Source organism: Xanthomonas sp. 10-10 (genome assembly GCF_040182365.1).
In the GTDB taxonomy this organism is placed as follows: Bacteria; Pseudomonadota; Gammaproteobacteria; order Xanthomonadales; family Xanthomonadaceae; genus Xanthomonas; species Xanthomonas arboricola_F.
This window is the reverse complement of the sequence record NZ_CP144460.1, coordinates 1,550,044-2,472,789: the sequence shown is the minus strand read 5'-3', so window position 1 is coordinate 2,472,789 and position 922,746 is coordinate 1,550,044. Positions and strand designations below refer to the sequence as shown.

Sequence of the window (922,746 nt, the reverse complement as noted above, 5' to 3'; positions counted from 1 at the left end):
GGAAGTGGGCGAAGGCCTGCTCGGCCGCGTCATCGACAGCGATGGCACCCCGCTGGACGGCAAGGGCCCGATCCGCGGCGAAGGCAGCGTCAGCATGGCCGGCATGTCGATCAATCCGCTGGCGCGCGAACCCATCACCACCTCGCTGGACGTGGGTGTGCGCGCCATCAACGCCATGCTGCCGATCGGCCGTGGTCAGCGCGTGGGCCTGTTCGCCGGCTCCGGTGTCGGTAAATCGACGCTGCTGGGCATGATGACCCGCTTCACCTCGGCCGATGTCATCGTGGTCGGGCTGATCGGCGAACGTGGCCGCGAAGTGCGCGACTTCGTCGAGACCACCCTGGGCGAGGAAGGCCTGCGCCGGGCCGTGGTGGTCGCCGCCCCGGCCGACCGCCCGCCGCTGGCGCGCCTGCATGGCGCCTACCGCGCCACTGCCATTGCCGAATGGTTCCGCGACCAGGGCCTGAACGTATTGTTGCTGATGGACTCGCTGACCCGCTTCGCCCAGGCGCAGCGCGAGATCGGCCTGTCGGTCGGCGAGCCGCCGACCACACGCGGCTACCCGCCGTCGGTGTTCGCCAAATTGCCGGCGCTGGTGGAACGTGCCGGCAACGGCGCCAAGGGCCGCGGCTCGATCACCGCCTTCTACACCGTACTGACCGAAGGCGACGACCCGCAGGACCCGATCGCCGACGCCGCCCGCGCCATCCTGGACGGCCATATTCTGCTGTCGCGTCGGGTTGCCGACAGCGGCCTGTATCCGGCCATCGACCTGGAATCGTCGGTCAGCCGCGTGGTGCAGGATATCGCCGACGAGCCCTGGCGCCTGCGCATCCGCAAGCTCAAGCGCCTGCTCTCTGCCTACACCGCCAACCGCGACCTGATCGCCATCGGCGCCTACCAGCGCGGCAGCGACCCGGCCACCGACGAAGCATTGGCGCGCTGGCCGGAGATCGTCGAATTCCTTGGCCAGGACGTCCACAAGGCATCGCTGCTGAGCGACAGCCTGTCCGCGCTGCAGCAACTGGTGGAACCCGAGAATTAATCCATGATGCAGTCCAAGCGAATCGATCCCCTGCTGCGGCGGGCCCAGGAACAGGAAGACAAGGTCGCCCGCGATCTGGCCGAGCGCCAGCGCGTGCTGGAGACCCACCAGTCGCGCCTGGAGGAACTGCGCCGCTACGCCGAGGAATACGCCAACAGCCACATGGCCGGCACCAGCGCGGTGGCGCTGAGCAACCGCCGCGCCTTTCTGGACCGGCTCGACAGCGCCGTGCTGCAGCAGGCCCAGACCGTGGAAAGCAACATCGCCAAGGTCGAATCCGAGCGCACCCGCCTGCTGCTGGCCAGCCGCGAAAAGCAGGTGCTGGAGCAACTGGCCGCCAGCTACCGCGCCCAGGAAAACAAGGTGATCGAACGTCGCGACCAGCGCGAGATGGACGATCTGGGCGCACGCCGCTCGCGCCTGGCGCGGGCCGAAGATACTCACGGAGAATCCGTATGAACCCCCTGTCCGCGTTTGCCGCCGGCCTTGGCGCGCTTGCCAGCACCGGCAAGAAGTCCAGCTACAGCGACCCGTCGTCCGAGCAGGATCCGGCGCAGGACCAGTTCGCGCGCATGCTCAATCCGGCCAACACGCCCACCCACGCCCCGCCGCAGGCGCCCGAGCGCGTGCCGGCCAAGCCGCCTGCCGCCAAATCCAGCCAATCCGACAAGAACCGCGCCGACGACGAACAGGGCGACGACGCGCCCGGCGATGCGACCAAGCGCCCGCGCGCCCAGGACGGCGATGCCAAGTCTGCCCAGCCCGCCAAGGAATCCGCAGCCAAGGACAGCAGTGCCACCACCGCGAGCGGCAAGAACGCAACTGCCAGCAAGGACAGCAAGGACGCCCCCGCCGATGCGGCCACGACCACCGAGGCCGGCTGGCCGCCCGCCGGCCTGGGCGGTTTTGGCATGAGCCTGCTGGCCCAGGCAGTACCGGGCGGCGATGTGCTCGCCGCCGCTGCCGCAGCGCTCGCCGCCAGTGTGGCCAATGCGGCCGGCGCCACGCCGACCGCGACCGCACTGCCGAGCGATGCCACCGCGCCCACAACCGCTGCTGCCGCAACCGCCACCGCCCTGCCCCCCCTGGGTGCGCTTACGCCGGCTGCCGCCGCAGGCGCCAAGCCCACCTCGGCCACTGCGGTCAGCGGCGATGCGCAGACCGCCGCGCTGATGAGCATGGCGGTCAAGGCACTGGACCCGGCCGACGACAGCGCAGCAGTGGACGCGCCGAATGCCCCGGCGTTCGTGCTGCCCACCGCCGCGCCCACGCTCACCCGCCTGCAGGACCCGGCGCCGATCTTCAGCGCATCGCCCACGCCGACCCCGGAGATGGGCAGCGACACCTTCGACGATGCCATCGGCGCGCGGCTGAGCTGGCTGGCCGACCAGAAGATCGGCCACGCGCACATCAAGCTCACCCCGAACGAGATGGGCCCGGTCGAGGTGCGGCTGCATCTGGATGGCGACAAGGTCAACGCCAGCTTCACCGCCGCCAGTGCCGATACCCGTCAGGCGCTGGAACAGAGCCTGCCGCGGCTCCGCGAAATGCTCGGCCAGAACGGTTTCCAGCTCGGCCAGGCCGATGTGGGCAAGCAACAGCAGCAAGGCCAGAGCGGCAACGGCAACGGCAGCGGGCGCGACGGCACCGGCCTCACCCTGGATGACAGCCCACCCGTCGGAATTCCGTCGGTAGTGTTACGCCAGCGTGGATTGCTGGACGCCTACGCCTGAGCCGCCGCGCCGGGACGGCCCGGCGCAACGCAAAAACGCAGCGCGCGCTGACCTTGCCGCCCGCTCTCCACCCTCGCAGCGCAAGGCTTGCGGGGGTTTTTGCACACGCGCCCACGCGGCGCCAGGAATCCGTCGCGGTTTTGGCACGCCAGTTGCATCCAATGGGTGAGCATTCCCCTGGAGCAGAACGTGGCAGCGGCCAAGAAACCTGAAAAGACCGAAGAGAAAGAAGAGAAGAAGAAAGGCGGCAAGAAGCCTCTTCTGCTGATCGCCATTGGCGTGGTCGTGCTGGCCGCGGCCGGCGGCGGTGCGTGGTTCTTCCTCGGCCACAAGGGCGATGAAAAAGGCGGCAAGCACGATGCCCCCAAGGTGGCCGAAGTGCCAAAGCCGGCACAGTACTTCCCGATGGACCCGGCGATTGTGGTCAACCTGGCCGATCCCGGCGACGGCCCGCAGTATCTTCAGGTCGAAGTGCAGCTGGTCACCCGCGACCCGGAAGAACTCAAACTCATCACCGAGAACGCCCCCGCCATCCGCGCGCACCTGCTGATGCTGCTGTCTCAGGTCAAGGCCACCGACGTGGCCGATCTGGCCGGCAAGCAGAAGCTGCAGAAATCCGCGCTGGCCGAAGCGCAGAAGGTCATGACCAGCGAAACCGGCAAGAAATGCATCGAAGAATTGCTGTTCACCAGTTTCGTCACCCAGTAAGGCTGCCCCATGAGCGTGAGTGATCTGCTTTCCCAGGACGAAATCGATGCCCTGTTGCATGGCGTCGATTCGGGTGCGGTCAACACCGAGCCGGAGCCGCTGCCCGGCGAAGCGCGGCAATACGATCTGTCCAGCCAGGACCGCATCATCCGTGGCCGCATGCCGACCCTGGAGATGGTCAACGAGCGCTTTGCGCGGCTGTGGCGCATCGGCCTGTTCAACCTGATCCGGCGCTCGGCCGACCTGTCGGTGCGCGGCATCGACCTGGTCAAGTTCAACGAGTACATGCACTCGCTGTACGTGCCGACCAACCTCAACCTGATCCGCTTCAAGCCGCTGCGCGGCACCGGCCTGATCGTGTTCGAACCCACCCTGGTGTTCACCGTGGTGGACAACTTCTTCGGTGGCGATGGCCGCTTCCATACCCGCATCGAAGGCCGCGAATTCACCGCCACCGAGATGCGCGTGATCCAGCTGATGCTCAAGCAGACCTTCGCCGACCTGAAGGAAGCCTGGGCGCCGGTGATGGAGGTGGACTTCGAGTACATCAACTCGGAGATCAACCCGCACTTCGCCAACATCGTCACCCCGCGCGAATACGTGGTGGTGTGCCGCTTCCATGTGGAGCTGGAAGGTGGCGGCGGCGAGATCCACATCACCCTGCCGTATTCGATGCTGGAGCCGATCCGCGAACTGCTCGATGCCGGCATCCAGAGCGACCGCAACGACCGCGACGACTCCTGGAACGTCATGCTGCGCGAGCAGCTCAACACCGCCGAGGTGACGCTGTCGAGCGTACTGGCCAGCAAGCGCATGAGCCTGCGCCAGCTCACCGGCCTGAAGGTCGGCGACATCCTGCCGATCGATCTGCCCGCGCAGGTACCGCTGTGCGTGGAAGACATTCCCATGTTCACCGGCGAATTCGGCGTCTCCAACGGCAACAACGCCGTGAAGATCACCGCCGTCCGCCCGCCCGGCGTGCAAGCCCCGCGTGCCGTTCCATCCCAGGACCCCAGCAAATGATCAACTCCGACATCCTCGACGCCGCGCCCGCCACCTTCGACAACCTGCAGGCCGAGCACGACCAGAATGCCACCGACCTCAACCTGGACGTCATCCTGGACGTGCCGGTGACGCTGTCGCTGGAAGTGGGCCGCGCCCGCATCCCGATCCGCAACCTGCTGCAGCTCAACCAGGGCTCGGTGGTGGAACTGGAACGCGGCGCCGGCGAGCCGCTGGACGTCTACGTCAACGGCACCTTGATCGCGCATGGCGAAGTGGTGGTGATCAACGACCGCTTCGGCATCCGCCTGACCGACGTGGTCAGCCCCAGCGAACGGATCCGGAGGCTGCGGTGATCGGCCTGCTGGCTGCCGCCGCGCCGGTCGCGGCCAAGGCCACCCAGGTCGGCGCGCAGGCGCCGTCCTCGCCCAGCCTGTTTGGCGCGGTCTTTGCATTGCTGTTGGTGCTCGCGCTGATCGTCGGCCTGGGCTGGTTGCTCAAGCGCATGCCCGGCAGCGGTTTTCGCAACAGCGAGGGCCTGCGCGTGGTGACCAGCCTGGCGGTGGGTGCCAAGGAACGCGTGGTGGTGGTGGAGGTCAACGGCCAGCAATTGCTGCTGGGCGTCACCGCCGGCGGCATCAGCACCTTGCACACCTTGCCCGAACCGCTGCCGCCAGCGCCCGCTCCCACCCTGCCCAATTTCAAGCAACTCCCCAATTTCGCCCAGCTGCTCGCTCAGAAGCTGCGCAAGGACCCGTGACATGTTCAGTCGTTGGAATCGCTGGGGGCGCAGCCTGCGCCTGGTCTTGATCCTGCTGGTGATGAGCTGCCCGCTGCTGGCCGCCGCCACGCCGGCCGCGTTGCCGTCGATGGCGCAGGCCGCTGCCCCCGCTGCCGCTGCCACACCGGCGCCGGCGGTGCCGCCCGGCTCCAACCAGTTGCCGAACCTGCCCAACGTGAGCGTGGGCCGCATCGGCGACCAGCCGGTGAGCCTGCCGCTGCAGACCCTGCTGCTGATGACAGCGATCACCTTGCTGCCGTCGATGCTGCTGGTGCTGACTGCCTTTACCCGCATCACCATCGTGCTGGGCCTGCTGCGCCAGGCGCTGGGCACCGGCCAGACCCCGTCCAACCAGGTGCTGCTGGGCCTGGCGATGTTCCTGACCGCGCTGGTGATGATGCCGGTGTGGCAAAAGATGTGGGGTGCCGGCCTGCAGCCGTACCTCAACAACCAGATCGATTTCTCCACCGCCTGGACGCTGACCACCCAGCCGCTGCGCGCCTTCATGCTGGCGCAGATTCGCGAGACCGATCTGATGACCTTCGCGGGCATGGCCGGCGACGGCAAGTACGCAGGTCCGGACGCGGTGCCGTTCCCGGTGCTGGTGGCCTCGTTCGTGACCAGCGAGCTGAAGACCGCCTTCGAGATCGGGTTCCTGATCTTCATCCCGTTCGTGATCATCGATCTGGTGGTGGCCAGCGTGCTGATGTCGATGGGCATGATGATGCTGTCGCCGATGCTGATCTCCGCGCCGTTCAAGATCCTGCTGTTCATCCTGGTGGATGGCTGGGTGCTGGTGGTCGGTACGCTGGCGGCGAGTTTCAACGCGTCGTAGGTATGGATGGCGCGCTGCGCGCGATCGATGTGGCTGGCACTGTCATTGGTATCCAGCTGAGCCACATTCAATTTGAGTGGTGTTTACGCCTGGCTGAGTTCGGCAGATAGCGTCAGCAGGCCTGAGCGCGGTGGTTCCGGCTCTCCCTACCGGTCCCATAGCTGCAGTGTCCAGCTGTCTCTTATCGCTTTCAGCTTTCAGCTTTCCGATCTCCGCTCTTGCTGTTGCCTCCGCTTTCAGCTTTTTGCTCGTGCGGGCCCCCATACCGCAGCGGCAAGCCGGGTAGATACAACCCGAAGGGCATCGCGCATGGATGCGCGATGTTTTTGTAAGGGACATGGATGTCCCTTACAAAAATTTCTACCCGGATTGCGGACCTGGAGCGCGCAGCGCGGAAGGCGCGAGGACGGGGGTGTGTTTCTTTGGTCACTTTCTTTGCACAAGCAAAGAAAGTGACTCGCCCCCCGAAGGGGGACGAAAGCTTTGCACTTGCACTTGCACCTGTGTTGCCTCGTCGCATTGATTTCGCTTATCAATGCCACGCAGTGAAATCAAAGGCTTTCACGCCCTGTCGGGCGCGAGTCACTTTTCTTTGCTTGTGCAAAGAAAAGTAACCAAAAGAAAGCACACCCCGTCCTCGCGCCCTCCGCGCCTTCGGCGCTGCGGGTGCGCAAGTCCGGCAGAAATTTTTGTAAGGGACATCCCTGTCCCTTACAAAAACGTCGCGCATCCATGCGCGCCGCCCTGCGGGTTGTATCTGCCGGCCTTGCCGCTGCGGTATGGGGCCCCTGAAAGCCAACAGCAAAGCGCAGTTCAAGCAGCAGCAGAATCCAGCACCTCAATCAACGGCACCAATACCGCAACGGCTGACAGCAGTCTCCGTAACCGCGAAACTGCCAGCCAAACAACGAATCCCGAATCCCGAATCTCCAATCCCCGCCCCCTTTGGCACCCGACTTGCATCAGCACGCCCCATGAGCCCTGAAATCGCCCTGACTGAACTACGTGGTGGCCTGGTCACCGTCCTGTGGATTGCCGGACCGATGCTGCTGGCGGTGTTGATCGTCGGTGTGGTTATCGGCGTGGTGCAGGCCGCCACCCAGTTGAATGAACCCACCATCGGCTTCGTGGCCAAGGCGGTCGCGTTGACCGCGACCCTGTTCGCCACCGGCAGCATGTTGCTGGGGCATCTGGTGGAGTTCACCATTGCGCTGTTCCAGCGCATTCCGCATCTGATCGGTTAGCGGGCTGCACCGGATGGATTCCGCTACCCAGATGGTGATCGACGGCCAGCGCGCGTTTGCGATGGTCGGGGCGATCATGTGGACCATGCTGCGCACCGGTGCCTTGCTCACGGCCATGCCGTTGATCGGCACGCGCGCAGTGCCCGGGCGGGTGCGGGTGATGCTGGCCGGGACCTTGTCGATGGTGCTGGCGCCGATCCTGCCGCCGGTGCCGGAGTGGGACGGATTCACCGCGCAGGCAGTGCTGAGCATCGCGCGCGAGTTGGCCGTCGGCGCCAGCATGGGCTTCATGTTGAAGCTGATCTTCGAGGCCGGCGCACTGGCCGGCGAGTTGGTGTCGCAGTCCACCGGCCTGTCGTTTGCGCAGATGTCCGACCCGATGCGCGGGGTGACCTCCGGTGTGATCGCGCAGTGGTTCTACATCGGGTTCGGCTTGCTGTTCTTTGCGGCCAACGGGCATCTTGCGGTGATCTCGCTGCTGGTGGACAGCTACAAGGCGCTGCCGATCGGCACGGCCATTCCCGACGCCGGCGCGTTTGCGGAGGTGGCGCCGACCCTGTTCCTGCAGATCCTGCGCGGCGGGCTGACCCTGGCCTTGCCGATGATGGTGGCGATGCTGGCGGTCAATCTGGCCTTCGGCGCGTTGGCCAAGGCGGCGCCGGCGTTGAACCCGATGCAACTTGGGTTGCCGCTGACGGTCTTATTGGGGCTGTTCCTGTTGTCCAGCTTCGCAAGCGAGTTCGCGCCACCGGTGCAGCGCATGTTCGACACCGCCTTCGACTCCGCCAGAGAACTGACGGGCTGACCGTACGGCCGCTCAAGTTTTGCGACCGGTCGCCGTCAACGCTGGGGACGATTGACCCATTCGATCGCATTGCCTTCTTCTCGCGGAAACCGATGCCCAACGTGTCTGCGCTGTTCGTTCCACCTGGTTCGCGCGGCAAGGCGCTGCGCCTGGCAGCGCTGTGCCTGCTCGGGTGGCTGATCGCGGGCAGCGGATGGGCGCAAACCTATAGCTTTCACGATTACGCCCAGGCCGATGGCCTGCAGGGCATGACCGTCAACAGCCTGCTCGAGGACCGACAGGGCGTGGTCTGGGTCGGTACCGAACTGGCATTGCATCGTTTCGAACGCGAACAACTCATTCCCGTCGGCCGCGAAAGCGGGCTGGACGCACGCTATATCCGCGCGTTGACGCTGGATGGGCGCGGGCGCCTGTGGGTGGCCAGCGCCAACGGCGTGTTCGTGCGCAACGGCACCACCTTCAGCCCGATATTGCACAATGGCACCGCGATCCGCGCCGACAGCGGCAATGTGATCGCCCCGTACGCGGGCGGCGTGGTGGTGGTCAGCGAAAATCAGCTATTGCACCTGCTGCCGGCCAAGCCGGGCGGCTGGAGCGTCCGGGTGCTGCCGTTGCGGCTGGACGACGGCACCACCCTGCCCGCCGGTAAAGCCTTGCTGGCCGACGGCACAGCGCTGTGGGCCAGTTGCGGACAACGCGTCTGCCGCATCGATGCCGACGGACGCATCACCCAGTTGGGCGATGCCGACGGCGTGCCGGAACGGCAATGGCGCGCGGTGTTCCGCGACCATCGCGGCAACCTGTGGCTGCGCGGCGGCGGCTTGGTGATGTCGCGCGCGCCGGGCGAGCGGGTGTTCCGCGACCACGCACCCCCGGCCGGTACCCGGTTCGACACCCTGTCCGGCGCAACCACCTTGTCGGAGGATGCGCAGGGCCGCCTGATTACCCGCTCCGACCGCGGAATGGTGCGCTGGGAAGGCGATCACTGGCGCTATTTCGGGCACGATCAGGGGTTGTCGATCAGCCCGATGGTCGGCCCGTTGATGATGCAGAGCACCGGCCAGCTATGGATCGGCACGCGCGGCCTGGGTGTGCAGCGCTGGCTGGGCTACGGCACCATCGAGCACTGGGACGAAAGCCAGGGTCTGGCTGAATCGCCAACCTGGGCCATCCAGCGGCTGCCCAGTGGGGAGCTGCTGGTAGGCGGCGATGCCGGCTCCAATGTGCTGGATCCGCGGACCGGGCGCATGCAGCCGTGGACACTGGCCAACGGTGAGCCGTTGCTGCAATCGATCTCCATCGCGCTGTCGCCGGCAGATGGCGCGGCCTGGGTGGCGCGCTCGTCCGGAGCCCTGGCACGTCGCGACCCGCGAACGGGCAAGACCATCGACGTGCTGCAGCTCGGCCTGCCCACCAACAAGCTGCTGTTCGATTCGCGCGGGGTGCTGTGGGTCACCACGCCGCGCGGCCTGTACTCCGTCCCGCCCGAACTGCCGCTGCAGGCAAGGCGCGAGGAAGCGGTACCGGCGGCGTTCGTCGGCGATATCGAGCTGGATGCTCGGGGTCGACTGTGGGCCAGCACGCGCGAAGGGCTGTATCGCCAGGAAAAAAACGGCCGCTGGCTGCAGGTGCAGGTGCACGGCAACCTTCCCAGCCACGATTACTTCCTGCTGGACTTTTCCGACGACGGTCAGCTTTGGCTGTCCTTGCGCGACACCGGGCTGTGGCACGGCGCCGTGCAGGACGATGCGCAGGTCACGCTGACCGCAGTGAGCGACACGCTGGTGTCGCGCGTGATGCCGTTCATCCTGCGTCACGACAGCAAGGGACGCCTGTGGCTGGGCAGCAGCCAGGGCCTGGACCTGCTGGACCGTGGACGCTGGTCGCGCGCCACGCGCAGCGAGGGCCTGCTGTGGGACGACGTGTCTGCCAATGCGCTGTTCGAGGACGACGATGGCAGCGTCTGGCTCGGCAGCAGCCGCGGGCTGACCCATCTGATCGATCCGTCGCGTGCGTTCACCTCGCCGCCGCTCCGGGTGGAGGTGCTGCGCGTGCAGCGTGGCGGGCAGACCCTTGCTGCCGGTGCGCAGGTACCGTGGTCGCAGGTTCCGCTGGATGTGGATCTGAGTACGCCCGGTGCCGAAGGCGGCCCGGACCGCATCAGCTTCCGCTACCGCGTGGAAGGCCACCAGGCCAGCTGGACCAGCACCTCGCTCAGCCACATCACCTATCCGCTGCTGCCGCCTGGCCGCTATGCCCTGGAGGTGCAGGCCGTGGACGCGGGCCAGCGCAGTGCAAGCCCGATCACGCGCTTTGCCTTCGTGCTCAGTCCGCCCTGGTGGCGCGGCATTCCCGCCTTGATCGCGTACGTGTTGCTGGCGATCGCAGCGGTGATCGTGCTGTTGCGCTGGCGCACGGCCAAACTGCTGCGACGCAAGCGCGAACTGGAGCAGCTGGTTGCCGAGCGCACTGCCGAGCTGGAACAGGACAAGCGCGACCTGGAATCGGCACGTGCCGAACTGGCACTCAAGGCCACCCACGACGAACTGACCGGCCTGCTCAACCGCTCCGGCATTCTCGCCACGCTGCGCGAGATGCTGTTGCGGGCCGATGCAACGGCGCGGCCATTGGCGGTGGTGTTGATCGACCTGGATCACTTCAAGTTGGTCAACGATCAGCACGGGCATCTGGCCGGCGATGCGGTGCTGGCCGGGGTCGGTCGTCGGATGGATACGCTGGTGCGTGGCGACGACCGGATCGGCCGCTACGGCGGCGAAGAATTGCTGGCGCTGCTGCCGGGGCTGACGCACGAAGCCACGCATCGGCTCGATGCGCTGCACAGCGGCATCTGCGGCGATTACGCCATCGACGGTGGCTGGTTGCACGTCACCTGCTCGATCGGCGTGGCCTGGTTCATTCCCGGCGAAACCCTGGAGCAATTGCTGGCGCGCGCCGATGCCGCGCTGTACAGCGCCAAACGCAGCGGCCGCAATCGCATCTATTACGATGCCTCCCACCTCGCTGCGGCATCCGGCACTGTCGGCAACTGATCGCTGCGAGGCCGCTGCGGTCGCGTCATCGCGATTGGAGGCATCACGCCGGGCTGCGGCAGCGCCCGCATCCATGCAGCGCTGAACGTTGTCAGGGCATGCGACGGCCACGGGCGCGCGGTCGGGTGAGATGCCGAGTGGATCGAACATGAAGCTTGAGCGCAGTTTCGTTCGATCCAACGCGTGCCTGCGTGTCGGTCGTGTTCGCTCGATCACTGCCGGCCTCGATTGCCGCGTCCTGCACCTGCCACGCACATCTGGCGCGATCATCCAATGCATCGACAACGCGCAGGCGCATCGATGAGATGCACACATTTGCATCGATGGCGCACAGTCGCCTTGATGGGATGCACACATTGGCGTCGTACAGCGCTCGCGCCTGCCTGGCCGCTGTGCACTGGCAACGGCGTTGTCCTAAAGTAAATCGCGTGAACAGCCGCTAGTCGATATATCGCGGCCGCTATGGGGGGCTGCCAATGGCAAGCGTGAGTCACCCGCGCGAGGGGCGCGGACCGCACGCACCGATGCGTGGGAGATTGCAACGCCCGTGGGGTTTTTGCACCGCCAATGGAGGTCGCCAGGCCGAGCGGCATCGCTTGCTGCGATGCTGCTGTTGGCGTTGCTGTCGTTTGCCGGGCTGGCCAGCGCGCAGAGCGCCAGCATCCGCCGCTATGCCCATGACCAGGGTCTGCTCGGCCTTGCCGGCACCTGCCTGTTGCAGACCCGCAGCACCCTGATGTGGGTCTGCACCGAGAGCGGTCTGTATCGCTACAACGGCCGCATCTTTCAACAGGTGATGCTGGACGGCCTGCGCAACGAACCGATTACGGCAATCAGCGAACAGCCCGATGGGCGCCTGTGGGTTGCCGGCTTCCAGGCGCTGTTCATCGGCGACGAGCATGGCTTTCGTAAGCTCGCGCGCTATGAAGCCCAGCACCTGCAGGAAGGCCTGCTGCTTGCCAGCCTTTCCTGGGGCACGGTGATCGCCAATGGCGGCGAACTGGAAATACTGCGCGCGCGCAGCAATGGCCGTTGGCATAGCGAATCGCTGCTGGACACCGCCACGCGGGTACGGGTGCCCGAGCTGTCGAAGGTGTTGAGCCTGTCGGTGGAAGGCGACACGCTGTGGGTCGGCTGCGGACGCAAGCTGTGCGCCATCGATGCACAGCGCAAGGTAACGGTTTACGGGCCCGACGAGGGCGTGCCGGTCGATCGCTGGTACAGCGTGTTGCGCGACAACGACGGTGGTCTGTGGGTGCGCGGTGCCGGCACCCTGCTCTACCGCGCGCCACATGCGGGCACATTCGGTGTGCGGACGTTGCCGCTGCTGGACAGCAGCACGGTCGGGCAACCGGCGCCACTGGTGATGGACCGCGAAGGACGCGTGCTGGTCCGCCGCAACGACGGCCTGGCACGCTGGGAAAACGGTGCCTGGCGCAGCTTTGGCACCGACAACGGACTGCCGCCCGGCAGCAGCGATGCGATCGTGGTGGACCGCGATGGCGATGTCTGGATGACCGTGGACGGCGAAGGTCTGGTGCGCTGGGCCGGCTACGAATGGATCGAAAACTGGGATGCCTCGCAAGGCATGCCGGCCGCGCCCACCTGGTCCATCGCACGCGATGCACAGAACGCATTGTTGGTCGGCAACGAGCACGGCGTGGGACGACAGGCCCAAGCGGGCGGGCGGTTCGTACCGGCCTTGCCGCAATCGGGCATCCAGATCGTCGGCATGGCGCGCAGCACCGACGGCAGCCTGTGGACGCTGAACTCTGCCGGCCTGCTGCGCCGCAACTGGCCGGACGGCCGCAGCGCCGAGATCGCCAAACTTCCGCGCACCGGTCGGCGCCTGCACATCGACCGTCAGGGCCGCCTGTGGATTCTCACGGTGGGCGGCTTGTTCGTGATCGAGCGCCCGCTGGACGGCGGCAGCCTGCAGCCGGCCGCCGGCATGCCGACGATCGCCTACACCGATGTCCAGCAGACCGCCGACGGCACGCTGTGGGTGTCCAGTGCCAACGGGCTATTCCGGCTGCAGGACTCGCATTGGTCCAAGGTGCAGGTGAAGGTCAACGGCGGCGACGCCGACCCGTGGATCAGCAAGTTCCACATCAGCGACAGCGGCGAAGTGTGGCTGGCGTTCTATCGCCCCGGCCTGTGGCACGGCATGTTGCTCGCCGATGGCCTGGACCTGCAGGCGATCAGCGACGAAGCGCTGCGCGATGTCGGCGTGTACCTGATGCGCGGCGACAGCCTCGGGCGGGTCTGGGTGGGCCACGCACGCGGCGTGGAGGTCTATAACGGCGAGCGCTGGGCGCATCTGTCGCAGTCGCAGGGCCTGCTCTGGGACGACGTGTCCGAGGCCGCATTCGCCGAAGATCCGGACGGCTCGGTGTGGATCGGCACCGCGCGCGGCGTCAGCCACCTGAAGGACCCGGCGCGCCTGTTCGACGAGCGCCAGCCCAGCGTGCGCATCGACAGCGTCAGCCGCGGCGGCGCGCCGATCCGCGCCGGGCAGCTGCTGGGCTGGAGCGACACGCCACTGCATATCGAGCTGTCGACGATGGAGGTCTACGACGACCCGAGCCGGCTGACCGTGCGTTATCGCGTGCTCGGCCTGCACAACGAATGGATCGAGAGCGACGACCTGTCGATCGACCAGCCGCCGTTGCCGTCCGGGCATTTCCGCCTGCAGGTGCAACTGGTGGACCGCTATCGGCGCACCACCTCGCCGGTGGTGGATCTGGCCTTTGCAGTGGCGCCCCTGTGGTGGCGCAGCCCGCCGGCGATCGCGTTGTACATCTTGATCGGCGGCGGCTTGCTGATCGGTCTGTGGACCTGGCGGCACCGCCATCTGGTCGCGCGCGAACGCATGCTGGCCGAGCTGGTGGCCGAACGCACCTATCAGCTGGAACACGAAAAACGCGACCTGGAGAGCGCCCGCGCGGCGCTGGCACTGAAGGCCAGCCACGATGCGCTCACCGGCCTGCTCAACCGCTCCGGCATTCTCGATGCCATGACCGAAGAGCTGCAGGCCTGCGCGCATGCCGAGCACCCGTTGGCGGTGGTGCTGATCGACCTGGATCATTTCAAGCAGGTCAACGACGAGCACGGCCATCTGGTCGGCGACGCGGTACTGGCCAAGGTCGGCGCCCGGCTCACCGCGTGCCTGCGCGATTCGGACAAGGTGGGCCGCTACGGTGGCGAAGAACTGCTGTTGCTCTTGCCTGGCATGAACCGCCAGAGCCAGCACCGCCTGCGCGCCATCCACGCAGCGATCAGCCTGCCGCCCTACGAGGTCGGTGCCGCGCGAGCGCTGCAGGTGACCTGCTCGGTCGGCGTGGCGTGGTTTCGCATCGGCGACACCGCTGCCTCGTTGCTGGCGCGTGCGGACGAGGCCTTGTATCGGGCCAAGGGCAACGGCCGCAACCGCATCGAACCGGAAGAACCCGAAAGTTCGGTGGCCTGATCGATCCACAGCGTTGCGCGCTTGCGGGCTCAAGAACGCGCACGCCGGGTCGCTAGCTCCTTGAGCAAGCGCGTCTGTCGACGTCGGAACTGGATGGGTGGTCGCAACCTATAACCTTGGCATGGTGCTGTTGTCGCTGGTGGTGGCCGTGCTGGCCTCCTACACCGCGCTGCATCTGGCCGCCCGCATGACCGTCAGCCGTGGCGGCATCGCCGCCGCATGGCTGGTGGGCGGCGCCATCGCGATGGGGATCGGCATCTGGTCGATGCACTTTGTCGGCATGCTGGCGTTCCAGCTCCCCATTCCGCTGGGCTACGACGTGGCGCTGACCGCCTACTCGATGCTGGCGGCCATCCTGGCCTCGGCGCTGGCGCTGTGGCTGACCTCGCAACCGCGACTGCCCTGGCCGCGGCTGGGCCTGGGCGCGGTGCTGATGGGGCTGGGCATCGCGCTGATGCACTACATCGGCATGGGCGCGCTGCGCATGTCGCCTGCCATCACCTATGACCCGATGCTGTTCGTCCTGTCGGTGGCGATCGCCATCGGTGCGTCCGCCGCCGCGCTGTGGATCGCATTCCGGCTGCGTCACGATGGCCGCCGCTACAGCCTGCGCCTGATCGCCGCCTTGATCATGGGCGTAGCGATCGTCGGCATGCATTACACCGGCATGGCCGCCGCGCAATTCGCAGCGGGCAGCATCTGCGGCGCGGCCGCCGGGGCGCACCTGCCGTTGTCGTGGCTGGCCGCGGTGGTGGTGGCGGTCACGCTGGGCCTGCTGATCCTGGCGCTGGTGATCTCGGTGCTGTCGCGCCGCTATCAGCAGCGCACCGACGTGCTGGCGCAATCGCTGGCGCAAGCCAATGCCGATCTGGCGCTGGCCGCCCTGCACGACCCGCTCACCCGCCTGCCCAACCGGGTGCTGCTGCACGAGCACGTCTTGCAGAACATCGAGCGCGCGCAACGCGATGGGCAACGTTTTGCGGTGATGCTGATCGACCTGGACGGCTTCAAGGTGATCAACGACGGCTATGGCCACCGGGTCGGCGATCAATTGCTGGTGGTGGTGGCCGAGCGCCTGAGCGCGCACCGGCGCGCGCATGGCAGCCTGGCGCGGCTGGGCGCGGACGAATTCGTGCTGGTGGCCGATATCGCCGACCCGGAAGACGCCGCGGCCATTGCCGGGCATCTGCTGCAGGCGCTGGCGGTGCCGTTTCTGGTCGGCGACCAGGAGCTGCGCCTGAGCAGCAGCATCGGCATTGCGCTGTATCCCGAAGACGCCGGCAGCGAGCACCAGCTGATGACCCACGCCGACGCGGCGATGGGCCACGCCAAGCAGGCCGGGCGCAACCGCTACCGCTTCTTCGAGCGCGCCATGACTGACACCACCCGCGAGCGCCTGCAGCTGCTGCAAGACATACCGCGCGCGCTGGAATCGGGCCAGTTCGTGCTGCACTACCAGCCCAAGTACTGCGCCGACGACGGCCGCCCGATCGGCGCCGAGGCGCTGATCCGCTGGCAGCATCCGCAGCGCGGCCTGGTGCCGCCGGACAGCTTCATTCCGCTGGCCGAACGCAGCGGCATGATCGGCCCGCTCGGCAGCTGGGTGCTGCAGCAGGCGTGCCGGCAGATGCGCGCGTGGCGCGATGCCGGCCACGGCGACTGGCGGGTGGCGGTGAACCTGTCGGCCACCCAGCTGGCCTCGCCCAGCCTGCTCGACGAAGTGGCCACCACGCTGAGCCACTACGCCATCGCGCCCGGCCAGCTCACGCTGGAAATCACCGAAACCATGGCCATGCGCGATGCCGACGCCTGCCTGCGCACGCTCGGCCAGCTCAATGCGCTGGGTGTGCGCATCGCCATCGACGATTTCGGCACCGGTTATTCCAACCTGCTCTATCTGCGCAAACTGCCCGCGCACGAGCTCAAGATCGATCGCAGCTTCGTGCAGGCCATGGACAGCGGCGCCGAAGATATCGCCATCGTCGCGGCGGTCGTGGCGCTGGCCCACACCATGCGCCTGCAGGTGGTGGCCGAGGGCGTGGAGACCGCTGCCCAGCGCAACACCCTGGAACGGCTGGGCTGCGACCAGTTGCAGGGCTACCTGCTGGGGCGGCCGATGGAGGCCGACCGGTTCATCGCCGTGGTCGTCGCCCAGCGCGACGGCCTGCGTCGCCAGGCCAGCTGAGCGAAGCCCGGCGGCTGGCCGAAAGCGCGGCATGTGCACCCTGCGAGTTGCCATAGGTGCAACCCGATGCCGGCGACCCGAGCCGCCGCCCATCCAGCCCGATACAGGCCAGTCGTTACGGGTCCCGACCCCAGCGTGCTGCACCCCCCACGCGCGTGATCGCCAAGACGCGCTGGCCAGCAAACGGCGCGCCCACGCGGGTTCGGGGTTCGGGGTTCGGCTGACACGATCTCGGCCATCCGCGCCCACCGGCCCTACGACATAAGACGTGCCACGACCGTTTGCCGAGACGTTGCCGCTCCTCAGACATCGGCGACCACCCGCCCTGCTCCCACCCGCCCCAACTCGCCCCGCGCCCCGCCACCCGCTCTTGCGAATCCCCAATCCCGATTCCCCAATCCCGTTTTTGACGTGCCACGACCTTCTGACGAGACGTTGCCGCTCCTCAGACATCGGCGACCGACCCGCCCTGCCCCCACCACCCTCCCCAACTCGCCCCGCGCCCCGCCACCCGCTCTTGCAAATCCCCAATCCCGATTCCCCAATCCCGTTTTTTTAAGGAACACAACTTGCATCAGCCCAGGCTGATCCCCCACCGGCACCTCCATGTCCGAGTCCGAAGACGGCGGCGAACGCACAGAGCTTCCCACCGAAAAACGCCTGCGCGAGGCACGTGAGCAGGGCAACATCCCGCAATCGCGGGAGTTGTCCACCGCGGCGGTGTTCGGCGCCGGCGTGTTCGGGCTGATGGCCCTGGCCGGCGGCATCGGCGATGGCGCGGCGGTGTGGATGAAGACCGCGCTCAGCCCCGACCCCAGGATGCGCGAGAACCCGATGGCGCTGTTCGGCCACTTCGGCGACCTGCTGATGCAGCTGCTGTGGGTGATGCTGCCGTTGATCGGCGTCTGCCTGCTGGCCGGACTGGCCGGCCCGCTGCTGATGAGCGGCCTGCATTTTTCCAGCAAGGCCATCATGCCCGACCTCACCAAGCTCAACCCGATGAACGGGATCAAGCGCATGTGGGGCAGCAACAGCCTGGCCGAGCTGGTCAAGTCGATCCTGCGCCTGCTGTTCGTCGGCCTGGCGGCCTGGCTGTGCATCTCCAAGAACCTGCACGGCCTGCGCTCGCTGGTGAACCAGCCGCTGGAACAGGCGGTCGGCAACGGCCTGCATTTCACCAAGAGCCTGCTGTTCTACACCGCAGGCGCCTTGGTGCTGCTGGCCGCCATCGACGCGCCGTACCAGAAGTGGAACTGGATGCGGAAGCTCAAGATGACGCGCGAAGAGATCAAGCGCGAAATGAAGGAGAGCGAGGGCAGCCCGGAGGTGAAGGGCCGTATCCGCCAGATGCAGATGCAGATGTCGCAGCGCCAGATGATGGAGGCGGTGCCCAAGGCCGACGTGGTGCTGATGAATCCGACCCACTACGCGGTGGCGCTCAAGTACGAAGGCGGCAAGATGCGCGCCCCGATCGTGGTGGCCAAGGGCGTGGACGAAATGGCCTTCCGCATCCGCGAAGCCTGCGAACAACACCGGGTGGCGATCGTCACCGCACCGCCTTTGGCACGCGCCTTGTATAGGGAAGCGCAAATCGGCAAGGAAATTCCCGTGAGACTCTATTCGGTCGTGGCCCAGGTGCTCTCCTACGTCTACCAGTTGCGTGGCTGGAACGGCGGCCCGATGCCGGAATTGCCGTCGCTGGACGTGGATGAGTTCGGCAAGGGAGCCAGCGCATGAGCGCCCAACCCGCCCCGATGAACGCCCGGCGCATCATGGAGTTGCTGCGCAACGGCCTGGGCGCCCCGCTGGCGCTGATGGCCATGCTGGCCATGCTGATGGTGCCGCTGGCCGCGCCGGTGCTGGATGCGCTGTTCACCTTCAACATCGCCATCTCGCTGATGGTGCTGCTGGCGGTGGTGTACGTGCAGCGCCCGCTGGAATTCACCATTTTCCCGATCGTGCTGCTGATGACCACGATGCTGCGGCTGGCGCTGAACGTCGCCTCCAGCCGCGTGATCCTGATCAACGGCCAGGACGGCCATGCCGCGGCCGGCAAGGTGATCGAGGCGTTCGGCCAGTTCGTGATCGGCGGCAACTACGCCGTGGGTATCGTGGTATTTGCGATCCTGACTATCATCAACTTCGTGGTCATCACCAAGGGTGCCGGGCGCGTGTCGGAAGTGACCGCGCGCTTCATCCTGGACGCCATGCCCGGCAAGCAGATGGCCATCGACGCCGACCTCAACGCCGGTTTGCTGACGCGCGAGGAAGCCAAGGCCCGCCGCGAGGAAGTCCGCGAGGAAGCCGACTTCTACGGCGCGATGGACGGTGCCAACAAGTTCATCCGCGGCGACGCCATCGCCGCCATCCTGATCCTGTTCATCAACCTCATCGGCGGCATGGCGGTGGGCATGTTCCAGCACGGCATGAGCTTTGTGGATGCCGCCTCCACCTACACCCTGCTGTCGATCGGCGACGGCCTGGTGGCGCAGCTGCCGGCCCTGCTGGTGTCGTCCTCGGTCGCCTTGCTGGTGACCCGCGCCTCGCGTGCGCAGGACATGCGCGGGGCCATGATCAGCCAGGTGTTCGGCCAGCACCGCGCGTTGGCGGTGGCCGCAGCCATCCTGGGCCTGGTCGGCCTGGTGCCGGGCATGCCCAACGTCGCGTTTTTGACGCTGGGCCTGATCCTGGGCGTGATCGCCTGGAAAATGTACAAGCGCAGCCTGGTCGTCGCCCCGACCGGCGACCCCGCCAGCGACCCCAAGGCGGCCGCCGCGGCCACCGCCGCACAGGCCAGCGCGGAACTGAGCTGGGACGAACTGCGCCCGATCGACCCGCTGGGCCTGGAAGTGGGCTACCGCCTGATCCCGCTGGTGGACAAGCACCAGGGCGGCGAACTGATGGCGCGCATCAAGGGCGTGCGTCGCAAACTCACCCAGGACATCGGTTTCCTGGTGCCGCCGGTGCATATCCGCGACAACCTGGAGCTGTCGGCCAACGCCTATCGCCTGCTGGTGCATGGCGTGCCGGTGGCCACGGCCGAGATCTACCCCGACCGCGAGCTGGCGCTGGACCCGGGCGGTGCGCTCGGCCAGCTGGACGGCATTCCCGGCAAGGACCCGGCGTTCGGCCTGGATGCCACCTGGATCCAGCCGCATCAGCGCTCCTACGCCGAATCGATGGGCTATACGGTGGTCGACCCGGCCACCGTGGTGGCCACCCATCTGTCGCACCTGATCCGCGAACACGCCCCGGAACTGCTCGGTCACGAGGAAGTGCAGCAATTGCTGGCGACCCTGGCCAAGACCGCGCCGAAGATGGTGGAAGACCTCACCCCCAAGGCGCTGCCGCTGTCGGTGGTGGTGCGCGTGCTGCAGAACCTGCTGATCGAGCGCATTCCGGTGCGCCAGCTGCGCAAGATCGTCGAAGCCCTGGTCGAGCACGCCCCGCACAGCCAGGACCCGGCCACCCTCACCGCCGCGGTACGGACCTCGCTGGGCCGCTTCATCGTGCAGGAGATCGCCGGCATGTCCGCCGAACTGCCGGTCTACACGCTGGCCCCGCAACTGGAGCGCGTGCTGCAGGAATCCACCCACGGCAACGGCGTGGCGCTGGAGCCCGGCCTGGCCGAGCGTCTGCACCAGAGCCTGGCCGATTGCGTCGGCAAGCAGGAAGCCCGCAACGAACCGGCCGTGGTCCTGGTGCCCGGCCAGGTCCGCGCCGCGCTGGCCCGCCTGGTCCGCCACAGCGTGCCGAGCCTGTCGGTGCTGGCCTACAGCGAAGTGCCGGAAGACAAGCGTCTGAAGCTGGTCGGCACGATCAGCTGAGGCGTAGGAGCACACCCCGGCGCGACGGGCTGTCCCGGAACGCCCCATCGCGCCAGGTGCGCTCCGACGAAACACCGCGCTGCCCCTGTAGGAGCGCCCTCGGGCGCGACAGGCTTTATCGGGACGGCCCATCGCGCCCGGGTGCGCTCCTACGACACGCCGCGCTGCCCCTGTAGGAGCGCCCCCGGGCGTGACAGGCTTTACCGGGACGCCCCATCGCGCCCAAGGGCGCTCCTACGACGTGTCGGATATCCAACCACATGCCGCACCTGTAGGAGCGCACCTGGGCGCGAGGGCTTTACCGGGACAGCCCGTCGCGCCCAGGTGCGCTCCTACGGTTGCGTCAGCGCTCCGGTACAGCCCACCGGCAACCACAACAGGCTGGCCGCCAGGCACCAGATCCAGGCGTCGGAAATCCGCCACTCGGCGAAATCTCCAATCGATTGCATGACACCGACCGCTGAAAGCGACACGAGCGCGACTGGGTGGCGGTTCGCGCAGGCGCTCGGTGCGCTCCAACACACCAGATATGCCCTGCCGACCAGCACACAGACGCCGTCAAACCGGCAAGTAACGCTGCCGAAAATTTCAATAGATGCAAGCACTTAACGCAGTACACGCAGCGCAGCATCTACACCCAGCCGCCTCGGCGCGCTCCCACCCCCTCTCGCCAAAAACCCAGCACTGCGGTTTTGGCACGCCGCGTGCATTAGCTCTGGCGAGACCGCAGACAGCACCACCGCTGCGGGGCGGATGGCAGGACTTGGAACAACCGAACGGGACAGGCAACTCATGACGCTGGCAACACACCCACATTCATCGCGCACCCGTCCGGCGTCCGGCGGGTCCCGTTCCTGGAGGCATGTGGCATGAAGATCAAACGCTTTGTCGCCCCGGACATGCGCACTGCATTCCGAATGGTGCGTGAGGAACACGGCCCGGATGCCGTGATCCTGTCCAACCGCCGTACCGCCGAAGGCATCGAGATCGTCGCCGCCAGCAACTACGACGAAGAGCTGGTGCAGCGCGCCCTGGAAACCGCCCGCGAAACGCCGGCCCCCGGCACCGCGCCGGTCCAGCAGGCTCCCGTGCAGCAGGCTCCGGCTCAGCCGGCGCAGGTGGCCGCCCGCCCGGCCGCGCCGGTCCACGCTCCACTGAAGCCCGCTGCCGAGACCATGAGCCACCGCCAGCGCGTGGCCAGCGCCGCCGAAGACATGATTGCTGCCATGGCCCTGCGCCAGCCGGCCAGCGTGCCGCGCCAGGCGCCGGTCGCCACCCCGATCCGCAGCGCCGCGCCGATGCCGGCCGCGCAGGAACTGGCCGCGCCGGTCGTGCAGCGTCAGGAACACGCGCTGTCGGCGGTGCCGGAACAGCTGTTCGCCGACTTTCTGACCACCGCCCCGGTGCAGCGCCCCGCCGTGCAGGCCGCTCCGCTGCAGGCGCCGACCCCGGTCGTTGCCGCAGCAGTCGCCGCCCCGGCCTACGCCGCGCACGGGCAGGACGACGATGGATTCGACGACGAAGCCGACTTCGACCTGGACGACGCGCTGCCGCAGATCCTGCCGCCGGCAGCACTGCCGCCGATCGTGGTCGCCCCGCCCGCCCCCGCCGCACTGGCCGCAGTGCCGGTGGCCGCCGCGCCGGCCCCGCAGAACGATGAAGAACTCAAGCAGCTGCGCGGCGAACTGGCGCTGATGCGGCAGATGATCGAGCGCGAAATGAACCGCCTGACCGACGAGCGCCTGCGTGGCTCGCCGGTGCGCGCGCAGGCCCTGGAGCTGATGGACGACTACGGCTTCGACGCCGGCCTGATACGCGACGTGGCACTGCAGATTCCGGCCGATACCGAATTGCACCGCGGCCGCGGGCTGATGCTGGGGCTGCTGTCCAAGCGCCTGCCGGTGGCCCCGGTCGACCCGCTGGAACGCGGCGGCGTGATCGCCCTGGTCGGCCCGACCGGCGCCGGCAAGACCACCACCATCGCCAAGCTGGCGCAGCGCTTCGCCGCCCAGCACGCCCCGCGCGACGTCGCCCTGGTCACCACCGACACCTTGCGCGTCGGTGGCCGCGAGCAGCTGCACAGCTACGGCCGCCAGCTCGGTATCGCCGTGCACGAGGCCGACAGCGCCGAAAGCCTGCTCGAGCTGCTGGACCGCCTGCGCGACTACAAGCTGGTGCTGATCGATACCGCCGGCATGGGCCAGCGCGACCGCGCCCTGGCCGCCCAGCTGAACTGGCTGCGCGCCGCCCAGCAGGTGACTTCGCTGATGGTGCTGCCCGCCAACTCCCATTTCGCCGACCTCGACGAGGTCGTGCGCCGCTTCGCCCACGCCAAGCCCCAAGGCGTGGTGCTGACCAAACTCGACGAGACCGGCCGCTTCGGCAGCGCCTTGTCGGTGGTGGTCGACCACCAAATGCCCATCACCTGGGTGACTGACGGACAGCGGGTCCCCGACGACCTGCACCGCGCCAATGCCGCCAGTCTCGTTCTTCGCCTTGAAGATTTGCGGCGCGCTGCCGATAAGCCCTGTACTCCGGAGCACAACCATGCAGTCGCGTGAATACGCCAAGCTGACCAACGCCTTCCCCCTGTCGGCGACCCGTCCCGAGCCCCTGGGCCCGGTGCGCACCATTGCCGTGACCGGCGGCAAGGGCGGCGTGGGGAAAACCAACATCTCCGCCAACCTGGCGGTGGCCCTTGCCGACATGGGCAAGCGCACCCTGCTGCTGGACGCCGACCTGGGCCTGGCCAACCTGGATGTGGTCCTGGGCCTGTCGCCCAAGTACACCCTGGCCGACCTGATCGCCGGCCGCTGCACCCTGGATGAAGTGATCATCGAAGGCCCCGGCGGCGTGCTGGTGGTGCCGGCCGCCTCCGGTCGCCGCCACATGGCCGAACTGGCCCCGGCCCAGCACATCGGCCTGGTCAACGTGTTCTCCGAACTGGAACGCGACCTGGACGTGATGGTCATCGACACCGCCGCCGGCATCACCGACAGCGTGCTGACCTTCTGCCAGGCCGCCCAGGACACCGTGGTGGTGGTCTGCGACGAACCGGCCTCGATCACCGACGCCTACGCGCTGATCAAGGTGCTCTCGCGCGAACGCGGCGTGGACCGCCTGCAGATCATCGCCAACATGGTGCGCGACCCCAACGAAGGCCGCCTGCTGTACGACAAGCTCTCCCGCGTCTGCGAAAAGTTCCTCGGCGACGTGTCGCTGAACTATCTCGGCCACGTCCCGCAGGACGACTGGTTGCGCCTGTCGGTGCAGCGTCAGCAGCCGGTCATCAAGGCCTACCCCGCCAGTCCGTCGGCGCAGGCCATCGCCGAAATCGCACGCCGTACCTCGCGCTGGCAGGCTCCCACCGTGCCGCGCGGCAACGTCGAGTTCTTTGTCGAACGCATCATTCAACGGGGAGTGGCCGCATGAGCACCGCTACCGCAACCACGGCCAGCGCGCAGTACCGCGCCGTGCAGCGCAACAACGCCAACGACGTGGTGACCCAGCACGCCGACCTGGTCCGCCGCATCGCCCACCATCTGGCCGCGCGCCTGCCGGCCAGCGTGGAAGTGGACGACCTGATCCAGGCCGGCATGATCGGCCTGATCGAGGCCTCGCGCAGCTACGACTCCGAACAGGGCGCCTCGTTCGAAACCTATGCTTCGATCCGCATCCGCGGCTCGATGATCGACGAGATCCGCCGTGGCGACTGGGTACCGCGTTCGGTGCACCGCCGTGCCCGCGACGCCGCTGCGGCGGTGCGCAAGATCGAGCAGAACACCGGCCGCGCCGCCGCCGCCACCGAGGTGGCCGCCGCGATGGAAATGCCGCTGCCCGACTACCTGCGCCTGATGGAAGATGCCGCACGCGGCCAGGTGCTGAGCCTGGAATCGCGCATCGAGGATCACGGCGAGCTGGACACCACCGCCAAGGGTGGCCCCAATCCGCAACAGATGATGGAGCGTGGCGAATTCGGCCGCGAGCTGGGCAAGGCCATCGGCCAGTTGCCCGAGCGCGAGCAGCTGGTGCTGTCGCTGTACTACGAACAGGAATTGAACCTGAAGGAAATCGGCGCCGTGCTCGGTGTCAGCGAGTCGCGCGTCTGCCAGATCCATGGCCAGGCCGTGGTGCGTTTGCGCGGCCGCCTCAAAGTCTTCGAACTGGCCGATGCCGGTGTCGAAATTGACGACTAATTTTTTCGCGTATTTTTTAGCGTTAGGAGCTTGATGTGAACAAGAACATGCGGATCCTGATCGTGGACGACTTCTCGACGATGCGACGTATCGTCAAGAATCTGTTGGCGGATCTCGGCTTCACCAATACCGCAGAGGCCGAAGACGGCAACAGCGCACTGGCTGCGTTGCGCGCGGGCCCGTTCGATTTCGTGGTGACGGACTGGAACATGCCCGGCATGACCGGCATCGACCTGCTGCGCAACATCCGCGCCGACGCCAAGCTCAAGCACCTGCCGGTGATGATGGTGACCGCCGAAGCCAAGCGCGAGCAGATCATCGAAGCGGCGCAGTGCGGCGTGAACGGCTACATCATCAAGCCGTTCACCGCGCAGACGCTGGAAGAAAAGCTGGGCAAGGTGTTCGAACGTCTGGCGGCGACCGCCTGATGAACGCCACCGTGGAAACCGATGCCGAACGTGCCGCGTTGATCGAGCGCCTGCAGAACGCGCTCGATGCACTGGAAAGCGGTGACCAGGTCGCCTGGCGTCGCGAGGTCGATCACCTCGCCGCCCTGCGCACACGCCCGATGATGCAGAGCCTGAGCCGGCTCGCGCGCGAACTCGGCCAGGCGCTGGGCGAGTTGCCCACGGTGCCCGAGGAAGCCGGCGAACTGGACGATGCCTGCTCGCGCCTGGACCACGTGGTGGAAATGACCGAAAAGGCCAGCCATCGCACGCTGGACCTGGTGGAAGAATGCCGCGTGCTGGCCAACCAGCTGCGCGACGGTGGGCTCAATGAAGACCAGGGCGCGCTGCTGGAAAAGATGCGCCACAACCTGACCGAGCTGTCGCTGGCGCAGAGCTATCAGGACCTCAGCGGGCAGATCATCCGCCGCGTGGCCGGGATCGTGCGCCGCGTGCATGAAGGTTTCGGTGCCTTGGGCCTGCCGCCCAAGAACACCGAGCCGAAGAAAGACGACGGCGGTCTGGCCGGCCCTGCAATCAAGGGCCTGGACCGTCACGCGGTGTCGCAGGACGACGCCGACGATTTGCTGTCCGGATTGGGGTTGTAACCATGAGTGCTGTTCCAGACGATATTGCTGCCGATTTCATCGTCGAGGCCCAGGAAATCCTGGACCGCCTCGGCGAACAGCTGGTGTCGCTGGAACAGGCGCCAGACGAAGCCGACCAGCTCAATGCAGTGTTCCGCGGTTTCCACACGCTCAAGGGCGGCGCCGGCTTCCTGGCGATCAAACCCATGGTGGAGCTGTGCCACGCCGCTGAAGAAACCCTCGGCATGGCGCGCTCGGGCCAGGCGGTGCTGCAGGCGCATCACTTCGATGCCGCGCAGCAGTCGCTGGACTATCTGCAGGCCATGCTGGATGCGATGGGCTCGGGGGAAACCGTACCGCACGCACCGGCGTCGCTGATTGCGCAGTTCGATGCCAAAAGCGGCCCGCCGGCGGTCAAGTCCGCTCCCAAGGCCGCCGCCGCTGCGCCCGCACACGACGACGCACATGGCGCTGCTGCGGCTGGCGCCAAGGCCGCGCCCAAGGCCGCAGCCAAGGGTGGCGATGCCGAGCAGACCGTGCGCGTGGACACCAAGCGCCTGGACGCCATCGTCAACCTGATCGGCGAACTGGTGCTGTCGCGCAACCGTCTCAAGACGCTGCGTACCCGCCTGCGCGACGAAGAACTCGACCGCGCGGTCAGCACGCTGGACATCGCCACCGCGCGCCTGCAGACCGCGGTCATGCGCACCCGCATGCAGCCGGTCAGCAAGGTATTCGCGCGCTTCCCCAAGGTGGCCCGCGATGTCGCGCGCACCTTGTCCAAGGAAGTGGAACTGGAGCTGATCGGCGCCGAAACCGAGCTCGATCGCAATCTGGTCGAAGCCCTGGCCGACCCGCTGGTGCACCTGGTGCGCAACGCGATCGACCACGGCATCGAATCGCCGGCCCTGCGCGAAGCCACCGGCAAGCCGCGCAGTGGTCATGTGCGCCTGTCCGCACAACAGGAAGGCGATTACGTCAGTATCGAAATCCAGGACGACGGCGCCGGCATCGACCCCGAGCGCCTGCGCGAAATCGCCCGCAACAAGGGCCTGATCGACGCCGAAGCCGCCGCCCGCCTGAGCACCGACGAGTGCCTGCATCTGATCTTCATGCCGGGCTTTTCGACCAAGGCCGAAGTCACCGACATCTCCGGCCGTGGCGTGGGCATGGACGTGGTGCAATCGCGCATCCGCGAACTCAGCGGGCAGATCCAGATCCAGTCCGAACTGGGGCGCGGCAGCCGTTTCATGATCCGCGTCCCGCTGACCCTGGCGATCCTGCCGACGCTATTGGTGCAAGCCGGCGAAGCCGTCTACGCCTTGCCGCTGGCGCGCGTGGTCGAAGTGCTGCACGCCCCGCAGACCTCGCTGGGCTGGTTCGACGGCCGCGCCGTGCTGGACCGCCGCTCGCATACCCTGCCCCTGATCGACCTGCGCCGCTGGCTGGGCGTGCCTGCCGAACAGCCGCCGCTGTTGACCGTGGTGCTGCTGCAGGCCGGCGAAACCCGCTTCGGCCTGGTGGTGGACCAGGTGCGCGGCCGCGAGGAAGTGGTGATCAAACCGCTGCCCCGCGCCCTGCGCGGCCTGCCCGGCTATGCCGGCGCCACCCTGATCGGCGATGGCCGGATGGCGCTGATCCTGGATGTGGATGGATTGCGCTCCAGCGATCATTGAGGTTGGGGATTCGGGATTGGGAGAATCGGGAATCGGGAAGACCATTCTGGCTGCCTGATCTAACGACAACGGCCGCGTACTGCGGCCGTTGTCGTTTCACTACCAGCATCGCTGTCGATCTATGTCGCTACGCGCGCAGGCATGGGCGCGATGGTTTGGCGACGGTCAGGCTGCCTTGGAAGTGAACCTGGAATCGTTATTTCGAAAGAGCATTCTCGCAGCCGTCTCCATTCACGGGGCGTCCCAGGCGTTGGCGGGTTGTGACGACGATTGCCTGCTAAAACAGTCCATTACTATTGGCGCGCACATCAGGCATCTGCATCATGCCGTCCCAGTGTTCGGCGAACCTATCACCCTCAAAACGATAGATGTCGATGAAGCGCCACTCCTTCCCCTCCATTTCGTAACGCGAATGGAGGATCACGACATCATCTTCGGACAGAACATGCTTGAACTGGATTTTCTGCTTCCGAACTCCCTGCGAAATTAGTCGCCTCACCAGCGCTTTGACACCGTCAGGACCATCCCCAATCGTCGGATTGTGCTGAATGAAGTTGGGCGTCATGCAATCGTCCATTGCCGATTCGTCCAGATCTCCGAAAATACGTTGATAAGCGCGTGTGGCGATCAACTTGTTCTTCTCGTTCATGGCAGAAACCTCTATCTGAGCTAGTCGTATGGATGAATTTGGAACACAAACCGATGCGCGCGGGAAGAATTCCTATTTGCCCCAAAACGCATCCTCTTGCTCCGGATCTGCAGAGAATAGCCAAACCTCCACGATTTTCCCTTCGACGATACGCAGTAGGTCGATACCACGTTGCAACAGCTTGAACCCCTCGCGTTGGCCGGAAAAATCGATTTCAACCGCGACAAGATCTCCATTAGCCAGATAGCTGTGTACTTTGGTAATGGCAAAGGTGCCCATTGATGCCTCCATCATGCCCCCGATCATGGCGCCAACTTCGGCAATCCCGTTCTTGGTGCCGGAAAATTGATGGTTGCCTGGCTGGTGCCACACAACAGCAGGGTGTACGAGGCTGCCGAACGCAGCTTGATCACCGGTCTGGATGGCCTGGATATAGGCGTTGGCAGTGGCGAGGTTTTGCATGTGGGAGTCCTTGTGAGTTGGGTTTTGGATAGGCCGTCGGGAGGCCCCGATCTGCTGGTGAGTGAAAATTTAAAGATAAATTCGTCCCATATCCCGATGAATTGGCGCGCTTTTATGATAAAAATCGGACATCTCAACATGCGGGTATGCCATGGCGCTCAAGGGATTGGATATCACGCACCTGGGCTACGCTCCTTCTGGTCGTGAACTTGACGTAGAGGTTCTACTCTTCGCCGACATCGTTCGACGTTCGCCCATTGAGAAGGTTAGAGCGACTCATCGCTATGACTTCCACATGCTTGTTCTGGTGACAGACGGAATCTGCCTGCAAATGGTCGACTTCGAACCGGTGCCTTGTGCTGCGGGCTCCGTCGTTGTCCTGAGGCCAGGCCAGGTGCACAGCTTTGGAGACCAAACGCATTGGAACGGTTGGCTGGTGTTCTTCCGCTCGGAATTCTTGCCGGCCATCTCCGATGTGCCGAGCAATCTCATGCCATTGCGCATGCTTGAACGCATGCCGGTCCATCGTGTCGTCTGCGAGGATGACTTCGCTCTGATGACAAACGCGGTCATGGCGATGGGCGAAGACGCAAAGTGCGATGCCTCAACCAAGGTAGTGCATACGCTCTTAAGATATCAGCTCTGCACGCTGATTTTACGTCTGGATATCTTGGATGCGCGGCGGAGCGTCCAGGCATCATTCCGCAGTTCCACCTCGAAGCGTTTCGCCAAATTCAATGAGCTGCTTCAGACGAGGCTCGCAAGGTGGCACGCGGTGAATCTCTACGCTGATGCGCTTGGGTGCTCAGAGAAAAGTCTCAATCGTGCAACCAAGGACGCGGTCGGCTTGAGCGCCAAGGAAGTCATCGTGCAACGCCTCATCCTCGAAGCCAAGCGACTCCTTGCGCATACCGACCGGCCCATCTATCGTGTTGCAGATAGCCTGGGTTTCGAGGAGTCTACCAATTTCTCCAAGTTCTTCAGAAATTACGTTGGACAAGGGCCGGCGGAGTTTCGCTCCGCACATCGTTGAGAAGTTTGGTTGGACATTTCGGCTACTGAAAATTGCACGCCCAATTCCCAGATAGTGAGACGCTCAGGCACTGATACATCTTCCTAACCACGAGCTCCTCAAATCCCGCCGACGCCCGCTAGGGAAGGTCTGAACAACGAGGTCTGAGAGTGCGGGATGTCGCGTCGTTCCGGAGAGTCTCGTTTGGATCTTCGGATTTTGGCCATTTCTGGCGCTTTCCTTGAGAATTTCCCGGGTTACAGGCGCACGCTCCCCACAACGGACAGTAACTGCTTTCGCTTCATCCACAGGTTCGACAGCGCAAACAATGTCAGCACCTGCGCCGTGTTCTTGGCCAAGCCGCGATAGCGGACCTTGGTGTAGCCAAACTGGCGCTTGATCACCCGGAATGGATTCTCCACCTTCGCGCGCACGCTTGCCTTGAAGTGTTCCCAACGCTGTTCCCGAACACGCTCGCGTTTGTTGCCAATGGCTTGCATCGTCGAGGGCCTGGCAGCGATGAAGAATGCAGCCCTGCAGGCCTGCAGTTCTTTGCGCTTGTCCGCACCGGTGTAGCCACTGTCGCCGAACACGCTGTCTTCCTTGCCGTGCAGCAATGCATGCGTCACCGTGACATCGGCCGCATTGGCGGCCGTGCAACACGCGTGATGCACCAGCCCTGAAAACTCATTCACGCCGATGTGCGCCTTCATCCCGAAATACCACTGGTTGCCTTTCTTGGTCTGATGCATTTCAGGATCGCGCGCATGGTCTGCCTTCTTGGTTGAGCTGGGCGCAGCGATCAGCTTCGCATTGAGACGATCGTGCACGACCGCAAACTTTGCCCCTTGCGCGCCAGATGCGCGTTGACGGCCTCCAGCATCCGTGTGGCAAGTCCGTGGGTTTCCAGCAGACGACGAAAGTTGAGAATCGTGGTCTCGTCCGGCACGTTGTCCAAGCCGCCAAGCTGGGCAAACCGCCGCAGGGTCGGGATCTCGTGCAGCGCTTCTTCCATCGCCGGATCGCTCAACGCATACCAATGCTGCAACAGATGAATCCGCAACATGGTTGCCAGTGCGTACGGCTGCCGACCGGGCCGCCCCGATACCGGATAGTGCGGCGCGATCAGGGCAAGCAGTTGCTGCCACGGAACCAACTGGTCCATCTCCGCCAGGAAGATCTCGCGACGGGTCTGCTTACGCTTGCCCAGGCCCTCAGCGTCACCGAACGTCAGTTGCATGCATCACTCCTCAACCTGAGTGGTTAGTGTCACGTATCTGCGATACGTTGTTCAGAGCTTCCTTAAGTGAATCTGACCCCGTTCTTTTCCGGCACGCAGGTGACGTGCGTCGACGGAAAGCGTGTGGCGCAACCGCTTGATGGCAGCGGTGATGTGGACGCGCTGCGCACGAGCGTGGGAATGGATTCGCTCGCAGATTATCTCAAGGACTTTCCGAATTGCACTGCGGCACCATGATGCGGGAGCTTGGGATGCCCTGAGGCTGTAGTCCGGATGGTGAAAGAAATGAACCTGGAACCGTTATGGGGGTAACGCCTGGCTGGCGCCCGAAGCCATCAACAATGGCATGTGCCTGTGGACTCAATGGCATGACAGTTCATTGGATTAATGAATGTAGATCCATTCAACGCAGTGGTGCTCCACCCGCTCCTGCGGTGCATCGGCCTCACCCCGTGGAAACACCTCCACGCGCATGCCTGGGCCGCTGAAGAAGTCACTCACCCATCGCCCGTCTTCCACCATGTTGCGTTGACGTACAAACCCGATATTTTCCAGCTTCTTGGTAAACGTATCGAAATCGATCCCGCAGATCTCCGTCATGGACGGGGAAGCACCCGCTTGCGCTGGAATAAAAGTGAACTCGAACCAACGCCCTGCAGTAGGCGTCTGGTCCATGCCAAAGTTGTAACCCCACTCACTGGTAAGCGGAGCACTGGCGCCATACCGCTTGGGATCAGCTGCCGCACGCGTCACCGGAACCCCCATTTTGGATTGCAGGTAGTCGGGCGTCAGATCGTCCAATCCGTCAATAGCTCGAATCAACGCAAGCATGCGGGTGAGCGCATCCTCTGCCGTTCGTATCGGCCCGCTGGGTTCGCTGCCAGTGGGAGTGACTGCGGATTCGGCTGAGGAACGCATGGCAGATGTCTCCGTGACGGTTGCCGGGCCTGGAGTGGCCGCCGTGTGGGCGCATGCACCCAGAGCGAGGGTGGCGAGCAAGGCGTAGAGGGAGCGCGCGATCATCAAGCGTCCGTTGTGCGCTGGTATGGCTGGGGCGCTAGTGGAATCCGGCAACGAGGTCAATCGCAAGGCTTCTGGCAGTTTATCGACGTGACACTTGGTAACTCCAAGCTCATTGCCGAAATCATTCAAGACTTTCAAAGCATCGGGGCTGAGTGACATGTCCGCTCCTTGGACTTAACGGATGTAGACCCATTCGACGCATTTGTGCGCCACTAACTCTTGCGGTTCCGCAGCCTCACCTCGCGGAAAGACCTCTACCCGCATTCCTGGGCGCGTAAAGAAATCACTCATCCAGCGCCCGTCTTCGACGATGTTGCGCTCACGTGCAAATCCCATCTGCTCAAGCTGCTGGGTAAAACGATCAAAGTCCAAGCGACAAATTTCGGTCATCGCAGGCGATGCACCGGCCACATTGCGATCAAAGCGGAATTCGAACCATCTGCCATCAAGCTTGGTCTCATCGACTCCAAATCCATAACTCCAATCCTTAGTGAGCGGGCCGAAGGCCCGATATCGGCGTTCGTCGCCTTTCACGAACTGAAGCGCCTGCCCCATCGTCGAATTCAAACGCTGTGGAGTGAAGTCAGAGATGGTCTGGCTATCCTTGATCAACAAAAGCAGCTGACCAAGCAAGCCTTCAGCAGTGGGCTTATTAGGCGGCACAGTGGTAGGGCCGGATGAATTCATGGCAGATGTCTCCATGACGGTTGCCGGGGCTGGGGTGGCCGCCGTGTGGACGCATGCGCCAAGAGTGAGGGTGGCGAGCAAGGCGTAGAGGGAGCGCGCGATCATGAAGCGTCCGTAGTGCGCTGATGTCGCTGCGACGCTAGTGGCATGCGGCACTGAGGTCAATCGTAGGTCTCTGTCACCCGCACCATCATCGACGCACGCTGCGCGCCTTGGCCGGCACTTCCACTGACGGCAACACCTCCATCAACAGCTGCCCTTCGCTTGCGGTGATGCGCAGCTTGGTGCCGATGGCAAAGCCCAGTTGTTCCAGCCATAGGCCGCTGAGGCGGACGTGGGGCACGTGCTGGTCGCCAGCGTGGTCGTGGGCGCCGGGGTAATGGGTGTAGCTGACGGTGCATTGGCGCGGGCGGCGGGCGCGGCGGGGGGCGCGTAGCGTGCCGGGGCCTTGCGGGGAGGCGTCCGGGTCGGGCGGCAGCATCGGTGGCAGCTTGCTACGGTCGGGCTCTACGACAACCCACTGCACCCGCTTGGGCGGCGCGGGGCGCGTACGTGTGCGGGTGGGCCGTGCGCTGGCAGATACCGTGGGTGGGCGGCGGCGTGTCATGGCGCCTCCCGGTGGTGGCGGGTGATGGTTGCAGCGACGTACTGCTGCAATGACACAGCCCTGCGTGCAGACAGGCGGCGCGAGGTGTGCGGCAATACAACGAGCTGTCGAGTCGGCGAATGCGCGGGATCGTCGTTCGCCTGCTCAACGGCTGCGCGTGCGACGAGCCGGCACAGTCCCTCGCCCACATCCCACCGCAGGCGGTGAGCGAAGGCTGGCATCAGATCAACCAGCACAGATGCCGGCATGGATGGTGCGGTAGACATGGCAACGCCCTCCTGGAACAACCCAAGAACCGCCGCCAACGGCGACGGGATGTCGGGAGGTTCGAAACCGCACGTAGCCGGCGGGCATATTCCCCTTGCAGGTGTTGTATTAGCCGCCCTCCCGACGCAGGCATTGCGTCGGCTTGTACCTGCAGGATGCAGGCACAAAAAACCCACCGGTTTGACGGAGGTGGGTACCGCTACGTGAGGAGTTTCGACGCTCCTTGGGCCTAGATTGCAAGTACGCGGTCTGGCGTGTCAAGACACGCTGGCGGGTCTCGCGCGGCTGTGTGCGCCGCTGCCGCAGTTCTATACGGGCCACGCAAGCCGAGCGCCGTCGCTTGATAAGTGCACCTGACCCCATCACGGTCCGAGGCCCTACAGGCTACGGCTGCAAGCTGCATGCCTATGTATTCAAATGACGGTTCCAGATTCATTTCTTTCGTGATCAAACCCCTACTCCACGCACTGCGCGGCCTACCCGGCTACGCCGCCGCCACCCTGATCGGCGACGGCCGGATGGCTCGGCAAGATGATCCTCGTCGCCTGAGCTGACGACAATGGCCGCGTACTGCGGCCGTTGTCGTTTCACTACCAGCATCGCTGCGATCTACCCCGCTACGCGCGCAGGCATGCGCGCGATGGTTTGGCGACCGCCAGGCCGCTGTGGAAGTGAACCTGGAACCGTTATTTCCAGGCAGCTGGATGACATGGGCAACTCCACTCGGCTGTGAAGTCGCTCAGGTCAGGTCTTCTGGACCACTTCACACCCTTTGGTGTTGCGATCCAGAGTTGAAGCCGTCGCCAGCGATGCGGTGCTCAGTCGGACTCGCTGAAAGAAGTGAACCTGGAACCGTTATGCTGCGCAGGGTTAGGGCCTAGACTGAGGCCGGGACTTCCACCCAAATGCCCAACCTCATTATTTTCGAGTGCTGTAATCAACTGGACACCCTGTCGGTTAAGACCGGAGGCAGCGCTGACGCTGGTCACCGAATGCCCTACAACCGGTATCGACTCAGAGCAGCGTCGAGAACCTACGAGAAACTTGCTTGTTCAATTGAGCCGGCGTGAGAGGCCCATAGGGAACGTCATGAAGAAAGCTCCACGCAGTGAAGCAGAAGTGTTCGCGGAGCTAGCCGATCTGGCTAGCTCGGAGGGGTATGTCCATGCAGTCGCGCTGATCTGCTGCCGCGACAATCTCATACCGTATGTCGACGATCTAAAAGCATCCGACTTGCAGAAGCTATACCGGCGCGACCGCCTGATCCGAACCGAAATTACAACGCTACTGGGGCTGCTTGCGCGCCGTACGATAGATGCTGCATTGCCAACGTCGGAGGTTATGCAGGAATACGTCGCTCGAACCGATGCGCTGATGGAAGAACTGCATGTCGCAATTGGGTCGCCGATGTTCGACTTGATGAAGGCCGCCATGAAATCAGAGATAGGGATGCTGACGTCTGGCGCGGAGAGACGATGCGCGAGCCGATCTTCTATGGGGGCGAATCGGCTTTCCAGTTCCAGTATCGCGATCTCGCGGTGGAGAAGTACAGAGGAGACGATCCTTGGTTAGAGCGGAACAGGGGCTTCTCAATAGGCGAGGCACAGACCATCGCCGAAGCAATGTGCATGCTGATGGTCGAGAAGGCGACGCAGCTTCATGCGGAGGCAAAGAGATCAGGGGAACCCTCCGCAACCTGGCTTCCAGCTTTTGAGCAGCATCCTGACGAGATCGCGGCGCGCGTGAACTTGCCAACCGACCGGATTCACGCTTTCTTGGCCGCGTTCACCATGCGTGGCGACAACGCCCAGTTCCAGTCGGTCGGTGATTTCAATGCGCTAGTTGAGTCGCCATTTATTCCCATCGGAGGCGAGCGGGTACTCCTTTTCCAGAGCTACAGCATCTACGAGGCGCTGTACGATTCGCCGTTCTATTGGATGATGGGAGATGAGAATTATCGCCCGACTGCCGCAAAGCACCGAGGCGATTTCACCGAAACATTCGCGGCACGACGGCTTGAGCATGTGTTCGGATCGAAGCACGTTTATCAGAACGTGAATATGCTTCGCGGAAAAAAAGAAATTGTTTGCGAGATCGACATTCTCGTTGTGTTCGGGGACAGGCTGATCGTCGTGCAGGCCAAGTCAAAGAAGCTGACCCTTGAGGCGCGCCGGGGTAACGACGGTCAATTGCGAAAAGACTTCGCTGGCGCCATCCAGAGCTCCTACGATCAGGCGTACCTGTGTGCCGACAAGATAATTTGCGGTGAATGCAGGCTGGTCGGATCGGACAGCAAAGAAATTTCGCTGCCGTATCCGCCGAAAGAAATCTTCATCTTCAACGTAGTTTCGGATCACTATCCGGCACTGGCATTCCAGACTAGGCAGTACTTGAAGTATAAAGAGACCGCTCAGATACGTTCTCCATTCGTGATGGACGTGTTCCTTCTCGATGCCCTTACCGAGATGCTGGACAGTCCGCTGCGGCTTCTGAGTTACGCCAAGCACCGTGCAGAGAATACGCAACGCATAGCATTGAGTCACGAATTCACAGCCCTCAGCTTCCACCTCAAAAGAAACCTCTGGATCGAATCGCAATACGACATGGTGTTGCTGGACGACGACATCGCGATTGATCTGGACTTAGCAATGATGGTGCGGCGTGACAACGTGCCCGGCTCGCCAACTCCTGAAGGAATCCTCACGCGTTTCGCTGGAACACTTCTCCAGAAATTACTGAAGCAGGTCGAACAAGATCCAAGCTCGCTTAGCCTTGAGCTAGGACTGGCGTTGCTTAAGCTGAGTGAGGACTCCTGCCGGACTATCGATAAAGGACTTCAGTTCATCACCCGTCAGACGAAGGCGGATGGCAAGCCGCATGATTTCACTGTCGGGGGGCAAGGTGGCGGCATTACCTTCCATTGCAATGTCGAGCCTTCCGAGGAGGCAATGGCAAAGCTTGGGGGCTATTGCAGGCTTCGGAAGTACACCGAGCGAGCACAGCAATGGATCGGAATCTCCTTGAACTCCGAGGTCAATCCGCAGTTTGGCGTCCTGTTGGATAACGAATGGGAGCAGTCAGATGAGATGGACGCCGCTACGACTGAACTGCGCAAGCCAATGATGCCAGCAAGCTTCATGCAGATGATGGGGAGCCGTCGCGTGCATAAGGTAGGGCGAAATGATCCGTGCCCATGCGGAAGTGGAAGGAAGTTCAAGAAGTGTTGCATTGACAAATAGGCACCGAGAGCTCGCTAATTCTGTGGTGAGCACAGCAGATGGAACTGGCTGTAGATGTCTACTCCGGGCCGGGAACGCGCGTCTGATTGGCATCAGCGGGCTGTACAGATGAAGCCGGCTGTTAGCGCCAATAACGGTTCCCGGTTCACTTCCACTACAGCCCGGCCGTCACCGGACTATCGCGCCCATACCGCCACGCGGCAGGCATGGGCGCGACACGCTGGGATCTAGAACTTGTAGGTCAATCCCAGGTACGCCAACCGGCCTGCGTAGCCGCCGGTATAGAAGCGGGCGCGGGTGTCCTCGCCCAGGTGCGAGCGGGACTCCTGCTTGGTCAGGTTCAGTACCGAGGCGGTGAGGCTGAGCGCGGGGGTGATGTTGTACGCCGCGTTGACATCGATCTGGTAGTACGGCTCCTCAAAGACGTTCAACCCGTTGACCAGGCCTTGCACCAGCTCACCGCGACGGTTGTACGAGGCGCGCAGCAGCAGGCTGTCGGTCTCGTAGAACACGGTGAAGTTGGTCTGGTTTCTGGCGCTGCCCGGCATGGCGGTCTCGCCAGCCTCGGTACCGTCCTCCAGCCGCACCGCCGCCTTGCTGGCATCGTTGTAGGTGTAGTTGAACTGCACACCAAGGCCGGACGACAGCGTGTGCTGCGCGTACAGCTCCACACCCTGCGACACCGCATCCTGGCCGCCGGCCTGGGTGCTGTAGTTCTGCACGATGACCGGTTGCCCGTCAACCATCATGTTGACGTCGCTGATCACGTCGACCGCAAAGTTCTCCACGTTCTTGCGGAACAGCCCCACACCCGCCACCGAGCCCGGCTGGAAATACCATTCCAGCCCCAGGTCGAACTGGTTGGCCTTGTACGGCTCCAGGCTCTTGTTGCTGCCCGAGCCGTACCAGCCCTGCTCGCTGGCACCGCCGGTCAGGCGCCGGTCGGCCACGTACTCGGGGCTGTAAAACTCCAGGCTGCCGGGCGCGGCGATGTCGTTGTAGCTGGGGCGTGCGATCACTTTCGAAGCTGCCGCGCGTAGCAACAGGTTCTCGGTCAGGTCGTAGGCCAGGTTGAAACTCGGCAGCACGTCGGTGTAGTTGCGGTCCAGCCCGCTGACCACGAACGACTCGGTGCGTTGCACGCTGTCGGCCAGGCGCCAGTAGCCTTCGGTGCCGCAATAGGTGTCGGCCGGCGCGCCGCCGGGCGTGGCGGCGCCCTGCTGGCAGGCCAGCGGATTGCCGTCGGCGCCGTCGAAGAAGTAGTCGTTGTAGGCCGTCACCTTGTCGGTGGACTCGGCACGCTGGCCGGTGCGCGCCACCCGCACGCCGACGTTGCCACGCAGCCGCTCGGTGTGGAAGTTGAGCTGCAGATAGCTGGAATAGATCTCTTCGTCGACGTTGTAGACGAAGTTGTCTTCGCTGCGGGTCTGCATCGCGCCGTAGGTCTGGTTCAAGTAGCCGATGTAGCCCGGGAAGTTGATCGCCGGGAACGCGCTGGCATTGACGCCACCGGCCAGGTTGTCCTGCGCGAACAGCAGCCCCGGCGAGAACTGGGTGGCGATGGCATTGCAGCGCCCGTTCCAGTAGCGGTTGTCGTAGTCACCCGGGTCGGTGCCTGGGCACACCCAGTAGTTGTTGCCGGTACTGCGGTCGATGCCGCCGTCGCGACGTTTGATGCCGAACTGCAACGAGTCGAAGACCTCGCCGTCGAAATGCCAGGTGGTATCGATCTGCGCGTACTGCTGCTGGTTGGTGTTGCGGGTCCAGGACGAGCCGGTCGAGCCCAGGTCGACCTGCAGGATGCCGTCGCGCAGGTTCTGCATCAGCTCCGGCGAGAACGTCATGGACGGCGTGCCGGTCAGGTCCCAGGCGCTGGCAAAGTTGGCGTTGGTCCAGCTGCCGTCGGCGTTCTGCAGGCGCGGCTTGATCGGCAGCGAGAACTGCAGCTCCGGCCCGCCCTTGGCCCAGGTGCGGCCGGCCTTGAACGCCACGTCCACCTGCTCGCCACGCCATTCGCCGCCCAGGTCCACCGTCTGCGACTGCGATTTCTCGATGTTGTAGCTGCCGGTGATCTGCGGCGTCGGCACCGTGCAGTCGTCCGAGCCCCAGCCGCCCGGCGGCAGGCCGGCCGCGGCGGCCTCGGCCTCGCTGCAGTAGTAGGTCTTGCCCGGGCGCAGGCTGTAGGCGGCGCCGGTGACGATGGTGCCGCTGGGATCGAACTGCAGCCGGTCGAGCAGACGGCCGCCGCGCCAGTTGCCGTCGCCGTTGTAACGGGCGATGTTCCACTCGGGAATCTTGATGGTATTGGTCTGCGAGTCCTGCGACAGGTCGAAGCGGAAATAGTTCGCGGTCAGCGTCAGGTCGTCGGTCGGCTTGAACTGCAAGGTCAGTTGCCCGCCCTTGCGCTCGCGCTGCTCGCGTTTGGCACCCAGGCTGACCGCCGTCGGCATCATGAAACCGGTGGAGTAATTGCCGTCCTGGGTCCAGAAACCGGTACCGCCCCACCAGTTGGCATTGAAGTCGGATGGATTTCCGTTCACGTCGACCGCCGGGCCGACTTCGTCGCGCCCGTACCACTGCCAGCTCTCGGTACTGGCATCGAGCGTGCGTGCGGTGCGCTTCTGCTGCGTGTAGCCAACGAAGACACCGAAGCGGTTGTCCTTGTCGTGCCACGAGTACGAACCGGAGAACTGGCCGTCGGTCTTCCTGCTGGTATCCGACCAGGTGCCCTCGGCGGAGACGAAGCCGGAGTTTGGCTCCAGTTCCAGCGGGCGCCGCGTCTGCAGGATCACCGTGCCGCCGATGCCGCCTTCGTCGATGCGCGCTTCCGGGGTCTTGTACAGCTCCGCGCTGCCCAGCAGGTTCGACGGCAGCAGCGTGTAGTTGAACGAGCGCGTCGGGTCGCCGTTGGACTCGGCGGTGGCGATGTAGTTTCCGTTCAATTCGGTCAGCACCAGCTCCGAGGACAGGCCGCGCACGCTGACGTTCTTGCCCTCGCCGCCGTCGCGGCTGATGACCACGCCGGGCACGCGCTGCAGCGCATCGGCCACGTTCTTGTCTGGGAACTTGCCCACGTCCTCGGCGGTGATCACATCGACCACGGCGTTGGCGTTGCGCTTCTGCTCCAGGCTTTTTTCGATCGCGTAGCGGTAGCCGGTCACCGTCACCGCGTCCAGGTCCGTCGCCTGCACCTCGGCCTGGCCCGTGGGCGCCGGCGTGCCGTCGGCCTGCTGGGCGGCAGCGGTGGTAGAGGCGGCGCTCGCGAACAAGACGATGGCGATACCGGCGGACAGCGTGCTGCGGTTGCGTGCGAATGGCATGCAGTTCATTTCGATCATGCTCTCCCAATAGTGATTGGCTTCGGCCGATTCCTGTCGATCCAACGATCCGCCAAGAACGCTGCGCGAAGTGACACAAAAATATCCGGCGCCGTTGCGCCCCCCCTCCTCTTGCGTCCGCTTCCACGCAGATGCAATTAGATCGTTCTAATACCGTGGAAAGCTAAGTAGCACAGCCCATGCGGCAGCGCATTCTGCCCCGCAACAGGCCCGCGGCATTGCAAGGCATCCACGATGGCCGGCCGGCCGCAGCAGCGTGATCGCAGCAAGCAACACACCCTTGCCCGCAACCGGACGCAAGCGGTTTGCCGACGCGCCAGCACACACCTCATTTGAAACCGAGCTCAGCAAGAGTCTGGATCGACGTGAGGGCATCGCCTGCCACACGCCGCTTGGCGGCCATCGCCAACGCGATCGCCACACCGAACATGCGCGCGCTTGTTGCCTGCGTACACGCGCAAGGACGGCGGGGCCTGCTGCGGCATTGATGACACGCCTTGGTCGGAAGCGCATGCGCCGATGACCTGTCAACCCTGCATCGACGCCAGCGTGGAAGCGGCCCATGCCGCAAAACGACAACTTTCTGGCGCATCTACCGAGTGCGCCTATCAAGTCCGCCGCGCTCGCGCCGATATCGCTTCCATGGACAGACTCAGCATCATCGGACTGGTGCTCGCGATCGTGGCGATCGTGGGCGGCAGCGTATTGAAAGGCGCCGGCATTTCGTCGCTGTGGTCGCCGGCTGCCTTCGTGATCGTGATCGTCGGCACCGTGGCGGCGATCCTGCTGCACACCTCGCCGGCAGTTTTCCGGCGCGCCTTCAAGATCCTGCGCTGGGTGATCCAGCCGCCGGCCAGCGACCGCCCGCAGTTGCTGGCGCGCATCGTCGAATGGAGCAACATCGCCCGCCGCCAGGGCCTGCTGGGCCTGGAAGACCAGCTCCCGCGCCAGGACGACGCGTTCCTGCGCAAGGGCCTGCAGATGCTGGTCGATGGCGTGGAGCCCGAATCCATGCGGCACATGCTCGAGATCGAAATGGACAACCAGGAGCGTCAGGATCTTGCCGCGGCCAAGGTGTTCGAAGGCATGGGCATCTATGCGCCCACGCTGGGCATCATCGGCGCGGTGCTGGGGCTGATGGCGGTGATGAAGAACCTGGCCGACCCGGCCATGCTCGGCCATGGCATCGCCGCGGCGTTCACCGCCACCATCTACGGCATCGCCTCGGCCAATCTGCTGTTCCTGCCGGTCGCCGCCAAGCTCAAGAGCGTCATCCACTGCAGCACCAACGAGCGCGAAATGGCGATCGAAGGCCTGATCGCGATCGCCCAGGGCGAGAACCCGCGCAACATCGAGTCGAAATTGGCCGGATACTTGCATTAGTCCCGTCATGGCCCGCCGTCGCAAACACCACGAAGACCATGGCAACCACGAAGCGTGGGCGATTCCGTATGCCGATCTGATGACGCTGCTGCTGGCGTTCTTCGTGGTGATGTACGCCATATCCTCGCTCAACGAGGGCAAGTACAAGGTCATGGCACAGGCGCTGACCAGCGCATTCGGCGGCTCGTCCACCAATGCCAGCCCGGTGCAACTGGGCAAGACCCAGAGCCTGGGCGCCGATTACGACCGCCCGTCGGTGATCAAGGCCGGCGCGCCGATGGCCGCATCCAACGGCCCCACCGACCCGACCCTGCTGCCGTCGATGGCAGCGCAGATGCGCATGCCCGTATCGCTGCGCAATCAGACCCAGCTGGCACGCGCGCAGCGTCAGATGGACGCGGTGGCCCAGCAGCTGAGCAAGACGCTGTCGCCGCTGATCGACAAGAAACTCATCACCATCCGCCGCAACGATCTGTGGATCGAAGTGGAGATCAACAGCGACATCCTGTTCGGTACCGGCTCGGCCACCCTGGCCGGCGGCGCCCGCGGCACGCTGTCCACCCTGGCGTCGGTGCTGCGCGATGCGCCCAACGGTGTGCGCGTGGAGGGCTACACCGACAACCAGCCGATCGCCACCGCGCAGTTCCCCTCCAACTGGGAGCTGTCGGCGGCGCGTGCGGCCAGCGTGGTGCACCTGTTTGCCGACGACGGCATCGCCCCGCAACGATTGGCAATGGTGGGCTATGGAGAATTCCGCGCACGTGCCGATAACACAACCGAGGCGGGACGGAATGCGAACCGGCGTGTGGTGTTGATCATCCTCGCTGACTCGGCTGGCTCACTCGCACCCGATCCGCCATCGCAGTTGCATGCGACCGCCGCCGGGGCGCCACAGCTTCCCAAGTCAGACGGCGGCCAAACGGCCGTCACCACCGAAAGCGGCACAAGTTCCGTCCCCGCCGTAATTGAAGGAGTGCAGTGAGATGCGTATCTGGGCAATCGCCAACCAAAAGGGCGGCGTGGGCAAGACCACCACGACGCTGGCACTGGGTCGCGGCTTGGCCGCGCTCGGCCATCGGGTGTTGTTGATCGACCTCGACCCGCACTCCTCGCTCACCCGCGCGTTCGGCGTGGCGGTCGACCCGCCGCCGCGCGGGGTGCTGGACCTGTTCGGCACCCCGCCGAGCGATCTGGCCAGCCTGGCGCACGAAAGCAGCATCCCTGGCCTGTCGTATGTGTGCGCGCAAGCCGCACTGGCCACGCTGGAGCGCCGTAGCGCCAATCAACCCGGCCTGGGCCTGGCATTGCAGAACGCCATGACCCGCCACGCCGGTCAGCACGATTACATCCTGCTCGACTGCCCGCCCACGCTTGGCCTGCTGATGATCAACGCGCTGGCAGCCTGCGACCGCGTGGTGGTGCCGACCCAGGCCGAGCCGCTCGCATTGCACGGCCTTGCCAGCATGGTGCGCACCGCCGACATGGTGCAGCGCTCGCGTCGCCGGGAACTGCCGGTGTCGATCCTGCCGACCCTGTTCGACCGCCGCACCCGCGCCGGCAACGAAACGCTCAAGGAAATGCAGACCACCTACGGCCCGGTGGTGTGGGAAGACGCCGTTCCGATGGACACCCGTATCTGCAATGCCGCCGCACTCACCGTCCCCGCGACCGGCGGCGACTATCAGGGCCGCGGCCTGTCCGCCTATCGCCGCGCGCTGGAATGGGTGCTGGCCGATGACGCGATGCGCATGGAGCAAGCCGCATGAGCAACCACACCGCCAACGGTGAGCTGGACGACTATCTGGAAGGCTTGCTGCACGATGCCGGCGTGGAGATTCCCGCCGCCGTCGCCAACACTGCTGTCGCTGCACCCCTGCCCGCCGAGCCGGCCGCGGCGCTCGCCACGATCGAAGACAGCGACGTCGCTGTCGCCGACGCGCCGGTTGCGGTCGCCGCAACGCCGGAGGTCATTGCTGCCGATCTGCTGGCCGACATGCGTTCGGACCCTGCGCTCGCTGCGCCCGCGATCGCCGCACCCAGCGCTGCCGACATCGCTGCCGATTTCCTGGCCGAGATGGATGCCGATCCTGCCTTCGCGCCGGTCGTCGCCAAGCCCAGCGCCGACGATATCGCTGCCGACTTCCTTGCCGAAATGGATGCCGACCCCGCCTTCGCGCCGGTCGTCGCCAAGCCCAGCGCCGACGACATCGCTGCCGACTTCCTCGCAGAAATGGACGCCGACCCCGCCTTCGGGCCGCCGGTGGTTGCCGCACCGAGCGCTGCCGACATTGCCGCCGATTTCCTGGCCGAGATGGATGCCGACCCGGCGTTCGCCCCGGCCGCGCCAAGCGCGTTCATGAGCACGGCCGACCTGATGGCCGAAATGGACGCCGACCCCGCCTTCGGCACCGCCTCTTCTGCAGTGGACCTGCTGACCGCCGATCTGCTGGCAGAAATGGATGCCGATCCGGCCTTCGGGCTGGAAGCCGCCCCGGTCGCAGCGCCTGCCCCCACACCTGCCCCGCGTGCAGCGCCGGCCGCCCCGCGCGCCGCGCCCGCGCCGGTGTACCCGCAAGGGCTGCAGGCACTGCTTGCCCCCGGTCAGGCCGACAAGATCCATGCCGAGCGCCGCGCCAGCGAACGCAGCACCCGCTGGCTGCGTCTGCGCTGCGGCGAACAGACCTATGCGCTGGAATTGCTCAAGGTGCAGGAAGTGGTCTTGCCGGTGCCGCTGCTGCCGCTGCGTGGCACCGCCAGCGCGATGCTCGGCATCATGAATCTGCGTGGCCAGGTGGTACCGGTGATCGATCTGGGCATCCACCTGGGCTCATCGCCGGTGGATATGGACCTGCAGACGCGCGTGGTGGTGCTGGAAGAGAACGGCGAAACCATGGGCCTGCGCGTGTCGGCCGTGGAAGACGTCACCAGCCTCACCGACCAGCAGATCGAACCGCCGGACAACGCCCGCCTGTGCCGCATCTCCAACAACCTGTTCCGCGGTGTCGCACGCCTGGGCCATCAACCGATGATCCTGCTCGATGCCACGCACCTGCTGCATTAACGCCGAGCTTGCGCAATCTGGCGTGTCACCGATTCATCGTTAAAGCTTTCCCACCTTCCGCCGTTAGTACGCATAGAACCATCCGTTCGGAGCAACAATGAGCACAGTGACATTGGGTGAGGATCTCGGCATCGAGACCAGCGCCGACCTCAAGCAGAAGCTTGCCGAATTCCTCACCCAGGACGGCGACCTGGTGCTTGATGCCGGTGAAGTCCGGCGTATCCACACCGCCAGTGTGCAGTTGCTCTGTGCCTTCGTGCAGAGTCGCCGCCAGGCCGGTCTGCATACCGAATTCGATGGCTGCAACGACACTTTTAGAGATGCGGCACGTCTGCTCGGCGTCACCGACGCGCTTGGGCTTTCCGCATCCAATGACAACCTGAAATCTGTGGAGAACGCCGCATGAGCGCACGTATCTTGGTGGTGGACGATTCGGCGTCGATGCGCCAGATGGTCTCTTTCGCCCTCACCTCTGCCGGCTTTGCCGTCGAAGAAGCCGAAGACGGCGCCGTTGCGCTGGGCCGGGCGAAGGGCCAGCGCTTCAATGCGGTGGTCACCGACGTGAACATGCCCAACATGGACGGCATCTCGCTGATTCGCGAGCTGCGCCAGCTGCCGGACTACAAGTTCACTCCGATGCTGATGCTGACCACCGAATCGGCGGCCGACAAGAAGTCCGAAGGCAAGGCCGCCGGTGCCACCGGCTGGCTGGTCAAGCCGTTCAATCCGGAACAGCTGATCGCCACCGTGCAGAAAGTTCTCGGTTAATCCTTACTCGCTTCACCATCGGATCTCACGCCCATGAGCATGGACCTGCAACGTTTCCACGCCACCTTTTTCGAGGAAAGCCGTGAAGGGCTCGACGCGATGGAGGCCGGGCTGCTGTCCCTTGAAGAGGGCAACCGCGACCCGGAAATCATCAACTCGGTGTTCCGCGCCGCGCACTCGATCAAGGGCGGCGCTGCCACTTTCGGGTTCGAAGCGGTCGCCGGCCTGACCCACGTGCTGGAGACGCTGCTGGACGAGTTGCGCTCCAACAAGCGCCAGCTCGAACCCAATGCGGTCGATGCCATGCTCGGCTCGGTCGACGTGCTGCGCGCGCTGCTGCGCGAAGCCGAACACGGCACCCCGGCCGACCCGGCCGCGGTCAAGGCCGTGCACACCCGCCTGAACGCGGTGCTCGCGGGCGAAGCGCCGGCCGCCGTGGCGGTGGCCAAGCCGAAGGAAGAAGAACCCGAAGCCTGGCACATCGGCTTCACTCCGGCGCCGTCGCTGTTCATGAGCGGCAACGACCCGCTGCGCATCATCCGCGAGCTCGAGCACCTGGGCCCGCTGCAGATTGCCGCGCGCCTGGAGCGCATGCCGGGCTTTGAGAACATCGACCCGCTGGAAGCCTATCTGGCGTGGGATCTGGGCCTGATCGGCAAGATTCCGCGCAGCAAGATCGAAGACACCTTTGCCTGGGTGGTGGACGATTGCGAGCTGGAGATCCGCCCGATGGCGGTGCCCGGCCCGCCGCCGAGCCTGGCCGTGGAAGCCGCTGTCGCGGCGCCCGTCGCCGTCGCTGCGGCACCTGCCGCTGCTGCCGAACCTGCCGCCGCTGCTGCGACACCGGCCAAGGCCGCCGCCGCAGAAGCCGAAACCTCGATCCGCGTCAGCGTCGACAAGGTCGATGCACTGATCAATCTGGTCGGCGAGCTGGTGATCACGCAAGCCATGCTCAAGCAGGTCTCCACCGGTCTGGACCCGGCGCACGCCGAACAGCTGTTCGCCGGCCTGGACCTGCTCGAACGCAATACCCGCGATCTGCAGGAAGCGGTCATCGGCGTGCGCATGCTGCCCGTCGATGCGGTGTTCCGCCGCTTCCCGCGCCTGGTGCGCGACCTCTCCAGCCGCCTCGGCAAGCAGGTGCGCCTGCGCACCATCGGCGAAGGCACGGAGCTGGACAAGGGCCTGATCGAAAAGATTGCCGATCCGTTGGTGCACCTGGTGCGCAACTCGATCGACCATGGCCTGGAAATGCCCGATGCGCGTCGCGCCGCCGGCAAGGACGAGACCGGCACGATCACCCTGGCGGCCTCGCACCAGGGCGGTCACATCGTGATCGAAGTCAGCGACGACGGCCGTGGCCTCAATCGCGCCAAGATCCTGGAAAAAGCCGCCGAACGCGGCATCGCCGTGCCGGACAACCCGACCGATGCGCAGGTGTGGGACCTGATCTTCGCGCCGGGCTTCTCCACCGCCGATGCCGTCACCGACCTGTCCGGTCGTGGCGTGGGCATGGACGTGGTCCGCCGCAACATCCAGGGCCTGGGTGGCGAAGTGCAGCTGGAAAGCAACGCCGGCAGCGGTACCCGCGTGTTGATCCGCCTGCCGCTGACCCTGGCCATCCTGGACGGCATGACCGTGTCGGTGGCCGGCGAAACCCTGATCCTGCCGCTGGCCTACGTGCTCGAAGCACTGCAGCCGGCCGCCGAAGACATCCGCTCGATGGCTGGCGACGGCCGCGTGCTGCGGGTGCGCGGCGAGTACCTGCCGATCCTCTCGCTCACCAATTACTACGGCTTCGGCGGGCAGCAATCCTCGCAGGAACCGCTGGTGGTGGTGGTCGAAGGCGACGGCCAGAAGATCGCGCTGGAAGTGGACGAACTGCTCGGCCAGCAGCAGGTCGTGGTCAAGAACATCGAAAACAACTATCGGCGCATCCCCGGCGTCTCCGGCGCCACCATCCTGGGCGATGGCCGTGTGTCGCTGATCGTGGATATCGGTGGACTGGTGCGCTCGCTGCGGGTTCCGCAGGCCGCCTGACGCATCACCGGCAGTTGCGGCACGGACGCCGCGCAGTACAGCTTCAGGTGTGATGTTGACCGGCGGCCTGGGGGCCGCCGGTACTTGCAGACCCGCGCGGCATGGCACGACCCGCGGTGTGGATTGGCCCTCGGCCATGTCTGACGTAACGACCGTTTTCGACGTCTGCGTGCTTTCCGGACGTCCACGGTGCCCATTGATCTCTGCACTCAAGAGATGACTCTCATGAACTGGTTCCGCAATCTCGCCGTCGCACGCAAGCTGGCTGTCGCCTTTTCGTTTACCGCACTGATCACCTTGAGCCTTGGCGTGTTCGCGCTGGTGCGCATGCAATCCAGCGCCCACCTGTTACGCGAAATCGGCAATGTCTGGGCACCGGCGGTGCAGCAGTTGAGCGAAATGCGTGCCCTGCTCGGCGAATTCCGTACCTACGAACTGGCTCAGCTGGCGCATGCCGACGATCCGAAGGCGGTGCAGAATTATTTCGAGCGCATGGACAAGGCGCGCGCCGATATCGATGTCGCACAGAAGGCTTACGCCAAAACCACCACGCCCGGCAAAGAGGCCGAGCTGTACGACGCGGTCAAGCTGAAACTGGCCGAGTACTACAACGCCAATGCAGCGCTCGGCGCCGCCCTGCGCGCCGGCGATCTGGTCACCGCCAACACCGTCTCCGACGAACGATCGCGCCCGGCGCGGCGCGACCTGTTTGCCAAGCTCGTCGAGCTGACCAAGTTCAACAGCGCACACATGGACAGCGAAATCGCAAAGGCCGAAGCGACTTACCAGCGCTCGGTGCAGGTGATGATCGCGGCAATGACCTCGGCGGTGCTGCTGGCCGCCTTCGCAGGCTGGTTCATCGCACGCAGCATCGCCGGCCCGCTGGGCCGCGCGACGCGGGTGGCCGGTGCCATCGCGCAAGGCAAGCTGGACAACGCCATCCATGTCGATAGCCGCGACGAGGCCGGGCAGCTGCTGCAGAGCATGCAAGGCATGCAGCGACAACTGCAGGCCGTGCTCGCAGCGCAGTCGGAAATGGCCCAGCGCCACGATGCCGGCGAAATCAGCTACCGCATGGACCAGACCGCGTTTCCGGGCGAGTACGGCACCATGGTGCACGACACCAACAGCCTGGTCGGCTCGCATATCGCGGTAAAGCTGAAGCTGGCGCAGATCATGTCGCGCTATGCGATCGGCGACATGAGCCAGGACATGGATCGCCTGCCCGGCGAGAAGGCCGTGCTCAGCGACACCATGGACACGGTCAAGCGCAATCTCTCGGCGATGAACAGCGAGATCAAGACGCTGGCGCAGGCCGCGGCCAATGGCGACTTCAGCGTGCGCGGCGATGCGCAGCGCTTCCAGTACGACTTCCACGCCATGGTGGACAGCCTCAATCAACTGATGGCCACCGCCGATGCCAACCTTGCCTCCCTGTCGAAGGTATTGCAGGCCATTGCGGCCGGCGATCTGAGCGAGCGCATGCACGGCCAGTTCCATGGCGTGTTCGCACAGATGCGCGACGACGCCAACGCCACCACCGAACAGCTGTCCAGCATTGTCGGGCGTATCCAGCACGCCACCACCTCGATCAATTCGGCGGCCAGCGAGATCGCCGCCGGCAACCAGGACCTGTCGCAGCGCACCGAGCAGCAGGCGGCCAATCTGGAGGAAACCGCCGCCTCGATGGAAGAACTGACCTCCACCGTCAAGCAGAATGCCGAGCATGCGCGCCAGGCCAATCAGCTCGCCATCGGCGCGGCCAATGTGGCCTCGCAGGGCGGCGCAGTGGTGTCGCAGGTGGTCACCACCATGTCCGGTATCGAGGTCTCATCCAAGAAGATCGCCGAGATCATCTCGGTCATCGACGGCATCGCGTTCCAGACCAATATCCTGGCCTTGAACGCCGCAGTGGAAGCCGCACGTGCCGGCGAGCAGGGCCGCGGCTTTGCGGTGGTGGCCTCGGAAGTGCGCACCCTGGCGCAGCGCTCGGCCGGTGCCGCAAAAGAGATCAAGCACCTGATCGACGACTCGGTCGGCAAGGTGGCCGAAGGCTCGCTGCTGGTGGACCAGGCCGGCAAGACCATGGCCGAGATCGTGGCCAGCGTGCAGCGGGTCACCGACATCATGGGCGAGATTTCTGCGGCGTCTCAGGAGCAGTCGGCCGGCATCGAGCAGGTCAACCTCACCGTGACGCAGATGGACGAAGCCACCCAGCAGAACGCTGCGCTGGTGGAAGAAGCCACCGCTGCAGCGCGTGCGATGGAGGACCAGGCCGGCCAGCTGTCCGACGCGGTGGCGATCTTCAAACTGCAGCCCACCGCAGCAACGACGACGGCAACGGCGCGCCCCGCCCCGACAGCGCCCAAGCCGCTCAAGACGCCTGCGACCAAGCGCACTGCCGCCAAGGCTGCGGCGGGCAAGCCGCAAGCCGCGGCACGCCCTGCACTGGCAACCGCTTCCGGTGGCGACACCAGCTGGCACGAGTTCTGAGGCCCTGCGCAACATCGGCTGCGGTGACGCGGTCTGCACCCCCAAGCCCTGGCAGCGATGCCGGGGCTTGTGCGTTTGCGTGAGGCGGGTCGTGGTTGCGCGCCTCCAGTGGCGGCACGCGTTTGTCGTCCTGGCCACTCCGCAGCACAGAGCCTCCCGGCGTCGATCGCAATCCACGCCGGGGAATGGCCTGCAAACCAGCCCGCCTATGTCATCCCGTGGCATGGGCAGCCGCAACGCGCATCGAGCCAACCCAGCGTGGTTGCGCCGATCGCGCTGAACGCAAGCGTGCAAGGCAAGGGCGAACGGCTCAAGAAACCCGCCGAGCGAACGCTACCGGTGTACCTCTTTCCCACCCTCCCCTAGAGAACACCATGACATTCCTGCACTCCCTGACCGTCGGGCGACGCCTGGCGTTGGCATTCGCGTTGCTGATCGTTTTGTTGGCCGGCTCCACCACCCTGGCGCTGTACGAATTCAAGACCGTCAAACAGCAGGTCTCGATTATCATCGAGGTCAACAACCGCAAGGCTGCGCTGCTCAACCAGATGCGCGAAAGCAACATGCTCGGCGAACGCTACCTGCGCGACTTCATGCTGGCCACCCCGCAACAACGGTCCGCCGTCGATGCCCAGCTCAAGGACAACCGCGCGCATTACGCACAACTCTGGGCGGCGCTGCAGCAGCTGCCAACCAACGCCGACGGCATGCGCGCGCGCCAGGCCATCCAGGACAGCCTCACCGCGGCCCGTGCCACCAACAACCGTCTGCTCGGCATGGTGCGCGATGGCGATCTCGACGGCGCCAAGCAGCTGTTGAACGGCCAGGCGCAGCCCTTGCTGCAACGCCGTTCCAAGGCGATCGCCGCCGCGGTGGAATTGCAGAACCGGCAGAACGCCGCTGGTGCGGACACGATCCTGAGCAGCGTGGCGCTGGCCAATCGCGCCCTGATCGCTTTCGGTCTGTTGTCGGCCGGCCTGGCCGCTGCACTGGCGTGGCTGATTTCGCGCAGCCTGGTACGCCCGCTGAAACAGGCCACGCAGGTGGCCGAGGCGATCGCGCACGGCAAGCTGGATAACCCGATCGGCCCGCAGCCGGGCGACGAGCCTGGCCAGTTGCTGACCAGCATGCGCGGCATGCAGGATCAGCTCAAGGCGGTGGCCGCCGCGCAGCAGGACATGGCGCGCCGGCACGACGCCGGCCAGATCAGCTTCCGCATGGATCAGGCCGCGTTTCCTGGCGAATACGGCAGCATGGTGCGCGACACCAATGCGCTGGTCGCATCGCATATCGAAGTGAAGATGAAGCTGGCGCAGATCATGTCGCGCTACGCCATCGGCGACCTGAGCCAGGACATGGACCGCCTGCCCGGCGAGAAGGCCGTGCTCAGCGACACCATGGATGCGGTCAAGCGCAACCTTTCGGCGATGAACGGCCAGATCCAGTTGCTCGCGCAGGCCGCCGCGCATGGCGACTTCAGCGTGCGCGGCGATACGCAGCGGTTTCAGCATGACTTTCTGGCGATGGTGGAAAGCCTCAACCAGTTGATGGCCACCGCCGATGGCAACCTCGGTGCGTTGTCCGGGGTGCTGCAGGCCATTGCTGCCGGCGACCTGACCGAGCGCATGCACGGCCAGTTCCATGGCGTGTTTGCGCAGATGCGCGACAACGCCAATGCCACCACCAAGCAGTTGTCCGGCATTGTCGGGCGCATCCAGCTGGCCACCAGCGCAATCAACACCGCTGCCGGCGAAATCGCTGCCGGCAACAACGACCTGTCGCAGCGTACCGAGCAGCAAGCGGCCAACCTGGAAGAAACCGCCGCCTCGATGGAGGAACTCACCTCCACCGTCAAGCAGAACGCCGAAGGCGCACGCCAGGCCAACCAGCTCGCCATCGGCGCCGCCAACGTGGCCTCGCAGGGTGGCGAGGTGGTCAGCAAGGTCGTCGCCACCATGGCCGATATCCAGGCCTCGTCGAAGAAGATCGCCGACATCATCAGCGTCATCGACGGCATCGCCTTCCAGACCAACATCCTGGCCTTGAACGCGGCGGTGGAAGCGGCGCGTGCCGGCGATCAGGGCCGCGGCTTTGCGGTGGTGGCCAGCGAAGTGCGCACCCTGGCGCAACGCTCGGCCGGCGCAGCGAAGGAGATCAAGGAGTTGATCGACGACTCGGTGGGCAAGGTCGCCGAGGGCTCGCTACTGGTGGACCAGGCCGGCACCACCATGACCGAGATCGTGGCCAGCGTGCAGCGCGTCACCGACATCATGGGCGAGATCTCCGCTGCCTCGCAGGAGCAGTCGGCCGGTATCGAGCAGGTCAACCTCACCGTGACGCAGATGGACGAAGCCACCCAGCAGAACGCTGCGCTGGTGGAAGAAGCCACCGCTGCTGCGCGTGCGATGGAGGACCAGGCTGGCCAGCTGTCCGATGCAGTGGCGATCTTCAAGATCCACCCCGGCACGACGCAGCCGACAGCGACGCCCCGCCCTGCCCCGCAGCAGCTGGCAAGCGTCGCCTCGACGCGGTCGCCCCGCCCCCGTGACCCTGCGAAAGCGAAGCCGGCAATCACGCCCGTCCCCGGCTTGCGCCCGGCCCTGGCAACCACCGCCGACAGCCAGGCGAACTGGCGCGAGTTCTAAGCGCACAGCTACCTCCCAGCTCCCGCTGGGAGGTAGCTTCGGGTGCCGGTGGCGCTAGGCGTCACCGCGCCAGTCGTCCTCCGTCCGCCTCCCGGCGCCCCGACGCCCCGGCCAGCCGCCGGGGCGTTGTGCTGTGCGGATGCCATCGGCCGGCATCACCGGCTGGTTCACCAGGCCAACGATTCACCCACCCGGGTTGCCGTTGGTCGAAAGGTGATCAAGCGCAAGCTTCCGCGGCCGATACACATGGCAATGAGGGCGCCAGCGCCCGCGCCATGTCGAAGGACGTCCGCATGCATACCGCCAACTCCATCCGCTCTGCCCGCAACATGCTGGGCGCCGTGTTCGCCGTGGCCATGCTGGCAGCGAGCGTGTCGTTGCCGCCCTCGTTTGCCGCACCGGCTGCACCGGTGTCGGTGCTGCTGGACAGCGTGCCGGTGAGCGCATTGCAGTCGCTGGCGATCGACCTGGTGCAATTGCGCGAAGACCAGCGTGCACAGCTTGCCGCAGCGCACGACGCGGCCCGTGTGCAGGCCTATGACGAGCGCATGGGCAATCTGCGTCAACGCATCGCCCGGCATGCCGGATACTTCCAGGCCAGCGCTCCGCAAGGCGAGCAGGCGCGCCAGTTTGCAGTGGTGCAGCAGCGGCTGGGCCAGTATCTGGAGCAACAGCGTCTGGCCAATCGTGCCCTGCATGCCGGCGACCTGTACCAGGCGCAAGCGTTCTCGCTTGGCCAGCCCGGCGATACCCACCAGGTGCTCTGGACCGAGCTGCAGAACCTGCAGGCATCGGTGGCCAAGGTCGAGACGCCGCAGCGCTAGGCGCGCCTTCCAGCCGGTGCCGCTCGGTCGCGGCGCGGCCATCGCCACACCCCCTGCAACACGCCACGCCGCTTCACGTGATCCGCCTTGCGGTTCATGCGTAGCCTGCCGCGTGCCGGTTCACCGCGTGCAGGCGTCAGCCGATGGCGCTGTGGCGATGCCTGCGACGGCGTGCCTGCGGACGTCGTTACATGGCACGCGGCGCCAGCACAACTGACGTCTCGCCACGCTCAACATTTCTATTACCGGGTCGCTATTCGACTTATCCCGGTCACCATCCTCTCGCTGGATACCTGTCATGACGTTCAAGAGCTCGCTCGCAAAGACGTTGGCCAATGTGCCGCTGAAACGCAAATTCTTCGCCCAGACGGCGCTCGTTGCGTTGGGCATCATCATCCTGGCCGTCGTCGCGGCACGCATGCAGTACGTCGATCTCACCGATACGCGTCGCGATGGGCTCAAGAGCCAGATCGAAATGGCGATGGCGGTGGTCAACGGCTACGCCGAGCGCGCCGACAAGGGCGAGATGGATGTGGCGACTGCAAAGAGCAGAGCGCTGGCCACCTTGTCGACCATGCGCGCACGCGGTGGCGTGGACTACATCTACGTCACCGACCAGGCGCCGGTGATGCTGATGCACCCCACCCGCCCGGACCTCAACGGCAAGCCGTTGACCGACGTGCTCAGCCCGGACGGCAAGCGTATCTTCCCGGCATTCGTGACCGCCGCGCAGGCCGGCGGCGGCTACGTCGATTACACCTGGGCCAAGCCCGGACAGAAAGACCCGGTGCAGAAGACCTCGTACGCGGCGCTGTACAAGCCGTGGGGCTGGGTGATCGGGACCGGCGTGTATCTGGACGACACCCAGTCGCAGGCGCTGGCGTTCACCGGCGTGGTGACCCTGGCGGGCGGCGTGCTGGTGCTGATCAACCTGTTGGTCGGCTGGCTGATCGGCAACTCGATCCTGGAACCGGTGGCACGCGCCCTGGCGGCGATCAAGGGCGTGGCACGTGGCGATCTGAGCGTGCGCACTGCCGAGCATGGCAACGATGAAATCGGCCAGATGCTCAAGGCCACCGACGAGATGGTGCACACCCTGGAGCGCTTTTCCGCGCAGACCAAGGTGATGATGCACATGCATGCCGGGGAGGACGTCACCCACCGCATGCCGAACGATTTCCCCGGTGTCTATGGCGAATTGGCCACCGGCATCAACACCATGATCTTCGAGCACCTGGACGCCATCGTCGATGCCATCGGCATCCTCAACGAATACGCCCAGGGCGACCTGTCGCGCGATGCGGTGCGCCTGCCCGGCACCCGGGCGGTGCTGCACGAGGCGATGGATGCGGCCAAGGCCAGCCTGCTGGCCATCAACACCGAGATCAAGCGCCTGGCGCAGGCGGCGGCCAATGGCGACTTCAGCCAGCGTGGCGATGCAGCGCGCTTCAAGCACGATTCGGCGCGCATGATCAACGATCTCAACGCGATGATGGAGGTCAGCGACCGCAATCTGGGCAAGCTGTCCGAGCTGCTGGCGGCACTGGCCGAAGGCGACCTGACTGCACGCATGGACGGGCAATTCCATGGCGTGTTCGCACGCATGCGTGACGATGCCAACACCACGGCCACGCAGCTGGCCGGCATCGTCGGGCGTATCCAGCAGGCGGCCGGTTCCATCACCGGCTCGGCCAGCGAAATCGCCGCCGGCAACAACGATCTGTCGCAGCGCACCGAACAACAGGCGGCCAATCTGGAAGAAACCGCCGCCTCGATGGAAGAGCTCACCTCCACCGTCAAACAGAACGCCGAGAGCGCGCGTCAGGCCAACCAGTTGGCGATCGGCGCAGCCAGCGTCGCCTCGCAGGGCGGCCAGGTCGTGAGCCAGGTGGTGGATACCATGTCCGGCATCCAGACCTCGTCCAGGAAGATCGCCGAGATCATTTCCGTCATCGACGGCATCGCCTTCCAGACCAACATCCTGGCCTTGAATGCCGCGGTGGAAGCGGCACGCGCCGGCGAGCAGGGCCGCGGTTTTGCAGTGGTGGCTTCGGAAGTGCGTACGCTGGCGCAGCGGTCGGCCGGTGCGGCCAAGGAGATCAAGCACCTGATCGACGACTCGGTCGGCAAGGTGGCGCAGGGATCGGCCTTGGTGGATCAGGCCGGCAAGACCATGGCCGACATCGTGTCCTCGGTGCAGCGCGTCACCGACATCATGAGCGAGATCTCCGCCGCCTCGCAGGAACAGTCGGCCGGCATCGAGCAGGTCAATCTCACCGTCACCCAGATGGACGAGAGTACCCAGCAGAACGCCGCGCTGGTGGAAGAAGCCACCGCTGCCGCCAACGCGATGCAGCAGCAGGCGCAGCAACTGGACGATGCGGTGTCGATCTTCCGGGTGGTGGCCGCATCGCCCGCACAGCTCGGCAGTGCAGGCGCACGCGCGCCCAAGCGCGTTGCAATGGCCGCCTACTGAGCGCGGCTCACCAAACTTCCGTGCGGCCGCAAGGCCGCCACGGTGCTCACGGATGCAGTACGCGGGTGGTCCATGCCACCCGCACCTGGCTCACCGCCGCCCGGTGAGTGTATTGGTCGTTCTACCTGCACTGCCCCGCCTCAGCGGGCTCCTCCCTTCCCTTTGCAGCCATGTCCATGACCTCGCTCCCCTCGCACTCACGTTTCGGCGGCCGCCTTGCGTACCGGCTGATGTTCGGCACCGCGGTCATCGCCTCGCTGTGCTTCGGATTGACCGCGGCCATCACCTATTGGCAGAGCAGCGGTGCGCTGAGCACCTCTGCCCAGGCCACGATGCAGAATGCCGCGCGCTACCAGGCCGAGCAGATCGGCAGCGAACTTGGGCAGGCACTGACCACCGGTCAGTCGCTGGCCACCAGCTTGCTGGTACAACGCGCCAACGGCGGTATCAGCCGCGATACCGCCGCTGCGGTGATCCACGACCAGTTGCAGGATCATCCCGAGTGGGTGGGCATGGGCACGCTGTGGGAGACGCAGGCCTTCGATGGCAAGGACAGCGATTTCGCCAACGCCAAGGGCCACGATGCCAGCGGCCGCTTCATGACGTACTGGGGACGCGACGGCCAGACGCTGGTGCGCGAGCCGCTCACCGATTACGAAACTCCCGGCCTTGGCGACTGGAATCTCAAGCCGCGCGCGCTGCTGCGGCAAACCGTTGCCGAACCCTACGACTACAAGATCGGCGGCAAGACCGTGCTGATGACCACCTTGTCCACCCCGATCCTGCAGGACGGCAAGTATGTGGGCGCGGTGACGGTGGACGTGGCATTGGCAGCCCTGCAGCAGCGCCTGGGTGCGCTGCGTCCGATGGACAGCGGATATGTCGAACTGCTGTCGCCCGCCGGGGTGGTGCTGTCATCGCGCGATAGCGCACGCATCGGCAAGCCGGTCACCGACGCGCGCCACCGCGCCATGCTCGAAGCGATCAAGGCCGGCAAGGATTCGGTGGATTTCAGTCCCGATGCCAACGGCATGGTGAGTGCGTATGTGCCCTTGCAGATCGGCAAGGCGCAGGAGCGGTTTGCGCTGGGCGTGGTGGTGCCGTATGCGGCCATCATGCAGCAGGCGCATCGCTTGCTGTGGACGATCCTGTTGGTGGGCCTGGCCTCGGCGGTGGTGCTCAGCGGTGCGTTGTTCCTGCTGCTGCGTCGCCAGGTGGTGCGCCCGCTGGAATCGGCGGTCGGCGTGGCCGATGCAATCGCGTCGGGCAAGCTCGATAACCACATCACCGTGCAACGTCGGGACGAAGTTGGCCGGCTGATGGGCGCCATGCAGCGCATGCAGGACGACCTGCGTGCGCGGATCGACCGCGACACCGCCATCGCCAACGAAAACCTGCGCATCCGCACCGCGCTGGAACACTCTGAGATGGAGGTGTTGCTGGCCGACGAACAGCACAACGCAGTGTTCGTCACCGAAGCGCTGCACACCTCGCTCAAGCACGGCGAACCCGCTTTCCATGCCAAGGGCCAGGCCGGCTTCAGTGCCGATGCGGTGGTCGGCAGGCCGCTGGACTACGTGTTCGGTACCGATAGCGACGGCAGGGCGCGCATGCAGCGGCTGCAGCAATTGCAGTCCACCACGCTGGAGCGCTACGCCTTCGGTCCGGTGACCCTGGATCTGACCATGACCCCGCTGTACGCGGCCGATGGTCGTCGCAGCGGCAGCATGCTGCTGTGGCGCAATGTCAGTGCCGAAGTCAGCACGCAGAAGGAAGTGGCCGCACTGGTGCAATCGGCGTTGATGGGCGACTTCAGCCAGCGGCTGGCGCTGGACGACAAACACGGGTTCTATCTGGAGTTCGGCCGCCAGCTCAACGGATTGCTGGAAACCACCTCGCAAGGCCTGGAGCGTATTTCCAGCCTGCTCAGCGCGCTGGCCGAAGGCGACCTCAGGGTGCGCATGAATGGGCAGTTCGCCGGCGTGTTCGCACGCATGCGCGACGACGCCAACGCCACCGTGGCGCAGCTCACCGGCATTGTCTCCGGTATCCAGACCTCGGCCACCCAGATCAATGCGGCCGCCAGCGAGATCGCTGCGGGCAACAACGACCTGTCGCAGCGCACCGAACAACAGGCGGCCAATCTGGAAGAAACCGCCGCTTCGATGGAAGAACTCACGTCAACCGTCAAGCAAAACGCCGAACATGCGCGCCAGGCCAACCAGCTGGCGATCGGCGCTGCCGATGTCGCCTCGCATGGCGGCGCGGTGGTGGCCCAGGTCGTCACCACCATGTCCGGCATCGAGACCTCGTCCAAGAAGATCGCCGAAATCATCAGCGTCATCGACGGCATCGCCTTCCAGACCAACATCCTGGCGTTGAACGCCGCAGTGGAAGCCGCACGTGCCGGCGAGCAAGGCCGCGGTTTTGCGGTGGTGGCCTCGGAAGTGCGCACCTTGGCGCAACGGTCTGCCGGTGCGGCCAAGGAGATCAAGCACCTGATCGACGACTCGGTCACCAAGGTGGCGCAAGGCTCGTCGCTGGTGCATCAAGCCGGCACCACCATGAGCGAGATCGTCGCCAGCGTACAGCGCGTCACCGACATCATGGGCGAGATCTCCGCTGCGTCGCAGGAGCAGTCGGCCGGCATCGAGCAGGTCAACCTCACCGTCACCCAGATGGACGAGGCCACCCAGCAGAACGCCGCGCTGGTGGAAGAAGCCACCGCTGCCGCGCGCGCGATGGAAGAACAGGCCGGCCAGCTCACCGAGGCGGTCGCCGTGTTCAAACTCAGCCATCCGGCTGCACCGGCAAGCGCAGCGCCTGCAACCAAGCCGCTCGTCCGTGCGCTGCCCTCGTCCAGGCGCGCACCCGCCGGCAGCACGCGCATCGCCGCACCTGCGCGCCATTCGGTCAAGCCATCGGGCAACACTGCCGGCAACGACAGCCAGTGGCAGGATTTCTGATCCACGCGTGATGCAGTGACGGCGCCTGTGCCAGGCGCCGTGTTGCCTGCAGTCGATCCTGATCGTCGCAGCTGGCGCGCGCCGTGCGGGCATGCATCTGGTGCCTGCTCGCGACGTCCTGCGGACGCTCCAGCCTGCGACACCGATCCGCTGCAACGACAACACGCACGCACGGACACTGGGCGCCACGCAGACGCAAGCCTTGCTATCGCTCCTGCACTGCATGCGCGCCCTGCCCCTTGACTGCTCCACCCATCGGCAATGCTTAAAGATTTATCTGGCGTTGCCGTTAGCCAGGGTGACAACGGCTGCCTGTGCCCCACCGCAACAGCCGCTCAACCACCGCATGCGCGCAGGTGCCCACCGCACGCGCAGCCGCATGCGTCCGAGATTCGATCATTGCAGGGGTTGCCATGAAGTCGTCCGTTCTCGCCAGCTGTCTTGCGCTGTTGTGCGTCGCTGGCCATGCCTGCGCCGAAGACCCCATCGCCACCGATCGCCCCGACTTCGTCGAGTCCAGCCTTACCGTCGGCCACCAGCGGCTACAGGTGGAAACCAGCGCCGCGTGGGAGCGCGATGCGTCGGTCGATGGGTATTCCACGCCGACGCTGTTCCGCTACGGGCTCGGCCAGACCTGGGAACTGCGGCTGGAAACCGATGGCTGGCAGCACATCGACCTGCCGGGCGAATCCAGCGTCAGCGGCATGTCCGACGTCTCGCTCGGCATCAAGCACCATCTGGCCAGCTCCGACAGTGGCAAGACCTCGCTGGCCTGGCTGCTGCACGTGGATCTGCCCAGCGGCGCACAGGCCCTGCGCGGCCGCGGTGCACGCCCCTCGTTCCGGCTGGTGGCCGAATGGGAGCTCAGCGACAGCATCTCTGCCGGCGTGATGCCCGGGGTGATCTGGGACGACGACGGCGACGGACATCGCTACACCGCAGGCATCCTGGGCGCGGTGCTCGGCAAAGCCTGGAACGACCGCGTGCGCTCCTTCGTCGAAGTGGCCTTGCCGCAGATCGCCAAGAGCGACGATGGCGGCAGCGTGGCCCTGCTCGATGTCGGCTCGGCCTGGCTGCTCAGCAACGACGTGCAACTGGATGCGGTGTACAGCCGCGGTCTCAACGACCGCTCGCCCGACCACGCCGTCGGCGTCGGTCTGTCTTTCCGCTTCTGATACGGGCTGCGCAATGAAGATCATGCATATGTTGGGCGTGCTGGTGCTGGTCGCCGCGTTGGCGCTGCTCGCCCTGGGCGGTGTCGGCTACAACGGTCAGCGCGGGCTGCTGGATGCCATCACCGCGCAGGTCATCTCCTCCGATGCACTGCGTAACCACATGCAGGCCGACATGATGCACGACGCCTTGCGCGGCGACGTCACTGCCGGGCTGCTCGCCGCATCGCGCCAGGATGATGCCGGCATCGCCGCCGCACGTGCATCGCTGGGCGAACATGCCGGCGAATTCCGCGAGGCGGTGCAAGCCAACCGCAAGCTCCCGCTGGACCCTGCATTGCGCAGCGAGCTGGAAGCGGTGGCGCCCACGTTGCAGGCCTACATCGCCTCTGCCGAGCAGGTCATGACGCTGGCCGAAACGCATGCCGACAGCGCTGCGGCGTACCGCGATTTCACCGACAAGTTCGGCCAGCTCGAAACCCGCATGGGGACGATCAGCGAGCGCATCCTGTCCTTGAACGAGGCCAACCGCAGCCAGGCCGAGCAATACAGCCACCGTGTGATGTGGCAGCAAGGCGGCGCCGTCGTGCTTGCATTCGTCTGCCTGGCGCTGGCCGCCGGCTGGATCCTGCGTTCGGTGTTCGGCCTGCTTGGCGGCGAACCGCAACTGGCCATGGCCGCTGCACAGCACATTGCGCAAGGCCGCCTGGACCAGCCGATCCCGGTTGCCGCAAAACACGCGCACAGCCTGATGGCGGCACTGTCGCGCATGCAGCGCGACCTGCGTGAACGCCTGGAGCGCGAGCGCAGCATCGCCGCAGAAAACCTGCGCATCCGCACCGCCCTCGATAACGCCTCCACCGGCATGTACATCGCCGACCCGGACCTGACCATCATCTACAGCAACACCGCGCTGCAGTCCTTGCTGCACACCTATGCGGACGATATCCAGGCCTGCGCACCGGCGTTCAATCGCACGGCCGACCTGGTCGGGCAACCGGTCTCGCTGCTGGAAGTGGGTAACGCGCAGGACGCGGAAATCTACCAGCGCCTGGACCGCCAGGGCGCCGCGCAACGCGAAGTGCGCTACCGCGCCACCTGCATTACGCAAAACGTGTCGGCGATCCGCGACGAGCGCGGCGCGCATCTGGGCTTTGTCTGCGAATGGCGCGACCGCACCGCCGAAGCGCGGGTGGAACTGGACGTGGCCGATGTCGTGCGCAGCGCTGCGGCAGGCGACCTGTCCAAGCGCATCGACAGCAGCGGCAAGCAGGGCTTTTTCCTGCAACTGGCGCAACAGCTCAATGCCCTGCTCGACGCCAATGCGGTGAGCATCGCCGAGGTGTCGCGGCTGCTGAGCGCGCTGGCCGAGGGCGACCTGAGCGCACGCATGCACGGCGATTTCCACGGCGTATTCGCCACCATGCGCGACGACGCCAATACCACCGCACAAGCGCTGGCGCAGGTGATCGGACGCATCCAGCAGGCCGCCGGCAGCATCCATACCGCCTCCAGCGAAATCGCCGCCGGCAATAGCGACCTGTCGCAGCGCACCGAGCAACAGGCCGCCAATCTCGAAGAAACCGCCGCCTCGATGGAAGAGCTCACCTCCACCGTCAAGCAAAACGCCGAGAGCGCGCGTCAGGCCAATCAGTTCGCCATCGGTGCGGCCGGCGTCGCCTCGCAGGGCGGCGCGGTGGTGGCCCAGGTGGTCACCACCATGTCCGGCATCGAAACCTCATCGAAGAAAATCGCAGAGATCATCAGCGTCATCGACGGCATCGCCTTCCAGACCAATATCCTGGCCTTGAACGCAGCGGTGGAAGCGGCGCGTGCCGGCGAGCAAGGCCGCGGCTTTGCCGTGGTGGCCTCGGAAGTGCGCACCCTGGCGCAGCGCTCGGCCGCTGCGGCGAAGGAGATCAAGCATCTCATCGACGATTCGGTCGGCAAGGTCGCCGAGGGCTCGCAGCTGGTCCACCAGGCGGGCACCACCATGGCCGACATCGTCGCCAGCGTGCAGCGCGTGACCGACATCATGGGCGAGATTGCGGCGGCCTCGCAGGAACAATCGTCCGGCATCGAGCAGGTCAATCGCACCATCACCCAGATGGATGAGGCCACCCAGCAGAACGCCGCGTTGGTGGAGGAAGCCACGGCGGCAGCGCGCACGATGGAAGATCAGGCCGGACAACTGGCGCAGGCGGTCGCACGCTTCACGCTTGCCGATGCGCCCCGTGTCGCCGCGTTGGCAGGCCCGGCCAGGCCGACGTCCATCGCGCCCAAACCGGCAGTCTCCACACGCCGTGCAGCGGCCATCGCAGCCACGGTCGCGCCCGGTAACGATAGCCAGTGGCAGGACTTTTAAGCGGTATCTGCAGCGCCGCAACGACGGCTTTGGATGCTGTCGTTGGGCGAACGATAGTGGACGATCTTCATGTTTTCCAGGTAAACCGTGCATATAGCCCGGACCTGGAACGGCCCGGTTCATCCTTCAGAGATAAAGAATCATCGCTCCGGGCCGCTAGCGTGCATGACAACAGCGCAATGCTACGCCCCGGAGTTACAGCATGAACAAATTCAACGATTGGCCGATTCGCCGCAAACTGATGTTTGCGTTCTGCCTCAGTGCCGTCCTCACTGCCGTGCTTGGCGGGCTCGGCTTCTCGCGCATGAAACAGATGCAGCAGCAGGCTGTGCTGATCAACGAAGATGTGGTTCCGGTGCTGAGCAGGCTCTCGGAGCTGCGCGCATTCGGCGGCGAATTCCGTATCTACGAGTCGGGCCAGTTCGTCAATCTGCAGGACCAGGAGCGCTACGACTACTTCCTGACCCGCATGGACGAGATCCAGGGCAAATACGCGCAGACGCAGAAGGCGCTGGAAGCCAAGATCGGTGCCGGCTCGCCGCTGAAGGCCGGCTACGACAAGCTCGCCAAAGAAAGCGCGAGCTATTTCGAAGCCAACAAGGCCTTGCGTGCGCTCTACAAAGACCCCGACTACGCGGCCGCGGTGCGTGCGAACAAGCAATCCGGCGACATCCGCAAGGTGCTGTTCCAGACCATCGACAAGATGTATGCCGAGCAGTCCGCCGAACTGGCCAATATGGTGACCGCCAGCAGCGCCTCGTTCAAGATGACCAGCGCGGTGCTGTTGATCGGCACGCTGCTGATGGCCGCTCTATCGGTCACCTTCGGCTGGTTGATCGCGCGCAGCATCACCAATCCGCTGTCCAAGGCATTGGGCGCCATCCAGGCAGTGTCGCGCGGCGATCTGAGCGTGCAGGTCGGCAAGACCAGCCAGGATGAAATCGGCCAGATGCTCGACGCCACCGGTCGCATGACCCAGATGCTGCGCCGCTTCTCCGACGAGACCGCACGCATGTCGCATCTGCATGCGGCCGAAGACATCACCCACCGCATGCCGGAGGATTTCCCCGGCGTGTACGGCACGCTGGCTGGCGGCATCAACACGATGATCTTCGAGCATCTGGACGCCATCACCGATTCGGTGCGCATCCTCAACCAGTACGCACAGGGCGACCTGACCCAGGACGCACGCCGTTTGCCGGCCAGCCGCGCGATCCTGCACGAAGCGATGGATGCGGCCAAGGCCAGCCTGCAGTCGATCAATACCGAGATCAAGCAGTTGGCGCAGGCCGCAGCGGCGGGCGACTTCAGTGCACGCGGCGACGCAGCACGCTTCAAGTACGACTTCGCGGTGATGGTGGCCGATCTGAATTCGATGATGGAAGTCAGCGATCGCAACCTGGGCAAGCTGTCGCAGTTGCTCGGTGCGGTGGCCGAAGGCGACCTGACCGCACGCATGGATGGGCAATTCCACGGCGTGTTCGCGCGTCTGCGTGACGATGCCAATGCCACCACACAACGCCTGACCGACATCGTCGGCCGCATCAAGCACTCCACCCTGGCGATCAATACTGCCGCCAGCGAGATTGCTGCGGGCAATCAGGATCTGTCGCAGCGCACCGAGCAACAGGCGGCCAATCTGGAAGAAACCGCCGCCTCGATGGAAGAACTCACTTCCACCGTCAAGCAGAACGCCGAGCACGCGCGCCAGGCCAACCAGCTGGCGATCGGTGCCGCTGGCGTGGCATCGCATGGCGGCAGCGTGGTCGGCCAGGTGGTCACCACCATGTCCGGCATCGAGACCTCGTCCAAGAAGATCGCCGAAATCATCAGCGTCATCGACGGCATCGCGTTCCAGACCAATATCCTGGCCTTGAACGCCGCAGTGGAAGCCGCACGTGCCGGCGAGCAAGGCCGTGGTTTTGCGGTGGTTGCCTCGGAAGTGCGCACGCTGGCACAGCGTTCGGCCGGCGCAGCCAAGGAAATCAAGAGCCTGATCGACGACTCGGTCAGCAAGGTGGCCGAAGGCTCGGCATTGGTGCATCAGGCCGGCACCACCATGAGCGAGATCGTGTCCTCTGTGCAGCGCGTCACCGACATCATGAGCGAGATCTCCGCCGCCTCGCAGGAACAGTCGGCCGGCATCGAGCAGGTCAACCAGACCGTCACCCACATGGACGAAGCCACCCAGCAAAACGCAGCACTTGTGGAAGAAGCCACTGCCGCCGCACGCTCGATGGAAGATCAGGCCCAGCAATTGACCGAAGCGGTGGCGCTGTTCCGCCTGTCGGCAGAACTGGAAGCGGTGACGCGGCCCACGCCGGTGGTGCGCCAGATCGCTGCCAAGCGGCCCGCCGCGCCGAGCACGCCGGCGACCAAACCCAGGCAAGCTGCCGCAAGGCCGGCCGCACGCGCTGCGGTGGCGTCGGCGTCGTCCAACGAATCGGACTGGGCAGAGTTCTGAGCGACCCGATCGGTCGCATTGCGACCGATGCCATCGAAACCGCGCTCCCTCGGGGGCGCGGTTTTTTTTTTGGACTGATCGTTTCCGCAAGAAAACCTATCGATAACACTCAAGATAAAACAACTTAAACATCATATTTTATCTTTGTATTAGTTTATGTGTTGATGAGCCTGTTATCTACAAACCGGACTCGAGCAATTAGAAGGGCAAGAATGGAAGCAGGCAGACAAGATTTATTATCAATATGTTTCACAAGCCTGACTCGAGTTATATATTTTTTGATATCGGGGTATTCAGTAATACCTGTCATGAGCCGTTACTGCGCATAGCGACACCTGACGCAGCAGCTGGTTGGCGCTGCCTTCGTCGCTCCCTTCCACTGCATAACGCCTTCCAGGATTCGGTCATGACCGCACTTCTCCAACGCTATAACGTCGGCCCGCGCTTGGCAGCGGCTTTCGCCGTGCTGATCGTATTGTCCGGTTGCATTGCTTTTATCGGCTATCGCGGCCTGAGTTCGGCACGCGCCCTGGTCGACGACATCGTGCACCAGAATATGGTCAAGATCCGCCTGTCCAACGACATGATCAATGCCAACTTCATCATTGGCATGCAGTTGCGCAATGTCGTGCTGCCTACCACCGACGAGGAAAATCGCAAGTTCATCGCGCAGATCCAGTCCGCGCGCGCCGACTATACAAAAGCCCGCGAAGCGCTGTATGCCATGCCGCCGTCGGAACAGGGCAAGGCGCTGCGCGCCGACATCGATGCCCGCCGTGCCGAGGTCAAGGTGTTGAACGACAAGGTCATCGATCTGGTGATGACCGGTCATAGCGACGAGGCCCTGCCCTTGCTGCTCACCAAGGCCGCGCCGGCGATGCAGGGCTGGCAGGACAAGATTGCCGAAAACATCACACTGCAGGACAAGATGGCAGCCGATGCATCGGCCGTCGCACTGAAGTCGATGGCCGATTCGCGCAAGCTGCTGCTGGCCGGCACCGTGTTGGTGGTCCTGCTGAGCGCCGCACTGGGCCTGTTGATCACGCGCAGCCTCACCCAGCCGCTCGGCCGCGCCACCCGCGCCGCCGAGGCGATTGCCGGCGGCAAGCTGGATAACGATGTCGATACGTCGTTCAACGACGAAACCGGCCGCCTGCTCAAGGCGATGAGCAAGATGCAGCTGCAGCTGCGCAACCTGCTCGCCGCGCAGACCGACATGGCCAGGCGCCACGACGAAGGTCAGATCAGCTTCCGTATCGACGCGGCCGCGTTTCCCGGCGACTACGGTCGCATGGCGCACGACACCAACACTCTGGTCGGCTCGCATATCGCGGTAAAGATGCGTCTGGCGCAGATCATGGGCCGCTACGCGATCGGCGACCTGTCCGAGGATATGGAGAAGCTGCCCGGCGAAAAGGCCGTGCTCAGCGACACCATGGCCCAGGTCAAGGTCAACCTCGGTGAAATGAACACCCAGATCAAACAGTTGGCACAGGCCGCCGCCAACGGCGACTTCAGCGCCCGCGGCGAGGCAGAGCGCTTCCAGTACGACTTCCGCCTGATGGTCGAAAGCCTCAACAACCTGATGTCCACTGCCGACGGCAATCTGCAGGCGCTGTCGGGCTTGTTGCAGTCGATCGCCGCCGGCGACCTCACCGCGCGGATGAGCGGCGAGTTCCGTGGCGTGTTCGCGCAGATGCGCGACGACGCCAATGCCACCGCCACCCAATTGGCCGAAATCGTCACCGGCATCAAGCAGTCGGCCGTGTCGATCAAGGGCGCCGCCAGCGAAATCGCCGCCGGCAACCAGGACCTGTCGCAGCGGACCGAGCAGCAGGCCGCCAATCTGGAAGAAACCGCCGCCTCGATGGAAGAGCTCACCTCCACCGTCAAGCAGAACGCCGAGGGCGCACGCCAGGCCAACCAGCTCGCCATCGGTGCCGCCAGCGTGGCGGTACAGGGCGGCGAAGTGGTCGGCAAGGTGGTCGAAACCATGTCCGGTATCGAAGCCTCGTCCAAGAAGATCGCCGACATCATCAGCGTCATCGACGGCATCGCCTTCCAGACCAACATCCTGGCGTTGAACGCAGCGGTGGAAGCCGCGCGGGCCGGCGAACAGGGCCGCGGCTTCGCAGTGGTTGCCTCGGAAGTGCGTACCCTCGCCCAGCGCTCGTCGGGTGCGGCCAAGGAGATCAAGGGCCTGATCGACGACTCCGTGCAACGCGTGGCCGAAGGATCCGCGCTGGTGCACACCGCCGGCAAGACCATGGGCGAAGTGGTGGCCAGCGTGCAGCGCGTCACCGACATCATGGGCGAGATCTCCGCCGCCTCGCAGGAACAGTCGGCCGGCATCGAACAGGTCAACCAGACTGTCACCCAGATGGACGAGACCACCCAGCAGAACGCCGCATTGGTGGAGGAAGCCACCGCCGCCGCACGTGCACTGGAAGAACAGGCCACCCAGCTGACCGATGCGGTGGCGGTGTTCAAGACCGATGCCGCGCTTGTACAAGCTTCGGCACGTGTCGCCGCACCGCGTGAGGTAATCACCCAGGCCGTCAAGGCCAAGGTGGCAGCAGCTGGCCGCACCGCAGCGTCCAAGCCGCGCGCCGTGGTCACCGCACCCAGCAACGACACCAGCTGGCAGGAGTTCTAAGCAAGCGAACTGAACTGCCTGAATGGTACCGGTCGGCAGCGATGCCGGCCGGCTCAAGGCATAACAGTTATCGGCCGATAGTCTGCGTACGCCCATGAGACGCACCGATGACCACTGCTCCCGCCCTGCCGCACGCCGCTCCATCCTCCCCGCGCCGCTGGGCCAGCCGCTGGGACGATCTGGGCATTGTCAAAAAACTCGGTGCGATCGGTGTGCTGGCGTTGGTCGGCATGGTGATCCCGGTGCTGCTCTATCGCGGCAAGCTCAATGAAAGCGTCGCCATCAGCAGCAACGAATTGCGTAGCTACGCCCCGCTTGGCCAGATGCTGGGCCTGATTACCGATCTGCACGCGGCCCACGTCGACACTGGCGCCGCCGCCGACGCAGCAGCGCAACGCGCCCAACGCGATCTGCAGCAACTGCTCGCCACCACGGCGGCCATGCCCGGCTTCGAACGCAGCCAGAAACAACTGCTCGCCCTGCAGCAGCGCCATGTCTCGACCGCCGCAGCCAGCGGCTACAGCGGCATCAGCGAGCAAGCCTTCGCTGCGCTGGATGCGCTGCGCGACGACAGCCAGTTGGTCTACACCCCGTATATCGAAAGCTACCACCTGGTGGTTGCGACCCTGATCTATAGCCCCGACGCCACCGAATCGCTGACCCGCCTGGATGCGGCCAACGACCCGTCGCAGGCCGGCGACGATCGCGCCATGCTGCACGAACAGCTCAGCCAGTTGCAGCGCAATCACGTGCGCTTCCGGCATGAGCTGGACAAGGCAATGGGCCTGCTGGAACAGCCCGACCCTGCGCTGGCCGATGCCGCCAGCGCCGAGGCCACCCGCGCCAGCGACGCATTGAAATCCCTTGGTGCCGCGTTGGAAGGCAGCGATGCGCAGGCCGACACGCAGTGGAATGCCGCGCTCGATGCGCTTGGCCAGACCATGCATGAGCTGAGCAGCGTCTCGCTGCAAGCCCTGCAGCGTCAATCCGAGCGCCACCTGGTGGATGCGCGCACTGCGATGTACCAGGCCGTCGCCGGTCTGTCACTGCTCGCGCTGCTGATCGCCGCGTTGGGCTGGTATACCTTGTCCACCCTCACCCGCAACGTGCGCCGCGCCGCTGCGGTGGCGGCCAATATCGCGCAGGGCATGCTGGACGAACGCATCGTGCCACCCAGCCGCGATGAAACCGGCCAGCTGCTCGACAACATGCGCCAGATGCAGGAACAGGTGCAGCGCGTCCTGGCTGCGCAGAGCGAGATGGCGCAGCGCCACGACGCCGGCCAGATCAGCTACCGCATGCAGGCCGACAGCTTCCCCGGCGCCTACGCCACCATGGTGCACGATACCAACGCCCTGGTCGGTTCGCACATCGCGGTGAAGATGAAGCTCGCGCAGATCATGTCGCGCTACGCCATCGGCGATCTGAGCCAGGACATGGACCGCCTGCCCGGCGAGAAGGCCGTGCTCAGCGACACCATGGACACCGTCAAGGCCAACCTGTCGGCGATGAACAGCGAAATCAAACTGCTGGCGCAAGCCGCCGCCAATGGCGACTTCAGCGTGCGCGGCGATGCGCAGCGCTTCCAGTACGACTTCCGCGCCATGGTGGACAGCCTCAATCAGCTGATGTCCACCGCCGATGCCAATCTGCAGTCGCTGTCCAACGTGCTGCAGGCGATCGCCGCCGGCGATCTCACCAGCCGCATGCAGGGCGACTTCCACGGCGTGTTCGCGCGCATGCGCGACGATGCCAATGCCACGGTGACGCAGCTGGCCGATATCGTCGGGCGCATCCAGCGCTCCACCGATGCCATCAACGATGCGGCCAGCGAGATCGCATCCGGCAACCAGGACCTGTCGCAACGTACCGAGCAACAGGCGGCCAATCTGGAAGAAACCGCCGCCTCGATGGAAGAACTCACCTCCACCGTGCGCAACAACGCCGAGCACGCCAGGCGCGCCAATCAGCTGGTGGTCGGCGCTGCCGCCGTCGCCTCGCAAGGTGGCGAGGTGGTCGGCCAGGTCGTCGGCACCATGGCCGGCATCCAGGCTGCCTCCAGAAAGATCGCCGACATCATCGGCGTGATCGACGGCATCGCCTTCCAGACCAATATCCTGGCCTTGAACGCGGCGGTGGAAGCCGCGCGTGCCGGCGAGCAAGGCCGCGGCTTTGCGGTAGTGGCGTCGGAAGTACGCACCCTGGCGCAGCGCTCGGCCGCTGCGGCCAAGGAGATCAAGCACCTGATCGACGATTCGGTCAGCCGGGTCGAGCATGGCAGCCAGCTGGTCGGCCAGGCGGGGCGCACGATGCAGGACATCGTCGATTCGGTGCGCAACGTCACCACGATCATGCACGAGATCAGCGAGGCCTCGCTGCAGCAGTCGCAGGGCATCGAGCAGGTCGGCCAGACCGTCTCGCAGATGGATCAGGCGACCCAGCAGAACGCCGCACTGGTGGAAGAAGCCACCGCCGCCGCGCGCGCGATGGAAGAACAGGCGCAGCAGTTGCGCGATGCGGTGTCGGTGTTCCAGCTGCAGCAAGCGGCCACGCCTGCCCGGCTCGGGCGCGCGGCGTGACGTGACGGTTTGATGGTCTGATGGTCTGATGGCATCACGGCGTAAGGCCGTTGCTAGTGGCATTGCATCCCTTGGTCTGCTGCCGCACGCCCGTATGTTGAACAGGACGCGTGCGTCCAGGCTCAACTGGTGGTCTCCACCCCGCCCTCCTCAGCACGGCACCTTCGGATCGCTTCCGAAAGCGTGATCATGAAGTGAATCCGCAGAAGACAGCCCCTCTTGTGGAAGCGCTCCCACCGGCGTTTCCGGGCAGTTTGTGCACATCCACGTCACCTCAATGACGGCCGCCCATACGCACAGGGCGTGGCGAGTTCAGCCGTAAGAGCGCTGGCCGTTACAGACCACAAGCATGCATACCTGCCCTGCACTCGGTCGCGTCGTGACGATGTATCACACGCACCGGTAATGGGCTCGCGACATGCCCAGCCTCGCCTGACTCACGTATTGGCCAGCGCGTCCGCCCCGACGCGTCTTGCCCTTTCTTGCCAACTGCCTCGAGACCCCAAAATGATCGCTCTTCTTCAACGGTACAACGTCGGCAAGCGCCTGACCTTCGCCTTCGGCACGCTGATCCTGTTGTCGTGCGCGCTAGTGGCCGCCGGCCTGTACACGCTGGCGCAGGCCCGTGATCGCATGGACACCGTGGTCAATCGCCAGATCACGATCATGCAGCACCTGGAGGACATGACCAACGCGACCTCGATCATCGCCGTGCAGTTGCGCAATATCGTGTTGCCGACCTCCCAGGAAGACAATCTGCGCTTTGCCGCCATCATCAAGGACCAGATGAAGTCCTATGAAGAAACGCGTCGCACGCTGTACGTGTTCTCGGCATCGCCGGAAGCTGCCGCGATGCGGCAGAAGATCGACCAGGCCAGCGAAGACGCAAGCAAGGCCAATGACGCAGTCGCCCAACTTGGCCTGACTGCCAAGCCCGACGAAGCACTCGCCCTGCTGATGCAAAAGGCCGCGCCGGCTACCGAAAAATGGCAGGTCGCGTTGGCGGACTATGCAGGCCTGCAGCGCCGTCGCGCCACCGAAGCCTACGTCGCAACCACCGCCGAAATGGTACGCGGCCGTGCCCTGTTGATCGGCGGCGGCGTGGCGGTTGTGCTGTTCAGTGTCCTGCTGGGCTGGTTGATCACCCGCAGCCTGGTGCGCCCGCTGACCCAGGCCACCCGCGCCGCCGAGGCGATTGCCAATGGCGATCTGGATAACGATGTGCGCACGCAGTCCAATGACGAAACCGGCCGCCTGTTGCAGGCCATGGACCGCATGCAGAGCCAGGTGCGCAATCTGATCAGCGCGCAGCTGGACATGGCCAAGCGTCATGACGCGGGCCAGATCAGCTTCCGCATGGATGCCGGCGCATTCCCCGGCGACTACGGCCGCATGGCCACAGACACCAACGCGCTGGTTGCCGCACACATCGCGCTCGAGACGCAGACCATTCACCTGGTGGAGCGTTACGCGATCGGCGACCTGACCGAAGACATGCCGCAATTGCCGGGCGAGAAAGCCGCCATCACCACTGCGATGAATCAGGTCAAGGCGAACCTGTCGACGATGAATTCGGAAATCAAGCAGCTGGCGCAGGCCGCTGCAAACGGCGACTTCAGCGCACGCGGCAATGCCGAGCAGTTCCAGTACGACTTCCGCATCATGGTGGAAAGCCTCAATCACCTGATGTCCACCGCCGACGGCAATCTGCAGTCGCTCTCCAGCCTGTTGCAGTCGATCGCTGCCGGCGACCTCACCGCGCGCATGAGTGGACAGTACCAGGGCGTGTTCGCGCAGATGCGCGACGACGCCAACGCCACCGCCGAACAGCTGGCCAGCATCGTCGGCCGTATCCAGCTGGCCGCCAATGCGATCGGGTCGGCATCCGGCGAGATCGCTTCCGGCAACCAGGATCTGTCGCAGCGCACCGAGCAACAGGCCGCCAATCTGGAAGAAACCGCCGCCTCGATGGAAGAACTCACCTCCACCGTCAAGCAGAACGCCGAACACGCAAGTCAAGCCAACCAGCTCGCCATCGGCGCCGCAGCTGTAGCCTCGCAAGGCGGCGACGTGGTGGCCAGGGTGGTCACCACCATGGCCGACATCCAGGGCTCGTCGAAGAAGATCGCCGAAATCATCAGCGTCATCGACGGCATCGCCTTCCAGACCAATATCCTGGCCTTGAATGCCGCCGTGGAAGCGGCGCGTGCCGGCGAACAGGGCCGCGGCTTTGCGGTGGTCGCCTCTGAAGTGCGCACCCTGGCCCAGCGTTCGGCCGGTGCGGCGAAAGAGATCAAGCACCTGATCGACGACTCGGTCGACAAGGTCACCCAGGGCGCCGCCCTAGTCGACCAGGCCGGCACTACCATGGCCGAGATCGTCGCCAGCGTGCAGCGCGTCACCAACATCATGGGCGAGATTTCTTCCGCTTCGCAGGAACAGTATTCGGGCATCGAGCAGGTCAACCAGACCGTGACCCAGATGGACGAGACCACCCAGCAGAATGCCGCCCTGGTGGAAGAAGCCACCGCCGCCGCGCGTGCGATGGAAGAACAGGCCCAGCAGCTCACCGAAGCGGTGGCCGTGTTCAAGGTTGCCGAGCACAGCGCGGTGACGCGTCAGCTCTCGGCCATCGCCAAGGCACCGGCCAATGCCCGCTTCGCTGCGCGTCCGGCCGCACGTGCCGGCAGCAGTGCCCCGCCGCGTCGCAGCGTGACCGGCACTTCGGCAGCAGCGGCCGATACGGGCGATTGGCAGGAGTTCTGAGTCACGCATGAGGTGTCGCCCGAAGGCCGCTTTCCGCGAGGAAAGCGGCCTTTTTGCGTTACGCCGATCGATCAGACACCACGGCGCGCTGCAGTACCGCGTAGCGCCCAGCGGCAGCCACCCGCCACCGCACTGGAACACACCGATGGCGCTGCGGCCGGCGACCATTGCAGCCGGCTTGATAGCCACATCGCTGTAATGTTTCGCCTCACACGCGCGTCCGAACGTTCCTATATGCGTATTCACAATGCGATGACATAGTGCGTCTGCGTCGACATGCGTCATCGCGATCCATCTCGATGCAGACGCGTGCCGCTTCGGCACGCATCGAAGGGTCCGGCACGGCGTCTGCGTGATACACGGATCACCACTGCCGGAACGCCGCTGGGGAGCGGCGTCCCGCACCTGCCAGCGCACGACGTAACGCCATGCACCTGCTGTCAGCGCCGCCGCCTGCTGCATCGCAACGGGCGCGGACAATCGGTGCGGCGGCGGGCGATCGCCGCACCTTCGGTAGTCACTTCATTCCGTTTAAAAGGGCAAAGCAATGAAACAGCGAAGTCTGTCGACACAACTCGTGTTCGGCTTTGGTGCGGTCATCATCGTGCTGTTGATTGTCGCCACGGTCGGGCTGCGCGGACAGTCCAGCCTGTCTCAGGCGGTCGCATTGAACGACCACACTTACCAGGTCATCGCGACCGGTCGTGCGATGTCCATCGCCAGCATCAATATCGAAACCGGCGCGCGCGGCTATCTGCTTTCAGGCAACGAAGCGAATCTGACCCCCTACAAGAACGGGATGGCGCAGTTCGACAAAGAATTCGATCACGCCAGACAGCTGACCGCCGACAATCCGGTTCAGCAGCAGCGGCTGGCGGCCCTGCATGCGGCCTACGTCGAATTTATCGGCCACGAAGAACGCTTGACCGCGCTGCGCCGCAGCGGCGCGGCGTTGCCCGACGTGCTGGCGCAGTTCAGCGCCGGCCACGAACGCGCCGCAATGAACAAGATCCGCACCCTGCTCACCGAGTTCGAGGCCCAGGAAAGCGGGCTGCTCGACAAGCGCAGTACGGCACTGGCCGCCGCCAAGATCCGCAGCACCTGGTCGATGCTGATCGGCAGCGGCGTTGCGATCGTGGTCGCAATAGCTACCTGCTGGCTGATTCGCCGTCGTCTGATGAGCCGCTTGAGCGAGGCATCGACGATCGCCGATGCGATCGCGGCAGGTCGGTTGTCGGTCGCAGTGGATACCACCGGTACCGACGAAACCGGCCGGCTACTGCACAGCATGGGCAAGATGCAGGCGCAGTTGCAGGCGGTGTCGCAGGCACAGCAGGAAATGGCGCGACGGCACGACCTGGGTGAGCTGAGTTACCGCATGGACGAGCAGGCATTTCCCGGCGATTACGGCGTCATGGTGCGTGACAGCAACGCACTGGTCGCCTCGCATATCGCAGTCAAAATGCGGCTGGCCCAGATCATGAGCCGCTATGCCATCGGCGACCTGTCCGACGACATGGAGACGTTGCCTGGCGAAAAAGCCGTCTTGAGCGAGACCATGGCCCAGGTCAAGCGCAACCTGTCGGCGATGAATCGCGAGATCAAACATCTGGCGCAATCTGCCGCCGCCGGCGACTTCAGCGCCCGCGGCGACGCCGAACGTTTCCAATACGACTTCCGCGTCATGGTCGACAGCCTCAACCAGCTGATGGCCACCGCCGACGGAAATCTGCAAGCGTTGTCCACGTTGCTGCAGTCGATTGCCGCCGGCGACCTCACTGCCCGCATGACCGGCCAGTCCCAGGGCGTGTTCGCGCAGATGCGCGACGATGCCAACGGCACTGCCGAGCGCCTGGCCGATATCGTCGGGCGGATCCACACTGCTGCCGATGCCATTGGCCTGGCCTCCGGCGAAATCGCCGCCGGCAACCAGGATCTGTCGCAGCGCACCGAACAGCAGGCCGCCAATCTGGAAGAAACCGCCGCTTCGATGGAAGAGCTGACCTCCACCGTCAAGCAAAATGCCGAACATGCGCGCCAGGCCAACCAGTTGGCGATCGGAGCGGCATCGGTCGCCTCGCAAGGTGGTCAGGTGGTCGCGCGGGTGGTCACCACCATGTCCGATATTCAGACCTCCTCCAAGAAGATCGCCGAGATCATCAGCGTCATCGACGGCATTTCGTTCCAGACCAATATCCTGGCCTTGAACGCCGCGGTGGAAGCGGCACGCGCCGGCGAACAGGGACGCGGTTTTGCCGTCGTCGCCTCCGAAGTGCGCACCCTCGCCCAGCGCTCTGCCAGTGCTGCGAAAGAGATCAAGCAGCTGATCGACGACTCGGTCGGCAATGTCGCGCAAGGCGCTGCACTGGTCGATCAGGCGGGAACGACCATGGCCGAGATCGTGGCCAGCGTGCAGCGCGTCACCGACATCATGGGCGAGATCTCCGCTGCCTCGCAGGAGCAATCGACAGGGATCGAACAGGTCAACCAGACCGTGACCCAGATGGACGAAACCACCCAGCAGAATGCCGCACTGGTGGAAGAAGCCACCGCCGCCGCACGCGCGATGGAAGACCAGGCCCAGCAGCTGACCCAGACCGTGTCGCTGTTCAAGTTGTCCGACAGCCAGCCGTCCGCGCGTCGAATGGCAGCCTTGGCCACCGCTGCACTGTCTGCGTCTCCCAAAGCTTCGGCATCGGCGTCGGTCAAGCGTGCGCCTGCACGTCCGCACAGTGCACGGACCGCCGCTGCCATGGCCGGGGCGGCGTTGGATTGGCAGGAGTTCTGACACCTGGATGTAGCGCATCCGCGCTGCACGACTCTTGCGGGACCGCTTTTGCGAGAAAGCGGTCCTTTTTTTTGGCTAGCACTCGATCCGGGCGCATGCAGCAATTGCGAATACACCCGGGCGATGCGGGCCCCCCTCTGCAAGACGCGCGCGGTGCATGCCACATCGACTGTGGCGATTGCACCGTCGCCGCATGCGCGGGCCTGGCGACGTGTGCGCCCTCTCGACAAGAGGCTCATGACGGCACCGACTCTGCGGTGCCGTTTTGCATTACGCAGCATGAGCTGCCGCATCCATTCAATCGCGCTATCGCGTGCACTGTCATCCGCGTGAAGTCGCCTTTCACGGCCGGACGCCGTGCACGCCTGAATCGCAGTAAAAATGGTCATTCCCGATCTTGCTTTCAGAAAATTCCCGACACCCGGGCACCGATTCCCTACAGGTTCTTCATGCCCCGATCACGTGCCTGAGACCTGGCTTTACCAGCCTGACCGGACCACCTCAATGCGACCCCGACAGCGCCGTTACTTCAGCGATGCAACACACCGGGCATGACCTGCAGACGGCACCGCTCCAGCGCTGCCCTGCAACGCATGCCCATCACGATCACATCCGCTCAGGCCACTCCATGAATTCCTTCCTGCACCGCTTCAACGTCGGCAAGCGCCTCGCGCTGGCCTTTGGCGTTTTGATCCTTCTCTCCTGCGCGCTGGTGGCCGCCGGCCTGTTGACGCTCAGCCAGGCACGCGAGCGCCTGGACACCATCGTCAAGCGCAACATGGCGATGATCCAGTACGCCACCGACATGCTGGATGCCAATGCCACCATCTCGTTGAACCTGCGCAACATCGTGCTGCCCACCACCGCCGAGCAGAACCGGCAGTTCGCCGAAGTGATCGATGCCCAGCGCATCCGCTACAAGGAGCTGCGCGAGAAGCTCTACGCGTTTCCCGCCGATGCGCACGACCAGCAACTGCGCAACGCACTGGACCAGACCCGCGAACAGGCGCTGGCGCACAACCAGCAGGTCCGCGAGCTGGGCATGGCCGGCAAGGTCGACCAGGCCATGCCGGTCCTGCTCGAACGCGCCGCGCCGGCCACCCAGCGCTGGCAGGATGCGATCCGCACGTACTCGCAGGCGCAACGCGAGAGCAGCCAGCTGGCCTATGAACAGGCCAGTGCCTCGATGGCGCGTGGCCGCAGCATGCTGATCGGCGGCGGCGTCGCGGTGGTGCTGCTGAGTGCCCTGCTGGCCTGGATGATCACCCGCAGCCTCACCGGTCCGTTGAACCGCGCCACCCGCGCCGCCGAGGCGATTGCCGACGGCAGGCTCGATAACGCAGTGCACAGCGACGCCAGCGACGAAACCGGCCGCCTGCTGCAGGCGATGGACAAGATGCAATCGCAGGTGCGCAATCTGATCACCGGCCAGCTGGACATGGCCAAGCGCCACGACAGCGGCCAGATCAGCTTCCGCATGGAGGCCGGCGCATTCCCGGGCGACTATGGCCGCATGGCCAGCGACACCAATGCCCTGGTCGACAGCCACGTCCAGCTCACGCAGCGCCTGGCGCAGATCATGGGGCGCTATGCGATCGGCGACCTCAGCCAGGACATGGATGCGCTGCCCGGCGAAAAAGCCATGCTGACCGACACCATGGCGCAGGTGAAAACCAACCTGGCGTCGATGAACCAGCAGATCAAGCAGCTGGCCCAGGCCGCGGCCAACGGCGATTTCGGCGCACGCGGCGATGCGGCGCAGTTCCAGTTCGATTTCCGCGTCATGGTCGAGAGCCTCAATGAGTTGATGGCCACCGCCGATGGCAGCCTGCAGTCGCTGTCGGGCATCTTGCGCGCCATCGCCGCGGGCGACCTGACCGCGCGCATGGACGGCGATTTCAGGGGCGTGTTCGCACAGATGCGCGACGACGCCAACGCCACCGCCACCCAGCTGGCCGGTATCGTCGGGCACATCCAGCACTCGGCGACCTCGATCAATGCCGCCGCCAGCGAGATCGCAACGGGTAATCAGGACCTGTCGCAGCGCACCGAACAGCAGGCTGCCAACCTGGAAGAAACCGCCGCCTCGATGGAAGAGCTCACCTCTACCGTCAAGCAGAACGCCGAAAGCGCACGCCAGGCCAATCAGCTCGCCATCGGCGCCGCAAGCGTGGCTTCGCAGGGCGGCGAAGTGGTCAGCAAGGTGGTCGACACCATGAGCGGCATCGAGGCCTCGTCCAAGCGCATCGCCGACATCATCAGCGTCATCGACGGCATCTCGTTCCAGACCAACATCCTGGCCTTGAATGCTGCCGTGGAAGCGGCGCGTGCCGGCGACCAGGGCCGTGGTTTTGCGGTGGTCGCCTCCGAGGTGCGTACGCTGGCACAGCGTTCGTCTGCCGCGGCCAAGGAGATCAAGAGCCTGATCGACGACTCGGTGCAGCGCGTGGCCGACGGCTCGCAACTGGTGGACCAGGCCGGCAAGACCATGGCCGAGATCGTCGCCAGCGTGCAGCGCGTCACCAACATCATGGGCGAGATTTCCGCCGCCTCGCAGGAACAGTCGGCCGGCATCGAGCAGGTCAACCAGACCGTTACCCACATGGACGAAGCCACCCAGCAAAACGCAGCGCTGGTGGAAGAAGCCACTGCCGCCGCCCGCGCGATGGAAGAACAGGCCCAGCAGCTCACCGAGGCGGTGGCCGTGTTCAAGATCGCCGAGCAAGGCCCGGTTGCACGTCAGCCGTCGTCGATGGTCGGTGCGCCGGTCAATGCGCGCTTCGCCGCGCGCCCGGCCGTCGCTGCCGCCAGCATCGCACCGCCACGTCGCAGCGCCATCGGCCCGGCCACCGCGGCGGCCGGGCCGAACGACTGGCAGGAGTTCTAAGACACACGCCGCACCCGGCAACACACGCAGCATCAAAGAACAGCATTCGAGAGTAGTTTGATTCGTGGTAAACGAATCTTGAGGGTCGCTTCCTTGCGAGGAGAAGCGGCCCTTTTTTTGTTCTGCGGTGGTGGTACGACATCAGCCGCTAAACATGCTGGAACGCCTGACGATCCGATTCACCCAAAATCACCAATCATTAACACTCCGCGACGTGGTGTACAGGCGTCAACACCAGGCGAACGCGACAATTTATGCTCAATTCAACATAAAACATCAATTTTGAGCATAGACGGCCGCTATGGACTTCACGCATCCGTAACGCCCTCCCCCGGGCAAGGTCGATTCCTCATGCATTCCTTCAACCGACTTTCGGTCGGCACCCGGCTTTCCGCGCTGTTGACCCTGGTCATTGCCATCTCGCTGGGCCTGCTGGCCCTGACCATCTACCGCCAGTCCGCTGGCGACATCGAATCCCAGGTCAAGGCCGAGCTGCGCTCCAGCACCCGGCTGATGCAGCAGTCGGTGGCGATGTACGACGTCACCCTGACCGAAGGCACCGAGCGTCTGGGCAGCGTCTTCGACGACATGCTGCCGCGCGGCGCACGCGAACTGGATACCGCCAGCACCGTGACCATCGGTGAGCAGAACACGCCCACGCTGCGCTCCGGCACGCAGGCGCTGAACCTCAATTTCGATGCGGTGGATCGCTTCGCGCAGGCTACCGGCGGCGTTGCGACCATCTTCGCGCGCACCGGCGATGACTTCGTGCGCATCACCACCTCGCTGCGCAACAAGCAGAACGAGCGCGTGATCGGCACCCTGCTCGATCGCAAGGGCAAGGCCTATGCCGCACTGTCCGCAGGCAAGCCCTTCACCGGCCAGGCGCAGTTGTTCGGCGACCAGTACATGACCTACTACGCGCCGCTGCGCAACGCTGCCGGCGAGGTGATCGGCGCGCTGTTCGTCGGCCGCAATTACACCCAGGGCCTGGCCGCGCTCAAGGCCCAGGTCAGCACCACCAGGCTGGGAAAGGACGGCTATTTCGTCATCGCCGACATGGCGCCGGGCGAGCACCAGGGCCAGATCATCGCCGCACCGCCGGGGACGCCGGCGACGTTGTCGGCACTGGTGCCGGCCGATCAGCAAGCTGCCTTGCAGTCGGTGCTGGACGGCAAGCAAGCCAGCGCCAACCTGCAGCTGCGCGATGCCAAGGGCAACGCGCAGGCCTACGAAGTCACCGCACAACGCTATGCGCCGTGGCAGTGGGCGGTGATCGGCACACAGCCGCGCAGCGCCATCGACGGACCGCTGGACGAGCTGATGGGCAGCATGCTGCTGTTCTCGCTGGTGGTACTGGCGCTGTGCATCGCGGTGGTGTTCATCGCCGCACGCAAGATGGTGACCCGCCCGCTGCTTGCAGTGGAACGTGTACTCGGCGATGTCGCCGCCGGCCGCCTGGACAACCCCATCGAGATCGATCGCCACGACGAACTCGGCCGCCTGCTGCTCAACGCCCGCACCATGCGCGACGACCTGCGCGCGCGGCTGGAACGCGATCACCTGATCGCCAGCGAAGCGCTGCGCGTGCGCACCGCGCTGGACGATGTCAGCACCAACGTGATGATCGCCGACGCCGACCGCCGCATCATCTACGTCAATCGCCCGCTGCAGCGCATGCTCAAGAGCGTGCAGGACGAGCTACGCCGCGACCTGCCCCACTTCGACGCCGATGCGCTGATCAATGCCAGCATCGACCAGTTCCACCGCAAGCCCGAGCATCAGGCACGCATGCTCGATCAGCTCACCAGCACGCACATCGCGCAGATCCACGTCGGCGGCCGCACCATGCGACTGGTGGTCAGCCCGGTACTGGGCGCGGCCGGTGAGCGCATGGGGTTTGTGGTCGAGTGGGCCGACCGCACCCAGGAAGTGCAGGTGGAAGAAGAAGTCGCACGCATCGTGCAGGCGGCCGCCGTCGGCGACCTGAGCGGGCGCGTCAGCCTTGATGGCAAGCAGGGCTTCCTGCTGCTGCTCGCCCAGCAGCTCAACGCGCTGCTGGACAACAACGCCGACGGCCTGTCACGCGTGTCCGCGCTGCTGTCGTCGTTGTCGCAGGGCGACCTCACCGCACGCATGGACGGCGATCTGCAAGGCGTGTTCGCCACCATCCGCGACGATGCCAACGCCACCGCCGACCAGCTGGCCGGAATCGTACGCCGCATCAAGGATTCGTCGCTGGCGATCAACGCGGCCGCCACCGAGATCGCCACCGGCAATGGCGACCTGTCGCGGCGCACCGAGCAACAGGCCGCCGCACTGGAAGAGACCGCCGCATCGATGGAAGAGCTCACCGCCACCGTCAAGCAGAACGCCGACAACGCCGACCAGGCCAACCGCCTGGTGCTCGATGCCGCCGGCGTTGCCGCCAAGGGCGGCGATGTGGTCGGCCGCGTGGTCACCACCATGGCCGACATCGACGCCTCGTCCAAGAAGATCGCCGAGATCATTTCCGTCATCGACGGCATTGCCTTCCAGACCAATATCCTGGCGTTGAACGCAGCGGTGGAAGCGGCGCGTGCCGGCGAGCAGGGCCGCGGTTTTGCCGTGGTGGCCTCGGAGGTGCGCACACTGGCGCAGCGCTCGGCCGGCGCGGCCAAGGAGATCAAGCACCTGATCGAAGACTCGGTGACCCGCATCGGCAACGGCGCCGCACTGGCATCGGAGGCCGGCAGCACCATGCAGCAGGTGGTCGGCTCGGTGCAGCGCGTCACCGACATCATGGGCGAGATCACCAGCGCCTCGCGCGAGCAGGCCGCCGGCATCACCCAGGTCAACCAGACCGTCACCCAGATGGACGAAACCACCCAGCAGAACGCAGCGCTGGTGGAAGAAGCCACCGCTGCGGCGCGCGCGATGGAAGACCAGGCCGCGCAGCTGGTAGACGCCGTGGCGGTGTTCCGCCTGGAGCCGCAGGACCGCTTGAGTACCCTGCTGGCCAGCGCACGCCATGCCTACAGCTGAGGCGTACTTGTAGCGTGTCCTGCGATGGTGGGCGGGCAAGGGCCCTGCAGCAAAGGCGCAGCGGCGATGGCGCGGTGCCCTCGCCGCTCGCGGCACACGCCTTGAACCCGTCCATGGGGGCTCGATGGCGGCATCCATGCCGCCAACGGTCCCGCAGTCGGCGAGGACACCGCACCAGACAGTTTGCAGGTCGCTTCGTTGAAAGCCTGCTCACTGCCCTGACTGCATCGAGATGCTGATCGGACGCGCCGTTATCGAAACAGCGCAGGTCATTCACTGCTCGCAACCATGCACACCGACCATCATGACCGGTCCTTGCCCGCCCACCGTCGCGGGACCCTTGGCGGCATGGATGCCGCCACGGAGCTTACAGGGACGTACTTGCAGCGTGTCCCGCGATGGTGGGCGGGCAAGGGCCCTGCAGCGGACGCAAAAACCTCGAGGGCGCGGTGCCCTCGCCGCTCGCGGGACACGCCGTGAACCCGTCCATGGGGGATCGATGGCGGCATCCATGCCGCCAACGGTCCCGCAAGCGGCGAGGGCACCGCACCAGAAAGTTTGCAGGTAGCTTCGTTGAAAGCCTGCCCACCGCCCTGACTGCATCGAGATGCTGATCGGACGCGCCGTTATCGAAACAGCGCAGGTCATTCACTGCTCGCAACCATGCACACCGACCATCCTGCCCGGTCCTTGCCCGCCCACCGTCGCGGGACCCTTGGCGGCATGGATGCCGCCACGGAGCTTACAAGGACGTTCTTGCAGCGTGTCCCGCGATGGTGGGCGGGCAAGGGCCCTGCAGCGGACGCGAAGACCTCGAGGGCGCGGTGCCCTCGCCGCTCGCGGGACACGCCGTTAACCCGTCCATGGGGGCTCGATGGCGGCATCCATGTCGCCAACGGTCCCGCAATCGGCGAGGACACCGCGCCAGAAAGTTTGCAGGTCGCTTCATTGAAAGCCTGCCCGCTGCCCCTGACTGCATCATGCTTGCCGAAGAACGAAGAGATGGCGCCAGAAGCTTGGTGATTGCTCCGTCGAATGCTCTGCCCACTGCCCATCACGACCGCCCTCCCAGCGATAGGCAGACGTGTTTTGTCAGCTGCTCTTAAAGATTTGGGTTTGCCGCCGATATCAAGGCGACGCCGGGACAACCCTCCGGGCGTCTTCCCGCTACCACTGTGCTTGTGCCCATGTCCCAAGGCGATACCTCCGAGCTGGACCACGACGCCGATCACCTTGCCGAAGGTGACGAACGCTATCTGCTGCGCAACAAGCGGCAGATCCGTGGTTTGCTGCGTCAGCTGCTCGATCAACGCGCCGTGGTGACCATGCACGTGGCCGGTCGCGACATGGCCGTCCCCACCGCCGTGCTCGAGGTGGACGAAGACGACGGCTGCGTGATTCTGGACGGCAGCCACAACGACACCTCCAACCGCGCCATCGAAGATGCCAAGTACCTGCTCTGCTATGCACAGCTGGAGCGGGTCAACGTGCGCTTTCGGCTGGAAAAGGCCGAGCGCATCGAACGCGACATCCATGTCGCCTTCCGCGCCGACCTGCCCGAGGCGATGTACCACATGCAGCGCCGCGAGTCGTACCGGCTGGAAACGCCGATCACCGACTCGCCGGTCTGCATCATCCGCCAGGACGAAGCCCAGGGCGGCAATCTCAACCTGCAGCTGCGCGTGATCGATATCAGCAGCGGCGGGCTGGCGGTCTCGCTCACTGCCGGCATGCCCTTGCTGGAACCGCAGCACACCTACCGCAACTGCACCCTGCAGCTGCCTGACACCGCGCCGATTTCGCTGCCGCTCACCGTCTGCAGCCAGCACAAGCAGACCCTGCCCAACGGCAGCGAAGGCTTCCGCGTGGGCATGCAATTCAGCGACCTGCCGCGTGGCGCCGACGAAACCATCCAGCGCTACATCTTCCGGGTCGACCGCCAGCGCAATGCGCGCAAGAGCGGCGTGTTCTGAACCCGACCGCACTGCGGCAGCCATGCACCTAAAGTTGCGCAGCGCCGCGCCGATGTTGCTATGGCAGCCTTTTCAACCTCGTGCCGCAACCTGACACTCAGCCGAAACGCCCGGAGTTTTCATGAACGACAAAAGCACTGCCACCGGCACCGGTGGTGAATTCCTCAGCTTCGCCCTGGGCGAAGAGCACTACGGCGTGGACATCCTGAAGGTGCAGGAAATCCGCGGCTACGACTCGGTCACCCGCCTGCCCGACGCGCCCGACTACATCAAGGGTGTGATCAACCTGCGCGGCACCATCGTGCCGGTGATCGACCTGCGCCTGAAGCTGCGCCTGAAAGAAGCGCGCTACGACGCCTTCACCGTGATGATCGTGCTCAACGTCGAAGACCGCGTGGTCGGCATCGTGGTAGACAGCGTCTCGGACGTGATCCCGCTCAACGACGACCAGATCCGCCCCACCCCCGAATTCGGTGCCTCGGTCGACACCCGCTTCATCTCGGGCATCGGCACCCAGGACGATCGCATGCTGATCCTGCTGGATATCGAGACCTTGCTGGACAGCACCGAGCTGGGTCAGCAGCTGACTGAAGAAGCTGCCTGATTCAGGGTGGTTGCGTGCGGCGGCCTGCGGTCGTCAGAGGGATGCGGTGATCGGCAAGCGCGGCGATGCAACAGGTATGCATCGCCGCGCTTGCATCTCCGGCAGCCATCTGACGGCCGCAATGATTTATGCCCTAAGCGCATACCACCATCCGGTGTCGGGAGCTTCCCGACACGCGACGCACCGCTAAATCGAAGTGCGATGCAATTCACGTTTTTTGGATTCAAGTTGAACCCCAGCTAGCCGATAGCTGAATAGAAGCCCGCGTTCATAAGCGGGTCACCGTTCGACTTTCGATTCTGGAGAATCCCCAATGAAGTTCCTGCTCTCGCTCCTCCCCGTCGCTGCTCTCGTGATCGTTGCTCCCACGCTGTCGGCCCAGTCGCAGGAAATGATTCCGCCGGAGATGGCCACCCGCTTCGTCGGCAAGGACGGCATGGTCTGCGGCAAGGTCGAAAAGGCCAAGTACGCGCAGAGCTCGGAGGGTGAGCCCACCTTCCTGTACATGGGTGGCATGTTCCCGCGCCACACCTTCTCGGCCCGTATCGACGGCGCTAACCGCGGCAAGTTCAGCTTTGCCCCGGAAACCCTGGAAGGCAAGGACGTCTGCGTCCTCGGCAAGATCCAGCGCGACAGCTCGCGCGCCGAAATCGAAGTCAGCTCGCCGGCCAGCCTGAAGCTCGCCACCATCAAGTAATCGCATCGCACATCGCCACGCCCATGCGTGGCGATGTGCTGTCTGGATTATGCGGACTGACTTCTACGGGGGAATCGTGTCAATGCAATGGATCAATAATCTGAAATTGATGCCGCGGCTGATGCTGGCGTTCGGCATTGTGCTGCTGATCATGCTGGTGCAGGGAATCATCGCGTACTCTGGCCTGGCATCGCTCAACAACGTCACCCGCGACCTGGCCGGCAACACCATGTCCAGCGTGCGCGAAGCCGGCGATCTGCGCGGCATGCTCGGCGAATACCGGAATGCGTCTTATCAAAATCTGGTACGCGCCAGCGATGCGGTCAAGCAGGAAGCCAAGGTCCGCGCCAAGCGGCTGCATGGCGAAATCGAGGCGACGATCAAGGGCTACCCCCGTCTGATCGAAAGCCCGCAACAGAAGAAACTGTTCGACGTGTTCGTGGCCGACTGGAAGAAGGCTTCGGCTTCGTACGCCAGCGTCGACGAAATGATCGAGCTCAATCTTCCCGACGATGCCATCGACACCTTTGTCGGCGAGACCCGCACCCTGCACAACAAGGCCAAGGATTCGCTGGCTGCATTGATCGCCGAAGACAACCTGCTGGCGCAGGCCGCCAAGACCAAGGCCGAAAAGGTCCACGCCACCTCCGTCTCGCTGACCGTGATGGTGTTGCTGATCGGCATCGCCGGCGGCCTCGGGCTGGCGTTCCTGTTCGCCCGTTCCATCGTCAAGAGCATGCGCGGCGCGGTCACCACCGCCACCGAGATCGCCGGCGGCAAGCTGGATGGTCAGATCAACGTGCAGGGCCAGGACGAAGTGGGTGAGCTGATGCGCTCCATGCAGCGCATGCAGCGCGACCTGAAGGAACGCATCGAACGCGACCAGAAGATCGCCGACGAGAACCTGCGCATCCGTACCGCGCTGGACAAGTCTTCGACCGGCACTTTCATCACCGATCCAGATCGCGTGATGATCTACGCCAACGACGCCTTCAAGAAGATTGTGACGCAGTACGAAAGCAGCATCCGACTGGCATCGCCCGAGTTCGATGCGGGCAAGGTCATCGGCCAGCACATCAGCTACCTGGGTCTGTCGGATGCGACCGTGCGCAAGGCCATCGCTGCGCTGGAACGCGACGGCGTCACCAGCTTCGAAGAGCGCTTCGGCGAAGTCGTGCTGGCGCAGACCGTCACCGGCATCAAGAACGAGCAAGGCGAGACCACCGGCGAAGTCTGCGAGTGGCGCGATCGCACCATCGAAGTCCAGGTCGAAGAAGAAGTCGCCCGCATCGTGCGCGCCGCTGCCAGCGGCGACATGAGCGGCCGCGTCGAAACCGACGGCAAGCAGGGCTTCTTCCTGCAGCTGGCGCAGCAGCTCAACGGCTTGCTGGATGCCAACGCCGGCAGCCTGGAGCAGATCTCCGCGTTGTTGTCCGCACTGTCGCGCGGCGATCTGACCGTGCGCATGCACGGGCAGTTCAGTGGCGTGTTCGCGCAGATGCGTGACGATGCCAATGCCACAGCCGAACAGCTTGCCGACATCGTCGGGCGCATCAAGGTCTCTTCCAGCGCCATCAACTCGGCAGCCGGCGAAATCGCCTCGGGCAATAGCGACCTGTCGCACCGCACCGAACAGCAGGCCGCCAACCTGGAAGAAACTGCCGCCTCGATGGAGGAGCTCACCTCCACCGTCAAGCAGAACGCCGAAAGCGCACGTCAGGCCAATCAACTGGCCATCGGCGCAACCGGTGTGGCATCGCAGGGCGGCGAAGTGGTGTCGCAGGTGGTCACCACCATGTCCGGCATCGAAGCCTCGTCCAAGAAGATTGCAGACATCATCTCGGTCATCGATGGCATTGCGTTCCAGACCAACATCCTGGCGCTGAACGCCGCGGTGGAAGCGGCACGTGCCGGCGAACAGGGCCGCGGCTTTGCCGTGGTGGCCTCGGAAGTGCGCACCCTGGCACAGCGCTCGGCCGGTGCGGCCAAGGAGATCAAGGGACTGATCGACGACTCCGTGCACAAGGTGGCCGAAGGCTCGGCGCTGGTGCGCAAGGCTGGCGCGACCATGGCCGAGATCGTGGCCAGCGTGCAGCGCGTGACCGACATCATGGGCGAGATCTCTGCCGCCTCGCAGGAGCAGTCGGCCGGCATCGAACAGGTCAACCAGACCATCACCCAGATGGACGAAACCACCCAGCAGAACGCCGCGCTGGTGGAAGAAGCCACCGCCGCCGCCCGCTCGATGGAAGAGCAGGCCGGTCACCTGGCCGAAGCGGTGTCGGTGTTCAAGCTGGACGAGTCGGCCGCGGTTGCGCAAGCACGTGTCCGCCCGGTCGCCTCGCGTCCGGTTGCGGTCAAGACCGCGGCCAAGCCGGCCGTGCGTGCAGCTGCAGCGCCAGCGCGCACTGCCAAGCCACAGGCCGCACTGGCCGACGGTAACTGGCAAGAGTTCTAAGAAGTCACCGCTGTCGCCCGCAACGCCCCGGCAATGCCGGGGCGTTGCGTTTCTGCCTCTCGCAACGACAGGCAGGCTTCACTCCGGCGCCTGGTCCCTGCACGCCGCCGCACCGCATCGTCGATGCGACACCGAGCCCAACCTTGGCGATCGACGGATTGGCGCTTCAGTTGCACCGCTACATGGCCGATATCCAGTGATAGCTCACGACGTGTATGGATATGACGACTACGACTCCCGCTTCAGACACGCGCGAATTCGACTTCGGCGACCGCGACTTCAAGCGCGTTTGCGACCTGATCTACCAGCGCGTCGGCATCTCGCTGGCGCCGGCCAAGCGCGACATGGTGTACGGCCGCCTGTCGCGCCGCCTACGCGTGCTCGGGCTGCGCTCGTTCCGCGACTATCTGGACCAGCTGGAAGCCGGCAACGACGAGGAAGAATGGCAGGCGTTCACCAACGCACTGACCACCAACCTGACCTCGTTCTTCCGCGAGCCGCACCACTTCGACAAGCTGCGCGAAGAACTGCAAAAGCGCGCTTCGCAGGCACCACTGAAGATCTGGTCGTGCGCCGCTTCCACCGGCGAGGAGCCCTACTCCATCGCCATCACCGCCTGCGAAGCCTTCGGCACGCTGACCCCGCCGGTGAGCATCGTGGCCACCGACGTCGACACCCAGGTGCTGGAAACCGCCTCGCGCGGCGTCTACGCCATCGACCGCGTCGCGTCCCTGGATGCGGCGATCAAGCGCAAGTACTTCCAGCGCGGCAGTGGCCCCAACGAGGGCAAGTGCCGGGTGATCCCGGCGCTGCGCCAGCTCATCGAATACCGCCAGTTGAACCTGCTGGCACCGCGTTACGACGTCGGCGGCCCCTACGCAGCTCTGTTCTGCCGCAACGTGATGATCTATTTCGACAAACCGACCCAGCGCGGCATCCTGTCGCGTCTGGTCAGCCACATGGGCGACGACGGCCTGCTCTACACCGGGCATTCGGAGAATTACCTGCACGCGGCCGACCTGATCCAGCCGTGCGGACGCACGCTGTATCGGCGCGCACCGCGTTCGGGAGCATCTGCATGAGTACCGCAGTGCAAGTCGACGACGTGATGCGCTACCGCGATTCGCGGTTCCAGACCATCACCGCCAAGCTGCTGCCTACCCAGTATCTGGTGGTGGACGACGACACCGCGTTGACGACCACCTTGGGATCGTGCGTTGCGGCCTGCTTGCGCGACCCGGTGCTCAAGATCGGCGGCATGAATCACTTCCTGCTGCCCGAAGGTCAGGTCGGCGACGGTGCACCGGCGCGCTACGGCAGTTATGCGATGGAGTTGCTGATCAACGACATGCTCAAGCGCGGCGCGCATCGCAAACGCATCGAAGCCAAGGTCTTCGGCGGCGCCAACGTGCTCAAGGGCTTCACCAGCAACCCGGTCGGCACCCGCAACGCCGAGTTCGTGCGCCAGTACCTGCAGGCCGAGCACATCCCCATCATTGCCGAAGATTTGTGCGGCATCCATCCGCGCAAGGTGTGGTTCTTCCCGACGACCGGCCGGGTGGTCGTGCAGCGTTTGCCGCACGCGCACGAAGCCGAAGTCGCCGCCGCAGAATCGGCCGTGCGCGCCCGTCTGTCCAAAGCACCGGTCACCGGTGGAGTGGAGTTGTTCGAATGACGCTGGAAACTCCCGTTCGTGTCCTGATCGTCGACGACTCGGCGGTCGTCCGCCAGATGCTCACCGAAATCCTCGCGCGAGATCCCGGCATCGAAGTCATCGGCTCGGCCGCCGACCCGATCCTGGCACGCGAAAAGATCAAACGCCTCAACCCGGACGTGATCACGCTGGACGTGGAAATGCCGCGCATGGACGGGCTGGTGTTTCTGGAAAACCTCATGCGCCTGCGGCCCACGCCGGTGGTGATGATCTCCTCGCTCACCGAGCGCGGCGCCGACACCACCTTGCAGGCCTTGTCGCTGGGTGCGGTGGACTTCGTGTCCAAGCCCAAGATCGACGTCGCACGCGGGCTGGAAGGCTATGCCGAAGAAATCGTCAGCAAGGTCAAGATGGCCGCCAAGGCCAAGGTCAGCGCGCTGCATCGCCCCAGCACGCCCAAGGTCACCCTGGACATGCAATCGGCACCGGTGCCCGGCAGCGCGCTGCGCTTCCGCACCACCGACCGCCTGATCGCCATCGGCGCGTCTGCCGGCGGCACCGAGGCGCTGCGCGTGGTACTCGAACACATGCCGGCCGATGCGCCGGCGGTGGTGATGACCCAACATCTGCCGGCCAGCTTCAGCACCGCCTTTGCCGAACGCCTCAATCGCCATTCGGCGATGTCGGTGCGCGAGGCCAGCGACGGCGAAGCGATCCTGCCCGGCCACGCCTACCTGCCGCCAGGCGGCCAGCACCTGCGCATCATCCGCGACGGCGCCCGCTGGCGTTGCCGCATCGACGACGGCCCGCCGGTCAACCGCCACAAGCCGGCGGTGGACGTGCTGTTCCGCTCGGTTGCCGCCAACGCCGGCCCGAACGCGGTCGGCGCCATCCTCACCGGCATGGGCGACGACGGTGCGCGCGGCCTGCTGGAAATGCTGCAGGCCGGCGCGCCCACGCTGGTGCAGGACGAGGCCAGCAGCGTGGTCTGGGGCATGCCCGGCGCCGCCTACAAGCTGGGTGCCGCCCAGGAAGTGGTGCCGCTGGACCGCGTCGCCGAACGCCTGATCGCCTTGTCGGCACAGGCGCGCTGATCGCCCATGCGCGTCCCGCCCCCGCATCCGACCGATCCGCCGCAGCACACCGGTGCGCCGGACCCCGTCCCGAGCACGGCGACGGATGCGTGGGCGACGGCGGACCTGGTCGGCGACACTTCGTCGGTCAGCGCATTCGAGGATGCGCGCACGGCCGGGCCGGTCAGGCCCGGCCCGCTCACCGCCGGCATGGCCAAGCCCGGCGAAGCGCCCGACGACCGCCGTTCGCGCCTGCTGGCCGAAGCGCTGGACGGCAGCAGCAGCGCCATCCTCATCTGCGATCTGCAATCGCGCCTGCTCTACGCCAACGATGGCTTCCAGCGCATGTTCGGCTACACCGAAGCCGAACTGGTCGGCCAGCGCCCGTCGGATGTGTTGACCCGCGCGCAGAGCGACCAGAGCGAGGTTGCGCGCATCCGCGATCGCGCCGATGCCCTGCAGCAGACCCGTGCCGACCTGCTGGTCTATCGCAAGGACGGCTCGCCGTTGTGGATCTCGCTCAACTTCAACCCGATCTACGACGCCCGGCATAACCCATCGCATTACGTGGCGGTGCTGACCGACATCACCGACACCAAGATGCACGAGGTGCTGCAGCACCGCGTGCTGGAAGCGCTGGTGCAGGAGCGCCCGCTGATCGAGGTGATGACGCTGATCTGCAGCGAGGTCGAACGCATCGCACCGGAAGTGTTGGCCACGGTCATGAGCGCCGACAACCAGGGCTGCCTGCACTCGCTGGCCGCACCCGGCCTGCCGCCCGAATACGCCGATGCCGTCAACGGCCTGAAGATCGCGCCCGGTGCAGGTGCCTGCGGCACCGCTGCCTGGCGTGGCCGTGCGGTGATGGTGGAAGACATCGCCACCGACCCGCTGTTCGCCCCCTACCGCGAGCTGCTCATCCCGATGGGTCTGCGCGCCTGCTGGAGCACGCCGATCCGCTCCAACAGCTCGCGCGTGCTTGGCACCTTTGCGCTGTATTACCGCAAACCCCAGCGTGCCGACGCCTGGCATGTGCGGCTGACCGAGCTATGCCAACAGCTGTGCACGCTGGCGCTGGAGCGCGAGCAGATCCGTCAGCGCGTGCATCAACTTGCGTTCTACGACGCGCTGACCGGCCTGCCCAACCGCATCATGTTCAGCGCGCGCGCCGAGCAGGCGCTGACCCAGGCCGAATACGCCGCCGAACCGGCCGCGCTGATGTTCATCAACATCGACCGCTTCAAGCTGATCAACGACAGCCAGGGCCATTCTGCCGGCGACGGCCTGCTGCGCGACATCGCGCTGCGCATCGGCGAACAGCTCACCGCCACCGCCATGCTGGCACGCGTGGCCGGCGACGAGTTCGCACTGGCCCTGCCGCAATGCAGCGCCGAACAGGCCAGCGCCGCGGCCGAGCGCCTGTTGGGCAGCATCGCCGGCCCGCTGTCGGTGGGCCACATGACCGTGCATCCGTCGGCCAGTATCGGCGTGGCGATGTTTCCCGAAGACGGACGCGACATCAACATCCTGCTGCGGCACGCCGATCTGGCGATGAATCGCGCCAAGAAGGAAGGCGGCGGACGCTTCCGTTTCTTCAGCTCCGACATGAATCGCATGGCGCAGGAGCGCGTGGCGCTGGAAGCGGAGCTGCGTCAGGCCATCGGCCGCGACCAACTGCAGCTGCACTACCAGCCGCAAATGCATAGCGCAGCACCGCACGCGCTGTACGGCGTGGAAGCGTTGCTGCGCTGGAATCATCCGCAACTGGGCGCGATTTCGCCGGCACGGTTTCTGCCTGTCGCCGAAGAGCAAGGCATGATGCCGCAGCTCAACGCCTGGGTGCTGCGACGGGCCTGCGAGCAGGTGGCCGACTGGCGTCTGCGCGGCGTGCCGGTCACGCGCGTATCGGTCAATCTGTCGGCCAGCGGCTTCGAAAGCCCGCGCATGCTTCCCGACCTGCTTCAGTTGATCGCCGACACCGGCGTGCAAGCCTCCGACCTGACCCTGGAACTGACCGAAAGCGTAATGCTGTCCGGCCAGCCGGGCGTGCTGGAAAACCTGCACGCCATCCGCGAAGCCGGCATCTCGTTATCGCTGGACGACTTCGGCACCGGCTATTCCAGCCTGAGCCATCTGCATCGCCTGCCGATCGACGAGCTCAAACTGGACATGAGCTTCGTCCGCGATATCGAACACAGCGAAGACGCGCGCGCGCTCACCACCTCGGTGCTGCGCATCGGCGAGCACCTGCGCAAGCACGTCGTCGCCGAGGGCGTCGAAAACGAAGCCCAGCGTCTGTTCCTGGCCGACCTGGGCTGCGAAGTCCTGCAGGGCTACCTGTTCTCGCGGCCCCTCCCGGCCCCGGCACTGGAAGCCTGGCTGGGCGCGCAACCCTGACAACGCAACTGCCGAACGACCACAGCTGGGAGCTCCCTTCCAGCCAGGAAGGAAAGTCCATCGCGTGGCAAATAATGCGCCCTCCCCCTGCGGGGAGCGCTTCGAGCCCTCTACTGCGGGAGAGGGGTTGAGGTGAGGGTATGGCCACCCACACATCCTGCAGCGCACGTCCCCTCATCCGCCCTTCGGGCACCTCCTCCCGATGGGAGAAGGAAATATCGTCGCGGCAACTGCTGCGCTTCAAGCCCCTCTCCTGTCAGTAAAGAAGGCAGGAGTTGAGACGAAACCACGTACCTCATTCCACGTCAGCCGAGGCCATTGCCCTCATCCCGCACGCCTCAGCTCCACCTCGGTCTCACCCACCGTCCGCTTCAACCAACCCAGCAACTGCGCGTTGACGAAGGCCGGATTCTCCAGCGATGCGATATGCCCGGCATCGGGCACCAGCTCGTAATCGCAGCAGATCGCCTCGGCCATCATCCACAACTCTTCCGGCGGCCGCGCAACATCTGCGTCGCCACCGAGCAGGAAGGTATTGGCCGGATCCAGCGCGGACATCGCCTCCAGGCGATCCGCACGCCCGAAGATCAGCCGCCCCAACGGCACCATGGAGGTGCGCAGCTGCTCGGCCGTCATCGCCGCCAGGCGCTGCGCAAACGCAGCCGGCAACGCCGAGGTCAGATCGATGCCGGGACGGAAGAAGATCGGCACGATCGCGTCGATCAGCGCAGGCGTTACCTGCCCCGCCACCTCGATCGCATCCAGCATTCCAAAGTAGCGCGTACGCGTGGCCTGCGGCTCCGCGCCCAGGAAGGTGTCCATCAACACCAGGCTACGCACGCGCTTCGGCGCCATCAGGGCGAGCTCGGCGCCCCACATGCCACCCACCGACAGGCCCACCACCGCACACTGCGGCAGCTCCAGTGCGTCCAGCAGGCCAAGCATCTGCCGGGCAAGATCATCGATTGCCTGGGTGCCTTGCGGCAATGCGCCCGATTGCCCGTGCCCCCACAGTTCCGGGACGATCACCTGGTAGTGCTGCGAAAGCGCCTGGATCTGCGGCTCCCACATCGCTGCGTCCCACAGGTAGCTGTGGCCGAGCAGAATCGGAAACCCTTGACCGTGCTGCGTGTAGTGGAGTGTGTGACCTGCGATCGTGCAAGAGGGCATCGGCATCGAACGTGAGTGGGAAGCGGCGGACTCTAGACCCCTCCACTTCAGATTTTTGTTGCAATGCGCCATGCCAGTCAGCTGGTATTTGCTTTAACGCCCGCCATCGTGACGACAACTCGAAGTCATCGCTCGAAAAGCGAAATGCCCGGCAGTGCCGGGCATTTCTTCCTACCAGTCAGTTGCCTGCCGGATCAGGCCGCGACGGTATCCGCCACGTCCTGATATTCCTGGATCTGATCGAAGTTCATGTAGCGGTAGATCTGGTCGCCACTGGTCTTGATCACGCCCACATCGGCCATGTACTCGTCCTTGGTCGGGATGCGACCCAGACGCGAGCAGATCGCCGCCAGTTCCGCCGAACCCAAATACACGTTGGTGTTGCGGCCCAGACGGTTGGGGAAGTTACGCGTGGAGGTGGAGAACACCGTGGCGCCCTCGCGTGCCTGCGCCTGGTTGCCCATGCACAGCGAGCAGCCGGGCATTTCCATGCGCGCACCGGCCGCGCCGAAGGTGCCGTAATGGCCTTCCTTGGTCAGCTCGGAGGCGTCCATCTTGGTCGGCGGCGCGACCCACAGGCGGGTCGGGATGTCGCGCTTGCCTTCCAGCAGCTTGGCGGCAGCACGGAAGTGGCCGATGTTGGTCATGCACGAACCGATGAACACTTCGTCGATCGCCGCACCGGCAACCTCGGACAGCGTCTTGACGTCGTCCGGGTCGTTCGGGCATGCCACGATCGGCTCATGGATGTCGGCCAGGTCGATCTCGATGACCGCCGCGTACTCGGCGTCGGCATCGGGTTGCAGCAGCTGCGGATCGGCCAGCCACTCTTCCATCTTCTTGATGCGGCGGCCCAGCGTGCGCGCATCGGCATAGCCTTCGGCAATCATCCAGCGCAGCAGGGTGATGTTGCTGGTCAGGTATTCGATGATCGGCGCCTTGTCCAGGTGCACGGTGCAGCCGGCCGCCGAACGCTCGGCCGAGGCGTCGGACAGCTCGAACGCCTGTTCCACCTTCAGGTTCGGCAGGCCTTCGATTTCCAGGATGCGGCCGGAGAAGATGTTCTTCTTGCCCTGCTTGGCCACGGTCAGCAGACCGTCCTTGATTGCGTACAGCGGGATCGCATTGACCAGGTCGCGCAGGGTCACGCCGGGCTGCATCTCACCCTTGAAGCGCACCAGCACGCTCTCGGGCATGTCCAGCGGCATCACGCCGGTGGCGGCGGCGAAGGCCACCAGGCCGGAGCCGGCCGGGAACGAGATGCCGATCGGGAAACGGGTGTGCGAGTCGCCACCGGTGCCGACGGTGTCGGGCAGCAGCATGCGGTTGAGCCAGCTGTGGATCACGCCGTCGCCCGGACGCAGCGACACGCCGCCACGGGTGGAGATGAATTCCGGCAGAGTGTGGTGGGTCTTGACGTCGACCGGCTTCGGATAGGCGGCGGTGTGGCAGAACGACTGCATCACCAGGTCGGCCGAGAAGCCCAGGCAGGCCAGGTCCTTGAGCTCGTCGCGGGTCATCGGGCCGGTGGTGTCCTGCGAACCCACCGAGGTCATCTTCGGCTCGCAATAGGTGCCCGGGCGCATGCCCTGGCCTTCCGGCAGGCCGCAGGCGCGGCCGACCATCTTCTGCGCCAGCGAGAAGCCCTTGCCGGTGTCCGGCGGGTCCATCGGCAGGCGGAACAGGTCAGAGGCCGGCAGGCCCAGGAACTCGCGCGCCTTGGCAGTCAGGCCGCGGCCGACGATCAGCGGAATGCGGCCACCGGCGCGCACTTCGTCGAACAGCACGTCCGACTTCATCGCGAACTCGGCGATCACCTGGCCGTTCTTCAGTGCCTTGCCGTCGTACGGACGCAGCTCGACCACATCGCCGTGCTCCATCTGCGACACGTCCAGCTCGATCGGCAATGCACCGGCGTCTTCCATCGTGTTGTAGAAGATCGGGGCGATCTTGCTGCCCAGGCACACGCCACCAAAGCGCTTGTTCGGAATGAACGGAATGTCCTCGCCGGTCCACCACAGCACCGAGTTGGTCGCCGACTTGCGCGAGGAACCGGTACCGACCACATCGCCCACATAGGCGACCAGATGGCCCTTGGCCTTGAGGTCGGCGATGGCCTGGATCGGGCCACGCTTGCCGTCTTCTTCCGGCACGAAGGCCGCGCCGTCGCGGGCGTTCTTCAGCATCGCCAGCGCGTGCAGCGGGATGTCCGGGCGCGTGGTCGCATCCGGGGCCGGCGACAGGTCGTCGGTGTTGGTCTCGCCGGGCACCTTGAACACGGTGACGGTCATGCTCTGCGGCACTTCCGGCTTGCTGGTGAACCACTCGGCCTCGGCCCAGCTCTGCAGCACGGCCTTGGCATGCGCGTTGCCGGCTTCGGCCTTTTCCTGCACGTCGTGGAAGGCATCGAACACCAGCAAGGTGTGCTTGAGCGCCTCGGCGGCGGGGGCGCCCAGCTCGGCGTTGTCGAGCAGATCGATCAGCGGCTGGATGTTGTAGCCGCCCAGCATGGTGCCGAGCAGCTCGGTCGCACGCGTGGGGCTGATCAGCGCGGTCTTTTCGGTGCCGAAGGCCACTGCGGCCAGGTACGAGGCCTTGACCTTGGCGGCGTCGTCGACGCCGGCCGGCACGCGCTGGCTGAGCAGCTCGACCAGGAATTGTTCTTCGCCCGCCGGCGGAGCCTTCAGCAGCTCGATGACTTCGGCGGTCTGCTGCGCGGTCAGCGGCAGCGGCGGGATACCGAGCGCGGCGCGCTCTGCAACGTGGTGGCGATAGGCTTCCAACATGCGGGTTCTCCAAAAAAGACAGCGGTGAATGTGTAAAAACGTCAGACGTGGATCAGGCAACGGGCTTGGGGACGGTGATCTTCAAACCCTTGAAGTAGTCGCGAAAGAAGCCCTCGTCGCGGGTGATCAACCCGTCGCACTGGAGCATCGCGTGGGCGCCGATCAGAAAATCCGCCACCACCCGCTCGCGCTTGCCGCCGCGTGCGCGGAAGCGCTTGTTCATATGGCCGGCGCGTACCGCCGCCGCTTCCTGGGTGGCTTCGTAACGCACCCCGATCGAAGCCAGGGTTTCCATCAGGTCGACCTGGGTGTCGAGCATGGCCAGCACTTCGGCGACCACCGCATCGCAGACCACCACCTCGTCGCGTGCCAGTGCATCGCCAATGCAGATTTCCGACACCTCGCCATACACCGGGTCGCCGATGAGAATGTCCAGCAGCACGGAGGAATCCAGGGCGATCATGGGTCGAACGGATCCCCCGGCGCGCGGCCGCGAATGGCGCGCATGGCCTCGTCGGTGCTGGTCAGGCCATCGACAAGCCTGAACTTGCCGCGCACCTTGCGCAGCGCCTCGCTGACATCTTTACGCAAGATGATGCGGCCACCATCGAGTTCGATCTTGAGGGTGGTGCCCTTGGTCAGGCCCAGGGCATCGCGCACGGCCTTGGGCAGCGTGATCTGTCCGCGTTCGGCAACGGTGGCTTCCATGAGCATGCTCCAGAAAGTATGCACGCATCATACGTACTTTCCGAATCGTACTCAAGCCGGCAGATCGTTGCAGACACACCGTGCGTACACACTGAATCGCTCAGAATGGAGGCCTACCTAAAGCCTTCGACGCCATAGGAGTGATGCATGAGCGATTCCTTTTCCACCCGCACCTCATTCGAGGTCCACGGCAAGCGTTACGATTATTACAGCCTGCCCAAACTGGGCGAGCGCTTTGATATCGCCCACCTGCCCTACTCGATGAAGATCCTGCTGGAGAATCTGCTCCGGCACGAAGACGGCGGCGTGACCGTCGGCAAGGACCATATCGAAGCGGTCGCCAAGTGGGACCCCAAGGCAGAGCCCGATATCGAAATCGCCTTCATGCCCGCGCGCGTGGTGCTGCAGGACTTCACCGGCGTGCCGTGCGTGGTCGACCTGGCCGCGATGCGCGATGCCGTGGTCAAGCTCGGCGGCAACGCCGACCAGATCAACCCGCAGATTCCCTCCGAGCTGGTCATCGACCACTCGGTGCAGGTGGATGTGTTCGGCTCGGCCGATGCGCTCGACCTCAACGGCAAGATCGAATTCCAGCGCAACCAGGAACGCTACGGCTTCCTGCGCTGGGGCCAGAAGGCGTTCGAAAACTTCAAGGTGGTGCCGCCCAACACCGGCATCGTCCACCAGGTGAACCTGGAAAACCTGGCGCGCGTGGTGATGAGCGCGGACAAGGACGGTACCCGGATCGCGTATCCGGACACCGTATTCGGCACCGACAGCCACACCACCATGATCAACGGCATCGGCGTACTGGGCTGGGGCGTGGGCGGCATCGAGGCCGAGGCTGCAATGCTGGGGCAGCCCTCGTCCATGCTGATTCCGCAGGTGGTCGGCTTCAAGCTCAGCGGCAAGCTGCCCGAGGGCGCCACCGCCACCGACCTGGTGCTGACCGTCACCCAGATGCTGCGCAAGGCCGGCGTGGTCGGCAAGTTCGTCGAGTTCTTCGGTGAGGGACTGCAGCACCTGCCGCTGGCCGACCGCGCCACCATCGGCAACATGGCACCGGAATACGGCGCCACCTGCGGCATCTTCCCGGTCGACGAGGAGTCGCTGACCTACCTGCGCCTGTCCGGCCGCAGCGAGGAGCAGATTGCGCTGGTGGAAGCCTACGCAAAGGCGCAGGGCCTGTGGCACGACGCAAATACCCCGCCGGCGCAGTACAGCGCCACGCTGGAGCTGGACATGGGCGAGGTCAAGCCGTCGCTGGCTGGCCCCAAGCGTCCGCAGGACCGCGTGCTGCTGGAAGACATGCAGTCCAATTACCGCGAGAGCCTCAAGCCGTTTGCCGAGGCGCGCAGCAAGCGGTTGGGCGACATCAAGCAGGAAGATCGCCTGAAGAACGAAGGCGGTGGCGGCACCGCGGTCGGCGCCAAGGCCTCGCAAGCCGAAGCGTCCAACGACAGCGGCGCCGGCTGGCAGCTGCGCGATGGCTCGGTGGTCATTGCGGCCATCACCTCCTGCACCAACACCTCCAACCCGGCAGTGATGCTGGGCGCCGGCCTGCTTGCGCGTAACGCGGCGGCCAAGGGGCTGAAGGCGCAACCGTGGGTGAAGACCTCGCTCGGGCCGGGCTCGCGCGTGGTCACCGATTACCTGAGCAAGGCCGGGGTGCTGGCCGATCTGGAAAAACTCGGTTTCTACGTGGTCGGCTACGGCTGCACCACCTGCATTGGCAACTCCGGCCCGCTGCCGGACGATGTGTCTGCGGCGATCGCCAAGGACGATCTGGTGGTGTCTTCGGTGTTGTCGGGCAACCGCAATTTCGAAGGCCGCGTGCATCCCGAAGTGAAGATGAACTACCTGGCCTCGCCGCCGCTGGTGGTGGCGTATGCGATCGCCGGTACCACCGACATCGACCTCACCACCGACCCGCTGGGCACCGGTAGCGACGGGCAGCCGGTGTATCTGCGCGACATCTGGCCGAGCAACAAGGAAATCGGCGACACCATCGCCGCCACCGTCGGCCCGGAGATGTTCAAGCAGAACTACGCCGACGTGTTCAAGGGCGACAGCCGCTGGAACACCATCGCCTCGCCCGATGGCGCGCTGTACGAGTGGGATGCCGCATCCACCTACATCAAGAACCCGCCCTATTTCGACGGCATGACCATGCAGGTGGGCAACGTGGACGACGTGCACGGCGCGCGCATCATGGGCCTGTTCGGCGACTCGATCACCACCGACCACATCTCCCCGGCCGGCAACATCAAGAAGGATTCGCCTGCAGGCCGCTTCCTGCAGGAGCGCGGCGTGCAACCGGCCGACTTCAACAGCTACGGCAGCCGCCGTGGCAACGACGACGTGATGGTGCGCGGCACCTTCGCCAACATCCGCATCAAGAACCTGATGTTCGGCGGCGAAGAAGGCGGCAACACGCTGTATTACGGAAAAGACGGCGCGGCGCCGGAAAAGCTGGCGATCTACGATGCGGCAGTGAAGTACAAGGCCGACGGCGTGCCGCTGGTGGTGCTGGCCGGCAAGGAATACGGCACCGGCTCCTCGCGCGACTGGGCGGCCAAGGGCACCAACCTGCTCGGGGTCAAGGCGGTGATCGCCGAGAGCTTCGAGCGCATCCATCGCTCCAACCTGGTCGGCATGGGCGTGCTGCCGCTGCAGTTCCTGGAGAACGAGAACGCCCAGACCCTGGGTCTGGATGGCTCGGAGGTCTTGGACATCACCGGCCTGCAGGACGGCGCCAGCCGTCGCGCCACCGTGGACGCCAGAAAGTCCGACGGCAGCGTCAAGCAATTCCAGGTCAAGGTGCTGCTGCTGACGCCCAAGGAAGTGGAGTACTTCAAGCACGGTGGTCTGTTGCAGTACGTGCTGCGTCAACTGGCTGCACGCAAGGCGGCGTAATTCCGCCATCCACGTGTTGCTCCGACATTCCCGCCTGATGGCGGGAATATCGTTTTGGGAGCGGCACTGCGTCGTAGTGCAACGATGGCGACGTCTGCTCGCGTTCTGCCATGTGGCGGCCATGCCCGAACCCGCAACCCAGCTTGCACGACGAAACGGACCCGACGCCGGGAATACGGGCGTGACTGATCGTCGCGACGCAAGTTCTGATCGCCGCACCCTATGCGCAAGGCACGCCAGGCGCGAATGCGGGGTCGTCAGCGTGTATCGCAGCGCCCCGCCCTCACCTCCAGCCCTACCGGCCTGCCGGCGCCCACTGCGCGTGGTAGAGCTGCCAGTCGCCGCCCTGCAGACGCCAACCGGTGGTCAGCTGATAGGTCTGCGCCTGCTCGGGCAGCCAGCGGCCATCGCCCCCGGTGACCAGCGCGGTGAAGCTGGCAGTGGCGGTTGTGCCTTGCAGTTGCACGTCCACCGGTCCCAGGGTGACGCCGATCTTGCGGTTGCCCAGCAGTTGCAGTTGCAGCAGGCGGCGCAGGCCGGCGGCATCCAGGCCGTGCTCGCCCACGAAATCAGCCGCTACCGGCTGCATCGCCTTGCCGACATCGCGCGCCTCGATCGCCGCCTGCATCTGCGCCACGGTCTGGCGCAACCGCTGCTCCGGCGCCGGCCGCGCGCACCCGGCAAGCAGCGCCATCCATGCGAGCACCAGTCCCCACTGCCACCAACGAATACTGCCCTGCATCACGCTTCGCCTTTTCCATTCATGACGGTATGCTGCCAGTTGTTGTAGTGCCGTGGAACACACCGCGTCACGTCGAGAACACCCTGGAGGGGGGCAGATGAATCAGGCACGTCCTTGGTTGCAAAGTTATCCGGCCGGCGTCGCCGCCGAAATCGATCTGGAGCAGTTCCGTACGGTGGCCGAGGTATTCGCCACATCGGTCAAGCGGTTTGCCGAGCGCCCCGCGTATCACAGCTTCGGCAAGACCATTACCTACCGCGAAGCCGACCAGCTGGTCGAACAATTCGCCGCCTACCTGCTGGGCGAGCTGCAATTGAAGAAGGGCGACCGCGTCGCCTTGATGATGCCCAACTGCCTGCAGTATCCGATCGCCACCTTCGGCGTCCTGCGTGCCGGGCTGACGGTGGTCAACGTCAACCCGCTCTACACCCCGCGCGAACTGAAGCACCAGCTGATCGACTCCGGCGCCAGCGTGCTGGTGGTCATCGACAACTTCGGCACCACCGTGCAACAGGTCATTGCCGACACCCCGGTCAAGCAGGTGATCACCACCGGGCTGGGCGATATGCTCGGCTTTCCCAAGGCGGCGCTGGTCAATTTCGTCGTCAAATACATCAAGAAGCTGGTGCCCGACTACCGCATCAACGGCGCGATCCGCTTCCGCGACGCATTGGCGCTGGGCCGCAAGCACAGCGTGCCGACGCTGCAGATCGAACCGGACGACATCGCGTTCTTGCAGTACACCGGCGGCACCACCGGCGTGGCCAAGGGCGCGATGCTGACCCACCGCAACCTGGTCGCCAACATGCAGCAGGCGCATCAGTGGCTTGCCGGCACCGGCAAGCTGGAAGAAGGCGCCGAAGTGGTGATCACTGCGCTGCCGCTGTATCACATCTTTGCACTGACGGCCAACGGGCTGGTCTTCATGAAGATCGGCGGCTGCAATCACCTGATCAGCAATCCGCGCGACATGCCCGGCTTCGTCAAGGAGTTGAAGAAGACCCGCTTTACTGCGTTTACCGGCGTCAACACGCTATTCAACGGCCTGCTCAACACACCCGGTTTCGACCAGATCGATTTTTCCTCGCTCAAGATGACCCTGGGCGGCGGCATGGCGGTGCAACGCTCGGTCGCCGAACGCTGGAAAAAGGTCACCGGCCTGACGCTGGTCGAAGCCTACGGCCTGACCGAAACCTCGCCGGCCGCCTGCATCAACCCGATGGACCTGAAGGACTACAACGGTTCGATCGGCCTGCCGATTCCGTCCACCGATGCCTGCATCAAGGACGACGCCGGCGCGGCGCTGCCATTGGGCGAGATCGGCGAGCTGTGCATCAAGGGCCCGCAGGTGATGAAGGGCTACTGGAAGAAGCCCGAGGAAACCGCCAAGGTGATGGATGCCGACGGCTGGCTGCACACCGGCGATATCGCGCGAATGGACGAGCACGGCTTCGTCTACATCGTCGACCGCAAGAAGGACATGATTCTGGTGTCCGGCTTCAACGTCTACCCGAACGAGATCGAGGACGTGATCGCCGAAATGCCCGGCGTGCTGGAAGTGGCAGCGGTTGGCGTGCCGGATGAAAAATCCGGCGAAATCGTCAAGGCCGTGATCGTGAAGAAGGACCCTGCCCTCACCGCCGACGACGTAAAGGCACATTGTCGCTCCAACCTGACCGGCTACAAGCAGCCGCGAGTGATCGAGTTCCGCAAGGAACTGCCGAAAACCAACGTCGGCAAGATCCTGCGCCGCGAACTGCGGGATGCGCCACCCAAATAATTGCAGACATGCCCTGGCGGGAAACTCAGAACCCGCTGAAAGAGTCAGACCGAAGGGCTTTCCCAGCAATGGGAAAGCCCTTTGCGTTCAGGCAGATAGCGCCGGTGTAGGATCCGTTTGTGGAGCCCGCACCGCCCGCTGCGCCACATTCTCCCGCGGGCGACCTCCTCGAGAAAAGCTCATGAGCATGATCGAAAAACTACAGCCTCAAATCAATCAATCCACGATTCGCACGCATGCAAGCCATGCGGATGCAGGACATTGGCTCTTCATGCATGCCGACGCAGCAACGGGCATCAGGCCATGCTTCCGCCCGCAGTTGATGACGGAAATGCACGGCTACCTGAGTACGCTTACCGACACGCCCACGCATGAAACCGGCCGTTTGCGCAGCCTCGTTCTCGCCTCGGACGCTAATGCATTCAATCTCGGCGGGGATCTGGATCTATTCGGCCACATGATTCGCGCACGCGACCGACACGGCTTATTGCGATACGCACAGAGTTGCGTCAGTGGCGTCTTCCAGTTCCATCAGGGACTCACTGGCAATTTCAGAACCATTGCCCTTCTGCAGGGAGATGCGCTGGGCGGCGGGTTGGAGATGGCGCTGTCTTGCCACACGATCATTGCAGAGGAAGGCGTGGGCCTGGGATTGCCTGAAGTCTTGTTCGGGTTGTTCCCGGGCATGGGCGCCTACTCATTTCTGTCCAGGCGCGTATCGCCCCAATTGGCAGAACGGATCATTCTTGAGGGGCGCGTCTACAGCAGCGAAGAAATGTACGCCATGGGAGTTGTGGATATGCTCGTACCTCGCGGGCAAGGCATCCATGCCACCCATGAGTTGATCACCAAGCAGCAGCGCACGCCTCAGTCGTATCTGGCGATGAATCGCGCAAGACACGTGTGCAACCCGGTCACTCATGACGAGCTGCTGGCGGTCGCGCAGATATGGGTGGAAGCCGCACTGGAACTGGGAGACAAGTCTCTCAAGACGATGGATCGGCTGGTAAAGGCGCAGACGCGCAGAGCCGCAAAGGGAATTGCCTGATTAGCATGACAGCATGCCGTAAGGGGAATCAGGCCCGGCATACTGCCGGGCTTCTGCTCAGGATGCGTCTTCGCCCGAATCTTTCTCGAACCGGTCTTTTGCGCGCGATTCCAGCGCGGCGCGACCCAGTTGCAAATTGTGCTGAAGCTGATTCACACGCATCTGCCATTCGGACTTGATCTGAGCATCGGACATGCCCATCAGCTCCCCGCCTTGCTCTGCCAGCACCACCAACCCAAGATTGCTGGCTACACCTTTCGTTGCATGAGCATGCTCGCGCAGCCGCTCCCATTCCAACGCCTGGGCATCATCTGACATTGCGGCGATGCAGGCTTCTGCATCACTCAAGCACTGACGAATGAACTCCTTCTCGAAGTTCTTGCCCATGCCCAGAGACGCCAGCTCGTCGAGCACGGTGACATCGAGAATGCCATCTGGTGCCGATCCGGTTCGTACAGACACAAGGCCGAGCGGCGGAAACTTGCTCTGCGTTGCAATCTCGGCGAGCGTATCCAACAACCGCACCGCAACCACCGGCTTGGCAAGGAATGCGTAGGCGCCGGCCTGCTCGCAGCTACGAATCGCTTCCGGCGTCACATCCGCACTTAATACGACGACCGGCGTTTTAGGCTGAGCTCCTGCCTGCATCACCCGCAACTGCTTCAACAGGTCCAGGCCACTGACACCCGGCATATGCAAGTCGACGATGGCCACATCGAAATCGGTCTCGGCGAGCGTATCCAGTACATGCTCCCCACCGTTGACGCAGGTCACCTTGTGCCCAGCCTTTTGCAGGAGCCGCTGCAGAACCATCCGGTTGGCGGCGTGATCATCCGCCACCAGGATCTGCAACGTACGTACGCGCGCCCGGTGGCGCAGGAACGGATCGGCGAAGGCGATGACGTTCCCGGCATCTCCACTCTCGCGTACTCCGCCGATCGGCTGCAGCGCCGATGCACTGGATTCGACGGCATAGTCGAACGGTAATTCAAACCAGAAATGGCTGCCGCCGCCGGGATTTTCTTCGAAACCGATCTGACCACTCATTGATTCGACCAGGCCTTTGGCGATCGTGGTTCCAAGGCCGCTGCCTTCGAAACGTCGCGCCAGCCCATTGTCTGCCTGCTCGAAAGCCTCGAACAAGCGCGGCTGCATATCGACCGGCACACCGATCCCGGTATCGATGATGTCGAAACGCAGCCGCACTTTACCCTCGGCAGGACGCCCGACCGCTCCGACGTTGACATCGATGTGTCCGTGGTCAGTGAACTTGACCGCATTGCCGGCCAGATTGAGCACGATCTGTCGCAGGTGCCCGGCATCGCCCTTCAACAAATCGGGAACGTCCGGCGCAATCACCACGCCATAGACAAGCGACTTCGCCTTGGCTTGCGGCTGCAGGATCAGATCGATATTGGCGATCACCTCCCTGAGTGAGAAGTCGCGATGCTCGACGCGAATCTTGCCGGCTTCGATGGCAGAGATATCGAGCACTTCCTCGACCAGTGAAAGCAGGCTGCGAGCGGATGCCTGAATGGTACCGACGCATTCGCGCTGCTCGGCGTCCAGGCGTGTAGTTGCCAAGACCTCGGTCATCCCGGAAAGGCCGTTGAGCGGAGTACGGAATTCGTGGCTCATATTGGCCAGGAAGCGACTCTTGGCTTCGCTGGCGCGCCGCGCTTCGGCCATTGCGCGGGTCAGCTTGTTGAGCAGGCCCGACAGATACAACGGAATGGCCGCCAGGCCAAGCCACAACCCGACTCCCAGACCGAAATTGCGTCCCCAATAGTCATTGGTCAACAGCGTGACACCAAAACTGACCATCGCCATGGCAACGGCTAGGTAGAGGTAGCGGTTACCGAAGCGCAGACCATTACCGATGGTCACCCACATCACCACGACGTAGATGCAGGCCATCGGTTCGCCGATCGCACTCATGGCCATCGACATCAGGCCGTAGTCGGCCAGCATGCCGAGGACCCGGCGCGGATGCGAGCGCTGGGGCCTGAGCACGATCCAGGTAAAGATTACCAACGCCAGTGCCTGGCTAAGCAGCGTCAGGCCGACTACATAAACCAGCTGCGTGGCCGGCAATGCCCAGCGGCTTGCGAACAGCACCTCGTACGCCAGGATCAACGCCACCATGGCAATGCGGATCAGTGCCTGACCATGCTCGCTGTCCTGACGCTGCGCGAGCCTGTTGCGCACTTCTCGTAGCATGCCTGACATGCTCACACCCCGGGTCGCGCCGATGCGGTGGAGAATTCGCCGCAGATCTGGTCCAGCTGCGCACGGCCGCGCAGCAGCGCATCCACGCAGCGCGGGTCGAACAGGCGGCCGCGTTGCGCGTAGAGATAGGCCAGCGCGGCATCCATCGTCCAGGCTTCCTTGTATGGACGCGGCGACAGCAGGGCGTCGAACACATCGGCGACCGCGACGATGCGCGCTTCCAGCGGAATCGCCTCGCCGACCAGGCCGTCCGGATACCCGGTGCCGTCGTAGCGCTCGTGGTGACGCAGCGCGATCAAGGCACCGACCTGGATGAAGCGGTTCTGGCTGCCGCTGAGCAGCTCGTAGCCGATGCGCGGATGCCGTTTCATGATGCTCATCTCGTCATCGGTGAGCTTGCCCGGCTTGAGCAGCACCGAATCGGGAATGGCGATCTTGCCCATGTCGTGCAGCGGTGCGGCCATCTCGATGATGCGTACTTCTTCTTCCGACAGGCCCAGCTGCTCGGCGATCAGGCCGGCCACATGCGACATGCGCTCCAGGAACGCACTGGTGCCCGAATCGCGGTATTCGATCGCACGTGCCAGCCGCGACAGCGTCTCGCGTTCGCGCTCTTCGACCTCGTTCATGCTGGCCAGCAGGCGCTGTTCCAGCGACAGCGCACGTTGCTTGACGCTCTCGCTCTGCTGACGCAGCTGCAATAGATTGGAGCAGCGCGCCCGCAACTCGCGCGGGCGGATCGGCTTGACCAGGAAGTCGATCACCCCGGCTTCCAGCGCCGCCTGGCGGATCGGCTCGTCGCCGACGATGGTGATCAGGATGATCGGAATATCGCGGTGGCTGGGCAGCCGGCGCAGGCGCCGTGCGAACTCCAGGCCATCCATCCCGGGCATGCGGTAGTCGAGCAGCAACAGATCCACGCGCCCAGCTTCGCACCATGCCAACGCGTCGAGCGGGTCGCCGAAGTCGTAGACCTTCAGCTCCGGCGCGATGTCTTCGATGACATGGCGCAGCATCGTTCGCGCAGACATCTGGTCATCGACAATGACGATGTTCAATCCCAGATCCGCCTTTCCCGCCCAGCTTCCCCATGTATCCGCCGACACCATGCCGTCCGGACTCCCTAAAACATCCTGCATAGCCGTTGCTCCTCTATCACGAGAACGGAAAAGCGTGACGTCGACCCCTGTGTCGACTTCCCCGGACATGACGCTGCCCGAAGCTCCGCCCTAGCATATGCAGTATCTGTGCCGTGAGCACGCGGTTCGCACAAAAAAGTCAGGCTTCCGGACGCATGTAGGGAAACAGCAGGACGTCACGGATCGATGTGCTGCCGGTCAGCAGCATCACCAGGCGGTCGATGCCGATACCCAGGCCACCGGTCGGCGCCATGCCGTACTCCAGCGCACGGATGTAGTCGGCGTCGTAGTGCATCGCTTCGTCGTCGCCGCCGTCCTTGGCCTGCACCTGCGCCTGGAAGCGTGCGGCCTGGTCTTCGGGGTCGTTGAGCTCGGAGAAGCCGTTGGCCAGCTCCTTGCCGTTGATGAACAGCTCGAAGCGGTCGGTATACCCCGGCTCGGTGTCGCTGGAACGCGCCAGCGGCGAGACCTCGACCGGATGGTCGGTGATGAAGGTCGGCTGCACCAGAGTGTGTTCGACGGTGGCTTCGAAGATTTCGAGCAGCAACTTGCCCCAGCCGTAGGACGGCTTGACGCGGATCTTCAGGCGCTCGCAATGGGCCAGCAGCGCATCGCGGTCTGTGCAATCGGCGGCGCTGATTTCCGGATTATGGTGACGAACGGCCTCATCCATGCGCCAGCGCCGGAAAGCCGGCGCCAGATCGATGTCGGCGCCATCCCAGCTCACCTGGGTGGTGCCCAGCACCGACTGCGCGGTGTCGCGGATCACCTGCTCGGTCAGGTCCATGATCTCGTGGTACGTGGCGTAGGCCTCGTAGAGCTCGAGCATGGTGAATTCGGGGTTGTGCCGGGTCGACACGCCCTCGTTGCGGAAGTTGCGGTTGATCTCGTAGACCCGCTCCAGGCCACCGACCACCAGACGCTTGAGGTACAACTCCGGCGCCACGCGCAGGTACAGATCCAGATCCAGTGCGTTGTGGTGGGTGGTGAACGGCTTGGCGGTGGCGCCACCGGGGATGTAATGCATCATCGGTGTTTCCACTTCCAGGAAACGCCGCGCATCCAGCCACGCGCGCATCGCGCGGATGATCTTGGAGCGCTTGATGAACACCTCGCGCGCTTCCGGAGTGACGATCAGATCCACATAACGTTGGCGATAGCGCTGCTCCACGTCCGACAGGCCGTGCCACTTGTCCGGCAACGGGCGCAGCGACTTGGTCAGCAGCCGCAGCGCGCTGGCCTTGACCGAGAGTTCGCCGGTCTTGGTGCGGGTCAGCCCGCCCTCCACCGCCACAATGTCGCCGACGTCCCAGCCCTTGAACGCGGTATAGGCATCGCCCAGCACGTTGCCCTGCAGGAACAACTGCACGCGCCCGGATTCGTCCTGGATCTGCGCAAAGCTGGCCTTGCCCATCACCCGCTTGGCCATCAGCCGGCCGGCCATCTTGACGGTGCGCCCGCTGGCTTCCAGCGCTTCCGGGGTCCAGGTGTCGGCATCGGCGAATTCGGCCTGCAGGTCGCCGGCGAACTGCTCGCGCACGAAATCGTTGGGATAGGCGATGCCCTGGCCGCGCAACGCGCCCAGTTTCGCGCGACGCTCGGCGATGAGGCTGTTCTCGTCGACGGCAAGGTGGGGCGCGGGGGTCTGCTCGGTCATGGCGGGAATCGGTCTGCTAGAGGTCGGGCGCGTGCCCGGTGGGGAGTGAGACACCGGCAGCGCCGGGCTCTCTTACATTGACGGTGTCGCGCGCAGGTCGCCTGAGATCTTTGCTGCCGCAGCGCAGGTTAGCGCTGCGGTGCCTGCGTAACATCGCGCGAGGCCGTTGCATCTGCTGCGACCTCGCGCGGGGGTCAGGCGTCCAGGCGTTTGGAGCCTGCCGCCAGACCGGCCTTGAGGCTGGCCTCGACGAATTCGTCCAGATCGCCGTCCAGCACTTTCTGCGTGTCGCTGCGTTCGATGCCAGTGCGCAGATCCTTGATGCGGCTCTGGTCGAGGACGTAGTTGCGGATCTGGCTGCCCCAGCCGATGTCGGACTTGGTGGCTTCCAGCGCGTCGCGCTCGACATTGCGCTTCTGCACTTCCAGCTCGTACAGCTTGGCGGCCAGCATCTTCATCGCGTTGTCGCGGTTCTGGTGCTGGCTGCGGCCGGTCTGGCAGGCGACCACGGTATTGGTCGGGATATGCGTGATACGCACCGCCGATTCGGTCTTGTTGACGTGCTGACCACCGGCGCCCGAGGAGCGATACACGTCGGTACGCAGATCGGCCGGGTTGATGTCGATCTCGATGTTGTCGTCCACTTCCGGCGACACGAACACCGAGGTGAAACTGGTATGCCGGCGGTTGTCCGAATCGAACGGCGACTTGCGCACCAGCCGGTGCACGCCGATCTCGGTCTTCAGCCAGCCATAGGCATATTCGCCTTCGATGCGCACGGTGGCCGACTTGATGCCAGCGACTTCGCCGCCGGACACTTCCATCAGCTCGGTCTTCCAGCCGCGCGACTCGGCCCAGCGCAGATACATGCGCAGCAGGATTTCGGCCCAGTCCTGCGCCTCGGTACCACCGGCGCCGGCCTGGATGTCGACGAATGCGTTGGCGCCGTCCATCTGGCCGGAGAACATGCGCTGGAATTCCAGCTTTTCGACATGGGTCTGGTATTTGTCAAGATCGGCGATCACCGCAACGGCAGTGTCCTCGTCCTGCTCGCTGTCGGCCAGCTCCAGCAGATCGCCGGCATCGGTGAGGCCGGCCAGTACGTCGGCGATGCCGATGACGGTCTTTTCCAGCATGGAGCGCTCGCGACCCAGGGCCTGGGCACGCTCGGCGTCGTTCCACACGTCCGGGCTTTCCAGCTCCCGGCTGACTTCCTCTAGACGCTCTTTCTTGGCGTCGTAGTCAAAGATACCCCCTGAGCGAGAGCACGCGATCGTTGAGATCGGTGATGCGCTGGCGGATCGGATTGGTTTCGATCATGGCGGATTTCCGGCAAACAAGCTGGCTAGTTTAGCAAGCGGGCGACGGTGGCGGAACGCGCCCGCCTCGGCACTGTGCGCTGAATGACGATTGTCCAGACGACGCGTCCCTGCCGCGCTCGACCGCAAGGATTCCGGTCTCGACACAGCGCGCGCGCGACTCGCGGCAACCGTGCCAACGATGCGATGGCGGGATGAGGGACGTCGGCCAGTTCGCCCGCCAACAGCGTCACAGCGGCCTCAGACCGTCAACGTCTCTCCCTGCGGCGCAGCGGTACCTCGCCCTGCCCGCGCGCGCAGATCTGCCAGATGGCTGCGACTGCACGGCAGCACAGTGGCGTCGTGCAGATGCACGCGGGCATCGCCGGAATCGACCGGTTCTATCGCCTGTACCTGGCTCAAATTGACCAGGTAGCTACGATGGATCCGCACGAACACCGCCGGGTCCAGCCTGGCTTCGATCGCCGCCATCGTGCTGCGCAGCGGGTAATCGTGGCCGCGTACGCGCAAGTTGACATAGTTGCCGGAGGCCTGGATCCATTCGATATCGGCCGTGGCGACCAAAAAGTCGCGGCCGAGCTTGCGCACCAGAAAGCGTTCCGGTCGGTCCAACGGCTCCTCTGGCGGGCCCTCGTCCGGTGCCGCAAGCAGATGCGCCTCGCCCTGGCGGCGCCGCGCGTACCACGCCAGCGTGTGCTGCAACGCCACCAGCATCGCAAAGGTGCGCAGATCCTTGGACAACTCATAGAACCACTGGAGCGGCCAACCACCGAAGTCGTAGTGGCTGCCAGCCAGCGCGTAGACCAGTTTGCGCAACAGCACCATGCCGGCGACGTGCGCCAGCCACCAGCCCAGCGCAGCAGCCAGGTACAGCGGCACACGTCGACGCCAGACGTCGGCATGCAGCGGCCAGCGTGCGCAGAGCCAGAACATCGCCGGCAGCAACAACAGCGACGTCGTGGCGCTGCTCAGCTCCCAGCTCAGCAACTGCCACAGCACGATCGCCTCGCCATCGCGCCGCCCCGCCAACCATGCGGTCAGCGTGTTGCCCAATGCGCTCAGGTGAAACACCAGCGACCAGATCATCACAGCCCAGCGCGTGGCGAAGTGACCCGCACCGTCCTGAGGTGTCGGCGGGCGCGGCCCGATGGTTTCCATTGCAGGCGTCCGCAGTTGGCAGCTGCCGATCATAGAGTCCTGCGCAATGGCGCGACAACGTCATCTCGCCGCCCCATTCGTCACTGGGAGGATGCAATTGGTCACCGCGCCGGGGCATCTCCCCCCTGCCCCCCTTTATCCATCGGGGTCAGCGGGCAGGATGGGTGCACTTCCTCGACCGCCGCCCCCCATGACCGAACGCCGCCACGATATCGATGCCCTGCGCGTCTTCGCCTTCGCCCTGCTGATCCTCTATCACGTGGGCATGGCCTACGTGGCCGGCTGGGACTTTCATTTAAAGAGTGCCTACACCGCCGAGTGGCTGCAGCCGCCGATGATCGCGCTCAACCGCTGGCGGATGCCATTGCTGTTCATGATCTCCGGCATCGCGATCGGCCTGGCGCGTGCGCAACGTGCCCCGTGGCAGTTCGCCTGGCGGCGTTGTGGCCGGCTGCTGCCCCCGCTGCTGTTCGGCATGTTCGTGGTGGTGGCGGTGCAGGCGTACTGCCAGGGCGTCAGCAATGGCAAGGTCGTGCCCGGCTTCGGCAACTTCCTGCTGCGCTATTGGCAGGTCCGGCCGTGGCCGGCCGGCAGTTTCGATGGCTGGGAACACGGCATCACCTGGAACCATCTGTGGTACCTGGCCTATCTGCTGCCTTACACCGGGTTACTGATGGCCATGCTCGCGCTGGGCCGCAAGCTGCCGGCGAGTCTGCCGGCGTTGCCGGCGGCCATCGCGCTGCCGGCCCTGCTGCTGGCACCCATTCTGTGGGAGGCCGTTTGCGTGCTCTGGGTACTGCCGCGTCACCCACCGACCCACGCCCTGGTCGGCGACTGGTTCGTGCATGCCGAGTCGTTTCCGTTAGTCGTGCTGGGATATGCACTGGCCAATAACGCACGCTTCTGGACATGGGCCGTGCAGCTGCGTTGGCCAACCCTGATCGCCGCCCTGCTGGCGATCGCCACCGAGCTGAGCATCCGCCAGTTGGGCCGATCGCTCGATCCTGCGCAATTGTCGGAGATGTCGGGGACAATTCGCTGGGACGTGATCGAGCGGCTGGCGCGCGCAGCCTATACCTGGCTGGCACTGCTGACCCTGTTCGGCTGGGCGAGGCATGGCTTGAACCGCCCGTTCGCGTGGCTGCCGTACTGCACCCAGGCCGTCCTCCCCTGGTACGTCCTGCATCAGAGCCTGATCATCCTGGCGCTGTACTGGTTGGCGCCGTTGCAGCTGGGGCCGTGGCTGGAACCGGTGCTGGTGTTGGCCGCCACCGTCGCCAGTTGCCTGCTGTTGCACGAATACCTGATCCGACGCGTGCGCTGGCTGCGCCCGCTGTTCGGGATGCCGATGCGCGAATCGCCGATCGGCACGCGCACCGCGGCGACGCTGACGCAGGGGTGATCGCTTAGAGCGACAGGCCGGCAGAGAAGACCGGCCAGACGATGCCGCCAGCGCATCGTCGCCGGGGCGCCCCCGGGCACCGCGGCGCGCGTCATTGTCCATTGGCAGCAGCGCTGCCGATGCACCGCAGTGCCCGGACGCACCTGCACACCATGAATGGCAGTCGCCGCCTGCCGACGATTCGCCTGGACGCCCTGCAGTGCGCATCGCAAGATGCCGGCCCAGACCTGCGATGAAGAAACTACGATGCGTTACGACCTGCTTGCCGCAGTCTTGCTGTGTAGCCCCGCAATCGCACTTGCCGCGCCTGCGACCGGTGTCGATTTCAGTCACGACGACTGGACCATCGCCTGCGACAACACCCGCACCTGCCGCGCCGCCGGCTATCAGCCGGACGAAGGCGATCACCTGCCGGTATCGGTGCTGCTGACGCGCAAGGCCGGTGCCGGCCAGGCGGTGACGGCCGAGCTGATGCTGGGCCAGTACGACGAGATCAAGCTGCCGGCGTCGCTGAAGCTGCAGATCGATCAGCGCGATCTGGGCAAGCTGGCGCTGGATGGCAAGAGCGGCACCGCCGTTCTGAGTAGCCCGCAGGTCACCGCACTGCTGGCGGCACTGACCCGCAGCAGCAAGATTGTGGCGATCGGCAACGATGGCCGCCGCTGGCAGCTGTCCGATCGCGGTGCGGCGGCGACACTGCTGAAGATGGACGAGTTCCAGGGCCGGCTGGGCACGCGCGGCGCACTGGTGCGCAAGGGCGATCGCGACGAGGCCAGCGTGCTGCCGGCATTGCCGGTGCCGCAGGTGCGCGAGGCCAAGCTGGCAGCAGCGCAGGCGGGCGACGCTCGTCTGGGCAGCTTGCCGGCGCTGTACCAGGCGCTGCGCGCCACGCTTCCGGCCGATGAAGAATGCAAGGGCCTGGATGCCGGCGATGCCGCCGAACCGCTGACCGTCACCCGCCTGAGCAGCGACAAGCTACTGGTGTCGACCGATTGCTGGATGGGCGCCTACAACATCGGCACCGGCTTCTGGGTGGTCAACGCACGCGCGCCGTTCGCGCCGACCCTGGTCACCACGCACGCCAGCGATCTGGATGGCTCCACCATCCTGGAGTCCCAGAAGGGCCGCGGCCTGGGCGACTGCTACAGCCAGGCGGCATGGACCTGGGATGGCCGCCGCTTCGTGCAGACCTCCAAGTCCAGCTCCGGCCTATGCCGGCTGGTGGCTGCTGGCGGCGCGTGGGAATTGCCGACCTTGGTGACCGAGGTCAAGAAGTCGCCCTGATCCAGGCGAGGACAGCGCGAGTGCGTGCGAGCGCCGGTATGTGCTTGCACTGCCTTGCAAGATGCTTTGAACCGCGAACTGGATCAGCTTGCGGCCGTCAGGCACGGAATACAGAAAGCATGTAGCAGCGCGTATATGCCGCCCGTGAGCGTGCCGTCCAGAGGGTAGAGCGGCTGATCTGCAGCCTGGCTGCAGGGCCCTTGCCCGCCCACCAGCGCGGGACACGCTGCAAGTACGTCCCTGTAAGCTCTTACGCGGCATCCATGCCGCGTAAGGTCCCGCGACAGTGGGCGGGCAAGGGCCTGTCGAGATGGTCGGTGTGCATGGTTGCAAGCGGAGCATGACGCGTGTTGCCTGGATCACGGCGCGTCCGATCAGCTTCCCGGCACACCCCAAACAACACAGGTTCTTCAAGAAAACACCTACGGAGTCGTCATCGCGAATCTTGAAAACAAGATGGTGAAATGGCCTGCCTTGACCAGGTCATGGAAACCACACGCCGAGGCGGCAGCGTGGCCGGGGGTTGGCGGAGAGCGGCACTCAGGATGTGCCGCGGCGGCGAGTCAGACAGGATGTCTGGCCGAGCCGAGGAGCCGATCCCCGGCCACGCTGCCGCCCCCTACCGAAGCCAGCGACTGGCAGCCGCGCGCCTGAGAACCCGACGCTCAGCTCCCTCCACGGAGATTCACGGCACGTCCCGCTAGCCGCGAGGACACCGCGCCTTCGACCAACGAGGCTTGGAAACATCCAGATGACGCCAGGTGCGGCCTACAAAAGCTAGAGAGAACACTGAGCCCGCAGATCAGCCGGTGACTATCGCCGGCTCACAATGTTCGACGATCAACTGCACCGCGGTGCCACCGCGATAGTCGTCGCTGACCAGACGGTATGCCAGGCGCACCAAGCGTGCCGGTTCGCTACCGTGCCAGCCGTTGAAGTGGATGGCATTGAGCGGCTCGGCGCGGCCGGCGCAACGCAGGGTCAGCTTGAGGTGGCGCTCCTTGAGCACCCGGTACTGCAGCACTTCGAACTGACCATCGAACAGCGGCTCCGGAAAGCCCTGCCCCCACGGACCGGCCACCCGCAAGGCTTCGGCGTGCACGTGATCGAGTTCGTGCGCGGCGAGTTCGCCATCGCTGTGCAACTCGGCATGCAACAGCGACGCATCCACCATCGCGTGAACCTGCGCCTGAAAGGCCTGCTCGAAGGTCGCCAGCGCGGCGTGATCGATGCTCAAGCCCGCCGCCATCGCATGGCCGCCAAACTTCTGCAGCAAACCCGGATGACGCGCATCCACCGCCGCCAGCACGTCGCGGATATGCAGGCCGGGAATGGACCGCGCCGAGCCGCGCAACTGGCTGCTGCCCGGCTCGGCCGGCGCCAGCGCGATCACCGGGCGATGCAACCGATCTTTCAATTTGGAAGCGACCAGGCCGATCACGCCGGGGTGCCATTGCGCATCGAACAGGCAGGCAGCGATCGGCAAGGCGCCCTCGGCGTCCAGCACCACCTTGGTGACCAACTGCTCGGCATCGTCGGTCATCAACTGCTGCACCGCGCGGCGCTCGGCGTTGATCTCTTCCAGGGTGGCGGCGATCTCGCGTGCGCGGTTCCAGTCCTCGCTGAGCAGCAGCTCGATGCCAAGCGCCATGTCTTCCAGCCGGCCGGCTGCATTCAAGCGCGGCCCGAGCGCGAACCCGATATCGCTGGCGCTCAGACGCGCGACATCGCGGCCGCTGGCATCGATCAACGCGCGCAACCCGATGCAGCCGCGGCCTTCGCGCAGGCGGCGCAACCCGGCCGACACCAGCGCGCGATTGTTGGTGTCCAGCGGCACCAGATCGGCCACCGTGCCGACGGCGACCAGATCCAGCAACACCGACAGATCCGGTTCGGCGCGGCCGGCAAAGGCGCCACGCGCGCGCAGGACACTGCGCAGCGCCAGCAACACGTAAAAGATCACGCCTACGCCGGCCAGCGATTTGCTCGGGAAGCTGTCGTTGGCCAGATTCGGATCGACGATCGCATCGGCCGGCGGCAACACTTCGCCAGGCAAGTGATGGTCGGTGACCAGCACCGTCCAGCCGCGCGCCTTGGCCGCCGCCACGCCGGCGTGGCAGGCGATGCCGTGGTCGACGGTGACCAGCACATCCGGCTGCAGCACGGCCAATTCGTCCACCAATGCGGGCGACAGGCCATAGCCGTGCACCATGCGATTGGGCACCGCGTGGTGCACATCCAGCGCGCCGAGCATGCGCAAGCCGCGCACGCCCACCGCGCAGGCGGTGGCGCCATCGCAGTCGAAATCGCCCACCACCAGGATGCGCCGTTGCCGGGCGATCGCATCGGCCAACAGGTTGGCGGCCACGTCGCTGTTATGCAGCAACTCCGGCGAGAGCAACTGCCCCAACCGCGGCTGCGCGCCCTGCGCATCGCCGACACCGCGCGATGCGTAGATGCGACGCAGCAGCGGCAACATGGCATCGGGCCAGCTTCCGGCCTGCCCGGGTGGGCGCCGGACGATCCGGGGAGTGGAGGTCATTGCGCCAGTTGCTGCCGTGGCTTGCGCCAGAACCGCCAGCGTTGCGAGCGCGCCAGCGACAGCGTTTCGCCATCCTGGAAATCCAGCACCAGCCGATCCAGCTCGCCACGCGCCATCGCCGCCAGCAGCGGTGCCACTGCGTCGTCGCCGAACTGCTGCAGCGAACGCAGATGACGCAGGTCCACCAGCGCATCCACGCGTTGTTCGCCCTGCGCATCGGCACCGGCCGCCAAAGCCAGCGCACGCAGCAGCGACTCGCGGCTGCGCACCTGCCGATGCGGCGATGTCACTGCATGCGGCAGCACGCCGCCGCCCCAGAACCACAGCGAATTGATCGCCGGTTTGCCGCTGGCCACGCGGCCCTCGTTCCAGGGATGTTGATGCAGCAACACCTGCGCTTCGGTCAGCAAGGCACGCCAGCGTCGGCCCGCGTCGCCGGCCGGCAAATGCTCGAACAGATCGTCGCCGATCGCCACATCCGGCGGCGCGAACTCCGGCAACCTGGCATCCGGCGACAGACGCAGATACCACCGCGATGGCGTCGGTGCATCGAGCAAAAATCCCGCATCCCCGAACATCGGCTTGAGGATCGGCAACAACACCGCCAGGTCCTCGGCCGTGGCGCCGAGCGCCTCGCCATAGCCCATCAAGCGCGCGCCCTGCATGTCCGGTACCACATAGGCCGGATCGGCACGCACCCAGGTCGCGCCCGCGGCATCGCCGGCATCCAGTTGCCGGGTCAATGCCGCCACCGGCCACTGCGCCGGCGTCAGCGTGAAATGCCGCTGCAACTGCGCCACTTCGCCGGCATCGGCGGCGTGCAGATCGGCGCGCGCCAGGGCGCTGGCCACCACCGCGTTGTCCAGCGTTCCGGGCAGACGGCGTTTTTCGGGCAGCAGCAGCGTTGCGGTCGTCATCGCTCAGGCGTCAGTGGGTCAATCCAGGTACGCGACGCTGACCACTTCGTATTCGCGCTGGCCGGCCGGCGCATCGATGGTGACCGAATCGCCTTCCAGCTTGCCGATCAACGCGCGTGCCAGCGGCGAGGAAATCGCGATCAGGCCCAGCTTGATGTCCGCTTCCAGATCGCCAACGATCTGGTAGCGCTTCTCTTCATCGGTCTCGGTGTCGGCCAGCGTCACCGTGGCGCCGAACACGATCTTGCTGCCGGCCGACAACTTGGTGATGTCGATGATCTCGGCATGCGACAGCTCGCCTTCCAGCTGCTTGATGCGGCCTTCAATGAAGCTCTGCTGCTCGCGCGCAGCGTGATACTCGGCGTTCTCCTTCAGATCGCCGTGCGCACGCGCTTCGGCGATCGCAGCGATCACCGCCGGGCGCTTGACCGACTTCAGCTGATCCAGTTCCTCGCGCAGACGTTGCGCGCCCTTGGATGTCATGGGTGCTCTCATGCTTGAAGCTCCTTGTGCAGTTCCTGCAGCGACCAGACAGGACCGGTGCCGCGGAATTCCAGCGAATGCACCAGCGCCTTGGCGCCGGCGACAGTGGTCGAATAGGTCACGCGATGCTGCAGCGCTTCACGCCGGATCGAGAACGAGTCCGAGATGGCGGCGCGACCTTCGGTGGTGTTGACGATGTAGACGATCTCGCCGTTCTTGATCGAATCGACGATATGCGGGCGGCCTTCGGCCACCTTGTTGACGATCTCGCAGCTCAGCCCGTTCTGCTGCAGCCAGGCGCCGGTACCGCGCGTGGCGACCAGCGTATAGCCGCGTTCCACCAGCGCCTGCGCCACCGGCAGCACGCGCTGCTTGTCAGGGTCGCGCACCGACACGAAGGCCTTGCCCACCGGCGGCGCCTTGATGCCGCCGGCCTCCTGCGCGCGCGCAAACGCGGCGCTGAAGCTGCGGCCCACGCCCATCACCTCGCCGGTGGAGCGCATCTCCGGCCCGAGGATCGGGTCCACGCCCTGGAACTTGGCGAACGGGAAGATCGCTTCCTTCACCGAGTAATAGCCCGGCACGATTTCCTTGGTGGCGCCCTGCTCGGCCAGCGTCTTGCCGGCCATGCAGCGTGCGGCGATCTTGGCCAGCGGGATGCCGATCGCCTTGGATACGAACGGCACGGTGCGCGAGGCGCGCGGGTTCACCTCCAGCAGGAACACCACATCGTCGCCGGCCTCGTTGACCTGCACCGCGAACTGGGTGTTCATCAGGCCGACCACGTTCAAGCCTTCGGCCAGCATCACCACCTGGCGACGCAGCTCGGCCTGGGTCTTGGGCGAGAGCGAATACGGCGGCAGCGAGCACGACGAATCGCCCGAATGCACGCCGGCCTCTTCGATGTGTTCCATCAGCCCACCGATCAGCACATTGCCGTCCTTGTCGGCGATGATGTCCACGTCCACTTCCACCGCGTTGTCGAGGAAGCGGTCCAGCAGCACCGGCGAATCGTTGGAGACCTTGACCGCGTCGCGTACATAACGCGCCAGGTCGGATTCGCCGTAGACGATTTCCATCGCGCGGCCGCCGAGCACATAGCTCGGGCGCACCACCAGCGGATAGCCGATCTCGCGCGCCAGCACCAGGGCTTCCTCGGCATTGCGGGCAATGCGGTTCGGCGGCTGCTTCAGGCCCAGCTTGTCGACCAGCTGCTGGAAACGCTCGCGGTCTTCGGCCAGGTCGATCGAATCGGGCGAGGTGCCGATCACCGGCACGCCGTTGGCTTCCAGCGCGCGCGCCAGCTTCAGCGGGGTCTGGCCGCCGTACTGCACGATCACGCCCTTGGGTTTTTCCAGCTCGACGATTTCCAGCACGTCTTCCAGCGTCAGCGGCTCGAAGTACAGGCGGTCGGAAGTGTCGTAGTCGGTGGACACGGTCTCCGGGTTGCAGTTGACCATGATGGTTTCAAAGCCGTCATCGCGCAGCGCCAGCGCCGCATGCACGCAGCAGTAATCGAACTCGATGCCCTGGCCGATGCGGTTGGGGCCACCGCCGAGGATCATGATCTTGTCGCGATCGGTCGGCAGCGCCTCGCACTCGTCCTCGTAGGTCGAGTACAGATACGCGGTGCTGGTGGCGAATTCGGCCGCGCACGAATCCACGCGCTTGTAGACCGGGCGAACTTTCAGCGCGCGACGCAGCGTGCGCACCGATTCCTCGTTGGTGCCGGTCAGCTCGGCCAGGCGCGCATCGGAGAAACCGGCGCGCTTGAGCGTGCGCAGACGCGCCGCATCCAGTGCCGGCATGCCGTCGTCGGCCAGCTGCTGCTCGTGGCTGATCAGTTCTTCGATCTGATCCAGGAACCAGGGGTCGATGAACGACAGCGCGTAGACATCGGCCACGCTCATGCCGGCGCGGAACGCATCGGCGACATAGAACAGACGCTCCGGGCCCGGCGCCTTGAGCTCGCGCTTGAGCGCGGCGATATCGTCTTCGCTGCCCAGGTCCAGGCCGGTCGGATCCAGCCCGATCTTGCCGGTTTCCAGCCCACGCAGCGCTTTCTGCAGCGATTCCTGGAAGGTGCGGCCCATCGCCATCACCTCGCCCACCGACTTCATCTGGGTGGTCAGGCGCGCGTCGGCCTGCGGGAATTTCTCGAACGCAAAGCGCGGAATCTTGGTGACCACGTAGTCGATCGAGGGCTCGAACGAAGCCGGGGTCAGGCCACCGGTGATCTCGTTGCGCAATTCGTCCAGCGTGTAGCCCACCGCCAGCTTGGCGGCGACCTTGGCGATCGGGAAGCCGGTGGCCTTGGACGCCAACGCCGACGAGCGCGACACGCGCGGGTTCATCTCGATCACCACCACGCGGCCGGTGGTCGGGCTGATGCCGAACTGCACGTTGGAGCCGCCGGTATCCACGCCGATCTTGCGCAGCACCGCGATCGAGGCATCGCGCAGGCGCTGATATTCCTTGTCGGTGAGCGTCTGCGCCGGCGCCACGGTGATCGAGTCGCCGGTATGCACGCCCATCGGGTCGAGGTTTTCGATCGCGCAGACGATGATGCAGTTGTCCGCGGTGTCGCGGACCACTTCCATCTCGAATTCCTTCCAGCCCAGCACCGATTCTTCCACCAGCACTTCGGTGGTCGGCGACAGTTCCAGGCCACGGCCGACGATCTCGATCAGCTCTTCGCGGTTGTAGGCGATGCCGCCGCCGCTGCCGCCCAGCGTGAAGCTGGGGCGGATGATGGTCGGATAGCCGACGCGGGTCTGGATATCCAGTGCCTCTTCCAGCGTGTGCGCCACTTCGGCGCGGGGGCAATCCAGGCCGATCTCGCCCATCGCCACGCGGAACAGTTCGCGGTCTTCGGCCATGCGGATGGCTTCGCGCTTGGCGCCGATCAGCTCGACGTTGTACTTCTCCAGCACACCGTGGTCGGCCAGGTCCAGCGCGCAGTTCAGCGCGGTCTGCCCGCCCATGGTCGGCAGCAGGGCGTCGGGCTTTTCCTTGGCGATGATCTTCTCGACCGTCTGCCAGTTGATCGGCTCGATGTACACCGCATCGGCCATGTCCGGGTCGGTCATGATCGTGGCCGGATTGCTGTTGACCAGCACCACGCGGTAGCCCTCGTCGCGCAGCGCCTTGCACGCCTGCGCGCCGGAGTAATCGAACTCGCAGGCCTGGCCGATGACGATCGGGCCGGCGCCGATGATCAGGATGGTTTTTAGGTCGGTGCGCTTTGGCATGGGGGTCCTCAGTAAAGTCGGTCCTGCCACGCCGCGGGGGCGCGCCAGGTAATCTGGTCGGGCGATCGGGCATCGATCGCGCCATGGTCGACCGCGGCGCGAACCTCTCGCTGCATCGCGGCCCAGCTCGGAGCGGCCGCGCCGATGCGCGCGCCGATCATGTTGTTGTGGGCATCCATGGCCCGGCTGGCGTTCCCCTGCCCGCCGCGCTCCATCACCGCGGTCACCAGATCCACGCAGCGCGGGGACAAGGTATAGGCGACGATGGCGCTGGCAAGGCTGTGCCGATACGCATCGGCGGGGCCGTTGCGTCCACCTTCCAGGCCGGCGCCGAGCCATTGCGAATACACCGCAATCAGCACGAACGCCGGATAGGCCGCCAACACCAGCGCCGCCAACACGTACACACGCCAGCGGCGCAGTCGCGACGGCAGGGCCAGCGAGGCCATCATCAGGCTTTGGCCGCCATCAACGCGGTAAACCGATCGAACAACGGCCCCACGTCGCGCGGGCCCGGCGATGCTTCCGGGTGACCCTGGAACGAAAACGCCGGCGCGTCGGTGAGAGCGATGCCCTGGTTGGTGCCATCGAACAGCGAACGATGCGTCACCCGCACATTGGCCGGCAGCGTGGTTTCATCCACTGCAAAGCCATGGTTCTGCGAGGTGATCATCACCCGCCCGCCATCCAGATCCTGCACAGGATGATTGGCGCCGTGATGGCCGGTGGTCATCTTCACCGTCTTGGCGCCAGCGGCCAGTGCCAGCAACTGATGCCCCAGGCAGATGCCGAAGGTGGGCACCTTCCTGGCGATCAATTCCTGGATCGCGGCGATCGCGTAATCGCAAGGCTCCGGGTCGCCCGGGCCGTTGGACAGGAACACGCCGTCCGGATTCATCGCCAGCACCTCGGCCACCGGCGTGCGGGCCGGCACCACGGTGACGTCGCAACCACGGTCGGCCAGCATGCGCAGGATGTTGAGCTTGATGCCGTAGTCATAGGCCACGACCTTGTGTTTCAGCTCGGTGCGCACGAAAGTGTCCGAATTCAGATCCAGCGAGCCTTCCTGCCAGCTGTAGCTGGTCTCGGTGGAAACCACCTTGGCCAGGTCCATGCCCTTCAGGCCGGGGAAGCTGCGCGCCGCTTCCAGCGCCTTGTCGACGTCGATCTCGCCGGCCATCAGTGCGCCGTTCTGGGCGCCCTTCTGCCGCAGCAGACGGGTCAGCTTGCGCGTGTCGATGCCGGAAATGGCCACCACACCGCGGGCCTGCAGCCATTCCGGCAGTGCGACTTCGCTGCGCCAGCTGCTGGGGCGGCGCGGTACATCGCGCACGATCAGGCCGGCGGCCCAGATCTTGCTGGCCTCGTCGTCCTGGTCGGTAAAGCCGGTGTTGCCGATATGCGGATAGGTCAGCGTGACCATCTGGCGGGCGTAGGAGGGATCGGTCAGGACTTCCTGGTAACCGGTCATGGCGGTGTTGAACACCACTTCGCCGACGGAAAGCCCGTTGGCGCCTACGGATTCGCCCTCGAACACGGTGCCGTCTTCGAGGACAAGGATTGCGGGTTGGGTCACGTGGGGTCTCGCTCTGGCTGCCTGGGACTCCGATGCGCTTCCGGCCAAATTCCGGTTGCAGCAAAGCGCGGACGCGGTGCTGAGGACCGGTCCGACGCTGGTTCGGGCAAGCGAGAATTGTAAAGGCAAGTGCCTCTGCTTGCCAGCCTGCAACGCACCTCCTGCGGCAGGAGCGCTGCAACGGCGGCATGAATAGGCTGCGCAACCGCGCAATTGTTCATGCGCGGTTGCGCGCGGGCTATAGCACCAGGTCGCGCACCCGGTAGCTGCCAGCCGGCCGGCCGATCAGGCGTTTGGCCGCGTGCAGCGCACCGCGCGCGAAGATGTCGCGGTTGGTGGCGCGATGCACCAGCTCGACACGCTCGCCCAGCCCGGTGAACTGCACGGTGTGCTCGCCGACGATGTCGCCGGCACGCAGGCTGGCAAAGCGCGGCTGCGCTCCGCTGCCGGTGGCCGCCTCGCCCAACGTCAGTGCGGTCCCGGATGGCGCGTCCTGCTTGTGCACGTGATGCGCTTCGATGATGTCGCAATCCCACCCGGGCAAGGTGCCGGCAGCGCGCTCGACCAATTCGGTCAACACCGCTACACCCAGGCTGAAGTTGGAGGCCCACACCAACGGAATCTGTCGCGCGGCATCGAGCAGCGCGGCGCGCTGCGTCTCGTCCAGCCCGGTGGTCCCGGACACCAAGGGCTTACCGCGTTGCGCGCATAACGCCAGGATCGGTGCAAAGCCCTGCGGCAGGCTGAAGTCGATCGCCACATCGAAGGCAGGCGCACCGCCCAGCTCGCTGGCGGCAAAGAACGGCACGCCGTCCACCACGCGCTGCGACGGCGAGCGCCCCACCACTGCGCCGACGACCTGCAATGCGTCGTCTTCGGCCGCCAGGCGCAGCAATGCCTTGCCCATCCGCCCGGAGGCGCCGTGGATCAGAACTTTTACAGGAGACGTTGTCATACCCGCAGGCTAGCGAGGCGGTGGGGGTTGCACAAGGTGCGGGGATTGCGGAGTTGGGATTGGGGAGTCGTCACGGCGGCGCGCGGGTCTGAGCGTTTGCTGAGGTTGGCGTGGTTTGGTGGAGATGACGTGGCTTGTCGCCTGCAGTAGCGCTACCGCTGGTCGAGCGATCTGTGGATGCCACGCATGCGCGGCGTTGCGCTTGGGCGGCTGACGCTGCGAGCGAGATTGTTGTGCGCGGTGACTACGGCCGGTGCATCAATGACCGCAGCGCGCGACCGCTGCCTGGAACGGCTAATACGACGCAGCGAGAAAGCGTCAGATGGGCGTGGACGGCGCGCTCAGGACCGCAGGATAAGCGTGGTACATGCAGCACCGAGCAGCGGCCGCGCCCGCCTGGCGGTGGTGGGTGAGCACGGTCGTTTTGTTCGCTGCCCTTAGTCGTCGTGACCGGTCAGGCGTCTGCTCCAGCTTTCCACTTCGCTGCGTTGCAGACGGCGTTCGAACAGGGCCTGCCACGACGGCACCAGCGGAAGACGCAGCAACGCTGTGATGGCCGCAACGTCGACCTCGCGTGCATACAGCACCTGCTGCAACCGCGACAGGCTCCACTGCGGATGCGGTCGCTCCTGCAATGCCAGCGTGTCGCCAGACGCCACCGCGCCGGGCTGCAGCACGCGGTAGTACCACCCGGTGCGGCCGGTTTCCTGCACGCGGCGCGCCATGTCGCGCACACCGAAGCGATCGGACAACTTCCAGCACGGCTGGCGCAGCTGCGAGACCTCCACGACGGCGGTGCCCAGGGTAAAGCGGTCGCCAAGGCAGACCGTGGCCTCGGTCAGGCCGGTGCTGCTCAGGTTCTCGCCGAACGCGCCGGCCGCTTCCAGCAGCGCATGCGCGCCAATCTCGTTACGCCAGGCCGCGTAGTGGTCGCGCGGATAGTGATGGATCGCCTTGTCCGGCCCGCCATGCACGCGCCGGTCGCCTTGCTCGTCGCCCACCAGCCCTTCGACACCGATCGCGACCGAACCATCAACGGCACGCTTGTCGATCGCGCTGCGGCTACCGGGGCGGGTGAAGTCGCGCGCGACGCCGGTGGCGACGTGATCGATGCGCGTGGTAACCGGCGCTTGCGGCACCGCGGCCGGCGATGTCATGCGCCCTGCCCTGGCAGTTCGGCCAGCGCTTCGCGCAGCACGTCCCCAAGCACCTGGATGCCGGCATCGATTTTCTCGCCCGGCACGGTGACGAACGACAGCCGCAGCGTATTGGCTTGCGGCAAGGTCGCAAAGAACGGCGCCCCCGGCACGAACGCGACATTGCGTGCGATCGCGCGCGCCAGCAATGCAGTGCCATCCAGCCCGGGCGGCAGGGTCACCCACAGGAACATGCCGCCTTCCGGACGATTCCACTGCACCTGCGCCGGGAAGTGCCGATCCAGCGCTTCCAGCATGAGACTGCACTGCCGCGCATACAGCGCTCGGATCTGCGGGATATGCGTGTCGAGAAAGTCGTCCTGCAGCGTCTGATACACCACGCGCTGGGTGAACGACGGCGTATGCAGATCGGCCGCCTGCTTGGCCTGGATCAACTTGCCAAGCACGGCCTCGGGCGCGACGACGTAGCCCAACCGCAGCCCGGGCGCCAACACCTTGGAGAACGACCCCATGTAGATGACCCCGTCGGGGTTCATCGACAGCAGGCTCGGCAAGGGTTCGCCGCTGTAGTACAGCTCGCCGTACGGGTCGTCTTCGACGATCGGCACGCCGGCCTCGGCCGCGCGTGCGACCAGCGCCTGACGTCGCGCCAATGGCAGACGCCGCCCGGTGGGATTCTGAAAATTGGGCAGGCAATACAGAAAGCGCGCATCGGCCAGCAGCGCCGGATCCAGTGCATCCGCCACCACGCCATCGTCGTCGGACGGCATGCCGACAAACGCGGGCTGGAACAGCGAGAACGCCTGCAACGCACCGAGGTAACTCGGCGTCTCCACCAGCACCTTGCTGCCTTCGTCGATAAACACCTTGCCGAGCAGGTCCAGTCCCTGCTGCGAGCCGGTGGTGATCAGCACCTGGCTGGGCCGGATGCCGGCGCCGTCACGGCTCAGCCGCGCAGCCACCCATTCGCGCAGCGGGGCATAGCCTTCGGTCGGGCCGTATTGCAACGCCGCTTGCGGCGCCTCGCGCAACACCTGGTCGCTGGCCGCGCGCATGCGCTCGACCGGAAAGGTCGCCGGCGATGGCAGGCCGCCGGCGAAGGAAATCACCTCCGGCCGCTCGGTCACCTTGAGGATTTCGCGAATCGCCGAACTGGTCAGCGCCTGCGCACGTCGGGAGATCTGGAAGGAGGTCGTCATGCTGCAAGCATACCCAACGCCCGCGACCCCGGCGCTGTGCACTGCAGCGCGCGTGCGTCGATGCAGGGCAGCCAGCAACGCCTGGCGAGCGGTCGTCAGGCAGATGCGGACGGCTCACAACCGGAGCATGCAAGTGGCCGATGCCGTGCCCGCCCGGCGGTACGCACAGTCGCGTTGCTGGACGCTGCTGGCGGCGGCGCAGAAAGCACCGCCGCCTTGCGGCTACCGATACGCCGGACCAACCCAGGCGGTGCCTTCGCTCCGCGTGATCAAGGTCTTCCAGCGCTTGCGCACGATCTTGTCGCGCGAACGGAAGGTCATGCGCAAACCGGGCAAGCCGAGCGTGGCCCGTGTTTCGACCATCGCCGATTGCTCATCAGGGGCGATCTCGATCTTGGTAATCGAGTGCTTGTAGTCGATCAGCTCTTCCGGCTCGGCCACATGGCGCATCTGCTGCAGCACCTGTGTCCACTCGCCGTTGGACTTGCAGTATTTGGCGCGATCGGCGGTCTCGCGCTTCTGCTGGGAATCCATGCGGTACAGCACCACCATTTCGAAGTCCGGCGCGGTCATGGCGCAGAGCGCCTCCCCATCCTGACTGACCATCGCCTTGTCGTGCGCCGCGTAGAAATCGCGCACCTGCTTCTCGTCGAGCGAGTTGCCGCCATAGTTGTACAAACCTGCAACCGCGGCCAAGACCGCCAGCAACACCAGCAAACGCATGCACTTACCCCCCTGTCACGCCGCTTCCTGCGGCCGTGCAAGTGTAGCCGAGGCGAAGGGTCTCAGTGCTTGCGCGTTGGCGCGGGGCCGCAACTGTCGCACCCACCGCAGGCCGCATTGCCCTGCGCCGCCGGCGGCGCCACGCGCCGGCCCAGCGTGCGCATCCAGGCCGGCCGCCCGTCGCGCAGCAACGCGAGCGCAAGGGCGCCACGCATCGTTCGCAAGACGCCCGGAAATTGCTTTTTCATCACCACCCACAGGCTGACCAGCACCGCGATGGCGATCACCACGTATTGCAGGGTGAGTGAAAGATCCATGTCAGCCGGCGCCAGACAACACGGCCAGCTGGTAGGTCACCAGCGAGGCCAGGTAGGCCAGTGCGAACAGATAGACCGCGCTGATGGTCATCTGCTTCCACGAGTTGGTCTCGCGCTTGATCGTGGCCAGGGTGGAGATGCACATCGGCGCGTAGATGTACCAGACCAGCAGCGACAACGCGGTGGCCAGCGACCAGCCATCGCTGATCAGCGGCGACAAGGCCTGCGCCGCTGCATCGTCATCGGCAGCCGACAGCGCGTAGACGGTCGCCAACGACGCCACTGCCACTTCGCGCGCGGCCAGGCCGGGAATCAACGCGATGCAGATCTGCCAGTTGAAGCCCAGCGGCGCGAAGAACACCGCCATCGCGTGACCGATGCGGCCGGCAAAGCTGTAGTCGATCGGCGGCAAGGTCGCATCGGCCGGCGCGGCCGGGAACGACAACAGGAACCATAGCAGAATGGTCAACGCCAGGATGATGCCGCCGACGCGCTTGAGGAAGATCCAGGCGCGCTCCCACAACCCCAGCGCCAGATCGCGCAGGTGCGGCACGCGGTAGGACGGCAGCTCCAGCATCAACGGATGTTCGCTCTTGTCGCGACGCCACTTCTTCATCGTCCACGACACCAGCAACGCACTGAAAATTGCCACGGCATAAAGCGCGAACAGGATCAGCCCTTGCTGGTTGAAGATGCCCCACACGGTTTTTTGTGGAATGAAGGCGCCGATCAGCAGCGCATACACAGGCAAGCGCGCCGAGCACGTCATCAGTGGTGCAACCATGATGGTGGCGAGCCGGTCGCGCGGGTCCTGGATGCTGCGCGTGGACATGATGCCCGGCACCGCGCACGCAAAGCTCGACAGCAACGGAATGAACGAGCGCCCGGACAGGCCGGCCGCCGCCATCATACGATCGAGCAAAAACGCCGCGCGCGGCAGATAACCGGATTCTTCCAGCGCCAGGATGAAGGCGAACAGGATCAGGATCTGCGGCAGGAAGACGATCACCCCGCCCAGGCCGGTGATGATGCCGTCCTTGAGCAGGCTGTTGAGCGGTCCCTCCGGCAGCGTGGTGCCCACCCACTCGCCCAGCATCGCGGTGCCGGCATCGATCAGGTCCATCACCGGGGTGGCCCAGGCATACACCGCCTGGAAGATCAGGAACATCACCACCGCCAGCGTCACCAGCCCCAAGATCGGATGCAGCAGCCAGCGGTCCAGCGCATCGTCCACGCGCGAGGTCCGCGTCGGCATGGTCACCGCCGCACTCAGGATCTGCCGCACCTGCGCATGGTAGTTGCCATCGGCAGGCGGCGTGGCGCTCGGTGCCGCCAGGCTCGCGGCCTGTGCGTCGATGCGCTCGACCAGCGCCTTGGCGCCGCCGCGTCGCACCGCCACGGTCTCCACCACCGGCACGCCGAGCGCCTGCTCCAAGGCCGGCAGATCGATGACGATACCCCGTCGCTGCGCCGCGTCGACCATGTTCAGCGCCACGATCATCGGCCGCCCCAGCTCGCGCAGCTCCAGCGCGAAGCGCAGGTGCAGGCGCAGGTTGGTCGCATCCATCACGCACACCAGCACGTCCGGCGCAGGCTCACCGGGATAGAAGCCGCGGCACAGGTCGCGGGTGATCGCCTCGTCCAGGCTGGCTGGCTGCAGGCTGTAGGCGCCGGGCAGATCGAGCACCGCAAAGTCGCGGCCGGACGGCGCACGAAAATGCCCCTCCTTGCGTTCGACGGTGACGCCGGTGTAGTTGGCCACCTTCTGGCGGCTGCCGGTCAGCTGGTTGAACAACGCGGTCTTGCCGCTATTGGGGTTGCCCACCAGCGCCAGACGCAACGGCACGGCGGCCGCCGTCATGCCGATGCTCCGTCTTGCCGCACCTGCACGCGCGCGGCCTCGCTACGACGCAACGCAAAACGCGTGTAGCCGACCTGCACCAGCAACGGTTCGCGGCCGACTGGCCCGGTTGCCAGCACCGTGACCTCCTCGCCTGCGACAAACCCCAGCTCACGCAGACGCCGGGCGATCGTGTCGTTGGGAAGACGATCCTCCACGGAGTCCACGATGGCGGCGCAACGCAAGGGCATGTCGGACAGCGTCACAAAGACGGCCTGCTTGTTAGGAATGGTTCTCAATTCTAGCATCGACGCACCGCGTCATGGCGCCAGCGACCCGTGCCGCTATCATGGTTCGCATCCCATTCATGGACGTTGACGCAATGCAGGACACCGGCTTGATCGTGGAGGACCTGGGAGCGGTCCGCACGTTGCGACTGAACCGCCCGGCGGTGCACAACGCCTTCGATGCGACCTTGATCAGCGCGCTCACCGACGCCTTGCGGCAGGCTGGCCAGGCAGCGCAGATCCGGGTGGTGGTGATCACCGGTGCGGGCGCGGCGTTCTCTGCGGGCGCAGACCTGAACTGGATGCGCGGCATGGCCGGCGCCAGCGAAGCCGACAACGCGGCCGATGCGTTCGCCCTGGCGCGCCTGATGCGCACGCTGGACGAACTGCCCAAGCCCACCATCGCGCGCGTCAACGGCGCGGCGTTCGGCGGCGGCGTGGGCCTGGTGGCGTGCTGCGATATCGCCATCGGCTGCACCGAGGCGCGCTTCGGGCTGACCGAGAGCAAGCTCGGCTTGTTGCCGGCGGTGATTTCGCCGTACGTGATCGCAGCGATCGGCGCACGCCAGGCACGCCGCTGGTTCGCCACCGGCGAGATCTTCGACGCCGGTACTGCGCAGTTATTGGGGCTGCTGCATCAACTGGTGGCAGCCGATCAACTGGATATCGCGGTGGAGCGGCAGGTGCGCCTGCTGCTGGCCGCCGCGCCGCTGGCCGCCAGCACTGCCAAGTCGTTGGTCCGCTCGGTGCTGCCGGCCGCCGACCGCGATGCCATCGATGCCGCCAACGCCGCATGGATCGCCCGCTTGCGCGTCTCGCCCGAAGGCCAGGAGGGCCTGGGCGCATTCCTGGACAAACGCTCCCCGGCCTGGGTGCCGGAGAACGTGGCATGAGCACCCGGGCGGTTGCCCGCACCGCTGCAGGCAGCGGGGCTCGGACATGAGCGACTTCGTGCGCATTGTCGAGGTCGGCCCGCGCGACGGGCTGCAGAACGAGGCGCAACCGATCGCCACCGCCGACAAGATTGCGTTGATCGATCGGCTGTCGGCTACCGGCCTGCGCACCATCGAGGCGACCAGCTTCGTCAGCCCGCGCTGGGTGCCGCAGCTGGCCGACGCGGCCGAGGTCTTTGCCGGCATCACACAGGCACCTGGCATCGCCTATCCGGTGCTGGTGCCGAACCTGCAGGGCTACACCCGCGCGCAGGCGGCCGGCGCGCAGGAGGTGGCGGTCTTCACTGCGGCGTCGGAGGCCTTCAACCGCACCAATACCAATGCGGGTATCGACGAATCGCTCGAGCGCTTCCGGCCGATCCTTGCGCAGGCCGCCCTCGACGGTGTGCGCGTGCGCGGCTACGTCTCCACGGTGCTGGGTTGCCCGTATCAAGGCCAGGTGCCGGTGGCGGACGTGGTGGATGTCGCGCAGCGGCTGTACGCGCTGGGCTGCTACGAAATTTCGCTGGGCGACACCATCGGCGTCGGCACCCCGCGCAAGGCGCGCCAGATGCTGGCCGCAGTGGCAGAGGCGGTGCCGATGCACGCACTGGCCGTGCATTTCCATGACACCTACGGGCAGGCGCTGGCGAATATCGCGGCCTGCCTGGAACAGGGCGTGCGCGTGGTCGATGCGGCGGTGTCCGGCGCCGGTGGTTGCCCGTATGCCAAGGGCGCCAGCGGCAATGTGGCCAGCGAAGATGTGGTGTATCTGCTGCACGGCTTGGGCATGTCGAGCGGGATCGACCTGCCCGCCCTCGCCCACACCGGCCGCTGGCTGGCGCACCTGCTGGGCCGCGAGACCGGCAGCAAGGTCGGCAGGGCGCTGGCAGCCGCGTAGCCTGCCTTTCGTCACGCCATCTTTACTTTTCGTGATAGATGTCGCATAAAAGCGGCGCCACCCGAATGGCCGGGTGCGCTTCTTCAGGGGGACATCGATATGTGTCGTAACACTGGACTGCGCGCATTGCGTGCGGCACTGGCATTGTTCTTGTGCGCCTCTTTGAGCGCATGCATCACCATGAAGTCGTACGTCGATCCCGCCTTGCCGGTTGTCACGCAAAGTCAGTTCACGGCGCCCAGTTCGCCGGACCCGGTCCTAGTGCTGTTCGAGTTCCGTACCAAGGGCAACGCTAACGCGCGTGCCACCGAAGACATGCGCAGCCGAGTGATCGCCGCAGTGGCGCAGTCGCATCAGTTTGGGCAAATCGGCGGCAACACACCCGGTGCCGGGCAATTGCGGCTGGTGATCGACAATGTTCCGCTCACCGATAACGCGGCGGCAAAAGGATTTGGCACAGGTCTAACGTTTGGTCTGGCTGGCAGCCTGGTCACCGATGGCTACATCTGCACCGCGGTCTACACGCGCGCAGGCAAGACCACGCAGACCACGGTGAAGCACGCACTCCACACTACGGTCGGCAACAAGGCGGGCCCGGCCGGATTGCCCGCCAAGACACCTGCCGAGGCCGCGAATGTGGTGGTCGATCAGCTCGTGCTCAACGCGCTGAAGCAACTTGCCGCGCAGGGCGCTTTCGTGGATTCCGGCGCTTGAACGGTGTAACGCGATGTCTCCTTCTGGCGGTGCTGTGCATGCTGCTACCGGCATGCGCCTCCGTGCAGCCCCCCAAATATCAGCCCGGTATCGACAACAGCGCAGCGCTGCTTCGCCAACCGATCTCCGTCAGCGTGGGCAAGTTCGACGCAGCCGCTGGCGTGGAAAACCATTCCCTGAGCTTGCGTGGCAATCCACTCAAAAGCGGCGGCGATGGCACCTATGCGAGCTATCTGCGCGATGCATTGATCGAGGAGTTGAGTACAGCACAGGCGTTATCGACAAACAACGCCGTTGAGCTGCGCGGGACGCTGACCAAGAACACCGTCAACGCGGCCGGCGTCAGGATCGGGCGCGCCCAGATCGGCGCCCGCTTCGTGCTCGTGCGTGATGGCATCGTGGTCTACGAGCGGGAGCTCTCCGTCGAACATCAGTGGGAAGCCTCCTTCATCGGCGCTGTGGCAATCGCGGCAGCGGTCGACAACTACGGCACGACGGTGCAGAAGCTGATCGGAGCGCTTGTCAGCGACCCCGCGTTCATCGCTGCCGCACGTGGTAGCTAGCCCGCTCGCACCTCCTGTCACTGCTAAGCGAGAGCGCGTCGCACTCGGCTAGAATGCGCGTTCTCCTGGGAGGGACAATAGCTATGAAGCCAGCTGAAACCTGCGCCGTCATCACCGGCGGCGTGTCCGGCCTGGGCCTGGCGGTGGCGCAACGCATCGTGGCCGATGGCGGCAAGGTCGCGTTGTTCGACGTCAATGCCGACAAGGCCGATGCGGCGCTGGCCTTGCTGGGTGCCGGCAATGCGCACTACCTGCCCACCGATGTCACCGACGAAGCACAGGTGGCCGCCAATGTCGCGCAGGCCGCGCAGGCGCTGGGCGGACTGAATCTTGTGGTGAACTGCGCCGGCATCCTCGGCGCAGGCCGTGTGCTCGGCAAGGAGGCGCCCATGCCGCTGGCGACCTTCCGCACCACCGTGCTGGTCAACTTGGTCGGCAGCTTCAATGTCGCCAAGGCCGCGGCCGATGTGATGCAGCACAACCCCGCCGGCGACGATGGCGAGCGCGGGGTGATCATCAATACCGCGTCGGTGGCCGCCTTCGAGGGCCAGATCGGCCAGGCCGCCTATGCCGCCAGCAAGGGCGGCGTGGTCGGCATGACGCTGCCGATGGCGCGCGAGCTGGCGCGCTTCGGCATCCGCGTGATGACGATCGCACCCGGCGTGTTCTGGACCCCGATGGTGGACGGCATGCCCGAGGCCGTGCAGCAATCGCTGTCGGCCTCGATTCCGTTCCCCTCGCGCCTGGGCCAACCCGACGAATATGCCGACACCGTCGCCTTCATCCTGCGCAATCGCTATCTCAATGGCGAAGTGATTCGCCTGGACGGCGGCGTGCGGCTGGCACCCAAGTAGCCGGGAATGGGGAATCGGGAATGGGGAATCGTAACGACGCCCTGCTCTCAGCGCCCCGGCCCCGGCTTTTTCGATTCCCCATTCCCAACTCCCGATTCCCATGAAAGCCAACGACATCAAGAAAGGCAACGTCGTCGAATACAACGGCGGCATCTACCAGATCCGCGACATCGAGCGCAGCTCGCCGCAGGGCCGCGGCGGCAATGTGCGCTTCCGCTTCATCATGTACAGCGTGCCGGGCGGGGTGAAGACCGATGCCAGCTTCGATGCCGACGACAACCTGCCGGAAGTGGAATTGCTGCGTCGCCTGTCCACGTTCTCGTACAAGGATGGCGAGGCATTCGTGTTCATGGACGACGAAGACTTCACCCCTTACACCCTGGACGCCGATGTGATCGGCACCGATGCCGGCTACATCACCGACGGGCTGACCGGCATCTATGTGCAGGTAATCGACGACCAGCCGGTGGCGGTGCAGCTGCCGCAGACGGTGACGCTGGAAGTGGTCGAGACGCCGCCGGAACTCAAGGGCGGCACCGCCACCAAGCGCCCCAAACCGGCCAAGCTCAACACCGGCATGGAAATCATGGTGCCCGAGTACATCACCAACGGTGAGCGCGTGCTGGTCAACACCAGCACCGGCGAGTTTGCCGGCCGCGCCGACTGATGCGTCGCCTGGCCGTTGCCCTGACCCTGGGGCTGCTGGCTGCCTGCACTGCGGAACCGGCGCCTGCGCCGGCCTCCGCAGCGGCCCCCTGCACCGACCCCAAGGTGGAAGAAGAATGGCTGCAACATCCGGCAGGCCTGTGCGGCATGCCGGAGGATGTGCGCAAGCTGGTAGAGGACTACGACACCTGCGAACACTTTGCCGGCGAAGAACCCTACGACGCCGACCGCCGCCACGAAATCGAGGTGGCGGTGGCGCAATTCTGCACACCCGCACCGGCGCGCCTGGCCAACCTGATGCAGCGCTACCGCAACGATGCGCATGTGAGCCAATGGTTGCGGCAGTACGCCGCCCAGGCGGATTTGCAGCCAGCGACCTGAGCAGTGCATTCACCGGTCTGACGGCTTGTTGCAGCTGCGACTGCAGCAAGCCGCTCACTCACGATGGAAATGGAAAGTGCCAAGCGCCGGGTATCCCGGCCACGCCTTTCGCAGCGCAATGCTGCAGACGCGCCATTGGTCGGCGTCGACTCACCAGCAATCGTCTCAACGGCATTCAAGTCGCGGGCCTGTCCGTCTGCCGGCTGCACTGGCGATGTCTGCAACCTGGCCATCAACCGACGCGCCACTTCAGCGTTCAGTTGCCACCCGCTGCTCCGGCACTGACGCAACTGCCTGCACCGGCTGCGCAAGCATCCGCAAGCGTGCCCGCAGCGTCTCCACGTTCGCCTCGGCCTGCGCCAGATCGGCACGCAACCCGGCCGACAGCCGCTGGCGACCCAGGGCCTGCAATTGCCTCCACCCTTCGGCCAGGCCGCCGCTCGCCTGCGCAACCTGCACACTGACGCGCTGCTGCTCGTCGGCCTGCGGTAGTCCGTAGCCGGGGCCGTCGAGCAGCGCAGCCGGGTGACTGAGTTGCGCCTGCCGGGCGAACAGGCTCTGCAGCTGATCCTGCACGGCTGCACGCTCGGCAATGCCGGGCCGCAACAGGCGCTTGAGCGCATCGCGCGCGACCAGTTCCTGTCGCCGTAATGCGGCTTGCTCCAGCAGCAGTGCGGCTGCGGTTTCGCGCAGGCCGCCGCGGTCCAACCACTGCGCGCGTGCGCCAGGCGCGGCATCCAGCCATTGCGCCACGCTGGTTTGCGGCACCGGGATGCCACGCCGAAGCACGTCGAACATGGCCTGATAATGCGCCGCCGCCGATTCGAAGTAATAGCCCTGACGTGTCGCCTGCGCGCGGTCGTCCAGCACGTGCAGATCGGCAAGGCCCGCGCGTTCCAGGCGCTGGCGCACGCCGCGCGGGGTGATCGATGACAGGCCGGCGGCAGCCAGGCGCGGCACGCCGTCGTGCAGCAACTTGTAGGTTTCCACCGCGCAGTTGTTGCTGATGAAGTAATAGCGCCCGTCGTAGCTCCAGTGCACCTGCGCGGCGCGCGTCAGCAGCGCGGCGATCTCATCCGGGCTCAGCGCCAGCGGCACCGACGACAAGGCACGCAGCTCCACCTTGGTGTACTCGTCGATGACCTGGTTCAGCGGCAGCACGAATAATCGCGACGGATACGACCCGGTCAGCCCGCGCCAGCTGGAAATCTGCACATCGCCGACGAATGCACGAAACGACAGCACGCGGTGATACTGCAGATCCAGCCGGCATGCCGGCCCTGGCACGCGACCGGGCGCGCAGATCACCAGGCGCAACATGCTGTGGCCCCAGCGACTCATCGGCTGCTCGTTGCCTTCGGCAAGCAGGTAGTCCACCGCATAGACCCGCGCCGGATCCAACGTCAGCAACGACATCGCACCGGCATCGTTGTCGGCCTGCAGATACGGCAAGGTCGGCGCGCACGCGGCGACAGCCTGCGGTGGCCCTAGCCGCTCGGAAAACCACGCCGCAAGCGCCGGACGGCGGCAGGCGTAGTCCGCATCCAGCACGTAATGCTCAAGATTGACCGCGAAAAATTCGGCCGGGCTATGCCGCTCGTAGGCATCCGGACTGCGGTCGCTGAAGCGGTTTGCGCCGCGTCCGACCCGCCACGGGCGCACCTGCCAGCCGGCAAGATCGCGCAGCCGTGGGTCGCGCGACAACGCGCTGCCTGCTCCACGATCGCGCACATGCGCCAATTCGTGCACCAACGCCGCCATCGCCGCGCGTGTGGCCGGCGCGCCGATGTCAGTGCGTGCGCTGGCAGGCTGCATGCTCCAGGCGTGCAACAGCGCATGATCGAGCAGGATGCGATTGCCGATGGCGCGGCCATGCACCTGCGCCGGCAGGTCGCGGCGCCACTGCAATTGAATGGCTGCCGCATCGCGCTGTCCCCACCCTGTCGGCAACCGGTGTTGAACCTGCTGCACCAGCGCCTGGCTGGCTGCGCGTTCTGACGGGGTCAGCTCCGATGCGACAACCGACACCTGCAGCGTGGGCGAACGCTGCGATTGGGCGTGCGTCGCCGGTGCGATCGCTGCGGCCAGCCACAGCCCTACGCACCGGCGGCGACGAGTCACTGCGCCAGGATGGACTGAGCCAGTTCCAGGTCGCTGGACGCGCGCGCCGCATCGCTGCGACTGCGCAACTGCAGCAATGCCGCTTCCAGACGCGCGCCGCGGATGGCACCGTCGCTGGCCACGAAGCCGGCTGCATCTTCGCGCGCGTCGGCAACCACCTTGTCGTCGCCGGAACTGCTGCTGTTGGACGAACCGGCCGACGACGCGCCGGCCGAGGTTCCCGCAAGACTGGATGCGGCGGCTGCCAGCGGCAACAGGGTCAAAGCACAAAACACCAGGGAGCGCATCATCGGCGTGTCATTCCATGTGAGGTGGTGAAAAGACTACCCGGCAGTCGCTGCGCCGGGCACCTCGTCCATGTCGAACAGCTTGCCGGGATTCAGCAAAAGATGAGGATCGAGCACATGTTTGACGCCGCGCATCACCGCGATTTCAGCGGTAGAGCGCGTGCTCCACAGGTAGGGCTTCTTGACCAGCCCGATACCATGCTCGGCAGAAATGCTGCCGCCAAAGCGCTGCAGCGCATTTGCCAGCACCTTGGTGACCTGATCGCAGGCCGTCACGAAATCGGCCTGGCTGGTGGCGTCGGGCTTGAGCACGTTGATATGCAGGTTGCCGTCGCCGATATGGCCGAACCACACCACATCGAAATGCGGGTACGCCTCGCCGAGCAGTGCCTGGGTTTCGGCCAGAAACGCCGGCATGGCCGAGATGCGCACCGATACGTCGTTCTTGTAGGGGGTGTAGCGCGCCACCGCTTCGGTGATGCCTTCGCGCAGCCGCCACAGTTGCGCGGCCTGCGCATCGCTCTGGCTGATCACCCCGTCGCTGACCCAGCCCTGCTCCATGCAGGTTTCGAACGCCGCCATCGCCGCGGCTTCCTGCGCCTCGTCGCCGGCGGCGAATTCGGTGACCACGTAATACGGATGGACCTCGGCAAAGGGAGCCTGCGCGCCGTGCGCAAGCACGTGTTCCAGTGCGCGGTCGGTGAAGAACTCGAACGCTTCCAGCCGCAGTTGCGCGCGGAATGCGGCAAACACCTGCATCAACACCTCGAACGAGGGCAGCGCCAGCAGCATCACATTGCTCGGCGGCGGCGGGTCGGTCAGCCGCAGCGTCGCTTCGACCACGATACCGAGCGTGCCTTCGGAACCGATCATCAGATGACGGAAATCGTAGCCGCTGGAATTTTTCACCAAGGCATTGTTGAGCGCGAGCAGCTCGCCGCCGCCGGTGACCACTTTCAGGCCGGCAATCCATTCGCGGGTGTTGCCATAGCGGATCACGCGAATGCCGCCGGCATTGGTGGCGATGTTGCCGCCGATCGAGCAGGAACCACGTGCGGCGAAATCCACCGGATACACCAGGCCATGTTCGCGCGCGGCGTTGTGCACCGCTTCCAGCGGCATGCCGGCCTGCACGGTGAGCGTGCGATCCACCGCATTGAAATCCAGCGGCTTGTTCAGGCGCTCCAGGCTGAGCACCAGCTCGCCGTTGGCGGCTACCGCGCCGCCGGACAGACCGGTGCGCCCGCCCGATGGCACCACCGCCACGCCTTGCGCATTTGCCCACTGCATCACGGCCTGCACTTCCTCGACCGAGCCTGGCAGCGCTATGGCTAACGGGTTCGGCGTCCAGCGCCGGGTCCAGTCGCGGCCGTAATGCTCCAGGTCGGCCGGATCGGTTTTCAGACGCAGTGCCGGCACGGCCTGTTGCAACGAAAGAATGCGGGGATCGGTCATGGCACACGGCGCTGCAGTAGGAACCACACAGCGTGCCAGTGCGCGCCGGCCTCGTCCAGCCGCACCGCCAGTCGCCGCGAACGCGTTCGATTCAGCTGAAACCGTTGCGGCGCAAGGGCTGCGCGACTGCGAACAGTGCGTTGCGGGCGCCCCATCGGGCACCCCATCTGGCATAGTTGCCGACCCGATTGCTGCATTGCGCTCCCCCATGTCGCCGAAGAGAACCTCGTTTCCCAAGCAGGACATCCGCGTGCTGTTGCTGGAAGGCATCAGCCCGACCGCGGTGGATGTGTTCCGCGCCGCCGGTTATTCGCAGATCGAACTGCACTCCAAGTCGTTGCCCGAAGACGAACTCATCGCGCGCATTGCCGAGGCGCATATCGTGGGCATCCGCTCGCGCACGCAGTTGAGCGCGCAGGTACTGGCGCATGCCAAGCGCCTGATCGCGGTGGGCTGCTTCTGCATCGGCACCAATCAGGTCGACCTGGACGCGGCCGAGCTGGCCGGCATTCCGGTGTTCAACGCGCCCTATTCCAACACCCGCAGCGTGGCCGAGCTGGTGATCGCCGAGGCGATCCTGCTGTTGCGCGGCATTCCGCAGAAAAACGCCGAATGCCATCGCGGCGGCTGGTCCAAGTCGGCCGCTGGCAGCCACGAAACGCGTGGCAAGGTGCTGGGCATCGTCGGTTACGGACACATCGGCACCCAGGTCGGCGTGCTGGCCGAATCCTTGGGGATGCAGGTGATCTTCCACGACATCGAAACCAAGCTGTCGCTGGGCAACGCGCGCGCGGCGATCGACCTGGACGACCTGCTGGCGCGCTCGGACGTGGTGACACTGCACGTGCCGGAGACTGCGTCCACCAAGGACATGATCGGCGCGGCTGAAATCGCGCGCATGAAGCCCGGCGCGCATCTGATCAACGCCTCGCGCGGCACCGTCATCGATATCGACGCGCTGGATGCGGCGCTCACCTCCGGTCAGATCGGCGGCGCGGCGGTGGACGTGTTCCCGGTCGAGCCCAAGGGCAATGGCGATGTCTTCGAATCGCCGCTGACCGCACACGACAACGTGATCCTGACCCCGCACGTGGGCGGCAGCACGCTGGAAGCGCAGGACAATATCGGCATCGAAGTGGCCGCCAAGCTGGTGCGCTACAGCGACAATGGCAGCACCTTGTCGGCGGTGAATTTCCCCGAGGTCACCCTGCCCGAACACCCCGACAGCCTGCGGCTGCTGCACATCCACCGCAACGTGCCGGGCGTGCTGTCCAAGATCAACGAGTTGTTCTCGCGCCACAACGTCAACATCGACGGCCAGTTCCTGCGTACCGACGCCAAGGTCGGCTACGTGGTGATCGACGTCAGTGCCAGCGAGGCGCAGGCCACCGCGCTGAAGGAAGGCCTGGCCCTGATCGAAGGGACCTTGCGGACGCGGATCTTGTACTGATCCGTTGGTGCACGCGCGGCCCTCATCCGGCGCTTTGCGCCACCTTCTCCCGCACGCGGGAGAAGGCAGTGCAGGTCGTCCTTCTCCCTCTTTCAGGAGACAGAGAGTGCAGGTCGCCTTCCCCCCACTTGCGGGAGACAGTGGGTGCAGGTCGCCCTTCCCCCGCTTGCGGGAGACAGTGGGTGCAGGTCGCCCTTCCCCCGCTTGCGGGAGACAGTGGGTGCAGGTCGCCCTTCCCCCGCTTGCGGGAGACAGTGGGTGCAGGTCGCCCTTCCCCCACTTGCGGGAGACAGTGGGTGCAGGTCGCCCTTCCCCCGCTTGTTCCCTTCTCCCGCAAGCGGGAGAAGGTGCCCGCAGGGCGGATGAGGGCGCGCACCTCAGCCCCCATCACACGCCTCGGGCCATCCACTTCTCAGCCATGCGCCGCATCGACGGGTCCAGCTCCGGCTCGGCCAGCAACTCGGCGATCGGGCGCCACGCCAAAGCGAGCGACTCTTCGCTGACCGTGAAGGTCTCATCCGTACCCGCGACCACCACATAGCGCGCGTCGTAATGCCAGTGCCCGGCCACCTCGCCACGTGCGGGGATCCAGTGGCGGTCCAGGTCTAACAACGCGGCGTCTGCCAACCGCAAACCGGTCAGACCGGACTCTTCTTCGGCTTCGCGCAAGGCCACCTGCGCCAGATCGCGGTCGCCGTCGGCGTGTCCGCCCAGCTGCAACCAGCGCTGCAACTTGCGGTGATGGGTCAGCAGCGTGCGGCTGCCGTCGGCGCTGACCACCCAGGCCGAGCCGGTGAAATGACCTTCGACACGCTCGCGCACAAACGGATCGGTGGCATCGTCCAGCAGCTGCATGAACTGGTCGACCACGTCGGCCTCGTCCGGCCAGCGGGCGCGGTACGCAGCCAGGTGCTGCCGCAGGGTTGCATCCACCATCTGTCGTTCTCGGTTGCGCATGGATCAGCGACCATTATCGCCATTCATGCTGCGTACGCGCTTGTCGTGAGCGTGTAGCTTTGGCAAGGTAGGCCGCTTGCCTGTCCCATTGGGATGCGGCGCACACCTTTCGCCCAGGCGCGCGCGCCTTCCGTTCTGCCACTTAGGGATGTACCGAATGCTGAAGTCTCTGTTGAGGGTCAAACCGATCGAGCCCGCTGGACATGTGGATGCGGGCGAACCGGTCGAAGGCAGCCTGCAGGGCGAAGCGACGCTGCAACGGACCCTCACCGCCAAGCACCTGATCATGCTCGGCATCGGCGCGGTGATCGGCGCCGGCATCTTTGTCCTGACCGGCCAGGCCGCGGCCAATCACGCCGGCCCGGCGGTGATGTTGTCGTTCGTCTTCGCCGGCATCGCCTGCGCCTTCGCCGGCCTGTGCTACGCCGAGTTCGCGGCGATGATGCCGGTCTCCGGCAGCGCCTATTCCTACTCGTACGCCACTCTCGGCGAAGGCATCGCCTGGTTCATCGGCTGGTGCCTGGTGCTGGAGTACCTGTTTGCCGGTTCCAGCGTCGCGGTCGGTTGGTCGGCCTACCTCATCAGCTTCCTGACCGGCACGCTCGGTTTGCCGTTCCCGGCAGAGCTGGCGGGCGCGCCATTGACCTGGGACGGCCACGGCTTTGTCAGCTCCGGCAATCTCGTCAACCTGCCGGCCGTACTGATTGTCGGCGCGGTGAGCATGCTGTGCTACGTGGGCGTCACCCAGTCGGCATTCGCCAACGCGATCGTGGTGGCGATCAAGGTGGTGGTGATCTGCCTGTTCGTCGGCTTCGGCATCGCCTACATCGACCCGGCGAACTGGCACCCCTTCATCCCGGAGAACACCGGGCCGGGGCAGTTCGGCTGGGACGGGGTGTTCCGCGCGGCCTCCATCGTGTTCTTCTCCTATATCGGCTTCGACGCGGTCTCCACCTCCGCCGGCGAGACCAAGGACCCGCAGAAGAACATGCCGATCGGCATCCTGGTGTCGTTGGCAATCTGTACCGTCATCTACATCATCGTCTGCGCGGTGTTGACCGGCTTGCTCCCGTATACCCAGCTTGGCACCGCCAAGCCGGTGGCCACCGCGCTGGAAGCGCACCCGCAATTGAGCTGGCTCAAGACGGCGGTGGAGATCGGCGCGATCGCCGGCCTGTCCTCGGTGGTGCTGGTGATGCTGATGGCGCAGCCGCGCATCTTCTACACCATGGCCAAGGATGGGTTGATGCCTAAACTGTTCGGCAAGGTGCACCCGAAATTCCGCACGCCATACGTCGGCACCATCTTCGTCGGTGTGGTCGCGGCGCTGTTGGCCGGGGTGATCCCGCTGAACGTGCTGGGCGAACTGGTGTCGATGGGCACCCTGCTTGCCTTCGCCACCGTCTGCGCCGGCGTGATGGTGCTGCGCTTCACCAAGCCCGAGCTGCCGCGCCCGTTCCGGGTGCCGTTGGCGATGGTGATCTGCCCGCTTGGCGCATTGGCCTGCCTGTTCCTGTTCTTCCAGGCCTTCCAGGAACACTGGAAAGTGTTCGTGGGCTGGACCGTGATCGGCCTGTGCATCTATTTCGGCTACGGCATCCACCATAGCCGTCTGGCCCGCAAGGCCTGACCCTCTCAAGACCGGCGTCCGCGCCGGTCTTCTCGTTCAACGATCGCGCGCAGCGCCAAGCCGGAACCGCTCCATGTTCAAACAACTTTGGGCCACCAAACACCCGCACGCCAGCCATGAGGCGGCCGACGGGCTGGGCCTGCAACGCGCGCTCGGTCCCTGGGGGCTGACTGCCCTGGGCATCGGCGCGGTGATCGGCGGCGGCATCTTCGTGATTACCGGGCAGGCCGCAGCCGACCATGCCGGCCCGGCGATCGTGCTGTCGTTCGTGCTTGCGGCGATCTGCTGCGCGTTCTGCGCCATGGCCTACGCCGAATTCGCCGCCATGGTGCCGGTGTCCGGCAGCGCCTACACCTACACCTACGCCACCTTCGGCGAATTGGCGGCCTGGTTCATCGGTTGGATGCTGGTGCTGGAATACGGCGTCTCCGCCTCTGCGGTGGCGGTCAGCTGGACCGGCTATTTCCTCAGCCTGCTGGAACACTTCGGCATCCATTTGCCGGCCGCCCTGGTCAGCGCACCGCTGGACGGCAAACTGCAGCGCACCGGCGCGATCGCCAACCTGCCCGCTGCCGGCATCGTGCTGTTGCTGACCTGGCTGTGCTATGTCGGCATCCGCAAGTCGTCGGCGATGAACATGGCGATGGTGATCCTCAAGACCGGGCTGATCATCCTGGTCATTACGGCCGGCTGGAAGTACGTCGACCCGGCCAACTGGCATCCCTTCATCCCCGCCAACGAAGCACCGGGCAAGTACGGCATGGAAGGCGTGCTGCGTGGCGCGGCGATGGTGTTCTTCGCCTATATCGGCTTCGAAGCGGTATCGGTGGCGGCGCAGGAATCGCACCGGCCGCAACGCGATCTGCCGATCGGCATGATGCTGTCGCTGGTGATCTGCACCGTGCTCTACATCGCCATGGCCGCAGTGATGACCGGCCTGGTGCCATTCACCCAGCTTGGCACCGATGAGCCGGTGGTGACGGCGGTGGCCGCGCACCCGCAGCTGGCCTGGTTGCGGGTGGTGGTGGAAGTCGGCGCGCTGATCGGCTTGTCGTCGGTGGTGCTGGTGATGATCATCGGGCAGCCGCGCATCTTCATGATCATCGCGCGCGACGGCCTGCTGCCGTCGATCTTTACCCGCATCCATCCCAAGTACCGCACCCCGCACATCAACACCGTGATCACCGGCGTGGGGATCGCCCTGCTGGCAGCGGTGTTCCCGCTGGACGTGCTGGGCGAGCTGACCTCGATGGGCACGCTGATCGCCTTCGCCGCCGTGTGCGCAGGCGTGCTGATCCTGCGTTACACCCATCCGGAACTGCCGCGTCCGTTCCGCATTCCGTTCGCCTGGCCGATCTGCATCGCCGGTGTGCTGAGCTGCCTTGCCCTGCTGTCGGCCATGACTCTGCACAACTGGATGCTGATGGGGGTGTGGACGCTGGTCGGGCTAGTGGTCTATTTCGGCTACGGCTACCGCCACAGCCGTCTGCGCGACGGTCGCTGAGCACGCGCGCGCGTCAGCAGCCACTGACAAAACGACCGCCCGCCGGTGTATGGCAGAGCGGGTGACAGGTCTTCGGCTCCTGGGCGGCTGATCTATGACTTGGCTGCAGGACCCTGATCTGCGGTTTGGTTGCAGGGCCCTTGCCCGCCCACCATCGCGGGACACGCCGTGAATCCGTCCATGGAGGCTCTTATGCGGCATCCATGCCGCGTAAGGTCCCGCGACGGTGGGCGGGCAAGGACCTGTCGAGATGGTCGGTGTGCATCGTTGAAAGCAAAGGATGAGGTGCGATGGTCGAGCCACCGTGTCTCGACCCGCTTCTCGCCATCTTCCCATCGCAAGCCGAGCAGCAGGCAAGCGTTTAAACGCGCAACCTGCAAACGTCTCGCCTGCCGCCGCAGGCCGAGCGACATGCTTTCAAGAAAACAGCCGACCAATTGTCTGGTGCGGTGTCCTCGCCGGTTGCGGGACCGTGTGGCGGCATGGATGCCGCCACCGAGCCCCCAGGGACGGGTTCACGGCGTGTCCCGCAAGCGGTGAGGGCACCGCGCCCTCGACCGACTCAGCGTTTCACCTGGCCCTCTGACTGCCTCCGGCAAGAGGCGGCTAACAAAAAACCATTGCGTTCACCGCCTGACGCGCGCTCTTCATCGTCTGTCAGCCATTCGCGACCCGGGCGTGGCAGCAACAAACCCTGCTGCGCTGCACCTGACCGTAATCCGGCGGGGCAGTAGAATAGGTCCATGAATGCGACCACTGCCCCCCTGCCCCATAGCGCCGCCCGTCTGCACGAGCTGGCGCAGTTGCTGATCGGCAACATCCGCGAGCTGGCCCAGGCCGGCTGGACGCCAGCCACCAGTAGCAATTTCTCCCATCGCCTGGACGAGCAGCACGCCGCGATCACCGTCTCCGGCCGCGACAAGGGCCGCCTGGTCGAAGAAGACATCATGGTGGTGGACTTCGATGGCCAGGCCGTTGGCCGCCCGTTGCGCCCGTCCGCCGAGACCCTGCTGCACACCCAGCTGTATCGCCGGTTCCCGGAGATCGGCTGCGTGCTGCACACGCATTCGCCGGTGCAGACGATTGCGTCCCGCCTGTATGCGGGCAGCGGGGTGATCCGCCTGGAAGGCTACGAACTGCTCAAGGCCTTCGAGGGCAATACCACCCACGAAACCGCGGTGGACGTGCCGGTGTTCGCTAACACCCAGGACATGCAGGTGCTGGCCGCGCAGGTCGACGCCTTGCTGGACAAACAGAGCATGTGGGGGTATCTCATCGAAGGACACGGCCTGTATGCCTGGGGCCGCAACATGGCCGAGGCACGCCGTCACCTGGAAGCGTTCGAATTCCTGCTGCATTGCGAACTCGAACTGCTGAAACTGCGCGGCCCGCGCTAAGTACCGTCCGCCCCCCCCATTCGTGAGCCAGACCGCCATGAGCCGACTGCGTATCTTTGCCGACACCAACCCGACCACCCCGGAATTCGACAGCCGCGACGGCGAGTCGATCGCCGCCGAGCTGGTCAAGATCGGCGTGACCTTCGAGCGCTGGAAGGCCAGCCAGCCGGTGGAACCCGGTGCCACGCCCGAGCAGGTGATGGCTGCGTACCGCGCCGACATCGACCGCATCAGCGCAGAGCGCGGCTTCAAGACCGTGGACGTGGTGAGTATCGCCCCGGATAACCCCAAGCGCGACGAAATGCGCGCCAAGTTCCTGGACGAGCATTTCCACAAGGAAGACGAGGTGCGCTTCTTCGTCGCCGGCTCGGGCCTGTTCACGCTGCACGTGGACGACAAGGTCTACGAGATCGAATGCGTGAAGGACGACCTGATCGCCGTGCCCGACAGCACCCTGCACTGGTTCGACATGGGGCCGGAGCCGCACTTTGTGGCGATCCGCTTCTTCACCGAGCCGGACGGCTGGGTCGGCCACTTCACCGGCACCGAAATCGCCAAACAATTCCCCCGCTACGCCCCCGAGAAACCTCACAAGGCCAGCTGACGATGACACGACCGCAAGCGATCCTCACCGATATCGAAGGTACGACCAGCAGCATCTCGTTCGTCAAGGACGTGCTGTTCCCGTATGCACGCCGTGCTATGCCCGCCTACGTGCGCGAGCACGGCAACCACCCGCAGGTGCGTCACTGGCTCAACCAGGTGGCCGACGAGATTGGTGAAGACGTGCCGGACGAGGTGTTGATCGCCACGCTGCAGACCTGGATCGATGAGGACCGCAAGCACACCGCGCTGAAGGCCTTGCAGGGGCTGATCTGGGGCGACGGCTACAAGACCGCCGACTTCACCGCGCACATCTATGCCGATGCGGCGATCCAGCTGCAGGCCTGGCACGCGCAGGGCATCCCGCTGTACGTGTATTCGTCCGGCTCGGTGCCGGCGCAGAAGCTGTTCTTCGCGCATAGCGATGCGGGCGATCTGAGTGGCCTGATCACCGACTGGTTCGATACCGAAGTCGGCCCGAAGCGGGAGAGCGCCAGCTATCGCCGCATTGCCGAGCGCATCGGCGTGCCGGGCGCGGAGATCCTGTTCCTGTCGGACGTGATCGAAGAACTCGACGCCGCCCGGCGCGCCGGCCTGCGCACCGCGCTCCTGGACCGCCGCGAGGATTATCCGACGCCGCGCTCGGCCGAGGACGTGGGCAACCACCAGCGCGTGGAAAGTTTTTCGCAGCTGGTGTTTTGAGCCGGCAGGTTCGCTGAGACGTCGGCTGTCGCGGTGCGGCAGCCGATGAGGGTGCAGGATCGATGCGTCTCACGCGCCGGACTCGGCACCAGCGAGCCTTCGAGCCAGGCCTGATGCGAGTGGTCGACTCGTCTGCGGCCACCGTTCGCGGTCGCACGAGGACATCGCTTGCAGGCAGCAAGGCGGTGTCGAAGCCACTGCAGCGAGCTCGCCCGGCGCACACTGATTGCCAACGCATGCGTGCGTCAGTGGAGCTGACCGTTCGCCAGCTCCTGCATGCGCCAACGGGTTGGGCGACGGTGCGCAGCGTCTCGCAGGTCTGGACGTTGCCTTCTGGTCCGCGCATCGCCGCTGCCGGCTTGCGCCGTCGGCGCATCTGCCTGCGGGCAACCGCAGTCGCCTGACGGCAAGGTTCGTTCGATCGCTCCACGTACTCCCCTTCCCACCATCATCGAGGCATCGGCGTTGTCCCCATCGCTCCAATCACCCTTGGCGTCGCACGTGTTGGTACGCCGGATGCTGGTGCTGCTGGCCGTGGTCTTGCTGGTTGCCGGCTGTCATCCCGATGCGGGCGCGACGTTGCCGGCGCAGACCGCGGATGACGCGGCGCAGGTGGACCCGGTCGACCAGGCCGCATTGAAGAAGGCGCTGGTCGCGCTGCAAGCGCAGCGCCCCGGCGTCACCGACCTGTATGTCGTCGGCTTTGCCGGCGATGCCAGCGACGACGTATTTCGCAACGAAACGCTGTACCTCAGGCAATTGTTCGAACAACGCTTCGATGCGCGCGGCCGCGTGGTCACGCTGGTCAACAACCCGGACAACCTGGGCGAGCAGCCGTACGCACCGCTGGCGACTTACGACAATCTCTACGACACGCTCGCTGCGATCGGCAAACGCATGGATCGCAAGCAAGATGCGCTACTGCTGTTCGTCACCACCCACGGCACCGAGGACCACACGCTCTACGTCCAGGTGGATCAGAACGAAGAGGATTTCATCAGCCCGCAGGACTTGCGCAAGGCGCTGGACGATGCCGGCATCGACAACCGCATCATCGTGCTGTCGGCCTGCTATTCGGGTGGCTTCATTCCGGCGCTGCGCTCGCCGGACACGCTGATCCTGACCGCAGCACGCGCGGATCGGCCATCGTTCGGCTGTGGCAATACGTCCAATGCCACCTACTTCGGCCAGGCCTGGCTGATCGACGGCATGAACCACAGCGACGATCCGCTGGCCGCCTTTGCCATGGCCAAGACCGCGATCACCGCGCGCGAGAAACAGGACGGCGAGCTGCCGTCATTGCCGCAACAATCGCTGGGCCGGCGCATTGCGCCGGTACTGGCACGCTGGCGCGCCGGGCTGCACATCGGTCCGGCAGTTGCCTACCCGTACCCGCCGCTGGAGAACGCCCCCAACGCCGATGTGGACACCGACGCGCACGGCACAGCTGACGCCGAACCGGCAAGCGATACGGCCGAATCAGCGACGCCGGCACGGCCTGCGTCCCGACGGGAGGCCTCGCCCGACCAGACATCTGCAGCGCCGCCACAACGCTGAGCACTGAGCACTGAGCACTGAGACTAATTCTCATTTCGTCAGCGATGACACCGCGCCGCTACACTCGCGCAGCCAGCCAGCATTGCGCCAGCCAGCACCGATCTTCGCCAGCGCGCATCCGCCTGCCAGCCCGTATCTCAAGACGCCTCCTTCGTGGAGGCGTTTGCGTTTGTGGAACCCGACAAGAATTCCCTAGCAGCGCGCCGGTGCACGACGGGCCTCACCGCAACGCACTGCAGCACCGCCTTCCCGTAGGAGCGCACTTGTGCGCGAGGGCCTTACCGCAAGACACAGCCGCACCACCTTCCCGTAGGAGCGCACTTGTGCGCGACGGGCCTTACCGCAAGACACTGCCGCGCCACCTTTCCGTAGGAGCGCACTAGTGCGCGAGAGGCCTTACCGCAACCCACTGCCACACCGCCTTGCACGCCCGCATCCGCTCAAGGGTCGGCACGCTGCAGGCGGTACACCGTGCGTGCGCTGTACTGCCCTGTCGGCAACGTAGCGCGTACCTCGATCGCATGTTCGCCAACCTCGAGCGTGGTGGGCAACGCGCTACGCCACAGATGCGTCGACACGGTGGCCTCGGGCGAGCGGTCGTAACCACGCAGCCCGGGCGCTGCATCGTCGCGCGCGTTCTCCGCAAGCAGGCCCGGGTCCGCGCGCTCGACACGCTTCATCGCCTGCCACGGCCCACCGTCGATACGCGACTCCACCACGGTGGTGTCCTGCCCCATGAACACGTTTGCGTACACCCCCCAGGCCGGATACGCGCCCTGCCTCAGCACCTTGGGCGCAGACAGCGACAACTGCACATCGTCGGCCGCGCGTGCGACGTGATAGGCCAGCGTGTAGTCGCCGCTGGGCGCAACCTTCAGCACCGCATACCCGTTGGGCGTGCCGTCGCTCATCGTCGCATCGGGAATGCCGTCGGCATCCTTGACCCCGGACCAGAACGCACCGCAGGCCGCACCGACATTGTATTCGTGCAGCGGGCGCGCGCCCTGCCAGCCTTCGTCCGCGCCATGATCCACCTGCCGCTGCGTATGGCTGTGCGCGCTGAGCACCAGCACATGCGGGAACTCGCTCAGCAGCGCGAACAGCCGGCTGCGGTCGGCGTGCCGGAAGGTCTCCTGCCCCGGGGCCGCATCGAACAACGGAATATGCATGCCCAGCACCAGCAGGCGATTGCGCGGCAGCTGCGCCAGATAGCTCTGCAGAAACACGAACTGGTCCTCGCGCAGACCACCCACATACGCCGGCTTGCCGCCCGGCATGTAGATCACATCGTCCACAAACACGAAACTGGCATTGGCTTCTTCCACCGCGTAAGTGTCCGGCCCGTACACCGCACGCCAGCTGTCGAGCGACTGCAGGTCGTCGCCGGCATCGATATTGAGATCGTGATTGCCGGGCACATGGAACCACGGCACGCCAAGCTGCGTGGTGACCTTGTTCAAGGCCGGATACAGGCTCAGATCGTCGCTGACGATGTCGCCCAGCGTGGTGCCGAGCCGGGCGGCAGTCTTGCCGACCAGCGGCGCCACGATATCGCGCTGGTAGTAGCCCACATCGGTCAGGCTGGCGGTCTGGCTGTCGGCGAATACCAGCATGTCGAACCCGGCGCCCGACGCCTCCGCACGCGGCGTCAGCGCAAAATCCCAGTCGTGCGTCTTGCGGCCAGTGGCGGCGATGCCGCGGTATTTGTGCTTGGCAGAGCCGCGCGGTGCGTAATGTCGCCAGAACCCCGGCAATCCGTCAGCGGTTGGCACAAACCGGCGATCGCCCGGCTTGATCACGAACACCGTCTGCCCGTCGCGCACCGGCAGGCGGTAGCGGCCCTGCGCATTGGTACGCACGATCTGCTCGCCGTTGGACACCGCCACATCGGCAAGGCCGGGCTCATCGGCAGCGCGGCCGGCACGCCCGTCGCGCTCTTCGTAGACGATGCCATCGACCACCGCATCGCGCGCATAGGCGCTGCCGCCGAACCCCACCAGGACTAGAAGAGCGAAGCGAAGCTGCATGCGTGTTCCCGCGCCAAGACCAGCGGAAATTGTACCTGCCAGGGCAACCGGCACGGCGCAGGCGTGCAAATCGCACCACACCACATCGCAGGAGCGCACCCGCGCGCGACGGAGCTCTATCGGTAACGCATCGCGCCCAGGTGCGCTCCTACGCGGAGGCCGGCGAAACCCATACCTGCCGTGGGCACGGGGACGAAGCGGCGGGCGTGCCGCATCCCACACCACATCGTAGGAGCGCACCCGGGCGCGACGGAGCCCTATCGGTAACGCGTCGCGCCCAGGTGCGTTCCTACGCGGAGGCCGGCGAAACCCATACCTGCCGTGGCCACGCGAACGAAGCGGCGGGCGTGCTGCACACCACGTCACACCGCAGGAGCGCACCCGGGCGCGACGGGGCCTTATCGGTAACGCACCGCGCCCAGGTGCGCTCCTACGCGGAGGCCAGCGAAACCTGTACCTGCCGTGGCCACGCGAACGAAGCGGCGGGCGTGCTGCACACCACGTCACACCGTAGGAGCGCACCCGGGCGCGACGGGGCCTTATCGGTAACGCATCGCGCCCAGGTGCGTTCCTGCCGACCCACTTACTTGTGTCGCGACTCCAGCAGGGCCACCGCATCGGTCAGGCCAAGGCCGCGTGCGCGCAGCAGCACGATCAGGTGATACAGCAGATCGGCCGATTCGCCGAGCAGTTCCGCATCGCCTTGCACCACACCGGCCAGTGCGGTTTCCACGCCCTCTTCGCCCACCTTCTGCGCAATGCGGCGGATGCCTTGTTCGAACAGTTTGGTGGTGTAGCTGCCATGCGGGCGCTCGCGCTCGCGCGTGGCGATCAAAGCATCCAGGCTACCGAGGAACTGACCAGGCGCGCTCGGAAAACAACTGGTGCGGCCCAGATGACAGGTTGGCCCGTGCGGACGCGCCAGCACCAGCAGTGTATCGGCATCGCAGTCGGCCTCGATGGAGACCACGCGCAGCACGTTGCCCGAGCTCTCGCCCTTGGTCCACAGACGCTGCTTGCTGCGGCTGAAGAAGGTGACATTGCCGCCCTGCTGCGTTACTGCCAAGGCCTCGGCGTTCATGTAGCCCAGCATCAGCACGCGCAGGTTGTCGGCGTCCTGCACGACGACCGGCAGCAAGCCGTCGCCCTTGCTCCAGTCCAGCGCCTGCAGCGCGTCGTCGGTTGCCACGGTGTCACTGCCCATCACGTACCTCGATCTGTTGCGCACGCAGGAATTGCTTGAGTTCCGGGATCGGAATCGCGCCGCTATGGAACACGCTGGCGGCCAGGGCGCCATCCACATCGGCCTGGTCGAACACATCGGCAAAATGCTGCATCTGCCCTGCACCGCCGGAGGCGATCAACGGCACGCGACACAGCGCACGCACCTGGCGCAACTGCGCGATATCGTAGCCGCGCCGCACGCCGTCGTTGTCCATGCAATTGAGCACGATCTCACCTGCGCCCAGACGCTGCGCTTCGGCCACCCAATCCAGCGTGCGCATCGGCAGCGCCTGGGTCTTGCTGGGGTCGCCGGTGTAGCGACGCACCCGCCATTGGCCGTCTTGTTCGCGAATGGAATCGATGCCGACCACCACGCACTGCACCCCGAAGGCATCGGCCAGTTCGGAGATCAGTTGCGGGCGGCCCAGCGCCGGGGAATTGATGGAAATCTTGTCGGCACCGGCATGCAGCACCGCACGCGCGGTTTCGACATCCCGAATGCCGCCGGCCACGCAGAACGGAATGTCGATCAGCCGCGCCACGCGCTCGACCCAGGTGTAATCGACCGAACGCCCTTCCGGGCTGGCGCCGATGTCGTAGAAGACCAGCTCATCGGCGCCCTGCGCGCGATAACGCAATGCGAGTTCGACGATGTCGCCCATGTCGATGTGGTCGCGGAACTTGACGCCCTTGACCACGCGCCCATCGCGCACGTCCAGGCACGGGATGATGCGACGGCTCAACATGCCAATGCGTCCTTGAGATCCAGGTGACCTTCGAGCAAGGCCTTGCCCAGCACGATGCCGGCGCAGCCCGATGCCTTGGCCGCGGCGACGTCGGCCAGATTGCGCGCACCGCCGGACACCTGCACCTGCAGCTGCGGCGTCAGTGCACGCAGATGCGCGTACAGCTCCATGTTCGGCCCGGACAACATGCCATCGCGTGCGATGTCGGTGCACAGCAGGTGTTGCAGGCCGGCCTGCGCATAGCGCACCGCCAATTGATCCAGGGTAGCCTCGGCCGCTTCGGTCCAGCCATGCACCGGCAACTGCCACACACCCGCTGCATCCTGGCGCGTGTCCAGCGCAATGGTCAGGCGGTCCGCACCAAATTCCTGCAACCATGCAATGACCGTATCGCTCTCACGCACCGCCAGCGAGCCGATCACCACGCGTGCCGCGCCTGCGTCGAGGATGCGCGCCACGTCGTCGCGCGAACGCACGCCGCCACCGGTCTGCACCTGCACGCCGGTGGCGCGCGCGATCTCGCCCAGCGTGCCGGCCAAGGTATAGCCGCCAGCCTTGGCCGCATCCAGATCCACCAGATGCATCCACTGTGCCCCGGCATCGGCAAACGCCTGCGCACGCGGCACTACATCGTCGCCATACTGGGTTTCGCGCGCGTAATCGCCCTGCAACAAGCGCACCACGCGCCCGTTGCGGATATCCAGCGCCGGGTAGACGTTAAAACTCATGGGAAGCTCATCTCAAGAAAATTGCGCAGGATGCGGGCACCGGTGTCGGCCGAGCGCTCCGGGTGAAACTGCGCGCCGCAACGCAGGCCCTGCTGTACCACGGCAGTGAACAGGCCGCCGTGGTCGCAGGCGGCCACGGTGTCCGGCGTGACCGGCGCGGCGTAACCATGCACGAAATAGGCGCTGGCGCGTTCGGGCAGGCCGGCCAGCAGTGCCGATTCGCGCATCGGCACCAATTGGTTCCAACCCATATGCGGCACGCGGATGCCGAGCGCCGGCGTCATGTGGCGCACCACGCCCGGCAACACGCCCAGGCATTCCACATCGCCTTCTTCGGAACGCTCGAACAGCAGTTGCATGCCCAGGCAGATGCCGATCAACGGCACCTGCAACTGGCGCAACGGCTCGATCAACCCCTGTGCGCGCAGCCGTTTCATCGCTTCCGGTGCAGCGCCGACGCCGGGCAGGATCACCCGATCGGCGCCCCGCAAACCGGCCGCATCGCGTACCAGCCGTGCTTCCACGCCCAGCCGCTCCAGTGCGTAGCGCACCGAGCCCAGATTGGCGCCGCCAGCGTCGATCAGCGCAAGATCGGTCATAGCGCGCCCTTGGTCGACGGCAGCGCCGTGCCTTCGCGACGGATCGCCTGGCGCAAGGCGCGTGCAAGCGCCTTGAAACACGCCTCGACCTTGTGGTGATCGTTCTCGCCCCGCACGCTCAGGTGCAGGTTCAGTCCGGACGCATCGCAAATGGAACGGAAGAAATGCGGCACCAGCTCGGTGGGCATATCGCCGACGCGTTCGCGCTTGAATTCGCCATCGAACACGAAGTAGGGCCGGCCACTGAAATCCAACGCAGCGTTGGCGATGGTTTCATCCATGGGCAGAGTGAACCCATGTTGCGCACCCTCGCCCGCCGCAAGCCACGGGCTTTCAGGCGGATCGAACCCGTAACGGCCAATCCCGCGCTTGTTGCCCAGGGCTTCGCGCAGTGCCTGGCCCAGCGCCAGGCCGGTGTCTTCGATGGTGTGGTGCTCATCGATATGCAGGTCGCCGTCAGCGCGGATATCCAGCGCAAAACCGCCGTGCTTGCCGATTTGCTCCAGCATGTGGTCGAAGAACGGCAGACCGGTGGCGGTATGCGGTTCGGCCACGCGATCCAGGTCCAGCTCGACGCGTATCCTGGTTTCTTTGGTATTGCGCTGCACCGTTGCGCGCCGTGGCGCATCGGCCAGCTCGTGGGCGATGCCGGGCCAGTCCCACTCGCCGCCGAATTCGTCGGTACGCAGCTGAAAGCCGCGGATGTTGAGGTTCTGCGCGAACTGGATATCGGTCAGGCGGTCGCCCACCATCGCCGAACGTGACCAGTCGATGTTGCGGTCCTGCAGGTAAGGCACCATCAGGCCAACGCCGGGCTTGCGCGTCGGCGCATTGTCGGCCGGCCAGCTGCAGTCGATCAGCACCTCGCGGAACTCGATGCCCTGGCTGGCGAAGATCTGCAGCATCAGGTTGTTGGGGCCATCGAACGCGGCGCGCGGATAGCTCTCGCTGCCCAGACCGTCCTGATTAGTGACGATGACGAACTGATAGCCGGCATCGCGCAGCTTGAGCATTGCAGGGATCACGTTGTCGACAAAGCGCAGCTTCTCGTAGGCGTCGATCTGGTAATCGGCCGGCTCGGCGATCAGCGTGCCGTCGCGGTCGACAAAAAGAATCGGGGTCATGCGGCCTCCTGCTTGCGCTGCAGCGCGCCGAGCACGCGTTGGTTCTGTTCGACCGTACCCAGCGTGATGCGTAGTGCATCGGACAGGCGCGGCACTGCGCGTTGATCGCGCACTACCACCCCGGCTTCCAGTAGCGCCTGGAAAGCGGCCTCGGCGTCGTCGAAACGCACCAGCAAGAAGTTGCCTTGCGACGCGTACACCTTGCGAACGCCGGCCAGCTGCGTCAAAGCCATGCGCACGCGTTCGCGCTCGCTACGTACCTCGGCAATGCGCCGGCGCGTGACTTCCAGTGCCGGTGCAGACAGCGCCTGCTCGGCCATCGCCGCGCATGGCGTCGGCACCGGATACGGAGCCTGGCAGCGCCGCAACAACGCGATCAGCTCTGCATTGGCGATCAGGCTGCCGATGCGTGCGGCCGCGAGCGCATGCGCCTTGGACAAGGTCCGCAGCACGGCAAGATTGTCGTAGCGGCCCAACAGCGCAACCGCAGACGGCACGTCCGAAAATTCGCCATAGGCTTCATCCACAACCACCAGCGCCTTGCCCTGCAGTGCCTGCAATGCGACTTCGATGTCCTGCAACGAAATCGCCGACCCCGCCGGGTTGGACGGCGAACACAGGAACACCAGCTTCGCCTTCGAAGCCAGTGCCGCCTCGACGATGGCGCCGATGTCTGCATGGAATCCATCACGACCATCGACCAAGGGCACCTCGACCAGCGGCGCATTCTGCAAGCGCGCGCACACCGCATACATGCCGAACACCGGCGGCGTGACCACCACCGCATCGCGCTCTGGCACGCACAAACCGCGCACCAGCAGGTCGATCGCCTCGTCGCTGCCGCGCCCGATCAGCAGTTGCTCGGGCGCGCAGCCATACAGCTCGGCCAACGCCACGCGCAGGCCCTTGGGTTGCGGATCGGGGTAGCGCCGCGTGCTGCCATGGGGATCGGCCGGATTGCCCCAGGCCGACTCGTTGGCATTGAGCCAGACATCGCCCTGCAGCGCGCTGGTGCGCGCCGACGAATAGCCGGCAAACGCACGCAGGTCTTCGCGTACCAGTTCAAGAATCGATGGCGTGCTCATGCTGCCACTCCCATGCGCAATGCCACCGCATTGGCGTGCGCATCCAGGCCTTCGGCGCGCGCCAGGATCAGCGCGCATTCGCCGATGCCGGCGATACCGGCCTTGCTCGCCGCCTGCACGCTCACCATGTTCTGGAAGCTGGCCACGCTCACCCCGCTGTATGCGCGCGCCGCACCGCTGGTCGGCAGCACGTGGTTGGTGCCGCTGCAATAATCGCCCAGCGCTTCGGGCGTGTAGTCGCCGAGAAAGACCGAGCCGGCCGCTTCGACCTGGTTCAACCAGGCGCGCGGTTCGCGCAGCGCCAGGATCAAATGCTCGGGGGCATAACGGTTGCTGATCGCAAATGCCTCGTCCAGCGACTGCACCTTGATCAGCCGCGACTGCGCCAGCGCCTGACGGGCGATATCGGCACGCGACAGCTGCGCCAGTTGCGCATCCAACTCAACCTGCACGGCGGCAATCAACGCATCGCTGTCGGACAGCAACAACACCTGCGAATCCGGGCCGTGCTCCGCCTGCGATAAAAGGTCGGCGGCCACGAACGCCGGCTGCGCGCCGGCATCGGCAATCACCAGCACCTCCGACGGACCGGCCGGCATATCGATCGCCGCCGCGCCGGATTGCGCCACCTGCTGCTTGGCTTCGGTGACATAGCTGTTGCCGGGCCCAAACAACTTGTCGCAGCTCGGCACCGATTCGGTGCCATAGGCCATCGCCGCAATCGCCTGCGCACCGCCGAGTTTGAACACGCGGCGCACGCCGGTCAGCTGCGCGGCCACCAGCACCGCTGGATCCACGCTGCCATCCTTGCGCGGCGGCGTACACAGCACCACTTCACGGCAGCCGGCCAGACGCGCGGGAACCCCGAGCATCAACGCAGTCGACGGCAACGGTGCGCTACCGGCCGGCACATACAGCCCCACCCGGCCGATCGGCCGCACGATCTTTTCGCAGATCACGCCGGGCGCGGTTTCCACCGCGTAGCCGTCGCTCATGCCGGCGCGATGAAAGGTGTCGATGCGCGCGACGGCGTCCTGCATCGCCTGGCGCAGTTCCGGCGCCACGGCGGCTTCGGCGGCGGCGAATTCGGCCGCGCTCACTGCAAAGCTGTCCAGCGACACGCCATCGAAACGCGCGGTGATCTCACGCAATGCCGCATCGCCACGGGCGCGCACATCGGCGATCAAGCCGGCGACCGCCTCGCGCGTCTGTGTGGCCACGGTCTGTACCGGGCGCGTCAATGCGTCGGTGCGCGACGCGCCATCGAGTTGGGACCAATCGAGAATGTTCATGCCAGCGAGCGCTCCACCGTCAATACCATCAAGCCTTGCGCACCTGCGCGTTCGAGTTCTTCCAGCCGCTGCCAGGTCACCGCGCCATGGCACATGGTCTGCAAGCGCAGCGCGCCGTTGCCATCGTCGGGCAGTTGCACCAGCGGGTCGGCATCGGGCAGCAGGCGGCGCAGCGCATCCACGTTGTCGTGCTCGGCGCGGAACATCAGCAGCTTGCTGTCGCGCAGCTTGAGCACGCCGTCCATGCGCCGCAGCAGCATCGCCAGCAATGCCGCGCGTGCATCGGCCGGCTCGCGCACGGCGCCGGCCAGCACAGCCTCGCTTTCCATGACCAGCTCGACCGGCTTGAGCTGGTTGGCCGCCAGCGTGGCGCCACTGGACACCAGGTCGCAGATCAGATCGGCGGTACCCAGACGCGGGGCGATTTCAACCGAACCGGAGAGCTCGACCACCGTCGCGTCGATGCCCTGCCGCTCCAGCCAGTCGGCCAGGATCGCCGGATAGCTGGTGGCGATGCGCTTGCCGGCCAGTTGCGCCACGCCCTGCCAGTCCCATTCCTCCGGCACTGCCAGCATCAGCCGGCACTGGCCGAAACCGACCCCACGCACCGCGTGGTACGCGGCCGGCAAGCCGGCGCGGCGACGCGCCGATGCCTGCTCGTCCAGCTCGTTCTGGCCCACGATCCCCAAGTCGCAGACGCCATCGGCGATCAGGCCAGGAATGTCGTCGTCGCGCACCAGCAGCAGGTCCACCGGCAGCGATTCGCCGTAGCAGAACAATTTGTCGCGGCTCTGCCGCCAGCTCAGCCCGCAGGCGGCCAGCAGGCTGCGGGCCGGCTCGGCCAGGCGGCCGTTTTTCTGGATGGCAATACGCAACCGGTCACGTGCCGGCGCTGCCGTGGAAGCACTCATCTTGTTCTCTCAGTGGGAATCGACAGGGCGCGCGGCTTGCTCGCGCAGGGCCGCGGCATAGCCGCCGGCGCCGTGTTCCAGCGTGCGCGCAACGCGCCCGATGGTGGTGACGCTGACCTGGGTCAGCTCATGGATTTCGCGGTACGGCACACCCTTGATCAGCAACGGCACCACCCGCCAACGGTCGGACATGGCCTCCAGCTCGGCAGGCGTGCACAGGTCGCGCAGGAAGGCCTCGACCGAAGCTGGTTCTTTCAGGCACGCCAGGGCATCGGCCAGCATCTTGAGGGAGGCAGCGACATCGGTGGTTTCGCGGGGGGCGGGTCGTTGTTTCATTGCGTTAATGTAATAGCGTGTTAGTACATTAACGCAAACGACATGAATTGTCACCGGCTGGACGCGGTGTTTGAGTGGTTACCTGAGCTGAGGCGGCGGAACGCCCCTCATCCGGCGCTGCGCGCCAGCTTCTCCCGTCAACGGGAGAAGGACATGATTCCTGGAATTCGGACTCTCACTGGCCTGTCCCGCTCAGCAGCTGACGGGCGCAGCTCGTCCAAGCCAAGCCCTCCCCCTCTCCCGCCTCGCGGGAGAAGGTGCCCCGTCAGGGCGGATGAGGGGTGGCAGCGCCGCTCACATCACCTTGGCCTGCTCCAGCTCCACCTGCAGCGTACTCGCCAACTCCTCGCGCGCCACATCGAACTGCTGCTCACGCACGAGGTCCTTGACCGCAACCACGCCGCGCGCCAGTTCGTCGTCGCCGGCCAGCACCACAAAGCGGATGCCCGCGCGGGCGGCGTACTGGAACTGCTTGCCGACCTTCTTCGGCTCCATCTGCACTTCAGTGTTGATGCCGCCGATACGCAGGCGGCGCGCGATATCCAGCGCGTCGTCCAGGCGGGTTTCGTCCATCAGCGCCACCATGGCCTGCACGCTGCTTTCTGCGATGCCCTGGATCAGGCCGGCCTCGCGCAGCTGCCAGAACAACCGGGTCAGGCCGATCGAGATGCCCACGCCCGGCAGCCTGGACTTGGTGTAGTGGCTGGCCAGGCTTTCGTAGCGGCCGCCCGAGCAGATCGAGCCGATCTGCGGGTGATCGGTCAGCGTGGTTTCGTAGACGGTGCCGGTGTAGTAATCCAGCCCGCGCGCGATCGAGAAGTTCAGGCAGTACGCCGTCTCCGGCACGCCCAAGGCCTTGACCAGTTCCAGCACCTCGCGCAATTCGGCAATGCCCTCGCCCAGCGTCGCGCTCGCGCCTACCGAGGCTTCCAGCGCCTGCAGCTGCGCCAGCGCATCGGCATGCCCAGTCGAGCGCACCGCCACGAAGGCCAGGATCTTGTCGACCTGCTCGGCGGCGATGCCGAAGCCCTCGCCCACCAGCGTGTCGCGCACGTAATCGGCGCCGCGCTTGTCGATCTTGTCGACCTCGCGCAGCACCGCCAGCTGCAGCTCGCCCTCGGCCACGCCCAGGCTTTCGAAAAAGCCGCGCAGCAGCTTGCGGTTGTTCAACTGCACCTTGAACTCGCCGATGCCCAGCTCGGCAAACACCGCGTGGATCACCGCCAGCACTTCGGCGTCGTAGCGGATGCTCAACGCATCCTTGCCGATCACATCGATATCGCACTGGTAAAACTCGCGGAAACGCCCGCGCTGGGCACGCTCGCCGCGGTACACGCGCTGCATCTGGTAGCGGCGGAACGGGAAGCTCAGGTCGTGCTCGTGCTCGGCCACATAGCGCGCCAGCGGCACGGTGAGGTCGAAGCGCAGCGCCAGCTCCGGCAGGCCGCCGCTCTCGGCACCCTCGTCGGCTGCGGCGGCGGCATTGGCCAGCGCGCCGGTGGACTGCACGAAGTACACCTGGCGCTCGGTTTCGCCGCCGGATTTGGTCAACAGCACGTCGGACAACTCGAACACCGGGGTTTCGACCGGCAGGAACCCGAACCGCTCGTAATTGCGGCGGATGACGTCCAGCATGCGCTGGAACGCGATCTGCTCGCGCGGCAGCAATTCCATGATGCCGGGCGGCGTACGGGGCTTGATCACGAGCGAAACTCCTGCAGGACGACTGGGCGAGCCGGCAATTCTACCGGCTGGGCGGCCATGCTGACCGCATGGCGTATCATCGATCTGCGTCCCAGGCAGTGCGTGACTCATGTACCGGCAGCTTTCAGACCCCAGCACGACCTGTCCGGCACCCGGCACGGCAGCGGGCAGCGATGCGCGCAGCTCCGACTGTGCGCTATGCGCGGTCCGCGGCCGCGCGATCTGCGCGGCACTGTCGCCACAGGAAATGGACGCGCTCGATCAGGCCACCACCGCGTCCAGCTACGCACCCGGCAGTACGCTGGTGCGTGCCGGCGATCTGCGCCAGCATGTCTACACCGTCACCTCTGGCGCCTTGCGCATGGTGCGCACGCTGGCCGACGGCCGCCGCCAGATCACCGGTTTCGTGCTGCCCGGCGACTATGTGGGGCTGACCGAAACCGCGCAGCACCGCCACGATATCGAAGCCATCGTCCAAACCCGCGTGTGTCGCACGCCGCTGGCGCAGATGCGCCAGTTGCGCGATCGCTCCCCGCAGCTGGAACGCAAGCTGCTGCAACGTGCCAGCATGGAACTGGCTGCCGCGCAGGACACTGGCCTGCTGCTGGCGCGGCTGCAACCCAGCGAACGGCTGGCGCACTTTCTGTTGCGTCTGGCCGCCCGCTCCACCGAGCCCGGCGCCAGCGGCGACACCGTGGCGCTGCCGATGAGCCGCGGCGACATTGCCGACCATCTCGGCCTGACCATGGAAACGGTGAGCCGCACCTTCACCAAACTCAGGCAGCAGCAGCTGATCGCGCTACCGCAGCTGCAGTTGGTGCAGATCCTGGATTACGCCGCCCTGCGCCGCCTGGCAGGCGATACGGCCTGAGCGCTGTCTGGCCGATGGCGGTCGAACGGCTGGCTGGATTGCATGACCGCCCCGCTGCGCGGTGGCAACGCCGCAATGTCAGCAGTGGCGTTGAACACCCCCATGCGCCGCCCCGGTGGCGGCACCCAACGCGGCAGCCGCGCAGAGGCGCTCGAGTCACGCCAGTTGCGGTCTCAACTGCAGTCCCGAATCAACCCGCAGCGCCATGCATCAGCGGCCGCCCACCGCACTCGCCACCGAGGCACCGCAGCCGCTACTGAGTAGTTGCGACTGCCGCAGCCAGGCGCGGTCCGGGTAATAGGCGAAGACGAAGGCGCCTTCGCGCAAAGTATCGATCAGCTGCCTGGCCACGGCCGGCCGCACTGCGGGGCAACCCAGGCTGCGCCCGAGCCGGCCCTGGGTGCGGATGATGGCCTCACTGACATAGGGCGCGCCGTGGATGACGATGGCGCGGTCGCGTGCGTGATCGTTGAAGCCCGGCTCCAGGCCTTTGAGCCGCAACGAGTAGCCGTTGTGACCGGTATACGACTCCTGCGCGGTGAACGCGCCCAGGCTGGACTGGAAGCTGCCGTCGGCGTTGGAGAACTTCGCGGCCAGGTTCTCGCCCGTGTTGCGCCCGTGCGCCACCCATTCCTGAAACAACAAACGCTGCTTGGCCAGATCGAACACCCAGAGCCGACGCTCGGTCGACGGCCGGCTGTAGTCGATGACGCTGAGCACACGCTCGGCGCCCACCTGCTGACGCTGACGCGCGCATTGCAGCGCCTCGGCCGCCAGCGCCAGCACCTGGCGGTCCAGCGACGGCGCCTGGCGTGCCAAGGCATCGATCAACCCCGCACGCGGCGCGCCCAAGGGCGACACCGGGGACGCAACCATGGCGTCGGCCGCCGTGGCCGCACCCGCCACTACGCAGCCGCACAAGGCGGCAGCAACGGCAATCACTCGATAAGACATGCAGCAACCCACATCGAACGCGGCGCCACGCCGGGGCCGCACCCCGATAGAGATAGCCCCATGCGCGGCACTTTCCAACCCCGGCTGGCTGAACGCGTTTGGCTCAGGCCGCATCCGCAAGCAGACGCCGCCGGAATGCCGCGTAGTCCGGCGCCAGCGCTTCGGCATGTGCGGGACGCTGCAACAACGCTGCCAGCGCCGGCGGCACATCGACCGCCCGGCCGATCAACGGCTCCACCACGCCCTCGAACTTGGCCGGGTGCGCAGTGGCCGCCACGGCCCAGTCCCCGGTGACGCCCTCGGCACCTTCGGCACGCAGTTGCTCCAGCACATGCACTGCGGTGGCGGTGTGCGGGCAATGCACCTCGCCGTAGCGCGCATACCGCTGCCGGATGGTGTGGCTGATGGCCGCATCGTCAACCGACAACGCCCGGAACGCCTCGCGCAACGCCGCATCGTCGCCTTGGTACAACCAGCGCAGCCGCTCGAAATTGCTCGGTGCGCCCACGTCCATAGCATTGGCCAGGGTCGCCACGCTGGGCTGCGGCGCGTAATCGTCGCCGGCGAAGTAATCGGGCAACACGTGGTTGGCATTGGACGCCAGCGCGATCTTGCCCAACGGCACCCCGAGCGCACGCGCCAGGATCGCCGCCAGCCCGTTGCCCAGATTGCCGGTAGGCACCACCAGATTCAGCACACTGCCGGTGGCGGCCTGGTGCTGCAGGCCCGCGTGCGCGTAATAGCTCATCTGCGGCAGCAGCCGGCCCAGGCTGATGCTGTTGGCCGAGCTCAGCGGCAGCTGCGCCTGCAGCGGCGCATCGTTCAGGGCCTGCTTGACCATCGCCTGGCAATCGTCGAACGAGCCGGCCACGCGCAGGGCCTGGATGTTGTCGCCAAAGCAGCCCAGCTGATGCGCCTGCCGCGGCGACACGCGGCCATCCGGATACAGCACCACCACGCGCAGGCCGGGCTGGCGATGGAACGCCGCCGCCACCGCAGCGCCGGTATCGCCGGAGGTGGCGACCAGGATGGTGAGCGGGCGGTCTTCGGCCCGGCGCAGGCGGGTCAGGCAGGCCGCCAGGAAGCGCGCACCGAAATCCTTGAATGCGGCAGTGGGGCCATGAAACAGCTCCAGCGCGTAGTCGCCGGGCGTGGCCAGCGGCGCCAGCGGCGCGGGGAAATCGAACGCTTCGGCGCAAATGGCCGGCAACTCGGGTGCCAACGCATCGCCTTCGAAAAACGGCTGCAGCAACGTGGCGGCGGTCGCAGCCAGATCGGCACCGGCGGCCAGCATGCGCGCCGGCGGCAAGGCCTGCGGCACATACAGTCCGCCATCGGGGGCCAGGCCGGCGGCAATCGCCTGACTCAGGCTTGCGGCGGGTGCGCCGCCACGGGTGGAGATGAACATCAACGTGACTCCAGGCAAAGACAGGACCGGGCGTTACCCGGCAATGAAATGGGCGAAGGAATGGACATGGTTGGCACAGTCGCTGCGTTCCGCCGGATGGTCCCCTGCACCGACTGGCACGGCGCTATGCTGCGCGCACCTTTCCGTGGAGTCGGCAGATGATCAAGGTTAGCGTGATGTACCCCTACCGCGACGGTGCCCGTTTCGACCACACTTACTACCGCGACCAGCACATGCCGCTGGTGAGCGCGCGTATGGGCGCGGCCTGCCTGCGTTACACGGTGGACAAGGGACTCAGTGGCGGCGACCCCGGCAGCACGCCGGCCTTCATCGGCATGTGCCATATCTTTTGCGACTCGGTGGAAGCGTTCAACGGCAGCTTCGGCCCGCACGCAGCGGAGATCCTGGGCGACATCCCCAACTACACCGACCTGAGTCCGGTAATGCAGATCAGCGAGGTCGTCGTGGAATGAGGTACGTGCAGCGTGTTGCATGGCCCACACGCCGCACGCTGCATCGTTCCGAACTGAGAGGTGCAGATGCCGGGTCATTCGATCAGCCGCGCGGCCGGGCTGGCGATCGGCGATACCCAGAACTGGCTATCGAACCCGGCAGCGGCAAAGGCAGCCTGTACCGCAGGCGCGGCGGCGTGCGCGGCGGCGCGCGTTTCGAACCACGCAAACACGCTGGGGCCGGCACCGGAAATGCTTGCACCCATCGCGTCATGCGCCAACGCCGCCTGCTTGGCGGCTGCAAAGCCGGCGATCAACGGCGCACGGCGTGGCTCCACCAGCACATCGCGCAGGCCCGCGCGCACCAACCCGGCATCGCCGGCATGGCAACCCGCCAGTACCAACGCAAGATTGGTGCTCTGCGCGACGAACTCGCGCAACTGGTAATCGCCGGCCAGGGCCTCGCGCGCGCGCCGGGTTTCCAGCACCGCGTCCGGGTGCACCAGCAAGCTGTGCCAGGCCGCCGGCACTGCGACCGGCACCAACCGCTCCAGCGTGCACACCACCAGACCGCCTAAAAACAGCGGCCCCAGATTGTCGCCATGCCGGCTCCCGCTGGCGACGGCTTCGCCATCGAGCGCATGCTGATACAGCTGCGCATTGCTCAGCGGCGTATCCAGCAGCGCGTTTGCCGCCACCAGCGCAGCCACACACGAGGCTGCCGAGCCCCCCATGCCCGAGCTCAGCGCAATGCCCTTGTCGATCTCCACCTCAAAACCGTATGGCAGATCCAACGCAGCGCGCAGCGACATCAAGGCCGCACCGGCGGTGTTGCGCTCGGCATCCAGCGGCAACGCGACGGTTGTGCCGCGAATGGCGGCGATGCGTACCACTGGCGCATCGACACGACGCACGGTCACCGTGTCGCCCACGCCATCGACCGGATATCCCAACAAGTCAAAGCCCACCGCCACGTTGGCAACCGATGCCGGGGCGAAGGCGCGCGCCTGGTGCAGAGCGTGCGCGCCGCGCGACGCGCCTTGCGCATGCGCGACTGCCGATTGACCGATCACCGCCTGGCTCACAACCGCGCCCCCTCGCCGGCCGCCACGCGCAGCAGGTCGGCAAACACACCTGCTGCGGTCACTTCCGGCCCGGCGCCCGGGCCCTGCACCACCAACGGGTTCTCGCAGTAGCGACGCGTAGTGAACTGCACCACGTTATCGGTCAGGCGCAGGTTGGCGAAGGCATGATCGGCAGGCAGTTCCACCAGTCCCACGCTCGGTGCGCGATCCGGCGGCAGCTGCGCGACATAGCGCAGCACGTTGCCGCGCGCACGCGCGTCGGCCAGGCGCTGCGCGAACGTGGCATCCACTTCATGCAGGCGCGCCATGAAATCCTCCACGCTGGCCTGGCGTAATGCTTCGGGCACCAGGCTTTCGACCTGCACGTCTTCCAGGCTGATCGCACGCCCTGCTTCGCGCGCCAGGATCACCAGCTTGCGCGCCACATCCACACCCGACAGATCGTCGCGCGGATCCGGCTCGGTATAGCCCATGCCACGCGCCTGCGTCACCAACTCGGCGAACGGCACGCTGCCGTCGTACTTGTTGAACAGCCACGCCAATGTGCCGGAGAAGATGCCTTCAATCGAGGTCACCGCATCGCCGGTATCGACCAGGTCGCGCAGCGTGGTGATCACCGGCAGTCCCGCGCCCACGGTGGCCTCGTAACGGAAACGCGCGCCGCTGGCATCGGCCGCCGCGCGGATCGCCTGATACCGCTGCAACGGGCCGGAGCCGGCCTGCTTGTTCGGCGTCACCACGTGGATGCCGGCAGCCAACCAGTCCGCATAGCGGTCGGCCACTTCCGCGCTGCCGCTGCAATCGATGATCACCGTGTGCGGCAGATGCGCGGACAACAGGTGCGTGGTGAAACGTTCCAGATCGGTCGCGGTGGCTGCGGCGGCGAAGGCATCGCGCCAGTTGCCGACCAGGCCGCGCTCGTCGAGCAACATGCGGCCGCGCGAGACCACTGCGCGCAGGCGAAGATCCAGGTTGGCCTTGCCCAGCAATTGCGGCTGCGCAATGCGCAACTGGTCCAGCAAGGCCGCGCCCACGTTGCCTGGCCCGATCACGCCTACCGAGAAGGTCTGCGGCGAGAGCCAGAAGCCGGCATGCGCCGCGCGCAAGGCCTTGGTAGCATGCGCCGCATCGATGGCCACCGAGATGTTGCGCTCGGACGAGCCCTGCGCGATCGCCAGGATATTGACCTGCGCACGCCCCAGCGACTCGAACAACCGTGCCGCCACGCCCGGCTGGCCGGCCATGCCATCGCCCACTGCCGCCAGCACGCTGATGCCGGTGGTCAGCTGCACACGCTGCACCTGGCCAACCGTGAGTTCATGCGCAAACGCCTGCAACAAGGCGTTGCGCGCGCGCTCGGACTCATGCTGTTTGACCACGCAACAGATCGAATGCTCCGACGAGCCCTGCGAGATCATCACCACCGATACCTGCGCCGTGCGCAGCGCCGCGAACACGCGCTCGGCCGTACCCGGCACGCCGATCAGGCCGGTGCCTTCCAGATTCAGCACGGCCAGGTCGGGGCTGAGCGTCAGCCCCTTGATCGGCCCGCTCACCGCGCTGCTGGCAGTGATGCGCGTACCCGGATGTTCGGGCTGGAAGGTGTTGCGGATGATGATCGGCAGGCCGCGTTCGATCGCCGGGGACATGGTCTGCGGATGCACCACCTTGGCGCCGAAATACGCCAGCTCGCAGGCTTCGTCGTAGCTCAGCGTTTCCAGCTGCACCGCTTCGGGCACCACGCGCGGGTCGGCCGAGAGCACGCCGTCCACGTCGGTCCAGATATGCAGCTCATCGGCATCGAACAAGGCCGCGAAGATCGCGCCGGAATAATCGCTGCCGTTGCGCCCCAGCGTGGTGATGCGGTCGGCGCGGTCGCGCGCCACGAAGCCGGTGACCACCACGCGCGTCTGCGGATACGCCTGGCGCCAGGTTGCAAGGCGCTGCGCGCTGGTGTCCCAGTCCACATCCACGCCGAGTTCGCCGCGATTGACCACCAGCACATCGCGCGCATCCAGCACCGCGCAATCTTCGCCAAGCGCGCGGAAATGGTCGCCCAGCAATTGCGCCGAATACACCTCGCCCAGGCCTTGCACGCGGTCGAGCACCTCGCGCGGCAACTCGCCGATCACCGCCAATGCGCCGAGGATCTGCGACAGGTGCTCGAAGCGCTCGTCCAGCCACTCCACCGTCGGCCCCGAATGTTCGCCAAGCAAGGCCACCGCCGCACCGCGATGACGCGCGCGCGTCTCATGCCAGCGCTCGCGCCACTCCGGGCGGTTCTGCGCGGCCAGCTCGGCCAGTTCGATCAAGGCATCGGTCACCCCCTTCATCGCCGAGACCACGGTGACCTGCACCGACTCGTCGCGTGCCAGCAACAGCTGCGCCACGTGCCGGTAGCGCTCGGCATCGGCCACCGAGGTGCCGCCGAATTTATGCACGACGGTGCGTGCGGACGATGCGGCAACAGCAGCGGGTTCGAGCGAAACGACAGACGATGACATCGACAGACCTCGTTAGGGAGGCCCCGTCCGCATCAGATGAGGGAGGAAAGCCCCCGCATCCTGATCCGGGTGCGGGGCCGTTGTTTTCGGAAGTTACGCGAAGACGACGGGCCGCACCGGGCGAATGGTGACGGTGGTAATGGTGGTGGTAATGCCGGCCACGCCCGCACCCGGCCGCAGTCGCGGCTGGCAGAGAAGCGAAACGGTGGCGGAGGCGTTATCCATGCATGCAAAAGACATCACAGGGCCGAGGCCTGTCAAGCATTGCGTGAATGGGCAGGCGCACGCGCTCGGGGCGCGAAACAGAAAACCTTGCTGCTCAGGGATTTAAGCATCGCGCGCGCAAGCAATTGATTGCCATGGAAACTTTTGGAACCACTTTGGAGAGCCGCCCTGCGCAGGTTTCGAACCTCGATTGGTAGTGTCATGCGCTCATATGACGCGATACAACTGACTAGACCGCTTGCGGGCGAGGTGTCGCTTCGCTGCCCGCATCAGTTCGCAGCAAGCAACAGGCCACTTCGCACCAAGCAACAGATCGTCGCTATTGCCGCGCCGGTGAGTACGTGCCACCAAGATCAGCAGCGGAGATCAGCCGAGTACCTGGGGATTGAGTTGCCAGACCGAAAAGTTGAGCGCCGCCGCGAAGCTCACCCACGCCAGATACGGCACCAATAACCACGCCGCCAGCGCCCGCCGCTTCGAGAACACGGCAATCGTTCCGGCCAGCACCAGCCACAGCGCCACGATATCCGCGAATGCCCAAGCCCCCAGATGCCACGCAAAGAACAGCCAGCTCCACAAACCATTGAGCGTCAGCTGCAGCACGAACAGGCCCAGCGCCGGACGCGTTCCCGCCCGGCTGCCGCGCCGCCACACCAACCAGACCGACACCGCCATCATTCCGTACAACACTGTCCACACCGGTCCGAACAACCAGCCCGGCGGCGCCCACGCCGGCCGCGCAAGTTCTGCATAGAAGCCGGCCGCCTGGATGGATGCCATCGCACCAAGCCCAGCGACCGCATAGCACAGCGCCAACCAGCCGAAGAGGCCGAACCATTGCGACTTTCTTGAAATACCTTGCGTCATAACTGCCATGAAGTCTTGTCGGTGCTCAGTAGCGTGGCAGAGCATCTGTGCAAGCCGCGACTACGCGGATGAACGGACCGAGTTCAGTCAATCCACTAAGGGTGTGAGGAAACCGGCAGGTAGGCCCATCAATCGAACTTGACGAATTCTTCAGCAAACCCTTGGTGTATCACTACGGAAAGCTTACGAGGCTTTTAGTAAAATTTCACTTAAACCTGGTTCTTAAAAGAAAAATCAACATCCCATGCAGATTTAAAATTTAAAATATTATCTATATTGCCTTTTTCGAAAAAATCTCTCATTAACTTTTTCGCAATTTCAGTATCAACCATCCAACCTCTTGGATCCCATTTTTGATCGAGGTAGCTAACAGGATCATTTTCAAAATTACTTCCGCTTTCATCCCACCACTTCAAAATCTCGAACCTCGGGTCATCCGAATTAACTCTTAGCAACAATCGATAAACCCCCTTGACGCCCTCCATAATTACAGCGCGGATCGGCCCAACTGATGCATGAACATTCAGGGAAGCACGTCCACCTCCCGTAAAAACTGAATCAACACCTGCAACAACTCTATCCCATGCTGGATCGTCGGTGCACACAGAACGCACTCCAGGAGTTCCGAACGAAAGTATAAATTCGTATTTCCTATCCACCACCTCCCCTCCTAAAAATTTAAATCTCTACTATCCAAATTTAGCATAGCGAAGGAGTTCACCCATGACGATACATCCTAATTTCATTTAAGCAACAACTTTTTTTGAGCCATTCAATAAATCAAAAGCCACGCCCGTTACCCTGGCACTCTCAAATCGCCGCTTTACTTCCTGACTAACGATTAGTGCCCCCAAGTATTTCTTCAGTCTAAATATGTGCCTACCACCCACCTTAGATGTATCTATAACAAGATTAAAGAAATTTCGATATGCCCCTGCCAGCTCTGGACGGACTGGATCATTTTTATCAAAAAATGAGAACTCAGAATTTTCTTCATCCACGCAATCGATTTGCGTTTCGATTATCATCGCAAAATAATTTTGCTTTAATACCTTTTTTTCAATGTCCAATGGCGCAAAGACAACATTTCGGTATGGCTCATCAATTTCTGATAACCCCATCAATGAAATAACAGCCTTTTCACTTAAAACAGGGACACTTGCGTATCCAGCCAATGAATAATCAACTTCAGCCCCATCAAACCTCACTTTCGATGAATAACCACCTGGCTCCATGAAATTGACAGACGGGTCAATAAAGTTCCAGTTATTTACATAACCGATATCACCAAGAATCCATTTACCTTTTATTTCCACATCCTGCCACATCAGATAATATTTCATATCACCCTCCTGTCAACCATTTCAACCTCACTACCCCTTGTTAGAGCTTCTACTTTAATCCTCTTAAGCGCTTGAGTGACAGCTATTTTGTATTCTGGAGTATCGACGTCCCCCGCCCTGAGTAGCGGCCGGGTTAAACCGCTAACGGGGGTAGCCGCTAACGGGGGTCAGATTCACTTCCTCCGCAAATTGCAGTCTACGGCGTCAGCTATTGCAAGGTTCCCTGCATATTAGCACCGATGTCTGGTTGCGAGTCTTGTGCGACGGCCAGATTTGCACGCATTGAACTCGCCGGTGTCCCGCAGCAGATTGTGCAACCCGGGAACAACGCTTGCCATGCTTTCTGGACGATGGCGAGCGATTGCGCTATCTGCACCTGATGCATGAGGCCTTGTGACCTCCTCCCTATAACTTGGACCAGCCGGACCTAGAAAATTCGGCGACACTCAGACCCAAGGAGGCCCGTCGCTATGAGAAGTCGAAGTTCACCGAAGAGCAAATCGCATTCGCCCTGAAACAGGCCGAGACCGGCACGACAGTCTGCCGCAAGATGGGCATCAGCCAGGCCACGTTCTATGCGTGGCGCAAGAAGTTCGATTGGCTCGGCGTTGCCGAGGAGAAGAACTCAGCCTGACGAAGTCGATTCAGGACCGCTATCACATAAATTTTGTACAGGCCTGTCAGGGCGGCGTGCTTAATTACCTCCCTCCCCTTTACCCCTAACCACTTTAATCGACTGGATTAAGGCGCTTCCGAATACCTAGGATCTTCTCGCATAAGCCTTAAAACTTCTGCCCAGTTCCAGAGTATCCCTGCAACACTAGTCGGCCGGACGGATTTCCCGCGTGACGAATTGAGAAAATCATCCATTGCTCGACTGCAATTTTCATAGAATAAATTAAAACAATTAATGTCAACGTCATCTAATATAATAAAACTCTGCCCCTCATCATCTAGGGATTTATAAATTTTTTTAATGCAAACCATACTCTCGCAAGAAAAAGCTCTCTCGTTGACTCTACTATACAATCAAATATTCCGAAAGGAAGCGTCCAGCCCACTTTATTGCTAATTGAAATGTACATCCCGATACATCACCTCATTATAAGAATATTACCTTTTTGGATTTCGCCAAGGCCACTTATCCAACCATTAACAACAACCTGGTTTTCCGGCGTGAGATCTCTATAATCCAATGGCACCATATCATCTTTATCCAAATGCCGAATAAGCTGACCCTTATTCTGCTCGACATTAATTAAGAAGAAGTTATTTACTTGTTCCGCCCTGGAATAATCGGACCACATAAAGTCAACTGTTTTTCCACCATAAGCACCACTTGCAAAAACAAAGTCAGGGTTTGTCTGGCCTGAAACCTCGGGGTCAGATTCACTTATTGATAACGCCAGACCCTACTTGTCGACTCCCCGTAAAATTGATCCATCCATAGTTGGAGGTCTCCGGGCACACTAGCCACCGAGGAGACCAACGATGCGCAAAAGCAAGTTCACCTAGAGCCAGATTGTCGCCACGCTGAAGCAGGTTGAGGGCGGACGCCAGGTCAAGGATGTGTGCCGTGAGCTGGGTATTTCTGACGCGACGTACTACCTCTGGAAGTCCAAGTACGGTGGCATGGAGACAACAGATGTGCAGCTCCTTCGCGACCTGGAGACCGAGCATAGCAAGCTCAAACGCATGTATGCCGAGCTCGCAATGGAAAACCATGCACTCAAGGATGTCATCGCAAAAAAGCTGTAGACCCGGCGCACAAGCGCCCGCTTCTTGCCTGGCTCGTCGAGCAACATGGCTGGAGCGAGCGCCGGGCCTGTGCGGTCGTTGACGTGGCGCGCTCGGCAGCACGCTATCGGCGTCGTCCCGATCGCGACGAGGGAGTCATTGCGCTGTTGTCCGAATTGGCCGAGCGCTTTCCCAAGCGTGGTTTTGGAAAGCTGTTTCAGATCATCCGCCGTCGCGGACATGTGTGGAATCACAAGAGGGTCTGGCGCGTGTATTGCCTGATGAAGCTCAATCAGCGTCGTCGCAGCAGGCGCCGGGTCCCCACGCGCTATGCACAACCGTTGGCATGCGGAACACGCCCCAATGCCGGATGGTCGATCGACTTCATGTCCGATCCGCTGTGGGATGGTCGACGCTTCCGCACGTTCAATGTCATCGACGATTTCAGTCGGGAAGCCTTGGCCATCGAAGTGGACTTGAATCTTCCGGCCGCCCGCGTCATCCGCACGTTGGAACGCATCGCGGCCTGGCGCGGCTATCCGAACAAGCTGCGTCTGGACAATGGCCCGGAGTTTGTCGCATTAGCCTTGACCGAGTGGGCTGAGCGCAAGGGTATCGCCTTGGACTTCATCGAGCCGGGGCGTCCGATGCAAAACGGTTTCATCGAACGCTTCAACGGCAGCTACCGGCGCGGCGTGCTGGACATGCACATCTTCCGCACGCTGAGCGAGGTCCGCGAACAGACCGAACACTGGCTGGCCGACTACAACCAACAGATCCCGCACGACAGCCTGGGCGGGCTAACGCCCGCCGAGTTCCGTGATCAACATCAACCGCAGACCTCTAATTTTAGCTGGCATTGAATTACGGGGAGTCGACAGAACCATGCTCATGATTAATCTGCCTTTCAACCGTCAGCAGGAATTTCCACCTCATAACAATCACCATCTCGCATCAAAGATATCATTTTTAATTTTTTGAACGCAGGGTCAGGTTGACTTATTAATTACACCTGACCCCGTTCTTTCGCACCTGACCCCGTTCTTTCGGGGAGTCGACATGAGAGGCAGTGCTAATCAGGATCAGGAATAGTCAATACCCCATCCCAGAACGATATTCATGCGCAGCCCGCGGCCCCCAAGCCGGATTTAACCGTTTCATCAAATCCACCTTGCGCGCAAACATTTCCTCTTCTGATTTTTCAGAATTTCCAAACTCAGAATAATTCAAATCAAGAACCATCTTAGAAACGGCACGACTTAATACCCAGTAAAGAACATCGTCCTCTGAAGAAGTAATTTTTTTAAAAATTTCATAATCCCTCTCAATAGAAGAATAAACGAAAAAATTATCCTGACATGTCAAAAATGGAACACCATCACTGGAAGGCTTGGTCTTTATCACCAGAAAATCCTGGGGAAGGTTAATCATGGCACCCAAAGAGATTACATCGCGTTGAATCTCACCTATCCTGTCATTCACTTTTATTCACCTCTTTGAGAAATCCGTTAAGCCGCAACCAATCAACATTAACGCGATCTTTAAATCTAGGCAAGATTTGTGTGCCGCCACCGGGCTGTCCGAATGCAGGAGCAATTTCACCTTTAATTACTGGAAGCGGCTTTATAACTTCGTACTCATGATAACCATTACCCATTGATCCCGGCGCCAATGCCCTTTGCTCGTAGGGTGTCCCAAATGGGGACAGAAAAGCGCCATCCGGGCTTCCATATCGATCAAGCTTGGTACCGACTGGTAGCACATCATCAACGTGCGATTCAGCAAAGCCAAGATTACTAGGCCAGTTCCAATTTCCATCTGGTTTAACTTCTTCACCAGATTTCCTGAATTCATCATATCTAGAAAATCCGCCAGCCTCGCCGTCAACCGCCCCACCATGGACCGGAGTAGTACCAGCAGAACTTGCTTTTTGGGATGTTGCCCGCCTAATAGCAACGGCAACCTGTTCTGTGGTCTCCTCAGCAGATTTCACTAGGTCATCAAACTTCTTTGCAACAATTGCTCCAGTCCAAGCACTCGATACGAGCAGGCTGTGACCGCCAGTTGCCTCGGTTGCGATCGCGTCGAGCGCACCAACTGCTAGCCGGCCACAGGCGACAAGGTTGAACAAACAGGCTCCACCACCCACTGCGGCGACGCCGATCGCGGCTCCCGTGGCTGGAACAGCGACGGTTAGGCGGCTGTCTCTGCCAATACCCTTCCCGGCATAAGTCAACAGCTCCGGCTGGTACAGCAACTGCAGCTCGTCCTTTTTCAGGCCTGCGGCACCAAGCGCATCGAAGACTTCCTTGAAATTCTCCGGTGTGCCTGCCAGTTTTTTGCCGTAGAGGTGGAAATTGTCTCGATCGCTCGTATCGAAGGCTTTTACACCGTCGTATTCGTTGTTGTTCGTCCCAAGGAACTTGACCGCCGCTTCATTCATCGGCGTATCCTTCAGTGCCGATTGAATTGTCGCATCTACGTACGACGCTGCCTCGATGAGCAGGATCTGCTTGGCACTCTCTTCCGAGATGCCCTGCTCGTAGGCGAATACCGCTGCATTGTCCTTGATCCACTTCACTTCGTCCGGATGCAGCTGCCGGTTGAACTGATCGCCGGCCAACGCAGTGTTGGCTCCTGCAACACCGCCCAGCGCTCCACCGATGGCCGCGCTTCCGAGTTCCATGAGGGCTCGGTAGGTTTCGCTATCACTCGCGATACCCTGATCCCTGAGGTACCCGGCCATCGCCAGCTTCGCCTTCTCGGCACCAGCGGCAGCAAGCGCGCCTCCCGCCACATCGCCGCCGCCCAGCGCGGCCACCGCGGCGCCGGTGAGACCATGAAGCAGTGTCTTGTTCAGGCCCCCGTCGGCCCAGCTGTCCATCTTCGCCTGGGCGTCAGCCATTCCTTGCGGATTGTTCGTGCTGTAGGCAGTCGCGTACTCGCTGAGCGCACGTTGTTGCATGTTGCTGGCGATATCACCCGCTGCCCGGAACCCGATCGCTCCAGCCAGCCCCATCAGCTCCTTCTGATCTTCGATCTTCTTCTGATCGAAAATCTCCTTCAGCCCAGACTGCTGCAACTCGGTGGCACTGCGATCCAACCCTGCCAACGCAGACTCGTCGCCATTGCGGATTTGGATCGTGCCGGCGGCGATATCGCTCTTGGTCGTGCTGCTTGAGCTGTCGCTGGCATTGCCCAACATGCTCAGTCCGGCACCGATGCCGACACTGGCCATGCTGCTGCCCGTGCCGCCAGCCACCGAGACGCCGCTGGTCTTGTACTCGGCCTTGTTCTGCAAGTCCTCGACCGTCAGGCTGCCGGTGGACAGCCGATTGAGGCTGGCATCGGCCGCACTTGCAATGGCACCGCCGACCAAGGCCGTGTTGCCGCCCACCGTGATGTCGAAGCCGCCATTGCCGGCCTGGATGCCACTCTGCTCGGTGACGCTGGTATAGCTGCTGTTGACCTTCTGTTGGCTGTAACTGCCGCCGCTGCCGGAGCCGGTCGCCAGCGTCAGGCTGGCTTGTTGTTGCTTGCTCTTGTACTCGTTGGTGTCCTGCTCGCTCTTGATCAGCAGGTCGCCGCCGACATGGGCCAGCACCTTGTTGCCGATGGCCTGTGCGCCCTGGATGGTGGTGTCGTTGCCGCTGACCAGGGTCAAGCTGTCGTTGGCCGTGATCACACTTTCCGTGCGTAGGTCGCTATTACCCTTGGCACTGCCCTTGCCCGCGGTGACCGACAGGTAATAGCCGGTGACTGCACCAACACTGATGCCGATCTCTCCACCGGCGTTCTTGTTCTCCGATTTGGTGGTGTTGGTTTCCTTGTTGCTCAACAGGTTGAGATTGTTTGCAGCAGCCAGGGCCACGTTTTCGCCGGCGATCTTGCTGCCGATGACATTGAGGTCGCCACCAGTTGCTGCAATGGTGACGTCGCCGTTGCTGAGGATGCGACTGCCGCCGGTGGTTTCCTCGTGCGTGGTCGTCTTGCTTGACGAACTGCTGGCACCGATACCAAGGCGCAAGCTCACGCCCGCCGCATTGGCTGCACCTTGCGCGCCATCCGCTGCAGCAGTACCTGCCTTGGTCGTGTTTCCTGCAACCGCTTGGCCGTCGTAGCCCTTCAGGCCATTGTTGACCAGCCCCACGGTATCGCTGACCGCATAGCCCGCCTTGGCGGCGTAAAGCGCCTTCAAGCGGTCGTCTTCAACTTCCGATCCACGCTTGACTGCGCCGTAGATCGCCTGCGCTGCGTCTACAGCCCCACCCGTCAACCCCAATGTAATACCCGCACTCTGCTGCTTGGACGTCTGCACCGTATCCACGGTGTTTTCCGCCGCGGCAATCGTGACTTCCTTACCCACGATGGTGGTGCTGGTGGCGCTCAGCACGTCGCTGCCAGTGATGGCCACCTTGTTGCCGGCGGTCATCGTCACCGAGCCGTCGGTACTGCCAATCAAGCTACCGGTATTCGTGACCTCAGTGACGTCCAACCCGTCGGTCTTCTTGGTAACGCCCAATGCGACGCTGAATCCGCCACCGCCGTATAGACCTGACTTCTTGACGGTCTTTTCGTGTTCCTCGCTGTGCGTGTTCTGCACCGTGTCCAGCGTCAGGTTGTTACCGGCGGCCAACACCACATCGCCGGTGCTGGCGACCTGTGCGCCTTGCGACAGCAGATCGTTACCCGCCGCGATCTGCACCGTATCGCCACTGAGCGTGGTGGTGACCGCCACGTTGTCCTGCCACTCATCATGCGTGGTCGTCGTCTTGCTGGAGAACGTGCCCTTCTTCTTCTTGGTCATGTCCTGCACGGCGTCGTGCTGCTCGCTGGCGGCGAGCAGGTTGACGTCGTTGCCGGCGGCCAGGGTGATGCCGCCTTCCTTGGCGGTGGCCGATGCGGCGGTCAGGGTGATGTCATTGCCCGCCTGCATGGCGAGGTTGCCACCGGCACTGAACTCGGTGCCGTGGACGGTTTCGTCGCGGGTAGCGGTGGTCTGCTTGAAGCGCTTGCGCGTTTCCAGGACATCGCTGGTGTCCACCGTGGTCAGCGTGCTGGCATTGATGTCGTTGCCGGCGCTGATACCCAGGCCCTTGCCGGCGTCCAGCTTGGCAGCGACCAGGTTGACGTCGTTGCCGGCGCTGAGGATCAGGTTGCCGCCGGCCGTCAGTGCTTGCTGATCGATCGTTTGGGTTGTGGTTGTCGTGGTGACGCGGGTCTTGCCGTTGCGCGAGTTGTAGCTGTTGGTCTCGCTGTCGTTGAGCACCGACTCGACATTGAGGTTGTTGCCGGCTGCGGCGATCAGATCACCGCCCGCCTTCACCTCGGCTTGGCGAATGGTCAGGTCGTTGCCGGCGGTCAGCTGCAGGCTGTCGCCGGTACTGATGCTGGTGCGGGTGGCGACCTTGCCGTCCAGACCGGTGGTCGGGGTCAGCGAAAGATTGTTGCCTGCCTGCAAGGCGGCGCTGCCGCCCGCGTTGATGCTGACGCCATGCAATTGCAGGTCGTTGCCTGCGGAGACGATCAGGTCTTTACCCGTGACGAGTGACACCGCATCGCCGCCACGCAACAGGCCATTGTCGTCGCGCAAGGCACTAGGCGTGAGGCTCAGATTATTGCCTGCAATCAGCGCCGCACTGCTGCCCGCCTGCACGCGGGTGCCGGTCAGGGTCATATCGTTGCCGGCAAACAGTTGCAATGTATTGCTGGCACTGATGCCTGACAGGATGCCGACGCCATTGATGGCCTTGGCCGCTTCGCTGACCAGGTTGTTACCGGCCGCCAGCCCAACATCGCGACCCTCGATCTGGCCCTGGTTGAGCAGGTCGTTGCGCGCTTCCAATGCCACGGTGCCGGTGCCGCTGATACGGCCCTGGTTGAGCAGGTTGCCGGCGGTGACGCTGACATCGGCACCGGCGATGACGCCCTGGTTGCTCATGGCGTTGGTGGCGTTGAGCTCGACGTTGCCGCCGGCGATCAAGGCGCCGTTGCCACGCAGCTGCAGCGAGTTGGAGGCCAGGTAGACGACCGGCACCAGCACCTTCTGGCCCTGGTAGTCCTGCTCCACCATCCACACGATGTCTTGAGTGAGCGCGGCGGCCTGCGCGGCGGTCAAGCCCACGCCCATGCTCAATTGCAGTTGGCCTGCAGCAGCCACGCCGGACTCGAGCAAGGCACGGTACTGCGCCACGCCATCGGCGTAGTTGCCCAGGTAGCGACGACCAGTGAGCTGGGTGATCTGGTCCAGCACCAGGCGCTGCTCGTAGAAGCCATCGCCCAGCCGGGTCTGGGTCCACTCCGGGTCCACGCCCAGCTTGTCCAGCAGGAAGTCGCTGCTGATGAAGTTGTCGTAGTTGACGAAGCGCGGATCGGTTTCGATCAGGTAGCGACGGCCCGGACCATTGCTGCGCCAGGCGTTGATGCCGCCCAGGCCGGTGGCTGCGCGCCCCATGGCGGTACGGTCAGTCGCCGTGCCATTGGACAGGCGATACAAGCCGCCGATAGGCAGGTCGATCTGCGTCAGCGAGGTCTGGCCACCGACAACAATATTGGTCACCGGGATGGTGGCCAGATCGACGCGGCTACGGCTTTCGTCAGCGCCCGCAACGACGCCGGTCTCGGTGGCCGCGACCTGCACGTGTGCCTGATCAACAGTACTACGCACCAAGCCACTGTCGTTGGACATCACCGGTGCGACCGACATCTTGACGATACCGCCGGATGCCGCAAGCGACGCATCCTGCGTACCCGCATCAACCTGCGCACCCGCGTTGCCGGCGGTGCTGCCCATCACGCTGATGCTGGCCGCCCCCCCATTAGCCCGACTGATGACGGCTTGACCACCGACATTTGCCGCGGTTTGCCGCGTGCGACCGCTCAATCCCCCTTGTGTGCCGACGCCATTGAGCGAGGCGCCGCTGACGATGCGGCCATCGCTGCCGACGGCGCCGTTGCTGATGTTGGCACCATTGATGCTGACGCCTTGACCGCCGGTCATGCTGGCCCCAAGAGCGGTATAACTCGTATCTATAGTGCCTGACCCAATCTGGGTCGTTTCTACATGATATGTGCAGCCTCTATTCTCGATTCCTTGACCGCAATCGGTATTCTCGTCCAGAACGTACGCATCTTGATAATCGGCATAATTGGTGACCTGTTTTAGTGCGAGAGCCTCATTAAACACCTGCTCGCCATTATTAAACATTTGATCAGAAAGCCCCCCCACCCCTCTGGTGTTGAGAAACAGATTCGATCCGGCCGCGATAAGTGACGCAGTGTTCCTGACACTGCCAGAGAGCGCAACATTTCTACCTGCGATAATTCGACTCTCGGCGCTAGCGCTTATCAGGCGCTCGCGCTCTCTTACGTCATAAGTGCGATATGACCCTAGAAAGAACCAGGACCCAATATTCTCTCCATTCGGATTTTCGGGAATTGGCCCACCAGCTTCCAGCTGTTGATTCGGCAACTCTGCATTGGCCGCCGCACGCTCCGATTCCGACAATGCTCCAGTGACCGCATTTATAACGCGCCGCCGATTATTCAGCTGGTTGGCCGCAATCAAGATGCTCCCATCCGCCTCGATGCTGCCCGACAGGTTGTTCACCACACCCGTACGCGACACCAAGGTACCGCCTCCATCCTGCGCGCCGCCGATGGCGATATTGCCCAGGCTGAAGATACGTGCGTCGCGATTGAGCAGCTGATCGCGCACGATCAGGTTCATGTTGCCGGTGGAACCGAGCAACGCCGAGCCATAGGCAGCATTGCCCGTCGCACCGCCAAAGTCCGCGCCGTTGACCAGGGTGCCGGTATTCACCGAGACGTTGCCGCCGACGATGCTGCCGGTGTTGTAGATGCTGTTGGCGACAAGCGACAACGCGCCGTTACCGGAGATACTGCCGGCGTTGTCGATGGCATTGCCGCCGTTGAGGCGGGTGTCGTTGGACAGGATGTTGGCGCCGGCGCGGTTGGCGATGCTGCTGGCGGTGATATCCAGGCGACGCGCGGCCTTGAGCGTGGCTTCGTTGACGAGGTTGCCGCCCACGCGCAGGTTGAAATCGCCATTGCTGACCAGGTCTGCGCCGGCGCGATGCGTGTAGTCGCTGCGCAAGGTCAGATCCAACAGGTTCTGCGCCAGGATGCTGCCACCACCGTCGAAGCCGACTGTATCGATCACTACATCGCCGGCACCGCCGATCGCGCTGCCGGCACCGATCTGGCCGCCCGCGTTGTTCAAAGTCTGCAGATTCAGGCGGACCGCCTGCTCGGCCTTGATCCTGCCGTTCTGGTTGTCCAGCGTGGCGCCTGCGCGCTGCAGCAGGAAGCTCGCGCCGGCATAGATATTGCCGCCCTGGTTGTTCAAGCCATTGGTGTTGGCGATCAGATCGCCGCCGGCCACCAGCTGGCCGCTGTTGTTGGCGATGTTGGCCGCATCGATCACCACGCTGCCGCGCCCGCCCAGATTGCCGCTGGTATTGGTCAGGGCTCCGCCGGTGGTGATGCGGGTCAGGCCGCCACCGTTGTTGACGATACTGCCCTGCGTATTGTCGATTCGCCCACCGGAGGCGGTGAGCGTGTTGCCGGCATCGAGCTGGCCGCCGCTGTTGAGCAGTGCACCGGTAACGGCGACGGTGAGATCGCGGCCGGCACTGAGCTTGCCGCCCTGGTGATTGTCCAATTGGCCGCGCGCGGTGACGCTGAGGTCGCGTGCTGCTTGCAGGCTACCGCCGGTGCTGCTGATGTTCTCCGCAGTGATCACCGCATCGGTACTGGCGCCGATGACGCCGTTGCCGTTATCCAGGCCACGGTCGAGTTCCACACGCAGGCCGCCGCCTGCCCCGCCGCTGGCAACCGCCTGCACGAGGCCGCCGGCATTGCTTAGGCTGTCGGCACGCAGCGTCAGCGCGCCGCCGCTGGCTTGCAGCAGGCCGTTACGGTTATCGGTGGCACCGCCCGTCTGTACGTTCAGGCCGCGTGTGGCGACCGAGCCACCATTGTTGTTGAGGCTAGCGGCCGTCAACGTTGCATCGCCGGCCGCAGCGATGGTGCCGCCCTGATTGTTCAAACCTCCGCTGGCACCGAGGGTCAGCTGGCCCTGGGTCAGGATGCGGCCACTGCTGTTACCGAGCGTGCCACGACTGGTGACCGACAGGTTGCCGGCGCCGGCATGCTCGATTCGTCCTTGCGCGTTCTCCAGGCTTGCGGCCGTGATGGTCAGATCCTGACCATTACTCGCCACGGTGCCGGCGGTGTTGTCGATGGCGCCGCCGATGCTGACACGGGTCAGGCCGGCGCCGCTCTGTACCAGGCGACCGCCGGCATTGTTCAAACTGCCACCGTCGATGCTGAGCTGGCCTGCCTGCATCTGACCGCCCACCGCATTGAGCCGGCTGTTATCGATGGTGCCGCCGGCCTGGACGGTCAAGCCGCCACCCGCGAGCAGATCGCCGCCACGATGATCGAGGCTTCCGGCAGTCGTGAGGACCGCATTGCCAGTGACACGCGTGTTGGCACCGGCAAGGCCCAGCTGACCGCCCTGCAGCATGAGATTGCCTCCTGCCAGCAGCTTGCCGGACACGCCCAGTTGGCGGTCTGCGACCAGGCTCAGGGTGCTTCCCGTCCCCAGATTGCCATCGGCCGCAATACCCGCACCCACGGTGCCGGCAACGCTGATATCGCCGGCACGCAGACTCAGGTTGCCCGCTGCAGTGGTCTGTCCTGCGTGTTCGATACGTGCACCTTGCAGACCCACTGTTGCGCCACTGACGACACCTTGCTGGCGCAGCACCGCATCGCTGGTCAGCGTGGTCTGTTGACCCGACACCTGTCCGGCGATCGTGAGATCGCCCTTGGAGTGCAGGTCCAAAGTGCTGCCCGCACTCAGGCTGCCGCTTTGCGCCAAGGCGCCATCGGCCTGCGCCGAGAAGGCGCCAGCCGCAGCCAGACTACCGTCCAGCTGCAGGTTGCCGCGGCTGATCACGGCGACATCGCCGCGCTCGCTACCCAGCTGACCGCTGCTGCTCAGCTGCCCGGCCTCCACGCGCAAGCCGTTGCCGCCGATCAGATCACCGCGATTGTCCACTGCCCCCGATGCTGTCAGGCCCAGACGCTGCAGGCCGTACGCCTGCCCGGTCTGGCGTAGCGCGCCAACGCCGAGCGTCAGCAGATTGCCTGCGCGTATCCCGCCGGCATTGTCGAGCAACCCTGCGATGGTCAGCGTGGTATCGCCTTGCGCAAGCAATACGCCGGTACCGGTGTTGCTTGCACTGGCGGCGGTGACGCTCAGGTTCTGACCAGCAACGACCTGCGCTGCATTGGCCAGCGTACCGGCAGCGTTCAGCACCACTGCGCGATCGGCTTGCGCAACGCCGGCAACGGCTAGGTTGCCGGTACTACGCAAGTTCAAGTCGGTGGATGCATCGAGGGCGCCGCGGCTATCGATCGCCGCGCCATCCAGACTGATTGCGCCACCGGCCTGAAGCACAGCCGCTTGCGCCGTGCTGATGGTTGCAGCGCGCAGGGTGGCATCGCCAACGCTGGACGCCTGCCCGTTCAATGCGAGCGTGCGCTGCGCCTGCAGGTCCAGCTGAGAGCCGGACTGCAACGTACCTGCCGCGACCAGGTCGCGCCCAGCATGCAGTGCAACCGACTGTGCCTTCAGCGAGCCGCCTTGCTGCAGATCGCCAGCCGCGGTTGCCTGCAACGTGGTCGCAGCGGCAACCACGCCTTGCAGCATCATCTCGCCACGGCTGGTTAGATCGACATTGGCTGTCTGGCTGCCGAGCTGGCCGCTGCTGCGCAGGTTACCTGCATCCACGACCAGGCGGTCGGTGGCGATCAGGCTGCCGCGATTGTCCAGCAACCCGGTGACACTGGCGGTCAACGCCTTGCCGGCATTTGCCGAACCGCTCTGATCGAGGCTGGCTGCGGTGATGCGAAGGTCGCCACCGCTCTGCACGCTACCGGCGTTCTGCAGCGCACCGGTCGTCAGCGTGACAACGCCTTCGGCAGCCAGCGCGCCGGACGCGGCGTTGGTCACTGCGCCTGCCTGCACCGAAAGATCGCGGCCAGCAATCACCTGAGCCGCATTGCTGAGACCACCTGCGGCGTTGAGCACCACATCGCGGTTGGCTTGCGCCACCCCTGCCAAGGCGAGTCCACCGGTACTGCTCACGCGCAGATCGCTGCCCGCATCGAGCGTGCCGCGACTGTCGATGGCTGCGCCGTCCAGGGTGATCAAGCCGGCGCCTTTCAGCACGGCGGCCTCACCGGTTGTGATGCTGCCGCCACGCAAGGCGGCAACACTGCCCGCCTGCGCCTGGCCGTTCAAGGCAAGCACGCGCTGCGCCTGCAGATCCAGCGTGGAGGCCGATTGCAGCGTGCCGCCGGCAGTGAGGTCACGCCCCGCCTGCAAGCTGACGGTTTGTGCACTGAGGGTGCCCGTCTGCAGCAGGTCGCCAGCCGCGTTGGCCTGCAGAGCAGTGGCAGCAGACACGACGCCGTGCAAATCGATGGCGTTCTGGCTGGTCAGCGTCAGTGCGCCCGTCACCGAGCCAAGCTGGCCGTTGCTGACGATGTTGCCCGCCCCGATGGTCAGGTCCTTGCCGGACACCAGTTGGCCGACATTCTCGAACGCTCCGGTCGATGCGATGGAAATCGCGTCGCCGCTATAGAGACGGCCACGCTGCAGCAACGTGCCCGTCGACAGCGCAAGGCCACGCTCGCCATGCAGGGTGCCGTTGTTCTCCAGCGTGCCGGCAACATCCAGGCGCAGGTCGCGCAATGCCCCCAGGGTCGCATTGGCTGCATTGTCGACACTGGCCGCACGCACGCCGAGATCGCGGGCGGCGATCACTTGCGCGGAATTGCGCAATGCACCGTCGGCCGCCAGGGTGACATCGCGTCCGGCCTGGGCCACACCGCCCAACGCAAGATCGCCTGCGCTGCGCACGCTGAGATCGGCGGCTGCATCGAGTGCACCGCGGCTATCGATGGCGCTGCCGTCCAGGGTGATGTCGGCGCCGCTCTTTACCACAGCTGCGCTGCCGGTAGTGATGGTTGCACCTGAGAGCGCGACGTTGCCCGTGCTCGATGCCTGCCCATTCAACGTGAGCGTGCGCTGCGCCTGCAGATCCAGAGTGGACGCAGACTGGACGGCGCCATTAGCCACCAGGTCGCGCCCTGCCTGCAGGGCAAGCGATTGCGCCGTGAGCGTGCCGGCTTGCTGAAAGTCACCACCGGCGGTGGCGCGCAATGCGGTCGCGGCAGCCACCACGCCGTCCAACTGCATGTCCGCCTGGCTGGTGAGCGTGACATCGGCACGCTCGCTGCCAAGCTTGCCGCTGCTGCGCAAGCTTGCTGCATCGACCAGCAGCGCATCCCTGGCGACCAAGGCACCGCGGTTGTCCAGCGTACCAGCCACCGCAACATTCAAGGCCTTGCCCGCGGAGACGCTGCCACTTTGATCCAGCGCTGCCGACGTGAGCTGTACATCGCCGCCGGCTTGCACGCGGCCTGCGTTGGCGAGCTGCGCCACCGTGGTCAGCGCCACAGCGCCCTCGCCAGCCAGGACGCCGGCAGATGCGTTATCCAGTTGCTGCGCCTGCACGGTCAGGTCGCGTCCAGCCACGACATGCGCAGCGTTGCGGACCGCATTGGCTGCGGTGAGATGCACGTCTCGCCCACCCTGGGCCACGCCAGCCAGCGCAAGATCTCCCTGGCTGCGGATCTGCAGATCGCCGCCCGCATCCAGCGTGCCGCGGCTATCGACAGTGCCGCCTTCCAGCGTCAAGGCACCACCAGTTTGCAGCACGGCGTCCTGGCGCGTGGTCACGCTGCTCGCGCGCAAGGACGCATCGCCCTGTACCTGGCCTTGCGCAGCAAACGTCAGCGCACGCTGCGCCTGCAGGTCCAGCATCGATGCCTGCACTGTGCCGGCCGCGGTGAGGTCCCGCCCAGCCATCAATGCAACCGACTGTCCCGTCAGCGCGCCCGCCTGCTGCAAATCGCCACCGGCACTGGCCTGTAGCGCAGTCGCCGCTGCCGTTACGCCCTGCAGCCGCATGTCGCCCAGGCTCGCCAGCCGGACGCTGCCCGCTTCGCTGCCGAGTTGACCGTCACTGCGTAGGCTGCCGGCGTCGATCTGCAGCGCGTTTCGGGCAACCACATTGCCGGTGTTGTCGAAGGTGCCGTCAACCGTTGCGGTCAGCGTGTTGCCGGTGCCAATCCGACCGCTCTGGAGCAGCGTGCCAGCCGCAAGCTGCAGTGCACTCGCGGCGTAAAGGCTGCCAGCGTTGTCCAGCGCACCGCGGGTTCTTACAACTGCATCGGCGTTGGACGAGAACGTCGCGCCCTGCGCATTACGCAGCGAAGCCGCATCGACCTGCAACGAGCCGTTAGCAACGACGCTTGCGCGATTTTCCAGCGCATTGCCCGCTTGCAGCGTGGTAGTGCCTGCGCTCTGCAATGTGCCGTTCAACGCCAGATCGGTGGCGCTTGCAATGCGCAGATCGGCACCGGCATCGATCACCCCATCGTGCTCGACCGTGCCACCACCCAGTTGCAGTGCGCCGGCGCTACGCAGCTGGCCGCGCTGGCGCAGTGCGCCGTCCGCCTGCAGGTCGATCGCGCCCGCAGCGCTGACGAGCGCATCGTTGACCAGCTCACCGCCGGCGACCATGGCGACGTCGCCGCGTGTGGTCTGCAAGCTGCCCGATACCTCGGCATTGCCGCCGCTGCGCAAGGTCACGCTCGCGGCGTTGACCGCCCCGGCGAGTTGCGCGGCGCTGCCGGCATCCACTGCCAGCGCCCCACCTGCCACGGTGTTGCCGCCCAGTGCGATCCCACCGCGGGCGCGCAAGGTCGTGTCGCCACGCTGGCTGCCGATATCGCCACGGCTGTCCAGTTGCGCGGCGTCCACCGTCAATGCGTTTCCAGCCACGACGGTACCGCTGTTGACGAAGTCTGCGGCGACGACGACCTGCGCGTCGCGCGCAGCGGTCATGCTGCCAGCGGTGACCACGCTGCCGGCCTGGAGCAACAGGTCGCGACCGGCGTAAACGCTGCCCGCATTATTCAGCGCAGCGGCGCTGCGCAGATCCAGATCGGCGCCCGCAGACACCGCAGCGCGCTGCGCAAGATCGATCGCGCCGGCACTCAACGCAACCGCATCGGCAGCGACCAACTGCCCCTGCAGCCCCAGCCGGCCACCGGCCTGCACCTGCGCGCCCTGCCCGGCCTGCGCCAGCCCGCCCATCCGCACATCGCCGTTACCGATCACTCGCAATGCGGTCGCTGCATCCAGCGTACCAACCGCATCAATCGTGTTTGCGTTCAATGCAATCGCGCCGCCGCTCTGCAAGGTGCCCGACAGCGCGATACTTGCCGCGCGCAGATCCGCGCCTGCGCCGCCATACGCAACACCGCCGCTGCGCAACAGACCATCGGCTCCCAGCTCCAGTGCAGCGGTGCTATGCAGGCTGCCGTCGGCATTCAACTCCGAACCAAACAGGCGAATCGAGCCGGCGCTGCTGCGGCCGGCATGCCGCAAGGTGCCGCTGGCCTGCGCTGTCAACGCTCCGGCGGCCACCAGATCGCCAGCCAGGCGCAGCTGCGCCCCTCGCAAGCTGACATCGCCCTGCTGCGAGCCGAGCACGCCGCGTTGGTCCAGATCGCCGTCTGCACGTACAGTCAAACCATCGCGTGCCACTGCAGTGCCGCTCAGACTCACCTGCCCGGCGCTGTCGATCTGCAGGTCACCGCTCTGCGCGGCCAGGGTGCCGCGGCTGACCACGCCCACGCCGGCTTCGGTAGCGATCAGGCGAATGCGGTCAGCATACATGCCGCCCAGCTGCGCAACGTCGATGCCGATCGACGGCGCGGCGCCATCGGTACCGGGCAGCACGTCGAGCAACATGCCGTCGTAATTGACGCGCCCTGCGCCGGCACTCGCGACCAGTTCCTTGGTCCAGATCGACCCATTGACGCTGAGCTGGCGCGACAACAGATCCAGGCGATCCACATTGAAGGCGTCAAGACCATTGCTGCCGATGCTGAGCGCACCGCCGGTGATGGTGAAACCATTCAAGGCGCCATCGCCGCCGAGGTTTGGCGTGCCGGTGGTCAGCGTGACGCGCGAGGTATTGAGAAATCCGCAGCCATCGCAGGAAATCCCGTTGGGATTGGCAATGACCAATTGCGCCTTGGCGCCGGCGATTTCGGTGTAACCCTGCAGGCGGCTGGTGGCGGAGGTGACCTCGTTGAGGATCAACGATGCCGAACCGCTGCGCTGCAGATTGTTGTTGCCCGCAACATAGCCGCCCAGCTCGGTTTTCGAGATCTGCGCGCTGTTGTTGAGGATCAACCCGTTCGGGCCGACATTGAAATTGCTGTAGCGGTTATGCGAGATGCCGCGCGCATTGGGCGCGACGATATCCACCACCGGTACGCCATTGGCGGCGACCTGCTGACCGGGTGTCTGCCCGCCGGGGTTCGGCGTTGGCGCAACCTGTGCCCACGCCGGAAACGATGTCCAGGTGACCGTGCAGCACAGCAGCAACGCAAGCGCGCGATTGCTTTGTTCGGCCAGGTAACCGCGCAGGTTCATCGTTTCGGTGTCCATCGTTTCTCTCTCGCCGCTCGTGGGCGTCATCAATCAACGGCGCGCTGCCGGCTGGCGGCGCGATCCATGTCAGAACTGGTAGATCACACGCGCGCCATACGCCGGCTGCGCACTTCCAAAACCATCGGGGCGATGGATCGCCCAGCCGGCAAATGCATCGATGCTGGCGCCGAACCAACCGCCGCGCAGACCTACCACGCCGCCCACCAGACTGCGGTCGCGCAGACCGCTGGCACTGGTGCCATCGATGCGCCCGGCATCCAACCCCAGATACGGCGTCAGCCCGATCTGCTGGATCGGAAAACTCAAGGTATTCCGCCAGTACGCGCCCTTTTCCGCGCCCAAGGTCGCTTCGCCGTCGAAGCCGCGCACGCTGTAGCGGCCCCCGATGGTGACGAACTCCGAGCCAAGCAACAGCTCACCTGCGGTCTGTGCACGCAGGCTGCTTTCCCACGCCATCGGCACCGGGCCCAGCTTGAACGGCAGGGCCGTACTCACGTCCAGCGTGGTCACGCCATAACGGAATGTCGGGAACCCGATCTGCGGGTCGTAACCTGTCCACTGGCTGTTGAACCACGGCGTGCCACGCCGATGCGCGATGCGCACGTCCAACTGCATCGCGCCCAGATAGCGACGATGGGTGAGGTAGAACTCCGCGCTGCTGGTGTCGCGACGCTGGATGCCGATCTCCACGCCATCCAGATAACTACGCGCCCGCCGCCTGCCCACCGTGACACCTGCAGAGGTCTTGCTGGTGCCATCGCGGTGCAGTACGCGCTGGATATCCAGCTGCGCGTTACTGGATTCGCCGCTGGACTGAAAGGTCTGCAAAAATCCGTCCACGCGCTGGTGATAGCGGTACGACGAGGCCGACAACGCAAACGTCCACCATCCCCACGGCAGGTTGTAACTGAGACTATTGCCGCGGGTACCGCGTTCTTCGTCGCGCGTGGCCAGGTCATGGCTGTAACCGACGCTGAGCAGATCGTTGAGGCCCAGCGGGTTGTCCAGCGAAAAATCCAGCCCGCTCTGCGCGCGCCCGGTGGCTTCCACGCCAGAGTCGTCGGCATTGGCCACGCCGCGCCAGCGCCGACCGTGCTGCAAGGTGATCACCAGATCCGATTCGCCTGGCGCCTCGCCCGGGGCGATATCGATCTTGGCATCTTGCGATGGCAGTCGCTTGAACTGCTCAACGGCCTGCTCGATCGCGCGCAGATCCAACAGATCCCCGCTGCGTAACGGCAAGGCCGTTTTCCAATGCGCGCCATCGGTATCGGAGGCCACACGCACCGCACGCAGACGTCCTGGCATCAATTCAAAACGCAGTTCGCCACGCGACAGATCCTGCTCGGGCACACCGATTCGGGTGGTGACAAAACCACGTGCCACCAGGCGATCCAGTGCGCGGCGGCGAATGATGTCGATCCCCGCGCGGCCGATGCAGCGGCCCTCGTAACGGCGCAACGATTTCCACAACCAGGCAAAACGGTCCGCTGCATCGCCGGCACCGGAAAGACGCACGCGCGTGATGGCAAAACACAGGTCTTCCCTGGGCAAGGCAGTGCTGCCTGCATCCACGCGGTCGGCCTCCTCGCGCGGGCCGGCGAAGGGCGCCTGGCGCTCCTGCTCCTGCCTGCGCTGGATCTCTTCGGCCTGGCGCAGTTGTTCCTGCCGATCCAGGCTGGAAGGTGCCGATTGTTGTGCAGCCGCCAGCCCGGCGACCGCCCAAAGGCAAGCCGCCAGCGCCAACGGCGCCGATCGCATCCACATCTTGTCCTGCCCCCTGTGCGGTGGTCGCGCCTTCCGCGCGCCGCCGCCCGCATCACCGTGCCTGGCCACCAACATGGCGGCGCAACCCTTCAGCTCGGCAGAATGCGGCGCAACTTTGCTGCAACGTTAAGAACGGGTCAACGCGCCGTGTAGGGGCTACCCTGTAAGAAAAACCCGACCATTTCACTTATGTGATGGATATCACTTAAATTCCGGACGCAGCGAGTGGGCAGCTGTAGGTGCTGGATGCAACAAGGGTCTCGTCAGACAGGAACGTCGGGCAACTAGCCGCTAAGTTGGGCAATTCTAGTGATGTCTAAAAGAGCATAGCGTGGAGCCGACAACACGCTCGCCAGCGCGTCCCGCGTGACATGAATTTTCTTCATTCGAAGGAGATACGCACGAGAACGCGTTATCAGTCCTATTTCCGGCAATAAAATCGCCGCGGGAATCATTGCCAAGTCTCAAAAACGAACTGAAGCAATGAACATCGCATCGACATTGTGATGACATGCATTTTACATGGGCATACGCAGTATCGCCGAACTTCATAGCCGGGATCGCTTGTGAACTTCCTCCCCCAGTCGTTCAAGCAATTACGTGCGTCGCGGTTGTCCTGACCGCACGAGCGCACTCACACCTCTGCTCAGCCTCGCCTTGTTGTCTGCGTGTGCGCCCCAGGCGCACAGTGGGCAACTGCGGTCTGCAGATGTGCGTGATGCCTCCGATGTGCATGACGCCACCATCGTCCTTACACCCATGCAGCAGGCCGAGCAGCTCCGCGGCCAGCAACGCTATGCGGACGCCCTGGCCATCTACGAACGGGTGCTGCGTGCAGACCCGCGCGACAAGGGCGCCTACACCCTGCGTGCGCTCACACTGAGCGACCTGGGCAGCGCACAGCTCGCAGCCGAAGCGGTGTGGCGGCATCCAGACTGGTTTTCGCAGCAGAAACGCGAACGTATCGACAACGATCGCGTCGCGCGCATGATCGGCTGGGCCAGTGCCGAACCGGTGGACGCCGCGCATCGCTACGCCGAGACCGATCAAGCGCTGGTCAACATTGCCCGTATCGAGCGCGACGCGCCGCCCCAGGTGGCATGGGAAGCCACACGCCTGCGCGTGGACGGCCTGATCGCGCTCAACCAGCGGCAGCGTCACCGCGATGTGGTGGCCGGGTACCAGGCGCTGCGCGCGGAAGGCATCGCGGTTCCCGGCTACGTGCTGCCGACCGTGGGCGACTCGCTGATGGGGTTGCGCCGCCCTGCCGAAGCCGAAGCCGTGCTGCGGCAGGCCTTGCAACACGACCCGGACGATTTCAATACGCAGCTGCAGCTGGGCTATGCCTTGCTGGAGCAGGAGCGCTTCGATCAGGCGATGCCGTTGTTCGAGAAGCTTGCCGCAACCCAGGTGCCGTGGCCACGCCGCGATGGAGCCACCAGCGGCTACGAGAACTGGGACCGCTTCAGCGCAGATATCGCGCTGGCGACGGCACGCTCGGCGGCGAACGACAACCGGGGTGCGCAGGCCCTGCTGCGCGAGCGGGTGGCGATCGGTCCGGATAATGCGGAACTGCAGGCCGCGCTGGCATCGATCGAGCAGCGGCGCGGACACATCAGCCAGGCATTGCAACGCAACGCAATGGCACTGACGCTGGATCCGCATCAGAAGCAGGCGCGCAACGGCAGCGTGGAAGCGCAACGCGACCTGGATCGCCTGGATCTGGCCGATGCCGCATTCGCGAGCCTGCGCAAGGAGTATCCGGACGACGCGGGCCTGCAACGCCTCGGCGCATCGCTGGAGCGCCAACGCGGCTGGCAGGTGCATCTGAGCCATGCGCGGGGACGCAGCGACAACGACAACCGCGCCACCGCAACCTCGCCGCTCGGCAACCATTTCGGCAGCTCGCTGCTGGAAGCCGAATCGCCGCTGCTGGGCGAGCGCTGGCGCGTGGGCTTGCGCGCGCGCGACGATTGGGCCGATTTCCAGAACACGCGCGTGCGTTATCGCAGCTTCTGGCTGGGCACGCATTACCGCTACGACCGGCTGGATCTGAGCGCCTATGGTGGCCGCGCACTCGATGATTTCGACCGCGACAGTACCGCCTGGTCATTGGACGCGGGCTGGCGATTTTCCGATGCGTGGTACGGCAGCGTCGCCTGGCGGACACGCGACCCGGAGGCTTCGTTGCAGGCGCGTCGGTTGGGCATCACCGGCGACAGCATCGGCGCTGCCGTGCGCTGGACCCCCAGCGACGAAAGCCGTTGGGAACTGCAAGCGCGACAGCTGCGTTACAGCGATGGCAATCGGCGCAGCCAGCTCGATCTATCCGGCAGTCAACGCCTGTGGGCAAGCCCGCATGTGCTGATCGATGGGCTGTTTTCCGCGTCCGCCGGGCGCGCCGAAGACGACCGCGTTGTCGATTACTTCAACCCGCGCCGCAGCTCGGGCGTGGCCGCGGGTGCGCGGATCGAACAGATCGGCTGGCGTCGTTATGACTATGCATTCCGGCAGCGGCTGGAAGTGACCGCCGGGCCAACGTATCAGTCCGGCTTCGGCAGTCGCTGGGTACCTGCCGTGGCCTATCGCCACCTGTGGTCGCTGGGCGATGGCAGCGCAGTGAGCTACGGCGTGAGTTGGTCGCGCCCGGTCTACGACGGGCAGCGCGAACACCAACTTGGATTGGACCTGGATTTCCGATGGGGAGGTACGCCGTGATCCGCCTGCCGCTGTTGCTGCTCGCGCTGCTGTTGATGACCTTCGCTTCGTCCGCGCATGCAGGCCTGCTGGTGCTCAGCTACCACGATATTCGCGACGACGTCGCCGCCAAGGGCGATCCGGATCGCTATGCGGTGTCCACCAGCAACTTCGCCGCGCATCTGGACTGGCTGCGCTCGCACGCCTACCACCCGGTCAGCGTGCAGCAGGTGCTGGACGCACGTGCCGGCCGGCGTGCCCTGCCCTCGCGGCCGGTATTGCTCACCTTCGACGACGGCTTGCGCAGCGTTTATACGCGGGTATTTCCGCTACTGCAGGCGTATGGCTACCCCGCACTGGTCGCGCCGGTGACCAGTTGGGTCGAGTTGCCTGCGGACAAGGTCGTACCCTATGGCCCGCGCGATTTCACCCGCGATGACTTCGTCACCTGGGCGCAGTTGCGTGAAATGCAGGACAGCGGCCTGGTCGAGATCGGCTCGCATAGCGATGACCTGCACAAGGGCATCGCCGGTAACCCGTTCGGCAACCAGACTCCTGCCGCAGTTACCCGGCTCTGGGATGCAAGCAGCGGCTACGAAAACGAGGCCGACTATCGCCGGCGCATCGAAACCGATCTGCGCCATAGCCGCGATGCCATCGTGGCGCATCTGAGCAAGCCGCCGCGTGCGATGGTGTGGCCGTACGCTGCCTACAATCGCGCCAGCAATGGCATTGCCGCGCAGCTGGGCATGACGCTCAGCTTCGACCTGGAAGGCCGCTCGCACGAAGCCGATATCGGCCAGCAGGGACGCGACCGCGTGGACGGGCAATCGCTGGCCAGCCTTGGCCGCCTGTTGCTGTTCAACAATCCCGATGTGCGCGATCTGGCCGGCGAACTGCGCCGCGATCTGTCGCGCGATGGCCTGCGCGCCATCCAGATCGATCTGGATTATGTCTATGACCCGGACCCGGCCCAGCTCGCGCGCAACCTCGACATCCTGGTTCAACGCGTCAAGGACATCGGCCCCAGCCACGTCTTTCTGCAGGCCTTTGCCGACCCGGATGGCGATGGCGCGGCCGATGCGCTGTATTTCCCCAACCGGCATCTGCCGATGCGCGCGGACCTGTTCGGGCGCGTGGCCTGGCAGCTGCGCACCCGCGCCGGTGTGCGCGTGTTCGCCTGGCTGCCGGTGCTCGGCTTCCACCTGCCCGACGCGCAGCAGCAGGCAGCGCTGCAGATCCGAGCAAACGATCCGAAGGATGTACCGCGTCTGGATCCGGGCAACCCGCGCACGCGCCAACTGGTGGCCGACGTCTACGAAGACCTGGCCGCCAATGCCTACTTCGAAGGCCTGCTGTTCCATGACGATGCCTACCTGCGCGATGACGAAGTGCCGGCCTACGGCGGCGGCGATCCGGCCAGGCGCACGCAGGCGCTGATCGGCTTTACTCAGCAGCTCAAGGTCGCCGCAGAACGTTGGCGCCCCAAGCTGGTCACGGTGCGCAACCTGTTCGCGCAGCCGGTGCTGGAGCCGCACAGCGAAGCGTGGTTTGCGCAGCGCCTGGACGCGTTTGCTACCGCCTACGACTACACCGCGCTGATGGCGATGCCGTACATGGAACAAGCCGACGATCCGCAACAGTGGCTCACGCAACTGGCGACGCGTGTCGGTCAGCAACCACGCGGTTTCGACAAGACCATCTTCGAACTGCAAACCGTCGATTGGCGTACCGGCAAGCCGCTGCCTGACGGCGCATTGCTCGCACACTCCAAGCTGCTGCTGGCGGCTGGGGTGCGTCATCTGGCGTATTACCCCGACGATTTCATTGGCGGCCATCCGTCCCTGCCCGAAGCGCGTGAAGCCATTTCGGCCCGCCAATTCCCCTATATCGAGCGATGACCGATGACGACCAGCCTCTTACTGGCCGCCCTGTTCAACTTTGCGTTTTACTACCCGATCATCATGGCGTTTTTCTGGATGATCGGCGGCATCTACTACTACCTGCGGCGCGAACGCGGCACGCCGGGGCCATCCAAGCCGCCGCCGATGGCCAGCGAGCCGTTCGTATCGTTGCTGATGCCTTGCTACAACGAAGCCAAGCATGTTGCCGAAACCATCGAGGCGATGAGCGCGCAGCACTATGCAGACTTCGAGATCATCGCAATCAACGATGGCAGCACCGACCGCACTGCCGAAGTGCTCGACGATCTCACCCACCAGCATCCACGGTTGCGCGTGGTGCATCTGGAGCAGAATCACGGCAAGGCCAACGCACTGCGCGTCGGCACGCTGGCCGCACGCTCGGACTACCTGGTGTGCGTGGATGCCGATGCGATTCTCGACCCCAACGCAACGCGCTGGATGGTGGGTCACCTGATTTCCGGCCCGCGCGTCGGTGGCGTCACCGGCAACCCGCGCGTGCGCAATCGCACCACCCTGATGGGCCGTATGCAGGTCGGCGAGTTTTCCGCGATCGTGGGCCTGATCAAGCGCGCCCAACGCGTCTACGGCCGCCTGTTCACCGTGTCCGGTGTGATCTGCGCGTTTCGTCGCTCGGCCCTGCACCACGTCGGCTTCTGGTCCGACAACATGGTCACCGAAGACATCGACATTTCCTGGCGCCTGCAGCTCGACGGCTGGGATATCCGTTACGAGCCCAACGCGCTGTGCTGGATCCTGATGCCGGAAACCTTCCGCGGCCTGTGGATGCAGCGCCTGCGCTGGGCGCGCGGTGGCGTGGAGGTATTGCTGAGCCATGGTCGACGCGCATTGGCGTGGCGTAGCCGGCGCATGTGGGCGGTGCTGCTGGAATACGCGCTGAGCCTGATCTGGGCCTACGTGATGTTGTTCATCATCGTGTTGTGGGTGCTCGGCAAGTTCATCGCGATGCCGCCGGCGTTGTATGTCGACACCATCCTGCCGCGCTGGCATGGCCTGGTGCTGGCAGTGGTCTGCCTGCTGCAGTTCGGCACCAGCCTGATCATCGAACGTCGCTACGAAAAAGGCCTGGCACGCCAGTTCTTCTGGGTGATCTGGTACCCGGCCGCCTTCTGGATGATCGGCATGCTCACTGCCGTCATCGCCTTCCCCCGCGCCCTCATCGTACGCCGCAACCAACGCGCGCGATGGAAGAGCCCCGACCGAGGAATCCAATGACTCCGCCCATCATCAACCTGCCGCAACGCCTCGGCCGCTCGCGCCGCCTCGCCTACGGCGCCGCCACTGCCGGCGCCTGGATGGTCTACTTCTATCTCTGGGCACCGCTGGCCACGCTGATCGCCTGGTTCTTCGGCCTGCGCAGCGCGTATACCGAGCTCTACCTGCGACACAACGCCATCGACCCATTCGCCCTCGGCGCACTGCCGGTCATCGCCCTGATGGCGGCCATCACCACCGTCGGCTGGGCCGAGTACAACCGCCTGCGCTTCGCCAATGCCGACAAGCGCAAACGCCCGCGCACCGTGGCAGAGCTGGAAGTCGACCAGCGCCTGGGCGCCACCGAACAACTCGGCACCCTGCTCCGCCACAGCCGCATATCGTCGGTGGCGATGGACAAGTTTGCAAGGCCAGTGGGAGTGCGGGTGGTGCGGCATCGGTGAGAAAGATAGCGTTGCGCAAAGACAAACGAACTAGTGCCTGTCTTGTGCGGGCAGGCCTCGGCGCCTGAGCACTGGTCACAAAGGTATCGGCACACCCTCACCGGTGACGCCCCGAATCCTGGCAACAACACGCTCTGCGTGTTCTCTCGCCTCACGTTCATTACGAACTGAAGCCACGCAACCAAAGCATATGACGTGCCCGGCCTTCGAGGCGCCTAATCAAAATGCCGGCCACGGGCTTCCCCTTTTCATCAATCTCCACATGGGCGGAAACTGTCCATCCACCAATTTCGCGCATAGCCATCTCCATCCCTCCTTGGATGCAGCGGCACCTGCCTGGCCGCACCGCAGCAAATCAAGCAACTCGCGGTGCGCTAATTCGCTCGCTAGCTTCTGCGTGGCGCAAGTGCCTACTTCCCCTGGCACCAGAGCGGCGTATGTCACCGCATCTCACTCGGCCCTAATGAGGCTGAAGAAATACGAGCAGCGAAAGAAGCTGAGTTGACGCATGGCGTACGCATCCGTGCGCGCCTGCCACTGGTAAGCGCTTACCTTGTGGTACCTGGATTGGTACGCGCCCGAGCACCACCACAGCAGGCAAGGCGCGAAGCGCATTGAAGCGTGTCACCGCCAAGTTCGGCCAAGCGACGGCGCTTGTGGCAACTGTGGCAGTCGGCTGTGGGTATGTCTCTCAATGTGACAAGACCTGAAACGAAATCGGCGCTAAATTCTTTGATTTCTGGTGACCCCGGCCCGATTCGAACGGGCGACCTTCCCCTTAGGAGGGGGACGCTCTATCCAGCTGAGCTACGGGGCCAAGGGCGACATTGTCGCATGTTCAGCCAGCTTGCCAAGCCAGCCGGGGGTGGGTGGAGCCTGCTAAAATCGGCGGCTACCCGTGTCGCTGCCGGCCTTGGCTGCTGCGCGACCGCCACTGTTTCCAGGAGATTCCATGTCCGCTGACCTGCTCAAGGCGCTCGACCTCGCCGCGTCCAATTCCGGTACCTATCTGGGCGAGGCGACCTGGTCGCAGGCCACCGGTGCCGGGGTGCTGCAGCCGCTCAATCCGACCACCAATGCGGTGATCGCCGATGTGCAGGCCACCACGCCGGAAGACTACGAATTGATCGTCCAGCGTGCGCAGGCCGCCTTCAAGGTGTGGCGAACCACGCCTGCGCCGCGCCGTGGTGAGGCCGTTCGCCTGTGTGGCGAGGCGCTGCGTGTACACAAGGATGCGCTCGGTTCGCTGGTGGCGCTGGAAATGGGCAAGAGCAAGCCCGAGGGCGATGGCGAAGTGCAGGAGATGATCGACATCGCCGACTTCGCGGTCGGCCAGAGCCGCATGCTCTATGGCTACACCATGCATTCGGAGCGCCCCGGCCACCGCATGTACGAGCAGTACCAGCCGCTGGGCCTGGTCGGCATCATCAGCGCGTTCAACTTCCCGGTGGCGGTGTGGGCGTGGAATGCGTTCCTGGCGGCGATCTGCGGCGATATCTGCATCTGGAAGCCGTCCAACAAGACGCCGCTGACAGCGATCGCGACGATGAAGATCTGCAATGCCGCGCTCAAGGATGCCGGCTTCCCGGACATCTTCTTCCTGATCAACGATGCCGGCACTTCCTTGTCGGTGAAGCTGGTCGAAGACACCCGTATCCCGCTGATCAGCTTCACCGGTTCGACCCAGATCGGCCGCGTGGTCGCTGAAAAGGTCGCCCACCGCCTGGGCCGCTGCCTGCTGGAGCTGGGGGGCAACAACGCCATCATCCTGGACGAAACCGCCGATTTGAAGCTGGCCATCCCCGGCATCGTGTTCGGTGCGGTGGGCACCGCAGGTCAGCGCTGCACCACCACGCGTCGCCTGATCGTGCATGAGTCCATCTACGACAACGTGCTGGCCACGCTGGTCAAGGCGTACAAGCAGCTCGACAGCAAGATCGGCGACCCCACCGACCCGGCAAACCTGATGGGCCCGCTCAACAGCCAGGGCGCGGTGGAGCAGTTCCTGGCCTCGATCGCCAAGGCCAAGGCCGCCGGCGGCACGGTCGAAGTGGGCGGCACCGCGATCGATCGTCCCGGCAACTTCGTGCTGCCGGCGATCGTCACCGGGCTGCAGAACAGCGACGCGGTGGTGCAGCACGAGACCTTCGCGCCGATCCTTTACGTGATGAAGTACGGCACGCTGGACGAGGCGATCGAGCTGCAGAACGGCGTGCCGCAGGGCCTGTCGTCGTCGATCTTCACCCAGAACCTGAAGGCGGCCGAGAAGTTCCTGTCGGCGGCCGGCAGCGACTGCGGCATCGCCAACGTCAACATCGGCACCTCCGGTGCGGAGATCGGCGGCGCCTTCGGCGGCGAGAAGGAAACCGGCGGTGGCCGCGAATCCGGCTCGGATGCGTGGAAGGTCTATATGCGTCGTCAGACCAACACCATCAACTACTCCGACTCGCTGCCACTGGCGCAGGGCATCAAGTTCGATCTGTGATCGATGGCATCGCAGCGCGCCGGCCATGGCCGGCGCGCTGCAGCTGTCGCATGCCTTCGCTGCGGCCGGCCTGCAATAACGACAGACAATCAATCGCGGCAGGTGCCACCCCGCAGCGGTTGACAGCGGTCCGCTGACATTTCGGCCCGGCCCCCGGCACCCCATCGGCAGGGTGTCGCGTTACCAGGCAATCAGGCAGTCAAGGCAAGCCTTCAGGCCCCCTCCCGGGCCGCCAATGCCCCCAGGATCGCGTTTCCGCCCCAGACGGCACGCCATTCGGACGGCCGCTCTGGGATAATCGCCTCACGCCAGCCCTCTGCTGCCGCCAATCTCCAGGAGTTCATGATGAACGTTGTCGTTCGACAGACCAGCGCCATGGCCATCGTCAGCCTGGTCGCAGGCATCCTCGGCTGGACGCTGATTCCTTTCATCGGCAGCGTGTGCGCCATCATCACCGGCCACCTGGCACGCGCGGAAATCCGCCGCAACCCGCAGGGGCTGGAAGGCGACGGCCTGGCGATCGGCGGGCTGATCCTCGGCTGGCTGGCGGTGGCCCTGTGGGTGCTGGGCATTGCGGTCTTTATCCTGTTTTTCGGCGGTATGGCGTGGCTGGCGGCCGCAAACAGTTGAGCATGGCCGCGCCCTCCTCGGCCCAACGCTTCAACGACCGTGTAGCGGCCTATGTGCGCTACCGGCCCAGTTATCCGCCGCAGTTGCTGCGCTGGTTGCATGACGAACTTGGCATCACGCCGGCGACTGCGGTGGCCGATATCGGCGCCGGCACCGGCATTTCCAGCCGGCTGTTTCTGGAGGCCGGTTACGCGGTCACGGCGGTGGAACCCAACCCGGCCATGCGCGAAGCCGCGCAGCAGTGGCTGGCAGGGTTTCCCAAGTTCCAGGCCGTCGATGGCACCGCCGAAGCCACCGGGCTGGCCGATGCCAGCATGGGCCTGGTGTCTGCCGCACAGGCCTTCCACTGGTTCGACACCCAGGCCATCCGTGCCGAGTGGGCGCGCGTGCTGCGGCCCGACGGGCTGGCGGTGATCTACTGGAACTCGCGCGAGCTGGACACCACCGCCTTCTTGCGCGGCTACGAGCAACTGCTGCTGGACTACGGCACCGACTATTCGGCCGTGGCCGAACGCTACCAGGACGATGCAACCATGCAGGCCTGGTTCGGCGACGGGTTCCGCGCGATGGCGCGCTTTCCCAATGTGCAGCGGCTGGATTTCGATGCACTGCGCGGCCGCCTGTTGTCGTCTTCCTACGCACCGCTCGCACACGACCCGCGCCACGCACCGATGCTCGCCGCGCTGCGCACGCTGTTCGATGCGCACGCACAGGACGGACAGATCGACTTCCAATACCAGACCCGCGTCTTCGCCGGGAAATTGAACTGACATCCATGTATTCGCTTGCCCGCCCCCTGCTGTTCACCCTCGATGCCGAGCGCGCGCATGCGCTGGCGTTGCGCTCCATCGACACCGCCTACCGCACCGGCACCACGTCGCTGCTGGCCAAGCGCCCGGTCCCGCTGCCGACGCCGGCATTCGGCTTGATGTTCCCCAACCCGGTCGGCCTTGGCGCCGGCCTGGACAAGAACGGCGAGCACATCGATGCGCTACTGGCGCTGGGCTTCGGCTTCGTCGAGATCGGCACGGTGACGCCGAGGCCGCAGGAAGGCAATCCCAAGCCACGCATGTTCCGCTTGCCGGAGTATCAGGCGGTGATCAACCGCATGGGCTTCAACAACCTGGGCGTGGATGCGCTGGTGGCCAACGTGCAACGCGCGCGTCGTCGCGGCGGCCTGCTCGGCATCAATATCGGCAAGAACAAGGACACGCCCAACGAGGAAGCGACCAGCGACTACCGCTATTGCATGGAACGCGTCTATCCGCTGGCCGATTACATCACCGTCAACATTTCCTCGCCCAATACCGCCGGTTTGCGCGAGCTGCAGGAAGAACAGGCGCTGCGTCGACTGATCGCCGATCTGCGCGAAACCCAGGAAGCGCTGGCCGCCCAACACGGCAAGCGCGTGCCGATGCTGGTGAAGGTGGCGCCGGATCTCAACGACCGCGACATCGATGCGGCTGCGCGCGTGCTGGCCGACCTGGCGGTGGATGGCGTGATCGCCACCAACACCACGGTGACGCGCACCTTGATCGCCAATCATCCGCTGGCTGCCGAGGCCGGCGGCTTGTCGGGGGCGCCGCTGCTTGGGCAATCCACACTGGTGTTGCGCCGCCTGCGCGCACGCCTGCCCGAGTCGATCCCGTTGATCGGCGTGGGGGGCATCGGCTCCGGCGCCGACGCCGTGGCCAAGATGGCGGCCGGCGCGAGCCTGGTGCAGTGCTATAGCGGCCTGGTGTATCGCGGGCCGCCGTTGATCGGCGAGTGCGTCGATGCCATCCGTCGCCGTCGCGAAGCGCCCAGCGGTGGCGCGGTCTCGCCGCTATGAGCGATGCGGTGCACACTGGCTGGAACTTGAGCGCGCATGCGCCACTGCGTGCGCTCAACACGTTCCATGTCGAGGCGACGGCGCGCTGGTTGCTCGGCATCCATACGCCCGAAGCATTGCCGCAGGCGCTGGCCGCGCCTGAGATCGCCGGGCTTCCATTGCTGGTGCTGGGCAGCGGCAGCAATGTGCTGCTGGCCGGCGACCCGCAAGGTTGCGTGCTGTGTTTCGAAAACCGCGACATCGCCATCATTGCGCACCATGCCGACCACGCCATCGTGCGCGCCGGGGCGGGTGTGAACTGGCATGCGCTGGTGCTGTATTCGCTGCAGCAGGGGTTGTCCGGCCTGGAAAATCTGGCGTTGATCCCCGGCACCGTCGGTGCCAGCCCGATCCAGAACATCGGTGCCTACGGCGCGCAGGTGGGCGACTTCATCCACGCGGTGGAGGCCTTCGATCGGCTTGGCCAGCAGTTTGTGCGGCTGAGCGCGTCCGAGTGCGCCTTCGCCTACCGCGACAGCGTGTTCAAGCAGCAACCCGAGCGTTACCTGATTGTGGCGGTGGAATTCAATCTGCCGCTGTTGCACGAACTGCGGCTGGATTACGCCGGCATTCGCGAAGAACTGGCCAGCATGGGCGCCGAGCTGGCGGGGGCCGCCGACGTGGCGCAGGCAGTGATCAACATCCGTCGACGCAAGCTGCCGGACCCGGATGTGCTCGGCAATGCAGGCAGTTTTTTCAAGAACCCGCTGTTGCCGAACGAACAGATCGCCGCGTTGCAGGCCACCTTCGCCGACATGCCGGTGTATCCCGGCGAGCAACCAGGCCAGGGCAAGCTGTCGGCCGCGTGGTTGATCGAGCAATGCGGCTGGAAAGGCCAGCGCGAGGGCGATGCCGGCGTGTCTCCCGATCACGCCCTGGTCCTGGTCAATTACGGCACCGCCAGCGGCGCACAGTTGCTGGAATTTGCCAGGCGTATTGCCGAATCGGTGCGCGAGCGCTATTCGGTGATCCTGGAACCGGAACCGCGCATCATCGGAGCGCATTGGTGACTGCAGCGCAGGTCTCGCGTCGTGCGGCGCTGTGGATGCTCACCAGTACCTTCGCCTTCGGCCTGATGGCCATCACCATCCGGCTGGCGTCGAGCAACATTGCCACCACCGAGATCGCGTTCTTCCGTAATGCATTCGGGTTGCTGGCGTTACTGCCGTTGATCCTGCGGCCGGGCAAGGCGCTGCCACGGACGCGGCAGTTGCCGCAGTACCTGGCGCGCACGCTGATCGGCCTGGCGTCGATGCTGTGCGGGTTCTGGGCGATCGGCCACCTGCCCTTGTCGCAGGCGATTTCGCTGTCCTATTCCACGCCGTTGTTCGTCACCGTGCTGGCGGTGGTGTGGTTGCGCGAGCAGGTACGGTTGCGCCGCTGGCTGGCAGTGGCGGCAGGCTTCATCGGCGTGCTGGTGATCCTGCGACCGGGATCGTCCACCTTCACGCCCGGGCTGCTGATCGCCTTGCTGGCCGCCGTCATCAGCGCCGTGGTCGCGATCCAGATCAAGCAGCTCTCGCGCAGCGACGACTCCGACACCGTGGTGTTCTATACCTATGTGTTCTGGGTGCCGATGTCGCTGATTCCGGCCCTGTTCCAGTGGACCTGGCCGCAAGGCATCGACTGGCTGTGGCTGGTGGCGACCGGCGTCTTCGGGACTGCCGGGCAGTTGTTCTGGACCCGCGCGCTCAAGCTGGGCGAAGTCTCCGCACTGCAGCCGATCAGCTTCATGCAACTGCCGCTGGTGGCATTGCTGGGCTGGTGGTTGTTCGGCGAGGCGATCGAACGCCACACCCTGATCGGCGCGGCCATCATCATCGGCGCCAATGTATACATCGCCCATCGCGAAACCGTGCTGGCGCGCCGCGCTGCCACGCATGCCCCGGTGGAGGGGGCTAAGCCGGGCGAGTAATGCAGCAGCGGTGACGCAATACATGTGGGTGTAACGCGCGTCGCCGCATGCATTGGCACGCGCACCGCAACTGCAGCGGCCGCGTTGTCGCGTACTGAGCAGTTGTCAACGGCTTCTCCGTCACCTGGATCATGCGACCGGGATCGTATGCGACCATGCAGGCGAACCCGCTTGCGCCAGGACATTGCACGTGAAGACCATCGGGATGATCGGCGGCATGAGCTGGGAGTCCACCCTGCCCTACTACCGCCATATCAATCAGGCCATCCGCCGCGAACGTGGCGGGCTGCATTCGGCCCGACTGTTGCTGTACAGCGTCGACTTCCACGATATCGAACGCCTGCAGCACGCCGGCGACTGGGAGGGCGCCGGACGCGAGATGGCGGCGGCCGCGCGTTCGCTGCACGCCGGCGGCGCGGACTTCATCGTGCTGTGCACCAACACCATGCACTGCGTCGCCGATGCGATCACCGCCGCAACGCCGTTGCCCTTGCTGCACATCGCCGACGCCACTGCCGATGCCTTGCTCGCTGCAGGCATCACCCGGGTCGGCCTGCTCGGCACGCGCTTCACCATGGAGCAGCCGTTCTATCGTCAGCGGCTGGAGGCGCGTGGACTGACAGTGGTCGTACCGCCTGCCGATGCGCGCGCGGCACTGCATCGGGTGATTTACGAAGAGCTGTGCCAGGGCGTGATCGATGCAGGATCGCGTCACTCTTTTCGTCAGGTCATGGCCGAACTCGAGCAGCAAGGCGCGCAGGCGATCGTCCTGGGTTGCACGGAAATCTCCTTGCTGGTGGATGCCGGCGACTCGGCGCTGCCGCTGTTCGATACCACCGTGCTGCATGCCGAAGCAGCGGCGCTGGCCAGCCTGCACGCTTGACAGGTCACCACGGGCGCAGACACGACGCGTTTACCGAAGTCCCATACGTGCCATCCAGCGCCAGCAGGCAAGCCGCACCTGCTGGCGCGCTAGGATGATGCCGCACTGGCGACTGCTGCATCCGCGCATGCTCGCCACCACCCGCCACAGGATGTCACGCCTTGAAGACCCATCCGCCCACAGGCACTGCACCGAGGTCGCAGCTCAAACGCGACGACTACAAGACGCTGGCCTTGTCCGCGCTGGGCGGCGCGCTGGAACTGTACGACTTCATCATCTTCATCTTTTTTGCCGCAGTGCTGGGCGAGTTGTTCTTCCCTCCCGGCATCCCCGACTGGATGCGCCAGCTGCAGACCTTCGGCATCTTTGCCGCCGGTTACCTGGTGCGCCCACTGGGCGGCATGGTGATGGCCCATTTCGGCGACCTGGTCGGTCGCAAGCGCATGTTCGGCTTGAGCCTGCTACTGATGGCCCTGCCAACGCTGTGCATCGGCTTGCTGCCCACCTACGCGCAGATCGGCATTGCGGCGCCGCTGCTGTTGCTGGGCGCGCGCCTGCTGCAGGGCGCCGCGATCGGCGGTGAGGTGCCCAGCGCCTGGGTGTTCGTCGCCGAGCACGTGCCGCCCCAGCGCACCGGGCTTGCCTGCGGCACCCTGACCGCCGGCCTGGCCGGTGGCGTGTTGCTCGGTTCGCTGGGTGCCGGCGCCCTCAACCGCCACTTCACCCCTGCCGAGATCGCCGACTATGCCTGGCGCCTGCCGTTTCTGGCAGGCGGCGTGTTCGGGCTGGTGTCGGTCTACTTGCGCCGCTGGCTGCACGAGACGCCGGTGTTCGCAGAACTGGTCGCCATGCGTGCGCTGGCCCGCGAAACCCCGCTCAAGCTGGTGCTGCGCGATCATCGCCCTGGCGTACTGCTGTCGCTGGCACTGACCTGGATGGTGGCCGGCGGCGTGCTGGTGGTGTCGTTGATGACACCCGGCCTGTTGCAGAGCAGTTACCACTACCCGGCTGCAGTGGCGCTACAGGCCAACAGCCTGGCCATCGTGCTGCAGGCTGCCGGGTCGGTGGTGGCCGGTGCGTTGGCCGACCGCTATGGCAATGGGCGCGTGCTGCTCATCGGCAGCGTCCTGCTGGGCGTAGCGGCATGGGCGTTCTACCGCCTGGCCGGCGATCCACAGCTGGTGTTTCCGCTCTACGCGCTGCTGGGCGCCGCACTGGGCGTGCTGGGGGTGATCCCGCGCATCATGGTCGAGGCGTTCCCACCCGAAGTGCGCCTGTCCGGCGTGTCGTTCGCCTACAACCTGGGCTATGCCGTGTTCGGTGGGCTGACACCGCTGCTGGTGGTGATGCTGGTCAAACAACACCCCATGGGCGCCGGCTATTACATGATGCTGCTTGCGTTGATCGGCAGCCTGATCGGCATGCAGCTGGCGCGCAGGACATCTGCGCAGGATCGCCATCGCAACAGCGCCACATAGGCGATGCGCTGCACTCACAGATTGCGATGCCTCTACGGCAAGGGCGCCTGTTCGACGCGGTTTGCGACTTGCGTGAACGCGCGCCGACGGGAGACCGCACTACCCCTGGCGCGACACTGATCAGGCGCCGGCGCGCGCCTGCAACACCGCCAGGTTGCGCAACTCAGGCGCTGACACGGGGACGACGCCAATGCGGCCGCCGCGTGCCGCGGAACATCACCAGATACAGCCCCACCACCCACACCAATGCGGCCGACCAACCGCCGAGGATATCGGAGGGGTAATGCACGCCCAGATAGATTCGCGACACGCCGACCAGCACCGCGAACAGGCTGGCGGCGATGGTCGCCGGCCAGCGCCATTGTGTGCGCCACGCCAGCGCAACGACCACCGCGGCGAGCGTCATCGAGCCCATCGCATGCCCGCTGGGAAAACTGAAGGTGCTTTCCGGTGCGATCGACTCCCACAGACTGGGCCGGTCGCGTTGAAAGAACTGCTTGGCGCCCATGTTCAACAACGCCGAACCGCCGAAGCCCAGCGCTGCAAAGGTGCCCTCGCGCCAGCGCCGTAACGCCAGCAGCACCAGCACGATCGCGATATCGATCGGGATCACGCCGTACTGGTAGCCCACCTTGGAAATCACCCCGAAAAACGTATCCAGCCCGGGCGTGGCGATGCTGCGCATGCTCCACAGCAAGGGTTCGTCGAAATAGGCGTTTTCCAGCTCATGCACTTCATCGGCCAGGTCGACGAACAACCCCAGCGGCAGCAGCACGCCGGTAAACAACAGCGCCATGCGCCAAGCATTGTTGCGCAACCACGCGCTGAACCCGGCCGGCGATTCAGCCGGCGCGGCGGACATAGGTGCGTTCGACGTACTGATCGATCAGATCGATGAATTCGTAGGCGATGTTTTCGCCACGCAGGGTGACGCTTTTCTCGCCATCGATGAACACCGGTGCCGACGGCGCCTCGCCCGTGCCCGGCAACGAAATGCCGATGTTGGCGTGGCGCGATTCGCCCGGGCCGTTGACCACGCAGCCCATCACCGCCAGGGTCATGTTCTCGGCGCCGGGATTGGAAATCTTCCACTCCGGCATCTTGGCGCGCACGTGGTTCTGCACCACGCCGGCCAGCTCCTGGAAGAACTCGGAGGTGGTGCGGCCGCAGCCCGGGCAGGCGGTGACCATCGGGGTGAACGCGCGTTGGCCGGTGGTCTGCAGCAGTTCCTGCGCCACCACCACTTCCTGGGTGCGCGACTGGCCCGGCTCGGGCGTCAGCGAGATGCGGATGGTGTCGCCGATGCCTTCCTGCAGCAGCACGCTCAAGGCCGCCGCCGAGGCCACGATGCCCTTGCTGCCGATGCCGGCTTCGGTCAGGCCCAGGTGCAGCGCGAAATCGCAGCGGCTCGCCATGTCGCGGTACACCGCGATCAGCTCCTGCACGCCGGACACCTTGGCCGACAGGATGATGCGCTCGCGCGCCAGGCCCAGTTCCACCGCGCGCTCGGCCGAATCCACGGCCGAACGGATCAGCGCCTCACGCAAGACGCGGCCTGCGTCCCACGGCGTGTCGCGCCTGGAATTTTCGTCCATCAGCTGCGCGGCCAGCGACTGGTCCAGCGAGCCCCAGTTGGCGCCGATGCGCACTGGCTTGTCGTACTTGATCGCGAACTCGATCAGCTGCGCGAACTGCAGGTCCTTCTTCTTGCCGAAGCCGACATTGCCCGGATTGATGCGGTACTTGGCCAGCGCTTCGGCGCAGGCAGGCTCGGCGGCGAGCAGCTGGTGACCGTTGTAGTGGAAGTCGCCGATCAACGGCACCTCGATCCCCATCATGCGCAGCTTGTCGACGATGCGCGGGATGGCCGCGGCCGACTCGGGGTTGTTGACGGTCAGGCGCACCATCTCCGAGCCTGCGCGCCACAACTCGGCCACCTGCTTGACGCTGCCAGCGATGTCGGCGGTGTCGGTGTTGGTCATCGACTGGACGACCACCGGGTGGCCGCCGCCCACGATCACGCTGCCGATCTTGACGGCCTGGGTGATGCGGCGCGGCCAGGCAGTGGCGTCGGCGGGAGGGGTTGGGCGAGTCACGGCGTCGTACATGCCGCCATTTTAGCCTGTCCGTCGTCCGCTCACAGCTGAAGCGTCGTGCGGGCCGCCATCCGGGCCGATGCGACGGTTTGTCGCAGGCCATCACTTCCGCGAGCGCATAGGATTGCCGTGATGAATAGCTCCGACGCCTCCTTCCTGCGGACCCTGTGCAGCCTGCGCTGGCTCGCCACCGCCGGCCAGGCCGCCACCATCCTGGTCGCGTCCGGCCTGATGGGTCTGCACCTGCCGCAACAACCGCTGTGGGCCGGCGTCGCCGCGCTGGCGGTGTTCAATCTGTATGCGCAGCTGCGCGTGGCGCATCGCGGCGCGGTCAGCCCGGCCACCGAGTTTGGCCACATCCTGGTCGATGTGACGGTGCTGACCTGGATGGTGGGCTGGAGCGGCGGCATCGCCAACCCGTTCGGCTCGCTGTTCCTGGTGCTGATCGCGCTGGCCGCGCTGGCCCTGCCGCTGAGCTGGGCGATGGCCGTGGCAGCATCGTGCGTGGCCGGCTATGTCATCAGCGCCGCGTTCGGCCTGCCGCTGCCGTACGGCAGCTTCGATCCGCTCAGCCTGCACATGTGGGGCATGGCGGCCAATTTCCTGCTGTCCACGGTAGTGGTGCTGGCCTTCGCTACGCGGCTGGCGTTGTCGATGCGCGAACGCGAGCGCGAAATTTCCACCCTGCGCGAGCGCTTTGCGCGTAACGAGGGCATCGTGGCATTGGCCACCCATGCAGCGTCGGTGGCGCACGAACTCAACACCCCGCTGGCCACGATGACCCTGCTGGTCGACGACATTGCCGACCAGTGCGATCAGAACGAGCTGCGCGAAGACCTGGACACCCTGCGCGAGCTGCTGGTGCAGTGCCACGAGCGCGTGCTGGCGCTGGCTCAGCCTGCCGACAACGGCCACCTGAGCCGCGAAGTGGCGGTACAGGAGGTGCTGGAGCAATGGCGGCTGGTGCGCCCCACCATCGAGCTGCGCCGCAACGAGGACGCACCGATGCGGCTGATGCTGCAGCCGGGCGTCAGCCACCTGTTGATGGTGCTGCTTAACAACGCCGCCGATGCCGGCGAACGCGCCGGGCGCCCGCAGATCGATCTGACCTTGCGGGTGGAGAACGACCACCTCAGTGGCGAGGTGCGCGATTACGGGCCCGGCTTCGACACCGCGCAAGCCATGCTGCCGGGCACCTTGTTCAACAGCGGCAAGCACGACGGCATGGGCGTTGGCCTTGCGCTGTCACATGCCACCGTCGAGCGCCTGCAGGGCGAGTTGTGGATGCTGCCCGCCGAAGGCAGCGGCGCCCGCGTCGGTTTCCGCCTGCCGCTTTCCGAACACGAGGCCCTGGCATGACAAGCACCCCGATCCGCACCGGCCTGTTGGTCGACGACGACACCTTGTACCTGCGCACCCTGCAACGCAGCCTGGCGCGGCGCGGCGTGGAAACGCTGACCGCCACCGATGCCGCCAGTGCGCTGTCCACCGCGCGCAGCGCGCTGCCGGACTTTGCCCTGATCGACCTCAAGCTCGGCCACGACTCCGGCCTAAGCCTGATCCAGCCGCTACGCGAGATCCGCGCGGACATGCGCATCCTGCTGGTGACCGGCTACGCCAGCATCGCCACGGCGGTGGAAGCGATCAAACTCGGTGCCGACGACTACCTGCCCAAGCCCGCCAACATCCCCACCATCATGCGGGCGCTGGGCGAAGAAGACGACGACCTGCCCGAGCCGGACGAAGAAGAAACCGCGCAGGAAATGATGACCCCACTCAGCCGTTTGCAGTGGGAACACATCCAGCAGGCCCTGCACGAAACCGGCGGCAACGTGTCCGCGGCCGCACGCCTGCTCGGCATGCACCGGCGTTCGCTGCAGCGCAAGCTGACCAAACGCCCCAGCCCGGGACCGTTGCGCGAACCCGGACGCTGATGGCGCCCAGGCTGCGCGCAGGCATGCGCCTGGGCGGCCGGCCTAGCGCCGCCTTGGCGCGAAGATGCTCGCCCTGCGTGAGGTGGCTCGGATGCCGTCGGGTCCTTGAATCAGCGTGCGGCCCCAGCTGCTGAGACGCGTCGGGTCCCAGCCCAGCACGATATCCAGCGATTGGGTACTGCTGTCGTTGCCCGACCACGACCAGCCCATGTAGCCGACGTTGTACTCGCGCGCACGGCGCATGATCGCCGCTTCGTCGACCTGGGCACCGCGGTGGTCCGCGCCGAATTCCCCGACCACCAGGGCCAGCCCGTTGCTGCGAAATGCGCGCAGATAGCTGTCCACCGCGGCGTCGTTGCCGAACACTTCGTACATGTGCACGCTGAAGACCAGATTGCGGCGGCTGTCGAGCGCCAGCAACGCCGCAGCGTTATCGCGCATGTAGAACTGCCAGTCCTGACCCCAGTTGGGCGCGTCCACCATCAACGCGTGGGTGAGGCCGGCACTGCGCAGCGTGGCGATCGCACGGGCGTGGCCGTTGACCCACTCGCTGGCGCTCAACTGATTACCGAACGGTTCGTTGCCGATATTGATGATGACGTAGTCCTCCTGGCCCACCAGCGCGCCGCGCACGCTGGTCCAGTAGGTGGCGGCATTTGCCAGGGTGCCTGCGGCGCCGTCTTCGCCGTAGCCGGTGGTGTCGTGCACTTCCAGCACGGCGATCAGGCCCAGGGCCTTGCAGCGCGCGATGATGCGCGCCACCTCCGCCTCGGGCGTGCGGTTCCAGCGGTGACCGGTGCTGAGCACCACGCGCACGCTGTTGGCGCCGGTGGCGGCGATCTGTGCCAGCGCCGCGTCGGTACGATCGGCAAACCAGGCATGCGGCAGATTGATGCCACGCAAGACCAGCGTGTTGCCGTTGGTCTCTCGCAGCTGCGTACCGGACACGGACAGGCCGGCATGCGCGGCCGAGGCCAGCGCCAGGCCGGCGATCAGCAGCACTGCGCGCTGCGCCAGACGATTGAAGATCTTCATGATCGGCTCCAAAAGAGTGGGTGGCGCGGGCGCACCTGCACGCACTCGCATGCCCGGCCCACGTGCGCCCACCGTGGCGATGGCGGGCGCACGCGATCTGCGGCTGGTTCACAGAACAGGAAAAATTGCCGGATGCAGACCGAGCGCGCAGACCACGCGGCAGCGCGCTGGTAACGTTAACTTCCGTGTATTCGAGCGTCCTGCGCTGCACGGGAGACGGCGCGCTCAGCCTGACGGCACAGCGCATCGGCGATGCGCGGCATTGCGCACTGCGGTGTTGCAGCGCGAAAACCGCACCTGCCGCCTGCACTGCGCTGACGCGGCGCGGGACCTACGCGTCGCGCTGCAACATGCCATTGCGCTGCTGGCAGCTGAATAAGCGAGCACGGCCACGTCAAGTGGATGCGGCCGAGGCCGATAGAGCCACATGCAATCACTGCCCGCCTCCGACTTCAAAGCGCCCCCCATGTCTGACGAAGCCACCCGTCTGGCCGTTCTACGCGGCCTGTGCCTGCTGGATTCGCCACCGGACCCGGTGTTCGACACCATCGCCGCGATGGCCGCGCGCAGCCTGGGCGCGGAGATCGCGCTGGTGTCGCTGGTGGACGAACACCGCCAGTGGTTCAAGGCGCGGGTGGGACTGGAGGCAGCGGAGACCCCGCGCGACCAGGCGTTTTGCGCGCATGCAATCCGCTCGGACGAGGTGATGGTGGTACCGGATGCGCAACTGGACCCGCGCTTTTCCGACAACCCGTTGGTGCTGGGCCCGCCGTTCATCCGCTTCTATGCAGGGGCGCCATTGCAACTGAAGGACGGCCACCGCATCGGCACGCTGTGCGTGATCGGCACCAGCCCGCGCGAGGGCCTGGATGCGGAGGCGATGACGCAGCTGGAAGGCCTGCGCGACCTGGCCGTGCTGCGGGTGGAGAACCTGCGCAGCACCACGTATCGCGATGGCACGACCGGCCTGCCCAACCGCTCGCGCTTTGGCGAAGACCTGGATACCTGGCTGGCCCGGCGCGATACCGCACCGGCCACCACGGCAGTGGCGGTGGACATCTGCGGCAGCGATTATTTCCGCGACATGGTCAAGGCGCTGGGCTGGGACTACGCCGATGGGTACGTGACCTTGGCGCAACGTCGCCTGGCCGCATACCTGCCCGCCAACACCCTGCTGTATCGACTGGACCCGACAACCTTCGGCTTCCTTACCCAGGCCGAAACCCAGCGCCTGTCCAGCCTGTGCAACAAGGTGTCCAAGGCGTTTGCCGAGCCGCTGGATCACCAGGGCATTCCGCACACCGCGGTAGCATCGATCGGCGCGGTGTCGCTGCAGACCAGCTACGGCGCCGCCGACACCATCCGCTCGCTCACCACCGCCGTGGACATCGCCCGCGAGCGCGGCCTGGCCTGGAGCATGTACGAGCGCAAGCACGACGTGGCGCAGCGCAATACCTTTCGCCTGCTTGCCGCCCTGCCCGCCGCGCTGGACAGCGCCAGCCAGCTACGCCTGCACTACCAGCCGCGCGTGGACTTGAACGATCACCGCTGTGTGGCGGTGGAAGCACTGCTGCGCTGGCAGCACCCGATGATCGGCCCGGTGATGCCATCGGACTTCGTGCCGATGGCCGAAAAGACCGCGCTGATCAACCGCATTACCGCCTGGGTCATCGACAACGGCATCGCCCAGGCTGCGCGCTGGCAGCAACAGGGCCTGGACTTCAACCTGGCCTTGAACGTGTCGGCGGCCGATCTGGACCGCCCCGGTTTTGCCGGCCTGTTGCGACGCGGGCTGGAACGTCACAAGCTCGACCCGCGCCGGCTGGAAATCGAATTCACCGAGAGCGCGATGATCCGCCATCCCGATCACCTGGCCGAACAGCTGGCCGATGTGGCCGCGCTGGGCGTGCATATCGCCATCGACGACTTCGGCACCGGTTACAGCAATTTCAGCTATCTCAAGCAGCTGCCAGCCAGCTCGCTGAAGATCGACCAGTCCTTCATCCGCTCGCTGCCGGACAACCGCACCGACCGCACCCTGGTGCCGGCGATGATCCAGCTCGGTCACAGCCTGGGCCAGCGCGTGGTGGCCGAAGGCATCGAATCGGCAGAAGCGTATGCGCAGTTGCGCGCCTGGGGCTGCGACGAAGGCCAGGGCTACTGGATCGCCAAACCGATGCCGGCCGCCGCCCTGGAAACCTGGCTGCAGACGCCGTGGCATGCGCAATTCACTGCGCCGGCCCTGTTGCTTGCGGCAGGCCTGGCCGCGGCGCGGGTATAAGCACGGTCACCAGATCGCCGGCACCATCGCGCGCGGCCGCCAATCAGCCGCTCGCCATGCAAGCAAGGTGACTGTCGCTGCTTGCCAGGTCATCGACGGATGCGCTAACGCAACGCGGCGCGACACCGAAGTGTCGCGCCGCGTTGCGTTTCAGGCCTGGAGCAGAGGACAGACGATGCGTCGGCCACTCCAGAACACTCCCTGGCTTACCAGAACACCGTGTACAGCACGATCAGGATCGCGATCACGCCAGCGGCGCCGATCTTGAAGCCCAGCGTCGTGCCGTAGGCCACATCGTCGGTACGGATCAGGTCGCGTGCCTGGGTGGGTGCGGTCATCAACGACACCACCACCGCCAGCACCAGTGCGGCCAGGAACACCACGCCGATGCGGTCCATGAACGGCAGTTCCGGCCAGGCGAACTTCAGCGCGAACGACAGCACCACCGAGCCGATCGCCGCGGTCAGCGCGCCTGCTTCGTTGGCGCGTTTCCAGAACAGGCCCAGCATGAAGATGACCACCACGCCGGGCGTGAAGAAGCCGGTGAATTCCTGGATGAACTGGAAGCCCTGATCGAAGTTGCCCAGCAACGGCCGCGCGGTGAGGATGCCGATCAGCACCGACGCCGCGGCCACGATCCGGCCCACACGCACCAGCTGCTTCTGTTCGGTCTGCGGGCGGAACTTGGCGTAGAAATCCAGGGTGAAGATGGTCGCCACCGAGTTGATCTTGGACGCCAGCGAGGCCACGATCGCCGCCACCAGCGCCGCAAACACCAGGCCCAGGATGCCGGTCGGCAGCAGTTGCATCATGGTCGGATAGGCCTGGTCGGGCTTGGCCAGGTCCGGCGCCAGCACCACTGCGGCAATGCCCGGCACCACGATCACCAGCGGCATCAGCAGCTTCAGGAAGGCCGCGAACACCATGCCCTTCTGCGCCTCGCCGATGTTCTTGGCCGCCAGCGCGCGCTGGATGATGTACTGGTTGAAACCCCAGTAACTGATGTTCATCACCCACAGGCCGCCCAGCAGCACGCTCAGGCCGGGCAGGTCCTTGTAGAACGGGTTGTCCTTGCTCAGGATCATGTGGAAGTGCTCCGGGTGCGCACTCCACAGATGCTTGAAGCCGGCCAGCACGCCGGCGCCATCGCCGATCCGTGCCAGGGTCAGCCCGGCCACCAGCAGGCCGCCCAGCACCAGCAGCGTGACCTGCACGATGTCGGTCAAGGCCACCGCCTTCAGCCCGCCATACAGCTGGTAGACCAGCGCGAACACGCCGATCAACGCCAGCGCCAGGGTCTGGTCCATGCCGGTGACCTGGCTGACCGCGATCGACCCCAGCCACAGGATCGAGGTCAGGTTCACGAACACGTACAGCAGCAGCCAGAACACCGCCATCAGCGTGCGGATCCACTTGCCGTAGCGCTGTTCCAGGAACTGCGGCATGGTGTAGATGCCGTTGCGCAGGAAGATCGGCAGGAAGAACTTGCCGACGATCAGCAGCGTCAGCGCCGCCATCCATTCATAGGAGGCGATCGCCAGGCCGATCGCATAGCCGGAACCGGCCATGCCGATGATCTGTTCGGCCGAAATGTTCGCGGCGATCAGTGAAGCGCCGATCGCCCACCACGGCAACGACTTGCTGGCCAGGAAGTAATCCTCGGCGCTCTTGCTGTGGCCTGCCTTCTCGCGCGACACCCACTGCGCGAGCACGAAGATGCCGGTCAGATAGACCAGCACAATCACGATATCCAACGTCGCCAAACCCACTGCACTCTCCTGTCTGGCTCTGGGGTATGCGCCGACGATCAGGCAGGGCTGCAGAAGGCCGCCGCCGCGCACCAGGTGCGCAATGGCAGCGCGGCGAACCGCGTCTGCAGGCCATCCCGGCCGATCGACAACACCGCCCCCGCGGCGGCTGATGGCACCACCGCGATCGGTGGCCGCTTCGACACGTCGCCGGAAGCGGCGACGCACGTGTTTCGCTTGACCTGCACCGTGCCCGGAAGCGTGCCCCCGGGCATGGGGATTACTTGACCGGGCAGTCCACCGTCACTTCGGCTTCGTTGAGCGCGCCCAGCGCCACCTTCGACACCGACAGATCCAGCGCAGCGCCGCTTTCGATGCCGGCGACCTGGGTCAGCTTGGTCACGTCGGCACCGGCCACCGCGTAGCACTTGAGCGGAATGCCCACCACCTTCCACTGGCCCTGCGGCAGCGCGGCCAGGGTCTTCTGCGCATCGACGCGGCCGCTGCACTTGTCGCCGCAGCCCACGCCCAGCCACACCGGCGCGGTCACCGCGCTGTCGCGGCGCACGGTCAGCTGCAGCTGCACATCGCCGTTGCTCTCGCGCGACACATCCACCGGCTTGCCGGACACCAGCAGCACGCTGGCAGGCTTGGCGCCGGACCACACCAGGCGACGTGCGTCTTCCTGCGCCTTGTGGTCGACTGCGGTCATCTTCAGACTGCCATCGGACAGGCCCACCGGCAGCGTGGTCGCCGGCATGTTGGCCTGGCCCGCATTGGACAGCTGCATCGCAATGCCGAGCGCCGGCTTGCCGCGCACGAAGTACACCCCGCCCACCGACTGCTCGCCGGACACGCCCGATTCTTCCGGCAGTGCGGCCAGGTCGCCCTTGTCGGCGTAGGTCAGGCCGAAACCGAACTTGAACTGCGGGTCGTAATCCTTCTGGCCCACGTTGTTGGCGAACTGCACCGCGGTCTTGGGCCAGGAGAAGCTGAGCTTGCCCTTGAAGTCGTTCTGCACGCTGCCATCGGCCTTGCGCAGCAGCACGTCGGCAATGCCCTCGCCTTCCGAACCGGGCAGCCAGGCGGCGACGAACGCATCGGCCACGTTGATGTACTGGTTCATCCACAGCGGACGCCCGCTCAGGAACACCGCCACCACCGGGATGCCTTCGGCCTTGAGCTTCTTGATCAGCGCCAGCTCGCTCTCGTCGCCCGGCTTGTACAGCAGGGTGGCGATGTCGCCCTGGAACTCGGCGTACGGGTTTTCGCCGAACACCACCACCGCCACATCCGGCTTGGTCTTGTACGCACCATCGACTGCCAGCTCGGCCTTGCCACCGGCGGCCTTGATCTGCTTGTCCAGGCCTTCCCAGATGGTGTTGCCGTTGGGGTAGTCGCTGCGCTTGGTGCCGGTGCCCTGCCAGTTCAGCGTCCAGCCGCCGGACTGCTTGCCCATGTCGTTGGCGCCGTCGCCGACCACCAGCACGCGCTTTCTGGGATCCAGCGGCAGGATGCCGGCCTGGTTCTTCAGCAGCACCAGCGACTCGCGCACCGCCTGACGGGCGATGGCGCGGTGCTCGGGCGCGCCCAGCAACTCGTACTTGCCGCCGAGCGGGCGCTTGGACGGCTTGCCGGCTTCGAACAGGCCCAGGCGCAGCTTGACCCGCAGAATGCGGCGCACCGCATCGTCCAGACGCTCGGTGCTGATCTGGCCGGACTTCACTGCGGCCAGTTCGGTTTCGTAGATGCCCTTCCAGCTGTCGGCGGCCATCGCCATGTCGACACCGGCAATGAACGAGGCCGGGCAGTTGTCGTTGGTGCAGCCCTTGACCTGGCCGTGGCCGTTCCAGTCGCCGACCACGAAGCCGCCGAAGTTCATGCGGCCCTTCAGCACGTCGGTCAGCATGACCTTGTTGCCGTGCATCTTCTCGCCGTTGAAGCTGTTGAACGAGGCCATCACCGTCTGCGCGCCGGCCGCAATCGCGGGCGGGTAACCGGCCGCGTGGATGTCGCGCATGGTGGCCTCGGACACCTTGGTATCGCCCTGGTCCTTGCCGTCGGTGGTGCCGCCGTCGCCGACGAAATGCTTCACCGACGAGATCACGTGGCTGCCGTCCAGGAACTGCGGGGTGCCCGGAGTGCCCTGCACGCCTTCGACCATCTTGCCGGCGAAGCTGGCCACCACGTCCGGCGACTCGGAATAGCCTTCGTAGCTGCGGCCCCAGCGGTCGTCCTGCGGCACCGCCACGGTCGGCGCGAAGGTCCACTCCATGCCGGTGACGCGGGTTTCGGCGGCGGTGACTTCGCCGATCTTCTTGATCAGCTCCGGATTGCGGGTGGCCCCTAAGCCAATGTTGTGCGGGAACAGCGTGGCACCGACGATGTTGCTCTGGCCGTGCACCGCATCGATGCCGAAGATGATCGGAATCGCGTTGCCGCCCTTGGAGGTGTCCATCGACGCTTCGTAGAAGGCGTCGGCCAGCTTCAGCCATTCGGCCGGGCTGGCGTCGTACTTGCCGCCCGGATCGGAGTTGCCGCCGGCCAGCACCGACCCGATGCGGTACTTGCGCACATCGTCCGGGGTCATGCTGGCGATGTCGCCCTGCACGGTCTGGGCGACCTTCTCTTCCACGCTCATCTTGGACATCACATCGGTGATGCGCTGCTCCAGCGCCGCGTCCTGCGCGAACGGCCACTTCGGCGACGGCCACTGGTCCGGATGGATGGTGGCCGATGCCTCGGCAGGTGCGGCAGCCGGCGCCGTCTTGCCGGCCTCGGCGGTGGTGTCCTTGCCTTGGCAGGCAGCCAGCATCAGCACCGCCGCAGCGGTAGCCAGAGAAAGGGCGCGACGCGCGACGGGCGCGGCGGTATGGCGAAGCAGCTTGTCCAAGATCCAGGTCTCCAGGGGTGTCTCCTGCCGCGATGCATGCGCCGCAGGCCTTCAGGCGGCGTACGCTCACGTGATTCAGCTACCCTGTCAACAACGCTCGCCCGTATGCCAAATGACGGGCAACTTATTGGGCCGGGCTATAGCCTTGGAATACCGGCAGCACCTGTCAAACCACGGAAAATCGCCAAATCCGGCGCGCCGCTTGGTCTTGCGCGACCCCGCGCTTTGCTGCATCGCACCACCGGGCCGAGGTCACAGTGCGCAGGCACCATGCCCTGCCTGGGGCAGGTCGCGTCCGCTTTCGCTGCAGCGTCCGAACCGGCGCCAACCGGTGAGCTCGCCGTCAAACAACTGTCATATCCCGGGCCTAGCGTGACCGCTTGCCGATGCGCCGTTGCCCATCGTTGATCGTTGCCTTTGCCTGGAGTTTCGATGTCCGCCTCCCCCGACCCCTCCCGTCGCCGCCTCATGCAACTGCTGGCGGCCGTCCCCCTGTTGCCGCTCGGCAGCGCCAGCGCCGCCGCGTTCCAGCAGCTGGGCAGCGCCGCGCTGGCGGCGCGCCCGCTGCGGCCTTCGGAAAACCCCACCCGTCTGGTCTCGGCCACTTTCCATGGCATGCCCGCGCCCAGCCTGGCCAACCCGGCCGCGATGGCCACCACCACGGTGGGCTCGGCGCTGACCGTAGCGCGTAGCGATGGCAGCACCCAGCGCTATGCACTGGCCTACCACCCGTTCTTCGTCACCGGCGACCAGGTCCCCGACGGCAAAGGCGGCACCGTGCTGGCCGGCGGCTATTACGACATCCAGCATCGCCCCATCATCGACCGCTCCAAGCCCGGCGCCGAACGCCCGTTCTTTTCCGACTGCCCGGACGGCTCATCGCTGCTGACCCTGCCCGATGCCAAGGTGCCCGGGGTCAAGGGCAACCATGTGTTTGCGGTAGTACAGTTCGAATACACCACCCGCGACCAGGCCGGCAACGACACCAACCGCCATCTGCCCGCGCCGATCGCGGTGCTGACGCTGGACCAGGACCCGGTCACCGGCAAGCTGTCGCTGGTGAAGTACCACAACGTCGACACCGCCCCGGTGCACGGGCTGTGGACCACCTGCGGCGCCAGCCTGTCGCCCTGGAATACCCACCTGTCCAGCGAAGAGTACGAACCCGACGCCACCGCACTGGCCGGCAACACGCAGTTCCGCAGCTACAGCACGCATCTGTACGGCGACCCGGACAAGGCCAATCCGTATCACTACGGCCATCTGCCCGAAATCACCGTGCACCCGGATGGAACGGGGAGCGTCCGCAAGCACTATTGCCTGGGCCGCATCTCGCACGAGCTAGTGCAGGTGATGCCCGACCAGCGCACCGTGCTGATGGGCGACGACGCCACCAACGGTGGGCTGTTCATGTTCATCGCCGACCGCAAGGCGGACCTGTCGTCCGGATCGTTGTACGTCGGCAAGTGGCACCAGACCTCCGGTGTCGGCCCGGGCGCGGCCACGCTGAGCTGGATCAAGTTGGGGCATGCCACCAGCGCCGAGATCCAGGCAATGGCCGACCGCCTCACCGCCGCCGACATCCTCGATGTGCATCTGAGCGACCCCGGCGATGCCAGCTTCACCAAGATCCCGTTCAACGGTACCTTCAACTGGATCCGCATCAAGCCCGGCATGGAAAAGGCCGCCACGTATCTGGAAACCCATCGCTACGCGGCATTGGCCGGCGGCAGCCTGGGCTTTACCAAGCTCGAAGGCACCACCGTCAACGCCCACGACAAGGTCGCCTACATGGCGATGTCCTACATCGTCACCAGCATGCGCAACGGCTCGGGCGACGTGAAGGTGGAAGGCCCGGATGCAGGCGCGGTGTATGCATTGAATCTGCGCGGCGGCCAGCGCGACAGCCACGGCGCGGCGATCCATAGCGACTGGGTGCCGATCGACATGGCGGCCCCGGCCGCGCTCACCGGGCATGACCTGGCTTCCGCCGATACACTGGGCAATCTCGCCGACCCGGAGCGCCTTGCCAACCCGGACAATCTCAAGTTCTCCGAAGCGCTGCGCACCTTGTTCATCGGCGAAGACAGCAGCCTGCACGTCAACAACTTCCTGTGGGCCTACAACGTGGACAGCGGCGCGCTGACACGCGTGCTGTCGGTGCCGGCCGGCGCCGAATCCACCGGCCTGCACGCGGTCGACCAGATCCACGGCTGGACCTACGTGATGAGCAACTTCCAGCACCCCGGCGACTGGGAAAGCCCGCTGCACGACACTGTCAAGGCGACGCTGAATCCACTGATCCGCGCCAACTACAAGAACCGCTTCGGCGCGGCGGTGGGCTACCTCACCGGCGACCCGGTGGCGGTGCAATTGAGCAAGGCGTAGGTGCAGATGGTGTGCTCGCAGTGCTGGCAAGGCGCTGCGAGCCGCATCGTCTTTCGTCCGTCGTATCACCTGCGCGACGGGCGCTTGCATGAGAACGTGTTGGTGTACGGCCATCACGCAGCGTCGAGGGCGCGGTGCCCTCACCGCTCGCGGGACACGCCGTTAACCCGTCCATGGGGGCTCGATGGCGGCATCCATGCCGCCAACGGTACCGCAAGCGGCGAGGACACCGCACCAGACAGTTGGCTGGTGGTCTTATTGAAAGCGATGCACGCCGGCCTGCAGCAGACCGGTGTGAAGTCGTTTACCAGCTACTTTATTTCCAACACGGTGTGAATCAGGCCGGCGGCTCGCGCAGGCAAGCCCGGATGCGCAGTTCAAAACACGCGACGCGTTTCCAGTGCCGCCATCACGATGGGCTTGGCCCAACCGGGCACCTGCGCCAATTCGTCGGGCGTTTGCGGATACTGCAGGCCGCTGCGGTCCAGTTCCAGCACCAGCAACGGCGCAGCCTGCCCTGCGGTATCGGCCGGTGCGCTGTTGTCGTAGACGTGTAGCACCGACAGATGCGGCAGCAAGGCGATCAGGTTGGCGCGCGAGGCATCGAAGCGCTCGCGGATCCTGTGCTCGGCGATCGCATGGCCACCCGCGGCTACCCGCGCTGCAACGCGTTCGATGTGCAGCTCCACCGTCGCCAGACCGCAGAACCAGATAGCCACCGTGTGCTGCGCACAGGCCTCGCGCAGCAAGCGCGGGATGGTGTTCGCGCCCAACGTGGTTTCGAAGGCATAGTCGCTGCCATCGGCCATCGCCTGGCGCAGCCGTCGCACGCCCTCCTGCCAGGCTTGCGCATTGGCATCTTCCAGTGTCCAGCCCTGCTCCACCAGCGCTCTGGTGAACGCATCCGGGTTGAACCAGCTGGCACCGTCTTCCCGCAGCAGGGTGCCCAGCAGCGAACTCTTGCCGGCGCCGTTGACGCCCGCCAATACCAGGATGTTTCCCATCGATCAGAGCGACGGTCCCAAGGCGACCTTGCGGCCACGGCGTGCGGGCTTGGCGATCACCTGGGCCAACACTGCGCCATCGACAACCGCGGCAAGATGCGCGTCGAATCTGGCCTGCAAGGCCTGCAGCGACTGCGCGCGCGTGGTCGCATCGGCAGACGCGCCGGCCTGCCGCACCAGATGCCGGTATTCCTCGGCATCCACCACCACCGCTTCGGGGTGATTGTGATTGGTGATGACGACCGCGCCGTGGGCGCGCACCTTGCGCATCAGGCTGGGCCAGCCCTTGATCTTGATATCGGCTGCCGGCGCTCTTTCGAGCTCGGGCAGGTCTTGATGGCGGGACATGGGGCGGTCCTGCGAAGTGGGTAGCTCCAGGCTACGCCAAAATGTCTATTTTGGGAAATTTATCCATTCTGGCCTCATTCCGCGAGGAGCCAACCAAAAGCAAGCAAGCGCAGCGAACAAAACGTAACGGGCGTTCGTCAGATAGGTGCAGGCGGCGCAGGAACCGGAATGGACAAGTGTTATTGCAGACCGATTCCGAGCACCGGCCGCGCTCGCCTGTCGGTGGTGCGACAGTTTTGTTGGCTGCTCCAAACCGTCACGGCCGGTCATCAGGTGGCTGAGGGAAGACGCACTCGGACCGGAGCATACGAGTGGCACGCGTCGCATCGAGCACCGGCTGCGCCCACCTGACAGCAAACGTAGTCGTGCGTGAGCCGCTCCAAACTGAAACGGGGCCCGCAGGCCCCGTCGCTTGATGCCACAGCTGTGAGCCGCTCAACCGCGCAGTTTGGCCAGTAGCTCGCGGGTCACCGGGTCGGCCACATCGGCGGCCTCGCCCTTCAATGCCGGCAGCAACTGGCTGGCCAGCTGTTTGCCCAGCTCCACGCCGAACTGGTCGAACGCATTGATGCCCCACATCACCGACTGCACGTAGACGCTGTGCTCGTACATCGAGATCAGCGCGCCCAACGCTTGCGGGGTCAGCGCATCGAGCAGGATCACCGTGCTCGGGCGGCCGCCCGGATAGCTGCGGTGCGGATCGCTGCTGTCCTGGCCGTTGGCCAGCGCTTCGGTCTGCGCCAGCACGTTGGCCATCAGCGCGACATGGTTTTCCGCATACGGATCGTCGTTGTGCACGGTGCCGATGAAATCGGCCGGCACCACGCTGGTGCCCTGGTGCAACGCCTGGAAGAAGCTGTGCTGCACGTCGGTGCCCGCACCGCCCCACCACACCGACACGGTGTCGCTGTCCACCGCAGAACCGTCGAGCTTGACCCGCTTGCCCAGGCTCTCCATCACCAGCTGCTGCAGATACGCCGGCAACAAGGCCAGGCGCTGGTCGTAGGTCATCACCGCATGCGTGGCGCTGCCGAGCAGGTTGCGGTTCCACACCGCCGTCAGGCCGTGCAGCACGGCAACGTTTTCTTCCAGCGGTGTGTCGAGCGCATGCGCGTCGAACTGCGCGGCGCCTTCCAGCAATTGTTCGAAACGTTCGAAACCTATCGCCAGGGCGATCGGGAAACCCACCGCCGACCACAGCGAATAACGGCCACCGACCCAGTCCCACATCGGCAGCACGCGGCTCGGCGCGATGTCGAAGGCCTTGGCGGCACGCTCGGGATTGGCACTCACCGCGTACAGCCGCTCGCTGCCGCCCAGCCAGGCGTGCAGGATGCCGCCATTGAGCAGGGTTTCCTGGGTGCCGAAGGTCTTGGAAATCAGGATGCCGGCAGTGCGAGCCGGGTCCAGCGTGGCCAGCGTGCGCTGCATCGCCGCGCCATCGACGTTGGAGACGAAATGCACGCGAAACCGCGCACCCGACGGCGCACGCAAGGCATCGGCCACCAGCCGCGGCCCCAGGTCCGAGCCGCCGATGCCGACGCTGACGATATCGGTAACGTCGGTGGCTTCGAGTTGCTGGATCAGCGCGCCCATGCGTTGGCGCACTTCCGCAGCGGTTGCATATGCTTCGGAGGCCACCGGCGCATCGGTCAGGTCGCCGCGCAACGCGGTATGCAATGCAGCGCGCTGTTCGGTGACGTTGACCTGCTCGCCGCGGAACAGGCGCTGGAACGCGCCGGCCAGGTCACGCTCGCGCGCGATCGCGAACAAAGCATCGAGCGCGGCGCGGTCGTACTTCTGCCGCGCGAAATTGAAATACAACGGACCGACCTGCCTGGCGTACTGCGTCGGCCGTTGCGGCTCGGCGGCAAGCAATGCGGGGATGGCAGCGCCGCGCAGGCGCTGGGCGTGGGCGTGAAGCGCGTCGAATCCGTTGGTGTGTGTCATGCGGCCTGCGTGGGGATGCTGTGGTTGGTGTGGGTGATCGTGTTGCTGCCGTCCACATATACCAGATTGGGCTTGAAGGTCTCGGCTTCGGCTTCGCTCATGCTGGCAAACGCCGCAACGATGATCAGATCACCGACCTGCACGTGACGCGCGGCGCCGCCGTTGAGCGAGATGATGCCGCTGCCTTCCTCGGCACGGATGGCATAGGTGCTGAAGCGCGCACCGTTGGTGACGTCCCAGATATGCACCTGTTCGAACTCACGGATGCCGGTGGCTTCCAGCAGCAGGCCGTCGATGGCGATCGAGCCCTCGTAATTGAGCTCGGAATGGGTGACGGTGGCGCGGTGGATCTTGGCTTTCAGCAGGGACAGGTGCATGACGGGCAACGGCAAAGGAAAGCCGGCATTTTAGCGGAAAGCGCTCGTGTGCACCGGCCTGCCCTATAACTGGAGGTAAGGGCTTCAGGCCGGCGTCGGACAACGCGCCGGTGCGCCGAAGCGCAGGCGCCGCCGGTCATGGCCCAATCCGGCGCATGCAGCAGCATTGGGACCGCTCAGAATTCCAGGTTGTCGATCAGCCGCGTGGTGCCCAGGCGGGCGGCGATCAAGACCACGCGCGCGCCGGCGTGGCTGTCGCCCGGCTCGCTCAGGTCGGGCAGCCGCACTACCGCGTAATCGACGCGGAAACCGGCCTGTTCCAGCGCCTGGGTGGCAGCCTCTTCGACCTGCGCACGCTGGGTGCCGGCAGCGTAGCTGTCGCGCATCTGCAGCAGCACCTTGCGGATCTGCGCCGACACCGGCCGATCCTCGGCCGACAGATATTGATTGCGCGAGCTCATCGCCAGGCCATCGGCCTCGCGCACGATGCTGCCGCCCAGGATCTCGATCGGAAACGCCAGGTCGGCCACCATCTGCCGGATCACCGCCAGCTGCTGGTAATCCTTCTTGCCGAACGCTGCCACATCCGGCTGCACCTGGTTGAACAGGCGCGCCACCACCGTGCAGACGCCGTCGAAATGGCCTGGACGGCACACGCCTTCCAGCACGTCGCTGACGCCCGGCGCGTGGATCGGCGTGGCCAGCGCGGTGCCGAGCGGATACATGGTGTCCACGTCCGGCAGCCATAGCGCATCGCAACCGGCGTCTTCCAGCCCGCGCAGGTCGGATTCAGGGGTGCGCGGGTAACGCGCGAAGTCTTCGTTCGGGCCGAACTGGGTCGGGTTGACGAATACGCTCGACACCACGCGGTCGGCGTACTGGCGCGCCAGCATCACCAGCGAATAGTGGCCGGCGTGCAGGTTGCCCATGGTCGGCACCAGTGCCACGCGCAAGCCCTCGCGCTTCCAGCCGGTGACCAGGGCGCGCAGGGCGGAAAGATCGGTAATGGTCTGGATCATGCGGCGTACGCGTGCTCTGCATCGGGGAAGCTGCCATCGCGCACGGCCTGGGCATAGGCACGCACCGCACCGGCCACCGAACCGCCTTCGGCCAGGAAATCCTTGACGAACTTGGGACGGCGATGGCCGCTGTCCAGGCCCAGCATGTCGTGCATCACCAGCACCTGGCCGTCGCAGCCCGGGCCGGCACCAATGCCGATGGTGGGCACGCTGAGGTCGGCGCTGATCTGCGCGGCGATCGGCGTGGGCACGCATTCCAGCACGATCATGCTGGCGCCGGCATCGACCACCGCCTGCGCATCGCGGCGCAACTGCTCGCCTGCCTCGCCGCGGCCCTGCACTTTGTAGCCGCCAAACCGCAGCACCGATTGCGGGGTCAGCCCCAGGTGCGAACACACCGGGATCTCGCGCTCGACCAGATAGCGGATCACCTCGAGCTTGTGCCCGGCGCCCTCGATCTTGACCATCTCCGCGCCGGCCTGCAGCAGCCGGGTGGCGGAGACCAGTGCGCGCTCGGGCGTGGCATCGGCCTGGAACGACAGATCGGCCACCAGCAAGGCCCGCTCCAGCACGCGTGCCACCGCGGCGGTGTGATAGACCATGTCGGCGGTGGTGACAGGCAAGGTGGAATCGTGCCCCTGCACCACCATGCCGAGCGAATCGCCGACCAGGATCAGGTCCACGCCATTGGCGTCGAAAGTCCGCGCAAAGCCGGCGTCGTAGGCGGTCAACATGACCAGTTTTCGACCCTCGCGCTTGGCCTGCGCCAAGGCGGGCACGGTCCAGGGCTTGCTGTCGGTATGGCTGCTCATGAAGTCATTACGTGGGGTGATAAGCCGGCCATTATCTACCCAATCGGCTCCAGCCCACAGACATCGATGGCCTGCAGGGCGTGTCGCACTGTTCCATGGCCCGGAATGATCGTCTCCGGCGCCAGCTCGAACAGCGGCAGCAGGGCGAAGCCGCGCGCGTGCAGATGCGGGTGCGGCACCTGCAACCGTGGCAGGTCGATCACCTGATCGGCGTACAGCAGCAGATCCAGGTCCAGCGTGCGCGGGCCCCAGCGCTCGCCGGCCTCACGCTGCCGGCCGAAGGCCTGCTCGATGCCCAGCAAGGCATCCAGCAGCGCCAGCGGGGCAAGCCCGGTCTGCAGCTGCGCCACGGCATTGATGAAGTCGGGCTGGTCTTCGCGGCCCCAAGCCGGTGTGCGGTACAGGCGCGAGGCGGCAATCAACGTGGACTGCGGCACCTCGCCCAGCGCGGCGATGGCCGCGCGCACGCTGGCCTCGGCCGGGCCCAGGTTGGCACCCAGGCCGACAAAGGCGGTGTGCATGCCCTACTCGCCTGCGGCGGCGCCGGTGCGGCGGCGGCGGCGGCGACGCTTGCGCGGCGCACCCTCGTCGCCGTCGTGATCGGCCTGCGCAGAGTCGATCGCATCGACCAGCTCCTGGCCGGACGATTTCTGCGCCTCGCGCCAGAACTCGACATCGGCAGCGTGATCGGCAGAGGCAAACTGGCGCAGCACCAAGAAGTCGAACGCGGCGCGGAAGCGCGGATGCGACAGGGTGCGGAACACACGCTTGCGTTGACGCGACGAGAAGCGCGTCTGCAGCAGCCAGATTTCCTGCATCGGCAACGAGAAGCGGCGCGGCAATGCCACCCGCTCCAGCTGGTGCAGGGTGACCCGGTCGGCGGCGCGACGCTGCGCATCTTCCGGCTGCACGCCCTGCGCCTGCAGCGCCATCAATGTGCGGCAGAACGCCGGCCACAACAGCAACGCAAACAGGAACGCCGGCGACACCGGCTCGTCGTTGGCCACGCGCGCATCGGTATTGCGCAAGCCTTCCAGCACCATCGCGCGCAAGGCGCCGCTACGGTTGGATTTGAGCGCCGCCGCACTTTCGGGGAACAGCGCGCCAAGCAGACCGTAACGCTCCAGGCCTTCGAAACTCGCCACGCCGTGCCCGGACAGGAACAGCTTGAGAATCTCTTCGAACAGCCGCGCCGGCGCGGCTTCGGACAACAGCCCGGCCAGACGCGGGATCGGTTCTGCGGTGCCGGCTTCGATGTCGAAGTTCAACTTGGCCGCCAGCCGCACGGCACGCAGCATGCGCACCGGATCTTCCTGGTAACGCAGCTCCGGGTCGCCGATCAACTTCATCAGCTTTGCCTGCACGTCTTCGAAGCCGCCGCAGTAGTCGCGCACCGAAAAATCTTCGATCGCGTAGTACAGGGCGTTGCAGGTGAAGTCGCGACGGATCGCATCGTCTTCGATGCTGCCGTAGACGTTGTCGCGCACCAGCCGGCCGTTATCCAGTTCGCGGTCGCCGCTGCCGTCGTCGATATTGGCGCGGAAGGTGGCCACTTCGATGATCTCGCGGCCGAACACCACATGCGCCAGACGAAAACGGCGGCCGATCAATCGGCAATTGCGGAACAGCGCCTTGACCTCTTCCGGCGTGGCGCTGGTGGCGACGTCGAAATCCTTGGGGTGGCCGCCGACCAGCAGGTCGCGGACCGCGCCGCCGACCAGATAGGCGCCAAAGCCGGACTCGCGCAGGCGATACAGCACGCGTAGCGCGTTGGGGCTGATGTCCTTGCGCGAAATGGTGTGCTGATCGCGCGGGATGACGCGCAGCGTGAACGGGGATGTAACTGAGGGTTCGATGATGGCGCTTCCGTCTTGTGTTGCAGGATTGCCCAACGGCTATTACCTCACTATACTAGCGCGCTGCACAAGACGCGACAAAACGCTCCCTTCGTCTAATGGTTAGGACGTGGCCCTCTCAAGGCTAAAACAGGGGTTCGAGTCCCCTAGGGAGCACCACGTTCGTCCTGCCGCAGACCACGCCAAGGCCCCGCATTGCGGGGCTTTTGCGTTGTTGGGCAGCGGTGACTGCCGCTGGCCCGGTGAAGCGCGATGATCCCTTCCCAGGCCAGACAAGCCCACCACCCATGCCAACGCCATCGATCCGATGTGCCCGGATGCGCCGATTGGCCGAGGCCGGTTACGGCGCCGGACACTGCGGGGTTGGCCTTGTCGCCGATTGCGCACCTCAGCTCTGCGGCTATCGTGCAACCTGGCGGCGGCGCGCGGGCTTGGCCCTGTCGATCACCCCACGACAAACAGCATGTAAGGCCCGATCAACACATAGACCTGCACGAGCGCGCGTCCGCATCGACGCAGCGTACGATCAACGTGGCACTTGCGCGCAGCGACGGCAGATCGAGGCGGATGTTTGCATTGCATGGCAACTCCTCACTGGGCGAAGGGATCAAACGCGTCGGCATCGGCATGACTGCCGGTTTCGGCGACGGCGTCGTGGGCATGCAGGCTTTCCAGGTGACGCACCGCCACGTCGAAGGCCGTGTAGCGCTCGGCCAACGCCATGCGCAGACGCCGCGCGGCATCTTCCACATACATCAGGTTGGCGCCATTCAAGCGGGCGAATGCCTGCTCGTCGATACGCCGTACCGCGGCCTGCACCGGCGTTGCCAATGCCTGTTCGCAGACGCCGATCAATGCGCGGATATCCAGCCGCTGCAGGCAGGCCAGCAGATCCACACGCACCTGCGCCACGCTGCGCTGACTGTGGGGCGTGGCGTACGAACCGTGCACCTGTAGCCACTGCGCAATGTCGTCCACCTGCAGCATGGCGCGACCTGCATGCTGCTGCACGAAGGCCTCGCTCAACAACTGCCGCGACAACGCGGCCGAACACGGGCAGGTCGAGGCATACAGCACGTCGATCTGCAGGCTGACCAGGCTGCGCCCTTCCCTGCATTGCGCGTCGATGCGTACCGGGTAGGCGCGCCACCCGGCCAGGCCCTCGCTGAGCAAGGCCGGCGTACGCAGCATCACCTCGAGCGACAGCGTCACCCGCGCCGCGCGGCTGCCGCAGTCGGCATGACTGTCGATCAAGGCCTGCAACAACTGCGACAACATCGCCGGCGAGACCGGCTGTTCCAGATGCCGATCCAGCAGGCGGTACAACCGCGACATATGGATGCCCTTGATCTCCGCGCGCGGCAGGTCGACCTGCACGCTGGCGCGGGCGGCGACGGTGCCACTGGGCTCGGCCTCGTCCAGGCGCACGGGGATGGCAATATCGTGCATCCCCACCCAGCGCAACGGTGCGCTCAACGTGGGCAGTTCGGTAACGGCAACATCGGGAAGCGTGGCGGACATTGATCGCTCTGAGAAAGGGAAGATGGCGATCGCGCCTCAAGCGCGACCGGGGAAGGCCTGGAAGTAATCGTCGATGCCCGCATGCAGCGTCTGCGCCAGCTCGTCCTGATGGGTACCGCCGCAAAGCCTGTTGCAATCGTCGCGATTGCTCATGAAGCCGGTTTCCACCAGCAACGACGGAATATCCGGCGACTTCAGCACCGCAAAGCCGGCCTGCCCCACCTGATCCTGGTGCAGGCGCGTCACCTGCTGCAGGCGGCCGAGCATCAGCTTGCCGAACTGCAGGCTGCTGGCGATGGTGCCGCTCAGCGACAGGTCGGCCAGCACCTGCGACAGCACCGGGTTGCTGGGCACGCGCAGGCGGCGTGCGCTGTCGCCCATGTCGTCGGCGGCGTTTTCGCTGTCGGCAATCCAGCGGGCCAGGGCCGAGCTGGCCCCGCTCTCGGACAAGGCGAATACCGAGGCGCCACGCGCCTGGCTGTTGGGCGCGGCATCGGCATGAATGGACACGAACAGATCGGCGTTGTGCCGATGCGCGAGCAGTACACGCTCGTGTAGCGGCACGAAGCGGTCGTCGCTACGGATCATGCTCGGCCGGTAACGCGGATCGGCCGCCAGGCGCTGGTGCAGCCGCCCGGCCACCGCCATGGCGACATGTTTCTCGTAGCGGGCATCCGCGCTGACCGCCCCCGGATCCTTGCCGCCATGGCCGGCGTCGATGGCGATTACGTACGGATGCAGGCGCGAGCGTGTGAACGCAGCCGCCGCAATAGCCGGATCGGCTGCGGACAACGGGACAGTGCCGGAAGCGGCAGCAAGATCGAATACCAACGCACTGCCTTCCCACTGCGGCGTGGCCGTCAGCGGCTGCGACAGATCGAGCACCACGCGTAGCCCGTCACCATGCGGGCCGCTGCGGATGGCAGCGACGGCGACACCTTCGGGCAATGGATCCATCTGCGGTGGCTGCGCCGAAATGCCCGACAGATCGATGACCAAGCGCGCCGGGTCGGACAGGCTGAAACTGCGGTAGGCGACCTGCGTACTCAAGGCGAGTCGAAGTCGCAGCCCCGCCTCCTGACGCTGCAGGGTGCAGTTGCGCAGCCGCGGCAGCGATTGTCCGTGGACCAGGCTCGGCGACAGCACCAAGGCTGCGCCGACGGTGCGCAGCACCTGCCGCCGCCTCATCGGGCCAATCCCGAGGGACCGACGCGGCCACCGCGGCACCTGGAGCACGGAAGGTTCGGCACGGTGACCAGGCAAATGACACTCTGCGGCAAGGAAAGCGACACGACGTGACCAGACTAGTGATGGATAAAGTGTTATAAAGTAACACTTACTGCGCAAAATCAAGCCTGCCGTGCCCCGCCAACGTCCTCACGTTCACGTTTACCGAAGAGCACCACGATGCCCCCCGCCATCCCCGACAGCTATACCGCCTGGCGCCACTGCATTGAAGTCGACTGCGCCCAGCCACTGACCGCGCCTTTCATCGCCCAACGGCTCGCCAGCCTGCGCGATCTCGGCGACCACCACACCCAGCAATTCCTGCGTCGCTGGGGCGAACCTCATCGTCGGCAGGTCATTGAATGGTTCGAGCATGCGCAAACCGCGCTGAGCACGTATTAATGCTTGGCCGGAGTGGAAGGACGACAAGTCGATTTATCACTCAAATATCTTCGACAACACATTTCAGCCCGAAAAAACCCAGTGACATTACTCGACAAATTCCCCGCGACGCTTTCATTGACGCCATGAAAAAGACCGGGTAACGACCATTCCCCACTGACGGGCAAGTCATCTGGCCGAGCCCGTGGATGAGCCTGATCCAGTCCCACACAGGATGCACACCTGTCGGTATGGGGATCGACGTGCCCCTGGACCGTGAGCTGGCACGGCGGATCCAGACAGCGTGCAGAAACACCAATAACCAACACCGGAAAGCACGCGCCGGAAAACCGGCACCACCTAAAGTGATATTGCTGCCATGCCTATTCGCATGCACGTCGCCGAGTCAACACATTGGCGCGACGCGTATCCAATGAAATTGGACTCGGCCCCTCACGGAACTACAGAGAAACACGTACCGTAGGCATGCCTGAATTGCAGGCTAGATAGTTCCCGATCAAGGGAAAAAGGCGAAGTCATGGAAGTGAAGGCAAAGCTAGCAATAAAGACTCTAGGTGCCCTCGCCGTCGCAATGCTGGCAGGTATCGGATCGGCAAATGCCTGCTGTCCAGGCGATGGTACGGTTGCCTCGCTGGCTGCTACAGGGCTAGGCGAGTCGGCACCGCGTGCGACTAACCTGGCAGTAGATCCGACATGGCGGATCTACGAGTTTCAACGCGAGGGAATGCTGTATCTGCAGATCAACGATGCAAGTGGCGTAGTCCGCGGTGCGGTCGGCCGTGCAGGCGAGCTTCTCTGGGTACTGCCAATGGGCAAGGACGTCAGTCGCGTCACAGCCTCGACCCTGGTGGTTCCGGCAACAGCACAGTTGGTATATCAGACCGACAATTTCACCGTGTATCTGATTCCGAGCACATCTGGAGAGCGCTGGATCGTCACACGGACGAAGTGACAGATGCCTGTTCGGCAACCAGGAAACTGAGGACCAACGCATGGCGGCGACGAAAAGTACCGCCATGCGCTTTCAGTCGCGTCCGCAATTCGTTGCTTGCCTCGGGCGCATCACGATGCACCACGTCCAGTAGAGAACTATCAGCGAAGATTCTGATCACCACCCCCTGTGCGTTACGACCTTTCCATGCACGGGCCTGTATGAGATGCCGCTTCGCCTGCGGAAGCATCTCTAACGCGTTCAGCACGCATCGATAGGCCGCCAGTTGCAAGCCCAGTGAAAGATTGCTGCAATTGCCACGCAACGCGTGATGGATCTCCGTGCCGTAAAAACGCGCCAATGCCGGTGAACGCAGGGCTTGATACACGCCATGAGTTTCGATCTCAAGCGGATACAGCCCGGCGACGTATTCGTGCAGCAGCTGCGACTCGATGACTCCCGCTCTGGTCAGTTCCATTGCTGCAGCATGGTGCCCACGTTCGCGTAGCTGAGCGACACACTCCTTGCGCAGTCGGTTGATGTGAACATTGATATCAGAGTAGTCCACAACGCGGTTGCGCAGAGTGCGCTCAGCCGCGAGATAACCGGCCTGAGCGAATTGCAATGCTTCCAACTGTACTTGGCCGTGGTTGCCAGCCTGTGCGTATACAGAAGCCAACTGCGAACCGAGGACAAATAGACCCGTCGCAATGACAGCGATCAGCAGCTGGACACTAAATAGTTCCGGGTCGTAAGCGGCAATCCCATATTTCGAGCGCGACAAGGCGGCAATAAGATTTGCCAGCAATGCACCAACCGCTGCGCCGCGCCAACCGTAGCGGAGCGTCAGAATGATCGCCGGCCCAACCAGCGACACCATCAAGACCTGTCGTAGCAGCGGCTCCGGAACGACATTGGCAGTGCAGAACAAAACTGCCATCGCCAATCCCGCGAGGGTACTGTCGCGCACCAGGTTGCTGCGCGGATCGCTTTCTTTACGCCGATGCCATAGCAGACCAGGCAACAGAAACATCAAGATGCCGAGATAGGACCCCAGCCATGTGCGCAACAAAATCTCCATGGGAGAACTGGCGACGGGACCGCCAAGCGTGGCATTCAGCGCCATGCCGCAAAGCGTGCTCCATAACGCCAGGAGCGCCATCAACGGAAGAATTGCGTTGCGGGTCATCACGTTCAGCGTGTGCCGACGGATCGCAGACACTGCAAGCGCAACTGCTGGTGCAAGCAGGAACGGGCTCATGTACGCCCACATCGGCGCGTAATCCCTTGTCTCCAGCATGGGGATGCGCAACCAAAGCATCGCGGCAGCATCTCCCGCTAGCAGGAACGGCCAGCGACGATACGGCATGAATAGAAGAGACGCCGCCCTCAAACCAGCGGGCAGATACCACTGGTCGACAGACAAATGCCAGACAAGTAGATAGACGACGCAATAGCCCAGACTGAGGAGAAGCCCTTCCGCCAGCTCTCTAACAACTGCCATGCAACCACTCCCTGGTTCTTCGACGAATTTTGCCTAGTGTGAAGCCAATTAGCACATCGCGTATAGCCGAAGCGCACAGATCGCGAGAGTGACATCGACAGCGGATCCGTGCTGCTCCCAGGCAACAAGCGCCTTGCAACAAGGATGATGCACTCCCCAGCGGCGATGTGACCATGCCGGGCGGATGAACACGCTTCTACAAGAAGGCCGCGCGTTGCGCGGCCTTCTTCGTTTTCCATGCCGATATCGGCACAACAGACAGAATCAGCCCTCCATCTGCTCCAGCTCCTTGCCCTTGGTCTCGTAGACGTACTTGAGCACGAAGAACACCGAGATGAAGGCGGCGACGGTGTAGATGCCGTAGGCGCCGGCCAGGCCGATGCTGCCGAGCAGGATCGGGAAGCTGACGGTGATGGCGAAGTTGGACGTCCATTGCGCGGCACCGGCAATGGCCAGGCCCGAGCCGCGGATCTGGTTGGGGAACATCTCGCCCAGCATCACCCACATCACCGGGCCCCATGAGGCGTTGAAGAACACCACGTAGACGTTGGCGGCCACCAGCGCCAGCATGCCCATGGCATCGGACATGGCGAGCTTGCCGTTGGGGTCCAGCGAGGCGGTGGCGAAGGCATAGGTCACCAGGGCCAGCGACACCGCCATGCCGGCCGAGCCGATCCACAGCAGTGGCTTGCGGCCGATCTTGTCGACCAGCATCACTGTGACCAGGCAGGCGCCGATGCTCAGGCCGCCAGAGAGCACGTTGATCAGCAGCGCGTCCTGTTCGGAGAAGCCCACCGCCTGCCACAGTACGGCGCCGTAGTAGAACACCACGTTGATGCCGACCAGCTGCTGGAACACCGCCAGGCCCACGCCGATCCAGACGATCGGGCGCACCTTGCCGGTGGTCTTGCTGATCAGATCGGAGAACTTGGGCTTGTGCTGGTCGGCCGACATCGAGGCGGAGATTTCGCCCAGCTTGGTCTGCGCGGCGGCGTTGCCGTACAGGCGCTTCAACACCACCAGCGCCTGCTCGCGGCGGCCCTTGACCACCAGGTAGCGCGGGCTTTCCGGAATGACCAGCAGCAGCAACAGGAACAGCAAGGAGGGAATCGCCTGCATCCAGAACATCCAGCGCCAGGCGGCCTGCCCGGCCCATAACGGTTCGGTGGAGGCACCGGCGGCGTTGGCCAGCAGGTAGTTGCTCAGAAACGCGCAGAACAGCCCGCTGATGATGGCGATCTGCTGCATCGTGGCGAGCCGGCCGCGATAGCGCGCGGAGGCGACCTCGGCGATGTAGGCCGGCGAGATGACGCTGGCCGCGCCCACCGCAAAGCCGCCCATCACGCGGGCGAAGATGAAGAAGCCGGAGCTGTGCGAGGCACCGGCGCCAATGGCCGAGAGCAGAAACAGCGCCGCAGAAATGATCAGGACCGCGCGGCGGCCCCAGCGGTCGGCCAGGCGGCCGGCAAAGAAGGCGCCAATGGCGCACCCCAGCAGCATCGAGGCGACTTCGAACCCGGTCTCGGCGGCGCTGGAATTGAAGGTCTGCTTGAGCCCGTCGACGGTGCCGTTGATCACGCCACTGTCGAAGCCGAACAGAAAGCCGCCAATCGTGGCCACACAGCTGATCAGGATGATGAAACGGGTGTTCTCGCCGGCATCGGGGGCGCCGTCAATGGAGACACTGGACATGGGTTCACCTGGAAACATGCAAGGGCGCGGCCACGGGGCGACCGCCATCGGCCGGCGACGCGCACTGCGCCGCCGGCCACGGGACATCAACGCGTCAGATACTGGTTGATCAAGTTCTCATACGCTTCCTGGCGCCCGCTGACCTGCTTGGGCGCGTTGCCGGCCGCGTAGCTGGCCAGGTCCGCCAGCGTGCTGCTGCCGTTGGCAAAATCAGCACCGGCACCGCTGTCGAAGCTGGCGTAACGCTCGGCGCGCCACTGCTCCAGCGGCGACGACGTCAGCAGCGCGTTGGCCACTTCCAGGCCGCGTGCGAACGCGTCCATGCCGCCGATATGCGCCAGGAACAGATCCTGCGGGTCGGACGACTCGCGGCGCACCTTGGCATCGAAGTTCAAGCCGCCCGGTGCCAGCCCGCCCTGCCGCAGCACCACCAGCATCGCGCCGACGGTGTCGTACAGGTCGGTCGGGAACTGGTCGGTGTCCCAGCCGTTCTGCGGATTGCCGCGGTTGGCGTCGATGCTGCCCAGTAGGCCGGCATCGGCTGCCACCTGCAGGTCGTGCTCGAAGCTGTGGCCCGAGAGCGTGGCGTGGTTGGCTTCGATGTTGAGCTTGAAGTCCTGGTCCAGACCGTGCTGGCGCAGGAAGCCGATCACCGTGGCGCTGTCGAAGTCGTACTGGTGCTTCATCGGCTCCATCGGCTTGGGCTCGATCAGGAAATTGCCGGTGAAGCCGATGGCGCGGCCGTAGTCGCGTGCCAGGGTCAAGAAGCGCGCCATGTTGTCCTGCTCGCGCTTCATCTGGGTGTTGTGCAGGCAGGCGTAGCCTTCGCGGCCGCCCCAGAACACGTAGTTCTCGCCGCCCAATTCCACGGTGGCATCGATCGCGGCCTTGACCTGCACGGCCGCACGCGCCACCACGTTGAAGTCCGGGTTGGTGGATGCGCCGTTCATGTAGCGCGGGTGCGAGAACAGGTTGGCGGTGCCCCACAGCAGCTTGATGCCGGTGTCGGCCTGACGCTGCTTGGCGATGCCGACCATGTGCTTGAGATTCTTTTCGTACTCGCCGATGTCGTCGGCATCCGGCGACAGGTCCACGTCGTGGAAGCAGTAGTACGGCACGCCGAGCTTGGTGAAGAATTCGAATGCGGCATCGGCCTTGGCTTCGGCACGATTCAACGCGGTGTTGCCCACATCCCACGGATACGCGCGCGTGCCCGGGCCGAACGGATCGGCGCCGTTGCCGCAGAAGCTGTGCCAGTAGGCCACGGCAAAGCGCAGGTGCTCGGCCATGGTCTTGTCGCCGACCTGCTTGTTGGCGTCGTAGACCTTGAACGCGAGCGGGTTGTCGGAATCGCGGCCTTCGAAGCCGATCTTGCCGATGCCGGGGAAGTATTCCTTCGCGCCGATGTAAACGGTGTTGCTCATGGGGTGTGATGTCCTTGGTTCTGGGGGAGTGGTGAATCAGTCAGCGTAGAGCGGGCTGACGACATGCAGGTGCTTGAGGAAGGCTTGGTAGTGCTGCTGATATTGGGCCACGCGCTGCGGATCGGGATGCGCCGACAGCTCTTCATCGATCTGCAGATGCTCCAGCACCACCTCCGACAACGCGGCATCGCCACCATCGTCGCGATCGCAGGCCCACAAGGCCTGCAGCGCGGCACCGAAGGCAGCGCCTTCCGGCTGGCTCGGCACCACGACCTGCAGGTTGAAGATATCGGCCACCATCTGCCGCCACTGCGCGCTCTTGCTGCCGCCGCCGGTGAGCAGGATGGTATCGAACTGCAGGCCGGCAGCGACGAAGGCATCGAAGCCGTTGCGCAGGCTGTAGGTCGCCCCTTCCATCGCGGCGCGATAGAAATGCGCGGCGGTGGTGTTGTGCAGGTCCATGCCGAACAGGCAGCCGCGTGCGTCCGGCAAATTGGGCGTGCGCTCGCCGTTGAAGAACGGCAGCAGCACCAGGCCATCTGCGCCCGGCGTGGTGCTGGCGATCAAGGCGTCGGTCTGTTCGCGGGTGATCGAGAACATGCGCATCACCGCCTCGGTGGCGACGGTGCAGTTCATGGTGCAGATCAGCGGCAGCCAGCCGCCGCTGGACGAGCAAAATGCGGCCCAGCGTGCGTCGTCGTCCACCACCGGGTGATCGGCGTAGGCGAACAAGGTGCCCGAGGTGCCCAGGCTCATGGTCAGGCGCCCAGGCACCACGTTTCCGGTGCCGATGGCGGCCATCATGTTGTCGCCGCCGCCGGTGGTGACACGCACGCCGGCCGGCAGATTCAGCGCATCTGCAGCGGCATCGGACAGGGCGTAGACCGCGCCGGTCTCCACCAGCGGCGGCAATGCAGTGCGCAGATCGCGCTGCGCATCCACTGCGCTCAACATGCGCTCTGACCATTGCCGCGTGCGTACATCCAGCCAGCCAGTGCCCGAGGCATCGCCCACCTCGGCGAAGCGCTCGCCGGTGAGCCAGAAGTTGATGTAGTCGTGCGGCAGCATCACCGTGGTCATCGCCGCATACGCCTCGGGCCGGTGCTTGCGCGTCCACGGCAACTTGGAGGCGGTGTAGCCGGCCATGATCGGGTTGCCGGCGGCGGCCACGCTGCCTGCCGCGCCGCCCACCGCGTCCATGATTTCGTCGCATTCCAGTGCGGTGCTGGTGTCGCACCATAGCTTGACCGGTGCGGTGACGCTGCCATCGGCAGCCACCGGTACGAAGCCGTGCTGCTGGCCCGACACCGAGATGCCGCGCACGCGCGCACGCTGCTCACCGTCGAGCTGCGCGAAGCAGTGCACGATGCCGTCGATCCACCACTGCGCATGTTGCTCGCGGGTGCCATCGTCGCGGCTGATCAGCTCCATCGGCGCGGCGATGGTGGCGACCACCGCGCGCTCCTGCGCGTCGTAGGCCACCAGCTTGACGCTCTGCGTGCCCACGTCCAGTCCTACGTACAAGCTCATTGCTTCACCAATCGGTTGTTGTTGAGTCCCACCTGCTGGGTGCGGCCGGCGCCCAGTTCCAGGGCCAGGGTCTGCCCTGCATAGGACAGTTGATAGCGCCCGCCACGATCGCTGTGCAGGCGTGCCTGCTGCAAGCGACCGGCATCCCAGTCCAGATCCACGCTGGCACCGCCGCGCACACGCAAGCCACGCACGCTGCCGCGCGGCCAGGCGCTGGGCAGGGCCGGCAGCAGGAACACACTGCCGCCCCAGCTTTGCAACAGCATTTCGGTAATGCCGGCGGTACCGCCGAAGTTGCCGTCGATCTGGAACGGCGGATGTGCGTCGAACAGGTTCGGGTAGGTGCGCTCGGGCGAGATCAGCAGTTGCAGGATGCGATACGCATGCTCGCCATCGGCCAGCCGTGCCCAAAGATTCAGGCGCCAGCCGATGCCCCAGCCGGTGGTGTTGTCGCCGCGCGTTTCCAGCGTGCGCTTTGCGGCGGCGGCAAGCTCCGGCGTGTCGCGCAGATTGATCTGGCTGGACGGATGCAGCGCGTACAGGTGCGAGACGTGCCGGTGATGGATCTCCGGCGCTTGCATGTCCCAGTCCTGCTGCCATTCCTGCAACTGCCCGGCCTTGCCGATGCGGTTGGGCGGCAATTGCTCGCGCAGCGTGCTCAATTGTTGCGCGAACTCCGCATCCACCTTCAGCAGCTTGCTCATCGCGATGCACTGCGCGAACAGATCGCGCAACAGCTGCGCATCCATGGTCGGGCCGGCGCAGAGGGCGGCACCGAACGGATGCTGGTTTTCCGGCGACATCGACGGGTTGGTCACCATCGCACCGGTCTGCGGGTCGCGCACCAGCGTGGCGACGAAGAACTCAGCCGCGCCCTTGAACAACGGGTAGATCTTGCTCAGGTACGCACGGTCGCGCCCGTAGTCCCAGCGGTCCCAGAGCTGTTGCAGCAGCCACACCCCGCCCATCGGCCACAGGCTCCACTTGGCGCCATCGATCGGCCCGGCCTGGCGCCATAGATCGGTGTTGTTGTGCACCACCCAGCCCGGCGCACCATAGAGCGCACGTGCGGTATGCGCGCCGGTCCTGGCCAGGTCGAACAGCATGGATTCCAGCGGTTCCACGCACTCGTGCAGTGCGTTGGCCTCGCTGGGCCAGTAGTTCATCTCGGTGTTGACGTTGATGGTGTACTTGCTTTCCCACGGCGGCTGCATCAGGTCGTTCCAGATGCCCTGCAGGTTGGCCGGCTGGGTGCCGGGCCGCGAGCTGCAGATCAACAGATAGCGACCGTATTGATGATAGAGCGCAGCCAATGCCGGGTCGTCGCCGCCGGCAAACTGCTGCACACGTTGATCGGTGGGCAGCGCTGCCGCTTCGCTGGTACCCAGGTCGATCGCCACGCGCCGGAACAGGCGCTGGTGATCGGCCAGGTGCGCACGCAGCAATGCCGCGTAGTCCAGCTTGCCCGCCTTCTGCATGCTGGCTGCGGTGAGCGCAAGCGGGTCGCCATCGACCATGTCGTAACGCTGGTAGCTGGTGGCTGCGGTGAGCAGCAACACCACTTCATCGGCGCCCTCGATACGCAAGCGATCGCGCAATGCGGTCACCGTGCCGCCTTTGACCTGCGGCAACACGCGCAGCGCAAAGCGCAACTTGCCGTCGATGCCGGCAAAGCTGCCGTTGCGGCCGCTGAACAGCAAACTGCCCTGCTCTGCCGTGACCTCGCCGCGTTGCGGGCTGTCGATGCCTACACGCAAGGAAATCGCGCGCGGGCGGTCGCACGACAGACGCACCACGATGCATTGCGACTGCGCAGAAACGAACACCTCGCGCCGATGCAGCGCGCCGCCGGAGCGGAAGCTGGTGGTGGCCAGCGCGGTATCCAGATCCAGCTGGCGCCGGTACTCGCTGATGCCGTCGGCACGATCGAAATCCAGCAACAGATCGCCGAGCGGTTGGTACGGCATCTGCTTGAGCGGACGCGAGAGCAGCTTGGCGTCGGCCAGCTGTTCGGCCTCGGCATAGCGGCCGGCAAAGATCAACGCACGCACCTGCGGCAACGCGGCCAATCCCTCCGGGCTGGTGGAATCGTAGGGGCCGCCCGCGTAGAGCGTGTCTTCGTTGAGTTGCAGGCGCTCGTGGGCAATGCCGCCCCACACCATCGCGCCGAGTCGTCCATTGCCGACCGGCAAAGCCTCCACCCATTCGTTGGCCGGTTCTCGGTACCACAGCTGCAATGCATCGGCGGGCGCGGCGGCCGGCAACGCGGCGTGTTTCGACGACGCTGCAGCCTGCGCGGCAACCGGTGCGGCGCCCAGGACCGCAAGCGCTGCCCCGGTTGCCTTGCACAGCTCGCGCCGGGTCAGCACGGCCACCGCCGTGCTGCCTCACCGGAACCGCCCGCGACTGCCTTGCGGCGTTCCGGCATCTGCTCGCTCATCGACTGAAGACAGCCTGCGATCATCGACGACGCGCTTTGCCGGACGCAATCTTGCGCTGCAACACGCTGACCGCCTTTCCGTCGTACTGGATGCTGGTGTCGGTCTTGGGCTCGAGCGCACCGGCGTCGTCGCGCGGGCCATCGACGAAGCGCACATTGATGGTGCGCTTGGCCTGCATGCCGGTCCAGCTGCCCTCGCGCTTGCCGATGCTCAGCTCGCCCTTGGCCTGGTTCCAGACCAACGGAATGCGGCTGAACTCGCCCTTTTCGTAGCCATAGCCCTTGCCGTCGTCCTCGTACAGCGAGAACTCGCCGTCGGCACCGGTGTAGACCACCACCGTCAGCGGCGCATCCGGCTTCTGGTCCACGTATTCCTGCACCGGGCCGGTGGGCACGATGGAGCCTGCACGCACGAACAACGGCATGCGCTCGATCGGCGCGGCCGCTTCGATGCTCTGGCCACCTTCGTAGCGCTTGCCGGTGGCGAAATCCAGCCAGCTGCTGCCGGCCGGCAGATAGACCTGACGCGAGGTGGCACCGAAGCGGGTCACCGGTGCGACCAGGAACGCCGGCCCGAACAGGTACTGGTCGTTGATGTCGCGAACCTTGGGGTCGTTCGGGAAGTCCATCATCATGCCGCGCATGATCACGCCATCGCGCTGGTAGGTATCGCCGGCCAGGCTGTAGATGTACGGCAGCAATGCGTAACGCAGGCGGTTGTAGTACGCCATGCTCTCGTAGAACGGCGTGCCTTCCGGAGCGATGTTCCAGATTTCGCGGTACGGGAACTGGCCGTGCGAGCGGAAGATCGGCACGAAGGCGCCGAACTGGAACCAGCGCGTGTTGAGTTCGCGCCATTCCGGCAGATGCGCCGGGTCCTGGTTCTCGTAGCGCTTCTCGACCGCAAAGCCGCCGATGTCGAAGGTCCAGTTGGGCAGGCCCGACAGCGCCATGTTGACGCCACCGGAGATCTGGTCGCGCATATCGTCCCAGCGCGAGACGATGTCACCGCTCCACACCGCCACCGCATTGCGCTGGGTGCCTGCATAGCCCTTGCGCGAGAGGATGAACACGCGCTTGTCGTCGGCCGCACGGTCGCCCACGTACACGCCATGGGTGTGCGGCAGCGGATAGGAGTTGAAGTATTCGGTGGACGAGCCCAGCGCGTTGGGCGTGGTGCGCGCCTTGCGCTCGCCGATGTCCAGGTTGGAATGCACGTCCGGTTCGTCGGCGTCCATCCACCAGGCATCGAAGCCCTTGCTGTTGAGCTTCTCGTTGACCTGGCGCCAGTAGATTGCCTGCGCCTTTTCCGAATACGGATCGTAGAACGAGTTCTTGTAGCCCTTGCCGATCCAGTCCAGCTCACCCACTTCCACGTTGCGCTTGTACATGAAACCGGCGGCATCAAGTTCCTTGTAGTTGGCGGTGGTGGGATAGAACTTGGGCCAGATCGAAATCATGATCTGCGCATGCATGTCGTGCACGGCCTTGACCATGCCGTCCGGATCGGGGAAGTGCTGCGGGTCGAAATCGTGCGAGCCCCAGGCGTTCTCGGGCCAGTACGACCAGTCGAGCACGATGTTGTCCAGCGACAGCTTGCGCTTGCGGTATTCGGCCACCGCGCCGACCAACTCGTCCTGGCTCTTGTAACGCTCGCGGCTCTGCCAGAAGCCATACGCCCACTTGGGCAGCATCACCGACTTGCCAGTGAGTTCGCGATAGCCGGCCACCGCCTGGTCGTAGGAATCGGCCGAGACGAAGTAGTAGTCGATCATCTGGCCGGCTTCGGACCACAGCGACAGGTCCTTGGCTTCAGCGGCAGGCAGCGGGTCGCGGTGCAGCAGCGCGATGTAGCTGGGGTCGATCAGGTCCCACTCGACCTTGACGGTGTGGCGCGTGCCCGGCTCCAGCTCAAGCTTGAACTCGTGATTCCACGGGTTCCAGTTCTGGCGCCAGCGATCGATGATCAGCTTGCCGTCCACGTACAGCTTGGCGTACTCGCTCGAGTACAGCGAGAAGGTGTGCTCGCCACCGGTGAGCGCTTCGATCTCGCCCTCCCAGGTGACCTGCATGCGGCTGTCCTTGTCCTTGGTGATCGCCTTCTTCGGATACTTGGTCAGGTCGCTCAGGTACTGGTAGTTCACCTCGCTCTCGCGACGCTCGACGATCTGCTTGCCGTTGATCGCATAACGCGCGGTCAGCGCACCGGCCTTGCCCTTGGCGTCGTACAACTTCAGCGTCTTGGGCAGCGGCTGCAGGCCACGCGGGTCGCCCAGGCGGCTGATGGAGTTGTTGTCCCATAGCAGGCCGTAGTTGCGGCTGGACACCAGGTAGGGCACCGCCATGTCGATGTTGTTCTGCTGCAGCTCGACGTTGCGGCCCTTCTGGTTCATCCAGCCCTGCTGGTGCTGGCCGAAGCCGTACAGGGCTTCGTCATCGGGCGACTGGAAGCGCTGACGCACGCTCAGGTACTGCTTGCCTTCCACCTTCAGCGGCGCAAAGCTGCGCCCGCCGGCCACTTCCGACAGCACCGGCTTGCCATTGGCATCGGCGAAGCTGACATGGCCATCGACGGTGGACACGGTGGCGGTGACCTTGCCGGTCTTCAGCTGCACGCTGTCGCCCTGTTCGGCCAGCTGGAAGGCGCTATCGCCCTGCACCGGCACGCGCATCAGGCTGGGGCTGCGTGCGAAGTCGCCGTCCGGGTCGGCGCTGACGCGGATGATGCCGGCATCGACCACCTGCAGGCGCACCGGGGCGGCGCCCTTGGCGCTCGGCACCACGGTGACGCCATCGGCGGCCTTGCGCACTTCCTGCGCATGCGCGGCATTGGCCAGCAGGGCCAGCGACAACGCCAGGCAATGGGCAAGCGGTGTACGTCGGTTTGCAGGCACGGCGCCGGCGGAACGGATGGTGGTTTGCATGGTCACTCCCTTTGAATTGCGAAACGCTGCCGCGGGGGCGGCAACGCATGGGTTGCTGATTATTTGTAGGTGGCGAGCTTGATCTTGAGCAGCTGCGGCACGCTGGAAAAATTGACGCCGTAATCGGTCTGGTCGCCGTTCCAGTTGCGCTGGAACTTCCACTGGGCGTCGTCGTACACGCCTTCCTCGACGCGGTCGTAGAACATGTTCGCCGTCGCGTCGCTGGCCGGGTGCAAGGTCACGCGCACGTGGTAGCCGGTGACCAGAAATTCATCCGGGCCCAGCTCGGCGATCAGGGCGGCGCCGATCGGCTCGGGGTTGCCCGACGGCTCGCCCTTGAACCAGAACTGCGGCACGCCGTAGGTGATGGTGGCGCCCCAGCGGTCGTTGAGCTTGAGCTCCTGCACCGCCTGGCCTGGCTCTTCGGCGGTGCCGTGCAGCTTGCCTTCGGACGCGGCCTTGGCGAACGGGCGCATGCCCATGCTCACGGCCTGGAACCCCAGCGCGAACGGTGCCAGTGTTTCTTCGTTGACGTGCTTGGCGCCCAGCGGGTAGTTGGAATAGCGCGTGTAATCCATGCCGAAGGCCGACCAGCCGATGCCGTCGTGGCCCAGCGTTGGATACAGGTAACGCGCGTACTCCTGGCGGTTGCCGGTTTCGGCCACGAACAAGGCATTGTCCGGGCGCGCATAGCGCTCCAGCACCGTGGTGTACATGCGGTATTCGGGCATGTAGATGTCCGGCGCCAGCAGATCGATATGCGGGCCGGCGGCCTTCCACACGTCGAGCACGTTGTCGGTGGGGCCACCGCTGGCGTACTGGCCGGGCTGACCCGGATTGAAGGGGCCACGCAGCGCGGCATTGACGTACATCGGCAACGGGTATTCGGCCTTGCCGGCTTCGGCCACCTGGTCGATGTAGCGGCCGATCGACCACGCATGGAAGATTTCATCGGCATCGGCGCCGAACACCTGCGCCCAGTTGCCCGGCTGCTTGTTCAAGCGCTTGAGCAGTTCCTCCGGCACCGGGCCGTCGAACAGTTTCTGCGCCATCGGCGAAAAATCGCGCACGCTGCCGTAGGTGCCCGGCTCGTTTTCCGGCTGGATCATGATCACGGTGTGTTGCGGGTCGACCTTCTTCAGGTGCTGCATGAAGGCGACGAACGCCTTGCGGTCGGCGTCCAGCGTGGCCTGTGCGTGTGGCGACAGCGAGCCGATCGCCTTGCCCTCGCGGGTGATCACGCGCGGGAAGCGCTGATTGTCGGCCTTGACCCACAGCGGGGCATACGCCGGACCATTGTTCTTCCAGGTGGCGAACCACAGCAGCACCAGGCGCACCTTGTGTTCGCGCGCCTGGGCGAGCAGCGTATCGACGAAGGAGAAATCGAACTTGCCTTCTTCCGGCTCCACCTGCTCCCAGGCGATCGGCACTTGCACCGTGTTGGGACCCAGCACCTGCATGGCCGGCCACACCTTGTCCATCACGCCGGGGTAGTTGCTGGAATTGTTGACCTGCGCGCCCAGGATCAGGAATGGCGCGCCATCAACCATCAACGCATGCTTGCCGTCCTTGCTGACGAACTGCGGCATCGGTGTCTGCGCAGCCGGCGCCGCTGCAGTGGCAGGTGCCGTCGCTGCGGTGCCGGCAGCCGGTGCGGGGCCAGCAGGTTTGGCCTGTTCGGCCTGCTCGCCGGATTGGCATGCAGCCAGGGCCAGTGTCAGCGCGGACAGCAGCAGCGGACGCAGGCAGCGGCGTGCAGTGGAAAGAGTAATCACACGTGCAACGGGGGAATGCATGGACATAAGACTCCTGGTCACCAGGTATCGGTGCGGAAGGGGGAAACAGGAAGTGCGTCGCGATTGATCAGGTTGGCGTCGTCGGGGTTCTCGCTCCAGCCATAGCGCACGGCAACCGGTGCAGGCACCGCATCGCTGCGCACGATCACGCGGTCGCCCTCGATCTGCGCGGTGGCTGGATGGAAGCGCTGATCGGCACCGGCGATGCGCAAGCCCTGCACCGCGCCACCACCACGGACCTGCAGCGCACTGCCCTGCAGATCGAAGGTCAGCACCGCCTTGCCGCCTTCAAAGCTCGCGCGCTTGAATACCGGTGCGCTGTAGACGAGCGTCTGGCCGTAGGCCACGTGCCGCGCGGCGAGCGCCAGGCGCTGGCCGACATCGCGCTTGTTGGTGGGATGGATGTCGGTGGGGTTGCCGATATCGATGATCACTGCCTGGCCAGTCGCCGGTAGCGCCAGCGTCTTGGACTGCGACTCGCGCAACAACGCCCACGGGCTCAGCTCGGCCTTGTCGTCGCCGGCCTTGAAGTTGGCCAGCTGCACCCACAGGAACGGCAGCGCTTTCGTCCCGCGTTCTGCGCGCCATTGCTGGATCATCGCGGCGAAATGTTCGCGATACGGCACTGCTCCGCTTTCGGTGGCATCGGTTTCGCCCTGGTACCAGATCACGCCCTTGACCGGGAACGGCTGCAGCGGATGGATCATCTGGTTGTACAGCAGCGTGGGCAGCTGATTCTTGTTGTCGGCCAGCGACACGCGCACCGCGGCGGGGCGGAATTTCCAGCCGCTCAACGCGCGCTTGGCACCCGCCTTGGTCTGCACGAAACGCTGCTCGTCCGGGCCATGCATGCCGCCACCGCCACTGAGATCCTCCACCCGCACGGCGATGTGGTTGACGCCTGCATGCAATGCGGAGGCCGGCACGTTGTACACGCGCGGCAGGTTCCACTGCTTGGTGGTCTCGCCAACCTTGGTGCCGTTGACGTAGGTGATATCGGAATCGTCGATCTGCCCCACGCCCAGCGTGAGGCCGGCCTTGGCCTCGGCCGCGCTCACTGTCACCGTGGTGCGGTACCAGGCGATGCCGTCCATGCCGTCGTACCCGCTGGATTCCCACTGCTGGGTGGTCGGGATGCTGTCCCAATCGCGGTCGTCGAACGTCGGTTCGCGCCACTGCGGCATGTCGCCATCCACCTTGGGCCAGCGCGCGATGCGCTTGCCGGTGGTGGCCTGTGCGGCAGCGTCGCGTTGCTTGATCGCCTCGATCGCGCCCTGGTTCTGCTCGGCATTCAAACCCAGCGACGCGGCGTCCATCCACGCCTCGATCGAACTGCCGCCCCAGGTGCTGTTGACGATGCCGATCGGCACGCCGGTGCTGGCGCGCAGCTCACTGGCGAAGAAATACCCCACCGCGGTGAACTCGCCGGCAGTGTCCGGCGTGGCCGCTTTCCACGCGCCACCGGTCAGGCGCGTTTCCGGCTGCACCGACCACGACTTGGGCACCTTGAAGTGGCGCAACTGCGGGTCGTTGGCGGCGGCCATCGCCTGCGGACCATCGCTGGCCTGCGCCAGTGGCCATTCCATATTCGATTGCCCGCTGGCAAGCCAGACATCGCCGACCAGTACATCGCGCACCTGCAGCTGCCCGCCATCGCCCTGCACGCTCAACACGTACGGGCCGCCGGCGGTGTGCGCCGGCAGTGTGACCTTCCATGCGCCCTGCGCGTCGGCCCTGGCGGTGGCGCGCTTGCCATCGAAGCTGACGGTGATCGCGGCATTCGGCGATGCCCAACCCCACACCGGCATGGGCTGGTCGCGCTGCAACACTGCGCCATCGGCAAACAACAGCGGCAGGGTCGGCTGGGCCAGCGCGAGTGGGCTGGCCAGCGCCAGAGCCAGCAGGCAGGCGCGGCAAACGAGACGTGCGGTCATACGGTGATCTCCGGCAGCGGCGCGGCCAGTCGGCGCGCAGCGAGGCGATGGGGGATGAAGCGGGTCAAGGTACGGCAGCGCGATGCCGCGCGCAGGCACGCAGCGCTCATCGTGGGTCGCCATAGAAGATGCCACGGCCACCGGTGGCGAAGTAGACGCGACCAGCAAGTCGCGGGTCGCCGGTGACGCTGTAAGGCTTGCCGAAACGGTGCGCGTCGTCGTTGATGCGCAGCCACTGCGCGCCCTCGTCGTCGGAACGGAACACACCATCCACACCGGCCACCCGCCCGGCCAGATACAACGCCGGCGGTGCGCCCGCACGCAGCGGCTTGCCGATGCCCAGCGAGCGCGCTTCATCCGGCTTGGACACGGTCTGCATGCGTGCGTCCTGCCAGCGCAGCACGCCCAGCGACGGACTGGCCAGATACACCACGCCAGCACGCCAGGGGTCGGGCCGCAGCTGCGGACGCGCGCGCTCATCGCGCGCAGGGTTGCCTGCCTGTTGCCCGGTATCGCGGAAGCTGGCCGCGCCGTCGGTACTTTCATAAAAGCGTCCGCTGACGGTGTCGGCGGCATACCAGCGCTGTGCATCGACACGGTCGGCCACCACCACCGCAGTATCAGGAAGCCCTTGCACGCGCTGCCAGCGCTTGCCGAAATCGGCCGTGCGCCAGTTGCCGCCGTTGGCGGGCGCCCAGACCACCTGCGATGCATCGGCTGCGATGGCAATGGTGCCCGCACCCTGCCCGGCCGGCGGTTCGCTGGCGAAGGCGCTCCAGTGCACCCCGCCATCCTGCGACACCAGCGCGCGGATCTCGTTGTTGCGACGATCGCGCACGGTGCCGCTACGCACCACGGTCAGCGGCGCCTGCCCCGCAGCATCGATGCTCTCACCGTTGGTCAGACGCGGGCCGCCATACTGCAGCTGCGCGGTGTCCAGCGCGTCGTGGCGGAATCCATCGATATCGCCCAGCGCGCTGAGCAGATGCGCACCGCCCATCGGGCTGAGCAGGTCCAGGGGCACGGTCTCTTCCAGCCCACGGTCCTGGAACCACCACTGCAACGGCTGCCGCTTGCCGGCGAAATCGCGCAGGTTGCGCGAGGCCCAGATGCCGTAGCCGGTGACGAACAGCGCGTGGTTGCCGTCAAACGGATCGATCGCCAGCGCGCCCATCCAGTGCGGTGTGGCATGCGCGGTCCACGGCGCGGCGCTGTGATCGAACACCGCATCGGCCAACAGCGGCGTCCAGTGCTTGCCGCCGTCGACGCTGCGGAATAGCTCATCGCGCGGCGCACGCCGGCGGAAGGTGCTGGCCAGCAGCACCTGCGGATCCTGCGGGTCCACCGCCACCGCGCCCCAGCCGAAACCATCGCCATTGGCCGGTTGCGGAATCGGGCTGATCTCGCTCCAGCGCCCCTGCGCCGGGCTGTACTTCCACAACGCCCCCCCGGCCATCAAGTCCGGGCCGGGCTGATCGCCATAACTGAGATACCACTGCCCATCGCGGCCGCCGTCCATATGGCTGGGGCGCAAGCCCTGCGGCTGCCCGGCCACCGCCGACCAGGTGCGACCGGCATCGTCGGAGACATACAGGCTGGTCTGCGCGGTGGAGACGCCGACGTAGATCCGTGGCGTGGGACTGCCAGCGCGGCCGCTGGCGGGGTCGAACACGACAAAGGCGATCCCCACCGCCTGCTCGCGTCCGACATGGTTGCGCGCAGTGGCAGCGGCCAGCGCCTCGGCAGGAAATCCTTCCACCCGCGCCCAGTGCGCGCCGCGATCATCGCTGCGCCACAGGCCTGCATCACGTGAGCCCAGCAACAGCACCCGGCCATCGTGCGGGTCCACCGCCAGCCGCTCGCCATTGGCGCGGCCAAGCTGATTGCCACCAAGCTTGAACGACAGCTCGGCGCGCTCGAAGCTTTTGCCGCGATCGAACGAACGCAGCACTGCCGCATTGCCGGCGCGCGCGTGCATGTAGGTGCCCGCCGCCAGATAGATGGCATCGGGATTGCCAGGGTCGATGGCGAACGCATCGATGCCCATCAGGTTCCAGTCGTCGGCGCCCAACCAGTCGGTCAGCGCCACCCACTGCTGCGCATGCGCATCCCAGCGATACGCACCACCGACATCGGTGCGCGCATAGGCAAGATCGCGTTCGGCGGGATGAAACACTACACCGGTGACAAAGCCGCCACCGCCAATGGCCACGCTGCGCCAGTGGTAAGGCCCCTGCGTGACGGGCTCGGCCGCGTGCACGTGAGACGTCATGAGGAGCAACACCAGCGTCAGGCAAACGGCAGTCGGCCACGCGTGTGCTGCGAAAAAGCGGCGCTTAGTAGGCGGATCGATCATGGCGATCATTCCTCCGGCTCCCTTCGCGATCGACGGCAACCCCATCGATAGGAAAAACGCCGGCCCAGCGAACTGCCTGCACAGCTCGCCGGACCGGCGACGCACTTCCTACGGCGCGTTCTACAGGCTGGCCCGCAAGGTCAGGCCATACCGACGATCGTTGATCACGAAGTCGCGGTAGCGCGACTCGTTACCCAGGTAGCTTTCGCGGCGGGTATCGAGCAGATTCACGCCATCCAGCGAAATCGACCACACATCATTGATGTTGAAACGCAGCGAGGCGTCCAGCTGGCCGAAGCCCTTGTTGTAGACCGGCAGATTGCCGGTGCCGTTGCCTGCGGTGGTCACCAGCCAGTCGCTGCGCCAGTTGTAGGCCACACGGCCCTGGAAGCGCGAGGTTTCGTAGCTGAGGATCGCGTTGTAGCTGTTCTTGGACAGGCCTTCCAGCGGCACCGTCAACGACTGGCCGTTGGTGTCGGTGGCAGTCGGGCTCGGCGCCTCGCTGTCGACGTAGGTGTAGTTGGTCTGCAGGCCGAAGCCGCTCAGCCAGCCCGGCAGGAAGTCGAAGAACTGCGTGTAACCCAGTTCCGCACCGCGGATCTTGCCCGAGTCGCCATTGACCGGACGGGTGATCTGCCACACCTGGCCGTCGTACACCTCGTTGAAGACGGCATTGGCGATGAAGCCTTCGACCTTCTTGTAGAACAGGGTGCCGTACATCATCGAGCCCTGACCGAAGTACCACTCCAGCGCGGTGTCGAACTGGTCGGCCTTGACCGCTTCCAGGTTCGGGTTACCTGCGGTGCCGGTGAAGGTCGAGGCGCCGTTGGAGGTGCCGGTGCTCAGGCTCAGGTTGGGGTTGAGGCGATCGAAGGTCGGGCGCGAAATACCGCGCGAGGCCGCAAAACGCCACTGCAGCTGGTCGCTCAGCATCCAACGCAGGTTCAGGCTCGGCAGCACGTCGGTATAGGTCTGCTGCGCGTCGACCGGAATCAGGCCGCCGCCTTCGGCGTCGGTACCGGTACGCACGCCCTGCGAGCCGACTTCGGTCCGCACCACGCGCACACCGATGTTGCCGTCGAACGGGATGTCGCCGTCCACGCCGAAGCGCAGCACGCCGTAAGCCGCATAGGTCTTTTCGTTCTGCGTATTGATGTTGTTGGGCGCAAATTCCAGCGGAGTGCCGCCGAAGGTGGCCAGCGTCTGCTCGTAGTTGGCCACGGCCGCATCGGAGGCGGTCAAGGTCGGGCCGAAGGTGCTGCTCTTGCCGCGGAAGAAGTCGGTGATCGGGTTGGTCACCACGCCCACGGTGGGGAACTGCGAGAACGGCGTGCCGGCGCAGCCATTGATGCACATGAAGCGGTAGACGTTGCCCTTGGTCTCGGCATCGCGGTCTGTGTAACGCACGCCAGCCTTGAAGCTGCGCACGAAATCGCTGTCGAACGCCAGATCCATGTCCGAACGCCAGGCGAACTCGGTGCCCTTGTTGTCGTCCTTGTTGTCCAGGTGCCAGCGCCAGCCGTTGTAGTTGTTCTGGTCGGCCAGGAAGCCCTCTGCCCCGCTGGCGTCGGTCACCGACAGCTTGGGCAGGTCGCCACGGAAGTCGACGTTGAAGAACGGCGTGTTGTTCAGGCCGGTCGCCACGATGTAGCGCGTGCCGGTGGTGGTGGCGTCGACGTACTGGAAGTCGGTGCTCAGGGTCAGCTTTTCGTTGACCGTCCACTTGGCGCCCAGCGAGTAATCGGTGGTCACCGAATGCCGCTCGGTCAGGCTGGTATTGGAGTCGGCCGGCACGTTCTGGAAGGTGCCGTTGACGAACTCGTTGCGGTCGTTGACCTGGATGCCGGGCGTGCCCTGCATCGGGTTGGCGCCGGTCAACGCGAAGAACGAATAATCGTGCCAGCTGAAGTCGTAGTCCGAACGCAGCACCTGCGTATAGACCTCGACCGCATCGTTCGGGCGCCACTGCATCGCAAACGCGCCGGTCTTGCGCTCGCGCTCGCCGACGGTGGTGTTGATGCCGGCGCCATGCGGCACCGAGATCTCCTGGCCTTCATAGCCGGGCAGATCGGTCTGGGTGTACCACGGTTCGATCGAGATGGTGTCCTGGCGGAACGGGCTCTTTTGCTGCGAGTAGTTCACCAGGATGCCGATCTCGCCGATCCCGGTCTGCCAGCGATCGCTGAACAGGCCCGAGAACGCCGGCTTGCCGTCGTCTGCCAGGTCGTAATAGTTGTACTGCACGCTGCCGGCGATCTTGCGGCCGTCGTAATCGAACGGCAGACGCGTGCGCAGGTCGACGGTGCCGCCCAGGCCACCTTCGATCATGTCGGCCGAGGGATTCTTGTAGACATTGACGCCGCCTAGCAACTCGGCCGACACGTCTTCGAAGCTCAGGCCACGGCCGTCGTTGGCGGTGAAGATGTCGCGGCCATTGAGTTCGGTACGCACCTGGGTCAGGCCGCGGATGGCGATCGAGCTGCCTTCGCCGTAGTTGCGCGAAATCTGGATGCCGGAGATGCGTTGCAGCGCCTCGGCCACGTTGTTGTCGGGCAGCTTGCCGATATCTTCGGCGACGATCGAATCGACGATCTGCTCGGCGTTCTGCTTGACCAGCTGCGCCTTGGTGACGCTGCTGCGCGTGCCGGTGACCTGCACGGTGTCCAGCTGCTGGGTCGTCGCGTCCGATACGGGCGCGGCAGTGGTGGTCGCATCCTGCGCATAGGCCTGCGCGCTCAACAGCGTGGCCACACTGATGGCCATCACGGAGCGGCGGAAATCACGGATCGAACGCTGACCCACAGCCCGGCCTGCCGGAATGTGGCGATGTTGCACTGACATGGTGCTCCCTCCCAGGACGCATGTACTACTCGTTTTAGCGGGCCGGTGCGCGAACGCCCTGCCCGTCGTTGTTGCTGGCCCGCATCCGCCACCGGAAGACCGGCAGGTGTGGATGCGCGGTCGCCCTGGCGGGCAGACCTGCGGCTGCGGCGGGAGCATAGGGCGCTGCCGTCATGCCACACCAATGAAATATTCCTGGAAAGGTATTCGTTAAAACTATATCAAGCACGGCAAACCCGGTAGGTCCGGCATTACAGGCCAGACCTACCGAATCCCGGGCAACGGGCTCGACCATGCCGATCAGCGCACAGCCGGGACGTGACCGGGCGCACTTACCAGTTCATGCGCAGCACCAGCGAATAGCGGCGGTCGTTGACGAAGGACGAGCGCGTGTACAGGCGCGGGTCCACTTCGCCATCGGCGTACGAGGTCGGACCCATCAGCACCTTGGTCACGGTGTTGGTGAGGTTGTTGGCCTGCACGCCCAGCTGCAGATGCTCGTTGAAGCGATAGAAGAACGAGCCGTCGAGCTGGCCGTAGTCGTCGGCCCAGGTCGGCAGGCGCGTGGCCGCGTCGCTGGTGGTCAGCAGATACCGTGAGCGCCAGTTGTAGGCCAGACGCAGCGACAGCGGGCCTTTTTCATAGATGCCGGCCAGGTTGTAGCTACGCCGCGACAAGCCTTCCAGCGGCAGCTCGACGCCGGTCACCGTGGTGCGGGTGTACGGGTCGATGGCGGTATTGGCGCCGCCCTTGCTGTCGACGAAGGTGAAGTTGGCATTGATGCCGAAGCCGCTCATCCAGCCCGGCAACTGGTCGAAGAACTGCGTGTAGCCCACTTCGGCACCGCGGATGGTGCCTTCGTCGGTGTTGTAGGGGCGGGTCACCAGCCACTCGCGGTTGTCATAGGTCTCGCTGCGGGTCTGGGTGGAGAAGTAATCCTTGACCTTCTTGTAGAACAGCGTGGTGTACAGCATGTCGCTGGTATCGAAGTACCACTCCAATGCGGTGTCGAACTGGTTGGCGGTCATCGGCTTGAGGGTCGGGTTGCCCGCAGTGCCGACGAAGTTGGTCGCATTGCCGGCGTCGTCGGTTTCCACGTTGAGCAGCACGTACGGCTGCAACTGGGTGTAGTCCGGGCGCGCCATCGCCTTGGACGCGGCAATGCGCCACTGCAAGGTGTCGGTGAAGCGGAAACGCATGTTCAAGCTCGGCAGCACGTTGGTGTAGCTGCCCTGCGAGTTGTTGTCGAAGTACTGGCCGGTGTAGCGGGCCTGCAGCTCCGGCGACACGTTCAGACCGGACAGATCCTGAAACTGACCGAAGCCTTCGGCCTGGGTCTTGGTCTGCACGATGCGCACGCCGATATTGCCGTCCACCGGCACGCCCCATGCTTCGTCGTTACCAAAATACAGCGCAGCGTAGGCGGCCTGGGTGCGCTCGAACTGGCGGTTGGTGTCCTGCGGCTGGTAGCTATCCGGCGCCCAACCCCATCCACGCAATGCCACGATCTGCTGCTGCAGCAGCTCCGATGCGCGGCGGTAGTTCTTGACCAGCCCACCGTTGGGCACCACCAGCGTGGTGGGCACGTTCACCCCGCCACGAAAGAAGTTCTTGAAGGTGAACTGCGACGACTCGTCGGGCAGGTACTGCGACATGTCCGCCAGCCCCGTGGCGCTGCCGGGGATCGCCGCCCAGTTGTCCGACAACACGCCCCAGTTGTAGCCGGAGTTCTTGTTGGTCTGGTTGCGGTCGGTGGCGCGCATGCCAAAGCGCGCAAACCGCAGCCAGCTGCTGTCCTGGAAGGTGTATTCCAGGTCCACCCGCGTGGAGAGCTGACGTCCACGGTTCTTGCCCAGGTGATCCATCGCCGCCGCCCAGAAATAATTGGACGGGTCCTGGGGGAAGCCCTGGTTGGCGATGTCCACGCGCGGGTACTTGCCCGACACGTCATAGGTCAACCCGGGCAGGTAGGTCGCGCTGAACACGGTGAAGTCCAGCTGGTCGTTGTCCGACTGCACCAGCTGCACATCGCCCTTGATCTGCAGGTTGTCGTTGAAGTAATGGCTGAAGCCCACCGACAGATCCGAGGTGGTGGTCTGCTGATCGGAGTAGCGGTTGTCGGTATTGAAACGCACGCCATCGCCGGTCAGCACGCCGCGCCAGGAATTGGACACCGGCGAACCGCGCTGGAATACGCCGTCCTGGTCGTACTGGAAGGTGGTGCCCGGCGCCGGGCTGATGCTGTTGTTGCTGTCGTTGAAGAACGCCGCGCGCTCCTGCCAGTTCATGTCGTAACGCGACCGCAGGTATTGCGCGTAGATCTCGGTCTGGTCGCTGGGCTTCCACTGAAACGCTGCGGCGATACCGTCGCGCTTGCGTTCGAAATCCAGCTGACGCCAGTTGACGCCACCGGGCACGTAGACCTCGGTACGCCCGCTGCCGGCCAGCACCGCGTCGTCGGTGCGGCGCACATACGGCTCCACCTGGATGCCGTCCGAGCGCGTGGCCAGTTCCGAATGGGCGATGTCGATCATGAAGCCCATCTCGCCGACGCCGGTCTGCCAGCGATCGCTGAACAGGAACGAGGCCGAGGGCTTGTACTTCTTGCTCATGTCGCCGTAGTTGACGTCGACGTTGCCGCCGACGATGCGGCCCGGATTGTCGAACGGCATGCGCGTGCGCAGATTGACCGTGCCGCCCAGGCCGCCTTCGATGATTTCCGCCGAGGGGTTCTTGTACACGTCCACGCCGGCCATCAACTCGGCCGGCACGTCTTCGAAACTCAGGCCGCGGCCGCTGGCGGCGCTGAAGATGTCGCGCCCATTGAGTTCGCCGCGCACCTGGGTCAGGCCGCGGATCATCACTCCGCTGCCTTCGGCGGAGAAATGGTCCGGATCGCTGCGTGCGGCGAAGTGGTCGATGGTCACGCCGCTGACGCGCTGCAGGGTTTCGGTGACGCTGCGGTCGGGCAGCGCGCCGATGTCTTCGGCGCTGACCGAATCCACGATCTGGGTGGAGTCGCGCTTGATCACCTGCGACTTGATCAGGCTGGCGCGCACACCGCGCACTTCCACCGTATCCAGATCCACCGCGCTGGCGCTGGCGCCGGCGTTGGTGGCGGGAGCGGTCTGCGGGGACGGCGCCCGTTGCGCGTACGCAGGGGCGGCGAGCAGCAACCCGATGCTGACGGCCATGGCCGAATGACGCAAACGCGGGGTACGACGTGCGTGCACGCCCGTCCCTGCCGAGGCATGGCTTGAAAACTTGTACATCCGAATCCCTCCCAGGACGCTAGACGACTGAAGACTGGTTGTCGCGGCGCCGTGGCGCGGCCCGCGGGATCATGCGGGAGCCGACGCGAACGCCCGCCCCCGCTCTCTCTCTGGCGGTTTGCCCGCCGATCACCTGCCCGACTTCACGTGCGCTTCAGCGTGCGATCTGGCGCACAGATATAGGCGCACGGTCTAGCGCCAGCCAATGAAAAATTCACGGACTGGTATTACCTCAGGGAATACAAATGGAAGAGCCCGCTAGCCAAGGGATTCCGGCCCACGCAGACCCGGGTACAAACGCCGTGCGGTGGTCCGCAGCGCCTGCAGGATGCGCTCGGCGCCGGGCGGCAGGATGTAATCGCGCCGGCGGATGATGCCGAACGATTCCATCCGCACCCCCAGTTCGATCGGCAGCACCGTCAGCAACTTGGCCTGGATCAGCGGCGCCACCGACTCCACCGGCAGGGCGGTCAGCATGTCGGTGCCACGCAACAGGGTCGAGGTCACCGGCAACGACGAGGTTTCGATCGCATTGGTCGGCGTCTGCACGCCGTGCTCCATGAACATCGAGTCCAGCCGTGCGCGCAAGACGCTGTCGGCCGGCGGCAGGATCCAGCCGTGCCGTACCAGGTCCGCATGCTGCAGACCGACCCGGCTGGCCAGCGGGTGGCCGGCACGTGCGATCACCGAATGCGGCTCATCGGCCAGCGGCTCGAACTCCAGCTCGCCCACGCCTTCCGGGCCCAGGATGCGGCCGATCACGATATCCAGCTGGCCATCGAGCAATTTCGCCACCAACGGCCGGCTGTAGTCCATCTCCACCCGCACCAGGATGTCCGGGAACTCGCGTTTGACCTCGGCGATCGCCTGCGGCACCAGGTTGGTCCCTGGATTGACCACGGTCCCGATCGACGCCTGGCCCATGCGGCCGGCGCGCAGCGCGGCGATTTCTTCCTGGGCCCGGCCGATCTCCGACATCGCCGCGCGGGCGCGCCGGATCAGCACATGACCGTACCAGGTGGGCTCGACACCGCGGGCATGCCGCTCGAACAATTTCACCCCCAGCATGTCTTCCATCTCGGCCAGCAGCTTGGAGGCGGCCGGTTGGGTCATGCTGGCGGCCTCGGCCGCGCGCAGCACCGAGCGTTGTTCGTGCAGATGCAGCAGCAACAGGAGTTGGCGGGTCTTGAGGCGGGCTGCGTTGAACCAGGGAGTACCGGAATTTGCCATGGGTTGCGGTTACGGCCGTGTATTCGTCGGAGGAATAGAATATGCCGAAAATTTCATTTGCAGCACATATCTCGCCGGGCGAGGCTAGCGCTCGCCGCAGCAGGAGCCCCTACCTCCCGGGCGCGGCCAGAACCAGACGTGACCGCCTCTGACCGGATGGCAGCACGCACGCCATGACTGCGGAGGTGGACGACGATGACGGCATCTTGCCGGCCACTTGCGGGCCGTAGCGCGAAGCATGCAGCTTGGGCATGCGCTGGCGGCCCAGCCATACGTCCGCTCTTTCGCCCCTCACTCTACCTTGCGGATCGCGCATCGGCAGCACCTGCTTGCCGCCCGCCGTTGCGCAAGTTCCCCCGACGCTGCCGGCCTTCTGGCCACCAACGGCCGCTTTCCGCTCTATCGCGAGTAACACCATGACTTCACAGACCACCGCCAGCCTGTTCGCCTTGCCGCTGATCGCCATCCTGCGTGGCATCACCCCGGAAGACACACTCGCCCATGTCGGCGCGCTGATCGACGCCGGCTTCGATGCGATCGAGATCCCGCTCAATTCGCCGCGCTGGGCCGAGAGCATTGCGCTCGCGCAGCAAACCTACGGCGAGCGCGCCTGGATCGGCGCCGGCACGGTGCTGCGCAACGAAGATGTCGACACCCTGGCCGGCATCGGTGCGCGCTTCATCGTCACCCCGAACACGCGACCCAGCCTGATCCGCCATGCGGTGTCGCGCGGGCTGACCGTGGTGGCCGGCTTCGCCACCGCCAGCGAGGCGTTCGACGCAATCGATGCCGGCGCAACGATCCTGAAACTGTTCCCGGCCGCAACTTATGGCGCTGCGCATGTGCGCGCGCTGCGCTCGGTGCTGCCCACCCACATCCCGGTCTATGTGGTCGGCGGCGTCAGCCCGCAGACCCTGGCCGGCTTCATCGCCCAGGGCGCCGCCGGCGCCGGCATCGGCGGCGAACTGTACAAACCCGGCCAATCCCTCGAAACAACCCAGACGCATGCACGCGCGTTCGTGCAGGCCTACCAGGAACTGCAAGGATGAAGATCACCCGCCTCACCACCTACCATGCCGCACCGCGCTGGTTGTTCCTCAAGGTCGAGACCGACGAGGGCATCACCGGCTGGGGCGAGCCGGTCATCGAGGGCCGCGCGCGCAGCGTGGAAGCGGCCGTGCACGAGCTGGCCGGCTATGTCGTCGGCAAGGATCCGGCGCGCATCAACGACCTGTGGCAGACCATGTACCGCGCCGGTTTCTACCGCGGCGGCGCCATCCTGATGAGCGCCATCGCCGGTATCGACCAGGCCTTGTGGGACATCAAGGGCAAGGCGCTGGGCGTGCCGGTATACGAGCTGCTGGGCGGGCTGGTGCGCGACCGCATGAAGACCTACCGCTGGGTCGGCGGCGACCGTCCCGGCGCCATCATCCAGCAGATCACCGACTACCGCGCGCTGGGCTTTGACACCTTCAAGTTCAACGGCACCGAAGAGATGAAGCTGATCGACAGCGCGCGTGCCGTGGATGCCGCCGTGGTCAAGGTCGCCGAAATCCGCGAAGCCTTCGGCAACACCATCGACTTCGGCATCGACTTCCACGGCCGCGTCGGCGCGCCGATGGCCAAGGCGCTGCTGCGCGAGCTGGAACCGTTCAAGCCGCTGTTCGTCGAGGAACCGGTGCTGGCCGAACAGGCCGAGTACTACCCGCGCCTGGCCGCCAGCACCTCGATCCCGCTGGCGGCCGGCGAGCGCATGTTCTCGCGTTTCGAATTCAAGAACGTGCTGTGCGCCGGCGGCATCGGCATGGTGCAGCCGGACCTGTCGCATGCCGGCGGCATCACCGAGTGCGTCAAGATCGCCGCGATGGCCGAAGCCTACGATGTCGGCTTCGCCCCGCACTGCCCGCTCGGCCCGATCGCGCTGGCTGCCTGCCTGCACGTGGACTTCGTCTCGCACAACGCGGTGCTGCAGGAACAGAGCATCGGCATCCACTACAACGAAGGCGCCGACCTGCTCGACTACGTCATCAATAAAGACGATTTTCAGTGTGTCGATGGCAGTATCGCCGCCCTGCCCAAGCCCGGGCTCGGTGTGGAGATCGACGAAGACATGCTCAAGCGCGCAAACGAAAATCCGCCGGACTGGCGCAACCCGGTATGGCGTCATGCCGATGGCAGCATCGCCGAATGGTGAGCACGCCCGAACACACCGCCGTGCTGGCGGTCGACAGCCGCTGCACGCATGGCGAAGGCGTGCTGTGGTGCGAGCAGCGCCAGGCGCTGTACTGGGTCGACATCGTCGAGAAGCGCCTGTGGCGGCATCATCCGGCCACGGCGCAATCGCGCTACTGGACGCTGCCCGACCGCCCGGGCTGCCTGGGCCTGATGCACGACGGCCGCCTGCTGATCGCATTGGCCAAGGCCATCGGCATCGTCGACCCGGACAGCACCGAAGACGAGCTGTTGCCGTTCGAGAAGCTGGCCGATATCGAAGCAGACAACCCGCTCACGCGCAGTAACGATGGCCGCGTCGACCGGCACGGCAACCTGGTGTTCGGCACCATGGACGAGCACGACAGCAAGGCTGCGCGCGGCGCGATGTATCAGTTCTCGCTGGCCCATGGCTTGCGCGCGTTGCCGTTGCCGGGCGTATCGATCCCCAACTCGATCTGCTTCAGCCTCGACGGCCGCACGCTGTATTACTGCGATTCGGTGCGCCCGCAGATCCTGTGCTGCGACTACGATCCGGACACCGCGCAGACCAGCAACACGCGCGTGTTCGCCACGCTGGATCGCGACGATGCCGAGCCGGATGGCTCCATCATCGACAGCGAAGGTCATCTGTGGAATGCGCAGTGGCGCGCCTGGCGCGTGGTGCGTTATCGCCCCGACGGCAGCGTCGAGCGGATCGTGCAGCTGCCGGTCAAGCACCCCACCTGCAGCGCGTTCGGCGGCGCGGCGCTGGACCGTCTGCATGTGATCTCCTCGCGCCTGGACCATAGCGCCGAAGAACTCGCTGGCATGCCCCAAGCCGGAAGCCTGTTCGTCTGCGACCTCGCCATAACCGGCCTGCCCGAAAGCCGGGTGGCCAGCGCATGATCGCCGTCGACTGGGGGACCAGCAGCCTGCGCGCCTACCTGCTCGACGCCACCGGTGCCGTGCTCGAACAGCGTCGCGGCAGCGACGGCATCCTCGCCTGCCAGGGCCGCTTTGGCGAGGTGCTGAGCGCCTTGATCGACGGCTGGGAAGGTCCGGTCGTCCTGTCGGGCATGATCGGCAGCCGCAACGGCTGGGTCGAGCAGGCCTACCTGCCCTGCCCGGCCGATACCGCCGCACTGGCTGGCGCCATGCGCCGCTACGACGACCTGCTGCCCGGCCGCACGCTATGGTTCGTGCCCGGCGTCAGCACCGGCGCGCAGCATGGCGTGCCCGATGTCATGCGTGGCGAAGAAACCCAGCTGGTCGGGCTGATCGCCGCACTCGGCGACGGCGACCACATCGCCTGCCTGCCTGGCACACACAGCAAATGGGCGACGATTGCCGACGGCCAGCTGACCGACTTCGCCACCGTGATGACAGGCGAGCTGTACGCGGTGCTGCGCCAGCACAGCATCCTCGGCAAGCTCATGTCCGACGATCACGCCGACCTCGATGAAGCCGCGTTCCTGTCGGGCGTGGATCGCAGCGCAGACCCCGGCGGCCTCAGCCACCACCTGTTCGGCACCCGCACGCTGGGCTTGTTCGACCGCCTCAGTGCACAGGCCCTGCCCTCGTACCTTTCGGGCCTGCTGATCGGCCACGAGCTCGGCGAGCATCGCGGCAGCCACGCCACCGTGCACCTGGTCGGCAGCCCGGCGCTGGCGCAACGCTACGCCCTGGCGCTGACGCATCTGGGCGTGGCCACCCAAGCGCACCCAGAAGACCTGGCCGCCGCCGGTCTGTTCGCCCTGGCCCGGCAACACGGCCTGACCTGAGCTGCGCCCCACGGAGACAGCATGCCAAGCCGTCTCCTGCGGGGCGGGAAGGCAAGGATCGCGCGCGCCGCAAGCGCGGGTTGGGGTGAGGGTGCTGCGGAAGACAGCCAACCCGGAAAGATCCAGGCATGTCCCGCACACGAGCGACACATCCAACAACTGCGCAGCACACAATCCGCATCCCACCTCACACCCATCACCGGACTGCTTTAGAATTACCGGGCTAAACGCCGGATTCCGCCATGCCTTTTGTTGTCACCGAAAACTGCATCAAGTGCAAATACACCGACTGCGTCGAAGTCTGCCCGGTGGATTGCTTCCACGTCGGCCCGAACTTTCTGGTCATCGATCCGGACGAGTGCATCGACTGCACGCTGTGCGAGCCCGAATGCCCGGCCAACGCGATCTATCCGGAAGATGACGTCCCCGCCGGCCAGGAAGGCTTCGTCGCGCTCAACGCCGAGCTGGCCAAGGCCTGGCCGGTGCTGACCGTGCGCCAGGAACCGCTTCCCGATGCTGCGGACTGGGACGGCAAACCGAACAAGCTGCCGCTGCTGCAGCGCTAAGGCGCTATCCCGCGCGCGATACCAACGCCGCCCGCAGCCACACCGCACAATGCAAAACGGGCGCCTTGAGCGCCCGTTTTGCTGTCCGACAGCGTTTTGAACCCACTCAGCCGCCGAGCTTGCCCTTCAGCGCGCTGATCACCGCCACCGGTGCAGCGGCCGTGGCCGGCATGCCGCGCGGATCCACTGCCGACACGTAGCTGCCCGCCTCGACCTTGACCACGCGCACCAGGAAGCTGGAACCCTCGTAGCTCACGTCGTAGGAACCGAGCATCTGCGCCTTGCTGGCGATGGTCAGGCCGGGAATCTCGGCCAGCGCCGCACCGACCTTGGCAAACACCTCGTCGCGCTCGCCCGGCACGGTGAAACCGCTGTTGGCGCTGGCAGACGGCGGCGTGTTGTTCTGCTGGGTGGTCGATGCCAGCGTCGGCACCTTCATCGCACCGGAGGTGTCGGGCAGGTTCAGATCCGGCGGCACTTCCAGCGGGCGGGCTTCCGGGGCCAACGCATAGTCGCCGCGCGCGCCCTTGTGAAACCAGCTGCAACCACTCGTGGCGGCGACGGTGGCGGTCGCCAGCAACGCGAGCGACAGCACGCGGACGGGGGAAACGGAATGACGCATCGATAAATCTCCTGGGTCAGGCCGCGAGCATTTCGCGGCTGGAAAGTGCTTCCAACGCAATGGCGTCGGCGGCAAGGCGGTCGGCGGCAGGCTGGTGCGCCGCAGAAAGTGGCAGCAGCGGCAAGCGCAGGCCGTGGCCGATCCCGGCGCGCTGCAGCAGCGCCTTGACCGGGATGGGATTGGATTCGATCCCGCAGAAGCTGTGATATTCGCTCAGGCGCGCATCCCAGGCGGTGGCCGCATCGCGCTGGCCCTTGCGGGCCAGATCGCACAGGCGTCGATACGCCGACGGCAATGCGTTGGACGCCACCGAGATCAGGCCCTCAGCGCCGGACAGCATCGATTGCGCGGCGCTGCCGTCATCGCCGCTGAGCACCACGAAGGAGTCGCTGCGCAACGCGACCAGCGCGGCAACGCGCTCGGGTTCGCTACGCGCTTCCTTGATGCCGACGATATTCGGGTGATCGACCAGGTCGGCCACCGTCTCCGGCAACAGGTCGCAGCCGGTGCGGCCGGGCACGTTGTACAACACCACCGGCAACCCGCCGTTGTCGGCCACGGCCAGAAAATGCGCCTTCAACCCTGCCTGGGTCGGGCGCACGTACGGCGGCGTCACCACCAGCGCGTACTGCGCGCCCAGCGCGGCGGCGCGGCGCGTCTGCGCAATGGTTTTTGCGGTGCCGGACAGGCCGGTACCGGCCAGCACCGGCACCCGGCCGGCAACCTGGGCAACGGCTGCGCGCAGCAGCGTGTCGTATTCGTCGTCGCTCAGCGCGGCGGCTTCGCCGGTGGAGCCGGCGACCACGATTCCCTGCACGCCACCGTGCAGCTGCTGCTCCAGCAGCCGCCGCCAGGCATCCAGGTCGAGTGCGCCGTCCGGCCCGAAGGGGGTCGCCAGCGCGGTGATGATGCCGGAAAGGGACAAGATTCTGCTGCTCTTACGTGACAGGGGAGGCCCGCGCGCACGCGGGTTGCGACCGCCTGCATGTTACTTGCGGCGCGAAACCACGGGCAAGTATGCTGGTCACCGCCAGGGCGCCTGCCCGGGCGGCCATTCAGCCTGATGCAATGCCGGAAGCCCCTTTGACCGACTCTACACCCCGGCCTTCGCCGACCGAAAATCACCTCCTGATCAACGCCTACACGACGCATCCGGAGTCCCCCCTATTGCCTGTCACCCGCCGCATCGCCGATAGCGGCTGCAATCTCGTGGACGCCCGCCTGGCCACGGTGGGGCGCGATGTCTCGGTCACCGCGCTGGCCACAGGCTCCTGGGATTCGGTCGCCAAGCTCGAAGCCATGCTGACCCGGCTGGAACGCGAGGAAGGCCTCAAGCTGGTCTGGTACCGCACCGGCCCCAAGCAGACCCAGTCCAACCTGCTGCCCTACATCGTCGAAGTGATCGCTGCCGACAAGCCGGGCATCCTGTTCCAGCTGGCCGATTTCTTCGACCGCCAGGGCATCACCATCGAAAATCTGCAGAGCACCCGCTACCGCGCCATGCAGACCGGCGCGGAGATGTTCTCTGCGCAGGTGACCATCGGGGTGCCGGCCAACATGCACATCGCCGCGTTGCGCGATGATTTCCTGGAATTCTGTGATCACCTCAATCTCGACGCGATCATGGACCCGATGAAGTTCTAAGGCAGACGCACCGATGGCCATCGCCCAATCCGCGCTGAAACAGATGTTCGACCATATCCGCTCCGAGACCGACTGGAATCTCGACGGCCCCTTGCGCTGGGAGTATTTCTTCGCCGACCCGGCGCAGGAACCGCTGCAGAAACTCGCCGAGCAACTCACCCAGGACGGCTACCGCGTCATCGACATCTTTCTCGGCGAACGCGACGAAGATGACGGCGACGACGAGGAGTCGTATTTCCTGCACGTGGACAGGCGCGAACACCACACCATCGAATCGCTGAATCAGCGCAATGCGCAGTTCGACGCACTCGCCAAACGTTTCCATGTGGCTGCTTATGATGGGATGGACGTCGGGCCGGCCTGATCGGCCGCCGACCGCCTCTCCCCTTCAGGCTGAGCAACGATGACCGACGCTGTACTGGAACTGCCCGCTACCACCCTCGACCTGCCACTGGCGCTGTCCGGCGGCACCCAGGCCACCCTGCGCGGCTATGCCGGCAAGTGGGTGGCGCTGTACTTCTACCCGAAGGACAGCACGCCCGGCTGCACCACCGAAGGCCTGGATTTCAACGCGCTGCTGCCGCAGTTCTCGCAGGCCGGCGCGGTCGTGCTGGGCGTCTCGCGCGACTCGGTGAAATCGCACGACAATTTCTGCGCCAAGCAAGGATTTGCCTTCCCCCTGGTCAGCGATGGCGACGAGGCGCTGTGCCGCGCCTTCGACGTGATCAAGGAAAAGAACATGTACGGCAAGCAGGTGCTCGGCATCGAGCGCAGCACCTTCCTGCTTTCGCCCGAAGGGCGCGTCGTGCAGGCCTGGCGCAAGGTCAAGGTCGCCGGCCATGCCGAGGCCGTGCTGGCCGCAGTCAAGGCGCACGCCAAACAGTGACGCCCCTGAGTTCCCGTGTCCTCCATCACCCTGCACATGCAGGCGTGATGGCTCGCCCCTGCTCCATCACTTGGAAGACCCAATGACCCGAGGCAAGCGCATCTACGTGCTGGACACCAACGTGCTGATGCACGATCCCACCTCGCTGTTCAAGTTCGAGGAACACGATGTGTTCCTGCCGATGCAGGTGATCGAAGAACTCGACAACGCCAAGAAGGGCACCTCCGAAGTCAGCCGCAACGCGCGCCAGGTCAGCCGCTTCCTGGACGAATTGCTGGAAAACACCAACGCCGAGCAGATCCAGGCCGGTATCCTGCTCAGCCATCCGCAGGGCATCCAGCTCAAGGGCCAGGCGGCGATCGGCCGGCTGTATTTCCAGATCCATCCGATCGACCCGGGCCGCACCTTCGGCGCGATGCTGCCGGACAACAAGATCCTGGCCTCGGTGCTGGCGCTGCGCGAAGAAAACCCGGATGTGCCGGTCATCCTGGTGTCCAAGGACATCAACCTGCGCATCAAGGCCTACATCAGCGGGCTGGTGGCCGAGGATTACCAGAACGACCGCGCGCTGGACGATTTCAGCCTGCTGTTCACCGGCGCCATCGAGCTGCCGGAAGACTTCTGGCAGAAGCACAACGAAGACCTGCGCAGCTGGAACGAGCGCGGTCGCACCCATTACGAGATCGTGCTGGCCGACGACGAAGACTGGTACCCGAACCAGTACCTGTATCTGCCCGGCGAAGACGACGTGGAGCTGCGCGTGGCCAAGGTCGGCGGCGGCAAGGCCACGCTGTGTCTGGTGGATGATTTCCGCCACACCCAGCACGCGGTCTGGGGCATCGCCGCGCGCAACCGCGAGCAGAACTTTGCGCTCAACGCCCTGATGGACCCGGAAATCGATTTCGTCACCCTGCTCGGCACCGCCGGCACCGGCAAGACGCTGCTCGCGCTGGCCGCCGGCCTGGCGCAGACGATGGACCAGCAGCGCTACCGCGAAATCATCATGACCCGCGCCACGGTCAGCGTGGGCGAGGACATCGGTTTTCTGCCCGGCACCGAAGAAGAAAAGATGACCCCGTGGATGGGCGCGCTCACCGACAACCTGGAAGTGCTCACCCACAACCAGGACGGCGGCTCCTGGGGCCGTGCGGCCACCAACGACCTGCTCGCCAGCCGCATCAAGATCCGCTCGATGAACTTCATGCGCGGGCGCACCTTCCTGTCGCGCTATCTGATCCTGGACGAAGCGCAGAACCTCACCCCGAAGCAGATGAAGACCTTGATCACCCGTGCCGGCCCCGGCACCAAGATCGTGTGCCTGGGCAACGTCGAGCAGATCGATACGCCCTACCTGACCGAGACCACGTCCGGCCTGACCTACGCGGTGGATCGCTTCAAGGCCTGGCCGCACAGCGCGCACATCACGCTGCGCCGTGGCGAACGCTCGCGTCTGGCCGACTTCGCCTCGGAGGTGTTGTGATGCGAACGCTTCGCAGCGCCACCGCGCTTGCGGTGCTCGCGCTGGCCGGCTGCGCGACCACCCAGGCGCCATCGACGGTGCCGACCAACCTCAAGAGCGGGCAGTCGTGGATCATCACCCGCCAGAGCGTCGCCGAGCAGGTGCTGGACACCTGCTCGCGCGATAGCCCGGCGCGTCATCCGGGCCAGATCAGCGGCTACTGGGAACCGAGCCATCAACAGATCGAGCAGCTGGAATCCCGGCAGGATGCGTTGACGCCGACCATTGCCGAGCCGCGTGAGTTCGACCGCCAATACGTGGGCGTGGTGATCCAGGGCCAGCAACTGATCTACATCAATGCGTTCAAGCTGCCCAACGACCCGCCGGTGAAACCGGCACGGGAAGCGATCAAGGTCTGCGACGGCGGCAGCGCTTTCTGGGGGGCTCTGTACGACCCCCAAACCGGCGCGTTTTCGCAGATCGCCGTCAACGGCGGCCCCTGACCCGCGATGGGCCTGCTGCTGCCGCGCTGGGTCTGGATTGGCGCGGTGGCATTGTCGAGCGTGGCGGGCATGGTCAATGTGGTCGGCTACCTGGGTTCCGAGCATCAGGTGGTCAGCCACCTCACCGGCACCACCAGCCTGCTTGGCGTGGCCCTGGTGCAAGGCAGCGCGCCGGAGATCGGCTTCCTCTGGGGCGTCCTGATCGCCTTCTGCGCAGGCGCCATGCTCAGCGGCCTGATCATCCAGGACGATGCCTTGCGGCTTGGACAGCGCTACGGCGCGGCGCTGCTGATCGAGGCACTGCTGTTGCTGGCCGCGATTCCGCTGTTCAAGCTGCATCATGTCGGCGGCGCTCTGTTCGCCGCTGGCGCCTGCGGCCTGCAGAATGCGATGGCGACCACCCTCAGTGGCGCGGCGGTCCGCACCACGCATGTGAGCGGCATGTTCACCGATCTGGGCATCGGCCTGGGGCACCTGCTGCGCGGACGCCCGCTGCAGGTGCGCCGGCTCACGCTGAGCGGGCTGATCATCGGCGGCTTTCTTGGCGGCAGCATCCTGGGCACTGTGCTGTTCCAGCGCTGGCAGTACGACGCGCTCTACCTGCCGGCCATCCTTACCGGATTGACCGGTACCGGCTATGTCGCCTATCTGCAATGGCGTCGCTGGCGTACAGGATGATGCGCACATCCTCCAGGCGGCAGTGCAGAATCGACGTATGACCACGCCCAGCACGCTGTCCGCATTGACCATCGCCGGCTCCGATTCCGGCGGCGGTGCCGGCATCCAGGCCGATCTCAAGACCTTCGCCGCGCATCGCGTGCATGGCTTGTCGGCGATTGCCGCATTGACGGCGCAGCACACGCGCGCCGTCACCGCCGTGCACATCCCGCCCATCGCATTCTTGCGCGCACAGGTGGACGCCTGCTTCGCCGACTTCCAGATCCAGGCCGTCAAACTCGGCATGCTGGCCAATGCCGAGGTCATCCACTGCGTGGCCGATCTGCTCGAAGCCCATCGCCCGGCTTTCGTGGTGCTGGACCCGGTCATGGTCGCCACCAGCGGCGCTCGCCTGCTCGAGGATGCTGCGCTGGATGCGCTGCGCTCGCGCCTGCTGCCGCTGGCAACCTTGATCACGCCCAACACGCCCGAAGCCGAGCTGCTGACCGGCCGCCGCATCGACACTGCCGATGCCGCCGAACATGCCGCCGCCGCGCTGCTGGAGCTTGGCGCGAACGCCGTGCTGCTCAAGGGCGGCCACCTGCATGAGGGCGCGCGCGTCATCGATCGCTTCGATGACGGCGTCACCCAGGACGTGTTCATGCATCCGCGTGTCGACGTCGACGCGCATGGCACCGGCTGCAGCCTGTCGGCGGCGATCGCCGCGCAACTGTGCCAGGGTCTGTCCCTGCTCAATGCCTGCGAGGCCGCGATCGACTACGTGGCGCGCGCCATCCGCCTGGGGCAGCGCCCGGGGCAGAGCGAGGTACTGGTGCTCGACCATTTCGGCGCCGCTCCTGGCGTATGAGCGTGCACAGCCAGACGCTGACGGCCAGCGCAGCGGACGGACATCGCTGGGAAGTGATGCGCATCGCACCGCTGCAACCGATCGCCACCTTGCTGTGGCTGCCCGCACTGGGCGTGGCGGCACGGCATTACCAACCGTTCGCCCATGCCTTGGCCGCTGCCGGAATTGCGGTGTATCTGCACGAATGGCGCGGCAATGGCAGCAGCACGCTGCGCCCATCGCGTCGACACGATTGGGGCTATCGCACCCTGCTGGCCGACGACATTCCGGCCAGCCAGGCACTGATGGACCGGCTTGATCCGCAGCACCCGCGCATCGTCGGCGGGCACAGCCTGGGCGGTCAGCTGGCCTGCTGCCATGCCGCGTTGCAGGCCGGGCGATTGCCATCGCAACCCGACTCGCCTTTGACGCAGCTGTGGCTGGTTGCCAGCGGCTCGCCGTATTGGCGTAATTTTCCGCGTCCCATGCGTTACGGACTGCCGCTGGTGTATCGCGCCCTGCCCTGGCTTGCACGCGTACAGGGCGTGCTGCACGGGCGATCGCTCGGCTTCGGCGGCACCGAGGCACGCAGCCTGATCGCCGACTGGGCGCGGGTCGGCCGCAGCAATCGCTATCGCTCTGCAGGCAGCGACTGGGAACTGGAGCGCGCGTTGGGCGCGTTGACGGTACCGATCAAGGCGCTGACCTTTGCACACGATCACTTCGGCCCGGCTGCGGCGCTGCATGCACTGCTGCACAAGATGCCGCACGCGCATGCCGAGCTGCAACAGTTGGATGATGCGCAACTGGGCGTGCGCAGCGATCACTTTGCATGGATGAAGGCACCCGCCGCTGTGGCGGCTGCGCTGCATCGCAGGCGTGCCGATACAGTCAGTGGCGATCGAATTTCACAAAGGGATTGACGAGTACGCCGGGCATCCGCATAATTCCGCTCCTGACGAGGCGCCCGTAGCTCAGTTGGATAGAGTACCTGGCTACGAACCAGGCGGTCGGGAGTTCGAATCTCTCCGGGCGCACCATCTTCAGGAACAAAAAAGACAGCATTGAACCGCTGTCTTTTCAGTTAAAAGTCCGGCTGCAGTGCATCGGATTGCAAGTCAAAACAAGATATGCGCCCGTAGCTCAGTTGGATAGAGTACCTGGCTACGAACCAGGCGGTCGGGAGTTCGAATCTCTCCGGGCGCACCAATCTTGAAGAAAACGACCAGCTTGCTGGTCTTTTTTTTGCCTGTCGTCTTGCCTGCATCGCCTGCGAGCCCGGCTTGCGCAGCGTACCGATCGTGCAGACGCACCGAGCGAATGCGCTGCGACGCCTGTTACCGAACCAGACGCAGAACGCTCACGTTGTCGCGCCAACAGCATCCGATTTAGCGACCACCACCACCGGCACCAACGAGGTCACCGGATGTCCGGCATCGCGCCAAGCATCCAGCCCGCCAAGCAACGGACGCACATCGCGATATCCATGCTCGCGCATCCGGCCCGCCAACCAGGCCGCAGACACTTCATCCGGGCACGCGCAATAAATCACCACACCGCGATCGCGCGGCACGCTGGCCAGAATCTGCGCAAGCTGGCGTTCGTCGGCGAAGACCGCGCCAGGAATCGTGTACGGCTGCAGCTCGCGGTATCCGGGTGCCCGGATATCCAGCACCGTCGGCCGCAGGCTCTCGTCGCCATCCAGCAGCGGCACCAGCTCGTCCACCGCAATGCGCGCGCGCTCCAGCGACCGCAGCAGCGTGTGACGCCGCCACCAGCGCCACCCGACGTAGCAAGCCAGCAGCGCGGCCAAGACCACCACCGCGCCGGAACCGAGCCCGGACAAGAACGCGAGCACGTCCTGCACCTGATTGGCGAACATCGCCCCGAGGCCCAGCCCGACCAACGCCCACAGCGAAGCGCCGAACGCGTCGTAACGCAGGAACGCGCCCGGCCGCACCCGCATCGCACCGGCCATCGGAACCGACACCATCGACAGGCCAGGCACGAATTTGGCCACTGCCAGGACCCGCACACCCCAGCGCGAGAAGAACCGCTCGGTCTGCTTCATGCAGGTATCGCGCGACAGGGATAACCGGCACAGCGACTGCAAGGTGCGATTGCCGAAGCGGCGACCCGCCAGATACCACGCCAGATCGCCAAGCAGACTCGCCAGCACCGACACACCCCACGCTGCAAGACCCGCCAGCCACGCTTCGCTGCCACCGCGCAGTGCGTAACCGGCGCCGACCAGCACCAGCGTCGGCAACGCCGGCACCGGCAGCCCGAGCGACAGTGCCAGCACGTTGGCAAACACCAGCGCCAATCCGTACTGTTCGATCAAGCCTTGCATGCGAGGATCCTGCGCGACGGCAAGCGGCCATTATCCGCTCTTGATCACGCTTGCGACTGCCCGGCAGCAGCAAAACGATACGTTTCGGCAAGCGTCTGCAACCATCGTTCGAACAGCCCATCGGCACGCAAGGCGCGCCGCCACCAGCCAAGCGCCTCGCCCTCTTCGCCCGGCCGCCACGCCAGATAGAAAGTCTCGTCGGCCTTGTGCGTTTCCACCGGTACCTCGCGCAAGCGACCATCCAGCAGCGCGCCCTGCGCATACGGCTCGGGCAGAAACCCGTAACCTGCCCCGGCCACCTGCAGCAGCAACTTGGTGTGCATGTCCGGCACGGTCAGCACGTCGCGGCCGGACAACAAACCGACCGTGCGCGGTAGCAGACGCCGCGCAGAATCGGCCACGGCAATCGCGCGATGGTCGGCCAGCTCGGTCGCACCCAGCAATTTCGCGTCCGCCAGCGGATGCCTCGCCGCCACGACGAACACGAAGCGCACGGTGCCGATCCGTTCGGCGACATAACCGCCGCCGCTTGGCCCCTCGCCCGCCGCCACGATCAAATCCACGCGCCGGTCCAGCAACGCCTCCCAGCTGCCGGACAACGACTCGCTGAGCACACGCAGCCGAGTGCTGTCGGCCACGGCGTAGAAGTCCAGGATCTGCGCCTGCAACAGCGCGGCCGGCAACATCGCGTCCAGCCCGATCGCAAAGTCCGATTCCCAGCCGGAGGCCACCCGCCGCACCCGCACCTCCAGCTCCTGCGCGGCACGCAGCAGGTTTCGTCCTTCGCGCAGCAGCTCGCGCCCGGCCTGGGTCGGCGTTGCCTTCGGCCCCACCCGCTCGAACAGCTGCACGCCCAGATCGTCTTCCAGCTTGGAAACCGTGTACGAAATGGTCGACGGCACCTTGAACAACACCTTGGCCGCGGCGGCGAACGAACCGCGGCGGTCGATCGCATCCAGGATCTGCAAGGCTTCCAGGCTGATCTTCATTGTTCGAATTTTTCGATGGTAGCGACCAAATCTACTCGCTTTTTCTCTGCATTGCAGGGGTGGAGACTACGCATCAAGCCGCTGGGACACCGATTCGTCCCTAGCGCCAATTCGAACCTTTCAAGGAGAAGCAGCATGTTGAATGTCCGCAAGAGCGAAACCCGTGGCCGCGCCGAGCATGGCTGGCTGTCCTCGCGCCACACCTTCTCCTTCGCCAGCTACCACGACCCGCGCCACATGGGCATCGGCCCGCTGCGGGTGATCAACGAAGACAAGGTGACCCCGGGCGAAGGTTTCGGCACCCACGCCCACCGCGACATGGAGATCATCTCTTACGTCCTGGGCGGCGCGCTGGAGCATAAGGACAGCATGGGCACCGGTTCGGTCCTGCACTACGGCGATGTGCAGCGCATGAGCGCCGGCAGCGGCGTGACCCATAGCGAGTTCAATCATTCGTCCAGCGAGCCGGTGCACTTCCTGCAGATCTGGGTGATGCCCGAGCGCAACGGTATCGAGCCAAGCTATGAAGAGAAGCATTTCGATGCCGACAGCAAGCGCAACCAGCTGCGCCTGATCGCCTCGCCGGCCGGTGACGACGGCTCGCTGCGCCTGCACCAGGATGCACGGCTGTATGCATCGATCCTCGATGGCGACGTGCGCCTGCAACAGCCGCTGGCCGAAGGCCGCATCGGCTATGTGCAGGTGGCCCGCGGCAGCCTGAGCGTCAACGGGCAGGCGCTGTCGGCCGGCGATGCAGTGCAGGTCATCGGCGAGCCGGAGATCGTGCTGGCTGACGCAAGCGACGCGGAAGTACTGGTGTTCGATCTGCCGAAGTAAGCCGGTTGCAAGCCTTGCAGCGCATGCGATGCACACGCGCTGCAGGGCGCTGATCGCAACGCACAAGGCCCGCTTTGGCGGGCTTTGTGATGTGCGCAGGATATCGTCGCGACGCTGCACGCATGCCCTGTACGCTTGCCGCCCTGCTGCGAGAGCAGGTGCCGCACACGCGCAGCCACACGGCACGGCGTACGACGCCAGCGACGAAAGCAACCACGTCGCAGCCGCTCCCACCCGGCAGTGGAATCGGCGCGGGCGTCGGTTATGCGGCCTGCGATTTGACCTGCGGGTCGAACGGCGCATCGGGCTGCGCAGATCCGTCGGCATCGCCGTTGACCAGCGCAAACAGGGCGTCCGCATCGGCCTCCAGCACACGTGCCGACCGCGCCAGGTCGTCGACCATCTGCGCCTGGTCGCGCGCCTGCACGCCGATGGACTGCAGCGCCGTGTTCGCCGTCGAAATATCCTGCGCCTGCTCGTGGCTGGCAGCGGCGATCTGCTCCACGGTCGCGGTGACACGCAGCACCGAGGTCACCACGTCCTGCATCACCACACCGGCCTGCTCGGCCAGGCGCGAGCCGTCGCCGACCTGCCCGGTGGCATTGTCGATCAGCGAGCGGATCTCCCTGGCCGAAACGCCGCAGCGCTGCGCCAGGCTGCGCACCTCGGTGGCGACCACCGCGAACCCACGCCCCTGCTCACCGGCGCGCGCCGCTTCCACTGCCGCGTTGAGCGCCAGGATATTGGTCTGGAACGCGATCCCGTCGATCACTTCGATGATCTGACCGATGCGGTCGGTTGCCGAGCGGATGCCGGCGGTGGTCTTGACCACATCGGCGATGACGTCGGCACCGCGCCGTGCCACCGCAGCCGAGTCTTCGGCCATGCGGCGTGCCGAGCCGGCGTTTTCGGAATTGGCGCGCACGGTGGCCGCCAGTTGATCGATCGTGCTCGAGGTCTGCGCAACTGCGCCGGATTGCGTGGCCACCCGGCTGACCAGCTCCTGATTGCTGGCAGAAATGTGGTGCGACTCGCGCTGCACGTTCTGCGCGATGCTCATGGTCTGCCGCATCAGGTCACGCATGCGCTCGGCAGAGCGCACTTGATCGGTCACGTCGGTGGCGTACTTGACCACCTTGTACGGGCGCCCGGAGACGTCCAGGATGGGATTGTAGGAGGCCTGGATCCACACCGAGGTGCCATCCTTGCGCAGCCGGCGATACCGTCCCGCGTCGAACTGACCACGCGCCAGCTTTGCCCAGAAATGCCGGTACTCGTCGGAGGCGCGGTAGGCCGCATCCACGAATATCCCGTGATGCTGGCCAACCGCCTGTTGCGCCGAATAGCCAACAATCGCCAGGAAATTCTCGTTGGCATTCAGCACACGGCCGTCCAGATCGAACTCGATCACGCCCATCACCTTGTCGATGGCCTGCATGCGGCCATCCGCGTCGGCCGAATCGATGACCTGACGGGTGACATCGGTGGCGTACTTGACCACCTTGTAAGGGCGACCGAGCTCGTCGAGGACTGGATTGTAGGACGCCTGTATCCACACTTCCCTGCCATCCTTGCCGATGCGCTTGTAGCGCCCCGCATCGAATGCACCACGCCCCAGCGATTGCCAGAACGCGCGATACGTAGCCGATTGACGCGTCTGCACATCCACGAACATGCCGTGGTGCTTGCCGCGGATCTCATCGAGCCGATAGCCCATCACCTGCAGAAAATTCTGGTTGGCATCGAGCACCGTGCCATCCAGCGAAAACTCGATGACGGCCATGACCTTGTCGATCGCATCGATCCGCCCTTCGAAATCGGCGGTTTGGCGTACCTGTTCGGTGATGTCGGTGGCGTATTTCACCACGCGGTAGGCCTTGCCCGTGCGATCCAGCAACGGGTTATAGGAAGCATTGATCCAGACTTCGCGGCCTTGCTTGTCCAGCCGGCAAAAACGCCCGGCATTGAAGTCGCCACGCCGCAGCGCATCCCAGAACTGGCGGTAGCTCTCGCTGTCGCGATCGCTCGTGGTCACGAACATGCGGTGATGCTGGCCGACGACCTCGTCACGCCGGTATCCCATCAGCGACAGGAAGTTCTCATTGGCCTCAAGGATGCGGCCATCCAGATCGAATTCGATCACCGCCATCACCCGGTCCACCGCATTGGCCTTGTGTTGCAGCCCACGGCTCCACGAAGAGAACAGGCGTCCAAGCAACGGTAGGCGCATCACGTCGAAATCCGAGTTGTGGTTCACGTTGTTAGCGACACGCATGCGGCTTACTTGACCCCCATTCGCACGCCACGGAGCCGAGCGATTCAGGCGTCGCACGGCCCGCCTTGATCGGCCTGGTCAAGCGCGGCCCATCTCCGAAATCCAGACGCTGTTTCCGGGTAGACGAATGAAGACCAGGCCTTCTTACCAGATGCGTCAGCCAGGGGGCGGATGCTGTAAATCGACCGCCAAGGCGCACGCTTAGTCAGCACACCTGCAATCGCGTGCGATGGATGCTGCCGGGCCTTGCATCAAGGGTGCGTGGCATAGACACGCTGGCCAGAAACCACGCGCAAAAGCTTTGAAGCTTCAGATCCAGGACCGATGACACAAGGTCTTCCGCGTTGGATTGCAAGGCGTGCAGCAGGCGGCTGCCTGGTTGAACGCAGAAATCTGGCCCTGCAGATAGCTGTTCGCTCGTTCGCTGCAATCAGCGTCGGCCAACAGCTGCAAGCCACAGCTGCAAGCCACAGCTGCAAGCGAAGATAGTTTGCAGTCTGCCAAGCCCATTCTCCAACTGCCTGTTTCCAGCATCAGAGAAGAGAAAGACGCACGAAGGCAGCAAGCACCAAGCACCAAGCAACGGACAGCATACGGACCGACCCGAGTGGTAGCCGCAATCAACTTAGGTTGCTTCGAAAACGCCATTCGGTGCCCACATAGGCAGCAGACGGGACCGGTCAGACTCAGCAACCGCATGTCGGTCGCGATCGATGGTCGCTCGCAATGCGTGGCAGCAGTGCCTGCACCACAAACCGATCGTCCTGCGACCCGTCTTGCCATCGCTCAGGTCACCAAACAGTCACCACACAGGAAGGGACACTCGCCAGCAGCGCCGCGCGGCGGCGATCAGTCATTCCAGGCAAACACTTCTTACCAAAGCGAGCGCTGCCATACACAGTGCTGGGCGGACTGGACGTTTCGCCGCATGCCGGGACTTCCCGCAACCAGGTTGCGATCGCATCTCTGCGCATCGTCGACGCACACGCTCGTGCGTGCACTCCACCGGCAAGCTCGCACATCCGGGCATCGTGGGCCCATACCCACGATGCAACGCGTCCGCGCACGTGACACCGGCAATGCGCGATGCAACGACCCGGGCGGCGCAGACCGCGGCAGACAAACCGATCAGGACATATCGGCACACCGAAGACATGAGTGCCGAGAAGTCCCCGACCACAAGCAACGCGTGATATTCGCAGGGCCCTCAACTGCGAGGCGGGGGTGCTCACTGGACCACCGGCAAGCGACGATCGACTGGTGCTGACCGCGTCAGTTAGCCAAATAAAAACACCCGCAAATCAATGATTTGCGGGCGTTTAGAACACTGGCGGAGCGAGAGGGATTCGAACCCTCGATAGAGCTTTTGACCCTATACTCCCTTAGCAGGGGAGCCCCTTCAGCCGCTCGGGCATCGCTCCAGTTTTTGCGTCCTGCCGCGATGTCCGTGGCAGGCCGCGAAGAATACCGGGTAACAGGGGCTAACGTAAACCCTTTATGACGATCAATTCGAAGAATCGTCGCCGTGGTGATGCGCGCCAGAAGCAACCGGCTCGTCCCCACGCTGGATGCGCTGATAAATCTCTTCGCGATGCACAGCCACATCTTTCGGTGCGGTGATGCCAATACGCACCTGATTGCCCTTGACGCCGAGCACGGTAACAGTGACCGAGTCGCCGATCATCAAGGTTTCGCCTACCCGGCGAGTGAGGATCAACATTTTGCAAATCTCCTGGAACCGGTGGGTTTCCCACCAGCATCGACGGCCTCCTGAGTGAGACGCGCCCTAGGTAAAGGGAATAGACCAGAAATGGTAGCGGGACATCCTGCCAGCCAGCAAGGCATAGCAGGACAAGTGTTCAGCCCAAGTGTTGCTTGACCCAGGAGGTCACACCGTCGAGTACGGTCGCAAGGGCGGGCCCGTCCTCGCCACCACCCTGGGCGAGATCCGGACGGCCACCGCCCTTGCCTCCGATCTGACTGGCGATATGGCCAAGGAGTTCCCCCGCCTTCACCTTGCCAGTTGGGCTGCCATTCACGCCGGCGACAAGTGCGACCTTGCCCGCCGAGGCACCGGCCAGCACGATCACCGAATCGCCGAGCTGCTGCTTCAAGCGGTCCATCGCCTCGCGTAGCGCCTTTGCATCGAATCCTTCCAGACGCACCGCAATCACCTTGACCCCGGCCACGTCGACAGCACTGCTACCGAGATCTGCCGTCGCGCCGGAGGCCAGCTTGGCCTTCAGCGATTCCAGTTCGCGCTCAAGCCGCTTCTGACGCTCTGTCAGTGCACGCACCTTGTCGACCACCTCGGCGGTGTTGCCACCGAGCAGACTTGCCGCCTCAGACAAACGGCGCTCCTCATCGGCAACGTAATCCAGCGCGCCCTGCCCGGTCACCGCCTCGATTCGGCGCACGCCCGAAGACACGCCGCCCTCGGAGGTGATCTTGAACAGACCGATGTCGCCGGTACGGCTGACGTGGGTACCGCCACACAGCTCGGTGGAATAATCGCCCATCTTCAGCACGCGCACGTGCTCGCCATATTTCTCACCGAACAAGGCCATCGCGCCGAAATCCAGCGCTTCCTGCATCGCCATGTTGTGCACTTCGACACTATGGTTGGTGCGCACCTCGGCATTGACCTTGCGCTCGATCACCGCAAGCTCCTCCGCGGTGATCGGCTGGAAATGCGAGAAATCGAAACGCAAGCGGTCGGGTGCCACCAACGAGCCCTTCTGCTGCACATGCGTGCCCAGCACTTCGCGCAAAGCGGCATGCAGCAAGTGCGTGGCCGAGTGATTGAGGATGGTCTTGCCGCGGCGCTGCACATCGATGCCGCCGGCCAGCACATCGCCCAGCGCAAGCGCACCTTCGGTGATGCGTCCCACGTGACCATGGAACTGGCCGGCGAACTTCTGGGTGTCGGTGACGTCGATCGACACATCGGTGTTGCTCAATTGCCCGCTGTCGCCGACCTGGCCGCCGGACTCGGCATAGAACGGCGTGCGATCGGTGAACACGATGACCTCGTCGCCGGCCTCGGCACGCTCGACCGGACGGCCCTGCTTGAGCAGCGCGACAACCTTGAGTGCGTCGGCGTCATGCGCCTCATAGCCTAGAAACACCGTCGGCGACATGGTCGCAACCAGATCGGCCGGCAATGCGACGCCGCCACCGAACTTGCCTGCCGCACGCGCGGTCTCGCGCTGACGCTCCATGGCAAACTCGAAACCCTCCATGTCCACACGCAAGCCGCGCTCGCGTGCGATGTCGGAGGTCAGATCGACCGGGAATCCATAGGTATCGAAGAGGCGGAAGGCATCGGCGCCGGGAATCACCGCCTGCGAGCGGGCGGCAACCTCGTCGAAGATCTTCATGCCGGCGTCCAGCGTCTCGGCAAAGCGCTCTTCTTCGGCCAGCAACGCGCGCGCGACGGTCTCGCGTGCGACCACCAGTTCGGGATAGGCCTCGCCCATCAGCTCGACCAGGGTCGGCACCATCTTGCTGAAGAACGGCTGGCGCACGCCCAGCATCCAGCCGTGCCGCAGCGCACGCCGGATGATCCGGCGCAATACATAGCCGCGCCCTTCGTTGGAAGGCAGTACGCCATCGACAATCAGGAACGAGCACGCGCGAATGTGGTCGGCGATCACCCGCAGCGACTTGTTTTCCAGATCGGTGATACCGGTCAGGGCACTGGCCTTGCCGATCAGGGCCTGGAACAGGTCGATTTCGTAATTGGTATGGACGTGCTGCAGGATCGCCGCAAGACGCTCCAACCCCATGCCGGTATCCACGCATGGCGCAGGCAACGGCACCAGGGTGCCGTCGGGCTGTCGGTCGAACTGCATGAAGACCAGGTTCCAGATCTCGATGAAACGGTCGCCATCTTCGTCCGGCGAACCGGGCGGACCACCGGCGATGTGATCGCCATGATCGAAGAAGATCTCGGTACACGGGCCGCAGGGGCCGGTGTCGGCCATCTGCCAGAAATTATCCGAGGCGTATGGCGCGCCCTTGTTGTCGCCGATACGCACGATGCGGCTTTCGGGAACGCCGATCATGTCCCGCCACAGCGCGAAGGCTTCTTCGTCGGTGTGGTAGACGGTGACCAGCAGACGGTCGGCCGGTAGCTTCCAGACTTGCGTCAACAGTTCCCAGGCCCAGGCGATGGCGTCCTTCTTGAAGTAGTCGCCGAACGACCAGTTGCCCAGCATTTCGAAGAAGGTGTGGTGGCGCGCGGTGTAGCCCACCGAGTCCAGATCGTTGTGCTTGCCGCCGGCACGCAGGCAGCGCTGCACATCAGCGGCCCGCACATAGCTGCGCTTTTCCGCGCCCAGGAACACGTCCTTGAACTGGACCATGCCGGAATTGGTGAACAGCAGGGTCGGGTCGTTACCCGGCACCAGCGGCGCGGACGGCACGATGGTGTGGCCCTTCCCCTCGAAAAACGCGAGGAAGTCACTACGAATCTGGGAAGTGCTGAATTTGGCAGGTGCGTTCATGAGCTGGCATTGGGCGGGCGGCAGTCCCGGTCACCCAATGACATGTGGGCGCAGATGAGCGGAACAACCTGAAACCACAAAGGGTAGCAGGCCTGACGCCCTCAGTCCTCAAGCTCGAAGCGGGTGGCGCTACGAATACTGTTGCCGTCGAAACCACGCCGGGCCAGCAGATCGGCCGCCTTGCGTCGTTGCGGCAGATCTACCGGGCCTTGCTCGCCAAACCGGCGCCGGATCAGATCGCGTGCGTTCTCGGTCCAATCGCCTTCAAATGTCGCCATGGCAGCACTGATGGCCTCGCTATCCAGGCCATGCGTTCCGAGTTCGGCGCGAATATGCAGGGGGCCATAGCCCGAGCCGGCACGATTGCGCACCACCGCAGCAGCGAACCGGGTGTCGTCTTGCCAACCCTCTTCCGCCAGCCGCTCAACCGCCGCCTGTGCGGCATCTGGCTCGATTCCGCGCGCCAGCAGCTTGCGGTTCAATTCCTTGCGCGAGTGCTCGCGCCGCACCAATAGCCCCAGTGCGCGTTGGACCGGCGTCTGCTCCTTGAACCGGCGTCCCCGCTTGGGTGCGGGCTCGTGCTCGTCCATCGTGACGTGTCCCCGATCACTGAATCAATGCGCCCTCCATGGCGCCTGCCCTCCTGGCCTTCGATAGATCTACCGCGAGAAGCGACGGCACTGACTCCGCCGTCCCCGCGATAGAAAAACTTGCTGCGTTACCGCTCGCGCTGCAGTGGGCTGTCGCCAAGCGCTTGAGTCCGTCATGCTCTACGAGCACCTGACGGATGGTGCGCAGCGTCGACCGACTCGACCGCAATCGCTCACAGCCGGCGGCGTTTATTCCTTGTCGGCGTCTTCGCCTGCTTCGGGCGGGGCTTCGGTAGGCTGGAACTTCTCACGCAGCTCGGCTTCGAGCTTGGCCGCCACCTGCGGGTTATCGCGCAGATAACCACGTGCATTGTCCTTACCCTGACCGATGCGTTCGTCGCCATAGCTGTACCAGGCGCCGGCCTTGTCCACCAGCTTGGCCTCCACGCCCATGTCGATCAATTCGCCCTCGCGGCTGATGCCCTCGCCGTAGAGGATTTCGGTCACGACCTGCTTGAAAGGCGGCGCCAACTTGTTCTTGACCACCTTGATCTTGGTCTGGTTACCGATGATTTCGTCGCCCTTCTTGATTGCGCCGATACGACGGATATCCAGACGCACCGAGGCGTAGAACTTCAGCGCATTGCCGCCGGTGGTCACTTCCGGGCTCTGGCCCGGCATCATGACGCCGATCTTCATACGCAGCTGATTGATGAAGACCACCAGGGTATTGGACCGCTTGATGTTACCGGTGAGCTTGCGCAGCGCCTGGCTCATCAAACGCGCCTGCAGACCCGGGAGCTGATCGCCCATTTCGCCTTCGATTTCGGCCTTCGGCGTCAGTGCAGCCACCGAGTCGATCACCACGATATCCACCGAGCTGGAACGCACCAGCATGTCGGCGATTTCCAGCGCCTGCTCGCCGGTATCGGGCTGCGACAGCAGCAGATCGTCGACATTGACGCCCAGCTTGGCGGCATAGATCGGGTCGAGCGCATGCTCGGCATCGATGAACGCGGCGGTCCCGCCCTTTTTCTGGCATTCGGCGATCGCCTGCAGGGTCAAGGTGGTCTTGCCCGAGGATTCCGGTCCGTAGATTTCCACCACGCGCCCCTTCGGCAGGCCGCCGATCCCCAGTGCGATGTCCAGCATCAACGAGCCGGTCGGAATGACTTCGACGGCCTCGATCACGCGGTCGCCCATGCGCATCACCGAGCCCTTGCCGAATTGCTTTTCGATCTGGCTCAGTGCGGCGGAAAGGGCGCGCTTCTTGTTCTCATCCATCTGGGTGATCCTTGTCAGTGATTTCGGTGTAGGGCTAATGTAGCGGCGGTGTATCGCACAGGCTGAGACTGGCTGCGACACATCTAGATTAATGTTGCGAACATTGTGCCGGCAGCGGCGAATCCTGCAGCGCCAGCTGAGGAAAACGCCGGCGCGCGCATCGGTGCAACCCTCAGCGATTTGGCCTCAGCAGCCCGCAATACAGGCCTTCGATGGCGAAATCCTGATCCGGCAATACTTCGATCGGGGCGTAATCGGGGTTGCGCGGCAGTAACCGGATCCGGTCCTTGCCGATCTTGAGCAACTTGACGGTGATCTCCTCGTCGATCCGTGCCACCACGATCTGCCCCGAGCGCGCATCGCGGGTGCGATGCACGCCGATCAGGTCGCCATTGAAGATGCCTTCGTCGCGCATCGAATCGCCCTGCACTTTGAGCAAGTAGTCCGGCGACGGCGAGAAGAACACCCGGTCGAGCACGACGAAGTCGTCCGAGCCGATATCGGCGCCGATCGGCAGGCCCGCTGCCACGCGACCCAGCACCGGCAGCCGCAGCACGTCGTCGCGCAATGGCTCGGTGATCGGCGGCGTCCGCGACTGCGCGCCCTGCCCGGCCAGCCGGATGCCACGCGCCTGTCCCGGGACGCGGCGGATCGCACCCGCCTGCTCTAAGGCCTCCAGGTGATACTGCGCGGCGCGTACGCCCTTGAAGCCGAAGGCGCGGGCGATCTCGGTCTGCGACGGCGGGACGCCGTCGGCGTCGATGCGGTCGGCGATCAAGGCCAGGATTGCTTGCTGGGTATCGGTCAGGTCCATGGTTAGTAGTATTACTACTAACACCGTCATGTGCAATAGCGCCGAAGCAAAGCCCGCTGCTGATCGCTAACGCCGGCTGCGCCAGATCGAGAACAGGATCCAGATGCCGCATAAGCCTGCGCCGATGAAGCCGCCAACGCCCAACGCAAGCAGCCAGCGGCTGGCGCTCCCGCCGACGCTGTTCATGACGATCGACGAACCGATCACCAGGGCCGCGGTCACGATCCCCATGGTGAGCCGGTTGGCGGCGCGGTCGACCTGCTCGCCGAATTCGCGCAAGGCGCGCGTTTCCACGTGCAGCTGCAACTTGCCGCGCCGCGCCGCCTGGATCAGGCGCTTGAGATCGCGCGGCAGATCGCCGATCAGATCGATCGCCCCGGTCACGGTGCGCCGGCTGCGACGCAACATCGCGCTTGGCGCATACCGCTGCAAGACCACTCGCTCCAGATACGGCCGCGCTTCGCTGGCCATGTCGAAATCCGGATCGAGCTGGCGCCCCATCCCTTCGAGGGTGAGAAAGGCCTTGATCATCAGCGCCAGATCCGACGGCAGGGTGAGCCCGTGGTCGCGCAGGATGGCGGTGACGTCGCCAAGCATCGCGCCGATGCGTAGCTCTTTCAGCGGCACACCGCGGTATTGGTCGACGAATGCACCGATGTCCTGCTGCAGCCGCGCCTCATCGATCTCCAGGCTGGTGCCGGCCCACTCCAGCAGCACGTCGATGACGGCGTCGGCGTCGTAGCTCACCATGCCGTGCAGCAGTTGCGCCACCTGGAAACGGCGTTGTTCGGAGACGCGCCCGACCATGCCGAAATCGATGAGCGCGATACGCCCGTCGCGCAGATAGAAAATATTCCCCGGATGCGGATCGGCATGAAAACAGCCGTCCTGCAGCACCATCTTGAGCACGATGCCGGCACCGGCGCGCGCAAGCGCCTTACGATCCAGCCCCGCCGCATCGACCGACACCAGGTCGCGCCCGGGAATGCCGTCGATGAATTCCTGCACATTGAGCGACTCGCAGGTCCACTGCCAATACACCGTCGGCACCACCACCTGCGGGTCGTGCGCGAAGTTGGCAGCGATGCGCTCGGCATTACGGCATTCGGCGGCGAAGTCGAGCTCGCGCCGCAGCGAAACGGTGAATTGCTGCACCACTTCAGCCGGGCGATAGCGCTTGAGATCGGGTGCGCGCGTTTCGACGATGTCGGCAAGCCGTGCCAGCAGGCGCAGATCGGCATCGATGGTATCGCCGATGTCCGGACGACGGATCTTCAAGACCACCGGTGTGCCGTCGGCCAGCCAGGCACGGTGCGTTTGCGCCAGCGACGCAGCGGCCAGCGGCTGTTCGTCCAATCGCGCAAACACGCTTTCCGGCTCAGCGCCCAATGCGGCGACCAATTGCGGGCGGATCTGCTCGAACGGCAATGCAGGAACCGCGTTTTGCAGTTCGCTCAGTTCTTCGATCCATTCCGGCGGCAGCAAGTCCACGCGCGTCGCCAGCACCTGCCCCAGCTTGACGAAGGTTGGCCCCAGTTCCTCCAGCGCACGGCGCACACGCACAGCGGCCGACATCCGCAAGCGGCCCTCGGCGTTGCTCCAGTGCAGTAGCCTGCCGGCGCGTTCGAGCACGTCGGCCAGCCCGATGCGGCGCACCACATCGCCGAAGCCGTACCGGATCAGGACCGAGGCGATTTCCTGCAGACGCCCGAGATCACGCACAGTGCCAAGCGCTTCCCACATCAGTGCACCGCCTGTGTTGCTTCGCAACCGGCGCCGGGCCTGCTGCACGCCTGCGCGCGGGCCCAAACGCGAGCGATCGCTCGATGCGGCCGCACTGCCTCGCGAGCCGACCGCCGCGTTACCCCAAGTCCACCAGCATCGCGTGCCGGCAAGACAACCGCATGACGCCACACCTCACGCCACACGAACCGGCGCGCATGCGCAGCGACAACGCACGATGCACCAGGCGGACTGCGCGAGGTGAAGAGGGATGGCAATGTCTCGAACACGGCAGCGGAAAACGCGAACATCGGCACACAGGCTGGCAAGGAGACTCTAGTTTGTAGCCGATCTCTGCGCCGCTGTCGCGCTTGTGCCGGCCTCGGGCTTAGCGCAGAGCGTGGTGCGCGCACACGCCGACGCATCGATTGCGCAACATGCAGTGCGGCGCAGTGGCTTCAATACCGAAGGCGCAAGGTCAACCCATAGGTCCGCGGCGCGCCGAGAAATGCGTTCCAGGAACCGGCCTGCAGCGGCGTATCGATGACGATCTGTCGATAGGTTGCGTTCCCCAGATTTTCTGCCCACGCCTCCAGCAGCCAGCGTTTGTCATCGGCACCGACGCCCACGCGTGCGTTCAGCAGGGTGTAGCCCGGCTGCGCCTTCTGCGGATCCAGATCACTGCCGGCGTTGTACTCGGACGTGTGTTTGGCGCCGACATTGATACGGCCGGTCAGGCGATTGCCGATGGCATGTTCGTAGGTGACCGACAGATTCGCCGACCAGCGCGGCGCAAAGCTCAGGCGGCTGCCAGGCAGCAGCGCCAACTCTGCATCCGGTAACGGATCGTCGCCATAGCTGGTATCCGCATAGCTGAGCCCGCCTTGCAGCATCAGTCCCGGCAGGGCGCCCTGCCACAGCACTTCGGTGTCGATGCCGCGCGAGACCACGGTCGGGATGGCGCGCACCACGAAGCTGGTGCCGAGGAAATTGTTGAGCTGGAAATCGCTGAAATTCTGGTAGAACAGCGTCGCGTTCAACAGCAGGTTGCCGCCGAGCCAGGTGGTCCTGGCGCCGAGTTCGTAGCTGTCCACGAACTCGCCCGGAAATGCCGTGTCATCGACGGGCAGGATGCCTTGCACGCCACTGGACAGGCCATCGGACGACTGCACGCGATCCAGATTGAAACCACCGGCCTTGTAACCGCGCGCGGCCGACGCATAGGTCATCAGCGCATCGTTCCAGCGATACGCCAGCTTTGCGGTACCGGACCACTCGCGCTCGGTGAGACGTTGTTCGGTCACGCGACCGGCATGGGCACTATTTGCCCAGGGCAGGCAGGTGAAGCCGATCACCTGCGGCGCGATGGCCGGCACCGCGGCCGCGGGCACGCCACGCGCGGTCAACGCTGCGCCAATGCGTCGCAGCGCTGCCGGATTCACGCTTCCGTTGGGTGCGAAATAACGGGCGCACGCCGGACTGCCATCTGGATTTTCGAACGCGGATCGCAGCGCCTTGTGCTCGTAGGTATAGCGCAGGCCCACGACCACATCCAGCGCATCGGTGGCATGCCAGGTGTTGTTGGTGAACAGCGCCGCGCTGGTGCCATCCTGCCGAAAGCGATCCTGGCTACCCTGCCCGCGAAACAGGCTGCCTGTAGGCAGACCGGTGGCATCGGCCAAAAACCGCGTCGTATCCGCACGCGCGGCCAACGCCGGATTCACCCGTGCCAACAGCACGCTGGACAGATAGGGTTCGTATGCACTGCCGAAACGGTAGGACTCGTTGCGATGCAGGGTTTCATCGGCGTAGAACGCGCCCACCAGCCAATCGATGCTGTCGGTGGCTCCGGCCAGGCGCAGTTCCTGACTGAAGGTGCGGAACTTGGTAAGCATCTCGTTCTCGCGCGGTTCGCGATAGAGGATGTCGGCCGCGCCATAGTCGAAATCCAGGCCGTTGACCGACTCCCAATCGCGCAGCGCGGTGATCGAGGTCAGCACCGCCTGGTTCAGCCATGGCGTCGCCCAGTCGACCTGCGCCGCGACACCGCGGTCCTGGATGTCCTGCGCGGTGCTGCGATTGCTATAGGCACGGCGGCGGGCCGGCTCCGCACGCGGACTGGTGCCCTGCCCACCCGCGGCCAGTGCATCGATCAGCGCGGCAGTCGGGCCGCGCTCGGTGGTCACGGTGACGCAGCAATTTTCCTTGCGGCTGGTGGCATCGGCTGCGAGGTTGATATCCAGATCGTCGGTCGGCTCCCACAACAACTGTACGCGCGCGGTGCGCAGATTCTGATCGCCATCATCGGTGGCGGTGCGTGGGCCCGCGCCGGTCACCACCTGCTCGAACCCATCGCGACTGCGCCTGGCCGCGTACACGCGCAGCGCACTGGTTTCGCCCAGCGCATCGTTGAACGCACCGGCAACTCCCAGCGCACCGTAATTGCCGGCAGTGAATTCGGCATCGGCGCTGCGGGTAAAGCTCGGCCTGCGCGTGACCACATTGATGACGCCCGCCGAGGTATTTTTACCGAAGACGGTGCCTTGCGGTCCCTTCAGCACTTCGATGCGTTCAAGCTCGCCAAGGTCGGCGAAGCTCACGCCGTTGCGTGCACGCGCCACGCCATCGATGACCACGCCGACCGAAGATTCGAGCCCGGCGTTATCGCCGACTGTGCCGATACCGCGGATGCGCGCAGTGGTCTGCGCTGCGCTTTGGCTGCTGGTGACGATCAGGCCGGGCACCAGCACCTGCAGTTCCTTGATGTCATGCACGCCGCTGTCCTGCAGCATTTGCTCGGGCAAGACCGAGACCACCACCGGCACATTCTGCAGCGATTCTTCGCGTTTTTGCGCGGTGACCTTGAGTGCAGACAGCGTCGTCGGCGCGGCGGCCGCTGCGCTCTGTGCATGCAGACCAGGCGCAGGCAGCGCTGCCAAGAGTGCTAGCGCCAGCAAGGCGCAAGGTTGCCGTTCCATTTCCATGCGTGCCCCCGGCTGACGTGCGCGCGATGTACTGCAGCCAATGCCGCAGCTGGCGCCAAGCCTCACCTTACCGGTCGAGCTTCAATACATGGCGCAGGGAGCGGAATGCACGGCGCGCAGGACGAATGCCGCGCCGCTGTGCATGCATGCCAGCCATGCATCGCACGCGTCATTACTCAGCAGGCGCGGAGACTTGACGCGTTGGCGATCACATGAGGATCTGAAACCGCGACAAGGAGGATCCGGATTGCCCGCGCAAGTCAGTTACAGCAGAGCACTCAAACCACGCAGCGCCGCGACCACGGTTTGACGGCGGACCGCATCGCGGTCGCCATCGAACTGGAACAACTGCGCCGTGGCGTAGCCGCCGCGCCGCTTCCAGCCGATCCACACCGTACCCACCGGCTTGTCTTCGCTGCCACCGCCCGGACCCGCAATACCGGTCACGGCGACCGCAATGCTGCCACCGGACGTCACCAATGCACCGGACACCATTTCGATCACGGTCTCTCGACTGACCGCGCCATGCACCTCCAGCGTCTGCGGCCTGACCCGGAGCAGCGCCTGCTTGGCTTCGTAGCTGTACGCCACCATGCCGCAATCAAACCAGTCCGAGGAGCCGGCGATGTCGGTCATTGCCTTGGCGATCCAGCCGCCGGTACAGCTCTCGGCCGTCACCAGCCGCTCGCGCGCAGCGCGTAGTTGGGCGCTCAGCGACTCGGCAAGCTGCAAAAGGTCGTGATCAGTGGGAGACGTCATCGCCAGGGTCAGGATTGGACAGCGGTCACTTTTATCCGAATTTGTCCGCGCTGTCTTCCGCCAGGTGACCGGTCAGCGATCGGTTGTCGGACCGCTCGCCTGTCTCGGCGAGCGCTCCCGGCGCAACGCGGATCACCACCGCTACAGCTGCCGTGGGATATCGCCACGTGCTTGACCGTTTGCGCTGATCCGCACGAGGCAGATGCTCGATCCTGGCACCGCGCGCGGCACCACGTCATGGCATCTCTGGCGATCTAGCTTCGCTCATTGCATCGCATCGCAACGCCACGTCCGCTGCGTCATGACGCGTGTCATCGGCGGACGGGGCCTGCACTCCGCCGCTGGCGCGCAGCTGGCTGCGCCCAGCGCCGTCGAAGCGCGCGTCAGGTTTCCCAGTCTTCCCGACGGTCAGGAAGCATCGCGCGCAACGGTGCGCCATCCTCTCCGGCGGCAAGCCGTTCGGCTTCGACCATCGGCAGATCGACCTCAAGCAACCAGCCGTCCTCGTCGGACTGCTCGTTGCGCACCACTTCCAGCTGATGCAGCTTGGACCGCAGGCGACCGGCCGACGACGGCAGTCGCAGCTGTCCGGTCAGATGACGCAGATCCAGGCGTTGACCGAGTGCTTGCTGCAGTTCCTGCAAGCCACGCCCGTCGCGCGCCGAGACCCACACGCGTTCGCGCCGCGCCTGATCAGGGATGCCATCCTGCGCGTCGTGACGAACTTCGGCGCCGTCGATCTTGTCGATCTTGTTGAACACCAGCAGCTGCGGCAGATCGCCTGCGCCGACCGCCTGCAACACCTCATCGACCTGCTGGATGCGTTCTTCGCGCAGCGGGTCGGCGGCATCGACGATGTGCAACAACAGGTCGGCGTCGCGCGCTTCGGACAGGGTCGAACGGAACGCGGCAACCAATTGATGTGGCAAATCTCGGACAAAACCCACCGTATCGGCAAGAATCGCGCTGCCGCCCGGCAATGCGATACGGCGCACGGTCGGATCCAGCGTGGCGAACAACTGATCGGCCACATAGGCCTCCGCACCGGTCAGCGCATTGAACAACGTCGACTTGCCTGCGTTGGTATAGCCGACCAATGCGATGCGCGGCAGCTCGCTGCGCATGCGCGCACGGCGCATCTGGGTGCGCTGTACCTCGACTTTTTCCAGCCGCTGCTGCAACTGCTCCACGCGCTTCTGCAGCAGCCGGCGATCGGTTTCCAGCTGGGTTTCGCCGGGGCCGCGCAGGCCGATCGAACCGCCGCGCTGACGCTCCAGGTGGGTCCAGCCGCGGACCAGCCGCGTGGCCATGTGCCGCAGCTGCGCCAGTTCCACCTGCAGCTTGCCTTCGTGGCTGCGCGCGCGTTGCGCAAAGATGTCCAGGATCAGGCCGGTTCGGTCGATCACGCGCCGCTCCAGATAGCGCTCGAGATTGCGCTCCTGACCCGGCGACAAGGTGTGGTTGACCAATACCAGATCCGCGCCGGTCGCCTCGGCGGCGGCCTTGATCTCTTCAAGCTTGCCGCTGCCGATCAAGGTCGACGGGCTGGGTTTGTCGATGCGCGCGGTGAGCGTTGCCGCCACCGTGGCGCCCGCCGACCTTGCAAGGTCGGCGAACTCCTCCAGCACATCGTCTTCGGCAGGCCCACCTGCGTGGGTCTGAATCAACAGCGCGTGCTCACCCTTGCGGGAACGATCAAACACGCGTTACTCCATTACTGCTCGACGTCGTCATCTTCCGCTTGATTACCTTCATTGGATTGCACATACCCACCACCCGGCCCCACGCGCACATTGCGCGCCGGCACGACCGTGGAGATGGCGTGCTTGTAAACCATCTGACTCACGGTGTTGCGCAGCAGGACCACAAATTGGTCGAACGACTCGATGGTGCCCTGCAGCTTGATGCCGTTAACCAGATACACAGAGACCGGCACTCGCTCGCGCCGCAGCGCATTCAGGAATGGGTCCTGCAAAGATTGCCCCTTAGCCATCGAAAAATCCTCTTCATTCTTGTTCTTATTGTCCCGGTCGACACCTGCCATCCCCAGCCGGCCCCGGAAACGGGATGTTACACGCCTGAAGCCTGCTGCACAGCGGGACGATGAGCGAGGAAGCCGACAAGTGCGTCGTCCAATTGATGCCGATCACGCTCCGGGTCGAACCAACGTGCGTCGAGCTCGCCACGCAGCCAGGTGAGCTGCCGTTTGGCCAGTTGCCGGGTCGCCTGGATCGCCTTGTCGCGGAACTCGGCCAGGCTGCCGGCACCATCCAGATACGCCCACGCCTGCCGATAGCCGACCGCGCGGACCGCGGGCAGGTCCAGCGGCGCAGCCACGGCGCGCATCTGCGGCAACTCCCGCAATCGCGTCACCTCGGCGAGAAAATCCTGCGCCAGCATCGCGTCCAGCCGCTGCGCGATGCGTGCGTGCAGTACCGCCCTATCTTGCGGCGCCAGCACGATTTTCAAGACCCGCAACGGCAGGCGCGGTCCCGGCGCCAGCGCCTGCCAGTCGCTGATCGGCCTCCCGCTGAGGCGGTACACCTCCAGCGCACGCTGGATGCGCTGCGGGTCGGTGGCATGGATACGCGCGGCAGCGATCGGGTCGACCTGCGCCAGTTGCGCGTGCAATCCGGCCCAGCCTACCTGCCCGGCCTCGGCGGCGATGGCGGCGCGCACCGCCGGGTCGGCTTCGGGCAACTGCGACAGCCCTTCGAGCACGGCACGGAAGTACAGCCCGGTACCGCCGGCCAGGATCGGCAACTTGCCGCGCGCGACGATGTCGTCGATCGCCTTGCGTGCATCGTCGCCGAACTCCGCGGCTGAATAGATCTGCCAGGGGTCGCGCAGGTCGAGCAGATGATGCGGTACCGCTGCGCGCATCGCGGCATCGGGCTTGGCTGCGCCGATCTCCAGCCCGCGGTAAACCAGGGCCGAATCGACGCTGACGATCTCGCCGTTCCAGCGTTGCGCCGCCTCCAGCGCCAGCGCGGTCTTACCGCTGGCGGTGGGGCCCATCAAGGCGATCGCAAGCGGGCGTCGGTCGGCGGGCATCAGTCCTCGTCCGGCCAGCGAATGGTCGGCGCGGCCGGCGTGTTGACCCGCGGGGTCGGAATCGCCGCCACCGCGTTCCAGACCTTCAACGCATCCACGGTCGCTGCCACATCGTGCACACGCAACAGCAGTGCGCCATGCTGCGCGGCGATCAAATGCGCGGCAACCGAACCGTGCACCCGTTCGGCGGCAATCTCGCGCCCGGTCACTTCACCGATGCTGCGTTTGCGCGACAACCCCGCCAATACCGGCAAACCGAATTCCTGCAGGCGCTGCAGTTGCGCAAGCAAGGTCAGGTTATGCGTGGTGTTCTTGTCGAAGCCAAAGCCCGGGTCGAGGATCAACCGGCGCTTGTCGATGCCAGCCATCTCGGCGGCGAAAATGCGCTCGGCCAGGAAACGATGCACCTCGGCCACCACGTCGTCGTACTGGGGCGCATCCTGCATGGCGTGCGGTGCGCTGCGTGCGTGCATCAGCACGACCGGCACGCCCAGGTCGGATGCTGCGTCCAGTGCGCCGGGCGAACGCAACGCGTAGACATCGTTGATCATGCCGGCACCGGCCGCGACCGCCGCGCGCATCACCTCCGGCTTGAAGGTGTCCACGCTGATCGGCACGCCGGTCTGCTGCACCAGCGCCTCAATAACCGGGATCACACGCTGCAATTCGTCTTCCAACGAAACCGCCTTGGCACCGGGACGGGTGGATTCGCCGCCGATGTCGAGCACCGCAGCGCCCTGCTCCACCAGCCGCAGTGCGTGTGCGATTGCCGCTTCGCAGGTCGCGTGCTGGCCGCCATCGGAGAACGAGTCCGGGGTGACGTTGACGATCCCCATCACCTGCGGCGCGTCCAGTCGCAAGCTGCGACCAGCGCAATCCAGCTTGAGCGCGGTATCGAACATCGGTGGTTTCTCCTGAAGCGGATGAAAGAATGATTGACCGAGCGGGTTGGTGCCCACGCAAGCGATTGCCAATCGATTGGGTTGCGCGCAGAACCTCGCTATCGACTACAGCGGCTGCGCAAACCCGGGGAACGACCGGAGCAAGCGGATGCTGCCTGTTGCCACGACACCGCGCATTGTCGCGCAGCCCGTCGCGTGTCGCATCCGGTGCGTTGAGGATTCAATGCCATATCCGACAGCGGACTGCTGCACCGGCGGCGTCCGGCGACTCGACACAACAACACGTCGCCGATGGCATCAACCCGTCGCCGATGGCATCCGACGACACCACACACACCACGCTCATCGCTCGCCACCGGCAGATCGATCACCTCGTCGACGCTGCGCAACGCAACGGGGCCAGGAATCGCTTCCTGGCCCCGCCGGATCATCTGCAATCGCCAATCGTCGGCTTAGATCTGCTCGGCCGGTCCTGCGATCGGCGGCAACGGACGCGGGCTTCCCTTGTCGTTGTTGTTGCCACCGTCCTTGTCGGACTTGCCCCAACCTGCCGGCGGCGGCGGCTCGCGGCCTTCCATGATCGCGTCGATCTGCGGCACGTCGATGGTTTCATACTGCAGCAGCAACTGCGACATCGCATGCAGCTTGTCGAGATTGTCGGTGAGGATGGTCTTGGTCTTGCTGTAGGCCTTGTCCAGGATCGAACGCACCACCTCGTCGATCTTGCGCGCGGTTTCATCCGAGACGTTCTTATGCTGGGTCACCGAACGGCCCAGGAACACCTCGTCCTCTTCCTCGCCATAGGCAACCGGGCCGAGCTCGTCGGACAGGCCCCACTTGGTGACCATGTTGCGCGCCATCTTGGTGGCACGCTCGATGTCGTTGGACGCACCGGTGGTGACCTTGTCGCCGCCGAAGATCAATTCTTCGGCAACGCGGCCGCCATACAGCGAGCACAGCTGCGATTCGATCGCGACACGATTCATCGAGTAGCGGTCGCCTTCCGGCAGGTACATGGTCACACCCAACGCGCGACCGCGCGGAATGATGGTGACCTTGTAGACCGGGTCGTGCTCGGGCACCAGGCGACCGACAATGGCATGGCCGGCCTCGTGATACGCGGTCAGCGTTTTTTCGTCCTCGCTCATGGCCATCGAACGACGTTCGGCGCCCATCAGGATCTTGTCACGTGCACGGTCGAAGTGATCCATACGGACTTCCTTCTCGCTGCCGCGCGCCGCAAACAACGCGGCTTCGTTACACAGATTGGCCAGATCGGCACCGGAGAAACCCGGCGTGCCGCGTGCGATGACCATCGGCACCACGTCGTCGGCAAGCGGCAGCTTGCGCATATGCACGCGCAGGATCTGCTCGCGACCCTTGACGTCCGGCAGCCCGACCACAACCTGGCGGTCGAAACGGCCCGGACGCAGCAGCGCCGGGTCCAGCACGTCGGGACGGTTGGTGGCTGCGATCACGATCACGCCTTCGCCGCCTTCGAAACCGTCCATCTCGACCAGCAACTGGTTCAGGGTCTGCTCGCGCTCGTCATGCCCGCCGCCGAGACCGGCACCGCGATGACGGCCCACCGCATCGATTTCGTCGATGAAGATGATGCACGGCGCATGCTTCTTGGCCTGCTCGAACATGTCGCGCACGCGGCTTGCACCGACGCCGACGAACATTTCGACGAAGTCCGAACCGGAGATGCTGAAAAACGGCACCTTGGCTTCGCCGGCGATCGCCTTGGCGAGCAGGGTCTTGCCGGTACCCGGCGGGCCGACCATCAGCACGCCGCGCGGGATCTTGCCGCCCAGCTTGGTGAACTTGGTCGGGTCGCGCAGGAAGTCGACCAGCTCGCTGACTTCTTCCTTGGCCTCGTCGCAACCGGCAACGTCGGCGAAGGTGATCTTGACCTGGTCCTCGCCCTGCAGCTTGGCGCGCGACTTGCCGAAGCTCATCGCCCCCTTGGCACCGCCGCCACCGCCCTGCATCTGGCGCATGATGAACAGCCAGAAGCCGATGATCAGGATGACCGGCAGGAAGTTGAGCACCAGCGACCAGAAGCCCGGCCCGGTGGACGGCTTCTGGCGGGTCATTTCGATGTTCTTGCTGTACAGCACGTCGACCAGCTTGTCGTCGCGCGGGCCGTAGACGGTAGCTTCGCTGCCGTCGGTGCGCTTGAAGCGGATCGCATTGACCGCGAGGTTGGTCTCATCGGTGTAATCCACCGATTTGACGCGCCCGGAGTCCACTTCTTTCAGAAACTGGGTATAGGTGATCGAGTCGGCACCGACGCCACCCGCCATCCGCGGCGAGAAGCTCTGGAAGACGACCATCAGCACAACCGCGACGACCACCCACAGCAGCAGATTCTTGGTCAAGTCGTTCATCCTCATTGGCTCCGGTGCCCTCTACTCTTTAATTCTTGAAACACGGTGGTCATTGGCAGCTTACTTGATCTGGACACGCTTGCCCTGACCGAGCGCATAAACTTCCGGGGAGCGCTTGCGCGAGGCCGCCGGCTTGCGAATCGTCACCTTCTCATAGCGGCGGCGAAGCTCACGAATATAGTCGTCGGACCCGACACCCTGGAACAGCTTGATCAAAAACGCCCCACCCGGCTTGAGGTGAGTGTCGGCAAATTCCATCGCCAGTTCCGCCAGGTGCATCATCCGCGGTTGGTCGACCGCATCCATGCCACTCTTATTGGGGGCCATATCGGACAGCACAAGGTCCACCGGCACATCGCCCAACATCGCTTCGAATTCCGATAGGACCGCTTGTTCCCTGAAGTCGCCGTGAAGGAAGTCCACGCCCGCCAGGGCCGGCATGTCCAGGATATCCAGCGCCAGCACGCGCCCGCTGTCGCCCATGGACTTGCGCACCTGCTGCGACCAGCCGCCCGGCGCGGCCCCCAGGTCGACCACCACCATGCCCGGTTTGAGCAGGCGATCGCGCTGCAGCAGCTCTTCCAGCTTGTAGGCCGCGCGCGAGCGCATGCCTTCGGCCTGGGCCTTCTTCACGTAAGGGTCGGCGAAGTGTTCCTTGAGCCAGCGCTGGCTGCTTTTACTACGGGAAGGCATTGGCGACGGGGGTCGGAACGGGCCGCCATGATACCCTGAACACCCTTTGCTGCCTTTCGATCCTGCATGTCCATTGTTCTCACCTCCGCCCAGACCCGTTTCCTGCGCGGCCAGGCCCACGATCTCAAGGCGCTGCTGCAAACCGGCGGCAAAGGGGTCACGCCGGCATTTCTGGCCGAACTCGAGGAAGTGCTCGAGCGCCACGAATTGATCAAGGTGAAGGTGGCCTCCGAGGATCGTGAGACCCGCGATGCGCTGATCGCCGAACTGGTCGGACAGACCGGTAGCGCCCTGGTGCAGCGGATCGGCCACGTCGCCATCCTGTACCGCCCCAGCAAGGAAAAGCGCCAGATCGTGCTGCCGCGCGGCTGACCCACCGAGTCTGTTATGCCTTTAAGCCAGGAACACCCCGACTACACCTATGCGCTGCGCGCGGCCGATGGCCGCCATGCCAAGGTCAACGACCAGATCCTGCAACAGAGCTTCATCCTGATGCCGGATGAACTGGTGGAACGCTGGCCGGTGCAGCATCTGGACCATCTGCAGGCAAGCCACATGGACGCGGTGCTGGCGCTGGCGCCAGCGGTCATCCTGCTGGGCACCGGCGAGCGCCAGCGCTTTCCGAACGCACAAGTGCTTGCCGCCTGCCTGACCCGTGGCATCGGCCTGGAAGCGATGACCAACGCCGCTGCCGCGCGGACCTATAACGTGCTGGCCAGCGAAGGCCGCCGGGTGGCGCTGGCAATGATTCTGGAAGGCTGAATCGGGAATCGGGAATCGGGAATCGGGAATCGGGAATCGGGAAAGCAGGCTGGACTGAAGTTTCGCTGTCAAGCGAAAATTGACCAAGCCTCAGATGCCCTGCTCATGCCAGGCATCATCCGCCACCGATCGATAAAGCCGCGGCCCAAGGCTGTTGCGATTCCCTATTCCCGATTCACTTCTTCGGCAGATACAACAGCGGATCGACCGGCTTGCCGTTGTAGCGGATCTCGAAGTGCAGCATGTCGCGGGCGGCGCCGCTGCGGCCCATTTCGGCGATCTGCTGGCCGGCCTTGACGCTCTGGCCCTCGTTGAGCAGGCGCTTGCGGTTGTGGCCGTACGCCGACAACCACTGGTCGTTGTGCTTGATGATGATCAGCTCGCCATAGCCGACCAGGCCGGCACCGGAGTACACCACCACACCATCGGCGGCCGCGCGCACGGCCTGGCCGCTGGCGCCGGCGATATCCACACCCTGCTTGGTGGTTTCGCCGCTCACGAAGGTACCGACCACCACGCCATCGGCGGGCCAGCGCCAGGAGAAGCCGCTGCTGACCGGGGCGGCGACCGGCGCTGCCGGACGCGGCGGCACCACCGTGCCGGCGCCGGCCACCGGTGCGCTGGCTCCCGGCTTGCCCGCACCGGGCGGATACAGCTTCAAGGTCTGGCCGGGATAGATGGTGTTGGGCGAAGAAAGGCCGTTCCACGCCGCCAGGTCAGGCGCGGTGATATTGGTGCGACGCGAGATCGCATACAGGGTATCGCCGCGCTGCACGGTCACCGTCACGCCGGGGCGTGGCACCGACGGTCGTGGCGCTGCGGTGGTCGGCCGTGACGACGAGCCGCCACTGGCGCCAGGCGAACGCACCACGGTGGCACTGCTGCAGGCGGTCAGCCCGATCGCCACCAGGAGCACGACTGCTGTCTTGCGTACCGAATTCATCTGCGTCTTGCTCATCCGTTCGTTGTCTTCCACACCAGCCAGCCTGCGCCCGCCGCGAGCACCGCCATCGCGACCCAGCCCAGCGGTTCGATCCAGCGATGCAGCGCCGCTTCGGCCCGTGCGCCACCGAGGCGGATCGCACCGGCGACCAGATACACGCGCTTGCCGCGGCCGACCAGCATGCTGGCGATGAAGGGCAGGATCGGCACGCCGACCACGCCCGAGGCCCAGGTAAAAATCTTCAGCGGAATCGGGGTGAAGCCGACCAGCACCAGTGCCCAGAACGCCTTCCACGGCGAATCGGCGACCAGCGTGCGCAGGGTTTCGATCTGCGCCTGGATCTTCGCGCTCCAGCCCAGCCACTCGATCAGCGGCTGCAATGCGGCAAAGGCGAAATGGCCCAGAAGATAGCCGACCAGCGCGCCGCAGACCGAGCCGATCAGGCTCAAGGTGGCGAACCACAGCGAACGCCTGGGTTCGGCCAGCGACATCGGCGCCAGCATCACCTCCGGCGGCACCGGAAAGATGAAGCCCTCCACGAAGCTGAGACCGGTCAGCAGCGCTGGTGCGCGGCGGTGGCGTGACCAACGGATGGCCACGTCGTACAACGGCCCGAAAATCTTCATCGAGGAACTCTCATGGGATCAATCCAGCATGCCCGACAACAGCGGGACGAACGTGACCGGCGCCAGAACCTGCTGCTCGATCTCGCCATCGGCAGCGCGGGTGAGCTGCACCAGCGACTGCGAGGAGGCGCCACCGACCGGGGCGACCAGGCGCCCGCCGACCGCCAGTTGATCGACCAGCGCATCCACCAGGGCCGGCGCAGCGGCGGTGACCACGATGGCATCGTAGGGGCCGTGCTCGGGCCAGCCGATGCGGCCATCGTCGTGCTTGCTGCGCACGTTCATGCCCAGATGGCGGAAGCGCTTGCGCGCCTGTCGCAGCAGGTCGCCGATGCGCTCGACGGTGTAGACCTCCAGGCCCAGCGCGGCCAGGATCGCGCCCTGGTAGCCGGAGCCGGTACCCACTTCCAGCACCTTGGTCGGGCCGACCTGCAGCACTGCCTCGGTCATGCGCGCGACCACCCACGGCTGCGAGATGGTCTGGCCGTGGCCGATCGGCAATGCAGTGTCTTCATAGGCGCGCGAGGCCAGCGCTTCATCGATGAACAGATGACGCGGGACGGTGCGCATGGCATTGAGGGTGGCTTCGTCCTGGATGCCGGCCTCACGCAGGCGCTCGACCAGACGGTCGCGCACGCGCTGCGAGGTCATGCCGATGCCGACCGACTCCGGTTGCAGCATGCGCAGCCTCGGTGTCATGCCGGGCCGTCCAGCGCAGCAGTCAGCCCGCCTACCCAGCCGGCCACCGTCTCCAGCGCCTGGTAGCGGGTGAGATCGACATGGATCGGCGTGATCGAGATATGCCCGGTGCGCACGGCATGGAAATCGGTGCCGGCGCCGGCGTCCTGCTCCGGACCGGCCGGGCCGATCCAGTACACGGTGCGGCCGCGCGGGTCCTGCTGCGGCACGCAGGGCTCGGAGCGATGCCGGTTGCCCAGCCGGGTGACTTCGAAACCGAGCACATCCGACCACGCCAGATCCGGCACGTTGACGTTGAGGATGGTGTCGGCCGGCAGTGGGTCGGCCTTGAGCCGCGCGACGATTTCCACTGCGGCGCGCGCGGCGGTCTCGTAGTGATCCGCTTGGTGATTGTGCGTGACCAGCGACACCGCGACCGCGGGAAGGCCGAGGAAGCGGCCTTCCATCGCGGCAGACACGGTGCCGGAATAGATCACGTCGTCGCCGAGATTGGCTGAATTATTGATGCCGGAGACCACGATGTCGGGGTCGTAATCCAGCATGCCGGTGAGCGCCAGATGCACGCAGTCGGTGGGTGTACCGGCCACCGCGCAGGTCTGCGCATCGATGCGGCGGGTGCGGATCGGCACATCCAGCGTCAGCGAATTGCTGGCGCCGGAGCGGTCGCGATCGGGCGCGACCACCATCACTTCATGACCGGCGTGCCGCAACGCCTCGGCCAGGATCTGGATGCCGGGGGCGTCGACACCGTCGTCGTTGCTAACCAGTACGCGCATGAGACTCCTCGGAAAACCCGGCCATGATACCGGATGCGTCCATGCGCTTGCCGCTTGATCTTCGCGCGTGTCTGGGGTTGGAGCGGTTACGCTGTACCGATGTCACACCCTGAAGACGAAGACGACGGCGCGCTGTTCCGCGCAGCGATCGGCGCGGTCAAGCCGATCCGCGAAGTCGCACCACCGGCCAACGCCAAGCCGCGCCCGAAGCCGCGCGCGCGCATGGCCGAGCGCGACGAGGCGCAAGCGCATACCGAATTCGCACGATTGCTGCGCGACAGCGCGCCGCTGGAAGCCGGCGACACGGCCAGCTATCGCCGCGAGAATCTTCCCACCCGTCTGTTCCAACGCCTCAAGCGCGGGCAGTTTTCGGTGCAGGACGAACTGGACCTGCATGGCGCCACCGCAGCGCAGGCCGAAGCGTTGCTGCGGCAATTCCTGCTGGAGGCGCATGCGCACGAACATGGCTGTGTGCGCATCATCCACGGCAAGGGCCTGCAGTCGGACAACGGCGCGCCAGTCCTGAAGAACCTGATGGACCGCCTGCTGCGCCAGCGCAACGATGTGCTGGCATTTCATTCGGCACCGCCGACCCAGGGCGGTACCGGTGCGTTACTGGTGTTGTTGGCGCGGCGGTAGTGTGGCGATGCATGGGGTAGGCGCTGGCGACCCTGCCGTCTGGCAGGCAGAGATCGTGCCGAGACGAGTCGCGATCCATGCGCATGCAGCCCTGACGCCTGCTTTGCGACGCCCATCTTCGTTCCCCGGCGTTCGCTGCGCAGGTCGTCGTGCTTCGCAGGCAACGGCACCTGTGTGCGTCTGGCAGGCTGTCGGCAGCGCGGGTCGCGGCCGGGCCCGCTGCTGCGAGAACGCACACGGCTGTTGTGCGTGCGGGATTTGACGACTTGCCTGAGGACGCTCAGTCGTCGGCGCGCGTGGTTGCCGCGGCACGACCGGCATCGCTGACATCGCCGAGTTCCCACAGCACTGCAGTGGCGTAGCAGCCTTGCGGCAGCGCAAACTCCACCTGCAAGGCCCGCCGGTCCAGCCAGCGGTATTCCAGATCCTGCGGACGCAGACGCAACGCGCGGCGCTCCTGTTTCAGTCCGGCCGCTTCCAGCCCCTGGCGCAACACCTCCGATTGCCGATCCGATAACGCGCCCTGCTCCACCGCCGCGGCCTGATCGGTACAACGCAGCTCGCCCGCGCCCCACAGCGGGCCACTGGGGTGGATGTCGAAGCGCGCCAGCCGCTCGGCCAGCACCTCGCTCCAGGGTTCGGGGCCGAACACGCTGCGCGAGCCATCCAGCATCCACGCCTCGCCATCCAGCGCCGCATCCCAGCTGCCCTGCTCCACGCGCGCGGTCAGCACGCGATTGAACAGCGCCGAGCGCGCCGCAGACAGCAGGATCGAGCGCTGATCGTTGCGCAGACGCCGCTTCGGCGCCGGCACCAAGGTGCCGTCGGCCTCCTGCAGGTAACCGAACATCGCCAACGCAGAAGCCACGTTGCCGCCATCGCGCCCGAAGCGCTGTTCGCCGAACCAGTTCGGAATCCCGCGTGCGGCGATCGACTGCAAGCGTTGCTCGATGGCGTCGCGCTCGCCCTGCACCTGACGCAAGGTCAGCACGAAGCGATTGCCCAGCAGCGCGCCGCGCTGCAGCTTGCGGTTATGCCAGGTACTGTGGACCACCTGCATCTGCGCATCGTCGAGCGTGGCGAGGTCCGGCGCGATGCGCTTGGGCAGGTGCACGCTGAAACGTTGCGTGGTCACTGCATGACGATCCTTCAGCCCGGCATAACCGACGCCCATCTCCGCGATGCCCGCCCACTGCGCAAGCTGTCTGGCGATATGGGCGGTGTTCTGGCCGCGCTTGCGAATGGTGAGCAACAGGTGCTCGCCTTCGCCGGACGGCTCGAACGACGGCAGTTCGTCGACCTGGAAATCTTCCGGCGTGCTGCGCATTGCCGCGCCAAGGACCGCAGCGCCGTGCGCGCGTGGCAGGAGGGACGTCTCGCTCATGGTGTGGTTTGCCTCGCGCCGACGCATCGTGCGCTGTGTGCCGGGAGTGCGGCGTCGAATGTGGTGATGCGCGCCGGCGATCCGGCATGCAGAAGTGCAGTTTAGTGCAGCCGGCAAACCGGCTGTGGTGGCCGACAGACGGCCGCGACCGACGCTGGATGCGACAGAAGCCGCTCATGCGATCGTTGCACCCGGCGCCCGCTGCGCACGTCCAACTGAAGCATGTTCGCCAGGTCTTGTTCGTAACGCCTACATAGCGATCTTGCCCAGCAGCACCGCTGCCTGCGCGGCAATGCCTTCGCCGCGACCGGTGAAGCCGAGCTTTTCGCTGGTGGTGGCCTTGACGCTGACTGCATCGAGTTCGATGCCGAGCAGCCCGGCGATGCGTTCGCGCATTGCCAGTGCATGCGGGCCAACCTTGGGCCGCTCGCAGATCACAGTGATGTCGGCATTGCCCACGCGCCAGCCGCGCTCGCGCAACAACTGATCGCAATGCTGCAGAAACTGCGCGCTGTCGGCGTCCTTCCAGCGCGCGTCGGACGGCGGAAAGTGCTGGCCTATATCGCCCAGCGCCAACCCACCCAGCATCGCATCGCACAGCGCGTGCAACACCACGTCGCCATCGCTATGCGCGAGCACGCCCTGGCTATGCGCGACGCGCACGCCGCCGAGCATCACGTGGTCGCCATCGCCGAACGCATGCACGTCGTAGCCCTGGCCGATTCGGAAATTGAAGGACATGGAAAACCTGTGGTGATTTAAGAGGCGTCGTTGCGGTCGTCGCCGTCGTTGGCAACGACAGCCAGCCCGGCATCGCCGCGCGCGGATGGCGCAGCCTCATCGGTGGGTGCAGCGGCGGGGTCGGCGTCGACCGCAACGCCGCGGCGTACAAGTTCGAACTCGAAGCGCGCCAGATCCGCCGGCGTGGTGACCTTGAAGTTGTCCTCGGCGCCCTCCACCAGCAACGGACGCAGCCCGAGCCGCTCCATCGCCATGGCCTCGTCGGTGACGTCGACGCCGGCAGCCGATGCTTCATTGAGACCACGGATCAGCTGATGACGCCGAAACAGCTGCGGTGTCAGCGCACGCCACAAGCGCTCGCGTGGCTCGGTGCCGTCGATACCGCCATCGTCGCCGGCACGCTTGAGGGTGTCGCGCACCGGTGCGGCCAGGATCGCACCGACCGGGTCGCCGCGACCGATTTCCAGCAGCCGGTCCAGATCTGCCAGCGCCAGATTCGGGCGCGCGGCATCGTGCACCAGCACAAAGTCGTCGGCCCGCACGCTCTCCGGCAGGGCCAGCAAGCCCGCCAGCACCGACGCTGCGCGCGTGGCACCGCCCACGCAGGTCACTACGGGCTTGGACTGCACCGACGTCCAGCCCGGCCAGTCGGCATCGCCCGGTGCAATCGCCACCAGGATGCCGGCGACCGCTGGATGCGCTGCAAGCGCTGCCAAGGTGTAGGCCATCAGCGGTTGGCCCGCTGCCGGCAGATATTGCTTGGGAAGCGCAGCACCAAACCGCGTGCCGCGCCCTGCGGCCGGCACGATGGCCCAGATCGAGCCGGTCATGGATGCGGTTCCGTTGCGGATGCAGGATCGGACGTAGCCGGCACAGGTGTCGCTTCGGGCGTTGCGGCAGGCAGTGGCGGTGCGTCCTCGACCACGCGATAGAACGTCTCGCCCGGTTTGATCATGCCCAGCTCGCTGCGTGCGCGCTCTTCGATTGCCTCCTCGCCGTCCTTCAAATCCTTCACCTCTGCTGCCAACGCCTGGTTGCGTTGGCGCAGACCTTCGTTGTCCTGTGTCTGATGCGCGACCTGGGCTTCCAGCATCATCACTTCACCGGAATTCCCAGGCCCGAACCAGAAGCGGTACTGCAGCCAAGCCAGCAGCACCGCCAGCACCAGCAGTAGCCAGCGCCAGTTGCGCACGGCTTATCGCTTGATCGAAACGAACGCGTCGCGGCCGGCGTAACGCGCGCCGGAGCCCAACGCCTGCTCGATGCGCAGCAGCTGGTTGTACTTGGCCACACGATCGCTGCGGCACAGCGAGCCGGTCTTGATCTGGGTGGCGGTGGTGGCCACGGCGATATCGGCGATGGTGGTGTCTTCGGTTTCGCCCGAACGGTGCGAGACGATGGACGCGTACTTGGCCGCATGCGCCATGGCGATCGCTTCCAGCGTTTCGGTCAGCGTGCCGATCTGGTTGACCTTGATCAGGATCGCGTTGGCGGTGCCCGAGTCGATGCCCTGCTTGAAGATCTTCGGATTGGTGACGAACAGATCGTCGCCAACCAGCTGCACCTTCTTGCCGACGCGGTCGGTGAGCAGCTTCCAGCCGGCCCAATCGTCTTCGGCCAGGCCGTCTTCGATGCTGATGATCGGGTACTGCGCGACCCAGTCGGCCAGGAAGTCGACGAACTGCTCGCTGGTCAGGCGCTTGTTCTCGCCCACCAGGTTGTACTTGCCGTTGTCGTAGAACTCGCTGGAGGCCACGTCCAGACCCAGCAGGATGTCTTCGCCGGCCGTGTAACCGGCCTTGCCGATCGCTTCGAGAATGGTGTCCAGCGCTTCGACGTTGCTGCGGAAGTCCGGCGCAAAGCCGCCTTCGTCGCCCACTGCCGTGCTCAGGCCGTGGCCCTTGAGCACCGACTTGAGCGAATGGAAGATTTCGGTGCCGGCGCGCAGCGCTTCGGAGAACGAGCTGCAGCCGACCGGCAACACCATGAACTCCTGGAAGTCGACGTTGTTGTCGGCATGCGCGCCGCCGTTGATGATGTTCATCATCGGCACCGGCAGCGCCACGTCCGATTCGGTGATGGTGGACAGGTACTGCCACAGCGGCTGTTTGCGCGAGGCGGCAACCGCATGCGCGGCGGCCAGCGACACACCCAGCAGCGCATTGGCGCCCAGGCGGCCCTTGTTCTCGGTGCCGTCCAGGTCGATCAGGCGACGGTCCAGACCCTGCTGGTCGGCCGCATCGAAATCCTTGAGCGTCTCGGCGATGGTGCCGTTGACGTTGTCCACCGCATGGCGCACGCCCTTGCCCATGTAACGGGTCTTGTCGCCGTCGCGCAGCTCCACCGCTTCCTTGGTGCCGGTCGAGGCGCCCGAGGGTACGGCGGCGCGGCCGAATGAGCCGTCTGCCAGCGTGACTTCGGCCTCCAGCGTGGGATTGCCGCGGGAATCGAGGATTTCGCGGGCGAGGATCTTGGCGATAGTGGTCATAGGTCGATCGGTTACCAGTAAGGGGGAAGTACACCGGAAACAAGCTGCCGGATTATCGCTGTACACCGCGCCATTGCCAAATCGCACGGGCCCGATGCGTGCCTGACCGGCAAGACCCTGCAGCTAGGCCCTCAGGCCCGGCAGCGAAGCGCAAAACAGCAGCAGCAGCAGCGCCAAGCCCGTGGCGGCAGCGCCTGGCTGGCGACGCAGCGAGAACGCGACCGGGCTGGCGACAAGACCGCCCAACGTCAGCAACGCGCCTGTCAGCAACGTCACGAGCATCGGCGTGCGCGTAGCCTGCATCGCATGGTTGCCGTCGCCCGGCATGCCGATGCTGGCAGTCACCAGGAAGGCCATGACAGCCAGGCAGGCCCATGCAGCGAGCGACAGTCCCAGCGCCATCCAGCCCCAGGGCCAGTGCCGCCAGTGCCGGCGTTGGCGACGCGATGCCGCCAACGCCCACGGATCGGAACTCATGCGAAGCGCGCGAACCCGTGCTTCTTGGTCACTGCATCCAGTTCCATCAGCGTTTCCAGCAGCTCTTCCATGCGATCGAGCGGCCACGCATTGGGACCATCGGACAGCGCCTTGGACGGATCCGGATGGGTTTCGGCGAACAGGCCGGAAATACCCACGGCCACGGCCGCGCGCGCCAGAACCGGCACGAACTCGCGCTGGCCGCCGGAGCTGCTGCCCTGCCCGCCCGGCAACTGCACCGAATGGGTCGCGTCAAACACCACCGGGCAGCCGGTATCGCGCATGACGCTGAGCGAACGCATGTCGCTGACCAGGTTGTTGTAGCCGAACGAGGCGCCACGTTCGCAGACCATGATCTGCTCGTTGCCGGTCGACTTGGCCTTGTCCACCACCGGCTTCATGTCCCACGGCGCCAGGAACTGGCCCTTCTTGATGTTCACCGGCTTGCCGGCGGCGCAGACGTTCTTGATGAAATCCGTCTGCCGCACCAGGAAGGCCGGGGTCTGCAGCACGTCGACGACGGCGGCGACCTCGTTCATCGGGGTGTATTCGTGCACGTCGGTGAGCACCGGCACGCCGATCTGCTGCTTCACCGCAGCCAGCACCTTCAGGCCTTCTTCCAGGCCGGGGCCGCGGAAGCTGGTGCCCGAGGTGCGATTGGCCTTGTCGAAGCTCGACTTGAAGATGAAGTTGATCCCCAGCTTGCCGGTGATCTCCTTGAGCTTGCCGGCTACGTCGAGCTGCAGCTGCATCGACTCGATCACGCATGGGCCTGCAATCAGGAACAACGGCTGGTCGAGGCCGACTTCAAAGTCACACAGTTTCATCAGGTCACCTATTGAGTAAAGCCCCTCTCCCGTCGGGAGAGGGGTTGGGGTGAGAGGAAGGTTTGAAAGCGCTTAATAAGGCCAGATGGTTTGCCCTGGCTGGCGCGTGGCGGCGCGTTCATCATGGCTTCAATCCTTCAGTGTGTTGCGGCGCCCCTCATCCGCCCCTACGGGGCACCTTCTCCCAGTGGGAGAAGGGAGTTAACCACCCGTTTTTTGATGTTAGCCCCTCTCCGATCGGGAGAGGGGTTGGGGGTGGGGCAAGGTTTGCAAGCGCTTATAAGGCCAGATGGTTTGCCCTGGCTGGCGCGTGGCGACGCGTTCGTCATGGCTTCAATCCTTCAGTGTGTTGCGGCGCCCCCTCATCCGCCCCTTCAGGGCACCTTCTCCCGATGGGAGAAGCAACTCACGCACGCGCTTCCTTGAGCAACTTGCCGCCAGCCTTCTTCTCGCGCGCAGCGCGCACGAAGCCGATGAACAACGGGTGCCCGTCGCGCGGGGTGGACAGGAACTCCGGATGCGCCTGGCAGGCCAGGAACCACGGGTGCGCATCGCGCGGCAGCTCCACCACTTCCACCAGGGTGTCGTCCATCGACTTGCCGGAAATCACCAGCCCGGCGTCTTCCAGTTGTGTGCGGTAGCGGTTGTTGAACTCGTAGCGGTGACGATGACGTTCGGCCACCACGTCCTTGCCATAGACCTCGCGCGCCAGCGTGCCCGGCTTCAGGCGCTGCTCCTGCAAGCCCAGCCGCATGGTGCCGCCCAGGTCGGATTTTTCGTCGCGCTTTTCGACTTCGCCGGTGGCGGTGCGCCATTCGGTGATCAGCCCGATCACCGGGTGTGGCGACTGGCGATCGTTCTCGGTGCTGTTGGCTGCGTCCAGGTCGGCCACGTGGCGGGCATAGTCCACCACCGCCGCCTGCATGCCGTAGCAGATGCCGAAATACGGCACCTTGTGCTCGCGCGCGTATTTGGAGGTCAGCACCTTGCCTTCGAAACCGCGATCGCCGAAGCCACCGGGCACCAGGATGCCGTCGATGTCCTGCAAGGCGGCCATGTCGCTGCCTTCCAGGTCCTGCGCTTCCAGCCACTTCAGGTTGACCTTGGTGCGCTGGCGCAGGCCGCCGTGGCGCAACGCCTCGGCCACCGACTTGTAGGCGTCCTGGTGATCGACGTACTTGCCGACCACCGCAATGGTGACTTCGTCCAGCGGATGCTTGACCGCATCCACCACCGCCGCCCATTCGGACAGATCGGCCGCGGCGACCTTGTCGCGCAGCTTGAACTGGTCGATGACCAGCTCGTCCAACCCCTGACGCAGCAATTCCAGCGGCATGCCGTAAAGCACGTCGATATCCGGGCAGCTGATCACTGCGCGCTCGGACACATTGGTGAACAGGGCGATCTTGCGGCGCTCCGAATCCGGCACCGCCTGCTCGGACCGGCACAGCAGCACGTCCGGCTGGATACCGATCGAGCGCAGTTCCTTGACCGAATGCTGGGTCGGCTTGGTCTTCAACTCACCGGCCGCCGCGATATATGGCACCAGGGTGAGGTGCATGAACATCGCCTTTTCCGCGCCACGCTCGGTGCGCACCTGGCGGATCGCCTCCAGGAACGGCAGCGATTCGATATCGCCGACGGTGCCGCCGATCTCGATCAACGCCACGTCGAAGCCGGCCGTGGCCTCGTCGATGCAGCGGCGGATCTCGTCGGTGATGTGCGGGATCACCTGTACGGTGGCGCCCAGGTAGTCGCCGCGGCGCTCCTTGCGGATCACGTTCTCATAGATCCGGCCGGTGGTGACCGAGTTCTTGCGCGACAGCCGCGTGCGCACGTAACGCTCGTAGTGACCCAGGTCCAGGTCGGTCTCGGCGCCGTCGTCGGTGACGTAGACCTCGCCATGCTGGAACGGGCTCATCGTGCCCGGGTCCACATTGATGTACGGGTCCAGCTTCATCATCGTGACCTTCAGGCCACGCGCTTCCAGAATGGAGGCAAGCGAAGCGGCGGCAATGCCCTTGCCTAGCGAGGACACTACGCCGCCGGTAACAAAAATCAGGGGGGTCATGGGGCTTGAAGCCTCCCGGAAAGCCATAGTTTAGCGGGTGACGGGCGAATGCCCAAGGGCTGCGTGACGACCGGGCGGTCTCAGACGGCAAATGCGCGCAACAACGCGTAAATGCAGACGCCCCGGCCGAGGCCGGGGCGTCCGTGGACCACGTAACGCTGCGCAGATGCCTCAGCGTGCGGGTTTCTCTTCTTCCTCTTCCTCGCGCGGCGCGCTGTCGGCCTTGGGCTTTTGCGCGGCAGCGGCAGCGCGGCGCTCGGCCTTGCGCTCGGCGTCGGTCTTGGCCTTGGCGTCGTCGCTTTTCTGGGCGGTGGCGCCCTGCCCGGCCTGCTGAGGAGCGGCCTGGGCCAACGCAGGAAGCGCGGCCACTGCGGCGGCACCGAGGGTGAGCATCAGGATGTGCTTGAACTTCATGGTGTCCTCCGGTTTCGGTGACATCCTCAGGTGGGGACGTTTGGTTCCGAATCCAACGCCAGGGTATCCAGCCGCACCCCGCCCTGCACTGAACGCCTGTCGCGTGCAAAAAATCGGTTCTGCCCCCACACTTGCGCGTCGTTTCACGTGCCGACGAGATGCATGAACACCCGTTATAACGCCGCCGATATTGAAGTGCTGTCGGGCCTGGACCCGGTCAAACGCCGCCCTGGCATGTACACCGACACTGCGCGCCCGAACCATCTGGCGCAGGAAGTGATCGACAACTCGGTCGACGAGGCGCTGGCAGGCCACGCCAAGCAGGTCGAAGTCACCTTATACAAGGATGGCAGCTGCGAAGTGTCCGACGACGGTCGCGGCATGCCGGTGGACCTGCACCCGGAAGAAAAGATTCCCGGTGTGGAACTGATCCTGACCCGGCTGCATGCCGGCGGCAAGTTCAACAACCGCAACTACACCTTCTCCGGCGGCTTGCACGGCGTGGGCGTGAGCGTGGTCAACGCGCTGTCGACCAAGGTCGAGCTGTTCATCAAGCGCGAGGGCAGCGAGCACCGCATGGAGTTCCGCGACGGGATCGCCGCCTCCAAGCTGGAGGTCGTCGGCACTGTCGGCAAGAAGAACACCGGCACGCGGCTGCGCTTCTGGGCCGACCCCAAGTATTTCGACACGCCCAAGTTCAACGTGCGTGCGCTGCGCCATCTGCTGCGCGCCAAGGCGGTGCTGTGTCCCGGCCTGACGGTCAAGCTGCACGACGAAGCGACCGGTGAGCAGGACAGCTGGTACTTCGAGAATGGCTTGCGCGATTACCTGAAAGGCGAAATGGCCGAGCACGAGATGCTGCCGGCCGACCTGTTCGCAGGCAGCCTGAAGAAGGACACCGAGATCGTCGACTGGGCCGCGGCCTGGGTGCCCGAAGGCGAGCTGGTGCAGGAAAGCTACGTCAACCTGATCCCGACCGCCCAGCACGGCACCCACGTCAACGGCCTGCGCTCTGGCCTGACCGATGCGCTGCGCGAGTTCTGCGACTTCCGCAACCTGCTGCCGCGCGGCGTCAAGCTGGCGCCGGAAGACGTGTGGGACCGGGTCACCTTCGTGCTCAGCCTGAAGATGACCGACCCGCAGTTTTCCGGGCAGACCAAGGAGCGGCTGTCCTCGCGCCAGGCCGCCGGCTTCATCGAAGGCGCCGCACACGATGCCTTCAGCCTGTATCTCAATCAGAACGTGGACATCGGCGAGAAGATCGCGCAGATCGCCATCGACCGTGCCAGCGCGCGGTTGAAGACCGAAAAGCAGATCGTCCGCAAGAAGGTCACCCAGGGCCCGGCCCTGCCCGGCAAGCTGGCCGACTGCATCAGCCAGGATCTGTCGCGTACCGAATTGTTCCTGGTCGAGGGCGACTCGGCCGGCGGCTCGGCCAAGCAGGCGCGCGACAAGGACTTCCAGGCGATCCTGCCGTTGCGCGGCAAGATCCTCAACACCTGGGAAGTGGCATCGGGCAGCGTGCTGGCCTCCGAGGAAGTGCACAACCTGGCGATCGCGATCGGCTGCGACCCGGGCAAGGACGACATCACCGGGCTGCGCTACGGCAAGGTGGTGATCCTGGCCGACGCCGACTCCGACGGCCTGCATATCGCCACGCTGTTGACGGCGCTGTTCCTGCAGCATTTCCCGGCGCTGGTCGCCGCCGGCCATGTGTTCGTGGCGATGCCGCCGCTGTTCCGCGTGGACGTGGGCAAGCAGGTGTTCTACGCACTGGACGAAGAAGAAAAGACCACGCTGCTGGACAAGATTGCGCGCGAGAAGATGAAGGGCCAGATCAGCGTGACCCGCTTCAAGGGCCTGGGCGAGATGAACCCGCAGCAGCTGCGCGAATCGACCATCCATCCGGACACGCGCCGGCTGGTGCAGCTGACCATCGACGACGGCGAACAGACCCGCTCGCTGATGGACATGCTGCTGGCGAAAAAGCGCGCGGGCGACCGCAAGCAATGGCTGGAATCCAAGGGCGACCTGGCGTCGCTGGAAGTCTGAAGCCCGGCAAACATGCCCTCACTCAGCACAGAGAGGGCGTTGTGGGCGCGCTTGCCAATGAAGCGCGCCGCCAAGCGGCCTCGCCACACGCCCGGTTACCAGGCAACGCAGGCAGAGCGATGACGGCGTACGGCGATGGATCACCGCCATCCACCGGCAGCGATCCATCTGCCTGGACCGCTACGCAGCACCTTGCCGGCATCCGTCTCCGATGAAGTGCGGACCTGGCGCTCCGTCAGCGCACCCCGGGCAACACCTGGGTCGCACCGGTCACCAGTGAGCAGGCGTGGTCCTGCACTTCCTCGCCGCTGGCACGGTTACCGCTGTGCGCATCCTGCCGCGTTGCCAGCAGGATGAATCCAGGTCGCCCGTCCTGCAGTTGCGCGCCGGCCACCACCAGCGAGTAATCGCGCAAGCTGGCATCGGCAGGCAGCGTGGCTGCGAGCAGGCGAACCGGATCCTGGTCCAGCGCCTCGCCTTGCAGCGTCCTGGCCAGATACGCATGGCCCAGCAACGGCTCGGCCAAAGCGCGCCACTCCGGGCCGATCCCGGTGCGCTGACGCTGCAGTACTGCGTACACGTCCGGACGCAGGCAATCGATATGGATATGCAGCTGCTCCTGCGAGCGCCCGTGCGGCGAGTTCAACGCAAGGCTCACGTATTGCCTGGGCAGCGGACGCTGCAACGCCTGTGCCACGAAGCTGCGCGCGTCCCAGGCACTGGCGAAATAATTCGGCGCATCGGCGCGTAGCAACGCAGGGTCTTCGATTCCGCTGACCCGCACACTGGGCACCAACAGGTATTGGAAGCGGCCGTGACGGTCTTTCAACACCACCGCCTGACGCGCCCGATCCGACCACACCGCAACGCAATCGGGTGGCCGCGACGCCTCTGCCAAACAGCGGGTGGAGACGATGCGCCATAACGCATCCGGGTCGCTGGCATGGTGTACCGGCGCAGGTGGCGTCACCGCACAGCCGGCCACCGACAGCACCACGGCGCAGGCAGAGCGAACGACACAAGGCCTCATCTGCAGCTCGATCATCAGGGCGCGCCATGATAGCGAGCGGTGCGGCATCGGTCAGCGCGACAGCCATGCCTTTTTGCACATCCACCGCGCGGTGCCGCGGCCTAGCATCAGCGTTCTTCCGTTCGAATGCCGATTGCCCATGCCCTCCTTGCTCCATACCGGCCTGCTGGCCTGCCTGCTGCTCGGCGTCCCGGTCTTCGCCGCCGCGCAGGACGGCAAGACCGATTCCAAGCCCGACGCCAAGGCCGATGCCGTTGCGACCAAACCCGCGCCGTTGCCGGCCGATACCAGCGTGCGGCAAACCACGCGCCTGGCCGGACGCACGCTGAGTTACACCGCCAGCGTCGGCACGCTGCCGGTGCGCGATGCGCAGGGCAAGACCACTGGCGAAGTGGTGTTCACCGCCTACACCGTGGACGGCAAGGACCGCCCGGTCACCTTTGCCTTGAACGGCGGACCAGGTGCGGCGTCGGTCTATCTGAACATGGGCGCGATCGGGCCGAAGGTGGTCGGGTTCGGCGCCGAAGGCGACAGCGCGTCCGCGCCGGCGACCTTGCGCGACAATCCGGGCACCTGGCTGGACTTCACGGACCTGGTGTTCATCGACCCGGTCGGCACCGGCTTCAGCCGCGCGCTCATCGGCGAGGACGAAGCCAAGAAGCAGTTCTATAACCCGCAGGCCGACGTGGAATATCTCTCGCGCGTGATCTACGACTGGCTGCTGAAGAATCGCCGCCTGCAGACGCGCAAGTATCTGGTCGGCGAAAGCTATGGCGGCTTCCGCGGCCCGCGCATCACCCAGTATCTGCAGACCCGGCTCGGGGTTGCGATGAACGGCGTGGTGCTGGTCTCGCCGTTCCTCAACCCGACCCTGGACGACAACAGCGACGTCTCGCCGCTGGCGTGGATGCTGACCTTGCCGTCGATCGCCGCCGCGCACCTGGAGCGCCAGGGCCAGCTCAGCGACAGCGCGATGCGCCAGGTGATCGACTACACCCGCGGCGACTATGCGGTGGCGCTGATGAAAGGCCGCACCGACCCGCAGGCCACCGAGGCGATGCTGCAGCAGGTCACACGCATGACCGGGCTGGATCCGGCCTATGTACGCCGCTCCGGTGGACGCCTGGAAACCCAGGCCTACCTGCGCGAGGTGTTTCGCGACAAGGGCGAGCTGGGCAGCCGCTACGACGCCAACGTGACCGCCTTCGACCCCTTCCCCAACGATCCCACGCAGCGCGCCAGCGACCCGCTGCTGGACAGCATCATCGCGCCCACCACCACCGCGATGGTGGACTTCGTCACCCGGATCGTCGGCTGGAAGGTCGATGCCCGCTATCAGGCGATCAATTACGAGGTCAACTCGGCGTGGGACTGGGGCGACGAACTACGCAAGGGCGCGGTGACGCAGCTGCGCCAATCGGTGGCGATCGACCCCAAGCTGCGCGTGCTGATCGCGCACGGCTGGAACGATCTCTCCTGCCCGTTCATGGGCTCGGTGCTCACCGTGGATCAGATGCCGGCGATGGGCGACCCCACGCGCGTGCAGGTGCGCGAGTATCCCGGTGGCCACATGTTCTACAACCGCGCCGACAGCCAGGCCGCCTTCCGTCGCGACGTCAAGGCGATGTACGAAACGCGCTGAGCGCGGGCAACGCCGGGCGTCCTCGCTACGCCTGGCGATGGACCAACCGCGTCGTGACGCTCAGACCGCGCCGGGCTCGGTCGCTTTGACGTTCCAGCCCAGCCACTGGTAAAGCCGATACCGCGCGATGCCCAGGTATTCGTGCAGGGCGACATCGGCCAGGGTGAAGTTGTAGCTCTGCGGCAGGATCGACCAGGAGGCGGTCAGCCAGTCGGCGCGCACCGGAATGGCATCGATCCCGAAATGCCGGAAATACAGCGCGGCACGACGCAGATGCGTGGCCGAGGACACCAGCACGACGCGGTCGGGCCGGTGCGCGCGCAGCAAGGGTTGACTGAACTGCGCGTTCTGCCAGGTGTTCATGCTGGACGGCTCCATGATCAGATCCACCCGATCGATCCCCAGCCCGATCAACACGCGCTGATACACCACCGCCTCCGACAGGCCCAGGCCGCGCGCATCGCCGCCGCTGATCTCGATCTTGCACTCGCCGCCGCTGTGTCGGCATTGCCGGTACAGCCGCGCCGATTCGACGATGCGCCCATAGGCGAACAAGTTGGCTTCGGCCACCGCGTCGCGACCTTCCGGGCGCACGGTGCCGGCGCCCAGCAGCACGATGACGTTGCGCCCGCCCCATCCGTTGAAATCGTTGACCCCGGTACGTTGCAGGTTCTGCAGCATCCACGATGGCAGCGGCCCGCAGCCGACCGCGAACACCAGCGCCAGGCTTGCGCCGGCCAGCGTGCGCGAGAACCGACGCAAGCCGCGACGGTCGATCAACCAGGCCAAGCCGAACAATACGCACACCAGGGCAAGCATCATCGCGGAAGGTTCTCACTCAGCACGCGCAGGCAGCCCGGTCACGGCAGATCCCTTGCGCAATAACGCCGCAGCGTGACAGCGGCGCGTGACCGCACCGCGACACCGGCTCAGGTCCAGCCGAACAGCTCGAACATCGTCAGGATCAGGTATGCCACACCGCCGGCAGCGGGGATGGTGAGAATCCATGCCCATACGATGCGCTCGATCACGCCCAACCGCAGCGAGCGCGGATTCTTGGCAAAACCCACGCCCATGATCGCGGTGGAAATGCTGTGCGTGGTCGACACCGGCATGCCGAAATGCGCCGCGACGGTGAGCACGGTGGCCGAGCTGGTTTCGGCGGCAAAGCCGTGGATGGGATGCAGCTTGACCATCTTGTGGCCGAGCGTCTTGATGATCTTCCAGCCGCCCGAGGCGGTGCCGGCGGCCATCACCACCGCGCAGGTCAGCACGATCCACATCGGGATGCCGTCGCCGGCGGCCAGGCCAGTGCCCGGATGCAGGAACGCCAGCCAGCTGGGCAGGTTGTCCAGCGCACCGGCCGACTGCGCGCCGATCAACGTCATCGCGATGATGCCCATGGTCTTCTGCGCATCGTTGTGGCCATGGGCGTAGCCCATGTAGGCGGCCGAGGCGATCTGCGCCTTGCCGAAGAACGCATTGACCCAGCGCGGACGCGCCAGCCGCCCGATCGGGCCACCGAGCCGCGACATGCCGGCGATGATGGCCCACAGCAGCACCATCACCACGATACCGAGCAAAAAACCGGCGATCGGCGAGGTGATCATCGGCACGAACACCTTCCACAACAGGCCCTTGTTCTTGGCCCAGTTGCCGACGCTTTCCGACCAGATCAAGGCATCCCAGTTGTTGTGCGCGGCAGCCAGGCCGGCGCCGCACAGACCGCCGATCAGCGCATGCGACGACGACGACGGCAGGCCTTTCCACCAGGTGATCAGGTTCCAGATGATGCCGCCCAGCAACGCGCACAGGATCACCTGCGGGGTGACCTCGACCACGTTGGTGTTGAGCAGGCCCGAGGCGATGGTCAACGCCACCGCAGTACCGGTCAGGGCGCCGATCAGGTTCATGCCGGCGGCCAGCATCACCGCCCAACCCGGTGACAGCACCTTGGTGGCGACGACGGTGGCGATGGAATTGGCGGTGTCGTGAAAGCCGTTGATGAACTCGAACACCAATGCGGCCAGGATCACCACCAGAACAAGGGTAAGCACGCGGCGACCTCAGCTGTTCTTCAACACGATCTGGTACACCACCACCCCTGCCTCGCGGCAACGGTCGATGGCTTTTTCCAGGATCTCGAAGAACTCCTTGAGCAGGAACATCTGCAGCGTGTCCAGGCGACCGGAATAGATGTCGCGGTACAACTCGAGCATCAGGCGGTCGGCCTCGTTTTCCAGCGTGCGCAGCTTGTCGTTGAGCGCAGTCATGCGATCGATGTTCATCTGCGGCAGGTCGGTCACCATCTCCACCACCACCGCAGCGGCCTGTTCCAGCATCGCCGCGCGCGGGGCGAAGTCGATGTGTTCCAGGTGTTTGGTGGCCAGCGAATAGCGGTCGGCGAATTTTTCGACCTGCTTGGGGATCTTGTACAGCGCCGAGCCCAGCGCTTCGATGTCTTCGCGCTCGATCGGGGTCATGAAGCTGTCCACCAGCGCCTGGCCGATCTTGTCGGAGGCGGCGCGTTCGCGCAGGCGGGCCAGCTTGAAGGCGTCCAGCGCCGGTTGCCGGTCGGACGTGCGCATCATGGCGTGCAACGCCTTGGTGCTGTCGTAGGCGGCCTGCGCCGCTTCGTTCAGAAGCGCATAGAACTGCTTGCCGGAGCCGAAGATGGTCTGCAACGAGAACATGGGTGGGGAACTTCCTGCCGTCGAGGGAGAGACGGGCGCCAAGGGCGAATTATGACCGTTCCATGACCTGTCTGGGTATATCGGCGCCGCGCGCGGCCTTCACGCCGGCATTTCCCGGCTCGAATCACCCTGCAATTTGCTAACATGCCCCCGCGCCTTCGGGCGCACCCTATGGAAGACGACCCTATATTTCCCCGTTGCCGCCCCGCCTTCGCGCGCGCCGGCCAACCCCGTGCTTGCCCGCCCTCCCCTTCACTGACCGGGGAAGACGCCCGTGGTTGAGTTTCTGATCGTCATCGCACTGATCGTGTTGAACGGCTTCTTCGCCATGTCGGAGATGTCGTTGATGACCTCGCGCAAGAGCCGCCTGAAGCAGATGGCCGGTTCCAGCAAGCGCGCCGCGCGGGCCTTGGCACTGGCCGAGAGCCCCGAGAACTTCCTGTCCACGGTCCAGATCGGCATCACCTCGATCGGCATCCTGACCGGCCTGTTCGGCGGCGAAGCCATCGGCGAGGCGATCGGCGAACGGCTGCAGCTGGCCTTCCCCGCGCTGTCGGCCACTTTTTCGCTGGTTGGCGATCCCAAACCGTATTCGGCGGTGATCGGCAGCACCCTGGCAGTGGCCCTGATCACCTTTCTGACGCTGATCTTCGGCGAGCTGGTGCCCAAGCGGCTGGCATTGCGCAATTCCGAGGACATCGCCGGCTTTGTCGCGGTGCCGATGACCTGGCTGGCCAAGATCGCCGCGCCGGGGGTGTGGGTGCTGGCGCGCTCCACCCGGCTGGTACTGCGTCTGCTCGGCATGGGCAAGGACGAATCGGCCTCGATCACCGAAGAAGAGATCCGCATGCTGGTGGCCGAAAGCCACGAGGCCGGCGTGATCGATGCGCACGAGCGCGACATGATGAACCGGGTGATGCGGCTGGGCGATCGCACTGCCGATAGCCTGATGACGCCGCGCAACCGTATCGCCTGGCTGGATGCCAATGCCGAGCCCGAACGCAATCTGCTGGTGATGCGCGAGCACGAGTTCTCGCGTTACCCGGTGTACCGCGGCAGCGACCAGGACATTGCCGGCGTGCTGGAAGTCAAATCGCTGGTCACGCGCCTGGGCGGGCACGGCGAGAACCTGTTCCAGGCACTGCGCGATACCTTGTTCGTCTCCGAATCCACGCATGCGATGAAGCTGCTGGAGATCTTCCGCGAAGAACAGCAGTCGATGGCGCTGGTGGTGGACGAATACGGCGAAATCCGCGGATTGGTGACCATCAGCGACCTGATGGGCGCGGTGGTCGGACGTCTGCAGGCGGTGGAAAACACCGACGAAGACGCGCTGGTGGTAACCCGCGCCGACGGCTCGCTGCTGATCGACGGTTCGCTGCCGGTGGAAGAATTGCGCGAAGTGCTGGGCGCCGAACTGCCGGAAGCCGACGAAGGCGATTACCACACGCTGGCCGGGCTTTGCATTTACTACTTCGGCCGCATTCCGCAGGCCGGCGAGTTCTTCGATTGGGCCGGTTGGCGCATCGAGATCGTGGACCTGGATGGCGCACGTGTGGACAAGCTGCTGTTGAGCCGCATCGGCGACGAGGGCAGCGATGACATCGTCGGATAACGGCGCCCCGCCATCCGACGCATCCGGCGGCGAGCAGATGCGGTACCGCAATGAAGGTATCCGCAGCTTGCTGGCCGCCTTCAGCGACGGCGACCCGGAGCACGTACTGCGGGTGCGCGACATCCTCGCCGACCTGCAGCAGAGCGCGTTCGGGGTGTTCTTGTTCCTGGCGATCCTGCCTTCGTTCATCCCGATCCCGGGAGTGGCTGGCGGCATCAGCGGTCCGCTGACGGTGCTGATCGGGGTGCAGATGATGTGCTGCTTGCGCAAGCCGTGGGTGCCAGGTTTCATCGGCGAACGTGGGCCGCGGCGACGCACCAGCCAGCGCTTCGTGGCGAAACTGGCACCGACGCTGCAGCGACTGGATCGCCTGCTCAAGCCGCGTCTGCACGGCATGCTCGATCGGATACCGGCGCAGGTGTTCACCGGGCTGCTGCTGGTGCTGGTCGGTATCCTGCTGACGCTGCCGATCCCGTTTACCAACTACCTGTTCGGCCTGATCCTGTTGCTGTTCGCGCTGGCCTTGCTGGAGCGCGATGGCGCCCTGATGCTGGCTGGCTGGGCGGCGGCACTGGCATCGATCGCCGTGTTCGGCATCACGTCGGATCAATTGGTGGATCTGATTCGCGGGTGGTGGCCGGTGGCCTGGCGTTGAGTTCCACCGTCGAGTGCGCAGCGGTTGCGCTTGTCGGCACTGACTGATCACGCTTCACGCTGGAACGTGGGTACAGCTTTTCCGCTGGCGAAAGCCGGTTGGGACTGTCGGTCGAACGTCGAGGTCGCTGGCCGACGTACCCCCCCCCAACCCGTCTAGCAGGAGAAGGGCTAAAGCGCTTGGCGCGCAGTTGGGCGATCCTGGGTGCGGTAGTACGTGATACGCGCCATGCGGACTGCGTTGCGTTGGGGGCGACACATCGCACCACATGCGGACCAGGGAATCTTGCGGCGATGCGTTTTCGCCGCAGTTGGAAGGACCGGTCGTGTCGAGCGCCCGATCCAAAGCCAAGCCCTGGTAATCAGATCGGGACTTGGCGCTTACGCCAGGGTCTTGCTTACTTCAGATCGACCACGCGGTTGTCCGAGAGGCTGGCAGTATCGTCGGTGACGGCAGCCATGACGAAGTACAGCGCCTTGCCGAGCAGGCCGCTGGGGCCGTCCCAATACTCTGCCGACTCGGCGCGCACGTGAATCAGGCGCAGGTTGGGGTCGTCCTTGCCGCCGGGGAAAAACACCTTCATTGCCGGCGACCACAGCTCATCGATCTTGGCGCGGTCGTGCACCACGCGGGCGGTGCCTGCGACCGACACATAGGTGTTCCTGGACGCCGAGGCGTAGGCCACGTTGACGCGCGGGTCGGCGGCGATCTCCGACACCTTGGGGCTGTCGGCTGCGGTGGCGAACCACAGGTCGCCATCGAATTCGACTTCCTGCGTGCCCAGCGGGCGGCTCACCAACTTGCCGTCTGCCGAGACGGTGGTGAACATCGCAATGTCCACGCCGCGAATCAATTCCGCCAACTGCTTGATGCTCTCGCTACGTTCCTGAAGTTGCATGCGTCTGTTCCCGATGGAGATGCACGCATCTGAGCGGATTGCCGCGCAAAGCGACGTGAATCACGCGATGGTCACGTCCAGCTCGCGCACCGCTTCGGCTGCGATCCCGAACGAGCGCAGGCGCGCGGCATGGTCGTAGATGTTGGCGGTGAACAACAGCTCGTCCGGCGCGTGGCGCTCGATGAAGGCGGCCACGCCCTGCGCAATCTGCTCGGCATCGCCGAGCACGGTGCACGCCAGGGCGCGCTCCACGCCGACACGCTCATGCGGCTGCCAGAAGCTGTCGATGTCGTCGATGGGCGGCGGAATCTTGCCGGGCTTGCCGCGGCGCAAATTGACGAAACTCTGCTGCTGGGTAGTGAACAAACGACGCGCCTGCGCTTCGGTCTCCGCTGCCACCACATTCAAGGCCAGCATCACGTGCGGCTTGGCCAGTTGCGCGGACGGGCGGAATTCGCGGCGGTAGATCGCCACCGCCTCGTCCATCGCGTCGGGCGCGAAGTGCGAGGCGAACGCAAACGACAACCCCATCGCGGCAGCCAAGCGCGCACTGAACAGGCTGGACCCGAGCAGCCACACCGGCACATCGAGTCCGGCACCGGGAACGGCCTGCACCAGCTGCCCTGGTACGGCAGGGGCGAAGTAACGCAGCAACTCGGCCACGTCCTGCGGAAACTGGTCCGCGCTGTCGAAATAGCGGCGCAATGCGCGCGCGGTCGGTTGGTCGGTACCAGGCGCGCGGCCCAGGCCCAAGTCGATGCGCTGCGGATACAACGAGGCAAGCGTGCCGAACTGTTCGGCCACCTGCAGCGGCGCATGATTGGGCAGCATGATGCCGCCGGAACCGACGCGGATGGTCCTGGTGCCGCCGGCGACGTGTCCGATCAACACTGCCGTGGCGGCGCTGGCAATGCCGGGCATGTTGTGGTGCTCGGCCAACCAATACCGGTGATAGCCCCAGCGCTCGGCGTGTTGCGCCAGATCGAGCATGTTGGCGAAGGCGTGGGTGGTGTCGCTGCCTTCGCAGACGGGCGCCAGGTCGAGCACGGAAATGGGCGTCATCGGACGGCTCCGGAACTAAGTGATGGGCAAGAGATGGGGCTGCCCGCGCCGCATTGCCAGCTGCCGGTCTGACGCTGAGAGGATTACAGCATTCCAGCAGCCGAACACCGGCCGTGGCCCGGACCTGCGCCACCGAGCGTGGCTGGCACACCCATCGCGAGCAGCCGTCGGGGGCTGGGACGGCGCAAGAGCCGGCGCGCGCGCGCGGTTGATGCCGCATCGGGCATCGGCCGCGCCTACCTGGCAGCGGTAGCGTCGTTCTGTTGACTGCTCCAGGCTCGGCTGGCCGCGCCGCTGCAGCAGATGCACCGACCAGGGCGCGAACACGTCGACGGTGCCACGAAGGGCCGGCGCTGGCGGATCGGGCCGCTGGCTATGATGCGGGCTAACCTGACAATGCGACACGACCATGGCGATGAGCGCCCCCGCTACCCCTGACGCCAGTGCCGCACAGATCGCCGCGCGCATCGATCGACTGCCGGCCAGCGCAACGCTGTGGCGGCTGGTCGGGCTGCTCGCGCTGGGCGGGTTCTTCGAGCTGTACGACCTGTTCCAGACCGCCTACATCAGCCCCGGGCTGATTGCCGACGGCATTTTTGCCCAGGGGGCCGATGGCGTCTTCGGCATGTCCGACCAGGCGGCCTTCGCTGCGGCCACGTTTGTCGGCCTGTTCGTCGGTGCCGCTCTGTTGAGCCCGTTCGCCGATCGCTTCGGCCGCCGCCTGGTGTTCACCTTCGCGCTGGTCTGGTACACCGCGGCAACCGTGGCGATGGGCCTGCAAAGCACCGCGACCGGCGTCATCGTGCTGCGCTTTGTGGTGGGCATCGGGCTGGGCATCGAGCTGGTGACCATCGACACCTACCTGTCCGAGCTGGTGCCGCGGCACATGCGCAGCGCGGCGTTTGCGTTCGCCTTCTTCGTGCAGTTTCTGGCGGTCCCCACGGTGGCCCTGACCGCCTGGCTGCTGGTGCCGCAAGCGCCGCTGGGAATCAGCGGCTGGCGCTGGGTGGTGTTGCTGAGCGGCGTGTTTGCATTGGCGATCTGGTGGTTGCGCAGCCGCTTGCCGGAATCGGCGCGCTGGCTTGCCGCGCAGGGACGCCATGCCGAAGCCGACGCGGTGCTGGGGCAACTGGAGGCGCGCTGCGTGCGCGATATCGGCGGAGCCTTGCCCGCGCCGCAACTGGCTGTCGCGGCGCCTGCCGCTCAGGCGCGGGTGTCGGCCTTGTGGCGGGCGCCCTATCGCAGGCGCATCGGCATGCTGGTGGTGTTCCATGTGTTTCAGGCCATCGGTTTCTTCGGCTTCGGCAACTGGTTGCCGGCGCTGATTGCCGCGCAGGGCACCGGGGTGACCAAGAGCCTGGGCTATTCGTTTGCGATCTCGCTGGCCTACCCGCTTGCGCCGCTGCTGTTGCTGCGCTTTGCGCAACGCTGGGAAAACAAGTGGCAGATCACCGCCTCGGCGCTGGGCGCGGTGTTGTTTGGCGTGCTGTTTTCGCTGCAGCACCAGGCCATCGGCATGGTGCTGTGCGGGGCGATGATCGCGTTTTGCAATGCCTGGATGAGTTTTGCCTACCACGGCTATCAGGCCGAGTTGTTCCCCACCGGCCTGCGTGCGCGGGCGGTGGGATTTTGCTACTCGTTCAGCCGTCTGGCCACGGCAGTGAGCAGCGTATTGATCGGCTGGCTGCTGGCGCAGGTCGGCAGCCATGGCGTGCTGATGTTCATCGTGATCAGCATGTCGATCGTCGCAGGCGTGATCGCCGTGTTCGGGCCGCGCACACGCGATCGTGCGCTGGAGGAGATTGCCGGCTAGCGCCTTTGCGCGGCGCTGACAGGCCGGCGATGCACGCGGCTCACGCGCCGAGGCGCGTCGTCAGGGCGGCGCGCCTGCCCTGCGGCTGCAGGAGCGGTGTCTGTCCAAGTGCGAGGGTGCGATCGGCCACCGAGGTCAGGCTGGTGCGATGGGAGACCACCACCAGCACGGTATGCGGCAGACGCTGCCGCACCGTGCACAGCAGCTGATGTTCGGCCTGCGCATCGAGTGCGCTGGTCGCCTCGTCCAGCACCGCCAGGGTCGGCGCGCGCAGCAGCACCTGCGCCAACAATAGACGTTGCAGCTCGCCACCGGACAGGCGGCTTTCCGGGCCGTTGATGGCCGTCAGCAGGCCATGGCCGTCGCGCTGCAGACGCGCGTGCAGCCCGACGTCGGCCAGTACCTGCCACATGCGGGGCTCGGTGGTCCCTGGCGACGCCCACTCCAGGCAATCGCGCACCGTGCGCTGCCAGGGGCGCACGCCCTGGCCGATGTAGGCGCTGTGCCGGATCAGCTGTCGGTAAGCGGCGAAATCCAGCCGGCGCCCCCCCATGTGCGCATCGAACGCTGCGGGCGGCGTCTGACCGGAGAGCACGTCCATCAAGCTGCTCTTGCCGACACCGGAGGGCCCGACGATCAAGGTCATTTCTCCGGGCACCAGCAGCAGCGGGCCGATATCCAGCGCAGGCAGCGGCGGCGCCAGTTCCACGCGTTCGACATGCAGCGCAGCCGGCAGCGGCGGTGCGGCCTCGGCCGATGCCTGCATGCGCGTCGACCCCAGATCCACATGGCGCCGCCATAGCTGCAGCGCCGGCCAGGCAGACCGCAATTGCTGCACGCTCTGCCGCGTGGTGACCAGATACGGCAACAGCCGGCCGAGCAGCAGGCTGACCGTGATCAGCGCGGCGCGGTCGGCACCCTGCCACAGATTGGCCAGCACCAGAATGCCGGCGATTGCGGCCACGGCGATCAGCTCCAGGATCAGCCGGCTGCTGGCCACCAGCTCCTGCTGCTGTGCGTAGCCCTGCCCCAATCGCGTGGAAATGCGTTCGTAATGCCGTGTTTCGACCTCTTCGCGCTGAAACGACCGCACGTGGCGCAGGCGTCTGGGAAAATCCTCGCTCAACCAGAACAGCTGCGTCATGTCGGCCACATAGTCGCGGCTGATGCGCGCCTGCGCATCGCTACTGGACAGGTGCACACCCAGCCAGGCCAGCACCAACAACAGGGGGATGGCAAACAGAAGCGCAGGTGCGATCAGCACGGCAATGCACAGGCTGACCACTGCGGTAATCCCTGCCACCAGCAACTGCAGCACGGCGCTGAAGCCTTGCGTGGCGATCTCGATGTTGTAGGTGAGCACATTGGCGATTTCGGCCGAACTGGCACCTGCCAGCGCCGGCAACGGCGCATCGATCAATGCGGCATGCACGCGCCCGCGCAGACCCACGGCATAGCGGCTGGTCAGGCGTGCGGCCAGGCGTGCCCCCCACCAGCGCAGGCCGGCGAACAACAGGCTCACCATCACGAACAGGCTTGCCTGTGTCGGCAGGCCACCCGGCAATGCGAGTCGGTAGCCGGCCAACTGCACGCTGTGGCCGGGTTGCACCAGCGGCAGCAGGCACACCGCGACGATGCTGCCCACGCACGCGGCGGCCAGCGACAGCGCGACGTACAGCGCGACAGCCGGCAGGTCTGCGGGCACCAGCGTGTCGGCAAAGCTGTGCAGCGCCGCTCGAATCCGGCCGCCATGTGCGGGCTCATGCATCTGCTGCACCGCATGCCTGATGCGCTGCTGGATCCGCCACACGCGGCAGGCGCGGCGCGTGCGCAATCGCGCAGGCTGTCATCGCAACACCTGCAGCACGGCCTCCACCGAGGCGTGCGGGTGCGCGCCGCGGCGCAGGGTGAACATGCCCAGCTGCTGCAGCTGCGCAACAAAACGCTGCCAGCCGGGCTGACCGGCTGCGTACGGCTGGTCGCGCGCCAGGCACTCGGCAATCTGCGTCACCGGCACCGGCGCCAAGATGGGTGCGGAGGTATCGGCAGGCTGGCTGGACAACATCAGCACTGCACTCAACTGCAACGGTGTGGGCGCAAGCGTGGCATGCCCGTGGCGAATATCGACTTCGTACTTTTCCACGCCGCTGCGGCGCGTAATGGTGGGCGAGGCACTGATCCATGCGCGCGTCCGCGCATCGAGCAACCCGAGCGATTCCGGCCGCAGATGCAGAAAGTTGGCCACACCGGTGGTCAGCAGACTGTCCGCTGCCACGAAGACACCGTCTTCGGCAATGAATTCCAGGCCGTGCAGCAGACTGTGCAGCGCCAGCGTGGATTTGCCCGCACCGCTGGCGCCCAGCAACAGCGCGCAGCGACCGTGACGGCCAACGCAGGCGCCATGCAAGGGCACCAGAGCGATGCCGCGCGCGGCAAGCAGGAACACCGCAAACTCGATGAGCTCATAACGCACGTGATACGCGTGCGCCAGCATGTCCTCGGACACCATCAGCATCGCGCGACGCTCGGGCACCGAGAGCATCAGGTAATTGCAGGCGTCCATGACGCCGCAGACCAGCCCGCCAACCGCGTGCGTGCGTACCGGCGGCGGCACACCGACCACTGCGCCCGGCGTGCGTGGCACCAGATCCAGCGTGAGATGGAACTGCGGCGCGGCAGGCAGGCAATGCGCCGGCAGGCCCGCGTATGCGGCATCGACCAGCGCCAGCAACGCCTCGCTGTCGCTATGAAAGTGGAAAAGTGCACCCAGGATCTGCCGCTGCACGCTGAAGCGCCGCGAATGCTGCTCGCCGAACGGGTCTGCCGTGCCCGTGTCCGGCGCGGGCGTCCTCGGCGGAACCACGCCCGCGCGTTCGCTCACCGGCATGTGTTGCGCCCACGCAGCCGACTGCGGCATGCCTGTCATCCATTGCGTTGATCAACCCGTGTGTGCGCTGTGCATGGCGAAAGGTTGCATCGGCGCATGCGCTGAACTGCCGCAACACATCGACGCTGGAGCGCAACGCGATGGCGCAACCAAAGGCGCCTGCGTGCGCACCTACTGCCAAGCCGAATGCCGGTGTCTGCGCACGCTACCGCTGCGCGTCATCTGGCAACAGAACGAGAGCCTTGTGCAGATGCTAAAGATCCAGGTCAGTCATTCGTATTTCCTGCGTTACGACCCGAAACAATGGGAACGCGGCAAGCCGTATCCGCCGCTGGCTACCTTGCAGATTGCCGCGTTGCTGCGCGAGCGCGGGCACGCGCTGAGCCTGTTCGACGCCATGCTCGCCGACGACGTGGAGGACTATGCCGGCGCGCTGCATGAGGCACAGCCGGACCTGGTGGTGTTCTACGAGGACAACTTCAACTTTCTCACCAAGATGTGCCTGAGCCGGATGCGCGACGCAGCCTGCCGCATGATCGGGCAGGCACGTGCCGCCGGGTGCCGGGTGCTGGTGGCGGGCTCGGACGCCTCCGACAACCCCGATGTGTTTCTGGCCGCCGGCGCACATGCGGTCTTGATCGGCGAAGGCATCGCGCCGCTGATCGAGCTGATCGAGCGGTTGGAAAGCGCACCGCCACTCGATGACCAGGCCTGGCTGGCCGGCGTTGCGCGCATTGCCACCAGCGACCCTGTCGCGGCACGCGCGCACCCGGGCGCGCAGCCACCGGATGCACGCCTGAGCGGGCTGCCTGCCTGGGATCTGGTCGACATGCCGCGCTATCGGCAGTTCTGGCAGCAACGGCATGGCTATTTCAGCTTGAACATGGCGGCTTCGCGCGGCTGCCCGTTCCGTTGCAACTGGTGCGCCAAGCCGATCTGGGGCAACCATTACAAACGCCGCGGCGCCGAAGACGTGGCTGCGGAGATGATTCATCTCAAACGTCATTTCCAACCCGACCACCTGTGGATGGCCGACGACATCTTCGGCTTCCATATCGATTGGGTCGAGACGTTCGCGCAACGCTTGAGCGAAGACGACGGCGCCATCCCGTTCACCATCCAGACCCGCGCCGATCTGGCCAGCGATCGCATGGCCGCCGCGCTGGCGCGTGCCGGTTGTGCGGAAGCCTGGATCGGTGCGGAAAGCGGCAGCCAGCGCATCCTCGACAAGATGACCAAGGGCACACAGGTGGGCGAGGTGATCGCCGCACGCCAACGGCTGGGCGCACACGGCATCCGCGTGGGTTTCTTCATCCAGCTGGGATATCTGGGCGAAGAACTCGACGACATTCTGGCCACGCGCGCATTGGTGACGCAGGCCAACCCGGACATCATCGGCGTCAGCGTGTCCTATCCCCTGCCCGGCACCAAGTTCTACGAAGAAGTGAAGAATCAGCTGGGCGGCAAGACGCATTGGCAGGACAGCGACGACCTGGCGATGATGTTCCATGGTGCCTACGACTCGGAGTTCTACCGCAGCGTACGCAATCTGCTGCATACACAGGTCGACCTGCAGCAGGCACGCCCGACGATGACGGCCGATGCTTTTTCGCAAGCGGACCAGCAGCTGGAAGCGCGCTGGGCCGCATTGATCGCTTCGGAACACCTCCACCGCACCGAGCCGCTCGCCACCCTGGCGGCGCGCCAGCCACGGCAACTGGAGACGGTACTGGTGGGCTGATCGAAGGCGGCAGCACGCGGATGCGTGCTCGCCAAGCGGTGGCCTGCGCAGGAGTCGGCCTGCGTCGCACTCATGCCAGCCGAGTGATCAGCATCCAGCATCGACATTCCATTGACCCACCCTTTCGACCTTCCGGATCGCCCGCATGCAGCCTTCGCTTCGTACCATCAGACATGGCCTGCACACCGCCACCGAGCAGTTGGCGCACGAGCTGGCACAGCCTGGCGACACTTCGCCGCAATGGGACCGATTGCAGTGGCAGCTGGCCGCGGCGGCGGCGGCGGCGCATGGCGTCTCGCCCTTGCTGCAGCGCCGCTCGTTGTGGCAGAACGCCGAATGGACTGCCTTTCTGAGCGAGCAGCGCAGCCATGTCGAAGACCGGCACCGGCGGATTGCGCTGCTGTTGACGCAGATCGATGCGGCCGCACGCAGCGCGGGCATCGCGCTGGTGGGACTCAAGGGCAGCGCCTTGCATCGGCTTGGCGTGTATCTGCCCGGCGATCGTCCAATGGCCGACATCGATCTGCTGGTGCAGCCGGATGACGCACCTGCGGCGGCAGCGCTGTTGTGCGGGCTCGGCTATGTGGCCTCGTTCGAACAATGGAAGCACCAGGCGTTCAAACCGCTGCAAGGCGACGCCGTTGCCGGCTTGGGCGAGCATCGCGACGCGCCGATCAACATCGAACTGCATACGCGCATCCAGGAGCGTCTGCCTGTGCGCAGCGTGGAGATCACCACGCGGATCTGGCCGGAGCGCCCGCAGCCTGGGCTCAATCCCTACCCCACCATCGGCGCCTTGATGTGCCACCTGCTGCTGCATGCGGCCGGCGGCATCTGCCATCGCAGCATCCGCCTGATGCATCTGCACGATCTGGCCTTGCTGGCCACGCGCATGGGGCCGCGCGACTGGGAGGAGCTGTGGGAAGACCCGGCCGTCTCGCCGTGGTGGGCCTTGCCACCGCTGTTGCTGCTGCAGCGCTACTACCGCGCCGTGGTGCCAGCGACGGTGATGGCGCGCCTGCATGCGCAGTGTCCGCGACTGCTGCGCATGCGGGCCGCCCGGCAGTCGCTGACCACCGCCTCGTGCTCGAACCTGTGGTTGTCTGCGCTACCGGGGATCGAGTGGTCGGGTTCGCTGCGCGAGGCGCGGCAGTACCTGCAGCAACGCGTGGTGCCGTCGGCGGAGGGCCGCAAGGAGCGGGCCGACATGCTGCAGACCCAGTTGTGGCTGCAGGACCAACCGTGGGTGCGCCAGACCCAGGCGCGCCGCCTGATGACCCGGCTGACCCGCCCCGTCCCACGCACCGACATGCTGTATGTGGTGCGTGCCGCGCTCGATGGGTATCTGCAGCCTGCGTAGGACTGCGTGGGTGTCCTGCAGAATGATGGGCCGGCGTGTGCCACCTGCGTCGGCGCGGACCGCGAGTCGGCATCGCGGCCTTGGCGGTCACGGTGACTGAAGAGAGCAGCAGTCAGCGGGCGCTGCGTGCGTGCCATGCCAGATGGGCGCTGGACCTGCGTCGTGCGTGCCGGCCGCGCATGATGTGATCCGAACCGGGTTACGCAAGCACAGCCATTACCACGTGGCGGGCAGTCTTCAGGTGTCCATGCACGGCATGCGCAACACCGGCTGCGCCCGCCTGGCCGCGACGCGGCAGCGTCTCGGTCGTTCTAATGCGTCGGACCAAACGGCCGGCGCTCGCATAACTGACGGTAGATCTGTTCGAACAGGCGCGTGGTCATGGCCGCGTCTTCGCGCACCGCGCGGCACTGCGCCGCCCACGCCAGACGCAGGCGCAGCTCGTCATCGCCGAGCACCTGCCGGACCGCCTCGGCCAGGCCCGCCCAATCGCCCGGCGGCACCGCCAGCGCAGCGACCGGCGCCCATTCGACCAGGTGCCCGACGGCGGTGCCGACGGTAGGAACACCGGCCACGGCCGCTTCCAGCAACACCATCGGCCCGGCTTCGTGCAGGGACGACATCAGCAGCAGATCGGCAGCCAGCATGATCGGGCGCAACTGGCGCTGGGTCTTGAAGCCGAGAAAGCGCACCTGCTCCTGCAGATCCAGCTGCTGCACCAGGCGCTGCATGGCACCGTCCAGCGTATCGACACCGACCATGTCCAGCGTAAAGGCGACGCCGGCGCGCTTGAGCGCGGCCATCGCGCGCAGCAAGGTCGGTTGGTCCTTGACCGGATTCAGGCTTGCCACGTGCAGCAGACGTGCAACTGCGCCTTGACGGGCGCGCGGTGGAACCGGCTGCCAGGCACGCAGATCCACTCCCAGCGGCACGCGCTGCGCGCCGATGCCGAGCGCCTGCAGCGACGCGACGATGGGCGCGCTGGCAGCGGTGACACTATCGGCCAGGCGCAGGATCACCGCTTCGCGCAGGCGCCCACGCCACTTGCGGCGGCCGCCGTAGCCGATGGCATGCAGCGCCACCAGTTCACCGCCGGCGATATGCACCACGCTGGGACGTCGCAGCAGCTTCGCTGCGCTGACTGCGATCAGGCTGCAGTAACCGGAAAAGATCGCCTGGATCACCGCAAACGGGGCGCGCCGGTGTTCTTCGACAATAGCGCCGATGGCACGCAGACGCGTACGTCGCGCGCCGATGTTGTGCACCTTGGCGCCGCGCAGCATCCAGGTATCGGGCAAGGGTTCCTGATGCAGCACGAACACGTGCACCTCGTGGCTGCGTGCCAGCCATTCGATCAAGGTCAGGAACACCGGAATCACCCGAACGTCGCCGCTGCGATCCACGCCCCCCGGCACCACCAGCGCCAATTTCATCGGGCGTGCGCTCGCATCGGTGTCAGCAGGCTGGCATATGCCTGCGCCCAGCGCCGCCCCACTGCCGCGAACGACAACCGCGCATCGAAATGCGCGCGTACCTGCGCGCGGCCGGGACGCTGCCGCGCCACGCGCAACAACAGTTCCGCCAATGCGCCGGCATCGCCCACCGGCCACAGTTCGCCAACCGCGCCACCGTCGCTGAGTGCGCGAAAGGCCGGAATATCGGTCAACAACGGCAGGGCGCCGCAGGCATAGGCTTCCAGCGCGGCATACCCGCAGCTCTCGGCGTGGCTGGCGGACACGAAGACATCGCTCGCCTGCAACAGCGTCTGCACGCGTGCATGCTCGACCTTGCCCAACAACTGCACGCAGCGCGCCAGATTGGCATCGTCGCGCAGCCGCTGCTGCACTTCTTCCAGCAGGGGCGCCTGGTCGAACACGCACCACAGCCGCAGGCCCGGCAACAGGCGCGCCGCGATGGAAACCGCATCGAGCACGCACAGCGGATCCTTGGCCGCGCTCAGATGGCCAATCCACAGCACGCAGGGGTCGCCACGCAGTTGGCTCTGCTCGCGTGCCAGCAGGCGATCGCCGGGCACGAATCGGCTGCTGGATTCGGGAATCGCAAACAGCTGCGTACGGCGTCGAAACAGGCGCGCACGCACAAACGGTTGCGCCAGCTCCAGCGAGGTAAACGCAATGCCGGCAGCGGCGCCATAGCGCGCCCGCCACACCGCCCTGCTCCACCAGCGCGGCGGGCGATTGGCATGATCCTGCAGCAGGATGGGCACGTGCGGCAGCAGCCGCGCAAGCCTGCGCGCATCGCCGGCGAATTCCAGGCCGTGCACGTGGACGACATCGGCGCCGATGTCACGCAATAGCGAGGACAACTTCGCCGCGCGCGTGGCGCTGCCACGTGGACCAAGCGCGACGAAGCGATAGTCCACGCCCTGCCGCGCGATCTGCACGTTCAAGGCAGAGGCCTGGATCACCGAAACGCGCACCTGCGCACTGGCCACCGCCTCGGCAATGTCGGCAAGCGAGGGCCAGTGCACAAACACCTGCGCGGCGCTCAAACCGACCGGCGTTGGTACCAGATTGAGCTGTGCAACATGCAGTGTCACGGTGCGCTTGCCGATGGGCTGACGCGTGTCGGGCCGGCGCAGCCACGCGCCGCGCGGTGCGACGCCCGGCCATGCCGGTTGACCGCACCGCCCGGGTTGCGCGGGCAAAGTGTCGGCGTGACTCTCACGCGAGGCGCCGCAACCGCAGCACCAGCGCCACCGGCACCTGCAGCGCCGTCTGGTCGAAATGCGCGCCGGCAGGGATGTCGGCCGGGTCCAGCATCGGCTCGGCCACCGCTTCGATCGCAAACCCCAATGCCGTGCATGCCGAATGCCAGTGGCTGTACAGATGCTGGGTGTGGCGCACCGCGTAGTGCAGGCCATCGGCCTTGAAGTCGCGGCGCCAGCCCAGCGCATGGCCGATCGGATGCACGTCGCTGCACAGCACCAGGCCATCGACACGGGTGACCCGATGCAGTTCTTCCAGCGCCGGCCATAGCAGCTGGAGATGCCCGACCACCAGGCCGCACACGCTGAGGTCGGCAACCGCATCGTCAAGCGGCAACCGGTCCAGGCTGCCCTGCTGCAATTGCACGCGTGCCGGCGGCCACTGTTGCGACAGTTCCGCCCTGGCGCGCTCAAGCATCTGCGGCGACAGATCGACACCGGTAACATGTCGCGCGCCACGGCGCAACGCATGCAGCATGTAGCGGCCGCTGCCGCAGCCGGCATCCAGCACATGCAGGTTCTGCAGGGTGGAGGGCATCAGATCGAGCATTGCGCGCTCTTCTGCCTGCATCACCGGGTTATGCGCATGTGGCGGATACGCCTGCGCCCAGAGCGCATACGCCGCATCAGGCTCGAGCACCGGGACTGCGCTCACGACGCGACACCGATCGATGCCAGCGCGTTCGACGATTGCCGGACGCCTTGCACCTGTTGCAAGCCGGGTTCGAGCGCGAGCACGGCCGGGTCCGCCAGACTGGCATCCAGCAACTTGGGGCGTCCATCCAGCACCACCGGGATGGTCTGGATGCCGGCGGCATCGAACCAGGGTACAAAATCCGGATCGGCGATGCGTGGCTTGCCATCGCGGATCACGGCACGCAACTCGCTGCGGTCGCAGCCGATCACGCTGCTGGCGGGCTCGCCGCCGCGGTCGCGCACGATCACCAGGTCCGCCACTGCGCCCGGTGCGATCCGTCCGCGCGTTGCCATGCGCAAGATGCGTGCGGATTGATCGGTGGCCAGACCCAGTAGCAAATCCGGCGCCAGCCCGCTGCCCGCGGCGATGCGCAATTCTTCGAGCAGATCGCGCGCGCCACTGACGCGCGAATCGCTGCCCAGCGCCAGCCGCCCGGCCATGCACAGCTGCCATGGCTCGAGCGTGCGCCCGAGCAGCGCCAGATTGCTCGACGGGCACCACACCACCGCCGCACCGCGCGCAATCACCCGCTCGATATCCTGCTCGCCCATGCCCACGCCATGGATCAAGACCGTGTTGGACGCCAGGCACCCGAGCCGATCCAGAGCGTCGAGTTCGGCACGCGCCACCGCGTCGGTGCCTTCGGCCAGGTGGATCATCCATGGGTGCGCCGCCGGCGTTGCCGCAAAGCTGCCCTGTACCGGCGGGCCGTAGCCGGTCCAGCCCAGCGCATAACTCCAGCCGAATTCGCGCAGGACGCTGACCGGAAAGTCGGCCTCGTCCAACGTGGCGTGCCAGGGGTCGTGCTGCGCCACGCAGGTCACCCCGGCGAGCAGGTTCTTCAAACCACCATGGCGCAGGCGCACCGCCTTGGGCACGCGCAATGCCGCGGCCACGGATGGATGCTGAAAGTGCGATTGAAACGCCTCGATCCATGCATAACTGTTGGCGAACGGCGCGCCCTGCGGCAGCGGCGGCACGCAGTTGACCTGCAAGTGCTCGTGCGCGTTGATCAGCCCAGGCGCCAGTACATGGCCCTGCAAGTCAAGGCGCAAGGTGCCGGTACCGAGCGTGCCGCCGAAGCGACCGGCGCGCATGTTCACCGCTGCGCGCGACGGCCCCGCCAGCGTGATCGATCGCGCGCCTTGCAGGCAGACATCGGCCATGGACATCGGCATCTCCACTCAGCGCTTGCGCATCACGATCAGGAAGTGATCGCCCATGTCGCGCAACAGTGGCCACCCACCGAAGCGGTCGTCCAGCCCACCCAAGCGCTCGGAGACACGCGGATGCCGCTGGCAAAAGTCGACCAGGTACGGTGGCGGCAGGAACAGGCTCAGGGCACGGTAGCTGTCCAGCACGAAGTGCTGTTCGAATGCGCGGTAGAACTCGCGTGGCAGGTGGTACCAGGTCCAGATGGTGTGGCCGTTCATGCCCACCGCGGTTGCGCCCTTGGCCGCACGCACCGCCGCGCGCTTGAAACGCCCGCGCAGCGCGTAATGGCCGATTTCCCATGGGCAGATGCGTCCGATCACCGAAAACACCAGGCAGCCATCGGCGCGCAGAAGGCGCGCGCATTCGGCGGCCACTGCCGGCAGATTCGGCGCGCAATTGAGCGGGCCGAAGTTGGAGTACATACCGTCGAAGGTACCCTCCAGCTGATCGAGCTGCTGGATGCCGACGTGTGCGGCTGTCAGGCGCTGTTCCAGCCCCTGCGCGGCGGCGCGGTGGCGCGTGCGTTCGATCATGGCCGGCGACCAATCGGTGGCCAGCACACTGTAGCCGCGACGGGCAAACTCACCCGCATCCAGGCCGGTCCCGCAGCCCAGATCCACCAGCCGCGCGCCGACCGGCAACTCTGCGGCCACCGTATCCCACAATGTGGTGCGCATGCGCTGGATCAACGCATTGTTGCCGCGTGGGCCATCGTAATCGGGGGCGACGCTGTCGAACGCGCGTTGCGTCTCCAGCAACTGCTCGGGCGCGACCGTCCCGCCGCGCGCGGCATGCTCACTGAGCACTGACATGCATTGCCTCCCCCACCCGTCCTGCTGATCTCACGGCACTCTCCAGACGCGGCACCGGCAACGCGGTATCGCTTGATAGACCGGTGAGTGCCGGGCCGCGCCGGTTTGGTTGCAGTCAGGCCGTTCGCGCGGGGATTGCCCGACATGATCGGCTACAGACTCGGCAGTGAAAAACCCTGGCCGGCAGGACTCCGTCTTGATCACTGCGTGCCGCGCTTGCGCGTCCGAACTGCCCGCTCGCCCGACACGCCGCAGTCCATGACGACGATCGCGCGTCCTGCATCGGCTAACGGACCATGGCGGGCAGTCGCCAGGTCGGTATGGACGGGGCTGCCAGGACCGGGGGGCACGCGTGGGCCATGCCGCAGCGTGCAGCGGCAGCGCCCGCAAGGCGGTGCGCGCAGTCGCTTGTATCAGCGCTTACGCAATGGCGCCGGCGCCTTCAACCCGACGGCGACGCCAGGCATTGCGCACCACCGCCACCAGCACGCCCAACCCCGCTCCACCAAGCAGACCGACCGCCCAGATCATCACCGCATTCGGAAACACCCGCTGCTCGGGCACGTACAACGGCCACGCCAACGAGGTTTGATAGGTGTAACGCGCGGTCAGCCGTGCAATCAGATCGTCACGTTCGCTCTTGATCGCACGGAGGCTGGTGGTGTTTTCGGTCAGCAACACCCCGGCCAGCACCTGCTCCGGGCTTGCCGCAGACCCGGATTGCAGTTGTTTTTGCAGTTGCGCGCGAGTGAGCGTGGCAACGCGCAGATCCTCGTCAAGCCCCTGCAGGCGCGTCCGTGCAAGTGCGAGCGCGGCGGCATTGGTGTCGCCATGCAGGCCCTGCAATGCGGCGACGGTGGCCAGCGCCAAGGTGCGCGCCTGCTGCACGGATTCGGCGCGAATGGTCACACCGATGAGATTGGCGTACGGGTCCGGATCCGGCTTCAGGCTGCTGCGATACAACTGCGCGGCACGGCTGCTGAGCGGCACGCCGGCCTGGTGCAGGACCGCGTCCTGAAACAGCCGCGTCTTCATGCGATCGATCACCCGCTGGAACGGCTCGACCTTGGGGTCGCGTCCGGCAGGCGTGGGGCCGATTTCTCCCACCTGGATCCATGCAGCGGCTTCCCATTGCGGCTTGGCCACGCGCAGGAAGACAAACGTCAGGCCCAGCACCACCACCAATGCGGCCAGCGCCCAGCGCCACTCGCGCCGCAGGATGCGCCAAAGGTCGATCAGGTAGATTTCGTCGTGTTGATTCATGGTACGCAGGCTCTGGAACGTGACAGTGGGTTGCCGCACTTATGCGACGGACGGATGCGCTGGATGTCGGCTAGGCAACAACACGGTGCAGGCGTGCAGCGCCAGGCACAGCGCAATGAAGCCGAGGTTGGTCCAGGTGAACGCCTGCGGCGCGAATGGCGACATCAGGCAGGCGTAGGCGATGCGCAGGAAGATCAGCACATGGAAAATCGAGAGCGAGCCCTTGAGCCGGCGCACGCTCCACACCAGGCTTGCATACAGCGTCAACAACGCCAGCCACGCACCCGGTGCGCCCCAGGCCATCAGAAACGGAAAGAACTCGGTGCCCACATTGATGTTGGGCGCATCCAACGGAATGCTGGTACCGGCGGTGGCGATCGAACCACTGAACGGCACCAGCTGGTTGACCAGAAAACTGGCGTTTTCGTACCCCTTGGCCAGGATGGCGCCAAAGTTGTAAGGCCCGGCACTGATGTACAGCAGCAGCCATTGCACGCCTTGCGGCATGGCACGGTAGAACGCGCTGAACGGCAATGTCACGCTCGCCAGCGAGCCGGAACGCACCGCACCGAGTAGCGAAAACACGCCAGCGCCTGCCAGTACCAGCACGCCGATGGTCTTCCACGGCAGCGCGCGCGTCGGGTCGCGGCGCAGCAGCATCACCAGCACGAACGAAAACAGCCCGGCAAAGATGCGATTGCGGTCGATCACCACAATCGGGAATACGAATCCGAATGCCACCATTGCTGCACGCAGGCCGCGATGGCGTACACACAGCAACGCAATCGGCGGCAGGATCCAGCACATGTTGGAGATATGCCGCACGTGCGAGCGCAACGGGCTCAAGGTGGCGTACGAGGATGGATCGCTGAACAACGGAATCGGAAACAGCACCACGTCGGCAATGCAGAACACCGTGACCACCGCTGCCAGCGTCATGACCACAAACGCATCGCGCGTGCCGGCGTAACGATAACGGCGGAAATCCTCTACCGCAGGCAGCCGGGTGCGCAGCGCAGCGTCGAGCGCGACGGTCACCGTCGCGGCAATCGCCAGCAACACGATGCCATCCAGGTAGCCGTCCGGCAGCGTATAGGTCAGCAACGTCAATGCGCAGCTGAGCAGCATCGGCAAGGCCAGGTAGGTCGCAGGCCGCCGCAGCAACGCGCTCATGCCGGCTCCGTCGCACTGCGCGCGGGCTTGGGCCGCCATGCGGCCGGCAGCGACAACCACGCATAGGCCAGCAAGTGAGCGATCACCGCATGTGGCCTACGCTGCAGGAAAGCCACCTTGGCCGCGATATAGCGCGATTGCGCATACAACAACGTGCGATCGGGTTCGTCGAACAAGACCGCGCAGCGCAGGGCCACCCGTCGCGACTCGCTCAGATTGGCGATACGTGCCGGCACGTCCGCCGTCTTGCTGAGGTTATTGCCGTGCAAGCGATACGCGCAGACCTGCATATCGATGAATCCCAGCGCGTTGCGCGCAGCCAGGCGCAGGAAAAAGTCCCAATCCTCGATACGCAGTGACTCGTCCCAGCCACTGCGTGCATCGAAGGCGCCGCGACGCAACAAGGCAACGGCACCGCTGACAGCCCATTGCCGGATCACCGCGCGGCGGATGCCTTGTTCGGAGCGATACAGATCGACATCCACCCCATGCAGGTCACGCATCGCACTGTCGTGCAGTAGCCGGCCATGTTGGTCCACCACGCAGGCATCGCCGATCACCGCAAGCGTCTGCGGATGCGCGCGCAAATAGCGCACCTGCGCATCCAGCCCGCCGGGCAATAGATAGTCGTCGCTGGCACCCAGACGCAGAAACTCGCCATTGGCACGCAACGCCAGTTCGTTGAGCGTGGCCGCAACCCCGCGATTGGCCCGCTGGACGAACTGCACCGGCAGCCGATGCCCGTGGGCGGCGATCCACTGCGCAATCCGTTCACCGGTGGCATCGCTGGAGCCGTCGTCGATGATGACGATCTCCTTGCATGGGTACGGGTCCTCCAACACGCTGTCCAGGCAGCGCTGGACGAAGCGCTCATGGTTGAACGCGGGGATCAGCACCGACACCAATGGCCAGCGTGCACGTCCGGCCGGTTGGGTACGCTCGTTCATGCCGGCTGCACCAGGTAGCGCCGCACCACCACGAGATTGAACAGCAGATACAGTACGTAGTTGGCGACGAAGGCGTACATCGCACCGATCAGCCCGAATCGCGCGGCAAGCAGGTACACCAACCCCAGATAGCTGGCGGCAAACACGCACTCGGACACCACGAACAGGCGCGTCATGGCCTTGGCCAACATCACATACGACAAAACGAAGGCCGCGATCTTGACCACATCGCCCACCAGCTGCGGGCCGTACAGCGCCCTGGCCGCAGCAAACTGCGGGTCGAACAGCAGCCAGGTCACCCAATCGCGGCAGACATACACGCCCAATGCCATCACGATCACCGCCGGCATTACATAACGATATGCAGCGCGCAGTTCGCGGCCCAGGTCGGCACGCGTATCCAGCGAGGCCAGCTTGGGCAGGTAATACACGTTGATGGCGGTAGTGAAGAACAGCAGGTAGGCATCCGACACCCGGCTCACCGCCTGCCAGTAGCCCACCTGTTCCCAGCCGAACTGGGCGACAAGATGGTCGCGCACCAGAATGATCACCAGCTGCGGCACCAGGGTGGAGGTGAGCGTCATCACCGAAAAGGCTGCCAGCCGGCGCGTCATCGCCGCATCGAAGCGCGGGCGCAACATCTCGCGGCGAAAGTACGGGCTGCGTCGCAGGGCCGGCACCCCCGTCAACAGCCATAGCACCTGCCCAAGCACCAGTGCCAACAAGGCCCCTTGCAGCTGCGCCATGCCCGACAGCCATGCCACCAGCGCAACGCTCATCGCCGCGCCGCTTACCTGCACGATGGCCAGGCGGCGCACATCCATGAAACCGTTGATCACCGCAAGAATGTAGTTGACCGCCGCGATGCCCAACTGCGCCACAGCCAGCACGCAGATCAACGGGCGGTAGCCGACATCTCCCAGCAGCCGCTCGGCAAGCAAGCCGCTGAACACCAACGCCAGCATCGCCAGCACGCAGGACGCACAACACGCATACCACAGCGCCGCACCGAGCAGACGCGCCTGCGCCTGCGGGTCGTTGCGATAGTCGGCGACGTACTTGACGATACCGGCGCTGATGCCGCCGCCCGCCAGCACCGCCAGCACCGCCATCAGATTGAGGAACTGGCCCAGCCGCCCCACCCCCTGCGGCCCGGCATACACGGCCACCAGCTTGACCACCACCAGCGCAGCGAGCAATTTCGCCAGCGTCGCGACGCCGGTGTAGGCGCTGCTGCGCACCAGATTCATGTGCCGGCGCCGAACGATTGGCAGGCAGCGATCACGCGCTCCACCGATGCCGCATCCAGTGCCGGGCCCATCGGCAGACTCAACACCTCGGCATGCAGGCGCTCGCTGATCGGCAGGCAGGTATCGCCGAGTGTCGCGTAGGCCGGCTGCCGATGCGGCGGCACCGGGTAATGAATCTGGGTGTGGATGCCATGGCGCAACAGATGCGCCTGCAGCGCATCACGCTGCGGGCTGCGTACCACGAACAGATGCCACACATGTTGCTCGTCGCAGACCACCGTCGGCAAGACGATCAAGGGGTTGTCGATACCTTGCAGATAACGTCGTGCCACCGCGCGCCGCAATGCGATCTCCTGGTCCAGGTAGCCCAGTTTGACGCGCAACAAGGCCGCCTGCAGCTCGTCCAGTCGCGAGTTCACGCCCTGGTAGAGATGGTGGTACTTCACCTCCGAGCCATAGTTGCGCAACGCGCGGATGCGCTCGGCCAGCCGCGCATCGGAGGTGACGACTGCGCCGCCATCGCCCAGGGCACCCAGGTTCTTGGTCGGAAAAAAGCTGAACGCGGCAGCATCGCCGAAGGCCCCCGCGCGCCGGGCCTGCGCCGTTGCACCGTGCGCCTGTGCGGCATCCTCGAGCAGCAGCAAGCCATAGCGGTGCGCCAGCGTCTGCAACGCCGCCATGTCGGCCAGCTGGCCGTACAGATGCACCGCCATGATGGCGCGGGTGCGCGGCCCGATCGCTTTTTCCACGCTGGCCGGGTCCATGTTGAAGGTGGCCGGGTCCGGCTCCACCGGCACCAGCACCAGATGGTTCTGGCTGATCGCCAGAAATGTCGCGATGAAGGTATTGGCCGGCACGATGATCTCATCGCCCTCGCGCAATACGCCCAGTTCGCGGTAACCGCGCAGGATCAGCGACAACGCGTCCAGTCCGTTGCCGACGCCGACCGCATGCGCCGCGCCGCAGTAACTGGCGAATTCTTCTTCGAATGCGGCCAGCTCCTGGCCGAGTACATACCAGCCTGCATCGATCACCCGCGCGGCCGCGGTTTTGAGTTCATCGGCATAGCGCGCGTTGACCGCGCGCAAATCCAGGAACGGCACATCCATTACAAGGTCCATCGATAGAAGTCCTGCACAACCGCACGTGCGCCGAAGCGCTCCTTTTGTTCGACCAAGCCTTCATTGAGCACTTGCCCGCCATGCTCGGTGGAAATGCCGAAACTGAAGTAGTCGCGCGCCGCATACACCTGGGTGATCAGTTCGGCCAGCAGCAGGCTCAGCGCATCCAGCCGGCGCCCGCGCTCGGACACCGCCAGATACTGGGTGTGCACGCTGCGGCCGAAGTCGTACACCAGCGCAGCGGCCACCAGCTGTCCCTCGACGCGTGCCTCGTGCAGCACGATGTGATGCGGAAACCGCCCCTGCAGCAATTGCAGCTCGTCCAGCCGATGCGTGGGCGCCACGCCATGCCGCTGCAGCACCTCGCTCAGCAGCGCATGAAACGCATCCAGCGTGGTGCCGGTCTGGATGTGCACGCCGGCCTTGCGCGCCTTGGCGATCGAACGCCGCCGCTCGGCGCTGAAGGTAAACGGCTGGCGCAAGGCGATCACCGACGACAGATCGCGTCGATACAGCTGCGCGCCCACCCGATGCAGCGCATACAGCTCTTCCTCCGCCGGGTAGGCATGAAACACATGCGGCACCGGCTTGTAGACGAGCTCGCGCATGCCGCCTGCGCGGTAATGCGCCGCGATCTGTTCGAGCACCTGCAAGGTGGCACTGGCCCGCATCGCCATCGACGACAGCAGGCCGGCATAGGTGAGCCCGGCATGGCTGCTGACGCAATCGCCCTGCACGCTGGCGGGAAATACCGCGAGCACCTCGCCGCCACGTTCCACCAGCAACGAGGCATCCACGAAGCGGTCGGCGTGATAATCCATGTAGCCGCGCCGATGCAACAGGTTGCCATTGCGCGAACACGCCACCAATGCGTCCCAGGCGAGCGCATCGCCGGCAACGTAGGGCCTAACCGAATACATGACAGCCCTGCAGCTCCACCGGCAACGCGGCATCGGCTAGCCCGAAGCCGGCCTGGCCCATCGCGTTGCCGTTGTAGAACATCAATACCCGCTCGCCCTGCTGGATCAATGCGGGGTAGCACAACGTCTGTGCATCCCATCCCTCGATGGACAACTGCAGGCCTAGCGCATCATCGTTGCGTTCCCAGTGCACGCCATCGCGGCTGAACGCGATGCCGGGAAAATAGCCGCCACCGATATCGCCGCGGGTGAAGTACATCAGATAGCGCTCGTCCAGCCGGTACACGCGCGGGCGTCCGATGCGGTACTCGTCATCGTGCGGACGCAGGCACACGCTGTCGGCAAGCGGAATGCAGCGCAGGTCGTCGGTTTCCACATAGCGGATGTGGTAACGCGGATACGGGTGACCACCGATGTCTTCCCAGTCGTCGCCCACCGCGTACCACAGACGCCAGCGCCCATCTTCGTAGCGTGCCGAATGCACCGCCGCGATCGTGCTGCGGCCAGGGGCGCGGTCCAGCAGCGGCGTTTCCTGACGACGCTCAAACGTCTCGCCGCCATCGCGCGAGATCGCCAGGCCGGTGAACGCCAGAAACTTCGCCTTGGCCACCCGCTGGAAGCCAACGTAGAACATGTACAAGCCGTCCGGGCCGGCGACCACATCGCCCAGGATCATGCCGTTGTCGTCGAAGCAGCCATCGCGCCCGATGTCCAGCACCGGCAGCTTGCTCACACCGACGATCTGCGTCGGCGCATCGGCGCGCACATCCACATAGCCGATCCGGCTCACGCCCTGACTGTCGCGAAAGCCGGCATACACGCGCAACACCTGCGCGGACAATCGGTACGGCGTAGGCGTCAGCGCTGCGTGCTGCATCCATCCGCCCACGCCATCGCGCGCGACATCGAATACCAGCCCACGCTTGGTCCAGGTAAACACGGCCTCAGAGCTCCACGTCGGCGCTGGACCTGCCGGCCACGGCGCGCGCGGGCGAACCGACATACACGCGCCCGGCCTCGGTATGCCGCGTCACCAGGGCACCGGCACCGATGATGTTGTCCGCGGCAATACGCACCTTGTCGCTCAAGGTGGCGTTGACGCCGACGAAGCTGCCGCTGCCGATCTCGCAATAGCCGGAGATGACCGCGTGCGAGGCGATGAACACATGGTCCTGCACCACGGTGCGATGGCCGATGTGGTTGCCACTCCACAAGATGCAGTTGTCGCCGATACGGGTAAACGGCTGGATGACGTTGCCTTCGAAGATGAAACTGTTGGCGCCGATCTGTGCATTGCGCCAGACGAACGCGCGCGAGCTGACATAGGTGGCGCAGCGGTAGCCGCGGCGCACCACGTCTTGGTAAAAGCGCATGCGCAAGCGGTTCAACTGCGTTGCCGGAATCGCGACGAACACCGCGTACTGCGCGGGCGGATAGCGCTGCTCGAGTTCCTCGTAGGCCACCACCGGCAACTCGGCCAGGGTGGGCCGCAACAGGAAATCGCGCTCCACGCTGAAGGCGACCACGTCGTAGTCGCTGTCGTGCTGGAAGTATTCGCAGGCGATCTGCGCAAACTCGCCCGCACCGACGATCACCAGAGGTTTGCGCACGCTCATGCTTCCAGCCTGCACGCATCCAGGCGATGTTCCCCACGCACTTCGCCCAGGAACTGGTCGTAATCGAGGATGTAGTCGCCTGGGTCGTAGAACTGGTCGGCCAGCACCATCAGCACGCAGTCGGGACTGAAATGGTGCAGGTCGCGCCAGACCATGCGGCCCAGCAGCAGGCCTTGCGAGGGGTCGTCCAAGGTCACCTCGGTCGGACCATCGCCCTTGCCTTCGTCCAGCAGGATCGTCACCGAGCCATGCAGGGCCACCGCAAGCTGATTGAGCCGGCGGTGCGCGTGCTGGCCACGGTGCACGCCGCTGCGGGTACCGAACAGGTAATACACGCGGCGTATCTCGAATGGCACGTTGCGCTCCTGCTCCAACGAAATGAGCAGACCGCGATCGTCGCCGTGGGTATGCAACTGGATGGGTTCGAAGGCCATGGTTCCGGGGCGTAACCGCTGACTGCACGTAGTGCGACATGCCTGAGTGCGCCGGGATGCGCGAAAGGTTGCGCCAGGTCACGGCACTGCGAAGTGGCGTGCGCACAAGCGCAATCGCATGCCGAGCGCGCTCGGCCACGATAAAAATTCGTTGTGGCGATGCAACCTTTCATCGGTAGCGCCGCACATATCGGTGCACGTTCACCTGGCCGCAGTTCCGGCCGGCGTGGGGAGCCAGGCCTGGCAGCGCAGCACGCGCTGCCGGAACCAACGACCACCACCGGTGAGGACACCACCAAGATGCATCCATCCCCCCAGGCGCCGGACACGGCAGCCGCCGGCAGCGCCACAACGCTGCCTCCCTCCACGCCCGCAGCGCCAGCCGCACGGGTCACGCCCTTGCCCAAACCGATGCGCGTGCTGCACTGGCTCACCGTGCTGTGCCTGGTGATGGCGGCCAGCCTGATCCTGCTGCGCGCCGAGCTCGATGGGCGCGCATTGCGCCAGTGGCTGCTCGAAGGCCATCGCCATTTCGGCCTGATGGTGTTGCTGCTGTTCGTGTTGCGTGTCGGCCTGCGGCTGCGGCTGCGCAAGCTGCCACCCGGCCCGCCCGCACCGTTGATGACTCGACTGGCTGCAGGCGGCACCCATCTGGCGATGTACGGGCTGATGCTTGCGTTGCCGTTGATCGGCTGGTCGCTGAGCAACGCGTTCGGCAAGACGGTCTACCTGTTCGGTCTGGCGCTGCCGAACCTCATCGAGGCCGATCCGGATCTGGGCGACACCCTCGGCGTGTGGCACTTGAATGCCGCCTGGGCGCTGCTGGCCTTGGTGCTGCTGCATATCGGCGCCGCGCTGTGGCATCACCTGGTGCTGCGCGATGGCCTGCTGTACCGCGTGCTGCCGGGCAAGCGCGCATGAGTCCTCGCACCTCCCTCGCCCTCGCCCGCTCTTTCCCAGTTGAACCCCGCACCGTCGAACAAGGACTTTCCATGCCTATTTCCCAGCCTGCTTCGCGCCGCGCCAACCCATCGCGCACCGCCTCCCTGACGTCCTTGTTATGCGTGTCCGGCCCGTTGCTGCTGCTGGCCAGCACGCAGGCGCAGGCGATTCCCTCGTTCGCCCGCCAGACCGGGTCTTCGTGCGCGGACTGCCATATCGGCTCCTACGGTCCCTCGCTCACGCCCTACGGCATGCGCTTCAAGCTGGGCGGCTTCACCGATACCAATGGCGAGGGCACCAAGATTCCGGTGTCCGGCCAGCTCACCTGGGCGCGCAATAACCCCAGCCGCGGCGACAGCACCGCGCGCCTGACCCAGGCCGACCTGTATCTGGCCGGCCGGGTCAACGACAACATCGGCGGCTATTCCAAGATCCGCTCCAACAACAGCGGCAACGCCACCTTCGACACACGCCTGGACGACGTGGATCTGCGCTTTGTCAGCAAGCCGTTCCAGATGGCCGGCAAGGACACCATGATCGGTGTCAGCGTCAACAACAATCCGGGCATCTCCGACCCGATCCATGTGTTGCCCAATGCCTCCACCCTGACGCCGGCCTCCAACGGAGGCGCGTCCACCATGCTCAGCTCCTCGTCGCTGTCCAACCGCGTCATCGGTGCCAGCGTGTACGGGCTGTACGACCGCAACTGGTACGGCGAAGTAGGCAGCTACAGCGCGTTGTCGCCGTCTGCGCAGGATCGCCTCGGCTGGCCGATCAACGGCGACCCGGGCAAGCTCAGCGACACCAGCTATGCGCGGCTTGCCTATATGAAGGACATGAAGCGGCAGTTCTTCTCGGTGGGCCTGACCGCGCTCAACACGCGCCGCCAGCGTCCGCGCAACGGGCCCAGCGACGACCTCACCGACTTCGGCTACGACCTGACCTATCAGTTCCTGGGCACCCGCGAACACGTCATGTCGCTGGCCTACGTCAACATCTACGAGCGCCGCAAGTACGGCAGCCCGCTGATTCCGTCCGACCCGACCATGCCTGCGCTGGAACGCGGCAACGTGCGCGATCAGACCATCAGCATGAACTACTCGTTCAAGCAGACCTATGGCGTGCTGGCCGCGCACATGATCAACACCGGTTCGTTCGATGCAGCGCGTTATTCGCCGGTCGGCATCCCCGACACCACCAGCAATCTGATCCTGGTGTACTGGAGCCCGTTCGGGCGCGAAGGCACCTACACCACCAATGCCAACCTGCGCGTGTCGGCTGGCTGGTTCCGCTTCGACAAGTTCAACGGCAGCACCTCCAACGTGTTCCGCGGCCCGCCGATCACCAATCCGCGCGACCTCGACAGCTTCACGCTGTCGGTGAACCTGGCGTTCTGATTTCCCTTGTTGCACGCAACCGTACGGATCCCCATGCCTCCATTCCCCAAGACTCTGTTGTGCGCTTCGCTGACCGGCCTGCTGCTGGCCGGCGCGACCCTGACCACCCCGGCGCGTGCCGCCGATGGCAAGAGCGTTTTCACAAGCGAATGCGCCGAATGCCACAGCGCCACCCAGGGCAAGAACAAAAAGGGCCCGTCCCTGTTTGGCATCGTCAACCGCCCTCCCGGCAGCGTGGCCGATTTCAGCGGCTACTCGACGGACCTCAAAGGTTATTCGGCGGTCCTCAAGAGCCGCTCGACTGAAAAGATGCCGATCAGTAGCGTTTGGGATGCTGCCAACCTGAAGACATTTCTGAAGCAGGATTCGAAGAAAGCCATGCCGGGCACCAAGATGAAGTACGAAGGGCTCGAAGACGAAAAGGAGCTGGACGCGCTGATCGCCTACCTCAACACCCTGCGTTGAGGACCGACCGGCCCGCGCTGACCGCAACGGCCCGGCTGGCACGCAGGATGCGAGCGGCCCCGGTGCGGGCCCGGTGGCAAAGCCGGACGCGGGCATCGCCTGCGCCGGCCTGAACGAAACCCGCGCCATTGTGAGGATCGCTTCAAGCCCGGTACATCCCGCCGGCCGCAGTGTCCGCGGCTTGCATCCGGGCCACCGCTGCACCTGCACGGGTGCACGGCCCCCGCGTTGCCTGACACGAACCCTTCGCGTATACGGACGGAACCGCCACACATCGGCGGTCTCGCCCAGCGTGATGGGTCACTATCGCGCACCGCCACGGTCCACCTCCCGCCCTTGTTGAACGCTTCGTCCGCCCAGCAGCAGCCCCCTTCCCGAGCGCAACGCCATGGCGTCTGCGACGGGCAGCCGTGGCCTGCGAGCGGCTCGGCAGCACAGCCGCACCCGCCCCTCTTGCCGGGGTCGCCCTACCTGTCCCTCCGCTGCCGACCCTATCGGCGGGTCCTGCAGCAGCACCTGGGAATACGTCGCGCGTTGCTGCTTGCGCTGGTCATGGGCACGAGCGGGACCGTATCGGCAGACAACGTCGGCGGCGCCGTGGCGGTGGCGTCCACCTTGATCGACCGCGGCATCTCCATCGCGCCCAACCGCGTCACCTTGCAGGCGGCCGGCTACTGGCTGCCCGCGCCCGGATGGTCGGTGTCGGCCTCCGCGGCGCTGCAATCGCCCTCCTTCAGCAAGCCGGTGGCGCTCACGTTGCAGGGCGCACGGGGCTGGATGCTGGGCGACCGCTGGCAGATGCAGGCCAGCCTGCTGTATTACGCCTATCCAGCCGACCGCCAGTCGCGCACCTTCGACCGCCAGGAAGCCAGCCTGGCCTGGTCCTATCGCGACACGCTCACCTTCTCGCTCTCCAGGTTCAATTTCCCCCGCGCGCAACGCTCGCCCTGGAACACGGCGGTCGACGTCACCGCCAACCTGCCGCTGACCGGGGATTTCAGCCTGTCGGCCGGCGCCGGCATCTCGGACTTTCCGGCGATGACCTACGGCGCTGCGAGTTCCGGCCGCTATCGGTATGGGCAACTGGGCCTGAAGTGGAGCCGCGCGGCATGGAGCGTGAAGCTGGACCGGGTACTGACCAGCAGCAATACCCCGCGTGCGCAGGGCGGCCCCGGCGCATTGCAGTGGGTCGGCATGGCTTCCCGCAGTTTCTGATCCAGACGCAACCTTTTCTCCGCCTGCGGGCACCTAGAGGTGTCTAACGCCATGTCTGCTTTGATGAATGACTCCGATACCCTTGGCGATGCCACCGACCGCATGCTGTTACGCCGCATGGCAGCGGGCGATCGCGACGCCCTGGCGAGCATGTACCACAGCTACCACGGCCGCCTGTGCCGGTTCTTGTCGCGGCTGACGCGGCGCCCGGACATCATCGAAGAAGCCATCAACGACTGCTTCTGGATCGCCTGGCAAAAAGCGGGCGACTTCCGCGGCGACTCGCAGGTGTCGACCTGGATCATGGGTATCGCCTATCGCTGCGGGCTCAAATGCCTGCGCCAGCACGACGGCGAAGCGATCGACGACACCGCCGTGGTGGAAGACCATGCCCCCAGCGCCGACGACAACGACGACCGCGAACTGCGCGACTGGCTGGACAAGGGCATGGAACGGCTGTCGCCGGATCAGCGCCTGGTCATCGAACTGGTCTACGGCGTCGGCCACAAGCTGGAAGAAGTCGCCGAAATCATGCAGTGCCCGGTGGGCACGATCAAAGCCCGGCTGTTTCATGCGCGGGTCAAATTACGCAATGTGCTGCCCGGCCTGGCCGGCAACACCCCTTACACGGAGACCCTGCAATGAAGACGTTTTTCATCGCGCCTGGCAAGGAATGCTCGCACGCCTGGGAACTGATGCCGGCGGTGCTGCTGGACAGCGCCACCGAAGAAGAGAACGCCTGGCTGATCGCGCACGTGGCCAAATGCGCCTCGTGCAGCGCCGAGTTCGCCCAGCAAAATCGCCTGCGCCAGGCGCTGGCGCTGCCGTGTGCGGTCACGCTGGACGCCAACGCCGGCCTGCAACGCCTGCTCGGCCGCCTGGATGCGCCCGAGGTCCGCGCCGCACCGGCGCCGGCCGCACGTCGCTCCGGTAGCTGGACCGTCCGTGCGCTGGCCGCTGCCGCGTTGGTCCAGGCCATCGGCCTGGGCGTCATGGGCGTCAAGCTGGCCTCGCCGGCGCCGTCGCACGACTACCGCACGCTCAGCAGCGCCACCGCGCTGCCGGTGCCGCAAGGCGCCATCCGCGTGGTGCCAGACGCCAGCATGACCGTGGCCGACTGGGACCGCCTGCTGCATGCGCAGCAGCTGCAGGTGATCGGCGGGCCCAACGACATGGGCGCCTACACCGTGGTGCCTGCCGCGCCGCAGCCGCCGGCCCAGCCGCAGCGGACCGTGCAGCAACTGCGCGCCAATCCGGGCATCCGGCTGGCCGAGGTCATCTCCGCCCCATGAGCCGTTTCCTCGTCATCGGCCTGCTGCTCGCACTGACCGGACCGGGCCTGCACGGCAACGCGCAGGCGCAGGACGCCGGCACCGTTGCTGCGCCCGCCGATGCGCATACACCCGACAGCAGCCGCGACATCCTGCTGGCGGTGGCCAACCCGCTCAGCGCACCGCCGGCACGTGCCGGCTCCAGCCTGATCGGCTATGCGTCCAGCTACTACGGCGCCGGCCAGAAGGCGGCGGTGCGCATGGAAGCCATCAAGCAGCGCTACAAGCTGCGCGAAGTGTCCGGCTGGCCGATCACCTCGCTGGGCCTGTATTGCGCCGTGCTGCAGCCGCCACCGGGCGTGTCGCGCGATGAGCTGGTCACCGCCCTGGCCAACGACGAGGGCGTGGAGCTGGTGCAGCCGGTGCAGGACTTCTCGGTGTTTTCGGCCGATGCGGCAGAAAAGACCACGCCGTTGTCCGGCTACAACGACCCGTACGTGGACATGCAGCGCGGTTTCATCGACACCGATGCCGCCAGTGCCCAGGCCGTCACCCAGGGCCGCGGCGTGGTGGTGGCGGTGGTCGATACCGGCGTGGACACCACCCACCCCGATCTGAAGGCACGCATCCGCGAGGTGCACGACCTGGTCGACGACAAGCCGGGCATGACCAGCAGCGACTCGCACGGCACCGAGGTGGCCGGGATCATCGCCGCCGGCAGCAACAACCATCAAGGCATCGTCGGCATGGCGCCCAAGGCCATGCTGAGCGTCTACAAGGCGTGCTGGTACGCGCCCACCGTCGGCGCCACCGCACGCTGCAACACCTTCACCCTGGCCAAGGCGCTGGCGGCGATCAACAACAGCTCCGCGCGGGTGGTCAACCTGAGCCTGGGCGGGCCGGCCGACCCGCTGCTGAGCAAGATGCTCACCCATCTGGTGCAGCAGGGCCGCATCGTGGTGGCGGCCATGCCGCCGAACGGGCGACTGGACGGCTTTCCCAACGATGTGCCGGGCGTGCTGGTGGTGCGCAGCAGTAGCGCCAGCGCGGCCATGCCGGGCGTGCTCAGCGCGCCGGGCAAGGACATCCTGACCACCCAGCCGAACGGGCGTTACGACTTTACCTCCGGCTCGTCGATGGCCACCGCGCATGTCAGCGGCATGGCCGCGCTGCTGCTGTCGCTGTCGCCGTCGATGGACGCCGCGGCGTTGCGCGAGCTCCTGCAGCGCACCAGCAAGGTCTCCGACGGCCAGTTGCAGGTCAACGCCGGCGCCGCAGTCGATGCGCTGTCGCCCTCCAAACACTCCAACTGACGACACCGGCATGGCCAAGTGGATCCCGTTGTGGCTGCACAAGCTCAGCTCGCCGCCGATGTTTTACCGCTTTGCCGGTGCCGTGCGCCCGTGGGCGCTGGCGCTGGCGCTGCTGCTCGGCGCAGTCGCCGCTTACGGCGGGCTGGTGCTGGCGCCGCCGGATTATCAGCAGCACGATGCCTACCGCATCATCTTCATCCACGTGCCCAGCGCCTGGATGAGCCTTTTCATCTATGCAGCGATGGGCGTGTCGGCGTTCATCGCGCTGGTGTGGCGGATCAAACTCGCCGAAGTGGTGACCATGGCCTCGGCACCGATCGGTGCGGCGTTCACCTTCATCACCTTGTGCACCGGTTCGTTGTGGGGCAAACCGATGTGGGGCACCTGGTGGACCTGGGACGCGCGGCTGACCTCGGAGTTGCTGCTGCTGTTCCTGTACCTGGGCGTGCTGGGCCTGTACCACGCAGTGGAAGATCGCCGTCAGGCGATGCGTGCGGCCGGCCTGCTTGCGCTGGTCGGCCTGGTGAATCTGCCCATCGTGCATTACTCGGTGGTGTGGTGGAACACGCTGCACCAGGGCTCCACCGTGCGGCTGCTCGGCCCGTCCAAGATGGGCGCGGACATGCTGTGGCCGTTGCTGACCATGATGCTCGCCACCAAGTGCTACTACCTCGCCAGCCTGTTCGGCCGCGTGCGCGTGGACCTGCTGGCGCTGGAAAGCGGCAAGGACTGGGCACGCCGCATCGTGTTGACCGAGCGCACTGCATGAGCACGTTTTTGGCGATGGGCGGCTACGGCCAATACGTGTGGACGTCGTATGCGTTGTTCGTGCTGGTGCTGCTGGCCGACCTGGCAGCGCCGTGGTTGCGACGCCGGCGCCTGCCGCGCGAACTGCGTGGCAAGTTGCAGCGGCAAACCCCGCGGCGTCTGCGCGATCACCCCGCGCCACCGCTGGAGCGCGACGCACCATGAATGCCACGCGCAAACAACGCCTGTGGCTGGTGCTCGGCGTGATCGCCGCCGCCGCGCTCGCGGTGACGCTGATCGTACTGGCACTGCAGCGGAACATGAGCTACCTGTTCACGCCCAGCCAGGTCCGCGCCGGCGAAGCGGCCAGCTATCAGCAATTCCGTCTCGGCGGCATGGTCAAGGCCGGCTCGATCCAGCGCGCCAGCGACTCGCTGAAAGTCAGCTTCACCGTCGTCGACAAACACGCCGCCACCCAGGTCGAGTACACCGGCATCCTGCCGGACCTGTTCCGCGACAACCAATCGGTGATCGCCAACGGGCGCATGCAGGGCGGGCATTTCGTCGCCAACGAAGTGCTGGCCAAGCACGACGAAACCTACATGCCCAAAGAACTCAAGGACGCGATGGCCGAAGGCCATGTCGGCAAGCCGATCCCTGCCACCGCCGCGCCGCTGGCCGCGCCGCGTTGAGGCGGCATCGGCTGCGCGTCGCTCACTCGATGACCTCTTCCTGCTGCACGTTGCGACCTACCCATGACGCCTGAACTCGGCCAGATCGCATTGATCCTGGCGCTGCTGCTTTCGCTCGCCCAGGGCGTGTTGCCGCTGATCGGTGCCTGGCGCGGCAATACCGCCTTGATGGGAATTGCGCGGCCGGCAGCGGTGGGCCAGGCAGTGTTCGTGTGGATGGCATTCGGCCTGCTCGCCTGGTCGCTGCTGTCGCTGGATTTTTCGGTGGGCTATGTCGCCGCCAACGCCAACATCACCCTGCCCTGGTACTACCGCTTTGCCGCGGTATGGGGCGCGCATGAAGGCTCGTTGCTGCTGTGGATCGCCATCCTTGCGACATGGACGGTGTTGCTGGCCGCCTTCAGCCGGCATCTGCCGCAGCACTTCGCCGCACGCGTGCTGGCGGTGTTGGGTCTGGTATCGGTGGGCTTTCTGGCCTTCATCCTGCTGACCTCCAATCCGTTCGGGCGGCTGTCGCCGATCCCGCTCGATGGCAACGAGCTCAATCCGGTGCTGCAGGATCCGGGCATGACCTTCCATCCGCCGGTGCTGTACACCGGTTATGTCGGTTTCTCGGTGGCCTTCGCATTCGCGGTGGCGGCGCTGCTCGGCGGCGAGCTCGAACAGGCCTGGGTGCGCTGGGCGCGGCCGTGGACCAATGTGGCCTGGGCCTGCCTCACCGCCGGCATCGTCGCCGGCAGCTGGTGGGCGTACGCGGAACTGGGCTGGGGCGGCTGGTGGTTCTGGGACCCGGTGGAAAATGCCAGCTTCATGCCGTGGCTGGTCGGCACGGCGTTGATCCACACCCAGGCAGTCACCGAAAAGCGCGGCAGCCTGCGTGCCTGGACCATCCTGCTGTCGATCCTGGCGTTCTCGCTGTCGTTGCTGGGCACCTTCCTGGTGCGCTCGGGCGTGCTGACCTCGGTGCATGCCTTCGCTGCCGATCCGCGACGCGGCCTGTACATCCTCATTTTCCTGGTGGCAGTGGTGGGCGGCTCGTTGCTGCTGTACGCCCTGCGCGCACCGAAGATCGCCAGCGGCAAACCGTTTGCCGCCGCCTCGCGCGAGACCGCCATCCTGATCGGCAATCTATTGCTCACCGTCGCCGCGGCGATGGTGTTGTTGGGCACCTTGTTCCCGTTGATCGCCGATGCCTTCGGCCTGGGCAAGGTGTCGGTGGGACCGCCTTACTTCGGCCTGTTGTTCCCGTTGCTGATGTTGCCGGTGGTACTGTTGCTGCCGTTCGGCCCATACCTGCGCTGGGGCAAGGCCGAGGCGGCGCCGCTGAAGGCACTGGGCACGCGCGCCGGCATCGCCGCGATCGCCTGCGCCCTGGTCGGCAGCCTGTTTGCCGATGGCCAGGTCAAGGCGATTGCCGGGATCGGTGTCGCCGCGTGGGTGGCGGCCGGCACCGCGCTGTACATGCACAAGCGCTGGCGCGAGATGCCGCGCGGCCGGCGCTTTCCGGCGGAAATGGCCGGCATGCTGCTCGCGCATGCGGGCGTGGCGGTGTTCGTGGCCGGCGTGCTGGTGTCTGACAGCCTGTCGGTCGAACGCGACGTGCGGCTGTCGCCAGGACAGACCGCCGAGATCGCCGGCTACGCGTTCCGCTTCGACGGCGTGCAGCTGGTCGACGGGCCGAACTGGAAGGCCGAACAAGGCAGCGTGCAGGTCAGTCGCGATGGCAGGGTGATTGCGCAACTGCATCCGCAAAAACGCCTGTACAGCAGCGAACGCATCCAGACCGAATCGGCGATCGATCCCGGCATCACCCGCGATCTGTATGTCGCGCTGGGCGAGCCACTGGACGATCAGCACATCGAACACGACTGGACCTTGCGGCTGTACTACAAGCCCTTCATCCGCTGGATCTGGGCCGGCGGCCTGTTGATGATGCTGGGCGGCTTCGTCAGCGCCTGCGCGCGGCGCTTTCGCGCGCCGGTGTCTGCAGGCAATGCCGCTGCATCGCCCGCCTACGATGCGCGCCTCATCGCGCAGGAGTCGCACCCGTGAGGCGCATGCTGCCGTTGCTGGGGTTTCTGTTGGTCGCCGCGCTGTTCGGTTTCGGCATCTACTGGACCATGCAGCACAATCCGCGCGATGTGCCCTCGCCGTTGATCGGCAAACCGGCACCGGCGTTCTCGCTGCCGCGGCTGGACGCACCCGACCAGCATCTCAGCGGCGCGCAATTGCTGGGCAAGCCCTATGTGCTCAACGTGTTCGGCAGTTGGTGCGCCGAATGCGTGCACGAGCATCCGGTGCTGATGGCGCAGGCCAGCCGGCTCGGGGTGCCCTTGATCGGCTACAACTACAAGGACGTGCCGGCCGATGCGACCGCCTGGCTGGCACGATTGGGCAATCCGTACGCCGTGGTGATCGCCGACGAAGCCGGCCAGACCGCCCTCGATTTTGGCGTCTATGGCGCGCCGGAAAGCTTCCTGATCGATGCGCAAGGCGTGATCCGCTACAAGCACATCGGCGTGCTCACTCCCGATGTCATCAACGAGGAGTTGCTGCCCGCCATCGCCGCACTGCCCAAGGGGGCACCGTGATGCGGGCTTATGGCGTGTTTCAGGCGCATCGGCGTCGGCAGGCACGCAAGCTGCGCCTGCTGCTGGTGCTGCTGCTCGGTCTAGTGCTCGCACCCTGCGTCCAGGCGCAGGCGGTGGACCCACTGCCGTTCAAGGACCGCAACGAAGAGGCGCGCTTTCAGCGACTGACCGCACAGCTGCGTTGCCTGGTGTGCCAGAACGAGAATCTGGCCGATTCCAATGCCAGCCTGGCCCGCGACCTGCGGCATCAGGTATTCGCACAATTGCAGGCCGGCAAGAGCGATGCGCAGATCAAGCAGTACATGGTCGAGCGCTATTCGGATTTCGTGCTGTACGACCCGCCGGTCAAGCGCGGCACCTGGTTGTTGTGGTTCGGACCGCTGCTGATGTTGGGCGCCGGCGCTGCGGTGGTGGCACACACCGTGCGCAAACGCGCGCACGCTGGCACCGCAGCAGCGCCGCAGGCAGAGGAAGAGTGGTGATGACGGGCTTTTATTTCCTGAGTGCTGGGCTGGTGGTCGTTGCGCTGCTGTTGTTGCTGCGGCCGCTGCTACGTACCCCCACGCGCAATGGCAACGCACGTTACACGCTGCCGATTCTGCTGATACTGGGCCTGCCTGTCGCCACTGCCGGCCTGTATCGACTGGTTGGCGCGCCCGATGCGATCGCGCATCCGGTGTACGCGACAGCATTGCCGCCCGTGCCCGCCGCACCGACCGCTGCAGCCGATGACGCACCACCACAACCGACGGCTGCCGAACAGGCGCAACTGGCGGCGCTCACCTCGTGGATGCAACAGGCCAAAACGTATGAGCAGGCCGACCGCTCCGCCGAGGCGCGCGATGCCTACGCGCAGGCGCTGAAGATCGCGCCCGACACCAGCGCGGCCATCGTCGGCTGGATCGCTGCGGATATGGCAACGCACAGCGATTTCGCCATCGATGCCGCCTCGCGGACGCGTCTGCAGCAGCTGATCGCGCGCGAACCGGACAACCAGCGCGGGCTATGGCTACTGGGCATCAGCGACTTCCAGCAGCACGACTATGCCGCAGCCACCACCCACTGGCGCCATCTGCATGGATTGCTGGAAACCGGCTCGCCGATGCAGAACGCGGTGGCAGACAAGATTGCCGTGGCCGAATCGATGGCCAGCGCGCGGCAATCCGGGCGTGCTGCACGCTGAAAACACCGGCGCAAAGACCTGCAGGCGCACCCGGGACGGCGATCTGAGCCCGCAGAGTCCATCGCCAGCGGTCATGCTGCGCAGCGGCGGCACGCCGACGCAGCCGACCAGGCCAAAGCGCGGTGTGCGAGCTTGCCTGCGCAGCCCGCACCTGTGCTTGGATGAAGGCAGTCGACGCGGCTACCCAGAAACGTTGAGCCAGCACTGCGGCAGATGCCGCGCCTGCCTCGCTCAGGACGACGGCCCCAGCACCTCGTGCAATTTTCCACTGAACTCGCCCAGCGTAAACGGCTTGGCGATCATGCTCATGCCCTCGGCGAGAAATTCGCCGCGGTCGCGTGCGGTTTCCGCATAACCGGTCATGAAGATCACCGGCAGGTCGCGGCGCGACTGGCGCGCGATCTCGGCCAGCTGTCGCCCATTGAGCCCGGGCAGGCCGACGTCGGTGACCAGCAGATCGATCCGTCGCTGCGATGCCAGGATCGGCAGCGCGGCGTCGGCATCGGCAACCACCTCCGCCTCATAACCCAACTCGCCAAGCAGCTCGGTCACCAGCAGGCGCACCTGTTCGTCGTCTTCCACCACCAGCACCTGCTGCCCCTGCCCGGCTACCACTGCTCCGATCTGGGGCCCGGTCACCACGCTCTGCGCTTCCGCACCGGCCGGCAGATACAGGCTGACCGTGGTGCCTGCGCCCACCTGCGACTCCACCCAGACCTGTCCGTTGGACTGCTGCATGAAGCCATAGATCATCGACATGCCCAGGCCGGTGCCCTGCCCGATCGGCTTGGTGGTGTAAAACGGCTCGAACACGCGCTCCAGCACATCGGCCGGCATGCCGGTGCCGGTGTCGGCCACCGACACCACGACGTAATCGCCCGGCGCCAGGGTAATGCCGCGGCCAAGTTCGAGCCGGTGTTCGTCGACATGCAGATGCCGGGTAGCAATGCGCAACTGGCCGCCATCCGGCATGGCATCGCGGGCGTTGATGGCCAGGTTGATCAATGCGCTTTCCAGCTGGTTCTCGTCGACATACGCCTGCGGCAGCGCATCGCAAAGGTCCGCTTCCAGGCGCACCGACTCGCCCAGCGTGCGCGCCAGCAATTCCTGCAACGACAGCACCAGATCGTTCAACTGCAGATGCCGCGCCTGCAACGACTGCCGGCGCGAGAACGCCAGCAGGCGCTGGGTCAGTGCGGCCGCGCGCAAGGCCGACGCCGAGGCCACATCCAGAAACCGCCCAAGTCCCTCGGTGCGCCCCTGGTCGATACGCAGGCGCGCCAGATCCAGGGCAGACAGGATGCCGGTCAGCATGTTGTTGAAGTCGTGCGCAATGCCGCCGGTCAACTGGCCCACGGCTTCCATCTTCTGCGCCTGACGCAGCGCGGCCTCACTGGACTCGCGCGCCAGCATCTGCTGCTGCAGCTCGGCGGTGCGCTCGGCCACCTTGGCCTCCAGCACGTTGGCCTGCTCCTGGATCGATTCCATTGCCAATGCACGTGCGGTGATGTCGGTGGCAAATACATGAAACCCATCCACCTTGCCATCGGCATCCAGGCGCGGCATGTAGCGGATCTCTGCATCGCGGCGGCGTCCATCGGCATGCGGCCAGCTCGCTTCCACGGTCAACGCCTGGCCGGCCAGCGCTGCTTCGATCCAGGCGCGCCGCTCGGCCACGACCGCAGGCCCCATCACATCCACCAGCGGCCTTCCGATCACGTCCTGCGGCGGAATCCCGATCCAGTCTTCGTAAGAGCGATTGGCGAAGCGATACACCAGATGCTTGTCGATGAAGGCGATCAACACCGGCAACGCGTCGGTGACCCGGCGCAGCTCGGCTTCGCTCAACGCCAATGCGGCGCGGCCTTCGGCCAGCTCGGCCATCTGGTCGCGGATCACGAACTGTTTCTGTCGCGACCGCAACGCGTTGAAAATCGCGCTCAACAACGACGACGAACTCAGCGGCCGCTCCAGCTCGATGACATTGGTCATCTCGGCAGGCAAGCTCACCCGTCGACCGTGCTGGCTGCCGCGCGGCGCGCGCAACAGCACGAAGGGAATATCCGACCACGCCGCCTGACCCTGCAGGATCTGCTGCAACTGCTGCAGATCGCCGCGGACGGCTTCTTCGGTCAGCACCACCACGCCGGAACTGTCGAGCAGGTCGCCGGCCAGGGCCGCCAAGGCGCCATAGACCCGGCGCGTCAGCCCACGCTCACCAACGATGGCCGCAATACTCTCCGCATCGCGACCGAACGGCGCAATGATGTGGACGACCGAGCCATCCGCTTCACGGCTGGTCAAGCGCACGATCCAGCAACGGCGTGCCGTCTCCGACAAACTGCGGGGTGCCGGTCAGCACACCATGGAACTTCTCCAGCGGCTCGCTCAAATGCAGGCCGCTGCTATTGATGCGCATCTCGCGAATCGAATCCTCATGCGCGCCACTGCGGTTCTTGATCACCGACAGCGCCTTGCGGATCCGCCCTTGGGCTTCGAAGAAGCGGAACAAGATGACCGTATCGGCCATGTAGGAGATATTGAGATTGCCGGTCGACATCGTTCCCACCAGACCATGCTGCGGATTGATCAGGAACGTGGTCACGCCGCTCTGGTTCAGGTAGGACAGCAACTCGTGCATCTGCAGCATCAACTGCTTTTCCTGCGGCATCGACGACAGATAGCCGTTGAGGCTGTCGATCACCAGGATGCGGCAGTTGCGCATCTCCACGCTTTCGCGCACCGCCCAGGCGAACTCGCCGGGCGTCAGCTCGGACGGGTCCATCTGGTGCAGCTCCAGCATGCCCGAGGCCAGATGCTTGCGCAGATCCATGCCCAGGTTTTCGGCACGCGTCAACAACGTGCCGGTGCGCTCGTCGAACTGCAGCACGCAGCAATGCTCGCCTCGCTCGCAGGCCGCGCTGACATATTGCAGGGCGACATTGGTCTTGCCAGAGCCGGCAGGCCCGGTCAGCAAGGTGCTGGTGCCGCGCAAGGGACCGCCATGCAGCAGCGCATCGATACGGTCCACTCCGCTGGGCACCGCCTGGCCGACAAACGGGACGTGATGATCGGCCGCGATCAGGCGTGGATAGATCCGCATGCCACCGGTGACGATGGTGATGTCGTGATAGCCGGCAATGAAATTGACCCCGCGCAATTTCTGCACCTGCATGCGCCGGCGTGCCGCGCCGAAATCCAGCGTCATGCGTTCCAGCGAGATCACGCCGTGGCACAGGCTGTGCAGGTGCGCATCGCGCTGACCGTTCTCGTCGGTGAGGTCGTCGACCAGAAAGACGGTGATGTTGCGCGGTGCAAAGAACTGCTTCAGCGCCAGCACCTGCCGCCGGTAACGCAACGAATCCTGCGCCAACAGACGCAGTTCGGACAACGAGTCGAACACTACGCGGGTCGGCTTGACTCGATCGACCTCGGCCTGGATCAGCTTGATCGTGCCATCCAGTTCCATTTCCCACGGATGCAGGATGGACTGCTGGCGCCCGTCGCCGAGAAACGCTTCAGCCGAGGCCAGCTCGAAGATGTGCAAGGCTTTCAGCGACCATTCGTGCGAAGCGGCGACCTCGTTGAGCTCGTCGATGGTCTCGGACAAGGTGACATACAGGCAGCTTTCGCCCTTAGCTGCGCCATCGAGCAGGAACTGCAACGCCAGCGTGGTCTTGCCGGAGCCCGGCTGGCCTTCGAGCAGGTAGAGCCGGTTGGCCGGCAATCCTCCGCGGAGGATGGTGTCAAGCCCCGTCGTCCCGGTGGTGATGCGGTTTGCGATCATCGGCTTCACGTTTTTCATACCATTAAGTTAACACGCGCCCGCGATCGCCCGCTGCCAACGACTGAACTGATCAGCTTGCCTGGCCTGACCCACCGTGCCTGCGGGCTGCCTTTCGCCGCGACAGCCGTCGCTGTTTTCGCGGCGCGCCGTCCCGCAGGATCGGCACTATGCCGCGCGTCTTGCCGCCAGGTGTGACAACTCCGACACATTCGTCACGGGCGCACGCATAGCCTCGACAGTGAAGTAGGTCGCGTTGTTGCGATCGCTTGAGGATCGCGGTGAACGACGCACCATGTAACGCACGCATTCTGTTGGTAGAAGACGACGACGCCATTCGCGCGATGACTGCGGATATCCTCTGCGATGAGGGTTACCAGGTCGTGGTATCTGCCGACGCCGAACAGGCCATGGAGCAGCTCACCATGGCCTGCCCGTTCGACCTGCTGCTGTCCGATATCTGCCTGCCAGGCATGAACGGGCGCGACCTGGCAGACAATGCACGGCGCTTGTACCCCGCGCTGCCGATCATTTTCATGACCGGCTATGCAGGCGTCAGCGCCAAGCGCACGGATTTTCTCGATACCGGCATGCGCTTGCTGACCAAACCGTTTTCATTGCGCGACTTGCTGGGCATCGTGGAGACGGCGCTGTAACCGGGCGCAGCCGCGGCGATCCCAAGCGCTGCAAGGCCAGCCCATAGCGCGCGCTGGCCGGGCGATGGCAAGCACCGCACCTGGCGCTTGATACGGGCGTCAGCAGCCCGGCTGCCCGCCCGATGCCAGCGGCGGCGGTGCTGCCGACACTGCCGACGCATCATGACACCTGCCGCGCCAGCAACTGCAACACGCGCAGCTTCAGCTCGGCCGCCAGGAACGGTTTGGTCAACACTTCCATACCGTCGTCCAGCTGCCCAGCGCCTACTGCCGCGGTTGCCGCATAGCCGGTCACGAACAACACCGGCAGCGTTGGCCGGTATTGCCGGCCGGCATCGGCCACCTGGCGCCCGTTCAAGCCGCCGGTCAGGCCGACATCGGTGACCAACACATCGATCGGCTCCAGCGAGCGCAAGCGCTCCACCGCGACGCTACCTTCGGCCGCTTCGATGACGTGATAACCGGCCTCGGTGAGCACCTCGGAAATCAGGGTACGGATCGCGATTTCATCCTCCACCAGCAACACGGTGCAACTGCGTACGTCGGCGCACTGCAGCTGTTCCGGTGCTGCCACGGCATGGTCCTGCGCATGCGCGCCAGTGAACCGCGGCAGATACAGCGCCATGGTGGTGCCCACGCCCACTTCCGAATCGATACGCACATGGCCGCCGGACTGCCGGGTAAACCCGTAGATCATCGACAATCCCAGACCGGTGCCCTGCCCGATCGGTTTGGTGGTGAAAAACGGCTCGAACACCTTGGACATGACCTCGTCGGTCATGCCGGTGCCGGTGTCCTGCACGCTCAGGCAGACGTAATCGCCAGGCGGCAGATCCAGCGGCAGCGCCGCAGCCGAATCCAGCGAGCGGTTGTGCAGGCTGATGGTAAGTTCGCCGCCGTCGGGCATGGCATCGCGCGCATTGATGCACAGATTGAGCAGCGCGTTCTCCAGCTGCGGCGCGTCCACCAGCACCTTCCACGGCTGCGGCGCCGGCGTCACCTGCAAGGTGATCGATGGCCCCAGTGTCCGCGAGATAATCTCGCGCATGCCGTGCACCAGGGCGTCCACTTCCAGGGCACTGGGGGCCAGCGTCTGCCGGCGCGAAAATGCCAGCAGGCGTTGCGTCAACGCGGTAGCGCGCGCGGCGCTTGTCTGCGCCATTTCCACATAGCGTTCCAGCCGGTCGTACTTGCCCTGCTCCACGCGTGCCTGCAGCAGCTCCAGCCCCACTGTGATGGAGGTCAGCAGATTGTTGAAGTCGTGCGCCAGGCCACCGGTGAGCTGCCCGACCGCCTCCATCTTTTGACTCTGGCGCAGTTTTTCTTCGGCCAGCAGCAACGCCGCACTCCGCTCGCGCACGCGTTCTTCCAGGGTCTCGGTCAGCAAGCGCAGTTGCTCTTCGGCCGCGCGTCGGTCGCTGACGTCCGAGGCGGTGCCGAACCACTCCTCGATCCCGCCCTGCGCATCCAGCAACGGCACTGCACGCAACAGCGTCCAGCGCACCCGCTGCTGTCTGTCGAGCACGCGCAGCTCCAGCTCCAGGGCAGCCTTGTCGCCGATCGCAGTATCGATCGCTTCCAGCAACGGCGCACGATCGTCCGGATGAATCCATTCCTGCTGCCAGTGCGCATTTGCCGGACGACCATCGTCCAGCAAGCCGTCGCCCGCATGCAGGCGCAACGCACTCCAGCTCGCAGTGGCGGAAAAGATCGCTTGCGACGACGCGCGTACCAAGGCGTCCAGCCGGCGCTCGCTTTTGATCAAGGCCTCGCTGGCCAGGCGCTCGGCGGTGCGGTCGCGCAGCACTTTGACAAAGCCGATCGCCGCGCCGGTTTCTTCGCGCAGCACCATCAGCGACCCATTGGCCCAGAACCGCTCGCCGGATTTGCGCATATGCCAGCGCTCGTCCATGCCGCTGCCGCTTTCCAGCGCTGCAGCGGCTTCGATGAGAATCTGGTGATTGGCCACATCTTCCGGAGTAAACGTGCGCTCCAGCGATTGCCCGAGCATCTCGGCCTCGGTCCAGCCCAGTATGCGGCGCGCACCTTCGTTCCACGAGGTTACCCGGCCGCGCATGTCGGTGGCGATGATCGCGTAATCCATGACGCTATCGAGGATCTGCCGGTTGCGCACCTCCGCCTCGCGCACGGCGCGTTCCAGGCTGATGCGATCGGTGATGTCCAAGCCTTGCACGAAGATACCGGACACCGTGCCGTCGGCGCCGGCAATCGGTTGATACACCAGATCCAGCAGATGTCGCTCGGTCGGCCCACCCGGCACTGCCTGGACGTCGTACACCAGCGCGTTGGCCGTGTACGCGCGCCCGGAGCGATACACCTCATCCAGATGGCGCAAGTGACCCTGCTCCAGCGCATCCGGCAACGCTTCGGCGAGCGGACGCCCGATCACGTCGCGGTGTCCGATCAGGCGCGAATAACAGGGGTTGGCAAACTCGACGCGATGCTGCGGCCCGCTCAAAAACGCCATGAACATCGGCGCCTGCTCGAACAAGCGGATCAAGCGCTCATGCTCGTCGGCCAACCGCGTCTGCGCCAGCTTGCGCGCAGTCACCTCGTTGGTCACGCAGAACGCGCCGCCGATACTGCCATCGTCCAGATAGATCGGCGAAAACGAGAACGTCCACCAGGTGTCTTCCGGCACACCGTAGCGGTTCATGGCGATCGGCACTTCCTCAAAGCGCGAGGCGTCCCCGGCAAACGCCGCCTCGATCGGCGCACGCACCGCCTCCCAGGCATCGGCCCACAGCTCGCGCAGCGGCGCGCCCAGTGCATACGGCTGACGCGGCCCGAGGATAGGCGCATACGCATCGTTGTAGAAAAACGTCAGCGCTTCGCCCCACACCACGTACATGCTCTCTGGCGAGGTGAGCATCAGGCTGACCGCGTTGCGCAACGGTGACGGCCACTGCTCGCTCGGCCCCAACGGCGTGCCAGACCAGTCGTATGCACGTACCGCCTGCGCCATGGCGCTGTCGCCATACGGAAATGCAGCGATCATGCCGCGCGCATCCGCACGGCCACGCCATGCAGGTCGCCTGCACAAGGCAAGTGTGTCGCCGCACCGTCTACGCCCTGATGATTGTTCACCCATCCGTGCATCTGTGCCAAACCGTTATTAAAGAGCCCGAGACCGCGCGGCGCATCGCCAGGAAGCACGATCGACCGCCCACACCACTGTCATCATCCAACGCGCGGCAGGCGGCGTCCATACAGCCACTCGCTGCCATGGCGCCACGGTACTGCGCCGCGTGTGAGGACGTGGGTTAGCCGAGGGCGACGTGGTGCGCGACTGCCAGCCCGCGCCGCGCGGCGGGCCTGTCCGCCGTGCGGATTGCCTGCGTGGCGCCCTCAAGTCCCTAGTGCACCTCACCCGTCCATTGCTCGCGACGTTTCCTCGGCGCCTTCAAGATCGGAAGGTGTCGGTTGTCCTTGGCATGCTTGACCGCCCCAGGTGCGTCATGGGAGAGCCGCTGATCGGCGCCCGGCTGCGGGGCCCTTGCCCGCCCACCGCTACGGGACATGGCGTGAGTCCGCCATGGAGCTCTCAAGCGCCGAAGCCAACGGAAGCAGCATGTTCGCGACGACTCGCTGGACCAGCAACGGCCGCGCCGCCGCCCGGGGTGCGTGCCGACAGGCACATCGCGCCGCTGTGCTGGAAATCAGGACGCGTATATCAAATATGCACGCGACACGTACCGCAGGAACTACCGCAAACCATGCCTGCGTCGCCGCCGCCACTGCATCGGCGCCCTGCAGGGCCCCGTTCGCCATCTTGCTGCGCACGTCCAACGTCGCCCGCTCGATCCCATGCATGCGCATCCGCAGCGCGATCCAACGGCGCCTGAATGCCGGATGCGCGGTGCGTACAGTTCCAGTGGATGAGGTCGCTAACGGACGAGGCGATACACGATTGGGGTAGCAACGCAGCCCTGTCGGAGGCCTCCCTGCTGTCCCGCATCCCTGCCCATGCCGGGATTCCCCCCGCCCTCCGGATCACCGATCTCCTCTTATGCACACCCTCTCCGACCTGCGCATTGGCCAACGCCTGTCCCTCGGCTTTCTCGCGATCATCATCCTGATGGTGATCCTTACCGTGGTGGGCATCCAGCGCGTGCGCAGCATCGACCGGCAATTGACCGCCATCAATGAAGTCAACAGCGTCAAGCAACGGTACGCAATCAATTTCCGTGGCAGTGTGCATGACCGCGCAATCGCCTTGCGCGATGTCGTGCTGATGGATGCGCCGGCTGACCGCCGCACTGCGGAGCAATCGATCGACAAGCTGGCCGCCGATTATGCCCGCTCCGCCCAGCCGCTCGACGACATGATCGCCGCCTCGACAGACGCGCAGGAAAAAACAATCCTGCAACAGATCAAATCCATCGAGCAGCGCACCCTGCCATTGATCGCACAGGTGCGCGCATTGCGCGACGCGTCGGACCGGCCGCATGCCGAACAACGCTTGCTGCAGGAAGCACGCCCGGCCTTCATTGATTGGCTGGCCAGCATCAACGCCTTCATCGATCTGCAAGAGCACAAGAACCGCCAAGCCGCCACGCAGGCCGTCGCCACCGCACGTGGCTTCGCCATGCTGATGGTGATCTCCACCGTCATCGCACTGCTGCTGGGTGCAGCGATTGCCTTGCTGCTCACCCGCAGCGTCGTACTACCCTTGCGTCTGTCATTGCAACTGGCCGAGCGCATCAGCGCAGGCGACCTCGGCACGGCCGATACCACGGCAGGCAAGGACGAATCCGGCCAGCTATTGCGTGCCATGCAGCAGATGCAGCGCCGCCTGCGCGATGTCATATCGGCGCAACGCACCATGGCGGCGCGTCACGACGCCGGCCAGATCAGCTATCGCACCGACGCGCAGCAATTTCCTGGCGAGTACGCGCACATGGTGCAGGACACCAACGCGCTGGTGCACGCGCATGTGCAGACCCAGTTGCGCATGACCGAGGTCATGGGACGCTATGCAATCGGTGACCTGACTCCGGAAATCGAACACTACCCCGGCGAAAAAGCTGCCATCACCACCACCATGCAGCAGGTCAAGCAGAACCTGCGCGCCATCAACGCACAAATCCACGCACTGACCCAGGCCGCATGTGCTGGCGACTTCGCGCTGCGCGGTCAACCCGAAAAGTTCGAACATGATTTCCGCCTGATGGTGGACAACCTCAACACCATGATGGCCACCGCCGACAGCAACCTGGCCAAGTTCTCCGAGCTGCTGCGCGCCATCGCCGACGGCGACCTGACCGTGCGCATGTCCGGCAACTTCCATGGCGTGTTCGCCGCCATGCGCGACGATGCCAACAGCACCGTGCATCGCCTGACAGACATCGTCAGCCAGATACAAACGACCTCCAACAGCATCGGATTTGCTGCCGAGGACATCGCCAGCGGCAATCAGGAACTGGCGCGCCGCAGCGAACAACAAGCCGCCAATCTCGAAGAAACCGCAGCCTCGATGGAAGAGCTGACCTCCACTGTCAAGCAGAACGCCGAGCACGCTGGCCGCGCCAACCAGCTCGCACGCGGCGCCGCCGCCATCGCATCGGAAGGACGCGATGTGGTCGGCCAGGTGATCGATACCATGTCCGGGATCGAAGCATCGTCCAGGCGTATCGCCGACATCATCTCGGTCATCGACGGTATCGCTTTCCAGACCAATATTCTGGCGTTGAATGCAGCGGTCGAGGCCGCACGCGCCGGCGAACAAGGCCGAGGCTTTGCCGTCGTCGCCTCCGAAGTACGTACCCTCTCGCATCGCTCATCCGATGCCGCCAAGGAAATCAAACGCCTGATCGACGATTCGGTACAGCGCGTGGCCGATGGCTCGGCCCTGGTGCACAAGGCCGGCACCACCATGGGCGAAGTCGTCACCAGCGTGCAGCACGTCACCGACATCATGGGCCAGATCTCCGCCGCCTCGCTGGAACAGGCCGGCGGCATCGAACAGGTCAATCAGACCATCGCCCAGATGGACGAAACCACCCAGCAAAACGTGCGCCTGGTCGAAGCCGCAAGCACCGCCGCGCGTGCGCTGGAAGACCATTCCGTGCAACTGACCCGCGCAGTGGACGTGTTCAAGGTCAAGGCGACGATGATGTGAGTGCGTGAGCCATCATGGGATGAGTGGGAACAGGATCAGGTTCATTCATAAAATGCACCTGACCCAGCTCTTTCCGATGGAAAATCCAGAGAGTCTCAGTCGCGACGGGATCGCGCATTGGCATCGCTCCTGCTGGATGAAACATCCCAGGCGATCGGTATGGAGCGGGCGCTTTTTCAGGCCGAGCTTAAAAAACCGCCGAATGCATTCCGGCTTTCAGCGCACCGCCCTGCGTCCGGCGTCACCAAGTCGCAGGGCGGCGGACTGGCTGCATGCGTTATGCAGCCAATGCGAGCTTCGTCTTGCCGGTGGCGCTGCGTGAGCTACTTGCAACACTTTCCACCAAAGCGGTCGCCTGATCCTCAAGTGCACGGGCCGACGATGCCATGGTGTCAACAAGAGCGGAATTCTGTTGCGTCGCTGCATCCATCTGCGAGATGGTTTGATTGATCTGCTCGATGCCGGCGCTCTGCTCGTGACTGGCCGCCGCAATGCCGCTCATGATGTCGTTGACCTGCCGCACCGAGGAAAGCAGTTCTTCCATGGCCTTGCCCGCCACGTTGACCTGCTCCGCGCCCTGCCCCACCTTCGCACCCGAATCGGCGATCAGATCGCGAATCTCCTTGGCAGCCATGGTGCAGCGCTGCGCGAGGCTGCGCACCTCGGATGCAACGACCGCAAAACCACGTCCCTGCTCGCCCGCCCGCGCCGCTTCCACGGCCGCGTTCAGGGCAAGGATATTGGTCTGGAACGCGATCCCGTCGATGACGGTGATGATTTCGCCGATCTTCCGCGACGATGCCTGGATCGCCGCCATGGTGCTGACGACACCATTGACCAGCTCACCGCCATGCAATGCTGTCTCTGCGGCCTTGCTCGCCAGCGAGTTGGCCTGACGCGCACCTTCGGCATTCTTGCGAACGATGCTGGTCATCTCCTCCATGGAACTTGCAGTCTCCTCGAGGGCAGACGCCTGCTGCTCCGTGCGCCGCGACAGGTCATCGTTGCTGCGCACGATATCGCCTGCCGCACTGCTGAGCGTGTTTGCCACCTCGCCCAGCTGACGTCCGGCTTCCACGTCCATCAATGCTCCAACCGCGCGCAACGGCGTGCCATCGACGGCGCGCTTGGTCAGGCCGCGTGCGCGGAACCAGCGGTACTGGCCGTTCTTGAGCTGCAGGCGGTACTCGATATCGAAGTTGGTGCGGCCACTACGGTCGTTCAAGTGCGCCGCGAAGGCGTTCAGAGAACGCTCCTTGTCTTGCGGGTGCAGCCGTGACGCCCAGCTATCGAGCACGTTGGGAAAGTCCTGCTCGGACTCGAAGCCGAGCAGATGGCGGAACTGCTGCGACCACCAGAACTCGTTGTTCGGATTGATCGGGTCACCCGCGATCACGCTCATGTCCCACAAGCCATCGCTGAGCATCTGTGAGCCGAGCTCGAAGCGCGTCAGCGTGATGTCGAGGAACTGCTCCCGCTCGCGGCGCTCGGTGATGTCGGTGAGCGAACCCGCCACACGGAGCGGCACGCCTTGCGCATCGCGCTCGGTCGTGCCGAATGCGCGGAACCAGCGATATTCGCCGGATTTCAGACGCAGGCGGTTTTCGACGTCGTAGGGGGTTCGACCACTGCGATCGGCAAGGTGCGCCGCAAAGGCATCCAGCGTCGGCTGCTTGTCATCCGGGTGCAGGCATGCGACCCAACTGTCCAGGACATTGGGAAAATCCTGTTCAGAGGCAAAGCCCAGCAGCCGACGCATCTGCGGCGACCACCACACCGGGCTGTCGGGGTGGCTGGGATCCCCGGCAATGACACCAATATCCCAGAGCCCGTCGGTTGTACCACTGGCGACTAGGTCGAAACGGCCCTCCAGATGGCGCAACGCGGTGGTCGCGTCTTCCGCCTCGGCCTTGGCCAAATCACACTCCTGCTGGGCCGCATACAAGCGCTCGGCCATTTTCTTGAGCAGCAGAGCCGATCCGTTATTGGGCCACTGCGCACTGCCACCTTTCAACGTGGCATCAACCGCCTTGGTCAGTGCGTCCACCTTGCGGCTGTCGGAGAAAAACATAGCGGCCTCTGCTGCTTGCGTTGGGGATGCGTCCCTAGCGGCAGCGGTCGGCCGTTCTTGATGGCCCTTTTCCGATCCACCACCCTGGGTGAGTCGAGCATTCAGCTAGACAGCAGCAGCCTCTGTGGATCGAGTCCGCTGTCTGCTACTCCTCGCCAAACGCGGCGGCGGTCACCTGGCACGCCACGCTAATCGCCGCAGTCGCTCAACGACTAATCAAAATCCTCGCCTGGCAGCTGCGATCCGGAGCACTCCGGCCCCGCGGTTACAGACGTGCTGCACGACACAGACACGCAGCAAGAACAGCTAGACGCCAGTCGGCTCGTGGATCGGGCAGCGATTGAACTCGGAGCGGAATCGGCGCGAGGCTGCCATTACTATACGGCGCGCCCGGTTGATCGCACCCAGCGGCCGATGAGCGGCCAGGGCATGCCACGGCGAGAAGGCGATACGGTCTTCCAGCTGCTGCGAGTTTTTTCCGTCCCATCCGGCCTGGCGCTCGACCACCACGCGCGCGACCGCCACAAAGGGGCTGATGGATTGCGGCCACTCTATCGACGCATCCTCGACCGGCATCTTTTCCACATCCCGGCACAGCTGCACGCGCAGCTCCCACTCGGCCGGGCTGTCCAGGGTGCTGATGGCGTGATGGACGGCCTCGCGTTGCGCGTCCTGGGAGTCGCCGACTTCCCGACCATCGAGTTCGAGGAGGTTTCTGGACACCGGCGCCAGCGAGAACTTGGCGATGTAACGCCCGTAGAGATACGGCACCTGCGAGAAAAACGTTTCGCCCAGCGGATGAATCTGCGGTTGCCCGCCAATCTGCTTGATGCTGCCGCTTCCCCCACCGATCTTCTCAAGCGTGTTCTCGACACCCCGAAGCACTTTTGAAAGTGCGGCCTTGGCGCGTGGCGCCTTTTCCGTAGTCGCCGCAAGAACGCGAAAATTACGCAAGAACCCATCGGGACCAGGGGTGGTGAAGGAAGGGCCATTGACCATCAAGAAATCCTGACTGTGCTTTTCGTCTCCACCCTCGACGCGCTCACCGCTGACACCTAACACCTTCAACGCCAGGGCACGCGGGGTCGAGACAGCATCGCTCAGCTGTTCGGCAGGTGGCGATGACAGGCGGATGTAAGCATCGTATTGCCCAGTCCCTGCGAACAACCCTTGCCGCAGCTCTTCGGGCAGATCGTTGAAAACGGTGAGCCTGGCGGTGAACAGGCCTTGCCCTTTGGCATGGACTGCGCGGTATGCATGCCCTTCCTTTTCAGCCACGGTCGTTGCCATGTCAACGAACAGCGCCTCAAGCGAACGAATGGTTTCCTGCTCGCTGACGCTGGGCGTTTCCAGATCGGGGCGATATTCGACGGGCGCGTTCATGAGGTTCCTGGCTTTATGGCTGGTCAGGCCAATGTGCTACACCCGCTGTTTACGCTCCGTCGAAGTCGAGGAGAGTCAACTGTCGAGGGGCGCACGTCTACTCTGCCCAGCCCTTCCAATGGCACTAGCCGACAGGCGGGTGATCCAGCCCCGCCCCCGCAGTCCTTTCGCTCTCCGACTCGCAGCGGTCGCTTCCTTGAAGAACGCCGGCACCTGGTCTTCCAACCCGATGATCTGGATCATTCCATGAACAATTTGTGGCCAGACCACCTTATGACCTGCTCGTCCACTGTCGCAAGAATTCACTCCCCTCAGCACACAGACAAACTGTCATCGCTGTTTGACTCCGCCTCGGCGAGAATAATGATGAACAAGCCCTGTACTTGCATCGAGCAAATCAAACCCTGCTCGGCAGGCAGCTGCTGCGACTAACAAATCGACATTCCCGATTGAAAGACTTAATTGGTGCGTACTAAACCGCCGCTTGTGAAACTCATGTCTTTGGAGCGCACAAGGAAACTGCCCTTGTCGAGAGACAAACGAATTCGACAATTAAAGAGACTTTGATCTCAACTTTTAAAAAGGCTGCGTTGCTCAGCGCAGGCATAGCAACGAGCTGGCGAAAGCTACCGCACCGATGCGCAGCGTTGGCGCACGATTTCTGCGAAGCAAACCACAAGTTCGCTCTTGCCGTTAATTTCCTACCTAGTCGGCAATCCGCCCAGCACAACTTCAGGCATCAAAAATCTATAATGAGGGGTAAACGTAAACTGCACCAATGTAGATTTTCGTACCCATCCCAATAATCGACTATAAAATCTACACATAAACCTCAAAAATCCGCCCCGCACATCCCAATAAGAAATTATTAGGCATCATTTTAAAATTGACAGAGAGGAGATCGCAGGCCCAGCGTCATGATGAAGGGCCTCGATATATCGAAGCCCTTAACGGCAAACTATTTTTTTAACAATGCGCGCCTCTTTTTCAACTGCCGTAGAAGTTGAAAGCTAAGAAAAGCACAAATTACTGCAAAAGGAATTACCATATAGTCAGCCTCCTCAAGTTCCTGCCCCATATAAACTTTACTAAAGAAGTAGAATAAAAATCTTACTGATGAAAGCCCAAAAGTAAAAGCCCAAAATTTAAGCCAAAACAAGGACATAATTTTATCCGCCAGAATTACAATGAGTTGGACCGGCTGCATCTACAGCACCCTTGATGACATCCATTATATCTTTATCGGTGACAACGCCTCTCCATCCACCAACAAGGCCGCCAAGCGCCCCCTTGAATTGCGGGGAGTCGACAAAGGCTCTGCTTGACGATCTACCGTCCCAAGACTTGCAGATCAATGAGAACGCATTGGCGGAAGGACCAGTGGCCGGAGGAGGATCGGACGAGATGATGAGGGATGCGCACCGGGAGATGTGTCCCGATTTGCGCCCTGCCTCAGACCTTAAAATATCCGAAACAATCCCTTATAAATCAATGATTTATGCGGGAAATTGGCGGAGAGAGTGGGATTCGAACCCACGGAAGGTTTGACCCTTCGCCGGTTTTCAAGACCGGTGCCTTAAACCGCTCGGCCATCTCTCCGATGTTGCTGCGCGCGACCGCCGAAAGCATCGGTTGTCACGCTGGCGACCCGCATCGCGCGGGTGGCGCCTGGCGGTGACCGCACGGGCGTCCTGCGCAGAGCCACCACTCCCGGGATCGCTCCCGGGCGCGCATTCTCGCATGCCCGCGCGCGGTTTGCTTGTTTACATCGCTCAGCCTTCAGCTGCCGCAGCATGCTGCGCCGTCACTGGTGGCAGGTCGACCGGACGCACCGGACCCCACATGCAACCTGCCAACCACTTGAAGCGAGCTGGCTGCCAGAAAGCATGCGAGTGCCGATTGGCGGACCGCCTGCCTCGGCAATCAGAGGCAGCGCTCAGCCTGCCTCGGCCACCGCCAAGCGCGGCGCAGTGCCAGCGGCGCGCTTGAGCTTTTCGGCCAGCTCGGCGCAGTTGCCGCCGCAATCCAGGCGCGAGCGTTCGATTTCCTGGGGCAGGTGTTCGGCCAGGAAGTCGATGAACACCCGCACCGCCGGCAGCAGGCCGCGACGCGAGGCGAACACGGCGTGGCAGATGCCCTGCGGCAGCGACCAGTGCGGCAGCACTACCTCCAGTTCGCCGCTGCGCACCGCTTCGGCGCAGACGGTTTCCGGCAGCATGGTGATGCCGAAGCCATCGCGCGCCATCGACTGCAGCAACGGGAAATCGAAACCGGCCAGACGCGGCTGCAGGTCCACGCGGCGCATCTCGCCGTTGGGGCCGTGCAGTTCCCAGCGCTGATGCGCTTCGTCTTCGCTGGTACTCATGGTGGTGTGGTTGGCCAGCTCGCTCGGGTCTTTCGGGCGACCGGCGCGGTCCAGATACTTCGGGCTGGCGACCAGCAATTCCTGCACCTGGCCAAAGCTGCGCATCACCAGGCTGCCGTCGTCGTCCAGGCGCGAACGTACCCGTAGCGCGATGTCGTAGCCCTCGTTGATGACGTCGACGCGACGGTTGCTGATGTTGAGCTGCAGCCGCACCTTGGGGTACTTGGCCAGAAACTCCGGCAGCAGCTTGGGTAGCTGGATCTGCGCGAGCGAGACCGGAACGCTCACCCGTACAAGACCGCGCGGCTCGGCGCTGAGACGATCCACCACCTCGCGCGCGGCCTGGGCTTCGGCAAGCATGGTCTGGGCGTGCCGGTGCACGCTGGTGCCGACGTCGGTGACCGCGAAGCGACGCGTGGAGCGTTGCAGCAGGCGCACCCCCAGGTCGGTTTCGAGTTGGCTGATACGACGGCTCAGGCGCGACTTGGGGATCCCGAGCGCACGCTCGGCGGCAGCAAAGCCGCCGTGGTCCACCACCATCGCGAAGTAGTACAGGTCATTCAGGTCGTGCATGGCGCAGGTATCCATGGATAGAACGATAAGTGATATTTAATCACCTTTATCCCAACAGAGCAACGACCTAGTCTTCGCAGCGACTCGGTTGCCCAGGCCCTGGCATCGCTGCAGGAGCCGGAAAAAAGAAAACGGGACCTTCGCAGGTCCCGTTTTTTACTCGCCGTTCTGGATGCTGCTGGTTACTGCGGGCTGCAGCGCTACGCAGCCGCCCCCATCAACCAGGCTGCAGATCGGCCTTGCGCGCCGGTATCGAGGTTACGCAAGGCGCGTTGCCGCGCATTGGAGCCGATGCGTAGCGCACCAGCCCAACGCACGTGACATCAGCCGATCTTTTCCAGCCCGCCCATGTACGGACGCAGCACCTGCGGCACATCGATCGAGCCATCGGCGTTCTGGTAGTTCTCCATCACCGCGATCATCGCGCGGCCCACGGCGGTGCCGGAACCGTTGAGCGTATGCAGCAGTTCCGGCTTGCCGCTGGCCGGGTTGCGCCAGCGCGCCTGCATGCGGCGCGCCTGGAAGTCGCCGCAATTGGAGCACGACGAAATCTCGCGATAGGTGTCCTGCGAAGGCAGCCACACTTCCAGATCGTAGGTCTTGATCGCAGCAAAGCCCATGTCGCCGGTGCACAGCAGCACCTTGCGATACGGCAGGCCGAGTTGTTCCAGCACCACTTCGGCGCAGCGCGTCATGCGCTGATGCTCGGCATCGCTCTCTTCCGGCGCGCAGGCGGTGACCAGCTCTACCTTCTCGAACTGATGCTGGCGGATCATGCCGCGCGTATCGCGACCACCGCTGCCGGCTTCGGCACGGAAGCACATCGAATGCGAGGTCATGCGCAGCGGCAGTCGTTCGGCATCGACGATTTCGTCGCGCACGATGTTGGTCAGCGGCACTTCGGAGGTGGGGATCAGATAGCGACGCGATTCGCCCACTTCGGTCTGGAACAGATCCTCTTCGAACTTGGGCAACTGCCCGGTGCCGCGCATCGACTCGGCATTGACCAGCAGCGGCACGTTGGTTTCTTCGTAGCCGTGCGCGCCGACATGCAGGTCGAGCATGAATTGCGCCAGCGCGCGATGCAGGCGCGCAATCGGACCGCGCAATACGGTGAAACGTGCGCCCGACAACTTGGCGGCGGTTTCGCCATCCAGCCAGCCGTGCGGCGCGCCGAGTTCCACATGGTCCTTGACCGGGAAATCGAAGCTGCGCGGCGTGCCCCAGCGCGACTGCTCGACGTTCTCGCTCTCGTCTTTGCCCAGCGGCACATCGTCGGCCGGTAGATTGGGCAGGCCCAGCGCAATGATTTCCAGCTTGGCGCGGATCACGTCCAGCGCGTCTTCCGAAGCCTTGAGCTCATCGCCGAAGCCGGTCACCTCGGCCATCAACGCGGCGACATCTTCGCCCTTGGCCTTGGCCTGCCCGATCGCCTTGGATCTGGAGTTGCGCATGCTCTGCAATTCCTGCGTGCGCACCTGGATCCGCTTGCGTTCGCTCTCCAGCGACTCCAGTTCCGCAGTGTCCAGGGAGAAACTGCGCGTGCTGCGCAGGCGCTCGGCAAGGTCGGCGGGATGTTGGCGAAGCAGGGCCGGATCTAGCATCGGAAGTCTGTGTGTCGGTGAGGAGCACTAGATTATCGCCTGTTCCGCCACCTGCTGCGATCGATTCACCGGGGCTATGCCAGAATTACCGCGATCCTTCAGGTGAGCCCTATGCCCGCGCCCCGCCCTGCATCCGATCGTCAGATCGTCCTGCGTCTGCCCCGCCACACCCTGAAAATCGCCGGTATCGCCTTCGGCGCCGGCCTGCTGCTGTTCCTGCTGGTGTGGGCCACCGGCCGCAAGGACGATTTTTACAAGGCCTCCCCGACACAGCCAACGGCCGGCACGCCGGCCGCCGACGACACCATTCAACCGCTGCCGGCGCCGCTGCCCGCCCAGGACGGCGCCAGCGACATGCCACAGGCCAAGCCGCCCGAACAGGCGCCGACCCTGGTGGAGACCGCGCCACCGGCGCCGCCTGCACCGGCTCCGTTGCCGGAGAACACGGTACCCGGTGCGCCAGGCACTTCGGCGCCGCCTAACGCGCCAGTGGCAGGCGGGAACCGCCCGGTCCCCATGCAGGGCCAGATGCCACCGCCGCGTTATCCGTCGGCAGCACTGCGGCGCGGCGATGCCGGCGATGTGGTCGTGCGTGTGGACGTCGATGCCGCCGGCAATCCGGGCGGTGTGACCCTGGTCAAGCGCAGCGGCTCACGCGACCTGGATCGCGCCGCAATGGAAGCGGTACGCCATTGGCGCTTTCACCCAGCCCAGCAAAACGGGCAGCCGGCTGCAGGAAGTCTGGATATCCCCTTCGAGTTCAAGCCGGCGCAGTAAGCACGGCACGCCAGCTGGACCGGCGGACTCGGTCCGCCACCATAAGCACGTGCAACGGGCTGTTTTGCAAGGGATTGGCTGGCGCTGCCCCGACGATTGTCGGCAGTGCCATCACGCCATCGGCGCCTCACCAAGCTGAACGACTACAGCGTCGTAACAGTGACGCGGGCATTCGCCTTAGCTGCCCCTCAGGCAGCGCCGACCAGACTGGCTGCGTCATCCCAAAGATGCGCCAGGAGGCGGCCATGTCCTTCACCTCGAACCCCTCGTCACATCACACGCCGTCACTGTCTCGCTCCGCCCCTACAGCGTCCGGGCGTAGGCAGGACATGCAGGACGACGGTGCCTCGCCGTGGCTATGGGCAACGCTGCTGGCCTTGTTGGTGGTGATCCCGGCGTGGTGGTGGGCCCGGCATGGCGATGAGTCGCTCGCCACCGACATCCGCCCTGCCCCTGCTGCCAGCCGCCAGATCCTGCCCAGCGCGGATGGCCCGCGCGCGATGACGATGATTGCGCATCAGCCGGTGCGCGCGGCGATCAACAGCGTGGATGCCAAGCCACTGCCGGGTAACACGATGCCCAGTTACCCGGCCGATGTTGCGCGCGCCAGCATTCAGGGCAGCCGCACCGCACGCCTGCAACTGGACATGCAGGGCCAGGTGCGTGCAGTGACCATCGTCGACCGCAGCGGCAGCAACGATCCGCGGCTGGACGCAGCGGTGACCGAGAGCCTGCGCCAGTGGCGTTTCGAACCGGCCACGCGCGATGGCCACGCAGTGGTCAGCAGCGTGCAGGTACCGGTCGAGTTCAGCGCAGAGCGCTGAGCCCGAAACCGGCGCCCTGCGCCAGCGTATCGAAGTCCGGGAACGAGGTAGCGACGTTTGCGATGTCGTTGACCTGCACGGCGCCGGTCGAGAGCTGACCGGCAATGGCGAATGCCATCGCGATACGGTGATCGCCGTGGCTTTCGATCACACCGCTGCCAATCGTGCCGCCGTGAATGGTGGCGCCATCCGGTGTTTCATCGACCTGCACGCCGAGCGTGCGCAGACCGGTGGCCATGGCGGCCAGACGATCGGACTCCTTGACCCGCAGCTCGGCAGCGCCGGTCACGACGGTCTTGCCGTTGGCGGCCGCAGCGGCCACGAACAAGGCGGGGAATTCGTCGATCATGTCCGGCACCAGCGCTTCGGGAATCTGCGTGCCCTGCAACGGCGCATAGCGCACGCGCAGATCGGCCACCGGCTCGCCGCCATGTTCGGCATGGTTTTCTTCGGCAATATCCGCGCCCATCAACCGCAATGCAGCCAGCAGGCCGGTGCGCCGCGGATTCAGGCCCACCGCGCGCAGCACGATCTGCGAATCGGGAATGATGCTGGCAGCCACAATGAAAAACGCTGCCGACGAAAAGTCCGCAGGCACCGCAATGTCGGTCGCACGCAAACGCTGGCCGCCACGCAGACGCGCCTTGCCCGGCGAAAAATCGATCTCCACACCGAACGCAGACAGCATGCGCTCGGTGTAATCGCGCGTGGGATGCGGCTCGGTCACCGAGGTCTCGCCCTGGGCGTACAGACCTGCCAGCAGCACGGCGGATTTGACCTGCGCACTGGCGACCGGCGACACAAAATCGATGCCGTGCAACGACTGACCGCCGTGCACATGCAAGGGAGGCGTGCCGTCGTCCTGGGTCTCGATGCTTGCGCCCATTTGCGCCAACGGGCCGGTCACGCGTCGCATCGGCCGCTTGGACAGGGACGCATCGCCGACCAGCACGCTGTCGAAGCGCTGCGCGGCCAGCAGGCCGGCGAGCAGGCGCATGCCGGTGCCGGCGTTACCGCAATCCAGTTCCTCGGTGGGCGCCTGCAAGCCGTCCACGCCGACGCCGTGCACAACGCGCTGCGATGCCGATGGGGTGTCGATCCGCACGCCCAGCTTGGCGAAGATGGCTGCGGTGGAGCGCGTGTCCTCGCCTTCGAGAAACCCATCGATCTGCGAAATGCCATCGGCGAGCGCGGCAAACATCACCGCACGATGCGACACCGACTTGTCGCCGGGAATGGCCAACGTACCGCGCAATGCGCTGCCTTGCTGCGCGATCCAGTGTTGCGTGCTGCTGCTCATGCGAATGATCCGATTGCTGCGCCGCCATGCAGGCGATGCGCTGGGTAAGAGATGGCAGCGCCGTCATCGCCAGAGCGGCGGCGCGCCAGTTGGGCGGGTGGTCGAGCGCTCAGGGGATCGCCACCGGATACGAGCCCAGAACCTTGATCTGCGCCGAATGCGCTTCCAGTTCGGCCAACGCCTGCTTCATCGCCTCGTCTTCTACGTGGCCGGCCAGATCGATGAAAAAGCCGTATTCCCACTTGGCCTGGTGCGAGGGACGCGACTCGATGCGATTCATGCTGATGCCATGCCGCGCGAACGGGCTGAGCACGTCGAACAACGCGCCCGGCTTGTCGTGGATGAACACCAGCACCGAGGTGCGGTCATGCCCGGAGGTGGGAAAGATCTGCCGGCCGATCACCAGGAAACGCGTGGTGTTGTCGTCGTCGTCTTCGATCGACTTCATGATGACTTTCTTCAAGCCATACACGTGCGCGGCGCTCTCGCCGCCGATCGCTGCGGCATCTTCGGCATTGCGCGCGCGCCGCGCGCCCTCGGCATTGCTGGAGACGGCGATCTTCTCGACCTTGGGCAGGTGCGAGCGCAGCCAGCCGGCGGTCTGGGCGAAGGATTGCGAATGCGCGTAGATGCGCTCGATATCTTCCAGTCGGCCGTTGCGCGAGAGCAGATACTGGTGCACGCGCAACTCGACTTCGCCGCAGATTTTCAGGTTGGAGGTCAGGAACATGTCCAGCGTGACCTGGATGGTGCCCTGGCCCGAGTTCTCCACCGGTACCACGCCGAAGTCCGCATTGCCGGCCTCTACTTCCTGGAACACTTCCTCGATGGTCGCCATCGGCAGACCCACGGCCGAGCGACCGAAATGCTTGAGCACGGCCTGCTGGCTGAAGGTCCCTTCCGGGCCGAGATAACCGATCTTCAGCGGCTCCTGCTGGGCCAGGCAGGCCGACATGATTTCGCGGTACACGTGCACCAGCACTTCATCGCTGAGCGGGCCTTCGTTGCGGTCCACCACCATGCGCAGCACCTGCGCCTCGCGCTCGGGGCGGTAGTAATCCACCGCTGCGGCGAGCTTGCCCTTGGCCTTGCCGACCTGGTGGGCGAAGTTGGCGCGCTCGGCGATCAAGGCCTGGATGTTGCGGTCGATCTCGTCGATCTTGGCGCGCACGTCGGCCAGCACCGGTGCGGCGGCGGCAGGCTTGCCGATGGCCTTGCCCGGCTTGGTCGCGGGCTGGGCGACCTGCCTGGTCGCCGAGGTGTCAGCCGCGCTGCTCGCTGTTTTGGTCTTGCTGCCCTTGGCAGCAGCGGGTTTGTTGGACTTGGGAGCCATCGCTGGGCATTCCTTGAAAAACGGCGCAAGCGCCTGCGCGGCCTGCGCCGCGGTCGAAGATGGGACTCAGCCGTGACGCTGCTGAAAGTCGTGCATGAAGGCCACCAGCGCCTGCGCGCCAGCCACCGGCATGGCGTTGTAGAGCGAGGCGCGAATGCCACCGACGGCTTTGTGGCCCTTCAATGCCAGCAGACCGGCGGCCTTGGATTGGCTGACGAACAACGCGTCCAGCTGCTCGTCCGGCAGGAAGAACGGGATGTTCATGCGCGAGCGCACGGCCGGCTTGATCAGGTTGCGATAGAAGCCGCCGGAGCGATCGATGGCGCCGTAGACCAACGCGGCTTTCTCGGCATTGCGACGTGCGAACTCTTCCACCCCGCCCTGCTCCAGCATCCACTTCACGGTGAGCCCGAGCAGATACCAGTTCCAGGTCGGCGGGGTGTTGAGCATCGAATCGCGCGCGGCATGCGAGGCGTAGTTGAAGATGTCCGCACGCGGCTGGCCGGCGCGCTCCAGCAGGTCGCGCCGCACGATCAGCACCGAGATACCGACCGGGCCCAGGTTCTTTTGCGCACCGGCATAGATCAGCCCGTAGCGCGAGATATCCAGCGGCTCGGAGGCAATGGACGAGCTGAAATCGGCAAACAGCGGCAAGGTACCGACATCCGGCGTGTCGCGAAATTCGACGCCGTGGATGGTCTCGTTGGCGGTGATGTGCACGTAGGCCGAGTGCGGCGACAAGGTCCAGCTGGCCACCGGCGGAATGTCGATAAAGCCATCTGCCTGCGCATCGGCGGCAATGCGCGCATCCACATAGGTGGCCGCCTGCTTGATCGCAGTCTTGCCCCAGTGCCCGGTGATCACGTAGTCGGCGGCCTGCCCGGGCGCGGCGAAATTCAGCGGCAACAAGGCCTGGATGGTGGTGGCGCCACCAGCGGTGAACAGCACCGCGTAGTCGTCGGGAATGGACAACAAACTGCGCAGATCGGCTTCGGCCGCGGCCGCTACGGCCATGAAATCGGCGCTGCGGTGGCTGATTTCAACGATCGAGGCGCCAACGCCATTCCACTCGATCATTTCCGCCTGCGCCTGCCGCAGGACAGCTTCCGGCAATGTCGCAGGGCCGGCACTGAAATTGAACGCGCGTGTCATGGCACACCTTGTCGAGCTAGCCTTCTAGTATGCCGCAGCGCATCGGGCTTGGCAGCGGGTAAAAAAGTTGCAGCTGCATCCTTTTGACCGGGCCTCACGTAAGGTGGTGACAGCCACGGGACGAACGTTCACCCCTGTGGGCTACTCTCACGCTGCAGCCACTGCCGGAGCCTGCCATGTCGTTTCGCGATGCGTTCAAACTGCCGTCCAGCCAGATCACCGATGAGTCCGTCTACCGCGACCGGCGCCGGCTGCTGCAGCTGTTTGCGCTGACCCCGGCACTGGGCATGGCCGGATGCGCCGAGGCCGACCCGCCGCCTCCGCCCAAGACCGTGGTGACGCCGGCGCAGGCGCGCAGCGGCTTCCGCACCGCCGAAGAACTGACCAAGCTGGAAGACGTGACCAGCTACAACAACTTCTACGAGTTCGGCACCGACAAGACCGACCCGTCCAAGGCCGCCAAGACCCTGAAGCTGTCGCCCTGGTCGGTGAAGGTCAGCGGCGAATGCGAAAAGCCCGGCAGCCTGTCGCTGGACGAATTGCTCAAAGGCATCAGCGCCGAAGAACGCATCTACCGGCTGCGCTGCGTGGAAGGCTGGTCGATGGTGATCCCGTGGACCGGTGTGCCGCTGGGCGAGGTACTCAAGCGCTTCGCGCCAACCTCCAAGGCCAAGTACGTGGCGTTCACCACGCTGGCCGATCCGCAGCAGATGCCAGGCGTGCGCTATCGCTCGATCAACTGGCCCTACCGCGAAGGCCTGCGCATCGATGAAGCGATGCATCCGCTGACCCTGCTGGCCACCGGCCTGTACGGCAGGCCGCTTCCGCAGCAGAACGGCGCGCCACTGCGGCTGGTGGTGCCGTGGAAGTACGGCTTCAAGAGCATCAAGTCGATCGTGGAGATCCGCTTCGTCGAGAAGATGCCCGAGACCGCCTGGCACGATCTGCAGCCGTCCGAATACGGGTTCTTCTCCAACGTCAATCCGGCGGTGGATCACCCACGCTGGAGCCAGAAGACCGAGCGCCGGATCGCCGGTACCGCCAGCAAGCTGTTCGCCGAGCGCATCGCGACCAAGCCGTTCAACGGCTATGCGGATCAGGTCGCCTCGCTGTACGCGGGCATGGACCTGAAGAAGTGGTTCTAGGCGACGCCCCCTCTGATACCGACCTGTCGTAGGAGCGCACCCGGGCGCGACGGGCCTTACCGGTAATGCCTGTCGCGCCCGGGTGCGCTCCTACGTTTCCTGCCCGCGCGGCATCTCCTGCCCGCGTGGCACTGCTTCCTTGTTCGAGATCGCATGGCCAAGACGTCCGCTTCCCTGATTGCCGCCAAGACCCTGGTGCATGCCGCCGCACTGACGCCGATCGCATTGCTGGCCTGGCAGTTCTGGCAGGTGTGGCAGACCGGCAGCGATGCACTGGGCGCCGACCCGGTGGCCGAGATCGAGCATCGCACCGGGTTGTGGGCGCTGCGCTTTCTGGTGATCACCCTGGCGATCACCCCGCTCCGCCAGCTCACCGGCCAGGCCGTGCTGATCCGCTTCCGCCGCATGCTGGGGCTGTACGCCTTCTTCTATGCCAGCGTGCACCTGGCGGTGTACCTGAGCCTGGACCTGCGCGGCTTCTGGACGCAGATCTTCGAGGAGATCATCAAGCGCCCCTACATCACCGTGGGCTTTGCGGCGTGGCTGCTGCTGGTGCCGCTGGCGATCACCTCGACCCAGGGCTGGATGCGGCGGCTCAAGCGCAACTGGGGCCGCCTGCATCAGCTGATCTATCCGATCGGCGTGCTGGCGGTGCTGCACTTCTGGTGGCTGGTGAAATCCGATATCCGCGAACCGGCGCTGTATGCCGGCATCCTTGCGGCCCTGCTGGGCTGGCGGACCTGGAAGAAACTCAGCGCGCGCCGAACCACAGCAAGGCGCTCAGCGCAGCCGCCAGCAACACCGCGCTGAGCAGCAGCCACGGCCAACGCGCCACCTTCATCGGCGCGCGCGCCGGCTCGGCGACGGCGCGCGGGGGGAGCGGCGGCTCGGAATCGGGGATGTCCCAGGTGGTGCCGTGATGGATGCGCGGCACTTCCACCACGAAACGGTGGCGGGCGTCGAACACCACCTGGTCGCCGGCCTGCAGCCAGCCATCGCGCACCTGCACGCCGTTGATCCAGCTGCCCTCCTCCGAGCCGAGATCGCGGATCAGTACGCGGTCGCCATGACGCTCCAGGCGTGCATGCTGCGCGGCGAAGGCGGGGTCGTCGATGACGATGTCCGCGGCCGGGTCGCTGCCGACCAGACGCGAGCGGTCCAAGGTGAAGCTGCGCCCGTGGTGACGGCCGCCCAGCCCGCGTAACAGCAGGCAGACTTCGCTCAGGCCGGCATCGTCTTCCGGCGTATCGTTGGCCGGCGCGCTGGAGGGCGCACTGCGCAACAGCATCTCCACGCCATCGGCATAGATCGCATCGCCCGGGCGCAACAACGCCATGCGGCGCACCGGGCGCCCGTTGACGTGGATGCCGCGGATGCCGTTGGCCACCTGCAGCCACAGGCCGCGCTGGTCCAGACAGAACTGCGCCAACAGCAGCGCCCCCTGGGCATCAGCCACCACCCGCACGCTGCCAGAGGCATGACGGACGATCCGGTGGACGCCGGGCTTGAGGGAATGATCCGGCTGCTGCCGGTGAGTGAAATGAACTTGCAGGTCGCGCACCCGCGGCAGACTAACAGGTTTGCCCCCGCCAGCGGCCAATCACCTCGCGCCCAGCCGCTGGGTGCCGGCATCGCGCGCAGCCGCTACCGCGCGTTCGAAATGCGGGCCGCGTCCGTCACCGCGTCGCCGCAGCATCGCTTTGCACGCCTCGGTGCGGCCCTGCAACGTGCGTCCACACTTGGAGCCAGCCGCGCGCATGCGCACAATGCGCGACTACTTTCGTCTTACCCAGGCAGCTCATGTCCAGCATCGATATCCGCCACGACCATTCCCTGCCGCCGGCACAGGCCCGCGCGGCGATCGACGAGGCGGCGCGCAAACTGACCGATCGCTACGGCGTCGCCTCGCATTGGGAAGGCGACACCTTGCGCATCTCCCGCGCCGGCGTGGACGGGGCGATCGCGCTACTGCCGCAGCAGGTGCATGTCACCGCCGAACTCGGCTTCCTGCTATCGGCCATGCAGCCGATGGTGGAATCGGAAATACGTCGCCTGCTCTCGGAAAAGCTCGCCTGAGCGAGCGCTGTCGTCACAGCTGCTTCAGCGCCAAGTCACCCGCCCCGCACGCGATGGGCGGATGCTTGAGCCGGGCCGGGTCGGGCACCGCTTCACCTGCCCGATGCAGGGCCGGCACTAGGGTGAACGTAACGTCACTTCGGCAATCGACAGGAGCATCGCATGACGACCGGATACGATCAGAACGGCAACCGTGACACCACGGCGTCGGGCTTCCAGGCCCAGGCAGAGCAGATTTCGCGGCGGCTTGGCGAGTCGGCGCAGACCGTATGGCTGGCCGGACTCGGCGCACTGGGCCGCGTGCAGAGCGAAGGCGGCAAGTTGTTCGACTCGCTGGTGCGCGAAGGCGCCGCCTACGAACGCAGCGGCCAGCGCAAGGCCGCCGACAGCGTGGACGAGCTGCGCGAGGAAGTGGAGACCCAGTTCGAGCAGGCCCGTGATACCGCAGTGCGCGGCTGGGACAAGCTGGGCAAGGCCTTCGACGAGCGCGTCAAGGGGGTGCTGCGCACGCTCAATATCCCCGAGCAGGAAGAACTGGAAAACCTGCGTCGCGAGGTCGAATCGTTGAAGGCGCAGGTGCGGGCCAACACCGCCGCAACCAAGCGGGCCAATCGCACCGCCAACCAGGCCGCACAGGCTGCGAGCAGCGACGCGGGCTCGTCGACCGGCAATCCGGCGGCGTTCGACGGGGAATAAGCGTTACCGCCGCTGGTGATGGCGAAATCTTACGGGCCCCGGCGGCGGGTAGAAGTGGCAGTCCGATCTGCCTGTGGGTTGCCCGTGCAACTCTTTGGGGTCGGACCTTCTGTGGGCTATCGGCACTACTGAGCCTTCCGTCAGGTATCGATAGGCTGGACGCCATTACGCAGGGTGGCGTTGCAAGCCGTGCTGGCGTCGCCAAGGTGCGCCACGCTTGCGCATCTGCGGCCGGGCAGCAGCCATACACATGCGCGATGTTGCAAGGCAGCATTATTTTTCGGACAATCGGGAAGGACCCGCCAGTCCTGCAACACGAAGTCCGTTTGCTCCCCTCCCCTCACGGCTTCGGACTGGCGGGTCTTTCGCTGCCTGGGTCACGGCTCGTGACATCCCTGCCTGCGATGCATTGACGAAACCTGCGCGAAGGATTCTTCTAGGCGTACCGATTCGTTATACGCGCCATACCCTCGCTTGATGCTCATGCCTTCCTGGATCTTGGCGCTGTTGGCCGCACTGCTGCTCTGGCTGGCGGTGTCTGTCTACTTCTGGCTGGTGCGACGTCGCGCCAACGAAACCGATGCGGGCATCCGCGCGCTGGCGGCGATGCACTGGCGCGATTTTTCCGCCGTGGTGCTGCGGGTCCTGCAGGACCAGCGCGGCTGGCAGCCGGTCCAGCTGCCGCAGGACGGCCTGCCCACGGCCGACTTCATGATGCAGACCGATCACGGCACCCGCCTGGTGGCCTGCAAGCATGGCCGCGGCTATCGCATCGGCGTGGCTGCTGTGAACGAGCTGGGCGCGATGGCGCGGCTGGCCGGTGCCGGCGGCGGCGTGATGGTGACCGAGGGCCGCATGGAGCGCGAAGGCCTGGCCGCTGCGGAAAAACAGTCCATCGAAGTGCTGGACGGCACGCGGCTATGGCCACTGCTCAAGCCTTATCTGCCGGGCGATGTGGAGACCGGCGTGGTCAACATGGCGCGGCGACGGGCGATCCGCCACAGCATCATCGCCGGTGCCGCACTGGCCACGCTGGCGCTGGTAGCGGTGCTGGCGCTGCGCCCCCCTGAGCCTGCTCCGGCACCGGCGCAGACGGTGGCCGCTGCGCGTGCATCGGCGGATGCGGCACCGCGCACGCCACCGGCGGCCACTTCGCCGGTGAACGCTCCGCAGGCTGCGCCCGGTGCAGCGTCGACAACGGCCGCCCCCCTGCCGCCGGCAACGGCGGCAGAGCCGGACGACGCAACGCTGCAAGGCTATCGCCGCGAGGTGTCCAGGACGCTGGCGCAAACGCCGGGCCTGGTGCGCGGCATCTGGATCACCCAGGCAACGCTGGCGGTGGATCGCACCGTGGAAGACAGCGCGGCCTGGCCATTGATCTGCCAGCAGCTCGAACGCTATCCCTATCTGCGCACGGTCCGCGTACAGCTCAATCCCCGCCCCGGTGTGGACGAGCCGGTGCGCTGGCGGCAATGCACCACGATCTGACCGGGTGTGCCCTACAGATTGCGCCGCGCCATCGAGCACCGGCGGTTCTGATATGGACGCGATTGATCGAGACGGCAGTTGCATGCACAAGCAGCTGCAAGTCCAGAAAGGAGTGGCGCAAATGCGCCGGCTGACTACCTGCGGACGTCGAGGTCGCGATCCTTACGTCACCCGATCCAGCCAAGACAGCACGAGAAGGCATGAGACGGCAGTCGTGCGCACGATCGTCTGCACACCGGCGCTGCCCTGCCGCAGATGGACCGGCTGGCTGCCTGCAGTCGGGAGTCACGCCCCTCTGTCAGCCAAATGTCGGGATACATGGATTGGCCGACCGACGCCTCGAAAGGATTGCGCGTTCGATTTGCGGCGTGATTGCAGCTGCTGACCCGCTCAGGCAGCGCTGCCTGCGACACGTCGATGTCGATCACGCCGACATCGTCCACAGCACCGTTACCGATGCCACCCACCCATTCCAGCACCGCCCCTCAACGCATGCCGGGCGCAAATCGCGCCACCAGATCGTATGAGCCGCCCAGAAACATTTGCCGCACGTAGGTCACCGGCTGATCGCCGCGCCAGGTGTGGCGGTCGATCACCAGGCATGCAGCACCCTCGTTGACCTGCAGGCACCTGGCTTGTACGGCGTCGACGCTGACCGCACTGATGCGATGCTCGGCGCGCGTCCACGGCACGTTGCGCAATAGCCAGCTCCCGGGCGCCACATCGGTGAACGTCTGCCCTAATGCGTCTGGCACGGTGGTCACATCGATCACGCGCTGCTCCAGCGCAAACGGGCTGCCGTCGGCCAGATGCACGCTATCGAGCGCCAACAGCTTGCCGGTGCTGCCCAACGCGCGCTCCTGAGGCACGCGCTGACGCACGTTGCGCAGCCGGCGCGACAACAGCGAAAACGCATACAGGTGACCGCGCGTGGTCATTTCCACTTCGATATCCGGGATCGAGAGCGCCACCTGCTCCAGATGCGGATGCGGCCGGGCCACGAACGACCCGGTGCGGCGGCGGCGCTCGATCATGCCCGCATCGGCGAGCAGGCCGAGCACCTTGTTGACGGTCATGCGCGAGCAGCCGTACTGCGTCATCAACTCGTGTTCGGGCGGGATGCGATGGCCCGGCGGCCAGTCGCCGCTATGAATGCGTTGCTCCAGATCCTGCCGGATGCGTTGATGCAAGGTGCCGGGTGCGGCGATGGGGGTGGCGGTCAAAGCTGCAGTCTCCGGTCAGACCTGCATTGTGCCCGCATCGTCTCAATTGCCCAGCACTGTGCGCAACACGCCGGCAAAACGCGTGGCAATGCGCGCGCGATCCACATGCCGACCATCGCGCACCACCTGGCGCCCGCCGCGCCAGACGTGACGCACGGCAGTGGCGCGTGCGGCGAACAGCCAGCTGTCCAGCAAGGCGTCGTCGCTGCGGGCGAGCAAGGACGGATGGGCAGTGTCCAGCTCCACCAGATCGGCCGCAGCGCCGGACTGGATTCCGTGCCGTGCCACGCCCAGCGCCTGCGCTGCACCGTCGCCCGCCTGGTCGTACAACCAGCGCCCGCTGGAGACGTCGGCAGGCGCGAGCACATTGCGCGCCTGCCGGTGCAGTCGTTGGCCGTATTCGAGCAGGCGCAGTTCTTCGGCCGCATCGATCAACACGTTCGAATCCGAGCCCACGCCAAAGCGCCCACCGGCGGCGGCGAATGCCTGCATCGGGAACAAGCCGTCGCCCAGATTGGCCTCGGTGATCGGGCACAGCCCGACCACCGCGCCACGTTCGGCGATCGCCCGCAGCTCGCTGGCATCCACATGCGTGGCGTGCACCAGACACCAGCGCGCCGCCACCGGTGCGTTGCCCAGCAACCATTGCACCGGACGTTGACCCGACCACGCCAGGCAGGCGTCGACTTCGCGCTGCTGCTCGGCGATATGGATGTGGATCGGGCCATCGGTGAGCGGCACCAGCGCCTGCAGTTGCTGCGGCGTGACCGCACGCAAACTGTGCGGTGCCAGCCCGAGCACGGCATCGGGCAATGCCTTGAGGCTGAGCCTGCAGTGCTCGAGCAGGCGCGCGAACCCATCGATGTCATGGATCAGGCGCTGTTGCGCCGCGCTCGGTGCAGCCCCGCCGAAATCCGAATGCGCATAGAACACCGGCAGCAGGGTCAGCCCGATCCCGGTGCTGACGGCCGCAGCGGCGATGCGCTCGGACATCTCGCCGGCATGCGCGTAGGGCGCACCGCCGACAGCATGGTGCAGATAATGGAATTCGCCGACGCGGGTGAAGCCGCTTTCCAGCATCTCGACATAGGCCTGCTCGGCGATCGCCTGCAGGCTGTCCGGATCCAGCCGGTCGACGAAGCGGTACATCAACTCGCGCCAGCTCCAGAAGCTGTCGCCGCTGCGCCCCCCCACTTCGGTCAGGCCGGCCATGCCGCGCTGGAACGCATGGCTGTGCAGGTTGCCCAGGCCTGGTACCAGCATCTCTGCGCGGGTATCGGTGGCGGCCGCGGCCACCTCGGTCTGTACCGTGGCGATGCGCCCCTGCTCCAGGGTGATCCGGACACTGCCCGCCCAGCCACTGGGCAACAGGGCCCGCGCTGCCCACAACGCCTGTACCGGTTGATCTGCCACTGGACACCCTCGATTGACGATCTTATTGTATATACATATCAGACACCACGAGCCTGCGCCATGCATTGCGACGCCCTCTGGCACAACGCGCAGCTGATGACCCTGGACGCCGCCGATGCTGGCCTGGGCATCGTGGACGATGGCGTGATCGCCTGCCGGGACGGCCGCATCGTGTATGCCGGCACGGCGGCACAGGCGCCCGCGCTTGAAGCAGACAGCACGCACGATTGCCAGCGGCGCTGGATCAGCCCGGGCCTGATCGATTGCCATACCCACCTGGTCTATGCCGGCAATCGCGCCAACGAGTTTGAACAACGCCTGCGCGGCGCCAGCTATGCGCAGATCGCCGCGGCCGGTGGCGGCATCGTGGCCACCGTGCGCGCCACCCGCGCCGCAGACGATGCCGCATTGCTCGCCGCCAGCCTGCCGCGCCTGGATGCCATGCTCGCCGAGGGCGTGACCACGCTGGAAATCAAATCCGGCTACGGGCTCACGCTCGAGGACGAAACCAAGCAACTGCGCGTGGCGCGCCAACTTGCCACGCTGCGTCGGGTCGAAGTCGTGCCGACTTTTTTAGGCGCGCATGCGGTGCCGCCGGGCAGCGATGCGCAGCAGTACATCAATGCGGTGTGCACGCAGATGATTCCGGCCATTGCTGCGCAGGGGCTTGCCGAGGCGGTCGACGTGTTCTGCGAGCACCTGGCGTTTTCGCCGGCGCAGGCCGAACAGGTTTTTATCGCCGCGCAGGCCCAGGGCTTGCGCGTCAAGATCCATGCCGAGCAACTGAGCAACCAGCACGGCGCAGCCCTGGCGGCGCGCCATGGCGCGTTGTCGGCCGACCACATCGAATACCTGGACCAGCCCGGCATCGATGCGATGGCCGCTGCCGGTACCGTGGCGGTCCTGCTGCCCGGCGCGTTCTATTTCACCCGCGATACCCAGCTGCCGCCGATCGATGCGCTGCGTGCGGCCGGGGTGCCGCTGGCGTTGGCCACCGACTGCAATCCGGGCACCTCGCCGCTGACCAGCCCGTTGCTGGCGATGAACATGGCGGCCACGTTGTTCCGCATGACGGTGGACGAATGCATCGCCGGTTTCACCCGTGAAGCTGCGCGTGCGCTCGGCCGCAGCGCCCGGCTTGGCCAGCTGCGCGCCGGCATGGACTGCGACCTGGCGATCTGGGACATCGACGCGCCGGCCGACCTGGTCTACCGCATGGGTTTCAACCCTCTTCATGCCCGCGTCTGGCGCGGGCATTCGACCTGATCGATCGTGGAGTTGTCATGAGTGCTTCTGTTGTCTTGCAACCCGGCCAGGTGACGCTGGCGCAATGGCGCGCGTTGTATCGCGGCGCTGACGTGGCCTTGGATGATGCCTGCGCGGCGGCGGTGCTACGCAGCGCGCAGACCGTGGAGGCCATCGTCGCGCGCGGCGAGCCGGTCTATGGCGTCAACACCGGTTTCGGCAAGCTGGCCAGCGTGCGCATCGAGCGGCAGGACCTGCAGACCTTGCAACGCAATATCGTGTTGTCGCACGCAGCCGGCGTCGGCGATCCCACGCCGGTGCCGGTGGTGCGGCTGATGATGGCGCTCAAGCTCACCAGCCTTGCCCAGGGAGCCTCGGGCGTGCAGCCGGACACGTTGGCATTGCTGGAAGCGATGCTGCGTCAGGGCATCACCCCGGTGGTGCCGTGTCAGGGGTCGGTCGGTGCGTCCGGCGATCTGGCGCCGCTGTCGCATCTGGCGGCGGCGATGATCGGCGTCGGTGAAGCCTTCGTCGGCGGCAAGCGTTTGCCTGCCGCCGACGCGCTTGCGCAGGCGCGGTTGCAGCCCCGCGTGCTCGGCGCCAAGGAGGGCCTGGCGCTGCTCAACGGCACCCAGTTCTCCACCGCCTGTGCATTGGCCGGCCTGTTCGAGATCGAAACCGTGTTGCAGGCCGCGCTGGTGACCGGAGCGCTATCGGTGGAAGCGGCCAAGGGCTCCGATACGCCGTTCGATGCGCGCATCCATGCACTGCGCGGGCAACCGGGGCAGATCGCAACCGCTGCGGCGCTGCGGGCGTTGATGGCCGACTCGGCGATCCGCGAATCGCATCGTCTTGGCGATGTGCGCGTGCAGGACCCGTATTGCCTGCGTTGCCAGCCGCAGGTGATGGGCGCGGCGCTGGACATCATGCGGCAGGCTGCGCGCACGCTGGAAATCGAAGCCAATGGCGTCTCCGATAACCCGTTGGTCTTCAGCGACACCGGCGAGGCCTTGTCTGGCGGCAACTTCCATGCCGAGCCGGTGGCCTTTGCTGCCGACATGCTGGCGATGGCGGTGTGCGAGATCGGCTCGATCAGCGAACGCCGCACCGCAATGCTGGTCGACCCGGCGCTGTCCGGCCTGCCGGCGTTTCTGACCCCGCGCCCGGGCCTGAATTCCGGCTTCATGATCCCGCAGGTGACTGCTGCGGCATTGGTGTCGGAAAACAAGCAGCGCGCGTATCCGGCCAGCGTCGACTCGATCCCGACCTCGGCCAACCAGGAAGATCATGTGTCGATGGCCGCGCATGGCGCGCGACGCCTGCTGGCCATGGCGGAAAATGCCGCGCACGTGATCGGCATCGAGTTGCTGGCGGCGGTGCAAGGTTGCGATTTCCATGCGCCGCTGCGCTCCAGCACTGCACTGGAAGCCGCACGCGCCCTGCTGCGTGCACAGGTGCCCATGCTGCAGGACGATCGCTACTTTCATCCCGACATGCTGGCGGCCAGCGCGCTGGTGCGCTCGGGTGCGTTGGCCGACGCGGCGGCGATCGCGTTGCCGGGCGTGGAGCAGCACGCATGACGCGGCGGGCAACACAGCACTTGCGCAGCGCCATGGCGCCGTGCTGCGCGTTGGGGGCGGACGCGAGATCTGCACGCAACACGGCTGCATTGCGTACTCAACCCGATGACGCTCGCTCTGGCCGGCACGACTTTCTGGTTTCCAAGCATGCAACCGGAGCAAAGCGATGAGCGCCCTGCCCGCCTGGCTGGAGGTGCATCGCGGCGAGGCGCCCTTGCTCATCAGCTTCCCGCATACCGGCACCGAGCTGCCCGAGACGGTAGCCGACCAGTTCGTGTCGCCATGGCTGGCGCGCCGCGACGCCGATTGGTGGGTGCACCAGTTGTACGACTTCGCACAGGCGATGGGTGCCACGACGGTGCGCACGGCCATCTCGCGCTCGGTCATCGACGTCAACCGCGACCCCAGTGGCGCATCGCTGTATCCGGGCCAGAACACCACCGGCCTGTGTCCGCTGACCACCTTTGACAATCAGCCGCTGTATGCCGACGGGCAGGCGCCGGATCAGGCGCAGATCGATCTGCGCCGCACGCAGTGGTTCGACCCGTATCACCTCGCCCTGTCCGACGAAATCGCGCGCCTGCGTCAGCGCCACGCAAACATTGTGGTGTACGACGCGCACTCGATCCGCTCTGTCATCCCGCATCTGTTCGACGGTGAGTTGCCGCAGTTCAACATCGGCAGCAACGACGATCGCAGCTGCGATCCCGCCCTGGCCGACGCCGTCGAACAGCTGTGCCGCAGCAGCGGCTCCAGCACCGTGCGCAACGGACGTTTCAAGGGCGGCTGGATCACCCGTCATTACGCGCAGCCCGAGCACGGCGTGCACACGCTGCAGATGGAGCTGGCCTGCCGCGGCTACATGCGCGAGCCGGACACCATCACCCAGGACAGCTGGCCCACGCCGTGGCAGCCGGTGCACGCCGTCGCGTTGCGCGCAGTGCTGCGACACGTGCTGCTGGCCTGCCTGCAGTTCGCCAATGCGCCCCTCTCCAACACCGCGCCGCACGCGGCCAACCGTTGATTGCAAGGAACCCGGCATGACCCGTCACGATGCAACCCGCGTCATCCGCGCCGCCACCGGCACCACGCTCACCGCCAGGAGCTGGCTCACCGAAGCGCCGCTGCGCATGCTGATGAACAATCTGGACCCGGACGTGGCCGAGCGCCCGCAGGAACTGGTGGTGTATGGCGGCATCGGCCGCGCCGCGCGCGATTGGGAATCCTTCGATGCGATCGTCGCCGCACTCACCCGCCTGGACGAGGACCAGACCTTGCTGGTGCAATCGGGCAAGCCGGTCGGGGTGTTCCGCACCCATGCCGATGCGCCGCGCGTGCTGATCGCCAACTCCAACCTGGTGCCGCGCTGGGCCACCTGGGACCACTTCAACGAACTGGATAAAAAAGGTCTGGCGATGTACGGCCAGATGACCGCCGGCAGCTGGATCTACATCGGCGCGCAAGGCATCGTGCAAGGCACCTACGAAACCTTCGTCGAGATGGGCCGCCAGCACTACGCCGGCAACCTGGCCGGCAAGTGGCTGTTCACCGGCGGCCTCGGCGGCATGGGTGGCGCGCAGCCGCTGGCTGCGGTGATGGCCGGCGCTTCGTGCCTGGCGGTGGAATGCCGCCGTTCCAGCATCGACATGCGCCTGCGCACCGGCTACCTGGATACCTGGACCGACTCGCTGGACGAAGCGCTGCGCCTGATCGAGGAATCGTGCACGGCCAGGAAGCCGCTGTCGGTCGGCCTGCTCGGCAACGTCGCCGACGTGCTCGACGAACTGCTGCTACGCGGAATCAAGCCGGACCTGCTGACCGACCAGACCTCCGCACACGACCCGGTCAACGGCTATCTGCCGCAGGGCTGGAGCGTGGAAGCGTGGGACGCAAAGCGCGTCAGCGCACCCAAGGAAGTAGAAGCCGCCGCGCGCGAGACAATGGCCAACCATATCCGCGCGATGCTCACCTTCCACGCGCTCGGCGTGCCCACTGTGGACTACGGCAACAACCTGCGCCAGATGGCGCTGGAGCAAGGTGTGTCCGACGCGTTCGACTTCCCCAGTTTCGTGCCGGCCTACATTCGCCCGCTGTTCTGTCGTGGCATCGGCCCGTTCCGCTGGGTGGCGCTGAGCGGCGATCCGGAAGATATCGCCAGGACCGATGCCAAGGTCAAGGAATTGATTCCCGACGATGCGCACCTGCACCGCTGGCTGGACATGGCCGCTGAAAAGATCGCCTTCCAGGGGCTGCCCGCGCGCATCTGCTGGGTCGGCCTGGGCGACCGCCACCGGCTCGGCCTGGCCTTCAACGCGATGGTGCGCAGCGGTGAGTTGAAAGCGCCGGTCGTGATCGGCCGCGATCATCTGGATTCGGGCAGCGTCGCCTCGCCGAACCGCGAAACCGAAGCCATGGCCGACGGCTCCGATGCGGTCTCCGACTGGCCATTGCTCAATGCCCTGCTCAATACCGCCAGCGGCGCGACCTGGGTCTCGCTGCACCACGGCGGCGGCGTCGGCATGGGCTTCTCGCAACACGCCGGCATGGTCATCGTCTGTGACGGCAGCGAAGCGGCCGACAAACGCATCGAACGCGTGCTCTGGAACGACCCGGCGACCGGCGTGATGCGCCATGCCGATGCCGGCTATGCCATTGCAACCGATTGCGCGCGCGAGAAGGGCCTGGATCTACCTGCCATCCTGTCCTGATGCTCGCATTCCGCCAATGGGGCGGAAGTGGGTCGCGGCTGCGGACGCGGCAGCACACAGCGGCGTGCGTGCGCCCCTGTCGTAACCGACGGCAGCCGCAGCTTTTAACGATTGCATCGTGCGCAGGGTCACCACTGAACCGCCGCACACAGGCGTTGGTTTACTCCGCTGATGCAGTGCCGCTGATGCAGCGGCTCACTCCGCTGCATCGCGCCGCACACATCAGTTCGCTACGCAGCTGTTGAATGCATCGTTGCGGGCGAGCTGGACGCAGAGTGATCTTGGTCACGACTCTCGATAACGCCAGGCAAAACGATAATGCGCAACCTGCCGATCGAGTAAGCTCGCGGCAAGTCAGACGAACGTGGGGAAGCGTCTGACCGGTACCGATCTTGAAACGCACTCAAACGACATCGCGCCCCCGGCAGGCGCGGGTTTTTCGTATGGATCACACTGAGAGCCCCCACTCATGCAGCAGGAACAGCGCATCGATTCGTTGACCGGTATCCGCGGTCTTGCTGCGTTGCTTGTCGTCTACGCGCATCTGGCGGAAGAAAGATTCTTCACCGATACCCACCTGTTTCCAGGTGAGATGGGCGTCATGGTGTTCTTTACCCTGAGCGGGTTTCTGATGGCCTTTCTCTACGGAGAGAGAGACCCCAATTACCCCTCGGTGGCGCGCTACGCCATTTCCAGATTCTCGCGCATTGCTCCGGCCTACCTGACTGTCGTGCTGGCGTCCTATTTGATCTACAACCTGGTCGATCCGCAGTTCGTCTACGCCATCAGCCACGACAACCTGTTACGCCATCTGTTGTTTTCCGGCAACGTGTCCGCGCTGTGGAGCATTCCGCCGGAGGTCCAGTTCTACGTGATCTTCGTGGGCATCTGGTTTGCGCTGCGTGCCTTCCGCACCAACAGCAATGTCACCCTGATGGTGGCGGTGCTCGGCACCATCCTGATGCTCATCGCCTACAGGGCACAGCTGCCCGGCACCTTTATCGGCTCCAAGATCCATTATTTCCTGGCCGGCGTGGTGTTCGGCCTGGTGCGCACCCGGGTTGGCGCCAGCGTCAACATGACCACCCTGGCGGTGCTGCAGGCCGGCGTCATCGGGCTGGTGCTTGCGGTCATCCTGGGCATTATCGATGTCGATCTAGGCTCCAAGCGCGAGCTTTACCTCACGCTGGAGACCGCTGGCTTCGCCGGCATCTTCGTGTTCCTGTTCTCCTTCGACACCGGGCTGAGCAAGCGCCTGCTCGGCAACCGCTTGATGATGCTCAGCGGCGAATGCAGTTTCTCGATGTATCTGCTGAATATCCCGATCATCTACGCCGCCCTGGCGGTCATGGGCGGCCTGCCCCCAAGGCCGGCGCTGGCCTTGCCGATCATTGCGATCACCATCGCGGCCGCCTGGACGATGTACCGCCTGATCGAAATGCCGGGAAATACCCTGCTGCGCCAGCTGGGGACGTGGCTGTTGCTGCGCCCGCGCAGCGCGCCGGTCGTTGTGCCTGCGGCGGTGGAAGGTGCCGGGCCAGTACTGATCCAGGCGCCACAGGTCGGACAGGGCGTGCAAGTCGAGCGACCGTAAGGCCGCGCCCATCCGGCCGGAGCCAGGCCGATCCACGCAGCGCCATTGCAGCCAGCCACGTGACATCGCAGCACGTCCTGCGAGCGCATGGCCTGGCTCTTTTCCGCAGCCATACTGTCAGGTACGCTTATGTCCGGGACAGGACTCATGGGGACTCCTGGCTTACCGCAGCACGACCTGCGCCGACGATAGGCGCCACCGTGCCTGCCCGCAAATGCATGGAGTGGGACTGCAATGGAGCAGGAAAGACGGATCGACGCGCTGACCGGCATTCGCGGCCTGGCCGCGCTGATGGTGGTTTACGACCATTTGGGCGAACAAGGCTTCTTCGTCGGCAGCGATCTGCATCTGGGCGAACTCGGCGTCATGGTGTTTTTCACCCTGAGCGGTTTCCTGATGGCCTTTTTGTATGGCGACAAGGATCCGAGCAGCCGGGCGATCGGCCGTTATGCCATTTCCAGATTCGCGCGCATTGCGCCGGCGTACCTGGCGATCGTCATCCTCTCTTACATGATCTACACCCTGGTCGACCCCAACTTTGTCTATCCCATCCACAACGGCAACCTGCTGCGGCACCTGCTGTTTTCCGGGAATGTATCGGCGCTCTGGAGCATTCCGCCGGAGGTCCAGTTTTACGCAATCTTCGTCGGGCTGTGGATGTCCCTGCATGCCCTGCGCAGCAAGGGCAATGCTGCCCCGCTGATCGTGGCGCTGGCATTGGTGGTTGTCCTGGTCACTTATCGCGCCCAGTTTCCTGGCACCTTCGTAGGCTCGAAGATCCATTACTTCTGCACCGGCGTCGTGCTGGGCCTGATCCGCAGCCAGGTGCCCGCCACCGCAGGCATGACGGCGCTGGCCTGCGTGCAGGCGGCAGCGATCGTGCTGTGCGTGATGGTCTTCACCGGCGTGATCGATCTCGACCTCGGCACCGCGCGCACGCTCTATCTGGACCTGGAAACCGCCGGATTTACCGGGGTCTTCGTCTTCCTTTTCTCTTTCGACACCCGATTGAGCGCACGCCTTCTGGGGAATCGCCTCATCCGCCTGTGCGGGGACTGCAGTTTCTCGATGTATCTGTTGAATGCGCCGGTCATCTATATCGCCCTGGCGCTGCTCGGCGACCGCGCTCCCCAGCCCGCCCTCGCTCTGCCGGTGCTGCTGGCGATCGTGGCCGCGTCCTGGTTGATGTACGGATGGCTCGAAATGCCGGCCAATACCCTGCTGCGTCGCCTCGGCCTGCGTTTGCTGCGCCAGCCTGCAACCGCGCTGGGTGTACATGCGCCGGCCATGGCGGCAACGCCCGTGCCGGCGGGCGACCCGGTGCGCTGAGCCGGTCGTCCGCTCGTGCCGTTGGCGCTGCGGCTGCTGAGTGCCCTCTCGCAGTGGTGCGGTGATTGCCCTCAAGACTGGACGTTGCAGGCCGACAATGTATGCAACGTTTCGAGGAATCCCCATGGGCATCCTGATCTACCTGGTGCCTGCTTTCGCACTCTGGGCGCTCATCGCCACGGGGCTGGCGTACGTGCGTGGGCGCCAGCTCAACGCCGAGTACGGGCAGCACGCCAGCACCCAGGACAGTCTTGCGCGCTATCAGGCGGCGCTGTCGCAGCTCAAGGCGCGCGCCGCAGCCACGACGCTGGAGCTGGAATCGCTGCAGCGCAGTTACACCGTGCTCAAGCAGTCGCTGGAGCAGCAGGAACAAAGCGCCGTAGAACAGCAGGGCTCGGACGCGCCCGAGCAAGTGATCCCGATGGTCATGGTGCAACAGCTGGATATCGCCAACGAGATCGGAACGCTGTTTGCCCACGTGGCGCGCGTCGCCCGCAGCCTGCGCCGCTACAGCGCCTACAGCCGCGGTCACAATGCGCCCGAGCCCAGCACCGCACGTTACGATCTGCATTGGCTGGCCGACTGCCTGCACAGTTTCGACCAGATCGGCCACGCGTTGGTACGCGGCAATATCCCCGCATTGATCACCGCCTGCCAGGATCTGCTGTCGATGTACGAGCACTATCTGAAGGACGGCTCCGGCTACAACAGCCGCGATACCTTCCAGCGCCTGAGCAGCGACGTGCCGCTGTCGGAGGCCACCGACGCCATCCGCTCGATCATCGTCAAGGCAACGCTGGCGCAGGATGTGCGAGATGCGGTGCAGGACGATGCGGTGGCAGTGGCGCAGTGAGTTCGGGAATCGGGAATCGGGAATCGGGAATCGTAAGAGCGTGTGTGGCGCGAACTGTGGAGTCACCGCCTGCGCATGGATTGATGGCCTTGAAGCCGCGCCTGGCCAGCGCAAAAAAACGCGCCGTTATCGGCGCGTTTTTGTTTCCACTTCCAGCACTAATGCTGCGGTAATGCGTAGGCGATCAACGCGTCGCCTGCCGGGGTTTCCATGAAGTGGTGGCCGCCGGCCATGATCACCAGGTACTCGCGGCCGCCATAGGAATACACCATGGGGTTGGCCTGCCCGCCTGCCGGCAACTTGGCGTGCCAGAGCTCCTTGCCTGTCGACAGGTCGATGGCGCGGATCAGGTCGTCGGTGGCTGCCGCGATGAAGATCAGCCCGCCCGCAGTCACTACCGAGCCACCGTTGTTGGGCGTCCCGATCTCGATCGGCAGGCCGGAGCGGATGCCGAACGGGCCGTTGCCGCGCGCACTGCCGAACGGGCGATCCCACAGCGTCTTGCCGCTGGCCAGATCGATGGCGCGGATGCCGCCATACGGCGGTTCCTTGCACAACAGCTTGGTGAACGGCAGCCGCCAGCCGGCGTTGACGTTGATCGCATACGGCGTGCCGGCCTGCGGGTCGCCCGCGCCTTCTGCGCCACCTGCATCGCCGCGCACCTGGTCGCGCGGCGCCCAGCCCAGCTTGTCGGCCTTGGCCCGCGGCACCAGCAGGTTGTAGTTCGGCATGTCGTTGTAATTGGCCACGATCACGCCGCGCTGCGGGTCCACCGCCACGCTGCCCCAATCGGAGCCGCCGTTGTAACCGGGGTATTCGATCGAATGCCGCTCGGCTTCCGGTGGGGTGTAGATGCCCTTGTAACTGGCTTTGCGGAACTGGATACGACACACCAATTGGTCGATCGGGGTCATGCCCCACATGTCGCGTTCGGTCAGATCCGGCTTGCGCAACGTGTGATACAGCGAAAACGGCTGGGTCTTTGCGCGCATCTGTGGCTCGACGCCACCGGCGGGCACCGCGCGCTCTTCCACGCCAACCAGCGGCTTGCCGGTGCGTCGATCCAGCACATACAGCTCGCCCTGCTTGCTCGGCAGCAACACCGCCGGCACGTTGACGCCGTCCTTGGGGAAATCGATCAGGCTCGGCTGCGAACCCAGGTCGTAATCCCAGGCATCGATATGAGTGGTCTGGAAATTCCACACCGGCTTGCCGGTGGTGACATCCAGCGCCACCAGCGAGGTCGCGTAGCGATTCTCCTGCGGCGTACGCGAGCTGCTCCAGTAATCGGCGGTGGAGTTGCCCATCGGCAGGTACACATAGCCCAACTGCTCGTCCGCAGCGGCGGTGGTCCACATATTGGGCGTACCACGCGTCCAGGTCTGGCCCGGCGGTGGTGCGCCATTCCAGTCCGGATGGGTCATGTCCCAGGCCCAGCGCAGTTTTCCGGTGATCGCGTCGAACCCTTCGATCACACCGGAGGGTTCGTAGCGCTTCTGTCCATCCAGCACCTGATGGCCGGTGACCACCACGCCGCGCACGATGGCCGGCGGCGAATTGATCGACACATAGCCCGGCGGGGTGTCGCCCATGCCCACGGTGATATCGACCTGGCCATTGCTGCCGAAGTCCGGGCACAGTTGACCGCTACGTGCATCCAGCGCAATCAGGCGTCCATCCAGCGTGCCTTCGATCACCCGCGTGCGGCACAGCGCCGAACCGGCGGTTGCGGCCTCGGCAGCGCCCGTCGTGGTCACGGCCGGCACCTCGTAATACGACACGCCACGGCACGCGGCGGTATACGGAATCGCCTCGTCCCTGACCTTGGGGTCGTAGCGCCAGCGCTGCTTGCCGCTGGACGCATCCAGCGCGATCACCTGGTTGCGCGCAGTACACAGGTACAGGCTGTTGCCCACCTTCAACGGCGTGGTTTCCGCGCCCCAGCGCTTGCTTGGCAAGTCTGCGGTGTGGAAGACCCAGGCCTGCTGCAGCTGCGCGACGTTGTCGCGGTTGATCTGTTGCAGCGGCGAATAGCGCTGACCTGCCTGGCTACGCCCGTATGCGGCCCAATCGCCGTCGGCGGGCGCGTTGGCCGGTTGCACGTCGGTCGTTGCAGACGCTGCCGATGCATCGCCATTGACCAGGCCGCCGACCATCCCTGCAGCATGGGCCAACGCGCCATCGGCCTCGGTTACCCCAAACGGCTTGAACGCCAACGCAAACGCGACTACAAACACCGCCGCCAACACACCCGCCACGCTGCGCGACACCGCGCGCGATACCGGGCGTTGCAGCCTGGGCAACAGCAGCGCAAGCACCAACGCCAGACCGACGATCAGGCCCAGGCGCGGCACCCAACGCCAGTAATCGCTGCCCGACTCCCACCATGTCCAGAGCAGCGAGCCGGCCACCACAGCTGCAAACCACCACGCGCCCGCGTTGCGGCCACGCAACAGCAACACGCCTGAAATCAGCATCGCCGCACCAGCCGGAGCGTAATACCAGGATCCACCCAGCGCGGCCAACCACACGCCACCGGCCAGCAACACCGCACCCAGTACGGCAATCACGCCTGCCAGGATCGCAAGCGCCCAATGGCCGCGACCGGAAGGACGATCCACATTCGTCATCAGTTGTTCCTCTTCGACTCAGCGGCGACGCAACGCCGCCGCACCGCCACTTACCTTCGACCTGCAGCGGTGAAAGCACCGCGTTTTTCGCGGGGATGAAGGGTAAACACTGCGTTGCACATGTCATCGCGTGCAACAAACCAAGCACGTAACACTGGAACGCAAAAAAAAACGCCGGCATTGCCGGCGTTTTCGTTCGACTGCAGCGATGACGCTACACGATCACTCTTCGGTTGCCGGTGGCAGTGCGACGGACTCGGCGGTTGCGCCCGCGTCGTCCGCCACGTCGTCCACTTCATCCAGCGATGCATCCAGGCGTTCGACCGCCTGCAGCTTTTCGCCCTTGGACAAGCGGATCAACGTCACGCCCTGGGTATTGCGGCCCACGCGCGAAATTTCCGAACCGCGTGTGCGCACCAGGGTGCCGCCATCGGAGATCAGCAACACTTCGTCGGTAGCGCCCAGCAGCACCGCACGCACCAACTTGCCGTTGCGCTCGGTGGTCTGGATACCGATCACGCCCTGCGTACCGCGCCCCTTGCGCGGATATTCGGCCAGCGGAGTGCGTTTGCCGTAGCCGTTCTCGGTGGCGGTGAGGATATAGGCCACATTGCCGTCGTCGGCGACTTCAATCACGCCTGCATCGGCGCCGTCGGCGGTGTCGACGACTTCGTCGGCAGCGTCTTCATCGGACTCGATCTCGATGCCACCGGCCGGGTCGGACACGATCAGGCTGACCACTTCCTCGCCCTTGGGCATGCGGATACCACGCACGCCAGTGGCGGTACGGCCCATCGAACGCACGGTGGACTCGCCGAAGCGCACGGTCTTGCCGTTGGAGGCGAACAACAGCACGTCGCGATCGCCATCGGTCAGGGCCACGCCGACCAGCGCATCGCCTTCATCCAGATTGATGGCGATCTTGCCGCGCGCCAGACGGAAGGCGAATTCGCTCAGCGGGGTCTTCTTGACGGTACCGTTGCGGGTAGCGAAGAACACAAAGCGGTTGTCGGCGTATTCGCGCACCGGCAATACCGCCTGCACCCGCTCGCCGGATTCCAGCGGAATCCAGTTGATGATCGGGCGGCCACGCGCATTGGAGCCGGCTTCCGGCAATTGATGCACAGGCAGCCAGAACACCTTGCCGCTGCTGGTGAAGGTCAGCAGCGTGTCGTGCGTGTTGACCAGCCACAGCTGGTCGATGAAATCCTCTTCCTTGGTCGCTGCGGCAGAACGGCCACGGCCACCACGCCGCTGCGCGCGATACGCGCTCACCGGCTGACGCTTGGCATAACCGGCGTGCGACAGCGTCACCACCACGTCTTCCGGCGCGATCAGATCGAGAATATCCAGATCTTCTTCGCTGTGACGGATCTCGGTGCGGCGCTCGTCGCCATACTCTTCGCGGATGTTGATCAGCTCGTCGCGGATCACCTGCAGCAGCACGTCCGGGTTTTCCAGGATGCGGATCAGGCCCTGGATGACCTCGAGCAACTGCTTGTACTCGTCGGTCAGCTTTTCCTGTTCCAACCCGGTCAGGCGATGCAGACGCATTTCCAGGATCTGCGCGGCCTGCACTTCGCTGAGCTGATAGAAACCATTGGCCAGGCCCACGCCGGGCGCCAGGTCTTCCGGCTTGGAGGCCTCGGCGCCGGCCGCGCCCAGCAGCGCACCGACCAGACCCGGTTCCCAGGTCTTGGCCAGCATGCGCTCGCGCGCTTCCTGCGGGTTGGCCGAGGTCTTGATCAACTCGATCATTTCATCGATGTTGGCCAACGCAACGGTCAGGCCTTCCAGCACATGCGCACGCGCACGCGCCTTGCGCAGTTCGTAAATGGTGCGGCGGGTGACCACCTCGCGGCGGTGGCGGATGAACGCCTCCAGCATCTGCTTGAGGTTCATCAACTGCGGGCGACCGTCGATCAGCGCCACCATGTTGATGCCGAACACCGACTCCATCTGGGTTTGCTGGTACAGGTTGTTGAGCACAACCTCGGCCGACTCGCCGCGCTTGATTTCGATGTAGATGCGCATGCCGTCCTTGTCGGACTCATCGCGCAGCTCGCTGATGCCTTCGAGCTTCTTTTCCTTGACCAGCTCGGCGATCTTTTCGATCAGCCGCGCCTTGTTGACCTGGTACGGGATCTCGGTGACGACGATCGCCTCGCGGCCGTTGTCGGCCACTTCCACATCGGCCTTGGCGCGGATGCGCACGCGGCCGCGGCCGGTGCGATAGCCCGCGGCAATGCCGGCGGTGCCGTTGATGATGCCGGCGGTGGGGAAATCCGGGCCCGGGATGTATTCCATCAAGCCTTCGACGTCCAGCTCGGGCGTGTCGATCAGCGCGATGCAGGCGTTGATCGCCTCGGTCAGGTTGTGCGGCGGGATATTGGTGGCCATGCCCACCGCGATACCGGCCGAACCGTTGACCAGCAGGCTCGGGAACCGCGTCGGCATGACCGTCGGTTCCAGTTCCTTTTCATCGTAATTGGGCTGGAAATCGACGGTTTCCTTGTCGATATCGGCCATCAGTTCATGCGCCAGCCGCGACATGCGCGACTCGGTATAACGCATCGCCGCGGCGGAGTCGCCGTCGACCGAACCGAAGTTACCCTGGCCGTCCACCATCATGTAGCGCAACGAGAACGGCTGCGCCATGCGCACCAGCGTGTCGTACACCGACTGGTCGCCGTGCGGATGGTATTTACCGATGACGTCGCCGACGATACGCGCCGACTTGAAGTAGGCCTTGTTGCTGTGGGCGCCCAGTTCGTGCATCGCGAACAACACGCGGCGGTGCACAGGTTTGAGGCCATCACGGGCATCGGGGAGTGCGCGGCCCACGATCACGCTCATGGCGTAATCGAGATAGCTCTTGCGCATCTCGTCTTCCAGGTTGACCTGGATGATTTCCTTGGCGGTTTCTGCCATTCGGGTTCCGTAAGTGAGGTGGCGGGCGAGCCGGAAAGCCGCGTCGGGGGCGCCTTAGTCACAGGCTGCCGACCCCACGCTCCCGCCGATCGATTCAAGCCCCGGATTGTACCACGAAGGGGCTTCCCGATACCGTCGCTTTACGGCCAGAAACAAGCACTTGCGGGGATTTTGGCGGGACGTTGGCGGCAACCTTGCCGCCGGTCCGGCTCAGCTGCCGAAAGCGGCCTGCATCCGGGCCGGATCGGGGTGCTCGATCACCCCTCGCTCGGTGACGATGGCATCGATCAGTGCCCCCGGGGTGACGTCGAACACCGGGTTCCAGGCATGGATGCCCTCGGCCACGGTCCGCACCCCGCCCACGCCGAACAGCTCGCCGGGATCGCGCTGTTCGATCTCGATCTGATCGCCATCGCTGGTGGCCATGTCCACCGTCGACGACGGCGCCACCACCATGAACTTGACCCCGTGGTGGCGTGCGGCAATGGCCAGCTGATAGGTGCCGATCTTGTTGGCGGTATCGCCGTTGGCGCAGATGCGGTCCGCACCGACGATCACCCATTGCACCAGGCCGGACTTCATCAGATGCGCGGCCGCCGAATCGGCGATCAGGGTGGCATCGATGCCGTCCTGCTGCAGTTCCCACACAGTCAGGCGCGCGCCCTGCAGCCACGGGCGGGTTTCGCCGGCGAACACCTTGGCGATGCGTTGCTGCGCCATGCCGGCGCGAATCACGCCCAGCGCAGTGCCGAAACCGGCGGTGGCCAGCGAGCCGGTGTTGCAGTGGGTGAGCACGCCGCTACCCGGCGCGATCAGCCCGGCACCGAGCGCGCCCATGTGACGATTGGCGGCCAGGTCTTCATCGGCGATGGCCTGTGCTTCGCGCGCAATCACCTCGCGCCAGTCGGCACCGGCCGCGCCCAGCACGCGACGCATCCGCATCAATGCCCAGGCCAGGTTGACCGCGGTCGGGCGCGCAGCATTGAGCCGCAACAGCGCCGGTTCGAGTCTCTGCAAGGCCGCACTGCCATCGTCGGCAGCGATGTCGCGCGCCCCCAACACCACGCCCCACCCGGCCGCGATACCGATCGCCGGCGCACCACGCACGGCCAGCGAATGGATGGCCTCGGCCACCGCATCGCTGGTCTGGCAACGCACATGCTCCACCACGAAGGGCAGTTTGCGTTGATCGAGCAATTCCAGGGCATCGCCGGTCCACAACAGCGGACGGATGTGGTCGTAGCGGGCGTAATCGATATGGGCGCTGTCGTTCATGCGTCTATTGTAAGGCGCAGGGGCGGTGCAGTCAGTGGGCCGTCAATGGGCAGCTCGCAGCGCGCACGGCGATGCGTAAGCGCAAACGCCCGGTTGGTTGAGGGCGCGGTGCCCTCGCCGCTCGCGGGACACGCCGTGAACCCGTCCATGGGGGCTCGGTGGCGGCATCCATGCCGCCAACGGTCCCGCAATCGGCGAGGACACCGCACCAGACAGTTGGCTAGTGGTTTATTGAAGAACGAGGGCAGCGCGTCGCTGTCTGCCGATTGCTTGTTGCAAACCACGCACGCCGACCATCTCGACTGGTCCTTGCCGCCCAGCGTCGCGGGATCTTACGCGGCGTGGACGGCGTGACAGCTTGCGAGGACGTACCTTCAGCACGTGCCGGGATGGTGGGCGGGCAAGGACGCTGCGACCAAACCACAGATCAGCGCGCTACGGCGCAAGGCGACATCCCGCTCAATACTTAGGCCGACACCCAACGGGCTTGTCAGCCGCTCAGTCGACGATGAACTCGGCGCGGCAACCGTCGTTGACCCACACCCCGTCGCGGCTCCAGCCCCAGGTCTGGCCCTCCACGCACGGCGTTCGGGATATCTGCCGGCCCAGGCGCACCTTGCGCTCCACCGACACCCCGCAGGTGCGGCGCGTGCTCTTCTTCGATTCGCAGGTGACCATGCGCGGCACCGCCACGAACCCGGAGCCATCTTCGGCACCGACCTCGAACTCGCCGTCGCAACCGCGCGACACCCAGATTTCGTTACGGCGCGTTCCCCAGGTGCGGCCTTCCTTGCACGGCCACATCGAGCGCTGACGCAGCAGGCGTACCGGCGCGCCGCGCAGCACCACCGGGCACGCGACCTTGCCGCCATTGGAATCGCAGCGCACCACGCGCCGCATCAAGGTAGCCGCAGGCGCAGCGGTGGCGAATTCGGCACGGCAGCCCTGCTCCACCCACACACCGTCGCGGTCGACATCCCATTCGCTGCCGCGGATGCAGCTGGTTTCGGAGAGCTGACGGACCAGCTGCACGCCGCTGGCGACATCCATCGCGCAGTGCACGCGGGCCAGGTCCTTGGATTCGCAACGCACCACGCCCGAGCCCCGCTCGGCGGCACGCGCATCAGCGAGCATCAGCAGCGGCAGGCACCACAAACCGCATAAGCTGATCAGCCACTTCATGCCAACAATCCTCACCCGAAACGATCGACGTCGCGCCCCCGTGGACGTGAAGATGAGAGCATCATCGATGTGAAGATGGCAATACGGCGGCGATGACAACCGGATGGCAGCGTCACGCCATCGTGGTGGTCGCACTGCCGGGTGCGGGCGGTATTGCTTGCATGCAGTGAGTTGCACCGATTGGATCTATGCCGTGATCGGTGCTGGCCCACTGCGGCCTACAGCGACGCGACAACTGCATTCCCATAGTGAATCAGGAGCGGCCAAGAACGCCTGGCAAGTCGTCGTCGGCTGGGCATGAACAGTGCGCTCGAACCGGAGTGACGCGCGCAACGGGCACTACGTACCGCGCCGAGTACCGCCTACACCCGCCTGGCGATGCGCGCAGCCAGTTCGTTGGCCGCTCTCGATGCCTGCTACGCCGCCACTGCCTGCCAACGCATCAGGCGCGCGCGAAGTCGAATGCCAGCACGTCGGCAATCTGCGTAGTGTCGCGCAAGGCCATCAATAGCCGATCCACTCCCACCGCCACGCCGGCGCAATCGGGCAGCTGCGACAACACCGCCAGCAGGTGCTCATCCAGCGGCAACTGCGGCAAGCCGCGCGCCGCACGCACGTTGTTGTCGCGGATGAAGCGGGCCCGTTGCTCCCGGGCGTCGTTCAATTCGTGGTAGCCGTTGGCCACTTCATAGGCGCCCAGATACAGCTCGAAGCGCTCGGCCACCGGCGGGCTGTCGTGACGGATCCGCGCCAGCGCGCATTGGCTGGCGGGCCAGTCGTGCACCACGGTCAAGGTATCGCTGGCAAAGCCCGGCTGGAGGCGATGGGTCATCAACAGGTCCAGCCAATCGTCGCGCGTCAGTCCCTGTGGATCGATGGCGACGTCATTCAGTACTGCACGCAGCGTGTCGACCGGGTCCAGCAAGGGGTCGATGCCCAGGCGTTGCACGAACAGCTCGCGATAGCTGAGCACCTGTACCGTCGCTTGCCGCTGCACCAGGGCCAGGGCGCGCTGGACCAGCGCGATGGTTTCCTGGGCCAGGGCGCGGTCGTTCCAGCCCACCCGATACCACTCGAGCATGCTGAATTCCGGATTGTGCCGGCCGCCGGCTTCGCCATTGCGAAACACGCGTCCCAGCTCGTAACAATCGCCCAGACCGGCTGCGAGCAATCGCTTGAGAGGATATTCCGGCGAGGTGCGCAGCCAGCGCACCGGCGCGCCGGCATCCACGTGCCCGCTGAAGCGAGTGCTGAAGCTGTCGATGTTCGGTTCGGTGTTGCCGGCCTGCGACAACACCGGCGTCTCCACTTCCAGCACGCCGCGCTCGGCAAAGAACGCGCGAATCGCGGCATTGAGCTGCGCGCGCAGTTGCAGCGCGGCCAGATCCAGTTGCACTGCCGTCATGGCTGTTGACCGTGCTCGCCCAGGAAGGCCAGCAGCCGTGCTTCGTCCCAGATTTCCACACCCAGCGATTGCGCCTTGTCGAGCTTGGAACCGGCCTCTTCGCCAGCCACCAGGAACGCGGTTTTCTTGGAGACGCTGCCGGCGACCTTGGCGCCCAAGGCTTCGAGCCGCTGCTTGGCGGCATCGCGCGTCAATGCGGCCAGGGTGCCGGTGATCACCACGGTCTGCCCGTCCAGTGGACCGGACTGCACGGCCTCGGCTTCCGGCAGGCGCGCCAGCACCGTTTCCATCGCCTGCTGCGCCGATGTGGCGAGTGCCGCGTTTTCGGGGCGATCCAGCCATTGCAGCAGCGCGGCGACCACCGGTGCGGGCACGCCGGCCTGCAGCAAGGCGTCGCTGCCGGCAGTGCGCAGCGCATCGAACGACGGCACCGCTGCCGCCAGTTGCTGGGCGCGCACCGGCGTCACCTTGGGAATGTCCATGTCTTCCAGCACGCTGGCAAAACTCAGGGCATCGCGCAGCTTGGGCGATGGCGGATGTGCATCACCGATGCGCACGCCACGTTGCAGCAAGTCGTCGATGGCCTGCTGATTGCCCGGCTGATCGAGAAAGTGCCCGAGCGAACGAGCTACTTCGCCACCGATATCGGGCACGCGCTTGAACAGCGGCCACGGCAGATGGCGGATCAGCTCAAGATCGCCGAACCAGGCCGACAAGGCCTTGGCGGTGCTCTCGCCCACATGCTCGATGCCCAGCGCGAACAGGAAACGTTCCAGCGTGGTGTCGCGCGATGTTTCGATCGCCTCGATCAGGTTCTCGGCCCATTTGGTGGCGATCTTGCGGCGGTTCCAATCGAAGCTCGGCAGCCCCGCACGCAGCAGGTCGGCCTGCCAGCTCTGCGGCGCCTCGCGCTCGCCGGCCAGATCCACGCCGATGCTCGCCACGGTGGCCTCCAGCTGCGCATACGCACCGGTTGCCAGATGCTCGCGCGCCTCACGCAAGAACGCATGCGGGCTGTCGGCGGTGCTGATCAGTCGCAATTGCAGCAGTTGATCGACGCTGAGCAGATACAGATCGGCCACACCCTGCACCAGCCCGCTATCGACCAGCACTTCGATGAATTTTTCGCCCAGGCCATCGACATCCATCGCGCGGCGCGAGACGAAATGCCGAAACGCTTCCTTGCGCTGCGCCGGGCAAGTCAACTCGCCCGAGCAGCGCCACACCGCCTGGCCTTCTTCGCGCACGATCTCCGACCCGCACACCGGGCATTGGGTGGGCATGCGCCATTCCTGCGTGCCCGGCGGGCGCTGATCGGCGACCACACCGGCCACTTCGGGAATCACATCGCCGGCACGGCGCACGATCACCGTATCGCCCACGCGCACATCCAGCCGCGCGATCTGGTCGGCGTTGTGCAAGGTCGCGTTGGTGACGATCACGCCCGCCACATGCACCGGCTTCAGTCGCGCCACCGGCGTGGCCGCACCGGTACGGCCGATCTGGATCTCGATCGCCTCCACCGTGGTGGATTGCTCCTGGGCCGGGAACTTGTGCGCGATCGCCCAGCGCGGTGCGCGCGAGACAAAGCCCATCTCGCGCTGCCCGGCCAGATCGTCGAGCTTGTAGACCACGCCGTCGATATCGAAAGCCAGCCCGTCGCGCGCCGCTCCGATGCGTTGGTAGTACGCCAACAGGCCGTCGCCGCCCTGCACCACCTCCACCAGCTGGCTGACCGGAAACCCCCAGTCGCGCAGCTGCGCCAGGATGGCCGAATGCGTCTGCGGCAAGGCACCGTCGCGCACCTCGCCCACGCCATAGGCAAAAAAGCTCAGCGGACGCTGCGCGGTGATGCGCGCGTCCAGCTGCCGCAGCGAGCCCGCCGCGCCATTGCGCGGATTGGCCAGCACCTTGCCGCCTTGCGCGCGCATCTGCGCGTTGTACGCCTCGAACGCGACGCGCGGCATGTAGACCTCGCCGCGCACCTCCAGCACCTTCGGCCACCCCTGCCCGCGCAGGCGCAACGGAATCGCCTTGACGGTGCGCAGATTGGCGCTGACATCCTCGCCGGTGGCGCCGTCGCCACGGGTCGCACCCTGCACGAATTCGCCGTCTTCGTAGCGCAGGCTGATCGCCAGGCCATCGAGCTTGGGTTCGGCCGAGAACACCGGTTGTTTGAGCTCCAGCCGCTCGCTGATGCGCCGGACGAACTCGTTCACTTCCTCGTCGCTGAAGGCATTGCCCAACGACAACATCGGCATGGCATGCCGCACCTCGGCAAAGCGCGACGCGGCCAGATGGCCCACCCGTTGCGTTGGCGAATCGGCACTGGCCAGTGCCGGGTGCTCGGCTTCCAGCGCCTCCAGCTCACGCATCAGGCGGTCGTAATCGACGTCGGCCATCTGCGGCTCGTCGAGCACGTGATAGCGGTAGTTCGCGTCTTCGATTCGACGACGCAAGGCGTCGATGCGCTGAGCGGGATCCGGGCTGACAGTCATACGATCGCTGGGCTGGCACTTGGCCGCCCATTCTAACGGTCCGTGCCGATGCGCAAGCGATGGTGGGCGTGACCACGACGCCCGACATGCCCCCCTCACTGAATGGACCGATGCAGGCAACCGCAAGGCCGGAGGCGATGGCGCTGCTGGGGCCTGGGGCGCAGCCGGCCAGCAAACCCGGCAGGAGGTGCCAGAGCGCAGCCGGCCTCGACGGGCTTTCTGGACCAACGGCTCTGCCCGCTGACGGCCGACAGCCTACCGCCCGGGGATTTCCCGATAGGCAGACCGGCACAAACCCGCTAGCGTGGCGCCCTCTTCGCCGCCCCATCTGGAGCTCACCCGTGTCGTTGCCCGTCTCGCGCCGTTCGTTTCTCAGCCTTGCCACCACTGGCGTGGCGGTCTCCGCATTGGGGCTGGCACCCGCGGCCGAGGCGGCCCGCAAGCGCGCTGCCGCTCCGGCAGCGCCCGGCGTGGCCGCGGCGGCCGGCACGGTGTACCTCAATCTCAACGAGCACCCGCTTGGGCCCGCTCCGGCCGCGCTGGATGCCGCAACGCGGTCGTTGGCGCGGTCGGGCCGCTACCTGCTGGAGATGGAGCAGGACCTGCGCAATCTGATGACCGGCGAACTGCAGCTGCCCAACGACCATCTGGCGTTGTTTGCCGGCTCCAGGGATGCGCTCAACCGCGCCAGCAACCTGTTCACCTCGGCGCGCGCCGGCCTGGTGGTGGCAGACCCGAGCTTCGACCCGGTGATCGACAGCGCCACTGCGCGCGGCGTCGCGGTGCGCAAGGTGCCGCTGCGGGCCGACGGCGCCCACGACGTCAAGGCGATGGCCAAGGCCGACCCGACCGCCGGCATGATCTATCTGTGCAACCCCGGCAACGCCACCGGCAGCATCACCCCGCGCAGCGACATCGAATGGCTGCTGGCCAACAAGCCGGCCAGCGCGGTGCTGGTGGTCGACGAGGCATACATCCACTACAGCAACGAGCCGTCGGTGGTCGATCTGGTGCGTCAGCGCCAGGACCTGATCGTGTTGCGCAGCTTCTCCAAGCTCTACGGCATGGCCGGTCTGCGGCTGGGTGCGGCGCTGGCCCCGCCGGGCCTGCAGACCAAGCTCGCCAGCTTCGGCAGCAACCCGCTGCCGGTCCCGGCGATGGCCGCCGGCATCGCCAGCCTGCGCGATCCGCAGCTGGTGCAGACCCGGCGCGCCGACAACGCGCGCGTGCGCGATGAGACCGTCGCCTGGCTCAAGAGCAAGGGCTACACCTGCCTGCCCACGCAAGCGAACTGCTTCATGCTGGACGTCAAGCGCGACGCCGGCGTGTTTGTCGATTCGATGCAGAAGCAGGGCGTGATCGTCGGCCGCAGCTGGCCGATCTGGCCCAAGCGCGTGCGCGTGAGCGTCGGCACCGAGGCGGAGATGGTGCGGTTCCGCGAGGCATTCACCAAAGCCAAGCGCTGAGCACTGAGCATTGCGTGGTCATCCCTTCTCCCTTCGGGAGAATGTACCCCGAAGGGGCGCATGAGGGTGCGCCTCGAAGATCTGCCAACACATGTCATGACAAACGCGTCGCCACGCGCCGTCAACAGTGAATCACCAACTGCGCCACAGCTTCGCTCCGTCCCCGCACCCCGGCCCGCGCTTGCGGCGCGAAAGCCGTGCTTGCTCGTCCCGCAGGGAGAGGTGCGTTAGAGCTACCGATCCAACGCCTCGCGCTGCGGTGTGCGCAGCGTGCGCCGGATCCAGCAATAACTGATCACAAAGGTCAGCACCATCGAGCCGGCATTCCACAGCAGCAGCTCACGCAACAGCGGCGGGCCTTGCAGGATATGCGCGTAATAGCGCCGATCCAGCAGCGCGATCGCATGCGGCAGGAACACGCTGATGAAGGGCGTCGGCACCGGGGCAACCAGCAAGGTGATGGCAGCGGCAAAGCTGCCCTCCACCCACGGCGAGTTGCGCGGGCGTTTGCGCAGGCGCGCGGTGATCAACGAAAAGATCCACAACAGCGGCATTGCCAGAATCGTCCACAGCACCAGCAGCAATGCCACTGCCAGCATGCCCTGCAGACTCAACATCGCTCAACTCACCAGCGCGGGGATTTGGTCAGCGGCGGTGCCTGGTGCTGACGATCGTAGGCGCGCAGTTCGTCGCGGATATGCGCAACGCGCTGACGGCCCAGCGCATTGCGGCTGTCATCCAGTACCACGCCGTCCAGCAACTCGGCCATGCGTTGTACGGTTGGCAGCATCTTTTCCCAGGCATCCAGCGCGGTCATCGGCGCCGGCAGGGTCAGGAAAAACGCGATCGCCGGCGTCTGCATCTCGCGGATGTTGGCCATGTCGAAACTGCCCGGCTTGAGGATACTGGCCATGCTGAAGATCGGCCCGCGTTCCGGATGCCCTTCCACCAGGCGGTGGAACACATTCATATGGCCGAATACCAGGCCGGTCTTTTCCGCAGCGACCACCACATCTTCGCCACGCAGGATCTGACCTGCCTTGGCCGCCACGAACAGCGACACGATCTTGTCGAAGTCCTGATTCGGGCGCTTGCCGACGTCGTTGCCGCCGGCCGCATCCTGCTCGCCCAGGTCGAGCTCGCTCTGTTCGGCACCGCTTTCGCTGCGCTCGAACGCGTCTGCGTCAATCCCCGCATCGCCGGAAATCACCGGCTCGCGGCGTTCGCGCGGTTGGCTCTCGTCCTTGTCGACGCGACGTCCCTGCGGCGACTTCTTCGGGCGGCCGAACAGAAAAATTGCAGCGACCAGCAGCACTCCCGCGATCAGGATCCCGATCCGGATCATGGCCATGTCGGACATTCAGCGTGCCTCCGCATAAGAGTGACAGGTGTCGATATTCCGACAAGCATGGCACGTCATGCCGCACCCGCCAAACGTGCGGCTTCTTCCAGGTCCACGCTGACCAGGCGGCTGACGCCTGGCTCGCGCATGGTCACGCCGGACAACTGGCGCGCCGCTTCCATGGTCGCCTTGTTATGGCTGACGAACAGGAACTGCACCTTCTCGCTCATTTCCCGCACCATGTTGGCCAGGCGGCCGACATTGGCTTCGTCCAGCGGCGCGTCCACCTCGTCCAGCAGGCAGAACGGCGCCGGATTGAGCTGGAAGATCGCAAACACCAGCGCCACCGCGGTCATCGCCTTTTCGCCGCCGGACAGCAGCGAAATGCTGGACACGCGCTTGCCGGGCGGGCGCGCCATGATGGTCACGCCGGTATCGAGCAGGTCTTCGCCAGTGAGTTCCAGGTATGCGTGGCCGCCGCCGAACAGGCGCGGATACAGCGCCTGCACGCCCGAGTTGACGCGATCGAAGGTGTCCTTGAACCGGCCACGGGTTTCGCGGTCGATCTTGCGGATGGCTTCTTCCAGCGTTTCCAGTGCGGTGTTGAGGTCCAGGTTCTGCGCGTCCAGATATTCCGAACGCTGCGCAGCCTCGCCGTATTCCTGGATCGCCGCCAGGTTCACCGGCTCCAGGCGCCGCATGCGGCCGTCGATCTGGTTCACCGCCGCTTCCCATTCGGCCACGTTGGCGGACTCGGACAGGCCGTTGACCACGTCTTCGAGCACGAAGCCGGCCTTGACCACTGCGGCAGACAACTGTTCGGCGTTGAGCACCAGCGCCTGTTGATCGAGCTTGCGCTGGTTGATGCGCTCGCGCTGCGCCAGCGCCTGCTCGTCGCGCTGCTGGCGGGTCTGCTCGAAGCTGCGCAGCTCGCCGTCGATGCTGTCGAGCAGCGTGCGCGTTTCGCTGAGCACACGCTCGGTGCGGACGCGCTCGCTGAGCGCGGCCTGATGTTCGTGCTCCAGCGTTTCCACCGGCGAATCGCCATCGCTGAGCTGGGCGACCAGATCCTCCAGACGCGTGTCCAGCTGGCCGCGCTGGCTATCCATGCGCTCCAGGGTCTGGCTGAGCGAGGTGATCTGGGTGCGCTGCGATTCCAGCGTGAGCGCCAGCGCATGCATCGCATCGCGCACGCCGCGTGCGGCATCGCGGGCCTGGTCGCGGCCATCGGTGAGCTGGCGGCGTTCGTCTTCCAGCGCCTGCCGCGTGCCTTGCAGGTCGCCCATCAAGGTGACCGCGTCTTCGAGTTTCGCACGTGCCTCGCGGGCCTGTTCGCGGCTGGTGTCCAGCGTTTCCAGCAACTGCGACAGCTCGTTTTCGATGCGCTCGATGCGCGTACGCGCGGCATCGACCTTGCCCTGCTGGCTCTGCAACTGGCCGGCCAGTTCGGACACGCTGCGGTGCGCCATGTACAGCTGGCGCTGTGCATCTTCGCGCTGCTGTTCGGCCGCCAGCAGCTGCTCGCGGAAGCTGCCCAGGCGCTGCTCGAGTTCGGCTTCGCGCTCCTGCAGCGTTTCGATCTGCGCACGCAGCTCCTGGATTTCGCGCTCGCGCAGCAAGGCGCCCTGCTTGGCCGCGCCGGAGCGCGATACGCGCACCCAGCCCTCGCCCAAGCGCTCGCCGTTGCGGGTAATGACCGAGTCGCCTTCCGGCAACGAGGCCTGCAACGCGCGTGCGGCCTGCAGATCGTCGGCGGCGTGCAGACGCGCCAGCAGGCGACGAATCGCGATCGGCCCCTGTACCTTGGCCGCCAACGAGGTCGGTGCGAAGGTGGCGGCATCGGTGGCACTGGACACCAGCGCGATGCGGCCTTCGCCCAACTCGCCCAGCGCGTCGACCAGCTGCTCGGGCGCATCCACCAGCACGCCTTCGATCAACTGACCCAGCGCGCTTTCGACGGTATTTTCCCAGCCGCTTTCCACCGTGATGCGCTCGCCCACGCGCGCCGCCGAATCCAGCCCGCGCGACTTCAGCCACGCCACCGCCGCGCCCTGTTCCTGCCCCAGCGCAGCCTGCTGCAGGGTTTCCAGCGACGACAGCCGGCCACGCGCGGCCTGCGCCTGCTTGCGCACCTCGGCCAGCTCGCCCTGGCTGGCGCGCTGCTGTTCCTGCAGCCCGCCAAGTGCGTGCTTGCGCGCCTCGACCTGCTCGGTCAGCCCGTCCAGCGACGTCTTTTGCGTCTCATGGCGCAGCTCGATCTGCTCGAACGCCTCGGCCAGCGCGTCCAGATCCAGCCCGGCACGTTCGTTGACCAACGCTTCGCGGCGGCGGTCGGCTTCCAGCGACTGGCGGTCCAGGTAATCGACACGCGTACGCTCCACCTCGCCGGCGCGCGAGGCTTCGCCGGTGTCGCGATTATGGGTTTCCCAGCGTTGCTGCCAGTCGGCCAGCCGCGCTTCGGCTTCGCGCAGCGATTCCTGGCGGAACTCATGGTCTTCGCGCAGCTGTTCCAGCTGCGGCTCGGCCGCATCCACGGCCTCGCGCAACACCGCCAGTTTTGCCGAATCGCCGCTGATGTGCTGGGTCAGTTCCTGCAACTGGCTTTGCGCCTCGTCGCGCGCCTTGTGCAGGCGATGCGAGAGTTCGCGCTGGTGTTGGATCTGCTGCTCGATGCGCGCCAACGCGCTGCCCACCTGGTACACATCGGCCTGCGCCTTGGCCACCGCTTCGGCGGCTTCTTCGCGACGCACGCGCCCGGTTTCGATCCGCGCCTCGGCATCGCGCTGGTCGGCGATCAGCTGCTGCAGGCGGGTCTCTTCCTGGTTCAATTTTTCGCGCAGGCCCTGCAATTGCCCATCCAGGCCGCGGTATTCCAGCGCCTTCCACTCGGCATCCTTGATCCGGCGTTCTTCCTGCAAGGCCTGGTACTGCTCGGCCTGGCGCGCCTGGCGCTGCAGATGCGCCAGCTGCTTGGTGATTTCCTCACGCAGGTCGCCCAGGCGGTCGAGGTTTTCGCGGGTGTGGCGGATGCGGGTTTCGGTTTCCTTGCGGCGTTCCTTGTACTTGGAAATGCCGGCGGCCTCTTCCAGATACACGCGCAGGTCTTCGGGGCGCGCCTCGATGATCTGGCTGATCATGCCCTGCTCGATGATCGAGTAGCTGCGCGGGCCCAGGCCGGTCCCCAGGAACAGGTCCGTGATGTCGCGACGCCGGCACTTGGTGCCGTTGAGGTAGTAGGCGCTGTTGCCGTCGCGGCTGACCAGGCGCTTGACCGAGATCTCGTTGAACGAGGCGAACTCGCCGGTGATGGTGTGATCGGAGTTGTCGAAGATCAGTTCCACCGTCGCCTGCGACACCGGCTTGCGCGCCGAGGAGCCGGAAAAGATCACGTCGGTCAGCGAGTCGCCACGCAGCCGGCTGGCCGAGCTTTCGCCCATCACCCAGCGCACCGCATCGATGATGTTGGACTTGCCGCAGCCATTGGGGCCGACGATGCCGGTCATGTTGGTGGGCAGGTGCAACGTGGTCGGGTCGACGAACGACTTGAAACCGGACAGCTTGATCGTGGACAGGCGCATGGAAACAGGGATCTCGGTCAACGGCGCGGGGCACGCCATCGGGTCGGGGTTGCAACGGCGTCGCGCTGGCCGACAGGACGCCAGCAACACGGGCCACGCGAACGATTGGCGTTGAGTATAACGGCCGGGCACGGCGGACACCGGCAGGCCCGCCAGCGCCGGTGTCCGGAGGCTGCGTCGATTCAGACCCTGGGCTGTGCCTGGCCCCTTGCCGGCAACCCGACCACCTCCCGCAAAACGGCCCGCAACGACGCCTGGAACACCGCCGCATGGTGCAGCGCAGGGAACTGGCGGTAACGCACATCCAGACCCGGCAGGGCCATCAGGCGCCGGGCAAGCTGCCATGCCGCATCGGCCGGCGCGCCCTGGATCGCGGCCAGCAGCGCAGCGCGATCGGGGTCATCGCGGCGGCGCGCATCGATCTGCCCGGCCCGCTCCGCGCCGCCAAGAAACAGCCACAGCCGCTCGGCATGACGCAGGCCGCGCGCGACCAGCGCGTGTTCGGGCGTGCCCAGCAGGGCGCCCTGCCCCCACCAGAGCGACGGACTGGCGGCCGCAAAATCGGTAAACCAGCCCTCGCCGGCATACAGCGCGTGCATTACGAACAGGCCGGCCAGCGAGTGACCCCACAGCGCCTGCCGCCTGCCATCCAGTCGTACGCGCTGCGCCAGCGCGGGCACCGCCTTTTGCAGCAGCGCAGCGTGCAGCGCCTGCGCGCCGCCGCCCACCCGCCCTGCGGCGGCACCGGGCGCGGCAAGGAATGGATGATCGGCCGGCTGGAACGTGTAATGGCGAGCCCGGGTGGGCAAGTCGATCAGCAGCGCGTGGTCCGCGTCGACAAAGACCAGCACCGGCGGCACCGGCAGGCGCGCCAGCCGCCACAGCGTCACGGGATCGAACAGGCCCAGCGCCCGGTTGCCGTCCAGCATCCACAGCGCCGGAGCGCCACGCCTGGGCGTTGCCGCGTGCGGAATCGCAAAACGGATGCGCCAGCGACAGGCGTCATCCTCGCCAACCGGCACGCTGACGCTGCCGAAGCGATACCCGCGCGCCAATGGCGAACGGGCGCTTGCCAGCGCCGCGCCCAGCCGCAACCGATCCGTGCCGGGTGGTTGCGTATTGATTCCGCGCCATGTCGTCGGGCTCATCGGTCGCGGCTCGCCACCGCCATACAGCGCTTGAGAACGATCGGCAGCATGCCGCGCCCGAACGCACAACGGGCGCCCTGAGGCGCCCGTTGTTGTTGTCGCAAGCGAACTGTTCCGTAAGGTCAGCTTCGCTTAGATGCCACTGACCAGGATCAGGCGTCGGATTCGACGATGACCTTGACGGTGGTTTCCACATCGGCGTGCAGGTGCAGCACAACGTCGTACTCGCCGACATTGCGGAATGCGCCTTCGCCCAGGATCACTTCGCTCTTTTCCAGCGGCAGGCCGGCGGCGGTGAACGCCTCGGCGATATCGCGCGGACCGACCGAGCCGTACAGCTTGCCTTCGGTCGACGCGTGCGCACCGATGGTGACGCTGGCGCCTTCGAACTTGGTGGCGCGGCTCTGTGCATCGGCCAGGATGGTGTTGGCCTTGGCTTCGTACTCGGCGCGCTTGGTCTCGAACGCTTCGACGTTGGCAGCGGTGGCCGGGACGGCCTTGCCCTGCGGCACGAGGAAGTTACGGCCGTAGCCCGGCTTGACGCTGACCTTGTCGCCCAGATTGCCCAGGTTGGTCACTTTCTGCAGAAGAATCAGATCCATGGTGGTGCTCCGTTATTCGTTAGCGCCGGCGCTTTGGCCGACGCAACGTTTGCTGTCCGAAAAGACGGGATTCGGGAATCGGGATTTGGGAATCGCAAGAGCACGATCAACACCGCATCTCGAATGACCGGCCTCTATATTTTTTAATAACCCGCACATGGATGTGTGGGCTCTTGTGAGGGACTCACATACAGCCGTGCGGGCTCTTGTGAGGAACTCACATCAACGACTCGGATTAAACGTCGTGGTTGTCCGTGTACGGGATCAGCGCCAGGAAACGCGAGCGCTTGACGGCCGTGGCCAGCTGACGCTGGTACTTGGACTTGGTACCGGTCACGCGGCTCGGCACGATCTTGCCGTTCTCGGTGAGGTACTGGCGCAGGGTGTTGAGATCCTTGTAATCGATCTCCTTGACGCCCTCGGCGGTGAACTTGCAGAACTTGCGACGACGGAAGAACTTGGACATGACAGCGCTCCTTAAGCGGCTTCGGCGTTGTCGCCGTCGGTATCGGTGGCAGCGGGGGCTTCGCCCTCTTCATCGTCACGACGACGACGCTCGCTACGCTCGGGCTTGTCGCCCTTCTCGTCCTTGCTCTTCATGATCAGCGACTGCTCGGTGTCCGGGCCATCGCGCTTGACGACCAGGTGACGCAGCACTGCATCGTTGAAGCGGAAGCTTTCCACCAGCTCGCTCAGCACGGCCTGGTCGACTTCGATGTTGAGCAGCACGTAGTGCGCCTTCACCAGGTTCTGGATCGGGTAAGCCAGCTGACGACGGCCCCAGTCTTCCAGACGGTGGATGGTGCCGTTACCGCCCTCGATCAGCGACTTGTAGCGCTCGATCATGGCCGGGACCTGCTCGCTCTGGTCCGGATGGACCAGGAACACGACTTCGTAATGACGACTCATGTTGTTTTACCTTTCGGATGTGGCCACGTGGGCCGGACAGCTCCCCGGTGACCCGCGCAAGGCGGCCGGTGGAGCAAGGGTTCCGGCCCGGAACCGGGCAGGAAGCAGGAAAGTATGGCAGTTCAGTTGCTTAGCTGCAACCGGGCTGTGCTAGCGGCCGGCCTACGAACAGAACATCTGCGCGGCAACTGCTTGAGCCCCTCTCCCGCCGGGAGAGGGGTTGGGGTGAGGGTCAGCGGCGAAGCCACTCGTGACGCCTCACCGCGCGAGGCTTCGCCCCGTACTCTCATCCGCCCTTCGGGCACCTTCTCCCGAGGGGAGAAGGACCTCCAGGGGAATTTGGCTCAGCCGGACTCAGCGATGCTCGGCTTCGGTCGTGAAGCTCTCCCCGCACCCGCATTCGGCGGTCGCATTGGGATTGTTGAACGTGAAAGTCTCGCTGAGGCCGTGCTTGCCGAAATCGATGCAGGTGCCGTCGACCAGCGGCAGGCTGGTGGGGTCTACGAAGATGCGTACCCCGTCCTGCTCGAACACCGCATCGTCATCGCGCTTCTCGCGCGCCAGATCGGTGATGTGGCCCCAGCCCGAGCAACCGGTCTTGGTCACACCAAAGCGCAGACCCAGCGTCCCCGGGGTCTGCTGCACGAAACGCTGCACGCGCTCCAGCGCGGCGGGGGTGAGGCTGATGGCCATGGGCGTGCTCCAGAAACGATGGTGAAACGATGACGGCAAGTATAGCGAGGCTGCAAGAACCAAGGACTGCACCCGCCGATACGACGTGCTCTCCAGATGGGGCCATGCCGAGCCTTCGACAAGCGCGACCACCTGCAAGCGGTTCAGGCGCTCGCGCCAGCGCGCCCGCAGCCAGTAAACTCGCAGGCCATTCAAGGTCGCTACGGCGAGGAAAAGTCATGACGGTGGTCAGCGTTGAACATGCGCTTGCGGGCAAGCTCCCCGAAGGCGGCGAAGTCACGGTACGGGGGTGGGTGCGCACACTGCGCGGATCTGCCGGACTGGCCTTCATCAACGTGACCGACGGTTCCTGCTTCGCTCCGATCCAGGTGGTGGCCAACGACACCCTGCCCAATTTCGACGAGATCAAGCGCCTGACCAGCGGCTGCTCGCTGATCGCCAAGGGCGTGCTGGTCAAGTCGCAGGGCAAGGGCCAGTCGTTCGAGATCCAGGCCAGCGCTGTGGAAATCGTCGGTTGGGTGGAAGACCCGCTGACCTACCCCATCCAGCCCAAGCCGATGTCGCCGGAGTTCCTGCGCGAAGTGGCGCACCTGCGTCCGCGCACCAACCTGTTCGGCGCGGTCACCCGTATCCGCAACTGCCTGGCGCAGGCGGTGCACCGCTTTTTCCACCAGAACGGCTTCAACTGGATCAGCACCCCGATCATCACCACCTCCGATGCCGAAGGCGCCGGGCAGATGTTCCGCGTCTCTACGCTGGACATGGTCAACCTGCCGCGCGATGCCAGCGGCGCGGTGGATTTCAGCCGCGACTTCTTCGGCAAGGAAACCTTCCTGACCGTGTCCGGCCAGCTCAACGTGGAGGCGTACTGCCTGGCGCTGAGCAAGGTCTACACCTTCGGCCCGACCTTCCGTGCCGAGAACAGCCACACCACACGCCATCTGGCCGAGTTCTGGATGATCGAGCCGGAAATCGCCTTCGCCGACCTGGCCGAAGACGCGCGCCTGGCCGAGCAGTTCCTCAAGTACCTGTTCCGCGCCGTGCTGGACGAGCGAGGCGACGATCTGGCCTTCCTGGCCGAGCGCGTGGACAAGAACGCAATCAGCAAGCTGGAGGCCTTCATCAATGCGCCGTTCGAGCAGATCGACTACACCGAGGCGGTGAAGCTGCTGCAGAACTCGGGCAAGAAGTTCGACTTCCCGGTCGAATGGGGCCTGGACCTGCAGACCGAGCACGAGCGCTGGCTGACCGAGGAACATATCGGCCGCCCGGTGGTGGTGACCAACTACCCCGAGCACATCAAGGCCTTCTACATGCGCCTGAACGACGACGGCAAGACCGTCGCAGCGATGGACGTGCTGGCGCCGGGCATCGGCGAGATCATCGGCGGCAGCCAGCGCGAAGAGCGCCTGGATGTGCTGGATGCGCGCATGGCGCAGTTCGGCCTGGATCAGGAGCACTACAGCTGGTACCGCGATTTCCGTCGCTACGGCTCGGTGCCGCATGCCGGCTTCGGCTTAGGGTTCGAGCGCCTGGTGGTCTACGTTTGCGGGCTGAGCAATATCCGCGACGCCATTCCGTATCCGCGCGCACCGGGCAGCGCCGAGTTCTGATGTGAGCAACGATGCGGCCACGGTGACCATGTACCGTCCGCTGGGGCCGGAGGAATACGCCCTGGTGCGTGACTCCGGCTTCCGACGCTGGCCACCGCGATTGCCGGAGCAGCCGATCTTCTATCCCGTCACCAATCAGCGCTATGCCGAGGAAATCGCATCGCGCTGGAACGTCAAGGACAGCGGGGTCGGCTATGTGGCGCAGTTCGATGTGCGCAAGTCGTTCGTCGACAATTACGCCATTCAGAAAGTCGGCGGCGCACATCACACCGAATGGTGGATTCCTGCCGAAGAACTGGATGCATTGAACGACAATATCGTCGGCGTCATTGCGATCATCGCCCGCTTCGACGCTCCACCCCAGGAGCATTCCGTATGACGCTGTTCTTCGCGCTGTGTTTTGTCGGTGTCGCCGTTGCCGGGCTGACCGCGCTGCTGATCTTCTGGCCGCTGACCCTGGTGCACCTGCGCGACCGCCATCCGGATGCGTTGGACAGCTTCGGCGACCCGGCCTTCATCAGCCCCACCGCATGGCGCTGGTTGTTGGCGCGCCGCTACCGCAGCTACCGCGACGGTGCGCTGTCCGGTCTGGCCACACCCGCCTGGCTCTCGCTGCTGACCATTTTTTTCGGCCTGGGCATGGCGGCCCTGCTCGGGCTGCTTTCCAAGGTACTGGCATGAACATCATCGACACCGACGCAGCGCACGGCTCCGACAGCCACGACCAATGGTGGCTGGCGACCATCGGCCGCACCCTGATCTGGGCGCGCCTGCGTATCAAGGCCGCCGGCACCGCCGAAGTGCTGGACAGCGATGGCAAGACGCTGCCCTACGACAGCGAGGACACCGCGCGTGCGGCCTTGTTCGATGCCGAATTCGTGGCACTGGACGGGCTGGACGAAGAAGACGCGCTGATGCGCGGTTTCTCGCTGCACGAAATCTCGCCGCCACGCGGCGACAGCGATGCCGACCTGCGTGCGCGCATGGTGGTGACCATGGGCGGCCGCGCCTGAGATGTACGCACCGCGCGCGTTCGCACAGACCGATCTGGCGTTGCTGGACTGGCTGCTGGCGCGCGACCCGTTCGTCACCCTGATCAGTCAGGGCGAGGATGGAGCGCCGGCAATCTCGCACCTGCCGGTGCTGTATCACCGCGATGGCGAGGCCATCATCATCGAAGGCCATTGGGCACGCCCCAATCCACAGGCCCGCGCACCTGACGATGTGGTGATCGTGGTGCACGGGCCGCACGCCTATGTGTCGCCCACCTGGTATCCGGACAAGGAGGTCGCCGCGCGCGTACCGACCTGGAATTACGCGGTTGCACACCTGCATGGCCAGTGCAGCCGGGTCGACGACGAAGCGGCCCTGGGCGACCTGATCGACCGCATGAGCCGGCATTTCGAGCACCGTGTCGGTAGCGACTGGCTGTTCGAAATGGAGCGCGACAGCCATCGCCGCCAGCTGCGCGGCCTGGTCGGGTTCCGCTTCGTGCCCAGCCGCATCGAACTCACTTTCAAGTTGAGTCAGAACCACCCGCCAGCCAATCGCCGCAGCGTCAGTCAGTTCCTGGCACAGCAACCCGACCAAGCCTCGCACGCGATTGCAGCGTTGATGCAGGCGGCGATGGACGCCGATACGACACGCTGAGACAGCCTCGGCCGCGCACCCCAACGACTGATCGCCAGACCGCCGCGACGCGTCGGCCGCATCATTGGCTGTCGCTGCAATTCTTCCCTCCACCCGACATTGCCCCTGACCCGGCTCATAGCAGGATCAGCAGATGGGGCCATACACCTCGTCGTCGCGTCAGCTCTGCCCATCCAATGCCCGCTTCGTGCGGCGCAAAGTCGATACCGTGCCGGATCGACTCCTAGGTGGCGACGTGCAGCCAATGCGTCGGCCCTGGTCCACGGTTTGTAATGACTGGGAGAGATAGAAAAGCGCGTATCGAAATAGTCGAAGATCAATTGCACATTGCTACGGCCCTCCCCTATCACCGTGTATTCCACATCTCCGGTCAGCACATCGCTGGTACCCGAACGTTCGCGCTGCCGGCTCTGGATGTATGCCTCGGCCCGCTGAAGGATGCAGTCGTGGTGGCGCCCGGCGCGACCGACGCGCATCCTGGCTCGCACTCACATAAGTAATGTCCTCAATGGCAGACGCGCGCCTGCAACAACCTCAGGGCATCCGCTCGAACAGTGTCGTATCGCGCTGGCCTTTCAAGACAAGTGCAAGCTCTGCGCTGCCGTCGGCACGGATCCGCAGGCTGGCTTGGCCATCGCTGAGCTGACGGCAATAGCCTCTATCGTTGGCCCCGATCCAGGCGTTCAACGCGCCTGCCGAACGCCCTGCGTAGCGCAACTCCACCTGGCAGTCGCGAGGAGCGCCGTAGCGCAAGCGGCCAAGCACGTCGCCCGGGCGAATTGTGGCCGCCACGATCTCTAGTTGCACGGCCATCAGGCCCGCCCCGCGCCAGCGGCCGGCTTCGGCCAGTCCTGTGCTGCTCTGGTCCAGGACAACGATCAACGGCGAGTCGCGGCCGGGCAGCGTGAGTTGCATGCCGGAGGTCGCACCATCGGACACCTGAAGCTGGGCACGCCCACCGGCTAGCGCGTCACAAAACTTGCCGCCATTGCGCGAGGACAGCGCGTAGCCGTCCGGCTGCGCCTGTAGCTCAAGCGCGCAATTGAAGGGAGGACCAAATCGCACGTCTGCAGTCTGGATGCCATCGGATCCCGCCGCGCGCCCGCTCAGGCGGACATAGACCGGGCCGGCACCGCCGCTGGCAGACAGGATTCCGCGCCAGTCACCGGCCGGAATGCTGCCAACCGGAGCGGCCTGTCCTGCAGCTAGCGAAAGACACAAGGCCAGTGCCGAGGTGATGCGCAAGGTGTGACGTTGATGATGACGTTGACCAGACATGAGAAAACTCCGATAAGAAGTTAGACAGGATGCAGAGATCGATCAAGCTGCTACTCGGCACGCCCGCAGCAGCAATCACCGGAACGGCAGCTGGGCATATGATGAAGATGGATCGCTGTCGGCGCCGAGAACGCCGACAGAGATCTGATGCAAGGCGGCCACATCAGTTCCAGCCGTTCGGTCACCGCATGGGCATCGGCGTCGGACAGCACCAACCTCATGGCACCGCCCCGGCAGCGGAAAGTGGCACGTCCACAAACGGATGAAACGTCCAATGCGTGAACGCAATGCCGTCAAACCAAAGCACGCCATGCGGACATTCGCTCCCATCGGCGTCACCTGTCGAGTTGATCGGTGGCGCCAGTTTCGGCATCGATGCAATGGTCGGACATCGGCCGTTCACCGATACTACGGAGCCTGAAAGCTGATTCATCCTGTGCCCCGACACTGGCCACCACGAACGCGTTTTCTGGAATACTGCGCCCATGAACGAGCTCAACCATTTACTTGAAAACAACCGTGCCTGGTCCGAGCGTATCCGTCGCGAAGACCCGGAATTCTTCTCCAAACTGTCGACGCAGCAGACCCCGGAATACCTGTGGATCGGCTGCTCCGACTCGCGCGTGCCGGCCAACCAGATCATCGACATGGCGCCGGGCGAAGTGTTCGTGCATCGCAATATCGCCAACGTGGTGGTGCACACCGATCTGAACTGCCTGTCGGTGATCCAGTTCGCCGTCGACGTGCTCAAGGTCAAGCACATCCTGGTGGTGGGCCATTACGGCTGCGGCGGCGTGTTCGCCAGCCTGACCCAGAAGCGCATGGGCCTGGTCGACAACTGGATCCGCCACGTCACCGATGTGGCCGACAAGCACGAAGCCTGCCTGCACGATGCCGGCGACCTGCCGGTGCAGCATGCGCGCCTGTGCGAGCTCAATGTGCTGGAACAGGTGGTCAACGTCTGCCGCACCACCATCGTGCGCGATGCGTGGGAGCGTGGGCAGGAACTGTGCGTGCATGGCTGGGTATACAGCCTGCGCGATGGCCATGCGCACGATCTGGGCATGTCCATCGACCGCGCCGACCTGCTGCAGGAGCGTTACGACGCGGCGCTGGCGAAAATCCAGGCCGATCACGCCGAACGCTGAGTCGGCGCTGCATGCTTGGTCGACCGCGACGCCCATCGGCGTCGCGGTTGGCTATGCTGGACGTCTTCTTCGCCGAGGAATGTCGATGCTGGTCCCGCCGATCAACCTGCATGCCTGGATCGAGCAATACCGCCACCTGCTCAAACCGCCGGTCGGCAACAAGTGCATCCAGCAGGATGGCTTCATCATCATGATCGTCGGCGGGCCCAACGCGCGCACCGACTATCACTACGATGAAGGCCCGGAGTGGTTCTTCCAGCTGGAAGGCGAGATGGTGCTGAAGGTGCAGGATGCGGGCGTGCAACGCGACATCCCGATACGCGCCGGCGAGATCTTTCTGCTGCCGCCGAAGGTGCCGCATTGCCCGCAACGCGCCGCCGGTTCGATCGGCCTGGTCATCGAGCGCGAGCGCCTGCCGCACGAGCGGGACGGGCTGCAGTGGTATTGCCCGCACTGCAATCACAAGCTGTACGAGGCGATGTTTCCGCTGGGCAATATCGAAACCGACTTCCCGCCGGTGTTCGATCACTTCTATCGCTCGCTGGCGCTGCGTACCTGCGGCCAATGCGGGCATGTACACCCGGCGCCGGAGCGCTATGCCACGGTCGAGGTCTGAGCCGACGACGGGCCGCGACGGCGGCGAGCGGATCCAGTGCGGTGGGCGTGAGCCGACGTGCAGCGTCATTGGCGCACCGGTGCCGGGGCCACCGTCCCCGGGCGCAAGGCCGAGGCCGGTGATGTGCGCGCACGAGGACCGGGTGAAGATCGCCGTCCGCCTCGCCCTGCCCGCTTGCCTGCAGCCAAACCGGCCGACCTGCGCGCCATGCTGCGCGTACTGATCGACCTCAAGCCGCGCGACGTGCCACTGCGCGTGGCCTTGCGCAACACCGCTGCGGTGGTCTTGCCGTTGGCGGCAGGCGTGGCGACCGGGCATGTCGCGGCCGGGCTGGCCGTGGCCAGCGGTGCGCTCAACACCATGTTTTCCGACCAGCCCGGCCCGTATCGCGCCCGCCTGCAGCGCATGTTGATGGCGGCCCTGGCCGCCGGTGGCGCGGCCTTGCTCGGCATCTGCGTCGGCCATCACACGCCGGCCCTGGTCGTGGCCGGGCTATTGCTCGGCCTGGGCGGCGGACTGCTGGTGGCGCTGGGCCCGGTCGCGGCGCGGGTCGGGCTGACCAGCATGATCCTGCTGGTGGTCAGTGCGGACATGCGACTGCCGGTGGACCAGGCGCCCGGCGTGGCTGCGCTGATCTTTGCCGGTGGCCTGCTGCAGGTGTTGCTGGCCCTGGCGGCCTGGCCCTTGCAACGTTATCGCCCGGAACGCTTCGCGCTGGCCGAGCTGATGCGCCAGCTGGCAGGGATTGCGCGGCAACGGCCGGAAGCCAGCGCGGCGCCGCCCGCAACGCAGGAAGTCCTCGATGCGATGGTGATGCTGCACGGCGAACACCGCTCGCGCGCGATTGCGGTGCAGAGCTTTCGCATCATCGCCGAGCTGTGCGACCGCGTGCGGCTGGAGCTGTTGTCGCTGGCCGATGCCCACACCCGCCTGACCGACTCGCAGGCACGCCCGGCGATCGAGCGCGTGCTCGAACGCAGCGCCATCGTGCTGGAACAGCTGGCGCATGCGATGACGGTGGGCGAAGACCCGAAGGCGGCCGATGCATCGATGACCGGCTTCGACGATCTGGTCGGCGCGCTGGCGCAGTTTCAGCACGACAACGCCGATACCCGCGAGCGTCGCCTGGTCCGCGTGGCGGTGGCCCGTGCGCAGGGATTGGGCGGGCAATTGCGCGCCTTGATCCGCAACGCGCACTGGGCCAGCAGCCGCGGCGAAATCCAGGCGCAGCTGGCCGAAGCGCGGCTTCCCGCCGCACTGCGACCTGCCGCGACCTGGGCCACCCTGCGCGCGAACCTGGATCTGTCCTCGGTGGCGTTCCGGCATGCGCTGCGCTGCGGCGTATGCCTGGCCCTGGCGATCGCGTTCCAGCGCTGGCAGCAGATTCCGCACGGGTTCTGGATCCCGATGACCACCGCCATCGTGCTCAAGCCGGATTTCGGCGGCACTTTCAGCTTCGGCGCCCTGCGCGTGGCCGGCACCTTCATCGGTTTGTTGGTGGCTACCCTGCTGGCCCATTTTGCGATGGATGGCGCCGGTCTCCGCCTGGCCTTGCTGGCGCTGTTCTGCCTGGGCTTTCGCTTGTTGACCCAGGTGAACTATGGCATCGGCGTGGCCTTCCTCACCGGCATGCTGGTGCTGTTGCTGTCCTTCGAAGGCATGACGCCTGGCGAAGCGGTCGGCGCGCGGCTGCAGGCTACCGTGACCGGCAGCGCGCTGGCGCTGATCGCCTACGCGCTGTGGCCGACCCGCGAGCGCCGGCATATCCGCGCCTCGCTGGCGCAGTTGCTCACTGCCTATCGCGAGCATCTGCATAACCTGTTGCTGGGCGAGATGGATCGGTTGAGCGACAGCCGCGCCGCCGCACGCGTGGCGCGCACCAATGCGCAGGCGTCGATCGAACGCCTGCGCGGCGAGCCGCGCAGCCGCCGCAACCTGCACGAACTCAAGTTGGCCGAATCGCTGCTGGCCAATGGCAACCGACTGATCCGCGCCACCTTGCTGCTGGAGGCGGTGCTGCGCGATGGCCACCGGCTGCCCTCGCTGGAGGCACTGCCGGACTTCGCCGATCACGCCGACCAGGCGCTGGCCGAGCTGATCGACTGCCTGCGCAGCGGCGGCACGCCGGCTGCGGCCACGCTACGCAGCGCCGAGCGCAAACTCTCCGATGCACTGGCCGCGCTGCCGGACGGCTCGCCCACCGCCGCCGCGCTTGCCGACACCGTCGACCGCGTCACCGACAGCATCGGCACGCTCACCCATCTGCTGCGCCCTGCCCGACCGGCCTCGACCGCAACGCCAGCGGTGCATGACGGCGCGCAAGGTGCCGGCGGGTAAACTGCCACATCGATTCAGACCCTGCGAGCCCGATGAGCACCGACCCGCTGTCCCGTTCCCACGCCGCGGCGCTGGATGCCGCCGACCCGCTGCGCAGCCTGCGCGAGGCCTTTGTGTTCCCGCAGCACGATGGCCGGGATCAGACCTATTTCGTCGGCAATTCGCTGGGCCTGCAGCCGCGTCAGGCCCGCGCGATGGTGAGCGAAGTGCTCGATCAGTGGGGCGCGCTTGCGGTGGAAGGCCACTTCACCGGCCCCACGCAATGGCTGACCTATCACCAGCTGGTGCGCGACGGGCTGGCACGCGTGGTCGGCGCGCAACCGGGCGAAGTGGTGGCGATGAACACCCTCAGCGTCAATCTGCATCTGATGATGGCCAGCTTCTATCGCCCCACCCCCGAGCGCGGCGCGATCCTGATCGAAGCCGGTGCGTTCCCGTCCGACCGCCATGCGGTGGAATCGCAGCTGCGCCTGCACGGACTGGACCCGGCCACGCAGTTGATCGAGGTGGACGCCGATGCGCCCGATGGCACGGTGTCGATGGCAGCGATTGCCGATGCCATCGCACAGCATGGTCCGCGGCTGGCGCTGGTGCTGTGGCCCGGTATCCAGTACCGCACCGGCCAGGCCTTCGACCTGGGCGAAATTGCGCGGCTGGCGCGCGCGCAAGGGGCGGCGGTGGGGTTTGACCTGGCGCATGCGGTGGGCAATATCCCGCTGACCCTGCACGACGACGGCGCCGATTTTGCGGTGTGGTGCCATTACAAGTATCTCAATGCCGGCCCGGGTGCGGTGGGTGGGTGCTTCGTGCATGCGCGCCATGCCACCAGCGATCTGCCGCGCATGGCCGGCTGGTGGGGACACGAGCAGCAGACCCGCTTCCGCATGGACCCGCAGTTCGTGCCCACCCCCGGCGCCGAGGGCTGGCAGCTGAGCAACCCGCCGGTGCTGGCATTGGCGCCACTACGCGCATCGCTGGACCTGTTCGACCAGGCCGGCATGGCCGCGTTGCGCGCCAAGTCCGAACAGCTCACCGGGCATCTGGAACAGCTGATCCACGCACGCGTGCCACAGGTGCTGCAGATCGTCACCCCGGCCGAGCCGGCGCGGCGCGGCTGCCAGCTGTCGTTGCGGGTGGCCGGCGGACGCACGCAAGGACGCGCGTTGTTCGAGCATCTGCACGCGGCCGGCGTGCTTGGCGACTGGCGCGAACCGGACGTCATCCGTATCGCGCCGGTACCGCTGTACAACCGCTTCAGCGATCTGCACACCTTTGTGGAACAGGTGGAAGCCTGGGCCGCCCGCTGAGCGCGGCACGCTGACTGCAACACCACCGATGACGCGGCAGGCACACGCGAAACCCGCGCAGGCCCACGTACACTCCCAGCCCGCCTGCGACAACGCAGGCGGCCGCTTTCGCCAGCGGCTCTTCCCTCACCTTTGCCGGCTCGCGCATCCGGCCGCTGCCGGACATTGCATTGAGCCCAGTCTCCCCCCGCTCCCTGACCCTGATCGGCGCCGGCCTGGCCGGCTGTCTGCTGGCCATTCTGCTGTCGCGTCGCGGCTGGCAGGTCACCGTCTACGAACGGCGTGGCGACCCCCGCATCAAGGGCTACGAGTCCGGGCGCTCGATCAACCTGGCGCTGGCCGAACGCGGACGCCACGCCTTGCGTCAGGCCGGTGCCGAAGAGGCGGTGATGGCCAAGGCGGTGATGATGCGCGGCCGCATGGTGCACCCGCTCGACGGCGAACCGCAGCTGCAACGCTACGGCCGCGACGACAGCGAAGTGATCTGGTCGATCCACCGTGCGGCATTGAATGTCGCGCTGCTCGATCTGGCCGAGCAGGCCGGTGCGCGCGTGCACTTCTATCGCCGCCTGCACACGGTGGACTTCGACGCCGGCTACGCGCGTTTCATCGACGACCGCGACGACCAGCCGCACGAGATCCACTTCCAGAGTCTGATCGGCAGCGACGGTGCCGGCTCGGCACTGCGCGCGGCCATGCAGCGCAAATCGCCGCTGGGCGAACGCACCGAGTTCCTGGATCACTCGTACAAGGAACTGGAAATCCCGCCGCTGCCGGGCGGCGGCTTCCGCATTGAACGCAACGCGCTGCACATCTGGCCGCGCGGGCGCTACATGTGCATCGCGCTGCCCAACGATGGCGGCACCTTCACCGTCACCCTGTTCCTGCCCAATGCCGGCGACCCCAGTTTCGCCACCACCCGCACCGGCGAGGAAGCGCATGCCTTGTTCGCGCGCGATTTCCCCGACGCGTTGCCGCTGATTCCGCAGCTGGAAGAACACTGGGAAGAGCATCCGCCCGGTCTGCTCGGTACCCTCACCCTGGAGCGCTGGCATCTGGACAGCCGCGCCTTGCTGATCGGCGATGCCGCACACGCGATGGTGCCGTTCCACGGCCAGGGCATGAATTGCGCGTTCGAAGATTGCGTGGCGCTGGCCGAGCAGATGGATGCGCACGACGATATCGGCAGCGCATTTGCCGCGTTCGAAGCCGCGCGCCGCGACGACGCCGCGGCGATCCAGCAGATGGCGCTGGAAAACTATCTGGAAATGCGCGACCGCGTCGGCGACGCCGAGTTCCTGCTGCAACGCGAGCTCGAGCAGCAATTGCAGGCGCGCTGGCCTACGCGCTTCGTGCCGCATTACACGATGGTGACCTTCCTGCGCACGCGCTATTCGATCGCGTTGGCACGCAGCGACATCCAGCGGCAGATTCTGGTCGAGGCCACGCGCGGGCATGGCGACCTGTCGCGCATCGACTGGGACGCACTGGAAGCGGTGGTGCATGCACGCCTGCAGCCCCTGGAAGGCGCGCACTAAGAGCGGCTGACAAAGGTCTGCGCCCACCGCCGGACGGGCGCGGCCGGTGCTCTGCGCGGCATGGAGCGTTCGTACTCTCCGGTACAGCGCGCGCCGGCCATACCCACCCGACGGCGGCTCTCCATGTGGTATCAGCCGCTCCAAGGTCATCTGCGCGTCTGTGCACCGTGCGCAAACGCGCACGCGGCGCTCGCCAACACGCACAGCACGCGGCCCCGCACGGCATGTGACTGCCCCAACGCACAGCTGCGCCTCAGCGAGCCGGCGCTGCGATGAGGGATACTAGCGGGCACTGGCGGCGCATACGCCGTGCGCCGCGGATCTGGATCTCGCCCCCGCATGCCTGACAGCTTTCTCTTCTACGACCTGGAAACCTTCGGCCAGGACCCGCGCCGCACCCGCATCGCGCAGTTCGCCGCCGTGCGTACCGATGCGCAACTGCGCGTGATCGACGAGCCGATCAGTTTCTTCGTGCAACCGGCCGACGATCTGCTGCCCTCGCCCTACGCCACCATGGTCACCGGCATCACCCCGCAGCACGCATTGCGCGAAGGCGTGACCGAGGCCGAAGCGTTCGCGCGCATCGCCGAGCAGATGAGCCGCCCGCAGACCTGCACGCTGGGCTACAACTCGATCCGCTTCGACGACGAGTTTGTGCGCTGCGGCCTGTTCCGCAATTTCTACGACCCGTACGAGCGCGAGTGGCGCGGCGGCAATTCGCGCTGGGACCTGCTGGATGTGCTGCGGCTGGTGCACGCCTTGCGCCCGGACGGCATCAGCTGGCCGCAGCGCGAAGATGGCGCCACCTCGTTCAAGCTCGAACATCTGGCCGACGCCAACGCCGTGCGCGAAGGCGATGCGCACGAAGCCCTGTCCGACGTGTACGCCACCATCGGCATGGCGCGTAAATTTCAGCAGCATCAACCCAAGTTGTGGGAGTACGCATTGCGCCTGCGCGACAAGCGCTTTGCTGCCAGCTTGCTCGATGTGATTGCAATGGAGCCGGTGCTGCACATTTCGCAGCGCTACCCGGCCTCGCGCATGTGCGCTGCGGCGGTGCTGCCGCTGACGCGGCATCCGCGCATCGACAGCCGCGTGATCGTGTTCGATCTGGACGGCGACCCGGAGGTACTGCTGCGGCTGAGCCCGGATGAGATCGCCGACCGGCTGTATATCCGTGCGGCCGATCTGCCCGACGGCGAACAACGCATCCCGCTCAAGGAAGTGCATTTGAACAAGTCGCCGGCCCTGGTGGCATGGCAGCATCTGCGCGAGCCGGATTTCCAGCGCCTGGGCGTGGACCGCGACGCGGTGCTGGCCAAGGCCGCGCGGCTGCGCGAACTGGGCCCTGAACTGGCTGAAAAGGTGCGCCGGGTCTACGGCAACGAGCGCGCTGCGGCGCCGGCCGTCAACGATGCCGATGCCTCACTCTACGACGGTTTCCTGGCCGAAGGCGACAAACGCCTGCTGGGCCAGGTGCGCGCCAGCGCGCCGGACGAACTGGGCGCGCTGGAAACGCGGTTTCGCGATCCGCGCCTGATCGAGCTTCTTTTCCGCTACCGCGCGCGCAACTGGCCGCAGACGCTGTCGTTCGACGAGCAGGAACGCTGGAACACGTATCGCCGCAAGCGCCTGCTCGAAGACCATGGGTTGGGCGAAGTCACCCTGGAGCAGTACAACGCGCAGATTGCGGATTTACGGCTCGCTCACCCCGACGATGCTACCAAGCAAGCCCTGCTCGACCAGCTCGCTGCCTGGGGTTCGGACCTCCAACGTACGCTATGACCACCTATTTTTCAGACGCCAGCTTCAAGTTCCTGCGCGCCCTGGCCCGCCACAACGACAAGACCTGGTTCGCCGATCATCGCCACCAGTACGAGGCGCACGTGCGCCAGCCGTTTCTGCAGCTGATCACCGATCTGCAGCCGGCGCTTGCCGAGGTCAGCGAGCACTATCGTGCAGACCCCAAGACCCAGGGCGGCTCGCTGTTTCGCATCTATCGCGATGCGCGGTTTTCCAACGACAAATCGCCCTACAAGAACTGGCAGGGCGCGCGCCTGTTTCACGAGCGCAGGCGCCAGGTGCCGGCACCCTCGTTCTACATCCATCTACAGCCGGGCGAGAGTTTTGTCGGCGCTGGGCTATGGCACCCGGAACCGGACACGCAGCGCAAGCTGCGCCAGTTCATCTTCGAAAATCCGGGCAGCTGGAAGGCTGCCGCCTATGCTCCCAAATTGCGTCGCAAGTTCGCTCTGGACGACAGCGAAAAACTGGTCCGCGCACCGCGCGGGTTTCCCAACGATTTCGAGTTCATCGACGATCTCAAGCACCGCAACTGGGCGTATCTGCGTCATCTGGACGACGCCATCATGACCGGGCCGCGCCTGCGCCAGACCATCGAGGCGGACCTGGTGACGCTGGCGCCGTTTGTCGACTATCTGTGCGCGGCACTGGACCTGGAATTTTGAGGCCAGCGGCGGCGCAGGCACCTCGCGCCACGGCGCTGCCGCGCCGGCGGCCTGTCGCTACCGTTCGGCTGCCGTCGCGCACCCTGCCCACATCACGCCTTGCAACGGAGTGCGAACGATGAGAAAGCGCTGGTGGATCCTGCCATTGCTGGCCGTGGTGCTGCTGGCGGGGTATGTGGTGGCCGGCCCGTACCTGGCCATCCGCGGCATCAGTCAGGCGGTCGCCGATCGCGATGCCGCGCAGTTGGAAAGCTATGTGGATTTCCCCAGCCTGCGCGTCAACCTCAAGGCGCAACTGGACGATTACCTGATCCGCCAGGCCGGCAGCAGCATGCAATCGAGCCTGCTCGGCGGTTTTGCACTGCAACTGGCCAGCGGCATCAGCGGCGCCGGCGTGGATACCTTGGTCACGCCGCTGGGGATCGGTGCCTTGCTGCAAGGCCACAGCGTGTGGAACCGTCTCATCGGCGACACCGTCAGCGCCGACACCTATGCGGCACCGGCGCCGGCGCGCCCACTGCAAGGCGCCACGCAGCGCTTCGAATCCACCCGCCGCTTCACCGCCACCACGCAGACTGCCAATGGCGCGCCGGTGACCTTCGTGCTGACCCGCCAGGGCCTGCGCTGGCGACTGACCGATATCCAGTTGCCGTTGCCTGCCACACCCAGCGAGCGCACGCCATAATCGGGTAGCGCCGAGGCCCAGGGCGTCGACACACAAGCCTTGAGTGACCAACAAAACCAGTGTGTAGCAGCCCGAGGCTGGCGCAGCCGCTCGACAGCGGCCTGGTGCACGCGGGCACTGCCGTTCCGGGCATGCCGTCCCCCCACACCGCCAACGACTGCTCGCTACGTCGTGTTAGCCGCTCCTGGCCGGACCTGCAAAACGCAACGCCTCAGGAAAACCGCCAGGCCCGTTCCTGCCATGCCGCCTGCAGGCGCAGCATCGACGGCCGCAATTGCCGGCGCGCCGACCATGCCAAGCCGGCCAGCGCGGCGTCCGGCGTACCCGGTGTACGTCGGCTATTCCAGGCGAACACCACCTGGTTACGCAGATCCGGTTCGGGCAGCAGCAGCACCAACCCGTCGAACAGCTCTCGCAGCTGCGCCAGATGCTCGGCCATCGGCACCTGGTAGAGATTCAGTGCCAGCACCCCGCCCTCGCGCAAGGCCGCGCGACAATCGGCATAGAACTGCGGCGTGCAGAGCGCCGGCGGAATGCCGTCGGCGTCGTAGGCATCCAGCAGCAACAGGTCGTAGCGGCCGGCGCGGCTGCCGATCCAGTCGGCGCCGTCCCCCAGCGTGATCTCCAGACGCGCGTCGTCGCGCGGGATGGCGAATGCATCGCGCAATGCCAGCACCTGCGGGTCGGCCTCCACCGCCTCCAGACGTGTGCTGCGCAAGTAGCGATGGCAGAACTTCAGCTGCGCACCGCCGCCCACCCCGATCAGCCCGATGCATTCCGGGCGCGGTTGCAGCCAAAACGCAGCCAGCATGCTGCGCGTATACGGCAGCACCAGCCGATACGGTGCCCAGCGCGACATCCGGGTCTGTACCGTGTCGTCGGTGAAGGTCAGTTCCAGCTTGCGCCAGGTCCGCAGCAGCCCGGCACGCGCTGGCGCCTGCGGCGCTTCGCTCATCGGCTCGGCGGATCGTTGGCCACGCCGTGCGGCACGTGGCCGGCCGCCACATGCTGGTGCTGGCGTGCGCTGTCGATGTTGTGTTGCGAGTCGTCGAAGAAGATATCCGCGCCAAACGCTTCCAGAAACGGCCCCTTGTGCCGGCCGCCGAGAAACAGCGCTTCGTCCAGGCGCACGCCCCACTCGCGCAAGGTGCGGATCACCCGCTCATGCGCAGGCGCCGAACGCGCGGTGACCAGCGCCGTGCGGATCGGCGACGCTTCGCCCGGCGGAAACGCCGCCTGTAAGGTATGCAACGCCGACAGGAAATTGCGGAACGGCCCGACCGACAATGGCTCGCGTGCGCGCTCGCGCTCGTGGCGCCCGAACGCTTCCACACCCTGCTCGCGCGAGATGCGTTCGCTCTCATCGCCGAAGATCACCGCGTCCCCGTCGAAGGCAATGCGCAGCTGCGTGGACAGTCGGCTCTCGTCGTTGTCCACGATCGCTGCAGCCGCTTCGGCACGTTCGCCCGGCGCGCGCGGCATGATGGTGGCCGCAGCGATGCCGTGGGTCAGCGCACGCCGCACCGAGTCCGGGTTGGCCGACAGGAACAGATCGGTGCCGAACGGTTTGACGTACGGCCAGGTCGGCTCGCCGGAGGTGAAGGTCGCACGCACGATGCCCAGGTTGTAGTGCTGGATCGAATTGAAGATGCGCAACCCGGTATCGGCAGAGTTGCGCGACAGCAGAATCACTTCCACGCGCGGGGTCTCTTCGGGCACATCGTGGTTGAGCGCCAACAGCTTGCGCACTACCGGAAATGCCACGCCCGGCTGCAGGATGTCGTCTTCATGCTCGCGCTGAAATGCCGAATACGCCTCCACCCCGTCTGCCTCGAACAACGCATGGCCCTCTTCGAGATCGAACAGCGCGCGCGAGGTCACCGCGACGGTCAGGAGCCTGGGGGAGTTGTCAGCCATTTGGGTGCCGGGATTGGGGAGTGGGAATTCGGGATTGGTCAGAAGCTTAAGGAGTGGGGAATTTCAAATTCGGGATCGGATCATTCCTGCCGCAGCCTACCGTGTCGGCACCATCGCATGCGCCACGCGTCGCGCTGCAGCCGTTGCCAATCCCGAATCCCCAATGCCCAATCCCCGCCCCTCACACCGCAAACTGTTCGCTGAAGATGCGTTCTTCCAGATTGTGTTCGGGGTCGAACAGCAACGTCACCTGGCGCTGGGTGGACTCGCGGATGGTGACTTCCACCACGTCGCGGATCTCGTGCGAGTCGGCGGTGACGCTGACCGGACGCTTGTACGGGTCGAGCACGCGAAAGCGCACTTCGGTATCGGCCTTGAGGATGGCGCCACGCCAGCGGCGCGGGCGATACGGCGCGATCGGCGTCAGTGCCAGCGTATGCGAGCCCAGCGGCAGAATCGGCCCGTGCGCAGAATAGTTGTAGGCGGTGCTGCCGGCCGGCGTGGCGACCATCACGCCATCGCCGATCAGTTCGGCGATACGGGTCTGGCCATTGAGATCCACGCTCAGATGCGCGGCCTGGCGGGTCTGGCGCAGCAACGAGACCTCGTTGTAGGCCAGCGAGCCGGCACTGGTGCCCGATTCGGTCTGCACCAGCATTTCCAGGGGCCGCAGGTGCGCAGGTTCGGCGCGTTGCAGGCGCGCCAGCAGATCGTCTTCGTCGTCGCGGTACTGGTTCATCAGAAAGCCGACCGAGCCCAGCTTCATGCCGAACACCGGCTTGTCGGCGGCACCGTGACGATGCAGCGTCTGCAGCATGAAGCCGTCGCCACCCAGCGCGCAGACGACCTCGGCGTTCTCCAGCGGATGATCGCCGTAGCGCTGCACCAGACGCGCCCGCGCGCTCACCGCGGGCTCGGTGTGGCTGGCAAGAAAGGCAATGCGGGGTGATGCGGTCATCGTTGACTCCAAAGCATGCGAATCAGCATACCGCAGCACTGTGGTGGGCTTGTTGCCAACGCGCCCTGCCCTCGCACGCGCGGCCGCGATTGCGCCCGCGCGTTCAGGCGCCACCACGCCTTGGCCGTGCGTCCATGCAGTAACTGCGTTTGCTGGCGACTTCGCCACCGCAGGCAGCACTCCATCGGACACAACCGGCTGGGCTCAGGCCGTCAACCGCCACGCGCGATGGATGCGTGCATGGCGTTCGAAATCCGGGTCGATGGTGCGCGGGCTGATTTCCTCGCATTGCGCAAACTCGGCCACCGCCTCTTCATCCAGTTTGAAGCGACGGAAGTTGTTGGAGAAATACAGCACCCCACCCGGCGCCAGGCGTGCCACGGCCGCACGCAACAGCCGCACATGCTCGCGCTGGATATCGAAATCCTCCGCGCGCGCGGAGTTGGAGAAGGTCGGCGGGTCGCAGAAGATCACGTCGAAGTGCGCACGCTCGGCCTCCAGCCAGGCCAGCGCATCGGCCTGCACCAGCTTGTGCTTGCTGCCAGCTTGGCCGTTCAAGGCCAGGTTGTCGGCGCACCACTGCAGGTAGGTGCCGGATAGATCCACGCTGGTCGTGGCGCTGGCACCGGCTACCGCCGCCTGCACGCTGGCCACGCCGGTGTAGCAGAACAGGTTGAGGAAACGCCTGCCCTTGCTCTGCTGCGCCATAGTGCCGCGCAACGGGCGGTGATCCAGAAACAAGCCGGTGTCCAGGTAATCGAACAGGTTCACCCGCAGCAGCGCGCCGTGCTCGCGCACGTTGACGATTTCGTTGCGCTGCTCGAAACGGCCGTACTTGCTGCCGCCCTTGCCCCGTTCGCGCGACTTCAATGCGACACGCTCGGCCGGCACCTCGAACACCTCGCGCGCAGCCGCCAGCAGCTCGCCCAGGCGCCGGCGCACATCCGCCTCGGGAATGGTCGCCGGCGCGGCATATTCCTGTACATGCAGGAAGAGGCGCCGGTCGCCATCGGCTTGCTGATACACGTCGATGGCAGCGGAATACTCCGGCAGGTCCGCATCGTAGGCGCGGAAGCACTCGACGCCTTCGCGGGCGCGCCACTTCTTGAACTTCTGCAGGTTCTTGCGCAGGCGGTTGGCCACCATCTGCGCGCCTTCGCTGAGCGCAGTCGGTGCCGCCAATGGGGTACGGCGCGGCACCGCGATCGGGTCGCAGACGATCAACGCGCACTCGATCGCGCCATTGAACAGCTGGTATTTCTTGCCGGCGCGCAGCCCGGTGGCATAGGCCAGCTCGGCATTGCCGCACAGCAGGCTCGCCCGCCACTGCGGCACCACGCGCTGCAGGGTGTCGCCCAGCTTGCGATACAAGGCCGCATCGGCAGCCAGGCGCTCGTCGTACGGCGGATTGCACACCACCACGCCGGTGGCCTGCGGCGGGGACTGCAGATCGCCGACCTCGCGCACGCCGAACCAGATCGCTTCGGCCACGCCGGCTACCTGCGCATTTTCCTTGGCGGCGCGGATCGCATGCGGGTCCATGTCGCTGCCGTGGATCACCTGCTTCAGCGCGGCACGCCCGGCGCTGTCGCGATCGCGCGCCTCGTTCACCAGCTGCTGCCAGCCCTCACGGTCGAAGCCGCGCCAGCGGCTGGGCACATCGCTCCCATAGCGTTGCAGGCCGGGCGCGACGTCGGCGGCCATCAAGGCACCTTCGATCAACAGTGTGCCGCTGCCGCACATCGGGTCCAGCAAGCCGCCGCCGTCGGCATATACGCGCGGCCAGCCGGCGCGCAGCAACACCGCCGCGGCCAGATTTTCCTTCAGCGGCGCCTCGTTCTGCGCCATGCGCCAGCCGCGCCGATGCAACGGGCCGCCGCCCAGGTCGACCGAGATGGTGGCGCGGCCCTTGCGCAGCGACAGGTTCAAGCGCAGGTCGGGGCTTTCCACATCCACCGACGGGCGTTCCAGCCCCTGCCTGCGCATGGTGTCGACCACCGCGTCCTTGATGCGCTGCGCGGCATAGCGCGCGTGCGTGATCGCGGTGCCGGAGACGTGCGCGTCCACCGACAGCGTGTGGCCGACGGACAGGTGCTCGTCCCACGGCAACTCGGACACGCCGGCATACAGCGCGTCCTCGTCCGGGCAGTCGAACTCGGTGAGCGGCCACAGCACGCGGCTGGCCAGGCGCGACCACATGACGGCGCGCAGCGCGTCGCGCGGTTCGCCTTCGACATTGACGCCGGAGATGGTGGCGGTGGCCTTGCTGGCACCGAGCGTCAGCAGCTCGTCGGCAAGCAGGTATTCCAGGCCCTTGGCACAGGATGCGAAGAATTTCACGTAGGCAGGTATCGATAAGACGCTGGCGCGGCGGCGAGCGTGGGAGCAGGACAGCGGGCCGGCGCCCGGGTGGGCAGTGCCGTGGTCGCCGTGGGTGGGCCGCAAATGGTCGGCCATCGCGGCCGGCATTACCACCCCCGCCGGCTGCACGGCCCGTCGCGCGGTTCACCAGGGCGCCAGCCGCCACTGCGCCTGCCCGGTGTCCAGCCGCTGCTGCAGGCCCAACCTGTCCAGGAAGGCGGCATCGTGCGAGGCCACCAGCAACGCGCCGGTGTAGCTGCGCAGCAGCGTTTCGATCGCTTCGACCGATGCCAGATCCAGATGATTGGTGGGTTCGTCCAGCAACAGCAGCTGCGCCGGCCGGGCCCGATAAAGCGCGCAGGCCAGCGCCGCCTTGAGCCGCTGGCCGCCGCTGAGCTGACCGGTGGGCAGGTCCGCGCGCTGCCGGTCCAGCCCCAGCAACGCCAGCCGCAGCCGCTGGGCGTGCTCGGCCGCGGCAGGATCGGCATCGCGCAGCTGCGCGACGACCGAGCGGGCCGGGTCGAGCATGGCCAGGTCCTGATCCAGATAGGCCACCGGCACATGCACCTCGCACTGGCCGGACTGTGCCGTCAGGCGCCCGCCCAGCAGCTGCAACAGCGAGGATTTGCCGCTGCCGTTCGGGCCGACCAGCCCGATGCGGGGCTGGCCGTGCAGCAGCAGATCCACGCGTCGCCCACCCAGCCGCCCAGCCGCCAGCTCCACCTGCCGCAGGGTCGCCAGGCGGTGCGACGCGCCCACCGCCATTGCCGGTGCCAGCAGTGCAATGGCCTGCGGCGCCTCCACCTGGGCGGCGGCCTGCGTCACCGCCTCCGCCAGGCGCGCCTGTTCGGCCTGGCGTTGCTGCTGCAGCCGGCCAGCACTCACCTCGCTGCGCTGCCGCTGGCCCCCGAGCAGGATCGGCGCCTGGTTGGCCTGCGCGGCCGCCCGCGCCCCTCGCGCCTGGCGCTGTTGCTGGCGCATGTGCTGCTCGCGCAGTGCCTGTTCGCCGCGTGCGCGCGCCTGTTTGCGCTGGGCGAGCAGTTCGCCGGCCGCCTGTTGCTCGCCTGCGTGTTGCTGGGCGTAGTGGGTGTAGTTGCCGCCATAACTGCGCACCCCGTGCGCGGACAGCGCCAGGATGCGCTGCATGCCGTCCAGCAGCACCCGGTCATGACTGATGACCAGCAATCCACCAGTCCACGCCTGCAGCTGCGCCATCAGCCGCTGTCGCTGCGGGCCGTCCAGATGGTTGCTGGGCTCATCCAGGATCAACATGTCCGGCTGCATCAGCCAGGCACCGGCAAGCGCCACCCGCATGGCCTGGCCGCCACTCAGATGCGCGGCGGGAGCGTATGGATCGCAGCCGCCCAGCCCCTGCCGCGCAAGTGCTTCAGCGAACTCGGCGTGGGCGTTCCAGCGCTCGCCCACCCGCTCGAAATCGGCAGGCGCCACGCTCCCGGCGGCGATCCGCTTCAATGCATCCAGCAGCGGCGCCACCCCGGCCAGATCGGCGATGCGCTGCCCCGGCGTTGCGCTCACGCGCTGCGGCAGGTAATGCACGCTGCCACTGCGCACGCAGCGGCCGCTGCCGGGAGCCAGCTGGCCGGCCAGCAAACGGCCGAGCACACTCTTGCCCACGCCATTGCGCCCGACCAGGCCGGTATGGCGCTGATCGAGGTGCAGGGTCAGATCGGAAAACAGCGTACTGCCATCGGGCAGCACGAACGCGACGCTTTCCAGCGTCACCAACGGACAGGTCATCAGTGTCTCCATTGCATGCCAGGACACGTCGCGCTCCAGACGGAACGGCAACGGGTATGGCCGTCATCGCGACGGCGGCATCAATGGCGCATTGGACCAATCCTCGAATCGGGGGTGCGGTCCAAGTGTAGGCCGGTCTGCGGCTGCAGCGAAACCTTCGAGCCCGGATGCGCCGCAGGGCCGCTCGCTGCAATGGTTTAGATCGGCTAACAAAACGTGGCGAGCGGTCGTCAGGTGCGTGGGTGGCGCGGAGGAACCGGGGTGTACGGGTGGTACCTGAGCATGCCGGGCACCGGCCGCGCCCGCCTGGCGCGGAGCACAGTCGTTTTGTCAGCCGCTCTTGGCCGCAGCAAGCACCCGCCAGTGCACTAGATCACCCTGGCCGCCACCTTGCTGGCACAGCAGATCAGTGCGGTTGCGATTATCGGCGTCTGCAAGCGCGCGCCGACGCAGCGGACACGCGCCAACAACGCAGCGACACTCCACGCGGCAAGAGCGATTGGCCGCTGCCGTCAGTGACCCATCGGCTTTTGCGCAATGACCGTGGGAAAAATGCTGGCGCGATCGTCGATGAATCGCACGCTCGCAAAGCCGGCACTTTCCAGCTGCGCGCGCGTCTGCGCATGGGTGCGGAACGATGCCCAGCGCGCCTGGACGATATCGATGAAGACCTGGCTCTGCAGCACAAGCGACGCCTGGTCCAACAGCGCCAGCTTCCATGGGGATTGCGCACACAGGCTGGGCGGAGGCGTCAGGAAACTCGCCACCAGCGTACCGCCCGGCCGCAGCCTGTTGAAGAACGCGCTGTACAGCGCGACCACGCGTGCATCGTCGGGCTCGTAGAGATTGAGGCCGTTACTGGTCACCACGTCCACACTGCCTGCATCGCCCTGCGCCCAGGCATCGTCCAGACGCAGCGACAGCTGTTGTTCCAGCCCGTAGCCACGCGCCAGTTGCAGCGCACCGTCCAGCGCCTGCGGGTCCAGATCGATGCCGATCAGGCGCACATCCGGGCACTGCCGGTAATCCAGGCTCAACACGTCACCCATCCATCCGCACGGTACCGACGCGATGGTGATCCCGGGCCGCAACAAGGCCTGCAATTGCGCACGGAAGATGCCGAACCGCTCGCGGGTTGCAAGCACGGCCGGCGTCTTCTCGAAAATTTCGTACTCCAGTGCCGGCGTGGTGTCTTGCGGCAGGGTGCCCGCCTGATAGGTGACCAACCGATGCGTCCACTCCGCATTGAGCCCGCGATTGCGCAACAGGAACCGGCCCAGCTCCATCGTCCACAGCGCATCGACCAATTGCAGCAAACGCTCCACCTCGGCAGCAGAACGGCTGGCGTCCTGTCGCAGTCGCGACCTGATCGACGCGAGCAGGGTCGCATCGTCGTGCAAGGCATCGCCTGCGTGCGAAATCAGGCGCGCAGGCGGTGCGGTTGGCGGCACCGGTGGCTCGTCACGTTGCATCTTTCACCTCGGCAAGCGTCAATCGCTGGTGCCGACCATGGTGACGATGGCGGCGCTGCGCTGCGGCCGGAAGCGCGATGCAGGGTGCGGCTGAGCGAACGGGCGCGGCGGTGCGCGCGGGGTTGCGACGACACCGGGCACGCGTGTGCGGCGCAGCGCGACTCAGCCCAGACCGAATGCCGGGTGGTAGGCCACGTCGGCCAGCGGCAACAGCCGGTCCCCGAACGCCAGCGCCTGCAGTTCCGATACGGGTGCATCGGGCACGCTCAGGCCCGGCTCGACAGCAAACCCGAACCGGCGGAAAAAACCGGGTTCGCCAAAGACAACGCATCCCGCCGCACCGCGCTCGCGCAAGGTGGCCAGGGCTGCGTGCACCAGACGGGTGCCCAGGCCCTGGCGCTGGTGGCCCGGGCCCACCGCCAGCGGCCCCAGCGCGAACCAGCCGGACGAGCCGGACGAGCCGTCGGACAGGCTCACCGGCGACACCGCCAGATGGCCGACCACATATCCATCGTGGTCGGCGACCAGTGACAATGCCAGCGCATCGTCCTCGCGCAGCGCGGCGATCACGTGCTGCTCGTCATGGCGGCTGTGCTCGGCGCGCATGAACGCCACCATGGTCAATACCTCGATGGCTGCTGCGTCGCCGTCGCTGGCTTCGCGGATCAGTACCGCCATCGGCGGCTCGGACTGCGCGGGCGGCATGTCGTCGGCCTCGTGCATCACAGGCGCTGCAACAGCTCGGCAAACGCGCTCGCTGCCGTGTCCACATGCGCAGCAAGATCGTGCTCATCGTCGACCAACAACAGCCGCGCCCGACGCGCCTGCGCCCAGGCGATGACGTCTGCGGCAGGAATCAAGGCATCGCGCCAGGCATGCACCACCGAGGTCGGCACCGGTGCGGCGTCCAGCGCCGGCAACGGGCCCATCGTGGTTGGCGGCACCATCAGGAACAGTCCGCGCGTCGGCACCTGCAGGGACACCTGCGCGGCGATATAGGCGCCCAGGCTGGACCCGACCAGCACCAACGGCCCCTTGCCTGCGGCGTCGCGTGCGATCTGCAACAGGCGCTGCAGGCGTCCGCGCACGTCACCGAGCGGGCTGACGTCGCGTTGCGCGTCCAGATCGGTGAAATCCGGGCGCTCGTGGGTCCAGCCCAGGCGGTCGGCAACCTCGGCCAATGCGCTGACCTTGCGTGCCGCAGGGCCGCTCTCGAACCCGTGCGCCAGAATGCAATGGCCGCGGCTCATAGCGCCTGCACCGTATCGCCAACACGCAGCACACCGCCCCGCAAGACGCGCGCGCACAACCCGCCGTGTCCACGCATCGCGTTGTAGCCGCCAGCGCCCAGCGCGTCTTCCATGCGCGAACACGGGTCGCACGGGTCGGTGCCTTCCAGCTCGACATCGCCGATGCGAAAGCGCCGCCCTTTCAACGCGATCAGCGGAATGCCCGACACCACCAGATTGCGCCGCAGCGTGGCCGGCGCGATCGCCGCGTGCCCTGCCAGCGCCGCGATCACCGGCAGGTGCTCGGCCTGGATCAAGGTGATCCCACGCTTGCCGCTGCCGCCTTTGTAGCGATCGCCCACCAGCCCGGTGCCGGTGGTGGCCTGTGCGGCGTCCACCTCCAGCATGTCTACATCACGCGCAGGACGCACGCCGATCCAGGTCACCTGACCGGTCTGCGGCAGCGTCGCCATCAATTTGCCCAGCGGGCTGTCGGGATTCAAAGCCATCGGGCAATGCTAGCATTCGCTTCATGTCCGATGCCGTCCTGCCGTCGCCGCCGATCACCTACGCGCCGTTGCCTTATCAATCGCGACTGGCCCGCCGCCGGCTCGAGCACATCGACATGGTGGTCATCCACTGCACCGAACTACCGGACATGGCGATGGCGCGCGACTACGGCGAGCGCGTGCTCTACGACAGCGGCACCGGCAACAGCGGGCATTACTACATCGATCGCAACGGCAGCATCCAGCAGTACGTGGCGCTGGAGCGCGTGGCGCATCACGTGCGCGGCCACAATCCCCACACCCTGGGCATCGAACTGGTCAACAGCGGCCGCTATCCGCACTGGCTGGACTCGCGCCATCAGGTGATGCACGAACCGTATCCGGACGTGCAGATCGCCGCACTGGTCACCTTGCTGCAATGGCTGCAGCAGCAGCTGCCATCGGTGCGTCGCATTGCCGGTCATCAGGAACTGGACACCACCCAGGAAGCGGCCAGCGACGATCCCGCACGCAAGATCCAGCGCAAGCTCGATCCCGGGCCGTTGTTTCCATGGCCACGGATCGAAGCGGCGATCGGCTGGGCGCACGCATTGCGTTGAGGGCGCAGCTCACGCGTCGGCAACGCCCCCAATACTCGATCGATCAGGGGTCCAGGGCGCGATAGGTTTTTTCGCCGGCATTTACCGCCACCGCCAGCCGGTTTTCCGGTGGCGCGATCGGGCAGACCACGTGCGGGGTGAACGCGCAGGGTGGATTTTCGGCGAGATTGAAATCGAGCAGCACACGGCCATCGCGCGGCATCGCCGTGAACAGATAGCGCGCGCCACCATAACTTTCCTTGCCGCTGGTGCGATCGGTAAACAGAAAGAACAGGCCGCTGCCATCGTCCTGCGCGATCGCCTGCAGATGGTATTCCTGACGACTGCGGGTAAAGACCGCCTCGCCCGGAACCTGGACCGTCAATGGTGTGCCGATGGATGTCAGCAGGGTCACCGAGCGAGGCATGGCATACGGCTGCCAGCGTGCATCGACCCGCCAGTGCGGATCGATCGGAAAATACTCAAACCCCTGAAATGCGTTCAACGCCGGCGCTGACTGGTCGCGAAAACGCCAGCCAAACAACGTGCCGGTCTGCACCAGGTAGAACTGACGCTCGCCCACGTCGAGCCGGTCGCCACGCTGGTCCGCGCGCTCCGGTGTCAGGCCGACGTCAAGCACAGGCTGCCCGTTCAACCGCACCGCCGCTCCGGCCGCCGCCTTGAAGCGCGCGTGCCCCTGCGCATCCAGGCTCAGCTCGCCCAGCTGTGCGGGGCCGGCAGGCAGGACGAGATCGCTGCGCAGATCGCTGCCCACCTGATACCGACCTGCACGCACGCGGCCGGAGCCGGTGTAGCTCAGCCAGCCATCGGGGGCGCGCACCTGCGCCAGCCGCTGCGCGCGCGCACGTTCCAGCGCGAGCCGATACAGCTGCTTATCGGTCGTCGAACGCGTGGAGACACGCACATCGCCGGCATCACCAGAGCTTGCCGAACACGCAGCCATCGCCATCACCGCGACGCACAAGGCGCCCTTCTGCAACTGCAACCGCATGCATCCACCCACCACTGCAAGAAACTGCGCTCCGCGCAGCGAGCCTGCGTCCCCACAGACCACCATTCCTGCCAGTATTGTGCCTGATCAGGAAGCGGTCGCGACCGGGCGCGCCGGATCCTGCAACCAGCCGCTCCAGGAACCGGCATACACGCGCGCACCTGACAGGCCAGCCACTTCCAACGCCAACAGCAGATGGCAGGCGGTCACGCCCGACCCGCACATCACCACGGCCTGCTCGGGCCGGTACGCGCCCAGCAATGCAGACAGCTCGGCACGCAATTCGTCGGCCGGCTTGAAACGGCCATCGCGGATGCTCAGACCCAGCGGGCGACTCACCGCACCAGGCACATGCCCGGCAACCGGGTCGATCGGCTCCACCTCACCCCGAAAGCGCTCGCCTGCGCGCGCATCCAGCAGCCAACCCGGAGCCTGCCCCAGTCGCGCCAGGATCTGGTCGGCGTCCACCACGGCATCGGCGTCGAAACTGCCGGGGTACGCAGCGCCGTCGTGTACTGCCGGCGGCTCGGTGGTTTGCGCCAGACCGGCGGCGCGCCAGGCGGCCAGTCCGCCATCGAGCACCGCCACGCGGCGATGCCCCATCAGCCGCAGCATCCACCACGCGCGTGCGGCGGCCATGCTGCCATCGCCGGCGTCGTAGACCACCACCTGACTCTGCGGATCGATGCCCCACGCACCCAGGCGCCTGGCGAAGTCGGCGCTGCGCGGCAACGGATGGCGCCCTTGATCGGCACGCGACAGGTCGGCCAAGTCGTGATCGAGATCGACGTAATGCGCACCGGGCAGATGCCCCTGGGCATACGCCTTGCGCGCCGCCTGGGGGTCGGGGGCGGTCGGCGGCGCGGCGCGCGCGTCGAGCAGCCGCAGCTGTGGGTGCGTCAATGCTGCCGCCAGGGTGGCGCTATCGACCAGCGTGGTCCAGTTCGGATCGGCACTCATGCAACCTGCTCCAGGCGACGACGAAGATTGAGAAGAATGGCCGCGGTGGCGCCCCAGATACGCTGCCCGGGCCAGGCGTACTCGAGCACGCGACGTGGACGGCCGCGGAACTCAAGCTCCACGCTGCGCAGATTGTCCGGATCCATCAGATAGGCCAGCGGCACCTCGAAGATCTCGGCCACTTCCTCCGGTTGCGGCACGGCCACGAACGCAGGGTCGATCACCGCCACCACCGGCGTCACCCGAAACCCGCTCACGGTCAGGAACGGATCCAGATATCCCAGCGCATGCACCTGCTGCGCGCCCAGCGCGATCTCCTCGCAGCTCTCGCGCAACGCCGCCGCTGCCGCGTCGGCATCGGAGGGCTCCATCCGCCCGCCCGGGAAGCTGACCTGCCCGGCATGGTGGCGCAGGCTGTCGGTGCGCCGGGTCAGCAGCACCATCGTGCCCTGCTCGCGCGGCACCAGGCCGCACAGCACCGCCGCTTCGGCGGATGCGCACCCTTCGCTCAGGTCGATCAATTCGGCATGGTTCCAGCCTGGGCCGTCGGGTGCGGTGTCCAGCGGATACAGCGCCCGGCGCAACTGCGCGTACTCGGGCAGCGCCGCCATCAGCCCGCGTGCAGGCAACACGGTATGCAATAACTCCTGGCGTTCGGCGTCACTCATGCTCATCCAGCGTGCGATTTCATCCAGGCTGCGCAAGCAGCCGACACAGTGCGACTGCGCGTCCAACGAACATACACCGATACACGGGCTGGGCAGATCCCCGCGATTGGAATCGGTGTCGCTCATCGCTCGTTTCCGCAGACGCGGCGTGGATGTTTCATCGGCTTCTTCAGGCAAGTCGGCCAGGCCAAAACGACAACGCCGGCCTGGTGGCCGGCGTTGTCAGTGCAACAGCAAGCGCAATTACTTGACGCTGACCAGCTTGATCTCGAACTGCACGGCCACGTTCGGCGGGAACGGCGTACGCGGGTCGGCGCCATAGGCCTGATCCGACGGCAAGGTCACTTCCCACTTGGAGCCGGCCGGCATCTGCAGCAGGGTTTCGCGCATGGCCTTCATTTCGACTTCGCTGACCTTGATGGCCGGGATCTGCTGGGCCGGACGCGCCTTCTCGCGGTCGCCGAAGGGGAACGGACCGGCCACTTCCAGCTGCACGGTGCTGGCCTGGGTCGGCTTGGCGCCCTTGCCCGCCTCGATCACGCGGTACTGCACGCCGCTCGGCAGCGTCTGCACGCCGGCGGTGCCCTTGTTCTTGGCCAGGAATGCGTCGCTCTTGGTCTTGTTGGCAGCGGCGGCCTTGTCGTACTCGGCCTTGGCCTGCTGGGCACGGCCCTGCTCGCGCTTCTGGAACGCTTCGACCGCCGGCTTGAGCTGGTCGGCGGTGATCGCCGGCTGCTTCTTGGCATAGGCGTCCTGCAGACCCTTTACCACCGCGTTGATGTCGAGCTGCTCGCCGCGACCGGTGAGCTCGGCAAGGTTATTGCCGTAGTCGTAACCGAAGTAATAGCTCAACTTGCCCTTTTCGGACGTCGTGTCCTGGGCCAGTGCATTGCCCGTCAGGGCCAGGGCCGCCACAGCGACCGCGATAGAACGCAACTTCATCAAACAATTCTCCAGGGTGGTGGCACAGGACGGGTCTGCCGCCTGAGATGACGCGCTAGGATAGCGGCCGCGATACCGAACCGCTACTTATCACGAAAGCTATGACCAGCAAGGCTTTCGGAAGTTCCGTATTTACTATTTTTTTACGTTCGCAAGGGTTTGCCATGTCCAATGACGTCATTCTGATCGCCGATCACGCCAGTGTCCGGACCATTACGGTCAATCGGCCGGACAAACTGAACGCATTGAACCGCGACACCATGCTGGCGTTGGACCAGGCGTTCGTGGACGCGGCCGATGCCGACGATGTGCGCGTGGTGATCCTCACCGGCGCCGGGCCCAAATCCTTCGTGGCCGGTGCGGACATCGCGGAAATGAGCGATCTGTCGGCGATGGACGGCCGCGAATTCTCACTGGTCGGCCAGCGTTTGATGCGCCGGATCGAGCGCATGCCCAAACCGGTGATCGCCATGGTCAACGGATTTGCGCTTGGCGGCGGGCTGGAGCTGGCAATGGCCTGCCATCTGCGCATCGCCGCGTCCACCGCCCGCCTGGGGCAGCCGGAAATCAATCTTGGCCTGATTCCCGGCTTCGGCGGCACCCAGCGCCTGTTGCGCCTGACCGGCCGTGCCGCAGCACTGGAGCTGTGTCTGCTCGGCATGCCGATCGATGCAGCGCGCGCCGTGCAACTGGGCCTGGTCAATCGCGTCGTCGAACCGGACGCCTTGCAGGAACAAACCCAGGCCTTGGCCCAACGCCTGGCCAGCGCCGCGCCATTGGCGTTGCGCGGCATTCTGGACGCGGTCGTGTTTGGCGGCGAATGCGGCATCGAAGAAGGCCTGCAGCTGGAAACCGCGCAATTTGCGCTGCTGTTCGCCAGCGAAGACATGCGTGAAGGCACCCGCGCGTTCCTCGACAAGCGCGCCGCACAGTTCCACAACCGCTGAGCCCCCGATGCCGAACGCCCCCATGCCGACACCGCGCGCACTGGCCTTGCACCTGTTCGACTGCGTGCAAGCGGACGATCTCGATCGCGCACTGCAGCTTGGCCTGATGGACTACCAGCCCGACCCGCACCTCGATGCAGCGGACGCACCGGTGGTTGCAACCCTGCGCGCCGCACAGCAACGCCTGCACGCTGCATGGGCCGCGCGCGAACGCTATCGCGCACGTGCCGCGCGCCTGCAACGCCGCGCCGCCGAGCGCGACGCGCGGCGTGCACCCGCACCGGCGCCCAGCCAGCCGGCAGCGGCTGCGTTGCCGCCGTTGGCCGCGGCGATTCTGGCACGCGCCAAGGCCAAGGCAGCCGGAGGCACGCAGCCTTGAACGTTGCACAGACGACCCCGCCGGCACGCCGCGGCAGCACCATGCGCAAGCCTGAAATACAGGAAATGTTCGAGCGTCTGCGCGAACTCAATCCGCACCCGACCACCGAGCTGGAATACACCACGCCGTTCGAATTATTGATCGCGGTGTTGCTGTCGGCGCAGGCCACCGATGTCGGCGTCAACAAGGCCACCCGCAAGCTGTATCCGGTCGCCAATACCCCGCGCGACATTCTCGATCTTGGCGAAGAAGGGCTGAAACGCTACATCGCGACCATCGGCCTGTTCAACGCCAAGGCCAAGAACGTCATCGCCACCTGCCGCATCCTGCTCGAGCAGTACGGCGGCGAGGTGCCGCACGATCGCGCGGCGCTCGAAGCCCTGCCCGGCGTCGGCCGCAAGACCGCCAACGTCGTGCTCAACACCGCATTCGGCGAACCGACGATGGCCGTGGACACGCATATCTTTCGTGTCGCCAACCGCACCGGCCTTGCACCGGGCAAGGATGTGCGCGTGGTGGAGGATAAGCTGGTCAAGGTCATTCCCGCGCAGTTCCTGGACGATGCGCACCACTGGCTGATCCTGCACGGCCGCTACGTCTGCAAGGCGCGCAAACCCGATTGCCCGGGCTGCGTGATCCATGACCTGTGCCGCTACCGGGACAAGACCCCGGCGCCCGCCGAACGGCCGTCAGCGTCGACGCGCTGAGCCTGTCCAAGCGCAGCCAACGCAACGATGCCCTCACCGCCAGGCGGGCGCCGCCAGTGCCCATTGCGGCTGCGGCGGTGCCACTCGCGCATTCCGGCATTCCGGTCCTGCGCCAGCCACATCCACCGCGAGACTCTCGCCGCGCTTGTTGAGCCGCTTCAAGCGCACATGGCGGACACGCTGTAGCACAGCCATCACCCCCAAAACAGCGACACACGGGCCCGCGTTCGCCCCCTGGTGCCGTCAAAACAACCTAGTACCGTCAACGCAAAAGCCGTTGCGATTCCCGATTCTCGAATCCCGCCAAAAAAAAATCGTGACCGGATGATGCGTCTTTCGGCGCCATGCATCATCCGGTCACGACAGCTGTCACCCGGCGCGAACGCCGGGCGTTTGTCACTGATTACGCCGCTTTGCGCGGTTCGTCTACCGGCACGCTTTCCACGGTCGGCTGACCTTCGACGCGTCGGTCCAGTTCCTTCCAGTCCACCACCAGCTCGCATCCGCGCGAAGCCGCATTCCGGCTCCAGTCGCGCAGCAGTTCGATGCAGGCATGGTCGACGTGATGCAGCTTGGCCACGTCCAGATGCAGCGCGGTGTTCGGCGGCACGCTCTCCAGCGTCCGCGCCATTGCCGGCACTTTCAGGAACGTTGCCGAACCCTGCAGGGTCAGGTGCATTTCGTCCTTCTTGTCGGCGTGCTCGCGCACCTCGACCTTCAGGCGCGAGGAGTGCAAGGCCAGACGGAACAGCGACAGGCCGAAGCCGATCAGCACGCCGGTCAGCAGGTCGGTCGCCACGATCGCGAAGGTGGTCGCCAGATAGATGGCCGCAGTTCCACGACCGTAGGTCGCCAACTCCTTGACCTGACCGATCTTGATCATCTTCACACCGGTATAGACCAGGATGCCGGCCAGACAGGCCACCGGCGTCATCCGCAGCAGCCATGGCAGCAGCATCGCGAACACCAGCAACCAACCGCCATGCAGGATGGTCGACGCACGCGTGGCCGCACCGGCCTGCACATTGGCCGCACTGCGCACGATCACGCCGGTCATCGGCAACGCGCCCAGGAAGCCGCACAGCATATTGCCCACGCCCTGCGCCGCCAGCTCACGGTCGTACTGCGTCCGCGCACCCTGATGCATGCGATCCACCGCCGCCGCCGACAACAACGTTTCGGCACTGGCGATGAAGGCGAAGGTCACCGCCGACACCAGCAAGGTGTGATTGAACACGCCGAAGATGTCGGAGATGCTGGGGATGCTGATCGCCGAGAACAGGTTGCTCGGAACGTCGACACGATTGACGTCCAGGCCCTGCAGCTGCGCCGTCGCGGTGACCGCGACCACTGCGATCAGGGCACCCGGCAAGAAGCGCAGACGCTGTGGACGCAACTTGTCCCAGGCCAGGATGATGCCGATCGTCGCCAGACCCACGAACAACGCCGTGCGGCCGGTGCCTTCGCTGACCGCCTGCCACAACACGGCAGGCAATGCGGCGAAGTTCTCCAGGCCACGCGCCTTGGGCGCAGCATCCATCAACACATGCGCCTGCGATGCCACGATCAGGATGCCGATGCCCGACAACATGCCGGCCACCACGGCCGGCGATGTCATGCGGAACCAGACGCCAGCCCGGCACAGGCCGGCCACCAATTGGATCGCACCGGCCACCAGAATCACCGGACCAAGCGCGGCAGCGCCGTGCTCACGCACCAGTTCGAACACCAACACAGCCAGGCCGGCGGCCGGACCGCTCACCTGTAAAGGAGAGCCCGCCAGGAAGCCAACGACCAGCCCACCGATGATGCCGGTGATCAGACCTGTGGCCGGCGGCATTCCGGACGCGATCGCAATACCCATGCACAACGGCAGCGCGACAAGAAAGACCACGACAGACGACAACAAATCACGCCCGAACAGTCCCTGACGGAAATATCCGCCGATACCTGATGTGTTCATGATCGACTCCGTCAGGCGAGTTCAGCGCGAACGACTTGTTGCAGTCGCGGGCGCGGGGTGGCTTCGGGAGTGTTCTCGCCCAGCAACGGACGGAAGCCACCCTTCTCTGCATCGAAGGCGCGGATATCGCCATGGGCGATGTCGTAGATCCAGCCGTGGATGCGCAAGGTGCCAGCCGCAAGACGCGCTGCGACCACCGGCTGCGTGCGCAGATGGTCCAGCTGCGAGACCACGTTCTCTTCAGTCATGCAGCTGAGCGCATCGTGGCTGGCCGGGTCGTGGCCGTGGTGGGCAGTGACATGCCGGGCGGCATCGGTGTGCTTGAGCCACGCCGCCACAGACGGCACGTCTTCCAGCGATTCCGGCTTCAGCACGGCCTTCATCGCGCCGCAGTCGGTGTGACCGCAGATCACGATGTGACGCACGCCCAGAACGGCGATTGCGTATTCGATTGCCGCAACCACGCCGCTGACATGCTGGGAATACGGCGGCACCACGTTGCCGATATTGCGGTAGACGAACAGTTCGCCCGGCTGCGCGGAGAAGATCAGCTCCGGCATGACGCGCGAGTCGGCGCAGGTGATGAACAGGGTATGCGGGCTCTGGCCGCCGGCCAGCTCCTGAAAGAGCGCACTCTGGCGCGGATACACTTCCTTACGGAAATGACGAAAACCTTCTAGCAAACTTTCCATGGGAGATTCCTCTAGGCAACGAATGGCTATCCGCGGCGCAAACCGCGAATTGCAAAGACAAACAAATCAATAGGAAGTCCGGCGCGCAACGCACCGGGTACAGCGACAGCGTGGATCAGCCAAGCAACGCGTTTGGAGGACGCAGTTGCGGGATCAGGTCGCGTTTTTGATTTGCCGGCGCGTGATGCGCGTGCCAAGAAGGGGAATACCGCGCCAGCATCGGCCATGCTTGGGAGAGCAAGGGGATATCGTCTGCAGGCTGTGTATCGACTTGGCTTTGTGTATCGCCTTCGTCCTGCGGATCTTCTGCTGCATCACGTTCTTCACCAGCATCCACCATCACCGCCAAGCCATCGCCCACCAACGCATTGTGGATGCGCGTGTGTGCATTGGCTGCCGACCACGCGGTGAGCGCGAGCAGGCAGACCAACAGCAATTGGAGGAATCGAGGAAACATGGCCTCGAAACTAACAATTTAGAAGCTGCATGCGCAAGTGGTGCGTTGCACAAGCTGACACATACGTTCAGCGGGGAGGAGCTGCGGTTCAGGTCGCCATGCCGGACGACCGCGAAAGCAGCCAATTGAGCGTGACGCGGCGCACTGTCACATGGCAGCGCCGTTCAGATTTTTGACACACGGTGACACAGTCTAAACACACGTAAAGTCTTGTCTTTATTGACAAAAATCGTTTATGACGATTCCGTTGTTTTGTCACATTAACGCAACCTTCACGCCATAGCCTGCGCCCACTTCCTCATGTCGCAAGGCATCTATGAAACTCGCTCCCACCCTGCTTGGCTCGGCCCTGTTGCTGGCACTGAGCGCGCCTGCCGCGCATGCCGAAATCGCCATCGATATGATCGGCGGCTCGGAAATCTCGCTGGAAGGCCTGGTCCAGGCCGACGGCAACTGGTTCCACAACGATGTACAGGACCTCAATGGTCCGATCGGCGCCAATGGCGACAATTCCGAATTCAGCATCCGCCGCGCCGAGCTGGTGCTCAAGGGCAAGGGCCCGGGCAACTTTGAATGGGTGGCCGGGTACGACCCGAGCGTGCTGAAGGAGGTCACCATCCGCGGCACCACCATCCGCAGCACCGGGCGGTTCCTGGACAACAACGTCAAGTACAAGTTCGGCGGCAACGCCAACACCTATCTGCAGATCGGTCAGTTCAAGCAGCCCAACAGCCTGGAAGAACTGTCCAGCACCAAGAACAACGACTTCGTCTCCAAGGCGTCGGTGACCAACACCTACGGTATCTCGCGCCGGCTGGGCGTGGCGTACGGCATGGGCGACAACAACTGGAGCGTCACCGCCAGCGCGTTCGGCCGCGAACTGACGCGTAACCAGGCGCATGGCAGCGGCTACGGCGCGCGCGGCACCTGGGCGCCGATCAACGAAAGCGGCAACGTGCTGCACTTTGGCCTCAGCTACCTGGGTTACGACACCGACGACGACACCCTGCGCCTGCGCGCACGTCCGGACGCCGACCTCACCACCATCCGCCTGATCGACAGCGGCGCCATTACCAATGTCGATCGCGTGGGTGTGGCCGGTGCCGAGGCGATGTGGGTCACCGGCCCGTTCAAGCTGCAGAGCGAGTACTTCCAGGAAAACGCCAAGCGCATCGGCAACAACGCGCAGGACTACAAGAGCGACGGTTGGTACGTCAGCGGCGTGTGGAACATCACCGGCGAAACCTGGGGCTACAAGGCCGGTGTGCCGACTACCCCGCTGCCGAACGAACCGGCATCGGGCCTGTGGCAGCTGGCCGTGCGCTACGACACCCTGGATCTCAACGATGGTCACCTGATCGCCAACGGCAACACCCCGTTCGTGGATGGCGTGCTCGGCGGCAAGATGAACGTGTGGACCGTCGGCGCCAACTGGTACTGGCGCTCCAACTTCAAGTTGGCGCTGGACTACGCGAAGGTGGAAAGCACCCGTTACAGCAGTGCCACGCGCGGCCTGGTCGATGACAACCCGTCGATCATCGAAGCGCGTGCGCAGTTCTATTGGTAAGCGTCTGCGTCCCTGGCCACCGTGTGCGCTCGCCCGAGCGCATGCGGTGGACGGATCCGCCTCGACGTGTTGCAGCGCGCACTTGCCCGGGGCCATCTTGTTTCTGTCATCTCTCCGACACCTCACGGTCATGCCCTTGCCCTGCAATGGCGCCACCGCGGGACGTCGCGATCCCTACCTTCTCTGGAGCTGTTCCGTGACCCATTCCTTCAAGACCCGTCTGGCCGTCGGCATGCTCGCCGCCTCGCTGGCTTTGTGCGCCCAGGCTGCCGATGTCACCGGCGCCGGTGCGTCCTTCATCTACCCCGTCATGTCCAAGTGGTCGGCCGACTACAACGCCGCTACCAAGAAGCAGGTCAACTATCAATCGATCGGCTCGGGCGGCGGCATTGCCCAGATCAAGGCGGCCAGCGTGGACTTCGGTTCCTCCGATGCCCCGCTGAAGCCGGAAGAGCTGGCCGCTGCAGGCCTGGCGCAGTTCCCGTCGGTGATCGGCGGCGTGGTGCCGGTGGTCAACGTCCCGGGCATTGCCGCCGGCGCGCTCAAACTCGATGGCAAGACCCTGGGCGACATCTTCCTGGGCAAGGTCAGCACCTGGAACGATCCGGCCATCGCCGCGCTCAACCCGGGCGTGAAGCTCCCCGAAGGCAAGATCACCGTGGTGCACCGCTCCGACGGCTCGGGTACCAGCTTCAACTTCACCAACTACCTGTCCAAGGTCAACCCGGACTGGAAGAGCAAGGTCGGCGAAGGTACTGCCGTGCAGTGGCCGACCGGCATCGGCGGCAAGGGCAACGAGGGCGTGGCTGCCTACGTGAAGCAGATCAAGGGCGGCATCGGCTATGTCGAACTGTCGTATGCGCTGCAGAACAAGATGGCCTACACCGCGATGAAGAACGCCGCCGGCAAGTTCGTACAGCCGTCCGATGAGACGTTTGCCGCCGCGGCCAACAGCGCCGACTGGGGCTCGGCCAAGGACTTCTACCTGGTGATGACCAATGCCGCCGGCGACAACGCCTGGCCGATCACTGCCACCAACTTCATTTTGGTGCAGAAGAAGCCGAAGAACGCCGCTGGGCTCAAGAACACCCTGGAGTTCTTCCGCTGGGTCTACAGCAAGGGCGATGCGCAGGCCAAGGCGCTGGACTACGTGCCGCTGCCGGACAGCCTGGTGACGCAGATCGAAGGGTATTGGGCCAAGAACCTGCCGCACTAACCGCAGGCAGCGAGGTTGCCGCATGCATCGCCAGGTGCATGCGGCTGCCGTCGAACACGGTGATTGCGCACAAGCACAGGCTTGGCGTGCTCCACCAGGCCGGACTGACACCTGCGTGTCACGTTGACTGGCCACTCTCAGCAAGACAGGAACGACGCCGTCTCTCTCCCCGGCGTCGGAACCGGGACGCGGGTCTCGGGGGGTGCGACGCCCTCCGCGATCCGCGTCTTTTTTTGTGATGCCTCTTCTAAAAGGCACTGTCATGCGGGTGTAACAAAAACATCATTTCATAGCGTGGTCTGCCGGACACCCGGCCAATCCAGCCTCGGAGCTTCCATGAAACTGCAGTCGGCCAGCCTGACCGCCCTGTCCCTCACCATCGCCCTTGCCCTGGCCGCGTGCTCGCCCGGCAAGGACGCGCAGTCCGGCGATGCCGCCAAGGGCGCTCCCGGCGCAGGCGCCACTGCCAGCGACAGCAAGGCCGCGGAAATCTCCGGTGCCGGTGCGTCCTTCATCTACCCGCTGGTGTCCAAGTGGTCGGCCGACTACAACGCTGCGACCGGCAACAAGGTCAACTACCAGTCGATCGGTTCGGGCGGCGGTATTGCCCAGATCAAGGCGGGCACGGTGGATTTCGGCTCGACCGACAAGCCGCTCGATAGCGCCGAACTGCAGCAGGCCGGCCTGGGCCAGTTTCCGTCCGCCATCGGCGGCGTGGTGCCGGTGGTCAACCTGGAAGGCATCGCCCCGGGCAAGCTGCGCCTGACCGGCGCGCTGCTGGGCGACATCTTCCTGGGCAAGGTCAGCATGTGGAACGACGCGGCGATTGTCGCGGCCAACCCGGGCGTGACCCTGCCGGCCACCAAGATCAATCTGGTGCACCGCTCGGACGGTTCGGGCACCACCTTCAACTTCTCCAACTACCTGTCCAAGGTCAGCCCGGAGTGGAAGAGCAAGGTCGGCGAAGGCACCTCCGTGCAGTGGCCCGGTGGCGTCGGCGGCAAGGGCAACGAAGGCGTGGCATCGTACGTGCAGCAGATCAAGGGTTCGATCGGCTACGTCGAGCTGGCCTACGCGCTGCAGAACAAGATGCCGTACACCTCGCTGCAGAACGCTGCCGGCCAGTGGGTGGAGCCGAATGCAGACAGCTTTGCCGCCGCTGCCGCCAGCGCCGACTGGGCCAATGCCAAGGACTTCAACCTGGTGATCACCAATGCGCCGGGCGAGAAGGCCTGGCCGATCACCGCCACCAACTTCATGCTGATGCACAAGCAGGCCAAGGACGCGGCGCGCAGCAAGGCGACGCTGGACTTCTTCAAGTGGGCGCTGGAGAACGGCCAGGCCCAGGCCAGCGAGCTGCATTACGTGCCGCTGCCGCCGGAGCTGGTGAAGCAGATCCAGGCCTATTGGGGCAGCGAGTTCAAGTAATGCCTGCATCCCGCCTGCACGGCGGGCTGCGCGGCGGTGAGGTGCCTGCGGGCGCCTCACCGTTCCTGATGTCTCACGCTCCCGCCAGTGCGCGGGTGACGAGTTCAATCGAATGAATGCCACCGCCCTTCCCGAAGCGATGACCGCACCCCGCGGCCGCGACCTGCGCGATGCGCGCGCCGATCGCCTGTTCAAGCTTGCGCTGGCCGCCACCGTCGTGTTCGTCCTGTTGGCGCTCGGCAGCGCCGCGCTGTCGATGTTGTGGGGCGGACGCCACGCACTGCAGATGCAGGGCCTGAGCTTTTTCTATTCCGCCGACTGGAATCCGGTCGAAAACAAGTACGGCGCGCTGGCGCCGATCTACGGCACCCTGGTCACCGCACTGATTGCGATGGTGATCGCGGTGCCGGTGAGTTTTGGCATCGCGTTCTTTCTCACCGAAGTGGCGCCGCGCTGGTTGCGCGGGCCGGTCGGCACGGCGATCGAATTGCTGGCAGGCATCCCGTCCATCATCTACGGCATGTGGGGCCTGTTCGTGCTGGTGCCGGTGATGACCGAACACGTGACGCCATGGCTCAACGATCACCTGGGCACGCTGCCGGTGATCGGCCCGTTGTTTCAAGGCCCGCCGCTGGGCATCGGCTTGCTCACCGCAGGCTTCGTGCTGGCGATCATGGTGATCCCGTTTATCTCCTCGGTGATGCGCGAGGTGTTCCTGACCGTGCCGACACGGCTGAAGGAGTCGGCCTACGCGCTGGGCTCCACCAAGTGGGAAGTCAGCTGGGACATCGTGCTGCCCTACACCCGCTCTGCGGTGATCGGCGGCGTGTTTCTCGGGCTGGGACGCGCCCTGGGCGAAACCATGGCGGTGGCCTTCGTGGTCGGCAACACGGTGCGGCTGTCGCCCTCGCTGCTGGAGCCCGGCACCACCATCGCGGCATTGATCGCCAATGACTTCGGCGAAGCCACCGAAACCTATCGCTCGGCCTTGTTGCTGCTGGGCTTTGTGTTGTTCATCGTGACCTTCATCGTGCTGGCGATTGCGCGCTTCATGCTGATGCAGCTGTCGCGCCGGGAGGGCAACTGATGTCTGCATCTTCGGTTTCGCAATCGCTGTACAACCGGCGCCGCATCACCAATGTGGTGGCACTGTTGTTGTCGTGCATCACCGCGCTGTTCGGGCTGTTCTTCCTGGCGTGGATTCTGTGGACCTTGTTGTCCAAGGGCGTGCCCGGCATCGATCTCAATCTGTTTACCAAGATGACACCGCCGCCGATGCAGGAAGGCGGCCTGCTCAATGCCTTCTTCGGCAGCGCCGTGATGTGCGGGCTGGCGTTGGCGATCGGCACGCCCTTGGGCGTGGCAGCCGGCACCTGGCTGGCCGAATACGGCAATGCGCGCAAGGCCGGCATCGTGGTGCGCTTCGTCAACGACATCCTGTTGTCGGCGCCGTCGATCGTGCTGGGCCTGTTTGTCTACACCCTGTACGTGATGCAGACCGGCGGGCGGTTCTCCGCGTTTGCAGGCGCGTTGTCGCTTGCCTTCATCGTGCTGCCGGTGGTGGTGCGTACCACCGACGAGATGTTGCGGCTGGTACCGGCGCAGATGCGCGAAGCGGCATTATCGCTGGGCATTCCGCAGTGGAAGGTCACCGTGCAGGTGCTGTACCGCGCGGCTTCGGCCGGCATTCTCACCGGCGTGCTGCTGGCGCTGGCACGCATCAGCGGCGAAACCGCACCGCTGCTGTTCACTGCATTCGGCAATCAATACTGGAACAGCAACATCTTCCAACCGATGGCCAGCGTGCCGGTGATCATGAACCAGTTTGCAGGCAGCCCGTACGAATCCTGGCAGACCCTGGCCTGGTCCGGCGCACTGGTGCTGACCGTGTTCGTCCTGTTGGTGAGCCTGGGCGCACGTGCGCTGCTGTTGCGTAACAAGATTTCCAATGACTGACCTTTCTTTCCGGACACCCGACATGAACGATCTCCAAAACGCCAAGCCGATGCATCGCATCGCTGTTCCGGCCGCCAAGGGGGCGCCGACGGCGCAGGCGCCGGTGAAGGTGGCCGCACGCAATCTGGATTTCTATTACGACAAGTACCACGCGCTCAAGAGCATCGACATCGAGATTCCGGAAAAGCGCGTCACCGCACTGATCGGTCCGTCCGGTTGCGGCAAGTCGACCCTGCTGCGCATCTTCAACCGCATCTATGCGCTGTACCCGAAGATGGAAGCGCGCGGCGAAGTGCTGCTGGATGGCGAAAACATCCTGTCGCCGAAGTACCCGATGAACCGCCTGCGCAGCAAGGTGGGCATGGTGTTCCAGAAGCCGGTGCCGTTTCCGATGACCATCTTCGAAAACGTTGCCTACGGCATCCGCCACCACGAGAAACTGTCCAAGCCCGACATGCAGAACCGCGTGGAACAGGCCTTGCGCCAGGGCGCGTTGTGGGACGAGGTCAAGGACAAGCTGGGGCAAAGCGCGCTGGGCCTGTCTGGCGGTCAGCAGCAGCGCCTGTGCATTGCGCGCGCAGTCGCGCTGCGGCCGGACGTGCTGCTGCTGGACGAACCCACCTCGGCGCTGGACCCGATTTCCACCAGCCGTATCGAACAGTTGGTGGAAGAACTCAAGCGCGACTACACCATCGTGATCGTGACCCACAACATGCAGCAGGCCGCACGCGTGTCCGACTACACCGCCTTCATGTATCTGGGCGACCTGATCGAGCACGACCGTACCGAAACCATTTTTTCCCAGCCCTCCAAGCAACAGACCGAGGACTACATCACCGGCCGGTTCGGTTGATGTAAGGCGAGCCGTCGCAACACCGCACTGACGCAACGCCATCGCACATACCGGCACGACAATTGCTTCACGTGCCAGACCGCCAAGGTCAAGGCGGACATCCACCACTGCCAAGAATCGAGAACACGATGAACCAGCACCTCAACGACCACATCGTCAAAAGCTACGACGAGGAGCAGCACCGTCTTGTTGCCGAGATCGTGCGCATGGGCGACACGGCGGTGGCGCAGCTGGAAGCGGCGCTGGATGTGGTGGAGCGTCGCGACGACAATGCTGCGCATCGCATCGTGGTCAACGACGAGGCGATCGACGCACTGGAACACGCGATCAGCCACGACGTGATGCGTCTGGCACTGCGCGGCCCGATGGCGCGCGATCTGCGCGAGATTCTGGCCGGCCTGAGGATTCCTGCGGATATCGAGCGCATCGGCGACTACGCGGCCAACGTCGCCAAGCGTTCGATCGCACTCAATTCCGCACCGCCGCTGCCGCAAACGGTGGGCCTGCGCGCGCTTGGCCAGATGGCGGCCGATGCAGTGCGCGAAGCCGTGCAGGCGTATCGCAACAAGGATGCCGATGCGGCGATCCGTGTCCGCGACGAAGATGCACGCCTGGATGCGCAGTACACCGCGCTGTTCCGCGAGCTGTTGACCTACATGATGGAAGACCCGCGCAACATCACGCCATGCACGCACCTGCTGTTCATGGCCAAGAACCTGGAACGCATCGGCGACCATGCGACCAACATCGCCGAGAACGTGTGGTTCCTGGTGCACGGCGAACAGCCGCTGCCGCCGCGCCTGAAGCGCGACGAGACCAGCACCACCGGCGTGATCTGATCGCAGCTGGGTGTCGGCACAGCGCGCCGGCATTGGGCGACCGACAGTCTCATTGCGTATTCAGCTTCACATCCCTACGGTGGGGGTGCACAGGCCGTTCCTGTGGTGCAGGAGTACGCAGATGAAGCGCCTCATTGGATCTTTCATGGTTACGTCGCTGCTGGCTTCGGGTGCCGCGTTTGCCGCACCCCAGCAGCATGACGATCACGATCACGACCGCGACCGCATCGAGCAGCGCCACGACGCGCATGGCCCGGACCGGCATGACGATCGTCGCAACGACAAGCGCGATGACCGACGCAGCGCACATCACGACGATCGCAACAGTCGCCATGGCCCGCCGTTCCATCGCGGCGAGCGCCTGGCCCCGGACCATCGCGGCAGCCACGTTGCCGATTACCGCAAGCATCATCTCAAGCAACCGCCGCGCGGGCATGAGTGGCGGCGCGTGGACAATCAGTACGTGCTGATTGCCATCGCAACCGGCGTGATCGCCAGCGTGGTCGGCGGGAACTGATTCCGACGTATCGGTGTCATCAGTCAGGCCCGGTCCGTGGCAACGCGGATCGGGCCTTCTGTTGCGTGCAGTTGTGCTCTGGATGGCGGAGTGACGCCGCAGAGACCGATGGCGCATCGAACGGACGCGATGCGATGCGTTTAGAGCGGCTAACAACACGTAGCGATCAGTCGTGAGGGGGACGCGGAGTGACCGGAGTCGGCGAGTGGTCGATGCCGCACCTAGCACCGGCCGCGGCCCCTGGCGCTGAGCGCAGTCGTTTGGCTAGCCGCTCTGAATCGATGCTTGGCTTATCGGCGTAAACGCCTGCGGACGGCGGAGCACCAGGCGACTTTCTGATCAGGACGCGGCTTCCTTCTGAAGCAGCTAACACCACGTTCTGAGCTCCCCTCCGGATGGACCTTGCCGTTGCTCGGCGCGAGCATGCATCACGCGTGCACGGCGCTTCTGCAGGGATCGTCCAGACCCTGCTGATGATTGCTCGTCCGGTCTGTCCGCCCTGCTGAGCCCCGCAATTGACCGTCACAGGCCCCGCTGCCTGGCGATCCATCCGCCGCGTCACTGCACCAACCGCCGCTGGGTCTCGGCAGCGTCCTGGCGATGCGCGGCGACGCCTGGCCTGTCGACCGGCTCGCCGGACCGACGGCGAAGAGACCGGGCGTGGTGCACCGGCCGAGCCCGGGGTGCGACCTGCTAGGCTATACGGATGAACGCACCGGTCGATCCGCAGCCTGCCCCCTCCTTTTTGCCCATGTCGCGGCGTTTCCGCGGCTATCTGCCCGTGGTGGTGGACGTAGAAACCGGCGGGTTCGACTGGAACAAGCACGCGCTGCTGGAAATCGCCTGCGTGCCGATCGAAATGGATGCCGATGGGCGTTTTTTTCCCGGCGAAACCGCCAGCGCGCATCTGGTGCCGGCCCCCGGACTGGAGATCGACCCCAAGTCGCTGGAGATCACCGGCATCGTGCTCGATCACCCGTTCCGTTTTGCCAAGCAGGAAAAGGACGCGCTGGACCATGTGTTCGCGCCCGTGCGCGCCGCAGTGAAGAAGTACGGGTGTCAGCGCGCCATCCTGGTCGGACATAACGCGCATTTCGATTTGAACTTCCTCAACGCTGCGGTTGCGCGCGTGGGGCATAAACGCAATCCGTTTCACCCCTTCAGCGTGTTCGATACGGTGACCCTGGCCGGCGTGGCCTACGGGCAGACCGTATTGGCGCGTGCCGCGCAGGCCGCCGGCCTGGACTGGAACACCGCCGATGCGCACAGCGCGGTCTACGACACCGAGCAGACCGCGCGGCTGTTCTGCACGATCGCCAATGCCTGGCCGGGGCCTGTTTAGGGCGGGATTGGGGACTCGGGATTGGCAAGGGCCAGGTTTGTGCGCGGCTGAAAGATCGCTCGGCTGAAGCTGCAACAGGAGCAGCCGATGCGCACCGCATGACCGGTTGCAACAGTGCCCCCCGGCCTGCGGTGCGGGCCGTCGTATTTCCCCACCGCCCGGCACGGGAACAAAAGCACCAGCGACCGTGCTGTTACGACTCCCCAATCCCGGCCTCTAACCCACACAAATCCGGTCGCGGCCTGCGCTCTTGGCTTCGTACAGCGCGTGATCGGCGCGCTGCATCAGCGACGAGCCGGTATCGTCGTCGCGCAACTCGGCCAGGCCGGCGCTGAAGGTCACCTGCAGCCCTTCCACGTCGCCCCAGTCGGCGCGCGCATGGAACAGCATGCGAAGGCGCTCGCACAGCACCTGTGCTTCGCTCAGGGTGGTCTCGGCCAGCAGCAGCGCGAATTCTTCGCCGCCCAGGCGCGCAGGCAGATCCGAGGTACGCGCGGCTTCGGTGAGCAGCTCGCCGACGTCATGCAGCACCGCATCGCCACTGGCGTGCGAGTAGCGGTCGTTGATGCGCTTGAAATGATCGATGTCCAGAATCGCCAGCACCAACGGCCGGCCGCTGCGACGTGCGCGGCTGATGTCGCGCGCCAGCGCTTCGTCAAAGTGGCGACGGTTGGGCAAGCCGGTCAGTGCGTCTTCATGCGCCTGGCGCTCGAACACGTCAGACTTGATGCGCAGGCGCGTCAACAACTCGCTTTTCTCCTGATTGGCCTGCAGCAGGCGCTGCGCCTGCAGCTGCAGATCCTGCGTGCGCTTGCGCACCAGCTCGGCCAGACGCGCGTTATGGCTCCTGTAGCGATGCAGCAGCGCCCGATATAGCTGGGCCAGCGCCAGAATCGCGCCAAGTACCGCAGCAAACCGCACATCGTGGCGTTGCCACCACAGCGGCAGTACATCGAAAGTCCAGCGCGCTTCCTGCCGGCTCCACGCACCGCCCGGATGGCGTGCGGCCACGCGCAGGGTGTAGTGCCCGGGCGGCAAGCCGATGAACTCCACGCTGCGCTGCCGGCCACGCGCGATCCACACATTGTCCAGGCCGTCCAGACGCGTTCGGTATTCGATACGCTCGGACAGCAGGAAACTCATGCCCACATACGAGACATTGATCCGATAGCCACCAGGTAACTGCGCCTGTTGGCGCCAGGCCAGCGGCCGACCGTCCTGCTGCACGCTTTCGATCAGCGGCGGCGGTGGGCGTCGCTCGCGAAACCGCTGCAGGCGCGTCGGATCTACCGTGCTCACACCGCCGGCGGTGACCACCCACAGCGTGCCATCGGCACGTTCGATCATGCTGGGGCCGGAGCTGCCGTTGGCCTGAGCGCTGCCCATGCCATCGATCTCGCCATAGCGCTCGATGGCAAGCTGGCCGCGCCCATCGGCGACCGCATCGAGAGCGGCAAGCTCGGTGCGCAGGACGCCGCGATTGCTGCTGATCCACGCATTGCCCAGCCGGTCGTTCACGAGCTGGAACACCGTATCCACCGGCATGCCCTGCTCCAGGCCAACACGTGCAAGCGTGCCGCCGCGCACGCGATACAGGCCGCGATCGGTGGAGATCCATACCGCATCGCCGATCGACTGGAAGCCGAACACGCTGCGCGCGCCACCCAGGCGCTCCAGATCCAGCTGTTGCAACTTGCCGTCGCGCAATACCGCCGCGCCATCGACCGAGCCGATCCACAGCGCGCCATCGATGCTGGCCAACGCGGTCACCACGCCATCGGGTAGGCCCTGGATCGTCGCCGGCACGCGCTTGCCATCCTGTAGTTGCACCACGCCGCGCTGAGTGGCCAGCCACACCGCATCGTGCGCATCGATCACGATGGCGCGGATATGGCCGCTGGGGATGCCGTCGGCCTCACCGTAGTGCTGCAGCACCCGGCCATCGCGCAGCACGAAGACGCCGTCGGCATAGGTGCCCACCCAGAGGTTGCCCTGCCGGTCGAGCGCCAGGCTGAGCACCGACAGCCGGCGTCCGGACGGCGTGGCGACAGGAACCGGCACGATCCGGCCGTCCGGCAGCATGCGGTCCAGACCGGCGGTGCTGGCGATCCACAGACTGCCATCGCGATCTTCGAGCACGGCCCGCGCGTAGTCGCCACTCAGCCCATCGCGCTGGCTGTAGCTGCTGAACAAGGTCTCGCGCAAGCGGAACAGGCCGCCGTTGGCGCCGACCCAGATGCTGCCCTCCGCATCTTCGCGCAGGCTGACGATGCGCCCGGTGGGCAGGCTGCGGCCTGCCGGCAAATGCTCCACCCCATGACTGCCGATCCGTAGCAGGCCCTGGTTTTCGCTGCCCAGCCACAGATCGCCATTGCGATCCTGCAGCATCGCAGTGAAGTGGCCCTGTCCCGCCAGCCGATGCACCAGCTCGGCGCGCTCGTCGTGCAGGCGATACAGCTGCTCGCCCGCGACCACCCATACCGTGCCATCCGGGGCGCGATACGGCCAGGCCAGGCCGGGCGGCAAGCCGAACGCGGCAGGTGCGCGATGCATGCGCCCGTCGGGCTCGCGGTAGATCAGGCCGTCCAGCGTACCGATCAGCAGCCGGCCCTGGGCATCGAACAGCATGCGCGGAAAGCTGCTCTGCAGCGGCACCCCATCGCGCGGCGGGAAATAGTCGAAGCGGCCATCCGGCCACAGGCAGCCCAGCCCGTGCCCTTCGAACAACAGCCACATCCGGCCGTCCGCATCCATGGTCATCGCGTGGATCAATGCCTGCGGCCACTGGCCGTTGCGTTGCCATTGCCGCCACTGCCCATCGGCGCCATGACGCACCAGATTGCCGCGCGCATCGCTCAGCCACAGCGCGCCATCGCGATCCACGTACAAGGCGCCGACACCGTTATCGGGCAGGCCCGGGCGCGTGCTGCGATCGATGACGTTGAATTCCAGGCCGTTGTAGCGCACCAGCCCTTCCCAGGTGGCGAACCACAGATAGCCATCGCGGGTCTGGGCGATATCGCGCAGCGAGTTGTGCGGCAGGCCACTGCGCGAACTCCAGCTGTCGATGGCGTAATCGCGCAGTTGGGCGGTCCCGGCGGGTGCGGCGACCGCCGCCAGCGAGCACAACGCCAGCAACATGCAGACAGCAGCGCTCAGCCAGCGCCGCCACTGCCCCTGCCATCGTGCCGACGCCATGCCGGCGCCCCCGTTCCCGCCCCTACCACAGGCGCCCACCCCAAGTTTCATCAGACATGACACGCCGTTTGCTGACGATATGGTAGGCAAAAAGTCGCAGCGGCGCTGGGCGTGTGCTCCACTCGACGTCAAAATCCCTGTCGTGGCGGCGTTGTAGGCGCCATCGATCGCGCCTGCCCACCAGTCACAGCGGCACAATCTGCGCGGATTGCAGGCAACACGCCTGCGCGCAGCAGACCGGGTGCGTGCCGCAGGGCAGCGCCCGGGCGCGCCTCAATCACCGTCCTCAGACACCAAGGCGCTGGCGCACGGCCTCGAACAGGGTCACGCCGGTGGCGACCGACACGTTGAGGCTTTCGATATCGCCGGGCATCGGAATCTTGACCAGACCATCGCAGTGTTCGCGGGTCAGGCGACGCAGGCCATCGGCCTCGCCACCGAGCACCAGCCCGACGTTGCCGCGCAGGTCCACGCTGTACAACGACGCTTCGGCCTCGCCTGCCAGGCCATACAGCCATACGCCCTGCTTCTGCAGATCGCGCAGGCAGCGCGCCAGATTGGTCACCGCGACCACCGGAATGCGGTCCGCGGCACCGGCCGAGGTCTTGCGCACAGTGGCGTTCACGGTGGCCGACTTGTCCTTGGGAATCACCACCGCCGTGACCCCCGCCGCCGCAGCGCTACGCAGACAGGCGCCGAGGTTGTGCGGGTCCTGCACGCCATCGAGCACCAACACCAGCGCGCGGCCTTGCGCGGCCTCGACCAGGCCTTCCAGTTCGTTTTCGGCCCACAGGCGCGCGGCGGCGTAGCGCGCGGCCACGCCCTGATGGCGCACCTGCCCGCCGACGCCGTCCAGCGCCTGGGTATTGACCCGGCGCACGTCGATGCCCTTGCGGCGCGCCTGTTCTTCGATCTCGGTCAGACGCGGGTTCTTGCTACCGGCCTCGATCAAGACCTCGCGCACGTTGTCGGCGTCGTTCTCGACGGACGAGGCGACAGCGTTGACGCCGACGATCCACTGGTTCTGCTTGCTCATTGCGCGGGCATACGAAGAAATGAGGGGGAATGGTAGGGCCTGCGGCCTGCCACGTCACGGCCGGGGCAAGGATGGGCCTGGGAAAATCGGATAAAGGCGGCGCCGCAATGCCGCTGGCACCTGCGGGAACCATGCGCCACTGACTGCGCCGTGCACGCTGCAACCGCATCACTGCACCGGCGGTCTTCGCGCAGCGTGGACCGCCGTGAGGCGGTGCCTGGACGCGTACTGCGCTGACGTCGGCAACCAACCGTAGCGCGCCGACATCAGCCTGATGGAGACAGCGACGACCTGCATTGCGAAAGCCACCTCGCCGCTATGCCGGCCAGCGCTCGGTGTCGTGGTCCGGATGTTGATGCGATACCAGCGCAGTCTGAAACGCCAATGCTGCAGCATCGTCCTCGCTGCGGCGTGTCGGCAGCTGCGCCAGGCCATCGACGAACGGCAACTTGCGCTCCAGCCCGTACTGGATATGCGGAGGCAACCGCTCCGGCGTATCGAATGCGCCGGCGGCAATCGCCACGCCATCGGGCGCCTCATAGGTCAACGGCGTACCGCAGTCGGCGCAAAACCCGCGCCGCACCAGCGTCGACGACGCAAAGCGCCTGGGCTCGCCGCGGGTCCAGCGGAACTCGCTGCCACGTACCGACACCAGCGGGGCGTAATACGCCCCAAACGCTTTCTGACACATGCGGCAGTGACAGATCGATGCGTCGTCCAGCACGCCGCGCACATGAAAGCGCACGGCGCCGCATTGGCAGCCACCGCTGTACTCGGGGGATGTGCTCATCGTTTGCCTCGCAGATCACCGTGTCATGCAAGCCGCCACGTCACTACGGCATGCGGCGGCACCCACTACGCATGCAGACTCCATGCATTGCGGGCAGCCATTTCGGCCGCCCGCAACAGCATGCATCAAGCATCAATACGACTTTTTCTTGCGCTTGGCCGGCTTCTCGCGCGGCGGCAGCGGTGCTTCGACAGGCGCGCCATCCTCTGCCAGACGGAAGTCGATCTTGCGCTCTTCCATGCTGGCCTTGAGCACCAGCACGCGTACCGGGTCGCCCAGGCGGAACTCACGGCCACGGCGCTCGCCGCTGAGCGTCTTGCGGATCGGATCGAACTGGTAATAGTCCTGCGGCAACTGGGTGACATGCACCAGACCGTTGACCTTGGACTGGGTCAATTCCACGAACAGGCCGAAGCCGGTCACGCCGCTGATCACACCATCGAACTGGCCGCCGACATGCTTTTCCATCCAGGCCGCGCGATACCGCTCGTCCACTTCGCGCTCGGCCTCATCGGCACGCCGCCCACGCTCGGAGCATTGCAGCGACAGTGCCGCCATCTGCCGCGGCGTGTAGATGAATTTCTCCGGGCTGGCACCGGTCAGCGCGTGCTTGATGGCGCGATGCACCAGCAGATCCGGATACCGGCGGATTGGCGAGGTGAAGTGCGCATACGCCTCCAACGCCAGACCGAAGTGGCCGTTGTTGTCTGGCGAATATACCGCCAGGCTCTGGCTGCGCAGCAGCACCGATTCCAGCAGCGCCGCATCCGGGCGCGCACGCACCTTCTTCAGCAACTTGGTGTAATCGCCCGGGCGCACCTTGCTCCATGCCGGCAGGCTGAGCTGGAATTCCTTGAGGAACTCCAGCAGGTCTTCGTACTTGCTCTCCGGCGGCCGCTCGTGCACGCGATACGGCGCAGGTACGTGCACGCCCAGCAGATAGCGCGCGGCTTCCACGTTGGCGGCGATCATGCATTCTTCGATCAGCTTGTGCGCGTCGTTGCGCACCAGCATGCCGGCCTGGGTGACCTCGCCGGTATTGTCGAGCACGAAGCGCACTTCGGAGGTTTCGAATTCGATCGCACCGCGGTGCGTGCGCGCCTTCGACAGCACGTTGTACAGCTGATGCAGGCGCTGCACCTGCGGCAACAACGGGCCGATAAACGCCTTGGTATCGGCATCGTCTTCGCCAACCGCCTTCCAGACCTGGTTGTAGGTCAGGCGCGCGTGCGAGTTCATCACCGCTTCGTAAAAACGCGAACCGGTCACTTCGCCATCGCGTCCCACCTGCATGTCGCAGACGAAACACATGCGGTCGACCTTGGGCATCAGCGAGCAGATGCCGTTGGACAAGGTCTCCGGCAGCATCGGCACCACAAAGCCGGGGAAATACACCGAGGTAGCGCGCTTTTGCGCTTCGTCGTCCAGCGGCGTGCCGGGACGCACATAGTTGGACACGTCGGCGATCGCCACCACCAGACGGAACCCGTCGGCGTTGGGTTCGCAATACACCGCGTCGTCGAAATCCTTGGCATCCTCGCCATCGATGGTGACCAGCGGCATCTGCCGCAGATCCACACGCCCGCCGATCATCTGCGGCTCGACCACCAACGGCACCGCTGCGGCCTCATCCAGCACTTCCTGCGGGAATTCGTGCGGCAATTCATGGCCATGGATGGCCATCTCCACCACCAGCGACGGGGTGAGCTTGTCGCCGAGCACCGCGATGATCTTGCCGATCGCCGGGCGGCGGGCGTCCGGCGGCGCGATCAGTTCGCACACCACCAGCTGCCCTTCGCGCGCCTCGCCGATACCGTCCGGCGCAATCTGCACATTGCGTTGCACGCGCTTGTCGTCCGGGTCGACGTAGGCCACACCGTGCTCGTAGAAGAACCGCCCGATCATGCGCGACATGCGGCGTTCCAGCACACGCGCGATCGCGCCTTCGCGGCGGCCGCGGCGGTCGATGCCGGTGACGTTGGCCAGCGCACGGTCGCCATGCATGACCTTGCGCATCTCGAACGGCGGCAGGAACAGGTCGTCACCGCCCTCGTCTGGCTTGAGGAAACCGAAGCCTTCCGGGTTGGCGATCACCACGCCGGCGATCAGGCTGGTCTGCTGCACCGGCGCATAGCCGCCGCGGCGGTTCTGCACCAGTTGCGCTTCGCGCACCATCGCAGCCAGGCGCTTGCCAAGCGCATCGATGCGGTCGCTCAGACCAAGCTGCTCGGCGATCTCTTCGGCGGTCTGCGGGCCGTCGCAGGCGTCCAGCAACTGCAGGATCGCTTCGCGGCTGGCAATCGGCTCCGCGTAGCGCAGCGCCTCACGATCGGCATGCGGGTCCTTGAAGCCGACGGCGTCGGCCTGGACGACCTCTTGCTGGAAACGTTCCGGCGGCGGCGCGGGCGGCCCACTCTTGCGTGGATGCGGTGCGCGGGGTGCAGCAGGCTCGACGGGCGGTGGCGGCTGGTCGGGCGACGCCTTTGCCGCAGCGCGCTTGTTGGCGGATTTGGTGGACGCACCGGCCGCAGCGCGGACCAGGAAGTCCGGCATCCAACCCGGCAGTTTCTGTTGCTCGGCGGTGGTGGACTCGCCCGGGCTGGTGGATTTGCGGCGGCTGGGCCGGTCGGAATCTGGGGTGTTTTTCTTTGTCATTACCCTAATGGTACCCCTTGCTGTCCTGACGTGGGCGGCAAGGCCGGCCGGACCATTGACGATTGCGACAGACAACCCGTTGACAAGCCTGTCAGGAGTCTGCAAAATTCGCGGCTCACCTGCCCAGGTGGCGGAATTGGTAGACGCACTAGCTTCAGGTGCTAGCGGGGGCAACTTCGTGGAGGTTCGAGTCCTCTTCTGGGCACCAGTTTAAAAAGACCTCCGAGCAATCGGGGGTCTTCTGGTTTCTGGGATTCGAAAACATCTCCGCTGCGCCCAGATGCCGACGCCGATCAGCGCTGGGGACCAATGCGAGTCAGAGCAGGCAATGGAAGGTAGGAGCGGTCGTCAGCCGGGTGTGGCCGACGCCCTCAAAACCGCAGGGCACACAGTTCCAAGCGCCCGCCGCGTCCGCTTGGTCGTTAACGCAGCCCGATGAGCGCTGTCGACTTGTTAGCCGCCTCCAGTCGACTGATCCATCGAAGCGATCGGATGATTGCCACGCCTACGCGGCCTTGCGGCATGGTCCATTAACGACCGTCGATCAGCGCTACGCGCAACTCGTCGCGACCCGGACCTATGACGCACGCTGCGCCACGGCCCCATCCCACTACATCGAAACGACAGCAACTAGCTGCGCGGCAGGCGGCGCCGCGATGGGCCGTCCTACGGAGCGGCGGTGATTCCAGCATCGCGCAATGCCTGTGCCCAGAGTCGGTAGCCGGCTTCGCTGGGATGGGTGCCGTCGGGCATCAGCGCTTCCGGCAGGCTGCCATCGGGCTGCAGCAGTTGTTTGCCGATATCGACCAGGCGCAGCGATGGCTCGGCCGCATACCGTGCGCGCAGCAGGCGGTTGGTTTCGGCAATCGGGCCGCGTTGCGGGTCGCCGGCAGTGCGGCCGCGCGGCATGATCGCCATCAGGATCAGCTTGCTGTTGGGCATGCGCGTGCGCACTTCGCGCACGATGGCATCGATGCCCTGCGCGGTTTCGGCCGGCGTGCTCGCACGCGACTGCGTGGTGCCGGTGAGGTTGTTGGTACCGATATGCAGCACCACCCAACGCGGATCCAGGCCGTCGAGTTCGCCCTGGCGGATGCGCCACAGCACGTTCTGGGTGCGATCCCACCCGAAGCCCAGGTTCAGCACTGGACGCTTGCCGTACAACCATTGCCAGGACTCCGGACCACTGACACGGGTGGCCTGCGGCGCACCGGCCCAGAAATGGGTGATCGAGTCGCCGATCATCACCACCTCCGGCTTGAGCGTGCGTGCCGCCGCCAGCGCGGCATGGTGGCGGGCATACCAGTCGTAGGAATCCTGCTCCAGCCAATCGACCGGCATCAACGACGTGGCGACGCCGCGGCCGAGCTCGGCCACCGGCTTGACCGGCGGCTCACCCAGCAGCCGCGCCAGGGTCGGCTCGATCGCCTCGGCCAGCATGCGCTGGGCCTGTGTATCCGGATGCAATGCTGCAGCAGCCGGTCGAAAGCGCGTGTCGTAGAACAACTCGGTACGCAGCTTGCCGTCGCGCTGGAAGACCGAGCTCACATCCAGATACGTCACGCGCGGGTTGTCGCCATAGCGCACCGCCAGACCCTGGTTGATCTGCGCATCGCGAGCGGATTTCTCCGCCGAAATCGCGCTCGGCAGCACGCTCAGCAGCAGGATGTGCGTGCGCGGCAACTTCTGCTCGATCGCCGCGACCACCGCATCGATACCGAGCTGAGTCTGCTCTGCGGTCTGGCCGAGATGGCCGGTGTTGTTGGTGCCGATCAACACCAGCGCGACCTTGGGCTGCAGACCGTCGACCTCGCCATTGGCCAGCCGCCACAGCACGTTTTCGGTGCCGTCGCCGCTGAAGCCCAGGTTGAGTGCACCGCGGCTGCCATAGAAGGTCTGCCAGGTGGGCTGAAAGTCTTCGTCGGGCGCCTTGGATTTTTCGTAGTTCTGGGTGATCGAATCGCCGATCAACAGCAGCTTCGTCTCCGGATGCTGTTTGACCTGTTCCAGCACCTGCGCGTGGCGCTGGGCCCACCACGGCTCCTGCAGGCGGTCGGTGGGCACGATCGAAGGCGGTGGTGTTTGCGCGCCGACGGTGGCGCAGACCAGCAACAGCCCCCAGCACAGCAATGCGGGTGCAATGGCAGACCGCGAAGGGCGGGGAAACACGGCGTGCAGAAACCGGGGCATGCGCGCACCAGCAGACGGGAGAAGCGGCGATTGTGGTCCGCACGTGCCGTCAACGACAAGCGTGAACGCCGTGCACCTGCCGCCGGGCGCTGCGGCCGGAGATGCTATGAGCTGGCGACTTACCCAGCGCAGATCCACCAGAGCCAAGGCGCGCCTGCACGCTGCAGCGTTATCGCCAACGCCGCCTCGCGTGCAAGCACGCTCCTACCAAACGCTGCATCGCACTGGCGGCAGCGCTGGAGTGCGGCCGGCCTCAGCGCAGCCCGGTTTCGCCGCGTGCAATCACCAGGCGCTGGATTTCCGAGGTGCCTTCATAGATCTCGGTGATTTTGGCAGCGCGGAGAGCGCTCCAGCGTTGCCGCACTCGCGGCAGCGCTGGAGTGCGGCAGGCCTCAGCGCAGCCCGGTTTCGCCGCGCGCGATCACCAGGCGTTGAATCTCGGAGGTACCTTCGTAGATCTCGGTGATCTTGGCATCGCGAAAGTAGCGCTCCAGCGGCATTTCCTTCGAATAGCCCATGCCGCCGTGGATCTGTACCGCCTGGTGGGTGATCCACATCGCCGCTTCCGATGCGGTGAGCTTGGCGACCGCCGCTTCAGTACCGAACTTCTTGCCCTGCCCCTTGAGCCAGGCCGCACGCAGCGTCAACAACAACGCCGCATCCAGCTTGCATTTCATGTCGGCGATCTTGGCCTGGGTCATCTGGAACGTGCCGATGGCAGCGCCGAAGGCCTTGCGCTCCTTGACGTAGGCAAGCGTGGCTTCATACGCGGCGCGCGCAATACCCACTGCCTGCGAGGCAATGCCGATCCGCCCGGCATCGAGCACGCTCATCGCGGTCTTGAAGCCCTCGCCTTCCACGCCCAACACCTCGTCGGCCTGTGCAACGTAATCGGCGAACTCGATCTCGCAGGTGGCCGAGGCGCGGATGCCCAGCTTGGGCTCGGTCTTGCCGCGATGAAAACCCGGCTTGTCGGTATCGACCATGAAGGCGGTGATGCCGCGCGAGCCCTTGTCCGGCTCGGTCACCGCAAACAGCACGATGTACTTGGCCACCGGGCCGGAGGTGATCCAGCTCTTCTTGCCGTTGATGACGAAGCTGCCGTCGGCCTGCTTGACCGCGCGGCAGCGCATTGCCGATGCATCCGAGCCGGACTGCGGCTCGGTCAGCGCAAATGCGCCGATGTGCGTGCCTTCGGCGATCGCGCGCACATACAGCTGCTTCTGCGCCTCGGTGCCGTTCTTCAGGATGCCGGTGCAGAACAGCGAGTTGTTGACCGACATGATGGTGGAGTGCGCGCCGTCGCCGGCCGCAATCTCGATCATCGCCAGCGCGTAGCTGATCGGATCCATGCCGGCACCGCCGTACTCGGACGGCACCTCGATGCCCATCAGGCCGTTTTCTCCCAGCAGCTGGATATTTTCCAACGGGAACTCGCCGCTGCGGTCGAACTGCTCGGCGCTGGGGGCGATCTTTTCCTGGGCGATCCGGCGGGCCACGTCCTGGATCATCAGTTGTTCTTCGGTAAAGCTGAAATCCACGTTCGACCCCTCCCGGGTATTGACTGAGCGGCCATTGTAGCCCCAACCATTCGCATGCGTATGTAGTTGACCCGGTACCCCGCCCGGCCGAAAATATCTCCATATCGCGATATAGAGATATTCATGGATCTGGAAGACTGGTCGGCGCGACTGAAAGTGTTTGCCGATGCCACCCGGGTACGCCTGCTGGCGCTGCTGGAACAGGAAGAGCTCACCGTGGCCGAGCTGTCGGCCATCACCCGCCTGGCCCAGCCGCGCGTGTCCACCCACCTGGCCAAGCTCAAGGAAGCCGGGCTGGTGCGCGACCGCCGCGCCGGCGTGTCGGCGTATTACCGTTTCGACGAAGTATCGCTGGATCCCGCACAGCGTGCCCTGTGGCTGGCGCTGAGCACCGGCAGCGACGACCCGCTGTTGCGCCAGGATGCCGAGCGCGTGGCCGCCGTGCTGGCCAACCGCGCCGCCGACCAGAACTGGGCCGATTCGGTGGCCGGCGACATGGAACGGCATTACTCCCCGGGGCGCACCTGGGAAGCACTGGCACGCACCGCCCTGCCCCTGCTGGAAACCGGCGACGTGCTCGACATCGCCTCCGGCGACGGCGTGCTGGCGGAACTGGTCGCCCCGCACGCCACCCGCTACATCTGCATCGACACCAGCGCACGCGTGGTTGCCGCTGCCAGCGAGCGTCTGCGCAAGCTGCGCAACGTGGAAGTACGCGAAGGCGATATGCATGCACTGCCCTTCCCCGATGCCAGCTTCGACCTGGTGGTGCTGATGCACGCGCTCACCTATGCCGCAAGACCGGCGCAAGCGGTGGCCGAATCTGCACGCGTGTTGCGCCCGGGCGGCCGCCTGCTGCTGTGCAGCCTGGCCAAGCACGAACACCGCGCGGCCGTGCATGCCTATGGCCACGTCAATCTGGGATTTGCCGCCAAGGAATTGCGCAAGTTCGTCGAGAAAGCCGGGCTGGATGTCTCCAGCCTGGAGACGGTGACGCGTGAGAAACGCCCACCGCATTTCGAGGTGATTTCGCTGATTGCGATGAAGCCGGGAATGGGGACTCTGGATTCGGGATCGATTGACGGCAAGAGCACTGCACCACGGAGAACCGCACCATGACGCCTGCACAGCCCCACACCCCACGTTCCTTCTCGCTGCCCTGGCTGCACCCGGAGCGCGCCGACAAACTCGGCACTGCACTGCGCGAACGCATCCTCATCATCGATGGTGCGATGGGTACCATGATTCAGCGCCACGATCTGCAGGAAACCGACTACCGCGGCACGCGGTTCGCCGAAGGCTACGACAGCGCGCATGTGCACGGCCCGGGCTGCGATCACGCACACACGCCAGAAGGCCACGACCTGAAGGGCAATAACGATCTGCTGTTGCTGACCCGCCCGGAGATCATTGCCGGTATCCATCGCGCCTACCTGGATGCCGGTGCCGACCTGCTGGAAACCAACACGTTCAACGCCACCTCGGTGAGCCAGGCCGACTATCACCTCGAGCACGTGGTGTACGAATTGAACAAGGCCGGCGCGCAGGTCGCGCGCGAATGCTGCGATGCCGTCGAAGCGCTGACGCCGCACAAACCTCGCTTTGTGATCGGCGTGCTCGGCCCCACCAGCCGCACCGCCTCGATCAGTCCGGACGTCAACGACCCCGGCTACCGCAACACCAGTTTCGACGCGCTGCGCGAGACCTACCGCGAGGCCGTCGAAGGCCTGATCGATGGCGGTGCCGACACGCTGATGGTTGAGACCATCTTCGACACGCTCAATGCCAAGGCAGCGCTGTACGCGATCGAAGAGGTCTTCGAAGCGCGCGGCGGGCGCTTGCCGGTGATGGTCTCCGGCACCATTACCGATGCGTCCGGTCGCACGCTGTCCGGGCAGACAGCCGAAGCCTTCTACGCCTCGGTCGCACATGGCCGCCCACTGTCGGTGGGTTTGAACTGCGCACTGGGCGCCAAGGATCTACGCCCGCATGTGGAAACGCTGGCTCAGATTGCCGACGCCTATGTCAGCGCGCATCCGAATGCCGGCCTGCCCAATGCCTTCGGCGAGTACGACGAGACGCCCGAGGAAATGGCCGAGACCTTGCGCGAATTTGCCCAGTCCGGCTTGCTGAATCTGGTTGGCGGTTGCTGCGGCACATCGCCGGACCACATCCGCGCAATTGCAGAGGCGGTAGCGGGCCTACCGCCGCGACAGTTGCCGGGTGCGCAAGAGCAGGCGGCGTGATGCGGCACATGGGCCCTCATCCGGCGCTTCGCGCCACCTTCTCCCGCACACGGGAGAAGGACGACACGTTGTGCGGCGCGTGGACGAGAGTTCCCTTCTCCCGCACGCGGGAGAACGACAGCACATTGCGCAGCATGTGGACAAAAGCCCCCTTCTCCCGCACGCGGGAGAAGGTGCCCGAAGGGCGGATGAGGGCCATCTCGATCCGCGCCCGGCCGACCGCCACCCGTCATCGCCTCGCCTGGACATTCGCCACGTCCGACGCCCACAAGAGCCTCGCATGAGCACTCCCCGCTACACCCGCCTGTCCGGCCTGGAGCCGTTGGTCATCACGCCGGACCTGCTATTCGTCAACGTCGGCGAGCGCACCAACGTCACCGGCAGCGCGCAGTTCCGCAAGCTGATCAAGGAAGAGCGCTACGAAGAGGCGGTAGAGGTGGCACGCCAGCAGGTCGCCAACGGCGCGCAGATCCTCGACGTCAATATGGACGAGGGCCTGATCGATTCCGAAAAGGCGATGACGCGCTTTCTCAACCTGATCATGTCCGAGCCGGATATCGCACGCATCCCGGTGATGGTGGATTCGTCCAAATGGACGGTGATCGAGGCCGGCCTGAAGTGCCTGCAAGGCAAGAGCGTGGTCAACTCGATCTCGCTCAAAGAGGGCGAGGCAATTTTCATCGAACAGGCGCGCAAGGTGCTGCGTTACGGCGCCGCCGCCGTGGTGATGGCCTTCGATGAAGTGGGCCAGGCCGATACCTGCGCGCGCAAGGTGGAAATCTGCACGCGCGCCTACAAGGTGTTGACCGAGCAGGTGGGTTTTCCACCGGAAGACATCATCTTCGACCCGAATATCTTTGCCGTGGCCACCGGCATCGAGGAGCACGACAACTACGCGGTGGACTTCATCGAGGCGACGCGCCAGATCAAACGCACGCTGCCGCACTGCCATGTCTCCGGTGGCGTGTCGAATGTGTCGTTCTCGTTCCGCGGCAACGAGATGGTGCGCCAGGCGATCCATTCGGTGTTTCTGTTCCATGCGATCGAGGCTGGCATGGACATGGGCATCGTCAATGCCGGTGGCATGCCGATCTATGACGAACTGGACCCGGATCTGCGCGAGCGTGTGGAAGACGTCATCCTCAACCGGCGCAAGGACGGCACCGAGCGGCTGCTGGAAATCGCCGAACGCTACAAGGGCAGCAAGGGTGCGGCCAAGGTCGAAGACCTGGCATGGCGCGACAAGCCGGTACGCGCACGCTTGGCGCATGCGCTGGTGCATGGCATCGACGCCTACGTGGAAACCGATACCGAAGAGGCGCGCCAACAGTCCACGCGTCCGCTGGATGTGATTGAAGGCCCGCTGATGGACGGCATGAACGTGGTCGGCGACCTGTTCGGCGCCGGCAAGATGTTCCTGCCGCAGGTGGTCAAGTCCGCGCGCGTGATGAAAAAGGCCGTGGCCTATCTGCTCCCCTTTATCGAAGCGGAAAAACTGCGCACCGGCGATGTCGGCAAATCCAACGGCAAGATCATCATGGCCACCGTCAAGGGCGATGTGCACGACATCGGCAAGAACATCGTCGGCGTGGTGTTGGCATGCAACAACTTCGATGTGGTGGACCTGGGCGTGATGGTGTCTGCGCAGGTGATCCTTGACCGTGCGCGCGAAGAGAATGCAGACCTGATCGGCTTGTCCGGCCTGATCACGCCCTCGCTGGAAGAGATGTCGCATGTGGCGCGCGAAATGCAGCGGCAGGGTTTCGAAATCCCGTTGTTGATCGGCGGCGCCACCACCTCGCGCGCGCACACTGCGCTGAAGATCGACCCGCATTACACCGCGCCCACGGTCTGGGTGAAGGATGCCTCGCGTGCAGTGGGCGTTGCGCAATCGCTGATCTCGCGCGACCTGCGTCAGGCATTCGTCGCTGCCAACGATGCGGACTACGCCGAGATCCGCGCACGCCATCGCAACCGTGGCGATGCCAAACGGCTGGTATCGCTGGAAAAGGCGCGCGCACAGCGTTTCGATGGCGATTGGGTGAACTACACACCGCCCATTCCGCGGCAGCCGGGCCTGCATGTTTTCAACGATTACCCGCTGCAGGAGTTGACCCAGCTGATCGACTGGACGCCGTTCTTCCAGGCCTGGGAGCTGGCCGGAAAATTTCCCGCCATCCTCAGCGACGAGATCGTCGGCACCCAGGCCAGCGAACTGTATCGCGACGCCCGACGCATGCTGAAGCAGATCGTCGACGAAAAATGGCTCACGGCCAAGGCGGTATTTGGGCTGTGGCCAGCCAATAGCGTGGGCGATGATGTCGAGGTGATCCTCACAGATCACCGGGATTCGGCAATAGGGACTGGGGATTCGCAGCACCCCAGCCAATCCCGTATCCCGAATACCCAATCCCGGCAGCTCCTGCATTTCTTGCGCCAGCAAGTCGACAAACCCGTCGACCGCCCCGACTTCTGCCTGGCCGATTTCATCGCGCCCAAGAGCAGCGGCAAGCAGGACTGGATCGGCGCGTTTGCGGTCACTGCCGGCATCGGGATCGACCCGCATGTGGCGCGCTTCGAGGCGGCGCACGACGACTACAACGCGATCCTGCTCAAAGCGTTGGCCGATCGCCTGGCCGAAGCCCTGGCCGAGCGCCTGCACCAGCGTGTGCGCACCGAGTTCTGGGGCTACATCGACAATGAAGACCTCGACAACGAAGCATTGATTGCCGAACGCTATCGCGGCATTCGCCCGGCACCGGGCTACCCGGCATGCCCGGAACACAGCGAAAAACGCAGGCTATTCGATCTGCTCGATGCCGAACGCAATGCAGACATGTCGCTTACCGAAAGCTTTGCGATGCTGCCCACCGCGGCGGTATCCGGCTACTACTTCAGCCATCCCAAGAGCCAGTACTTCGTGGTGGGACGGCTAGGCAAGGAACAGGTCGCCGACTACGCAAAGCGCAAGGGCATCACGCTGGCACTGGCCGAGCGCTGGCTGGCATCGAACCTGGATTACGACCCGGAATAACATCGGGCCAGCATCCCCGGACGCGCCCTCCGACCAACGTAGGAGCGCACCCGGGCGCGACAAGGCTTTACCGATAACGCCCCGTCGCGCCCGGGTGCGCTCCTACGTCACGGCGCGGCCGCATATAGGCGGCCGCGCCCTGTTACACCCCCATCAAGCTGCTGGCCGCAACACGTTCAACACTTCGTAACACGCGCCCATGGTGTGGTAATCGGTCTTGCCGGCCGGGCTCTTCTCATCGCTGTACTTGCGGTTATCTGCATCCAGAATGCGATACCACGCGCCATAGCGATGGTCGACCATGTGCTTCCAGGAGTAATCCCACAGCTTGTCGTACCACTGCCAGTAGCGCGCATCGCCACTGCGCTGTGCCAACAAGGCCGCTGCAGCCAACGACTCGGCCTGCACCCAGAAATACTTGTCGTCGTCGCACACCTGACCAGCGGGCGCGAACCCGTAATACAGCCCGCCGCGCTGCGCATCCCAGGAGCGCTCCACCGCGACATCGAACAGATGCTGCGCAGTCGGCAACAACCAGTCCGCGGGTGCATAACGATCCAGCAGCATGAGCAACTTGGCCCATTCGGTCTGGTGGCCCGGCTGGAAGCCCCAGGGCCGGAACAAGTGCTTGGGGTTGTCGCGGTTATAGTCCCAATCGATGTTCCACTGCGGGTCGTAATGCTCCCACACCAGACCATCGGCCTTGGCCGCCTGGCGCCGGGTCATGTGATCGGCCAGCTGCAGCGCGCGATCCAGGTAGCGCCGCTCGCCGCTGGCTTCGTACGCGGCGATCATCGCCTCGCACATATGCATGTTGGCGTTCTGGCCGCGATACGTGGTGAAGTTGAACTGCGCATCGGCTTCGTCGCGGTACAAACCGAATTCCGGCTCCCAGAAGTGTTTTTCCAGCAGCTGCCAGGTTTCGTCCATCCACGCACGCGCCTCGCCGATGCCGGCCTTCAGCCCACACGAATACGCCAGCAGCACGAACGCCACGCCGTAGCAATGGTTCATGTCGTCTTCCACGATGCCATCGCGCAAGGTCCAGGCATAACCGCCGGTGGCGGCGTTGCGATGCACGTTGCGCAGATAATCCAGGCCGTGGCGCACTGCCTCCAGGTACTGCGCGTTGCCGAACTCGCGGTAGGCCATTGCGTAGTTGAAGACGAAGCGCGTGCTGCTCACCAGATGCCGGTGACCGGCATCGTAGATGCTGCCGTCATCCTTGAAATACTGGAAGAAGCCACCGGCTGGATCGATCGCGCGCGGGTGATAGAACGCCATGGTGTCGGCAATATGCTGGCGCAACACATCGGCCGAGCGGAAATCGGGGGCGGGAGATGCGGGCAACGGGCTCATGCTTGTTCCTGGATCAGAGAATGGACTTCATCGAGGCTGGGCATCGCAGCAAACGCGCCCTTGCGTGTCACTGCCAGCGCACCGACTGCGGCGGCGAAACGAATCACCTGCGTCATCGCCGCAGCATCGCCGCACAGGTGTTCAAGCGTCGTCGCACGTGCGGCCAGCTGATACAGCAGACCACCAACGAAGGCATCGCCAGCAGCGGTGCTGTCGCGCACCTGCACGGTGAACGCCGACACCTGGCCGGAATCCACCCGTGTCTGCCAATGCACCGGGCCGCCGCCATCGGTAACCAGCAGCCAGCGCGCATTGCCCTGCCACAGCTTCTGCGTCACCGCGCTGGCGTCGGCGTTCAAGGTGCCGGCCAGATAGTCGAGTTCCTCGCGCGAGAGCTTGACCACATCGGCCAGCGCCAGCGCTTCCCACAGCAACGCAGCCGGGTCCACCTCCTGCGGCCACAGCATCGGGCGCAGATTCAGATCCAGGCTGACGATGGCGCCGTCGGCACGTGCACGGCGCATGCCGTCGAGCGTGCACTGCGCGATCGCAGGCTCGGTCATGCTGTTGGAACAGACATGCAGCACGGCGGCTTGCGTGAATCCGTCTGCGGCGAAGTGTTCTGGGCGGAACAGCAGGTCCGCTGCAGGCGGGCGGTAGAAGCTGAAACTACGCTCGCCCGCCTCGTCCAATGCGACGAAGGCAAGCGCGGTCTTGGCCTGATCGGTGCGCACGATGCCATCGGTGATCACCCCGGCCTGCTGCAGGCTCTGCAGCAGGAAGTCGCCGAACATGTCGCGGCCGAGCATGCCAACAAAATGCGCGGCGCCACCGAGCTTTGCCACCGCCACCGCAACATTGGCCGGCGCACCACCGGCATATTGCGCAAAGGTGCGCGCGTCGTCGGTGCTGGCCTGCGGCAAGGCCAGCATGTCGATCAGGGCTTCGCCGAAACAGACCACCTGGTTCTTGGCAGCATTCATGCGCGCGCCTCCGCCAGTGCGCCACGCAGGCGCGAACCCCAGATGCCGTAGAACACGATGTACAGGTAGCACACCAGCGGCAGCACGAAGGACTCATGCAGGCCCATGTGATCTGCCAGCAAGCCCTGCAGATACGGCACGATCGCGCCGCCCACAATCGCCATGATCAACAGGCTGGACGCACGCCCGGTCAGCGGGCCAAGACGCTCGATGCCCAGGGTAAAAATGGTGGGGAACATGATCGAGTTGAACAGGCCGATCGCCACCAGCGCATACACCGCCAGCATGCCGCCACTGGCCATGGTCAGGCCCAGCAGCAAGGCATTGATACCCGCAAATACCGACAACAGCACGCGTGGCGACAGCTTGGCCAGCAAGGCCGACCCGATGAAGCGGCCGATCATGGCAAGCGTCCAGTACGCCGACACGTACTTGGTCGCCTCGCGCTCGGTGAACCCGCCGATCTCCGGCAAGGAGAAGTAATTGACCATCAGGCTGCCGATCGCGACTTCTGCGCCGACATAGAAAAAGATCGCCAGCACACCGAAGCGCACATGCGGGTGGCGCAGCGCATCCAGCAGCGAATGCTTGCTCTCTTCCTTCTGCGCGCCGCCATTGGTCAATGCCGGCAAACGGAACAGGAACACGAAGATCGCCAGCAGGAACAGCACCACACCCAGCCCGATGTAGGGGCCTTGCACGGCCTGGGCTTCCTGCACGCGATAGGCCAGTTGCTCGGCTTCCGGCAAGGCCTTGAGCTGGTCGCCGCTCATCACCGTGTTGGACAGGATCAACCAGCCACCCAGCAACGGCGCGATCGCGGTACCCAGCGAGTTGAGCGCCTGCGCCAGGGTCAGGCGGCTGGAGGCACTACGCTCCGGACCCAGCAACGCAACATATGGATTTGCCGCCACCTGCAGGATGGTGATGCCGGTGGCGAGCACGAACAGCGCGCCCAGGAATGCGCCGTACACGCGCAGTTCCGCCGCCGGCCAGAAGCCCAGCGCACCGACTGCCGCCACCGCGAGCCCGGCCACGATGCCCTGCTTGTAACCCAGGCGATTGACCAGCCAACCCGCCGGCAGCGACATCAGGAAGTACGCACCGAAGAAGGTGAACTGCACCAGCATCGCCTGCGCGAAGTTGAGCTCGAACACCGCCTTCAGATGCGGGATCAGGATGTCGTTGAGGCAGGTGAGAAAGCCCCACATGAAAAAGATCGTGGTCACCACCGACAACGCGACGCCGTTGTTGACGGGCGCCTTGTTGCCGCTTGGCACAGTGGATTGCGTGGAAAGGGAAACCATAGGAGTTGCCTGGTCAGCGGCCTGAGGCCTTGGTGGGGGAATGGACGGGGGAATCGCTTGCGGGATGGTGCGAAGAAGACAGGTGAGAGGGTGCGCACGCACTGCTCGCGCGGACTTGTAGCGCAACTGCAGCGGTCAGCCGTTGCGAGGCCAGGTCCGGGCTGCCGATGCGCTGCAGCACCAGCTGCGCAGCTTGCTGGCCGCGCGCGCGCGGATCGGCAGCCAGCGTGGTCAGTGCCGGAGTGAACAATGCCGCTTCGGCAATGTCGTCGAAGCCGGTCACCGCGAAATCGCGGCCCGGCACGCTGCCGTGCATCGCCAGTGCGGCCATCAGGCCGAGCGCAACGCTGTCGTTGTAGCAAACCGCCGCAGTCGCAGCGTGGTCGGCGTTGTCGAGCATACGCGCGCCGCACAGTGCCGCATCCTGCCGATTGGGTGCCGACTCGACGTACCGCACCGCCAGGCCCGCAGCGGACATGGCGCGCGTATAGCCGGCACGACGCTGCCGGCACGAGCTGGATTCGGCATGCCCGCCGAAAAACACGATCTGCCGATGGCCTTGTGCAATCAGATGCGTGCAGGCCAGATACGCGCCCTGCTCGTTGTCCAGCGCCAGCAGGTCCCAACCGGCGCCCTCCACCTCACGGTTGAACAACACCACGTTGCGCTGGCGGCCGAGCACCTGCGCCAGGGCCTGCGCCTGGCTGCCCTCGGCGGGCGACAGGATGATCCCGGCCGGTGTGTGTTCCATCAACGAGGTCAGCACCGCCTGCTGACGCTGCGTGGACTCGCCGGTACTGCCCAGCAGGGTGACATAGCCGGCCGCGCCCAACGCTTCGTCAACGCCAGCCGCAAACTCCGCGAAGAACGGGTTGGACAGATCGTTGATGACCAGCGCAATGCTGGATGAGGTCCGCTGGCGCAAATTGGCGGCAGCGCGGTTGTAGACGTAATGTTGCCGGTCCAGTTCGGCCTCCACGCGCGCGCGCGTGCTGGCATGCACCAGGGGGCTGCCGCGCAGCACCAGCGACACGGTCGCGCGCGAGACACCGATTGCGCCTGCGATGTCGCGCAGCGTCACCGCCCCGCGCCGCGCCAGGCGCGCGTCGCCAGCCTCCGCGACGCCCGAGGCCTGCTTGGGACGCGTCAAGCGCCAAACTCCGCTGAATGAAAAACGTGCATGCAATGGACTGGAATTGGATCGATCCAATTAAGCCTTTTCCCGCCATTCAATGCATGCGGCAGTGCAGCATGGGCATGGTGCTCTCGGTGCAGCCTGGACCACCGCCCTTGCCGGGCCAGCGCCAGAGGATTGCCCGATGTCGGCACCCCATCGAGTCACGGCATCCGGCGGCAACAACAGGTTGCTCCAGCTTCCAGCAGACGCGGCGTGAGTTGCCGATACGCTGTCCTTGGCGCCGCACGCGAACCCCACACTCGCTTCGCCCACCTGTCTACCGACACCCAATGACGTTTCCAGCTCGATGAATCGTGGCCACGCAAACGCCGTTTGCCAGAGGCGGCACTGCTACCGGGGCATGCCCCCAATAATCAAGCAGCACCCGATGTCGCGCCTCTGCGTCGCATGCGTTCGTGCGCTGCAATTGCTTGATTACTGAAACGCGATCGACAACCCGATCCCGCCCTGCCAATCAGGGCTTTCCGACGTCAGCCCACGCAGCACCGAGACATCGAGCTGCATCGCATGCGGCAGCTGCCAGGCGCCGCCAGCGCCCGCTACCCGCGAATGCTCGCTACCGGTATCCAGACCCGCTTCCACGTAACTGCTGAAATGCTCGCCCGAGAAAAACGTGTAGTTGGGCGAGAACGTCCAGGTGTGCCCGTCGTCGTCGCGTGCGTAGTTGACGTACAAGGCCAGCGCGCGCTGCTGCGACAGATCCCAGGATGCAGTCACCCCGAGCTCGCGTGAATACCCATCGCTGAAAGCGGGGCTACCGGTCGGCACGCTATAGGTGCCAAGTGCCGCCCAATGAAAACTCCCCGATCGCGACGGCAAGGCGACCTTCAAACCGACATGGCTGTCGCCGCCGCCCCGCACACGCGCGCCACCGCCGTGCTGCCAGTTGTAACTGTCGCTGCCCAGTTGCAGCTCCACCTGCTGTGACAGCCCCAGACGCAGCACGGTGTCAGTGGTATACAGCGTCGTGCGCTGACCATCTGCACGGTCGGTACTGGCATCGGGCAATCCCTGCTCCCAGGCGAACGCACCGGGCTGCAGCACCTCGGCAGCGAACGGGATGCCGGGACGATCAAAGGCTGGCGCATCTTCCGACTGCGCAGATGCGTGCGGACTCGCACCACACAGCGCAAACACTACGCCGAACGACGCGAGCAGGCGACCGGCATGCGAACGCAGTGCGTTACCCGTGGCCGATAAAATCGATTCGCCAGCGCAGGGCTTCATGCATTTCGAGGATGTGGACATATGCAGCACCAATCGGGAAGTGAGCCACGACGCAACAGACTCGAAGACTGCGAGCGCCAATCTGTAATGGCGCGCATAGTGCGGCCCTGGCCGTGACCAGCCTGTATAGCGACTGTACTCCCGTCGCTGATCCGCAACCGGCGGCCTGCAAAGAACATCCAAACAGATGCACGGCAGCGCTCGGAATCGATAAGCAATTGCCAGTGTTCGCGCCAGTTGTCGCCCTACAAGAGGGCATCGATTGCCGGCTTGATCGGCGACAGATTGTTCGGCCGACCCAGACGCAGGTGCAGCAGGCAACTGCATTACACGAGACGATATGAAACGGGCTGTACCATCACGATGCAAGCGCATCCAACGTTGCATGGCATGGAAAACATCGCAAACAACAAGGGCACCCAACAGGTGCCCAGGTGTCACATCATCAGTGGATCAAGGTGTTACCAGACCAGATCGTCGGGCACCTGGTATTTGGGATCGGCGTACGGGTCGTCGCCTGCCGGTGCATTCGGATCCACCTTCAGGGCAACCGACGGCGCGAATACGGATTCGGCCTCGGCGAGCACCTCGGCGGTCACCAGCAGGTAGCGGCCGTTGAGTTGCAGCACGCCCAGCTCGCCGGCGTTGAGCGCCTTGAGCTGATCGGCGGTGACGTAGATGCGCTTGATCTTGCCGCCATACGGGAAGTGCCGCGCGATGTCGGCATCGACATGGTTCAGGCCCTTGTCCTTGAGCAGTTCTTCGAGCTTGGCCTTGGCTTCGCGACGCAGGCGTGCTTCTTCCTGCTTCAGCCGCTCGGCTTCGATGCGCTCGTCCTTTTCGCGCTGCGCACGGATCGCATAGGCCTTGGCCAGGTCGATGTCCTCGCGCGTGCGCGCCGGCCGGGGGCCGCGTCGGTCTGCACTGGGTTGTTGCGGGCGCGGCGACGCTGCCGGCTTGCCATCGTGGCGCCGGTCGGGCCGGCCATCGCTTTTACGTGCGCCGGCTGCATCGGTCGCCGCAGCGGCGTGCGGCCGCTGCGGTCCCCTGCCCTGGCCACCCGGCCTGTTGCCGCCGGGCGCGGGCTTGCCACCATTGCCATGCTGACGCGCGGCAGGCCGTGCGTCGGGTTTGCGTTCGGACTTGGGCGCGGACTTGAAGCCCAGGCCAAGCAACTGGTCACGTAAGGTATCGCTCATGGCGGTGGCAATCTGCAATCAATAGTGCGGAGGCGGCGGTTCGTCCGCTGCATCGGCAAACAACGTGGAGCGCACCTTGCCCAGGTCCTCGAGCAGGTGGCGGATCAGTTCGGCATTGCGGGCGCCCGTCAAACGGGCGTCCGCAAGTGCTTCACTCAGTTCATTGAGCGCCTGCTCCTGAAAGGAGAGGCGCGTTTCCAGTTCCACCAACCGCGCGTCCAGTTCCTGGTCGCGCGGCGAGAGTTGCTCATGCATGCAACGAACGGCCTCGTCCGATGGCGTAGTAAGCCAGGCCTGCAGCCTCGATCTCCTGCGGGTCGTAGAGGTTGCGACCGTCGAACACGACGTCGTCCTTCAAGGCCTGCTTGATCTTGCTGAAATCCGGGCTACGGAATTGCTTCCACTCGGTGACCACGACCAGTGCATCGGCGCCTTCCAGTGCAGCAAAGGCTTCGTCGCAGAAGGTCAGGTCGTCGCGCTCGCCGAAGATGCGCTTGGCCTCATGGGTGGCTTCCGGGTCGTAGGCGCGCACGGTGGCACCGGCCTCCCACAACTGCGCCATCAGACGACGGCTGGATGCCGCACGCATGTCGTCGGTATTGGGCTTGAACGCCAGGCCCCACACCGCAAAGGTCTTGCCGGCGATGCTGCCGCCTTCGCCACCGTAATGACGCTGCACCAGCTCGAACAGGTGACCCTTCTGCGCGTTGTTGACGCTTTCCACTGCGTTGAGCAGGGTCGGCTCCATGCCGTACTGCTCGGCAGTCTTGGCAAGCGCCTGCACGTCCTTCGGGAAGCACGAGCCGCCGTAACCGGCACCCGGGTAGATGAAGTGCCAGCCGATACGCGGGTCCGAGCCGATACCGTTACGCACGTGCTCGACGTCCGCACCGACACGCTCGGCAATATTGGCGATCTCGTTCATGAAACTGATCTTGGTCGCCAGCATCGCGTTGGCCGCGTACTTGGTGAGCTCGGCCGAGCGCACGTCCATTTCCACGATGCGATCGCGGTTGCGATTGAACGGGGCATACAGACGGCGCATGCGTGCGATCGCCGCCGGCTTCTTGGCGCCGATCACGATCCGGTCCGGACGCATGCAGTCGGCCACCGCATCGCCTTCCTTCAGGAACTCGGGGTTGGAGACGACATCGAATTCGTGGTCCACGCCACGTGCGTCCAGCTCTTCCTGGATCGCCGCGCGCACCTTGTCGGCGGTACCGACCGGCACGGTGGACTTGTTGACCACGACCGACGGGCCATCGATATGGCGACCGACAGTACGCGCAACCGCAAGCACGTACTGCAGGTCGGCACTGCCATCCTCGTCCGGCGGCGTGCCCACGGCGATGAAGGTGATTTCGCCGTGCGCAATCGCCTCGGCGGCGTCGGTGGTGAAGCGCAACCGGCCAGAGGCGTGGTTGGCTTTCACCATCGGCTCCAGGCCGGGTTCATAGATGGGAATCACCCCACGATTGAGACCATCAACTTTCGCCTGGTCGATATCCACGCAGATAACGTGATGACCTACTTCCGCCAGACAGGTACCGGTGACAAGACCAACATAGCCGGTACCAAAGATCGCAACTCGCATGGGTGGGGGTACTCCTGTGGGGGATCAGGGAAGGATACCCATCAGTTCGACATCGAACGTCAACGTTGCGTCTGGTCCGATCGGCCCCCCCTGCGTGCCGTTCGGGCCATAGGCCAAGTTGGATGGAATCCAGAAACGATATTTCGAACCGACCGGCATCAAGGCGACGCCCTCGGTCCAGCCGGGAATGACTTGATCCAGACCGAACTCGGCCGGCTGGCCGCGCTGGTACGAACTGTCGAAGACCTGCCCGCTGAGCAGCTTGCCTTCGTAGTTCACACGCACCTTGTTGGTCCGCATCGGGCGCTCGCCGCTGCCCTGGCGCAGCACCATGTACTGCAGGCCGGACGCGGTGGTGATAACGCCTTTCTCGGTCTTGTTCTTGGCAAGGAAGGCGTTGCCTTCTTCGCGATTCTTGGCACCGGCAGCGCCCTGCTTGGCAGCGGCGAACGCCTGCATGGTGGCAGCGGCTTCCTGTTGGGTCAGACGGGTGGTGCCCTTGGCGAATACGGTCCGCACCGCTTCCATCAGGATCGACAGATCGATCTCGTCCTTGATGCCGGCCAGCGACGGGCCGACCGCGCGGTCGCCGAGCATCAAGCCGACGTTTTCCTTGGACGGCGCGGCCGGCGTGGAGCCAGGCGCCATGCCCGGCACCTGCTGGCCGTTACGGGCAGCCAGCGCAGTGCGCAATGCGGTATCGGTCGCCTGAGTCTGCTCGTCGGACAACAGCGGCTTGCCACCCTTGAAGGCATTTTCGATGGCGCGTTGCATCGCGCTCAGATCGATGTCCTGGGCAATCGGCTCGAACGAGCGCGCCACGTCCATACCGATGGCGTAGCTGACGTTGTCGCGCGTGCTCTTCTCAGACGATGCATTCAAAACTGGCTTCTCCTTGGTGGCCGCTGCGGCCGGTTGCTGCGACATCGCCGGCATCGAAGCCGTCATTGCCACCATCAGTAGCGACGCCGCCGCGCCGCGCTTTCCCATCTTCATTCGATGCACTTCCCGAAAGTGAAAAGACACGCCACCGACGGCGCTGAACACGCATTGTCGCATGCGCACGCGGCGTTGCGAGAGCCGCGCTCAGCGCGACTGCGCATTGAGCTCGCGTTCGATCGCCGCCACAACGCTCGGATCGTCCGGTTTGATCTTGCTGGGGAACTGCGCCACCACGCGTCCATCGCGCCCAATCAAATACTTGTGGAAGTTCCAGCCCGGCGCCACGCCGGTGGCCTGCGTCAGGCGCTGATACAGCGGCGTCGCCTGCTTGCCCAGCACATGCACCTTCTCAAACATCGGGAACTTGACGCCATAGGTCAGCGTGCAGAATTCCTGGATCTGCTTCTCAGATCCCGGTTCCTGTCCCTGGAAATCGTTGGACGGAAAGCCCAGCACCGCAAACCCCCGGCTGGCGAAGCGCTGATTGAGCGCTTCCAGGCCCTCGTACTGCGGGGTGAAGCCGCATTTGCTGGCGGTATTGACCACCATCACCACCTTGCCGCCGTAACTACGGTTCAGGTTGATTGGCGCCTTGCCGGCCAGCGGGCGGTACTCCAGATCCAGCAACGGCGCTCCGGCGGCCAGCGCCGAGCTGGCAAAAAAACCAGCAAATACAACGACCAATAGACGGTTGAGCAACATTGGCAGGCCCTCGAAGATGGTGCGGCACCCGGTTTTGCGCGGGGTGCCATCAGTTGGGTATGACAGGCAGTTGACTGCCTGCGTGTCGGTGTTATAGTTGAATACAACACCAGTCATCCAACGCAGGGGGAAAGCATGAACAGCACACGTGTCAGGCGACCAGTTCCGCTGTTGCTGCTCGGCAGCACCCTGTTTGCCATTGGTTGGCTGGGAGCCGCTTCCAGTCAGGTCACGGAGTCCGGCGCCGATTATGGCGTGTCGGAGGCGGTTACGGAAAACGCGACAACTCCCCCCGAGGGACGCACCCGGCCCAGCCGGCACCTGCGTGCCTCGCTGTCGATGCCCTATTTCTCCTTCGCGCAGGTTCTGCGCCCACGGAGCTGATCATGAACGACATCCAGTGGAGCGACGGCGCTCCCATCTATCGCCAACTCAAGGAACGGGTCATTGCCATGATGCTCGATGGAATCCTCAAACCTGGCGACGCCCTGCCTTCGGTGCGCCAGGTGGCGGCGGACTACCAACTCAACCCCATCACCGTCTCGCGCGCCTACCAGGAGTTGGCCGACGAGAACCTGGTGGAAAAACGCCGCGGCCTGGGCATGTTCATGACCCCGGAAGCCGCACAGAAGCTGCGCGGAAGCGAACGCGACCGCTTCTTGAATGAAGAATGGCCGGCGGTACTGGAACGCATCCAGCGCCTGGGCCTGTCCATCGACGATCTGTTGCCACAGGGGAAAACACCATGACCGCCGTCTCCACCGACCATGTCGTCGACGCGCGTGGCCTGCGTAAGGCTTACAAACATCGGCTGGCGCTGGACAACACCAGCTTGACCATCGCCCCGGGCCGCATCGTCGGATTGATCGGCCCCAACGGCGCCGGCAAGACCACCGCGCTCAAGGCCGTGCTGGGGCTGACCGACTTCGACGGCGAGTTGAAGGTGCTGGGCATGGACCCGCGCACCCAGCGCAACGCGCTGATGAACGAGGTCTGCTTCATCGCCGACGTGGCGGTGCTGCCGCGCTGGCTGCGGGTGGGCGAAGCGATCGATTTCGTTGCCGGCGTGCATCCGCGCTTCGATCGCGCCAAGTGCGAACGCTTTCTGGCCAACACCCAGCTCAACCGCAAATCGCGGGTGCGCGAATTGTCCAAGGGCATGATCGTGCAGTTGCATCTGGCGCTGGTGATGGCGATCGACGCGCGCATCCTGGTGCTGGACGAACCCACCCTGGGCCTGGACATCCTGTATCGCAAGCAGTTCTACCAGCGCCTGCTGGAGGATTACTTCGACGAGCAGAAGACCATCATCGTCACCACCCACCAGGTCGAAGAGATCGAACACATCCTCACCGATGTGATGTTCATCCGCGACGGCCGCATCGTGCTGACCGCCGACATGGAAAACGTCGCCGAGCGCTACACCGAGGTGCTGGTCAGTGCCGAGCACCTGGACGCTGCCAGAGCCATGAAACCGATCGACGAGCGCAGCCTGCCGTTCGGCAAGACCGTCATGCTGTTCGATGGCGAGCCGAAAGCGCAGCTCGCCCGTTTTGGCGAAACCCGCAATCCCGGCCTTGCCGACCTGTTCGTCGCGGTCATGAAGGGGACCTACGCATGAATGCACTCACCCACCAAGCTTCTCCCGCCCGCACGTTCGGCTGGTTGCTCAAACGCGAGTACTGGGAACACCGTGGCGGCTTCGTCTGGGCACAGGTCATCACTGGCGGCATCGCGGTGTTCTTCGCGCTGCTGGGTGCGGTGATCGGGGCGATCAGCGCACGTCGCAACATGGTCGGCGACAGCATGACGATGAACGATCTGGCCGAATACACCCGCACGCTGGGCCAGGTCGGCGATGGCCTGCTGCTGGGCGGCGTCGGTATCGCCTCGGTGGTCCTGGCGTTCGTGGTGTTCTTCTATTCGCTGGGCAGCCTGTACGACGACCGCCGCGACCGCAGCGTGCTGTTCTGGAAATCGCTGCCGGTGTCCGATGTGCAGACGGTGCTGTCCAAGGCCGCCTGGGCATTGTTGCTGGCGCCGCTGGTCGCAATCGCCATCGGCGTGCTGGTCGGCCTGGCGTTATGGCTGATCGCCATCGGCGGCGCGTTGATCGCCGGGGTGCCCAACCCATGGGGGCTGGCCACGCACTCGCATCCGTTCTCGTTGTTGTGGCTGATGCTGCGGACCGTGCCGATGGGCCTGCTGTGGTCGCTGCCGACCGTGGGCTGGCTGATGTTCTGTTCGGCCTGGGCCAGCAGCAAGCCGTTCCTGTGGGCGGTGCTGTTTCCGCTGCTGGCCTGCGTGATGTTGAGCATCCTGTCGGCGATGCCCGGCGTGTCGCTGCCGATCGGCGACATCTGGTACATCGTCGGCTATCGCGGTCTGCTGAGCGCCCTGCCCGGCACCTGGTCGCCGCTTGCCGTCAGCGGCAATCTGGACAGCAGTGCGATGAGCAACCCCAGCGACCTGGTGCAGTGGGCGTTGCAGCACACCGACAGTTCGCGGGTTTATGCCGATCCCGACATCTGGATCGGCGCCGCCATCGGCATCGCGCTGATCGCCGCTTCCATCTACCTGCGCCGCCGGCGCTCCGAAGCCTGAGGACCTCCCATGCGCCTGCCTTTGACCCTGGCCATCCTGTTCGCACTGCCTGGCGCTGCGTCTGCCGAGGAGCAATGCAAATTTTCCGAACCGCGCAGCCTGGAGCTGAAGCTGAGCGGAGTGAAGTCGGTGCTGTTCGAGGTCGCCTCCAACGATCTGCATCTGGACGCTGCGCCGGGCAACAGCGGGCGTCTTGGCGGCCGCGCCTGTGCTGCCAGGGCCGATCTGCTCAAGGGCCTGACCGTCACCCAGAAGCGCGACGGCGACAAGCTGGTGGTGACGCTGGCTGATGATCGCCCGCTGCGCATTTCCATCGGCGACAGCTACTCCTACCTGGACCTGCGCGGCAGCGTGCCGGACTCGCTCCTGGTGCAATTCGACGTCGGCTCCGGTGACGCCGAGATCAGTGGCGCTGCTGCGGTGAGTGCCGATGTCGGTTCCGGCGACATGGCCATCCGCCGCACCAAGGGCCGGGTCACCGCCAAGGTCGGTTCCGGCGATATCGAGCTGGAAGACATGGGGTCGCTGCGCGTGCTGGCGGTCGGCTCGGGCGATCTCAAGGCCACGCAGATACGTGGCGCGGCCGAGATCGGCAAGGTCGGTTCGGGTGACGTCAAGCTGCGCGGCGTTGCAGGCAACGTCAAGCTCGGCACGATCGGCTCCGGCGATGTGGACATCGACGATGTGCAAGGCGATGTCGGCGTGGAAGCGGTCAACTCCGGCGCCCTGAGTGTGCACAAGGTGCACGGCGACGTCAGCGTTGCGCGCAAGGGCAGCGGCGATATCGACGTCAGCGATGTTGCCGGCAACACCCGCGTGCCGACCCAACAGTAATTGCGTCATTGACCATTTGAAAAGGGGAACTCCTGATGAAACAGTTGATTTCCGCGGTGTTGGCAAGCGTTCTGCTGGTCGGTTGCGGCAAGTCCGAGCCTACCGTCGACGTATCGGCCCAGGCCAACGGCGGTGGCGTGACCTTCAATGGCAAGAGCGTGACGCTCAAGCGTGACGGCCTGCCTGCAGCCACCGTCAGCGCGGACGGCGCGCTCAGCATCGATGGCAAGCCGGTCGCCTTGAACGCTGCGCAGCAGCTGGCGATGCGCAGCGTCTACACGCAGATCCAGGGGGTTGCCGCGAAGGGCATCGATATCGGCACCCAAGGCGCTGCATTCGGCGCTCATGCGGCCGGTGAAGCGCTCAAGGGCGTGCTCAGTGGCAACCCTGACCAGATCGGCGACAAGATCGAGGCCGAGGCGGAGACCTTCAAACAAAAAACCATGCTGATCTGCGACCAGCTAGACAAGCTGCGCACTGCGCAGGACGCCGCCACTCGCGTGGTGCCGGAGTTCGGGCCATACGCCAACCTGACGCAGAAAGATATCGACGACTGCCGTAACTGATTGCGGCTGCGGCTTACACGTCACGCGTTGCGCCACTGCCGCGGACCTTGGTCGGGTGTGCACCTGGCGGGTGCACACCCAGCGGCGAGATCGGTGCCGCCGCGTTTGCCCCCCTGCCGTATCCACCCATGATGATCGCGTCGGATCCATGCCTGTCGGCGGTGAGGCATGGGCCTTGCGTCAATTGCCAATGGCAGCGATCGACTGGTAAAGACGGAGGGATGCCTCCTGCGCAGCGTTACCTGCGCCTGCCTCGATTGACCTTCGCCAGGCATGACGGCGTGCGATGGCGTCGGAAACAAGCACCCGCATCGCGGCAGGACCTGGCCCGCTCGCCAGCATATCTCACGCATCACCCTGCGACATTTTGTCAGCCCCCAGGCATCGCGTCTGCGACGATTCGCAGACCCGCGCGGGATTACACTAACGCGCTCTCCCCGATCATCGACCCCATGAACAAGTTCGTGATGCTCTGCATGGCGTTGCTGCTGTGCACCCTTGCCGCCTGTGGCGACCAGTCGTCCCGCCGCGCCGAACGCGGCAAGCCGCGTGTCGCCATCACCACGCAATCGGTGATGATCCGCCGCCCGCCGGCTGCCAATGCGGAAATCACGCCCGACGGTACGCTCAAGATCGACGACATCGCGTTGCCGCAGAAGGAACCGACCCGCGCCAAGCTGCAGTTGCTGTTCGGGCATCTGCAGATGCTGCGCCAACAGGCCGTCAACGACGCTGGCCCGGACCCGGAGTACAAGTCGATCAAGCTGACCGCCACGCCGGAGATTCAGAAGCTCAGCGGCGAATTGCTGGACGAGATCCCGTCGCTGCAACCGTATCGCGAGAGCTTCGGCAACGTGCAGGCCGAGCGGCACTGAGTCGCCGGCCAAGGCCGCACAAAACCGTAAACTGGCGCGAGACCGTGTAGGAGCGCACTTGTGCGCGATGGGGCCTTATCGGGAAGGCTTCATCGCGCACCAGTGCGCTCCTACATGCACATGCTGTTAGTGATCAGCCACCGCCGCCACTGCTGCCGGCCTGGATGCCACCACGCGTCAGTGCAGCAGGATCCAGCAAACGGCGCAGGTCCGCTTCGCTGAGCCCGCTGTCTTCCAGCGCCACCTCCAGCACCGGCCGCTGTTCCTTGTAGGCACGTTTGGCGATCGCGGCGGCTTTCTCGTAGCCGATGATCGGGTTGAGTGCAGTGACCAGGATCGGGTTGCGGTCCAATGCCTCGCGCACGCGGTCCTGGCGCACCTTCAAGCCGGCGATGGCGGTATCGGCCAGCAGGCGCGATACGTTGCCCAGCAAGGTGATCGAATCCAGCAGGTTGTAGGCGATCAATGGCAGCGTCACGTTCAACTGGAAGTTACCGGTCTGCCCCGCCACGGTGATCGCGGTGTGGTGGCCGATGACCTGCGCGCACGCCATCACGGTGGCTTCCGGAATTACCGGGTTGACCTTGCCCGGCATGATCGAGCTGCCCGGCTGCAGCGCCGGCAATTCGATCTCGCCCAGGCCTGCCAATGGGCCGGCGTTCATCCAGCGCAGGTCGTTGGCGATCTTGATCAACGCCACGGCCAGCGCATTGAGCTGACCGGACAACTCCACCGCATCGTCCTGTGCGGCCAGGCCTTCAAACTTGTTGTCCGCACTTTCGAACTTGACCTTGCTCAGGCCCGACAATGCCTTGGCCGCCTTGCCGCCGAAGCGTGGGTCGGCATTGATGCCGGTACCGATGGCGGTACCACCCAGCGGCAGACGGCGCAGCCGCTTGAGCGAATCGTCCAGCCGGTCCTGCGCCGAACTCAATTGCGCAGACCAGGCGCCGAATTCCTGCCCGAACGTCAGCGGCATCGCATCCATCAGATGCGTGCGGCCGGTCTTGACGATCTTGTCCAGCGACTTGGCGCGCTTGTCGATGGTCTTGCGCAGGTGCTTGAGCGCCGGCTGCAGGTGTTCCTGCACCGCGAGCAGTGCCGACACGCGAATCGCGGTGGGCACCACATCGTTGGAACTCTGCCCCAGATTGACGTGATCGTTGGGATGCACCGCGTCCTTGCCGGCGCGCGTGGCCAGGGTGGCGATCACCTCGTTGGCATTCATGTTGGACGAGGTGCCCGAACCGGTCTGGTACACATCGATCGGAAATTGCGCATCGTGCGTGCCGTCGGCCACCTGCAATGCCGCCTCCTGCACGGTCTTGCCGATCGACTTGGGCAGCAGCCCGAGCTCGGCATTGACACCGGCAGCGGCGGCCTTGATCAAGCCCAGCGCGCGAATGAAACCGCGCGGCATCGGCTGGCCGGACACCGGAAAATTCTGCACGGCGCGCTGGGTCTGCGCGCCCCACAAGGCGTCGGCAGGCACCTGCAATTGGCCCATGCTGTCGTGTTCGGTCCTGAAACGTTCGCTCATCTGCATTCTCCGCACATTGTTGGATTGTGGTGACGCAATGGCTGGCAGCGGGCGCACCCACGCTGGCGAGGGCCATTACGATACTCGCTGGCAGCGTTGCAACGATGTCATCGCGGCGCGTGGACTAGACTCAGCGCTGATCCATACGAGGTACCACGCCGCCATGGGCGACGACCCTGACTGTAGAAACGCACTGCCTGCGTTCTGTTTCGCTGCACACCACGCCACCACGCATATCCCTGCGTTGATGGGCTCACCCGCCGCCGCTGCACCGCGTGGAGGCGACGATGCTCGGTAATGTGCTGCTGTTGATCGTCGCGCTGCTGCTGGTGCTGTTGAACGGATTCTTCGTTGCGGCCGAATTCGCTCTGGTCAAGCTGCGGCACACGCAGGCGGTGGGGCTGGCACAGACCCATGGCTGGCGCGGGCGCTTGCTGCTGGGGGTACACGCGCATCTGGATGCGTATCTGTCGGCCTGCCAGCTTGGCATCACCCTGGCATCGCTCGGGTTGGGTTGGGTCGGCGAGCCGGCCTTCGCGCATCTGCTGCAGCCGTTGTTCGATGTGCTGGGCATGTCCGAGGACGCGGCGCAGTTCACCGCCCTGGCGATCGCCTTCAGCCTGATCTCGTTCCTGCACATCGTGCTGGGCGAGCTGGCGCCCAAGACCATGGCGATCCGTCGCCCGGAGCGCATGTCGTTGTGGACTGCCGCGCCGTTGTATGTCTTCTACTGGCTGATGTATCCGGCAATCTGGGTGCTCAATACCAGTGCCAACCGGCTGCTGCGCATGCTGGGATGGGGCGATGTGGAGCACCAGTCGCACCGTTATTCGCGCGAGGAACTCAAGCTGATCGTCGGCCGCCAGGACCCGAACGCAGCTACCGCCGATCATGGGCTGGCGCTGATGAGCCATGCGCTGGAACTGCCGGATCTGGTTGCCGGCGACTTGATGCGGCCCCGCGAGCACCTGCGCAGCCTGCGCGAAGGCATGAACCTGGAGGCGGTGCTGGCCGAGTTCAGCGAATCGCGCTACAGCCGCTACCCCTGGTTCGAGGCCGATGGCGAACAGGTGCTGGGTATCCTGCACACCAAGGATCTGCTGGTGGCGATGGCACGCGGCCAGGACCTGGACGATCTGCGCCCGCTGCTGCGCCCGGCCACCCTGCTGACCCTGGAGACCCCGATCCCCAGCGCGCTGGAGCAGTTCCGCACCGGCACCACCCATCTGGCGCTGTGCGTGGAGGACCAGGGCCGCATCCTGGGCTTCTTCACCCTGGAAGACCTGCTGGAAGTGGTGGTTGGCGAGATCGAGGACGAACATCGCCATGTGGTGCGCGACGCCCCGGTGCGCGGCCAGGACGGCTCGTTGCTGGTGGCCGGAAGCACCTCGATCTTTCGCCTGGAACGCTTGCTGGGCCAGGACCTGAGCGCCCCGGACCATGTCAATTCGGTCGGCGGGCTGATCGTGCACCGGCTGCAGCGGCTGCCCGAAGAAGGCGAGACCCTGGAGCTGGACGGCCATGCACTGACGGTGCGGCGCATGGCCGGGCACCGGATCCAGGCGATCACGGTACGGCCGATCGGCGAAGCCGGCGCCGGGGCGGCGTAGAATACGCACCCCCGCCAGCCTCCCAGTGCCCTGCCCATGTCGGATTCCGCCCTGCTCGCCCTGTCCCCGCTCGACGGCCGCTACGCCTCCAAGGTGGATGCGCTGCGCCCCATCTTCTCCGAATACGGCCTGATCAAGGCGCGGGTCAAGGTCGAGATCGAATGGCTGCTGGCCCTGGCCGCCGAACCGGGCATCGCCGAGCTGGCGCCGTTTTCGCCCGCCGCCAGCCAGCGCCTGCGCGCACTGGCCGACGACTTCAGCGTGACCCACGCCGCACGCGTCAAGCAGATCGAGCGCACCACCAATCATGACGTCAAGGCGGTGGAGTACTTCATCAAGGAACAGCTCAAGGACGATGCCGAGCTTGGCCCGGCGCTGGAATTTGTGCACTTTGCGTGCACCAGCGAGGACATCAACAACCTCAGCTACGGCCTGATGCTGGAACAGGCGCGCCGCGAGGTACTGCTGCCCATGCTGGACGGCATCACCGCCACGCTGCGCACCCTCGCCCACACCCAGGCCGGCCAGCCGATGCTCTCGCGCACACATGGCCAGACCGCCTCGCCCACCACGCTGGGCAAGGAAATCGCCAACGTGGTCGCGCGCCTGGAGCGCCAGCGCAAGCAGATCGCCGCGGTCGAGCTGACCGGCAAGATCAACGGCGCGGTGGGCAACTACAACGCGCATCTGGTGTCGTACCCACAGCTGGACTGGGCCGCATTCGCGCAGCGTTTCGTGGAGAGCCTGGGCCTGGTGTTCAACCCGTACACCACCCAGATCGAGCCGCACGACAACGTGGCCGAAATCGGCGACGCCAGCCGCCGCGCCAATACCATCCTGATCGACCTGTCGCGCGACATCTGGGGCTACATCTCGCTCGGCTACTTCAAGCAGAAGCTCAAGGAAGGCGAAGTCGGCTCGTCGACCATGCCGCACAAGGTCAACCCGATCGACTTCGAAAATGCCGAAGGCAATTTCGGCATCGCCAACGCGCTGTTCGAACATTTTTCCGCCAAGCTGCCGATCAGCCGCTGGCAGCGCGATCTCACCGACTCCACCGTGCTGCGCGCGCTCGGTACCGCGTTCGGCCACACCCAGGTGGCGCTGGATTCGCTGGCCAAGGGCCTGGGCAAGCTGACCGTCAATCCGCAGCGCCTGGATGCCGACCTGGACGCCGCCTGGGAAGTGCTGGCCGAAGCCGTGCAGACGGTGATGCGCCGCCACGGCCTGCCCAACCCCTACGAACAATTGAAGGCATTGACGCGCGGCCACGGCATCACCGCCGCCTCGATGCAGGCCTTCGTGGAAAGCCTGCAGCTGCCCGAAGAGGACAAGCAGCGCCTGCGTACGCTCACCCCGGGCGGCTACACCGGTCTGGCAGAGCAGCTGGCGCGCGCGATCTAGGCACGGCCAACCGAACTGCTGCACAACCACCGTCCGCATGCGGGCGGTGCACGGAGTCGGCATGCGCCACTGGTCGCTTCCGGTCTTCGTGGGCGCCCTGAGAGCGGCCGACAAAGCTCATGCGTAGACGCACGGCGGGCGTGACCGCTGCTCGGTGCGGCAGGTACCACTCGCACACTCCGGTTGCTCCACGCCATCCATCCCCCCGGCGCCTGCTCGCTACGCTTTGTCTGCCGATCCAAGGCCGCTCGCTACGGCCTGTCGGTCGCTCCCCGCGGATGAAACCACCGGCGCCGCCGCGCCAGGCAGGCGCGGCCGTTGCTGATGTGCCATGGATCCCCGCGCCTGCGCCCCTGTTCTGAACGGGATGCGCGGCCGGATGTGCCGGCAATCCCCAGGCGTCGAGCCGGCGTCAACGACGCTTCCCGGCGTGACTGCTATGGTGCCGGCCTCATCCAAGCGAGGGTCCATCCATGCATGCAGTTCGGAGTATCGCGTCGCTGTTTGCCCTGTCCAGCATCGTCGCACTGGGCGGCTGCGGTGCCGACGGCCCGGCGGCCCAGGCGGTATCGGCCGTCTCGTCCACAGTGACCGACCCGGCCAGCGGCGCCGATTGCGACGGCAAGGATGTGCGCCTGACCCGCGACGACAGCGAGTGGATCCTGCACGGCAACTGCGGCACGGTGACCATCACCGCCTCGCGCGGTGCGATGAATCTGGACAACGCACGCAGCATTCGCGTGGAAGGCAGCAACTTCACCGTCCTCAACAAGCAGCTTGGCGAGCTCAGCATCATCGGCCATGACAACACGCTCAATCTGACCAATGTCGACAGCGTGGACATCCAGGGCAACAAGAATCTGGTGCTGGCGCGTGAGATCAAGCAGGTCCGTTTTTCCGGCAACGACAACACGGTCAACCCGTCCAGCAAACCCTCGCTGGATGACCGCGGCAGCGGCAACAAGGTGATGTGAGGCCGCGACGGTGCGCTAGCGCGGCCTTCGCACGGCAAGGCAAGGCAGCAAGATTGCGAATGACGCACGCATGGAGCGCCGTGCGTGCCGGGTGCTCGTCATCTTGGTCAGCCGGCGCGGGCCATGAACGCGCCACCCGGGACGCCATCACGGCCCGAGCCGCGGCACTTACGGTCGCCGCGCCGCCAATAGCGCTACGGCGCGCTTGACGGTGCCGCGTACGATCACACAAGGCAGTGTCTCGTCCGCTCAACCTCGATGCGGGCTGCATTGCGGCGTACACGTCGATGACAGCTTCGCCAACTGCAGCCTGTCGGGCGGCGTCAGCGGCAACCCCGAAAGTGACGCGCCTCGCAGCGCGTGACCTGCTACCCCATGGTCCGGCCCGCCCTGCTTCCGTAGGAGCGGCCTTGGCCGCGAAGCAGCCCACGCACCTCGTCATCGGCCCCCAAGGCAGGCACGCTGTTGCCGCCCGCACAGCATGGAACTGGGTGAGGTGACCGCCAGCCGGAGCATTCTCCCGCGCCGCGCAGGCCGAACCACCACGTCCCTGAAGCATGGCCTGTCGCCAGCCTAGCGTGCACGTGCAGATCCGGCGCAGGCATCGGACAATGGAGCATCTGCGCCGGCACTGCCGCGCCCCAGCATCCCATCGACATCTGCAAGGACTCCCCATGGCTGCACGCAAGGCAAACCCTCCCGTCATCGAAGTCCAGGCCCGCCCCGGGCAGCCGCTGGGCATGCCGGTGGAGCGCTTTCTGCGCACCTACTGGCACAAGCACCCGCTGCTGATCCGCAACGCCTTTGCGGATTTCGCCTCGCCGCTGCAGCCGGAAGATCTGGCTGGCCTGGCCTGCGAGGACGGCGTGCTGGCGCGCCTGATCAGCCACGACCGCGCCACCGACGACTGGAGCGTGCGTACCGGCCCGTTCCAGGAGACCGACTTCCCCGGCCTGCCCGATCGCGATTGGACGCTGTTGGTGCAGGACGTGGACAAGTGGGACGCCGACGTGCGCGCATTGCTGGACCAGTTCCGCTTCCTGCCGCGCTGGCGCATCGACGACATCATGATCAGCTTCGCCGCCACCGGTGGCTCGGTCGGCGCGCATGTCGATCACTACGACGTGTTCCTGCTGCAGGGCCAGGGCCATCGCCGCTGGCAGATCGACGCCCGCACCTCGCAAGGCCGCAAGCCCACGCCGCAGGCGTTCCGCGACGACGTCGACATCAAGCTGCTGCGCGAGTTCAAGCCGACCCACGACTGGGTGCTGGGTCCGGGCGACATGCTGTACCTGCCGCCGCTGCTACCGCATCACGGCGTGGCAGAAGACGCCTGCCTGACCTTCTCGATCGGCACCCGCGCGCCCTCCTCGGCCGAGCTGATCGGCGATTACCTGGACACCCTGATCGCCGATGCCGACGAGGCCGTGCGCTACCACGACGAAGACCTCAAGGTGCCGGCCGATCCATACGAGATCGACGTCACCGCGATGAACCGCGTGGTCGAAGCGCTCAATGCGCTGCGCATGAACGACCCCGATCGGCTGGGCGACTGGTTCGGCCGCTTCATGACCACCTACCGCGCCTCCGGCGACGTGGTGCCGGCGCCCGAGCCGATCCCGCGCGAAGCGGTCGAACAGGCGCTGGAAGAAGGCGTGGTGCTGTACCGCCACCCCTGGTCGCGGCTGGCCTGGCGGCGTGCCAAGCGCGGTGCCACGCTGTTCTGCAGCGGCCTGGAATTCGCATTGTCGGCCAAGGACGCGGCGCGCCTGGCGGCGGCCGAAGAGATCGATGGCGGGCTTTATGCGCAGCTGACCGCCCGCGGCCGCGAAGTGGTCCTGGAGCTGCTGGCGCAAGGCCACTACCAGCGCGCCCATGACGACGCGCGCGAAGACATCGACGACGAGCAGGCGCACGCGCTCACGGTGTCGGCCGACCACCACGACGATCAGGGCGACGACGATCGCGCGGACGCAGACGAGGCCATCGATACCGAGGCCGATGTCGAAGCGGTGGCGGACGAGGCAGACACCCCGGCCGAACTCGTCGACATCAGCCAGGACTCGGATGACGACTCCGAGGCCTCGGATATTGCCGAAGACGGCAACGACGCGGAGACCCCGGAGCGCGCATGAGTCCGCACGGCCTGCCGCAGATCCTCTCGCTGGACCCGGCATCCGATGCCGCGGCCCTGCGTGCGCTGCGGCAGGCCTGCACGACCGAGATCGCGGACATCGTCCACGAGACCGATTGGGATGCGCTGGACCCGCTCAGCCTGCACTTGGCCGCGCGCACCGATGACGGCCACCTGGTCGCCTCGGTGCGGGTGACGCCGGATCGCCGCATCGATCGGCTCGGCCTGGTGCCGGACTGGCGGCGTCGCGGGCTGTCCGACCACCTGCTTGCCGCAGCGGTGGATGCCGCCACCCAGCGGGGCTGGCCCAGCCTGCACGCCCGCGTCACCGCAAGCGCCGAGGCGGTGTTCGCACGCCTGGGCTTCCTACCCGGGTTACTTCCGCATCTTTCGCATGGGCGCACTGCCGATGCCGGCGCTGCGCCCGGCAAGCCCGTGCATCGCCGGCTCGATGGCCCGATGGCGGTGGACGATCTCGCCGCGGCCCTGGCCGCCGCCACCGGCCTGCTCAGCAGCGCACGCCGGCGGGTGCTGATCTACACCCGCGCACTGGACCCGCCGTTGTTCGACAACCCCGCCGTGCTCGATGCGCTGCGCCGCTTTGCCACCGCACGCCACGACAAGCGCGTGCAGGTGCTGGTGCAGGACACCGCCAGCGCCACTGCCAGCAGCAGCGCAATGCTGCGTCTGGCCCAGCGCCTGCCCAGCGTGTTCCGGTTCCGCGCGGTCAGCGATCCGGTCGATACCAGCTATGCGGCGGCCTACCTGGTCGGCGACGACGCCTACTACTTTCGTCCAACAGGTCATCGCTACGACGATGGCGAAACCTGGTTGTCCGGTGCGGCCCGCAGCCGCCAGCTGGAGCGCGAATTCGCGCAGATATGGGAGCGCAGCACGCTCTGGAACGAACCGCGCGCGCTCGGCATCTGACGCCGCAGCGCCCCTTGCGCGTAGGCGCCCGGCCAATTGGTCTACCCCGCCGGTCAGCTCGCAGACGCCCCCTCACAAGCGCAAGGGGGTATAATTTTTCGAGATTTGAGACCGACCGATAGGGCAACTCGCCCTGCCGCTTCCGCACAATCATCCCCACAGCAGACCCGACTTACCATCGTGGATAATCTCCTAAAGCAGTTCGCGCAGTCATCGCAGCTCGCCGGCGGCAACGCCGCCTACATCGAGGATCTGTACGAGCAGTACCTCGTCGCCCCGGACAGTGTCGATCCGAAGTGGAAGACGTACTTCGACGGCTTCAAAGGTCGCGATGCCGGTGATGTCCCGCACTCGGCGGCCATCGCCCACATCCTCAGCGCGTCCAGGCAAGCCGCCAATGCAGGGACCGGCGCAGGCGCCAGTGACGAGCGCGAGCGCAACGTCGGCCGCCTGATTACCGCCTATCGTGCGCGCGGCCACCTTGGCGCGCAGCTCGATCCGCTGGGGCTCACCCCGCCGGTCAATCCGCCCGATCTGGACCTGCCGTTCCACAGCCTGTCGCAGGCCGACATGGACAGCGAATTCAGCACCGGCGGCGTCGGTGGCCAGCCGCGGATGAAGCTGAAGGACCTGCTGGCCAGGTTGAAAGCGACCTACGCCAGCACCATCGGCGCAGAGTTCATGCACATCCAGGAATTCGACCAGCGCCAGTGGATCTACAAGCGCCTGGAAGATGCCGGCGGCAAGATCGCCGGCGACGCGGCCAGCCGCAAGCGCACGCTGGAGCGGCTCACCGCCGCCGAAGGCCTGGAGCGCTACCTGCACACCAAGTACGTCGGCCAGAAGCGCTTCTCGCTGGAAGGCGGCGATGCGCTGATTCCGATGATGGACGCGATCATCCACCAGTCCGGCAAGGACCAGGTCAAGGACATCGTGATCGGCATGGCCCACCGCGGCCGCCTCAACGTGCTGGTCAATACGCTGGGCAAGAACCCGCGCAAGCTGTTTGACGAATTCGAAGGCAAGTTCGAGCACGCCCATGACGACCGCGCGCACACCGGCGACGTCAAGTACCACATGGGCTTCTCGGCAGATATCGCCGTGGGCGACAGCAACCAGGTGCATCTGGCGCTGGCGTTCAACCCCTCGCACCTGGAAATCGTCGACCCGGTCGTGGTCGGCAGCGTGCGGTCGCGCCAGGAACGCTTCGGCGATGCCGAACGCAAGACCGTGCTGCCGATCCTGATCCACGGCGATGCCGCATTCGCCGGCCAGGGCGTGGTGATGGAGCTGTTCCAGATGTCGCAGGCGCGCGGTTTCGCGGTCGGCGGCACCGTGCACATCGTTGTCAACAACCAGATCGGCTTCACCACCAGCACCCGCGACGATGCCCGTTCCACGCTGTACTGCACCGACGTCGCCAAGATGATCGGCGCGCCGGTCTTCCACGTGAACGGCGACGACCCGGATGCGGTGATCTTCGTGTCCAAGCTGGCCTATGAATTCCGCCAGCAGTTCAAGAAGGACGTGGTCATCGACCTGGTCTGCTACCGCCGTTGGGGCCATAACGAGGCCGACGAGCCGGCCGCAACCCAGCCGGTGATGTACCAGACCATCCGCAAGCACAAGACCACCCGCGAGCTGTACGCCGCCAAGCTGGAAAGCGACGGCGTGCTGAGCGCAGACGAGGCCAAGGCGCTGGTCGACGGCTACCGCAACAAGCTGGATTCGGGCGAGTACACCACCGAACTGGCCAAGCGCAAGCCGGATGAATTTGCGATCGACTGGTCCAAGTACCTGGTCGGCACCGCCGCCGATCCGGTGGACACCCGCGTCAAGCGCGAGCAGCTGGATCGTCTGGCCAAGCTGATCACCACGATTCCGGAAGGCGTCGAGTTGCATGCACGCGTCGGCAAGATCTACGACGACCGCGTCAAGATGGCCGCAGGCGAGCAGCTGGGCGACTGGGGCTTTGCCGAGAACCTGGCTTACGCCACGCTGCTGGCCGAAGGCCACAAGCTGCGTCTGGTCGGCCAGGACGCCGGTCGCGGCACGTTCTTCCACCGTCACGCGATCCTGCATGACCAGAAGAACGACAACTACTACCTGCCGCTGCGTCAACTGGTCGAAAACCCGGAAGACGCCACCATCATCGACTCGCTGCTCAGCGAAGAAGCGGTGATGGGCTTCGAATACGGCTACTCCACCACCGACCCGAATGCGCTGTGCATCTGGGAAGCGCAGTTCGGCGATTTCGCCAACGGCGCGCAGGTGGTGATCGACCAGTTCATCGCCGCCGGCGAAGCCAAGTGGGGCCGCATCGCGGGCCTGTCGCTGTTCCTGCCGCACGGCTATGAAGGCCAGGGCCCGGAGCACAGCTCCGCGCGTCTGGAGCGCTTCCTGCAGCTGTGCGCGCTGGAGAACATGCTGGTGTGCGTGCCGACCACCCCGGCGCAGTGCTTCCACATGATCCGCCGGCAGATGCGCATGACCACCCGCAAGCCGCTGGTGGTGATGACGCCCAAGTCGCTGCTGCGCCACAAGCTGGCGGTGTCGAGCCTGGAAGAACTGGCCGAAGGGCAGTTCCAGCATCTGATTCCCGACGCCAAGGCCGATGCCGGCAAGGTCAAGCGCGTGGTGCTGTGCTCGGGCAAGGTCTATTACGACCTGCTCGAAGACCAGACCAAGCGTGGCCAGGACGACGTCGCCATCCTGCGCGTGGAGCAGCTGTATCCGTTCCCGCGTGCGCAGCTGGCCGCCGAGCTCAAGGCCTATGCCAACGCCACCGACGTGGTGTGGTGCCAGGAAGAACCGCAGAACCAGGGTGCGTGGTATCAGATCCGCCACCATCTGAACTTCTGCCTGGCCAGCGGCCAGAGCCTGCACTACGCCGGCCGTGCCCGTTCGCCCTCGCCTGCCGCCGGCCACATGGCCGACCACATCGTCGAACAGCAGAAGCTGGTCGCCGATGCGCTCCTCAATCCGTTCAACGACCAAGTCGCTGAATAACTCCTCTTCCCCAAAGAACGAAAACCCTAGGACGCTCCCCGAATGGCCACCGAAGTCAAAGTTCCGGTACTGCCCGAATCCGTTTCCGACGCCACCATCGCCAGCTGGCACAAGAAGGCCGGTGAAGCGGTCAAGCGCGACGAGAATCTGGTCGACCTGGAAACCGACAAGGTCGTGTTGGAAGTTCCTTCGCCGGTCGACGGCGTACTGAAGGAAATCAAGTTCGAAGCCGGCAGCACGGTCACCAGCAACCAGATCCTGGCGATCATCGAAGAAGGCGCCGTTGCCGCCGCCGCTCCTGCCGAAGAGAAGAAGGCCGATGCACCGGCTCCGGCCGCTGCTGCCCCGGCCGCAGCGCCGGCCCCGGCTGCCGCCGCTGCGCCTGCCGCTGCCTCCAAGTCTGCTGCCGATGCGCTGCCTCCGGGTGCGCGTTTTGCCGCGATCACCCAGGGCGTGGACCCGGCCCAGGTCGAGGGCACCGGCCGTCGTGGCGCAGTGACCAAGGAAGACATCGTCAATTTCGCCAAGGCCGGCGGCGTGGGCAAGGCCTCCGGCGCCCGCCCGGAAGAGCGCGTGGCGATGACCCGCGTGCGCAAGACCATCGCCAAGCGTTTGATGGAGTCCAAGAACTCCACCGCGATGCTGACCACCTTCAACGAAGTGAACCTGGCCAAGGTATCGGCCGCGCGCAAGGAACTGCAGGACGAGTTCCAGAAGGCGCACGGCATCAAGCTCGGCTTCATGAGCTTCTTCGTCAAGGCCGCCGCCAACGCGCTGCAGCGCTTCCCGCTGGTCAACGCCTCGATCGACGGCGACGACATCATCTATCACGGCTACAGCGACATCTCGATCGCCGTGTCCACCGACAAGGGCCTGGTCACGCCGGTGCTGCGTAACGTCGAGCGCCAGTCGTTCGCCGACGTCGAGCAGGGTATCGCCGACTACGCCGCCAAGGCGCGCGCCGGCAAGCTGGGCCTGGACGATCTGCAGGGCGGCACCTTCACCATCACCAACGGCGGCACCTTCGGCTCGCTGCTGTCCACCCCGATCATCAACCCGCCGCAGAGCGCCATCCTGGGCATGCACGCGATCAAGGAACGTCCGATCGCCGAAAACGGCCAGGTCGTGATCGCGCCGATGATGTATCTGGCGCTGTCCTACGACCATCGCATCATCGACGGCAAGGATTCGGTGCAGTTCCTGGTCGACATCAAGAATCAGCTGGAAAACCCGGGCCGGATGTTGTTCGGTCTGTGATGAAAGCCGGGATTGGTGATTCGGGATTCGGGATTCGCATAAGCGACCTGATCCCGTGCATCCTGCTTTTTGCGAATCCCCAATCCCTAATCCCCAATCTCGTGAGCGAAGAATGAGCGAACAAGAACAATTCGACGTCGTCGTCATCGGTGCCGGTCCGGCCGGCTATCACGCGGCGATTCGCGCGGCCCAGCTGGGCATGAAGGTCGCCTGCATCGACGCCGCACTCGGCAAGGACGGCAAGCCCGCACTGGGCGGCACTTGCCTGCGCGTGGGCTGCATTCCGTCCAAGGCGCTGCTGGATTCCTCGCGCCAGTTCTGGAACATGGGCCACCTGTTCGGCGACCACGGCATCAGCTTCAACGACGCCAAGATGGACGTGCCCACCATGATCGGCCGCAAGGACAAGATCGTGAAGCAGTTCACTGGCGGCATCGCGATGCTGTTCAAGGCCAACAAGATCACCCCGTATTACGGCTTCGGCCAGCTGCTGCCGGGCAACGTCGTCAAGGTCGCCCAGCACGAAGGCGGCGAGATCGAGCTCAAGGGCACCAACGTGATCCTGGCGGCCGGCTCGGAATCGATCGAGTTGCCGTTTGCCAAGTTCGATGGCGACACCATCGTCGACAACGTCGGCGGCCTGGACTTCACCGCCGTGCCCAAGCGCCTGGCCGTGATCGGTGCCGGCGTGATCGGCCTTGAACTGGGCAGCGTGTGGAAGCGCCTGGGCGCCGAGGTCACCATCCTCGAAGCGCTGCCGGATTTCCTGGCCCTGGCCGATGCCGAAGTGGCCAAGACCGCGCTGAAGGAATTCAAGAAGCAGGGCCTGGACATCAAGCTGGGCGCCAAGGTCAGCAAGACCGAGATCACCGGCAGCGGCGATGCCAAGCAGGTGGTGCTCAGCTACACCGACAGCGCCGGCGAGCAGACCCTGACCGTGGACAAGCTGCTGGTGGCCGTGGGCCGCAAGGCCGCCACCAAGAACCTGCTGGCTGACGGCACCGGCGTCAAGGTGACCGACCGCGGCCAGATCGAGGTCGATGGCCATTGCCATACCGGCGTCGACGGCGTGTGGGCCATCGGCGACTGCGTGCGCGGCCCGATGCTGGCGCACAAGGGCTTCGAGGAAGGCATCGCGGTGGCCGAGCTGATCGCCGGCCTGCCCGGTCACGTCAACTTCGACACCATTCCGTGGGTCATCTACACCGAGCCGGAGATTGCCTGGGTCGGCAAGACCGAGCAGCAGCTCAAGGCCGAGGGCGTTGCCTACAAGGCCGGCAGCTTCCCGTTCGCGGCGATCGGCCGCGCGGTGGCCATGGGCGAGCCGGCCGGCTTCGTCAAGGTGATCGCCGATGCCGAAACCGACCGCGTGCTGGGCATGCACCTGGTGGGCGTGGGTGTCTCCGAGCTGGTGCACGAAGGCGTGCTGACGATGGAGTTCAACGGCTCGGCCGACGACCTGGCACGTATCTGCCACGCGCATCCGACCCTGTCCGAAGCGATCCACGACGCCGCGATGGCGGTGAGCAAGCGCGCGATTCATAAGGCCAATTAAGCCGGGAATCGGGAGTGGGGAATTGGGAATCGTAAGAGCGTTCCCATCACCTCGCTCTTCACGCTGACGCCGGACCTAGGTCCGGCGTCATGCGTTCCGGCTTCCGCTTTGCTTCGACCCATTCCCTATTCCCAACTCCCGATTCCCGTTCCCATGAAAAGCATCTGCGTCTACTGCGGCTCCAATGCCGGCAACAAACCCGTCTACGTCGAGCGCGCCATGGCGCTGGGCGATCGCATCGCCAAGCAGGGCCTGCGCCTGGTCTATGGCGGCGGCAACGTCGGCTTGATGGGGACGGTGGCCAACGCGGTGCTGGCCGCCGGTGGTGAAGTCACCGGGGTGATTCCGCAGCAGCTGGCCGATTGGGAAGTGGCGCATCGCGGGCTGACCACGCTGGAAATCGTCGGCTCGATGCATGAGCGCAAGATGCGCATGTTCGAGCTGTCCGATGCCTTCGTCGCCCTGCCCGGCGGCTTCGGCACCATGGAAGAGATCTTCGAGATGCTGACCTGGCGCCAGCTGGGCATCGGCAACAAGCCGTGCGCCTTCCTGGATATCGCAGGGTTCTATGCACCGCTGATCGGCATGATCGATCGGATGGTGGAAGAGCGGTTCCTGCATCCGGATCAACGCGCCGACCTGTGGTACGGCGACGACATGGCGCAGATGCTGGGGTGGATGCAGCACTACACGCCGGCCCAGGCGTCCAAGTGGATCGACGAGAAGCGCCGCTCCACGCTGGTGTAATCAGGATTTGCCGGCCTTGCGCGGACTCGGACGCGCCGCTTCCTGCTGGCGCGCGCATACGCCGCCAGCGCACGCGCGTCCGCCCGAACACCCGCCACACGCGATGTCATTAGCCAACGTCCGACGCACGGCAACGGTGCATCGCCAAGACGCACCTCGTCCCGAATGCCCCGGTCTGCGAGCTTGCAACGGCAGTCACGCTGACTGCCGCAACCGGCACCGCTGCCTCGCATAGAATGGCGGCGATGCTCGATACCCTCGCCGCTGACGCGCACCATAGCCTGGACATCAAGCACAGTCGCTTTCTGGCCCATGCTGCTGCACTCGATTCTTCCGCGCAGGCGCTGGAGATCGTGCAGCGCGTGTCGGTGCCCGACGCCACGCATAACTGCTGGGCCTACCGGTTCGGGCAGGAGTACCGTTCCAGCGACGATGGCGAGCCCAGCGGCACTGCCGGCCGGCCGATTCTGGCCGCCATCGATGGCCAAGGCTTCGATCGCGTGGTGGTGGTGGTGACGCGCTGGTATGGCGGGATCAAGCTCGGTGCCGGCGGGCTGGTGCGCGCTTACGGCGGTACCGCTGCCGAATGCCTGCGCCTGGCCACGCGGCGACCGCTGGTCGCGTTGACCCTGCTCGACCTGCAATGCCAGTTCGACGATCTGGGCCTGGTGCACGCGGCGCTTGCCGCATTCCATGTCGACAAGCTGGACGAGCACTTCCACGCCCAAGGCGCAGCGTTGCGCGTGCAACTGCCTGCCGATCAGCTTGCCGGCTTGAAAAGCCGTCTGTGCGACGCCACTCGCAATCGTGTCCATCTCTCAACACCGGAAGCCGCATGAATCAGCCAGCCGCCGCCAGGCCCAACCCATTGCGGAAGCTTGGCAGCCTGCGCACCTTGTGGCCCTTCGTGCAACGTCAGCGGGGTCTGTTCGCCGCCTGGCTGATCGCACTTGCGGTGTCTTCGGCAGCCACGTTGAGCCTGCCGGCCGCGGTCAAGCGCATGATCGATCACGGCTTCTCCGGCGGCACGCAGATCAACCAGGCCTTTGCGCTGTTGTTTGTGGTGGCGGTGGTGCTGGCCCTGGCGACCGCAGCGCGCTTTTACTTCGTGGCCTTACTGGGCGAAAAGGTCGTCGCCGATCTGCGCGGCCGCCTGTATGCGCACCTGATCGGGCTGGATGCCGGCTTTCATGATCGCAGCCGCAGCGGCGAGCTGGTGTCGCGACTGTCGGCCGACAGCGAACTGCTGCGCGGGCTGATCGGCACCACCATGTCGGTGGCGTTGCGTAGCTCGGTGACAGTGATCGGCAGCATGGTGATGTTGTTCGTCACCAGCCCGCGCCTGGCCGGATTCACGATGATCGGCATTCCGCTGGCGGTGCTTCCGATCGTGCTGGGTGCGCGCCGGTTGCAAAAGATTTCGCGCGCCAGCCAGGACCGCGTGGCCGATGCCAATACGCTGGCGGCCGAAACGCTTGGTGCGGTACGCACCGTGCAGGCGCATGCGCGCGAGCGTTACGAAAGCCAGCGTTTCAGCCAGGCCTTGTTTGCGGCGATCGATACCGCGCGGCTGCGGATCCGCACCCAGGCCGGCGTGACCGCCATCGCGATCATGCTGATTTTCGGTGCCATCGTGGGCGTGCTGTGGCTGGGCGCACACGACGTGGTGTCCGGGCGCATGACACCCGGCACGCTGGGCCAGTTCGTGCTGTATGCGCTGATCGGCGGCGGTTCGGTGGGCGCACTGGCGGAGGTGTGGAACGAGTTGCAGCGCGCCGCAGGCGGCATGGGCCGGGTTGGCGAACTGCTCGACGAAGAATCGGCGATCGTTGCACCGGCCACCCCGACGCCGTTGCCGCAGCCGTTACGCGGAGCGATCCATTTCGACCAGGTGGCATTCCATTATCCGCAGCGCCCCGACGCACCGGCGCTAGACGGCTTCGACCTGCACGTCAGCCCGGGCGAGACCGTTGCCCTGGTCGGCCCGTCCGGCGCCGGCAAGAGCACGGTGCTGGCGATGCTGCTGCGCTTCCACGACCCGGCCAGCGGCAGCGTCCGCATCGACGAGGTGGACCTGCGCCAGACCGACCCGGTGCGCCTGCGCGAGAACATCGCGCTGGTCCCGCAGCAACCCACCCTGTTCGCCGCCAGCGCCGCCGACAACATCCGCTATGGCCGCCTGCAGGCCAGCGATGCCGAGGTGGAAGCGGCAGCGGCAGCGGCAGAGGCGGACGGGTTCATTCGCGCCCTGCCCCAAGGCTACGCCAGCGAACTGGGCGAGCGCGGGACGCGCCTGTCCGGCGGCCAGCAGCAGCGCGTGGCGATCGCACGTGCATTGCTCAAGGACGCGCCGATCCTGCTGCTGGACGAAGCCACCAGCGCACTGGACGCGCAGAGCGAGCGCGCCGTGCAGCAGGCACTGGACCGGCTGATGCAGGGGCGCACCACCCTGGTGATCGCGCACCGCCTGGCAACCGTGCTCAAGGCCGACCGCATCGTGGTGATGGATGCCGGCCGCATCGTGGCGCAGGGCACGCATGCGCAGTTGATCGCCGAAGGTGGACTGTATGCCGAGCTGGCGCGGCTGCAATTCATCGATCAATGACCGCTGGTTGATGCCCGCTGCGGGCCACGCGCCCGCGCACCGGCCCGGCCGGCAGTGCGACTCCGAGCGACCCGACGGACCGATGCGACCATGCCCCGCCCCAAGACCACCCTTCGCCAACTGAGCTACTTCGTCGCACTTGCCGACACCGGCAGCTTCACCCGTGCCGCCGAACAGATGGGCGTGTCGCAGCCCTCGTTGTCGCAGCAGATCCGCGCACTGGAAAGCATCATCGGCGCACCGCTGTTCGAGCGCGGCGTGCCGGCCATCCTGACCCCGCTCGGGCGCGACCTGCTCGATCGCGCGCGCAGCATCCTGCTCGACGTGACCGATCTGGAAGACGTGCGCACCACGGCGGCCGACACGTTGATCGGCACCATCCGGCTCGGTGTCTCGCCCACGCTGGGCGCCTACCTGATGCCCAGCCTGGTCGCACGATTGCACCGCGAGCACCCGGCGCTGCGCGTGCACGTGCGCGAGGGCCTGCCGACCGTCCTGGCCAGCGACCTGGCCAACGGCGTGCACGACCTGATCCTGGCGCAATTGCCGGTGGCCGGACGCAGCCTGCATAGCGAGCGGCTGTTCCGCGAACCTCTGCACGTGACCATGGCCGCCGATCACCCGCTGCGCGCCAAGCGCTACGTCACCCCTGCCGACTTGCGCGGTGCCAACCTGCTCACCTTGATGCCGGAGTACCGATTGGCCGAACAGGTCGCCGCCATCGCGATGGATGTCGGCGCCCATGTGCTGCGCGATTACGAAGGAACCAGTCTGGATGCGATCCGGCAGATGGCCGGCATGGGCATGGGGTTGGCGCTGTTGCCGGACCTGTACGTGCGCCAGGAAATCCGCGAAGGCGACGATGTGGTGGTGCGCCCGATCAAGGGCGGCCGCTATTACCGCGAGATCGGGCTGCTGTGGCGGCAAGGTGCAGGGCGTGCACCGGCGTTCGGTTTGATCGCCGATTTGCTGCGTGCGGCAGCCGCATAGGAAAATCCTATACAACGGATAAGCGCTCCGGCCTTGTCCTATAGCGGCAACTCGTCAATGCTTCACTGAACTCATCAATGGAAGTTCAATGGCGTCACAGCGGATCGGATGGCGGGAAGCGGTGGGCTGGCTGGCGGAAATCGTCGGGCCGGACATGCCGTATGTGCGTCTTGCCCTGGTGTACGGCGTGGCGATCAGCCTGCTGTCGCTGGCCACGCCCATTTCGGTGCAGCTGCTGATCAACAGCGTCGCCAACACCGCGCTGCCCACGCCGCTGTGGACGTTGTCGGGCCTGCTGCTGGGGCTGCTGCTGCTGGTAGCGTGCCTGAGCGCGATGCGGGTGTGGATGATGGCGCTGTTCGAACGCCGCCTGTTTGCGCGCGTGGTGGCCGAGATCACGGTGCGCGCAGTGCATGCACAGAACCCCTTCTTCGCCGACCAGAACCGCGGCGATGTGTTCAACCGCTACTTCGATCTGGTGGTGGTGCAAAAAGCGGTGCCCAGCCTGGCGATCGGCGCCTTCACCATCGTGCTGCAGTCGGCGGTCGGCCTGGTCGTCACCAGCTTCTACCACCCGTTCTTCCTCGGGTTCAACGCCTTGCTGCTGCTGATCATCTTCGCGATCTGGATGATCTGGTCGCGCGGTTCGATCCGCACTGCGGTCGAGCTCAGCCACGCCAAGCACAATGCCGCACACTGGCTGGAAAGCGTCGGCGGTTCCAACGGTTTCTACAAATCCAGCCGCCATCTCAACTTTGCGATGGATCGCTCCGAGGCGGTCACTGCGGCCTACGTCGACCGGCACCGGCGCCATTTCCGCTACAGCTTCACCCAGACGGTGGCGTTCCTGCTGCTGTACGCGGTTGCCAGCGCGGCGCTGCTGGCATTGGGCGGCAGCCTGATCCTGCGCGGCGAGCTGTCGATTGGGCAGTTGGTGGCGGCCGAGCTGATCCTGAGCGCAGTGTTCTATGGCATCGCGCAGCTCGGCGCCTATCTGGACACGTTCTACGACCTGGTCGCCAGCGCGGAAGAATTGTCGCTGCTGTATGCCATTCCGCAGGAACGCGCCGTGGCGGCGGCCGGCAAGATCCCCGGCAACAGCGCGGTGCGGCTGGATGGCGTGGTGATCGAGGGGGCGCGTTTCGATTTCACCCTGGAAGCGGGCGAGCACCTGGTGACGCTGGCCGATGGCGGCGCCGAACGGCTGCTGGCGATGGTGCTCAAGCGCCATGTGGTGCCGGATCGTGGCCTGGTCATGGTGGGCGGCGCGGACCTGGCCACCTTCGACATGTACCTGCTGCGCTCGGAAGTCACTGTGCTCGATCGACCGACCATTGTCGAGGTGACCATCCGCGAGTATCTGGCCATGGCCTCGCCGGACGTGAGCTCCGAAGCGATGCTGGAAGCCATCGACACGGTGGGGCTGCGCGCGCGCATCGCCGCGCTGCCGCAGGGCCTGGACACGCGTCTTGCCGCGTCCGGCTTCCCGCTGTGGATCGGCGAAGTGATGGCATTGAAGCTGGCCAACGCCTTGCTGGTGCGCCCGCGCGTGCTGATGTTGTCGCAGCTCTACGACCTGCTCCCGGCAGAACGCCTGACCCGCGTGCTAGGCCGCCTGAAGGAGGCCGGCACCACCGTGCTGCTATGCACCGGCAGGCCGGAAGACATCGAACTGGATGGCTGGTTCCGCCTGGAGCCAGAGCGCCAGCAGCGCTACGCCACCCGCGCCGAACTGATCGCATCCACCCAGGAGGCCGACAATGCAGCACGCCCCTGATCGGATCGCGCACTTCCCCACGCTGGCCTCGATGCGGCCACCGAGCATCGCCAGGGTGCTGGCGTGGATGCTGTTGATCGGCGTCGCCATCGCCGGCGCGATCCTGGCATTCGCACCGTGGGTGCAGACCGCCAGCGGCAAGGGCCAGGTGGTCTCGCTCGATCCGGGCGATCGCCAGCAGCAGGTCACCGCCTTTGTGCCTGGCCGTGTCGAACGTTGGTATGTACACGACGGCCAGCACGTCTCCAAGGGCGACCCGATCGCGCGCGTCGGCGACCTGGACCCGGATCTGCTCACCCGGCTTGCCAGCGAGCGCGCGCAGGTCGCGGCGGAAATCGCCGCCATCCAGCAATCGCGCGCGGTCGCCAGCATCGACGTGGAACGCAGCCGGCAATTGCTCGCCGAAGGACTGGCCGGCCGCCGCGATTACGAGCTGACCCAGATCAAGGTGGCCGAGGCCGACGCCAAGCTGGCCGAATCGCGCGCCAAATTGACCCGCATCGACATCCAGTTGAACCGTCAGTCCGCGCAGCTGGTGCGCGCGCCGCGCGATGGCCGCGTGCAGCAGCTCAACGCCGCCAGCGGCAGCGCCATGGTCTCGCCCGGCACGGTGCTGGCGGTGATCGCGCCCGAGCGCGTGGAGCGTGCAGTGGAGCTGTACATCGATGGCCGCGACGTCCCGTTGATTCGCCCCGGCCGCCCGGTGCGGCTGGAGTTCGAAGGCTGGCCGGCGATCCAGTTCAGCGGCTGGCCGTCGGTGGCGCACGGCATGTTCGACGGCCGCGTGCGCGCGATCGACCCCAATGCCGCGCCGGATGGGCTGTTCCGCATCCTGGTCGAGCCGCAGCCGGGAAAACCGGCCTGGCCGGCGCAGGAATTCGCCCGCCAGGGCGGCAAGGTGCGCGGCTGGGTGCTGGGCGAGACGGTGCGGGTGGGCTACGAACTGTGGCGCCAGCTCAACAACTTCCCGTTGGAATTCGGCCGGCGCCCCTCTGCCGCCACGCAGGACGATGGCAAGGCCAAGCCCGCCGCCGACAAGTCCGAAGACGACACGACGGGCAAGAAATGATGCGGCATCTGCTGGTCCTGCTGATCGCACTCTGCCCAGGTGCGGCCTTCGCCCAGGCCGCGCCGCTGACCCTGGACGAAGTGCTGCACTCCTCGGCCCGCTCTGCGCCGCAGATCGTCGAAGCGCTGGCAAAAGTCCGCCAGGCCGAAGGCAAAGGCATATCGGCCAACGGTGCGTTCGATACCGTGTTCGACATCGAAGGCCGCTCGCGCGAGGCCGGCTACTACGACGGCAGCACCATCGAAAGCGGCGTCAAGCGACCGTTCGAGAACAACGGCGGCTATTACTACGGCGGCTACCGCTCCTCGCGTGGTGCGTTCCCGGTCTACGAAGACAAGTCGTATACCGACCGCGGCGGCGAAGTGAAGGTCGGTGCCTTGTACGCGCTGCTGCGCGACCGCGTGGTGGACGAGCGCCGTACCCGGCGCAACGTCGCCAGCGCCGACATCAATGTGGCGCAGTACGAAGCGGAGATGGTGGCGATCGGCGTGCAGCGGCGCGCCGTGGACGCCTACCAGAGCTGGGTGGCGGCCGGCCTGAAGCTGCGTGCGTACAACGACCTGCTGGCGTTGGCAGAGCGGCGCCGCAATGCGATTTCGCGGCAGGTGACGCTTGGCGCGCGCCCGACCATTCTGCTGACCGAAAACGACCAGAACCTGGTGCGCCGGCGCGCACTGGTGGTGCGCTCCGAACAGGACTTCGCCAATGCGGCCAATGCCTTGTCGCTGTATCTGCGCGACGACGCCGGCATGCCGCTGATCGTCTCCAGCGAGCGCCTGCCGCCCGATACCTCCGCGCTGGAAGGTCTGGCCGGTGCCAGCAAGATCACCGCGCCGGTGGAGCGGCCCGATTACCGCGCCGTGCTGACCCGCATCGACCAGGCCACTGCCCGGCTGATGCTGGCGCAGAACGATCTGAAGCCACGGCTGGATGTGAGTTTCGAAGTCAGCAAGGATCTGGGCCCCCCCGGCGTGGGCGGGCCGAACCGCTCGCCGACCGATGCGATCATCGGCTTTCGTTTCAGCGTGCCGCTGGAGAACCGCTCCGCCAAAGGCCGCGTTGCCGAAGCGCGCGCCGAGATCGAAGCACTGGATCAGCGCAGCCGCTTCCTGCGCGACCAGATCTCGGTGGAGGTGGAGTCGATCGTCATCTCGCTCAACGCAGCAGAGCGACTGGCCAAGATGGCCGATGAAGAACGCGGCCTCGCCGACCGCCTGGCGGCCGCCGAACGGCGGCGCTTCGAACTGGGCTCCGGCGATTTCTTCCTGGTCAATCAACGCGAAGAAACCGCCAACGACGCACGCGTGCGCTTGATCGACGCGCAGGCGCGGATTGCGTCGGCACGCGCAGAGCTGGCAGCAGCCACCGCGGACCGCGATGCATTGCAGTTGAGTCGTTGATGGGTCGAGTCTGTGCTGGTCCACGTCTGCACGCGTGGATCCTGCGCTGCGGCGCATGCAGTGCCTGATAGGGTTTACGCTGCATCCATCACGATACCGCCGGGCGCCCTGTACAAACCCGCATCGCCTCGGCCGGCACCGGGCTGCAGGCGTCGCTGATGCCTCGCTTGCAAGCAGCCGCGACCTTGCCGTTACTGCGCTGGGACCGGGCAAAGACACCGCAGAATCGACGCAGCATGGCGAACGCGCCATTCCAGCTCCCCCCTCATCCCACGACGACATCTGAATAACATCTGCGTGCGCATCCTCGGTGTGCCAGCCGACTGCTGGCGGTGCGGGCCAGTGGTCCGCACGGCAAGCTTGGAATCCCTCGGAGGTGCATATGTCTTTTCGGCAATTTCCCGCGATCGGCGCAGATGGCGAGCCGTACGTCATCATCGAATTCCGCGACGAACAGTCAGCTGGCCCGGGCGCGCATCCAGCGCCACGTTACGAGCTCCCCGATGGCCGCCACCTGCAACGGCAGGGCCAGCGGTTCATCACCGACGGCGGCGAGCTGCAACTTTCCACGCCCTGAGCACTGCCTGGTCAATTTTTGACCAGGCAGACTACAGCCCTTGCCCTGCAAGGGCTGCAACCGGTTATCCACATGCTTGTGCAACTTTCATCCACACCCCGTGTGGATGAAAGTTGTAGTGACGTGCGTGGGTCGCCACGGCGACGTCAAACTGCGACGGCCGTATGAGCGACCCTTCCGAGTGAGTCATCCGTTCGTACGCTATCCAGGTTGACGAAGGCCGGCAAATATTCGACATCTCCGCCAGAGATTTCAGTCCGACGCGCGTATGTAACAGGGCTGCTTGAATCGATGGGCGTGCGAGCGTGCGTGCAATGTCAGCGCAGATCGGGGGCCAGGTGAACCATGAAAATTGGAATCTCCTAAGCGTGCCGCAGCGATGGCGCCACGCTCAAGGACGTCAGTTAATCGGCGAGTTGCTGGAAGCATGCTCACACCTTGATCGTCAGTCGCTGGAGCCACCATCGTTTGAAAGGATATCTGACCGAAATTCTTGCTCTTGGCGATCGCTTGGATCGCTGGTCTGGTCCTGGCAATCGCGCCTTCAAGGTTGGAGCGATCGTTCGCTTGGTCATCGCTGGTGCAATGGATCCAGCCCGCGTGCAATGCGCGGAGGACTCAATCAAAGATCCCGAAGACATTAGACTTCACACAACCCACGGTTGGCTCCCGGCGGCACCATTAAAACCAGAGAGGCTTCTACGTTGTTTATGACGACGGATTTTTACACTAATCAAGTTGCATCGTGGCCGGCCGAAGGGCGCCATGTAATGGCCCAGTCCGACGAGACTTCCATAACCGTCTATCAAGCTTATCGCCCGGCGATTGCGGACTATGCCGTGGCTCACCAGCAATTCGGCGGAGAATTCAGTTACTCGCGCATGAGTTGGATCAAGCCGAACTTTCTCTGGATGATGTATCGGTGCGGATGGGCTTCCAAAGAAGGACAGGAACGTGTGCTGGCCATCCGGCTGCCGAGGCGATTCTTCGATGAATTGTTGCAGCTGGCCGTTGCCTCCAGCTACGACCGCGGTCAATTTTCATTACGTGAACAGTGGCAAGCAGCCTTGGCACAATCAGACGTTCGTCTGCAGTGGGATCCTGACCACGACCCATCCGGCAAGCCGGTACCGAGGCGAGCTTTACAACTTGGGCTTCGTGGCGATGTTCTGCGGCGTTTCGGTAGTACGGAGCTGATCTCGATACGGGACATTACGCCGTTTGTGATCGAGCAGAGAGCCAATGCGCACGGACACTTCGAAACACTGCTTACCCCAGTAGAGACTGTTTACCGTGCCAATGCGGTTGCGGCCAGAGCTGCCGGCATCACGTCGGAAGGGCTCTAGCGAGTCACCCCTGCCGCCAACGAGGTGCAGGCAGCTGGCCTTCAGCATTGGCGCCTTGCATGCACCTTAAGGCGATGCCGCCATCGTAGACCGATGGCGCGCATGTCCATCCACATGTCCGATGAAGAGCGGACATTCGCCGCGCCCTGCCTGCGCTTGATGATGGAGCACATTGCATAGCGCTGATCCAACTTGAGGGCGGTGTTCAACTACTCACGATCAACAAAACCGACCAGAAACAATTCACCGCCGGCCTACGCCGTTGTGACGAGGTTCGACTGACATGCGAATACGGCCATTTCCATACTGGCGTTCAAGCTCGGTCTGCGCAGGAACGGTGGGGTGTGAAGCAAGAATCAGCTGCGGACGCCGCTGGCCGGCACCACGCACGTGACGTCTGAAGATCACAACCACCGCCAAGGCGAGATAGGCCAACGCGGCACCCACGACGACACCACCCTTGCCAAAAAACCAAAATCGACTCGCACCACCCGTGGCAATTGCGCCAAGGGTGGACGCGCGGCCCACGGGAAGAAAAAAAACAACAAGCACGGCGAACGCTCCAACGAACCAGAGCACAAATCGATAGATTCGATGCCGCCTTCCCGGCGGTTTCATTGCGCGCAGGGCGTCCTCCCCTGACCTGTGCATGGCACGACAATCGCCGGACCAAGCATGCAACACACGACGCCGCGTGGCCTGTCCGGGAACATCGGCGCGCGAAGCCAGCGGTAAGGAACGCGGCACCCGCCTTCGGCAATCACTGTCACCGCTCAGGACGATCCAGCACGCGCCCGATCCCACGCGCATCGATCTCGTTCGCCGCATCTGCCAATGACTGAAAATCGCTACCCTCTTCGAACCCGATACGAAAATGCAGCTCACCCGCCGGTGTGCGCGAGGAATGGATCGACGACAGGTTTACCGCGTGCCGCTCGAAGACATGCAACAGCGTGCGCAGCGAACCGGGCTGGTCTTCGGGCAGATACACGCTCAAGGTCAGCGGCTCGGTGAGGTCGGCCAGCAGGTAGCCCACGCGCTCGTAGGTGTAGTTGCCTGCAGCCAGCGCAGTGTGTTGCAAAGCGTGCACGTTCGCGTCCAGGAACTGGCTGCGGAACTGCGCGCGTGCCGCATCGTCGCCTTGCGCCACCAGTGCGCGTAACTGCTGCAGCTGCGACAGCAGGCGGTCGAGCATTTCGCCGACGTAGGGGTTACCGAACTGGATGTCTTCGTAGATCGATGGATTGAGCGAGAGGATTCGCGCGATCACCGCCGTGTCCAGCTCGAACGACGCGGAGCGATACGGCATCAACGCCTGCAAGTGGCCCAACAGCGGTGCGTAGTCGCGCAAGGTGCCAGCCTGCGCAAGATGGGTGGCATGCACCATCGCCTGCACCAAGGCCATTACCCGGTCGTGGTGCTCGGGCGTGGCATACACGCACTCTGCCTGGAGTGCTGCGTACAAGGTCTGCACCCACGCCGACCAGTGCTGCAGGCGCGCTTCGCAGACCACCATCACCCGCCCCTTCAAGGTCGGCGATTTGGGCGGCGCGGTCATCGGATGCAGGCCGACGACGTCTGCTTGCGACGCCAGCATCGCAGCGACCGGCGCCTGCTTGATCGAGGTGACATCCATCCACAACTGCGACGCGGCACGCGGGCCGGCAAGCTTCACATAGCGCTGGATCAACGCCGCGGTGTGGCGAATCGGTGCAGAAAAAATCAGCACATCCGCACGCTGCGCCAGGGTGGCCTCGTCCATATCGCCGTCGCCGGCCGGATCGAAGCCGATCACCTGCAGCCCCATGCGCGTGCGCAGGAACTGCGCCAGCCAGCGTCCGTAGGCGCCGGCAATGCCGACGATGCCGACCACCGGCCGCGCACTCATGCCAGACGCTCGACGGCAAAGCGCGGCAGTGCCGCAAGCGCAGCCGGCGCGGCGGCCAGCACGTCGAACTCTTCGTAGCCTGCGGCCAGGGTTGCCTCCAGCGCCCCGTGTACGCCGGTTAGCGCGTGTCCCACCGCCTGCTCGAACGGCATATCGCGCAGCAAAAAGCCGATCAGCAGCGCCATCAGCACATCGCCGGTGCCGGCCACGTCGACCGGCAGATGCGGGCTGGCCCAGCGATACACCGCATCCGTGCTGACCGCCAGGGTCACCAACTCGCCTGTCGCGCCGGCAACGCTGTGCGCAAGCACCCATTGCGGGCCGCGGGCGAGCAGGACACGCGCCGCGGCGATGGCGTCGTCCTGCTCCAGGCTGGGCAGACCGGTCAGGCGTCCCAGCTCGAACGCATTGGGCGTGACCAGCCAGGCATGCGGCAGCAACCGTTCGGCGAACACGCGCTCCAGCCCCGGCTCGACGTAGGGGCCGGTATGCGTATCGCCGATCACCGGATCCAGGCAGTAGCGCAGCTGCGGGGCCTGCGGCAAGGTCTGTTCAAGCCAGTCGGCGAATGCTTCGCCATTGGCCAGGCTGCCGAAATAGCCGGAGACCAGCATGCGCGCCCGCTGCGGCAGGCCGCGCTCGGTGGCACCGAGCAGCAGGTCGGCCAGCCAGTCGGCCGGCAGGATACGGCCGCGCAAGGTCGCATAGAACGGCGCGTTACTGAGCAAGGTGGTTGGCACTTCGGCCACACGCAGTCCAAGCGCACGCAGCGGCGGCACGGCGGCGCTGTTGCCGGCATGGCCGTAGACCAGTTGCGACTGCACCGAGATCACATCGATCGGCGAGGGACCCTCCGGGCGCTGGCGGCGACCGTGGACGAGATGACTATCGGTTGCATCGCTCATGGGAGACGCCGTCGGGAAGGGAGAGCCCCATTATCTGCCGCAATGCGTGAGCGCGTGGAGTGTCTGGAGCCGCGCAATGTTCGGTGCGACGCGCTTGACTGGATGCGATCCGGAAGGGCGCCGACATTGGAGCCGGTGGTGACGCGCACGCCAGAGCCGAACGCGGCAGCGCTGCGCAATACCTGCATGTTGTGCAGATGTTCCGGTCTGACCAGGCGCGATGGTGCTGACCGGGCGAGTATCGGCACAGCGTCGCGAGGATGTCAGCGGCGCGGGTGCAGTCCGCGGCATGGCGTATTGATTCGATCGAGCGGCGCGCGTGACAACATGAAGCGCGGGCCTGCACGGAGCGCAGAACGACGCGTCGTCATTAGGATAGTTGTAGTGCTGCCCGGCTGAACCAGAGCGAGCGACCAGGCTATCGATGCAGGGCGGCTTTAACAGTCGGCATGCCGTACCCTCATCCGCCCTTCGGGCACCTTCTCCCGAGGGGAGAAGGATGTCTTCTGGCACCTTCTCTCGAGCGAGAAGGATGTCGTTCTTCTGGCATTTCTTGCGAGCGAGCTTCTTTTAGTTTTCTTGCGAACGCGCGCCTGGCACTTCTGCCGAGCGAGAAGGATGTCGTTCGTGTGGCACGTTCCACGAAGGGAGAACGATGTCGCTGCCCAATCGCTTTCCAGCGAGCGAAGCGAGGCCGTCTTTCACTCACTCGCCTTGCCCGACGTCATGCCTGCTCCCGGCAGGAGCAGGCGTGGCGTTGGGCAGCGTCGCCCACTGCCATGACGTCGTCTACGACGTCATGCGATCCCAGAAACCCTTGACGCCATCGATGAAGGTGGCCGACTTGGGCGAATGCTTGCGCGCATCCTCACCGGTGAAGGTTGCCTCGAACTGCTGCAGCAACTCGCGCTGATCGGCGGTCAGGTTCACCGGCGTCTCGACCACCACACGGCAGTACAGATCGCCTTCGCTGCGGCTGCGCACCGAGCGCACGCCCTTGCCGCGCAACCGGAACAGCTTGCCGGTCTGGGTCTCGGCCGGAATGCGGATTTCCGCCTCCCCGCCCAGGGTGGCCACGCGCACGGTGTCGCCGAGCGCGGCCTGCGAAATGCGGATCGGCACTTCGCAATGCAGGTCGTCGCCGTCGCGCTGGAAGATCGCATGCTCGCGCACGCGCACTTCCACATACAGATCGCCTGGCGGCGTGCCGGCCGGACCGGCTTCGCCTTCGCCTGCCAGACGGATACGGTCGCCGGTATCCACGCCAGCGGGCACCTTGATCGACAGCACCTTGTCTTCTTCCACGCGACCGGCGCCATGGCAGGTCTTGCACGGGTTCTGGATCAGCGTGCCGCGTCCATCGCAGTGCGGGCAGCTCTGCTGCATCGCAAAGATGCCGCGCTGGATGCGCACCTGGCCGCGCCCATGACAGGTGCCGCAGGTCTCGACCTTGCCGTCTTCCGAACCGCTGCCGTGGCAGGGCTCGCACTCGATCAGGGTCGGGATCTCGATGCGTCGCTCGATGCCGGCGACGGCTTCTTCCAGATCCAGTTCCAGTACGTAGCCGACGTCGGCACCACGTCGCGCAGCGCGCGGACCGGCGGCGCCACCGCCGAAAATATTGCCGAAGATATCGCCAAAGATATCTCCCATGTCCGGGCCACCCGGCCCACCGCCACCACCGCCCATGCCGTGCTCGAACGCAGCGTGGCCATGCGCGTCGTAGGCGCGGCGCTTGTTGCCGTCCGACAACACCTCATAGGCTTCCTTGCACTCCTTGAACATCGCCTCGGCAGCAGCGTCGCCTGGATTACGGTCCGGGTGGTGCTTCATCGCACAGCGCCGATACGCCTTCTTCAGCTCCTCGTCGCTGGCGCCACGGGCAACGCCCAGCACTTCGTAGTAATCGCGTTTGCTCATGAGAGGGAATCGGGAATCGGGAGACGGGAATCGTTCAAAGCGTACATCCTCAGTAAATCGCAATCGAAAGTGGAAGGGTCAGACAACGGGAAGGAGCGATGCCGCAGCACCGCTCCTCCCATTCTCGATTCCCTATTCCCCACTCACGCCTTCTTGTCGTCCTTGACTTCGGTGAACTCGGCGTCCACCACGTCATCGGCGGCCTTGGAGGCCTGCGCGTTGCCGCTGGCCGCATCGGCGTTGCCGCCCTGCTCTGCCGCGGCGGCCGCTGCGTACAGCGACTGGCCGGCTTCTTCCAGGGTCTTGCTGCGCGCTTCGATCTGCGCCTTGTCGTCGCCCTTCATGGCCTTTTCCAGATCCGACAATGCCGCTTCCACCTTGCCGATCACATCGCCACCGACCTTGCTGCCATGCTCGGTGATCGCGGTGCGGGTGGCGTGGATCAGGCCATCGGCCTGGTTACGGGCCTGTACCAGTTCCTGGAACTTCTTGTCTTCCTCGCGGTTGGCTTCCGCGTCGGCGACCATGCGCTGGATCTCTTCGTCCGACAGGCCGGAACCGGCCTTGATCTCGACCTTCTGCTCCTTGTTGGTCTTCTTGTCCTTGGCCGACACGTGCAGGATGCCGTTGGCGTCGATGTCGAAGGACACTTCCACCTGCGGCATGCCGCGCGGGGCCGGCTCGATGCCGGACAGGTCGAACTTGGCCAGCGACTTGTTGAAGCGGGCCTGCTCGCGCTCACCCTGCAACACGTGCACGGTCACTGCCGACTGATTGTCTTCGGCGGTGGAGAAGGTCTGCGAGGCCTTGGTCGGGATGGTGGTGTTCTTTTCGATGATCTTGGTGAACACGCCGCCCATGGTTTCGATACCCAGCGACAGCGGGGTCACGTCCAGCAGCAGCACGTCCTTGACGTCGCCGGCCAGCACGCCGCCCTGGATCGCAGCGCCCACGGCCACGGCTTCGTCCGGGTTGACGTCCTTGCGCGGTTCCTTGCCGAAGAAATCGGCAACCGCCTGCTGCACCTTCGGCATGCGGGTCTGACCGCCGACCAGGATCACTTCGTTGATGTCGCTGGCGCGCAGGCCGGCGTCGTTCAACGCGGTGCGGCACGGCTCGATCGACTTCTTGACCAGGTCCTCCACCAGCGCTTCGAGCTTGGCACGGGTCAGCTTGATGTTGAGGTGCTTCGGGCCCGAGGCATCGGCGGTGACGTACGGCAGGTTCACTTCGGTCTGCTGGCTGGTCGACAGCTCGATCTTGGCGCGCTCTGCGGCGTCCTTCAGGCGCTGCAGCGCCAACGGATCCTTGCGCAGATCGATGCCCTGATCCTTGTTGAATTCGTCGACCAGGTACTCGATGACGCGGTTGTCGAAGTCTTCGCCGCCCAGGAAGGTGTCGCCATTGGTGGCCAGCACTTCGAACTGCTTCTCGCCGTCGACCTCAGCGATTTCGATGATCGACACGTCGAAGGTGCCGCCGCCCAGGTCGTACACGGCGATCTTGCGGTCGCCACCGTTCTTGTCCAGGCCATAGGCCAGGGCTGCGGCGGTCGGCTCGTTGATGATGCGCTTGACGTCCAGACCGGCGATACGGCCGGCGTCCTTGGTGGCCTGACGCTGGCTGTCGTTGAAGTACGCCGGCACCGTGATCACGGCCTCGGTGACCTTCTCGCCCAGGAAATCCTCGGCGGTCTTCTTCATCTTTTCCAGCACGCGGGCGGAGATTTCCTGCGGCGCCATGCGCTTGGCATCGCTGGTCTGCACCCAGGCGTCGCCGTTGTCGTGCGCCAGGATGCCGTACGGCACGTGCGAGATGTCCTTCTGCACTTCGGCGTCGGTGAACTTGCGGCCGATCAGGCGCTTCACCGCGTAGAAGGTGTTCTTCGGGTTGGTCACTGCCTGGCGCTTGGCCGAGGCACCGACCAGGACTTCGCCGTCCTTGGTGTAGGCGACGATCGAAGGCGTGGTGCGATCGCCCTCGGAATTTTCGATGACGCGGGCCTTGCCGCCGTCCATGATCGACACGCACGAGTTCGTGGTGCCGAGGTCAATACCAATGATCTTGCCCATGGATACGCTCCTGATGATTCTTTAGCTGTGTCCGGCGACGCCGGGTCTGGCTGAGATGTGGGGGTGGCGCGCAGGTGTTCAAGCCATCTGTGCGCATCTGTGTTCCAACCGCGCGCCCGGCAGTTCAGCCGGGCGCCGGCAATCAGTCGTGCTTGGCCACGACCACCAGGGCCGGGCGCAGCAGGCGCTCGTTGAGCAGGTAGCCCTTCTGGAACACCTGCACCACATGGCCCGGCGCAATGCCCTCGGCCTCGCCCTGGCTGATCGCCTGGTGCTGGTCGGGGTTGAACGGCTGGCCGACCGGGTCGAGCAGGGTCAGGCCGTTGTCGGCGGCGACCTTGAGCAATTGCTTGTAGGTCATGTCCAGGCCATCGCGCAGCGGGCTGGGTTGGCTGCCGGCCGCGGTGAGCCCGGCATCCAGGCTGTCGAACACCGGCAGCAGCTCGCCCAGCAGCTTCTCGTTGGCGAACTTACGAGCGTTTTCGACGTCGCGCGCGATGCGCTTGCGCTGGTTTTCCAGATCGGCCCGCTCGCGCAGGGCATCGGCCTTGACCAGCGCGATCTCGCTGCGCAGCGACTCGATCTCGGCCTTGAGCGGATCGGTCTCGGGTGGGTTCTGGGACAGGTCTTCGGAGTCGAATTCGGGGTGGTCTTGGTTCATGTGCAGTTCCCGGGCAAGCGGAACGCCCGCCCCAACGTCACCCCGTATGTGGGCGCGTGCGCGCGTTTCAAGCAAAACGATCGCATCGATCGCTGCCGCTTATCGCCTGTCGGGCGGCTCCATCGCCGCGCCCAGCACCTGGGCGGCGGTCTGCACCAGTGGGATCACCCGGTCGTAGGCCATACGTTTGGGCCCGATCACGCCCAGCACGCCCAGCACCTGGCCATTGGCGGCATACGGCGCGGTGACCAACGAGACATCGTCCAGCGACACCATGCCGGTTTCCTCGCCGATGAAGATGCGCACGCCCGGCGCCTGGATGGTGCGTTCGAGCAATTGCAGGATTTCGCGCTTGCTGGCGAAGGCCTCGAACAGCTCGCGCAGCCGGTCCAGGTCCGACAGGTCCTGCACGCCCATCAGCCGGGTCTGCCCGGCCATCACCATGTCGTCGGCATCGGCCGGCACCAGCGCCTCGCTGGCCAGGTCCACGCTGTGCGCCAGCAGCTGCTCCATCTCGTTCTTGGCCATCCGCAGTTCGCGCAGCAGGCTGGCGCGGATGTCCGACAGCGCGCGCCCGGCGAACTGTGCATTGAGATAATTGGCCACCCGCTCCAGCTCGGCCGGCTCGTAGGCGCGGCGCGGCTCGATCACCCGGTTCTGCACTTCGTTGTCGGCAAACACCAGGATCGCCAGCACCCGGCGCGCGTCCAGAGGCACGAAATCGATATGCCGGAACGCAAACTGCGCGCGCCGCGGCGCGCTCACCACACCCACGAAGTGGCTCATCGCCGACAGCATCTGCGAGGCGCTGCCCAGCAGCGACTGGGTGCCATTGCCGCTGGCCAGCTCCGCGCGCAGGCGCCGCACTTCTTCTTCGCCCGGCGGCTGCATCTGCACCAGGCTGTCGACGAACACCCGGTAGCCATGCGCGGTAGGCACCCGCCCGGCCGAGGTATGCGGGGAACTGAGCAGCCCCACGTCCTCCAGGTCGGCCAGGATGTTGCGGATGGTGGCCGGGCTTACATCCAGCCCGGCATGCTGGGCCAGGGTTTTCGAGCCCACCGGCTCGCCGTCGCGGATGTAGCGCGCGATCAAGGTGCGCAGCAGCTGGCGGGCGCGGGGGTCGAGCATTGGGGACTGGGACGCGCGCATGGGATCATCCGGTGAGACTGGGCATAGATAATGTCTGGCACCGGGGATGGCAAGCGTCCGACTCCCTGCCCGCGCCTTCCTGCCCTAAGCTTCCCCAACGCATTCACACCCGACCCCCATGCTCAGACACCTCTCAATCAAGGATTTCGCCGTTGTCCGCGCCACCGAGCTCGAATTCGGCCCGGGCATGACCGTGGTGTCGGGCGAAACCGGCGCCGGCAAGTCGCTGATGGTGGACGCGCTGGGCTTTCTGTCCGGCCTGCGCGCCGACAGCGGTGTGGTGCGCCATGGCGCCGACCGCGCAGAACTGTCGGCCGAATTCCAGTTGCCGGCCGAGCACCCCGGCCTGGCCTGGCTGGCCGACAACGAGCTCGATGACGAGTCCCAATGCCAGCTGCGCCGCATCATCCGTGCCGACGGCGGCTCGCGCGCCTGGATCAACGGCCGCCCGGTGACCTCCTCGCAGCTGGCCGAGCTGGCATCAAGGCTAGTGGAAATCCACGGCCAGCATGAGCACCAGGCCCTGATGGCCCGCAACAGCCAGCTCGCCCTGCTCGACGCCTACGCCCGCAACAGCGCCCAGCGCGAGCAGGTGCGCCAGGCCAGCCAGCGCTGGCAGGCGCTGCTGGACGAGCGCGACGCGCTGTCCGCGCAGGGTGACGTCTCCGACCGCATCGGCTTTCTCGAGCATCAACTGGGCGAACTGGAACGCGAGGACCTGGACCCGGCAGCGATCGCCGCGCTGGACGTCAATCACCGGCGCCAGGCGCACGCCACCGCACTGATCGGCGCCTGCGACAGCGTGGCCCAGCAGCTCAACGGCGACGATGGCGCCTGCGCGCTGGGCCTGCTGCAGGACAGCCGCCACGACCTGGCCCGCGTCGCCGAACACGAACCACGCCTGGGCGAGGTGGACGCACTGCTGGACAGCGCCGTGATCCAGATCGAAGAGGCGCTGGCGCTGCTCGACCGCGTGCGCGACGACCTGGACGCCGACCCGGCCCAGTTCGAGGCGATGGAGCGCCGTCTCGGCCGCCTGCACGACCTGGCCCGCAAGCACCGCGTCACCCCGGACGAACTGGCCGCCCATCGCGACCGCATGAGCCAGGAAGTGGAGAGCCTGCGCGGCGCCGACGAGCGCCTGCAGCAGCTGGACAAGCATATCGAGTCCGCCACCGGCGTCTGGCGCAGCGCGGCCGGGGTGCTCAGCGACAGTCGCAAGACCGCCGCCGAGGCCTTGTCCACCGCCACCACCACGCTGATCGGCGAGCTGGGCATGGGCGGCGGGCAATTCCTGATCCAGCTGCAGCCGCAGGACACGTTGCGCCCCGACCCCAATGGCGCCGAGCGGGTGGAATTTTTGGTCGCCGCCAACGCCGGGCAGCCGCCGCGCCCCTTGCGCAAGGTCGCCTCCGGCGGCGAGCTGTCGCGGATTTCGCTGGCGATCGAAGTGGCTGCGCTCGGCCTGGACAGCGTGCCGACCATGGTCTTCGACGAAGTGGATTCGGGCATCGGCGGCGCGGTGGCCGACATCGTCGGGCAGAAGCTGCGCGCGCTGGGCGAGGAACGCCAGGTGTTGTGCGTGACCCACCTGCCACAGGTCGCGGCCAAGGGCCATGCGCACTACCGGGTCAGCAAGGCACCGGTGGACGGCATGACCCAGAGCGCGGTCGAACTGCTCGGCCCGCAGGCACGCCAGGAAGAACTGGCGCGGATGCTCGGCGGCGTGGAAGTCAGCAAGGAAGCCCGCGCGGCGGCGCGCAAGTTGCTGCAGAGCGCCTGAGCGCAGCGAGCAGCTCGCAGATTCAAAGGACCCGTTCCCTCCCCCGCTGACGAAGCTCCCTTCCTGGCTGACAAGGCTCCCTTCCCCCCGTCTGCGGGAGAAGGTGCCCGAAGCGCGAATGGGGCAACATCGCCGCGACGCGACCACCACAGGCGACAAGCGCAAACGGTGCAGCCCCTCATCCGGCGCTGCGCGCCACCTTCTCCCGCCAGCGGGAGAAGCGATGCCTGGCTGCGCGTGATCTCTCGATTGCACGGCACCCCTCCACCGCTCCCTCCCCCGCCTGCGGGGGAAGGTGCCCGAAGCGCGGATGGGGGCAACATCGCTGCGACGCGACCACCACAGGCGCGACAAGCGCAAACGGTGCTGCCCCTCATCCGGCGCTACGCGCCACCTTCTCCCGCCAGCGGGAGAAGCGATGCCTGGCTGCGCGTGATCTCTCGATTGCACGGCACCCCTCCACCGACCCTTCCCCCGCCTGCGGGGGAAGGTGCCCGAAGGGCGGATGGGGGCATGGGGGCATGGGCCTGCGGCATACCCACCAACACGCCCCAGAACGCGCAAGGCGGCCGAAGCCGCCCTGTCGTTCTCATTGGCGATGCATCGCGCTCAGCGCTGGCGCTTCTTGCGCACGTACAACACCAGCGAATGCTCTTCCAGTTCGTAGCCATGCTTGGCGGCGATCTGACGCTGCAACGCCTCGATCTCTTCGCTTTCGAATTCGATGACGTGGCCGGTGTCCACATCGACCATATGGTCGTGGTGGCCGCCGCGGTCCAGCTCGTACACGGCCTGGCCGCCTTCGAAATTGTGCTTGAGCACCAGACCGGCCGCCTCGAACTGGGTCAGCACGCGGTACACCGTGGCCAGCCCGATCTCGTCGCCGTGGTCGAGCAGCTGCCGATAGATGTCTTCTGCGCTGAGGTGGTGCTGGTTGCTCTTCTGTTCGAGCAGCTCCAGGATCCGCATCCGCGGATGGGTCACCTTGAGCCCGACTTTGCGCAGGTCGTGGGTTTCCATATGTTCTCCGTTCATTGGCGATTTAGCGCCAGCTGCCATCAAACGGGTCGCGGCGACCGGCGGGAGTGTATCATCGGCGTGATTTCCTCAGCACTTATTCCCCGATGCGCAATCTCCTGCTGGTCGCCGCCGTTGCTCTTTCCACCGCTGGCTGCGGCATCATCTACAAGCAGCCGATCTACCAGGGCAATCTGATCAAACAGAACGCCGTGGAGCAACTGCAGGTAGGCCAGAGCAAGCAGCAGGTCAGCGCGTTGCTGGGTACTCCGTCGATTCCGGACCCGTTCCATGCGCAGCGTTGGGACTACACGTCCACTCAGCGCGTCGACCGTCTGGCGCGTACTGAAATCAAGAATTTCACCGTGTTCTTCGAGAACGATCAGGTGGCGCGCTGGGAAGGCGACTACTTCCCGTCGCAGGACGAGCAGCTGGCCAAGTCGGCCCCCAAGCAGTTTGGCCGCAACCTGGCACGCGACAAGAAGAAGCAGCGCGGCCGTTGATGCAGTGGGTCGGCGATCGCGCGATCGCCTGATCACGCGCAGCGCCAGAAAGCCGGCCTTGGTGCCGGTTTTTCTTTATCTTCTCGCCTGAACGCCCTCGACCGGCATGAAAACGGCGACGCGCCTGCCCATCTCGGCAGGGCGCCCGACTGCTGGGCGGAGCGCCCACGCCAATGGCAGCGGCGCTACCGTACCGCTACGCCCATGCACAGACGCCGCACGACTCAGCACAGCGCCAGATGTCCTCGAAACCCGTTTGCGCGCACCCACGCCGTGGGCGATAGGTCTGCAGCTGACGCAACGCGCCGTCACATGACACGACGCAAGACACAGCAATGGCGCCCCATCTGGAAGAGCTCGCTCACCAGCAATGCGGCCGACTGCGGCCAATCCCGCCACTAGCTGCCGGTGTCGGCTTTCTTCGCAGGTGCAGCCCGACGGCGACGGGCTTCTTTCGGATCCAGCAGCAGCGGCCTGAGCAACTCGACCCGGTCGCCGGCGCGCAGCACCTGGTCCGGGCGCACCACGACACCGTGGATGGCGATCGCTGCGGGCGGGGCCTCTGCGCAGAGGCCGGATGCGGCGGTTGCCTCGGCGACGGTGGCACCCTGCGGCAGATAAAGCACGATCGCGCTGTAGCGATCCGGCCAGGCCAGGATGACTTCGACCTGCACGGTCACACGTCGCCGCGATCGGCGACCCGCACGAAATCGTTGACCATGCGATCGGCCAGGCCCTGGAAGCCCAGCGCCAATGCCGGCCCCAGCAAGCGCGAGCTGGTTTCCACCTCGAGGGTCAGGCTCACCTTGCACGCGTTGTCGCCCAGCGATTGAAACTCCCACAGGCCTTCCAGGCGCTTGAACGGGCCGTCGCGCAGATGCATCACGATGCGTTCGGGCCGCTCGAGCATGTTCTCGGTGGTGAACCAGGTGCGGAACGAGCCCAGCCCCAGGTCCAGGCGCGCCACGATATGCGCATCGTCCTGCTCCAGCACATGGGCAGCGTCGCACCAGCCGAAGCGGCGCGGATAGGCGGCGACATCATTGACCAGATCGAACATGCGGGAGGCGCTGTGTTCGACCAGTGCGCTGCGACGGATGGTAGGCATTCGCTAACTTGTGAAAGACGGAAGATCGTTTGACGACACCGAATCGGCGACAATGGCGTCATGAGCAAGAAACCAACCAAGGATAAAGCAAACGGCGCGAAGGCCACGAAAACCATCGCGCTGAACAAGCGTGCGCGCCACGAATACCACCTGGAAGAGCGCTACGAAGCCGGCCTGGCGTTGCAGGGCTGGGAGATCAAGGCGATCCGCGCCGGCCGCGCCAATATCGTGGACGGCTATGCGTATGTGCGCTCCGGCGAGATCTACCTGATCGGCGCGCAGATCACCCCGCTGATCCAGGCCTCCACCCACACCGTGCCGGTGGAGCGTCGCGACCGCAAGTTGCTGCTGCACCGGAGCGAAATCGACAAGGTGCTTACCCGCGTGGAGCGCGAAGGCTACACCCTGGTGCCCACCGCCCTGTACTGGAGCAGCAACAAGGTCAAGCTGGAAATTGCGCTCGCCAAGGGCAAGCAGAATCACGACAAGCGCGACGCCGCCAAGGACCGCGACTGGCAGCGCGACAAGCAGCGCGTGATGCGGCGGCACAATCGAGATGCATGAATCGGGAATCGGGAGTGGGGAATCGCGAGAGCTGGTCTGCTGCCTGCTTCGGGCTAATTTAAGCTTCTGCAAGAGCACAAACTGACTGGGTACGCGGCATCTCAGCTTTTACGATTCCCGATTCCCCACTCCCGATTGCTCACGTGGCTCCAAGCATCCGCATCAAATTCGGCACCCCCCTGCCCTGCACGTAGCGGTCGCGTTGCAGATCGGTGCAGGTGTCGAGCATCAGCTGCTTGACCCGGTCCGGAAAGCCGATGAACTCGCGGCGTGCCGACAGAAAGCCGGCCAGCACGCCGGAGACATGCGGCGCAGCCATGCTGGTGCCGCTCATTTCCACCATCAGGCTTGCCGGATCTTTCGGATCGAAGTCGTAATACGTCGAGACGATCTTTTCGCCCGGCGCCACCACGTCGGGCTTGCCGCGGCCGTCGGCGGTAGGCCCGCGTGAGGAAAAATACGACACGCCGTAATTGTGCGGGCTGCTCTTGTGCACCGAGCCGACCACGATGGCCTCTTCCAGATTGCCCGGGTCGCTGATCGACAGATCCATGTTGGCCGGATAGGCATCCCCATCCTTGCCCATCAACCAGGCCAGCCCTTCGTTACCGGCAGCCACCACCACCAGTACGCCCTGTCGCCATAGCCGGCGCAACTCGTTGCACAGCGGTGTAAAGCCACAGCCGTAGCTTTCCGGGTCGAAATAGCCGCCCAGGCTCAGGTTCACTCCGTGGATGACCAGCTCGCCTGCGCGCTCGTTGATGGCAGCCACCTGCTGCACTGCCTTGATCATCCACGAATCGCGCCCATCGCCGGCGTCGTCCAGCACCTTGAAGCCATACAGCTGCGCATCCGGCGCCATGCCGGCAAATTCCAGCGGCGGACCCGGCTTGCCCTGCGCATCCGGCAGCGTTGCCTGGCAATGGCCGGCAATGATCCCGGCGATGTGGGTGCCGTGGCCGTGCCGATCGAGCCGGGCAAACGCATCGCCATCGGCGCGCGTCAATTGCCTGGGCGCACCGCGCCGCGTGCAATCCCATTGCGCCACCACGTTGTCGCGCTGGCCTTTGACGAAGAAATGCGGATGGCTGGCGGCGATACCGGTATCCAGCACTGCCCAGCCGATCTGCTGCCCGCGCGCCCGATAGGCATTGCGTGCTGCGTCGGCATGCAGCACGTTGCCGGAGATGTGGATCAGCGCGCGCTTGCCGGCATCGCGCCACACCCGGCGAAACCCCAGCGCACGATAGCGGCCCTGCAGCGATTCAATTTCGAAGCGGGTCAACCGCGCCGATACGAAGCGCTGCAAGCCATCTTCCAATTCGATCGCCTCATCCAGCGCGTCGCCCTGCAGGCCGGTGCTGCGCGCAGCGACCTCGCGCAGATGGCGTATCAGCACTGCCCGCACACCGGCCGGATCGTTGCCGGCGAGCCGCCGGTCCAGTTCGATCAGGACTTCATGCCGATGCTCGGGGCCGTGCGCTTCGAGCTGCTCGCTGAGGTCCTTGATCAACACCGCATTGGACACCGGCTGGTCGAAGCCCACGCCCACCGCCTGCCGCACCGCTGCGCGGACCTGCGGGATCGACAGATAACCCGAGCCCGAATGCGCGTTGTGCTGCCAGTCGGGATTGATCCGCGCGCCGGCAATGTTTTCGAAACGCCCCTTCGCATTGGCGATGTCGTCGGTGAGATCGGCGTCCAGCGCGATCGGGTCGCGCGTCTCGGCGACGTTGATCCACTGCCGCACGCATGCAGGGAACGGCAGCTTGCGGGTGCCGGTCCAGCGCTTGAACATGCTGCGCACCTGCGGCAACCCGAGCGGCGATCCCAGGGTCAGGAACAACGTCACCTCGCAGTCGGCCGCCTCGAGCTGGCGCAGCACGTCGTAGGCGATCATCGAACCCTGGCTATGCGCGACCACCACGAACGGCCCGCCTCCCGCACGCAGCCGCTGCGTCAGGCTGTCGCGCATCGACGCCGCGCGCTCGGGCACGAAGAACAGGTCGTGCACGTCCTGCAACAGCGCTGCGGAAATCAGCCGCAGCAGCACCCGGTTGATCGCGTCGATCGGGCCCTTTGCCTGCACGCTGCCGGGTGCGCTCGTACTTTCCAGCTCGTCCAGCAAGCGATGCAGGTCGGCCCGCTCCTGATCGCTCTGTGCCAAGGCGTCGGCGAGCACGTGCAGATCCTGCCCGCCCGGCACCAGACCGAGCGTCGTCAATGCACGCTGCACGCTTTGGTTGAGCGCCGGCCCCACATCGCGCCCGTCGCAATTGCCGGGCTCCGCCACCGGATACCGCTCGCGGTTGACCCAGTACGCCAACCGGGTGCGCTCGCCCATCGGGCGCCCGAACAATGCCTTGTCCCACTGACACCGCAATACGTCGGCCGGTGGCTTGTTGCCGATGCCGTGGATATAGATCACGGTGCGCGCCTTGCCCTGCACGCGAGCCGCAGCCGCGGCCTGCGTGCCTGATTGCGGTGCGCGCTTGTGTGGCTGCCTGGCAGGTACAGCGGCAGCGCGCGGTGCTGCGCGTGTCGAACGTGGACGTGGGGGCTTGCCGGTCGCCATCGCTTCGCTCCTTCGTTTACAGACTGTTCGGTCCGGTACGGGACTGAAGCCACTGTAAGCGCTGTCCATCTCACCACTTGTGACAGGGCGCGCCGATCCCTACACTGGCCTGGTCAGCGTTTGATGCTTTCCCCGGGGGTGCACTGGTTTCGACGGGGGTCGCGAAGTCGCTTGGCGCATGCCGAGGGGGCAGCTTTCCTCGTTAATCCAGCAGCAAACTTTTAGTTGCCAACGACGACAACTACGGTTCGGACTTCGCTATCGCCGCTTAATTGGCTTTAGTTGTAGTTCTACAGCCGCCTAAGGCGAACCCCCGAAACTACTTGTGCCCGTGCTCGTAGATGTAGGGTCATTATCACGGAACCGCCGGTGGTGGCTGCCTGTCAGCTACCGGCTAAATCAAGCAGGCTGGTTTCCAGGTGCGCTTTGCCCGCCGTGCTGCCTGGGAACGAGATCTAACGGAGGGATAAGCATGTAGTGCCGGGGATGGAGTGCTTCCGGACGGCGGTTCGATTCCGCCCACCTCCACCACACAACGGTCCTAAGACGGCCGACTGAGGCCGGGAATTCTCGAAAGAGGTTCTCGGCCTTTTTCATGGACGATACTGCGGCTCAATCAGCTCGCGCAGGAGGCGCCAGCGATCACCGCCACCGGCCGCGTCAGTTAGTGACGCAGTCGGTCGGTTCGGATGTGGTGGGCGTGGACGTGCAGATCGTGCCATCACGCGCGCGCGCCGATGGAAGGTCGCTGCGGAGTTGGTCGAACAGTGCGAGCAGCTCGGTAGCCTCCTGCTGCAGCAGGACCAGGGCACTCTTGTTGGGTTCATCCATTGCATGTGGTCCGACGGCGCTCCCCAGCGCTCCTGATACCGGCGACGCAAACTGCGTGCCAGCATGACGGCACCTGATCCGGGTTGGTCAAGGTTGGGTCAGGCAACCAGATTCGTAGCCGCAACCTTGCACGATGCGCTGCCCGACCATCGGGTGCCATGCTGTCGTCTCGCCTGGCCGCGAGCTAGGTCTGCGCCGATGCAAGCCGTGTTCGACTCAGCTGTAGTCGAGCTGCCGTTGCGCTTCGGCGTGCATGACTTCCAGGGTCACCATGCCGGCGCTGCGCGCGGCAGACATGGCGCTGCGGTGATCGGGAAACGTGCGCGCAAGAGTGGCGCCTGCGAGTTCGCCCGCTTTCCGTCCCATGCCGATCTGTTCGATACGCCAGTCCGCGCTCCAGGTCGCGTCGACGCCACGGCTTGGGGCCGCATGGCAAATCAGCTGATAGTTTCCAAGAAAAATGACCAAACTGGGCTCGGCTCTGCGGTGCGTGATGAGCATACCGTCGCAAGATCGCGGCGGCGAGTCCCGCCCCCGTCTGCCAGCTGACTGGGCGGTTGAGGCACGCGACTTGCATCGACCTCGACCATACCATCGGTGTTGGGGAACACGGTGTTGACCAAACAAGCAAAACGTCATGCAGCCGGAGCGCTGCTGCTGGGCGGGGCCATCTTCGTGGTGATCGGCATCGGCGGCTACTTCACCACGCAGCGCTCGCTGGCCGATGCGGGCTGGGTCACGCATACACAGGAGGTCCTCGCGGGCATCGACGAAATCCAGGCCGGGCTGCTGTCGGCGGAGTCGTCGGTACGTGGCTACGTGCTGACCGACAACGAGGCGTTCCTGGGCGTCTATGCCGATGCGATCGGACGCCTGCCCGAGCGCATCGTGCGGCTGGAGGCGCTGGTACAGGACAACCCGGTACAGGGCCGCAATGCGCGTGAGCTCAATCGATTGGTGAACACGCGACTGGTGCAGATCAACGATCTGCTGCTCAACTACCGTAGCCATGGCCTGGAAGGCGCGCGCGGGTCGATCGCGCGCGGCGTGTTCCAGACCTCCTCGGCATTGCGGCGCCAGGTGCAGATCATGACCGAGCTGGAACGTCATCAACTGGTGAAGCGGACGCAGGCCAATGCACTCAGTGCGCAGTGGGTGCTGCGGATGACCGTGATCGGCATCGTCAGCGGGCTGCTGGTGATGCTGCTGGCCTACCGCTTGCTGGCGCGCGAGCTGCAACGCCGCGTGCGCGCCGAGGACGATGCCAGCCATACCAGCGAGCGGTTGGTCGAATCCTTTGCGGCGCTGGAGCGAACCTCTGCGGGACTGGAAGCGCTGGCACGCTACTCGGGACTGCTGCAGAACTGCCGCGACGCCGAAGAAGCGCTGGAAATCACCGCACGCACGATTGCGCCGCTGATCCCCGGCGCAGCCGGCGCGGTATATCTGCTGCGCGCATCGCGCGATCGCGCCGAGCAGGTCGTGGCATGGGGCGCGATGGCCGACGGCGACAGCGTAAGCATCGCGCCGGAGACGTGCTGGGCGCTGCGCCGCGATCGTACGCACGTGGTGGAAGATGCCAGCCAGGGCATGCTGTGTCGCCATGCCGACGCCAATCTTCCGACGCACGCCAGCACGGTGTGCATTCCGTTGTCGGCTCAAGGCACGCAACTGGGCATGTTGGCGCTGCGCAGCGACCAGCCTGGTGGTCTGAGCTCACTGACCGTTGCCGAAGCGGCGGCCGAACAACTCTCGCTGGCGCTGCATAGCCTGCGTCTGCGCGAAACGCTGCGTCAGCAATCGATCCGCGATCCACTGACCGGCCTTTACAACCGCCGCTATCTGGAAGAAGCGCTCAATCACGAACTGGCGCGCTGTACGCGCCGCGAGCAGCCGTTGTCGGTGCTGATGCTGGACGTCGACCACTTCAAGCGCTTCAACGATCTGCATGGGCATAGTGGCGGCGACCGCGTGTTGGCGGCCATCGGCGAACTATTGCTGACGCAGACCCGCGGCGAAGATATCTGCTGCCGCTACGGCGGCGAAGAATTGACGATCATCCTGCCGGAAGTGGATCTGGCAACTGCGCGCAGGATGGCGGAGAAGCTGCGCGCCGGGATCGAGGCCTTGCAGGTAATGGCCGATGGCGTATCGCTGCCGAAGATCACCGCGTCGTTTGGCGCAGCGAGCTTTCCCGAACACGCGGGCACTGCGGCGCAACTGCTGCGGCGCGCGGACGAGGCCTTGTACCGGGCCAAGCAGGCCGGGCGCAATCAGGTGGTCAGCGCACCGGACGCTGCGAACGCCGACTGTGCGCAGCAGCCCTGAAGGCAGCAAGAGACGTCGCGAACCTGGCCTTGATGCGCTTGGCCAGACCGCCGGCTAGGCGCCACTGGTCGCTAACCGCTTGGCGATCCAGGCGCAACTATGCAATTTCACTTATATCGGTCTGCGACAGATCGAGCCCGGCCGTTGCTGGGTACCGCTGAACTGGTGGGTTGCAGCCAGCTCACCGCGGCGAGATTGGCGTTCACCGCGTTCGCTACCCGCATCATCCGGCTTCGAGCAGCGCAGCATCACCGTCAGCCGCGTCCCTCTTCGTCGGTGGGAATCAGACCGGCGCCGGCCAGCATGCCGTCGACGCGGGTCCGCACATAGGCCGCATCTTCGGGGTCGGCGCTGCGCAGCACCGCTTCGGCGCGTGCCTGGAAATCCAGATAGTCAAAATCCGCATCCTCATCGGCAGACAGCTGCGGCAGTTCGTCCTGCAACGCGTCCAGGCGCGTCTCGAGCTCTTTGCGTGTAGGCATAACAGGCTCCGGCATCAGAGCCGTCACGGTTGCGGCAAGGCCGTCAAGGACGCGCGAAGCCTTGCCATGCAACGCTTCATTTTCCTACCCGCTGCAGCGGCGGCTGCATGCTCAACTTTCGCACAGGCCGGCCGATAATGATGCCGACTCCGACAGAACCTTGCCTGTGATCCTCCACCTGCGGCGGGATTTCCGCCTCGGCATCGTCAAGATGCTTGGGCCAATCACCGCGCTGTTGCTTTGCCTCTATGCGGTGTATCTGGCCATGACCGGTCAGGCGATTGCGTGCCTGATCACCGCAGCGCTGGGCATGCTGGCGATCTGGCGCGGCTGGAAGATGCGCGCGGCCGAACGCACCGCTGCCGGCGGTGTCTGGCTGGCGTCGATCAATGTTGCCGGCTGCCTGGTGGCTTGCTGGACCGGAGGCGATGGCGCCCTGCCCTGGCTGTTTCCGGTATTGGCAACCAACTATTTCCTGTGCGGGCCGCAGCGTGCAGTGTTGCTGAGCCTGCCGTTGATGGCGGCATTGCTGTTCCTGCCCGGCTTGATCGTCAGCCCCGGCCAGGGGGTGTCGACCGTGGTGGTGACCTTGGTGACGCTGGCGGTGGGATATTCGTTCTCGCTACGCATGCAGGACGACCGCGTGCACCTGGAAGAGCTGGCCTCGCTGGATGCACTGACCGGCTTGCCCAACCGACGCATGCTGGAACGCGCGCTGACCCACCAGATCGATCAGCGCCAACCGCAGGACCGGCTCAACAGCCTGATCATCCTGGACCTGGATCATTTCAAGGAGGTCAACGATCTGTACGGACATGCCGCCGGCGATGCGGCGCTGTCGGATCTGGCGACCATCCTGCGCTACGAAGTGCGCGAGCCGCATCAGGTGTTCCGGTTCGGCGGCGAAGAATTCGTGGTACTGCTGCGCGCCGGTTCGCTGGCGGAACTGGAAGCGGCCACCGAGCGCTTGCGCAAGGTGATCCGCAGTGGATTGCGCGGCCCGGGCGGGCGCATCACGGTCTCGCTGGGCGCTGCGCGCCACGATGGCGAAACCCATTGGCAAGACTGGTTTTCGCGTGCCGATGCAGCACTGTACCTGGCCAAGAACAGCGGCCGCGACAGCGTGCGGGTTGCCGACTGAGCGCAGCGCTGCTGGCTGGATCGCAACATCAGGAACCCCGCCCTTCTGCCAGGCGGGGCGACCCAACGGCCGCCCCGCCCATCGGTCAACGCTTGACCACGGCCACCGGTGCGGCGGGGGCTTCGCCCTGCTTCCAGCCGCCCAAGGCCTTGTACACGCCGACCACGCCGACATTGACTGCCGCCTCGGCCTGCGCCAACGCATCGTCTGCCGCCAGCTGGGTGCGCTGTGCATCCAGCAAGGTCAGGAAGTCTTCCGAGCCCTCGCGGTAGCGGATCTGCGCCAGCTGTTCGGCACGCCGGGCCGCATTGGCCTGGTCGACCACGATCGCCAGGCGCGCCTGCTGACGCCCATAGCCGATCAATGCGTTTTCGGTGTCTTCCAGCGCCAGCAAGACCGCTTGCTGGTACTGCGCCAACGCACCGTCGGCCTGCGCCTTGCTGGCACGCAGGCGTGCGCGCACGGTACCGAAGTCGAACGCGGCCCAGCTGATCGACGGGGTGACCGACCAGGCCTTCGCATTGCCCTGGGTCAACCTGGCCGCATCGCCGGACAGAAAGCCGACAAAACCGCTGACGCTGATGCGCGGGAACAGATCGGCCGTGGCCACGCCGACCTGCGCGGTGGCTGCGGCCAGACGGCGTTCGGCACTGCGCACGTCCGGACGTTGACGCAGCAATCCGGCGGTATCGCCCAACGGCAACGGGTGCGCGAACGCCGGCATGGCGCGTGCGACCAGAGTGGCGTCCAGCGCATTCGGCTGTTGGCCAAGCAATACGGCAAGCCGGTGCCGGTATTGCGCCTCGGCGGTTTCCAGCAACGGAATATCCGCTTCGATCGCCTTCAACCGCGCCAGGCTGCTCTGCACATCCAGCTCGCTGCCGGCACCCAGATCCCAACGCGTCTGCGTCAGCTTCTGGGTGTCGCGCAGGTTGGTCAGGGTACGCTTGGAGACATCGAGCTGCTTCTGGGTGCCGCGTAATTGGAAGTAATTGCGCGCCACTTCGGCAGCGACCGTGACCTGTACGTCCTGCAGGCTGGCCTGCTCGGCGTCCAGATCGGCGCGCGCCGCTTCAGAGGCGCGGCGCTGGCGGCCGAACAGATCCAGCTCCCAGGCCGCATCCAGGCCCAGGGTGGTCTGCTCGGTGAGGAAGCGCTGATTGCCGGCGATCACCTGCTGCTGCTCGCGTCGATCGAAGCTGCCCTGGGCGGTGATGTGCGGGGCCTGGTCGAGACGACGCTCCACGAAGACCGCACGCGCCTGCTTCACCCGCGACACCGCAATGCGCAGATCGTGGTTGGCGAACAAGGCATCGCGCACCAGCTGCTCCAGCACCGGGTCGTCGAACTGCGACCACCAGTTGCCGACCGGAGATTGTGCGGTGAACGCGGCATCCTGCGCGCCCTGCAGCGTGACTGGCGGCGGCGGGTCGGGCCGGTAATCGGGCCCCACCGCGCAACCGCTGAGCACCAACGCGGCCAACGCCGCGCCAAGCAATGTTCTTACCATGGCAAGGTGTCTCCCAGGTGGGTAAAGCTGCCGGTCGGGCCGTGCGCATCGATCAATGCCATCTGCACGCTGCTGTGCGCGCCCTGCTCGATGTCGATCTCGCCCTCGCCACCGTTCATGTCGGTTTTGACGTAGCCGGGATGGATGGTATTGACCTTGATCGAGGTATCGCGCAGCTCGTAGGCAAGATGCACGGTCCAGCTGTTCAAGGCGCTCTTGGACGCGTTGTAGGCCGGCACCTTGAAGCTGTAGATCGGCGAGCCGGGGTCGCTGTGCAGCGTGAGCGAGCCGAGAATGCTGGACACATTGACGATGCGGCCGGCCAGAGAGCGCTGCAGCAGCGGCAGGAAGGCCTTGGTCACGCCGACCACCGCGAACAGATTGGTGTCGAAGGTGCGCTTCCAGGTGTCCAGGCTTTGCTCGGACGGCTTGCGCTGCATGTCATCGATCATGATGCCGGCGTTGTTGACCAGGATGTCCAGGTGGCCGTGACGCTCCTTCACCGTACCGACCGCCGCAGCGATGCTGATGTCGTCGTTGACGTCCAGTTGAATCGCTTCCACCGGCAGGCCTTCGGCCTGCAGCTTGAGCGCGGCGGCCACCGCGTCATCGCGCTTGCGACCGGCCAGCAGCGTATGCACGCCGGCCTGTGCGAGTTGACGAACCGTTTCCAGGCCGATGCCGCGGGTGGCGCCGGTGACCAGTGCGATCTTGGTGTTGCTCATGTGGTGCATCCTCTTGAATTGGGGGAAGTGACTGGCTTACGCCTTCACGGGGTCATGCGAAACGGCAGCCGGTGCAGCAGGCCCGCGACGGGTCACCCACTTGCGCAGCGCCACGTAGAACACAGGGGTCAGGAACAGGCCGAACAAGGTCACGCCCAGCATGCCGGCGAATACCGTGATCCCGGTGACCGAACGCACTTCGGCGCCGGCGCCATGGCCGAACACCAGCGGCACGGTGCCGGCGATGAAGGCGATGGAGGTCATCACGATCGGGCGCAGACGCAGGCGGCAGGCTTCCAGCGCTGCTTCCACGATGCCCTTGCCATGCATCTCCAGCTCGCGGGCGAACTCCACGATCAGGATCGCGTTCTTGCAGGCCAGGCCCATCAACACCACCAGGCCCACCTGCACAAACACGTTGTTGTCGCCACCGGTGAGCCACACACCGAACAGTGCGGACAGCAAGGTCATCGGCACGATCAGGATCACCGCCAGCGGCAGGGTCCAGCTTTCGTACAACGCGGCCAGCACCAGGAACGCCAGCAACACCGCCATCGGGAACACGATCAACGCCGAGTTGCCCTGGGTTGACTGCTGATAGCTCAGGTCGGTCCACTCGATGTTCATGCCGTTGGGCAACACCTTCGGTGCCATGCCGGCCAGCGTGTGCATCGCCTCGGTGGAGGAGAGCATGCGCGGGTCAGCCTCGCCGATCAGATCGGCGGCCGGGTAGCCGTTGTAGCGGATCACCGGATCCGGGCCGTAGGTCTGGCCCAGCGTGACCATGCTGCCGATCGGCACCATCTCGCCGTTGGCATTGCGGGTACGCAGGTTGGCGATGTCTTCGACGCTGTCGCGGAACGGTCCATCGGCCTGGGCGATCACCTGATAGGTGCGACCGAAGCGATTGAAGTCGTTGATGTACGACGAACCCAGGTAGGTCTGCAGCGTGTCGAACAGGTTGGTCAACGGCACGCCCTGCGCCTTGGCCTTGTCGCGATCGACCTTGGCGTCCAGCTGCGGCACGTTGGCCTGGTAGGTGCCGATCGGGAACTGCATGCCCGGCGTCTGCGAAATCGCACCGGACATCGCATTCACCGCGCTCTGCAACTGGCCATAACCCAGACCCGCACGGTCCTGGATATACAGCGAGTAGCCCGAGCCCTGCCCCAGGCCCAGAATCGGCGGCGGCATGAAGGCGAACGCAAAACCCTGCTGGATCTGGCTGATGCGCGCGTTGAGCTCGGCATTGATCTGCACCGCGCTGCGGGTGCGCTGACTGAACGGCTTGAGCGTGATGAACACCGTTCCGGTGTTGGGCGTGTTGGTGAACTGCAGCGGATTCAACCCGGGGAACGCGATCGTGTGATCCACTCCTTCGGTCTGCATCGCGATCTGGCTGATCTGGCGGATCACTTCATTGGTGCGCTCCAGCGAGGCGCCTTCCGGCAGTTTGGTACCGGCAATCAGGTACAGCTTGTCCTGGGTGGGAATGAAACCGCCCGGCACGATCTTGAACATGAAACCGGCGCCCACCAGCAGCAACAGGTACACCATGAACACCGCACCGCGCTTGCTCAACGTGCGCGACACCGCACCCTGGTACTTGTGCGAGCTGCTGTTGAAGAAGCGGTTGAACGGACGGAACAACCAGCCGAACAGACGGTCGATCAAACGCGACGGGCCATCCTTGGGCGCGTCGTGCGCCTTGAGCAACATCGCGGCCAGCGCCGGCGACAGGGTCAGCGAGTTGATCGCCGAAATCACCGTGGAAATGGCGATGGTCACCGCGAACTGCTTGTAGAACTGGCCGGTCACGCCCGACAGGAACGCCATCGGCACGAACACCGCGCACAGCACCAGCGCGATGGCGATGATCGGCCCGGACACCTCACGCATCGCCTGATGCGCGGCCGCCAGCGGGGTGAGGCCTTCTTCGATATTGCGCTCGACGTTTTCCACCACCACGATCGCATCGTCGACCACGATGCCGATCGCCAGCACCAGGCCGAACAGGCTCAGCGTGTTGATCGAAAAACCCAGCAGATACAGCGCAGCGAACGTACCGACCACCGACACCGGCACCGCCAGCAACGGAATGATCGAGGCACGCCAGGTCTGCAGGAACAGGATCACCACCAGCACCACCAGCAGCACCGCCTCCAGCAGCGTGTGCACCACCGCACTGATCGAGTCGCGCACGAACACGGTGGGGTCATACGCTGCCGACCAGGCCATGTCCTGCGGGAACTGCTTTTCCAGCTCGGCCATCTTGGCGCGCACGGCGTCTGACAATTCGATCGCATTGGCGCCGGGCGACTGGAACACACCCATGCCCACCGCGTTCTGGTTGTCCAGCTGCGAGCGCAAGGTGTAGTTGCCGGCGCCCAGTTCCAGACGCGCCACGTCGCTCAGGCGCACGATCTCGCCGCTGTTGCCGCTGCGGATCACGATGTTGCCGAATTCCTCTTCGGTGGTGAGTCGGCCCTGCGCATTGATCGAGAGCAGGAAATCGCTCTTGTTGGGCATCGGTTCGGCGCCGAGCTGGCCGGCGGAGACCTGCACGTTCTGCTCGCGGATGGCCGCGACCACGTCGCTGGCAGTGAGCCCGCGCGCGGCGACCTTGTCAGGGTTCAACCAGATGCGCATGGCGTAATCGCCGGCACCGAAGACCCGGATCTGGCCCACGCCCGGCAGGCGCGACAGCTCATCCTTGACCTTCAAGGTGGCGTAGTTGCTCAGGTACAGCGAGTCGTACTTGCCCTTGGGCGAGGTCAGATGCACCACCATGGTCAGCGTCGGCGATTGCTTCTGCGTGGTCACGCCCTGGCGGCGCACGTCTTCGGGCAGGCGCGCCTGCGCCTGACTGACGCGGTTCTGCACCTGCACCTGCGCCTGGTCCGGATCGGTGCCCGGCTTGAAGGTCACGGTGACCATCAGCACGCCATCGGAGCCAGCGACCGACTTCATGTACATCATGTTTTCGACGCCGTTGATCGCCTCCTCAAGCGGCGTGGCGACGGTCTCGGCGATGACCTTGGGGTTGGCACCCGGATACACCGCACGCACCTGCACGCTCGGCGGTACCACTTCGGGGTATTCGCTGATGGGCAACAGCGGCATGGCGATCAGGCCAGCCGCGAAGATGATGATCGACAGCACCGCGGCAAAGATCGGCCGGTCGATGAAAAAACGGGAAAAGTCCATTGGGGTGGTCCTGAAAGAGGTTGCCGCCAGGTGGCGGCGCGGCACGGCGGCCCCGGACCGGCCTGGTTACCAGGCCGGTGGTCGAAGGCGCGATGCAGCGATGAATCAGTTCGACGCGGTGCGCTTGTCCGGTGTCGCGGCCATGGCCACGGCCTTGGCATCGACCGGCATGCCGGGCATGAAGATCTTCTGCACGCCATCGACCACGACACGGTCGCCGGCAGCCAGGCCCTTGCGCACGATGCGGAGTCCATCGGCGCTGCGGCCCAGTTCCACATCGCGGCGCTGCGCCTTGCCGTCCTTGTCGACCACGTAGACGTACTTACGGTCCTGGTCGGTCAACACGGCTTTTTCGTCGACCAGCATGGCCTTGAACTGGCCGCTGCCCAGCAGCTGTACGTGCGCATACAGACCCGGCGTGAACTGCCGCTGCGCGTTGTCCAGCACGGCACGCACGCGGATGGTGCCGGTGCTGCGGGTCACCTGGTTATCCAGGAAATCCACGCGCCCTGCGTGCGGAAAGCCCTGCTCGCCGACCAGGCCGATACGCACCGGCAATTGGCCGCCGCGCTCGTCCGGACGTTCGCCGTTGCGGGCCATCTGCGAGTAGCGCAGGAAGGTGCCTTCGTCGGCATCGAAGTAGACGAACACCTTGTCCAGCGACACCAGCGTGGTCAGCACGCTGGCGCTGTCGCCGGCAGTGACCAGGTTGCCGGCGGTGACCATCGCACGCCCGGCGCGGCCATCGATCGGCGCACGCACGTGGCTCCAGTCCAGATTGAGCTTGGCGGTGTCCACTGCGGCCTGTGCGGCCAGCAGATCGGCATCGGCCTGGTCGGCGGCGGCTCGACGCTGCTCCCACACTTCGGTGGAAATGGCCTGCTGATCGGAGAGTTTGCGCGCACGCGCCGCTTCGCTGCGCGCCAGCGTAGCCTGGGTGCGCGCCCGCACCATCGCTGCGTTGGCGCGCGCGAATTCGGCGCGGTAGCTACGGTCGTCGATGCTGAAGAGCACATCGCCCTTTTTCACTTCCGCGCCTTCGGTGTAGTTCACCTTGTCGATGTAACCGGACACGCGCGGGCGCAGCTCGACGCTTTGCACCGCCTCGATGCGGCCGCTGAACTCGTCCCACTGGTTGATCTCCTTCATCAGCACCGGTGCGACGCTGACGCTGGGCGGCGGCGGCGCGCCGGTCTGCGCAGCACCGCCGCCGCAGGCGGCAAGCACCACCGCGAGCACGGCGCCCGTCAGAACAGTACGCATTGGAAAACGGAACGGGGTGGCGTTCGGGGTCATGGTGAGATCTCTCGAGTGGGGATGGGCAAATGCAGGCCGGCCAGCCGGTCCACCGACGGAGCGGTGGAAAGACGACGGCTGACGGTCACGATGGGTTGTGCGGGCTGGCCGGGCCCGGTAATGAGCGAGACCGCGGCGCGGCCGACATCGACGGCGCGAATCCATTCCGGGCACGCGTCCTTGGCGCGGCCCGGCGTGCACACCGGTTGTTCGACCGAGAGCAGATGCACGCGCACGCCCAGCGGTTTGGCTTCTTCATGCAGCACCTGGGCAAGCATGCGGATGGCGGCCGCGGCCACCGACATGTCGCCGTGCGCCGCCCAGGCGCGCAGCGCGCACGGGCTGCCCAGCAACAGATAGCGTCCGCCGCCGTCGGCTTCGGCCAGCAGCGGCAGCAGATGACGTGCCGCAGCCAGATGCGGCAGCACGTCGCGCTCCAGGCGTCGACGCAGTGCGGTCACCGGCCGGTCCAGCAGGCGCCCGGCCTTCAACGGGCTGCCCAGGCTGGCGATCACTGCGCCCAGCGGGCGCGGGCGCTGCGCCAGCTCGGTGGCCAGCGCCTGCGCCGAGGCGTCCTCGGCCACCGAGCCTTGCAGGGTGTCCAGCAGCGCAGCATTGCGATGCTGCGCGCGCAGCGCGTCGAGCTTGGCGGCATCGCGTCCAATCACCAGAACCGGCATGCCGGCGTCGAGCAATGCGGTCACGATCCCGGTACCCACGTTGCCCGCGCCGCCGATCACGACGGTTTCGGATTGGACCATCCCGGTCATGGGACTTTCACTCCCGACATCGGGACAATTCCGCGCTGAACCCAACGCGCCTGCAGTCCAGTCCGCTGCGTCGGCGCACCGCCGGCCTGCCGCTTCGGCGACGCGGCAAAGCCACGCGAAACGCTGGCGCGCGGGCTTCTTGCCGGGGAAACCACCGGATCGAAGGCGCTTTCAAGGGCGCTGCGGGAGTTGGAGGACAAGCCGAAGACATCGCACAACCACATGGCCGTGCTCCTGCGTTGAAGGGATGCTGCATAAGCTAGGCCTCAAAGCAGCACTTGATTAGTCCGGATTTAGGGGAATAATCGTCCCGCAAGCGGTCTAATCCCTCCTGACCCCCGGAAGGCAGTCCCATGACACACGATCTCAACGACACCCTGATCTTCGTCAAGGTGGTCGAACAGGGCAGCTTCATCGCCGCCGCCAACGCGCTTGGCCTACCCAAGACCACCGTCAGCCGCAAGGTGCAGGAACTGGAGACGCGCCTGGGTGCGCGCCTGCTGCACCGAACCACGCGGCGCATCGGGCTGACCGAAGCAGGCTCGGTGTACCACGAACATTGCCAGCGCATCGCCCGCGAACTGGAAGAAGCCGAAAGCGCGGTCGGGCAATTGCAGTCCGGCCCACGCGGCTGGCTGCGGTTTACCGTGCCGTACTCGCTGGGCATCACCTGGATCGCGCCGTTGCTGGGCGAATTCCACGCACAATACCCGGAAATCCAGCTGGACATGCACCTGGGCAACGAGAAGCTGGACCTGATCGGCGGCGAAGCCGACCTGGCCCTGCGCGTCGGCGCCCTGCCCGATTCCAACCTGGTCGCACGCAAGCTGGGCAGCCTGCGCACGCAGGTGTTCGCCAGCCCGTCGTATATCGAACGCTATGGCGAGCCGCTGCATCCGGACGAGCTGCAATTCCATCGCACGCTGGCGCTGCGCAAGAACCGCAACGTGCACAACAACCGCTTTTTCTGGTCGCTCAGCGACGGCAGCGATGTGCGCGATTTCCCGGTCAATCCACTGATGGTGGCCAATGACCCGGCCGCGCTCAACGGTGCGGTGTTATGCGGCGAAGGGCTGTTGCTGACCGGCGATGTGATGGCCAAACCCTTCGTGCAATCGGGTCTGGTGCGCCGCGTGCTCGCTGGCTGGACCGGGCCGGAAGTGGATTTCAATGCGGTGTTTGCCGGCGGCCGCCTGGTGTCGCCGAAAGTGCGAGCGTTCGTGGATTTCCTGGTCACGCGGATGAACTTCGACGCGGACTACATGATGGCGCAGTGTCCGGCCCGTCTGGCCGCGCAAAAAGCCGACAACGATGCGAAAGTCGAAGTGGGCGCAGAAGCGGAGCTGCGTGCCGAGGGCAAGCGCATCCTGGAAAACGTAACGGCGTAGCCCGCACTCAAACAGTCGCCTGACGGAGCACCCTCGTCCCCCTCGGGACAGGGTGTCCGAAGGGCGATGGGGGCACGTTGCCCGCACAAGCGAAAACGTCCTGGCTGCTACAACTCCCGAATCCCTGCAGGAGTGTCGGGGCCATCCGGCGCCGGTACTTTTGTCGTGGCCAACCACCATCACCGCTGTCGACCGAGGCAATCTTGAAGCGACCGAACGCGCGAGCTTTAGCGAGGTCTGGAGATCCGAAGCTGCGTTGGTCAACGCCTAGCGATAACGTCTAGCTGCAAATCGAAAGACCGGTTGGTCGAGTGCGCGGTGCCCTCACCGCTTGCGGGACACGTCGTGAATCCGTCCGTGGAGGCTGCTCGGCGGCATCCATGCCGCCGAGGGTCCCGCAACCGACAAGGACACCGCACCAGAAAGTTGGTCGGCTGCTTTTTAAAGATTGTTACTCGGCTTGGGATAGCAGATGCGACGTTTGTAGCTTGCGTATTGAAAGCCCGTTTGCTGCTCGGCTTGCGACGGGAAAAGGTTGATCGAACGCTTCGTGATCCGCGCAACCTACGTCATGCCCTGCTTGCAACAACGCACACCGACCATCCCGACCGGTCTTTGCCCGCCCACCGTCGCGGGACCTTACGCGGCATGGATGCCGCGTAACAGCTTACAAGGACGTACTTGCAGCGTGTCCCGCAATGATGGGCGGGTAAGGCTCCTGCAGAAAGCCCGCAGATCGGCAGCTTCGCACCCTGACGTATCCGCACCACTCAATCATCGAAGAGGCGACCAAGAGCTCAAGCTCTTGCGGTGATGGAATTTTTCAAGCCGGTTGACCAAGTCCGCAATGCTATCGCCTTGCCTCTTCCTGCACGCCATGAACCCATACACGGAAGGCTCCATGCCGCCCCGTGGATCCCACAAAACCGCAAAGGCTCCACACCTGCCAAAACAGCACTCAGGCCAAAACAGCACTCAGGAGATTTATGCACCGCTCTTGATCAACAAGATACGCAGCGCAAAAAAACAGGCCGCTTTCGCGGCCTGTGTTTCGCATGCATCGTCGGCTAGTCAATCGACCCGCCACGATTCAGTGCATCACCTCAACGCATGCCGGTATTGCTGGCAGCGCCTTCCGCACGCAGCGGAATCAGGCGGATTTCCACGCGACGATTCTGCGCGCGGCCGGCGTCGGTGCTGTTGTCGGCGATCGGATAGCGTTTGCCGGCGCCCATGGTTTCCATGCGCTCGCGCTGCACGCCCTGCGCGGTCAGATACTGTGCAACTGCGCCGGCACGCTCTTCGGACAGGCGCTGGTTCACCGCATCGCTGCCGACGCTATCGGTATGACCTACCACTTCCACCATGGTCTGGTTGTACTCGCGCAAGGTCGATGCCACGCCATTGAGCGCGCCATAGAACTGAGGCTTCAAGGCAGACTTGCCGAAGTCGAAGGTGATGCCGTCAGGCAGGTTCAAGGTGATGTTGTCGCCCTGGCGCTGCACGTCGATACCGGTGTTGGCGGTGCGCTCGCGCAACGCGCGTTCCTGGCGATCCTGGTACTGGCCGATGGCCGCGCCGCTGAGCGCGCCGATGCCGGCACCGACCATCGCGTGCTGACGACGCTCGGTGGCGCTATCGCCGGTGAGCAGACCCGCAGCCACACCGATCGCGGTGCCGATCAGCGCATTGCGGCCGGTACGGTTCTGTTGTTGCGTCTGGTCGCCATATTGATCGCGCTGCACATACGAGCCGCCGGTGGCGCAGGCGGACAGCGCGATGGCGCTGGCCAGGGCAACGGCGAGACTCTTGGTGGCTGCTGGGGACATGGTGTTCTCCTGTGGCCGGAACATCCGGCGCTCAATCGTGTCGGCGAGGATAAACAGACCGACGCGACTGGCGCATGATGAAACCGGCCATCGCCGCCGCGCGGATAGCCGTCCATTCAGGAAAACGTTTTCGGTAATCACGCGCGGAAACAAGACCAAAACGACCTCTTCCTGCATCGCCAGATGGCCGCATCGAAGACGCGCCCGTGGCGCGACGTCTCATCAAGAAAAGCACATCGGCACGCGCACTGACAGCGACGTCTCACTCAGCCCTTTGTCTTTGCATACGCAGCCAACGCCGCATCACGCCCTTCTGCCAGACCGATGATCGGTGTGCGCGGATACTCCGGTGCCAAGCGCGCGAGCGACAACGGATGCAGCCAGGGGGCGAAGCGTTCCTTCACCGCGAGCTTGCCGAGTTCGGGCACCCAGCGCGTAATGTACGCGGCCTGCGGATCGAATTTTTCCGCCTGCGTCACCGGGTTGAACACGCGGAAATACGGCGCGGCATCGGCACCGGTGCCGGCCACCCATTGCCAGCCCATGGTGTTGTTGGCCAGGTCCGCATCCACCAGCGTGTCCCAGAACCAGCGCGCGCCTTCGATCCAGTGCACGCGCAAGTGCTTGCACAGCAGACTGGCCACAATCATGCGCACGCGGTTGTGCATCCAGCCGGTATGCCAGAGCTGGCGCATGCCCGCATCGACGATCGGAATGCCGGTGCGGCCGCGTTGCCAGGCCTGCAGCGCAACTGGGTCGGCCTTGGCCCAGTCAAACCCTTCGAAGCGCGGATTGAGATTCTGGTTGGTGGTGTCGGGGAAGTGATGCAGCAGGTGATACGAAAAATCGCGCCAGCCCAACTGGCGGATATAGCCATCGATCTCGGCGCCGTTGCGCGCATTGCGCTGCGCGTCCAGCATGCCGGCAATACGCCACGGTGCGATCTCGCCGAAGTGCAGGTGCGGCGACAGCTGCGAGGTACCGACGCGATCGGGACGGTCGCGGTTTTCGCGATACCCGTTGAGCGCACCGTCGCTGAAGATCTCCAGCATTTCATGCGCACCGGCCTCACCGGGCTGCCAGTGCTCCCAGAACCCGTGGTCCCAGTTCAAGCGCGGCAGCAAGGCCAGCGACTCCAGCGCAGCGGTTTTCAGCGCTGCCGGCAACGGCGGCAAGCTGCGCGGCGCAGGCACGGCGGCGGGCAACTGCAGCTGGGTCAGCGCGTTGCGCCAGAACGGGGTGAACACCTTGTACGGGCCACCTTGCTGGGTGGACAACTGCCAGGGCTCGAACAGCAGCGCAGAATTGCAGCTTTGCACCTCGATGCCGCACTCACGCAGGCTGCGCTTGATCTGCGCATCGCGCGGTTGGGTGGCCGGTTCGTATTTGCGGTTCCAGTACACCGCCACCGCGCCGGTCTGCGCGATCACCTCATCCAGCACCTGCGCACTGTCGCCGGCACGCACGACCAGGCCGCTCCCCAGCGCACGCAGCGCGTTGTCCAGCGCCGCCAGCGAGCGATGCCGCCAGCTGCGCGACGCTGCGCCAGGGGTCCACTCGCCTTCTTCGTGCGGTGCGTCGATGTAGAGCGGAATCGGGTCATGCCCGGCATCGAGAGCGGCACGCAGGGCCGGGTTGTCCTGCAGACGCAGATCGCGACGGAACCAGACGATGGCGTAGGACATACGAACTCGGCAGCGACGATAAGGCTGCGCAGCATAAGACAGCAGGTGCAACGATGGCGCGATGCAGGGTGTGAGCATTCCTGGTCCGGCTAAGGGCCCTCCCGAACGCTGTAGCGATGGCGGCAGCGCGGTTGGCCATACCAGCCTTCGTTGACCAGTGGAGCGATATCGTGAACAACAGTGACATTGTCCGGTTCAGATCGAACTGAGTTGATCACCCCGCACCTGATCAACCGGCCGCGCAGCATGCACTGCTCGCAACCATGCACACCGACCATCTCCGCTGGTCCTTGCCCGTCCACCGTCGCGGGACCTTATGCGGCATGGATGACGCAGAAGAGCTTACATGGACGTACCTGCAGCGTGCACCGCGATGGTGGGCGGGCACGGCCTCTGCAGCAGACCCGCAGATCATCCGCTCTAAAACACCGCATCCACGCCGTTCAATCACCTCTCAAGGCGACCGGGAGCTGAGCTTCAACGCAATTTGGATGTTGCCACGCCGAGCGGGTCGAGGGTGCGACGCCCTCACCGCTTGCGGGACACGCCGCAAGTACGTCCATGCAGGCTCGGTGACGGCATCCATGCCTCCGCACGGTCGCGCAAGCGGTGAGGGCATCGCAGCTGCCAACGTGGTCGCGTACGTACGCGCGCCACGACGCGGGCCGCGCCCGCTGAGCGTCGTCGCTTTTTGGAGAACCAAAACAGAACGCTTACTCGAAACTGCCGACCGAATCGTGCGCCAGGTTGTCGAAGCGGGTGTATTCGCCGAAGAACTTGAGCTTGCACGAGCCGGTCGGGCCGCCGCGGTGCTTGCCGATGATGATCTCGGCCAGGCCCTTGTCCGGCGAGTTTTCCTTGTTGTAGTAATCATCGCGGTAGATGAAGACGATCATGTCCGCGTCCTGCTCGATAGCGCCGGATTCGCGCAAGTCGGCCATCACCGGGCGCTTGTCGGTGCGCGTTTCCAGCGAGCGGTTGAGCTGCGACAGCGCGATCACCGGCACGTTGAGTTCCTTGGCCAGACCCTTGAGACCACGCGAGATTTCCGAGATTTCGGTCGCGCGGTTTTCGCTGTTGCCCGGCACCGACATCAGCTGCAGGTAATCGATCACGATCAGGCCCAGGTCGTGTTCGCGCTTGAGCCGGCGGCACTTGGAGCGCAGCACTTCCGGCGACACGCCCGGCGTATCGTCGATGAAGATCTTGGTTTCCTTCAGCATCTTGATCGCGCCGGTCACGCGCGCCCAATCCTCGTCTTCCAGCGCGCCGGTACGCAGACGCTGCGCATTGATGCGGCCGTTGGAGGAGATCAGACGCATCGCCAGCTGCGATGCAGACATTTCCATAGAAAACACCGCCACGCCCTTCTTGGACTTGATCGCGGCGTACTCGGCAATGTTCAGCGCAAAGGTGGTCTTGCCCATCGCCGGGCGCGCGGCCAGGATGATCAGATCGGTCGGCTGCAGGCCGGCGGTCATCGCGTCGAAGTCGGTGTAGCCGGTAGGCAGGCCGGTGATGTTGCCGCCGTTTTCGAAACGGTTGCGCAGCTCTTCGAACGCGTCCTTCAATGCGCCCGGCATCGCCACGAAATCGGTGCGTCCGCGCGCGCCGGCCTCGGCAATCTTGAACACTGCCTTTTCCGCGGCCGACAGCAACTCCACGCTCTCGCGACCTTCCGGCTGGAAACCGTCGTTGACGATGGTGGTGCCCACCTCGATCAGCTGCCGCAGCACCGCCTTGTCGCGGACGATTTCCGCATATGCGGCGATATTGGCGGCCGACGGCGTGGTGCTGGCCAGCTCGATCAGGTATGCGCCATCGCCGACCTGCTCCAGCTTGCCCTGCGATTCGAACCACTCGCCCAGGGTCACCGCATCGAAGGGGCGGTCCTTCTCGTTCAGTTCGCGGATCGCACGGTAGATCAGCCGGTGATCGCGACGGTAAAAGTCGTTTTCGGTGAGCTGGTCGTTGACCCGATCGAACGCATCCGGCGCCAGCATCAGCCCGCCGAGTACCGCCTGCTCGGCCTCGACCGAATGGGGGGGCACGCGCAGCTGGTCAATCCGCGGCTCGGGACGATCGTAATCGTCGTCGTCGCGATCGCGATTGCGCTTGGAACGGAAACCAGGACGAGCGGACATGGACAGACAAACCTGACGCGGGGAGACGAGGGCAGGAAGCATAGTCATCGACGGCGCCGACGACCATGCACAACTCTGTGGATAACTGGTGGACAGCCAGTGCATCACGCTTGTACGCGAGCACTGTCGCAGCAGCCGCGACCCCTGCCCTGCCTGGCTTTCAGACCACCGACCAAGCGTCCCGGCGAGCGTGCACCCGCCGGGACAACGCTGTGATCAACTCAGCGCTTGAGGTGCGCGACCAGGCCCACAAACGCGTCGACAAAGCCCTGCAGGAACTTGCGGCTGTCGGCATTGGCGATCTGATCGTCCGGGCCGAACAGGCCGTCCTTGTACTGCAGGAAGACCTCCGGCTGGCCGAGCACATGCATGTTCAGATACGCCAGCACGTTGCGCAGATGCTGCTGCGCGGTCGCGGTGCCGATCGCACCGACCGAGATGCCTACCACCGCTGCCGGCTTGCCGCTGAACGCGCTGTCGCCGTAAGGACGCGAGCCGGTATCGATGGCGTTCTTGAGCACGCCGGGAATCGACCGGTTGTATTCGGGGGTGACGAACAACACCGCATCGGCCGCGCGGATCTGTTGCTTCAGGCGCGTGCCCTCGGCCGGGTAGTCGCTGTCGCGGTCCTGGTTGTACAGCGGGATATCGCCGATCTCAACATAATCGAAGACGGCCTTGTCGCCGGCCAGATGCTCCAGCGCGCGCGCCAGCTGACGATTGTAGGACTCTGCGCGCAGGCTGCCGACCAGGACGGCGATGGTGATCTTGCTCATGGGAGACGCTCCGTGGAAACCGAGCCCCACCCTACCCAGCGCAATGCTCAGAGCCGGTGAAGCGCCGTCCGGCTCCGGGCGATCGACCGCAGGCACCGGCAACCGGCGCCGTGACAGTCCGCAAGGCGCTGACGCGCCCTGCCCTGCCCGGCCCGATGTCCGAATGGCAGGTTCAAGCGTCAGCAACACCTCGGCAACGGCAGCGCGGTTTCGCACACCGCGCAGCGCTTGGCCGCCGCACCCAAGATCACCGCGTCGACCTGGATCAGCGCGTGATCGCCGCGCGTTGCGCGCGCCAATGCGCCTGCCAGGCCTGAAACATCAGTACCGTCCACAGGTGGGTATGCCATTTGCGCTCGCCACCGTTGAAGTCGCGCCATAGCCCGGCCACGGTGTCGGCGGCGAACACGCCTTCGCGCTCCAGGGTGGCGTGCGCCAGCAGATCGTCGGCCCAGCCGTGCAGGTCGCCACGCAGCCACGCGCTGACCGGCGCGCCGAAGCCGCGCTTGCCGCGGTAGACCATCGGGTCGGGCAGGTAGCGGCACAGCACGCGCTTGAGCAGGTACTTGCTGACCCCGTCGCGGTACTTGAGCGAGAGCGGCAACGACCAGGCGAATTCGGCCACGCGCCAGTCCAGCAGCGGCGCGCGCGCCTCCAGGCCCACCGCCATGGTGGTGCGGTCCACCTTGCACAGCAGGTCGTCGGGCAGATAGGCGGCGAAATCGGCCAGCATCATCGCGTCGGCCGGGGTGCCGGAGCCGTGCAGCGGGTCGGCCAGGCTGTAGAAACTGTCGGGTTCTGTCGCACCGAGCACCACCGCGGCCGGATCGCGCCAGCGCGAGATGCGGTTGCGGTAGATGTCGCCGATGCCGCGTGCGCCGGCCTCGGCCACCAGCGCGGCCAGGCCGCCGGTACGCGAGGACTCGCCGTTGCGGCGCGCCGCCAGCGCCATCAACCGCCGCAGCGGCCCCGGCACCAGCCCATGCATGCGCCAGTTGCGCAGCGCGCGCTGGTAACGCCCATAGCCGAAGAACAACTCGTCGCCACCATCGCCGGACAGCGCCACCGTCACCCCGCCACGCGCCAGCCGCGCCACCAGCGCCGTGGGCACCTGCGAGGCATCGGCGAAGGGCTCGTCGAACATGTCAGGCAGGGTCGGCACCACCGCCAGCGCGTCGGCGCCGCTGACGTAGAGCTCGGTGTGGTCGGTGTGCAGATGCGTGGCCACTTCGCGCGCCAGCGGCGCTTCGTCGTGATGCGAGCCTTCAAAGCCGATGCTGAAGGTGTGCACCGGCTGGCTGCTTTGCGCCTGCATCATCGCGGTGACGATGGACGAGTCGGTGCCGCCGGACAGGAACACACCCACCGGCACATCGGCCACCATGCGCAGCGCCACCGCATCGCGCAGCACGCTATCGAGCTGCTCTTCGGCCTGCGCATCGCTGCCGGTGAACGGCGCCGCCAGCGCGCGCTGCATCGCCTCGCGCGCGTTCCAGAACGGCTGCTGCGCCTGGTCCGGCCGATGCGCCGCCGCGCCGGCCGCCACGGTCTGCGCATCCAGCCGCAGCACCCGGCCAGGCATCAGCTTGAAGGTGCGCTCGTGGATGCAGGCCGGCGCCGGGATATAGCCCAGCCGCAGCAGCAAGGTCAGCGCATCGCGATCCACGCCGTTGTCGAAATCCGGGTGCTGCCACAACGCCTTGAGTTCGGAACCGAACACCAGCGTGTCGCCGGCCCAGCCGTAGTACAGCGGTTTCTTGCCGACGCGATCGCGGGCGAGATACAGGCAGTTATCGCGTTCGTCCCAGAGCGCGATGGCGAACATGCCGTTGCAGCGGCTCAGGGTGTCGTCCAGCCCCCACTCCACCACCGCCGCCAGCAGCACTTCGGTATCGGAATGCCCGCGGAAGCGATGACCCAGCGCGGCCAGTGCGGCGCGCAGCTGCGCAAAGTTGTAGACCTCGCCGTTGTAGGCCAGAACGTAGCGGCCGTCGGCCGAGCGCATCGGCTGATGGCCCAGCGGCGACAGATCCAGAATGCTCAAGCGTTGATGCGCCAGCGCCACACCGGCCTGCGCATCGCACCAGGTGCCGGCATCGTCCGGGCCGCGATGGCGCAGGGCCGCGCCCATCGGTCGCACCAGCGCATCGAGCTGCTCGCCATGCAGGCGCGGCGATGCCAGCAGCATTCCTGCCAATCCGCACATCGTCAGTGCTCCTGCGGGCGGCCGATGCCGTGCATATCGCTCATGCGCTCACCGAGGCGGACGCGGGCGCCGGCATCGCGACAAACCCGGGCAAGGCCTGCACGCGCTGCAGCCAGGCGCCGATCGCCGGCCAGCGTTCCAGATCGAAGCCGCCGTCCTCGGCGCAATGGGTGTACGCAAACAGCGCGATATCGGCGACGCCGTAATCGCTGCCGGTGAACCAGGCGTGCTGCTGCAGATGCTGCTCCATCACCGCGAGCGCCTGTTCGCCGTGCACACGCAGCTGCGGCAGTTCGGCGCGGCGCGCTGCATCGCGCGGTGTCCACAGGCTGATGAAACGCGCCACCGCCACATACGGCTCGTGGCTGTACTGCTCGAAGAACATCCAGCTCAGCGCTTGCGCGCGTTGCCACGCATCGGTGGGCAGGTAAGGCGTGCCCTCGGCCAGCCAGAACAGGATCGCGTTGGATTCGGTCAGCACGCGGCCGTCGTCACGTTCCACCATCGGCACCTTGCCATTGGGATTCTTGGCCAGGTAGTCCGGCGTGCGGGTCTGCCCGGCCACGCTGTCCACTTCGACCCAATGATAGCGACTACCCAGCTGCTCCAGCAGCAGACGCACCTTGTAGCAGTTGCCGGAACTGGACATGCCATGCACGGTCAACGGGGGACGCACGGTCGACATCAAGCTGGCTCCGCGGCAACGACGAGGGGCTGGCAGTGTCACAGCCCTGTGCGCCTTTGCAAAGCCCTTGCATGCATCTCAGCTGCCTGCCGCCATCGTTGCCATCGCCAGCAGCATTGCGGCGATGGCCCATCTCAGGCTGTCGCCACGAGCGCCACCGGCACGCCCAGCACCGCGATGACCACACCCAGCAGCGACAGCGTCAAGGCCCAGGCGCCGAAGGCGCGCGTGCGTCCGCATCCGGCGGCACCGGCAACGGCCTGAACCGAGCACACCGACCACCACAGGCTGCCCAGCAGCAACAGCAGCACGCACGTCGACAACTGCGCCATGCCGGCCGGATCGCTGGCACCGCTCTGCAGCAGGGCCGGCCTGCCCTTGAGCGCGACCAGCCCGGCGAGCACGCACACCAGCCATGGCAAGACGCTGCCCGCCATCGCCGGCAGCAGCCGCTCGACCTGCGCTGCGCTGTCCATCCAGCGCAACAGCTGTTTGAGCAGCACGCAGCCCAGCAACAGCAGCGCTCCCACGGCCAGCGCACCGGCCAGTTGCATCCACCATGGCAAGGCCTGCAGCCACATCCACGCCGACAACAGCGTGGTCACCGCAAACACCGCCCAGGAGCTGCGGCGCAAACCGCTCTGCTGCGGCATGCGCTGCACCGTGCCGTGCGGATCGAACAGCAGCCCGCCCAGGCCACCGCCACGCCACCAGGCCAGGCAACCCAGCACAAGCACGATCAATGCCAGCAATCCGACCAGTGGGTAGCTCAGCGCCCGCCAATCGGTCGGCTGCTTGCGCCGCTGCGGCTTGAGGTCGTGATTGAAGTACAGCAGGTCGCGCGCGCGCTCCATATCGGCCGCCGCACGTGCCACCCCATTGGCGGGGATGCGGTCGGTGTAGCGCTGCCATTGCCCGATGATCTCGATACGGCCATCGCGCATCGCAATCGTGCGCGAGAAGCGAAACCAGGGGTTGGACACGATCTGCGTGTCTGCATCCACCTTGGCCGCCGGGTCGGTCTGCACGCGCACGGTCTGCCGCGCCAGCTGCGGCCCGCGCAACGCCAACGGGCTCTTGCGCGCCTCCTTGGGCAAGCTGTCCATCCAGTCGCCGAGCTGAAACAGCGGGAAGCCCACTTCGTCGCCTTCGGCCGCCGGCCATTCCAGCCGATAGGTCTCGTGCGTGCGCACATTCAATGCATCGCTAGCGTCGATGGTGGGCTCATCGACCTGTGTCAGCGCGGTGTAGTACTGCTGCATGAACTCCAGATAGCGCTCGCCCACCGTTTGCGCGCCATCGTTTTCGAAACTCGACGCCACCCGCTCGCCGCGTCCCTGCCGGTAGGTGGTGTCCACGCTGAAGGTGGCCACGCGCTGCGGTTTGCGCAGCGAAATCGCGATGTCTTCAATCACCTCGACCTGCGGCAAGGTCGGCATCGGCGCCGGTACGTCGACCAGGGCGTCCTGCCCCGGCAGGACCGGCAATCCGCGCACAAACGGCAGCGGCCGACGCTGCGCAAACGGGCCTTCCTCGCGGTCGCGCGTGGCGTCCACCCACACATCGCCCTGCGGCAGATGCGCGCGCACCACGACATGGTCGAATGCGTAGGGGCTCGGCAGGCGCTTGTCCAGCGTGGCGCCCTTGTCGCTGTTGACCAGCACCGGCTCGGCGCGGATGCCGGCCAGCTGCAACAGCGCGATCAACAGCGTCGCCTTGTCCTTGCAGTCGCCGTAGCGGTTGCGCAATGTCACTTCCGGCGCATGCGGGGCGTGCGAGTTCTCGCCCATGTCCAGGCCGACGTAACGGATCTCGCCCTGCACGAAGGCCACCGCACGCATCAGTGCGCCTTGCGCATCGTCGCTGCGCAGCCGCAGGCTCTGCCTCATGCTGGCAGCCACCTGCGCATCCTTGAATGCATCCGGGTACAACTGCGCGGCCCACGCCGCCACACGCGCCCAGTTTCCGGCAGTGGACACTTCGATCAGCCCGTACGGGTCCACATCGTCGGGAGCGCCTTTTTCCTCCTGCACGGCGGCGACGTTGCTTGCCCCGATGTTCAACAGCGCGACCCCATCGGCCTTGCCGACATTGCGGCTGAAGCCCGGCGCGCTGATGCGCCACTGCAAGGCCATGTCGGCGGGATAGCGCACACGGACCCGCCGTTCGCCCAGCGGCACGCCGTAGCGCGCATCGAAGATGTCGTAATAGCCCTTGCCGAACACCGGATTGCTGCCGGTGATGGTCACGCCGTAATCGACCCGGTCGCCCACGCGCAGATCCGGCAAGGTGATCGACAGCGTCAGCGCGCCATCGATCAAACCGTCTTCCAGCCCGCTTTCGCGGCGCAGCTTGGCGTAATGCGCACGGCTGCGCATGTCGATGCGCTGACCCGCGCGCCAGACGTCCAGGCTGTTGAGCTGCAATGTCTGATACTGCGGCTGGTAATCGATGGAGATCTGCCCGGCCTCATCCAGGCTCTTGGCGCGCTGTACCGTATAGCTCAACCGGCGGTACGCGCGCACCGCCGGGCCGGTGAGATCGACCTGATCGGACACCAGCTCATAGCGCAGCCCGCTCGCACCCGGCACGCTGTCGGGCACCGCATCGGCCACCACCCATGCCGGTGCCGGCGCCATGCTAGGCGCCTCGTTCGCTTGCGCCGGTATCGCGATTGCGGCAATCGCGCAGATTCCGCACATCGTCCAGAAGACGCCTCTCAGGCGTCGCACCACATCCTTGCCGATCAACACCCACTCCTCGTCAAAACGCGTTGAGCCCCGTCAGCGCACGTCCCACCACCAGCTGGTGCACGGTTTCGGTGCCCTCGTAGGTAATCACCGATTCCAGGTTGAGCGCATGCCGGATCGCCACATGTTCGGTGGTGATGCCGGCCGCCCCCAGAAGGTCGCGGCACTCGCGCGCCACGTCCAGCGCCATGCGGCAATTATTCCACTTTGCCAGCGAGATCTGTTCCGGTCGCAGCGTCCCGGCCTCCTTCAGGCGGCCAAGCTGCAGCGCCAGCAACTGCGCGGTGGAAATCCGCCGCGCCATGTCGGCCAGCTTGATCTGCGCGCTCTGGGTGGCCGCCAGCGGCCGGCCGAACAGGATGCGTTCGCCTGCGTAGGCCAGCGCCTCGCGCAGGCAGGCCACCGCCGCGCCGATGGCACCCCAGGCGATCCCGTAACGTGCCTGGTTGAGGCAGCCCAGCGGCGCCTTCAACCCGGCCGCGTTCGGCAGGCGCATCTGCTCGGGTACGAACACGTTGTCCAGGAACAACGCCGAGGTCACCGAGGCGCGCAGGCTCATCTTGTGGGCGATGTCCTGCGTAGTGAAACCGGGGCTGGCGGTTTCCACCAGAAAACCGCACACGCCATCGTCGGTGTGCGCCCAGACGATGGCCAGGCTGGCGATGCTGCCGTTGGTGATCCACATCTTTGCGCCGTTCAGGCGCCAGCCGTCGCCATCGCGCACTGCACGCGTGGTCATCGCCGCAGGGTCCGAGCCGCCTTGCGCTTCGCTCAGGCCGAAGCAGCCGATGACGCGGCCGGCGGCCATCTCCGGCAACCAGCGCTGGCGTTGCGCGTCGCTGCCATAGGCATGGATGGGATACATGCACAGCGAGGACTGCACGCTGACGAAACTGCGCAGGCCGCTGTCGCCGCGCTCCAGTTCCTGGCAAATCAGCCCGTAGGACACCGCTCCCAGACCCGCACCGCCATCGCCGACCGGCAGGCTGGCGCCCAGCAGCCCCAGTCGCGCCAGGTCAGGCACCCACTCGCTTGGGAACCGCCCCGCGTCGAAGGCATCGCCGATCGCCGGCAGTACCCGCGTATCGGTAAAACGCGCGACGGCGTCCTGCACCGCCCGCTCTTCGTCGGTCAGCAGCGCACGGACATCGAACAGATCATCGGGACGCACCGGCATGCTGATTTCCACCACTGGAGAAGCGGCGATTATCTGCCAGTTGCCTGCCGAACATGGCGGCGACGTGTACAGCGCACGGGAGTTACCGCTGGCCTGAAAACAAAAAGAGCCGGCAGTGCCGGCTCTTTTTGCTGACGCAGCGATCCAGCCGGAAGGCTGCCAGCGTGTTACTGGCGCGTACTGCCCGCATCCACGCGGACGCCCCGGTCACCGGCCGTCGACGCGGTCTGGGTCACCAGCTGGCCATCGACCACCGGCAGACGATCGCTCGCCGGCTTGTCGTTCATACGCACGGTCTTCTCGAACCCGTCGTAGCGGTAGGTCACGTCGTAGGCCACCACGTTGTCGGCGTCGCCCAGCGAGATGCGCTCGCCCGGCTTGCTGTCCATACGCATGGTCCCGGTGGTGCCGTCGGCATTACGGTAGGTCACGTCGTAGCCCACGACGCGCGAGGAGCTCGAATTGGCGTTCTCGGTGTGGCACTGGCGTTCGGTGCGGTCGACTACGCGGCCGCCGACATGATTGCGGTCGACCCGGTTGCCGATGAAGCCGCCACCCACCGCACCTGCGGCGGTCGCCAGCTTGCGGCCGTTGCCGCCACCCACCTGGTTGCCCAACAGGCCGCCGATCACGGCACCTGCGACGGTGCCGCCGACGTTGCCATCGCGCTCGGGCAGACGTTCCTGCACCACCACGTCGCGGCACACTTCGCGCGGCGAGGAGCTGGTGGTGGTTTCGCGAATGGCCGCGCTGTTGACGACCTGCGCATACTGCGGCTCGCGCTGGGTGATCGGCGCGACCTTGACCACGTCGGCATATTCCAGACCACGCGGTGCCGGCTCGCCGTTGGCGACGAAATCGCCCGAGGACGGACGGTTGTTCATGAAGGCGGCAGTGGCCACGCCTCCCACCAGCAAGGCACCAGCGGCGACCAGTATAGTTGTCGTGTTGCTCTTCATGACCAGCTCCCTGCGGACGCACCGCGTTGTTGACGGCGTGATTCCAGCACGGGAACCCTGAACGAAAACGCCCTCGCTCATGAACGCCACGGTTAAGTTCAGCTAGCGGTTACTTCATGCACTTCTAACAGCCGGAGTCTTCGCATGCGAAATCCCCTGACCGCACGTGCCCTGGAATGGGCGGCCAAGCTGCGCTATCCCACCTTGTTCAAGCTGGCAGCCACGCTGTTCGTGGTGGATGTGCTGGTGCCGGATCTGGTGCCGTTCGTGGACGAACTGCTATTCGGCCTGACCACGCTGCTGCTGGCGAACTGGAAAACCCGCAAGGCGCCGCTGCCGGCACCGGTGCGCCGCGACTGATGCAGTTGATCGACAGCCATTGCCATCTGGACGCGGGCGAATTCGACCACGACCGCCCTGCGGTGATCGCGCGCGCGCACCAGGCCGGCGTCGTGCAACAGGTGGTGCCGGCCGTCACTGCCGCCAGCTGGCCGGGCTTGCGTGAAGTGTGTGAAATGGCGCCTGGGCTGCATCCCGCCTATGGCCTGCACCCGATCTTCCTGGATCAACACCGCCCCGCGCATCTGGAGCTGCTGGCCGAGTGGATCGAGCGCGAGCGCCCCTGCGCGATCGGCGAATGCGGGCTGGATTTCTATCTCGAAGGACTGGACGCGCAGGCCCAGCGCGACTATTTCGATGGGCAGCTGCGCCTGGCAAAGCGCCACGACCTGCCACTGATCGTGCATGCGCGCCGCGCCACCGAAGAAGTCATCGCCCGCATCAAGGCCGTCGGCGGCCTGCGCGGCGTGGTGCACAGCTTTGCCGGCAGCCCCGAGCAGGCGCGGCAATTGTGGACACTGGATTTCATGATCGGCCTGGGCGGCCCGGTCACCTACCCGCGCGCCAATCGCCTGCGCGGCCTGGCCGCAACCATGCCGTTGCAGCACCTGCTACTGGAAACCGACGCACCCGATCAACCCGACGCCAGCATCCGCGGCCAGCGCAACGAGCCGGCCGCGCTGCGGACGGTAGTGGACTGCATCGCGCAACTGCGCGGCGAAGACGCCGAGCGCATCGCCGCACAGACCACGGCAAACGCACGCGCCCTGTTCGGCTTGCCGGGCTGATCAGGCAGGCCGCCGCAGCGCGCGCATGCAGTTACGATGACGCGGCAGCGACCTCGGCCACCGGCTTGGACGCAGCGGCCTTGGGCTTGAGCAACATCTCCAGCGCCTTGCCGACCGCTACAAACGCGAACGTGCCGGTGATATGCGTGGCTGCGCCCAGCCCCGCCCCGCAATCCAGCTTGAGCGTGGCATCGGCATCGAGTTGCGGGCGAATGCCGCACACGCTGCCGTCGGCCTGCGGGTATTTGACGTTTTCCAGCGAGTACACCGCCGGCACGCCGAAATAGCGCTGCGCATTCTTCGGGAAGTTGAAGTCGCTGCGCAGCTTCTTGCGGATCAATGCCAGCATCGCATCGTGCTCGGTGCGCGAGACATCGCGCACGCGCACCAGGGTGGGATCGGTGCGCCCGCCGGCAGCGCCCACGGTGAGCATCGGCAGCTTGCGGCGGCGGCACCAGGCAATGGTTTCCACCTTGACCCGGAAACTGTCGCAGGCATCGATCACCAGATCCAGGCCGTCGCCCAGCAGGGTTTCGATGTTGCCGGTGGTGAGAAACGCCTCCACCGCCTCGGCGTCGATCTCCGGGTTGATCGCGACGCAGCGCTCGGCCATGGCGCGCGCCTTGTTGCGTCCGTACTGCCCGGCCAGCGCCGGCAATTGCCGATTGGTATTGGACACGCACAGGTCGTCGGCATCGATCAGGCGGAGATGGCCGACGCCGGTCCGTGCCAGCGCCTCCACCACCCACGAGCCCACACCGCCCATGCCCACCACCGCCACGCGGCAGGCGGACAACCGCTCTACCGTGCCGACTCCGTACAGCCGGTCGATACCGGCAAAGCGTTCACGCCATTGTGCTTTCATCGGCCTATTTTACGCGCGCCGCCGTGCGCGCGTCCGCCCCACCGGGGGCTTTAATGCCGGAGCAGCTCGCCATGTCCGCCACACCTCCCCATCAGTCACGCGCGGCCCGTTACGCCTTCATGCTGGTGCTGGGCGTGTTGATCGGGCTGATCACCACGGTCATGCTGGCGCGGGTGTTGCAGGCGCGGCGCGACCCGCTGCCCGACAGCCTGATGCACGTGCTGGACTACCAACTGCGCGCCCTGCAGCCGCAGCCCGGCAGCGCGTGCACAGCTGCGCAGCAGCAGGCGCGACTGCAATCGCTGCGCTTGCTTGCCGACGAACTGGAACCGGCATTTGCGCAGATTGGCGAAGATCGCCGCTTCGGCGAACATGCTCAGGCACTGCGTGTCGCCCTGGAGCAGGCGCAGCGCAGCGCGCCGTCCAGCTGCGCCGCGTTCGTGCCGATCAAACGGCGGGTCGCGGAGGCGTGCGAGGCATGTCACCGCGACTTTCGATGAGCCTGGATGAAGGCGACGCTCGGGTTTCGTTAAGCCTGGAGTGATCCAGTTGGCAGACCGTTCACCTGGACCAACACAGGATGACGTCGCCGCGGCCCCGACCGCCTTGTCGACCCACCTGGAGACACCCATGAAAACCCGACTGCTCGTTATCGGCCTGGCTGCAACCGCGACCTTGGTCGGCTGCGCCACATCACAGCCCCAGTACGGCAGCTATCGCGGCGACCGCGGCTACGACCAGGGCTATTCGCAGCCTGCGCAGCGTTGCGTGGACTGCGGCATCGTCACCCGCATCGATGAAGTCGGCCCCACCCGCACCGCGCCCACCGGCACCGGGGCGGTGCTCGGCGGTATCGTCGGCGCGGTGGCCGGCCGCCAGATTTCCAAGGAAACCGGCGGCAGCAAGGGCAACAAGAATGTCTCGGCCGTGGCTGGCGCCGCTGCCGGCGCGCTGGCGGGCAACGCCATCCAGAACAACGTCACCAGCGAGAGCTTCGACGTGCAGGTGCGCATGGACGATGGCCGCGTCATCGTGGTGAACCAGCGCGACCTGGCCGGTGTGCGCGAAAACGCTTACGTGCGCGTGGTCAACGGCAAGGTAGTGCTGCGCTGAGCAACGGCTGCGGCCGACGTGCAGACAACAAAAAGGCCCGGTGACGGGCCTTTTTGCTGGGCGCGTGATGCATCGCCCCCGATGCCGTAGCTCAGACCACCTGCACCGCATCGGCCTGCAGGCCTTTCTGGCCTTGCACGACGGTAAAGCTGACCTTCTGCCCCTCCTTGAGACTCTTGAAGCCCTGGATCTGGATGGCGCGGAAATGGACGAAGACGTCTTCGCCGTTTTCGCGACTGATGAATCCAAAGCCCTTGGCATCGTTGAACCACTTTACGACACCATTCTCGCGTTCGATGTTGGACATCTCGACTGACTCCCTACGACACTGTGATGGACTGGCGGTGGTGGCTGTGATTGCAAGGAGGAAGCGAGGTACAAGGATGTAGCGGATCGGGCGATCTACCGCATCAGGCCACGATTCACGGTGACCTTTGCAAACAGCAGCGGCTGCAACTTAACCCGCGCAAAACCAATTTTCAAGCACCCCTTGCGTATTTTTGTCAAGCCTGAAATAGGACATTTGCAAACCTTCATGGACACGACTGTCGTTTATTACGTGCTGGCTGGCGCACTGGTGCTGGTGGGTCTTGCCGGCGTCATCCTGCCCGCACTGCCGGGCTTGCCGCTGGTCTTTGCCGGATTGCTGGTGGCCGCCTGGGCAGATGGGTTCACCCATGTCGGCTGGGTCGCGCTGCTGATACTCGGATTGATCACCGCCCTGTCTTTTGTCATCGACTTCCTTGCCACCCTCTATGGCGCGCAGCGCGTGGGAGCCAGCAAGATGGCGATGTGGGGTTCGGTGATCGGGGCCATTGCCGGGATTTTCTTTATGCCGATCGGCCTGTTCGTCGGCCCGTTCGCCGGCGCGTGGTTGGGCGAGTACTACCAGACCCGCAAGACCGGCCAGGCCACCAAGGTCGGCTTCGGCACCTGGGTCGGCATCATGCTGGGCACGGCCACCAAGCTGGCGCTGGGCATGTGCATGTTGGGTGTGTTTGCAATTGCCTGGTTCTTCTGACACGCGAGCCGATGTCCCAGGCCGGCACGGCCACGGTTGCCGCGAGCGTGCAGACCGGCCCTCAATAACGGCCCCGCCAGCGTAGCGGCACCTGCCTAAACGCATCGCCCCGGATGTTATGCCACCGTGTACACATGGCGTATGCAGACGCGACCGTTAAGCTACGCGCCTGACGCGCCTGCCTGGCGCCTACACTCGGCCAGACTGCCCATGCCCAAGCACCACACCCGTCCCCTGATGCTGATCGCCCTGGCCGCTGCGCCATTGGCGCATGGGCAGGAAATCGCTCCGCAGCCCGCATCGCCGCAGGCCTGTACCTCCGTGACCTCGGATGCCGCGCGCCTGGCGTGCTACGACCAGGCGCTGGGCTACACCCCGCAGGCCGTGCAGGAGGCAGATGCCGCAGCGCAGTTGGCCAAGCAAGCCGCCAAACCGGAAGACACCGGCAAGACCAGCCGCGTAGGCGATTTTTTCCGCGCCGACGGTCAGGATCAGCCGAAGGAAGAAGCGGTCGCCAATGCCGGCCGCGGTTCGCTGCTGGATCGCCGCTGGGAACTCGCCAAGGACTCCAAACTGGGGACCTTCCAGCTGCGCGGCTACAAGCCGGTCTACCTGCTGCCGGCGTTCTGGACCAGCGACTCCAACCGCACCCCGCAATCGCCGAATCCGGCCAACTCGGTCAGCACGCCACAGCAACTGGACAGCGCCGAGTTGAAGTTCCAGCTGAGCTTCAAGACCAAGGTGGTCGAAGACCTGTTCGGCGACAACGGCGACATCTGGATGGGCTACACCCAGAGTTCGCGCTGGCAGGCTTACAACACCGATGCCTCGCGCCCGTTCCGGGAAACCAATTACGAGCCGGAAGCGATGCTGGTGTTCCGCAACAACTACAGCCTGTTCGGCTGGAAGGGCCGCATGAGCGGCATCAGCATCAACCACATGTCCAACGGCCGCGAAGATCCGCTGTCGCGCTCCTGGAACCGGGTCATCCTCAACATCGGGCTGGATCGCGAAAACTGGGCGCTGACGCTGCGCCCGTGGTTCCGCATCAAGGAAGACCGTGTCGACGACAACAACCCGGACATCGAGGATTACATGGGCCGCGGCGACGCGACCCTGGTCTACAACAAGGACGGCCACGAATTTGCGTTGATCGCGCGGCATTCGCTGCGCGGCGGCGACCGCTCGCATGGCTCGGTGCAGCTGGATTACGGCTTCCCCATCACCAACCTGCTGCGCGGCCATGTGCAGGTGTTCGACGGCTACGGCGAAAGCCTGATCGACTACAACCACAAGGCCACCTACATCGGCCTGGGCGTGTCGTTGCTGGAGTGGTTCTGACGTTTCCGGAATTACGACAACGCGTGCGTCGCAGCCTGACCACGTGCTGAGACTGCGTGGGACCTCAGCGATGTGAGGGACAGGAATAAAAAAAGCCGGCAGCGATGTCGGCTTTTTTGTGTCGCGATTACCGCACGCACAACAGGGACGGCGAAAGACCGTTGCCAGCCGCCCTGTTTCAGGCGGGGACTCAGACGTCGAAGAAATCCACCTTGCCGTCCTTCAATGTGTAGTACGCGCCCACCACGCGGCATGCGCCTGTGCGCAGCGGTTCGAGCAATGCCGGTTCGGAGGCGCCGCGCAGGCGGTCGACGGTGCGCTTGACGTTGGCCTTGACCGAGGCGGCGAGCAGGTCGTCGCTGCCCTTGCTCTTGGCGGCCAGCACCGCCGGGACGATGGGTTCGATCATGGAGCCGATCGCGCCGGGGAAGAAGGCATTCTGTTCGACAACCGACACCGCCGCCGCCACTGCGCCGCAGCTTTCGTGCCCCATCACCACCACCAACGGCACGCCGAGCTGGCTCACCGCATATTCGATCGACCCGAGCGCGGTGGTGTCCACGGTATTACCGGCGTTGCGCACGATGAACATCTCACCCAGGCCGCGGCCGAACAGCAGCTCTGGCGGCACGCGCGAGTCCGAGCACGACACCAGGATCACGAAGGGAGTCTGCCCGAGCGCCAGTTCCAGACGCCGCTTGCTGTCGGAAATAACCTTCTTGGGGCGATTTTCGACGAAGGCCGCGTTTCCGTCGCGCAGCACCTGCAGCGCCTGTTCGGCATTCAAGTCGGTCTTTTTCGAGGGTGCTGCCGCGCGCACCGCGAACGGGAGGGATGCGGCAGCGGCCGCGATCGGCGCGCAACAGGCGCACTGCAGCAATTTTCGGCGGGATGCGGAATGCGACATGGACGAGCCCCTGCTCTCTGGTTGGTGTCGCGATCCTACTACGCGGCGAGCGCGGCAAAATGCCTGCCGGAGAGGTTATACGGACATGACTTCGCGCCCACGCGCCGCAGGTTCAGGTCCAGTCCGTCAGGCCCTCGCGGCGATAGGTTTCCTGAAACGCAGGACGCGCCTTCATACGCTGCGCGTGCGCCTGCAGTGCAGGCCAGGTATCGGTCGGGCGCGGCATCTTGCGCGACCAGCGCATCAACATGGTCAGCATGAAATCGGCGGCCGATGGCGTCTGGCCGAGCAGATACGGCCCGTGCGCCTGCAGATGCGCATCGACCTGGGTCCAGGCCGCTTCCAGCTTGTTGCGTGCCTGGGTCTGCGCTGCATCGACGTGCGCAGCGCCGGCCGGCTCGTGCGGATAGAACCAGGCGCGATACGCCGGCTGCAAGGTGTTGGCGCAGAAGAACATCCACCTGTAGTACGCCGCACGCTCGGGCGTGGCCACCGGCGGCGCCAGACCGGCTTGCGGATAGAGATCGGCCAGGTGCATGACGATGGCGGCCGCTTCGGTGAGTACCTGCCCGTCCAGCACCAGGGTCGGCACCACCCCGGCCGGGTTGAGCGCCAGATACTCTGGCGCCTTTTGCTCGCCACGTTCGAAATCCAGCGGATGCAGTACGTGCGCAACGTCCAGTTCGATCAACAGCCAATGGACGACCAGGGCGGCGGTACTGGGGGTGTGGTAGAGCGTGGCGGCCATGCGGGGTCTCGGGTCAGTTGGTACAGGCGCGCAGGCAGGCGAGCTTGCGCGGTTCGCAACGATTGTCGTCGCTTTGCTGGGTGCAGTCGAAGACCTGCGCCATGCAGTTGGCCCGTTGCGCCGGATTCTGTACGTCGTCGCAGCGCTTTCCTCGCGGCGCCACCCTGCTGCTGCAACTGGACTCGCTGGGCCGGTCGGCGCGGCATTGTCGAGCGCTGCTATTGCACTGCGCGATGCAGCGATCCGCAGCCGAGGGGCCGTTGAAGCGTGTCGCGGCATCGTTTGTTTTGAGCGGCTTGCGCTCTGCGAACGGCACCGGGGCGGCAGGTGGCGGCGCGTAGTTGCGCGAGGGAAACAACACCGTGGGTGCTTTTTGCTGCTGCGCCGCCGAGCTCAGGCTCAGGCACGACAACAGCGCAACGCAGACGAGTCGGAGCATTCCTGTTCTCCTGAAGGTTACCGGTCAGTGCGGCGAGCATAGCCGGTTCCCGTGGAGCCACGCCTGTCTTCTCTGCTGAGAGATCGCAGATGCCGCCTCTCCGACGGCACTGGACCCGCTGCCGGCACCAGCCTGCGTCTGCCGGGTGACCTGCAGCAAACGGCAAGGCGTGCCATTGCCTCGCGGTTCCAGCCACGCCTGACGAGCGCACTGTGGCGCAGTCGTCAGGCGGATGCAGCCGATGCGGAACACGCGCGTCTGCGCGCTTGTTTCGCCAACGGGCGCAGACCGCCTTGCTGACGGTCTGCTTGGCCGGTTGCGACTGCCGTTATTCCACCACGACCGGAATCTTGCCGATACGCGACTGCCATTGGCGTGGGCCGGTCTTGTGCACCGATTCGCCGGTGGAATCCACCGCCACGGTGACCGGCATGTCCTTGACCTCGAACTCGTAGATCGCCTCCATGCCGAGATCTTCGAAGGCCAGCACGCGCGCGGCCTTGATCGCCTTGGACACCAGATAGGCCGAGCCGCCGACCGCCATCAGGTACACGGCCTTGTTGTCGCGGATCGCATCGATCGCGGCATCGCCGCGCTCGGACTTGCCGACCATGCCCAGCAGGCCGGTCTGCTCGAGCATCTGGCGGGTGAACTTGTCCATGCGCGTGGCGGTGGTCGGGCCGGCCGGGCCCACCACTTCGTCGCGCACCGGATCGACCGGGCCGACGTAATAGATGAAGCGGTTGGTGAAATCCACCGGCAAGCTTTCGCCCTTGTTGAGCATGTCGATCATGCGCTTGTGCGCGGCGTCGCGGCCGGTCAGCAGCTTGCCGTTGAGCAGCACCACCTCGCCCGGCTTGAAACTGGCGACCTCTTCCTTGGTGATGGTGTCCAGGTTGACCCGGCGCGCGTTGGTCGGGTTGTAGGTGAGCTTGGGCCAGTCTTCCAGCGACGGCGGGTCCAGCATCACCGGGCCGCTGCCGTCCAGGGTGAAATGGGCATGGCGGGTGGCCGCGCAGTTGGGGATCAGCGCCACCGGCAGGTTGGCGGCATGGGTCGGGTAATCCTTGACCTTGATATCCAGCACCGTGGTCAGGCCGCCCAGGCCCTGCGCGCCGATGCCGAGCGCGTTGACCTTTTCATAAAGTTCAAGCCGCAGTTCCTCGGCGCGATTGGACGCGCCGCGCGCCTGCAGGTCGACGATGTCGATCGGCTCCATCAGCGCTTCCTTGGCCAGCAGCATCGCCTTTTCGGCAGTGCCGCCGATGCCGATGCCGAGCATGCCCGGCGGGCACCAGCCGGCGCCCATGGTCGGCACGGTCTTGAGCACCCAATCGACGATGGAGTCGGACGGGTTGAGCATGGCGAACTTGCTCTTGGCTTCCGAACCGCCGCCCTTTGCCGCGACGATCACCTCGACATGGTGGCCCGGCACGATCTTGGTATTGACCACTGCCGGGGTGTTGTCGCGGGTGTTGGTGCGCCTGCCGGCCGGGTCGGCCAGCACGCTGGCGCGCAGCTTGTTGTCGGGGTGGTTGTAGGCGCGGCGCACGCCTTCGTTGACCATGTCTTCCACGCCCATGGTGGCGTCGTCCCAGCGCACGTTCATGCCGATTTCCAGGAACACGGTAACGATGCCGGTGTCCTGGCAGATCGGGCGGTGGCCCTCGGCGCACATGCGCGAGTTGATCAGGATCTGCGCGATGGCGTCCTTGGCCGCCGGCGATTCTTCGCGCTCGTAGGCGGCGGACAGATTCCTGATGTAGTCGACCGGGTGGTAGTAGCTGATGTACTGCAGCGCATCGGCGACGGACTGGATGAGGTCTTCCTGCTTGATCGAGGTCACGGCTGGCTCTACGGCTGGCGGGGGCAATCCGCATATTTTAGAGCAAACCGCGGGCGCGGCCGGATGTGGCATCAATCACAGCGATTGACAGGTGGAACGCGTGCGCCTGCCAGGACAAGCCTGGCGCCGCCGCGCGGCGCCGACATCGCCACCCACGCTGCACCCGCCCTGCCCGTCCCAACACCCCGCACCCACGCCGCGCGCGGCACACTAGCACGATGTCAGCTTCCCGTTCCGGCGCCACCGCGCCCGCCGCCGCCCGTACCGGCCCCACCCTGCGCGAGCGCCTGGATGCGCTGCGTAATCTGCCCCCGTTCCTGCGCCAGATCTGGCAGACCAGCCGCTGGTTGAGCGCCAGCAGCATCGGCCTGCGCGTGCTGCGCGCGTTGATGCCGGTGGCCACGCTCTACATCGGCAAATTGATCATCGACGAGGCGATCCACCTGGTCGGCCAGCCGCCGGCATTCGAGTCGCTGACCCAGGCATTGAGCAGCGGGCGCTTGAACCGCCTGCTGGAATTGCTGGCGCTGGAACTGGCGCTGGCGATCGGTTCGGACCTGCTCGGGCGCATGGTCGGTTATGCCGATGCGCTGTTGTCGGAGCTGTTCAACAACGCTGCCAGCGTGCGGCTGATGGAACATGCCGCGCAGCTGGATCTGGAAGACTTCGAAGACCCCGACCGGCAGGACAAGCTGGATCGCGCGCGGCGCCAGACCATGAACCGCATGAACCTGATGAGCCAGTTGTTTGGCCAGGTGCAGGACGCGATCACCGTGGTCAGCCTGGCGGTGGGCCTGGTGGTGTATGCGCCGTGGTTGATCGCGCTGCTGGCGGTGGCGCTGATCCCGGCCTTCATCGGCGAGGCGCACTTCAACGCATTGGGCTATTCGCTCAACTTCCAGTGGACGCCGGAGCGGCGCCAGCTCGATTACCTGCGCCAGGTCGGTGCCAGCGTGGAGACCGCCAAGGAAGTCAAGATCCTCAACCTGCATCGTTTCCTGATCGCGCGGTATCGGCGCCTGGCCGACAAGTTCTTCCAGGCCAACCGCGCACTGGCGCGCAAGCGTGCGTTGTGGGGCGCATTGCTGGCCGCGCTGGGCACGCTGGGCTACTACATGGCCTATGGCTACATCGCCTGGCGCACCGTGCGCGGCGATTTCAGCATCGGCGATCTGACCTTTCTGGCCGGCAGTTTCCTGCGCCTGCGTCAGTTGCTGGAGGGGCTGCTGATCGGGTTTTCGCAGGTCGCCGGCCAGGCCTTGTATCTGGACGATCTGTATTCGTTCTTCAACATCGTGCCGGAGATCCGCTCGCGCCCGAACGCACTGCCGGTGCCGCGCCCAATCCGCCAGGGCTTCGTGTTCGAGGACGTGGGCTTCCGTTATCCGGATGCCGAGCAGTGGACGGTGCGGCACCTGGATTTCGAACTGCGCGCCGGCGAAGTGCTGGCGCTGGTCGGCGAAAACGGCGCCGGCAAGACCACCCTGGTCAAGCTGCTGGCGCGGCTGTACGACCCGGACGAGGGCCGCATCCTGCTCGATGGGCAGGACCTGCGCGACTACGACCTGGACGACGTGCGCGCCAACTTGGGCGTGATCTTCCAGGACTTCGTGCGCTACCACCTGAGCGTGGGCGAGAACATCGGCGTCGGCCAGGTCGATGCAATGGACGATATGCCGCGCATCCAGACCGCTGCGCAGCGCGCAATGGCCGGCGAGCTGATTGACAGCCTGCCCGATGGCTACGACCAATTGATCGGCCGGCGCTTCAAGAACAGCGTGGATCTTTCCGGCGGGCAGTGGCAGAAGATCGCCATCGCACGCGCCTACATGCGCGATGCGCAGCTGATGATCCTGGACGAACCCACCGCCGCCCTGGATGCGCGCAGCGAGTTCGAGGTGTTCCAGCGATTCAAGGAGCTGTCGGACAACCGCACCGCGGTGCTGATCTCGCACCGCTTCTCCAGCGTGCGCATGGCCGACCGCATCCTGGTGCTGGCCGCCGGCCGCATCGAAGCCAACGGCACCCACGCCGAGCTGATGGCGCAGGGTGGGCGGTATGCGGAGCTGTTCGAGTTGCAGGCGGCGGGGTATCGGTGAGGTTGGGAATGGGGAGTCGGGAATGGGGAATCGTTAGAAGCTGCCTTCCCGGCAGATGAGGGCTACTGAAAGCGCTGATCCGGAAGCATCCGTGATTTTTCAGCTGCCGCCCCGATTCCCCATTCCCCATTCCCCATTCCCCATTCCCCATTCCCAGCCAAATGAGAGTTCATCTCATTTGGCCGGCTTGAGGTAGAATTGGCCGTTACTCTTCCCACGACACTTACCGGTATGTCTTCCGCTTTCGGCGCCGAAACGGTGCTTGAGGTCCGTCACTGGACCGATGCCTACTTCAGCTTCACCACCACCCGCGATGCCGGTTTCCGCTTCGAGAACGGGCAGTTCGTGATGATCGGCCTGGAGACCGAAACCCGCCCGCTGCTGCGGGCGTACTCGATCGCCAGCGCCAACTGGGAAGAACATCTGGAGTTCTTCAGCATCAAGGTGCCGGATGGTCCGCTGACCTCGCGGTTGCAGCACATCAAACCCGGCGACAAGGTCCTGGTCGGCAAGAAGCCCACCGGCACACTGCTGATCAGCGACCTGCACCCGGGCCGCAATCTGTATCTATTGGGCACCGGCACCGGCCTGGCGCCGTGGCTGTCGATCATCAAGGACCCGGAAACCTACGAGCGCTTCGACAAGGTGATCCTCACCCAGGGCGTGCGCTTCGTGCAGGACCTGGCCTATCGCGACTACTTCGAGCGCGAGCTCCCGCAGCACGAATTCCTGGGCGATCTGCTGCGCGAAAAACTGCTGTATTACCCGGCGGTGACCCGCGAAGCGTTCGCCAATCAGGGCCGGCTGACCGAGCTGATGGCCGATGGCCGCATGCAGCAGACGCTGGGACTGCCGACCCTGGACCCGGCCAACGACCGCTTCATGATCTGCGGCAGCCCGCAGATGCTGGCCGACCTGCGCACCCTGCTGGACGCGCGCGGCTTCCAGACCTCGCCACGCATCGGCACGCCGGGGCATTACGTGTTCGAGCGCGCCTTCGTCGAGAAGTGATACGGCGCACGCGACGCGGCGCCTCGTGCACGCTCCGCTGCCGTAGGAGCGCACCTGGGCGCGACTAGCCATCACCAGGAACGCCTCGTCGCGCCCGGGGTGCGCTCCTACGGGGGGCGGACGCTGCGGGTCAGGTGCCCAGCGCGCGCTCGATATCTGCTGCCAGGGCTTCCGGTTTGGTGGTCGGCGCGTAACGCTCCAGCACCGTGCCATCGCGGCCGATCAGGAACTTGGTGAAGTTCCACTTGATCGCCTCCGACCCCAAGACGCCCCGCTGCTGGTGCTTGAGCCATTGCCACAGCGGATGCGCGCCGTTGCCGTTGACTTCGATCTTCGAAGACAGCGGAAAATCCACCGCATAATCGAGCGAACAGAACTGGCGGATCTGCGCAGCATCGCCCGGCTCCTGGTGACCGAACTGGTCGCAGGGAAACCCGATCACCACCAGGCCACGTTCGCGATAGCGCTGCCACAGCGCCTGCAAACCGGCGTACTGCGGGGTAAACCCGCATTTGGATGCGACATTGACCACCAGCACCACGCTGCCGACGTAATCGCGCATCGATTGCGTGCGACCGTCCAGGTCGGTGAATTCAAACGTGGAGAGATCGCTCATGGCGTGCTCGAATGCCCAGGGAAGCGGCAGCGTAGCGCAGCCGCGGGCCACGCAGCACTGCAGCGGCAAGGCTGAACCGGCTCTCCCGTGCAAGGGTGACGAACGACACAGCTAGCGCGCTGGCGCGGCCGTCCGCACCTGCCAGCACTGCACCCGGTCCGCGCCGACGCCGCGGCTGCAACGCCAGTCAGCTCCGCCGAGCGAAGCGCTCCCGCAATCGCAGGGCCCGCACAGCGGGCGAACTTCGCTACGGCGCTTGCGTGCTGCCTGCCATGCCGGCACGACGCCGTGCGAATCGCGGTCCGGCGACGCCGGCCACGGGCCGAACCCGCCAGCATGACGACCGGCCAACCGGCGAGCCCGGCCTCGCGCGTCGGCCGCGTCTGCCAGTTGACTGCGCGAAGCCAGGGCAGCCATGCCTTTTGTCACACGCCTGTCCCGGCAGGCTGGGTTAGCCTCGGCGGTTCGCACTTTGGAGCTACCTTCTTGACCACCCGTCTCGCTTTTGCCCTGGCCGCTTCCCTGGGACTTGCCATGCCGTCCTACAGCATCGCCGCACCCGCGACCACGCAGGCTGCCACCCAAGCCAACCCCTTCTTTGCCGACAGCACGCTGCCGCTGCATTACCCGCAGTTCGACAAGATCACCGACAACGACTTTGCCCCCGCCTTCGATGCCGGCATGGCCGAGCAGTTGAAGGAAGTGGACAAGATCGCCAACCAGAAAGCCAAGCCGAGCTTCGACAACACCATCGTCGCGCTGGAAAAGAGTGGCGCCACGCTCGATCGCGCCACCACGGTGTTCTTCAACCTGGTGGGTGCCGACACCAACGATGCACGCAAGAAACTGCAGGCCGATTATTCGGCGAAGTTCGCCGCGCATCGCGATGCGATCTCGCTCAACGGCAAGTTGTTCGCGCGCATCCAGACCCTGTACGACCAGCGCGCCAAGCTGGGCCTGGATGCGCAAAGCCTGCGCCTGGTCGAGAAGTACTACAGCGACTTCGTCCGCGACGGCGCCAAGCTCTCCGAGGCCGACAAGACCACGCTCAAGGCGATGAATGCCGAGCTGGCCAACCTGGGCACCACCTTCAGCCAGAACGTGCTGGCCGAGGTCAACGCCGCTGCAGTGGTGGTGGATGACGTCAAGCAGCTCGACGGCCTGTCTGAAGAACAGATCGCCGCAGCCGCCGAAGCGGCCAAGGCGCGCAAGCTCGACGGCAAGTACGTGATCGCGCTACTCAACACCACCGGCCAGCCGCCGCTGACCCAGTTGAAGAATCGCGACCTGCGCAAGAAGATCTATGACGCGTCGGTGTCGCGCGGCAGCCACGGCGGCCAGTACGACAACACTGCGCTGGTGTCGCGCATCATGAAGCTGCGCGCCGACAAGGCCAAGCTGCTCGGCTTCCCGACCTATGCGGCGTATTCGCTGGAAAACCAGACCGCCAAGACCCCCGAAGCGGTCAACGCGATGCTCGGCAAGTTGGCACCCGCTGCTGTGGCCAATGCCAAGCGCGAGGCTGCCGACCTGCAGGCGATGATCGACAAGGAACAAAAGGCCGCGCGCAAGCCGACCTTCAAGCTCGAAGCCTGGGACTGGGCCTACTACAGCGAGAAGGTGCGCCAGGCCAAGTACAACTTCGACGAGTCGCAGCTCAAGCCGTATTTCGAGCTGAAGAACGTGCTGGAAAACGGCGTGTTCTATGCGGCCAACCAGGAATACGGCCTGACCTTCAAGCAGCGTACCGACCTGCCGACCTACCGCGACGACATCACCGTCTACGACGTGTTCGACGCCGACGGCAAGCAGCTGGCGATCTTCATCGCCGACATGTACGCGCGCGAATCCAAGCGCGGTGGCGCATGGATGAACTCCTACGTGTCGCAGTCGGACCTGACCGGTTTCAAGCCGGTGGTGGCCAATCACCTCAACATCCCCAAGCCGCCGGCCGGCCAGCCGACGCTGCTGACCTGGGATGAAGTGACCACCATGTTCCATGAGTTCGGGCATGCGCTGCACGGCATGTTCTCCGACGTCAAATACCCGTATTTCTCCGGTACCAGCGTGCCGCGCGACTTCGTCGAGTTCCCTTCGCAGGTCAACGAGATGTGGGCCGACGAGCCGTCGATCCTGAAGAACTACGCCAAGCATTACCAGAACGGCACCCCGATGCCGCAGGCGCTGCTGGACAAGGTGATTGCCGCGGCCAAGTTCAACCAGGGGTTTGCCACCACCGAGTATCTGGGTGCGGCGATGCTGGACCAGAACTGGCATCAGATCAGCGCCAGTCAGGTGCCGGATGCGGCCGGCGTGATGGCCTTCGAAGCCAAGGCCCTGCAGCAGGACGGCATCGCCTACGCGCCGGTGCCGCCGCGCTACAAGACCCCGTACTTCAGCCACATCATGGGCGGTTACGCGGCCGGCTACTACGCCTACATCTGGTCCGAAGTCCTGGATGCCAACACCCAGCAGTGGTTCAAGCAACATGGCGGCTTGAGCCGGGCCAATGGCGACCGCTTCCGCAAGACGCTGCTGTCGCGCGGCGGCAGTGTGGACGCGATGGAGCTGTTCCAGAACTTTGCCGGCCATGCGCCGCAGATCGAGCCACTGCTCGAGAAGCGCGGTCTGAGCGCACAGGGTGGCGATGGGGCAACGCCGGAAGCGCCGCAGTCCAAGCCGTAATCGGACCTGCATGACGACAACGCCGCCCGGAGCGATCCGGGCGGCGTTGTGGTTTTTGCGAAGGCATGCGGCGCAGCTGCCGCGTGGCGCTCAGGCGTCTACGGCGTCCACGCCATTGAGCAGCTTCTTCAGCAGCTTTTCCAGACGCGCCTGCTCCGCTTCGCTGAGGTCGGCCGTCTGTTCGTGCAACAGCGTGCATGCTTCCGGCAACACGCTTTCGATCAATGCCAGCCCGGCCGGTTGCAGGGTCAGCATGATCTTGCGGCGGTCGTCGGGACTGCTGCCACGCGCGATCAAGCCCTTCTCGCACAGCTGGTCAGTGAGCCGGGTGATGTTGGCCGGTTTCTCGCTGGCGGCCTCTGCCGCCTCGGTCGGGGTAATCGCCTGCTCAGGCGTGCCGTACAACATCATCAGGATTTCGTATTCCGGCGGGCTGATCCCGTACGGCTTGAGTCGCACACAACTGATGGTGTGCAGCCGCTTGTAGAGATGCTTGATCAACCTCACCAGGACAGCGGGCTCCCGCGGGAAGGCTGGGTAGCGCGCGCAGGTGTGGTCCACGCGATTTGCGGTTGGATCGAAACTACTCATATCACCCGTTTGGCTACATTACTGAATGGCCAAACCATTCAATCACATCACTTGCGCGGCAACACCTCAGCGAGCGAAAAGATGTACATATTCCGGCGCGACCCAGGGCATCAAGGTGGCTGCAGCGACCTCGGCCGTTTGCGTGCCGTCCGAATACGGCCCGACCTGGTAAGGCGGAAACACGAAGCGCACGGCAGTGATCTGCCCGGCTGCGTTCAACACCGGGACGAACTGCGCGAAGTTGTCCACTTGCGCTGCAGTGCCTTCGGCAATCATGCGGTCGGCCGATGCGACCTGTTCGGCCTGTTCCTCGACCGGTACCCGATCGGCTTCCACACGTTGGGTAGCCGCCGCATGCAATTGCGCAGCGACATCGCGACCGATCTTCTCCCATCCGGCCGGGTCGGGGACCAACGCCTGCGCGGTCAGTTGCTTGCGCTCCTTGATCAGCCACACGAAACGCGCCACCAGCGGCTCGCCATGCGCGCCACCGGTGTAGCGGCTGCCATCGGCGGAGATGACGATCAGGTCGGTGGTCTGCAACAATTTTTCGAATGCCAGCGACAACTCATAAGGCGCGGCGGGCTTGTCGTTGCCCAGACCGGAGACGGCCTCCATCAATTCGCTGCGGGCATCCTGCGCATACTTGCGAATCAACGCAGCCAGGTCAGGGTACGCATCCAGCCCGGGCGGATAGCTGATACCAATCATGTAGGCCGGCGCATGTTCGATCACATCTTCCAGCGGGCCGCTCTGCACCATCTGCGGTTCGGGAGCCGGCGTTGTCGGTGCGCCCGCATCGGCTGCCGGCTCGGTCGACTCGACTGCCGCAGGTTCGCGCTGCGTACAGCCCGTCAACAGGGCCAGCATCAGCAGACCGCGCGCACTATTGAATCCAAGCAACCGCCCCATCCCACCCGCTCCCCTGATCGAACCACCCACTGCTGTCCGTCAGGCCAGCAGATCCTGAAACTGTTGATGCCGGCGCACGTAGGCGGCGGCGTAGCTGCACGCTGGCACGACCTTCAGCCCGGCCTGGCGCGCATGCTGCAGAGCGGCCTCGACCAACACTGCGGCGATCCCGCGGCCTGCAATGGCATCCGGCACCAGCGTGTGCGTGATGGTCATGCGCGCACCGTCGAGCTGGTAGACCAGCTCGGCATGATGTCCCTCGGTGTCAACAACGAAGCGCTGCTGCGTGGAATCGTGTTCGGCGTGCACTGTCGCTGCCTCCATCGTGGTCTGCGCCCGGCAGTGAATATGCGCCAAGTGTGACCAGCGCGACGCCGCGCCTGCGTGAAAATGAATCCACGCTGTGACCGCCGGCCCGACTTGGCGACGACGTCCTTAAGTTCGCCGTGGCAGCGCCGATAGCTGACTCGACGGCGCTGCCTGCAACCGGTCTCCGGCCTGGCCAGTGCCCTCGCCTTATCAACGAGGAGTCACCGCATGCACAACGATTCGGCAGGAAACGGCACGGACAGCGATAGCTCGCTGCTGGAAGGCTTGTTCCAGTTCGCCATCAATGGCGACACCCACAACCCCGATTTCGCGCAACTCAACGATACCGTCTACGAACGTCTGCAGCAGGCCTACGGCGCAGCGTCGGGCAAAGCGCTCAGCACCGACCGCAAACGCAACGCGGCCTGACGCCGGCCTCGCTCCATCCGCCAGGACCTGCGACGCCATGGCGTCGGTCCTGGCCCGGTTGCCGCAGGCAACCGCTGCACTGATGCGTCAGCTGCGTCACCGCAGCGCCGGCCAGCCCGGTACCCCCAGGCAGCAGGACGGGCCAGCGCCCTCAGCCGAAGCGGGGATTGGACAGCTGCTCCAGGAAGACCTGCCACACCCGCGGCTCCATGATCAGCATGAACATCACCCCGAATGCCGCCCCGGCCAGGTGCGCGCTGTGGTTGATGCGATCGCCGCCACGGCGGTCCATCCACAGGCTGTAGCCCACGTAGAACACCGCATAGATGATCGCCGGTGCCGGAATGAACAGCACCAGGATGATGGTCCACGGCTGCAGCAGGATGAAGGCGAACAGCACCGCCGACACCGCACCGGAGGCGCCCAGGCTGAGGTAATTGGGGTTGTTCTGGTTTTTCAGATAGCTGGGCAGGATCGACACCACCAGCGCCGCCAGATAGAACAGCGGATAGGTCAGCACGCTGCCGGTCAGCTGTGTCATCACGCTTTCGATCACCCGGCCGAAAAAGAACAGCGTGATCATGTTGAAGACCAGGTGCCCCAGGTCGGCATGGATGAAGCCGTAGGTCACCAGGCGGTCGTACTGGCGCTGCTTGTCCAGCGCTGGAGGCCAAAGGATCAAGCGGTCGTTCAATTTGCGGTTGTTGAACGCCATCCACGAGACGATGCCGGTGATGGCGATCAGGATCAGGGTAATCATGCGGACCTCAGGCAGAACGGTAATTGTCGACCATGCGATACCGGCGTGCGTACAGGCCGAAGGCCAGTGCTGCCAGAAACGCGAAGGCCGCGAAGAAGAACATCAGGAATGCCGCTTCGCTGAGCCCAGTATCGGCGATATGGGAGGTCACCGTCGCGTTGCGCACCGCCACGTTCGATAGCAGCACCCACAGATTGCCCACCGTGGTGGTCAGATACCAGAAGCTCATCACCACGCCCTTCATCGACGGCGGCGCCTGGCTGTAGGCGAACTCGATGCCGGTGGCCGATACCAGCACCTCGCCGAAGGTGAGCAAGGCATAGGGCAGCATCTGCCAGGCGATGTGCATCGGCTCACCGCCATCCATGACGACCTGGATCGCGCCGACCGCAATCCACGCCACCCCGCTGAAGGCGATACCGCTGGTCATGCGACGCAACGGCGTCGGCTCCCAGCCTCGACGGCGCAGCAGCGGGTACAGCACCAGGTTGTTGAAGGGGATCAGCAACATCACCAGCAGCGGATTGAGCGCCTGCATCTGCGAGGCGGTGAACCACGCCGGCATGGTCATCTCGCGCCCCTGCAGCACCCAGGTCGAAGCCTTCTGATCGAACAACGAAAAGAACGGCGTCACCAGCGCGAAGATCACCAGCACCCGCAGCAATGCGCGCACGCCTTCGACCGCTGCATCCGGATGCAGGCCGCGCGCGCGTTCCAGCTGCCACCAGGTGCCGCCGCCGATCCCGGCCAGCAGCAGCACCAGCGCCATGCACAGACAGATGACGATGCCCAGCGGCTCGATCAGCACCATGCAGGCCAGTGCAGCGACCACCGCGATGATGGCCAGTGCCAGGCCAGGCCGCCCCTGCCCGGGCACGCGCGCCAGCAATGCCGTGCGCAGCACGGCGCCAAACCCGTGCGGGTCTTTCGGCGGCAACGGCACCAGCACGTAGCGCTTGCGCCCCAGCCAGAACACCAGCGTGGCCACGAACATCAGGATGCCGGGGATGCCGAACGCCCACGACGGGCCCAGATTCTTCAGCGCCAGCGGAATCAGCAACGAGGCGAACAGCGAGCCGAAGTTGATGATCCAGTAGAAGGCGTCGAACACCACCTTGGCCATGTGCTTGTTGGACTGGTCGAACTGGTCGCCCATGAACGAGGCCACCAACGGCTTGATGCCGCCCGCGCCCAGCGCGATCAGGCCCAGCCCCACGAAGAAGCCGTGACGGCTGCCCTCGAACATCGCCAGACACGCGTGGCCGGCGCAATAGATCAGGCTGAACCACAGGATGGTGTTGTATTTGCCGAACAGCCGATCGGCCAGCCAGCCGCCCAGCAGCGGGAAGAAGAACACCCCGATCATGAAACTGTGCAGGATGTGCTTGGCTTCGGCCTCGCGGCCCGGCCCGCCAACTTCCTGCAGCAACAGCGAAGTGATCAGAAACTGCACCAGGATGTTGCGCATCCCGTAAAAGCTGAAACGCTCGCAGGCTTCGTTGCCGATGATGAAAGGAATCTGGCGCGGCAGGCGCGCGCCGGCCGTGGGGCCCGGCAGGGTCGAGGTGGTCAAAGGCGGTCCGGTCGAGCGGTAAACGGCCCCTATCGTACCGGCGCCGAGAGGCCGGCCGCCATGCAGGAGCAGGCCGGCGGCCGGCGCGGCGCGCTGCCGACATCGGACGGCGCGCAATCGACGCCGCGTGCAGGCGCGCGCAGAACGTATCGACAGCCGGCAAAGCAGCGTGTTCGAAGCGCTCGCGCCCGCTTTGAATGGTCGGCAAATGTCGCAGTGCAGATTGGCCTGCCAGCTCGGCTCGGCTACATTGCAAACGTTTTCCTGGAACACTGGACCGCTGGATGCCCCGCTTCACCCGCCTGGCCCTGAGCCTGTTGTTGTTGACCTGTGCCCCTGCCGCGCTGGCCGCCGAACCGCTGACTACCCAGGCCGAGCGCAGCGGCTTCGTCCAGACCGGACGCTACGACGAAGTCGTCGCACTGTGCGATGCCTTTGCCCAGCGTTACCCGCAGGCGGTGCGCTGCGTGGAGTTCGGCACCACGCCGGAAGGCCGGCCGATGAAGGCGTTGATCGCCTCCACCAGCGGCGCGCTGGATGCGGGCAGCGCCGCGCAGCGCAAGCTGCCGGTGGTATTGATCCAGGGCGGCATCCATGCCGGCGAGATCGATGGCAAGGACGCGGGCTTTCTGGCTTTGCGCCAGCTGCTCGATGGCAAGGCCGGCAAGGGCGTGCTCGACAAGCTGGTCTGGGTGTTCGTGCCGGTGTTCAACGTGGATGGGCATGAGCGCTTTGGCGCCTGGAACCGCCCCAACCAGCGCGGCCCCGAGCAGATGGGCTGGCGCACTACCGCGCAGAACCTCAATCTCAACCGCGACTACGTCAAGGCCGACGCGCCGGAGATGCAGGCCATGCTGCGGCTGGTGCAGCAATGGGACCCGCTGATGTACGTGGACCTGCATGTCACCGACGGCGCCAAGTTCGAGCACGACGTCTCGGTGCAGGTCGAGCCGGTGCACGCCGGCGATACCGCGCTGCAACGCGACGGCACGCGTTGGCGCGATGCGGTGCTTGGCGATCTGGCCAGGCAAGGTTCGCTGCCGCTGCCGTACTACCCGTCTTTCGTGCACGAAGACGACCCCGCCTCCGGTTTTGCCGACGACGTCTCGCCGCCGCGCTTTTCGCATGGCTATTTCCTGCTGCGCAACCGCTTCGGCATGCTGGTGGAAACCCATTCGTGGAAGGACTACCCCACGCGCGTGCGGGTGACCCGTCATGCCATCGTGTCGGTGCTGCAGCAGGCCGCAAAACACGGCAGCGCCTGGCGCGCCGATGCGCTGGCGGCCGATCGGCGCGCCAGCCAGCTGGCCGGCATGCCCGAGCCGCTGAGCTTTGCTGCCGGCCCTGCCGCGCGCACCGTGGCGTTCCGCGGCTATGCGTACACGCGCACGCCCTCGCCGATTTCCGGCGCGTTGATGACGCGCTACGACGAGAGCAAACCGCAGATCTGGAAGCTACCGCTGCGCGATCAGATCAAGCCCGACCTGGTGGTCGACGCACCGCGTGGCGGGTATCTGGTGCCGGCCGCGCAGGCTGCCTTCGTCGCAGACAAATTGCGCCTGCACGGCATCGATTTCCGCACCGTCGCCAGTGCGGCCGAACACCCGGTGCAGACGTTCCGCGCCGACACCGCCAGCTTTGCCGCGCGCTCGAACGAAGGCCACCAGACGCTGGACGTCGCTGGGCAGTGGCGCGATGAAACCCGCGCCGTGTCCGCCGGCTCGCTGTTCGTGCCGATCGCTCAACCCAAGGCGCGCCTGCTGATGGCGATGCTGGAGCCGCAGGCACCGGACTCGTTGCTGCAGTGGGGCTTTTTCAATTCGGCCTTCGAGCGCAAGGAGTACATGGAGGCCTACGTGGCCGAAGACGTGGCGCGCGACATGTTGGCCAACGACCCCGCGCTGAAGGCGCAGTTCGAACAGCGCATCGCCAGCGACCCGGAGTTCGCCAAGAGCCCGCAAGCGCGCCTGGAGTTCTTCGCCAGGCGTCATTCCTCCTGGGACGAGCGCTACCAGCTGTATCCGGTGCTGCGTACCGCGCAGACCGATTTCTAACCGCAGCGCCGATTCCGGCGAGCGGCCGAGCGGCGCCTGTGCGCCCCTACCATTCGGGCATCCCGGTGCCCCTTAGTTTTGTAATGACCCAGCACCACAAGGACACCCCGTGCCACACCCCGATATGAAAACGTTTACAACAACCGTCAATCGCCGTCGCCCGCTCGTATTGGCGGTGGTGATGGGCCTGGGCATTGCGCTGGCTGCACCGTTGGCAATCGCACAATCCGCACCGGCATCGCAGCCGTGGATGGACACCGCATTGACCGCCGACCAGCGTGCGGATCGGCTGCTGGCGCAAATGAGCGAGGACGAAAAATTCCAGATGTTGCGCAGCTACTTCGGCCTGGGCACCGACAAGATTCCCAAGCCCGAAGGCGCGCTGGGGTCGGCCGGCTATGTGCCCGGCATTCCACGCCTGGGCATCCCGGCGCAGCAGCTGGCCGATGCCGGGGTGGGCGTGACCAATCCCGGCGGCATCCGCAAGGGCGACTTCGCCACCGCGATGCCGTCCGGCCCCTCGACCGCCTCAAGCTGGAATCCGCAACTGGCCTACGCCGGCGGCAGGACCATGGGCCGCGAGTCCTGGCAGCAGGGCTTCAATGTGCTGCTGGCCGGCAGCGTCAACCTGCAGCGCGACCCGCGCAACGGACGCAATTTCGAGTATGCCGGCGAAGACCCGCTGCTGGCCGGAACCATGGTCGGCGAGTCGATCCGCGGCGTGCAGAGCGAACACGTGCTGTCGACGATGAAGCACTTTGCGCTCAACGACATGGAGACGCGCCGCAACTTCCATAGCGCGCAGATCGGCGAGCAGGCAATGCACGAATCGGACCTGCTGGCATTCGAGATCGCGCTGAAGATCGGCGACCCGGCTTCGGTGATGTGCTCCTACAACAAGATCAACGGCATCTACGGCTGCGAGCACGATTACCTGCTCAACCAGGTGCTCAAGCAGGAATGGAACTACCCCGGCTATGTGATGTCCGATTGGGGCGGCGTGCACAGCGGCTCCAGGGCGGCCCTGGCCGGACTGGACCAACAATCGGCCGGCGAAGTGTTCGATGCGGCGGTGTTCTTCGATGCCCCGCTGCGCATGGCGGTGTCGGCCGGCGTGGTGCCACGCGCGCGCTTCGACGACATGGTCAGGCGCGTGCTGCGCAGCCTGTTCGCGCATGGCGCGTTCGATCATCCCACCCAGCGCCAGCCGATCGACGGCAAGGCCGGGCTGCTGGCCGCGCAGCATGTCGCCGAAGAAGGCAGCGTGCTGCTGCGTAACGAGCAGGCGACCCTGCCGTTGTCCAGGGACGTGCGCCGCATCGCGGTGATCGGTGGTTACGCCGACAAGGGCGTGATGTCCGGCGGCGGCTCCTCGCGGGTGGACTACACCATCAACGGCGGCAACGCGGTGCCCGGCATCACCCCGACCACCTGGCCGGGCCCGGTGATCATCCATCCCTCCTCGCCGCTGCAGGCACTGCGCTCCGCATTGCCGGACGTGCAGATCGATTATGTCGACGGCAAGGACCGCGCTGCCGCGGCACGCGCGGCCAAGACCGCCGATGTGGCGATCGTGTTCGCCACCCAATGGGCCGCCGAATCGGTGGATCTGCCGGACATGCAATTGCCGGACAACCAGGATGCCTTGATCGAGGCGGTGGCCAAGGCCAACCCCAAAACCACCGTGGTGCTGGAAACCAACGGCCCGGTGCGCATGCCCTGGGCCGAACGCGTGCCGGCAGTGCTGCAGGCCTGGTATCCGGGTATCGGCGGCGGCGAGGCGATCGCCAACCTGCTGACCGGCAAGGTCAATCCTTCCGGCCATCTGCCGGTGACCTGGCCGGTGAACGAATCGCAGCTGCCGCGCCCCTCGATTCCGGGGCTGGGCTTCAAGCCGGCCAAGCCGGGCGAAGACACGATCGACTACGCCATCGAAGGCGCCAACGTCGGCTACAAGTGGTTTGCCGCGCGCAAGCTGACCCCGAGGTACCCGTTCGGCCATGGTCTGTCGTACACCCAGTTCCGCATGGGCGGCCTGCAGGTGGACGCGCAAGGCAGTACCCTCACCGCGCGCTTTGAAGTGGAGAACACCGGCCCGCGCGAAGGCGCCGCCGTGCCGCAGCTCTACGTCACCCTGCCCGACGGCCACCCCACCCCGCTGCGCCTGATCGGCTGGCAGAAGCTCACGCTCAAGCCGGGCGAAAAGCGCAGCGTGCAGGTGGTGGCCGAGCCGAAGACGCTGGCCGATTTCGATGCCAAGGCACGTCACTGGAAGATCGCTGCCGGCACCTACCGCGTGCAGCTGGCGCGTTCGGCAAGCGAACCGGTGCAAAGTGCGGAGGTCATCTTGCAGGCGGCGCAGCTTCCGTAATCGCGTGCCGTGGCGGCCATGCAATGCGCATGGCCGCCACGCCGTCTTCTCACATCGCCGGCAGGCGCCAGCCACGTCAAGAATTTGTGCCAGATGCGTTGACAGCCGCGCGCGCAGCTTGCACAATTCGCCCCCTGAGTCGCCCAGGTGGCGGAATTGGTAGACGCACTAGCTTCAGGTGCTAGCGGGGGCAACTTCGTGGAGGTTCGAGTCCTCTCCTGGGCACCACGACTCACGGTAGATCGCAAAAAACCTCGCTTCGGCGGGGTTTTTTGCGTTTGGGCATTTGCGTTTGGGCATTTGCGTTTGGGCGCCTGCCTTCGCGCACTACTCGCCACTGCGCCGTGGTCTGTTGCAGGCAGTCTCCGGCAGCAGCAGCATCGAACGATTCCGCCATCGCGCGGCCAGGTCACCGGGCATGGGCCAAGCTCAGCCCGGGCAGCAAGCGCATGCATGATGATCTCCTGATGTGTTGCCAGCAACACATCACTGCGCGCCGCCGCACCCAACAAACACCCAAGCGCCATAGCAGTGACTTTCGACACTCGCCACACGCGCTACACACGCATGAGGATGCCTCGTCACCATCATGGCAATCCCCGATGCGCCGTTCGCTGCCACTTGCCTTGATGCTGATTGCCACGTTCAGCACGCCCGCATGGGCACAGCAGGCCCATAGCGGCGCGGCGCAGACGCATCGAGCCCAGGTGTCATCGCACCAGTGCGGCCTTGGCACAGCGTTCAATGTGCTCGCCGACAGCGGCGGCATCTGGCTTTACCGCGACACTGGCGTGCCGCGCGAGGTGTTCTTCCACGCTGGCGAGTTGAGCATCGATCACCAGGTGCAACAGATCAGTGCTGCCGACAGCGAGCGATTGCGCGAGATGGAACAACACGCCCGTGCACTGATGCCGCAGGTCGCCGATATGGCGCACGCGGTGGTCGACCTGAGCTACGACGCGCTGGGCGGCGTGATCGAGGTGCTGACCGGCAGTTCGCTCAACGCCCGCAAGATCGCACGCCTGCGCACGCGTGCCAACGACTATGTCGATGCCACGCTGGGCAAGGGACGCTGGGACCAACAGGCCTTCGACGGGAACTTCGAGCGTTATGTTGAACACGAAGCCGAAGCCTTCAAAGGCAGCATCGCGCGTCACATGCTGTGGCAGATCATGACCGGCCGCTCGGATGCGATCGATGCACGCGCACAGGCGATGGATGGCCAACTCGACGCCAGACTGGATGCGCGGGCACGCGCAATCGAAGCCAGGGCCAGCGCCTTATGCAGCGATGTACAAACGCTACGCGCCTTACAGGATGCACTGGACGTGCGCTATCAGGGCCATGCACTGCAGTTGCTCGATGCAGTGCCGCAAGACGATCGCAACGCCATCACCGCAGCCGCGCGCACGCGCGCACCGGTTGAAAAAGAGATCGCCAACGATGGAGCGCTTGCGTTGCCGCAACCGGTAAAACTGCAAGGCGGCACCGAAGGCACGCCGGCAGCTGCGGTGACGCATCATTAGTGTGCCGGAGCGACTGCCACATGCCGCGAGCGAGGTCGGGCGCACGGCGCGGAGAAACGGGTCCTGGGAGCGGCATCTGCCGATTGCGAACACCGGCCGCACCCGCCAGGAGATCGCGCAGCGGCGTGTGGGCCGCACCCAGAGTGGCCAGAACCTGGCGAGCAGTCGTCACGCGGGAACGGACAGCGCGCTCAAAAACGGGGGGACACGTGGTCCATGCCGCACCGGGCACCGGCTGCACCCGCCTGACGGTGAGCACAGTCGGTTTGTTAGCTGCCCTCAGTCGGCACTGCTGGACTTGCCCTTGATCGCTTGCCTGATGCGCTTGGCACGTGCAAGGTCTCCGGCCGCCTCGTACGCTTCAGCCAGGCTGTCCTGCGCATTGCGCGATGCCGGGAACACGTCCACGTTGAGTGCAAACACCCTGATCGCGGCGGTGGCGCCCAGGTTGGACAGCACGGTGTAGCCGGTCGTATTGATCGCGCGTTCGAGCGCAGTGTCGGAGAGGCCGGGCCGTGCCCGCAGTGCCTGCACAAAGAGACGGTTGTCCTGCTCGTCGGAAGCGCGCAGCGCGTAGGCAATCAGCGATTCAGCCAGCGACTTATCGGCAAACCGTTGCGGCGAAAGCGTGCCAAGCACGCTATCCAGCAGCACCCTGCTCCACACACCGCGTGCGCTGCCATTGGTGAGATAGACGACGCTGTAACTGTCCCCATCAAGCGTCGTATCGAACAGGATCCGCACTCTCGCCCGCGCGCCGCCATCGTGGCCAATCGCCTGATACGCGTCGTCCTGCCCGAGCTCCCACCCACTGGCGAACCAGCCGCGCTGTCCATTGGCAAGCGTCTGCGGTTGCCAGAGCTGGCGCAGCGTGTCCTGGCCCACCAGACGCCCGGTCCGCACCGCCTCCAGGAACGTGCTCAGATCGTCGACGCTCGTATACAACTGCCCATGTGCGAGCGCGTAGTCCGGCCAGGCGACAGTCGGCTCCAGCTCCGGCTTGCCGTCTTTACCGAGGTACGCGCTGGCCACGCTGTGTGCAGGCAGCAGTGGGAGCCCAACAGATGTGCGCGTCAGATGCAGCTTGGCGATGATCCGCTCCGATGCGATCTGCGGATACGGCTTGCGGTAGTGCGCCTGCAGTAGCTGCGCCAGCACCACGTAATTGGTGTTGGTGTAGCGCGTTTGGCTGCCGGGAACGGCAACCAAGGGCTGTATGGCCAGTCGCTCGAACATCGCCTGTGCGCTGGCCGGAAAGCGCGCATTGTCCTGGACCGAGCCACGCATCTGCGACGGCTCGAAGTACTCCGGTAGACCGGAGGTATGATCGAGCAGCTGCCGAACGCTGATGCGCTTCCAGGGCGCGGGCAACGCGGGCAGATACTGCCTGGCCGGCTGGTCCAGGTCGATCTGCCCTGCCTCGACCAGTTGCATGATCAAGGTACTGACAAACAGCTTGCCGATCGAAAATGCGGGAAAGATCTGCTCGCGAGTGATCGGTTGCTGTGTCTGCAGATCGGCGACGCCGTCGACTGCGCAAAATTCCCGCTTGCCGTTGTGCACGACAACCACTGCCTGGCCGACGATGCCGTAGCGCTGCCGATTGAGCTGCATCTGCCGGGTCAGGCGGTCGCTGAGAGACTCGGACGTGGCAGCGACGGGAAAGCAGCAGCACAACGCAAGACACAGCAGCAGCCATGCAAACCACTGGGTCAGTTGTCGTCGCCGCGCTGGCAGGCGCGATGATCGCGACGCCGCTGGCAAAGCTCCATCCGTGAATGCCCTACCTGCCCAACACCCGACCATCGGCGCTGCTCCTGAGTGAACAGCGCCAGTCTAGCCCAGCGGCAAAACCTGCCGTGCGCTCAATGCCCCCCGGCCGCCGCCGCACCACCGGCGCCCGCGCCGAATGGCGGCTTGGCCAACCACAGGAAGAAGATGATCGCCAGGAAGGTCCAGCCCAGCAGATAGAAGATGTCGTTGAAGCCCATCTGCGAGGCCTGGTGGTTGATCATGTTGTTGAGCGATGCCGCGCCGCGTTGCAGGTCGCCCTGCCCCATGGCGGCGACCTGTTCCTGCATGCCGGGCGTGTACACCGAGATGTGTTCGGTGATGTGCGCGTGGTGCACCTGCGTGCGGCGCGCCCACAGATACGTGGTCAACGATGCGGCAAAGCTGCCGCCCAGGGTACGCAGGAAGGTAGCCAGGCCGGAACCTGCCGCGATCTCGCGCCCATCCAGGTCGGAGAGCAGGATCTGCAGTACCGGCATGAAGAACAACGCCACGCCGACGCCCATCACCAATTGCACGGTGGCCACGTGGCTGAAGTCCACCTGCAGGTTGAAGTTGGAGCGCAGGAAGCTGGTGAACGATAGGAAGATGAAGGCGACGGTTGCCAGCATGCGCAGATCGAAGCGCAAGGCGTATTTACCGACGAACGGCGTCATCAGCACCGGCAGGATGCCGATCGGCGCGGTGGCAAGGCCGGCCCAGATTGCGGTATAGCCCATATCGCGTTGCAGCCACTGCGGGATCAACAGGCTCACGCTGAAGAACGCCGCATACGCCACCACCATGGCCAAGGTGCCGGCGCGGAAGTTGCGATGCCGGAACAGTTTGAGATCGACGATGGGGTCCTTGTCGGTGAGCTCCCAGATCACGAACACCACCAGCGCCACGGCAGCAACGCAGGCCAGCACCACGATCTTGTCTGAAGAGAACCAGTCCTCGTCGTTGCCCAGATCCAGTACCAGCTGCAGCGCGCCCACGCCGACCACCAGCAGGATCAGGCCGATATAGTCCATGCGCGGTTTTTCGAGCTGTTCGGGACGATGCCGCAACTGCGAACCGACGATGCTGCTGGCAATGATGCCCAGCGGCACGTTGATCAGGAAGATCCATTCCCAGCTGTAGTTGTCGGTGATCCAGCCGCCCAGGATCGGGCCGGCGATCGGCGCGACCACGGTGATCATCGCCAGCAACGCCAGTGCCTGCCCGCGTTTTTCGCGCGGATAGATCGACACCAGCAAGCTTTGGGTGATGGGATACATCGGCCCGGCGACAAACCCCTGCAGCGCGCGTGCGACCACCAGCATGCCCATGCTCTGGGCAAGCCCGCACAGCAACGAGGCGATGGTGAAGGCCAGCGTGGACCACACGAACAACTTGGTTTCGCCAAAGCGCCGGCTCAACCAGCCGGTCAACGGCAACGCGATCGCCGTGCTTACCGCGAACGAGGTGATGACCCAGGTGGCCTGCTGCGAACTGGCGCCGAGATTGCCGGCGATGGTCGGCAACGAGACGTTGGCGATGGTGGTGTCCAGCACCTGCATGAACGAGGCCATGGCCAGGCCCATGGTGCACAACGCCACGCTGGCCGGACGAAAGCCGGCAGCGGGCGCCGGCGCTGCCGGGCCGCCGGACGCAGTGGGAGCTTGCGAAGACATGGTGGCCTAGCCCGCCTTGCTGGCAGCCTGCGACGGCAGGTTGTCCTGGATGATGCGATGGATGTCGGCGTCGGCAGCCTGCAACTGCTGCGCGTACACATCGGTGGAGAACACCGAACCGGTCGCCAGCTTGGTCGGCAGCACGCTGCCCTGCTGGTCATGCAGATTGACGTCGACCTTCATCGACAACCCAATGCGCAGCGGATTGTTGGCCAGTTGCTTGCTGTCCACCGCAATGCGCACCGGCACGCGCTGCACGATCTTGATCCAGTTGCCGCTGGCGTTTTGCGCCGGCAACAGCGAGAACGCGCTGCCGGTGCCCAGGCCCAGGCTCTCGATGCGACCGGTGTAGTCGACACCACCGCCATACAGATCCGAATGCAGTTCCACTTCCTGGCCCAGGCGCATGTGCTTGAGCTGGGTTTCCTTGAAGTTGGCTTCCACCCACACCTGTTCCAGCGGCACCACCGCCATCAATACGCTGCCCGGCTGCACGCGCTGACCGACCTGCGCCGAACGTCGTGCGACATAGCCCGATACCGGCGCCACCACGCCGGTGCGCGCATGATTGAGATATGCCTGACGTACCTGCGCTGCGGCCGTCTGCACATCCGGCTGATTGGACAGCGCGCTGTCGTCGATCAGCGCACGGTTGCGCTCGAAGCTCTCGCGCGAGCCGCTCACGGCCGCTTCGGCGGCAGCGAGCTCTTCGCGGGCATGCGCCAGTTCTTCATTGGAAATGGCGCCGCTGGCAGCCAGATTCCTGCGTCGCGCAAAGTCGGCACGGGCGCTGCGCAGGGTGACTTCGCGTGCCGACAATTCGGCCTGCGCGCCTTCCACGCTGCGATACAGACCGCGCACCTGGCGCACGGTCTTGGCCAGGTTGGCTTCGGCCTGCTGCAGCGCCACGGCGGTATCGGCCGGGTCCAGTTGCACCAGCAGCTGGCCACGCTCGACACGCATGCCGTCTTCGGCACCGATGCTGACCACCGTGCCGCCCACCATCGGGGTGATCTGCACCTGGTTGCCCTGCACGTACGCATCGTCGGTGTCCTCGTACCAGCGTCCGACCAGGACGTACCAGGTCACGATGCCGATGATCGCCAGGATCACCACAATGGCCACGATGCGCAGCGCCGCACGGCGCTTGCTGGGTGCGGCTGGCGCGGGTTGGGAAGAAGTTGGAGTCGTCTGGCTCATCGTCGATGTCTCAGGAATTCGGTTGTGCGGAAGTGGGCGCGGTGTGTGCGGTGTCGCGTGCGGGCTCCGGCGCAAATCCGCCACCCAGCGCACGCTGCAACCTCACCGAGGCCAAAAGTTGTTGCGATTGCAGTCCGGCCATGCGCTGGCGTGCGACGAGCAACTGCTCCTGCACGCTGAGCACCTCCAGATAGCCGCCGATGCCGGCACGGTAGCGCTGCTCGGCCAGATCGAAGGCGGCGGCGGCGGTCTGCACGGCATCGTCCTGGGCGCGTGCGCGCTGCTCCAGCGAACGCACCGCGTTGACCTGGTCGGCCACTTCGCGCAACGCCGCGATCACCTTCTGGTTGTAGTCGGCCACGGCCAGGTCGTACTGCGCATCGCTGCCGGCCAGATTGGCGCGCAGCTTGCCGCCGTCGAAGATCGGCAGGCTCAATGCCGGGGCGACCACGCCGAAGACCGAAGCGCTTTCCAGCAACTGGCCGACATCGCGGTTCACCACACCGCCCAGCGCGGTGATGTTGAAGCTGGGATAGAAGCGGGTCTTGGCCGTGGCGATGTCCTTGTCGGCCGCCTCCACGCGCCAGCGCGCAGCCACCACGTCGGGGCGACGGCCGAGCAGATCGGCCGGCAGGTTGCTCGGCAGCTGCGCGGCGACGCTCGCGCCCAGCAGCGGGCGCGCGATGTCCAGCCCGCGGTCCGGGCCCTGGCCTAGCAACGCCGCCAGCGCGTTGCGCGCTTCGTCGATCTGCTGCTGTGCGGATTGCACCTGTTGCTGCGCCGCCGGCACCCGTGCCTGGGCCTGACGCAGCTGCAGATCGCTGTCGATGCCTGCACTGCGGCGCTGCTGGGTCAGCTCCACGGTCTTGCGCGAGCGCGCCAGTTCCTCGTCGGCCACGTCGTGCAGACGCCAGGCGTAGTCGAGTTGCGCATAGGCTTCGGCGATCGCCGCCGACAGGTTCAGGCGCGCGGCCTGCGCATCCACCTCGGCCGCGTGCGCGGTGTCCACCGCCGCTTCCCAGGCGGCGCGCTTGCCGCCCCACAGGTCCACGCCATAGCGGAAGTCCACCACCAGCTGACCGTTGCCGCCGAAGCGTCCGCCGCGCTCTTCGCCGGCCACCGACTCCGGCAACTGCACGCCCGCATAGCCGCCGGAGACCGACAGGCTGGGGCCTCGATCGGCCTGCGCGGTACCGATGCGGGCCTGCGCCTGGCGCAGGCGCGCGTCGGCCGCCTCCAGGCTGGGGCTGTGCTGCAGGCCTTCGCCGATCAGCGCGTTCAATTGCGCATCGCCAAGCGCACGCCACCAATCGCTGGCCGGCCATGCGGCCGCACTCAGCCCGGCCTGCCCCAGGGTGCGCTCGGCATGCAGCTGGCTGGCGTCGAGCACGGTGGCTTGCGGCGCCAGGCCACGGCTGCTGGCGCAGGCGGCCAGCGCCAGCGTCAGGGCGGCGACAACGAGTGGCCGCGCGCGGCGCATCGGGCGCGGGCGCAGCGTCTGGATGGAAAAACTAGCAGCGTTCATGAGTTGAGTGCATCGCGGACACGGATAAGAAGAGAGGTGAGTTGTTCGCGCTCAGAGGCATCCAGGTCGCGCAGGCCATGCTCGATCGCACGTTCGCCGCGCAAGCGCAGCCGTTCCCACAGCGCCACGCCCTGCTCGGTCATGACGATCTGCAGCGCACGCCGGTCCTGGGCATGCGGCTCGCGCCGCACCGCGCCCAGTGCCTCGAGCTTGTCGAGCAGGCGGGTCACCGCGCTCGGCGTCTGGTCCAGCGCCAGCGCCAGTTCGTTGGCCGTACACGGCGAACGCACCGCCAGAATCTTCAGACCGACGTAGTGGCTGAAACCGAAGTCGGGCAGCTCGCCCTTCATCTCGGCATCGAGCTGACGCATCAGCGCGTCGCGCACCTGGCGCAACAGCAACCCGAACGACGGCGGAGCGGTGGGCGGTAAATTCATGCGGCACATTTTGTTCCGAAAAATATATTTGTCAACGCAAATATCTCACCCGGGATTAAACCGCCAGCAAGGATCGCCACCTTACGCGCCACTCCAACTGGCCCGGTAATACAATCAGGCCAATGACTATCGAAAACCCGCCAACGACGGTGGACGCACTGCCGCCCGGCGTGCGCAGCAGCTTCGAATGGGCCGACGGCCCGGTGCTGATCGCCTTCCTGGCCGACCTGCGTGCGGTGTGGGCGCCGGAAACTGCCTGGCATGCGCATGTACGCGGGCAGCTGATGTTTGTCGAACAAGGCGTGCTGACCGTGCATACCCGACAGGGCACGCTGTCGTTGCCACCGGGCTGCGCCGGCTGGATGCCGCCTGGCCAGCAGCACACCGTCGAGCTGGCCGGCCCGATGCGCGGTTGGGGCGTGGTGGTGCGGCCGGATGCCTGCACCTCCCTGCCTGCGCAAGGCGGAGTGATCCGGCTGACCGGGCTGGCCCGCGAGGCGATCATGCGTGCCGCCGGCTGGCCGCTGGATCGGCCGCTGGATAGCGCCCAGCAGCGGCTGGCCGCGGTGCTGCTGGACGAGCTATGCCAGGTCCAAATCGACCACCTGCACCTGCCGATGCCGGCCGACCGCCGCCTGCTGCGGATTGCCCGGCAATTGCTCGCCACCCCTGCCGACCCACGCCCGCTCGATGCCTGGGCCGATTGGGGCGGGCTGTCGCCGCGCAGCCTGAGCCGGCATTTTCGCGACGAGACCGGGCTGAGTTTTGCGCAATGGCGCCAGCAGGCACGCCTGGCCGAGGGCCTGCGCCGGCTCAGCCAGGGCAGCGCGGTGGCGCAGGTGGCCGACCAGCTCGGCTACAGCAGCCCCAGTGCCTTCGTCAGTGTGTTTCACCGCCACTTCGGCGCCCCGCCCACCCGTTATCTGGCCGCCGGCCACGCGCGCGGCTTGGCATCCCCCGCCGCATCCGGATAATCGGCGCTCTTCGAGCTCGCGCTGCGGCGCGGTCTCCTCTCACGCAGGACCTGGCTTTACATGACCGATCTGACCCGCCCCACCTTCCATGGCTTCGAACAGCTGCCGCTGCGCGAGTACGCCGAACGCGCCTATCTCGACTATTCGATGTACGTGGTGCTCGACCGCGCCCTGCCGTTCCTCGGCGATGGCCTGAAGCCGGTGCAGCGCCGCATCATCTTCGCGATGAGCGAGCTCGGCCTGAACGCGGCTGCCAAGCCGAAGAAATCCGCGCGCACCGTGGGCGATGTGATCGGTAAGTACCATCCGCACGGCGACAGCGCCTGCTACGAAGCGCTGGTGCTGATGGCGCAGCCATTTTCGTACCGTTATCCGCTGATCGAAGGCCAGGGCAACTTCGGCTCCACTGACGACCCCAAGTCGTTCGCGGCGATGCGCTACACCGAGTCCAAGCTCACCCCCATCGCCGAAGTGCTGCTGGGCGAAATCGGCCAGGGCACCACCGATTGGGCGCCCAACTTCGACGGCACCCTGGAAGAGCCGACCTGGTTGCCGGCCCGCCTGCCGCACCTGCTGCTCAACGGCACCACCGGTATTGCCGTCGGCATGGCCACCGACGTGCCGCCGCACAACCTCAACGAGATCGTCAGCGCGCTGCTGCGCCTGCTCGACAACCCCGATGCCACGGTCGCCGAGTTGTGCGAACACGTGCTGGGCCCGGACTACCCGACCACCGCAGAAATCATCACCCCGGCCGCCGACCTGCGCAGCATCTACGAGACCGGCCATGGCAGCGTGCGCGCACGTGCCACCTATAAAAAAGAACACGCCAACATCGTCATCGATGCGCTGCCGTACCAGGTCTCGCCGTCCAAGGTGATCGAGCAGATCGCCCAGCAGATGCGCGCCAAGAAGCTGCCCTGGCTGGAAGACATCCGCGACGAGTCCGACCACACCAGCCCGGTGCGGGTGGTGCTGGTGCCGCGCTCCAACCGCGTCGACGCCGAACAGTTGATGGGCCACCTGTTCGTCACCACCGATCTTGAGCGCAGCTACCGCGTCAATCTCAACGTGATTGGCCTGGACGGCCGCCCGCAGGTGAAGAACCTGCGCCAGCTGCTGAGCGAGTGGCTGACCTTCCGCAGCGACACCGTCACCCGCCGCCTCAACCATCGCCTGCAAAAGGTCGAGCGCCGCCTGCACCTGTTGGAAGGCCTGTTGATCGCCTTCCTCAACCTGGACGAAGTGATCCGCATCGTCCGCAGCGAGGACGAACCCAAGCCGGTGTTGATTGCCCGCTTCGCGCTCAGCGAGGAACAGGCCGAATACATCCTGGAAACCAAGCTGCGTCAGTTGGCGCGCCTGGAAGAAATGAAGATCCGCGGCGAGCAGGAAGCACTGGCCAAGGAACGCGCGCAGCTGATGGCGATCCTGGAAAGCAAGACCAAGCTCAAGAAGCTGATCAAGGACGAGCTGACCGCCGACGCCAAGAAGTTCGGCGACGCGCGCCGCTCGCCGCTGGTGCAGCGTGGCGCCGCGCAGGCGATCGACGAGACCGAAATGGTCGCCAGCGAACCGATGACGGTGGTGCTGTCGGAAAAGGGCTGGGTGCGCGCGGCCAAGGGCCACGAGGTCGATCCGGCCGGCATGTCGTATCGCGACGGCGACAGCCTGCTGGCGGCGGTGCGCAGCCGCAGCACGCATCAGGTGGCGTTCCTGGATTCGGATGGCCGCGCCTATTCGACCGCCGTGCACACCCTGCCCTCGGCACGCGGCAACGGCGAACCGTTGACCGGACGCTTCTCGCCCGGCTCGGGCGCATCGTTCCAGGTCATGGCCAGTGCCGACAATGCCACCCGCTTCGTGCTGGCGTCCTCGCACGGCTATGGCTTCGTGACCCGTTTCGAAAACCTCACCGGCCGCAACAAGGCCGGCAAGGCGATGCTCAACCTGACTGCCGGCTCGCATGTGCTCAGCCCTGCGCAGGTGAGCAACCCGCAGACCGACCGCATCGTCGCCGTCACCAGCGCCGGCAACCTGCTGGCGGTGCCGGCCACCGACGTGCCCGAGCTGGACAAGGGCAAAGGCAACAAGATCATCGAGATCCCCAAGGCCAAGCTCGGCACCGAGCGCGTGGTGGCAGTGGTCGCGGTGGCGCCGGGCAACACCCTGCTGGTGCGCAGCGGCGCGCGCACCATGAGCCTGTCGTTCAAGGATCTGGATACGTACGTGGGCGCGCGTGCGAGTCGTGGATCGTTGTTGCCGCGCGGGTGGCAGAAGGTGGATGGGCTGGAGGTGCAGTGACGGTGATTCACTCGTCTGGCGCGCGGCGGCGCGACTGACATTGCTATCGCCTCAGGCTGCTGAGGCGCGGCAAAAAAGTCGATGGGCTGGAAGTGCGGTAACGGCATCCGCTCACCGCGCGCGGCGGCGCGGCTGACACTGCGGTCGCCTCAGCCCGCTGAGGCGCGGATCACCAACGCACCGTGTTGCGGTGTCTTGGCTGGGAGGTTCAATGCTGTATGCGGATGGCCAGGAATCCAAAGCACCGACATGACGAGACCATGGACACAGATTTCTGGTTGCAACGTTGGCAGGACGGACAGACCGGCTTTCACCAGGATGAGGTGATGCCGCTGCTGCAGAAGCACTGGCCGGCGCTGCAGCTGCCACACGCTGCACGCGTATTGGTGCCGCTGTGCGGCAAGACGCTGGACATGCATTGGCTGGCCGCGCAAGGCCATCGCGTTCTGGGCGTGGAGGTCTCGCCACTGGCCGTGACGCAGTTCTTCGATGACGCCAACCTGCAACCGCAGCGCCATAGCAGCGGCGCTGCCGAACATTTCGTCGCCGGCCCCATCGAGATCATCTGCGGCGATGCCTTTGCGCTGGACGCGCACGTATTGGCCGATTGCATGGCGGTCTACGACCGCGCTGCGCTGGTGGCCTTGCCGCAGGGCCTGCGCCAGCGGTATCTGCAAACCACCTACGCGCGCTTGCCGGCAATGTGTCGTGGGCTGCTGATCACGCTGGATTATCCGCAAACCGAAAAGGCCGGCCCGCCTTTTGCGGTGGATGCGGCCAAGGTGCAGTCGCTGTTTCAGGCGCCATGGCAGGTGCAACAGCTGGAACGGCGCGACATCCTGGATCAGGAGCCGCGCTTCCGTGCCGACGGCGTCACCGCCTTATCGACTGCGGTGTATCGGCTGCAGCGCAACTGACAGCGTCGAGACCAGGTCTGCAGCGCCAATCCTGGCGCCGGGATGGCCTGAATGAAAAAGCCGGCATCGAGCCGGCGATCTGCAGCACTGGAGCCTGTGACGTAACGGAGGTCTGCACGTCTGCACGCTCCGGCGCAACGCGCCGGCCGCATGCCCCAAGCACCACGGTTCGTGGCCGCCTCAAGCACCAGCGCACGGCCCTGGACCGTACGCCAGTCCAGCAATCCCGCAATCAACCGGCCACGTGGCCCTTGTCGATCTTCGAGGTCTGGTACAGCTCCAGGCCGATCCGCTTGATCAGGCCAAGCTGCTGCTCCAGCCACCAGGCATGGTCTTCTTCGGTGTCCTGCAATTGCTTGAGCAACATGTCGCGGCTGACGTAATCGCCGTGCTCTTCGCACAGCTTCATGCCGGCAGCCAGCGCCGCGCGCACTTCGTATTCCACCACCAGATCGCGCTCGAGCATCTCGACAACGGTCTTGCCCGGCGCAAACTCGGCCGGGCGCATATCCGGGTCGCCTTCCAGGAACAGGATGCGCCGCAGCAACGCGTCGGCGTGCTCGGTTTCTTCCTGCATCTCATGGTTGATGCGCTCGTACAGCGCCATCAGGCCCTGATCCTCGTAGCGGCGCGAATGCAGGAAATACTGGTCGCGTGCCGCCAGTTCGCCGCGTAGCAGCTGCTTGAGGTAATCGACGACTTCGGGATGGCCTTTCATGGTGTGCTCCAGCAACGCAATGCGCGCATGGTGCACTAAGCCGGCGGGCAATGATCTAATCGGAATCACTTTCAGTTGCGCTTGCGGCCAGACCCGTCGCGGTCATGATCTGCAGCCACACTGAAACGGCCGGCACCTCGGCGCATCAGGAACGGGCGGCCTCGCCCCGCATCGCGCCTGATGCACCGGAGCCGCCATCTCCCGCTCCACTGACCGACCAGGTCTATCGGCAACCCCCGAACCACGCTCCAAGGAACCGACGATGCGCAAATGGCTGGCCCGGCTGATGCTGGCAACTGTGGTGCTGGTGCTCGCCGCCGGCCTGGCGCTGTATCTGCTGCTGCGCGGCAGTCTGGCGCAGCTGGATGGCGACACGCCCTTGAGTGGCCTGGCCGCCGCCGTCAGCGTGCAGCGCGACCAGAACGGCGTGGTCACCATCGACGCGGCAAGCCAGAGCGATGCGATGCGCGCGCTCGGCTACGTGCATGCGCAGGAGCGCTATTTCGAGATGGACCTGATGCGCCGCGCGCCCGCCGGCGAATTGTCCGAACTGTTCGGTCCCAAGGCGGTGGATCTGGACAAGCGCAGGCGCGTGCATCGGCTGCGCGCCCGCGTGCATGCCAACCTGGACATCGCCGCCGGCAGCCAGCGCGCTGCCCTGCAGGCCTACACCGACGGCGTCAATGCCGGGTTGGCCGCCTTGCCGGTACGCCCGTGGCCGTATCTGCTGCTGCGCCAGGCCCCGCGCGCCTGGACGCTGGACGACTCCATCCTGACCGGCCTGGCGATGTATGCCGACCTGCAGGACAGCGACAACCAGACCGAACTGGCCGCCGCGCGCATCCGCGCCGTGGTGCCGCCTGCGCTGGCGGCGCTGCTCGATCATCAAGGCTCCAGCTGGGACGCGCCGCTGCTGGGCCCGGTACATGGCGATGCCGTGCTTCCCGACGCGGCTGCACTGGATCTGCGTGCCTTGCCGCACCCGCCCGCCACACCGCCCGCCGAGCAACCCACCCCAGGCAGCAACAATTTTGCGGTGGATGGAAGCCTCACTGCAGACGGGCGCGCCATCGTCGCCGACGACATGCATCTGGGGCTGCGCGCGCCCAACATCTGGTTCCGTGCGCGGCTGCGCTACCCCGACAGCGCTGCGCCGGACGGCAAGGTGGACGTCACCGGCTTCACCCTGCCCGGCCTGCCCGCGGTGGTAGTCGGCAGCAATGGGCATGTGGCCTGGGCGTTCACCAACAGCTATATCGACACCGCCGACTTTGCGCGGATTCCCGCAGCTACGCCCGGTCATCCGCAGGCGCTGACCACGCATGTCGAAACCATTGATGTGGCGGGCGCTGAGTCGGTGCGCCTGGAGGTGCGCGAAGCGGCGTGGGGGCCGATCCTGCATGAAAACTCGGATGGCAGCCTGCTGGCGCTGCGCTGGGCCGCGCAGTTGCCGGGCGCGATCCGTCTGGACTTCGCACAGATGAGCAGCGCACGCGACCTGCGCAGCGCCTTCGAAGTGGCCGACCGCTCGGGCATTCCGGCGCAGAACCTGTTGCTGGCCGACCGCAGCGGGCGCATCGCCTGGCGCCTGATCGGTGCGCGCCCGGCCCGCAATGCCGGATGCGGGCCGACCGGCATTGCCGAGCTCGCGAGCGCCGCATCACCGTCTGCGTCGCCCACACCCGCTGCGCAAGCGGACACACCAGCGGCCGCCTGCACACCATGGCCGGTGCGCAGCGATGCGGCGCCGGCGTTGATCGACCCGCCCTCGCATCGGCTATGGACAGCCAATAGCCGCGTGGTCGATACGCAGCAGCTGGCCACGCTCGGCAATGCCGGCTACGACCTCGGCGCGCGTGCGCAGCAGATCCGCGACGACCTGTTCGCGAAGCAGCGCTTCAGCGAGCGCGATCTGCTGGCGATCCAGCTGGACGATCGTGCGTTGTTGCTGACACGGTGGTGGCAGCTGTTGCGCGGTGTGGTCGAGCACGACAAGGACCCGGCGTTGCAGCAGATCGAACAGGCAACGCGCCGGTGGGACGGCCATGCATCCACCAGCTCGGCCAGCTACCGCATCGTGCGCGAGTTCCGCAGCAAGACCATCGCTGCGGTGGAAGCCGGTCTGCTGGCGCCGGCCCAAGCAGCGCTGGGCGAGCAGTTTCTCGCGCCGCGTCGCGCACAGCTGGAAGGCATCGTCTGGCCGTTGCTGCAGCAGCGCCCCGCCAACCTGCTGCCACCGGCCTTCGCAGACTGGGACCAGTTGCTGAGCGATGCCGCACGCAGCGCGCAGGCGGACCTGATCGCGCAGGCGGCGCCCGGCCAGCCACTCGACAAGCGCAGCTGGGGCGAACGCAACACCGCCGCCATCTGTCACCCGATCGCGCGGGCATTGCCTGCGCTCGCCAAGCACTGGCTGTGCATGCCGCCCGACCAACTGCCAGGCGACCGCGACATGCCGCGCGTGCAAGGCCCGGCCTTCGGCGCATCCGAACGCATGGTGGTGTCGCCCGGCCACGAGCAGGACGGCATCGTGCACATGCCGGGCGGCCAGAGCGGACATCCCTTGTCGCCGTTCTGGGGCGCCGGGCACGACGATTGGGTGCACGGCCGGCCGACCCCATTCCTGCCGGCAGCCATGCGCTACACGCTGCACTTGCAACCGGAGTAGGCGGTCGTGCTTTCTGGTCTGTCGACACGGGTCTCTACGGTCGGCGTCCTGCACCCTCATCCGCCCTTCGGGCACCTTCTCCCGATGGGAGAAGGGAGACAGGCAGCGCTTCATCCGTTTGCTTGAGCAATCCCCTCTTCCGCCGGGAAAGCGGTTGGGGTGAGGGTACGGGCGCCTGCCATGCGACCGATGGCAGGCGATGCGACTCAGCTTGCGCTGGCTTCGATCGGTTTCCTGCATCGCAAAATGGCGTCCTGCACGACAGACAGCACGAGGCTTCGCTCGTACCCTCATCCGCCCTTCGGGCACCTTCTCCCGAGGGGAGAAGGCAGACAGGCAGCGCTTCATCCATCTGCTTGAGCAAGCGCTCTCCCGCCGGGAGAGCGGTTGGGGTGAGGGTATGGGCGCCTGCCATGCGACCGACGCAATTGCACGTTTTGCTGTTTACAGATCGCGCCCGGCACATCGGCACGCGCAAGTGTCCGCGACTATGTCCGCCTACCGACCTGCGCAATCAAGCGGGCACAACATGCTAAGATGCATTTGATAACCATTCCCATTAGTGACCAATGCGCCCCACGCTCCTTGTCACCGCACTCGCCGCTGTCTTGGCGTTACCCTCGCCCCGCGCCTTTGCCCAACACACCAGCACCTCGGCAACCGTCACCGACCTGGATGGCGTCGACGTCGTCGGCCGTGCGCAGACGCTGTACAAGTCCGACGACGCCGCGGTCGCCACGCGCACCGACACGCCACTGTCGCTGGTGCCGCAATCGGTGCAGGTGCTGCCGCGCGAGTTGATCGACGACCAGGCCGCGCGCCAGATCACCGATCTGTATCGCAGCATCAGCGGCATCAGTTTCTTCAGCTATGCGGGCGTCACCTTGCGTGGCTTTCGCCAGGAAAACGTGCTCTACGACGGTCTGCGTGGCGACCCGTATGCCGGCTTCTCGGTGCCGCAGCTGTTCAACATCGAACGCGTGGAAGTGCTCAAGGGCCCGGCAGGTGCGTTGTATGGCGGCGGCGAACCCGGCGGCGTCATCAACTACGTCACCTGCAAGCCTGCGCACCAGGCGCAGCGGCGCGTGGAGCTGCAGCTGGGCAATCAATCGTTCGGCGCGGCGTCGTTCGAAGCCACCGGCCCTGCGCGCGAAGACGGCCGCATCCGCTATCGCATCGGCGCCTACGCCGATGGCGAGGATGGCTTTCGCTGGAACACCGATAGCCAGAGCCAGATCGGCGATGCATCGGTGGCTTTCGATGTCGGCGACACCGGCGAGCTCACCCTGCAATACACCTACATCACCCAGAACCTGGGCGGAAACCGCTTGCGCGGTGTGCCGGTCGATGACGAGGGCAACTTCCTCACCGACCGTCGCTGGAACCACAACGAGCCCACCGATTTTCTCGACATGCGCGCCAAGGTGGCGTTCGCGCAATATCGCTTTGCGCCGTCGGATGCGTGGGACGTGGACATGGCGCTACGCTGGTTCAAGAACGACGAGCACCAGATCTATCACGAGCCGATGGGTTTGATCGATCGCGATCGCGACGGCACCGCCGAGTGGATGACACGGCAGTTGCGCAACCAGTTCCGCGACAACGATGCGATCTCCAGTAACGTCAATGCGGTGTTCCGTACCAGCACCGGCGCCATCGCACACAAACTGCTGATGGGCGCTGATTACTATCGCCTGGATGCCGATTTCCGCGCGCAAACGGCCAATACCGCAGATACCGGCCGCGTGCGCGGGCCGGTGCCGGGCATCGATCTGTTTAACCCGGTGTATGGCCGCAGCGGTTTTTACGACTACGGCCTGGACGCGCTGCCCTGGCGTGCCACCAGCACGCGCAGCCAGCGCTACGGGGCGTATCTGCAGGACGAACTCACCCTGACGCCGCGCTGGTTTGCGATGGCCGGACTGCGCTGGGACGGCTTCAAGGACGACAACCGGCTGGACGGCTCGCGCGTCACCGGCAACGATCTCAGCTGGCGTGTGGGCAGCACCTTCGTGCTACGCGATGGCGTCAACGCGTACGCCAGTTATGCCAGCGGCTTCCTGCCGCAGGATGCGGCGAACCAGGACAGCAGCGTCGGTGGCCCGTTCGAACCCGAGCGCAGCACGCAGTGGGAAGTCGGCCTGAAAACCGCGCTCAACGATGGCGGGCTGACGCTCAACACCGCGCTGTATCGCATCGAACGCAGCAATATCGTGCAGGCCAACGGCAGCATCGTTGCCGGCGTCAACCAGCTCTCCGCGCTCGGCCTGGTGCGCAGCGAAGGCCTGGAAGTGGATCTGCTGGCCGACCTCACCGAACGCTGGGTGCTCAACCTGACCTACGCCTACAACGATGCGCGCGTGCTCGATGCGGGCACCAACGGCATCACCAATGCGTCCGGCGACCGCTTCGCCAATGCACCGCGCAACACCTTCGGTCTGTGGACGCGTTACGACCTGCCGGCCTGGAACTCGGCGATTGCCTTCGGTGCCGACTACGTGGGCGAGCGGGTCAGCCTTGAAGGTCAGCGCGTCAAGCCGTACGCCATCTTCGACATCAGCTGGCAGACGCAGTGGGATGCCTGGAAGCTGCAGGTCAACCTCAAGAACCTGTTCGACAAGGTTTACGCCGTCAGCGGGTTCACTGAGCGCACCGGTCACTTTCCCGGCGAGCCGCGTCGCATCTACGCGCAGCTGGCTTATAGTTTTTAAGCGTGGCGAACGCGCGCCTGCGCAGGCCTTGCGCGCGGCTTCAGATGTGACGTTCGTCGACCGCTACACGCGCATCTGCGGCCTCGACGACGGCTGTGCAATGAACCTGCGCCGAATCAGGCAGGCCGGAATCAGCCAGACTTTAACGTCCGGTGGGACACACTAGAGGCCGTCGCGATGTGGAGTACCGCTCCACAGCATCGCCCTCTTCCCCCCACTGACCGGAATCCGCATGCCTCTGCTTGCCCGCTCCGTTTCCGCCTTGTTGCCTCTGCTTGTTGCCACTGCCTGCTCGGCAGCGCCGCCCGCCCAGTCCGGCCCGCCGGCCGCGCCCGTCGCTGCCTGCACCGCCAAGGTGAAGCCAGGACAGGATCTGCAAAAAGCCATCGACAAGCTCCCGCAAAGCGATACGCCTGCGGTGTTGTGCCTGGAAAAAGGCGAATTCCCGCTCAATGGCCTGGTCTCGATCCACCGCGGCAATCTCACCCTGCGCGGCAAGGGCCCGACCACCGTGCTGCGCATGGCCGATGGCGTGCAGCAACCGGCACTGGTGGTCGGCGACTACGAAAACCAGCAGCCGACCGGCGTGATCCGCAATGTCAGCATCGAAGACATGCAGATCGTCGCCAGCACCGGCGACAAGGAGTTCATGCCCGAGCGCCCGTACCTGAGCAATAGCGCGGTGGTCGTGCGTTCCGGCCAGGGAATTCGCCTGGCCGGCCTGCAGGTCAACAAGTGCCGCAGCGCCTGCCTGCTGAGCGAGTACGACACCCGCGAGATCACCATCGAAAACAACGATGTGTCCGGGGCGATCTGGGACGGGGTGTCGTTCAACCGCACCGCCAAGGTCACCATGGTCAACAACTACATCCACGACAACGTGGCCGCTGGCCTGACCACCGAACATCTGGAAGACAGCGAGATCCGCAACAACCGCTTCGAGCGCAACGGCAGCCAGGGCATCTACCTGTCCGATGCGCGGCGCAACCGCTTCAGCAACAACGTGTTCGATGGCAACAAGGTGGCCGGCGTGTTCCTGGCCTGCGCGATCCGCTATCGCACGCCGGAAATCCTGTGCTGGGACAACAGCATGAGCCAGGACAACGTGTTCGAGAACAACCGCTTCTCCAATACGCCGTTCACCTACACCATCGGTGTGGACCGTGCGGCCAATTGCACCGCGGGCGACTTCAAGCCGAACCTGTGGCGTAACAACCAGGCCGATGTGGCCGGTGTGGATATCGAGCCGCAGCGCTACGGCTATTGCGTGCGCCACGAGCAATAAGCACGGGCGATATGACAGCGGCCGGCCGCGCAAGCCGGCCGCTGTTCCTGCACCATGCGTTACGAGGCCAGTGCCTGTTCGTGCACGCCGGCGATCGCACGACCCGACGGGTCGGCCATCGCCGCGAAACTGGCATCCCAGGCAATCGCGGTCGGCGACGAGCACGCAATCGACTTGCCGCCGGGCACGGTTTCCGCGGCCGCCTGGCTCGGGAAGAACTGCTCGAACAGGCTGCGATAGAAATACGCTTCCTTGGTCTGTGGCGGATTGACCGGGAAACGCCGGTCGGCCGCGGCCAACTCGCGGTCGCTCACATGCGCGGCGGCATGCGCCTTGAGTCCATCGATCCAGCCATAACCCACGCCATCGCTGAACTGCTCCTTCTGCCGCCACAGGATCGATTCGGGCAGGTAGCCGGCGAAGGCTTCGCGCAACACGCCCTTTTCCATGCGCGTGGCGCCAGTGCTGGTCTTGTCGATCATCTTGAAGCTGGCATCCATGCGCATGGCCACGTCCAGGAACTCGCGATCCAGGAACGGCACGCGCGGCTCCACGCCCCAGGCCATCATCGACTTGTTGGCGCGCAGGCAATCGTAGTTGTTGAGCGCGTCGAGCTTGCGCACCAGCTCTTCATGGAACTCGCGCGCATTCGGCGCCTTGTGGAAATACAGATAGCCGCCGAAGATTTCATCGCTGCCTTCGCCCGACAGCACCATCTTCACGCCCATCGCCTTGATCCGCCGCGCCAGCAAAAACATCGGCGTGGACGCACGAATGGTGGTGACGTCGTAGGTTTCGATATGGCGGATCACTTCCGGCAACGCGTCCAGGCCTTCTTCGAAGCTGTACTCGAACCCATGATGCACGGTCCCCAACGCCGCGGCGGCCACCTCGGCGGCGGCCAGGTCCGGCGAGCCCTTCAAGCCGATTGCGAACGAATGCAGGCGCGGCCACCACGCTTCGGTGGTGTCGTTTTCTTCGATGCGGTGCCGTGCATAGCGCGCGGCAACGGCTGCGACCAGCGAAGAATCCAGCCCGCCGGACAGCAACACGCCATACGGCACGTCGGTCATCAGCTGACGGTGCACCGCGCGCTCGAAGGCCTCGCGCAACTCCTGCAACTGCACCTGCACGCCTTCCACTTCGGCGTATTCGCGCCAGGAGCGCTCGTAGTAACGGCTCAATGCACCGGTGGCGCTGTCGTACCAATGGCCGGGCGGAAACTGCGCCGCATCGGCGCAATCGTCCACCAGCGACTTCAGCTCGGAGGCCACACGTAGCCGGCCTTCGCGATCGTGGCCCCAGTACAGCGGCACCACGCCGATCGGATCGCGCGCGATGATCACCCGCCCTGCCGCCTTGTCCCACAGTGCGAACGCGAAGATGCCGTTGAGGCGGTTGAGATAGGAGGCCGGCGCATCTTCGCGATACAGCGCGTTGATCACCTCGCAATCGGAGCCGGTCTGGAAGGCGTACGGCTGCACCAGTTCCTGCTTGAGTTCACGATGGTTGTAGATTTCGCCATTCACCGCCAATGCGAGCTGTCCATCTTCGGAGAGCAATGGCTGCGAGCCGCCAGCCGGATCGACGATGGCCAACCGCTCGTGCACCAGGATCGCACCGGTGTCGACATACACACCGCTCCAGTCCGGACCGCGATGCCGCTGCCGCTGCGAACATTCCAGCGCCTGCCGGCGCAGGGCCTGCAGATCGTCGCCGGGTTGCAGGCCGAAAATGCCGAAGATGGAACACATGGAAACACTCCTGATGAAACTGCGGGGATGGATGGCCGATGGATGAGCATGCTGCATGCAAGTGACGCCCAAAAAAAAAACCCGCATCGGCCGATGCGGGTTTTCTGATTCCTGGGCGTTTGGTTTTACTTCGCCTAGTCGCAGACCCGCATCGACCGCGCACGATTATTCGCGCGCAGCGTGTTGCGGTTGGCGTTATTGACGTTGGCGAAGCGGATGACCATGCAGCCGACGCTAACCGTTCGTTTTCGCTGGCGCAACTGTTTCAGCGGCAACGACGGCGGCGCAGCGCCTGCTCAACCGATCAACAAGCGCTCGACAAGCGTGCGATACAGCGACGGCAGCGCCTCCAGGTCGGCCACGCGCACATGCTCGTCGACCTGGTGGATCGACGCGTTGACCGGGCCGACCTCGATGCATTGCGCGCCAAGCGGGGCGATGAAGCGCGCATCGGAGGTGCCGCCGCCGGTGCTCTCCTCAGGTGGTCCCCCGGCAAACTGGCCCAGCACCTCGCGCGCGACACTGCGCAGGCGCCCCTCCGGCGTGTAGAACGGCTCGCCGCTGCGGTGCCAGCGCAATCTGTAATCCAGTGCATGGCGCTCCAGCACTGCGGTGATTTCCGCCTCCAGACGCGGCGCATCCCAATGCGGGGTGTAGCGCAGGTTGAAGGCGACCTGCAGCTCGCCGGGGATCACATTGTTGGCGCCGGTGCCGGCATGGATATTGGAAATCTGCAGGCTGGTGGGCGGGAAACTTTCGAAGCCCTCGTCCCAGCGGCGCGCGATCAGTTCGGCCAGCGCCGGTGCCGCCAGGTGGATCGGGTTGCGTGCCTTGTGCGGATACGCCACGTGGCCCTGCACGCCGTTGACGACCAGCGTGCCGGACAGGCTGCCGCGGCGGCCAACCCGCAGCAGATCGCCCAGCCGCTCGGTGGAGGATGGCTCTCCGGTGATGCACCAATCGATCTGCTGGCCACGCTCGGCGAACAGCCGTGCCACGTGCCGCACACCATCGATGGCATCGCCCTCTTCGTCGCTGGTCAGCAGCACCGCGAGCGTGCCTGGGTGCTGCGGATGCGCAGCGACGAACTGTTCGGCCGCCACCACGAACGCAGCCACGCTGCCCTTCATGTCGGCCGCGCCGCGCCCGTACAGCACGCCATCGCGGATCTGCGGATCGAACGGATCGCTGGTCCACGCCTCGCGCGGGCCGGGCGGCACCACATCGGTATGCCCGAGCAGCACGAGCACCGGCGCGCCGCTACCGTGGGTGGCCCATAGATTGTCGACCTCGCCCAGGCGCAGGTGTTCGCAGCGGAAACCGGCCGCATCCAGACGTTGCGCGAGCATTGCCTGGCATCCGGCGTCGACCGGCGTTACCGACGCGCGTGCAATCAGATCGCGGGTCAAATCCAGTACATCGCTCATGGAACATCACCTGCGTGGAGGCCGCCGCTGGCGGCGTGAGTTGATCCTGCACCATCGAAACAGCAGGCGCAGGCCTGCAGCGTCGCCGCAGTCTGCATGCAGCTGCGCGACTCAGCCGACGCCGAAGCGCTGCTTGAAGCCGTTATCGGAAAAGCCCTGGGTCAGGGCTCCATCGTCACTCACCACTACCGGACGACGAATCAGTTGCGGATACTCGCGCAGCAGCAGCTTCCACTCCGCCTCCGAGCCGGGCGCCTTCTTGTTGTCGGGCAACTGCCGCCAGGTGGTGGACGACTTGTTGATCAAGGCATCGAATCCGCCGGCCTTGCCGGCCCACTCCAGCAGCGTCTCCGGCGACGGCTTGTTGTCGCGGTAATCCACAAACGTATAGGCGACACCGAAGCGGTCCAGCCACTTGGTGGCTTTCTTGCAGGTATCGCAGTTCTTCAATCCATATAGCGTGGTCATGTCGTGCTCTCTTCAACTGCCTGGCGCGCGCCCGCACGCGCCAGCAAGGTGGTGGCCAACTCGGCGGGGTCCAGCCCGTGTGCGGGAAGGAACACCACCTGAGTGCGCTCACCGTGGAATTTCAATGCCAGCCGCATCGGCGGGAGCAGCCAGGCAGGAACGGCCGCACGCAATTGCGCAAGGTCCACGCGCTGCGATCGCCCCTGCCGGGTGATCTCCAGCGCATCGCCGGCATCGCGCACCTGCGCCCACCGCCTGCATGACACGAGGTGCCGCACGGTCAGCCCCACCAGCGCGACAGGCGCCAGCCAGCGCAGCCCATCCAGCTGGTGCGGGACGCCGTCCCGCACCAGCGAGCCCATCACATAGACCGCAGCCCATCCCAGCCACAGGGCCGGGATGCCCCACCGCATCCAGCCACTGGCCGGACGCGACAGCAGCGTGCCGGCGGGCGCGTGTGCGGCACTCAATCGGCCAAACCGCGCAACAGTTCGTTGACGCTGGTCTTGCTGCGCGTCCTGGCATCGACCTGCTTGACGATCACTGCGCAATACAGCGAATGCGAGCCGTCCTTGGACGGCAGCTGGCCGGATACCACCACGCTATACGGCGGCACATAGCCGTAGGAGATCTCGCCGGTGGCGCGGTTGTAGATGCGCGTGCTCTGCGAAATGAACACGCCCATGCCGATCACACTGTGGTGGCCGATGACCACGCCTTCGACCACTTCCGAACGCGCACCGATAAAGCAGTGGTCTTCGATGATGGTCGGGCTGGCCTGCAGCGGCTCGAGCACGCCACCGATGCCGGCACCGCCGGACAGATGGCAGTGCTTGCCGATCTGCGCGCACGATCCCACCGTGGCCCAGGTATCGACCATGGTGCCTTCGCCGACATAGGCACCGATGTTGGTGAAGCTCGGCATCAGCACCACATCCTTGCCGAAATAGGTGCCGCGCCGCGCGACCGCGCCGGGCACCACGCGCACGCCGGCCTTGCGGAACTGCGCTTCATGGAAGCCGGCAAAGCGCGATTCCACCTTGTCCCAGAACGGCGCCGGCTGCGCGTCGATCACCGCCATCTCGTTGACACGGAAATACAGCAGCACGGCCTTCTTCAGCCACTCGTTGACGGTCCAGCCGCCCTGCCCGTCCGGCTCGGCGACGCGGAACTCGCCACTTTCCAGGCCGTCGATGACGCGATTGACGATGGCGCGGGTAGACCCGTCGATCTCGTCCATGGTCAAGGTGGCGCGACGCTCGAAGGCGCTTTCGATGCCGAACCTGAGTTCATCGCTGCCCACCTGGGTTGCAGCGCTGTGCAAGGCCTGCTCGGCAATGGACAGTTTCTTCGCGGCGGCGGCCTTCCTTGCAGTCGGCGCCGACACCACGCCAGTCGCTTGTCTGGCCACACGCGGCGCGCCGGCTGCGGTCTTTGCAGCGGTCTTATTTACAGCGGCTTTCTTGAGCGCAGCCGTCTTGACGGCACCCTTCTTGCCGACGCTCGCTACCGGCTTGGCCGTGCCTGCTGCGGACGTCTTGGCGGCCTTGGCGGTGGAGGTGGCTGCGCGCTTGGGTGCGGCGCTGGCGGTGGTGGCGCCGGGCTTGCGCGCGGTCTTCTTGGTGGTGGCCATGGGGAGTCTCCGGTCGTACTAGGCGGGGTCGAGACAGGCGCACAACGCATCGCGCAGGGCCTGCCGGGCGGATTCGGACAACGGGCGATCGTGCTCGTCGGTGATCTGGAACTGATCTTCCGCACGCTCGCCAAAGGTGGCGATGCGCGCATCGTGCACGCGCAGGTGCTGCATGCGCAGGACATACGCCACATCGGCCAGCAGGCCGGGGCGATCGGGGGCGACCAGACTGATGCGGGTGCGCCGGCCGCCGGCGCTTTCGCTGAACTCCACGCGCGGCGCGAAGCGGAAATGCCGCAACTGGCGCGGCACCGCACGCCGCGATGGCCGCACTTTTTGCAGGTCGCCGGCCAGCACCTGCCGTAGCGCTGCGGCAAGACGCTGCGGATCGCCATCGGCATAGCCTTCCTGCGGCAGCACTTCGAACACGTCGAAGATCGCATCGTGCGGCGCATCCAGCACGCGCGCGCGGTGGATGCCGTAACCCTTGCGATCCAGGGTGGCCACGATCGCCGAAAACAGTCCATCGCGGTCCGGCGAATAGACGAACAGTTCCAGCGCGTCGTTGTCCGGCACCGCACGCCGCGCCTTGACCAGGGTCTGGCCAATCTGCACTTCGATCAGCGAGACGGCCTGCCAGGCGAGCTGCTCGGGACGGAAGCGCAGGAAGTTTTCGTCCGGCATGCCGGCGAACTGGCGGTCGATGGTGGCATCGTCATGCCCTTGCGCCTGCATCAGCGCGCGCGCGGAGTCACGCGCTTCGCGCAGCCGCTCTTCGCGCGGCGGCGGATGTTCCAGGCCCTCGCGCAGCGCGCGCCGCGCCGCGAAATACAGGTCCGCCAGCAGGCGGTCCTTCCACGCGTTCCACAGTTTGGGGCTGGTGCCGGCGATATCGGCGCAGGTCAGCAGATACAGATAATCCAGCCGCTCGCGCGTGCCGACCAGGGTGGCGAAACGATGGATCACCTCCGGGTCGGAGATGTCCTGCTTTTGCGCGGTGACCGACATGCGCAAGTGCTGCTCCACCAGCCAGGTCACCAGTTGGGTATCGCCTTCGCTCAACCGGTGCGCAAGACAGAATGCACGCGCATCGACCGCGCCCAGCTCGGAATGGTCTCCGCCGCGGCCCTTGGCGATGTCGTGAAACAACCCGGCCAGCAGCAGCAATTCCGGCTTGCGCAGGCGCGGCCAGACTTCGTGGGTGATCGAAAAACGCTCGTCGGCGCGGCCGGCGGCGAACAACGCGATGTTTCGCAGCACCATCAGCGTGTGCTGGTCCACCGTGTAGACGTGGAACAGATCGAACTGCATACGTCCGGATACGCTGGCAAAGGCGGGAATCCACTGCCCAAGCACGCCCAGCCGCGCCATGCGATTGAGCGTCTCCACCGCGCGCGGGCCGCGCAGCAGCGCCATGAAGCGGTCGCGCGTGGCGGCATCGGCCACGTCGTAGGCCGGCAGTTGCTGCAGCACCTCGGCCAGCGCACGCGCGGTCAACGAATGCAGGCCGCGCACATCGCGATGCGCCGCCCACTGCGCAAACAGCGCGAACACCTGCAGCACATCGCCATCCGGCCAGCTCTCGGCATCGGCGGCAAGGTAGCCGCGGCGCAGGCTGAAACCGTCGCCCAGCGGCTCTGGTACCGCTTCGCCGTCGAACTGTTCTTCGAAGCGCTGCAGCAGCCGGTCGCTGATCCGGCGGATCAACGCAGCGCTGCGGTAAAAGCGCTGCATCATTTTTTCCACGCCCAGGCTTTCCGGGTCGTCGGCAAAGCCCAATCGCTGCGCCAGGGTCTTTTGGTAATCGAAACGCAGCCGCTCTTCCGGCCGGTTGGCCACGATGTGCAGCCCGAACCGCAGCCGCGCCAGCTCTTCGCGCTCGCGCCGCAACGCGGCCGCTTCATCGAAGCCGACATGGCCCAGCCCGACCAAGGCTTCCAGATCCTTGACCCCGAACGCGCGCAACGCCATCCAGCCCAGGGTCTGCAGATCGCGCAGGCCTCCCGGGCCATCCTTGATATCGGGTTCGAGGTTATCGGCGGTATCGCCGAACCGCTGATGCCGCGCCAGCAATTCTTCGCGCTTGGCCTGGAAGAAGTCGCGTGGCGGCCATACCCACTGCGGCGCGATCGCCGCAGCCAGCGCTGCTCGCGCTTCGCCATCGGCCACCAATGGGCGCGACTCGATCAGGGCGGTGAGCACGGTCTGATCGATCGCCGCAGCGGTGCACTGCGCCGGCGAGCGCACCGCATGACTGATCGGCAGACCCACATCCCACAACAACGCAAACAAGCGGGCCAGCGCCTGCTCATGGTGCTGCTGCGCAGCGGTGTCGCCCAACACCAGCACGTCCACGTCCGAGCGCGGAAACAGCTCGCCGCGGCCGTACCCACCGACCGCATGCAACGACAGGCCGCTATCGGCCGGAATGCAACGCGTCCAGGCGTTGCGCATCAACTGGTCGACCGCGCGTGCGCGTAACGCAACCAGCCGTTCGATCGGCTCGCCCTGATCGAAGCGCTTGCACAGCCGCATGTCGGCATGCACCAGCAGCGGACGGGCCTGCGCGGCCCACTCCGCGTCGCCGGCGACGCCCGGGTCGGGTCGGTCCGCCGGCGTGTCCGTCATACCGGCGCGGGCGAATTGGCCGACAGCGTCAGCACATCCACGCCGTCTTCGGTCACCGCGACCATGTGCTCCCACTGCGCGGACAACTTGCGGTCCTTGGTCACCACGGTCCAGCCGTCCGGCAGGGTCTTATGGTGATAGGTGCCTTCGTTGATCATCGGTTCGATGGTGAAGGTCATGCCGGGCTTGAGCACCAGGCCTTCGCCGGGACGGCCGTAATGCATCACCTGCGGTTCGTCGTGGTAGACCTTGCCGATGCCGTGGCCGCAGTAGTCGCGCACCACGCTGAAGCGCTCGGCTTCGGCGAACTTCTGGATCGCATGGCCCACATCGCCCAGCGTGGCGCCCGGCTTGACCGCACGGATGCCGCGCCACATCGCTTCATAGGTGGTGTCCACCAGGCGCTTGGCCATCACCGACGGCGTGCCGACGTAGTACATGCGGCTGGTGTCGCCATGCCAGCCGTCCTTGATCACGGTGACATCGATATTGACGATATCGCCGTCCTTCAGGACCTTGGCCGCGCTCGGAATGCCGTGGCAAATCACGTTGTTGACCGAGGTGCACACGCTCTTGGGAAAGCCGCGATAGCCGACGTTGGCAGGAATGGTGCCCTGCACGTTAACGATGTGGTCGTGGCAGATGCGGTCCAGCTCGGCAGTGGTCACGCCCGGCTTGACGTGCGGGCCCACGATGTCGAGCACCTCGGCGGCCAGACGGCCGGCGACGCGCATCAGTTCGATTTCTTCTTTGGTTTTCAGATTGACGCTCATGACAGCGATTATCGCCGATTCGGGCTGAATCTGAACGGCCTGTGCGGGCGTTTTTTCATCCTGGACGCCCAGCCCGTCGAAACGGACCGGGCAACAGGAAACTGACGGTACCGCGTATTCATGTGTGACGCACTGCCATCCGCGTCAAGAAATCTCTGAGCGAAGTCATCCGAAAGACATCGCAATTTCGCGCAGAATCGCAGGATAAACAGCGAGATAGCCAAACCATTCAGGGTAATCTTTGGCACAGCTGATGCATTGGAGGCAGGGCGACGAGTTGTCGCGTCATCAATGACCAGACCGGTCAAGGAAATGTCCATGCGTACTGTCCGCCCTGTCCTGCTGTCCCTCGGCCTGCTCTCGACCATTGGCGTTGCCAGTGCAGCAGATACCACCACATTCAATGTCAAGATCGCCGTCACCAAGGCCTGCACGATCACGGCAGCCTCCGCGACAGACGTCGACTTCGGCTCGGTGCTGTCCACCTCGACCGCCAATGCCGACGCCAACGGCAGCGTGACCGCACAGTGCACCGCGCTGACGCCGTACAACATCGCATTGAGCGCGGGCAGCAATGCCGGCACCGCCAACGACGTCACCACCCGCCGCATGAAGAACACCGATGCGCTGGTCACCACCAACAACTTCATCGCCTACCAGCTGTACCAGGATCTGGGCCGCAGCACGGTGTGGGGCAGCACCACCGGCACCAATACGCTGAGCCGCACCGCCACCGGCATCAACCAGGTCTACCCGGTCTACGGCCGCGTGACCAACCCGTCGGCCAACAATCCCGCGACCGGTACCTACCAAGACACCATCACCGCCACGATCGTCTATTGAGCGCGCGCATGCCATTGCACCACCCCCTGCAGTACCGGACGCCGGCCTGGCTGACCAGCGCCGGACTGGCCCTGACGCTGGCGCTTGGCAGCGGCTTGCCGCTGCAGCCGGCGCATGCGGCCAGCCTGCAGCTGGCACCGACCTCGCTGACGCTGAGCGCCCAGCAGTCGGCCGACGGGCTATGGCTGAGCAACAGCGGCAGCGCGCCGGTACAGGTGCAGACCCGCGCGTATCGCTGGACCCAGCGCGACGGCAAGGATCAGCTCGACCCGACCCAGGAACTGCTGATCAGCCCGCCGATGCGCACGCTGGCCGCCGGCGAGCGCCAGCTGATCCGGGTGATTCGCGCAGGGCCTGCGCCCACCAGCGAGGAGGCCTGCTACCGGATCATCGTCGACGAATTGCCCAACGCCGATGCGGATCGCAAGGGCATGCAGTTCGTGCTGCGCTATTCGGTACCGATCTTCCTGCTGCCACCGGGCAAGACCGACTCCATGCCGACCTTGAGCACGCAGGTGATTGCCGGCAGCGATGGCAATGCGCAGATCCAGATCAGCAACACCGGCGACGGCCACGCCCAGGTCGCCGACCTGCAGCATCGGGTCGATGGCACGACCAAGACCGCATTGAACGGGCTGGTGGGCTATGTCCTGCCCGGCCAGACCATGCGCTGGTCGCTGGGCGCGCCGCTGGCCCAGTTCGGCCGCGGCACCATCATCGCAAGGATCAATGGTGAGGCGGACGAACGCACCTTGCTGGCCGCGCCAGCAGCGCCGTGATGCGGGCCGGCTGGCGATGACGCTGCTTGCGACCGCCACCTGCCTGGCCCATGCCGCGCCCGCCGATCTGGCCGACGTGGCGCCACTTCCCGACCAGGCCCCGCAAAACGTGGCGGCCCTGCCGCAGACGCTGTACCTGGATGTCACCCTCAATCAGGCCGACCGCGGCCTGGCACCGTTCGAACTGGTGGACGGCCACCTGCGCGGCTCGGTCGAGACGCTGCGCAAGCTGGGCTTCATCCTGGCCGACCGCGCCGCCAGCGAGCTGGTCGACCTGGATCGCCTGCCCGACGTGGAAGTGCGCTACGACGCCGCGCTGCAGCGGCTGGCACTGCAGGTACCGCTGGCGCAGCTGTCGCTCTCCACCACGGTGCTCAAGGCCGAACAGGTCGCACCGCCCAGCGCCACCGCCTCGCCGGGCATGCTGCTCAACTACGACTTCTATGCCACGCGCAATGCCGGGGCCAGCAGCGTGTCGCTGGCGACCGAATTGCGCGGCTTCGGCATCGGCCGCGGCATGGTCGACACCACTGCGGTGTTCCTGGCCTACGACCGCCCGCAGGACCAGCGCTGGCGCAGCGAGGCGGTGCGCCTGGACAGCGCCTGGCAGATGGACTTCCCCGACAGCGCCACCAGCCTGACGGTCGGCGATTTCTACAGCGGCTTTGTCGACTGGAGCCGCTCGATCCGCCTGGGCGGTGTGCAGATCGGCCGCAATTACGCCTTGCAGCCGTATCGCGTGCTGACCCCCACGCCCAGCTTCCTGGGCGAGGCGGTGGTGCCCTCGACCGTGGAGCTCTACGTCGATGGCCTGCGCCAGTACAGCGGCCAGGTGCCGGCCGGCCCGTTCCAGCTGGCCGCGCAACCAGGCATCAGCGGCACCGGACAGGCGCAGATCGTGGTGACCGACGCGTTCGGCCAGGTGCGCCGGCTGGACTTCGCGTTCTATGGCACGCCGCAACTGCTGGCGCGCGGCATTTCCGAGTGGTCGGCCGGCATCGGCCATCTGCGCCAGGACTACGGCGTGCGCTCGTTTTCCTATGCCTCGCGCACGGTCGCCAGCGCCACGCTGCGCAAAGGCCTGCGCGAAGACTTCACCATCGAAGCGCATGCCGAGGCCGGCGGCGGCGTGGTCAATGCCGGTGCCGGCGGTGTGTGGCTGCTCGGCGTGGGCGGCGTTGCCAACGTCGCCTACGCGCATAGCCGGATGGATGCGCTGCGCGGTGGCCAGTACGTGCTGGGCTATGCCTGGAACAACCGTCGCTTCAACCTCACCGCCGGCACCCAGCGCACCCACGGCGACTATCGCGACCTGGGCGCACTGCAGGGCGCGTTGCCGGCGCGCATCAGCGACCGCGTGGCGTTCGGCGTCAACGTCAATCCGATCGGCTCGCTCGGCACCAGCTATGTGCGACTGAGCTACCCGCAAGGCGACACCTCGCGTTACGCGAGCCTGTTCTGGTCGCGCAATTTCGGGCGCAACTGGGCGGCCAACCTGTCCGGCAACCAGAACCTGGATGTGCGCAGCGACCGCAGCCTGTACCTGTCGCTGTCGACCACATTCGGCGAGTTGCGCCAGGCCAGCGCATCGATGCAGCGCAACGGCAACCGCACCGGGTTCGTGGCCGACCTCAGCCAGCCGCTGCCCGGCGACGGCGACCTGGGCGGGGTCGGCTGGCGGCTGCAGGGGCGTGCCGGCGACGACGCCAACGGCGGCCTGGCAGAACTGGGGTGGTTGAACCGCATCGGCCGCTACAACCTCGGCGTCGCCAACCAGGATGGCGACAACTTCGGCTATGCCAGCGCCAGCGGCAGCCTGGTGTGGATGAACGGCAGCGGCTTTGCCGCACGCGACATCCAGGATGCCTTCGCGGTAGTGTCCACCGACGGCCAGCCCGGCATTCCGGTGCGGCTGGAGAATCGCCTGATCGGCGTCACCGACGCGCGCGGGATGCTGCTGGTCACCCCGCTGCAGTCATGGCAGCGCAACCAGTTGTCCATCGACACCCTGAACCTGCCGGCGGACCTGCGCGTGGACCGCGTCGATACCGCGGTGACCCCGCGCCAGCAGTCCGGGGTGGCGGTGCGCTTCGGCATCACCCGGGTACGCGCGGCCATGATCGTGCTGCACGACGCCCAGGGCGTACCGTTGCCGGTCGGCAGCGTGGTGCAGCGCGAAGGCGATGCCGAACGCGTGGTGGTCGGCTACGACGGCGAAACCTATCTGGACAACCTGCAGATCGACAACCGCATCCTGGTCGAGCTGCCCGCTGGCCGCTGCAGCGCGCGGTTCACCTACCCGGCCAACCCCGGCGGCATCCCGCGGGTCGGCCCGCTGCCCTGCGTCCCCGAGCGGAAAACCCCATGAGTCCGCTCGCGCTCTGGCGCCTGCTGCTTGCGCTGGCGATCGCCACGTTATGGCTTGTCCCCGGCCAGGACGCGCGCGCGGACACCACCTGCAGCGTCACCCTGGGCACGCCGCTGGCATTCGGCAATGTGGCGGCCAACGGCACCACCGACGCGGTGGCAACGCTCAACGTCTCCTGCGCGACCGCCGCGCTCAGCGTGCTGGGCTATGCGCAGGTGAGTCTGTGCCTGGACCTCGGGCCGGGCAGCGCCAGCAACGGGCTGTATGCACCGCGCCGCATGCTCAACCCCACCAGCGACAGCCTGGACTTCCAGATCTACAGCGAGGCCACGCGCACCCAGGTCTGGGGCGCCACCGGATCCACGACGCCTTCGCCGCGCCTGCTGACGCTGTCCTACGGCGTCCCGGTGATTACCGGCGGCTCGCAGACGACCACCATCACCGTCTACGGGCGGATTCCGGCCAACCAGATCCTGTCGGTGGGCAACCACACCAGCAGTTTCGGCGGGGCCGACACCGTACTGCGCTACTCCTACAACGAAAGCATCATCGGCATCCCGCCGGCACCGAGCAGCTGCACGGCCGGCGGCAGCGGCGCCAAGACCGCCAGCAACGCGTTTCCGTTCACCGCCTCGGCCAACGTGCCGGCCCGCTGCAATACCTATGTCACCACCGACCTGGATTTCGGCAGCATCGCCGGCACCATCGATACCGCCATCGACCGTACCTCCACCATCAGCCTGTCGTGCACCAACCGCACCGCCTGGAACATCGGGCTGGGCGACGGCATCAATGCCAGCGGCAGCACCCGGCGCATGCGCCATGCCAGCAGTGCCAACTACATTACCTATGAGCTGTACCGGGATGCCGGCCGCGGCAACCGCTGGGGCACCAGCATTGGCGTCGACACGCTCAGCGGCACCGGCAACGGACTGGCGCAGACGGTGACCGTCCATGGCCGCGCGCCGGCACCGCAGCAGCCCATTGCAGGCGCCTACAACGACACGGTGACCGTCTCCATCACTTACTGACAGTTAATAAAGTTCGCATCGGGGACGTCGCTATTTGTTACGTCTCCAATGCAAACGATTGCCTTCATGACGCTGGTCACCTCGCTCAAGCGCCTGACGCTGGCCGCCCTCGTCTGCACCGCGACCTCGACCGCGGCCAGCCCGGCCACCGCCCGCGGCCCGGAGAACTTCACCCTGCACATCGGACTGCGGCTGCTGAGCGGTTGCGAGCTGCGCACTGCGCCGCCGCGCGCCAGCTGCTCCAAAGGCACGCCGATGGCGATCGCCCCGCCAGCCAGCACCGCCGAAGCCCCGACCGTCACCAGCACCGGGCAGGATGCCAGCGCACTTGCCGGGCCTGCGCCTGCCGGCAGCGCGCGCATGACCACGATCGCGTTCTGAGCATGGCCGCGCCCCGCCCCTGTCGCTGCCTGCTGACGCTGGCGTTGGCCGGCCTGTCCATCGCGGGCAGCGCCGCTGGCGCCGAGATCGCGATCGCCCCGACGACCGCGCGCATTCCCGCCGACAACGACCAGGCCACCGTCTGGCTGTACAACCAGGCGGCACTGCCGTGGCGCGCCGACGCCAAGCTCTACCGCTGGCGCCAGGACGGCGACCGCGAGCTGCTCGAACCGACCGCCGCCGCCACCGTCAGCCCGGCGCATTTCGAAATTCCTCCACAAGGCCGGCAGCTGCTGCGGGTGATCCGCCTCGGCCCCGGCCCGGTGCAGACCGAGGACAGCTACCGGCTGGTGGTCACCCAGCATGCCACCGGCAGCGATAGCGAACTGTTGCGGTACTCCACGCCGGTATTCGCCCTGCCCAGCCAACCGGGCGACCCGCACCCGGCACTGCAGGCCAGTCTCTCCGGCCACGGCAGCGGCCGCGCACTGCAAATCCGCAACGCCGGGCCAGGCCATGCCAGGCTGGCCGACCTGGCCTACATCGATGCCGGTGGCACCCGCCGCCGCATCCGCGACGACCTCGCCGGTTACGTGCTGCCGGGCCAGACCCGCCACTGGCCGCTGCCCGCCGACCTGCCGGTTGGCAATGGCCGCTTCGTGGCGCGCATCAACAGCGACATCGAGACTACGCTGGCACTCGAGCCATGAATGGGGAATAGGGAATGGGGAATTGGTACGGCGCATCGCGGTAGCTGCAGGTTTCGCTCGCGGATGCTCAAGGCACTAGGCTTTCCCGATTCCCGATTCCCGCCCCACCCAATTGCACCGCCCCGTCCAGCCGGCTATACTCCGCCGGCTGTTGTGCGTCTTTCACGCATCGCGCCGTCCACGTCGGACGTCATCGACGAATTCACACCTGCCGCCGCCATCCGTGCCGGGGTGCCCCCACAAGGGGTTCGTCACGGAGGCGACAGGGAAGCCCAACCCCGGAATCATGTGCGTTTTGATGCGAGTGCCTCGCAACAGCCCGCGCATCCATGTGCGGACCCTTCAAAGTCCAGGCCGCGCACGGCGATTCCGCTCTTACGGAGTTACTTCAATGCCCCAAGTCACCATGCGTCAGATGCTGGAAGCCGGCGTCCATTTCGGCCACCAGACCCGCTACTGGAACCCCAAGATGGCGCCGTACATCTTCGGCGCACGCGGCAAGATCCACATCATCAACCTCGAGAAGACCGTTCCGCTCTTCAACGACGCGATGAACTTCCTGTCGTCGATCGCGCAGAAGCGCGGCACCGTGCTGTTCCTGGGCACCAAGCGCAGCGCGCGCGAGTCGATCAAGGAAGAAGCCGAGCGTTGCAACATGCCGTTCATGACCCAGCGCTGGCTGGGCGGCACGCTGACCAACTTCCGCACCGTCAAGCAGTCGGTTGCCCGCCTGAAGGAACTGGAAGCCGCTGAAACCGACGGCACCTTCGAAAAGCTGGTCAAGCACGAAGTGCTGGGCCTGCGTCGCGAGCGCGAGAAGCTGGACGCCTCGCTGGGCGGCATCAAGGAAATGAACCGCCTGCCCGACGCGATCTTCGTGATCGACATCGGCCATGAAGACATCGCCATCAAGGAAGCCAAGAAGCTCGGCATCCCGGTGATCGCAGTGGTCGATACCAACTACGATCCGGCCCTGGTCGACTACGCCATCCCGGGTAACGACGACGCCATCCGCGCCGTGCAGCTGTACGCACGTGCCGCCGCCGATGCCGTGCTGGAAGGCAAGGCTGCTGCGCCGAACTCGGCGTCGGTTCGCGAAGAAGAGTTCTCGGCCGAAGCCGGCGACGAAGGCAAGGGCCGTCGCGCTCCGGCCAAGAAGGCCGACAAGAAGGCCGACGCACCTGCGGCACCGGCTGCCGAGTAATCGGCATGCCATGCGGTCGCTCCATGCTGGGCGGCCGCAGCCCCGGCGGGTCCATCGCGCCCCGTCGCTGAGGCCACCCAAAATTCTTACGGGGACGGCGCGCACGCTGCACCGTCTCCTCTCTGGCGGAACACTTCCGCCGTACGCATTCGTCCATACGAGGTAATTCCATGGAAATCACTGCTTCCCTGGTCAAGGAACTGCGCGAGCGCACCGGCGCCGGCATGATGGAGTGCAAGAAGGCACTCGTCGAAAACGCTGGCGACATCGACGCTGCGGCCGAGTGGCTGCGCAAGTCGGGCCTGGCCAAGGCCGACAAGAAGGCTGACCGCGTTGCCGCCGAAGGCCGCATCGCCACCGCACAGGCCGGCGGCAAGGCCGTGCTGGTCGAAGTCAATTCCGAGACCGACTTCGTCGCCAAGGATGAGAACTTCCTGGCCTTCACCGAAGTCGTCGCCAATGCCGCACTGAATTCCGACGTGGCCGATACCGATGCGCTGAAGAGCGTCAAGCTGGACAGCGGCGAAACCATCGAAGAGCGTCGCGCTGCGGTCATCGCCAAGGTCGGCGAGAACCTGCAGGTGCGTCGCCTGGTCCGTGTCGACAGCGCCAACAACGTCGCAGCCTATGTGCACGGCGGCCGCATCGGCGTGCTGGTCGAGCTGAAGGGCGGCGACATCGAACTGGCGCGCGGCATTGCGATGCACATCGCTGCCATGAACCCGCCGCACGTCAAGGCATCCGACGTTCCGGCCGAGTTTGTCGCCAAGGAAAAGGAAATCGAACTGGCCAAGATGTCCGAGAAGGACAAGTCCAAGCCGGCCGAAATCCTGGAAAAGATCATCAGCGGCAAGATCAGCAAGATCGTCAACGAAGTGACGCTGTACGGCCAGCCGTACGTGCTGAACACCGATCAGACCGTCGAGCAGGCCGTCAAGGCCGCTGGCGCCGAGGTGATCGGCTTCCAGCGCCTGGCCGTTGGCGAAGGCATCGAGAGGGTGGTGGAAGACTACGCCGCCGAAGTGATGAAGCAGGCTGGCCTGGCCTGATCTTCGCCACAGCGTGAAGAAAGCCGCGGCCATGCCGCGGCTTTTTTTTTGCCTTCCACTGCGCGCCGCATCCACACGCAGCAAACTGAAGCGCACGCATCCGTCGCGGCTTCAGCCGGCCTCGACGCTATAGATGTCGTCGGGGTTGCCGCTAAACCTGGATGCCAACCACACTCTCAGAACCCGCCGCGCATGCATTCCAGCGCGGCGACCGCGGGCCGTGGCGTGCTCAAACTCACCGAACGCAGCTGTATGCTTGCGTTCACTGTTGGCGATGACTCATGCAACCAGATCTCCAGGCCGCCCTGCACTACTGCCGTAACCTGCCCTCGCCCCCGGGCGTCGCGCTGCGCATCATCGAGCTGGCGCAGGACCCGGATGTGGACATGACCACCACCGCGAAGGTCATCGGCATGGACATGGCCCTGAGCGCACGCATGCTGCGCGTGGCCAACTCGCCGCTGTACGCCAGTCGCCGCCGCGTCGACAACCTGGGCCAGGCACTGACCATGCTCGGCCTCAATGCGACCCTCAGCCTGGCGCTGGGATTTTCGATGGTGCACGGCGTGCGCAGCACCTTCGCCGCGCATCCGTTGCATGAGCGCATCTGGCGTCGCGCCGGCCTCTGCGCCCTGGCAAGCCGCATCCTGGGCCAGGCCTATGGCATCCGCAAACCCGAAGAATTGATGCTGGCCGGCCTGCTGCAGGACATCGGCAAGCTGGCGCTGCTGCAAGGCGCACCCGCGCTGTACGCCCCACTGCTGGAACAGGCGCCCGACAACGCGTCGCTGCTGGAGGCCGAGCGCCAGCACCTGGGCGCCACCCACGCCGAGATCGGCGCCTGGCTTGCGCACCAGTGGCAGTTGCCGCACTACCTGCAGAATGCGATCGCGCAGAGCGAAGAAGAGCCGGCAGGGCTGGAGCCCTTCATGGCCTGTGTGGCACTGTCCGGGCACCTGGCCGACATCTGGCTCTCCGCCAGCGCCGTCACCGCGACCGAGCATGCGCAGCGCCAGGCGCAGGACGTGCTGGAACTGGATGCCGAACGCTTCGAAAAAGTGATCGAACGCATCGCCGAATCGCTGCCCGAGCTGGAAGCGCTGTTCGATATCCGCGTGCCGCAACCCGAGCACATCCAGCTGATCTTCGAACAGGCGCGCGAGCTGGCGATGCTGCGCAGCCTGCGCGAACTGCAGGATGTGGCCGAAGCGCGCCGACACGCCGACGAATCGGAAAACCGCATGCGTCATCTGGCCGAGCAGGCCAGCCGCGATGCGCTGACCGGCGTGTTCAACCGGCATCAGCTCGGCACCGCCTTGGCGCATGAATTCGAACTGGCATCGCGACAGAGCTGGCCGCTGTCGATCGCCTTCATCGATCTGGACGACTTCAAGCGTGTCAACGACGCGCACGGCCATCTGGTCGGCGACGAGGTGTTGCGCAACTTCGCGCAGACGCTGCAACGCATGGTGCGCACCAGCGACCTGGTGGCGCGCTATGGCGGCGAAGAATTTCTGGTGATCCTGCCCAACACCCCTGCCGATGCGGCATTGATGGTGATCGAGCGCATCCTTGCCGAGACCGCGCGCACGCCGATGGCGCAACTGCAGGGCGGCCCGCTGCACATCACCTTCTCCGCCGGCCTGGCCACGCATGGCGGCATCGAGCGCCAGTTCGAAAGCATCGAGCATCTGTTGCAGGCGGCCGACAGCACGCTGTACCGCTCCAAGCATCGCGGCCGCAACCGCGTCACCGCCTACGATGCGACCGATGTCTCGACGCCGCCGAACCTGCGGGCACACTGAGCACGCCGTCACTTGGATGCCGACAAAGGAATTTTTACCACGCCCGGTGGCAGGCTTCCGCTAGAATTGCCGGCGTTTGCCGTCCCCCACCCCCGAGGTCTCCCCCATGTCCGAACTTTCCTATCGCCGCATTCTTCTCAAACTTTCCGGGGAGGCGCTGATGGGGGACGGGGATTACGGCATCGACCCCAAGGTCATCAACCGCCTTGCCCATGAAGTGATCGAAGCCCAGCAGGCCGGCGCACAGGTCGCGCTGGTGATCGGCGGCGGCAACATCTTCCGCGGCGCCGGCCTGGCTGCCAGCGGCATGGACCGCGTCACCGGCGACCACATGGGCATGCTGGCCACCGTGATCAATGCGCTGGCCATGCAGGACGCCCTGGAAAAGCTCGGCGCCAAGGTGCGCGTGATGAGCGCGATCAAGATCAACGACGTCTGCGAGGATTTCATCCGTCGCCGCGCCATGCGCCACCTGGAAAAGGGCCGCATCGCGATCTTCGCCGCCGGTACCGGCAACCCGTTCTTCACCACCGACTCGGGCGCGGCGCTGCGCGCGATCGAAATCGGTGCCGATCTGCTGCTCAAGGCAACCAAGGTCGATGGCGTGTACGACAAGGACCCGAAGAAGCACACCGACGCGGTGCGCTACGACAGCCTGACCTACGACGAAGTCATCATGCAGGGCCTGGAAGTGATGGACACCGCCGCTTTTGCACTGGCGCGCGACAGCGACCTGCCGCTGCGCATCTTCGGCATGAGCGAGCCCGGTGTGCTGCTGCGCATCCTGCGTGGCGAGCAGATCGGCACCCTGGTGCAGGGCCGGAGCTGAGTTTAGGGATTCGGGAATCGGGATTGGGGAGTCGCAAAGGCGCGGCGCCCGGGCTGCGCTGATAGCTCACGATGGCGACGCCGGGCGTGAAGTGCCGGCAAGTGAACCGGCTGCGCCGGCCCATGCAGGCCGGCGAGTCGTGAAACCCCAGTCCCGGCTATAATCCCCGGATTCAGCTCCACACGGATTCCGGCGATGCTCAACCAGATCAAACAAGACGCGCTCACGCGCATGACCAAGAGCATCGATGCTCTGCGCCATTCACTGACCACCGTGCGTACCGGCCGCGCTTCGCCGGCGCTGCTGGACGGCATCAAGGTCAAGGCCTACGGCACAGACACCCCCCTCAACCAGGTTGCCAGCATCAGCGTCTCCGAAGGCCGCTCGCTGGTGATCAGCCTGTTCGACAAGGGCATGATCAAGGATGTGGAAAAAGCCCTGTATGCCTCGGATCTGGGCCTGACCCCGACCGTGGTGGGCACGGTGATCCGTCTGAACCTGCCGCCGCTGACCGAGGAGCGCCGCAAGGAGCTCAGCAAGTCCGTGCATGGCGAAGGCGAAGACAGCAAGGTGGCCATCCGCAACATCCGCCGTGATGCCAATCAGCAGGTCAAGGATCTGCTGAAGGACAAGAAGGTCACCGAAGACGAAGCCCGCAGCGCCGAAGACGACATCCAGAAATTGACCGACAAGGCCATCAAGGATGTGGATGAGGTCGTCAAGGGCAAGGAACAGGAATTGATGACGGTCTGATCGTGGCATCTCCTGCCATGCATCCAGCCCCTTCTACCGACGCGATACCGCGCCACATTGCCATCATCATGGATGGCAACGGGCGTTGGGCGCAGCGTCGGCGACGTCCGCGCATGATCGGCCATCGCGCCGGTGCGCGTGCGGTCAATCGCACCATCGATTTCTGCCTGGAAAAAGGCGTCTCGGCACTCACCCTGTTCGCGTTCTCCAGTGAAAACTGGGGCCGCCCGCAGGAGGAAGTCGATGCGCTGATGAAACTGTTCCTGCATGCGCTGGACCGCGAGGTCGACGAACTGCAGCGGCGAGGCGTGCAAGTGCGCTTCATCGGCGAGCGCAGCCGCTTCGCCGCACCGCTGCGCGAACGCATGGCCGCTGCCGAGCGCGTTACCGCCGGCAACGCACGCCTGGTGCTCAGCATCGCGGCCAGTTACGGCGGCCGCCAGGACATCGCGCTGGCCGCGCGTGCGCTGGCAGAAGAGGTGGCGGCCGGACGCCTGCAACCGCACCAGATCGACGAGGCACTGCTGTCCAGCCGGGTCGCCCTGTCGGACCTGCCGGCGCCGGACCTGTTCATCCGTACCGGTGGCGATACCCGTATCAGCAATTTCCTGTTGTGGCAGCTGGCTTATACCGAACTGTGGTTCACCGAAACCCTGTGGCCGGAGTTCGATGCCGGCGTGCTGCAGCAGGCGCTGGACGACTATGCCGGGCGCGAACGCCGCTTCGGCCTGACCAGTGCCCAGATCGCCGACAAGGCGACGGAGACGTCCTCCGCATGACCAAGACCCGCGTGATTGCCGCGCTGATCATGGCGCCGCTCGCCATCTGTGCGATCGTGCTGCTGCCCACGCAATGGCTGGCGGCGCTGGCGGCGATCCTGTTCCTGACCGGTCTGTGGGAGTGGCTCAAGCTCTCCGGCATCGACGACAGCCTGCCCCGCACCGTGCTGCTGATGCTCAATCTGCTACTGATGGTGCTGATGGTGTGGGCGTCGGCCGGCTCCATGGTGCTGTTCCAGATCGCCGCCCTGGTGGGCGTGGTCTGGTGGCTGCTGGCGCTGCTGTGGCTGCGCTTTTTCACCTTTGGCGCCGATCATGGCAATGGCCAGGCGCGCGCGCTCAAGCTCGCTGCCGGTACGCTGGCAGTGCTTCCGGCCTGGGCCGCGCTGGTGCTGCTGCACGCCAACCCGGACAAGGGCAACCTGTGGCTGCTGACCGCGCTGACCATGGTCTGGGCGGCCGACTCGGGGGCGTATTTCGCCGGGCGCGCGTTCGGCAAGCACAAGCTGGCGCCGCGCATCAGCCCGAACAAGACCATCGAAGGCCTGCTCGGCGGGATGGTCGCCGGTATCGCGGTGGCCTGCGCCTTCGGCTGGCTGGCCGGACTGACCCTGGCGCATGTGCCGCAGCTGGTCCTGGTCGCGGCGGTGGCGGTGCTGGCGTCGGTGCTGGGCGACCTGTTCGAGAGCCTGCTCAAGCGCCATGCCGGCGCCAAGGACTCGGGCACGGTCATTCCCGGACACGGCGGCGTGCTGGATCGCATCGATGGCGTACTCGCCGCCCTGCCGGTGTTCGCACTCGGCAAGGAAATTCTCGGATTCTAAGCATGGCTGGCTCTTCTCCCCGCCAGGTCGCCGTATTCGGCGCGACCGGCTCGATCGGCACGTCGGCATTGGACGTGATCGCCCGCCATCCGCAACGGCTGCGCGCCAGCGTGCTGTCTGCGGGCAGCCAGGTGGATGCGCTGCTGGCGCTGTGCGCCACGCATCGCCCCGCGCACGCAGTGATTGCCGACCCGACCCTGTACCCGGCTTTGCGTGACGGGCTGCATGCGGCCGGTCTGGCCACCCAGGCGCATGCCGGGACGGCGGCGCTGGACGCGCTGGCCGGCAGCGATGCCTGCGATACCGTGGTGGCCGCGATTGTGGGAGCGGCTGGCTTGCCCTCCACGCTTGCCGCCGCCCGCGCCGGCAAGCGCCTGCTGCTGGCCAACAAGGAATCCTTGGTCCTGGCCGGCGAGCTGCTGACCCGCACCGCCGCTGCGGCGGGCGCGCAGATCATTCCGATCGACAGCGAACACAGCGCGATCTTCCAGTGCCTGCGCTCCTGCGATGCGAGCCGCGGCGTGCGTCGGGTGATCCTGACCGCGTCCGGCGGCCCGTTCCGTGGCTGGGATCGCAACGCGCTGTCGGCAGTGACGCCGGCGCAGGCGGTTGCGCACCCGAAGTGGTCGATGGGCCCGAAGATCTCGGTGGACTCGGCCACCTTGATGAACAAGGGCCTGGAAGTCATCGAGGCGCACCATCTGTTCGGCCTGCCCGGCGAGCAGATCGACGTGCTGGTGCATCCGCAAAGCCTGGTGCATTCGCTGGTGGAATTCGTCGATGGCTCCACCCTGGCCCAGCTCGGCCTGCCGGACATGCGCACCACCCTGGCGGTGGGCCTGGCCTGGCCGGAACGGGTCGACTCGGGCGTGGCGGGCCTGGATCTGCTGCAGCAGGGCCGGCTGGATTTCGAGGCGCCCGATACCGCCGCATTCCCCTGCCTGCGCCTGGCCTGGGAGGCTTTGCGCGCCGGCGGGACCGCGCCGGCGATCCTGAACGCGGCCAATGAAGTGGCTGTTTCAGCGTTTCTTCAGGGCCAAATAGGTTTCCTAGCGATCCCTGCGTTGGTCGAACACACGCTGACAACGCTCCCACGGCACAATGCCGACTCCCTCGACACCCTGCTTTTTGCCGATGCGCAAGCCCGGCAAACCACCGAACGCGCCCTCGCCAACCACGCCCTTCATGCCTGATCGATCCACGCAGCCGAGTTGCATCCATGGGTGATTTCATCGGTTCGGTCTGGTGGATGATCGTCAGCCTGGGTCTGTTGGTGACGTTCCATGAATTCGGACACTTCTGGGTCGCGCGCCGCTGCGGCGTCAAGGTGCTGCGTTTTTCGGTGGGCTTCGGCAAGCCGTTGTGGATGCGGCGCGACCGCCATGGCACCGAGTTCGTGGTGGCCGCGATCCCGCTGGGCGGTTACGTCAAGATGCTCGACGAGCGCGAAGGCGACGTGCATCCGGCCGAACAGGACCAGGCGTTCAATCGCAAGACGGTGTGGCAACGTATCGCCATCGTCGCGGCAGGCCCGATCGCCAACCTGTTGCTGTGCATGGCGATGCTGTGGGCGATGTTCGTGGTCGGCAAGCAGGATTACTCGGCCACCGTCGGCCGCGCCGACGGCCTGGCCGCCGAAGCCGGGCTGACACCTGGCGAGCGCATCGTGCGCATCGACGGACGCAGCGTGAGCAGCTGGAGCGATGCCAGCATGCAGCTCACCACCGCGGCCATGGACAAGCGCGACATCCGGGTGCTCACCGCCGCCGAAAGTGGAGGCCACAGCGAACACACCTTGCGTCTTTCGCAGCTGCCGGTCGGTTTCGACGAGCGCCGCGTGGCATCGCTGGCCGGCATCGGCTGGCAGTTCATGTTGCAGCCGCCGGTGATCGCCGAGGTGGTGCCCGGTTCGGTGGCCGACGGCCTGCTCAAGCCGGGCGATCGCATCGTGGCCATCGATGGCCAGCCGATCCGCTCGGCCGACGACATCATTCCGCAAGTGCAGGCTCTCGGCGCGCACGGCGGGCCGGGCATGATCGAAGTGGCGCGCGGCGAGGACCGCCTGGCGCTGGAAATCGCACCGCGCAAATCGCCGCAGGGCCAGTGGATGATCGGTGTCCGCCCCGCCGCCGCACCGGCGCCGCAATACGACAGCCGCCAGCAGTACGGCATCTTCGCGGCGGTGCCCGCGGCCATCCGCGAAACCGGCAAGATGACCGCCGATTCGCTGGGCATGATGAAGCGCATGCTGACCGGCCAGGCCTCGGTCAAGAACATTTCCGGCCCGGTCACGATTGCGCGCGCCGCCAATGCCTCGGCCGAACGCGGGCTCGACTGGTTCCTGTATTTCCTGGGGTTGCTGTCGCTCAGCCTGGCGATCATCAACCTGATGCCGATCCCGATCTTGGACGGTGGGCATCTGCTGTATTACCTTATCGAGTTGGTCAAGGGCAGCCCGATCAGCGAACGGGCCATGATTGCCGGGCAATATGTCGGCCTGGCGGTCCTGGCCGGGTTGATGGGACTGGCGTTCTACAACGACATCCTCGGCCTGGTTCCACGATGAAACTGCTCCACTCTTTCCGCCTGTTGTCGTCGTCATACGCCGGCACCCAGCAACACCCGAAATCGACTCCAACCGGATGTGACATGACGCGTCTTCCCACTCGCCGCCTGCTTGCCCTCGCTCTTGCCGCCGGCCTCAGCCTGCCAGCCGTTGCCCTGGCCGCAGAGCCGTTCGTTGCCAGCGACATCCGCGTCGACGGCCTGCAGCGCATCGCTTCCGGCACCGTGTTCACGTACCTGCCGGTGAACCGCGGCGACACCGTGGACGACACCAAGGTGGCCGACTCGATCCGGGCGCTGTACCGCACCGGCTTCTTCGAGGACGTACAGCTGGACCGCCAGGGCAACATCCTGGTGATCACGGTCAAGGAACGCCCGGCGATCAACAAGCTCACCGTGACCGGCAACAAGGACATCAAGTCCGAGGAACTGCTCAAGGGCCTGGGCGACATCGGCCTGACCGAGGGCGGCACCTTCGACCGGCTGAGCCTGGACCGCGTGACCCAGGAACTGACCCGCCAGTACAACAACCGCGGCAAGTACAACGTCGAGATCACCCCGACGGTGAGCCCGCTGGACCGCAACCGCGTGGACGTGGCGATTGCGATTAAGGAAGGCAAGGCGGCCAAGATCCGCCACGTCAACCTGATCGGCACCGAGAAGTTCGCCAACGAGGACATCCTGGAGAACTGGGAATCCAAGGAGCACAACTGGGCCTCGTGGTATCGCCGCGACGACCAGTACTCCAAGGAAAAGATGTCCGGCGACCTGGAGAAGCTCAATTCCTGGTACCTGGACCGTGGCTATGTCGATTTCAGCATCGACTCCACCCAGGTGTCGATCAGCCCCGACAAGCGCGACATGTTCGTCAGCGCTGGCGTCACCGAGGGCGAGCAGTACAAGATTTCCGAGATCAAGGTCACCGGCGACACCGTGCTGCCACAGGCCGACATCGAGCGCCTGGTCATCCCCAAGGCCGGCGACATCTTCTCGCGCGCGCTGCTGGAATACACCTCCGATGCGATCACCAACACGCTGAGCAACGTCGGTTACGCATTCGCCAAGGTCAACCCGATTCCAACCCCCAACCGCGAGGACCGCACCGTTGCGGTGAACCTGCAGGTGGTGCCGGGCCCGCGCGTGACCGTGCGCCGCATCCTCTACAAGGGCAACAGCCGCACCTCCGACGAGGTCTTGCGCCGCGAAATGCGCCAGTTCGAGAACACCTGGTACTCGCAGGCGGCGATCGACCGTTCCAAGATTCGTCTGCAGCGCCTGGGCTATTTCGAGTCGGTGAACGTGGAGACCCCGGCGGTGCCTGGCAGCAACGACCAGGTCGACGTGATCTACGACGTCAAGGAAACCACCTCCGGCAGCTTCGTGTTCGGCCTGGGGTATTCGCAAAGCTTCGGTGTGACCACCTCGGTGCAGTTGTCGCAGAACAACTTCCTGGGCGGCGGTAACCGCGTGGCGGTGGAAGCCTCGCGCAGCACCTTCCAGCAGCGTTACGCGTTCTCTTACACCAATCCGTTCTTTACCGACGACGGCGTGTCGCTGGGCTACAACCTGTCGTGGCGCTCGCTGGATTACTCGGACTTCAACACCGCGCAGTTCAACAGCAAGAACGGCTCGGCGCAGGTAGTGTTCGGCGTGCCGATCACCGAGAACGACACTGTCTCGGCAATGGTGGGCATCGACAGCAATCAGATCACCACCTTCCCGGGCACCACGCCGCAGGCGATCGTCGACTACATCGATGCGATCGGCACGCGCACCTTCCATGCCTGGCGCAGCGAGCTGGGTTGGGCGCGCGATACCCGCAACGACTTCTTCATGCCCACCCGCGGCATGTACCAGCGCGTCGGCCTGGAAACCACCCTGCCCGGCTCGACGGTCGAGTACTACAAGCTCAACTACCAGATCTCCAACTACTGGCCGATCATCCCGGCGCTGGTGTTGAACACCCGCTTCGAGCTGGGTTACGGCGACAGCTACGGCAACGACAGCACCCGCGTAGTCACCAACCCCGATGGCACCTCGCGCACCATCACCGCCACCGGCCTGCCGTTCTACGAGAACTTCTACGCCGGCGGTACCAATTCGGTGCGCGGCTTCGAAGACAACACCCTGGGTCCGCGTTCGGAGCCGATCAACGGCTTCAACCGCGGCCAGCCGCTGGGTGGTTCGTTCAAGACCGTCGGTTCGGTGGAAATGTATTTCCCCAAGCTGTTCGACAGCCCGTCGGCGCGCGTGTCGGCGTTCTTCGACTTCGGCAACGTGTACAGCGGCGTGGACAACTTCAAGGCCAACGAGCTGCGCGCCTCCACCGGTGTGGCGCTGTTGTGGCGCGCTCCGGTCGGCCCCATTTCGATCAGCTACGCGTTCCCGCTGAAGAAGGAAGACAACGACGAGATCGAGCGCCTGCAGTTCACCTTCGGCGGCCAGTTCTAAGACGCACACAAGACAATGGCGGCCCGATTGATCGGGCCGCCATCGTTTGTCTGTCGTAGCTGAAGCGCTACCGGTTCAGAGGTAGCTCTGGAACAGCGTGCTCAGGCAGCTGGCCGTACCGCTCCAATCGGACGGATTGACGCACTGGACCTGCTGGTCCCAGAAGCTCTGAGCGTCGGCGCGCTGCTGCGCGAAATCGTCGGCCGAGGCGCTGCTGACTGCGCCCAGCAGGACGACGCCGGCGAACATGGAGAGGAGAGTTTTCATATGCTTCTTCCTGGGTTAGCCGCTCGGTTGCGGCCAGGCAACAGATACGCCTGACTGTTTGGCGGATTCTTGGCGATGTTTTTTTTCCGTAAAAACAGCCACTTACTGTTTACAAGAGGTTCACCTGATGCCCCTGACCGCCAGTGCGATTGCCGAACAATTTGGTCTGACCGTCGTTGGCGACGGCGCAACCGAAGTCACCGGGGTGGCGACGCTGGCACACGCCGGAGCGGGCCAGCTGAGCTTCCTGTCCAACCCGCGCTACCGGCCGCAGCTGGCCGACACGCACGCGGCGGTGGTGGTGGTGCGCGCCGATGACGCTGAGGCGGCGCACGGCACCGTGCTGGTTGCCAAGGACCCGTACACCGCATTCGCCAAGATCGCCGCGTTGTTCGACGTGGCGCCGGTGCGCGAGCCCGGCATTCATCCCCTGGCGGTGATCGACCCCAGCGCGCAGGTGTCGCCCGGTGCACATGTCGGGCCGTTCGTCAGCATCGGTGCGCGCAGCCGCGTGGGCGATGGCTGCATCATCGGCACCGGCAGCATCATCGGCGAAGACTGCGTGGTGGACGACGGCAGCGAGCTGATCGCCCGCGTCACCCTGGTCACCCGCGTGCGGCTGGGCAAGCGCGTGCGGATTCATCCCGGCGCGGTGATCGGCGCCGATGGCTTCGGCCTGGCGATGGATGCCGGCCACTGGATCAAGGTGCCGCAGCTGGGTGGTGTGGTGATCGGCGACGACTGCGAGATTGGCGCCAACACCTGCATCGACCGCGGCGCGCTGGAAGATACCGTGCTCGAAGAAGACGTGCGCGTGGACAACCTGGTGCAGATCGCCCACAACTGCCGGATCGGCGCGCACAGCGCGATCGCCGGCTGCACCGGCATTGCCGGCAGCGCCAAGATCGGCCGGTATTGCCTGCTCGGCGGGCACGTCGGCGTGGTCGGCCACCTGGAGATCTGCGACAAGGTCGTGATCACCGGCAAGTCGGTGGTGCGCAATTCCATCCATGAGCCGGGCGAGTATTCGTCCGGCACCCCTCTCACCGACAACCGCACGTGGCGCAAGAATGCCGCGCGCTTCAAACAACTCGATGCGCTGGCAAGGCGCATCCTGGCTGTGGGCAAGGAGAACGCATGAGTCACCCCGTTTACGAGCTGCCGATCGACGTCAACCAGATCCAGACGCTGATCCCGCACCGCTACCCGTTCCTGCTGATCGACCGGGTCATCGAGCTGGACCTGGAAGCCAAGCGCATCGTTGGCCAGAAGAACGTCAGCATCAACGAGCCGTTCTTCCAGGGCCACTTCCCGAGCCGTCCGGTGATGCCGGGCGTGCTGATCATCGAGGCGCTGGCGCAGGCCGGCGGTGTTATGACCCAGCTTGGCCTGGGCCGCGACGCGCTGTCCAAGCTGTTCTACATGGTCAAGGTCGACAACGCGCGCTTCAACAAGCAGGTGGTGCCGGGCGATGTGCTGATCCTGGAGGTGCAGATGAAGCGCCTGATCCGCAACATGGGATGCTATTACGGCGAGGCCAAGGTCAACGGCGAGATCGTGGCCAGTGCCGAAGTCATGTGCGCCGGCGCCAAGGAATAACCCGTTTTTGGAGGTGAGACACGATGCGTGATCAAGCACCCTTGATTCATCCCACCGCCGTCATCGACCCGTCGGCGCAACTGGCCGACGACGTGCGCGTTGGCGCGTTTTCGCTGATCGGCGCCGACGTGCAGATCGGCGCCGGCACCGAGGTGGGGCCGCATTGCTCGATCCACGGCCCGACCCGGATCGGCCGCAACAACCGGTTCATCGGGCATGCGGCGATCGGCGGCGAACCGCAGGACAAGAAGTACGCCGGCGAGCGCACCGAACTGGTGATCGGCGACGGCAACGTGATCCGCGAATTCGTCACCATCAACCGCGGCACCGGCGGCGGTGGCGGCATCACCGTGGTCGGCGACGACAACTGGATGCTGGCCTACACCCACGTGGCGCACGACTGCCATGTCGGCAACCACTGCGTGTTCTCCAACAACACCACCCTGGCCGGCCATGTCACCGTGGGCGACTACGTGATCATCAGCGGCTTTGCCGGTGCGCATCAGTTCTGCCGGATCGGCGCGCACGCCTTCCTGGGCATGGGCGCGCTGACCAACGGCGACGTGCCGCCGTTCACCATGGTCGGCAGCGAATCGCTGGGCCGCCCGCGCGGCATCAACAGCGAAGGGCTCAAGCGTCGCGGCTTCGATGCCGAGCGCATCACCGCGATCAAGCGCGCCTACCGCACGCTGTACGTCGCCGGCCTGCCGTTGGCCGAGGCCAAGGCGCAGCTGGCCGAACAGGCCAAGAGCAGCGAAGATGTGCGCGGGCTGCTCGAGTTCATCGAGGCGGCGGAAAGGCCGTTGTTGCGATGACGGGAATCGGGAATCGGGAGTCGGGAATCGCTACAGGCGCGCACGACGACGCGTCTGTCGTCAGCCACCCGACGGCACTGCCGATTCCCCATTCCCCACTCCCGATTCCCAGCGCGCGCGAGCGCGCCCCACGCATCGCCCTGATCGCCGGCGAAGCTTCCGGCGACATCCTCGGCGCCGGGTTGATCGATGAATTGAAGCGACGTTATCCGAACGCCGAGTTCGTCGGCATCGGCGGCGACGCGATGCGTGGTGCCGGTTGCCAGACCTGGTTCGATGCCAGCGAGCTGGCGGTGATGGGGCTGACCGAAGTGCTGCAGCATCTGCCGCGGCTGTTGAAGCTGCGCCGCGCCTTCCGGGAGCGTGTGCTGGCGTGGAAGCCGGACGTGTTCATCGGCATCGACGCACCCGATTTCAATCTGCCGGTAGAGCGCTGGCTCAAGCAGCGTGGCGTGCGCACCGTGCATTACGTCAGCCCATCGGTCTGGGCATGGCGCGAGAAACGTGCCGAGAAGATCGGTGCCAGCGCCGACCTGGTGCTGTGCCTGTTTCCGATGGAGCCGCCGATCTACGCCAGGCACGGCATCGATGCGCGCTTTGTCGGCCACCCGATGGCCGACGACATCGCCTACAAGGCCGACCGCGAGGCGGCCCGCGCGGCCCTGGGCATCTCCGCCTCCAGCACCGTGCTGGCGGTGCTGCCGGGCAGCCGGCATGGCGAGATCAGCAAGCTGGGCGACACCTTTTTCCAGGCCGCCTGGCTGGTGTCCGAGCACCTGCCCAACCTGCACGTACTGGTGCCCGCCGCCAACCCGGGCTGCAAACAACTGCTGGCCGAGCAGCTATCGCGCAGTTCGTTGCCGGTGCTGCGCTCGCACCTGCTCGACGGCCAGGCGCGCACCGCGATGCTGGCTGCCGACGTGGTGCTGCTGGCGTCGGGCACCGCCACGCTGGAGGCGATGCTGGTCAAGCGCCCGATGGTGGTCGGCTACAAGGTCGCCCCGCTCACCTACCGCATCGTCAGGACGCTGGGCCTGCTCAAGGTCAACCGCTACGCGCTGCCCAACATCCTGGCCAACGACGATCTCGCCCCCGAGCTGATGCAGGACGACTGCACCCCGGAACGCCTATGCGTGGCCCTGCTGGACTGGTTCAAGCATCCGGAAAAAGTCGCGGCCCTGCAACCGCGTTATCTGGCCCTGCACGCCGAGCTGCGCCGCGATGCGTCGGCGCGTGCGGCCGATGCGGTGGCGGAGCTGCTGACGCAGCCGGAATCGGGAATCGGGAATGGGGAATCGGCAGGAGCTGGGCCATGAAACGCTCGAGCTTCCACAGTGCCGTTGTCGTTCCGACGACGCAGGACACGCTCTTCCACGATTGCCCAATCCCGATTCCCGATTCCCGCCTGATTGCCGGTGTCGACGAGGCCGGCCGCGGTCCGCTCGCCGGGCCGGTGGCGGTGGCGGCGGTGGTATTCGATCCTGCCAAGCCGCGCATCAACGGGCTGGACGATTCCAAGCAACTGACCGCGCAGCGCCGCGAGCAGCTGTACGCGCGCATCGTCGAGCGGGCGCTGGCGTGGTCGGTGGTGCTGATCGACAGTGAAGAGATCGACCGCATCAATATCTACCAGGCGACCATGCTCGGCATGCGGCGCGCGGTGGAAGGCGTGGCGCACGTGGCCGGGTTTGCGCGGATCGACGGCAACCGCGTACCCAAGGGGCTGCCCTGCCCGGCCGAGGCCTTGATCGGCGGCGATGCGCTCGATCGCGCCATCATGGCCGCCTCGATCGTGGCCAAGGTCACCCGCGACCGCCTGATGCAGCAGCTGCACGCCGAGCATCCCGAATACCGCTTCGACCAGCACAAGGGCTACGCCACGCCGGTGCATCTGGCCGCGCTGCGCAGCCACGGGCCGTGCCCGCAGCACCGTCGCAGCTTCGCCCCGGTACGGCGTGCCTTGGGAATCGAGGCGGCGCAGTCGCCGTGGGACGTGCCCTGCGCAACCCCGGCCGACGACCTGCTGCGGGCCGACTGAACGACCGCACCCCAGGCAGACCGGCCCGCTACCGGCGCCATCCCTCCATTGACGCGTAAGCAGCCGGTTCGCCCGGGGCCTCGAGCATCGAACCTCGCACACCCGCGTCCGCGGGCCGCCGATCCGCGCAATCGCCACTGCTGCGCCGCACGCAGCTAGCCGAAGCCTGAATCGGCTGCCGCGCCCAGCCCCCGTGGCAGCTGGCCGCGGCCCTGCGCCGGCGCTGTCAAGCCTTGTTCGACCGGACCACGCTCGTTACCCTGACCGCGCATTATTCCGGTCTCGCATGTCCACTTCCCGCTTCGTCCATCTGCACGTCCACACCGAGTTCTCGCTGGCGGATTCCACCATCCGTGTGCCCGAGAAACCGGATCAGGCTGACCCGAAAAAGGCCAAGCAGGCCAACCTGCTGAGCCGCGCGGTCGAACTCGACATGCCCGCGCTGGCGGTCACCGACCTCAACAACCTGTTCGCGCTGGTCAAGTTCTACAAGGCCGCCGAAGGCGTGGGCATCAAGCCGATCGCCGGCGCCGACGTGATGATCGCCACCCCGGACATGACGCCCTGGCGCATGACCCTGCTGTGCCGCGACCGCGAAGGCTACCTGAGCCTGTCGCGGCTGCTGACGCGCGCCTGGATGGAAGGCCACCGCCCCGAAGGCGGGGTGGCGATCCACCCGGAATGGCTGCAGGCCGGGCACGCCAACCTGTTCGCCCTGGCCGGCCGCGACAGCCTGGCCGGACGCCTGTTTTCCGAGGGCCGCGCCGATCTGGCCGAGCAGCAGCTGGCCGACTGGCAGCGCGTGTTCGGCGATGGCCTGCATCTGGAACTGACCCGCACCGGACGCGAGGGCGAGGAACGCTTCAACCAGTTCGCCTTGCATGCCGCCGGCGTGCGCGGGCTGCCGGTGGTGGCCAGCAATGACGTGCGGTTTCTGTATGCCAGCGACTTCAACGCGCACGAGGCGCGCGTGTGCATCTCCTCCGGCCGCGTACTCGACGACCCCAAACGCCCGCGCGACTACAGCGACCAGCAGTACCTCAAATCCGGCGAGGAGATGGCCGCGCTGTTCGCCGACGTGCCCGATGCCATCGACAACACGCATGCGCTGGCGCAGCGCTGCAACATCGAGATGCGCCTGGGCACCTACTTCCTGCCCGCCTATCCGGTGCCCGAAGACGAGACGCTGGACAGCTGGATCCGCAGCCAGTCGCGCGACGGTCTGGCCGCACGCCTGGAAAAGAACCCGATCGCGCCAGGCAAGACCCGCCAGGACTACGTCGACCGGCTGGAATTCGAGCTGGACACCATCATCAAGATGGGCTTCCCCGGCTACTTCCTGATCGTGGCCGACTTCATCCAGTGGGGCAAGAACCAGGGCATTCCGATCGGCCCGGGCCGCGGTTCCGGTGCCGGCTCGCTGGTGGCCTGGGCGCTGCAGATCACCGACCTGGACCCGCTGCCGTACAACCTGCTGTTCGAGCGCTTTTTGAACCCCGAGCGCGTGTCGATGCCCGACTTCGACATCGACTTCTGCATGGATCGCCGCGACGAGGTGATCGACTACGTGGCGCGCAAGTACGGGCGCGAACGGGTCAGCCAGATCATCACCTACGGCACCATGGCCGCCAAGGCGGTGGTGCGCGACGCCGGGCGCGTGCTTGGCTTCACGTACGGGTTGGTCGACAGCGTCGCCAAGCTGATCCCCAACATCCTGGGCATCACGCTCAAGGATGCAATGGGCGAAGGCAAGGACTCGGAGATGGCCTCGCCGGACCTGATCCAGCGCTACCAGGTCGAGGACGACGTACGCGACCTGATGGATCTGGCCCGTCAGCTCGAGGACCTCACCCGCAACGCCGGCAAGCACGCCGGCGGCGTGGTGATCGCGCCCGATCCGCTGTCCGAGTTCTGCCCGCTGTTCGCAGAACACGACGAAGACGGCCGCGGCAAGAACCCGGTGACCCAGTTCGACAAGGACGATGTCGAAGCGGTGGGCCTGGTGAAGTTCGACTTCCTCGGCCTGCGCACCCTGACCATCATCGATTGGGCGGTCAAGGCGATCAACGTGCGCCATGCGCGCGCCGGCATCGACCCGGTCGACATCACCACCATTCCGCTCGACGACGTGCCCACCTACAAGGGCGTGTTCGCCTCGGGCAATACCGGTGCGGTGTTCCAGTTCGAGTCCTCGGGCATGCGTCGCCTGCTCAAGGACGCGCGCCCGGACCGCTTCGAAGACCTGATCGCGCTGGTGTCGCTGTACCGCCCCGGCCCGATGGACCTGATCCCGGACTTCAACGCGCGTAAGCACGGCCAGCAGGAGATCGTCTATCCGGATCCGCGCACCGAAGTCATCCTGAAAGACACCTACGGCATCATGGTGTATCAGGAGCAGGTGATGCAGATGGCGCAGATCGTCGGCGATTATTCGCTGGGCGGCGCCGACCTGCTGCGCCGTGCGATGGGCAAGAAGGTGCCGGCCGAAATGGCCAAGCACCGCGAGATCTTCCGCGAAGGCGCGGCCAAGGGCGGGGTGAGCGCGGCCAAGGCCGACGAAATCTTCGACCTGATGGAGAAGTTCGCCGGCTACGGCTTCAACAAGTCGCACGCCGCCGCCTACGCGCTGGTCAGCTACCAGACCGCCTGGCTGAAGCGGCATTACCCGGCCGAATTCATGGCCGCGACGCTGTCCTCGGACATGGACAACACCGACAAGGTGGTTGGCTTCCTGGATGAAGTGCGCAACCTCGGCCTCACCGTCAAGCCGCCGCGGGTCAACGAATCGGCCTACATGTTCGAAGCCGCCAGCCCGGACACGATTCAATACGGCCTGGGCGCGATCAAGGGCGTCGGCCAGGGCGCGTGCGAGGCGATCGTCGAAGAACGCCAGCGCGGCGGCCCCTACACCACGCTGCTGGATTTCTGCACGCGTGTGGGCACCGCAAAGCTCAACCGCCGCACGCTGGAAGCGATGATCAATGCCGGCGCGATGGATGGGCTGGGCAGCAACCGCGCCTCGCTGATGCTGCAGCTGCCGGAAGTGATGAAGGCCACCGAGCAGATGGCGCGCGAACGCGCCTCGGGGCAGAACTCGCTGTTCGGCGGGCCGGACCCGAGCGCCCCGGCGATGCGGCTGGACCTGCCCGAAAGCAAGGAATGGCCGCTGGGCCAGTTGCTCACCGGCGAGCGCGAAACGCTGGGCTTCTACCTCAGCGGCCACCCGTTCGACCCGCATCGCGACGAAGTGCGCGAACTGGTCGGCTGCGACCTGGGCGCACTGGAAAAGATCCTGGCCTCGCAACAACGCGGCGGTGGCGGCGGTGGCGATGGCGAAAAACGTGCATGGCGGCCGGAAGTCAGCGCCATCCTGGCCGGCCAGGTGATCGGCGTGCGCCGCAAGGGCGACAGCCAGGTGTTCGTGCAGCTCGAAGACGGACGCGGGCGGGTGGAATGCAGCGCATTTTCCGATGCGATGGCCGAATTCGGCCACCTGCTCACCCGCGACCGCATCCTGATCGTCAAGGGCGGCCTGCGCGAGGACGAATTCAACGGCGGCTACAGCCTGCGCATCCGCCAATGCTGGGACTACGAGCAGATCTGCGCCGAGCATGCGCAACGTCTGTCGCTGCGCCTGGACCTGCGCGAGAAGCAGGCATGGAAACGCATCGACGCGTTGCTGGCCAAGCACCGCCCCGGCAAGACCCCCCTGCGCCTGGACCTGCTGCTGCGCGCACCCAGCGGCGGCGTGGCCGGCATGCTCGACCTCAACGGCAGCCACTCGGTGCGCATCGACCAGCACCTGATGGACAGCCTGCGCGCCGACCCGGCGGTGCGGACCTTGAAGATCAAGTACAGCCCGCCGTGGGCGCAATGAATCGGGAATCGGAAATGGGGAATCGCAAAAGCGTGGCGGCCGGATACCTTGCTCTGATTCCCGATTCTCCATTCCCGATTCCGCTCCGAACGGCTCCGTACGGGCCAGCCACACCGCTTCAGCTACACTCCCCGCCTTACGTTGACGACGCCATTGCATGAATCCTAACTACCTCGACTTCGAGCAACCCATCGCCGATCTGGAAGCCAAGATCCAGGAACTGCGCAACGCCAGTACCGGCCCTGCGGTCAACGTGGAGACCGAGGTGCGGGCGCTGCGCGACAAGGCACGCGTGCGCACCGCACAGATCTTCCGCGACCTTTCGTCGTGGCAGATCTCGCAGCTGGCGCGCCACCCGCAGCGCCCGTACACGCTGGACTACATCAATATCATCTGCGACCAATTCCAGGAGCTGGCCGGCGACCGCGCCTATGCCGACGACAAGGCCATCGTCGGTGGCCTGGGCCGCATCGATGGCCGCCCGGTGGTGATCATCGGGCACCAGAAGGGCCGCGATACCAAGACCAAGGTGGCGCGCAACTTCGGCATGCCGCGCCCGGAGGGCTACCGCAAGGCGCTGCGCCTGATGAAGCTGGCCGAGCGCTTCCGGCTGCCGTTGCTGACCTTCATCGATACCCCCGGCGCCTACCCGGGCATCGGAGCCGAAGAACGCGGCCAGTCCGAGGCGATCGCGCGCAATCTGCTTGAAATGGCAGAGCTGAAGGTTCCGGTGATCTGCACCGTGATCGGCGAAGGCGGCTCCGGCGGCGCGCTGGCGATCGGCGTGGGCGACCGCACCCTGATGCTGGAATACGGCACCTACTCGGTGATTTCGCCCGAAGGCTGCGCCTCGATCCTGTGGAAGGACGCGGCCAAGGCCAAGGACGCCGCCGAACAGCTCGGCCTGACCGCCAAGCGACTCAAGGGCCTGGGCCTGGTCGACAAGGTGATCCGCGAACCCACCGGCGGCGCGCACCGCAACCCCGAGCAAATGGGCAAGCGCCTGAAAGCGGTACTGCTCAACGAGCTCGACGCGCTGGAGAAAATCCCGGTCGAAGCGCTGCTGCAACAGCGTTACGAGCGCCTGCGCAGCTATGGTGCCTACGAAGGAAACTGAATCCTGCGGCTCCGCCTGGCGGAGCCCCAAGGAACTTGCACCAGGGACAAGGACTCCTACCGGCATGAGCCCCCTCATTCTTCTGTCGATCGTGTTGCAGATCGCCTGCTGCGTGCATGTGGTGCGGAGCGGACGGCCGCTGTACTGGATCCTGATCCTGCTGACATTTTCGTATCTGGCGGTGTTGATCTACGCGTTTGTCGCGCTCATCCCGGACATGCGTAACGACCCGAGCGCACGCCGCAGCCTGCAACGCGTGCGCCGGACGCTGGACCCGCAGCGCGACCAGCGCGATGCCGCACGCAAACTGGATGTCTCCGACACTCCGGAAAACCGCCGCCAGCTGGCCCGCACCCTGCTCGAACAGGGCAATCATGCGCAGGCCGCCGAGGTCTACGAAGGCGCCTTGCGCGGGCTGTATCGCGACGACCCGGACCTGATGCTGGGGCTGGCGCAGGCGCAGTTCGGTCTTGGCAATGCCGCGCAGGCACGCCAGACCCTGGATGCCTTGATCGCCGCAAACCCCAACTTCCGCTCGCATGACGGGCATCTGCTATACGCGCGTGCGGTGGAAAGCAGCGGCACCATCGAAGAAGCGCTGCACGAATACCAGACGCTGGTGCAGGGCTATCCTGGCGAAGAGGCACGCGTGCGCTATGCGCAGTTATTGCAACGCGCTGCGCGTCCGGAGCAAGCCAAGGCCGTGTTCGACCAGGTAATCCGTCGCGCCGCCGCCTCGCCCAAGCATTACCAGCGTGAGCAACGCGGCTGGATCGATCAGGCGCGCAAGGGCCTACGCGAGTTGGATTCGATCGCCTGAGTCAGGCCGGGGTATGCGCCATCTGCGCAAATCTGCCCCTTCCCACTCATTGGCGGCATGCAGCGACAGCGACCAGCGCGCCATGCAGCGACCGCACCGGAGTGGCACACGCCGACAAGGCGACGCTGCGCCGCCTTGTCGGCATCGCGGCCTAAAAAGGCTTGGCCAGCACCAGCCAGATCACACCGACCAGCAGGATCACCGGCACCTCGTTGAACAAGCGCAATGCCCGCCCGCTCGGGACCGCGCGGCCCTGGTCCACGCCCTTCAACCAGCTCCCGGCCACGATGTAATGCGCCAGGATCAAGGCCACCGCCAACAGCTTGGCGTGCAGCCAGCCGCCGGTCACCATCGTCGGGAAGTCGGGGATCACGCGATAGCCTTGCCACAGCACCGCACCCAGCAGCAGCGCCAGACCGAGCATGCTGTGGCCGAACCTGTAGAGGCGGCGGCCCATCAGCACCAGCCGCGCACGCACGGACGGCTCGCTGCCGGCTTCGGCGATGTTGACCAGAATGCGCGGCAGATAGAACACCGCCGCCATCCAGGCGATCACGAACAGCAGATGGAAGGTCTTGATCCACAAATACAGGGTCATGCGCTGGCTCCGCTGGCTCGCGTAGGATGGCCCGCATTTTCACCTATCCGCGCACGCGAAAGCAGCTGAGCCCCATGCAGCAGTCAGACGAAAAACAGTACGACGCCCGGTATTTCCGCCGCTGGTACCGCGATGCCGGGCTGGCCGACCCGGCCCGCCTGCGACGCAAGGTCGCACTCGCCGTCGCACAGGCCGAGTATTACCTGGAACGACCGATCCGCAGCGTGCTGGATATCGGCTGCGGCGAAGCGGCCTGGCGCGCGCCCTTGTTGGCGCTGCGGCCCAAGCTCAGCTACCTGGGCTTCGACAGCAGCGCCTACGCCGTGCAGCGCTACGGACGCAGCCGGCAGATCCACCCCGCCCGCTTCGGCGATTTCGCCTGGCTACGCCCCGGCGCACCGGTGGACCTGCTGATCTGCTCGGACGTGCTGCATTACGTGCCCACGCGCGAGTTCAACCAGGGCCTGCCGGGGCTGGCCGACATGTGCGCGGGCGTGGCGTTTCTGGAGACCTTTGCGCAGGAAGACGCATTCGAAGGCGACCACGACGGCTTCCAGCCCCGCCCGGCGCGCTGGTATCGCAAGCGCTTTGCCAGCGTCGGATTCGCTGCGCTGGGGTCGCATTGCTGGTTGTCGCCGCAGCTGGCAGATGAGACATCTGCGCTGGAGCGCGCTTGACGAGTCCGTTGGCTACTTGAGGCACTTATTGCGTGTAGCTTCGCTCCGTACCCTCTCCCCAATCCCCACTCCGCGCCCCGGCCCGCGCTTGTGGCGCGGCGCTCCAAGGCACGCGCGCCATGGCGCGCAAGCAGTGCCTTCTCGCCCCGCAGGGAGAGGGGCTTGATTGTGCAGGCCGAACGTTACTCTGCTGGCGAACGCTATATTCCAGACGCACGAAGCTGTTCCTTCTCGCGCCGGGAGAAGGTGCCCCGCAGGGGCGGATGAGGGTACGTGCGAAGCCTCATGGAGTTTGAATGCACATGTGGCTTCGCCCATCCCCTCACCCCGCCCCCTGTCCCGAGAGGGCTTACCCTGCCGGCGAACGCGATCTGCAAGCCGTGCGAAGCCGCTCGAAAGACCACAACCAGCGGCAGACAAAGCTGCTTACGCCCGCCATACCTTCTATGACAGCCTCTACCGTCCGCAGCCCCATTAAGGTGCAAATGCGCCAAACCCGGTATGCTGCGCGGCAGCAAAACCGCACGGATGGGTGGAATGCTTTATCAACTGCATGAGCTGACCCGCAATCTGCTAGCCCCCTGGGTGCATCAGGCCCAGGCGAACGCCAAGATGTTCTCCGACCCCGACAGCCTGTGGGCTTCGCTGCCCGGCGCCGAACGCATGGCGGCCAGCAACGAGCTGTTCCATCGGCTGGGCAAGGAATACGAAAAGCCGGCCTGGGCACTGGACGATGTCGAGGTCGACGGCCATTCGTTGCCGATCATCGAACGCGAGGTGCTGAGCAAGCCATTCTGTCGCCTGCTGCGCTTCAAGCGCTTCAGCGACCACGTCGAGCTGATCGGCAAGATGAAGGAGCAACCGGCCGTGCTGGTGGTGGCGCCGTTATCCGGCCATCACGCCACCCTGCTGCGCGACACCGTGCGCACGCTGCTGCGCAACCACAAGGTCTATGTGACCGACTGGGTGGACGCGCGCATGGTGCCGCTGGAGGCAGGCGCGTTCCGGCTCGAGGACTACATCAGCTATATCCAGGACTTCATCCGCCATATCGGCGCCGAGCGCCTGCATGTGGTGAGCGTATGCCAGCCCACGGTACCGGTGTTGGCGGCGGTGTCGCTGATGGCGACCAACGACGAACCCACGCCGCGCTCGTTGGTGATGATGGGCGGGCCGATCGATGCACGCCGCAGCCCCACCCAGGTGAATAACCTGGCGACGGAAAACGGCATCGAGTGGTTCCAGAACAACCTGATCCACACCGTGCCATTCCCGTATCCGGGGCATGGCCGCCAGGTGTACCCGGGCTTTCTGCAGCACGCCGGCTTCCTGTCGATGAACCCCAATCGGCATGTGATGTCGCATTGGGATTTCTACACCGATCTGGTCAAGGGCGATCTGCAGGATGCGCAGGCGCATCGACAGTTCTACGACGAGTACAACGCCGTGCTCGACATGCCGGCCGAGTATTACCTGGACACGATCCGCGTGGTGTTTCAGGACTTCCTGCTGCCGCAGGGCAAGTGGAAGGTGGACGGCCAGCTGGTCAAGCCGTCGGCGATCCGCAACACCGCCCTGTTGAGCATCGAAGGCGAACTGGACGATATCGCCGGGCTCGGCCAGACCGAAGCGGTGCACGATCTGTGCACCGGTATCGATGCGGCGCACCGTCGCCATCTGGTGGTGGAAGGGGCCGGCCATTACGGCATTTTCAGTGGCCGCCGCTGGCGCGAAGTGGTCTACCCGCAGGTGCGCGAGTTCATCGCGCGCTATGACGCAGACCCGGTCGGCAGCCGCGACCCCGCCACCGTCACGCCCATCCGCAAGCGCGGCAAGCGCGCCTGAGCGCACGCACAAACGCTCCCGGTCGTCGTCGACCGGGAGCGTTTTTTTATGCGCGCGACTGCCTCATCCATATCTGCAGCAACACATGCGTGCGGCCGTCGTCGTGTCTGAACCACTCGCGGAGGACGCAGGCCTGCTCAGCGAGACCGCCTGCGCGAGGCCGCCTGCATCGATCCACTCAGATCGCACCGCTCTTGACCAGCAGATGCTTGGCCAGCATGCCGTGCACAGCGCCGATCGCACGCGCCAGGTGCAGGGTCACGAACAGCAGCAGCACACCGAGCACGCAGATCGGCAGCGTCAGCCATCCATTGACGACATCCACACCACCGAAGGTCATCACCACGCCGGAGTCGAACAGTGACAGCACGGGCGCGACGACGAACCCCAGCGAAATCGCCAGCAGCGTGACGAATACCGTGAAGTACACGATGCCCAGCGGCAGCATCAGCAGGAAGTACAGCATGGTGCTCCAGGTGCGCAGGTCGGTGAACATCTCGCCGATCCGCTGCAGCCAGCCGCCCTGCAGGCCCGGATGGGACGGCCGGCGCGGCATGCGCACCCCCAGCAAGGTTTCCACCACGCGCCCTTCCACCAGCGACAGCATCCGCACCGAGCCGAAGAACAGCACCAGCAGCGGCACGCCGATGATCAGGATCAACAGGCCCAACGACAGGCTGCCCCCGGCAACCACCCAGGTGAAATAGAAGATGCCGGTCAACAGCGACAGCAACATGTAGAACAGCGCGCCGTAGGTGCGCGGGTCGGCGGCCACACCGAAGAACTTGCCGATCCATGAGGCACGGCGAGGCGGCAGCGGCGGGCGCAGCGCACGGCTGACGGTGACTTCGGTTTCGCGATAGATCTCGGCTACCTCATCCGGCGCGCCATAGCTGCCGGCGACGCCTGCGATGACCTCCGCTTCGCTCTTGTCACGGTGTTCGGCAAGCTCGGCGCGCAGATATTCTTCGGCGTCGTAAAGCGCATCCTGGACCATCGCCGGGTCGGCACCGGCCAGCGCCTGCCGCAGTTGCGTCAGGTAATCGGCAATGGTGGTCGGCAACGGACGTGTTTGTGCGATCGTCATCATGAGTGGGTCCCCTCCAGCACGGAATCAACGGAATCACGGGTGGCGCGCCAAGCGGCGATCCATTGGCGCAGGCAGTCATGCCCGCTGTCGGTAATGCGGTAGTAGCGTCGCGGCGGTCCCGATGCGGACGGCTCGATATGGCTGTGCAACAGCCCCGACCCTTCCAGATTGCGCAACACCGGATACAAGGCGCTCTGTTTGCCGCTGAGCACTCCCTCCAGCCGCTCAAGCCGCTTGGCGATCAAATAGCCGTACAGCGGTTCTTCGGCCTGGGCCAGCACCGCCAGCAAGGCCAGCGACACGGTGCCTGCACTCAGCTCCTTCTGGAATTTGCGCAGGTAGACATCCGGCTCGCTCATCGGTCATCTCCGCTAGGTCGAAGCTCATACTATGTAGAACCTAGCTATAGCGAATGTGCCGGTAGTCATGGGCGGTGATGGGGGAGTCGGCATTGGGGATTTGCGAAAGCAAAAACAAAGGCGGGGCCGCCGGCTCGCTTGGGCAATCGTCGGCATCGCAATGCGGTCCACCGCAGCCCCAGCGCCGCCGTTGCCAACCCCGCAATGCCCAATCCCCACTCCCCGCCCCACTCGCGCTCGCCTGTGCAAACCCCAGTGCGTTCATGAGCTTAGAACCTTTGGGTTACTGCCTTTCTGGCACGGCTTAACTACAGTCGACGTCCCCCGTGCCGATAAGTTTCGCTCAGGGGTTTTTCACTTTCGACGGGGCAATACGATGCAATTGACACGCTTGGCGCAGCCGGCCATGGCTGAAACTTCCTTTGGAGCCACCCGGCGCCTGTGCCTTGCGATCGGGTTGGCGCTGCCGGTGCTGGGCTTTGCGCAGACACAGCCTGCGCCAGCCAATGCCGAACAGACCCAGCCGGAGCCTGCCAAGCCGCCGGTCACCGCCGCACCCGCCACCGCCAAGGGCTACCCGCTCGAGGCGCAGGGCTGGGGCGCCAAGCAGGGCGGCAACATGTGGCAGGTGCGCTGGGCCGAGGACTGGTCTTATCTGAAGGACCCATCCAAGCGCAAGAGCCCGTTCGACCCGCTCAAGTACATCCCGCTCAATGCGTCGGGCGACGTGTACCTGTCGCTCAGCAACGAGCTGCGCGTGCGCAGCAATACCATCACCAACCCGGGCCTGATTCCCGGCAGCCATTCGCAGCAGCAATACCTGTTGCGCGCGTTCTTCGGTGCGGACCTGCATGTGGGCGAACACTTCCGTCTGTATACGGAACTGGCGCACGGCAGCCTGGATGGACGCAACGAGGGCGCCAAGACCGGTACCCAGGAAAACAACGCGATCCTGCAGCAGGTCTTCTTCGACGTGAAGGGCAACATCGGCGGCGCCGACACCGGCCTGCGGGTCGGCCGCCAGGTGTTCGTCGACGGCCCCACCACCTTGATGGCGCTGCGCGACAACACCGATATCTTCGTGACCTTCAACGGTGCGCGCGCCTGGGCGATCGGCGAAAAGACCCGCGTGGACGTGTTCGATTTCAACTTCAACCTGGATGGCACCGAAGGCCTGGGTGACGACCGCATCGACCGTTCGCGGCATTTCCGTGGCGTGGTGGGCGGCTATCGGTTGCCGACCGCCAAACCGATGTATCTGGAGCCGTTCTTCTATCAGTTCCGCAACGACAACCAGGTGTGGGGCCGCCAGACCGCGGAAGAAAACCGCAACTACTACGGCCTGCGGTTGTGGGGCAACGTGGGCAAGCTGCGTACCGACTCGTTCGTGACCGTGCAACGCGGCAGCTTCGGCGGGCGCGACCTGCGCGCCTACATGGCCAGCACCTCCAATGCGTGGACGCTGAGCGACAACGGCTGGAAGCCGCGCCTGGGCTTCCACAGCGAAATCGCCTCCGGCGGCGGCGGCACCTCCGGCACCGGCACGCTGCGCAACAACAACTTCCTGTACGGCAATACGATCTACTTCAGCTGGGCCACGTTCTTTGGCCCGGTGAACCTGGTCACCGCCGCCCCGACGTTCACCTTCTCGCCCACCTCCAAGCTCACCGTGAACCTGGAATGGGAAACCCTGTGGCGGCAGACCACCAGCGATGCGATCTACAACAATCAGGCGCGCGCCTATGCACGCACCCAGGGCACCGGCGAGCGCCGCATCGGCACCATGCCGCGCATCAACGCGACGTGGAATATCGATCCGAACTGGTCGGTGACCTTCCGCGCCGAGCATCTGATGGCAGGGCCTGCACTGGAGAAGGCCGGTTACGGCGATTCGACCTTCGTGATGGGCTGGTTGAACTTCCGGTTCTAAACGCCGTTTGTCGGCGCTGCAATGTGCCGACCCGGTGTGCGTGCGTTTCTAAACCAGTCGCTGTTGGATCACATGCCGCGTCCGGCAAGGACGCGGCATGTTGGTTTTCAGCCTTGATCGTTTTGATGCCCCGGGGTTTTTCGCACGCTGCACGCAACAGACAAGCGCTACCCTCGGTCACTTGTGGCGACGGATGGTCGCGCTGCTCCGCCGGTCGACCACGCCGCAACCGGCTGCGTTGCACGCAAACGCGGTCCGCATCCGTCATCGGCCTGACGGTGCCGGGCACATCGAAAAGGCACTGTCCTTACTGAATCAACGGCGCCCGGCGCTCTGTCTCAAGCGCACTGCCCGCCAACGGCCAGCGGTCGTCAGCTGCGCTTGCTTCCGGTCTTGCGTATTGCCGCAGCAGCAGGCTGTTGCCGTCGGAGCCAGCCTGCAGGGCGCGCGCCTGCCCGCGTAGCGCAGGTGGGAGGTCGGCCACCCGCTGCGCGAGCGGCCTTGCATCGGTCGGGCGATCGCGCAACCACTGCACCGCCGACAGCGCGCGCAGTGCAGCAGCGGCGTCCTGCATCTTGTGCTGGTAATTGGCGTAGTCCGGCTGCCCCGCACTTGCCAGCAGGCAGCCCATCAAATTGGCCACGCAGGCCACCGATGCCGTTTGAGGCGCCGGAATCAGCGTTTGCGGCACCGGCTGATCCTGCGCCAGCAAGGTGCGCACCGGCGCGCTGCAGGCCCAGGTATAGGTGGGTGCGAGCAAGGCTTGGGTGCGTTCCCGATCGAACACGCGCAGCGACATCCGCTCTTCCCAGGACAGGTTGCCTGTTTGCGAGAGCACCTTCTCCTTCAGAAGCGAAAACGCCATACGCGACTCACCGTGCAAGGCATTGCACAGCGCGATGTCGTCTACGGCCAGCGGCATAAAGGCAGTGGCGCACTGCGCGGGCAACGGGTGCTGCGCCGGCAGTTCGGCCAGCATGTCGGCGAGCAGATACGCATTGGCGCGCAACATCGCCGCGCCGATCAACGGCATCACCAGATTATCGCCACTGCGCAGCAGCACCCGCGCCGTCTGCGCATCGGCGCAGACACCCGATAACGCCTGCAGCGTGCGGCCCTGCACGAAGTCCAGTGCGTTGCCGGTCATCGACAACGGCAACCGTGGCGACTCCGGCAGCGGCGCAGTGATGTCTGCGCGGAACGGGCTGCGGTAATCGGCGTACGTGGCCAGCGCGCGCAGCCTGGCCAACAGCGGCGCCTGGGCGGCCAGCGCATCGGCATAGGCCTGCGGCTGCTGGCGCACGCGCTCCAGGCAGCCGCCGGCGCTGGCGCTGCATAGCGCAGGGGCAGACGATGGCCAGTGCGGCGGGCCCGGGACATGCGCCAAAGCACTCCGAAAGGGAGTACCTGCCGGCAAGCGGTTGAACCGTTCCACATCCTCGGCCAGCAGGCTCTCTCGCTGCGCCTCGGGCATGGCGTAGGACAGCGACCAGAGCGCGACGAACATGTTGGTTCCGCGCAACGGCGGCGGCGGTTGCCGCAGCTGCGCCAGCGCCTGGCGTTGCGGCTCGGGAATCGGCCAGCGCCTGGAAACCGCATACAGCGCCACCAACGCTGCCAGCAGGATGCAGACACCCAACAAAGCCGACTTGAGGAATCTGCCGAGCATGCGCGTTCAACCTTCCTTGGAGAGGGCACATCTTAGTGCGAGAGCATGCGCAAACGACAACCCGAGCGAACGCGCATCGCCCCCCCCCCCTGGGCGAGATATTTCAGGATGCAAAAAGCATCGGCATCCGTTCGACGGACGACCGCACCCCGCCAAGCCAAGGCACCACGGCACTGCTCACCTTCCATAACCCATGTTTCGCTTGAGCACGGCGCTATCAAGCTCAGTCTCCCAGGCAGTCGCGGCTGTCATAGGCGCATCCGGCGCCGTGCGCCCCTCCTCCTGGCGGGAAAAGGAAGCGAGCTGCTGCTGCCTTGCGCACGCAACGTGTCACTGCGTGTTGGTCACCTTTCAGCACGCAGCAGTGCATCTTTTACCAATCCCCAATGCCCAATCCCGAATCCCCGCCCCACCTGCACCGGACGCGGCCGAATGCCTACACTACGCAGATGTCCGAATCCCCCACTCCGCATCCCCGCCCTTCCCTGCAACGCGTGTTTCTGACCGGGTTGCTGACCCTGCTGCCGGTCTGGCTGACATGGGTGGTGGTGAAGTTCGTCTTTTCACTGCTCTCTGGCATCAGCAGCCCGTGGGTGGTGCCATTGTCCGAGCGCATCGCGGCCTCGTTTCCCGATTACCTGGGCTGGATCAAGGCGCTGTGGGTGCAGAACACCATCGCACTGATCGCCACAGTGGGGGCGATCCTGTTCGTCGGCATCCTGAGCCGGCGGGTGATCGGCCAACGTTTGCTGCGCTGGTTCGAGGCGATCATGCGGCGTATCCCGCTGGCCAGCGTGGTCTACGACAGCGCGCGCAAACTGCTCGACATCCTGCAGACCCAGCCCGGTAGCACGCAGCGCGTGGTGCTGATCGACTTCCCGCATCGCGACATGAAGTCGGTCGGCTTGGTCACGCGCGTGATCAAGGAGCAAGGCACCGGCCGTGAGCTGGCGGCGGTGTATGTGCCGACCACGCCCAACCCCACCTCCGGCTATCTGGAAATCGTGCCGGTCGAACTGCTCACGCCCACCGACTGGAGCGTGGACCAGGCGATGAGTTTCATCATTTCCGGTGGCGCGGTTGCGCCGGAGTCGGTTCCCTTCACCCGTACTGCGGATCGCTGAAGCCCATGACACACACGCGTACCCTCGACGATCGTGCGGTCCGCCTGTTCATTGCCTTGGCGGCATTCTTCTGCGTCAACGCGGCCCTGGCCGAGTTCATCGGCGTCAAGATCTTCGCACTGGAAGACACCCTCGGCATCGCGCCGCTGAACTGGAACCTGTTCGGCCAGACCGGTTCGCTCAGCTTCACCGCCGGCACCTTGCTGTGGCCGGTGGTGTTCATCATGACCGACACCATCAACGAGTTCTTCGGCAGCCGCGGGGTGCGTTTCATCTCGTGGGTGGCGGTTGCGCTGATCGGCTACGGTTTCGTGTTCGCGTTTGCCGCCATCGCATTAGCGCCGGCAGGCTGGTGGGTGACCGCGGCGCAGAGCCAGGGCGTGCCGGATTACCAGGCCGCATTCGTGGCGGTGTTCGGGCAGGGATTGTGGACGATCGGCGGCTCGCTGGTGGCCTTCCTGTTCGGCCAGTTGATCGACGTGTCGGTGTTCCATCGCATCCGCAAGGTCACCGGCGAAAAACACGTCTGGCTGCGCGCCACCGGCTCCACCGCAGTGTCGCAGTTGGTGGACAGCTTCGTGGTGATCTACATCGCGTTCGTGCTTGGCCCGCAGCATTGGTCCACCGACCAGTTCCTGGCGGTGAGCACACTCAACTACATCTACAAGATGGGTTTTGCGATCGCCTTGATTCCGCTGCTATACCTTGCGCGCCGCGCCATCAGCGCGTATCTGGGTGCCGAACGCGCCGAGCAGTTGCGCGAAGAAGCCGCTGCCGACTAAGAGCGGCCACCAAACGTAGCGCGCAGTCGTCGGCTGGGGCCGACCGCGCACTCGGCATCGGGGTACCCGCGTGGTCCCCGTGGGGCCAAGTACCGGCCGCGCCCGTCTGGCGGTGAGCACAGGCGTTTTGTCGGCTGCTCTTGAGACGGCGCGGTGCCCACACGGTGCCTGACCGAGGCCGGCAGCGCCCATGGCAGCACGCTGCGCGGCGGGTTATCGCAGCGCACCATTGCAGCCAGGCCCCCTCCGCTGCCCGTGCCGCATCTGAATTGCATGCACGCCGCATGCGCCGCACGGCTGGCCGTAACGGTGCGGATCGGGCAAGCTCCCCGCTCGCTTGTTTCCGGAGCCGGTAATGCCCCTCAGCTTTTCCCGCCTGCTGTCGCTGGCCCTCGCCGCCGTGTTGAGCCTGTCAGTGGCAGCGCCCGCCGATGCGGCCAAGAAGAAGACCGCCAAGGCACAGACCACGCAGACGCGCGCGAAGGCGAGCAAAGGCAAGAAGACCACCAAGCCGGCGGCCAAGGCCTCCAAGACGGCCAAAGGCAGCAAGGCCGCCAAGGCCAGGCCGCGCGCAGTGGCCGCACCGGTGGTGCTGACCAAGGCGCAGCAACTCAACCTGCTCTACGACCAGTACTGGGACGCTTCGCTCAAGCTCAACCCGCTGCAGGCCACCTTCCAGGGCGAGACCCGCTACAACGACCAGCTGCCCAACTTCCTGTCGCCGGCGTTCCGCCAGCAGTCGCACGATTTCACCGTGCTGTGGCTGGGCAAGGCCGAAGCACTGGGGCCGGACGGTCTGAGCGGGCAGGACCTGCTCAGCTACCAGATCTTCGTGCGCGATGCGCGCAGCGCCCTGGCAGCCGAGCAGTTCCCCAGCTGGATGCTACCGATCAACCAGTTCTACAACATCGCCAGCATTACGGTGGTGCTGGGCTCGGGCACCGGCGCGCAGCCGTTCAAGACGGTCAAGGATTACGACAACTGGTCGCGGCGTGCGCTGGGCATTCCCGACCTGTTCGATCAGGCCATCACCAACATGCGCGCCGGCATGCAGGCCGGCGTGGTGCAGCCCAAGGTACTGATGCAGAAGGTGTTGCCGCAGCTGGATGCGATCATCGCGCGCAGCGCCGAAGACAGCCTGTTCTGGGGGCCGATCCGCAACCTGCCGGCCGACATCCCCGAGGCCGACAAGCAGCGCCTCACCGCCGAGTACAAGCGGCTGATCGAAGTGCGCATCCTGCCGGCCTATCGCGCGCTGCGCGGTTTCATCGCCACCGAATACCTGCCCGCCTGCCGTGACAGCGACGGCCTGGCCGCGCTGCCCAATGGCGCGGCGTGGTACGCCTATGACGTGCGGCAAAGCACCACCTCCGACCTGAGCCCGGAGCAGATCCACCAGATCGGGCTGGAGGAGGTCGCGCGCCTGCAGGGCGAGATCACCGCGCTGACCAAGCAGGTCAAGTTCCGCGGCAACCTGCCCAAGTTCTACAAGTTCATGCAGACCGACAAGCGCTTCGGCTTCCGCAGCGACACCGAGCTGCTGGGGTACTACCGTGGCCTGCAGGGGCGCGTGCAAGGCGCAGTGCCGCGGCTGTTCGCCCTGCAGGGCATTCCGGAGCTGGAAGTACGCGCGGTGGAACCGCAGCGCGCGCAATCGGCTGCCAGCGGCTCGTACATGCGTCCCAGCGTCACCGGCAGCAATGGCGGCACCCCGGGCATCTTCTACGTCAATACCTCCGACCTGCCCTCGCGCAAGACCTGGGAAGCGGAGAGCCTGTACCTGCACGAAGCGATTCCGGGCCACCACTACCAGCTCGGGCTGCAGCAGCAGCTGACCGACCTGCCCAAGTTCCGCCGCCTCGGAGGCGAGACCGCCTACATCGAGGGCTGGGGGCTGTACGCCGAATCGCTGGGGCGCGAGTTGGGGCTGTATCAGGACCCCTACAACTATTACGGCTACCTGCAAAACGCATTGTGGCGCTCGATCCGGCTGGTTGCCGATACCGGCCTGCACAGCAAGGGCTGGACGCGGGCCCAGGCCATCGACTACATGCTGGACAACTCGGCGATGAGCCGCACCGATGCCGAAGCCGAAGTCGACCGCTACATGGCCATCCCCGGCCAGGCGCTGGCCTACAAGGTCGGCGAGATGAAGATCGCGCAGCTGCGCGAGCAGGCGCAGCGCGAGCTGGGGCCGCGCTTCGACGTCCGTGCCTTCCATACCGAAGTACTCAAGGATGGCTCGGTGCCGCTGGAGATCCTGCAGGACAAGATCCAGCGCTGGATCGCAACGCAAAAAGGGTGAGCGCGGCATCACGGTCGTCAAGCCACTGCAGGTCACGCGCTCCGGACCAGGCGCGTCACCTGTGGGCATCGCCCAAGGCGCGGGCTAGCTGACGCCGCGCCAGCGTCTGCCATTGGCACACACGCGGCTGACCGGTCCGTCCGACGCCCTGCCCTGCGATGAACGCCGCCGCTTTACCGGCTGCGTTCAACCCGCCACGCGTGCGGCTGCCAGCGCTGCAATGTCGCGCGGCGTGGTGCGGCAGCAGCCGCCGATCAGGCGCGCGCCTGCAGCCACCCACTGCGCGTGCTGGTCTGCCAGGCTGCAGGCCGGCGCATCGCCGGCATGCCAGCGCTTGTCGCCAGCATCGTAGTGCTCGCCGGAGTTGGGATACACCACCAGCGGCAAGGCGGTCAGCGCCGACAGGCTCTGCAATGCGGCGGTGACCCGATCCAGCGCGATGCAGTTGATCCCCACCGCGATCACCTGCACGCAGGCATCCAGCGCCGGAATCACCTGCGCCAGCGGCGTGCCATCGCTCAGATGGTCGGCATCGCGCAAGGTGAAGGAGAACCACGCATGCAATTGCGGGAACTCTTCCAGCAGCAGACGTAAAGCCACGATCTCGTTCGCCGAGGGCAGCGTCTCGCAGGCCAGCACATCCACGCCCGCCGCTGCCAGCGCGGCGATGCGCGGGCGATGGAAGTCCATCAATTGCGCCAATGGCAACGCATAGTCGCCGCGGTATTCCGAACCATCGGCCAGATAGGCGCCATACGGCCCCACAGACCCGGCCACCCACAACGGCGCGTCCTGCGGTTGCATCTGCAGATGATCGGCACGCGCCTGCGCAGCCAGTGCCACGCTGCGCGCGATCAGCACCTGCGACTGCGCCAGATCCAGCCCGCGCGCCGCAAAGCCCAGCGGTGTGGCCTGGTAACTGGCGGTGATCGCACACTGCGCGCCGGCAGCGAAGTAGTCGCGATGCACCTGATAGATCAGCTCCGGTTGCTCCATCAGCACGCGCGCCGACCATAGCGCATCGTTGAGATCGCAGCCGCGTTGCTCCAGCTCGGTGGCAAGCGCGCCATCCAGCAGCACATACCCATCGTGCTGGAGCGCCGCACTGAAAGGCGCATCCACGCGCGGCTGGCGAGGAAGTGTCGTCATACGTGCAGTCTCCTGGCTGCGAGCCATCGGGTCAGTGCATAGGCGCCATAGCACAGTGCCACGAACGGGATCCCGCACCACAGCGCGATGCGCTGCTGCGGATCGAATGCCAAGCCGACACAGGCCAGCAGGCATAGCGTAAAGCCCAGGATCGGCGTCCACGGATACCACGGCGCGCGATAGGCCAATGTCTCTACTGCAAAGCCGTCGCGCAGCAACTGGCGCCGAAAAAAATAGTGCGAGGCGCAGATGCTCAGCCACACCACCACCACCGCAAAACCCGATACTGCCGAAATCGCCACGAACACGGTATCGGCCGCGTAGACGCCGGTGAGTAGCGCCAACAGGCCGCCCAACATGCTCAACAGCAAAGCAGGCAAGGGAATGCCGCGCTTTGTCAGGCGTGCAAGCCGCACCGGCAGCGTGCCTTCGTTGGCCAGCGACCACAGCATGCGCGCGGCTGCGTACAGGCCGGAATTGGCTGCGGACAGGATCGCGGTGAGGATCACCGCATTCAAGATATCAGCCGCATACGGAATGCCCAGCAGCTCGAACGCACGCACGAATGGGCTGGTGTCCACCGCTGCCTGCTCGGCGGGTAACAGTGCGGCAAGCACCAGCACCGTGCCGACGAACAACACCACCAAGCGCACCAGCGTGGTGCGGATCGCCAGCGGAATCGCACGCGCCGGCTGCGCGGTTTCGCCTGCGGCAACGCCGATCAATTCGGTGCCGGAGAAGGCGAAATTCACCGCCACCATCGTCATCAGAATCGGCAGCGTGCCTTGCGCAAACCAGCCGTCGGCACGCAGATGGCGCAGCCCGGGCGCGGGCGAGCCATTGGCCAACGGAAGCAGGCCGATCACCGCCGCGCCACCCAGCAGGATGAACACCAGGATCGTGATCACCTTGATCAACGAAAACCAGAACTCGCCCTCGGCAAACCAGCGCGCCGACACCGTGTTCAGGCCGAAGATCAGCGCGCAGAACAGCACACACCACGGCCACGCCGGCGTGTGCGGGAACCAGTACTGCATGCAGAACGCCGCAGCGGTCAGGCTCGAACCCAGCGCCACCGTCCAGGTCAACCAGTACAACCACGCCACCACGTACCCGGTGGCCGGGCCAAGGTAGCGCGCCGCATACACATGGAAGGCACCGGTCTGCGGCATCGCCACCGCCAGTTCGCCCAGGCATTGCATCACCAGATACACCACCAGCGCACCGATCAGGTAGGCGATCACCGTGCCCAACGCACCGGTGCTGGCAATGATGTAGCCGGTGTTGAAGAACAGCCCGGTGCCGATGACCCCGCCCAGCGAGAGCATCACCAGATGGCGCACCTGCATGCTGCGCTGGAATTGCGGTGCGGCGCTGGACGACGGCTCGGGCATCGGCGTGTCTGATCGGTGGCAGCGCATCCTGCCATGCGCGCGCAGGCGAGCACAGCCATGCAGTGGCCAGGCGTGACGCGCAACCAGGTATTGCGGGATGCCATGCGGCAGGTCGCGCCCACGATCGGCCCACGCATGCTTCGCGCCCGGCCCGGCCTGCACGACACGCCCGGGCGCTACCGAGGGTATCCTCGCGACTGCTCATCCGGACTGTTGCCATGCCACATCATCTGCACACACGCACGGCGGCGCAGACGCAGCGCTGGAGCGCATCCCGGCTGCCGGCACGTCTCGCAGCCCCGGGCGCTGTCGCCACGCTCCGTGCATCCCTGCTCACCACCGGGCAGCGCCAGCGTCCGCAACGCGTACGAGGCGCGGCATGAAGCTGGCCGGCATCCACCACGTGGCGATCATCGCCGGCGACTACGCGGTCTCCAAAACGTTCTACTGCGACATCCTGGGCCTGCGGGTGCTCGATGAGCATTACCGGCAGGCGCGCGCTTCCTGGAAGCTGGACCTGGCACTGCCCGATGGCGGCCAGATCGAGCTGTTCTCGTTTCCCGCCGCACCGCTGCGCCCCAGCCGCCCGGAAGCACGCGGCCTGCGCCATCTCGCCTTCCGTGTCGAGGATCTGGACGCGGCCGTGGCGCATCTCACTGCGCATGGCGTGGCCACCGAGGACATCCGCATCGACGAGTACACCGGCCGCCGCTTCACCTTCTTCGCCGACCCGGACGACTTGCCGCTGGAGCTGTACGAGGTGGGCTGAGCGCAGCGGCGCCGGCGGGCTCGGTCACATCCGCCGCACGGTCACGTCGAACAGCTGTAGTCGATCGTCGCCGTGACTTCCGGCGGATGTGGCGATGCGGCAACGTCGTGAAGATCGAACCACCCCAGGACACAGGAGCCGTCCATGCTGCAGATCCGTGCGTTGTCCAAGACCTATGCCAATGGCGTGCATGCGCTGCAAGGCGTCACGCTGGACATTCCTCGCGGCATGTTCGGACTGCTCGGGCCAAACGGCGCCGGCAAATCGTCGCTGATGCGCACGCTGGCCACGCTGCAGGAGCCAGATTCGGGCAGCGTCAGCCTGACCGGTGCCGATGGCAGCAGCATCGACGTGCTCGCCGACAAGGACGCGTTGCGGCGCCGGCTGGGCTATCTGCCGCAGGATTTCGGCGTGTACCCGAAGGTGAGCGCGCTGGACATGCTCGATCACTTCGCCGTGCTCAAGGGGCTCACCGATCGCGGCCAACGCAAGGAGGTGGTCGAGCGGCTGTTGCAGCAGGTCAATCTGTGGGATGCGCGCAAGCGCAAGCTCGGCACCTATTCCGGCGGCATGCGCCAGCGCTTCGGCATCGCGCAGGCGCTGCTGGGCGATCCGCAACTGGTCATCGTCGATGAGCCCACCGCCGGGCTGGACCCGGAAGAGCGCAACCGCTTTTTGAATCTGCTGGCCGAAATCGGCGAGAACGTGGTGGTGATCCTGTCCACCCATATCGTCGAAGACGTCACCGACCTCTGCCCGACGATGGCCATCATGAACAAGGGCCAGGTGCTGCTGACCGGGCGGCCCGTCGATGCGATCGACATGCTGCATCAGCAGGTCTGGCGCAAGCAGGTCAGCAAGCAAGCCTTGCCCGATTACGAAGCACGTTTCACCGTGTTGTCCACGCGCCTGATCGCCGGCCACCCGGTGATCCACGTGTTCAGCACCGATTGCCCGGAGCCCGGCTTCGAGCAGGTCGCCCCCGATCTTGAGGATGTCTATTTCCAGCGCCTGCGCAAGCAAGCGCTGGCCGCCTGACGGAGCGCTGCGATGATCCTGGCGTTCCTGCGCTTCGAGCTGCGCGAACAACTGCGCTCGCCCTTCCTGTGGTTGCTGGCCGCGCTGTACGCCTTGCTGGCCTTCGCCGCACTCTCCAGCGACGTGGTGCAGATCGGCGGCGGCATCGGCAACGTGCTGCGCAATGCGCCTACCGTGATCGCCACGCTGCTGGGGCTTTTCAGCCTGCTCGGCCTGCTGGTGACCACTCTGTTCGTCAGCAACGCCTTGCTGCGGGACTTCGATCTGGGCACCGCCGAGCTGGTGTTCTCCACACCGGTGCGCCGCCGCGATTACCTGGTCGGCCGCATCGGTGCGGCATTGATCGCCGGCACGGTGATGTATCTGGTGATCGCGCTGGGCATGTTCATGGCGCAGTTCATGCCGTGGATCGACCAGGCGCGGTTGGGGCCGGTCGCCGTGTTGCCCTATCTGTGGTCGCTGCTGGTGCTGGTGCTACCCAACCTGCTGTTCACCACCGCGTTGCTGTCAGTGCTGGCGGTGACCACGCGCAGCATCCTGTGGGTCTATATCGGCGTCATCGTGTTCTTCGTGCTGTACGGCGTGAGCCGTGCACTGCTGGCCGATCTGGACAACGTCTGGCTCGCGACCCTGTCCGATCCACTCGGCATCCGCGCACTGTCGCAGACATTGCGCTATTGGTCGGCCGAACAACGCAACCTGCAGCTTCCTCCGTTGACCGGTTACCTGCTCGCCAATCGCGCCCTCTGGCTGGGCATGAGCGGGCTGTTGTTCGCTGCGACCTTCGCACTGTTCCGCACCGAACGTAGCGGCACGCGTCGCCGACGCGGAGCGGCGCCTGCTGCATCCACCAGCGCACCGGCAGCCAGCGTGCGCGTCACCACCACCCGCCTAACCGTGACACCCGCCTTCGCGGCTACCACCGCGTTTCAGCAACTGCTGCGCCAGATCCGTTTCGATACGCTCGGCGTGCTGCGCAGCGCGCCGTTCGTGGTGCTGCTGATGCTGGGCCTGGCCAATTTCATTCCGACCGCACTGTTCACTGCGCGCCTTTACGGTACCGCCGTGCTGCCGGTCACCTCGTTGATGCTGCAGGCGCTGCAGAACAGCTACAGCTTTCTGCTGATCATCGTGGTGCTGTTCTATGCCGGCGAACTGGTGTGGAAAGAACGCAGCAACCGTATCGACGGCATCACCGATGCCATGCCGGTGCCGGACTGGGTTCCCCTGCTGGGCAAGTTTGTGGCCTTGCTGGCGGTGATCGCCAGCTTCCAGCTCGCCGGCGCGTTGACCGCGATCGCGCTGCAGCTTGGCCGTGGCTATACCAGCATCGAGCCGCTGCTGTATCTCAAGACGCTGGCGCTGGGCTCGGTGCTGTATGTGCTGATGGGCGGCATGGCGCTGGCGCTGCAGGTGTTGAGCAACAACAAGTTCGTCGGCTATGCGCTGCTGATGCTGGTGCTGATCGGGCAATCGGCGCTGTCGATGCTCGACTACACCCAGAACCTCTACACCTTCGGCGGCTGGCCCAACGCGCCGTATTCGGACATGAACGGCTACGGCCACTTCCTGCCCGGCCAGTTGTGGTTCCAGGGCTATTGGGGCCTGTTCCTGCTGGCCCTGCTGTTGCTGTCTTCGGCGTTCTGGCCGCGTGGCGTTGGCCACGGTGTGCGCCAACGTCTGCGGCTGGCGTTGCAGCGCCTGCGCAGCCCGACCGGTGCGGCCCTGGCGGTCACCCTGCTCGGCTTCGCAGTGGTCGGCGGCTGGCTGTACTGGAACACCAACGTCTACAACAGCTTCCTGTCGCCAGAGCAGCAGCTGGACCTGCAAGCGCGCTACGAGCGCGAGTACGGCAAGTACCGGAACCTGCCGCAGCCGCGCATCATTGCCGTGGATAACCATGTCGACCTGCATCCGGAAACGCAATCGGTCGTCATCGATGCCACCTGGACCGTGCGCAACACCCACCCCACGCCGATCAGCGACGTGCACATCGGCATGCAAGGCCGCACAGGCGACCGCAGCCTGGTGCAGGTAGATCTGGGCGGGCAGACGCTGATCACGCACGATGTACCGGCCGGTTACCGCATCTATCGCCTGCACACACCGCTGCAACCCGGCCAGGAGCGCGTGTTCCGCTTCCGCGTGGACCAGCACCCGCATGGCATTACCGCCGGGCAGGCACAGACCGATCTGGTCGCCAATGGCAGCTTCTTCAACAGCCAGGTCTTGCCCTGGTTCGGCTACAACAGCCAGACCGAGATCACCGACCGCAACGACCGCCGCAAGCGTGGGCTGGGCGAGCCCACGCGCATGCCTAAACTGGAAGACCAGGCCGCACGCGCCAACACCTACGTCAGCGACGATGCCGACTGGCTCAGCTTCGCCAGCACCATCTGCACCGCACCGGACCAGATCGCGCTGGCACCGGGCTATCTGCACAAGCAGTTCCAGCAGGCTGGCAGGCGCTGCTTCCGCTATGTAATGGATCGCCCGATGCTGAACTTCTATGCCTACCTGTCGGCGCGCTGGCAGGTACGCAAGGCCTACTACAACAAGATTCCGATCGAGATCTACTACGACCCCAAGCACCCGTACAACGTGCAACGCATGATCGAAGGCGTACAGAAATCGCTGGCCTATTACGAGGCCAATTTCACTGCGTACCAGCATCACCAGGTGCGCATCATCGAGTTTCCGGGCTATGCGGGGTTTGCGCAGTCGTTCGCCAATACCATTCCTTATTCCGAATCGATCGGTTTCATCGCCGACCTGCGCGACAAGGACGACATCGACTACGTGTTCTACGTCACCGCGCATGAAGTGGCGCACCAGTGGTGGGCGCATCAGGTGATCGGTGCGAATGTGCAGGGCGCCACGGTGCTGTCCGAATCGCTGGCGCAGTACTCGGCGCTGATGGTGATGGAGCGCGAGTATGGGCGTGCGCACATGCGCCGCTTCCTCAAGTACGAACTGGACCGCTATCTGGAGGGCCGCGGCGGCGAAACCATCGACGAACTGCCGCTGTACCGGGTGGAGAACCAGCAATACATCCACTACCGCAAAGGGTCGCTGGCGTTCTACCGGCTGCGCGAGGAGATCGGCGAGCAGGCGCTCAATCGCGCATTGCAGCGTTTCCTGCAGGCCAAGGCGTTTCAGCAGCCGCCTTACACCACCTCGGCCGAGCTGTTGCAGGCCATTCGTGCCGAGGCACTCCCGGACCAGCAGGGAATGATCACCGACCTGTTCGAGAAGATCACCTTTTACGACAATCGCGTGGTTAGCGCACAGGCCCACAAGCGCCCGGATGGACGCTTCGATGTGACCGTGCAGACGCAGGCGGCCAAGTTGCAGGCCGATGGCCGCGGCAAGGAGCATGCGGTGCCGATGGACGACTGGATCGAAGTCGGGATCTACGGTTTGCCGGCCGGCAAGAACGCGCAGGCGCCGGTGTTGGCGCTGCAGCGGCAGCACGTCACCAGCGCCACGCCCAGCTTTACCCTGACCGTCGACGCCCTGCCCATCGAAGCCGGGTTCGATCCCGACAACAAGCTGATCGACCGGGTGCCGGACGACAATCGCAAGCGGGTGACGCTGCAATAGCGGGCAATCGTTCGCTGGCCGATGATTGGCGGTCGGCCAGGACCGGCGACGCGCACGGCCAACGACTGAAAGCGAGCCGGACCAGTCCGCGACGGCCTACGTGACGACGAGCCCTGCTCGCGTCGTCGACTCAGTCGCAGCGAACGGACTGCGTTCACCCGTCCTCCTCCCGGGTGCCGGACAACGCGTATGTCGCACGACGGAATCTGCCGACTTAGCGCCGGCCCGAAGCGGCCAGCCTGCGCAGCCGGCATCTTCAGTGGGAGCGGCTCAGCAACGGCACCGCAGCCGCGCGCATGAACGCATCCCGCAGCGCATCTTTCCCGCACCATACCCCACGGTATACATTCGCCATCAGGCCGCCGACGGCGGCCACAGCAATCCCTGGGAGGGGACACATGCGCAAGACCTTCAAGACCCTGATGGTGGCCCTGCCGCTGGCCGCCGCCTCGCTGCTGGCCCAGGCGTCCGATTCGCCGGTGGGCCGCTGGAAGACCATCGACGACGAGACCGGCAAGCCCAAGTCGGTGGTGCAGATCGAACAGGCCTCCAACGGCACGCTGAGCGGCAAGGTGGTCGAGATCCTGCAGTCCAACCATGGGCCCAACCCGACCTGCGACAAGTGCGATGGCGCGCTGAAGGGCAAGCCGATCAAGGGCATGACCATCCTGTGGGGCCTCAAGGCCGACGGCACCGCCGTGTGGGATGGCGGCTCGGTGCTGGACCCGGCCAAGGGCAAGACCTACAAGGCCAAGATCACCTTGACCGAAGGCGGCAAGAAGCTGCAGATGCGCGGCTACGTCGGCATCGAAGCGCTGGGCCGCACCCAGACCTGGATTCGTGAGTAAATCGGGAATCGGGAATCGGGAATCGGGAATCGTAAAAGCAGGCGCCCGCGAGGGCGCCTTTTTTGTGTGTGTCCGTCCGCGCATCTCTGTGCGGCGCGTTCTGGCAGGCGACAATCGACAGTCCATGGCTTTGCATTGACGGCGAAACGCAACTGCAACGCATGCAGCTCGCAGCGCGCCAGCGCGCCCTACACCATGGCAACCTGGCCATGCTTTGACCGATTCCCGATTCCCGATTCCCAATTCCCGCCACCATTCCCACTAATGCGATAATCGGCTGTCCCCCGCATCACGCCTGCCATGACCCGCACCGCACTTGTCACCACCGCTTTGCCGTATGCCAACGGCCCGCTGCATCTTGGCCATCTGGTCGGTTATATCCAGGCCGATATCTGGGTGCGCGCGCGCCGCCTGCGCGGCGACAAGACCTGGTTCGTCTGCGCCGACGATACCCATGGCACGCCGATCATGCTGGCGGCCGAGAAGGCCGGAGTGACCCCGGAAGCCTTCATCGCCAACATCCAGGCCAGCCATGAGCGCGATTTCGCCGCGTTCGGGGTCACCTTCGACCATTACGACTCGACCAATTCGCCGGTCAACCGCGAGCTTACCGAGGCCTTCTACGCCAAACTGGAGGCCGCCGGTCACATCAGCCGGCGCTCGGTGGCGCAGTTCTACGACCCGGCCAAGGGCATGTTCCTGCCCGACCGCTACATCAAGGGCATCTGCCCCAACTGCGGCAGCGCCGATCAGTACGGCGACAACTGCGAAGTCTGCGGTGCCACCTACGCGCCCACCGAGCTGAAAGAGCCCAAATCGGTGATTTCCGGCGCCACACCGGAGTTGCGCGATTCGGAGCATTTCTTCTTCGAGGTGGGCCATTTCGACGGCTTCCTGCGCGAGTGGCTGGCCGGCGATGTGGCGCTGCCGGGGGTCAAGGCCAAGCTCAAGGAATGGCTGGACACCGAAGGCGGCCTGCGCGCGTGGGACATCTCGCGCGATGCGCCGTACTTCGGCTTCCAGATTCCCGGCCAGCCAGGCAAGTATTTCTACGTGTGGCTGGACGCGCCGATCGGCTACCTGTGCAGCTTCAAGACCCTGTGCGCGCAGATGGGCGAGGATTTCGAGGCCCATCTGGTCGCCGGCACGCAGACCGAGCTGCATCACTTCATCGGCAAGGACATCGTCAATTTCCACGGCCTGTTCTGGCCGGCGGTGCTGCACGGCACCGGCCACCGCGCGCCGACCCGGCTGCACGTCAACGGCTACCTCACCGTGGACGGCGCCAAGATGTCCAAGTCGCGCGGCACCTTCGTGATGGCGCGGACCTTCCTGGATGTGGGCCTGGAGCCAGAGGCGCTGCGCTATTACTTTGCGGCCAAGTCCTCCGGCGGCGTGGACGATCTTGACCTCAACCTGGGCGATTTCATCGCGCGGGTGAACGCGGATCTGGTCGGCAAGTTCGTCAACCTGGCCAGCCGCTGCGCCGGCTTCGTCGGCAAGCGCTTCGACGGCAAGCTGGCCGATGCGCTACCCGATCCGGCGCAGTACGCCCGCTTCGTCGCCGCATTGGCGCCGATCCGCGAGGCCTATGAGCGCAACGACGCGGCCAGCGCGATCCGTCAGACCATGGCGCTGGCCGACGAGGCCAACAAGTACATCGACGACACCAAGCCGTGGGTGATCGCCAAGCAGGACGGTGCCGATGCGCAGCTGCAATCGGTGTGCACGCAAGGCCTGAACCTGTTCCGGATCCTGGTCGCCGCCCTCAAGCCGATCCTGCCGCGCACCTGTGCCGAGGCCGAGGCCTTCTTGTCGGCGCCCATGACCAGTTGGGAAGACGTGGAGCGCCCGCTCACCGCGCACACGATCCAGCCCTACACCGCCCTGTTCACCCGTATCGACCCCAAACAGATCGACGCCATGACCGACGCTTCAAAAGACACCCTCGCCGCACCTGCGGCACCTGCTGTGGCCGCCGTCAGCGCTGCAAAGGTGGCCAAAACCGATGCAAAAGCGGCTACGCCGGCTAATCCCCCCGCCTCCGTCTCGAATCCAGGTCTTATTGGCATCGACGATTTCGCCAAGCTCGACCTGCGTATCGGCAAGGTGCTGGTGTGCGAATTCGTGGAAGGCTCCGACAAGCTGCTGCGCTTCGAACTGGATGCCGGCGAACTGGGCAAGCGGCAGATCTTCTCGGGCATCCGCGCCAGCTATGGCGAGCCGGACGCGCTGGTCGGCCGCAGTGTGGTGTTCATCGCCAACCTGGCCCCGCGCAAAATGCGCTTCGGCATCAGCGAGGGCATGATCCTGTCGGCCGGCTTCGACGGCGGCGCCCTGGCGCTGCTGGATGCCGACAGCGGCGCCCAGCCGGGCATGCCTGTGCGGTGAAGCGGGATTCGGGAGTCGTAGAAGCCAGGGCTGATTGTTGAGGAGACCTGACTCGAGTGCTTGGCGCGTCCCCTCATCCGCCCCTGCGGGGCACCTTCTCCCGCAAGCGGGAGAAGGTAAAATTTCAGAGCCCTCTCCCGCCGACAGAGGGGTTGGGGTGAGGGTGCGGGGCGAAGCGCTGTTACCTTTCCACCTGCACATGGCTGCGCCCCTCCCCTCATCCGCCCCTGCGGGGCACCTTCTCCCGCAAGCGGGAGAAGGGAAGATTTCAGAGCCCTCTCCCGCCGACAGAGGGGTTTGGGGGTGAGGGTGCGGGGGCGAAGCGCTGTTACCTTTCCACCTGCACATGGCTGCGCCCGTCCGCTCATCCGCCCCTGCGGGGCCACCTTCTCCCGCAAGCGGGAGAAGGGAAGATTTCAGAGCCCCTCTCCCGTCGGGAGAGGGGTTGGGGTGAGGGTGTGGGGCCAAGCGCTGTTACCTTCCCATCTGCACATGGCTCCGCCCATCCCGTCATCCGCCCCTGCGGGGCACCTTCTTCAGCAAACGGGAGAAGGGAGATAGATCAACGCTGTAGCGCCCTCTCCCACAGGCGGGAGAAGGGAACAACCAATCACCGCGCTTTTAACCAATCCCCAATCCCGACTCCCCAATCCCCGCCCCCATGCACCTGGCCCTGTTCGACTTCGACCACACCATCACCACCTGCGATACCTATGCGCGCTTCCTGCGCAAGGTCGCCACGCCCGCGCAGCTGGCGTCGGCAAAGTGGAAGGTCGGTCCGTGGGTGCTGGGCTATCGGCTCGGCGTGGTGTCGGCCGCCGCGCTGCGTGCGCGCGTGACGCGCATGGTGTTCAGCGGCCGTGCGCTGGACGAGATGACCGCGCACGGCGCGGACTACGCGCGCAGCGCACTGCCGGGCGTGCTGCGTGCAGAGATGATGCAACGCATCGACTGGCACCAGGCGCAGGGGCATGAGGTGGTACTGGTGTCGGCATCGGTGGACCTGTATCTGCAGCCATGGTGCACCCAGCATGGGCTGTCGCTGATCTGCAACCGGCTGGACCACAGCGACGGCCGCCTGAGCGGGCGGTATGCCGACAGCGACTGCGGACCGCACAAGGCCGCGCAGATCCGCGCGCGCTATGACCTGTTGCAGTACGACTGCGTGCACGCATACGGCGACAGCCGCGAAGACAAGCCGATGCTGGCACTGGCGCAACAGCGCTGGTATCGCGGCAATCCGCTGCACTGATCGCCACTGATCGCCCATGCCCGTCTCCGCGCCCTCCCTGGTCGAACGCCTCGACCGCCTGCTGCCACAGACCCAATGCGGTCAATGCGGCTACGACGGCTGCCGCCCCTATGCACAGGCCATGGCCGACGGACTGGCCGACGTCGACCATTGCCCGCCGGGCGGCGATGCGGGCGCACGTGCCCTTGCGCAGGCGCTGGAGGTGCCGGCGCGCCCCTTCGATCGCAGCCGCGGCGCGCACAAACCACCACAGGTGGCCTGGATCGTGGAGGCCGGTTGTATCGGCTGCACCAAATGCATCCAGGCCTGTCCGGTGGATGCGATCGTCGGCGGAGCCAAGCACATGCACACGGTGATTGCGCCGCTGTGCACTGGCTGCGAGCTTTGCCTGCCGGCGTGCCCGGTGGATTGCATCGCCTTGCGCGTCCTCGGCTAGGCAACGCGAGCGCAGGCCGGCGCGACCCGTCCGGCACGACCGGCAGTGCACGTTGCATCCTCCACCTGTGGCTCTGCGATTGCTGCGCAGGCGCTAACCGAGGCCAGACGTGGCGGGTGTGCTCGCCAGCCACCTCGACGCACGTCGCAACGGTGAACCGACCTGTCGGCATGACCGGCGACGCCTTCCCCGCGCAACGGCCCGAAATCGCGCCACCGGCAACGCCGATGCCACCGGCCATGGCGGCCGCACCCTACCTTCGGTCAGGAACGTCCTGACGCCGCCGGCGCATCCATGCTGCGGCTGTGCCCGTATGCATAGGCACTCCCATCGAGGAATCGGCCGATGCGCCCATTCGCTGCTGTCGTTGCTGCGCTGGCACTCCGCTGCCGGCCGATTCCGCCGTTGCTGCTGCTGGTGCTGGGCAGCGCGCCGCTCAGCGCGGCAGCGGTCACGCGGGTGGACGGCGATGTCTTCGATGCCGACAAGGGCGCGCTGCGCTACCGCGAGTCGCATTGGCTGCTCGACGATGGCGGGCGGCTGGTGCTGTACCGCTGCCCGAACGGGCAAGCGTTCGCACGCAAGCAGGTCGATGGCGGCGGCAGCTCGCCCGATTTCAGTCTGATCGACGGTCGCGACGGCTACCGCGAAGGCGTGCGCAGGCGCAATGGCGTGCGCGAGATGTTCCAGCAGCCGCCCGGCAAGCCGGAGCGCAGCACGGCGTTGCCGGCCGGCGAAGACGAGCGCGTGATCGATGCCGGTTTCGATGCCTATCTGCGCAACCACTGGAATGCGCTGGCCAGCGCCCCGCAACGTGTGGACTTCGTCTTGCCCAGCTTGCAGAGGCAGTTGGCGTTCCGGGTCGAACGCGTCGACGACAGCGCCGGCCAGCGTCGCTTCAGCATTTCGCTCGACGCCTGGTATGGCGCGGCAGTGCCCTCGCTGGAGGTGCGTTACGCGATCGCCAGCAAACGTCTGCTCGAGTTCCGCGGCGTGGGCAATCTGCGCGACGCACAGGGGCGCTACCCGCGCGTGCGCATCGTGTTTCCGGACACCGCTGCGCGTGCCGCCAGTGCAGACGAACTGCGCCAGGCACGCGAGCAGCCGCTGACCCGCAGCTGCAGCGCGTCATGAGCCAGGCCCGCGTCATCTTCACGTTCGACCACGCGCCGTTGCGTACAACGGCCCGGGCACCCACTCCCTGTACAGGAACACGTCCATGGCAAAGGCTTATCTCTGGCTCAACGCAGTGCTCTACGTCGTCCTGGCGATCTGGTGCACGCTGTCGCCGACCAAGACCGCAAACGCGGTTGGCTATACCCAGCTCTCGCCGGCCGGGCAATCGGAGTATCTGGTCATCTATGGCGGGCTGCAGCTGGGCATGGCGTTCTTGTTCGGCTACTTCGCCTGGATCAATCAACCGCGCACCGGTCTGCTGGTCGCACTGGCGTTCTACGTGCCCATCGTGTTGTTCCGCAGTGTCTCGCTGTCGCGCCTGTGGCCGGTGTCCGCGCCAACCGTCGCACTCGCCGGTGTCGAGATCCTGCTGCTGCTCGCTGCCGTGCTGTTGTGGCTGCGCAAGTGACAGACAGCGCCTGCGCACTCCGGTAGCATCGCCCCCACCTTACCCAACGCCCGACCGCATGAGTGCCATTCCTGGCCACGACGACGATGAAACCGGACGCCTGCTGACCGCAACCGCGGGCGGCGACCGGCATGCCTTCGAAGCGCTGTACCGGCAGACCTCGCCCAAGCTGTTCGGGGTCTGCCTGCGCATGATCCCGCAACGTGCCGAGGCCGAAGAGGTGCTGCAGGACGTGTTCACGCTGATCTGGCACAAGGCCGGGCAGTTCGACCCCGCGCGCGCGCGCGGGCTGACCTGGCTGGCGATGATCGCGCGCAACAAGGCGATCGATCATCTGCGTGCCAATGCGCCGCAGCGCCGCAACGTCGCGCTGGACGATGCCGGCGAACTGCGCGATGGCGATGCGTCGCCGCTGGAGCGCACCGAGCGCGCCAGTACGCGTCGCCGCATCGACCATTGCCTGGCCGAACTCGAACCGCCGCGCAGCGAACTGATTCGCACCGCATTCTTCGAAGGCATCACCTACGAGGAACTCGCCGCGCGCACCGACACACCGATCGGCACGGTCAAAAGCTGGATCCGCCGCAGCCTGGCCAAACTCAAGGCATGTCTGGAACGATGAGCACGCCCTTTCCCATCGACCAGGAACCGCCGCGCGAAGTGTTGGCCGGCGAGTACGTGCTCGGCCTGCTGAGCGCAGAAGAACGCCTGGCGGCAGAACAACGCATCGCCACCGACGTCCAGTTCGCGCAGGCGGTCCTGCAGTGGCAGGATCTGCTGGCCCCGCTGCTGGAAGACATCGCCGCCGTGACCCCGCCCGATCAGGTCTGGGCGCAGGTGCGGCAGGCGCTGGGCTTCGACACGCCGCTCCGCGCGGTGACATCGGCCGCGCCGGCAGCCACTACCGGCACCCCGGCCACGCCATTGTGGAACAACGTCCGCGTGTGGCGTTGGGCCAGCGCCGGCGGCCTGGCGACCGCTGCAGTGTGCGTGCTCGCCTTGCTGAACCTGCGCACGCCGCCGGCACCGGTACCGCCCGTGGGCGATACGCCGGTGGTACAGACGCCGGTCACCCCGCCTGCGGCCACCACACCGCCGGAGACCGGCATCGCAATGACATCGACGCTGGCGACCGAAGATGGACGTCCGGGCTATGTGGCGCTGATGGATGCCGACAAGCACACCATCACGGTGACGCCGCTGGATCGCACCGCCACCGCCGACAAGGTGCCCGAGCTGTGGCTGATCACCCCGGACGGCAAGGCGCATTCGATGGGCACCTTCGACGATCAGCGCGCGCGTCGCGCGCAGATTCCCGACCAGCTGATGCCCATGCTCAGCAACGAGGCGATTCTGGCGGTGACGCTGGAGCCGCCGGGCGGCGCGCCGGGTGGCGTGGCCACCGGCACGGTGGTCGCCAAGGGCGGCATCAGCACGCTGGCAATGGCGCCCTGATCGGATGCCCGGGCAGTTGCTGCGCCGCCGGACGGGGCGCAGCAACTGCGCGATGGAGTCATCGTTCTCACCGCCCTTGCGTGCCTTCCGCACCGGGATGAGCACGCCTGCCCAGCGCGATGGCTTTACGCACCCGCGCTGCCCGCACCGGCGACTTCACAACCCACCTCATCTGCGTCACTGATACTGAGCGCACATATCGGTGTGCGCGCTTGCGTCCTGGGGGTGCGCAAACGCGTCAATCCCACCCTTGCATGCGACGATCAAGCGGGCTGGTGCATCTGTTTGCCGGCAGCTTGCGTACAGGGTTTCGATAACCTACGGAGAACCACGCGTGCCGAGCACTGGACTCGACCCCCACGTCGCATCGCCTCAGCCCCCGCCCAAGCATCGCGGCTGGGTGGCATCGCGCATCGGCAGCCTGCGTCGCTGGGTGGATTCGCAAGCCGACGAGCCGCTGGACGAGGCGCGCGCCGATCGCATCGACTGGCTGCGCGCCCTGCCCTTCATCGCGCTGCATGTGGCCTGCCTGGCGGTGTTCTGGGTCGGCGCGTCGTGGTTTGCCGCCGGCATAGCACTGGCGCTGTACGCGCTGCGCATGTTTGCGCTCACCGGCTTCTATCACCGCTATTTTTCCCATCGTGCATTCAAGACCTCGCGCGCATTGCAGTTCGTGTTCGCCGCCATCGGCGCCACCTGCGTGCAGCGCGGGCCGCTGTGGTGGGCGGCGCATCACCGCAACCACCATCGGCACACCGACACCGGCCGCGACCCGCATTCGCCGGCCCAGCACGGGTTCTGGTGGAGCCATACCGGTTGGTTCCTCACTCCGCGCAACTTCCGCACCGACTGGGAGGTGATCCCGGACCTGCGCCGCTTCGGCGAACTGCGTTTCATCGACCGCTTCGACATCGTGATGCCGGTGCTGCTGGCGCTCGGCCTGTATCTGCTTGGCGACTGGCTGGCCGACGCTGCGCCCGCGTTGCACACCAACGGCCCGCAGCTGCTGGTGTGGGGATTTGTGCTGTCCACGGTGGCGCTGTTCCATGCCACCTTCACCATCAATTCGCTGGCCCACCGCTTCGGTAGCCGGCGGTTCGACACGCGCGACGACAGCCGCAACAACTGGCTGCTGGCGTTGATCACCTTCGGCGAAGGCTGGCACAACAACCATCACTTTTTCCCCGGCTCGGCGCGGCAAGGCATGCGCTGGTGGGAGTACGACGTCACGTGGTATGGCCTCAAGGCGATGTCGTGGGTAGGCCTGGTATGGGATCTCAAGCCGATGCCGGCAATGCTCACGCGCCGCGCGCAACGGGTGGCGCGATGAGGGAGGGCAGAATCGCCGTGGTCGGCAGCGGAGTCGCCGGCCTGGGCGCGGCGTGGCTGCTGTCGCGTCGCTACGAAGTCACCTTGTTCGAGGCGGCCGATTATCTCGGCGGCCACACCCACACCCACGACATCCAACTGCACGGCCAGCGCTACGCGGTGGACAGCGGCTTCATCGTGTTCAACCCGCAGCACTATCCGCTGCTCACCCGCATGTTCGCCGAGCTGGACGTGGCCTCGCAGCCGACCACGATGAGTTTTTCGGTGCACGATGCCGGCAGCGGGCTGGAGTACAACGCCGGCAGCCTGGATGGATTGTTTTGCCAGCGGCGCAATCTGCTCAGCCCGCGCTTCTGGGGCATGCTGGCGGACCTGCGGCGCTTCTATCGGCAGGCGCCGCAGGTACTGCACAGCGACGAGCGCTTCAGCACGCTGGGCGCGTATCTGCAGCGGCATGGCTATTCGGCCGCGTTTCGCGACCAGCATCTGGTACCGATGGCATCGGCGCTGTGGTCATCGCCGTCGCAGACCATCCTTGAATTCCCGATGGGCCAGCTGATCGGCTTCATGGCCAACCACCACATGCTGCAGATCAGCGGCCGGCCGCAGTGGCAGGTGGTGCGTGGCGGGTCCAACAGCTATGTGCGTGCGCTGCGGCGGCGTTGGCAGGTGCTGGAACGCTTGTCCACGCCGGTGCACGCGATCCGGCGCACCCCCGATGGCATCATGCTCAACTCGTTGCGCGGCGAAGAATACTTCGACGAGGTGGTGCTGGCCTGCCATGCCGACGATGCACTGGCCTTGCTCAGCGATGCCACCGAGTCCGAGCGGCAGATCCTGGGCGGCATCACCTACCAGGACAACGACACCGTGCTGCATACCGATGCCCGCGTGCTGCCGCGCGACAAACGCGCGTGGGCGGCGTGGAACGCGCATGTGCCGGCCGACCCGCAGGCGCCATGCACGGTGAGTTACTGGATGAATGCGCTGCAGTCGATCGACGCGCCGCAGCCCTTCATCGTCAGCCTCAACCGCGACCACGACATCGACCCGGCCAAGGTGCTGCGGCGCATGCGCTATCGCCACCCGGTGCAGAACGCTGCCGCGCTGGCGGCGCAGGACCGCAAGGCAGAGATCCAGGGCAGGCACCACACCTGGTTTGCCGGTGCGGCATGGGGCTTCGGCTTCCACGAAGACGGCCTGCGCAGCGGCGTGGATGTGGCCCATGGCCTGGGAGTGACCTGGTAATGCAACTGCTGCGCGAAGCCAGCACCGACGCGGTGCCGCTGCCTCCCGGTGAGGACAGCGGTGCCGGCAGCGTGGCGGGCGGCTTGCGCAGCGCGATCTACACCGGATGGGTGCGGCATCGCCGCTTCGCGCCCAAACCGCTGGATTTCCGTTACCGCCTGTTCCTGATGTACCTGGACCTGTCCGAACTGGATCAGGTGTTCGCCCATCGCTGGCTATGGTCGGTAGGCCGCGCCAATCTGGCGCAGTTCCGCCGCAGCGACTACCTGGGCGATCCCAGCGTTCCGCTGGACCAGGCAGTGCGCGATTGCGTGCAGGCGCAGACCGGCGAGCGCCCGGAAGGCGCCATTCGGCTGCTGACGCATCTGCGTTACTTCGGCCACGTGTTCAACCCGGTGAGCTTTTATTACTGCTTCGACCGGCATGACGGTTTGCGCTGGATCGTGGCGGAAATCACCAACACGCCCTGGCAGCAACGTCACACCTATGTGCTGCCGGTGGCGCAGGCCCGCACGCATCGCGATGTGCATGCATGGCGCTTCGACAAACGCTTTCACGTCTCGCCGTTCATGGGCATGCAGCACCGCTACGACTGGCGCTTCAGCGTGCCGGATGCGCAGCTGCGCGTGCATATGGACGTACTGGATGCCAATGACGACGACGTTGCCGACGCAATCGACAACAGCGGCACCCGACGCTTCGATGCCACGCTGGTCCTGCAACGTCAGCCGCTGACCGCGCGCACGCTGGCGCGCACCCTGCTCGCCTACCCCTTGATGACCGTGCAGGTGGTGCTCGCCATCCACTGGCAGGCCCTGCGCCTGTGGCTGCGCGGCAACCCTGTCCACGATCACCCCCATCCGCCTGTGCGAGATCCCCGATGAACGCCACGTCCCTGCCCGACACTGCTGCGCCGCGCGCGGCTTCCTGGACGGACCGCCTGCTGCGCAAGCGCCTGCTGGCCACACTCGGCGACCTGCGCGACGGGCAGCTGCAGCTGCGCGAAGCCGACACGGTCACCACGCTGGGTAACGCCAGCGGTGCGCACGCGTTGCAAATGCAGTTGCGCGTCATCGACCCGGATTTCTATCGGCAGGCCGCACTCAACGGCAGCGTCGGCGCGGGCGAGTCGTACATGGACGGGCAATGGCAGTGCGACGATCTGGTCGGACTGATGCGCCTGCTGTTGCGCAATCGCGACCGGCTGGATGCGATGGAGACCGGCATCGCGCGCCTGGGTGGCTGGGCGATGCGCAGCCTGCATGCGTTTGCGCGCAATACCCGCAGCGGCAGCCGGCGCAACATCGCCGCGCACTACGACCTGGGCAACCCGCTGTTCAAGCTGTTTCTGGATCAGAACCTGATGTACTCGTCGGCGATCTTCGTCGATGGCGAAGAAGCCCAGGGCGAAGCGGCGCTGGAACGTGCGGCCACGCGCAAGCTCGAACGCATCTGCCAGAAGTTGCGCCTCGGCCCGCAGCATCATGTCGTCGAGATCGGCACCGGCTGGGGCGGGTTTGCACTGCATGCGGCGCGCGAACACGGCTGCCGCGTCACCACCACCACCATTTCGCGCGAGCAGTTCGATCTGGCGAGCGAGCGCATCGCCGAAGCCGGCTTGAGCGATCGGGTCAGCGTGTTGTTGAGCGACTACCGCGACCTGCAGGGCCGCTACGACCGCGTGGTGTCGATCGAGATGATCGAGGCGATCGGCCACCAGTATCTGGACACCTACTTCGCCAAGGTCGGCAGCCTGCTCGGCGACGATGGCGAGGCGCTGATCCAGGCCATCACCATCGAGGATCATCGCTACAAGCAGGCGCTGCACTCGGTGGACTTCATCAAGCGGCATATCTTCCCCGGCAGCTTCATTCCGTCGGTGGCCGCGATGACCGGGGCGGTGGCGCGCGCCAGCGACCTGCGCCTGTTCCATCTCGAAGATATCGGTCCCAGCTATGCGCTGACATTGCGCGCCTGGCGGCAGCGCTTCATGGCGCAGCTGCCGCAGGTGCGCGCACTGGGCTACGACGAGCGCTTCATCCGCATGTGGGAGTTCTACCTGGCCTATTGCGAAGCCGGTTTTCTGGAACGTTCGATCGGCGACGTGCACCTGTGGCTGAGCAAGCCCGGCGCACGCCCGCCGCAGTTCGTGCCCGGTCTTGCGTGAGGCATGAAGCAGCTCGGCAACTATCTCGGCTTGCAGGTGCTCTGGGTGGTGGCGGTGGCCGCTGCCGCGCACGGCCGCGTCTGGCCAACGCTACTGGTGCTGGCGCTGTTTGCGCTGTATCAACTGTGGCCCTCGCGACGCGCGCCCGGCGATGTGCCGTTGCTGATCGCCGCATTGGCGCTGGGCCTGCTGCTGGACACCACGCTGGCAGCGGGGGGCTGGGTGCGGTACGCCGCGGCGTGGCCCGGTAGCGTGTTGGCGCCGGCATGGATTCTGGCGCTGTGGGTGGGCTTTGCGCTCACGCTCAATCATTCGTTGCGCAGCGTGATGCAACGCCCGTGGCTGGCGGTGGTGCTTGGCGCCATCTTCGGCCCGTTTTCGTACTGGCTGGCGCAACGCAGCTGGCATGCAGTGGAACTGTCGGCACCGCCGCTGCATGCGGTACTCGCCGTCGGCATCGGCTGGGGCGTGGCCTGCGGCGTGTTGTCGCTGTATGCACGGCGTCTGGCGCGACCATTGCCGCACGACATGACCGGAGAACTGCAATGACTGTGTGGCCGCTGCTGCATGTGGGCGTATTCGCAAGTGGGGTGATGGTGCTGGGGTGGCTATGGCAACGCCGTAGCGGCAACGCCGGCCCGGTCGACGTGTTGTGGGCGGCCTGCCTGGCGATTGCTGCGCCGTATTGCGCGTGGATGTCCGACGGTGCGTTGCTGCCGCGCGTGTTGGTGGCGGTGCTTGGCGGTCTGTGGGGCGCGCGTCTGGCCTGGCATCTGGGCGTTCGCGTGTTCGGCGACCCGCACGAAGACGGCCGTTATCGCGCCCTGCGCGAACATTGGAACGGCGACCAGCGCAAGTTTCTCGGTTTCTTCCTGGCCCAGGCGGTGGTGGTGGTGCTGTTTGCGGTGCCGTTCCTGGCTGCGGCCAGCAACCCGAACCCGGCGTGGAGCGGATGGAGCACGTTGGCGGTCGTGGTGTGGCTGGTTGCCGTCGGCGGCGAGGCACTGGCCGACCGGCAGCTGTCTGCGCACAAGGCCGACCCGGTCAATCGCGGCAAGACCTGTCGCAAGGGACTGTGGCGGTATTCGCGCCATCCCAATTATTTCTTCGAGTTCGTGCATTGGTTCGCCTATCTGGCCTTGGCGGTCGGCGCCGGGCCCTGGCCGGTGGGGCTGTGCGCGCTCGGGCCGGTGGTGATGTTCGTGTTCCTGTATCGCTTCACCGGTATTCCCTACACCGAGCAGCAGGCCCTGCGCTCGCGTGGCGAGGATTACGCGCACTACCAGCGCACCACCAGTGCGTTTTTCCCGCTTCCCCCTTCGTCCTGAGTTGCCTGGAGAGTCGCATGTCCACCGTCACCGCCCCGCCCTCCTCGCTGCCCGAAGAAGCCTTTGCCACCCGTCTGGCCGAATCCGGCGTGCTGCCCGACGCCGCGTTGCGTTACGGCATCCGGCGTCTGTGCGCGCAGCGCCTGCGCGATGAGCGCGGCGGCGCTGCCGATGCCAACGGCGAGCGGCAGCGCGCCTTCATCGACAGCCTGCGCGCCAGCGCGATCGCGATCGAAACCGATGCCGCCAATCGCCAGCACTACGAATTGCCGCCGCAGTTCTTCACCCTGTGCCTGGGCAAGCGGTTGAAATACAGCAGCTGCTACTGGGACGCGAGCACACCGGACCTGGACGCGGCCGAAGAACGCATGCTGGCGCTGTACGGGGAGCGCGCCGAGCTGGCCGATGGACAACGCATCCTGGAACTGGGCTGCGGCTGGGGCTCGCTGACCTTGTGGATGGCCGAGCGCTACCCCAACGCCACCATTACCGCGGTGTCCAACTCACGTCCGCAGCGCGCGCACATCCTGGAGCAGTGCCGCATCCGCGGCCTGGGCAACGTGCAGGTCATCACCGCCGACGTCAACGCGCTGGCGCTGCCGCCGGGCAATTTCGACCGCGTGGTGTCGGTGGAAATGTTCGAGCACATGCGCAACTACCGCGATCTGCTTGCACGTGTAGGCAGCTGGCTGGCGCCCGGCGGCAAGCTGTTCGTGCACATCTTCTGCCACCGCGATCTGGCCTATCCGTTCGAGGTGGCCGGCGAAGACAACTGGATGGGGCGGCATTTCTTCACCGGCGGGCTGATGCCGGCGGCCGACACCCTGCTGCATTTCCAGCAGGACGTGGTGATCGAACAACGCTGGGTCCTGTCGGGCGAGCACTACGAAAAAACCGCCAATGCCTGGCTGGAAAACCAGGACCGCCACCGCGCGCAGATCATGCCGCTGTTGAAGCAGACCTATGGCGACGATGCGCAGCTCTGGTGGCAGCGTTGGCGCATGTTCTGGCTGGCCTGCGCGGAGCTGTTCGGCTACGACCACGGCCGCGAATGGGGTGTGGCGCACTACCGCTTCGTCAAACGCTGAGGGCACGCTGCCTCGAACGCCTGGATGGCGATGACGGACCAGCGGCCACCGCTGCCATGCATCGCGACGTAAACGAACCATCGCAGCGGTTGGCGATGGAGAGAGGGCGCGACAGACCCCAGTCGCGCATCGTGGCAGCCTGCGCATTGCAGGCGACCTGACGCGCAACGCGCTCGGACCTCAGATGGTGAAGCGCACCAAGCACGACGCAGCTGAGCCGGTGCCATGCATCGGCATCCATGCACCGCGCTTGCAAGCGCGCAGTGCGGGGGAGACACACCGGCGGCAGACACCGCCACGCACCCTGGCGGATGCGCAGCCGTATCGATAGGCGCATGCAGCGCGCGATCAGCCCGCCGCGGCGGTGATCACGATCTCCACCTTCCATTCCGGCCGCGCCAGTTTGGCTTCGACCGTGGCGCGCGCAGGCGTGAAGCCGTGCGGCACCCATTCGTCCCAGGCGGCGTTCATGCCGTCGAAGTCGGCGATGTCGGCCAGATAGATTTCGGCGCGCAGAATCTTGGTCTTGTCGCTGGCCGCCTGCGCCAGCAGCTTGTCGATCTCGGCCAGCACCTGGCGGGTCTGCCCGGTGATGTCTTCGCTGGTGTCATCGGCAATCTGGCCGGCCAGGTAGCACACGCCGCCATGGACGGTCATTTCGGACATACGCGGACCCGCATCGAATCGCTGCAGCATTTCAGACTTCCTACGGTTGATTGACCCGGCCATTGTCACGCGAATGCGCGGTGCGTGCAGCCCCACCGCGTACGGTGCGCGTCAACCACAGCCCCACCCGCACCATCCAGGCCACGATCAGCACGATGGCGATCTTCTGGCTGATCCCCGGCGGCGCGCTAGTGACCGTGACATGGAACAGCAGCACCGCAAATGCCGCCCAACCGAGCACGCATGCTCCGACCCAATGCGCGCGCCATGCGCGATCGCGGCAGAAGTACCACGACTGCAGCAACACCGCCGCGATCACGCACAGGAACGTGGCGTCGGCCGACACCACATGCACCAGTGTTGCCGCGTCTGGCGCCAGCTCCGGCATCCAGCTGTCGCCGATCGCCACCGCGCACAAGCCCAGCCCTGCCAGCCAGAACAATCCCAACACCGTGCGGCTGCGTGCCGCCGGCGCCAGCGCCGCATACAAGCCCGCCGCCAGCCACGCCATCGCTGCGGCCAACAGGCAGTACGCCGTGCGCAGCAGCAGGCCGTAGGCGCCGTGCAGATATGCGCTGAGTTGCGCGTCGATCCACCACAGATCGCCGCGTAGCCACTGCAGCACCAGTACCAGCCCGATGAAGGCCAGGCCGGCGGCAGCGGCCAGCGCCCCGGCATGCCCGCTCCAGCGTGGCGCGCCCCCCGGGGTGGCCTGCGCACCATCCGCGCGAAAGTCGGTCGTGCTCATCAGCAGCCTGTCTGCCTTCCAACGGTAACGTCGTTCATCCATTCCCCTGCGGCACGCACCTGCGCCTTTGCCCTATGATGCGCGCGGCCGTCCCGGGCCGACAGGTGTCGGCTCTCACGAACCCTGCGTTCACCTCGTTTCGGCACTTCGCGATCACGCTGCATGCTTCTTCAACCCGCTTGGCACATGCAGATCTTTGCGCACGCGGCACGTATCGTGCATGCGTCCTCTTTCCCTCTTATGCAGATCCCGTTGCCCTCATGACGGATACCCCCGTGTCTTCCGAAGCGCCTGCCAGCGGTTGGCGTCGCGCCCTGCCGGTCATCATCAGCCTGGCGATCCTGGCCATGGCGCTGCACGCGCTGTCGGCGCAGTTCACCGACCATGGGTACCGCCAGATCCGCCAGGCGTTCCGGGCGCTGGGCGCGGGGCAGATCGCACTGACCCTGCTGCTCGGGTTAAGCAGCTACGCCTGCCTGGTGGGTTTCGACTGGGTGGGGCTCAAGCGCACCGGCAAGCGGCTGCATCCGGCCCGGGTAGGCATCACCGCCTTCATGGCGCATGCGGTCGGCCAGACGCTGGGCTTTGCCGCGCTCACCGGTGGCGCGGTCCGCCTGCGCGGCTATGGCAGCGTCGGGCTGACCCTGGCCGAGATTGGCCAGGTGGTGCTGATGAGCACGCTGGGCTTCATCTTCGGCGCCTGGGTGCTGCTCGGGCTTGCGCTGATGCTGGAACCGGAAGCGGCCGCGCGTGCCCTGCCGATCACCGCAGAAGGCATCCGCATCGCCGGCATCGCCTTGCTGGCCGGCTATGTGGCGATGCTGGTGCTGGTGGGCAAGCAAGGCCGTGAGTTCGGGATCCGCAGCCATCGCTTCTGGCTGCCCGACCGCACCACCGTGCTCGGCGTCACCGCCCTCAGCGTGGTCGAGCTGGGCCTGGCAGCGGCGGCGTTCTACGTGCTGTTGCCGCCGGATCCGGGCACCGGTTACTTCGGCTTTATCGGCATCTGGCTGGTGGCGGTGGTGGCCGGCCTGATCTCCACCGTGCCGGCCGGGCTGGGCGTGTTCGAGTGGAGCCTGCTCAAGCTGCTGCCGCATGTGACGCCTGCCGCCGTGCTGGCTGCGGCGCTGGCGTACCGGGTCACCTACTACATCGTGCCGCTGCTGATTTCGGTGGCGATGGCGGCCGCCTCCGGGCTGGGGGCGCCGGTCCGGGCCAGCGCCAGCACCGCACGCACGGTGTGGAAGACGCTGCGTCCGTGGCTGCCGCAGATCCTGGCCCTGGCGGTCTTCGCCGTGGGCGCGGGCCTGATGATCGACGGCACCTTGCCGACGCCGCGTGCGCGCCAGGAAGTGGCGCCGCTGCCACTGATCGAAACCTCGCATCTGCTGGTCAGCCTGGGCGGCATGCTGCTGCTGCTGATCGGCCAGGGCCTGCAACGCCGCAGTCATGCGGCCTGGATGCTGGCGCTGGGCGTATGCGTGCTGCTGCCGCCGTTGTCGCTGCTGCGCGGCAGCCACATTTCGGTGTCGTTGTCGGCAGCGCTGGCAGCGCTGGCGCTGTGGGCCGCGCGGCGCGAGTTCTACCGCCAGGGCGCGCTGCTGGACGAAGCCTGGTCATGGCGCTGGCTGAGCAATCTGGGCCTGGTGCTGGTGGCCACGTTCTGGCTGCTGTTCTTCGTCTACAGCCACGTCGAATACAGCAACGACCTGTGGTGGCAATTCGCCACCTCGGCCAATGCGCCGCGCGCGTTGCGCGCCGCGCTGATCCTGTGCGTGGGCGTGATCATGTTCGGCATGGCGCGGCTGCTGCGCGGCGGGCGCCGACCGATGCCGGCCGCCGATGCGCAAACCCTGCAGACGCTGGCGCCGATTCTGGAAATCAGTACCGACACCCAGGCCTGTCTGGCGTTGACCGGCGACAAGGCGTTTCTGTTCGATGCGCAGGGCCGGGGCTTTGTCATGATGCAGCGCTACGGTGGCTCGCTGATTTCGATGGGCGACCCGGTCGGGCCGCCGGAGGTGGCCCGCGCGCTGATCTGGCGCTTCCGCGAGGAGGCCGACCACATGGGCCTGCGCCCGGTGTTCTACCAGGTCGGCGAAAAATACTGGCAGACCTATCTGGATATGGGCCTGACCCTGGTCAAGCTTGGCGAAGAAGCGATCGTGCCACTGGAGGGCTTCACCCTGGAAGGCCGCGACCGCGCCGATCTGCGTCAGGCCTGGAACCGCGGCAAGCGTGGCGGCCTGACCTTCCGCATGCTGCAGCCGGAGCAGGTGGACGCCGTGCTGCCGCGCCTGGCCGAGGTATCGGAACAATGGCTGGAAGAAAAATCCGGCGAGGAGAAAGGGTTCTCGCTCGGCAGCTTCGATGCGGACTATCTGCGCCGGTTCCCGGTGGCGGTGGCCGAGGCCGAAGGGCAGATCGTGGCCTTTGCCAATGTGTGGTGGGCACCGGCCGGCGGCGAGCTGTCGGTTGACCTGATGCGGCATAGCGCCGAGGCGCCGAAGGGCACCATGGATTTCCTGTTCATCGAGCTGTTCCTGTGGGGCCAGGCCAATGGCTACACGCGCTTCTCGCTGGGCATGGCGCCGTTGTCGGGGCTGGCCGAACACCGCCTGGCCGGGCGCTGGAATCGCTTCGCCAGCCTGGTCGCACGCCATGGCGAGCGCTTCTACGGCTTCAGCGGGCTACGCCGGTTCAAGTCGAAGTTCGCCCCGACCTGGCGCCCGCGCTATCTGGTCGCGCCGGGCGGCATGCATCTGCCGGCCGCGCTGCTGGACGTGACCCGGCTGATCTCGGTGGACCCCGGCCGGCAGGAATGACGCGATGCACCCGCCTGTCCGCTTTGCGGCGCAGGTGGGTGCGCAGATCGCAGGATGTGGCTGGGCGGTTGGAGAGGTTGCCGCAATGGAGTCAACCATCGCCAGGGGCGCCCCCACAGCTGGCGCACACCAGTGGCACAGCCACACCTGTCAGCGGCCGCGCCCGCCTGGCTGGGAGCGTTGCAGCACTGACAGCCGCGCCTGGTTCAGTGCCTGAGCCGCACCGACCGATGGCAAGGGCATCGTGGTTACGATGCCCTGCACGTCAAGGCGTCGACAAGCCGTGCAGCTGCTCCATGATCACCTTGGACAGGGTCGCGTAATCGCCCTTGAAGTGGTGATCGCCCGGCAGCGCCACGCGCTTGGCGGCCTGCGCCGGCAGGCTCGGGCACAACGCATCGCCATCGTCCTGGCCGTAGATGCACACCGTGGTGCCGGCCGGCAGACGCTGCACTTCCGGCGCGATCGGCAGGCCTTCGTCATCCGAGCCCAGCCAGTTGCTGACATGGAATTCGTAATCGGCCAGCTTGCCGACCGACAGCAGCGCGGTCATGCGGATGTTCTGCCTGGTCTGCGCCGGCAGCTTGTTGATCGCCGCCGGCAGCACATCGGCGCCTTGCGAGAAGCCGATCAGCACCACGCGCTTGCGCTGCCAGCGCTGCGCATACACGCGCGCAATGCGGTCCAGGTCGGTGGCGAAGCCCTGCGGCGTGCGCTCGGTCCAGAAGTATCGCAGCGAATCCAGCCCGACCACCGGGATGCCCTGCGCGGCGAGCGCATCGGCGACTTCTTCGTCCAGCCCGGCCCAACCGCCGTCGCCGGACACGAAGATCACGAAGGTGTCGTCGTCGCCGTCGCCGTCCGGCTTGGCCGGCAATTCGACTACCGGCAGGTCGGTCAGGCCGCCCGGCGGGGGCGGCAAGACAACGCCCTTCTGCTCGCCCAGCGAACGGGCTGCGGCACGCAGGCCGGGCAGGATGTCGCCCTGCGCAGACCGCTTGAAGGTGCGGGCCTGCGGAACCTGCTTGAGGAAGGCGTCCTCGGCTGCTGCAGGACACCGTTTGTCCTGGCTGCCGGCCAGCACCCAGGGAATCTGCAGCGTCGCCGGAACCAGGCTATTGCCGCCCGGACGCACACCTGGCTGGCAGATCGCCTGATCGGACACCGTGGCCGGGCACAGACCATCGGTGAGCACGCCGGCCAGCACATGCGGCTTGGCCTGCGCGCCGATGGCATACGCCAGCGCCGCACCTTCGCCATCGCCCACCAGCAACGGCAACCGGTAGGTGGGGATGTGATAGAAGGCCTGCAGGTAGCGCGAGAAGTTCTCCACATCGCCCACCGAAAACGCGCAGGTGCCGCCGGCCTTGCGCAGGACCGCGTACAGATGCGCGGTATCCACCATCGCCACCATCGCGCCATCGTCGCGCAACGCTTGCGCCTGGGCCTGGCGCTTGCTGGCATTGCCTGCGCCCGCCAGCCAGATCACCACGCGTTGCGGCTCGTCCTTGGGCATCAACACCGGGATCTGTTCGAAACGCCCGTGGCTGATCGGTTCCGGAGCCTGGGCGGCGGCCATTCCCGACAGCGTCACCATCGCCGCGCCGCAGAGCGCGCTCCATCGTTCAAGTCGTCGCATGTCGCACCATCGGGAAAAGTGATCCAAAGATAATCGTTCCGGCACTCGCCGCGAAGCGCGGCGCTTCGCTCACCGCGCCTGCGCCAGCTGACGGGCTTCCCAGGCGGCCAGGGCCTGGCGATAACGCGTCATTTCTTCGGCGTACAGATCGTGCACGCACAGCGGGCAGCCGCTTTCGCAGCACTCGTTGGGCGCGGGTGCCTGCGGCGGTTGCGGGCGGGGATCGGAGGCGGACATGGCGCTATCGTGCATGCGGCTATTGTAGCGTCGTGCGCATCCGCCGCTGCGGGGTCGCGCGCCACGCGGCGGCAGCGGCGGCTCAGCGACCCAACCGGCGACGCAGGTTGTCCCGCGCGGCCGTATCGATGCGTGCGTGGAAATAGTCGCTGAGAAAGATGCGCGGGCGCTTCAGCAGCCCGGCCAGGAAGCGGCGGCGATTGAGCCGGAACAGCAATGCGGGAACATGGCCCCGGTATTCCTCGGCGATCGCGCGGTCGTAAGCATCGAAGACGGCAGCGGGCGCGGCCAGGATCGCCATGTCGCAATCCAGGAACAGCGCGGCCTCCTCGTCCACATCCTGCGGTTGCAGTTGTCCATGGCGCGCGGTGAGCAGGATCAGCGCCTGCACGCGCTGCAGATCCACTTCGGCATGCGGCCACCAGCGCGGGATGCAGTCCATTGCCCACTTCGCAGATTCGGCTTCGTTGTCGCTGCGCCCGGGCTGGTAGATCGCATCGTGGAACAGGACCGCCAGCCAGACCTCCATCGGCCGTTGCCAACCCGGCCCGGCAGCGACCTCGGCATAGTGGTGCAGCAGTGCACGCACGTGGCCGAAGTGATGGTAGGCGCGCGGCGGCGTGGCATAGGCCTGTTCCAACGCGGCCAGATGGTCGGCATGCAACGGCAGGGGTGTGATGGCATCCATGCACGCAGGCTACCGCGTGCATGCGCGTCTGCACACAGCCTTACCGATCAACGCAGCTTGCGGCCTGACGCAGCGGCCAGCGGCTTTCGATCTGGTAACGCGACTGGCCAAGAAAGCTGCGCACCAGCGCAAAGTCGCGCACCGTCCAGGCAAGCGCGTCGCAACGGCGTTGCGGCAAGCTCTGGTTACAATACAGCAGCGTCATGTGCGGCGTGTACTGCGCATCGCCAGCGATGCCCACGTGTGCCAGCTGACGGCCAAGCGCCCCTTGCAACGCATACAGCCCGCGCACGCGCTCTTCGCCACGCAGCACGCACGGCAGTTGCGAGCGCCGTCCACCGAACGTCCCGACGCGGTCGAACTCGACCTCGAAGGCGTCCATCGCCACCCGCCCGGCGGCCTGGCTTGCGCGGCTCACCAACGAGGGCGGCAGCCCGCCAGCGTAATCGCCCAGGTGATGCAAGGTCACATGCAGCCGCTCGCGCCCCAACGGCTTGCCATCCACCTGCCCGCTCTGCAGCAGCCCATTGGCGATGCCTGCCGCACGCTCGGCAGTGGTGGCATCGGCCATCACCGCAAAGAACAGACGTTCGGTGGTCTTCTCTTCCCCCAAGCCAAGCGACAACTGCGCCTCGGCCGATGACAGATATAGAAACTGCTGCTTCATGGGGTGATTCCACGACCGCCTGCGCGGGCCTGGCTGAAGAAGGGCGGCGGATACTAGCAGACCTGACGCATGCGCGAATATGCCGCGCAATCCATCGCCAGCGTGGAACACGCCAGCGCCGTGGAACGGCACTGGCGATTTGGCGATCTGTTCGCCACATGATGGCCAGCGTGCCGCGCACACAAAAAGAAACGGGCAGCTCGCGCTACCCGTTTCCCGCCTGTATCGATCTGCTCCGAGAGCTGCATCGGTACAGATGCGCTTCGGTCTTGCTACCGCGTTATGCGGCGTTCTTCATCGCATGCTTGCGATTGCGCATCACGTCGTGACATGCACGCACTTCCGGCAGCAGGCGCAGTGCGGCGTCGCGTGCAGCGGCCGGCGTGTCGGCATCGGCAATGGTTTCATCGAACGCCTTCAGCAGGCGGTCTTCGGATTCTTCCAGCTCGGCCACGTAGCCGTACTTGGTGTCGCCCAGCGTCGCGCGCACCTTGCCGTAGAACTGCTGCATGCTGCCGACCATGGTGCCGTGCTTTTCCGGCGTCCCACCGGCCGAGACAACCACGCTGCTCAGGCTGCTCACGATGTCGGTCTTGACGCCGGCAATGCGGCGGAACAACGTCGCCAGCTCTGCGTCGCCAACCTTGGCCGCGGCTTCGTCGTAGAAATCCTTGCCATCGCGGGAAATGGCGATGAGGTCGTTGAGGCTATGCTCGGTCTTGCTCTGAATGCTCATGTGTCGCTCCTTGCTGGATGCGCTGACGCTGCGGAAGTGCGATGCGTCGGCTTTCGGGGAGTAGCGCAATCGATGCGTTGATTGCGATGCCGTAAACGTGGTGTACGGCTGCATCCTGGCGGCGCGACCATAATCGGCATGTGAGCGATGCGCGGCTCGTCCTCACGCCATCGTGCGGCCGATGAACTGCGATTCATCGATGGCAACGACGCATCAAGACTCCTTTGGTTGCCGACTTGCCCACATATTGTCGACCAGATTCGGATACGGCCGCCCGGCCGCTGCTGCACGTTGTTTCGCGGCGGCTTTCTGCGCCTCGGTCAACGGTGTGGATGCGCTCTTTCGCTTGGGAGTGGGCCGCTTCCACGGCGGCGGAGTGAATTCGGTCATGGCGCTGTTCGGTCCGCTTGCATTGAGCGTGCAGTCTCGACACATCGCTGTGAGTTGATCGTGGATGCGCGCATGCGGCGCCCACAGGGACGCGACAGCGAACAAGCGCTGCCGCGCGCTGATCAGCCCGCCACGCCGTCAGCCGGCGTCGCACGCTTCCCAGATGGAAGGCGCAGGCCCAACGTCAACAGACCACCCCAAGCAGCGCAGCCCACGCCGGCCGGCAAACGCAGCTGCACGGAGCAACCCATCAGCAGTGGGTCACCAACGTGCGCTGGCGTTGCTCCTGCCACACCGCCAGCGCGTAGACCAGTAAGCCGCCAAGTGCCGTGGCCGCACCCACGTACCCGGTGGAGGTCCAGCCCCAGCCCGCGGTGATCGCCATGCCGCCCAACCAGGGGCCCAAGGCATTTGCGGTGTTGAAGGCGGCATGGTTGGACGCTGCCGCCAAGGTTTGCGCTTCGGCCGCCACATCCATCAGGCGGGTCTGCAACGCAGGCGCCAGCGCGCCCATCGTGCCAACCGCCACGATGGAGACGAACACCCACAGCCCCGAATGCGCGGCCAGCGGGAAGGTCAGCATCACCACGATCGACCACACCAGCAGCACCGGCACCGCGCGGAACTGCATGCGGTCGAATAACCACCCACCCAGGATGCTGCCAAGCACGCCGCCAACGCCGAATGCGGCCATTGCCAACGGAATGCGCGCAGGCGCGACGCCGGTGACCGCCGTCAAGGTTGGCGCCAGGTAACTGAAAACGCAGAACATTCCCGAGAATCCCACCGCACCGATCGCCAACGCCAGCCACACCTGCGGCTGATTGAACGCACGCAGCTCGCGCAGTGGCTGCTGACGCGGCTCGTCCGGCGCAGGCGGCAGCAACGCCGCCACCGCCGCCACCGTGCCCAGCGCGATCACCGACACCGAGGCATACGCCCAACGCCAGCTCACGAGTTGCCCCAGCCAGGTCGCCAGCGGGTTGCCCACCAGCAAGGCAACGCTCAGGCCCAACAGCACGCGCCCCACTGCGGTCGCGCGTTGATTGGGCGGACTGATCGAGGCGGCAACCAGGGACGCGACGCCGAAATACGCGCCGTGCGGCAGGCCGGCGATGAAGCGACACAACAGCATCGTGTGATAGCTGGGCGCCAGCGCACTGGCAAGGTTGCCCAGCGCGTAGAACACCATCAGCAACAACAACAAGGTGCGGCGCGGCCAGCGCGCGCCCAGGATCGCCAGCAACGGCGCACCGACCACCACACCCAGCGCATAGGCACTGATGACATGGCCCACCTGCGGTTCGCTGATCTGCAGTCCATGCGCGATCTGCGTCATCAGGCCCATCGTGGAAAACTCGCTGATGCCGATCGCAAAACCGCCCATCGCCAGCGCAAGCAGGATCAGCACGTAGTCGCGCCGTGGCACGCGCGGCGGCGCGGAGAGGTCGATATCGGACATGCCCGACTCCAGGATGACGGGGCGGCTTATTATTGTGCAATGCAGCAATCGGCGAAAGGTGTCGGCCGATGACGGTTCAGCGCTGATCCGCAGCACATCACAGTTCCACTGGCCTGACGCGGTGTGGGGACGCAGTGTCCTATTGACGTCGCTCGAATCTGCTTGGGTCCGCCACCATCGCTGTGGGGCACCGCGATCGGCGTGGTGCCGCGCCTGGCGCGATCCAACTCGAACTGGTTGCTGATGTCCAAATCCACTGAATCTCCGTTGTTCTCCCCGGTGCGCCTGGGCGCATTGGATCTTGCCAACCGCGTGATCATGGCGCCGCTGACACGCAACCGCGCCGGCGCCGGCCAGGTGCCCTCGCCGCTCGCCGCCGAGTATTACGGCCAGCGCGCCACCGCCGGCCTGATCGTCGCCGAAGGCACGCAGATCAGCCCGCTCGGCCAGGGGTATCTGGACACCCCCGGCATCCACACCCAGGCGCAGGTCGAAGGCTGGCACGCAGTCACCGATGCAGTGCACCGCCGTGGCGGCAAGATCGTGCTGCAGCTATGGCATGTCGGCCGCGTGTCGCATACCAGCGTGCTCCCTGCTGGCGAAGTGCCGGTCGCGCCCAGCGCCATTCGCGCCGAAGGCAAGACCTACACCAAGAACGGCTTCGAGGATGTCTCCGAGCCGCGCGCACTGGCGCTGGATGAAATCCCCGCGCTGATCGAGGACTACCGCATCGCCGCACGCAATGCGATCGATGCCGGGTTCGATGGCGTGGAAGTGCATGCCGCCAACGGCTATCTGCTGGATCAGTTCCTGCGCGATGGCTCCAACAAGCGCACCGACGCCTACGGCGGCGATATCGAAAACCGTACGCGCCTGCTGAGCGAGGTGGTGCAGGCCATCGCCGACGAAATCGGTGCCGAGCGCACCGGCGTGCGGCTGTCGCCGGTGACCCCGGTGTACGGCGCACACGACTCCGATCCGCAGCCGTTGTTCGAACGTGCAGTCGAGCGGCTCAACCTGATCGGGGGGCTGGCCTTCGTGCACGTGATCGAGGGTGCCACCGGCGGCCCGCGCGACAACATCGCCTTCGACTACGCCGCGTTGCGTGCCAAGTTCGATGGTGCGTGGATCGCCAATAACGGCTACGACCGCGGCATGTCCGAACAGGCCATCAGCAGCGGCTACGCCGATGCGATCGCTTACGGCCGCCCGTTCATCGCCAACCCGGATCTGGTGCGTCGCCTGCGCGAGAACGCGCCGCTGACAGAGGTCGACCAGGCCACCCTGTACGGTGGCGGTGCCAAGGGCTATACGGACTACCCCGCACTGGCGGATTGATTCCGCCCCGGCTGGCCGATCACTGCCGCAACCAGGCGGCAGTGATCGGCACCCAATGCAGTGCGTACGCGCAGTGCGCGATGCAGTGCGGCACTACCAACGCAGACCGGCCAGCTTGGCTGCCCTGCGTGCGCAGCCCAGGTTCGCGTGGCACGCCGACACCGCAGCGTCGCCACATGACGCGCACAGCGCATGCCGCTAGCATCCAGGCAGCCCTTGCTGCTGGACGACCCATGCGCTGCCTTCTCTCGTTTGCCCTGTGCTGCACGCTGCTGATCGGCGGGCAGGCGCTCGCCGTGCCGTTCTGGGGCGCGCGCCAGTCCAGCCCTGCCGATACCCTGCCCGCGCAGCTCCAACCGGGCCAATGGATCTGGGGTGGCGTCAGCAAAGGCTGGGGGCCGATGGCGGTGATCGTCAGCCTGACCGAACAACGCGCCTATGCGTATCGCAACGGCATCCTGATCGGCGTGTCCACCATCAGTTCCGGCAAGCCGGGGCACGAAACGCCCACCGGTGTGTTCACCATCCTGCAGAAGGACAAGGATCACCGCTCCAACATCTACAACGCCGCCCCCATGCCGTATCAGCAGCGGCTGACCTGGGACGGCGTCGCCCTGCACGCCGGCGGCCTGCCCGGCTATCCGGAGTCGCACGGTTGCGTGCATCTGCCTTCGGAATTTGCGCGATTGCTGTTCGACAATTCCAATATGGGCATGGTGGTGGTGGTCGCACAGGCCGGCATCAGCGCCGACGATGTGGTGCATCCGCGCGCGCTCAGCCCGATCGATCCCACCACCGGCGCCGAGCGCGCCCTGCTGCCGCTGCCAAGCGGTCAGGCGTTCGCCTGGCAGCCGGAGCTGGCACCGACCGGCCCGATCTCGATGCTGATCAGCAGCACCGACCAGCAACTGGTGGTCTACCGCAACGGTGTGGAAATCGGACGCGCGCAGGTGGCCTTGCATGCACAGCCCGGCGCCGCGCCGCTGGGCACGCAGGCGTTCATCGTCGGCCAGGGCTTTCTGCCGGGCGACCTGCCCGGACTGCCCGGCCAGCGCATGCCCAACTGGATGCGAATCGGCATTCCCGGCAGTACATCCGCGGCAGGGCAGGCACTGGACGCCGCCACCGTCGCGCGCCTGCAGGTGCCGCCCGCATTTCTGGCCGGGCTGTTGCCGCTGCTGACCCCTGGCGTGGTATTGGTCGCCACCGACCAGCGCATCCTGCCGCAGACCACCGGCGCCAAGCTGCAGGTGCTGGATTCGGACCCGCCTGAAACGCCATGAGCGCGCCATCAGCGCGTTGACCGGACAGGCGGGGGCAGCGACTGCGGCTCGCGCGACGTGCCGCGTGCCGCCCTCCCCCACCGCGCAGCGTTGTTGTTTGACGGGCTGATCCAGTGCCACGGATCGCGCGATTGTCAACGCAGCGCTACAGGCACATGATGCGGCGACCTCATTGCCAATGATGTGCGTGATGCGCCTGTTCGCTGCGGTTCTGTTCGGCATCCACGTTGCGGCCTGCAGCATGGCCGCTGCATCGGCACAAACCACACGTCCTGCGGCGCCAGGCGCAGACTGCCTGGATGCGCGGCAGGTTGCGGAACTGCATCAGGCCGACGCACGCACGCTGGCCGTCGCCCAACACGACGGCCGCTTGTTCCGCCTGCAGCTGGCGCAGGACTGCCCACAGCTCGCCGCACAGGCAGATGCCACGCTGCTCGCCCCGCACGGCTGGGTCTGCAACGGCGCCCAGGCGTTTGTCGGCGTCGGGCAGCAACGCTGCGCCATCGGCCAGGTCGCCACGCTCAGCGCGCGCGATTACGCCGGCATTGCCCGGCAACGCGACCGCGACGGAATCCCCACGCTGGACGGCGTCAGCGTCCGCCAGGCGCGACGTCGCAGCTTCGCCGGCTCATCCAGCTACTGCTTCAATCCCAGCATGTTGCGCGCGTGGTCGGAAGACGCCCAGGGCCTGGTGGTGGAAGTGTCGCCGCGCCACCCCGGCACGCACCGCCATTATCGCGTCGAGTTGATGGACAGCTGCCGCGAACTCAGCGGCGCACCGCCGATTCGCTTCGTATCCGGCATGGGCTTAAATGCGATCTGCGGCAATCCTGGCGACAAGGTCGATGTCCTCGACGAAATCGGCCTTGCCGGCGCCAGCGTCGGTGCGGGCCAGCAAGGCGACCTGAGCACGACGCGCGGCGGACAGTTTGGTCGCATGCGCCAGAGCTGCATGGTGGCAGCGGTGTATCCGCGCGATTGAGCGTGCCGCAGCGCAGGAACGCGCTTGCGCGCGACGAAGCGTCATCGAGCATGCATCATCGCGCGCAAGCGCGCTCCTACATACGCCAGATGACATCTGACTCCAGATGACACCTGACCAAGGCGGCGGCAGGCTCAGGCCTTGCGCAGGAAACAGGTCTTCAGCACCAGGCCCTTGATCTTTTCCGAGTTGCCTTCGATATGTTCGGCATCGTCTTCGACCAGGCGGATATTGCGGATCACCGTGCCCTGCTTGAGCGGAATCGACGAGCCCTTGACCTTGAGATCCTTGATCACCGTCACCGTGTCGCCGGCCTGCAACACGTTGCCGTTGCTGTCGCGCACGACCGTCGCGCTCGCGGCAGCCTCGCCTGCACTCCATTCGAAACCGCAATCGGCGCAGATCGACAACGCGCCGTCGGCATAGGTGTTGTCCTGGCCGCATTGCGGGCAGGCGGGAACGGTAGACATGCGGGTCCTTGATCAAAAACGGGCGTGGATTGTAGCTCTCCGGCGTTGCGATCACGCACCCGGCACGGCCGCAGCGCGATAGTGCCGGGCTTATCGAATACCTTGCAGGTCGTACGTGTCCAACCAGCCAGCGCCTCCCGTACCGACCGCCACAGACACCGGTAACGCCAGCGGCGGCCCCGGCAATGCGAGCTCAGGCACTCCTGCAAAGCCCAAGGGCTCGCACCTGGTGGTTTACGTTGCGCTGGCCGGCAACCTGGCCATCGCAATGGCCAAATTCATTGCGGCAGGCATTTCCGGCAGCTCGGCCATGCTCAGCGAAGGCGTGCATTCGCTGGTGGATACCGTTAACGAGGTGCTGCTGCTGTACGGCCTGCGCCGCGCCGCGCAAGCGCCGACGCCGACGCACCCATTCGGCTACGGGCGCGAACTGTACTTCTGGAGTTTCATCGTCGCGCTGCTGGTGTTTGCGATGGGCGCCGGGGTGTCGCTGTACGAAGGCATCGTGCACCTGCGTCATCCCGAGCCGGCCAAGAGCCATCTTGTCGCCTACTGCGTACTCGGCGTCTCGATCGTGTTCGAAGGCATTTCCTGGGTGGTGGCGCTGCGCGAATTTCGTGCCAAGAAGGGCCGCATGGGCTATTTCGAGGCGTTTCGCCAGAGCAAGGACCCCAGCACCTTCACCGTCTTGCTGGAAGACAGCGCAGCGTTGATCGGCCTGTTCATGGCGCTGCTTGGCCTGGCCGGCGCGCAGCTGCTGGACATGCCCGAGCTCGACGGCATCGCATCGATCGGCATTGCCGGCGTGCTCGCCTTCACCGCCTTCCTGCTGGCGCGCGAAACCAAGGGCTTGCTGATCGGCGAGCCGGCGCATGCGCATGTCACCGAGTCGCTGCTACGCATCGCCGCCAGCGACCCGGATGTGCGCGCCGCCAACGGCGTGCTCACCATGCAGATGGGCCCCAACCAGGTCGTTGCCGCGCTCAGCGCCGAGTTCGAAGACAGCCGCACCACGCCGCAGATCGAAGCCTGTGTCGGGCGCATCGAAGCGGCGGCCAAGCGCCAGCATCCCGAGCTCACCGCGTTGTTCATCAAACCGCAGACACCGGAAACCTGGCGCGCGCGCCGGGCACAGATCGAGCGTGGCGCGCAGACCGACTGAGCAGGTCCATAGATGTCTGACGCGCACGCAAGCGTGCGCGAGGTGCGGCGTTTCAGCCAGATTCGCGCTGCAGCAGATCCAGCACACGGCCGCCAGCGCATCGGCGCAGACCGCGCCACGAGCCGATCTGCACCCGTATCGCCCGTGCCCACGCAGCAAGGCATTGCTGCGCGGCCTGGTCCAGCCATGCTCTCCACCAAGCTGATCCTCGCCCCAACCGCAACTGCAGCCGCGGTTGCATGACCGGCTTCGATTGCCTACGGTGTGCGGGCAGCATCTGTTCGCATCGTGAATCAGCCGATGCACTCCCCTTCGATCACCCGTCATGGAGGTTTCCAATGGAAATCAGCCAAGGTCGCGTTGCGACCATTCACTACACACTTTCCGACGACAGCGGCCAGGTATTGGACCGCTCCACCCCGGACACCCCGCTGAGCTATCTGCACGGTGCCGGCAATATCGTTCCCGGCCTGGAGCAGGCCCTGGACGGCAGGCGAGTCGGCGACACGCTCACTGCCGATGTCGCGCCTGAGCAAGGCTACGGCCCGCGTCATCAGCAGCTGATCCAGCACGTGCCGCGCGATGCCTTCCCCACTGATGTCGAGGTGGTACCCGGCGTGCAGTTCGAGGCGCGCACCCAACAGGGCCCGGTGCTGGTCACCGTGACCGAGGTCGGCCCCGATCAGGTCACCGTGGACGGCAACCACCCGCTCGCCGGGCAGACCCTGCACTTCGCGGTGGAGGTGGTGGAGGTGCGCGAAGCCACCACGGACGAATTGAACCAGGGGCACGTGGACGACATCGCGGCCTGACGTGCTGTGCCGCGTGCCGACGCGCACGCGGCACATCGGCCGGGGCGCAATGCCTGCGTGCCGTTCTGGACGGAGCACGCGGCAGCCGTAGTACAGTGCGCGCCCCGCTCTCAGGCACTGTGCATGAAACTCGGCATCGACTTCGGTACCAGCAACTCCGCCGCCGCGGCGATCGTCGATGGGCAGGTGGCGCCGGTGCGCTTCGGCGAGGCCTTGCAGTTCCGTACCACGGTGTATTTTCCCGACACCATGCGCGACCCGGAGGATTTCAGCCTCACGCCCGCGCTCGAATACGAAATGCAGCGCCTGATCGACTCCGGCCGTCGCGACGCCGTTGCCGCTGGCCGCACGCCCAATCAGGACAGTTTGCGCCGCGAGGCGCTGCGCATCGTGCGTCGGCAATGGATGGAAGAGCAGGTGCGCGAGCCGCGCAGCTCGGCGGCACTGCTGCAGAACGCGGTATACGGCGACGATGCGCTGGACGCCTACTTTCTCGAAGGCGAAGGCAACCTGGTGCAGAGTCCCAAGTCGATGCTGGGCTACAACCTGCACCCGCGCGCGCGCCAGACCATCACCGGCATCGCCACGCACGTGCTGGAACATATCCGCCTGACCGCCTCGCGCCAGTTCGATCTCAACATCCGCACCGCCGTGCTTGGCCGCCCGGTGCAATTTCGCAGTTCGATCGGCGAGGCCGGCAATGCGCAGGCGCTGGAGATTCTGCAGACTGCGGCAATCGCTGCAGGGTTCGACAGCGTGGAGTTTCTCGAAGAACCCGCAGCGGCGGCGATGCACTACCACGTCAGCCATGACACCCGCCACGACACGGTGGTGGTGGACATCGGCGGCGGCACCACCGACATCGCCCATGCCAGCGTCGGCGGCAGCGCCCCGCCGCAGGTGCACCGCGCCTGGGGCATCGCGCGCGGCGGTACCGACATCGATCTGGCACTCAGTCTCGCGGCCTACATGCCGCTGTTCGGCCGCGGCATCACCCGCGTGCCGGCGCACCACTACGTGGAAGCGGCGATGGTGCAGGACATGACCCGCCAACGCGAATTCCGCCTGCACAAGTACCAGGACGTACCTGCCCCGTTCGACAAACGCCTGCAGGCATTGCAGGACACCGGCAATACCGCGCGCCTGTATCGCGGCGTGGAAGCCTGCAAGATCGCGCTCAGCGAGCTCGACCGGCACCAGGCGTCGCTGGAATTCATCGAACGCGGGCTGGGCGTGGACGTGCAGGCCAGCGCACTGGTTGCGTCCGCTTCCAGCTATCTGCGCGAACTGGAAGGCCTGCTTGCGCAGGTGCGCGCCGACCTGGCTGCGCCGCCGGCTACCGTGTTCCTGACTGGCGGCATGTCGCGCGCCGGCTATATCCGCGACACCGTGGCCGCGGTGTTCCCGGAATCGCGCCTGGTGCATGGCGACCCCTCGTTCGGCGTGGTGCAGGGCCTGGCATGGGCGGCGGCACAAGGCGCCCGCCCGTCGGACGATTAACACAAATCGGCGCTCAGTGCCTATAATAAGCGGTTGCTGCCTGACGCCCCGCCGTCGTGTCAGCAAGGCACGCTCGCCGTGCCACCGCGATGGCGCACCGAACGCGATCGCACTTCTCGACACCGCTTCCGCGCGCACCACCCTGGCCGCACGCGGTGTCATTGCACTTCCCCGCTACAGGAGGCCACATGGCACGTCCCGCGACCAAGCAGAAATCCCAGCCCAGCATCGCTCGCAGCGAAGGCAAGTCGCAGCCGCTCAGTCGTGAGCGCATCGCTGCCGACATCGCCGCGTTCCGCAAGACCGGCGGCCGGATCGAAGTGCTCACCACCAACTTCGGCCCCGCCCGCAACGACGGCGACAAGATCGCGTAAGCAGCGAGCACGCTAGCGCTTGCTGCGCAGCGCGCGCTCAAGCAGCTGCAGCCAAGGGTTTCCTTGACGTGTTACCAACGTGCCACCGCAAGGTGGCACGTTTGTTTTCGGCATCAGTTGCTGTAGTCGATACGCACCGAACCCGAGTGCGACTCCAGTTTGATATCGCCGTTGCCTGCCCCCAGCGTCGCACGCAAGCTCTTGCCGGGGCCGTACTCCGGCCGTTCGACCCGCCCGGCCACCGAGCGGATGTCGCCACTGAAGACCTCTGCATTCAGCGCCGCCGACACGTTGCGCGGCACCCCCAGCGTGATCGTGCCGCTGACGCTCTCGGCAGAGATGCTGCCGCCCGGCGCCAGTCCGGTCACCGTCACTGCGGTCGAGCCAGACACGCTCTGCGAACGCAACTGCGAGACCTGCCCCGCACCGATCCGGATATCGCCGGAGACGGACTCGGCCGACACGACCCCGCTGGCACCGGCTTGCGCGTCGATCTGCCCGCTGACCGTGCCCAGCGTCACCCGCCCGCTGCTGACCGTGCTGCGCAACGTCCCGCTGACCGTCTCCAGCTGCGCTTCCTTGGCACGCCCGCGTGCCACCACGTCGCCACTGACGGATTTGAGCTGCAGCCGCGCAAGATCGACCTGATCCACATCCACCGACGCGCTGACCGCATCCACCTGCAGCATGGCGGCACGCGGTACGCGCAACTCCAGCTGGGCGCCCTTGCCGTTGCGGCTGGTGCGCGGATAGATCACCTCCAGCTGCAACCGGTTCGAACTCGCATCGACCTCCAACCGCTGACCCTCGCCCAAGGTCCCGGTCAGCGCCACCTCGTCGCGGTCCCAACCGCGCACACGGATTTGCCCGGCGATGTTTTCCAGCTCCACGCGCCCGCCGCGCGCCAGGGGATGACTCTGGTTGACCGCGGTTTGCGCAGCTGCCGGTGCAGCGCACACCGCAGCCAACAGCAGCAGGGAAACAGATGCGTAGTGCATGAGCATGCTCCTCAACTTAGAAAGGGTGTCTGGCCCTGGGAGGCGAGACGGGTCAACTGCAGCCGCTTGGCGTAGGTGCGCTGCAGTTGCGATAACAAAAAGGCCGACCGCGGACTCTGCGCGATGGCGGCATGGATGGCCTGTGCGCTTTGATCCAGCTCGTCCAGCGCAGGGCGCAAATCGGCCGGCACCTGCTGTACCGGAACCTGCGCAATGGCCTGCTGGTATTGCCCGGCCATCGCCTGCGCCTGCGCGACGAGCGCCGGCTGCGCAGGACGCAGCGATGTGTGCTGCCTGAGACCTGGCACGACCGCGACCACGGCCACCGCCGCTGCCAGCGCCACCCCGAGCACCGGCATCGCCCAGGACCGGCCGCGCGGCCGGCGCGCCACCACAGTGGCGTGCGGCACCAATGCCGGCGCGATGCGCTCCCACACCTGCGCAGGCGGCTGGCGCTGCTGCGGCAACGCCTGCAGGCGCGCACGCAGCGCAGCGTCTTCGGCCGTGGACTCGGCGTCGATGCGATCAGGGGGATCGGGGGTCATGCGTGTTCTCCAAGCCGGGCGCGCAGCAGACCACGCGCGCGATGCAGTTGTGCCTTCGAACTGCCCACTGCCATTTGCAGTTGGTCGGCGATTTCATGGTGTTTCCAGCCTTCGATATCGTGCAGCACCAGCACCGCCCGCGCACGTGGCGGCAGGGTTTCCAGGGCGCGCTCCAGATCCATCCGTATCGAATGACAACCCGCGCCATCGGGAACCGCCGCGAGAAGTTCGTCAGCGTCGTCACTGGCGCGATCGCCAAACGCCGAGCGCGCGCGCAGTTCCATCAATGCGGTATTGACGGCAAGCCGATGCAGCCAGGTGCCCAACGCGCTCTGGAAGCGAAACTGCGGCAACGCCTTCCACGCGGCGATGAAGGTGTCCTGCAGTACGTCGTCTGCGCGTGCGGCATTCCCGCCGCACAGGCGCCACACCAGCGCATACAGCCGCGGCGAATGGCGGCGATAGATCGTCTCATACGCTGCGCGTTCGCCAGCGGCTGCCGCACGCGCCAACGCCGCGTCGTCGCGGTCGGCGGGAGTGGCGCAAGGCAGGGCGTCGATGGGCACGGAGGTGTCGAGCATAGCCAGTTGGATGCGCCGGGCAACGGAAAGGTTTAAGGCCTGGCGAACTTTTCCAAGACCGGTCGAAAGACCACTGACCTGCCGGCATCCCTGCAGCCCCGCATCGCTTGATCCGGGGCGGCGCCAGCGCTCTGGCTACTGGAGGCGTCGCAGTGTTTGCCAGTGGCACGCCGCGTGGCAGCCGCCACCGCTCTAAAAGCGGCTGACAAAGCGCAGCAAGCAGCGTCAGGCAGGCGCACACGGCACGCAGGACCCGGCGTGTACGTGGGATAGATGCCGCACCGAGCCCGGCCGCACCCGCCTGGCGCCGAGCACGGCCCTTTGTTCGACTGCCCTAAACCTTTTGGCCGGCCGCCGCATCCAAGTCTGCAACCGTGCGCTCCCCGCGCCATCTCGCTGCAAGCCGCCACCACCGTGGTGTCACGCCTGATCGACATTGGAGATCGTCATGCCACACCTGCTCGGCCTGGTCCTGGCCTTGTGCACACCCCACTGCTCCGATGCGCTGCCGCTGCAAGAAGTGCAACTCAGGCTGACGCCTACGCGGATCGAGGCCTGCCTGCTGGAGACTCGTTCAAAGCACGCCTCCTGCATCGGTGCCAGCACGCCGGATCAGTGGGCGGCTGTCCACGCAATCGCGCAGACGTTGCAGCGGTTGGCGGCTTTGGTGACACATGACGCACGTGATCGGCACTGAGTCGCAACCATCTATCGCAACGGAAGACGCGTTGCCTGCACACCACAAGACGCTCGGCATCGGAGACGCGGCGTTTTGAGTCCCTAGCAGCGACAGCATTCGCTGCTGTCGATAACACTCGGCACTCCACGCATTCATCCCCCGCACCTGCCGCGTGCAGGTTGCGCCGTTACAATGGATGCCCGCTCCATGTTTGCCCGATCCGATGTCCGCGTCCGACCCCTTGCCCGCCATGATCCGCAGCCTGTTGCCTCACTGGAACCCGCAGTGGCTGGCAATCGCAGTGCCCACGATCAAGATCGTGCTGATACTTGCCGTGGCCGGATTGGTGCGGCTGTTGTTGCGGCAATTGCTGCGGCGCCTGTGCACGCGCTACAACGTGCCCGCCGAGATGATGATCGGCATCCGCCGCGTTGGCAGCTTCGTCATTTCGATCAGCGCCTTGCTGATGGTCCTGCGCGTTGCCGGTGTCTCTGGCGGCACGCTGTGGACGGCCTTCACCGGCTTTGCTGCGGTCGGTGCGGTGGCGTTCTTCGCCGCATGGAGCGTGCTGTCCAATATCTTCTGCACCTTCCTGATCATCACCACGCGCCCGTTTCGCCTGCACGACCATATCGAGTTGCTCGAAGGTGGCGACAAGCCCGGCCTGAAGGGGCGCGTGATCGATATCAACGTTATCTACACCACCCTGGAAGAAACCGGCGACCATGCGGGCAGCGTGTTGCAGGTTCCGAACAGCCTGTTCTTCCAGCGCACCACGCGCCGGTGGCGCGAGAGCAGCGGCTTCAGCGCGAATTGAGCCAGCAAAGGGTGCGTAAGGTACGGTAGCGGTGATTGGCAACCGCAGAGCGCGCGAAGCAATGGCGGCTGACGGGGCAACCCGCTCGCGTCGAGAATGGTTGAAGGTCAACTGAGGCGCCAGCCATTCGCAGGCGCGCCGACGCATTCAGCGCAACTGGCTGTCCTTGCTGCCGCGACGGTTGAAGCCGCCCTGCGCGCCCTGCTCCAGGTCATGCGCCTGCTGACAGTTCACGCACAGATGCACGCCAGGCACTGCCTTGCGTCGCGCTTCGGGGATCGGCGCATCGCACTCTTCGCAATGGGTCAGGCTCGGCCCCTGGTGCAGCTGGCTGCGCGCTCGCTGGATCGCATCTTCGACGGTGGCATCGATCTGGTCCTGGACCGCCCCATCACCCGCCCATCCGGTCGCCATGCTCGTCTCACCTTGTCTGGTCAGGCTGACGATATGGTCATTGGCGCAGGCAATTCCAAGCCGGCCGTGCACAGTGCCCTCAAACTGGGGGCTTTAACATTCAGCCATCAACACCCGTCATCCGCACTCACGAAGGATCTGCCATGGAACAACCTGTCCACCCATTTTCTGACCTGTTCGCCCAGCTGGGCTTGCCCTCCGATGAGGTCAGCATCGGCAACTTCATCGCCAAGCACTCGCCCTTGCCGGGCGATATGCGCCTGGAAGAAGCGCCATTCTGGACACCTGCACAAGCGCAGTTGCTGCGTGAAGAACGTCTCGACGATGCCGACTGGATCGTGACCATCGACCAGCTCAACATAGCGCTGCACACGACCGCCGACGACACGGGCGTCTGATCTGCGTCCGCGCGGTAGTTGCGGTTGAGATCGCCTGCAACGATCGCATCGTACAAGGCGCTGACAAAAAGAGAGCGGCCAATGGCCGCTCTCCTTGCAAAAGTGCAGCCGACAGCAAGGCACTGCCCAGCTGCACGTGGCGCGTCAGGTCACCTTCTTGGCGATCGTCATGCCCAGCACAAACAGCACGATGGCAATGATGATGCCAGCCCAGAACAGGAACTTGGCAATCCCCATCGCAGCGCCTGCCATCCCGCCGAATCCGAGCGCACCGGCAATCAGTCCGATGATGGCGAAAATTATGGCCCACTTGATCATGTTGTTGTCTCCTAATCCGGCACGGTGCCGTGTTCGATCGTGTGCTTGCGACACATCGCCGCAAAACATGCGCTGCACGCTACCCATCGGCATGTGCCGCATTCGTGAATACAGCTGACACACGCTGCCACACGCAGACGGTGCTCAGAGCCAACGGCGCGCAGGAATCATGCACAGACCAGGCGCGTCGACGGTGCGTGGACATCGCAAAGCCCCTATCTCTCAAGACCGTTTGCAAGAGGCGTCAGGTCGACAACGACCACGCAGCGGGCGAGCCGGTCGCACGTCCATACATGAGACTGGTGGCAGTGAAAGCAATCGCCGGGAATTGTTCGGACGCCATGCAGCGCACCCGCTTTCCCGGATTCGCCAGCGCCGCCGGCATCGGCGATCATGCAGGCCTTGCAGCAATCGATCGCCATGGACACTCTTCGCTATCTCGCCGGTTACCCGCCCGCCGTCCTGGATCAGGTGCGCGAGCTGATCGCACAGGACAAGCTCGCCGCGGTACTGGCGCGGCGCTATCCGGAGCGGCACAGCATTCGCACCGATCGCCACTTGTACGACTACGTCAAGGCAATGAAGGAGCGTTACATGCGCTCCTCGCCGACCCTGCACAAGGCGATCTACGACAACCACCTGCAGGTGGTGAAACATGCGCTGGGCACGCATACCGCCATCTCGCGCGTGCACGGCGGCCGGCTCAAGGCCAGTCGCGAAATTCGGATTGCCTCGGTATTTCGCGATGCACCGGAGCCGTTCCTGCAGATGATCGTGGCGCACGAGCTTGCGCACCTGAAAGAGGCCGATCACAACAAGGCCTTCTATCAGCTGTGCAACCACATGACGCCGGATTACCACCAGCTCGAGTTCGACCTGCGCCTGTATCTAACCCAGCTGGCACTCGTTGCCGATAGCTGATCGCGTTGTGCCGGGGCACGCATTAGGATGCGGCCATGCACACCCCATCCCTCGCGCAGCTCACCCTTGCCGCACAAAGCCGACAGCCTGCGGCCATCAACGCATTGGCGCAGGCGCTGGTTCGCGCCGGCGAGACCGGGCAGGCCCGGGGCTGGTATGTCCGTGGCGCCGCTGCAGGTGATGCCGCCGCCCAGATCGAAGCCGGCCGCATGCTGGCCTACGGCATCGGCGGCCCAGTGGATGTCGCCCAAGCCGTCGCGTACTGGCAGCACGCCGAACGCAACGGCGTGGCCGCCGCGTCTTACCTGCTGGCGACGCTGGCTGTCGGCCAGGATCCTGAGCAACTGGGCACGCAAGCGCATGCGCGGCTGCACACGGCAGCGGCTGCACACTACCCGCCGGCGCTGCGTGCGCTGGCCATCCAGCACGGCAGAATCGATCATCCGCAACACCAACAGCGCTGCGTTCGCCTGCTGGAGCAGGCTGCATCGGCAGGCGACGTGCCAGCCGCAGCGCTGCTTGCCGAGCGCCTGCTGCGCGGCGAAGGCGTTACCGCCCAACCCGATGCAGCACATCACCTGCTACGGCAATTACAGCCACTGGGTGTCACGGCCCTGCCCGACGTGCAGATCGCGCCGCCCGATCCGGCCGGTGACATCGCGCTGGACCACCTTCACTTCACACCACGCAGCGCACCGACCCCGCTCCACCAGAGTCCAACGATCGAAAGGCACGCGGCCGTGCTGTCGGCCGACGAGTGCCGGCTGCTGATCCTGCTGGCCCGCCCGCATCTGCGTGCTTCCCAGGTGGTCGATCCGGAAGATGCAAGCAGCCAGCGCACGCCGATCCGCACCAGCCGCGGCGCCACGCTGGACCCGATTCTGGAAGACTTCGCCGCCCGCGTTGCGCAGGCACGGCTGGCCGCCTGCGCACGGCTGCCATTGACGCACGCCGAGCCGTTGTCGGTGCTGTGTTATGCGCCAGGGGAGCACTATCGCGCGCACCGCGACTACCTGCCGGCCAGCAGGATCGCGGCGGATCGTCCCGCCGCCGGTAATCGGTTGCGCACCGTCTGCGTCTACCTCAATGCGGTCGCGGCAGGTGGCCACACCGAATTCCCGGTCGCCGGTGTCAGCGTGCAGCCCTGCGCAGGCTCGGTAGTGTGTTTCGACAACCTGCACGCCGACGGGCGGCCCGATCCCGATTCGCTGCATGCAGGCCTGCCGGTCACCACGGGAACCAAGTGGCTGGCGACATTGTGGTTCCGGCAGCAGCGCTATCGGGATTGGTGAACAGATTCATACACTGCGCCCTACCGACGTGGTTTAAAATGTTGCAGCGCGACGTGATCGGACAGGGTCTGCAGACGTCGCTTTTTTGTTTCCTCATTGCACGGGTCCAGGCCCGGCGTCAGGGGAGGCACATCACGCAGCCCCGCGGAGCCTTCGATGCTTTTCGAAACCCTCGATACCACCGGTCACGAGCAGGTGATCTTTTGCCATAACCGCGATGCCGGCCTCAAGGCCATCATCGCCCTGCACAGCACCCGGCTCGGCCCGGCCCTGGGCGGCGTGCGCATGCGCCCCTATCCCAATAGCGAGGCGGCGCTCGCCGATGCGCTGCGGCTCAGCCGCACCATGACCTACAAGAACGCGCTGGCGGGGCTGAATGTCGGAGGGGGCAAGGCGGTGATCATCGGCGACCCCAAGACCGACAAGAGCGAGGCGCTGTTTCGCGCATTCGGCCGTTTTGTCGACACGCTGGGGGGCCGCTACATCACCTCCGAAGATGTCGGCACCGACGTCAACGACATGGAACAGATCTACCTTGAGAGCGAGTACGTCACCGGCGTGCATCAGGTGCACCGCGGCTCCGGCGACCCGGCGCCCTTCACCGCCTACGGTGCGTTGCAGGCGCTGATGGCCTCGCTCAATCGCAAGCTCGGTCACGAAGAAGTGGGCAAGGCGAGCATCGCCATCCAGGGCCTGGGCCATATCGGCATGGAGCTGGTGAAGTTGCTCAAGGAACGCGGCGCAAAGCTCTATGTCGCCGATCTGAATCAGGCGCTGGTGGACAGGGCAGTGGCCGAATACGGCGCCGAAGCCGTACGCCCGGACGAAATCCACCAGGTGCCGGCCGACGTGTTCGCACCCTGCGCATTGGAAGGTGCGATCAACGAAAACACCTTGCCGCAGCTCAGGGCCAAGATCATCTGCGGCACCGCCAACAACCAGCTCGCCAGCGCCGCCATCGGCGAAGAACTGCACCAGCGCGGCATTTTGTATGCGCCCGATTATGTGGTGAATGCCGGCGGAGTGATGAATGTGTCGCTGGAGATCGACGGCTACAATCGCGAACGCGCAATGCGCCTGATCCGCAGCATTTATCACAATCTGGAAAAGGTCTTCGACCTGTCCACGCAGTTGAATGTTTCACCGCAGCAGGCGGCCGATCAGATTGCCGAGACGCGCATCGAAGCCATCAGCAAACTCAAACTTCCGCTGGGCCGTACCGCACCGCGTTTTCTGCATAAATTGCGCGGCGAATAAGCCAGCCGGCAGTCGAGCCGCGTTTGACGACACGTGCGATAACGCAACGGCCGCCGCACACGTGACGCCCGGGCGTTGCACCCGGGCATCACCCACACCGATCAGAAATCGGCGCTGTACTTCAGGCTCAACGCGCGGTCGTCGCCGCGCTCACCAACGCGTTGGTCGTAGCCGAAACGCAGCTGGCTCTGCTGGCCCAACGGCGCCGAGGCCGCAATACCGAACACGCCGCCCGAGCGCGCCGGCTGCATGCCGCTCATCGGCGCCCATGCTTCAACACCGGTGAAGCTGGCATCCAGCATCAACCCCTGGCTGCTCAACGCCTGCTGCCATTCGGCATAACCGCCCAGTTGCAGGCCGCGCCAGCGATACGCCGAACGCACACCCGCCAGCACCTGCGTGCGCGAAGACCTGCTTGCATCGGCACGCAGACCGAAGCCATCGCCACCGCTTTCACGGAAACCTTCGCTACGCAGGCGCACGTAATCCAGGCCCATGTACGGCGTCAGCGACGCAGCCGCATGGCCCCAGCGATACCCGGTCTCCAGGTTGCCGCTGAGATAGCTGCCGCTGTAATCGCTGAAGGCGCTGCTGCGGTCTTCGCCCAATTGCAGGTTGCGCTCGATCTGCCGGTTGACGTTACCGAAGCCCAGCTGGCCCAGCGTGTACGCCGAGCCCAGCGTCGTGCCCCAGTAAAGTTGCGCCTGCACCTGCCGATCGCGGCCACGTGCGCCGTCCAGATCGCCCAGGCTGCTGGAACGGGTTTCGCCGAAAGCGAAACCGGTGACTGCGCCAGACGCCAGGCGCAGATCGTTGCCCATCATCCAGCCGGAGGTAGCGAATCCTGCGGTGGTCACCCCGCCCTCGCCCGGCCCGCCCAGCGCACGCTGCCAGGTGCCCAGCATGCGCGGCTGTTGCGACAGGCCATCGAAATGCGCAGACAACGCGCGCCGGCCCAGATCGATGGTGTCGAAGGTCATCGCTGCCGACGCAGCATGCGCGCGTCCGGACAGGCTGCGCAGCGAATCCGCAGCGGTCTTGGCATCGGGTGATTGCTGCAATGCCGCCGCGGCACGAATGAAACCGCTGCTGATGCCGCCGTTGCCCTGCAGCTGCTGCGCATCGACCTTCTGGAACGCCTGTTCGACGCGGATTGCCGAATCCATCGATGCCGTGCCGACCGTGCCAAGCGAAGCGGCGACGGCGGTGACATCCATGCGCTGCAGCGACACGTACGCGGTGTTGGCGTCGTAGCTCAACGTGGCATTGAGAAAGGTGACTGCAGGCCCGCTGCTGAGACTGGCAAACGTTCCCTGCAGCCCATTGACTGCTTGCAGCACAGGATAGGTGGTGTTGTTGACGACATAATCGCGCCGCCCGATCAACTGCAGGTCACCATCGATCGTCGCTGTACCGCTCACGTTCAAGCGGTCGCCCACGTTTAATGCCAAGCGCCCGAAGTCATCCTGAGTGTAGTTACCTGCGATTGCCAAAACCGCGCCACCGACCTGCAGCGTACTCGCTCGATTGGAGACTGTGCCGGCAATGCGTCCTGCTCCGATCAACGTTGCACCATGGAGGATGTCCACCCGCGCGCTCTGCAGACTAGCCGTCTGCAACGTGCCGTCCAGCACTTGGGTATCGCCGGCAAACGTATTGTTGCTACTGCTGAGTATCAGCGTACCGGATCCGCGCTTGGTTAATCCGCCGCTGCCACTGATGTCATTTGCCCAGGTCGAACGCAAGCTTGTGACCTCGACATCCACCGTCCCCCAATCGAACCGCGCCGGCCCCAGCACCGCCTTGCCAACGTTGAGCAGGCCGTAGCCGAACGTCGGATCGACGCCGGGCGCGCCCAGATCGGTGGCCGTGCCCAACAACGTCTGACGTACCAGATCGTTATTGAAATACGGAAACGCCTGCCACACCAGTGCCGCTGCACCCGATACCAGGGGCGCCGCAAACGAGGTGCCGCTGCCGTAGAAGTAACGGATGTTGCTGGCGGTTGCATCGGGGTCGATGAACAGCGACGTGCCCGGTGCCACCAGGCAATAACTCATCGCCACGCCGCAGGCATTGGAGTACGACGCCAGTTGCGTGGGATTGGCGGTGTCCAGCGCGCCGACCACCAGCCAGCCACGCTCCAGGTCGGCGGCCGGAAGCGTTCCGTTCGGTCCGGGCTGACTCGGCAACGCGGCAGTATCGGACGGCTGCGCGCGCGACTCGTTGCCCGAGGCGAACACCACCAGGCCATCGTTGCCGATGACGAAGGAGCGGTATTCCTGCGCGATCTGATTGGTCACCGTCGGGTCGTTCCAGTACAGGCCGCCCCATGAGTTATTCATGATGCGCACGCCTGCGCCGATCAGGTCGGCATGCACCGGACCCAGACCGAGCGGGCCGTCGACTTCATTGCCCTGGCCACTGCCATCGTCCACCGGCGCGCGGTCGCTGATGATGCGCGCCGACACCAGGCCCGCACCCGGCGCAATGCCGCCCGGCCACTGCCCCACCGCACGCCCGGCCGCCAGCTCGGCGACAACCGTGCCATGCCCGACTACATCGCCCACAGCAACATTGTTGGTACGCGGGTCGACATAGATAAAGCTGTCGCTCACCCGGCCCTGCAAGGCAGGATGATTGGCGTTGATGCCGCTGTCGATGACGCCGATGCGATAGCCCGCGCCGGTAAAGCCCAGTGCCTGCGCGGCACGTGCATTGGTCAATGCCAGATGCGCGTCGATTGCCGGTTCCGGCGTCGGTGCAGTGACCGGCGGTGGAGGCGGCGGCGGTGAGGTAGGCGGCGGCGGAGGTGGCGAGGTCGGTGGCGGTGCGCTCGGCGTGGTCGGGCGAATACCGCCTCCGCCACCACCGCCGCCACACGCAGTCAACGCCACAGCCAACGCCGAGGCCAGGACAGTCCTGGCGACGTCTTTCTTCTTCATTTGGTGTTCTCCCCGAACCCATTCCATGGATTGGGCCCCATCCCGGGCCCGAACCGAATCATATACGGCATCGAGGCGCGCCTGCAGACGCACTTCAGCTTGCTGGCGCGAATCGACCATGAGGCAGATAATCGTTTCACTTTAAACGGTATCCGCTCATGTCCGACATCGTCATCGTTGCTGCCAAACGCACTGCCATCGGCTCGTTTCTCGGTCAATTCAACGGTGTGCCCGCACCGACGCTCGCTGCTGCCGCCATCGAAGGCGCGCTGGCGCAATCGGGAGTCGCACCGGCCGACGTGTCCGAGGTCATTGTCGGCTGCGTGTTGCCAGCCAATCTTGGTCAGGCACCGGCGCGCCAGGCCGCCATTGCCGCAGGCATCCCCACGTCCACTGGCGCCACCACCATCAACAAGGTGTGCGGCTCGGGCATGAAGGCGATCATGTTCGGACACGACCTGATCAAGGCCGGTTCTGCCAGCATCGTGGTAGCCGGCGGCATGGAGTCGATGAGCAATGCCCCGCACCTGCTGCCCAACTCGCGCACCGGCAACCGCTACGGCAATTTCCAGGCGGTGGATCACATGGCGTGGGACGGCTTGACCAATCCCTACGATGGGCAGGCGATGGGCGTGTTCGGCGAAGCCACCGCAGAAAAATTCGGGTTCAGCCGCACCGATCAGGATGCCTTCGCGATCGCCTCGGTGGAGCGTGCACAGGCCGCGCAACGCAGCGGTGCGTTCGCCGATGAAATCGTCCCGGTCAAGGTCGCTACGCGCAAGGGCGAAGTGGTCGTCGACAGCGACGAACAGCCCGGCAAATCCGACATCGCCAAGATCCCGACCCTGAAGCCGGCCTTCAAGAAGGACGGCACTGTCACGGCGGCCAGCTCGTCGAGCATTTCCGACGGTGCGGCAATCACGGTGCTGATGAGCGCCGACGATGCGCAGCGCCGTGGCGTAACGCCGCTGGCGCGTATCGCCGGCCACGTCACCCACTCGCAGGCGCCGGAATGGTTCACCACCGCACCGGTGGCGGCGATCCAGTCGTTGCTCGGCAAGATCGGCTGGCAGCTGGACCAGGTGGACCTGTTTGAAATCAACGAAGCCTTTGCCGTGGTGGCGATGACGCCGATCAAGGAACTGGGCATCGCGCACGAGAAGGTCAACGTGCACGGCGGCGCCTGCGCACTGGGTCATCCGATCGGCGCATCCGGCGCGCGCCTGGTGGTGACATTGGTGAATGCGTTGCGCATGCGCGGCGGCAAGCGCGGAATCGCGACGCTATGCATCGGCGGCGGCGAAGCGACCGCCATCGCTATCGAATTGATTTGATTGCCATTAACAGCGAATTTGCAAAGCTGAATGCGCGCGCGCTTGACACTAGTCTTCGGGCCGTCATCATGTCGGGGGCGCGCAATAGCGCGTTGCCTAATCTAATCGACGAGGATTGAAACAATGACCATCAACAAGCTGCTGATCGCAATGGCTCTGGGCCTGGCCCTGACCGCTTGCTCGAAGCCGGAACAGGCTCAGGACGCTGCTGCTTCGGCCAACGAAGCCGCTGCTGACGCGCAGACCGCTGCTGACCAGGCTGCTGCCTCGGGCTCGCAGTCGGCTGACGCCGCTCAGGCTGCTGCCAACACCGCCGCTGCTTCGGCCGACACCGCTGCTGACGCTGCCCAGGCTGCTTCCGGCGCCGCGACCGACGCTGCTGCCGACCAGGCTGCCGACGCTGCCAAGACGGCTGAAAACACCGCCGAAGCTGCCAAGGACACCGCCGAAGAAGCCAAGAAGTAATCACTTCTTAGCTCCAAGCGAGTTCGGAAAAGGCCGCTGGTTTCCAGCGGCTTTTTCTTTGCCTGCGATTCGAGTCGAGCGACCTGCCGGCCACGATGCTGCGCCGCGCCGACGCGATCAAGCCCCGTGCTCGTGCCGCACGCTGGTGGCTGCCCCTTGACACAGGCTGCATCGGCTCCTGCATAAGCTCCGCTCTCCAACACCGGAACAGGAACAGGACCACTTATGAAGACGATCCGCATGCTGTCCTTGAGCGCCATCGCCGCCCTCACCCTCGCCGCCTGCCAGGGCCCTGATGCCGAGCAGGCCCGCCGCGATGCCGCGTCCGCCGCCAAGCACGCTGCCGCTGCCACCGAACAGGCTGCCGACCGCGCTGCAGTACAGGCCAAGGCCGCCACCGCCGATGCGCGCGTGGCCGCGCGCGAGATGGCAGCCGATGCCAGCCGCGCGACCGCCAACGCTGCCGACGCCACCGCCGACAAGACCCGCGAGATGGCCAACAAGGCAGAGCAGAACGCCGACAAGCACGATTCCGAGCACCCGCAGCACTAACGGCGACGACAAAGCCGCTGCGCTCACCGGCAGGTGAGCGCGGTCCATCGCATGAACTGGCCCCGGGCACCCGCGCGCGTTCCAGATCGGCATCCCGCCAGCCAACGGCAGCCTGCAATGCCTGCCAGCTGCACTGAACCGCTCATGGCGCTGCGTCTACGCACCCACAATTTCGTGCGCGCGCACACGTCTTGCGTCGAGATGGATCTCGTGTTGTCGAGCCTGGCAGGCTAGCATTCGGCATGCCCAACTCTTTTACATCGCGGCGTCGCAACCAGCTGGCGCTGGTGTTCTCTGCCCTGATCTTCATCGCCATCGGCATCGGCATCTTCGTGGGTGCGCGCCGCTCGCTGGCCGATGCCGCGCTGGTCTCGCATACCCATGAAGTGATCGGGCGGGTCGACGAGATCCAGGCACGCTTGCTGGACGCCGAGTCGGCACAACGTGGCTTCCTGCTCACCGGCAACGAGGCCTATTTGCTGGACTACCACAGCAGCGTGGAACGCCTGCCGATCCTGCTCGGCAATCTGCGCACGTTGATTATCGACAACCCCGCACAAGAGCGGCATCTGGATCAACTGCAGACCATGGTGGAGACGCGGCTGCGGCAGATTCAGCATGTGCTGGACCTCTACGCGCAAGGCGGCCTGGAACCGGCGCGTGCCAGCATCCGGCAGAGCGCGTTCCGCACCACCAGCGCCATCCGCGAGCAGGCGCTGACGATGGTGCAACGTGAGCAGGAACTGCTGGCCGAGCGCGCGGAAAGCAGCCGGCAAAGCGCGGCCTTGTTGCTGACGCTGGCCCTGGCCGGCATTCCGTTCGGGCTGCTGGTGGTCGGGGGTGTCTATGCGCTGCTGATGCGCGAACTGCGCCATCGTGCGCAGGCCGAACGCCGTGCCGCAAACGCCAATCGAGAACTCGGCGACAGCGTCGGCGCATTGCAGCGCAGTACCGCCGATCTCAATCTGCTCAGCCGCTACACCGGCCTGCTGCAAAGCTGCATCAGTGCCGAAGAGGCATTGGTGGTGACCAGCCGGACCCTGGCCAGCCTGCTGCCGGGCGTTGCCGGAAGCGTGTACCTGCTTCGCGCCTCGCAGGATCGCGCCGAAGCGATCAGCCACTGGGGCGAGCCGCTGGTGCAGAGCGCGCCGCATCTGTTGCCGGAGGAATGCTGGGCGTTGCGCCGCGGCCAGCCGCACATCATCGAAGACCTCGCGCGGGATGCGCTGTGCGCGCATATCGACCCACCGGAGCACCCGACACCGATCACCACCGCATGCCTGCCGATGTCGGCGCAGGGCACACAGCTCGGTTTCCTGTTTCTGTCCTCGCCTGGTCCGGGGCCGATGCAGCGCCTGGAAATCGCCGAGGCGGCGGCCGAGCAATTGTCGTTGGCGTTGAGCAATCTGCGCCTGCGCGAGTCGCTGCGCCGCCAGTCGATCCGCGACGCGCTGACCGGGCTGTACAACCGCCGCTATCTGGAAGAATCGTTGAGCCACGAGCTGGCGCGTTGCGCGCGTCGCGGCCTGCCGTTGTCGGTGCTGATGCTGGATGTGGACCACTTCAAGCAGTTCAACGACAGCCAGGGGCATGCCGGTGGCGACCTGCTGCTGGCAGCGGTCGGCGAGCTGTTGCTGACCCGGTTGCGCGCCGAGGACGTGGCATGCCGCTATGGCGGCGAAGAATTCACCGTGATCCTGCCCGAGGCCGATGGCGAGGAAGCCATGCGGGTGGCCGAGCAGATCCGCGGCCACATCGCGGCGCTGGCGGTCAGCGATGGCCAGCGCGCATTGCCGCGGGTGACCGCCTCGATCGGCGTGGCCAGCTTTCCGGCCGATGGCGAACTCGGTGCGAGCCTGATCCAGAAAGCCGACGCAGCGCTGTATGCAGCCAAGCATCGCGGGCGTAACCGGGTCGAGCGGCATGGCGACGGCGCGCCGCGCGCGACCGACATCGGGGCCTGAGCAGGCAGCTTGTCGATCGCGGATTGCGCGCTCTGTCACACAAAAGATCGATTGACGCAGCGATAGTCGGCCTTGATCCCCGAAGCGAGGCAATCCGATGTCGATGTGGCGCGATCAAGGTCCCAACAAGAAGGACGGCGTTCCCGCAACGCCGGAGGCTACTGCCGCCGATGGGCGGCTGTTCAATGCCGATGCCAGCCCTGCCCCGCCGGTGCCGGCCGCCACCGCCACGCCCAGCGTCGCGCCAACCGCCGCAGTGCCGCAGCGCCAGGGCGAGGCCAAGGAATCGCTGATCGCCGCCGACATCAGCATCGAAGGCAAGATCGAGGGCGCCGGCCACGTGCGTCTGGCTGGCCGCTTCAAGGGCGACGTCAACGTCAAGGGCGACCTGACCATCGAACGCGGCGCCAAGCTCAATGGCGGCGTGCGCGCCAACAAGGTCATCATCGCCGGCGAGCTGGAAGGCAATATCGAATCGGCCGCGCAGGTGGAGCTGCAGACCTCCGGCGTGCTGGTCGGCGACGTCAAGGCCGGCAGCCTGACCGTGGCCTCGGGCGCGCGCATGCGCGGCCAGGCCGACTTCGGCTGGGGCGATGACACTGGCAAGCCGGCAAGCGCCGGCAAGGCGGCCATCGTCGGCGACAACGACGCCACATGAGTGCACCCCGCCCGGGCACGCCCGGAGCCACGCGCAGCTGTCCGCATTGCAAGGCGACGATCCTGGAAAGCGCCATCATCTGCCCTGCCTGCAAGCACCATCTGCGCTTCGATTCGGCGGCTGCGCAACACGCGCAGCCGGCGCCGATCGTGCCGTTGAAGGTCGACGGCACGATCCGTCATCCCGCCGACGGCGATCCGTGGGAATACACGGTGGTGGTGGTGGTGCGTAACGGCAAGGGCGAGGAGATCCGCCGCCACGTGGTCGACGTGGGCGCGATGCATGGCGGCGAAGAACGCGGATTCACACTGGCGGTGGAAGCGAGCGCGGTGCGCTCGCCGGGGCGACGAACGCGGCATTAGCGCGGTGAGCGCGACCTCGCAGCTGTGGAATCACACTGGCGCAGTGGCGGCGCGGGGTTCGCATGCGCAACACGAGTGACGCCGAGCACCATAGCGCCCACCGCAAACCCGCGTACTGACGCGCTCTTGGCGCCGATACAAGCAGGTTCTCGGTCCCGCACTCGTGACTATGGCCGCAGTCGCCTGGTCGCGCCGATGCGCGCCATTCCCATTCTCAGGATCTGCACACCGGCTTGGCCAGAGTTGCGGGCATGCGCAATGGCAACGACACGAACACACGCGGCGATCTGGTGGTGCTCGGCCCCGAGGGGCTGTATTGCCCGCAGGGCGACTTCCATATCGACCCCTGGCGGCCGGTGGCGCGTGCGGTGATTACCCATGGGCATGGCGATCACGCGCGTGGCGGCATGGGTCAATACCACTGCACGCGCGAGAGCCTGCCGATCCTGCAATGGCGGCTCGGCGAGCAGGTCTATCACCCCCATGCCGATGGCGAAGCGTTCACGTTGGGACGCGCGCGCGTGTCGCTGCATCCGGCCGGGCATGTGCTGGGCTCGGCACAGGTGCGCATCGAGGTGGATGGCGAGGTCTGGGTGGCCTCCGGCGATTACAAGCGCCAGCACGACCCCACCTGCGCGCCGTTCGAGGTGGTGCCGTGCGACACCTTCATCACCGAAGCGACCTTTGGCCTGCCGGTGTATCGCTGGCCGGAGACGGCGGAGGTGGCGGCCGATATCGTCGCCTGGCGGCGCGAATGCGCCGAACGCGGCGAGGCGGCCATCCTGTATTGCTACGCCTTGGGCAAGGCGCAGCGTGTGCTGGCGGAACTGCGCGCCTGGGACACCCAGCCCGCACTGTTGCACGGCGCGATTGCTGCGGGGGTGGAGGTGTACCGTCAGGCCGGCATCGCGATGCTTGACACCCAGCCGGTCAGCGAACATGCGCGCGGCGCCGACTATGCCGGCCAATTGGTGCTGGCACCGCCGTCGGCTGCGGGCAGTCCATGGATCCGCCGCTTCCGGCATGCGCAACAGGGATTCGCCTCGGGCTGGATGCGTATTCGCGGCAATCGGCGCCGACGCAATTACGACCGCGGCTTCGTGGTGTCCGATCATGCCGACTGGCCGGATCTGCTGCGCACCATCGAAGACACTGGCGCGCGCCGGGTGATCGCGACCCACGGCAATACCGATGCCTTGATCCAGCACCTGCGCGAGCGCGGCGTTGCGGCCGAAGCGTTCCGCACCGATTTTGGAGCCGAAGAATGAACCCGCTTCCCGCCTGCCGTTATGCCCGCGCCCGTGCGCGTGCGCGCTTGAGCGGCGCGCTGGCGTTTGGCCGGCACGCACTGGCGTTTCGCGTGCATCGTGGCGCACCGGCTGCAGCCATCGGGCCGCCACGTCCGCAGCGCCGTCCACGCACGTTGGCCGCATTTACCCGGCGTGCGCTGGAGCTGCGCGCGGCAGCTGACGACACGACACCCCAGGCGCTGCAGTGAAGCGTTTCGCCGCGCTGTACCGCACGCTCGACCGCAGCACCGGGACGCTCGACAAGCGTGCTGCGCTGGTGGCGTATTTTCGCCAGGCGCCCGCGTTGGACGCGGCCTGGGCGCTGTATCTGCTGGCCGGCGGCAAGGTCGCCGGCCCGCGCATGCGCATCGCCAGCAGCGGCGAGCTGCGCGAGTGGATCACCGATACCGCAGGCATTGCCGATTGGCTGGTCGCCGACAGCTACGACCATGTCGGCGATCTGGCCGAAACACTGGCGTTGTTGCTGGACGACCCCATCACCGAAGCGCCCGATCTGCCACTGGCGGAATGGATCGAACAGCGGCTGCTGCCGATCGCCAACCAGGACGTTGCGATGCGCAAGGCGCGCATCGTGCAGGCCTGGCGCAGCCTGGCCTTCGACGAGCGCCTGGTGTTCAACAAACTGCTGACCGGCGCCTTGCGCGTGGGCGTTTCGCAGCGGCTGGTGCAACAGGCACTGGCCGAACTGTCGGGCGTGGATATCGCACGCATCGCCCAGCGCATGCTCGGCAGCTGGCGGCCGCACCCGACCTATCTTGCCGATCTGCTGACACACGAAGAACTGCCGGGCGATCGCCAGCAGCCCTATCCGTTCTTTCTCGCCTCGCCGCTCGAAGCCGAGGTCGAAACGCTTGGCGCCATCGACGACTGGCTGCTGGAATGGAAATGGGACGGTATCCGCCTGCAACTGCTTCGGCGCGCCGGCGAAGCGGCATTGTGGTCGCGCGGCGAAGAACGCCTGGATGGCCGTTTCCCGGAAATCGAACACGCTGCCATGCAGTTGCCCGATGGCACCGTCATCGACGGCGAGCTGCTGGCCTGGCAACCCGGGCAACCCCTGCCGATGCCGTTCACCGCCTTGCAGACGCGCATCCAGCGGCTCAAGCCCGGCCCCAAGACATTGGCGGCCGCGCCCGCGCGCGTGGTGGCCTACGACCTGCTCGAACTGGATGGCGCTGACCTGCGCGAGCGCCCCTTGCACGCGCGGCGCGCACTGCTGGAGCGCGTGCTCCGCGCGCTCGACGATCCGCGCATCGTCGCCTCGCCCCTGGTGCAGGCCGGCGATTGGCATGCCGCCGCGCAGCTGCGCGTGCAGGCGCGCGAACGCGGCGTGGAAGGGCTGATGCTCAAGCGCGCCAACTCGGTCTATCAGGCCGGCCGCCGACGTGGCGACTGGTGGAAATGGAAGATCGACCCGCTCACCATCGACGCGGTGCTGCTGTACGCGCAGGCCGGCCATGGCCGCCGCAGCACGCTGTATACCGACTACACCTTCGGGCTGTGGCACGAAGGGCAGCTGGTGCCGGTGGCCAAGGCGTACTCGGGCCTGGACGATGCACAAATCCTGCAGCTGGACCGCTGGATCCGCGCCAACACCACCGAACGTTTCGGTCCGGTGCGCGCGGTCAACCCGCACCATGTGTTCGAGCTGGGCTTTGAAGCGGTCAACCGCAGTGCGCGACACAAGTCCGGCATTGCGGTGCGGTTTCCGCGCATCCTGCGCTGGCGGCACGACAAACCGTTTGCCGAGGCCGATCACCTGAGCAGCCTGCAGGCACTGGCGCGGTGACGGCGGCGCAGCAGGCGCGCGGCACGCCATTGCAGCAATGGCGCGACTGGTTCGCGCAGCGCGGCTGGACGCCGTTGCCGTTTCAACGCGATGTGTGGAAGCGCTATCTCGCTGGCGAATCCGGGTTGTTGCACACGCCAACCGGTAGCGGCAAGACGCTGGCGGCATTCGGCGGCCCATTGCTGGAAGCACTGGCAGCGCGTGGCCGCGCGCTGCCGATCACTTCGGCCAAACCTGCCGCCGCAGCGCGCCGACAGCAACAACGCAGCTTGCAGGTGCTGTGGATCACGCCCTTGCGCGCGCTGGCCGCCGACACCGCACGCGCACTGCGCGAACCGGTGGACGCACTGGGACTGGACTGGCAGGTGGGGTTGCGCACCGGCGATGCCAGCGCGCGCGACAAGCGGCTGGCACGCAGCGGCAAGCTCGATGTGCTGGTGACCACGCCCGAGTCGCTGGCCTTGTTGCTGTCGTATCCGGACACTGCGCCGCAGCTGTCCGCGCTGCGTTGCGTGATCGTCGACGAGTGGCACGAGCTGCTGGGCAACAAGCGCGGCGTGCTGCTGCAGCTGTGCCTGGCGCGCCTGCGCGGCTGGGCGCCAACGCTGCGCATCTGGGGCCTGTCGGCCACGCTGGGCAACCTGTCGCAGGCACGCGATGTCCTGCTGCCGCATCTGCCCGATGCGGCACTGGTGTCGGGCGTCAAACCGCGCGCCATGACGCTGGAGACGCTGTTGCCCGACAGCGGCGAGCGCTTTCCGTGGGCCGGCCACCTGGGTCTGGCGCAGCTGGCGCGGGTGCTGCAGAAGATCATGCAGCAGCGCACCAGCCTGGTGTTCACCAACACGCGCGCGCAGGCCGAACTATGGCACCAGGCATTGAGCGCGGTGTGGCCGGACGATCTGGCCACGCTTGCGCTGCATCATGGCTCGCTGGACCCCAGCCTGCGCGCGGCCGCCGAACAGGGGCTGCGCGACGGCAGCCTGCGTTGTGTGGTTGCCACCTCCAGCCTGGATCTGGGCGTGGATTTCCCGGCGGTGGATCAGGTGCTGCAGGTCGGCAGCCCCAAGGGCATCGCGCGCCTGTTGCAACGCGCCGGCCGCGCGCGGCACCGCCCTGGCGAATCCGGGCATGTGGTGTGCGTACCCTCGCATGCCCTGGAACTGGTCGAGTACGCCGCGGCACGCCGTGCCATTGCCAACGGCCATATCGAAGCGCGGCCACCACCGCGGCTGTCGCTGGATGTCCTGGCCCAGCACTGCGTCACCCTCGCCCTGGGCGGCGGCTTCGATGCCGATGCCTTGTTCGCGCAGGTGCGCGGCACCGATGCCTTCGCTGCGCTGGACGCCCCCACCTGGAACGCGGTGCTCGACTTCATCGTGCAAGGCGGCAGCGCATTGGCGCATTACCCGGATTTCCACAAGGTGGTGCGCGACGAAGACGGCCTGTATCGCGTCACCGACCGCCGCGTCGCGCTACGCCACCGCTTGTCCATCGGCACCATCACCAGCGATGGCAGCGTGCGCGTGCAGTTCCTGCGGGGCGGCCGACTGGGTGCGGTCGAAGAGCAGTTCGTCGGCCGCCTGCGGCGTGGCGACCGCTTTCAGTTCGCCGGACGATTGCTGGAACTGGTGCGCCTGGAAGACATGACCGCCTATGTGCGCGTGGCCAAGGGCGGCAGCGGCGTGGTGCCCAAGTGGATGGGCGGGCGCATGCCGTTGTCGTCGGCATTGGGACGCGAAGTGGAAGCGGTCTTCGCCACGCCAGGCGATGCGCCTGAAATGCAGGCGCTGGCGCCGCTGCTGCACTTGCAGGCATCGCTCTCGTCGCTGCCCGGTCCGGATCATCTATTGGTGGAAAGCATCAAGGCGCGCGATGGCCGGCACGTGTTCGTGTATCCCTTCGCCGGGCGGCAGGTCAACGAAGGGTTGGCGGCGCTGTTGGCCGCGCGTTGGGGCCGACGTCAGCGCAATACCTTCAGCTTCGCTGCCAACGACTACGGCTTTGTACTCTCGCCCGCACAGGAGGTGGAGATCGATCCGGACGTGCTGCACGCCTTGCTGTCGCCGACCGGGTTGTTCGACGATCTGCGCGACAGTCTCAACCTGGGCGAGCTGGCGCGCCGGCAGTTCCGCGAGATCGCGCGCGTGGCCGGGCTGCTGTCGCCGTCGCTGCCCGGCCGTGCGCCGCGTAGCCTGCGCCAGTTGCAGGCGTCCAGCGGCTTGCTCTACGACGTCTTGCAGCGCTTCGATCCGGAGCATTTGCTGCTGGCGCAGGCCGAGCGCGAAGTCTTCGAAGGCCAGCTCGAACTGGCGCGCCTGGCGCATGCATTGGAGGACTGCGCACGCCGCGAACTGCGTCTGTGCACGCCACGCAGCCTCACCCCGTTGTCGTTCCCGCTGTGGGCCGAACGCATGCGGGGCCAATTGAGTACCGAGGACTGGAAGGCGCGCGTGTTGCGCGCCGCCGAGCAACTGGAGCGCAGGCATGGGCGATAGCGTGCACCTGCAGCTGGCCGGCGAAACCGTCGAACTGCTCGGCGAACGTGCATTGTATCGACCGGCACAGCGCGCCTTGTTGATCGCCGATCTGCATCTGGGCAAGGCCGATGTGTTCCGACGCGCCGGTATCGGACTGCCGGCCGGCGGCACTGCGCACGATCTCGAACGCCTGGATGCGTTGCTTGCGCAGCGCCAGGTCGAGGCATTGTGGATACTCGGCGACCTGTTGCATGGCCCTGCCCCGCGCGCGGCCTGGCATCGCCGCTGGAGTGCATGGCGCGAGCAGCATCGCGATCTGCGCGTGATTGCCATCCGCGGCAACCACGACCGCGCGGTGGCCGGTGCGGAGCTGCAGATCGAAGCGGCCGGCGAGCAGGTCGAAGACGGGCCGTTCGTGCTGCGCCACGAGCCGTTGCCGCATCCTACCGGCCACGTGCTGTGCGGGCATCTGCACCCGCTGGCGGCACTGCCGGGCCTGTCGCGACGCTGGCCGGCATTCTGGTTGCGCGAACGCGTCACCATTTTGCCGGCGTTCTCGCATTTCACCGCGGGCGTGGTGCCGACACTGCGCGAGGGCGAGCGCCTGGTGGCCTGCGTGGAAGACGATGCGGTGGCCTTGCCGGTACGTTAGCCGCTGCGTCGCTGGCAACGACTGCGCTCGCCACCAGGCAGGCGCGCCCGGCGCCCGGTGCGGCATGCCTTCCTCGCGCACGCCTACTCGTACATTCCGATTCCGGGTGCGCCATCCCTATCCGACGTCTGCGCGCCCATCTTTGTAGTCGCCGCTGGCAAACCGCGTACACGCAGGCGACGTCGCGTTGCTACTACGCCAGATGGAGCCACGCACACAGCGCGGCGAACCGTCGCCGAGCGCTGCGGTCGATGCATTGCTACCGAAGCCCGGCGATCCGTGCGCCTTACGACGACTCGCCACGCGCGGTGGGCACATGCGTCTGGTCAGCTGCGGTGGCAACGCCCTGTGGCCGTGGCAGCGCTTGGGGCAATGGTTGCGACAGCGCGTCCACGAACTCGGGGGCCAGTGCCAACTTGCCGAACCAGCCGTGCTGGGTGCCGCTGAGCACGCGCAACATGTGGCCACGACCGCCCGGTACGCGTCCCATCGGCTGCAGCAACAGATCGCGCCCGCGCGCCCACAGGTCGCGCTCGGATTGAAACAGCGGCGTGAGCCAGCGGCTCCAGCGGTGATAGATCGCCACATGCGCCTGGCGTTCGCGCTGATAGCGCTGCAAGGCGTCATCGATATCTTCGCCCGCGCGCAATGCGTCGCGCATGGCCAACGCATCCAGCAACGCCATGTTGACGCCCTGACCCAGCTGCGGGCTCATCGCATGTGCGGCGTCGCCGGCCAGCACGAAACGGCCACGATGCCAGCGCGTCATCACCGCGTCGCGATAGCTGGCGCGTGCCAGCGCGGTGTGCACCTGCACGCTGTCCAGACGCAGATGCGCGTCCGGCCACATCTGCGCCACCTCCTCGCGCCATGCGCCGATGCCGCGTTGCTCCCAGGCTGCGAAATCGCTGCACGGCAGGCTCCAGAAAAAACTCAGCCGCGGGGTATCGTCGCCAGGCCGCGTGCCGACCGGCAACAGCCCGATCATCTTGCGCGCACCGATATAGCGCTGGCGCAGCTCGTCGACGAACGGCCAGTCCTCGCGCGGCAACAGACACCACAGCGCGCCCCATGGATATACCCGATCCAGCCGGGTTCCCTGCACCTGCGCGCGTAGCGTGGAAGCCGAGCCATCGGCGGCGATGATCAGATCGTAAGGACCATGCCATTGCCCACGCTGGTCCTGCACACGCCTGCCCTCGTGGTCGATGGCGGTGATCCGGGTATCGGTATGCAGCTGCGCGTACTCGGGCCAGGCATCGCACAACAGCGAGAACAACGCACCGCGCTGCATGCCCACCCCCATCAGACGGGCATCCAGATCGCGGTATTGCATGTCCATCACCGCGCGCCCGCAGGGCGTCTCGCCGTACAGGCGGCGCACCGGCGCGCCATGCACCAGTGCCTGCGGCAACAGGCCCATCTTCCACAACACCTGCAGGCCGCTGGGCTGCAGCAGGAAACCGGCACCGACCGGCCCGGGCCTTTCGGCGCGCTCGAACACGTCCAGTCGGTGGCCATCGGCACCCAGCAGGACCGCCAGTGCCTGCCCCGCCGTTCCATACCCCACTACCGCAATCCGTAATGCTTGTTGCATCGTCCCTGCTCTGGTTCGCTGGCACCGGCCCCGCATGGGCCGGTGTAAAAAAAACCCCGCCGTGGCGGGGTTCTTCAACCGCACAATCGAGTCGGTTTACTCGACCGGCGTGATGTTCGAAGCCTGGGCACCCTTGGGGCCCTGGGTCACGTCATAACTGACGCGCTGGCCTTCCTGCAGGCTGCGGAAGCCCTTGGAGTTGATCGCGGAGAAGTGCGCGAAGACATCGGCGCTGCCGTCCTCCGGTGAGATGAAGCCAAATCCCTTGGCGTCGTTGAACCACTTGACGGTACCGTTCGGCATGGTGATGCGAGACCTTTGCAATAATTAATGGGTGGTGTACGGCGGTGCGTACGCGCCGAGTATGCAAAGCTTATTCCCCAATGACAATCACCCGCGTGCAAGTTCGCCGATCAGTTCGGGCAACCCGGACGAGGCGGCATCCACGTTGGCCAGCACCTCGGCCATGGTGATTTCCTGCGCGTCGCCGCACCCGGCCGCCCAGTTCGCCACGATCGCCAAACACGCATATTCCAGGCCTTTTTCGCGCGCCAGCCCGGCTTCTGGCATGCCGGTCATGCCGACCAGGTCGCAGCCGTCGCGACGCATGCGGGCGATCTCTGCAATCGTTTCCAGACGCGGCCCTTGCGTCGCACCGTAGCAACCGCCAGCCACCATCGTGACGCCTGTCACCTTGGCCGCAGCGATGACCTTGCTGCGAAACATCGGCGAATACGGATGCCCGAAATCCACGTGCTGCACCTCGCTGCCCGGCTCTTCGCAGAAGGTGGACACGCGCCCCCAGGTGTAGTCGATCAGTTGATCGGGACACGCCAGCACGCGTGGGCCGAACCGTTCGGTGATGCCGCCGACGGTGTTGAGCGCGAGCACGCGCGAGGCGCCGATTTGCTGCAATGCAGCGATGTTTGCGCGGTAATTGACCTTGTGCGGCGGCAGCGAATGGCCTTCGCCATGCCGCGCCAGGAACGCGACCCGATGGCCGAGCAACATGCCGACGCGGATCGGTCCGGATGGCGCGCCATAGGGCGTCTCCAGCTTGTGGGTCTGCACGTCATCGAGCTGCGCGAGCTTGTAGACACCAGTGCCGCCGATCACGGCCAATGCGATGGAATGGGAAGACACAACCGACCTCTGCAACATAACGGACGTGGAAGCGCGCAAGCGCGCAGGAGTGCCCGCGCGATGGCGGACCGGTGATTGGAAGCGACCAGCAACATAGGACGGGCGATCTGTCGCAGGGTTTGGCCGCCAAGGCAGCGCATTGCCCCGGTGCAAACCCACCCTGCGCAGCTGCCAGGTTCGCCTGGCGGCTACGCCACCGCGTCGAGGGTCGCAGCGCGCGTCTTATTGCTTCATCGCGTAGATGGCAGGAATGCCGCGCAGCTGTTCGTTGACGTCCATGCCGAATCCGAACACGTAGCGGTCGGCCACTTCCACGCCCACGTAATCGGCGGTCACGCCCGGCACGCAGCGGTCGTGGCGTTTGACGGTCAACACCGCCACGCGCACGTCGGTGGCGCCCTGCTCCAGGCACCACTGGCGCACGCCCTGCAGCGTATAGCCTTCATCGAGGATGTCGTCGACCAGGATCACCCGGCGGCCGAACAGCGCGGTGGCCGGGCGGTGCTTCCACACCAGCTCGCCGCCGACGGTTTCGCCGCGATAGCGGGTGGCGTGGAGGTAATCGAACTGCAGGTCCTGCCCACGCGCGCCCAACTCCAGCGCCAACTGGCCGGAGAACGGCAGCGCGCCGTGCATGATGGTGAGATAGACCGGCACCTCGCCGGCATAGTCGCGCGCAATGGCATCGGCAATGGTGGCGACGGCAGCATCGATGGCCGGGCGGTCGACCAGCAGATCGGCTTGGGCCAGGGCCTGGGAAATGGTGAGCGTGGACATCAGGCAATTGATCCGAAAGGGGCGGAAGGAGTGTTGAAAGAGGCGTCGGTACCGGCAAGCAGGCCGTCCCAGCCGAGCGCGCCGCGACCGATCAGGCCGATCAGCGCTGCGGTGTTGAGGCTGCGGTTTTGCACCGCCTGCAGCGATTCGTCGACCAGTTCAGGATGGCAGACCAGCACGACGTCGCAGCCGGCATCCAGGTGCGCGTGCACCCGGCCCGCTACGCCCCCGGCGCTGAACGAGGCCGCCATGCCGATGTCGTCGGAAAACACCACGCCGCGGAAACCCAGCTGTCCGCGCAGGATCTGTTCGATCCAGCGCTGCGAGTAACCGGCCGGTTCCGGCGCGACCTGCGGGTAGACCACGTGCGCCATCATCACCGCATCGGCGCCGGCCTCGATGCCGGCCACGAACGGCAGCAGATCTTCGGCCTGCAGTTGCTCCAGCGACCGCGGGTCGCTGGCATGGTCCACATGGGTGTCTTCAAGCACCGTGCCGTGGCCGGGGAAATGCTTGAGCGTGGCGGCCATGCCGGCGCCGTGCAGCGCCTGCACATAGGCGCGGGTGAAGGTGGCCACGATCTGCGGGTCGTCGCTGAAGGCGCGATCGCCGATGGCGCGGTTGCCGCGGCCCAGATCCACCACCGGCGCAAAACTCAGGTCCACGCCGCTGGCGCGCACTTCATTGGCCATGAGCTGCGCATGCGCGCCGGCCGCGGCGAGCGCGCCTTGCGGATCCTGCAGATACTGCGTACCGAAGCTTTGCAACGGCGCCAGCGCGCTGAAGCCTTCGCGGAACCGCTGCACGCGGCCGCCTTCCTGGTCCACGCACAGCAACACCGGGCGCGGCGCGGCTGCGCGGATGGAGGCCGACAACTCGGCCACCTGGGTGCGCGAGGCGAAGTTGCGCTTGAACAGCACCACACCGGCCACGGCATCGTGCTGCAGCCAGTCGCGTTCCTGTGTGCTGAGTTCGGTACCGGCAACGCCGATCAGAAGCATGTTGGGGGACTCCCGGGCCAGGCGCCACGAGGGCGCAGCGCGGCATTGTCGCAGATGCGCGTTGCAGCGTCAGATTGCGCATTCAGGCAAGGGCTGACGTCTCCCCCGCCGAAATGCCTTGCGACCAGGCGTTGCGGTGCCGCGCGCAGCCGCCGCCCGCGTGATTGCCTGCGTGGCCAGGTTGCTGCGCTGGCTGGCTCGCGACATTCGTTCGCACCGCATATCCGGTAGCCGGCAGACCCGGCAGCCACTGTGGCTGCGCTGGCCTGGTCGCCCCCACGTGGCGGTCTTCGGGGGCACAGGCGGCCGCCTTCCGACCCCAGGGCAGACGAGTCAACATGCGCCGACTCCAAGAGCGGCTGACAAAACGTCGCGCGCCGTCGTCAGGTGGGTGTGGACGGCGCGCTCAGAACCGGCGTGTACGCGTGGCCGATGCCGCACCGAGCACCGGCCGCGCCCGCCTGGCGGAGAGCACGCTCCTTTGTCAGCTGCTCTAAAGACGTTCCAGATTCGCCCGCCAGTGCGCGGCCTGGGTCTGGATGCCCTCCAGCACCTGCGGCGCCATGCCGTCGAGCTGCCGATACGGCATCGCCAGGCGCTCGTTCGTGCCCAGCAGCGGGCGCTGCCGCGCCAGGAAATCCCAGTACAGCGCGTTGTAGGGACAGGCCCGCGCACCGACGCGCGCCTTGCGCTGATAGCTGCAGCCGCTGCAGTAATCGCTCATGCGATCGATATAGGCCGCACCGCTGATATACGGTTTGCTGCCGAGCAGGCCACCGTCGGCGAATTGACTCATGCCCACCGTGTTGGGCAACTCCACCCACTCGAACGCATCGATATAGACACCCAGATACCAGCGATGCAGCGCCTGCGGGTCCAGCCCCGCCAGCAACGCGAAATTGCCGATCACCATCAGCCGCTGGATGTGGTGCGCATGCGCGTCGGCCAGCGAATTGCCGACGGCATCGGCCAGGCAACGCATGCCTACCTGCCCGTCCCAGAACCAGTGCGGCAGCGGCGCATGCTGATCCAGCCGATTGGACTGCGCATAGCCTGGCATCTGCGACCAGTACACGCCGCGCACGTACTCGCGCCAGCCCAGGATCTGGCGGATAAAGCCTTCCACCGATGCCAGCGGTGCATGCCCCTGCCGCCACGCCGCCTCTGCACGCGCGATCACTTCGGCCGGGTGCAGCATCTTGACGTTGAGCGCGAACGACAGCAGCGAATGAAACAGCCGCGGACTTTGCGTACTCATCGCATCTTCATAGCGGCCGAAATCCGGCAACGCAGTGGCGATGAAGGCATCCAGATGCCGCAAGGCTTCGTCGCGGTCCAGCGGCCATGGCAGCGCCTGCGCATTCGGCGCGCCAAAACTGCGTACGCCGGCGGCTTCGATGCTGCGCCACAACGCGCCATGGTCGTGCGCGGCGCGCCACTCCTGCGGTGCCGGCGGATCGCCCGGCCACGGCGCGCGATTGTCGCGATCGAAATTCCAGCGCCCCCCTTCCGGTTGGCCGGAGGCATCGAGCAGGATGCGATGGCGCGTGCGCATGCGTCGATAGAAGACCTCCATGCGCCACTGCGTTGCAGCGCGGAAACACCCTGCCACCTCATCGCGTTCGGTCAGAAAATGCTCGCTATCGACCATGCGCGTGGCGAACGCGCAGCCCGCGCTCCAGTGCCGCAGCGCTTCATCCAGCCGCCACTCGTCCGGCGCCTGATACTGCAGATGCTGTGCACGGTAATGCGCCATCAAGGCCTGGAGATTGGCCGGGATGGATTGCCGATTACTGGGGGCATCGATCGCGACATAGCGCACGCGGTGCCCGTCATGCCGCAAGCGCGCGGCAAACGCGCGCATTGCCGCAAAGATCGCCAGGATCTTCTGCGCGTGATGCAGCACGTAATCGGTTTCCTCGCGCACCTCCATCAGCACGTAGACCACGCCCGGGTCGTGCGCGGCAAACCAGCTGTGCTGCGGATTGAGCTGATCGCCCAGGATCAGGCGCAAGGTGTGTGCGGATGCCTGTGGGGTGAGGTCGGCTGCGCCTGCCACAGCGTCACTCGTGGCCGCTGCGCGCGGCATCGCTGGCGCGCACACGCTCCGCCAATGCCACACCACTTTGCCAGGCACCTTCGACCTTGCCGCCGGCCAACCAGTCGCCGCACAGACCGATGCTCAATCGCCGATCCCACGCACAGCCGATCTGCGAGGGCGGATCGGTGCTGGCCGCAGTCCAGCGATAGGCGTCGCAGGACTGCGGCAATGGCAAACCGAGCACAGGCAACGTTGGCAGCACACTGGCGATCACCGCTTCGGGTTGTGCATCAAGATGCGCTTGGCTCCAATCGGCGGTGGTATGCAGCAGCCAGGTTTCGGCGCCCTGACGTCCAGGCTTGCTGGAGTTGCGCGCCACCCAGCGCAATGGCCCGACGTTGACGAACAAGGCGTCGTAACCGGGATCCACCGGCGTGTCGAAATGCAGCACCACCGCCCAGGCCGGCCGCATCTTCGCGCCAGCGGCAATCGTCGCGAGCGTGGGCGCGCTGTTGGCCAGTAATGCAGCTGCAACTGGCGCAGGCACTGCCAGCAACACGGTGTCGAAAGCGCGTGTCGTCTCGTCTCCCGACACTGCCAGCTGCCATGTGTCACCGTCGCGCTGCAGCGATCGCACAGCGATCAGCAATCGAACATCAAGTCCCGCCGCAAGCGCACGCGCCGGTGCGGCCATGTCCGGCACACCGACCAAACGCGTCAACTCGCTCTGCGAAGCGCGAAAGTCGGTGCCGTTCCAACTGGCGACGCGTGCAGGCCAGGCCGCTGCGACGCCGCTCGCAATCCACTTGTCCCCCACCGCCGCAAACGCCGGATCGCGTGCGGTGAAATACTGCGCGCCGTGGTCGCACTGCCAGCCATCGCCTGCGCAACTGCGCATGCGTCCGCCGGGCACATCGCCCTGCTCGAACAGCGTCACGGTAAACCCCTGCGCCTGCAGCCGTTGCGCGCAGGCAAGCCCGGCCAACCCGGCGCCGATCACCGCAACCGTCTTCGAGCGGGTGGGCGTCATCTTCAGCTGCAGGCAGCTGCAACACGCCGCCGGCCGTTCATACCGCGCAGCCGTCCGGCCCGCAGGCATCGGGACCACCGATCGGCGCCGATTCGGCGGCCAGCTGCAAGAGCGCCTGCGCGAAGCTCTCCGGCGGCTGCGCACCCTGGATCAGGCTGCGTCCGTCGATGACGAAACTGGGCACCGCACGGATTCCCAGCGCAGCGGCCTGCGCCAGTTGTGCTTCCACGGCAACGATGCCTTCGTCGGAGTCCAGCAACGCACGCACGCGCGCCTCGTCCAGACCGCCGGCGGCTCCGGCAGACACCAGCGTTTCGGTCGCGCCGACGTTCTGGCCTTCGGCAAAATGCGCATGGAACAGCGCTTCGATCACCGCCTCGACATCGCCCTCGCGGCTCGCCAGCCAGATCAGCCGATGCGCACGCAGCGTGCTGACCTGCACCTGGTCGCGTCCGAAATCGAATGGCAGGCCTTCGGCCCGCGCAGTGGCCTGCGTCTGCGCGAGCATCTGCTCCACGCGCGCGGCACCGCCGAACTTTTGCGCCAGCGCATCGCGCAACGGCGTCGGCTCCAGGCCGGCGTCAGGGTCCAGCTGAAACGCGTGGTAATGGATGTCCAGCGCAGGTGCCTGCGCGCCCAGCGAGACCACCGCCTGCTCGAAACGGCGCTTGCCGATCCAGCACCAGGGACAGACAACGTCAGACCAGATATCGATGCGCATGGGCGGGGATTGGAGAGTCGTCATTGGGGATTGGCAAAGCATAAACCCAATACCAAGGCAGGGATTGGCGAGTCGCAACGCAAGCAGCCCAAGTCCGACGCGCCACTTCAGCTGTTACGAATCCCGAATGCCCAATCCCGAATCCCGAATCACAAATCCCCGCCCCAGTTCCTGAACGGATGCGACGCCAATGCCAGGTTGTAATAGCGCACATCGTCGGTGACTTCCGCACCGATCCATTCGGGCTTGGCGAAGGCCTCGTCGGCACTCCCGAGTTCGATCTCGGCCACCACCAGCCCGGCGTTGTCGCCGAGAAACTCGTCCACCTCCCACACGTGGCCCTGGTACTCGACCAGATGCCTACGCTTGTCGATCAGACCGCCGACACACAGCGCCAGCAGCGCGCGCGCATCGACCACCGGAATCGGGTAGTCGAACTCCTGCCGGGTATGCCCCACCTGCCGCGACTTCAGGTTGAGAAATGCGCTCTCGCCCTGGATGCGCACCCGCACCGACGCGTTCTGCGCACCACTGCGCATCGCCGCCTGGTCGTTGATGTAGCCCTGCGCCATCGGGATCACCGCATGCGCGGCGCTACGCCAACCGTCGCCGGTCACGAGAAACTTGCGTTCAATTTCAATGGGCATGGGATTTGGGAATCGGGAATCGGGAATCGGGAATCGGGAATCGGGAATCGGGAATCGCAACAGCATACGGCGAACCGCCTCTACGATTCCCGATTCACCATTCCCGATTCACCGCCTCTCAAACACCGCAATGCTTTCCACATGCGCAGTATGCGGAAACATGTCCATCGCGCCGGCGGACTTGAGCGTGAAGCCCTGTTCGTTGACAAGGTAACCGGCATCGCGCGCCAGCGAGCCGGGGTGGCAGCTGACATAGACGATGCGCTCGAACTTTTTCAACGGCAGTTGCTGCAGCACTTCCAGTGCGCCCGAACGCGGCGGGTCCAGCAGCAGCTTGTCGAAGCCCTGCTTCATCCAGGGCGCATTGCGTTGGTCCTGGGTCAGATCGGCCGCATGGAACTGCGCGTTGTCCAGGCCGTTGCGCTGCGCGTTTTCCCTGGCACGTGCGACCAAACCGGCATCGCCCTCCACGCCGACCACCTCGCGCACCGTCCGTGCCAGCGGCAGGGTGAAATTGCCCAGACCGCAAAACAGATCCAGCACGCGGTCGTCGGGTCTGGCATCGAGCAGCGCCAGTGCGTGCGCAATCATCTTCTGGTTGAGCGAGGCATTGACCTGGATGAAGTCCAGCGGCCGGAACGCCAGCTCCACATCCCATTGCGGCAGGCGGAACGACAGCGGCACGTCCTGCGGCCACAAGGGATGCACGCTGTCCACGCCGCCGGGCTGCAGGAAGACCGCAAACCCGTGCGTCTGCGCGAAGTCCACCCAGGCCTGCCGGTCGCGCTCGCTGAGCGGCTGCATGTGGCGGATGGTCAACGCCACCGCATCGTCGCCGGCGATGAACTCGATCTGCGGGATGTCGCGCTTGCCGTCCATGCTTTCGACCAGGGCGGCCAGCAGCTCAATCTTCTCGCCGATCTGCGGGATCACCGTGTAACAGACCGACAGGTCGGCCACAAAACGCGGGTCGAGTTCGCGAAACCCCACCAGGGTCTTGTCCTTCTTCTCTACCCGCCGCACCGAGAAACGGCCTTTGCGCCGATAGCCCCAGGCGTCGCCGACCAGCGCGGGCAGCACCGCCTGCGGGCTGACGTGGCCGATGCGCTCGAGGTTGTCCATCAGCACGCGCTGCTTGGCCACGATCTGCTGCGACTCTTCCAGGTGCTGCAACACGCAGCCGGCGCACACGCCGAAATGCGGGCAACGCGGGGCGACCCGCTGCGGCGAGGCCTCCAGAACTTCAACCGTCTTGGCTTCATCGAAATGGCGGCTGCGCGCGGTGGGTTCGGCACGCACCAGTTCACCGGGCAAGGCACCGCTGATGAAGGTGACCTTGCCGCCCTCGCCGTCGCGGCGCGCCACCCCACGGCCGTCATGGCTCAGGTCGGTGATGGCGGTCTGAAAGGGAGTACGGTCGAAACGGTTTCGGGTTCTGGCCACGTGGCGACAAGCTGCGGGCAAAAAGGGTGCGTATTGTCGCAGATGCGATCGACCGAGGCCGCCCTGCGCGGGATGGCAATTGTCGTGCCCTGCAAACACAGGCAAACTTGGCCTGCGCGCCGCAGCTGAGGACGCGGCACCGCTGACAAGGAGGCAGCACATGAATATGGCGACACGTCAGGAACCCCACCCACGACTCTTGCTGGTGGAAGACGACCCGATCAGCCGCGGCTTTCTGCAGGCTGCCCTGGAAAGCCTTCCGGCCCAGGTGGATTGCGCCGATTCGTTGTCGTCGGCGCTGGACCGCGCGCGCGAACGTCGCCACGACCTGTGGCTGATCGACGTCAACCTCCCCGATGGCACCGGCAGCGGCCTGCTGCGCGCGTTGCGTCTGCTGCACCCGGATGTGCCCGCACTGGCGCATACCGCCGATGGCGACATGGCGATGCAGCGCGGCCTGCAGTCCGACGGCTTTCTGGAGATGCTGGTCAAGCCGCTGACCACCGAGCGCCTGTTGCAGGCGGTGCGTCGCGGCCTGGCGCGGGGCCGCTACAGCGTGGCGCCGGTCGGCGTGGTCGACATCGCCGCCAGCGATTGGGACGAAGCGGCAGCATTGAGCGCACTCAACGGCCAGCAGCATCATCTCAACGCTCTGCGCGAACTGTTCCTGGCAGAGCTGCCGGGCACACGCGATGCGGTCACCTCCGCACTGAACATCAGCGACGAGCAGGCGCTGCGCAATCACCTGCATCGGCTGCAGGCCAGTTGCGGCTTCGTCGGCGCCGCCCGGCTGGCCGGCGCGGTCCGCCTGCTGCGTGGCGACCCGCAGTCGCGCACCGCGCAGACCCAGTTTCATGCCGCAGTGGCCGCGTTATTGCATTGAGCTGAGGCTGCCGCAGCCGCCAGCGCCGGTAAGGTCAGGCGCTGGCTGGGTGTCGAAGGGAGCGGAGACGCGACAATGACACGCGACACGGCGCTTGGTCCGGGTCGTGCAGATCAACGCCGCCGCGCCAGATCCTCGAGCATTTCCCAGGATTTCAGGCCGCGTCCGTTCAGATGATGCAACAGCACGCTGCGCATGCTGCGGCGCAAGCCGGGCATGTCGTCGGTGGCCGGCATCGTATCCTCCCCCAGCGCCAGCAGCGCTGCGCCAGTCACGGTTTCGCGCCGATCCTGCGCCAGACGTTCGCTTAGTACCCGCATGGCGCCCTCTTGCGGATCGAGTCGATAGCGCGCCGCCGGGTCGATCGGCTGCCCGTCGCTGTCGTGCTGCAGATCGAAGGCAAACCCCAGCCCATCCAGCACATCGCGCTCGAACCGGCGCAACCCCCACGCCAGCGACAACTCCGACGCCAGATGCGCCCGCGCCTGTGCATAGCACGCGTAGAGCTCCGGCACCGCATCATTGCGAGGAGCCAGGCGCAGCAACAGCTCGCTGATATAGAAACCGGCCAGCATGCGCTCGCCGACCAACCGCGGCGCAGTGTCCAGCGCCTCGGCCTGGCGCAGCTGGGCAAGTTCGCCGCGCTGCACGGCCGTGAACTGGATCAGTTGCAGGGGCTGCAGCGCCGCACGCAGGGCCTGCTTGCGCGGACCCTGCACCCCACGCGCCAGCAATCCGACACGTCCGTGCTGCTCGGTCAGCACTTCCACCAGCAAGCTGGTTTCGCGCCAGGCACGCACATGCAGGACGAAGCCGTGTTCGTGCTCGATCAGCATCTTGGGCCAGCGCTCACCACTGCACTTACAGCCCAGGCCATGCGGCCATCACGCATTCGGCAGCGCAGGTGCCAACGCCGCTGCGGCATTTTTCGTATGTTCCCGAGGACGACAGAAAGGGCACATGCAACGCTGCAATCGGCTACGAGGCGTTGCCTGCGGCAAGACAGCGCCTCAATTGATCTCTGGCTTGGTGACCATCGTGCCACTCGATTTCGAACACCTGTTTGTTGTCGATGAGTAACCGGTAATGCGCGTTGTCGTCTATCCCGCCCAGCATTGCCTCGGCACTGGGGACTGCGAAGGCGATCGTGACCAGGTCAGTACCGGGAGTGAGATAGTGAAAGGCGCGCACGGTTGTCGGCTTTCCATCGCCGCCGTCCAGCCCCACCTTGATCGAGCCGTCCTTCTTGGGACGCGGCAATCCGGGACCGGTGAACGATATCAATGCACGGCGATAGTCGCCTGAAGGGCCGGCCAGGGTCACGATACCTTGCAGATTACCGTAGGCCGCAACGCAATTATCGCCAGGCTTCGCGTCGGCGCTCGGGTTGAAGTGCTGCCAGAAGCCCTTGCGGAAACGCTGATAATTTGGATCAGTCGCAAGCTTGGCTTTCTCGCTCAAGAGCATCTGCGCCATGCCCAGGGCAGCGGTCGCGCGCGCCTTCATCGGGTCGTATTCGGGCTGCGCCGCACCTGTCGAGGCTGCGCCATCACGAATGCATAAAGGTGTCGGTGCAAGGCCGGGACCACCAGGTGCGGTCCCCACCATGCGCTCACCGGCTCCGGGCGTATTGGAGCAGGGAAAAGTCTGCGCATTCACTGCAAATGGCAGCAACCCGAGCACCAGCGCTCCCGCCATCATCCTGCCGACACCCAATGCCCCTGGGCCACCAAAGTTCGCTTTCTTTCGCCGCATCGTGCACCTCCATGTTGATCCGAAATTAGTCGCCGTACCCAAATGCCTTGAGCGCTCCCTCGTCATCCGACCAGCCCTCGCGCACGCGCACCCAGGTTTCCAGGAACACTTTCGCACCGAATAGCCGCTCCATCTGCAGACGCGCCTTGCCGCCGATCTCCTTCAGGCGGGTGCCGCCCTTGCCGATCACGATTGCCTTCTGGCCCTCGCGTTCGACCCAGATCACCGCACCGATCCGCAGCAGCGCGCCGTCTTCGGCAAAGCGCTCGATTTCCACGGTGGTGGCATACGGCAGTTCTTCGCCCAATTGACGCATCAGCTGCTCGCGCACCAGCTCGCCGGCCAAAAAACGCTGGCTGCGGTCGGTGATTTCGTCCTCGCCGTACATCGCCTCGGCTTCGGGCACCAGCTTGAGCAGATCGCTCACCAACGCTTCCAGCCCTTTGCGCTTGAGCGCGGACACCGGATGCACTGCGGCAAACGTCCGCCCTTCACTGACCTGCGCCAGAAACGGGAACAGCGCGGTCTTGTCCTTGAGCCGGTCGACCTTGTTGACCACCAGCACCACCGGCACTCCGGCGTCGCTGAGCACGCGGAACGCCAGCGTGTCTTCCTCGTCCCAACGGCCGGCTTCGATGACCAGCACGGCGGCGTCCACGCCTTCGAGCGACCCGCGCGCGGCGCGATTCATTACCCGGTTCATCGCGCGCTTTTGTTCGCGATGCAGCCCGGGCGTGTCGACCAGCATCAACTGCCCTTCCGGGAAGGTGGCGATGCCCAGCAGCCGATGCCGCGTGGTCTGCGGCCGATTGGACACGATACTGACCTTGGCGCCCACCAGGGCGTTGGTCAGGGTGGATTTGCCGACATTCGGCCGGCCGATGACGGCAACGCTGCCGCTACGGTGGGGAGTGGTTTCGCTCACGTGTTTACATCCAGTTGTGCGATGACGGTAGCCGCCGCCTGTTGCTCGGCAAGACGGCGCGACGTGCCCTGGCCCTCGGCGCGGGCGATGGGCTGCTCCAGGATGCAGGCGACGTGGAACTGCTTGGCATGTTCGTCGCCGCTCTCGCTGATCAGGGCGTAATTGGGCAACGGCAGCTGCCGTGCCTGCAGCCATTCCTGCAGCCGCGTCTTGGGATCTTTTTCGGCCTTGCCGACCGGCAGTGCCGCCAGCGATGGTTCAAACCACGGAAGCACCACCTCCCGGCAGCGCTCGAATCCGCAGTCCAGATAGATCGCCGCGACGATCGCCTCCACCGCATCGGCCAGGATCGAATCGCGCCGATGGCCACCGGACTTGAGTTCGCCCGGGCCCAGCGTCAGCCGCTCGCCCAGATTGAGCGTGCGTCCGATCACCGCCAGCGCACCTTCGCGAACCAGTTCGGCGCGCGCGCGCGTCAATGCACCTTCGTCGGCCTTGGGCCAGCGCCGATACAGCGCCTCGGCGATCAGCAGGTTGACGATGCCGTCGCCGAGAAATTCCAGTCGCTCGTTATGCGGCGTCCCGGCGCTGCGATGGCGCAGCGCCTGGGCGAGCAACGCCGGATCGGCGAATGCGTGCCCGATAGGATCGCCACGTTGGAAGGTTCTATTCGACACCGCGCTTCGTCAAATCCTGTTCCGTATCGAACTTGCCGACAACATCCAGATTGCCAACCAGCTCACGGCGTACCTCGTAGTTGACTTTCATCCGCCAACCACCCTCGATGCGTTCGAACTTGACGTCTTCTTTTTTGACGTTTTCCGAATAGTTTATGTAAAGCCGCTTGAAGAACATGTCCTGCAACTTGGACGGATCCATATCCGCAGTACCAACTTCGTTTGCAAGCCCCTTCATCGAGGTGCGCACCGCGTAGTACTCCTGATACATCGGAAACAGCTTCATCCCGATGTACAGGCCAAATCCGACCACCGCCAGCACCACCACGAACGACGTCAACGTCATACCGCTTTGCTTGCGCTTCATTGTGCTTTCCCCGGCACGCCGTGCGTGCATTTACTGGATTCCAGTCCCGATCCGCGATGGATCGAAACTCCCCTTGCAGAACCACCCTTCGCAATTGAGCCAGATCAAGAACGCCTTGCCGCGCAGATTGGCCTCCGGCAGGAAATGCGTCTGGGTCCAGAACCGGCTGTCTTCGCTATTGTCGCGATTGTCCCCCATCACGAAATAGCTGTCTGCAGGCACCGTCCAGTCGCCCTGCCCGGCCGGCATGTTGCGGTCCACCCACTCCAGCACGGTGTGCGTGCGGCCCGGCAGGTCCTCGACCAGCAGCGTGGTGCCGGTCATCTCGGCGCCCTTGCCCTTGCCGATGTACTCGCCCTTGACCGTGTAGCGCATCGGCTTGTCGTTGATATACAGCGTATCGCCATGAAATCCGATCTTGTCGCCCGGCAGGCCGACCACGCGCTTGATCCAGTTCTGGTCCGGCGCATGCGGCGGCTTGAACACCACCACGTCGCCACGCTTGGGCTCGCCGGTGGGGATGAACTTGGTATTGGTGATCGGCAGACGGAAACCGTAGGCGAACTTGTTGACCAGGATGAAATCGCCGATCAGCAAGTTGGGCATCATCGAGCTGGACGGAATCTTGTACGGCTCGGCGACGAAGCTGCGCAGGATCAGCACCACCGCCAGCACCGGGAAGAACGCACGCGAGTAATCGATGATCGCCGGCTCGCTGTCCAGCAGCCCGGCACGTGCGGCACGGCGCTTGGCCAAAAACAGCTTGTCCAGCAGCCAGATAAAGCCGGTACCCAGCGTCAGCACAACCAGGATGATTTCAAACCATTTCATTGGTGTTCCTTTCGGAAAGGGAATCGAGAATCGAGAATGGGGAATTGGAACAGCAGGAGCACGTGCGCCCTTACGATTCCCGATTCCCGATTTACCATTCCCAGCTACTTATCCATCTGCAGCACGGCCAGGAAGGCCTCCTGCGGAATCTCCACGCGGCCGACCTGCTTCATGCGCTTCTTGCCTTCTTTCTGCTTTTCGAGCAGCTTTTTCTTGCGCGAAACGTCGCCACCATAGCACTTGGCCAACACGTTCTTGCGCATCGCCTTGACCGTGGAGCGCGAGATGATCTGCGAGCCGACAGCGGCCTGAATCGCCACGTCGAACATCTGCCGCGGGATCAGGTCCTTCATCTTTTCGCACAGCTCGCGGCCGCGCCGGTCGGCATGGCTGCGGTGCACGATCAGCGACAATGCATCGACCTTGTCGCCATTGATCAGCACGTCCACGCGCACGAACGGGCCGGCATCGAAGCGCACGAAGTGATAATCCAGCGAGGCGTATCCGCGGCTCACCGACTTGAGCTTGTCGAAGAAATCCAGCACCACTTCGGCCATCGGCAGCTCATAGCTGATCTGCACCTGGCTGCCCAGATAATTGATGCTGATCTGGGTGCCGCGCTTTTCTTCGCACAGCTTGATGATGTTGCCGATGTACTCCTCGGGCGTCAGCACGTTGGCGCGAATGATCGGCTCACGGATCTCCTGCACCAGGTTCAACTGCGGCAGCTTGGCCGGGTTGTCCATGTTGATGATGGACCCGTCGGTCTTGAGCACTTCATACACCACGGTCGGCGCGGTGCTGATCAGGTCCAGGTTGTACTCGCGCTCCAGACGTTCCTGCACGATTTCCATGTGCAGCATGCCCAGGAAGCCGCAACGGAAACCGAAGCCCATCGCCTCGGAGCTTTCCGGCTCGAAGCGCAGCGCCGCATCGTTCAGACGCAGCTTGTCCAGGGCTTCGCGCAGATCCGGATAGTCCTCGGCATCGACCGGGAACAGGCCGGCGAACACGCGCGGCTGCATTTCCTGGAAACCCGGCAATGCATGCGGCGCCGGATCGGCGGCCAGGGTCAGGGTATCGCCGACCGGCGCGCCATGCACGTCCTTGATCGAGGCATTGATCCAGCCCACTTCGCCAGCGCCCAACGACGCCAGCTCCTTGCGCTTTGGAGTGAACACGCCGACCTTGTCGACCAGGTGCGTGCGCCCGGTCGACATCACCAGAATCTTGCTGCCCGGCTTGATCTCGCCCTGCATCACGCGCACCAGCGACACCACGCCCAGGTAGTTGTCGAACCAGGAATCGATGATCAGCGCCTGCAGCTTGTCGGTATCGCGCGGTTTTGGCGGCGGGATACGGTGCACGATCGCTTCCAGCACCAGATCGATGTTCAGACCGGTCTTGGCGCTGACTGCCACCGCGTCTTCGGCATCGATGCCGATCACCGCTTCGATCTCGGCCTTGGCACGGGCGATGTCGGCGGTGGGCAGGTCGATCTTGTTGAGCACCGGCACCACTTCCAGCCCCTGCTCCACCGCGGTGTAGCAGTTGGCCACCGACTGCGCTTCCACGCCTTGCGCCGCATCGACCACCAGCAGCGCGCCTTCGCAGGCGGCCAGCGAGCGGCTGACTTCATAGGAGAAGTCGACATGCCCGGGGGTATCGATGAAGTTCAGCTGGTAGACCTGCCCGTCCTTTGCCGTGTACGGCAAGGACACCGACTGCGCCTTGATCGTGATGCCACGTTCGCGTTCGATCGGGTTGGAGTCGAGAACCTGGGCCTCCATCTCGCGCGCCTGCAGGCCGCCGCACAGCTGGATGATCCGGTCGGCCAGGGTGGATTTACCGTGGTCGACGTGGGCAATGATGGAGAAGTTGCGGATATTCCGCATTGAATCAGAGGACATTGAGGTGGGCGCCGGCGGTGCCGTCGTCAGGGTAACGCAGCATTATCGCACGCTACGGCCCCGCGGGGCCGGGAATTGGGAATCGGGAGTGGGGAATCGGAAAAGCCAGGCGAGCTGTCGCCTCGCGGAGCCGCTCTTGCCATTCCCGATTCCCGATTCTCCATTCCCTCCGTTAGCCGCCAGCCTTCAGGGCCACATAGCTGGTCGCCTTACCGTCGGTGACCAGCAGCATGACCACGTCGCCCTTCTTGTAGCTGGACAGCGCGCGGTTGAGTTCGGCGACGCTGCCCACCTTGGTGCGGCCGACGCGGGCGATGACCAGGCCCGGCGAGAGCGGCGGCTGGGTGCTGCGCGCCGCAGCCCCGGTGACCGCGGCAATCCGCACGCCCTCGCCCGCTTCCAGGCCCAGGCGGCTGCGCTCGGCAGCGGTCAGGTCGGCGACCTGCAAGCCGAGCAAGGCCACGCTGGCGGGAGCTTCCGGCTTGGCGTCCGCGGCCGCAGTACGCGGCGCGGCGTCGTCGCGACCATCCTGCAATGGCGCCAGCACAACCGACACCTGGCGCGGCTTGCCGTCGCGCAGCACGTCCAGGTTGACCTTGGTGCCCGGCGCCATCAGGCCGATCATCGGCGGTAGATCGCTGGCGACATCGATCGGCTTGCCGTTGACGGCGCGGATCACGTCACCCACCTCGATTCCGGCCTTGGCGGCCGGGCTGCCCGCGGGAATGTCGTTGACCAGCGCGCCGCGCGTATCCGGCAGGCCCAGGCCCTGCGCCTTGAGCGAATCGATCGGGCCGACCGCCACGCCCAGCATGCCGCGGCTCACATGGCCGGTAGCCTTGATCTGCTCGGCGGCGCTGAAGGCCAGATCGATCGGGATCGCGAAGCTGATCCCCATGTAGCCGCCCGACGCGGAGAAGATCTGCGAGTTGATCCCGACCACTTCGCCGCGGGTATTAAGCAGCGGGCCGCCGGAGTTGCCCTGGTTGATCGCCACGTCGGTCTGGATGAAGGGCACATAGCGCTGATCCGCATACGGATTGCTGCGACCGGTGGCACTGACGATGCCGGCAGTGACCGAGTGGTCCAGCCCGAACGGCGAGCCGATCGCCACCACCCACTGACCTGGCTTGAGCGTATTGGAATCGCCCAGGCGCACGGTCGGCAGGCCCTTGGCCTCGATCTTCAGCAACGCCACGTCGAACTGCTCGTCGCTGCCCACCACCTTGGCCTTGAACTCGCGGCGGTCGGTCAGCTTGACGGTCACCTCGCTGGCGCCATCGACCACGTGGTGATTGGTCAGCACATAGCCGTCTGCGGAAATGATGAAGCCCGAGCCCATCGACTTGCCGGCGATGCCGCCATCGTCATCGCCCTGGCCCGGCCCTTGCCTTGGGCCGCCCGGCATCTGGAAATCCGGGCCGAAGAAGCGCTTGAAGAACTCCGGCATCTGCTCGTCGTCCGGCATGCCGCCCTGACCACCGCGCCCGCCACGGGCAGAACGTGCCATCGCATCCTTGCGGGTGATGGTGGTTTCGATATTGACCACGCCCGGGCCAACCTGTTCGACCAGATTGGTGAAGTCCGGCAGGCCGGCGACCAACTGCGGCGCCGGTGTCGCGCTGCGGTTGGCGGCAATCGGCGCACTGGTCTTGGCCTCCGGCGGCGGCGCCTGCTGGGCACAGGCTGCCAGCGGCAAGGTCATGGCGATCAGGCCAAACATCTGGGTACGCATGCGGTGATTCATCGAGTTGCCTCCGATGGCAGGGCGACAGGGGCCGCAACCCGCGACATGACGCGGGCCCGGCAAGTTAACGGGAGGAAGGGCGCCGACTGGATGAAGATCGGCAGCAGGATCAGTTCTGCGGGACCGGCACCGGCAGCGGCCGGCCTGGCGCGGCAGTACCGGCCGCCTGGGGCGCAGGCTCGAACGGATAGAACGCCGGACCCTGACGGCTCTGGCTGAAACCGGCGTTGAGCGGGCTGTCGCCTGCACCGGACAGGGCCGAGCGCGGCCACGGGCGCGCCTGCAGCGTCGTACCCGGATGCGTAAATGGATTGGAGCTTGCTGCCGGGCTCACCGCTGCCGCAGGAGCCGGGGCCGCGGAGGCCACCATCCGTGCCGGGGTCGGTTGCTGACGTGTTGCCGCGTTGCGCGCCACCTGCTGGTTACGCGTGGCGGCACCGCGGCGGGTGGACGCCAGCGCAGCGGCCGGCACCGCCGCAACCAAGGCGCCACCGTCGCCGGGGTTGGCCGGGTCGGGGACGGCCGGCGTCTTCGGCGCCGCTGGCGGCTGCGCAAGGGCGGGCACTTGCGCGGTGGTGGCATAGACCGGCACAGCGGATGCTGGCGACGCCGTCTCCGGCAAGCGCTCGCGCGCCATGAACAACGCGATGGCGGCAACCGACGCAGCAATCGCCGCACCGCCACCCCAACGCCAGCGTGCGGCCGAGCGCGGTGACGGCTGCGCCTGCGGCGCGGGCTCATCGGCAATGGCGCTGCGGACACGCGCGGCAAAATCCAGCGGCGCCGGCGCACTGGCCGCACCGCGCAGCACGTCGCCGCACAGCTGCCAGCGTTCGTGGCAGCCGGCCAGCTCCTCATCGTGCGCCAGACGGCGCAGCAAAAAGCGCGATTCGTCAGCGTTCAACTCTCCGTCGACCAGTGCAGACAACTGCTGCCGGTAGTGACGTTCGAATTTGTCGGTGGTGGACATGGCAGGGTTATCGCTCATACACGGTGTCGCTCACGGGTAGCGCTTTCGGTCTCCAGCAGAGGCCGCAGCTCGATGTCGATGGCCTCGCGCGCCCGGAAGATGCGCGAGCGCACCGTTCCGATCGGGCAATCCATCTTTCGCGCGATGTCCTCGTAGCTCAGCCCCTCCACCTCGCGCAGGGTGATGGCCGACCGAAGTTCTTCCGGCAGGGCTTGGACCGCACGCATCACCGTTTGTTCCAGCTCCTGTCGCATCAATTCGCGCTCCGGGGTGTCGTTGTCGCGCAAACGGGTCGCCCCATCGAACTGCTCGGCATCGCTGATCTCGATGTCGTCGGTGGGCGGACGGCGGTTGTGCGCAACCAGATGGTTCTTGGCAGTGTTGACGGCAATGCGGTGCAGCCAGGTATAGAACTGGGAGTCGCCGCGGAAACTGTTGATCGCGCGGTAGGCGCGCACAAACGTATCCTGGGCCACGTCCTGACATTCGCTCCAGTCGGCGATGTAGCGCCCGATCAACGCAACGATCCTATGCTGGTATTTGCGCACCAGCACATCGAACGCCGCGCTCTCGCCGCGCTGCACACGCCGGACCAGTTCCAGGTCCAGCTCCTGAGGTGTATCGACTTCGGCCATGTCGGGCCGCACTCCTGTCAGCCCACCGAAGTCGGGCAATGAGACCGCCGTTGAAGAGGAAAGTTCATACCGATCGGTACGATCGTCACGTAGCAGGGTAGCGGCTCGGGTGCGCCGCTGGCGACGCCTCCTGCGAAGCGCATGCCGCCCTGTCGACTGGTATGGGTATTTGACGTGATGGAAACAACCTCTGGATGATAACGGCCTTTCCTTATATCGCCGGATGGCCAGACGCATGCTTCCAGGTTTCGACGGGCTCCGATTCAGCCATTGGCAGGCCGACCTGCGCGAGGACGGCGTGGTCGTGCTCAGCCTTGATCGCCAGGGCGCACCGGTCAACGCGTTCTCGCAGGAGGTGCTGCTCGAACTGGGCGCCCTGGTCGAGCGGCTGGCGCTGGAACCGCCCAAGGGCGTGGTGCTGCGCTCGGCCAAGCCCAACGGCTTCATCGCCGGCGCCGACCTGAAGGAATTCCAGGAATTCGACCGCAAGGGCACGGTCAACGATGCGATCCATCGCGGCCAGCAGGTGTTCCAGAAGCTAGCGGAGCTGCCCTGCCCCACGGTGGCGGCGATCCACGGCTTCTGCATGGGGGGCGGCACCGAGATCGCGCTGGCCTGCCGGTATCGGGTGGCATCCGACGATGCCGGCACGCGCATCGGCCTGCCGGAAACCAAGCTCGGCATCTTTCCCGGCTGGGGCGGCAGCGCCCGCTTGCCGCGCCTGATCGGCGCACCGGCGGCGATGGATCTGATGCTGACCGGGCGCACCGTCGCAGCCAGGGCCGCGCGGGCGATGGGGCTGATCGACAAGGTCGCTGCACCTGCCGTGCTGGTCGATGTCGCCGCCGCGTTGGCCTTGAACGGCACCACGCGTCCGTTCAAGCAACGTGCGACTGCCTGGGCCACCAATACATTGGTGGCACGCAAGCTGCTGGCGCCGCAGATGCGCAAGCAGGTCGCACGCAAGGCGCGCAAGGAGCACTACCCGGCCCCGTACGCCTTGATCAACGTGTGGGAGCGCGCTGGCGGCAGCGGTATCCAGGCGCGGCTTGCAGCCGAGCGCAAGGCGGTGGTCAAGCTCGCCAGCACGCCGACCGCGCGCAACCTGATCCGCATCTTCTTTCTTACCGAGCGGCTGAAGGCGCTGGGTGGCAAGGATGCTGGCGCGGCCGCATTGCCGCCGATTCGTCATGTGCACGTGATCGGTGCCGGCGTGATGGGCGGCGATATCGCGGCCTGGGCGGCCTACAAGGGCTTCGAAGTGACACTGCAGGATCGCGAGCAGCGCTTCATCGATACGGCGCTGGGCCGTGGCGGCGAGCTGTTCGCCAAGCGGGTCAAGGACGAGGCCAAGCGCCCGGCGGTGGCGGCGCGCCTGCGTGGCGATCTGGCCGGTGCGGGCGTGACGCAGGCGGACCTGGTGATCGAGGCGATCATCGAGAACCCGCAGGCCAAGCGCGAGCTATATCAGTCCGTCGAGCCGCAGCTCAAGCCCGATGCGTTGCTGACCACCAACACCTCGTCGATTCCGTTGACCGAGCTACGCGGGCATCTCCAGCGTCCGGCGCAGTTTGCCGGCCTGCACTACTTCAATCCGGTGGCGATGATGCCGCTGGTGGAGATCGTGCAGCACGATGGCCTGGATCCGGCCAACGTGGCCCGCCTGGCGGCGTTCTGCAAGGCGCTGGACAAGTTTCCGGTGCCGGTGGCGGGCACGCCCGGGTTCCTGGTCAACCGCGTGTTGTTTCCGTATCTGCTCGAAGCGGCCACCGCTTATGCCGAAGGCGTGCCGGGCCCGGTACTGGACAAGACCGCAGTGAAGTTCGGCATGCCGATGGGGCCGATCGAACTGATCGATACGGTGGGGCTGGATGTCGCTGCCGGCGTCGGCGGCGAGCTTGCGCCGTTCCTGCACCTGCCGATTCCTGCGGCGCTTGCCACCGTGGAGCCGGGCAAGCGCGGCAAGAAGGACGGCCAGGGCCTGTACAAGTGGGAAAACGGCCGCGCGGTCAAACCCGAGGTGGCCAGCGGCTATGCCGTGCCGCCCGATCTGGAAGACCGTCTGATCCTGCCGCTGCTCAACGAGGCGGTTGCCTGTCTGCACGATGGCGTGGTGGCCGATGCCGACCTGCTCGATGCCGGTGTCATCTTCGGTACCGGCTTCGCGCCGTTCCGCGGTGGCCCGATCCAGCATATCCGCAGCGTCGGTGCCGATGCCCTGCTCGAACGCCTGCAGGCGCTGCACGCCCGCTATGGCGAGCGTTTTGCCCCGCGCCTGGGCTGGGACTCGCCGGTGTTGCGCGAGCCGGTGGCGTGAGGCTGTAGCGACACGTGCGCGGGTAGCGACTGCAGGGGCCAGCCGACGACCGTGGCCGCGCAGCAGTTCGCCGATGACGCAGGTGGCGAAGCGTCACAACAAAGAACGGCGAGCCAAAGCTCGCCGTTCTTTGTTTACAAAACGCGGTGAGACGACTTAGAAGCGCAGACCCACGCTGGTGAAGATGTAACGACCAGCCTGGTCGTAACCCCCCAGGGAGTTGCCGTTGAAGGTCAGGCTGCCGCCCACCAGCGGCGGCTCCTTGTCGGCGATATTGTTGACGCCCAGCGTCCAGGTGACGTAATCGCCCAACTGCATCGAACCGGACAGGTCGAAGTAGTTGTACGCCGACACCTTGTTGTCCTGGTTCACCAGGCGCACGTCGGTCGTGCCTGTGGTTCCGTCGGTGTTCTGGTAGTCCAGCTCACCGATGTAGCGCCAACGCAGACTGACGGTGTAGCGGTCGAAGTTGTAGCGCGTACTCAGCACATGTCGCCACTCGGCACTGTTGCATGCCACGTTGACCACGCCTGCGCAGTCGTAGGTCACTTCCTGCACACCCGGAACCGGCTCATATTCCTGCTTGAGGGCGTAGCTCCCCATCATCGAAGCGGTCAGGCGACCCGGCCCGACACTCCATGCATACGATGCGGTCAGATCGATCCCCTGGAAGTGCAATGAGCCGAAATTGTCCTGGGAATTGAAGATCAGGCCGGAGACATCCGGGTCGCTGCCGCGGAACAGGTCGCCGGTGGTGGCGTTGCGGCGGACGCGGCTGCAGATATCCGCGTTACCGGTCACACCGCATGCGGTCAGGATGTTGGAAGAACCGATGGCACGGATGGCGTCGTCGATCTTGATGTCGTAATAGTCCACGCTCAGATCGAGCCCCTTGATCGGGCTGGCCGCGAAGCCAACCGTCCAGGTATTGGCCGTTTCCGGTTGCAGAGCAGTATTACCACCGGCGATCTCGTTGTACTGCCCCGCTGGATTTGCCGCCACACGGCCGTATTGCGCGGCCGTCACCCCGGTGTTGGCGCACTGGGCCTGGGTAAATGTCGGATTGGCGCCAGCGCAGGGGTCGCTACCGCTCCACAACCCGATCGTATTTTCGTTGTACAGCTCGGTGACGTTCGGAGCGCGGATCGCACGGTTCCAGCCTGCACGCAGGTGATATTTGCCATCGACGAATGTCGCACCCAGACCCGCCTTGTACGTGCTGACGCCTCCGGAGATGTCGTAGTCCGAATAGCGATAGCCAAGCTGCATATCCAGATGATCCAGGCTGCCTGCGTTGGCCAGAATCGGCACGGCGCCCTCCAGGAACAATTCCTTGACGCTGATGTCGCCGGACACATTTGATGTTGGGCCGCCCAAACCTGTGAAGTTGCCGGTCTGCATATTGCTATCGGCAACGCGCCTGAAGGTTTCAGTACGGGTTTCCACGCCACCGACCACGCTGATCGGATTGTCGCCGGCCCACGGCAGGCTGTAACCGAAGTTGCCGGTCACATAGGCATTGAAAACGCGCATCGAGGTTTCGTAATTGACGATACCGACGCCCTGGAGCGCCTGCGCTTCCGCTGCAGTCACACTATCGTTCCAGACGCTGTATGGCACGCAGCCGTCGAATGCGCCAGGCTGGCAGCCCAATAGCGCATCGCGCACCCGGGTGGTGACGAAGTCGTTGATGTTTTCCGACTTGGTGGTACTGCGGTTATAGGTAAAGGAGGCGTCATACGACCAGTTGTCGTTGATATCGCCCTGCGCACCGGTGGTGATGCTGAAGCTATTGGTATCCGATTCGGTGATGCGCGGGCCACCTTCGACGTTGCGCTTGGCAACATACACCGTGAACTCGTCGTCGGTAATACCGACATCGTTACACAGGCTACCGATCACCGATGTTGCGCAGTTGACGTTGAGGTCGGTAAAGAATGCGCCCGAGGGAGCGATCTGCGTCGAACTCTTGCGGTTGACGAAGAGGGTCTCGAGGTAGGGCTTGAAGTGCTCGTTGACCTCGTACTTGATGCTGCTGCCAGCCGTGTAACGCGTATCAGGCCGTTGGTAGTAATTCAACGGCGCAAAATTGTAGAGATTGGGCGAGGCGACCTGCGACCAGGTCCCGCCTGCGGAAGGCTGCACATAGAACGCGCCCGCCGACGGGGCAACAACGTAAAAATTGGCAGGGTCCGCAGTCGCCGAGCCGCCGCATGCAGTGCCCCCGTTGCTCAATGCACAGGCAGAGTAATCACGCTGCCCCTGCAACAGGGGATCATTCTCGCGCCAGGTTGCCCAGGCGGTCGCATGACCCGATTCACCGAAACTGCCGCCGATCGCCAGATCCACATTGCGGGAAATACCATCGAAACCGGAATTGCCCGTTGGATAATCGTATCCCGCATCATCCATCAGACCGCGCATCAACTTGTTGCCGTTGTCGTGCTGAAAGGCGTTATAGCCCATATCGACACTGACACCTTCAAACTCGTCGTCCAATATGAAGTTGACCACGCCGGCGACTGCGTCCGAGCCGTACACCGCAGAAGCACCGCCAGTGAGCACATCCACCCGGCGCACCAGTGCGGCAGGAATGATGCTGATATCCGGACTTTCACCGATGCCCTTGGGGATACGCCTGCCGTTGACCAAGGTCAGGGTCCGTTGCGCACCCAAGCCACGCAGATCGACGGTTGCATATCCATCCGAACCGTTGTTGGCAAAGTTGTCGAAGCTCGCGGCAAGCTGGGGATACTGATTGATCAGATCTTCGACCTTGGTCGCGCCGGTGTACTGGAATTCTTCCTTGTTGATTTCCGCCACCGGACTGGAGGCAGTCATCGTCTGGCTCTTGATACGCGTACCGGTGACATTGACCGTATCCAGACTTTTGGCATCCATCGACGGCTGCTCCTGCGCCATCACGCTACCGGTAAACGCCAATGCAGCGGCGCCAACCGTGAGCGATACCCTGATGGCATCGCGCAACTTGGTGGTCTTCAATCTCATTTCTCTCTCCGACAGTGCGAACGGGTGGCGCAGGGCAACACCTGCCATCAGATAGCGGCAAAGTGCGCAACCACTGCGACGACGCAGGCGAGCGCATCAAACGGCGCCGACCACATTGGCTAGCGGGGGGCGAAATAAGCGCCCCAAATATCGCTGCCAAGCCGATGCTAAGGCGATGTCAAAGAAAATTAAAGCCCCGTTCAGCAATGCTCTGAAAGGGTGCGCAAAAGCCCCAAAACGGTGCGTAGATCACGCGATGGTGGCAGGTTCGCAGTGCCATCGAGCAAGCGATCATCTGTCCGTTGAGGCCGCTGCACCGATCACCTGGCCGTCGGCACTTCAATGCCTGCTATCTGCAACCGCTTCACGAGCGTGCCGAGTGCAGACAGATGCCGGCGTGAGCCATGTACCGAGCGCTGATGAACCTCTCCGCGTACCTGCGCCGCACTTGCAGTGACAAAGGCCACTTCCGTCATCTCAGGCACGGCCTCGCGCGAGGCAAGCCCGCACCACTGCAACACCCGAGCAATCTGTTCGCCCGTATCGCGTACCAGCTCTTCGTAGTGCACGTCCAAGATCTTCCCCGGAAGCAGCGCATGCCAGTGACGCATCGTCTGCTGATATGCCAGGTAATACTCGCCAATTTCGTCAAGCGCGTAAGAAAACGGATAAGCGTTGTAGAACAGGGTTTTGTACATGGCGTAGCAGGTATCGAGCGGATCCCGGACCAGGTGGATGATGCGCGCCTTCGGCAAGGCGGTTGCGATCATTCCGCAGTAGAGATAGTTGATCGGCATCTTGTCGATCAACAGCCGGTGCCCATGAACGACCTCACGCGCGCCGCGAAGGTAATCCTCACCGAGCGCGGCAAAATCGATCTGCAACGATGCCTGTGCCGCGGTCAGCATCGGGTTGCTTGACAGTATTGGCGACGTCGCAGCTCCCAGCAGCGCACCGAAGTCCATCAACTCCCCTGCCGAACGGGCGTCAGCGTGCTGTACGAGTAGCCGTTCAAGCAGCGTGGTGCCCGAGCGCGGCAAGCCGACGATGAAGATGACGCCCTCGCCACCCTGCCCCGAGCGCAGCGTCTGCAACGCTTCCGGACCGTAGGCGTCGCCTATCTCCGCGATCCGTGCGCACTCGGCAGCGACGTCGTACCGCAAGGTCGCGCGCTTGCTGGCAGCGGCGATCGTCAGTGTCTGAAACGACTCCTCGTGCCGGCCAAGATCTTCCAGCTCCTTGGACAGTGCAAAAAGGGCTGCCGGCCTTGCCTGCGCATCGAACGAGGCTGATGCCAACCTGCGATGCAGATCCTCCAGGTGGTTCTGCTGCGTGGTCTGCCGTCGCAAACTGGCACGCAGATACAACGCATCGCCGGCGTTGGGCACCAGCTGCAACAACCGATCCAGAATGCGCTCTGCAGCATCGAACTCACCGCTGAAAAATTGCATCGTCGCAAGGTCGTACATCAGTCGCGGCTGCTCTCCGAGCAATGTCAGCGCCTGCCGGTAGGCGTCGCGTGCGGCAACCACGTCCTGGCAGCCGCTATGAAGCGTGCCGATCTGCCACAGCGCAGCTCCGTCCGCCGCCGACAGTGCCTGCGCCTGGCGGGCCACGCGCCGCGCCTCGTCGCGGCGGCGCAGCTGCACCAGCAAGCTGCCGTACTTGATCAGGAGAGGTACCGGCGACACCGCAACCGCTGCAGCACGCGCGATGCGCTCGGCCGCGGCGTCCGGATCGCCGTTCGCCAGCCAGGCTTCGCTAGCCAACTCAAGCAGATGCGCATCATCGCGATGGCGCGCACAAGCATCCTCTGCCAGTGCAACCGCATCGCGATAGCGGCCTTGGCGCAACAACTGGTAGCCGTCACGCAGGATGCTTTGGGGCTCGATTTCGGTCAATCTGGTCTCTCCCGGTCACGGATATTGGTATCGGCGATGTCAATCGAGGCGGCGGGCCCGCAGTGCGACGCCGCCCGGGGTGACCAACATGTAGCTCCCCATCGCAGCCGTGCGAATTGTCACTGCATCGCCCTCGGCCAGATGACCGCGGCTGGTGGCTTCTGTCAGCGCCCAGCGCTGCCGTGTATCCAGCACAACCACGCGAGTGCCGTCGGCTCGATAGGTCACCGTGACCACGGTGGCGCTCACCTGTGCTGGCGGCTTTACCGGCGACATCGCCGATGCCTGCGCCGGGTTGCGGCCGAATTCGCGTAGCCCCCTGCCGGCTTCAGCGGCGCGCACTTCAGGCGATGGCGGGAAGCTCGCGTCGTAACAGGCCAGCCGTGGCAACGGATCGGGCACCGACGCACAGGCATGCGTGGTCACCTGCTGCGCCGCCGCGCTCGTTGCGCACACCATCAGCAGGGTTCCGAGGGATTTGCACGTGGGCATTGCAGGTCTTCGCTGTCGACGATGTCCGAGCATACAAGGCAAGCGCTTGGCCGGGTACGGGACCGGCCGTGGTTTCGTCGGCAGGCCGATTGACACACCGCGCACGCTGCCCAAGCATGCAGCCATACCGGTTCTCCATCTATGTTTCGGGAGCATGCGTTGAACGCCTCTTTGCAGCAGGCCACAAAACTCCTGCAGCAGGGACATCTGCAGCAGGCAACCGAGGCCTATCGACAGGTGCTGCAAGCACAGCCCCGCTGCGCCGATGCCTGGTACAACCTGGGTTACCTGCTCCGCCGTCATGGCGACGCAATCGGGGCACTCGATGCTTACGGGCAGGCCCTGCGCTGCGGCGCCTCGGAGCCGGAGCAGATTCACCTCAACCGTGCCGCACTGTTGAGCGACCATCTGCATCAGGATGGGCTGGCGCTCGAAGAACTCGGGCTTGCGCTGCAGTGCCATCCGGATTATCCGCCGGCGCTGCTCAACCTCGGCAACCTGCATGAGGAAATGGGCGCGCGCGATCAAGCGATCGCGGCCTATGCCCGACTTGTTGCGATCGCTGGCGCCGACACATCCATCCACGCGCTGCAACTGCAGGCGAACGCGCGATTGCTGCACCTGGACCCACCCGCGCATGCGCAGGATCCGCGCCTGGCCAGGCTTGCCCATGTTGTGGCGTCGCCGGGCCAGGAGGCAGCGTTGTCGGCCATTGTCTTGCACGCGCTTGCGCAGGCTTACGATCGCCTGGGGCTGCACCAGCGCGCATTCGAGACTGCAAGCGCGGCCAACCGTGATGGCTACGCACAGGCACGCCGCTACGACCCCACCCAGACGCAACAGCGTTTCAGCCATATCCGCACCGTGTTTGCCGACGGCGCCAGGTTGAGCGAGCGCTCTGCTCCGTTCACCGAGCAGAACGGACCGGCGCCGCTGTTCATCTGCGGCATGTTCCGCTCCGGCTCCACATTGCTCGAACAAGTGCTGTCGCGTCATCCCTGTATTGCCGCCGGGGGCGAGCTGGACGCGCTGCCCCGTCTGGTTGCCCAAGCGTTGTCACCGTTTCCGCAAGCCGCGCAAGACCTGCCTGCACAGACCAGGGCGCAGTTGGCAGCCAGTTACCGGCAACGTGTGGCGCTGTCGGTGCCGCAGCACGCGCAGTTGCGCTACATCACCGACAAGCGGCTGGACAACTTTGAACTGATCGGCTTGATCAAGCAGCTCTTTCCCTCCGCGAGGATCGTACACACACGCCGCCATCCCCTGGACAACGGGCTGTCGATCTTCATGCAGCAACTCAATCCGCACCGATTCGGCTATGCAGGCAGACTGGACGACATCGGGCATTTCTATGGCGCATCTACGCAATTGATGCAGCACTGGCTGTCGCTGTATCCGGACAGCATCCACAGCTTCGACTACGACGCCTTCGTTGCCGCGCCGGAGCCTACGCTGCGGGCGCTGCTCGATTTCCTGAAGCTGCCGTGGGAGCCGCAGTGCCTGGAGTTCCACCGCGCGCGCAACGCGGTCAGAACCGCCAGCTACTGGCAGGTGCGCCGCCCGTTGCATGCCGAGGCATCGGGCCGCTGGCGCGCGTACGCCGCCCAGCTCGGGCCGCTGCGGCAGGCACTGGCAGCAGCGGGCGTGGCGATCGACGACTGATCGCCGGCTGGTACGCACTCATCCAGCGCGGTGGCGTGCGATGGTCGCTTCCATGGCATTGACCATGGCGCGCTCTTCCTCGCTCAACTGAGGATTCCACACGTCGAAGATCAGCACGACACGCGCCTGCATGCTCTCGTTGCGCGCTTCGTGCTCGATCGAGTCATCGAACACGAGGACCTTGCCGATCTCCCAATGCCGCCAGTCGTAACCCACCCGGAAGCTGCAACCTTCCGGCACGATCAACGGCAGGTGCGCCACCAGGCGCGCATTGGTCTCGCCATGGTGCGGGGGAATCACCGTCTGCGGCGCCAATACCGAAAACATCGCATTGGGGCAGACACCGGCAATCTGTGCAGCATCGACTGCTGCCAGTGCGGCAGCGGTTGCAGGACACTTTCGTAGATGGGCCTCCACAGGCTGCCCATGTTGCCAGAGCGGGTATGAGCTCCATGCCAGCGAGTGGTTGAGTTCTTTCCACTGATTCACCGGCTGATCGGGTGCGTAGGCGATATAGGGCGCAAATCCGCCGCTGTCGGCCGCCATGACGGCACGCAGCTCCTGTGCGATGGCATCGGTCTGTCTCTGCACTGCATCGACCCAGGGAAACGCCGCCGGGTCATGGAAGGGCAATGCAGGCAAGCGCGGAATGAGCAGGCGGTTGGACTGGGAATGGAAGGGGCGGGATCGGCCGATTGCGATCGCCGCCGCCTCATCCCACCGCCCCTGCAGCGCAGCATTCACCGACTGACGCGGCACCTGCAGCGCGGTCCGTAGCTGCGCCTCCAGTTCCAAGGTGTCGTGCTCCACTGCCCGACTGGCGCGTGCGAGTTTGTGGCGCAGAACGGCCGGCCAGTGTGGTTGGGGTGGTGCAACCGTCAAGGCGTCGCGGTAGACACCGGCAGCGGCACGCGGCCTGCCACGCGCCTCCAGAAACTCGGCTTTCGCCAGCAGGCCAGGTAAAAAGTAGGGATCCAGCGCCAGCGCAGCGGCAATGGCCTGCCATTCGCCGTCCAGGTCACCCTGCGCCTGCTTCACCACGGCAATGGTCAACGCGACCATCGGATCGGCCGGGCTGGCTGCCCGCGCGCCGTCCAGGTACGCGATGGCGGCCTGCGTGTCGCCGCGCTGGTAAGCGTGAACCCCCAGGCTATACAGCGCCTGCGGGTGCGTCGGCGCCAATTGACGCACGCGCTGCCATAACGCCTCGGCTTGCTGCCAGTCCCCTGTCGATGCTGCGGCACCGGCCTCCTGCGCGAGTTCGGCAATCCGCTCGTTCACCTGCCCGACCTTTACCGCCATGACACCCGCCGTGTGCAGAGCTCATCCCGCGCCGATCATACGGCGTAGGCGGTCATGCGACAGCCGGTCGTGACGCCGTGAGCGCTGGCGCCCGCCTCTCGTCCTGCCCGTCAGCACACCTGCAACACGCCCAAGCCACGACGACACCCACCGCTCAGTGGGAATGTCCGCCATGCCCATGCGCGTGCCCGTGGTGATCGTCATGTGCGGCGCCCGACGCGCCCTTCGGCGTGCCGCAGGGTTCGGTACCGCAATCGCCGCTTTCCACCTGCAAGGTGACGTGGGCGATGTCGAAACGGTCGTGCAGCAGCGTGCCGAGGGCGTCGCGCAGGCGATCGCGGTCGGTGCTGTCACCGACCACCACGTGCGCGGTGAGTGCCGGCGTGCTGGAGGCCAGGGCCCAGACGTGCAGGTCGTGCACATCGTCGACGCCGGGATAGCTGGTCAAGGCCTGACGGACCTGCGCCAGGTCGATGCCTTTGGGGACGCCTTCGAGCAGGACGTTGATCGCCTCGCGCAGCAGCACCCAGGTACGTGGCAGCACCCATAGGCCGATCAGCACGGCCAGTACCGGGTCGATCCACTGCCAGCCGGTCCAGCGGATCAGCAAGGCGCCGATGATCACCGCCACCGAGCCGAGCATGTCGCTCCAGACTTCCAGGTATGCGCCCTTGACGTTGAGGCTCTCGCCGCTGCCGGCATGCAGCAGCTTCATCGCGACCAGGTTGATCACCAGGCCGAAGCCGGCGATCAGCAGCATGCCGTTGGAGGAAATGTCCTGCGGCGCGCGGAAGCGTTGTGCGGCCTCCCAAAGGATATAGGCGCCCACACCGAACAACAGCGCGCCATTGACCAGGGCACCCAAGGCTTCGAGACGGACATAGCCGTAGGTGCGACGCGCGTCCGCCGGGCGCCGGCTCAGCCGCACCGCGAGCAGCGCGATCATCAGACCGAGCGTGTCGGTGGCCATGTGCGCCGCATCCGACAGCAGCGCCAGGCTGTTGGACACGAAGGCGCCGATGACCTCGGCCACCAGAAAGGCGGCAGTGAGCCCGAGCGCCCACCACAACGGTGCTTCGTGGCGGATTTCGCTGGGTGCGTGGCTGTGATCGTGTCCCATGGGGTGCAGTGGCCTTGTGCGATGCGCGCACCTTAGGCGCGTGCGATGGCGGAGACTATTACACCCGTGCGTGATGACATCACATCACGTGAGCGCGGCGCCTTGTTGCCCAAGCCGGGTGGCAACTCGGAGCGGCCCACAAAATCCCTCGAACACCGCAGAGGTGGCGGCAATGTGCCGACCACGCTGCATTCGTCAGCCGGTGGAGTGATGTCGTCCTGGCGATGACGTTGTTCGATCGCCTATCGATACGAAGGCGCGTTACCACGCTGGCGACGCCCACTTGGCGGTGGGCGTCGTAGTCGCTCTCACACCTTGGCCACAAGCTTGACCACGCTGGAAAAATCCAGCGCACCGTTGCCGGCCTGGCTGTTCATGGCGTACAGGTTGCGTGCCAGCTCGCCGAGCGGAATCGACACGCCGGCCTGCACTGCGGATTCGGCCACCAGGCCCAGGTCCTTGAGCATCAGGTCGTTGCCGAAACCACCGCTGTATCCGCGCGAAGCCGGCGCGTTGGGCAGCACGCCAGGCCAGGGATTGCAGACCTCGGTGGCCCAGCTGCGGCCGGTGCTGACCGCCATCATCTGCGACAGCACCGCCGGGTCCAGGCCCTGCGCCACGCCAAGCGCCAGCGCTTCGCCGGTGGCAGCCATGATCACGCCCAGCGCCATGTTGTTGCACAGCTTGGCGACCTGACCGGCACCGTTGTCGCCGACATGGAAAATGTTCTTGCCCATGGACTCCAGTACCGGGCGAGCGCGTTCCAGCGCGTCGGCGGCACCGCCGACGATGAAGGTCAGCGTGCCGGCGGCGGCGCCTGCGGTGCCACCGGACACCGGCGCGTCCAGCATCGCCAGCCCGCGCGCGCGTGCGGCATCGGCCACCTTGCGTGCGGAAACCGGCGCGATGGTGCTGCAGTCGATCACCAGCGCGCCGTCGGGAATCTGCGCCAGGATGCCGCCATCGCCCAGATACAAGCCTTCGACATGCCGGCTGGCCGGCAGCATCGAGATGACGATCTCGGCATCGGCCAGGGTGTCGGGCGCCGAGCCTGCTGCGTGCGCGCCGGCGGCCGATGCCGCATCCAGTGCGCCCTGCACCAGATCGAAGACGCGTAGCTGGTGGCCGGCCTTGATCAGGTTGGCGGCCATCGGCCCCCCCATGTTGCCCAGGCCGATAAAAGCGATCTTGATCATCGTGTCGATCTCCACAGTGGAGCAAATAGCGAACTTGTCGGGCGCACGCGCAGCGCTTGATCGCAAGCGGCTTCATGCACGCAACGTGCGCGGCGGTTACGTGGGCGCGTCGAACCTGCGACGCACGCGGTCGTCATGTCTGATACACACCAAGATCTGCCAACGGATGCTGCGCAGCCGGCCACGGCGCATTGAAGAAAGCCGCCGCCCATTGCGTATCCGCTTCGCTCAGCGATGCCGGCTGCCACTGCGGCTGGCGATCCTTGTCGATCAGCAGCGCACGGATGCCTTCGGCAAAATCGCCGTGGGCGGCGGCATGCAGCGCCACTACGTACTCGGTGCGGAAGGTATCGGCCAGTGTGGCGGTGCCGGGATGACGTTGCAGCTCCCATGCCAGCCGTGCCGAACCGGGTGAGCCAGCGGCCAGGCTCGCACGTGCAGCCTGCAGCCAACTGTCCTCGCTTTGCAGGGCCTGGATCGCATCGACCACCTGCTCCAGCGTGTCGGCGGCCACCAGTTGCGCGATCAATGCCGCATGCAGTTGCAGCGGGCCCGGTTCCAGCGGCTGCGCGATGCCCTGTAAAAACGTGCCCAACTGCTCGCGGTCGATGCCGGCGTCGCCGGTCCAAGCGTGCGCGCTCAACGCGTCCAGCACGGCGCTGTATTGGGCATGTTCCAGACGCACGTCGGCCAGGCCGGCGTAGATGGCATCGCTGGCATTGAGCGGCGCGCCGGTCAAGGCGAGAAACAGGCCAGCGCCGTGCGGCACGCGTCGCAACAACCAGCTGCCGCCCACGTCGGGAAACAGGCCGACGCTGATCTCGGGCATGGCCAGGCGAGAACGCTCGGTGACCACGCGATGGCTGGCGCCGGACATCAGGCCGATTCCACCGCCCATGACGATCCCATGCCCCCAGCACAGCAGCGGCTTGGCATAGGTATGGATGCGGTGATCCAGCCGATATTCCTCTTCGAAGAATGCGGCGGCATGCGGATTGTCCTGCGGCCGTGCGCAGCGCTGGGCCGCATCGGGCACCGCATCGCGATGCGCGCGCATGCTCTGGTACAGCCCGTGCAGATCGCCGCCAGCGCACAACGCCTTGTCGCCGGCGCCACGCAGCACCACGCAGGCAATCTGCGCATCGTCGGCCCACACCTGCAGCTGCGCATCCAGCAGCCGGGTCATCTGCAGCGAAAGGCCATTGAGCGTCTTGGGCGCATTCAAGGTTGCGATCCCGATGCGATGCCCGTCGGCACAATCGCGCTGCTCGAACAGCACCGGCGCCTCGTCGGTTGCGCTTGCCTCCGCCATCAGCGCTTGCTCCACTGCGGTGCGCGCTTTTCCAAGAATGCGGCAACACCTTCGGCCTGGTCGGCCTGTTCGAACAGGTCAACGAAGGCTTCGCGCTCGGCCACCAACGCGGCAGCGTGCGTGCCATGCCGGGTGGATTGCACCAGACGCTTGCAGGCCGCCACGCTCACCGGGCTCTGCTTGCCGGCACGCTGCGCCCAGGCTACCGCCAGCGCGCGCGACTCACCCTTGCCCACCACCTCCTCCACCAGGCCGATACGGTGGGCGGTGGCGGCATCGATGCGCTCGCCCAGCAGGATCATGCGCTTGGCCCAGCCTTCGCCGACCAGGCGCGGCAGGTTCTGCGTGCCGCCCGCGCATGGCAACAACCCGACGCTGGCTTCCGGCAGCGCCAGGTGCGCCTGCTGTTCGGCGATGCGCAGGTCGCAGGCCAGCGCGCATTCCAGACCGCCGCCCATGGCATAGCCGTTGATGGCGGCGATCGACACGCCACGGAAGGCGCTCAACGCCTCGAACGCTTCGCCAAAGCGACGCGCGGCCTCCCGCGCGGCGGCCTTGTCGCCGTCGGCAAACTGCTTGAGGTCGGCGCCGGCGCTGAAGAACTTTTCGCCCTCGCCCGTGATGACCAGCGCGTACACGCTGCGGTCGGCATCGAGCGTATGCACCAGATCGCGCAAGGCAGCCAGGCTCTGCACGGTCCAGGTGTTGGCCGGCGGGTTGCTCAGCGTGACGATGGCCACATGCCCATCGCGCTCGACCTGCAGGCCGGCATGCACGCGTCCTTCCCAAGTGCTCATCGCAGTTCCTCCTCGCCGTTGAGCAGATGGCGCGCCACGATCATGCGCATCACCTCATTGGTGCCTTCCAGGATGCGATGCACGCGGCTGTCGCGCAGCAGGCGTTCGATCGGGTATTCGCGGATGTAGCCGTAGCCGCCGTGGATCTGCAGCGCCTCGTCGCAGATGGCAAAACCGGCATCGGTAGCGAAGCGCTTGGCCATCGCGCACCACACGGTGGCATCGTGGCTGCCTGCATCGAGCTTGCGTGCAGCGGTGTGCACCATCTGCCGCGCGGCCACCAGCTGCGTGGCCATGTCGGCGAGCTTGAATTGCAGCGCCTGGAAATCGGCCAATTTTTTGCCGAACTGGCGGCGCTCGCCCATGTAGCGGCGCGCGGCATCCAGCGCGCCCTGCGCCGCGCCCAGCGAACAGGCAGCGATATTGATGCGGCCGCCGTCCAGCGCCTTCATCGCCATCTTGAAGCCCTCGCCCTCCTTGCCCAGAAGATTGCCGGCCGGGATGCGCACATCGGTAAAGGTCACTCCGCGCGTGGGCTGACTGTTCCAGCCCATCTTTTCTTCCTTGCGGCCGTAGCTGATGCCCGGCGCATCGGCCGGCACCACGAAGGCGCTGATGCCGCGTGCGCCATCGTCGCCGGTACGTGCCATCACCACCAGCACATCGGTGGCGCCGGCACCGGAAATGAAGGCCTTGCTGCCGTTGAGCACATAGGCATCGCCGTCGCGCTGGGCGCGGGTTTTCAACGATGCCGCATCCGAGCCGGCACCCGGCTCGGTGAGGCAATACGAGCCCAGCTTGGCGCCGCTGGTCATCGCTTCGCCCCATTGCGTACGCACGCCGTCGTTGCCGTAGCTGGTGATCAACCAGGTGGCCATGTTGTGGATGCTGATGAAGGCCGAGGTGGACGGATCGACCGTGGCGAGTTCTTCGAACACCACTGCCGCATCCAGCCGGCGCATGCCCAGGCCGCCTACGCCTTCGTCGGTATACAGGCCGCAGAAACCCAGTTCGGCGGCCTTGGCAATCGCCTCGCGCGGGAAGTGGCTTTCCGCATCCCATTGCGCGGCATACGGGGCGAGCTCCTTGTCGGCGAAGTCGCGCGCCGCGGCGCGGAACGCTTCCTGCTCGTCGTTCAGATCGGCCGCGTTGGCGTGTAGCTGGATGGCTGCATTCATGGCGTTGAGATCACTTGAGAGAGATGGTGGTGTTGACGCCATGGCCCAGCGTTTCGTCGTCGAACCAGCGCGCAGTGACGGTCTTGGTCTGGGTGTAGAACATCACCACCTGCTTGCCGTACGGGCCCAGGTCGCCGAGCTTGGAGGCGCGCGAGCCGGTGAACGAAAACAGCGGCACCGGCACCGGGATCGGCACGTTGATGCCGACCTGGCCCACGTCGATGTCTTCCTGGAAGCGCCGCGCGGCAGCACCGGACTGGGTGAACAATGCAGTGCCGTTGCCGTTGGGATTAGCGTTGACCAGCGCGATCGCATCGTCGAGCGTGTCTGCGCCCAGGATCACCAGCACCGGGCCGAAGATTTCTTCGTCGTAGATGCGCATGCCCGGGGTGACGCCGGAAAAGATCGTCGGGCCGACGAAGTTGCCCTGCTCCAATCCCGGCACGGTCGGGCTGCGACCGTCCAGTTCCAGCGTGGCGCCCTGCTCCACGCCGGAAGCGATCAGGCCCTCCACGCGCTCACGCGCCGCACAGGAAATCAGCGGGCCCACGTCGGTGCCCTGCGCGTTGCCCGCGCCCAGCGTCAAGGTCCTGGCCTTGGCGACCAGGGCGGGAATCCACTGCTGCGCTTGGCCCACCAGCACCAGCGTGGAGGCGGCCATGCAGCGCTGGCCGGCAGCACCGAATGCGGCGCCGACCATCGCATTGAGGGTCTGTTCCTGATTGGCGTCCGGCAGCACCACGGCGTGATTCTTGGCGCCCATCATGCATTGCACGCGCTTGCCGGCCAGCGATGCGCGGCGGTAGACGTGCGTGCCCACCTTGGTCGAGCCGACGAACGACAGCGCCTTGATATCCGGGTGATCGCACAGCGCGTTGACCACGTCTTCGCCGCCGTGCACCACGTTGAGCACGCCCTTGGGAATGCCGGCCTCCAAGGCAAGCTCGACCAGGCGCATGGTGACCATCGGGTCCTGCTCGGACGGCTTGAGCACGAAGGTGTTGCCAGTCGCAATCGCCATCGGAAACATCCACAGCGGGATCATCGCCGGGAAATTGAACGGCGTGATGCCCGCGCACACGCCCAGCGGCTGCAGCAGGCTGTAGGTATCCACGCCGGTGGCGACGTTGTTGGCCAGCTCACCCAGCTGCAGGTTGCCGATCGCCGCGGCGTGCTCCACCACTTCCAGGCCGCGGAACACATCGCCTTCGGCGTCGGCCAGGGTCTTGCCCTGCTCGGCGCTGAGCAGCGCGGCCAGCTCGGGCATGTGCTCGCGGATCAGCTGCTGGTACTTGAGGAAGATGCGTGCGCGGGCGCCGATCGGCGTCTTGCGCCAACCGACGAAGGCGCGGCCGGCGGCGGCCACCGCAGCGTCGACTTCGGCCGTGGTGGCGAACGGCACCTGCGCCAGTACCGACTGGTCGGCCGGGTTGACCACGTCCTGCCACTGATCGCTGGTTGAAACCAGCATTTCGCCATCGATCAAAAGGGACACGCGGGGGACGGATTCGCTCATCACAGGGCTCGCTTGTAGAAGGACATCGGGCCGACCGGCCCCGTTCTTCGCATTGTTCGCAGCCCGCACCGGCTTTCCCAGACTTCACTTGCTTAATCGCGCTAAGCTTGCGGCACAATTTTGCGAATCTTGCGAATGCCGCAGCCACCCCCCGCCCTCCGCCATCAGCTCGGCCTGCGCCTGCAACGGCTGCGCCAGCGCCACGGCCTGACCCAGGCAGAGCTGGCGCGCCGGCTAGGCCTGTCTCCCAGCTATCTCAACCAGATCGAGCGCAACCAGCGCCCGCTGACGCTGGCGATCCAGCAGCGTCTCAAGGCCACCCTGGGCGATCTGGAAGGCCTGCTGGATCTGGACGACCCGGCCGCCCTGGCCGACCCGCTGGACGAGTCGCTGCGCAGCCTGGGCCACACGCTGTCGCCGGCCGAGTTGCGCGCGCTCACCGGCAACCTGCCGCAGGTGGCGCAGGCGCTGCTGGATCTGCACCGCGCCCATCAGCACCTGCTGGAGCGCAATGCCGCACTGGAAATGCAGATCGGCGTCGAGCATGCGGCGATGCCGTCGCTGTCGCCCGGCGAGCAGGTGCGCGATTACTTCAACCGCGCGCACAACTATCTTCCCGAACTGGATGAGCGCGCCGAGGCGTTGTACGCCGAACTCGGCCTGACTCCGGAAAACCTGCCGCTGCGACTGCGTCAGCGGCTTGCCGACCGCCACGGCCTGCTGGTGCAGGAGGCGCCCGATCTGCACAGCGACAAACGCAGCGTGGATGCGCAGGCGCGCGTGCTGTGGCTGCCCGCCCATCTGCGGCCCGGCCAGCAGGCGTTCCAGATGGCCGCGCACCTGGCCTTGCTGGAATGTGCACCGTTGCTGGAAGCGCGCATCGCCGATGCCGGATTCATGGATGCCGAGCGCATCGCGCTGTCGCGGATCGGGCTGTCGAATTATTTCGCCGGCGCGCTGGTGATGCCCTACAGCGATTTCCTGCGCAGTGCGCAGCTGTCGCGCTACGACATCGAATGGCTGGCGGACCGCTTCGGGGTGGGTTTCGAGGCGGTCTGCCACCGCCTCAGCACCCTGCAACGGCGCGGCGCGGCCGGGCTGCCGATCTTCTTCATGCGGGTGGACCGCGCCGGGAACGTCTCCAAGCGCCATTCGGCCACCGACTTCCACTTCTCGCATGTCGGCGGCGCCTGCCCGCTATGGATCGTGTACGAGGCCTTCAACCAGCCAGACCGCATCCTGACCCAGATCGCGCGCATGCCCGACGGGCGACGCTATTTCTGGCTGGCGCGTCAGGTCAGCAGCGGTACGCCCGGCTACGGCCGTCCGCGCAAGACCTTCGCACTGGCGATGGGCTGCGACCTGCGCCATGCCGACCAGCTGGTCTATGCGCGCGGTTGGGACCTGGGCGCGGTGGACGACGCGGTACCGATCGGGCCGGGCTGCCTGACCTGCGAGCGCAGCGACTGCGTGCAGCGCGCATTCCCCGCCCTGCCCCGGTTGCCGGTCAGTCCGCGCTAGCGAGACCAACCCGCGCCACTGCCACCTGGGCAACATTTGATCGCCCCGCACGCACCCACGCCAGACTGTGACGAAGCAGACGCTAGCGCTGCAGTGCAGCATTCCAAGCCGAGATAGCTCCCGCAAAATGCTTCATTGGAATGGAATGACTCGCGCTTCTACCCTGAAGCGGACACATGCAGGACAGGGGGACGCCAGCGCGATCGTCGATCGTGGCAGCGCCACAGCAACGCACTCACCGTAACCGCGTCACCGCACTACGCCATACCCGCTCGATCGCGCCAGACCCAGGTCGGCGCCGGCGGGCAGCACCAGCCGCCATCACTTATTCGGTCACTTAATCCTGGGAGGGATCAACCGATGCCTGTTCACCATACCGGTCACCCGGCCAGCCGGCGCCTGCGCCGCACGCCGGTCCGCGACGTCCTCTGCACCACCATCGCCTTCGTGCTCGCCACCGCGTTCAGTGCGCAAGCGCAGGACACCGCGCCCGCCGCGCCGCCGGCCAACGACACCAGCGCCAGCAATGCGCAGGCACCGGTGACGCTGGACAACATCACCGTGATCGGCCAGCGCGCCAGCCTGAATCAGGCCGTGCAGGCCAAGCAGATGTCCGATCACGTCATGGAAGTGATCTCCGCAGACAACATGGGCCAGATGCCCAACGTCACCGTGGCCGAAGCGCTGGTGCGCCTGCCCGGCGTCAACGGCACGCGCGACCGCGGCAACGAGAGCCTGGCCACCGTGCGCGGCCTGGGCCCGCGCATGACCATGGGTACCGTCAACGGGCGCGAAATCGCCTCGTCCGAGCCCAACCGAGCGGTGCGCTGGGAAGTGTTCCCCACCGAGATCGTCTCCACCGTCAAGGTCTACAAGACCCAGTCGGCCGACCTGGTCGCCGGCGGTCTGGCCGCTACCGTGGACATCTCCACCATCAGCCCACTGGACTACACCGGCCCGGGCTTCGTCGGCACCGCCGGCCCGGTGTTCTACGACCACGCCAAGGATGTGGACGGCTACACCCCGTGGGGCAGCCGCTTCGGCGCCAGCTGGGTGCACAAGTTCAACGACAATCTGGCCGTGGCCTTCGGCGCGACCTATCAGAAGCAGAAGAACGCCAGCTCCTCGATCGGCAGCTGGGGCTACACCGATGCCACCACCTCGCGCGACGTCGATGGCGATGGCACCCCGGATCCCACCCCGTGGGGCGCGGCCGATCAGCTCAAGCTGATCGACCAGACCCGTACCGGCGCGATGGGCACCGTGCAATGGCGCTCGGGCAATTTCGAGTTGAAGTTCGACGGGTTGTATTCGCGCATCGAAATCGACGAAGACCAGCTGCAGAACTGGTTCAACGGCCTGGCCTTCAGTACCTTTTCCGGCGCAACCAACCCGTACACCACGCCGGGCTCGTCCTACACCATCGTCGACGGCGACGTGGTGGCCGGCACCCTGGCCAATTCCAACCTGCAGGTCGACCATGTGGTCAGCCACTACAACGAGGTCAAGACGCTCACCGCCGGCGGCCTGAATGCCAAGTGGAACGGCGATGTGTGGACCTTGGGCAGCGATCTGTCGTTCTCGCAGGCCAAACGCGACAACACCTGGCAGGCGGTGCGCTTCGGCAGCAATCCGGACACGGTGTCGTTCGATTTCCGCCGCAGCGTGACACCCACCATCAGCACCAGCTCCGATACGCCCGAATACGGCATTGCCGGGCAGACCGAACCGCAGGCGCTTCGCGACAAGATCGCCGCGCTGGCGCTCAATGCCAGCCGCTCGGTCGATGCAGGCCCGTTCACCTCGCTGGAATTCGGTGCACGCGCGGCGCGGCGCGAAAAGCAGAACCGGCATTTCATCAGCAACCAGTCCGGCTACGACCAGCCGATCTCGGCGTACCAGGACCTGATCTACCCGGTCACCATGCCCGACTTGAACGTCCCCACGCTGACCGGCGGCAATCTGGGCGAGATCGCGCGGATCGGATTCGGCGGCTTCGACCCGACCACGCTCAATGAGCAGATGCTCGACCACTGGAACGTCAAGGAAGACGTGCGCGAAGCCTTCGCCAAGGCGGTCTTCAGCTCGCAGCTGTTCGGCACCGATGTCACCGGCAACGTCGGCGTGCGCCTGGTCAACACTAAGACCAGCAGCAACGGCTTCGATTCGGTCGGCGGCACGGTGCAGGCCAGCAGCGACAGCAAGGAGTACACCGACGTACTGCCCAGCGCGACGCTCAACTTCCTGATCGACGATCAACGCATCCTGCGCTTTGCGGTGGCCAAGGTCATCGCACGCCCGCCGCTGGACGAACTGCGCACCGGCCGTCGCCTGGACGACCCCACCGTCACCGTCGGCCAGCTCACCGGCAGCGGCGGCAATCCGCAGCTGGACCCGTTCAAGGCCACCCAGGTCGACGTCTCCTACGAGTGGTACTTCCATAAGGAAGCATTGGCGGCACTGGCGGTGTATCGCAAGGAAGTCGATTCCAGCATCGGCTACCGCACCGATCGTGAAGTGATCAACGGCCTGGACTACCTGGTCAGCGCGCCGTTCAATGGCGGTGGCGGTTACATCAATGGCGTGGAACTCACCTTCCAGACGCCGTTCTTCTTCATCCCGCACATGGAAAACTTCGGCGTCTATTCCAACTATTCGCTGGTGGATTCCAATCTCAAGGAATTCTCGCCGGAAGACAACCCGCTGCCGCTGAGCGGCCTGGCCCGCAAGACCGGCACCTTCGACCTGTGGTACAGCAACGGCACCTTCGAAGCACGCGTGGGCTACAAGTACCACAGCCCCTACACCGTGGTGTACGGCTGGAATGCCGCGCGGCTGGCACGCCTGCAGAGCGAAGGCACCGTGGACCTGAGCTTGAACTGGCAGTACAGCAAGCAACTGGGCTTCCGCTTCCAGGCCGGCAATCTCACCAACGAGCCGCTGCGCGCCTATACCGACAACAAGCCCAACCGCCTGGCCAATCAGGACGATGGCGGCTACCAGCTGTTCGGCCGTCGTTACCAGCTGGAAGCGACGTACCGCTTCTAGGCATGGCGGCGAACCATGACGCGCAGTCGCCGGCAACGCATCGACGGCACGCAGGAACCGGCAGCTACGCGTCATGCGTGCCGGTTCCGTGCAGGCCGCCATGCCCCTGGCGCCTGCACCGTCATGCTTTATTGCAGCCCTACATATGCATCCGGCGCACGCTGCGCAGGGCAGCAGGCCAGTGAAGTCGATCCGCGGGAACAAACTGCAACCCTGGTTGCGATTCCGCACAGCGCCTGCGTCGCGCGACGGCCACATGCAGCATGCTGTTGGCCGCTTCATGATTGATCTGTCGAGGAATAGCATGCGCTCTACACGCCGCTTCTGGACGCCGACGCTGCTGGCGTTGGCATTGTCCGTTTCCGCACACGCCGCCCAGCCGCCCGCCACGTTGTATCTCGGTGCGGACCTGTCCTACGTCAACGAAATGGAGGAATGCGGGGTGCAGTACCGCGAAAACGGCGCGGTCACCGATCCATTCGAACTGTTCCACGCGCATGGCGCCAACCTGGTGCGGGTGCGGTTGTGGAACGATGCACGCTGGACCAAGTACAGCGACCTGACCGATGTCAAAAAGACCATCGCACGCGCGCGCGCGCAGGGCATGCAGGTACTGCTGGACCTGCACTATTCCGACGATTGGGCCGATGGCGAAAAGCAGCTGATCCCCAAGGCCTGGGCCAGCATCACCGATACCGACGAGCTTGCGCGCACGCTCTACGGTTTCACCTACGACACCCTCAGCGCGCTCGACCGCGCCGGGCTGATGCCCGAACTGGTGCAGGTGGGCAACGAAAGCAATTCCGACCTGATGGACAGCCAGCCCTGGGACAAGAAACGCCCCATCGACTGGCAACGAAACGCCAAACTGTTCAACGCAGGCATCAAGGCGGTGCGCGACATGGGCGCGCACTCGACGATCAAACCGCGGGTGATGTTGCATATCGCCCAACCGGAAAATGTGGAGCCGTGGTTCGCCGCCGCCACCAAGGCCGGCGTTACCGACTTCGACCTGATCGGCATCAGCTACTACCGCAAGTGGTCCACCCAATCGATGGCGCAACTGGGCAAGACCATCAAGCGCCTGCGCAGCCGCTTTGATGCCGACGTGGTGGTGGTGGAAACCGCCTACCCGTGGACGCTGGAGTCCGGCGACACCTCGCACAACCTGCTTGGCGAAGACTCGCTGATTGCCGGCTACCCGGCCACGCCGCAAGGGCAGTCCAGGTACATGATCGATCTCACCCAGCTGGTGATCGACACCGGCGGTGCCGGTGTCGTGTACTGGGAACCGGCATGGACCAGCAGCAGCTGCAAGACGCGCTGGGGCACCGGCTCGTCATGGGAGAACGCCAGCTTCTTCGATTTCAAGCATGGCAATGACGTGCTGCCGGCGATCGACTTCATGCACCACCCATACACCGGCGCGCCACCTTCGTATGTGCCCACAGTGCACACGCCTGCATCGGCACAACCGGCAGGCGCCGGCACGAGGACACGGCCATGACCGGCATCAATCGCCGCGCGTTGCTGCGCGGCATGCTTGCGAGCGGCGTGAGCGCGGCACTACCGGTTGGCAGCGCTGCCGCCCTGGTGCCCGGCGTCGCCGCATCGGCAACGGCCAAAAACACCGTGCCGGTTGGCCCATTGGGTGACCCAACGCTGGCACCACGCGAGCGGCTGCTATTGGATTTCGGGTGGCGCTTTCATCTGGGCCATGCCGGCGATGCGTCGCGCGATTTCGACTTCGGCACGTTTCAACGCACCTTTGCCAAGGCTGGCAAGGACACCGCCACCTGCGCGCAACTGGCCTTCGACGACAGCAGCTGGCAGCAGGTGGATCTGCCCCACGACTGGGCCGTGAGCCTGCCGTTCCGCCCGGAACCGATCTCCGCCTCGATGACCGAGGAAGACCCGGCGGCTGCACACGGCTACAAGGCGCTGGGGACCAGCTTTCCGGAAAACAGCGTGGGCTGGTATCGGCGCACGCTGCAGATTCCGGCAAGCGATCTGGGCAAGCGCATCTGCCTGGTATTCGACGGTGTGTTCCGCGATTGCGTGGTGTTCTGCAACGGCCACATCGTCGGGCGCAACGCCAGCGGCTATTGCGGCTTCGAGGTCGACCTGAGCGAAGTGCTGGACTACGGCAAACCCAACCTGATTGCCGTGCGCGTGGATGCCACGCTGGGCGAAGGCTGGTTCTACGAAGGCGCCGGCATCTATCGCCATCTGTGGCTGCAAAAGACCGATCCGCTGCACATGCCGCAGCACGGCGTGTTCGTGCGCAGCACCGTGCACGGCGACAGCGCCACCGCGCAGGTGTCTGCCGAAGTCCGCAATGACGGTACTGCCCCGCGCCAGTGCAGCGTGCAGGCCAGCATCACCGCACCCGATGGTCGCGTGGTTGCAAAGGCGGTCAGCGCGGTGGTGACGGTGGCGCCGGGCCAGGTGCAGTTGCTTGAGCAGACCCTCCCGCTGGGGCAGGCGGCCCTGTGGTCGATCGACGCCCCGCAGCTCTACACGCTCACCGCCAGCGTGCACAGCGATGGCAAGGCAACCGATGCGGTGGCCACGCCGTTTGGCGTGCGCAGCATCGCCTTCGATGCGCAGCGCGGCTTCCTGTTGAACAGCACCCCGCTCAAGCTGCACGGCACCAACAACCACCAGGACCATGCCGGCGTCGGCACCGCCATCCCGGACGCCCTGCACGAATGGCGCCTGCGCCAGCTCAAATCGATGGGCTGCAACGCCTATCGCAGCTCGCACAATCCGGCCACCCCCGAATTGCTCGCACTGTGCGACCGACTGGGCATGTTCGTGATCGAAGAAACCCGACGCATGTCCACCGACCCCGAAGCGATGGGCGAACTGGAAACCATGGTCCGGCGTGGGCGCAATCATCCCAGCGTGATCCTGTGGTCGCTCGGCAACGAAGAACCGCAGCAGGTGACCGAGCGCGGCGCGCGCATCGTCGCGCGCATGCAGCAGCGCGTGCGCCAGCTCGACCCCACCCGCCCCACCACCTTTGCCATGGACAAGGGCTTTGGCGACGGCGTGGGCCAGGTGGTGGATGTGGTCGGCTTCAATTACCGCACCAGCCAGATGGACGGCTTCCACGCGCAATACCCCGACATCCCCATCTACGGCAGCGAAACCGGCAGCACCGTGTCGGTGCGAGGCAATTACCAGCGCGACGACGCACGCGGCTATACCCGCGCCTACGACCTGGAGCACCCATGGTGGGCCAGTACCGCCGAAGCCTGGTGGAGCTATGTCGCGCAACGCCCGTACATCGCCGGCGGCTTCATCTGGACCGGCTTCGACTATCGCGGCGAACCCACACCCTACAACCGCTGGCCGAATGTCGCCTCGCAGTTCGGTGTGCTAGACAGTTGTGGCTTTCCCAAGGACAACTACTGGTACTACCGCGCGCAGTGGACGCGCGAGCCGGTGCTGCATCTGTTCCCGCACTGGAACTGGGACGGACTGCTGCAACCCGACGACAACGGCCACCTCGCCGTCTGGTGCCATAGCAACCTCGACGCGGTGGAGTTGCTGGTCAACGGCGTCAGCCAGGGTCTGCAGCAGGTGCCCGCCTACGGCCATGTCGAGTGGCGGGTGGTCTATGCGCCCGGCGTGATCGAGGCACGCGGCTATCGCGGCGGCAAGCTGGTGCTTACCGAACGCCGCGAGACCGTCGGCAAGCCGGCTGCGATCCGCTTGAGTTGCGATCGCAAGGCGCTGCGCGCCGACGCAGAAGATGTTGCAGTGATCAAGGTAGAGATTGTCGATGCACAAGGCCGCCTCGTTCCCACTGCCGACACGCAAGTGAAGTTCGCCGTGCACGGCGCAGGCAAGCTGATCGGCGTCGGCAACGGCGACCCCAGCAGCCACGAGGATGACAAGGCATCACAGCGCAAAGCGTTCAACGGCCTATGTGCGGGGCTACTGCAAACAACGCGAAAGGCTGGCGACATTCTGTTGCAGGCCAGTGCGCCAGGTCTGACATCTGCCACCTTGCGTCTGCAGGCTGCCAAGTCGGCCTTGCGGCCGTCGGTGGGCTGAACCTCGACCACCAGGAGCAGTTCGCCCATGCCCAGTCCCGTGCTTCTGATCGGCGCGGGCAATGGAGTCCTCGGTCGCCACGGTGACCGACAGGGCGCGGCAGCATAGGACGTTCAACGGTGGGTACGTGGCGTTACTGCAAACCGAATGGACGTGCGACAGATTGGGTCGCATGGCGATGTATCCGGCCCGACATCCCAGAAGCGGCGCCTGACTTCGCCGCGTGAATTTTTGTGGCTTGAGTCACCTGCGATCTTCTCCGGGGACCCCACCGATCATCGCTCGATGCAGGTAGCAATTCGTCGACGCGTATGCAGCCAAACGAACCAACTCACCAGGCGATTCCGAGCGAGGGACGACGCGATCGTCGTTATGTTGCATGTGTGTGCCCCGGCCCATGGTGGCGATGGGACTCAGCCGCGCAAAATCCCGTGCAGAAGGCGATCTAGCTCGACCGAAAGAGCGACGACTCAGAATTATTTTCTTGACTGCTGCAGCTCGCTTGATGCGCTACTTGAGGGACGCCGGATGAGCGACCCGCTATTCCACGGCCATATAAGACCCAGCCAGATTCACCATGGGCGCCAGAAAACCTATACCAGGTATCGAATAATGCATCGCTAAAATCAAACCCCCTTCGCAATTTGACATCGCTTTTCGACACAAAGATCCGGTTATCTTTTGAGACAAAATAACGTCATTAAATCGCATAGACACCCTATTATCGGCAAACAATAAGTTATGCAAAGATAGTAACCTACTTTATCCCACTTCATCGAAATTTTTGTCAACAACTGACATCGATAACGTTAATTGAACATGTACGTTCATCCCCGGCAACAATAAATAACCTGACATCGGCAACGCATTGCCGGCGTTATCCGAATTACAAGAAAAATTGAAACCGCAATATTCGCTTCATGATATTAAAATACAAGCGGAACTCAACCACATACCATCAGGCCCAAAATATGAATTTGCATGTCTCTGACTCGTCGCGTCTGAAATTAACGCACATGCAAATGTTCCGCATTTAAATTTTTAATAGTATTTAATTATCCAGCAAAGCACCTGCCTTAGGAAAATCAATGGCTGACAACATCAGATTGATCCAACCCAGCAAGCCCGCCACTAAATTGATTATCGGAGGACTCGTGGCGATCACTGGAATATACTCATTGACCTATTTTTCAGCTCAATCGAACAGCGATAAAACCGTTGACGCAAGCCACATCACCCAGACGATCCACCCCGTCGGGGTTGGCCATGCACCGCTTGCAGAGCATGCGCATACAAGTGGAATTGAATTCAACGATTCCACAAGTGCTGAAATTGACAAGCCCTTCAACGCGAGCGAGGTCCAGCAACGCTTACAGGATTTTTTCGATCGATGGGATTCAGGCCATGCCATGTCCCGGGCACAACGGGACATCTTCATGTCACGCTTGCTCAGCACGATCGATTCCAGCCCAGAGGGGCGAAAGGCGGTCGCTGACTATTATTCCAGAATACCTGCAAAAGACGCTGCCAATCGTGAAATTATTCAGAACATGATTGTTCGTAGCGAGACCGGCAGAAAAATGATGGTAGACGAGGCCAATCGCATTTGGGCAAGTAAGGACGACACCCTCTATACTGCGATGTACAAAACGTATGCAAATTTTCCTGGCACAGCGCCCAAAGAGGCACTGTCGCAGGCAATGTCGACCCTCAATAGCCATGCGAGCGACGTACCTACATCGGTCGCTGCCTTGAACTTTATTGGGACAATCGAAGAAGACACATCCAAGGATGCAATGTCGCTCAGAAGCAATGCCCTTTCCCAGCTGAATTCGGTTGCGACCGGAAACGGCGACGAAGTGGTGAAAGCACTGGCTGCGCAGAAGGTTTACCGACTCTCCTCCCCCGATGCCGCAGCAGATGCCGCGGTCAATTACCTGAGAGGTGGTGCAACCGAACCGCTGGTGAGACAGACGCTCAATTCGATCGCAAGCGGAGAGGTTGAACTCACCCCCCCGCTAAGATCGACCCTCCTGACCGCGGTAGCACGCCCCTCTGCGGCGCCTCAAGAACGGGAAGTTCTGGAATCTCTGCTGCAGGGTCACAGCTGAAAACATTCGTCCAGCTCCAGTCAGCGCGCACCCGCATTTCCTAGCCAGCTGTGCTGCGAGCCATGTGCTAAATAATTTTAAATACCCAAAAATCATCCTTTTATTTTTTCAAATCACATTGATCTGGACCAACCTGATCAATTGATAGCACAGCCATGCACGTAACGCTCGAAAATAATTCACACACGAACAATAAAAATACCCCACTACTGATTGCACACCTGCAATTTATTGACACCTAGCAACACTTAACCCGCACCGGGTCTAGTCACATCATAAATAAACTTCACCCCTAAAATTAAACAACCGCACGGAGATAATCGTGATTAATAATCTAAGAAAGCATTTCTACCTCGTCCTCTTGGTGTTGACTATGGTGGGAACCGCCCAGGCATCACCGGACAAACATATGTTCACTACCTTCGGAGGATGGTTAGGAAAAAATCAAAAGTCTTTCTACGAAGACCCGGGTGATCTTGCGGTATGTTACGGGGACGAAGCACATTGCCCAACCTCCACGAAGTCCACAACGCGCGGCACTTGCAAAGAACAGTCCTTCGACATCGGCGGAAGCTGGGATGTGCCGATCAGGATTCCTGGATTGTCCCTTGCGGGGAACTACAATCGTAGCTGGACAGAATGCAATGAAAGAGCCGACGAGAACTCCTGCCCCCCGAAAGCGCACTCCAAATACGCTCCAGCCATCCTAGTCGGCGAACGTTGGGGCCGCACTCATGTCACGGGAGCCAATTCCGGATGGTTCCAGAATGGCAGTTGCGAGGCTGGTTATAAGAAGACATGGATGGGTGGCCCCAACTGGCGTTGCGAATACAACGGTGCACCGTACGACAAGGACGGCTATCTTCCTGAATTTCGTTACGTCGGTTGCGAATATCTTCCGATCTGAGGGGGCATATTAGGCAGCAACCAGCCCGTTCACAAAAGTCACGGCCGCATTTGTGCCTGCTCTATTGAGCAGGCACAAATGCCAGGAGAGGCCTTGACCAATAACAAGCAAGCAGTGCTTGTGACAAAAGTCCAGGCCGGAGCAGTTAACGTTTGACGCTGCTAGCGAGTGCAGCAACACCCGCACGGCGACTGCTTAATTGAGATTGTGCCCGGAGCCACGGTAACGGTTACACAAGCTGCAACTGCCCGCTCCAAGTACAGCTAGGCTGTGGTACTCCGGCAATAGTGCGACGCCTGGAGTGCCGACCTAAGGCGTATCAAAGTTGCGCGGAAAATAGCGGTTGAATTTTTCTTCCCACGCCTGGAATTGCTCCAGCGTGTAGGCATCCATCGGGCGCGGGTCGTCCGCCAGCGCTTTATTCTGCGCAACGTAGGTGATGCGCTTGGACGACAGCTCATCCCACGCCTTTCTGAGCGTGACCGGATCCGGATGCGAGACCAGCATCGCTTCCAGCAACGTGGCCTGTGCCACGCGCGCGGCCAGCAGATCGCTGAGCGCTTCGGTCACGGCCTGCATCCAATCGTGCTGTTTCTGTTCCGTACCCAACCACGTCGCTTGCGTCATGCGCCGCGCACCATAGCGCGTCATCCGGAACGGCGGTGTGCAAGCACGGTTCAAGAGTCAGGTCACTACGTGATGCGAATACGCGATTTCTCTCCATCGCGTGGCCTGATGCATCTCAAGCCCGCGAAACCGCCTCGCCCCAACGATGCGCTCCCTCGCGGCTTATGGCCGCGAGGGGTCGCAAGCGCTCATCGCATGCGCGAGAACGCGCCGATCCCCGCGATCGCCAGCCGTTCGGCAGGCACCGCTGTTTCAGCGAACGACAGCCGCAGATAGCGGATCTGGCGGACCTCGGGGAAATTCAGGCGCTGGGTCGAAAGCGCGTAGGCGATATTGGACAGCTCACCGGCGCCAGCCGGCTGCCAGCGTTGGCCATCTTCGCTGGTTTCGGCGCGATAGCCCTTCGGCGGCGCCGCACCGTTCATCACCGTGCGCGAGGGGGTGAGGCTGAAACCGGCCACCTGACGCAGCGCGCCCAGATCGATGGTCGCCTGCGCGGGATGGCCCGGCGTGGGCGCGGGCGTGATCCAGATCGTGCTGGCATCGTCGTCGAGCAATTTTTCCGCCCCGGGCGCGCTCGCCTCGACGATGTGCCAGCCAGCGGTGGACAGCACGTCCGGCGCATTCGCCATCGGCCGCGCAACCGGCACTGGCGCCACGGCCCGGAATAACGCGAATTCGCTGATTGCCGGGCACACCGGCGCCTCAAGCACGACCAAACGCACCCGGCGCGCGGCGATCGGGCGCTCCAGCCGCACGATGCGCTGCGCACCAATGCACTGCGCTTCGGCCAGCCGACGCCATTGCCCATCGACCTCGGCTTCGACCGCGAAGCGAGTGACGCGCACGCCCAGCGGCAAATACTCGCGCAGCCGGATCAGGTCGAAGCTGTGCACCGCCGACAGGTCCAGCGTCAGCGTGGGCGTGGTGAGGTCATCCGGCGTGGACCAGTAGCTGTCCGGCTGCCGATCAAGCACGCGCGCCGGCTCGAATCCAGGACCGCGCGACGCACTGGCGCTGGCCTTGGCGCCCTTGGCCAGATCGATGGCGAAGCTGGCGCGGATTGCGTCGCCGAAACTCTGCAGCACTGCCACGTCGTGGTCGGCGATGCGGCCGCGTCGGTCGGGCGGGAGATTGAGGTTCATGTTGGTGCCGCGCGCGACGGAGGTGTCGAAATAGCGCACCAGGTTCTCCGGGCTGCGCACCTTGCCATCTTCATCGGCATGGTAGAACCAGCCCGGGCGGATCGAGGTGTTGGTTTCGGCCGGCCACCACAGCGCCCCTCCGCGCACCCCGGAGTTGCCGTTTTCCTGTGTGTAGGGCGCATTGGGCATGGTCGGCCAGGATGGATCACCAGCGATACCGTCCTCGTTGCCACCCCAGCGAATATCGGCGCCGAGCGGATCGAAGGTGCAGGCCATCGGCTGGTGCAGATGCACCAACTCGATCATTTTTGGCCAGTTGTAGTAAGCAGGCGCATCGATCTTGCGCGCTTCGCGCGCTCCACCGTAATAGCCGTCGCCACCATTGGCGCCGTCGAACCAGAACTCGAACAGCTCGCCATAGCCCGTGCAGAGTTCGACGATCTGCTTGCGAAAATAGTCGAGGTAGCCGGGGCGCCCATACTCGGCGTGGTTACGATCCCAGGGAGAGAGATAGATGCCGAATGCCAGGCCGGCGCGTCGACACGCCGCGGCCATCTCACCGACGATGTCGCCTTTGCCGTTCTTGTACGGCGAGTTCCGGATGCAATGCTCGGTCAAGCGCGTCGGCCAGAGGCAGAAGCCGTCGTGGTGCTTGGCCGTGAAAATGAGCCCTTTCAGATTGCCGGCCTTGGCAGCAGCGACAATCTGATCGGCCGAAAAATCGCTGGGGTCGAATTTGCCAGGATCCTCGTCGCCGTAGCCCCATTCCTTGTCGGTGAAGGTATTCATCGCAAAATGCACGAAAGCATATTGCTCCCACCGATGCCACCGCAGCTGGCGCTTGCTAGGAACCGCACCCCACGGTGCCGGCCCGTTTGCGCGCGGCGTCTGTGAGATCCGCGCCGCCGGGGAACTGAAGCTGGCAGCAGCGGCTACCACGCCCGTGGCAAGAAAGGTACGACGATCGATCATTGGCGCCTCCGACTTTGCACAAGTTTCGATCTTAGCTTTTTCAAAGGCGAATGAGTCCTCGCAACGACGCAACCGGCAGTGATGCAAGGCAACGCGCGCAAGCAGGCCACTGCGCGGCTGTCACTGAACAGCGTGCGAAGCGAGCTGCAACGATGCGTAGTTCAACCGCCGCTTGTCTCATCCCACGCTGCGCTGTGGTGCCAGCAGGGCGGCTCGTCTTTCCGCACGCGAAGCGAGTTCCGCGGACAGGACAAACAATGACTGGATGACACCCCGCCAAGACCGCAAGACAGTCTGGACTAGCCAGCACCCGCCAAGTTTTGTCATCAAGATTGACCGCAGACCTTATCGTTTGGCTTGCACTGCATTGCAGGGTCCACAGGACCTTGTGTGGCAGCAATTGCTCGGGCTGATTGCGCGCACTCCTCGATGTCAGGACGCCCTGTTCGTCAGCCGTACGCAGTGACGAGGCTGGTGTGGATTGCTCTACTGCAGCGTTGACAGGTCTTGCGCGATCCAGCGATGGACGAAACGCTGAATGAGCCCCGCATCCCGCGGCGTTTTGCCAAGCTCAAACCCACTAGGCGCGTCCTCCAGGCACTGCCTTTGAACTTCAGAGATTCTGCAGGTTATGCAGAGCACTAGCATCGGGCCAAACAAACATGCGCCGTGAAAAATACAATGCGCTCCGTCACTTGCCTTGTGTTTTCTACGGCGACGAAAAGGCGCGCCCGCGGACCTACGGCCCACCCACATCGCGCGGAAAATAGCGGCGAAACTTTTCTTCCCAGGCCTGGAATTGTTCCAGCGTGTACTCGTCCATGGGGCGTTCCACCGACGCGACGGCCTTGTTCTGTGCAACGATCGCGATCCGCTGAGACGACAACTCGTCCCAGGCCTTCCTCAAGGCCACCGGATCGGGATGCGAAACCAGCATGGCTTCCAGCAGCGTGGCCTGCGCCACACGCGCGGCCAGCAGATCGCTGAGCGCGTCGGTGACGGCCTGCATCCATTCCTGATTGCGGTTATCCATGCGCGGCGTGTCGTAGTTAATCGTTGGCAAACCACTCTAACGTGGCGGCCGCAACGATACCGTGCAGCAGCCGGCCGCCTGGATGACAGCGCGCAGTCCAGCCGCTTTGGTAGTCTGCGCGCCTTCACGCAGCACTCGCCAGTCGGGCAATTCCTGACCGCTGCCGAAGGCAATCTGCAGCTAAATCCGAGCGGTACAGTGGGGTCAAGTTTCCCAATGGCGCGTCGTTATCCACACGCCGGCCCGACACTCATGCGTTCTTCACGCAGTTGCCCAGACGGCACCCTTCGACTCGCACCTGGGATTGCCGCATGACCGCCTTACTCCAACGCTATTCCGTCGGCCGCCGCCTCGGCGCCGCCTTCGGCCTGTTGATCCTGCTGTCGGGCCTGCTTGTCGCCATCGGGCTGAGCTCGATGGCCAGCGCCAGAAAACAACTGGATTTCATCGTGCTGGACCGCATGGCCAAGATCCAGATGGGCAACGGGATGCTGGATGCCAACTCGTCGATCATGATCGCGCTGGGCACCTACGCCATGGCCACCAGTGACCAACTCAACGATGACGCGGTCGCGACGATCAAGACCCAACGGCAACGCTACAACGACTTGCGCGCCAAGCTCGACACCCTGCCCAGCTCCGAAGAAGGTCGCAAGATCCGGGCCGAGATGGATGCCAAGCGTGCCATCTCGGGCACGCTCAACGACCAGGTGATGGCGTTGGCCGCCAGGAACGACAACACCGCGGCGCAAACGCTGCTGAACGAAAAAGCCAGGCCTGCCACTTTGGCCTGGCAGGAAAAGATCCGCGAACTGGTCACCCGGCAGGAACAACAGAGCCAGCAGGCGTACACCGAAGCCGTGCAATCGATGAATCGCGCCAAGCTGCTGCTGCTGATCGGCGGCGTTGCCGTGGTCACGATCAGCGGCCTGCTGGCCTGGCTGATCACCCGCAGCCTCACCCATCCGCTGGCCCGTGCCACCAAGGCAGCCGAAGCGATCGCCAAGGGCCAGCTGGACAACCAGGTGCAGACAGACGCGCAGGACGAAACCGGCCGCCTGCTGCGCGCCATGAGCGGCATGCAGACCCAGTTGCAGTCCCTGTTGCGCGCGCAAGCCGAGATGGCCAAGCGCCACAACGACGGCCGGATCAGCTTCCGCATCGATGCCAATGCATTTCCCGGCGATTACGGCCGCATGGCGCACGACACCAACACCCTGGTCGCCTCGCATCTTGCGGTGCAGACCACGCTCGCGCGCATCATGGGCCGCTATGCCATCGGCGACCTCAGCGAGAGCATGGACGCGCTGCCCGGCGAAAAAGCCGTCCTCACCCAGACCATGAACGAGGTCAAGGCCAACCTGTCGGCGATGAATGCCGAAATCAAGCAGCTGGCAGTGTCGGCGGCCAATGGCGACTTCAGCGCGCGCGGCGATGCGGCCCGCTTCCAGTACGACTTCCACATCATGGTCGACAGCCTCAACCAGCTGATGGCCACCGCCGATGGCAATCTGCAGTCGCTGTCGTCGTTGCTGCAATCCATCGCCGCCGGCGATCTCACCGCCCGCATGAGCGGCGAGTTCAAGGGCGTGTTCGCACAGATGCGCGACGACGCCAATGCCACCGCCGCGCAACTGGCCGAGATCGTCGGGCGCATCCAGCACTCGGCGGTATCGATCAATTCGGCTGCCAGCGAGATTGCCGCCGGCAATCAGGACCTGTCGCAACGCACCGAGCAGCAAGCGGCCAATCTTGAAGAAACCGCCGCATCGATGGAAGAACTCACTTCCACCGTGCGTCAGAACGCCGAACACGCACGCCAGGCCAATCAGCTGGCGATCGGTGCCGCAAGCGTCGCCTCGCAGGGCGGCGACATCGTCAGCAAGGTCGTGGGCACCATGACCGGCATCGAAGCATCGTCCAAGAAGATCGCCGACATCATCAGCGTCATCGACGGCATCTCCTTCCAGACCAACATCCTGGCGCTGAACGCAGCGGTAGAAGCGGCACGCGCTGGCGAGCAGGGCCGCGGTTTTGCGGTGGTCGCCAGCGAAGTGCGCACCCTCGCCCAGCGCTCCACGGCTGCGGCCAAGGAGATCAAGAGCCTGATCGACGATTCGGTCGAGCGCGTGGCCGAAGGCTCGACACTGGTGCACAGCGCCGGCACCACCATGGCCGAGATCGTCGCCAGCGTGCAGCGCGTCACCGACATCATGGGCGAGATTTCCGCCGCCTCGCAGGAGCAGTCGGCCGGTATCGAGCAGGTCAACCTCACCGTCACCCAGATGGACGAAACCACGCAGCAGAATGCCGCGCTGGTGGAAGAAGCCACCGCCGCCGCACGGTCGATGGAAGAACAGGCGGTACAGCTCAGGCAGGCGGTGTCGATCTTCAAGATCGAAGCCGAACGCCCGTCAGTTGCGCGCGCAAACGCACCGACCGTACTGCGTCCCAGCAAGCCGGCCGGCGTTGCCGCACCGAAGCCACAGGCTGCCGCGGCATCGGTCAAGCGCCCGGTCAGGCAGGCGGTTGTCGCCAGCGCGACGAGCAATGGCGCAGATTGGCAAGAGTTCTAAGCCGTCGCTGTCAGCAACAGATGGCGCACTACCAAGGCCGGCTGCGTGAGCAGCCGGCCTTCTGCGTTGCGCCCAAGCACGTCTCAATCGATGGCGCCCAAACAGCGATCAGCTCCACTCGGCCAGCAACTGCGCCATCCGCGCAAGACCCAGCTCCAGCTCCTCGGGCGACACCCCACCCGCCCCCAGGCGCAGGTGCTGCGGGTATGCGTACGCACCACCGGACATCACGAACGTCTTGTACGGCGGGGCCAGCAGCCGGCTGCTGAAGGCATCGGCGTCGATCGGCAGGTTCAGATGTGCCATACCGAGCAGGCCTGCCTGCGGCCGCCGCCAGGTCAGTGCCGGCTGTTCGGCGACAAAGCGATCCAGCAGATCGATCCGCGCGTGCCCCATCGCACGCGAGTGCGCGACCGCAGCATCGAAATGCTCCGGTCGCAGCGCGACCTCGGCAATGCGCTCTCCCAGCACATTCATGATTTCGCTGGTGTTTTCGCGCAGCACCATCGCCGCATTGAGCAGGGCTTGATCGCGCGTCACCATCCAGCCGGTACGCAAACCCTGCAGGCCGAGCAACTTCGATACGCTGCCGGTGCTCACACCGCGGTCGTAAAGAGTCGCGATGCGTGGCGTCTCTTGTCTGTCCCACTCCAGGCCGCGATAGACCTCGTCGGACAGGATGTAGGCCCCCACGCGCTCTGCCGCCGCCACGATGCGCTGCAGCGTTGCCAGATTCTCCACGCGCCCGGTCGGGTTGTTGGGATTGCACAGAAAAATGAGCTTGGTCCTGGGCGTGACCAACGTTTCGAGCTGGTCGATATCCAGCGCCCAGCCGGAGGCCTCCAAACGCGTCACCAACTTGGGCACCGCACCGATCTGTCTTGCCAGCACCAGCGGTTGCTGCCAACCCGGCGCATCGATGACGAACTCGTCGCCGGCAGCGAGCAATTGCGTCAGCACCAGATAGTTCGCCTCCTGCGCGCCGGCGGTGATCAACACATCCTGCAACCCGCATGTGCTGGCATACCCATACTGCGCCAACACCCGCTCGCGCAGCAGTGGCAAACCTTGATAGTCCTCGCCAGTCCAGTCCAGCGACTGCGCAGGATCCAGGTGCGCCAGGTAGCGCTGCAACGGCGGCGATGGCGACAGCGAATAGGTGACGCAGGCATCGGGCTTGGCGCGATGCGCGGTGAGCCATTGCTCCCAGAAACTGTTCGATGGCACAGGCATGCGTGTGGCTCCCTTATCCCATGACGGCCGGGCACACGCCCAGCCCAAGCGAAGCGTCGATCACCGCGCCACGCAGAATGCGGGCCTCGTCGCGGCACAGGTAAAAGCACAGATCGGCGATCTCCCGCGGCGCGATCAAACGCCCGCCAGGCAGCGATGCCTCGAGTAGCCGGCGTTGCTCGGCCGACAATGCATCCAGGGTACTGGCCTGAAACATCGGCGTATCGGTGGCACCGGGACAGACGGTGAAAACATCGATACCCGTGCAGGCGTAGGTGGCCGCAAGCTGCCGACCCAGAAACGCCACCGCCGCCTTGCTCATGCCATCGGCGGCGCGAAAGCGCGGAAAGTGCGTGATGCCGCCATCCACCGAACTCATCAATAAAATCTTGCCGTGTCCACGCGCCAGCATGCCTGGGATCACATCCTCGCTCAGCCACAACGGCCCCAGCGTGTTGACCCGGAAAAACACCTCGTCCTGCTCCTTGTACGTGGCCGCAGCGCGCTCAACGGTCTTGGTGCCGACGCCGGCGTTATGGATCACGATGTCCAGCGGTAATGACAGCGTGTCCATCAGCCGCGCATGGCTTTGTCGGTCACCCACATCCAGTTCCAACGCGTGCATGCCCTCTTCGCCAACCTCATCGAGCAGCGCCTGCGCACGTTGCCGGCTCTCCTCCCCGGGGCGGTAGGTAAAGCTCACCCGGTACGCGGCCTGCGCAAAGAGGCGCACCAGCTCGACGCCGATCCCTCCTACACCGCCGGTAATCAACACATGTTTACGATCCATCCCGATTGCATTCATCGCGCAACTCCCGCAGTGACGGCCTGCATCAACGCATCGCGTTCGTCCAGGGCAGCGAGCGCGCCTTGCAACGCATCGCCCAGTCGAACCACATCCTCCATCGCCGCATACAACTGCATGGAGACACGCAGCACGTAGCTGGTGTTGTCTGGCCATGCGTTGACTGCCACGTCGATGGAAGACGTGTCGTACAGCCAGTCCTGCAGCGCAGCTGCATCGGGATACGCCGCGCAGATGCGAGGCGGCAGCGCGAATGCGACCATGCTGCCAAGGTGGTCGTCGGCGGCCAGGCGCTTGAGCGGCAGTCGCGCCGTCAGGTAGTGCCCACACCGCATCGCCAGCGCACGGTTGTGTGCGAGCAGCGCAGGCATGCCGCCGGGCAGCACGTTCTGCAGGAAGACGATCGCTTCGGGAATGCACAGCAGCGGCGTGGGGTCGGAGGTACCCAGCCAATCGAATTCCAGATGCAGGCGCGGGCGAGCGCTGCTGCGGTCGCCATAGCCGCGACTGATCACCGGCGGATGCACTCCCGCCTGACGATCGCGACGCACATGCAGGAACCCCGCACCACGCGGGCTGCAGAGCCATTTATGGCAATCGCCTGCGTAATACGCCGCCCCGATCGCTTGCACGTCCAACGGCAACATGCCCGGTGCATGGGCGCCGTCAACCAGCGTCTCGATGCCACGTTCGGCCAGCGCGGCGACCAGGGCGGCGATGGGAAATACGATCCCGGTGGGGCTGGTGACGTGATCCAGCACGGCAAGCCGCGTGCGTGCGGTGACCCGCTCCAGCACGGCCTGCACGACATGCTGCGGGTCCGGAACCGGCACGCCGACCTGCGCAACCACCACATGTGCCCCGTTGGTGCCGGAGACGAAATCGAGCACGTTGCGCGCAGACAGATACGCATGGTCCGTGGTCAGAATCTCGTCGCCGGGGACAAAAGGACACGAGCGCAGCACCGCGCTCAGTGCGGTGGTGACATTGGGCAGCAACACCAGATCGGTTGGATCGGCACCGATGAGCCCGGCCAGCGCCTCGCGCGAGGCATCCAGCAAACGCGGTAGATCGCGCAGGATGAAGGCAGACGGCAGGCGCTCGATCTGTGCACGAAACGCCGCCTGACGTTCCAATACATCATTGGGGCAGGCACCCAGCATGCCGTGATTGAGGCAGGCAACTGTCGGGTCGAGCGCAAAACGGTGTTTCAGCTGCATCGCTGGTGCGTCGGGTTGCCACGGTGGTTGCATCAGGTACGTCCTCTTGGCAACGGCAGATCAGGAAACAAGGGTGGACTCGGGCGCCGCGCGGTGCTGAGCGATCAGCTGCAACAGCGTCTGTCGGGAGGGTGTGGCCGGCGCAGGCGCGGGATGTGTCGCTGCCAGCGTGCGCACCCGCGTCATGACCTCGTACTGGTTGAAGATCGCAGACGGGTCTTCAAGCATTCCGGTGCGCCGCGCCAGTGCGTGCCAGACGACTGCATCCTGGCGCGCGGCTGCGGCAATCTGCGGCAAGTCGATCGCATCCGGGTGCTGCGCCACAGGCGATTGCTCGGCCCACACTGCGCGACGTATGCGGTCTTGCGCCACGCTATCGGCGTGCCAGGGCCGAACAAGACGCTGCGCAAGGGCATCGGCATCGATGGCAAGCCGCAGCGGGTCATCCAGTCCCTGGCGGTGGGCAAGATCGGCGACGGCATACGCGTAGCGCATCGCCAACGACATGCCGCGCGTATAGGTCGGATTGGTGGTGCACAACGCATCGCCGACCGCGACCGTCCCGGCGACGGTCGGCATGCCGCTGACCACCGCCGGCCGGTAGCGGTTCTCGCACACTGGCCAGCGCAGCACGTCTGACACCGGTTCGCAGACGCCGGCTTCGAGCCAGGGCGCAATGCCGGCGTGCGCGCATGCGGCTGCAGTGAACACCGCGGGCTCGGCCATGCAATGCCAGACGCTGTCGCCATGCGGCGCCATCAGCGTGATGGAGACATAGCCGTTATCGGCCGGACACACGATGCATCCACTGGAGGCGGCATAGCCGCCCACCGAAAATCCCGCCGTGAGCTGCACATTCGGCCGCTGCCGGCAGCGATACCAGCGCGTGAAATATGCCAGCCCGCAACTTTCCACCAAGGTATCGGGCATCTGCACACCAGCCTGCCGCAGCCATTTGCCGAATGCAGAGCCGCGACCCAGTGCATCGATGGTCAGCGCCGCACGCAGCTCGCCGCGTGAGGTGCACACTCCTTGCACCAGTGGACCATCCTCGGCACCAACCAGCAGGCCATGGACGCCGACCGCATCGCGCACCGTGATGTTGGGCTCTGCCAGCACCACCGAACGAACGACGTCCTCGATCAACGGGCGGCGCGTCGACAGGCCGAATAGCTCCGCATCCCCGCAGCGCGGCACAGCGACAGAGGGTCCAAGCCTTCCACCGAACGGCATCTCGACCGCACCGGCATCCAGTAGTGCCTGCCAGACGTCCGGTGCGCGTTCGCGCAACACCTGTCGCCCCAGCGCGGCCAGCGCATGCGTGTGACGCGCGTGCGGCACGCCTTTGCGCCACCAGCGCTGCGTGGGCAGATGGGCATCGCGCGCCAGCGATGCCCCGTCGACGAACTCGTCCCGTTCAAGCACGGTCACTTGGTAGCCGTGCCTGGCAAACGCCAGTGCGCTCATCAGACCGGCGATGCTGCCGCCGACCACCAGCACCTGCGAGGTGTCACTCATGGCAGCCAGCCCGCATCCGCATCGATCCCGTATGCCGACAGGTCGTAGGCAAACGGCAACCGGCGAACGACCGCAAACCTCGACATCACCGTCCATCCTCCGGCGCAAATCCATACGCCGCCGGGTTGTCGATCGGCGGCACGCTGGAGGCGCGTAGCAACAACGAGCGTACCGTCCAGAGTTCGACAAAAATCCGGTAGCGCAGCGCGGTCTGATCCAGGTAGTCGACACCCGCCGAGCCACCCGTACCAACGCGACGGCCGATAAAGCGTTCAACCATGCGCGCATGCCGTTGCCGCCAGATCAACATCGCCTGTTCCAGCTCGATCACGCTTTCCAGCAGTTCGCGCGGCCACGCAAGCTGCGGCAACTCACGATGACTTTCGACAAACAGCAAGGCAGCGCGTACCGCGCGGTGTGCGTCGTGGGCGGGCGCGCCCAGCTGCGCGTGCTCGTCGGCCAGCAGGAACGCCTGAGCGCTATCGTCTTCCGCCGCATACCGCGCCCGCAGCCGTTGCAACTCTTCCGCAGTGGCGGCCCGGTCGGCAGCCAAACACCAGCGGCGCTCGCTGTCTGCGCGCATCGCCTCGATATAGCGGCGCGCGAAGCGCTCCTTCGCTACCGGCGTAGTGGCGCCGTCGATCGGTAGCCGAGCCAGCCATGCGTAGAGACATTGCTTCAGCGTGGGGCCGGCCTTGGCGCGCGCGTCGACGCGCTGCGCGGCAGTCGAAGGACTGCCGTCCGGCAGCTTGAGCGCATCGCGATAGGAACCGGCGCCGATGGAAATACGCTGCGTATCCTCAAGACCCAGCAGGATCTCGATCTCGCGCAATTGCGCCGACTGAAACCCGCTGGCTGGCGTCAGCCGCTCGCGAAACTCGAGAAAGTCGCGCGCGGTCATGGTCTCCATCAATCGAAAATGCTGGTTCGCCTGCTCGAACACCGTGATTGCACGACGCAGCGAACGTACCCCGGCAACAACCTGATGCCCCGCCACCTGGTGTGAATTGAGCAGATCGCGCGTGTAGGTCAACTCGCGCAGCACCAGCTTGAACCACAACTCATGCACCTGGTGCACACTGATGAACAAGGCTTCGTCGTTGCTGACCGCTGCTTCGTCATCGTCAAGCCCTCCCTGCAGGGCGAGCAGTTTCTCGACCTTGATGTAGTCCCAGTAGTTCGCCGTTATCGCCCGCGCGCCTTTCCGGTGCTGCGACGCCAGGGCGGGCTCTGCATCCAAGCGGCCGGCATCATCCAAGCAAATGCTCCTTTTTCAGTTGCGTCCACGCAGCAAGATTGGCGTAGGCCATCTTCTCCAGATCGTCCCAAATGGCCGTTTGCGCCACCTCCGGCTTGACGATCAGCTCCAGTCGATGCCCATTCGGGTCGCGGAAATACCACGACCTGGCCAGCTCGGCATGCCTCCCGTCCCCGGCCACGTCGTGGATCACCGGTCCTTCCACCTCGACCCCGCCGGCACGCAGGCGAGCGCACAGTGCGTCCGCCCGCTTGCTGTCGCGCACTTCAAGCGCCAGATGCTGCGCCCAATCCTCCTCGACCGGCACCAGCGGAAGCGCACTGCCAAGCACCTCGAAGAAGCAGATATAGCTCCCGTCTTCCATTTCAAAGAAGACATTATTGTTCGTGGCCTTCAGGCCACTGGAAGGAACATGGTCGATCAGTGCCGCCGCAAACTTCAAACCCAGGGTTTCCGTATAAAAATGCACCGTTTCTGCCGCATCCCGGCAGCGATAACCCACATGATGAAGTTTACTCAACATACTTCCTCCCAGATTTCAGCCACAGAAAATCGACTTTCAATTAGTGAAAGCGCTCCGATCATTATTTTTAGCAAGCGAGAACTCACAACCATGCTTGCGCACAGCGTGATAGGCCATCGCAACTGCAGGACACACCCGGACCTGGAGGCCACCCCACCCGCCATGCATGCAACAAACCGACAGGGCTTAAGCGCTCTCATCCGCAACGAGACGGAACTTAGCACTTATAGCGGCAGATTTTTATTAATACCCCGACTATTTTCCGATGACATTTGCGATCGATCCCACCTCTTTCCGATGGCGCCGTAAATCGCTTCCGATGGGGAAAATCAACTTTTAGCGAGAGTTGCAGATCAGAACGCAGATCCATCGCGACATACATCACAAAGTGGTTCCCTGCAGATCATCGAAGACGATCGGAGGCCACCCACAAAAAAATTTTTATTTACTTCAATTTCTCGAGACAGATCTCATTCCAACCATAATCAGCACGTGGTTACTTAAATGGAACCATTATCCATCCCAGCTTTCGCCGCAGCGAAGAGAGTCGTGGATTGTCACTGACACACGACACGGTGGAAGCAGATGCATGGCCAACTCGCCCGACGACCTCCGGACAACAATCGACGACGCCTTGCCACGACACCCCGCACGATCGTCGCAAGCTGCGCTGGCCAACTGAGAGTGCACCCTCCACAAGGTCGCGACGCACTGAACCCGCCGCTCCGGTCCCTTCATTTGTTGCCTCTCCCCAAGCGGCCCGCGCTGCATCCTGGATCGCGGTTCCGGCGCGCTCGGCTTAAACTTGCCTCCCCACGCCCGACCCGACCACAGCCGCCGCCGCACGCGGCGCCCGGCAGGCCAATGCCGCACGCCCTGCACGCCATCGCCTGCCCGCCCCTACCGCGCCCAGATTTCGGAAGCCGTTTCTTGCAAAGCACTGACACCAAAGACAAATCCAAGCCCAGCGGCGGCGTTCCAGAGCACACCCCGCTGATGAAGCAGTTCTTCGCGGCCAAGTCGGACTACCCCGACCTGCTGCTGTTCTTCCGCATGGGCGATTTCTACGAGCTGTTCTACGACGATGCGCGCAAGGCGGCGCGCCTGCTCGACATCACCCTGACCCAGCGCGGTAGCTCCGGCGGCGCACCGATCCCGATGGCGGGCGTGCCGGTGCATGCGTACGAAGGCTACCTGGCGCGGCTGGTGGCGCTGGGCGAGTCGGTGGCGATCTGCGAGCAGATAGGCGACCCGGCACTGGCCAAGGGCCTGGTCGAGCGCAAGGTGGTGCGCATCGTCACCCCGGGGACGGTCACCGATGAGGCGCTGCTGGACGAGCGCCGCGACACCTTGTTGATGGCGGTCTCGCGCAGCAAGCAGGGCTATGGCCTGGCCTGGGCGGATCTGGCGGGCGGGCGTTTCTTGGTCAACGAAGTCGATAGCGTGGATGCGCTGGAAGCGGAAGTCGCGCGCCTGGAACCGGCCGAGCTGCTGGTGCCGGACGAGGACAACTGGCCGGAGTTCCTGCGCGGCCGCATCGGCGTGCGGCGGCGGCCACCGTGGCTGTTCGACGCGGACAGCGGGCGTCGGCAGTTGCTGGCGTTCTTCAAGCTGCACGATCTGTCCGGCTTCGGCATCGACGACAAGCCGTGCGCCACGGCCGCCGCCGGTGCGCTGCTGGGCTATGTCGAGGAAACCCAGAAACAGCGCTTGCCGCATCTGACCTCCATCGCGATGGAAGTGGCCAGCGAGGCGATCTCGATGAACGCAGCCACGCGCCGGCATCTGGAGCTGGACACGCGCGTGGATGGCGACACCCGTAACACCTTGCTCGGTGTGCTGGACAGCACGGTTACGCCGATGGGCGGGCGATTGCTGCGACGTTGGCTGCATCGCCCGTTGCGCCTGCGCGATGTGCTGGTGCAGCGCCACCACGCAGTGGCGAGCCTGATCGACTCCGGCGCCGATGCCGACGTGCGTGAAGCCTTCCGCGCGCTTGGCGACCTGGAACGTATTCTCACGCGCGTTGCATTGCGCTCGGCGCGCCCGCGCGATTTCTCCACCCTGCGCGATGGCCTGGCGCTGTTGCCGAAGGTACGTACGATCCTGGCACCACTGGATTCGCCGCGCCTGCAGACCCTGTTCGCCGAATTGGGCGAGCACGATGCCACCGCGCATCTGTTGAGCAGCGCAGTGGCCGAGCAACCACCGCTCAAGCTCAGCGACGGTGGCGTCATCGCTACCGGCTACGACGCCGATCTGGATGAGCTGCGCCGCCTGTCCACCAATGCCGATCAATTCCTGATCGACCTGGAACAACGCGAGCGCGCCAGCAGCGGCATCGCCACGCTCAAGGTCGGCTACAACCGCGTGCATGGCTACTACATCGAGATCAGCAAGGGCCAGGCCGAGAAAGCCCCGCTGCACTACAGCCGCCGGCAGACGCTGACCAATGCCGAGCGCTACATCACCGAAGAACTCAAGAGCTTCGAGGACAAGGTGCTGTCGGCGCGCGAGCGCTCGCTATCGCGCGAAAAACTGTTGTACGAAGGCCTGCTCGATGCGCTGGGCAGCGAACTGGAAGGCCTCAAGCGCTGCGCTGGCGCCCTGAGCGAACTGGATGTATTGGCCGCCTTCGCCGAGCGCGCGCAGGCACTGGACTGGTCGCAGCCGGAACTGGACAGCGCACCGTGCCTGCGCATCGAACGCGGCCGCCACCCGGTGGTGGAAGCGGTGCGCGACCAACCGTTCGAACCCAACGATCTGGACCTGCACACAGACCGCCGCATGTTGGTCATCACCGGCCCGAACATGGGCGGTAAGTCGACCTATATGCGGCAGAACGCCTTGATCGTGTTGCTGGCGCATATCGGCAGCTTCGTGCCGGCCAGCCGGGCGGTGATCGGGCCGATCGACCGCATCCTCACCCGCATCGGCGCCGGCGATGACCTGGCGCGCGGGCAATCCACCTTCATGGTGGAAATGGCCGAAACCAGCTACATCCTGCACCACGCCACCCCGCAATCGCTGGTGCTGATGGACGAGATCGGCCGCGGCACCTCGACCTACGACGGCCTTGCCCTGGCCGACGCGGTAGCGCGCCATCTGGCGCATACCAATCGCTGCTACACGCTGTTTGCCACGCATTACTTCGAGCTCACGGCACTGGCCGACCAATCGCATGCCGGCGGCGCCAGCGGCATAGCCAACGTGCATCTGGATGCAGTCGAACACGGCGAGCGCCTGGTGTTCATGCATGCGGTCAAGGATGGCCCGGCCAATCGCAGCTTCGGCCTGCAGGTCGCCGCGCTCGCCGGCTTGCCCAAAGCGGCCGTGACCCAGGCGCGTCATCGCCTGGCCGAACTGGAACAACGCGGCGGCGACAGCCATGTCGCACAGATGGCGCCGGCCGCATTGGACGCCCCGCAACAGTTCGGTCTGTTCACCGCGCCCTCGTCCGCTGCACAGGAAGCGCTGCAGGCGCTGGACCCGGACGAACTCACGCCCAAGCAGGCGCTGGAAGCACTGTATCGGTTGAAGGCGTTGCTTTGAGGGAGGGGATTGGGGAGTCGGGATTGGGGATTCGTCACGGCGCAGCTTGCTGCGCTTACGGATCTGTCACGGCAGCAGGGTTGGTTGGTCGTTTGAATGCTGGTTTGGAGGTTCGCCACGGCTTTAGCTGCATGCCTGACGCTTGCGAGACCCGATGATCCATTGCTGTTGCAGGTTTGCGTGGTTGCTCGAATGCTGCCCTGCGACAGCGCCGCATCGCGCCCCGCGCGGTGACGCGCAGCGCGCGGATTGCTCTGCTGGCGCGACGGGCGCACGCTGCCGCAACGTTTAGTCCAACCGGAGACACCGATGACCACGTCCGCCTCGTTGACCGATCAACTTGCCGCGCAGTTGCAAGGTCCGCAGTTGCAGCAACTCGCCAGCCGGCTCGGCATCGCGCCCGAGCAGGCCCAATCGGCGGTGCAGACCGCGCTGCCACTATTGATGGGCGCACTGGGCCGTAACAGCCAGCAGGCCGGTGGCACCGATGCGTTGCTGGGTGCCTTGCAGCGCGATCATGCCGGCAGCCCGGACGTCGGCAGCCTGCTCGGCTCGCTGCTGGGCGGCTCGGCCAGCGGTGCGCAAGGCAATGGCGCCGGTATCGTGGGGCATCTGTTCGGCGACAAGGCACCGCAGGCTGCCGCAGGCCTGGGCCAGGCCACCGGGCTGGAAACCGGCAAGGCCAATCAGCTGCTGCAATTGCTGGCGCCCATCGTGATGGCGTATCTGGCCAAGCGCTTCCTCGGCAGCGATGCCACCGCCAGCAGCCAACTCGGCCCTGCCCTGGCACAGGAACGCCAGCAGGTCAGCAGCAATGACGGCGTCAACGGCCTGCTAAGCAGCGTGCTGGACCAGGATGGCGACGGAAAGCTTGGACTGGGCGATGTGATGAAGCTCGGTGGCAGCCTGTTCGGCAAGCGCTGACCGTGCGAGCGCACGTCGGTTCGGTGCCGGCGGGTCATCCATAGCATCTCGCTATCGATATGGTTGAATAATTCGAATTCCCCAACCGATCGATGCTGCTTATCGTGTGCGCATGCCGCCACGATGAGTCCGCCTGTCGCACATGTCCGCCAGTCACATTCTGCAGATCGCCTCATACCGACCCCTGCAGGCAGGCGCTAGCATCGCCACACGCGGCGACGCTTCTCGATGCCCCCACGGCCGCATGTGCGCCTTCGATGGATGACCACCGCTGACGCATTGCCCGCCCTTTCAACTCCACCAGCACGTGTCCGCAGTTTCGGCACACAGCTCCCCAAGTGCTCACGCACACAGGTATTGCCATGACAACCGAAGCAAAGTGCCCGTTCAACCACGCCGTCGTCGGCACCGGAACCACCAACCGCGATTGGTGGCCCACGCAGTTGCGCGTGGACCTGCTCAGCCAGCATTCGAGCAAGTCCAACCCGCTGGGCCAGACTTTCAGCTATGCCGAGGCGTTCAAGCGCATCGACCTGACCGCGCTCAAGCAGGAGCTGCGTGCGCTGATGACCGACTCGCAGGACTGGTGGCCGGCCGACTTCGGCCATTACGGGCCGCTGTTCGTGCGCATGGCCTGGCATAGCGCCGGCACCTATCGCATCGGCGACGGGCGCGGCGGCGGCGGTCGCGGCCAGCAGCGCTTCGCACCGCTCAACAGCTGGCCGGACAACGTCAGCCTGGACAAGGCGCGCCGGCTGCTGTGGCCAATCAAGCAGAAGTACGGCCAGGCGATCTCCTGGGCCGACCTGATGATCCTCACCGGCAACGTCGCGCTGGAAAGCATGGGCTTTACGACCTTCGGCTTTGCCGGCGGCCGCGAAGACACCTGGGAGCCGGATCAGGACCTCTACTGGGGCCGCGAAACCAAGTGGCTGGGCGGCGACGACCGCTACGCGCGCGGCTCGCCGGGCGTGGACGAAGCGCACGGCGTCCTGGTGAAGGACGACGACAGCGAAGTGCCGCACACGCGCGACCTGGAGAACCCATTGGCCGCCGTGCAGATGGGCCTGATCTACGTCAATCCGGAAGGCCCGGACGGCAAGCCCGACCCGATCGCCGCCGCTCGCGACATCCGCGATACCTTCGCGCGCATGGCCATGAACGACGAAGAGACCGTGGCGCTGATCGCCGGCGGCCACACCTTCGGCAAGACCCACGGCGCCGGCCCGGCCGACAACGTCGGCGCCGAGCCCGAAGCCGGCGAGCTGGAAAGCCAGGGCCTGGGCTGGCACAACCGCTACGGCAGCGGCAAGGGCGCCGACACCATCACCAGCGGCCTGGAAGTCACCTGGACCACCACCCCGGCGCAGTGGAGCAACGACTTCTTCGACCATCTGTTCAAGTTCGAGTGGGAGCTGAGCAAGAGCCCGGCCGGTGCGCACCAGTGGGTGGCCAAGAATGCCGACGCCATCATCCCCGATGCGCACGATGCATCGAAGAAGCATCGCCCGACCATGCTCACCACCGATCTGGCACTGCGTTTCGACCCCGCTTACGAGGCCATCTCGCGTCGCTTCCACGAACACCCCGACCAGTTCGCAGATGCCTTCGCCCGCGCCTGGTTCAAGCTCACCCATCGCGACATGGGCCCGCGCTCGCGTTACCTGGGTACTGAAGCACCGAGCGAAGAATTGCTGTGGCAGGACCCGGTGCCGGCTGTCGACCATGCCCTGGTCGATGCGCAGGACGCTGCCGCCCTCAAGCAGACCATTCTCGATGCGGGCCTGAGCGTGGCGCAGCTGGTCTCTACCGCGTGGGCGTCGGCGTCGACCTTTCGCGGCTCGGACAAGCGTGGCGGCGCCAACGGCGCACGCATCCGCCTGGCACCGCAGAAGGACTGGCAGGCCAATCAGCCCGAACAACTGGCCAAGGTGCTCGGCACGCTGGAACGCATCCAGGCCGACTTCAACGCGGCGCAATCGGGCGGCAAGAAGATCTCGCTGGCCGACCTGATCGTGCTGGCCGGCAACGCCGCGGTGGAACATGCAGCGCACGCCGCAGGCCACAGCGTCACCGTACCGTTCGCACCCGGCCGCACCGATGCCTCGCAAGAGCAGACCGATGTCGAATCGTTCGCCGTGCTTGAACCGGTGGCCGACGGCTTCCGCAACTTCGCCAAGCGTCGCTACGCCGTGCCTGCCGAAGCATTGCTGATCGACAAGGCGCAGCTGCTGACCCTGACCGCACCCGAGCTCACCGTGCTGGTCGGCGGCCTGCGCGTGCTCGGCGCCAATGTCGGCGACTCCAGCCATGGCGTATTCACCGCCCGCCCCGGCGTGCTGAGCAACGACTTCTTCGCCAACCTGCTCGACATGCGTACCGAGTGGAAGGCCACCTCCGAATCGAAGGAGGTCTACGAAGGCCGCGACCGCAGCACCGGTGCAGCCAAGTGGACCGGCACGCGCGTGGATCTGGTGTTCGGTTCCAACTCGATCCTGCGTGCGGTGGCCGAGGTCTATGCCAGCGCCGATGCACAGGAAAAGTTCGTGCACGACTTCGTCGCTGCCTGGACCAAGGTGATGCAGCTGGATCGTTTCGATCTGGCGTGAGTGGCAAGGCGCACGCCATCGTGCGTGCGCCCGCAGCGGTGTTGAACCACACGCAAGAGGCTGACTCGGCGCACTGAAGACGTCGATAGAGCGGCTGTTCTGCGGCTTGGCTGCAAGGCCCTTGCCCGCCCACCATCGCAGGACACGCCGCAAGTACGTCCTTGTAGGCTCTTACGCGGCATCCATGCCGCGTAAGGTCCCGCGACGGTGAGCGGGCAAGGACCCGTCGAGATAGTCGGTGTGCATGGTTAAGAGCAGAGCATGATGCGCTGGTCGGATTACTGTGCGGCTTGCACCACCTACCTGGCGCCAAACGTGGCCAACACCGCCACCACGCGACCGCCGGCCAGGTCTTATGAGTCGTTCCCAAGCTTCTGATCGATGGTTCTGCACCGGCTGCATCGCGCACCGCAACAGAAAACGGCGCTTCCCACCTCAATGGAAAAGCGCCGTTCTTTCTTGATCTACCAGCGTGGCGAAGACCCAGGCGTTTCTTTTTCCGCCATCCAATTCGCAGCGGACAACCACGCAGTGCTACAAGGCGTCGATATCGCCCAGCGCGTTGATCAGCCGGCGTGCGCGCTTGTCCGGCTTGCCCTCGGGTGCGCGATAGCCGGTGCGTTCGGCAGCGCGCTGCAGCCGCCATTGCGCACGCGCCTCGCGTGAGGCATCGCTTTCCACGTACAGCGTCTGCGCGACCGGTGCCGGGCCGCGTACATCGCTTAGCGCGGCGATGGTGATCTCGAAGATTTCGCCACCGCGGTCGATGCGCAATTGCTCGCCGCTACGCAGCGTGCGCGACGGCTTGGGCCGCTGCCCGGCCACATCCACCTTGCCGGTCTCCACTGCCGCCTTGGCCAGGCTGCGCGTCTTGAAAAAGCGCGCCGCCCACAACCACACATCCAGCCTGACCGTTGTACCCTGTTCCAGCTCCGGATTCATGCGCCTTGCTGTCTCGCTCTGTCTGGTAGCCGATATTTGGGCAGCTATTTGGGAACTCAAGCTGGACCGTCAACCCCGCGATGGTGATCGATTGCCAGGTCGATGGTCGTCGCGCTCCGATCCGCCCTGCGGGCACCTTCCCACGCAGGCAGGGGAAGGGACCGGCTGTCCATGCGCAACCCCAATCCAGTAAGCGCTCGCGAGCTCCAACCCGTCTTCCGCCTGCGGGAGAAGGTGGCGCGCAGCGTCCGATGAGGGACACGCCCCTGCGCTACAGTGCATCCCCAACAGCAAGCGCAACATCTCTGCGAAGGCAGTCACCGCTGGTGTCGAACGTAGAGCGTGTCCCAACGAAATCTGCAGCGCAAACCGCATGGCATGCATCGGATCTCACACAGCGATGCTAGTGTGCGCAGCTTCTGCGCGACGATGCCAAGCGATGCCAAAATCCGCTGTCCTGACCGAAGGCCCGATCGGCAAGAACCTGCTGTTGTTCGCGCTGCCGATCATGGCCGGCAACGTCGCCCAGTCGCTCAACGGCTCGGTCAACGCAATCTGGATCGGCCGCTATCTTGGCGAGGAAGCCCTGACCGCTGCGGCCAACGCCAACAGCATCATGTTCTTCCTGATCGGCTCGGTGTTCGGCATCGGCATGGCCTCCACCATCCTGATCGGCCAGGCCATGGGTGCGCGCGACATCGCGCAGGCACGCAAGGTGATGGGCACCAGCGCGAGTTTCTTCGGCGGGCTGTCGGCGGTGATTGCCGTGCTCGGCTGGTATCTGGCGCCCCACCTGCTCACCGCCATGGGCACGCCGGCCGCCTCGCAGGCGCTGGCCGAAGCGTATCTGCGGGTGATCTTCCTGGCGATGCCAACGCTGTATCTGTTCGCCTTCCTGTCGGCGGCATTGCGTGGCACCGGCGATGCGCGTACGCCGTTTCGATTTCTCCTGTTATCGGTGCTGCTGGATATCGTGTTGAACCCCTTGCTGTTGTTCGGCATCGGCCCATTTCCCGCGCTGGGCATCGCCGGTGCGGCCTGGGCCACGCTGATCGCCCAGGTGGTCGCGCTGGCCGGCCTGCTGATCTATCTGCGCAAGAAACGCAACGTGCTTTGGCTGGGGCGGCGCGACCTGCACCTGTTCCGGATCGATCCTGCCATCCTGCGCGCGCTCATCGTCAAGGGCGTGCCGATGGGCCTGCAGATGGTGATGATCTCGCTGGCGATGATTGCGATGCTGTCGCTGGTCAACGGCTTCGGCACCGACACCGCCGCCGCATTCGGCGCCGGGCTGCAGCTGTGGAATTACGTGCAGATGCCGGCAATGGCCGTCGGCGCTGCCTGTTCGTCGATGGCCGCCCAGAATGTGGGGGCCGGCCTGTGGTCGCGCGTGGATGCCGTCGCGCGCACCGGCATCGCCGCCAACTTCCTGATGACCGGCCTGCTCATTGCGCTGTTGATCGGGTTCGATCGCTGGACCCTGGCGCTGTTTCTGCCCGAAGGCAGCGCCACGCTGGAGATCGCGCGCCACCTCAACCACATCGCGATCTGGTCGTTCCTGTTGTTCGGGGTCAGCTTTGTGGTCTCGGGCGTGGTGCGCTCCACCGGCGCGGTGATCCCGCCGCTGCTGATCCTGGCGTTCTCGCTGTGGGGCGTGCGCGTGCCGCTGGCCAACGCTTTGCTGCCGCATCTGGGGGCTGATGCGGTGTGGTGGAGCTTCCCGATCAGCTCCACCTGCTCGATGCTGCTGTCGCTGGCATATTACCGCTGGGGCGGCTGGCGCAAGGCACGCATGCTGACGACACCGACGCATCCGTCAGCCTTGGCTGCCGCTGCCGAAGTGCCCGCGCACCCCGCTTCCCCCGTCGCCGACCCGGCTCCGATCACCAACCCGGCAGAGCCTCGGCAGCGGTGAGCCCGGCCCTCGCCACGCGACGGATACCGCGGTCGATCCCGATCAAGACACGAACCACCTGTCCTTGAAAGAACGCAACAGCCTGGAATGGGCCCTTTCAGGACCGGCTAGCTGTTGAAGCGCAAAACGCCACGTCGGCCGACTTCACGATTGACAGCAGGCAGCTGCGATCAGCGATCTTTTTGCGCGCCATGGCGCCAGAGGAACCGGCCCGGTCTCCAGGCCGTCCATGTGCCGATGGCTAGCCCATTGCCGTGCAACGGCCAGTCCTAGCGAAAGAAGTGCGTCGCCCTGAGATGGCGATCGACGAAAGGGCCTGCGACGAAACCGCTCCCACGGCCCGCGCAACCTCCCCAACGCACCCGCCACTGCGTTCCCAAACGCAGACGGCCGCCCGAAGGCGGCCGTCTGGCAGTGGCAGATCGACGATCTGCCAGTGTTGGCTTACTCGGCTTTGGCAGCAGCCTGGCGAGCGGCCTTGGCTTGTGCGGCAGCGGCCAGATCTTCCTTGATGCGGGCAGCCTTGCCTTCCAGACCACGCAGGTAGTACAGCTTGCCGGCGCGCACCTTACCGCGGCGCTTCACTTCGACCGAGTCGATGATGGCGCTGTGGGTCTGGAACACGCGCTCGACGCCGAAGCCGTGCGAGATCTTGCGCACGGTGAAAGCGGAGTTCAGGCCGGCATTCTTGGTCCCGATCACGACGCCCTCATAGGCCTGCACGCGCTCGCGGTTGCCTTCCTTCACCTTGACGTTCACCACAACGGTGTCGCCCTGGTTGAATTCCGGCAGCTTGCGCTGAATCTGGGCGGCTTCGAAGTCAGCCAGGATGGTCTTGTTGAGTTTGCTCATGATGGGCACCGCGTGTCTGGTGATATTGGACCGGCAGTCGCCGCACGGCGATTGCTCGAGGTTCGTAAGAGGGCCAGACGCAAGGCTGGCCAGCAAGCCGCATATTGTACCCCAATCAATCTTGCAAGAGCTAGGGGTGAGCTCTTATTTCTCGTCACCGGGTTGATCGTCGCTTGGAGCGAGTTCGCGGCGAAACTCGTCCAGCAGACGACGATCGTTCTTGTCCAACCCGGCCTCGTCCAGCAGATCGGGGCGACGCAACCAGGTCCGGCCCAGCGACTGCTGCCGCCGCCAGCGCGCGATGGCAGCATGATTGCCCGACCGCAGCACGTCCGGCACATCGCCCCAGGCATGGGTCGACGGATGGCTGTAGTGCGGGCAGTCCAGCAAGCCTTGCGGGCCTTCGAAACTGTCCTGGGCGGCAGATTCGGCGTCATTCAACACCCCGTCCTGCAACCGCGTCACCACATCCACCAGCACCGCTGCGCCCAGCTCGCCACCGGACAACACGTAGTCGCCGATGGAGATTTCCATATCCACCGCCTGCGCCAGGAAGCGCTCGTCCACCCCCTCGTAGCGCCCGCACAGCAGCACCATGCGCGGCAACTGCGCCAGCTCGCGCGCGAGCGACTGGGTGAGCGGACGCCCCTGCGGGCTGAGATAGATCACCGGTGCCGGCCGCGGATCGGCGGCTTGCACAGCGTCCAGGCAGGCCCGCAACGGCTCGATCAACATCACCATGCCGGGCCCGCCACCGAACGGACGGTCGTCCACCCGGCGATAATTGCCCTGCGCATGGTCGCGCGGATTCCAGCCCTGCAGCTCCAGCAACCCGCGCTCCTGCGCCCGCCCGACCACGCCGAACGCCGCGCATTGCGCGATGAACTCGGGGAACAGGCTGATGACGTCGATGCGCACTGGGGAATCGGGAATCGGGAGTGGGGAATGGGTAGAGCGAAAGCGAAGCCGGGGCAGCGCTTCGATCAGAAATCCGGATCCCAGTCGACCACGATCAGGTTGGCCTCGAAGTCCACCGACTTGACGAACTCCGGAAACACGAACGGGATCATCCGCTCACGATCGCCGCGCACCACCACCACGTCGTTGGAACCGGTGGAAAACAGATGCGACACCGTGCCGAGCTTGACGCCCTCGACGGTTTCCACCTGCAACTCTTCCAGATCCACCCAGTAGTATTCGTCGGGCTTGGGCGGCGGCAATGCGCTACGGGCGACGTAGATCTCGGTCCCGTGCATGGCCTCGACGGTATCGCGGTCGGTCACGTCCGGGAACACCGCAATCAGGTTCTTGCCCTGGTCGCGCCCACGCACACCGTTCACAACCGTTTCCTGCCCCGATGGCGAACGCACGATCCACGGTTGATACCGGAAGATCGCATTGCGCGGCTCGGTCCAGGATTCGAGCTTGAGCTCGCCCTTGACACCAAAAGCGCCGACAATCCTGCCTAACAGGATGCGGCGCTCGGTCGGCTTCATCTGTGTCGACTCTGGGCCAGGCGGCGATGCCCGGCCCTCAAGATCAGGCCGCAGCGGCCTGGGACTTGGATGCTTCGCGATACAGGTTGCGCACCTTGTCGGTCAGCTGTGCACCCTGGCCGACCCAATGGTCGACGCGTGCAACGTCCAGCACGACGCGCGGTTCTGCGCCCTGTGCAACCGGGTTGTAGTAACCCAGACGCTCGATGTTGCGGCCGTCGCGCGCGCTGCGCACGTCGGTCACGATGATGTGGTAGAACGGACGCTTCTTGGCGCCGCCGCGGGTCAGTCGAATCTTGACCATGGTGTCGTTTTCCTAAGTTGCCCAGTCGCCTGAAGTGGCGCGGTAAGCCGGCGATTATAGCGGGCTCCGGCGGCGAAGCCAAGCCACCCGGCGCCGGCACAGCAGATCGCTCAGATCGCCTGCCAGGCATGGGTCTGCAGGGCCCGCTCCAGCAGCGGCAACTGCGCGGCATGCGGCCCCCAACGCGCCGGCCCCAGCGCCACGATGGCCTGCTGCCCACGCGCATTGCAGGCGAATGCGCCATCGAAACGGTCCAGCTCGCCCAGCTCCACCGGGCGGCTGATCTGGGCGATACCCAGCGCCTTCAGGCCGGACTGCAGCAACTGCTGCCGGGTACCCAGCAGTGCCGGCCCCTGCGGCCAGACCAGCCCGCCGCGTTCCCACAGACCCAGATTCCAGAAGGCGCCCTCCAGTACCCTGCCCTGCCGGTCCTGCAGCACCACATCGTCGTGGTCTGCCTGCATCGCCAGCCGACGCAGATGCAGGAGCCCAAACGTGCCGACATGCTTGAGCTCCGGCCGCTCGCGCACGTAATCGGTCACCTGCACGCGCAGCCCGGTCTCGGGCATGTCGGCCGGCGGCGAAATGGCGACCAGCACATCCAGTGCAACCTCGCGCAAGGGGTTGCGGAAATCGTAGTCGGGCGCGAACACGGTGACGCGCAGGCTGGCATCGGCCATGGCCGATGCCAGCAACGCAGCGCGCATCTGCGCCCGCAGCTGGTCTGCTTCCAGCTCCTGGCCGAACAGCGCGCGGCTGCCTTCCTGCAGGCGCTGCAGATGCAAGTCCAGTCCCAGCGTGGCGCCGTCGCGCACCTGCAACGTGGTGAAGTGGCCGTAGTTAATCAGCGCAGCAGCGCCGAGCTGTTGCGCGCTCGCCGGGACGCCATTGCAGAAGATCAGCGGCATAGCAGTGCCTGCGCCTGCGTCCACCACTGCGCGACCAGTTCGCCGGCCGGTTGCGCTGGCGCCATCCATGCGGATTGGCCCGCCCAGGCCTGCATCGATGCCAGACGGTTGTCGCGCGCCGCTGCCTGGCGCATCGCTGCGGTCAAACCGCGCTGCACTGGATACGGCGCAGGCGGCGGTGCATCCGGTGCAGTGGCGGCGCGCACGTAGGGCGTGAGCAATGCCCGCCCCAGGCGCCCGGAAAACACGCGGGTTGGCTGGGTATGTTCCGGCTCGGCGGCCGCCAGCGCATCCGCCCAGGCGTCGGGCAGTGCCGCTTCGGGCGTGCGCAGCAGGCCGGTGCCGATCTGCACTGCGCTCGCGCCCAGCATCAGCGCCGCCGCGATCCCGCGCGCGTCGGCGATGCCACCGGCGGCGACGATCGGAATCTCCAGATGATCGACAAGCCGCGGCAACAAGGCGAACAACCCGGTCATCTGCTGCGCGGCCTGGCCCGCAGCGAACGCGCCGCGATGGCCACCGGCTTCAGCACCTTGCGCGACCACTGCGTCGGCACCGGCAGCCTGCGCCGCACGCGCTTCCTCCAGGGTGGTGGCGCAGGCGAACCACGCGATGCCGGCCGCTTTCAGGCGCACAACCTGGTCGGGCCGGAACAGGCCCATGATCGAGGACGCCACCGCCGGGCGGGCGTCGAGCAAGGCCTCGAACTGCGCATCGAAGTCGGCTGGCGTGGCATCGCCTGCGGCTTCGGCCACCGGCGGCCCCCAGTGCGCAAGAAACCCGCGCAGACGCGCCTCTGCCCCTGCGTCGCGGACCGGGGCCGGATCGGGAATCCATAGATTGACCTGCGCAGGCCCGGCGCTCGCTTCAGCGAAGGCGGCCATCCACGCCACGATGTCCTGCGGCTGCGACAGCACCGCACCCATCGCACCCATGCCGCCGGCGTTGGCGACAGCGACCGACAGCGGCACCGGGCAGGCGCCGGCCATGGGGCTGAGCAGGATCGGAGTCTGCAGCCCAAAACGCTCGCAAAAAGCGGCACCGTGACTTGAGTACGAACGATTCATTGCCACTCTAAAACATTACGACCGAATCCCAGTATGCATTGAGGGCTAAACCATGGACACCGTCTGTCGTCACGCCCCGGGCATCCACCCCGATGAATTGGGCATCCACATCACCAAGCAGCGAGACGACGATACGCCCAACAGCCCATGCCTGACACACCAATTAAAAATGACGCATTGAAAGACCAGACAGACTCACAAGGTTAGCCCGCATGTCGCGGGCCAACCATACTGACTAGATGCCGAAGCGAATCGTTCCACGTAACGGCGCAGTCCCACAATACTGCTCAAACTCAGCATGCAACTTGACTACATTACCCTGGGCATCTTTCTCGATAGCACGCACATTCAGCGTGCCACTATTTTCGTTGCATCCTCGCCCATTGCCGGTGAAATCCAAGCCAGCATGAGTACGATCCCCAAAACGATTTGTAGAATAACGGCCAGGCACCAACGCCTTCCCCACTGGCGCGACTATGCTTGCATACCAGTCATCACGCTGGCCTGACGCGTAATATTGAAGGCGCGACGTTGTTCCGCTAAGCACGAAGATGCTGGTGTCGTTGTAATACATCTTCCCGACGCCACCACCAATGTAATCACCAACACTACTCGTAAGCTTTAAAGATAATGGCGGAGCATTGTAGCTGATGACACCAGCGAGCGCCGGCGCCTTGCTGCCATCGCATCGCTGCAAGAACGTCGCCTCTAGCTTATCCACATTCCCAGCGGCGTCGAACGAAATCTGCCTGATCGCGAATTTCCCCCATACCTCATTGCATCCCCGCCCGGTACTGGATGCATCAAGACCAGGCGAACGTCCCGTCTTAAATGCTGACCGCTCTGCGCTCGCATATGTTCCCGGAGCCAGAGCGCCACCGATCGGAGCACTCATCCGTATAAACCAGGATTCGCCCGACGTGGCATCTACAGTAAATGTAAGCCGGTCTTTGGTACCTCGCAGACCGAAGGCCGCGTTGGCGTCCGTCAAAACAGCGGACTTGCCTTGGCCAATAAAATCATTTGCGTTACTGGAATAAGAAAAAATGGATGCCGCATTACAGGTAACCGCTAGCCCGATACCAGCAAGACCGATCGCAAACTTGCAAAAAAATCCCTTAAATACTTGCATGAATCCTCTGATGATTAGGTTGCCCATCCACGAGCAGGCGCGCCCGTCCGCGGGCGCGCAATCCTAGCACCCAAGTGATTTCAATACTCAGCAGGTGATGCGACCAAGCGGTCGCATCAACACACGCACTTACCGGAACGGCATACCGCCGCGGCCACCCATGGCGCCCATCATGCCCTTCATGTTGCGCATCAGGCCTTTCATGCCGCCGCCGGCCAGCTTGCCCATCATCTTTTCCATCTGCTGGTACTGCTTCATCAGCTTGTTGACGTCGGCCGGCAACATGCCCGAACCACGGGCGATGCGGGCGCGGCGCGAGCCGTTGAGCAGGGCCGGGTTGCGGCGCTCCTTCTTGGTCATCGAGTTGATGATCGCGATCATGCGCGGCACTTCTTTGCCGGTGACCTGCTGCTTGACGTTGTCCGGGATCTGGCCCATGCCCGGCAGCTTGTCCATCAGCCCATGGATGCCGCCCATGTTCTGCATCTGCTCGAGCTGTTCCTTCATGTCGTTGAGGTCGAACTTCTTGCCCTTGGCGACCTTAGCGGCGAGCTTGGCGGCCTTTTCCTGGTCGACGCTGTGCTCGACCTGCTCAACCAGCGACAGCACGTCGCCCATGTCCAGGATGCGGCTGGCGACGCGGTCGGGATGGAACACGTCCAGGCCGTCGGTCTTTTCGCCGGTACCGACGAACTTGATCGGCTTGCCGGTGATGTAGCGCACGCTCAGTGCGGCGCCGCCACGGGCGTCACCGTCGGTCTTGGTCAGCACCACGCCGGTCAGCGGCAGCGCCTCGCCGAAGGCCTTGGCGGTGTTGGCCGCGTCCTGGCCGGTCATCGCGTCGACCACGAACAGGGTTTCGGTGGGGTTGACCGCGGCGTGCAGCGCCTTGATCTCCTCCATCATCGCCGCATCGATCGCCAGGCGGCCGGCGGTATCGACCAGCAGCACGTCGGCGAACGACTTGCGCGCATCGCTGATCGCGGCGCGCACGATGTCGACCGGCTTCTGCGAGGCGTCGGACGGGAAGAACAGCACGCCTACCTGCTCGGCCAGGGTCTTGAGCTGCTCGATCGCGGCCGGGCGATAGACGTCGGCCGAGACCACCATGACCTTCTTCTTGCGCTTTTCCTTCAGGTGCTTGGCGAGCTTGCCGACCGTGGTGGTCTTGCCCGCACCCTGCAGGCCGGCCATCAGGATGATCGCCGGCGCCGGCACATTGAGGTTGAGGTCGGTGGCGGCCGCGCCCATCACCGCGGTCAGCTCGTCGCGGACGATCTTGATCAGCGCCTGGCCCGGGGTCAGCGACTTGAGCACTTCCTGGCCGACCGCACGCACCTTGATGCGCTCGATCAGCGCCTGCACCACCGGCAGCGCGACGTCGGCTTCGAGCAAGGCGATGCGCACTTCACGGGTGGCTTCGCGGATGTTCTCCTCGGTCAGGCGGCCGCGGCCGCGCAGGCGCTCCATGGTGCCGGAGAGACGTTGGGTAAGGGACTCGAACATGCAAGGGACCGCGTAAGGGGAAACGGGCACCGATTATAGCGGCACCGGCCAATGCGCCGCCCCGGCCGGCCCGCCGTCCAGCGGCGAAGCCAGCTCGGGCAGCCGCCGCGCCCAAGCGCGGCAATACGCACAGCCAACCATCGACAGCGCCGCGATGCACGGGAACGGCAGCCGCAGGAAAGCAGCCCCCCATCCCAAGCCCCCTTACCCGCTCGTGCCCTGCCCCACCTGCCACCCCAGCTCAAGCTCCGCAGCTCGCAACCTGCTTTTCCCGAATCCCGAATCCCAGCCCCACCAATATGCGAAACTTCCACGATGACAATCGTTCTCATCGCGTTCGCCTCGTATCTGCTGGCCACGGCGCTGCTCACCCAGGCGGTGCTGCGCGATGGCAACCAGGCCCCTGCGCGCTGGCTGGCCCCTGCGCTGGCGGCGGTGGCATTGCACGCCGGATATCACGTCCTGGTGGCGTTCCGCACTGCGGGCGGGCCGGACATGCATTTCTTTGCGGCCCTGTCGCTATGCGGCCTGGGCATGGCCGCGCTGACGGCGGTGTTCGGCGGCCGCGGGCGCATGGCGGCGGTGGGCGTGGTGGTGTTTCCGCTGTCGGCGATTCTGCTGGCCTGCTATCACGCCTACGGCCACGAACCGAGTGCGGACCTGGGCTGGCGCCTGGAGCTGCACGCCTGGATGGCCTTGCTGGCCTATGCCACCCTGGGCATCGCCGCGCTGCTGGCGATCATGCTGTGGCTGCAGGAGCGTGCGCTGCGGCGACGCGATTTCCATACCTGGTTGCGTGCGCTGCCGCCGTTGACCGAGCTGGAAACCTTGCTGTTCCGCACGATCACGGTGGGCTTCGTGCTGCTGAGCCTGACCCTGTTGACCGGGCTGCTGTTCGTGCAGGATTTCCTGGCGCAGCGGCTGTTGCACAAGACCGTGCTCAGCATCCTGTCGTGGATCGTGTTCGGCGCGCTGCTGGTCGGCCGCTGGCGCAACGGCTGGCGCGGCAGCAAGGCGGTGCACTGGACGCTGACCGCGATGGCATTGCTGGTGCTGTCATTCTTCGGCAGCAAGTTCGTGATCGAGCTGGTGCTGGGACCGCGTTGATGGCGGTGGACGTGGAGCTGTTCCGGGCGTCATCGCCGCGGGACGGCATGCCGGAGTGTGTCCGACCCTGGGTCACTGCACGTCGATGTCACTGACGCAACCATCGGGCGTCCTTGCGAATCCGCGGGCGATGCGCTTCAGAGCGCAGGCCCGGAACTGCCCAGCTGCGGCGCGCATGCAATAGCAAGCCAGCCAGACTGATCCGACCGATGCGCAGGCTTTCGTGCAATGCGCGTATACCGCTTTCGCCGCGTCGCTGGCGCCCGGCTGACGCGCGCGCTCCATATGTGCGCATTACCAAACGCAGCAACGCCTGTTTCAGACACGAGCCGCGCAGCGCAGTGGCATCCTATTGCCCGACGCCGAGCCTCAAGCATCCAGCGCCGCACTGACCACATCCCACGGCTGGTCCGGTCCGGGGATGGCGAAGCGATAGACGATACGGCGGCGGTAGGTCTCGCCCGGGCGCAGGATCGTGGATGGGAAGTTGGGGTGATTGGGGGCGTCCGGGTAGTCCTGCGGCTCCAGGCAGACACCGCGCCCCAGTCCGGGGTGATGGGCATCCAGATGCTGCCCCTCGTAGAGCTGCACTGCCGGGGCATCGCTGGTCATGCGCAGCGCTACGCCACTGTGCGGCGAGTACAGCTCGGCCGCGCGGTCCGCGCCGTCCGCCAGCACCAGGCACTGGTCATACCCCTTGCCGAGCACCACTTGCGGATGCGCGGGGTCGATCCGGTCGGCCAGCGCGGCAGGCGTGCGGAAGTCGAAGGGCGTGCCGGTCACCGGGGCGATCTCGCCGGTCGGTATCGACTCGACATCTACCGGCAGATAGCGGTCGGCCGGCACGCGCAACACCTGCGATGCCGCCCGCGTCTGCGGGTTGCCCGACAGGTTGAAGTACGGGTGGTGGGTCAGGTTCAACGGCGTGGCGGCATCGCAATGCGCCTGGAAGTCCAGTTGCAGGCTGCGCTCGTGCAGTGCCAGACGCGCACGCACCTGCAGATTGCCGGGGTAGCCTTCTTCGCCATCGGGCGAGTGGTAACCCAGCAGTACCTGATCGGCGCTCTGCTCCAGCACGCTCCACACGCGTCGGCCGAACCCACGCAGGCCGCCGTGCAGCTGGTTGCGCCCCTCGTTGGCTGCGAGCACGTGCGTCACCCCATCCAGGGTGTAGCGCGCACCGGCGATGCGATTGCCGAAGCGGCCCACCAGGATATTGAGGCTGTCGCCATCGTCCGCGTAGGAAGACAGGTCCGGCAAGGCCAGCAGCAACGGCACCACGCCCTGTGCGGTGGTCAGCCGCAGCGCGTGCAGGATGCCGCCATAGGTCAGCACTTCGGCCTCCAGCCCGGCATCGCTGCGCAGGGTAAGCGCGTGGACCTCGACACCGTCTGGCAACTGCCCGAACACTCGCTGCATGAATCGCCCCGCCACTGATGGAAGCTGGCGAGCATAGCGGTGTCACGCATCTGCCGACCATGCCCTTGCGCACATCTCGGCGGCACACTCCACAACCACCTATCGGTGCGCGCGGCCGTGCCCGCCTGCTTCGCTCGCGCTGCAACACGACAAACGGCGGCAGCACGCACTACGCTACCGCCGCACTGCTACAGCAGCGGCGCGTGACCACCCCGACGACCAACACAGGAGCGCCAAGCCGATGCAGTGGAATTCCCTCACGTTGCGGACAGCCTGCAGGCGGCTGACGCATACCGTCGTTGCGGCGGCCCTGGCGACCGGCGCATGTAGCACTTCTGCCGCCGAGGTCAAGGTGACCGGGACGCTGCGTGCGGACCAACCGGGCGCGCAGGTCTCGCGGCAGCTGTTTGGCCAGTTTGCCGAGCATCTTGGCACCGGCATCTACGGCGGCGTGTGGGTGGGCGAAGACTCCCCGATTGCCAATACGCGCGGATACCGCAACGACGTGCTCGCCGCGCTGAAAGCCATCGCAGTGCCGAACATCCGCTGGCCGGGCGGTTGCTTTGCCGATGAATACCACTGGCGCGATGGCGTGGGTAACCCGGCCAAGCGCCCGATCCGGGTCAACACGCATTGGGGTGGCGTGGAAGAATCGAACCGGTTCGGCACCCACGAGTTCATGGACTTCACCGAGTTGCTCGGCACCCAGGCCTACATCGCCGGCAACGTCGGCAATGCGGCGCCGGACGAGATTGCGCAGTGGACCGAATACATGACCGCGCCCACACGCTCCAGCCTGGCCAGCGAGCGCCGCGCCAACGGCCGCAATATGCCCTGGCAGGTGCCCTACTTCGGCGTGGGCAACGAACTTTGGGGCTGCGGCGGCAACATGCGGGTGGAATACGCGGCCGACGTGTATCGGCGCTACCAGACCTTCGTCAAGGCGCCGGCCAACCAGAAGATCCTCAAGATCGCGCCCGGCCCCAACAACGACGACTACCACTGGACCGAGGTGATGATGCGCGAGGCCGGCACGCTGATGGACGGCCTGAGCCTGCATTACTACACCGTGCCCGGCGGCTGGCCGCCGCGCGCCTCGTCGACCGACTTCGACCAGCGCGCCTGGATCGACACGCTGTCGCGCACGCTGGTGATGGACGAGCTGATCACCAAGCACGGCGCGATCATGGACAAATACGACCCGGGCAAGAAAGTCGCATTGGTGGTCGACGAATGGGGCACCTGGTATGCAGGCCTGCCCGATGCGAACCCGGGCTTTTTGCACCAGCAAAACAGCCTGCGCGATGCGCTGGTGGCCGCACTGAACATCGATATCTTCAGCACGCATGCCGAGCGCGTGCGCATGGCCAACATCGCGCAGATGGTCAATGTGTTACAGGCAATGATCCTCACCGACGGCGACAGGATGGTGCTGACGCCGACCTACCACGTGTTTGCGCTGTACAAGCCCTACCAGGACGCCACACACCTGCCACTGCAGTTGCAGACACCGGAGTACCGCCACGGCAACACGCATGTGCCGGCGGTACATGGATCGGCGGTCAAGGCAAAGGATGGGCATGTGTATGTCGCGCTGACCAACCTGGATGCAAGCGTGCCTGCCTCCGTCCGCGTCGACGTGCAAGGGCTGTCTGCACGCCGTGTCGATGGGCAGATCTTGACCGCGCCGGCGATCACCGCGCACAACACCTTTGCGCAACCACGCGTCGTCGAGCCGAAGGCGTTCAACGGCGCCCGTCTGCAAGCGAAGGTGTTGACGGTGGCGCTGCCGGCGCACTCGGTGGTGATGCTCAAGCTGCAATGAGCGCGCCATCGCAGGCTTGTTGCCCCGGGAGCAGGTAACAAACCAACTGCGCGAACACCACGCAGGCCAGGCCGGTGCTCGACATCATCATGTAACGCGCGCCCCTGGAGTGAGCGCGCCACCCATGCCCGCCTGGCCGTCGCCGGCCCTGTTTGGTTGGCCGACCTAGACGGATTTGGGTGCCGATGTCGGCAGCGCGTCCGGCTCTGCGAGGCGCCACTCCGGCGGCAGGCGTTCGAGTAGATGCGCCATGAAGGCCCGCACCTTCGGAGTGAAGTCGCGGCGGTCGGCCACGCAGAGGTAGATCCGCAGCGGCTCCGGCAAGGCCTGCGTGGTGCTGCCGAGATCGGAGCCAAACAGCGGCTGCAGTTCGCCGCGCTGCAGGTAAGGCTGCACGACATAGGCTGCCAGGCGCGCGATGCCGCCGCCGGCAGCGGCCATGGTGGCCAGCGCGTCGATATCGTCGCTCACCATCGCCTTGCCCGGCTCCGGCTGGAAACGCACGCCATTGCGCACGAAATTCCATGGCAGGCAGCGTCCATCGACCGGGTAACGCAGCAACAGGCAATCGTGATACTTCAAGTCGTCCGCGCCCTGCGGCGTCCCGCAGCGGGCCAGATAATCGGGCGCTGCGCAGATCACCATCGGCACCTGGGCGATGCAACGTGCCACCAGGCCATCTTCGAGTTGCGCCTCGATACGCAGACTGACATCCACGCTTTCCTGCGCATGCTGCACGGCACGGTCGGTGCATAGCAGCTCGATCTCCAGCTGCGGGTAACGCTGCCGCAGCGCAGGCAGCATCGGTGCGAGCACGTGACGCGCGAATGCAGCGGTGCTGGCCACGCGCAATCGCCCGGCCGGCGCATGCTGCGGGCCGGCCACCAGCTGCCGTGCACGCTCCAGGTCTCGCTCCAGCTGCCTCACCTGTTCGAAGTACAGCGCGCCGCGCTCGGTCAGCGCCAGGCTGCGGGTGGTCCGATGCAGCAGGCGCACGCCCAGGTGGTGCTCCAGCCGAGCGATGTTCTGGCTGACCGCAGCGGCACTGACGCCCAGCAACTTGGCCCCACCGGCAATGCTTCCGGCATCGACCGTACTGACAAAACTGCGAATCGACTGAAGAATGTTCATTTATCGAGCGAGTATTCCCTGGCGATTCGTAAGATCTGCTTACGTAAGCCGCAAGGTTACGCCATCTACCCGCCCGGCGACCCGCATCCTAGAGTTGCACCACGCCGCTGGTTCGCGGCAAGCGAGGTCACCGCATGTCGTCATCCCTACCCCCATCCGCACTGGCGCGCCCACGCTGGAAACTCGGCGTACGCGCCACGCCGTTCGTGTTTGCGTTTTACATGGCCGCGATCATGGCGCTGCTGATGTGCATCGTGATTACCGGCGCCAACACAGGCCTGGCGCCAGGGTTCGGGTGGCGCGTACTGGACGCCTACCGCATCGCAATGCCCACTGCGTTCTGCTGCGTGCTGGTGGTACGGCCGCTGGTGGTCCGCCTGGTCGCGTGGACGGTGCATGCGGGGCATTGAGCAGCGCCGGCAATGCTGCTGGCGCCAGATGCATCAGGCCCGGCGGATTGTCTGCGAGCGCGTCGCCCGGATGTGCTGAGCAGGCTCCATGCGTCCTCGACAAGCCCCAGGCTCTGCTGGGTGTACGCAAGCGTACCGATGGAAGGGAGTACCAGCCCCGGGTAGTGCCGATCGCACCAGGCTGCTGCCGCGCAACATGCAGCAGCCGACGTTTGCGACCGGCGTCATACCATTGATGGATTATTTCGGAATGAACACCACGAAACGGAATCAGATCGAACAATTGCTTTGACTCTGAACCAAGCGCTGCGCAGCGTCGCTACTCCACGGACACCGGTCCATCGTTGGAGATACGCATGAGCGTCGTACGCAGCGTCACCATGCAGTTCGCTACTGTGCTGGGCATCGCATTGACACCTTGCGTGCACGCGCAGACCCTGGTGTGGGAAGACAACTTCAACGGGCCATCCATCGACGGCACCAAGTGGACCTACGACGTCGGCAACGGGTGTCAGATCGGCTTGTGCGGCTGGGGCAATGGCGAAATGCAGTACTACACCAGTCGCCCAGACAACGCGCGCGTCGAGAACGGCAGGCTGGTCATCCAAGCGCGCCGCGAAGCGTTCGGCGGCATGCCCTTCACCTCTGCGCGGCTCAAGACCGAAGGCCGCATGCACTTCAGATACGGCACGCTCGAAGCGCGCATCAAGACGCCGATCGTCGGCAACGGGCTATGGCCGGCCTACTGGATGCTGGGCACCATCGGCGTGTGGCCTGGGCGTGGCGAAATCGATCTGATGGAAGCCGGCATGGCCGCGGCGATCGCCAACGGCACCGCCAATCGCCGGATCGGTGCGGCCGTGCATTGGGACTACAACGGCTCGCAAGCCGACTACGACACCAGCTACACCAGCCCGGTGAATCTGCATGACGATTTCCATGTGTATCGCATGACCTGGGACCCGCAGTTCATCCGCGTCTCGATCGACGGGCAGCAGTATTTCGAATTTGCGGTTTCCAATATCGAAGGCGCCTCGTTGCACGAGTTCCATCAGCAGCAGTATCTGCTACTCAATCTGGCAGTGGGTGGCACCTACACCGGGGTGACCTCACCGGCCGCAGTCACCGCGCCGCTACCGGGCAAGATGGAGGTCGACTACATCCGCCTGTACCAAAACCCCGGTTCGCAGCTGTATGTGGGCTTCCAGCACGCCACACCGGCCGGACGCTTTGGCGTGTTCACCGACCAGACCGATACCAGCGCGCGGCTGACCTTCGGCCAGGATGCCGAACTGTATCTCTGGAACAACCTCACCCCGATCGCGCAGGCGCCGTTCGAAGGATCCAATGTCATGGCGTATCGCGCCAATGCGGGGGCATGGTATGGGCTGGGAATCCAGAGCGATTACCGCAATCTGGCCGCCTACGCCGGTGGTGCGCTCAAGCTGCAGCTAAAGACCACCACGGCATCGACATTCAAGATCGGCATCAACACCAGCTTCGGCGATAGCTGGGTGGATTTTGCGGCCGGCGGCAACCAGTACGGCCTGGTGCGCGATGGCGCCTGGCACGAAGTGAGCATTCCACTCAGTGCGTTCTACGACCTGGACCTGCAGGCGGTCAAACAGCCTTTCATGCTGGTGGCCGATCCGCCGGCAGCACCGGTGGAGATCGCCATCGACAAGGTCTATTACCAGAGCCGTTGAGCCGGCAGCGGACGCGCGCCCGCAGCCGGTGCTCAGGCGTTGGCCGGGATGCCCTTCAGCATGTCGATGAGCTGACGCAGGCGATAGGGCTTGGGCAGAAAATCCACCCCTGCCGGCAGCGGCGGCAACTGCGCCTTTGCAAAGCCCGATGCCAGGATGACGCGCGCCTGCGGCAACAATTGCGCCACCTGCTCGCTCAATTCGATTCCCGACATGCCGTTGGGCATGCGGATATCGCTGAACACCACATCGTAGGGGCCGCTGTTGCGCACCATGTGCAAGGCGCCTTGCGCATCGTCGGCGGTGTCGACGGTGATGCCGGCATCGCGCAGCGCCTCGCCGATCAACTCGCGCAGTTCTTCTTGATCTTCCACCATCAACAGGCGCAGGGATTCAGTCATGCTCGGCCTCCTCGATGGCCGGGAGAAACAGGGTGACGGTGGTGCCGCACCCAGGTGCGGTTTCCAGATCGACGAAGCCACCGGATTGGGACGCAAAGCCATACACCTGGCTCAATCCCAGGCCGGAACCCTTGCCGACATCCTTGGTGGTGAAAAACGGCTCGCTGGCGCGCTGCGCCACCTGTACCGACATGCCGGGGCCATTGTCGCGCACGGCGATGCTGACATAACTGCGCTGCGTCCCTTGCGGCGCTGACGGTGCAATACGCTGCTGCGCGGCGGTGATCACGGTGATGGCGCCACCGGCCGGCATCGCGTCGCAGCTATTGAACACCAGATTGAGCAGCGCCGATTCCAGTTGGCTGGAGTCCACGCGCACATCCGGCAGCGCCTCGGCAAAGTCCAGCGACAGCGCGACTCCGGCCGGGCAGGCGCGGCGCAACAGCTCGAGCGTGCGCGTCACCACCGCGTTGGCGGCATGCCGCTCCGGCACCAGGCGCTGCCCACGCGCGAAGGCCAGCAGCTGGCGGGTCAGCAAGGTGCCGCGATCCACCGCGGTCTGCGCCGCTTCCACCAGCATGCGCGTGCGCGCATCGTCGCCGGCGCGCAGCGCGATCAGATCCAGGCTGGTCACCATTACCGTCAGCAGGTTGTTGAAGTCGTGCGCCATGCCCAGCGTCAACCGGCCCAGCGCCTCGACTTTCTGCGAATGCAACAGCGCGTGCTGCGCCTGCTGCAACAGGCGTTGCGCCTCATGACGGTCGGTGACATCGCGGGTGATCTTGGCAAACCCTACCAGCACGCCGAATTCAAGCACCGGCTCGATCACCACGCTGGCCCAGAAGCGGCTGCCGTCCTTGCGTACGCGCCAGCCTTCGGCAGCAAGCCGCCCCTGGCGTTTGGCGATGTCCAGGTTCTGCATCGGCTCGTCGCGCTGCGCATCCTCGGGCAGGTAGAAGCGCGAAAAATGCGAACCAAGCACTTCGGCAGCGGAATAGCCCTTGATACGCTCACCGCCGGGATTCCAGCTACGCACGTAGCCGCCGGTGTCGAGCATATAGATCGCGTAGTCGGAGACGCTTTGCACCAACAGCTGGCACTGCCGGCTGTCGTGCGACAGCGGCCCGATGCTGCCGATGGCCGTTTCCGTCTCCATCGCGCGATGTTCCCCTGCAAAAGCGCGCGACCTTAGTGACGTTGCCGTGAAGGTTGCGTGCAAGCCAACCCGGCCGGAAAAGCGTCAAAAACCCGGCGATTGGCCCGTGAAACTTATCGGCTACCATGACCGCCCTCTCAAGTCGGTACGCGTGCCCCATGCAGAACATCTCGACCACACGCGACCGCTGGATCTGGGTCATCGCGGGGGCCTTGATGGCTGGCACGCTGGGCGTGGAGCTGGTCACGCCGCTGGGGTATGCGGTATGGCTGACCTACTTCGTGGCAGTGGGCGTGACGGTGTTCCAGAACCGCCCGCAGGCGCCACTGGTGGTGGGTGTGCTGTCGTGCGTGCTGCTGGCAATCGGCTTCCATCTGGCGCCGCCCAGCACCAATTCGAGCTTCTCGTCGATCAACCGCAGCATCGGCGGCGTCTCGTTTGTGGCGATGGCGCTGGTGGTGACGCAGGCGATCCGCGCGCGACGTCAGGCCGAGCTGGCGTTGTGGCTGCAGCAGGCAGAGAACACCGTCGAAGCGAGCCTGCGCGGCGATCAAAGCCCTGAGGATCTGGCCAATGCGGCGCTACGCGCCCTGTGCGACACCCTGGATGCGCAGGTCGGCGCACTGTACCGCGTGGAAGGCGAACGGCTGCGGCTCACCGGCGGTGCGGCGCTGCCGGTCGACATGCCCAGAACGCTGCCCAGCAACGCCGGCCAATGGGGCGAGGTGTTGCAGCGTGGCACGGTGCGTCGCGTGCATGGCGTGGATGCGGGGCATCTGCAGATTGCCTCCGGCCTGGGCCAGAGCGCGTGCCAGGAGTTGCTGCTGGCCCCGGTGACCGCCGATGGCCGCGTGATCGGTCTGCTGGAGCTGGGCCGGGTCACCAGCGCGCAGACATCGGGCACGCGCGAGGAAGAAGTGCTGGTGCGTTGCGGCGAGAACATCGGCCTGGCGCTGCGCACCGCGCTGCTGCGCGCGCAGCTGGTGTCCCTGCTGGAAGAAACCCAACGACAGAGCGAGGAACTGCAGACGCAGCAGGAAGAGCTGCGCGTGGCCAACGAAGAACTGGAAGAACAGAGCCGCAGCCTGCAGCAGTCGCAAAGCGATCTGGAGCAGCAGCAGGCCGAGCTGGAACAGACCAATGTGCAGCTCGAGGAGCGCACCCAGGCACTGGAAGCCCAGAAGCAGGCACTGCTGATCGCGCAAGGCCAGCTGGTGCGCAATGGCAACGAACTGGCCACCGCCTCGCGCTACAAGTCGGAGTTCCTGGCCAACATGTCGCACGAGCTGCGTACCCCGCTCAACAGCGCGTTGATCCTGGCCAAGCTGCTCGCCGACAACAAAGACGGCACGCTCAGCGCAGATCAGGTGAAGTACGCGCAGGCGATCCTGTCGTCCAACAACGATCTGCTGGCGCTGATCAACGACATCCTGGACCTGTCCAAGATCGAAGCCGGGCATGTGGAACTGGCCGACGAAACCGTCGCTACCGACGCGGTGCTGCAACGCCTGCGCGACACCTTTGAACCGATGGCGCGGCAGAAGGGCTTGACCCTGGAGATCGGCGTTCAAGCCGCCGCACCGACGCAATTGGTGGTCGACAACCAGCGGCTGCAACAAATCCTCAAGAACCTGCTGGCCAACGCGATCAAGTTCACCGAGCGCGGCACGGTGAGCCTTTCGATCCAGGCGGGTGCGCCGGGACGGGTGCTGTTCAAGGTCAACGACACCGGCATCGGCATTGCGCGTGAGCAGACCGATGTGATCTTCGAAGCGTTCCGTCAGGCCGACGGCAGCACACGACGTCGCTATGGCGGCACCGGCCTGGGCCTGTCGATCTCGCGCGATCTGGCACAGCGCATGGGCGGCAGCATCAGCGTGGACAGCGAACCCGGTCGCGGCAGTTGCTTCACCCTGGAATTGCCGACCGACGGCGCGCCGGCAGAAGGGATGAGCGCCACCGAGGCGAACGCGACGTCGCCATCGAGCGCGATCAACGCTACCGCGCCCCTGCATCAGCCCACCGGCACCGCAATGGCTGCGCGGCTTGGCGCACCCGGCAGCGCTGCACCCACGGCAGTGCCGCTGCCGATTCCTGCGCCCAGCGCTGCGCAACAGCAACGTGCGCAGGACGACCGCGATCAACGCACCCGCAGCGGTCGGCTGATCCTGGCGGTGGAAGACGACACCCGCTTTGCGCAGGCACTGGTGGACCTGGCGCATGAGATGGACTTCGATTGCGTGGTTGCCCCCAGCGCCGAAGAAGCGCTGCAGCTGGCCGCCGAGTTGCGCCCCAGCGGCATCCTGCTCGACATCGGCTTGCCGGATGCCTCCGGCCTGAGCGTGCTCGAACGCCTCAAGCGCGACCCCGCGACCCGCCACATTCCGGTGCACGTGGTGTCGGCGCTGGAACGCAGCCAGATCGCATTGGAACTGGGCGCGGTGGGCTATCTGATCAAGCCGGCAACGCGCGAGTTGCTGGCCGGTGCGATCCGTCAACTGGAAGATACCAACGCGCGTGCGGTGCGCCGCCTGCTCATCGTCGAAGACGACAGCGCCCTGCGCGAAAACCTGCAGCTGCTGCTGGCGCGCGACCAGTTGGAGATCGTTGCGGTGGGCAGCATTGCCGAGGCGATGGCGCAGCTGGCGGGCTCCACCTTCGACTGCATGGTCACCGACCTGGCGTTGCCCGATGGAAGTGGCTACGACCTGCTCGAACGCATGGCCGGTAACGATGCGGTCGCCTTCCCGCCGGTGATCGTCTACACCGGGCGCGCACTGACGCGCGACGAAGAACAGCGCCTGCGCCGTTATTCCAAGAGCATCATCATCAAGGGCGTGCGCTCACCCGAACGCCTGCTGGACGAAGTGACGCTGTTTCTGCACAGCGTGGAAGCCTCGCTGCCCAGCGACCAGCAACGCCTGCTGCGCGAAGCGCGTCGCCGCGATGCGGTGCTCGACGGCGCCACCGTACTCCTGGCCGAAGACGATGTGCGCAACATCTTTGCGCTGTCCAGCGTGCTCGAACCGCTGGGTGTGACCCTGCAGATCGCACGCAATGGCCGCGAGGCGCTGGAGCGCCTGGCCGAGCGCGAGGTGGACCTGGTGTTGATGGACATCATGATGCCGGAGATGGATGGCATCACCGCGATGCGTCAGATCCGCGCCAATCGTCAGTGGCAGGATCTGCCCATCATCGCGCTGACCGCCAAGGCGATGGCCGACGACCGCGAGCGTTGCCTGGAGGCCGGTGCCAACGACTACATCGCCAAGCCCATCGACGTGGACAAGCTGGTGTCGCTGTGCCGGGTGTGGTGCTCGCGGCAATGAATCCAGTGGAACTGTTCGACCTGGAACTGCGTGTGCTGCTGGAAGCGGTGTACCAGCGCTACCACTACGATTTCCGTGACTACGCGGTGTCGTCGTTGCGGCGGCGCATGCGCCATGCCATGGCGCGCTTCGAGTGCGCACGCGTGGCCGATCTGCAGCACCGGCTGCTGCACGAACCCGACGCGTTTGCGCAGGCGATGCAGTTTTTCACCGTGCAGGTGTCGGAGATGTTTCGCGACCCGGCGTACTTCCGCGTGCTGCGCGAACATGCGGTACCGGTCCTGCGTACCTACCCGTCGATCAAACTGTGGGTGGCCGGCTGCAGCACCGGTGAAGAGGTCTGGTCGCTGGCGATCCTGCTGCACGAAGAAGGCCTGCTGGAAAAAGCCGTCATCTACGCCACCGACATCAATCCCGAAGCGTTGAACATGGCCGAAGCCGGTGCCTACGGCATCGATCGCATTGCCCAGTTCAGCCGCAACTATCTGGAGGCCGGCGGCCGCGGGTCGTTGTCGGACTACTACACCAGCGCCTACGACGGCGCGGTGTTCGATCGCCGCCTCAAGCGCAATATCGTCTTCGCCGATCACAGCCTGGCCACCGATACGGTGTTTTCCGAAGTGCATCTGGTGTCGTGCCGCAACGTGCTGATCTATTTCAACCGCACCCTGCAGGACCGTGCCGTGGGCCTGTTCTTCGATGCGCTGGTGCACCGCGGATTTCTTGGCCTGGGCAGCAAGGAATCGCTGCAATTCGGCGCGCATGCGCAGGCCTTTGAAACCTGCGCACGCGAACAACGGCTGTACCGGAAGGCCGCATGAGCAGCATGCCCGCGCCCCGGCGGTTCGATGCCATCGTGATCGGCGCATCCGCCGGTGGCGTGATGGCGCTGCAGGCGCTGCTGTCCCACCTGCCGGCAGACCTGCCGATGCCGGTACTGGTGGTGCTGCACATGCCACGCGACCGCACCAGCCATCTGGCCGAGCTGATGGATGCGCGTTGCGCGCTGCCGGTGCGCGAGGCGGACGACAAGCAGCCATTGCGCACCGGCACCGTGACCATTGCCCCGCCCGATTATCACCTGCTGGTGGAAACCCGCGACAGCCTGGCGTTGTCGATGGATGCGCCGGTGCTGTTTTCGCGCCCGGCAATCGACCCCCTGTTCGAATCGGCCGCGGACGTGTTTGCCGAACGCCTGCTTGCGATCCTGCTCACCGGCGCCAGCAGCGATGGCAGTGCCGGCGTGGCCGCGGTGCGTGCAGCCGGCGGCACCGCCTGGATCCAGCGACCCGATGATGCCGCGTCTCCGCTGATGCCCGCCTCCGCCCTTGCCCACGCCGGTGCCGATGCGGTGCTGACCCTGCAGGCGATCTGCAGCCGACTGGAAGCCTTTCACCCATGAACCTCACCGCGACCGGTCTTGCCACACACCGCGACGAACCCGCCAAGCTCCTGATCGTGGACGATGTCCCGCAGAATCTGGTGGCGATGGAAGCGTTGCTGCAACGCGACGGCATCCAGGTGCTGTGCGCATCCTCTGGTGCGCACGCGCTGGAATTGCTGCTCGATCACGATGTGGCGCTGGCCCTGCTCGATGTGCACATGCCGGAAATGGACGGTTTTTCGCTGGCGGAATTGATGCGCGGCTCGCAGCGCACCCGGCATGTGCCGATCATTTTCCTGACCGCCTCGCCGAACGATCCGATGCGCGCATTCCAGGGCTACGAAACCGGTGCAGTGGACTTTTTGCACAAGCCGATCGAGCCGCACGTGATCCTGAGCAAGGTCAACGTATTCATCGAGTTGTATCAGCAGCGCCGGCTGCTCAAGGCACGCAATGCCTCGTTGGAGCGCGCGCTCGCGCTCAACGAAACCATGATGGCAGTGCTCACCCACGACCTGCGCACGCCGCTGTCGGTGATCCTGCTGTGCGCAGACAAATTGAGCCTGGACGTCGACGGCGAAGGCTCGGCGGCACGCACGCTCGAACACCTGGAAAACAGCGCCCGGCGCATGGCGCGCATGGTCGAGCAGTTGCTGGATTTCTCGCGCCTGCGCACTGACGGGCTGTCGATGCAGTTCGGCCCCTGCAATCTGGGCGAGGTGGCGCACAGCGTGGTCGGCGAGGTGGCGCAGGCCAACCCGCACACCGCCATCGACCTGCGCACCGAAGGCGATCTGGACGGCGACGGCGACGGCGACCGACTGGCACAGGTGGTGTCCAACCTGGTCGGCAACGCCGTGCTGCATGGCGGCAGCCATCCGGTGCAGGTGCATCTGGATGGCCGCGAGCGCGACGTGCTGCGCCTGTCGGTCCGCAATGCCGGGCATATTCCCGACAGCCTGATGCCGCGCCTGTTCGAGCCGTTCAAGGCCAGCTTCCATGCCAGCCAGGGACTGGGGCTGGGGCTGTTCATTGCCGACCAGTTCGTCAGGGCGCACGGCGGGACGCTGCAGGCCCGCAACGAGGGCGGCAATGTGGTGTTCGAAGCAAGACTGCGGCGGCACAACCTGGCTGCATGACCCGGCACGCGCCGGCCGCCAGGTAACGCACTGGCGCACCACGCCACGCTTGCAGCAGCGTTGCGCAGTGCGCCTTGCATCCCACGCGATGCCCGACACAGGCGTGTTGCGATAACCGCCCGTCAGGTAGTCCAGCCTCGCAACCGCGCCGGGCGAGCTCATCGATTGTGGGTGGCCATCACCGCTAGGTCTTGAAGCGCACAACCGGGCTCAACGCCTGCATCCTGGCGTCATGCGAGCACGAGCAGTGCCAGTTGCGGCAATGCACCGTATGCTCGCAGCCGATGCCCTGGCGCCATTGGCCCGGGCGCTGCGTTGCTGGTTCTTCGATCGCAACTAGATCTGTTCGTCATCATCAGGCGCACGCCGTGCGCCATGTCAGCGGAGGCGGTTATGTCGTATATCGATGGCTTTGTGCTTGCAGTGCCTGCAGCCAACAAGGATGCGTTTATCGAGCACGCCCGCATGGGCGACGCCGTGATCCTGGAATATGGCGCATTGCGTGTGGTGGAGTGCTGGGGCGACGATGTCCAGCGCGGCCAGTGGACTGACTTCCAGCGCGCGGTCGATGCCAGCGACGACGAGATCGTGGTGTTTTCTTGGATTGAATGGCCCGACAAGGCCACCCGCGATGCCGGCATGCGCAAGATGATGGAGGACCCGCGCATGGACCCGTCGGTCAACCCGATGCCTTTCGACGGCAAACGCATGATCTACGGCGGCTTTGTCCCGATCGTGACCCTTGGGCAATCGGCCTGAGCGAGGCAGCGCGCGTCTGCACGCGCGATCGCATGGCGGCCGCACGCAGTTGGTGCGGCCACCGGTCTGCGGGCCCAGCAGCGTCGGCAGCGGCCGCTACACTGGTGGCATGCAGCCGCAATCGCCGCCGGCGATGTCTGGCGTAGCGACGCGCTGCCTGCCCATCGGAGACCATACGCATGACCGACGCACCGCTTCTGATCGCCTGCCCGAACTGCGCTGCCATGAACCGCGTGGCGCGCGCACGCCTGCACGATGCGCCCAACTGTGGCAGTTGCCATCGGCCGTTGTTTCTGGGGTCACCGGTGGCGTTGTCGGCGGCAGATTTCGACAAGCACGCCGTGCGCAGCGCGCTCCCGCTGGTGGTGGATTTCTGGGCACCGTGGTGCGCGCCGTGCCTGAGCATGGCACCGCAGTTTGCGGCCGCTGCCGCGACGCTGGAGCCGCAGGTGCGGCTGGCCAAGGTGGATACCGATCTGCATCCGGCGCTGAGCACGCGCTTTGGCATCCGCAGCATCCCGACCTTGCTGGTCATCCGCGGTGGACATGAGATCGGCCGTCATTCCGGCGCGGTGAGCAGCGCGCAGATCGTCAGCTGGGTGCGCTCGGTCCTGAGCCAAGGCTGAGATGACAAAGCCAGCGGCGCATCCACGCCGCTGGCTTGGCTGACACATCGGACAGGGCCGCGAGGGCTGCGCCGCGGCCTTGCCCCAGGCAGGCGTTACTGCCAGTTGACGTTGACCGACACGCCCACGATGCGCGGCTCGTTATAGACCGCCGCCATGTAGTTTTCGATCACACCCTTGACGTTCTTTTCGTTGGTGATGTTGCGCGCGAATGCCGCCACTTCCCACGCGCCATAACCGCCGGTGTAGCCCAGCTTGAGGCCGCCTTCGAAGTTGCCGTCGGCGCGGAACTCGGTGGAGTCGTACAGCACGAAGCTGGTTTCGCCCTGCTTGTTCCAGTCGGTGGAAACGAAGAACGCGCCATCGTTGCCCATCGGGATGTCGTAGCGCGCGGCCAGGTTGAGGTTGTACTTGGGCGCGTTGGGCAGCGGGTTGCCGTCGATCTGCGCAAAGGTGTTGGCACCGACGCGGATGGTCGGGTCGTTGACCGTGCACACCACTACGCCATTGAGCGCGCAGGCCTGCGCAAACACGCGCCTGTCCTGGATTTCGCTGTGCAGCAGGCTCAGGCCGGCGGTCAGCGACAGGTTGGAGATCGGGCGCCAGTCCAGGTCCGCTTCCAGACCGTAGGCCTTGGCCTTGTCGGCATTGAACAGCACGCCGTTGCCGTCCGAATCGTTGCCGTTGAGCTGGATGTCGTCGACGGTGTAGGTGAAGCCGCTGACATTCAGGCGCAGCCGGTTGTCGAACAGGCTGCTCTTGATGCCGGCTTCCCAGGACAGGATGGTTTCCGAATCGGCGGTGGTGAAGTCCGAATTGAACACCGCGCTGCGGCCCTGGATGGTGGGGCCGCGGAAACCGCGTGCCACGCGTGCATACACGCTCAGGTCCGGGTTGAGTTCATACATCGCGCTCAGGTCCCAGCTGGGCTGGGTGTCGGACATGCGCACATCGCGACGGCCGCGATAGGTCACCGCACCGGCGGCGGTATCGGCGGTCTTGAGCAGGCGGGTCTCCTTGCTGTCCTTGGTCTGGCGCAGACCGGCGGTCAAGGTGAGCGCATCGGTGGCCTTGTAGCTGAGCTGACCGAAGCCGGCCCATGAGGTATTGGTGTTACGCAGCCGCACCCAGTTGTTGGGGTTGCGCGCGGCGGTGCGCAGGAAATACGCACGCTGATAGAAGTCGGTGGTGTCGCGGCCATCGAAGTAGAACGCGCCCACCTGCCATTGCAGTGCGTCGTCGCCTTCGCTGGCCAGACGCAGCTCCTGGGTGTATTGATCCAGGTCGCGGATCTGCCCCATCGACTGGCCGAAGCCGTTCGGCACGCCGTTGACCGGATAGTTGGCCGCCGCGCCGCCATCGGTGTCGCCACGGCTGTAGCCGGAGGTGGTTTCGTAGGCGGTGATGGAGGTCAGCGACACGCCGCCGAAGTCGTAGATCGCCTTGATCGAGCCGCCATCGGTCTTGTAGGCCTGCGGGTTGTCGTTGGCCTCGTCGTAGGCCACGCGGTCGCGCGGCACGTCGACCTTGTCGCTGCCGCGCGTCACTGCGTTGCGCAGGAACAACGTGGAGGTGCCGTCGTAGTCGCGGGTGTGCACAGAGCCCAGCAGCGAGAACGCATCGTTGGGCTTGAGCAGCACCTGCAGGCGCGCATTGCGGTCGTTGTAGCCGCCCATCGCATCCTTGCGCGGGGTGCGCGTGCCATCGGCGCTGCTGCCGGCAAAGGTATTGTCCACCCAGTCGTCGCGGTGCTGATACAGGGCCGACACGCGGAACGACAGCACATCGTTGATCGGCCCGCCAAAGCCGCCGTCCAGCGACACGGTGTTGTAGCTGCCGTAGCTGGCGTCGACGCGGCCGGTGTAGGTGTCGCCCGGCTTGACGGTATCGAACTTGACGATGCCGGCGGTGGTATTGCGGCCGAACAGGGTGCCCTGCGGGCCGCGCAGCACTTCGACCTGATCCACGTCGTAGACGGGGTTGGACTTGAGCACCACGTGCTCCAGCACCACGTCGTCCTGGATGATGGACACCGGCTGCGACGCGCCGAGATAGAAGTCGATGTTGCCCAGGCCGCGGATATAGAAGCGCGGAAAGATGCGCCCGGTGGTGGTCTCGGCGTAGAAGCCCGGCACGCGGCCGGACAGCGCCAGCAAGGTGTCGTCGCCGCCGGCGGTGTACTGCCGCATCGCCGCGCCCTGCACCACGCCCACCGACACCGGCACCTCCTGCAGGTTCTGCTCGCGGTGCTCGGCGGTGACGGTGACCGCGTCCAGCGCGGTGGGGCTGCCCTCGCCCTGGCTGGCCGGCGCCTGCTGGGCCGATGCGGCAGCGGCCATCGAAGCGAGCAGCAGACCGGCGCAGGCGCGCGCCAGCGGCGTGCGTTGCGGTGCACGTGCATACAGATGCGCAACAGCGGACGTCAGCGACGGAGAGACAGACGAGTACAACGACATGCGGGTTGATCCTTGGATGAAGACGCGAAGATGAGTCCGTGCGGCACGGGCCTGCCAGCAGGAGGCGCAGCATGGCGCCGCGCGCACGATATGTCAGCAATGTTGCAGCGAAGTGGCAGGCGCACCGATCCGCGCCCAGCGACCGCGTTGCGCACAGCCATGCCAGCACGCGCCTGCGGCATGGCAAAAACGTCATGCCGTGCCAGGCGCAGAACTGTCATGCTGCCGCGAGGCTGGCGTCAGGCCAGTGGACGCGTATCGGGGGACCTGTCGTGAAACGAGTCGGATGGATACTGGGCCTGATGGCCGCCGTGAGTTGCCAGCTGGCCCATGCCGGCAGCGCGCTGATCACCCAGGTGGATTACCAGGGCGATGACGGCGGCGCGTTGCCGACCGAGACGCAGTACCGCAATCCGGTGCTGGCCGGGTTTTATCCGGACCCGTCCGCGATCCGGGTCGGCGACGACTTCTATCTGGTCAACTCCACGTTCGGCTACTTTCCCGGCCTGCCGGTGTTCAAGAGCAGCGACCTGGTGCACTGGACCCAGATCGGCAATGCGATCGATCGCCCCGACCAGATCGACTACGGCCGCGACGAGCTGACCCGCGGCCTGTTCGCCGCCAGCATCAGCCACCACGACGGCACCTTCTACATTGCCAACACCTGTTTCTACTGCGACGGCGGCAACTTCCTGATCACCGCCACCGATCCGGCCGGTCCGTGGTCGGACCCGATCTGGCTCGACGCCAAGGGCATCGACCCGTCGCTGTTCTTCGACGACGACGGCAGCGCCTGGCTGGTCAACAACGACGTGCCGGCCGGCAAGCTGCGCTACGACGGACACCGCGCCATCTGGCTGCAGCAGCTGGATCTGACCCGCATGACGCTGGTCGGCACACGTCAGGTGATCGTGGACTCGGGCTTTCAACCGGCCACCAATCCCGAACATATCGAGGGCCCGCATCTATTCCGCCGCGACGGCTACTACTACCTCACCGCAGCCGAAGGCGGCACCGGCGAGCAGCATGCGCAGATGATCTACCGCAGCCGCCAGATCACCGGCCCCTACGAGCCCTGGAGCGGTAACCCGGTACTGACCCAGCGCGACCTGGACCCGAGCCGCAGCGCACCGATCACCTCGACCGGGCACGCACAGTTCGTCGAGCTCCAGGACGGCACATGGTGGGCGGTGTTCCTGGGCACCCGCCCGTATCAGGGCAACCACTATGCGCTTGGCCGCGAAACCTTTCTATTGCCGGTGCAATGGCGCGACGGCTGGCCGCAGGTATTGCCGCATGGCAGCGCCGTGCCGCCGATCGCCACGCGCCCCGCACTGCCGACCGGCACCCAGGCCCTGCCCACCAGCGGCCCGATGCAATGGAGCGAGCGCTTTCAACAGGCGCGCGTGCCGATGCAATGGATGACCTTCCACCCGCCTACCCAGCCGTGGTACCTGACCGGCCCGCAGGGTCTGCGCATCACCCCCTCGCAGGTGGCGCTGGGCGATATCGGCCGCGGTCAACCCGCGTATCTGGGCCATCGCCTGCAGCATCACCACGCCACGCTGGTGGCCACTGTCGATGGCAGCGCGCTGGCAATCGGCGAGCAGGCAGGCCTTGCGATGGTGGCCAAGGAAAGCCACTTCCTGGCGGCCATGCTGGTGCGCGACGAGGCCGGCGCCGCTGTCGTGTTGTATCGCCGCGCAGGCCTGCAGGACCCCGGCACCGGCACCGTGCTGGCACGTGCGCCGCTGCCCGATGCGACCCAACCGGTGCAGCTGCGCTTTGCGCTGGACGGCGCGCGCGTGCATGTGGATTTCGCGGTAGGCAACGGTCAGTGGCAGACGCTGCTCGAACAGGGCGACGCCCTGCTGCTCAGCACCGAGACGGCCGGCGGTTTTCTGGGCGCCACGTTCGGGCCGTACGCGTACTCGCGTTGACTGCCGGCGCGCGTACACCGCACTGCCGGGCAATCGAACCAATGCTTCCTAAGCGCGCGCCAGCACGCTGCTGTCGAGCATCTGCCCGACGGTATTGAGCAAATCGTTGAGGCTGAAGGGCTTGGGCAGCAAGGCCATGCCGTCGGCCAGAAATTCCTGCCGCGTGACCGCGTTTTCGGCGTAGCCGGTGATGAACAGGATCGGCAGCCCCGGACGCAGCGTACGCGCCACATCGGCCATGTCGCGCCCGTTCATGCCCGGCAGGCCGACATCGGACACCACCAGGTCGATCTGCAGATCGGTGCGCAACTGCTCCAGTGCGCCGATGGCGTCTTCGGCTTCGATCACCTGATACCCGGCGTCGCTGAGCACCTCGCTGACCATCATGCGCACCACGTCGGTGTCGTCCACCAGCAGGATGCGCGCGTTGCGCGCGCGTTGCGTCGTCGGCGCCGGTGCCGGCGGCACCTCGCTCGCCGACAGCCCGCGCGGCAGCAGCAACGTCACCGTGGTGCCCTGGCCGATCTGGCTGGTGATGCGCGCGGTACCGCCGGACTGGCGTGCAAAGCCGTAGGTCATCGACAATCCCAGGCCGGTGCCTTCGCCGATGGGTTTGGTGGTGAAAAACGGCTCGAACACCTGATTGAGGATGGCCGGCTCGATGCCGCTGCCGTTGTCGATCACGTTGACCGCGACATACTCTCCATCGTCCAGTTCCGGGTCGTTGAGCGCGACGTAGGCGGCGGTCTGCACGCAGATGGTGCCATGCCCGCGTAATGCATCGCGGGCATTGATCACCAGATTGAGCACCACGTTCTCGAGCTGGTTGGCATCGGCAACCGCCACCAGCGAGGCATCGGCAAGCTCCAGCTCCAGGGCGATGTTCTCGCCGATCGAGCGTTGCAGCATGTCTTCCAGCGAGCGCACGCGCAGATTGACGTCGAACGGCTGCGCATCCAGCGATTGCTTGCGCGCAAACGCGAGCATGCGCTGGGTCAGCGCCGCTGCCCGATGCGCCGAGCCGGTGGCAATTTCGGCCAGGCGCGGCACGCGCTCGATGCGGTTGGATTCCACCGCCAGCTGGATCATGTCTAGGCCGGAAATGATGCTGGTCAACAGGTTGTTGAAGTCGTGCGCGATGCCGCCGGTGAGCTTGCCCAGCGCTTCCATCTTTTGCGCCTGCAACAGCTGGATTTCGGTGCGCTGGCGCTCGGCGATCTGGTGCGCCAGCTCGGTGGTGGCGGTATCCAGTTCCTGACGCTGCTCGCGCTCGCGCAGGCGCCGCTCGGTGACGTCCTCCACCATCAACAGGCCCAGGTCCGGCTCGCGGTACGGCGACACCCGCCATTCGGTTTCGCACAACTTGCCATCGCGCAGGATCGACAGCGTGCCGCTCCAGCGCTCGCGCTGCGCCAGTGCGCCGGTCAGCGCCTGCACGGTGGCCGTCTGATCCAGCCCCGCAGCGTGGATCGCTTCACCCGGCGTGGCGCCGCCGATCAGGCGCTGGAACGCCGCGTTGAGTTCATGCGTGTGCAAGGCGGCATCGACCACTGCGATCGGCGCGCTGATGTGCTCGAAGATCTCGCGGAAGCGTGCCTCGCTGAGCCGCAACGCTTCTTCGGCATTGCGCGCGCGCAACAGCGTGCGCAGCGTGGCGACCAGCACGTTCGGATCCACCGGATGGATCAGGTAGGCATCGGCGCCGGCATCAAGCCCGGTGATCATGTCGCCGGTGGCGATCGAAGCCGCCGACACGTGCACCACCGGCAGCAACGCAGTGCGCGGCTCGGCGCGCAGGCTGCGCACGATGTCGAAGCCGCTCATGTCAGGCAGATTGACGTCCAGCACCACCGCCGCGAACGCCTGCGCTGCCAGCTTGGCCAGGCCTTCGGTGCCGGTGCCGGCTTCCTCGACCACGAAGCGGTGGTGCTCGAGCACGCGTCGCACCGAATAGCGCGTCACCGCGTTGTCGTCGACGACCAGAATGTGCTGCTTACTGCCCAAGTGCCTTCTCCGCTGCCAGGGTCACCGGCAGCACAACGAAAAATTCCGACCCCTGCCCCACCACGCTGTTGATGCCGACCCGCCCGCCCAGCAGTTCGGCGAACCGCTTGCAGATCGACAGGCCCAGGCCGGTGCCGGTCAGGCGCTTCTGCAGCGGCGAGTCCACCTGTACGAAATCCTCGAACAAGGTCTCGTGAAGTTCGGGCGCGATCCCGATGCCGGTGTCCTGCACGCTGAAGCGCACGTGGTCGTCGCCTTCCATCTGCGCCAGGACGCGCACATGGCCCTGCGGGGTGAACTTGAGCGCGTTGGAAATGAAGTTGCGCAGGATCTGGGCCAGCTTCTTGTCGTCGGTGTACAACATCGGCAGCACCGGCGGGTCTTCGAAGATCAAGGTGGTGGTGCCCACGTCGGTGAGCGGGCGAAACATGCCGCGCAACGCCGCAAACAGGTCCATCAGGTCGAACCAGCCCGGCGAAATGGTGATGCGGCCGGCCTCGATCTTGGCCAGGTCCAGCAGGTCGTCCACCATCTCGGTGAGCTCGCGCGCCGATGCGCTGACAAAGCGCACCTGCTTGAGTTGCTCGTCGTTGAGCGGCCCGTCCATGCCGTCTTCCAGCAGCCGGGTAATGCTCAGGATCGAGCCCAGCGGGGTACGGAACTCGTGGCTCATGTACGACAGGAAGCGGCTCTTGAGCTCGGAGACCTCGCGCAGCTGTTCGGCCTGCTGGTCGAGTTCGGCGTACAACGCCAGGACGCCCTGGTTGGTTTCGTCCAGCTCCTCGCGCAGCGCCTGGTTCTGCTCGCGCAGGCTCGCCAGTTCGCTCATCGGATCGCTGCCCGGCACTGCATCGGATGCGTTCATTGCATGGCTCCCAGGCGCATGACGAAGACGCAGGCATCGTCGCGGCCGCGCGCGTAATCGCGCAATAGCACGCCCGCAATGATGCGTGGATGGCGCGACAACAGCCCGGCGTGATCGCGCAGGTTCCAGCGCGTCTGCAGGCCGTCGCTATGCATGACCAGCAGCTTGCCCGACGCCTGCGGAAAATCGAACGGCTTGGCCCTGCGAAACTGCACGCCGACGATGCCCGGATGCGAGGGCATGCCGCGCACACCATCGCCATCGCACAAGGCTGCGGCGACATTGCCGACGCCGGCAAAGCGCACGTGCCCGCTGCTGCCGTCGAACTGCATCACCGCGGCCGCGCCGCCCCGGCTGCCGGACATGCCGGCATGCAGCCGCACGAGACGTTCGTCGGGTTCGCCGCTGGCAGCGGCCGCAGCGCGCGTGCCGGCATCGGCAGCATCGGCCGCGCCCGGACCGTGGCCCAGGCCATCGATCATGGTGACGGTGACATGTTGCGCATCGATCGCCAGATGCCAGGCATCGCCGCAGACCGCTTCGCTGTGCAGCGGCAGCCGTATGGCGCCGTACGGCAGATCGGACGCGGCGCCTGCATCGGCATAGACCCGCGCCAGCACCATCGTACCGGCATGATCCGAATACGCATCCAGCAGCGCCGCCTGCCGTCGCACCGCGCCCAGACCATTGCCGGGCGTGCTGCCGGTGGAGTAGCCGTCGGGCAGGCAATCGGCGAGCACGAAGCCCGGGCCCTGGTCGAGCGCGCACAGCTCCACGCCGATGCCAGCGCTGCCGGCCACGCGGCAAAGCTGAATCTGCCCGCCGCCGCCATGGTTGAGCAGGTTGGTACACAGCTCGGTCGCGACCAGCGCAACGCGGCCGCAAGCGCCTTCGTCGAACCCATTGGCCTGCGCAAGCGCCACCGCATCGCGGCGCACCTGCCCCACCTGTGTCACTTCTTCGACGCGGATGACCTGGGTGAGTGCGCCGGCAACATTCACTTCCATTTGGTGATGGTGATGCGCGTGCCCTTGCCGGCCGCAGTGTCCAGCGTGAAATCGTCGACCAGACGCCGGCTGCCGGACAGGCCCAGCCCCAGCCCGCTACCGGAGGTCCAGCCATCGGTCAGCGCAAGATCCAGGTTGGGGATGCCCGGGCCTTCGTCGCGGAAGGTCAGCTGCACGCCCTTGCGGATGCCGCTTTCCACCAGCGCCCAGTCCATGTCGCCGCCGCCACCGTAGATCACGGTGTTGCGCGCCAGCTCGCTGGCCGCAGTGACCAGCTTGGTCTGGTCGACCAGACGCAGGCCGCACTGCACGACCAGCTTGCGCACGGTCTGTCGCGCCAGCACCACGTCCTGCTCGGTGCGGACCGGTTGCGAGCCGGTGGTCATGATGCGGTGTCGGGTTGCTGCAACAGCCGCATGCCGCGTTCGACGTCCAGCGCCGTGCGCACCGACGGCAAGGTCAACCCCAGTTCCACCAGGGTGATCGCCACCGCCGGTTGCATGCCCACCACCACGGTGCGGGCACCCATCAGCGTCGCCAGCCCGGAGATGGTGCTGATCATGCGGCCGATGAACGAGTCGACGATATCCAGTGCGGAGATGTCGATCAGCACGCCACGCGCGGAGGTGACGCTGATCTTTTCCGACAGGTCTTCCTGCAGCTGCAGCGCGAGCTGGTCGTGCATGTCCACCTGGATGGTGACCAGCAACAGGTTGCCCATCCGCAGGATCGGGATGCGCTCCATGTCAGAGCGCCTTGCTCACGGTCAGCCCGGTGCGCTTGAGCGCCAGCGCCAGTGCGTCGGCCAGGTTGGCCTTGGTCACGATGCCCTGCAGATCCAGCCCCAGATGGACGATGGTCTGCGCAATCTGCGGGCGCACGCCGCTGATGATGGCATCGGCGCCCATCAGCCGGATCGCGGTGACGGTCTTGAGCAAATGCTGCGCAACCAGCGTGTCCACGGTGGGCACGCCGGTGATGTCGATGATGGCGATCTCCGAGCCGGTATCGACGATGCGCTGCAGCAGCGACTCCATCACCACCTGGGTGCGTTGCGAATCCAGCGTGCCGATCATCGGCAGCGCCAGCACGCCGTCCCAGAGTTTGACCACCGGGGTGGACAGCTCCAGCATCTCTTCCTGCTGGCGCGCGATGATGTCTTCGCGGGTCTTCTGAAACGCCTTGACGGTGTACAGGCCCAGACGGTCCAGCAGCTCGGACAGCGCCCACAACTGCTGCGCGAGGTCTTCCGGAGTACTGGCGTATTCGCGCTGCACCAGCTCGAACAGCACGCGCTTGAGCGAGAAAATGAAGTTGGCGGTTTCCTGCGAATCGAAGCCGCGGGTGGCGCGGTCGCGCGACAGGTTTTCCAGGAAGCGACGGACCTCGCTCCACTCGGCGCTGTCCAGACTGCTGCCATCGTCCTTCAACGAGGCGGCCAGCAGCCGCAAAAAGTCCGCACCCTGGGCCTGCTGATCCTGCCGGGAGATACGCGCATCGTTGCCGAGGCCTGAGCCCAGCCACGCGGCCAACAACGCCGCTTCCTGGCCACGGATCGCGTCGATCGAGCGCTGCTGCAGTGCCACCATGAGATCACCCGCCAAAGAAATGAATAAAAGAAGCTGGCATGCGGGCTGGACTGCGCCTGGACCGACGCGGCGCCCCCACGCCGATGCGTAGGAGAGTAAAGCAATTCAGTTTCGGCAACCAGCAACCCAACCTGTAGCGGTCAGAGGACGTTGCCGCCCGCAGTTTGACATTGCAGCGCACGCACCGAACGTGCGCCGGGACACGTGGTGGGGAATGGGGAATGGGGAATGGGGAATCGGGAATCGGGAATCGGGAATCGGGTGTGGGGTTGGGTGTTGGCAGTTGTTGGTCGGGATTTCGCAGGCGGGGACTGCACGCAAGTGATTGATTGCTGGCAGGTGCGCCGGCAACGGCGCATGCAGGTCTCTTGCACGCTGCATGCCGCGGCGCAGCCATGGTCGCCGCGCGTTGTCGCACCGGTCTTGCGTGCGCGACAAGGCGCCTTGGAAAGCGTGCGCTGCGCACCTGCCCTTTCGCTTCTGCCCCCCCACCACGCCGTCTTACTCAAGCAAGCGCCACCGGCCTCGACGGTGCGCGCGCCAGGCCGCTGCAACGCGGTGTGCCACCGGCAGTGTTTTGATACGGCCGCCGACGTGGTCTGATCGCCAACCGATTTTTCCAAGGTTCCCGCCCCGCCATGTCGTCGCTTTTTACGCCGTACCACCTCAAGGACGTCTCGCTGCGCAATCGCATCGCGATCCCGCCGATGTGCCAATACACTGCCGTCGACGGATTCAGCAACGACTGGCATCAGGTCCACTACGCCGGCATGGCGCGCGGTGGTGCCGGGCTGGTCATCGTCGAGGCGACCGGCGTGTCGCCCGAAGGGCGCATCACCCCAGGATGTCTGGGCCTGTGGAATGACGCGCAGGCCGAGGGGCTGGCCCGCATCGCCGCATCGATCAGCGCGGCAGGCGCGGTGCCCGGCATCCAGATCGGGCATGCCGGTCGCAAGGCCAGCGCCAACACACCGTGGGAAGGCGACGACCATATCGCCGATGGCGATGCGCGCGGCTGGGACACTCTGTCACCGTCCGCGGTCGCCTTCGGCGGCGGTCTTGGCAAACTGCCGCGCGAGATGACACTGGACGACATCGCCCGCGTGCGTGGCGATTTTGTCGCCGCCGCGCAGCGCGCGCGCGATGCCGGCTTCCAGTGGCTGGAACTGCATTTTGCCCATGGCTATCTGGCGCAGAGTTTCTTCTCGGTGCACGCCAACCACCGCCAGGATGGTTACGGTGGCAATGCCGAAGGCCGCGCGCGCTTTCTGCTGGAAACGCTGCAGGCCGTGCGTGCGGTGTGGCCGGAACATCTGCCGCTGACCGCACGCTTCGGTGTCATCGAGTTCGACGGCCGCGACGAACAAACCCTGGCCGAGGCGATCGACCTGACGCGCGAGTTCAAACGCAGCGGCCTGGATCTGTTGAACGTAAGCATGGGCTTCAGCACACCGAATGCGCAGATTCCATGGGGCCCGGCGCTGCTGGCACCGATCGCCGAACGCGTCAGCCGCGAGGCGCAATTGCCGGTCGCCTCGTCCTGGAACATCGACGACCCCATCGAGGCCGACCGCGTCGTCGCCGACGGGCAAATGGAGCTGGTGATGGTCGGACGCGCGCACCTGGCCAACCCGCACTGGCCGTACCAGGCGGCACTGGCACTGAAACAAGCGCGTCCGTCCTGGGTGCTGCCGCCGTCGTACGCGCATTGGCTGGAGCGGTACGGCAGCCGCAGCTGAGCGGACACGGACTGCGACGTTGCCGCGCGCGGCAACGTTTCGTTCAAGCAAGGAGGGGCCCAGCCCACCACGATCGCTGCACGCGCGGGAACGAAGGAGCCTGGTAATTCTCCGCGAAACAGCACGCCAATCGCCGTACCGATCGCTACGACGCCACGCCGTTCCAACATGGCTAACAAAAGTTGGCGAGTGGTCGTCAGCTGGCTGCGGACGGCGCAGAGCAACCGGATGTATGCGGGGTATATGCCGCACCGAGCAGCGGCCGCGCCCACCTGGCGGTGAGCGCAGTCGTTTTGCTCGCTGTTCTAGAGCCCGTAACGCTCCACCGCTTCCAGATGCGGACGCGTGTCCTGCTCGCAGGCTTCGGCCAGCCGCAGCCAGCACATCGGATGCGACCAGCGCGAGGTCGTGCATCGCAGCACGCGATGCAGTTCCTGCGGGGCGACGTTTTCCGGAAGCGCCACGGTGAACAACACGCCCGGCAGCCCGGATGTTGCATCCTCCGGATCGAACGCATCCGGATGATCCGGGTCGACCACGCGATAGTCATCGCGACTGTGCAGCCACATCTTCCAGCCGCGCGTCTCCATGTCGGCACGCATCGCCTCGATCACCTCGTCGCCGGGATGCACGCCGTCCACCAGCCAGCTGCTGCCAAAACCGCCGGTTTGCAGCACATGCACCTGCGCATAGGTCGGCACGAAGCGCGCACGCTCGGCCTCGTCCTCCGGTGCCGGATACAACAGGTCCGCATCGAACACCACCCAGTCGCCCACATGCTGACGGCGATGGGCCGGTGCGTTTTCGATGATGCGCGCGGTCACCGGGCCGGTGCGGCGCGCGTAGTACTCGGCAACGTCGCCATCGTCCACACACCGCACGATCACCCAGCCCCAGTCTTCTTCGACAACGCCACTGGCGCTGCTCAGTTCCATGCCGATCGCGGCAGCAGAGGTACGCACCGCATCCCAGTCCTGCGCGGCACTGGCGGCGGTCATGAGATCCCAATGCGCCGAGCGCGGCTCGTCCATCAGCGCGATCAGTTGGCGGTAGACATCGACCGCCTCGGCAAAACGGCCGGTATTAAGGTACATGCGCGCCAGCAGCCCGCGCGCACCGTGCGAGCCTGGGGACAGATCCAGCAGCGACGTGCATGCCTGCTCCAGCGCCGGCCAATCGGCCAACCGCTGCGCAAGCTGGGCCTCGCACCACAGCGCCGCCACCGGCACCTGCGGCCGATACAGCAACGCCAGCCGGCGCACGCCCGCGTCATCGCCCCGGGCCAGCAACAGATTCATCAGGCGGAAGGTGGGGCTGGTTTCGCGATCGGCATGCCGCTCCACGAAGGCCCACAGCAGCGCAATCGCCTGCTCGTCCGCCGCGCAGGCACTCAATGCGGACGCCGCGGTATCGACCAACTCGGCATCGTCCGGACGCTCGGCCACCGCCTGCAGCAACCATTGCGCTTCGCGCTCGGGATTGCGCACCACATCGTCGCCCTGCGCGTTCAACCATTCCAGCAACTGTGCGGCAGCGACCGGTGCATCCTCGCCCGCCGATGCGGATGCGATGCGCGCAGCCCAACCGTCCAGCGCCTGCGTGGCGCCACGGTCCTGCCGCAACTTGGACACATGCGCACGCGCCAGCGCCAGATGCCGGCGTGCCGTCCACACCGCACCGCGCTGCAGCGCCAGATCGATCGCGAGCTCGGCAGCCTCGATCAGGATGCGATGCGCACCGACCTGCGCGTAATGATCCAGCATGACCTGCAGGCGGCTGCCCAGGTCCCAGGTATTGCGCTCGGGTGCGCGCGAGGCCAGCACCGCCACCGCGCGCAACCAGTGCAGGCGATAGCGCGGCGCCACCTCGCGCCACGGCAGCAACGCATCCATGGCTTCTTCGTCGCGTTGCAACAGCGCCAGCGCGCGCGCCTTCTGCAGGCGGCGCGGCTGACTGCAGTTGGCCCACTCCGCACCCTCGCGTGCGGCCTCGGCTTCGCGCTGTTCGATCAGCGCCAGGGCATCGGTTGCCCGCCCCAGCGACAGCAGGATCGAGATCCGCATGTCCGGCACACCGTCGTAGATCTGGCCGCCGTGCGCCACGATGGTCTGCGACTGCTGCTCCAGATAGCTCAGCGCGGCGTCGCCGCGACCATCGTCGAGCAAGGCATCGGCCTTTTCGCAGCTCAGGCATTGGTAGCACGACCAACTCGGATCGATGCGGCCCAGGGTTTCATCGCAGACCTCGATGCGCTCTTCCACCCAGCCTGGGCCATCGATATTGGCGTAGCAGGCGGCCAGATCCTGGGTGACGCACACCGATTGCGGGCACTCCACCGCATCGGCACGGTGCGCGCGCTCGAACAGCGCCACCGCATCGCCCAGCGCGCGCTCGCCTTCGCACAGATTGCCGACCCGGTTGCGCATTTCCCAATGGCCGACGAACACTTCCAGCCAGGGGTTGGCCAGCGTCTTGCCCAGCGCGCGCGCCTCGGGCAGCAGCGCTTCGGCACGTTCGATCTGCAGATCGCAGATATGGTCGGTCAGGCGCGTCAGCAGCTGCGCGTTCTGCGGCTGCCCGGCTTCGCCCAGATCGTCCTGCAGTTTTTCAACCCAGTTCCAGATTTCCATTACGTTGTTCCTTGAATGCAGCGCTCAGCGCGCCAGCAATTGGGTCACGGCGTCGGCAAAATCGCCGAACGCCTTGTTGAGATCCGAACCGCCCGACTCGGCGCCGCCGGCCTGCGGCTGCGCGCGCCCCTGCGCAGACACGATCACCTTGAGCGAGCGCAGCAAGCGTGCAGCGACCGCGGCTTGCGGGTTGCCCGCACGCTGTGCGGCCAGCAATGCCTGCAGTGCAGGATTGTCGAGGTTGAGATACAGCCGCTGGGTCTGACGCGCTTCGATACGCGCGGTGAACTGCCGCGCCAGCCGCAGCGCTGCAGTGGACACCCGCTTGTCGTTGTCGTCCTGCTCCAGCCGACGCTTGAGTTCGGCCTCGCGGTCGGGCACCACCACCAGCGGCAGTTCTTCGGGGCTGAACCGCGCCGGCACCAGTGCCTCGCCATCGCCCAGATGCTGCTCCAGCCACGCCAGTTCGTCGGCCGGCAGGGTGTCGAGATGGAACAACTGGCGGTTGCCGTGCTCGGTGCCCAGCTCCACCAGGCGCACGCCCTTGGCCTGCGCCCAGCGACGCAGGAACGGCACCACCGCGTAGCGGTTTCCGTAAGCGACCGGCACGCCCATCGCGCGGAACAGCATTTCTTCGAAACCGCTGTCGCTATCCAGGATCACATGCACCGCGCCACGCGCCGGCAACTGCTGCGCCGGCAAGTCGCCCTGCGAGGTCGGCACGCGCACATGTTCCAACAGCAGGTCGAACAGGCGCTCATCGCACAGCGCCGCGCCCAGCAAGGCTTCGTTATGCCGCAGCAGGATGCGGCGCCACGCTTCGGGCTGTTGCCGCGCCACGTCCGCCAGGCCCTGCACCAGCGCTTCGGACAAGGCGTGCTGCACCGAGCTGTACACCGCATCGCGCTGCAGATCCTCGCGGCTCGCGGTCGGCGTCAACCGGTTGGATTCGATCACCCCGCCGATGAAACCCGCCCACGGCGGCAACAACTCGCGCGCATTGTCGTCCAGCAACATGCCGCGCAGGAACACCGATAGATTGCGGTTATCGCTGGTGCCGTAGGTGGCGCCGTCCTGCACCCACAACAGGCCGACCGCATCGCTGCCGTCGGCGGCACGCACCGGCATGCAGCACAGCGGCTCGAAATTCCGTTCGAAGCGCGCCGCAAACTCGCGCTGCCGACGCCATGCCTGCACCGGATGCAACGGCACCGCATCGTCCATGCGCCACGGCGGCGGCTCGGGATTGATCGGCTGCGCATCGGCACCGACCCGGATCGGCTCGCGCAACAACGCGCAGTAGCGCGACAGGATCTCGTGCAGGCGCGCGTCCTGCGCCAACGCCAGATATTGATCGTGCAGCTCCAGCACCACCTCGGTGCCGACCTGCGCACGCGCCGGGATCGGGCTGACCGTGTATTGCTCGGCATTGCTGGAGATGTAGCAATGGGCCAGTGTCGGATTCTGGTACGAGGCGGTACGCACGGTGACGCGTCGCGCCAGCACGAATGCCGACAAAAACCCCAACCCGAACATCCCGATCAGACCGCTGTCTTCGTGCCCTCCCTGACGCAGCCCACGGGTGTACCCCACACCAACGGTGGCCAGAAAATCGTGGATTTCCTGCTGGGTGAGCCCGGCACCGGTATCGGTGATGCGCACGATGCCCTGGGCGGGATCGGCATAGACATGAATGCACGATTCGCCTTGCCAATCGGGCTGTTCCAGGCGGCGTCGCAGGATCGAGTCGTGCGCGTTCTGCACCAGCTCGCGCAGGGCGACCACTGGAGTGGAATACAGATGTTTGCTGAGGACGGACATCAGTCCGTTGAGATCGACGCCGGCGCGGCGGATCTGTGAGGCGTCCGTCGCCTCGGAGATGTGATCTTGCATGATCGTCGTCGTTTCCTTGGCGGCCACGCCCATCCTCGGACGCGCCTCCTGGGTGGCAGTGCGAGCCGGCAAGGATAGCCGCAAGCCATCCTGCACGCACGTCTCACTTTGGCTCCTGCGCTGGCGCGTATACAGGCGCATACGCGCAGCGGACTGCGCCTGACATGTGCCGTCGGAAACGATGCGCCACCGCCCGGCATGCATGCCGGGCGGTGGCGCTGTCGACTAGCGTTGCAGGGTTTCCATCGGTGCCTCGTTGAAATGCTGGCGGTACCCTTTGGCCAGCGCTGAACGGCTGCCAACGCCCCAGCGGCTGGCCGCCTGCAACACGCTGCCGCAGCCGCCTTCGGCCAGCAACTCGTCGCGGATGCTCTGCATGCGGTAACGCCGCAGCACCTGGGTCGGCGACAGCCCTGTGGCCGACTTGAATGCCTGCTGCAACGCGCGCCCGGTCACGCCGATCTGCGCAGCCACTTCGTTGATCGACAGGTCCGAACGGTGCGCATTGGTGATCATGTACCCGTAGGCACGGCGGTACTTGGCCGGCAGGCGCGCGGAGATATCGTCGCTGACGTGCGCCGGGGTGCCGCTTTCCAGCAGACGCGGTGCCTGCACTTCGCTGCGCAGGCATTGCACGGCGCCCAATGCGTAGCGGTTGTACAGCAGCAAGGCCTGCTCGGTACGGCCCAGCGCCTGGCTGATCTTGGCCTGGCAGTACTCGAACTCCAGGTTCCAGCGCGGCGCATGATGCCGGCCAGCACCGGCCAGGGCACGCTCGGCAAGATCGGCGCGACCGACCGCCAGTGCAGCCAGCGCCAGCTCCACCTGCGCATCCTGGCGCGCGCACGGCGGGCAACCGGTTGCCGCGGCCGGCAGCGCATCGATCTGCGCGTCGAACCCGAAGGTGTCGCCGCCAGCGATCCGCAACAGGTTGCGCACATGCCGCATGCGCTGCGCCAGTACCGGCATGCTTTCGGCCAGATCGGCGATGCAGGCACGCAGTTCGCTGGGCTCGAACGCATGCGCGGCATCTTCCTGGCGCAGCGTGGCCTGCCAGAAGACATGGTCGCTCATGCGGTCGGCGCGACGGATACGCAGCTGCGCAATCATGTCCAGACGCAGCGCGGTGGCGATGCGCAGCCAGTCGGAGGCGCCGGTTTCCAGCTCGGACAGCGCCTCACGCGCACGTTCCAGCGTCTGCAGGGCCAGGGTGCTCTGGCCGAGGTGAAAGTGGGTCAGCGCCTTGCCCAGCAGACCTTCGCCACACAGGCAGGCCGGCGTGTCGCGGTCCATCGCAAGCTGCGCAAAGCAGTTCAGCGCCGCGCTCAAACGCCGCTGGCTCAGCATCAGCCAGGCGGTATTGCGGCACGACAACAGCCGAAGCTGCCGCTGATGGCCGCGCATTGCCTTCAATGCGTGGCGGTAGGCGTCTTCGGCCTCTTCCTGGTATTCGAGAATCAGCAAGGCATCGCCGCTGGCTCCCAGCAGGCTGACCTCGTCGTCGGGGCCGTCCGGTGTTGCCTGGCCATCGCGACGTTGTTGAAGATGTTGCAGACCTTGCGGCCAGGCACCAACCAGCATCCTGCTTGTATAGGTAGGAAGACGATCTGCGTAAGACAACGCAGAAATCGCTGCGAAGTAGGTTGAAAGGATCATGCCGGGCTCTCTCTGAGGGGGACGAGCAAAAAACAAACAATGCGCCGGTCTGGCTGGCGCAAACGATTGTATGCAGCGGATCCAATGGAAATTCTCACCTGCGCGCACCGCAAAAATCAAAAAACCTCACTCTGTCTTCCAGCGCGTCCGCCGTGCGTTTTGCATATGCGGGATTCTTTTTTGCAGAGCGCGTGCAGTGTCCAGCGATGGACATTACTTAACGCCTGGACGCTGGTTGCGGTTGCGGCACGACCAGGCAACGCGGTGCCTTCGCGCAACATCTGCCAACGCACGCGTTGATCGCAGATTTTTGGGTGTTTGCTCCGATTGCTGCGCGAGCGTTGGACGGGACGTGGCCACGTTGCTGCGCACACGTCCCGCTCATAACCAAAGTAACTTTTGTGTTACCTGCTCGCCGGACCTATTCCTTGCGGAGGCAGCGTTCGTCGTAATCGCAATACCTTGGTCTAGACCTTTCCAACCAATTTCTGCGTATTGCCCGGACAAACATGTCCGGGCAATACGCCAACGCTATGCGTGGATGCGCGCCCGCATGCCCAAGATGTAAGAGCTGCGTTGCGTATAGATGAGCGCTAGTTAAAGCGTACCCACCCAAACCCGAAGAAAAGTACGCAGCAGTGAAACTTTCTGCCGCCGGAATGGTACATACCATTCGCCTGACCTCGGTCAGACCCTCCCCCCTTTCGCAGCCGGATGGTATGGCGATGCACTTATCTCTATCTGTGGATTTTGTAGCGGCGCCTGCCGCCCGTCACCGGCATCCCACGCACGACTGGTACGTGTGCCGTCACGGGAAGGCCGGATGATGCACACCCCTTCTCCCGGCAAGCACGGAGCGGCGTTCCTGCTGACGCAGGACGCGCGCCTGACATCGCAGGTCAACGCGAGCCTGGCCTCACTAGCACCCAAATTGGCGGTGTTTTCCGATGAGCTGGAGTTGTTGCGCAACTTGCGGCATTCGCCCTGCGACCTGCTGATCTTCGATGCAAGCTGCGTCGCCTCCGACGACAGCTCGGTCCTGGCCTGGCACCGCTGCCACAGCGGCCATCCCACGCCGCTGATCGTGCTGGGGCGGTTCGACTGCCCCGACGACATCCTGGCCTGGTACCAGGCCGGCGCGCAGGAAGTGTTAGCGCTCCCATTCAACTCGTGCGAACTGCAGGTGCGAGCGGCATTGGCGATCTCCCCCGCCCCGGAGGCCTGCCAGGAGTCGCAACACCTCACCGTCGGCCCGTACCAGCTGATCCGCGAAGAAAACACGGTTTACCTGCATGGCAAGCCGATCGTGCTCACCGCGCGCGAGTTCTCGATCGCCTGGCTGCTGTTTTCCAGCCCCGGGGTCTGTTTCCGCCGCTGCCAGCTCGCCAAAGCGGTCTGGGGCAGCCACACCGAGTTCACCGACCGCACCATGGAGCAGCACATCTACAAGCTGCGCAAGAAATTGCAGCTGTGCAACCACAGCGGCGTGGTCCGCATCAGAACCGTGTATTCGCATGGCTACAAGCTGGAGCTCGCGTTACAGGGCAAGGACCCGCTGGCGCCGGGCAAAAGCGCAAGCCCGAGCGCCGGACATCGCGCGGCCGCCTGCTGAGCGCTGATTCTGGATCAGACCCGCGCCATGCACTTATCGAGGTACGTGCATGGCGGATCGTGACGCTGGCGGCCTGCATCGGCTTGCCATGGCGCCATGCGCCCGCCCCCACTCGCCGGTTTCAAGGTGTTTGAATCGTTGTATTAAGTCATTTCAAACCGTGTCGTTCGACCAAACCAAGTTGAATCGACCAACGATGAGATCGGCAGTGGCTCAGGCTGCGAATATGAAGTCCGGGCAGACCGGCTGTTCATGCACGATGCCGAGTGACGCAACCTCCGGTCGAAACACCTTACGATCTTCAGGAACTTCTGATTCCCTTTGGGCGAGCAAGGGAGGCCTGAACAGGCACCCGTACAACCGATTGCGATGAGGGCGCTGCGCCGCGCATCTCGCCCACTGCAAAAATTCAACAGCGCCACCAGAGCGACGGCGTAGCCGCCAGGCAGGAGCAGGCGTGCTGCTAACGCAATACACGTTGCCGTGATCATTCGGCTGCGGCGTACTCGATCCACCATGCGGTGGATGTGTGGCCCTGAGCAGCCGTCCCGGCATCGGCAGGTAACATGCGCGCAACGCGGAAGACAGTGCGCGCGACACCGCACCCTGGGGGTTGCCAGCCGCTCCAAATCGCATAAACGACGATGGCGCAGGAAACTCCTGCGCCATCGTTCAACCTACATCGTGCGAGGCGATTACTGCTTCGGGCTCTCGCCGTACTGGTTCGGGCCCGGGGTGCCTTCCAGGCACATGAACACGAGCACGATAAAACCGCCGACGTAAGGCACGAAGCTAATCAGATAGAACCAGCCCGACTTGTCCTGGTCATGCAGCCGACGCACGGTCACCGCAATGCCGGGGACGATCAGCGCCAGCACGAAGATCGCCATGATGGCAACGACCACCCAGGCCAGCGGACCAGGGCCGTTCTCGCCTCCCATCACCGCCGCCGCAATACCGAACATGATGCCCAGCACCGCCAGAACGATCACCTGCATCAACATGAACATCCAGTATTCCTTGCGACGCGAGCGACCTTCAAAGTCGGCGTAACGCTTGAGCGGCAACAACATCCATTCCATCGTGGTTCTCCAGTTCGAGCAATCGGCGGTGTCTGTGATCCGGTGCACAGTGCAACGGGCCGCGCATGGTGCCATAGCCGCACTCTGGTGAAAACGCTTTCTTCACACCCGAATCCAAATTGCCGCCACCAGCCGACGGGCGGTTGCCTGCGCAGACAAAGCCCATCGGGCGATAGCGATATTGGGCAGGGTCGCCTGCGGGTAGGCCAACGGCCAGCTCGGCCGGGTCGTCTGCCCTGCCAGTCCCCGCGCAGCAGCGCATGCCTCAGTCGGCCGCGGCCTCCAGCGCCTGGCTCAGCCGCTCCACCGCGATGATCTCCATCCCCTTGATGCTGGCCGTCTTCGGTGCATTGGCACGCGGCACGATCGCGCGTTTGAAGCCGTGCGTGGCCGCTTCCTTCAAGCGATCCTCGCCATTGGGCACCGGACGGATCTCGCCGGACAACCCGACCTCGCCGAAGGCGATCGTCTTCTCGGACAACGGCCGGTCGCGCAGCGAGGACAACACTGCCAGCAACACCGGCAGGTCGGCCGCAGTCTCCTGCACGCGAATGCCGCCGACCACGTTGACGAATACGTCCTGATCGCCCACCACGATGCCGCCATGGCGGTGCAGCACCGCCAGCAACATCGCCAGCCGGTTTTGCTCCAGGCCCACCGCCACGCGCCGCGGATTGGACAGCGGCGAGGCGTCCACCAACGCCTGTACCTCCACCATCAACGGCCGGGTGCCTTCGCGGGTGACCATCACGCAGCTGCCGGGCTGCTGCGTACTACCGCCGGAAAGGAAGATCGCCGAAGGGTTGGAAACCTCCTTGAGGCCCTTCTCGCCCATCGCGAACACGCCCAGTTCGTTGACCGCACCGAAGCGGTTCTTGAACGCGCGCAACAGGCGAAAGCGGCTACCGCTTTCGCCTTCGAAGTACAGCACCGCATCGACCATATGTTCCAGCACGCGCGGGCCGGCGATGCCGCCTTCCTTGGTCACATGGCCAACCAGGAACACCGCGGTACCGGTCTCCTTGGCGTAGCGCACCAGCCGCGCCGCGCTCTCGCGCACCTGGCTGACCGAACCCGGCGCCGCGGTCAGCGACTCGGTCCACAGCGTCTGGACCGAGTCGGCCACGATCAGCTTCGGGCGCGCCACGCTGGCGTGCTGCAGGATATTTTCGATGCCGGTTTCGGCCAGCGCGTTCAAGCCTTCCAACGGCAGATCCAGACGCACCGCGCGCCCTGCCACCTGCGCCAGCGATTCCTCGCCGGTCACATACAACACCGGCAAGGTGCTCGCCATGCTGGCCAGCGCCTGCAACAACAACGTGGATTTGCCGATGCCGGGGTCGCCACCGATCAGCACCACCGCACCTTCGACCAGCCCACCACCCAGCACGCGATCGAACTCGCCGATGCCGGTGGACACGCGCGCCTGCTCGGATTGCTGAACATCCTTGAGCGCGGTGATCTTGGGCGCCTCGGCCTTGCCGGCCCAACCGGTGCGGCGCGAGGCCGCAGGCGAGGCCTTGCCGCCGGGCGTGGCGCTTTCCAGCACGATTTCGCTGAGCGTATTCCACACTCCGCACTCGGTGCATTGTCCCTGCCACTTGTTGTACTCGGCGCCGCACTCGCCGCAGACATAGGCCGTTTTTGCCTTCGCCATCGTCAGTTAACCAATCGCTTCTGGGGCGACAGGATAGTCGGCGTTGGTCTCAGGATGCGCGACGCTGGCTCGGGATTCGGGATTCGGGATTCGGGATTCGGGAATCGGGAATCGGGAATCGGGAATCGGGAATCGGCCAGGCTGCGGCGGCGCAGGAATGGATGCAACCGCGCATTTCTGCTGCTGCGTTCTCACTCGGACATCGATGGCGCCGAGCATTTGGCTGGCGCGATGTCTTTTGATCGGTCGGCACCGGCACCGGTACCGAACAAGGCCAGCGTCTGGAGCCGCATGATCGATCGCAGCCGGTCATGCAGCTCCAGGTCTTGCCATTGCCCGCTTCAACGCCTGCGAGCGGGCGGCCGCCACTCAGCGCGGCTTGTACAACTCGCTCAGGCGATCCGGCTTGCCGGCGATACGTTCCAGATGCGGATACAGCAGGCCGCCGTGGTAATCGATGCGCACGGTGTCGTAGCGGTCCAGGCGCTTGACCAGCAACTCGATCGGCGCGGTGGTGCCCTTGGCCGCCTTGATCGCGTCCTTGATCACCTCGCTGCTGAAGGCGCGGCCGTTGACCGCCACGATGGTGTTGCCGGCGATCAGGCCGGCATTGAAGGCCGGGCCATCCCAGAGCACATCACCGATCTCGCCAGAGGCCTTCAGGGACAGGCCAAGCGAATAGGTCAGGCTGGCGTCCTTGTCGTCGCTCTCGTCGGCCTTGGTGGCCAGGTTCGGCTCCTCGTTGTAGACCAGCTTCCAGCCGTTGGCCTCGATGCCGGCATTCAAGGAACCGTGCCCGTCCATGCGGCTGCGTAACAGGCTGGCCCAGTCGTAGGGCGCCACGCCGTTGAGCGTGGCCACGATGTCGTCGAAGGTGTACGGGTTGACGTCCCAATCGCCGTTGTTCATGCCGAAGAAGGCCTTGCCGAAATCGTCGATGGAGCGCTTGTTGCTGGTCAGCGCGCGCAGCTTGCTGTCCACTTCCAGCCACATCATCTGGCCGCCGGAATAATAGTCTTCGGCCATCTGATAGCTACGGTAGGCCTTGGGGCGGCGCATCGACATGGTCGGGTCGTTGGTGGTGTCCTGCACGGTGCGCCAGGCCATGCCGGGGCGCCCACGCTCGTACTGGGCTGCCACGCCAGCGAGCATCTCGCGCGCCTGATCCTGCGTCCACAGGCCCGAACGTGCAGCCATCACTTCGCCCCAGAACTGGGTCTGGCCTTCGTACAGCCACAGCAGGCTGTCGCCCATCGGAACGTTGAAATTGGGCGTGGCCAGGTCGGCACCACGGCGGTACTTGCCGTTCCAGGAATGGTTGAACTCGTGCGCGAGCAGGTCGCGCCCGGTCCAGCTCTTGTCCCACTCGGTGAAGTAGGTCGGCACACCGCTGTTTTCGCTGGAGCGATGGTGTTCCAGGCCGATGCCGCCCAACTTCTTGGTCAGCGCCAGCAGGAATTCGTAGTGATCGAAATGCCGCGCGCCGTAAAGCTTGTCCATCTGCTGCACCAGCGACGCATGCGCCTTGATCTGCTCGGGCTTGGCCTCCAGCGACTTGGCTTCGTCGGCGAACACGTTGAGGTAGACCGGCTGCTTGCCGGCGCTCAGCTCCACGCGCTTGTAGTACTTGCCGGCGAACATCGGCGAGTCGACCAGGTCGTCGAAATCGATCGGCTTGAAGGTCACCGTGTCGCCGACGCGGCGGTCGGTCTCCAGTGCCGTGGCATAGCTCCAGCCGGCTGGCAAGGTGACGCTGGCCTGGGCCTTGATGTTGCGCGCGAACACCCCGGCTGGATACAGCGCGGTGGTATTCCACTGCAGGTTGAGCATTTCCGGAGTCATCATCACCCGGCCCTGGTTGGGGGCCTGCGGCGAGAGGAACTTGAACTCGGCCACCAGCTCGGTGGCGCCCTGGGGCACGTCCACCTTGAACGCGTAGACATCGAACTGGTCGCGCGTCCATGGCACCACCTTGCCATCGACCTTGATCACCAGACCGGCCAGTTTGTCGATCGGCCCTGTCGGCGAGTGGTTGCCCGGAATCCACTGCGGATACAGCAGCGTCATCGGGCCCGGCTTGGCCGGCATCGTGGTCTTGACCTTGAAGATGCGGTGGGCCAGATCGGTGGCATCGACGTCGATCTTCAAGGTGCCGTCGAACGGCACGTCCTGCAGAGGCGCGGTTTGCGCGGCGGCCGGCAACGACAGCGCTGCCAGCAGCGACACGGACAACAGGGTGGGCATCTTCATCGCAACTCCGCAGGTGACCTGGAACAGGCAAGCCCACGATGCTAAGCGCCCACCACGGCTTCCCCGTATGCCATTGGTCATGCCGCAGGCAAATTCATGCGCAAAAAAAAGCCGCCCATCGCTGGCGGCTTTCTCCGATCCGGCACTGCGCCGTCTCAATGCATCATGTTGACGTTCATGTTGTGCAGCACCCACAGCGAGCCGACGATCACGATGCCGATGATCAGCAACGAGAACAGGCCCACCTGCACGTTGGAGCGCTGCTCGGGCGTGCGATCCATATGCAGGAAGTACACCATGTGCACCAGCATCTGCACTGCGGCCATGACCGAGATCACGACGATGGTGACGCCCTTGGAGAACGCCCCGCTCATCACCATCGCAAACGGGATGACGGTGAGGATGACGGCCATGACGAAGCCGATCAGATAGGACTTCAAACCGCCGGCATGCGCATCGGCCGCGGTATCGGTGTGGTGGTGATTGGCCATTACAGCGCTCCCAGCAGATAGACGACGGTGAACACACCGATCCAGATGATGTCCAGGAAATGCCAGAACAGGCTCAGGCAGGCCAGACGCGTGCTGTTGCGCGCAGTCAGGCCGTTCTTGGAGATCTGGATCACCAGCACCGCCATCCACAACAGGCCCGATGCCACGTGCAGACCGTGGGTGCCGACCAGGGTGAAGAAGGCGGACAGGAATGCGCTGCGTCCCGGGCCGGCACCTTCATGGATCAGGTGGTTGAACTCCCAGATTTCCATGCACAGGAAGCCGATACCCAGCAGCGCGGTGACAGCCAGCCAGCCATACAGGCCACCCATCTTGCGCTTGTGCGCGGCAATCATCGCAAAGCCAAAGCTCAAGCTGCTGAACAACAGCAGGAAGGTTTCCACCAGCACGAACTTCAGGTCGAACAGCTCCTTGGCGGTCGGCCCATCCACCGTGGCGCCGGAGAGCACCGCATAGGTGGCGAACAGACCGGCAAACAGCAGGCAGTCGCTCATCAGATAGACCCAGAACCCGAAGACGGTGTTGCCACCGCCGTCGTGATGCTCGTGGTCGTGATCGTGGCCGCCCGCGTGGGCGGCGTGGTCAAGCGTGGTCGAGGAAGCCATGGTCATACCACCTTCGCGGCCTGCGCCGCCTGTTGCTGTTCGAGCAGCGCAAAGCGCGCGTTTTCGATGCGCTCCACTTCATCGGCCGGCACCCAGTAATCGATGTCGTCGTCGAAGGTACGCGCGATGAAGCTGCCGATCATGCCCACCAGGCCAATGATGGCCAGCCACCAGATGTGCCAGATCAGACCGAAGCCCAGCAACACGCTGAAGGCGCCGATATACACGCCTGCACCGGTGTTGCGCGGCATGTGGATGGGTTCGTACTTGGACGGACGCACCCAGCCCTTGCCGTTCTGCTTGTCGGCCCAGAACTGATCGCGGTCGTCGATGTGCGGCAGCACGGCGAAGTTGTAGAACGGCGGCGGCGAGGAGGTGGCCCACTCCAGGGTGCGGCCATCCCACGGATCGCCCGTGTGGTCCATGTGCTCCTTGCGCTTCCAGACGCTGTAACCGATCTGCACCAGATTCAGGAAGATGCCCAGGCCGATGATCGCAGCACCCACCGCAGCGACATACAGCCACGGCGCCCACTCGGGATGGTTGTAGGTGTTCATGCGGCGGGTCATGCCCATGAAGCCGAGCACGTACAGCGGCATGAAGGCCACGAAGAAGCCGATGATCCAGCACCAGAACGAGGCCTTGCCGATCTTCTCGTTGAGCTTGAAGCCGAACGCCTTCGGGAACCAGTAGGTCAGCCCGGCCAGGTAACCGAACACCACGCCGCCGATGATCACGTTATGGAAGTGCGCGATCAGGAACAGGCTGTTGTGCAGCACGAAGTCCACGGCCGGGATCGCCAGCATCACACCGGTCATGCCGCCGATGGTGAAGGTGATGATGAAGCCGATCGTCCACAGCACCGGCGAGGTCATGTGCACGCGGCCGCGGAACATGGTGAACAGCCAGTTGAAGATCTTCACGCCGGTCGGGATCGAGATGATCATCGTCGTGATGCCGAAGAAGGCATTGACGTTGGCACCCGAGCCCATGGTGAAGAAGTGGTGCAACCACACCACGAACGACAGCACGCCGATGCACGAGGTGGCGTAGACCATCGAGGTGTAGCCGAACAGGCGCTTGCGGCTGTAGGTGGCGATCAACTCGGAGAAGATGCCGAACGCCGGCAGGATCAGGATGTAGACCTCCGGGTGACCCCAGATCCAGATCAGGTTGACGTACATCATGGCGTTGCCGCCACCGTCGTTGGTGAAGAAGTGCGTGCCCAGGTAACGGTCGGCACCCAGCAGCGCCAGCGCCACGGTCAGGATCGGGAACGCAGCGATGATCAGGATGTTGGTGATCAGCGCGGTCCAGGTGAAGATCGGCATGCGCATCAGGGTCATGCCCGGCGCGCGCATCCGCATGATCGTCACGAAGAAGTTGATGCCGGTCAGCAACGTGCCCAACCCTGAGACCTGCAACGCCCAGATGTAGTAATCGACACCGACCCCTGGACTGTATTCCAGCCCCGACAACGGCGGATAGGCCAGCCAGCCGGTCTGCGCGAATTCGCCGACGCCCAGCGAGATGTTGATCAGCGCCGCACCGGCCACGAACAGCCAGAAGCTCAGCGAGTTCAGGAACGGAAACGCCACGTCGCGTGCGCCGATCTGCAGCGGCACGATCAGGTTCAACAGGCCGGTCATGAACGGCATGGCCATGAAGAAGATCATGATCACGCCATGCGCGGTGAAGATCTGGTCGTAGTGGTGCGGCGGCAGGACGCCTTCGCCACCGTTACCCGCCAGCGCCTGCTGGGTACGCATCATCGCCGCATCGGCGAAGCCGCGCAGCAACATGACCAGCGCCACGATGATGTACATCACACCGATGCGCTTGTGGTCCACCGAGGTGAACCACTCGTTCCACAGGTAGCCCCACAGCTTGTACTTGGTGATGGCGCCAGCGATGAGCAGGCCGAGCAGGCCGGCACCACCGAGAGCGACCATGATGATCGGCTCGTGGTACGGAACCGCCTCGATCGTAAGTTTGCCTAGCATCACTTGTCTCCAGAAGTGCACATGGCAACCGGCTCTGCAGCCGATGCCTCATGGTCGCCGTGGCCTTTGTTGTGGCCCGGACCATTCATGTATTTGTCGACCAGCGAGCGGAACATGCCGTCCTGCACCGACGAGTAGTAGGTGACCGGATACTGTTCCTTGTCGTTGCGGTTGGCGGCCAGCACCTGGTACTCGGCAGCGTTCAACGCGGTCGGCGATGCCTTGACCTTGGCCACCCATGCATCGAAGCCGGCCTGATCCACGGCATGCGCCTTGAAGCTCATCTTCGAGAAGCCGTGACCGCTGTAGTTGGTCGACAGGCCGAAGTATTCGCCTGGCTCGTTGGCCACCAGATGCAGCTTGGTTTCCATGCCCGCCATCGCGTAGATCATGGTCCCCAGGTGCGGAATGAAGAACGAGTTCATCACCGTGTCGGAGGTGATCTTGAAGTTCAGCGGCGTATGCACCGGGAACGCGATCTCGTTGACCGTGGCGATGTTCTGGTCCGGGTAGATGAACATCCACTTCCAGTCCAGCGACACCGCTTCGATGGTGATCGGCTTGACGTCCGAATCCAGCGGCCGGTAAGGGTCCAGCGCGTGCGAGGAGCGCCAGGTCAGCACCGCCAGCACCAGGATGATCACGCACGGGATCGACCACACCACCACCTCGATCGCGGTGGAATGCGACCAGTCCGGCTCGTAGCGCGCCTTCGTGTTGGATGCGCGGTACTTCCACGCGAACGCAATCGTCATCACGATCACCGGGATGACCACGATCAGCATCAGCACCACCGAGGTGATCAGCAGTTGCTTCTCGTCGTGGCCGATCTGGCCTTTCGGATTGAGGATGGCCGAGTTGCAGCCTGCCAACAGCAGGAACGGCAACATCAGACCTGGACGAAGTAAACGCCCGAGATGTTTCAGCGGAATCATCGGTCGATCCAAGTGCGAAGGAACGCCAGCCGCGCATCGTCTCCAGCAAGGGAGATGTCCGGCGATGCCCTTCTTTTTGGGGGAGGGCCCACGCAGACCGAAGTTGCAGGTTAGCGTGCCAATTTTAATCTTTGCTGCACCTGCACGAAACCCATTGGCAATGATCTGCCGCAATAAATGCGCGCAAAACCGTGCGACATGTTGTCGCAGCGCAGCGTAAGCAAAGATGCAGGCCATGACGCCCGTCGTCGCAGCCTGCGGTTGCAGTGCAATCGATGCGCAAAACACGTGAAATACGCTTGCGAACGCCAGAAACGCAACTGGGCCGGCCAAGGGCCGACCCAGTGCTGAAGCGATGGTGCCGGAAATAGGAATCGAACCTACGACCTACGCATTACGAATGCGCCGCTCTACCAACTGAGCTATTCCGGCGAGCCGTGCATTGTAGGAGCGGAGCCAGGGGCTGGTCAATCGCCGCCGTGGCGGCCAGCTGCGCGAATGGTCTGCCAGACGTGCCGACACCCGGACGTCGCTCTCCCTGCCCTGCCCGGCAGCTTTGGCTGCTGACGTGAAGTCAGCTGACCAGGCGCAACCGCAATTCCTTAGGCAGCGCAAACACCATCGATTCGGGCTCGCCTTCCAGCTCGGACACACTGTTGGCGCCCAGCTCGCGCAACCGCGCCAGCACGCCATCGACCAGCACCTGCGGGGCGGAGGCGCCAGCGGTCAGGCCGATGTGCTGCTTGCCGACGATCCAGGCCGGATCGATCTCGCCGGCATTGTCGATCAGGTACGACTCCACCCCGTCGCGGCGTGCGAGTTCGCTCAGTCGATTGGAATTGGAGCTATTGGGCGAGCCGACCACCAGCACTAGGTCGCACTGGCGCGCCAGATCGCGCACTGCGTCCTGGCGGTTCTGGGTGGCATAGCAGATGTCGTCGTGGCGCGGCCCCTGCATCGCCGGGTAGCGCGCACGCAGCGCCTCGATGATGCCCATGGTGTCGTCGACCGACAGCGTGGTCTGGGTGGTGTAGGCGAGATTGTCGGGCTGGCGAATCTGCAGCGTGGCAACCTGCTCGATGTCCTCGACCAGATAGATCGTGCCCGGGCCGCGCTCGCGGCTCCACTGCCCCATGGTGCCTTCCACTTCCGGGTGCCCGGCATGGCCGATCAGCACCACATCGCGACCGGCACGGCAGTGGCGGGCAACCTCGAAATGCACCTTGGTCACCAGCGGACAGGTCGCGTCGAACACCTTCAAGCCGCGGCGCTCGGCCTCCTGGCGCACCGCCTGCGAGACGCCGTGTGCGCTGAAGATCACCGTGGCGTTGTCGGGCACCTCGTCGAGCTCTTCGACGAAGACCGCACCGCGCTGCTTCAGGTCGTCGACCACGAAGCGGTTGTGCACCACTTCATGGCGCACATAGATCGGCGCGCCCAGCGTCTCGATCGCGCGCTTGACGATCTCGATCGCGCGGTCGACACCGGCACAGAAACCACGGGGATTGGCGAGCAGGACATCCATGACGGGCATTCTACGGGAATGGAGAAAGAGGGGTCGGACCGGGTGGCGCGCGTCGGCACCGGGGCTTCAGGGGCGATTCCCGATTCCCGGCTCGTGTTTGCCGCCCTTGTCGAACAGCCCGAACACCGCAATCCCGATGGCACCGCCCACGATGGCCGAGTCGGCGATGTTGAATGACGGCCAGGTATGGCTGCCGATATACCACTGGATGAAATCGATCACGTGGCCGTGCATCAGCCGGTCGATCACATTGCCGATCGCCCCGCCAATCACCAGCGCGTAGGGCAGCGCGCTGCGCCACTGCCCACGCGCGGTGCGCGACAGCCAGAACGCCAGCAGGCCACTGATGCCCACCGCCAGCGCGGTGAAGAACCACAGCTGCCATCCGCCGGCATCGCTCAGGAAGCTGAAGGCTGCACCGGTGTTATAGGTGCGGTGCCAGTTCCAGAAGCCGTCGATGACCGGCACCGGGGTGTATTCAGGCAGGCTGGACAACACCCAGGCCTTGCTCCACTGGTCCAGCCCGACCACGAGTGCGGACAGCAGCAACCAGATCAGGGCGGAGGGTTTGGGGCGTTGACTCATGTCGGAAGGTCGCAGTTGGTGGTGACTTCTCCGACGCCGGAGAAGATGCCTGGATGGCGTTGAGGATGACGGTGGCAGAACGAAAGCCGGAAGACAGGCGCGCAAGGATGGCATGGACCTCGAAGCCAGCCGCCCCGTCCCGCCTTGCCGCATGCGCCACGCTTCAGCAAGCTGGGAAATGCGACGCTGGCGCAGTCACCCAGCCGCAGCGCCTGCGAACGAAGTCGCACGCAGGCGCAAGCCGGGCCCATACGGGTTCTGGATCACGCGTGGCAGGATCGGCCCGCCATGCGCATCGTGCAAACCCATCAGAACCAGCGACGATCCTCGCCAGGGCCTTCGATATTGCTGACGCAGCGGCTGCACAGTTCCGGGTGTCGCGCATCGCTGCCCACGCTGGCCTGGTGGTGCCAGCAGCGCACGCACTTGGCCTTGCTGGTCGGTTGCGCGCTGACGAAGATGTCGTCGGTGCTGGCCGCAGTCACGGTCACGTCGCCACTGATGAACAGGAAGCGCAGCTCCTCGGCCAGCGGCTGCCAGCGCGCCGCGGTCTGCGCATCGGCCGCCACGGTGATCTCCGCTTCCAGCGCCGCGCCGATTGCCCCGTTGGCACGCATCGGCTCCAGCACCTTGGCCACCTGCTCGCGCAAGGCCAGCAGCCTGTCGACATCGGCACTGCTCAACGCAGCATCGGCCGGCAACGGCGCCAGGCCGTCGTACCAGGTGGCGAACAACACGTTGTCGACCCGCTTGCCCGGCAGGTAGCCCCACAGTTCCTCGGCGGTGAAGCTCAGCACCGGCGCCACCCAGCGCACGAAGGCTTCGGCCACGTGATACATCGCGCTCTGCGCCGAACGGCGGCCGCGTGCATCCTCGGCCATCGTGTACAGGCGGTCCTTGGTCACGTCCAGATACAGCGAGCCCAGGTCCACGCTGCAGAAATTCAGCAGCGCCTGCACGATCTCGGCAAAGTCGTAGCGCGCGTAGGCGGCGACGATCTTTTCCTGCAGCTCGTGCGCGCGATGCACGATCCAGCGGTCCAGCAGCACCATGTCGTCCAGCGCCACCAGATGCTGCAACGGGTCGAAGCCATGCAGATTGCCGAGCAAAAAGCGCGCGGTATTGCGCAGGCGGCGATACGCATCGGCATTGCGCTTGAGGATCTCCTGCGACAGCGACATCTCGTTGCTGTAATCGGCCGAGGCGATCCACAGGCGCAGGATGTCCGCGCCCAGGGTCTTCATGATCTCCTGCGGCTCGATGCCGTTGCCGGAAGACTTGGACATCTTGCGGCCGTGTTCGTCCACGGTGAACCCGTGGGTGAGGCACTGCTTGTAAGGCGCCGCCTTGTCCATTGCCACGCCGCTCAGCAGCGAGGACTGGAACCAGCCGCGATGCTGGTCGGAGCCTTCCAGGTACAGGTCGGCCGGCTTGGGCAGGCCGCGGTCCACCAGCACCGCTTCATGGGTCACACCGGAGTCGAACCACACATCCAGGATGTCGGTGATCTTGTCGTAGTGGGCCGCTTCGTCGCCCAGCAGTTCGGCCGCGTCCAGCGTGTACCACACGTCCACGCCACCCTGCTCCACCCGGTCGGCGACCTGGCGCAGCAACTCGGTGCTGCGCGGATGCGGCTCGCCGGTTTCGCGGTGCACGAACAGCGCGATCGGCACGCCCCAGGTGCGCTGGCGCGAGATGGTCCAGTCCGGGCGGCCGTCGACCATGCCGGCGATTCGCGCCTGGCCCCAGGCCGGGTACCAGGTCACCTGCTCGATGGCCTTGAGCGCATCGGCGCGCAGGTTGGCCTGCTCCATCGAGATGAACCACTGCGGCGTGGCACGGAACGCGATCGGTGTCTTGTGCCGCCAGCAATGCGGATAGCTGTGCTCCATCTTGCTGGCCGCCAGCAACGCACCGGTGCCGCCCAGCGCCTCGATGATGACGTCGTTGGCCTTCCAGATATGCAGCCCGGCCAGCACGGTGTCGCCCAGCGGCGGTGTGGAGGGCAGGTACACGCCACGCCCGTCCACCGGGTTGATCTGCGCAGCGCCGTAACGCTCGAGCAGGCCGTACTGCTTGGAGACCTGGTAGTCCTCCTGGCCATGGCCCGGTGCGGTGTGCACCGCGCCGGTACCGTCCTCGGCCGACACGTGGTCGCCCAGCAGCAGCGGGATCTCGCGCTCGGCATAGAACGGGTGGTTCAGCAGCATCTGGTCCAGTACGGCGCCCTTGGCATGGCCATGCACCGCCACTTCGTCCACGCCGTAGCGCGCCAGCACCCTGGCCGCGAGGGCCTCAGCCACCACCAGCCAGCGCGGCTGGCCGCGGTCGGCCGGGCCTTCGACCAGCACGTAATCGAGCTCCGCACCCAGGCTCACCGCCAGCGACGCCGGCAGCGTCCACGGCGTGGTGGTCCAGATCGGCACCGCCACGCTGGTGCCTGCCGGCAGGCTGGCACCGAATGCGGCAGCCACCGCCGCCGGATCGCGCGCCGGATAGGCCACATCCACGGTCGGCGAGACCTTGTCGGCGTATTCGATCTCGGCCTCGGCCAGCGCCGAGCCGCAATCGAAGCACCAATGCACCGGCTTGACGCCGCGGGTCAGGTGGCCGTTGTCCACCACCTTGGCCAGCGCGCGGATTTCATTGGCTTCGAAGCGGAAATCCAGCGTCTTGTACGGGTTATCCCAATCGCCGACCACGCCCAGGCGCTTGAAATCGCGCCGCTGCAGATCGATCTGCTCGGCCGCGTATTCGCGGCACTTCTGGCGGAACTCGGCAGCGTCCAGCTTGACGCCGACCTTGCCGTACTTCTTTTCGATCGCGATTTCGATCGGCAGGCCATGGCAATCCCAGCCCGGGATGTACGGCGCATCGAAGCCAGCCAGATACTTCGACTTGACGATGATGTCCTTGAGGATCTTGTTGACCGCGTGACCCAGATGGATCTGGCCATTGGCATACGGCGGGCCATCGTGCAGCACGAACAGCGGGCGCCCCGCCGCGTTGGCACGCAGTTGCGCATACAGCCCATCGCGCTCCCAGCGGTCCAGCATCGCCGGCTCACGCTTGGGCAGGTCGCCGCGCATCGGAAATTCCGTCGCAGGCAGATGGAGAGTGGCTTTGTAGTCTTGGGTCACAGGAATCTACCGTTGCGCTGCGTAAGGAGATGTACGGGGATGTTGCGAAGCGGTGGCATCGACGGCGTCTGCATCTGCCAAATGGCGCGAAGCGTTGTCACGCTGCCCCTCAACGGGAAGACCGACGGAACGAGCAACGCCCGCATCGGCAGGCAGGCGCGAGGGGCTCGCCTTGAGCACGGCGCGGGCCTGCTCGGCGTCGCGATGCATCTGCACGGTCAACGCGTCCAGCCCATCGAACTTTTCTTCATCGCGCAGCTTGGCGACGAATTCGACCTCGATATGCCGGCCATACAGATCGCCCTGGAAATCGAACAGGTGCGCTTCCAGCAATGGCTCCACGCCGGCCACGGTGGGCCGGGTACCGAAGCTGGACACCGATGGCCACGGCCGCTCGGCCACGCCATGCACCCAGGTCGCGTAGATGCCCGACAACGCGGGAGTGCGCGGGAAACGCAGATTGGCGGTGGGATAGCCCAGCGTGCGCCCCAGTTGCTTGCCGCGCACCACCCGCCCACCGATGGCATACGGGCGGCCGAGCAGTTCCCCGGCATGCACGAACTCCCCGGCGCCCAGCAGCTCGCGAATCCGCGTGGCGGAAATCCGCTCGCCGTGCAGGTGCACCGGCGTGATTTCGCCAGCCGCAAATCCATGCTGTTCACCCAACGCACGCAGCAAGCCGATATCGCCGCCACGCCGATGGCCGAAACGAAATTCCGGGCCGATCCACACCTCTTTGGCGCATAGCCGGCCGACCAGCGCCAGCCGTGCGAAGTCTTCGGCACTCATTGCCGACAAGCGGCCGTCGAAACGGATCAGGCCCACGCTGTCGGCACCGAAGTCGTACAGGCCTTCGATCTTGGCGCGCGCCAGGGTCAAGCGCGGCGGCGGCGCGGCCGGCGCAAAAAATTCGCGCGGCAACGGCTCGAAGCTCAACGCCACCGCCGGCACGCCCAGTGCGCGCGCGCGCGCGATGGCGTGCTGCACCAGCGTCCGATGCCCCAGGTGCAGGCCATCGAAAGCGCCGATGCAGACCACGCTTCCGTGCGGGAACAGCGTCCCGCCCTCGACGTCTCTAAACAGCCTGCTCATTCCTCGATCCAAACAGATGCCGGCCTGGTGGCCGACCCTCGCTGATACATAACTTGTAAGTATAGCCGTGCCTGTCAAGCCGCATGGGCGCGCCTGGCGCGCGCAGCACCACCCACGCGCGTGGCCTGGGCAGGCAGCGACTGGAATCCGCTCCCCGACCGTAACGTCGGCCAGGGCCGCCCCGGACCTTCCACGCCTGTGCGGCCGCGCTGATTGCAGACACCCCGGCGGAGCTCGCCAGGGGCCGCTGCAATGTTCGGAACCAGGGCGGCTCAGCTCTCCCGCAGATGCCGCGGCCGCAACCCCAACGCCACTTGGGCGACCACGTAGGTCAGCCCGCCGCTGCCGACCAGCACCGCCAACCAACCGATGCGATGCCATTTATCCATCACGGTGAACGATGGCAGCCACCACAACACGCCCAACAGCACCGTTACCATGGCCGCGCACGCCAGCAACAGGCGTACCGCATAGCCGCCCCAGCCCGGCCGCCGCTGGTAGACGCCGGACTTGCCGAGCCAGTACCACAGCAACCCGAGATTGAGATAACTCGACAGCGCGCTCGCAATGCCAAGCGCCAGATGCAGACCCGGCTGCTTGCCCAGCGCCTGCATCACGCCCTGGGCCTTGAGCTCGGGCGGCACCATGATCTGGTAGACCACTGCCAGCAACGCGAAGTTGAACACCATGTTGGCCACCAGCGCCGCCACGCCGGCGCGTACCGGAGTACGGGTGTCCTGGCGCGCGTAGAACGCCGGCAGCAGCACCTTGAGCATGGCGTAGGCCGGCAGGCCGAAGCTCAGCCCGTAGACCGACATCGCGGTCATGCGCGTATCGAACGCGGTGAACTGGCGGTACTGGAACAAGGTGGCCACCAGCGGCTCGGCCAGCAGCAGCAAGCCGAGCATCGCCGGCATCGCGATCAGCAGCGTGGTACGAAAGCCCCAGTCCAGCGCGCCGGAGAACGCGTTGCGGTCGGTCTTGACGTGATGGCGCGCCAGCGCCGGCAGGATCACCGTGCCCAGCGCCACCCCGAACACGCCCAGCGGCAATTCCAGGAAGCGGTCGGCCAGCGACAGCCACGACTGTGAGCCATCGGTCAGCCTGGCCGCGATGACGGTGTCCAGCAGCAGGTTGATCTGCGCGATCGATGAGCCGAACAGGGTCGGCACCATCAGGGTCAGCACCTTGCGCACGCCCGGATGGCGCCAGCCCCAGCGCGGCAGGGTCAGCAGGTCGATGCCTTTCAGCGAAGGCAGCTGGAACAGCAACTGCAGCATGCCTGCCGCCAGCACCGCCCAGCCCAGCGCCAGGATCTGTTTTTCCGGAGTGCCGCCCAGCTTCGGCGCCAGCCACACGGCGCCGGCGATCATGCACAGGTTGAGGATCACCGGGGTCAGCGCCGGCATGGCGAACTTCTGGAAACTGTTCAGCGCCCCGCCGGCCAGCGCGGTCAGCGAGACGAACAGCAGGAACGGGAAGGTCAGACGGAACAGATCCACCAGCAGGCCATGCTTGGCCGGATCCGTATCTACCCCACTGGAGAACAGCGTGGCCAGCGACGGCGCGAAGATCAGCGCCAGCGCGGTGACAAGCAGCAGCACTCCGCCCAGCGTGCCTGCCACCCGTGCCATCAACTCGCGCAGGTCCGCATGCGGGCGGGTTTCCTTGATCTCGGTGAACACCGGCACGAACGCGGTGGCGAAGGACCCTTCGGCAAATAGCCGGCGCAGGAAATTGGGGACCCGGAATGCCACCCAAAACGCATCGGTCACTGCATTGGTGCCGAAGGTGGTGGTGATGACCTGGTCGCGAACCAGTCCCAGCACCCGCGACACCATGGTCATACTGCTGAATGAGAGCAGGCCTCTCAACATGCCAGGCTTGCTCACGCTGCATCCCTCTTGACAACTGACTTGACGTACATATCTGGGTCCATCATACTTTCCCGCTTGCTTTTTCCACTACACCGATTCTTCAGGAAACCACCACCGTGGCCAATATCAAGTCCGCCAAGAAGCGCGCCAAGCAGACCGTTGTGCGCAATGAGCGCAACACCGGACAGCGCTCGATGCTGCGCACCGCCGTCAAGAAGGTGATCAAGGCCCTTGACGCCAACGATGCCGCAGGCGCCGAAGCTGCTTTCGCCGTTGCTCAGCCCATCCTCGACCGTTTCAGCGCCCGTGGCCTGATTCACAAGAACAAGGCTGCGCGCCACAAGAGCCGTCTGACCGCTCGCATCAAGGCCATCAAGGCCGCGTAAGCGATCAACCGCGCCGTTACCGGAAGCCTGGCTTCCGGCAACACAGAAAAACCCGGCCTCGGCCGGGTTTTTTGTGTGCCTGTACGTGCACTCAGCCCGCATTGCGCGCCTCGAGCTCGTCCTCGCGCTGGCGGTCGAAGAACGCCATGACATCCTTCATGATCGGGAACGTGCCATCGCGCCCCAGCGCTGACACCAGATACCACGGCGCGGTCCAGCCCAGCTCGGCCACGATGGTTTCGGCGGCGGCACGCGCTTCGTCCTCGAACATCAGGTCGGCCTTGTTGAGGACCAGCCAGCGCGGCTTCTTCAGCAGCTCGGCATCGTGACGTTCCAGCTCGCGCTCGATGGTGCGCACCTGATCCACCGGTGAGGCGTCCACGCCCCCATCCATCGGCGAAATATCCACAAGATGCAGCAGCAGCCGGGTGCGCTGCAGATGGCGCAGGAACTGCGTGCCCAGGCCGGCACCATCGGCGGCCCCCTCGATCAGGCCCGGCACGTCCGCGATCACGAAGCTGCGATAGGCCTCGACACTGACCACGCCCAGATTTGGATACAGCGTGGTGAACGGATAGTCGGCCACCTTCGGCGTCGCCGAGGACACCGCGCGGATCAGCGTGCTCTTGCCGGCATTGGGGAAACCCAGCAGGCCGACGTCGGCCAGCAGCTTGAGCTCGAGCTTGAGCAGACGCTCCTCACCCTCTTCGCCGGTGGTGGACTGGCGCGGCGCGCGATTGACCGAGCTCTTGAAATGCATGTTGCCCAGACCGCCCTTGCCGCCTTTGGCCACCAGCAGTCGATCGCCATGCTGGGTCAGGTCGCCGATCACTTCGTCGGTCTGCACATTGATGACCACGGTGCCGACCGGCACCACGATGACGCGATCTTCGCCCCCCTTGCCATAGGCCTGACGGCCCATGCCGTTCTCGCCGCGCTGCGCCTTGAAGGTGCGCTCATGACGAAAATCGACCAGGGTGTTGACGTTCTCGTCCGAGACGATCCAGACGCTGCCGCCGGCACCGCCATCGCCACCGTCGGGACCACCAAGTGGAATGAACTTCTCGCGGCGAAAGCCGACACAGCCATTGCCGCCATTACCGGCGGTCACCAGGATTTCTGCTTCGTCGACTAACTTCATGAGATTTGGGATTCGTAATTTGGGATTGGTAACACCACCGCAGGACGCCGCTTGGCGAGCGCGGAGATAACAGGAAGCTACGGTATCGGGACGATCGAAATCCGCCGTTGCGAATCCCCAATCCCGAATCCCTACTTCCAGCCGTCAAACGAAAAACCCCGCAAAAGCGGGGCTTTCCGTCTCGTCCGCCGGGCAGCGATGCCTGACGAACTGGCCTGCATGGAGCGGGCGATTACGCCTCGGCAACCACGCTGACGGTACGACGCTTCTTCGGACCCTTGGTGGAGAACTCCACCTTGCCGTCGACCAACGCAAACAGCGTGTGGTCACGACCCAGGCCGACGCCGGCGCCCGGGTGGAACTGGGTGCCGCGCTGACGCACGATGATGTTGCCGGCGTCGATGGCCTGGCCACCGAAAATCTTCACGCCGAGGTACTTCGGGTTGGAATCGCGACCGTTGCGCGAGGAACCTACGCCCTTTTTATGTGCCATGACTGGTTCTCCTTACTTCTTGTCGCCACCGGCGATGCCGGTGATCTCGATTTCGGTGTAGTACTGACGGTGTCCCTGACGCTTCATGTGGTGCTTGCGGCGACGGAACTTGATGATGCGCACCTTGTCGGCGCGGCCATGGGCCACGACCTTGGCGGTGACCGAGGCGCCCTTCAGCGCATCGCCCAGCTTGATGCCATCGCTATCGCCCAGCATCAGGATGGTGTCGAACTTGATCTCGTTGCCTGCTTCGACTTCGAGCTTTTCCACGCGGAGCGTTTCGCCCTGCGCGACGCGGTATTGCTTACCGCCGGTTACCAGAACTGCGTACATGACCAGGTGTTCCTCTGTAGTTATTATGGTCGCCTGACTTGCCCATGGGGCAGACAGGAGCGGGATTGTACTGGCCTAGCGGGTTTCGGGTCAACCCGCAAGCAGGTTCGCAGCCGCGCACCCGAATCGGACGGGTGGAACGCATCATCCGGCCGCCACAACGGCCCCGGCAGACTGGCATTTGGGGCAATTGCCCTCACCTAGGTCGGCGGGTAGGCTGATCGACTGCCACTCATTCCTGCTGAGCACGCTCGCACCACTGCCGGTTCGCCGGCCCGACATCGGATCCCCCATGGCGATGGATTTCATCCGCATCCGCGGCGCGCGGACGCACAACCTCAAGAACATCGACCTCGACCTGCCTCGCGACAAACTGATCGTGATCACCGGCCTGTCCGGCTCGGGCAAGTCGTCGTTGGCGTTCGACACCATTTATGCGGAGGGCCAGCGCCGCTACGTCGAATCGCTGTCGGCGTATGCGCGCCAGTTCCTCAGCGTGATGGAAAAGCCGGACCTGGACCATATCGAAGGCCTGTCCCCGGCAATTTCGATCGAACAGAAGTCGACCTCGCACAACCCGCGTTCCACGGTCGGCACGATCACCGAGATTTACGACTACCTGCGCCTGCTGTACGCGCGCGTCGGTCAGCCGCGCTGCCCGGACCACGGCTTCCCGCTGGAGGCGCAGACGGTCAGCCAGATGGTCGACCACATGCTCACCCAGGACCAGGAGCAGCGCTACATGCTACTGGCGCCGGTGATCCGCGAGCGCAAGGGCGAGCATGCGCAGGTGTTCGAGCAACTGCGCGCGCAGGGTTTCGTGCGCGTGCGCGTGGATGGCGAGCTGTACGAAATCGACGCGGTGCCGCCGCTGGCGCTGCGCCAGAAGCACACCATCGAGGCGGTGATCGACCGCTTCCGTCCGCGCGAGGACATCAAGCAACGGCTGGCGGAAAGCTTCGAAACCGCGCTCAAGCTCGGCGAAGGCATGGTGGCTGTGCAGTCGCTGGACGACCCGGCCGCGGCGCCGCACCTTTTTTCGTCCAAGTACAGCTGCCCGGTCTGCGATTACTCGCTGCCGGAGCTGGAACCGCGGCTGTTTTCGTTCAACGCACCGGTGGGCGCCTGCCCCAGTTGCGATGGCCTGGGCGTGGCCGAGTTCTTCGACCCGGACCGGGTGGTGGTACATCCGGAGCTGTCGCTGTCGGCCGGCGCGGTGCGTGGCTGGGACCGGCGCAACGCCTATTATTTCCAGCTGATCGCCTCGCTGGCCAAGCACTACAAGTTCGACGTGGATGCGGTGTGGAACTCGCTGCCGGCCAAGGTGCGCCAGGCGGTGCTGTTCGGCAGCGGCGATGAGGTGATCAGCTTCACCTACTTCACCGATGCCGGCGGGCGCACCACGCGCAAGCACCGCTTCGAAGGCATCCTGCCGAATCTGGAACGCCGTTACCGCGAGACCGAATCGCCGGCCGTGCGCGAAGAGCTGACCAAGTACGTCAGCCAGCAGCCCTGCCCTGCCTGCAATGGCACGCGCTTGAATCGTGCTGCGCGCAACGTGTTTGTGGCGGATCGTCCGCTGCCGGAGCTGGTGGTGTTGCCGGTCAACGAGGCGTTGAGCTTTTTCCGGGGCCTGTCGCTGCCGGGTTGGCGCGGCGAGATCGCCAGCAAGATCGTCAAGGAAATCGCCGAGCGCCTGGGCTTTTTGGTCGACGTGGGCCTGGACTACCTCACTCTGGAACGCAAGGCCGACACCTTGTCCGGCGGCGAGGCGCAGCGCATCCGCCTGGCCAGCCAGATCGGCGCCGGCCTGGTCGGGGTGATGTATGTGCTGGATGAGCCGTCGATCGGCCTGCATCAGCGCGACAACGAGCGCCTGCTGGGCACGCTGACGCGGTTGCGCGACCTCGGCAACACGGTGATCGTGGTCGAACATGACGAAGACGCCATCCGTCTGGCCGACCATGTGCTGGACATCGGCCCCGGCGCGGGCGTGCACGGTGGCGAAATCTGCGCGCAAGGCACGCTGCAGGACATCCTGGACTCGCCACGTTCGCTGACCGGGCAATACCTGTCCGGCAAGCGCCGCATCGAGATTCCCAAGCAGCGCCACAAGCCCAACCCGAAGATGATGTTGCATCTGCGCGGGGCCACCGGCAACAACCTCAAGAATGTCGACCTGGAGATTCCGGCCGGCCTGCTGACCTGCATCACCGGCGTGTCCGGTTCGGGCAAGTCGACCTTGATCAACGACACGCTGTTTTCGCTGGCAGCCAACGAGATCAACGGCGCCTCGCATCCGGTGGCGGCGCATCGGGAGATCGAAAATCTCGATCTGTTCGACAAGGTGGTCGATATCGACCAGTCGCCGATCGGACGCACGCCGCGCTCGAACCCGGCAACGTATACCGGCATGTTCACTCCGCTGCGCGAGCTGTTCGCACAGGTGCCCGAGTCGCGCGCGCGCGGCTATTCGCCGGGCCGTTTCAGCTTCAACGTACGCGGCGGCCGCTGCGAGGCCTGCCAGGGCGACGGCATGATCAAGGTGGAGATGCATTTCCTGCCCGACGTCTATGTGCCGTGCGATGTCTGTCATGGCAAACGCTATAACCGCGAGACACTGGAGATCCGTTACAAGGGCTTCAACATCAGCGACGTGTTGCAGATGACCGTCGAAGATGCGCTGCGCCTGTTCGAGCCGGTACCATCGATCGCGCGCAAGCTGGAAACGCTGGTCGATGTGGGCCTGAGCTACATCAAGCTGGGGCAGAGCGCGACCACGTTGTCCGGTGGCGAGGCGCAGCGCGTCAAGCTGTCCAAGGAACTGTCGCGTCGCGATACCGGGCGCACCCTGTACATCCTCGACGAGCCGACCACCGGCCTGCACTTCCACGACATCGAAGCGCTGCTCGGCGTGCTGCACAAGCTGCGCGACGAGGGCAACACGGTGGTGGTGATCGAACACAATCTGGACGTGATCAAGACCGCCGACTGGATCGTGGACCTGGGCCCGGAGGGCGGCCATCGTGGCGGCACCATCCTGGTGTCCGGCACACCGGAAGAGGTGGCCGCGCACGAGGCATCCTACACCGGGCAGTTCCTGGCCAAGATGCTGCCGTCGGTCAAGGCGCGCGAAACCCGCCCGGCCGCGATGGCCAACAAGCCGGATGCGCGCCCGCCGCGCAAGGTCAAACCGGAGAAGGTGACCAAGGTCGCCAAGTCCGCCACCAAGAAGACTGCAAAGAAGAAGGCAAGCTGATGAGCGAACACAAGATCCTGGCACGCATCCCGATCAGCGTGCGCTGGCGCGACATGGACAGCATGGGCCACGTCAACAACGCCAAATACATCTCGTACCTGGAAGAAGCGCGTGTGCGCTGGATGCTGGGCGTGCAAGGCGTGTCGATGACCGACCGTATCGCGCCAGTGGTCGCCGCCACCAACGTCAATTACAAGCGCCCGCTGGTGTGGCCCAACGACATCACGGTGGAGTTGTTCGTCGAGCGCCTGGGCAGCAGCAGCATCACCATCGGCCACCGCATCGTCGACCAGAAGGACGAGGGCGTGCTGTATTCGGACGGCAATGTGGTGGTGGTGTGGATCGATACGCAGACCGGCAAGAGCGCGGCGCTGCCGGATGCGGTACGCGCAGCGAGCAGCTGATCGCGCTCAGCACGGACGCGGTTGAATGACGCATGGCGGCTTCTTGATGGAGCCGCCGTTTTTATTTGCGCATTTCCCGCCCCTGGCGAAACAGCTGGCTCGGCATATGCGCTTGATGTGCGATGTGCCTGCACGCCAAAACGCAGCACCGGACCAGCAGCGCGTCTGCATGTACGCGCTGCATGCAGCGACGGCCGTCTATCATGACCCGACTTTCAGGAGCCCCGCATGAGCATCCAAATCCTCGACCACGGCCGTCTTCGCGAACTCCGCCTAGCGCGCCCGCCGGTCAATGCGCTGGATACCGCACTCTGCCAGGCACTGACTTCCGCCGTGCAGCAGCTGGGAAGCGATGTCGACGGCGTGGTGCTGTCGGGTAGCGAACGCATTTTTTCCGGCGGCATGGATGTGCCGCACCTGCTGTCGCATGGCACCGACCGCGCTGCGCTGCTGGCCAGCTGGACGGCCTTCTTCGAGGCAGCGCAGGCATTGGCCCATTGCCCGGTGCCGGTGGTGGCGGCGATCGGCGGCCATGCGCCGGCCGGCGGTTGCGTGCTGGCGCTGTGCTGCGACTACCGGGTGATGGCGCGCAGCGCCGATACCGCAAGGCCGTACACGATCGGCCTGAATGAAGTGCAGGTGGGGTTGGCGGCGCCGGAAGGCATCCAGCGGCTGCTGCGCCGCGTGGTCGGGGCGCATCGCGCCGAACGCCTGCTGATTTCCGGGCAATTGCTGCCGGCCGAACAGGCCGCCCAGATCGGCCTGGTGGACGAGCTGGTGGACGGCGAGCTGGTCACCGCACGCGCGGTGGCGTGGCTGCAGGAGCTGCAACAACTGCCACGGCAGCCGATGCTGGCCACGCGCGCGGTGGCCAGGGAGGATCTGCGCGCTGCACTGGCGCCGGAGCTGATCCAGCTGGAGCGCTTTGTCGATGGCTGGTACGCACCCGATGCCCAGGCCGCGCTGCGCGGCCTGGCCGCACGGCTACAGAAGGCCTGAGCCCGGCCCCCGCACGGTGGCTGGCAGGCGGCCCGCTATAATCGTGGTCCGTCGCACGCCCAGGCCAGCCTCTTGTCCGCCACCGCCGAACCCGTCGTCTCCGAACTGATCAGCCTGCTGTCGCTGGAGCGCCTGGAAGACAACCTGTTTCGCGGCCAGAGCCGCGACATCGGCACCAAGTACGTGTTCGGCGGGCAGGTGCTGGGCCAGGCGCTGTCGGCCGCGCAGGCCACGGTGGAAAACGGCCGCCAGGCGCATTCCCTGCACGCCTATTTTCTGCGTGCAGGCAATATCGACCACCCGATCGTCTACGACGTCGACCGCACCCGCGATGGCGGCAGTTTCTCGGTGCGGCGGGTCACCGCGATCCAGCACGGCAAGGTGATCTTTTTCTGCGCGGCCTCGTTCCAGGAACACGAAGACGGCGCCGAGCATCAGTCGGCGATGCCGGTGGTGCCGCCGCCGGAAGACATCGAACCGGCCGCGCCGCTGGCGCCGGAGGTGCTGGCAAAGCTGCCGGCGAAGGTGCAGCGCTGGCTCTCGCGCGGTGGCCCGTTCGAATTTCGCCATGTGTTTCCGCGCGACGAGCTCAAGCCACCCAAGCGCCCACCGTTCCAGCAGATGTGGCTGCGCCTGAACGACCCGATCGGCGACGATGTCGGCCTGCACCAGGTGCTGCTGGCCTACGCTTCGGATTTCCAGTTGTTGGGCACCTCGACCTTTCCGCACGGCATCAGCTACTACACGCCGAATGTGCAGATGGCCTCGCTCGACCATGCGCTCTGGTTCCACCGCCCCTTCCGTACCGACGACTGGCTGCTGTACTCGCTGGACAGCCCCACCGCGCAGGGCGCGCGCGGCCTGGCACGCGGGCAGTTCTTCACCCGCGATGGCGTGCTGGTCGCCAGCACCACGCAGGAAGGCCTGATCCGCGTGGTGCCCGACGGCAGCGCGATTGCCGTGCCGGCCAAGGGCTAGGCGCAGATGCGTGGCGCGCTTGTGGCGCGGACTCATTCATCGCCAGCGCAGGGGCTGGGCGCGCTGGCGGTTCACCACCCGGCATGCGAGTGGCCACGACCATGCGCGGGTGTGTTCGCCGGCGCGCGTGCGGCCAGCTAGCGACAGCGATCAGCGGCATCCTTCTTTCATCTTGAACCGGCGCAGCACTGGCGCCATCTGTTCCGGACCCAACGGCGGTTTTCACCAGCATGCGCAAGATCTTCAGCAGTCAACGTATCGAAACCGCCGAGGGCGTGGCCAATCTGTTGCGCAACGCCGGCATCGACGTGCGCATGAGCAATGGCCGCTCGTATGAGAGCAAGCGCACCGGCCAGTTCAGCTACCTGGAGCAAGGCAACGCGCAGGCCTATCCCACGGTGTGGATCGTGCACGCCGACGACCAGCCGCGCGCGCGCGACCTGCTGCGCGAAGCACGCCTGCTCGATACCACCCGCCGCGATCTGCCGAACGTGGAATACACCTTCCGTGAAGGCGAAAACGGCTCCAGCACCACCGCACGCAGCTGGGCATGGCGCATCCGTCTGATGCTGTTGCTGGTGATTGGCGCGGTCGCCATGGTGGTGGTGATGCGCCATCGCAGCGCTCCGGCGCCGGTCGCGCCGGCCACCCAGCCCGCCTCGCGATCGACCCCGGACGCGACACCACCGGCGGACGAGGAAGAAATGCGGGTGCGGATCCAGCCGGCGCGCTGAGCGCCGCTGATGCTGCGTGGGTCGGCCCGGGCCGGCATGGGCGTACCCACTCGCTCGCTGCCCACCATGGCTACAGGCACGTCCCCACTGCGCCGCTACCTGGGATGCAGGTCGATCAGTGGATCGACACCGACGGTGGGTTCGGCGCGGACGGCGGCCATCATGCGCCGTCGATGCGGCTCAGACCCGGTCGCGGTCGGCAGTCGCTCGACCGTTATCGCTTGCGGTCGCCGGTACCGATCGTGTCATGCCGCTACTGCCGGGACCGGGTGACCCACCTGGCGACACCAACAATGCGTTCGCTGCGGACCGTGTCCTCATGCGTTGAAGAGCCGGGCCAGCCCCGGTCGATGGAGCATCGGCTCGGCTGCGCCCGTGCATGATCGTTGACCGGCGTCTCCAAGGCCGCATCCGCCCACCACCACATCGTATCGGTCACATCCACCGTGCCCATGCGTCATGCTGGGAACAGGACGGGATTGCGCCGATGAATGCCGACACACTGGATCTGATGCTGCAACGCGAACTGCCCAGTGCCGCGGCCGGCTGCCAGCAGGCATACGGCCGCATCGTCGGTGCCTGCCAGAACACCGTCACCGCGATTGCACTTGCGATCACCCGCGATATCGCCGCCAGCGAGGACATCGCCCAGGAAGCGTTTTTGCGCGCCTGGCAGCGGCTGGCGCAACTGCATCAGCCCGCCAGCTTCCTGCCGTGGCTGCGCCAGATCACCCGCAATCTGGCACGCGACTGGCTACGCGCCAATCGCCATCGCGCACTCAGCGGCGAGGCGGCGGATCTGGCGATCGCCATGGCCGCCGACCCTGCGCCCTCGCCCGCCGACCGCCTGCTGAAGGCGGAGGAAGAGATCGCCGCGCTCGACATCATGTCCGCATTGCCCGAAGAAAGCCGCGAAACCCTGCTGCTGTATTACCGCGAAAGCCAGAGCTCGCAGCAGGTGGCCTCGCTGCTCGGTCTGAGCGATGCGGCGGTTCGCAAGCGCCTGTCGCGTGCGCGCGCCAGCGTGCGCGACGAGTTGCTGCGCAGGTTCGGCGAAGTCGCACGCAGCAGTGCCCCCAGTGTCGCGTTTGCCACGGCAGTGACCTCGGCGACGATGCTGGCGGCACCCGGCACCGCCAGCGCGGCCATCGCCTTGGGCAGTCTCGGGGGCGCAGGTAAACTCGGCGCCGGTGGATTGACCGGCGCGGCACTCGGCAGTGGTGGCGCAGCAGGCGCGGCGAGTGTCTGGTTGGGCGCGCCGGCGCTATTGGCCGCAGGCAGCGTGCTGATCGCCGCGCTGGCCACCTACTGGTCGGGCCACTACCTGTTGCGCTTTGCGCAATCGCCCAGCGAGGCGGCAGCCGTGCGACGTTTTATACGTGCAATCACACTGGTCTCCGTGCTGGTCTGCAGCGCCACGCTGATGCTGAGATGGGTCGAAGTCAGCCCATGGGCGTCGCTGCTGGCGCTATGCGCAGGCCTGCTGGTGGTCAACTATCAGTCCCTCATGGTGCTGCCGCGGGTGATGCACCCGATGCTGGAGCGCGATGCACGTCGGCGTGGGGCCACCCGGGCACCGCTGCTCTACCGCTGCATGTTCAGCCCTGGCGCAGTGATCGTCAGCAACGTCGCGGTGGTGCTGCCGATCCTGCGTCACTACATCAAGCTGGGGATGCTATGAGGTACTCCAACACAGGGATCGATCCGCATGCCAGGGGCCCGCACGTGGCAGATCGGCCGGATGCGCGTAGCGCGTTTGTCACCAACATGCGCGAGGTGTGCCACCTGCGCGTGCCGGCAGCATTCTACGTGGCGCTTGTCTGGCTTGTTGAGGCGATCTCGGTCATCGGATGATGTCGATTGACCAACGTGGCGCCCGCAAGTTGCCGCACCCTTGCCGCTGCAGAAGGCGCGATCGAGGTTCCGCCCCAGGTCGACCAACGGCGCTTGGAGGTGGCCATTAGTCAGCGATGAGGCGGTTGCCGTAACTAGAGGCGGTAAACACTCCCCGTACCTGGCAGATCCGACAACGTGCGCACAAAAAACGGCCTCCTGCTTTCGCGGGAGGCCGTCTGTCGATCGGCGCCTTGTTACCTGTTGCGGATGAGCCACCGCCATGACGGCGGCATCATCCGAGCACTGCATTGTTCAACCCGTTGCACTGCACCTACATACTCAGTTGCCTGCAGCAGGCTTGGCCGGCATCGGACGCTTGCCATGGTCGCCATGCTCACCGTGCTCACCTGGGCCACGCGGGCCGTGCTCGCCGCGCAGCTTCGATGCGGCATCGAACTCGGCCTTGCTCAGCTTTCCGTCCTTGTCGGTGTCGGCCTTGGCAAACCAGGCATCACGATGCTGCTGCATGCGCAGCTCACGGTCGGCACGATCGACAAAGCCGTCCTTGTTGAGGTCCATCTGATCGAAGCGCGCGGCAAACTTCGGATCGGCCTTGGCTTCCTCGCGGCTGATGCGGCCGTCCTTGTTGGTGTCGAATCTGGCCATCCAGTCACCACGTCCGTCGCGACCCGGGCCGCGATGACGCGGGCGCTCATCGCGCGAGAGCTTGCCGTCCTTGTTGGCGTCCAGCGTATCGAACTGCGCGGCCAGCTTGGGGGCGGCGGCCGCTTCGCTGCGATCGATGACGCCATCGTTATTGCTGTCGAGCTTGCCAGGACGCGGCGCATCGCCGGCAACAGGCACAGTGGCGGCGAACACGACCCCGGTGGACAGTGCAGCCAGCACGGCCAGGGCGAGGAAAGGTTTGCGAGACGTCATGGGAAACTCCTGATTGTGGGAACCACACGCGGCACCTGCATGGGCCGCATCGCGTGGGTGGCGCATCCGGACAGGCCGTGCGCTGCCACCAACACCCACATCAACGAGCCATCGGCGCGCACGTTGACGCGCGCACCTGGCGTATTCATCCGGCGGACAGTCGCCGCTGTTGCGACGCACAGGCGCTATCCTGCGCGCATGGCCATTCACGCCGACACCCACGACGACCTGCGCCTGTTCCAGACCGGTGAGCATGCCTGCGGCTACTGGCCCGAGCGTCGTGCGCGCGATCTGGTGCTGGACCCGCATGACCCGCGCCTTGGCACGATCTATCCGCAGGCATTGGCATGGGGATTCCGTCGCTCCGGCGATCTGGTGTACCGGCCGCATTGCGAGCGCTGCCGCGCATGCGTGCCGGTGCGCATTGCGGTGGATGCGTTTCGGCCCGATCGCAGTCAACGCCGCTGCCTTGCGCGCAACCAGGATCTGGTCGTGCGCGTGGTCGCGGCCCAGCGCACCGACGAGCAACTGGCCCTGTACCGCCATTACCTTAAATCCCGCCACCCCGGTGGCGGCATGGACGAGCACGGCGGCAGCGAATTCGATCAGTTCCTGATCGGCGGCTGGTCGCATGGGCGGTTTCTGGAAATCCGCGAACCGTCCGTGGCGCATGCCCCGGGACGGCTGCTCGCCGTCGCGGTCACCGATGTGACCGAGCATGCGCTGTCGGCGGTGTACACGTTCTACGCGCCGGAGGCGGCCGCGCGCAGCCTGGGCACCTTCGCGATCCTGCAGCAGATTCAATGGGCGCAGCGCGAGCGACGCGCGCACGTGTATCTGGGCTATTGGATCGATGGCCACGCCAAGATGAACTACAAGCGTCGCTTCAACGCACTGGAGGCCTACGACGGCCGTCAGTGGCGCGGGCTGCCGCCGGCCGCATCGGCACCGTGAATCGCAGCGCGCGACATCGGCCTGTCGCATCCGGCATGCGAGAATCGGGCGATGATCAGACCTCTTCTGTTGCTCGCATTGACCGCGCTTTGCGCCGCCTGCACCCATCGCACGCCTGCATCGGCCGCCACCTCCGATAGCGCGGGCGGCGCTGTGCCGACACAGCTGCGCATCGCCACCTACAACACCTCGCTGTACTCCGACGAGGCCGGCGGCCTGGTGCGCGAACTGCAGGGCGACAGCGCGCATGCACGCAAGATCGCTGCCGTGCTGCAGCGCGTGCGCCCTGATCTGGTGCTGCTCAACGAATTCGATTTCGATCCCGACCACCGCGCTGCCGATCTGTTCCAGCAGCGCTATCTGCAGGTCGCCCAGCCGGGCGGCGGAGACGCGTTGCGCTACCCATATCGGTATCTGGCACCGGTCAATACCGGCGTGCCGAGCGGCCTGGACCTGGACAACAACGGCAGTGTCGGTGGCGACGGCCGCACCCGCGGCAACGATGCCTGGGGCTATGGGCTGCATCCCGGCCAGTACGGCATGCTGGTGCTGTCGCGGTATCCGATCGATGCGCAGGCCGTGCGCAGTTTTCAATTGCTCAAATGGAGCGCGTTGCCGGGTGCGCTGCGGCCGCTGGATCCGGGGACCGGGCGTTCGTTCTACAGCGACGCGATCTGGTCGCAGCTGCGCCTGTCGTCAAAATCGCATTGGGATGTGCCGGTGCGCACGCCGCTCGGTGTCGTGCATGCGCTGGTTTCGCACCCGACGCCGCCGGTGTTCGATGGCGCGGAAAAACGCAACGCCGCCCGCAACCACGACGAGCTCGCGCTGTGGCGTGCATACCTGGACAACGCGGCCGACAGCAAGCGCTGGTTGTGCGATGACAAGGGAATCTGCGGCGGCCTGGCAGCCGATGCGCACTTTGTGATCCTTGGCGATCTGAACAACGACCCGATCGATGGTGCCGGCCGCCACGAAGCGATCAGCGCATTGATCCATCACCCGCGCGTGCTGCAGTACCCCACCCCACGTAGCGACGGCGGCCCGGAAAAGACTGCCGAATACGCCGCGCAAGGCATCGTGCACATCGGCGACCCGCACCAGGTCACCGGCGACTTCGGCCCGCAGGCCGGCACCATGCGCCTGGACTACGTGCTGCCATCGCACCGGTTCACCCTGATCGGCAGCGGCATCTTCTGGCCGGCCAGCACCGCTCCGGAAGCGGCGATTGCCGATGGCAGCGACCATCATGCGGTGTGGGTGGATGTCGGCTTGTAGCCGGGATTAGCGGGTGGGGGGCAAAGTCGCGTCGTTGGAACCGGTCTTACTTCCCGAGCCGGCATGACGGGGAGAGCGAACGCACGCACGGCGCGAATCGGCCCCGTCGCGAACTGACGCCCGCCGCACGTCGACGCGTGATCGCTCGCACGCTTGCCTTCAATGGTGATGGCAAGCGTGTCGACACATACCGCAGCTGGCTTTCCGAAAGAAGTGCAACACCGGGCGGACCTCTTTCAAGCAGGCCGCTGCTCAGCCTTGCAACTGGATCGTCAGCGCCGCAGCAGCCACACGCGCTTTCTCGCGTGCCGCATCGATACTCTCTGCGCGCGCCAGGGTGACGCCGACACGGCGGTGGCCGTCCACGCGCGGTTTGCCGAACAGGCGCAGGGCGGTGTCCGGGTCGCGCAGTGCAGCGGCCACGTTGCCGAACACCGGCACGCCATTGCCGTGCGCGAGTAGCGCACAGGACGCCGACGGGCCGCTCTGACGGATCACGCCACCGTTCTCGGCACCGACCGGCAAGCCGAGAATGGCGCGGGCGTGCAGCGCGAATTCGCTCAGGTCCTGCGACATCAGCGTCACCAGGCCGGTGTCGTGCGGGCGCGGCGAGACTTCGCTGAACCACACTTCGTCGCCCTTGACGAACAACTCCACCCCGAACAGTCCCCAGCCACCCAGATCGTCGGTAATGGCTTTCGCAATCTCCTGCGAACGTTGCAAGGCGGCGGCCGACATCGGCTGCGGCTGCCAGCTTTCGCGATAGTCGCCGTCCTGCTGCCAATGCCCGATCGGGTCGCAATACGAGGTTCCGCCGGCATGCCGCACGGTCAGCAAGGTGATCTCGTAATCGAAATCGATGAAGCCCTCGACGATGCAGCGGCCGGCACCGGCACGTCCGCCGGTCTGCGCGTAGTCCCAGGCCGCATCGATGTCGGCCTCGCTGCGCAACGTGCTCTGGCCCTTGCCGGAGGACGACATCACCGGCTTGACCACGCACGGCAGGCCCACCGCGGCGATCGCATCGCGGTACTCGGCAGCGGTGTCGACAAACCGGTACGGCGAGGTCGGCAGGCCCAGGGTTTCGGCAGCCAGGCGACGGATGCCTTCGCGGTCCATGGTCAGGCGTGCGGCGCGCGCGGTGGGAATCACGCGCTGGCCCTGATCGCGCTCCAGCGCCACCAGCGTTTCGGTATGGATGGCTTCGATCTCTGGCACGATCAAATGCGGCTGCTCGGCGGCGATCAGCGCGCGCAGCGCGGCGGGATCGAGCATGTCCAGCACGTGCGAGCGATGTGCCACCTGCATCGCCGGTGCATTGGCGTAGCGATCGGCGGCGATCACTTCCACGCCGAAGCGCTGCAGCTCGATCGCCACTTCCTTGCCCAGTTCGCCCGACCCCAGCAGCAACACCCGGGTGGCGGAGGGCGATAACGGCGTGCCGAGAGTAGTCATGAGCGCGGGTCCAGATCGGAAGGGGGCGGCCATTCTAACGGGCGGGCGGCACGACCGCTGGTCGGAAACCAGTCGAATCCTGATATCAATCTGATATCTTTTATCCACACCCATCAAGGATGCCCCACCATGAAAGAGAAGTCGCTCGGCTCCGTCCCAGGCATTCCGGTGATCGCCGCGAGTGTCGTCGTGCTGCTGCTGGCAGCCGCGGCGCTGATCGCGGCCGGCATGGGGTTGCTGCCGATTCTGAGCATGCTGCCGGCCATCCTGATCGCAACCGGCAATGTGTTCGTGCTGGCCGGCCTATACACCCTGGAACCGAACCAGGCCGCAGTGCTGAGCCTGTTCGGCAAGTACGTCGGCACCGTCAAGGACCAGGGCGTGCGCTGGAACAGCCCCTTCTACGCCAAGCGCCGGGTCAGCCAGCGCGTGCGTAACTTCGAGAGCGGACGACTCAAGGTCAACGAGCTCGATGGCAGCCCGATCGAGATCGCCGCGGTGATCGTGTGGCAGGTCATGGATGCATCGGAGGCGGTCTACAACGTCGACGATTACGAAAGCTTCGTGCACATCCAGTCCGAAGCGGCGCTGCGCGCGATGGCCACCAGCTATCCCTACGACCAGCACGAAGATGGGCAGATTTCGTTGCGCAGCCATCCGGCCGAAATCAGCGAACAGCTCAAGCGGCATCTGGACGAACGCCTGACCCAGGCCGGCGTGGACGTCATCGAAGCGCGCATCAGCCACCTGGCCTACGCACCGGAAATCGCCCAGGCCATGCTGCAGCGGCAACAGGCCAATGCGGTGATCGCCGCACGCACGCGCATCGTTGCAGGCGCCGTGGGCATGGTGGAAATGGCGTTGGCCGAGTTGCAGAAAAGCGGCGTCGTGCAGTTGGACGAAGAGCGCAAGGCGCATATGGTCAGCAACCTGCTCACCGTGCTGTGTTCTGATCGCGGCACCCAACCGGTGGTCAACACCGGCTCGCTCTATTGAGGTCAAGCAATGAATGTCATGGTGCCGTTGGTGGTCGCCCTGTCCGGTCTGCCCGCGCTGGCGATCGCCGCCTCCATCGGTGCGGACGACGACGACCGCGCGCGCGGCCTGGGCCTGCGCTGGGCCTTGATCAGCCTGGTGATCCTGATCGGTGCCGCCTGCCTGTACTGGGCCGGCGACAACCGCGCAGGTATCTACGCAGTGGTGATCGGCATGATCATCGGCGTCAACGTCTTGATCGTCTCGATGGTCATGCACCTGCGCCGTCACAGCGGCCGCGGTGAGCGCGAGTGAGCGAAAAGAAGGCCTACCCGCTGCGCATCAGCGCCGATGTGCTGGCAGCCGTGCAGCGCTGGTCCGACGACGAACTGCGCAGCCTCAATGCGCAGATCGAATACGTGTTGCGCGATGCGCTACGCAAGGCCGGACGTTTGCCCAAGCCACGCGATGACAAGGAATCCGAGGCATGAGCAGGCGCGGGCTTGGCGTTGCTGCATCGCGGCCCTCTATCCGAGACTTCAACGGCGATGACATCCAGGTTGTGATTGCCGCACCACACACCTTCGACATGCTCGCTGCCAGACACCCACACATGACGGCGAGGGCTGCGTCGCCGGTGCCCGCCAGGGAAGCCAGATGACAACGCGAACAGGCCAACGCCCCGGCAACGTCGCACCGCCCACTGCACATACCGGTCACCGTCCGCCACCATACCGGCGTGACTACGCCGTCGCTGCGGTCGCGCCCTGGAGGCTGGCGCTGTGGCTGTGGCTCCCGTTGCTGGCTTCAGCATGCGTGATCGTCGTGGTCCATGCGGACAATGCCCGCGACGGGCATCCTGCCGCCCTGTACGCCCACCTGGCGCTGCTGCTGACAGTTGCGGTGAGCTGCACTGCCGCGCATGCGCGACGCAGTATCCGGCTCCAGGACGAGCGCTTGATCGTGCGCTCGACACTGTTCACCAGGCGGGTGCCCGTCGACCAGATCCGGCTGGACACGGCGCGCGTGATCGACCTGGCCAGGGACACTGCCTTCAAGCCCGGCAGAAAGTCCTTGGGTTTTGGCTACCCGGGCTTCCAGTCCGGGTACTACCGCAGCAGGCAGGCGGGCCCGGGTTTCTATCTGATCACCCAGTCTGCCCGCGTGCTGGCCCTCCCGTTGAAGGACGGCAGCGTACTCGTGCTCAGCCCCGAACAGCCGCGCCAGCTGCTGCAGGATCTCCAGCAACTGGCCGCGCAACGCACTTAGCCCTACCCTGTCGCAATGCGTACAACGCCGTCCCTGCTGCTCAACACCACCGCTATCGAGCTGGTACCGGCCGCCCTGCTGCGTGCCCGCAGCAATGCCGACGCCCGCGTGCTGGCGCAGGCCGACTGGCTACTGCGGCGCAAGCGCGATGGACGCTATCTGGCCGCGCAACTGCCGCACGGGCTGATGCCGCTGGTGCCGCGACTGGCGCGCGAGCCCGGCCTGGACGAGGCACTGGACCGACTGCAAGACGCGACCGTTCGATGTCGCCAAGGCCACGCCGGCGTTCTTGCGATCGACGGCTTGCAGCATCGACTGACACAGCTCGGGCTTGTTGCCGATGACTATGTGCAACGCACCGGCCTGCGCCTGATCGCCGAACCGGCAACGCTGCAGTACGCCGGGCGCGATCGCTTCGGCCGGCCGCTCTGGCTCAGCGCAGGCGCCGCGCGTGCATGGAGGCAGATACGTGCGGCCGCACTGCGTGCGGACATCGTGCTCGATGCAATCTCCGGGTATCGCAGCCACGATTACCAACTTGGCATCTTCGAACGCAAGTTCGCACGCGGGCTGGCGCTAGAGCAGATTCTGGCAGTCAACGCCGCGCCCGGCTTCAGCGAACACCACAGTGGCGACGCACTTGATATCGGCACTCCTGGCGACCCCCCGGCCGAAGAATCGTTCGAAGCCACCGCTGCATTTGCCTGGCTGGGCAGTCACGCGGAGCAGTTCGGCTACCGCCTGAGTTATCCGCGCGACAATCCGCATGGCATCGTCTACGAACCCTGGCATTGGTGTTGGCACGCGCCATGAGGCCTGCCGCACTCTGTGTCATTGCGACGACAGCTCCAACGCGTGAGCGCGCGCTGCGTCGCCATCATCTCCATTGCCTGCAAATCCCCTGGCCGTGGTCCGACGCACCACTCGACAGGCCGCCGCCGGCCGTCACCTGATTCCCAACCCTGCTGGAAACATCCGCTTATGGACGAGCACATCGATAGACAGCGCCGCACTGCCACCGCCGCACTCCTTGGTGCCGGCGTTGCATTGACCACGCCCGGATGCGGCAAGCGCTCCGACACATCGCTGCAGGTCACCGATATTGCCGGCATCGATCGCAACACGGTGGCACGCATCGCGCGGCCGCGCATCGTGGACGAGGTGGTCAGCCTGCTACAGGGCAGTACCGGCACGGTATCCATCGGCGGCGCGCGCTACAGCATGGGAGGGCAAATCTCTTCGCCCTCTTCGCTGCATCTGGACCTGCGCGAGCTGGTCGGCCTGGTGCACCTGGATGTCGCTGCCCGACGCATCCGCGTGCGTAGCGGCATGCGTTGGCGCGACGTGCAGGAGCTGATCGATCCACATGACCTGGCGGTCGCGGTGATGCAGAGCTACAGCAACTTCAGCGTCGGTGGCTCGATCGGGGTCAATTGCCATGGCCGCTACCTGCATGCCGGGCCGATTGCGCACACGGTGCATGCCTTGCAGCTGGTGGACGCAGGGGGCCAGATAAACGAACTCGACCGCACGCGCACTCCGGCGCTGTTCGCCGCTGTCATTGGCGGCTACGGCGGGCTCGGCGTGGTCACCGAAGTGGAGTTGTCGCTGACACTCAACGACATGCTGGAGCGACGGGTGGAACCAGTGGCGCTGGACGATTACCCCGCCTTCTTCGCCGACCGCATCGCCGCCGACCCACTGGCGGTGATGCACAATGCCGACCTGACGCCGCCGCACTTTGATCGCCCCTTGGCGGTGACCTGGGTCAGCAGCGATGCCCCGCCAACCGATGCCAGGCGCCTGATTCCGCGCGACCTGGACTACTCCCGCGAACAGAATCTGATCTGGGCGGCATCGGAACTGCCGCTGGGTAAGTCGCTGCGCGAGCGCTATCAGACCGCGCCGCTGTTGCAGATGCCGGCGGTGATGCGTCGCAATTGCCAGGCCAGCCTGGATGCACGCTCGCTGGAACCGCGCACGCGGCGCATGTCCACCTATCTGCTGCAGGAATATTTCGTTCCGGTGCCTGCATTTACCGCATTCGCGCGCGAAATGGCCGCAATCCTGCGCCGCCACGATGTCAACGCACTCAATATCTCGATCCGCCACTCGCCTGCCGATACGGTGTCGCTGTTGCGCTGGGCACCGCAGCCGGTGTTTTCCTTCGTGCTTTATTACAAGCAGCGCAGCGGCAGCTCGCCTGACAAGGCAACGGTGGCCTGGACCCGGCAGTTGATCGATGCGACGCTGGCGCATGGCGGCCGCTACTACCTACCCTACCGGTTGCATGCCAGCCAGCAGCAATTTGACGCCGCTTACCCGGAAGCCGGGTCTTTTGCGAGCCTCAAAAGTAACATCGATCCCGGGCGTCGCTTCCGCAACCACTTGTGGGACAAGTACCTGCCTGGCTGAGCAACGCCGGGAACCGGCCATTGCCGGCGCCCGGGACACCCCTGACAACTGATAACGCCCGGCCCGCTCGCGCCGGCGTGCGCGCCTGTACATCCACCCGGTGCACCTACTCCTGCGAGCGCGGGGTCGGCACTTTGGTCGCGACGCTGAAGTCGGCGATCTTCCACAGATAAAACGCAGCGTAGGTGCGGTACGGGCCCCACCGTTGCCCACGCTCGGCAAGCTCCCTGGGCGTGGGCATCTGCTCCTGTTTGTCCACGCGCTGAGCGCCTTTGCGCACGCCCAGGTCGTCGATGGGCAGCAGGTCCGGGCGGCCCAGGCGGAACATCAGCATCATTTCCACCGTCCAGCGGCCGATGCCGCGTACCGGTACCAGCGCTTCGACGATCGCATCGTCTTCCATGAAGGCGAGTTTGCGCAGCGAGGGGATTTCACCCAGCGCTTCGCGCCGGGCAAGATCGCGCAGTGCCAGCGCCTTGTTGCCGGACACACCGCAGGCACGCAAGCCGGCATCGTCCACGCGCCCCAGGGTGTCGGCGTGCAGCCGGTTCGATCCGATCGCCGCCTCTACCCGCGCCACGATCGTGGACGCGGCCTTGCCGCTCAGTTGCTGGAACAGGATGGCACGCGCCAATGCGTCTACCGGGTCGAACGGTTTGCGCCAGCCCGGCTGCGGCGCGATGGGACCGATACGCTTCATCCACGCGCCCAGCGCGCGGTCGCGCCGGCTCAACTGCGCGAACGCCGCCTCCACATCGAATCCGCGGACATGACGTGGCATCTCAGCGCCGCAACGCGCCGATCGCCAGCACCACCCAGCCCAGCATCAGACTGATGCCGCCGATCGGTGCCAGGCTGGTCGGCCAGTGCAGCAAGGCACCACCGACCAGGCTGCCGGCAAACAGCAACGTACCGAGCAGCAACAGGTACAGGCCGACCCGTCCGAACGCACGTGTCTCGGTGGCACCCAGCACAACCAGCACGGCGCCATGACCGAAGGCGTACAGCGACGCCAGTTGCAGCCGCGACTGCACCAGCGCGTCGGTTACGCCATGCGAGGCATAGGCCGACAACCCCACGGCGACGGCGGCCAGCAAGCCGCCAAGAAAGGCCAGCAACGAGGGATGTTTCTTGCGACGATCGAGCAAAGACATACGGGCAACTTCCTGGCAGCGCCGTGGCGCAAAAAAAAAACGCGCCGCAAGACTGCGGCGCGTTTTCGTCTGGATCACATCATCGTAGTAAAGCGATTACTTGATGGCCCAGTAGACGTCGTAGGTACCGTCCTGCGTAAACGACTTGTCCACGCCGCCCTTCCACGACTCGTACGGACGCTCGGTCACGTCGTTGCCGCTGGTGGCAGCCCAGGCACGCAGGGAACTACGCACTGCGTCCAGGCCGGCCATGTGACCTGCGTAGGTTGCAAATGCCGAACGGTGCGCCTTGGTGCGCTCGTACTTCACCGGCGCTTCGGACGGGATGTTGAGCTTGAGCTCTTCGCCCGTTGCGGCAACCGGCGTCGCGTCGACCGGCGCAGCAGCGGCGTCGTCCTTCTTGGCATCGGTCTTGGCGGTGTCGGTCTTGGCATCGGCCTTCGGCGCACCACCGGCACGCTTGCGGACCGGCTGCACGACGTCGAACGCGTACTTGTCGGTGGCAAAGTCGGTGGTGACGATCCGGACCGGACCAGCAGCTTCCAGGCCGTTGGCGTCCATCACGCGCTTGATCCACTCCTGGTTGTCCTTGATCGACTTCTTGATCGTCTCGTTGTCACGATCGATGTTGCCTGCGGTGACGACCAATAGGTCCTCGGCCGGCACATCGACGAGCTTGAGATCGCTCAACACCGGCTTGCCGTCCAGCTGCGCGCGGTAGTCGAAGTTCGGCACGGTTGCCAGTGCGGTGGCCAGACGCGACAGACCCAGCTTCAGGTCGTCGCCCACGTGGCGGCTGACATACAGGCCGGCATAACGACCGAACAGGTTCCAGCCGTACTTGACGCTGTAATCCTGGGTGATCTTGACGTTCTTGTTGTTCTTGCCGGTCGGAGCCAGGGTGAAATTGGTGACCTTGTCGTAGCCCTTTGTGGGATCTTCGATCGCGATCTCAACACGCTCGTTCTTGACGGTGTTTTTGATTTCCCAGCTGCCGTTGCCGATATAGCCCTCGGTGGAGCTGTATTCGACGCGTGCACCCTTGCCCTCTTCCGGGCCGGCCAGCTTCAGCTGGATCTTCGGGTCACGCAGCACAAGCGGGTTCCAATCCTTGAAACGACGGAAGCTGTTCACGGTGTCGTAAACAATCGTCATTCTGCGGTTGGTCTCAACACTCTCGGACATCTGCCGCTCCGAGGGCAACACCAAGCCCACCACGACAAACAAGCCAGCCACGATCCCCAAGGCGATCAGGAACTCGATAATACGGGTCATTCAGGAGGTCTCCGGGGCCGATCCCACGGCCGGGTTGAGTGAAGCGAAGCCACCATCCTAGCAGGCTTCGAGAAAGATGTTCAGTTGTGCGACGGGTAGCGCGGTCTTGCGGTGTCATCCAGCGCGCGCAACGCCGTTGCGAAACTGCGCAATCCCAGCCTGCGCAAGGGTTTGCGCCGATCGCGCGCAGTCATCATGCACATCGTGCGCTGCGTGCGTGTGATGCCGCATCAGTCAGAGGTACGAACGGCCGTATCGCCGTGCGCCCGGCGCGGCGCAATCGCGTCACGAGGGTCTAGGACCGCGACGCCACGTCAGGCCGCAATCTCCTTGAACGTCAGCGCATTGCGACGGCCCGGCCGTCAGACCAATTGCAGCTCGAACGCCTTCAGCACCGCGCGGGTACGGTCGCGTACGCCGAGCTTGGACAGGATGTTGGACACATGATTCTTGATGGTGCCCTCGGCCACGCCCAGCGAATTGGCGATCTCCTTGTTGGAGAAGCCGCTGGCCATCAGCCGCAGGATCTCGGTCTCGCGATCGGTCAGCGGATCGGGCCGGTCCAGGCTGACGAATTCGTTACGCATGTGCTCCAGGCCCGACAGCAGGCGCTGGGTGACCGCCGGCTGCACCAGCGAGCCGCCATCGGCCACGGTGCGGATCGCGCCGACCAGCTGTTCCAGCGAGACATCCTTGAGCAGGTAGCCCTTGGCGCCGGCCTTGAGCCCGGCCAGCACCAGCTGGTCGTCGTCGAAGGTGGTCAGGATGATGGTCGGCGGCAGGGTGCCGTTGCGCGACAGCATCTGCAGGGCTTCCAGACCGGACATCACCGGCATGCGCATGTCCATCAGCACCACATCCGGCTGGATCTGCGGAATCTGCTCCACCGCCTGCTTGCCATCCGAGGCCTCGGCCACCACCTCGATGCCGTTATCCAGCGCCAGCAGCGAGCGGATCCCCTGGCGCACCAGGGTTTGGTCGTCGACCAGGCAGACACGGATCATCTAGAACACTCCTTGGGTAACGGCCGCAGGCATCAGTGCCGGCGCGCCTGGAACGCAGATGCGCAGGCCGAAGCCGTCGCCGCGCCGGGTTTGGATTTCCAGCTTCCCACCATACTGGCTGAGCCGCTCGCGCATGCCGCGCAGGCCGTTGCCGGGCGCCACCGCATCGGCGCCATGGCCGTCGTCGCGGGCGTCGATCAGCACGGTGTCCGCGTCGCGCCGCACCTGAATCCACAGATTGCGCGCGCCGGCGTGGCGCACCGCGTTGGTGATGATTTCCTGGGTGCAGCGCAACAGCACATGCGCCCGCTCGGGGTCGTCCAGGGTCAACGGCTGGGCGATATCCAGGTGGATGTCCAGCGAGGGAACCTGGGTCACCAGCGGGCGCAGCGCTGCCTCCAGATCGATGGCCCCGCTGTCGCGCAAATGGCTGACCGCCTCGCGCACGTCGGTGAGCAGCAGCTTGGCCAGGGTGTGGGCCTGGCGCACGTGCTCCTGCGCCTGGCCGTCGGTGATGTGGCCGGCCACCTCCAGGTTGAGGCTGAGCGCGGTGAGATGGTGGCCGAGCAGATCATGCAGCTCGCGCGAGATGCGGGTGCGCTCGTTGATACGCGCGCTTTCGGCCAGGAGCGCGCGGGTGGCGCGCAGTTCGGCGTTGAGCCGGCGCTGTTCTTCGCGTGCTTCGGTCTGTTGCCGGGCGACCAGGCTGGTGACGAAGATGAACATCGAAAACCCGCCGTACAGCAGCGACTGCATCAGGGCGCCGGAGACCGGGAACCCGAGCAGCAGATGGTAGACCGGCAGCACCGCCAACTGGCTCAGCACCAGCCACACCACGCCCACACGGAGCGGCAGCAGCCAGGGGATCACCCCGGCAGCCACCATCATCAAGATACTGCCGAGGCCGGTTCGGGTGAGATAGCTGACCGCCAGCGCGCAGACCGTGAGCAGCAGCAGGATCAGCCGGTCGTACCAATGCGCATGGCCGCCGCTGCTCAAGCCGCGCGTCAGCCAGAAATAGCTGCCCCCAAAGCCGACGAAGAACGCCGACATCGTGGCCGCCTCCAGCACGCTGCGGTGATCGCCCTCTTCGGCGGGCGCCCAGTAGATGAACACCAAGGGCATGGCGATCATCGCCCAGGTGAACAGGCCGGCGAAGCGCAGGACGCGCGTATGACTGAGGTATCCCAACATGCTGGCATCTTAGGCCCAAGCGCCGGCGTTGCCCTCTTGCCGGAAGTCATGCATGCACGTGTGCGCCTGCACGCGCCTGCCGGCAAGGCCGGGTTTGCGCCTGCGCGCCGCCTTGGCGCGAAGGCGGCTTGCCCGCCGTGGTGCACGCGGCGGGTCGCCGCTTCAGGCCACGCATGCAATAATCCGACGCAGATCCGATTTCGGGTCGAGAGCGTTACCCCACGGAGTCCCAATGTCGATCGTCATCCGCGACGTGCGCGAGCACGAGCTCGATTCCGTCCTGGCCCTGAACAACAATGCCGGACTGGCGATCCTGCCGCTGGATTCAAACAAGCTGCAACGCTTCTACGAGCATGCCGAATATTTCCGCGTCGCCGAGCGCGACGGCAACCTGGCCGGTTTCCTGGTCGGGTTCGGCAGTGGCAGTGCCCATGACAGCAGCAATTTCGCCTGGTTCCGGGACCGTCACCCGGAATTTTTCTATATCGACCGCATCGTGGTCGCCAGCCGCCGTCGCGGCGGTGGCGTCGGGCGGGCGTTCTATGCCGATGTACAGAGCTACACCGAGCTGCGCTACCCGCAGCTGGCCTGCGAAGTGTTCCTGGACCATGGCGCCGATGCGGCGCTGCTGTTCCATGGCAGCTTCGGCTTCCGCGAAGTGGGCCAGAACACCATGCCCGACGTGGAGGTGCGCGCGAGCATGCTGATGAAGGACATGAGCAGCTATCCGTGGGTCAAGGAGACCTATGGCGGCAAGTTGCCCGAGCACTTGCCGTGGGTCGGCCGGCCGCGGCATGCCGCCGCCACCGACAATCCATCGACGGGGGCCTGAGCGTGTCGAGTGTGAATGTGGATTTTGAACAGGCCGGCGAACTGAAGATCGGCCAGGTGGGCATCGCCAACCTGCGCGTGCGCACCCTGGATGTGCCGCGCCTGGTGCAGGAAATGCGCGAGCGCGTGACCCGGGCGCCCAAGCTGTTCGGGCGGGCGGCAGTGATCCTGGATTTCGGCGGCCTGTCGCAGGTGCCGGACGTGAGCACCGCCAAGGCGCTGCTGGATGGCCTGCGCGCTGCGGGGGTGCTGCCGGTGGCGCTGGCCTACGGCACCAGCGAGATCGACCTGCTCTCCCAGCAGCTCGGCGTGCCATTGCTGGCCAAGTTCCGCGCGCAATACGAACCGACTGCGGTCAGCCCGCCACCTCCGCCGCCGCCGGCACGCGCCGAACCCGCAGCGCCGGTCGCGCGCCCGGCGCCGGGTCGCATGCAACGCAACGCGGTGCGCTCGGGCCAGCAGCTGTATGCGGAAAACTGCGACCTGACCGTACTCAATACGGTCGGCGCCGGGGCGGAGGTCATCGCCGACGGCAGCATCCATATCTACGGTACCCTGCGTGGCCGCGCGTTGGCCGGCGCCCAGGGCAACCCTGACGCGCGCATCTTCTGCCGCGACTTCCACGCCGAACTGGTTGCCATCGCTGGCCACTACAAGGTGCTGGACGATGTTCCCATGGACCTGCGTGGCAAGGCCGTCCAGGTCTGGCTGGAGCAGGATCAGATCAAGATCGCTGCGCTGGATTGACGCAGCCCAACCACAGAAATATTTCGGAGAAATCCTTTGGCTGAAATCATCGTAGTCACCTCCGGCAAGGGCGGCGTTGGCAAGACCACCACCAGCGCGAGCCTGGCCTGCGGGCTGGCGCGGCGCGGCAAGAAGGTCGCCGTCATCGACTTCGACGTCGGTCTGCGCAACCTGGACCTGATCATGGGCTGCGAGCGGCGCGTGGTGTACGACTTCGTCAACGTCGTGCACGGCGAAGCCACGCTCAAGCAGTCGCTGATCAAGGACAAGCGCTTCGACAACCTGTACGTGCTGGCCGCCTCGCAGACCCGCGACAAGGATGCGCTGACCCAGGACGGCGTGGAGAAGGTGCTCAAGGACCTGGCCGCCGACGGCTTCGAATACATCGTGTGCGACTCGCCGGCCGGTATCGAAAAGGGCGCGTTCCTGTCGATGTACTTCGCCGACCGCGCCGTCGTGGTGGTGAACCCGGAAGTGTCTTCGGTGCGCGACTCGGACCGCATCATCGGCCTGCTCGATTCCAAGACCCGCAAGGCCGAGGAAGGCAAGACGGTGCCGGCGTTCCTGCTGCTGACCCGCTACAGCCCGGGCCGCGTGGAAGGCGGCGAGATGCTCAGCATCACCGACGTGGAAGAAGTGCTGGGGCTCAAGGCCATCGGCGTGATTCCCGAATCCGGCGACGTGCTCAACGCTTCCAACAAGGGCGAGCCGGTGATCCTGGATGCCGAGTCCCCGGCCGGCCAGGCCTACGACGACGCGGTCGCCCGCATCATGGGCGAAGAGCGCCCGATGCGATTCACATCCGTGGAGAAGAAAGGCTTCTTCAGCAAGCTGTTCGGAGGCTAAGCATGGGCCTGCTCGATTTTCTCAAGAGCAAGAAGAACACCGCCGAGACGGCCAAGAACCGCCTGCAGATCATCATTGCGCAGGAGCGCAACCACCGTGGCGGGCCGGATTACCTGCCGCTGCTGCAGCGCGAATTGCTGGAAGTGATCAAGAAGTACGTCAACATCGACGCCGATGCGGTGCGGGTTGATCTGGTCAAGGACGGCGAGCACGACGTGCTGGATATTTCTGTCGCCCTGCCGGAAGACGGCGACAAGTAACGCGGTCGTTGCCGCCAGCGTGCAGGCCATCGACGCTCGCGCGCTGTGTGGCGATGGCCGCATCATCATTACGACGGTACCGTGCTCGCACGGCACCGTTTTGGTATCTACCCCATGGCGCGCCCTGTAGCGCGCCCGACCGCGAGCGACTGCGCGTGACTTCTCATCCTGCTTCCCCATCCGATGCGTCCGCGGTGCTGTGCGTGGCCGATATCGGCCTGGACGCCCCGGCCGCCCTGCTGGGCCGGTATGGCCTGCGCCTGCATCGCGTGGACGCGGGCGCTGCGATCCCTGGCAGCTTCTGGGGCGAACCGGAGGCGGGCATCATCGGCTGCGATGTCTATGTGCGCGACGACACGCCGGTACACTCGATGCTGCACGAGGCCGGGCATCTGATCGTGCTGCCCGCCGACAAACGCGCCGCCGTGCATACCGATGCCACCGATTCGGTGGATGAGGAAGATGCCACCTGCTACCTGCAGATTCTGCTGGCCGAGCAGCTGCCGAGCGTGGGCAGCGCGCGGCTGATGGCCGACATGGATGCCTGGGGCTATACCTACCGATTGGGATCCACCCGCGCCTGGTTCGAGCAGGATGCCGAGAACGCACGCAACTGGCTGAGCGAACGCGGACTGCTGCCGGCCTGAGTTGGCCGCTGGTTGCCCTGGATGGCAAGGCATGGCTTGCCTGGATGCGCAGCGTGTGTACGGCCGCGTGGCGCATGTCGACGGGCTGCGCCTGCGCTGCGCTAGGCGTCTGTCGGCTCGATTGCTGTCGTGGCACCGACCAGATCCAGCGTTGCGACCGTGCCCTGCCCTGTATCGGATTCCAGGCTGAGCTTCCAGCCCAGGTGTTCGCAAAGACGCCCGATCAGCTCCAGGCCGATGCCATTGCCCTGCCGTGCATCGCCGCGCGCCAGGCGCGCATAGATCGCGCTGATTTCTTCCGGCGTCATGCCGTGGCCCGGGTCGGAAATGCGCACCATGCCCGGCGCCGATAGCGCGATGCGGATGATGCCGCGGTCGCTGTTTTCGATCGCATTGCGCAGCAGATTGCCGATGGCGGTCTGCACGATGGCGACCGGCGCGGCGAGGCTGCACGGCGGCAACGGCTCGATGACCAGTTGCAGATCCTTGTCTGCGCACAGGTGCGCGTGGTCGGCGACGATATCCGGAATCAGATGGTCCAGCCGCACTGTGTCGCTGCTGCGTACCAATCGGCCGGGATCTTTCGCCAGCACCAGCAACAAGGCGATCAGTTGCTCCACCGACGCGCTGGTCTGTGCGATGCGCTGCAACTGATGGCGCACCGCCGGCGGCGTGCCGGGCTGCTCCAACGCCAGCTCCACCGCATTGCCGATCACCGCGATCGGCGTGCGCAGCTCGTGACTGGCGCTGTCGATGAAGGCGCGTTCGCGCTCGACGAACTGGCCGTTGCGCTCCAGGTAATCGTTGAGCGCATCGGCGATGACGTACAGCTCGGCGCTGCCCTGCGCGCCCACCGCAACCTGTTGCGCGCGCCGTTCCGGACGCAGCGCACCGATATCGCGGGCCAGCTCCACCAACGGGCTCACCAGTCGGGCCATGGCATAGGCGCCCATCAGCAAGGTGATGCCGATCAGGGCCACGCCGGCGGCCAACATCCAGCGGGTGAGGAATTTCTCCAGTGCTTCGAAATCGGTGATATCCAGCACCAGCGCCAGACGACCGGCCTGCGCGGTGTCGCGCACCATCACCGCACTCGGGCGGCCATCGACGTCATGCTCATGCAGGCCGGGATGCAGCGTTCGCAATACCGGCGGTACGGCCTTGCCGCCGTCCAGGCGATACAGCCGCAAGGTGTCTGAATCCTGCCAATGGTAGCCGGGACTTTGCGCGCTGCTGTCCAGGATGCTGTCCAGTTCCGAGTTGAGCAGCGAGCGCCATACGCCATGCTCGGCACGCTCGTGCAGGTATTGCGCGGTGCCGAACACCGCCAACGTCATCAGCAAGGTGTAGCCGAACAACCACACCATGACCCGACGTCCCAGCGGGCGCGGCTTAGCCATCGGCGCAATCGCTGCTCGTCGGTTCGCTGACGCCTTCGAGTTCTGCCAGACGATAGCCGAGCCGCGGCAGGGTATGGATCAGCTTCTGCGCGAACGGGCCGTCCACGCTGCGACGCAGCTCGTAGATATGCGAGCGCAGCATGTCGCCATCGGGCGGATCGTCGCCCCACAGCGATTGCTCCAGGCGCTGCCGGGTGACGGCGGCAGGGCTTGCCTGCATCAGCACTTCGAGCAACTTGCGGCAGGCCGGATACAGGTGCAGCACCTGGCCGGCGCGGGTGGCCTCCAGGGTGGACAGATCCAGACGCAGGTCGGCCACCTGCAGCAGCTTGCCGCGGCGGCGGCCGTGCGCGCGCGCAAGCAAGGCCTCGATACGCACCTCGAGCTCGGGCAGCGCGAACGGCTTGGTCAGGTAATCGTCCGCACCGGCGCGGAAGCCGGCAATCTTGTCCGGCAATTCGTCGCGTGCGGTGAGCATGATCACCGGCAGCTCGGAGTGGTGGTGCTCGCGCAGGCGGCGCAACACCTCCGGCCCGTCCATGCGCGGCATCATCCAGTCCAGCACCAGCACGTCGTACTGCTGGGTGGTGGCCAGATGCAAGCCGGTGACGCCATCGGGCGCCGCATCCAGGGTATGCCCGCGCGCTTCGAAATAGTCGAACAGGTTGGCGACCATATTGCGGTTGTCTTCGATGACCAGCAGCCGCATGGGGCGGTTTCCAGAGCGGCCCGACAGGGACGGTGTGCGCATCCTAACCGAGGCGAGCCGAGCCCGACCGCTCCCGGCGGCTTTGCGCGCATTCCGACAAAATTCCGACCTGCTTGCCGGCTATGGTTCTGCCCCTTTGACCGGGGCATGCACGTGTCGCCTGCCAGCTCTGCTTCTCTCTCCCGTCGGCGCGCGCTGCTTGCCGCGTTGCTGCTGATCGTTGTCAGCCTGCTGGCCGGGCTCGGGCTGCGCCAACCCAATCCGCCGGACGAGCCGCGCTTCGTGCTGGCCGCACGCACCATGGTCGAAAGCGGGCATTGGCTGCTGCCGCACCGTGGCAGCGAGTTGTACGCGGAAAAGCCGCCGGTGTTCATGTGGCTGCAGGCGGCGAGCCACGCGCTGGTGCCGCACTGGCCGATCGCGTTCCTGCTGCCCTCGCTGCTGGCCGCGCTGGCAACGCTGTGGCTGACCTGGGACATGACGCGCCGGCTGTGGAACCGGCGCGTGGCCGGCTACGCGGTGCTGGCGTTGTTTGCGGTGCTGCAGTTCGGCCTGATGGCCAAACGCGCGCAGATCGACATGGTGCTGGTGGCGCTGACCACGCTGTCGCTGTGGGGGCTGCTGCGGCATGTGTTGCGCGGGCCGGATTGGCGCGCGTGGACGTTGGGGGTGTTTGCCGCCGGCGTCGGCACGGTGACCAAAGGCGTTGGTTTCCTGCCGCTGCTGCTGTTGCTGCCGTGGATGGCGCTGCCGCGCAGGCACTGGAGCGTGTTGCCGGCGCGTGCGCAGGCCGGGCGCAGCTGGTTCCTGGTACTGCCGGCCTTTCTGGCTGGCACCGCGGTGTGGTTGGGGCCGCTGGGCATCGCGCTGCTGCATGGCGACAACCCGCAATTGCACGCCTATGCGCACGAGTTGTTGTTCAAGCAGACCGGCACGCGCTATGCGCACGCCTGGCACCATGTCAAACCGTTCTGGTACTACCTGCAGGTGATCGCCACGCTGTGGCTGCCGGGTTGCCTGTTGCTGCCGTGGCTGCTGCCGGCATGGTGGCGCCGGCTGCGCCGCGGCGACCCGCGCTATGTGCTGCTGCTGGCGTGGAGCGTGCTGGTGCTGCTGTTCTTCAGTGCCAGCCCGGGCAAACGCGAGGTCTACATCTTCCCGATGCTGCCAGCGCTGTGCATGGTGGCGGCGCCGTTGCTGGCCGGGCTGCTGCGCCGTCGCGGTGTGCGTGCGCTGCTCACCGGCTATGTGTTGCTGCTTGCGCTCGCCGGCCTGAGTCTGGGTGGCGGCATTGCGCTGCATCTGCATTGGGCCGAAAACACCGCGCTGAAACGCGGCATGGAGCTGGCGTCGTTGCAGTCGGTAGGGTTCTGGCTGATCGGCCTTGGCATCGTCGGCCTTGCCGTGGTGGCCTGGTCGCGCGGCCGGCGTGCGGGCACCGCAGTAGTGGTCATGACGGCGGCGCTGTGGATCGTTTACGGCCTTGGCTTGATGCCGGCACTGGATCCTTACAGTTCGTCGGCGCGGCTGATGCAGCGCGTTGGCCAGCGGATCGGCCCGGACGCCGAGTTGGGCATGCTGGCCTGGCGCGAGCAGAACCTGCTGCAGGCCGACCGCGCGGTGACCGACTTCGGCTTCAAGGCGAGTTGGCAGCAGCAATGGGACAAGGCAGGCCCGTGGCTTGCGCAGGCGCCGGAAAAACGCTGGCTGTTCGTGCTCAAGCAGGCTGTACCGACATGCATCGATCCGGCACAACGCATCGATATCGGCGAATCCAATCGCAACCAATGGCAACTGGTGCCGGGCACCGCGTGGCATGCCGGTTGCACCGCCACTGCGTCCGACACCGAACAGACCGGTAGCGACGGCGATCCAGACTGAATGCTCGGTGTCGATTAACGGCTGGGCAACTCCGGTCCGACCGCTCTCCGACATCCGGGTTTCGAAGATGCCGGGCAATGACACAGGCCGACATCCCGATGAGCACGCTTCCCGTCCATGCGCCAGTCCTGGCGCACACCGCCCCCGATGTGCGGGCGCGCTTTCTTGCGCGCCATCTGTGGATGCCGCTGACGGGTGTGCTGCTGCTCAGCGCGTTGTTGATGGGTGCCGGCGGCGACCAATGGATCGCCGATGTGCTGTACCGGCTGGAAGGCGGGCACTGGCTGCTGAAGGACCACTGGTTCACCAGTGGCGTGATTCATCGCATCGGCAGACGGCTGAGCACGGCGGCGGGTGTCAGCGTCGTGATTCTGGCAGTGGCTGCCTGGTGCAGGCCACGCCTGCGCAAACTGCGCTGGCCGCTCACCTATCTGGCCGCATCGGTCGCCTTGTCGACCTCGCTGGTGTCGTTGCTCAAGTCGTGGACGGCGATGGATTGCCCTTGGGATTTGAGCCGGTATGGCGGCACCCAGGCAATGATCGGGCTATTCGAATCGCGCCAGGGCGTTGCCGCGTCCGGTTGTTTTCCGGCCGGCCATGCCAGTGCCGGATATGCGTGGGTTGCGCTGTATTTCTGCGGGTTGTCGCTGCGTCCTGCGTGGCGCGTCCCAGGTTTGTTGACCGGGTTGCTGGCAGGTCTCGTTTTCGGCATTGCGCAGCAACTGCGTGGCGCGCATTTTCTCTCGCACGATGTATGGTCGTTGGCAGTGTGCTGGCTGACGGCACTGGCGTTGTACTGCGTGATGCTGGCTCGGCAGCATCGCGCGTCTGATTCGATGTTGCCATCGGGGGATGCAGCATGAGCACCTGGTTACCGGAACCGCGCGGGCGCACTAGTGCGCGCGTGCTGATATGGAGTACCCGGCCGACCGTGTCGACCGAAGCGCTGGTATTGCTGTCGAGCCTGTTTTTCGCGTTGGTGTGCAATCAGTTGTTCTGGCGCACGGCGATGGCCACGCACCCGGGCAGTATCGGGTTTGCGATTTCGTTGATGTCGCTGCTGGTCGCCGTGCACGCGCTGTTATTGGGTCTGCTGGTGTGGCGCTGGAATGCCAAGCCGCTGCTGACCCTGCTGCTGTTCACCACAGCGCTGGCTGCGCACTACATGGACAGCTACAACGTCTATCTGGATGCGGACATGCTGCGCAATGTGTTGCATACCGACCACAAGGAATCGCGCGAGCTGCTGACGCCGGGGCTGATCTTTCCGCTGCTGTGCTACTTCATGATTCCCACCATACTGCTGTGGCGTACGCGCCTGCGTGCGCGCAGTGTCGGCAAGTCGCTGCTGGTACGGCTGGGATTCCTGCTGGCGGTGGCGGTGGTGGGCGCCGCCGGCACCATGTTGTCGTCGCAGGACATTTCGGCGCTGATGCGCAATCACCGCGAGGTGCGTTACCTGGCCACGCCGATCAACTACATCGTCGCATTGCGCCAGAACCTCAAGTCCGAGTCGCCGATCAAGCGCGCGCCCAAGCAGCCGATCGAACACGATGCCAGCGCAACGCCGCGCGCTGCCGGCAGCCGCCCACGCCTGTTGCTGCTGGTGCTGGGTGAAACCGCACGCGCGCAGAACTGGGGCCTCAACGGCTATGCGCGCCAGACCACGCCGGAGCTGGCGCAGGCAGGGGTGATCAATTTCCCGGACATGCATTCGTGCGGCACCAGCACCGAAGTGTCGGTGCCCTGCATGTTCTCGCCGTTCGGCCGCCGCGATTACAACGAAGACATGATCCGCGGCCACCAGTCGTTCCTGCACGTGCTTGAACATGCCGGTATTTCCACGCTGTGGCGCGACAATCAGTCCGGCTGCAAGGGCGTGTGCGAGGGGCTGGACATGCAGAAGCTGGACGACGCCACCACGCCAGGCCTGTGCGCCGACGGCCGCTGCATGGACGAAATCCTGCTGCGCGACCTGGCGGCGCAAGTGCGTGCCAAGCCCGGCGACCGCGTGGTGGTACTGCATCAACTCGGCAGCCACGGCCCCAGTTACTTCGAACGCTACCCTGCGCAGTTCGAGCGCTTCAAGCCGGTGTGCAGGACCGCCGACCTGGGCAGCTGCAGCCGCCAGGACATCGTCAACGCCTACGACAACTCCATCAGCTATACCGATCACTTCCTCAATCAGGCCATCCATGCATTGCGCGGCTTGTCCGACTACGACACCGCCATGATCTATCTCTCCGATCATGGCGAATCGTTGGGCGAGAAGGGCCTGTATCTGCATGGCGTGCCGTATGCCATCGCGCCGAATGAGCAGACCCACGTGCCGATGGTGATGTGGTTTTCGCCGGAATTCGCGCGCGACCGCGGCCTGGACGAAGCCTGCCTGCGCCACCGCGCCGGGCAATACACCGACCAGGATGCGCTGTTCCCGTCGGTGCTGGGCCTGATGCAGGTCAAGACCAGCGCGTATGCGCGCGAACGCGATGTCTTTGCGCAGTGCACGGGGAAAGGCTGAGCGTTTTGGCACCGCCAGCGGCGGGATCGGCCGCCGCTGCGTGGCAGCGGCAGCGGCACGCTTGCCTTGAACACTGCTTGCCCTGAAGCCTCGCGCGCTCTAGCCTTCGCCGGACTTCACCGCAAGGACCACCCGTGAATCCTCGTCTGCTGTTGCTGGCACTGGCTGTCGCCGCCGGCACGTTATCGCTGTCGGCCTGCCGCAAGGACCCCGCGCCGCCGGCCACACCGACCGCGACCAAGGCCGCGCCTGCCGAAAGCGCCGACCAATTCGTTGCGCGCATCAGCGCCGAGTACAAGGCCGCCTACCCGGAAGTCACCGCCGCGCAGTGGCTGTCCTCGACCTATATCAACGGCGACTCGCAGCTGCTGGCGGCCAAGGCCAACGAGCGTTCGCTGGCGCAGCTGGATCGCTGGATCGAACAATCCAGGCGCTACGCGGGCACGCCGATGTCGGCCGACAGCGCACGCGCACTGCAGCTGCTAAAGCTGATGAGCGCCCTGCCGGCACCGCGCGACCCGGCCAAGCTTGCCGAACTCACCCGCATCGCCGCCAAGATGGAAGGCGACTACGGCGCAGGAAGCTATTGCGTGGGCGATGGCGAACAACGCCGTTGCCGCCAGCTCGGCGAGCTGGAACAGGTGCTGGCCAGCAGCCGCGACTACAACGAACAACTCGATGCCTGGCAGGGCTGGCATGGCACCGCCCAGCCGATGCGCAAGGATTACCAGCGCTTTGTCGAGCTGGCCAACGAAGGTGCGCGCGGCAATGGCTTTGCCGATGTCGGGGTGATGTGGCGCAGCGGCTACGACATGCCGCCGGCACAACTGGCCAGCGAGACCGACCGGTTGTGGGAGCAGGTCAAGCCGCTGTATGCGCAGCTGCAGTGCTACGCGCGCGGCAAGCTGGATACGCAATACGGCAAGGACAAGGGCGAGCTGGCCGGCGGCCTGTTGCCCGCGCATCTGATGGGCAATATGTGGCAGCAGGACTGGAGCAATCTGTGGGATCTGCTGCAGCCCTACCCCGGCGCCGGCGATCTGGACATCACTTCTGCGCTGGAAAAACAGTACCAGGGCAACCTGAGCGCGGTGCTGGCGCGCAACACCGTTGGCGACGGCGGGACGGCCGCACGCTTCAATGCCGAGCGCGAGGCGCAACTGCGCACCGCCCGACAGATGACCGAGCGCGCGCAGGATTTCTACACGTCGCTGGGCATGCCCAAGCTGCCCGATACCTATTGGCAACGCTCGCAGTTCATCAAGCCCCTGGACCGCGATGTGGTCTGTCATGCCAGCGCATGGGACATGAACATGGGCGGCGAACCGAACCAGAACATCGGTGCCGATGTGCGTACCAAGATGTGCATCAAGCCCACCGAAGAAGACTTCACCACCATCTATCACGAGCTCGGCCACATCTATTACGACCTGGCCTACAACCCGCTGCCGCCGCTGTTCCAGAACGGCGCCAACGACGGCTTCCACGAAGCGATCGGCGACACCATCGTCTTGGCGATGACGCCCAGGTATCTGCAGTCGATCGGCATGGTCGGCGAACAGCAGGCCGGGCGCGAAGCTTTGATCAATTCGCAGATGCGCATGGCCTTGAGCAAGGTTGCCTTCCTGCCGTTCGGTTTGATGATCGACCGCTGGCGCTGGGGCGTGTTCGATGGATCGATTCCACCCGAGCGCTACAACCAGGCCTGGTGGGAACTGAAAGCCAAATACCAGGGCGTGGCGCCGGTCACCCCGCGCGGCGAAGAGTTCTTCGATGCCGGCGCCAAATACCACGTGCCGGGCAATACGCCGTACACGCGCTATTTTCTGGCGCATATCCTGCAGTTCCAGTTTTACAAGGGCCTGTGCGATGCGGCCGGGCAGCAAGGCCCGTTGTACGAGTGCAGCTTCTACGGCAACAAGGACGCCGGACAGAAATTCTGGTCGATGTTGCAACGTGGATCGAGCCAGCCCTGGCAGACCACGCTGAAGGAACTCACCGGCAACGAAAAACTCGACGCCGGCCCGATGCTGGAATATTTCGCACCGATGAGCGAATGGCTCAAGCAGCAAAATCAAGGCCAATTGTGCGGCTGGCAAGCCACTGCGCCTGCTGCCGCGAACAACGCGTCTGCGCCTGCCACGCTGCACTGAGGCGCCGCTTTCGCTGCGACATGCGACGGCCGTTGCCTCGGCCGCCGCATAACATTCCTTTGATAAACGCCTAAAACGCTGGCGATATACTGCGCGCCCGCTGCGCAGCCGCAGCATGCAGGAAGCATCCAATGAGCAATGCATCCACCGGCCCGGACGTGCGCGATGTGGACCGCAATACGCAGTTCATCGACGATGCCAACGATCGCGCATTCGACCCGACCTACAGCAGCCCCAACAGCGAGTACGCGGCGGAGTTGGGAAGCGGCACCGTTTCGGTCAACCCGGCAGAGCAGTCGGCCAAGTATGCGCAGACCAGCGAGCAGGGCAATGGCAGCCTGACGCAGCCGCTGGGCGAGACCAGCCTGCGCCACGGCGGCTCGCTGAGTGCAGGCGTTCTCAGCGATGCCGATGCCAAGACCACCACCTTCAGCCTTGAGGCCGACGCGCAGACCGGCCTGCAGCAACGCCTGCAGTCCAAGCTTGGCGACAGCAAGCTGAGCATCGAGGCCGGCGCCAGTGCCGGGCAGCGCATGCGCTACGCACTGACGCTGCCCGGTGTCGACCAGCCGCTGGAGGCCGCCAGACAGGTCAATCCACTGCAGCCGGAGAGCCTTCCGATCGGCGCACGCGCGGTGATGGATACCCAGACCTTCGTACAGCGCGAATCCTCGGCGAGCCTGCGATCGCTGACCGCGCAGAGCCAGATCACCGAAGCCAACGGCCGCAGCTACATGATCGAGCGCGTCGACGAGCGCCATGTGCGCGTGGTGACCGGGCCGAACGCGGCCATCGAGGCGGTGAATGCGCTTGGCGTCAAGGCCGGACCGGCGCAGGCACTGCTCGGGCGCGCCGATTCCCTGGGCCAGTCGCAGGTGCACAGCGCGCAGTTCGACCTGGCCGATCCGCGCGCACGCGCGGCCATGGGCCAATTCGTGCGCGAGGGGAGGCTTGCACCGGGCGTGCCCGGCGTCGATGAGATGCAGACGCTGGAGCGGATCAATTTCAGCTCGCAGCAGCGTCTGCAGCTGGAACTGGGCCCGCTCAGCGCCGATGTCGCCGGCAACCGCAACCAAGGCAGCCAGGTACGCATCAGCACGCCGGGCCAGGATGGCTACACCCTGGTGCAACAGCTGCAATACGGCGACAACGTGCCGCTGACGATCGTGCGCCAGTACGACGGCAATCAGACCGAACGCGTGGACCAGCGCAGCTACCGTTTCCAGATCGATGGCGATGTGGCCGCGCCGGGCCTGTTGCAGCGCCTGGGCGGGCGCAACGAGGCTAGCGAGGAAAAGGCGATCGCGCAGACCCTCAACAGCGCGTTGAACGGCGAGATGACGGGCACCGGCGCGATCGCACCAGGGCAGAAGACCACGCTGGAATTCAACGAGGGGCAGATGCAGGCGCTGCTGGAGCAGACCCGCGCCAGCGTCGACGCCAGCAGAATCGGCGGCAGCTCCCTGACCTCGCTGGTGGGCGATCGCAACGCCCCGGCGCAGTCGCCCGAGCAGTTTGCGATCGCGATGGCCCGCAACGTGGGTGGATCGCCTTATGCGTTCGCCGAGCGGTTGCAGCGCATCGCCGACGGCGCCGACGGCACGTACGACGGCCAGCTGCAGCGTATCGATGCCACCGTTCTGCCGCGACCGACCGACGCCGCCCCGGCGCTCCCGGACCCGCGCGATGCAACGCACCCGGATCATGCCCTGCTGCAGCAATGCACTGCGGCCGTGGGGCGCCTGCAAGCGGCACCGGGCCCGGCGGCCGGGATGGACAGCGAACGCCTGGCCCTGGGGTCGGTGGTGGCCGCACGCGAGAATGGCTTGCAGCGGGTCGATCACGTGCTGCTCGGCAACGATCCTGCACGTGGCTTCGTGGTGCAGGGAGCACTCGACTCGCCCGCGCATCTGCGGGGCAGCTTCGATGCCAAGGCCTTGCAGGAGGAGCCCGTCGCAGCCAGCCTGCAACGCCTGCAGGCGCTGGAAACCGGCACGCAGCGCGATGCCGCGGCGCAGACGCAGGTGTCGCAGCAGGAAACGCAGCGGCAGGCACAGGCGCGCTGAGGACGGCGCACCTGTGCGCAGCCAACGAACCCGCGGTGCTCACCGCCAGACGGGCACGGCCGGTGCTCGGTGCGGCATGCACCACTCGTACACGCCGGTTCCTCCGTGCCCACCTGACGACTGCTCGCTACGTCGTGCCAGCCGCGCTCAGTCGCACCGACTTCGCAGATCGAAAGAGCTCGATCGCAAGTGTGGCCAACCGGCGGTGTTGGCCCAGCGTACCGGGTAGGGGACGCTGATCGGCTGGCGCGCCGGTGACGCTGCGCCACGCATCTGCAGCGCAGCGCCTACCCGCCACAGCCGAGGCCGGCCTGCTGCAGGCCCGCAGGCACGGCAGCCCGATTGATCCATCCACAACGCCGCGTCCCCCGGGCAGGCGAAGGCACGCCGCGGGGGCGACTCAGTTGAGCTTCGCGCCGCCCTGCAAGCGTTCGCTCAACCTGGCCTTGAACTGCTCGAACTCCATGCCACCGGCCTGGGCCTCCGCATGCGCGGCATCCTTGAGCGCGTCCGAATAGGTCAGGCGCACGGGGGTGCCCTGGCGCTCGTGCAGTTCGGCGGCGCGCATGATCAGCGTCAACACCTGCGCGGCGCTGGTGCTCTCGCCAGCGATGCGGCCGTCCATGCCCAGCACCCATTCGCCGTCGCGGCGGACGATGCCGGCCAGCAGCGTGCGTTGCTGGTCGCGCAGTTCGGCATGCGCCTCGATCGGCGATTCGGCCGTGGCCTTGGCGGCGGCCTGGTTGCGCTGGCGCTCGGCGGCACGCTTGCGGGCATCGCGGCGCAACTTGGAATCGGTGGACATGCGGGCTCCTGTGTAGGGGTCAAAGATGGTCGGCCGGCTCCAGCGGCACTGCCTCGGTGGCCTGGCGGTGCCGCAGACGGCGGCCGCTGCGGCGCTCCCAGCGCCAGAATAGCCAGCCCAGCAGGAAAAAACCGGTCATGCCGATCGCCAGATGCCGCGGGTGTTCACTCAGCAGCGGCGACAGCACCCCGGCCACCACCGTATTGGTCATGAGCTGGGTAAAGGCCTGCAGCGACGAGGCCAGGCCGCGCTGCTGCGGGTACATGTCCAGCACCGCCAGCGCCAGGATCGGGAAGATCAGCGCCATGCCGACACCGGCCAGGAAGATCGGCAGCACCGCCCACGGCAGCGCGATCTGCGCCGCCGCCATGGTGTAGCCCAGGTTGGCCAGCGCCGCCACGCCGCAGCAGATGAAGCCGATGCGGATCTGCCGCACCGGGTTCATCTGGCCGGCCATGCGCCCTGACAAAAACGAACCCAGCGTCATGCCGCCGATGGTGGGAATGAACAACCAGGCAAAGTCGCCTTCGCCCAGATGCAGGTGCTGCATGATCAGCACCGGCGCGGAGGCGATGTACAGGAAGATGCCGGCGAAATTGAACGCACCGGCCGCCGCCAGGCGCTGGAAGCGCGGGTTGAAGCCGATCCGTACGTAGTCGTGCAGCAAGCGCTTGAGCTGCAGCGGCGTGCGCGCCTCCACCGGGTGGGTCTCCGGCAACCAGGTCATGGTCGCGATGAGCAGTACCAGTCCAAACACCACCAGAAACCAGAAAATCAGCGGCCAGCCGGCGCCGCTGAGCAGGATCCAGCCGCCGATGATCGGCGCGATCGCCGGCGCGATGCCGAAGATCATCGAGACCTGGCTCATCAGCCGCTGCGCATCCGGGCCATGGAACAGGTCGCGGATCACTGCCCGCCCGACGATCATCCCCACGCCGGCCGACAGGCCTTGCAGCGCGCGGAATGCCAGCAGCGTGGGCAGATCCTGCGACAGGGCGCAGCCGATCGAGCCGGCGATGAACAGCACCAGCCCGCCCAGGATCACCCGCTTGCGGCCCCAGGCATCTGACAGCGGCCCGTGCGCGATGCTCATCACCCCGTAGGCCAGCAGGTAGATGCTGATGGTCTGCTGGATCGCCACCTGGTCCACCGCCAGGCTGCGGCTGAGCCGCGAGAACGCCGGGAAGATGGTGTCGATGGAAAACGGACCGAACATCGCCAGCCCGGCGAGCAGCAGCGCCATGCGACGGGTGGAAGGCGTGGTGGGGGTCATGCAGGGATCCGAAACGTGGTGCATCGGGGGACGCACGCCGGCGCTGGCCTGGGGCCAGTGTCGGGATGGGCACAAGGGCGTCGATGATAGGCGCTCGCCGTTGCAAGGTTAAGCGAACGCAAGTGCGGCAGCCTGCGCAGGCCTGGCCCGCTGGATGCGCCGGCGGCATGCACCCACGCTATAATCGCCCCGGCAACACGGTGGGAGAAGCGGCACTGCCGCTGCCGAAGGCGCAACAGCCCGTAATCGCTCAGGCCCGATACCATCCGCAGTACAACTCTGGAGAGACCGGCCGATGCCGGCGCCGAAGGGGCACGGAACGCAGGCAGGCCCAGCGCCATGCCGCATTCTTAAACTCTCAGGCAAAAGGACAGAGGGGCGCGAGGAAGACTGTCGCTGCGACAGGAGGTGATGCGCTGCGCGCGTCACCCCGGTTCGGTGGCTGTCGACCATATCGTCTGCCCCCTGCCCCGGATGCCCGCCATGTCCCAGACCACGTCTTCCCTGCGCGACCTCGAACACCACAGTGCGTTCGTCGAACGCCATATCGGCCCCAACGACGCAGAAATCGCACAGATGCTGGGCGTGGTCGGCCACGCCTCGCTGGATGCGCTGACCGACGCCATCGTGCCGGGCAACATCAAGTCGCCTGCGGCGCTGGCGCTGCCCGAGGCGATCACCGAAGAAGAGGCGCTGGCCAAGATCCGCGCCATCGCCAGCAAGAACCAGGTGCAGCGCACCTTTATCGGCCAGGGCTATTACGGCACGCATACGCCCAAGGTGATCCTGCGCAACATCCTGGAAAACCCGGCCTGGTACACCGCCTACACGCCGTACCAGGCGGAAATTTCGCAGGGCCGCATGGAAGCGCTGATCAACTTCCAGACCCTGTGCGCAGATCTGACCGGCATGCAGATCGCCAATGCCTCGCTGCTGGACGAAGCCACCGCCGCGGCCGAAGCGATGACGCTGGCCAAGCGCTCGGCCAAGTCGAAGTCGGAGACCTTCTTCGTGCACGACGCGGTGCACCCGCAAACGCTGGAACTGCTGCGCACCCGCGCCGAGCCGCTGGGCATCGTGCTGCGCGTCGGCACGCCGGAGGAGGCGCTGCAGGCCGAGTGCTTCGGCGTGCTGCTGCAGTACCCGGACAGCTTCGGGCATATCGGCGATCACGCCGCGCTGGCCGAGGCAGTGCATGCGCAAGGCGGATTGGTGGCAGTGGCCACCGATCTGCTGGCGCTGACCCTGATCGCCGCGCCCGGCGAATGGGGCGCGGACATCGTGGTCGGCAACTCGCAGCGCTTCGGCGTGCCGTTCGGTTTCGGCGGCCCGCATGCGGCCTTCATGGCCTGCCGCGATGCCTACAAGCGCTCGATGCCGGGCCGGCTGATCGGCGTGTCGATCGATGCCGCCGGCAACCCGGCCTATCGCCTCACCCTGCAGACGCGCGAACAACATATCCGCCGCGAGAAGGCCACCTCCAACATCTGCACCGCGCAGGTGCTGCTGGCGGTGATGGCCTCGATGTACGCGGTCTACCACGGCCCCGGGGGCCTGACCCGCATCGCGCGGCGTACCCATCGTCTTGCCGCGATCCTAGCCGCCGCGCTACGCGGCGCAGGCGTCACTGTGGGCGAGCGTTTCTTCGACACCTTGCACGTCAAGGCGATCGATGCCGATGCCATCCATGCCAAGGCGCGTGCGGCCGGCATCAACCTGCGCGCGATCGACAGCGAAGCGGTCGGCATCAGCCTGGATGAAACCAGCACGCGCGCCGACGTGGTCGCACTGGCCGCGTTGTTCGGGGCGCAGGCGGATGTGGACGCGCTCGACGCCGCCACCGCCGATGCGTTGCCGCAAGGCCTGCTGCGCAGCAGCGCGTTCCTGACACACCCGGTGTTCAACACCCACCACAGCGAGCACGAACTGCTGCGCTACATGCGCTCGCTGGCCGACAAGGACCTGGCGATGGATCGCACCATGATCCCGCTGGGAAGCTGCACGATGAAGCTCAACGCCACCGCCGAAATGATCCCGGTGACCTGGCCGGAATTCGGCGCGATCCATCCGCTGGCGCCGGCCGAGCAGTCGGCCGGTTACGCGCAGTTGATCGACGAGCTGGAAGCGATGCTGGTCGAATGCACCGGCTACGACGCGGTGAGCCTGCAGCCCAACTCCGGCGCGCAGGGCGAATACGCCGGCCTGCTGGCGATCCGCGCCTATCACCGCTCCCGCGGTGAGGCGCACCGCGATATCTGCCTGATTCCCGAATCGGCGCACGGCACCAATCCGGCCTCGGCGCAGATGTGCGGCATGACCGTGGTCGTGACCAAGTGCGATGCCAACGGCAACGTCGACGTGGACGACATCCGCGCCAAGGCAGAGAAGTACTCAGAGCGTCTGGCCGCGTTGATGATCACCTACCCGTCCACCCACGGCGTGTTCGAAGAGGACGTGGTGGCGATCTGCGAAGCCGTGCATGCGCATGGCGGCCAGGTCTACACCGACGGCGCCAACATGAATGCCCTGGTCGGCGTGGCCAAGCCCGGCAAGTGGGGCTCGGACGTGTCGCATCTGAACCTGCACAAGACCTTCTGCATTCCGCATGGCGGCGGTGGCCCGGGCGTGGGCCCGTGCGCGGTGAAGTCGCACCTGGCGCCGTTTTTACCGCGCACGCTGGGCGGCGAAGGCGACGTCGGCATGGTCAGCGCGGCCAGCTACGGCTCGGCCTCGATCCTGCCGATCAGCTGGATGTACGTGACCATGATGGGCAGCGCCGGCCTGCGCAAGGCGACCCAGGTGGCCCTGCTCAACGCCAACTACATCGCCAAGCGCCTGGCGCCGCACTACAAGACGCTGTACACCGGCCGCAACGGCCTGGTGGCGCACGAGTGCATCCTCGACATCCGCCCGCTGGAGAAGACCAGCGGCATCGGCGCCGAAGATGTCGCCAAGCGCCTGATCGACTTCGGCTTCCACGCGCCGACGCTGAGCTTCCCGGTCGCCGGCACCTTGATGGTGGAACCGACCGAAAGCGAATCGCAGCATGAACTGGACCGCTTCATCGACGCGATGATCCAGATCCGCGAAGAGATCCGCGCCATCGAAGACGGCCGCCTGGACCGCGGCGACAACCCGCTCAAGCACGCCCCGCATACCGCCACGCAGGTGTCGGCCAGCGAGTGGGCCCACGCATACCCGCGCGAACTGGCCGCCTTCCCGCTGCCCAGCCTGAAGCAGCAGAAGTACTGGCCGCCGGTGGCACGCGTGGACAACGTCTACGGCGACAAGAACGTGATGTGCGCCTGCATCCCGGTGGATGCGTACAAGGAAGACGCCGAGGCCTGACTGACAGACCAGAGACGGTCACCATCGAACCCGGCTGGTGAGACAGCTGGGTTTTTTGCTGCGTCATGCGATGCGAGCCACAGTCGCGAGAGGGCGACATCGACGGCCACCGAACGCCGGTGGCAGCACCACCACCGAACGCGCTGCAGCGACATGCTGGCAGCGACACGGTCGCTACCAGAACCGCCGCTGCAGCGGCCAGCATGTATCGACATCGCATTTGCAGATGGTGTGCGCCTGCACTGGCTTGTTTCAGAGCCATCGCAGAACGCGGCTCCCAACGCATGCCGCGCACGCACGGCACGTGCGTTTGCCTCGCCTACACGTGTGATGGGCATGATGGCCAATGCCCTCCCCACATGGCAGATCCCTGCACATGCCTGCACTGAAACATCTCGGCACCTTGCTGTTGGCAACCGGCCTGCTGATCGGCTGCGCACCGCGCCGCCCCGGCGAGGTGCCGGCACTGGTGCATGCGCCCGATGCGCGTGCCGAGCTGGTACGCACCGATGCGGGCGTGGTGCGCGGTGCGGCAAGCGCACAAGGCAAGGCATTTCTGGGCGTGCCGTTCGCCGCGCCGCCGGTGGGCGCGTTGCGCTTTCGCGCGCCGCAGCCGGCAACGGCCTGGAAGGATATACGCGAGGCGACGCAAGCAGGACCAGCCTGCCTGTCGCGCTATCGCTTCGGGCAAAAGAACCTCTCCGAAGACTGCCTCACCTTGAACATCTACGCCCCGCCCGGCCCGGCGCCGGCACATCCGCGCGCAGTGATGGTGTGGATCTACGGCGGCGCGCTGGAGCTGGGCAGCAATGTCGACTACGACCTGAGTGCACTGGCGGCGCGGCAGGACGTCATCGTGGTGGCGCCCAACTACCGGCTGGGGGTCTTCGGATTCTTCGCGCATCCGGGTCTGCGCGAAGAAGGCGAAGGGGCATATGCATTGCTCGATCAACAGGCCGCATTGCGCTGGGTGCAACGCAATATCGCCGCCTTTGGAGGCGACCCGCACAACGTCACCGTCTTCGGTGAATCCGCCGGCGCATGGAGCATCTGTTACCAGCTCGCCTCGCCGGGCGCGCGCGGCCTGTTTCAGCGCGCGATCCTGCAGAGCGGCAGCTGCCTGGCCGCCGATTCGAGCGTGGCACGCCAGCAGGCCGAAAGCGGCGGCACCCGCATGGCGCACGCGCTGGGATGCACAGATGACACAGATGCTGCAGCCTGCCTGCGCGGTCTTCCTGCCGACGCATTGGCCGATGCAACACCGCAACGCCGCGGCCTGACCGGCAGCGACGCCTGGGCGCCGATGGCAGGCGGCGATGTGCTGCCGCTGGCGCCCGCCGAGGCGATTGCCGGTGCGCAGCATGTGCAGGTCCCGGTACTGCTCGGCAACAACCGCGACGAGGGGCGTCTGTTCGCCCAACTGCTGTCCTACATCGGCAAGCTGACGCTGCGCAGCGGCTATGAGGCGCGCGTCCAGCGCATGTATGCGGCACCGGCGCCGATCATGGCGCACTACGCGGATGTCGCGGCGCAATCGCGCTGGGAGGCCTTTGCCGACATCGTCACCGACGGCGGCTTCGCCTGCCCCACGCGCCGCCTCGGGCAAGCGTTGCGCACGCACGTGGCGGTGTATGCGTATGAGTTCGACGACCCACAGGCGCCATACGGCTTGTGGCGCCTGCCGTTCTCGCGCCCATTGGGCGCGTATCACGCCTCCGAGCTGGTGTACCTGTTCCAGCGCCCCTGGGTGCTCAGTGGCGACCCGCAGTTCAGTGCCGCGCAACAGGCGTTTTCCAACACGTTCCAGGACTATTGGGGTGCGTTCGCCCGCACTGGCGATCCCAACGGTGGCGGACGACCGCTGTGGCCGCGCCTGGAGGGCGACACGCCGTTGACACTGTCCCCGCGCAGGATCGGCACCACACCCGACTTCGTACAGCGGCACCGCTGCGCGTTCTGGGATGCACATGCACAGGCTGCTGCACTCCCGCTACCGTCGCGTATGCAACAGCATCAGCCGGACCTCACAGGCGATGGTCAACGATGAGGGTCTCGTCGCCGCAGCGAAGTGCGTCGGCGACGCAGATGCGGGTGCCGCAGTGTCGGCGTCGCTCAGTTGCCTGCAACCAACGTTACGGGAGTGTTCCATGTCCACATCCATCTCATCCCCCTGCCCCGAGGTGCTGCTGCGCACCGGGCGTCGTGTCGCTGCACTTGGCCTGGGCTCGTGGAATCTGGGCCAGGGCCGGCATCCGCCACAACAGGAGATCGAGGCGTTGCGGACCGGCCAGCAGCTTGGCATGCGCTTGATCGACACCGCCGAGATGTATGGTAACGGCCGTTCCGAGCAGTTGATTGGCCAGGCCATCGACAGCGTACAGGCACCCTATCTGGTGTCCAAGGTGCTGCCGGGCAATGCGAGCGCGCGCGGCATCGCACGCGCCTGCGAAGCCAGCCTGCAGCGGCTTGGCGTACGTACGCTGGATCTGTACCTGCTGCACTGGCGCGGCGGCAGCGATCTTGCCGAGGTGGTCGCGGCGTTTGAAGCCTTGCGCGACGCCGGCAAGATCCGCGATTGGGGCGTGTCGAATTTCGATGTGGACGATATGCAGGATCTGTGGCGCATCGATGGCGGACAGCGCTGCCTGGTCAATCAAGTGCTGTATCACGCCGGCAGCCGCGGGATCGAATTCGATCTGCTGCCGTGGTGCGCCGAGCATGAGGTGACGGTCATGGCGTACTCGCCGCTGGGTAGCCGCGCCTTGCTCGATCATCCGGTGCTGCATGCCATCGGCGCACGACGTGGCGTGGCAGCCACCGCAGTGGCATTGGCGTGGGCGATCCGCAGCGGCCAGGTGATCGCCATCCCCGAATCGGGCACGCCCGCGCATGTGCGTGAAAACGCCGCGGCGTGCACCTTGCAGCTGGATGCGCAGGATCTTGCTGCCCTGGATAGCGCGTTCCCGCCACCCACGCGCAAACAGCCGCTGGATCTGTTGTAGATCCGCACGCTGGGTCGTGCATCGCGTGGATGTGGCGGCGTTCGCATCACGCACGTGGCCTGCCTGGCACTGCACAACGCGCGGTCGCGCACGCTTGGCCATGCACAGCGCACGCGTGTGAGTGTTTGCTCGCATGTAGACACATCCGTTTAACAGCGCCACTCCCAGGCTCGCTTGGATAGCCCGCATCCTCAAGCCCGCCAACGTGGAGTCCCCCATGGCCAAATCCCCAAGCAAATCCGCACAGGTTCCTTCTGTCGGTAGTTCCGCCAGCGCGCACGAGTTGCGCGGCACCGGCGACGAACTGCATCAGAAAGCCGGCGGCTCGCATCCGCAATTGACCACCAACCAGGGCATCCCGGTTGGCGACAACCAGAATTCGCTGCGCGCCACACCGCGCGGGCCGACGTTGCTGGAAGACTTCATCCTGCGCGAGAAGATCACCCACTTCGATCACGAGCGCATCCCCGAGCGCATCGTGCATGCGCGCGGCAGCGCCGCGCATGGCTACTTCGAGTTGACCAAATCGCTGAGTCAGTACACCACCGCCAAGATCTTTACCGAAGTCGGCGAAAAGACCCCGCTGTTCACGCGTTTTTCCACCGTCGCCGGCGGCGCCGGCTCGGTGGACACGCCGCGCGACGTGCGCGGGTTCGCGGTCAAGTTCTATACCAAGGAAGGCAACTGGGATCTGGTGGGCAACAACATCCCGGTGTTCTTCATCCAGGATTCGATGAAGTTCCCGGACCTGATCCATGCAGTGAAGATGGAACCGGACCGCGGCTTCCCGCAGGCAGCCAGCGCGCATGACACGTTCTGGGATTTCATCTCGCTCACCCCCGAATCGATGCACATGATCATGTGGGCGATGAGCGACCGCACCATTCCGCGCTCGCTGCGCATGATCGAAGGCTTCGGCATCCACAGCTTCCGCTTCCTCAACGAAGCCGGCGAGAGCACCTTCGTCAAGTTCCATTGGCGCCCCAAGCTGGGCCTGCAGTCGACCATCTGGGACGAAGCAGTGAAGCTGGCCGGCGCCGATCCCGACTTTCAGCGACGCGATCTGTTCGAGTCGATTCAAAACGGCGACTTCCCGGAGTGGGAACTTGGCGTACAGCTGTTCACCGAGGCCGAAGCCGAGGCATTCCCGTTCGATCACCTGGATTCGACCAAGGTCATTCCCGAGGAACTGGTGCCGCTGCAGATCGTCGGCCACATGGTGCTGGACCGCTGGCCGGACAACTTCTTTGCGGAAACCGAACAGGTGGCGTACTGCCCGGCCAACATCGTTCCCGGTATCGATTTCAGCAACGACCCCTTGCTGCAGGGCCGTCTGTTCTCGTACCTGGATACGCAGCTGAGCCGTCTGGGCGGGCCGAATTTCCATCAGATCCCGATCAATGCGCCCAAGTGCCCGTTCGCCAACAACCAGCGCGATGGGCATATGCAGATGGGTGTGCCGAAGGGACGCGTTGCCTACGAGCCCAGTTCGCTGCAGGCCGATGCGCCGCGTGAGGCGCTGCGTGGATTCCCCAGCCATGCCACGCCTGCGGAAGATGGCGCAAAGGGCCGCGTGCGCGCAGAGAGTTTTGCCGACCACTACAGCCAGGCACGGCTGTTCTATCGCAGCCAGACGGCACCGGAGCAGGCGCATATGGCGTCGGCGCTGGTGTTTGAACTGTCCAAGGTCGAAACCGCGCATGTGCGCGAAGCCATCGTGGGTCATCTGCGTCATGTCGACCCGGCATTGGCACAGCGCGTGGCCGACGGCATGGGGATGACCAAGCTGCCGCCCGCACCTCCTGCAGCGGTTGCGCCCACCGACATGCCGCTGTCGCCTGCGCTGCAATTGATCGGCAAGATGAAAGACACCTTGCAGGGGCGCACGGTGGGCATCCTGATCCACGACGGATCGGATGCCGCGGCGATCAAGGCCGTGCGCAAGTCCGCCGAAGCAGCCGGCGCGACGGTGAAGATCGTCGCACCCAAACTCGGCGGCGCCAAACTCAGCGATGGCAAGCAGCTGGCCGCCGATGGCCAGTTGGCCGGCACACCGTCGATCGTGTTCGATGCGGTGGCCGTGTTGCTGTCGTCGGAGGCGGCAAAACTGCTGACCAACGAATCTGCGGCATTGGATTTCGTCAGCAATGCCTGGGCACATTTGAAGGCGATTGCCTTCGACGATGGCGCGCAGCTGCTGCTCAAGGCAGGCAATGTCGGCAAGGATGCCGGTATCGTCCCGGCTGCCGACACCAAGGCCTTCATCGCCGCAGCCAAGACCCGCCAATGGGCACGCGAGCCGAAGGTGCGCATGTTGGCCTGACCGCGTTAGCGCAAACAGCGCCCCCGGGCGCGAGCGACGTCATGGATGTCGCTCGCGCCCGGGGGCGTATTGCAGAGAAATACCTGTCGCCTTATCGCCTGCGTGTAGCAGGTGTCCAGGAGCGGGGGACAGCCGCCAGAGAGTGGAGCGGGTTGTTCGGCCAGGCAGTTCGCATGACTGCTTGGAACCCGGTTTCTGATGCATCAATACATCGATGCCACCTCCAGAACCTGAGAGAACGATCAAGAATGATTAGTCGCAGCAGGCGTCCCGATCGACCTCAGCCAGCTGCGCTGGTGTCGTCAGGCACGAGGCGATGAATCAGAGCGCAGATCTTGGAGGAGGGCTGGAAGGCTGCGCTTGCCAGTGAAAGCCGCGGCACCGCCAGGCTGATACCCAGCGCGTCGGACCTGTCCGCATCCACATGCGCACCAGGCGCCGCGGAATCGAACAGAACGTGCGCGCCAGGACGCGTGGAAAAAATTCCTGCCACAGCGAACTCCAGCGTAGGCAGCGCACTGTACAGCGCTGACAGCAAGGCATCTTCCGACGGCGCCCAGCGCCATCGGACAATGAATACCGCCGCATCGCGTTCGATCAGCGACGTCCGATCGGGCTCATCGCCCAGCACCAACGCGTAGCCGGAGGCGGCCTCCACCAGACCGAGTTCGTCATCGATCATGCAGGCACGCGCGTAGTCGGTCGTGCCGCTGTGGCTTAAGGAAGGCCCAGTGCCCGACCAGTCGGACAAAGACGTCGCATGCAGGAGAACAAGCGGCCCACCTCCTGACTCAATCCATTGCAGATGCGTCATTTCTTCCCTCGATAGCGCATGCGCGCAACGGCGAAGCCCGTCATTCGAGCGCAGGCAGCGGTACGTATTGCTGCGCAGTTGCCAGCGCGCGGTACTCGCGCGGCGTCATGCCCACCGCTTGCTTGAACTGCCGGGCAAACGCGCTTTGATCGCTGAAGCCGCAGGCATGGCCGATTTCGGTCAGGCTCTTGTTCCCATGCAGCAAATGCATGGCCATCTGCAGGCGCAACTTGGCCAGCACCTGCTGCGGCGTGAGCTGGAACACCTTGCGGAACGAGCGTTGCAGCTTTGACATCGAAAAACCGGTGATCTCCACCAGTGCCTGCATGCGCACGTTCTGCGCATAGTTGGCGTTGAGGTACGCCAGCGCCAGCCGCAGTTTTTCGTACTGCGATTCGTGCCCGTCCTGCGGCCCCAGATCGCGCGAGATGCCGATGATGCCCTGCACCTTGCCGTCGACCAGCAGCGGGCGTTTACAGGTGAGGCACCAGCCCGGCTCGCGATTGGCGAACAGATGCAGTTCCAGCAGGTTGTCGATCACCTCACCGGCCAGCACCTGCTCGTCCTGATTGGCGTAGTTTGCGCCCAGTCCGCTCGGGTAAACCTCGGCAACGCGCTTGCCGATCAATTCCTTGCGCGACTTCAGGCCCAGGCGCCGCAACATGGTCTGGTTGACGTGGGTGTAGCGACCCTCGCGGTCCTTGACGAAGAACAACACGTCCGGCACCGCATCGAACAGCGCTTCCAGATCGGCAGGATCGATGCTCTTCATGCGGGAGGATTCATGCGGTACGAGGGACTCGGGGCCAGGAGAGGCGCAACGGTGCAGTGACGCACCGGCGTCTGCACGCACCACCGATGCGCAACCGCATGATACGCCGCGCCTGTCGCTACGCTGGCAGACGCTCAGCGCGGCTGTTCGGCCACAGCGCCGCTGACTGCAGCCGGGGCGTCCTTCGGAGCGTCGATGGACGCACTGGTGGCGCCCATGCGATCGGCCGGCGTCCGCCGCGCTGCCCAGGCCTGCACCACTGCCGCACCCGATTGCGAGCCCACCTGCACGCGCAGACGCGCACCGGCAGTAGGCGCTACGAATTCGATTGCGCAGTCGCCCGCGGCCATGCAGCTATCTGCCGCCAGCGGGTCGACCGGCTGCCAGCCCTGCGCGGCGATCGCCTGCGAAAATGCGCGATAGCTCATGCCTGGCTTGAGGGTCGCCGGCAACGGCACCAGCAGCTCGCTGTTGTCGGCGTCCGTCGCGTTGGCAACGGCGGGCGCCGCAGTCACAGGCGCACGTGCAGTCACCGCCGCCGCAGGCCGCGGTGCGGCGCTCCAGGCAGGGCTGAAGATGAGGGCAAGCCCAAGCAAGGCTGGGCGGACGAACGTGCGCATACAAAAGACCCTTGCGATCCTGGCAGGGATGGGGAAAGTTAAAGAAGCGCTATTTTGACACGCCGACATGACGACAGGGCGATGCTGCCCGCAGGCGCTCAACAGCCATTTTGTCACCGGTTATCCAGCAGCGAGCCGCAAGCGCACTCGACTGCGACCCTATCGGCGGAGCACCGTGTTGCTTGAGCGAGCGCTGCAACCACCTGCCTTTCCAGCATCGAACCGCAGCCAACAAGACGTGGCGAGCAGTTGTCGGGGGACGGCGCGGAGAAACCGGCGTTTACGAGTGGGACATGCTGCCCCTTGCGCCGGCGGCGCCCACCTGGCGGTAGCACAGCAGGTTTATCAGCGGCTTTAATTCGACACCAGCCATTCCCGGGCAATACGCAGTTGCCGAGTCTTCGATCGGCAGCGGCACCCGTCTGTTGCGGCGACTGACCGCGACACAAAAAAACACCGGCACGCCGCGGTAAGGCGGCATGCCGGTGTTTTAAAGCACTACTGGCCGATATGCTGTTTCAACCAGGCATTGACCGTGTCGTGCCACAGCACGCTGTTGTCCGGCTTGAGCACCCAGTGGTTCTCGTCGGGGAAGTACAGGAACTTGGAGTCGATGCCCTTGCGCTGCAGCGCGGTGAACGCGGCCAGGCCCTGTTCGACCGGGATGCGGAAATCCTGCTGGCCGTGGATGACCAGCATCGGCACCTTCCACTTGTCCACGTGCAGCACCGGGTTGAACTTCTCGTAGCCGGCCGGGTTCTGCCACGGCGTGCCGCCGTTTTCCCATTCGCTGAACCACAGCTCCTCGGTGGCGTAGCCCATGGTGCGGTTGTCGAACACGCCGTCGTGGTCGACCAGGCACTTCCACGGCTGATTCCAGTTGCCGGCCATCCAATAGACCATGTAGCCGCCGTAGCTGGCACCCAGCGCGCAGGCCTTGTCGCCATTGAGGAAGCCGTACTGCTTCTGCGCGGCGGTCCAGCCCTTCTGCAGGTCTTCCAGCGGGCGGTCGCCCCAATGCTGGCTGATTGCGTCGGTGAAGTCCTGGCCGTAGCCGGTGGAGCCGTGGAAGTCGATCATCACCACCGCGTAGCCCTGGCCGGCATAGGTCTGCGGATTCCAGCGGTTGCTCCAGCCGTTGCCGAAGCTGCCCTGCGGCCCGCCATGGATCAGGAACGCCACCGGGTAGGTCTTGCCTTCCTGGTAGTTGTACGGCTTGACCACGTAGCCGCGCACGGTGTCGTTGTTCCAGCCCTTGAACTGGAACTGCTCGTAGTCGCCGAACTGCACATCGGGCAGTTGCTCGCCAGCAGTCTGCGTGATGGCGCGCAGGTTCTGGCCCTGCACATCGCTGACGAACACCTGATCGCCGCTCTTGAGCGAGTTGCGGGTAAACGCCAGCGTGCTGCCGGCCAGCGTCGGTGCATGCACGCTGCCCTCGCCCACCAGCTTGGTCGCTTCGCCGCTGGCGATGTCGATCTTGAACAGCGGATGTTCGCCCAGGTCATCGGCACTGGTGTAGATGCTGCTGCCGTCATCGGCAAGGACGATTTCACCGGCCGAGCGATCCCACTTCGGCGCGATCTCGCGCGTCTTGCCGCTGGCCACATCCATCGCCATCAGGCCGAAGCGGTCGGCCTCGAAACCCGGGCGCTTCATCGCGCGGTAGTACAGCGTCTTGCCGTCGGCACTGAACACCGGGCCGGCGTCCCAGGCCGGGTTGGCGGCAGTCAGATTGACCGGCGCGGACTTGCCGGTGGCATCCAGGCGATATAGATCGAAGTTGGTCTGCCACGGCTCGTCGTTGCCGGTGGACTTGGCGGCAGCCTTGGCATTCTTGCCGGCCTCCGGACCATGCGGCTGCGGGATGCGCACGCTGGCGACCACGCTGCTGCCATCGGGCGACCAGGTGTAGTCGTCATTGCCGCCGAACGGCTTGGACGGCGCATCGCCCGCCAACGTGGCGCTGATCGCCGAGGCGCCAACCACCGGTTTGGCTCCGGTTGCGGGCAGCTCGGAGACGAACAAGGTGTTGCGACGGCCATCGTTCCAGGTGTCCCAATGGCGCACGAACAGCTGGTCGTACACCACGCCGCTGGCCTTGGCATTCTTTACGCTGGCGAGCTTTTTCTTGGTGCACTCCAGGTCCGAGCCGCAGTCCTGAAACACGCCCGCACTGAAGGCGATGCGCTTGCCGTCCGGGGAAAGCTTGTAGCTGTCCACGTCCACCGCAAACGCGGTGAGCTGCTGCGGGGTGCCGCCGGCCAGCGGTTGCGCGTACAGCTGCTGGCTGCCGGATTTGCTGCTGAGGAAGTACGCCGTCTTGCCATCGGGCGACAGCGCCGGGCTGTTGACGTTCCAGCCTTCCGGGGTGAGCCGCTTGGGCGGCGACAGATCGCGAGTGCGCAGATTGCGCACCCACAGGCTGGTGGCCGGCTTGCCATTGGCGGTCTTGGCCTGGCGTTTGGCGAACAGCACCACGCTGCCATCGGGGCTGAGCGTGGGCGAGGACACCCGATCCAGCGCGACCATGTCGCGCACATCGAAACCGCGCGCAGCGGCAAGGGTTGGCAAGGCGGCCAACAGACATAAAGGCAGCACGGCGTGACGCAGCTTCATCGAGATTCCTGCAACGGCAAAACGTCGATGGTAGGCGTTGCTGCAGCGCACGCGCAAAGGCTTGCGCTTGGGTCTGCCTGTGCGGTCGCGTGGGCATCGCCTCGTGCATGGGATTGCGCGCCTGGGCGCGACGACCAGACGCCAAGCCAGGTGACGTCAAACGCGAATGGCTGGCGCGCATGACGGCATGGTTCATGCGGGCAGCGAGGCCGGTCACGCCGCCCAGGTCCGCTTGCCTCCTGCGCGCTGCGTTGGAGAGGTGATTGCCACGGTGGGCGCACTGGCGGTCGCTACATCGAGAAAGGCTTCCCCTGCGGCAGGGCACCGCAGCCTTGCGCGACGATCGGCAGCGCCTGGCGTGACGCGGACGGACGTTGCAAGACGCCGGTCGATCTGGCGCCTCGCACCCTTGGCCATGCACGACGAGACGGGGTGTGCATGGACGGCAGCCCACCCTGCCCCTGGCCCGTCCTGCGGCGAAGAACCGCCGACAACACGACTGTGCTCACCGCCAGACGGGCGTGGCCAGTGTTCGGAACCCTCATGTACCACTCGTACACTCCGGTTCCTCCCCGCTGTCCACACCGCCCTGAGAACCGCTCGCTACGTTTTGTTGGCCACTCCTAGAAGCGGTGCGACATGCCCACATACACCTGCGCGTCCGGGGTGCGGTCGTTGAGGCCGAAGTTGGCGCCCACGTCCAGTTGCAACAGCGGGTTGATCAGATACGCAGCGGCGATGTCGGCCGAATACTGCTCGATGGTGTCGGCGGGGTCGCGATTGATCGAGGACCACACTTCCACCGCCATCGACAGCTTCGGCGTCAACGGGCGCGCAAGGTTGATCGCATTGATCACCGCGACGTGCTTGCCGCTGCCATCGCTGTCGGCCAGCCAGTCGACCTCCGGGCCGAAGGTCAACGAGAAGCTGTTGGGCAAGGCGAAGTTGATCGGCAGAGCGACGCCGCCTTCCCATTCGTCGTTGCCCAGGCCGGTGCGCGCGGTCGGCGCCTTGACGAACGGCAGCACCGCAACGGTAGCGGTATCGCTTTCGTAGAAGCGCGCCTTCATGCGCAGATAGATGTCGCCGCCGCCGCTCAGGCTGCTGCGTGCACCGGTGGCGCGATCGGTGGTCTTGACCTGCAGCTGCGGCGCCCAGTTGAGCTGCAGATCGATGCGGTCGCTGACGCCGTACTTGAGCGTGGGATTGGTGAACACCGAGGTTTCGATGCGCGTGCCGGGCTGGCTGTCGCGGGTGTAGCTGCCGATGTCGGTTTCCAGCTGCCAGGCGCCGGTCGGCACGGTACAGGTGGAATTGGCCTTGGTCGGCCGATCGGTGCACAGCGGCGCATCGGTGGCGTCTTGCGCCTGCGCTTGAGTGGCCAGGCCGCACAACACGCCGGCCACGGCGATGGCCAGCAGAGGGGTGCGCCGTACGCGGGACGAGGAACGGGGATTAACAGTCAGCATTGCAGTAACTCCATGGCAGAGCGCTGGATCGATGACACGACAGACCAGCAGTGAGTGAGGGGGAATGCACGTGGAGAGGTGGATCGACTGCACGACGCCGGAATGGCAGCGTCCGGTCGATCCTATCGAACTGTCGAGCTCGTATGACAAAAAGCGACCGCAACCGAGCGCCGGAAGAGACGCAGTGTGATTGGGCTAACGGTTTTGCCAGACAGCAGCGGCGGCGCGATGGCCTACGGCGCGGAGATCAGCGGGGTCGATCGAGGCATGCGGCAGCCGTAACGCATCATCCGTGCGGGAGACGGCACGATACGGAGCGGCGGCATAAAGGCGCTATGCATGCGCGCCGGAGTTGGCATAAAGCCGGCGCAAAGGCTGGCTGCAGACCAGCTAGCGCCATCGTGGACGGCCGAGGGGGCTGCCGCGGCGGTGCGTGGCTAGGTTGCAGAGGGCAGCGGCAGGCGCTGCGGGCAGGTCGCCTTGCGCGCCCGCCAGGACGGCGCATGCATCGCATGCGCCGTGTCTGTAACAGGCTCAGGCCGCCTGTTCGCCACGCTTGCCGACGCGATACAGCAGCCAGCCGACCACGGCGAGGATGGCCAGGCCAACCCACTGATTGAGCTGCAGGGCAGCCGGCAGCGCCAGCACGTCGGCGCGGCTGGACAGCACGATCGGCACGGCGATGGCGATTCCCATCAAGGCCTCGCCGGTGATCAGGCCGGCCGCAAACAGCACGCCCGGACGATGCACCCGATCGCGGCCGTCTTCGTCGTCGGCGCGGATGTTGTGGAAGCGCTCGACCAGATGCGCGATCAGGCCGCCGATGAAGATCGGCACCATCAGCTCCAGCGGCAGGTAGATACCGATCGCCGCGGCCAGCACCGGCACGCGGAAGCGCTTGCCGGTGGCCTTCAACCATTCGTCCAGCGCGATGATCGCAGCACCCACCACCGCTCCGATGGCGATCATGGTCCACGGCAACTGGCCGCCGAACAGGCCCTTGGCCACCGAGGCCATCAAGGTGGCCTGCGGCGCGCCCAGCGAATTGGGGTGCTGCGGGGTAGCCGGGCCGATGCCGTAGGCCTGGGCCAGCAGGTTCAACACCGGCGCCATGATCAGCGCGCACGAGAACGCGCCGATGCCCAGCATCAGCTGCTGCTTCCACGGCGTGGCGCCGACCAGATAACCGGCCTTGAGATCCTGCAGGTTGTCGCCGCCCACCGCCGCCGCGCAGCACACCACCGCGCCGATCATGATCGCCGCCACCGCGCCCAGCGGTGCGGCGCCGATGCCGACCGGCACCAGACCGTCCTTGCCCAGCAACAGCACCAGCACCGCCGAGGCGAACAGGATGGTGGAGATGGTGATGCCCGAGACCGGGTTGTTGGACGAGCCGATCAACCCGGCCAGGTAGCCGGACACCGACACGAACAGAAAGCCGGCCACGATCATGATGATGGTCATCGGGATCGACACATGCCACTGCTGCACGATGGCCTGGTACAGGCCCAGCAGCGGCAAGGTGCACAGCACCAGCGCCACCAGCATCCACTTCATCGGCAGGTCGCGCTCGGTTTCGGCGACCACGCCGCCACCGCTCTTGCGCGCGGCGGCAAAGCCGCTCTTGACGCCGGAAAACAGCGATTTGCGCAGCGAGAACAAGGTCCACACGCCGCCGATCAGCATCGCGCCGACGCCGAGGTAGCGGATCTTCGCACCCCAGATGCCGAACGCGGCATCGGCCGCCGGCGCACCGGCCAGGCTCTGCGCCAGCGCCGGGTCCGAGCCCATGAAGAACTGCTGATACAGCGGGATGGCGATGTGCCAGGACAGGATGGAACCGGACAACACCACGATGCCGACGTTCAAGCCGACGATATAGCCCACGCCCAGCAGCGCCGGCGACAGGTTGGTGCCGATATAGCCCACCAGACGGCTACTGCCCAGGTAGGTGGCCTGCGCCCAGGTGTCCGGGATCACGCGCAGGCCGCTGGCGGCGGCGAGCTTGACCAGCGCGCCGATGGCGCCGGACGCCGCCAGGATCTTCAGGCCCGGGCCGGGATTTTCGCCGGCCTTGAGCACCTCGGCCGCAGCCTTGCCCTCGGGGAACGGCAGCGGGTCTTCCACGATCATCGAGCGCCGCAGCGGCACCGAGAACAGCACACCCAGCAACCCGCCCATGCCGGCGATGCCCAGCACCCACCAGTATTTGAAGTCCGGCCAGTAGCCCATGATCACCAGCGCGGGGATGGTGAAGATCACCCCGGCCGCGATCGACGAACCGGCCGAGGCACCGGTCTGGACGATGTTGTTCTCCAGGATGGTGCCGCCGCCGAGCAGGCGCAGCACGCCCATCGACACCACCGCCGCCGGGATGGCGGTGGCGATGGTCAAACCGGCGAACAGGCCGAGGTAAGCGTTGGCGGCCGAAAGCACCACCGCCAGCACGATGGCCAGCACGACGGCGCGGAAGGTGAGCTGGCGCGGTTGCGCGTCGTTGCTCATTGGGCATTCCCCTGTGGGCAAAAAATCCGTACCACGCTAGCGCCTGGGCCGACGCGAGTCCAGCTGCGGCGCGGCGTGACAGTGTGCCCACTGTGGCGAGTGGAACACCATCCATGAGCACAGGCGCAGCGGGCATGCTCCGGACTACCCCATCGATGCGCTGGCCTGGTGCAGCGAGGCCAGGCCGGTACGCCGGTGTGGACATCGATTCGCCTTGAACGCCGGCCGGGAGCGTGGCGATCGGCACCCTCGCTCCACGGCCCCGCCCTAGCGGGAGCGCGCTCCCCACGGTCGGCCGATGCTGTTTGCGCTGGCCGATCTCCATCGACACGCCCCCCGCACCAGCACGCAGCCGCGTGCCGAGAGGCCCGACAATGCACCATCCATTGAGCGCTTCCCTGCTGGCCGGCATGCTGCTGTCGCTGCCAAGCGTCGGCGCATTCGGCAACGAGCCTGCTGCGCACGGCACGCGGTGCCCCGCCCCTGCAGCGGTGCGTTACGCGGCCGGCCGCTACCGTGCCCATGCGCGGATCGAAGTGGCTTCCGGACGTGGCGAGTGGTCCGGTACGCCACAAGCCAACGCCGGCAAGCCGCGCCATCTGTCCTCGGTGCTGTACTACGGCAAGCGGTCCGATACAGCAACCAGCACGGGTGTGCTGGTCAATTGCAGTTATACGTTGCCCACCGGCGAGGATGTCGACCTGGCCTACTTCGACCAGCAAACGCCACAAACGCCACGCAACCTGATCGTCGCGCTCCAACATCCCGCTGTTTGGCTGGTCGATCAACCACCGGCACCCGGAGAAGATCAGTTCTACGCCTGTACTCGCAGCCTCAAGGACTGCGCGTTCGAGCCGCTGCGCCTGGAATGACGCAGCGGCGCGCGTGCGCAGCCCCTGACGGGGCCGATCCTCAGTGCAGCAGCTCGGCAAACGCGCGATCGGCTTCGATCACGTCCGGCAGCGCCGCGAACAATGCATCCAGATCCACGCTATCCATCAACGGCCCGCGCAATGCTTCCAGTGCGGCCGGCGTGGCACCGGCATGCGCATGCAATGCATCCGACACCTGGGCTGCCTGCGCAACCACCAGCGCCATCGGCGCACCGTCCGGAGCGGCGGCTGGGCGGACCTGGTAGGCGATCGCCTGCTGGATCACCGCAGGCAACTGCCAACGACGCGCCAGTTCGGCGCCCACCTCCGGGTAGCCGAAACCCAGCTGCAGGGTTTCCTCGGCGGCGTGGCCGGCCGATGAGGTCTCGTGATTGATGCGGCCGGCATACTCCGGCGCGCCGGACTGGATCAGCAACTCGCCGATGTTGTGCATCATGCCGCAGGTGAAGGCGGTTTCCGGATCCAGGCCGTGCTGGCGCGCCAGCAGGCGGCAAATGCCGGCCACCTCGAAACTGTGGCGCCAGAAGGACTTCAGATCGAAGCCGGGGCCGGCGCGAAAGGCGCCGGTCATGGCCGAGGCCAGCACCAGGGTGCGCAGCGTGTTGAAGCCCAGGCGCATCGCGGCGTCTTCCACGCTGGTGGAATCGCGCAAGCCGTGGAAACGCGCCGAATTGGCCAGGCGCAACACCTTGGCAGCGATCACCGGATCGCGCTCGATGGTGTGCGCCAACACATCGATGTTGGTATCGGGATTGTCGAACTGGGCAATCAGTTCCTGCGCCACCTTGGGCACGGTGGGCAAGGTGTGCAACTGGTCGAACAACGCCTCCAACTTCATGATCGCCTCGCAGGTCAATGGTGATGAGTGTGGCTGACAACGGGAGTGCGGGTCGGCCCGGTGCGGACGGCGCGCAAGCCACGAAGTGTACGTCCGATGCCGCCGATCCCGAACACTGCGCCTGCCGCCGCCGCACAGTCGGTTGCCAACGGTTTCGTTCCGGCCAGGCGGGACGCCCTCCCTGGTGTAACACGGGCCGGTTCCGCGGCGATGACCGCCACCGGGCCGAGCTGAAAAGCGGTATCTGCAGCAACCTCGCCAATCCTGCCCGGCGTTACCCTTGCTTGCGACGCGTCGCTGGCAGGCGGCGACATCCGACCGACCGACGCAGGTACTGCGATTGCGCGCTGGCGCCCACCTCGATCGGTCCTGGCATCACCTGGCACCACCTGGCGGTCAGCTTGGATGGGCGAGCGAGTGCACATGCATCGCACCGCCAGCACGCAGCGGCCCTCGGCGCTTGTACCGAGCAGCGCCGGGCGTGGTCACGCGACATGCGGCCTCTGCCGCCCTGCCTCAATGGAAGTCGCGCGAGGGCAGCTGCATCTCGCCGAGCAAATCGCTGAGGTCGTACAAGTCGCCGGCAATCAGATGCTCCACGTCGTCCACGCGCTCCCAGCGGCCACGTACGGCGAGCAGGCGCGATTCGAGCAATGCACGGCGGCGGCGCAGCGCCAGATGCGACCAGACGATGACGTTGATCATGCCGTGTTCGTCTTCCAGGGTGACGAAGATGGTGCCCTTGGCGGTGGCCGGGCGCTGCCGTTGGGTGACCAGCCCGGCCACATGCACGCCGCTGCCGTGGCGACGGCCCTGCAGGTCGCGCAGGCCGAGGATGCGCCGCTGCTGCATCTGCGGGCGCAGCAGCGCCATCGGATGCTGGCGCAGGCTCAAACCGACCGAACGGTAATCGGCCAGGATCTCCTCGCCTGCGCGCGGTGCTTCAAACTCCACCTCGCGTTCCTGCGGGCTGCCCGGCAGCAGCGGCCGGCGCGCTTCCACGCCGGCCATCGCCCAGCGCGCGGCGTTGCGGTTGCCGACCAGGCCCTGCAAGGCGCCGGCCTCGGCCAAGGCCAGGCGCGCCTTTTCGTCGAGTGCGGCGCGCAGGCACAGATCGCCGATATCGGCGAAGGCCCGCTGCGCGCGTGCGGCGACAATGCGGGTGGCCACCACTTCCGATAACCCGGCGACCTGGCGCATGCCCAGCCGGATCGCCGGTTGTTCGCCAGGGTCTTCGTCGCTATGCCAGGGCCGGCCACCGACCAGCGTGTTGTCCCAATCGCTGTGCAACACATCCACCGGCAACACCTCCACGCGCGCGCGCTCGGGGCTGCCGCGGCGCGCGTCCTGCACGATCTGGCTGGCCGAGTAGAACCCCATTGGCTGCGCATTGAGCAACCCGCAGGCAAAGGCTGCCGGCTCGTGGCGCTTGAGCCAGCAGCTGGCGTAGACAAGCTTGGCGAACGAGGCGGCATGGCTTTGCGGGAAACCGTAGGAACCGAAGCCCTTGATCTGCTCGAAGATCTGGTCGATGAAGGTGGAGGCATAGCCTTTCTTTTCCATCAATCCGCGAATACGCACGCGATGCGATTCCATATCGCCACCACGGCGCCAGGCCGCCATCGAACGGCGTAGCTTGTCGGCCTCGTCAGGGTCGTAGCCGGCGTGTATCACCAACTCCATGACCTGCTCCTGGAACAGCGGAATCCCCAGCGTCGGCCCGAGGATCTTCTCCACGCCTGCGGAGGGATAGCTGATCAGGCTCTTGTCTTTGCGGCGTTGCAGGTACGGATGCACCATGTCGCCCTGGATCGGGCCAGGGCGCACGATCGCCACTTCGATCACCAGATCGTAGAACTCCGCAGGCTTGAGCCTCGGCAGCATCGCCATCTGCGCACGCGACTCGATCTGGAACACACCCACCGTATCGGCGCGCTGGATCATCTTGTAGGTGGCGGCATCCTCATCCGGCAACGTCGCCAATTCGTAATCGCGCCCCCGATGGCCACGCACCAGGTCCAGCGTCTTGCGAATGCAGGTCAGCATTCCCAATGCCAGGCAATCGACCTTGAGCAGTTTCATGGTTTCCAGATCGTCCTTGTCCCACTGGATGATGGTGCGGTCGGCCATGGCGGCGTTTTCCACCGGCACCAGCAGTGACAAGGGTTCGTCGGAGATGACGAATCCGCCGACATGCTGCGACAGATGGCGCGGGTGATCGCGCAGCTGCTCGGTCACCGCAAGAATCTTGTTGATCAGCGGGTTGGCCAGATCGAAACCGGCTTCTTCGATACGCTGCTCCATCGGGGTGTCGCCATTGCCCCAGCCATAGCAATTGGCCAGCAACGCGATCTGGTCCGGCGGCAGGCCGAACGCTTTGGCCACATCGCGCACTGCACTCTTGCCGCGATAGCAGATCACCGTGGCCGCCAGCGCCGCACGTTCGCGTCCGTATTTGTTATAGACGTATTGCAGCACTTCCTCACGACGTTCGTGCTCGAAATCCACATCAATATCTGGCGGCTCGTTACGTGCCTTGGACAAGAAGCGCGATATCAACAATCGCGTCTTGATCGGATCAACCGACGTGATGCCGAGCGCATAGCAGACTGCCGAATTTGCTGAAGACCCACGCCCCTGGCACAGGATGTCTTTGGAGCGAGCAAACCGCACCACGTCCTGTACGGTGAGAAAGAAAGCCTCGTATTGCAGTTCGGCGATCAGCGCCAATTCTTTCTCGATATCGTCGCGCACTTTCTCTGGCGTACCATCTGGCCATCGCTCACGCATCCCCTCCTCGGTGAGCTTGCGCAGATAACTCGCCGGCGTATGCCCCTCCGGCACCAGTTCGCGGGGATAGGTGTATTGAAGCTTGGAAATATCGAAGCTGCAGCGCGCGGCCAGCTCTACCGTGGCCTGCAGCAGCGCCTGCGGATAGATATTGCCCAGGGCACGCCGCGTGCGCAGGTGGCGCTCGCCATTGCGGAACAGATGCGCCCCACACTCGGCCAGTGGGGTGGTGTGGCGGATGGCGGTCAAGGTGTCCTGCACGATGCGCTCGCGCCGCTGCGCCATGTGCACATCGCCACTGGCCAATGCGGTCATGCCCAGTTGCTGGGCCAACAATTGCAAGGCAAGCAGACGCGCTGCGTCGTCCTGTTCGCGATGCAGTTCCACTGCCAGGAAGGCACGCTCGCCGAACACCTGCTGCAGCCAGACGCCCTGCTCGGCCTGCGGCTGCGCACCGGGCAACCACAGCGCGAACGCACCGGGGACGACATCGCGAAACTGCGCCTGGACCTCGGCACGCCCGAGTCGATACGCGCCCTTGCCTGCCGCACGCCGCGCGGTGGTGATCAGCGCGCACAACTGCGGATAGCCGTGTGCGTTTTCCACCAGCAGGACGAAGCGGGTGCCGTCGACGAGCGTGAATTCGCTGCCAACGATCAACCGCACGCCGGTGGCACGCGACGCTTCCAGGCCACGCACGATGCCGGCCAGCGAGCATTCGTCGGTAATCGCCAGTGCGCTGTAGCCGCAGTGTTGCGCACGCGCGAACAACTGCTCGGCACTGGAGGCGCCACGCAAAAACGAAAAGTCCGACAGGCAATGCAGCTCGGCATAGCCAGGCAGGCCGTCGGCGTGCTGCGCATGGACGATGTCGTCGTTGGCCGCGCGCAGCCGTGCCGCCACATTCCAGCCGCGCGGCATGCGCCCGCCCGGCGTGTCGCGGTCCACGCCATCGACAGCGTCGTCCCAGCTCATGGGCGTATACCTGCAAAAACGCGCCGCCACCGCGCCGTCTTTGCAATGCGCGGCAGATCGCATGGTTGCAGCAGCCCCTTCGCATCATGGTATCGGGCGCTGGCGGCAGCGCTGCGATGACCATCCAGGCACCCCACGCCCCACTCTGGCAGTGGCCTACGCCGGATCACGCAAACCACCCATGCAGCATCCAGCCATCCACACGGCCGGGGGCGGCGAACGCCCAGCCGCGCCGGCCGCGTGCGGTCTCCACCACGTAGTAATCGCGTCGCGCCTCGTCGTCGTCCCACCAGCCGCTTTCCAGTCGTTCGGGACCGGAGACGATGCGCAGGTGCGGATCGTGCAAAGGCACCGGTTGCGGCAGCAACCAGGTGGGCCGCGGCGGGCGTGGCGGCGCCGCAGCTTCGCGCACTGCATCGCCGATGGCGCGACGCCAGGCGCGTTCCGGGCGCGGGTCGTCGGCCGGCAGCACGCGGTACACCGCCTCATCACCCAGGCGCGCACGCAGCCGCTCGCGCAGTTGCGGCCAGTCCACCGACTGCTGCGCACGCTGGTCGAACAAGTCGCGCATCGCCGGCACGAACGGTGGCAGCTGGCGCGCCAACAGCCGCATCGCCACCACCGGCCGCGGAATCTCCACCCGCTCCAGCCGGTTGCGGGCCAGCTCGAACAACAACGTGGGCGCACGCTCCGGCGTCAGCAGACCGATCTCGACATCGGTGGCGCCTTGTTCGTGCTCCAGACGCAGCAAAAATCGTTGCACGCCGCCATCGCGGATGGACAGATACGTGCACAGATCGCCGATCAACCGGCGCAGCGGGAACAACAGGGCCGGATGGGTTTCCACCTCGTAGCCCAGCTCCACGCGTTGGTCGAAGTGGTCCGGGGGCGCGTAGCACTCCAGCGTGTCATCGACGCTGCCATAGAGGCGGTCCAGATGATCGAGCAGGCCCACACCGAAACGCCGCTGCAGCCCGTCGCGCGGCAAGCCACGTACTGCGGCGAGCGTGCGCACGCCCATGTGCTGCAGACGCTCGCCGGCATCGCCCGGCAAGGCGGCCCGGCGCACCGGCACCTTGTCCAGGGTGCTGTGCAAGGCCGGCACCTGGGTCAGCACCATGCCATCGCGCAGCCCGGCCAATACGCGCGCCGCGCGTGGGGTGGGCGCCAGTGCAAGCCGGTGCTGGAAACCCAATGCCTGCAACTCATCGCGCAGGCGTCGCTCGAAACGCGGCCATGGACCGAACAGACGAAAACTCGCCCCGGCCTCCAGCACGATGGCGCGCGACCATTGCTGGCTCACCAACGAACTATGCCGGTACGCCCAGGCCGCAAGAAACCGCTGGGTACGCGCTTCGTTCTGCGCGTCGTAATCGACCGTGCGCACCTGTGCCATCAAGGCATGCGCCGCAGACAGGCGCATGCCCGGTTTCAATCCAGCAGCGGCAGCGGCGGGGTTGGCCGAATGCAGGCTGCGCAGCTGCGCCGGCCCCTGCACCAGCACCAGCGGCGCGTCCGGCTCTTCAAGCCGCCGTAGAACGGCGTCCAGTGCCAGCTGCGGCAATAAGATGCAGGCCCACAACATGCGCGCGGCTCAATGCGCCAGCCGCAACGGCTGCGAAGGCACCTGGCCGCCGCGGCACTTGCGCACCTGCCAGGCATCGCGCTCGGGCAGGAATTCCAGCCGCAACGCCGCCGGCGATGCATTGACCGCATGCCGACGATCGCGCAACGCGAACGCGCAGCAATTGCCGCTGTCGGCCGCCACCTGCAGCCGCCGCAAGGCGCGCACATCGCCGGTTTGCGGCCACCCCAGCACTGCGGCGCAGGCGCCGCTGCGCAGGCATTGTTCGAATGCCCACAGGGCGTCGCGCGGCTCGGCATGCACCACTTCCAGATGTTCCAGCACCACCCCGCCCGCCTGCCAGGCCGGTGCGTACGGGATGAAGGGCGGTGCCACCAGCACCACCCGGCTGCTGGCGCCGGTCATCCGCGCCAGCGTGGGCAGCAACAAGGCGATTTCGCCGATGCCATGTGCGGGCAGCAACAACTCGGTGAGCGCACGCCGCGGCCAGCCGGCATCGGGCAGCAGCGCATCCAGTGCGGCATGCCCGGTGGATTCGCCCCCATTGGCCGTGGCGGTGCCGTGGCCTGCGCGCCATACCGTGCGCGCAGCCAGCAAGGCGTCCAGCGGCATCGCCAGCGCGGCATTGCCGTGTTGTCGCAGCTGCACGGGCTCGCTCATCTCAACCCTGCCGGATCAGGCCGCAGTACAGCCCTTCGATCGCGAAGTCGGCGTCGGCCGCCACCACGATCGGCGCATGCGCGCGGTTGCGCGGCAGCAGGCGGATGCGTTCGGCACCGCGCTCCAGGCGTTTGATGGTGATCTCGCCATCCACCCGCGCCACCACGATCTGCCCATCGCGCGCGTCGTTGCTGCGATGCACGCCGACCAGGTCGCCATCCAGGATGCCGTCGTCGATCATCGAATCGCCCTGCACTTTCAGCAGGTAATCCGGACGCAACGAAAACAGCGTGCGGTCCAGCCACAGCTGCCGCTCCAGCCCGATATCCGCCCCGATCGGCACACCGGCAGCCACCCGTCCCAGCACCGGCAAGGCCAGCAAGGCATCGCGCCCGGCGCCGCCTGGCACGCGGATGCCGCGCTTCTGGTTGGGCAACAGTTCGATCAACCCCGCCTCGGCCAGCGCCTGCACGTGCTTTTGCGCGGCATTGCGCGAGGCGAAGCCGAACGCCTGCGCGATCTCGGCCAGACTTGGCGACACCCCTGTGCGGGCCTGCTCCTGCAGGAAAGCCAGCACGGCCAGACGCTTGGGAGAAAGAGGTTGCATGAGAGTGGGGCGACCGACAGGACGAGGTGTACATTTGTACACTTTTCAATCGCAGGAGACGAGACTGGCTTGCTGAGCCGCTTCAGCACAGCGCTTGCGGGCGGCTGACGACAGAGTTATAACCTACGTACTAACGCGAGGCATTACCATGAAGCTCAAGATCACCTCCATCGGCAATTCCGCTGGCGTCATCCTGCCCAAGGAACTGCTCGCTCGCCTGCGCCTGGGCAAGGGCGACGAGCTCTATGCACTGGAAACGCCCGACGGCATCAAGCTGACCGCGTTCGACCCGACCCTGGCCGCGCAGATGGAGGTGGCCGAGCAGGTGATGCGCGAAGACCGTCAGGTGCTGAACAAGCTGGCCAAATGAACACGCGCATGCTCGTGTGGATCACCCGCGCGCTTGCCCTGGCCATCCACGAACGTCAATTGAGCGAACACGGTGGCGCTGCCGGCATCCGTGATGAGGCCTTGCTGGACTCGGCGCTGGCCCGTCCACAGCAATTGTTTTCCTACGGCGATCCTCCGCCCGATCTGGTGGAGTTGACTGCAAGCCTGGCCTACGGGCTGGCGCGCAACCACCCGTTCGTGGATGGCAACAAGCGTACCGCGCATGTCTGCTACCGCGTTTTTCTTGTGCTCAATGGTGCCGAGCTCATGGCCTCGCAGGAGGAGAAGTATGTCGCCATCATGGGATTGGCCGATGGCGCATGGAGCGAGGCGGAGTTTGCCCAGTGGCTGCGTCCACGGGTGCGCTTGCGTGCAGATACGCATCTGCATGAGCCACGGGGGCATTACGGTTGATGCATCATGTCGCCCCGCTGGCGACGGGTCGTGGTGCATCCGCAATGACGCAGGATGTCTACATTCTTTCCCGCACAACGTTGCGGCTGCACGGATGTCTCAACACATCGCCAGGTTCGATACTGCGTGGTTTGGCGCTTTAGCGTAGTGGCCATCCATGGCCGTGCGTCGCTGCCGTGCAGCGCATGCCGAAGGCTGCGATGGATCTGAGTCACTGCTAGTTCGCTACGCCCTCAGTCCTTTGCATACACCACGCCCAACTTATCGATCTCCTCACCTGCGCGGCCGGTGAAACCGGCGATATGCCAGCCGCTGGGAGCGGTCAGCGTGTAGGTCTCGCTGGTCGGGCTGCCCACCTGCACGCTGCGGCCTTTGTTGGTGCGCAGACTCAACGAGAACAGGCGGGTGCGGTCGTTGTACCTGCCAACGCTGAAGGTAGCCGAGGACAGCGTTTCGTTGGCACCCAGCGACAATGTGGTCGCCTGCCCACCGCTGCCGCCATGCGCGAGCAGCTTGCCGCTGTCCAGGATCACGCCGACGCCATCCAGGCGCGCACCGCCGCGCAGGGTCACGCCACTGAGCCGGCGCACGCCGGGGTTGCCGGCCAGATCGTTGAACGGAACGCCGTGCGGACCACCGAACTGGTCGCTGGTGCGCAGTCGATCGCCCACCGCCCATCCGAACTGCGTAGACAGCGGGTAGTGGTCGGACAAGGGCTTGCCGGCGCTGTCGTAGAAGCCGCCGCCATCGAGCTGATAGCGATTGGCCACCAGGGTCAGTTGCGGGGCGTCACGGTACAGGATCTTGTCGACCACCTCGCAGCTATTGGTAGGCGGCGTGCCGCAGAGCAGCGGCGCGGCACCGGCCGCCGGTGCGCTGCCCTTGATCAGTTCCACCCACGTATCGGTCAGCCCATTGGAGGCGATCAGCTCGCGGATGTTGTCGTCGCTGCGGGTGTAGCGCGTATTGGAATCCATCATCACCAGCACCGCGTTGCCGGCCGACCAGGTCTGGATGAATTGCGAGAGCTGGCCGATATTGGCACGACGCGCCGACAGATCGCCCGCTTCGACACCGGCATTGGGGTGCGCGTTGTAGACGTCCAGCAGCACGCCATCGGCCAGGCGTACGCGCATGTAACTGAACCCCTTCGGGGTCAGGCAGTCGGTGCCGTTGCACTGGTTCCACTTGATCCGGGTGAAGTCACTGAAGGGATAGTTGCTGAGCGTATTGAGCCCGTCGCCGAAGGCGGCACCGCCACTGGTGGCTGTGCGGTACGGATGCGCGTCGCCAGCGTACAGCGTGGCGTGGTAGTTGAAGTCTTCCTGCACGTTGACCAGCCCGTAAGGCGCAAGTTTCGGTGCGAGCAGTGCGGTGTTGGTGGCCGGCGTTCCGCTGGACAGGCCTTCAGGCAGGCCGGCGACGTTGTAGGTCAGCACGTCGAGTATGCCGACGGTTGTTTGTGCCTGGGCGATGCCTGCGCAGGCAAGACCGAGAATGATTGCGAGACTGACGAGAGTACGTCGCTGGTGGAGCATAAATCGCCTCTTGCAGTGATGAGAAACAGCGGCTGGCACGGTGGCCAGGGATACGGCGCTCAAACGCCGATGCAACCACACGCGCCGGCGGAGACCGGCGCGCGCAGCGTCATTCGCTCAGGTAATGCGGGTCGATCGCGGCGTCGATCAATGTCGCCAAGGCTGGTAGCGGGCAGTCGTACTCCGGGGTGGCGCTGCTGCAGCCGGGAATGAACACCGGCGAGGACGGTGGCGGCGCCTGCGGTGTCAGTGCGCGGCGTTCGCGCAGTTGCGCCAGCGTCTGCGCGGTGTAGCGCAGGCGGATCACGCGCTGCCCGTCGGCACGCAGCCAGCGTTCGAAGACCAAGGCACCACCAGGCACGGTCTGGTCCGGCTGGTACCCCGGCAACTGCCAATGCAGATCGAACATGCCAGCCAGCAAGGTCAGCGTGCCGTCGTGTCCGGACAGCACCACCAGCCGTGCATCCCCACCAATCGGCGTGGCACGCGCTGCAGTGGCGTTTGCACTGCCGTTGGCCTCGCTGCCTTGCTGCAAGGTTGCCAGCAGCCGCGCCGCCAATGGCGAACTGGCCATCCGCGCGACCGTCGGCTCACGCAGGCGCAGCGCGAACTCGGCCTGGTGCGGTGCGAACGCGCGCAGCAGGCTGGCCTCGTCCAGGCCTTGCCACCCCAGTGCGGCAAAGTCTTGGCCGTCGGCCCAACCCATCAGCAGGCTCTCGCTGATGCCCGATGCGGCCGCTGCCGGGCCTTCGACCCCGGCAATGCCGTGGTGCGCATCGCCCATGCGTGCAGGTACCGCATCCAGGCGTTGCTTGCCGGCAACGGCCTGCGCCGGGCACGGCCGTTGCGTGCATTGCAACAGCAGTTGCTGCAAGGTGTCGATGGCATCGCGCTGCGCCGCATTCCAGCTCGCAACATCGCCGCCGACGCGGCCGGCGATGGCTGCGCGCATCAATGCGGCGGCAGCGGGTTGGCGCAATGCCGGCGCGCCATCGAACAGTGGATCGGATGCATCGTCGGCAACGTGGTGCACCGTGTTCGTGCACCCGGGCGTAAGCGTGCTTGCCAGCGCCTGTGCCGAGGCGATGGTGCGCTGGGTGCGGTTGGCCCAGTAGTACACCTTGTCGCAAGCATCGCCATCGAACAGGCCGAGCGTTGCGTAATGGGCGCGATAGTAGCGGCCGAACAAGGCTTCCAGACGTGCGCCGTTCTCGGTGAGGTAACCGGCAGGCACGCCGAAGCGTGGCCAGGAACGTGCGGAGTACCTGCCCAATGCTTCCGGGCTGGACATCGCCGCGCGCACGCCATGGCGCTTGAGGATGACGACTTTTTCAAGCGTGTCAGGCGTTGCTGCGGCGGCGTGCGCGGTTCCCGGCGGAATCAGCGCAGCAACGACAGCAGCAAAATATCCAAGACACAGACGCGGTAGTGATGACATGCCTTCGATCTCGATCATGGCGCCACCCTGTGTTGCGACAGGGCGCGACCGGCAGTTGGCAACAACGCCACAGCGGGCGCCGTTGCAGGTGCAGATGACGCCCTGCTGGAAGGCGCCCTGTTGTGGCCTTTGGCTGTTGTCGGCAACGCTGGAGCGGCTATCGCAGCGGCTATCTCCCAAAAGACCGCGGTTGCAGCATGTCGCGCTACACGCGTGCAAGATGGAGCGCACCGCCCTCGCCTGACGGATCCCCGCCTACCGGCTTGCCTTGACCCCACTCAGAACCGCGCGCGCACTCCAAGCGACCAGGTGCGGCCGTAGTCGGTATAACCGCCGAACAGGTGATCACCGACGAATTGGCGCTGCACTTCGCCGGTAAGGTTGATCGCATTGACGAACACCGACAGCGTGTCGTTGACCTTGTAGGCCACGTTGGCATCCAGGCTGCCGAACTTGTCGCTGTTGAGCGTGGCGACATCGGCAGTGCCCACCGCGTTGAGAATCTCGTCGCTCCAGCTGTAGCTGACCCGTGCCATCAACGGCCCCTTCTCGTAGAACAGCACGGCGTTATAGGTGTTCTTGGCCACCCCTTCCAGGCTGTCGGTAAAGCTGCTGGTGCCGTCGTGATAGGTCGCCTTGCTGTCGGTCCAGGTGTAGTTGAGCTGCATGCCCAGGCCGTCCAGCGGCGACGGCAGGCTGCCAAAAACCTGCTGATACGCCACTTCCGCGCCCTGCACCATCGCCTTGCTGCCGTTGGTCTTGGACGACAACAGATAGGTCTGGCCTTCGTACACCAGGTTGGACATCTGGGTCTGGATGAAGCTGGAGATGTCCTTGTAAAACAGACCGCCGTTCAGTGCCGAGGTGCCGTCGATGTACCACTCAAAGGTCAGGTCGTACTGCCACGCTTCGAATGGCTGCAGCGCTGGGTTGCCGCCGCTGGCGGTGAGGCGTTCGCCACTGGAATTGAAGGTCAGCTTGGACGACAGATCGGTGAGGTCAGGGCGCGTGATCACCTTGGCTGCGGAGGTGCGCAACACCATGTCCTCGCGCACGTCCCAGGCGGCGTTGAACGAGGGCAGCACGTTGGTGTAGCTGCGCTCGAAATGCACCGGTTGCGCGCTGCCATTGACGTCGGCATGGCCATCGGTGGCCTGTTCGGTACGCACCACGCGCGCACCGAGATTGCCGCGCAGTTCGCGGCCCGCCAGCTGTGTGCCGAAGTTGGACATCGCATACGCCGAGGCGATCTTTTCCTGCACTTCATAGGAATTCTGCAGGTCGGCGCTGTTGGGGGTGTCGCTCAGATCGGCGCTGGTCGGCCAATTGCCCCAGAACGCGGATTCGATCGGCGCCAGCCATTGCCGCGGCAGGTTGCCGTTGGCGTCGGCCAGCATGTCGCCCACCGGCAATGCGGTGAAATAGCTGCCCGGGAAACGGACGCCGGCGATACTGTTGAGCAGCAGGTCGGCGCGATCGTAGGTGCGCGAGCGCTGGCGATACTTGGCGCCCAGCTTGAAGTCGCGGAAGAAGCTGCCGTCGAGTGCGCGCCTGGCATCGAACTGCAGTGCGTCTTCCTTGTCGCGCGCATCGATCTCACGCCATTCCAGCCGGCGCCCTGCCACGGTGGCCGGGTTGGTCGGATCGAAGCCGTTGCTGAAGCGCCAGTCCGGCACGTTGTCGCCGTCGGCTTGCGGCATGTCCACGCGCATCGACAGGTTGGTGCCACTGCGCAGGCGCGTGCGCCGGATCGGGTCCGAATCGTAGCTGTGCGCCTGCGAGTGGAAGGCCACCGCGCCCAGCGTCCATTGGTCGCCGCTCCAGGTGCTGGACAGGCGTGCACTGCGATTGTCGTCGGTGATGCCTGAGGTCTCGCGCGAGATCTGCACCTGCCCATTGCGATAGTCGAAGCCGGTGATGCCGCCGTTTTCCACGCGCAGATTGCTCAGCTTGGCCAGGCTATCGAAGCCCACGCCCATGCTGTATTCGTCGTAATGCACGGTCTGCCTGGCGTAGAGCAGATCCAGATTGGTTTCCCATTGTGCGCTAGGCTTCCACTGCAACGAGGCGGCCACGCCGGTGCGTTCGCGCTCTTCCAGCTCCAGCGTCGGCCGCAGGCCCGTCGGCACGTAACTGGCGCCGGGGACGCCCGGCACACCGTTACGGTAGTAGTCCCAGCTCACCTCGTTGACGCGGTCCTGGCGCAAGCTGCGTTGCGCATATGCGCCAGAGATCAGCATGCCGAAGGTGCCCTCGGCATTGACCCAGTTGAACAGCCCCGACACGCGCGGATCGTTGGCATGCGTGCGTTGTGCCTGGCTCGATTCCAGCGATACGTTGGTCAGGGCCTTGCCCAGCTCCAGCGGGCGGAACGTGCGCACGTTGACGATGCCGCCGATGGCGCCTTCGTCCAGGTCGGCGGTGGGGCTCTTAATCACGTCCAGCCCGGAAACCAGTTCGGCCGGCAGCGTGTCGTAGCGAAACTGCCGCCCGGTCTGACCGGACGTGCGCACGTTCTCGTT

737 protein-coding genes, 9 tRNA genes, 10 other RNA genes, 5 pseudogenes and 1 riboswitch (2 of these 762 cut by a window edge) are annotated in these 922,746 nt (G+C 65.4%); of the genes and pseudogenes, 371 read left to right on the top strand and 390 right to left on the bottom strand.

Annotated features, from left to right (window positions below):
* From fliI to VZ068_RS10315, 22 genes are all read left to right on the top strand, one after another.
* Positions 1 to 1,045, top strand: the 3' portion of a protein-coding gene (fliI, locus tag VZ068_RS10420) for a flagellar protein export ATPase FliI (RefSeq protein ID WP_005997126.1). 332 nt of this gene lie to the left of the window's left edge; only the last 1,045 of its 1,377 coding nucleotides appear in the window; its start codon lies off the left edge, out of view; the stop codon is at positions 1,043 to 1,045.
* A 3-nt stretch (positions 1,046 to 1,048) separates the two neighbouring features.
* The gene (gene fliJ, locus VZ068_RS10415; RefSeq protein ID WP_259150169.1) at positions 1,049 to 1,504 is read left to right on the top strand and encodes a flagellar export protein FliJ; all 456 of its coding nucleotides are present in this window, start codon (positions 1,049 to 1,051) and stop codon (positions 1,502 to 1,504) included.
* Positions 1,501 to 2,778, top strand: a complete 1,278-nt coding sequence (locus VZ068_RS10410) for a flagellar hook-length control protein FliK (protein ID WP_349657577.1) — start codon at positions 1,501 to 1,503, stop codon at positions 2,776 to 2,778. Before fliJ ends, VZ068_RS10410 begins: the two co-directional genes overlap by 4 nt.
* A gap of 165 nt (positions 2,779 to 2,943) precedes the next feature.
* Positions 2,944 to 3,486, top strand: a complete 543-nt coding sequence (locus VZ068_RS10405; protein WP_259150174.1) for a flagellar basal body-associated FliL family protein — start codon at positions 2,944 to 2,946, stop codon at positions 3,484 to 3,486.
* Positions 3,487 to 3,495: 9 nt separating this feature from the next.
* The gene (gene fliM, locus VZ068_RS10400; protein ID WP_046965540.1) at positions 3,496 to 4,509 is read left to right on the top strand and encodes a flagellar motor switch protein FliM; all 1,014 of its coding nucleotides are present in this window, start codon (positions 3,496 to 3,498) and stop codon (positions 4,507 to 4,509) included.
* Positions 4,506 to 4,844 carry a flagellar motor switch protein FliN gene (fliN, locus tag VZ068_RS10395; protein WP_046965541.1) on the top strand — a complete coding sequence of 113 codons (339 nt, stop codon included), beginning with the start codon at positions 4,506 to 4,508 and terminating at the stop codon, positions 4,842 to 4,844. The genes fliM and fliN overlap by 4 nt, the downstream gene beginning before the upstream one ends.
* Positions 4,841 to 5,248: a flagellar biosynthetic protein FliO gene (gene fliO / locus VZ068_RS10390; RefSeq protein ID WP_259150191.1), complete on the top strand. Its 408-nt coding sequence runs from the start codon at positions 4,841 to 4,843 to the stop codon at positions 5,246 to 5,248. Before fliN ends, fliO begins: the two co-directional genes overlap by 4 nt.
* 1 nt (position 5,249) lies before the next feature.
* Entirely contained in the window at positions 5,250 to 6,104 is an 855-nt protein-coding gene (fliP, locus tag VZ068_RS10385; protein WP_259150195.1) for a flagellar type III secretion system pore protein FliP, read from the top strand.
* Positions 6,105 to 7,078: 974 nt separating this feature from the next.
* Positions 7,079 to 7,348, top strand: coding sequence for a flagellar biosynthetic protein FliQ (locus VZ068_RS10380; RefSeq protein WP_005996207.1), 270 nt, complete (start codon positions 7,079 to 7,081; stop codon positions 7,346 to 7,348).
* Between the two features lie 13 nt (positions 7,349 to 7,361).
* Positions 7,362 to 8,153, top strand: a complete 792-nt coding sequence (gene fliR, locus VZ068_RS10375; RefSeq protein ID WP_259150203.1) for a flagellar biosynthetic protein FliR — start codon at positions 7,362 to 7,364, stop codon at positions 8,151 to 8,153.
* Positions 8,154 to 8,245: 92 nt separating this feature from the next.
* The gene (locus tag VZ068_RS10370) at positions 8,246 to 11,203 is read left to right on the top strand and encodes a diguanylate cyclase (protein WP_349657576.1); all 2,958 of its coding nucleotides are present in this window, start codon (positions 8,246 to 8,248) and stop codon (positions 11,201 to 11,203) included.
* Positions 11,204 to 11,351: 148 nt separating this feature from the next.
* Positions 11,352 to 11,507 carry a hypothetical protein gene (locus tag VZ068_RS10365; protein WP_259168074.1) on the top strand — a complete coding sequence of 52 codons (156 nt, stop codon included), beginning with the start codon at positions 11,352 to 11,354 and terminating at the stop codon, positions 11,505 to 11,507.
* A 243-nt stretch (positions 11,508 to 11,750) separates the two neighbouring features.
* Positions 11,751 to 14,672, top strand: a complete 2,922-nt coding sequence (locus VZ068_RS10360) for a diguanylate cyclase (protein WP_349657575.1) — start codon at positions 11,751 to 11,753, stop codon at positions 14,670 to 14,672.
* Positions 14,673 to 14,769: 97 nt separating this feature from the next.
* A complete protein-coding gene (locus tag VZ068_RS10355) occupies positions 14,770 to 16,857 on the top strand; it encodes an EAL domain-containing protein (protein ID WP_349657574.1) in 2,088 nt (695 codons plus the stop codon).
* A gap of 606 nt (positions 16,858 to 17,463) precedes the next feature.
* Positions 17,464 to 18,594: a flagellar biosynthesis protein FlhB gene (flhB, locus tag VZ068_RS10350; protein ID WP_259168080.1), complete on the top strand. Its 1,131-nt coding sequence runs from the start codon at positions 17,464 to 17,466 to the stop codon at positions 18,592 to 18,594.
* Positions 18,595 to 18,611: 17 nt separating this feature from the next.
* A complete protein-coding gene (gene flhA / locus VZ068_RS10345; RefSeq protein WP_259152452.1) occupies positions 18,612 to 20,684 on the top strand; it encodes a flagellar biosynthesis protein FlhA in 2,073 nt (690 codons plus the stop codon).
* Between the two features lie 869 nt (positions 20,685 to 21,553).
* Positions 21,554 to 23,245 (top strand): flagellar biosynthesis protein FlhF, encoded by a 1,692-nt coding sequence (gene flhF, locus VZ068_RS10340; protein ID WP_349657573.1) that lies wholly within the window; start codon positions 21,554 to 21,556, stop codon positions 23,243 to 23,245.
* Positions 23,232 to 24,116: a MinD/ParA family protein gene (locus VZ068_RS10335; protein WP_010374294.1), complete on the top strand. Its 885-nt coding sequence runs from the start codon at positions 23,232 to 23,234 to the stop codon at positions 24,114 to 24,116. Before flhF ends, VZ068_RS10335 begins: the two co-directional genes overlap by 14 nt.
* Positions 24,113 to 24,880, top strand: a complete 768-nt coding sequence (locus tag VZ068_RS10330; RefSeq protein ID WP_005918198.1) for an RNA polymerase sigma factor FliA — start codon at positions 24,113 to 24,115, stop codon at positions 24,878 to 24,880. Before VZ068_RS10335 ends, VZ068_RS10330 begins: the two co-directional genes overlap by 4 nt.
* Positions 24,881 to 24,915: 35 nt before the next feature.
* Positions 24,916 to 25,308: a chemotaxis response regulator CheY gene (gene cheY, locus VZ068_RS10325; protein ID WP_014507662.1), complete on the top strand. Its 393-nt coding sequence runs from the start codon at positions 24,916 to 24,918 to the stop codon at positions 25,306 to 25,308.
* Positions 25,308 to 25,934 (top strand): protein phosphatase CheZ, encoded by a 627-nt coding sequence (locus tag VZ068_RS10320; protein ID WP_259150290.1) that lies wholly within the window; start codon positions 25,308 to 25,310, stop codon positions 25,932 to 25,934. Before cheY ends, VZ068_RS10320 begins: the two co-directional genes overlap by 1 nt.
* Before the next feature lie 2 nt (positions 25,935 to 25,936).
* Entirely contained in the window at positions 25,937 to 27,589 is a 1,653-nt protein-coding gene (locus VZ068_RS10315; protein ID WP_259150292.1) for a chemotaxis protein CheA, read from the top strand.
* A gap of 277 nt (positions 27,590 to 27,866) precedes the next feature.
* On the opposite strand, the gene VZ068_RS10310 is transcribed toward VZ068_RS10315, so the two are convergent.
* Positions 27,867 to 28,238, bottom strand: a complete 372-nt coding sequence (locus VZ068_RS10310; protein WP_259168087.1) for a nuclear transport factor 2 family protein — start codon at positions 28,236 to 28,238, stop codon at positions 27,867 to 27,869.
* Positions 28,239 to 28,310: 72 nt separating this feature from the next.
* The gene (locus VZ068_RS10305) at positions 28,311 to 28,700 is read right to left on the bottom strand and encodes a nuclear transport factor 2 family protein (protein ID WP_259168090.1); all 390 of its coding nucleotides are present in this window, start codon (positions 28,698 to 28,700) and stop codon (positions 28,311 to 28,313) included.
* Between the two features lie 151 nt (positions 28,701 to 28,851).
* Here VZ068_RS10305 and VZ068_RS10300 point away from each other — a divergent pair, with 151 nt between their 5' ends.
* Positions 28,852 to 29,733 carry an AraC family transcriptional regulator gene (locus VZ068_RS10300; RefSeq protein WP_349657572.1) on the top strand — a complete coding sequence of 294 codons (882 nt, stop codon included), beginning with the start codon at positions 28,852 to 28,854 and terminating at the stop codon, positions 29,731 to 29,733.
* 236 nt (positions 29,734 to 29,969) lie between these two features.
* Here VZ068_RS10300 and VZ068_RS10295 read toward each other — a convergent pair.
* A protein-coding gene (locus tag VZ068_RS10295) for an IS5 family transposase (protein WP_349657571.1) occupies positions 29,970 to 30,952 on the bottom strand; the annotation gives its coding sequence in 2 pieces (ribosomal slippage) (positions 29,970 to 30,527 and positions 30,530 to 30,952; 981 coding nt in all).
* Positions 30,953 to 31,018: 66 nt separating this feature from the next.
* Between VZ068_RS10295 and VZ068_RS10290 the strand changes: the two genes are divergently transcribed.
* The gene (locus VZ068_RS10290) at positions 31,019 to 31,189 is read left to right on the top strand and encodes a hypothetical protein (RefSeq protein ID WP_349657570.1); all 171 of its coding nucleotides are present in this window, start codon (positions 31,019 to 31,021) and stop codon (positions 31,187 to 31,189) included.
* Between the two features lie 147 nt (positions 31,190 to 31,336).
* On the opposite strand, the gene VZ068_RS10285 is transcribed toward VZ068_RS10290, so the two are convergent.
* The 4 genes from VZ068_RS10285 to VZ068_RS10270 all read right to left on the bottom strand — a co-directional run bounded on the left by VZ068_RS10285 (position 31,337) and on the right by VZ068_RS10270 (position 33,535).
* Entirely contained in the window at positions 31,337 to 31,975 is a 639-nt protein-coding gene (locus tag VZ068_RS10285; RefSeq protein ID WP_349657681.1) for a hypothetical protein, read from the bottom strand.
* Between the two features lie 174 nt (positions 31,976 to 32,149).
* Complete coding sequence (locus VZ068_RS10280; protein ID WP_349657569.1) at positions 32,150 to 32,767, bottom strand: hypothetical protein; 618 nt, start codon at positions 32,765 to 32,767, stop codon at positions 32,150 to 32,152.
* Positions 32,768 to 32,852: 85 nt separating this feature from the next.
* Entirely contained in the window at positions 32,853 to 33,269 is a 417-nt protein-coding gene (locus VZ068_RS10275) for a SymE family type I addiction module toxin (RefSeq protein ID WP_349657568.1), read from the bottom strand.
* Positions 33,266 to 33,535, bottom strand: a complete 270-nt coding sequence (locus VZ068_RS10270) for a hypothetical protein (RefSeq protein WP_349657567.1) — start codon at positions 33,533 to 33,535, stop codon at positions 33,266 to 33,268. The genes VZ068_RS10275 and VZ068_RS10270 overlap by 4 nt, the downstream gene beginning before the upstream one ends.
* 1,090 nt (positions 33,536 to 34,625) lie before the next feature.
* Between VZ068_RS10270 and VZ068_RS10265 the strand changes: the two genes are divergently transcribed.
* Positions 34,626 to 35,108: a hypothetical protein gene (locus VZ068_RS10265; RefSeq protein WP_349657566.1), complete on the top strand. Its 483-nt coding sequence runs from the start codon at positions 34,626 to 34,628 to the stop codon at positions 35,106 to 35,108.
* Complete coding sequence (locus tag VZ068_RS10260) at positions 35,012 to 36,775, top strand: SEC-C metal-binding domain-containing protein (RefSeq protein WP_349657565.1); 1,764 nt, start codon at positions 35,012 to 35,014, stop codon at positions 36,773 to 36,775. Before VZ068_RS10265 ends, VZ068_RS10260 begins: the two co-directional genes overlap by 97 nt.
* Positions 36,776 to 37,002: 227 nt before the next feature.
* Here the strand turns inward: VZ068_RS10260 and VZ068_RS10255 are convergent, their stop codons facing one another.
* Positions 37,003 to 40,158 (bottom strand): TonB-dependent receptor, encoded by a 3,156-nt coding sequence (locus tag VZ068_RS10255; RefSeq protein WP_349657564.1) that lies wholly within the window; start codon positions 40,156 to 40,158, stop codon positions 37,003 to 37,005.
* A 597-nt stretch (positions 40,159 to 40,755) separates the two neighbouring features.
* Here VZ068_RS10255 and VZ068_RS10250 point away from each other — a divergent pair.
* The 29 genes from VZ068_RS10250 to VZ068_RS10110 all read left to right on the top strand — a co-directional run bounded on the left by VZ068_RS10250 (position 40,756) and on the right by VZ068_RS10110 (position 92,326).
* Positions 40,756 to 41,496 (top strand): flagellar motor protein, encoded by a 741-nt coding sequence (locus VZ068_RS10250; RefSeq protein ID WP_026064871.1) that lies wholly within the window; start codon positions 40,756 to 40,758, stop codon positions 41,494 to 41,496.
* Positions 41,497 to 41,503: 7 nt separating this feature from the next.
* Positions 41,504 to 42,478 carry a flagellar motor protein MotD gene (gene motD / locus VZ068_RS10245; RefSeq protein WP_259150315.1) on the top strand — a complete coding sequence of 325 codons (975 nt, stop codon included), beginning with the start codon at positions 41,504 to 41,506 and terminating at the stop codon, positions 42,476 to 42,478.
* A gap of 1 nt (position 42,479) precedes the next feature.
* Positions 42,480 to 43,262 carry a ParA family protein gene (locus tag VZ068_RS10240; protein ID WP_010375633.1) on the top strand — a complete coding sequence of 261 codons (783 nt, stop codon included), beginning with the start codon at positions 42,480 to 42,482 and terminating at the stop codon, positions 43,260 to 43,262.
* Positions 43,259 to 44,557: a chemotaxis protein CheW gene (locus VZ068_RS10235; RefSeq protein ID WP_349657563.1), complete on the top strand. Its 1,299-nt coding sequence runs from the start codon at positions 43,259 to 43,261 to the stop codon at positions 44,555 to 44,557. The genes VZ068_RS10240 and VZ068_RS10235 overlap by 4 nt, the downstream gene beginning before the upstream one ends.
* A 97-nt stretch (positions 44,558 to 44,654) precedes the next feature.
* Positions 44,655 to 44,963 (top strand): STAS domain-containing protein, encoded by a 309-nt coding sequence (locus tag VZ068_RS10230; protein ID WP_046964533.1) that lies wholly within the window; start codon positions 44,655 to 44,657, stop codon positions 44,961 to 44,963.
* Positions 44,960 to 45,325, top strand: coding sequence for a response regulator (locus VZ068_RS10225; RefSeq protein ID WP_002806565.1), 366 nt, complete (start codon positions 44,960 to 44,962; stop codon positions 45,323 to 45,325). The genes VZ068_RS10230 and VZ068_RS10225 overlap by 4 nt, the downstream gene beginning before the upstream one ends.
* 33 nt (positions 45,326 to 45,358) lie before the next feature.
* Positions 45,359 to 47,365, top strand: coding sequence for a chemotaxis protein CheA (locus VZ068_RS10220; protein ID WP_259168113.1), 2,007 nt, complete (start codon positions 45,359 to 45,361; stop codon positions 47,363 to 47,365).
* Positions 47,366 to 47,590: 225 nt separating this feature from the next.
* A complete protein-coding gene (locus tag VZ068_RS10215; protein ID WP_276580913.1) occupies positions 47,591 to 49,858 on the top strand; it encodes a methyl-accepting chemotaxis protein in 2,268 nt (755 codons plus the stop codon).
* Positions 49,859 to 50,232: 374 nt separating this feature from the next.
* The gene (locus tag VZ068_RS10210) at positions 50,233 to 52,503 is read left to right on the top strand and encodes a methyl-accepting chemotaxis protein (RefSeq protein WP_349657562.1); all 2,271 of its coding nucleotides are present in this window, start codon (positions 50,233 to 50,235) and stop codon (positions 52,501 to 52,503) included.
* Positions 52,504 to 52,796: 293 nt separating this feature from the next.
* Entirely contained in the window at positions 52,797 to 53,327 is a 531-nt protein-coding gene (locus VZ068_RS10205; RefSeq protein WP_259150562.1) for a hypothetical protein, read from the top strand.
* Between the two features lie 298 nt (positions 53,328 to 53,625).
* Positions 53,626 to 55,803, top strand: a complete 2,178-nt coding sequence (locus tag VZ068_RS10200; protein WP_259150564.1) for a methyl-accepting chemotaxis protein — start codon at positions 53,626 to 53,628, stop codon at positions 55,801 to 55,803.
* A gap of 176 nt (positions 55,804 to 55,979) precedes the next feature.
* Positions 55,980 to 58,769, top strand: a complete 2,790-nt coding sequence (locus VZ068_RS10195) for a methyl-accepting chemotaxis protein (protein ID WP_349657561.1) — start codon at positions 55,980 to 55,982, stop codon at positions 58,767 to 58,769.
* 413 nt (positions 58,770 to 59,182) lie between these two features.
* Positions 59,183 to 59,944: a transporter gene (locus VZ068_RS10190; protein ID WP_349657560.1), complete on the top strand. Its 762-nt coding sequence runs from the start codon at positions 59,183 to 59,185 to the stop codon at positions 59,942 to 59,944.
* Between the two features lie 13 nt (positions 59,945 to 59,957).
* On the top strand, positions 59,958 to 62,306 hold the full coding sequence (locus tag VZ068_RS10185) for a methyl-accepting chemotaxis protein (protein ID WP_349657559.1): 2,349 nt from the start codon (positions 59,958 to 59,960) through the stop codon (positions 62,304 to 62,306).
* Positions 62,307 to 62,508: 202 nt separating this feature from the next.
* On the top strand, positions 62,509 to 64,770 hold the full coding sequence (locus tag VZ068_RS10180; RefSeq protein WP_349657558.1) for a methyl-accepting chemotaxis protein: 2,262 nt from the start codon (positions 62,509 to 62,511) through the stop codon (positions 64,768 to 64,770).
* Between the two features lie 406 nt (positions 64,771 to 65,176).
* Entirely contained in the window at positions 65,177 to 67,426 is a 2,250-nt protein-coding gene (locus VZ068_RS10175; protein ID WP_349657557.1) for a methyl-accepting chemotaxis protein, read from the top strand.
* 107 nt (positions 67,427 to 67,533) lie between these two features.
* Complete coding sequence (locus VZ068_RS10170) at positions 67,534 to 70,005, top strand: methyl-accepting chemotaxis protein (protein WP_349657556.1); 2,472 nt, start codon at positions 67,534 to 67,536, stop codon at positions 70,003 to 70,005.
* Between the two features lie 507 nt (positions 70,006 to 70,512).
* A complete protein-coding gene (locus VZ068_RS10165; protein WP_349657555.1) occupies positions 70,513 to 72,771 on the top strand; it encodes a methyl-accepting chemotaxis protein in 2,259 nt (752 codons plus the stop codon).
* Positions 72,772 to 73,438: 667 nt separating this feature from the next.
* A complete protein-coding gene (locus VZ068_RS10160; RefSeq protein WP_349657680.1) occupies positions 73,439 to 75,559 on the top strand; it encodes a methyl-accepting chemotaxis protein in 2,121 nt (706 codons plus the stop codon).
* Between the two features lie 628 nt (positions 75,560 to 76,187).
* Positions 76,188 to 78,446: a methyl-accepting chemotaxis protein gene (locus VZ068_RS10155; protein ID WP_349657554.1), complete on the top strand. Its 2,259-nt coding sequence runs from the start codon at positions 76,188 to 76,190 to the stop codon at positions 78,444 to 78,446.
* Positions 78,447 to 78,797: 351 nt separating this feature from the next.
* A complete protein-coding gene (locus tag VZ068_RS10150) occupies positions 78,798 to 81,470 on the top strand; it encodes a Cache 3/Cache 2 fusion domain-containing protein (RefSeq protein ID WP_349657553.1) in 2,673 nt (890 codons plus the stop codon).
* A gap of 1,187 nt (positions 81,471 to 82,657) precedes the next feature.
* Positions 82,658 to 83,443, top strand: a complete 786-nt coding sequence (locus VZ068_RS10145; protein WP_259164109.1) for a flagellar brake protein — start codon at positions 82,658 to 82,660, stop codon at positions 83,441 to 83,443.
* Positions 83,444 to 83,564: 121 nt separating this feature from the next.
* On the top strand, positions 83,565 to 84,047 hold the full coding sequence (locus tag VZ068_RS10140) for a chemotaxis protein CheW (protein WP_046962576.1): 483 nt from the start codon (positions 83,565 to 83,567) through the stop codon (positions 84,045 to 84,047).
* A gap of 313 nt (positions 84,048 to 84,360) precedes the next feature.
* Positions 84,361 to 84,744, top strand: a complete 384-nt coding sequence (locus VZ068_RS10135) for a hypothetical protein (protein ID WP_003486337.1) — start codon at positions 84,361 to 84,363, stop codon at positions 84,742 to 84,744.
* An 82-nt stretch (positions 84,745 to 84,826) separates the two neighbouring features.
* Complete coding sequence (locus VZ068_RS10130) at positions 84,827 to 87,202, top strand: methyl-accepting chemotaxis protein (RefSeq protein WP_259159898.1); 2,376 nt, start codon at positions 84,827 to 84,829, stop codon at positions 87,200 to 87,202.
* 215 nt (positions 87,203 to 87,417) lie between these two features.
* Positions 87,418 to 88,284 (top strand): CheR family methyltransferase, encoded by an 867-nt coding sequence (locus VZ068_RS10125; protein ID WP_259159895.1) that lies wholly within the window; start codon positions 87,418 to 87,420, stop codon positions 88,282 to 88,284.
* Positions 88,281 to 88,877, top strand: a complete 597-nt coding sequence (gene cheD / locus VZ068_RS10120; RefSeq protein ID WP_024937701.1) for a chemoreceptor glutamine deamidase CheD — start codon at positions 88,281 to 88,283, stop codon at positions 88,875 to 88,877. Before VZ068_RS10125 ends, cheD begins: the two co-directional genes overlap by 4 nt.
* The gene (locus tag VZ068_RS10115; protein ID WP_259159885.1) at positions 88,874 to 89,950 is read left to right on the top strand and encodes a chemotaxis response regulator protein-glutamate methylesterase; all 1,077 of its coding nucleotides are present in this window, start codon (positions 88,874 to 88,876) and stop codon (positions 89,948 to 89,950) included. Before cheD ends, VZ068_RS10115 begins: the two co-directional genes overlap by 4 nt.
* Before the next feature lie 6 nt (positions 89,951 to 89,956).
* A complete protein-coding gene (locus VZ068_RS10110; protein WP_349657552.1) occupies positions 89,957 to 92,326 on the top strand; it encodes an EAL domain-containing protein in 2,370 nt (789 codons plus the stop codon).
* 324 nt (positions 92,327 to 92,650) lie between these two features.
* On the opposite strand, the gene VZ068_RS10105 is transcribed toward VZ068_RS10110, so the two are convergent.
* The 4 genes from VZ068_RS10105 to VZ068_RS10090 all read right to left on the bottom strand — a co-directional run bounded on the left by VZ068_RS10105 (position 92,651) and on the right by VZ068_RS10090 (position 96,990).
* Positions 92,651 to 93,496 (bottom strand): alpha/beta fold hydrolase, encoded by an 846-nt coding sequence (locus VZ068_RS10105; protein WP_349657551.1) that lies wholly within the window; start codon positions 93,494 to 93,496, stop codon positions 92,651 to 92,653.
* Positions 93,497 to 93,690: 194 nt separating this feature from the next.
* Positions 93,691 to 96,282 carry a bifunctional aconitate hydratase 2/2-methylisocitrate dehydratase gene (gene acnB / locus VZ068_RS10100; RefSeq protein WP_349657550.1) on the bottom strand — a complete coding sequence of 864 codons (2,592 nt, stop codon included), beginning with the start codon at positions 96,280 to 96,282 and terminating at the stop codon, positions 93,691 to 93,693.
* 52 nt (positions 96,283 to 96,334) lie between these two features.
* Positions 96,335 to 96,745 (bottom strand): type II toxin-antitoxin system VapC family toxin, encoded by a 411-nt coding sequence (locus VZ068_RS10095; protein ID WP_011259444.1) that lies wholly within the window; start codon positions 96,743 to 96,745, stop codon positions 96,335 to 96,337.
* A complete protein-coding gene (locus tag VZ068_RS10090; protein ID WP_104535509.1) occupies positions 96,742 to 96,990 on the bottom strand; it encodes an AbrB/MazE/SpoVT family DNA-binding domain-containing protein in 249 nt (82 codons plus the stop codon). Before VZ068_RS10090 ends, VZ068_RS10095 begins: the two co-directional genes overlap by 4 nt.
* Before the next feature lie 147 nt (positions 96,991 to 97,137).
* Here VZ068_RS10090 and acnA point away from each other — a divergent pair, with 147 nt between their 5' ends.
* Positions 97,138 to 99,906, top strand: a complete 2,769-nt coding sequence (gene acnA / locus VZ068_RS10085; RefSeq protein ID WP_349657549.1) for an aconitate hydratase AcnA — start codon at positions 97,138 to 97,140, stop codon at positions 99,904 to 99,906.
* A gap of 295 nt (positions 99,907 to 100,201) precedes the next feature.
* Here acnA and VZ068_RS10080 read toward each other — a convergent pair whose 3' ends face one another.
* Positions 100,202 to 100,648, bottom strand: a complete 447-nt coding sequence (locus VZ068_RS10080; RefSeq protein ID WP_349657548.1) for a nuclear transport factor 2 family protein — start codon at positions 100,646 to 100,648, stop codon at positions 100,202 to 100,204.
* 97 nt (positions 100,649 to 100,745) lie between these two features.
* Between VZ068_RS10080 and VZ068_RS10075 the strand changes: the two genes are divergently transcribed.
* Positions 100,746 to 102,428: a long-chain fatty acid--CoA ligase gene (locus tag VZ068_RS10075; RefSeq protein WP_349657547.1), complete on the top strand. Its 1,683-nt coding sequence runs from the start codon at positions 100,746 to 100,748 to the stop codon at positions 102,426 to 102,428.
* Positions 102,429 to 102,609: 181 nt separating this feature from the next.
* Positions 102,610 to 103,476, top strand: coding sequence for a crotonase/enoyl-CoA hydratase family protein (locus VZ068_RS10070; RefSeq protein ID WP_259164158.1), 867 nt, complete (start codon positions 102,610 to 102,612; stop codon positions 103,474 to 103,476).
* Positions 103,477 to 103,533: 57 nt separating this feature from the next.
* On the opposite strand, the gene VZ068_RS10065 is transcribed toward VZ068_RS10070, so the two are convergent.
* The 5 genes from VZ068_RS10065 to VZ068_RS10045 all read right to left on the bottom strand — a co-directional run bounded on the left by VZ068_RS10065 (position 103,534) and on the right by VZ068_RS10045 (position 111,011).
* The gene (locus tag VZ068_RS10065; protein ID WP_349657546.1) at positions 103,534 to 105,705 is read right to left on the bottom strand and encodes an ATP-binding protein; all 2,172 of its coding nucleotides are present in this window, start codon (positions 105,703 to 105,705) and stop codon (positions 103,534 to 103,536) included.
* 2 nt (positions 105,706 to 105,707) lie between these two features.
* Positions 105,708 to 106,844 carry a two-component system response regulator gene (locus tag VZ068_RS10060; protein WP_349657545.1) on the bottom strand — a complete coding sequence of 379 codons (1,137 nt, stop codon included), beginning with the start codon at positions 106,842 to 106,844 and terminating at the stop codon, positions 105,708 to 105,710.
* A gap of 139 nt (positions 106,845 to 106,983) precedes the next feature.
* Complete coding sequence (gene lysS / locus VZ068_RS10055; protein ID WP_349657544.1) at positions 106,984 to 108,501, bottom strand: lysine--tRNA ligase; 1,518 nt, start codon at positions 108,499 to 108,501, stop codon at positions 106,984 to 106,986.
* Between the two features lie 194 nt (positions 108,502 to 108,695).
* Positions 108,696 to 109,821 (bottom strand): peptide chain release factor 2 gene (gene prfB, locus VZ068_RS10050; protein WP_104611297.1). Its coding sequence is split into 2 segments (ribosomal slippage): positions 108,696 to 109,745 and positions 109,747 to 109,821, totalling 1,125 coding nucleotides; the frame shifts between segments, so codons are not numbered across the junction.
* Between the two features lie 239 nt (positions 109,822 to 110,060).
* Entirely contained in the window at positions 110,061 to 111,011 is a 951-nt protein-coding gene (locus VZ068_RS10045) for a LytTR family DNA-binding domain-containing protein (protein WP_349657543.1), read from the bottom strand.
* Positions 111,012 to 111,168: 157 nt separating this feature from the next.
* Between VZ068_RS10045 and VZ068_RS10040 the strand changes: the two genes are divergently transcribed.
* Both VZ068_RS10040 and VZ068_RS10035 read left to right on the top strand, forming a co-directional pair.
* The gene (locus tag VZ068_RS10040; protein ID WP_349657542.1) at positions 111,169 to 112,380 is read left to right on the top strand and encodes an acyltransferase family protein; all 1,212 of its coding nucleotides are present in this window, start codon (positions 111,169 to 111,171) and stop codon (positions 112,378 to 112,380) included.
* Positions 112,381 to 112,626: 246 nt separating this feature from the next.
* Complete coding sequence (locus tag VZ068_RS10035; protein WP_349657541.1) at positions 112,627 to 113,664, top strand: DUF1176 domain-containing protein; 1,038 nt, start codon at positions 112,627 to 112,629, stop codon at positions 113,662 to 113,664.
* 802 nt (positions 113,665 to 114,466) lie between these two features.
* Here VZ068_RS10035 and recJ read toward each other — a convergent pair.
* The 14 genes from recJ to VZ068_RS09965 form a co-directional block, all read right to left on the bottom strand.
* Positions 114,467 to 116,206, bottom strand: coding sequence for a single-stranded-DNA-specific exonuclease RecJ (gene recJ, locus VZ068_RS10030; protein WP_349657540.1), 1,740 nt, complete (start codon positions 116,204 to 116,206; stop codon positions 114,467 to 114,469).
* Positions 116,203 to 117,123, bottom strand: a complete 921-nt coding sequence (locus tag VZ068_RS10025) for a phosphoglycerate mutase (RefSeq protein ID WP_259164212.1) — start codon at positions 117,121 to 117,123, stop codon at positions 116,203 to 116,205. Before VZ068_RS10025 ends, recJ begins: the two co-directional genes overlap by 4 nt.
* A gap of 18 nt (positions 117,124 to 117,141) precedes the next feature.
* A complete protein-coding gene (gene greA / locus VZ068_RS10020) occupies positions 117,142 to 117,606 on the bottom strand; it encodes a transcription elongation factor GreA (protein ID WP_181112888.1) in 465 nt (154 codons plus the stop codon).
* 8 nt (positions 117,607 to 117,614) lie between these two features.
* Positions 117,615 to 120,857, bottom strand: coding sequence for a carbamoyl-phosphate synthase large subunit (carB, locus tag VZ068_RS10015; RefSeq protein ID WP_349657539.1), 3,243 nt, complete (start codon positions 120,855 to 120,857; stop codon positions 117,615 to 117,617).
* A gap of 8 nt (positions 120,858 to 120,865) precedes the next feature.
* Positions 120,866 to 121,309, bottom strand: coding sequence for a hypothetical protein (locus VZ068_RS10010; protein ID WP_259159832.1), 444 nt, complete (start codon positions 121,307 to 121,309; stop codon positions 120,866 to 120,868).
* A complete protein-coding gene (carA, locus tag VZ068_RS10005; RefSeq protein WP_349657538.1) occupies positions 121,309 to 122,433 on the bottom strand; it encodes a glutamine-hydrolyzing carbamoyl-phosphate synthase small subunit in 1,125 nt (374 codons plus the stop codon). The genes VZ068_RS10010 and carA overlap by 1 nt, the downstream gene beginning before the upstream one ends.
* Positions 122,434 to 122,671: 238 nt before the next feature.
* Positions 122,672 to 123,388 carry a 4-hydroxy-tetrahydrodipicolinate reductase gene (gene dapB / locus VZ068_RS10000; protein ID WP_259159828.1) on the bottom strand — a complete coding sequence of 239 codons (717 nt, stop codon included), beginning with the start codon at positions 123,386 to 123,388 and terminating at the stop codon, positions 122,672 to 122,674.
* A 292-nt stretch (positions 123,389 to 123,680) separates the two neighbouring features.
* Positions 123,681 to 123,757: non-coding RNA, sX9 sRNA (locus tag VZ068_RS09995), on the bottom strand.
* A gap of 68 nt (positions 123,758 to 123,825) precedes the next feature.
* Complete coding sequence (locus VZ068_RS09990) at positions 123,826 to 124,545, bottom strand: MOSC domain-containing protein (RefSeq protein ID WP_349657537.1); 720 nt, start codon at positions 124,543 to 124,545, stop codon at positions 123,826 to 123,828.
* Positions 124,542 to 125,744, bottom strand: a complete 1,203-nt coding sequence (locus VZ068_RS09985; RefSeq protein ID WP_349657536.1) for a PLP-dependent aminotransferase family protein — start codon at positions 125,742 to 125,744, stop codon at positions 124,542 to 124,544. The genes VZ068_RS09990 and VZ068_RS09985 overlap by 4 nt, the downstream gene beginning before the upstream one ends.
* A gap of 222 nt (positions 125,745 to 125,966) precedes the next feature.
* Positions 125,967 to 126,467, bottom strand: a complete 501-nt coding sequence (locus tag VZ068_RS09980) for a nuclear transport factor 2 family protein (RefSeq protein WP_349657535.1) — start codon at positions 126,465 to 126,467, stop codon at positions 125,967 to 125,969.
* Between the two features lie 62 nt (positions 126,468 to 126,529).
* Positions 126,530 to 126,784, bottom strand: a complete 255-nt coding sequence (locus VZ068_RS09975) for a DUF6587 family protein (protein WP_259159820.1) — start codon at positions 126,782 to 126,784, stop codon at positions 126,530 to 126,532.
* A gap of 1 nt (position 126,785) precedes the next feature.
* Positions 126,786 to 128,645, bottom strand: coding sequence for a ferrous iron transporter B (locus tag VZ068_RS09970; RefSeq protein ID WP_259164249.1), 1,860 nt, complete (start codon positions 128,643 to 128,645; stop codon positions 126,786 to 126,788).
* Positions 128,642 to 128,890 (bottom strand): FeoA family protein, encoded by a 249-nt coding sequence (locus tag VZ068_RS09965; RefSeq protein ID WP_259159917.1) that lies wholly within the window; start codon positions 128,888 to 128,890, stop codon positions 128,642 to 128,644. The genes VZ068_RS09970 and VZ068_RS09965 overlap by 4 nt, the downstream gene beginning before the upstream one ends.
* Positions 128,891 to 129,006: 116 nt before the next feature.
* On the opposite strand from VZ068_RS09965, the gene VZ068_RS09960 reads away from it, so the two are divergent.
* The 7 genes from VZ068_RS09960 to VZ068_RS09930 all read left to right on the top strand — a co-directional run bounded on the left by VZ068_RS09960 (position 129,007) and on the right by VZ068_RS09930 (position 133,922).
* Complete coding sequence (locus VZ068_RS09960) at positions 129,007 to 129,804, top strand: enoyl-CoA hydratase-related protein (RefSeq protein ID WP_259166333.1); 798 nt, start codon at positions 129,007 to 129,009, stop codon at positions 129,802 to 129,804.
* A gap of 46 nt (positions 129,805 to 129,850) precedes the next feature.
* Positions 129,851 to 130,744 (top strand): hydroxymethylglutaryl-CoA lyase, encoded by an 894-nt coding sequence (locus VZ068_RS09955; RefSeq protein WP_259164251.1) that lies wholly within the window; start codon positions 129,851 to 129,853, stop codon positions 130,742 to 130,744.
* Between the two features lie 180 nt (positions 130,745 to 130,924).
* Positions 130,925 to 131,458 carry a hypothetical protein gene (locus tag VZ068_RS09950; protein ID WP_349657534.1) on the top strand — a complete coding sequence of 178 codons (534 nt, stop codon included), beginning with the start codon at positions 130,925 to 130,927 and terminating at the stop codon, positions 131,456 to 131,458.
* Positions 131,455 to 132,021, top strand: coding sequence for a hypothetical protein (locus VZ068_RS09945; protein ID WP_349657533.1), 567 nt, complete (start codon positions 131,455 to 131,457; stop codon positions 132,019 to 132,021). Before VZ068_RS09950 ends, VZ068_RS09945 begins: the two co-directional genes overlap by 4 nt.
* 83 nt (positions 132,022 to 132,104) lie before the next feature.
* The gene (locus VZ068_RS09940) at positions 132,105 to 132,875 is read left to right on the top strand and encodes an SDR family NAD(P)-dependent oxidoreductase (RefSeq protein ID WP_349657532.1); all 771 of its coding nucleotides are present in this window, start codon (positions 132,105 to 132,107) and stop codon (positions 132,873 to 132,875) included.
* Between the two features lie 100 nt (positions 132,876 to 132,975).
* Complete coding sequence (gene yeiP / locus VZ068_RS09935; protein WP_259164267.1) at positions 132,976 to 133,542, top strand: elongation factor P-like protein YeiP; 567 nt, start codon at positions 132,976 to 132,978, stop codon at positions 133,540 to 133,542.
* Positions 133,542 to 133,922 carry a hypothetical protein gene (locus VZ068_RS09930; protein WP_349657531.1) on the top strand — a complete coding sequence of 127 codons (381 nt, stop codon included), beginning with the start codon at positions 133,542 to 133,544 and terminating at the stop codon, positions 133,920 to 133,922. The genes yeiP and VZ068_RS09930 overlap by 1 nt, the downstream gene beginning before the upstream one ends.
* Positions 133,923 to 134,171: 249 nt before the next feature.
* On the opposite strand, the gene VZ068_RS09925 is transcribed toward VZ068_RS09930, so the two are convergent.
* Genes VZ068_RS09925 through VZ068_RS09915 form a run of 3 tightly spaced genes read right to left on the bottom strand, consistent with a single transcriptional unit; the run spans position 134,172 to position 137,785 of the window.
* Complete coding sequence (locus VZ068_RS09925; RefSeq protein WP_349657530.1) at positions 134,172 to 136,043, bottom strand: DUF4105 domain-containing protein; 1,872 nt, start codon at positions 136,041 to 136,043, stop codon at positions 134,172 to 134,174.
* Positions 136,040 to 136,333 (bottom strand): DUF2388 domain-containing protein, encoded by a 294-nt coding sequence (locus VZ068_RS09920; RefSeq protein WP_046962540.1) that lies wholly within the window; start codon positions 136,331 to 136,333, stop codon positions 136,040 to 136,042. Before VZ068_RS09920 ends, VZ068_RS09925 begins: the two co-directional genes overlap by 4 nt.
* A gap of 33 nt (positions 136,334 to 136,366) precedes the next feature.
* Positions 136,367 to 137,785, bottom strand: coding sequence for an FAD-binding oxidoreductase (locus VZ068_RS09915; RefSeq protein WP_349657529.1), 1,419 nt, complete (start codon positions 137,783 to 137,785; stop codon positions 136,367 to 136,369).
* Between the two features lie 208 nt (positions 137,786 to 137,993).
* On the opposite strand from VZ068_RS09915, the gene serA reads away from it, so the two are divergent.
* Positions 137,994 to 139,235: a phosphoglycerate dehydrogenase gene (serA, locus tag VZ068_RS09910; RefSeq protein ID WP_259159800.1), complete on the top strand. Its 1,242-nt coding sequence runs from the start codon at positions 137,994 to 137,996 to the stop codon at positions 139,233 to 139,235.
* Positions 139,236 to 139,622: 387 nt separating this feature from the next.
* Here the strand turns inward: serA and VZ068_RS09905 are convergent, their stop codons facing one another.
* Positions 139,623 to 140,171, bottom strand: coding sequence for an NUDIX hydrolase (locus VZ068_RS09905; protein ID WP_349657528.1), 549 nt, complete (start codon positions 140,169 to 140,171; stop codon positions 139,623 to 139,625).
* A gap of 178 nt (positions 140,172 to 140,349) precedes the next feature.
* Between VZ068_RS09905 and VZ068_RS09900 the strand changes: the two genes are divergently transcribed.
* The 6 genes from VZ068_RS09900 to VZ068_RS09875 all read left to right on the top strand — a co-directional run bounded on the left by VZ068_RS09900 (position 140,350) and on the right by VZ068_RS09875 (position 147,585).
* Complete coding sequence (locus VZ068_RS09900; protein ID WP_259159797.1) at positions 140,350 to 141,822, top strand: amino acid permease; 1,473 nt, start codon at positions 140,350 to 140,352, stop codon at positions 141,820 to 141,822.
* A 73-nt stretch (positions 141,823 to 141,895) separates the two neighbouring features.
* Positions 141,896 to 143,326 carry an amino acid permease gene (locus VZ068_RS09895; protein ID WP_349657527.1) on the top strand — a complete coding sequence of 477 codons (1,431 nt, stop codon included), beginning with the start codon at positions 141,896 to 141,898 and terminating at the stop codon, positions 143,324 to 143,326.
* Positions 143,327 to 144,069: 743 nt separating this feature from the next.
* The gene (locus VZ068_RS09890) at positions 144,070 to 144,723 is read left to right on the top strand and encodes a methylthioribulose 1-phosphate dehydratase (protein WP_349657526.1); all 654 of its coding nucleotides are present in this window, start codon (positions 144,070 to 144,072) and stop codon (positions 144,721 to 144,723) included.
* Positions 144,724 to 144,760: 37 nt separating this feature from the next.
* Positions 144,761 to 145,327 (top strand): acireductone dioxygenase, encoded by a 567-nt coding sequence (locus VZ068_RS09885; protein ID WP_259164300.1) that lies wholly within the window; start codon positions 144,761 to 144,763, stop codon positions 145,325 to 145,327.
* 2 nt (positions 145,328 to 145,329) lie between these two features.
* The gene (gene mtnC, locus VZ068_RS09880; protein WP_259159790.1) at positions 145,330 to 146,028 is read left to right on the top strand and encodes an acireductone synthase; all 699 of its coding nucleotides are present in this window, start codon (positions 145,330 to 145,332) and stop codon (positions 146,026 to 146,028) included.
* Between the two features lie 516 nt (positions 146,029 to 146,544).
* A complete protein-coding gene (locus tag VZ068_RS09875; protein ID WP_259166338.1) occupies positions 146,545 to 147,585 on the top strand; it encodes a C13 family peptidase in 1,041 nt (346 codons plus the stop codon).
* Positions 147,586 to 148,025: 440 nt separating this feature from the next.
* Here the strand turns inward: VZ068_RS09875 and VZ068_RS09870 are convergent, their stop codons facing one another.
* The 11 genes from VZ068_RS09870 to hisS form a co-directional block, all read right to left on the bottom strand.
* The gene (locus VZ068_RS09870; protein WP_349657525.1) at positions 148,026 to 149,612 is read right to left on the bottom strand and encodes a calcineurin-like phosphoesterase family protein; all 1,587 of its coding nucleotides are present in this window, start codon (positions 149,610 to 149,612) and stop codon (positions 148,026 to 148,028) included.
* Positions 149,613 to 150,195: 583 nt separating this feature from the next.
* Positions 150,196 to 150,816 (bottom strand): bifunctional phosphoribosyl-AMP cyclohydrolase/phosphoribosyl-ATP diphosphatase HisIE, encoded by a 621-nt coding sequence (gene hisIE / locus VZ068_RS09865; RefSeq protein WP_259159787.1) that lies wholly within the window; start codon positions 150,814 to 150,816, stop codon positions 150,196 to 150,198.
* Positions 150,806 to 151,582 (bottom strand): imidazole glycerol phosphate synthase subunit HisF, encoded by a 777-nt coding sequence (gene hisF, locus VZ068_RS09860; protein ID WP_349657524.1) that lies wholly within the window; start codon positions 151,580 to 151,582, stop codon positions 150,806 to 150,808. The genes hisIE and hisF overlap by 11 nt, the downstream gene beginning before the upstream one ends.
* Entirely contained in the window at positions 151,576 to 152,310 is a 735-nt protein-coding gene (gene hisA / locus VZ068_RS09855; RefSeq protein WP_349657523.1) for a 1-(5-phosphoribosyl)-5-[(5-phosphoribosylamino)methylideneamino]imidazole-4-carboxamide isomerase, read from the bottom strand. Before hisA ends, hisF begins: the two co-directional genes overlap by 7 nt.
* Positions 152,307 to 152,909: an imidazole glycerol phosphate synthase subunit HisH gene (gene hisH / locus VZ068_RS09850; protein ID WP_259159782.1), complete on the bottom strand. Its 603-nt coding sequence runs from the start codon at positions 152,907 to 152,909 to the stop codon at positions 152,307 to 152,309. The genes hisA and hisH overlap by 4 nt, the downstream gene beginning before the upstream one ends.
* Complete coding sequence (gene hisB, locus VZ068_RS09845) at positions 152,906 to 154,033, bottom strand: bifunctional histidinol-phosphatase/imidazoleglycerol-phosphate dehydratase HisB (RefSeq protein ID WP_349657522.1); 1,128 nt, start codon at positions 154,031 to 154,033, stop codon at positions 152,906 to 152,908. Before hisB ends, hisH begins: the two co-directional genes overlap by 4 nt.
* Positions 154,030 to 155,118 (bottom strand): histidinol-phosphate transaminase, encoded by a 1,089-nt coding sequence (gene hisC, locus VZ068_RS09840; RefSeq protein ID WP_349657521.1) that lies wholly within the window; start codon positions 155,116 to 155,118, stop codon positions 154,030 to 154,032. Before hisC ends, hisB begins: the two co-directional genes overlap by 4 nt.
* Positions 155,115 to 156,410: a histidinol dehydrogenase gene (gene hisD, locus VZ068_RS09835; RefSeq protein WP_349657520.1), complete on the bottom strand. Its 1,296-nt coding sequence runs from the start codon at positions 156,408 to 156,410 to the stop codon at positions 155,115 to 155,117. Before hisD ends, hisC begins: the two co-directional genes overlap by 4 nt.
* The gene (gene hisG / locus VZ068_RS09830; protein WP_259159776.1) at positions 156,407 to 157,321 is read right to left on the bottom strand and encodes an ATP phosphoribosyltransferase; all 915 of its coding nucleotides are present in this window, start codon (positions 157,319 to 157,321) and stop codon (positions 156,407 to 156,409) included. The genes hisD and hisG overlap by 4 nt, the downstream gene beginning before the upstream one ends.
* A 9-nt stretch (positions 157,322 to 157,330) precedes the next feature.
* Positions 157,331 to 157,657: a YerC/YecD family TrpR-related protein gene (locus VZ068_RS09825; protein ID WP_349657519.1), complete on the bottom strand. Its 327-nt coding sequence runs from the start codon at positions 157,655 to 157,657 to the stop codon at positions 157,331 to 157,333.
* Between the two features lie 294 nt (positions 157,658 to 157,951).
* Positions 157,952 to 159,361: a histidine--tRNA ligase gene (hisS, locus tag VZ068_RS09820; RefSeq protein WP_259164344.1), complete on the bottom strand. Its 1,410-nt coding sequence runs from the start codon at positions 159,359 to 159,361 to the stop codon at positions 157,952 to 157,954.
* Between the two features lie 247 nt (positions 159,362 to 159,608).
* Between hisS and VZ068_RS09815 the strand changes: the two genes are divergently transcribed.
* Positions 159,609 to 160,232 carry a helix-turn-helix domain-containing protein gene (locus VZ068_RS09815; protein WP_259164355.1) on the top strand — a complete coding sequence of 208 codons (624 nt, stop codon included), beginning with the start codon at positions 159,609 to 159,611 and terminating at the stop codon, positions 160,230 to 160,232.
* A 210-nt stretch (positions 160,233 to 160,442) separates the two neighbouring features.
* Here the strand turns inward: VZ068_RS09815 and VZ068_RS09810 are convergent, their stop codons facing one another.
* The gene (locus VZ068_RS09810; protein ID WP_349657518.1) at positions 160,443 to 161,186 is read right to left on the bottom strand and encodes a murein L,D-transpeptidase catalytic domain family protein; all 744 of its coding nucleotides are present in this window, start codon (positions 161,184 to 161,186) and stop codon (positions 160,443 to 160,445) included.
* Positions 161,187 to 161,289: 103 nt separating this feature from the next.
* On the bottom strand, positions 161,290 to 162,594 hold the full coding sequence (gene thrC, locus VZ068_RS09805) for a threonine synthase (protein WP_349657517.1): 1,305 nt from the start codon (positions 162,592 to 162,594) through the stop codon (positions 161,290 to 161,292).
* 158 nt (positions 162,595 to 162,752) lie between these two features.
* Between thrC and VZ068_RS09800 the strand changes: the two genes are divergently transcribed.
* Entirely contained in the window at positions 162,753 to 163,067 is a 315-nt protein-coding gene (locus VZ068_RS09800; protein ID WP_259159769.1) for an EthD family reductase, read from the top strand.
* 74 nt (positions 163,068 to 163,141) lie between these two features.
* Here the strand turns inward: VZ068_RS09800 and VZ068_RS09795 are convergent, their stop codons facing one another.
* The 5 genes from VZ068_RS09795 to VZ068_RS09775 form a co-directional block, all read right to left on the bottom strand.
* A complete protein-coding gene (locus VZ068_RS09795; protein WP_259159912.1) occupies positions 163,142 to 164,116 on the bottom strand; it encodes a homoserine kinase in 975 nt (324 codons plus the stop codon).
* Between the two features lie 11 nt (positions 164,117 to 164,127).
* Positions 164,128 to 166,635 (bottom strand): bifunctional aspartate kinase/homoserine dehydrogenase I, encoded by a 2,508-nt coding sequence (thrA, locus tag VZ068_RS09790; protein WP_349657516.1) that lies wholly within the window; start codon positions 166,633 to 166,635, stop codon positions 164,128 to 164,130.
* A 591-nt stretch (positions 166,636 to 167,226) separates the two neighbouring features.
* On the bottom strand, positions 167,227 to 167,727 hold the full coding sequence (locus VZ068_RS09785) for a TspO/MBR family protein (RefSeq protein ID WP_259166341.1): 501 nt from the start codon (positions 167,725 to 167,727) through the stop codon (positions 167,227 to 167,229).
* Positions 167,728 to 167,936: 209 nt separating this feature from the next.
* Entirely contained in the window at positions 167,937 to 168,386 is a 450-nt protein-coding gene (locus VZ068_RS09780) for a hypothetical protein (protein WP_349657515.1), read from the bottom strand.
* A gap of 87 nt (positions 168,387 to 168,473) precedes the next feature.
* Entirely contained in the window at positions 168,474 to 169,070 is a 597-nt protein-coding gene (locus tag VZ068_RS09775; RefSeq protein ID WP_349657514.1) for a DUF1629 domain-containing protein, read from the bottom strand.
* A 499-nt stretch (positions 169,071 to 169,569) separates the two neighbouring features.
* On the opposite strand from VZ068_RS09775, the pseudogene VZ068_RS09770 reads away from it, so the two are divergent.
* Positions 169,570 to 169,680: pseudogene (locus VZ068_RS09770) on the top strand (transposase); the annotation flags it as partial.
* A 911-nt stretch (positions 169,681 to 170,591) separates the two neighbouring features.
* A protein-coding gene (locus VZ068_RS09765) for an IS3 family transposase (RefSeq protein ID WP_349657679.1) occupies positions 170,592 to 171,670 on the top strand; the annotation gives its coding sequence in 2 pieces (ribosomal slippage) (positions 170,592 to 170,823 and positions 170,823 to 171,670; 1,080 coding nt in all).
* Positions 171,671 to 171,899: 229 nt separating this feature from the next.
* Here the strand turns inward: VZ068_RS09765 and VZ068_RS09760 are convergent.
* From VZ068_RS09760 to VZ068_RS09750, 3 genes and pseudogenes are all read right to left on the bottom strand, one after another.
* Positions 171,900 to 172,289 (bottom strand): Imm63 family immunity protein, encoded by a 390-nt coding sequence (locus VZ068_RS09760; protein ID WP_349657513.1) that lies wholly within the window; start codon positions 172,287 to 172,289, stop codon positions 171,900 to 171,902.
* 67 nt (positions 172,290 to 172,356) lie between these two features.
* Positions 172,357 to 186,432: pseudogene (locus tag VZ068_RS09755) on the bottom strand (hemagglutinin repeat-containing protein); the annotation flags it as partial.
* Positions 186,433 to 186,501: 69 nt separating this feature from the next.
* Complete coding sequence (locus VZ068_RS09750; RefSeq protein ID WP_349657512.1) at positions 186,502 to 188,202, bottom strand: ShlB/FhaC/HecB family hemolysin secretion/activation protein; 1,701 nt, start codon at positions 188,200 to 188,202, stop codon at positions 186,502 to 186,504.
* Between the two features lie 759 nt (positions 188,203 to 188,961).
* On the opposite strand from VZ068_RS09750, the gene VZ068_RS09745 reads away from it, so the two are divergent.
* Genes VZ068_RS09745 through pgaD form a run of 4 tightly spaced genes read left to right on the top strand, consistent with a single transcriptional unit; the run spans position 188,962 to position 194,500 of the window.
* Complete coding sequence (locus tag VZ068_RS09745) at positions 188,962 to 190,920, top strand: tetratricopeptide repeat protein (RefSeq protein ID WP_349657678.1); 1,959 nt, start codon at positions 188,962 to 188,964, stop codon at positions 190,918 to 190,920.
* Entirely contained in the window at positions 190,902 to 192,800 is a 1,899-nt protein-coding gene (gene pgaB, locus VZ068_RS09740) for a poly-beta-1,6-N-acetyl-D-glucosamine N-deacetylase PgaB (RefSeq protein ID WP_349657511.1), read from the top strand. The genes VZ068_RS09745 and pgaB overlap by 19 nt, the downstream gene beginning before the upstream one ends.
* Positions 192,801 to 192,803: 3 nt before the next feature.
* Positions 192,804 to 194,057: a poly-beta-1,6-N-acetyl-D-glucosamine synthase gene (gene pgaC, locus VZ068_RS09735; RefSeq protein ID WP_259159757.1), complete on the top strand. Its 1,254-nt coding sequence runs from the start codon at positions 192,804 to 192,806 to the stop codon at positions 194,055 to 194,057.
* On the top strand, positions 194,054 to 194,500 hold the full coding sequence (gene pgaD / locus VZ068_RS09730; protein ID WP_259164421.1) for a poly-beta-1,6-N-acetyl-D-glucosamine biosynthesis protein PgaD: 447 nt from the start codon (positions 194,054 to 194,056) through the stop codon (positions 194,498 to 194,500). The genes pgaC and pgaD overlap by 4 nt, the downstream gene beginning before the upstream one ends.
* Before the next feature lie 740 nt (positions 194,501 to 195,240).
* Here the strand turns inward: pgaD and VZ068_RS09725 are convergent.
* Positions 195,241 to 195,317, bottom strand: a tRNA-Arg gene (locus tag VZ068_RS09725).
* A gap of 135 nt (positions 195,318 to 195,452) precedes the next feature.
* Here VZ068_RS09725 and VZ068_RS09720 point away from each other — a divergent pair.
* The 8 genes from VZ068_RS09720 to VZ068_RS09685 all read left to right on the top strand — a co-directional run bounded on the left by VZ068_RS09720 (position 195,453) and on the right by VZ068_RS09685 (position 203,761).
* The gene (locus VZ068_RS09720) at positions 195,453 to 196,985 is read left to right on the top strand and encodes an aldehyde dehydrogenase family protein (RefSeq protein WP_349657510.1); all 1,533 of its coding nucleotides are present in this window, start codon (positions 195,453 to 195,455) and stop codon (positions 196,983 to 196,985) included.
* A 345-nt stretch (positions 196,986 to 197,330) separates the two neighbouring features.
* Entirely contained in the window at positions 197,331 to 197,615 is a 285-nt protein-coding gene (locus VZ068_RS09715; RefSeq protein ID WP_046962587.1) for a DUF4190 domain-containing protein, read from the top strand.
* A gap of 2 nt (positions 197,616 to 197,617) precedes the next feature.
* Positions 197,618 to 198,385: a class I SAM-dependent methyltransferase gene (locus tag VZ068_RS09710; protein ID WP_259159747.1), complete on the top strand. Its 768-nt coding sequence runs from the start codon at positions 197,618 to 197,620 to the stop codon at positions 198,383 to 198,385.
* 5 nt (positions 198,386 to 198,390) lie between these two features.
* Entirely contained in the window at positions 198,391 to 199,446 is a 1,056-nt protein-coding gene (locus VZ068_RS09705) for a quinone-dependent dihydroorotate dehydrogenase (protein WP_046962504.1), read from the top strand.
* Positions 199,443 to 200,495, top strand: a complete 1,053-nt coding sequence (gene murB / locus VZ068_RS09700) for a UDP-N-acetylmuramate dehydrogenase (protein WP_259164446.1) — start codon at positions 199,443 to 199,445, stop codon at positions 200,493 to 200,495. The genes VZ068_RS09705 and murB overlap by 4 nt, the downstream gene beginning before the upstream one ends.
* Positions 200,489 to 201,400: a DMT family transporter gene (locus tag VZ068_RS09695; protein WP_349657509.1), complete on the top strand. Its 912-nt coding sequence runs from the start codon at positions 200,489 to 200,491 to the stop codon at positions 201,398 to 201,400. The genes murB and VZ068_RS09695 overlap by 7 nt, the downstream gene beginning before the upstream one ends.
* Positions 201,401 to 201,617: 217 nt before the next feature.
* Positions 201,618 to 202,283: an aspartate/glutamate racemase family protein gene (locus tag VZ068_RS09690; RefSeq protein ID WP_349657677.1), complete on the top strand. Its 666-nt coding sequence runs from the start codon at positions 201,618 to 201,620 to the stop codon at positions 202,281 to 202,283.
* A gap of 161 nt (positions 202,284 to 202,444) precedes the next feature.
* Positions 202,445 to 203,761 carry an MFS transporter gene (locus VZ068_RS09685; protein WP_259164456.1) on the top strand — a complete coding sequence of 439 codons (1,317 nt, stop codon included), beginning with the start codon at positions 202,445 to 202,447 and terminating at the stop codon, positions 203,759 to 203,761.
* A gap of 163 nt (positions 203,762 to 203,924) precedes the next feature.
* Here VZ068_RS09685 and VZ068_RS09680 read toward each other — a convergent pair whose 3' ends face one another.
* Both VZ068_RS09680 and ispG read right to left on the bottom strand, forming a co-directional pair.
* Positions 203,925 to 204,623 carry a phosphatase PAP2 family protein gene (locus tag VZ068_RS09680; RefSeq protein WP_349657508.1) on the bottom strand — a complete coding sequence of 233 codons (699 nt, stop codon included), beginning with the start codon at positions 204,621 to 204,623 and terminating at the stop codon, positions 203,925 to 203,927.
* Entirely contained in the window at positions 204,604 to 205,869 is a 1,266-nt protein-coding gene (ispG, locus tag VZ068_RS09675) for a flavodoxin-dependent (E)-4-hydroxy-3-methylbut-2-enyl-diphosphate synthase (RefSeq protein ID WP_259164466.1), read from the bottom strand. Before ispG ends, VZ068_RS09680 begins: the two co-directional genes overlap by 20 nt.
* A gap of 120 nt (positions 205,870 to 205,989) precedes the next feature.
* Here ispG and VZ068_RS09670 point away from each other — a divergent pair, with 120 nt between their 5' ends.
* Both VZ068_RS09670 and VZ068_RS09665 read left to right on the top strand, forming a co-directional pair.
* Positions 205,990 to 207,216: an ATP-binding protein gene (locus tag VZ068_RS09670; protein WP_259159739.1), complete on the top strand. Its 1,227-nt coding sequence runs from the start codon at positions 205,990 to 205,992 to the stop codon at positions 207,214 to 207,216.
* The gene (locus tag VZ068_RS09665) at positions 207,213 to 207,791 is read left to right on the top strand and encodes a response regulator transcription factor (RefSeq protein ID WP_046962497.1); all 579 of its coding nucleotides are present in this window, start codon (positions 207,213 to 207,215) and stop codon (positions 207,789 to 207,791) included. The genes VZ068_RS09670 and VZ068_RS09665 overlap by 4 nt, the downstream gene beginning before the upstream one ends.
* 42 nt (positions 207,792 to 207,833) lie before the next feature.
* Here VZ068_RS09665 and VZ068_RS09660 read toward each other — a convergent pair whose 3' ends face one another.
* A complete protein-coding gene (locus tag VZ068_RS09660; protein WP_259159737.1) occupies positions 207,834 to 208,826 on the bottom strand; it encodes a glycoside hydrolase family 5 protein in 993 nt (330 codons plus the stop codon).
* Between the two features lie 466 nt (positions 208,827 to 209,292).
* Between VZ068_RS09660 and VZ068_RS09655 the strand changes: the two genes are divergently transcribed.
* The gene (locus VZ068_RS09655; protein WP_259159733.1) at positions 209,293 to 211,107 is read left to right on the top strand and encodes an EAL domain-containing protein; all 1,815 of its coding nucleotides are present in this window, start codon (positions 209,293 to 209,295) and stop codon (positions 211,105 to 211,107) included.
* Between the two features lie 206 nt (positions 211,108 to 211,313).
* On the opposite strand, the gene VZ068_RS09650 is transcribed toward VZ068_RS09655, so the two are convergent.
* From VZ068_RS09650 to VZ068_RS09640, 3 genes are read right to left on the bottom strand one after another with little or no spacing between them, the layout of a single operon-like run.
* The gene (locus VZ068_RS09650; protein ID WP_259159731.1) at positions 211,314 to 212,876 is read right to left on the bottom strand and encodes a sodium/sugar symporter; all 1,563 of its coding nucleotides are present in this window, start codon (positions 212,874 to 212,876) and stop codon (positions 211,314 to 211,316) included.
* A gap of 38 nt (positions 212,877 to 212,914) precedes the next feature.
* Positions 212,915 to 213,130, bottom strand: coding sequence for a hypothetical protein (locus tag VZ068_RS09645; RefSeq protein ID WP_046962495.1), 216 nt, complete (start codon positions 213,128 to 213,130; stop codon positions 212,915 to 212,917).
* Between the two features lie 5 nt (positions 213,131 to 213,135).
* Positions 213,136 to 215,748 (bottom strand): exo 1,3/1,4-beta-D-glucan glucohydrolase, encoded by a 2,613-nt coding sequence (locus VZ068_RS09640; RefSeq protein WP_349657507.1) that lies wholly within the window; start codon positions 215,746 to 215,748, stop codon positions 213,136 to 213,138.
* Between the two features lie 432 nt (positions 215,749 to 216,180).
* Between VZ068_RS09640 and VZ068_RS09635 the strand changes: the two genes are divergently transcribed.
* Both VZ068_RS09635 and VZ068_RS09630 read left to right on the top strand, forming a co-directional pair.
* A complete protein-coding gene (locus VZ068_RS09635; RefSeq protein WP_349657506.1) occupies positions 216,181 to 218,136 on the top strand; it encodes an alkaline phosphatase PhoX in 1,956 nt (651 codons plus the stop codon).
* Positions 218,137 to 218,142: 6 nt separating this feature from the next.
* Positions 218,143 to 218,472, top strand: a complete 330-nt coding sequence (locus VZ068_RS09630) for a hypothetical protein (RefSeq protein ID WP_349657797.1) — start codon at positions 218,143 to 218,145, stop codon at positions 218,470 to 218,472.
* 41 nt (positions 218,473 to 218,513) lie between these two features.
* Here the strand turns inward: VZ068_RS09630 and VZ068_RS09625 are convergent, their stop codons facing one another.
* From VZ068_RS09625 to pcnB, 8 genes are all read right to left on the bottom strand, one after another.
* Positions 218,514 to 219,140: an AAA family ATPase gene (locus VZ068_RS09625; RefSeq protein WP_349657505.1), complete on the bottom strand. Its 627-nt coding sequence runs from the start codon at positions 219,138 to 219,140 to the stop codon at positions 218,514 to 218,516.
* 3 nt (positions 219,141 to 219,143) lie between these two features.
* Positions 219,144 to 219,488, bottom strand: a complete 345-nt coding sequence (locus VZ068_RS09620) for a type II toxin-antitoxin system prevent-host-death family antitoxin (protein ID WP_259159724.1) — start codon at positions 219,486 to 219,488, stop codon at positions 219,144 to 219,146.
* Between the two features lie 435 nt (positions 219,489 to 219,923).
* On the bottom strand, positions 219,924 to 221,438 hold the full coding sequence (gene pgi / locus VZ068_RS09615; protein WP_349657504.1) for a glucose-6-phosphate isomerase: 1,515 nt from the start codon (positions 221,436 to 221,438) through the stop codon (positions 219,924 to 219,926).
* A complete protein-coding gene (panD, locus tag VZ068_RS09610; protein ID WP_104582937.1) occupies positions 221,435 to 221,815 on the bottom strand; it encodes an aspartate 1-decarboxylase in 381 nt (126 codons plus the stop codon). The genes pgi and panD overlap by 4 nt, the downstream gene beginning before the upstream one ends.
* A gap of 176 nt (positions 221,816 to 221,991) precedes the next feature.
* Entirely contained in the window at positions 221,992 to 222,834 is an 843-nt protein-coding gene (panC, locus tag VZ068_RS09605; RefSeq protein WP_349657503.1) for a pantoate--beta-alanine ligase, read from the bottom strand.
* Entirely contained in the window at positions 222,831 to 223,646 is an 816-nt protein-coding gene (gene panB / locus VZ068_RS09600; RefSeq protein ID WP_349657502.1) for a 3-methyl-2-oxobutanoate hydroxymethyltransferase, read from the bottom strand. The genes panC and panB overlap by 4 nt, the downstream gene beginning before the upstream one ends.
* 35 nt (positions 223,647 to 223,681) lie before the next feature.
* A complete protein-coding gene (gene folK / locus VZ068_RS09595; RefSeq protein ID WP_349657501.1) occupies positions 223,682 to 224,167 on the bottom strand; it encodes a 2-amino-4-hydroxy-6-hydroxymethyldihydropteridine diphosphokinase in 486 nt (161 codons plus the stop codon).
* A 3-nt stretch (positions 224,168 to 224,170) separates the two neighbouring features.
* On the bottom strand, positions 224,171 to 225,538 hold the full coding sequence (pcnB, locus tag VZ068_RS09590) for a polynucleotide adenylyltransferase PcnB (RefSeq protein WP_259159714.1): 1,368 nt from the start codon (positions 225,536 to 225,538) through the stop codon (positions 224,171 to 224,173).
* Between the two features lie 48 nt (positions 225,539 to 225,586).
* Between pcnB and VZ068_RS09585 the strand changes: the two genes are divergently transcribed.
* Positions 225,587 to 225,661: transfer RNA gene (locus tag VZ068_RS09585), tRNA-Glu, on the top strand.
* A 432-nt stretch (positions 225,662 to 226,093) separates the two neighbouring features.
* Here VZ068_RS09585 and folE2 read toward each other — a convergent pair.
* Both folE2 and VZ068_RS09575 read right to left on the bottom strand, forming a co-directional pair.
* On the bottom strand, positions 226,094 to 227,023 hold the full coding sequence (folE2, locus tag VZ068_RS09580) for a GTP cyclohydrolase FolE2 (RefSeq protein ID WP_259159713.1): 930 nt from the start codon (positions 227,021 to 227,023) through the stop codon (positions 226,094 to 226,096).
* A gap of 36 nt (positions 227,024 to 227,059) precedes the next feature.
* The gene (locus VZ068_RS09575) at positions 227,060 to 228,211 is read right to left on the bottom strand and encodes an N-acetylmuramoyl-L-alanine amidase (protein WP_349657500.1); all 1,152 of its coding nucleotides are present in this window, start codon (positions 228,209 to 228,211) and stop codon (positions 227,060 to 227,062) included.
* A 219-nt stretch (positions 228,212 to 228,430) separates the two neighbouring features.
* On the opposite strand from VZ068_RS09575, the gene VZ068_RS09570 reads away from it, so the two are divergent.
* On the top strand, positions 228,431 to 228,652 hold the full coding sequence (locus VZ068_RS09570; RefSeq protein WP_349657499.1) for a hypothetical protein: 222 nt from the start codon (positions 228,431 to 228,433) through the stop codon (positions 228,650 to 228,652).
* A gap of 517 nt (positions 228,653 to 229,169) precedes the next feature.
* Positions 229,170 to 229,604 carry a hypothetical protein gene (locus VZ068_RS09565; protein WP_259159710.1) on the top strand — a complete coding sequence of 145 codons (435 nt, stop codon included), beginning with the start codon at positions 229,170 to 229,172 and terminating at the stop codon, positions 229,602 to 229,604.
* Here the strand turns inward: VZ068_RS09565 and VZ068_RS09560 are convergent.
* From VZ068_RS09560 to VZ068_RS09505, 12 genes are all read right to left on the bottom strand, one after another.
* Positions 229,588 to 231,087, bottom strand: a complete 1,500-nt coding sequence (locus VZ068_RS09560; RefSeq protein ID WP_349657498.1) for an MASE1 domain-containing protein — start codon at positions 231,085 to 231,087, stop codon at positions 229,588 to 229,590. The genes VZ068_RS09565 and VZ068_RS09560 overlap by 17 nt on opposite strands.
* Before the next feature lie 264 nt (positions 231,088 to 231,351).
* Entirely contained in the window at positions 231,352 to 232,779 is a 1,428-nt protein-coding gene (locus VZ068_RS09555) for a sugar porter family MFS transporter (RefSeq protein WP_259159706.1), read from the bottom strand.
* An 86-nt stretch (positions 232,780 to 232,865) separates the two neighbouring features.
* Positions 232,866 to 234,203 (bottom strand): xylose isomerase, encoded by a 1,338-nt coding sequence (gene xylA, locus VZ068_RS09550; RefSeq protein ID WP_349657497.1) that lies wholly within the window; start codon positions 234,201 to 234,203, stop codon positions 232,866 to 232,868.
* 36 nt (positions 234,204 to 234,239) lie between these two features.
* Positions 234,240 to 235,733 (bottom strand): xylulokinase, encoded by a 1,494-nt coding sequence (xylB, locus tag VZ068_RS09545; protein ID WP_259153932.1) that lies wholly within the window; start codon positions 235,731 to 235,733, stop codon positions 234,240 to 234,242.
* On the bottom strand, positions 235,730 to 238,102 hold the full coding sequence (locus tag VZ068_RS09540) for a glycoside hydrolase family 95 protein (protein WP_349657676.1): 2,373 nt from the start codon (positions 238,100 to 238,102) through the stop codon (positions 235,730 to 235,732). The genes xylB and VZ068_RS09540 overlap by 4 nt, the downstream gene beginning before the upstream one ends.
* A gap of 91 nt (positions 238,103 to 238,193) precedes the next feature.
* A complete protein-coding gene (locus VZ068_RS09535; RefSeq protein WP_349657496.1) occupies positions 238,194 to 241,097 on the bottom strand; it encodes a TIM-barrel domain-containing protein in 2,904 nt (967 codons plus the stop codon).
* A gap of 59 nt (positions 241,098 to 241,156) precedes the next feature.
* Positions 241,157 to 242,827 carry a GH35 family beta-galactosidase GalD gene (galD, locus tag VZ068_RS09530; protein ID WP_349657675.1) on the bottom strand — a complete coding sequence of 557 codons (1,671 nt, stop codon included), beginning with the start codon at positions 242,825 to 242,827 and terminating at the stop codon, positions 241,157 to 241,159.
* 83 nt (positions 242,828 to 242,910) lie between these two features.
* Positions 242,911 to 244,827, bottom strand: coding sequence for a sialate O-acetylesterase (locus VZ068_RS09525; RefSeq protein WP_349657495.1), 1,917 nt, complete (start codon positions 244,825 to 244,827; stop codon positions 242,911 to 242,913).
* 106 nt (positions 244,828 to 244,933) lie between these two features.
* Positions 244,934 to 247,192, bottom strand: coding sequence for a cellulase (locus tag VZ068_RS09520; protein WP_349657494.1), 2,259 nt, complete (start codon positions 247,190 to 247,192; stop codon positions 244,934 to 244,936).
* A 111-nt stretch (positions 247,193 to 247,303) separates the two neighbouring features.
* A complete protein-coding gene (locus tag VZ068_RS09515; protein WP_349657493.1) occupies positions 247,304 to 250,024 on the bottom strand; it encodes a TonB-dependent receptor in 2,721 nt (906 codons plus the stop codon).
* 332 nt (positions 250,025 to 250,356) lie between these two features.
* The gene (locus tag VZ068_RS09510; RefSeq protein WP_349657492.1) at positions 250,357 to 253,296 is read right to left on the bottom strand and encodes a TonB-dependent receptor; all 2,940 of its coding nucleotides are present in this window, start codon (positions 253,294 to 253,296) and stop codon (positions 250,357 to 250,359) included.
* Positions 253,297 to 253,554: 258 nt separating this feature from the next.
* On the bottom strand, positions 253,555 to 254,526 hold the full coding sequence (locus tag VZ068_RS09505; protein ID WP_259153921.1) for a LysR family transcriptional regulator: 972 nt from the start codon (positions 254,524 to 254,526) through the stop codon (positions 253,555 to 253,557).
* A gap of 416 nt (positions 254,527 to 254,942) precedes the next feature.
* Between VZ068_RS09505 and VZ068_RS09500 the strand changes: the two genes are divergently transcribed.
* The 5 genes from VZ068_RS09500 to fdxA all read left to right on the top strand — a co-directional run bounded on the left by VZ068_RS09500 (position 254,943) and on the right by fdxA (position 259,066).
* Entirely contained in the window at positions 254,943 to 255,575 is a 633-nt protein-coding gene (locus VZ068_RS09500; protein ID WP_349657491.1) for a 2-dehydro-3-deoxy-6-phosphogalactonate aldolase, read from the top strand.
* Positions 255,572 to 256,720, top strand: a complete 1,149-nt coding sequence (gene dgoD / locus VZ068_RS09495) for a galactonate dehydratase (RefSeq protein ID WP_039404273.1) — start codon at positions 255,572 to 255,574, stop codon at positions 256,718 to 256,720. Before VZ068_RS09500 ends, dgoD begins: the two co-directional genes overlap by 4 nt.
* Positions 256,714 to 257,625 carry an SMP-30/gluconolactonase/LRE family protein gene (locus VZ068_RS09490; RefSeq protein WP_349657490.1) on the top strand — a complete coding sequence of 304 codons (912 nt, stop codon included), beginning with the start codon at positions 256,714 to 256,716 and terminating at the stop codon, positions 257,623 to 257,625. The genes dgoD and VZ068_RS09490 overlap by 7 nt, the downstream gene beginning before the upstream one ends.
* Positions 257,622 to 258,500 (top strand): 2-dehydro-3-deoxygalactonokinase, encoded by an 879-nt coding sequence (locus tag VZ068_RS09485; RefSeq protein WP_259153916.1) that lies wholly within the window; start codon positions 257,622 to 257,624, stop codon positions 258,498 to 258,500. The genes VZ068_RS09490 and VZ068_RS09485 overlap by 4 nt, the downstream gene beginning before the upstream one ends.
* Before the next feature lie 242 nt (positions 258,501 to 258,742).
* Positions 258,743 to 259,066 (top strand): ferredoxin FdxA, encoded by a 324-nt coding sequence (gene fdxA / locus VZ068_RS09480; RefSeq protein WP_005994928.1) that lies wholly within the window; start codon positions 258,743 to 258,745, stop codon positions 259,064 to 259,066.
* 106 nt (positions 259,067 to 259,172) lie between these two features.
* Here fdxA and VZ068_RS09475 read toward each other — a convergent pair whose 3' ends face one another.
* Both VZ068_RS09475 and dapA read right to left on the bottom strand, forming a co-directional pair.
* On the bottom strand, positions 259,173 to 259,688 hold the full coding sequence (locus VZ068_RS09475; RefSeq protein WP_104611331.1) for a hypothetical protein: 516 nt from the start codon (positions 259,686 to 259,688) through the stop codon (positions 259,173 to 259,175).
* Positions 259,689 to 259,704: 16 nt separating this feature from the next.
* On the bottom strand, positions 259,705 to 260,613 hold the full coding sequence (dapA, locus tag VZ068_RS09470; RefSeq protein ID WP_259164658.1) for a 4-hydroxy-tetrahydrodipicolinate synthase: 909 nt from the start codon (positions 260,611 to 260,613) through the stop codon (positions 259,705 to 259,707).
* 92 nt (positions 260,614 to 260,705) lie between these two features.
* Here dapA and VZ068_RS09465 point away from each other — a divergent pair, with 92 nt between their 5' ends.
* The 10 genes from VZ068_RS09465 to VZ068_RS09420 all read left to right on the top strand — a co-directional run bounded on the left by VZ068_RS09465 (position 260,706) and on the right by VZ068_RS09420 (position 266,893).
* Positions 260,706 to 261,332: a glycine cleavage system protein R gene (locus VZ068_RS09465; protein ID WP_002813792.1), complete on the top strand. Its 627-nt coding sequence runs from the start codon at positions 260,706 to 260,708 to the stop codon at positions 261,330 to 261,332.
* Positions 261,333 to 261,345: 13 nt separating this feature from the next.
* Positions 261,346 to 261,696 carry a ribonuclease E inhibitor RraB gene (locus VZ068_RS09460; RefSeq protein ID WP_259153906.1) on the top strand — a complete coding sequence of 117 codons (351 nt, stop codon included), beginning with the start codon at positions 261,346 to 261,348 and terminating at the stop codon, positions 261,694 to 261,696.
* Positions 261,697 to 261,735: 39 nt separating this feature from the next.
* On the top strand, positions 261,736 to 262,218 hold the full coding sequence (locus VZ068_RS09455) for a peroxiredoxin (RefSeq protein ID WP_349657489.1): 483 nt from the start codon (positions 261,736 to 261,738) through the stop codon (positions 262,216 to 262,218).
* Between the two features lie 82 nt (positions 262,219 to 262,300).
* A complete protein-coding gene (locus VZ068_RS09450; RefSeq protein WP_055844239.1) occupies positions 262,301 to 263,698 on the top strand; it encodes a PhoH family protein in 1,398 nt (465 codons plus the stop codon).
* Positions 263,698 to 264,180 carry a hypothetical protein gene (locus VZ068_RS09445; protein ID WP_349657488.1) on the top strand — a complete coding sequence of 161 codons (483 nt, stop codon included), beginning with the start codon at positions 263,698 to 263,700 and terminating at the stop codon, positions 264,178 to 264,180. The genes VZ068_RS09450 and VZ068_RS09445 overlap by 1 nt, the downstream gene beginning before the upstream one ends.
* Positions 264,181 to 264,186: 6 nt before the next feature.
* A complete protein-coding gene (locus VZ068_RS09440) occupies positions 264,187 to 264,858 on the top strand; it encodes a YoaK family protein (protein ID WP_349657487.1) in 672 nt (223 codons plus the stop codon).
* A gap of 37 nt (positions 264,859 to 264,895) precedes the next feature.
* Positions 264,896 to 265,705, top strand: coding sequence for a bifunctional hydroxymethylpyrimidine kinase/phosphomethylpyrimidine kinase (gene thiD, locus VZ068_RS09435; protein ID WP_349657486.1), 810 nt, complete (start codon positions 264,896 to 264,898; stop codon positions 265,703 to 265,705).
* Complete coding sequence (locus tag VZ068_RS09430; protein WP_349657485.1) at positions 265,702 to 266,607, top strand: alpha/beta fold hydrolase; 906 nt, start codon at positions 265,702 to 265,704, stop codon at positions 266,605 to 266,607. The genes thiD and VZ068_RS09430 overlap by 4 nt, the downstream gene beginning before the upstream one ends.
* 40 nt (positions 266,608 to 266,647) lie before the next feature.
* A tRNA-Arg gene (locus VZ068_RS09425) sits at positions 266,648 to 266,724 on the top strand.
* A gap of 92 nt (positions 266,725 to 266,816) precedes the next feature.
* Positions 266,817 to 266,893 (top strand) — tRNA-Arg (locus VZ068_RS09420).
* 151 nt (positions 266,894 to 267,044) lie between these two features.
* On the opposite strand, the gene VZ068_RS09415 is transcribed toward VZ068_RS09420, so the two are convergent.
* A complete protein-coding gene (locus VZ068_RS09415) occupies positions 267,045 to 268,037 on the bottom strand; it encodes a DedA family protein/thiosulfate sulfurtransferase GlpE (RefSeq protein WP_349657484.1) in 993 nt (330 codons plus the stop codon).
* A gap of 44 nt (positions 268,038 to 268,081) precedes the next feature.
* Positions 268,082 to 269,026 (bottom strand): LysR substrate-binding domain-containing protein, encoded by a 945-nt coding sequence (locus tag VZ068_RS09410; RefSeq protein ID WP_349657483.1) that lies wholly within the window; start codon positions 269,024 to 269,026, stop codon positions 268,082 to 268,084.
* A gap of 135 nt (positions 269,027 to 269,161) precedes the next feature.
* Here VZ068_RS09410 and VZ068_RS09405 point away from each other — a divergent pair, with 135 nt between their 5' ends.
* Positions 269,162 to 269,863 carry a pirin family protein gene (locus VZ068_RS09405; protein ID WP_259164701.1) on the top strand — a complete coding sequence of 234 codons (702 nt, stop codon included), beginning with the start codon at positions 269,162 to 269,164 and terminating at the stop codon, positions 269,861 to 269,863.
* A gap of 262 nt (positions 269,864 to 270,125) precedes the next feature.
* Here the strand turns inward: VZ068_RS09405 and VZ068_RS09400 are convergent, their stop codons facing one another.
* From VZ068_RS09400 to rlmE, 16 genes are all read right to left on the bottom strand, one after another.
* A complete protein-coding gene (locus VZ068_RS09400; RefSeq protein WP_349657674.1) occupies positions 270,126 to 272,069 on the bottom strand; it encodes a PAS domain S-box protein in 1,944 nt (647 codons plus the stop codon).
* Between the two features lie 1,397 nt (positions 272,070 to 273,466).
* Positions 273,467 to 273,559: transfer RNA gene (locus tag VZ068_RS09395), tRNA-Ser, on the bottom strand.
* Positions 273,560 to 273,642: 83 nt separating this feature from the next.
* A complete protein-coding gene (gene csrA, locus VZ068_RS09390; protein ID WP_104611342.1) occupies positions 273,643 to 273,858 on the bottom strand; it encodes a carbon storage regulator CsrA in 216 nt (71 codons plus the stop codon).
* A 139-nt stretch (positions 273,859 to 273,997) separates the two neighbouring features.
* Entirely contained in the window at positions 273,998 to 276,646 is a 2,649-nt protein-coding gene (alaS, locus tag VZ068_RS09385; protein WP_349657482.1) for an alanine--tRNA ligase, read from the bottom strand.
* Positions 276,647 to 276,747: 101 nt separating this feature from the next.
* On the bottom strand, positions 276,748 to 277,236 hold the full coding sequence (gene recX / locus VZ068_RS09380; protein ID WP_349657481.1) for a recombination regulator RecX: 489 nt from the start codon (positions 277,234 to 277,236) through the stop codon (positions 276,748 to 276,750).
* Between the two features lie 249 nt (positions 277,237 to 277,485).
* Entirely contained in the window at positions 277,486 to 278,520 is a 1,035-nt protein-coding gene (gene recA / locus VZ068_RS09375; RefSeq protein WP_259153886.1) for a recombinase RecA, read from the bottom strand.
* Positions 278,521 to 278,692: 172 nt separating this feature from the next.
* Positions 278,693 to 279,334 (bottom strand): transcriptional repressor LexA, encoded by a 642-nt coding sequence (gene lexA / locus VZ068_RS09370; protein WP_259153885.1) that lies wholly within the window; start codon positions 279,332 to 279,334, stop codon positions 278,693 to 278,695.
* Positions 279,335 to 279,400: 66 nt separating this feature from the next.
* Positions 279,401 to 281,077, bottom strand: coding sequence for a 2-polyprenylphenol 6-hydroxylase (gene ubiB / locus VZ068_RS09365; protein ID WP_349657480.1), 1,677 nt, complete (start codon positions 281,075 to 281,077; stop codon positions 279,401 to 279,403).
* A 437-nt stretch (positions 281,078 to 281,514) separates the two neighbouring features.
* Positions 281,515 to 284,040, bottom strand: a complete 2,526-nt coding sequence (locus VZ068_RS09360) for a TonB-dependent receptor (protein ID WP_349657479.1) — start codon at positions 284,038 to 284,040, stop codon at positions 281,515 to 281,517.
* 264 nt (positions 284,041 to 284,304) lie between these two features.
* The gene (locus VZ068_RS09355; protein WP_005992383.1) at positions 284,305 to 284,799 is read right to left on the bottom strand and encodes a CinA family protein; all 495 of its coding nucleotides are present in this window, start codon (positions 284,797 to 284,799) and stop codon (positions 284,305 to 284,307) included.
* Between the two features lie 383 nt (positions 284,800 to 285,182).
* Entirely contained in the window at positions 285,183 to 286,502 is a 1,320-nt protein-coding gene (gene hflX, locus VZ068_RS09350; protein ID WP_104611349.1) for a ribosome rescue GTPase HflX, read from the bottom strand.
* Between the two features lie 11 nt (positions 286,503 to 286,513).
* Entirely contained in the window at positions 286,514 to 286,792 is a 279-nt protein-coding gene (gene hfq, locus VZ068_RS09345) for an RNA chaperone Hfq (RefSeq protein ID WP_005915027.1), read from the bottom strand.
* A gap of 77 nt (positions 286,793 to 286,869) precedes the next feature.
* Complete coding sequence (gene miaA, locus VZ068_RS09340) at positions 286,870 to 287,853, bottom strand: tRNA (adenosine(37)-N6)-dimethylallyltransferase MiaA (protein ID WP_349657478.1); 984 nt, start codon at positions 287,851 to 287,853, stop codon at positions 286,870 to 286,872.
* Positions 287,853 to 288,755 carry a dihydropteroate synthase gene (folP, locus tag VZ068_RS09335; protein WP_349657477.1) on the bottom strand — a complete coding sequence of 301 codons (903 nt, stop codon included), beginning with the start codon at positions 288,753 to 288,755 and terminating at the stop codon, positions 287,853 to 287,855. The genes miaA and folP overlap by 1 nt, the downstream gene beginning before the upstream one ends.
* Positions 288,756 to 289,207: 452 nt before the next feature.
* Positions 289,208 to 291,148 (bottom strand): ATP-dependent zinc metalloprotease FtsH, encoded by a 1,941-nt coding sequence (gene ftsH, locus VZ068_RS09330; protein ID WP_259153877.1) that lies wholly within the window; start codon positions 291,146 to 291,148, stop codon positions 289,208 to 289,210.
* Between the two features lie 60 nt (positions 291,149 to 291,208).
* Positions 291,209 to 291,841 (bottom strand): 23S rRNA (uridine(2552)-2'-O)-methyltransferase RlmE, encoded by a 633-nt coding sequence (gene rlmE, locus VZ068_RS09325; RefSeq protein ID WP_259153876.1) that lies wholly within the window; start codon positions 291,839 to 291,841, stop codon positions 291,209 to 291,211.
* A gap of 66 nt (positions 291,842 to 291,907) precedes the next feature.
* Here rlmE and yhbY point away from each other — a divergent pair, with 66 nt between their 5' ends.
* Both yhbY and VZ068_RS09315 read left to right on the top strand, forming a co-directional pair.
* Positions 291,908 to 292,213: a ribosome assembly RNA-binding protein YhbY gene (yhbY, locus tag VZ068_RS09320; protein ID WP_005992396.1), complete on the top strand. Its 306-nt coding sequence runs from the start codon at positions 291,908 to 291,910 to the stop codon at positions 292,211 to 292,213.
* Positions 292,214 to 292,228: 15 nt separating this feature from the next.
* Complete coding sequence (locus VZ068_RS09315; RefSeq protein ID WP_349657476.1) at positions 292,229 to 292,603, top strand: Mth938-like domain-containing protein; 375 nt, start codon at positions 292,229 to 292,231, stop codon at positions 292,601 to 292,603.
* Positions 292,604 to 292,778: 175 nt separating this feature from the next.
* Here VZ068_RS09315 and VZ068_RS09310 read toward each other — a convergent pair whose 3' ends face one another.
* The 4 genes from VZ068_RS09310 to surE are packed head-to-tail and all read right to left on the bottom strand — an operon-like array spanning position 292,779 to position 295,647.
* Positions 292,779 to 293,561 carry a peptidoglycan DD-metalloendopeptidase family protein gene (locus VZ068_RS09310; RefSeq protein WP_259153870.1) on the bottom strand — a complete coding sequence of 261 codons (783 nt, stop codon included), beginning with the start codon at positions 293,559 to 293,561 and terminating at the stop codon, positions 292,779 to 292,781.
* Positions 293,558 to 294,172, bottom strand: a complete 615-nt coding sequence (locus VZ068_RS09305; RefSeq protein ID WP_259153869.1) for a YqaA family protein — start codon at positions 294,170 to 294,172, stop codon at positions 293,558 to 293,560. Before VZ068_RS09305 ends, VZ068_RS09310 begins: the two co-directional genes overlap by 4 nt.
* An 18-nt stretch (positions 294,173 to 294,190) precedes the next feature.
* Complete coding sequence (locus tag VZ068_RS09300) at positions 294,191 to 294,871, bottom strand: protein-L-isoaspartate(D-aspartate) O-methyltransferase (protein WP_259164747.1); 681 nt, start codon at positions 294,869 to 294,871, stop codon at positions 294,191 to 294,193.
* Positions 294,868 to 295,647, bottom strand: a complete 780-nt coding sequence (surE, locus tag VZ068_RS09295; RefSeq protein WP_259153867.1) for a 5'/3'-nucleotidase SurE — start codon at positions 295,645 to 295,647, stop codon at positions 294,868 to 294,870. Before surE ends, VZ068_RS09300 begins: the two co-directional genes overlap by 4 nt.
* A 99-nt stretch (positions 295,648 to 295,746) precedes the next feature.
* Between surE and VZ068_RS09290 the strand changes: the two genes are divergently transcribed.
* Complete coding sequence (locus VZ068_RS09290; RefSeq protein WP_349657475.1) at positions 295,747 to 296,286, top strand: Smr/MutS family protein; 540 nt, start codon at positions 295,747 to 295,749, stop codon at positions 296,284 to 296,286.
* 280 nt (positions 296,287 to 296,566) lie between these two features.
* On the opposite strand, the gene truD is transcribed toward VZ068_RS09290, so the two are convergent.
* The 9 genes from truD to VZ068_RS09245 form a co-directional block, all read right to left on the bottom strand.
* Positions 296,567 to 297,670, bottom strand: a complete 1,104-nt coding sequence (gene truD / locus VZ068_RS09285; protein ID WP_349657474.1) for a tRNA pseudouridine(13) synthase TruD — start codon at positions 297,668 to 297,670, stop codon at positions 296,567 to 296,569.
* Between the two features lie 249 nt (positions 297,671 to 297,919).
* A complete protein-coding gene (gene ispF, locus VZ068_RS09280; RefSeq protein ID WP_259153862.1) occupies positions 297,920 to 298,411 on the bottom strand; it encodes a 2-C-methyl-D-erythritol 2,4-cyclodiphosphate synthase in 492 nt (163 codons plus the stop codon).
* A gap of 17 nt (positions 298,412 to 298,428) precedes the next feature.
* Complete coding sequence (gene ispD / locus VZ068_RS09275) at positions 298,429 to 299,241, bottom strand: 2-C-methyl-D-erythritol 4-phosphate cytidylyltransferase (RefSeq protein WP_349657473.1); 813 nt, start codon at positions 299,239 to 299,241, stop codon at positions 298,429 to 298,431.
* Positions 299,238 to 299,603 (bottom strand): cell division protein FtsB, encoded by a 366-nt coding sequence (gene ftsB / locus VZ068_RS09270; RefSeq protein ID WP_259153859.1) that lies wholly within the window; start codon positions 299,601 to 299,603, stop codon positions 299,238 to 299,240. The genes ispD and ftsB overlap by 4 nt, the downstream gene beginning before the upstream one ends.
* A 3-nt stretch (positions 299,604 to 299,606) precedes the next feature.
* Positions 299,607 to 300,899, bottom strand: a complete 1,293-nt coding sequence (gene eno / locus VZ068_RS09265; protein WP_349657472.1) for a phosphopyruvate hydratase — start codon at positions 300,897 to 300,899, stop codon at positions 299,607 to 299,609.
* Between the two features lie 123 nt (positions 300,900 to 301,022).
* On the bottom strand, positions 301,023 to 301,301 hold the full coding sequence (locus VZ068_RS09260; RefSeq protein WP_349657471.1) for a hypothetical protein: 279 nt from the start codon (positions 301,299 to 301,301) through the stop codon (positions 301,023 to 301,025).
* 71 nt (positions 301,302 to 301,372) lie between these two features.
* Entirely contained in the window at positions 301,373 to 302,203 is an 831-nt protein-coding gene (kdsA, locus tag VZ068_RS09255) for a 3-deoxy-8-phosphooctulonate synthase (protein ID WP_055828670.1), read from the bottom strand.
* A 406-nt stretch (positions 302,204 to 302,609) separates the two neighbouring features.
* A complete protein-coding gene (locus VZ068_RS09250; protein ID WP_259153856.1) occupies positions 302,610 to 304,274 on the bottom strand; it encodes a CTP synthase in 1,665 nt (554 codons plus the stop codon).
* A gap of 171 nt (positions 304,275 to 304,445) precedes the next feature.
* Positions 304,446 to 304,688, bottom strand: a complete 243-nt coding sequence (locus VZ068_RS09245; protein WP_259164785.1) for a hypothetical protein — start codon at positions 304,686 to 304,688, stop codon at positions 304,446 to 304,448.
* 162 nt (positions 304,689 to 304,850) lie between these two features.
* Between VZ068_RS09245 and parE the strand changes: the two genes are divergently transcribed.
* Positions 304,851 to 306,740 (top strand): DNA topoisomerase IV subunit B, encoded by a 1,890-nt coding sequence (gene parE / locus VZ068_RS09240; RefSeq protein ID WP_259164793.1) that lies wholly within the window; start codon positions 304,851 to 304,853, stop codon positions 306,738 to 306,740.
* A gap of 235 nt (positions 306,741 to 306,975) precedes the next feature.
* Here the strand turns inward: parE and VZ068_RS09235 are convergent, their stop codons facing one another.
* A complete protein-coding gene (locus tag VZ068_RS09235) occupies positions 306,976 to 307,770 on the bottom strand; it encodes a CDP-diacylglycerol diphosphatase (protein ID WP_349657470.1) in 795 nt (264 codons plus the stop codon).
* Between the two features lie 139 nt (positions 307,771 to 307,909).
* Here VZ068_RS09235 and VZ068_RS09230 point away from each other — a divergent pair, with 139 nt between their 5' ends.
* Positions 307,910 to 309,412 carry a S10 family peptidase gene (locus tag VZ068_RS09230; protein ID WP_259153851.1) on the top strand — a complete coding sequence of 501 codons (1,503 nt, stop codon included), beginning with the start codon at positions 307,910 to 307,912 and terminating at the stop codon, positions 309,410 to 309,412.
* Positions 309,413 to 309,472: 60 nt separating this feature from the next.
* Here VZ068_RS09230 and VZ068_RS09225 read toward each other — a convergent pair whose 3' ends face one another.
* The 3 genes from VZ068_RS09225 to VZ068_RS09215 form a co-directional block, all read right to left on the bottom strand.
* Positions 309,473 to 310,234, bottom strand: coding sequence for a YdcF family protein (locus VZ068_RS09225; protein WP_259164799.1), 762 nt, complete (start codon positions 310,232 to 310,234; stop codon positions 309,473 to 309,475).
* 107 nt (positions 310,235 to 310,341) lie between these two features.
* A complete protein-coding gene (locus tag VZ068_RS09220; protein ID WP_104611372.1) occupies positions 310,342 to 311,469 on the bottom strand; it encodes an inorganic phosphate transporter in 1,128 nt (375 codons plus the stop codon).
* A 9-nt stretch (positions 311,470 to 311,478) separates the two neighbouring features.
* On the bottom strand, positions 311,479 to 312,105 hold the full coding sequence (locus tag VZ068_RS09215) for a DUF47 family protein (protein ID WP_005992439.1): 627 nt from the start codon (positions 312,103 to 312,105) through the stop codon (positions 311,479 to 311,481).
* A 274-nt stretch (positions 312,106 to 312,379) separates the two neighbouring features.
* On the opposite strand from VZ068_RS09215, the gene VZ068_RS09210 reads away from it, so the two are divergent.
* Positions 312,380 to 313,720 (top strand): hemolysin family protein, encoded by a 1,341-nt coding sequence (locus tag VZ068_RS09210; RefSeq protein WP_259153848.1) that lies wholly within the window; start codon positions 312,380 to 312,382, stop codon positions 313,718 to 313,720.
* Complete coding sequence (locus VZ068_RS09205; protein ID WP_349657469.1) at positions 313,704 to 314,375, top strand: exopolysaccharide biosynthesis protein; 672 nt, start codon at positions 313,704 to 313,706, stop codon at positions 314,373 to 314,375. Before VZ068_RS09210 ends, VZ068_RS09205 begins: the two co-directional genes overlap by 17 nt.
* A gap of 397 nt (positions 314,376 to 314,772) precedes the next feature.
* Here VZ068_RS09205 and VZ068_RS09200 read toward each other — a convergent pair whose 3' ends face one another.
* A complete protein-coding gene (locus tag VZ068_RS09200) occupies positions 314,773 to 315,273 on the bottom strand; it encodes a pyridoxamine 5'-phosphate oxidase family protein (protein WP_259153843.1) in 501 nt (166 codons plus the stop codon).
* 60 nt (positions 315,274 to 315,333) lie between these two features.
* Complete coding sequence (locus tag VZ068_RS09195) at positions 315,334 to 316,335, bottom strand: LLM class flavin-dependent oxidoreductase (RefSeq protein ID WP_259153842.1); 1,002 nt, start codon at positions 316,333 to 316,335, stop codon at positions 315,334 to 315,336.
* A gap of 409 nt (positions 316,336 to 316,744) precedes the next feature.
* Between VZ068_RS09195 and VZ068_RS09190 the strand changes: the two genes are divergently transcribed.
* Entirely contained in the window at positions 316,745 to 318,148 is a 1,404-nt protein-coding gene (locus VZ068_RS09190) for an MFS transporter (RefSeq protein WP_349657468.1), read from the top strand.
* Between the two features lie 40 nt (positions 318,149 to 318,188).
* Here VZ068_RS09190 and VZ068_RS09185 read toward each other — a convergent pair whose 3' ends face one another.
* On the bottom strand, positions 318,189 to 319,916 hold the full coding sequence (locus VZ068_RS09185) for an ABC transporter ATP-binding protein (RefSeq protein WP_349657467.1): 1,728 nt from the start codon (positions 319,914 to 319,916) through the stop codon (positions 318,189 to 318,191).
* Positions 319,917 to 319,994: 78 nt separating this feature from the next.
* The gene (locus VZ068_RS09180; RefSeq protein WP_349657466.1) at positions 319,995 to 321,065 is read right to left on the bottom strand and encodes a serine kinase; all 1,071 of its coding nucleotides are present in this window, start codon (positions 321,063 to 321,065) and stop codon (positions 319,995 to 319,997) included.
* Positions 321,066 to 321,221: 156 nt separating this feature from the next.
* On the opposite strand from VZ068_RS09180, the pseudogene VZ068_RS09175 reads away from it, so the two are divergent.
* A pseudogene (locus VZ068_RS09175) lies at positions 321,222 to 322,776 on the top strand (radical SAM protein).
* A gap of 145 nt (positions 322,777 to 322,921) precedes the next feature.
* A complete protein-coding gene (locus VZ068_RS09170; protein ID WP_349657465.1) occupies positions 322,922 to 324,136 on the top strand; it encodes a nucleotidyltransferase family protein in 1,215 nt (404 codons plus the stop codon).
* Between the two features lie 311 nt (positions 324,137 to 324,447).
* On the opposite strand, the gene VZ068_RS09165 is transcribed toward VZ068_RS09170, so the two are convergent.
* The 14 genes from VZ068_RS09165 to VZ068_RS09100 all read right to left on the bottom strand — a co-directional run bounded on the left by VZ068_RS09165 (position 324,448) and on the right by VZ068_RS09100 (position 338,312).
* Positions 324,448 to 325,569 carry a glycosyltransferase family 4 protein gene (locus tag VZ068_RS09165; protein WP_349657464.1) on the bottom strand — a complete coding sequence of 374 codons (1,122 nt, stop codon included), beginning with the start codon at positions 325,567 to 325,569 and terminating at the stop codon, positions 324,448 to 324,450.
* The gene (locus VZ068_RS09160; RefSeq protein ID WP_349657463.1) at positions 325,566 to 326,696 is read right to left on the bottom strand and encodes a glycosyltransferase family 4 protein; all 1,131 of its coding nucleotides are present in this window, start codon (positions 326,694 to 326,696) and stop codon (positions 325,566 to 325,568) included. Before VZ068_RS09160 ends, VZ068_RS09165 begins: the two co-directional genes overlap by 4 nt.
* Before the next feature lie 124 nt (positions 326,697 to 326,820).
* Entirely contained in the window at positions 326,821 to 327,519 is a 699-nt protein-coding gene (locus tag VZ068_RS09155; protein ID WP_349657462.1) for a class I SAM-dependent methyltransferase, read from the bottom strand.
* A complete protein-coding gene (locus VZ068_RS09150) occupies positions 327,516 to 328,733 on the bottom strand; it encodes an amidohydrolase family protein (protein ID WP_349657461.1) in 1,218 nt (405 codons plus the stop codon). The genes VZ068_RS09155 and VZ068_RS09150 overlap by 4 nt, the downstream gene beginning before the upstream one ends.
* A 12-nt stretch (positions 328,734 to 328,745) precedes the next feature.
* Entirely contained in the window at positions 328,746 to 329,588 is an 843-nt protein-coding gene (locus tag VZ068_RS09145; RefSeq protein ID WP_349657460.1) for a class I SAM-dependent methyltransferase, read from the bottom strand.
* 420 nt (positions 329,589 to 330,008) lie between these two features.
* Positions 330,009 to 330,851, bottom strand: coding sequence for a Wzz/FepE/Etk N-terminal domain-containing protein (locus tag VZ068_RS09140; RefSeq protein ID WP_259153826.1), 843 nt, complete (start codon positions 330,849 to 330,851; stop codon positions 330,009 to 330,011).
* A gap of 39 nt (positions 330,852 to 330,890) precedes the next feature.
* Positions 330,891 to 332,024 (bottom strand): hypothetical protein, encoded by a 1,134-nt coding sequence (locus VZ068_RS09135; RefSeq protein ID WP_259153825.1) that lies wholly within the window; start codon positions 332,022 to 332,024, stop codon positions 330,891 to 330,893.
* Positions 332,021 to 332,971: a glycosyltransferase gene (locus VZ068_RS09130; RefSeq protein ID WP_259153824.1), complete on the bottom strand. Its 951-nt coding sequence runs from the start codon at positions 332,969 to 332,971 to the stop codon at positions 332,021 to 332,023. Before VZ068_RS09130 ends, VZ068_RS09135 begins: the two co-directional genes overlap by 4 nt.
* Complete coding sequence (locus VZ068_RS09125) at positions 332,968 to 334,221, bottom strand: O-antigen translocase (protein WP_349657459.1); 1,254 nt, start codon at positions 334,219 to 334,221, stop codon at positions 332,968 to 332,970. The genes VZ068_RS09130 and VZ068_RS09125 overlap by 4 nt, the downstream gene beginning before the upstream one ends.
* A complete protein-coding gene (locus tag VZ068_RS09120; RefSeq protein WP_259153817.1) occupies positions 334,218 to 335,342 on the bottom strand; it encodes a DegT/DnrJ/EryC1/StrS family aminotransferase in 1,125 nt (374 codons plus the stop codon). The genes VZ068_RS09125 and VZ068_RS09120 overlap by 4 nt, the downstream gene beginning before the upstream one ends.
* A complete protein-coding gene (locus VZ068_RS09115; RefSeq protein ID WP_259153816.1) occupies positions 335,330 to 336,262 on the bottom strand; it encodes a GNAT family N-acetyltransferase in 933 nt (310 codons plus the stop codon). Before VZ068_RS09115 ends, VZ068_RS09120 begins: the two co-directional genes overlap by 13 nt.
* Positions 336,249 to 337,202, bottom strand: coding sequence for a hypothetical protein (locus tag VZ068_RS09110; RefSeq protein ID WP_259153814.1), 954 nt, complete (start codon positions 337,200 to 337,202; stop codon positions 336,249 to 336,251). Before VZ068_RS09110 ends, VZ068_RS09115 begins: the two co-directional genes overlap by 14 nt.
* Before the next feature lie 4 nt (positions 337,203 to 337,206).
* Positions 337,207 to 337,878, bottom strand: a complete 672-nt coding sequence (locus tag VZ068_RS09105) for an acetyltransferase (RefSeq protein WP_259153812.1) — start codon at positions 337,876 to 337,878, stop codon at positions 337,207 to 337,209.
* Positions 337,875 to 338,312, bottom strand: coding sequence for an FdtA/QdtA family cupin domain-containing protein (locus VZ068_RS09100; RefSeq protein ID WP_259153807.1), 438 nt, complete (start codon positions 338,310 to 338,312; stop codon positions 337,875 to 337,877). Before VZ068_RS09100 ends, VZ068_RS09105 begins: the two co-directional genes overlap by 4 nt.
* A 300-nt stretch (positions 338,313 to 338,612) precedes the next feature.
* Here VZ068_RS09100 and VZ068_RS09095 point away from each other — a divergent pair, with 300 nt between their 5' ends.
* The 14 genes from VZ068_RS09095 (at position 338,613) to VZ068_RS09030 (ending at position 350,128) form a co-directional block, all read left to right on the top strand.
* A complete protein-coding gene (locus tag VZ068_RS09095) occupies positions 338,613 to 339,233 on the top strand; it encodes a cytochrome b/b6 domain-containing protein (RefSeq protein WP_349657458.1) in 621 nt (206 codons plus the stop codon).
* 71 nt (positions 339,234 to 339,304) lie between these two features.
* Positions 339,305 to 340,651 carry a cytochrome C gene (locus VZ068_RS09090; protein ID WP_259164866.1) on the top strand — a complete coding sequence of 449 codons (1,347 nt, stop codon included), beginning with the start codon at positions 339,305 to 339,307 and terminating at the stop codon, positions 340,649 to 340,651.
* Between the two features lie 33 nt (positions 340,652 to 340,684).
* On the top strand, positions 340,685 to 341,116 hold the full coding sequence (locus VZ068_RS09085; RefSeq protein ID WP_259164873.1) for a c-type cytochrome: 432 nt from the start codon (positions 340,685 to 340,687) through the stop codon (positions 341,114 to 341,116).
* 552 nt (positions 341,117 to 341,668) lie between these two features.
* A complete protein-coding gene (locus tag VZ068_RS09080; protein ID WP_349657457.1) occupies positions 341,669 to 342,331 on the top strand; it encodes a hypothetical protein in 663 nt (220 codons plus the stop codon).
* 51 nt (positions 342,332 to 342,382) lie between these two features.
* Complete coding sequence (locus tag VZ068_RS09075) at positions 342,383 to 342,976, top strand: sigma-70 family RNA polymerase sigma factor (protein WP_228439975.1); 594 nt, start codon at positions 342,383 to 342,385, stop codon at positions 342,974 to 342,976.
* Complete coding sequence (locus tag VZ068_RS09070; RefSeq protein WP_259153796.1) at positions 342,973 to 343,623, top strand: zf-HC2 domain-containing protein; 651 nt, start codon at positions 342,973 to 342,975, stop codon at positions 343,621 to 343,623. The genes VZ068_RS09075 and VZ068_RS09070 overlap by 4 nt, the downstream gene beginning before the upstream one ends.
* Positions 343,620 to 344,915 carry a S8 family serine peptidase gene (locus tag VZ068_RS09065; RefSeq protein ID WP_259164891.1) on the top strand — a complete coding sequence of 432 codons (1,296 nt, stop codon included), beginning with the start codon at positions 343,620 to 343,622 and terminating at the stop codon, positions 344,913 to 344,915. The genes VZ068_RS09070 and VZ068_RS09065 overlap by 4 nt, the downstream gene beginning before the upstream one ends.
* Positions 344,916 to 344,925: 10 nt before the next feature.
* Positions 344,926 to 345,684, top strand: coding sequence for a heme ABC transporter permease CcmC (gene ccmC / locus VZ068_RS09060; protein WP_259153794.1), 759 nt, complete (start codon positions 344,926 to 344,928; stop codon positions 345,682 to 345,684).
* Positions 345,681 to 345,887: a heme exporter protein CcmD gene (gene ccmD / locus VZ068_RS09055; protein ID WP_259164898.1), complete on the top strand. Its 207-nt coding sequence runs from the start codon at positions 345,681 to 345,683 to the stop codon at positions 345,885 to 345,887. Before ccmC ends, ccmD begins: the two co-directional genes overlap by 4 nt.
* Positions 345,884 to 346,354 (top strand): cytochrome c maturation protein CcmE, encoded by a 471-nt coding sequence (gene ccmE / locus VZ068_RS09050; protein WP_259164906.1) that lies wholly within the window; start codon positions 345,884 to 345,886, stop codon positions 346,352 to 346,354. Before ccmD ends, ccmE begins: the two co-directional genes overlap by 4 nt.
* Before the next feature lie 63 nt (positions 346,355 to 346,417).
* Entirely contained in the window at positions 346,418 to 348,406 is a 1,989-nt protein-coding gene (locus tag VZ068_RS09045; protein WP_349657456.1) for a heme lyase CcmF/NrfE family subunit, read from the top strand.
* Positions 348,403 to 348,945 carry a DsbE family thiol:disulfide interchange protein gene (locus tag VZ068_RS09040; protein ID WP_259153789.1) on the top strand — a complete coding sequence of 181 codons (543 nt, stop codon included), beginning with the start codon at positions 348,403 to 348,405 and terminating at the stop codon, positions 348,943 to 348,945. Before VZ068_RS09045 ends, VZ068_RS09040 begins: the two co-directional genes overlap by 4 nt.
* Positions 348,945 to 349,427 (top strand): cytochrome c-type biogenesis protein, encoded by a 483-nt coding sequence (locus tag VZ068_RS09035; protein WP_259166349.1) that lies wholly within the window; start codon positions 348,945 to 348,947, stop codon positions 349,425 to 349,427. The genes VZ068_RS09040 and VZ068_RS09035 overlap by 1 nt, the downstream gene beginning before the upstream one ends.
* The gene (locus VZ068_RS09030) at positions 349,421 to 350,128 is read left to right on the top strand and encodes a C-type cytochrome biogenesis protein (RefSeq protein ID WP_349657455.1); all 708 of its coding nucleotides are present in this window, start codon (positions 349,421 to 349,423) and stop codon (positions 350,126 to 350,128) included. The genes VZ068_RS09035 and VZ068_RS09030 overlap by 7 nt, the downstream gene beginning before the upstream one ends.
* Positions 350,129 to 350,359: 231 nt before the next feature.
* Here VZ068_RS09030 and VZ068_RS09025 read toward each other — a convergent pair whose 3' ends face one another.
* Both VZ068_RS09025 and VZ068_RS09020 read right to left on the bottom strand, forming a co-directional pair.
* Complete coding sequence (locus VZ068_RS09025) at positions 350,360 to 352,432, bottom strand: PAS domain-containing protein (protein WP_349657454.1); 2,073 nt, start codon at positions 352,430 to 352,432, stop codon at positions 350,360 to 350,362.
* On the bottom strand, positions 352,419 to 353,933 hold the full coding sequence (locus VZ068_RS09020) for an ATPase domain-containing protein (protein WP_259164926.1): 1,515 nt from the start codon (positions 353,931 to 353,933) through the stop codon (positions 352,419 to 352,421). The genes VZ068_RS09025 and VZ068_RS09020 overlap by 14 nt, the downstream gene beginning before the upstream one ends.
* Before the next feature lie 290 nt (positions 353,934 to 354,223).
* On the opposite strand from VZ068_RS09020, the gene VZ068_RS09015 reads away from it, so the two are divergent.
* A complete protein-coding gene (locus tag VZ068_RS09015) occupies positions 354,224 to 354,568 on the top strand; it encodes a response regulator (protein WP_259154017.1) in 345 nt (114 codons plus the stop codon).
* A gap of 160 nt (positions 354,569 to 354,728) precedes the next feature.
* Here VZ068_RS09015 and VZ068_RS09010 read toward each other — a convergent pair whose 3' ends face one another.
* Positions 354,729 to 357,587: a PAS domain-containing protein gene (locus VZ068_RS09010; RefSeq protein ID WP_259164933.1), complete on the bottom strand. Its 2,859-nt coding sequence runs from the start codon at positions 357,585 to 357,587 to the stop codon at positions 354,729 to 354,731.
* Positions 357,588 to 358,598: 1,011 nt separating this feature from the next.
* Here VZ068_RS09010 and VZ068_RS09005 point away from each other — a divergent pair.
* The gene (locus VZ068_RS09005) at positions 358,599 to 360,710 is read left to right on the top strand and encodes a methyl-accepting chemotaxis protein (protein WP_349657453.1); all 2,112 of its coding nucleotides are present in this window, start codon (positions 358,599 to 358,601) and stop codon (positions 360,708 to 360,710) included.
* Between the two features lie 277 nt (positions 360,711 to 360,987).
* On the opposite strand, the gene VZ068_RS09000 is transcribed toward VZ068_RS09005, so the two are convergent.
* The 5 genes from VZ068_RS09000 to serS form a co-directional block, all read right to left on the bottom strand.
* A complete protein-coding gene (locus VZ068_RS09000; RefSeq protein ID WP_349657452.1) occupies positions 360,988 to 362,781 on the bottom strand; it encodes a methyl-accepting chemotaxis protein in 1,794 nt (597 codons plus the stop codon).
* A 306-nt stretch (positions 362,782 to 363,087) separates the two neighbouring features.
* Complete coding sequence (locus VZ068_RS08995; protein WP_349657451.1) at positions 363,088 to 364,164, bottom strand: catalase family protein; 1,077 nt, start codon at positions 364,162 to 364,164, stop codon at positions 363,088 to 363,090.
* 1,509 nt (positions 364,165 to 365,673) lie between these two features.
* A tRNA-Ser gene (locus VZ068_RS08990) sits at positions 365,674 to 365,763 on the bottom strand.
* Between the two features lie 337 nt (positions 365,764 to 366,100).
* Entirely contained in the window at positions 366,101 to 367,117 is a 1,017-nt protein-coding gene (locus tag VZ068_RS08985; protein WP_007964080.1) for a LysR family transcriptional regulator, read from the bottom strand.
* Positions 367,118 to 367,425: 308 nt separating this feature from the next.
* Positions 367,426 to 368,706: a serine--tRNA ligase gene (gene serS / locus VZ068_RS08980; RefSeq protein ID WP_349657450.1), complete on the bottom strand. Its 1,281-nt coding sequence runs from the start codon at positions 368,704 to 368,706 to the stop codon at positions 367,426 to 367,428.
* A 111-nt stretch (positions 368,707 to 368,817) separates the two neighbouring features.
* On the opposite strand from serS, the gene VZ068_RS08975 reads away from it, so the two are divergent.
* Together VZ068_RS08975 and VZ068_RS08970 are read left to right on the top strand one after the other, a co-directional pair.
* Complete coding sequence (locus tag VZ068_RS08975) at positions 368,818 to 369,483, top strand: energy transducer TonB (RefSeq protein WP_259153778.1); 666 nt, start codon at positions 368,818 to 368,820, stop codon at positions 369,481 to 369,483.
* A 245-nt stretch (positions 369,484 to 369,728) separates the two neighbouring features.
* The gene (locus VZ068_RS08970; RefSeq protein WP_349657449.1) at positions 369,729 to 370,307 is read left to right on the top strand and encodes an energy transducer TonB; all 579 of its coding nucleotides are present in this window, start codon (positions 369,729 to 369,731) and stop codon (positions 370,305 to 370,307) included.
* On the opposite strand, the gene aroA is transcribed toward VZ068_RS08970, so the two are convergent.
* The 3 genes from aroA to serC all read right to left on the bottom strand — a co-directional run bounded on the left by aroA (position 370,291) and on the right by serC (position 374,092).
* Complete coding sequence (gene aroA, locus VZ068_RS08965) at positions 370,291 to 371,607, bottom strand: 3-phosphoshikimate 1-carboxyvinyltransferase (RefSeq protein ID WP_349657448.1); 1,317 nt, start codon at positions 371,605 to 371,607, stop codon at positions 370,291 to 370,293. The two genes, VZ068_RS08970 and aroA, sit on opposite strands and share 17 nt — an antisense overlap.
* Positions 371,608 to 371,716: 109 nt before the next feature.
* Positions 371,717 to 372,940, bottom strand: a complete 1,224-nt coding sequence (gene pheA / locus VZ068_RS08960; RefSeq protein ID WP_349657447.1) for a prephenate dehydratase — start codon at positions 372,938 to 372,940, stop codon at positions 371,717 to 371,719.
* Positions 372,941 to 373,006: 66 nt separating this feature from the next.
* The gene (gene serC, locus VZ068_RS08955; RefSeq protein WP_259165001.1) at positions 373,007 to 374,092 is read right to left on the bottom strand and encodes a 3-phosphoserine/phosphohydroxythreonine transaminase; all 1,086 of its coding nucleotides are present in this window, start codon (positions 374,090 to 374,092) and stop codon (positions 373,007 to 373,009) included.
* Between the two features lie 176 nt (positions 374,093 to 374,268).
* Here serC and msrP point away from each other — a divergent pair, with 176 nt between their 5' ends.
* Both msrP and msrQ read left to right on the top strand, forming a co-directional pair.
* The gene (gene msrP, locus VZ068_RS08950) at positions 374,269 to 375,237 is read left to right on the top strand and encodes a protein-methionine-sulfoxide reductase catalytic subunit MsrP (protein WP_349657446.1); all 969 of its coding nucleotides are present in this window, start codon (positions 374,269 to 374,271) and stop codon (positions 375,235 to 375,237) included.
* 153 nt (positions 375,238 to 375,390) lie between these two features.
* Entirely contained in the window at positions 375,391 to 376,047 is a 657-nt protein-coding gene (gene msrQ, locus VZ068_RS08945; RefSeq protein ID WP_349657445.1) for a protein-methionine-sulfoxide reductase heme-binding subunit MsrQ, read from the top strand.
* Here msrQ and VZ068_RS08940 read toward each other — a convergent pair.
* Positions 375,989 to 376,798, bottom strand: coding sequence for an FHA domain-containing protein (locus VZ068_RS08940; protein WP_259153771.1), 810 nt, complete (start codon positions 376,796 to 376,798; stop codon positions 375,989 to 375,991). The genes msrQ and VZ068_RS08940 overlap by 59 nt on opposite strands.
* A 239-nt stretch (positions 376,799 to 377,037) precedes the next feature.
* On the opposite strand from VZ068_RS08940, the gene VZ068_RS08935 reads away from it, so the two are divergent.
* The 3 genes from VZ068_RS08935 (at position 377,038) to VZ068_RS08925 (ending at position 379,497) form a co-directional block, all read left to right on the top strand.
* Positions 377,038 to 377,313 (top strand): polyhydroxyalkanoic acid system family protein, encoded by a 276-nt coding sequence (locus VZ068_RS08935; RefSeq protein ID WP_005991192.1) that lies wholly within the window; start codon positions 377,038 to 377,040, stop codon positions 377,311 to 377,313.
* A gap of 162 nt (positions 377,314 to 377,475) precedes the next feature.
* The gene (locus tag VZ068_RS08930; RefSeq protein WP_046965565.1) at positions 377,476 to 378,009 is read left to right on the top strand and encodes a phasin family protein; all 534 of its coding nucleotides are present in this window, start codon (positions 377,476 to 377,478) and stop codon (positions 378,007 to 378,009) included.
* Between the two features lie 477 nt (positions 378,010 to 378,486).
* Positions 378,487 to 379,497, top strand: coding sequence for a restriction endonuclease (locus VZ068_RS08925; protein ID WP_349657444.1), 1,011 nt, complete (start codon positions 378,487 to 378,489; stop codon positions 379,495 to 379,497).
* A gap of 485 nt (positions 379,498 to 379,982) precedes the next feature.
* On the opposite strand, the gene hutC is transcribed toward VZ068_RS08925, so the two are convergent.
* The gene (hutC, locus tag VZ068_RS08920; RefSeq protein ID WP_349657443.1) at positions 379,983 to 380,720 is read right to left on the bottom strand and encodes a histidine utilization repressor; all 738 of its coding nucleotides are present in this window, start codon (positions 380,718 to 380,720) and stop codon (positions 379,983 to 379,985) included.
* 42 nt (positions 380,721 to 380,762) lie between these two features.
* Positions 380,763 to 382,133 carry a formimidoylglutamate deiminase gene (locus VZ068_RS08915; protein WP_349657442.1) on the bottom strand — a complete coding sequence of 457 codons (1,371 nt, stop codon included), beginning with the start codon at positions 382,131 to 382,133 and terminating at the stop codon, positions 380,763 to 380,765.
* Positions 382,134 to 382,193: 60 nt separating this feature from the next.
* Here VZ068_RS08915 and hutI point away from each other — a divergent pair, with 60 nt between their 5' ends.
* From hutI to VZ068_RS08880, 7 genes are all read left to right on the top strand, one after another.
* On the top strand, positions 382,194 to 383,399 hold the full coding sequence (hutI, locus tag VZ068_RS08910; RefSeq protein WP_349657441.1) for an imidazolonepropionase: 1,206 nt from the start codon (positions 382,194 to 382,196) through the stop codon (positions 383,397 to 383,399).
* A gap of 17 nt (positions 383,400 to 383,416) precedes the next feature.
* Positions 383,417 to 384,958, top strand: a complete 1,542-nt coding sequence (gene hutH / locus VZ068_RS08905; RefSeq protein WP_349657440.1) for a histidine ammonia-lyase — start codon at positions 383,417 to 383,419, stop codon at positions 384,956 to 384,958.
* 166 nt (positions 384,959 to 385,124) lie between these two features.
* Complete coding sequence (gene hutG, locus VZ068_RS08900; RefSeq protein ID WP_349657439.1) at positions 385,125 to 385,982, top strand: N-formylglutamate deformylase; 858 nt, start codon at positions 385,125 to 385,127, stop codon at positions 385,980 to 385,982.
* A 16-nt stretch (positions 385,983 to 385,998) separates the two neighbouring features.
* Complete coding sequence (hutU, locus tag VZ068_RS08895) at positions 385,999 to 387,666, top strand: urocanate hydratase (RefSeq protein WP_349657438.1); 1,668 nt, start codon at positions 385,999 to 386,001, stop codon at positions 387,664 to 387,666.
* A 469-nt stretch (positions 387,667 to 388,135) separates the two neighbouring features.
* Positions 388,136 to 389,260, top strand: coding sequence for an acyltransferase (locus VZ068_RS08890; protein ID WP_349657437.1), 1,125 nt, complete (start codon positions 388,136 to 388,138; stop codon positions 389,258 to 389,260).
* A 234-nt stretch (positions 389,261 to 389,494) separates the two neighbouring features.
* Positions 389,495 to 390,589, top strand: a complete 1,095-nt coding sequence (locus VZ068_RS08885) for an acyltransferase (protein ID WP_349657436.1) — start codon at positions 389,495 to 389,497, stop codon at positions 390,587 to 390,589.
* A 124-nt stretch (positions 390,590 to 390,713) separates the two neighbouring features.
* Positions 390,714 to 391,442: a hypothetical protein gene (locus VZ068_RS08880; protein ID WP_349657435.1), complete on the top strand. Its 729-nt coding sequence runs from the start codon at positions 390,714 to 390,716 to the stop codon at positions 391,440 to 391,442.
* Positions 391,443 to 391,600: 158 nt separating this feature from the next.
* Here the strand turns inward: VZ068_RS08880 and VZ068_RS08875 are convergent, their stop codons facing one another.
* The 7 genes and pseudogenes from VZ068_RS08875 to ligA form a co-directional block, all read right to left on the bottom strand.
* Positions 391,601 to 394,072, bottom strand: coding sequence for a membrane-bound PQQ-dependent dehydrogenase, glucose/quinate/shikimate family (locus VZ068_RS08875; RefSeq protein WP_349657434.1), 2,472 nt, complete (start codon positions 394,070 to 394,072; stop codon positions 391,601 to 391,603).
* A gap of 222 nt (positions 394,073 to 394,294) precedes the next feature.
* Positions 394,295 to 397,003 (bottom strand): DNA gyrase subunit A, encoded by a 2,709-nt coding sequence (gene gyrA, locus VZ068_RS08870; RefSeq protein ID WP_349657433.1) that lies wholly within the window; start codon positions 397,001 to 397,003, stop codon positions 394,295 to 394,297.
* 210 nt (positions 397,004 to 397,213) lie between these two features.
* Positions 397,214 to 398,278 (bottom strand): S-methyl-5-thioribose-1-phosphate isomerase, encoded by a 1,065-nt coding sequence (mtnA, locus tag VZ068_RS08865; RefSeq protein WP_349657432.1) that lies wholly within the window; start codon positions 398,276 to 398,278, stop codon positions 397,214 to 397,216.
* A gap of 42 nt (positions 398,279 to 398,320) precedes the next feature.
* Positions 398,321 to 398,510, bottom strand: a pseudogene (locus tag VZ068_RS08860) (hypothetical protein); the annotation flags it as partial.
* A 266-nt stretch (positions 398,511 to 398,776) separates the two neighbouring features.
* Complete coding sequence (locus VZ068_RS08855) at positions 398,777 to 399,460, bottom strand: DUF3011 domain-containing protein (RefSeq protein ID WP_259153751.1); 684 nt, start codon at positions 399,458 to 399,460, stop codon at positions 398,777 to 398,779.
* 442 nt (positions 399,461 to 399,902) lie between these two features.
* Positions 399,903 to 400,865: an EF-P lysine aminoacylase EpmA gene (epmA, locus tag VZ068_RS08850; protein ID WP_349657431.1), complete on the bottom strand. Its 963-nt coding sequence runs from the start codon at positions 400,863 to 400,865 to the stop codon at positions 399,903 to 399,905.
* On the bottom strand, positions 400,862 to 403,363 hold the full coding sequence (ligA, locus tag VZ068_RS08845) for an NAD-dependent DNA ligase LigA (RefSeq protein WP_349657430.1): 2,502 nt from the start codon (positions 403,361 to 403,363) through the stop codon (positions 400,862 to 400,864). The genes epmA and ligA overlap by 4 nt, the downstream gene beginning before the upstream one ends.
* A 341-nt stretch (positions 403,364 to 403,704) precedes the next feature.
* On the opposite strand from ligA, the gene VZ068_RS08840 reads away from it, so the two are divergent.
* Positions 403,705 to 404,829 carry a pyridoxal phosphate-dependent aminotransferase gene (locus VZ068_RS08840; protein ID WP_349657429.1) on the top strand — a complete coding sequence of 375 codons (1,125 nt, stop codon included), beginning with the start codon at positions 403,705 to 403,707 and terminating at the stop codon, positions 404,827 to 404,829.
* Positions 404,830 to 405,062: 233 nt separating this feature from the next.
* Here VZ068_RS08840 and VZ068_RS08835 read toward each other — a convergent pair whose 3' ends face one another.
* The 8 genes from VZ068_RS08835 to VZ068_RS08800 form a co-directional block, all read right to left on the bottom strand.
* Entirely contained in the window at positions 405,063 to 405,446 is a 384-nt protein-coding gene (locus VZ068_RS08835; RefSeq protein ID WP_349657428.1) for a hypothetical protein, read from the bottom strand.
* 8 nt (positions 405,447 to 405,454) lie between these two features.
* Entirely contained in the window at positions 405,455 to 406,189 is a 735-nt protein-coding gene (gene zipA / locus VZ068_RS08830; RefSeq protein ID WP_349657427.1) for a cell division protein ZipA, read from the bottom strand.
* A 56-nt stretch (positions 406,190 to 406,245) separates the two neighbouring features.
* Complete coding sequence (gene smc / locus VZ068_RS08825) at positions 406,246 to 409,749, bottom strand: chromosome segregation protein SMC (RefSeq protein WP_349657426.1); 3,504 nt, start codon at positions 409,747 to 409,749, stop codon at positions 406,246 to 406,248.
* Positions 409,750 to 409,931: 182 nt separating this feature from the next.
* Positions 409,932 to 410,897, bottom strand: coding sequence for an alpha/beta hydrolase-fold protein (locus VZ068_RS08820; RefSeq protein ID WP_349657425.1), 966 nt, complete (start codon positions 410,895 to 410,897; stop codon positions 409,932 to 409,934).
* A gap of 152 nt (positions 410,898 to 411,049) precedes the next feature.
* Positions 411,050 to 411,499, bottom strand: a complete 450-nt coding sequence (rplI, locus tag VZ068_RS08815) for a 50S ribosomal protein L9 (protein WP_005991240.1) — start codon at positions 411,497 to 411,499, stop codon at positions 411,050 to 411,052.
* Positions 411,500 to 411,734: 235 nt separating this feature from the next.
* The gene (gene rpsR / locus VZ068_RS08810) at positions 411,735 to 411,965 is read right to left on the bottom strand and encodes a 30S ribosomal protein S18 (RefSeq protein ID WP_005991243.1); all 231 of its coding nucleotides are present in this window, start codon (positions 411,963 to 411,965) and stop codon (positions 411,735 to 411,737) included.
* 11 nt (positions 411,966 to 411,976) lie between these two features.
* Positions 411,977 to 412,408 (bottom strand): 30S ribosomal protein S6, encoded by a 432-nt coding sequence (gene rpsF / locus VZ068_RS08805; protein WP_039411444.1) that lies wholly within the window; start codon positions 412,406 to 412,408, stop codon positions 411,977 to 411,979.
* A gap of 354 nt (positions 412,409 to 412,762) precedes the next feature.
* Positions 412,763 to 413,101, bottom strand: coding sequence for an iron-sulfur cluster assembly accessory protein (locus VZ068_RS08800; RefSeq protein WP_349657424.1), 339 nt, complete (start codon positions 413,099 to 413,101; stop codon positions 412,763 to 412,765).
* Between the two features lie 218 nt (positions 413,102 to 413,319).
* Here VZ068_RS08800 and asnS point away from each other — a divergent pair, with 218 nt between their 5' ends.
* From asnS to VZ068_RS08775, 5 genes are read left to right on the top strand one after another with little or no spacing between them, the layout of a single operon-like run.
* Positions 413,320 to 414,714, top strand: a complete 1,395-nt coding sequence (gene asnS, locus VZ068_RS08795; protein WP_259153716.1) for an asparagine--tRNA ligase — start codon at positions 413,320 to 413,322, stop codon at positions 414,712 to 414,714.
* 28 nt (positions 414,715 to 414,742) lie between these two features.
* The gene (locus VZ068_RS08790) at positions 414,743 to 415,093 is read left to right on the top strand and encodes a hypothetical protein (protein WP_259153714.1); all 351 of its coding nucleotides are present in this window, start codon (positions 414,743 to 414,745) and stop codon (positions 415,091 to 415,093) included.
* A complete protein-coding gene (locus VZ068_RS08785; protein WP_046964620.1) occupies positions 415,090 to 415,395 on the top strand; it encodes a hypothetical protein in 306 nt (101 codons plus the stop codon). Before VZ068_RS08790 ends, VZ068_RS08785 begins: the two co-directional genes overlap by 4 nt.
* Positions 415,392 to 415,727 carry a hypothetical protein gene (locus VZ068_RS08780; protein ID WP_259153713.1) on the top strand — a complete coding sequence of 112 codons (336 nt, stop codon included), beginning with the start codon at positions 415,392 to 415,394 and terminating at the stop codon, positions 415,725 to 415,727. Before VZ068_RS08785 ends, VZ068_RS08780 begins: the two co-directional genes overlap by 4 nt.
* 1 nt (position 415,728) lies before the next feature.
* Positions 415,729 to 416,364 carry an FMN-binding negative transcriptional regulator gene (locus VZ068_RS08775; RefSeq protein WP_349657423.1) on the top strand — a complete coding sequence of 212 codons (636 nt, stop codon included), beginning with the start codon at positions 415,729 to 415,731 and terminating at the stop codon, positions 416,362 to 416,364.
* A 534-nt stretch (positions 416,365 to 416,898) separates the two neighbouring features.
* Here VZ068_RS08775 and VZ068_RS08770 read toward each other — a convergent pair.
* Positions 416,899 to 417,609, bottom strand: coding sequence for a hypothetical protein (locus VZ068_RS08770; protein WP_259154014.1), 711 nt, complete (start codon positions 417,607 to 417,609; stop codon positions 416,899 to 416,901).
* A gap of 518 nt (positions 417,610 to 418,127) precedes the next feature.
* Between VZ068_RS08770 and can the strand changes: the two genes are divergently transcribed.
* The 8 genes from can (at position 418,128) to VZ068_RS08730 (ending at position 427,741) form a co-directional block, all read left to right on the top strand.
* The gene (can, locus tag VZ068_RS08765; protein ID WP_005996458.1) at positions 418,128 to 418,790 is read left to right on the top strand and encodes a carbonate dehydratase; all 663 of its coding nucleotides are present in this window, start codon (positions 418,128 to 418,130) and stop codon (positions 418,788 to 418,790) included.
* 85 nt (positions 418,791 to 418,875) lie between these two features.
* Positions 418,876 to 419,406, top strand: a complete 531-nt coding sequence (locus VZ068_RS08760; protein ID WP_349657422.1) for a 3-hydroxyanthranilate 3,4-dioxygenase — start codon at positions 418,876 to 418,878, stop codon at positions 419,404 to 419,406.
* Positions 419,407 to 419,613: 207 nt separating this feature from the next.
* Entirely contained in the window at positions 419,614 to 421,743 is a 2,130-nt protein-coding gene (locus tag VZ068_RS08755) for an FUSC family protein (RefSeq protein WP_349657673.1), read from the top strand.
* 32 nt (positions 421,744 to 421,775) lie between these two features.
* Positions 421,776 to 423,050 (top strand): kynureninase, encoded by a 1,275-nt coding sequence (gene kynU / locus VZ068_RS08750; RefSeq protein ID WP_349657421.1) that lies wholly within the window; start codon positions 421,776 to 421,778, stop codon positions 423,048 to 423,050.
* A gap of 170 nt (positions 423,051 to 423,220) precedes the next feature.
* The gene (locus VZ068_RS08745; protein WP_349657420.1) at positions 423,221 to 424,588 is read left to right on the top strand and encodes an NAD(P)/FAD-dependent oxidoreductase; all 1,368 of its coding nucleotides are present in this window, start codon (positions 423,221 to 423,223) and stop codon (positions 424,586 to 424,588) included.
* Between the two features lie 339 nt (positions 424,589 to 424,927).
* Positions 424,928 to 426,373: an exodeoxyribonuclease I gene (gene sbcB, locus VZ068_RS08740; RefSeq protein WP_349657419.1), complete on the top strand. Its 1,446-nt coding sequence runs from the start codon at positions 424,928 to 424,930 to the stop codon at positions 426,371 to 426,373.
* Positions 426,370 to 427,056, top strand: coding sequence for a DUF2461 domain-containing protein (locus tag VZ068_RS08735; RefSeq protein ID WP_259153705.1), 687 nt, complete (start codon positions 426,370 to 426,372; stop codon positions 427,054 to 427,056). Before sbcB ends, VZ068_RS08735 begins: the two co-directional genes overlap by 4 nt.
* 118 nt (positions 427,057 to 427,174) lie before the next feature.
* Entirely contained in the window at positions 427,175 to 427,741 is a 567-nt protein-coding gene (locus VZ068_RS08730; RefSeq protein WP_259153704.1) for a DUF2939 domain-containing protein, read from the top strand.
* A 211-nt stretch (positions 427,742 to 427,952) separates the two neighbouring features.
* On the opposite strand, the gene VZ068_RS08725 is transcribed toward VZ068_RS08730, so the two are convergent.
* From VZ068_RS08725 to VZ068_RS08680, 10 genes are all read right to left on the bottom strand, one after another.
* Positions 427,953 to 428,696, bottom strand: coding sequence for a transferase (locus tag VZ068_RS08725; protein WP_349657418.1), 744 nt, complete (start codon positions 428,694 to 428,696; stop codon positions 427,953 to 427,955).
* On the bottom strand, positions 428,693 to 429,658 hold the full coding sequence (locus tag VZ068_RS08720) for a 5'-nucleotidase (RefSeq protein WP_259153701.1): 966 nt from the start codon (positions 429,656 to 429,658) through the stop codon (positions 428,693 to 428,695). Before VZ068_RS08720 ends, VZ068_RS08725 begins: the two co-directional genes overlap by 4 nt.
* A gap of 181 nt (positions 429,659 to 429,839) precedes the next feature.
* A complete protein-coding gene (locus VZ068_RS08715) occupies positions 429,840 to 430,616 on the bottom strand; it encodes an NAD kinase (RefSeq protein ID WP_259153699.1) in 777 nt (258 codons plus the stop codon).
* Positions 430,617 to 430,820: 204 nt separating this feature from the next.
* Positions 430,821 to 432,956 carry a bifunctional 23S rRNA (guanine(2069)-N(7))-methyltransferase RlmK/23S rRNA (guanine(2445)-N(2))-methyltransferase RlmL gene (rlmKL, locus tag VZ068_RS08710; RefSeq protein WP_349657672.1) on the bottom strand — a complete coding sequence of 712 codons (2,136 nt, stop codon included), beginning with the start codon at positions 432,954 to 432,956 and terminating at the stop codon, positions 430,821 to 430,823.
* Between the two features lie 165 nt (positions 432,957 to 433,121).
* Positions 433,122 to 434,735: an ATP-binding cassette domain-containing protein gene (locus VZ068_RS08705; RefSeq protein ID WP_259165178.1), complete on the bottom strand. Its 1,614-nt coding sequence runs from the start codon at positions 434,733 to 434,735 to the stop codon at positions 433,122 to 433,124.
* 204 nt (positions 434,736 to 434,939) lie between these two features.
* A non-coding RNA gene (locus VZ068_RS08700) (sX9 sRNA) lies at positions 434,940 to 435,013 on the bottom strand.
* Positions 435,014 to 435,247: 234 nt separating this feature from the next.
* Positions 435,248 to 436,207 (bottom strand): class I SAM-dependent methyltransferase, encoded by a 960-nt coding sequence (locus VZ068_RS08695; RefSeq protein WP_349657417.1) that lies wholly within the window; start codon positions 436,205 to 436,207, stop codon positions 435,248 to 435,250.
* A gap of 162 nt (positions 436,208 to 436,369) precedes the next feature.
* Positions 436,370 to 436,885, bottom strand: a complete 516-nt coding sequence (locus tag VZ068_RS08690) for an N-acetyltransferase (protein WP_349657671.1) — start codon at positions 436,883 to 436,885, stop codon at positions 436,370 to 436,372.
* A gap of 44 nt (positions 436,886 to 436,929) precedes the next feature.
* Positions 436,930 to 437,457: an alpha/beta fold hydrolase gene (locus VZ068_RS08685; protein WP_326521118.1), complete on the bottom strand. Its 528-nt coding sequence runs from the start codon at positions 437,455 to 437,457 to the stop codon at positions 436,930 to 436,932.
* The gene (locus VZ068_RS08680; protein WP_259153693.1) at positions 437,454 to 437,945 is read right to left on the bottom strand and encodes an MOSC domain-containing protein; all 492 of its coding nucleotides are present in this window, start codon (positions 437,943 to 437,945) and stop codon (positions 437,454 to 437,456) included. Before VZ068_RS08680 ends, VZ068_RS08685 begins: the two co-directional genes overlap by 4 nt.
* A gap of 23 nt (positions 437,946 to 437,968) precedes the next feature.
* On the opposite strand from VZ068_RS08680, the gene VZ068_RS08675 reads away from it, so the two are divergent.
* Positions 437,969 to 438,544 carry an N-acetylmuramoyl-L-alanine amidase gene (locus tag VZ068_RS08675; protein WP_259153692.1) on the top strand — a complete coding sequence of 192 codons (576 nt, stop codon included), beginning with the start codon at positions 437,969 to 437,971 and terminating at the stop codon, positions 438,542 to 438,544.
* 43 nt (positions 438,545 to 438,587) lie between these two features.
* Here the strand turns inward: VZ068_RS08675 and VZ068_RS08670 are convergent, their stop codons facing one another.
* The 4 genes from VZ068_RS08670 to VZ068_RS08655 all read right to left on the bottom strand — a co-directional run bounded on the left by VZ068_RS08670 (position 438,588) and on the right by VZ068_RS08655 (position 442,105).
* Positions 438,588 to 439,535 carry a DUF1684 domain-containing protein gene (locus tag VZ068_RS08670; protein WP_349657416.1) on the bottom strand — a complete coding sequence of 316 codons (948 nt, stop codon included), beginning with the start codon at positions 439,533 to 439,535 and terminating at the stop codon, positions 438,588 to 438,590.
* Between the two features lie 87 nt (positions 439,536 to 439,622).
* Positions 439,623 to 440,495, bottom strand: a complete 873-nt coding sequence (locus VZ068_RS08665; protein ID WP_349657415.1) for a sulfurtransferase — start codon at positions 440,493 to 440,495, stop codon at positions 439,623 to 439,625.
* The gene (locus tag VZ068_RS08660) at positions 440,492 to 441,289 is read right to left on the bottom strand and encodes a CoA pyrophosphatase (protein ID WP_349657414.1); all 798 of its coding nucleotides are present in this window, start codon (positions 441,287 to 441,289) and stop codon (positions 440,492 to 440,494) included. The genes VZ068_RS08665 and VZ068_RS08660 overlap by 4 nt, the downstream gene beginning before the upstream one ends.
* Positions 441,290 to 441,406: 117 nt before the next feature.
* Positions 441,407 to 442,105, bottom strand: a complete 699-nt coding sequence (locus VZ068_RS08655) for an FKBP-type peptidyl-prolyl cis-trans isomerase (RefSeq protein WP_259153687.1) — start codon at positions 442,103 to 442,105, stop codon at positions 441,407 to 441,409.
* A 164-nt stretch (positions 442,106 to 442,269) separates the two neighbouring features.
* On the opposite strand from VZ068_RS08655, the gene VZ068_RS08650 reads away from it, so the two are divergent.
* Genes VZ068_RS08650 through nth form a run of 3 tightly spaced genes read left to right on the top strand, consistent with a single transcriptional unit; the run spans position 442,270 to position 444,138 of the window.
* Positions 442,270 to 443,052, top strand: coding sequence for an enoyl-CoA hydratase-related protein (locus tag VZ068_RS08650; protein WP_349657670.1), 783 nt, complete (start codon positions 442,270 to 442,272; stop codon positions 443,050 to 443,052).
* A gap of 7 nt (positions 443,053 to 443,059) precedes the next feature.
* Entirely contained in the window at positions 443,060 to 443,431 is a 372-nt protein-coding gene (locus tag VZ068_RS08645) for a hypothetical protein (protein WP_349657413.1), read from the top strand.
* Positions 443,428 to 444,138 (top strand): endonuclease III, encoded by a 711-nt coding sequence (gene nth / locus VZ068_RS08640; RefSeq protein ID WP_349657412.1) that lies wholly within the window; start codon positions 443,428 to 443,430, stop codon positions 444,136 to 444,138. The genes VZ068_RS08645 and nth overlap by 4 nt, the downstream gene beginning before the upstream one ends.
* A gap of 403 nt (positions 444,139 to 444,541) precedes the next feature.
* On the opposite strand, the gene VZ068_RS08635 is transcribed toward nth, so the two are convergent.
* From VZ068_RS08635 to VZ068_RS08625, 3 genes are all read right to left on the bottom strand, one after another.
* The gene (locus VZ068_RS08635; RefSeq protein ID WP_259153682.1) at positions 444,542 to 446,101 is read right to left on the bottom strand and encodes a SulP family inorganic anion transporter; all 1,560 of its coding nucleotides are present in this window, start codon (positions 446,099 to 446,101) and stop codon (positions 444,542 to 444,544) included.
* 11 nt (positions 446,102 to 446,112) lie between these two features.
* The gene (locus tag VZ068_RS08630) at positions 446,113 to 446,793 is read right to left on the bottom strand and encodes a carbonic anhydrase (protein ID WP_259153680.1); all 681 of its coding nucleotides are present in this window, start codon (positions 446,791 to 446,793) and stop codon (positions 446,113 to 446,115) included.
* A 115-nt stretch (positions 446,794 to 446,908) separates the two neighbouring features.
* Complete coding sequence (locus VZ068_RS08625; RefSeq protein WP_259154002.1) at positions 446,909 to 447,229, bottom strand: hypothetical protein; 321 nt, start codon at positions 447,227 to 447,229, stop codon at positions 446,909 to 446,911.
* Between the two features lie 337 nt (positions 447,230 to 447,566).
* On the opposite strand from VZ068_RS08625, the gene VZ068_RS08620 reads away from it, so the two are divergent.
* The 8 genes from VZ068_RS08620 (at position 447,567) to VZ068_RS08585 (ending at position 455,626) form a co-directional block, all read left to right on the top strand.
* Positions 447,567 to 448,817 (top strand): OprO/OprP family phosphate-selective porin, encoded by a 1,251-nt coding sequence (locus VZ068_RS08620; RefSeq protein WP_349657411.1) that lies wholly within the window; start codon positions 447,567 to 447,569, stop codon positions 448,815 to 448,817.
* Positions 448,818 to 449,013: 196 nt separating this feature from the next.
* Complete coding sequence (gene pstS / locus VZ068_RS08615) at positions 449,014 to 450,033, top strand: phosphate ABC transporter substrate-binding protein PstS (RefSeq protein WP_349657410.1); 1,020 nt, start codon at positions 449,014 to 449,016, stop codon at positions 450,031 to 450,033.
* Positions 450,034 to 450,369: 336 nt separating this feature from the next.
* Complete coding sequence (pstS, locus tag VZ068_RS08610; protein ID WP_259153668.1) at positions 450,370 to 451,461, top strand: phosphate ABC transporter substrate-binding protein PstS; 1,092 nt, start codon at positions 450,370 to 450,372, stop codon at positions 451,459 to 451,461.
* Positions 451,462 to 451,573: 112 nt separating this feature from the next.
* A complete protein-coding gene (gene pstC / locus VZ068_RS08605) occupies positions 451,574 to 452,548 on the top strand; it encodes a phosphate ABC transporter permease subunit PstC (protein ID WP_039420811.1) in 975 nt (324 codons plus the stop codon).
* A complete protein-coding gene (gene pstA / locus VZ068_RS08600; protein ID WP_046964651.1) occupies positions 452,548 to 453,417 on the top strand; it encodes a phosphate ABC transporter permease PstA in 870 nt (289 codons plus the stop codon). The genes pstC and pstA overlap by 1 nt, the downstream gene beginning before the upstream one ends.
* Before the next feature lie 22 nt (positions 453,418 to 453,439).
* Complete coding sequence (pstB, locus tag VZ068_RS08595) at positions 453,440 to 454,270, top strand: phosphate ABC transporter ATP-binding protein PstB (RefSeq protein ID WP_039420807.1); 831 nt, start codon at positions 453,440 to 453,442, stop codon at positions 454,268 to 454,270.
* Positions 454,271 to 454,398: 128 nt separating this feature from the next.
* Positions 454,399 to 455,109 (top strand): phosphate signaling complex protein PhoU, encoded by a 711-nt coding sequence (gene phoU / locus VZ068_RS08590; RefSeq protein WP_075285808.1) that lies wholly within the window; start codon positions 454,399 to 454,401, stop codon positions 455,107 to 455,109.
* A 121-nt stretch (positions 455,110 to 455,230) separates the two neighbouring features.
* Positions 455,231 to 455,626, top strand: coding sequence for an RcnB family protein (locus VZ068_RS08585; RefSeq protein WP_349657409.1), 396 nt, complete (start codon positions 455,231 to 455,233; stop codon positions 455,624 to 455,626).
* 147 nt (positions 455,627 to 455,773) lie between these two features.
* Here VZ068_RS08585 and VZ068_RS08580 read toward each other — a convergent pair.
* Positions 455,774 to 455,840: non-coding RNA, sX9 sRNA (locus VZ068_RS08580), on the bottom strand.
* 492 nt (positions 455,841 to 456,332) lie between these two features.
* Here VZ068_RS08580 and rnt point away from each other — a divergent pair.
* Positions 456,333 to 456,968: a ribonuclease T gene (gene rnt, locus VZ068_RS08575; RefSeq protein ID WP_259165224.1), complete on the top strand. Its 636-nt coding sequence runs from the start codon at positions 456,333 to 456,335 to the stop codon at positions 456,966 to 456,968.
* A 216-nt stretch (positions 456,969 to 457,184) separates the two neighbouring features.
* Here the strand turns inward: rnt and VZ068_RS08570 are convergent, their stop codons facing one another.
* The 4 genes from VZ068_RS08570 to rnr form a co-directional block, all read right to left on the bottom strand.
* On the bottom strand, positions 457,185 to 460,109 hold the full coding sequence (locus VZ068_RS08570; protein ID WP_349657669.1) for a diguanylate cyclase: 2,925 nt from the start codon (positions 460,107 to 460,109) through the stop codon (positions 457,185 to 457,187).
* A 343-nt stretch (positions 460,110 to 460,452) separates the two neighbouring features.
* On the bottom strand, positions 460,453 to 461,202 hold the full coding sequence (gene rlmB, locus VZ068_RS08565) for a 23S rRNA (guanosine(2251)-2'-O)-methyltransferase RlmB (protein WP_046964963.1): 750 nt from the start codon (positions 461,200 to 461,202) through the stop codon (positions 460,453 to 460,455).
* A 316-nt stretch (positions 461,203 to 461,518) separates the two neighbouring features.
* Positions 461,519 to 461,992 (bottom strand): GFA family protein, encoded by a 474-nt coding sequence (locus VZ068_RS08560; protein WP_349657408.1) that lies wholly within the window; start codon positions 461,990 to 461,992, stop codon positions 461,519 to 461,521.
* 132 nt (positions 461,993 to 462,124) lie between these two features.
* The gene (gene rnr, locus VZ068_RS08555; RefSeq protein ID WP_259165236.1) at positions 462,125 to 464,647 is read right to left on the bottom strand and encodes a ribonuclease R; all 2,523 of its coding nucleotides are present in this window, start codon (positions 464,645 to 464,647) and stop codon (positions 462,125 to 462,127) included.
* A gap of 121 nt (positions 464,648 to 464,768) precedes the next feature.
* Between rnr and VZ068_RS08550 the strand changes: the two genes are divergently transcribed.
* Positions 464,769 to 464,855, top strand: a tRNA-Leu gene (locus tag VZ068_RS08550).
* Positions 464,856 to 465,313: 458 nt separating this feature from the next.
* Here the strand turns inward: VZ068_RS08550 and VZ068_RS08545 are convergent.
* The 3 genes from VZ068_RS08545 to VZ068_RS08535 all read right to left on the bottom strand — a co-directional run bounded on the left by VZ068_RS08545 (position 465,314) and on the right by VZ068_RS08535 (position 468,378).
* The gene (locus VZ068_RS08545; protein ID WP_349657407.1) at positions 465,314 to 466,837 is read right to left on the bottom strand and encodes a platelet-activating factor acetylhydrolase IB subunit; all 1,524 of its coding nucleotides are present in this window, start codon (positions 466,835 to 466,837) and stop codon (positions 465,314 to 465,316) included.
* 253 nt (positions 466,838 to 467,090) lie between these two features.
* Positions 467,091 to 467,201, bottom strand: coding sequence for an acyl-CoA dehydrogenase family protein (locus tag VZ068_RS08540; RefSeq protein WP_349657406.1), 111 nt, complete (start codon positions 467,199 to 467,201; stop codon positions 467,091 to 467,093).
* 28 nt (positions 467,202 to 467,229) lie between these two features.
* Complete coding sequence (locus VZ068_RS08535; RefSeq protein WP_259153652.1) at positions 467,230 to 468,378, bottom strand: acyl-CoA dehydrogenase family protein; 1,149 nt, start codon at positions 468,376 to 468,378, stop codon at positions 467,230 to 467,232.
* Between the two features lie 123 nt (positions 468,379 to 468,501).
* Here VZ068_RS08535 and VZ068_RS08530 point away from each other — a divergent pair, with 123 nt between their 5' ends.
* Together VZ068_RS08530 and VZ068_RS08525 are read left to right on the top strand one after the other, a co-directional pair.
* Positions 468,502 to 469,497 (top strand): metalloregulator ArsR/SmtB family transcription factor, encoded by a 996-nt coding sequence (locus VZ068_RS08530; protein WP_259153651.1) that lies wholly within the window; start codon positions 468,502 to 468,504, stop codon positions 469,495 to 469,497.
* Entirely contained in the window at positions 469,494 to 470,624 is a 1,131-nt protein-coding gene (locus VZ068_RS08525) for a homocysteine S-methyltransferase family protein (protein WP_349657405.1), read from the top strand. Before VZ068_RS08530 ends, VZ068_RS08525 begins: the two co-directional genes overlap by 4 nt.
* 16 nt (positions 470,625 to 470,640) lie before the next feature.
* On the opposite strand, the gene VZ068_RS08520 is transcribed toward VZ068_RS08525, so the two are convergent.
* Positions 470,641 to 470,823 carry a hypothetical protein gene (locus VZ068_RS08520; protein ID WP_259166389.1) on the bottom strand — a complete coding sequence of 61 codons (183 nt, stop codon included), beginning with the start codon at positions 470,821 to 470,823 and terminating at the stop codon, positions 470,641 to 470,643.
* A gap of 81 nt (positions 470,824 to 470,904) precedes the next feature.
* Between VZ068_RS08520 and metH the strand changes: the two genes are divergently transcribed.
* Positions 470,905 to 473,658 (top strand): methionine synthase, encoded by a 2,754-nt coding sequence (metH, locus tag VZ068_RS08515; RefSeq protein ID WP_259153649.1) that lies wholly within the window; start codon positions 470,905 to 470,907, stop codon positions 473,656 to 473,658.
* 153 nt (positions 473,659 to 473,811) lie between these two features.
* On the opposite strand, the gene VZ068_RS08510 is transcribed toward metH, so the two are convergent.
* The 10 genes and pseudogenes from VZ068_RS08510 to VZ068_RS08465 all read right to left on the bottom strand — a co-directional run bounded on the left by VZ068_RS08510 (position 473,812) and on the right by VZ068_RS08465 (position 484,169).
* Positions 473,812 to 475,017 (bottom strand): AGE family epimerase/isomerase, encoded by a 1,206-nt coding sequence (locus VZ068_RS08510; RefSeq protein ID WP_349657404.1) that lies wholly within the window; start codon positions 475,015 to 475,017, stop codon positions 473,812 to 473,814.
* The gene (locus VZ068_RS08505) at positions 475,014 to 476,000 is read right to left on the bottom strand and encodes a carbohydrate kinase (RefSeq protein ID WP_259153647.1); all 987 of its coding nucleotides are present in this window, start codon (positions 475,998 to 476,000) and stop codon (positions 475,014 to 475,016) included. The genes VZ068_RS08510 and VZ068_RS08505 overlap by 4 nt, the downstream gene beginning before the upstream one ends.
* Positions 475,997 to 477,307, bottom strand: a complete 1,311-nt coding sequence (fucP, locus tag VZ068_RS08500) for an L-fucose:H+ symporter permease (RefSeq protein ID WP_259165263.1) — start codon at positions 477,305 to 477,307, stop codon at positions 475,997 to 475,999. Before fucP ends, VZ068_RS08505 begins: the two co-directional genes overlap by 4 nt.
* A 13-nt stretch (positions 477,308 to 477,320) precedes the next feature.
* Positions 477,321 to 478,403 (bottom strand): annotated as a pseudogene (locus VZ068_RS08495) (LacI family DNA-binding transcriptional regulator); the annotation flags it as partial.
* A gap of 516 nt (positions 478,404 to 478,919) precedes the next feature.
* Positions 478,920 to 479,765, bottom strand: a complete 846-nt coding sequence (locus VZ068_RS08490) for a transporter (RefSeq protein WP_349657668.1) — start codon at positions 479,763 to 479,765, stop codon at positions 478,920 to 478,922.
* A gap of 428 nt (positions 479,766 to 480,193) precedes the next feature.
* Positions 480,194 to 480,931 carry a DUF2058 family protein gene (locus VZ068_RS08485; RefSeq protein ID WP_349657403.1) on the bottom strand — a complete coding sequence of 246 codons (738 nt, stop codon included), beginning with the start codon at positions 480,929 to 480,931 and terminating at the stop codon, positions 480,194 to 480,196.
* Between the two features lie 18 nt (positions 480,932 to 480,949).
* Complete coding sequence (locus VZ068_RS08480) at positions 480,950 to 481,186, bottom strand: SlyX family protein (RefSeq protein WP_024939344.1); 237 nt, start codon at positions 481,184 to 481,186, stop codon at positions 480,950 to 480,952.
* Positions 481,179 to 482,525 carry a UDP-glucose/GDP-mannose dehydrogenase family protein gene (locus tag VZ068_RS08475; RefSeq protein ID WP_046964976.1) on the bottom strand — a complete coding sequence of 449 codons (1,347 nt, stop codon included), beginning with the start codon at positions 482,523 to 482,525 and terminating at the stop codon, positions 481,179 to 481,181. The genes VZ068_RS08480 and VZ068_RS08475 overlap by 8 nt, the downstream gene beginning before the upstream one ends.
* A gap of 24 nt (positions 482,526 to 482,549) precedes the next feature.
* The gene (locus VZ068_RS08470) at positions 482,550 to 483,521 is read right to left on the bottom strand and encodes an FKBP-type peptidyl-prolyl cis-trans isomerase (protein ID WP_259153641.1); all 972 of its coding nucleotides are present in this window, start codon (positions 483,519 to 483,521) and stop codon (positions 482,550 to 482,552) included.
* Positions 483,522 to 483,611: 90 nt separating this feature from the next.
* On the bottom strand, positions 483,612 to 484,169 hold the full coding sequence (locus tag VZ068_RS08465; protein WP_259165271.1) for a glutathione peroxidase: 558 nt from the start codon (positions 484,167 to 484,169) through the stop codon (positions 483,612 to 483,614).
* 135 nt (positions 484,170 to 484,304) lie between these two features.
* Here VZ068_RS08465 and VZ068_RS08460 point away from each other — a divergent pair, with 135 nt between their 5' ends.
* The 7 genes from VZ068_RS08460 to VZ068_RS08430 all read left to right on the top strand — a co-directional run bounded on the left by VZ068_RS08460 (position 484,305) and on the right by VZ068_RS08430 (position 489,048).
* Positions 484,305 to 484,553, top strand: coding sequence for a hypothetical protein (locus VZ068_RS08460; protein ID WP_259153637.1), 249 nt, complete (start codon positions 484,305 to 484,307; stop codon positions 484,551 to 484,553).
* Between the two features lie 2 nt (positions 484,554 to 484,555).
* Entirely contained in the window at positions 484,556 to 484,918 is a 363-nt protein-coding gene (locus VZ068_RS08455; protein WP_005988451.1) for a GntR family transcriptional regulator, read from the top strand.
* Positions 484,915 to 485,790, top strand: a complete 876-nt coding sequence (locus tag VZ068_RS08450; protein WP_349657402.1) for an ABC transporter ATP-binding protein — start codon at positions 484,915 to 484,917, stop codon at positions 485,788 to 485,790. The genes VZ068_RS08455 and VZ068_RS08450 overlap by 4 nt, the downstream gene beginning before the upstream one ends.
* Positions 485,787 to 486,773, top strand: coding sequence for an ABC transporter permease (locus VZ068_RS08445; RefSeq protein WP_259153630.1), 987 nt, complete (start codon positions 485,787 to 485,789; stop codon positions 486,771 to 486,773). The genes VZ068_RS08450 and VZ068_RS08445 overlap by 4 nt, the downstream gene beginning before the upstream one ends.
* A gap of 9 nt (positions 486,774 to 486,782) precedes the next feature.
* Complete coding sequence (locus VZ068_RS08440; protein WP_259153628.1) at positions 486,783 to 487,607, top strand: DUF4097 domain-containing protein; 825 nt, start codon at positions 486,783 to 486,785, stop codon at positions 487,605 to 487,607.
* Positions 487,608 to 487,642: 35 nt separating this feature from the next.
* Positions 487,643 to 488,173 carry a DUF2884 family protein gene (locus tag VZ068_RS08435; RefSeq protein ID WP_349657401.1) on the top strand — a complete coding sequence of 177 codons (531 nt, stop codon included), beginning with the start codon at positions 487,643 to 487,645 and terminating at the stop codon, positions 488,171 to 488,173.
* Between the two features lie 452 nt (positions 488,174 to 488,625).
* Positions 488,626 to 489,048: a hypothetical protein gene (locus VZ068_RS08430; protein ID WP_259153623.1), complete on the top strand. Its 423-nt coding sequence runs from the start codon at positions 488,626 to 488,628 to the stop codon at positions 489,046 to 489,048.
* Positions 489,049 to 489,181: 133 nt separating this feature from the next.
* On the opposite strand, the gene VZ068_RS08425 is transcribed toward VZ068_RS08430, so the two are convergent.
* Positions 489,182 to 490,588, bottom strand: coding sequence for a class II fumarate hydratase (locus tag VZ068_RS08425; protein WP_349657400.1), 1,407 nt, complete (start codon positions 490,586 to 490,588; stop codon positions 489,182 to 489,184).
* 287 nt (positions 490,589 to 490,875) lie between these two features.
* Here VZ068_RS08425 and VZ068_RS08420 point away from each other — a divergent pair, with 287 nt between their 5' ends.
* From VZ068_RS08420 to VZ068_RS08335, 18 genes are all read left to right on the top strand, one after another.
* Positions 490,876 to 492,198 carry a hemolysin family protein gene (locus VZ068_RS08420; protein ID WP_259153615.1) on the top strand — a complete coding sequence of 441 codons (1,323 nt, stop codon included), beginning with the start codon at positions 490,876 to 490,878 and terminating at the stop codon, positions 492,196 to 492,198.
* A gap of 36 nt (positions 492,199 to 492,234) precedes the next feature.
* The gene (purB, locus tag VZ068_RS08415; RefSeq protein WP_349657399.1) at positions 492,235 to 493,602 is read left to right on the top strand and encodes an adenylosuccinate lyase; all 1,368 of its coding nucleotides are present in this window, start codon (positions 492,235 to 492,237) and stop codon (positions 493,600 to 493,602) included.
* A 161-nt stretch (positions 493,603 to 493,763) separates the two neighbouring features.
* Positions 493,764 to 493,837, top strand: a non-coding RNA gene (locus tag VZ068_RS08410) — sX9 sRNA.
* Positions 493,838 to 494,075: 238 nt separating this feature from the next.
* Positions 494,076 to 494,576 carry a DUF3060 domain-containing protein gene (locus VZ068_RS08405; RefSeq protein ID WP_349657398.1) on the top strand — a complete coding sequence of 167 codons (501 nt, stop codon included), beginning with the start codon at positions 494,076 to 494,078 and terminating at the stop codon, positions 494,574 to 494,576.
* Between the two features lie 674 nt (positions 494,577 to 495,250).
* Entirely contained in the window at positions 495,251 to 496,711 is a 1,461-nt protein-coding gene (locus VZ068_RS08400; RefSeq protein WP_349657397.1) for a cupin domain-containing protein, read from the top strand.
* The gene (locus tag VZ068_RS08395; protein ID WP_349657396.1) at positions 496,708 to 497,640 is read left to right on the top strand and encodes a GNAT family N-acetyltransferase; all 933 of its coding nucleotides are present in this window, start codon (positions 496,708 to 496,710) and stop codon (positions 497,638 to 497,640) included. Before VZ068_RS08400 ends, VZ068_RS08395 begins: the two co-directional genes overlap by 4 nt.
* A 105-nt stretch (positions 497,641 to 497,745) precedes the next feature.
* The gene (locus VZ068_RS08390) at positions 497,746 to 500,649 is read left to right on the top strand and encodes a 2-oxoglutarate dehydrogenase E1 component (RefSeq protein WP_349657395.1); all 2,904 of its coding nucleotides are present in this window, start codon (positions 497,746 to 497,748) and stop codon (positions 500,647 to 500,649) included.
* Positions 500,650 to 500,691: 42 nt separating this feature from the next.
* Positions 500,692 to 501,906: a dihydrolipoyllysine-residue succinyltransferase gene (sucB, locus tag VZ068_RS08385; RefSeq protein ID WP_259153599.1), complete on the top strand. Its 1,215-nt coding sequence runs from the start codon at positions 500,692 to 500,694 to the stop codon at positions 501,904 to 501,906.
* 112 nt (positions 501,907 to 502,018) lie between these two features.
* A complete protein-coding gene (lpdA, locus tag VZ068_RS08380) occupies positions 502,019 to 503,461 on the top strand; it encodes a dihydrolipoyl dehydrogenase (protein WP_259153597.1) in 1,443 nt (480 codons plus the stop codon).
* A 153-nt stretch (positions 503,462 to 503,614) separates the two neighbouring features.
* Positions 503,615 to 504,208: a TIGR00730 family Rossman fold protein gene (locus VZ068_RS08375; RefSeq protein WP_349657394.1), complete on the top strand. Its 594-nt coding sequence runs from the start codon at positions 503,615 to 503,617 to the stop codon at positions 504,206 to 504,208.
* 236 nt (positions 504,209 to 504,444) lie between these two features.
* Complete coding sequence (locus tag VZ068_RS08370; protein WP_259165316.1) at positions 504,445 to 505,047, top strand: YigZ family protein; 603 nt, start codon at positions 504,445 to 504,447, stop codon at positions 505,045 to 505,047.
* A complete protein-coding gene (locus VZ068_RS08365) occupies positions 505,044 to 506,813 on the top strand; it encodes an ABC transporter transmembrane domain-containing protein (RefSeq protein WP_259165325.1) in 1,770 nt (589 codons plus the stop codon). The genes VZ068_RS08370 and VZ068_RS08365 overlap by 4 nt, the downstream gene beginning before the upstream one ends.
* 90 nt (positions 506,814 to 506,903) lie before the next feature.
* Complete coding sequence (locus VZ068_RS08360) at positions 506,904 to 507,803, top strand: hydrogen peroxide-inducible genes activator (RefSeq protein WP_259153592.1); 900 nt, start codon at positions 506,904 to 506,906, stop codon at positions 507,801 to 507,803.
* Between the two features lie 88 nt (positions 507,804 to 507,891).
* Positions 507,892 to 509,580, top strand: coding sequence for an ABC transporter ATP-binding protein (locus VZ068_RS08355; RefSeq protein ID WP_259153590.1), 1,689 nt, complete (start codon positions 507,892 to 507,894; stop codon positions 509,578 to 509,580).
* Positions 509,564 to 510,649, top strand: coding sequence for an HlyD family efflux transporter periplasmic adaptor subunit (locus VZ068_RS08350; protein WP_349657393.1), 1,086 nt, complete (start codon positions 509,564 to 509,566; stop codon positions 510,647 to 510,649). The genes VZ068_RS08355 and VZ068_RS08350 overlap by 17 nt, the downstream gene beginning before the upstream one ends.
* Entirely contained in the window at positions 510,646 to 512,049 is a 1,404-nt protein-coding gene (locus tag VZ068_RS08345) for a TolC family protein (RefSeq protein ID WP_349657392.1), read from the top strand. The genes VZ068_RS08350 and VZ068_RS08345 overlap by 4 nt, the downstream gene beginning before the upstream one ends.
* Positions 512,050 to 512,431: 382 nt before the next feature.
* Positions 512,432 to 512,626, top strand: coding sequence for a hypothetical protein (locus VZ068_RS08340; RefSeq protein WP_349657391.1), 195 nt, complete (start codon positions 512,432 to 512,434; stop codon positions 512,624 to 512,626).
* A 770-nt stretch (positions 512,627 to 513,396) separates the two neighbouring features.
* Entirely contained in the window at positions 513,397 to 513,972 is a 576-nt protein-coding gene (locus tag VZ068_RS08335; RefSeq protein ID WP_349657390.1) for a DUF4291 domain-containing protein, read from the top strand.
* A gap of 243 nt (positions 513,973 to 514,215) precedes the next feature.
* On the opposite strand, the gene VZ068_RS08330 is transcribed toward VZ068_RS08335, so the two are convergent.
* The 7 genes from VZ068_RS08330 to hrcA form a co-directional block, all read right to left on the bottom strand.
* Positions 514,216 to 514,590 carry a hypothetical protein gene (locus tag VZ068_RS08330; protein ID WP_349657389.1) on the bottom strand — a complete coding sequence of 125 codons (375 nt, stop codon included), beginning with the start codon at positions 514,588 to 514,590 and terminating at the stop codon, positions 514,216 to 514,218.
* A 148-nt stretch (positions 514,591 to 514,738) separates the two neighbouring features.
* Positions 514,739 to 515,860, bottom strand: coding sequence for a prephenate dehydrogenase (locus VZ068_RS08325; RefSeq protein WP_349657388.1), 1,122 nt, complete (start codon positions 515,858 to 515,860; stop codon positions 514,739 to 514,741).
* The gene (pdxY, locus tag VZ068_RS08320; protein ID WP_259153581.1) at positions 515,857 to 516,765 is read right to left on the bottom strand and encodes a pyridoxal kinase; all 909 of its coding nucleotides are present in this window, start codon (positions 516,763 to 516,765) and stop codon (positions 515,857 to 515,859) included. The genes VZ068_RS08325 and pdxY overlap by 4 nt, the downstream gene beginning before the upstream one ends.
* A 789-nt stretch (positions 516,766 to 517,554) precedes the next feature.
* Positions 517,555 to 518,685, bottom strand: coding sequence for a molecular chaperone DnaJ (gene dnaJ, locus VZ068_RS08315; protein WP_259153580.1), 1,131 nt, complete (start codon positions 518,683 to 518,685; stop codon positions 517,555 to 517,557).
* Positions 518,686 to 518,828: 143 nt separating this feature from the next.
* Positions 518,829 to 520,757, bottom strand: coding sequence for a molecular chaperone DnaK (dnaK, locus tag VZ068_RS08310; RefSeq protein WP_349657387.1), 1,929 nt, complete (start codon positions 520,755 to 520,757; stop codon positions 518,829 to 518,831).
* A 142-nt stretch (positions 520,758 to 520,899) separates the two neighbouring features.
* Positions 520,900 to 521,418 (bottom strand): nucleotide exchange factor GrpE, encoded by a 519-nt coding sequence (gene grpE / locus VZ068_RS08305; protein ID WP_046963475.1) that lies wholly within the window; start codon positions 521,416 to 521,418, stop codon positions 520,900 to 520,902.
* Positions 521,419 to 521,517: 99 nt separating this feature from the next.
* Positions 521,518 to 522,549, bottom strand: coding sequence for a heat-inducible transcriptional repressor HrcA (gene hrcA, locus VZ068_RS08300; protein WP_259154000.1), 1,032 nt, complete (start codon positions 522,547 to 522,549; stop codon positions 521,518 to 521,520).
* Between the two features lie 139 nt (positions 522,550 to 522,688).
* Between hrcA and recN the strand changes: the two genes are divergently transcribed.
* Complete coding sequence (recN, locus tag VZ068_RS08295; protein ID WP_259153576.1) at positions 522,689 to 524,353, top strand: DNA repair protein RecN; 1,665 nt, start codon at positions 522,689 to 522,691, stop codon at positions 524,351 to 524,353.
* 609 nt (positions 524,354 to 524,962) lie between these two features.
* On the opposite strand, the gene fur is transcribed toward recN, so the two are convergent.
* A complete protein-coding gene (gene fur / locus VZ068_RS08290; protein ID WP_029221003.1) occupies positions 524,963 to 525,373 on the bottom strand; it encodes a ferric iron uptake transcriptional regulator in 411 nt (136 codons plus the stop codon).
* 104 nt (positions 525,374 to 525,477) lie between these two features.
* On the opposite strand from fur, the gene bamE reads away from it, so the two are divergent.
* Positions 525,478 to 525,873 carry an outer membrane protein assembly factor BamE gene (gene bamE, locus VZ068_RS08285; protein ID WP_029221004.1) on the top strand — a complete coding sequence of 132 codons (396 nt, stop codon included), beginning with the start codon at positions 525,478 to 525,480 and terminating at the stop codon, positions 525,871 to 525,873.
* Positions 525,874 to 526,271: 398 nt separating this feature from the next.
* Here bamE and VZ068_RS08280 read toward each other — a convergent pair whose 3' ends face one another.
* Both VZ068_RS08280 and VZ068_RS08275 read right to left on the bottom strand, forming a co-directional pair.
* Positions 526,272 to 526,547, bottom strand: a complete 276-nt coding sequence (locus tag VZ068_RS08280) for an RnfH family protein (RefSeq protein WP_349657667.1) — start codon at positions 526,545 to 526,547, stop codon at positions 526,272 to 526,274.
* A 2-nt stretch (positions 526,548 to 526,549) separates the two neighbouring features.
* Positions 526,550 to 526,981 carry a type II toxin-antitoxin system RatA family toxin gene (locus VZ068_RS08275; RefSeq protein ID WP_046963470.1) on the bottom strand — a complete coding sequence of 144 codons (432 nt, stop codon included), beginning with the start codon at positions 526,979 to 526,981 and terminating at the stop codon, positions 526,550 to 526,552.
* 60 nt (positions 526,982 to 527,041) lie between these two features.
* Here VZ068_RS08275 and smpB point away from each other — a divergent pair, with 60 nt between their 5' ends.
* On the top strand, positions 527,042 to 527,545 hold the full coding sequence (smpB, locus tag VZ068_RS08270; protein ID WP_259153574.1) for an SsrA-binding protein SmpB: 504 nt from the start codon (positions 527,042 to 527,044) through the stop codon (positions 527,543 to 527,545).
* Between the two features lie 139 nt (positions 527,546 to 527,684).
* On the opposite strand, the gene VZ068_RS08265 is transcribed toward smpB, so the two are convergent.
* A complete protein-coding gene (locus VZ068_RS08265) occupies positions 527,685 to 530,120 on the bottom strand; it encodes a S8 family serine peptidase (protein ID WP_259153571.1) in 2,436 nt (811 codons plus the stop codon).
* A gap of 134 nt (positions 530,121 to 530,254) precedes the next feature.
* Between VZ068_RS08265 and ssrA the strand changes: the two genes are divergently transcribed.
* Positions 530,255 to 530,651, top strand: a transfer-messenger RNA (tmRNA) gene (gene ssrA / locus VZ068_RS08260).
* Positions 530,652 to 530,780: 129 nt separating this feature from the next.
* On the opposite strand, the gene VZ068_RS08255 is transcribed toward ssrA, so the two are convergent.
* Together VZ068_RS08255 and VZ068_RS08250 are read right to left on the bottom strand one after the other, a co-directional pair.
* Positions 530,781 to 530,951: a hypothetical protein gene (locus tag VZ068_RS08255; RefSeq protein WP_349657386.1), complete on the bottom strand. Its 171-nt coding sequence runs from the start codon at positions 530,949 to 530,951 to the stop codon at positions 530,781 to 530,783.
* Positions 530,952 to 531,167: 216 nt separating this feature from the next.
* Positions 531,168 to 531,419: a hypothetical protein gene (locus tag VZ068_RS08250; RefSeq protein ID WP_259153996.1), complete on the bottom strand. Its 252-nt coding sequence runs from the start codon at positions 531,417 to 531,419 to the stop codon at positions 531,168 to 531,170.
* Between the two features lie 144 nt (positions 531,420 to 531,563).
* On the opposite strand from VZ068_RS08250, the gene VZ068_RS08245 reads away from it, so the two are divergent.
* The gene (locus tag VZ068_RS08245) at positions 531,564 to 533,279 is read left to right on the top strand and encodes a diguanylate cyclase (protein WP_349657385.1); all 1,716 of its coding nucleotides are present in this window, start codon (positions 531,564 to 531,566) and stop codon (positions 533,277 to 533,279) included.
* 254 nt (positions 533,280 to 533,533) lie between these two features.
* Here VZ068_RS08245 and VZ068_RS08240 read toward each other — a convergent pair whose 3' ends face one another.
* On the bottom strand, positions 533,534 to 533,833 hold the full coding sequence (locus VZ068_RS08240) for a hypothetical protein (protein WP_259153566.1): 300 nt from the start codon (positions 533,831 to 533,833) through the stop codon (positions 533,534 to 533,536).
* Positions 533,834 to 533,927: 94 nt separating this feature from the next.
* On the opposite strand from VZ068_RS08240, the gene VZ068_RS08235 reads away from it, so the two are divergent.
* Positions 533,928 to 534,902, top strand: coding sequence for a diguanylate cyclase (locus tag VZ068_RS08235; RefSeq protein ID WP_259153995.1), 975 nt, complete (start codon positions 533,928 to 533,930; stop codon positions 534,900 to 534,902).
* 85 nt (positions 534,903 to 534,987) lie between these two features.
* On the opposite strand, the gene VZ068_RS08230 is transcribed toward VZ068_RS08235, so the two are convergent.
* The 6 genes from VZ068_RS08230 to VZ068_RS08205 all read right to left on the bottom strand — a co-directional run bounded on the left by VZ068_RS08230 (position 534,988) and on the right by VZ068_RS08205 (position 542,634).
* Complete coding sequence (locus VZ068_RS08230) at positions 534,988 to 536,412, bottom strand: efflux transporter outer membrane subunit (RefSeq protein WP_349657384.1); 1,425 nt, start codon at positions 536,410 to 536,412, stop codon at positions 534,988 to 534,990.
* Positions 536,406 to 537,137 (bottom strand): SDR family oxidoreductase, encoded by a 732-nt coding sequence (locus tag VZ068_RS08225; protein ID WP_259165377.1) that lies wholly within the window; start codon positions 537,135 to 537,137, stop codon positions 536,406 to 536,408. The genes VZ068_RS08230 and VZ068_RS08225 overlap by 7 nt, the downstream gene beginning before the upstream one ends.
* Before the next feature lie 36 nt (positions 537,138 to 537,173).
* Complete coding sequence (locus VZ068_RS08220) at positions 537,174 to 540,344, bottom strand: efflux RND transporter permease subunit (protein ID WP_259153562.1); 3,171 nt, start codon at positions 540,342 to 540,344, stop codon at positions 537,174 to 537,176.
* Positions 540,345 to 540,449: 105 nt separating this feature from the next.
* Positions 540,450 to 541,640, bottom strand: coding sequence for an efflux RND transporter periplasmic adaptor subunit (locus VZ068_RS08215; RefSeq protein WP_259153561.1), 1,191 nt, complete (start codon positions 541,638 to 541,640; stop codon positions 540,450 to 540,452).
* Positions 541,637 to 542,410 carry an SDR family NAD(P)-dependent oxidoreductase gene (locus VZ068_RS08210; protein ID WP_349657383.1) on the bottom strand — a complete coding sequence of 258 codons (774 nt, stop codon included), beginning with the start codon at positions 542,408 to 542,410 and terminating at the stop codon, positions 541,637 to 541,639. Before VZ068_RS08210 ends, VZ068_RS08215 begins: the two co-directional genes overlap by 4 nt.
* Complete coding sequence (locus VZ068_RS08205; protein ID WP_259153559.1) at positions 542,407 to 542,634, bottom strand: hypothetical protein; 228 nt, start codon at positions 542,632 to 542,634, stop codon at positions 542,407 to 542,409. Before VZ068_RS08205 ends, VZ068_RS08210 begins: the two co-directional genes overlap by 4 nt.
* A 129-nt stretch (positions 542,635 to 542,763) precedes the next feature.
* Between VZ068_RS08205 and VZ068_RS08200 the strand changes: the two genes are divergently transcribed.
* Positions 542,764 to 543,798 carry a LysR family transcriptional regulator gene (locus VZ068_RS08200; RefSeq protein ID WP_003483593.1) on the top strand — a complete coding sequence of 345 codons (1,035 nt, stop codon included), beginning with the start codon at positions 542,764 to 542,766 and terminating at the stop codon, positions 543,796 to 543,798.
* Between the two features lie 1,103 nt (positions 543,799 to 544,901).
* Here VZ068_RS08200 and VZ068_RS08195 read toward each other — a convergent pair.
* The 9 genes from VZ068_RS08195 to VZ068_RS08155 all read right to left on the bottom strand — a co-directional run bounded on the left by VZ068_RS08195 (position 544,902) and on the right by VZ068_RS08155 (position 558,009).
* Entirely contained in the window at positions 544,902 to 545,627 is a 726-nt protein-coding gene (locus VZ068_RS08195) for an OmpA family protein (RefSeq protein ID WP_046963485.1), read from the bottom strand.
* Positions 545,628 to 545,893: 266 nt separating this feature from the next.
* Positions 545,894 to 547,312 (bottom strand): deoxyribodipyrimidine photo-lyase, encoded by a 1,419-nt coding sequence (locus VZ068_RS08190; RefSeq protein WP_349657382.1) that lies wholly within the window; start codon positions 547,310 to 547,312, stop codon positions 545,894 to 545,896.
* A 713-nt stretch (positions 547,313 to 548,025) separates the two neighbouring features.
* Positions 548,026 to 549,456, bottom strand: a complete 1,431-nt coding sequence (locus VZ068_RS08185; protein WP_259153556.1) for a replicative DNA helicase — start codon at positions 549,454 to 549,456, stop codon at positions 548,026 to 548,028.
* Positions 549,457 to 549,677: 221 nt separating this feature from the next.
* Positions 549,678 to 550,232 (bottom strand): NADPH-dependent FMN reductase, encoded by a 555-nt coding sequence (locus VZ068_RS08180; RefSeq protein WP_349657381.1) that lies wholly within the window; start codon positions 550,230 to 550,232, stop codon positions 549,678 to 549,680.
* 265 nt (positions 550,233 to 550,497) lie between these two features.
* A complete protein-coding gene (gene asnB / locus VZ068_RS08175; RefSeq protein WP_259165408.1) occupies positions 550,498 to 552,438 on the bottom strand; it encodes an asparagine synthase (glutamine-hydrolyzing) in 1,941 nt (646 codons plus the stop codon).
* Positions 552,439 to 552,478: 40 nt separating this feature from the next.
* Positions 552,479 to 553,123: a glutathione S-transferase family protein gene (locus VZ068_RS08170; RefSeq protein ID WP_349657380.1), complete on the bottom strand. Its 645-nt coding sequence runs from the start codon at positions 553,121 to 553,123 to the stop codon at positions 552,479 to 552,481.
* Positions 553,124 to 553,257: 134 nt separating this feature from the next.
* A complete protein-coding gene (locus VZ068_RS08165) occupies positions 553,258 to 555,825 on the bottom strand; it encodes a DUF3857 domain-containing protein (RefSeq protein ID WP_349657666.1) in 2,568 nt (855 codons plus the stop codon).
* A gap of 61 nt (positions 555,826 to 555,886) precedes the next feature.
* On the bottom strand, positions 555,887 to 557,062 hold the full coding sequence (locus VZ068_RS08160) for an acyl-CoA dehydrogenase family protein (RefSeq protein WP_349657379.1): 1,176 nt from the start codon (positions 557,060 to 557,062) through the stop codon (positions 555,887 to 555,889).
* A 155-nt stretch (positions 557,063 to 557,217) separates the two neighbouring features.
* Entirely contained in the window at positions 557,218 to 558,009 is a 792-nt protein-coding gene (locus VZ068_RS08155) for a glycine zipper 2TM domain-containing protein (protein WP_259165427.1), read from the bottom strand.
* 144 nt (positions 558,010 to 558,153) lie between these two features.
* On the opposite strand from VZ068_RS08155, the gene VZ068_RS08150 reads away from it, so the two are divergent.
* Both VZ068_RS08150 and VZ068_RS08145 read left to right on the top strand, forming a co-directional pair.
* On the top strand, positions 558,154 to 558,369 hold the full coding sequence (locus VZ068_RS08150) for a DUF6116 family protein (protein ID WP_259153550.1): 216 nt from the start codon (positions 558,154 to 558,156) through the stop codon (positions 558,367 to 558,369).
* Positions 558,369 to 559,136, top strand: a complete 768-nt coding sequence (locus VZ068_RS08145; RefSeq protein WP_349657378.1) for a TatD family hydrolase — start codon at positions 558,369 to 558,371, stop codon at positions 559,134 to 559,136. Before VZ068_RS08150 ends, VZ068_RS08145 begins: the two co-directional genes overlap by 1 nt.
* A gap of 31 nt (positions 559,137 to 559,167) precedes the next feature.
* Here the strand turns inward: VZ068_RS08145 and VZ068_RS08140 are convergent, their stop codons facing one another.
* Positions 559,168 to 560,001 carry a tRNA threonylcarbamoyladenosine dehydratase gene (locus VZ068_RS08140; protein WP_349657377.1) on the bottom strand — a complete coding sequence of 278 codons (834 nt, stop codon included), beginning with the start codon at positions 559,999 to 560,001 and terminating at the stop codon, positions 559,168 to 559,170.
* Positions 560,002 to 560,072: 71 nt separating this feature from the next.
* Here VZ068_RS08140 and VZ068_RS08135 point away from each other — a divergent pair, with 71 nt between their 5' ends.
* Positions 560,073 to 560,501 (top strand): hypothetical protein, encoded by a 429-nt coding sequence (locus VZ068_RS08135; RefSeq protein ID WP_349657376.1) that lies wholly within the window; start codon positions 560,073 to 560,075, stop codon positions 560,499 to 560,501.
* A gap of 130 nt (positions 560,502 to 560,631) precedes the next feature.
* Complete coding sequence (locus VZ068_RS08130) at positions 560,632 to 561,114, top strand: glycine zipper 2TM domain-containing protein (RefSeq protein WP_349657375.1); 483 nt, start codon at positions 560,632 to 560,634, stop codon at positions 561,112 to 561,114.
* A gap of 91 nt (positions 561,115 to 561,205) precedes the next feature.
* Here the strand turns inward: VZ068_RS08130 and VZ068_RS08125 are convergent, their stop codons facing one another.
* Complete coding sequence (locus tag VZ068_RS08125; protein WP_003483561.1) at positions 561,206 to 561,421, bottom strand: cold-shock protein; 216 nt, start codon at positions 561,419 to 561,421, stop codon at positions 561,206 to 561,208.
* 228 nt (positions 561,422 to 561,649) lie between these two features.
* Here VZ068_RS08125 and VZ068_RS08120 point away from each other — a divergent pair, with 228 nt between their 5' ends.
* Together VZ068_RS08120 and VZ068_RS08115 are read left to right on the top strand one after the other, a co-directional pair.
* Positions 561,650 to 562,135 carry a DUF456 domain-containing protein gene (locus VZ068_RS08120; RefSeq protein WP_349657665.1) on the top strand — a complete coding sequence of 162 codons (486 nt, stop codon included), beginning with the start codon at positions 561,650 to 561,652 and terminating at the stop codon, positions 562,133 to 562,135.
* Between the two features lie 210 nt (positions 562,136 to 562,345).
* A complete protein-coding gene (locus VZ068_RS08115) occupies positions 562,346 to 563,476 on the top strand; it encodes a phospholipase A (protein WP_349657374.1) in 1,131 nt (376 codons plus the stop codon).
* A 190-nt stretch (positions 563,477 to 563,666) separates the two neighbouring features.
* On the opposite strand, the gene VZ068_RS08110 is transcribed toward VZ068_RS08115, so the two are convergent.
* From VZ068_RS08110 to VZ068_RS08095, 4 genes are all read right to left on the bottom strand, one after another.
* Positions 563,667 to 564,383 carry a carbonic anhydrase gene (locus VZ068_RS08110; protein WP_259153536.1) on the bottom strand — a complete coding sequence of 239 codons (717 nt, stop codon included), beginning with the start codon at positions 564,381 to 564,383 and terminating at the stop codon, positions 563,667 to 563,669.
* Between the two features lie 112 nt (positions 564,384 to 564,495).
* On the bottom strand, positions 564,496 to 565,131 hold the full coding sequence (locus VZ068_RS08105; protein WP_349657373.1) for a glutathione S-transferase family protein: 636 nt from the start codon (positions 565,129 to 565,131) through the stop codon (positions 564,496 to 564,498).
* A gap of 13 nt (positions 565,132 to 565,144) precedes the next feature.
* Positions 565,145 to 565,570, bottom strand: a complete 426-nt coding sequence (locus tag VZ068_RS08100) for a hypothetical protein (RefSeq protein ID WP_349657372.1) — start codon at positions 565,568 to 565,570, stop codon at positions 565,145 to 565,147.
* Between the two features lie 328 nt (positions 565,571 to 565,898).
* A complete protein-coding gene (locus VZ068_RS08095; RefSeq protein ID WP_349657371.1) occupies positions 565,899 to 567,416 on the bottom strand; it encodes a fumarate hydratase in 1,518 nt (505 codons plus the stop codon).
* A 218-nt stretch (positions 567,417 to 567,634) separates the two neighbouring features.
* Here VZ068_RS08095 and VZ068_RS08090 point away from each other — a divergent pair, with 218 nt between their 5' ends.
* Together VZ068_RS08090 and VZ068_RS08085 are read left to right on the top strand one after the other, a co-directional pair.
* Positions 567,635 to 569,515 (top strand): ABC transporter ATP-binding protein, encoded by a 1,881-nt coding sequence (locus tag VZ068_RS08090; protein WP_349657370.1) that lies wholly within the window; start codon positions 567,635 to 567,637, stop codon positions 569,513 to 569,515.
* Positions 569,516 to 569,746: 231 nt separating this feature from the next.
* Positions 569,747 to 570,526: a ferredoxin--NADP reductase gene (locus VZ068_RS08085; RefSeq protein ID WP_349657369.1), complete on the top strand. Its 780-nt coding sequence runs from the start codon at positions 569,747 to 569,749 to the stop codon at positions 570,524 to 570,526.
* Between the two features lie 130 nt (positions 570,527 to 570,656).
* Here the strand turns inward: VZ068_RS08085 and VZ068_RS08080 are convergent, their stop codons facing one another.
* Positions 570,657 to 571,142 (bottom strand): glutathione peroxidase, encoded by a 486-nt coding sequence (locus VZ068_RS08080; RefSeq protein ID WP_349657368.1) that lies wholly within the window; start codon positions 571,140 to 571,142, stop codon positions 570,657 to 570,659.
* A gap of 486 nt (positions 571,143 to 571,628) precedes the next feature.
* Here VZ068_RS08080 and VZ068_RS08075 point away from each other — a divergent pair, with 486 nt between their 5' ends.
* Positions 571,629 to 573,827 carry a M3 family metallopeptidase gene (locus tag VZ068_RS08075; RefSeq protein WP_349657367.1) on the top strand — a complete coding sequence of 733 codons (2,199 nt, stop codon included), beginning with the start codon at positions 571,629 to 571,631 and terminating at the stop codon, positions 573,825 to 573,827.
* Positions 573,828 to 573,917: 90 nt separating this feature from the next.
* On the opposite strand, the gene VZ068_RS08070 is transcribed toward VZ068_RS08075, so the two are convergent.
* The 3 genes from VZ068_RS08070 to VZ068_RS08060 form a co-directional block, all read right to left on the bottom strand.
* Positions 573,918 to 574,418 carry a MarR family transcriptional regulator gene (locus VZ068_RS08070; RefSeq protein ID WP_259153529.1) on the bottom strand — a complete coding sequence of 167 codons (501 nt, stop codon included), beginning with the start codon at positions 574,416 to 574,418 and terminating at the stop codon, positions 573,918 to 573,920.
* Between the two features lie 66 nt (positions 574,419 to 574,484).
* Positions 574,485 to 575,330 (bottom strand): hypothetical protein, encoded by an 846-nt coding sequence (locus tag VZ068_RS08065; RefSeq protein WP_349657366.1) that lies wholly within the window; start codon positions 575,328 to 575,330, stop codon positions 574,485 to 574,487.
* Between the two features lie 39 nt (positions 575,331 to 575,369).
* Positions 575,370 to 575,654: a GNAT family N-acetyltransferase gene (locus VZ068_RS08060; protein ID WP_349657365.1), complete on the bottom strand. Its 285-nt coding sequence runs from the start codon at positions 575,652 to 575,654 to the stop codon at positions 575,370 to 575,372.
* Positions 575,655 to 575,867: 213 nt separating this feature from the next.
* Here VZ068_RS08060 and VZ068_RS08055 point away from each other — a divergent pair, with 213 nt between their 5' ends.
* On the top strand, positions 575,868 to 576,068 hold the full coding sequence (locus VZ068_RS08055; RefSeq protein WP_349657364.1) for a hypothetical protein: 201 nt from the start codon (positions 575,868 to 575,870) through the stop codon (positions 576,066 to 576,068).
* A 151-nt stretch (positions 576,069 to 576,219) separates the two neighbouring features.
* Here the strand turns inward: VZ068_RS08055 and VZ068_RS08050 are convergent, their stop codons facing one another.
* Positions 576,220 to 576,828 carry a rhomboid family intramembrane serine protease gene (locus VZ068_RS08050; protein WP_259153525.1) on the bottom strand — a complete coding sequence of 203 codons (609 nt, stop codon included), beginning with the start codon at positions 576,826 to 576,828 and terminating at the stop codon, positions 576,220 to 576,222.
* Between the two features lie 7 nt (positions 576,829 to 576,835).
* Positions 576,836 to 578,401, bottom strand: coding sequence for an oligopeptide:H+ symporter (locus VZ068_RS08045; RefSeq protein WP_349657363.1), 1,566 nt, complete (start codon positions 578,399 to 578,401; stop codon positions 576,836 to 576,838).
* 284 nt (positions 578,402 to 578,685) lie between these two features.
* Here VZ068_RS08045 and VZ068_RS08040 point away from each other — a divergent pair, with 284 nt between their 5' ends.
* From VZ068_RS08040 to VZ068_RS08025, 4 genes are all read left to right on the top strand, one after another.
* A complete protein-coding gene (locus VZ068_RS08040; RefSeq protein WP_349657362.1) occupies positions 578,686 to 580,455 on the top strand; it encodes a M14 family metallopeptidase in 1,770 nt (589 codons plus the stop codon).
* Between the two features lie 181 nt (positions 580,456 to 580,636).
* Positions 580,637 to 582,826: a beta-glucosidase gene (locus VZ068_RS08035; protein ID WP_349657664.1), complete on the top strand. Its 2,190-nt coding sequence runs from the start codon at positions 580,637 to 580,639 to the stop codon at positions 582,824 to 582,826.
* A gap of 141 nt (positions 582,827 to 582,967) precedes the next feature.
* Positions 582,968 to 583,054: transfer RNA gene (locus tag VZ068_RS08030), tRNA-Leu, on the top strand.
* Positions 583,055 to 583,428: 374 nt separating this feature from the next.
* The gene (locus VZ068_RS08025; protein WP_349657361.1) at positions 583,429 to 584,352 is read left to right on the top strand and encodes a DUF2884 family protein; all 924 of its coding nucleotides are present in this window, start codon (positions 583,429 to 583,431) and stop codon (positions 584,350 to 584,352) included.
* A gap of 279 nt (positions 584,353 to 584,631) precedes the next feature.
* Here VZ068_RS08025 and VZ068_RS08020 read toward each other — a convergent pair whose 3' ends face one another.
* The 5 genes from VZ068_RS08020 to VZ068_RS08000 form a co-directional block, all read right to left on the bottom strand.
* Positions 584,632 to 585,966, bottom strand: coding sequence for a serine hydrolase domain-containing protein (locus tag VZ068_RS08020; protein WP_349657360.1), 1,335 nt, complete (start codon positions 585,964 to 585,966; stop codon positions 584,632 to 584,634).
* A gap of 251 nt (positions 585,967 to 586,217) precedes the next feature.
* Positions 586,218 to 587,798, bottom strand: a complete 1,581-nt coding sequence (locus VZ068_RS08015) for a DHA2 family efflux MFS transporter permease subunit (protein WP_046963429.1) — start codon at positions 587,796 to 587,798, stop codon at positions 586,218 to 586,220.
* A gap of 6 nt (positions 587,799 to 587,804) precedes the next feature.
* A complete protein-coding gene (locus VZ068_RS08010) occupies positions 587,805 to 588,998 on the bottom strand; it encodes an efflux RND transporter periplasmic adaptor subunit (protein WP_259165543.1) in 1,194 nt (397 codons plus the stop codon).
* 10 nt (positions 588,999 to 589,008) lie between these two features.
* A complete protein-coding gene (locus VZ068_RS08005; protein WP_259153517.1) occupies positions 589,009 to 590,523 on the bottom strand; it encodes an efflux transporter outer membrane subunit in 1,515 nt (504 codons plus the stop codon).
* On the bottom strand, positions 590,520 to 590,960 hold the full coding sequence (locus tag VZ068_RS08000; RefSeq protein ID WP_259153516.1) for a MarR family transcriptional regulator: 441 nt from the start codon (positions 590,958 to 590,960) through the stop codon (positions 590,520 to 590,522). The genes VZ068_RS08005 and VZ068_RS08000 overlap by 4 nt, the downstream gene beginning before the upstream one ends.
* Positions 590,961 to 591,082: 122 nt before the next feature.
* On the opposite strand from VZ068_RS08000, the gene VZ068_RS07995 reads away from it, so the two are divergent.
* The 3 genes from VZ068_RS07995 to VZ068_RS07985 all read left to right on the top strand — a co-directional run bounded on the left by VZ068_RS07995 (position 591,083) and on the right by VZ068_RS07985 (position 595,155).
* Positions 591,083 to 591,934, top strand: coding sequence for a helix-turn-helix transcriptional regulator (locus tag VZ068_RS07995; RefSeq protein ID WP_349657359.1), 852 nt, complete (start codon positions 591,083 to 591,085; stop codon positions 591,932 to 591,934).
* Positions 591,935 to 591,994: 60 nt separating this feature from the next.
* On the top strand, positions 591,995 to 594,238 hold the full coding sequence (gene parC, locus VZ068_RS07990) for a DNA topoisomerase IV subunit A (RefSeq protein ID WP_259153514.1): 2,244 nt from the start codon (positions 591,995 to 591,997) through the stop codon (positions 594,236 to 594,238).
* A 260-nt stretch (positions 594,239 to 594,498) separates the two neighbouring features.
* Entirely contained in the window at positions 594,499 to 595,155 is a 657-nt protein-coding gene (locus VZ068_RS07985; protein WP_349657358.1) for a thiopurine S-methyltransferase, read from the top strand.
* Positions 595,156 to 595,387: 232 nt separating this feature from the next.
* On the opposite strand, the gene bfr is transcribed toward VZ068_RS07985, so the two are convergent.
* Entirely contained in the window at positions 595,388 to 595,873 is a 486-nt protein-coding gene (gene bfr, locus VZ068_RS07980) for a bacterioferritin (protein WP_074059611.1), read from the bottom strand.
* Between the two features lie 262 nt (positions 595,874 to 596,135).
* Here bfr and VZ068_RS07975 point away from each other — a divergent pair, with 262 nt between their 5' ends.
* The 3 genes from VZ068_RS07975 to hpaM all read left to right on the top strand — a co-directional run bounded on the left by VZ068_RS07975 (position 596,136) and on the right by hpaM (position 602,537).
* Positions 596,136 to 598,541, top strand: coding sequence for a penicillin acylase family protein (locus tag VZ068_RS07975; protein WP_349657357.1), 2,406 nt, complete (start codon positions 596,136 to 596,138; stop codon positions 598,539 to 598,541).
* Positions 598,542 to 599,110: 569 nt separating this feature from the next.
* Positions 599,111 to 601,252, top strand: a complete 2,142-nt coding sequence (locus tag VZ068_RS07970) for a TonB-dependent receptor (protein ID WP_349657356.1) — start codon at positions 599,111 to 599,113, stop codon at positions 601,250 to 601,252.
* Between the two features lie 232 nt (positions 601,253 to 601,484).
* Positions 601,485 to 602,537: a type III secretion-associated outer membrane-bound protein HpaM gene (gene hpaM, locus VZ068_RS07965; RefSeq protein ID WP_259165576.1), complete on the top strand. Its 1,053-nt coding sequence runs from the start codon at positions 601,485 to 601,487 to the stop codon at positions 602,535 to 602,537.
* Between the two features lie 59 nt (positions 602,538 to 602,596).
* On the opposite strand, the gene asnB (VZ068_RS07960) is transcribed toward hpaM, so the two are convergent.
* From asnB (VZ068_RS07960) to map, 7 genes are all read right to left on the bottom strand, one after another.
* Positions 602,597 to 604,291, bottom strand: coding sequence for an asparagine synthase B (asnB, locus tag VZ068_RS07960; protein ID WP_259165584.1), 1,695 nt, complete (start codon positions 604,289 to 604,291; stop codon positions 602,597 to 602,599).
* A gap of 296 nt (positions 604,292 to 604,587) precedes the next feature.
* Entirely contained in the window at positions 604,588 to 605,718 is a 1,131-nt protein-coding gene (dapE, locus tag VZ068_RS07955; protein WP_349657355.1) for a succinyl-diaminopimelate desuccinylase, read from the bottom strand.
* 111 nt (positions 605,719 to 605,829) lie between these two features.
* Positions 605,830 to 606,186, bottom strand: a complete 357-nt coding sequence (locus VZ068_RS07950; protein ID WP_046963024.1) for an arsenate reductase — start codon at positions 606,184 to 606,186, stop codon at positions 605,830 to 605,832.
* Positions 606,183 to 606,656 (bottom strand): hypothetical protein, encoded by a 474-nt coding sequence (locus VZ068_RS07945; RefSeq protein WP_349657354.1) that lies wholly within the window; start codon positions 606,654 to 606,656, stop codon positions 606,183 to 606,185. The genes VZ068_RS07950 and VZ068_RS07945 overlap by 4 nt, the downstream gene beginning before the upstream one ends.
* Positions 606,653 to 607,819 carry a 2,3,4,5-tetrahydropyridine-2,6-dicarboxylate N-succinyltransferase gene (dapD, locus tag VZ068_RS07940; RefSeq protein WP_349657353.1) on the bottom strand — a complete coding sequence of 389 codons (1,167 nt, stop codon included), beginning with the start codon at positions 607,817 to 607,819 and terminating at the stop codon, positions 606,653 to 606,655. The genes VZ068_RS07945 and dapD overlap by 4 nt, the downstream gene beginning before the upstream one ends.
* 18 nt (positions 607,820 to 607,837) lie before the next feature.
* Positions 607,838 to 610,447, bottom strand: coding sequence for a [protein-PII] uridylyltransferase (locus VZ068_RS07935; RefSeq protein ID WP_259165622.1), 2,610 nt, complete (start codon positions 610,445 to 610,447; stop codon positions 607,838 to 607,840).
* Positions 610,444 to 611,220 carry a type I methionyl aminopeptidase gene (map, locus tag VZ068_RS07930; RefSeq protein ID WP_046963027.1) on the bottom strand — a complete coding sequence of 259 codons (777 nt, stop codon included), beginning with the start codon at positions 611,218 to 611,220 and terminating at the stop codon, positions 610,444 to 610,446. The genes VZ068_RS07935 and map overlap by 4 nt, the downstream gene beginning before the upstream one ends.
* Before the next feature lie 291 nt (positions 611,221 to 611,511).
* On the opposite strand from map, the gene VZ068_RS07925 reads away from it, so the two are divergent.
* From VZ068_RS07925 to bamA, 16 genes are all read left to right on the top strand, one after another.
* The gene (locus VZ068_RS07925) at positions 611,512 to 612,063 is read left to right on the top strand and encodes a spore coat U domain-containing protein (protein WP_024940365.1); all 552 of its coding nucleotides are present in this window, start codon (positions 611,512 to 611,514) and stop codon (positions 612,061 to 612,063) included.
* Between the two features lie 8 nt (positions 612,064 to 612,071).
* Positions 612,072 to 612,842 carry a molecular chaperone gene (locus VZ068_RS07920; RefSeq protein WP_349657352.1) on the top strand — a complete coding sequence of 257 codons (771 nt, stop codon included), beginning with the start codon at positions 612,072 to 612,074 and terminating at the stop codon, positions 612,840 to 612,842.
* Positions 612,843 to 612,858: 16 nt separating this feature from the next.
* On the top strand, positions 612,859 to 615,210 hold the full coding sequence (locus VZ068_RS07915) for a fimbria/pilus outer membrane usher protein (RefSeq protein ID WP_259165642.1): 2,352 nt from the start codon (positions 612,859 to 612,861) through the stop codon (positions 615,208 to 615,210).
* Positions 615,207 to 616,241 (top strand): spore coat U domain-containing protein, encoded by a 1,035-nt coding sequence (locus VZ068_RS07910; protein WP_259165644.1) that lies wholly within the window; start codon positions 615,207 to 615,209, stop codon positions 616,239 to 616,241. Before VZ068_RS07915 ends, VZ068_RS07910 begins: the two co-directional genes overlap by 4 nt.
* A gap of 48 nt (positions 616,242 to 616,289) precedes the next feature.
* The gene (locus tag VZ068_RS07905) at positions 616,290 to 616,622 is read left to right on the top strand and encodes a hypothetical protein (protein ID WP_259153496.1); all 333 of its coding nucleotides are present in this window, start codon (positions 616,290 to 616,292) and stop codon (positions 616,620 to 616,622) included.
* Positions 616,623 to 616,624: 2 nt separating this feature from the next.
* Positions 616,625 to 617,332, top strand: coding sequence for a fimbria/pilus periplasmic chaperone (locus tag VZ068_RS07900; protein WP_259153495.1), 708 nt, complete (start codon positions 616,625 to 616,627; stop codon positions 617,330 to 617,332).
* 391 nt (positions 617,333 to 617,723) lie between these two features.
* Entirely contained in the window at positions 617,724 to 618,536 is an 813-nt protein-coding gene (gene rpsB / locus VZ068_RS07895; RefSeq protein WP_046963032.1) for a 30S ribosomal protein S2, read from the top strand.
* 170 nt (positions 618,537 to 618,706) lie between these two features.
* Positions 618,707 to 619,585, top strand: coding sequence for a translation elongation factor Ts (gene tsf / locus VZ068_RS07890; RefSeq protein WP_349657351.1), 879 nt, complete (start codon positions 618,707 to 618,709; stop codon positions 619,583 to 619,585).
* Positions 619,586 to 619,866: 281 nt separating this feature from the next.
* Entirely contained in the window at positions 619,867 to 621,390 is a 1,524-nt protein-coding gene (locus VZ068_RS07885; RefSeq protein WP_259153494.1) for a GGDEF domain-containing protein, read from the top strand.
* Between the two features lie 106 nt (positions 621,391 to 621,496).
* On the top strand, positions 621,497 to 622,219 hold the full coding sequence (gene pyrH, locus VZ068_RS07880; RefSeq protein WP_046963035.1) for a UMP kinase: 723 nt from the start codon (positions 621,497 to 621,499) through the stop codon (positions 622,217 to 622,219).
* Positions 622,220 to 622,414: 195 nt separating this feature from the next.
* Positions 622,415 to 622,972, top strand: a complete 558-nt coding sequence (gene frr, locus VZ068_RS07875) for a ribosome recycling factor (RefSeq protein WP_046963036.1) — start codon at positions 622,415 to 622,417, stop codon at positions 622,970 to 622,972.
* Positions 622,973 to 622,989: 17 nt separating this feature from the next.
* Positions 622,990 to 623,751 (top strand): polyprenyl diphosphate synthase, encoded by a 762-nt coding sequence (gene uppS / locus VZ068_RS07870; RefSeq protein ID WP_349657350.1) that lies wholly within the window; start codon positions 622,990 to 622,992, stop codon positions 623,749 to 623,751.
* Positions 623,748 to 624,575, top strand: a complete 828-nt coding sequence (locus tag VZ068_RS07865) for a phosphatidate cytidylyltransferase (RefSeq protein ID WP_259165666.1) — start codon at positions 623,748 to 623,750, stop codon at positions 624,573 to 624,575. The genes uppS and VZ068_RS07865 overlap by 4 nt, the downstream gene beginning before the upstream one ends.
* 2 nt (positions 624,576 to 624,577) lie before the next feature.
* Entirely contained in the window at positions 624,578 to 625,768 is a 1,191-nt protein-coding gene (locus tag VZ068_RS07860) for a 1-deoxy-D-xylulose-5-phosphate reductoisomerase (protein ID WP_259153491.1), read from the top strand.
* Between the two features lie 26 nt (positions 625,769 to 625,794).
* The gene (gene rseP / locus VZ068_RS07855) at positions 625,795 to 627,141 is read left to right on the top strand and encodes an RIP metalloprotease RseP (RefSeq protein WP_259153490.1); all 1,347 of its coding nucleotides are present in this window, start codon (positions 625,795 to 625,797) and stop codon (positions 627,139 to 627,141) included.
* Between the two features lie 83 nt (positions 627,142 to 627,224).
* Positions 627,225 to 629,591 (top strand): outer membrane protein assembly factor BamA, encoded by a 2,367-nt coding sequence (gene bamA / locus VZ068_RS07850; protein WP_259153489.1) that lies wholly within the window; start codon positions 627,225 to 627,227, stop codon positions 629,589 to 629,591.
* A gap of 75 nt (positions 629,592 to 629,666) precedes the next feature.
* Here the strand turns inward: bamA and VZ068_RS07845 are convergent, their stop codons facing one another.
* Positions 629,667 to 629,858 (bottom strand): hypothetical protein, encoded by a 192-nt coding sequence (locus VZ068_RS07845; protein WP_259153488.1) that lies wholly within the window; start codon positions 629,856 to 629,858, stop codon positions 629,667 to 629,669.
* Positions 629,859 to 629,985: 127 nt separating this feature from the next.
* Here VZ068_RS07845 and lpxD point away from each other — a divergent pair, with 127 nt between their 5' ends.
* From lpxD to VZ068_RS07805, 8 genes are all read left to right on the top strand, one after another.
* The gene (gene lpxD, locus VZ068_RS07840; protein WP_259153487.1) at positions 629,986 to 630,999 is read left to right on the top strand and encodes a UDP-3-O-(3-hydroxymyristoyl)glucosamine N-acyltransferase; all 1,014 of its coding nucleotides are present in this window, start codon (positions 629,986 to 629,988) and stop codon (positions 630,997 to 630,999) included.
* The gene (fabZ, locus tag VZ068_RS07835; RefSeq protein WP_046963043.1) at positions 630,996 to 631,457 is read left to right on the top strand and encodes a 3-hydroxyacyl-ACP dehydratase FabZ; all 462 of its coding nucleotides are present in this window, start codon (positions 630,996 to 630,998) and stop codon (positions 631,455 to 631,457) included. Before lpxD ends, fabZ begins: the two co-directional genes overlap by 4 nt.
* A 23-nt stretch (positions 631,458 to 631,480) precedes the next feature.
* The gene (gene lpxA / locus VZ068_RS07830) at positions 631,481 to 632,272 is read left to right on the top strand and encodes an acyl-ACP--UDP-N-acetylglucosamine O-acyltransferase (RefSeq protein WP_259153486.1); all 792 of its coding nucleotides are present in this window, start codon (positions 631,481 to 631,483) and stop codon (positions 632,270 to 632,272) included.
* The gene (lpxB, locus tag VZ068_RS07825) at positions 632,269 to 633,588 is read left to right on the top strand and encodes a lipid-A-disaccharide synthase (protein ID WP_349657349.1); all 1,320 of its coding nucleotides are present in this window, start codon (positions 632,269 to 632,271) and stop codon (positions 633,586 to 633,588) included. The genes lpxA and lpxB overlap by 4 nt, the downstream gene beginning before the upstream one ends.
* Positions 633,585 to 634,310, top strand: coding sequence for a ribonuclease HII (locus tag VZ068_RS07820; RefSeq protein WP_349657348.1), 726 nt, complete (start codon positions 633,585 to 633,587; stop codon positions 634,308 to 634,310). Before lpxB ends, VZ068_RS07820 begins: the two co-directional genes overlap by 4 nt.
* Before the next feature lie 286 nt (positions 634,311 to 634,596).
* Positions 634,597 to 638,187, top strand: a complete 3,591-nt coding sequence (gene dnaE, locus VZ068_RS07815) for a DNA polymerase III subunit alpha (protein ID WP_349657347.1) — start codon at positions 634,597 to 634,599, stop codon at positions 638,185 to 638,187.
* A 157-nt stretch (positions 638,188 to 638,344) separates the two neighbouring features.
* Positions 638,345 to 639,304 (top strand): acetyl-CoA carboxylase carboxyltransferase subunit alpha, encoded by a 960-nt coding sequence (locus tag VZ068_RS07810; RefSeq protein WP_349657346.1) that lies wholly within the window; start codon positions 638,345 to 638,347, stop codon positions 639,302 to 639,304.
* Between the two features lie 64 nt (positions 639,305 to 639,368).
* Complete coding sequence (locus VZ068_RS07805; protein WP_259153481.1) at positions 639,369 to 640,124, top strand: tetratricopeptide repeat protein; 756 nt, start codon at positions 639,369 to 639,371, stop codon at positions 640,122 to 640,124.
* A gap of 151 nt (positions 640,125 to 640,275) precedes the next feature.
* On the opposite strand, the gene VZ068_RS07800 is transcribed toward VZ068_RS07805, so the two are convergent.
* A complete protein-coding gene (locus VZ068_RS07800; protein WP_349657345.1) occupies positions 640,276 to 640,722 on the bottom strand; it encodes a CopD family protein in 447 nt (148 codons plus the stop codon).
* Between the two features lie 74 nt (positions 640,723 to 640,796).
* Between VZ068_RS07800 and VZ068_RS07795 the strand changes: the two genes are divergently transcribed.
* Together VZ068_RS07795 and VZ068_RS07790 are read left to right on the top strand one after the other, a co-directional pair.
* Positions 640,797 to 641,399: a class I SAM-dependent methyltransferase gene (locus tag VZ068_RS07795; RefSeq protein WP_349657344.1), complete on the top strand. Its 603-nt coding sequence runs from the start codon at positions 640,797 to 640,799 to the stop codon at positions 641,397 to 641,399.
* Between the two features lie 501 nt (positions 641,400 to 641,900).
* The gene (locus VZ068_RS07790) at positions 641,901 to 643,244 is read left to right on the top strand and encodes a polyhydroxyalkanoate depolymerase (protein ID WP_259153478.1); all 1,344 of its coding nucleotides are present in this window, start codon (positions 641,901 to 641,903) and stop codon (positions 643,242 to 643,244) included.
* A gap of 178 nt (positions 643,245 to 643,422) precedes the next feature.
* On the opposite strand, the gene VZ068_RS07785 is transcribed toward VZ068_RS07790, so the two are convergent.
* Together VZ068_RS07785 and VZ068_RS07780 are read right to left on the bottom strand one after the other, a co-directional pair.
* Complete coding sequence (locus VZ068_RS07785; RefSeq protein ID WP_259153477.1) at positions 643,423 to 644,334, bottom strand: sensor domain-containing protein; 912 nt, start codon at positions 644,332 to 644,334, stop codon at positions 643,423 to 643,425.
* Positions 644,331 to 644,693 carry a PadR family transcriptional regulator gene (locus VZ068_RS07780; protein WP_349657343.1) on the bottom strand — a complete coding sequence of 121 codons (363 nt, stop codon included), beginning with the start codon at positions 644,691 to 644,693 and terminating at the stop codon, positions 644,331 to 644,333. Before VZ068_RS07780 ends, VZ068_RS07785 begins: the two co-directional genes overlap by 4 nt.
* Before the next feature lie 376 nt (positions 644,694 to 645,069).
* Here VZ068_RS07780 and VZ068_RS07775 point away from each other — a divergent pair, with 376 nt between their 5' ends.
* Complete coding sequence (locus VZ068_RS07775; protein WP_349657342.1) at positions 645,070 to 646,623, top strand: alginate export family protein; 1,554 nt, start codon at positions 645,070 to 645,072, stop codon at positions 646,621 to 646,623.
* Positions 646,624 to 646,930: 307 nt separating this feature from the next.
* Here VZ068_RS07775 and VZ068_RS07770 read toward each other — a convergent pair whose 3' ends face one another.
* Entirely contained in the window at positions 646,931 to 648,292 is a 1,362-nt protein-coding gene (locus tag VZ068_RS07770) for a hypothetical protein (RefSeq protein WP_349657341.1), read from the bottom strand.
* Between the two features lie 449 nt (positions 648,293 to 648,741).
* On the opposite strand from VZ068_RS07770, the gene VZ068_RS07765 reads away from it, so the two are divergent.
* The 3 genes from VZ068_RS07765 to VZ068_RS07755 all read left to right on the top strand — a co-directional run bounded on the left by VZ068_RS07765 (position 648,742) and on the right by VZ068_RS07755 (position 652,503).
* Positions 648,742 to 649,416, top strand: a complete 675-nt coding sequence (locus tag VZ068_RS07765; protein WP_259165718.1) for a DUF502 domain-containing protein — start codon at positions 648,742 to 648,744, stop codon at positions 649,414 to 649,416.
* 5 nt (positions 649,417 to 649,421) lie between these two features.
* Complete coding sequence (locus tag VZ068_RS07760) at positions 649,422 to 650,198, top strand: queuosine precursor transporter (protein ID WP_349657340.1); 777 nt, start codon at positions 649,422 to 649,424, stop codon at positions 650,196 to 650,198.
* Between the two features lie 355 nt (positions 650,199 to 650,553).
* The gene (locus VZ068_RS07755) at positions 650,554 to 652,503 is read left to right on the top strand and encodes a DUF885 family protein (RefSeq protein ID WP_259153472.1); all 1,950 of its coding nucleotides are present in this window, start codon (positions 650,554 to 650,556) and stop codon (positions 652,501 to 652,503) included.
* Positions 652,504 to 652,689: 186 nt separating this feature from the next.
* On the opposite strand, the gene mmuM is transcribed toward VZ068_RS07755, so the two are convergent.
* Positions 652,690 to 653,652, bottom strand: coding sequence for a homocysteine S-methyltransferase (gene mmuM / locus VZ068_RS07750; RefSeq protein ID WP_349657339.1), 963 nt, complete (start codon positions 653,650 to 653,652; stop codon positions 652,690 to 652,692).
* A complete protein-coding gene (mmuP, locus tag VZ068_RS07745) occupies positions 653,649 to 655,046 on the bottom strand; it encodes an S-methylmethionine permease (RefSeq protein WP_349657338.1) in 1,398 nt (465 codons plus the stop codon). Before mmuP ends, mmuM begins: the two co-directional genes overlap by 4 nt.
* 379 nt (positions 655,047 to 655,425) lie before the next feature.
* On the opposite strand from mmuP, the gene VZ068_RS07740 reads away from it, so the two are divergent.
* The 18 genes from VZ068_RS07740 (at position 655,426) to VZ068_RS07655 (ending at position 675,583) form a co-directional block, all read left to right on the top strand.
* Positions 655,426 to 655,815, top strand: a complete 390-nt coding sequence (locus VZ068_RS07740) for a VOC family protein (RefSeq protein ID WP_349657337.1) — start codon at positions 655,426 to 655,428, stop codon at positions 655,813 to 655,815.
* Positions 655,816 to 655,959: 144 nt separating this feature from the next.
* Positions 655,960 to 656,853: an ABC transporter ATP-binding protein gene (locus VZ068_RS07735; RefSeq protein WP_349657336.1), complete on the top strand. Its 894-nt coding sequence runs from the start codon at positions 655,960 to 655,962 to the stop codon at positions 656,851 to 656,853.
* Positions 656,854 to 656,865: 12 nt separating this feature from the next.
* Positions 656,866 to 660,456, top strand: a complete 3,591-nt coding sequence (locus VZ068_RS07730; protein WP_349657335.1) for a M1 family aminopeptidase — start codon at positions 656,866 to 656,868, stop codon at positions 660,454 to 660,456.
* 398 nt (positions 660,457 to 660,854) lie between these two features.
* Complete coding sequence (locus tag VZ068_RS07725) at positions 660,855 to 661,304, top strand: DUF2147 domain-containing protein (protein WP_259165758.1); 450 nt, start codon at positions 660,855 to 660,857, stop codon at positions 661,302 to 661,304.
* A gap of 300 nt (positions 661,305 to 661,604) precedes the next feature.
* On the top strand, positions 661,605 to 663,695 hold the full coding sequence (gene metG, locus VZ068_RS07720; RefSeq protein WP_349657334.1) for a methionine--tRNA ligase: 2,091 nt from the start codon (positions 661,605 to 661,607) through the stop codon (positions 663,693 to 663,695).
* A gap of 661 nt (positions 663,696 to 664,356) precedes the next feature.
* Positions 664,357 to 664,947 (top strand): HAD family hydrolase, encoded by a 591-nt coding sequence (locus VZ068_RS07715; RefSeq protein WP_349657333.1) that lies wholly within the window; start codon positions 664,357 to 664,359, stop codon positions 664,945 to 664,947.
* A gap of 16 nt (positions 664,948 to 664,963) precedes the next feature.
* Positions 664,964 to 665,383, top strand: a complete 420-nt coding sequence (gene rnfB / locus VZ068_RS07710; RefSeq protein WP_349657332.1) for an Rnf electron transport complex subunit RnfB — start codon at positions 664,964 to 664,966, stop codon at positions 665,381 to 665,383.
* A 345-nt stretch (positions 665,384 to 665,728) separates the two neighbouring features.
* Positions 665,729 to 666,517: a hypothetical protein gene (locus VZ068_RS07705; RefSeq protein WP_349657331.1), complete on the top strand. Its 789-nt coding sequence runs from the start codon at positions 665,729 to 665,731 to the stop codon at positions 666,515 to 666,517.
* Between the two features lie 85 nt (positions 666,518 to 666,602).
* Positions 666,603 to 666,968, top strand: a complete 366-nt coding sequence (locus tag VZ068_RS07700) for a DUF4345 domain-containing protein (RefSeq protein WP_115527418.1) — start codon at positions 666,603 to 666,605, stop codon at positions 666,966 to 666,968.
* Between the two features lie 58 nt (positions 666,969 to 667,026).
* Positions 667,027 to 667,590 (top strand): sigma-70 family RNA polymerase sigma factor, encoded by a 564-nt coding sequence (locus tag VZ068_RS07695; RefSeq protein ID WP_259153457.1) that lies wholly within the window; start codon positions 667,027 to 667,029, stop codon positions 667,588 to 667,590.
* Positions 667,587 to 668,423, top strand: coding sequence for an anti-sigma factor (locus VZ068_RS07690; protein WP_349657330.1), 837 nt, complete (start codon positions 667,587 to 667,589; stop codon positions 668,421 to 668,423). The genes VZ068_RS07695 and VZ068_RS07690 overlap by 4 nt, the downstream gene beginning before the upstream one ends.
* 334 nt (positions 668,424 to 668,757) lie before the next feature.
* Entirely contained in the window at positions 668,758 to 669,753 is a 996-nt protein-coding gene (locus VZ068_RS07685; protein ID WP_259153456.1) for a fatty acid desaturase, read from the top strand.
* Complete coding sequence (locus tag VZ068_RS07680) at positions 669,750 to 671,000, top strand: FAD-dependent oxidoreductase (protein WP_259165821.1); 1,251 nt, start codon at positions 669,750 to 669,752, stop codon at positions 670,998 to 671,000. The genes VZ068_RS07685 and VZ068_RS07680 overlap by 4 nt, the downstream gene beginning before the upstream one ends.
* Positions 671,000 to 671,884 (top strand): DUF1365 domain-containing protein, encoded by an 885-nt coding sequence (locus VZ068_RS07675; RefSeq protein ID WP_259165823.1) that lies wholly within the window; start codon positions 671,000 to 671,002, stop codon positions 671,882 to 671,884. Before VZ068_RS07680 ends, VZ068_RS07675 begins: the two co-directional genes overlap by 1 nt.
* A complete protein-coding gene (locus tag VZ068_RS07670; RefSeq protein WP_259165824.1) occupies positions 671,881 to 673,167 on the top strand; it encodes a cyclopropane-fatty-acyl-phospholipid synthase family protein in 1,287 nt (428 codons plus the stop codon). The genes VZ068_RS07675 and VZ068_RS07670 overlap by 4 nt, the downstream gene beginning before the upstream one ends.
* Positions 673,168 to 673,170: 3 nt before the next feature.
* Positions 673,171 to 673,716: a DUF2878 domain-containing protein gene (locus VZ068_RS07665; protein WP_349657329.1), complete on the top strand. Its 546-nt coding sequence runs from the start codon at positions 673,171 to 673,173 to the stop codon at positions 673,714 to 673,716.
* Complete coding sequence (locus VZ068_RS07660; RefSeq protein ID WP_349657328.1) at positions 673,713 to 674,495, top strand: DUF1295 domain-containing protein; 783 nt, start codon at positions 673,713 to 673,715, stop codon at positions 674,493 to 674,495. The genes VZ068_RS07665 and VZ068_RS07660 overlap by 4 nt, the downstream gene beginning before the upstream one ends.
* Before the next feature lie 17 nt (positions 674,496 to 674,512).
* The gene (locus VZ068_RS07655) at positions 674,513 to 675,583 is read left to right on the top strand and encodes a cyclopropane-fatty-acyl-phospholipid synthase family protein (protein ID WP_349657327.1); all 1,071 of its coding nucleotides are present in this window, start codon (positions 674,513 to 674,515) and stop codon (positions 675,581 to 675,583) included.
* A gap of 348 nt (positions 675,584 to 675,931) precedes the next feature.
* Here VZ068_RS07655 and VZ068_RS07650 read toward each other — a convergent pair whose 3' ends face one another.
* Entirely contained in the window at positions 675,932 to 676,279 is a 348-nt protein-coding gene (locus VZ068_RS07650) for a RidA family protein (RefSeq protein ID WP_046963077.1), read from the bottom strand.
* A gap of 10 nt (positions 676,280 to 676,289) precedes the next feature.
* Positions 676,290 to 676,997, bottom strand: a complete 708-nt coding sequence (locus VZ068_RS07645) for a DUF998 domain-containing protein (protein ID WP_349657326.1) — start codon at positions 676,995 to 676,997, stop codon at positions 676,290 to 676,292.
* Positions 676,998 to 677,257: 260 nt separating this feature from the next.
* On the opposite strand from VZ068_RS07645, the gene mprF reads away from it, so the two are divergent.
* Positions 677,258 to 679,822 (top strand): bifunctional lysylphosphatidylglycerol flippase/synthetase MprF, encoded by a 2,565-nt coding sequence (gene mprF / locus VZ068_RS07640; RefSeq protein ID WP_349657325.1) that lies wholly within the window; start codon positions 677,258 to 677,260, stop codon positions 679,820 to 679,822.
* A gap of 265 nt (positions 679,823 to 680,087) precedes the next feature.
* Here the strand turns inward: mprF and VZ068_RS07635 are convergent, their stop codons facing one another.
* From VZ068_RS07635 to VZ068_RS07610, 6 genes are all read right to left on the bottom strand, one after another.
* Positions 680,088 to 681,461 (bottom strand): AcvB/VirJ family lysyl-phosphatidylglycerol hydrolase, encoded by a 1,374-nt coding sequence (locus VZ068_RS07635; protein ID WP_349657324.1) that lies wholly within the window; start codon positions 681,459 to 681,461, stop codon positions 680,088 to 680,090.
* A 69-nt stretch (positions 681,462 to 681,530) separates the two neighbouring features.
* A complete protein-coding gene (locus VZ068_RS07630) occupies positions 681,531 to 681,713 on the bottom strand; it encodes an oxidoreductase-like domain-containing protein (RefSeq protein WP_259153442.1) in 183 nt (60 codons plus the stop codon).
* A 67-nt stretch (positions 681,714 to 681,780) separates the two neighbouring features.
* The gene (locus VZ068_RS07625) at positions 681,781 to 682,386 is read right to left on the bottom strand and encodes a hypothetical protein (RefSeq protein ID WP_259165858.1); all 606 of its coding nucleotides are present in this window, start codon (positions 682,384 to 682,386) and stop codon (positions 681,781 to 681,783) included.
* A 40-nt stretch (positions 682,387 to 682,426) separates the two neighbouring features.
* Positions 682,427 to 683,053 (bottom strand): 2'-5' RNA ligase family protein, encoded by a 627-nt coding sequence (locus VZ068_RS07620; RefSeq protein ID WP_349657323.1) that lies wholly within the window; start codon positions 683,051 to 683,053, stop codon positions 682,427 to 682,429.
* A 280-nt stretch (positions 683,054 to 683,333) separates the two neighbouring features.
* Complete coding sequence (locus VZ068_RS07615) at positions 683,334 to 683,789, bottom strand: PA2169 family four-helix-bundle protein (RefSeq protein WP_104614037.1); 456 nt, start codon at positions 683,787 to 683,789, stop codon at positions 683,334 to 683,336.
* A gap of 640 nt (positions 683,790 to 684,429) precedes the next feature.
* Positions 684,430 to 685,641 carry an MFS transporter gene (locus VZ068_RS07610; RefSeq protein ID WP_349657322.1) on the bottom strand — a complete coding sequence of 404 codons (1,212 nt, stop codon included), beginning with the start codon at positions 685,639 to 685,641 and terminating at the stop codon, positions 684,430 to 684,432.
* A gap of 243 nt (positions 685,642 to 685,884) precedes the next feature.
* Between VZ068_RS07610 and VZ068_RS07605 the strand changes: the two genes are divergently transcribed.
* The 3 genes from VZ068_RS07605 (at position 685,885) to VZ068_RS07595 (ending at position 689,244) form a co-directional block, all read left to right on the top strand.
* Complete coding sequence (locus VZ068_RS07605) at positions 685,885 to 686,979, top strand: alkene reductase (protein ID WP_349657321.1); 1,095 nt, start codon at positions 685,885 to 685,887, stop codon at positions 686,977 to 686,979.
* A gap of 233 nt (positions 686,980 to 687,212) precedes the next feature.
* On the top strand, positions 687,213 to 688,262 hold the full coding sequence (locus tag VZ068_RS07600) for a L,D-transpeptidase (RefSeq protein WP_259153437.1): 1,050 nt from the start codon (positions 687,213 to 687,215) through the stop codon (positions 688,260 to 688,262).
* 181 nt (positions 688,263 to 688,443) lie between these two features.
* Entirely contained in the window at positions 688,444 to 689,244 is an 801-nt protein-coding gene (locus VZ068_RS07595; RefSeq protein ID WP_259153436.1) for a hypothetical protein, read from the top strand.
* Between the two features lie 134 nt (positions 689,245 to 689,378).
* Here VZ068_RS07595 and VZ068_RS07590 read toward each other — a convergent pair whose 3' ends face one another.
* The gene (locus tag VZ068_RS07590) at positions 689,379 to 689,714 is read right to left on the bottom strand and encodes a zinc ribbon domain-containing protein YjdM (protein WP_259165882.1); all 336 of its coding nucleotides are present in this window, start codon (positions 689,712 to 689,714) and stop codon (positions 689,379 to 689,381) included.
* Positions 689,715 to 689,829: 115 nt separating this feature from the next.
* Between VZ068_RS07590 and VZ068_RS07585 the strand changes: the two genes are divergently transcribed.
* The 4 genes from VZ068_RS07585 to VZ068_RS07570 all read left to right on the top strand — a co-directional run bounded on the left by VZ068_RS07585 (position 689,830) and on the right by VZ068_RS07570 (position 693,562).
* The gene (locus VZ068_RS07585; protein ID WP_349657320.1) at positions 689,830 to 690,876 is read left to right on the top strand and encodes a cation diffusion facilitator family transporter; all 1,047 of its coding nucleotides are present in this window, start codon (positions 689,830 to 689,832) and stop codon (positions 690,874 to 690,876) included.
* 338 nt (positions 690,877 to 691,214) lie between these two features.
* The gene (locus tag VZ068_RS07580) at positions 691,215 to 691,688 is read left to right on the top strand and encodes a peptidylprolyl isomerase (RefSeq protein WP_259153433.1); all 474 of its coding nucleotides are present in this window, start codon (positions 691,215 to 691,217) and stop codon (positions 691,686 to 691,688) included.
* 123 nt (positions 691,689 to 691,811) lie between these two features.
* On the top strand, positions 691,812 to 693,188 hold the full coding sequence (locus tag VZ068_RS07575; protein WP_349657319.1) for an Hsp70 family protein: 1,377 nt from the start codon (positions 691,812 to 691,814) through the stop codon (positions 693,186 to 693,188).
* Positions 693,189 to 693,376: 188 nt separating this feature from the next.
* Positions 693,377 to 693,562 (top strand): hypothetical protein, encoded by a 186-nt coding sequence (locus VZ068_RS07570; protein WP_010366034.1) that lies wholly within the window; start codon positions 693,377 to 693,379, stop codon positions 693,560 to 693,562.
* Positions 693,563 to 693,675: 113 nt separating this feature from the next.
* Here the strand turns inward: VZ068_RS07570 and VZ068_RS07565 are convergent, their stop codons facing one another.
* The 3 genes from VZ068_RS07565 to VZ068_RS07555 are packed head-to-tail and all read right to left on the bottom strand — an operon-like array spanning position 693,676 to position 695,686.
* Positions 693,676 to 694,560, bottom strand: a complete 885-nt coding sequence (locus tag VZ068_RS07565) for a DUF4097 domain-containing protein (protein ID WP_259153431.1) — start codon at positions 694,558 to 694,560, stop codon at positions 693,676 to 693,678.
* 11 nt (positions 694,561 to 694,571) lie between these two features.
* Complete coding sequence (locus tag VZ068_RS07560) at positions 694,572 to 695,105, bottom strand: hypothetical protein (RefSeq protein ID WP_349657318.1); 534 nt, start codon at positions 695,103 to 695,105, stop codon at positions 694,572 to 694,574.
* A complete protein-coding gene (locus VZ068_RS07555; protein WP_259153429.1) occupies positions 695,102 to 695,686 on the bottom strand; it encodes an RNA polymerase sigma factor in 585 nt (194 codons plus the stop codon). Before VZ068_RS07555 ends, VZ068_RS07560 begins: the two co-directional genes overlap by 4 nt.
* A 448-nt stretch (positions 695,687 to 696,134) precedes the next feature.
* On the opposite strand from VZ068_RS07555, the gene VZ068_RS07550 reads away from it, so the two are divergent.
* Both VZ068_RS07550 and VZ068_RS07545 read left to right on the top strand, forming a co-directional pair.
* Entirely contained in the window at positions 696,135 to 696,383 is a 249-nt protein-coding gene (locus VZ068_RS07550) for a hypothetical protein (protein WP_259153428.1), read from the top strand.
* Positions 696,384 to 696,588: 205 nt separating this feature from the next.
* A complete protein-coding gene (locus VZ068_RS07545) occupies positions 696,589 to 697,182 on the top strand; it encodes a mechanosensitive ion channel family protein (protein WP_259153427.1) in 594 nt (197 codons plus the stop codon).
* Positions 697,183 to 697,329: 147 nt separating this feature from the next.
* Here VZ068_RS07545 and VZ068_RS07540 read toward each other — a convergent pair whose 3' ends face one another.
* A complete protein-coding gene (locus tag VZ068_RS07540; RefSeq protein ID WP_259153426.1) occupies positions 697,330 to 697,596 on the bottom strand; it encodes a DksA/TraR family C4-type zinc finger protein in 267 nt (88 codons plus the stop codon).
* Between the two features lie 143 nt (positions 697,597 to 697,739).
* On the opposite strand from VZ068_RS07540, the gene VZ068_RS07535 reads away from it, so the two are divergent.
* Complete coding sequence (locus VZ068_RS07535) at positions 697,740 to 697,994, top strand: DUF2789 domain-containing protein (RefSeq protein WP_259165898.1); 255 nt, start codon at positions 697,740 to 697,742, stop codon at positions 697,992 to 697,994.
* 144 nt (positions 697,995 to 698,138) lie between these two features.
* Here VZ068_RS07535 and VZ068_RS07530 read toward each other — a convergent pair whose 3' ends face one another.
* Entirely contained in the window at positions 698,139 to 698,312 is a 174-nt protein-coding gene (locus tag VZ068_RS07530) for a DUF1328 domain-containing protein (protein WP_003489471.1), read from the bottom strand.
* A gap of 393 nt (positions 698,313 to 698,705) precedes the next feature.
* Between VZ068_RS07530 and VZ068_RS07525 the strand changes: the two genes are divergently transcribed.
* From VZ068_RS07525 to VZ068_RS07515, 3 genes are all read left to right on the top strand, one after another.
* The gene (locus tag VZ068_RS07525) at positions 698,706 to 699,233 is read left to right on the top strand and encodes a M48 family metallopeptidase (protein WP_259165899.1); all 528 of its coding nucleotides are present in this window, start codon (positions 698,706 to 698,708) and stop codon (positions 699,231 to 699,233) included.
* 35 nt (positions 699,234 to 699,268) lie between these two features.
* A complete protein-coding gene (locus VZ068_RS07520; RefSeq protein ID WP_259165903.1) occupies positions 699,269 to 700,525 on the top strand; it encodes a 2OG-Fe(II) oxygenase in 1,257 nt (418 codons plus the stop codon).
* Positions 700,526 to 700,681: 156 nt separating this feature from the next.
* Positions 700,682 to 701,782 carry a Glu/Leu/Phe/Val dehydrogenase dimerization domain-containing protein gene (locus VZ068_RS07515; protein WP_259165904.1) on the top strand — a complete coding sequence of 367 codons (1,101 nt, stop codon included), beginning with the start codon at positions 700,682 to 700,684 and terminating at the stop codon, positions 701,780 to 701,782.
* A 101-nt stretch (positions 701,783 to 701,883) separates the two neighbouring features.
* Here the strand turns inward: VZ068_RS07515 and VZ068_RS07510 are convergent, their stop codons facing one another.
* Positions 701,884 to 704,727, bottom strand: a complete 2,844-nt coding sequence (locus VZ068_RS07510) for a S8 family serine peptidase (protein ID WP_349657317.1) — start codon at positions 704,725 to 704,727, stop codon at positions 701,884 to 701,886.
* Positions 704,728 to 704,885: 158 nt separating this feature from the next.
* Between VZ068_RS07510 and VZ068_RS07505 the strand changes: the two genes are divergently transcribed.
* From VZ068_RS07505 to pdeM, 11 genes are all read left to right on the top strand, one after another.
* A complete protein-coding gene (locus VZ068_RS07505) occupies positions 704,886 to 706,061 on the top strand; it encodes a thiolase family protein (protein ID WP_349657316.1) in 1,176 nt (391 codons plus the stop codon).
* A 123-nt stretch (positions 706,062 to 706,184) separates the two neighbouring features.
* Positions 706,185 to 706,526: a hypothetical protein gene (locus VZ068_RS07500; RefSeq protein ID WP_039528386.1), complete on the top strand. Its 342-nt coding sequence runs from the start codon at positions 706,185 to 706,187 to the stop codon at positions 706,524 to 706,526.
* 225 nt (positions 706,527 to 706,751) lie between these two features.
* Complete coding sequence (locus VZ068_RS07495) at positions 706,752 to 707,078, top strand: hypothetical protein (protein ID WP_349657315.1); 327 nt, start codon at positions 706,752 to 706,754, stop codon at positions 707,076 to 707,078.
* 242 nt (positions 707,079 to 707,320) lie between these two features.
* On the top strand, positions 707,321 to 709,042 hold the full coding sequence (locus VZ068_RS07490; RefSeq protein WP_349657314.1) for a diguanylate cyclase: 1,722 nt from the start codon (positions 707,321 to 707,323) through the stop codon (positions 709,040 to 709,042).
* 97 nt (positions 709,043 to 709,139) lie between these two features.
* Positions 709,140 to 709,700, top strand: a complete 561-nt coding sequence (locus VZ068_RS07485; RefSeq protein ID WP_259153418.1) for a polymer-forming cytoskeletal protein — start codon at positions 709,140 to 709,142, stop codon at positions 709,698 to 709,700.
* Complete coding sequence (locus VZ068_RS07480; RefSeq protein WP_104611419.1) at positions 709,697 to 710,062, top strand: hypothetical protein; 366 nt, start codon at positions 709,697 to 709,699, stop codon at positions 710,060 to 710,062. Before VZ068_RS07485 ends, VZ068_RS07480 begins: the two co-directional genes overlap by 4 nt.
* 251 nt (positions 710,063 to 710,313) lie before the next feature.
* Positions 710,314 to 711,330: a ligase-associated DNA damage response exonuclease gene (locus VZ068_RS07475; protein WP_259153416.1), complete on the top strand. Its 1,017-nt coding sequence runs from the start codon at positions 710,314 to 710,316 to the stop codon at positions 711,328 to 711,330.
* The gene (locus VZ068_RS07470) at positions 711,327 to 711,560 is read left to right on the top strand and encodes a hypothetical protein (RefSeq protein WP_259153415.1); all 234 of its coding nucleotides are present in this window, start codon (positions 711,327 to 711,329) and stop codon (positions 711,558 to 711,560) included. Before VZ068_RS07475 ends, VZ068_RS07470 begins: the two co-directional genes overlap by 4 nt.
* Positions 711,557 to 713,161: an ATP-dependent DNA ligase gene (locus VZ068_RS07465; protein ID WP_349657313.1), complete on the top strand. Its 1,605-nt coding sequence runs from the start codon at positions 711,557 to 711,559 to the stop codon at positions 713,159 to 713,161. Before VZ068_RS07470 ends, VZ068_RS07465 begins: the two co-directional genes overlap by 4 nt.
* Positions 713,158 to 715,659, top strand: coding sequence for a ligase-associated DNA damage response DEXH box helicase (locus VZ068_RS07460; RefSeq protein WP_349657312.1), 2,502 nt, complete (start codon positions 713,158 to 713,160; stop codon positions 715,657 to 715,659). The genes VZ068_RS07465 and VZ068_RS07460 overlap by 4 nt, the downstream gene beginning before the upstream one ends.
* Positions 715,649 to 716,293 carry a ligase-associated DNA damage response endonuclease PdeM gene (pdeM, locus tag VZ068_RS07455; RefSeq protein WP_349657311.1) on the top strand — a complete coding sequence of 215 codons (645 nt, stop codon included), beginning with the start codon at positions 715,649 to 715,651 and terminating at the stop codon, positions 716,291 to 716,293. Before VZ068_RS07460 ends, pdeM begins: the two co-directional genes overlap by 11 nt.
* Before the next feature lie 286 nt (positions 716,294 to 716,579).
* On the opposite strand, the gene VZ068_RS07450 is transcribed toward pdeM, so the two are convergent.
* The 11 genes from VZ068_RS07450 to rlmD form a co-directional block, all read right to left on the bottom strand.
* Positions 716,580 to 717,890, bottom strand: a complete 1,311-nt coding sequence (locus VZ068_RS07450) for an NAD(P)/FAD-dependent oxidoreductase (RefSeq protein ID WP_349657310.1) — start codon at positions 717,888 to 717,890, stop codon at positions 716,580 to 716,582.
* A 96-nt stretch (positions 717,891 to 717,986) separates the two neighbouring features.
* A complete protein-coding gene (locus VZ068_RS07445) occupies positions 717,987 to 718,193 on the bottom strand; it encodes a cold-shock protein (protein ID WP_003488188.1) in 207 nt (68 codons plus the stop codon).
* An 87-nt stretch (positions 718,194 to 718,280) separates the two neighbouring features.
* A complete protein-coding gene (locus VZ068_RS07440; protein WP_349657309.1) occupies positions 718,281 to 719,033 on the bottom strand; it encodes an S-methyl-5'-thioinosine phosphorylase in 753 nt (250 codons plus the stop codon).
* A 222-nt stretch (positions 719,034 to 719,255) separates the two neighbouring features.
* Entirely contained in the window at positions 719,256 to 719,810 is a 555-nt protein-coding gene (locus VZ068_RS07435; protein WP_005991984.1) for a hypoxanthine-guanine phosphoribosyltransferase, read from the bottom strand.
* Entirely contained in the window at positions 719,810 to 720,811 is a 1,002-nt protein-coding gene (gene nagZ, locus VZ068_RS07430; RefSeq protein WP_259153363.1) for a beta-N-acetylhexosaminidase, read from the bottom strand. Before nagZ ends, VZ068_RS07435 begins: the two co-directional genes overlap by 1 nt.
* Positions 720,812 to 721,168: 357 nt before the next feature.
* A non-coding RNA gene (locus tag VZ068_RS07425) (sX9 sRNA) lies at positions 721,169 to 721,245 on the bottom strand.
* Positions 721,246 to 721,304: 59 nt separating this feature from the next.
* Positions 721,305 to 722,900: a cryptochrome/photolyase family protein gene (locus VZ068_RS07420; RefSeq protein ID WP_349657308.1), complete on the bottom strand. Its 1,596-nt coding sequence runs from the start codon at positions 722,898 to 722,900 to the stop codon at positions 721,305 to 721,307.
* Positions 722,875 to 723,882 carry an FAD-dependent oxidoreductase gene (locus VZ068_RS07415; RefSeq protein WP_349657307.1) on the bottom strand — a complete coding sequence of 336 codons (1,008 nt, stop codon included), beginning with the start codon at positions 723,880 to 723,882 and terminating at the stop codon, positions 722,875 to 722,877. The genes VZ068_RS07420 and VZ068_RS07415 overlap by 26 nt, the downstream gene beginning before the upstream one ends.
* A gap of 37 nt (positions 723,883 to 723,919) precedes the next feature.
* Positions 723,920 to 724,603, bottom strand: coding sequence for a DsbA family oxidoreductase (locus VZ068_RS07410; protein WP_349657306.1), 684 nt, complete (start codon positions 724,601 to 724,603; stop codon positions 723,920 to 723,922).
* Between the two features lie 149 nt (positions 724,604 to 724,752).
* Complete coding sequence (locus VZ068_RS07405) at positions 724,753 to 725,250, bottom strand: CYTH domain-containing protein (protein ID WP_259153359.1); 498 nt, start codon at positions 725,248 to 725,250, stop codon at positions 724,753 to 724,755.
* A gap of 108 nt (positions 725,251 to 725,358) precedes the next feature.
* The gene (rlmD, locus tag VZ068_RS07400) at positions 725,359 to 726,693 is read right to left on the bottom strand and encodes a 23S rRNA (uracil(1939)-C(5))-methyltransferase RlmD (protein ID WP_349657305.1); all 1,335 of its coding nucleotides are present in this window, start codon (positions 726,691 to 726,693) and stop codon (positions 725,359 to 725,361) included.
* 160 nt (positions 726,694 to 726,853) lie between these two features.
* Between rlmD and VZ068_RS07395 the strand changes: the two genes are divergently transcribed.
* Positions 726,854 to 727,576: a response regulator gene (locus VZ068_RS07395; protein ID WP_039424755.1), complete on the top strand. Its 723-nt coding sequence runs from the start codon at positions 726,854 to 726,856 to the stop codon at positions 727,574 to 727,576.
* Between the two features lie 113 nt (positions 727,577 to 727,689).
* On the opposite strand, the gene recO is transcribed toward VZ068_RS07395, so the two are convergent.
* The 10 genes from recO to rpoE form a co-directional block, all read right to left on the bottom strand.
* Positions 727,690 to 728,412: a DNA repair protein RecO gene (gene recO, locus VZ068_RS07390; RefSeq protein WP_259165953.1), complete on the bottom strand. Its 723-nt coding sequence runs from the start codon at positions 728,410 to 728,412 to the stop codon at positions 727,690 to 727,692.
* 142 nt (positions 728,413 to 728,554) lie between these two features.
* Complete coding sequence (locus tag VZ068_RS07385; RefSeq protein ID WP_349657304.1) at positions 728,555 to 729,331, bottom strand: hypothetical protein; 777 nt, start codon at positions 729,329 to 729,331, stop codon at positions 728,555 to 728,557.
* A 25-nt stretch (positions 729,332 to 729,356) separates the two neighbouring features.
* On the bottom strand, positions 729,357 to 730,256 hold the full coding sequence (gene era, locus VZ068_RS07380) for a GTPase Era (RefSeq protein WP_259165958.1): 900 nt from the start codon (positions 730,254 to 730,256) through the stop codon (positions 729,357 to 729,359).
* On the bottom strand, positions 730,253 to 730,933 hold the full coding sequence (gene rnc / locus VZ068_RS07375) for a ribonuclease III (protein WP_259165965.1): 681 nt from the start codon (positions 730,931 to 730,933) through the stop codon (positions 730,253 to 730,255). The genes era and rnc overlap by 4 nt, the downstream gene beginning before the upstream one ends.
* Positions 730,923 to 731,330: a DUF4845 domain-containing protein gene (locus VZ068_RS07370; protein ID WP_259165968.1), complete on the bottom strand. Its 408-nt coding sequence runs from the start codon at positions 731,328 to 731,330 to the stop codon at positions 730,923 to 730,925. The genes rnc and VZ068_RS07370 overlap by 11 nt, the downstream gene beginning before the upstream one ends.
* The gene (gene lepB / locus VZ068_RS07365) at positions 731,331 to 732,131 is read right to left on the bottom strand and encodes a signal peptidase I (protein ID WP_104611436.1); all 801 of its coding nucleotides are present in this window, start codon (positions 732,129 to 732,131) and stop codon (positions 731,331 to 731,333) included.
* A gap of 104 nt (positions 732,132 to 732,235) precedes the next feature.
* Positions 732,236 to 734,026 carry a translation elongation factor 4 gene (lepA, locus tag VZ068_RS07360; RefSeq protein WP_259153985.1) on the bottom strand — a complete coding sequence of 597 codons (1,791 nt, stop codon included), beginning with the start codon at positions 734,024 to 734,026 and terminating at the stop codon, positions 732,236 to 732,238.
* Positions 734,027 to 734,213: 187 nt separating this feature from the next.
* Positions 734,214 to 735,788: a DegQ family serine endoprotease gene (locus VZ068_RS07355; RefSeq protein ID WP_349657303.1), complete on the bottom strand. Its 1,575-nt coding sequence runs from the start codon at positions 735,786 to 735,788 to the stop codon at positions 734,214 to 734,216.
* 109 nt (positions 735,789 to 735,897) lie between these two features.
* Positions 735,898 to 736,776 (bottom strand): sigma-E factor negative regulatory protein, encoded by an 879-nt coding sequence (locus VZ068_RS07350; protein WP_349657302.1) that lies wholly within the window; start codon positions 736,774 to 736,776, stop codon positions 735,898 to 735,900.
* On the bottom strand, positions 736,773 to 737,393 hold the full coding sequence (rpoE, locus tag VZ068_RS07345; protein WP_005991949.1) for an RNA polymerase sigma factor RpoE: 621 nt from the start codon (positions 737,391 to 737,393) through the stop codon (positions 736,773 to 736,775). The genes VZ068_RS07350 and rpoE overlap by 4 nt, the downstream gene beginning before the upstream one ends.
* A 235-nt stretch (positions 737,394 to 737,628) precedes the next feature.
* Between rpoE and VZ068_RS07340 the strand changes: the two genes are divergently transcribed.
* Entirely contained in the window at positions 737,629 to 739,710 is a 2,082-nt protein-coding gene (locus VZ068_RS07340; protein WP_349657301.1) for a 3-hydroxyacyl-CoA dehydrogenase NAD-binding domain-containing protein, read from the top strand.
* Between the two features lie 156 nt (positions 739,711 to 739,866).
* Here VZ068_RS07340 and VZ068_RS07335 read toward each other — a convergent pair whose 3' ends face one another.
* The 3 genes from VZ068_RS07335 to VZ068_RS07325 form a co-directional block, all read right to left on the bottom strand.
* Entirely contained in the window at positions 739,867 to 742,719 is a 2,853-nt protein-coding gene (locus VZ068_RS07335) for a TonB-dependent receptor (protein ID WP_349657300.1), read from the bottom strand.
* A gap of 320 nt (positions 742,720 to 743,039) precedes the next feature.
* A complete protein-coding gene (locus tag VZ068_RS07330) occupies positions 743,040 to 744,620 on the bottom strand; it encodes a sulfotransferase (RefSeq protein WP_349657299.1) in 1,581 nt (526 codons plus the stop codon).
* Between the two features lie 39 nt (positions 744,621 to 744,659).
* Positions 744,660 to 745,112, bottom strand: coding sequence for a type VI secretion protein (locus VZ068_RS07325; RefSeq protein WP_259165984.1), 453 nt, complete (start codon positions 745,110 to 745,112; stop codon positions 744,660 to 744,662).
* Positions 745,113 to 745,271: 159 nt separating this feature from the next.
* On the opposite strand from VZ068_RS07325, the gene VZ068_RS07320 reads away from it, so the two are divergent.
* On the top strand, positions 745,272 to 746,774 hold the full coding sequence (locus VZ068_RS07320) for a sulfotransferase (protein ID WP_349657298.1): 1,503 nt from the start codon (positions 745,272 to 745,274) through the stop codon (positions 746,772 to 746,774).
* 18 nt (positions 746,775 to 746,792) lie between these two features.
* On the opposite strand, the gene VZ068_RS07315 is transcribed toward VZ068_RS07320, so the two are convergent.
* From VZ068_RS07315 to VZ068_RS07285, 7 genes are all read right to left on the bottom strand, one after another.
* The gene (locus tag VZ068_RS07315; protein ID WP_349657297.1) at positions 746,793 to 748,076 is read right to left on the bottom strand and encodes an aspartyl/asparaginyl beta-hydroxylase domain-containing protein; all 1,284 of its coding nucleotides are present in this window, start codon (positions 748,074 to 748,076) and stop codon (positions 746,793 to 746,795) included.
* 154 nt (positions 748,077 to 748,230) lie between these two features.
* Positions 748,231 to 749,196 carry a cation diffusion facilitator family transporter gene (locus tag VZ068_RS07310; protein ID WP_349657296.1) on the bottom strand — a complete coding sequence of 322 codons (966 nt, stop codon included), beginning with the start codon at positions 749,194 to 749,196 and terminating at the stop codon, positions 748,231 to 748,233.
* A gap of 308 nt (positions 749,197 to 749,504) precedes the next feature.
* A complete protein-coding gene (mmsB, locus tag VZ068_RS07305) occupies positions 749,505 to 750,407 on the bottom strand; it encodes a 3-hydroxyisobutyrate dehydrogenase (RefSeq protein ID WP_349657295.1) in 903 nt (300 codons plus the stop codon).
* A 118-nt stretch (positions 750,408 to 750,525) separates the two neighbouring features.
* Complete coding sequence (locus VZ068_RS07300) at positions 750,526 to 751,704, bottom strand: enoyl-CoA hydratase/isomerase family protein (protein ID WP_259153346.1); 1,179 nt, start codon at positions 751,702 to 751,704, stop codon at positions 750,526 to 750,528.
* Positions 751,704 to 752,501 (bottom strand): enoyl-CoA hydratase, encoded by a 798-nt coding sequence (locus VZ068_RS07295; RefSeq protein WP_259153344.1) that lies wholly within the window; start codon positions 752,499 to 752,501, stop codon positions 751,704 to 751,706. The genes VZ068_RS07300 and VZ068_RS07295 overlap by 1 nt, the downstream gene beginning before the upstream one ends.
* Entirely contained in the window at positions 752,498 to 753,679 is a 1,182-nt protein-coding gene (locus tag VZ068_RS07290) for an acyl-CoA dehydrogenase family protein (protein WP_349657294.1), read from the bottom strand. Before VZ068_RS07290 ends, VZ068_RS07295 begins: the two co-directional genes overlap by 4 nt.
* A gap of 10 nt (positions 753,680 to 753,689) precedes the next feature.
* On the bottom strand, positions 753,690 to 755,195 hold the full coding sequence (locus VZ068_RS07285) for a CoA-acylating methylmalonate-semialdehyde dehydrogenase (protein ID WP_349657293.1): 1,506 nt from the start codon (positions 755,193 to 755,195) through the stop codon (positions 753,690 to 753,692).
* A 135-nt stretch (positions 755,196 to 755,330) separates the two neighbouring features.
* On the opposite strand from VZ068_RS07285, the gene VZ068_RS07280 reads away from it, so the two are divergent.
* The 6 genes from VZ068_RS07280 to VZ068_RS07255 all read left to right on the top strand — a co-directional run bounded on the left by VZ068_RS07280 (position 755,331) and on the right by VZ068_RS07255 (position 766,847).
* Positions 755,331 to 756,716 carry a short-chain fatty acyl-CoA regulator family protein gene (locus VZ068_RS07280; protein ID WP_349657292.1) on the top strand — a complete coding sequence of 462 codons (1,386 nt, stop codon included), beginning with the start codon at positions 755,331 to 755,333 and terminating at the stop codon, positions 756,714 to 756,716.
* 360 nt (positions 756,717 to 757,076) lie between these two features.
* A complete protein-coding gene (locus tag VZ068_RS07275; RefSeq protein ID WP_259166014.1) occupies positions 757,077 to 759,764 on the top strand; it encodes a TonB-dependent receptor in 2,688 nt (895 codons plus the stop codon).
* A gap of 304 nt (positions 759,765 to 760,068) precedes the next feature.
* Positions 760,069 to 761,271 (top strand): arabinogalactan endo-1,4-beta-galactosidase, encoded by a 1,203-nt coding sequence (locus VZ068_RS07270; protein WP_349657291.1) that lies wholly within the window; start codon positions 760,069 to 760,071, stop codon positions 761,269 to 761,271.
* Positions 761,268 to 763,829, top strand: a complete 2,562-nt coding sequence (gene galA / locus VZ068_RS07265) for a beta-galactosidase GalA (RefSeq protein ID WP_349657290.1) — start codon at positions 761,268 to 761,270, stop codon at positions 763,827 to 763,829. The genes VZ068_RS07270 and galA overlap by 4 nt, the downstream gene beginning before the upstream one ends.
* A 1,088-nt stretch (positions 763,830 to 764,917) precedes the next feature.
* A complete protein-coding gene (locus VZ068_RS07260) occupies positions 764,918 to 765,940 on the top strand; it encodes a hypothetical protein (RefSeq protein WP_349657289.1) in 1,023 nt (340 codons plus the stop codon).
* 322 nt (positions 765,941 to 766,262) lie between these two features.
* A complete protein-coding gene (locus VZ068_RS07255) occupies positions 766,263 to 766,847 on the top strand; it encodes a hypothetical protein (protein WP_259166020.1) in 585 nt (194 codons plus the stop codon).
* A 309-nt stretch (positions 766,848 to 767,156) separates the two neighbouring features.
* On the opposite strand, the gene VZ068_RS07250 is transcribed toward VZ068_RS07255, so the two are convergent.
* From VZ068_RS07250 to VZ068_RS07240, 3 genes are all read right to left on the bottom strand, one after another.
* Positions 767,157 to 767,498: a hypothetical protein gene (locus VZ068_RS07250; protein WP_349657288.1), complete on the bottom strand. Its 342-nt coding sequence runs from the start codon at positions 767,496 to 767,498 to the stop codon at positions 767,157 to 767,159.
* A gap of 164 nt (positions 767,499 to 767,662) precedes the next feature.
* Positions 767,663 to 769,591, bottom strand: a complete 1,929-nt coding sequence (locus tag VZ068_RS07245; RefSeq protein WP_259166034.1) for an alpha-L-fucosidase — start codon at positions 769,589 to 769,591, stop codon at positions 767,663 to 767,665.
* A gap of 739 nt (positions 769,592 to 770,330) precedes the next feature.
* Positions 770,331 to 770,624: a hypothetical protein gene (locus VZ068_RS07240; protein ID WP_259153331.1), complete on the bottom strand. Its 294-nt coding sequence runs from the start codon at positions 770,622 to 770,624 to the stop codon at positions 770,331 to 770,333.
* Between the two features lie 311 nt (positions 770,625 to 770,935).
* Between VZ068_RS07240 and VZ068_RS07235 the strand changes: the two genes are divergently transcribed.
* Positions 770,936 to 773,200, top strand: coding sequence for a methyl-accepting chemotaxis protein (locus VZ068_RS07235; RefSeq protein WP_349657287.1), 2,265 nt, complete (start codon positions 770,936 to 770,938; stop codon positions 773,198 to 773,200).
* Between the two features lie 108 nt (positions 773,201 to 773,308).
* Here the strand turns inward: VZ068_RS07235 and VZ068_RS07230 are convergent, their stop codons facing one another.
* The 6 genes from VZ068_RS07230 to VZ068_RS07205 form a co-directional block, all read right to left on the bottom strand.
* A complete protein-coding gene (locus VZ068_RS07230; RefSeq protein WP_349657286.1) occupies positions 773,309 to 774,433 on the bottom strand; it encodes a pyridoxal phosphate-dependent aminotransferase in 1,125 nt (374 codons plus the stop codon).
* A gap of 13 nt (positions 774,434 to 774,446) precedes the next feature.
* Positions 774,447 to 775,223, bottom strand: coding sequence for an SDR family oxidoreductase (locus VZ068_RS07225; protein ID WP_349657285.1), 777 nt, complete (start codon positions 775,221 to 775,223; stop codon positions 774,447 to 774,449).
* An 11-nt stretch (positions 775,224 to 775,234) separates the two neighbouring features.
* Positions 775,235 to 776,458: an aminotransferase class V-fold PLP-dependent enzyme gene (locus VZ068_RS07220; protein ID WP_349657284.1), complete on the bottom strand. Its 1,224-nt coding sequence runs from the start codon at positions 776,456 to 776,458 to the stop codon at positions 775,235 to 775,237.
* A 60-nt stretch (positions 776,459 to 776,518) separates the two neighbouring features.
* Positions 776,519 to 777,976 carry an FAD-dependent oxidoreductase gene (locus VZ068_RS07215; protein WP_349657283.1) on the bottom strand — a complete coding sequence of 486 codons (1,458 nt, stop codon included), beginning with the start codon at positions 777,974 to 777,976 and terminating at the stop codon, positions 776,519 to 776,521.
* A gap of 85 nt (positions 777,977 to 778,061) precedes the next feature.
* On the bottom strand, positions 778,062 to 779,216 hold the full coding sequence (locus tag VZ068_RS07210) for a tryptophan 2,3-dioxygenase family protein (RefSeq protein ID WP_349657282.1): 1,155 nt from the start codon (positions 779,214 to 779,216) through the stop codon (positions 778,062 to 778,064).
* A 10-nt stretch (positions 779,217 to 779,226) separates the two neighbouring features.
* The gene (locus tag VZ068_RS07205) at positions 779,227 to 779,757 is read right to left on the bottom strand and encodes a VOC family protein (RefSeq protein WP_349657281.1); all 531 of its coding nucleotides are present in this window, start codon (positions 779,755 to 779,757) and stop codon (positions 779,227 to 779,229) included.
* Between the two features lie 930 nt (positions 779,758 to 780,687).
* Between VZ068_RS07205 and mutS the strand changes: the two genes are divergently transcribed.
* From mutS to katG, 3 genes are all read left to right on the top strand, one after another.
* Positions 780,688 to 783,309: a DNA mismatch repair protein MutS gene (mutS, locus tag VZ068_RS07200; protein ID WP_349657280.1), complete on the top strand. Its 2,622-nt coding sequence runs from the start codon at positions 780,688 to 780,690 to the stop codon at positions 783,307 to 783,309.
* Positions 783,310 to 783,618: 309 nt separating this feature from the next.
* Complete coding sequence (locus tag VZ068_RS07195) at positions 783,619 to 784,233, top strand: DUF937 domain-containing protein (protein WP_259166045.1); 615 nt, start codon at positions 783,619 to 783,621, stop codon at positions 784,231 to 784,233.
* A 362-nt stretch (positions 784,234 to 784,595) separates the two neighbouring features.
* Positions 784,596 to 786,842, top strand: a complete 2,247-nt coding sequence (gene katG / locus VZ068_RS07190) for a catalase/peroxidase HPI (RefSeq protein ID WP_349657279.1) — start codon at positions 784,596 to 784,598, stop codon at positions 786,840 to 786,842.
* Positions 786,843 to 787,376: 534 nt separating this feature from the next.
* On the opposite strand, the gene VZ068_RS07185 is transcribed toward katG, so the two are convergent.
* A complete protein-coding gene (locus VZ068_RS07185) occupies positions 787,377 to 787,784 on the bottom strand; it encodes an RNA-binding S4 domain-containing protein (protein WP_349657278.1) in 408 nt (135 codons plus the stop codon).
* Between the two features lie 439 nt (positions 787,785 to 788,223).
* Between VZ068_RS07185 and VZ068_RS07180 the strand changes: the two genes are divergently transcribed.
* The gene (locus VZ068_RS07180; RefSeq protein ID WP_349657277.1) at positions 788,224 to 789,699 is read left to right on the top strand and encodes an MATE family efflux transporter; all 1,476 of its coding nucleotides are present in this window, start codon (positions 788,224 to 788,226) and stop codon (positions 789,697 to 789,699) included.
* A gap of 444 nt (positions 789,700 to 790,143) precedes the next feature.
* Here VZ068_RS07180 and rplS read toward each other — a convergent pair whose 3' ends face one another.
* The 8 genes from rplS to ffh form a co-directional block, all read right to left on the bottom strand.
* Complete coding sequence (rplS, locus tag VZ068_RS07175; RefSeq protein ID WP_005989873.1) at positions 790,144 to 790,551, bottom strand: 50S ribosomal protein L19; 408 nt, start codon at positions 790,549 to 790,551, stop codon at positions 790,144 to 790,146.
* A gap of 144 nt (positions 790,552 to 790,695) precedes the next feature.
* Positions 790,696 to 791,469 (bottom strand): tRNA (guanosine(37)-N1)-methyltransferase TrmD, encoded by a 774-nt coding sequence (gene trmD / locus VZ068_RS07170; RefSeq protein ID WP_349657276.1) that lies wholly within the window; start codon positions 791,467 to 791,469, stop codon positions 790,696 to 790,698.
* A gap of 65 nt (positions 791,470 to 791,534) precedes the next feature.
* Positions 791,535 to 792,047: a ribosome maturation factor RimM gene (gene rimM / locus VZ068_RS07165; RefSeq protein WP_349657275.1), complete on the bottom strand. Its 513-nt coding sequence runs from the start codon at positions 792,045 to 792,047 to the stop codon at positions 791,535 to 791,537.
* 43 nt (positions 792,048 to 792,090) lie between these two features.
* Positions 792,091 to 792,351 carry a 30S ribosomal protein S16 gene (gene rpsP / locus VZ068_RS07160; protein ID WP_011036396.1) on the bottom strand — a complete coding sequence of 87 codons (261 nt, stop codon included), beginning with the start codon at positions 792,349 to 792,351 and terminating at the stop codon, positions 792,091 to 792,093.
* 110 nt (positions 792,352 to 792,461) lie between these two features.
* Entirely contained in the window at positions 792,462 to 793,259 is a 798-nt protein-coding gene (locus VZ068_RS07155; RefSeq protein ID WP_349657274.1) for an aminotransferase class IV family protein, read from the bottom strand.
* Complete coding sequence (locus tag VZ068_RS07150) at positions 793,250 to 794,326, bottom strand: nitronate monooxygenase (protein ID WP_349657273.1); 1,077 nt, start codon at positions 794,324 to 794,326, stop codon at positions 793,250 to 793,252. Before VZ068_RS07150 ends, VZ068_RS07155 begins: the two co-directional genes overlap by 10 nt.
* 235 nt (positions 794,327 to 794,561) lie before the next feature.
* Positions 794,562 to 795,485, bottom strand: coding sequence for a hypothetical protein (locus VZ068_RS07145; protein ID WP_349657272.1), 924 nt, complete (start codon positions 795,483 to 795,485; stop codon positions 794,562 to 794,564).
* Between the two features lie 102 nt (positions 795,486 to 795,587).
* Positions 795,588 to 796,964, bottom strand: a complete 1,377-nt coding sequence (gene ffh / locus VZ068_RS07140) for a signal recognition particle protein (RefSeq protein WP_349657271.1) — start codon at positions 796,962 to 796,964, stop codon at positions 795,588 to 795,590.
* Positions 796,965 to 797,279: 315 nt separating this feature from the next.
* Between ffh and ccsA the strand changes: the two genes are divergently transcribed.
* Positions 797,280 to 798,071, top strand: a complete 792-nt coding sequence (gene ccsA, locus VZ068_RS07135) for a cytochrome c biogenesis protein CcsA (protein WP_349657270.1) — start codon at positions 797,280 to 797,282, stop codon at positions 798,069 to 798,071.
* Positions 798,072 to 798,440: 369 nt separating this feature from the next.
* Here ccsA and VZ068_RS07130 read toward each other — a convergent pair whose 3' ends face one another.
* Positions 798,441 to 799,490 (bottom strand): aldose epimerase family protein, encoded by a 1,050-nt coding sequence (locus VZ068_RS07130; RefSeq protein WP_349657269.1) that lies wholly within the window; start codon positions 799,488 to 799,490, stop codon positions 798,441 to 798,443.
* 241 nt (positions 799,491 to 799,731) lie between these two features.
* On the opposite strand from VZ068_RS07130, the gene VZ068_RS07125 reads away from it, so the two are divergent.
* Positions 799,732 to 801,315 (top strand): alpha-L-arabinofuranosidase C-terminal domain-containing protein, encoded by a 1,584-nt coding sequence (locus VZ068_RS07125; RefSeq protein WP_349657268.1) that lies wholly within the window; start codon positions 799,732 to 799,734, stop codon positions 801,313 to 801,315.
* Between the two features lie 165 nt (positions 801,316 to 801,480).
* Here VZ068_RS07125 and VZ068_RS07120 read toward each other — a convergent pair whose 3' ends face one another.
* Positions 801,481 to 802,446, bottom strand: coding sequence for a LysR family transcriptional regulator (locus VZ068_RS07120; protein WP_349657267.1), 966 nt, complete (start codon positions 802,444 to 802,446; stop codon positions 801,481 to 801,483).
* 134 nt (positions 802,447 to 802,580) lie between these two features.
* On the opposite strand from VZ068_RS07120, the gene VZ068_RS07115 reads away from it, so the two are divergent.
* Together VZ068_RS07115 and VZ068_RS07110 are read left to right on the top strand one after the other, a co-directional pair.
* A complete protein-coding gene (locus VZ068_RS07115; protein ID WP_259166057.1) occupies positions 802,581 to 802,856 on the top strand; it encodes a DUF2798 domain-containing protein in 276 nt (91 codons plus the stop codon).
* A gap of 356 nt (positions 802,857 to 803,212) precedes the next feature.
* Complete coding sequence (locus VZ068_RS07110; protein ID WP_349657266.1) at positions 803,213 to 804,562, top strand: glycoside hydrolase family 16 protein; 1,350 nt, start codon at positions 803,213 to 803,215, stop codon at positions 804,560 to 804,562.
* 32 nt (positions 804,563 to 804,594) lie between these two features.
* On the opposite strand, the gene VZ068_RS07105 is transcribed toward VZ068_RS07110, so the two are convergent.
* Both VZ068_RS07105 and VZ068_RS07100 read right to left on the bottom strand, forming a co-directional pair.
* On the bottom strand, positions 804,595 to 804,963 hold the full coding sequence (locus VZ068_RS07105) for a response regulator (protein ID WP_259153273.1): 369 nt from the start codon (positions 804,961 to 804,963) through the stop codon (positions 804,595 to 804,597).
* Positions 804,956 to 806,119 carry a PAS domain S-box protein gene (locus tag VZ068_RS07100; RefSeq protein ID WP_349657265.1) on the bottom strand — a complete coding sequence of 388 codons (1,164 nt, stop codon included), beginning with the start codon at positions 806,117 to 806,119 and terminating at the stop codon, positions 804,956 to 804,958. Before VZ068_RS07100 ends, VZ068_RS07105 begins: the two co-directional genes overlap by 8 nt.
* Positions 806,120 to 806,277: 158 nt before the next feature.
* Here VZ068_RS07100 and VZ068_RS07095 point away from each other — a divergent pair, with 158 nt between their 5' ends.
* The 6 genes from VZ068_RS07095 to trxC all read left to right on the top strand — a co-directional run bounded on the left by VZ068_RS07095 (position 806,278) and on the right by trxC (position 813,356).
* Positions 806,278 to 809,448 (top strand): response regulator, encoded by a 3,171-nt coding sequence (locus VZ068_RS07095; RefSeq protein WP_349657264.1) that lies wholly within the window; start codon positions 806,278 to 806,280, stop codon positions 809,446 to 809,448.
* Positions 809,421 to 810,269 (top strand): CheR family methyltransferase, encoded by an 849-nt coding sequence (locus VZ068_RS07090; RefSeq protein WP_259153270.1) that lies wholly within the window; start codon positions 809,421 to 809,423, stop codon positions 810,267 to 810,269. Before VZ068_RS07095 ends, VZ068_RS07090 begins: the two co-directional genes overlap by 28 nt.
* The gene (locus VZ068_RS07085; protein ID WP_259153269.1) at positions 810,266 to 810,850 is read left to right on the top strand and encodes a chemotaxis protein CheB; all 585 of its coding nucleotides are present in this window, start codon (positions 810,266 to 810,268) and stop codon (positions 810,848 to 810,850) included. Before VZ068_RS07090 ends, VZ068_RS07085 begins: the two co-directional genes overlap by 4 nt.
* Positions 810,847 to 811,971 (top strand): hybrid sensor histidine kinase/response regulator, encoded by a 1,125-nt coding sequence (locus tag VZ068_RS07080; protein WP_349657263.1) that lies wholly within the window; start codon positions 810,847 to 810,849, stop codon positions 811,969 to 811,971. The genes VZ068_RS07085 and VZ068_RS07080 overlap by 4 nt, the downstream gene beginning before the upstream one ends.
* A gap of 393 nt (positions 811,972 to 812,364) precedes the next feature.
* A complete protein-coding gene (locus VZ068_RS07075; RefSeq protein WP_259153267.1) occupies positions 812,365 to 812,730 on the top strand; it encodes a DUF1428 domain-containing protein in 366 nt (121 codons plus the stop codon).
* Between the two features lie 179 nt (positions 812,731 to 812,909).
* The gene (trxC, locus tag VZ068_RS07070) at positions 812,910 to 813,356 is read left to right on the top strand and encodes a thioredoxin TrxC (RefSeq protein WP_349657262.1); all 447 of its coding nucleotides are present in this window, start codon (positions 812,910 to 812,912) and stop codon (positions 813,354 to 813,356) included.
* A 95-nt stretch (positions 813,357 to 813,451) separates the two neighbouring features.
* On the opposite strand, the gene VZ068_RS07065 is transcribed toward trxC, so the two are convergent.
* Positions 813,452 to 815,812: a TonB-dependent receptor gene (locus tag VZ068_RS07065; RefSeq protein WP_259166066.1), complete on the bottom strand. Its 2,361-nt coding sequence runs from the start codon at positions 815,810 to 815,812 to the stop codon at positions 813,452 to 813,454.
* Positions 815,813 to 816,114: 302 nt separating this feature from the next.
* Here VZ068_RS07065 and VZ068_RS07060 point away from each other — a divergent pair, with 302 nt between their 5' ends.
* Positions 816,115 to 817,752 carry a glycoside hydrolase family 43 protein gene (locus VZ068_RS07060; protein ID WP_349657261.1) on the top strand — a complete coding sequence of 546 codons (1,638 nt, stop codon included), beginning with the start codon at positions 816,115 to 816,117 and terminating at the stop codon, positions 817,750 to 817,752.
* A 48-nt stretch (positions 817,753 to 817,800) separates the two neighbouring features.
* On the opposite strand, the gene VZ068_RS07055 is transcribed toward VZ068_RS07060, so the two are convergent.
* Genes VZ068_RS07055 through VZ068_RS07030 form a run of 6 tightly spaced genes read right to left on the bottom strand, consistent with a single transcriptional unit; the run spans position 817,801 to position 823,217 of the window.
* The gene (locus VZ068_RS07055; protein WP_349657260.1) at positions 817,801 to 819,756 is read right to left on the bottom strand and encodes a response regulator; all 1,956 of its coding nucleotides are present in this window, start codon (positions 819,754 to 819,756) and stop codon (positions 817,801 to 817,803) included.
* Entirely contained in the window at positions 819,746 to 820,621 is an 876-nt protein-coding gene (locus VZ068_RS07050) for an ATP-binding protein (protein ID WP_259153263.1), read from the bottom strand. Before VZ068_RS07050 ends, VZ068_RS07055 begins: the two co-directional genes overlap by 11 nt.
* The gene (locus VZ068_RS07045) at positions 820,618 to 821,628 is read right to left on the bottom strand and encodes an ATP-binding protein (protein WP_349657259.1); all 1,011 of its coding nucleotides are present in this window, start codon (positions 821,626 to 821,628) and stop codon (positions 820,618 to 820,620) included. The genes VZ068_RS07050 and VZ068_RS07045 overlap by 4 nt, the downstream gene beginning before the upstream one ends.
* A complete protein-coding gene (locus VZ068_RS07040) occupies positions 821,619 to 822,014 on the bottom strand; it encodes an ATP-binding protein (RefSeq protein WP_259153261.1) in 396 nt (131 codons plus the stop codon). Before VZ068_RS07040 ends, VZ068_RS07045 begins: the two co-directional genes overlap by 10 nt.
* Positions 822,011 to 822,373, bottom strand: a complete 363-nt coding sequence (locus VZ068_RS07035) for an STAS domain-containing protein (RefSeq protein WP_104611489.1) — start codon at positions 822,371 to 822,373, stop codon at positions 822,011 to 822,013. The genes VZ068_RS07040 and VZ068_RS07035 overlap by 4 nt, the downstream gene beginning before the upstream one ends.
* 1 nt (position 822,374) lies before the next feature.
* Positions 822,375 to 823,217 carry an STAS domain-containing protein gene (locus VZ068_RS07030; RefSeq protein ID WP_104611490.1) on the bottom strand — a complete coding sequence of 281 codons (843 nt, stop codon included), beginning with the start codon at positions 823,215 to 823,217 and terminating at the stop codon, positions 822,375 to 822,377.
* Between the two features lie 638 nt (positions 823,218 to 823,855).
* Between VZ068_RS07030 and VZ068_RS07025 the strand changes: the two genes are divergently transcribed.
* Positions 823,856 to 824,956, top strand: a complete 1,101-nt coding sequence (locus VZ068_RS07025) for an NADH:flavin oxidoreductase/NADH oxidase (RefSeq protein ID WP_349657258.1) — start codon at positions 823,856 to 823,858, stop codon at positions 824,954 to 824,956.
* 170 nt (positions 824,957 to 825,126) lie between these two features.
* On the opposite strand, the gene VZ068_RS07020 is transcribed toward VZ068_RS07025, so the two are convergent.
* The 4 genes from VZ068_RS07020 to VZ068_RS07005 form a co-directional block, all read right to left on the bottom strand.
* Positions 825,127 to 825,201, bottom strand: a non-coding RNA gene (locus VZ068_RS07020) — sX9 sRNA.
* Positions 825,202 to 825,261: 60 nt separating this feature from the next.
* Positions 825,262 to 827,586, bottom strand: coding sequence for a tetratricopeptide repeat protein (locus VZ068_RS07015; RefSeq protein WP_349657257.1), 2,325 nt, complete (start codon positions 827,584 to 827,586; stop codon positions 825,262 to 825,264).
* Between the two features lie 24 nt (positions 827,587 to 827,610).
* A complete protein-coding gene (locus VZ068_RS07010; RefSeq protein ID WP_259153258.1) occupies positions 827,611 to 829,479 on the bottom strand; it encodes an ATP-binding protein in 1,869 nt (622 codons plus the stop codon).
* 225 nt (positions 829,480 to 829,704) lie between these two features.
* Entirely contained in the window at positions 829,705 to 831,060 is a 1,356-nt protein-coding gene (locus VZ068_RS07005) for a helix-turn-helix transcriptional regulator (RefSeq protein ID WP_259153971.1), read from the bottom strand.
* 901 nt (positions 831,061 to 831,961) lie between these two features.
* Here VZ068_RS07005 and VZ068_RS07000 point away from each other — a divergent pair.
* A complete protein-coding gene (locus VZ068_RS07000; protein ID WP_259153970.1) occupies positions 831,962 to 832,747 on the top strand; it encodes a response regulator transcription factor in 786 nt (261 codons plus the stop codon).
* A gap of 695 nt (positions 832,748 to 833,442) precedes the next feature.
* Here VZ068_RS07000 and VZ068_RS06995 read toward each other — a convergent pair.
* From VZ068_RS06995 to murJ, 13 genes are all read right to left on the bottom strand, one after another.
* Positions 833,443 to 833,829: a DUF805 domain-containing protein gene (locus VZ068_RS06995; RefSeq protein WP_259166078.1), complete on the bottom strand. Its 387-nt coding sequence runs from the start codon at positions 833,827 to 833,829 to the stop codon at positions 833,443 to 833,445.
* A 265-nt stretch (positions 833,830 to 834,094) separates the two neighbouring features.
* On the bottom strand, positions 834,095 to 835,486 hold the full coding sequence (gene radA / locus VZ068_RS06990; RefSeq protein ID WP_349657256.1) for a DNA repair protein RadA: 1,392 nt from the start codon (positions 835,484 to 835,486) through the stop codon (positions 834,095 to 834,097).
* A gap of 369 nt (positions 835,487 to 835,855) precedes the next feature.
* Positions 835,856 to 837,736: a tetratricopeptide repeat protein gene (locus tag VZ068_RS06985; RefSeq protein WP_349657255.1), complete on the bottom strand. Its 1,881-nt coding sequence runs from the start codon at positions 837,734 to 837,736 to the stop codon at positions 835,856 to 835,858.
* 155 nt (positions 837,737 to 837,891) lie between these two features.
* Complete coding sequence (gene cyoD, locus VZ068_RS06980) at positions 837,892 to 838,227, bottom strand: cytochrome o ubiquinol oxidase subunit IV (RefSeq protein WP_003484294.1); 336 nt, start codon at positions 838,225 to 838,227, stop codon at positions 837,892 to 837,894.
* Positions 838,227 to 838,859, bottom strand: a complete 633-nt coding sequence (cyoC, locus tag VZ068_RS06975; RefSeq protein ID WP_024711670.1) for a cytochrome o ubiquinol oxidase subunit III — start codon at positions 838,857 to 838,859, stop codon at positions 838,227 to 838,229. Before cyoC ends, cyoD begins: the two co-directional genes overlap by 1 nt.
* The gene (gene cyoB, locus VZ068_RS06970) at positions 838,856 to 840,856 is read right to left on the bottom strand and encodes a cytochrome o ubiquinol oxidase subunit I (RefSeq protein WP_259153253.1); all 2,001 of its coding nucleotides are present in this window, start codon (positions 840,854 to 840,856) and stop codon (positions 838,856 to 838,858) included. Before cyoB ends, cyoC begins: the two co-directional genes overlap by 4 nt.
* The gene (gene cyoA / locus VZ068_RS06965; protein WP_259153252.1) at positions 840,856 to 841,791 is read right to left on the bottom strand and encodes a ubiquinol oxidase subunit II; all 936 of its coding nucleotides are present in this window, start codon (positions 841,789 to 841,791) and stop codon (positions 840,856 to 840,858) included. The genes cyoB and cyoA overlap by 1 nt, the downstream gene beginning before the upstream one ends.
* 356 nt (positions 841,792 to 842,147) lie before the next feature.
* Positions 842,148 to 842,223, bottom strand: a tRNA-Thr gene (locus VZ068_RS06960).
* Positions 842,224 to 842,365: 142 nt separating this feature from the next.
* Positions 842,366 to 843,316 carry a 4-hydroxy-3-methylbut-2-enyl diphosphate reductase gene (gene ispH / locus VZ068_RS06955; protein WP_259166085.1) on the bottom strand — a complete coding sequence of 317 codons (951 nt, stop codon included), beginning with the start codon at positions 843,314 to 843,316 and terminating at the stop codon, positions 842,366 to 842,368.
* A 66-nt stretch (positions 843,317 to 843,382) separates the two neighbouring features.
* Positions 843,383 to 843,901: a signal peptidase II gene (gene lspA / locus VZ068_RS06950; RefSeq protein WP_349657254.1), complete on the bottom strand. Its 519-nt coding sequence runs from the start codon at positions 843,899 to 843,901 to the stop codon at positions 843,383 to 843,385.
* A gap of 308 nt (positions 843,902 to 844,209) precedes the next feature.
* Positions 844,210 to 847,041, bottom strand: a complete 2,832-nt coding sequence (gene ileS, locus VZ068_RS06945) for an isoleucine--tRNA ligase (protein ID WP_349657253.1) — start codon at positions 847,039 to 847,041, stop codon at positions 844,210 to 844,212.
* A gap of 6 nt (positions 847,042 to 847,047) precedes the next feature.
* Complete coding sequence (locus VZ068_RS06940) at positions 847,048 to 848,133, bottom strand: bifunctional riboflavin kinase/FAD synthetase (protein ID WP_259166090.1); 1,086 nt, start codon at positions 848,131 to 848,133, stop codon at positions 847,048 to 847,050.
* Positions 848,134 to 848,405: 272 nt separating this feature from the next.
* The gene (murJ, locus tag VZ068_RS06935) at positions 848,406 to 850,010 is read right to left on the bottom strand and encodes a murein biosynthesis integral membrane protein MurJ (RefSeq protein WP_349657252.1); all 1,605 of its coding nucleotides are present in this window, start codon (positions 850,008 to 850,010) and stop codon (positions 848,406 to 848,408) included.
* Positions 850,011 to 850,126: 116 nt separating this feature from the next.
* Between murJ and rpsT the strand changes: the two genes are divergently transcribed.
* Positions 850,127 to 850,396: a 30S ribosomal protein S20 gene (gene rpsT / locus VZ068_RS06930; protein ID WP_002807888.1), complete on the top strand. Its 270-nt coding sequence runs from the start codon at positions 850,127 to 850,129 to the stop codon at positions 850,394 to 850,396.
* Between the two features lie 91 nt (positions 850,397 to 850,487).
* Here the strand turns inward: rpsT and obgE are convergent, their stop codons facing one another.
* The 3 genes from obgE to rplU all read right to left on the bottom strand — a co-directional run bounded on the left by obgE (position 850,488) and on the right by rplU (position 852,363).
* Complete coding sequence (gene obgE / locus VZ068_RS06925; RefSeq protein ID WP_259153246.1) at positions 850,488 to 851,537, bottom strand: GTPase ObgE; 1,050 nt, start codon at positions 851,535 to 851,537, stop codon at positions 850,488 to 850,490.
* A gap of 232 nt (positions 851,538 to 851,769) precedes the next feature.
* The gene (gene rpmA, locus VZ068_RS06920) at positions 851,770 to 852,030 is read right to left on the bottom strand and encodes a 50S ribosomal protein L27 (protein ID WP_003484326.1); all 261 of its coding nucleotides are present in this window, start codon (positions 852,028 to 852,030) and stop codon (positions 851,770 to 851,772) included.
* 12 nt (positions 852,031 to 852,042) lie between these two features.
* Positions 852,043 to 852,363, bottom strand: coding sequence for a 50S ribosomal protein L21 (gene rplU, locus VZ068_RS06915; protein ID WP_005989959.1), 321 nt, complete (start codon positions 852,361 to 852,363; stop codon positions 852,043 to 852,045).
* 292 nt (positions 852,364 to 852,655) lie between these two features.
* On the opposite strand from rplU, the gene uvrA reads away from it, so the two are divergent.
* The 6 genes from uvrA to VZ068_RS06885 all read left to right on the top strand — a co-directional run bounded on the left by uvrA (position 852,656) and on the right by VZ068_RS06885 (position 860,418).
* Positions 852,656 to 855,622 (top strand): excinuclease ABC subunit UvrA, encoded by a 2,967-nt coding sequence (gene uvrA, locus VZ068_RS06910; protein WP_259153225.1) that lies wholly within the window; start codon positions 852,656 to 852,658, stop codon positions 855,620 to 855,622.
* Entirely contained in the window at positions 855,622 to 856,026 is a 405-nt protein-coding gene (locus VZ068_RS06905; RefSeq protein ID WP_259153224.1) for a thioesterase family protein, read from the top strand. The genes uvrA and VZ068_RS06905 overlap by 1 nt, the downstream gene beginning before the upstream one ends.
* Positions 856,027 to 856,254: 228 nt before the next feature.
* Complete coding sequence (locus VZ068_RS06900) at positions 856,255 to 857,025, top strand: enoyl-CoA hydratase/isomerase family protein (RefSeq protein WP_349657251.1); 771 nt, start codon at positions 856,255 to 856,257, stop codon at positions 857,023 to 857,025.
* A 72-nt stretch (positions 857,026 to 857,097) separates the two neighbouring features.
* The gene (gene tesB, locus VZ068_RS06895; protein WP_259153222.1) at positions 857,098 to 858,003 is read left to right on the top strand and encodes an acyl-CoA thioesterase II; all 906 of its coding nucleotides are present in this window, start codon (positions 857,098 to 857,100) and stop codon (positions 858,001 to 858,003) included.
* A 230-nt stretch (positions 858,004 to 858,233) separates the two neighbouring features.
* Positions 858,234 to 858,737: a DUF2007 domain-containing protein gene (locus VZ068_RS06890; protein WP_259166093.1), complete on the top strand. Its 504-nt coding sequence runs from the start codon at positions 858,234 to 858,236 to the stop codon at positions 858,735 to 858,737.
* Between the two features lie 487 nt (positions 858,738 to 859,224).
* Entirely contained in the window at positions 859,225 to 860,418 is a 1,194-nt protein-coding gene (locus tag VZ068_RS06885; RefSeq protein ID WP_259153220.1) for a sigma-70 family RNA polymerase sigma factor, read from the top strand.
* A 494-nt stretch (positions 860,419 to 860,912) separates the two neighbouring features.
* Here VZ068_RS06885 and VZ068_RS06880 read toward each other — a convergent pair whose 3' ends face one another.
* Positions 860,913 to 861,512: an EF-hand domain-containing protein gene (locus VZ068_RS06880; RefSeq protein ID WP_349657250.1), complete on the bottom strand. Its 600-nt coding sequence runs from the start codon at positions 861,510 to 861,512 to the stop codon at positions 860,913 to 860,915.
* Between the two features lie 39 nt (positions 861,513 to 861,551).
* Here VZ068_RS06880 and VZ068_RS06875 point away from each other — a divergent pair, with 39 nt between their 5' ends.
* Complete coding sequence (locus VZ068_RS06875; protein ID WP_349657249.1) at positions 861,552 to 862,466, top strand: arginyltransferase; 915 nt, start codon at positions 861,552 to 861,554, stop codon at positions 862,464 to 862,466.
* A 51-nt stretch (positions 862,467 to 862,517) separates the two neighbouring features.
* Positions 862,518 to 863,744, top strand: a complete 1,227-nt coding sequence (locus VZ068_RS06870; RefSeq protein ID WP_259153218.1) for an endonuclease/exonuclease/phosphatase family protein — start codon at positions 862,518 to 862,520, stop codon at positions 863,742 to 863,744.
* A 252-nt stretch (positions 863,745 to 863,996) separates the two neighbouring features.
* Here the strand turns inward: VZ068_RS06870 and purT are convergent, their stop codons facing one another.
* Positions 863,997 to 865,199: a formate-dependent phosphoribosylglycinamide formyltransferase gene (gene purT, locus VZ068_RS06865; RefSeq protein ID WP_259153217.1), complete on the bottom strand. Its 1,203-nt coding sequence runs from the start codon at positions 865,197 to 865,199 to the stop codon at positions 863,997 to 863,999.
* Between the two features lie 129 nt (positions 865,200 to 865,328).
* On the opposite strand from purT, the gene VZ068_RS06860 reads away from it, so the two are divergent.
* The 6 genes from VZ068_RS06860 (at position 865,329) to VZ068_RS06835 (ending at position 869,858) form a co-directional block, all read left to right on the top strand.
* The gene (locus VZ068_RS06860) at positions 865,329 to 866,195 is read left to right on the top strand and encodes an SPFH domain-containing protein (RefSeq protein WP_259153216.1); all 867 of its coding nucleotides are present in this window, start codon (positions 865,329 to 865,331) and stop codon (positions 866,193 to 866,195) included.
* Between the two features lie 9 nt (positions 866,196 to 866,204).
* Entirely contained in the window at positions 866,205 to 866,489 is a 285-nt protein-coding gene (locus VZ068_RS06855; protein WP_011036335.1) for a hypothetical protein, read from the top strand.
* Complete coding sequence (locus tag VZ068_RS06850) at positions 866,486 to 866,665, top strand: Arc family DNA binding domain-containing protein (protein WP_259153215.1); 180 nt, start codon at positions 866,486 to 866,488, stop codon at positions 866,663 to 866,665. Before VZ068_RS06855 ends, VZ068_RS06850 begins: the two co-directional genes overlap by 4 nt.
* A gap of 325 nt (positions 866,666 to 866,990) precedes the next feature.
* A complete protein-coding gene (locus VZ068_RS06845) occupies positions 866,991 to 867,443 on the top strand; it encodes a PH domain-containing protein (RefSeq protein WP_349657248.1) in 453 nt (150 codons plus the stop codon).
* 15 nt (positions 867,444 to 867,458) lie between these two features.
* On the top strand, positions 867,459 to 868,256 hold the full coding sequence (locus VZ068_RS06840; RefSeq protein WP_349657247.1) for a M15 family metallopeptidase: 798 nt from the start codon (positions 867,459 to 867,461) through the stop codon (positions 868,254 to 868,256).
* Between the two features lie 168 nt (positions 868,257 to 868,424).
* Positions 868,425 to 869,858, top strand: a complete 1,434-nt coding sequence (locus VZ068_RS06835) for an FAD-binding oxidoreductase (protein WP_349657246.1) — start codon at positions 868,425 to 868,427, stop codon at positions 869,856 to 869,858.
* Between the two features lie 106 nt (positions 869,859 to 869,964).
* On the opposite strand, the gene VZ068_RS06830 is transcribed toward VZ068_RS06835, so the two are convergent.
* The 5 genes from VZ068_RS06830 to VZ068_RS06810 all read right to left on the bottom strand — a co-directional run bounded on the left by VZ068_RS06830 (position 869,965) and on the right by VZ068_RS06810 (position 874,485).
* Positions 869,965 to 870,639 (bottom strand): DNA-3-methyladenine glycosylase, encoded by a 675-nt coding sequence (locus VZ068_RS06830; protein ID WP_349657245.1) that lies wholly within the window; start codon positions 870,637 to 870,639, stop codon positions 869,965 to 869,967.
* 1 nt (position 870,640) lies between these two features.
* Positions 870,641 to 871,012, bottom strand: coding sequence for a DUF423 domain-containing protein (locus tag VZ068_RS06825; protein ID WP_349657244.1), 372 nt, complete (start codon positions 871,010 to 871,012; stop codon positions 870,641 to 870,643).
* Between the two features lie 96 nt (positions 871,013 to 871,108).
* Positions 871,109 to 872,287: an SRPBCC family protein gene (locus VZ068_RS06820; protein ID WP_349657243.1), complete on the bottom strand. Its 1,179-nt coding sequence runs from the start codon at positions 872,285 to 872,287 to the stop codon at positions 871,109 to 871,111.
* Between the two features lie 362 nt (positions 872,288 to 872,649).
* Positions 872,650 to 873,291 (bottom strand): response regulator transcription factor, encoded by a 642-nt coding sequence (locus VZ068_RS06815; protein WP_005990002.1) that lies wholly within the window; start codon positions 873,289 to 873,291, stop codon positions 872,650 to 872,652.
* Positions 873,292 to 874,485, bottom strand: coding sequence for a sensor histidine kinase (locus tag VZ068_RS06810; RefSeq protein ID WP_349657242.1), 1,194 nt, complete (start codon positions 874,483 to 874,485; stop codon positions 873,292 to 873,294).
* 232 nt (positions 874,486 to 874,717) lie between these two features.
* Here VZ068_RS06810 and VZ068_RS06805 point away from each other — a divergent pair, with 232 nt between their 5' ends.
* The 5 genes from VZ068_RS06805 to VZ068_RS06785 all read left to right on the top strand — a co-directional run bounded on the left by VZ068_RS06805 (position 874,718) and on the right by VZ068_RS06785 (position 877,816).
* Positions 874,718 to 875,317 carry a GNAT family N-acetyltransferase gene (locus VZ068_RS06805; RefSeq protein ID WP_259153208.1) on the top strand — a complete coding sequence of 200 codons (600 nt, stop codon included), beginning with the start codon at positions 874,718 to 874,720 and terminating at the stop codon, positions 875,315 to 875,317.
* Positions 875,318 to 875,319: 2 nt separating this feature from the next.
* Positions 875,320 to 876,063, top strand: a complete 744-nt coding sequence (gene minC, locus VZ068_RS06800; RefSeq protein ID WP_259166109.1) for a septum site-determining protein MinC — start codon at positions 875,320 to 875,322, stop codon at positions 876,061 to 876,063.
* A gap of 36 nt (positions 876,064 to 876,099) precedes the next feature.
* On the top strand, positions 876,100 to 876,909 hold the full coding sequence (minD, locus tag VZ068_RS06795; protein ID WP_046964730.1) for a septum site-determining protein MinD: 810 nt from the start codon (positions 876,100 to 876,102) through the stop codon (positions 876,907 to 876,909).
* A 2-nt stretch (positions 876,910 to 876,911) separates the two neighbouring features.
* Positions 876,912 to 877,169, top strand: coding sequence for a cell division topological specificity factor MinE (minE, locus tag VZ068_RS06790; RefSeq protein ID WP_005994583.1), 258 nt, complete (start codon positions 876,912 to 876,914; stop codon positions 877,167 to 877,169).
* Between the two features lie 155 nt (positions 877,170 to 877,324).
* The gene (locus VZ068_RS06785; RefSeq protein ID WP_349657241.1) at positions 877,325 to 877,816 is read left to right on the top strand and encodes a hypothetical protein; all 492 of its coding nucleotides are present in this window, start codon (positions 877,325 to 877,327) and stop codon (positions 877,814 to 877,816) included.
* A 101-nt stretch (positions 877,817 to 877,917) separates the two neighbouring features.
* Here the strand turns inward: VZ068_RS06785 and VZ068_RS06780 are convergent, their stop codons facing one another.
* Together VZ068_RS06780 and VZ068_RS06775 are read right to left on the bottom strand one after the other, a co-directional pair.
* Entirely contained in the window at positions 877,918 to 879,216 is a 1,299-nt protein-coding gene (locus VZ068_RS06780) for a HAMP domain-containing sensor histidine kinase (RefSeq protein ID WP_349657240.1), read from the bottom strand.
* Positions 879,209 to 879,925: a response regulator transcription factor gene (locus tag VZ068_RS06775; protein WP_349657239.1), complete on the bottom strand. Its 717-nt coding sequence runs from the start codon at positions 879,923 to 879,925 to the stop codon at positions 879,209 to 879,211. Before VZ068_RS06775 ends, VZ068_RS06780 begins: the two co-directional genes overlap by 8 nt.
* A 147-nt stretch (positions 879,926 to 880,072) precedes the next feature.
* On the opposite strand from VZ068_RS06775, the gene VZ068_RS06770 reads away from it, so the two are divergent.
* The 6 genes from VZ068_RS06770 to VZ068_RS06745 all read left to right on the top strand — a co-directional run bounded on the left by VZ068_RS06770 (position 880,073) and on the right by VZ068_RS06745 (position 888,689).
* Positions 880,073 to 881,806 carry a glycosyltransferase family 39 protein gene (locus VZ068_RS06770; protein WP_349657238.1) on the top strand — a complete coding sequence of 578 codons (1,734 nt, stop codon included), beginning with the start codon at positions 880,073 to 880,075 and terminating at the stop codon, positions 881,804 to 881,806.
* Between the two features lie 98 nt (positions 881,807 to 881,904).
* Positions 881,905 to 882,669: a phosphatase PAP2 family protein gene (locus VZ068_RS06765; protein ID WP_349657237.1), complete on the top strand. Its 765-nt coding sequence runs from the start codon at positions 881,905 to 881,907 to the stop codon at positions 882,667 to 882,669.
* Positions 882,666 to 884,327 carry a phosphoethanolamine--lipid A transferase gene (locus tag VZ068_RS06760; protein ID WP_349657236.1) on the top strand — a complete coding sequence of 554 codons (1,662 nt, stop codon included), beginning with the start codon at positions 882,666 to 882,668 and terminating at the stop codon, positions 884,325 to 884,327. Before VZ068_RS06765 ends, VZ068_RS06760 begins: the two co-directional genes overlap by 4 nt.
* Positions 884,328 to 884,461: 134 nt before the next feature.
* Positions 884,462 to 886,480, top strand: a complete 2,019-nt coding sequence (locus VZ068_RS06755; RefSeq protein ID WP_349657235.1) for a M2 family metallopeptidase — start codon at positions 884,462 to 884,464, stop codon at positions 886,478 to 886,480.
* A 131-nt stretch (positions 886,481 to 886,611) separates the two neighbouring features.
* Positions 886,612 to 888,546, top strand: coding sequence for an XVIPCD domain-containing protein (locus VZ068_RS06750; RefSeq protein WP_349657234.1), 1,935 nt, complete (start codon positions 886,612 to 886,614; stop codon positions 888,544 to 888,546).
* A 76-nt stretch (positions 888,547 to 888,622) separates the two neighbouring features.
* Positions 888,623 to 888,689, top strand: a non-coding RNA gene (locus VZ068_RS06745) — sX9 sRNA.
* Positions 888,690 to 888,946: 257 nt separating this feature from the next.
* On the opposite strand, the gene VZ068_RS06740 is transcribed toward VZ068_RS06745, so the two are convergent.
* A complete protein-coding gene (locus VZ068_RS06740) occupies positions 888,947 to 889,351 on the bottom strand; it encodes a hypothetical protein (protein ID WP_349657233.1) in 405 nt (134 codons plus the stop codon).
* 19 nt (positions 889,352 to 889,370) lie between these two features.
* The gene (locus VZ068_RS06735) at positions 889,371 to 890,624 is read right to left on the bottom strand and encodes a multidrug effflux MFS transporter (RefSeq protein ID WP_259153197.1); all 1,254 of its coding nucleotides are present in this window, start codon (positions 890,622 to 890,624) and stop codon (positions 889,371 to 889,373) included.
* A gap of 269 nt (positions 890,625 to 890,893) precedes the next feature.
* Positions 890,894 to 891,008, top strand: a riboswitch (glycine riboswitch).
* Between the two features lie 90 nt (positions 891,009 to 891,098).
* Here VZ068_RS06735 and gcvP point away from each other — a divergent pair.
* From gcvP to VZ068_RS06715, 4 genes are all read left to right on the top strand, one after another.
* Positions 891,099 to 893,972, top strand: coding sequence for an aminomethyl-transferring glycine dehydrogenase (gene gcvP / locus VZ068_RS06730; protein ID WP_349657232.1), 2,874 nt, complete (start codon positions 891,099 to 891,101; stop codon positions 893,970 to 893,972).
* Between the two features lie 376 nt (positions 893,973 to 894,348).
* Positions 894,349 to 896,019 carry a carboxylesterase/lipase family protein gene (locus tag VZ068_RS06725; RefSeq protein WP_349657231.1) on the top strand — a complete coding sequence of 557 codons (1,671 nt, stop codon included), beginning with the start codon at positions 894,349 to 894,351 and terminating at the stop codon, positions 896,017 to 896,019.
* A gap of 100 nt (positions 896,020 to 896,119) precedes the next feature.
* A complete protein-coding gene (locus VZ068_RS06720; RefSeq protein ID WP_349657230.1) occupies positions 896,120 to 896,974 on the top strand; it encodes an aldo/keto reductase in 855 nt (284 codons plus the stop codon).
* A gap of 217 nt (positions 896,975 to 897,191) precedes the next feature.
* Positions 897,192 to 899,297, top strand: a complete 2,106-nt coding sequence (locus VZ068_RS06715; RefSeq protein ID WP_349657229.1) for a catalase — start codon at positions 897,192 to 897,194, stop codon at positions 899,295 to 899,297.
* A 280-nt stretch (positions 899,298 to 899,577) separates the two neighbouring features.
* Here the strand turns inward: VZ068_RS06715 and VZ068_RS06710 are convergent, their stop codons facing one another.
* From VZ068_RS06710 to VZ068_RS06690, 5 genes are all read right to left on the bottom strand, one after another.
* Entirely contained in the window at positions 899,578 to 900,111 is a 534-nt protein-coding gene (locus tag VZ068_RS06710) for an Imm21 family immunity protein (protein ID WP_349657228.1), read from the bottom strand.
* 40 nt (positions 900,112 to 900,151) lie between these two features.
* Positions 900,152 to 900,883, bottom strand: a complete 732-nt coding sequence (locus VZ068_RS06705) for an AraC family transcriptional regulator (RefSeq protein ID WP_349657227.1) — start codon at positions 900,881 to 900,883, stop codon at positions 900,152 to 900,154.
* A gap of 134 nt (positions 900,884 to 901,017) precedes the next feature.
* Complete coding sequence (locus VZ068_RS06700) at positions 901,018 to 901,503, bottom strand: hypothetical protein (protein ID WP_259166137.1); 486 nt, start codon at positions 901,501 to 901,503, stop codon at positions 901,018 to 901,020.
* Between the two features lie 226 nt (positions 901,504 to 901,729).
* Positions 901,730 to 901,798, bottom strand: a non-coding RNA gene (locus VZ068_RS06695) — sX9 sRNA.
* 203 nt (positions 901,799 to 902,001) lie between these two features.
* Complete coding sequence (locus VZ068_RS06690) at positions 902,002 to 904,122, bottom strand: S9 family peptidase (protein ID WP_349657226.1); 2,121 nt, start codon at positions 904,120 to 904,122, stop codon at positions 902,002 to 902,004.
* A gap of 543 nt (positions 904,123 to 904,665) precedes the next feature.
* On the opposite strand from VZ068_RS06690, the gene VZ068_RS06685 reads away from it, so the two are divergent.
* Positions 904,666 to 904,741, top strand: a non-coding RNA gene (locus VZ068_RS06685) — sX9 sRNA.
* Between the two features lie 4 nt (positions 904,742 to 904,745).
* On the opposite strand, the gene VZ068_RS06680 is transcribed toward VZ068_RS06685, so the two are convergent.
* The gene (locus VZ068_RS06680) at positions 904,746 to 905,591 is read right to left on the bottom strand and encodes a transporter (protein ID WP_259166139.1); all 846 of its coding nucleotides are present in this window, start codon (positions 905,589 to 905,591) and stop codon (positions 904,746 to 904,748) included.
* Between the two features lie 534 nt (positions 905,592 to 906,125).
* Positions 906,126 to 908,096 (bottom strand): oligopeptide transporter, OPT family, encoded by a 1,971-nt coding sequence (locus VZ068_RS06675; RefSeq protein ID WP_349657225.1) that lies wholly within the window; start codon positions 908,094 to 908,096, stop codon positions 906,126 to 906,128.
* A gap of 386 nt (positions 908,097 to 908,482) precedes the next feature.
* Between VZ068_RS06675 and VZ068_RS06670 the strand changes: the two genes are divergently transcribed.
* Positions 908,483 to 908,968, top strand: coding sequence for a DUF3757 domain-containing protein (locus VZ068_RS06670; RefSeq protein WP_349657224.1), 486 nt, complete (start codon positions 908,483 to 908,485; stop codon positions 908,966 to 908,968).
* A gap of 40 nt (positions 908,969 to 909,008) precedes the next feature.
* Here the strand turns inward: VZ068_RS06670 and VZ068_RS06665 are convergent, their stop codons facing one another.
* From VZ068_RS06665 to lexA (VZ068_RS06645), 5 genes are all read right to left on the bottom strand, one after another.
* Positions 909,009 to 909,827: an HDOD domain-containing protein gene (locus VZ068_RS06665; protein ID WP_349657223.1), complete on the bottom strand. Its 819-nt coding sequence runs from the start codon at positions 909,825 to 909,827 to the stop codon at positions 909,009 to 909,011.
* Between the two features lie 516 nt (positions 909,828 to 910,343).
* Positions 910,344 to 913,592 (bottom strand): error-prone DNA polymerase, encoded by a 3,249-nt coding sequence (locus tag VZ068_RS06660; protein WP_349657222.1) that lies wholly within the window; start codon positions 913,590 to 913,592, stop codon positions 910,344 to 910,346.
* A 166-nt stretch (positions 913,593 to 913,758) separates the two neighbouring features.
* Positions 913,759 to 915,177, bottom strand: coding sequence for a DNA polymerase Y family protein (locus VZ068_RS06655; protein ID WP_349657221.1), 1,419 nt, complete (start codon positions 915,175 to 915,177; stop codon positions 913,759 to 913,761).
* Between the two features lie 9 nt (positions 915,178 to 915,186).
* Positions 915,187 to 915,837 carry a translesion DNA synthesis-associated protein ImuA gene (gene imuA / locus VZ068_RS06650; protein WP_349657220.1) on the bottom strand — a complete coding sequence of 217 codons (651 nt, stop codon included), beginning with the start codon at positions 915,835 to 915,837 and terminating at the stop codon, positions 915,187 to 915,189.
* Between the two features lies 1 nt (position 915,838).
* Positions 915,839 to 916,444 (bottom strand): transcriptional repressor LexA, encoded by a 606-nt coding sequence (lexA, locus tag VZ068_RS06645; protein WP_259166149.1) that lies wholly within the window; start codon positions 916,442 to 916,444, stop codon positions 915,839 to 915,841.
* Positions 916,445 to 916,592: 148 nt separating this feature from the next.
* Here lexA (VZ068_RS06645) and VZ068_RS06640 point away from each other — a divergent pair, with 148 nt between their 5' ends.
* Both VZ068_RS06640 and VZ068_RS06635 read left to right on the top strand, forming a co-directional pair.
* Positions 916,593 to 916,814: an AbrB/MazE/SpoVT family DNA-binding domain-containing protein gene (locus VZ068_RS06640; protein WP_104532761.1), complete on the top strand. Its 222-nt coding sequence runs from the start codon at positions 916,593 to 916,595 to the stop codon at positions 916,812 to 916,814.
* Positions 916,815 to 916,822: 8 nt separating this feature from the next.
* Positions 916,823 to 917,248, top strand: coding sequence for a type II toxin-antitoxin system death-on-curing family toxin (locus VZ068_RS06635; protein ID WP_349657219.1), 426 nt, complete (start codon positions 916,823 to 916,825; stop codon positions 917,246 to 917,248).
* 233 nt (positions 917,249 to 917,481) lie between these two features.
* Here VZ068_RS06635 and VZ068_RS06630 read toward each other — a convergent pair whose 3' ends face one another.
* From VZ068_RS06630 to VZ068_RS06620, 3 genes are all read right to left on the bottom strand, one after another.
* Positions 917,482 to 918,786 (bottom strand): jacalin-like lectin, encoded by a 1,305-nt coding sequence (locus VZ068_RS06630; protein ID WP_349657218.1) that lies wholly within the window; start codon positions 918,784 to 918,786, stop codon positions 917,482 to 917,484.
* Positions 918,787 to 918,895: 109 nt separating this feature from the next.
* Positions 918,896 to 920,224, bottom strand: coding sequence for a histidine-type phosphatase (locus tag VZ068_RS06625; RefSeq protein WP_259166373.1), 1,329 nt, complete (start codon positions 920,222 to 920,224; stop codon positions 918,896 to 918,898).
* A gap of 278 nt (positions 920,225 to 920,502) precedes the next feature.
* Positions 920,503 to 922,746 carry the 3' portion of a TonB-dependent receptor gene (locus VZ068_RS06620; protein ID WP_349657217.1) on the bottom strand. The gene runs 663 nt beyond the window's last position, so only the last 2,244 of its 2,907 coding nucleotides appear in the window; its start codon lies off the right edge, out of view; it ends in the stop codon at positions 920,503 to 920,505.

Excerpts from the sequence above, each read along its gene's own strand:
- VZ068_RS06765 (WP_349657237.1), top strand. The coding sequence starts at position 881,905 with ATGAGCACGCTTCCCGTCCATGCGCCAGTCCTGGCGCACACCGCCCCC.
- VZ068_RS08105 (WP_349657373.1), bottom strand. The coding sequence starts at position 565,131 with ATGGCCGCCACGCTCTACCACACCCCCAGTACCGCCGCCCTGGTCGTC.
- VZ068_RS09250 (WP_259153856.1), bottom strand. The coding sequence starts at position 304,274 with ATGACCCCCCTGATTTTTGTTACCGGCGGCGTAGTGTCCTCGCTAGGC.
- VZ068_RS09020 (WP_259164926.1), bottom strand. The coding sequence starts at position 353,933 with ATGAAAAACGTGAAGCCGATGATCGCAAACCGCATCACCACCGGGACG.
- rnr (WP_259165236.1), bottom strand. The coding sequence starts at position 464,647 with ATGACAAAGAAAAACACCCCAGATTCCGACCGGCCCAGCCGCCGCAAA.
- VZ068_RS07005 (WP_259153971.1), bottom strand. The coding sequence starts at position 831,060 with ATGCTGGTTGGTGCCTGGCCGCAAGGTCTGCAACATCTTCAACAACGT.
- VZ068_RS10025 (WP_259164212.1), bottom strand. The coding sequence starts at position 117,123 with ATGACGACCGCAACGCTGCTGCTGCCCGAAAAACGCCGTCTGCCCGGA.
- VZ068_RS06680 (WP_259166139.1), bottom strand. The coding sequence starts at position 905,591 with ATGCTGACTGTTAATCCCCGTTCCTCGTCCCGCGTACGGCGCACCCCT.
- VZ068_RS09120 (WP_259153817.1), bottom strand. The coding sequence starts at position 335,342 with ATGGACCTTGTAATGGATGTGCCGTTCCTGGATTTGCGCGCGGTCAAC.
- VZ068_RS09745 (WP_349657678.1), top strand. The coding sequence starts at position 188,962 with ATGCAGCAGGCCGAGCAGCTCCGCGGCCAGCAACGCTATGCGGACGCC.
- VZ068_RS09245 (WP_259164785.1), bottom strand. The coding sequence starts at position 304,688 with ATGAAGTTCAAGCACATCCTGATGCTCACCCTCGGTGCCGCCGCAGTG.
- VZ068_RS07705 (WP_349657331.1), top strand. The coding sequence starts at position 665,729 with ATGCGCCCATTCGCTGCTGTCGTTGCTGCGCTGGCACTCCGCTGCCGG.
- VZ068_RS06900 (WP_349657251.1), top strand. The coding sequence starts at position 856,255 with ATGAGCATCCAAATCCTCGACCACGGCCGTCTTCGCGAACTCCGCCTA.
- VZ068_RS08755 (WP_349657673.1), top strand. The coding sequence starts at position 419,614 with ATGCTGCGCGTACTGATCGACCTCAAGCCGCGCGACGTGCCACTGCGC.
- VZ068_RS07985 (WP_349657358.1), top strand. The coding sequence starts at position 594,499 with ATGGACACAGATTTCTGGTTGCAACGTTGGCAGGACGGACAGACCGGC.
- VZ068_RS09290 (WP_349657475.1), top strand. The coding sequence starts at position 295,747 with ATGTCACACCCTGAAGACGAAGACGACGGCGCGCTGTTCCGCGCAGCG.
- recJ (WP_349657540.1), bottom strand. The coding sequence starts at position 116,206 with ATGACCTCCACTCCCCGGATCGTCCGGCGCCCACCCGGGCAGGCCGGA.
- pheA (WP_349657447.1), bottom strand. The coding sequence starts at position 372,940 with ATGGCTCCCAAGTCCAACAAACCCGCTGCTGCCAAGGGCAGCAAGACC.
- hutI (WP_349657441.1), top strand. The coding sequence starts at position 382,194 with ATGCATTGCGACGCCCTCTGGCACAACGCGCAGCTGATGACCCTGGAC.
- VZ068_RS10320 (WP_259150290.1), top strand. The coding sequence starts at position 25,308 with ATGAACGCCACCGTGGAAACCGATGCCGAACGTGCCGCGTTGATCGAG.
- VZ068_RS09680 (WP_349657508.1), bottom strand. The coding sequence starts at position 204,623 with ATGTCCGCCGCGCCGGCTGAATCGCCGGCCGGGTTCAGCGCGTGGTTG.
- recX (WP_349657481.1), bottom strand. The coding sequence starts at position 277,236 with ATGGACGAGCACGAGCCCGCACCCAAGCGGGGACGCCGGTTCAAGGAG.
- ispD (WP_349657473.1), bottom strand. The coding sequence starts at position 299,241 with ATGACCGGCTCGATCTGGGCCATCGTGCCGGCCGCAGGGCGCGGCACG.
- panC (WP_349657503.1), bottom strand. The coding sequence starts at position 222,834 with ATGATCCAGACCATTACCGATCTTTCCGCCCTGCGCGCCCTGGTCACC.
- hisH (WP_259159782.1), bottom strand. The coding sequence starts at position 152,909 with ATGACCGATCTTGCGCTGATCGACGCTGGCGGCGCCAATCTGGGCTCG.
- VZ068_RS08155 (WP_259165427.1), bottom strand. The coding sequence starts at position 558,009 with ATGAAGAGCAACACGACAACTATACTGGTCGCCGCTGGTGCCTTGCTG.
- smpB (WP_259153574.1), top strand. The coding sequence starts at position 527,042 with ATGAGCAAGAAACCAACCAAGGATAAAGCAAACGGCGCGAAGGCCACG.
- VZ068_RS08985 (WP_007964080.1), bottom strand. The coding sequence starts at position 367,117 with ATGGATACCTGCGCCATGCACGACCTGAATGACCTGTACTACTTCGCG.
- VZ068_RS08195 (WP_046963485.1), bottom strand. The coding sequence starts at position 545,627 with ATGTCCCCAGCAGCCACCAAGAGTCTCGCCGTTGCCCTGGCCAGCGCC.
- VZ068_RS09565 (WP_259159710.1), top strand. The coding sequence starts at position 229,170 with ATGGAAGTGAAGGCAAAGCTAGCAATAAAGACTCTAGGTGCCCTCGCC.
- VZ068_RS06880 (WP_349657250.1), bottom strand. The coding sequence starts at position 861,512 with ATGACGTCTCGCAAACCTTTCCTCGCCCTGGCCGTGCTGGCTGCACTG.
- VZ068_RS08125 (WP_003483561.1), bottom strand. The coding sequence starts at position 561,421 with ATGTCCAACATCGAACGCGAGAATGGTGTCGTAAAGTGGTTCAACGAT.
- VZ068_RS10130 (WP_259159898.1), top strand. The coding sequence starts at position 84,827 with ATGCAATGGATCAATAATCTGAAATTGATGCCGCGGCTGATGCTGGCG.
- folK (WP_349657501.1), bottom strand. The coding sequence starts at position 224,167 with ATGCACACCGCCTTTGTCGGCCTGGGTGCCAACCTGGGCCCGGCCGAG.
- VZ068_RS08725 (WP_349657418.1), bottom strand. The coding sequence starts at position 428,696 with ATGAGCGAAGCGCCGCAGGCGCCAGCGCGTGCCGGGCTGCTGCGGACC.
- VZ068_RS08110 (WP_259153536.1), bottom strand. The coding sequence starts at position 564,383 with ATGTCGCATTCCGCATCCCGCCGAAAATTGCTGCAGTGCGCCTGTTGC.
- VZ068_RS08010 (WP_259165543.1), bottom strand. The coding sequence starts at position 588,998 with ATGAGCCAGACGACTCCAACTTCTTCCCAACCCGCGCCAGCCGCACCC.
- VZ068_RS08705 (WP_259165178.1), bottom strand. The coding sequence starts at position 434,735 with ATGACCTGTCCGTTGGTGACGCTGGAAAGCGTCGCGTTCGTGCTGCCC.
- ccmD (WP_259164898.1), top strand. The coding sequence starts at position 345,681 with ATGAGCACGTTTTTGGCGATGGGCGGCTACGGCCAATACGTGTGGACG.
- VZ068_RS09525 (WP_349657495.1), bottom strand. The coding sequence starts at position 244,827 with ATGACCGCACGTCTCGTTTGCCGCGCCTGCCTGCTGGCTCTGGCGCTG.
- VZ068_RS07590 (WP_259165882.1), bottom strand. The coding sequence starts at position 689,714 with ATGTCTACCGTTCCCGCCTGCCCGCAATGCGGCCAGGACAACACCTAT.
- mmuP (WP_349657338.1), bottom strand. The coding sequence starts at position 655,046 with ATGCCCGAGCCGTCGTCCAGCGCCGCACCGCAATTCCAGCGCAGCATG.
- VZ068_RS08150 (WP_259153550.1), top strand. The coding sequence starts at position 558,154 with ATGCGAAATCCCCTGACCGCACGTGCCCTGGAATGGGCGGCCAAGCTG.
- VZ068_RS06810 (WP_349657242.1), bottom strand. The coding sequence starts at position 874,485 with ATGTTGGGATACCTCAGTCATACGCGCGTCCTGCGCTTCGCCGGCCTG.
- VZ068_RS10200 (WP_259150564.1), top strand. The coding sequence starts at position 53,626 with ATGACGTTCAAGAGCTCGCTCGCAAAGACGTTGGCCAATGTGCCGCTG.
- VZ068_RS07155 (WP_349657274.1), bottom strand. The coding sequence starts at position 793,259 with ATGCCGCTGATCTTCTGCAATGGCGTCCCGGCGAGCGCGCAACAGCTC.
- VZ068_RS06855 (WP_011036335.1), top strand. The coding sequence starts at position 866,205 with ATGAATGTCATGGTGCCGTTGGTGGTCGCCCTGTCCGGTCTGCCCGCG.
- VZ068_RS10010 (WP_259159832.1), bottom strand. The coding sequence starts at position 121,309 with ATGATGGCCTCGCTGGCCCTGCCGTCGCGACTGCGCCGCTGGCGTGTG.
- pdxY (WP_259153581.1), bottom strand. The coding sequence starts at position 516,765 with ATGAGCGATGCAACCGATAGTCATCTCGTCCACGGTCGCCGCCAGCGC.
- hpaM (WP_259165576.1), top strand. The coding sequence starts at position 601,485 with ATGCCTCTGCTTGCCCGCTCCGTTTCCGCCTTGTTGCCTCTGCTTGTT.
- dgoD (WP_039404273.1), top strand. The coding sequence starts at position 255,572 with ATGAAGATCACCCGCCTCACCACCTACCATGCCGCACCGCGCTGGTTG.
- VZ068_RS07280 (WP_349657292.1), top strand. The coding sequence starts at position 755,331 with ATGCCGCAGCCACCCCCCGCCCTCCGCCATCAGCTCGGCCTGCGCCTG.
- galA (WP_349657290.1), top strand. The coding sequence starts at position 761,268 with ATGACCGGCATCAATCGCCGCGCGTTGCTGCGCGGCATGCTTGCGAGC.
- recA (WP_259153886.1), bottom strand. The coding sequence starts at position 278,520 with ATGGATGAGAACAAGAAGCGCGCCCTTTCCGCCGCACTGAGCCAGATC.
- VZ068_RS07715 (WP_349657333.1), top strand. The coding sequence starts at position 664,357 with ATGCACCTGGCCCTGTTCGACTTCGACCACACCATCACCACCTGCGAT.
- VZ068_RS07355 (WP_349657303.1), bottom strand. The coding sequence starts at position 735,788 with ATGAATCACCGCATGCGTACCCAGATGTTTGGCCTGATCGCCATGACC.
- VZ068_RS09305 (WP_259153869.1), bottom strand. The coding sequence starts at position 294,172 with ATGAAGATTTTCGGGCCGTTGTACGACGTGGCCATCCGTTGGTCACGC.
- VZ068_RS09080 (WP_349657457.1), top strand. The coding sequence starts at position 341,669 with ATGGGCACGAGCGGGACCGTATCGGCAGACAACGTCGGCGGCGCCGTG.
- rseP (WP_259153490.1), top strand. The coding sequence starts at position 625,795 with ATGGGTGATTTCATCGGTTCGGTCTGGTGGATGATCGTCAGCCTGGGT.
- VZ068_RS06835 (WP_349657246.1), top strand. The coding sequence starts at position 868,425 with ATGGACGAGCACATCGATAGACAGCGCCGCACTGCCACCGCCGCACTC.
- motD (WP_259150315.1), top strand. The coding sequence starts at position 41,504 with ATGGCCCGCCGTCGCAAACACCACGAAGACCATGGCAACCACGAAGCG.
- VZ068_RS09505 (WP_259153921.1), bottom strand. The coding sequence starts at position 254,526 with ATGGCAAATTCCGGTACTCCCTGGTTCAACGCAGCCCGCCTCAAGACC.
- VZ068_RS10260 (WP_349657565.1), top strand. The coding sequence starts at position 35,012 with ATGCGCGAGCCGATCTTCTATGGGGGCGAATCGGCTTTCCAGTTCCAG.
- VZ068_RS10225 (WP_002806565.1), top strand. The coding sequence starts at position 44,960 with ATGAGCGCACGTATCTTGGTGGTGGACGATTCGGCGTCGATGCGCCAG.
- VZ068_RS09630 (WP_349657797.1), top strand. The coding sequence starts at position 218,143 with ATGGTGTGCTCGCAGTGCTGGCAAGGCGCTGCGAGCCGCATCGTCTTT.
- VZ068_RS07310 (WP_349657296.1), bottom strand. The coding sequence starts at position 749,196 with ATGGGACACGATCACAGCCACGCACCCAGCGAAATCCGCCACGAAGCA.
- nagZ (WP_259153363.1), bottom strand. The coding sequence starts at position 720,811 with ATGCTTCTGATCGGCGTTGCCGGTACCGAACTCAGCACACAGGAACGC.
- VZ068_RS07295 (WP_259153344.1), bottom strand. The coding sequence starts at position 752,501 with ATGAGCACTTGGGAAGGACGCGTGCATGCCGGCCTGCAGGTCGAGCGC.
- VZ068_RS09125 (WP_349657459.1), bottom strand. The coding sequence starts at position 334,221 with ATGAATCTGGTGCGCAGCAGCGCCTACACCGGCGTCGCGACGCTGGCG.
- VZ068_RS07010 (WP_259153258.1), bottom strand. The coding sequence starts at position 829,479 with ATGCAAGATCACATCTCCGAGGCGACGGACGCCTCACAGATCCGCCGC.
- VZ068_RS07535 (WP_259165898.1), top strand. The coding sequence starts at position 697,740 with ATGGAACAACCTGTCCACCCATTTTCTGACCTGTTCGCCCAGCTGGGC.
- VZ068_RS07370 (WP_259165968.1), bottom strand. The coding sequence starts at position 731,330 with ATGCACGCACGGCGTGCCGGGGAAAGCACAATGAAGCGCAAGCAAAGC.
- VZ068_RS09720 (WP_349657510.1), top strand. The coding sequence starts at position 195,453 with ATGTCCGCTGACCTGCTCAAGGCGCTCGACCTCGCCGCGTCCAATTCC.
- VZ068_RS06830 (WP_349657245.1), bottom strand. The coding sequence starts at position 870,639 with ATGCCACGTCATGTCCGCGGATTCGATGTGGAGGCGGCGTTCGCGCAG.
- VZ068_RS07105 (WP_259153273.1), bottom strand. The coding sequence starts at position 804,963 with ATGACTGAATCCCTGCGCCTGTTGATGGTGGAAGATCAAGAAGAACTG.
- VZ068_RS07620 (WP_349657323.1), bottom strand. The coding sequence starts at position 683,053 with ATGAAGCAGCAGTTTCTATATCTGTCATCGGCCGAGGCGCAGTTGTCG.
- VZ068_RS09430 (WP_349657485.1), top strand. The coding sequence starts at position 265,702 with ATGAGCGTGCACAGCCAGACGCTGACGGCCAGCGCAGCGGACGGACAT.
- obgE (WP_259153246.1), bottom strand. The coding sequence starts at position 851,537 with ATGAAGTTAGTCGACGAAGCAGAAATCCTGGTGACCGCCGGTAATGGC.
- VZ068_RS07635 (WP_349657324.1), bottom strand. The coding sequence starts at position 681,461 with ATGCGACGACTTGAACGATGGAGCGCGCTCTGCGGCGCGGCGATGGTG.
- parC (WP_259153514.1), top strand. The coding sequence starts at position 591,995 with ATGACCGATCTGACCCGCCCCACCTTCCATGGCTTCGAACAGCTGCCG.
- VZ068_RS08660 (WP_349657414.1), bottom strand. The coding sequence starts at position 441,289 with ATGAGCGACACCGATTCCAATCGCGGGGATCTGCCCAGCCCGTGTATC.
- VZ068_RS08835 (WP_349657428.1), bottom strand. The coding sequence starts at position 405,446 with ATGTTGAGTCTGCAGGGCATGCTGGCAGTGGCATTGCTGCTGGTGCTG.
- VZ068_RS09440 (WP_349657487.1), top strand. The coding sequence starts at position 264,187 with ATGGGCCTGCTGCTGCCGCGCTGGGTCTGGATTGGCGCGGTGGCATTG.
- VZ068_RS07080 (WP_349657263.1), top strand. The coding sequence starts at position 810,847 with ATGAACCTCACCGCGACCGGTCTTGCCACACACCGCGACGAACCCGCC.
- VZ068_RS08130 (WP_349657375.1), top strand. The coding sequence starts at position 560,632 with ATGAAAACCCGACTGCTCGTTATCGGCCTGGCTGCAACCGCGACCTTG.
- VZ068_RS10300 (WP_349657572.1), top strand. The coding sequence starts at position 28,852 with ATGGCGCTCAAGGGATTGGATATCACGCACCTGGGCTACGCTCCTTCT.
- VZ068_RS10135 (WP_003486337.1), top strand. The coding sequence starts at position 84,361 with ATGAAGTTCCTGCTCTCGCTCCTCCCCGTCGCTGCTCTCGTGATCGTT.
- VZ068_RS10045 (WP_349657543.1), bottom strand. The coding sequence starts at position 111,011 with ATGATCGGCAGCTGCCAACTGCGGACGCCTGCAATGGAAACCATCGGG.
- VZ068_RS10335 (WP_010374294.1), top strand. The coding sequence starts at position 23,232 with ATGCAGTCGCGTGAATACGCCAAGCTGACCAACGCCTTCCCCCTGTCG.
- VZ068_RS08080 (WP_349657368.1), bottom strand. The coding sequence starts at position 571,142 with ATGAGCGATCTCTCCACGTTTGAATTCACCGACCTGGACGGTCGCACG.
- VZ068_RS08060 (WP_349657365.1), bottom strand. The coding sequence starts at position 575,654 with ATGGAGGCAGCGACAGTGCACGCCGAACACGATTCCACGCAGCAGCGC.
- VZ068_RS09300 (WP_259164747.1), bottom strand. The coding sequence starts at position 294,871 with ATGACACCGAGGCTGCGCATGCTGCAACCGGAGTCGGTCGGCATCGGC.
- VZ068_RS09095 (WP_349657458.1), top strand. The coding sequence starts at position 338,613 with ATGCATCCATCCCCCCAGGCGCCGGACACGGCAGCCGCCGGCAGCGCC.
- VZ068_RS10080 (WP_349657548.1), bottom strand. The coding sequence starts at position 100,648 with ATGCAGGGCAGTATTCGTTGGTGGCAGTGGGGACTGGTGCTCGCATGG.
- VZ068_RS07075 (WP_259153267.1), top strand. The coding sequence starts at position 812,365 with ATGTCGTATATCGATGGCTTTGTGCTTGCAGTGCCTGCAGCCAACAAG.
- VZ068_RS10145 (WP_259164109.1), top strand. The coding sequence starts at position 82,658 with ATGTCCCAAGGCGATACCTCCGAGCTGGACCACGACGCCGATCACCTT.
- ccmE (WP_259164906.1), top strand. The coding sequence starts at position 345,884 with ATGAATGCCACGCGCAAACAACGCCTGTGGCTGGTGCTCGGCGTGATC.
- VZ068_RS07410 (WP_349657306.1), bottom strand. The coding sequence starts at position 724,603 with ATGCGCATCGATATCTGGTCTGACGTTGTCTGTCCCTGGTGCTGGATC.
- rimM (WP_349657275.1), bottom strand. The coding sequence starts at position 792,047 with ATGAAGCCGACCGAGCGCCGCATCCTGTTAGGCAGGATTGTCGGCGCT.
- VZ068_RS07630 (WP_259153442.1), bottom strand. The coding sequence starts at position 681,713 with ATGCACGATAGCGCCATGTCCGCCTCCGATCCCCGCCCGCAACCGCCG.
- VZ068_RS08205 (WP_259153559.1), bottom strand. The coding sequence starts at position 542,634 with ATGTGGTTGTGCGATGTCTTCGGCTTGTCCTCCAACTCCCGCAGCGCC.
- VZ068_RS06635 (WP_349657219.1), top strand. The coding sequence starts at position 916,823 with ATGCTCGTGTGGATCACCCGCGCGCTTGCCCTGGCCATCCACGAACGT.
- ccsA (WP_349657270.1), top strand. The coding sequence starts at position 797,280 with ATGACAATCGTTCTCATCGCGTTCGCCTCGTATCTGCTGGCCACGGCG.
- VZ068_RS07885 (WP_259153494.1), top strand. The coding sequence starts at position 619,867 with ATGCAACCAGATCTCCAGGCCGCCCTGCACTACTGCCGTAACCTGCCC.
- VZ068_RS07485 (WP_259153418.1), top strand. The coding sequence starts at position 709,140 with ATGTCGATGTGGCGCGATCAAGGTCCCAACAAGAAGGACGGCGTTCCC.
- VZ068_RS08520 (WP_259166389.1), bottom strand. The coding sequence starts at position 470,823 with ATGGCCCTCATCCGCCCTTCGGGCACCTTCTCCCGCGTGCGGGAGAAG.
- VZ068_RS07420 (WP_349657308.1), bottom strand. The coding sequence starts at position 722,900 with ATGCCGCGCGCAGCGGCCACGAGTGACGCTGTGGCAGGCGCAGCCGAC.
- VZ068_RS08670 (WP_349657416.1), bottom strand. The coding sequence starts at position 439,535 with ATGCGGTTGCAGTTGCAGAAGGGCGCCTTGTGCGTCGCGGTGATGGCG.
- VZ068_RS09415 (WP_349657484.1), bottom strand. The coding sequence starts at position 268,037 with ATGCAAGGCTTGATCGAACAGTACGGATTGGCGCTGGTGTTTGCCAAC.
- VZ068_RS08230 (WP_349657384.1), bottom strand. The coding sequence starts at position 536,412 with ATGGTAAGAACATTGCTTGGCGCGGCGTTGGCCGCGTTGGTGCTCAGC.
- VZ068_RS10180 (WP_349657558.1), top strand. The coding sequence starts at position 62,509 with ATGAACAAATTCAACGATTGGCCGATTCGCCGCAAACTGATGTTTGCG.
- VZ068_RS07540 (WP_259153426.1), bottom strand. The coding sequence starts at position 697,596 with ATGGCGACCGGATGGGCGGGTGATGGGGCGGTCCAGGACCAGATCGAT.
- VZ068_RS07385 (WP_349657304.1), bottom strand. The coding sequence starts at position 729,331 with ATGCGGCGAAAGAAAGCGAACTTTGGTGGCCCAGGGGCATTGGGTGTC.
- csrA (WP_104611342.1), bottom strand. The coding sequence starts at position 273,858 with ATGTTGATCCTCACTCGCCGGGTAGGCGAAACCTTGATGATCGGCGAC.
- VZ068_RS09980 (WP_349657535.1), bottom strand. The coding sequence starts at position 126,467 with ATGCGTTTGCTGGTGTTGCTGGCGGTCTTGGCCGCGGTTGCAGGTTTG.
- hfq (WP_005915027.1), bottom strand. The coding sequence starts at position 286,792 with ATGGCTAAGGGGCAATCTTTGCAGGACCCATTCCTGAATGCGCTGCGG.
- xylA (WP_349657497.1), bottom strand. The coding sequence starts at position 234,203 with ATGAGCAACACCGTTTACATCGGCGCGAAGGAATACTTCCCCGGCATC.
- VZ068_RS09515 (WP_349657493.1), bottom strand. The coding sequence starts at position 250,024 with ATGTCAGTGCAACATCGCCACATTCCGGCAGGCCGGGCTGTGGGTCAG.
- VZ068_RS09500 (WP_349657491.1), top strand. The coding sequence starts at position 254,943 with ATGACTTCACAGACCACCGCCAGCCTGTTCGCCTTGCCGCTGATCGCC.
- VZ068_RS09455 (WP_349657489.1), top strand. The coding sequence starts at position 261,736 with ATGACCGACGCTGTACTGGAACTGCCCGCTACCACCCTCGACCTGCCA.
- uppS (WP_349657350.1), top strand. The coding sequence starts at position 622,990 with ATGCATCCAGCCCCTTCTACCGACGCGATACCGCGCCACATTGCCATC.
- ispH (WP_259166085.1), bottom strand. The coding sequence starts at position 843,316 with ATGGATGTCCTGCTCGCCAATCCCCGTGGTTTCTGTGCCGGTGTCGAC.
- VZ068_RS07900 (WP_259153495.1), top strand. The coding sequence starts at position 616,625 with ATGGCCGCGCCCCGCCCCTGTCGCTGCCTGCTGACGCTGGCGTTGGCC.
- VZ068_RS08180 (WP_349657381.1), bottom strand. The coding sequence starts at position 550,232 with ATGAGCAAGATCACCATCGCCGTCCTGGTCGGCAGCCTGCGCGCAGAG.
- VZ068_RS09485 (WP_259153916.1), top strand. The coding sequence starts at position 257,622 with ATGATCGCCGTCGACTGGGGGACCAGCAGCCTGCGCGCCTACCTGCTC.
- VZ068_RS07475 (WP_259153416.1), top strand. The coding sequence starts at position 710,314 with ATGCGCAATGGCAACGACACGAACACACGCGGCGATCTGGTGGTGCTC.
- VZ068_RS08220 (WP_259153562.1), bottom strand. The coding sequence starts at position 540,344 with ATGGACTTTTCCCGTTTTTTCATCGACCGGCCGATCTTTGCCGCGGTG.
- VZ068_RS07405 (WP_259153359.1), bottom strand. The coding sequence starts at position 725,250 with ATGCCCATTGAAATTGAACGCAAGTTTCTCGTGACCGGCGACGGTTGG.
- bamE (WP_029221004.1), top strand. The coding sequence starts at position 525,478 with ATGCGCAATCTCCTGCTGGTCGCCGCCGTTGCTCTTTCCACCGCTGGC.
- VZ068_RS09150 (WP_349657461.1), bottom strand. The coding sequence starts at position 328,733 with ATGTCCATGGCCGATGTCTGCCTGCAAGGCGCGCGATCGATCACGCTG.
- VZ068_RS08925 (WP_349657444.1), top strand. The coding sequence starts at position 378,487 with ATGCTCATGCCTTCCTGGATCTTGGCGCTGTTGGCCGCACTGCTGCTC.
- VZ068_RS08085 (WP_349657369.1), top strand. The coding sequence starts at position 569,747 with ATGTCTTCCGCTTTCGGCGCCGAAACGGTGCTTGAGGTCCGTCACTGG.
- VZ068_RS08065 (WP_349657366.1), bottom strand. The coding sequence starts at position 575,330 with ATGGGGCGGTTGCTTGGATTCAATAGTGCGCGCGGTCTGCTGATGCTG.
- fliJ (WP_259150169.1), top strand. The coding sequence starts at position 1,049 with ATGATGCAGTCCAAGCGAATCGATCCCCTGCTGCGGCGGGCCCAGGAA.
- VZ068_RS09800 (WP_259159769.1), top strand. The coding sequence starts at position 162,753 with ATGATCAAGGTTAGCGTGATGTACCCCTACCGCGACGGTGCCCGTTTC.
- VZ068_RS07145 (WP_349657272.1), bottom strand. The coding sequence starts at position 795,485 with ATGGGCAACCTAATCATCAGAGGATTCATGCAAGTATTTAAGGGATTT.
- VZ068_RS06655 (WP_349657221.1), bottom strand. The coding sequence starts at position 915,177 with ATGTTGTGGGCCTGCATCTTATTGCCGCAGCTGGCACTGGACGCCGTT.
- VZ068_RS07180 (WP_349657277.1), top strand. The coding sequence starts at position 788,224 with ATGCCAAAATCCGCTGTCCTGACCGAAGGCCCGATCGGCAAGAACCTG.
- VZ068_RS09775 (WP_349657514.1), bottom strand. The coding sequence starts at position 169,070 with ATGAAATATTATCTGATGTGGCAGGATGTGGAAATAAAAGGTAAATGG.
- VZ068_RS07490 (WP_349657314.1), top strand. The coding sequence starts at position 707,321 with ATGCCCAACTCTTTTACATCGCGGCGTCGCAACCAGCTGGCGCTGGTG.
- VZ068_RS10040 (WP_349657542.1), top strand. The coding sequence starts at position 111,169 with ATGACCGAACGCCGCCACGATATCGATGCCCTGCGCGTCTTCGCCTTC.
- VZ068_RS07050 (WP_259153263.1), bottom strand. The coding sequence starts at position 820,621 with ATGAACGCATCCGATGCAGTGCCGGGCAGCGATCCGATGAGCGAACTG.
- VZ068_RS07530 (WP_003489471.1), bottom strand. The coding sequence starts at position 698,312 with ATGATCAAGTGGGCCATAATTTTCGCCATCATCGGACTGATTGCCGGT.
- VZ068_RS10195 (WP_349657561.1), top strand. The coding sequence starts at position 55,980 with ATGACCTCGCTCCCCTCGCACTCACGTTTCGGCGGCCGCCTTGCGTAC.
- VZ068_RS08650 (WP_349657670.1), top strand. The coding sequence starts at position 442,270 with ATGTCCAATGACGTCATTCTGATCGCCGATCACGCCAGTGTCCGGACC.
- VZ068_RS08875 (WP_349657434.1), bottom strand. The coding sequence starts at position 394,072 with ATGACGAATGTGGATCGTCCTTCCGGTCGCGGCCATTGGGCGCTTGCG.
- VZ068_RS07935 (WP_259165622.1), bottom strand. The coding sequence starts at position 610,447 with ATGACGGACACGCCGGCGGACCGACCCGACCCGGGCGTCGCCGGCGAC.
- VZ068_RS08035 (WP_349657664.1), top strand. The coding sequence starts at position 580,637 with ATGGGCCTGGGCATTGCGCTGGCTGCACCGTTGGCAATCGCACAATCC.
- VZ068_RS07480 (WP_104611419.1), top strand. The coding sequence starts at position 709,697 with ATGAGTGCACCCCGCCCGGGCACGCCCGGAGCCACGCGCAGCTGTCCG.
- VZ068_RS09950 (WP_349657534.1), top strand. The coding sequence starts at position 130,925 with ATGAAGTCGTACGTCGATCCCGCCTTGCCGGTTGTCACGCAAAGTCAG.
- VZ068_RS09825 (WP_349657519.1), bottom strand. The coding sequence starts at position 157,657 with ATGAAACAACGACCCGCCCCCCGCGAAACCACCGATGTCGCTGCCTCC.
- VZ068_RS07040 (WP_259153261.1), bottom strand. The coding sequence starts at position 822,014 with ATGACCACCGGCTCGCAACCGGTCCGCACCGAGCAGGACGTGGTGCTG.
- VZ068_RS10190 (WP_349657560.1), top strand. The coding sequence starts at position 59,183 with ATGAAGTCGTCCGTTCTCGCCAGCTGTCTTGCGCTGTTGTGCGTCGCT.
- hutH (WP_349657440.1), top strand. The coding sequence starts at position 383,417 with ATGAGTGCTTCTGTTGTCTTGCAACCCGGCCAGGTGACGCTGGCGCAA.
- VZ068_RS07300 (WP_259153346.1), bottom strand. The coding sequence starts at position 751,704 with ATGGCGGAGGCAAGCGCAACCGACGAGGCGCCGGTGCTGTTCGAGCAG.
- pdeM (WP_349657311.1), top strand. The coding sequence starts at position 715,649 with ATGGGCGATAGCGTGCACCTGCAGCTGGCCGGCGAAACCGTCGAACTG.
- VZ068_RS09180 (WP_349657466.1), bottom strand. The coding sequence starts at position 321,065 with ATGCCGCAGTCGGCTGCGTGGGCGCAACACATGCCGGTGAGCGAACGC.
- VZ068_RS07240 (WP_259153331.1), bottom strand. The coding sequence starts at position 770,624 with ATGGATAACCGCAATCAGGAATGGATGCAGGCCGTCACCGACGCGCTC.
- zipA (WP_349657427.1), bottom strand. The coding sequence starts at position 406,189 with ATGTCCGACATGGCCATGATCCGGATCGGGATCCTGATCGCGGGAGTG.
- VZ068_RS07810 (WP_349657346.1), top strand. The coding sequence starts at position 638,345 with ATGAATCCTAACTACCTCGACTTCGAGCAACCCATCGCCGATCTGGAA.
- VZ068_RS07925 (WP_024940365.1), top strand. The coding sequence starts at position 611,512 with ATGACCAGACCGGTCAAGGAAATGTCCATGCGTACTGTCCGCCCTGTC.
- VZ068_RS07650 (WP_046963077.1), bottom strand. The coding sequence starts at position 676,279 with ATGCTGCAGCGATTCGATGCGGGTCCGCGTATGTCCGAAATGACCGTC.
- VZ068_RS08690 (WP_349657671.1), bottom strand. The coding sequence starts at position 436,885 with ATGGCGGTACTGATCCGCGAAGCCAGCGACGGCGACGCAGCAGCCATC.
- VZ068_RS09005 (WP_349657453.1), top strand. The coding sequence starts at position 358,599 with ATGCACACCCTCTCCGACCTGCGCATTGGCCAACGCCTGTCCCTCGGC.
- VZ068_RS07290 (WP_349657294.1), bottom strand. The coding sequence starts at position 753,679 with ATGAATGCAGCCATCCAGCTACACGCCAACGCGGCCGATCTGAACGAC.
- VZ068_RS08855 (WP_259153751.1), bottom strand. The coding sequence starts at position 399,460 with ATGAAGTGGCTGATCAGCTTATGCGGTTTGTGGTGCCTGCCGCTGCTG.
- VZ068_RS08055 (WP_349657364.1), top strand. The coding sequence starts at position 575,868 with ATGCACAACGATTCGGCAGGAAACGGCACGGACAGCGATAGCTCGCTG.
- VZ068_RS07970 (WP_349657356.1), top strand. The coding sequence starts at position 599,111 with ATGCGCCCCACGCTCCTTGTCACCGCACTCGCCGCTGTCTTGGCGTTA.
- lpdA (WP_259153597.1), top strand. The coding sequence starts at position 502,019 with ATGAGCGAACAAGAACAATTCGACGTCGTCGTCATCGGTGCCGGTCCG.
- VZ068_RS08040 (WP_349657362.1), top strand. The coding sequence starts at position 578,686 with ATGCCCCGCTTCACCCGCCTGGCCCTGAGCCTGTTGTTGTTGACCTGT.
- VZ068_RS07730 (WP_349657335.1), top strand. The coding sequence starts at position 656,866 with ATGATCCTGGCGTTCCTGCGCTTCGAGCTGCGCGAACAACTGCGCTCG.
- fabZ (WP_046963043.1), top strand. The coding sequence starts at position 630,996 with ATGAGTCACCCCGTTTACGAGCTGCCGATCGACGTCAACCAGATCCAG.
- VZ068_RS09410 (WP_349657483.1), bottom strand. The coding sequence starts at position 269,026 with ATGAAGATCAGCCTGGAAGCCTTGCAGATCCTGGATGCGATCGACCGC.
- VZ068_RS10065 (WP_349657546.1), bottom strand. The coding sequence starts at position 105,705 with ATGTCAGGCATGCTACGAGAAGTGCGCAACAGGCTCGCGCAGCGTCAG.
- murB (WP_259164446.1), top strand. The coding sequence starts at position 199,443 with ATGAGCGATGCGGTGCACACTGGCTGGAACTTGAGCGCGCATGCGCCA.
- kynU (WP_349657421.1), top strand. The coding sequence starts at position 421,776 with ATGAGCACCGACCCGCTGTCCCGTTCCCACGCCGCGGCGCTGGATGCC.
- VZ068_RS07975 (WP_349657357.1), top strand. The coding sequence starts at position 596,136 with ATGCGCAAATGGCTGGCCCGGCTGATGCTGGCAACTGTGGTGCTGGTG.
- VZ068_RS08420 (WP_259153615.1), top strand. The coding sequence starts at position 490,876 with ATGCTCGGTAATGTGCTGCTGTTGATCGTCGCGCTGCTGCTGGTGCTG.
- VZ068_RS08735 (WP_259153705.1), top strand. The coding sequence starts at position 426,370 with ATGACCACCTATTTTTCAGACGCCAGCTTCAAGTTCCTGCGCGCCCTG.
- VZ068_RS10165 (WP_349657555.1), top strand. The coding sequence starts at position 70,513 with ATGATCGCTCTTCTTCAACGGTACAACGTCGGCAAGCGCCTGACCTTC.
- VZ068_RS06715 (WP_349657229.1), top strand. The coding sequence starts at position 897,192 with ATGGCCAAATCCCCAAGCAAATCCGCACAGGTTCCTTCTGTCGGTAGT.
- VZ068_RS08165 (WP_349657666.1), bottom strand. The coding sequence starts at position 555,825 with ATGTGCGGAATCTGCGCGATTGCCGCAATCGCGATACCGGCGCAAGCG.
- VZ068_RS07625 (WP_259165858.1), bottom strand. The coding sequence starts at position 682,386 with ATGGATGCCATCACACCCCTGCCGTTGCATGCCGACCATCTGGCCGCG.
- VZ068_RS08145 (WP_349657378.1), top strand. The coding sequence starts at position 558,369 with ATGCAGTTGATCGACAGCCATTGCCATCTGGACGCGGGCGAATTCGAC.
- VZ068_RS10095 (WP_011259444.1), bottom strand. The coding sequence starts at position 96,745 with ATGATCGCCCTGGATTCCTCCGTGCTGCTGGACATTCTCATCGGCGAC.
- alaS (WP_349657482.1), bottom strand. The coding sequence starts at position 276,646 with ATGAACGCACCTGCCAAATTCAGCACTTCCCAGATTCGTAGTGACTTC.
- VZ068_RS09920 (WP_046962540.1), bottom strand. The coding sequence starts at position 136,333 with ATGATGCGCTCCCTGGTGTTTTGTGCTTTGACCCTGTTGCCGCTGGCA.
- pgi (WP_349657504.1), bottom strand. The coding sequence starts at position 221,438 with ATGACACACACCAACGGATTCGACGCGCTTCACGCCCACGCCCAGCGC.
- serC (WP_259165001.1), bottom strand. The coding sequence starts at position 374,092 with ATGACACGCGCGTTCAATTTCAGTGCCGGCCCTGCGACATTGCCGGAA.
- grpE (WP_046963475.1), bottom strand. The coding sequence starts at position 521,418 with ATGAACCAAGACCACCCCGAATTCGACTCCGAAGACCTGTCCCAGAAC.
- VZ068_RS10250 (WP_026064871.1), top strand. The coding sequence starts at position 40,756 with ATGGACAGACTCAGCATCATCGGACTGGTGCTCGCGATCGTGGCGATC.
- VZ068_RS08505 (WP_259153647.1), bottom strand. The coding sequence starts at position 476,000 with ATGAATGCTGCCAAGAACCAGGTGGTCTGTTTCGGCGAAGCCCTGATC.
- VZ068_RS08560 (WP_349657408.1), bottom strand. The coding sequence starts at position 461,992 with ATGAGCACATCCCCCGAGTACAGCGGTGGCTGCCAATGCGGCGCCGTG.
- VZ068_RS08455 (WP_005988451.1), top strand. The coding sequence starts at position 484,556 with ATGAACGACATCCAGTGGAGCGACGGCGCTCCCATCTATCGCCAACTC.
- VZ068_RS09510 (WP_349657492.1), bottom strand. The coding sequence starts at position 253,296 with ATGTACAAGTTTTCAAGCCATGCCTCGGCAGGGACGGGCGTGCACGCA.
- VZ068_RS10285 (WP_349657681.1), bottom strand. The coding sequence starts at position 31,975 with ATGATCGCGCGCTCCCTCTACGCCTTGCTCGCCACCCTCGCTCTGGGT.
- rplS (WP_005989873.1), bottom strand. The coding sequence starts at position 790,551 with ATGAGCAAACTCAACAAGACCATCCTGGCTGACTTCGAAGCCGCCCAG.
- VZ068_RS09000 (WP_349657452.1), bottom strand. The coding sequence starts at position 362,781 with ATGTTTTTCTCCGACAGCCGCAAGGTGGACGCACTGACCAAGGCGGTT.
- VZ068_RS07415 (WP_349657307.1), bottom strand. The coding sequence starts at position 723,882 with ATGACGCCCACCCGCTCGAAGACGGTTGCGGTGATCGGCGCCGGGTTG.
- VZ068_RS07435 (WP_005991984.1), bottom strand. The coding sequence starts at position 719,810 with ATGTCCACGCTCACCATTTCCCAGGCCCTGGCCCAAGCCGATCTGCTG.
- VZ068_RS07115 (WP_259166057.1), top strand. The coding sequence starts at position 802,581 with ATGTCGTCATCCCTACCCCCATCCGCACTGGCGCGCCCACGCTGGAAA.
- VZ068_RS06995 (WP_259166078.1), bottom strand. The coding sequence starts at position 833,829 with ATGGAATGGATGTTGTTGCCGCTCAAGCGTTACGCCGACTTTGAAGGT.
- VZ068_RS06720 (WP_349657230.1), top strand. The coding sequence starts at position 896,120 with ATGTCCACATCCATCTCATCCCCCTGCCCCGAGGTGCTGCTGCGCACC.
- VZ068_RS09405 (WP_259164701.1), top strand. The coding sequence starts at position 269,162 with ATGTTGAATGTCCGCAAGAGCGAAACCCGTGGCCGCGCCGAGCATGGC.
- VZ068_RS09235 (WP_349657470.1), bottom strand. The coding sequence starts at position 307,770 with ATGAGGCCTTGTGTCGTTCGCTCTGCCTGCGCCGTGGTGCTGTCGGTG.
- dapE (WP_349657355.1), bottom strand. The coding sequence starts at position 605,718 with ATGAGCGATGTACTGGATTTGACCCGCGATCTGATTGCACGCGCGTCG.
- VZ068_RS09205 (WP_349657469.1), top strand. The coding sequence starts at position 313,704 with ATGACATCGTCGGATAACGGCGCCCCGCCATCCGACGCATCCGGCGGC.
- rpsB (WP_046963032.1), top strand. The coding sequence starts at position 617,724 with ATGCCCCAAGTCACCATGCGTCAGATGCTGGAAGCCGGCGTCCATTTC.
- ubiB (WP_349657480.1), bottom strand. The coding sequence starts at position 281,077 with ATGTGGGAAGCGCTTGGCACTGTGCGTGATCTCGGGCGTCTGCAGGAA.
- minE (WP_005994583.1), top strand. The coding sequence starts at position 876,912 with ATGGGCCTGCTCGATTTTCTCAAGAGCAAGAAGAACACCGCCGAGACG.
- VZ068_RS07755 (WP_259153472.1), top strand. The coding sequence starts at position 650,554 with ATGCCCCTCAGCTTTTCCCGCCTGCTGTCGCTGGCCCTCGCCGCCGTG.
- VZ068_RS07335 (WP_349657300.1), bottom strand. The coding sequence starts at position 742,719 with ATGAGATTGAAGACCACCAAGTTGCGCGATGCCATCAGGGTATCGCTC.
- hisF (WP_349657524.1), bottom strand. The coding sequence starts at position 151,582 with ATGTTGAGCCGTCGCATCATCCCGTGCCTGGACGTGCGCGATGGGCGC.
- VZ068_RS08760 (WP_349657422.1), top strand. The coding sequence starts at position 418,876 with ATGCTGGTCCCGCCGATCAACCTGCATGCCTGGATCGAGCAATACCGC.
- panB (WP_349657502.1), bottom strand. The coding sequence starts at position 223,646 with ATGAGCAGCCATACCGACAGCAAGCCCTGGACCGTGCCCGCCTTGGCG.
- VZ068_RS08820 (WP_349657425.1), bottom strand. The coding sequence starts at position 410,897 with ATGAGCCCGACGACATGGCGCGGAATCAATACGCAACCACCCGGCACG.
- VZ068_RS07015 (WP_349657257.1), bottom strand. The coding sequence starts at position 827,586 with ATGGAAATCTGGAACTGGGTTGAAAAACTGCAGGACGATCTGGGCGAA.
- VZ068_RS06735 (WP_259153197.1), bottom strand. The coding sequence starts at position 890,624 with ATGACCCCCACCACGCCTTCCACCCGTCGCATGGCGCTGCTGCTCGCC.
- VZ068_RS07800 (WP_349657345.1), bottom strand. The coding sequence starts at position 640,722 with ATGACCCTGTATTTGTGGATCAAGACCTTCCATCTGCTGTTCGTGATC.
- pyrH (WP_046963035.1), top strand. The coding sequence starts at position 621,497 with ATGTCCGAACTTTCCTATCGCCGCATTCTTCTCAAACTTTCCGGGGAG.
- VZ068_RS10205 (WP_259150562.1), top strand. The coding sequence starts at position 52,797 with ATGCATACCGCCAACTCCATCCGCTCTGCCCGCAACATGCTGGGCGCC.
- truD (WP_349657474.1), bottom strand. The coding sequence starts at position 297,670 with ATGAGCGAGACGTCCCTCCTGCCACGCGCGCACGGCGCTGCGGTCCTT.
- VZ068_RS08020 (WP_349657360.1), bottom strand. The coding sequence starts at position 585,966 with ATGCAGCTCAATCGGCAGCGCTACGGCATCGTCGGCCAGGCAGTGGTT.
- VZ068_RS10240 (WP_010375633.1), top strand. The coding sequence starts at position 42,480 with ATGCGTATCTGGGCAATCGCCAACCAAAAGGGCGGCGTGGGCAAGACC.
- VZ068_RS09670 (WP_259159739.1), top strand. The coding sequence starts at position 205,990 with ATGAATAGCTCCGACGCCTCCTTCCTGCGGACCCTGTGCAGCCTGCGC.
- VZ068_RS08695 (WP_349657417.1), bottom strand. The coding sequence starts at position 436,207 with ATGCAACGTGACGAGCCACCGGTGCCGCCAACCGCACCGCCTGCGCGC.
- VZ068_RS09185 (WP_349657467.1), bottom strand. The coding sequence starts at position 319,916 with ATGCATGAGCCCGCACATGGCGGCCGGATTCGAGCGGCGCTGCACAGC.
- VZ068_RS10110 (WP_349657552.1), top strand. The coding sequence starts at position 89,957 with ATGCGCGTCCCGCCCCCGCATCCGACCGATCCGCCGCAGCACACCGGT.
- thrC (WP_349657517.1), bottom strand. The coding sequence starts at position 162,594 with ATGTTCATCTCCACCCGTGGCGGCGCACCCGCCGCAAGCCTGAGTCAG.
- pstB (WP_039420807.1), top strand. The coding sequence starts at position 453,440 with ATGAACGATCTCCAAAACGCCAAGCCGATGCATCGCATCGCTGTTCCG.
- VZ068_RS06985 (WP_349657255.1), bottom strand. The coding sequence starts at position 837,736 with ATGAAGATGCCCACCCTGTTGTCCGTGTCGCTGCTGGCAGCGCTGTCG.
- VZ068_RS08100 (WP_349657372.1), bottom strand. The coding sequence starts at position 565,570 with ATGCTCCGACTCGTCTGCGTTGCGCTGTTGTCGTGCCTGAGCCTGAGC.
- VZ068_RS08480 (WP_024939344.1), bottom strand. The coding sequence starts at position 481,186 with ATGCATGAGCAACTCTCGCCGCGCGACCAGGAACTGGACGCGCGGTTG.
- VZ068_RS08470 (WP_259153641.1), bottom strand. The coding sequence starts at position 483,521 with ATGAAGATGGGAAAGCGCGGCGCGGCGGCGTCGCTACTGATGGTGGCA.
- VZ068_RS07245 (WP_259166034.1), bottom strand. The coding sequence starts at position 769,591 with ATGATCGATCGTCGTACCTTTCTTGCCACGGGCGTGGTAGCCGCTGCT.
- sbcB (WP_349657419.1), top strand. The coding sequence starts at position 424,928 with ATGCCTGACAGCTTTCTCTTCTACGACCTGGAAACCTTCGGCCAGGAC.
- VZ068_RS07515 (WP_259165904.1), top strand. The coding sequence starts at position 700,682 with ATGCTTTTCGAAACCCTCGATACCACCGGTCACGAGCAGGTGATCTTT.
- VZ068_RS07395 (WP_039424755.1), top strand. The coding sequence starts at position 726,854 with ATGAATATGGCGACACGTCAGGAACCCCACCCACGACTCTTGCTGGTG.
- rplI (WP_005991240.1), bottom strand. The coding sequence starts at position 411,499 with ATGGATCTGATTCTTCTGCAGAAAGTGACCAACCTGGGCAATCTGGGC.
- VZ068_RS09975 (WP_259159820.1), bottom strand. The coding sequence starts at position 126,784 with ATGGATCTTTCACTCACCCTGCAATACGTGGTGATCGCCATCGCGGTG.
- VZ068_RS08355 (WP_259153590.1), top strand. The coding sequence starts at position 507,892 with ATGGCGTCACAGCGGATCGGATGGCGGGAAGCGGTGGGCTGGCTGGCG.
- flhB (WP_259168080.1), top strand. The coding sequence starts at position 17,464 with ATGTCCGAGTCCGAAGACGGCGGCGAACGCACAGAGCTTCCCACCGAA.
- VZ068_RS07085 (WP_259153269.1), top strand. The coding sequence starts at position 810,266 with ATGAGCAGCATGCCCGCGCCCCGGCGGTTCGATGCCATCGTGATCGGC.
- VZ068_RS08465 (WP_259165271.1), bottom strand. The coding sequence starts at position 484,169 with ATGTTGCTCAACCGTCTATTGGTCGTTGTATTTGCTGGTTTTTTTGCC.
- VZ068_RS07340 (WP_349657301.1), top strand. The coding sequence starts at position 737,629 with ATGCTTCCAGGTTTCGACGGGCTCCGATTCAGCCATTGGCAGGCCGAC.
- VZ068_RS07765 (WP_259165718.1), top strand. The coding sequence starts at position 648,742 with ATGTCCGAATCCCCCACTCCGCATCCCCGCCCTTCCCTGCAACGCGTG.
- VZ068_RS10070 (WP_259164158.1), top strand. The coding sequence starts at position 102,610 with ATGAGCATGATCGAAAAACTACAGCCTCAAATCAATCAATCCACGATT.
- VZ068_RS07995 (WP_349657359.1), top strand. The coding sequence starts at position 591,083 with ATGACTATCGAAAACCCGCCAACGACGGTGGACGCACTGCCGCCCGGC.
- VZ068_RS08635 (WP_259153682.1), bottom strand. The coding sequence starts at position 446,101 with ATGAACACATCAGGTATCGGCGGATATTTCCGTCAGGGACTGTTCGGG.
- fliP (WP_259150195.1), top strand. The coding sequence starts at position 5,250 with ATGTTCAGTCGTTGGAATCGCTGGGGGCGCAGCCTGCGCCTGGTCTTG.
- pstC (WP_039420811.1), top strand. The coding sequence starts at position 451,574 with ATGAATGCCACCGCCCTTCCCGAAGCGATGACCGCACCCCGCGGCCGC.
- VZ068_RS07660 (WP_349657328.1), top strand. The coding sequence starts at position 673,713 with ATGACTGTGTGGCCGCTGCTGCATGTGGGCGTATTCGCAAGTGGGGTG.
- VZ068_RS09645 (WP_046962495.1), bottom strand. The coding sequence starts at position 213,130 with ATGCCCGGGGGCACGCTTCCGGGCACGGTGCAGGTCAAGCGAAACACG.
- hisIE (WP_259159787.1), bottom strand. The coding sequence starts at position 150,816 with ATGGGCAGTGACACCGTGGCAACCGACGACGCGCTGCAGGCGCTGGAC.
- VZ068_RS09225 (WP_259164799.1), bottom strand. The coding sequence starts at position 310,234 with ATGATGCTTGCCCTGGTGTGCGTATTGTTCGGCTTGGCCTGGTTGATC.
- pstA (WP_046964651.1), top strand. The coding sequence starts at position 452,548 with ATGTCTGCATCTTCGGTTTCGCAATCGCTGTACAACCGGCGCCGCATC.
- VZ068_RS09460 (WP_259153906.1), top strand. The coding sequence starts at position 261,346 with ATGGCCATCGCCCAATCCGCGCTGAAACAGATGTTCGACCATATCCGC.
- mtnC (WP_259159790.1), top strand. The coding sequence starts at position 145,330 with ATGACACGACCGCAAGCGATCCTCACCGATATCGAAGGTACGACCAGC.
- VZ068_RS08475 (WP_046964976.1), bottom strand. The coding sequence starts at position 482,525 with ATGCGAGTTGCGATCTTTGGTACCGGCTATGTTGGTCTTGTCACCGGT.
- smc (WP_349657426.1), bottom strand. The coding sequence starts at position 409,749 with ATGCGCCTGTCCACGATCAAGCTGTCCGGTTTCAAGTCGTTCGTCGAC.
- hisD (WP_349657520.1), bottom strand. The coding sequence starts at position 156,410 with ATGAACATTCTCGATTGGTCCCAACTCGATGGCGCGTCGCGCACCGAC.
- acnA (WP_349657549.1), top strand. The coding sequence starts at position 97,138 with ATGAGCGATTCCTTTTCCACCCGCACCTCATTCGAGGTCCACGGCAAG.
- VZ068_RS08275 (WP_046963470.1), bottom strand. The coding sequence starts at position 526,981 with ATGCCTACCATCCGTCGCAGCGCACTGGTCGAACACAGCGCCTCCCGC.
- VZ068_RS08325 (WP_349657388.1), bottom strand. The coding sequence starts at position 515,860 with ATGAGTGCGCGGCCGGTGGTCGGCATCGTCGGCATTGCCGGCGCCTAC.
- VZ068_RS06820 (WP_349657243.1), bottom strand. The coding sequence starts at position 872,287 with ATGACCCGTATTATCGAGTTCCTGATCGCCTTGGGGATCGTGGCTGGC.
- VZ068_RS10280 (WP_349657569.1), bottom strand. The coding sequence starts at position 32,767 with ATGATCGCGCGCTCCCTCTACGCCTTGCTCGCCACCCTCACTCTTGGC.
- VZ068_RS07795 (WP_349657344.1), top strand. The coding sequence starts at position 640,797 with ATGCAGCAGTCAGACGAAAAACAGTACGACGCCCGGTATTTCCGCCGC.
- VZ068_RS08375 (WP_349657394.1), top strand. The coding sequence starts at position 503,615 with ATGAAAAGCATCTGCGTCTACTGCGGCTCCAATGCCGGCAACAAACCC.
- VZ068_RS10275 (WP_349657568.1), bottom strand. The coding sequence starts at position 33,269 with ATGACACGCCGCCGCCCACCCACGGTATCTGCCAGCGCACGGCCCACC.
- VZ068_RS08880 (WP_349657435.1), top strand. The coding sequence starts at position 390,714 with ATGGGCATCCTGATCTACCTGGTGCCTGCTTTCGCACTCTGGGCGCTC.
- lexA (WP_259166149.1), bottom strand. The coding sequence starts at position 916,444 with ATGCAACCTCTTTCTCCCAAGCGTCTGGCCGTGCTGGCTTTCCTGCAG.
- flhA (WP_259152452.1), top strand. The coding sequence starts at position 18,612 with ATGAACGCCCGGCGCATCATGGAGTTGCTGCGCAACGGCCTGGGCGCC.
- VZ068_RS07315 (WP_349657297.1), bottom strand. The coding sequence starts at position 748,076 with ATGGCGGTAAAGGTCGGGCAGGTGAACGAGCGGATTGCCGAACTCGCG.
- katG (WP_349657279.1), top strand. The coding sequence starts at position 784,596 with ATGACAACCGAAGCAAAGTGCCCGTTCAACCACGCCGTCGTCGGCACC.
- lexA (WP_259153885.1), bottom strand. The coding sequence starts at position 279,334 with ATGGACCTGACCGATACCCAGCAAGCAATCCTGGCCTTGATCGCCGAC.
- VZ068_RS09660 (WP_259159737.1), bottom strand. The coding sequence starts at position 208,826 with ATGAAGATCTTCAATCGTCTGGCGCAGCGCGCAGTGCTGCTGATCGCC.
- VZ068_RS09035 (WP_259166349.1), top strand. The coding sequence starts at position 348,945 with ATGCGGGCTTATGGCGTGTTTCAGGCGCATCGGCGTCGGCAGGCACGC.
- VZ068_RS06890 (WP_259166093.1), top strand. The coding sequence starts at position 858,234 with ATGCGCAAGATCTTCAGCAGTCAACGTATCGAAACCGCCGAGGGCGTG.
- VZ068_RS06710 (WP_349657228.1), bottom strand. The coding sequence starts at position 900,111 with ATGACGCATCTGCAATGGATTGAGTCAGGAGGTGGGCCGCTTGTTCTC.
- VZ068_RS07125 (WP_349657268.1), top strand. The coding sequence starts at position 799,732 with ATGCAGTGGAATTCCCTCACGTTGCGGACAGCCTGCAGGCGGCTGACG.
- VZ068_RS08335 (WP_349657390.1), top strand. The coding sequence starts at position 513,397 with ATGGCCCAGTCCGACGAGACTTCCATAACCGTCTATCAAGCTTATCGC.
- VZ068_RS08585 (WP_349657409.1), top strand. The coding sequence starts at position 455,231 with ATGAAGCGCCTCATTGGATCTTTCATGGTTACGTCGCTGCTGGCTTCG.
- VZ068_RS08995 (WP_349657451.1), bottom strand. The coding sequence starts at position 364,164 with ATGAACGCGCCCGTCGAATATCGCCCCGATCTGGAAACGCCCAGCGTC.
- lysS (WP_349657544.1), bottom strand. The coding sequence starts at position 108,501 with ATGACCGAGCAGACCCCCGCGCCCCACCTTGCCGTCGACGAGAACAGC.
- VZ068_RS09705 (WP_046962504.1), top strand. The coding sequence starts at position 198,391 with ATGTATTCGCTTGCCCGCCCCCTGCTGTTCACCCTCGATGCCGAGCGC.
- lepB (WP_104611436.1), bottom strand. The coding sequence starts at position 732,131 with ATGAAATGGTTTGAAATCATCCTGGTTGTGCTGACGCTGGGTACCGGC.
- VZ068_RS07065 (WP_259166066.1), bottom strand. The coding sequence starts at position 815,812 with ATGTCGTTGTACTCGTCTGTCTCTCCGTCGCTGACGTCCGCTGTTGCG.
- VZ068_RS08630 (WP_259153680.1), bottom strand. The coding sequence starts at position 446,793 with ATGGAAAGTTTGCTAGAAGGTTTTCGTCATTTCCGTAAGGAAGTGTAT.
- VZ068_RS08430 (WP_259153623.1), top strand. The coding sequence starts at position 488,626 with ATGAACAAGTTCGTGATGCTCTGCATGGCGTTGCTGCTGTGCACCCTT.
- imuA (WP_349657220.1), bottom strand. The coding sequence starts at position 915,837 with ATGAGCGAGCCCGTGCAGCTGCGACAACACGGCAATGCCGCGCTGGCG.
- VZ068_RS08185 (WP_259153556.1), bottom strand. The coding sequence starts at position 549,456 with ATGTCCGCTCGTCCTGGTTTCCGTTCCAAGCGCAATCGCGATCGCGAC.
- VZ068_RS09570 (WP_349657499.1), top strand. The coding sequence starts at position 228,431 with ATGCCCCCCGCCATCCCCGACAGCTATACCGCCTGGCGCCACTGCATT.
- VZ068_RS09710 (WP_259159747.1), top strand. The coding sequence starts at position 197,618 with ATGGCCGCGCCCTCCTCGGCCCAACGCTTCAACGACCGTGTAGCGGCC.
- VZ068_RS08775 (WP_349657423.1), top strand. The coding sequence starts at position 415,729 with ATGTACGCACCGCGCGCGTTCGCACAGACCGATCTGGCGTTGCTGGAC.
- VZ068_RS08115 (WP_349657374.1), top strand. The coding sequence starts at position 562,346 with ATGCCCAAGCACCACACCCGTCCCCTGATGCTGATCGCCCTGGCCGCT.
- VZ068_RS08975 (WP_259153778.1), top strand. The coding sequence starts at position 368,818 with ATGCCCGCGCCCCGCCCTGCATCCGATCGTCAGATCGTCCTGCGTCTG.
- VZ068_RS10220 (WP_259168113.1), top strand. The coding sequence starts at position 45,359 with ATGAGCATGGACCTGCAACGTTTCCACGCCACCTTTTTCGAGGAAAGC.
- VZ068_RS07445 (WP_003488188.1), bottom strand. The coding sequence starts at position 718,193 with ATGCCGAACGGTACCGTCAAGTGGTTCAACGACGCCAAGGGATTTGGC.
- VZ068_RS08800 (WP_349657424.1), bottom strand. The coding sequence starts at position 413,101 with ATGGCCATCAGCCTCACCCCCGCCGCGCTGGAGCGCGTGCAGCGTTTC.
- VZ068_RS08460 (WP_259153637.1), top strand. The coding sequence starts at position 484,305 with ATGAACAGCACACGTGTCAGGCGACCAGTTCCGCTGTTGCTGCTCGGC.
- VZ068_RS07700 (WP_115527418.1), top strand. The coding sequence starts at position 666,603 with ATGGCAAAGGCTTATCTCTGGCTCAACGCAGTGCTCTACGTCGTCCTG.
- VZ068_RS09985 (WP_349657536.1), bottom strand. The coding sequence starts at position 125,744 with ATGACGACCTCCTTCCAGATCTCCCGACGTGCGCAGGCGCTGACCAGT.
- cyoA (WP_259153252.1), bottom strand. The coding sequence starts at position 841,791 with ATGATTCCGCTGAAACATCTCGGGCGTTTACTTCGTCCAGGTCTGATG.
- dnaE (WP_349657347.1), top strand. The coding sequence starts at position 634,597 with ATGTCCACTTCCCGCTTCGTCCATCTGCACGTCCACACCGAGTTCTCG.
- VZ068_RS09010 (WP_259164933.1), bottom strand. The coding sequence starts at position 357,587 with ATGATCGCTGCATTTCCGTATGGCGACAGCGCCATGGCGCAGGCGGTA.
- VZ068_RS09520 (WP_349657494.1), bottom strand. The coding sequence starts at position 247,192 with ATGATCGCCATGATCGATCCGCCTACTAAGCGCCGCTTTTTCGCAGCA.
- asnB (WP_259165584.1), bottom strand. The coding sequence starts at position 604,291 with ATGTGTTCCATCTTCGGCATTTTCGGCCTGCAACCCGGCGACGATCTG.
- VZ068_RS06640 (WP_104532761.1), top strand. The coding sequence starts at position 916,593 with ATGAAGCTCAAGATCACCTCCATCGGCAATTCCGCTGGCGTCATCCTG.
- VZ068_RS07550 (WP_259153428.1), top strand. The coding sequence starts at position 696,135 with ATGCCACACCTGCTCGGCCTGGTCCTGGCCTTGTGCACACCCCACTGC.
- rlmB (WP_046964963.1), bottom strand. The coding sequence starts at position 461,202 with ATGAGCAAGCAGAACCAGTGGATCGTCGGCGTCAACGCTGTCGCCTCG.
- VZ068_RS07580 (WP_259153433.1), top strand. The coding sequence starts at position 691,215 with ATGGAAATCAGCCAAGGTCGCGTTGCGACCATTCACTACACACTTTCC.
- VZ068_RS07860 (WP_259153491.1), top strand. The coding sequence starts at position 624,578 with ATGGCTGGCTCTTCTCCCCGCCAGGTCGCCGTATTCGGCGCGACCGGC.
- VZ068_RS08675 (WP_259153692.1), top strand. The coding sequence starts at position 437,969 with ATGTCCGATGCCGTCCTGCCGTCGCCGCCGATCACCTACGCGCCGTTG.
- VZ068_RS09215 (WP_005992439.1), bottom strand. The coding sequence starts at position 312,105 with ATGTTCTCGTTGCAGACCATCTTCGGCTCCGGCAAGCAGTTCTATGCG.
- VZ068_RS07695 (WP_259153457.1), top strand. The coding sequence starts at position 667,027 with ATGAGTGCCATTCCTGGCCACGACGACGATGAAACCGGACGCCTGCTG.
- VZ068_RS07575 (WP_349657319.1), top strand. The coding sequence starts at position 691,812 with ATGAAACTCGGCATCGACTTCGGTACCAGCAACTCCGCCGCCGCGGCG.
- VZ068_RS09655 (WP_259159733.1), top strand. The coding sequence starts at position 209,293 with ATGTCTGACGAAGCCACCCGTCTGGCCGTTCTACGCGGCCTGTGCCTG.
- uvrA (WP_259153225.1), top strand. The coding sequence starts at position 852,656 with ATGGCGATGGATTTCATCCGCATCCGCGGCGCGCGGACGCACAACCTC.
- VZ068_RS10175 (WP_349657557.1), top strand. The coding sequence starts at position 65,177 with ATGACCGCACTTCTCCAACGCTATAACGTCGGCCCGCGCTTGGCAGCG.
- VZ068_RS07270 (WP_349657291.1), top strand. The coding sequence starts at position 760,069 with ATGCGCTCTACACGCCGCTTCTGGACGCCGACGCTGCTGGCGTTGGCA.
- asnS (WP_259153716.1), top strand. The coding sequence starts at position 413,320 with ATGACGGTGGTCAGCGTTGAACATGCGCTTGCGGGCAAGCTCCCCGAA.
- radA (WP_349657256.1), bottom strand. The coding sequence starts at position 835,486 with ATGGCGAAGGCAAAAACGGCCTATGTCTGCGGCGAGTGCGGCGCCGAG.
- VZ068_RS07545 (WP_259153427.1), top strand. The coding sequence starts at position 696,589 with ATGTCCGCGTCCGACCCCTTGCCCGCCATGATCCGCAGCCTGTTGCCT.
- VZ068_RS08365 (WP_259165325.1), top strand. The coding sequence starts at position 505,044 with ATGAATCAGCCAGCCGCCGCCAGGCCCAACCCATTGCGGAAGCTTGGC.
- VZ068_RS07770 (WP_349657341.1), bottom strand. The coding sequence starts at position 648,292 with ATGCTCGGCAGATTCCTCAAGTCGGCTTTGTTGGGTGTCTGCATCCTG.
- aroA (WP_349657448.1), bottom strand. The coding sequence starts at position 371,607 with ATGAGCAGCAGCACGCAACACTGGATCGCGCAGCAAGGCAGCGCATTG.
- VZ068_RS07790 (WP_259153478.1), top strand. The coding sequence starts at position 641,901 with ATGCTGCGCGGCAGCAAAACCGCACGGATGGGTGGAATGCTTTATCAA.
- VZ068_RS07215 (WP_349657283.1), bottom strand. The coding sequence starts at position 777,976 with ATGAGTGACACCTCGCAGGTGCTGGTGGTCGGCGGCAGCATCGCCGGT.
- VZ068_RS07500 (WP_039528386.1), top strand. The coding sequence starts at position 706,185 with ATGACCATCAACAAGCTGCTGATCGCAATGGCTCTGGGCCTGGCCCTG.
- cyoC (WP_024711670.1), bottom strand. The coding sequence starts at position 838,859 with ATGACCATGGCTTCCTCGACCACGCTTGACCACGCCGCCCACGCGGGC.
- VZ068_RS09065 (WP_259164891.1), top strand. The coding sequence starts at position 343,620 with ATGAGCCGTTTCCTCGTCATCGGCCTGCTGCTCGCACTGACCGGACCG.
- VZ068_RS08050 (WP_259153525.1), bottom strand. The coding sequence starts at position 576,828 with ATGATTACCCTGATCCTGATCGCCATCACCGGCATCGTCTCGTGGATG.
- acnB (WP_349657550.1), bottom strand. The coding sequence starts at position 96,282 with ATGTTGGAAGCCTATCGCCACCACGTTGCAGAGCGCGCCGCGCTCGGT.
- VZ068_RS09990 (WP_349657537.1), bottom strand. The coding sequence starts at position 124,545 with ATGACATCGCCGGCCGCGGTGCCGCAAGCGCCGGTTACCACGCGCATC.
- pgaB (WP_349657511.1), top strand. The coding sequence starts at position 190,902 with ATGGGGAGGTACGCCGTGATCCGCCTGCCGCTGTTGCTGCTCGCGCTG.
- VZ068_RS07205 (WP_349657281.1), bottom strand. The coding sequence starts at position 779,757 with ATGTTGAGTAAACTTCATCATGTGGGTTATCGCTGCCGGGATGCGGCA.
- VZ068_RS06825 (WP_349657244.1), bottom strand. The coding sequence starts at position 871,012 with ATGTCTTTGCTCGATCGTCGCAAGAAACATCCCTCGTTGCTGGCCTTT.
- VZ068_RS09090 (WP_259164866.1), top strand. The coding sequence starts at position 339,305 with ATGCCTATTTCCCAGCCTGCTTCGCGCCGCGCCAACCCATCGCGCACC.
- VZ068_RS09230 (WP_259153851.1), top strand. The coding sequence starts at position 307,910 with ATGCCCTCCTTGCTCCATACCGGCCTGCTGGCCTGCCTGCTGCTCGGC.
- fur (WP_029221003.1), bottom strand. The coding sequence starts at position 525,373 with ATGGAAACCCACGACCTGCGCAAAGTCGGGCTCAAGGTGACCCATCCG.
- VZ068_RS07120 (WP_349657267.1), bottom strand. The coding sequence starts at position 802,446 with ATGAACATTCTTCAGTCGATTCGCAGTTTTGTCAGTACGGTCGATGCC.
- VZ068_RS10315 (WP_259150292.1), top strand. The coding sequence starts at position 25,937 with ATGAGTGCTGTTCCAGACGATATTGCTGCCGATTTCATCGTCGAGGCC.
- VZ068_RS10170 (WP_349657556.1), top strand. The coding sequence starts at position 67,534 with ATGACCACTGCTCCCGCCCTGCCGCACGCCGCTCCATCCTCCCCGCGC.
- VZ068_RS10215 (WP_276580913.1), top strand. The coding sequence starts at position 47,591 with ATGAACTGGTTCCGCAATCTCGCCGTCGCACGCAAGCTGGCTGTCGCC.
- VZ068_RS07845 (WP_259153488.1), bottom strand. The coding sequence starts at position 629,858 with ATGAAAACTCTCCTCTCCATGTTCGCCGGCGTCGTCCTGCTGGGCGCA.
- mtnA (WP_349657432.1), bottom strand. The coding sequence starts at position 398,278 with ATGAACGACAGCGCCCATATCGATTACGCCCGCTACGACCACATCCGT.
- VZ068_RS08450 (WP_349657402.1), top strand. The coding sequence starts at position 484,915 with ATGACCGCCGTCTCCACCGACCATGTCGTCGACGCGCGTGGCCTGCGT.
- VZ068_RS08255 (WP_349657386.1), bottom strand. The coding sequence starts at position 530,951 with ATGGATGAACCCAACAAGAGTGCCCTGGTCCTGCTGCAGCAGGAGGCT.
- VZ068_RS08935 (WP_005991192.1), top strand. The coding sequence starts at position 377,038 with ATGTCCAGCATCGATATCCGCCACGACCATTCCCTGCCGCCGGCACAG.
- ligA (WP_349657430.1), bottom strand. The coding sequence starts at position 403,363 with ATGACTGTCAGCCCGGATCCCGCTCAGCGCATCGACGCCTTGCGTCGT.
- VZ068_RS10210 (WP_349657562.1), top strand. The coding sequence starts at position 50,233 with ATGACATTCCTGCACTCCCTGACCGTCGGGCGACGCCTGGCGTTGGCA.
- VZ068_RS06770 (WP_349657238.1), top strand. The coding sequence starts at position 880,073 with ATGCACGTGTCGCCTGCCAGCTCTGCTTCTCTCTCCCGTCGGCGCGCG.
- lepA (WP_259153985.1), bottom strand. The coding sequence starts at position 734,026 with ATGCGGAATATCCGCAACTTCTCCATCATTGCCCACGTCGACCACGGT.
- VZ068_RS08340 (WP_349657391.1), top strand. The coding sequence starts at position 512,432 with ATGTCTTTTCGGCAATTTCCCGCGATCGGCGCAGATGGCGAGCCGTAC.
- VZ068_RS07505 (WP_349657316.1), top strand. The coding sequence starts at position 704,886 with ATGTCCGACATCGTCATCGTTGCTGCCAAACGCACTGCCATCGGCTCG.
- VZ068_RS08890 (WP_349657437.1), top strand. The coding sequence starts at position 388,136 with ATGCAGCAGGAACAGCGCATCGATTCGTTGACCGGTATCCGCGGTCTT.
- VZ068_RS09635 (WP_349657506.1), top strand. The coding sequence starts at position 216,181 with ATGTCCGCCTCCCCCGACCCCTCCCGTCGCCGCCTCATGCAACTGCTG.
- VZ068_RS09930 (WP_349657531.1), top strand. The coding sequence starts at position 133,542 with ATGCGTCGCCTGGCCGTTGCCCTGACCCTGGGGCTGCTGGCTGCCTGC.
- VZ068_RS07035 (WP_104611489.1), bottom strand. The coding sequence starts at position 822,373 with ATGGAGCGCATCCCGATCCTGCGGATGGGCAACCTGTTGCTGGTCACC.
- VZ068_RS10185 (WP_349657559.1), top strand. The coding sequence starts at position 59,958 with ATGAAGATCATGCATATGTTGGGCGTGCTGGTGCTGGTCGCCGCGTTG.
- VZ068_RS07100 (WP_349657265.1), bottom strand. The coding sequence starts at position 806,119 with ATGGAGACGGAAACGGCCATCGGCAGCATCGGGCCGCTGTCGCACGAC.
- VZ068_RS08120 (WP_349657665.1), top strand. The coding sequence starts at position 561,650 with ATGGACACGACTGTCGTTTATTACGTGCTGGCTGGCGCACTGGTGCTG.
- VZ068_RS09445 (WP_349657488.1), top strand. The coding sequence starts at position 263,698 with ATGCGAACGCTTCGCAGCGCCACCGCGCTTGCGGTGCTCGCGCTGGCC.
- VZ068_RS08360 (WP_259153592.1), top strand. The coding sequence starts at position 506,904 with ATGCCCCGCCCCAAGACCACCCTTCGCCAACTGAGCTACTTCGTCGCA.
- VZ068_RS09575 (WP_349657500.1), bottom strand. The coding sequence starts at position 228,211 with ATGAGGCGGCGGCAGGTGCTGCGCACCGTCGGCGCAGCCTTGGTGCTG.
- VZ068_RS10060 (WP_349657545.1), bottom strand. The coding sequence starts at position 106,844 with ATGCAGGATGTTTTAGGGAGTCCGGACGGCATGGTGTCGGCGGATACA.
- rplU (WP_005989959.1), bottom strand. The coding sequence starts at position 852,363 with ATGTACGCAGTTCTGGTAACCGGCGGTAAGCAATACCGCGTCGCGCAG.
- VZ068_RS08685 (WP_326521118.1), bottom strand. The coding sequence starts at position 437,457 with ATGAGCCGCGGCCATTGCATTCTGGCGCACGGGTTCGAGAGCGGCCCT.
- VZ068_RS07740 (WP_349657337.1), top strand. The coding sequence starts at position 655,426 with ATGAAGCTGGCCGGCATCCACCACGTGGCGATCATCGCCGGCGACTAC.
- murJ (WP_349657252.1), bottom strand. The coding sequence starts at position 850,010 with ATGTTGAGAGGCCTGCTCTCATTCAGCAGTATGACCATGGTGTCGCGG.
- hisG (WP_259159776.1), bottom strand. The coding sequence starts at position 157,321 with ATGAGTGCTTCCACGGCAGCGCCGGCACGTGACCGGTTGCGTATTGCC.
- asnB (WP_259165408.1), bottom strand. The coding sequence starts at position 552,438 with ATGTGCGGATTGGCAGGAATGCTGCTGGCATCGCCGCGCCTGCATGGC.
- hrcA (WP_259154000.1), bottom strand. The coding sequence starts at position 522,549 with ATGCTCGACCCCCGCGCCCGCCAGCTGCTGCGCACCTTGATCGCGCGC.
- VZ068_RS10235 (WP_349657563.1), top strand. The coding sequence starts at position 43,259 with ATGAGCAACCACACCGCCAACGGTGAGCTGGACGACTATCTGGAAGGC.
- VZ068_RS08730 (WP_259153704.1), top strand. The coding sequence starts at position 427,175 with ATGAGAAAGCGCTGGTGGATCCTGCCATTGCTGGCCGTGGTGCTGCTG.
- serS (WP_349657450.1), bottom strand. The coding sequence starts at position 368,706 with ATGCTAGATCCGGCCCTGCTTCGCCAACATCCCGCCGACCTTGCCGAG.
- tsf (WP_349657351.1), top strand. The coding sequence starts at position 618,707 with ATGGAAATCACTGCTTCCCTGGTCAAGGAACTGCGCGAGCGCACCGGC.
- VZ068_RS08530 (WP_259153651.1), top strand. The coding sequence starts at position 468,502 with ATGGATCTGGAAGACTGGTCGGCGCGACTGAAAGTGTTTGCCGATGCC.
- VZ068_RS09085 (WP_259164873.1), top strand. The coding sequence starts at position 340,685 with ATGCCTCCATTCCCCAAGACTCTGTTGTGCGCTTCGCTGACCGGCCTG.
- fliR (WP_259150203.1), top strand. The coding sequence starts at position 7,362 with ATGGATTCCGCTACCCAGATGGTGATCGACGGCCAGCGCGCGTTTGCG.
- VZ068_RS08350 (WP_349657393.1), top strand. The coding sequence starts at position 509,564 with ATGCAGCACGCCCCTGATCGGATCGCGCACTTCCCCACGCTGGCCTCG.
- VZ068_RS07095 (WP_349657264.1), top strand. The coding sequence starts at position 806,278 with ATGCAGAACATCTCGACCACACGCGACCGCTGGATCTGGGTCATCGCG.
- VZ068_RS06690 (WP_349657226.1), bottom strand. The coding sequence starts at position 904,122 with ATGAAGCTGCGTCACGCCGTGCTGCCTTTATGTCTGTTGGCCGCCTTG.
- dapB (WP_259159828.1), bottom strand. The coding sequence starts at position 123,388 with ATGACAACGTCTCCTGTAAAAGTTCTGATCCACGGCGCCTCCGGGCGG.
- gyrA (WP_349657433.1), bottom strand. The coding sequence starts at position 397,003 with ATGGCAGAAACCGCCAAGGAAATCATCCAGGTCAACCTGGAAGACGAG.
- purB (WP_349657399.1), top strand. The coding sequence starts at position 492,235 with ATGTCGGATTCCGCCCTGCTCGCCCTGTCCCCGCTCGACGGCCGCTAC.
- VZ068_RS06630 (WP_349657218.1), bottom strand. The coding sequence starts at position 918,786 with ATGCTCCACCAGCGACGTACTCTCGTCAGTCTCGCAATCATTCTCGGT.
- VZ068_RS09145 (WP_349657460.1), bottom strand. The coding sequence starts at position 329,588 with ATGTCAGTGCTCAGTGAGCATGCCGCGCGCGGCGGGACGGTCGCGCCC.
- VZ068_RS07775 (WP_349657342.1), top strand. The coding sequence starts at position 645,070 with ATGCAATTGACACGCTTGGCGCAGCCGGCCATGGCTGAAACTTCCTTT.
- VZ068_RS09135 (WP_259153825.1), bottom strand. The coding sequence starts at position 332,024 with ATGAGCGCGTTGCTGCGGCGGCCTGCGACCTACCTGGCCTTGCCGATG.
- VZ068_RS08525 (WP_349657405.1), top strand. The coding sequence starts at position 469,494 with ATGACGCCTGCACAGCCCCACACCCCACGTTCCTTCTCGCTGCCCTGG.
- VZ068_RS09100 (WP_259153807.1), bottom strand. The coding sequence starts at position 338,312 with ATGGCCTTCGAACCCATCCAGTTGCATACCCACGGCGACGATCGCGGT.
- VZ068_RS07950 (WP_046963024.1), bottom strand. The coding sequence starts at position 606,186 with ATGACCACGCTATATGGATTGAAGAACTGCGATACCTGCAAGAAAGCC.
- VZ068_RS07805 (WP_259153481.1), top strand. The coding sequence starts at position 639,369 with ATGAGCCCCCTCATTCTTCTGTCGATCGTGTTGCAGATCGCCTGCTGC.
- VZ068_RS09450 (WP_055844239.1), top strand. The coding sequence starts at position 262,301 with ATGACCCGAGGCAAGCGCATCTACGTGCTGGACACCAACGTGCTGATG.
- mmuM (WP_349657339.1), bottom strand. The coding sequence starts at position 653,652 with ATGACGACACTTCCTCGCCAGCCGCGCGTGGATGCGCCTTTCAGTGCG.
- VZ068_RS08645 (WP_349657413.1), top strand. The coding sequence starts at position 443,060 with ATGCCGAACGCCCCCATGCCGACACCGCGCGCACTGGCCTTGCACCTG.
- VZ068_RS07520 (WP_259165903.1), top strand. The coding sequence starts at position 699,269 with ATGCACACCCCATCCCTCGCGCAGCTCACCCTTGCCGCACAAAGCCGA.
- VZ068_RS09310 (WP_259153870.1), bottom strand. The coding sequence starts at position 293,561 with ATGAGCAAGACGCAGATGAATTCGGTACGCAAGACAGCAGTCGTGCTC.
- VZ068_RS09195 (WP_259153842.1), bottom strand. The coding sequence starts at position 316,335 with ATGACGCCCATTTCCGTGCTCGACCTGGCGCCCGTCTGCGAAGGCAGC.
- thiD (WP_349657486.1), top strand. The coding sequence starts at position 264,896 with ATGACCACGCCCAGCACGCTGTCCGCATTGACCATCGCCGGCTCCGAT.
- VZ068_RS09535 (WP_349657496.1), bottom strand. The coding sequence starts at position 241,097 with ATGCAAACCACCATCCGTTCCGCCGGCGCCGTGCCTGCAAACCGACGT.
- rpmA (WP_003484326.1), bottom strand. The coding sequence starts at position 852,030 with ATGGCACATAAAAAGGGCGTAGGTTCCTCGCGCAACGGTCGCGATTCC.
- ffh (WP_349657271.1), bottom strand. The coding sequence starts at position 796,964 with ATGTTCGAGTCCCTTACCCAACGTCTCTCCGGCACCATGGAGCGCCTG.
- VZ068_RS06780 (WP_349657240.1), bottom strand. The coding sequence starts at position 879,216 with ATGGCTAAGCCGCGCCCGCTGGGACGTCGGGTCATGGTGTGGTTGTTC.
- VZ068_RS07225 (WP_349657285.1), bottom strand. The coding sequence starts at position 775,223 with ATGGATCGTAAACATGTGTTGATTACCGGCGGTGTAGGAGGGATCGGC.
- VZ068_RS09785 (WP_259166341.1), bottom strand. The coding sequence starts at position 167,727 with ATGACGCAAGGTATTTCAAGAAAGTCGCAATGGTTCGGCCTCTTCGGC.
- VZ068_RS07595 (WP_259153436.1), top strand. The coding sequence starts at position 688,444 with ATGTGCGTGATGCGCCTGTTCGCTGCGGTTCTGTTCGGCATCCACGTT.
- VZ068_RS08655 (WP_259153687.1), bottom strand. The coding sequence starts at position 442,105 with ATGAAGTTGCGTTCTATCGCGGTCGCTGTGGCGGCCCTGGCCCTGACG.
- VZ068_RS07690 (WP_349657330.1), top strand. The coding sequence starts at position 667,587 with ATGAGCACGCCCTTTCCCATCGACCAGGAACCGCCGCGCGAAGTGTTG.
- pstS (WP_259153668.1), top strand. The coding sequence starts at position 450,370 with ATGAAACTGCAGTCGGCCAGCCTGACCGCCCTGTCCCTCACCATCGCC.
- VZ068_RS08395 (WP_349657396.1), top strand. The coding sequence starts at position 496,708 with ATGAGTCCGCACGGCCTGCCGCAGATCCTCTCGCTGGACCCGGCATCC.
- VZ068_RS10310 (WP_259168087.1), bottom strand. The coding sequence starts at position 28,238 with ATGAACGAGAAGAACAAGTTGATCGCCACACGCGCTTATCAACGTATT.
- VZ068_RS07285 (WP_349657293.1), bottom strand. The coding sequence starts at position 755,195 with ATGAGCGAATCCGTCCCCCGCGTGTCCCTTTTGATCGATGGCGAAATG.
- VZ068_RS07230 (WP_349657286.1), bottom strand. The coding sequence starts at position 774,433 with ATGCCTGTGCCATCGAACAGTTTCTGGGAGCAATGGCTCACCGCGCAT.
- VZ068_RS09475 (WP_104611331.1), bottom strand. The coding sequence starts at position 259,688 with ATGCGTCATTCCGTTTCCCCCGTCCGCGTGCTGTCGCTCGCGTTGCTG.
- fdxA (WP_005994928.1), top strand. The coding sequence starts at position 258,743 with ATGCCTTTTGTTGTCACCGAAAACTGCATCAAGTGCAAATACACCGAC.
- VZ068_RS09905 (WP_349657528.1), bottom strand. The coding sequence starts at position 140,171 with ATGGTGGATGCAACCCTGCGGCAGCACCTGGCTGCGTACCGCGCCCGC.
- VZ068_RS09815 (WP_259164355.1), top strand. The coding sequence starts at position 159,609 with ATGGACGCGCTCGATCAGGCCACCACCGCGTCCAGCTACGCACCCGGC.
- VZ068_RS08570 (WP_349657669.1), bottom strand. The coding sequence starts at position 460,109 with ATGTTGCTGGCGTTGTGCTCGCTGGCGGCGGTCGCCGCACCCGCCGGG.
- rpsR (WP_005991243.1), bottom strand. The coding sequence starts at position 411,965 with ATGTCCAAGTTCTTCCGTCGTCGCAAGTTCTGCAAGTTCACCGCCGAG.
- VZ068_RS08885 (WP_349657436.1), top strand. The coding sequence starts at position 389,495 with ATGGAGCAGGAAAGACGGATCGACGCGCTGACCGGCATTCGCGGCCTG.
- VZ068_RS10150 (WP_349657553.1), top strand. The coding sequence starts at position 78,798 with ATGCATTCCTTCAACCGACTTTCGGTCGGCACCCGGCTTTCCGCGCTG.
- VZ068_RS08445 (WP_259153630.1), top strand. The coding sequence starts at position 485,787 with ATGAATGCACTCACCCACCAAGCTTCTCCCGCCCGCACGTTCGGCTGG.
- VZ068_RS07735 (WP_349657336.1), top strand. The coding sequence starts at position 655,960 with ATGCTGCAGATCCGTGCGTTGTCCAAGACCTATGCCAATGGCGTGCAT.
- VZ068_RS06815 (WP_005990002.1), bottom strand. The coding sequence starts at position 873,291 with ATGATCCGTGTCTGCCTGGTCGACGACCAAACCCTGGTGCGCCAGGGG.
- VZ068_RS08190 (WP_349657382.1), bottom strand. The coding sequence starts at position 547,312 with ATGTCCTACGCCATCGTCTGGTTCCGTCGCGATCTGCGTCTGCAGGAC.
- VZ068_RS06885 (WP_259153220.1), top strand. The coding sequence starts at position 859,225 with ATGAATGCCGACACACTGGATCTGATGCTGCAACGCGAACTGCCCAGT.
- VZ068_RS09690 (WP_349657677.1), top strand. The coding sequence starts at position 201,618 with ATGAGCTGGGAGTCCACCCTGCCCTACTACCGCCATATCAATCAGGCC.
- thrA (WP_349657516.1), bottom strand. The coding sequence starts at position 166,635 with ATGTCATCGTCTGTCGTTTCGCTCGAACCCGCTGCTGTTGCCGCATCG.
- VZ068_RS10075 (WP_349657547.1), top strand. The coding sequence starts at position 100,746 with ATGAATCAGGCACGTCCTTGGTTGCAAAGTTATCCGGCCGGCGTCGCC.
- folE2 (WP_259159713.1), bottom strand. The coding sequence starts at position 227,023 with ATGTCCGCCACGCTTCCCGATGTTGCCGTTACCGAACTGCCCACGTTG.
- VZ068_RS07510 (WP_349657317.1), bottom strand. The coding sequence starts at position 704,727 with ATGAAGAAGAAAGACGTCGCCAGGACTGTCCTGGCCTCGGCGTTGGCT.
- rlmE (WP_259153876.1), bottom strand. The coding sequence starts at position 291,841 with ATGCCTTCCCGTAGTAAAAGCAGCCAGCGCTGGCTCAAGGAACACTTC.
- carB (WP_349657539.1), bottom strand. The coding sequence starts at position 120,857 with ATGCCAAAGCGCACCGACCTAAAAACCATCCTGATCATCGGCGCCGGC.
- hutU (WP_349657438.1), top strand. The coding sequence starts at position 385,999 with ATGACCCGTCACGATGCAACCCGCGTCATCCGCGCCGCCACCGGCACC.
- miaA (WP_349657478.1), bottom strand. The coding sequence starts at position 287,853 with ATGCCCGCCGACCGACGCCCGCTTGCGATCGCCTTGATGGGCCCCACC.
- VZ068_RS08680 (WP_259153693.1), bottom strand. The coding sequence starts at position 437,945 with ATGGCTTTGAATCCCGACAGCCCGCTGGGCAAATTGATGGCGACGCTG.
- VZ068_RS07525 (WP_259165899.1), top strand. The coding sequence starts at position 698,706 with ATGCAGGCCTTGCAGCAATCGATCGCCATGGACACTCTTCGCTATCTC.
- VZ068_RS07030 (WP_104611490.1), bottom strand. The coding sequence starts at position 823,217 with ATGGTGGCACTGCAGCAGCGCTCGATCGACGCGATCCGTGGCCAGGAA.
- VZ068_RS07025 (WP_349657258.1), top strand. The coding sequence starts at position 823,856 with ATGTCGTCGCTTTTTACGCCGTACCACCTCAAGGACGTCTCGCTGCGC.
- VZ068_RS09115 (WP_259153816.1), bottom strand. The coding sequence starts at position 336,262 with ATGTATTCGGTTAGGCCCTACGTTGCCGGCGATGCGCTCGCCTGGGAC.
- VZ068_RS07600 (WP_259153437.1), top strand. The coding sequence starts at position 687,213 with ATGCGCTGCCTTCTCTCGTTTGCCCTGTGCTGCACGCTGCTGATCGGC.
- VZ068_RS08135 (WP_349657376.1), top strand. The coding sequence starts at position 560,073 with ATGTCCGCCACACCTCCCCATCAGTCACGCGCGGCCCGTTACGCCTTC.
- VZ068_RS06675 (WP_349657225.1), bottom strand. The coding sequence starts at position 908,096 with ATGAGCAACGACGCGCAACCGCGCCAGCTCACCTTCCGCGCCGTCGTG.
- VZ068_RS07670 (WP_259165824.1), top strand. The coding sequence starts at position 671,881 with ATGAACGCCACGTCCCTGCCCGACACTGCTGCGCCGCGCGCGGCTTCC.
- serA (WP_259159800.1), top strand. The coding sequence starts at position 137,994 with ATGTCGCCGAAGAGAACCTCGTTTCCCAAGCAGGACATCCGCGTGCTG.
- VZ068_RS06840 (WP_349657247.1), top strand. The coding sequence starts at position 867,459 with ATGCGTACAACGCCGTCCCTGCTGCTCAACACCACCGCTATCGAGCTG.
- VZ068_RS08200 (WP_003483593.1), top strand. The coding sequence starts at position 542,764 with ATGACACACGATCTCAACGACACCCTGATCTTCGTCAAGGTGGTCGAA.
- VZ068_RS09665 (WP_046962497.1), top strand. The coding sequence starts at position 207,213 with ATGACAAGCACCCCGATCCGCACCGGCCTGTTGGTCGACGACGACACC.
- VZ068_RS09810 (WP_349657518.1), bottom strand. The coding sequence starts at position 161,186 with ATGTCTTATCGAGTGATTGCCGTTGCTGCCGCCTTGTGCGGCTGCGTA.
- VZ068_RS09315 (WP_349657476.1), top strand. The coding sequence starts at position 292,229 with ATGCCTTTAAGCCAGGAACACCCCGACTACACCTATGCGCTGCGCGCG.
- fliM (WP_046965540.1), top strand. The coding sequence starts at position 3,496 with ATGAGCGTGAGTGATCTGCTTTCCCAGGACGAAATCGATGCCCTGTTG.
- VZ068_RS08720 (WP_259153701.1), bottom strand. The coding sequence starts at position 429,658 with ATGGCTGACAACTCCCCCAGGCTCCTGACCGTCGCGGTGACCTCGCGC.
- VZ068_RS07235 (WP_349657287.1), top strand. The coding sequence starts at position 770,936 with ATGACCGCCTTACTCCAACGCTATTCCGTCGGCCGCCGCCTCGGCGCC.
- VZ068_RS09045 (WP_349657456.1), top strand. The coding sequence starts at position 346,418 with ATGACGCCTGAACTCGGCCAGATCGCATTGATCCTGGCGCTGCTGCTT.
- surE (WP_259153867.1), bottom strand. The coding sequence starts at position 295,647 with ATGCGCGTACTGGTTAGCAACGACGACGGTGTCGACGCCCCCGGCATC.
- VZ068_RS07920 (WP_349657352.1), top strand. The coding sequence starts at position 612,072 with ATGCCATTGCACCACCCCCTGCAGTACCGGACGCCGGCCTGGCTGACC.
- pgaC (WP_259159757.1), top strand. The coding sequence starts at position 192,804 with ATGACGACCAGCCTCTTACTGGCCGCCCTGTTCAACTTTGCGTTTTAC.
- VZ068_RS10105 (WP_349657551.1), bottom strand. The coding sequence starts at position 93,496 with ATGCCCTCTTGCACGATCGCAGGTCACACACTCCACTACACGCAGCAC.
- VZ068_RS09560 (WP_349657498.1), bottom strand. The coding sequence starts at position 231,087 with ATGGCAGTTGTTAGAGAGCTGGCGGAAGGGCTTCTCCTCAGTCTGGGC.
- VZ068_RS07130 (WP_349657269.1), bottom strand. The coding sequence starts at position 799,490 with ATGCAGCGAGTGTTCGGGCAGTTGCCAGACGGTGTCGAGGTCCACGCG.
- VZ068_RS07275 (WP_259166014.1), top strand. The coding sequence starts at position 757,077 with ATGCCTGTTCACCATACCGGTCACCCGGCCAGCCGGCGCCTGCGCCGC.
- mprF (WP_349657325.1), top strand. The coding sequence starts at position 677,258 with ATGACGGATACCCCCGTGTCTTCCGAAGCGCCTGCCAGCGGTTGGCGT.
- lpxD (WP_259153487.1), top strand. The coding sequence starts at position 629,986 with ATGCCCCTGACCGCCAGTGCGATTGCCGAACAATTTGGTCTGACCGTC.
- lpxB (WP_349657349.1), top strand. The coding sequence starts at position 632,269 with ATGACGGGAATCGGGAATCGGGAGTCGGGAATCGCTACAGGCGCGCAC.
- VZ068_RS09555 (WP_259159706.1), bottom strand. The coding sequence starts at position 232,779 with ATGTCCAGTGTCTCCATTGACGGCGCCCCCGATGCCGGCGAGAACACC.
- VZ068_RS07325 (WP_259165984.1), bottom strand. The coding sequence starts at position 745,112 with ATGCCCACGTGCAAATCCCTCGGAACCCTGCTGATGGTGTGCGCAACG.
- recO (WP_259165953.1), bottom strand. The coding sequence starts at position 728,412 with ATGCTGATCGAGCACGAACACGGCTTCGTCCTGCATGTGCGTGCCTGG.
- eno (WP_349657472.1), bottom strand. The coding sequence starts at position 300,899 with ATGACCACTATCGCCAAGATCCTCGCCCGCGAAATCCTCGATTCCCGC.
- VZ068_RS08215 (WP_259153561.1), bottom strand. The coding sequence starts at position 541,640 with ATGACCCCGAACGCCACCCCGTTCCGTTTTCCAATGCGTACTGTTCTG.
- VZ068_RS09895 (WP_349657527.1), top strand. The coding sequence starts at position 141,896 with ATGTTCAAACAACTTTGGGCCACCAAACACCCGCACGCCAGCCATGAG.
- yhbY (WP_005992396.1), top strand. The coding sequence starts at position 291,908 with ATGTCCATTGTTCTCACCTCCGCCCAGACCCGTTTCCTGCGCGGCCAG.
- parE (WP_259164793.1), top strand. The coding sequence starts at position 304,851 with ATGAACACCCGTTATAACGCCGCCGATATTGAAGTGCTGTCGGGCCTG.
- VZ068_RS07915 (WP_259165642.1), top strand. The coding sequence starts at position 612,859 with ATGACGCTGCTTGCGACCGCCACCTGCCTGGCCCATGCCGCGCCCGCC.
- frr (WP_046963036.1), top strand. The coding sequence starts at position 622,415 with ATGCTCAACCAGATCAAACAAGACGCGCTCACGCGCATGACCAAGAGC.
- VZ068_RS10365 (WP_259168074.1), top strand. The coding sequence starts at position 11,352 with ATGAAGCTTGAGCGCAGTTTCGTTCGATCCAACGCGTGCCTGCGTGTC.
- VZ068_RS09900 (WP_259159797.1), top strand. The coding sequence starts at position 140,350 with ATGCTGAAGTCTCTGTTGAGGGTCAAACCGATCGAGCCCGCTGGACAT.
- VZ068_RS06750 (WP_349657234.1), top strand. The coding sequence starts at position 886,612 with ATGAGCAATGCATCCACCGGCCCGGACGTGCGCGATGTGGACCGCAAT.
- lspA (WP_349657254.1), bottom strand. The coding sequence starts at position 843,901 with ATGAGTCAACGCCCCAAACCCTCCGCCCTGATCTGGTTGCTGCTGTCC.
- VZ068_RS10035 (WP_349657541.1), top strand. The coding sequence starts at position 112,627 with ATGCGTTACGACCTGCTTGCCGCAGTCTTGCTGTGTAGCCCCGCAATC.
- VZ068_RS07195 (WP_259166045.1), top strand. The coding sequence starts at position 783,619 with ATGACCACGTCCGCCTCGTTGACCGATCAACTTGCCGCGCAGTTGCAA.
- hisB (WP_349657522.1), bottom strand. The coding sequence starts at position 154,033 with ATGACCCCGATTCTTTTTGTCGACCGCGACGGCACGCTGATCGCCGAG.
- VZ068_RS08405 (WP_349657398.1), top strand. The coding sequence starts at position 494,076 with ATGCATGCAGTTCGGAGTATCGCGTCGCTGTTTGCCCTGTCCAGCATC.
- VZ068_RS10380 (WP_005996207.1), top strand. The coding sequence starts at position 7,079 with ATGAGCCCTGAAATCGCCCTGACTGAACTACGTGGTGGCCTGGTCACC.
- VZ068_RS07470 (WP_259153415.1), top strand. The coding sequence starts at position 711,327 with ATGAACCCGCTTCCCGCCTGCCGTTATGCCCGCGCCCGTGCGCGTGCG.
- VZ068_RS09260 (WP_349657471.1), bottom strand. The coding sequence starts at position 301,301 with ATGGCGCTGGGACTGTCGCTCGCTGCATGGGCCTGCCTGGCTGTCATG.
- VZ068_RS06700 (WP_259166137.1), bottom strand. The coding sequence starts at position 901,503 with ATGCGCACGTTCGTCCGCCCAGCCTTGCTTGGGCTTGCCCTCATCTTC.
- VZ068_RS07675 (WP_259165823.1), top strand. The coding sequence starts at position 671,000 with ATGCAACTGCTGCGCGAAGCCAGCACCGACGCGGTGCCGCTGCCTCCC.
- dnaJ (WP_259153580.1), bottom strand. The coding sequence starts at position 518,685 with ATGAGCAAACGCGATTACTACGAAGTGCTGGGCGTTGCCCGTGGCGCC.
- fliN (WP_046965541.1), top strand. The coding sequence starts at position 4,506 with ATGATCAACTCCGACATCCTCGACGCCGCGCCCGCCACCTTCGACAAC.
- can (WP_005996458.1), top strand. The coding sequence starts at position 418,128 with ATGAACGAGCTCAACCATTTACTTGAAAACAACCGTGCCTGGTCCGAG.
- VZ068_RS07495 (WP_349657315.1), top strand. The coding sequence starts at position 706,752 with ATGAAGACGATCCGCATGCTGTCCTTGAGCGCCATCGCCGCCCTCACC.
- VZ068_RS10125 (WP_259159895.1), top strand. The coding sequence starts at position 87,418 with ATGGATATGACGACTACGACTCCCGCTTCAGACACGCGCGAATTCGAC.
- cyoB (WP_259153253.1), bottom strand. The coding sequence starts at position 840,856 with ATGCTAGGCAAACTTACGATCGAGGCGGTTCCGTACCACGAGCCGATC.
- fucP (WP_259165263.1), bottom strand. The coding sequence starts at position 477,307 with ATGGTTTCCCTTTCCACGCAATCCACTGTGCCAAGCGGCAACAAGGCG.
- VZ068_RS06660 (WP_349657222.1), bottom strand. The coding sequence starts at position 913,592 with ATGAGCTGGGACGACGCTGTCGATGGCGTGGACCGCGACACGCCGGGC.
- VZ068_RS08070 (WP_259153529.1), bottom strand. The coding sequence starts at position 574,418 with ATGAGTAGTTTCGATCCAACCGCAAATCGCGTGGACCACACCTGCGCG.
- msrP (WP_349657446.1), top strand. The coding sequence starts at position 374,269 with ATGTCGTTTCGCGATGCGTTCAAACTGCCGTCCAGCCAGATCACCGAT.
- hutG (WP_349657439.1), top strand. The coding sequence starts at position 385,125 with ATGAGCGCCCTGCCCGCCTGGCTGGAGGTGCATCGCGGCGAGGCGCCC.
- metG (WP_349657334.1), top strand. The coding sequence starts at position 661,605 with ATGACCCGCACCGCACTTGTCACCACCGCTTTGCCGTATGCCAACGGC.
- VZ068_RS09105 (WP_259153812.1), bottom strand. The coding sequence starts at position 337,878 with ATGAGCGTGCGCAAACCTCTGGTGATCGTCGGTGCGGGCGAGTTTGCG.
- VZ068_RS09200 (WP_259153843.1), bottom strand. The coding sequence starts at position 315,273 with ATGCAACTTCAGGAACGTAGCGAGAGCATCAAGCAGTTGGCGGAATTG.
- VZ068_RS06740 (WP_349657233.1), bottom strand. The coding sequence starts at position 889,351 with ATGTCCACCGATTCCAAGTTGCGCCGCGATGCCCGCAAGCGTGCCGCC.
- VZ068_RS08970 (WP_349657449.1), top strand. The coding sequence starts at position 369,729 with ATGTCCTTCACCTCGAACCCCTCGTCACATCACACGCCGTCACTGTCT.
- pgaD (WP_259164421.1), top strand. The coding sequence starts at position 194,054 with ATGACTCCGCCCATCATCAACCTGCCGCAACGCCTCGGCCGCTCGCGC.
- VZ068_RS07250 (WP_349657288.1), bottom strand. The coding sequence starts at position 767,498 with ATGACGCGCTATGGTGCGCGGCGCATGACGCAAGCGACGTGGTTGGGT.
- VZ068_RS09070 (WP_259153796.1), top strand. The coding sequence starts at position 342,973 with ATGAAGACGTTTTTCATCGCGCCTGGCAAGGAATGCTCGCACGCCTGG.
- VZ068_RS07605 (WP_349657321.1), top strand. The coding sequence starts at position 685,885 with ATGTCCAAATCCACTGAATCTCCGTTGTTCTCCCCGGTGCGCCTGGGC.
- VZ068_RS08170 (WP_349657380.1), bottom strand. The coding sequence starts at position 553,123 with ATGTCGACCGTGCGTCCCCCGTTGACCGTGCATGGCATGTCCAGTTCC.
- msrQ (WP_349657445.1), top strand. The coding sequence starts at position 375,391 with ATGGCCAAGACGTCCGCTTCCCTGATTGCCGCCAAGACCCTGGTGCAT.
- VZ068_RS10090 (WP_104535509.1), bottom strand. The coding sequence starts at position 96,990 with ATGGAAGCCACCGTTGCCGAACGCGGACAGATCACGCTGCCCAAGGCC.
- VZ068_RS07000 (WP_259153970.1), top strand. The coding sequence starts at position 831,962 with ATGCACACCCCTTCTCCCGGCAAGCACGGAGCGGCGTTCCTGCTGACG.
- VZ068_RS08015 (WP_046963429.1), bottom strand. The coding sequence starts at position 587,798 with ATGTCTTCGCAAGCTCCCACTGCGTCCGGCGGCCCGGCAGCGCCGGCG.
- VZ068_RS08370 (WP_259165316.1), top strand. The coding sequence starts at position 504,445 with ATGGCGGCGATGCTCGATACCCTCGCCGCTGACGCGCACCATAGCCTG.
- flhF (WP_349657573.1), top strand. The coding sequence starts at position 21,554 with ATGAAGATCAAACGCTTTGTCGCCCCGGACATGCGCACTGCATTCCGA.
- rpsF (WP_039411444.1), bottom strand. The coding sequence starts at position 412,408 with ATGAGTCGTCATTACGAAGTCGTGTTCCTGGTCCATCCGGACCAGAGC.
- VZ068_RS07570 (WP_010366034.1), top strand. The coding sequence starts at position 693,377 with ATGGCACGTCCCGCGACCAAGCAGAAATCCCAGCCCAGCATCGCTCGC.
- VZ068_RS09875 (WP_259166338.1), top strand. The coding sequence starts at position 146,545 with ATGCTGGTGCTGCTGGCCGTGGTCTTGCTGGTTGCCGGCTGTCATCCC.
- VZ068_RS09960 (WP_259166333.1), top strand. The coding sequence starts at position 129,007 with ATGCAGGACACCGGCTTGATCGTGGAGGACCTGGGAGCGGTCCGCACG.
- VZ068_RS10330 (WP_005918198.1), top strand. The coding sequence starts at position 24,113 with ATGAGCACCGCTACCGCAACCACGGCCAGCGCGCAGTACCGCGCCGTG.
- VZ068_RS07220 (WP_349657284.1), bottom strand. The coding sequence starts at position 776,458 with ATGCAGCTGAAACACCGTTTTGCGCTCGACCCGACAGTTGCCTGCCTC.
- metH (WP_259153649.1), top strand. The coding sequence starts at position 470,905 with ATGAGCACTCCCCGCTACACCCGCCTGTCCGGCCTGGAGCCGTTGGTC.
- VZ068_RS06805 (WP_259153208.1), top strand. The coding sequence starts at position 874,718 with ATGTCGATCGTCATCCGCGACGTGCGCGAGCACGAGCTCGATTCCGTC.
- VZ068_RS10370 (WP_349657576.1), top strand. The coding sequence starts at position 8,246 with ATGCCCAACGTGTCTGCGCTGTTCGTTCCACCTGGTTCGCGCGGCAAG.
- VZ068_RS07725 (WP_259165758.1), top strand. The coding sequence starts at position 660,855 with ATGCGCAAGACCTTCAAGACCCTGATGGTGGCCCTGCCGCTGGCCGCC.
- VZ068_RS10270 (WP_349657567.1), bottom strand. The coding sequence starts at position 33,535 with ATGTCTACCGCACCATCCATGCCGGCATCTGTGCTGGTTGATCTGATG.
- rnt (WP_259165224.1), top strand. The coding sequence starts at position 456,333 with ATGAACGCACCGGTCGATCCGCAGCCTGCCCCCTCCTTTTTGCCCATG.
- dnaK (WP_349657387.1), bottom strand. The coding sequence starts at position 520,757 with ATGGGCAAGATCATTGGTATTGACCTCGGCACCACGAACTCGTGCGTG.
- map (WP_046963027.1), bottom strand. The coding sequence starts at position 611,220 with ATGAGCGTCAATCTGAAAACCAAAGAAGAAATCGAACTGATGCGCGTC.
- bamA (WP_259153489.1), top strand. The coding sequence starts at position 627,225 with ATGACGCGTCTTCCCACTCGCCGCCTGCTTGCCCTCGCTCTTGCCGCC.
- VZ068_RS08025 (WP_349657361.1), top strand. The coding sequence starts at position 583,429 with ATGCGCCGTTCGCTGCCACTTGCCTTGATGCTGATTGCCACGTTCAGC.
- hisC (WP_349657521.1), bottom strand. The coding sequence starts at position 155,118 with ATGAGCACGCCATCGATTCTTGAACTGGTACGCGAAGACCTGCGTGCG.
- VZ068_RS08785 (WP_046964620.1), top strand. The coding sequence starts at position 415,090 with ATGACGCTGTTCTTCGCGCTGTGTTTTGTCGGTGTCGCCGTTGCCGGG.
- VZ068_RS06665 (WP_349657223.1), bottom strand. The coding sequence starts at position 909,827 with ATGAAGTTGGAGGCGTTGTTCGACCAGTTGCACACCTTGCCCACCGTG.
- VZ068_RS10305 (WP_259168090.1), bottom strand. The coding sequence starts at position 28,700 with ATGCAAAACCTCGCCACTGCCAACGCCTATATCCAGGCCATCCAGACC.
- rpoE (WP_005991949.1), bottom strand. The coding sequence starts at position 737,393 with ATGGCCGAAGTCGATACACCTCAGGAGCTGGACCTGGAACTGGTCCGG.
- VZ068_RS07565 (WP_259153431.1), bottom strand. The coding sequence starts at position 694,560 with ATGCACTACGCATCTGTTTCCCTGCTGCTGTTGGCTGCGGTGTGCGCT.
- VZ068_RS08225 (WP_259165377.1), bottom strand. The coding sequence starts at position 537,137 with ATGAGCAACACCAAGATCGCACTGGTCACCGGCGCCACCCGCGGCATC.
- VZ068_RS07110 (WP_349657266.1), top strand. The coding sequence starts at position 803,213 with ATGAGCGTCGTACGCAGCGTCACCATGCAGTTCGCTACTGTGCTGGGC.
- VZ068_RS09890 (WP_349657526.1), top strand. The coding sequence starts at position 144,070 with ATGAATGCGACCACTGCCCCCCTGCCCCATAGCGCCGCCCGTCTGCAC.
- VZ068_RS06760 (WP_349657236.1), top strand. The coding sequence starts at position 882,666 with ATGAGCACCTGGTTACCGGAACCGCGCGGGCGCACTAGTGCGCGCGTG.
- VZ068_RS09075 (WP_228439975.1), top strand. The coding sequence starts at position 342,383 with ATGTCTGCTTTGATGAATGACTCCGATACCCTTGGCGATGCCACCGAC.
- VZ068_RS08005 (WP_259153517.1), bottom strand. The coding sequence starts at position 590,523 with ATGAACGCTGCTAGTTTTTCCATCCAGACGCTGCGCCCGCGCCCGATG.
- VZ068_RS10155 (WP_349657554.1), top strand. The coding sequence starts at position 76,188 with ATGAATTCCTTCCTGCACCGCTTCAACGTCGGCAAGCGCCTCGCGCTG.
- VZ068_RS06625 (WP_259166373.1), bottom strand. The coding sequence starts at position 920,224 with ATGTCATCACTACCGCGTCTGTGTCTTGGATATTTTGCTGCTGTCGTT.
- VZ068_RS09190 (WP_349657468.1), top strand. The coding sequence starts at position 316,745 with ATGGCGATGAGCGCCCCCGCTACCCCTGACGCCAGTGCCGCACAGATC.
- bfr (WP_074059611.1), bottom strand. The coding sequence starts at position 595,873 with ATGAAAGGCCATCCCGAAGTCGTCGATTACCTCAAGCAGCTGCTACGC.
- VZ068_RS09715 (WP_046962587.1), top strand. The coding sequence starts at position 197,331 with ATGAACGTTGTCGTTCGACAGACCAGCGCCATGGCCATCGTCAGCCTG.
- rpsP (WP_011036396.1), bottom strand. The coding sequence starts at position 792,351 with ATGGTCAAGATTCGACTGACCCGCGGCGGCGCCAAGAAGCGTCCGTTC.
- VZ068_RS08140 (WP_349657377.1), bottom strand. The coding sequence starts at position 560,001 with ATGAAAGCACAATGGCGTGAACGCTTTGCCGGTATCGACCGGCTGTAC.
- trxC (WP_349657262.1), top strand. The coding sequence starts at position 812,910 with ATGACCGACGCACCGCTTCTGATCGCCTGCCCGAACTGCGCTGCCATG.
- VZ068_RS07150 (WP_349657273.1), bottom strand. The coding sequence starts at position 794,326 with ATGAATCGTTCGTACTCAAGTCACGGTGCCGCTTTTTGCGAGCGTTTT.
- VZ068_RS07060 (WP_349657261.1), top strand. The coding sequence starts at position 816,115 with ATGGCCGCCGTGAGTTGCCAGCTGGCCCATGCCGGCAGCGCGCTGATC.
- VZ068_RS09465 (WP_002813792.1), top strand. The coding sequence starts at position 260,706 with ATGCTGGTCACCGCCAGGGCGCCTGCCCGGGCGGCCATTCAGCCTGAT.
- VZ068_RS10115 (WP_259159885.1), top strand. The coding sequence starts at position 88,874 with ATGACGCTGGAAACTCCCGTTCGTGTCCTGATCGTCGACGACTCGGCG.
- recN (WP_259153576.1), top strand. The coding sequence starts at position 522,689 with ATGCTCAGACACCTCTCAATCAAGGATTTCGCCGTTGTCCGCGCCACC.
- VZ068_RS09360 (WP_349657479.1), bottom strand. The coding sequence starts at position 284,040 with ATGGAAATGGAACGGCAACCTTGCGCCTTGCTGGCGCTAGCACTCTTG.
- phoU (WP_075285808.1), top strand. The coding sequence starts at position 454,399 with ATGAACCAGCACCTCAACGACCACATCGTCAAAAGCTACGACGAGGAG.
- VZ068_RS08665 (WP_349657415.1), bottom strand. The coding sequence starts at position 440,495 with ATGAGTGCCGATCCGAACTGGACCACGCTGGTCGATAGCGCCACCCTG.
- VZ068_RS09620 (WP_259159724.1), bottom strand. The coding sequence starts at position 219,488 with ATGTCCCGCCATCAAGACCTGCCCGAGCTCGAAAGAGCGCCGGCAGCC.
- VZ068_RS09885 (WP_259164300.1), top strand. The coding sequence starts at position 144,761 with ATGAGCCGACTGCGTATCTTTGCCGACACCAACCCGACCACCCCGGAA.
- VZ068_RS06905 (WP_259153224.1), top strand. The coding sequence starts at position 855,622 with ATGAGCGAACACAAGATCCTGGCACGCATCCCGATCAGCGTGCGCTGG.
- VZ068_RS07615 (WP_104614037.1), bottom strand. The coding sequence starts at position 683,789 with ATGAGCATTCAGAGCAAGACCGAGCATAGCCTCAACGACCTCATCGCC.
- VZ068_RS08510 (WP_349657404.1), bottom strand. The coding sequence starts at position 475,017 with ATGAGCCCGTTGCCCGCATCTCCCGCCCCCGATTTCCGCTCGGCCGAT.
- lpxA (WP_259153486.1), top strand. The coding sequence starts at position 631,481 with ATGCGTGATCAAGCACCCTTGATTCATCCCACCGCCGTCATCGACCCG.
- VZ068_RS06860 (WP_259153216.1), top strand. The coding sequence starts at position 865,329 with ATGAAAGAGAAGTCGCTCGGCTCCGTCCCAGGCATTCCGGTGATCGCC.
- VZ068_RS07760 (WP_349657340.1), top strand. The coding sequence starts at position 649,422 with ATGACACACACGCGTACCCTCGACGATCGTGCGGTCCGCCTGTTCATT.
- ccmC (WP_259153794.1), top strand. The coding sequence starts at position 344,926 with ATGGCCAAGTGGATCCCGTTGTGGCTGCACAAGCTCAGCTCGCCGCCG.
- VZ068_RS10265 (WP_349657566.1), top strand. The coding sequence starts at position 34,626 with ATGAAGAAAGCTCCACGCAGTGAAGCAGAAGTGTTCGCGGAGCTAGCC.
- VZ068_RS09970 (WP_259164249.1), bottom strand. The coding sequence starts at position 128,645 with ATGACGGCGGCCGCCGTGCCGTTGCGTCTGGCGCTGGTGGGCAACCCC.
- ftsH (WP_259153877.1), bottom strand. The coding sequence starts at position 291,148 with ATGAACGACTTGACCAAGAATCTGCTGCTGTGGGTGGTCGTCGCGGTT.
- purT (WP_259153217.1), bottom strand. The coding sequence starts at position 865,199 with ATGACTACTCTCGGCACGCCGTTATCGCCCTCCGCCACCCGGGTGTTG.
- VZ068_RS07785 (WP_259153477.1), bottom strand. The coding sequence starts at position 644,334 with ATGATGACGATCGCACAAACACGTCCGTTGCCGACCACCATTGCCGAT.
- VZ068_RS09170 (WP_349657465.1), top strand. The coding sequence starts at position 322,922 with ATGCAGCCTTCGCTTCGTACCATCAGACATGGCCTGCACACCGCCACC.
- VZ068_RS08930 (WP_046965565.1), top strand. The coding sequence starts at position 377,476 with ATGACGACCGGATACGATCAGAACGGCAACCGTGACACCACGGCGTCG.
- VZ068_RS08790 (WP_259153714.1), top strand. The coding sequence starts at position 414,743 with ATGTACCGTCCGCTGGGGCCGGAGGAATACGCCCTGGTGCGTGACTCC.
- folP (WP_349657477.1), bottom strand. The coding sequence starts at position 288,755 with ATGTTCGATACCGCGCTCAAGCTGGATTGCGCTGGTCGCAGCTTGCGA.
- VZ068_RS06875 (WP_349657249.1), top strand. The coding sequence starts at position 861,552 with ATGGGCCGCATCGCGTGGGTGGCGCATCCGGACAGGCCGTGCGCTGCC.
- VZ068_RS08345 (WP_349657392.1), top strand. The coding sequence starts at position 510,646 with ATGATGCGGCATCTGCTGGTCCTGCTGATCGCACTCTGCCCAGGTGCG.
- VZ068_RS07655 (WP_349657327.1), top strand. The coding sequence starts at position 674,513 with ATGTCCACCGTCACCGCCCCGCCCTCCTCGCTGCCCGAAGAAGCCTTT.
- VZ068_RS08090 (WP_349657370.1), top strand. The coding sequence starts at position 567,635 with ATGTCAGCTTCCCGTTCCGGCGCCACCGCGCCCGCCGCCGCCCGTACC.
- VZ068_RS08485 (WP_349657403.1), bottom strand. The coding sequence starts at position 480,931 with ATGAGCGATACCTTACGTGACCAGTTGCTTGGCCTGGGCTTCAAGTCC.
- VZ068_RS06870 (WP_259153218.1), top strand. The coding sequence starts at position 862,518 with ATGATCAGACCTCTTCTGTTGCTCGCATTGACCGCGCTTTGCGCCGCC.
- cyoD (WP_003484294.1), bottom strand. The coding sequence starts at position 838,227 with ATGGCCAATCACCACCACACCGATACCGCGGCCGATGCGCATGCCGGC.
- VZ068_RS07680 (WP_259165821.1), top strand. The coding sequence starts at position 669,750 with ATGAGGGAGGGCAGAATCGCCGTGGTCGGCAGCGGAGTCGCCGGCCTG.
- VZ068_RS08425 (WP_349657400.1), bottom strand. The coding sequence starts at position 490,588 with ATGAGCGAACGTTTCAGGACCGAACACGACAGCATGGGCCAATTGCAG.
- VZ068_RS08440 (WP_259153628.1), top strand. The coding sequence starts at position 486,783 with ATGCGCCTGCCTTTGACCCTGGCCATCCTGTTCGCACTGCCTGGCGCT.
- VZ068_RS06705 (WP_349657227.1), bottom strand. The coding sequence starts at position 900,883 with ATGAAGAGCATCGATCCTGCCGATCTGGAAGCGCTGTTCGATGCGGTG.
- VZ068_RS08545 (WP_349657407.1), bottom strand. The coding sequence starts at position 466,837 with ATGCCCCGGTTTCTGCACGCCGTGTTTCCCCGCCCTTCGCGGTCTGCC.
- VZ068_RS07260 (WP_349657289.1), top strand. The coding sequence starts at position 764,918 with ATGGCTGACAACATCAGATTGATCCAACCCAGCAAGCCCGCCACTAAA.
- VZ068_RS09355 (WP_005992383.1), bottom strand. The coding sequence starts at position 284,799 with ATGACGTCTCCCACTGATCACGACCTTTTGCAGCTTGCCGAGTCGCTG.
- VZ068_RS07555 (WP_259153429.1), bottom strand. The coding sequence starts at position 695,686 with ATGCTCGACACCTCCGTGCCCATCGACGCCCTGCCTTGCGCCACTCCC.
- VZ068_RS09750 (WP_349657512.1), bottom strand. The coding sequence starts at position 188,202 with ATGTGGATGCGATCGGCGCCGTTGGCGCTGGCGGCTTGCCTTTGGGCG.
- VZ068_RS08435 (WP_349657401.1), top strand. The coding sequence starts at position 487,643 with ATGAAACAGTTGATTTCCGCGGTGTTGGCAAGCGTTCTGCTGGTCGGT.
- VZ068_RS09915 (WP_349657529.1), bottom strand. The coding sequence starts at position 137,785 with ATGACCGATCCCCGCATTCTTTCGTTGCAACAGGCCGTGCCGGCACTG.
- VZ068_RS08265 (WP_259153571.1), bottom strand. The coding sequence starts at position 530,120 with ATGGCGACCGGCAAGCCCCCACGTCCACGTTCGACACGCGCAGCACCG.
- greA (WP_181112888.1), bottom strand. The coding sequence starts at position 117,606 with ATGACATCCAAGGGCGCGCAACGTCTGCGCGAGGAACTGGATCAGCTG.
- cheD (WP_024937701.1), top strand. The coding sequence starts at position 88,281 with ATGAGTACCGCAGTGCAAGTCGACGACGTGATGCGCTACCGCGATTCG.
- VZ068_RS09490 (WP_349657490.1), top strand. The coding sequence starts at position 256,714 with ATGGTGAGCACGCCCGAACACACCGCCGTGCTGGCGGTCGACAGCCGC.
- VZ068_RS07350 (WP_349657302.1), bottom strand. The coding sequence starts at position 736,776 with ATGAGCGATAACCCTGCCATGTCCACCACCGACAAATTCGAACGTCAC.
- sucB (WP_259153599.1), top strand. The coding sequence starts at position 500,692 with ATGGCCACCGAAGTCAAAGTTCCGGTACTGCCCGAATCCGTTTCCGAC.
- VZ068_RS07820 (WP_349657348.1), top strand. The coding sequence starts at position 633,585 with ATGAAACGCTCGAGCTTCCACAGTGCCGTTGTCGTTCCGACGACGCAG.
- gcvP (WP_349657232.1), top strand. The coding sequence starts at position 891,099 with ATGCCCGCCATGTCCCAGACCACGTCTTCCCTGCGCGACCTCGAACAC.
- VZ068_RS07905 (WP_259153496.1), top strand. The coding sequence starts at position 616,290 with ATGCAAACGATTGCCTTCATGACGCTGGTCACCTCGCTCAAGCGCCTG.
- VZ068_RS08400 (WP_349657397.1), top strand. The coding sequence starts at position 495,251 with ATGGCTGCACGCAAGGCAAACCCTCCCGTCATCGAAGTCCAGGCCCGC.
- dapD (WP_349657353.1), bottom strand. The coding sequence starts at position 607,819 with ATGGCCACCACCAAGAAGACCGCGCGCAAGCCCGGCGCCACCACCGCC.
- xylB (WP_259153932.1), bottom strand. The coding sequence starts at position 235,733 with ATGAGCTTGTACGTAGGACTGGACGTGGGCACGCAGAGCGTCAAGCTG.
- VZ068_RS07865 (WP_259165666.1), top strand. The coding sequence starts at position 623,748 with ATGACCAAGACCCGCGTGATTGCCGCGCTGATCATGGCGCCGCTCGCC.
- kdsA (WP_055828670.1), bottom strand. The coding sequence starts at position 302,203 with ATGAAACTGTGTGACTTTGAAGTCGGCCTCGACCAGCCGTTGTTCCTG.
- yeiP (WP_259164267.1), top strand. The coding sequence starts at position 132,976 with ATGAAAGCCAACGACATCAAGAAAGGCAACGTCGTCGAATACAACGGC.
- VZ068_RS08330 (WP_349657389.1), bottom strand. The coding sequence starts at position 514,590 with ATGAAACCGCCGGGAAGGCGGCATCGAATCTATCGATTTGTGCTCTGG.
- VZ068_RS07610 (WP_349657322.1), bottom strand. The coding sequence starts at position 685,641 with ATGTCCGATATCGACCTCTCCGCGCCGCCGCGCGTGCCACGGCGCGAC.
- VZ068_RS07045 (WP_349657259.1), bottom strand. The coding sequence starts at position 821,628 with ATGGAAGTGAATGTTGCCGGCGCACTCACCCAGGTCATCCGCGTCGAA.
- VZ068_RS06940 (WP_259166090.1), bottom strand. The coding sequence starts at position 848,133 with ATGAGCAGGCTGTTTAGAGACGTCGAGGGCGGGACGCTGTTCCCGCAC.
- VZ068_RS07910 (WP_259165644.1), top strand. The coding sequence starts at position 615,207 with ATGAGTCCGCTCGCGCTCTGGCGCCTGCTGCTTGCGCTGGCGATCGCC.
- VZ068_RS07185 (WP_349657278.1), bottom strand. The coding sequence starts at position 787,784 with ATGAATCCGGAGCTGGAACAGGGTACAACGGTCAGGCTGGATGTGTGG.
- VZ068_RS09870 (WP_349657525.1), bottom strand. The coding sequence starts at position 149,612 with ATGCAGCTTCGCTTCGCTCTTCTAGTCCTGGTGGGGTTCGGCGGCAGC.
- hisA (WP_349657523.1), bottom strand. The coding sequence starts at position 152,310 with ATGAGTTTTAACGTCTACCCGGCGCTGGATATCCGCAACGGGCGCGTG.
- VZ068_RS06775 (WP_349657239.1), bottom strand. The coding sequence starts at position 879,925 with ATGCGGCTGCTGGTCATCGAAGACAACCGCAATATGGTCGCCAACCTG.
- VZ068_RS09625 (WP_349657505.1), bottom strand. The coding sequence starts at position 219,140 with ATGGGAAACATCCTGGTATTGGCGGGCGTCAACGGCGCCGGCAAGAGT.
- ispF (WP_259153862.1), bottom strand. The coding sequence starts at position 298,411 with ATGTCCTTCAATTTCCGAATCGGCCAGGGCTACGACGTGCATGCGTTC.
- VZ068_RS07780 (WP_349657343.1), bottom strand. The coding sequence starts at position 644,693 with ATGAGCGAGCCGGATGTCTACCTGCGCAAATTCCAGAAGGAGCTGAGT.
- VZ068_RS09165 (WP_349657464.1), bottom strand. The coding sequence starts at position 325,569 with ATGAAATTGGCGCTGGTGGTGCCGGGGGGCGTGGATCGCAGCGGCGAC.
- VZ068_RS08780 (WP_259153713.1), top strand. The coding sequence starts at position 415,392 with ATGAACATCATCGACACCGACGCAGCGCACGGCTCCGACAGCCACGAC.
- VZ068_RS09140 (WP_259153826.1), bottom strand. The coding sequence starts at position 330,851 with ATGAATCAACACGACGAAATCTACCTGATCGACCTTTGGCGCATCCTG.
- ispG (WP_259164466.1), bottom strand. The coding sequence starts at position 205,869 with ATGTACGACGCCGTGACTCGCCCAACCCCTCCCGCCGACGCCACTGCC.
- VZ068_RS10140 (WP_046962576.1), top strand. The coding sequence starts at position 83,565 with ATGAACGACAAAAGCACTGCCACCGGCACCGGTGGTGAATTCCTCAGC.
- epmA (WP_349657431.1), bottom strand. The coding sequence starts at position 400,865 with ATGACGGCAGTGCAACTGGATCTGGCCGCGCTGCAACTGCGCGCGCAG.
- VZ068_RS10410 (WP_349657577.1), top strand. The coding sequence starts at position 1,501 with ATGAACCCCCTGTCCGCGTTTGCCGCCGGCCTTGGCGCGCTTGCCAGC.
- VZ068_RS07450 (WP_349657310.1), bottom strand. The coding sequence starts at position 717,890 with ATGCAACAAGCATTACGGATTGCGGTAGTGGGGTATGGAACGGCGGGG.
- VZ068_RS08715 (WP_259153699.1), bottom strand. The coding sequence starts at position 430,616 with ATGACCGCATCACCCCGCATTGCCTTTCTTGCCAGCCACACCGAGCCC.
- panD (WP_104582937.1), bottom strand. The coding sequence starts at position 221,815 with ATGCACCTGTCCCTGCTGAAAGCCAAGATCCACCGCGCCACCGTCACC.
- VZ068_RS08000 (WP_259153516.1), bottom strand. The coding sequence starts at position 590,960 with ATGAATTTACCGCCCACCGCTCCGCCGTCGTTCGGGTTGCTGTTGCGC.
- VZ068_RS09940 (WP_349657532.1), top strand. The coding sequence starts at position 132,105 with ATGAAGCCAGCTGAAACCTGCGCCGTCATCACCGGCGGCGTGTCCGGC.
- VZ068_RS08620 (WP_349657411.1), top strand. The coding sequence starts at position 447,567 with ATGAAACTCGCTCCCACCCTGCTTGGCTCGGCCCTGTTGCTGGCACTG.
- VZ068_RS07560 (WP_349657318.1), bottom strand. The coding sequence starts at position 695,105 with ATGACCCCCGATCCCCCTGATCGCATCGACGCCGAGTCCACGGCCGAA.
- VZ068_RS08210 (WP_349657383.1), bottom strand. The coding sequence starts at position 542,410 with ATGACCGGGATGGTCCAATCCGAAACCGTCGTGATCGGCGGCGCGGGC.
- VZ068_RS07645 (WP_349657326.1), bottom strand. The coding sequence starts at position 676,997 with ATGAGCACGACCGACTTTCGCGCGGATGGTGCGCAGGCCACCCCGGGG.
- VZ068_RS09130 (WP_259153824.1), bottom strand. The coding sequence starts at position 332,971 with ATGAACGAGCGTACCCAACCGGCCGGACGTGCACGCTGGCCATTGGTG.
- VZ068_RS10230 (WP_046964533.1), top strand. The coding sequence starts at position 44,655 with ATGAGCACAGTGACATTGGGTGAGGATCTCGGCATCGAGACCAGCGCC.
- rnfB (WP_349657332.1), top strand. The coding sequence starts at position 664,964 with ATGCCCGTCTCCGCGCCCTCCCTGGTCGAACGCCTCGACCGCCTGCTG.
- VZ068_RS07665 (WP_349657329.1), top strand. The coding sequence starts at position 673,171 with ATGAAGCAGCTCGGCAACTATCTCGGCTTGCAGGTGCTCTGGGTGGTG.
- VZ068_RS09955 (WP_259164251.1), top strand. The coding sequence starts at position 129,851 with ATGAGCGACTTCGTGCGCATTGTCGAGGTCGGCCCGCGCGACGGGCTG.
- VZ068_RS06725 (WP_349657231.1), top strand. The coding sequence starts at position 894,349 with ATGCCTGCACTGAAACATCTCGGCACCTTGCTGTTGGCAACCGGCCTG.